Source organism: Bradyrhizobium stylosanthis (genome assembly GCF_001641335.1).
Classification (GTDB): domain Bacteria; phylum Pseudomonadota; class Alphaproteobacteria; order Rhizobiales; family Xanthobacteraceae; genus Bradyrhizobium; species Bradyrhizobium stylosanthis.
Genome location: NZ_LVEM01000002.1, coordinates 1,012,603 through 1,701,505, shown reverse-complemented (window position 1 = coordinate 1,701,505; position 688,903 = coordinate 1,012,603). Strand labels below are relative to the sequence as shown.

At 63.9% G+C, this 688,903-nt stretch carries 640 protein-coding genes, 5 tRNA genes, 9 pseudogenes and 1 riboswitch (1 of these 655 cut by a window edge); of the genes and pseudogenes, 320 read left to right on the top strand and 334 right to left on the bottom strand.

Features of this window, described 5'->3' with window-relative positions; genetic code table 11:
- Together A7X65_RS43175 and A7X65_RS19855 are read right to left on the bottom strand one after the other, a co-directional pair.
- Window positions 1-113: pseudogene (locus A7X65_RS43175) on the bottom strand (DUF736 domain-containing protein); the annotation flags it as partial.
- Between the two features lie 550 nt (window positions 114-663).
- Entirely contained in the window at window positions 664-1,137 is a 474-nt protein-coding gene (locus A7X65_RS19855; RefSeq protein WP_063687614.1) for a hypothetical protein, read from the bottom strand.
- A gap of 1,841 nt (window positions 1,138-2,978) precedes the next feature.
- Between A7X65_RS19855 and A7X65_RS19840 the strand changes: the two genes are divergently transcribed.
- Window positions 2,979-3,416, top strand: a complete 438-nt coding sequence (locus A7X65_RS19840; protein ID WP_061849739.1) for a VirK family protein — start codon at window positions 2,979-2,981, stop codon at window positions 3,414-3,416.
- A gap of 1,073 nt (window positions 3,417-4,489) precedes the next feature.
- Here the strand turns inward: A7X65_RS19840 and A7X65_RS19835 are convergent.
- The 6 genes and pseudogenes from A7X65_RS19835 to A7X65_RS41875 all read right to left on the bottom strand — a co-directional run bounded on the left by A7X65_RS19835 (window position 4,490) and on the right by A7X65_RS41875 (window position 12,184).
- The gene (locus A7X65_RS19835; protein WP_061849740.1) at window positions 4,490-5,266 is read right to left on the bottom strand and encodes a bestrophin-like domain; all 777 of its coding nucleotides are present in this window, start codon (window positions 5,264-5,266) and stop codon (window positions 4,490-4,492) included.
- 559 nt (window positions 5,267-5,825) lie between these two features.
- Window positions 5,826-6,763: pseudogene (locus A7X65_RS19820) on the bottom strand (DUF2493 domain-containing protein).
- Between the two features lie 2,013 nt (window positions 6,764-8,776).
- Window positions 8,777-9,598, bottom strand: coding sequence for a toprim domain-containing protein (locus tag A7X65_RS19815; protein WP_063687849.1), 822 nt, complete (start codon window positions 9,596-9,598; stop codon window positions 8,777-8,779).
- The gene (locus A7X65_RS19810) at window positions 9,598-10,575 is read right to left on the bottom strand and encodes a strawberry notch-like NTP hydrolase domain-containing protein (protein WP_167358265.1); all 978 of its coding nucleotides are present in this window, start codon (window positions 10,573-10,575) and stop codon (window positions 9,598-9,600) included. Before A7X65_RS19810 ends, A7X65_RS19815 begins: the two co-directional genes overlap by 1 nt.
- A gap of 653 nt (window positions 10,576-11,228) precedes the next feature.
- Entirely contained in the window at window positions 11,229-11,438 is a 210-nt protein-coding gene (locus A7X65_RS19805) for a hypothetical protein (RefSeq protein ID WP_063687606.1), read from the bottom strand.
- A 425-nt stretch (window positions 11,439-11,863) separates the two neighbouring features.
- Entirely contained in the window at window positions 11,864-12,184 is a 321-nt protein-coding gene (locus A7X65_RS41875; protein WP_145669974.1) for a hypothetical protein, read from the bottom strand.
- An 885-nt stretch (window positions 12,185-13,069) separates the two neighbouring features.
- Between A7X65_RS41875 and A7X65_RS19800 the strand changes: the two genes are divergently transcribed.
- Complete coding sequence (locus A7X65_RS19800; RefSeq protein WP_063687604.1) at window positions 13,070-15,721, top strand: PAS domain S-box protein; 2,652 nt, start codon at window positions 13,070-13,072, stop codon at window positions 15,719-15,721.
- Window positions 15,722-16,322: 601 nt separating this feature from the next.
- Here A7X65_RS19800 and A7X65_RS40715 read toward each other — a convergent pair.
- Window positions 16,323-16,980, bottom strand: a pseudogene (locus A7X65_RS40715) (helix-turn-helix domain-containing protein).
- Window positions 16,981-17,703: 723 nt separating this feature from the next.
- Here A7X65_RS40715 and A7X65_RS40710 point away from each other — a divergent pair.
- Both A7X65_RS40710 and A7X65_RS40705 read left to right on the top strand, forming a co-directional pair.
- Entirely contained in the window at window positions 17,704-17,910 is a 207-nt protein-coding gene (locus tag A7X65_RS40710) for a cold-shock protein (RefSeq protein ID WP_082884995.1), read from the top strand.
- A 537-nt stretch (window positions 17,911-18,447) separates the two neighbouring features.
- Window positions 18,448-18,642, top strand: coding sequence for a hypothetical protein (locus tag A7X65_RS40705; RefSeq protein ID WP_082884994.1), 195 nt, complete (start codon window positions 18,448-18,450; stop codon window positions 18,640-18,642).
- A gap of 37 nt (window positions 18,643-18,679) precedes the next feature.
- Here A7X65_RS40705 and A7X65_RS19790 read toward each other — a convergent pair.
- From A7X65_RS19790 to A7X65_RS43165, 3 genes and pseudogenes are all read right to left on the bottom strand, one after another.
- Window positions 18,680-19,022: pseudogene (locus A7X65_RS19790) on the bottom strand (HU family DNA-binding protein).
- A gap of 676 nt (window positions 19,023-19,698) precedes the next feature.
- Window positions 19,699-20,001 carry an H-type lectin domain-containing protein gene (locus A7X65_RS19785; RefSeq protein WP_167358264.1) on the bottom strand — a complete coding sequence of 101 codons (303 nt, stop codon included), beginning with the start codon at window positions 19,999-20,001 and terminating at the stop codon, window positions 19,699-19,701.
- A gap of 199 nt (window positions 20,002-20,200) precedes the next feature.
- A pseudogene (locus A7X65_RS43165) lies at window positions 20,201-20,493 on the bottom strand (DDE-type integrase/transposase/recombinase); the annotation flags it as partial.
- An 85-nt stretch (window positions 20,494-20,578) separates the two neighbouring features.
- On the opposite strand from A7X65_RS43165, the gene A7X65_RS19780 reads away from it, so the two are divergent.
- From A7X65_RS19780 to A7X65_RS19765, 4 genes are all read left to right on the top strand, one after another.
- Window positions 20,579-20,851 (top strand): hypothetical protein, encoded by a 273-nt coding sequence (locus tag A7X65_RS19780; RefSeq protein ID WP_063687598.1) that lies wholly within the window; start codon window positions 20,579-20,581, stop codon window positions 20,849-20,851.
- A 37-nt stretch (window positions 20,852-20,888) separates the two neighbouring features.
- Window positions 20,889-22,214, top strand: coding sequence for a hypothetical protein (locus A7X65_RS19775; protein ID WP_063687596.1), 1,326 nt, complete (start codon window positions 20,889-20,891; stop codon window positions 22,212-22,214).
- A gap of 46 nt (window positions 22,215-22,260) precedes the next feature.
- A complete protein-coding gene (locus A7X65_RS19770; protein ID WP_145669976.1) occupies window positions 22,261-23,175 on the top strand; it encodes a chymotrypsin family serine protease in 915 nt (304 codons plus the stop codon).
- A 215-nt stretch (window positions 23,176-23,390) separates the two neighbouring features.
- Complete coding sequence (locus tag A7X65_RS19765; protein WP_063687592.1) at window positions 23,391-23,891, top strand: hypothetical protein; 501 nt, start codon at window positions 23,391-23,393, stop codon at window positions 23,889-23,891.
- Window positions 23,892-24,435: 544 nt separating this feature from the next.
- On the opposite strand, the gene A7X65_RS19760 is transcribed toward A7X65_RS19765, so the two are convergent.
- Together A7X65_RS19760 and A7X65_RS19755 are read right to left on the bottom strand one after the other, a co-directional pair.
- Window positions 24,436-24,678 carry a hypothetical protein gene (locus A7X65_RS19760; protein ID WP_063687590.1) on the bottom strand — a complete coding sequence of 81 codons (243 nt, stop codon included), beginning with the start codon at window positions 24,676-24,678 and terminating at the stop codon, window positions 24,436-24,438.
- A 268-nt stretch (window positions 24,679-24,946) separates the two neighbouring features.
- Window positions 24,947-25,147: a hypothetical protein gene (locus tag A7X65_RS19755; protein WP_063687588.1), complete on the bottom strand. Its 201-nt coding sequence runs from the start codon at window positions 25,145-25,147 to the stop codon at window positions 24,947-24,949.
- A gap of 34 nt (window positions 25,148-25,181) precedes the next feature.
- Between A7X65_RS19755 and A7X65_RS19750 the strand changes: the two genes are divergently transcribed.
- The 4 genes from A7X65_RS19750 (at window position 25,182) to A7X65_RS41870 (ending at window position 27,236) form a co-directional block, all read left to right on the top strand.
- Window positions 25,182-25,619, top strand: a complete 438-nt coding sequence (locus A7X65_RS19750; RefSeq protein WP_063687586.1) for a hypothetical protein — start codon at window positions 25,182-25,184, stop codon at window positions 25,617-25,619.
- A gap of 10 nt (window positions 25,620-25,629) precedes the next feature.
- Window positions 25,630-26,154 carry a hypothetical protein gene (locus A7X65_RS19745; protein ID WP_063687584.1) on the top strand — a complete coding sequence of 175 codons (525 nt, stop codon included), beginning with the start codon at window positions 25,630-25,632 and terminating at the stop codon, window positions 26,152-26,154.
- Window positions 26,155-26,370: 216 nt separating this feature from the next.
- A complete protein-coding gene (locus A7X65_RS43850; protein WP_082884992.1) occupies window positions 26,371-26,652 on the top strand; it encodes a helix-turn-helix transcriptional regulator in 282 nt (93 codons plus the stop codon).
- Window positions 26,653-27,062: 410 nt separating this feature from the next.
- The gene (locus tag A7X65_RS41870) at window positions 27,063-27,236 is read left to right on the top strand and encodes a hypothetical protein (RefSeq protein ID WP_156527887.1); all 174 of its coding nucleotides are present in this window, start codon (window positions 27,063-27,065) and stop codon (window positions 27,234-27,236) included.
- A gap of 845 nt (window positions 27,237-28,081) precedes the next feature.
- Here the strand turns inward: A7X65_RS41870 and A7X65_RS19740 are convergent.
- Window positions 28,082-28,927, bottom strand: a complete 846-nt coding sequence (locus A7X65_RS19740) for a hypothetical protein (RefSeq protein WP_063687582.1) — start codon at window positions 28,925-28,927, stop codon at window positions 28,082-28,084.
- 359 nt (window positions 28,928-29,286) lie between these two features.
- On the opposite strand from A7X65_RS19740, the gene A7X65_RS43710 reads away from it, so the two are divergent.
- The gene (locus A7X65_RS43710) at window positions 29,287-29,730 is read left to right on the top strand and encodes a hypothetical protein (RefSeq protein ID WP_347336385.1); all 444 of its coding nucleotides are present in this window, start codon (window positions 29,287-29,289) and stop codon (window positions 29,728-29,730) included.
- A 108-nt stretch (window positions 29,731-29,838) separates the two neighbouring features.
- Complete coding sequence (locus tag A7X65_RS43160; RefSeq protein WP_245323639.1) at window positions 29,839-29,964, top strand: DUF3768 domain-containing protein; 126 nt, start codon at window positions 29,839-29,841, stop codon at window positions 29,962-29,964.
- 252 nt (window positions 29,965-30,216) lie between these two features.
- Here A7X65_RS43160 and A7X65_RS19725 read toward each other — a convergent pair whose 3' ends face one another.
- Window positions 30,217-32,946, bottom strand: coding sequence for a TrlF family AAA-like ATPase (locus A7X65_RS19725; RefSeq protein WP_145669981.1), 2,730 nt, complete (start codon window positions 32,944-32,946; stop codon window positions 30,217-30,219).
- Between the two features lie 336 nt (window positions 32,947-33,282).
- Here A7X65_RS19725 and A7X65_RS43845 point away from each other — a divergent pair, with 336 nt between their 5' ends.
- From A7X65_RS43845 to A7X65_RS19710, 4 genes are all read left to right on the top strand, one after another.
- Window positions 33,283-33,444, top strand: a complete 162-nt coding sequence (locus tag A7X65_RS43845) for a CopG family ribbon-helix-helix protein (protein WP_082884990.1) — start codon at window positions 33,283-33,285, stop codon at window positions 33,442-33,444.
- A 1,118-nt stretch (window positions 33,445-34,562) separates the two neighbouring features.
- Window positions 34,563-35,279, top strand: a complete 717-nt coding sequence (locus A7X65_RS19720; RefSeq protein WP_061849748.1) for a winged helix-turn-helix domain-containing protein — start codon at window positions 34,563-34,565, stop codon at window positions 35,277-35,279.
- Window positions 35,276-36,721 carry a type II and III secretion system protein family protein gene (locus A7X65_RS19715; RefSeq protein WP_061849749.1) on the top strand — a complete coding sequence of 482 codons (1,446 nt, stop codon included), beginning with the start codon at window positions 35,276-35,278 and terminating at the stop codon, window positions 36,719-36,721. The genes A7X65_RS19720 and A7X65_RS19715 overlap by 4 nt, the downstream gene beginning before the upstream one ends.
- Window positions 36,722-36,729: 8 nt before the next feature.
- Window positions 36,730-37,362 (top strand): CpaD family pilus assembly lipoprotein, encoded by a 633-nt coding sequence (locus tag A7X65_RS19710; protein WP_061851341.1) that lies wholly within the window; start codon window positions 36,730-36,732, stop codon window positions 37,360-37,362.
- Between the two features lie 175 nt (window positions 37,363-37,537).
- On the opposite strand, the gene A7X65_RS19705 is transcribed toward A7X65_RS19710, so the two are convergent.
- From A7X65_RS19705 to A7X65_RS40690, 11 genes are all read right to left on the bottom strand, one after another.
- Window positions 37,538-38,575 carry an EscU/YscU/HrcU family type III secretion system export apparatus switch protein gene (locus A7X65_RS19705; RefSeq protein WP_063687580.1) on the bottom strand — a complete coding sequence of 346 codons (1,038 nt, stop codon included), beginning with the start codon at window positions 38,573-38,575 and terminating at the stop codon, window positions 37,538-37,540.
- Window positions 38,572-39,387: a type III secretion system export apparatus subunit SctT gene (gene sctT / locus A7X65_RS19700; RefSeq protein ID WP_063687578.1), complete on the bottom strand. Its 816-nt coding sequence runs from the start codon at window positions 39,385-39,387 to the stop codon at window positions 38,572-38,574. Before sctT ends, A7X65_RS19705 begins: the two co-directional genes overlap by 4 nt.
- Before the next feature lie 244 nt (window positions 39,388-39,631).
- A complete protein-coding gene (locus A7X65_RS19695) occupies window positions 39,632-39,907 on the bottom strand; it encodes an EscS/YscS/HrcS family type III secretion system export apparatus protein (protein WP_063687576.1) in 276 nt (91 codons plus the stop codon).
- A gap of 1 nt (window position 39,908) precedes the next feature.
- On the bottom strand, window positions 39,909-40,574 hold the full coding sequence (sctR, locus tag A7X65_RS19690) for a type III secretion system export apparatus subunit SctR (protein ID WP_063687574.1): 666 nt from the start codon (window positions 40,572-40,574) through the stop codon (window positions 39,909-39,911).
- Complete coding sequence (sctQ, locus tag A7X65_RS19685) at window positions 40,567-41,685, bottom strand: type III secretion system cytoplasmic ring protein SctQ (RefSeq protein WP_347336384.1); 1,119 nt, start codon at window positions 41,683-41,685, stop codon at window positions 40,567-40,569. Before sctQ ends, sctR begins: the two co-directional genes overlap by 8 nt.
- On the bottom strand, window positions 41,685-42,236 hold the full coding sequence (locus A7X65_RS19680; protein WP_063687572.1) for a hypothetical protein: 552 nt from the start codon (window positions 42,234-42,236) through the stop codon (window positions 41,685-41,687). Before A7X65_RS19680 ends, sctQ begins: the two co-directional genes overlap by 1 nt.
- Entirely contained in the window at window positions 42,212-43,519 is a 1,308-nt protein-coding gene (sctN, locus tag A7X65_RS19675; protein WP_145669995.1) for a type III secretion system ATPase SctN, read from the bottom strand. The genes A7X65_RS19680 and sctN overlap by 25 nt, the downstream gene beginning before the upstream one ends.
- Before the next feature lie 44 nt (window positions 43,520-43,563).
- Complete coding sequence (gene sctL / locus A7X65_RS19670) at window positions 43,564-44,187, bottom strand: type III secretion system stator protein SctL (RefSeq protein WP_063687568.1); 624 nt, start codon at window positions 44,185-44,187, stop codon at window positions 43,564-43,566.
- Complete coding sequence (locus A7X65_RS19665) at window positions 44,184-44,738, bottom strand: nodulation protein NolU (RefSeq protein ID WP_245323631.1); 555 nt, start codon at window positions 44,736-44,738, stop codon at window positions 44,184-44,186. The genes sctL and A7X65_RS19665 overlap by 4 nt, the downstream gene beginning before the upstream one ends.
- Window positions 44,739-44,826: 88 nt before the next feature.
- Window positions 44,827-45,693: a type III secretion system inner membrane ring lipoprotein SctJ gene (gene sctJ, locus A7X65_RS19660; RefSeq protein WP_063687564.1), complete on the bottom strand. Its 867-nt coding sequence runs from the start codon at window positions 45,691-45,693 to the stop codon at window positions 44,827-44,829.
- Between the two features lie 9 nt (window positions 45,694-45,702).
- A complete protein-coding gene (locus A7X65_RS40690; protein ID WP_245323628.1) occupies window positions 45,703-46,218 on the bottom strand; it encodes a nodulation protein NolB in 516 nt (171 codons plus the stop codon).
- Between the two features lie 224 nt (window positions 46,219-46,442).
- Here A7X65_RS40690 and A7X65_RS19655 point away from each other — a divergent pair, with 224 nt between their 5' ends.
- The 7 genes from A7X65_RS19655 (at window position 46,443) to sctV (ending at window position 54,731) form a co-directional block, all read left to right on the top strand.
- A complete protein-coding gene (locus tag A7X65_RS19655) occupies window positions 46,443-47,114 on the top strand; it encodes a secretin N-terminal domain-containing protein (protein WP_063687843.1) in 672 nt (223 codons plus the stop codon).
- Window positions 47,115-47,734: 620 nt separating this feature from the next.
- Entirely contained in the window at window positions 47,735-49,417 is a 1,683-nt protein-coding gene (locus A7X65_RS19650; RefSeq protein WP_145669999.1) for an HrpF/NolX family T3SS translocon protein, read from the top strand.
- Window positions 49,418-50,016: 599 nt separating this feature from the next.
- Window positions 50,017-50,301 (top strand): hypothetical protein, encoded by a 285-nt coding sequence (locus tag A7X65_RS41865; protein WP_145669983.1) that lies wholly within the window; start codon window positions 50,017-50,019, stop codon window positions 50,299-50,301.
- Between the two features lie 418 nt (window positions 50,302-50,719).
- On the top strand, window positions 50,720-51,613 hold the full coding sequence (locus A7X65_RS19635) for a SctD/MshK family protein (RefSeq protein WP_063687556.1): 894 nt from the start codon (window positions 50,720-50,722) through the stop codon (window positions 51,611-51,613).
- Window positions 51,614-51,644: 31 nt separating this feature from the next.
- Window positions 51,645-52,181 (top strand): hypothetical protein, encoded by a 537-nt coding sequence (locus A7X65_RS19630; protein ID WP_063687841.1) that lies wholly within the window; start codon window positions 51,645-51,647, stop codon window positions 52,179-52,181.
- A gap of 2 nt (window positions 52,182-52,183) precedes the next feature.
- Window positions 52,184-52,603 carry a type III secretion apparatus assembly chaperone SctY gene (sctY, locus tag A7X65_RS43985; protein WP_063687554.1) on the top strand — a complete coding sequence of 140 codons (420 nt, stop codon included), beginning with the start codon at window positions 52,184-52,186 and terminating at the stop codon, window positions 52,601-52,603.
- 10 nt (window positions 52,604-52,613) lie between these two features.
- Window positions 52,614-54,731, top strand: coding sequence for a type III secretion system export apparatus subunit SctV (gene sctV, locus A7X65_RS19620; RefSeq protein ID WP_063687552.1), 2,118 nt, complete (start codon window positions 52,614-52,616; stop codon window positions 54,729-54,731).
- 1,054 nt (window positions 54,732-55,785) lie between these two features.
- On the opposite strand, the gene A7X65_RS43980 is transcribed toward sctV, so the two are convergent.
- From A7X65_RS43980 to A7X65_RS19595, 4 genes and pseudogenes are all read right to left on the bottom strand, one after another.
- Entirely contained in the window at window positions 55,786-56,472 is a 687-nt protein-coding gene (locus tag A7X65_RS43980) for an effector protein NopP (protein ID WP_488230410.1), read from the bottom strand.
- A 1,159-nt stretch (window positions 56,473-57,631) separates the two neighbouring features.
- Window positions 57,632-58,012, bottom strand: coding sequence for a hypothetical protein (locus A7X65_RS19610; RefSeq protein WP_063687550.1), 381 nt, complete (start codon window positions 58,010-58,012; stop codon window positions 57,632-57,634).
- Window positions 58,013-60,933: 2,921 nt separating this feature from the next.
- A pseudogene (locus tag A7X65_RS19600) lies at window positions 60,934-61,882 on the bottom strand (ArdC family protein).
- 610 nt (window positions 61,883-62,492) lie between these two features.
- A complete protein-coding gene (locus A7X65_RS19595; RefSeq protein ID WP_245323625.1) occupies window positions 62,493-63,911 on the bottom strand; it encodes an MATE family efflux transporter in 1,419 nt (472 codons plus the stop codon).
- A gap of 1,853 nt (window positions 63,912-65,764) precedes the next feature.
- Here A7X65_RS19595 and A7X65_RS19585 point away from each other — a divergent pair.
- Together A7X65_RS19585 and A7X65_RS19580 are read left to right on the top strand one after the other, a co-directional pair.
- Window positions 65,765-66,436, top strand: coding sequence for a response regulator transcription factor (locus tag A7X65_RS19585; protein WP_063687541.1), 672 nt, complete (start codon window positions 65,765-65,767; stop codon window positions 66,434-66,436).
- Between the two features lie 88 nt (window positions 66,437-66,524).
- A complete protein-coding gene (locus A7X65_RS19580; RefSeq protein WP_063687539.1) occupies window positions 66,525-66,911 on the top strand; it encodes a response regulator transcription factor in 387 nt (128 codons plus the stop codon).
- A gap of 644 nt (window positions 66,912-67,555) precedes the next feature.
- Here A7X65_RS19580 and A7X65_RS19575 read toward each other — a convergent pair.
- A complete protein-coding gene (locus A7X65_RS19575) occupies window positions 67,556-68,089 on the bottom strand; it encodes a hypothetical protein (protein ID WP_145669984.1) in 534 nt (177 codons plus the stop codon).
- A gap of 2,306 nt (window positions 68,090-70,395) precedes the next feature.
- Between A7X65_RS19575 and A7X65_RS19570 the strand changes: the two genes are divergently transcribed.
- Window positions 70,396-70,710: a co-chaperone GroES gene (locus A7X65_RS19570; RefSeq protein WP_063687535.1), complete on the top strand. Its 315-nt coding sequence runs from the start codon at window positions 70,396-70,398 to the stop codon at window positions 70,708-70,710.
- 81 nt (window positions 70,711-70,791) lie between these two features.
- On the top strand, window positions 70,792-72,432 hold the full coding sequence (gene groL / locus A7X65_RS19565; protein ID WP_063687533.1) for a chaperonin GroEL: 1,641 nt from the start codon (window positions 70,792-70,794) through the stop codon (window positions 72,430-72,432).
- Between the two features lie 484 nt (window positions 72,433-72,916).
- On the opposite strand, the gene rpoN is transcribed toward groL (A7X65_RS19565), so the two are convergent.
- A complete protein-coding gene (gene rpoN / locus A7X65_RS19560) occupies window positions 72,917-74,512 on the bottom strand; it encodes an RNA polymerase factor sigma-54 (protein ID WP_063687531.1) in 1,596 nt (531 codons plus the stop codon).
- A gap of 2,378 nt (window positions 74,513-76,890) precedes the next feature.
- On the opposite strand from rpoN, the gene A7X65_RS19550 reads away from it, so the two are divergent.
- From A7X65_RS19550 to A7X65_RS19540, 4 genes are all read left to right on the top strand, one after another.
- The gene (locus A7X65_RS19550) at window positions 76,891-77,340 is read left to right on the top strand and encodes a hypothetical protein (protein WP_063687527.1); all 450 of its coding nucleotides are present in this window, start codon (window positions 76,891-76,893) and stop codon (window positions 77,338-77,340) included.
- Between the two features lie 562 nt (window positions 77,341-77,902).
- A complete protein-coding gene (locus tag A7X65_RS19545; RefSeq protein WP_145669986.1) occupies window positions 77,903-78,214 on the top strand; it encodes a hypothetical protein in 312 nt (103 codons plus the stop codon).
- A gap of 50 nt (window positions 78,215-78,264) precedes the next feature.
- Entirely contained in the window at window positions 78,265-78,474 is a 210-nt protein-coding gene (locus A7X65_RS41860; protein ID WP_145669988.1) for a hypothetical protein, read from the top strand.
- A gap of 411 nt (window positions 78,475-78,885) precedes the next feature.
- Window positions 78,886-79,179 carry a hypothetical protein gene (locus tag A7X65_RS19540; protein ID WP_145669990.1) on the top strand — a complete coding sequence of 98 codons (294 nt, stop codon included), beginning with the start codon at window positions 78,886-78,888 and terminating at the stop codon, window positions 79,177-79,179.
- Between the two features lie 900 nt (window positions 79,180-80,079).
- Here A7X65_RS19540 and A7X65_RS19535 read toward each other — a convergent pair.
- From A7X65_RS19535 to A7X65_RS19525, 3 genes are all read right to left on the bottom strand, one after another.
- Window positions 80,080-80,154, bottom strand: a tRNA-Glu gene (locus tag A7X65_RS19535).
- A 148-nt stretch (window positions 80,155-80,302) separates the two neighbouring features.
- Window positions 80,303-80,902 (bottom strand): DUF2846 domain-containing protein, encoded by a 600-nt coding sequence (locus tag A7X65_RS19530; RefSeq protein WP_063687521.1) that lies wholly within the window; start codon window positions 80,900-80,902, stop codon window positions 80,303-80,305.
- A gap of 106 nt (window positions 80,903-81,008) precedes the next feature.
- The gene (locus A7X65_RS19525; RefSeq protein WP_063687519.1) at window positions 81,009-81,353 is read right to left on the bottom strand and encodes a hypothetical protein; all 345 of its coding nucleotides are present in this window, start codon (window positions 81,351-81,353) and stop codon (window positions 81,009-81,011) included.
- Here A7X65_RS19525 and A7X65_RS19520 point away from each other — a divergent pair.
- Both A7X65_RS19520 and rpoH read left to right on the top strand, forming a co-directional pair.
- Entirely contained in the window at window positions 81,352-82,359 is a 1,008-nt protein-coding gene (locus tag A7X65_RS19520) for an RluA family pseudouridine synthase (RefSeq protein WP_063687517.1), read from the top strand. The two genes, A7X65_RS19525 and A7X65_RS19520, sit on opposite strands and share 2 nt — an antisense overlap.
- Before the next feature lie 216 nt (window positions 82,360-82,575).
- Window positions 82,576-83,475 carry an RNA polymerase sigma factor RpoH gene (rpoH, locus tag A7X65_RS19515; RefSeq protein WP_063687515.1) on the top strand — a complete coding sequence of 300 codons (900 nt, stop codon included), beginning with the start codon at window positions 82,576-82,578 and terminating at the stop codon, window positions 83,473-83,475.
- Window positions 83,476-83,755: 280 nt separating this feature from the next.
- Here the strand turns inward: rpoH and A7X65_RS19510 are convergent, their stop codons facing one another.
- Window positions 83,756-84,259, bottom strand: coding sequence for a hypothetical protein (locus A7X65_RS19510; protein ID WP_063687513.1), 504 nt, complete (start codon window positions 84,257-84,259; stop codon window positions 83,756-83,758).
- Between the two features lie 110 nt (window positions 84,260-84,369).
- Here A7X65_RS19510 and A7X65_RS19505 point away from each other — a divergent pair, with 110 nt between their 5' ends.
- Window positions 84,370-84,711 (top strand): hypothetical protein, encoded by a 342-nt coding sequence (locus tag A7X65_RS19505; protein ID WP_063687511.1) that lies wholly within the window; start codon window positions 84,370-84,372, stop codon window positions 84,709-84,711.
- Between the two features lie 58 nt (window positions 84,712-84,769).
- Here the strand turns inward: A7X65_RS19505 and A7X65_RS19500 are convergent, their stop codons facing one another.
- From A7X65_RS19500 to A7X65_RS19485, 4 genes are all read right to left on the bottom strand, one after another.
- Entirely contained in the window at window positions 84,770-85,393 is a 624-nt protein-coding gene (locus tag A7X65_RS19500; RefSeq protein ID WP_063687509.1) for a peptidoglycan recognition protein family protein, read from the bottom strand.
- A 35-nt stretch (window positions 85,394-85,428) separates the two neighbouring features.
- Window positions 85,429-86,640 (bottom strand): GGDEF domain-containing protein, encoded by a 1,212-nt coding sequence (locus A7X65_RS19495; protein WP_063687507.1) that lies wholly within the window; start codon window positions 86,638-86,640, stop codon window positions 85,429-85,431.
- Window positions 86,641-87,399: 759 nt separating this feature from the next.
- A complete protein-coding gene (locus tag A7X65_RS19490) occupies window positions 87,400-88,011 on the bottom strand; it encodes a LysE family translocator (RefSeq protein ID WP_063687505.1) in 612 nt (203 codons plus the stop codon).
- A gap of 97 nt (window positions 88,012-88,108) precedes the next feature.
- Window positions 88,109-88,483: a response regulator gene (locus tag A7X65_RS19485; RefSeq protein ID WP_063687503.1), complete on the bottom strand. Its 375-nt coding sequence runs from the start codon at window positions 88,481-88,483 to the stop codon at window positions 88,109-88,111.
- 122 nt (window positions 88,484-88,605) lie between these two features.
- Between A7X65_RS19485 and A7X65_RS19480 the strand changes: the two genes are divergently transcribed.
- Window positions 88,606-89,436: an SDR family NAD(P)-dependent oxidoreductase gene (locus A7X65_RS19480; RefSeq protein ID WP_063687501.1), complete on the top strand. Its 831-nt coding sequence runs from the start codon at window positions 88,606-88,608 to the stop codon at window positions 89,434-89,436.
- A 298-nt stretch (window positions 89,437-89,734) separates the two neighbouring features.
- Here the strand turns inward: A7X65_RS19480 and A7X65_RS19475 are convergent, their stop codons facing one another.
- Window positions 89,735-90,541, bottom strand: a complete 807-nt coding sequence (locus A7X65_RS19475; RefSeq protein ID WP_063687499.1) for a lytic murein transglycosylase — start codon at window positions 90,539-90,541, stop codon at window positions 89,735-89,737.
- 166 nt (window positions 90,542-90,707) lie between these two features.
- Here A7X65_RS19475 and A7X65_RS19470 point away from each other — a divergent pair, with 166 nt between their 5' ends.
- The 3 genes from A7X65_RS19470 to A7X65_RS19460 all read left to right on the top strand — a co-directional run bounded on the left by A7X65_RS19470 (window position 90,708) and on the right by A7X65_RS19460 (window position 92,853).
- Complete coding sequence (locus A7X65_RS19470) at window positions 90,708-91,631, top strand: OmpA family protein (protein ID WP_245323652.1); 924 nt, start codon at window positions 90,708-90,710, stop codon at window positions 91,629-91,631.
- A 131-nt stretch (window positions 91,632-91,762) separates the two neighbouring features.
- Entirely contained in the window at window positions 91,763-92,107 is a 345-nt protein-coding gene (locus A7X65_RS19465) for a hypothetical protein (RefSeq protein ID WP_063687495.1), read from the top strand.
- Window positions 92,108-92,616: 509 nt separating this feature from the next.
- The gene (locus A7X65_RS19460) at window positions 92,617-92,853 is read left to right on the top strand and encodes a hypothetical protein (protein ID WP_063687493.1); all 237 of its coding nucleotides are present in this window, start codon (window positions 92,617-92,619) and stop codon (window positions 92,851-92,853) included.
- A 202-nt stretch (window positions 92,854-93,055) separates the two neighbouring features.
- Here A7X65_RS19460 and A7X65_RS19455 read toward each other — a convergent pair whose 3' ends face one another.
- Entirely contained in the window at window positions 93,056-94,225 is a 1,170-nt protein-coding gene (locus A7X65_RS19455) for a hypothetical protein (protein ID WP_156527885.1), read from the bottom strand.
- Window positions 94,164-94,733: an ImmA/IrrE family metallo-endopeptidase gene (locus A7X65_RS19450; RefSeq protein WP_167358263.1), complete on the bottom strand. Its 570-nt coding sequence runs from the start codon at window positions 94,731-94,733 to the stop codon at window positions 94,164-94,166. Before A7X65_RS19450 ends, A7X65_RS19455 begins: the two co-directional genes overlap by 62 nt.
- 279 nt (window positions 94,734-95,012) lie before the next feature.
- On the opposite strand from A7X65_RS19450, the gene A7X65_RS41855 reads away from it, so the two are divergent.
- Both A7X65_RS41855 and A7X65_RS40685 read left to right on the top strand, forming a co-directional pair.
- A complete protein-coding gene (locus A7X65_RS41855) occupies window positions 95,013-95,285 on the top strand; it encodes a hypothetical protein (protein ID WP_156527884.1) in 273 nt (90 codons plus the stop codon).
- A complete protein-coding gene (locus A7X65_RS40685) occupies window positions 95,272-95,862 on the top strand; it encodes an ImmA/IrrE family metallo-endopeptidase (RefSeq protein WP_082884986.1) in 591 nt (196 codons plus the stop codon). The genes A7X65_RS41855 and A7X65_RS40685 overlap by 14 nt, the downstream gene beginning before the upstream one ends.
- Window positions 95,863-95,938: 76 nt before the next feature.
- Here A7X65_RS40685 and rpoD read toward each other — a convergent pair whose 3' ends face one another.
- Together rpoD and dnaG are read right to left on the bottom strand one after the other, a co-directional pair.
- The gene (rpoD, locus tag A7X65_RS19445) at window positions 95,939-98,089 is read right to left on the bottom strand and encodes an RNA polymerase sigma factor RpoD (RefSeq protein WP_063687488.1); all 2,151 of its coding nucleotides are present in this window, start codon (window positions 98,087-98,089) and stop codon (window positions 95,939-95,941) included.
- Window positions 98,090-98,464: 375 nt separating this feature from the next.
- Window positions 98,465-100,486, bottom strand: a complete 2,022-nt coding sequence (gene dnaG, locus A7X65_RS19440; protein WP_063687486.1) for a DNA primase — start codon at window positions 100,484-100,486, stop codon at window positions 98,465-98,467.
- A 395-nt stretch (window positions 100,487-100,881) separates the two neighbouring features.
- On the opposite strand from dnaG, the gene A7X65_RS19435 reads away from it, so the two are divergent.
- The gene (locus A7X65_RS19435) at window positions 100,882-101,445 is read left to right on the top strand and encodes a chlorite dismutase family protein (protein ID WP_063687484.1); all 564 of its coding nucleotides are present in this window, start codon (window positions 100,882-100,884) and stop codon (window positions 101,443-101,445) included.
- Between the two features lie 208 nt (window positions 101,446-101,653).
- On the opposite strand, the gene A7X65_RS19430 is transcribed toward A7X65_RS19435, so the two are convergent.
- Both A7X65_RS19430 and A7X65_RS19425 read right to left on the bottom strand, forming a co-directional pair.
- Window positions 101,654-102,052 (bottom strand): gamma-glutamylcyclotransferase family protein, encoded by a 399-nt coding sequence (locus A7X65_RS19430; RefSeq protein ID WP_063687482.1) that lies wholly within the window; start codon window positions 102,050-102,052, stop codon window positions 101,654-101,656.
- A gap of 90 nt (window positions 102,053-102,142) precedes the next feature.
- Window positions 102,143-103,051: a transglutaminase family protein gene (locus tag A7X65_RS19425; protein WP_063687480.1), complete on the bottom strand. Its 909-nt coding sequence runs from the start codon at window positions 103,049-103,051 to the stop codon at window positions 102,143-102,145.
- Between the two features lie 92 nt (window positions 103,052-103,143).
- Between A7X65_RS19425 and A7X65_RS19420 the strand changes: the two genes are divergently transcribed.
- Entirely contained in the window at window positions 103,144-103,947 is an 804-nt protein-coding gene (locus tag A7X65_RS19420) for an N-formylglutamate amidohydrolase (protein ID WP_063687478.1), read from the top strand.
- Between the two features lie 91 nt (window positions 103,948-104,038).
- Here A7X65_RS19420 and A7X65_RS19415 read toward each other — a convergent pair whose 3' ends face one another.
- From A7X65_RS19415 to A7X65_RS19400, 4 genes are all read right to left on the bottom strand, one after another.
- A complete protein-coding gene (locus tag A7X65_RS19415; RefSeq protein WP_082884985.1) occupies window positions 104,039-105,022 on the bottom strand; it encodes a DUF3592 domain-containing protein in 984 nt (327 codons plus the stop codon).
- An 84-nt stretch (window positions 105,023-105,106) separates the two neighbouring features.
- Entirely contained in the window at window positions 105,107-105,724 is a 618-nt protein-coding gene (locus A7X65_RS19410) for a LysE family translocator (RefSeq protein ID WP_063687474.1), read from the bottom strand.
- Window positions 105,725-105,849: 125 nt separating this feature from the next.
- On the bottom strand, window positions 105,850-106,383 hold the full coding sequence (locus A7X65_RS19405; RefSeq protein WP_063687472.1) for a hypothetical protein: 534 nt from the start codon (window positions 106,381-106,383) through the stop codon (window positions 105,850-105,852).
- A gap of 2 nt (window positions 106,384-106,385) precedes the next feature.
- Entirely contained in the window at window positions 106,386-107,831 is a 1,446-nt protein-coding gene (locus A7X65_RS19400) for an LVIVD repeat-containing protein (protein WP_063687470.1), read from the bottom strand.
- 117 nt (window positions 107,832-107,948) lie between these two features.
- Here A7X65_RS19400 and A7X65_RS19395 point away from each other — a divergent pair, with 117 nt between their 5' ends.
- The 3 genes from A7X65_RS19395 to A7X65_RS19385 are packed head-to-tail and all read left to right on the top strand — an operon-like array spanning window position 107,949 to window position 109,235.
- Window positions 107,949-108,263 carry an ArsR/SmtB family transcription factor gene (locus A7X65_RS19395; RefSeq protein ID WP_063687468.1) on the top strand — a complete coding sequence of 105 codons (315 nt, stop codon included), beginning with the start codon at window positions 107,949-107,951 and terminating at the stop codon, window positions 108,261-108,263.
- A complete protein-coding gene (locus A7X65_RS19390) occupies window positions 108,256-108,726 on the top strand; it encodes an SRPBCC family protein (protein WP_063687466.1) in 471 nt (156 codons plus the stop codon). The genes A7X65_RS19395 and A7X65_RS19390 overlap by 8 nt, the downstream gene beginning before the upstream one ends.
- Window positions 108,723-109,235, top strand: coding sequence for an SRPBCC family protein (locus A7X65_RS19385; RefSeq protein ID WP_063687464.1), 513 nt, complete (start codon window positions 108,723-108,725; stop codon window positions 109,233-109,235). Before A7X65_RS19390 ends, A7X65_RS19385 begins: the two co-directional genes overlap by 4 nt.
- A 202-nt stretch (window positions 109,236-109,437) precedes the next feature.
- On the opposite strand, the gene A7X65_RS19380 is transcribed toward A7X65_RS19385, so the two are convergent.
- Entirely contained in the window at window positions 109,438-110,211 is a 774-nt protein-coding gene (locus A7X65_RS19380) for a DUF2189 domain-containing protein (protein ID WP_063687462.1), read from the bottom strand.
- A gap of 237 nt (window positions 110,212-110,448) precedes the next feature.
- Between A7X65_RS19380 and A7X65_RS19375 the strand changes: the two genes are divergently transcribed.
- Entirely contained in the window at window positions 110,449-112,680 is a 2,232-nt protein-coding gene (locus tag A7X65_RS19375) for an ATP-binding protein (RefSeq protein WP_063687460.1), read from the top strand.
- A gap of 1 nt (window position 112,681) precedes the next feature.
- Here the strand turns inward: A7X65_RS19375 and A7X65_RS19370 are convergent, their stop codons facing one another.
- The 6 genes from A7X65_RS19370 to A7X65_RS19345 form a co-directional block, all read right to left on the bottom strand.
- A complete protein-coding gene (locus A7X65_RS19370) occupies window positions 112,682-113,125 on the bottom strand; it encodes a hypothetical protein (RefSeq protein WP_063687458.1) in 444 nt (147 codons plus the stop codon).
- 2 nt (window positions 113,126-113,127) lie between these two features.
- Window positions 113,128-113,496: a nuclear transport factor 2 family protein gene (locus A7X65_RS19365; RefSeq protein ID WP_063687456.1), complete on the bottom strand. Its 369-nt coding sequence runs from the start codon at window positions 113,494-113,496 to the stop codon at window positions 113,128-113,130.
- Window positions 113,497-113,576: 80 nt separating this feature from the next.
- Window positions 113,577-114,044 carry a MarR family winged helix-turn-helix transcriptional regulator gene (locus A7X65_RS19360; protein ID WP_063687454.1) on the bottom strand — a complete coding sequence of 156 codons (468 nt, stop codon included), beginning with the start codon at window positions 114,042-114,044 and terminating at the stop codon, window positions 113,577-113,579.
- Window positions 114,045-114,052: 8 nt separating this feature from the next.
- On the bottom strand, window positions 114,053-115,663 hold the full coding sequence (locus tag A7X65_RS19355; RefSeq protein WP_063687452.1) for an acyl-CoA synthetase: 1,611 nt from the start codon (window positions 115,661-115,663) through the stop codon (window positions 114,053-114,055).
- A gap of 135 nt (window positions 115,664-115,798) precedes the next feature.
- Entirely contained in the window at window positions 115,799-116,938 is a 1,140-nt protein-coding gene (locus A7X65_RS19350; protein ID WP_063687450.1) for an epoxide hydrolase family protein, read from the bottom strand.
- A 268-nt stretch (window positions 116,939-117,206) separates the two neighbouring features.
- Window positions 117,207-117,662 carry a GatB/YqeY domain-containing protein gene (locus A7X65_RS19345; RefSeq protein ID WP_063687448.1) on the bottom strand — a complete coding sequence of 152 codons (456 nt, stop codon included), beginning with the start codon at window positions 117,660-117,662 and terminating at the stop codon, window positions 117,207-117,209.
- 75 nt (window positions 117,663-117,737) lie between these two features.
- Here A7X65_RS19345 and A7X65_RS19340 point away from each other — a divergent pair, with 75 nt between their 5' ends.
- Window positions 117,738-118,106, top strand: coding sequence for a hypothetical protein (locus tag A7X65_RS19340; protein WP_063687446.1), 369 nt, complete (start codon window positions 117,738-117,740; stop codon window positions 118,104-118,106).
- Window positions 118,107-118,110: 4 nt separating this feature from the next.
- On the opposite strand, the gene A7X65_RS19335 is transcribed toward A7X65_RS19340, so the two are convergent.
- Window positions 118,111-118,812: an alpha/beta fold hydrolase gene (locus A7X65_RS19335; protein ID WP_063687444.1), complete on the bottom strand. Its 702-nt coding sequence runs from the start codon at window positions 118,810-118,812 to the stop codon at window positions 118,111-118,113.
- A gap of 146 nt (window positions 118,813-118,958) precedes the next feature.
- Between A7X65_RS19335 and carA the strand changes: the two genes are divergently transcribed.
- Complete coding sequence (gene carA / locus A7X65_RS19330) at window positions 118,959-120,149, top strand: glutamine-hydrolyzing carbamoyl-phosphate synthase small subunit (protein ID WP_063687442.1); 1,191 nt, start codon at window positions 118,959-118,961, stop codon at window positions 120,147-120,149.
- Between the two features lie 47 nt (window positions 120,150-120,196).
- Here carA and A7X65_RS19325 read toward each other — a convergent pair whose 3' ends face one another.
- The gene (locus tag A7X65_RS19325; RefSeq protein ID WP_063687440.1) at window positions 120,197-120,412 is read right to left on the bottom strand and encodes a hypothetical protein; all 216 of its coding nucleotides are present in this window, start codon (window positions 120,410-120,412) and stop codon (window positions 120,197-120,199) included.
- A gap of 149 nt (window positions 120,413-120,561) precedes the next feature.
- Between A7X65_RS19325 and A7X65_RS19320 the strand changes: the two genes are divergently transcribed.
- Window positions 120,562-121,083 carry a cupin domain-containing protein gene (locus A7X65_RS19320; protein ID WP_063687438.1) on the top strand — a complete coding sequence of 174 codons (522 nt, stop codon included), beginning with the start codon at window positions 120,562-120,564 and terminating at the stop codon, window positions 121,081-121,083.
- A gap of 141 nt (window positions 121,084-121,224) precedes the next feature.
- Here the strand turns inward: A7X65_RS19320 and A7X65_RS19315 are convergent, their stop codons facing one another.
- A complete protein-coding gene (locus A7X65_RS19315) occupies window positions 121,225-121,749 on the bottom strand; it encodes a Dps family protein (RefSeq protein ID WP_063687436.1) in 525 nt (174 codons plus the stop codon).
- A gap of 104 nt (window positions 121,750-121,853) precedes the next feature.
- Between A7X65_RS19315 and A7X65_RS19310 the strand changes: the two genes are divergently transcribed.
- Both A7X65_RS19310 and A7X65_RS41850 read left to right on the top strand, forming a co-directional pair.
- A complete protein-coding gene (locus tag A7X65_RS19310; protein ID WP_063687434.1) occupies window positions 121,854-122,555 on the top strand; it encodes a class I SAM-dependent methyltransferase in 702 nt (233 codons plus the stop codon).
- A 54-nt stretch (window positions 122,556-122,609) separates the two neighbouring features.
- Window positions 122,610-122,685 (top strand) — tRNA-OTHER (locus tag A7X65_RS41850).
- Between the two features lie 223 nt (window positions 122,686-122,908).
- Here the strand turns inward: A7X65_RS41850 and A7X65_RS19305 are convergent.
- Window positions 122,909-123,286, bottom strand: coding sequence for an ArsR/SmtB family transcription factor (locus A7X65_RS19305; protein WP_063687834.1), 378 nt, complete (start codon window positions 123,284-123,286; stop codon window positions 122,909-122,911).
- Window positions 123,287-123,398: 112 nt separating this feature from the next.
- Between A7X65_RS19305 and A7X65_RS19300 the strand changes: the two genes are divergently transcribed.
- The 3 genes from A7X65_RS19300 to greA all read left to right on the top strand — a co-directional run bounded on the left by A7X65_RS19300 (window position 123,399) and on the right by greA (window position 128,857).
- The gene (locus A7X65_RS19300; RefSeq protein ID WP_063687432.1) at window positions 123,399-124,568 is read left to right on the top strand and encodes an MFS transporter; all 1,170 of its coding nucleotides are present in this window, start codon (window positions 123,399-123,401) and stop codon (window positions 124,566-124,568) included.
- Window positions 124,569-124,710: 142 nt separating this feature from the next.
- Complete coding sequence (gene carB, locus A7X65_RS19295; RefSeq protein ID WP_063687430.1) at window positions 124,711-128,175, top strand: carbamoyl-phosphate synthase large subunit; 3,465 nt, start codon at window positions 124,711-124,713, stop codon at window positions 128,173-128,175.
- Window positions 128,176-128,383: 208 nt separating this feature from the next.
- Window positions 128,384-128,857, top strand: coding sequence for a transcription elongation factor GreA (greA, locus tag A7X65_RS19290; protein WP_018643807.1), 474 nt, complete (start codon window positions 128,384-128,386; stop codon window positions 128,855-128,857).
- A gap of 357 nt (window positions 128,858-129,214) precedes the next feature.
- Here greA and A7X65_RS19285 read toward each other — a convergent pair whose 3' ends face one another.
- A complete protein-coding gene (locus A7X65_RS19285; protein ID WP_027547667.1) occupies window positions 129,215-129,694 on the bottom strand; it encodes an Lrp/AsnC family transcriptional regulator in 480 nt (159 codons plus the stop codon).
- Window positions 129,695-129,961: 267 nt separating this feature from the next.
- On the opposite strand from A7X65_RS19285, the gene trxB reads away from it, so the two are divergent.
- The 5 genes from trxB to A7X65_RS41845 all read left to right on the top strand — a co-directional run bounded on the left by trxB (window position 129,962) and on the right by A7X65_RS41845 (window position 133,994).
- Window positions 129,962-130,927 (top strand): thioredoxin-disulfide reductase, encoded by a 966-nt coding sequence (gene trxB / locus A7X65_RS19280; protein ID WP_063687428.1) that lies wholly within the window; start codon window positions 129,962-129,964, stop codon window positions 130,925-130,927.
- 5 nt (window positions 130,928-130,932) lie between these two features.
- Window positions 130,933-131,856, top strand: coding sequence for a LysR family transcriptional regulator (locus A7X65_RS19275; RefSeq protein WP_026312114.1), 924 nt, complete (start codon window positions 130,933-130,935; stop codon window positions 131,854-131,856).
- Window positions 131,857-132,298: 442 nt separating this feature from the next.
- Window positions 132,299-133,207: a 4-hydroxy-tetrahydrodipicolinate synthase family protein gene (locus tag A7X65_RS19270; RefSeq protein ID WP_063687426.1), complete on the top strand. Its 909-nt coding sequence runs from the start codon at window positions 132,299-132,301 to the stop codon at window positions 133,205-133,207.
- A 343-nt stretch (window positions 133,208-133,550) separates the two neighbouring features.
- Window positions 133,551-133,697: a hypothetical protein gene (locus tag A7X65_RS42695; protein ID WP_167358262.1), complete on the top strand. Its 147-nt coding sequence runs from the start codon at window positions 133,551-133,553 to the stop codon at window positions 133,695-133,697.
- Window positions 133,698-133,829: 132 nt separating this feature from the next.
- Window positions 133,830-133,994 (top strand): hypothetical protein, encoded by a 165-nt coding sequence (locus A7X65_RS41845; protein WP_167358239.1) that lies wholly within the window; start codon window positions 133,830-133,832, stop codon window positions 133,992-133,994.
- Window positions 133,995-134,194: 200 nt separating this feature from the next.
- Here A7X65_RS41845 and A7X65_RS19265 read toward each other — a convergent pair whose 3' ends face one another.
- The gene (locus tag A7X65_RS19265) at window positions 134,195-134,872 is read right to left on the bottom strand and encodes a ParA family protein (RefSeq protein WP_025032179.1); all 678 of its coding nucleotides are present in this window, start codon (window positions 134,870-134,872) and stop codon (window positions 134,195-134,197) included.
- 503 nt (window positions 134,873-135,375) lie between these two features.
- Window positions 135,376-135,732, bottom strand: a complete 357-nt coding sequence (locus A7X65_RS19260; protein WP_063687424.1) for a hypothetical protein — start codon at window positions 135,730-135,732, stop codon at window positions 135,376-135,378.
- Window positions 135,733-136,302: 570 nt separating this feature from the next.
- Here A7X65_RS19260 and A7X65_RS19255 point away from each other — a divergent pair.
- The 3 genes from A7X65_RS19255 to A7X65_RS19245 are packed head-to-tail and all read left to right on the top strand — an operon-like array spanning window position 136,303 to window position 139,345.
- The gene (locus A7X65_RS19255) at window positions 136,303-137,469 is read left to right on the top strand and encodes a CaiB/BaiF CoA transferase family protein (RefSeq protein ID WP_063687423.1); all 1,167 of its coding nucleotides are present in this window, start codon (window positions 136,303-136,305) and stop codon (window positions 137,467-137,469) included.
- Window positions 137,470-137,471: 2 nt separating this feature from the next.
- Window positions 137,472-138,395 carry an HpcH/HpaI aldolase/citrate lyase family protein gene (locus tag A7X65_RS19250; RefSeq protein ID WP_063687422.1) on the top strand — a complete coding sequence of 308 codons (924 nt, stop codon included), beginning with the start codon at window positions 137,472-137,474 and terminating at the stop codon, window positions 138,393-138,395.
- 5 nt (window positions 138,396-138,400) lie between these two features.
- On the top strand, window positions 138,401-139,345 hold the full coding sequence (locus A7X65_RS19245) for an AEC family transporter (RefSeq protein ID WP_063687421.1): 945 nt from the start codon (window positions 138,401-138,403) through the stop codon (window positions 139,343-139,345).
- 22 nt (window positions 139,346-139,367) lie between these two features.
- Here A7X65_RS19245 and tenA read toward each other — a convergent pair whose 3' ends face one another.
- Together tenA and A7X65_RS19235 are read right to left on the bottom strand one after the other, a co-directional pair.
- A complete protein-coding gene (gene tenA, locus A7X65_RS19240) occupies window positions 139,368-140,039 on the bottom strand; it encodes a thiaminase II (protein ID WP_063687419.1) in 672 nt (223 codons plus the stop codon).
- Window positions 140,040-140,241: 202 nt separating this feature from the next.
- A complete protein-coding gene (locus A7X65_RS19235; protein WP_063687417.1) occupies window positions 140,242-141,009 on the bottom strand; it encodes an outer membrane protein in 768 nt (255 codons plus the stop codon).
- Between the two features lie 372 nt (window positions 141,010-141,381).
- Between A7X65_RS19235 and A7X65_RS19230 the strand changes: the two genes are divergently transcribed.
- Window positions 141,382-141,786, top strand: coding sequence for a nuclear transport factor 2 family protein (locus tag A7X65_RS19230; protein WP_063687415.1), 405 nt, complete (start codon window positions 141,382-141,384; stop codon window positions 141,784-141,786).
- 142 nt (window positions 141,787-141,928) lie between these two features.
- A complete protein-coding gene (locus A7X65_RS41840; protein ID WP_156527877.1) occupies window positions 141,929-142,489 on the top strand; it encodes a hypothetical protein in 561 nt (186 codons plus the stop codon).
- Between the two features lie 238 nt (window positions 142,490-142,727).
- On the opposite strand, the gene A7X65_RS40680 is transcribed toward A7X65_RS41840, so the two are convergent.
- The 3 genes from A7X65_RS40680 to A7X65_RS19220 form a co-directional block, all read right to left on the bottom strand.
- Complete coding sequence (locus A7X65_RS40680; RefSeq protein WP_082884983.1) at window positions 142,728-145,751, bottom strand: SIR2 family protein; 3,024 nt, start codon at window positions 145,749-145,751, stop codon at window positions 142,728-142,730.
- 443 nt (window positions 145,752-146,194) lie between these two features.
- Window positions 146,195-146,623: a very short patch repair endonuclease gene (locus tag A7X65_RS40675; RefSeq protein WP_082884982.1), complete on the bottom strand. Its 429-nt coding sequence runs from the start codon at window positions 146,621-146,623 to the stop codon at window positions 146,195-146,197.
- A 33-nt stretch (window positions 146,624-146,656) separates the two neighbouring features.
- Window positions 146,657-148,279, bottom strand: coding sequence for a DNA cytosine methyltransferase (locus tag A7X65_RS19220; protein WP_245323620.1), 1,623 nt, complete (start codon window positions 148,277-148,279; stop codon window positions 146,657-146,659).
- Between the two features lie 215 nt (window positions 148,280-148,494).
- On the opposite strand from A7X65_RS19220, the gene A7X65_RS43155 reads away from it, so the two are divergent.
- The 4 genes and pseudogenes from A7X65_RS43155 (at window position 148,495) to A7X65_RS43150 (ending at window position 153,286) form a co-directional block, all read left to right on the top strand.
- On the top strand, window positions 148,495-148,638 hold the full coding sequence (locus A7X65_RS43155) for a hypothetical protein (protein WP_245323617.1): 144 nt from the start codon (window positions 148,495-148,497) through the stop codon (window positions 148,636-148,638).
- Between the two features lie 545 nt (window positions 148,639-149,183).
- The gene (locus A7X65_RS19215; RefSeq protein ID WP_245323613.1) at window positions 149,184-151,574 is read left to right on the top strand and encodes a helicase-related protein; all 2,391 of its coding nucleotides are present in this window, start codon (window positions 149,184-149,186) and stop codon (window positions 151,572-151,574) included.
- A pseudogene (locus A7X65_RS43975) lies at window positions 151,571-152,092 on the top strand (hypothetical protein); the annotation flags it as partial. The gene A7X65_RS19215 and the pseudogene A7X65_RS43975, both read left to right, overlap by 4 nt.
- Before the next feature lie 174 nt (window positions 152,093-152,266).
- Window positions 152,267-153,286, top strand: a complete 1,020-nt coding sequence (locus tag A7X65_RS43150) for a hypothetical protein (RefSeq protein WP_245323611.1) — start codon at window positions 152,267-152,269, stop codon at window positions 153,284-153,286.
- Here A7X65_RS43150 and A7X65_RS40665 read toward each other — a convergent pair.
- Entirely contained in the window at window positions 153,259-154,890 is a 1,632-nt protein-coding gene (locus tag A7X65_RS40665) for an NERD domain-containing protein (RefSeq protein ID WP_082884980.1), read from the bottom strand. The genes A7X65_RS43150 and A7X65_RS40665 overlap by 28 nt on opposite strands.
- A gap of 7 nt (window positions 154,891-154,897) precedes the next feature.
- Window positions 154,898-156,070, bottom strand: a complete 1,173-nt coding sequence (locus A7X65_RS40660) for a sigma-70 family RNA polymerase sigma factor (protein WP_082884979.1) — start codon at window positions 156,068-156,070, stop codon at window positions 154,898-154,900.
- Between the two features lie 222 nt (window positions 156,071-156,292).
- Between A7X65_RS40660 and A7X65_RS19190 the strand changes: the two genes are divergently transcribed.
- Entirely contained in the window at window positions 156,293-157,045 is a 753-nt protein-coding gene (locus A7X65_RS19190) for a recombinase family protein (protein WP_063687406.1), read from the top strand.
- Window positions 157,046-157,585: 540 nt separating this feature from the next.
- Here the strand turns inward: A7X65_RS19190 and A7X65_RS19185 are convergent.
- The 4 genes from A7X65_RS19185 to A7X65_RS19170 all read right to left on the bottom strand — a co-directional run bounded on the left by A7X65_RS19185 (window position 157,586) and on the right by A7X65_RS19170 (window position 161,837).
- Window positions 157,586-158,995, bottom strand: coding sequence for a hypothetical protein (locus tag A7X65_RS19185; RefSeq protein ID WP_063687405.1), 1,410 nt, complete (start codon window positions 158,993-158,995; stop codon window positions 157,586-157,588).
- 427 nt (window positions 158,996-159,422) lie between these two features.
- Complete coding sequence (locus A7X65_RS19180; RefSeq protein ID WP_063687401.1) at window positions 159,423-161,048, bottom strand: site-specific integrase; 1,626 nt, start codon at window positions 161,046-161,048, stop codon at window positions 159,423-159,425.
- A gap of 83 nt (window positions 161,049-161,131) precedes the next feature.
- Window positions 161,132-161,208 (bottom strand) — tRNA-His (locus tag A7X65_RS19175).
- Window positions 161,209-161,402: 194 nt separating this feature from the next.
- Window positions 161,403-161,837, bottom strand: a complete 435-nt coding sequence (locus A7X65_RS19170; protein ID WP_063687399.1) for a phasin — start codon at window positions 161,835-161,837, stop codon at window positions 161,403-161,405.
- A gap of 692 nt (window positions 161,838-162,529) precedes the next feature.
- Between A7X65_RS19170 and A7X65_RS19165 the strand changes: the two genes are divergently transcribed.
- Complete coding sequence (locus tag A7X65_RS19165) at window positions 162,530-166,003, top strand: PAS domain-containing sensor histidine kinase (protein ID WP_063687397.1); 3,474 nt, start codon at window positions 162,530-162,532, stop codon at window positions 166,001-166,003.
- 136 nt (window positions 166,004-166,139) lie between these two features.
- Here the strand turns inward: A7X65_RS19165 and A7X65_RS19160 are convergent, their stop codons facing one another.
- The 13 genes from A7X65_RS19160 to A7X65_RS42690 form a co-directional block, all read right to left on the bottom strand.
- A complete protein-coding gene (locus A7X65_RS19160) occupies window positions 166,140-168,113 on the bottom strand; it encodes a methyl-accepting chemotaxis protein (RefSeq protein ID WP_063687830.1) in 1,974 nt (657 codons plus the stop codon).
- Between the two features lie 142 nt (window positions 168,114-168,255).
- Window positions 168,256-169,800 (bottom strand): FAD-dependent monooxygenase, encoded by a 1,545-nt coding sequence (locus A7X65_RS19155; RefSeq protein WP_063687395.1) that lies wholly within the window; start codon window positions 169,798-169,800, stop codon window positions 168,256-168,258.
- Between the two features lie 273 nt (window positions 169,801-170,073).
- Window positions 170,074-171,246 carry a thiolase family protein gene (locus A7X65_RS19150; RefSeq protein WP_063687393.1) on the bottom strand — a complete coding sequence of 391 codons (1,173 nt, stop codon included), beginning with the start codon at window positions 171,244-171,246 and terminating at the stop codon, window positions 170,074-170,076.
- A gap of 334 nt (window positions 171,247-171,580) precedes the next feature.
- Complete coding sequence (gene serA, locus A7X65_RS19145; protein ID WP_063687391.1) at window positions 171,581-173,170, bottom strand: phosphoglycerate dehydrogenase; 1,590 nt, start codon at window positions 173,168-173,170, stop codon at window positions 171,581-171,583.
- 127 nt (window positions 173,171-173,297) lie between these two features.
- On the bottom strand, window positions 173,298-174,470 hold the full coding sequence (locus A7X65_RS19140) for a phosphoserine transaminase (RefSeq protein ID WP_063687389.1): 1,173 nt from the start codon (window positions 174,468-174,470) through the stop codon (window positions 173,298-173,300).
- A gap of 79 nt (window positions 174,471-174,549) precedes the next feature.
- Window positions 174,550-174,756 carry a hypothetical protein gene (locus A7X65_RS19135; RefSeq protein WP_063687388.1) on the bottom strand — a complete coding sequence of 69 codons (207 nt, stop codon included), beginning with the start codon at window positions 174,754-174,756 and terminating at the stop codon, window positions 174,550-174,552.
- A gap of 158 nt (window positions 174,757-174,914) precedes the next feature.
- Window positions 174,915-175,379, bottom strand: coding sequence for a GNAT family N-acetyltransferase (locus tag A7X65_RS19130; protein ID WP_063687386.1), 465 nt, complete (start codon window positions 175,377-175,379; stop codon window positions 174,915-174,917).
- Window positions 175,380-175,405: 26 nt separating this feature from the next.
- On the bottom strand, window positions 175,406-175,996 hold the full coding sequence (locus tag A7X65_RS19125; RefSeq protein WP_063687384.1) for a glutathione S-transferase family protein: 591 nt from the start codon (window positions 175,994-175,996) through the stop codon (window positions 175,406-175,408).
- 70 nt (window positions 175,997-176,066) lie between these two features.
- Window positions 176,067-176,954, bottom strand: coding sequence for an outer membrane protein (locus A7X65_RS19120; protein WP_063687829.1), 888 nt, complete (start codon window positions 176,952-176,954; stop codon window positions 176,067-176,069).
- Between the two features lie 170 nt (window positions 176,955-177,124).
- Window positions 177,125-177,955: an outer membrane protein gene (locus A7X65_RS19115; RefSeq protein ID WP_063687381.1), complete on the bottom strand. Its 831-nt coding sequence runs from the start codon at window positions 177,953-177,955 to the stop codon at window positions 177,125-177,127.
- Window positions 177,956-178,193: 238 nt separating this feature from the next.
- Entirely contained in the window at window positions 178,194-179,447 is a 1,254-nt protein-coding gene (locus A7X65_RS19110; protein WP_063687379.1) for an MFS transporter, read from the bottom strand.
- A 360-nt stretch (window positions 179,448-179,807) separates the two neighbouring features.
- Window positions 179,808-181,151, bottom strand: coding sequence for a phosphoglucosamine mutase (glmM, locus tag A7X65_RS19105; protein ID WP_063687378.1), 1,344 nt, complete (start codon window positions 181,149-181,151; stop codon window positions 179,808-179,810).
- A gap of 220 nt (window positions 181,152-181,371) precedes the next feature.
- Complete coding sequence (locus A7X65_RS42690) at window positions 181,372-181,539, bottom strand: hypothetical protein (protein WP_167358261.1); 168 nt, start codon at window positions 181,537-181,539, stop codon at window positions 181,372-181,374.
- Window positions 181,540-181,644: 105 nt separating this feature from the next.
- On the opposite strand from A7X65_RS42690, the gene A7X65_RS19100 reads away from it, so the two are divergent.
- On the top strand, window positions 181,645-182,781 hold the full coding sequence (locus A7X65_RS19100) for an alpha-hydroxy acid oxidase (protein ID WP_063687377.1): 1,137 nt from the start codon (window positions 181,645-181,647) through the stop codon (window positions 182,779-182,781).
- A 330-nt stretch (window positions 182,782-183,111) separates the two neighbouring features.
- Here A7X65_RS19100 and A7X65_RS19095 read toward each other — a convergent pair whose 3' ends face one another.
- The 9 genes from A7X65_RS19095 to A7X65_RS19055 form a co-directional block, all read right to left on the bottom strand.
- Complete coding sequence (locus A7X65_RS19095; protein ID WP_063687376.1) at window positions 183,112-183,738, bottom strand: single stranded DNA-binding domain-containing protein; 627 nt, start codon at window positions 183,736-183,738, stop codon at window positions 183,112-183,114.
- 76 nt (window positions 183,739-183,814) lie between these two features.
- Window positions 183,815-184,441 carry a hypothetical protein gene (locus A7X65_RS19090; protein WP_063687372.1) on the bottom strand — a complete coding sequence of 209 codons (627 nt, stop codon included), beginning with the start codon at window positions 184,439-184,441 and terminating at the stop codon, window positions 183,815-183,817.
- Between the two features lie 65 nt (window positions 184,442-184,506).
- The gene (locus A7X65_RS19085) at window positions 184,507-185,340 is read right to left on the bottom strand and encodes a shikimate dehydrogenase (protein WP_063687371.1); all 834 of its coding nucleotides are present in this window, start codon (window positions 185,338-185,340) and stop codon (window positions 184,507-184,509) included.
- A gap of 58 nt (window positions 185,341-185,398) precedes the next feature.
- Window positions 185,399-186,043 (bottom strand): YoaK family protein, encoded by a 645-nt coding sequence (locus A7X65_RS19080; protein ID WP_063687370.1) that lies wholly within the window; start codon window positions 186,041-186,043, stop codon window positions 185,399-185,401.
- A 65-nt stretch (window positions 186,044-186,108) separates the two neighbouring features.
- A complete protein-coding gene (locus A7X65_RS19075) occupies window positions 186,109-187,863 on the bottom strand; it encodes a SulP family inorganic anion transporter (RefSeq protein WP_063687368.1) in 1,755 nt (584 codons plus the stop codon).
- A gap of 97 nt (window positions 187,864-187,960) precedes the next feature.
- Window positions 187,961-188,233 carry a helix-turn-helix domain-containing protein gene (locus tag A7X65_RS19070; RefSeq protein WP_063687362.1) on the bottom strand — a complete coding sequence of 91 codons (273 nt, stop codon included), beginning with the start codon at window positions 188,231-188,233 and terminating at the stop codon, window positions 187,961-187,963.
- A 580-nt stretch (window positions 188,234-188,813) separates the two neighbouring features.
- Window positions 188,814-190,862 (bottom strand): elongation factor G, encoded by a 2,049-nt coding sequence (locus A7X65_RS19065; RefSeq protein ID WP_063687360.1) that lies wholly within the window; start codon window positions 190,860-190,862, stop codon window positions 188,814-188,816.
- Window positions 190,863-191,053: 191 nt separating this feature from the next.
- Window positions 191,054-191,536, bottom strand: coding sequence for a DUF992 domain-containing protein (locus A7X65_RS19060; protein WP_063687358.1), 483 nt, complete (start codon window positions 191,534-191,536; stop codon window positions 191,054-191,056).
- Between the two features lie 175 nt (window positions 191,537-191,711).
- Window positions 191,712-192,914 (bottom strand): pyridoxal phosphate-dependent aminotransferase, encoded by a 1,203-nt coding sequence (locus A7X65_RS19055; RefSeq protein ID WP_063687356.1) that lies wholly within the window; start codon window positions 192,912-192,914, stop codon window positions 191,712-191,714.
- Window positions 192,915-193,509: 595 nt separating this feature from the next.
- Here A7X65_RS19055 and A7X65_RS19045 point away from each other — a divergent pair.
- From A7X65_RS19045 to A7X65_RS19025, 6 genes are all read left to right on the top strand, one after another.
- Window positions 193,510-194,160, top strand: coding sequence for a glutathione S-transferase family protein (locus A7X65_RS19045; protein ID WP_063687352.1), 651 nt, complete (start codon window positions 193,510-193,512; stop codon window positions 194,158-194,160).
- Window positions 194,161-194,314: 154 nt separating this feature from the next.
- The gene (locus A7X65_RS42685; RefSeq protein WP_167358260.1) at window positions 194,315-194,491 is read left to right on the top strand and encodes a hypothetical protein; all 177 of its coding nucleotides are present in this window, start codon (window positions 194,315-194,317) and stop codon (window positions 194,489-194,491) included.
- A gap of 73 nt (window positions 194,492-194,564) precedes the next feature.
- Window positions 194,565-194,723, top strand: a complete 159-nt coding sequence (locus tag A7X65_RS41835) for a hypothetical protein (RefSeq protein WP_063687351.1) — start codon at window positions 194,565-194,567, stop codon at window positions 194,721-194,723.
- Window positions 194,724-194,848: 125 nt separating this feature from the next.
- Complete coding sequence (locus A7X65_RS19035; RefSeq protein WP_063687349.1) at window positions 194,849-195,655, top strand: PAS-domain containing protein; 807 nt, start codon at window positions 194,849-194,851, stop codon at window positions 195,653-195,655.
- Between the two features lie 72 nt (window positions 195,656-195,727).
- Window positions 195,728-196,183, top strand: a complete 456-nt coding sequence (locus A7X65_RS19030; protein WP_063687347.1) for a GNAT family N-acetyltransferase — start codon at window positions 195,728-195,730, stop codon at window positions 196,181-196,183.
- 461 nt (window positions 196,184-196,644) lie between these two features.
- Window positions 196,645-197,586, top strand: coding sequence for an aldo/keto reductase (locus A7X65_RS19025; protein WP_063687345.1), 942 nt, complete (start codon window positions 196,645-196,647; stop codon window positions 197,584-197,586).
- A 32-nt stretch (window positions 197,587-197,618) separates the two neighbouring features.
- On the opposite strand, the gene hmuQ is transcribed toward A7X65_RS19025, so the two are convergent.
- From hmuQ to A7X65_RS19010, 3 genes are all read right to left on the bottom strand, one after another.
- Window positions 197,619-197,942 (bottom strand): heme-degrading protein HmuQ, encoded by a 324-nt coding sequence (gene hmuQ, locus A7X65_RS19020; protein ID WP_063687343.1) that lies wholly within the window; start codon window positions 197,940-197,942, stop codon window positions 197,619-197,621.
- Between the two features lie 76 nt (window positions 197,943-198,018).
- Window positions 198,019-199,236, bottom strand: a complete 1,218-nt coding sequence (locus tag A7X65_RS19015; protein ID WP_063687827.1) for a DUF1501 domain-containing protein — start codon at window positions 199,234-199,236, stop codon at window positions 198,019-198,021.
- A gap of 2 nt (window positions 199,237-199,238) precedes the next feature.
- Window positions 199,239-200,819 (bottom strand): DUF1800 domain-containing protein, encoded by a 1,581-nt coding sequence (locus A7X65_RS19010; RefSeq protein WP_063687341.1) that lies wholly within the window; start codon window positions 200,817-200,819, stop codon window positions 199,239-199,241.
- Window positions 200,820-200,933: 114 nt separating this feature from the next.
- On the opposite strand from A7X65_RS19010, the gene A7X65_RS43145 reads away from it, so the two are divergent.
- The gene (locus tag A7X65_RS43145) at window positions 200,934-201,146 is read left to right on the top strand and encodes a cysteine-rich CWC family protein (RefSeq protein WP_063687339.1); all 213 of its coding nucleotides are present in this window, start codon (window positions 200,934-200,936) and stop codon (window positions 201,144-201,146) included.
- Window positions 201,147-201,337: 191 nt separating this feature from the next.
- On the opposite strand, the gene A7X65_RS19000 is transcribed toward A7X65_RS43145, so the two are convergent.
- On the bottom strand, window positions 201,338-202,036 hold the full coding sequence (locus A7X65_RS19000; RefSeq protein ID WP_063687337.1) for a glutathione S-transferase family protein: 699 nt from the start codon (window positions 202,034-202,036) through the stop codon (window positions 201,338-201,340).
- A gap of 199 nt (window positions 202,037-202,235) precedes the next feature.
- Between A7X65_RS19000 and A7X65_RS18995 the strand changes: the two genes are divergently transcribed.
- Entirely contained in the window at window positions 202,236-203,354 is a 1,119-nt protein-coding gene (locus tag A7X65_RS18995; protein ID WP_063687335.1) for an MBL fold metallo-hydrolase, read from the top strand.
- 29 nt (window positions 203,355-203,383) lie between these two features.
- Complete coding sequence (locus A7X65_RS18990) at window positions 203,384-203,959, top strand: SCO family protein (protein WP_245323609.1); 576 nt, start codon at window positions 203,384-203,386, stop codon at window positions 203,957-203,959.
- 24 nt (window positions 203,960-203,983) lie between these two features.
- Here A7X65_RS18990 and A7X65_RS18985 read toward each other — a convergent pair whose 3' ends face one another.
- Both A7X65_RS18985 and A7X65_RS18980 read right to left on the bottom strand, forming a co-directional pair.
- On the bottom strand, window positions 203,984-204,214 hold the full coding sequence (locus A7X65_RS18985) for a hypothetical protein (RefSeq protein ID WP_063687332.1): 231 nt from the start codon (window positions 204,212-204,214) through the stop codon (window positions 203,984-203,986).
- Entirely contained in the window at window positions 204,211-204,990 is a 780-nt protein-coding gene (locus A7X65_RS18980; protein WP_063687331.1) for a sulfite exporter TauE/SafE family protein, read from the bottom strand. The genes A7X65_RS18985 and A7X65_RS18980 overlap by 4 nt, the downstream gene beginning before the upstream one ends.
- Window positions 204,991-205,259: 269 nt before the next feature.
- Here A7X65_RS18980 and A7X65_RS18975 point away from each other — a divergent pair, with 269 nt between their 5' ends.
- The 4 genes from A7X65_RS18975 (at window position 205,260) to uvrB (ending at window position 209,841) form a co-directional block, all read left to right on the top strand.
- The gene (locus tag A7X65_RS18975) at window positions 205,260-206,177 is read left to right on the top strand and encodes a LysR substrate-binding domain-containing protein (RefSeq protein ID WP_063687330.1); all 918 of its coding nucleotides are present in this window, start codon (window positions 205,260-205,262) and stop codon (window positions 206,175-206,177) included.
- Window positions 206,178-206,292: 115 nt separating this feature from the next.
- Window positions 206,293-206,517: a hypothetical protein gene (locus A7X65_RS18970; RefSeq protein WP_063687329.1), complete on the top strand. Its 225-nt coding sequence runs from the start codon at window positions 206,293-206,295 to the stop codon at window positions 206,515-206,517.
- 39 nt (window positions 206,518-206,556) lie between these two features.
- Window positions 206,557-206,790 (top strand): hypothetical protein, encoded by a 234-nt coding sequence (locus A7X65_RS18965; RefSeq protein WP_063687328.1) that lies wholly within the window; start codon window positions 206,557-206,559, stop codon window positions 206,788-206,790.
- A 93-nt stretch (window positions 206,791-206,883) separates the two neighbouring features.
- Window positions 206,884-209,841 (top strand): excinuclease ABC subunit UvrB, encoded by a 2,958-nt coding sequence (gene uvrB, locus A7X65_RS18960; RefSeq protein ID WP_082884977.1) that lies wholly within the window; start codon window positions 206,884-206,886, stop codon window positions 209,839-209,841.
- 83 nt (window positions 209,842-209,924) lie between these two features.
- Here the strand turns inward: uvrB and A7X65_RS18955 are convergent, their stop codons facing one another.
- Together A7X65_RS18955 and A7X65_RS18950 are read right to left on the bottom strand one after the other, a co-directional pair.
- Window positions 209,925-210,311 carry a hypothetical protein gene (locus A7X65_RS18955; protein ID WP_063687327.1) on the bottom strand — a complete coding sequence of 129 codons (387 nt, stop codon included), beginning with the start codon at window positions 210,309-210,311 and terminating at the stop codon, window positions 209,925-209,927.
- Window positions 210,312-210,679: 368 nt separating this feature from the next.
- Window positions 210,680-210,916, bottom strand: coding sequence for a hypothetical protein (locus tag A7X65_RS18950; protein WP_063687326.1), 237 nt, complete (start codon window positions 210,914-210,916; stop codon window positions 210,680-210,682).
- A gap of 290 nt (window positions 210,917-211,206) precedes the next feature.
- On the opposite strand from A7X65_RS18950, the gene A7X65_RS18945 reads away from it, so the two are divergent.
- From A7X65_RS18945 to A7X65_RS42680, 6 genes are all read left to right on the top strand, one after another.
- Complete coding sequence (locus tag A7X65_RS18945) at window positions 211,207-211,659, top strand: nuclear transport factor 2 family protein (protein WP_063687324.1); 453 nt, start codon at window positions 211,207-211,209, stop codon at window positions 211,657-211,659.
- Window positions 211,660-211,909: 250 nt separating this feature from the next.
- Window positions 211,910-212,176, top strand: a complete 267-nt coding sequence (locus A7X65_RS18940) for a hypothetical protein (RefSeq protein ID WP_063687322.1) — start codon at window positions 211,910-211,912, stop codon at window positions 212,174-212,176.
- Window positions 212,177-212,362: 186 nt separating this feature from the next.
- Window positions 212,363-212,803 (top strand): nuclear transport factor 2 family protein, encoded by a 441-nt coding sequence (locus tag A7X65_RS18935; protein WP_063687320.1) that lies wholly within the window; start codon window positions 212,363-212,365, stop codon window positions 212,801-212,803.
- A 282-nt stretch (window positions 212,804-213,085) separates the two neighbouring features.
- The gene (locus A7X65_RS18930; RefSeq protein ID WP_063687318.1) at window positions 213,086-214,006 is read left to right on the top strand and encodes a hypothetical protein; all 921 of its coding nucleotides are present in this window, start codon (window positions 213,086-213,088) and stop codon (window positions 214,004-214,006) included.
- 349 nt (window positions 214,007-214,355) lie between these two features.
- A complete protein-coding gene (locus tag A7X65_RS18925; RefSeq protein ID WP_063687823.1) occupies window positions 214,356-214,778 on the top strand; it encodes a hypothetical protein in 423 nt (140 codons plus the stop codon).
- A 368-nt stretch (window positions 214,779-215,146) separates the two neighbouring features.
- Window positions 215,147-215,284: a hypothetical protein gene (locus A7X65_RS42680; protein ID WP_167358259.1), complete on the top strand. Its 138-nt coding sequence runs from the start codon at window positions 215,147-215,149 to the stop codon at window positions 215,282-215,284.
- A 40-nt stretch (window positions 215,285-215,324) separates the two neighbouring features.
- Here the strand turns inward: A7X65_RS42680 and A7X65_RS42675 are convergent, their stop codons facing one another.
- From A7X65_RS42675 to A7X65_RS18915, 3 genes are all read right to left on the bottom strand, one after another.
- Window positions 215,325-215,471: a hypothetical protein gene (locus A7X65_RS42675; RefSeq protein WP_167358258.1), complete on the bottom strand. Its 147-nt coding sequence runs from the start codon at window positions 215,469-215,471 to the stop codon at window positions 215,325-215,327.
- 197 nt (window positions 215,472-215,668) lie between these two features.
- Window positions 215,669-216,148, bottom strand: a complete 480-nt coding sequence (locus A7X65_RS18920) for a MaoC family dehydratase (RefSeq protein ID WP_063687316.1) — start codon at window positions 216,146-216,148, stop codon at window positions 215,669-215,671.
- On the bottom strand, window positions 216,148-216,600 hold the full coding sequence (locus tag A7X65_RS18915) for a MaoC family dehydratase (RefSeq protein WP_063687314.1): 453 nt from the start codon (window positions 216,598-216,600) through the stop codon (window positions 216,148-216,150). The genes A7X65_RS18920 and A7X65_RS18915 overlap by 1 nt, the downstream gene beginning before the upstream one ends.
- Window positions 216,601-216,769: 169 nt before the next feature.
- On the opposite strand from A7X65_RS18915, the gene A7X65_RS18910 reads away from it, so the two are divergent.
- Window positions 216,770-217,066, top strand: coding sequence for a DUF4282 domain-containing protein (locus tag A7X65_RS18910; protein ID WP_027545964.1), 297 nt, complete (start codon window positions 216,770-216,772; stop codon window positions 217,064-217,066).
- 125 nt (window positions 217,067-217,191) lie between these two features.
- Here A7X65_RS18910 and ychF read toward each other — a convergent pair whose 3' ends face one another.
- The 4 genes from ychF to A7X65_RS18890 form a co-directional block, all read right to left on the bottom strand.
- A complete protein-coding gene (ychF, locus tag A7X65_RS18905) occupies window positions 217,192-218,289 on the bottom strand; it encodes a redox-regulated ATPase YchF (RefSeq protein WP_063687312.1) in 1,098 nt (365 codons plus the stop codon).
- Window positions 218,290-218,433: 144 nt separating this feature from the next.
- Complete coding sequence (gene pth, locus A7X65_RS18900) at window positions 218,434-219,045, bottom strand: aminoacyl-tRNA hydrolase (RefSeq protein ID WP_063687310.1); 612 nt, start codon at window positions 219,043-219,045, stop codon at window positions 218,434-218,436.
- 58 nt (window positions 219,046-219,103) lie between these two features.
- Window positions 219,104-219,823: a 50S ribosomal protein L25/general stress protein Ctc gene (locus A7X65_RS18895; RefSeq protein WP_063687308.1), complete on the bottom strand. Its 720-nt coding sequence runs from the start codon at window positions 219,821-219,823 to the stop codon at window positions 219,104-219,106.
- 250 nt (window positions 219,824-220,073) lie between these two features.
- The gene (locus A7X65_RS18890) at window positions 220,074-220,325 is read right to left on the bottom strand and encodes an accessory factor UbiK family protein (RefSeq protein ID WP_007596812.1); all 252 of its coding nucleotides are present in this window, start codon (window positions 220,323-220,325) and stop codon (window positions 220,074-220,076) included.
- A 168-nt stretch (window positions 220,326-220,493) separates the two neighbouring features.
- Here A7X65_RS18890 and A7X65_RS18885 point away from each other — a divergent pair, with 168 nt between their 5' ends.
- The 6 genes from A7X65_RS18885 (at window position 220,494) to A7X65_RS18860 (ending at window position 225,854) form a co-directional block, all read left to right on the top strand.
- On the top strand, window positions 220,494-221,225 hold the full coding sequence (locus A7X65_RS18885; protein ID WP_063687306.1) for a dienelactone hydrolase family protein: 732 nt from the start codon (window positions 220,494-220,496) through the stop codon (window positions 221,223-221,225).
- A gap of 15 nt (window positions 221,226-221,240) precedes the next feature.
- Entirely contained in the window at window positions 221,241-222,083 is an 843-nt protein-coding gene (lgt, locus tag A7X65_RS18880; RefSeq protein WP_063687305.1) for a prolipoprotein diacylglyceryl transferase, read from the top strand.
- 21 nt (window positions 222,084-222,104) lie between these two features.
- Window positions 222,105-223,223 carry a class I SAM-dependent methyltransferase gene (locus A7X65_RS18875; RefSeq protein ID WP_063687304.1) on the top strand — a complete coding sequence of 373 codons (1,119 nt, stop codon included), beginning with the start codon at window positions 222,105-222,107 and terminating at the stop codon, window positions 223,221-223,223.
- The gene (gene pgeF, locus A7X65_RS18870) at window positions 223,220-223,987 is read left to right on the top strand and encodes a peptidoglycan editing factor PgeF (protein ID WP_063687303.1); all 768 of its coding nucleotides are present in this window, start codon (window positions 223,220-223,222) and stop codon (window positions 223,985-223,987) included. Before A7X65_RS18875 ends, pgeF begins: the two co-directional genes overlap by 4 nt.
- 102 nt (window positions 223,988-224,089) lie before the next feature.
- The gene (locus A7X65_RS18865) at window positions 224,090-224,707 is read left to right on the top strand and encodes a hypothetical protein (protein ID WP_063687302.1); all 618 of its coding nucleotides are present in this window, start codon (window positions 224,090-224,092) and stop codon (window positions 224,705-224,707) included.
- A gap of 193 nt (window positions 224,708-224,900) precedes the next feature.
- Window positions 224,901-225,854: a ribose-phosphate pyrophosphokinase gene (locus A7X65_RS18860; protein WP_063687301.1), complete on the top strand. Its 954-nt coding sequence runs from the start codon at window positions 224,901-224,903 to the stop codon at window positions 225,852-225,854.
- Between the two features lie 118 nt (window positions 225,855-225,972).
- Here A7X65_RS18860 and A7X65_RS18855 read toward each other — a convergent pair whose 3' ends face one another.
- Window positions 225,973-226,533, bottom strand: coding sequence for a 6,7-dimethyl-8-ribityllumazine synthase (locus A7X65_RS18855; protein WP_063687821.1), 561 nt, complete (start codon window positions 226,531-226,533; stop codon window positions 225,973-225,975).
- Between the two features lie 75 nt (window positions 226,534-226,608).
- Window positions 226,609-226,783: riboswitch (FMN riboswitch) on the bottom strand.
- A gap of 408 nt (window positions 226,784-227,191) precedes the next feature.
- Here A7X65_RS18855 and A7X65_RS18850 point away from each other — a divergent pair.
- The 3 genes from A7X65_RS18850 (at window position 227,192) to A7X65_RS18840 (ending at window position 230,164) form a co-directional block, all read left to right on the top strand.
- Entirely contained in the window at window positions 227,192-227,692 is a 501-nt protein-coding gene (locus A7X65_RS18850; protein ID WP_063687300.1) for a type III secretion system chaperone family protein, read from the top strand.
- A gap of 204 nt (window positions 227,693-227,896) precedes the next feature.
- Window positions 227,897-228,721 carry a pyrroline-5-carboxylate reductase gene (gene proC, locus A7X65_RS18845; protein WP_063687819.1) on the top strand — a complete coding sequence of 275 codons (825 nt, stop codon included), beginning with the start codon at window positions 227,897-227,899 and terminating at the stop codon, window positions 228,719-228,721.
- Window positions 228,722-228,802: 81 nt separating this feature from the next.
- A complete protein-coding gene (locus tag A7X65_RS18840; protein WP_063687298.1) occupies window positions 228,803-230,164 on the top strand; it encodes an NAD(P)H-dependent oxidoreductase in 1,362 nt (453 codons plus the stop codon).
- A gap of 89 nt (window positions 230,165-230,253) precedes the next feature.
- Here the strand turns inward: A7X65_RS18840 and A7X65_RS18835 are convergent, their stop codons facing one another.
- From A7X65_RS18835 to A7X65_RS18815, 5 genes are all read right to left on the bottom strand, one after another.
- Complete coding sequence (locus A7X65_RS18835; protein ID WP_063687296.1) at window positions 230,254-230,646, bottom strand: thioesterase family protein; 393 nt, start codon at window positions 230,644-230,646, stop codon at window positions 230,254-230,256.
- 182 nt (window positions 230,647-230,828) lie between these two features.
- Window positions 230,829-231,083, bottom strand: coding sequence for a tautomerase family protein (locus tag A7X65_RS18830; protein WP_283806164.1), 255 nt, complete (start codon window positions 231,081-231,083; stop codon window positions 230,829-230,831).
- Window positions 231,084-231,175: 92 nt separating this feature from the next.
- Window positions 231,176-232,696, bottom strand: coding sequence for a histidine--tRNA ligase (gene hisS / locus A7X65_RS18825; protein WP_063687294.1), 1,521 nt, complete (start codon window positions 232,694-232,696; stop codon window positions 231,176-231,178).
- 187 nt (window positions 232,697-232,883) lie between these two features.
- Window positions 232,884-233,408 (bottom strand): YegJ family protein, encoded by a 525-nt coding sequence (locus A7X65_RS18820; RefSeq protein WP_063687292.1) that lies wholly within the window; start codon window positions 233,406-233,408, stop codon window positions 232,884-232,886.
- Window positions 233,409-233,625: 217 nt separating this feature from the next.
- Window positions 233,626-234,708: a branched-chain amino acid aminotransferase gene (locus A7X65_RS18815; protein ID WP_063687290.1), complete on the bottom strand. Its 1,083-nt coding sequence runs from the start codon at window positions 234,706-234,708 to the stop codon at window positions 233,626-233,628.
- Window positions 234,709-235,048: 340 nt separating this feature from the next.
- Here A7X65_RS18815 and A7X65_RS18810 point away from each other — a divergent pair, with 340 nt between their 5' ends.
- From A7X65_RS18810 to A7X65_RS18800, 3 genes are read left to right on the top strand one after another with little or no spacing between them, the layout of a single operon-like run.
- Window positions 235,049-235,591: a MarR family winged helix-turn-helix transcriptional regulator gene (locus tag A7X65_RS18810; protein WP_063687288.1), complete on the top strand. Its 543-nt coding sequence runs from the start codon at window positions 235,049-235,051 to the stop codon at window positions 235,589-235,591.
- A complete protein-coding gene (locus A7X65_RS18805) occupies window positions 235,588-236,319 on the top strand; it encodes a response regulator (RefSeq protein WP_063687286.1) in 732 nt (243 codons plus the stop codon). Before A7X65_RS18810 ends, A7X65_RS18805 begins: the two co-directional genes overlap by 4 nt.
- 18 nt (window positions 236,320-236,337) lie before the next feature.
- Window positions 236,338-237,726, top strand: coding sequence for an ATP-binding protein (locus A7X65_RS18800; protein WP_063687285.1), 1,389 nt, complete (start codon window positions 236,338-236,340; stop codon window positions 237,724-237,726).
- 162 nt (window positions 237,727-237,888) lie between these two features.
- On the opposite strand, the gene A7X65_RS18795 is transcribed toward A7X65_RS18800, so the two are convergent.
- Window positions 237,889-238,419 carry a DUF3617 domain-containing protein gene (locus tag A7X65_RS18795; protein ID WP_063687284.1) on the bottom strand — a complete coding sequence of 177 codons (531 nt, stop codon included), beginning with the start codon at window positions 238,417-238,419 and terminating at the stop codon, window positions 237,889-237,891.
- Window positions 238,420-238,464: 45 nt separating this feature from the next.
- Window positions 238,465-238,758, bottom strand: coding sequence for a hypothetical protein (locus A7X65_RS18790; RefSeq protein ID WP_063687283.1), 294 nt, complete (start codon window positions 238,756-238,758; stop codon window positions 238,465-238,467).
- Between the two features lie 182 nt (window positions 238,759-238,940).
- On the opposite strand from A7X65_RS18790, the gene A7X65_RS18785 reads away from it, so the two are divergent.
- The 4 genes from A7X65_RS18785 (at window position 238,941) to A7X65_RS18770 (ending at window position 241,740) form a co-directional block, all read left to right on the top strand.
- Window positions 238,941-239,402 (top strand): hypothetical protein, encoded by a 462-nt coding sequence (locus tag A7X65_RS18785; RefSeq protein ID WP_063687282.1) that lies wholly within the window; start codon window positions 238,941-238,943, stop codon window positions 239,400-239,402.
- 119 nt (window positions 239,403-239,521) lie between these two features.
- Window positions 239,522-240,214 (top strand): ribonuclease T2 family protein, encoded by a 693-nt coding sequence (locus A7X65_RS18780; protein WP_063687281.1) that lies wholly within the window; start codon window positions 239,522-239,524, stop codon window positions 240,212-240,214.
- 193 nt (window positions 240,215-240,407) lie between these two features.
- Entirely contained in the window at window positions 240,408-241,271 is an 864-nt protein-coding gene (locus A7X65_RS18775; protein ID WP_063687280.1) for a 23S rRNA (adenine(2030)-N(6))-methyltransferase RlmJ, read from the top strand.
- 253 nt (window positions 241,272-241,524) lie between these two features.
- Entirely contained in the window at window positions 241,525-241,740 is a 216-nt protein-coding gene (locus tag A7X65_RS18770) for a cold-shock protein (RefSeq protein WP_008544396.1), read from the top strand.
- Between the two features lie 133 nt (window positions 241,741-241,873).
- Here A7X65_RS18770 and A7X65_RS18765 read toward each other — a convergent pair whose 3' ends face one another.
- Entirely contained in the window at window positions 241,874-242,497 is a 624-nt protein-coding gene (locus tag A7X65_RS18765) for an outer membrane protein (protein WP_063687278.1), read from the bottom strand.
- Window positions 242,498-242,746: 249 nt separating this feature from the next.
- Here A7X65_RS18765 and uvrC point away from each other — a divergent pair, with 249 nt between their 5' ends.
- The 7 genes from uvrC to A7X65_RS18730 all read left to right on the top strand — a co-directional run bounded on the left by uvrC (window position 242,747) and on the right by A7X65_RS18730 (window position 249,019).
- Window positions 242,747-244,810: an excinuclease ABC subunit UvrC gene (gene uvrC / locus A7X65_RS18760; RefSeq protein WP_063687276.1), complete on the top strand. Its 2,064-nt coding sequence runs from the start codon at window positions 242,747-242,749 to the stop codon at window positions 244,808-244,810.
- 97 nt (window positions 244,811-244,907) lie between these two features.
- Window positions 244,908-245,525, top strand: a complete 618-nt coding sequence (gene pgsA / locus A7X65_RS18755) for a CDP-diacylglycerol--glycerol-3-phosphate 3-phosphatidyltransferase (RefSeq protein WP_063687274.1) — start codon at window positions 244,908-244,910, stop codon at window positions 245,523-245,525.
- Entirely contained in the window at window positions 245,522-245,773 is a 252-nt protein-coding gene (gene moaD / locus A7X65_RS18750; RefSeq protein ID WP_063687272.1) for a molybdopterin converting factor subunit 1, read from the top strand. The genes pgsA and moaD overlap by 4 nt, the downstream gene beginning before the upstream one ends.
- 4 nt (window positions 245,774-245,777) lie before the next feature.
- Entirely contained in the window at window positions 245,778-246,245 is a 468-nt protein-coding gene (locus tag A7X65_RS18745) for a molybdenum cofactor biosynthesis protein MoaE (RefSeq protein ID WP_063687270.1), read from the top strand.
- Window positions 246,245-247,204 carry a 50S ribosomal protein L3 N(5)-glutamine methyltransferase gene (gene prmB / locus A7X65_RS18740; RefSeq protein ID WP_063687268.1) on the top strand — a complete coding sequence of 320 codons (960 nt, stop codon included), beginning with the start codon at window positions 246,245-246,247 and terminating at the stop codon, window positions 247,202-247,204. The genes A7X65_RS18745 and prmB overlap by 1 nt, the downstream gene beginning before the upstream one ends.
- A 92-nt stretch (window positions 247,205-247,296) precedes the next feature.
- Window positions 247,297-247,887 carry a phage holin family protein gene (locus A7X65_RS18735; protein WP_063687266.1) on the top strand — a complete coding sequence of 197 codons (591 nt, stop codon included), beginning with the start codon at window positions 247,297-247,299 and terminating at the stop codon, window positions 247,885-247,887.
- A gap of 1 nt (window position 247,888) precedes the next feature.
- Window positions 247,889-249,019: a YihY/virulence factor BrkB family protein gene (locus A7X65_RS18730; RefSeq protein WP_063687264.1), complete on the top strand. Its 1,131-nt coding sequence runs from the start codon at window positions 247,889-247,891 to the stop codon at window positions 249,017-249,019.
- A 47-nt stretch (window positions 249,020-249,066) separates the two neighbouring features.
- Here the strand turns inward: A7X65_RS18730 and A7X65_RS18725 are convergent, their stop codons facing one another.
- The gene (locus A7X65_RS18725) at window positions 249,067-249,906 is read right to left on the bottom strand and encodes a class I SAM-dependent methyltransferase (RefSeq protein WP_063687262.1); all 840 of its coding nucleotides are present in this window, start codon (window positions 249,904-249,906) and stop codon (window positions 249,067-249,069) included.
- A gap of 121 nt (window positions 249,907-250,027) precedes the next feature.
- Here A7X65_RS18725 and A7X65_RS18720 point away from each other — a divergent pair, with 121 nt between their 5' ends.
- The 3 genes from A7X65_RS18720 to A7X65_RS18710 all read left to right on the top strand — a co-directional run bounded on the left by A7X65_RS18720 (window position 250,028) and on the right by A7X65_RS18710 (window position 254,087).
- On the top strand, window positions 250,028-251,593 hold the full coding sequence (locus A7X65_RS18720) for a winged helix-turn-helix domain-containing tetratricopeptide repeat protein (protein WP_063687260.1): 1,566 nt from the start codon (window positions 250,028-250,030) through the stop codon (window positions 251,591-251,593).
- 142 nt (window positions 251,594-251,735) lie between these two features.
- A complete protein-coding gene (locus tag A7X65_RS18715; RefSeq protein WP_063687258.1) occupies window positions 251,736-253,220 on the top strand; it encodes an EAL domain-containing protein in 1,485 nt (494 codons plus the stop codon).
- A gap of 12 nt (window positions 253,221-253,232) precedes the next feature.
- Complete coding sequence (locus A7X65_RS18710) at window positions 253,233-254,087, top strand: TIGR01459 family HAD-type hydrolase (RefSeq protein WP_063687256.1); 855 nt, start codon at window positions 253,233-253,235, stop codon at window positions 254,085-254,087.
- A 219-nt stretch (window positions 254,088-254,306) separates the two neighbouring features.
- On the opposite strand, the gene A7X65_RS18705 is transcribed toward A7X65_RS18710, so the two are convergent.
- Window positions 254,307-254,702: a response regulator gene (locus A7X65_RS18705; protein ID WP_007596883.1), complete on the bottom strand. Its 396-nt coding sequence runs from the start codon at window positions 254,700-254,702 to the stop codon at window positions 254,307-254,309.
- A gap of 232 nt (window positions 254,703-254,934) precedes the next feature.
- Between A7X65_RS18705 and A7X65_RS18700 the strand changes: the two genes are divergently transcribed.
- The 7 genes from A7X65_RS18700 to arfB all read left to right on the top strand — a co-directional run bounded on the left by A7X65_RS18700 (window position 254,935) and on the right by arfB (window position 263,953).
- Window positions 254,935-255,906: a bifunctional riboflavin kinase/FAD synthetase gene (locus A7X65_RS18700; RefSeq protein WP_063687254.1), complete on the top strand. Its 972-nt coding sequence runs from the start codon at window positions 254,935-254,937 to the stop codon at window positions 255,904-255,906.
- 201 nt (window positions 255,907-256,107) lie between these two features.
- Entirely contained in the window at window positions 256,108-259,116 is a 3,009-nt protein-coding gene (gene ileS / locus A7X65_RS18695; RefSeq protein WP_063687253.1) for an isoleucine--tRNA ligase, read from the top strand.
- A 7-nt stretch (window positions 259,117-259,123) separates the two neighbouring features.
- Window positions 259,124-259,618, top strand: a complete 495-nt coding sequence (gene lspA / locus A7X65_RS18690; protein ID WP_063687251.1) for a signal peptidase II — start codon at window positions 259,124-259,126, stop codon at window positions 259,616-259,618.
- Window positions 259,619-259,716: 98 nt separating this feature from the next.
- On the top strand, window positions 259,717-260,445 hold the full coding sequence (locus tag A7X65_RS18685; RefSeq protein ID WP_063687249.1) for a hypothetical protein: 729 nt from the start codon (window positions 259,717-259,719) through the stop codon (window positions 260,443-260,445).
- Between the two features lie 189 nt (window positions 260,446-260,634).
- Entirely contained in the window at window positions 260,635-262,029 is a 1,395-nt protein-coding gene (locus A7X65_RS18680; RefSeq protein WP_186467125.1) for a M16 family metallopeptidase, read from the top strand.
- Entirely contained in the window at window positions 262,026-263,396 is a 1,371-nt protein-coding gene (locus A7X65_RS18675) for a M16 family metallopeptidase (RefSeq protein ID WP_063687247.1), read from the top strand. The genes A7X65_RS18680 and A7X65_RS18675 overlap by 4 nt, the downstream gene beginning before the upstream one ends.
- 140 nt (window positions 263,397-263,536) lie before the next feature.
- Window positions 263,537-263,953 (top strand): alternative ribosome rescue aminoacyl-tRNA hydrolase ArfB, encoded by a 417-nt coding sequence (gene arfB, locus A7X65_RS18670; RefSeq protein ID WP_063687245.1) that lies wholly within the window; start codon window positions 263,537-263,539, stop codon window positions 263,951-263,953.
- 49 nt (window positions 263,954-264,002) lie between these two features.
- Here arfB and A7X65_RS18665 read toward each other — a convergent pair whose 3' ends face one another.
- On the bottom strand, window positions 264,003-264,416 hold the full coding sequence (locus tag A7X65_RS18665; RefSeq protein WP_245323605.1) for a hypothetical protein: 414 nt from the start codon (window positions 264,414-264,416) through the stop codon (window positions 264,003-264,005).
- A gap of 195 nt (window positions 264,417-264,611) precedes the next feature.
- Between A7X65_RS18665 and A7X65_RS18660 the strand changes: the two genes are divergently transcribed.
- The 4 genes from A7X65_RS18660 to A7X65_RS18645 are packed head-to-tail and all read left to right on the top strand — an operon-like array spanning window position 264,612 to window position 267,583.
- A complete protein-coding gene (locus tag A7X65_RS18660) occupies window positions 264,612-264,998 on the top strand; it encodes a c-type cytochrome (protein WP_082885007.1) in 387 nt (128 codons plus the stop codon).
- Entirely contained in the window at window positions 264,999-265,394 is a 396-nt protein-coding gene (locus tag A7X65_RS18655; RefSeq protein ID WP_063687243.1) for a VOC family protein, read from the top strand. It abuts the gene before it with no gap.
- 44 nt (window positions 265,395-265,438) lie between these two features.
- The gene (locus A7X65_RS18650; RefSeq protein WP_063687241.1) at window positions 265,439-265,987 is read left to right on the top strand and encodes a hypothetical protein; all 549 of its coding nucleotides are present in this window, start codon (window positions 265,439-265,441) and stop codon (window positions 265,985-265,987) included.
- 27 nt (window positions 265,988-266,014) lie between these two features.
- On the top strand, window positions 266,015-267,583 hold the full coding sequence (locus tag A7X65_RS18645) for a GMC family oxidoreductase (protein WP_063687240.1): 1,569 nt from the start codon (window positions 266,015-266,017) through the stop codon (window positions 267,581-267,583).
- Window positions 267,584-267,833: 250 nt separating this feature from the next.
- On the opposite strand, the gene A7X65_RS18640 is transcribed toward A7X65_RS18645, so the two are convergent.
- Complete coding sequence (locus A7X65_RS18640; RefSeq protein WP_063687238.1) at window positions 267,834-268,151, bottom strand: ribbon-helix-helix domain-containing protein; 318 nt, start codon at window positions 268,149-268,151, stop codon at window positions 267,834-267,836.
- A 240-nt stretch (window positions 268,152-268,391) separates the two neighbouring features.
- Between A7X65_RS18640 and mutL the strand changes: the two genes are divergently transcribed.
- A complete protein-coding gene (mutL, locus tag A7X65_RS18635) occupies window positions 268,392-270,206 on the top strand; it encodes a DNA mismatch repair endonuclease MutL (RefSeq protein WP_063687236.1) in 1,815 nt (604 codons plus the stop codon).
- A 99-nt stretch (window positions 270,207-270,305) separates the two neighbouring features.
- On the opposite strand, the gene rsmD is transcribed toward mutL, so the two are convergent.
- Window positions 270,306-270,860, bottom strand: a complete 555-nt coding sequence (gene rsmD / locus A7X65_RS18630; RefSeq protein ID WP_063687234.1) for a 16S rRNA (guanine(966)-N(2))-methyltransferase RsmD — start codon at window positions 270,858-270,860, stop codon at window positions 270,306-270,308.
- Between the two features lie 140 nt (window positions 270,861-271,000).
- Complete coding sequence (locus A7X65_RS18625) at window positions 271,001-273,037, bottom strand: pseudouridine synthase (protein WP_063687232.1); 2,037 nt, start codon at window positions 273,035-273,037, stop codon at window positions 271,001-271,003.
- A 119-nt stretch (window positions 273,038-273,156) separates the two neighbouring features.
- Between A7X65_RS18625 and A7X65_RS18620 the strand changes: the two genes are divergently transcribed.
- Window positions 273,157-273,615 carry a nucleoside deaminase gene (locus tag A7X65_RS18620; protein ID WP_063687230.1) on the top strand — a complete coding sequence of 153 codons (459 nt, stop codon included), beginning with the start codon at window positions 273,157-273,159 and terminating at the stop codon, window positions 273,613-273,615.
- 146 nt (window positions 273,616-273,761) lie between these two features.
- Here the strand turns inward: A7X65_RS18620 and A7X65_RS18615 are convergent, their stop codons facing one another.
- Together A7X65_RS18615 and purD are read right to left on the bottom strand one after the other, a co-directional pair.
- A complete protein-coding gene (locus A7X65_RS18615; protein ID WP_063687228.1) occupies window positions 273,762-274,664 on the bottom strand; it encodes an alpha/beta fold hydrolase in 903 nt (300 codons plus the stop codon).
- A gap of 222 nt (window positions 274,665-274,886) precedes the next feature.
- Window positions 274,887-276,170 carry a phosphoribosylamine--glycine ligase gene (gene purD, locus A7X65_RS18610; protein WP_063687226.1) on the bottom strand — a complete coding sequence of 428 codons (1,284 nt, stop codon included), beginning with the start codon at window positions 276,168-276,170 and terminating at the stop codon, window positions 274,887-274,889.
- Between the two features lie 344 nt (window positions 276,171-276,514).
- On the opposite strand from purD, the gene A7X65_RS18605 reads away from it, so the two are divergent.
- The gene (locus tag A7X65_RS18605) at window positions 276,515-277,000 is read left to right on the top strand and encodes a hypothetical protein (RefSeq protein WP_156527869.1); all 486 of its coding nucleotides are present in this window, start codon (window positions 276,515-276,517) and stop codon (window positions 276,998-277,000) included.
- 1,176 nt (window positions 277,001-278,176) lie between these two features.
- Here the strand turns inward: A7X65_RS18605 and drt5 are convergent.
- From drt5 to A7X65_RS41825, 3 genes are all read right to left on the bottom strand, one after another.
- Window positions 278,177-279,721 carry an antiviral reverse transcriptase Drt5 gene (drt5, locus tag A7X65_RS18595; protein WP_082884976.1) on the bottom strand — a complete coding sequence of 515 codons (1,545 nt, stop codon included), beginning with the start codon at window positions 279,719-279,721 and terminating at the stop codon, window positions 278,177-278,179.
- A 368-nt stretch (window positions 279,722-280,089) separates the two neighbouring features.
- Complete coding sequence (locus A7X65_RS18590; RefSeq protein WP_063687219.1) at window positions 280,090-280,359, bottom strand: winged helix-turn-helix domain-containing protein; 270 nt, start codon at window positions 280,357-280,359, stop codon at window positions 280,090-280,092.
- Window positions 280,360-280,363: 4 nt separating this feature from the next.
- Window positions 280,364-280,504: a hypothetical protein gene (locus tag A7X65_RS41825; protein ID WP_156527868.1), complete on the bottom strand. Its 141-nt coding sequence runs from the start codon at window positions 280,502-280,504 to the stop codon at window positions 280,364-280,366.
- A gap of 134 nt (window positions 280,505-280,638) precedes the next feature.
- Between A7X65_RS41825 and A7X65_RS18585 the strand changes: the two genes are divergently transcribed.
- The gene (locus tag A7X65_RS18585) at window positions 280,639-282,240 is read left to right on the top strand and encodes a tetratricopeptide repeat protein (RefSeq protein WP_063687217.1); all 1,602 of its coding nucleotides are present in this window, start codon (window positions 280,639-280,641) and stop codon (window positions 282,238-282,240) included.
- 39 nt (window positions 282,241-282,279) lie between these two features.
- The gene (locus A7X65_RS18580) at window positions 282,280-282,846 is read left to right on the top strand and encodes a hypothetical protein (RefSeq protein ID WP_063687215.1); all 567 of its coding nucleotides are present in this window, start codon (window positions 282,280-282,282) and stop codon (window positions 282,844-282,846) included.
- A gap of 24 nt (window positions 282,847-282,870) precedes the next feature.
- Here A7X65_RS18580 and A7X65_RS18575 read toward each other — a convergent pair whose 3' ends face one another.
- The 3 genes from A7X65_RS18575 to A7X65_RS18565 all read right to left on the bottom strand — a co-directional run bounded on the left by A7X65_RS18575 (window position 282,871) and on the right by A7X65_RS18565 (window position 284,944).
- Window positions 282,871-283,170 carry a winged helix-turn-helix domain-containing protein gene (locus A7X65_RS18575; RefSeq protein ID WP_063687213.1) on the bottom strand — a complete coding sequence of 100 codons (300 nt, stop codon included), beginning with the start codon at window positions 283,168-283,170 and terminating at the stop codon, window positions 282,871-282,873.
- A gap of 4 nt (window positions 283,171-283,174) precedes the next feature.
- Window positions 283,175-283,729, bottom strand: a complete 555-nt coding sequence (locus A7X65_RS18570; RefSeq protein ID WP_063687211.1) for a hypothetical protein — start codon at window positions 283,727-283,729, stop codon at window positions 283,175-283,177.
- Window positions 283,730-283,933: 204 nt separating this feature from the next.
- On the bottom strand, window positions 283,934-284,944 hold the full coding sequence (locus A7X65_RS18565; protein ID WP_063687209.1) for an alpha/beta hydrolase: 1,011 nt from the start codon (window positions 284,942-284,944) through the stop codon (window positions 283,934-283,936).
- A gap of 139 nt (window positions 284,945-285,083) precedes the next feature.
- On the opposite strand from A7X65_RS18565, the gene xseA reads away from it, so the two are divergent.
- Window positions 285,084-286,709, top strand: a complete 1,626-nt coding sequence (xseA, locus tag A7X65_RS18560) for an exodeoxyribonuclease VII large subunit (RefSeq protein WP_063687809.1) — start codon at window positions 285,084-285,086, stop codon at window positions 286,707-286,709.
- Window positions 286,710-286,897: 188 nt separating this feature from the next.
- Here xseA and A7X65_RS42670 read toward each other — a convergent pair whose 3' ends face one another.
- Together A7X65_RS42670 and A7X65_RS18555 are read right to left on the bottom strand one after the other, a co-directional pair.
- Entirely contained in the window at window positions 286,898-287,047 is a 150-nt protein-coding gene (locus A7X65_RS42670) for a hypothetical protein (protein WP_167358256.1), read from the bottom strand.
- A 205-nt stretch (window positions 287,048-287,252) separates the two neighbouring features.
- Window positions 287,253-288,077, bottom strand: coding sequence for a dienelactone hydrolase family protein (locus A7X65_RS18555; RefSeq protein ID WP_063687207.1), 825 nt, complete (start codon window positions 288,075-288,077; stop codon window positions 287,253-287,255).
- Between the two features lie 161 nt (window positions 288,078-288,238).
- Between A7X65_RS18555 and A7X65_RS18550 the strand changes: the two genes are divergently transcribed.
- A complete protein-coding gene (locus A7X65_RS18550) occupies window positions 288,239-288,466 on the top strand; it encodes a DUF2093 domain-containing protein (RefSeq protein ID WP_063687205.1) in 228 nt (75 codons plus the stop codon).
- 16 nt (window positions 288,467-288,482) lie between these two features.
- On the opposite strand, the gene A7X65_RS18545 is transcribed toward A7X65_RS18550, so the two are convergent.
- The 7 genes from A7X65_RS18545 to A7X65_RS18515 form a co-directional block, all read right to left on the bottom strand.
- Entirely contained in the window at window positions 288,483-288,788 is a 306-nt protein-coding gene (locus A7X65_RS18545) for a hypothetical protein (protein WP_063687203.1), read from the bottom strand.
- A 173-nt stretch (window positions 288,789-288,961) separates the two neighbouring features.
- On the bottom strand, window positions 288,962-289,987 hold the full coding sequence (gene lpxK, locus A7X65_RS18540; protein WP_063687201.1) for a tetraacyldisaccharide 4'-kinase: 1,026 nt from the start codon (window positions 289,985-289,987) through the stop codon (window positions 288,962-288,964).
- On the bottom strand, window positions 289,980-291,326 hold the full coding sequence (locus A7X65_RS18535) for a 3-deoxy-D-manno-octulosonic acid transferase (protein ID WP_156527864.1): 1,347 nt from the start codon (window positions 291,324-291,326) through the stop codon (window positions 289,980-289,982). Before A7X65_RS18535 ends, lpxK begins: the two co-directional genes overlap by 8 nt.
- Window positions 291,289-292,002, bottom strand: a complete 714-nt coding sequence (locus tag A7X65_RS18530) for a lysophospholipid acyltransferase family protein (RefSeq protein ID WP_063687199.1) — start codon at window positions 292,000-292,002, stop codon at window positions 291,289-291,291. The genes A7X65_RS18535 and A7X65_RS18530 overlap by 38 nt, the downstream gene beginning before the upstream one ends.
- Window positions 291,999-292,241, bottom strand: a complete 243-nt coding sequence (locus A7X65_RS18525) for a DUF4170 domain-containing protein (protein WP_063687197.1) — start codon at window positions 292,239-292,241, stop codon at window positions 291,999-292,001. Before A7X65_RS18525 ends, A7X65_RS18530 begins: the two co-directional genes overlap by 4 nt.
- A gap of 61 nt (window positions 292,242-292,302) precedes the next feature.
- Window positions 292,303-293,112 (bottom strand): 3'(2'),5'-bisphosphate nucleotidase CysQ, encoded by an 810-nt coding sequence (locus A7X65_RS18520; RefSeq protein ID WP_063687195.1) that lies wholly within the window; start codon window positions 293,110-293,112, stop codon window positions 292,303-292,305.
- Entirely contained in the window at window positions 293,099-294,502 is a 1,404-nt protein-coding gene (locus A7X65_RS18515; protein ID WP_063687193.1) for a TldD/PmbA family protein, read from the bottom strand. Before A7X65_RS18515 ends, A7X65_RS18520 begins: the two co-directional genes overlap by 14 nt.
- Before the next feature lie 273 nt (window positions 294,503-294,775).
- Between A7X65_RS18515 and A7X65_RS18510 the strand changes: the two genes are divergently transcribed.
- Entirely contained in the window at window positions 294,776-295,294 is a 519-nt protein-coding gene (locus A7X65_RS18510; RefSeq protein ID WP_063687191.1) for a DUF6101 family protein, read from the top strand.
- Between the two features lie 68 nt (window positions 295,295-295,362).
- Here A7X65_RS18510 and ubiA read toward each other — a convergent pair whose 3' ends face one another.
- Both ubiA and A7X65_RS18500 read right to left on the bottom strand, forming a co-directional pair.
- Complete coding sequence (ubiA, locus tag A7X65_RS18505) at window positions 295,363-296,295, bottom strand: 4-hydroxybenzoate octaprenyltransferase (RefSeq protein WP_063687190.1); 933 nt, start codon at window positions 296,293-296,295, stop codon at window positions 295,363-295,365.
- Window positions 296,292-296,954 (bottom strand): hypothetical protein, encoded by a 663-nt coding sequence (locus A7X65_RS18500; RefSeq protein WP_063687188.1) that lies wholly within the window; start codon window positions 296,952-296,954, stop codon window positions 296,292-296,294. The genes ubiA and A7X65_RS18500 overlap by 4 nt, the downstream gene beginning before the upstream one ends.
- A gap of 211 nt (window positions 296,955-297,165) precedes the next feature.
- On the opposite strand from A7X65_RS18500, the gene A7X65_RS18495 reads away from it, so the two are divergent.
- The 6 genes from A7X65_RS18495 (at window position 297,166) to A7X65_RS18470 (ending at window position 303,351) form a co-directional block, all read left to right on the top strand.
- Window positions 297,166-297,936, top strand: a complete 771-nt coding sequence (locus A7X65_RS18495) for a 16S rRNA (uracil(1498)-N(3))-methyltransferase (RefSeq protein ID WP_063687185.1) — start codon at window positions 297,166-297,168, stop codon at window positions 297,934-297,936.
- A gap of 294 nt (window positions 297,937-298,230) precedes the next feature.
- Window positions 298,231-299,382, top strand: a complete 1,152-nt coding sequence (locus A7X65_RS18490; protein WP_063687183.1) for an ATP phosphoribosyltransferase regulatory subunit — start codon at window positions 298,231-298,233, stop codon at window positions 299,380-299,382.
- 4 nt (window positions 299,383-299,386) lie between these two features.
- Window positions 299,387-300,364 carry an ATP phosphoribosyltransferase gene (gene hisG / locus A7X65_RS18485; RefSeq protein ID WP_063687181.1) on the top strand — a complete coding sequence of 326 codons (978 nt, stop codon included), beginning with the start codon at window positions 299,387-299,389 and terminating at the stop codon, window positions 300,362-300,364.
- Window positions 300,365-300,472: 108 nt separating this feature from the next.
- Entirely contained in the window at window positions 300,473-301,552 is a 1,080-nt protein-coding gene (locus A7X65_RS18480; RefSeq protein ID WP_063687179.1) for a glycosyltransferase family 2 protein, read from the top strand.
- On the top strand, window positions 301,549-302,394 hold the full coding sequence (locus tag A7X65_RS18475) for a ChbG/HpnK family deacetylase (protein WP_063687177.1): 846 nt from the start codon (window positions 301,549-301,551) through the stop codon (window positions 302,392-302,394). Before A7X65_RS18480 ends, A7X65_RS18475 begins: the two co-directional genes overlap by 4 nt.
- A gap of 126 nt (window positions 302,395-302,520) precedes the next feature.
- Window positions 302,521-303,351 carry a DUF2076 domain-containing protein gene (locus A7X65_RS18470; protein WP_063687805.1) on the top strand — a complete coding sequence of 277 codons (831 nt, stop codon included), beginning with the start codon at window positions 302,521-302,523 and terminating at the stop codon, window positions 303,349-303,351.
- A gap of 275 nt (window positions 303,352-303,626) precedes the next feature.
- Here the strand turns inward: A7X65_RS18470 and A7X65_RS18465 are convergent, their stop codons facing one another.
- The gene (locus tag A7X65_RS18465; protein ID WP_063687175.1) at window positions 303,627-304,436 is read right to left on the bottom strand and encodes a L,D-transpeptidase family protein; all 810 of its coding nucleotides are present in this window, start codon (window positions 304,434-304,436) and stop codon (window positions 303,627-303,629) included.
- Window positions 304,437-304,751: 315 nt separating this feature from the next.
- Here A7X65_RS18465 and A7X65_RS18460 point away from each other — a divergent pair, with 315 nt between their 5' ends.
- Window positions 304,752-305,537, top strand: coding sequence for a protein phosphatase CheZ (locus tag A7X65_RS18460; RefSeq protein ID WP_063687173.1), 786 nt, complete (start codon window positions 304,752-304,754; stop codon window positions 305,535-305,537).
- Window positions 305,538-305,722: 185 nt separating this feature from the next.
- Here the strand turns inward: A7X65_RS18460 and A7X65_RS18455 are convergent, their stop codons facing one another.
- The gene (locus tag A7X65_RS18455) at window positions 305,723-306,244 is read right to left on the bottom strand and encodes a hypothetical protein (RefSeq protein WP_063687171.1); all 522 of its coding nucleotides are present in this window, start codon (window positions 306,242-306,244) and stop codon (window positions 305,723-305,725) included.
- Between the two features lie 311 nt (window positions 306,245-306,555).
- Between A7X65_RS18455 and A7X65_RS18450 the strand changes: the two genes are divergently transcribed.
- The 3 genes from A7X65_RS18450 (at window position 306,556) to A7X65_RS18440 (ending at window position 310,096) form a co-directional block, all read left to right on the top strand.
- Window positions 306,556-306,852 (top strand): co-chaperone GroES, encoded by a 297-nt coding sequence (locus A7X65_RS18450; RefSeq protein WP_063687169.1) that lies wholly within the window; start codon window positions 306,556-306,558, stop codon window positions 306,850-306,852.
- A gap of 198 nt (window positions 306,853-307,050) precedes the next feature.
- Window positions 307,051-308,682, top strand: a complete 1,632-nt coding sequence (gene groL / locus A7X65_RS18445) for a chaperonin GroEL (protein WP_063687167.1) — start codon at window positions 307,051-307,053, stop codon at window positions 308,680-308,682.
- Between the two features lie 202 nt (window positions 308,683-308,884).
- Entirely contained in the window at window positions 308,885-310,096 is a 1,212-nt protein-coding gene (locus A7X65_RS18440) for a hypothetical protein (RefSeq protein ID WP_063687166.1), read from the top strand.
- A 168-nt stretch (window positions 310,097-310,264) separates the two neighbouring features.
- On the opposite strand, the gene A7X65_RS18435 is transcribed toward A7X65_RS18440, so the two are convergent.
- Both A7X65_RS18435 and A7X65_RS18430 read right to left on the bottom strand, forming a co-directional pair.
- Window positions 310,265-310,663, bottom strand: coding sequence for an META domain-containing protein (locus A7X65_RS18435; RefSeq protein WP_063687165.1), 399 nt, complete (start codon window positions 310,661-310,663; stop codon window positions 310,265-310,267).
- Window positions 310,664-310,801: 138 nt separating this feature from the next.
- A complete protein-coding gene (locus A7X65_RS18430; RefSeq protein ID WP_063687163.1) occupies window positions 310,802-312,466 on the bottom strand; it encodes an L-lactate permease in 1,665 nt (554 codons plus the stop codon).
- 314 nt (window positions 312,467-312,780) lie between these two features.
- On the opposite strand from A7X65_RS18430, the gene A7X65_RS18425 reads away from it, so the two are divergent.
- Window positions 312,781-314,544 carry an ABC transporter ATP-binding protein/permease gene (locus A7X65_RS18425; RefSeq protein WP_063687161.1) on the top strand — a complete coding sequence of 588 codons (1,764 nt, stop codon included), beginning with the start codon at window positions 312,781-312,783 and terminating at the stop codon, window positions 314,542-314,544.
- Between the two features lie 257 nt (window positions 314,545-314,801).
- On the opposite strand, the gene A7X65_RS18420 is transcribed toward A7X65_RS18425, so the two are convergent.
- Complete coding sequence (locus A7X65_RS18420; protein WP_063687803.1) at window positions 314,802-315,812, bottom strand: TorF family putative porin; 1,011 nt, start codon at window positions 315,810-315,812, stop codon at window positions 314,802-314,804.
- Between A7X65_RS18420 and A7X65_RS42665 the strand changes: the two genes are divergently transcribed.
- Complete coding sequence (locus A7X65_RS42665) at window positions 315,745-316,041, top strand: hypothetical protein (RefSeq protein ID WP_167358238.1); 297 nt, start codon at window positions 315,745-315,747, stop codon at window positions 316,039-316,041. The two genes, A7X65_RS18420 and A7X65_RS42665, sit on opposite strands and share 68 nt — an antisense overlap.
- 182 nt (window positions 316,042-316,223) lie before the next feature.
- Here A7X65_RS42665 and A7X65_RS18415 read toward each other — a convergent pair whose 3' ends face one another.
- The 3 genes from A7X65_RS18415 to A7X65_RS18405 all read right to left on the bottom strand — a co-directional run bounded on the left by A7X65_RS18415 (window position 316,224) and on the right by A7X65_RS18405 (window position 319,250).
- The gene (locus tag A7X65_RS18415) at window positions 316,224-316,592 is read right to left on the bottom strand and encodes a hypothetical protein (RefSeq protein WP_063687159.1); all 369 of its coding nucleotides are present in this window, start codon (window positions 316,590-316,592) and stop codon (window positions 316,224-316,226) included.
- Window positions 316,593-316,692: 100 nt separating this feature from the next.
- Window positions 316,693-318,015, bottom strand: coding sequence for a glycolate oxidase subunit GlcF (glcF, locus tag A7X65_RS18410; RefSeq protein WP_063687157.1), 1,323 nt, complete (start codon window positions 318,013-318,015; stop codon window positions 316,693-316,695).
- Window positions 318,012-319,250 (bottom strand): FAD-binding protein, encoded by a 1,239-nt coding sequence (locus tag A7X65_RS18405; RefSeq protein ID WP_063687155.1) that lies wholly within the window; start codon window positions 319,248-319,250, stop codon window positions 318,012-318,014. The genes glcF and A7X65_RS18405 overlap by 4 nt, the downstream gene beginning before the upstream one ends.
- A 217-nt stretch (window positions 319,251-319,467) precedes the next feature.
- Here A7X65_RS18405 and A7X65_RS18400 point away from each other — a divergent pair, with 217 nt between their 5' ends.
- A complete protein-coding gene (locus tag A7X65_RS18400; RefSeq protein ID WP_145656293.1) occupies window positions 319,468-319,956 on the top strand; it encodes a putative quinol monooxygenase in 489 nt (162 codons plus the stop codon).
- Window positions 319,957-320,011: 55 nt separating this feature from the next.
- Here the strand turns inward: A7X65_RS18400 and A7X65_RS18395 are convergent, their stop codons facing one another.
- Entirely contained in the window at window positions 320,012-321,505 is a 1,494-nt protein-coding gene (locus tag A7X65_RS18395; protein WP_063687153.1) for an FAD-linked oxidase C-terminal domain-containing protein, read from the bottom strand.
- 267 nt (window positions 321,506-321,772) lie between these two features.
- Here A7X65_RS18395 and cycA point away from each other — a divergent pair, with 267 nt between their 5' ends.
- A complete protein-coding gene (gene cycA / locus A7X65_RS18390; protein ID WP_063687152.1) occupies window positions 321,773-322,168 on the top strand; it encodes a cytochrome c-550 CycA in 396 nt (131 codons plus the stop codon).
- Between the two features lie 117 nt (window positions 322,169-322,285).
- On the opposite strand, the gene A7X65_RS18385 is transcribed toward cycA, so the two are convergent.
- On the bottom strand, window positions 322,286-323,242 hold the full coding sequence (locus A7X65_RS18385) for an alpha/beta fold hydrolase (protein ID WP_063687150.1): 957 nt from the start codon (window positions 323,240-323,242) through the stop codon (window positions 322,286-322,288).
- A gap of 327 nt (window positions 323,243-323,569) precedes the next feature.
- Here A7X65_RS18385 and A7X65_RS18380 point away from each other — a divergent pair, with 327 nt between their 5' ends.
- Complete coding sequence (locus A7X65_RS18380; RefSeq protein ID WP_063687148.1) at window positions 323,570-323,752, top strand: hypothetical protein; 183 nt, start codon at window positions 323,570-323,572, stop codon at window positions 323,750-323,752.
- A 15-nt stretch (window positions 323,753-323,767) separates the two neighbouring features.
- Here A7X65_RS18380 and A7X65_RS18375 read toward each other — a convergent pair whose 3' ends face one another.
- The 3 genes from A7X65_RS18375 to ykgO all read right to left on the bottom strand — a co-directional run bounded on the left by A7X65_RS18375 (window position 323,768) and on the right by ykgO (window position 325,027).
- Entirely contained in the window at window positions 323,768-324,028 is a 261-nt protein-coding gene (locus A7X65_RS18375) for a hypothetical protein (RefSeq protein ID WP_063687147.1), read from the bottom strand.
- A 124-nt stretch (window positions 324,029-324,152) separates the two neighbouring features.
- Window positions 324,153-324,794 carry a tetratricopeptide repeat protein gene (locus A7X65_RS18370; protein ID WP_063687144.1) on the bottom strand — a complete coding sequence of 214 codons (642 nt, stop codon included), beginning with the start codon at window positions 324,792-324,794 and terminating at the stop codon, window positions 324,153-324,155.
- Between the two features lie 107 nt (window positions 324,795-324,901).
- Window positions 324,902-325,027: a type B 50S ribosomal protein L36 gene (gene ykgO / locus A7X65_RS18365; protein WP_006611362.1), complete on the bottom strand. Its 126-nt coding sequence runs from the start codon at window positions 325,025-325,027 to the stop codon at window positions 324,902-324,904.
- A gap of 340 nt (window positions 325,028-325,367) precedes the next feature.
- On the opposite strand from ykgO, the gene A7X65_RS18360 reads away from it, so the two are divergent.
- On the top strand, window positions 325,368-326,252 hold the full coding sequence (locus tag A7X65_RS18360) for an amidohydrolase family protein (RefSeq protein WP_063687142.1): 885 nt from the start codon (window positions 325,368-325,370) through the stop codon (window positions 326,250-326,252).
- A gap of 64 nt (window positions 326,253-326,316) precedes the next feature.
- Here A7X65_RS18360 and A7X65_RS18355 read toward each other — a convergent pair whose 3' ends face one another.
- A complete protein-coding gene (locus tag A7X65_RS18355) occupies window positions 326,317-327,051 on the bottom strand; it encodes an SDR family NAD(P)-dependent oxidoreductase (protein WP_063687799.1) in 735 nt (244 codons plus the stop codon).
- 148 nt (window positions 327,052-327,199) lie between these two features.
- On the opposite strand from A7X65_RS18355, the gene A7X65_RS18350 reads away from it, so the two are divergent.
- Complete coding sequence (locus tag A7X65_RS18350; RefSeq protein ID WP_063687141.1) at window positions 327,200-327,559, top strand: winged helix-turn-helix transcriptional regulator; 360 nt, start codon at window positions 327,200-327,202, stop codon at window positions 327,557-327,559.
- A gap of 12 nt (window positions 327,560-327,571) precedes the next feature.
- Here A7X65_RS18350 and A7X65_RS41815 read toward each other — a convergent pair whose 3' ends face one another.
- From A7X65_RS41815 to acdA, 3 genes are all read right to left on the bottom strand, one after another.
- A complete protein-coding gene (locus A7X65_RS41815) occupies window positions 327,572-327,739 on the bottom strand; it encodes a hypothetical protein (RefSeq protein ID WP_156527861.1) in 168 nt (55 codons plus the stop codon).
- On the bottom strand, window positions 327,736-329,064 hold the full coding sequence (locus A7X65_RS18345; RefSeq protein ID WP_063687139.1) for a tetratricopeptide repeat protein: 1,329 nt from the start codon (window positions 329,062-329,064) through the stop codon (window positions 327,736-327,738). The genes A7X65_RS41815 and A7X65_RS18345 overlap by 4 nt, the downstream gene beginning before the upstream one ends.
- 120 nt (window positions 329,065-329,184) lie before the next feature.
- Window positions 329,185-330,396, bottom strand: a complete 1,212-nt coding sequence (acdA, locus tag A7X65_RS18340) for a 3-sulfinopropanoyl-CoA desulfinase (protein ID WP_063687137.1) — start codon at window positions 330,394-330,396, stop codon at window positions 329,185-329,187.
- A gap of 110 nt (window positions 330,397-330,506) precedes the next feature.
- On the opposite strand from acdA, the gene A7X65_RS18335 reads away from it, so the two are divergent.
- The 3 genes from A7X65_RS18335 (at window position 330,507) to A7X65_RS18325 (ending at window position 332,762) form a co-directional block, all read left to right on the top strand.
- Window positions 330,507-331,418, top strand: a complete 912-nt coding sequence (locus A7X65_RS18335; RefSeq protein WP_063687135.1) for a LysR family transcriptional regulator — start codon at window positions 330,507-330,509, stop codon at window positions 331,416-331,418.
- Between the two features lie 117 nt (window positions 331,419-331,535).
- Window positions 331,536-332,267, top strand: a complete 732-nt coding sequence (locus A7X65_RS18330; protein WP_063687133.1) for a haloacid dehalogenase type II — start codon at window positions 331,536-331,538, stop codon at window positions 332,265-332,267.
- Window positions 332,268-332,294: 27 nt separating this feature from the next.
- Entirely contained in the window at window positions 332,295-332,762 is a 468-nt protein-coding gene (locus A7X65_RS18325) for a YbaK/EbsC family protein (protein WP_063687131.1), read from the top strand.
- Window positions 332,763-332,788: 26 nt separating this feature from the next.
- Here the strand turns inward: A7X65_RS18325 and A7X65_RS18320 are convergent, their stop codons facing one another.
- The 4 genes from A7X65_RS18320 to A7X65_RS18305 all read right to left on the bottom strand — a co-directional run bounded on the left by A7X65_RS18320 (window position 332,789) and on the right by A7X65_RS18305 (window position 336,614).
- Window positions 332,789-333,826, bottom strand: coding sequence for a phosphatase PAP2 family protein (locus A7X65_RS18320; protein ID WP_082884975.1), 1,038 nt, complete (start codon window positions 333,824-333,826; stop codon window positions 332,789-332,791).
- A gap of 306 nt (window positions 333,827-334,132) precedes the next feature.
- Window positions 334,133-334,492, bottom strand: a complete 360-nt coding sequence (locus tag A7X65_RS18315; protein WP_082884974.1) for a hypothetical protein — start codon at window positions 334,490-334,492, stop codon at window positions 334,133-334,135.
- Between the two features lie 391 nt (window positions 334,493-334,883).
- A complete protein-coding gene (locus A7X65_RS18310; protein WP_063687125.1) occupies window positions 334,884-335,873 on the bottom strand; it encodes a tripartite tricarboxylate transporter substrate binding protein in 990 nt (329 codons plus the stop codon).
- Between the two features lie 138 nt (window positions 335,874-336,011).
- Window positions 336,012-336,614 (bottom strand): hypothetical protein, encoded by a 603-nt coding sequence (locus tag A7X65_RS18305; protein WP_156527860.1) that lies wholly within the window; start codon window positions 336,612-336,614, stop codon window positions 336,012-336,014.
- 499 nt (window positions 336,615-337,113) lie between these two features.
- On the opposite strand from A7X65_RS18305, the gene A7X65_RS18300 reads away from it, so the two are divergent.
- Complete coding sequence (locus A7X65_RS18300; protein ID WP_063687121.1) at window positions 337,114-337,371, top strand: hypothetical protein; 258 nt, start codon at window positions 337,114-337,116, stop codon at window positions 337,369-337,371.
- A 54-nt stretch (window positions 337,372-337,425) separates the two neighbouring features.
- On the opposite strand, the pseudogene A7X65_RS18295 reads toward A7X65_RS18300, so the two are convergent.
- Together A7X65_RS18295 and A7X65_RS18290 are read right to left on the bottom strand one after the other, a co-directional pair.
- A pseudogene (locus tag A7X65_RS18295) lies at window positions 337,426-337,897 on the bottom strand (REP-associated tyrosine transposase).
- A 204-nt stretch (window positions 337,898-338,101) separates the two neighbouring features.
- A complete protein-coding gene (locus A7X65_RS18290; protein ID WP_063687119.1) occupies window positions 338,102-339,037 on the bottom strand; it encodes a LysR family transcriptional regulator in 936 nt (311 codons plus the stop codon).
- Window positions 339,038-339,153: 116 nt separating this feature from the next.
- Between A7X65_RS18290 and A7X65_RS18285 the strand changes: the two genes are divergently transcribed.
- The 4 genes from A7X65_RS18285 (at window position 339,154) to A7X65_RS43570 (ending at window position 341,593) form a co-directional block, all read left to right on the top strand.
- Window positions 339,154-339,906, top strand: coding sequence for an SDR family NAD(P)-dependent oxidoreductase (locus tag A7X65_RS18285; RefSeq protein ID WP_063687117.1), 753 nt, complete (start codon window positions 339,154-339,156; stop codon window positions 339,904-339,906).
- Between the two features lie 35 nt (window positions 339,907-339,941).
- Complete coding sequence (locus A7X65_RS18280; RefSeq protein ID WP_063687115.1) at window positions 339,942-340,640, top strand: pirin family protein; 699 nt, start codon at window positions 339,942-339,944, stop codon at window positions 340,638-340,640.
- 142 nt (window positions 340,641-340,782) lie between these two features.
- Complete coding sequence (gene wrbA, locus A7X65_RS18275) at window positions 340,783-341,382, top strand: NAD(P)H:quinone oxidoreductase (protein WP_063687797.1); 600 nt, start codon at window positions 340,783-340,785, stop codon at window positions 341,380-341,382.
- 76 nt (window positions 341,383-341,458) lie between these two features.
- Window positions 341,459-341,593: a hypothetical protein gene (locus A7X65_RS43570; protein ID WP_283806161.1), complete on the top strand. Its 135-nt coding sequence runs from the start codon at window positions 341,459-341,461 to the stop codon at window positions 341,591-341,593.
- Between the two features lie 16 nt (window positions 341,594-341,609).
- On the opposite strand, the gene A7X65_RS18270 is transcribed toward A7X65_RS43570, so the two are convergent.
- A complete protein-coding gene (locus tag A7X65_RS18270) occupies window positions 341,610-342,494 on the bottom strand; it encodes a protein-L-isoaspartate O-methyltransferase family protein (RefSeq protein ID WP_063687113.1) in 885 nt (294 codons plus the stop codon).
- Window positions 342,495-342,565: 71 nt separating this feature from the next.
- On the bottom strand, window positions 342,566-343,078 hold the full coding sequence (locus A7X65_RS18265; protein WP_063687111.1) for an Lrp/AsnC family transcriptional regulator: 513 nt from the start codon (window positions 343,076-343,078) through the stop codon (window positions 342,566-342,568).
- Between the two features lie 122 nt (window positions 343,079-343,200).
- Between A7X65_RS18265 and A7X65_RS18260 the strand changes: the two genes are divergently transcribed.
- Complete coding sequence (locus tag A7X65_RS18260; protein WP_063687110.1) at window positions 343,201-343,740, top strand: RBBP9/YdeN family alpha/beta hydrolase; 540 nt, start codon at window positions 343,201-343,203, stop codon at window positions 343,738-343,740.
- Window positions 343,741-343,761: 21 nt separating this feature from the next.
- On the opposite strand, the gene A7X65_RS42660 is transcribed toward A7X65_RS18260, so the two are convergent.
- Window positions 343,762-344,907 (bottom strand): GNAT family N-acetyltransferase, encoded by a 1,146-nt coding sequence (locus tag A7X65_RS42660; protein ID WP_063687108.1) that lies wholly within the window; start codon window positions 344,905-344,907, stop codon window positions 343,762-343,764.
- 122 nt (window positions 344,908-345,029) lie between these two features.
- Window positions 345,030-346,382: an O-antigen ligase family protein gene (locus A7X65_RS18250; protein ID WP_063687106.1), complete on the bottom strand. Its 1,353-nt coding sequence runs from the start codon at window positions 346,380-346,382 to the stop codon at window positions 345,030-345,032.
- Window positions 346,383-346,667: 285 nt separating this feature from the next.
- On the opposite strand from A7X65_RS18250, the gene A7X65_RS18245 reads away from it, so the two are divergent.
- Window positions 346,668-347,654: a glycosyltransferase gene (locus A7X65_RS18245; RefSeq protein ID WP_063687104.1), complete on the top strand. Its 987-nt coding sequence runs from the start codon at window positions 346,668-346,670 to the stop codon at window positions 347,652-347,654.
- A 15-nt stretch (window positions 347,655-347,669) separates the two neighbouring features.
- On the opposite strand, the gene A7X65_RS18240 is transcribed toward A7X65_RS18245, so the two are convergent.
- Complete coding sequence (locus A7X65_RS18240; protein ID WP_063687102.1) at window positions 347,670-348,698, bottom strand: glycosyltransferase family 2 protein; 1,029 nt, start codon at window positions 348,696-348,698, stop codon at window positions 347,670-347,672.
- Between the two features lie 398 nt (window positions 348,699-349,096).
- On the opposite strand from A7X65_RS18240, the gene A7X65_RS18235 reads away from it, so the two are divergent.
- From A7X65_RS18235 to A7X65_RS18215, 5 genes are all read left to right on the top strand, one after another.
- Complete coding sequence (locus A7X65_RS18235) at window positions 349,097-349,897, top strand: class I SAM-dependent methyltransferase (protein ID WP_063687100.1); 801 nt, start codon at window positions 349,097-349,099, stop codon at window positions 349,895-349,897.
- A 288-nt stretch (window positions 349,898-350,185) separates the two neighbouring features.
- Window positions 350,186-352,567 carry an exopolysaccharide transport family protein gene (locus A7X65_RS18230; RefSeq protein ID WP_063687098.1) on the top strand — a complete coding sequence of 794 codons (2,382 nt, stop codon included), beginning with the start codon at window positions 350,186-350,188 and terminating at the stop codon, window positions 352,565-352,567.
- Window positions 352,560-353,366 (top strand): WecB/TagA/CpsF family glycosyltransferase, encoded by an 807-nt coding sequence (locus tag A7X65_RS18225; protein ID WP_063687096.1) that lies wholly within the window; start codon window positions 352,560-352,562, stop codon window positions 353,364-353,366. The genes A7X65_RS18230 and A7X65_RS18225 overlap by 8 nt, the downstream gene beginning before the upstream one ends.
- 19 nt (window positions 353,367-353,385) lie before the next feature.
- A complete protein-coding gene (gene galE / locus A7X65_RS18220) occupies window positions 353,386-354,378 on the top strand; it encodes a UDP-glucose 4-epimerase GalE (RefSeq protein WP_063687094.1) in 993 nt (330 codons plus the stop codon).
- A gap of 243 nt (window positions 354,379-354,621) precedes the next feature.
- Window positions 354,622-354,963 carry a hypothetical protein gene (locus tag A7X65_RS18215; protein ID WP_063687795.1) on the top strand — a complete coding sequence of 114 codons (342 nt, stop codon included), beginning with the start codon at window positions 354,622-354,624 and terminating at the stop codon, window positions 354,961-354,963.
- Here A7X65_RS18215 and A7X65_RS18210 read toward each other — a convergent pair.
- Window positions 354,937-359,052, bottom strand: a complete 4,116-nt coding sequence (locus tag A7X65_RS18210; protein ID WP_063687092.1) for a bifunctional diguanylate cyclase/phosphodiesterase — start codon at window positions 359,050-359,052, stop codon at window positions 354,937-354,939. The two genes, A7X65_RS18215 and A7X65_RS18210, sit on opposite strands and share 27 nt — an antisense overlap.
- Before the next feature lie 296 nt (window positions 359,053-359,348).
- On the opposite strand from A7X65_RS18210, the gene A7X65_RS18205 reads away from it, so the two are divergent.
- Genes A7X65_RS18205 through A7X65_RS18195 form a run of 3 tightly spaced genes read left to right on the top strand, consistent with a single transcriptional unit; the run spans window position 359,349 to window position 362,591 of the window.
- A complete protein-coding gene (locus tag A7X65_RS18205; protein WP_063687090.1) occupies window positions 359,349-360,401 on the top strand; it encodes an Ldh family oxidoreductase in 1,053 nt (350 codons plus the stop codon).
- 21 nt (window positions 360,402-360,422) lie between these two features.
- Entirely contained in the window at window positions 360,423-361,790 is a 1,368-nt protein-coding gene (locus A7X65_RS18200) for an LLM class flavin-dependent oxidoreductase (RefSeq protein ID WP_063687088.1), read from the top strand.
- A gap of 15 nt (window positions 361,791-361,805) precedes the next feature.
- A complete protein-coding gene (locus tag A7X65_RS18195) occupies window positions 361,806-362,591 on the top strand; it encodes a fumarylacetoacetate hydrolase family protein (RefSeq protein WP_063687086.1) in 786 nt (261 codons plus the stop codon).
- 102 nt (window positions 362,592-362,693) lie between these two features.
- On the opposite strand, the gene A7X65_RS18190 is transcribed toward A7X65_RS18195, so the two are convergent.
- A complete protein-coding gene (locus tag A7X65_RS18190; protein ID WP_063687793.1) occupies window positions 362,694-363,149 on the bottom strand; it encodes an Lrp/AsnC family transcriptional regulator in 456 nt (151 codons plus the stop codon).
- A gap of 154 nt (window positions 363,150-363,303) precedes the next feature.
- Here A7X65_RS18190 and A7X65_RS18185 point away from each other — a divergent pair, with 154 nt between their 5' ends.
- A complete protein-coding gene (locus tag A7X65_RS18185; protein WP_063687085.1) occupies window positions 363,304-366,753 on the top strand; it encodes an indolepyruvate ferredoxin oxidoreductase family protein in 3,450 nt (1,149 codons plus the stop codon).
- A gap of 75 nt (window positions 366,754-366,828) precedes the next feature.
- Entirely contained in the window at window positions 366,829-368,247 is a 1,419-nt protein-coding gene (gene iaaH, locus A7X65_RS18180; protein ID WP_063687083.1) for an indoleacetamide hydrolase, read from the top strand.
- Window positions 368,248-368,477: 230 nt separating this feature from the next.
- On the opposite strand, the gene A7X65_RS18175 is transcribed toward iaaH, so the two are convergent.
- The gene (locus A7X65_RS18175) at window positions 368,478-369,386 is read right to left on the bottom strand and encodes a LysR family transcriptional regulator (RefSeq protein WP_063687081.1); all 909 of its coding nucleotides are present in this window, start codon (window positions 369,384-369,386) and stop codon (window positions 368,478-368,480) included.
- A gap of 210 nt (window positions 369,387-369,596) precedes the next feature.
- Here A7X65_RS18175 and A7X65_RS18170 point away from each other — a divergent pair, with 210 nt between their 5' ends.
- The 3 genes from A7X65_RS18170 (at window position 369,597) to A7X65_RS18160 (ending at window position 372,998) form a co-directional block, all read left to right on the top strand.
- Window positions 369,597-370,778 carry an HlyD family secretion protein gene (locus A7X65_RS18170; RefSeq protein ID WP_063687079.1) on the top strand — a complete coding sequence of 394 codons (1,182 nt, stop codon included), beginning with the start codon at window positions 369,597-369,599 and terminating at the stop codon, window positions 370,776-370,778.
- A gap of 117 nt (window positions 370,779-370,895) precedes the next feature.
- Complete coding sequence (locus A7X65_RS18165; protein ID WP_063687078.1) at window positions 370,896-372,506, top strand: MDR family MFS transporter; 1,611 nt, start codon at window positions 370,896-370,898, stop codon at window positions 372,504-372,506.
- Between the two features lie 30 nt (window positions 372,507-372,536).
- The gene (locus A7X65_RS18160; RefSeq protein ID WP_063687077.1) at window positions 372,537-372,998 is read left to right on the top strand and encodes a carboxymuconolactone decarboxylase family protein; all 462 of its coding nucleotides are present in this window, start codon (window positions 372,537-372,539) and stop codon (window positions 372,996-372,998) included.
- A gap of 327 nt (window positions 372,999-373,325) precedes the next feature.
- Here A7X65_RS18160 and A7X65_RS18155 read toward each other — a convergent pair whose 3' ends face one another.
- The 6 genes from A7X65_RS18155 to A7X65_RS18130 form a co-directional block, all read right to left on the bottom strand.
- Window positions 373,326-374,186, bottom strand: coding sequence for a D-amino-acid transaminase (locus A7X65_RS18155; RefSeq protein ID WP_063687075.1), 861 nt, complete (start codon window positions 374,184-374,186; stop codon window positions 373,326-373,328).
- 205 nt (window positions 374,187-374,391) lie between these two features.
- The gene (locus A7X65_RS18150; protein WP_063687073.1) at window positions 374,392-375,123 is read right to left on the bottom strand and encodes an amino acid ABC transporter ATP-binding protein; all 732 of its coding nucleotides are present in this window, start codon (window positions 375,121-375,123) and stop codon (window positions 374,392-374,394) included.
- Between the two features lie 12 nt (window positions 375,124-375,135).
- Window positions 375,136-375,828, bottom strand: a complete 693-nt coding sequence (locus tag A7X65_RS18145) for an amino acid ABC transporter permease (RefSeq protein WP_063687071.1) — start codon at window positions 375,826-375,828, stop codon at window positions 375,136-375,138.
- A 3-nt stretch (window positions 375,829-375,831) separates the two neighbouring features.
- Entirely contained in the window at window positions 375,832-376,563 is a 732-nt protein-coding gene (locus tag A7X65_RS18140; RefSeq protein ID WP_063687068.1) for an amino acid ABC transporter permease, read from the bottom strand.
- A gap of 119 nt (window positions 376,564-376,682) precedes the next feature.
- The gene (locus A7X65_RS18135) at window positions 376,683-377,594 is read right to left on the bottom strand and encodes an amino acid ABC transporter substrate-binding protein (RefSeq protein WP_063687065.1); all 912 of its coding nucleotides are present in this window, start codon (window positions 377,592-377,594) and stop codon (window positions 376,683-376,685) included.
- A gap of 99 nt (window positions 377,595-377,693) precedes the next feature.
- The gene (locus A7X65_RS18130; protein ID WP_063687063.1) at window positions 377,694-379,079 is read right to left on the bottom strand and encodes a M20 family metallopeptidase; all 1,386 of its coding nucleotides are present in this window, start codon (window positions 379,077-379,079) and stop codon (window positions 377,694-377,696) included.
- A gap of 254 nt (window positions 379,080-379,333) precedes the next feature.
- Between A7X65_RS18130 and A7X65_RS18125 the strand changes: the two genes are divergently transcribed.
- Complete coding sequence (locus tag A7X65_RS18125; RefSeq protein WP_063687061.1) at window positions 379,334-380,713, top strand: LLM class flavin-dependent oxidoreductase; 1,380 nt, start codon at window positions 379,334-379,336, stop codon at window positions 380,711-380,713.
- A 212-nt stretch (window positions 380,714-380,925) separates the two neighbouring features.
- Here A7X65_RS18125 and A7X65_RS18120 read toward each other — a convergent pair whose 3' ends face one another.
- The 4 genes from A7X65_RS18120 to A7X65_RS18105 all read right to left on the bottom strand — a co-directional run bounded on the left by A7X65_RS18120 (window position 380,926) and on the right by A7X65_RS18105 (window position 386,256).
- Window positions 380,926-382,587 carry a thiamine pyrophosphate-binding protein gene (locus tag A7X65_RS18120; RefSeq protein ID WP_063687059.1) on the bottom strand — a complete coding sequence of 554 codons (1,662 nt, stop codon included), beginning with the start codon at window positions 382,585-382,587 and terminating at the stop codon, window positions 380,926-380,928.
- 266 nt (window positions 382,588-382,853) lie between these two features.
- Entirely contained in the window at window positions 382,854-383,357 is a 504-nt protein-coding gene (locus A7X65_RS18115) for a GFA family protein (protein WP_063687057.1), read from the bottom strand.
- Between the two features lie 168 nt (window positions 383,358-383,525).
- On the bottom strand, window positions 383,526-384,641 hold the full coding sequence (locus A7X65_RS18110; RefSeq protein ID WP_063687055.1) for an alkene reductase: 1,116 nt from the start codon (window positions 384,639-384,641) through the stop codon (window positions 383,526-383,528).
- 118 nt (window positions 384,642-384,759) lie between these two features.
- On the bottom strand, window positions 384,760-386,256 hold the full coding sequence (locus A7X65_RS18105) for an aldehyde dehydrogenase family protein (protein ID WP_063687053.1): 1,497 nt from the start codon (window positions 386,254-386,256) through the stop codon (window positions 384,760-384,762).
- A 182-nt stretch (window positions 386,257-386,438) separates the two neighbouring features.
- Between A7X65_RS18105 and A7X65_RS18100 the strand changes: the two genes are divergently transcribed.
- Window positions 386,439-387,284 carry an SDR family NAD(P)-dependent oxidoreductase gene (locus A7X65_RS18100; protein WP_063687051.1) on the top strand — a complete coding sequence of 282 codons (846 nt, stop codon included), beginning with the start codon at window positions 386,439-386,441 and terminating at the stop codon, window positions 387,282-387,284.
- Window positions 387,285-387,452: 168 nt separating this feature from the next.
- Here the strand turns inward: A7X65_RS18100 and A7X65_RS18095 are convergent, their stop codons facing one another.
- From A7X65_RS18095 to A7X65_RS18070, 6 genes are all read right to left on the bottom strand, one after another.
- Window positions 387,453-387,659 (bottom strand): hypothetical protein, encoded by a 207-nt coding sequence (locus A7X65_RS18095; protein ID WP_063687049.1) that lies wholly within the window; start codon window positions 387,657-387,659, stop codon window positions 387,453-387,455.
- 188 nt (window positions 387,660-387,847) lie between these two features.
- Window positions 387,848-388,261, bottom strand: a complete 414-nt coding sequence (locus tag A7X65_RS18090; protein WP_063687047.1) for a Rieske (2Fe-2S) protein — start codon at window positions 388,259-388,261, stop codon at window positions 387,848-387,850.
- A gap of 21 nt (window positions 388,262-388,282) precedes the next feature.
- Window positions 388,283-389,395, bottom strand: coding sequence for an amidohydrolase family protein (locus A7X65_RS18085; RefSeq protein ID WP_063687791.1), 1,113 nt, complete (start codon window positions 389,393-389,395; stop codon window positions 388,283-388,285).
- Between the two features lie 14 nt (window positions 389,396-389,409).
- The gene (locus tag A7X65_RS18080) at window positions 389,410-390,471 is read right to left on the bottom strand and encodes an amidohydrolase family protein (protein WP_063687045.1); all 1,062 of its coding nucleotides are present in this window, start codon (window positions 390,469-390,471) and stop codon (window positions 389,410-389,412) included.
- Window positions 390,472-390,697: 226 nt separating this feature from the next.
- Entirely contained in the window at window positions 390,698-390,973 is a 276-nt protein-coding gene (locus A7X65_RS18075) for a YiaA/YiaB family inner membrane protein (protein ID WP_063687043.1), read from the bottom strand.
- Window positions 390,974-391,012: 39 nt separating this feature from the next.
- Complete coding sequence (locus tag A7X65_RS18070; protein ID WP_063687041.1) at window positions 391,013-391,708, bottom strand: PspA/IM30 family protein; 696 nt, start codon at window positions 391,706-391,708, stop codon at window positions 391,013-391,015.
- 103 nt (window positions 391,709-391,811) lie between these two features.
- Here A7X65_RS18070 and A7X65_RS18065 point away from each other — a divergent pair, with 103 nt between their 5' ends.
- Both A7X65_RS18065 and hydA read left to right on the top strand, forming a co-directional pair.
- A complete protein-coding gene (locus tag A7X65_RS18065; protein ID WP_082884973.1) occupies window positions 391,812-392,420 on the top strand; it encodes a TetR/AcrR family transcriptional regulator in 609 nt (202 codons plus the stop codon).
- A gap of 95 nt (window positions 392,421-392,515) precedes the next feature.
- Window positions 392,516-393,970: a dihydropyrimidinase gene (gene hydA, locus A7X65_RS18060; RefSeq protein WP_063687037.1), complete on the top strand. Its 1,455-nt coding sequence runs from the start codon at window positions 392,516-392,518 to the stop codon at window positions 393,968-393,970.
- A 3-nt stretch (window positions 393,971-393,973) separates the two neighbouring features.
- Here hydA and A7X65_RS18055 read toward each other — a convergent pair whose 3' ends face one another.
- The gene (locus A7X65_RS18055) at window positions 393,974-394,651 is read right to left on the bottom strand and encodes a peroxiredoxin-like family protein (RefSeq protein WP_063687789.1); all 678 of its coding nucleotides are present in this window, start codon (window positions 394,649-394,651) and stop codon (window positions 393,974-393,976) included.
- A gap of 98 nt (window positions 394,652-394,749) precedes the next feature.
- On the opposite strand from A7X65_RS18055, the gene A7X65_RS18050 reads away from it, so the two are divergent.
- Together A7X65_RS18050 and A7X65_RS18045 are read left to right on the top strand one after the other, a co-directional pair.
- Window positions 394,750-395,655: a LysR family transcriptional regulator gene (locus A7X65_RS18050; protein WP_063687035.1), complete on the top strand. Its 906-nt coding sequence runs from the start codon at window positions 394,750-394,752 to the stop codon at window positions 395,653-395,655.
- Between the two features lie 63 nt (window positions 395,656-395,718).
- Window positions 395,719-397,338 carry an ABC transporter substrate-binding protein gene (locus tag A7X65_RS18045; RefSeq protein WP_063687033.1) on the top strand — a complete coding sequence of 540 codons (1,620 nt, stop codon included), beginning with the start codon at window positions 395,719-395,721 and terminating at the stop codon, window positions 397,336-397,338.
- On the opposite strand, the gene A7X65_RS18040 is transcribed toward A7X65_RS18045, so the two are convergent.
- Complete coding sequence (locus A7X65_RS18040; protein ID WP_063687787.1) at window positions 397,335-398,678, bottom strand: glycoside hydrolase family 3 N-terminal domain-containing protein; 1,344 nt, start codon at window positions 398,676-398,678, stop codon at window positions 397,335-397,337. The two genes, A7X65_RS18045 and A7X65_RS18040, sit on opposite strands and share 4 nt — an antisense overlap.
- A 188-nt stretch (window positions 398,679-398,866) precedes the next feature.
- Between A7X65_RS18040 and A7X65_RS18035 the strand changes: the two genes are divergently transcribed.
- From A7X65_RS18035 to A7X65_RS18025, 3 genes are read left to right on the top strand one after another with little or no spacing between them, the layout of a single operon-like run.
- Window positions 398,867-400,369, top strand: coding sequence for a DUF4153 domain-containing protein (locus tag A7X65_RS18035; RefSeq protein WP_063687785.1), 1,503 nt, complete (start codon window positions 398,867-398,869; stop codon window positions 400,367-400,369).
- A gap of 12 nt (window positions 400,370-400,381) precedes the next feature.
- On the top strand, window positions 400,382-401,086 hold the full coding sequence (locus tag A7X65_RS18030; RefSeq protein ID WP_063687031.1) for a response regulator transcription factor: 705 nt from the start codon (window positions 400,382-400,384) through the stop codon (window positions 401,084-401,086).
- Entirely contained in the window at window positions 401,083-402,669 is a 1,587-nt protein-coding gene (locus A7X65_RS18025; RefSeq protein ID WP_063687029.1) for an ATP-binding protein, read from the top strand. Before A7X65_RS18030 ends, A7X65_RS18025 begins: the two co-directional genes overlap by 4 nt.
- Here A7X65_RS18025 and A7X65_RS42655 read toward each other — a convergent pair.
- On the bottom strand, window positions 402,666-402,806 hold the full coding sequence (locus tag A7X65_RS42655; protein ID WP_007597071.1) for a hypothetical protein: 141 nt from the start codon (window positions 402,804-402,806) through the stop codon (window positions 402,666-402,668). The genes A7X65_RS18025 and A7X65_RS42655 overlap by 4 nt on opposite strands.
- Before the next feature lie 79 nt (window positions 402,807-402,885).
- Between A7X65_RS42655 and A7X65_RS18020 the strand changes: the two genes are divergently transcribed.
- The 6 genes from A7X65_RS18020 to A7X65_RS17995 all read left to right on the top strand — a co-directional run bounded on the left by A7X65_RS18020 (window position 402,886) and on the right by A7X65_RS17995 (window position 409,229).
- On the top strand, window positions 402,886-403,455 hold the full coding sequence (locus A7X65_RS18020) for an alpha-ketoglutarate-dependent dioxygenase AlkB (protein ID WP_063687027.1): 570 nt from the start codon (window positions 402,886-402,888) through the stop codon (window positions 403,453-403,455).
- A 201-nt stretch (window positions 403,456-403,656) separates the two neighbouring features.
- On the top strand, window positions 403,657-404,079 hold the full coding sequence (locus A7X65_RS18015; RefSeq protein WP_063687025.1) for a DUF3606 domain-containing protein: 423 nt from the start codon (window positions 403,657-403,659) through the stop codon (window positions 404,077-404,079).
- 17 nt (window positions 404,080-404,096) lie between these two features.
- Window positions 404,097-404,588 carry a hypothetical protein gene (locus A7X65_RS18010; RefSeq protein ID WP_063687023.1) on the top strand — a complete coding sequence of 164 codons (492 nt, stop codon included), beginning with the start codon at window positions 404,097-404,099 and terminating at the stop codon, window positions 404,586-404,588.
- A gap of 123 nt (window positions 404,589-404,711) precedes the next feature.
- Window positions 404,712-405,641, top strand: coding sequence for an alpha/beta hydrolase (locus A7X65_RS18005; RefSeq protein WP_063687021.1), 930 nt, complete (start codon window positions 404,712-404,714; stop codon window positions 405,639-405,641).
- Between the two features lie 287 nt (window positions 405,642-405,928).
- Window positions 405,929-407,680: an SIR2 family protein gene (locus tag A7X65_RS18000; protein ID WP_063687019.1), complete on the top strand. Its 1,752-nt coding sequence runs from the start codon at window positions 405,929-405,931 to the stop codon at window positions 407,678-407,680.
- 322 nt (window positions 407,681-408,002) lie between these two features.
- Window positions 408,003-409,229, top strand: coding sequence for an ABC transporter substrate-binding protein (locus A7X65_RS17995; RefSeq protein WP_063687783.1), 1,227 nt, complete (start codon window positions 408,003-408,005; stop codon window positions 409,227-409,229).
- Between the two features lie 45 nt (window positions 409,230-409,274).
- Here the strand turns inward: A7X65_RS17995 and A7X65_RS17990 are convergent, their stop codons facing one another.
- Entirely contained in the window at window positions 409,275-410,837 is a 1,563-nt protein-coding gene (locus tag A7X65_RS17990) for an adenylate/guanylate cyclase domain-containing protein (protein WP_063687017.1), read from the bottom strand.
- A 184-nt stretch (window positions 410,838-411,021) separates the two neighbouring features.
- Here A7X65_RS17990 and A7X65_RS17985 point away from each other — a divergent pair, with 184 nt between their 5' ends.
- Window positions 411,022-412,113, top strand: coding sequence for an enolase C-terminal domain-like protein (locus tag A7X65_RS17985; RefSeq protein WP_063687015.1), 1,092 nt, complete (start codon window positions 411,022-411,024; stop codon window positions 412,111-412,113).
- A gap of 37 nt (window positions 412,114-412,150) precedes the next feature.
- On the opposite strand, the gene A7X65_RS17980 is transcribed toward A7X65_RS17985, so the two are convergent.
- On the bottom strand, window positions 412,151-412,573 hold the full coding sequence (locus A7X65_RS17980; RefSeq protein ID WP_063687013.1) for a RidA family protein: 423 nt from the start codon (window positions 412,571-412,573) through the stop codon (window positions 412,151-412,153).
- 127 nt (window positions 412,574-412,700) lie between these two features.
- On the opposite strand from A7X65_RS17980, the gene A7X65_RS17975 reads away from it, so the two are divergent.
- Entirely contained in the window at window positions 412,701-413,186 is a 486-nt protein-coding gene (locus tag A7X65_RS17975) for an NUDIX hydrolase (RefSeq protein ID WP_063687011.1), read from the top strand.
- Between the two features lie 170 nt (window positions 413,187-413,356).
- On the opposite strand, the gene A7X65_RS17970 is transcribed toward A7X65_RS17975, so the two are convergent.
- Window positions 413,357-413,602, bottom strand: a complete 246-nt coding sequence (locus tag A7X65_RS17970; protein ID WP_063687781.1) for a hypothetical protein — start codon at window positions 413,600-413,602, stop codon at window positions 413,357-413,359.
- Between the two features lie 11 nt (window positions 413,603-413,613).
- The gene (locus A7X65_RS17965) at window positions 413,614-414,087 is read right to left on the bottom strand and encodes an L-2-amino-thiazoline-4-carboxylic acid hydrolase (RefSeq protein ID WP_063687779.1); all 474 of its coding nucleotides are present in this window, start codon (window positions 414,085-414,087) and stop codon (window positions 413,614-413,616) included.
- A 248-nt stretch (window positions 414,088-414,335) separates the two neighbouring features.
- Between A7X65_RS17965 and A7X65_RS17960 the strand changes: the two genes are divergently transcribed.
- A complete protein-coding gene (locus A7X65_RS17960; RefSeq protein ID WP_245323589.1) occupies window positions 414,336-414,812 on the top strand; it encodes a DUF4440 domain-containing protein in 477 nt (158 codons plus the stop codon).
- Between the two features lie 26 nt (window positions 414,813-414,838).
- Here the strand turns inward: A7X65_RS17960 and A7X65_RS17955 are convergent, their stop codons facing one another.
- From A7X65_RS17955 to cpdR, 3 genes are all read right to left on the bottom strand, one after another.
- Complete coding sequence (locus A7X65_RS17955; protein ID WP_063687007.1) at window positions 414,839-415,078, bottom strand: hypervirulence associated TUDOR domain-containing protein; 240 nt, start codon at window positions 415,076-415,078, stop codon at window positions 414,839-414,841.
- Between the two features lie 144 nt (window positions 415,079-415,222).
- A tRNA-Val gene (locus A7X65_RS17950) sits at window positions 415,223-415,297 on the bottom strand.
- Window positions 415,298-415,372: 75 nt separating this feature from the next.
- Window positions 415,373-415,732 carry a cell cycle two-component system response regulator CpdR gene (gene cpdR, locus A7X65_RS17945; protein ID WP_007597092.1) on the bottom strand — a complete coding sequence of 120 codons (360 nt, stop codon included), beginning with the start codon at window positions 415,730-415,732 and terminating at the stop codon, window positions 415,373-415,375.
- Window positions 415,733-416,066: 334 nt separating this feature from the next.
- On the opposite strand from cpdR, the gene A7X65_RS17940 reads away from it, so the two are divergent.
- The 3 genes from A7X65_RS17940 (at window position 416,067) to A7X65_RS17930 (ending at window position 419,279) form a co-directional block, all read left to right on the top strand.
- Window positions 416,067-416,957 carry an N-formylglutamate amidohydrolase gene (locus A7X65_RS17940; RefSeq protein WP_063687005.1) on the top strand — a complete coding sequence of 297 codons (891 nt, stop codon included), beginning with the start codon at window positions 416,067-416,069 and terminating at the stop codon, window positions 416,955-416,957.
- A gap of 539 nt (window positions 416,958-417,496) precedes the next feature.
- Window positions 417,497-418,279: a histidinol-phosphatase gene (gene hisN / locus A7X65_RS17935; protein ID WP_063687003.1), complete on the top strand. Its 783-nt coding sequence runs from the start codon at window positions 417,497-417,499 to the stop codon at window positions 418,277-418,279.
- Window positions 418,280-418,301: 22 nt separating this feature from the next.
- A complete protein-coding gene (locus A7X65_RS17930) occupies window positions 418,302-419,279 on the top strand; it encodes a Bug family tripartite tricarboxylate transporter substrate binding protein (RefSeq protein WP_063687001.1) in 978 nt (325 codons plus the stop codon).
- A 63-nt stretch (window positions 419,280-419,342) separates the two neighbouring features.
- Here A7X65_RS17930 and A7X65_RS17925 read toward each other — a convergent pair whose 3' ends face one another.
- Entirely contained in the window at window positions 419,343-420,233 is an 891-nt protein-coding gene (locus A7X65_RS17925) for a LysR substrate-binding domain-containing protein (protein ID WP_063686999.1), read from the bottom strand.
- 149 nt (window positions 420,234-420,382) lie between these two features.
- Between A7X65_RS17925 and A7X65_RS17920 the strand changes: the two genes are divergently transcribed.
- Window positions 420,383-421,135: a sulfite exporter TauE/SafE family protein gene (locus A7X65_RS17920; protein WP_063686997.1), complete on the top strand. Its 753-nt coding sequence runs from the start codon at window positions 420,383-420,385 to the stop codon at window positions 421,133-421,135.
- 3 nt (window positions 421,136-421,138) lie between these two features.
- Here the strand turns inward: A7X65_RS17920 and A7X65_RS17915 are convergent, their stop codons facing one another.
- Window positions 421,139-421,549, bottom strand: coding sequence for a GFA family protein (locus A7X65_RS17915; protein ID WP_063686995.1), 411 nt, complete (start codon window positions 421,547-421,549; stop codon window positions 421,139-421,141).
- A gap of 62 nt (window positions 421,550-421,611) precedes the next feature.
- Entirely contained in the window at window positions 421,612-422,244 is a 633-nt protein-coding gene (locus A7X65_RS17910; RefSeq protein WP_063686993.1) for a LysE family translocator, read from the bottom strand.
- Window positions 422,245-422,482: 238 nt separating this feature from the next.
- Between A7X65_RS17910 and A7X65_RS17905 the strand changes: the two genes are divergently transcribed.
- Both A7X65_RS17905 and A7X65_RS17900 read left to right on the top strand, forming a co-directional pair.
- Window positions 422,483-424,279, top strand: coding sequence for an adenylate/guanylate cyclase domain-containing protein (locus A7X65_RS17905; protein WP_063686991.1), 1,797 nt, complete (start codon window positions 422,483-422,485; stop codon window positions 424,277-424,279).
- Window positions 424,280-424,477: 198 nt separating this feature from the next.
- Window positions 424,478-427,258: a di-heme-cytochrome C peroxidase gene (locus A7X65_RS17900; protein ID WP_063686989.1), complete on the top strand. Its 2,781-nt coding sequence runs from the start codon at window positions 424,478-424,480 to the stop codon at window positions 427,256-427,258.
- A 138-nt stretch (window positions 427,259-427,396) separates the two neighbouring features.
- Here the strand turns inward: A7X65_RS17900 and A7X65_RS17895 are convergent, their stop codons facing one another.
- Window positions 427,397-428,344: an alpha/beta fold hydrolase gene (locus A7X65_RS17895; RefSeq protein WP_063686987.1), complete on the bottom strand. Its 948-nt coding sequence runs from the start codon at window positions 428,342-428,344 to the stop codon at window positions 427,397-427,399.
- Between the two features lie 235 nt (window positions 428,345-428,579).
- Between A7X65_RS17895 and A7X65_RS17890 the strand changes: the two genes are divergently transcribed.
- Window positions 428,580-429,047 carry an Hsp20 family protein gene (locus A7X65_RS17890; RefSeq protein WP_063687776.1) on the top strand — a complete coding sequence of 156 codons (468 nt, stop codon included), beginning with the start codon at window positions 428,580-428,582 and terminating at the stop codon, window positions 429,045-429,047.
- Between the two features lie 234 nt (window positions 429,048-429,281).
- Window positions 429,282-430,052 (top strand): alpha/beta fold hydrolase, encoded by a 771-nt coding sequence (locus A7X65_RS17885; protein WP_063686985.1) that lies wholly within the window; start codon window positions 429,282-429,284, stop codon window positions 430,050-430,052.
- Window positions 430,053-430,282: 230 nt separating this feature from the next.
- On the opposite strand, the gene A7X65_RS17880 is transcribed toward A7X65_RS17885, so the two are convergent.
- Window positions 430,283-431,101: a hypothetical protein gene (locus tag A7X65_RS17880; protein ID WP_063686983.1), complete on the bottom strand. Its 819-nt coding sequence runs from the start codon at window positions 431,099-431,101 to the stop codon at window positions 430,283-430,285.
- 491 nt (window positions 431,102-431,592) lie between these two features.
- On the opposite strand from A7X65_RS17880, the gene gltB reads away from it, so the two are divergent.
- Window positions 431,593-436,326 carry a glutamate synthase large subunit gene (gene gltB / locus A7X65_RS17875; protein WP_063686981.1) on the top strand — a complete coding sequence of 1,578 codons (4,734 nt, stop codon included), beginning with the start codon at window positions 431,593-431,595 and terminating at the stop codon, window positions 436,324-436,326.
- A gap of 145 nt (window positions 436,327-436,471) precedes the next feature.
- Window positions 436,472-437,923 (top strand): glutamate synthase subunit beta, encoded by a 1,452-nt coding sequence (locus tag A7X65_RS17870; protein WP_063686979.1) that lies wholly within the window; start codon window positions 436,472-436,474, stop codon window positions 437,921-437,923.
- A gap of 172 nt (window positions 437,924-438,095) precedes the next feature.
- Here the strand turns inward: A7X65_RS17870 and A7X65_RS17865 are convergent, their stop codons facing one another.
- On the bottom strand, window positions 438,096-439,838 hold the full coding sequence (locus tag A7X65_RS17865; protein ID WP_063686977.1) for an outer membrane beta-barrel protein: 1,743 nt from the start codon (window positions 439,836-439,838) through the stop codon (window positions 438,096-438,098).
- Between the two features lie 191 nt (window positions 439,839-440,029).
- Between A7X65_RS17865 and A7X65_RS17860 the strand changes: the two genes are divergently transcribed.
- Window positions 440,030-441,037: a KpsF/GutQ family sugar-phosphate isomerase gene (locus tag A7X65_RS17860; protein ID WP_063686975.1), complete on the top strand. Its 1,008-nt coding sequence runs from the start codon at window positions 440,030-440,032 to the stop codon at window positions 441,035-441,037.
- A 169-nt stretch (window positions 441,038-441,206) separates the two neighbouring features.
- Here A7X65_RS17860 and A7X65_RS17855 read toward each other — a convergent pair whose 3' ends face one another.
- Window positions 441,207-441,758 (bottom strand): carboxymuconolactone decarboxylase family protein, encoded by a 552-nt coding sequence (locus A7X65_RS17855; RefSeq protein WP_082884971.1) that lies wholly within the window; start codon window positions 441,756-441,758, stop codon window positions 441,207-441,209.
- 71 nt (window positions 441,759-441,829) lie between these two features.
- Between A7X65_RS17855 and A7X65_RS17850 the strand changes: the two genes are divergently transcribed.
- Complete coding sequence (locus tag A7X65_RS17850; RefSeq protein WP_063686973.1) at window positions 441,830-442,159, top strand: winged helix-turn-helix transcriptional regulator; 330 nt, start codon at window positions 441,830-441,832, stop codon at window positions 442,157-442,159.
- Window positions 442,160-442,311: 152 nt separating this feature from the next.
- Here A7X65_RS17850 and A7X65_RS17845 read toward each other — a convergent pair whose 3' ends face one another.
- From A7X65_RS17845 to hemH, 5 genes are all read right to left on the bottom strand, one after another.
- Entirely contained in the window at window positions 442,312-442,755 is a 444-nt protein-coding gene (locus tag A7X65_RS17845; protein WP_063686971.1) for an NfeD family protein, read from the bottom strand.
- Window positions 442,756-442,804: 49 nt separating this feature from the next.
- A complete protein-coding gene (locus A7X65_RS17840) occupies window positions 442,805-443,809 on the bottom strand; it encodes an SPFH domain-containing protein (RefSeq protein WP_063686969.1) in 1,005 nt (334 codons plus the stop codon).
- Between the two features lie 201 nt (window positions 443,810-444,010).
- Entirely contained in the window at window positions 444,011-444,538 is a 528-nt protein-coding gene (locus A7X65_RS17835; RefSeq protein WP_245323586.1) for a hypothetical protein, read from the bottom strand.
- 117 nt (window positions 444,539-444,655) lie between these two features.
- A complete protein-coding gene (locus A7X65_RS17830) occupies window positions 444,656-445,624 on the bottom strand; it encodes an ABC transporter substrate-binding protein (protein WP_063686965.1) in 969 nt (322 codons plus the stop codon).
- 4 nt (window positions 445,625-445,628) lie between these two features.
- Entirely contained in the window at window positions 445,629-446,666 is a 1,038-nt protein-coding gene (hemH, locus tag A7X65_RS17825; protein WP_063686963.1) for a ferrochelatase, read from the bottom strand.
- Window positions 446,667-446,748: 82 nt separating this feature from the next.
- On the opposite strand from hemH, the gene A7X65_RS17820 reads away from it, so the two are divergent.
- On the top strand, window positions 446,749-447,147 hold the full coding sequence (locus A7X65_RS17820) for an MAPEG family protein (protein WP_063686960.1): 399 nt from the start codon (window positions 446,749-446,751) through the stop codon (window positions 447,145-447,147).
- Window positions 447,148-447,154: 7 nt separating this feature from the next.
- On the opposite strand, the gene A7X65_RS17815 is transcribed toward A7X65_RS17820, so the two are convergent.
- The 4 genes from A7X65_RS17815 to A7X65_RS17800 all read right to left on the bottom strand — a co-directional run bounded on the left by A7X65_RS17815 (window position 447,155) and on the right by A7X65_RS17800 (window position 451,690).
- Window positions 447,155-447,592, bottom strand: coding sequence for an acyl-CoA thioesterase (locus A7X65_RS17815; RefSeq protein WP_063687772.1), 438 nt, complete (start codon window positions 447,590-447,592; stop codon window positions 447,155-447,157).
- A gap of 242 nt (window positions 447,593-447,834) precedes the next feature.
- Complete coding sequence (locus tag A7X65_RS17810) at window positions 447,835-448,980, bottom strand: nickel/cobalt transporter (protein ID WP_063686958.1); 1,146 nt, start codon at window positions 448,978-448,980, stop codon at window positions 447,835-447,837.
- Window positions 448,971-449,609 (bottom strand): DUF1007 family protein, encoded by a 639-nt coding sequence (locus tag A7X65_RS17805; protein ID WP_063686956.1) that lies wholly within the window; start codon window positions 449,607-449,609, stop codon window positions 448,971-448,973. Before A7X65_RS17805 ends, A7X65_RS17810 begins: the two co-directional genes overlap by 10 nt.
- Window positions 449,609-451,690 carry a M3 family metallopeptidase gene (locus A7X65_RS17800; RefSeq protein ID WP_063686954.1) on the bottom strand — a complete coding sequence of 694 codons (2,082 nt, stop codon included), beginning with the start codon at window positions 451,688-451,690 and terminating at the stop codon, window positions 449,609-449,611. The genes A7X65_RS17805 and A7X65_RS17800 overlap by 1 nt, the downstream gene beginning before the upstream one ends.
- A gap of 135 nt (window positions 451,691-451,825) precedes the next feature.
- Here A7X65_RS17800 and A7X65_RS17795 point away from each other — a divergent pair, with 135 nt between their 5' ends.
- From A7X65_RS17795 to A7X65_RS17775, 5 genes are all read left to right on the top strand, one after another.
- Entirely contained in the window at window positions 451,826-452,080 is a 255-nt protein-coding gene (locus A7X65_RS17795; RefSeq protein ID WP_063686952.1) for a hypothetical protein, read from the top strand.
- A gap of 675 nt (window positions 452,081-452,755) precedes the next feature.
- Window positions 452,756-453,898, top strand: coding sequence for a type III PLP-dependent enzyme (locus A7X65_RS17790; protein ID WP_063686950.1), 1,143 nt, complete (start codon window positions 452,756-452,758; stop codon window positions 453,896-453,898).
- A 127-nt stretch (window positions 453,899-454,025) separates the two neighbouring features.
- Window positions 454,026-454,613 (top strand): GNAT family N-acetyltransferase, encoded by a 588-nt coding sequence (locus A7X65_RS17785; RefSeq protein WP_063686948.1) that lies wholly within the window; start codon window positions 454,026-454,028, stop codon window positions 454,611-454,613.
- Window positions 454,614-454,761: 148 nt separating this feature from the next.
- Window positions 454,762-455,151 carry a RidA family protein gene (locus A7X65_RS17780; protein ID WP_063687770.1) on the top strand — a complete coding sequence of 130 codons (390 nt, stop codon included), beginning with the start codon at window positions 454,762-454,764 and terminating at the stop codon, window positions 455,149-455,151.
- 40 nt (window positions 455,152-455,191) lie between these two features.
- The gene (locus A7X65_RS17775; protein WP_063686946.1) at window positions 455,192-456,634 is read left to right on the top strand and encodes a homospermidine synthase; all 1,443 of its coding nucleotides are present in this window, start codon (window positions 455,192-455,194) and stop codon (window positions 456,632-456,634) included.
- A gap of 150 nt (window positions 456,635-456,784) precedes the next feature.
- Here A7X65_RS17775 and A7X65_RS42650 read toward each other — a convergent pair whose 3' ends face one another.
- From A7X65_RS42650 to A7X65_RS17720, 11 genes are all read right to left on the bottom strand, one after another.
- Entirely contained in the window at window positions 456,785-457,117 is a 333-nt protein-coding gene (locus A7X65_RS42650) for a hypothetical protein (RefSeq protein WP_063687768.1), read from the bottom strand.
- Between the two features lie 100 nt (window positions 457,118-457,217).
- A complete protein-coding gene (locus tag A7X65_RS17765) occupies window positions 457,218-457,934 on the bottom strand; it encodes an MgtC/SapB family protein (protein ID WP_063686944.1) in 717 nt (238 codons plus the stop codon).
- A 30-nt stretch (window positions 457,935-457,964) separates the two neighbouring features.
- Entirely contained in the window at window positions 457,965-458,984 is a 1,020-nt protein-coding gene (locus tag A7X65_RS17760; RefSeq protein WP_063686942.1) for a WD40 repeat domain-containing protein, read from the bottom strand.
- Window positions 458,984-460,036, bottom strand: coding sequence for a CobW family GTP-binding protein (locus A7X65_RS17755; RefSeq protein ID WP_063686940.1), 1,053 nt, complete (start codon window positions 460,034-460,036; stop codon window positions 458,984-458,986). The genes A7X65_RS17760 and A7X65_RS17755 overlap by 1 nt, the downstream gene beginning before the upstream one ends.
- Window positions 460,037-460,092: 56 nt before the next feature.
- Window positions 460,093-460,956 (bottom strand): metal ABC transporter solute-binding protein, Zn/Mn family, encoded by an 864-nt coding sequence (locus tag A7X65_RS17750; RefSeq protein ID WP_063686938.1) that lies wholly within the window; start codon window positions 460,954-460,956, stop codon window positions 460,093-460,095.
- A 2-nt stretch (window positions 460,957-460,958) separates the two neighbouring features.
- Window positions 460,959-461,828 carry a metal ABC transporter permease gene (locus tag A7X65_RS17745; RefSeq protein ID WP_063686936.1) on the bottom strand — a complete coding sequence of 290 codons (870 nt, stop codon included), beginning with the start codon at window positions 461,826-461,828 and terminating at the stop codon, window positions 460,959-460,961.
- Window positions 461,829-461,834: 6 nt separating this feature from the next.
- Entirely contained in the window at window positions 461,835-462,587 is a 753-nt protein-coding gene (locus A7X65_RS17740; protein WP_063686933.1) for a metal ABC transporter ATP-binding protein, read from the bottom strand.
- Window positions 462,588-462,589: 2 nt separating this feature from the next.
- Entirely contained in the window at window positions 462,590-462,832 is a 243-nt protein-coding gene (locus A7X65_RS17735) for a hypothetical protein (protein WP_063686931.1), read from the bottom strand.
- Window positions 462,833-462,967: 135 nt separating this feature from the next.
- Window positions 462,968-463,468 carry a hypothetical protein gene (locus A7X65_RS17730; protein ID WP_063686929.1) on the bottom strand — a complete coding sequence of 167 codons (501 nt, stop codon included), beginning with the start codon at window positions 463,466-463,468 and terminating at the stop codon, window positions 462,968-462,970.
- Window positions 463,465-464,076 carry a permease gene (locus A7X65_RS17725; RefSeq protein WP_082884970.1) on the bottom strand — a complete coding sequence of 204 codons (612 nt, stop codon included), beginning with the start codon at window positions 464,074-464,076 and terminating at the stop codon, window positions 463,465-463,467. The genes A7X65_RS17730 and A7X65_RS17725 overlap by 4 nt, the downstream gene beginning before the upstream one ends.
- 204 nt (window positions 464,077-464,280) lie before the next feature.
- Window positions 464,281-464,877 (bottom strand): superoxide dismutase, encoded by a 597-nt coding sequence (locus tag A7X65_RS17720; protein WP_014491764.1) that lies wholly within the window; start codon window positions 464,875-464,877, stop codon window positions 464,281-464,283.
- Window positions 464,878-465,121: 244 nt separating this feature from the next.
- Between A7X65_RS17720 and A7X65_RS17715 the strand changes: the two genes are divergently transcribed.
- The 3 genes from A7X65_RS17715 (at window position 465,122) to A7X65_RS17705 (ending at window position 467,648) form a co-directional block, all read left to right on the top strand.
- The gene (locus A7X65_RS17715) at window positions 465,122-465,649 is read left to right on the top strand and encodes a GNAT family N-acetyltransferase (protein ID WP_063686925.1); all 528 of its coding nucleotides are present in this window, start codon (window positions 465,122-465,124) and stop codon (window positions 465,647-465,649) included.
- 83 nt (window positions 465,650-465,732) lie between these two features.
- On the top strand, window positions 465,733-467,118 hold the full coding sequence (locus tag A7X65_RS17710) for an MATE family efflux transporter (protein ID WP_063686923.1): 1,386 nt from the start codon (window positions 465,733-465,735) through the stop codon (window positions 467,116-467,118).
- 95 nt (window positions 467,119-467,213) lie between these two features.
- Window positions 467,214-467,648, top strand: a complete 435-nt coding sequence (locus A7X65_RS17705; RefSeq protein ID WP_063686921.1) for a DUF2147 domain-containing protein — start codon at window positions 467,214-467,216, stop codon at window positions 467,646-467,648.
- A gap of 73 nt (window positions 467,649-467,721) precedes the next feature.
- Here A7X65_RS17705 and A7X65_RS17700 read toward each other — a convergent pair whose 3' ends face one another.
- Window positions 467,722-468,867: a DUF3095 domain-containing protein gene (locus A7X65_RS17700; protein WP_063686919.1), complete on the bottom strand. Its 1,146-nt coding sequence runs from the start codon at window positions 468,865-468,867 to the stop codon at window positions 467,722-467,724.
- Window positions 468,868-469,074: 207 nt separating this feature from the next.
- Here A7X65_RS17700 and A7X65_RS17695 point away from each other — a divergent pair, with 207 nt between their 5' ends.
- Complete coding sequence (locus tag A7X65_RS17695; RefSeq protein WP_063686917.1) at window positions 469,075-469,461, top strand: hypothetical protein; 387 nt, start codon at window positions 469,075-469,077, stop codon at window positions 469,459-469,461.
- On the opposite strand, the gene A7X65_RS17690 is transcribed toward A7X65_RS17695, so the two are convergent.
- The 5 genes from A7X65_RS17690 to A7X65_RS17670 form a co-directional block, all read right to left on the bottom strand.
- Window positions 469,458-469,667 carry a hypothetical protein gene (locus A7X65_RS17690; RefSeq protein WP_145656486.1) on the bottom strand — a complete coding sequence of 70 codons (210 nt, stop codon included), beginning with the start codon at window positions 469,665-469,667 and terminating at the stop codon, window positions 469,458-469,460. The genes A7X65_RS17695 and A7X65_RS17690 overlap by 4 nt on opposite strands.
- A gap of 125 nt (window positions 469,668-469,792) precedes the next feature.
- The gene (locus tag A7X65_RS17685) at window positions 469,793-470,515 is read right to left on the bottom strand and encodes an SDR family NAD(P)-dependent oxidoreductase (RefSeq protein WP_063686915.1); all 723 of its coding nucleotides are present in this window, start codon (window positions 470,513-470,515) and stop codon (window positions 469,793-469,795) included.
- Complete coding sequence (locus tag A7X65_RS17680) at window positions 470,508-471,890, bottom strand: class I adenylate-forming enzyme family protein (RefSeq protein WP_063686913.1); 1,383 nt, start codon at window positions 471,888-471,890, stop codon at window positions 470,508-470,510. Before A7X65_RS17680 ends, A7X65_RS17685 begins: the two co-directional genes overlap by 8 nt.
- A complete protein-coding gene (locus A7X65_RS17675) occupies window positions 471,877-472,122 on the bottom strand; it encodes an acyl carrier protein (RefSeq protein WP_015688794.1) in 246 nt (81 codons plus the stop codon). Before A7X65_RS17675 ends, A7X65_RS17680 begins: the two co-directional genes overlap by 14 nt.
- Window positions 472,123-472,272: 150 nt before the next feature.
- Window positions 472,273-474,087 carry a long-chain-acyl-CoA synthetase gene (locus A7X65_RS17670; RefSeq protein WP_063686911.1) on the bottom strand — a complete coding sequence of 605 codons (1,815 nt, stop codon included), beginning with the start codon at window positions 474,085-474,087 and terminating at the stop codon, window positions 472,273-472,275.
- Window positions 474,088-474,338: 251 nt separating this feature from the next.
- Here A7X65_RS17670 and A7X65_RS17665 point away from each other — a divergent pair, with 251 nt between their 5' ends.
- Window positions 474,339-475,319, top strand: coding sequence for a Bug family tripartite tricarboxylate transporter substrate binding protein (locus A7X65_RS17665; RefSeq protein WP_063686909.1), 981 nt, complete (start codon window positions 474,339-474,341; stop codon window positions 475,317-475,319).
- An 18-nt stretch (window positions 475,320-475,337) separates the two neighbouring features.
- Here the strand turns inward: A7X65_RS17665 and A7X65_RS17660 are convergent, their stop codons facing one another.
- From A7X65_RS17660 to A7X65_RS17650, 3 genes are all read right to left on the bottom strand, one after another.
- Entirely contained in the window at window positions 475,338-475,829 is a 492-nt protein-coding gene (locus A7X65_RS17660; RefSeq protein ID WP_063686907.1) for a hypothetical protein, read from the bottom strand.
- Window positions 475,830-475,985: 156 nt separating this feature from the next.
- Complete coding sequence (locus A7X65_RS17655; protein WP_063686905.1) at window positions 475,986-476,258, bottom strand: DUF3551 domain-containing protein; 273 nt, start codon at window positions 476,256-476,258, stop codon at window positions 475,986-475,988.
- Between the two features lie 30 nt (window positions 476,259-476,288).
- On the bottom strand, window positions 476,289-476,570 hold the full coding sequence (locus tag A7X65_RS17650; RefSeq protein ID WP_063686903.1) for a DUF3551 domain-containing protein: 282 nt from the start codon (window positions 476,568-476,570) through the stop codon (window positions 476,289-476,291).
- Window positions 476,571-476,996: 426 nt separating this feature from the next.
- Between A7X65_RS17650 and A7X65_RS17645 the strand changes: the two genes are divergently transcribed.
- Window positions 476,997-480,131 (top strand): multidrug efflux RND transporter permease subunit, encoded by a 3,135-nt coding sequence (locus tag A7X65_RS17645; RefSeq protein WP_063686901.1) that lies wholly within the window; start codon window positions 476,997-476,999, stop codon window positions 480,129-480,131.
- Window positions 480,132-480,174: 43 nt separating this feature from the next.
- Here the strand turns inward: A7X65_RS17645 and htpG are convergent, their stop codons facing one another.
- The 3 genes from htpG to A7X65_RS17630 form a co-directional block, all read right to left on the bottom strand.
- Window positions 480,175-482,049 (bottom strand): molecular chaperone HtpG, encoded by a 1,875-nt coding sequence (gene htpG / locus A7X65_RS17640; RefSeq protein WP_063686899.1) that lies wholly within the window; start codon window positions 482,047-482,049, stop codon window positions 480,175-480,177.
- Window positions 482,050-482,173: 124 nt separating this feature from the next.
- Window positions 482,174-482,593, bottom strand: coding sequence for a hypothetical protein (locus A7X65_RS17635; protein ID WP_063686897.1), 420 nt, complete (start codon window positions 482,591-482,593; stop codon window positions 482,174-482,176).
- A gap of 251 nt (window positions 482,594-482,844) precedes the next feature.
- Window positions 482,845-483,435 carry a nuclear transport factor 2 family protein gene (locus A7X65_RS17630; protein WP_063686895.1) on the bottom strand — a complete coding sequence of 197 codons (591 nt, stop codon included), beginning with the start codon at window positions 483,433-483,435 and terminating at the stop codon, window positions 482,845-482,847.
- A 201-nt stretch (window positions 483,436-483,636) separates the two neighbouring features.
- On the opposite strand from A7X65_RS17630, the gene A7X65_RS17625 reads away from it, so the two are divergent.
- Window positions 483,637-484,473, top strand: a complete 837-nt coding sequence (locus A7X65_RS17625; RefSeq protein ID WP_245323584.1) for a TonB family protein — start codon at window positions 483,637-483,639, stop codon at window positions 484,471-484,473.
- Window positions 484,474-484,552: 79 nt separating this feature from the next.
- On the opposite strand, the gene A7X65_RS17620 is transcribed toward A7X65_RS17625, so the two are convergent.
- Complete coding sequence (locus A7X65_RS17620) at window positions 484,553-485,359, bottom strand: response regulator (RefSeq protein ID WP_063686891.1); 807 nt, start codon at window positions 485,357-485,359, stop codon at window positions 484,553-484,555.
- A gap of 217 nt (window positions 485,360-485,576) precedes the next feature.
- Here A7X65_RS17620 and A7X65_RS17615 point away from each other — a divergent pair, with 217 nt between their 5' ends.
- Window positions 485,577-485,810, top strand: a complete 234-nt coding sequence (locus A7X65_RS17615; RefSeq protein ID WP_063687764.1) for a NepR family anti-sigma factor — start codon at window positions 485,577-485,579, stop codon at window positions 485,808-485,810.
- Window positions 485,810-486,358, top strand: coding sequence for a sigma-70 family RNA polymerase sigma factor (locus A7X65_RS17610; RefSeq protein ID WP_018646832.1), 549 nt, complete (start codon window positions 485,810-485,812; stop codon window positions 486,356-486,358). Before A7X65_RS17615 ends, A7X65_RS17610 begins: the two co-directional genes overlap by 1 nt.
- A gap of 111 nt (window positions 486,359-486,469) precedes the next feature.
- On the opposite strand, the gene A7X65_RS17605 is transcribed toward A7X65_RS17610, so the two are convergent.
- From A7X65_RS17605 to A7X65_RS17570, 8 genes are all read right to left on the bottom strand, one after another.
- Complete coding sequence (locus A7X65_RS17605; protein ID WP_063686889.1) at window positions 486,470-487,168, bottom strand: nitroreductase; 699 nt, start codon at window positions 487,166-487,168, stop codon at window positions 486,470-486,472.
- A 146-nt stretch (window positions 487,169-487,314) separates the two neighbouring features.
- On the bottom strand, window positions 487,315-488,559 hold the full coding sequence (locus A7X65_RS17600; protein ID WP_063686886.1) for an acyl-CoA dehydrogenase: 1,245 nt from the start codon (window positions 488,557-488,559) through the stop codon (window positions 487,315-487,317).
- Between the two features lie 138 nt (window positions 488,560-488,697).
- Window positions 488,698-489,942: an acyl-CoA dehydrogenase gene (locus tag A7X65_RS17595; protein ID WP_063686884.1), complete on the bottom strand. Its 1,245-nt coding sequence runs from the start codon at window positions 489,940-489,942 to the stop codon at window positions 488,698-488,700.
- 123 nt (window positions 489,943-490,065) lie between these two features.
- Window positions 490,066-491,193, bottom strand: a complete 1,128-nt coding sequence (locus A7X65_RS17590; RefSeq protein WP_063686882.1) for an acyl-CoA dehydrogenase family protein — start codon at window positions 491,191-491,193, stop codon at window positions 490,066-490,068.
- Window positions 491,194-491,307: 114 nt separating this feature from the next.
- Window positions 491,308-493,179 (bottom strand): AMP-binding protein, encoded by a 1,872-nt coding sequence (locus A7X65_RS17585; protein ID WP_063686880.1) that lies wholly within the window; start codon window positions 493,177-493,179, stop codon window positions 491,308-491,310.
- A gap of 43 nt (window positions 493,180-493,222) precedes the next feature.
- Window positions 493,223-494,029: an enoyl-CoA hydratase/isomerase family protein gene (locus A7X65_RS17580; RefSeq protein ID WP_063687762.1), complete on the bottom strand. Its 807-nt coding sequence runs from the start codon at window positions 494,027-494,029 to the stop codon at window positions 493,223-493,225.
- A gap of 193 nt (window positions 494,030-494,222) precedes the next feature.
- A complete protein-coding gene (locus tag A7X65_RS17575; RefSeq protein ID WP_063686878.1) occupies window positions 494,223-494,981 on the bottom strand; it encodes an SDR family NAD(P)-dependent oxidoreductase in 759 nt (252 codons plus the stop codon).
- Window positions 494,982-495,036: 55 nt separating this feature from the next.
- Window positions 495,037-495,615 (bottom strand): TetR family transcriptional regulator, encoded by a 579-nt coding sequence (locus tag A7X65_RS17570; protein WP_232994712.1) that lies wholly within the window; start codon window positions 495,613-495,615, stop codon window positions 495,037-495,039.
- A gap of 227 nt (window positions 495,616-495,842) precedes the next feature.
- Here A7X65_RS17570 and A7X65_RS17565 point away from each other — a divergent pair, with 227 nt between their 5' ends.
- Window positions 495,843-497,015 carry an acetyl-CoA C-acetyltransferase gene (locus tag A7X65_RS17565; protein ID WP_063686874.1) on the top strand — a complete coding sequence of 391 codons (1,173 nt, stop codon included), beginning with the start codon at window positions 495,843-495,845 and terminating at the stop codon, window positions 497,013-497,015.
- A 209-nt stretch (window positions 497,016-497,224) separates the two neighbouring features.
- On the top strand, window positions 497,225-498,769 hold the full coding sequence (locus A7X65_RS17560) for an acyl-CoA synthetase (RefSeq protein WP_063686872.1): 1,545 nt from the start codon (window positions 497,225-497,227) through the stop codon (window positions 498,767-498,769).
- A 111-nt stretch (window positions 498,770-498,880) separates the two neighbouring features.
- Here the strand turns inward: A7X65_RS17560 and A7X65_RS17555 are convergent, their stop codons facing one another.
- Complete coding sequence (locus tag A7X65_RS17555) at window positions 498,881-499,423, bottom strand: methylated-DNA--[protein]-cysteine S-methyltransferase (protein ID WP_063686869.1); 543 nt, start codon at window positions 499,421-499,423, stop codon at window positions 498,881-498,883.
- A 136-nt stretch (window positions 499,424-499,559) separates the two neighbouring features.
- Here A7X65_RS17555 and A7X65_RS17550 point away from each other — a divergent pair, with 136 nt between their 5' ends.
- Both A7X65_RS17550 and A7X65_RS17545 read left to right on the top strand, forming a co-directional pair.
- Complete coding sequence (locus A7X65_RS17550) at window positions 499,560-500,378, top strand: alpha/beta fold hydrolase (protein ID WP_063686867.1); 819 nt, start codon at window positions 499,560-499,562, stop codon at window positions 500,376-500,378.
- Between the two features lie 2 nt (window positions 500,379-500,380).
- Window positions 500,381-501,193: an alpha/beta fold hydrolase gene (locus A7X65_RS17545; RefSeq protein ID WP_063686865.1), complete on the top strand. Its 813-nt coding sequence runs from the start codon at window positions 500,381-500,383 to the stop codon at window positions 501,191-501,193.
- Window positions 501,194-501,241: 48 nt separating this feature from the next.
- Here A7X65_RS17545 and A7X65_RS17540 read toward each other — a convergent pair whose 3' ends face one another.
- Window positions 501,242-501,700 carry a carboxymuconolactone decarboxylase family protein gene (locus tag A7X65_RS17540; protein WP_063686863.1) on the bottom strand — a complete coding sequence of 153 codons (459 nt, stop codon included), beginning with the start codon at window positions 501,698-501,700 and terminating at the stop codon, window positions 501,242-501,244.
- 98 nt (window positions 501,701-501,798) lie between these two features.
- On the opposite strand from A7X65_RS17540, the gene A7X65_RS17535 reads away from it, so the two are divergent.
- The 5 genes from A7X65_RS17535 (at window position 501,799) to A7X65_RS17515 (ending at window position 507,319) form a co-directional block, all read left to right on the top strand.
- On the top strand, window positions 501,799-502,668 hold the full coding sequence (locus tag A7X65_RS17535; protein WP_063686861.1) for a sigma-70 family RNA polymerase sigma factor: 870 nt from the start codon (window positions 501,799-501,801) through the stop codon (window positions 502,666-502,668).
- 86 nt (window positions 502,669-502,754) lie between these two features.
- Window positions 502,755-504,005 (top strand): M20/M25/M40 family metallo-hydrolase, encoded by a 1,251-nt coding sequence (locus A7X65_RS17530; protein ID WP_156527850.1) that lies wholly within the window; start codon window positions 502,755-502,757, stop codon window positions 504,003-504,005.
- Window positions 504,006-504,194: 189 nt separating this feature from the next.
- Window positions 504,195-504,872, top strand: a complete 678-nt coding sequence (locus A7X65_RS17525; RefSeq protein ID WP_063686859.1) for a GntR family transcriptional regulator — start codon at window positions 504,195-504,197, stop codon at window positions 504,870-504,872.
- 169 nt (window positions 504,873-505,041) lie between these two features.
- On the top strand, window positions 505,042-505,842 hold the full coding sequence (locus tag A7X65_RS17520) for a phytanoyl-CoA dioxygenase family protein (protein ID WP_063686857.1): 801 nt from the start codon (window positions 505,042-505,044) through the stop codon (window positions 505,840-505,842).
- A gap of 163 nt (window positions 505,843-506,005) precedes the next feature.
- Complete coding sequence (locus tag A7X65_RS17515; protein WP_063686855.1) at window positions 506,006-507,319, top strand: NAD(P)H-dependent oxidoreductase; 1,314 nt, start codon at window positions 506,006-506,008, stop codon at window positions 507,317-507,319.
- A gap of 83 nt (window positions 507,320-507,402) precedes the next feature.
- Here A7X65_RS17515 and A7X65_RS17510 read toward each other — a convergent pair whose 3' ends face one another.
- Window positions 507,403-508,365, bottom strand: a complete 963-nt coding sequence (locus tag A7X65_RS17510; RefSeq protein ID WP_082884969.1) for a LysR family transcriptional regulator — start codon at window positions 508,363-508,365, stop codon at window positions 507,403-507,405.
- Window positions 508,366-508,472: 107 nt separating this feature from the next.
- Between A7X65_RS17510 and A7X65_RS17505 the strand changes: the two genes are divergently transcribed.
- Window positions 508,473-509,453 carry a Bug family tripartite tricarboxylate transporter substrate binding protein gene (locus tag A7X65_RS17505; protein ID WP_063686853.1) on the top strand — a complete coding sequence of 327 codons (981 nt, stop codon included), beginning with the start codon at window positions 508,473-508,475 and terminating at the stop codon, window positions 509,451-509,453.
- 89 nt (window positions 509,454-509,542) lie between these two features.
- Window positions 509,543-510,247, top strand: a complete 705-nt coding sequence (locus A7X65_RS17500; protein ID WP_063686851.1) for a dienelactone hydrolase family protein — start codon at window positions 509,543-509,545, stop codon at window positions 510,245-510,247.
- Between the two features lie 103 nt (window positions 510,248-510,350).
- Here the strand turns inward: A7X65_RS17500 and A7X65_RS41780 are convergent, their stop codons facing one another.
- Window positions 510,351-510,623, bottom strand: coding sequence for a hypothetical protein (locus A7X65_RS41780; RefSeq protein WP_145656545.1), 273 nt, complete (start codon window positions 510,621-510,623; stop codon window positions 510,351-510,353).
- 304 nt (window positions 510,624-510,927) lie between these two features.
- On the opposite strand from A7X65_RS41780, the gene A7X65_RS17495 reads away from it, so the two are divergent.
- The gene (locus A7X65_RS17495; protein WP_245323582.1) at window positions 510,928-511,341 is read left to right on the top strand and encodes a hypothetical protein; all 414 of its coding nucleotides are present in this window, start codon (window positions 510,928-510,930) and stop codon (window positions 511,339-511,341) included.
- 318 nt (window positions 511,342-511,659) lie between these two features.
- Here A7X65_RS17495 and A7X65_RS17490 read toward each other — a convergent pair whose 3' ends face one another.
- Together A7X65_RS17490 and A7X65_RS17485 are read right to left on the bottom strand one after the other, a co-directional pair.
- Window positions 511,660-511,959, bottom strand: a complete 300-nt coding sequence (locus tag A7X65_RS17490) for a hypothetical protein (RefSeq protein ID WP_063686849.1) — start codon at window positions 511,957-511,959, stop codon at window positions 511,660-511,662.
- Window positions 511,960-512,188: 229 nt separating this feature from the next.
- The gene (locus A7X65_RS17485; RefSeq protein ID WP_063686847.1) at window positions 512,189-513,274 is read right to left on the bottom strand and encodes an SDR family oxidoreductase; all 1,086 of its coding nucleotides are present in this window, start codon (window positions 513,272-513,274) and stop codon (window positions 512,189-512,191) included.
- A 293-nt stretch (window positions 513,275-513,567) separates the two neighbouring features.
- Here A7X65_RS17485 and A7X65_RS17480 point away from each other — a divergent pair, with 293 nt between their 5' ends.
- Entirely contained in the window at window positions 513,568-514,656 is a 1,089-nt protein-coding gene (locus A7X65_RS17480) for a TRAP transporter substrate-binding protein (protein WP_063686845.1), read from the top strand.
- Window positions 514,657-515,179: 523 nt separating this feature from the next.
- Window positions 515,180-516,271 carry a TRAP transporter substrate-binding protein gene (locus tag A7X65_RS17475; protein ID WP_063686843.1) on the top strand — a complete coding sequence of 364 codons (1,092 nt, stop codon included), beginning with the start codon at window positions 515,180-515,182 and terminating at the stop codon, window positions 516,269-516,271.
- Between the two features lie 84 nt (window positions 516,272-516,355).
- On the opposite strand, the gene pimD is transcribed toward A7X65_RS17475, so the two are convergent.
- From pimD to A7X65_RS17450, 5 genes are all read right to left on the bottom strand, one after another.
- Complete coding sequence (gene pimD / locus A7X65_RS17470; RefSeq protein ID WP_063686841.1) at window positions 516,356-517,498, bottom strand: pimeloyl-CoA dehydrogenase small subunit; 1,143 nt, start codon at window positions 517,496-517,498, stop codon at window positions 516,356-516,358.
- 160 nt (window positions 517,499-517,658) lie between these two features.
- On the bottom strand, window positions 517,659-518,849 hold the full coding sequence (gene pimC / locus A7X65_RS17465; RefSeq protein ID WP_063686839.1) for a pimeloyl-CoA dehydrogenase large subunit: 1,191 nt from the start codon (window positions 518,847-518,849) through the stop codon (window positions 517,659-517,661).
- Between the two features lie 177 nt (window positions 518,850-519,026).
- On the bottom strand, window positions 519,027-520,214 hold the full coding sequence (locus A7X65_RS17460) for an acetyl-CoA C-acyltransferase (RefSeq protein ID WP_063686837.1): 1,188 nt from the start codon (window positions 520,212-520,214) through the stop codon (window positions 519,027-519,029).
- Window positions 520,211-521,893: a dicarboxylate--CoA ligase PimA gene (pimA, locus tag A7X65_RS17455; RefSeq protein WP_063686835.1), complete on the bottom strand. Its 1,683-nt coding sequence runs from the start codon at window positions 521,891-521,893 to the stop codon at window positions 520,211-520,213. The genes A7X65_RS17460 and pimA overlap by 4 nt, the downstream gene beginning before the upstream one ends.
- A gap of 126 nt (window positions 521,894-522,019) precedes the next feature.
- On the bottom strand, window positions 522,020-524,116 hold the full coding sequence (locus tag A7X65_RS17450) for a 3-hydroxyacyl-CoA dehydrogenase NAD-binding domain-containing protein (protein ID WP_063686833.1): 2,097 nt from the start codon (window positions 524,114-524,116) through the stop codon (window positions 522,020-522,022).
- Window positions 524,117-524,246: 130 nt separating this feature from the next.
- On the opposite strand from A7X65_RS17450, the gene A7X65_RS17445 reads away from it, so the two are divergent.
- From A7X65_RS17445 to A7X65_RS17405, 9 genes are all read left to right on the top strand, one after another.
- Entirely contained in the window at window positions 524,247-525,113 is an 867-nt protein-coding gene (locus tag A7X65_RS17445) for an IclR family transcriptional regulator (RefSeq protein WP_063686832.1), read from the top strand.
- A gap of 66 nt (window positions 525,114-525,179) precedes the next feature.
- Complete coding sequence (locus tag A7X65_RS17440) at window positions 525,180-525,977, top strand: ABC transporter ATP-binding protein (protein ID WP_063686831.1); 798 nt, start codon at window positions 525,180-525,182, stop codon at window positions 525,975-525,977.
- On the top strand, window positions 525,974-526,687 hold the full coding sequence (locus A7X65_RS17435) for an ABC transporter ATP-binding protein (RefSeq protein ID WP_063686830.1): 714 nt from the start codon (window positions 525,974-525,976) through the stop codon (window positions 526,685-526,687). The genes A7X65_RS17440 and A7X65_RS17435 overlap by 4 nt, the downstream gene beginning before the upstream one ends.
- A 12-nt stretch (window positions 526,688-526,699) precedes the next feature.
- Window positions 526,700-527,578, top strand: coding sequence for a branched-chain amino acid ABC transporter permease (locus A7X65_RS17430; protein ID WP_063686828.1), 879 nt, complete (start codon window positions 526,700-526,702; stop codon window positions 527,576-527,578).
- A 2-nt stretch (window positions 527,579-527,580) separates the two neighbouring features.
- A complete protein-coding gene (locus A7X65_RS17425; protein WP_063686826.1) occupies window positions 527,581-528,600 on the top strand; it encodes a branched-chain amino acid ABC transporter permease in 1,020 nt (339 codons plus the stop codon).
- Window positions 528,601-528,630: 30 nt separating this feature from the next.
- Window positions 528,631-529,866, top strand: coding sequence for an ABC transporter substrate-binding protein (locus A7X65_RS17420; RefSeq protein WP_063686824.1), 1,236 nt, complete (start codon window positions 528,631-528,633; stop codon window positions 529,864-529,866).
- A 120-nt stretch (window positions 529,867-529,986) separates the two neighbouring features.
- Window positions 529,987-531,213 carry an ABC transporter substrate-binding protein gene (locus A7X65_RS17415; RefSeq protein ID WP_063686822.1) on the top strand — a complete coding sequence of 409 codons (1,227 nt, stop codon included), beginning with the start codon at window positions 529,987-529,989 and terminating at the stop codon, window positions 531,211-531,213.
- 241 nt (window positions 531,214-531,454) lie between these two features.
- Window positions 531,455-532,684, top strand: a complete 1,230-nt coding sequence (locus A7X65_RS17410) for an ABC transporter substrate-binding protein (protein ID WP_063686820.1) — start codon at window positions 531,455-531,457, stop codon at window positions 532,682-532,684.
- Window positions 532,685-532,872: 188 nt separating this feature from the next.
- Window positions 532,873-534,156 (top strand): glycerate kinase type-2 family protein, encoded by a 1,284-nt coding sequence (locus A7X65_RS17405; protein WP_063686818.1) that lies wholly within the window; start codon window positions 532,873-532,875, stop codon window positions 534,154-534,156.
- Between the two features lie 276 nt (window positions 534,157-534,432).
- Here A7X65_RS17405 and A7X65_RS17400 read toward each other — a convergent pair whose 3' ends face one another.
- Window positions 534,433-534,966, bottom strand: a complete 534-nt coding sequence (locus A7X65_RS17400; protein WP_063686816.1) for a MarR family winged helix-turn-helix transcriptional regulator — start codon at window positions 534,964-534,966, stop codon at window positions 534,433-534,435.
- A gap of 178 nt (window positions 534,967-535,144) precedes the next feature.
- Here A7X65_RS17400 and A7X65_RS17395 point away from each other — a divergent pair, with 178 nt between their 5' ends.
- From A7X65_RS17395 to A7X65_RS17385, 3 genes are read left to right on the top strand one after another with little or no spacing between them, the layout of a single operon-like run.
- On the top strand, window positions 535,145-536,185 hold the full coding sequence (locus A7X65_RS17395) for a branched-chain amino acid ABC transporter permease (protein ID WP_063686814.1): 1,041 nt from the start codon (window positions 535,145-535,147) through the stop codon (window positions 536,183-536,185).
- 5 nt (window positions 536,186-536,190) lie between these two features.
- Window positions 536,191-537,960, top strand: a complete 1,770-nt coding sequence (locus A7X65_RS40650) for a branched-chain amino acid ABC transporter ATP-binding protein/permease (protein ID WP_082884968.1) — start codon at window positions 536,191-536,193, stop codon at window positions 537,958-537,960.
- Complete coding sequence (locus A7X65_RS17385; protein WP_063686812.1) at window positions 537,957-538,688, top strand: ABC transporter ATP-binding protein; 732 nt, start codon at window positions 537,957-537,959, stop codon at window positions 538,686-538,688. Before A7X65_RS40650 ends, A7X65_RS17385 begins: the two co-directional genes overlap by 4 nt.
- A gap of 48 nt (window positions 538,689-538,736) precedes the next feature.
- Here the strand turns inward: A7X65_RS17385 and A7X65_RS17380 are convergent, their stop codons facing one another.
- The 3 genes from A7X65_RS17380 to A7X65_RS17370 form a co-directional block, all read right to left on the bottom strand.
- Complete coding sequence (locus A7X65_RS17380) at window positions 538,737-539,204, bottom strand: hypothetical protein (protein ID WP_063686810.1); 468 nt, start codon at window positions 539,202-539,204, stop codon at window positions 538,737-538,739.
- A 24-nt stretch (window positions 539,205-539,228) separates the two neighbouring features.
- Window positions 539,229-539,735, bottom strand: a complete 507-nt coding sequence (locus A7X65_RS17375; protein WP_063687755.1) for a Spy/CpxP family protein refolding chaperone — start codon at window positions 539,733-539,735, stop codon at window positions 539,229-539,231.
- A gap of 297 nt (window positions 539,736-540,032) precedes the next feature.
- Window positions 540,033-540,659: a pyridoxamine 5'-phosphate oxidase family protein gene (locus tag A7X65_RS17370; RefSeq protein ID WP_063686808.1), complete on the bottom strand. Its 627-nt coding sequence runs from the start codon at window positions 540,657-540,659 to the stop codon at window positions 540,033-540,035.
- A 121-nt stretch (window positions 540,660-540,780) separates the two neighbouring features.
- On the opposite strand from A7X65_RS17370, the gene A7X65_RS17365 reads away from it, so the two are divergent.
- On the top strand, window positions 540,781-541,665 hold the full coding sequence (locus tag A7X65_RS17365; RefSeq protein WP_063687754.1) for a LysR family transcriptional regulator: 885 nt from the start codon (window positions 540,781-540,783) through the stop codon (window positions 541,663-541,665).
- A gap of 150 nt (window positions 541,666-541,815) precedes the next feature.
- Here A7X65_RS17365 and A7X65_RS17360 read toward each other — a convergent pair whose 3' ends face one another.
- On the bottom strand, window positions 541,816-542,235 hold the full coding sequence (locus A7X65_RS17360; RefSeq protein ID WP_063687753.1) for a PaaI family thioesterase: 420 nt from the start codon (window positions 542,233-542,235) through the stop codon (window positions 541,816-541,818).
- A 239-nt stretch (window positions 542,236-542,474) separates the two neighbouring features.
- A complete protein-coding gene (pobA, locus tag A7X65_RS17355) occupies window positions 542,475-543,644 on the bottom strand; it encodes a 4-hydroxybenzoate 3-monooxygenase (RefSeq protein WP_063686806.1) in 1,170 nt (389 codons plus the stop codon).
- 251 nt (window positions 543,645-543,895) lie between these two features.
- Between pobA and A7X65_RS17350 the strand changes: the two genes are divergently transcribed.
- The 9 genes from A7X65_RS17350 (at window position 543,896) to A7X65_RS17310 (ending at window position 553,050) form a co-directional block, all read left to right on the top strand.
- Window positions 543,896-544,912, top strand: a complete 1,017-nt coding sequence (locus A7X65_RS17350; RefSeq protein WP_063686804.1) for a TRAP transporter substrate-binding protein — start codon at window positions 543,896-543,898, stop codon at window positions 544,910-544,912.
- Window positions 544,913-545,133: 221 nt separating this feature from the next.
- Window positions 545,134-545,643, top strand: a complete 510-nt coding sequence (locus A7X65_RS17345; protein ID WP_063686802.1) for a TRAP transporter small permease — start codon at window positions 545,134-545,136, stop codon at window positions 545,641-545,643.
- A 2-nt stretch (window positions 545,644-545,645) separates the two neighbouring features.
- The gene (locus A7X65_RS17340) at window positions 545,646-546,965 is read left to right on the top strand and encodes a TRAP transporter large permease (protein ID WP_063686800.1); all 1,320 of its coding nucleotides are present in this window, start codon (window positions 545,646-545,648) and stop codon (window positions 546,963-546,965) included.
- A gap of 204 nt (window positions 546,966-547,169) precedes the next feature.
- Complete coding sequence (locus tag A7X65_RS17335; RefSeq protein ID WP_063686798.1) at window positions 547,170-547,631, top strand: DUF3237 domain-containing protein; 462 nt, start codon at window positions 547,170-547,172, stop codon at window positions 547,629-547,631.
- Between the two features lie 276 nt (window positions 547,632-547,907).
- The gene (locus tag A7X65_RS17330) at window positions 547,908-548,717 is read left to right on the top strand and encodes a crotonase/enoyl-CoA hydratase family protein (RefSeq protein ID WP_063686796.1); all 810 of its coding nucleotides are present in this window, start codon (window positions 547,908-547,910) and stop codon (window positions 548,715-548,717) included.
- Complete coding sequence (locus A7X65_RS17325; RefSeq protein WP_063686794.1) at window positions 548,714-550,597, top strand: feruloyl-CoA synthase; 1,884 nt, start codon at window positions 548,714-548,716, stop codon at window positions 550,595-550,597. The genes A7X65_RS17330 and A7X65_RS17325 overlap by 4 nt, the downstream gene beginning before the upstream one ends.
- Before the next feature lie 25 nt (window positions 550,598-550,622).
- Complete coding sequence (locus A7X65_RS17320; protein WP_060737208.1) at window positions 550,623-551,384, top strand: SDR family NAD(P)-dependent oxidoreductase; 762 nt, start codon at window positions 550,623-550,625, stop codon at window positions 551,382-551,384.
- Between the two features lie 13 nt (window positions 551,385-551,397).
- A complete protein-coding gene (locus A7X65_RS17315) occupies window positions 551,398-551,817 on the top strand; it encodes an acyl-CoA thioesterase (protein WP_063686792.1) in 420 nt (139 codons plus the stop codon).
- A gap of 81 nt (window positions 551,818-551,898) precedes the next feature.
- The gene (locus A7X65_RS17310; protein WP_063686790.1) at window positions 551,899-553,050 is read left to right on the top strand and encodes an ABC transporter substrate-binding protein; all 1,152 of its coding nucleotides are present in this window, start codon (window positions 551,899-551,901) and stop codon (window positions 553,048-553,050) included.
- A gap of 203 nt (window positions 553,051-553,253) precedes the next feature.
- Here A7X65_RS17310 and A7X65_RS17305 read toward each other — a convergent pair whose 3' ends face one another.
- Together A7X65_RS17305 and A7X65_RS17300 are read right to left on the bottom strand one after the other, a co-directional pair.
- The gene (locus A7X65_RS17305) at window positions 553,254-553,982 is read right to left on the bottom strand and encodes a glutathione S-transferase family protein (protein ID WP_063686788.1); all 729 of its coding nucleotides are present in this window, start codon (window positions 553,980-553,982) and stop codon (window positions 553,254-553,256) included.
- Between the two features lie 33 nt (window positions 553,983-554,015).
- Window positions 554,016-554,276 (bottom strand): hypothetical protein, encoded by a 261-nt coding sequence (locus tag A7X65_RS17300; RefSeq protein WP_063686786.1) that lies wholly within the window; start codon window positions 554,274-554,276, stop codon window positions 554,016-554,018.
- Window positions 554,277-554,388: 112 nt separating this feature from the next.
- Here A7X65_RS17300 and A7X65_RS17295 point away from each other — a divergent pair, with 112 nt between their 5' ends.
- Both A7X65_RS17295 and A7X65_RS17290 read left to right on the top strand, forming a co-directional pair.
- A complete protein-coding gene (locus tag A7X65_RS17295; RefSeq protein WP_063686784.1) occupies window positions 554,389-555,087 on the top strand; it encodes a helix-turn-helix transcriptional regulator in 699 nt (232 codons plus the stop codon).
- 17 nt (window positions 555,088-555,104) lie between these two features.
- Window positions 555,105-555,428: a YkgJ family cysteine cluster protein gene (locus tag A7X65_RS17290; RefSeq protein ID WP_063686782.1), complete on the top strand. Its 324-nt coding sequence runs from the start codon at window positions 555,105-555,107 to the stop codon at window positions 555,426-555,428.
- Here A7X65_RS17290 and A7X65_RS42645 read toward each other — a convergent pair.
- Together A7X65_RS42645 and A7X65_RS17280 are read right to left on the bottom strand one after the other, a co-directional pair.
- On the bottom strand, window positions 555,425-555,823 hold the full coding sequence (locus tag A7X65_RS42645) for a hypothetical protein (RefSeq protein ID WP_063686780.1): 399 nt from the start codon (window positions 555,821-555,823) through the stop codon (window positions 555,425-555,427). The two genes, A7X65_RS17290 and A7X65_RS42645, sit on opposite strands and share 4 nt — an antisense overlap.
- Window positions 555,824-556,079: 256 nt before the next feature.
- Entirely contained in the window at window positions 556,080-556,427 is a 348-nt protein-coding gene (locus A7X65_RS17280; RefSeq protein ID WP_063687752.1) for a DUF3307 domain-containing protein, read from the bottom strand.
- Window positions 556,428-556,830: 403 nt separating this feature from the next.
- Here A7X65_RS17280 and A7X65_RS17275 point away from each other — a divergent pair, with 403 nt between their 5' ends.
- The 4 genes from A7X65_RS17275 to A7X65_RS17260 all read left to right on the top strand — a co-directional run bounded on the left by A7X65_RS17275 (window position 556,831) and on the right by A7X65_RS17260 (window position 560,830).
- Window positions 556,831-558,276, top strand: a complete 1,446-nt coding sequence (locus tag A7X65_RS17275) for a TAXI family TRAP transporter solute-binding subunit (RefSeq protein WP_063686778.1) — start codon at window positions 556,831-556,833, stop codon at window positions 558,274-558,276.
- Between the two features lie 297 nt (window positions 558,277-558,573).
- Window positions 558,574-558,792: a hypothetical protein gene (locus tag A7X65_RS17270; RefSeq protein WP_063686776.1), complete on the top strand. Its 219-nt coding sequence runs from the start codon at window positions 558,574-558,576 to the stop codon at window positions 558,790-558,792.
- Window positions 558,793-558,922: 130 nt separating this feature from the next.
- Entirely contained in the window at window positions 558,923-560,032 is a 1,110-nt protein-coding gene (locus A7X65_RS17265) for a cyclic nucleotide-gated ion channel (RefSeq protein ID WP_063686774.1), read from the top strand.
- A 12-nt stretch (window positions 560,033-560,044) separates the two neighbouring features.
- Window positions 560,045-560,830, top strand: coding sequence for an enoyl-CoA hydratase/isomerase family protein (locus tag A7X65_RS17260; protein ID WP_063686772.1), 786 nt, complete (start codon window positions 560,045-560,047; stop codon window positions 560,828-560,830).
- On the opposite strand, the gene A7X65_RS17255 is transcribed toward A7X65_RS17260, so the two are convergent.
- Complete coding sequence (locus A7X65_RS17255; RefSeq protein WP_082884967.1) at window positions 560,831-561,265, bottom strand: DUF6157 family protein; 435 nt, start codon at window positions 561,263-561,265, stop codon at window positions 560,831-560,833.
- 17 nt (window positions 561,266-561,282) lie between these two features.
- Window positions 561,283-561,927: a glutathione S-transferase family protein gene (locus A7X65_RS17250; protein ID WP_063686770.1), complete on the bottom strand. Its 645-nt coding sequence runs from the start codon at window positions 561,925-561,927 to the stop codon at window positions 561,283-561,285.
- Window positions 561,928-562,011: 84 nt separating this feature from the next.
- Here A7X65_RS17250 and A7X65_RS17245 point away from each other — a divergent pair, with 84 nt between their 5' ends.
- Both A7X65_RS17245 and A7X65_RS17240 read left to right on the top strand, forming a co-directional pair.
- Window positions 562,012-562,992: a helix-turn-helix transcriptional regulator gene (locus tag A7X65_RS17245; protein ID WP_063686768.1), complete on the top strand. Its 981-nt coding sequence runs from the start codon at window positions 562,012-562,014 to the stop codon at window positions 562,990-562,992.
- A 136-nt stretch (window positions 562,993-563,128) separates the two neighbouring features.
- Window positions 563,129-563,371, top strand: a complete 243-nt coding sequence (locus A7X65_RS17240; protein ID WP_063686766.1) for a hypothetical protein — start codon at window positions 563,129-563,131, stop codon at window positions 563,369-563,371.
- A 56-nt stretch (window positions 563,372-563,427) separates the two neighbouring features.
- On the opposite strand, the gene A7X65_RS17235 is transcribed toward A7X65_RS17240, so the two are convergent.
- The 3 genes from A7X65_RS17235 to A7X65_RS17225 all read right to left on the bottom strand — a co-directional run bounded on the left by A7X65_RS17235 (window position 563,428) and on the right by A7X65_RS17225 (window position 566,367).
- Window positions 563,428-564,369: a fatty acid desaturase gene (locus tag A7X65_RS17235; protein ID WP_063686764.1), complete on the bottom strand. Its 942-nt coding sequence runs from the start codon at window positions 564,367-564,369 to the stop codon at window positions 563,428-563,430.
- A gap of 15 nt (window positions 564,370-564,384) precedes the next feature.
- Window positions 564,385-565,404 (bottom strand): alpha/beta fold hydrolase, encoded by a 1,020-nt coding sequence (locus A7X65_RS17230; protein ID WP_063686762.1) that lies wholly within the window; start codon window positions 565,402-565,404, stop codon window positions 564,385-564,387.
- A 159-nt stretch (window positions 565,405-565,563) separates the two neighbouring features.
- Window positions 565,564-566,367: a hypothetical protein gene (locus A7X65_RS17225; protein ID WP_063686760.1), complete on the bottom strand. Its 804-nt coding sequence runs from the start codon at window positions 566,365-566,367 to the stop codon at window positions 565,564-565,566.
- 196 nt (window positions 566,368-566,563) lie between these two features.
- On the opposite strand from A7X65_RS17225, the gene A7X65_RS17220 reads away from it, so the two are divergent.
- Window positions 566,564-567,760 carry an MFS transporter gene (locus A7X65_RS17220; RefSeq protein ID WP_063686758.1) on the top strand — a complete coding sequence of 399 codons (1,197 nt, stop codon included), beginning with the start codon at window positions 566,564-566,566 and terminating at the stop codon, window positions 567,758-567,760.
- A gap of 21 nt (window positions 567,761-567,781) precedes the next feature.
- Here the strand turns inward: A7X65_RS17220 and A7X65_RS17215 are convergent, their stop codons facing one another.
- The gene (locus A7X65_RS17215; RefSeq protein WP_063686756.1) at window positions 567,782-568,630 is read right to left on the bottom strand and encodes an outer membrane protein; all 849 of its coding nucleotides are present in this window, start codon (window positions 568,628-568,630) and stop codon (window positions 567,782-567,784) included.
- A gap of 283 nt (window positions 568,631-568,913) precedes the next feature.
- On the opposite strand from A7X65_RS17215, the gene A7X65_RS17210 reads away from it, so the two are divergent.
- Entirely contained in the window at window positions 568,914-569,864 is a 951-nt protein-coding gene (locus A7X65_RS17210; protein WP_063686754.1) for an AraC family transcriptional regulator, read from the top strand.
- Here the strand turns inward: A7X65_RS17210 and A7X65_RS17205 are convergent.
- The 3 genes from A7X65_RS17205 to A7X65_RS17195 all read right to left on the bottom strand — a co-directional run bounded on the left by A7X65_RS17205 (window position 569,861) and on the right by A7X65_RS17195 (window position 573,333).
- Window positions 569,861-570,868, bottom strand: a complete 1,008-nt coding sequence (locus A7X65_RS17205) for a zinc-dependent alcohol dehydrogenase family protein (protein WP_063686752.1) — start codon at window positions 570,866-570,868, stop codon at window positions 569,861-569,863. The two genes, A7X65_RS17210 and A7X65_RS17205, sit on opposite strands and share 4 nt — an antisense overlap.
- A gap of 15 nt (window positions 570,869-570,883) precedes the next feature.
- Window positions 570,884-572,497 carry an acyl-CoA synthetase gene (locus A7X65_RS17200; protein ID WP_063686750.1) on the bottom strand — a complete coding sequence of 538 codons (1,614 nt, stop codon included), beginning with the start codon at window positions 572,495-572,497 and terminating at the stop codon, window positions 570,884-570,886.
- Between the two features lie 68 nt (window positions 572,498-572,565).
- Complete coding sequence (locus A7X65_RS17195; protein ID WP_063686749.1) at window positions 572,566-573,333, bottom strand: FadR/GntR family transcriptional regulator; 768 nt, start codon at window positions 573,331-573,333, stop codon at window positions 572,566-572,568.
- A 167-nt stretch (window positions 573,334-573,500) separates the two neighbouring features.
- Here A7X65_RS17195 and A7X65_RS17190 point away from each other — a divergent pair, with 167 nt between their 5' ends.
- Window positions 573,501-574,706 (top strand): ABC transporter substrate-binding protein, encoded by a 1,206-nt coding sequence (locus A7X65_RS17190; RefSeq protein ID WP_063686747.1) that lies wholly within the window; start codon window positions 573,501-573,503, stop codon window positions 574,704-574,706.
- Between the two features lie 56 nt (window positions 574,707-574,762).
- Here A7X65_RS17190 and A7X65_RS17185 read toward each other — a convergent pair whose 3' ends face one another.
- The 3 genes from A7X65_RS17185 to A7X65_RS17175 form a co-directional block, all read right to left on the bottom strand.
- Complete coding sequence (locus A7X65_RS17185; RefSeq protein ID WP_063686745.1) at window positions 574,763-575,251, bottom strand: DUF2059 domain-containing protein; 489 nt, start codon at window positions 575,249-575,251, stop codon at window positions 574,763-574,765.
- A 48-nt stretch (window positions 575,252-575,299) separates the two neighbouring features.
- The gene (locus tag A7X65_RS17180; protein WP_063686743.1) at window positions 575,300-576,517 is read right to left on the bottom strand and encodes an OpgC domain-containing protein; all 1,218 of its coding nucleotides are present in this window, start codon (window positions 576,515-576,517) and stop codon (window positions 575,300-575,302) included.
- A gap of 332 nt (window positions 576,518-576,849) precedes the next feature.
- Window positions 576,850-579,906, bottom strand: a complete 3,057-nt coding sequence (locus A7X65_RS17175) for an ATP-binding protein (RefSeq protein ID WP_063686741.1) — start codon at window positions 579,904-579,906, stop codon at window positions 576,850-576,852.
- 261 nt (window positions 579,907-580,167) lie between these two features.
- On the opposite strand from A7X65_RS17175, the gene A7X65_RS17170 reads away from it, so the two are divergent.
- The 3 genes from A7X65_RS17170 (at window position 580,168) to A7X65_RS17160 (ending at window position 582,924) form a co-directional block, all read left to right on the top strand.
- Complete coding sequence (locus A7X65_RS17170) at window positions 580,168-580,659, top strand: hypothetical protein (RefSeq protein WP_063686739.1); 492 nt, start codon at window positions 580,168-580,170, stop codon at window positions 580,657-580,659.
- A gap of 209 nt (window positions 580,660-580,868) precedes the next feature.
- The gene (locus A7X65_RS17165; protein ID WP_063686737.1) at window positions 580,869-581,903 is read left to right on the top strand and encodes a thermonuclease family protein; all 1,035 of its coding nucleotides are present in this window, start codon (window positions 580,869-580,871) and stop codon (window positions 581,901-581,903) included.
- 178 nt (window positions 581,904-582,081) lie between these two features.
- Entirely contained in the window at window positions 582,082-582,924 is an 843-nt protein-coding gene (locus A7X65_RS17160; protein ID WP_245323578.1) for an enoyl-CoA hydratase-related protein, read from the top strand.
- Between the two features lie 117 nt (window positions 582,925-583,041).
- Here the strand turns inward: A7X65_RS17160 and A7X65_RS17155 are convergent, their stop codons facing one another.
- Together A7X65_RS17155 and A7X65_RS17150 are read right to left on the bottom strand one after the other, a co-directional pair.
- Complete coding sequence (locus tag A7X65_RS17155) at window positions 583,042-583,923, bottom strand: PhzF family phenazine biosynthesis protein (protein WP_063686735.1); 882 nt, start codon at window positions 583,921-583,923, stop codon at window positions 583,042-583,044.
- 269 nt (window positions 583,924-584,192) lie between these two features.
- Window positions 584,193-584,269, bottom strand: a tRNA-Met gene (locus A7X65_RS17150).
- Window positions 584,270-584,581: 312 nt separating this feature from the next.
- Between A7X65_RS17150 and A7X65_RS17145 the strand changes: the two genes are divergently transcribed.
- Together A7X65_RS17145 and A7X65_RS17140 are read left to right on the top strand one after the other, a co-directional pair.
- On the top strand, window positions 584,582-586,039 hold the full coding sequence (locus A7X65_RS17145; RefSeq protein ID WP_063686733.1) for a coniferyl aldehyde dehydrogenase: 1,458 nt from the start codon (window positions 584,582-584,584) through the stop codon (window positions 586,037-586,039).
- A gap of 184 nt (window positions 586,040-586,223) precedes the next feature.
- Window positions 586,224-587,816, top strand: coding sequence for a GMC family oxidoreductase (locus tag A7X65_RS17140; protein WP_063686731.1), 1,593 nt, complete (start codon window positions 586,224-586,226; stop codon window positions 587,814-587,816).
- Between the two features lie 283 nt (window positions 587,817-588,099).
- Here A7X65_RS17140 and A7X65_RS17135 read toward each other — a convergent pair whose 3' ends face one another.
- Complete coding sequence (locus tag A7X65_RS17135) at window positions 588,100-588,861, bottom strand: SDR family oxidoreductase (RefSeq protein ID WP_063686729.1); 762 nt, start codon at window positions 588,859-588,861, stop codon at window positions 588,100-588,102.
- Between the two features lie 144 nt (window positions 588,862-589,005).
- Here A7X65_RS17135 and A7X65_RS17130 point away from each other — a divergent pair, with 144 nt between their 5' ends.
- From A7X65_RS17130 to A7X65_RS17120, 3 genes are all read left to right on the top strand, one after another.
- Window positions 589,006-589,518 carry a CvpA family protein gene (locus A7X65_RS17130; protein ID WP_063686727.1) on the top strand — a complete coding sequence of 171 codons (513 nt, stop codon included), beginning with the start codon at window positions 589,006-589,008 and terminating at the stop codon, window positions 589,516-589,518.
- A gap of 210 nt (window positions 589,519-589,728) precedes the next feature.
- Window positions 589,729-590,511: an SDR family oxidoreductase gene (locus A7X65_RS17125; protein ID WP_063686725.1), complete on the top strand. Its 783-nt coding sequence runs from the start codon at window positions 589,729-589,731 to the stop codon at window positions 590,509-590,511.
- Window positions 590,508-591,497: an NADPH:quinone reductase gene (locus A7X65_RS17120; RefSeq protein WP_063686710.1), complete on the top strand. Its 990-nt coding sequence runs from the start codon at window positions 590,508-590,510 to the stop codon at window positions 591,495-591,497. The genes A7X65_RS17125 and A7X65_RS17120 overlap by 4 nt, the downstream gene beginning before the upstream one ends.
- Window positions 591,498-591,501: 4 nt before the next feature.
- Here the strand turns inward: A7X65_RS17120 and A7X65_RS17115 are convergent, their stop codons facing one another.
- Window positions 591,502-591,933, bottom strand: a complete 432-nt coding sequence (locus A7X65_RS17115; RefSeq protein ID WP_063686708.1) for a DUF3775 domain-containing protein — start codon at window positions 591,931-591,933, stop codon at window positions 591,502-591,504.
- Between the two features lie 121 nt (window positions 591,934-592,054).
- On the opposite strand from A7X65_RS17115, the gene A7X65_RS17110 reads away from it, so the two are divergent.
- The 8 genes from A7X65_RS17110 (at window position 592,055) to A7X65_RS17075 (ending at window position 600,339) form a co-directional block, all read left to right on the top strand.
- Window positions 592,055-592,903 (top strand): MBL fold metallo-hydrolase, encoded by an 849-nt coding sequence (locus A7X65_RS17110; protein ID WP_063686706.1) that lies wholly within the window; start codon window positions 592,055-592,057, stop codon window positions 592,901-592,903.
- 245 nt (window positions 592,904-593,148) lie between these two features.
- Entirely contained in the window at window positions 593,149-593,991 is an 843-nt protein-coding gene (locus A7X65_RS17105) for a fumarylacetoacetate hydrolase family protein (RefSeq protein WP_063686704.1), read from the top strand.
- 181 nt (window positions 593,992-594,172) lie between these two features.
- On the top strand, window positions 594,173-594,784 hold the full coding sequence (locus A7X65_RS17100; RefSeq protein ID WP_063686702.1) for a glutathione S-transferase family protein: 612 nt from the start codon (window positions 594,173-594,175) through the stop codon (window positions 594,782-594,784).
- A 100-nt stretch (window positions 594,785-594,884) separates the two neighbouring features.
- The gene (locus tag A7X65_RS17095) at window positions 594,885-595,754 is read left to right on the top strand and encodes an MBL fold metallo-hydrolase (RefSeq protein ID WP_063686701.1); all 870 of its coding nucleotides are present in this window, start codon (window positions 594,885-594,887) and stop codon (window positions 595,752-595,754) included.
- 129 nt (window positions 595,755-595,883) lie between these two features.
- Window positions 595,884-597,032, top strand: coding sequence for an alpha/beta hydrolase (locus A7X65_RS17090; protein WP_063686699.1), 1,149 nt, complete (start codon window positions 595,884-595,886; stop codon window positions 597,030-597,032).
- Window positions 597,033-597,099: 67 nt separating this feature from the next.
- Window positions 597,100-598,071, top strand: coding sequence for an iron exporter MbfA (gene mbfA, locus A7X65_RS17085; RefSeq protein ID WP_063686697.1), 972 nt, complete (start codon window positions 597,100-597,102; stop codon window positions 598,069-598,071).
- A gap of 301 nt (window positions 598,072-598,372) precedes the next feature.
- Window positions 598,373-599,845: an amidase gene (locus tag A7X65_RS17080; RefSeq protein WP_063686695.1), complete on the top strand. Its 1,473-nt coding sequence runs from the start codon at window positions 598,373-598,375 to the stop codon at window positions 599,843-599,845.
- 140 nt (window positions 599,846-599,985) lie between these two features.
- Window positions 599,986-600,339 (top strand): nuclear transport factor 2 family protein, encoded by a 354-nt coding sequence (locus A7X65_RS17075; RefSeq protein WP_063686693.1) that lies wholly within the window; start codon window positions 599,986-599,988, stop codon window positions 600,337-600,339.
- A gap of 165 nt (window positions 600,340-600,504) precedes the next feature.
- On the opposite strand, the gene A7X65_RS17070 is transcribed toward A7X65_RS17075, so the two are convergent.
- Window positions 600,505-601,593, bottom strand: coding sequence for a Zn-dependent alcohol dehydrogenase (locus A7X65_RS17070; protein WP_063686691.1), 1,089 nt, complete (start codon window positions 601,591-601,593; stop codon window positions 600,505-600,507).
- 42 nt (window positions 601,594-601,635) lie between these two features.
- Complete coding sequence (locus A7X65_RS17065) at window positions 601,636-603,420, bottom strand: acyl-CoA dehydrogenase family protein (protein ID WP_063686689.1); 1,785 nt, start codon at window positions 603,418-603,420, stop codon at window positions 601,636-601,638.
- A 221-nt stretch (window positions 603,421-603,641) separates the two neighbouring features.
- On the opposite strand from A7X65_RS17065, the gene A7X65_RS17060 reads away from it, so the two are divergent.
- The 3 genes from A7X65_RS17060 to A7X65_RS17050 all read left to right on the top strand — a co-directional run bounded on the left by A7X65_RS17060 (window position 603,642) and on the right by A7X65_RS17050 (window position 605,786).
- A complete protein-coding gene (locus tag A7X65_RS17060; protein ID WP_063686687.1) occupies window positions 603,642-604,343 on the top strand; it encodes an SDR family oxidoreductase in 702 nt (233 codons plus the stop codon).
- Window positions 604,344-604,497: 154 nt separating this feature from the next.
- Window positions 604,498-605,328 carry an enoyl-CoA hydratase gene (locus A7X65_RS17055; protein ID WP_063686685.1) on the top strand — a complete coding sequence of 277 codons (831 nt, stop codon included), beginning with the start codon at window positions 604,498-604,500 and terminating at the stop codon, window positions 605,326-605,328.
- 287 nt (window positions 605,329-605,615) lie between these two features.
- Window positions 605,616-605,786 carry an RNA polymerase sigma factor region1.1 domain-containing protein gene (locus tag A7X65_RS17050; RefSeq protein ID WP_063686683.1) on the top strand — a complete coding sequence of 57 codons (171 nt, stop codon included), beginning with the start codon at window positions 605,616-605,618 and terminating at the stop codon, window positions 605,784-605,786.
- Between the two features lie 17 nt (window positions 605,787-605,803).
- Here A7X65_RS17050 and A7X65_RS17045 read toward each other — a convergent pair whose 3' ends face one another.
- Window positions 605,804-606,694 (bottom strand): LysR family transcriptional regulator, encoded by an 891-nt coding sequence (locus A7X65_RS17045; RefSeq protein ID WP_063686681.1) that lies wholly within the window; start codon window positions 606,692-606,694, stop codon window positions 605,804-605,806.
- Between the two features lie 120 nt (window positions 606,695-606,814).
- On the opposite strand from A7X65_RS17045, the gene A7X65_RS17040 reads away from it, so the two are divergent.
- Complete coding sequence (locus A7X65_RS17040; protein ID WP_063687749.1) at window positions 606,815-607,654, top strand: oxidoreductase; 840 nt, start codon at window positions 606,815-606,817, stop codon at window positions 607,652-607,654.
- A 56-nt stretch (window positions 607,655-607,710) separates the two neighbouring features.
- Here A7X65_RS17040 and A7X65_RS17035 read toward each other — a convergent pair whose 3' ends face one another.
- Both A7X65_RS17035 and A7X65_RS17030 read right to left on the bottom strand, forming a co-directional pair.
- Window positions 607,711-608,334 carry a GNAT family N-acetyltransferase gene (locus A7X65_RS17035; protein ID WP_063686679.1) on the bottom strand — a complete coding sequence of 208 codons (624 nt, stop codon included), beginning with the start codon at window positions 608,332-608,334 and terminating at the stop codon, window positions 607,711-607,713.
- A gap of 94 nt (window positions 608,335-608,428) precedes the next feature.
- Window positions 608,429-608,632: a DUF1127 domain-containing protein gene (locus tag A7X65_RS17030; protein WP_063686677.1), complete on the bottom strand. Its 204-nt coding sequence runs from the start codon at window positions 608,630-608,632 to the stop codon at window positions 608,429-608,431.
- Between the two features lie 110 nt (window positions 608,633-608,742).
- Between A7X65_RS17030 and A7X65_RS17025 the strand changes: the two genes are divergently transcribed.
- Together A7X65_RS17025 and tcuC are read left to right on the top strand one after the other, a co-directional pair.
- A complete protein-coding gene (locus A7X65_RS17025; protein WP_063686675.1) occupies window positions 608,743-609,642 on the top strand; it encodes a transcriptional regulator GcvA in 900 nt (299 codons plus the stop codon).
- Between the two features lie 144 nt (window positions 609,643-609,786).
- Window positions 609,787-611,118 (top strand): MFS transporter, encoded by a 1,332-nt coding sequence (gene tcuC, locus A7X65_RS17020; RefSeq protein ID WP_063686673.1) that lies wholly within the window; start codon window positions 609,787-609,789, stop codon window positions 611,116-611,118.
- 193 nt (window positions 611,119-611,311) lie between these two features.
- Here tcuC and A7X65_RS17015 read toward each other — a convergent pair whose 3' ends face one another.
- From A7X65_RS17015 to A7X65_RS17005, 3 genes are read right to left on the bottom strand one after another with little or no spacing between them, the layout of a single operon-like run.
- The gene (locus A7X65_RS17015; RefSeq protein WP_063686670.1) at window positions 611,312-611,725 is read right to left on the bottom strand and encodes a Rieske (2Fe-2S) protein; all 414 of its coding nucleotides are present in this window, start codon (window positions 611,723-611,725) and stop codon (window positions 611,312-611,314) included.
- A 33-nt stretch (window positions 611,726-611,758) separates the two neighbouring features.
- Window positions 611,759-612,868, bottom strand: coding sequence for an amidohydrolase family protein (locus A7X65_RS17010; protein WP_063686669.1), 1,110 nt, complete (start codon window positions 612,866-612,868; stop codon window positions 611,759-611,761).
- 25 nt (window positions 612,869-612,893) lie between these two features.
- Window positions 612,894-613,952 carry an amidohydrolase family protein gene (locus A7X65_RS17005; RefSeq protein ID WP_063686667.1) on the bottom strand — a complete coding sequence of 353 codons (1,059 nt, stop codon included), beginning with the start codon at window positions 613,950-613,952 and terminating at the stop codon, window positions 612,894-612,896.
- 172 nt (window positions 613,953-614,124) lie between these two features.
- On the opposite strand from A7X65_RS17005, the gene A7X65_RS17000 reads away from it, so the two are divergent.
- The gene (locus tag A7X65_RS17000) at window positions 614,125-614,607 is read left to right on the top strand and encodes a CinA family protein (RefSeq protein WP_063686665.1); all 483 of its coding nucleotides are present in this window, start codon (window positions 614,125-614,127) and stop codon (window positions 614,605-614,607) included.
- 166 nt (window positions 614,608-614,773) lie between these two features.
- On the opposite strand, the gene A7X65_RS16995 is transcribed toward A7X65_RS17000, so the two are convergent.
- The 13 genes from A7X65_RS16995 to A7X65_RS16935 form a co-directional block, all read right to left on the bottom strand.
- Window positions 614,774-615,049 carry a DUF1488 family protein gene (locus A7X65_RS16995; RefSeq protein WP_063686663.1) on the bottom strand — a complete coding sequence of 92 codons (276 nt, stop codon included), beginning with the start codon at window positions 615,047-615,049 and terminating at the stop codon, window positions 614,774-614,776.
- Between the two features lie 135 nt (window positions 615,050-615,184).
- Window positions 615,185-615,799, bottom strand: coding sequence for a tetratricopeptide repeat protein (locus tag A7X65_RS16990; protein ID WP_063686661.1), 615 nt, complete (start codon window positions 615,797-615,799; stop codon window positions 615,185-615,187).
- Between the two features lie 121 nt (window positions 615,800-615,920).
- A complete protein-coding gene (locus A7X65_RS16985; RefSeq protein WP_063686659.1) occupies window positions 615,921-617,390 on the bottom strand; it encodes an AMP nucleosidase in 1,470 nt (489 codons plus the stop codon).
- A 217-nt stretch (window positions 617,391-617,607) separates the two neighbouring features.
- On the bottom strand, window positions 617,608-618,942 hold the full coding sequence (locus A7X65_RS16980) for an HlyD family type I secretion periplasmic adaptor subunit (protein WP_063686657.1): 1,335 nt from the start codon (window positions 618,940-618,942) through the stop codon (window positions 617,608-617,610).
- Complete coding sequence (locus tag A7X65_RS16975) at window positions 618,939-620,687, bottom strand: type I secretion system permease/ATPase (RefSeq protein WP_063686655.1); 1,749 nt, start codon at window positions 620,685-620,687, stop codon at window positions 618,939-618,941. Before A7X65_RS16975 ends, A7X65_RS16980 begins: the two co-directional genes overlap by 4 nt.
- Window positions 620,688-620,949: 262 nt before the next feature.
- Complete coding sequence (locus A7X65_RS16970) at window positions 620,950-621,219, bottom strand: GlsB/YeaQ/YmgE family stress response membrane protein (protein WP_063686653.1); 270 nt, start codon at window positions 621,217-621,219, stop codon at window positions 620,950-620,952.
- A 410-nt stretch (window positions 621,220-621,629) separates the two neighbouring features.
- Entirely contained in the window at window positions 621,630-622,604 is a 975-nt protein-coding gene (locus tag A7X65_RS16965; protein WP_063686651.1) for an ABC transporter ATP-binding protein, read from the bottom strand.
- Entirely contained in the window at window positions 622,601-624,016 is a 1,416-nt protein-coding gene (locus A7X65_RS16960) for an Asp-tRNA(Asn)/Glu-tRNA(Gln) amidotransferase GatCAB subunit A (RefSeq protein WP_063686649.1), read from the bottom strand. The genes A7X65_RS16965 and A7X65_RS16960 overlap by 4 nt, the downstream gene beginning before the upstream one ends.
- Complete coding sequence (locus A7X65_RS16955) at window positions 624,013-624,210, bottom strand: hypothetical protein (protein WP_063686647.1); 198 nt, start codon at window positions 624,208-624,210, stop codon at window positions 624,013-624,015. The genes A7X65_RS16960 and A7X65_RS16955 overlap by 4 nt, the downstream gene beginning before the upstream one ends.
- Window positions 624,207-625,268 (bottom strand): ABC transporter ATP-binding protein, encoded by a 1,062-nt coding sequence (locus A7X65_RS16950; protein ID WP_063686645.1) that lies wholly within the window; start codon window positions 625,266-625,268, stop codon window positions 624,207-624,209. The genes A7X65_RS16955 and A7X65_RS16950 overlap by 4 nt, the downstream gene beginning before the upstream one ends.
- Before the next feature lie 3 nt (window positions 625,269-625,271).
- Window positions 625,272-626,174: an ABC transporter permease gene (locus tag A7X65_RS16945; RefSeq protein WP_063686643.1), complete on the bottom strand. Its 903-nt coding sequence runs from the start codon at window positions 626,172-626,174 to the stop codon at window positions 625,272-625,274.
- 2 nt (window positions 626,175-626,176) lie between these two features.
- Window positions 626,177-627,130: an ABC transporter permease gene (locus tag A7X65_RS16940; RefSeq protein ID WP_063686641.1), complete on the bottom strand. Its 954-nt coding sequence runs from the start codon at window positions 627,128-627,130 to the stop codon at window positions 626,177-626,179.
- A 195-nt stretch (window positions 627,131-627,325) separates the two neighbouring features.
- Window positions 627,326-628,984 carry an ABC transporter substrate-binding protein gene (locus A7X65_RS16935; RefSeq protein ID WP_063686639.1) on the bottom strand — a complete coding sequence of 553 codons (1,659 nt, stop codon included), beginning with the start codon at window positions 628,982-628,984 and terminating at the stop codon, window positions 627,326-627,328.
- Between the two features lie 199 nt (window positions 628,985-629,183).
- On the opposite strand from A7X65_RS16935, the gene A7X65_RS16930 reads away from it, so the two are divergent.
- From A7X65_RS16930 to A7X65_RS41765, 3 genes are all read left to right on the top strand, one after another.
- A complete protein-coding gene (locus A7X65_RS16930) occupies window positions 629,184-630,779 on the top strand; it encodes an ABC transporter substrate-binding protein (protein WP_063686637.1) in 1,596 nt (531 codons plus the stop codon).
- A 333-nt stretch (window positions 630,780-631,112) separates the two neighbouring features.
- Complete coding sequence (locus A7X65_RS41770; protein WP_156527849.1) at window positions 631,113-631,367, top strand: hypothetical protein; 255 nt, start codon at window positions 631,113-631,115, stop codon at window positions 631,365-631,367.
- An 874-nt stretch (window positions 631,368-632,241) separates the two neighbouring features.
- Window positions 632,242-632,766, top strand: coding sequence for a hypothetical protein (locus A7X65_RS41765; RefSeq protein WP_156527848.1), 525 nt, complete (start codon window positions 632,242-632,244; stop codon window positions 632,764-632,766).
- A gap of 150 nt (window positions 632,767-632,916) precedes the next feature.
- Here A7X65_RS41765 and A7X65_RS16920 read toward each other — a convergent pair whose 3' ends face one another.
- On the bottom strand, window positions 632,917-635,148 hold the full coding sequence (locus A7X65_RS16920) for a CHASE2 domain-containing protein (protein ID WP_063686633.1): 2,232 nt from the start codon (window positions 635,146-635,148) through the stop codon (window positions 632,917-632,919).
- A gap of 123 nt (window positions 635,149-635,271) precedes the next feature.
- Entirely contained in the window at window positions 635,272-643,449 is an 8,178-nt protein-coding gene (locus tag A7X65_RS16915; RefSeq protein WP_245323576.1) for a FecR domain-containing protein, read from the bottom strand.
- A gap of 619 nt (window positions 643,450-644,068) precedes the next feature.
- Here A7X65_RS16915 and A7X65_RS16910 point away from each other — a divergent pair.
- Together A7X65_RS16910 and A7X65_RS16905 are read left to right on the top strand one after the other, a co-directional pair.
- Complete coding sequence (locus A7X65_RS16910; RefSeq protein ID WP_063686631.1) at window positions 644,069-644,794, top strand: transglutaminase-like cysteine peptidase; 726 nt, start codon at window positions 644,069-644,071, stop codon at window positions 644,792-644,794.
- Window positions 644,795-644,950: 156 nt separating this feature from the next.
- Window positions 644,951-646,063 carry a lysozyme inhibitor LprI family protein gene (locus A7X65_RS16905; RefSeq protein ID WP_063686629.1) on the top strand — a complete coding sequence of 371 codons (1,113 nt, stop codon included), beginning with the start codon at window positions 644,951-644,953 and terminating at the stop codon, window positions 646,061-646,063.
- 236 nt (window positions 646,064-646,299) lie between these two features.
- On the opposite strand, the gene A7X65_RS16900 is transcribed toward A7X65_RS16905, so the two are convergent.
- The 6 genes from A7X65_RS16900 to A7X65_RS16875 all read right to left on the bottom strand — a co-directional run bounded on the left by A7X65_RS16900 (window position 646,300) and on the right by A7X65_RS16875 (window position 653,110).
- The gene (locus A7X65_RS16900) at window positions 646,300-647,499 is read right to left on the bottom strand and encodes an ABC transporter substrate-binding protein (RefSeq protein WP_063686627.1); all 1,200 of its coding nucleotides are present in this window, start codon (window positions 647,497-647,499) and stop codon (window positions 646,300-646,302) included.
- A gap of 99 nt (window positions 647,500-647,598) precedes the next feature.
- Complete coding sequence (locus tag A7X65_RS16895; protein ID WP_063686625.1) at window positions 647,599-649,437, bottom strand: AMP-dependent synthetase/ligase; 1,839 nt, start codon at window positions 649,435-649,437, stop codon at window positions 647,599-647,601.
- A 93-nt stretch (window positions 649,438-649,530) separates the two neighbouring features.
- Window positions 649,531-650,319 (bottom strand): ABC transporter ATP-binding protein, encoded by a 789-nt coding sequence (locus tag A7X65_RS16890; protein WP_063686623.1) that lies wholly within the window; start codon window positions 650,317-650,319, stop codon window positions 649,531-649,533.
- Window positions 650,320-650,322: 3 nt separating this feature from the next.
- Window positions 650,323-651,081: an ABC transporter ATP-binding protein gene (locus tag A7X65_RS16885; RefSeq protein ID WP_063686621.1), complete on the bottom strand. Its 759-nt coding sequence runs from the start codon at window positions 651,079-651,081 to the stop codon at window positions 650,323-650,325.
- Window positions 651,078-652,229 carry a branched-chain amino acid ABC transporter permease gene (locus tag A7X65_RS16880; RefSeq protein WP_063686619.1) on the bottom strand — a complete coding sequence of 384 codons (1,152 nt, stop codon included), beginning with the start codon at window positions 652,227-652,229 and terminating at the stop codon, window positions 651,078-651,080. Before A7X65_RS16880 ends, A7X65_RS16885 begins: the two co-directional genes overlap by 4 nt.
- A gap of 5 nt (window positions 652,230-652,234) precedes the next feature.
- Window positions 652,235-653,110 carry a branched-chain amino acid ABC transporter permease gene (locus tag A7X65_RS16875; protein WP_063686617.1) on the bottom strand — a complete coding sequence of 292 codons (876 nt, stop codon included), beginning with the start codon at window positions 653,108-653,110 and terminating at the stop codon, window positions 652,235-652,237.
- Window positions 653,111-653,425: 315 nt separating this feature from the next.
- On the opposite strand from A7X65_RS16875, the pseudogene A7X65_RS16870 reads away from it, so the two are divergent.
- From A7X65_RS16870 to A7X65_RS16850, 5 genes and pseudogenes are all read left to right on the top strand, one after another.
- A pseudogene (locus A7X65_RS16870) lies at window positions 653,426-654,121 on the top strand (ABC transporter ATP-binding protein); the annotation flags it as partial.
- Entirely contained in the window at window positions 654,118-655,644 is a 1,527-nt protein-coding gene (locus A7X65_RS16865; protein ID WP_063686615.1) for a hypothetical protein, read from the top strand. The pseudogene A7X65_RS16870 and the gene A7X65_RS16865, both read left to right, overlap by 4 nt.
- Window positions 655,645-655,750: 106 nt before the next feature.
- Window positions 655,751-656,563: an MBL fold metallo-hydrolase gene (locus A7X65_RS16860; RefSeq protein WP_063686613.1), complete on the top strand. Its 813-nt coding sequence runs from the start codon at window positions 655,751-655,753 to the stop codon at window positions 656,561-656,563.
- Window positions 656,564-656,628: 65 nt separating this feature from the next.
- A complete protein-coding gene (locus tag A7X65_RS16855) occupies window positions 656,629-657,150 on the top strand; it encodes a hypothetical protein (protein WP_063687746.1) in 522 nt (173 codons plus the stop codon).
- Between the two features lie 327 nt (window positions 657,151-657,477).
- Entirely contained in the window at window positions 657,478-658,530 is a 1,053-nt protein-coding gene (locus A7X65_RS16850; protein WP_063686611.1) for an amidohydrolase family protein, read from the top strand.
- An 81-nt stretch (window positions 658,531-658,611) separates the two neighbouring features.
- Here the strand turns inward: A7X65_RS16850 and A7X65_RS16845 are convergent, their stop codons facing one another.
- Window positions 658,612-659,067, bottom strand: coding sequence for a cupin domain-containing protein (locus tag A7X65_RS16845; RefSeq protein WP_063686609.1), 456 nt, complete (start codon window positions 659,065-659,067; stop codon window positions 658,612-658,614).
- A 236-nt stretch (window positions 659,068-659,303) separates the two neighbouring features.
- Between A7X65_RS16845 and A7X65_RS16840 the strand changes: the two genes are divergently transcribed.
- Window positions 659,304-659,858 carry a hypothetical protein gene (locus tag A7X65_RS16840; RefSeq protein WP_063686607.1) on the top strand — a complete coding sequence of 185 codons (555 nt, stop codon included), beginning with the start codon at window positions 659,304-659,306 and terminating at the stop codon, window positions 659,856-659,858.
- A 173-nt stretch (window positions 659,859-660,031) separates the two neighbouring features.
- On the opposite strand, the gene A7X65_RS16835 is transcribed toward A7X65_RS16840, so the two are convergent.
- Both A7X65_RS16835 and A7X65_RS16830 read right to left on the bottom strand, forming a co-directional pair.
- Window positions 660,032-661,288, bottom strand: coding sequence for an aminopeptidase (locus A7X65_RS16835; protein WP_063686605.1), 1,257 nt, complete (start codon window positions 661,286-661,288; stop codon window positions 660,032-660,034).
- Window positions 661,289-661,401: 113 nt separating this feature from the next.
- The gene (locus A7X65_RS16830; RefSeq protein ID WP_063686604.1) at window positions 661,402-662,763 is read right to left on the bottom strand and encodes a class-II fumarase/aspartase family protein; all 1,362 of its coding nucleotides are present in this window, start codon (window positions 662,761-662,763) and stop codon (window positions 661,402-661,404) included.
- Between the two features lie 287 nt (window positions 662,764-663,050).
- Between A7X65_RS16830 and A7X65_RS16825 the strand changes: the two genes are divergently transcribed.
- Both A7X65_RS16825 and A7X65_RS16820 read left to right on the top strand, forming a co-directional pair.
- A complete protein-coding gene (locus A7X65_RS16825) occupies window positions 663,051-663,458 on the top strand; it encodes a BA14K family protein (RefSeq protein WP_063686602.1) in 408 nt (135 codons plus the stop codon).
- A gap of 310 nt (window positions 663,459-663,768) precedes the next feature.
- Window positions 663,769-665,400: a winged helix-turn-helix domain-containing protein gene (locus tag A7X65_RS16820; RefSeq protein WP_063686600.1), complete on the top strand. Its 1,632-nt coding sequence runs from the start codon at window positions 663,769-663,771 to the stop codon at window positions 665,398-665,400.
- Window positions 665,401-665,638: 238 nt separating this feature from the next.
- On the opposite strand, the gene A7X65_RS16815 is transcribed toward A7X65_RS16820, so the two are convergent.
- Both A7X65_RS16815 and mddA read right to left on the bottom strand, forming a co-directional pair.
- Window positions 665,639-666,061: a GFA family protein gene (locus tag A7X65_RS16815; RefSeq protein ID WP_063686595.1), complete on the bottom strand. Its 423-nt coding sequence runs from the start codon at window positions 666,059-666,061 to the stop codon at window positions 665,639-665,641.
- A 219-nt stretch (window positions 666,062-666,280) separates the two neighbouring features.
- Window positions 666,281-667,069 carry a methanethiol S-methyltransferase gene (gene mddA / locus A7X65_RS16810; protein WP_063686593.1) on the bottom strand — a complete coding sequence of 263 codons (789 nt, stop codon included), beginning with the start codon at window positions 667,067-667,069 and terminating at the stop codon, window positions 666,281-666,283.
- A 133-nt stretch (window positions 667,070-667,202) separates the two neighbouring features.
- On the opposite strand from mddA, the gene A7X65_RS16805 reads away from it, so the two are divergent.
- On the top strand, window positions 667,203-668,753 hold the full coding sequence (locus A7X65_RS16805) for a winged helix-turn-helix domain-containing tetratricopeptide repeat protein (RefSeq protein ID WP_063686591.1): 1,551 nt from the start codon (window positions 667,203-667,205) through the stop codon (window positions 668,751-668,753).
- Between the two features lie 21 nt (window positions 668,754-668,774).
- Here A7X65_RS16805 and irr read toward each other — a convergent pair whose 3' ends face one another.
- A complete protein-coding gene (irr, locus tag A7X65_RS16800; RefSeq protein ID WP_063686589.1) occupies window positions 668,775-669,254 on the bottom strand; it encodes a Fur family transcriptional regulator Irr in 480 nt (159 codons plus the stop codon).
- A gap of 180 nt (window positions 669,255-669,434) precedes the next feature.
- On the opposite strand from irr, the gene A7X65_RS16795 reads away from it, so the two are divergent.
- A complete protein-coding gene (locus A7X65_RS16795) occupies window positions 669,435-669,746 on the top strand; it encodes a hypothetical protein (RefSeq protein WP_063686587.1) in 312 nt (103 codons plus the stop codon).
- Window positions 669,747-669,749: 3 nt separating this feature from the next.
- Here A7X65_RS16795 and A7X65_RS16790 read toward each other — a convergent pair whose 3' ends face one another.
- The 3 genes from A7X65_RS16790 to A7X65_RS16780 form a co-directional block, all read right to left on the bottom strand.
- Window positions 669,750-670,319, bottom strand: a complete 570-nt coding sequence (locus A7X65_RS16790) for a DUF2147 domain-containing protein (protein ID WP_063687745.1) — start codon at window positions 670,317-670,319, stop codon at window positions 669,750-669,752.
- 28 nt (window positions 670,320-670,347) lie between these two features.
- Window positions 670,348-671,010: a DUF3313 domain-containing protein gene (locus A7X65_RS16785; RefSeq protein WP_063686585.1), complete on the bottom strand. Its 663-nt coding sequence runs from the start codon at window positions 671,008-671,010 to the stop codon at window positions 670,348-670,350.
- Window positions 671,011-671,278: 268 nt separating this feature from the next.
- A complete protein-coding gene (locus A7X65_RS16780) occupies window positions 671,279-671,917 on the bottom strand; it encodes a TetR/AcrR family transcriptional regulator (RefSeq protein WP_063686583.1) in 639 nt (212 codons plus the stop codon).
- 216 nt (window positions 671,918-672,133) lie between these two features.
- On the opposite strand from A7X65_RS16780, the gene A7X65_RS16775 reads away from it, so the two are divergent.
- The 4 genes from A7X65_RS16775 to A7X65_RS16760 all read left to right on the top strand — a co-directional run bounded on the left by A7X65_RS16775 (window position 672,134) and on the right by A7X65_RS16760 (window position 677,327).
- Complete coding sequence (locus A7X65_RS16775; RefSeq protein ID WP_063686581.1) at window positions 672,134-673,696, top strand: ABC transporter substrate-binding protein; 1,563 nt, start codon at window positions 672,134-672,136, stop codon at window positions 673,694-673,696.
- Between the two features lie 201 nt (window positions 673,697-673,897).
- Window positions 673,898-674,869, top strand: a complete 972-nt coding sequence (locus tag A7X65_RS16770; RefSeq protein WP_063686579.1) for an ABC transporter permease — start codon at window positions 673,898-673,900, stop codon at window positions 674,867-674,869.
- Complete coding sequence (locus A7X65_RS16765) at window positions 674,866-675,705, top strand: ABC transporter permease (protein ID WP_063686577.1); 840 nt, start codon at window positions 674,866-674,868, stop codon at window positions 675,703-675,705. Before A7X65_RS16770 ends, A7X65_RS16765 begins: the two co-directional genes overlap by 4 nt.
- Before the next feature lie 2 nt (window positions 675,706-675,707).
- Window positions 675,708-677,327 carry an ABC transporter ATP-binding protein gene (locus A7X65_RS16760; RefSeq protein ID WP_063687744.1) on the top strand — a complete coding sequence of 540 codons (1,620 nt, stop codon included), beginning with the start codon at window positions 675,708-675,710 and terminating at the stop codon, window positions 677,325-677,327.
- A gap of 18 nt (window positions 677,328-677,345) precedes the next feature.
- On the opposite strand, the gene A7X65_RS43140 is transcribed toward A7X65_RS16760, so the two are convergent.
- Window positions 677,346-677,624, bottom strand: a complete 279-nt coding sequence (locus A7X65_RS43140; RefSeq protein WP_082884963.1) for a hypothetical protein — start codon at window positions 677,622-677,624, stop codon at window positions 677,346-677,348.
- Between the two features lie 375 nt (window positions 677,625-677,999).
- On the opposite strand from A7X65_RS43140, the gene A7X65_RS42640 reads away from it, so the two are divergent.
- The 3 genes from A7X65_RS42640 (at window position 678,000) to A7X65_RS16750 (ending at window position 679,451) form a co-directional block, all read left to right on the top strand.
- Complete coding sequence (locus A7X65_RS42640; protein WP_167358254.1) at window positions 678,000-678,164, top strand: hypothetical protein; 165 nt, start codon at window positions 678,000-678,002, stop codon at window positions 678,162-678,164.
- Window positions 678,161-678,370, top strand: coding sequence for a hypothetical protein (locus tag A7X65_RS16755; protein WP_063686575.1), 210 nt, complete (start codon window positions 678,161-678,163; stop codon window positions 678,368-678,370). Before A7X65_RS42640 ends, A7X65_RS16755 begins: the two co-directional genes overlap by 4 nt.
- 142 nt (window positions 678,371-678,512) lie before the next feature.
- Entirely contained in the window at window positions 678,513-679,451 is a 939-nt protein-coding gene (locus A7X65_RS16750; RefSeq protein ID WP_063686573.1) for an AEC family transporter, read from the top strand.
- Between the two features lie 15 nt (window positions 679,452-679,466).
- On the opposite strand, the gene A7X65_RS16745 is transcribed toward A7X65_RS16750, so the two are convergent.
- On the bottom strand, window positions 679,467-679,754 hold the full coding sequence (locus A7X65_RS16745; protein WP_063687743.1) for a hypothetical protein: 288 nt from the start codon (window positions 679,752-679,754) through the stop codon (window positions 679,467-679,469).
- Window positions 679,755-679,937: 183 nt separating this feature from the next.
- Between A7X65_RS16745 and A7X65_RS16740 the strand changes: the two genes are divergently transcribed.
- The 4 genes from A7X65_RS16740 (at window position 679,938) to A7X65_RS16725 (ending at window position 684,804) form a co-directional block, all read left to right on the top strand.
- Window positions 679,938-680,258 carry a hypothetical protein gene (locus tag A7X65_RS16740; RefSeq protein ID WP_063686571.1) on the top strand — a complete coding sequence of 107 codons (321 nt, stop codon included), beginning with the start codon at window positions 679,938-679,940 and terminating at the stop codon, window positions 680,256-680,258.
- A 225-nt stretch (window positions 680,259-680,483) separates the two neighbouring features.
- Entirely contained in the window at window positions 680,484-681,206 is a 723-nt protein-coding gene (locus A7X65_RS16735; RefSeq protein WP_063687742.1) for an outer membrane protein, read from the top strand.
- A 164-nt stretch (window positions 681,207-681,370) separates the two neighbouring features.
- Complete coding sequence (locus A7X65_RS16730) at window positions 681,371-683,524, top strand: methyl-accepting chemotaxis protein (RefSeq protein ID WP_063686569.1); 2,154 nt, start codon at window positions 681,371-681,373, stop codon at window positions 683,522-683,524.
- 218 nt (window positions 683,525-683,742) lie between these two features.
- On the top strand, window positions 683,743-684,804 hold the full coding sequence (locus A7X65_RS16725) for an MBL fold metallo-hydrolase (RefSeq protein WP_063686567.1): 1,062 nt from the start codon (window positions 683,743-683,745) through the stop codon (window positions 684,802-684,804).
- Window positions 684,805-684,986: 182 nt separating this feature from the next.
- Here A7X65_RS16725 and aroQ read toward each other — a convergent pair whose 3' ends face one another.
- Genes aroQ through A7X65_RS16705 form a run of 4 tightly spaced genes read right to left on the bottom strand, consistent with a single transcriptional unit; the run spans window position 684,987 to window position 688,302 of the window.
- A complete protein-coding gene (aroQ, locus tag A7X65_RS16720) occupies window positions 684,987-685,418 on the bottom strand; it encodes a type II 3-dehydroquinate dehydratase (protein WP_063686565.1) in 432 nt (143 codons plus the stop codon).
- Between the two features lie 18 nt (window positions 685,419-685,436).
- Window positions 685,437-686,717, bottom strand: a complete 1,281-nt coding sequence (locus A7X65_RS16715) for a TRAP transporter large permease (RefSeq protein ID WP_063686564.1) — start codon at window positions 686,715-686,717, stop codon at window positions 685,437-685,439.
- 3 nt (window positions 686,718-686,720) lie between these two features.
- Entirely contained in the window at window positions 686,721-687,263 is a 543-nt protein-coding gene (locus tag A7X65_RS16710) for a TRAP transporter small permease (protein WP_063686562.1), read from the bottom strand.
- A 10-nt stretch (window positions 687,264-687,273) separates the two neighbouring features.
- Window positions 687,274-688,302: a TRAP transporter substrate-binding protein gene (locus A7X65_RS16705; protein ID WP_063686560.1), complete on the bottom strand. Its 1,029-nt coding sequence runs from the start codon at window positions 688,300-688,302 to the stop codon at window positions 687,274-687,276.
- A 164-nt stretch (window positions 688,303-688,466) separates the two neighbouring features.
- On the opposite strand from A7X65_RS16705, the gene A7X65_RS16700 reads away from it, so the two are divergent.
- Window positions 688,467-688,903, top strand: the 5' portion of a protein-coding gene (locus A7X65_RS16700) for a GntR family transcriptional regulator (RefSeq protein ID WP_430643197.1). It continues 289 nt past the right edge of the window; the window shows 437 of its 726 coding nt (coding positions 1-437); its start codon is at window positions 688,467-688,469; its stop codon lies off the right edge, out of view.

The following is a 688,903-nucleotide window of genomic DNA, read 5'->3' as shown; positions in this document are numbered from 1 at the left end:
TTTGAGCGGTTGGCCTCGGCGACGATGCGGACGCCCCTGGCCTGCAGACTGAGCGTGACGATCTCGCCCTGGAAGTCGTTGCCGACCTTTTTGAAAGTTCCGATGCTAGCCATGTCACTTCTCCTTGAGTTGTTTCGAGCTCCGCGACCACCGCGGCCTCGATGGCGATCTGACGGCCGAAGACGATCGGCGACGCACCCGCTCTTTCGCGGGCCGGAGCGGAGCGGAGGACGCCGGCGGGGAGACTTTCTTGCCTCGCGAGGAATGGGGCGTAGCCCAGGGGAAGAAAGTCTCAACCCGGCGTTGCGGCTCAGACGATCGAGGCGCAGCCGGTCTTCGGCCAGATCAAGCCAACGAGGCAAAGGTGCGTCCGAGCGCTGAACACAGACTTAAGCGGAACAAGACCTGGCAGAGGCGGCTTCGCAACACAAGAAGCAGGCCGGTTTCGAGGTAGAGAAAGAAAGAGCATGCGGGAAACGGCGGCATTGTGGCTGAGGCAAATGCGAGACCGCACCTCTCCCACAGACCACTGACAGCGCCGAATGAAATCGGCATAGCGTGATCTACCGCAACGAAGACCGCCGTCTTTTCTGGAGCTTTACCAATGACAAACTGGGCACATCCTTAGAATGGGAAGCAAGCCCAGATGCAGCGGGGCAAGGGCTATTCCTCACGTCTTTCGTCCGCCAGCCCTGCTTGAGGCAAAACTGGTCCTGGCTGGCTCCCACTTGGCCCGTTAGGGGCAGCGATCTGCATCCAAGCCTTCCCGGCGATGAAGGTTGCGCCGACGCAGGCGAAGGCCTCACACCAGAACGGCGACGTGACGCTCATCTGCGATAACGCGAGCGTCACATGGTAACCAGCGATTCCAGCCGGAATCGCAAAAACCGCGCCGATCGCGCCGCGCACGATGACCAGCCGTGTCACAGAATGGGCAAATTGAATAATAGCAAGCGTCAAGGCGGCACTGACGATCGCGATAGTCAGTGCACTAGTAATCCCACTGCCTCGATCCAAGGCCATCACAGCGGCGTTGACGGCAACAAACAATGGGAGGGCGTATATTGCGAGAGCAACAGTCAGCCAGAACAGCAGACCGAGCCCCGCGAGATTGAGGGCAAGTCCAAGAGCGATCACGGTGGTAGTCCCGTTTGAAAGAGTAGCGACTGCGCCTCCACCACCACCACGGCGCACTTTATGGAATAGATCCAAAAAACGATGAAATCGAGACGCAAATCCGTCTTGTACGGAAAATGCGATTTCCTGGGGCGATTGAGGCGCCCGGCCGCAGCTTGCTATTTTGATTTGAATTCGACCAAGACGGCCGAGGCCAAACCCAGGCCGGCATAGCTTCCCAGCCGGGTTTGCTGTTGTGAAAGCTCGTTTTCAGCTTCGCATCCTCTGCTACCCGCCGACTGGAACGCAGCAGAGCGCGGAATCACGTCCGAATAGATGTCCGAGCATCCTGGAAATGTGCTTGGACATCACGTCTGTAGGCACCCGCAGCAATCATTTGGTGAGCTCAAAAATGACAAGTGGCTGAATGCCGACACGGATAGCAACACCCTGCCCGCCAGCTAGGGATCGAGCCTACTCCGCTTTGATCTGGTCGGACGCGCATTTGCAATGTGTGGCGCTCCAGCAGGGGGATTCCAACCGCGCCAAGTGCACCGTTGCCACCCGAAATGCCGGCCTCAAGCCATATGAATTGGCATAAAAGTAGAGATCGGATACGGGCTTGGCGTGTCAATGAACTAAGCTTGGCTCCCTGATTACTTCCCTCACTAAAGTCTAACAACCACAAGGATGAGGAGCTTCATTCGCCAACTCAGTGTGGTTGCACCTCACCTCGGCCGATGAAATCCAGCACCGACCGAGCCTGAGCGATTTCACGTGAGATACGCTCCAACATCCGTATCGTAGATGCGTGCGTCCGAATGAGACCCGCTCTCTCGCACGCGATATCCAAGTGATGCATGACCTGTTCGTGGGTGGGAGCGACTCGATTCAGGAGCGCGCTGATTGTCAATGATGCGAGCGTGTGCTCAACGATACCGTCTTCGATCTGAATCAATTCTGATTGTCTCTCCTGATCGCTGGGCCGACTCTGACATGGGTTATCGACGAAAGTGTGTGCACCCGAGCAATTTGCTCAACCGGACGCTCACGTTGCGTGATCACTAGTGCGCATGAGGCGGCGAATCAACAACGTCCCGGCGTTCGCGAGCCGCAGAGGCGCTGGCACCAGAGCGAATCAACCGGCGATCGTACAATCATCTGCTGGCCCTTGGATGAGGGTAGATCAAATTGGTTAGAGTGCCGAGCACGATCAGAAATCGTCACACGAACATAAGCCTTCACCATTTCTGAACGCGCCACACTCTTGTGCGTGTCGGGCCAACTTGTCGTATTCTTCGGCTACCTTCAGGAGCCTATCTCTGGGTCTGCCGGGCGGGAGCGCATCGGCTTTGGTCCGCGTTGCGTGCGCGCGACCTCGCCACAGCTTTGGATCGTAGATTGGTCTGTATGTCTTCATGTGGCGATGATGCAATTCGTAGATCAAGATAATACGACGATCGACCTCCGTATCGTTACGTAGGCGACGCATTAGCAAGCCTCCCGCGGCGAATGCCGCGCCGTTGCAGCGGCCACTTCACAATGCAAGGCGAAGCAGATTTCTTCTGAACGCCCTGCAAACATCCGAGAGTCCGGATTTCATCGGTTTTAGTGTCGCTCATCCTTTGGCTGCAGCCGGAGCAGATAGGACGATACCGCAATGGTGATGCCACTTCGCAAAGCTTACATACGAGTTTGTGACGTTAGGTTTACGCTCGCAATCGCTTGCGTGCGATTGCAACACATGTTGTTTGTCGCGAACGCGACCTCGCCTGACGTCTGGAATCCGCCAAAGCGTTTCCGAACACGACATCCGGCCGGTTGCGACTTACGTCTGCGGGTCTTGTGTTGGAGAAGGGCATATGCAGTTCAGTGGCGAACGTCTGTCGATCTTGTTGTCCTTGCTCTTGGCTGCGAGCGTAAGCACGATAGCGAAGGCCGACGAGCCCTCGCCGAAATACGTGGAGGTGCTAAGTGCACTGCAGGCCGGCAGGGAAGTGAGGGTCATACTAGACCTCAGTCGCTGTACCACCGTTGATGGCCAGCTCGGGCCGGCTGTGCAGGGCGGGCTGATTATCAGCGCCTTCAGGGTGAGCGCGCAGAACGGCATCAGCTTCGCCAATGCGCATCAAACCTTGGACAGCTCGGGACACCCTATCACCGAATACATCCGCCATAGCCTCAGCCGCGAAGGCAGGCTCAAGGTGAGGGCCTCCAAGCTGGCCGCCGGCGCGGCCGAAGCGGTGAATCAAGGTGAATTCGTTTGCGAGGTGCCAGATGGCGCAAAGTTTGTCTGGTAATCGGAAGAAGCAATGCGAGCGGCCCGGCTGCGCTTAGGTATCGGCGCAAGATTAAGTGGGCAAGTGAGCGCAATGAACAATCGCGATCGGCACGATGTCAGAGAGAACAGTTGACGACAGCAGATGAGACTCTGTGCGGATCAGCTTGCCGGATCAGCATCATCTACCGCTAGTTGTCGAGATCGAGAGGCGACCAGCGCCGTCATCGGACGCGTGCTTTGGCTAGTAACTAAAGCTCCCGCTCTGTTCAATTGGCGCTTCGCGTTGGCACTAAAGAGGAAGTGACGTTCGGAATGAAAAAATTATTGCTTATATCTGCGATCGCTCTCGTGCTCGCGGCGGTGGTGCCCTCTTTGATCCAAGTCGCAAAGCAGGCTGTGCAAGATCTCGACACCGATACGCTCGCAGCCGAACCAACAAGTCCTTGCATCGGTGGCTCCGATGGATGTTTAAATCCTTCGCCGGATCCTTATGGTCAGTATATCTGCACCCGTTACCCAGAGGCGTGCCGACACTAGGGACCCAGTATACAAATTGATGCCGCCAGAGCGGCGCGCGCTCCTTTGCGAGTGCGTCCGTTAGTAGCAACGAGGCTGTCTCAGAGTGTGCTCCTGGACGACGGAGCTATAGCGGCTCACGACATGGGTGAGGTACTCTCTCATGCGAAAGCCACCCTCACCCGCCTCAACTCAGTAATCGAGAGCGTGTTCGCCACCGTGTGGCGGACGGTTGGGACAAAAGAAATCGCCCTCACCGCAGACCGCCAAACTGGTGGTGTTCGGGCTCATCGACGCAGCGTCAAAAGCGCAGGATTCAGGGCACAAATCGGTCGCCGTAGATCGATGGAGGTGTCAGATTCGGTGACGGCCTCGGGTCATTCCGGTCCAACAAAGCCGCACCTCATGATCAGCCGCATCCAGATTTACGCACAGTTCAGTGGCCGCGGCCGCTGATATAATACGTATTTGATCTCGTCTCTGCTCAAGAGCAGTGGCTGCGAGCGGCTGCTACCAACCTTCCAGCTGCGTCAACGCAAGAATGACTTGCATTAGACGCAACAAGCCGATGCACCCTTATTCCGCCACGATTTTGACGACCTCTGCCAGAGGTCGCGGTTCTACTCGGAAATCGCCCGAAAATGGACGCTCTTGCAGACCAATGAGTCCCAGCGCCATCACGACGGCAATTGAGAACACGCTTAGCGCAGTAATTTGCGCACCGGCCTTCTTCAGGTGCACCAACCCGATTGATATCTGTGTCACCACGCCAAGGATCAGGACGAGAATCCATTTGGCATCGATCGTCCGGTCGGAGGCTAACGCGAGCCGTTCGGAGCGTGCGATGCCCGCTCCGACTGCGGCATTTAGCAAGGTCGTCTGCACCGCCCCGCCCGCCGCTTGGGCGATCTGCGGATCGCTCACTTCTCGCATCAAAGCGGCATAGGCCGACTCAACCGATTGGGCCTCCTGGTCGCGCGCCATCGCAGGCCACTCGTCGTCCACGAGGGCGGCAACGTATTTCACAAGCACTGAGCGGAGGCTGCCCATGTCCGAAACGGAGGCAATACTAACAGCATAGATGTTGCGCAGTTCCGCCGCCTCTGACTGCACCGCGCGGGCCGCCTGACGGTTGCGATCGGTTATATCATTGGCCAGGAATCCGGTCAGGAACGCAAACAACACTCCAACCGTGCCGAAAAACGGAGCGACCACGCCTTCTACGCGGCGCACCGACACAACCGTTGCAGGGCTGAAACTCGCGATTACAATGCCAGTACCAGTCGTTGCGTAAAGAGCGATGAGGACCGCGAACAGCTCAAATGTTGGAAAGTCCAGCCAAGCTTTGATCATTGAGTTAGCCGATCCTCTATTGCAAGACGGCGAATCCGATTGGAGCGTATGAGCATTCGGGTCGGCCAATAATGTATTGGTAGTGAAAGCACAACGCTTCCGCCGCGACAGAATGACCAGGGGGCGGGCCCGTTCACTCAAGGATCTCAGCCATCAGCCGCTATGCGGAAATCAAACAATGGGCTCATCGTCACGGCAAGAAGAAGTAATAGGCTCGCCACTACTGCACGAGATTAGGTGAAGCGCACACGGCGTCGCCATTGCCAAGGTGTTTTCAAACGGGCATGGCCCAGCCCGAAGTCCCTGCCTGGACGAACAAGTCCTGGCGAAGCCAACAGTCCACGTCCGGCCCACCGAAGCAGGCGACGGTCGCCTGAGTTCCGGAACTCCATTGGTCGAAGTCGCTCGATAGCTTGCGCCTGCAAATTTGACGGAAGCGGATCGCTAGATGCGGGATACAATGCTCCATAACGAATCGCTGTCCCAACGCGCCAGGAACATTCTGCGACATTGGCCTTTTTACCGGGTTGCCCCGCTTCAGCGTCAATGAAGACGGCGCTCACGCGCCGTCGCTGCTAAACTTCCAGACCGGGATGCCGAACTTCTTGGCCTTATCGACGAGGTTATCCTGGATGCCTGTGCCCGGGAAGTGCATGACACCGATTGGCATGGCCTCCAGCATCGTGTCGTTGCGCTTGAATGGTGCAGCCTTCGCATGTTTCGTCCAGTCCGGCCTGAAAGCGATTTGCGGAACCTTGCGATTGCTGGCCCATTTTGCCGCGATCAATTCGGCGCCTTCGGCGAGCCGCCGTGCAGCAGAACCATATCAGGATGCTTTGCGCGAACCTTGTCGAGCCGATCCCAGACGAGCTTGACGTCGTTGAAATCGAGCCCACCGGTGAGCGCAATCTTGGGTCCAGGAGGGAGCATCACCTCGGTTTCGGCCCTGCGTCTGGCAGCAAGAAAGTCGCGGCTGTCGATCATCGCGGCGGTAAGGGTACGATGGTTGACGACTGAGCCAGAGCGCGATCGCCAGGGCGAGCCGGTGTGAACTTCGAAATTCTCGGCAGCCTGGTCGCGAAAGAGCTCCATGGCGTTGCGGCGCTCGATGAGCGTGATGCCTTCGGCGGTGAGTCGTTCGAGCTCCACGGATCGTACTTCCGAGCCGTTCTGGTCGCGCTGGCTCCTCTGCTGCGCTTGCTCATTAGCGTCGAGTTCGCGTTCGATGCGGTTCGCGGCGCGATGGAGAAGATTGACGGTCGACCAGAGCAAATCCTCAAGGTCGGGCTCCAGGCGCGTGTCATTCAAGGCCGAGACAAGCGCATCGAAGATGTCGGCTATGGCGCCGGTGATCGAATTGCTGTCTGGCAGCCGCCGCGGATCGGGTTCGTCCTGCAAAGGACGAAAGCCAAAGAGCTGAAGTTCGGCAAGAGCGTGATCGGTCGGGGATGAAGCGTGGGTTGGCTCGAATTGCGGATCGTCGCTGTCGGTCGTCATGGTTGAGGTCCTTCGCCGGGTCGGCCGCGCCCATCGCGGCCTTCGTGGCGATCATCTGACGGCGGGCGGCGCGGACCAGAACCCAAAGCGAGGCGCCGGGCCGAAGCGAAGCGGAGGATGGCAGAGGCGCGGCTATTTTGGTTCGCGGTGCAAAGGCGCGGAACGCGCCTGCGGAAAATAGCCGCGATCTCTGCCATTGCAGGGCCGTGCCGCTTGCCGTCCGATCGCCTCTAGAAGGCCAGGGAGCGGCTCTAGCCGCAAGCCCCAACAGGACCCTGACCGGCCGGCTGATGGAGCGCGACCGGGACGTATTGAGCGCGGACATGCATATGCCGCTTTGGACGCGAAGATAAGCCGAATTCATCCAGGTCGATGCATGCAGACTTTCGCTATAGTTTTGGGCCTGCCAGCTAACGAAGTGACGACAAACGCCAGCGTCCGTCAGCGTGTCGCCATCCTGCTGCTGCTGCATCCGTTTCCTCATCAGTGCAAAACCAGCGCCGGCCAAGTTCGACGCGTTAATCTGACGATCGAGTACGCGACAAATGCGGTGCCCCTTTTGGCTGACGTTTCCTTCGATCACACATTCGGGCGACGGCGCCTCGGGTGACGATCGAGTAGCAATGTTTGAACGGTAGTTGGACTATTGTGGGTGCCCCTCGCGGCGGTTGACAAGTTCGAGCACCGACTGCGCCTTCCGAATTTCGTGTAAGACACGTTTCAATATTCGCATCGTCGATTTTTCCGTCCCAGCGAATCCCGCCTTTTTGCACGCCAGCCGAAAATGATGCGCGACCTGCTGGCGGGTGGGGTTGTCGGATTCTGCAGCGAGCTGGTCGACAACGAGGCCAGCATGTGCTCGGCCATCTCTTTTCCGCCTCAATCAAGCTTTGTGCCCCTCATATGATCGCGTTCGCCTGTAAGAGCTGCGCCGTCGGATTGTCGGCGAAGTTGCGGCACCTCGTCGAGAGAGCCCTCGGGTGGCTAGAGCATCGCATCATGCGCTGGTGATGACACTTGGCACGAAATGCCTTGATGTCCCGTACGAAACGCATGGCTTGAGCTGATGGGTAACCTCGACGGTGCTCCGAGCTCCTGAACGAAAACCAGCTACGTCTAAGCCTTTGCTCGGTTCTTCAAGCTCAGAAGCGCTGGGCGTGGCAAGCAAGCTATTGTGCTCATCGTGATGCAGAGCGCGCATGTTAAGCTGGCGCGATGGCCGATCCGCTGATGCACCGATCTCAAAGTGGCGTAGCTTTGGTCGTGGGCTTTTCGAGCCTACAACCTGCCGCAGCGGCAGATACAAGTTGTTTCAGCGCTTTGGCGGTGCGTTCATTACTAGGCAGGGATATGTAATCCGCATTGTTGAGGCGACTACTTTAGACGTTGGCCCAGATCGCATCAATGCACCTTGCAAGCCTCTCTCAGGTCTGCGAATGAAGTCGTTGATGCGCGGTTTCACGTCTGGCTCTATCGCATTCGGCTTGAGGCTGTGCCGGCATCAACCAGACAATCACATCGCCCAGTTTGCTTTGCAGGTCTCGCCGCATTGGGTCTTCCTAGCCCTTGGTTCAAGATGGCCTCACCCTTGTGACCTGTACTCGTCTGACGGAATGACATCTCACAGCCCGATGTTAGCCTTCCTTGGGCAGCATCCTGATTTGCCAACGGGGACAATGGCCTTCGGTCGTCGGCACGGATATTTTGTCGGCAAGAAACAGCAGGCTGCGGACTTCTGTGCAGTGCGCACGTTCTAAAGAAGCGACGCTCCATAGCACGAGAAGTTTCCTCGACCGTCTGAACGCCGATGGATGTTGACTTCGCCCAAGAGCAGCGCCTCTTAGAAATATATATTGGCGGGAGCGGAGCGCATTGATGGGGAGCTGGCATGGCAAAGCCCCCCGGGAACGGGCAGCAGAACTCTTCCGGAGCAAACCTTTGGCAATCGGTGATCCTGCATCTTTCTTCAGGATGTATTGGCACCGCGTCAACCGTTGGAAGAGCTGACAGGCGTCAGCGCGACCACTTCGTTACAACCGGGCCAATGAAGCGGATGGCATCCTGCGGAGTAAATTGGAGCTGCAAGGCTGATCGTAGTTCACTGAGGCCGAAGGTTTGCAGGTCTTCGTTAAAGTCTGAAAGCCTAGGTGATAACGCAATCGTCTCGATGCCGGCCTGCATGGCGCGCTCGGTCAGGGCCGCGACGGCAAGATCACCGGCCGCATCGGCATCACGTGCGATGTAGATGCGGCGTAGCGTCAGCGGAAGGAGCAAGGCGGCAAGATGGTTTGCCGAAAGCGCCGCAGCCATCGGCATCGCCGGAGCTGTGCAACGAGGCGAGAGGATCGTTTCGATACCCTCTCCTGCCGTAAGCACATCATCGACCAAAGCTGCAATGCCCCGCTTGCGCAAATAAGATTCGGCGAGGGTTCCGGCGACCGGCTGCGCCATCGCGAAGAGGCGCGCGGCCGCCCAGGGCGAGCCAGCCAGCGGCTTGTTGTGCGTAACCTTGAGCGATGGGGCAGGATCCGAACGAGGCAAGTTGAGAAATCGTCGTGCCTCGTCCGCGACGTCGCGGAAATCGAGACGCCCGCAACTTTCGCGGATGATGTCGAGGAGGTCGCCATGTTGGCCCGTTGCGGCGTCCGTCCACTTGCCGGCCGACCCCTTGCGCGAGGCTATCAGGCGCACGAACATCGAGCGGCCTGGTGTGTTGCGGGCGTCACCGACCATCCAGTAGCTGCCTTGGCGCCGGCCGTTGGAGAGATAGTAGCGGCACACCGCCTCGGCTTCGCGCGAGAGATGGTGTGCCAGATCGTGCGGGTGGCGTCCCATCATTCGGCCTCCCGTTCGGTGCCCCACTCGAACGGATCGTGCTCGAGCACCTTAGTGATGATCTCAGCTCCGATTCTATCTGCGGGGATGAACACATGCAGCTTCCAAGAGGTGATCTCGTAAAAGAGGCTGTAAGCCTTGAGACGATCCGGCATCGTGTCGCTGAACCCTGAGAGTTCAATTCGGTGGACATCCATCGCTTGTACGCAACGGCACCCGAGGCGTTCTGCGAGTTTGAAAGCGGGCCGCCGGTCCGCGAGCGCCGCAAACGCTGCGTCCGCCCTCATTGCCGATACATCGGATTCGTCGAAAGCAGTCACTCCGTCGAAATCAGAGCCCAACGATTCCACAATGCGCGTGAGGCCCGAAACTCTCTTTCGTCGTCGATAGGCCCGCAGCGTGGCGTAGGCTGCAAGAAGGACGCCTTCAGTGAGCCTGATCAGGATCCGGCGGAACCGTGGGACATGCGCGATGAACAGCCGCTCCATCCTAGGCGCGGACCAGACAGGCTGCGCACCTTCTATTGATTTGCCCCGCTTGGTAGTCCAAACACCTCCTCGGTATCCGAACACCCAGTTGTCGATCAATATGCGGCCGACGCGGCGCTGCGTCGATAACTGCTCCAGGGCCTGCCTATCTTCGCAGCGGTGCGTATGGACCTTGATACGCCCCCAGTTTTTCCAAAGCATCGGCAACATGGAAATCGGCGATCCTGAGTTGCCAGGGTTAACCGATCCATATTTGCGAAGGGACGGGACGGCTTGCGCCTCGCAGGCTTCCTTGGCCGCTTTCCAAACCCGAGATCCGGTCGCGACAATGAGACCGAATCCGAGCCCCATGGCGCCCCCCAAGACCAGCTCGAAGCAGAAACCGTGAGGGCTTGAAAGTAGAACGCGGGCCGCGCGAAGAACAGAAGAAGCTGCCGCGCGCGAAAACGCTGCGGACGCTGCGGCCGTCGACTCTGATGGCTTGAACATATGGAAAACCTCAGGAGAGCGGTTGCAGATGGATCCGCCGGTGCTCTCTCGTAATCCGACGGGCTCAAACAGCCCGTCGTCCCTCTTCCTCTCCATCACAGGGAGCCGTGCAAACGCCCGCGCCGGACCAGGTGCGCACTGCCGAATGGGCAAGAGCCTCGGAAGAAATCAGAGGGGCGGAAGAACCCGCCCCTTGCTGCGATCATTCGATGAACAACGACCGGCAAGTCGTCTTCGCTGCCGCCCCTAACTTTTTTGTCATTAATGCGAAATTCGCCCTGAAGGCCGGCTTCTAGCCGTGCTCCGATTCCGGGTTGCGTGTCGACTATCGGAGCGGCCCAGATAGGCTGCCACTATCATCCAGAAGACGCTCGGCTATCTATCTTTTCTCGAGATCTTCAATGAGCAACTTCGAGGTTATCCGTCCCCTGGTGTTGTCTGCGATGTGGCGCCGGTGACGTAGCAATCTCTGCGTTGTCATGTCCATTAGCTCCCTCCTTAGGGACCGCTGATCAAGCCCACATCGCGAGGCCAAATGCCACCGGGCAGAATGTTCGGCAGCGCGCCTTGCTAACGGTCTGCGGCAGATCGTACTGACGACTCCGTCGCTCGGCATTATGGTGGTTTGCGCTCTTCAGAAGCAGACTTCGGATTCAGCAATCTGAAGGCAACATAAGTTTCGGATGTTGCCTTCGGCTCAGGATGGGTGCGCGATCAATGTGGTGGTCGATTACACCGATGAGTTGCTGATTGATCTCCGCAACCTGCGCCCGGCGCTTTCTATGGGCGATGGCCAAAGCAAATTCGTCCGCGTCCAATCCCACCTCCAGGCTGTTCTGGACAATCGTGTGCATGGAGATCATCGAAAAATCCGAGCGAGGCTTGCGAAACGCGCAATGCGAAGCCCCTGAAGGGCTTCAGCGGGCTCTTCGAGATCTGCATCCCCCTTCCGGCATGCAACCACTTGTCCCACGACACCACGATGCCAACGGCCTCTAGGGCTCCGCAATTCGCTTTGCCAATCGCGCATCCTCGGACGTGTAACCCAGAAACACTCGCGCCGTGACCGAAGGCTCTGTTCGACGCGTAACTAAGTCCGATGAAGTACCAGCAAGCATTTTTGAAGCCAGTACCTTTGGTACCTTTGTGGCGCCCGCAATCATACTATTATCGCCACCGCCGGCGCTCGCTGCTGATGGAGTGGAACCTGTCATGCAAGTAGTAGGCTGCGCGACTGTGAAAGACGATAAGAAACACTTTATCTTACTTCGACAAAGCCGCTGCAACGCTAAAACCGGCGGGCGTTTCCAGAGAGCCGGAGACGCCGAGCACCAAGGAAATCGCTAAGAACTTCAGCCCGATCAATTCCAAGATGATTGATGCGGATGACCTTCATGCCACCCCGCGAAAGTTCATCGGTAAACCTATCGAGATTCGGAACGAGAGATGCCTTTCTGCCGCGATTGGCTACCGCTGCATTGCAGATCGGCACGGGACGATCGCTGCTGTGTTCGCCAAGTCCATTGCCCCAGCGGCTGAACGGAAGGGCACTGGAAGACGACTGCGGCACGCTCGAGATGATTGCGTCGCCCGTCTGCCGAAGGAACATTCGAATAGTTCCTGCTGACTACGGCGAAAATCCCCTCAACGGCGCTGCCCAAGCGCACTACTGTTAGGGTGAGGAAAATCGAAATCCTACTGGCATCGCGACCAATGCGATAATTCGAAAGTAAAGGAAGCATTTCCGCTGCTCCAGAGACCGCATGGAAACAGAAGCGGCGCGGGATGTATCGACATCGATGACAGTGAGAAAAGCCGACGCGGCAAGATCGAGCATGGAATGCTGGTGACCGCAAGATAACGATCGACACGAACCTGTAGCCATCGTTTAGCTCCTCAGCGACATCGCGGCTGGCTCCATCGACGATGCGACTTTGTAGCGAGTCCAAGTGTCGCTTAGTCAGCTGGATGCCGCGGCCGGCTACGATCTGCCCCTGCCGGCACGGCGGCAGATACCAGGCGCATTTCCGGACCACTATGTGGCTCACGAGTGCCGTCGACGCCATGCCATTCTCAGTCGGGCGCTGGAGAATGTCCCCTGGACACGCTATCGGCTCAGTGAAAGCAGCCGTTCTCCCGTATCCGAGCCAGCAGACTTTCTCGTCATGGTAACACCAAGGATGCCGCTCGAGTACGTTGGATGGCCCACGATCCACCCATCGGCCGGTCTCCGCAACAACTCCGGGCTGCAACATGCTACTTTACCATCGAGGAGAACAGCTAAAAACTCAAAACGAAGGTAATTTCCTACGTGAGCGTTCAATAGCTAATGTTTAGAGGAATATACATAGGTTTATAATGCGCCTTTTTCCGCTGTGCTTATTTTAGCGAGGTCGTAGAAAGCGCCCAGGAGCGCCTGTCCGGGTCGAATAAATTGCTGTATTTTTAGCCTGATCATTAATCTCTCCGCCAGAAGGACCGGACGGCGACAAGCATGTTTAACCAGCTCACCACATTGGAACGTTCAGGGACGCAATTTATCGTCGGCAGCATTACGCTAGCAGCAGTGACGCTAGCTTCCTTGTATATCAACAGCCCTTTCGCAGCCACGGCGTTCGCCTATCTGGTGGTGATCTTGCTGTTTTCGCTGATGGGCAGCTTCATCGTATCATTGGTCCTTTCCATCGTCTCCGTCGCTAGCTTAGCCTACGTGTTTACGCCGCCGAGTTTGAGTTTTCGGATCGATGATCCCCGAGACCTTGTGGTGGTTGTCGCTTTCCTGAGCGCGTCGATTGTCGGAACGCACCTGATAGGAAAAGTTCGCCACCAAAGGGAAGTTGCGCGTGAGACCGCGGCCAAGCTACGGCACAGTGCGGCCGATCTGCATAACCGCGAGAAACTGTGGCGCGCAATCTTTGAGCATAACCCGGCCATGTACTTCATGGTCGATGAAGCCGGGACGGTCCTGAACGTCAATACTTTCGGAGCGACCCAGCTCGGCTATACGCCTGCCGAACTAATCGGCGTATCCGTGCTGAAGGTCTTTCCGGAAGACGATCGTGAGGTCGTTCGCAAATGCATTGGGAGTTGTCTTACAGATATCGGCCAATCGCGCACCTGGGACATCCAGAAAGTCAGAAAAGACGGCTCGGTGCTGTGGGTGCGCGAAAACGCCAAAGCCATGCTGTGGGCCGATGACAAGCCCATCGTCCTCATTGCCTGCGAAGATATCACTGAACAAAAGCGGACAGAACTTGCGCTGCAGCGAAGCGAAGCCCATTTGGCCCAGGCGCAGGAATTGAGTCACACCGGCAGCTTCGGTTGGAACGCTGCCGACGAAGTCTTTTGGTCGAAGGAGAACTTCCGGATTTTCGAATACGATCCTGACATCAAACCGACACCGCAACACGTCCTTGACCGCGCCCACCCGGACGACAAGGCTTCGGTCCAAGAGACGTTGGATCGAGCGGCGCGAGGCGAGGACTTCGAGCACGAATACCGGCTGCTGATGCCCGACGGATCAATAAAGCACATTCACGCACGAGCACGGACCACGAGAACGGCATCTGGCGAGATCGAGTTCGTCGGGGCGGCGACGGATATCACGGCAGCGAAGCAGACGGAACGGCGACTGCTCCGTAGTGAGGCTTATCTGGCGGACGCGCAGCAGCTTAGTCGCACGGGCACATGGTCCTGGGACTGCCACCGTCGCTGTTTTGCGTATCGCTCCGCCGAAGTCAGTCGTCTATTCGGCTTCGACCCGGAAGAGCCCGTGACACTTGAGGCCATCCGCTCGCGTATTCATCCAGACGATTTACCGCTGCAGCAGGAAGTACAGCGTCAGGCTATTGAACAGAAAGCCGGCAACTTCGAATACGATTTTCGAATCTGTCATCCCGATGGGGCGATAAGGCACATACACGCCGTTGCGCACGCTGTGTTGGGAAGCGACGGCGTGACAGTCGAACTCATCGGAACGCATATGGACGTCACCGAGCAACACGCAGCTAGGGAAAAGTTAGAAAACACTCTTGCTGCGCTGCGTGAGAGCGAGCAACGCTTTCGTGACTACGCGGAAACTGCTTCCGACTGGCTATGGGAGACCGGGCCGGATCACCGGCTCACACTATCGGAGCACACCAGCGCTACGGGGCTCTTGGCCACAGGGGCCATTGGCCGGCCTCGCTGGGAAATCGCGTGCGACTTTGAAGAAGAACCTGAGAAGTGGCGGCAGCATCAGGCGACGGTCAACGCACATCTCCCATTTCGCGATCTGATTTATCGCGCCATTAGCGCGACCGGCTCGGCCATTTACTTCCAGACCAGCGGCAAGCCCTTTTTTGATGAAAACGGCAGCTTTCGTGGCTACCGTGGCGTCGCCACGGACATCACGGCGAAGATTCGCGCAGATCAGGCAGAACAAGAGCTGCGGAAGTCACAGGCAGATCTCGCGCATGTCACGCGCGTGACGACGCTGGGGGAACTAACAGCCTCCATAGCCCACGAGGTAAACCAGCCGCTCGCGGCCATTATCAGCAACGGCGATGCGTGCCTCGGCTGGATACGCCGCGAAATTCCGGATATTCCCGCCGCGCTCAGATCAGTGGAGTGGATCATTGAGGATGCGGTCCGGGCAAGCGAGGTAATCCGCAGAGTCCGTACACTTGCGAAGAAAGGTGATATCGAGATGGTACCGCTCGATGTCAATGAGGTCGTGAACGAAGCTATAGCGCTAGTGACACGTGAGCTAGTTAATCACCAAGTGACCTTGCGAACTGAGTTAGCGCTCGCGCTTCCCACGGTCCTTGGTGACCGGGTTCAGCTGCAACAGGTCATCATCAATCTGGTGATGAACGGGATCGAGGCGATGCAAGAAGTTGACGACCGGGCCCGCGAGCTGGTGATAGAATCATCCATGGACAGTAAGGGACGTGTGCAGCTCTCGGTGACTGATTGCGGCGTCGGCATCGCTGAGGATGATAGGATTCGCATCTTAGATCCGTTTTTCACCACCAAGTCGACCGGCCTTGGAATGGGTTTGTCGATTTGTCGTTCAATCGTAGAAGCTCACGGAGGGCGCCTCTCAATCGTCCGCAAGCAAGGGCCGGGCGCGACCTTTCAATTTGCCCTGCCAGTCGTGTCGTGATTGGACTTTGACTAGCGGCACGGAGGAAGGTCAACGGTCCGCATGTACGATGGCGTCATTGTCTAAACCCACGGCGAGATGCCGATCTCTAACGGATCCTTTCACTGACGGGATCTGGACTTAAGCGCATTCGGATCGGCCCGCAAAATGCTGCAGAGCAGGCCTTCGGCTCTTGCCATCCGGTCCAGACGGCCAGGACGAGTGGGCTGCTGTCTTAGCTTGCCAAGTTGAACATTCACGTCTCCCAAAGCACGGGCCCAGGAAGGCGGAGCGTTCAGGAAAAATCGCGAGGGACTGTGGGCCCACAGACAGCCGCGAGCCGAAGCCTTTTATTTGCGACCTTAAGACTTCGCGAGCAAGCGGCGTCGAACTGTGGCTACCGGTCTACGAGGCAGCAAATAGCCGGGAGCTCGGGCTGGCCGAGCTGGGCATCAGGATTAATTCTGAGCAGTTCTGGCAATCCGCAAGTCCCCATCCGGACTCGACGTTCTGCAGCTGCAACAGCGGGTTTCACTGGAGGAGCCGATCCCCTCTGCACTTTGCAGCTCCAAACCACCCGGCCCGGGCCTCTCCAGTTGGACGAGAAGTGGCTCCGGACCGATCATCTTTGTGAACCAACACTTGCGAGCTGCCGACGGTCGCGGATTACGATTTTGCGCTGGCTTTTTCCGAGAAACTCGAGGACCAACTGCCTGTGCAGCTGGGGACAAGGCGCGCGACACAGTTTCGGGTGTCAGGCCAAGGTGGTCGGCAATATCGGACAATGCGCCGGCCGAGTGCTCGTCCATTTCAAGCAAAAAGGCGGCCACCTCTTCCAGCGAGGTTTTTCGTCCAAGCAGCATATGGTTCTCGGCGTGCTGCAGATTTTTGGCCGTCACCCTGAGCAAATTGCGGAGGACGACCGCATCGTTCTCTGCCGCGTCTTCAAGGCTGGTGCGCCTGATCAAGCGAACTGTCGTCGCGACGACTGCCTCTGCTGTGAACTGATGTCTCTCACCATTTTCAAGTCCGAGGATATCGCGGACCAGATGAAACGCACCCACCTGCCGCCGACCATCCGCAAGCTCGCCGTAAATCTCCTTCCCCATACTGTAACTCAACTCACCCAATTTGACGCTCGGATTTGCGCCGCTTGCAATCGCTAGGTCAGAACGCGAGTTGAAGCGAGGCGCTCTGTTGTTAGTGGGTGGCGCGAAAAAGCATGAGGCACTCCTGAGCTGGGCCGATTGCAGTTTGATGTCCAATCTTCTTTTTGCCATGAGGATCTTAGCTGATGATTAACCCGACATCCCTGCAAAGTTAGCGCCACTGCAGTCAAACTGCAGCTCTTGCCGCCTCGTCAGGAAGCAACGTGATTTTGCAAAGGCTATACTTGTACATCGCTTCAGCTCAGACTCAGCCCTATCAGTCAGCGCGGCTGCCATCCCGCGGAATCGCGGTGGTGAGTTGCGCTTGAGGATGACCGACGGATAAGGAGCGGTGGCGCAACAATACTCCGGTGAGGTGTCCTCACCCGACGTTGAGGCATGGTGAGATACAGGATCCCTCCGCCATTTTGATCTTTGGCGACGAGAAATAGGCGGCAGTGGTCGCGATCAAAAAAAGCAGATGAGGACGAGATCACAATGACTGCGAATTTTCCGGACCATTCGCCGTCTTTCACCGTATCGCGTCCTATCCACATCTCATGCACTAAACCTGCTGCTTCTGGCTGGAAATTGCATTTTTCCAGCGAATGTGCGCTTCGAATCTTGGCCCGACAACGTTCACACTAATGATGTTACGAGCACGACAATGCCGTGTTCGTTTCCGTACCAACCAATACAAAGTGTCGGTCATTGAGGTCCATCTAAACGGTCGCGCCACATGCAAGCGCGTAGTATCGGTTGCCTGCTATGAGAAGCCAGTCTTCTTGCTTCATCGCCCTTGATGCCGGCCTCAGCTGTCGGTTAGATTGAGTTGACTCAATTGGAGATGCTGCAGTGGCAATGGGTACTGTGAAATGGTTCAACACGTCCAAAGGATACGGCTTCATCAAACCAGACGATGGAGGCCCAGACATCTTCGTGCACATTAGTGCCGTTGAAAGGGCCGGCCATTCCGGCCTGGCGGAAGGCGCCCGAATTAGCTACGAGCCCAAGGCTAGTCGTTCTGGGAAACTTTCTGCCGAAGACCTCAGAATTGGATGAGCTCGTCGGCAGGGATGGCAAAAGGCGAACTGAACTGCGTCCGGGACTCGATCAAGAAGAAGCATTCCGGCCTCAACACGCTGCGCCGTTGAGGCCGCCTCCTCGTCCATCAACCTAATTGCGTTGTCGAGATACGAGCTAGGGCCGTCGAGCATCTGTATGATCATTCACGGCAGCGAACAGGCTCATCGACGCAAAACGGGCGTCAGCCCTGTGCCAAAGATTCGTAGAAGCATGAGTACGCGGAGCTGCCCAGCTTTTTCTGACCATCGCAGTCACCTCAAATGAACAAGCTCGCCGGCGAGCGAGAGCAACTGGAAAGATAGATAGGGATCAACATACAACGTATTCTCACCCGTACTCCTAGACGTGTGTAGGATCAGAGGCATGCATATTCGATCATCGCTGGAGCTTTGTTTCGTGGCACCGCCTAAACGACTAGAAGCCGGTTCTGCTATAGCACAAAGAAGAAGAGGCCGCTTGCCGAATTAGGCGAGAGATCTCGAGCCTTTAGAGGCAACATGGGATTGGTTTTTCATGAACGAGGATTTCTATCGGGCTCGGGCTTCGCAAGTCCGTGACATTGCTGAAAGAGCTGATCCATTCACCAAGCAACGTCTCTTGAAGCTTGCTGATAATTATGAATTCAGGGCGCGCAATCCTTCGCGTGCTTCCCGCCCCACAGCCCGACCGATTCCGCTTCCGTTCACGCAAAGTGATCGCAAGGCCTGACTGACAAAGCACTCGCTCGATGGTGAAGCGTTAGCGATTAGCTGCAGTCGCCAGATCTAAGCTTGGGTTGCGCATTCTCTGTCATACCGCCTGCGTCTTTAGCAGCCTTGATCGGTGACGCCTTGACGGATTTGCTAGCCGGCTTCGCCGCGAATTCCAGCGGCTCCTTTGTAAAGGGGTTGATTCCGCTGCGAGCTTCAGTAGCGGGCTTGCTTACGACGGACATTTTTACGAAACCCGGAACAACAAACTCACCGGCCTCGTTCAGCTCCTTGTAGCCCACAGTTGCCATCTATTCGATGACGGCCTTTGTGTCGGCCTTGGAGAGCTGCGTTCTCAGCAATTGCGTCAATCGGCTGGTTTTTGGTCATCTTGGCCATGATGCATACCTAGACGAGACGCAGAACCCTTGAAGTAGATGTTCTAGGCCGGCCCCATAACTTCGAGCAGGGCGAGACCGCGAGGATAATTTAACGTCGGTTTTCCTCAACTTACGCGCTTAAACCTATTGGAGCCCCAACAAGGGTGGCTTCAACTGAATTTCCGGCATTATGATCGCTTCTAACATCAGACCAAGCTCGGTCGTAAGACGGTACAACTAGGGCCGATAATGTCGATAAATTGCGTTGGCCCCCTGATAGTACGGATAGACCAAGGTCCTTGGTGTTATTTGATAGTACTGCGCATTACATTGGCCCGTGATTGCAAGGCCGCAGAAACTAATTGAACCTGCCCAAAGAACGAGACGATTAAGGAGCTTCATAGCAGGCCTCCTCAATACTTGAGTGGGCCATGTTACTCTGCCGTCAAACCGTTCTAAAGTGGTTCGCATAAAATAAGTGACTGGCTGCTCTCCGGCCCCTGGTAGCCAGGGAACGCTTCTCTTCAAGAGCTTGCCGCATGTGGCGAGCCGATTGCGCATGTATTGAATTGAAGTCTCGGAAAGACTTCCCATAAATTCGGTTGCGCGAATGGCAAATCCGGGACCGAGCGGTCCTTGATATTTAGCAAAAACGGCAGATCCGAACGGATCTACCGTCTCCACGCGCCCTGGTCTTATAGGGACGCGATGTACTGGAGGCGGAGGTTCTGGTCCCACCCGCCGTTGAGCGCATCGAGGCGGTTGACGTTCACGGTGAAGCCTTTCTCTGTGACGGCCGTGACGGCGATCCCAAACGTGTCGGCGATGTTCCCCGTGTAGTTGGTGCCTTGCAGCGGTGTCGCGACGACGACAGGGGCTTTCGGGAACGGCGTCCCGAAGGTCACTGTGTACTTGTAGGTGCCCTTCGTGCCGCCCTCCGGGACGAGGCTTCCGGCGGCCGAGCTCCCAAGCGTCGCGATGCCAGCGATGGTCTCCATGATGACTTCCTCCGTGGATCGGTGATGCGGACAGTCGCCCATCGCAAGGGCGGCTGTCCACTCGAGTCTTCTTTATCGTACCTGAGGAGAGCGCACACATAACCTACTAAGTCTGGTAGCGTCGATGGGTCCAGCAGAGCTGGTCCCGGTTGTCTGAACAGAATCTCCGCGTCGATAAGTGGAGCCTCTGCCGGGGGTAGGCTGCCGTGCAGAGTGGCAGCGAGGTGAAGTAAGTTTGATCCGGTGCGCCGCCGTCAAGGCTCGAGTGTGGACGTCGGCCATTGTAAAAGTCGAGGGGTGAACGTCGCGCCCGGTGAACTGCGAGCCATGGTCGATGTTGAAGATCTCGGGATTGCCGTGACCCTCCAAGGCTTCCAGTGCGCGCGACGCAGAACGCCACCTCCATGGTACCGATAGCCGCCACGACAGAACCCGGCGGGTGGCCCAGTCCAGCACCACGGCCGAATAGACGAAGCCCCGCGCCACCGCGACACTGCCTACTAGATCACGTAGTGTAAAATGCTAGTCGATTGTGGCAAACGATAAGCCAGTTTGCGAAGCTGGCCGGAGCATAGAAATGTCTGGCGCCGAAAATGGCAATCCGCTGATAGGATTTGCCACCGACATCAGACCACTGTTTACGCAGACGGACATCAATCACATGATGTGGCTCTGTGATCTTTCCAAGTACGGCGACGTCAAGACAAATGCTGATCGGATTCTTCGCAGACTGAAGGCGCAGGGCGGGCCGGTGATGCCGCCACCTCCTGCGAGGGGTGGGGACGGCCCCTGGTCGGCGGAGAAGATTGCACTGTTCCAGAGTTGGATCGACGGCGGCTATCAGCCCTGAGCTGGGCCCGGCGCGCCGATTTTCTCGAGGAGCTTTCATGCAGAAGCTGCGATCGATTGTTTGTTTCGTCACCTGTTCAATTTTATGCGGATCATTGGCGGCGGTCGCTCAACAGCCGCCGGTCGGTTACTTCGATATACCGCCAGGTTTCGATTATCCCGCAAACAAGCAGACACTCGAGCAATATCGGACATCGGCAAACGTTCCTGCGCAGCGCCTCCACGTCTGGAACGTATTTGCGGGCATGACCCAGACGACGCCGGATGGGAAGTACCCGATCTTCGAAACATGGTTCTCGGAAGATGAGGTCTTTAAGGTCGGTCCCGAGCCGCAGGCGGTGGGACCACGGCGCATCGTGCGGCGTTTCAAGCAGCCCGCCCAGTTGTCGGTCATCCCCGGTGAACTCTTGCCGCAAGCTGCGGGGACTGCTCTGCTGTCGGAGGTGCTCTACAACTACGCGGGCTACAAGCACGTACGCACAAATCGGCTCTATCTCACCGTCGAGCTTGACGCGCTACGAGCAAACGGTGCGCCGGATTCGGTCGTTCCCGGCAATCGCATAATTCCAGCTTTTCCGTCTGAGGCTATCTCGCTGAAGACGGTGTGGTGGCCGATTGCTCGGGACCAGGTCACTGCATTGCCCATCTGGGATCCTGAGAGCAATCCGCCCCGTCCCGCTGGTAACCCGTTCACGACTTGGGCGCGCGTCGTTGCGGTCGACCCGAACCAGACCAACGTTCCTCCCAACGCGACCCGGTCGGTATTCTTTCTAGGCAAGCAGTTTCCCAATTCGCATTTAGTCGGCATTGACGCGTTCCATGCGGTCAAGCTCGACGCACAGACGGCCCAGAACGCGATGGCGAACGATCGGTTGGCCCGAGCCGCGGAGCTTGCGCTCGGCCGACCGTTGCAGGAAGGCGACTACGTGGTTCTGGTGGCTTCCCATCTGACTACCAAAGAGATCGACGACTGGGTTTGGGCGACTCTCTGGTGGCACGACCGACCCGACGATGGCCCTTTCGCTGCCGACCGGCCTGCCAAGGTTGTCGGGGTCTGGCGCAATTTCCTCATGAGCGCGACCTACGACTTGGACCTGCCGCGCGAGCCGGACGGAAAGCCGCATATCGCCTTCAATCCGTGGCTTGAGGCGGGTTTTCCGGATGGGGGATCGGGCAACGGCACCGTGAGCAACTGTATGAACTGTCACAACCGATCCGCTTGGTGGCCTGACTGGCAGGGCCAAGGGGGACGAGTGTTCCTTCCAATCTTTCGCGGCAAGCCCGATCTTCAGAACGATCCCGCGTACGCCGCCGGACGATTGCGAACGGACTTTCTTTGGTCGGTGCCATTCAACTCGCAGTGATCGTCGGCCAATGGTGCGCTCGCCATCTTCCCGTGCTGCGACGGCATTGAGCAAGGCCAAGCGGATGGCTCGGTCGCTGGATGGCGTCTGCGGGGTCGACTACGGGTTCGCCTTCAAGGACGGGAAGCGTACCGACCGGATGTCGGTTCGATTTCATATGAACCGGAAACAGCGTCTGTCACGTCTGCCCATCGACCAGAGACTGCCGAATAAGATCGATGGCATCGACCTCGATGTCCTGGAGATCGGCTACAGCCCTCACGCCGGAACTCCGCGCGCGCCCCAGCGTCTCGTCCAGCCGGGTCTCAGTGTGGGCAATCTCAAGCAGCGGAGCACAGGTACACTAGGAGCCATAGTTCGCGACCTCACGACTCAAGAACGCTATCTCTTGAGCAATTGGCACGTGCTTTGCGGCGGGCCCGAAGCATCGGTCGGGGATCCGATTAGCCAGCCAGGGCCGATGGACCTAGGCAGCAGCCCCCCTAATGAGGTGGCGAACTTGGAACGGTGGCTCCGCCTGTCGGAGCAGTTCGATGCTGCCCTCGGACGGCTCGCCGACCACATGGATCTGAGCGAGCAATTGTTCGGAACCGCGGTCGTGCCAACGGCCACGATCGCGCCCGCTCTAGGAATGTCGGCGATCAAGAGCGGTGCAGTATCCGGCGTCTCGCAGGCGCTGATTGATGGCGTAGCCGGTACCTATAGGATCGACTACACCGGTTTCGGAGACGGGCCAGAATGGATGCAGGGATTCCGATTGGTACCCGATAAGGCGGCGCCGGCGGCTGCTCTGAGCTTGGAAGGCGACTCCGGCTCGTTGTGGGTGGAACGCTCTACAAGCAGAGCGGTAGGTTTGCACTTTGCGGGCGAAGACGATGTGAGCCCTTTGAACGACTATGCGCTTGCGCATGCGATTGATGACGTGTTCATGCGGTTGAACGTTGGGCTGATCGTGCCGTGACTTCGTACTCGAGGCTAAAGCGCGCGGAGGAAATCAACTTTCGAGCTGGTAATAAGTGGGTATTCCGAGCAGCCGAGAGAGCTTCTGTCGCTAGGCGCGCGCAGGCGTACTTGAGGCAGTTCGACACCTGCCACGCTCACTTTAGACAAAGGCTTTGAGCAGATGCTAGGAGCCGATGCAGACGAAGTCGACTTTAGGAAAAGGGCATTGGCGGCATGAGCAGCAGGCAGCTTGAAGAAGAGTACGAGCGCGAGGAAGCCGAGGCGATTGCCGCGGCACTTGACCTCACGCCCGATGAGCTAAATGAAATCGAGTACGTGATACACGAGATCGCCAACGACGACGGGCTGGTTTACGGATACGGCGTAGAGATCAAAGAAGGAGCCCCATCGTACATCCTCGACAAGCTCGCGGAGCTCCCTAAGCGGGGGAACTTGGTGTTGATCGATCTGCGCGAATATGCGCACGACGCGGACCAAGAGCAAATTGAAATGGAAATGGGGAGGGCCGCTGTTTACAAGGTGAAGCTGTACAGCATCGCTACGGATGAAGTGGTCATTTCTCGTCGCATGGCGACCCACGAGGGGGCAGCCAAGATGGGAGGGTGGACGGTTGAAGGCACGGGCGTTATAGTTGACCTAACCGATCTAGAGCCCGGAGAGGAATGGACGGCTCGCGACTTCGATCCTGCCGGATATGAGAGCGCTCACGACTGAACGTGGCGCTGCGACATTCGCCACCTACGGGTGCCCACCGCACCTCCCCGCTGCAGCGCTGAGCTCAAACAGGTCTTCGCCAATTCGAACACCTCATGATGTAAGCTGCGGAGCCTCGTTACGAGGAGACGGGCGAGGGGCTTCAGGTCAATCACGCGCCCATAGCTGTTGATGCGCACGACATTGCGACGGTGACGACATGGCGTTATTAGGATCCCCGATGGAGTTATCCGAAGACCAACGCGGAGCCTTGCTCGCCATTGAGACGGCCTTCTCGGCTCTTACGCTATAGCGACCGCTCGCCAAACACTCGTCCAGCAGGTGATATTTGATCGTTGCGGCCTCCCGCTCTCCCCGTGAAGCAAGCCAGAGAATTCGCCCCACGATCTCCAGTGCAGAGCGCGGCTTCTGCCCAATGAACGCGGAGCTAGCAAGCACTTCGTCAGGGGCAGATCATTTCCTCTACGACGCCACCCACGTCGCTTCACGCGTAGCAACTGCGGGAGTAAATCGATTGGACCCGGCTCGTCGGTTTCCCTCGTCCCTACCAGAGTGTTTGTTGCTTGAGATGCTGTCCTTCGGCATTCTTGTCTCTCGGTGCGCCCTCACCAGACGTGGTGCTCGCATCATCGATCGATTTCTTCAGGTCGAGAAGCATGTTCTTGACCCAGTCCATCGAGGTTTCGAGCGCCGTGAACCGCCCGTTTGAGTACCAGGCCATTGCGACCAGAGCGCCCAAGAGCCCAATAAAATATTCCCAGCCAATGTGAATTATTATGCCTTCCATGCGTTCAGCCTAGATGCCGCTCCTGTTGCAACCAAGGCTGGTGAACGTGCCTGGGCAGATGCGTCTCCGGCCCTCGCAGAACTCGATATGGTCGGCAACTATATGATGCATGAACAACGATAGCCCCATCCGCAGAGAGACGACACAGCATAGGGATGTCAAACCGACCGTCTCCGATCTGTTGGAGGACGGCACCGTCATCGAATTGGTATATCGAACCGAGAATCGCACCACGTTGTTTGCGACGTCCCTGGCGGGACGCTGGACGTTAGCTCCGCACGTTGACGTGCCAGGACGCCATCGATTGGTTCCATTCTCGGCCGACAACAATCTCATTAAGAACGAGGTTGTCCTGCTCCCGTCGGAGCCACTCTCTTACGGGACCGAGCAAGAGCTCGTCGCTGACGTCATCAACTTCATCCATCGCTATGCTGATCTCAGCCCGCCCTTCGAGCAGGTCGCTGGTCATTACGTGTTGCTTAGCTGGGTCTATGACGCTTTCAATGACTTGCCTTACCTTCGTCTTCGAGGCGATTTCGGGACGGGGAAGACGAGGTCGCTCCTCGATCGGATCGCTCTGCTACAAGCCGTTCTTCGCGAGCGGTGCCTCGACCATTTCGCCGATCTTCCATACCCTCGATGCTTTCCGCGGAACGCTTATCTTCGATGAGGCCGATTTCCGCTTCAGTGACGAGCGCTCCGAGATAGTCAAGATCCTCAACAACGGAAACGTGCGCGGCATGCCCGTCTTGCGCACGGTCATGAATCGCGAACGAGAGTTCAATCCCGATGCATTTCATGTCTTTGGACCGAAAATCGTAGCGACGCGGGGCCGCTACGAGGACAGAGCGCTGGAAAGTCGGTTCATCACCGAAGAAACAGGCGCCCGACCGCTGCGCGACGACATTCCCCATCAACCTCCCTCCGACCTTCAAGGATGAAGCACGCGAATTGCGCGACAAGCTGCTCTTGTATCGCTTTCGCAAACGACACGAAATCAAGCTCGACCCTTCTCTTGTCGACCCTGCGCTGGAGCCGCGGATCAATCAAATCATGCTGCCCCTGTTGAGCATCGCCAGTAATCAACGGATCCAGACTGAAGTACGGAAGGTTGGCAAGCGCGCTCAAATTTCTATCATTGCCGAGCGGGGCCTACTCATGGAAGCGCAGGTCCTGGAAGTGCTCATCGAACAGATGCTGTCGTCCAATAGACCCGTCGTTCCGGTTGCCGACATTACCACAGGCATGATCCGGCGCTACGGGAGCGAATACAGCGTACCGATTAGCAACCGCTGGATCGGGAGCATTCTGCGTAAGAAGCTAAACTTTCAGACGTATAAATCTCACGGCGTCTACGTCGTGCCCATGGCCGAGAGGAAGAAAGCCGAGATGTTGTGTCAGAGATATGGTGTAAGCGTCACGATGGACACGGCTTCGACCGAAGCGGGGGACTTGGGGACTTCGGGGACGTCCTAAGAGCACATCGTCCCAAGTCCCCAAAGTCCCCAAGTCCCCACCTCCACCGCATCTTCATGCACAATGGGGCATCCTTTCTGAAGCCACTATGGTATAGAATGGGGGACGCAGTTTTGTCTTTCTGTGCCGAGTCGGCACTTTTTCGTGTCTCGAACGAGACCGCTTTCAACGGGATCATTGGTGCGTGCCTGTCATCTTACTGGCCGGCTGCACTATATGCATCACCGACACCAATCATACGTTCGCCCGCATCGTCGTCGCTGGGGACTTACCCAGCAAGAACTCGCATTTCTCATCGGCGTGAAGAGTCGGACTGCCGTCTCGCGCATTGAAGGATCGAAGCGAAGGCCAAGTCTCGACGCGGTATTTATCTGCATGCTGTCTTCAACATGCCGGCGTTGGAGCTGTTTCCTGGGCTTATGTCGGATCTGCGCGCGTCGATACGCGCACGTGCAAACGAACTCTACGAACAGCTCCAGGGCGATTCGTCACATGTAACCCGCCTAAAACTCGACTTCCTCGAACGACTGTTGGACCGTGTAGGAGCGAGCGCGTCGCAATGAGCATATGGTCACGCTTCGTCGGCATGCGCTCGTCCTCTCTATTTATGCGAACACGCGCGGCTTTGCGTTCATCCTATTCGAAGGCCGCTTAGAACCGTTCGATTGGGGAATTCGCGAGAGCCGGGGACCCCGCAAATGCGACGTGTGCCTCCGGCGCATCACGCACCTCTTCCATCTGTATAAGCCCGACACGCTCGTCATTCAGGATACGTCCGCGCAAGGAACAAAACGCGCGCAATGGATTAGAACCCTCAATGCATCAATTGCCGCACTCGCGAAAGATCGCGCCGTTCCGGTTCTTGCCTATTCCCGCGAGGAGGTACGAGGCGCGTTCGAATGCTACGAATGCCCGAACAAGCAAAGACTGCCGAGCGAATTGCGAAGCACATTCCAGCGTTTGAGCAATATGTGCCTCCGCCCCGCAAGCCGTGGATGAGCGAAGATCGCCGGATGGGCCTGTTTGATGCGGCGGCTCTGGCACTCACGTTTTTCCAAACGGTCGAAAATCAAAACGGGTAATGGGGTGTGGTAGCAGCGCTCCTCACGTTAGGCGCGCAATTTCCTGTTGCGTGCAGATACAAAGAGCGTCAAATTGGAAGTCCGTCGATTAGCGGCGATGGCAACTATGTCGTTTATGCGAGTGGAGCGTCAAATCTAGTTGTTGGCGACACGAACAGTACCTCTGACGTCTTTCTATACAATCGAATTACGAACCACATTGATATAATTTCCGTCACAGATACCTTGATCGCACGCGTCCGAAGAAGCCCACGATGCGATGTGGTTAAGTCATTTTGATGCGAATGGCGACTGCCCTCACGTGGCGGGAGCGACGCACTGAGGCATCCTGATCAAGTCATTATAGTTGGAAGTTCTTCACGTGCGACGGCGATTCGATATACAAATCAAAAAAGCAATGTCGGAGGGGTGGAGTTAGTGATTCTAATGGGAGGAGACTGCAGACGACACGAAATGTATTCGCTACGAGTACAATCCGGAAACTCGTCAGTATGAAGATACTGAGCTTCGATTCTCTGTGCCCCTGACACGAAAGCCTCCCACAGATGTTGCGAGTAATTGTTCATACTCGCTTCCTATCAATCCAATGCGCCGCGTGCGCTCAAGCTCGCTCGACCAAAGTTGTTTGTTGCTTTAGCAGCTTGCGCTCCTCCGCCTTATCTCTTGATCTCTCGGCGTGAGTGTCGGCGTTTGCGTCGTCAATCGACCTTTTTCAAATCGAGAAGCATATTCTTGCATCCCTGCGCCAACCCAAACGCGGGTCTTGTGCAGCGGAACCGCATTAAGCAGCGAAGCTGCGACCTCAACATCGTCGGCCCTCGAGCCATCGACCGTGCAAGCGCGAATTATTTTGACAACACCTTCCGGCCCGCCTCGAAAGCTTCCTGATCTTTCGGGCCTGCAAGCTCAAACCAAGAGCCGGGTACGTAAGTGGCGATGACCTTGGCAAAGAACGATTGCGGCTCCCAATCGTGCCCTTCGTGCTTCTCGAAAATGATGACTCCGTCACGGCTGAAATAACTAGGCCCAGGAACATTGCAGTCGACCGAAAGCTGAACGCGCCACAGGTCGCCCTTCGACGTTTGTTGTTCGTCTGCCTTTGGCAAGTAGTGCACTCCAACCGGTTCGCCGATAGTGCAACGGCCACGCCGCAGAAGATCGCCCAGCTTACCCTGCGCTGTCGTTACAAAGTTGAAGTTTGCCGGATTGTGCAGAAAGCGACGGTTCACGCCGTTTTCGTCGTCTGTTACTTCGTCGTCTGTTACTTCGTCGGCGATCAGCGAGACTGCGAACGCCTGCCAGCCTAGTTCCATCGGTTTTGCATAGGGCGCCACAATTTTCATTGTGCCATCGGGCGACATCTCCCAGGTGACTGTATATTCTTCGTCTGCTTTATCGGTCCGGTGCTTGGCCCACGAAAAGATAACTGGCTCTCCCGAGTCGGTCTTTTGACCAACCTCCCATCCCCGCGGGATGAAGTGTGCCACCTTGGAGACCTTACTGAAGATTTGCTCCGCTGTCTCACCATCCTGCGCTCGCCAAGTTGATTTAACCTTGTCGATAAGGGCGTTGTTTTCGATACGAACGCCATCGCTACTACCGGCCAGCCCGGCGGGCAAAATCAACCATACACCAAAGGCGATACAGATACAGAGACCGAGACAGAACCAAAGCACGCGCCTATCGATCATTTCCCTCACCCCACGCGGCTGGCCGCTGTAATGCCATCAGATTGTATCTGAGGGAGGCCCGCAAGGTACCTACCAGGATTGATGGGCATCCAAACCAATGCCACTCGCACCGAACGGCTCGTAATCTGGCGCGTGCGCCAACATTTTTCTGCAGAGCCCCCTCAAGGAGGTCCGCGGCTATTTGGCTGGCCGGTCTTTGAACGTACCGGTCGAATGACGCCTCGTGTGCCCTGGGTATAAGGAAGCGATGCCATGGCTTGGCGACGAAATACAACTTGGCCAGAGCTGCGGTGTATTGACCCTGCCCGGCGCCCGCCCACAGCAGTTTCGTTCTCGGCTGGCCCGGCGAACGGCCCCTGATGCCCCTGGAATTCCATCGTGCAGTCGAAGACATGGAGATATGGAACGCAAGTAGCAACGACTATTCGTTCGTGATCAGCTTCCAGAGCCCGACTGGTCCCGGCTTTTTCGGAAGGTTGGGCTACGTGGCGTCGTGGCGTCCGCTCGACCTGAGCCGTGGCGCGATCAGGGTTCTAGGCTCGCCCCTCCAAAGCTTCGCTGAGGCCGAGGACGCCTGTAACACCATGCTGACTTACCTCGAGGACGAAACGGATACCGAATCGCCGGACGTGTGGTCGGCGCAATGTGACAACGATTGTCCGAATTGCGGCGCGCCTTATGTGACGCCGTACAAGAGCGAAGCCGCGGAGGAGAGCCATGATGAATATGATCGCATTCCTCAACGAGGAGTTCCGTCGCACGTTCCACGGTGGCAAGGTCATGATGACAATGGGTGTTGCTGAGTTGCCAGAGCGCGTGGTGGCTGAGGCGCTTGTCCGCGTGGCGAATTTCTCGAGGTTTACGTCCGAAACGATCGACATGGCGAGCACGACTTCGGGAGCTTCGAGCTCGTGGGTCGGAAGTTCTTCTGGAAGATCGACTACTACGATGAAGATATGCGGTACGGCTCAGAAGATCCGAGCGATCCGAAGCGAACCTTGCGTGTGCTCACGCTGATGCTTTCAAGCGAGTACTGAATAGAGCAAGAAGTCACCGCCCCCATCTAGACGAAGCGGATGGATGCTCCAACAGGAGAGCACCGTTGCGGGGAACATCGGAAGGCCTGCCGGACCCTTGCGGGTTGGGCGCCCGATCAGTGCGGATCTTTCCTCGGATCAATTGTCCAGCCCTCGCTTTTGCGAGGGGTTTTTTTATCGTTCCTGTTTCATTACAGGGAGGTCCTGCACCGCGGCAAAGCGAACTAGCATCGGGCACCCACGCGCGATTGGCTAGAAGCCGTACTTCCGCTTTCGGAACTCGAACGCTTCCTGGCCGCCCTCCAGTAGATCTTTGATCATTTCCTTGATGGCGGGCGTGTCGATCGATCCGCATAGATGGTCGGGGATCGTCGCGTGCTCGATGCCGCCCTCCACCACGGGTGTCAGGCCAGCAATCTGCTCGGCGTCTCCGAGAACCGGAATATTAGCGTTGTGCGTCGAGAAGATGAATTGCCGCTTTTTCTTCTCGTCTCGCATGGTCAGAACGATACAATCCGCAATGAACCGGTTGTCGAGATCGTCTTCCGGTTGATCGACTATCAACGGCGCATCAGATTCAAGGAGAAGGAGAAGGAGCACGGCTGTCGCCTTCTGACCAGTCGAGAGCTGGGCAAGTTCTTTCCAGGTTTGAACCTTCTCATTGCCGACGTTCAGTTCCAGCGCAGCCTCGGCCGGCACTTCACACTCCTCAATCTCCAGAGCGAGCGACGAGCCTCCTTGCGCCATCCGCTCGGCAGCGTTCTGTGAGAACCCGTATTTGCTCACAAGCGCAGCGGGTCCTTCGGCGACTGCCGACCCCAGATCAGTTAAGCTCAAGTCGCTGTTTGCGCGGAGCCGCTCAAGCGGTTGAGTGAAATTCCCTGAGCAATGTTTGCGAATTACCGTCTCCACCTGGTCGAGCGTCGCGCTTGGACGTACGCTGACGCGTACGCGATCTTTCAGGTGTTTTGAGACCTTGCGGGCCGCCTTTTGAAGCTCACGATAATCTTCTGCCTTTGCGGCGTCCCACTTGGCCAGCAACTCGCGTCTAACCTTTTGCAGTCCCGTCAGGGCCTTCTTGCGCGCCTTGAGTTCGACCTCCTTCGGCTTCAGGCGCTCGACTTGGTTCTTGTATTGAACGAACTTGTCGGCGTCGTGTCCCTCCGCCTTCAATTGCTTGAGTGTCTTCTGATAGAGCTCGTTTGCCACCGTTTGTTTCGGCGTCCATTCAGTCTTGATCGCCTCAACGGCCTTGGTTGCGTCCTTTACGGCGGCCTCGATGGTCTTGCCGGCGGCAGCGATCTTCTGAAGTAGTTCCTTCTGGACCTTATCTAGCTTCGCGACGATCGCGCCGTTGGGAAGCTCCTTGGCATCTTCCCCAACAATCGGTCCATCCGCCGTCCCGTCGGCGAGAACGTCGGCGGCGAGATTTCCAGCGTCCGCGACCATTTCCAGGGCGGTTTCGAACAGTCTACCTTCCTTGTCGATCTGGGTCTTGTCCTTAAGCTTCTCATCGAGACCGGCAGCCGCAAATCGCTTGAGATGCTCCTTGAGCGTCGGCAGCGCCGCAAGTGCCTCCTCGATGCGACCGACCTCTGTTTCCTCTGTCGTGATTGCCGCTCGTGAGCGCTCCAGCTCCTCGCGCAGACCGGCCTTGGCACCCGACTTGTCCGTGGACGGTTCCGTAAATCGGCGCAGCAACTGGGCGAGCTTCTCGGGGAATCTAGTCAGTTCAGAAATTTCGTGCTGACCGTAGACCTCAAGATTTCCGAGGACAGACTGAGGCTTAACGTTCTGCAAGAGCTCACCGCTTTGGTCGCGGACGCGGGCCTTGCTGCCATAGATGCGCTCGACTAAGTAATATTGAGGCGACGGGCGCGGTGAGCGTAGCAAAACCGAGATCGTCGTGCCCTGCCCTAGCGCGCTCTTGATGATGCTGTCATGCAAACGTTTTGCTTCGTCGCCCTTGGGCGCAAGCTCGAATGCATACCGCAAGCTTTCGATGAGGGTGGATTTTCCCGCCCCTCGGCCGCCGATCAGGGCATTGAGAGATTCGTTGAACCGGAGAGATTGACCGTCGAGCAATCCGCCCGCCCAGAACAAAGCGATCAGCTCGGTATGCGGCGTCGGAGCCGGGTCGCTGTTGAGGCGGATGCGAGAATCGCAATCAAGAAACGCTTGGCGCAGTCCCTCGATCGAGGGAACAACCATCTTGATCCAGGTGGTCGTGCTCGGATCAGAGAGCGCAGCCGGGTCGCTCACATCATTGGCGTTGATGGCGGCCACAATGCGAGGCCGCGCGTGCGCCGAGTCCTTGTTAGCGATGATGTCGCGACAATTCTCTGGCGCGTCGCCACGCGGGCCAGGCAATGCGATTGCGAGAAGATCGGGGTTGGCCCACACGCGTGCTCGGGGCTGACCTTTCAACGTCGTCAGCAGGCCAGAGGGACTGCACGCGTGGGCGGCGACCGTGATCCCGCCCCTCTTGGGGATTTCCTGCAGAAGGTACTCGCACGTCTTGTCCGACTGCGGCGACTCGGCTGTGAGATCCGTCACACCGCAAGCGCCGATCGTCCGTTCCAATTCGCTGTGGCTGGTAGAGCCAGGAAACAGACAAAGCAGATGCACGCCTTCGCTGGAGCTCGCCTCGAAGCCAAGAAAGACGTGGACCCCAGCGGCGGCGAGGGCCGCGGCGAGCGTTTGCGAGGTCGCGATCCGGAAGTGGTCGGTGATGCCGACGACCTCGATCCCTTCCTTGAGGCACGCTTTGACGATCGCGTCGTTGTATTCTTGCTCGGTCTTGAACGCGGATTTCTTTGCGTGGCGTGTGGTATAGGCGAACGGGTTGACCTGGAGTGCGCACTTGAAAAAGCGCGCGCCTGACGGCTTAGCTACGGCATTGCGAATACCCTCTGGTACCGCGCCGTGACCCATGAGGCCTGCGAGTTGGGGATCGGGCGAATCGCCCATAGAGCTGTGCATGCACTGCATATTACTCCCGCCGACAGGCCTAAACCAATCTTCAATTAGAAGTGGTCCAAATTCCGGGGCCCGCCTGCTACGTCAACGACCGGTTCACGGATTTCGAACCGGTCGCAAGATAGACGGCGCCTCCAGATTTACTGTGAGCAGTGTTGACAAGGCATCACTTTCCGGTTGACACTAACCTCTTCGAACGTCGTCGACAAATCCCAGCCGAGTGTTACTTGTTCGTACTTAGTACAACACGCAAGATAGCTCGCAGCTGTGTCGTGTTTTGCCGATTTGGCAAAATCGCCAATCGAGCATCAGAGAGGCGCGACCGCTAGATTCCGACTTATGTCCCGCACCACGTCAATATTCTCGGTTTCTTTGCCACCCGAGATGCTGGAAGAGCTCGAGCAAGTGCGGAAGGTGGAGCGCCGCACTCGATCCGAGCTTATACGCGAAGCGCTACGCTGGTACTTCAGAACGAACACGTTCACACGTTCGGCTGGCTAAGATGCCTGCGAAACAGCATAATTAAGCTATGGCGATCGCATCACTGTGTGTCCAACTTGCACTGCTCATCATTTGGATTTTCTGCTTACATCGACCGCACCTACAACAGCAGTTGCTCCGTAGATATCCCTCCTTCTCAAATCCGCCAAAGGCTCACGCTGCCTCACTCTCCGCTGTCGCGCTCACAATCGCATTGGGCGAATAGCCTGGATGTCGTCCGCTGTTTGCTGGGTTTGCGGCGCGCAGACTTGTCCCCTCGCGCAGCCTTCTAATCACGTGGCGAAGCAATTGGCGTGCCGCACGTCGGAACGATGCCGAGCGAGGCACAGCAACCGCGGCGGACAGCTGACCTAGCTTCTCAAGGCGTGCTGTCTGATACCAAAAGGGTCGAAGATCGCGGCGGTGAAAATGACCGCTCACATGGCGGACCTCATGACGGGCAGTGCGATGCCAATCGATCGGCTCTAGATAGGCTTGCGGCGGGGCCCCTACACGTTTCGGTGCATAGAAATACGATCGCCGCTGAATCAAAGCCGGTCGGCTTGATCAGGGCTTCGACAGCTGGTTCGACGAGTCGCTGTGGCAGCGCTGGCCGCGATTTTCGCAGAGCCGTCGCACTGGCATTGAAGACCGCAAAGCGCCTTGAGGAACGGAATTGCTAGCGCTTCTTAACCGGCGTCTGCAGCTCAGCAGCGATGCGAGATGCTCCAGGTTCTGTCGTCCGGCGCTTCACGCTCAAGTATCAGATCGTTGCTACCCCTCCATTGCTATTGCTTGTGATGGACTGTAATTGCCATTGCTTGACGTCGTCGGCTTGCGCTGAAGCCGGGATTCGTTCTGTGATCCTGACGCGGCTCGCTGACTACGTGCATTTCGCTACGACCCATTCGCCGGTTGGATGCCTACCATAAAAAAAAACGATTTTGCCGATCTTACCTGAAGCCCCATAAGTCATGGCCGCGCTTTAGAAGGAGCAATCAGGAACTCGTGCGATTGAATTCTCTCTTCAGTCTGTTGCTCTCCAACTCGACCTGCTCGAGCATGTGGTGGGTTCACCGACGTTCGTTGTCGATCGTAATGCGCCCAGGTCCTGGCGCAGTCGCAAGATAGGCGATGATATGCGAATTCTCCTGGTAGATCGCGATGCCGCCTTTGTGCGAGCCGCCAAGGAAACAATGTTGGTTCGCGGTTTTGCCGTTGATGTAATCCACACGCTTGACGAAGCGGAGACGGCGCTAGGTTGCGCCAGCTATCACATTCTTTTGCTCGAATTGGTTCTGCCGGATGGAAATGGCTTGGACTGGCTGAAACAATTGAGACGCGAAGGATGTTCAATGCCCGCCATGATCATGAGCAGCCTCAACGATCTCGGCACCCGGATTGCGATATTCAATGGTGGTGCCGACGATTTCCTGCCCAAACCGGTGTCTTTCGATGAGCTCATCGCTCGCATGCGCGCCATTTTGCGACGATCGACGCAAATGACGGCCCCCGTCGTCTCCTTCGGCAACTTACATTTCGATCCTATCGGACGGCAAGTCTCAATTGGCGATCGGCCATTGAGAATTGCACGCCGCGAAGTCTGCATTCTTGAACATCTGTTGAGCCGAGCAGGCCGCACCGTGCCGCGGGCGTCGCTGGAGGAAGGCCTCTATGCGTTCGACGACGAAGTCTCAACCAATGCCTTAGAAGTGGGGATCTATCGGTTGCGGACACATTTGAACAAGTCGGGCGCGACGCTACGGATCAAAACCGCGCGGGGCGTCGGCTACGCGCTTGAACTGAAGAACGATCCGCTGCCGCGCCGATCAAACTTGAAAACGACGCTCCCTTGAAGTTCGCCCTTGATCTTCGCAGTCGACGGCCGGTCGCGGTTACAGCCACGTTTCTTGCGTGCCTTCTGTATGCCGTATGCACGGTCCCTCTCGTTCTTGCTCCCACTTCCGCAGCTCAGATAAAGCGCGACTCTAATCAGGGTGCGCCGCGCGCGACGGCTGACAGCCTTAGCGGAACTTTGAATCTTTCCTCCTCGCAGGGCAAGACCGTTCATCTTCCGGCGGCAGCTGCCAGCATATTTGTTGCCGACCCGACGATAGCCGACTACCAGGCGCCATCGAATACGACCATCTTCGTCTTTGGGAAAAAGTCAGGACGGACCAGCCTGTTCGCTTTGAACGACAATGGAGAGGCGTTAGCCGAGTTTCGCGTTGTCGTCACCCAACCTGTCGAGGATCTGCGTGCCGCACTGAAGGCCGAGCTCGGAGACTATCCGATCCAAGTCACTTATACGCCGCGTGGCGCCATTCTTAGCGGGACAGCGCCTAGTGCAGACGTCGTCGAGCGTGCCAAGAAGATCACAGAGCAGTTTCTGGGGGCGGGCGCGCTGGTCGTCAACAAGATCCAGGTCGCGGGCTCATTACAGGTTAATCTGAGCGTGCGCGTGGCGGAGGTCTCACGCAGTGCCATGAAGGAGCTTGGCATCAGCCTTTCTGCATCGGGTCAAAACGGCGCGGTCGTTTTCGGGTTTAGCAGTGGCAAGCCTGGCGGTTCCGGTGCGAGTCAGGGCGGCGGCACGGCAAGTATCGGATTTGGCGCTGGCGGCACGAACATCAGTGCTGTTCTTGACGCACTCGCCAACGAGCACCTCGCGTCAGTGTTGGCGGAGCCAAATCTTACCGCAATGTCCGGCGAATCAGCAAGCTTCCTCGCAGGCGGCGAATTCCCAATACCGGTCATGCAGGACAATCGGCAAGTCTCAGTTCAATTCCGTCAATTCGGAATCAGCCTAGAGTTCGTTCCGACCGTTCTCAACAATAATCAGATCAATATCCGCGTGAAGCCTGAAGTCAGCGAGTTATCGAAAGAAGGTGAGGTCAGCATCAACGGAATGTCTCTGCCCGGCCTCTCCACGCGACGTGCCAGTACTGTCGTCGAGCTTGCCAGCGGTCAAAGCTTTGCAATCGGGGGGCTGATCAGGCGCAATTTCAACACGGACATCACCACGTTTCCTGGGTTAGGCGATGTGCCGATCCTTGGTGCGCTGTTTCGCTCCTCCTCATTTCAGAAGCAGGAGACGGAACTCGTCATCGTTGTTACCCCCTACATCGTGCGGCCAGCATCGTCTGCCGGCAAGATAAGCGCGCCGACTGACCGCATCCGACCACCATCAGACGCGGGGCGAACGTTGACGAATACGTTGGCAAGCTCGCCGCGAGGCCGGGATGCTCCCCGCACCGAACCAGGCGCAACCGGCGCGGCCGGCTTAACTATTGAATGAGAACCGCGATGAGCCTGCGAAACCTGGGCCACCTGATCGCTGTCGCGGCAACCGTGGGCGGATGCACACATACTGATGCGACCTATTCTGGGACGCCTGAGCAAGGAATCCAGGTGGAGCAGAAGACAGCGGTCTTGCGACTACAGGCTCTCGGTCGTGCCGAGAGGTACGGTCTGCGTGATTTCATTGCGAATGCCAGTCGCGGTCGACGGGATGCACTCCATCTGGAGGTCAGTGGCTCGCCCCGGCTGGTTACGCAGGTGGCACACGAGGCACGCACGATGGGCGTTCCATCTTATAATATTCGCCTGTCCGCTTTCCCGGTAGGTCTGCCCTCCCATTTCGGCGTCCGAGTCGAAGCGATCACCCACGAAGCACATCCTCCGGTCTGTCCAAGCCTTTCAATCGTCGGCCCTTCAGTGGACGACAATTCTTTCAATCCAACGCTTGGCTGCTCGATCCGGAATAACCTTGGCGTCATGCTCAATGATCCGGCCGACTTGTTGGAGAATAACGCTGTCATGTCAACCAGCGGTGATCGCGCGGTAGCTCCCCTTACCGCACGGGGGAGCGTCACGCCGGGCAACAAGAGCAACTCGGAAGACGAAAGTCACACCCGGGTTCCCGCAGAAGCCCAATGAGCGGCTCGTACCTGCGCAGAATGAGCATTGGTTGCCACCGTCGACCATTTCGGTAGTCCTCTAAGGCGTGGGCCGCCACAGCAGCTACCCTTCCTCGCGTCGGTTTCAGACCCCGCCAAGCCCGTCAGTTGGGGTCTTTGACTGCGCCGCCCGAATGCATCGAGTTTCCGTGAAGCTAGGCCAGGCCGGCTGCAAAAACTGCCTGAGCGACCCTCTCAAAACACTCCATCGGAACGGCCTTGCCCATCGTAGCCTTTCGAATCAGCTGCCGCGCCAGCGCGGGGTCCCGGATAATACTCAGATGCAGGGTCCGCGCCTGGTCAACCAACCGCGAAGCAGGTTCGCCCTCGGCGCGGCAAACCAATACAGGGACTCCAGTCTCCCCGCGAACATAGCGCAGCCCAATCAATATCGCCGGTCCCGTCAGTATTAATGTAGCGCGATGGATGCCGAGTGGCGCCTCGTTCGCCGATTCGCGACGGAGGCGACGGTGTTCACCCTTTATCTGAGGATTGCCTTCCTGTTCCTTAGTTTCGCGTTTTGCTTCGCTCTGTGTCATGCGCATGTCACGCAAGAACAACCACCGCTGAATTAGCAGATCGGTCAAGCCGCCGATCAGAAATGCCCCAGCAGCGATCTCAATCACAAACTTGAACTCTTTGAAGACAAAGCCAAAACAACCCAAACCGCAGATAGGCAAGTATACCAGCGCCTTCCAAGTCGCGATTACGGTGAAAAGCAGGATTGCGCCGAGAACGAACACTTTGATCAGCGACTTACAAAGCTCGACAAGCGATCTCTGAGAAAAAAGTCGTTTCAGTCCTTTGATAGGATCTAATTTCTCAAGACTTGGTTTTAGTGGCTCCACGGAGAGCGTCAGCCCACCATTAGCCAAGACACTGGCGAGGATGCCCGCAGCCACGGCCGCACCGATGATTGGGCCAACGCTGATCATCGAAAGTTCGATCAATCCGACCAATGCCTGCTGGACCGCACTATTGAATGGCTGCCCCTGCAACTTGTCGACGAGCTGCACCCCTTCACGCCATACGTCTTCGATCGAGCCCGCTCTGAGGCATAAGCAGCCGAACCCGGCGCAGATGCTGAGCGCGCTCACAAAGTCATTGCTGCGAGGGATCTGTCCTTTCTTGCGCGCCTGCCGTAACTTCTTAGGAGTTGGCGGAAGCTTTTTTTCTTCGCCCGAATCGTTCATTTGAAGAACTTCTCGAGCCACTCCAGCACGCCGTAGAACTGGATAATCTCCGCTCCCATATATTCAATGAGGAAGACGGTGTAGCTGAGCATGATGACCCCAAAGGCGACATTCTTGATGATGGCGGAGAGATCGTTCAGCTTAATCTGCGGCGCAAAGCGCCCAAGCAACATGAGAGATACCTCAATTAAGAGCAGCGGAGCCAGCACGGGTCCCGAGACCAGCAGGGTCGTGTACATGATATGGTCGAGAAGCGTTATAAACTCCATTGCGCCTTGCAGGGTCAGGGACGGTAGTAACCGATACACGGGCCAGATCAGATAGCTGCCATAAAGGCATTTGACTATCGTCTGCAGACCTCCAGACAGAACGAAAATCGTAACCGCAGCAGTACCAAGAAAAAGACCCGTGGCCGAGGCTTGGCTGCGCGTCGCAGGATCGTCCAGCTGGTTCGAAACACCTCGCTGGGTGTCGATGATTTCGCCAACTGCCTGTATGCTCCATAGCGGTACGCTTAGTAACATCCCGAAAACCAGGCCGATAAATATCTCCTTGAGACCAAGGAAAGCGACGGCGATCATACGGGTGGCCGGATCCAGCGTTTGCAATCCGGCTTCTATATGCGCAAGGCATGGCAGACCCATCACGATCGTCAAGCTTGTGCGGATCATCCCGCTAATGTGGGGGCGGGTAAATACGGGAAGCACCAACATAATGCCGAGGGCCCGGGCCGCACTAAGGCCGGCTGCAACGACGAATTCAAGCGCGGTCTGGATTAGACTTAGCGTCTCGGTGGGTGGCAAGCCATTCATTTGATGTGCTGGTACGCCTGAGCCAATCCAAGGCAGCTCCGCTCGCTGCGCCATGATGTTTGACGTGACAAAGCCTCAGAGATCGACGGCCGGGTGGCCCCTTACGTGAGTACGGCCGAACCGGGTCCTGCGCGGTGCGCTCACGTTTCCATAGTTCATGCTTGCGGCTAACGCTCGATAAGCCTACGCAGTCCCTACAGTCCACCAGTGAGGCTTCACCACAAACTTCGCCTTGGATTCTCTCCTAATATCTCGATGTGAGGGAGGGAAATTCAGCGAAGATATGTTGGGCTTGTTCGATAAGGGGGGCGCTTAGCACCGGAGAAAACAGAATGAGCACGGCGACAACGACGAGGAGCTTCACGGTAAGAGGCAAGGTTTGATCCTGGAGCTGTGTTGCCGCTTGGAGGATGCCAACACCCAATCCGGCCACGAGAGCCGCCAAGAGCGGTGGCAGAACCCAAATCATAAAGAGGACGAGAGATCGGCTCAAATAAGTAAGAATGCTGGCTTCGTCCATATTAACCTCCGGGCGTGGCGTAGCTTAAGACCAATCCATGCATGAGCCGCGACCATCCGTCGATCGTGACGAACAGAAAGAGCTTAAAGGGAACAGATATCATTGTGGGCGACACCATTGACATGCCCATGGCCATCAAGATCGTCGTTACAATTAGATCAATCGTTATGAATGGAAGATAGAGAAGGAAACCGATTTCAAACGCACGTTTAAGTTCTGAGATTAGAAACGACGGTACAAGGATCGCAAAGTCATCCGTTGTTGCCTTACTGCGCATCTCCTCAGACCAAACCTGTTCTGTAGAAGAAAGGAAAAACGTGCGCTGCTCCTCAGAGGTGAACTTTTTCAGGTGAGCGCGCAGCGGCTCACTCCCTTCCTTTGCGGCTGTCGCCCAGTCCTCGAGGGTTTGATAGTGAAGTTGCGGGTCCGTAACGCGGTTGCAAATCTGCTCCAACACTGGAGCGCTAATGAAGACGGTAAGGATCAACGCAGCACCGTACAGAACGATGTTCGGCGGTATGGACTGGGTCCCGAGTGCGTTACGCACGAGGAAGAGAACGACAGAAACCTTTAGGAACGCCGTCGTTGTGACGACTGCGAACGCCAGCAGACCGAGGCCGATCGTCAGTGCAACAAGTGCAAGGATGCTTGGCTGAATGTCAGTCATTGACTGCCAACCTGCCACGTAGCCTGATAGCCAATTCCTCCCCGACACGCACGATGTCGCCCTGACCGATCAATCGACCATTGGCAACAATGTCGACCGGACCGTCAAGGGGGCGGCCAAGTTCGAACACATGTCCTTCGTTGACGCCCCTCAGCGTACCCAGCGGGATTGGCCAACGGCCGCATTCGAACACCAGCGTAATCGCGATACTGTCGATGTCGGTTTCCGAAAGGGAGGTGGGTGGCTGTGCTTGGTTTCGTGTCGTCATACATGCACTCTTTAAAGGGTGGGGTTGCAGGCGGAACGGTCCCCGCAGGATCAGTCTGTCGTCAGCGACCTCGGCCGGGGTCCACAATTTGTCGGCAGTGAGAATGACCTGGCCGCGTGCAAGGGGAATGACCTCCGGCAACAGCGCGTCGCCAGCTTGTGCTTGTCGAACAAGCCCAACGGACACGCATAGCGAGCCAATTTCTCCGGCAACCATGATAGGCAATTCCGGAGAAAGCTTATGCATCTCTCGGGGCAATTGGCCAAGCAACTCGCCTAACGTACAGAATGCAGGCGGGACCCGACCGTCGAGGGACGAGAATAGGAAAAGGCGCGCCTTGCTCGTAAGCGACCCGTAGGCGATGTCCAGTTCCAGATGAGGGCCTTGCGTCGTTGCTTCGTCGATCCGGATAACTTGCAAATCTTGCGCTAACAAGTTCTCCAGTTGAACGAGCAACGGTTCAAGCGCAAGTTCGAGGACGAGAGAGCGGGCTGGGTCCGAAGGTAGGCTAAGGCCATGCTGCACCGTCGAAATCAGCGACAACACCAGCGGGCGTGGCAACGAGAAGATGGCCGTTTCGGTCCCGATGCGAAATACGCAGTCGAGCATCGACGCCGCCGATGGCTGTGCCTGCCAGACGAGCCGGTTCATCCGCATCGATATCGGCGTATCGCCAAGGTGGCTCTTCAGAATCGTGCGTCGAGCGGCGATCTCATTGAGCCATGAGACAACGGTATGCGACAATCTTACCGGAGGATCGAACAGAGCGGGTTCACCCAGCACATTATCGGCGCTCAATTCCACAGAAGGGGAAGTTTGCTCCGGCATAAGACAAGCAGCCATCAGATTGGATCGCCAAAGATTGAATCGCCAGCCGCCCTGCTGCGCGATCCGCCCTTGTACCGCAGCAAGATGTCATCGTCCGTTTCGATTTCAGCTGCGTACTCGGAACGAGCATTGGTCGTGCGCTGAGCATCGCACTCAATCTTCTGCCATTTCTGACTCGCCGCCGAACGCTTGGCCCACACGGCCCACGCCTCATCAACCGCGGCCTGGACCTCATCTTGAGTGATGCGCGCCTGTTCAAGCGCCTGACGTGCCACAGCGATCTCAGCCGTGAGTCGCCCAATGGCGAGATGGCACCGACGATCGAGTTCGCTGACGCACATCGTATCAGACAATGCCAAGGCCAGATAAAGTTCAGCTTCGAGCATTGCGCGGCGTTTCTCGGCGCTTACCAGATTCTCGGAGGCTCTCTCCACGGCTTCAACCGCGATCTGGCGTTTGGCTTGCATATTGGATAACTGACGAAGCGCGCTTCGCTCCCTCATGTCCTTCACCAGCCGCAATTTTGATGCTTCGAGCGGTTTCAAGCGATCAGACGCGACATCCACGTGACGGTCTCCTCAAAAGTGGACAGCTCATCCTGCCCCTGACGCAAGAAATTCAGCAGCTCCTCGATGGAGGCTATTGCGCGGTCAGTTAGCGGATCGCCCCCTTGCTTGTATTCACCGACCTTGATCAAGAACTCGGCCTCATTATAGCGCGAGAGCAGGTCACGGAAGACAGAGGCGGCCTTGCGATGTGGCACAGAGACGACCGCATCCATCACTCGACTTCGGCTCGACAGCACGTCGATGGCCGGAAAATGCTCTCGTGCGGCGAGCGCGCGTGAAAGGACGATATGACCATCGAGAATACCGCGAGACTCTTCGGCGATTGGATCGCCTGTGCCGTCACCTTCGACAAGCACGGTATAGAAGGCCGTGATCGAGCCGTGCTCGCCCATACCGGCACGCTCTAATAGACCCGGCAGCAACGCAAAGACGGACGGAGGAAAGCCGCGCCGCGTCGGAGGTTCTCCCGCGGCAAGCCCGATCTCACGCATCGCCCGGCTAAAGCGTGTCAATGAATCCATCATGAGAACGACGCGCAATCCCTGATCACGAAAGTACTCGGCGAGTGCCGTCGCCATATGAGCACATTGCGCGCGCTCGGTTGCTGATCGGTCGGAAGTCTCAACGACGGCAATCGTACGACCGAGTGCATCGCCAATATGGCGCTCGATGAATTCACGCACCTCACGTCCGCGCTCTCCTATGAGCGCAACTATGGTCACGTCGGCGGCCGCGCCTTTAACAATTTGTGACATTAGTGTCGACTTGCCGCAACCAGCGTCTCCATAGATCCCAATCCGCTGGCCTTCGCCACACGTCAGAAGTCCGTCGAGCACGCGGACACCGAGCGCAAAGGGCCGCTCAATGCCACGCCGCCTCATTGGGTTGGGCGCCCTACCCCGGAGGGGGCGAGTGTGAGCCGTCTTTATCGGACCCTTGCCGTCGAGGGGCCGGCCGAAGCTATCGATGACGCGGCCAAGCAAATCGGGGCCAACTGAGACTTCCTGCATCCGCCCGGTCGGCACCACTTCCGCGCGGTTAGACAGGCCTATCATGTCGCCGATTGGCGTGAGCAACACGCCCTCGGGGAGCAGACCGATAACCTCCGCCTCAAGTGACCATCCGGTATTGTGATCCTGCAACAGGCACAGTTCCCCAACACGGGCTCCCGGCAACACGGCATGAACCAAGGTGCCGACGGCCTTTGTGATCCGTCCGCGCACGGCGCGCGTATTGACGTGCTTTGCCGTAGATCTCAGAGATGATAACGCCGCGTGCATAGCTCCTTCACCAGCCGCATCGTCATGGTCCGTTGGTTGCGTGGTCAAGATTGGCCTTCCTGTGAAGACCGGCTAAGGCCCAGCCGCAATGTGCGGAGCTGCGCGGCAAGTCCTAGATCGACATTGCCAAACTCGCTCCACAATACACACTGATCCGGTGTCAGAGTCGGGTCCGAATCAATTCGAACTTTCGGTCGACCATCCGTTCCATCAAACGCCGCGAATTCGCGTATCAGCGCATCGGCGTTCACAGGACATACATGTAGACACACTTCCGCGCTGCCATATCTTTGCTCGATGGCATGACGAACGGACCTCACTAACAATTCGCCCGGATCGAAGGAGCCTACCAGGCCAGATAAGATCTCCATGACGAGCTGTGGCAATTCCTGTTCGAGCACGGCTTTTCGCCGCGCGACCTCACAAGCAACCCGGGCAACCAGCCGCGCCATTTCGTCCGAGCCTGTCCTCAGGCCTTCGGAGTGGCCGCGTGCCCGCTCGCGCTGATAAGCTTTGCTTGCCCAGTTGCGAACCTGCTGTAGATACCGCTCTGCTAGCGCGCGCGTCCGTACCGCATCGGACCAGATAGCAAGTTCCGAGGCTGGTATGAGGGGACCCAGCGGGCGTATCTGCGGGCGTTCTGGCAATGCTAGGTCATTCCTGGTCATGCGGGCCGTCTCTCCGCGGCCAATTGAGCCATCACCAAGGACAGCAATTGGCCTGCGGCCTCGTGGTGTTCGGCGGCTGGCTGCTCCGCGGCGGTCCCGACAGGCAAGCAGAGAAGCACGCGGGCACGGTCAAGTTCCGACGCTTGTTCGAGCCAGGCACCAAGGCAGGCATATCCGTCATGTTCAATCCGTTGCGAAAGTTGCTCCGGATCGACAACCGCTTCGGTTGCGACGGCACTGGACAAGTGTCGAATAGCGCAAAGATGTGCTTCCGCACCAATATTTTCGATCAGAAGAGCAAGATCATGCTTTGACACCAAGTTGAGCACCGAACGGGCGTGCCAGATACTGCCGGCAAGTAGTGACGCGCGACGCGGATCATGCCCGAGCAGAACGTCTCTTCCCCGGTTACTTCCGTTCGAGACCAGTTCACTGCCGAGCAGTAAAGCGGCTAGCCTTTCCTGCAGTCTGGGGGTTTTCTGCAACTGCAGCACGGTGGAAGGCGTCAGTAACGGATCGAGATGCGCGGCAAAACGGCTTGGATGGATCAAGGCAGCAAACTCGCGAGGGCGATCTGTATGTGGGCCTGGCGAACGATTTGGTTCTGTCGATGTCATCAATACTGCCACTAGATTCCGCCTATCTCGAATCCGAGTTCAGCTTTTTACCGGCAGTTTTGACCGCGCGCATACTCGCACCTGGGCCGAGATTTGCCACTTTCCGCAAGAATTGACCGAGCTGGCGCACACGCGTGCTCAGCAGCAAGTAGCATAAGACGCCCAAGGCGGCGCCGGCCCCTCCGATACCCACCGCAAGAAAGGGGGTCGACACAAGCTTGCCTGATTGCCCCGCAGCAGCTGCTGGCACAGACGACAGCTCATGTTGAGCCCGCTCAACCGGCACGAACACGACTGTTACCTTGTCGTATGATAGCCCTTCGATGCTGTTAGCGACGAGCATCTTGATCTGGGGTAGCAAGGCGGAGAGCTTTGCATTGGAGTCATGTCGAATAAAGACCGACGCCGAGGACGGAGTAGCATCTTGTCGCAAAAGGTCATTCTTCGGCAGAACAACATGCACACGAGCCGAGAGAACACCATCGATATCGTTGATCGTGCGCGACAACTCTTCGCTTAGAGCGTAAACATAGCGGGCGCGCTCCTCGACCGGGGAGGCAACCAGGCCCGCCCCCTTGAACACCTCCCCAAGGCTTTTGAAAGGTTGGCGCGGCAAGCCCTGGTCATTCAGCAGGTTGATCGAAAAGGCAAGTTGCTTTGCTTCGACTTGAATCGTGCTGGTACCATCCTTACCGACAACACGGACGGCATCGACGCCCTTGCTAAGGAGAAGAGCAAGCATTTCGTTGGCTTCGCGCTCCTGAACTTTAGTATAGAGGTCGGCCTTGCAACCGGCCAACGAGAGCAGAAGCGGGAATAGGAGAAATGCATGAAACCACCTTCCTGCCGGAGCCCCGAAATCGATCCTTCTCTGCGTCAAGAGAGCCATCGACGCCGCCTAGCCCGCTGATAGCAGCTTGTTCAGAGATGAACTTACGGCGCCAGCACTCTTGGAAACGAGCGAAACCTGAATGACACCGTTGTAAGCATCCTTCAGATTTGCCAATGTCGATTGGAAATGATCCACGTCTTCCGGCTTGCCGACCGGATGCATTTCAACTTCGTGCGAACGCAAGACCGGCCGCGCGGCCGGCCCAAATTCGAGACTCTTCGGACGAGCCGGGTCGCCGGCGGCCGCCGAAGGAAGTGCATTCGCAGAAAAAAGCCTGCCTCTGTGTATTGCAGAAAGATTCTGAAGAACGCGCTCGCCGAGCGGACTTGCCTGTGTGACGGCACGTTCAACTTCCGACGGAGCCGGCACGCCACCACTCACCGAAGAGGCCGGATCTTGCTTCGAAGCCGCCTGCGCAAGACTCTCATGAAACCTGTCTTGCGCCGATGAACAGACCTCAGAGGGACATTCAGCGGGGTTGGCAGAGATCGGTATAATGCCCAACATCGTAGAAGAAATCATTGCTCTCTCGTGATGAGATTAGCTGCGTTGCCGTCGTCGGCCCACGAGCCTAGAGAAGCCAGCTGACAAAAAGCTGACAGGAATCTCGAACACCGTCATTTAAAATTGCGCTTGGCTTCCAATTTGCGCCGAATTTTCGGCTTCAGATTGACGGACAAATTTTGGCGCGCGTTCTCTAGCGCCAAACACCGTTGATCCTCATCCGAGCCACGAGGCTGCAGATCTTGAAGAGCCTTCTATACATTGGAATTTTCATTTTTTTGGGTCTCGTTAGGGCTCTCGCCGCCCCGCTGTCGCTGCCATCGGCTCCCTATAGTTACACGGTTCTGGACCAGGACCTCGCGGCCGCATTGCAGGAGTTCGGCAACAATTTGAATATCCGAGTCAATGTCAGCCCCGAGGTGAAGGGACGAATTCGCGGGCGAATGCCGGACCTGGCACCGCGAGAGTTCCTGGACCGTTTGACTAATCTCTACAATCTTCAATGGTACTACGATGGGCTGGTGCTTTACCTATCCCACGCAAGCGAGGCGCAAAGCCGTCTGCTTGTCTTGAATCCGATCACTTTGAATTCGTTGAAGTCGGCATTGGATGCACTTAACATCTCCGACGAGCGCTACGTCGTGAGAGCCGCACCGGGAGATGGGCTCGTCTTCGCTTCCGGTCCCCCTCGGTTTATCGCGCTTGTGGACGAAACGCTCAAAGGCCTAGTGACGGAGGCACAGGCGCGGCCAAACTCCACGATGGTGGAAAAGCGGGCACACGAGTCGGTTTTGATGCTGTTTCGCGGGGCCTCAAGTACGGTCATTCGTGGTGGACGACCTGAAATCCCTCTCTCGTCTGCGGCGCCACAACATGACAGCGTCGTTCAGGCGCCTGGTCCAGGTCAGAGATGAGCTACGCCTGGATTGACTTGGGAAGGAGCGCAGTACGCTCGCCGTATGCTTGGTCAAGGTCAGCTTTCCGGTAGCTCCTGCCGCGAGACGCGGGTGTGCCGCGTTCTTCCAGCCGGTCGACCATGGGACGCCGCGAAATCAGGGTGGCATTTTTGCACGAACCAGCGAATGCGACTGATCCACCGAGTTCTTGTTGTTACCGATGCCCGCAGCAGGACGCGCGACCGCGCAACAAATCAGCGCAATAGGGGCACTCAACAAGACGCTGCAGCATTGGGCGCCTTTAAGTTGATTCAGAATTCTTCTAAGCGTCGTCAGCTTCTCGAAAGCTAATCAATCCTACGATATCGAGCAAAGTACACAGACGACGACGCTGCTTTAGGTTCTCGCAGACATCAGGCTGCGGACGCACCGATTAACCGGGAGCAACTGATCGGATCTGCCCATCGATACTACTTCCTCGCGATCTCGGGCTGCACCACACGACCGTGGCGCAATCTCACACCACAGGATGTATAATGTCACTCACCGACCTATCGCTAGCCCCTACTTCAACCGCAGCTTTCTCAGGGCTTGCTCCCGGGCTGCCGTCGGCGCAGGAGCTTTCTAGCTTCGAGACGATGCTGGCGAACTACTCCTTGAAAGATACCGTCGGCCCCGCGCCACAAGATCTGTCGCCGGCAGAGTCGACCAAACAATTAGCGGAGGGACTCGCGCACGAGGCGTGGAATATCCTACCACCAGATCTTAGGGCCGCACTGGTTGCATCTGGGCAGGCCCCGGAGCCCCCCTCTGCTGGCAGCCCCGCTGCGAGTGCAACCGAGCCGGTACCCAGCTCAAGGATCACATGGAACAGCGGCACGCTGACTGATGCCGAGTTGCGGATTGTGTCGGTGCTGAACCGCCATAAAGACAAATGTCCGCTCGATTGGAAGTCCCTCGGAGATTTGGCCAACGATCCCTCGACACCGCCGGATCTAAAGGGGGCGATCGAGGAACTGCAGCAGGACCCGGAGCTCTTCTACGCAATAGGCTCGCAAGGCGATGGCCGCTGCGGCGGAAAGATCAAGGCAGGCGATCTCTCCGGCTTTTCCGACCATCACTCACAGGTTGCCGCATTCCAGGGGCAGCAGGCCCAGAGCTACGAGCATAACTACATTCCATCGGATGGCACCGGAAATGGCCAGCCATCGGTCATGACCCAGACTGATGCATTACGCGAACTCTACCTGTATTCCGATAACCTGCCGAAGAACCTGAGCCTGGCCGATTTCCAGCAGATCGTCGATGGCGATGCCAAAACCGGCAAATCCCCCCCTCAGGTTCTCGCGGCGGCGCAATACTTCCTTAGTCATCCGGACGAATGGAAACAGTTGTACGGTGGCTCGGTAGATAAAGTTCACAAAGAGGACTTCTTGCAGGTTGCTTCATCATCGATGAACCTGACGCAAGCCGAGTTGGATACGCTAGGTACGATCAACAAGAACCAAGGGGCTTTTTTCGAGAAGGGTGACCTAACCCGCGACAAGCTGGCGAGCATGGTCGATGATAAGAGTCTCGCTCCGGAGGTGCGAAAGGCGGCCTCCCAGTTGCTCTCGGATCCTCTCATCTTCGGCTTAATGAACAATGCGATCACCGGCTATCATACCCACCACAAGTTCTTCGACTTCGGCGGAGGCCATACCGTTGATTCCGGCAACATCAGCAACAACGATTTCAAGCAGTTCTTCAACAACATGTCGGCAGCAAACCGAACCGCTCACCAGTTGAAGACGCATGTCGCTCAAACGGCTGTCGAGCAGTCCGCCGTCGCAGACATGATGATGGGCGTGACGGATCAGCCCGACATCAAATCACCCAAAAAAAACGGAGGCGCTTTCATGCACGCGCTTGACGGCGTGCTGAAGGTGGGTTCGAACGTGCTCGACTGGGCAGCGACGGCAGTCGGTGTACTTGGTTTCATCCCAGGCTTGGGCGAATTGACGGATCTCGCCTCAATGGTACTCGAGAGCGAGTCGCAAGCGGCCAATCTCTTGCACACCGCAATCACAGGCGGCAACCTAAAGCAAGCGCTGGAAGAAGCGGGGCTCAGTCTTGCGGCGCAGGCGGTCGGCTGTATCTCCGGCCCGGAGGTAAAAATAGCTATGCGCGAAGGCTTGGCGAAACAGGCAATCCAGGAGGCCGCGACGGCTGGCGTCAGCCTGCCGGTTTCGATGGCGCAGTCTTACGCGGAGGACTATTTGAACAACGTAAAGGGGCAGATTGAGTCAGAGGGCATGCAAGCTGAAGGCGTTTACACTTAGTCAGGTGGGCTGTTTTTAGTCACGTCGAGAAGCTAGGCGAGCTTGCGCGGCCTCCGCGTGGATGGGCCCCGCAAGCTTTGTCAGCATCTTGGAGCTCCTCACGCACACTGCCGGTGACTTGTTTAGTCGGTCGACGCCGCCGGCGCAGCGAGAAAGTAATCGATCTGCGGTGAAAGCGTCGCACAATCGCGAGTTCAATCGTCCCAGCAACCTTAGCAATCCCGGTTGCCTTCGAGGCGCGTCGTCTCCGACGACCTGACCGCGAGCAAATGCCGAAGGACGTGGAGATGTGGCGGCGATGGTGAGCCGGAACATCTCCGCTCAGCTTTTTATCCCGTGAGGTGTTGATCTTCGTGTCAAGACGGTTCGTTTGATGATCGCGAGGCCGCACAGCTCAAGCGGTCCGATGATCAGGATGGGCTTTCGTTGGCACGAATATCTGATCTCTGCCTGTTGAAGCGCTCTCAACTCGGATTTCGATCCGGCAAAGCCAGCCACATTTTTCTGCCCCTCGTCAGCTTGTCGAAAGCTAACGCCCCGACAATAGGATTGCGGAGATCGCCTCCCTTGGATGGATCGAATCGAGATAGGAGAACCCGATGCGCATTCCGAGTTCAAACGCCGGCGCGGGCCTTGATACTGACCTCCATGCGGCTCGTGGCGGCAAAAAAGGGGCGCACACACGTGACCCCCATGACGAACAAGACCGATCGCCTAGTGCAAGCGGTCCTGTCAACGCGGCGTCTAATCCAGACAGTGGCTCGCATGATGCCGCTTTGCGACAAGCGTTCAACGTCGCTCTCGGAGCGGTGGCCTTCCAGCTTGCAAACAATGCCATGACGAGTTTCCAAGATACCATGGCCGAGACAGAGGAGAATTCCTGACGTCGCATATTGCGCCGTCAGGAAACAGGAGCCGCTGGTAGCGGCAACATTCCGAAAGAGGAGAAATAACATGCCTAATGTTGGTGCATCTCATACCTCGACTGCAACCGGGGCTGCTGGCACTGTCTCTGCGGCGGCCGGCGCCGGGGCTGCGGACGTGGCCGCAGAGGCTGCGTTCCAAAGGCAGATCACCGCTCTGACGACCGCTAGCACGCAGGCGACTGAAAGAGACGTTGAACTTCGCGTCGTTTCAACGAACCTCACGACCATCAAGAAAGTAGCCGACGAGCGAGTGCAGTAACGGATGGGGTGGGACGACGCTGTCGCCCCACCTCTCGCTCCTGCGGAATCGATGAAGCTGCGATAAGCCTTACGGCTTTGCCGTACGGCTGCCTTCGCGCTTGGGAGGCTTTCGACCGTGAACGAACCAAATTCCACGCATTTCGAAGTGCTTTCGGGGCTTTACTCGGGGCTAACCGGCAAAGTGGGTATGGTATCTACTGTGATTGGCAGTGGCTTGGATGCTGATTTGGTCTTCATCGAACAAGGCCTCGAACGCCATCACTTTCGTATCACCCCCAATCGTAACTCGATCGAAATTGAGCCTCTTACCGGGGACGTCATGGTCGAGGGACACGAGAATACTTCTGCGAACAATCGCATTGTTGTCCCTCTCCCGGTCGTCATGCACGCGGGGCACATGTCCATACGCTGGTCGATACCGGATTGTAGCCAAGCTGGCTCTATCGGCCGATGGCTCGGATCGACCGCCGTATTCGTCTCGGTCCTGATCAGCTCTGTCGCGATCGGGGCAGTCTCAACCAGTTTGGTCCAGACGGACGGCGCTGTTGCCTTGAAAACCGACTCGCCCCCTGCGGTGGAAGTTGCACCCAAGCTGGCATCTAACGTTGCTGATGCACTGACAACCGATTCAGCTGCTCAATGGCTGCAAGAGGAAGTTGATAAAGCGGGCCTTTTCAATATCAAAGTCAGATCCGAACCAGGTGTTGTCGCTGCCGACGGTAGCGTGACGCCCGCCTCGATCCCTAAGTGGCGGGAAATCCAGGAACGGTTCGATCACGATCGTAAGGGCGCATATGTTCTCATCAATGCGGTAGCCGCCAAGGAGGAAAAGACGCCGTCCTCAATTGCTGTCGAGGCCGTTTGGCGCGGGAGTGATCCATATATGGTCATCGCCGGTCAAAAGTATTTCGTGGGCGCGCTGTTGAATAATGGATGGACCGTCAATGACATTGGGGAACGACGTGTGCTCCTGAGCCGGAATGGCCGGCTTGTTGCTCTCCCCTATTAGCGTTTCAGCCCCCGCGAACAAGGAAAGTGTCATGACTAGGCTGCCCCAGCAGTTGGCAGAGCCTTGGGCCTCCTTCCGGGGGGCGAACGTTGACAATCACACACCTGCCACCACGCCAACCACTCCCAAAGCCGAGGCCGGCGAAATCGAGCTATCGCATGCAAATGGCGGGAAGAGCCACACTATTTTGCGGGATACGGATCAGCAAAATGTGGCTGCTGGCGCTACGATTGAGACAGCGCTGCAGCTTAACTCAGTCGATCCAGTTTCACGCACCAATGTCAATCAGGCGCGCGCCGGGATCAGTGAGATCGAGCCGGGTCCAGAAATTGCTTGCGTTAACGGCCCCAATCTCGCGAACAACCTGCTCTCCTTCGTCGCGCCCCGCCTACGTCACTCGGATGTTCTGCGCCCAGAGAAGCAGGGCGTTCTTCTGGAACGTTTGGCGGATACGCTATCTGCCGCGCAAGATGGCTCGGTGCCACGGGAAGACATCGAGATTTTACAGCTGGAGTTGCGGCGGCTACTCCTGCTCCAGCAGCATCACAACGGCTTGATCAAAGGCTAGCGATGGCCGAGCTTGACGGAGAGCAACACCTCGCGCCGCCGCCGCCAGTTGCAAACGACGGTGGGGTCTTGTCAATCTCTAGGACCGAGCGTGATTTGCTTTGCGCGCTTTCCTATGTCCATCTTGCATGCGGTCAAAGCGCACAGAGCCTGGCTCTTTTGCGAATCGTAGCTCACGAACATTCTCAGGACGTCGAGTTACTCCGCATTCTGGTCTACGCTCTCATCTCTGAGGGCCAGGGTGATGAAGCACTTGCTGCTTTGGATCGGCTAGACAAACTTGACGATCAGCCGTCTTCGCGTCTGCCTCTGATGGTCTTGCGCAGCCACGCGCTGCGTAACGCCGGACGCATGGCCGAAGCTCGAGCAATCTTCAAGACCTATGTTTCCTTGCGGAGCAGCGCAGCTCCAAACAAGCGATAATCGGTTTCTCATGGCCAACATACTACGTACTCTCATTGTGCGCGCGCCGGCTAGCCCAGATTTGATGGTCGCCTTGATGCTTCTTCTGGCGATCGGAATGATGATCATGCCGATCCCGATCGTGGTGATCGACATGCTGATCGGGTTCAACCTCGGTTTTGCCGTACTGCTGCTGATGGTCGCACTTCATCTCAAGACGCCACTTGATTTTTCGTCCTTGCCGGGCGTCATCCTTATCTCCACCGTCTTTCGTCTGGCTCTTACAGTCGCAACGACGCGGTTGATCCTCGCTGAGGGCGATGCCGGCAGTATCATTCATACGTTCGGCGATTTCGTCATATCAGGCAACATCGCTGTCGGACTGGTCATATTCCTAATAGTGACCATGGTGCAGTTCATGGTTCTCGCCAAGGGCGCCGAACGGGTCGCAGAAGTGTCGGCGCGTTTCACGCTCGACGCGCTGCCCGGCAAGCAAATGGCAATCGACGCGGAACTGCGCAACGGGCACATCGATCAGCACGAAGCTCGCCGTCGGCGGGCCGCACTGGAGCAAGAAAGCCAACTTCACGGTGCCATGGACGGCGCTATGAAATTCGTGAAGGGCGATGCTATTGCCGGGCTCATAGTCATCGGCATTAACATGCTAGGCGGCATTACAATCGGCTTGCTCTCCAAGGGCATGCCCCTTGAGGAGGCGCTCCATCAATATACGATCTTGACCATCGGTGACGCGCTAATTTCGCAGATTCCGGCTCTGCTGCTGTCAATTACAGCAGCAACCATTGTCACCCGAGTCAATGGTCCTTCCAGATTGAAGCTCGGTGCCGATATCGTCAGCCAACTGACGGCCAGCACACAAGCGCTCCGGTTGGCCGCTGGCGTCTTGATTGTGATGGGGCTCGTGCCGGGCTTCCCTTTGCCTCCGTTCATCATGCTTGCCGCGCTCTTCGGCGCAGCAAGCTTTGTCAATGTTGGTGTAGACGGCGAGAAGGACGCTGCCAAGGCAGGCGTTAGTGCCACCGGTTCGCCTCCAGCTCCGCTACAAGCTTCGAAGCATGTCGTGCCTGCAGAGGCACTGCCGATCGCGCTATTCCTCGCCCCAGATCTCACACACGGGATCGATAAGGAGGAACTCGAGCAGTCTATCGGACAGATTTCGGCACTCGTCTCATCTGATCTTGGTATCACAATTCCCCGCATTCCCGTCCAAGCCGACAGACACTTAGCGGAATCGGAGTTCAGGGTAGATGTTGAGGGAGTGCCCGTCGGGCGGGATTTTGTTGACCCGACACAACTCCTGCTCAACGATGACGTCGCGAACATTGAATTGAGCGGTATCCCTTTTCGCAAAGACCTAGAGACAAATCGGGTCTGGATCGAACAAGGTCATGCGCCGGCTCTTAGAGCAGCCGGAATAGGGCATCACCGTGCGAGCGAAGTCATCGCCTTGCGCGTACAGTCGACACTGACCCGCTATGCACAGCGCCTGGTGGGCATTCAGGAGACCCGACAATTGCTCGGCCGCATGGAGCAGGAATATGCCGATCTTGTGAAGGAGGTGCTGCGCACGACCCCGGTGCCTCGGATCGCCGATGTCCTGCGCCGCTTACTCGACGAGGGACTCCCCATTCGCAACACTCGTCTAGTCCTTGAGGCGCTGGCGGAATGGAGCGAGCGCGAACAAAATGTCGTCCTGCTCACCGAATATGTTCGCTCCGGTCTGAAGCGGCAGATCTGTCATCGCTATGCCAACGCCCACCGTGTGGTGGCCGCCTTCATTGTTGAGCGTCAAACCGAGGATATCGTGCGCGGTGCAGTGCGAGACACAGCTGTGGGGCCTTATCTGGTTTTGGAGGATCGCGAGAGCGAGATGTTGCTTTCGCAGTTCCGCAAGATCAATTTGAGCGTTGCACGTGGCCAGAGCCAACCCGTCATTCTGGGTTCAATGGATATCCGGCGTTTCCTCCGGGGCTTTCTGATCCGCAACGGCATCGACCTGCCTGTCATGTCGTATCAAGATCTCGCTCCGGATTTTACGGTCCAGCCGATTGGATCGGTCAAGCTCGAAGCTTCAAAGCATAACACTCCCTCAGGAGAGCGTCGTGACCCGATCGCCGCAGCCAGCTAACAGAGCACAGCAGGTGGTCGCGAAATCGTAGTCTAATTTGCATCAGTTAAGTCGGACGGCGAATTGTTCTCCTTTGGTTCGACGATGTACTCAGCCATCCTTGCTACGCTTACCTTTCTGCTACTCAGAGGTTCGCCTAAGACCGCTTTTTTTGACCGCAGCAAATGCCCGCGCTAGATCCAATAGGCAGCAACGAGGTCGATCCTGCTATGCACGAACGCATTGCTTCCGCTCTCAAGCCGTACTGGCCGGGAGACTTTGAGCGAAACGCTGAAGCAGCAACGAGGCGACGTGCTTGCGCTCCCTCTCCTGAGCCCTGCTGGCTCACAAGCGCTCGGATGAGGCACTTGAGGTGCTTGACAAGTTCTACTTGTCAGTCCCTGCAGTCCTGCCCGTGTTGAATGCGCGAAAGGGGGTTGTACTCGATGACGAGGGGCGCGACCGTGAGGCACGAGCGTTATATCGGCGAGCTCTCGCAATGGCTGCCAACAATCCTATGCTGCGCAGCCACCTCGAGCTGTCGATCGTGCTTGCTGAGGCGGGCAACCGTTACACAGTAGGACACTACCAGCCGCCCAGCCAAACGGTCCTAATCGCAATGGCTGAATCGCGCGAGTAGCAGGCAGCATCTGGTGCCGTCCGCCTTAAAATGCCTGCGCTGGACGTGAAGATTTCGTAGCGTTACCCACTAGTACGATATCGGTGACATCCTTTTGGCGTGTTCAACCGAAGCGACCGAAGACGCTCGTAGCCATCAGATTACCTCATCAAACCGAGAAATCATAACCGCTCTGATTTTGAACATTGACGCACAGCACTCCTCGAGCAACCGCCATAATGCCGCCTGCCGCGCGAATGATTCGCGTTTTCCAGGGTGCTAATGAAAAGCCCCGACCTGAAGCCGGGGCTTTGTTGACGTATTCATCGCCCGCAGCTCATAATCGCCGCGATGCTGTCTTTACAGTGCACCTCATCCAGTCGAGGTGATCGGTTTCGCTCGGCTCAACCCTCGACTGTAAGCCGACCATCTCGAAAGAGTGGTTGCAGATCCGCGTTACATGAAGTCACCATCCGAATCGGACGCTTGTGCGACCTCATCATCACTGTCGGCTTTAGATAGATAACGCTGGGAACTAGTTGCACGCTGCCATTTACCGTCGTCGTTGATTCTCCACTTTTCGGACCTGGCTGCATCGAGTACCATGTCGTCCTCATCGACTTCAACGAACCCCATGCTCTCTGCCCGAGCTTTCGCTTCTGGATTGGCAGGACGCCAGTTCACCAAAGGCCGTTCGCCGTCTTGCCGAAGTTGATGCTCGAGCAGAATATCGCCAGCGTTCGTAACCAGCGGATGAGCAACCTGAAAATCGACAATTGAGGTGACGCTATCTGCTCCGGGGAACTGTTCTCGCCACCTATTGCTTTCGAAGTCAGTCATGCTGAATCCGGGCTCCGTTCTTTGGAGCCCTACGCTCCTATTTCCCAATTGGTAGCTGTAATATCGGGCATCATCGGAATCTCTTCTAATGCCATAGTCCTTGGCAACCTCCGATGTGCGCCTGGCTCTATCCGATACGAATTCGGAGTACTCGTGTGGATTGTTGGCGATTCGGTTGATTTCCTCGCCATGAAAGTTCCTCACTTCTCTCCTGAATGTCGCTCTGTCGATCTCGAACACAGGCGGACTTGAAGAGAGAGAATAGCGCGAAGATGAGCTACCAGCCGCATCCTCCAATCGCATCCGAGAGAATGCATCCGAAAAGTCTTGGTTTTCGGACTCTGAGTGTTCAGCATGGTAGTTTTCATACGAGGAACTACCGGACCAATCGTTAATTCGACCGTACATAGCGACCCTGCTCCTTTGGATCATATGTGTTGCGTTGCTTGCAGGTCATTCGACCTTATCCCCCCTTAGATAGCTTAGCTGTCCACAAGCTGACGCCAGCAGATAAATGGAAGTCAGACGGGCTGGCTGTGATCGCACGCAGTTTGTGCGATCCTCTTCGGACCGCCCTCATCAACTCTGCTGGCATCGAGCTCTCTTCATACGATGGCAGCCGATTGCAATTGTTGCTCGTTGTCGACTAGTTCGGCCATTTGGCTTGGCGCTCACAAGATCACAGCAGCGGCTTTGCCGCAACCGACGTTCCCCGACCGCCTCAGATCGGTGCCTGAGGAGCTCGGCAATAGGCGCTCCACATCAGGCATCCAACCAACTGGACGAGTGCTTGGTCCACTCAACACCCGCGGGCGAAGACGACGATTATGCGGGACGTCGCCCTGAAATGGCAGATTGAACGGCGCGCAGATCAAAGGTCCGGAGGAAGGGTCCATCCGGGCGTTCACGCCCCATTATCGAACCCAAATCGTTATCAGGTCTACAAAGGGAGATCATGGCCGCCATGGGCTGGCACGATTAAGCCGAATGCATACGGGGCATTGGAAGCCCAAGTACCGGCTGCGCATGGTTCAAGAGCGCTCCTCTTTGACCATGGTCGTCGCCAGCGTGATCCTGCCTAGCCTAATCCAGCAATCGCCACGCAAGAAGGCCGAGCATGCATCAGCCGAAACTGTTAAACCTTCTGATCGGCTGTCCGCGCATAATGCCCGACGAGTCGGATGTTACGGCGACACTATCCGGGAGGTGTTGGGGTTTGGCGATACAGCTGCATCAAGTCACTCGCTCGAAGATGACGCTGATGTCTCATTGCAGTAAGCCGGTAAGACCTACATTCCATCAGACTGATGATCCGTGCCCTGTTGCCCTCAGGAAAGTGCTCACGCGGCCCGCACTGAATGACAGTGGGTCTGATCCGCTCGTAGTCGATGGCTTTGATCAGATCGTGATCCGGTCCTTCGCAATCGATCGATAAAAAGGTCGATTTTGGCTGCATAAGGGATTAACAGCTCGTGATGCCGACAGCGCTCACTTCGATGCGGTCGCGTATACCTCCCAAGCCATCGAAGTCGCCGAAACTTTTGACATGTGCTTTATCCACAGAGGAACGCTCATGGGCGCTTCCGATGAAGAGCATGGCGAACGCCTGCGGAGCAGGCCAGACAACTGCCGGAATGAGAACGTCTCTCGGTCGCGCCGTTCGGATCAGCGCCCCCAATTCAGGATTGGGTTCGACCAGAACACCTCGCGCGCCTTTCTGGTACATAAGATAGGCACTCGAGGTAGAGACGGGGTGATTGGCGCCGATCTCGACGTAGAAAGCACTTTCCTCGGACCTTTGGCTCTTGCAGAGTTTCGCACCAAAAATTCCTTCCAGAATCACGTCATCTCCGGCTTGTGCATAGCTAGCCGGGCAAGGTGTTTGATCCGAGAGTGCGGAAGACTGAGCCTCTTGACTTCCCGGATAATGGACTGGTTTCAAACTCGGAAAACATAAGCTCGCTCTCCACTGCCGCCTGCCGCATGGAACCTGCCGCTACGACCAGCTTGCAGTTGGCACCCCTTTGACATTCCAGCAATCGGCGTGCCACGTGTGAAATATCCTCTTCCTTGCGCAACGTGAAAGAAACACGCACGCATGCCGGTCGACGCACTGCAATGGGCCGCGACACGTTGTCAGGCTCTCAACATTGAAATGTCAGCCGGGCATCCATGGCGCGACAAAGATTAAAAGATTCAGATTGGTCTACCGCCCCAAAGGGCCCTTACGTCTGGCAGGGTGAAGTGTGCTATGGCGATTTCACCTCAAGGCGCGCGAGGTTCGCTTATAAAGGGCTGTCATGCAGTTAGGGCGATCCAAGAAACTGAGGTAAAATGCGATAGATTGATAACGAGCGTTGCATGCTATTTGGTGCAAGCATCGTCTCACATTGAGTCGCCGGATGAGCCGCCTTCGCAGAAGCACATCCACAGACATCGCGCCTTTCATGAACGGAGCCGATGTCGCTTTGTCGGCCTGGACTGCGCCGCGATAATCCCAGCGTGGTTCAGATCCAGACCCGTTGTCTGAATCGCGAGGCGTGAGTGCTCCTTCCGGATACACCAGGACGTCGGCGATGTTCTGGACGGCTCTGTCCCATTCTTCCGAACGACCTCGCGCACCGAATTGTATGTCGCGGAGTTTCGTTTCGTTAGGTTCACCAGGGGAACGCCAGCGGCTTACTCAGTCGCACCGGCTTGATGGCAGCCAATTCATAATCGGCGGATTCATTGCGCATCAGTTTGAATCATAGAAGTTCGACCGATCGCAACGCTCATCATGGCCAACTCCGGTTTGGCGGTTGCGGGCAGAAGCGGACATCAACCCGACAACAACTCTCGCCGAATCCGCCGAAAACGCCCTTCGCGGAGTTGGCATAACTTTACTGTTCGTAATCAACGCAGGCGAGATTGATGGAGATGCTGACGAGGATGCCCGACTTGAGACGCATTCTGGTCTTCGTTTGGGTCGGCCCGGCGATGAGCTTCTTGGTCATCGCCGCATTGACGGCCTCGGGCGGGGCCCACCAATTTCAGCAGCGGCAGTTTTTCTTACCCATCTTTATAATGTCGCGCTTATCTCATCCCGTTCGGGCGTGCGGGGCTCAACCATCATCTGGCAAATTGCTGCCTCGCCAGCAATGATTGCAGGCATCATAGCTCTGGCAAGAAGGGGGATCCACGTTTGATCGGCTATTGCGGTAGGCGAGGACGTAGTGCCATTATTCACCGTATCCGTCTGCTTCTGCGCCCCCGGGCAAGAGCTGGCACCAAGATACACCGCGACACGTGACACACACGGCGGAAGCAAGCAACGGTGCGGAAGCTGTCATCATGGTTTTAGCAGATCTTGAGTTCGACGCCCGCGCTGAGCTGGTGCACTTCATCCATGTCACCAGAGAGACGCGTAAGGTCCTGCACCAAAGCTCCGCCTTGAAGAGGAGTTATCTGCTTTCGGCCGATCACGACTTTTACTGCGGTTGCACAATGACGGTCGTATCAGAACGAAGCGACATCTATGAGCACGCCCCGTTAGTACAAAAAGTTGAGCTTTAACTTTCGATCCACTGTCCTGGCCGCGGACTGATCAAGCTCGAGCGCGAGGCGGCCCTTTTCACAGCGCGGTTCCTGCCAGATCGCAAGCGGTTTTGAACACCGCCGCTATCCCTTCCTGACCGGGAGGCTTCGCTCCAGCCCCTGTCTGTGTCGGTAGGCGCAGAACAAATGATATTGCTGTCCGTCGGCAAAATGTCGTAGCTTTTTCGCACCGCAGATCTGTTTTGCATCGCTATCAGTTTTACCCGGGACTGGTTTTTTTCATGTGAACTTTTTGACTAGCGCGAAATCTGACTTTCATGGGCCGCCATTTGGCGGCCTCCTCGCGAAGATCGTAAGTAGGCTGCATTTGCATTGTAGCGGATACGCGCATTGCGCACCAACCAACTCTATCCTGCGAGCTCCAGCAAGCAGGTCCAACCGGGTCCGACTGTTTCCGTGAACTGAAGCAGCGTGGCTATCGAATAGTACCTGTTGTTCGACGGAATGGGCGGGCACCTGATTTTTAGAAGGGGGCACCGACCGGATCATGCGCATCGCGGGCCGCGAGGCTGCTTTAAAGTGAAAGCCACTTGATCGTCGACGGTGTGACCGCCTGCCCCAAAGAATTCGATGTATCAGAACTGGCCTACGAACAGTTCAGTCCCGTCGGCGGAGGGAAAGAGGGGTCGGATACGGGCGAAGCATCCCGAGACATAGACGTATCCAACGATGCGTCGCGCGCCTCTGGCTCATCGGCGGCCCAGGTCGTGGACAACGTCCAAAAGCTGAGCAACAATCTGAGTTCGTCGGAGGGGGCAGGTCAACGACTTCTTGATCAAAATGCGAGCGTAGCGCGTGGAGTGGAACGCATGTCGCGGCCTCTATCGGACTAGCTTTCCTGTCAGCTCAATGTTTTGATCTTATGATCGGCCGCAATCCAGGAAGGTGGCGCCGCGAGAACCTAAATGGCTTTCAGGCCCTTCGAACGTTTGAGAGATTTCGGCATTGGCACGTTAGGCAATGTGAGTTGCTCGATTTTACCCCGCATTCATTCAAGCCTGACCGGCTCAACACCAGTTTGAAGGAATGTCGCGCGAAGACGATTGAGTGGTTCATTGAGCTGATCGTTTCTCACGACGGGCGGCCGAGGACGTCTTTCGGCTTCCGACCCGTCGCAGATATCTGGCGATCCTTCTTGCTCTGCATGAGAAGCCTGAGACAAGCGGTTCAGGCGGCCTCAGCTCCCTCCATCGTCTCGGCGATCACCGCATCGGGCAAATAGCCGAGGATATAGTCCGCGGCCTTGCTGGCCTGGCTTGCGGCACGAACGATCGCGCGATTGTCCTCCGGCAGAACTTCCAACCAGGAGGCGATGTAGTCGGTATGCCGTACTGTCGGAACGATGCCGAGCGAGGCACAGGTGAGCGCGGCGGACAGCCCCGTTATCAACTCCTCAAACGCGTTCTTCCTGGTGCCAAAAGAGCCACTGAGATCGCGGTTGAGCCGTGAAGAATGACCGCTTGCGTGGCCAAGCTCGTGGAGCGCCGTGCGATGCCAATTGATCGGCTCGAAGTAGGCCTGCGGCGGCGGCACCTGCACATAGTCTTCTGTCGGCACATAGAAGGCACGATCACCGCCAATGCGGAACTCAATGCCAGTGCCTTGATCAGGGCTTCGACAGCTGGCTCGATCAGTCCCTGCTGCCGAGGAGGCGCAGCAGCCGCGATTTCCGAAGGCAGGCCGTCGCACTGATCCGCATTGAAGACTGTAAAACGCTTCAGGAAGGGAATCGACAGCGCCTCCTCACCGGTCTCCGCAGCTCGGCGCTTTTCATCATTCGGTACGAAGCGGTCAGCATAGAGCACTGTCGTACCACGCTCGCCCTTGCGCAGATGACCGCCGAGCGAGAGCGCTTGGCGGAAGGTGAGCCAGCTCTGACCAGCGAAGCCACGCTCGATGACCGCGCCCCAAAGGATCAGGACATTGATGCCGCTGTAGTGCCGCTTGGTCGAGGCATTGTTCGGCATGGCAATCGGGGCCTTTGCCGCCGCTGTCCCCAAGACTGCCCCCATGGAACTCGGCCGGCCTCGAGCTCGGCAATGATATTATCGGTAATTTCGTCATAAAGGCCTGCCCGGTGCTGGCCGGTCCCGCTGCGAGGATGCCGTTTGGAGATCGCTAATCTCCGAGAACGGGCGCCGGCGAGACTGTCTCGCGGCCTTGAACCCGTCACCTCGAAGGCACTGCCCTTTCACTCTCGGACCCTTGCTGAGCTATGCGCAGATCTGACCGGCTGCGACGACAGCCCCACAGCGGGCGCATGTGTTTGGTGAATATGCAAGGCAAGAATAACTTCGGCGCGTACAGACGAAAGCGCTCGATGCACGGCAGGCGTACCTTGGCGACGCCGGACCGACTGGGCCCCAAGAGAAAGCGAAAGTGCACCCGCTACGGGTGGCCGGGTCCCGAACAAAGCAGGTGGTGTGACCGCGAGGGATCAAAGTCCTCCAACCGAAAGGCGACGAGGCGCGCGCTCGCTTGCCGAGACATGCCGACCGATCGGTCAAACTAGTCTCGGCGACGGCATGCCTTGGTGCTTCGAGTGCCGCTTCCCGATTGATATCGAATGTCACTGAACAAGGACCGTTCCGCGTGCACGACACTAGGCTCGCATGACAAGATTGTCAGAAACCAGAATCATATTTTGAACCGGAGGGTCTTTTGGGTACCGGAGAAGCCAAAACCCGCTGCTGGTTCCGGGAATTCTGCTTGACCATATGCCTGACTTACGAGGTTGCGGGACACCGCGGAGCAAACCTGCTCGCCAGCAGCAGGAAACGCGTCACGACAAAAGACGCGTAGATGGTCGTCCCAACTGACAAACCAATCCAGATACCAATCGCACCAAGTCCAATCTTCAAACCGAGCACGTAACTAAGGGTGAAGCCGATTAACCAATTAGCTACGCAGGCGAAAAGAAGCGGGATGCGAGTGTCCTTCAGTCCACGCAAGCCGCCCGCCGCAATGTGCTGAGCGGCATCACTGATAAAGAAGCTCGCGCCGACCAAAAGGAGGTTGGCCGCCAAGTCTGTCGTCGCGCCGGCACCCTCAGTCGTATCGTCCACAAACAGGCCGACGATTTCAAACCGTACGGCGACAACCGCGATAGTCAGTACCGCAGCAGCCATAATGCCAAGGAGTATAGCAATGATTCCAGCTCTTTTGACGCCCGGACCGTCCTGGCGACCTACGGCGTGACCGACGCGCACGGCCGCCGCCGTGCTTATGCCTACTGGAACCACGAATAGGACCGTGTCGACCTGAAGGGCGATCTGATGGGCAGTAAGCGCTCTAATGCTGACGAGGCCGGCCAGGAGCCCCGCGGCCAAAAAAAGTCCGCCTTGCAGCAAAACAATGAATGAGACCGGAATTCCCATCGCGATTAAACGCTTCATGAACGGCCAATCGAATTGCCGCAGCCGCGCCAGCACGTGATAGTCGCGGAAAGGGGAGCGCATTGTGGCGAACCACAACACGACCAAGAACATCGTAAAGTTCACGAAGCTGCTCGCAAGGCCGGCCCCGAAAAGCCCAAGTGGCGGCAGGCCAAGCTTCCCATAGATGAGCAAATAAGCCATGAGCGCATTGAGAGGAATGGACCCAATCGTAATCCACAAAACCGGCTGCGGCCGATGAACCGCAGCCATGAAGTTGCGAAACCCGTGAAAACCCAGGGCCGGCACCACGCCAAAGGCTAGTCCGAGCAGGTATTGCTGCGCGAGGCGCGCCACCTCGGGCGCTTGGCCGAAAGTGAGCAATGCTCGTTCTCCGTTTAGCGCAAAGGCAATGATCGGAAGCGATAGCAGCAGGGCCGCCCAGAGTCCCATGCGCACCGTGCGTCTGAGCGCGGCAAGGTTTTTCGCTCCGAACGCCTGCGCTGCCAGCGGCGCGATCGGGGCCAGCAAACCGACGCCGAGTGTGAAACCGATGAGGAAGATCACGACACCCAGTGCTGCCGCAGCAAGCGCCTCGGGACCGAGGCCTCCTATCAGCGCGAGATCGGTCGTCATCATCACGACTTGCCCAAGCTGCGTCAGCACCATTGGCCATGCGAGCTTCGCAAGTTCAGCAAACTCGATAACGAGCTGATGATAATCCAACGGTGTCGTGCGCTTGTGCTGGAAGTCCAGCACTTCTTTTTTCACTCGATTATCCATACAACACCGCTGGCCGGTTTAATTCGCCGGCCCTATCATCTCTGCTTTAGGAAAGGAGTATCCGCTGCCTCGATCCGGGACCGCTGCCGAACGATGCATTGTCAGAGTCTTGCCCAGTCCCTTCAGAAACGGCAGGCGTCAGCGCCACCGATAGGTTCGGTGCTCGTCCGCAGCTCCCGACCGGCGAGAGCAGCTAGGTCTGCACCAGCGCTCCACCTCTCTTTATGTAAGTATGCGGTTGATGGTCCGCATAGAGAGATCGGGATCACTGGCTCGTCATGGAGTAAACTCGATTGCGACGTGCTCAACCTTGCTGGCAGCATCCCGCAGGAGCGCCGAGCCACGGGCTGCCGACGTTGAGGATCCCGAAGTTGCGGCCCACGCACACCGGTATCTGATACCCTCGTCACCCCTGGGAATCCTTCGAGCGGCTGTCCTCAATAAGTCCTACCATTCAAAGCTTATGCCAACCCGAGAACGTTGAATTACGAGGCTATCTGCTTGCCGGACGTGTTCTGGCCCTGACAGCAGGTCGCAAATCGGACAACCAGGATCAGCAATGCTTCTTCTCGATTCCGAAAGTCGGTGAGACAAACCGCCCATGCGGGCTCGAAGGCTGGCCTTTCTTCGATTTGGATCACTCGGATTTTTATGTATTCAAGGTGCGTTGCAAGATGATCGAATGGCTTGGAATCGCTAATCTTCATGCGTCGGATCTTGGAGGGGCTCGGTACACACAGGTGATGAGATTGGGATAGCCGTCGTCGCGCTTAAGTCATTGCTTAAGCTGATCGCCCCCTGCAGACGCGCCAGCGTTTTTCGCGAAGGAGACCCACGTCAGACTCTGTCCTTACGCCACCCTATGGTCCGGACGATAGTCTATCTAGCCGATGCAAATCGCCCGACCGAGAATAGGAGATACTTTTTTTGGTCACTTGATTCTCCGCGAAGAACGGCCGCGAGCCTCACTGACGCCGGCCCTCAGGCCGTTGCGGGAAGTCCACCATTCGCCCCATTCCACCCAAGCCAAAGCAGACGTGTTGCAAGATTATCCGTCCCTGCCTTACGCGGCTCTCTGCGGGCAGCAGCAAAAAATGCGGAATGTGACCTGCCCCTTGCCGGGCTTGACGCGGGGACTGCTACTCAGCCGGAAGAATGGTGGTCCAGAAGGTGGGCGCGGGCGCCAGGCAAAGCTCAACCTAAGGTAGCTCTGCATTCCTTTTGGGGGGCCCTAAGTGCCGACCGAGGTCGTTAAGGACGAATGTGCCTCCCGAAGGGAAGATCCGGATCTGCTCGCTGAACGCAATGAGACCTTGGCTCAGAGCGCCTTTTGGGAGGGACACCTCTTGGTGCGAGGGATCGAGACAGGATGGCCGAGCCCCTACGCGGCTCGTTCCATGAGAGCCTGGTGAGGCGACAGCCGCGTGCGCAAACGGCGAGAACGCAAGACGTTAGCCCGTGGAAGGTGGACGTCCTCTCTGGCCACCGGCATCTCTGGCAAGAAATGTCGAGCCCCCCTCCGCAGTCCGGTCGGGGATACGGAATTGGCGCCCTCCAACCGCCGGCGCAGTGAGGCCCTCAGGCGGCGTGCGGCAGAGCAGCAAGGCCTTCGATCGCGCACAACACGGGTCGGGTCGGGGCTTGTAGTCCTTTTGCCGCAACCGAATCGCCCCTATAGTCGGAAAATGGGCAGTTTTGCGATCAATCCTGACCCAGATAGCAAAATTGGATAATTTGGCCGCACCAGCATTCTTGGCCGCTTTTACGCGCTTGGTGCACTTTTAAAGGGGATGCAGCGTGACATTTCACATGAACCTTCGCGTGCACCAGGAGGGTGCATCATGAGCGAGTTTTCGCAAATACCACAGTCGCGCACAGATACCGATGAACCGATCGTCTTGATCGTCGACGACGACGCTTCGATGCGCAAGGCTCTTACAAATCTGTTTGAATCAGTAGGGCTTAAGGTCTGGGCTGTTGGCTCTGCCGCGGAGGTTTTGCAGGCGAACCCGCCCGAGGTACCGAGCTGCCTCGTTCTCGACATCCGCCTACCAGGATCGAGCGGCCTCGATCTGCAGTCCGAACTTGCTGAGGCCAACATCCACACGCCGATCATCTTTATCACAGGTTATGGCGATATTCCCATGACCGTCCAGGCTATGAAGAGCGGTGCGGTCGACTTCCTGACCAAGCCGGTACGCGAGCAGGATCTGCTCGACGCGGTGCGGGCCGCGATCGAACGAGATCGCAAGAGGCGCGATCTCGAAAAAAAAGTCTCTGACCTACGATCCCGGCTCGAAAGTCTGACCCCACGCGAGCGCGATGTTCTGGCCCTGGTAGCCTCCGGCCTGCTTAACAAGCAGGTGGCGGGCGAGCTCGGGCTGGCAGAGATTACCGTCAAAATCTATCGCGGCCAGGTCATGCGCAAAATGGGCGCGAAGTCGCTGGCTGACCTCATAAGAATAAGTGAAGCTCTCGGGATTTCTCGACCAAAGGGGAACGTACAAACCTAAGTATGCTTTTCAATTCTGCTTCGAGCCCTCACTTTCCAACGCCGGCCGCAACCGCGGCGAGCAGTTTCCCGGATCTCGAGCAAACAGTTTGCCCAAGCATTCCGTCATTTCAGTCATCGACGATGATCCATCCGTTCGCGGCGCCACGAGCAACCTTCTGGCATCGTACGGATACTTGGTCCACGCCTTTGCCTCCGCGGAGGAGTTCCTGAGCGCTGCGGAATTGACAGAGACGTCCTGTGTGATTACCGACGTCCAAATGTCGTTGATGAGCGGAATTGACCTGCTGAGGCATATGCGAAGCCTCGGTCATCGCATGCCGTTCATCTTCATCACGGCCTTCCCAGACGATGCGGTCCGCGCTCGAGCGATCGAGGCTAGCGGGATCTGCTTTCTTGCTAAACCGTTTGCCACGGCTAGTTTGATCAAGTGTTTGACCATTGCGCTATCAAGGTCAGGCGGCACACCCGCGTGAGGGGCTTGGCCGCTCCCAGAGCATTCAGTCCTAGAACAGGCACGACTGCGAGATTTCAGCAAGTTGAGCAGCCATTTCGCGGTCACTTTGACGTGACGAGCAGGTTGATCGCGTCGACGGCGGTGCACTCATGAAAATCCATGACGTGCACCAAACTCCACCCGCTGCTCAAAGCGGATGTTCACTGTCGAGGCCTAAGCTTGAGCCAAAGACCTGGATGCAATCTCAGCCCAATTAGCCCGCGAGGTTTACATGCGATTCCATGCACTGTGAAGCGAAGCCGCCAGATCATGTCAGCAAGAATCAATTGCAAAATTGGAATTGGCAGTCCAGATGCAGGGCAGATGTGGTGTCCTCCGCCGAAGGCGCACATAGCATCGGGTGTCGTAGGTCGAGCGTTCATTAAACCTTTCCGGCAGAAACTCCCCAAGACGATTCCCATATTTTGCATTGCGATGCAGCGAGTATGCGCAACCATGACTGCGCTACCCTGAGAAATGTTCATCTCGGCCACGATCTGATTCGTCCGTACGTGTCTGCCTTGCATCCACGCGGGAGGATAGAGTCGTAAGCTTTCCGTCCAAAGCTTGGGAGCTGATTTCACGTTCCGAAAGTCGAACTCGGGTCCGGCTGCCGCCGCTTCTTCAAACAGGGCCTCTTCGACACTGCTTCCCGCAATAAGCATCAAGGTCCAGGCTATGGAGGTCGCGGATGCGTGGAAGACGTTTAATCAGCGTACGGATCATCGTATACGCGACCAGGTCTGCCGGCATTTTGGGTTTCTCGTCGCAATGAGTTAACTTGATCTTAGATTGCAAGTGCCACGTTCTGAAAAATTCGAGCGCGCTGTCGATTCTCCTCCTCTCGGGCCAGCAATTGGCGTGTTCTACAATCGCTAGCCACTCCTCTATAAAATTTCCTTTCACGATGAACTCTTCGGCGTGGCGGGAGATATCGAAATTGTAAAGCAATTTGGCCATCAAGATCAGCATCCAGCGTTTGATCTCATGTGAGATCTCGATCGTGCTTTGATTTGCGACGAATAGCGCAACACGCTCTTGAAAGCCAGCTGCGCTCTGACTGAGCTCAGCTAGAATTGTATCGCACGGCTTCACATGACCAGCGGAAATTGCTTTCAGTTTTAGCAGTGGGAACGCCGATGGAGCATATGCATTCACAATTTTTCTGTAGGGGTGCTCGCTAACATCGTAAAAATCAGTGTCTTAATAAAAGCACCAAACCAATTCAGGAGAGTTGAAAACGAAGATCTGCCGGCCGCCTGTTTCGTACCTGAACAGATCGGTGTGGCTTACTCGTGACATAAAGGCAGCAAAGTCCACCTGATCGTGTATTTTGGGGGGCTCCATTTTATCGCAAAAGGCCCGTCAATTCCCATCCAACCCATTCATTCTAGGCGATGCAATGAGCAACTGCGGTTGCCAGCTCCTATAAATGGCCAAAGCAGCGACGCCTCCTCGCCCTGCCGTCAAGGGGCAGGGCGAGGTCAGCGGTACCGCACTTTCGGCCCTGCATAACCGGGCAGTCGTGCGCCCGATTTCGTCAGCGCCTCTTAGCGGTTTTTGCTGCAGCTTTTGCATCCTGCGGCATAGCTCCAAAGCCGCCGCGGCTCGAAGAGCCACGAACTTCTTTCGTTTTGGTCTGCTCTTGACTTGGCATGGGCGCTTTCTCTCCGTAAGCCCAAGATCCTGTCGTGCTGCTCATGGTCAGCTCCTTCCAACTCGCCTCGATTGGCCTACGGTGAGAGGGAGCAAGGGCCGTGCCAGCGTCCGTCGCGAGCTGTCAGCGCCTTATCGCGCTTCGCAAAGGAGCCGAGAAGGCGCGACAGCACGCAAGTGTGTTGGATCTCACAAACTTGTGCCGCGCCGTCAGACGTCGAACAATGATCGAGCGGCTGACGCAGTCGGATCTGTACAGAAGGACGAGAACTAGATTCGTTGCGGCTTGAATTTCGCTCCGAACCGAACTCAGGCTAGCGAGCTCAGTCAAGTTCAGGCCAGACGAGGGCTCCGGCATGAAACGCAACCGCGTTTTGGAAGTGGGGTCCCGATCGCCTGACCAATCTGCCGCGGCCGTTGCGATCGAGCAGCATGGATGAATCCTATCCAACGAGAAGGGAAGCCTAAGAGCAGAAAAGAGGGCGGCTGACGCATTATCGAGATTGAAGACCTTGGGTTGGTCGCCTGAGTGGTCCTACTAACGACGAAATCGAATTATTGTTTCTGATCGATTTTAGCCGCACATCTTTCGCCTTGTCTGCAATTTTCTTTGTCCGTCGCGTGGGCTCGTCGTCAACAGTCAGGGTTCTCTGCGCAAAGCCAGGACGGACACTCTAGGGCTCCGCAGCATACAACCTAACGCCGCGGCCGATTCAACCCGTATGCGTGCCATCCTGGTGTGAGATAGTTGCAGTAGCTGCATGATCGGATTGTTTGCTAACTTCAAAGTCGCGTCACCTCCGCTCCCAAGGGTGATGCGGGGGCGGACTCGGCGCATTTCCGATCCAGTCGTCGGTGCCGCCCCTCACTCCACTCTTCTCGCGACCGGTCTTAAGAAGGTGCTGCGAAACTGGGGTCGCTTGCATCTCTTTGCCTCCCGGAGGCGGATCTAGTTGCAATCGTAGTACGCGAAACGTATGCGTATACGATCATCATCGCCTCGCAGAGTAGATGAAGCGCGATTGAGCTTTGCGTGAGTGTTGGCGTTGAATCAGTTCCCTCGCGCGGCCGCTCGGCCGAGGTACGAAGCTAAGGGACGTGCCGATCCGCCTTTGCCGGGATTTTGCACCAGGCTTCCGCTCCGCAATAACGCGGTTTGTCTCCTGTCGGTGATGCCTATGTTCGAACCCGCGCATTTCGTTCAGCTCCGAAGAGGCCGCCGCCGCCGGCTCGCCGCTTTCATCCAGCTGTTGTCAACTGCCAAAGTTAGCGATTGAGCAAGATAGATAAGTCGCCTATTTCCGAGATCGTCAGAATGAGGGGGCATCAGCGAACCTGTTCACGCTCCCTCGCTGTTGCGGACATGGCGGTAACTCGATGAGAATCCGGTCCACTGAAGTAAGCCACGGCGAACTCCTGTTACCAGCGCGTTCATCAGCGCTAGCGTTCGCTTCGGTCGGAGCCGGTATCCCAGCAGTCAATCAGATGAATGGAATTAGCCAGATGAATGGCATTAGCGATGACTAAGAATCTCGAGGCACTAATCTCTGGGGATTCTTTCAGGAAGATCATCCGTCGCGACATCATGCAGGCCTCGGCCGAGCAGTCACACTGCGCTCATTGCGCGCGGGCCAGTTAGCGGCGCTAATGACTCAGATAGACACGCTTATGAGAGCTGATTTTTAGCTGGCCGCCCTTGCTCCCACAAAAACCCATCCTATTTCAGTTGCGCCTGCGTTAGCACTCGCGGGCACAGACTGCTAACAACGTTGAAATCCTCAACTCCTGCAAATTTTTTGGAGGACTGCATGCACTTTCGTCCACTTCATGATCGCGTCCTGGTCAAGCGTATCGACGCAGAAGAGAAGACCGCTGGCGGCATCATCATTCCCGATACGGCCAAGGAAAAGCCCTCCCAGGGCGAAGTGATCGCCGTTGGCCCCGGTGGCCGCGACGAGAGCGGCAAGCTGATCGCGATCGATCTGGGCGTCGGTGATCGTGTGCTGTTCGGCAAGTGGTCAGGCACTGAGGTTAAGATCGACGGCCAGGAGCTCTTGATCATGAAGGAAAGCGACATCATGGGCGTTCTCACCGACGTGTCGGCCAAAAAGAAGGTCGCTTAATTCAACCCGCTCGCATCGCTCACCTCTGAGGAACGCCTGCCAGGCGCCAAGGGTGAGATGACACAACTCAGGGAAACTGATATGTCATCCAAAGAAGTGAAATTTGGCGTCGACGCCCGCGACCGCATGCTGCGCGGCGTCGATGTCCTCGCCAATGCCGTGAACGTCACGCTCGGCCCGAAGGGTCGTAACGTCGTCCTCGACAAGTCGTTCGGCGCCCCCCGCATCACCAAGGACGGCGTCACCGTCGCCAAGGAGATCGAGCTCGACGACAAGTTCGAGAATATGGGCGCACAGATGGTGCGCGAAGTCGCCTCCAAATCCGCTGACACGGCCGGCGACGGCACCACCACCGCCACCGTGCTCGCGGCTGCGATCGTCCGGGAAGGCGCCAAAGCGGTTGCCGCCGGCATGAACCCGATGGATCTCAAGCGCGGTATCGACCTCGCCGTCGACGCCGTCGTCGCGGACCTCCAGAAGAACTCCAAGAAGGTCACCTCGAACGAAGAGATCGCCCAGGTCGCCACGATTTCCGCCAACGGCGACGCGGAGATCGGCGAATTCCTTGCCAACGCCATGAAGAAGGTCGGTAACGAGGGTGTCATCACCGTCGAAGAAGCCAAGTCGCTCCAGACCGAGCTCGACGTCGTGGAAGGCATGCAGTTCGACCGCGGCTACATTTCGCCCTACTTCGTCACCAACGCGGAGAAGATGCGCGTTGAGATGGACGACGCCCACATCCTCATCAGCGAGAAGAAGCTCTCTTCGCTGAACGAGCTGCTGCCGCTGCTGGAGGCCGTGGTGCAGAGTGGCAAGCCGCTGGTCATCGTCGCTGAGGACGTCGAGGGCGAAGCGCTCGCGACCCTGGTCGTGAACCGTCTGCGCGGCGGCCTGAAAGTCGCGGCCGTCAAGGCTCCGGGCTTCGGCGATCGCCGCAAGGCGATGCTGCAGGACATCGCGATCCTGACCGGCGGCCAGGCGATCTCGGAAGATCTCGGCATCAAGCTCGAGAATGTCACGCTCAACATGCTCGGCCGCGCCAAGAAGGTGATAATCGATAAGGAGAACACTACGATCGTCAACGGCGCCGGCAAGAAGGCCGACATCGAGGCGCGCGTGGCCCAGATCAAGGCGCAGATTGAGGAAACCACCTCGGACTACGACCGTGAGAAGCTCCAGGAGCGTCTGGCCAAGCTCGCCTGCGGCGTCGCGGTGATCCGCGTCGGCGGCGCGACCGAGGTCGAGGTGAAGGAGCGCAAGGATCGCGTTGATGACGCGATGCATGCGACCCGCGCGGCTGTCGAGGAAGGCATCCTGCCGGGCGGCGGCGTCGCCCTGCTCCGCGCGACCGAGCAGCTTAAGAACCTTCGCACCAAGAACGACGACCAGAAGACTGGCGTCGAGATCGTGCGCAAGGCGCTATCCTGGCCGGCCCGCCAGATCGTGATCAACGCCGGTGAAGATGGCTCGGTGATCGTCGGCAAGATCCTGGAGAAGGATCAGTACGCCTATGGCTTCGACTCACAGGCCGGCGAGTACGGCAACCTGGTCTCGAAGGGCATCATCGACCCGACCAAAGTCGTGCGCACCGCGATCCAGAACGCCTCCTCCGTGGCGGCGCTGCTGATCACCACCGAGGCCATGGTCGCCGAGCTGCCGAAGAAGGCCGCTGCCGGCCCCGCCATGCCCCCGGGCGGCGGCATGGGCGGCATGGATTTCTAGGTCGTACGCTTTCAACAAAAATACGAAACTCCGGCAGCAATGCCGGGGTTGTTGTTTTCAGCTTGCTTTTCCATTCCTCTCCGGGCGCGCGAAACGCGATCTTGGAATGACACTTTTTTAGAAATCCCCCACCTCAGCTTCTGTCAAAAATCGTTCCGTGCACGGGTCGTGCTCGTGCCCCATTGACCAGAAGATGCGGCCGATGCACCCGACGAGATTGTTCATAGGCACGTATCATGTGACTATCCTTGTTGCCTCCGGTCACGAAAACCTGGCTGACGGCCCGTAATAGTCTCGATACACCCATAGGTCTCGCAGCTGAGGCAACGGCTCGCTTGATCGATGCCTAAAGCGTGATGAGATCAGGATGAATCGTCATCGCGCTTTAGGTTGTTGTTTGCGCATGATCTTTCCGGAAAACCGCTTCACACTTTGCGCTAACGCGGGCCTTCAGTTCCGGATCATGCTTTAACTTTAAGCGCAATCAAGCCGGCTCGGCGGTGCGGGAACGATCGGACAGGGCGATGGAGAGGACGTTATCAAGGGTGCTCTGCTTGTCGCGACGACGTTGTGCCGAAGAGGGAATGCGCATGGCTTCGCGGTACTTAGCAACCGTGCGCCGGGCGATTTCAATACCGGAGGCACGTAACCGTTCGACGATCGTGTCGTCGGACAGGGTTGCGGACGGCTCCTCCGTATCGATCAGCTGCTTGATGTGGTGGCGGACGGATTCAGCGGAATGCGCCTCGCCGCCATCGGCCGATGCAATCGATGTGCTGAAGAAATATTTCAGCTCAAACGTGCCGCGATTCGTCGCGATGTATTTGTTGGCGCTGACGCGCGAGACCGTCGATTCATGCATCTCGATAGCCTCGGCTACCGCTTTCAGGTTGAGCGGCCTCAAGCGTGCGATACCATGGGTGAAGAAGCCGTCCTGCTGGCGCACGATCTCGGTCGCGACCTTCAGGATGGTGCGGGCACGCTGATCGAGTGCGCGCACCAGCCAGGTCGCGTTCTGCAAGGCATCGGCGAAATAGGATTTGTCGCCGCCCTTGCCGGTCCTCTTTGACAGCTCGGTGTAATAGGTCTGGTTCACGAGCACGCGCGGCAAGGTGTCGCTGTTGAGCTCGACATGCCAGCCGCCGTCGGGACCTGAATGAACATAGACGTCCGGCACCATGGTCTGCAGGCGCGCGGAGCCGAACTTCATGCCGGGCTTCGGGTTAAGGCGGCGGATCTCGCCGATCATGTCGGCGATATCCTCGTCGTCGACCCCGCAGAGTTCGCGCAAGCTCGCGATGTCGCGCTTAGCGAGGAGATCGAGATGCTCGACGAGGGCCTGCATCGCGGGATCGTAGCGGTCAAGCTCGCGAAGCTGGATCGCCAGGCATTCGCTTAAGCTACGTGCGCAGACGCCGGGCGGGTCGAATTTTTTTAGCACGGCAAGAACGTCCTCGACGTCCTTTTGCGTTGCGCCAAGCCGCTCGGCAGCCCCGCCAAGATCGGGCGGCAGATAGCCGGCCTCGTCGACGAGATCGATCAGATACTGCCCGATCATGCGCTGCGCCGGCGCGGTGAACGCGACCGCGAGCTGCTCGGCGAGATGGTCGGAAAGTGTTGTCTCTACCGCGACGATGGCTTCGAGATTGTAGTCCTCGTCACCGGAGGCGCCGCCGCCCCATTCAGGGGAGACCCTCGTGGATGCATCCTGGGTGTTGCGAACGCCCGCCTCGGCAGCTTCTTCAGAAGCAACATTGTGTTCGATCTCAATACGGCTGCCGATATCAGATTTCGGCCATTCTTCCTGCCCGATCTCAAACGTTTCGGCGGTCGCGCCCAAGGTCTCATGGTCCTCGCCTCCGCTTTCCTCGCGGTCCCTAAATAAGCTGGTTTCGTCAGAAACATCACTGGTTGCGCGCTCATTGTCGTCAGCGGGCTCGAGCAGCGGATTGCGTTCTAGCTCTTCCTCGACGAAGGTCGTGAGATCTAGATTAGACAATTGCAGCATCTTGATCGCCTGCATCAACTGCGGCGTTATCACCAGCGACTGCCGAAACTCAAATCTCTGCGTTAGACTCATACCGCAATCCTTTCAAAGCTGGTCCAATTCCTGCTTATCATAGAGCTGAAGTGCACGACAACAACTTCGGTACAGAGTCACGGCTGTCGAAGAATCGGCATCACTCTCGGCGCAGCCACGCTCGCTCGCGGGCGCACCGTCGCCACATCAATCGGGTCCACCGACGATCGTGAGCAAGGATTCGCCGTCCGCGAGCTGTGTGAATCCCGGCTTGGATCCCGGGGCCGCCTAACAAACGCTGGTCGCTGTACTTTCGTCCGCGCCATTTCGGCAATAGCTGGCACTTTCGCGCCTCAGATTGTCGAGAACCTCACCAAGGAATGTCTGTAAGCCGCCAGGAGTCACGAAACGTCGAGTGGCATCGCAAGCCAAAAATCCATCGAGCCCGACAGTCGCACTGAGGTCTTTAGTGCAAGGTGGGCTTCATGGACTAGGGCTTCTTCATTCCCGACTTGTTATGCTGCTCGTGATTGCCATTCCAATAAACAGGATTGCTTACGATCCATCGCGGCTTCCCTGTCGCTCGTTCGTCTAGAAACGCCCGAATCGGACAAGCGCCTCTATGTGTAGACCTTAGTCCAAATTGGAACAGAAAGGCTCACGGATGAATCCGCGATCCCGCAGAGTCTCTAGCCATCAACGAAACCTTGCCATTTAACCGCCGAATGCTATGGCGACGTCTGCTTCCTGCCGAACGCTATGCCCGCCGTTTGACGAAACGTCCTCATTGAGGACATCTGTGCGGTCTCTCCAATGTCGCTGGAGATCGTGCCCCCTTGAAGAGCGTCTGCTCGGCGCCAAAGCTACGCAGCCATTTGCGTCGATGGTCGACATGGCTTGGCCAACGACAAAGCTCGTCCCGGTACCGGTGATTGTCACTTTGGCCGAGTGATGATTCTCATTATTGCGCGTCCCTTGCCCGAGCATGCCGAGAAGCGGCATCTGACCCTTCTGGATCAGACCGCCTTCAATCTGCAATGCCGGCGAATAGTCGCTCTGCAGCGGCACCGACTTGAGGAGCGAAGTTGCGATCTTGCTACTCTGCTCGCCCGAATCCGCGGGTCCACCGCGGTTTGTCCCAAAAGGAGCCTGGGCCGGGGGCGGTGGCTGCAGCCCAGACAATGCCAGAGGATTGCGGCACGTTGCCGCCATTAGCTGCTTTCTCCGCCAGCAAATCCCACGTCGTGGTGGGCTCGTGCGCCACAGTCATTGCGGCTCCGATCGACGTATCCCAAAACGGAGAGATCGACCTTTTGACGGCGACTGCGAGGGCGCCGTTTGAGTTCGTGCTATACGACCAATTCAGACTTTCGCTAGCGAGCTCAGCTTGCGCAGCGTGTGGCTCGGCGACAAATGTAGACGCGAACGCGGCCGCCCAGAGCGTCGGCTTGCGTCGGTTACCTCCTGTCGTGAATCCTAAATTTTGCCCGCCGCGCATTCCGCAAGATGTGGAGCGAGAAACTGATTTTTCATTTGCAATGTATCGTGGCAGGCGTTCTCGCATCTTGCTTACACCCTGACGCCACGCTCGATTCAACCCCTTCGAAAAGGGGCTTAAAATAGCGAGGACCAGAGATCCCTCTATTAAAACCAGAGATCCCTCTATGGAGAGAAGGAAATCGCCACGTGGTTTAAGAGAATCCCCGCGGAGCCCTCTTGGCTAAGCAAAGGTTGGCAGCTTGCTTGACAGCCATCCTTTCTGGTTAAGTCAGAGTTTCGCCGCCTCCACCCCAGATAGGCCAGCAAAGCGCCCAAAGAGAGTGGAGCAGGAGCCTCGTCTAGGCGCGCGATGCAGGCCGCAATCAATGCGGCGAGGCACATCTTCCAGCTTCTAGTTAGAACGCTCGCGGCAGGGCCCTTGCGAACTGGGGTGAGATCTTAAGCTGTTTCGCGCTCATATGCCGCTCGGAGAGCAAATGCGCTCACCAGGCACACTATGGCAGGGCAGCCATTAAGAGCGCAGCAGAGACAGAAAATGACTAACCGGGGCGTCGCAATTTGCAGAGGCTCCCTTGCAGACAACGCGCGCAAGATCTTGAATTGACGTTGCATACGACTTACTATCTTCGGATCATTTCAAGTTCGATGCGCCAGCAAGTTCTGGGGTTCTCAGTTCGGCATAGAGCTTGCTTGATGTCCAATACCATTACGGAGCCGTCGCCGTGATGTAGGGGCGGACCGCCGTGTCCGTCTAGATGGCATAGAGTCCGCCCCATCCATTTCCGCCTGATAGGCCAAATTTTGAGACCACTGCGATCGCGCCAGGCTCGTCATCATGTCCTACCTATCAGTGACTCTTATTCCTGCACATGGGTTCATCACGACTGGCGACTGCCTCTGAGGCCTACTTACCTTGAACCCTCCAACGAGTGTATTCGATGAAGGTATCTCAACCGTTCACAATTACCGGCTATCTCATCAACCGGCAAACGATCCTGCGGGTCATGATGATCACCGCATCCGGATGGCTGTTCATGCAGGTGGTCCAGCTCTCGAGCTGGCCTCGACCAGCACATGCCAGCGCTCCGTCCACTGGGATTCTCGGCGATCCGCCTGCGCCTGATGACCTGGATGGGAATTACAGGTCAATTGACGCTCGGTCATTCCCTGCCGGGCATTGCCGCGTCACGGAGCTGGAGCTAGGTGCTGTACAGCTGGGCTCACACTACGCAGACGTAGTTTCCGTGTTCGGCTGTGCGGGCACTCTCACGGCACGCGAGATTGCGGACGGCATCAAGATACACCTATTCGCTTGGAACGATGGGCAGGTTTTGGCGCTGTTCGCTAATGGGCGGCTATTAATCGCATCGCAGTCCGACACGGCGTGAGTCAATGATCCTTTGTGGCAGGCATCACTCGATCTATGATCTCGTATTGTGAGCGGACGTGGTCGCAGCGCAGATCTCAGCCTATCCCGCCCATCAGCCTATCCCGCCCAGACGTTATGAAGACTTGGCGTGCAATCTGGTCGCGCTGAGCACCAGGGATAGTTTCGCCGCACTCAGGTAAGTTGCGCCCGGCCGATCGGCAAGGTGCGAGGCCGTCAAACCCTGAGCTCGTCAAAGTCCGGGGCACCGACGATCCAATCGGGACGATGCAGGACCGGAAAGCGCTGTGGCCCTCGCGTTATCTCTTGTCGGAATACCTGACGCAGTGTTCGTCGCAAATTCGGTGAAGTTCGCGGACAAACTGGCCAGCGCACAACAGGCGAAGAACCTTCCGGGCGAAAGCTGATGGTATTTTCGGGAACGATCGGCGCCACGCCGCGCCCTTTTGTGGCCGTCATCAAACCGAAAAGCAGAGTGCTTTCGAGAGCACGGAAGAGCGCTCGACTTCTTCAAAGACCTGTTCCTGACGCCGGCCTCGAAGCTCTACAAGATTGGATTCTTCGTGCAGAAGACGGCGGGACAAACGCTGCCGCAAGGGTGGACCGCGCACGTCTACGACAGTCAGATGACGTTGCAGAACCGGGAAGGGGCGGCGAAATACTTCTTCGACGCGTTCCTCGGTTGCCAGATCCCACAGAACCGCGCGCATCTGACGCGCACTTTCTTCGAGCACACCCGAACGTTCATTCGGTTGCTGCCGGTCGAACCTGAAATCAGGGATGATCTTCTGACCTCTTTGTACACTTACCTGAAGGTGGATCAGACGCCGACGATCCAGGTTAACAAATTTCTCAACGGCTTACCTGCCTACTGAGGCGCGGGACGACTATACGAACTTCATGCAGGGCAAGAACTTTCCCCTGAATGCCGTTCAGAAAGACATCTCCGAAAGTCGGCAGTCAGTTGCGTAAGAGGCGCGTTCGCTTCTCGGGAAGCATCGAGCTGAGCGCGCCGCCCGAGTCCTTCAAAGATTTGATCACCATGGAAACGGTCGAGGCCGAAGACGCCGCGCCGGGCCAGCCAAGCCAATGGACGATCATCACGATTGAAGATCGCATTCAGACGCAAGAATGACCGAGGAAGAGCTCCTAGAGCGCTGGTATCAAGAACGCCCTCTTGTTGAGGCGTGGGGAAAGTTTGTCGCTCAAAAGCTCATGCAAGAAATCTCGCCGCTCGTCGCGACATTTTCGTAAGCATGCCGGCGAGTCCGCGGGCGCCAAAGGTGAAGCCCTGATCGAGCAGGCGACCGGTCCCTTCGCCGGCACGCGATCGGTGAAGGCCGGACATCCGATAGCAAGCGCGCGTCGCCAATCGTCTTTGCCATCTTGCGATCTCTCACAGCCACGTTCGTTACGCTGTAGGTCTTTACGATCACGCGCCTTTAAGCTTGAGGACGAGGTCGTGCTTCTGCTCCAGATCCTTGACCTCGCTCCGGTCGCGGTGGTCGCGGCACTTTGCCCGTAGCATGTAGGAGTTGAACTGCAGATGAACAACGACAGGACGCATGGCCGTCCGCACGTGTCGCAAAACATTCGCAATGGCGACGGGCTCGAGCCGGCGATCGTACGACTTGTCTCCGGAGCGTGGACGAAGTTCAAGGCCGGATCGATCTCGGATCAGACCGGAGCGTCCGATCGCAGCCGCGGATCCAGCATGCAGTACAATAGGTCGCGGCTCTCGTGGAAAATGCGCTCACCCGGTTTTCTGCCGCCCGGCGACGACGGCAAATCGAATTTTGCCGGTGTGATATTCGGCATGATGCCGTTGGCGTACAACTGAAAGAGCGATTGATAAAGCGCGTGCAGGAAACCGAGCAATTCCCGTCCTAGTCCACGCTGGTGTTCGCCATCACGGTGCCGGCCGCCGCCCGATCGATGCTCTTGTGCGCGAAGATCTTGTGCCGGATCTCGCGGTACCTGACCTCGTGACCTTGCACCAATGGCCGACGGCTTTGCGCATGCCGCGCACGTCGTCCATCGTCAGGTCGTACGAACTGTGGGCATACGCCGCCGCGTCCTTACGTCATGCCCTGCCCGATCCTGCGTCTGTCCAAGGCGGCCGCACTCAACGAAGCGATGTCGCGTGTCACGACGTCGAGCAGCCTGTCGATATTGTGCAGCGACTTCGGGTCCCGTTGGAAGATGCGGCCCAGCGACGAATGCCGACATCAGCAGCGCCTAGCGCGTCGTGATAACGTGGCCATTTCATTCATCCTCGCCAGTACGTCCGGGTTCTTGGACAGGACGAGTTGCAGAGACAGAAAGCCGAAGAAGTACTGCTACGCAGTCTCTTCGTCCGTGCGAAACATCTCGAGTCTATATTCAAGCGGAGACGATCCTGGGTCATCGGGCCACCTCGATGAACCATCGAAACGAATGGAAATGTTCGCCGCCGCTGACGAAGCTAAGGCAGCCGAGCCTACCTCTTCATCTTGAGCGCGAAGCAGTTGCCAAGCATGGCCTTGATGAAGCTGAGCAGAACCGAGTGCCATTCTGAGCGCGCGACGGATTGCGCACGGACCTGGCGGTTATCGCGGCGGGACGAGCGCACTTTAGGCGGCTACGAAAACGGGCAGATGAGCTTACCAACTGGCGCGGCGAAGTTCGCCACCGTTCGTCGACGCTTATTCAACGGATATTCGACGACTTTCTGAAATCGGATCTAAGCCATTGAATTTTCTGGCGCTCCCTAGGGGAATCGAACCCCTGTTTCAGCCTTGAGAGGGCCGCGTCCTAACCGCTAGACGAAGGGAGCGTGAGGGACAGGACATAGCCGCGAATTTTGCCCACGGCAAGCCTCGATGGGGTGCGAAAATCCCGGATATTCACGATGAGTGCGGTTCAGGCTTAACGGCGCGACGGCCTTGTCGGGTGCGCGCGCCCCGCAAAACCGCCGGGAACACTCACGGCGTCTTCAGTTTCTCGATCGCGGCGGCGCCGGCGGCGGGCTCAAACCGGAACAGGCCGGCGCCGGCGAAAGAGGCCTTGAAGGGCGATGACGAGCGGATCTGCTCGCCGCTGCTGCCCGCGATAGCCTGGTTGAGCAGGTCCTGCACGGGGGCGCCGCCGCGCCTTGTGCCGACGCCGAAATAATAGGTCTTGCCGGCCTCGATCGGCACTTCGATCTCGTAATCCGCCATCGCCAGCTTCATGTGGGTGGCGATCTTGGTGAGGCCCGGCGGCCGGTCGACGACGAAGAACGTCCCCATCTCGACCTTTCCGGCGGACTTGCCGTCGATCAGAATCTCGGTGGAGGCGGCGAGCCCGCCCATCGCGCCCAAAATGCCCTTCTCGCGCAGGAAATAGAGCCGCGCGCTGCGCGAGCTCGTCGGCTTGGCCTTGGCCTGTGCTGCGGGTTGCTTGGCCGGCGCCGCGAGTCCGGCCTGTTTGACGGGAGCGGCCGCGGGCTGCCTGGCCGGCTCTGCAAGCGCCGCAAATCCAGCACAACCGAGCGATCCGACGATGACTGTCGTCGCGACGACGAGTGACTTGATACGCCCCATTCCCAGTCCCGGCTCAACTTCCCCTGCAAAAGCTAAATCAGAAGTTGCGCGGCAAGACAACGCAGGGACAATGCGGACCGGGCACGATCCCCAGATCGCGCCGCCCCTACGGCTCGTTGGCGAATTTCAGCTTTCCGGCGGGCTTCAGGGTGTGGGCATCGAAGGTACGGATCTCGGTGACCCCGCCGACATCCAGCGTGACCACGAGGCGATCGCCGGCGACCCCGGTCGAGACGATCCTGGCGCCCTTCGGCAGGGTTGCGGTGACGTCGCCGGCGGTCTCGACCGCCCTTCCCTCCGACTTGAAAAGGCGGTAGCCCACCGCGATCAGGACGGCGCAGACAGCCAGCGCCGTCGTCAACCCCGCGATCAGCATCATCCGCCGCACCCGCGCAAACAGCGCGGCCTGCTCGGGGGTCGGTTCGGGAACAGCGGTATCAGACGTCGTCATGGAAACTATTGGCTCTGCGCAAAGGTTGGAGGTCGTGGTCGAAGGCGACGAGGGCTCGCCCCGGCTCGACCGCGTGCTGGCGGCGCGCCTGCCGGAGCTGTCGCGATCGAGGCTCAAAGCCCTGATCCTTGCGGGCGCGGTGAGCCTGAAGGCCGCCGCAGTCCGCGACCCCGCTTATCATGTCGCCTCGGGCGATACGATCATAATCGACGTGCCGGAGGCCGCGCCCGCCGAGCCGAAGGGGGAGGAAATCGCCCTCGATATCGTGTTCGAGGACGACGACATCATCGTCATCAACAAGCCCAAGGGGCTGGTCGTCCACCCCGCGGCCGGGCACGAGACCGGCACGCTGGTGAACGCGCTGATCGCCCATTGCGGCGCCTCGCTGTCGGGCATCGGCGGGGTGCGCCGGCCCGGTATCGTGCACCGGCTGGACAAGGACACCACCGGACTGATGGTGGTCGCCAAGAACGACATGGCGCATGCCTCGCTGTCGGCGCAGTTCGCCGATCACGGCCGCACCGGCGAGATGCGGCGCGGCTACATGGCCTTTGCCTGGGGCGTGCCGAACCGTCATCGCGGCACCGTCGATGCGCCGATCGACCGCCATCCGCATGCCCGCGAGAAGATGGCGGTGCGCCAGGGCGGCCGCGAGGCGGTCACCCATTGGGAGATCCTGGAAAGCTTTTCCGGGCGTGACGGCAAGCCGGTCGCCGCCCTGCTCGCCTGCGAGCTCGAGACCGGCCGCACCCACCAGATCCGCGTCCACCTCGCCCATATCGGCCACCCCCTGATGGGCGATGCCGTCTATGGCCCGCATTTCAAGACCAAGGCGAACCAGCTCGGGCCCGAGTCGCAGGGCGCCCTGGCCGCCCTTGGGCGACAGGCCCTGCATGCCTATCTCCTGGTACTGGAGCACCCGAGGACTGGAGAATTACTCCACTGGGAGGCGCCTCTGCCGGAGGATTTGCTTCTCCTCCAAGGCGCCCTCAAAGCGGCGCTATGACGCAGGCCGTTTAAGAAAGACGTTACATTACAAAAAGTTATAGCTGCCACACGGGGACGTGACGTCAGCAATCCTTCCCTTTTCGCCCCCCCTTGGGGTATATTGCGCCTGCGTTGGAAATGACCAACGGAACATCGCAGCCCGGCCGGCTTTGACACAGCGGTCGTCTGCCTGGCCCGCCGCTATCGGGGGCCTGAACCTTTTGGAGGGCGCACTATGGCCCGTACCGCTGCTTTGCCGGTCCTCAATGGAGAATCCGGCCTTTCTCGCTACCTCGCCGAGATCCGCAAGTTCCCGATGCTGGAACCCCAGCAGGAATACATGCTCGCCAAGCGTTGGCGTGAGCATGACGATCGCGACGCGGCGCACCAACTCGTCACCAGCCATCTCCGCCTCGTGGCCAAGATCGCCATGGGCTATCGCGGCTACGGCCTGCCGATCTCCGAGGTCGTCTCGGAAGGCAATGTCGGCCTGATGCAGGCGGTGAAGCGTTTCGAACCCGAGAAGGGGTTCCGTCTCGCCACCTACGCGATGTGGTGGATCAAGGCGTCGATTCAAGAGTACATCCTGCGTTCCTGGTCGCTCGTGAAGATGGGCACCACCGCGAACCAGAAGAAGCTGTTCTTCAACCTGCGCAAGGCGAAGAGCAAGATCAACGCGCTGGACGAGGGCGATCTCCGCCCCGACCAGGTGAAGATCATTGCCAAGCGTCTCGGCGTGACCGATCAGGACGTGATCGACATGAACCGCCGCCTCGGTGGCGACGCGTCGCTCAACGCCCCGATCCGCGACGACGGCGAAGCCGGCGAATGGCAGGACTGGCTGGTCGACAACACGCCCAACCAGGAAGCCATGCTGGCCGAGCACGAGGAGTATGATCACCGCCGTGACGCGCTGAACGGCGCGATGGGCGTGCTCAACCCGCGCGAACGCCGCATCTTCGAGGCCCGCCGCCTTGCGGACGAGCCGATGACGCTGGAAGACCTTGCCGCCGAGTTCGGCGTGTCGCGCGAGCGCGTCCGCCAGATCGAGGTCCGCGCCTTCGAGAAGGTGCAGTCCGCGGTCAAGGGCACGATCGCAAGGCAGGAACAGGCCGCGCTGGAAGCCGCGCACTAAGTGCGAGGCTTGCCGCGGTAAGAATTGGCGGATCGACAAAGACGAAAAGCCGGCGGCAACGCCGGCTTTTTTGTTTTGAAGTGAGGCGAGAGCCGAGCGGTGATGCCCCTTCCCCCCTTGCGGGGGAAGGTGGCATAGGCGGCCTTTGGCCGCCTATGAGGGGTTGTCTCCACACGTTCGCTGCAAGAGATATGCGCGCGGGGAGAACCCCTCACCCGTCTGCGCTACGCGCAGCCCCCCCTCTCCCACAAGGGGAGAGGGGAAAGCAGCGTGGGTGCCTTCAATAAAACGCGCGAAAATAATCCGCGAGCGATTCCGGCTCGACCTGATCCTCCAGCTGCGCCGGGGTCTCGTCGAGCAGTGCGCTGGCTTGCGTCTTGTAGTCGGCAGAGACCACGTCGGGCTGGTCGGTGCCGCGGCTGAGCATGCCGCGATAGGCCTCATAGGCGGCCTGCGTGCCGATGAAGATGCAGACGCAATGCAACGGCTCGGCGTAGAGATAGCGGGCGTTGCCGCCGTTCCGGTGCACCACGAAGCGATGCGGCGGCAATGCGCGCAACGCTTTCTGACCCGCCGCGTCATTGGCGACCTGCACGCGGAAGCCGGCGGAGGCGAGATAAAAGCTGTTCTTGTCGAGGAAGGGCTTGCTCGGCGTCTCCAGCGCCACCAGCAGCGACGTACACAGCGACAGCACGATCGCCGGCATCACGCCGAACGCGCGCAAGCCGTGCTGCGATGTGCGGGCAAGCCCGACGCATAACGTGCTGCCGGATGAGACCGCCATCACATTCCCCTCCCCTTCGCTGCCGTAGAACGAGCTTGCCTTGAACCCGCGCGTCCGGTCAACCGACCCAGAAAGACCGGACCGACAACATCGAGCGATGTGGACGCGCCGTGTCGATCATCCTGCAATCCACCGTCGGCGGCTTTTCCGGCCAGTTCATGCGCAAGCTGCCGCTGGTCGAACAGACGATGCGCGAGCATGGGCTCGAGCCGTCCGAGTTCGTGATCTCCAAGGATTATGCGGGGACCGCGACGATCCCGCTGATGGGGCCGTTCTTCTTCAGCTACAGCGTCTATTTCGGCGAGGAGACATTCACCGTCACCGAGCCGAACGACATGGTGTTCCTGGATTACTTCCTCAAACGCGTGCTCGCTGCGGACGGCCCGCCTGAAGTACCGCGACGGCCGGGCCTGATCCGGCGGCTGTTCAGCTGGATGTCGCAGCCGGTGTAACATCGGCGTGCCTTTGTTCGTCTCTCCCCGCAAAAGGGGCGAGGGAGCGCATCTCCGTCTACTCGCCCCAGACCCTGGCCAGCGTCGCGAGCCAGCAGCCTTCGCAATAGCGGGCGTCCTTGTAGTCGATCCAGTTGTGCGCATAGACGTGGTCGAGCGGGATGTCGTAGCGGGCGCGCAGCACCTTCACCAGGATCTTCCAGGCCGCGACCTGCGCCTCGGTCGGTCCGGTCGCGACATCGGGATAGTTGCCGGCGAACTCGACGCCGATCGAATTGTCGCGCACCACCTGGCGATGGGTCGGCCGGTTGTCGATGTACTTGTTGTCGTTGCGGTTGGCGCCGTCGCCATGGGTCGGCACCAGGTTTTCGGCGACCGCCCAATAGACCGTGCCGTCGGTCTCGACCCACACCGTCACGCCGCGGCGCGTCGGGTTCTTGGCCTGCTCGGCGGCGCCGCCGCGCGCCGAGCCCGCAGGCCCCTCGGTCTGGTGCACGATGATGTTGCGCCACGGATGGGCGCTGCGGACATCGCCCCACGGCGCGAGCCAGACGATCTTGAGGCCTGGAATGTCGGGCGTGCCGGAGGCGCGCGCGAGCTTTGCGAACTCGGCGTCGGCTGCAGCGGCTGGGGTGATCAGAAGAGCGGCGAGAACGGCCGCGAGCAGGCGAGACATCATCATGCGGGTCCAGTCAACGGACCCGATCGTAGCAGGCTTTAGGCGAATGTGCGCTTGCCGACGGCCGGGCCAAACGGCTCCGGCAAGAGCGGCGGGGCCGGATCGTAGACCGCGAAATCGTTCTTGCCGTTCTTCTTGGCGGCATAGAGCGCGTGGTCGGCGTGGGCGATGAGCCGGTCCGGGAATTGGCCGACGCCGCGGTCCCACTCGGCAACGCCGATGGAGATCGCGATCGGGATGTCCTTGCCGCTGCAGGCCGCGGCATCCTGGCGGCAGACGTCGAGCACGCGGCGGGCGATCATGGCCCCCTCCCGCAGCGAGGACGACGGCAGCACGACGCAGAACTCGTCGCCGCCGGTGCGGGCGAGCATGTCGCCGGGCCGCAGACGCGTCTGCGCCATCAGGGTGAAGTGCCTGAGGCATTCGTCGCCCGCGGCATGGCCGTGGGTGTCGTTGATGGTCTTGAAGCCGTCGAGGTCGATCACCAACAGCGAGAACGGTTCGCCGCTGCGCTCCGAACGGGCGCATTCCTCGGACAGGCGCTGCAGCAAATGGCGGCGGTTGGCGACGCCGGTGAGATCGTCGAGCAGCGCGAGGTCGGCGACCTCGCCCCGCAGCCGGTCCATCGCCATCAGCAGGAAGCCGAAATTGAGCGTCATCGACAGGAACAGCAGCCCCAGCACCATGACGGCGTGGGTCTGACCGGCTGCGACGGCCGAGAAATCATAGCCGAGCAGGTTGCCCGCCGTGCGCACCAGCAGGATCCCGATGATGCAGAGAATGACGATGCCCGACAGCCGCGCGCCCGGGCTGACGCGACCCTGCTGCGGCGACAGCAGCAGATGCAGCGCCAGCATCAGCGGCAGTCCCTGACCGATCGTGTAGCTGAGCATACGCAGTTGCATGTGCTCGAAGCCGACCATGAAGAACACGACGCCGGCGAGGCTCAGACATTGCGTTGCGGTCATGAGGCGCCACGAGACCGGCCGGTCGTAGAAGCGCTGAATGCCCATGGCGGCAAAGCCGCTCGCCGCCATGACGCCGGCAGCGCCAATCAGGAGCGGCAGGGGCGAGGCGAAGAACACGCGGACCAGGGCCGTCATGGCGCCGGCCGCGCCGACGAAGGCCGATGCCATCCAGAACCGTGCGGCGGCGAATTTCGGATAGGAGCGCGTCACATAGGCCCAGATCAGGCCGAGCGCGAGGAAGTTGACGATGAAGACCGTCCAGAGTGTCGGTACGTTCAGCATGGCGCGTGCGGCGCGCGCAGCGCCCCGCCCCCCGTCCCTGGCAGCCGTCCGTCCATGACCCATCCCCGTTTTCTTGCGGAGAATGATGCGCACCTGCGCTTAATGGAATCTCACTGCGATCCTTCAAAGCGCGCCTTTGGTTTTGGATTCATGAACGGCGCGGCCGCGTTGTCGGATCGTTAGGCATGCCGCCGCGCCCCCCGCACGGCCTCGTCGCGACCCGCGCGAGGCGGATTCGCGCGCCAAAATCACCCAAAAACGCATCTGAGCTGTGGATAACGCGATGACACCGATATGACAGCACAGGGCAGAGGCGAGCGAATCTGCTGAGTTTGTCATCGAGGATGTTGCGAGGCTGGCCCTCCGCCGAGCATCCCTCGTGTCGCGTTTAACCATGAACCCTTGAGAGGATACTATGGCTAAGAAAGCGAAGAAGGCGGCGAAGAAGAAGGCCAAGAAGGCGAAGAAGGCGAAGAAGAAGTAACGAGGCTTCTTTTTCTTTGCCCGGGTGGAGCTCGCTCCGCCCGGGCGTCGGGAAGGGATCGGACGGGTTTGAAGGTGGCGGGCGCAAGGCCCGCTTTTTTATTGGGTGGAGTTCGCTCCGCTCTATCGCTCCCTCGCCCCGTTCTTACGGGGAGAGGGTCGGGGTGAGGGGCTTCTCTCCACATGCGAGATCTCCGTGAGACCTGCACCCCCTCACCCGCATCCCATCTGCGATGGGATGCGACCTCTCCCCGCAAGCGGGGAGAGGTTAAGAACTTACCTCTCCGCGAATGCCAGCTTGGCGCCGAGGGCGGCGAAGCCGGCGGCAAAGCTGCGGCGCAGCCAGGCCATGACGCGGGGGCGGGAGATGACGCGCTCGCGCACCGAGGCGCCGGAGAAGCCGTAGACGACGAACACGGCAAAAGTCATCGCCATGAAGGCGCCGCTCAATTCCAGCATTCGCGCCAGCACATAGGCCTCGTCCGCCGCGATGAACTGCGGCAGGAAGGCGAGGAAGAAGATCGACAGTTTGGGATTGAGGATGTTGATCAGGAAGCCGGTGACGACGACGCGGCCATTGGAGCGCTCCTTGATCTCGCCCTCCACCGCCAGCGCCCCGGTTTCGCGCAGCGCCTGCCAGGACATGTAGAGCAGATAGAGTACGCCGCCCCATTTCAGCGCGGCGAAGGCGAGCGCGCTGGTGTGGAGCACGGCGGCAAGCCCGAGCATGGCCGCGACCATGTGCGGCACGATCCCGAGCGTGCAGCCGAAGGCGGCGGCGACACTGGCGCGCGAGCCGCGCGTGAGTGCTGCCGCCAGCGTATAGAGCACGCCGGTGCCGGGCGAGGCGACGACGATCAGCGAGGTGAGCAGGAAGGACCAGGACATGGGCCGACCTTATCAGTCCGCCGCGCAGCGAGAAAGCCGGACCGTCACCCCGCGCAACGGCGAGGTCATTTGCGCGGGGATGACGGGGCGAGAACGGTCAATTCATCTGCGCGAGCTCGGCCTCGCGCAGCACGTCGAGGGGCGCCCAGGGCTTGGCCCAGAATTTGGCGCCGTCGGGCAAGGGCTGCCTCAGGGGGCGGCCGGAGGTGACGACGACATCGAGCCGGGGATTGCGGTCCTTGGCGACATGCGCCAGCTCGACCCCGTTCATGCGCCCCGCAAGCTGGACGTCCGTCAGCATCAGGCACAGCGCGCCGGCGTTCTTGTCCAGCACGCGCTCGGCCGCTTCGGCACTCTCGCACTGAATGACGTCGTACCCGCTCTCTTCCAGCAGGACACACAGCATTTCCCGCTGCATGATGTCGTCTTCAACGATGAGTGCTGTGGCGCGAAATGGCTTTGATTGTCCCATCGACGGCTCCAATGCTTGCCTCGATAACGATATGTTAAAAACGGAGAGCGGCTACGGTTCGGTTTCATTTCAAAAAAATGTAAATCGTGGTTCCATCATCGGGGACTTGACGGGGGGATTTCATGACTGCGATTCGCGGCGCCGCCGCCATTACAGGAGCCGCAAGCGGCATCGGCCGCGCGCTGGCCGTCGAGCTTGCCCAGCGCGGCTGCGACCTTGCGCTCGCCGACCGCGACGAGGCCGGGCTGAAGTCGCTCGCCGCCGAGATCGGCACGGGCCGGAAGGTCAGCGTGCATCGCGTCGACGTCAGCGAGCCCGATGACATCGCGCGCTTCGCCGGCGAGGCGATCGCGGCCCATCCCGCGCTCGGCATCGTCGTCAACAATGCCGGCGTGGCACTGCTCGGCACGTTCGAGGAGATCGACCAAGCGCAGATGGACTGGCTGTTCGACATCAATTTCTGGGGCGTGGTGCACGGCACGCGCGCCTTCCTGCCGCACCTGAAGACGCTCGGCGAGGCGCATATCGTCAACATCTCCTCGATCTTCGGCATCATCGCGCCGCCCGGGCAATCGGCTTATGCCGCGGCCAAGTTCGCGGTGCGCGGCTTCTCCGAGAGCGTGCGCCACGAGCTTGCGGTGGCGGGCAGCCCGGTCAAGCTCTCGGTGGTGCATCCCGGCGGCATCGCCACCGCGATCGCGCGCAACTCCCGCACCGGGGCCGGCGTCACCGACAATGCGCGCCGCTCGCAGATGATCGAGCGGTTCGAGACCGCGGCCAAGACCACGCCGAAGGACGCGGCGCTACGCATCATCAGAGGCATCGAGAAGAACGAGCCGCGCATCCTGATCGGTAACGACGCCCGCTTCATGGACCTCCTGCAGCGCTTCCGCCCGGGGACCTATTGGGCACCGCTGCAGCGCAAGCTGGAGAAGATGGCGAAGGGGAAGTAGCCGCATGATGGGGGATGGTGGTGCGGCATCCTCCGCCGTCGTCCTGGCGAAAGCCAGGACCCATAGCCACCGAACGCAGTTTGGCGACGGCTGACGGTTACCCAGCCAATGCAAGCGGCTGAGAGCCGTCGCAATCATTCCTCCCTGGGGTAATGGGTCCTGGCTTTCGCCAGGACGACGATGGGGAGAGCTCCGCTGTCGTAGGGTGGGCAAAGCGTAGCGTGCCCACGACTTTCGACAACGGATAGAGGTGGTGGGCACGGCGCAAGTGCGCCTTTGCCCACCCTACGAGTTCACCTCACTGCCCCGCCAGCCGATCGGCGAAATAGCCGATGGTCTTGCGGTAGACCACCGCCCTGTTCCACTCGCGCATCGCCTCGAAATTGGCGGTGCCTTCGCCGTAGGGCTGGCCCATCTTGAAGCCGTTGGTGTGGAGCAAATTCGCGGTCGAGGCGAGCACGTCGGGGACGCTGTGGCGGAGGTCGACATGGCCGTCGCCGTCGAAATCGACGCCGTACTTGATGTAGGACGACGGCAGGAACTGGGTCTGGCCGATCTCGCCGGCATAGGCGCCGATCAGGTCGCGCAGCGGCAGGTCGCCGCGCTGCACGATCTTGAGGGCGGCGAGCAGCTCGCCCTGGAACAGGTCGGTGCGGCGGCAGTCATGCGCCAGCGTCGCCAGCGTGCGGATCACCGGCAGCTTGCCGATGTCGCCCTTGCCGAAATCGCTCTCCAGCCCCCAGATCGCGACCAGGATGTAGCGCGGCACGCCGAACTGCTGCTCGATGCGCGAGAGCAGCGCGGCGTGGCGCTGCAGCAGCGCCTTGCCGCCGTTGATGCGGCCCGGGCCGACGCGGGTCGAGACATACTGCTCGAAGCTCTTGTTGAAGGTGTAGCGCTGGCGCCGGTCGAAGGCGAGCACGGCGCCGTCCTGGGTGATACCGCTGAACGCCGCGCTGGTCACGCCCGCCGAGACGCCGGCTCCTTGCGCCTCTGCGGTCATGCTGGCGACGAAACTGTTGAAGTCGCCGCCGCAACGCGCGGCCTCAGCCGTACCACCAGCCAGCGACAGGACGACGGTGGTGGCGAGAAGCGATCTCAACATGCGGGAAAATCCTTTGAAAGTATGCGCGGGGGATGCGGATCATGCCCGGGAACCGGATTCGCGTCAAAGCGGCAAAACCTCGCCAGAACCGATCTTGCGCGGAATGCGACTAAGGAGCAGCGCTCCCTTGAACCCCAACGTCGAGATCACGCCCATGCCGCACCGGATGCCCGGATTGCCTGCCCTCGTCGCCCTGTTCGTTCTGCCCGCAGCCACAGCCCTCGCGCAGACGCGCGACGTCGCGGGCGCCCGCGACTATCCCGGCATCGGCCGGTTCGCCGGCAGCGTCGTCACCGGCTATGCGGTGAAGGATTTTGACGCGGCGCGGATGCAGGCAGCGAGTTTCAAGGACGGCCAGCCGACCGACGCGCGGCGGCTCGAGGGCCGCATCGTCCGCATTGCCTATCGCACCGGTCCCGGCCCCTCGATCCTGGAGGTCTCCCGCAATTTCGAGACGCAACTGGCAAAAGCCGGCTTCGAGACCGTGCTGGCCTGCGACACCGACGCCTGCGGCGCCATCCCCTTCACCGAAAGCGTCGACACGTTGCCGGTGCCGCAGATGTGGGTCGACGGTTTCAACTACCGCTATTTCGCCGGCCGCAAGAGCGAAGGCGGTCGCGAGACCTGGGCCAGCGTCCTCGTCAGCCAGAACAACCAGGACATCTATGCGCAGGTCACCGTCGCCGAGCTTGGCGCGATCGCGAACAAGATGGTGGACGCCGCCGCGATGGCGAAGGGTCTGGGCGAGGCCGGCCACATTGCGCTCTACGGCATCTATTTCGACACCGACAAGGCCGTGCTGAAACCGGAGAGCCGGCCGACGCTGGAGCAGATCGCAAAGCTGCTGACGGGCCAGCCGCAGCTCAGCGTCTTCATCGTCGGCCACACCGACAGCCAGGGCGCGTATGAATACAATGTCGATCTCTCCAAGCGCCGCGCCGAGGCCGTCGCCGCCGAGCTCGTGAAGAGCTTCCGCATCGTGCCGACACGCTTGCGCACCGCCGGCGTCGGATTGCTGGCGCCGGTCGGCTCGAACGCAACGGATGCCGGCCGCGCGCTGAACCGGCGGGTGGAACTGGTGGCGCCGTGACATCGCGCGTGAACTTGACGTGCATCAATATCGCGGCCCGAGCGACATGAAATGAACAGTCGCGTCTCCCTCGCTACGCGCGGCGCAGTCGCGAGGTGGAGATGGCGACTGAGAGCGTGTCGGGAACCGCGATGCCGAACAACCAACCTCGACCAGGTCGCTTGGCCCTCCTCCGCATCCCGCTGTTCCGCCTGCTCGCGATCAACCTTGCGATCGGCGCCTGCGCCGCGGCACTGCTCGTCGGCGGGCTGCTCTGGCTCAATCCCGGGCATCTGCGCGATCTGATCTTCGCCGACCATTCGGGCGGCGTCGCGCTTGGCCTCTTGCTTGCGTCCTTCCTCATCACCTTCGGTTCCGCGGCGATGGGCAGCGCGATCATGGCGCAGGGGCGCAAGGAGGATCAGGACAGGCGCGACGGCGGGCACGGATCGCGGCTCGCCGTGCGGGAACTCGCGCGACGCGCGCGGACGAGGTGACGTCCACATCGCGCGGCGCTACTGCCAATAACATAAGTTATCATTTGATCTGCACGCAGCCGGGAAGACGTGCAACCGGACGCGTTTGCCTACAAGGCGCGCCATGTTCGCTGCATTGCAAGGACAGTGAAGATGAACAAAGTGATTTGACGATCCAAACAATTGTTTCGATGCACGCGGGAACTCGACGTCGGGATCAACGCATATCTGCTGCGCTTGCTGCGACACCAGCGTCGCCACGATTTATCTTGCCACCGCATGACGCAATCTATAGTCTTCTATTTTAGGTTGTCGCCCTGCCAGCCCCGGGCGACGCTGAAGACCAAAAATAGACGGCGGGCTTTGCGGCCCGCCGTTTATTGAGGGTCCGCACCGGACCTGAGGCGCCGGCCGCCTCCATCCCCCGAAACAGGCTTTTTCGATCGGTTGCGCGGTGAATTCCGCGGCCATCGGCGTTGCGCACCCGCAAAGTCATTTGACTGCGGCGCCCTGATCGACGACAAGCCGCCATGGCCAAGAAACCCGGAACCAACCCCAAAGGCGAATTCGCCTTCTTCAACGTCGTCTATGAAGACGACTCCCAACGCTCCAACCGCCGCGTGCCCTCCGAGCTTCTCGGCGGCCTCGACGGCGACGAACCCGCCCGCAACTTCATCATGGAGCAGGACCGCGAGATCGCGGAGAAGTCGGGCCGGCCCCCGCTGGAGATCAAGCGGATCGAGCGGGTCGGGGTGAAGAAGAAGTAGTCGATCGTCGGCAGGCGCTCACCAGCGCCCGCACCATTTATTCCAGGCAAACAGCAGATCGGCAAAACGGTCGTAGACAAACCTTAAGGCGAAGCGGCGAAATGTCCCGAGCGCATCGGGCCGTTCGTTGATGTCCTTGAAGTCACCGCACCAGCGCCGACAGCTTGTTGCTGCTACTGATCGATGCTGAGATAAATGAATATCATTTCTCTGAGGAGATTCTTGCTATCGCCTCGATAATGACTTCTTCCTTTTGAGCGGCTTCTTCAACTGTCAAATCTTCAACTTCCTCCGCCGAATTCACGTCCATTGCTTCGCCAGAATAGCGCTTTTTTTCTTTTTCCCAGGTTGCATACAAGTGCTCAAGAGCTTCAATGTAGTTCTCAGGGAAATTCCCATAGAGGCTCTCATCCTCTCGATAAATAAATGGCACGAACATCTCTGCTGAGTGCTCAGCGTAGAACTCCACGCAGAAATCCGAGACGTCCCTTAGCTGCGTATATCCCAGCAATTTGTCTTCTGGTTTTACAGCCTCCATCGGAGCCGGTGCTTTGGTATCTATCCAAAAAATGGGATACGGTTTCCCACCCAGCACGCCTTTGAGCACCTCCTTGCCTCCATAAAGGATTCTCGGAATTTTGGTTTCACTCGTCGGCGGAAGGAGGATATTCGCAAGAAAGTAGGCAATATCAACGGAGATCACGAATCGTCTTGCAGAGGAATGCGCAGCTAATCGAAAACCGATATCGATCGATGGTCCGATAAAATCCATCAACAACGAAATCTGTGAAGTGGAATCCTGATACCACCTTTCCAAAAGAGAGAACTGAAGCAGTCGAGGGTCATCCTCATATGGAGCGTTCTGAGATCCGGGGTTCAGCTGAAACACCAACTCAGAGTTGGAGACAGGAAATCCTGCAGTCCAAGCGGTTGCTTTCGCATCAAGCCCACTTTTCTCGAGGATCGGACGCACCGCCTTCAGCGCCTGCGACCACGCAAGGATGCAGCCGAGAATTTCTCTTCTATCGTCCAATTCTTTTACAAAGATCAGTTCGTCCCCATTTGCCTTCCAAAAGATCGGATCGTTGGTGACATTAATGCGCAACTCCGACGCGACTGATCCGCGGAAGATCTTCCATTCTCGAATAAATGCTTCTCGAAAGGATCCAAAGAAGTTTGCAATTGGAGACAACCACGGCGGTGCCATTCCACCATCGGCCCAAAGCCTTCCTGGTTCTTTAATTGGAAAGCTGGGCCGCTGCTTCGACGCCGTCGAACCGACTAAATCGATGCTCAGGAAAAGACGAAATCTAGGCCGCAGGAATATTGGCAGCGCTTCGAGACGCCTTCGATTTTCGGTCGCCGTCGCCATAAAGCCCCAGCATTTTTGCGCGCATCCGTGCAGCAACTTCCGATACTTTAAATGTGCTGGCGACGGCGCTTAGATTTTCCTCAAACCGAATAAATGCGTCTCTAAAAAGAGTTTCGGGCATCAAGAAAGCATAAGCAAACAGGTTAGCCTCTGCTTCGATAGCACTGTCTCCATACCGGTCGATCTGCAGCTCAGCCTCAGCACGCGGATCAACATTGGGCAGGTAGTGAAGAATGTAGTGACCAAGTTCATGAGCGATCGTGAATTGATCTCGCTCATGGGTAGTGTGGCTCGGCACGAATATGTCGAAATTTCTCAATCCATGAACTGTCAGCGACCCGGTTTTCGCTGCGTTGTCCCAAAAATCATTCAGATGAATGCGCCCCCCGAGATCCTGCACCACGCGTTCAATGTTGTAATCAGCACTATATGAAAATGCCGCCGCTGCCTTTTCCGCAATCGATAATATCTTTTCGCGAGGCAGCTTTGTGGGCTTTGGCTTTGCCATTTGACCTGCTCCTCTGCGGACCGCCATATGTGGCATTCCAACGCCCTATTTTCAATGCGACGGTAGAGAAAAACGTTCCAAAGTGCACGTTAAAGCTGTGGACAGCATGAACGCGACTTGCTCTCTAGGCTAGCCAATAGTGGCAAGAGCAACATTCATCATACAATATGTAGGGGTGGAAGGGGTGATTCAGGGTACCCACGAAGGATAGGCGCTCGGATGCCGCTCACGCGTTTTGGAAAGGCCTGTCAGCAGTACCGCAGGGAGAGAAATGTGGTCATGGCCGACCAGTCGGCAGCAATTGGCTTCTCTTCATCACTGATCTCTGGAGTTGAGCGTGGGGTTCGAAGCCTGCCGGGCGGTTATTTGGAGCGGCTCGCTGAATGGCTTGAGCTGACGAGGGAAGACGTTACCGAGCTTCGGCTCCTTTTGACACTTGGACCAATCACCAAGGCGAACCGCGTAAATTCATCTGAAGAAACTTTGGCGAGCATTCTGGACCGGCGTGAGGTTGATCGGTCGAACGTAGAGACTGCCGATGAAAACCGATAAGGCCCCCAAAGAACATTCGCCGTCCGAGATTGAGCATTACGCGGAGCAGCTACGCGTCTTGTTGAGGCTCTCAGGCATGGCGCACTTCAACATCATAAGTGCGGTTGAGAATGATCTTCCTCGACACCTCCAGAACTTCTCCATTGAAGTCTTCAGTCGGGAAGAACTGAGCGTTGCTGCTCATACTGAGTTTGGACCTGCACGAGTGCTCGTCAGGCAAGACGTCTACGATGGAGCACATCGGGATGACCCCAAGAGTCGTTTCACAATTGCGCATGAGCTAGGCCATCTATGTCTGCATTGGGGATACCCGATGCCTCGTCTAGCTCCGGAGTCCCCGCAATTTCAGCGCAGCCCGACCAAGAGGCGAGTAGAAGCCGAAGCGAATCTATTCGCTAGCGCATTTCTGATGCCGAGAGCTGTTGCTTTAAAGTATAATAACAAAAACCGTCTAGCGAATATCTGCCGCGTAAGTGAATTGGCCGCAACTATTCGACTAAGTCATTTGCTGTTTCCAACTGACGAGCTAACGACCACGGATGTCCGCAACCTTTTCGGGATAGACAAGGCGGAATAAATAAACGGCGAGCCTCGCGGCCCGCCGTTTTCGTTTGGATGGATGCCCGGGTCGAGCCCGGGCATGACAATCCGGATCAGTTATCCAGGAAGCTCCGCAGCTTCCTCGACCGCGACGGATGCTTCAGCTTCCGCAGCGCCTTCGCTTCGATCTGACGAATACGCTCGCGCGTCACGCTGAACTGCTGGCCGACTTCTTCCAGCGTGTGGTCGGTGTTCATGCCGATGCCGAAGCGCATGCGCAGCACGCGCTCTTCGCGCGGAGTGAGCGAGGCGAGCACGCGCGTGGTGGTCTCGCGCAGGTTGGACTGGATCGCGGCGTCGATCGGGAGGATCGCGTTCTTGTCCTCGATGAAATCGCCGAGATGTGAATCCTCTTCGTCACCGACGGGGGTTTCGAGCGACAAGGGCTCCTTGGCGATCTTGAGGACCTTGCGGACCTTCTCGAGCGGCATGCCGAGCTTTTCGGCGAGCTCTTCCGGGGTCGGCTCGCGGCCGATCTCGTTGAGCATCTGGCGGGACGTGCGCACGATCTTGTTGATCGTCTCGATCATGTGCACGGGGATGCGGATGGTGCGCGCCTGGTCGGCGATCGAGCGGGTGATCGCCTGCCGGATCCACCACGTGGCGTAGGTCGAGAACTTGTAGCCGCGGCGGTATTCGAATTTATCGACGGCCTTCATCAGGCCGATGTTGCCTTCCTGGATCAGGTCGAGGAACTGCAGGCCGCGGTTGGTGTACTTCTTGGCGATCGAGATCACGAGACGGAGGTTGGCTTCCACCATCTCCTTCTTGGCCTGGCGGGCTTCGCGCTCGCCCTTCTGCACGGAGTGCACGATCTTGCGGAATTCGATGATCTCGAGGCCGGTCAGCGCGGCGAGCTGATGCACCTCGTGACGGAGGTCCTTGATGCGGTCCTTCTCATGGTGGACGAAGTTCTTCCAGCCCTTGGCCGACAGCTTCGAGACACGGTTGAGCCAGCGCGGATCGAGCTCCGAGCCGGTGTAGTTGCGCAGGAAGTCCTCGCGCGCGACGCCATGGCTGTCGGCAAGGCGCATCAGGCGGCCCTCATGCGAGACGAGGCGCTTGTTGATGTCGTAGAGCTGCTCGACGAGCGAGTCGATACGCGCCTGGTTCAGGCGCAGCGACTTCACCTCGACGATGATCTCGTCCTTGAGCTTGCGGTACTTGCGCTCCTGGTGCGGCGACAGCGAGGGACCGTGCGAGGTGCTCTCGAGCTGGTTCTGGATGTCCTGCTCCTGAAGCTTGCGCAGCTTCTTGTAGCTCTCGGCGATCTTGTCGAAGATCTCGACGACCTTCGGCTTGAGCTCGGCCTCGATGGCCGCGAGCGACATCTGGTTCTCGAACTCGTCGTCCTCGTCCATGTCGGCTTCGGCGGCGGCCTCGCCCGGATCCTTCTCCTCGCCAGCCTGACCGCCGGGGGCGGGCTGCGCGGCGCGGAACGGGGTCGGCGACGGAGGCGCTGCCGGCGGCGCGACATGCGCGGGCGCACCGGTCGCTGCAGCCTGGCCCTCGGCCGGCGCTTCGCCGTTCTCGCCGTTGGGGCCGGCGATCATCGCATTGTTCATGCCGCCCTTGGCGTCGGGACCGGCATAGGTCGCTTCGAGATCGATGATGTCGCGGAGGAAGATCTTGCCTTCGTTGAGCTCGTCGCGCCAGATGATGATGGCCTGGAAGGTCAGCGGGCTTTCGCACAGCCCTGCGATCATCGCCTCGCGGCCGGCCTCGATGCGCTTGGCGATCGCGATTTCGCCTTCGCGGGACAGCAGCTCGACCGTGCCCATCTCGCGCAGATACATGCGCACGGGGTCGTCGGTGCGCTCGCCCGGCTCGCTCTTCTTGACCTCGGTGACGGCCTTCTGGGTGACCTCGACGAGCTCGTTATCGGTCTCGTCCTCGCCCTCGTCCTTCTCTTCCTCGCCTTCGCTATCGTCGGCTTCGGTGACGTTGATGCCCATGTCCGAGAGCATCGACATGATGTCCTCGATCTGTTCGGGCGAGGTCTGGTCGGACGGCAAGACTTCGTTGAGTTGATCGAAGGTCACGAAGCCGCGCTTCTTGGCCTGCTTGATCATCTTCTTCACTGCCGCATCGGACAGATCGAGCAAGGGAGACGGCGCGTCCTGGGAGTCCTTCTCCGGCGCGTCCGCTGCCTTGTCGTCTTTTTCCTTGTCCTTCGCCTGCAGCGTCTTTGCCTTGGTGGCCATCCATTGCTCCTAAACGCGCTTCATGCGAGACGATCGCCGCGCCCGCGTGAATTCACTTGAACCTGTTGCTCGACGCTCTCGCTTCGGCAGCTCTCGACACGGAAAGGGCGGCGCACATCTCTCTCGCCACCCCCAACTCTCTCTCGCCGGAATTGCCTAACGCTTCGTGAGCCTCTTTGTCGCAGCGGATGCAGGTGTAGTGCCAACAGCGATTGCGCGGATTCATTCCTGACGCGTCTGTTCTGCCTGCGGCCGCCTGGTGGCCAAAGTGCTACAAGACCGTTAAGCCTCGATTAACCCTGTTTTTGCCGCCAAACCTTGGATTTGGCGAGTCTTTTAGCGGTTCCGGCCCCGGCCGTCCGCATGATTCTTTCATCACACGCTCTTCTGGAACCGGCCCGACAGCTCGCCAAAACCCTCGATCAGGGCCTCGGTACCATCGACCTCGGCTATCCGAGCCTTGACGTCACGCAGCCACGCCAAATTGGCCTCGCTGGGGTCCTCCCCCAAGGCCAGCTCGGCGTCCTTCAACTCCCTAAGTAGTGAATGGTATTGCCGATGCAAGGCAACCAGCTGATGCCAGGTGGCAAGAACGTCGTCCCGCGCCGCGCCCTCGCGGGCGCCCCACACCGCCGCGGTCGTGATTCCTCCCTCAACCCTTTGAAGAACTTGTGAAAATCCGCCCTTCTCAAGGTCGCTGCGCATCTTCTCGGCAAGCTCTCCGGGGTCCGGAGAGTGGTGGTGGTCGTTGGCGAAGGCGGCGATGATCCCGGCCCGGAGCTTGTGCGCCTCGGGGTGGGCCAGCTCCAGGGCCGCCACTTCCTCGAGATGGTCGTGCAGCAGCCAGGGATGGTTGATCAGGCATTGCAGGATCAGGGCTTCCCGGCGGGAGATGGCGCTGCGCTGGCCCTTCATGATCGGGCTTGCCGCGAGCTGGGGGCTCGCCGCCTGGTAGGGGCCGGACGGAAGCAGGGTCGGACCGGGCTGGCCACGGCGGCCGCCGCCAAATCCTCCCCCGAATCCCTGGCCACCGAATCGATTCGCGCTCCCCCCTGCCCTCGGCTGGAACGGCCGGCCGCCGCCGGGACGGAAATTGCCCCGCCCGCCAAAGCCGCCGCGCCCGCCGTCGGGGGCGAAGGCGCGCTGCAGCCGTTCGATGAACTCGTCGCGGTAATAGCGCCGCACCACCTCGTCGCGGATGCCGTTGGTGAGATCCTTGATGCGCGCCTCCAGCGCGGCGCGACGCTCGGGCGTGGCGAAGTTGCCGCCTTCGAGCTCGCGCGACCAGATCATGTCGGCGAGCGGACGGGCCGCATTGATCACCTCCTCGATCGCGCCGCGCCCGCCCGAGCGGACGAGATCGTCGGGGTCCTGCCCTTCCGGCAGCAGTGCAAAGCGAAGACTCTTTCCGGGCGCGAGGAAGGGCAGCGCGAGATCGGCGGCACGAAACGCGGCCTTCTGTCCGGCGCGGTCGCCGTCGAAACAGAGGATCGGCTCGTCCGCCATCTTCCAGAGCAGCGCGAGCTGGCTTTCGGTGAGCGCGGTGCCGAGCGGCGCGACGGCGCCCGAAAAGCCCGCGGTGACCATGGCGATGACGTCGACATAGCCTTCGACCACGATCAGCGCGCCGCCGTCATGGGTGGCTTTGCGCGCGGTCTGGTGGTTGTAGAGATTGTCGCCCTTGTGGAAGAGCGGCGTCTCCGGCGAATTCAGGTATTTTGCAGGGACGTCCTTCTCCAGCGCGCGCCCGCCGAAGGCGATGACGCGACCGCGCAGATCGGTGATCGGAAACATCACGCGGTCGCGGAAGCGGTCGTAGGGCACGGGAATGTCGTTGCCCGCGACGAGGAGGCCGGTCTCGATCATGTCGTCGACAGAGACGCCCTGCTTGCCGAGATGCTCCTTCAGCGCGAAGCGATCGGGCGGGGCATAGCCGAGACGGAACTGCAGTTGCGTCGCCGGCGATATGGCGCGGTCGGCGAGATAGCCGCGCGCCTTGGCGCCGACGCGCGAGGCCAGCGTCTCGGCGAAGAATTTTGCCGCGAGATCCATGACGTCATGCAGCGAGCGCCGCCGCTGCTCCTGCCGCGCCGCATCGGGCGTCACAGCCGGCAGCGGCAGGCCCGCCATGCCCGCCAGCCGCTCGACGGCCTCGGCGAACGGCAGGCCGTCGGTCTCCATCACGAAGGTGATGATGTCGCCGTGCTTGCCGGAGGAGAAGTCGTGGTAAAAGCCCTTCTGGTCGTTGACGTAGAAGGACGGCGTCTTCTCCTGCTGGAACGGCGACAGCCCCTTCCACTCCCGCCCCGCCTTCTTCAGCTTGACGCGCTTGCCCACGACCTCGGAAACCGAAAGCCGGGCACGAAGCTCGTCGAGGAACTGGGGCGTGAAGCGCATGGGCTGTGTCTAGCGCGAAACCGGGTGAGTCGGGCGAAGGATGAGGGATATAGGTGCGGACTGGCCAAAGGCCAGGTTTGAGCGGGTTATCCGGGTTATTCGACCTATGCACAGGGTCTCTTCTGCCGCCACGGGCCATCATTTTTCACCGTCACCCTCAAAGCCGTTGTCGCTCGGGGTGGCCGTTCAGCGGCCCTCGAAGGGCGACGGCCCGGCTCTCACCGCGAGGAGCGCGCTGCGATAGCTCGGCCGTCCATCCTTCGAGGCTCCCGGGGCGACGCCATGCGTCGAGCCAGTCGCACCTCCAGCGACAAAGGCTACGCCTTTGCGCGGGGATGACGGGACGGGCTGCGGAAACTCTTGCCCCCCGCCCGGTTCCACGCTTCCATGTGCCCATGTTCAGGACCTTTCGAGGCGGCCAGAGCGGGGGCTGGCGCGTCACCTCGATTTCAGCGGTGACGGGCGAGCCACTGCCTTTCATGCCGGCGCTGTCGGTCACCGACAGCGAGGCCATCTCGTTGCCGCTGGTGCCCTCGCGCAATGCCTGGCGGCTGGTCGGCGTCGCCAGCAGCCTGCGCTACACCGAACGGCCCGAGAAGCAGCAGCTCGTTGCCGTGCAGGCCGGGCTCGGCCGGATGGAGGCCACCAGCGCGGCGCTGATCCCGATCCGCAAATCGCAGGCCTGGTGGGACCTGACGCAGGAAGAGCGGCGCAAGATCTTCGAGGACAAGTCGCACCACATCGCCGGCAGCCTGCGCTTCCTGCCCGCCATCGCGCGGCAGCTCTATCACTGCCGCGACCTCGGCGAGCCCTTCGACTTCCTGACCTGGTTCGAATTCGCCCCAGCGGATGCCTCGCTGTTCGAGGAGCTGGTGGGGATGCTCAGGCAGACCGAGGAGTGGGCTTACGTCGAGCACGAGGTCGACGTGCGCGTGGTGAAGGAAGTGCTGTCGGCGTAGCCGTAGCTGTGAGCCCGGACAAAAGTGCGCCCCCTCGACCCGTTCTTACGGGGCCGCGACGAGCTTCGCTCGCGCTGAGAGGGTTGGGGTGAGGGGCTCTCTCCACATGTGAAATCATCGAGGGACCTGTACCCCCTCACCCGGATTGCATCTTCGATGCAATCCGACCTCTCCCCGCAAGCGGGGAGAGGTAAAAAAGCATCAGCCGCTAATGATCGAGAAACCGTCCCGACTCGATGCTCGGCAGATCCGTCACCGGCCAGTTGTAGACGTAGGTCCACGCCTTCTGCGTGGAGCCGTCAGGCAACGTCACGTCGATCAGTTGGCGCAGATATTCCGTCGGCTCCGGAAAGCCTTCGCCGCAGGCCTCGTACATATCGAGCTCGGCCAGCAGTTCGTCGGGCACGCGCAGATGAAACAGCTCGCCGTGGACGAGGTCGGAGGAAGCATCCGAGAGCAGCAATCCCGGATAGTGCTTCACCAGCACGAGCCGGCCGCGGCAAGTCGCCTCGCCCAGGAAATCCGCATGGCCTGCAAGCAGCCGCGCCATCGGATGGTCGAAGCCGCGCATCAGGGTGCCGTAGACGAAGAGACGATCGGAGGTCATGGGGGGTCTATAGCTGGCAATCGTTCGGAGCGACAGAGGCGCATACTCGCCGTCGTCCTGGCTTTCGCCAGGACGACGCAAGGAGAGTTTCTACAAAGCCTCTTCCAGCTCCGCGCCGCTGCGCTCTTCGTCCGAGACCACGCTGATGCTGACTTCCATCACGTCGAACGCATCCTGGGTGCCGATATAGACGCCGTGCAGCGGGATCGCCTGGCGCGGGTCGCGGGCGACGGCGACGCGGATGAGGTCGCGGGTGCCGACGATGCCGTTGGTCGGATCGAACTCGATCCAGCCGGCGCTCGGCAGATAGACCTGCACCCATGCATGGGTCGAGCCGCCGCCGACATGATGTTGAGCGACGTCCTCGGGCACGAAGAGATAGCCCGAGACGAAGCGCGCGGCGATGCCGAGACGGCGCAGCGCCTCGATCATGAACAGCGCATAGTCGCGGCAGGTGCCGGTGCCCAGATGCAACGTGTCGCCCGGGGACTGCGTGCCGGGCGCATGGCGCCTGCGATAGTCGAACTTGTCCCGAATGGCGTGCGTGATCCGACTGAGGATCTCAAACGTCGGCGACGGCGCACCCTCGTCGAGGAAGCCGCGCACCCATTCCGCGATCTCGCCGTCGGGATCGGGATATTGCGGCGTGATGTACTGGACGAGATCGGGCAATTCCGCATCGTCATAGACGAAAGGATAGAAGAACGCGGGATCATCAGGCGTCAGCGCGAAATCCTCGACCGGATTGTGCGCGACCGTGACGTGCCAGTCGAAGACGAGCCTGTCCGCGCGCGCGTCGAAATCGGCGATGGCGACCGAATTGCCGAATACGTCGTGGATCCAGCGCAGCGACATCGGCTCGGGCGAGATCCTCAGCCTGGAGTCGAGCACGCGCAAATCATGGCCGTCGCTCGGGCGCAGCATGAATCTGTGCTCGCCGAACGCCACAGGCCGATTGTATCGATATTCGGTCTTGTGGTGAATCGTCAGCAGCGGCATCGTCGGGAGATCATGGTGATGTTGGGCAGGCCCATTGTTAGCGATTGTTTGCCCAATTTCCGGGGCGACTGCTTTTTCCATAGGCAATCTTGATGGCTTTCAACACAGCCGAGACGGCAGATCAACTGCTCGGCGAGGGTGACATTCCTCCAGTGCATGAGGTGAATGCAGCAGGCACATCGCCGTTCCTGCTCACATCGGACCATTACGGACGCATCCTGCCGCGCGCGCTCGGCGATCTCGGCATCCCCGAGAGCGAGCTCGTCAGGCACATCGGCTGGGACATCGGCATTGGCGGCGTCGCCGAGCGCCTCGCCGGGATGCTCGATGCGCATCTGATCGCACAGCGCTACTCACGGCTCGTGATCGACTGCAACCGGCCTCCGGCGGCGGCGAGCTCGATCCCCGTGATCTCAGAGGCAACCGCGATCCCCGGCAATGAGGCGATCGCCGACGCCGAGCGCGCGGCGCGCCGGCGCGAGATCTTCGAGCCCTACCATCACCGCATCGACGCGACCATCGGCCGGCGCCTGCACGACAAGCGGCCGACCGTGCTGGTGTCGCTGCACAGTTTCACGCCCGTCTATGCCGGCGTCGCACGGCCCTGGCACATCGCGGCGCTCTACAATCGCGACACCGTGCTGCCGCAGCTCTTGCTGAAACATCTGCGCGAGGAAGGCGATCTCGTCGTCGGCGACAACGAGCCTTATGCGGTGAGCGACCTCAACGACTACACCATCCCGGTCCATGGCGAAGCCCGCGGCCTCGTCAACACCGGCATCGAGATCCGCCAGGACCTGATCGCGGACCAGTCCGGCCAGCGGCAATGGGCCGAGCGGCTGGCGCGGATCTTTGCGGAGATCGAGCTGGAGATGAAGGCGGAGCTGTTGGTGTAGCGCGAGGCGCCGGCCACGTCGCACACTATGTTCCCTCCCCCCTTGCGGGGGAGAGAGCGCAGCGGAGTACGGCGAAGCTGTCTGCTTCCCACTAACCGCCGCGCGTCGCGACGAACAGCGCCAGCGCGGCGAAGATCGCGGCGATGCCCCACAGCACATAGGCCATGCGGCCGTCGCCGCGGGCATCCAGCGTCGCTTCGGCGGGATTGTCGGGGTTGACGCGAACGTCGACGGTCGCGCCGTCCTGGTAGCGCGACATCAGCTTCTTCAGCAACTCCTCGGAAGCCGACGGCGATTGCGTCGCGACGCGCGCGCATTCATTGGTGTAGGCGATGTTCTGATAGCGATAGGTGTAGGTCACGCGCTTGCCGAACATCTCGATGCCGCGCGCCTCACCCGGTTCGCTGGCCTCGTGATATTCCTCGATGCCCGACAGCTTGATGGTGCCGGCAACGACCGGCCAGCGCGTCGCCATCGACGCCTGCCGCTGCACGGCCCAGGCCATCAGGCCGATGACGAGGCCGAACGCGGCGAAGCCGACGACGAGGCCCGCAAGGTCGGGACGGGCGATGTGGTGCGCGAGATATTGGTAGCTCTGGTTGAGGCCGAAGGCCGAGCCGAAGATGATGGCGAGCACGATCGCCGAGCCGATGCCGAGACAACCCCACAGCCCTTTGGGCAGGTCGCGCTCCAGCACGGCCTGATCGGGATGCCTGGGATTGTAGTAGACGGTGACGATGCTTCCGGCCGGATATTTCGCGAGCTTCTCGGCCACCTGGAAATTGCCGAGGTCCTCGCCGATCGAGATGCGGTTGCAGCGCAACTTGCGGCCGGCCACGGTGTATTCATAGGTGACGTTGGCGAAGTTGCGGCTCTCGGTGCGATAGCCGTCCTCGCGCTCGTCGTCGGATACCTTGACCTCGCGCACCTCCGCGACCGAGGTGACGACCTTGCCCGCGGCCTGCGGCCAGCTTCGCGCCTCGCGCGCCTGCCAGGTCTTGACGATGGCGGCAATCAGGATCAGCGCCAGCGGCGCAAGCAGCATCGCGTAAACCAGCGGCGGTAAATTCGGCACGGCAAAAATCCTTCGTCAACGGCAATGCCCGATTGGACGCATTGCCGCCGCGAAAGGTTCAAGCCGAACCGGCCTCGAGGGAGGTTATTTCGCCCGGATCAGCGCCAGCCAGATGCCGCCGCCGATCATGAAGCCGCCGGACACGCGCGATACGATGCGGGTGCGGCGCGCCGAGAAGAAGCCGCGGATCTGACCGGCGAGCAGCGCGTAGATTCCGTCCGTCAGGCCGGCAAGCACCATGAAGGTCAATCCGAGCACCAGGACCTGCGACAGGTGATCCTTGCTCATGTCCATGAATTGCGGAATGAACGCGCCGAAGAACACCAGCAGCTTCGGGTTCGACAACGCCACGACAAAGCCCTGCAGGAGAAAGCCACCGCGCGGCGGAGGCGGCGGCGAGTCGGCATCGACGCCCTCGACCGGAGAGCGGATCAGCTTGATGCCGAGCCAGACCAGATAGGCCGCGCCTGCAAAGCGCACCCAGTTGAACCAATAGCCCATCGTCGCCATCAACGTGGTCAGGCCGACCGCGAGGATGCCGATCACGATCAGCAGCCCCATCTGCACGCCGAGAATGTTGGTCAGCGCCGAGCGCGTGCCGTAGCGCAGGCCGTTGGCGATGACGAGGGTCACGATCGGCCCCGGCAGCAGCGCCAGCGCAATGCAGGCGGCAACGAAGGCGAGATAGGCTTGCATGGACATCATGGGCGGGGACTCGGCTGAGGAGGGGTTAGGGTATTAATGCATGGGATGGACGGGGATGGAAGGCGTCAGTCGCGCACAAGGCGGGGTATGACGGCGGAGGTGGCGGAAGCGCCGCGCCTCCCTTACCTTCCATCCAGCGCCGCGGCCATCCATCCCTTCATCTCCTCCGTGTCCAGGAACACCAGCGCCGCGCGCTGCACGGCGGTCGCCTCGCCCGCGCCTTGCGCCACCGCAACCAGTAGATCGCAGTGGCGCGACAGCGCGAGGCCCGCAGCGGCGTGGCGCGCACCGTCGGGCATGTCGAGGTCGTAATGCCTGACGCGGCCGTGCATCGCGGCGACGCTCACGGCCGTGCCCGGCGCGATCGCCCGGAAGCGCGGGCTGATCAGATCGATGTCGGTGACGCGGTCGACCTCGTCGTCATCAGCAACGCCGGTCTCGCAATTGCAGAAGCCGCGCTTGGCGCGGACGTAAAGCTCTGCCCCGTCGCATCCGCCCGCGACACAGCGGAACGCCCGGCCCATCGGCCAGCCATCGCGGGGAAACGGCCAGGCGATCTCCCGCCAGTCCCCGGCGCGTTGCGTCTCGGCGGCGCGCAGGCTCGACACGGCACCGAGAGCGATCACCGCCATCAGCATCGTCGTCCCGCGCCGCATCGTCAGTTCTTCGGCAGGCCGGCCACGGCGCGCGCCGGCCCGGTCAGCTCGAGGATGTGCAGGCCGGTATTGGCGCGGTCGACGATGTAGATGTAGCCGCGATCGTCGGTCTCGACATTGTTGGTCTGGATCGCGACCTTGCAGCGCTCGCCGCCTTCGACCGGGATGCAGCGCTTGTCGGTCGCCGCGGTGATCGCCGGGATGAAATAGCCGACCTCCTTCGGATGATAGGGATCGCGGATGTCGAGCGCGCGCACCCCGGCATTGAAGAAGGCGATGAAGGCCATCTTCTTGTAGTAGACCGGCGCCATGCTCTCGTTCGAGGAATGCGAGCCGAACCGCCCGCCGCGCTGGCAGAACTGTCCACTCGCCTCCGGCACGGTGTAGCTCGAGATCATCATCGGCCGGTTCTCGGTGGTGACGTCGGCGAACCACACCATCTGCCTGGCCTCACCGCATTCGTTCAGGATCGCCTCGTCCACGATCATGACGATATCCCGCGTCTTGCCGTCCTTGTCCTCGGCGAACTCCGCAACGGGCATGTCGAGCATCGGGAACGTCGTGTGCGCGCCGTTGAAGGCGGACATCGGCATCCGCGCGATCTCGGGAAAACGGAGATTGTCCGGCGTCGGCTCCTTCGGACCGGTCAGCAGCTTCTCGCGATCGACGATCTGCAGGATGCCGCCCTTGTTGGTGCCGTAGCCGAAATAGACGCGGTTGCCGTTCGGGCCGGTCGAGATCGGCCCGTGCAGCTCGGTCGGCACCGCGCCGGTCGAGCCCGGCTCCTGGCCCGGCAGTCCGAAGTCGCGAATCTTCTGCGGGTGCGCGGGATCGGAGAGATCGTAGATCTGCGTCATGCGCCGTGTGCGCCAGTCCGGTGCGCCCGAGACGAGGAAGGCGATGCCGGTGTCGCATTCCCACCAGCTCTTGTGCGTGTCCTTGAGGCCGGCGATGCGCGTGATGAGCACGGGACTGGCGGGATCTGTGACGTTCCAGATTTCGTGCGCCTCGCTGCCGAAGGTGCGCAGCATGTAGACCGCAGCAGGGTCGCCCTTCGGCAACGTCTTGCCGTCGCAGACCCGCACCATCTGCGCGCCGCCGGATTCGTACTTGCCCTCCTGCCCCGGCAAATGCCGCAGATATTTCGGACGTGCGGGATCGGTGACGTCGACGATCGAGGTTCCGTTCGGCTCCGCCTGTCCCGTCATCGGATTGACGGGAGCGGGCACGTCGTCGGTGCCGCCGTGATGGCCGATATAGGCGATCCAGCGGTCGCCCTGGTGGTGGATGGTCGGCTGATAGGCGCTGCGCGCCTGGAGGTCGTTGCTGCCGACCAGCTTCATGTTGGAAGCTTCCGGCGGCGCGCCGATGGTTTGCTTCTGCGCGTGGACGAGAGAGCTGCAGGCGAAAAGGACGAGGCTTGCAGCAGTCAGGACGCAACGGAACATCAATGTCCTCCCCGGAACCAATCTGCGTTGGCTGAGATGAAACGCTAACACGGCCGGTCGTGACGGCCAAAGACACCATCTTGACATGCAACCATTTGGTTGCCTATTATCACCGCCATGGATGAGGTCTTCAAAGCGCTCGCCGATGCGTCACGACGTTCGCTTCTGGACAGGCTTCACGCCAGGAACGGCCAGACACTGAATGAACTATGCGAGGGCCTTGCGATGACGCGGCAGGCCGTCACGAAGCACCTTGTCATCCTCGAAGAGGCCAACCTCGTCACGACCATCAGGCATGGCCGCGAGAAGCTGCACTACCTCAACCCGGTGCCGATCCATCAGATCGGCGAACGTTGGATCAGGAAATTCGAGCGCGGCAAGCTCGCCGCGCTCGGCGAGTTGAAACGTCAGTTGGAGAAGCGCGATGAGTAAGCCGCAATTCGTCTATGTGAGCTATATCGAGACCACTCCGGAAAAACTGTGGGAGGCCCTGACCTCGAGCGAGTTCACCAGGCAATACTGGTTCGGTGCCGAGGTCAGGTCGGACTGGAAGGTCGGCTCGCCCTTCGCCCTGCTGCTCGACGGCGAGGTCACCGATTCCGGCGAGATCCTGCAGGCCGATCCGCCGCGGCTGCTGTCCTACAGCTTCAAGCACCACAAATTCGCGGAACTGCGCAGTGAGCCGATCTCGCGCGTCGTCTTCACCATCGAACCATTCGGATCGCTGGTGCGTTTGACCGTGCTGCATGACGGCTTCGTCGAAGGCGGCAAATATCTCGGCGCCGTCTCCAACGGCTGGCCGGCGATCCTGTCCCAGCTCAAGAGCCTGCTGGAGACCGGCAAGCTGCTCGGCATTCCGCGCGCAGCCCTCAACAAGGGATTCGACGCAAAATGACCCCCGACCAGTTCAAGCCGCTGACGGTCTACACCATCTACATCGCTTCCACGCCCCAGAAAGTGTGGGAGGCGCTGACCTCCGCGGAGTTCAGCACGCAGTATTTCTTCGGCAATGCCGTGGCGGTCGAACCGCGCCTCGGCGGCGCGTTTATCGTGCGGACGCCCGGCGGCGCGCTGCACATCAGCGGCGAGGTTCTCGCCTACGATCCGCCGCGGAAACTCTCCGTCACCTTCAACGTGAACTGGCCGGAGCTGATCGAGAAGCTCGGACCGACGCTCGTGACCTACGAGATCGAGCAGGTCGGCGATGCGGTCCGGCTCACCATGAGCGAAGGCCACGACCGGCCGCTCAGCGACGACATCCTCGAAGGCGGACGGCAGGGATGGCCCGCGATCCTCTCCAGCCTCAAGAGCGTGCTCGAGACCGGCAAGCCGCTGAGGGTGAAAATGGGCCCGCCGCAGCGGATGCTGGCCGCGCTGAAGGCGATGGGGATCAAGACGCCGTAGGCGAAACGGCCAACATTGTCGCGATGCCCTCTTTCCCTCTCCCCTTGTGGGAAAGGGTGGCTCGCCGCGCCAGCGGCGAGACGGGTGAGGGGTATGTCGCCGCACCTGAATCTCTTGCACTAGAGTTCGCTGAAGCGCCCCCTCATCCGGCGCTTCGCGCGACCTTCTCCCACAAGGGGAGAAGGAAGAAGGGCAGCGGAGACTACGGCACCGGCACCACCAGCCGCCGATAAAGATGCCACGTCGCATGCCCGAGCACCGGCAGCGTCACCACCAGCCCCAGGAAATACGGCAGCGCCGAGACGATCAACAGCATCACGATCACCGCGGCCCAGCCGATCATCGGCAGCGGGCTCGTCACCACCGCACGCACGCTCGTCACCATCGCGGTGACGAAATCGACCTCGCGGTCGAGCAGCAGCGGAAACGACACCACGGTGAGCGAGAACAGGATCAGCGACAGCGCCGCGCCGACCGCGTTGCCGATGGCGAGGAACAGCAAGCCCTCGTTGGTCGTCAGCACCACCGTCATGAACTCCTGCAGGCTCGAGAACGAGGCGTTCAGACCGAGCAGCAGCGCGATCAGGAGGCGCACCTGGTACATCCAGATCACGAACACGAACAGCGTGACGAACGCCATCCAGCCGATCTCGCTGCGCGAGCGGATCGCGGACCAGATCGCGCCGAACGAGACGGGCTCGCCGCGCTCGCGGCGGCGGCTGACTTCGTAGAGACCGATCGCCACGAACGGCCCGATCAATGCGAAGCCGGCCGCCAGGGGATAGACCAGATAGACCATGCCGAAGGCGGTGAGGCAGAGCATGATGGCGATGCCGCCGCCCGCATAGAGCGCGCCGAAGCAGAGTCCATAGAGCGGCAGCGCCTGGAAATCGCGCAGGCCCTCGACCAGCGCCTCGGCAATGTCGGTCGCCGCGACGGGACGAACCACCGGATCGACCTTGCCCGAGATGGACATCAGCTCCCTCCTCATTTTCAGGCGCGATCTTCGTCGCACGCGGGCTCGATCCTAGCGCCCCGCGCGGCCCCGCGCACGTGCAAGTTGACCGCCCGCTGACGGTATCCGGGAACATCAACGAATTCTTTCACCATCAGGACGTTTTCCGCAGGATGGCTATGGACGGGGCGGATGGTGGTGCCGCAAATTGTACCTTCGAAGCAGCACACGCGATGACCGGACTGGACCATTCGAACGATGAGCTTGCGTACCCGGCTACTGATCCTCGTCATCGCGGCCATGCTGGTGCCGGCGGGTCTCGTCGGCGTGCGCTTCGTGCAGAACCGGAGCAGCGACATCAACGCGGCGCTCGCCAATCTGACGGCAGCGGCCGACGAGATCGCAGGCGATCTCGACGAGAAGATTCAAGGCACGGCCCAGCTCCATTATGGCCTGTCCCGCGCACGCGACCTCGACACGCGCGACAAGGCGGCGTGCTCGGCCTTTCTATCCGACGTGCGCGAGGAGTACCCGCAGTTCACCGGCATATTGACCATCGATCCCGACGGCCGCCTGTTCTGTGACTCGCTGCGGACCAACCGCACCCTCGACCTCAGGGATCGCGCCTATTTCAAGCAGGCGCTGGTCTCGCCCGGCGTGGCGCTCGAGCCGGTGTTCGGCCGGCTGACGGGGATATCGGTGCTCCAGATCGCCTATCCGGTGCGATCGGAGGCGGGCGCGCTCAAGCTGATCCTGCTCGCCTCGTTCAACCTGCGCAAATTCGCGGAATTTCACCACAAGCGGCTGCTCGGCGAGAAGGACATCCTGCTCGTCGACGGCAAGGGCACGGTGCTGGTCGCGCCCTCCGGCGGCGGCTGGACCGAGCCGGTCGGCGGATCGATCGCGGGATCCGAGTTGCTGCGCTTCGCTGCGACGCCGGACCAGAAGGCGTTTCAGGAGGTGACCGATCGCGAAGGCCGCACGCAGGTCTGGGCCGTCGCGGCCCGCTCGTCATTGGCCCGCAATGCCGGTCTGTACATCCTGGTCGGGCGATCCAAGGACGGCCTCGTCGCGGCGGCGAACCGCCGGCTCTACGAGGACATGGCTATTCTCGCGGTCGCCTCGCTGCTGCTGCTTGCCGCCGTCTGGATCCTCGCGACCGTGAGCGTCGGACGCCAGGTCGGGCGGCTTGCCGCGATGGCGAAGAAGCTCGGGCGCGGCGATCTCAGCGCGCGCATTTCCCCGCCTCATCCGCGCGGCGAGCTCGGCGGACTGATGACGCTGCTCAACGACACCGCCGAGTCGCTGCAGCAGCAGCGCGCCGACATCGCCGACCTCAGCCAGAAGCTCAGCCAATCGCAAAAGATGGAGGCCATGGGCCAGCTCACCGGCGGCGTTGCGCATGACTTCAACAATCTCCTGACCGTCATTCTCGGCAATTCGGAGCATCTTGCCGACCGCCTGGCGGGCGACAGGGAATTGCACCGGATCGCCGGCGACATCGCGACCGCCGCCGAGCGCGGCTCCGACCTGACCCGCAGCCTGCTCGCCTTCGCGCGCAAGCAACCCCTGAGGCCGCGCGACATCGACATTGCCGGCAAGCTGCTCGACATGGAGCCGCTGTTGCGCAGGTCGCTGGGCGAGCACATCGAATGCACCTTCGCGCTCGATGCGGATCTCTGGATGACCAGCGTCGATCCCGGCCAGTTGGCGACGGCCCTGCTCAACCTCGTGCTCAACGCGCGCGACGCCCTGCCCGACGGCGGCAAGCTGACGGTCGAGGCACGCAACATTTCGCTCGGAGAAACCGACCTCGACGTCAACGGCGAGTCGCGGCCGGGGGACTATGTCATGGTGGCCGTGACCGACACCGGCACCGGCATGAGCGCCGAGGTGGCGGGCCGCGCCTTCGAGCCGTTCTTCACCACCAAGGAGGTCGGCAAGGGGACCGGGCTCGGCCTCAGCATGGTCTACGGATTCGTTCGCCAGTCCGGCGGCCTCGTGCAGATGCAGTCCGAACCGGGACACGGCACGGTCGTCAAGCTGTTCTTTCCCCGGCTTGCGGCGGCTCCGGCCGAGGAGCCCGCTCCCGGTGAGCAGGCCGTTGTCTCCGAGGGCAACGAGACCATTCTCGTCGTCGAGGACGACGACATGGTGCGGGCCTATGTCGAGAGCGAGCTGAAGGCGCTGGGCTATCGCGTGCTTGCGCGGTCGAACGGTCCCGCGGCGCTGGACCTGCTGCGCCAGCGCGGGGACATCCATTTGCTGTTCACCGACGTCGTGATGCCCGGCGGCATGTTCGGGCCGGAGCTCGCGCGGCAGGCCGTTCAATTGCGGCCCGGGCTCAAGGTGCTCTTCACCTCCGGCTACACGCAGAATCCGGTCAAGACGCCTGATGGGGTCGGCGACGCCCGCATCCTGACAAAACCGTTTCGGCGCAAGGATCTCGCCGCGATGCTGCGGGCCGCGTTGTCCGCGCCGCCGCGATAGATCAGGACGAGAAGGCGAGCTGGAGCGCGACGGCGAGATTGGCCGCGAACAGCCCCGCATCGATGACGAAGATGCGGAGCATCGGCCCCTTCAGCACCGGCCAATAGGCGACGCCGACGCGGCCGCCGCGCATCAGCACGGGAACGTTGTAGACGAACTGGCTGAAGTGGCAGGCAGAGAAGAACAGGAACAGCACGATCTGCGCCTGCAGCGGCTGGAAGAAAACCGGACGCGCGGCCAGAAGATAGAACGACAGCAGCCCGATCGGCAGGTTCATGCCGCCGAGGAACGCAACGCTCGCCGCCAGGGTCGGCGCGATCGGATTGCCGTGCTCTTCCCGCGGCAGCAATATCTTCAGCGTGTTGGTTTGCGCGATGCTGAACTGGATGAACGCGCCGACGAACCAGAGCGCGTTGAGAAGCAGGACGATGTCGAGGAGACGCATGGCTATTTCCCGTAAAAGGCTTCGCTGCGCACCACGCGGCCCGCATCGTCGAAGTCCATGAATTCGCTGGCGCGCGTGCCGCCCAATTCCCACCAGACCGTCAGGCGCGCGATGGTCTCGTCCCAGCTCCAGCTCAGGATCTTCAGGTCGGCGCTTTCGATGTGGCCATAGGCCCGCCGCCAATAGGCGCGGATGTTCTCCGCACCGGTGACGACCGGGGAGCCGGTCAATTCGAGCGCGAGAGGACTGCGCATCTGTGCATCGTCGGCAAAATGCGCGACGACCGCGTCGATGTCGACCTTGCACCAGCTCGCGCACCAGGCCGCGACGAAAGGTCCGGCGGCGGCGCTGTTCATCTTCCCTGCGCTCATGGCGGAGCCCTCCCCGGCTCGTTGGCCCGGAAAGTGGCAAAGCCGCGCTCTCATGTCAACTACGTTGACTTGAGCCGCCTTCAATTATTGTCGGCAATCGCCTCCATGACGGCCATCCAGGCCGCCGCGCCCGACGCGCCGGCGCGATCGAACGCCTGACGCATGACCTTGCGCTCGTGGTCCGAGGCCCTTTGCTCGATGCGCTGGCCTGCGGCCGTGAGCCGCAGCAGCTTCGAGCGATGCTGCTCGGGCGCGCGCTGCGTCGTCAGCAGCTTGCGCTCCAGCAGAAGATTGAGCGGCCGGTTCAGCGCCTGCTTGGAAATTCCGAGAACCTCGATCAGCGCGCCGATCGCGATGTCGGGCCGGCGCGCCACGACGTAGAGGATGCGATGATGCGAGCGCGACAGGCCCTGCTTGGCAAGATAGTCGTCGGCTTCCAGCGTCATCCCGCGCCAGCCGTAATACATGAGCTCCAGCGCCGCATCGAGCTCGTTCAGCTTCGCAAGCGAGGCGCGATGTAGCCCCGCGGCTTGAGACGTCTTTGGCATCAGGAAATCTAACCCCTCGCCCGCAGCTCGCGCCGCAGCACCTTGCCCGTGGCCGTCATCGGCAGCGTCTCGGCGAACTCCACATAGCGCGGATATTCGTGCGCGGCGAGCTGCACCTTCACGAACTCCTGGATCTCCCGCGCGAGCGCGTCACCAGCGGCGAAACCCGGACGCAGCACGATCCAGGCCTTGATGGACTCGGTGCGGATCGGGTCGGGAATGCCGACCACCGCGGCCATCGCGACCGACGGGTGCTTCATCAGCGTGTGCTCGATCTCGGACGGGCCGACGCGATAGCCGGCGGTGGTGATGACGTCGTCCTCGCGGCTGACGTACCAGAAATAGCCGTCCTCGTCCTGCACGCCGAGATCGCCGGTGAGCAGGAACTCGCCGGCATATTTCTTCGCGGTCGCCTCCGGATTGCGCCAGTATTCCAGCATCGTGCACGGACACGGCTGCCGCACGCCGATGATGCCGCGCTGGCCGCGCGGTTGCTCCTCGCCCTTGTCGTTGACGATGCGGACGTCGAAGCCCGGCGTCGCCTTGCCCATCGATCCCGGGCGGATCGGAAACAGGTTCGAGTTGCTGCCGATCACGAGATTGCACTCGGTCTGGCCGAACACTTCATGCGCGTCGATGCCGAAGGTCTCGCGGACCCAGCCGAGCAGCTCGCCGCCGAGGGATTCGCCGCCGGTGAAGATACTGCGCAGCTTCACGCCCGCATGCTTCACGTCGGCCTGCCGCATCAGCTTCAGCGCGGTCGGCGGCAGGAAGACGTTGCGCACGCCAAGATCGGCCATCATCTGCATCGCCGCCTGCGGCTCGAATTTGCGCGCGCGATGGCCGACCAGCGGGATGCCGTGATACCAGAACGCGAACAGGCCGTTGACGAGGCCGCCGATCCAGGCCCAGTCCGCCGGCGTCCACATGAGATCGCCGGGGCGCGGCAGGAAGTTGTGACACATCTCCACGTTCGGCAGATGGCCGAGCACGACGCGATGCGCATGCAGCGCGCCCTTCGGATTGCCCGTGGTGCCGGAGGTGTAGATGATCAGCGCGGGATCGTCGCATGAGGTGTCGACGCGCGTGAAGTCGGGCGATGCGGCCTTCACCGCATCCCAGAACGATTTCGTGCCCGCGGGCGCATGCTCGCCGACGACATAAACGTTCTTCAGGTCCGGCAGGCGATCGCGAATTTTGGATAGCTTCTCCCAGCCGCCCTCGTCGGTGACGATCGCCTTGGCCTGCGAGTTCGACAGGCGGAACTCCAGCGCGTCCTCGCCGAACAGCGCGAACAGCGGGATCGAGATCATCCCCGACCGGAACGCCGCCATATGCGCGACCGGCAATTCCAGCGATTGCGACAGGAACACCGCGACGCGGTCGCCGCGCACCAGGCCATCCGCCTTCAGCACATTGGCAAAGCGGCGCGACATCTCGGCGACCTCGTCGAAGGAGGTGCGCGCCGTCGCGCCGTTCTCATCGACATAGACCAGCGCGAGGCGCCCGGTGCCGTCAGCATGACGGTCGCAACAGGCTTCAGCCATGTTGAATCGATCCGGCACGTCCCAGCGGAAATTGCGGTAGAGCTCGTCGTAGGTCTTGGCTTCGGTCAGCATGGTCTTGGGTCGTTTCCTGGAGGCGCCGTCATGGCCGGGCTCGTCCCGGCCATCCACGTTCTTCTTGCTTGAGCATCCACTTTAAGCGCGTGGATGCCCGGGACAAGCCCGGGCATAACGATGGAGGGAGGCTGCTCACCGCACTGTCGCGAAGAACTTCCTGACATCGCGCACGAACAGATCCGGCTGCTCGAATGCGGCGAAATGACCGCCCTTCTCCATCTCGCTCCAATGGGTGATGCTGGAAAAGTTCGGCTCCATCCAGCGCCGCACCGGCGTGATGATCTCCTTCGGGAATACTGCGACGCCCGTCGGCACCGTCACCTTCGGCGTGGTGCGGCGCTTGCCAAAACTCTCCCAATAGAGCCGCGCCGATGACGTCGCGGTCTCCGTCGCCCAATACAGCATGACGTTGTCGAGCAACTCGTCCTTGCCAAAGATGTTCTCGGGGTGCCCGTTGCAATCGGTCCAGGCCCAGAATTTTTCCAGAATCCAGGCCGCCTGCCCGCTCGGCGAATCCGTCAGGCCATACCCGAGCGTCTGCGGCCGCGTCGACTGCTGCTTCGAATAGCCGGAGTCGAGATCGACGTAATGCTTGAGGCCGGCGAGTGCGCGCTTCTCCTCCGCCGTCGGCTCGCCCTCGACCTTCGGCGCGGCGTTGAAGGCGAGCGTGATATGGATGCCGGCGCAATGCGTGGGGTCCTGCGCGCCGAGCGACGTCGTCACCGCCGAGCCCCAGTCGCCGCCTTGCGCGCCGTAGCGCGCGTAGCCGAGCCGGTCCATCAGCTTCGCCCAGGTCGCGGCGATGCGGTCGACGCCCCAGCCGGTGGTCTTCGGCTTGGCGGAGAAGCCGAAGCCCGGCAGCGAGGGGCAGATCACATGAAATGCATCCGCAGGATTGCCGCCATGCGCGGCGGGATCGGTGAGCGGCGCGATGACCTTCTGGAATTCGACGATCGAGCCGGGCCAGCCATGGGTGATGATCAGCGGCAGCGCCGACGGCTCCTTCGAACGCACGTGGATGAAGTGGATGTCGAGCTCGTCGATCTCGGTGGTGAACTGTTCGAAGCGATTGAGCTTTGCCTCGCGGGTTCGCCAGTCGTAATCGTTGGCCCAGTAGGCGCAGACTTCCCGGATCCATTGCAGCGGCGCGCCCTGGCTCCAGTCGTCGACCAGCTCCGCCTCGGGCCAGCGCGTGCGCGCGAGGCGCGATCTGAGATCGGTGAGGATGTCGTCGCTGATGGCGATGCGGAACGGTTTGACGGCGGCGGACATCGGTTGCTCCCGATCGTTTATGTCGGGAGAGAGTAGACCGAACCGTTGCGGCATCAAAGGTGCACCTTCTCCTCTTGCGGGAGAAGGTGGCGCGAAGCGCCGGATGAGGGGTATCCATCCGCTAATTCGCTGTCGTTGAGTGCGCGGAGAGAACCCCTCACCCGTCTCGCCGCTTCGCCATAGCCGATGCGAAGCATCGGCGTTCTTAGAACGGCGGCCGGAGGCCGCCTATGCCACCCTCTCCCGCAAGGGGAGAGGGGAAGAGCGCCTAGCCCGACAGCGCGGCCTTCACCAGGCCGGATGCCTTGCCGAAATCCATCTGCCCCGCGTATTTCGCGCGCAGCACGGCAATCACCTTGCCCATGTCCTTCATGCCGGCAGCGCCGGTCTCGCCGATCGCATCCGAGATCGCCTTCTTCACCTCGTCCTCGGACATCTGCTTCGGCAAGTAAGCCGAGATCACCGCGATCTCCTCGCGCTCCTGGGCCGCGAGCTCGGCGCGGCCGCCCTTGTCGTAGAGCTCGACCGATTCCTGGCGCTGCTTGATCATCTTCTGAAAGACGCCAAGCAGGTCGGCGTCCGACAGCGGCGGCTTGCCCTGGCCGCGTGCGTCGATGTCGGCGTTCTTGATGGTCGAATTGACCATGCGCAGCGTGGACAGCTTGCGCTCGTCCTTGGCCTTCATGGCCTCCTTGACCGCATTGTTGATGTCGTCGCGCAGCATGATCGCCTCGTTTTGGAAACAGTCCGGAAAGACTCGTGGTCTACAACAAGATCCGGGGTCAATATAGGTGCTTGCATGAGGACCGGAAAGCATCTCGCCATGTTGGCGGTCTGCCTTGTGGTGCTCTGGGCAAGCCGTTTCGGCCCTTATTCCTGCGGCACGCTGCCGGGCTTCGCCAGCGAAACCAGCTCGTCCTGGCTCGCCATCGCCGTGAACGGCCTCTTTCTGATCCTTCTGCTGTACCTGCCGGTCTACGACTTCGTCTCCCTGCTGACGTACAAGCTCGGCTGGGAGACAAAGTTCAATCCGCTCGTGGTCTACGAAGGTGAGCACTCGACGACACCGGTCTCGACGACGGCCCGGCGCGTCCTTTACGTGGTCGACATCGCCGTGGTGGGCTTCTTTCTCCTGCCCCTCTGGACCAAGGCTGCCTATTGCGGGTGAGAGCCTAGCTCGCGAGCCAATCGGTCAGCGCCCGCGCCGTTGCTTCCGGCTGCTCCGGTTGCGGCAGATGCCCGCAGCGATCGAGGATCACGAGCCTTGCGCCGGCGATGCCGTCAGCCATTTCCTTCGAGAACGCATTCGGGATCGTGTTGTCGGCATCGCCCGTCAGCACCAGGGTCGGACACCTGATCGCGGAAAGCGTCGGCCGTGAATCCACCCGTGCGATGATCGCCGTCTGCTGCCGCAGATAGCCGTCCACGCCGACGTCCTCGTCCTGCGCATGTACGAGCTTGAGGATGTCGGCATCATCGCGCCGCGACGGATGCACGAGCTCCGGAAAGCTCTCCTCGCGGACGGCGCGAAGCTCGCCGCGCCTTGCGCGCTCCATCAGGCCGCGGCGGCGCGCGGTCGCCTCCGGCGTGTCGGGGCGGGCCTGGGTGTTGATCAGCGCGAGCTTCAAGACCCGCTCGGGCGCCTGGCGCATGATCTCGAGCGCGATGTAGCCGCCCATGGAATGGCCGGCGAGCGCGAAGCGCGGCGGGGCCTCGCGCAGCACCCGGGCAGCGATCGCCGGCATGCTGTCGTCGCGGATATGGTTGGCAATCATCACGGGGCCGAGCCGCCATAGGGCGGGCAGGACCGGCGCATAGATCCGGGCCGAGGAGGCCAGCCCCGGAACCAGCAAAAGCGGGGTCGTCTGGTCCATTATTGCCTCGCAAGCCCCCTAAATTGCCGGAAATTGTGCGGCCGAGCTTAAGTGCCCGCATCGGGCTGTCAAATATGCAAAAACGCATGTGAATCGGCGCATCTGCGCTTTGACGGGCGCGCGCCGGGGGCTTATGAAGCGGGCTCATGACACAACATGACAACGATCCCGCCTGGCCGGACCATAAACCGACCGCGCTCCTCGTGCTTGCCGATGGCACGGTGCTGGAGGGCTTTGGTCTCGGCGCCGAAGGCCACGCCGTCGGCGAGGTCTGCTTCAACACCGCGATGACCGGCTATGAGGAGATCCTCACCGATCCCTCCTATGCCGGCCAGCTCATCACCTTCACCTTCCCGCATATCGGCAATGTCGGTACCAACGAGGAAGACATCGAGACGGTGAACATGGCCGCGACGCCCGGCGCGCGCGGCGTGATCCTCCGTACCGCAATCACCGACCCCTCGAATTACCGCGCCACCAGGCATCTCGACCAGTGGCTGAAGGCGCGCGGCATCATCGGCCTCTCCGGCATCGACACCCGCGCCCTGACCGCGCTGATCCGCAGCAAGGGCATGCCCAATGCCGTGATCGCGCATTCCAAGACCGGCGAATTCGACCTGCACGGCCTCAAGGAAGAAGCGCGCGAATGGCCCGGCCTCGAGGGCATGGACCTCGTGCCGATGGTCACGAGCGGCCAGCGCTTCACCTGGGACGAGACGCCCTGGCTCTGGGACAAGGGTTTTGGCCGGCAGGAGAATCCCGAGTTCAACGTCGTCGCCATCGACTACGGCATCAAGCGCAACATCCTGCGCCTGCTCGCCGGCGTCGGCTGCAAGGTCACGGTGGTGCCGGCGACGACTTCGTCCGAAGACATCCTGGCAATGAAGCCGGACGGCGTGTTCCTGTCGAACGGTCCGGGCGATCCGGCCGCAACCGGCAAGTACGCGGTGCCCGTGATCCAGGACGTCATCAAGTCGGGCACGCCGACCTTCGGGATCTGCCTCGGCCACCAGATGCTTGGTCTGGCCGTCGGCGCCAAGACCAAGAAGATGCATCAGGGCCATCACGGCGCCAATCATCCCGTGAAGGACGAGACCACCGGCAAGGTCGAGATCACCTCGATGAACCACGGCTTCGCCGTGGACGAGACGACGCTGCCGAAGGGCGCGACGCAGACCCACATTTCCTTGTTTGATGGGTCCAACTGCGGCATCCAGCTCGACGGCAAGCCGGTGTTCTCGGTGCAGTATCATCCCGAGGCCTCGCCCGGTCCGCGCGACTCCCACTATCTGTTCCGGCGCTTCGCCGACCTGATGCGGCAGAAGAAGAGCGCGTAAGGCATAAAGACCACCCGGCGGATTCATCCGCCGGGTTGGTGACGCCGTCACGGACGCATGAACATGAAGTCCGTATCGGGGTCGCAATTCTCGGCGATGAAGCGCAGCTCCGCCTGGATGTCGGCGACGGACCTCGTCTCCAGATATTTCGAAATCACGAGACTGAGCAGGGCGCGGCAGACGGCTTCGTGCCCGAGGCCAGCCGTCTCCGCGTCGTCGACGGCCGCCGAGAAATGACGCTGCGCAATCTCGGATGCGTACATCGCGCTCCCCCTCTTTCGCTTCGACATGCGTGCCCGCCAATGGCCACCTGCGCCTTGATCTCCGTCAAGCCGGCGGATTGACTTGGCTCAGGAACCAAGCGACGTGCGCCCGTCTTGATCTCTGGTCTGTTGCTACTCGGAGCCCCGCCATGTCCGTTGTCCGCGACAATGCCGAGCTGCTCGCCATCGTCTTCGAGGACGATGGCCTCGTGCCGAACAACATCCTCCCGTTCCTGGCCTACCAGGGCGCGGTGCAGCTCGATCCGAAGCGTCCGGAAGAGACCGTCGAGAACCTGTTCGAGCAGAACGGCTGGGGCGGGACATGGCGCAACGGCGTCTACGACTTTCTGCACTACCATGCGACGGTGCACGAAGTGCTCGGCGTCGCGCGTGGGCATGCGCGCGTCCGCTTCGGCGGCGATCATGGCCAGGAGCTCGAGATCAAGGCCGGCGACGTCGCGATCCTGCCCGCCGGCACCGGACATCAGTGCATCAAGGCGAGCGATGATTTCTGTATCATCGGCGCCTATCCGCCCGGCGCGAGGATGGAGGTCACGCGCGCGACGCCCGAGAACCATGCGAAGGCGCTGAAGACGATTCCGAAGGTCGCAGTGCCGCCGGCCGATCCGGTCACGGGCAAGAACGGGGCGTTGATGCGGCTGTGGCGATAGCCACAAGCACGGTGCCGTAGGGTGGGCAAAGGCGCGCTCTGCGCCGTGCCCACCATCCGTCAAACGTCCAGTTGGTGGGCACGCTTCGCTTTGCCCACCCTACGAGAGCTTCGCCGGGCCGACGATGTCGAGGCGGCGGCCTTACGCCTCGTTGCCGCCTTCCTGCCGCGTCGCCTCGAACAGGAACCAGGTCCGCCGCTCGGTCTCGTCGATGAAGTTCTCGAGGATGCTCGCGCTGGCGACGTCGCCGGCCTCGTCGCAGACGTCGTGCGCCTTGCGCATCGCCGCTGCCACGTGCTTGTTGTCCTGCATCAGCTCGCGCAGCATCTCGCGCGGCGGGACGTAGTCCTCGTTGTTGTCCTTGATGGTCTGGAGCTTTGCGACCTGGCCGACCGATTTCAGCGTGGTGCCGCCGATCTTGCGGACGCGCTCGGCGAGCTGGTCGGTGGTCGCGAAGATCTGGTCCGACTGCTCGTCGAGCAGCAGGTGATAGTCGCGGAAATGCCGGCCGCTGACGTGCCAGTGGAAATTCTTGGTCTTCAGGTACAGCGCGAAGGCGTCGGCCAGAAGCACGTTGAGCGCCTCCGAGACCTTCTTGACCCCATCGGGCGACAGGTCGGTGGGGGTGTCGAGATCGGGCGAGACCTTGTTGTTGCTTTTGCTCACGGGAAACCTTCCTGTTAGGACGCGGACATTGACGGCGCGCCGTCGCACCCCTAACGCAAGGCGGGCAGCGCGGTTCCTAGATAGGAACCGCTGGGCGGGATACCATGGACGATTGGATCGATTATTACGACTCCACGCATACGATCTATGTCAGCAAGCTGCACCGCGACTTGCACTTCCAGATCATCGCGCGGGACATCATCGGCTACATCACCTCGCCCGAGGCGACCGTGCTCGACTATGCCTGCGGCGAGGCGCTGTCGGCGAACCAGGTGGCGGCCGCCTGCGGCAAGCTGATCCTGGCCGAGCCGGCGCCGGGCGTTCGCGGCCGGCTGATCGCGCGGTTCGCCCCCAACACCAAGATCCGCGTCCGCTCGCTCGACGACGTCCGCAACATGCAGGACCAGTCCATCGACCTCGTGGTGATGAACTCGGTCGCCCAATACATGACGAGCGAGGAGCTCGATGCCGCGCTGCTCAACGTGCGCCGCTTGCTCACCCCGTCAGGCAGACTGGTGCTCGGCGACATCCTGCAGCCGCAGGTCGGCATGTTCAGGGACGTGGTGGCGCTGCTCAGCTTCGGCCTGCGTCACGGCTTCCTGAAGGACGCGCTGATCGGGCTGATCAGCACCGCGCTGTCGGACTATCGTCAGCTGCGCTCGAAGATCGGACTGCAGCGCTACAGCGAGGACGAGATCACCGCCAAGCTGAAAGCGGCCGGCTTCGCAGTCCAGCGCGCCCACACCAATATCGGCCACAATCGCTGGCGCATGACATTCATCGCGCGGCCGCCATTGGTTCGTTAAGCATAACAATTAGCCGTTGTAGCTTGTCGCAGTGCAATCGGTAATGTCCGCGCCGGCCCGGTGGCGGAAGCGTCTACGCGAGGGCGGTGCAACGCTCTTCATCCTGGTTCAAATCCAGGCCGGGTCTCCAGCCTTCGCTGGCTTCGCCAGCTTCGGCTCGGCAGGCCCTATCGTGCGAAGGCTGCCTCGGCGAAGCCCGAAGGGCGAAGACGGGCACGCTTCGCCTGCCACCCCAAAACAAAACCTCGAAAACAACCCCATGCACAGTAGCCGGTGATTTCCGGCGCGATGCTCGCTGCTTCCTGCGAACGCATTGACGCTGCGAACAAATCAGCGCCTTGCGCGCAAGCGTCTCATTTTCGGTCAACCTCGACCAATTCGCACTCCGCAAGCAGCGGCAGCCGGTCGGCGTCCTTGGCTGCGGAGCTGAGCACGGCATCGAGCAGGCCGGGGAAACGGGCCTCCATATCCTCACGTCGCAGCCGCATGAAGCGGTTGGTGCCTGCGATGCGGGTCTGCATCAGGCCGCAATCGCGCAGCTTGGCGAAGTGATAGGCGAGGTTCGACTTGCCGCTGAGCCCGTTGAAGTCGCCGCAGCGAAGCTCGCTGCTGACACGTTCCTGCTGGGCGAGCTGGTAGACGATCGCCAGACGGATCGGATCGCTCAGGCAATCCAGGACCATCGGCAGCTCGATCTGCTCGCGGGTGGGATGGTGCGGCGTGCGGCTCATGATCCCGGAATCATAGCGATGCGGCCGCAATGTTCAATAGTTCTTGAACCAATTGACAGCGAAACAGCTTCGTTCGATAGTTCAATAAACATTGAACATAGGATTGTTGGCGATGAGCGTGTTCTGGCTGGCCCTTGGGGCCTTTGCGATCGGCACCGAAGGGTTTGTGATTGCTGGGCTTTTGCCTGCGATCGCGAACGACCTGTCGATTTCGGTCTCGGCCGCCGGCCAATTGGTGACCGCCTACGCCCTCACCTATGCCGTGGGCTCTCCGGTCCTGGCGGTGGCGCTGAACAACATCGACCGCCGGACCGTGCTGGCCCTGGCCCTGACGACCTTCATCGCCGGAAACCTCGCGGCGATGGTGGCCTCCAACTACGCCTTGCTGCTGGCCTCGCGGATGCTGATGGCGCTGGGCTCCGGCCTCTGCATGCCGACGGCGCTCGCGGTGTCGGTCGCGGTCGCCTCCCCCGAAAGGCGCGGCCGCGCGGTGGCGCTGGTCACCTCGGGTCTTACGGTAGCGACCGTCATCGGCGTTCCCTTCGGCAATCTCGTCGGCAGCCTGTTCGGCTGGCGCGCGACCTTTGCCATGGTTGCCCTGATCGGGGCCGTCGCGCTCGCGGGCCTGCTGCTCGGGCTGCCCCGCGGCCTGCCGCGCAACACGGCTTCGCTCAGCGACCGCCTGGCGGTGGCGCGGCACAGCAACGTGCTGATCGCGCTCGTGATCACCGTCCTATGGGCGCTCGGCGGTTTCACCGTGTTCACCTATTTCGCGGTTCCGCTGCACGGACTCGGCTTCGATGCCTCGCAGATCAGCCTGGCGCTGCTGGTGTTTGGCGGCGCGGCCGCGATCGGCAACATGCTGGGCGGCGTCCTTGCCGACCGGCTCGGCACGCTGACCACGGCCGCGCTCGGGCTCGCCGGCATGGCGAGCGCCCTGATCCTGCATTCGCTGGTGCTGAAGCTGATGCCCGGACAGGCGCATTACGCCGTGCTGGGCGCGATTTTCCTCTGGGGGATCTCGGGCTGGGCGTTCTATCCGGCCCAGATTGCCAGCATCATCCGGATCGAGCCGCAGGCCTCGATGATCGCGCTCTCGCTCAATGCCTCCTCGATGTATCTCGGCTTCGCCATCGGCGGGGCGCTGGGCGGCGCGGTGCTGGCCGCCCTCTCCCCGACCGACCTCGGCTGGATCGGCGGATCGAGCGTTGCGGCCTCGCTTCTGGTGCATCTCGCCCGCGGCTGGCAGGCCCGGCCAAAACCCGTCAAAATTGCCGGTTGATGGGCGTTTTTCGGGGTTTCGCCGCCCCGAAAACTGGTCTAAGACCCACCCGCGCGCGAGGGAAGACCCCGCGCTCTCGCACAAGGGGACGCGCGGCAAGCGCGCCCTTTTTTTGTGCCCAGTTTCCAGCCCGCGAGCGGTGATGCCTAAACGTACCGACATCTCGACCATCCTGATCATCGGCGCCGGTCCCATCGTGATCGGCCAGGCCTGCGAGTTCGATTATTCGGGCACCCAGGCGGTGAAGACGCTGAAGGAAGAGGGCTACCGCATCGTCCTCGTCAATTCCAATCCGGCCACGATCATGACCGACCCGGAATTGGCCGATGCGACCTATATCGAGCCGATCACGCCCGAGATCGTCGCCAAGATCATCGAGAAGGAACGCCACGTCATTCCCGGCGGCTTCGCGCTGCTGCCGACCATGGGCGGCCAGACCGCGCTGAACTGCGCGCTGTCGCTGCGCCGGCAGGGCACGCTGGAGAAGTTCGACGTCGAGATGATCGGCGCCACCGCCGATGCGATCGACAAGGCCGAGGACCGCCAGCTGTTCCGCGAGGCCATGACCAAGATCGGCCTGGAGACGCCGAGGTCGCGCCTCGCCAACGCGTCCGAGCTGAAGAAGTCCTTCCGCGACAAGCACCAGGCCGAACGCGCAAAACTGTCGGGCGCGGCGCTCGAAGAACTCGACCGCCAGTGGACCCTCGGCGAGAGCGATCGCCGCAAGCGCTACCAGGAATACGCCTTCGGCCAGGCAATGATGGCGCTGTCCGAGATCGGCCTGCCCGCGATCATCCGCCCGTCCTTCACCATGGGCGGCACCGGCGGCGGCATCGCCTACAACAAGGAAGAGTTCCTCGACATCATCGAGCGCGGCCTCGACGCGTCCCCCACCAACGAAGTCCTGATCGAGGAATCCGTCCTCGGCTGGAAAGAGTTCGAGATGGAGGTGGTGCGCGACAAGAAGGACAATTGCATCATCGTCTGCTCGATCGAGAATTTCGATCCGATGGGCGTGCACACCGGCGACTCCATCACGGTCGCGCCGGCGCTGACGCTGACGGACAAGGAATACCAGATCATGCGCGACGCCTCGCTGGCGGTGCTGCGCGAGATCGGTGTCGAGACCGGCGGCTCCAACGTGCAGTTCGGCGTCAATCCCGCCGACGGCCGCATGGTCGTGATCGAGATGAATCCGCGCGTGTCGCGTTCCTCCGCGCTGGCCTCGAAGGCGACGGGCTTCCCGATCGCCAAGGTCGCGGCAAAGCTCGCGATCGGCTACACGCTCGACGAAATCGCCAACGACATCACCGGCGGCGCGACGCCGGCCTCGTTCGAGCCGACCATCGACTACGTGGTGACGAAGATCCCGCGTTTCGCATTCGAGAAATTCCCCGGCGCCTCCTCCACGCTGACGACCTCGATGAAGTCGGTCGGCGAGGTCATGGCGATCGGCCGCACCTTCCAGGAGAGCCTTCAGAAGGCGCTGCGCGGGCTCGAGACCGGCCTCACCGGGCTCGACGAGATCGAGATCGAAGGTCTCGGCCGCGACGACGACAAGAACGCGATCCGCGCCGCCTTGGGCACGCCGACGCCGAACCGCATCCTTCAGGTCGCCCAGGCGATGCGGCTCGGCTGGTCGAACGAGGACATCTTCAATTCCTGCAAGATCGATCCGTGGTTCCTGAGCGAGATGCGCGGCATCGTCGACATGGAGGAGAAGGTCAAGAAGAGCGGCCTGCCCTCCAACGCGTTCGGCATGCGCACCCTGAAAGCCATGGGCTTCTCGGACGCGCGGCTCGCGGTGCTGGCGCAGACCACGGAGGCCGAGGTGACCGACAAGCGTCACGCGCTCGGCGTCCGCCCGGTCTACAAGCGCATCGACACCTGCGCGGCCGAGTTCGCCTCGCCCACCGCCTACATGTATTCGACCTACGAGGCGCCGTTCGCGGGCGTGCCGGCGGACGAGAGCGCACCGTCGGACAAGAAGAAGGTCATCATCCTCGGCGGCGGTCCGAACCGCATCGGCCAGGGCATCGAGTTCGACTATTGCTGCTGTCACGCCTGCTTCGCGCTGCATGACGCCGGCTACGAATCCATCATGGTCAACTGCAACCCGGAGACCGTGTCGACCGACTACGACACCGCCGACCGGCTCTATTTCGAGCCGCTCACGGGCGAGGACGTGCTGGAGATCATCGCGAAGGAGCGCAGCAACGGCACGCTGCATGGCGTGATCGTGCAGTTCGGCGGCCAGACCCCGCTGAAGCTCGCGCGGGCGCTGGAGGCCGCCGAAGTGCCGATCCTCGGCACCTCGCCCGACGCCATCGACCTCGCGGAAGACCGCGACCGCTTCAAGCGCGTGCTCGACAAGCTGCGGCTGAAGCAGCCGAAGAACGGCATCGCCTATTCGGTCGAGCAGGCCCGCCTCGTCTCCGCCGATCTCGGCTTACCGCTGGTGGTGCGCCCGTCCTACGTGCTGGGCGGCCGCGCGATGCAGATCATCCGCGAGGAAAACCAGCTCAACGACTACCTTCTCGGCACGCTGCCGGAGCTGGTGCCGGCCGACGTCAAGGCGCGCTACCCGAACGACAAGACCGGGCAGATCAACACCGTGCTCGGCAAGAACCCGCTGCTGTTCGACCGCTATCTCTCCGATGCGACCGAAGTCGACGTCGACTGCCTCTCCGACGGCAAGGACACCTTCATCGTCGGCATCATGGAGCACATCGAGGAAGCCGGCATCCATTCCGGCGACAGCGCCTGCTCGCTGCCGCCGCACTCGCTCGACGCGAAGATGATCGCGGAGCTGGAGCGGCAGACCCGCGAGCTCGCGCTCGGGCTCGACGTCGTCGGCCTGATGAACGTGCAATACGCGATCAAGGACGGCGACATCTACGTGCTCGAGGTCAACCCGCGCGCCTCGCGCACGGTGCCCTTCGTCGCCAAGGTGATCGGCACGCCGGTCGCCAAGATCGCCGCCCGCATCATGGCCGGTGAGAAGCTCGCCGACTTCAATCTGAAGAAGGCCGATCTCAGGCATGTCGGCGTCAAGGAATCGGTGTTTCCGTTCGCGCGCTTCCCGGGCGTCGACACGGTGCTCGGCCCCGAGATGCGTTCGACCGGCGAGGTCATGGGCATCGACCGCTCCTTCGCGGTCGCCTTCGCCAAGAGCCAGCTCGGCGGCGGCACGCGGGTGCCGCGCAAGGGCACGGTGTTCGTCTCGGTGCGCGAGAGCGACAAGGTCCGTATCGCCGACGCCGTGCGCCAGCTGCATTCGCTTGGCTTCAAGGTGCTGGCCACCTCGGGCACGGCGCGCTTCCTGACCGATCAGGGCATCCCGGCCGAGAAGGTGAACAAGGTGCTGGAGGGACGACCGCATATCGTCGACGCCATCACCAATGGCGACGTCCAGCTGGTTCTCAACACCACCGAAGGCCCGCAGGCGCTCGCCGACAGCCGTTCGCTGCGGCGCGCGGCCCTCTTGCATAAAGTGCCGTATTACACCACTCTTTCCGGGGCCGTGGCGGCCGCGCAGGGCATCCGCGCCTATCTTGGCGGGGACCTTGAGGTTCGTACCCTGCAGAGCTACTTTTCGGAAACCTGATCGCTAGCGGCGGTAAAGCCGCCGCTAAGTGATTGGCAATGAAGCCACAATGGCCGGAGGAACTGTCCGGCCATGTGGTTGTTCTGTTCCGGCGCCAGACCCACATAACACTCCGGTGGCGGCGTGCTCAGCCCCGGACATAGCGACGAATCAAGGTTGCCGCGCCCTTCCGTTTTGGGGGCGCGCCGGCCGAAGGACGAGAGAAGAGATGGAAAAGGTTCCGATGACCCAGGCCGGCTTTGTCGCGCTCGGGGAAGAGTTGAAGAAGCGCCAGTCCGAGGACCGTCCTCGGATCATCGAGCACATCGCCGAGGCGCGTTCGCACGGAGACCTGTCGGAGAACGCGGAGTATCACGCCGCCAAGGAAGAGCAGTCCCACAATGAGGGCCGCATCGCCGAGCTCGAGGACAAGCTCGCGCGCGCCGACATCATCGACATCTCGAAGCTGTCCGGCGACACCATCAAGTTCGGCGCCACCGTGACGCTGGTCGACGAGGACACCGAGAAGAAGACGGTGTGGCAGATCGTCGGCGAGGTCGAGGCCGACGCCAAGAAGGGCCGCATCTCCATCACCTCGCCGCTCGCGCGTGCGCTGATCGGCAAGAAGAAGGGTTCGACCGTCGAGGTCAACGCCCCCGGCGGCGCCAAGGCGTACGAAATTACCAAGGTGGAGTGGCGGTAAGCATTTGCCGCTGCGCTGAGGTTTGAAAAGGCCGCGCGATGCGCGGCCTTTTTGTTGCGGCGTGTTGCTGAGTGAGCGGAGCAACGCTCTCACTACCCGTCATTGCGAGCGCAGCGAAGGCAATCCAGAATCCCTCAACGGAGACAGTCTGGATTGCTTCGTCGCAAGAGCTCCTCGCAATGACGATGTGGAAGCGGCAGTGCCCTCACGCTCGTGTCCCGGACGCGCTGCAACGCGCAGCGTTGCTGCGCAGAGCCGGGACCCAGAAAGCAACACGGGAAGACGCAGTGACATGGGCCCCGGCTCTGCAGCGCACCGCTACGCGCTGCGCTGCGTCCGGGGCACGAGAGTGAGAGTTTACCGCCGTCCCTTCACGTCCAGCGGCACGGCCGCCTCGTATTTCGAATTGTGCAGCACCAGCGAGGTCCGCACGTTGCGCACATGGGGCGCTGCCGTCAGGTGCGTGACGAAATCCTGGAAGGTCGCCATGTCGGGCGCGACGCATTTCAGGATGAAGTCGACTTCGCCCGACAGCATCCAGCACTCCCGCACCAGCGGTTCGGCGCGGACGAACTCCTCGAAGGCGCGCAAATCCGCCTCGGCCTGGCTGGACAGGTGCACGGCGGCGAACACGGTGACGTCGAAACCGAGCTTGCGGGCGTCCAGCAGGCCGCGATAGCCGTGGATGTAGCCCTCCTCCTCCAGCGCCCGGACCCGGCGCAGGCAGGGCGGCGGCGAGATGCCGACGCGCTTGGCCAGCTCGACATTGGTGATTCGACCGTCGGCCTGAATCTCGGTGAGGATCTTCAGGTCGATCTCGTCTAGGTTCCGCGACACGTGATTGGAACTCCTGGCCTTTGCGGCGGTATTGGGTGGGTCTTTCGCAATCCTCATAGCCCAGTCCGCACGGTTAGCGCAATTTTATTGCGCGTGCAGCGCAATCGAGTTTTGTTCCCTGTTGGAAAAATCCGCCGACAGGGAATGCAATTCTTGCATAGCTCACCAGAAGGCTTAGATTAGCTCTGATATTTCAGCGCCTCCGCGAGGCCTCCCGGCACGTTCCGCGCCCGCGCTGCAAATCCCCCGTGAAAGGCGTCCATCGAAATGTCCGCTCCTGTTCATGCAAAGGTCGTCATTATTGGCTCCGGCCCCGCCGGATACACCGCCGCGATCTACGCCGCGCGCGCGATGCTCGAGCCGATTCTGATCCAGGGCATCCAGCCGGGCGGCCAGCTCACCATCACCACCGACGTCGAGAACTATCCGGGCTTCGCCGACGTGATCCAGGGCCCCTGGCTGATGGAGCAGATGGAGAAGCAGGCGGTCCATGTCGGCACCAAGATCGTCTCCGACCTGGTGATCAAGCTCGACACCACGCAGCGTCCGTTCCGCCTCACCTGCGACTCCGGCGACGTCTATCTCGCCGACGCCGTCATCCTCGCCACGGGCGCGCAGGCGCGCTGGCTCGGGCTGCCGTCCGAAGCAAAGTTCCAGGGCGGCGGCGTGTCGGCCTGCGCCACCTGCGACGGCTTCTTCTACCGCAACAAGGAAGTCATCGTGGTCGGCGGCGGCAACACCGCGGTCGAGGAAGCGCTGTACCTCACCAACCATGCCTCGCAGGTCACCATCGTGCATCGCCGCGATCACTTCCGCGCCGAGCGCATCCTGCAGGAACGCCTGTTCAAGCACCCTAAGATCAAGGTGATCTGGGATTCGGCCGTCGACGAGATCTGCGGCACCGAGAACCCCAACAAGGTCACCCATGTCCGCCTCAAGAACGTCAAGACCGGCGCACTCACGGACGTGAAGGCCGACGGCATCTTCATCGCCATCGGCCATGCACCCGCGACGGAGCTCGTGAAAGACCAGATCAAGCTCAAACCCTCGGGCTATGTCGAGGTCGCCCCGAACTCAACCGCCACTTCGGTGCCGGGCCTGTTCGCCGCCGGCGACGTCGCCGACGAGACCTATCGGCAGGCCGTCACGGCCGCCGGCCTCGGCTGCATGGCAGCGCTCGAGGCTGAACGTTTCCTGGCCCTGCGCGCCAGCGAGCGCGCCGCAGCGGAATAAAGATCATGCCTCGAACACGCGACGGATTTACGGATATGGACTGGGACAAGCTGAAGGTGTTTCACGCGGCGGCGGAAGCGGGAAGCTTCACGCATGCGGGAGAGCAGCTCGGCCTGTCGCAATCGGCGGTCTCTCGCCAGGTCTCGGCGCTGGAGCAGGAGCTTTCGGTCTCGCTGTTCCACCGCCACGCCCGCGGCCTGATCCTCACCGAGCAGGGCGACCTGTTGTTCCGCACCGCGCATGACGTGTTCATGCAGCTGCAGGCGGCGCGCGCCAAGCTGACCGACAGCCGCGAGCGGCCGAGCGGCGATCTCAAGATTACAACCACGCCGGGCGTCGGCATCAACTGGCTGATCCCGCGTCTCGGTGAGTTCACCGCGCTCTATCCGGAGATCCGGATCTCGCTGATCGTCACCGACGAAGAGCTCGATCTGTCGATGCGCGAGGCCGACGTCGCCATCCGCACCCGCAAGCCGACGCAGCCGGATCTCATCCAGCGCAAGCTGTTCGCGATGGGCTTCCACGCCTATTGCTCGCCGGAATACATCAAGCGCTTCGGCACGCCGCGCACGCTGGAAGAGCTCGACTCTCACCGCATCATCACGCTCTCGGACGGCAACTTCGCGCCGCATCTGCAGAACCGCAACTGGCTGGTGGAAGCTGCGCGCAACGGCTCGGGTCCGCGCGAGGCTTATTTCAAGGTCAACAACATCCTCGGACTCGTGCGCGCCTGTCAGCAGGGCCTCGGCATCGCCGCGCTGCCGGACTATCTGGTCGAAGAGCAGAGCAAGCTCGTGCAACTGTTCGGAGAATCGGATTCGATCCAGCTCGACACATACTTCGTCTATCCCGAGGAGCTGAAGACCGTCGCACGCGTGCAGGTGTTCCGCGACTTCGTGGTGAGCAAGGCGCAGCGCTGGCCGTCCTGATTTCCGCATGTCTGACATGCGGCCTCGGCTGTTGCTGCATGCCGCTCGTCAAGCCCATACTGTTTGCACGCTGAGCCTTCGCGTTGCGCATTTGTCCCCCTCCTCCAGTGGCGCGGGAGTTCAGTAATCCCTCTTGGAAGGTGATTGTGTCGGCCTCACGTGGCCAATACCTAAGCCGGGCCCTTCGGGTCCGGCTTTTTTTCTGTCGAATCCGCACCTCGCCTTCCGCGTGTATTGACAGTTCCAGGCCTCCCCCGCATCATCCGCCAATGATCACGAAGTCGTGCGCACTCGTTTCGAAAAAAGGCCCCCATCCGGGGACCTCGGAATGTTGCGCGCGCTAGGCTGACTTCGTCATCGCGACAATCCCGAAAACCCCGCCACCTGGACGGGGTTTTTTCATGTGCCCTCCGTCTCAGGTTTCCCGAGAAGGAGATGGAACATGACCGGACTACGAGAACATTTGCACGGACTGTGGCTGCCGCTGGTGACGCCGTTTCAGGGCGGCAGACTGGACGAAACCTCGCTGCGGCGGCTGACGCGGCATTACTGCGCGCAAGGCATCGACGGCTTCATCCTGGGGGCGACCTCCGGCGAGGGCATGACGTTGCGGGAGGCCGAGCTCGAGCGCCTCGTTGCCATCGTGCGCGACGAGATGGCGGCCGGCCGCCGCAGCTTGCCGCTCTGCCTCGGCCTGTCGGGTGCGGACACCTCGCGCCTGAAGGAGCGGCTGGACGAAACCGCGGACTGGCCGATCGAGGGCTATCTGATCGCGAGCCCTTACTACGTGCGGCCGTCGCAGCGCGGACTGCTGGCGCATTTCGAAGCGCTCGCCGACCACGCGGCCTGGCCGATCGCGCTCTACAACATTCCCTATCGCTGCGCGGTCAACATCACCAACCAGACCATGCTGCGCCTCGCCGAGCATCCCAACATCGTCGGCCTCAAGGATTGCGGCGCCAGCCGCGAGCAATCGATCGCGCTGTTGCGCGACCGGCCGAAGAATTTCCGTGTGCTGACCGGCGAGGATGCGAACTATCTCGAGGCGCTGACCGACGGCGCCGACGGCGGCATCGTGCTGTCGGCCCATGTGGAGACCGCGACCTTCGCGGCGATCCTTGGCGAGATGAAGCGCGGCAACCACGACGCCGCACAGGCGCGCTGGCACGAGGTCGCCGACCTGACGCGGCTGCTGTTCACCGAGCCGAGCCCGGCGCCGGCGAAGTACTGGCTGTGGCGCAGCGGCCTGATCGACAGCCCCGAGGTACGCCTGCCGATGGTGGAAGTCAGCAGCGAGCTCGCCGCCGCGATCGATCGCGAGATCGCGCGGCGGATGAAGGTCGCGGCGTAGGTCTTTTCTCTCTACGCGTACGGTGCCCCTTCTCCCCTTGCGGGAGAAGGTGGCATAGGCGGCGTTTGGCCGCCGTCCTTAAGAACGCCGAAGCGAAGCTTCGGCTATGGCGCCGGATGAGGGGTCTCTATCCGCGCGCCTAAGTGTTCGCGAGGAGAGAGACCCCTCACCCGTCTCGCCGCGTTGCGGCGAGCCACCCTCTCCCGCAAGGGGAGAGGGTAAACGCGCCCCTTGGTTAACCGTACCCCAACGGCCTTCGCAGTCGCCGCATGGTGCATCCACGTCTCGTTTACGCATCCGCCCCTATCGTTTTCGGCAAAGTCGACCGAAGGGGGAATATCCAATGAGGCATCGCACACGGCCTACGGCCGCGAGCCAGTTCGCGCCTGCCGATCTCCTGCAGGGAATTCTCGTCGTCTCGTCGTTCGGATTCTGGGCGGTGGTGCTCGGCCTGATGCCGGTGCTGCTGTACAAGGTCTGGCTGGCCTGAGGCGGCAGCTCCGCTGCGATGGTTAAACCGGCGTAGCAAATGCGTTCAAAATACGAACGGGCCTGCAAGCCGGAATCTTAAAACATCGCGTGTAGGGTAAAGCCCATAAGCGAAGAAATCGCGGGGGCGTTTGTGAATAGTCATAATGAAGTGGCGTCGCATTTCGGCGCCGGACAGCCGACGCTGTCCAATGAAGAGAGCTTCACCACCGAAGACATTCTCTGGGCGGTCGGCATCTGGTCGGTGATCCTGACGCTGTCGCCGGTCATCGTGTTCTACATGCTGATGGTGGCGTGAGCTTCACCGCCGCCGGCGTTGCTCCCTCTGCTCTTCGTTCTCGTCGTCATGGCCGGGCTTGTCCCGGCCATCCACGTACTTTGACGCGACGGCAAGAACGTGGATGCCCGGGACAAGCCCGGGCATGACGGAGCATCATCCAGAAACGCAAAACGCGCGGACTTCCGCGCGTTTTTCGTCCGGGGAATGATTTATGAAAATTATGCCGCCTGCTTGTGCATTGCGCCGGATGCCGACGCCGTGCCGCGAATGGCCTTGACCGAACGCTCGATCGCCGCCCACAGCCTTGCAATTTCCTGAGCCGCACGGCTCTCGGCCTGATACTCACGCGCGCCTTCGCCGTGGCTGAGTGCCATCAACAAATCCGAACGATTGGTGATCTGACCGCCCCACACCGGAGCACGGAATTTCGCCAGCGCCTCGCGGGCGATGGTAACGATCGGGCTTTCGGCCTCGTCGCGCTTGGCCGGTGCACCGTTGAGCACGACCGCGTAGGGCTTGCGCGCCGCACGGCACATCTGGATGGTTTCCTGCACCGCGTTGACGTCGAACACGCCGGGACGGGCGGGGATGACCACCATGGTGGCATTCTTGATCGCGTCGTCGACGACGGCCGAGAGGTTCGGCGGCGTGTCGATCAACACCCATTCATAACCGTCGCGCTTGGCAGCGGAGACGATGCCGCTGACCGAGTTGACGGCGGCCTTGATCGGCGGCTCGTTGGTGCCGCGCAGCTTGTGCCACAGCGTCAGCGAACCCTGCGGATCCGCGTCCACGAGCATCACCTGCTTGCTCGCCTTGATCTGCGCGGCGAGATGTGCAGCCAGGGTACTCTTGCCCGAGCCGCCTTTACGCGATGCGAAAACAATAACGTTCATACCCTTGGCCTCCAGATTGACCCCAGGCCGCGAAAATGAATCACCACGCTGATTCGTGAAAGAAAAATTTACCGGGAGTTGCTCCGCGGTCACGAAATAACTGGGGTGTTGGCTTTTGAGTCACACTGCCGCGCGCGACAGGACACAAACTGCAACGAAACGCCTTCCAGCGAAGCGTATGTGCTCTTTTTGAGCAGCGCGGCGGCAAAACGGCTTGCAACCTTGCCGCGTAAACCGTCGCCCGACTCTTTTCGATCGCGTGCCGCCGTAATCGCCGCAGGGCCGCGCGCTGGCCGCGCGAACAAAACGAGTCCGGTGGCTGTCGCCGGGCTGAGGCCGCAATCATCTGGTTCGGGGATCGAAGAAAGCGCTTTGATGCCTCGGGCCGCGGGAAGACGCCGCGACGGAGATGCGAATGCCCGGGACACCTCCCGCGAAGTCGCTTCGCGCTTGGGCCCGGGCATCGGGAAGTTTCGAAGAAGGAACGCGCTTGCCTGCCGCGCTCAGCTCTCGGTGGTTTTCTTCTTCTTGCTCGCCTTCGGCTTGGTGCTCTTCTTCGTGTTCGAGGCAGCCTTCGGCGCGATGTTGGTGGGACGGCCGGCGCGGGCCTCGCCGGGCTCGGGGCCCTGGCGGAAGAACGCCCTGCACTGCGGCGACAGCTGCGACTTCTTCTGGATCATGCAGGCGGTGATGGCGTCGACGTTCGGAACGAAGTCGCCGCACAGCCGCATCGCATCGGGCGTGCAGGCCTGCTGCTGCTCCGGCGTGTAGGCAAGGCTGCTGCCCGGCAGGACCAGCACGGCCAGGGCAACCCCGGCGACGGCAGACAGAACGGACTTCCCAGAGTGAAACGCCGGCATCGATCCCCCCAAAGTACGAGTCAGGGCGCGGAGTGTGGGTGAACGGCGGTTCGTTGGCAACGAGGGGGGACGCGAAAGGCTGGAGTTGTGCGGTCTCGGCAACAGGGGCCGTTGCGAAGGCCTAGTGGCTGACGGGGCCGCCATCTTCGCCGCTGTCGCCGCCCGGCTCGACCGGGCGACGACAGCGGATTCCGACACAGGTGTCATTCCCCGCGCAGGCGGGGAATCCAGTACGCCGCGGCCTCTCGGGGGACGCCGGGCGGCGGTGGAATACTGGATCCCCCGCCTTCGCGGGGGATGACAGCGGTGGGTGGAAGGACCGCGCCTAACTCCTTGGCGAAACGGGCGGGACCGCCTTCCGGCCGAGGCCCCGAACCTCCTCAAACAAAACTGCGAAAACAACCCCATGCACAGTAGAAAACCGACGGCATTGTCGCGCCTTAGGATTTAGCGAAGTCGGGTTTGACTTGCCGGGCAAAACAGGGGCATCATGTCACGGTCAAAAGATGCGCGTGGGGTGGCCGGCCTGTGTCCTGCGCTGTCAGAAGCGCAAGGCGAGGAGGCGATCGCATGGAAGGCAATGAGGTAGGGCTGCCGCTGTCGGGCGTCACGGTGGTCTCGCTGGAGCAGGCGATCGCAGCCCCCCTCGCCAGCCGGCACCTGGCGGACTGGGGCGCGCGCGTCATCAAGATCGAGCGGCCGGGCGCCGGCGATTTCTGCCGGGACTACGACCACGTGATGAACGGCATGTCGAGCCAGTTCGTCTGGACCAACCGGTCCAAGGAAAGCCTTGCCATCGATATCAAGAGCGAGAGCGGGCGGAAGGTGCTGGATGCCCTGCTGCCGCAGGCCGACGTGTTCATCCAGAACCTGGCGCCAGGCGCCGCGGAGCGGCTGGGCCTCGATGCCGCAGCGCTGGTCCGGAAACATCCGCGCATCATCGCCTGCGACGTGTCGGGCTATGGAACGGGCGGCCCCTACAGCGACAAGAAGGCCTACGATCTGCTGGTTCAGTGCGAGGCCGGCGTCCTCGCCGTCAACGGCACCGAGGCCGAGCCGGCCAAGGTCGGCCTGTCGGTGGTCGATATCGCCACCGGCATGTACATTCTCAACGGCGTGCTGATGGCGCTCTATCGCCGCGAGCTAACCGGCAAGGGCACCGCCTTCCAGGCGTCGCTGTTCGATTCGATCACGGATTGGATGAGCTACCCCGCGTTCTACACGCAGAGCACGGGCAAGCCGCTGCCGCGCACAGGCGCGCGGCATGCCACCATCGCGCCATACGGCCCGTTCCGGGCCGGCGACGGCAACACGATCTTCTTCGGCATCCAGAACGACCGCGAGTGGCGATCGCTGTGCAACATCGTGCTCGGCGATGCCGGCTTCGCCGACCATCCGAGCTACCGCACCAATCCGCTGCGCATGCAAAACCGGGACGATCTGCAGGCGCATATCGAAGGGCGTTTCGCATCCCTGACCGGCGAGGAGGTGTTGCGGCTGCTCGACGCGGCCTCGATCGCCAACGCGCATCTGAATTCAGTCGAGGCCTTCCTGGAGCATGAGCAACTGCACGAGCGGTCCCGGGTGCAGAGCGTCGGATCGCCGTGCGGGCCCGTGATGAGCTTCCTGCCCGCGCTCACCATTCCCGGCCTGACGCCGCGCATGGATCCCGTCCCCGGTGTCGGGCAGCACAATCAAGCCATCTTCAGTGAACTCGGTCTTTCGGAGGAGACGTGACGATGGTTCATCAGCGACCCTCGCGCGCTTACCTCGCCGTTCCCGCGCATCGCGCCAATCTCGTGGCCAAGGCCGCGGCTTCGGCCGCGGACGCCGTCTTCATGGATCTCGAGGACGCGGTGCCGCCTTCCGAAAAAAGTGCGGCGCTGGCTCAGGCCGTCCAATCCCTCGCCGCGCTCGACTGGGGCAACAAGCGCGTCGCGGTCAGGCTCAACGCCGTCGACAGCCCCTGCCTCGCGGCGGAAATCCGCGCGCTGGCGCCATTGTCCCGGCTGGATGCGGTGATCGTGCCGAAGGCCGAGCGCGCGAGCGACATCGCTGCGATTGCCGGCGAGCTGCGTGCCGCGGCCGGGGACCGCCCCGCGCCGGTCGCGCTGGAATTGCTGATCGAGACGGCGCTCGGTCTCGTCAATGTCGACACGCTCGCCGCGTCTCACGAAAGCGTCGCCGCGCTTCATCTCGGCGTCGGCGATTTCGCCGCCTCGATCGGGGCCCGCTCCTCCGACATCGGCGTGTCTCCGGATGGCTACCGGCACGTCGGATCGGCGCACAGCGGCTACGCGTCCGCCCCGCTCGACCTGTTCGCCTATCCGATGATGCGCCTTCTGGTGGCCGCGCGCGCATTCGGCCTGCGCGCCATCGACGGCCCGTGCGGCGCGTTCCGCGATCTCAGGCTGACCGAAAGCATGGCGCAGAAGGCCGCCGCGATGGGTTTCGACGGCAAGCAGGTCATCCATCCCGACCAGATCGCACCGACGCTGCGCGCATTCGTGCCGTCGGACGAGGAGCTCGCACAGGCGCGACGCATCGTCGAGGCGATGGCGCAAGCCGAGGCGCAGGGCCAGGGCGCGGTGACGCTGGACGGCAAGATGATCGACTATGCCAATGTGCGCATGGCACGACGGATCATCGAGCTGGGTTCGTAGCGCGCATGGCCACCATCTTGATCGTCGCGCCGGTGTTCGCCTTGATCGCCGCGGGCTACGCGTCGGTGCTGTTTCGCTTCGTCTCCGAGACCGCGCACAAGGGCATCAGCGAATTCGCCTTCAGCATCGCGATCCCCGCGCTGCTGTTCCGCACCATCGTCGTCTCGGAATTCCCCGACGTCAGCCCCTGGCAGATGTGGGGGGCCTATTACGGCGCGCTCGCGCTGACCTGGATCGCCGCGCTGGCGATCTCGGCCGTGTTGCGCGCGCGGCGCGGGGACCGCGAGGACGGCGTCGTGTTCGCGATCGGCTCGGTCTACGGCAACATCGTGATGCTCGGCATTCCCCTGGTGCTCTCCGCGCTCGGTAACGAGGGCGCAGGACCCATGGCGCTGATCCTGTCGGTGAACACGCCGCTGCTCTGGCTCTGCGGCATCCTGCAGATGGAGCTGGTCAGCCAGAAGCGGACCGGCTCGCCGCTGTCGGTGATCCGCCCGGTGCTCGCCGACCTCGCCCGCAACCCCCTGATGCTCGCGATAGGCTTTGGCGTGGTCTGGCGCTTCACCGGCCTCGGCCTCAACCCCGTCGTCGACCGCACCGTCGAGCTGCTCGCGCAGGCAGGATCGCCGGCCGCGCTGATCGCGCTCGGCATCAATTTGTTCCGCTTCGAGGTGAAGGGCGAGAAGCTGAGCATTCTGGTGATGTGCGCGCTCAAGCTCGCCGCAATGCCGGCGGCAGCGTTCGTGCTGGCGAAGCTGCTCGGGCTGCCGCCGACTGCGGCCGGCGTGATCGTGCTGTTCGCGGCGATGCCGACCGGCGCCAACGCCTACATCTTCGCGGCGCAGTATCAGCGGCTGGTGAACCCGGTGTCGGGCGCGGTCGCGCTGGGCACATTGCTGGCGGCGCTGACGCTGCCGGTGGTGGTGATGATCGTGACGGGGGCGAGGTAGGGGCGATAAGGCAGGAAGCGCGCTAATCCGGTGCTGCCGCGCGCCAAGCCTTCTCCCAGAAGTCCGCCTCGAGCCGGGTGGCTTCCTTGAAGATCGCGATCAGCTCGGCCTCGCGGGCCGGCGTGGCGTAGAGATCGGCGAGATGATCCAGATGCGCCCGCGCCTTGGCAGAGACCTCCTGGTACGGCACGCCGGCGTACTCGGCGATCCAGACGCGATAGGCGTTGGTCGCAGCGTCAGCATGGGGTCGCGCGGCGAGCCGCGTTGCAATCTCCGCGTACCCGATCACGCAGGGGGCAAGCGCCACCTTGAGTGCCAGCAGATCGCCGCGCATTCCCGCGTCGAGCACGTAGCGCGTATAGGCCAGCATCTCGGCCGCCGGAGGGGCCTGTTCAAGGTCGGCCGGGGATAGACCCCACTCGGCGCAGAGCTTCACATGCAGGTTCATCTCGACATCGAGGATGGCCGACAGGCCGGCCGCCGCTTCACGCATATCGGCAAGCCCGGGCGACTTGTAGACCGCGAGCGCATACGCGCGGGCAAACTCGATGAGGAACAGGTAATCCTGAACGAGGTAGTGACGAAACGCCGCTTCGGGGAGCGAGCCGTCCGCCAGTCCGTTCGTGAAGGGATGCTCGGTGTAGGCCCGCCACTCAACGGATGCTTGTGTCTTGAGACGCTCGAAGAAACTCACGATCTTTTCCGCCTGGCCTGATTTTCCATCAACGTCCTTGGCTCGCTACCGATAACGCATCGCGAACCCTGGAGCTACTGGGATCGCGCACAAAATCGCCGAGCATTCCGGTGATGTGCGCGCTCAAGCTGACGGCGATGCCGGCGGTAGCCGGGGGCGAGGTCGTCCTGCCCGCCCCCGTCCGAACGACCAGGCCGATCGGCTACTGAAACTTGTAGCTGATCCTGACGCGCGCAACGTCGGTCGTGAGCTGGTTGCGGATGACGCAGCCGCCATCGGGTCTGCCTGTGCAGGCCACGGTGCCGTCGATCGCGCGAATGGTCGCTTCGTTATCCCGATACATCGTATGCAGGAATTCGCCGCCGACGATCCAGTTCGAGTCGAGCGCATACTCGACGCCGATGCCGACCACCCCGCCCCAGACCGTGCCGCTGCTATTGGCCGTAACTCCGGTGGTGTTTCCGAAGTTCGGGAATGGCATGAAATTGAAGAACTCGACGCCGGTCTGCCTGACATCGGCCCAAGCCGCGCCAGCGGTCACATAGGCGAGGACGTTGTCGACGACGAGGCCTGCGCGCGCCCGGATCGTGCCGCTGGTATCCGCCTTGAGACCGACGTTCATCGCTCGGGAGTCGTCGCCGCCGAGCAGCGCACCCTTGAAGCGGCTGTTGCCGTTGAAATCGGCTTCAATACCGACGAGGCCCCGACCGAACTGATAGTTGTAACCGACCTGCGCGCCGCCGGTGAAGAAGCCGGTCGTGGGGGTCGCGGACGTGCAGTAGAAGCAGGGATCGTCGAAACGGGATGACGCCATGCCACCGCCGACATTGCCGCCGACATAGAAGCCGGTCCAGCTGTACACGGTGGCCGCCGGCGCAGCCTTGAACCTGACCGCGCCGATGTCGGCCGCGGAGCTTGCCGTGGTAGCCGCCAGCAACAGAGCGGCCGCAGCCGCGAAAGTGTTTCTCATCGAAAGTCTCCCAATGGACATGTGTTGGCTCCGGCAGCCAACGCCTGGACGCTGGCCGCGCGTCCGATGCGCCCGCGAGAAAGCCTGGGAAACGCGCCACGCGCGTCATGCGAACGCAGGAGATCGCAGCAATCTCCGGTGGCGTTGCCAAATTGACACGGCGGCTCGCGGCGGGCAGCGGACCGCGCTCGCGCGCCTGCTTTCCGTCGTGGCGGCGTGACGTCGTCCGCCCCGGGCTTTCGTTCGCCGCCGACACTGCTGGCGGTAGTGGCACACTGAGCACGTGCGCCATGGTCCCGATCATCCCGAGGATTTTGCCTTTACACGCAAAGGTCGCTAGGCTGCCCCGATACGTGTTGCAGGGAGGGTAACATGGCACAGCGCGAAGACATGCTCGCATTGATCAGAGCCGCCTACGCCGCGCGCGGCGACGGTGACGTCGAGGGCCTGGTGACCGCCTTTCATTCCGAGGGCGCGTTCATCTTGAAGGGCGACAAGAGCGCGCTCGAACTGACAGGAAGTATGCAGGGACATCCCACCCTGCGCAGCGCCTTCGGTCAATTCATTGCCAACTTCGGCTTCGAGAGCCGCGAAATCCTGGCCGAGCTGGTCGACGGCGATCGCGTCGCGGTCCATTCGCGCGTTGGGGTTCGATATCACCCAACCGGAAAGACGTTCAGCACCGAGATGGTGGACTTGTTCAGGATTCAGGATGGCAAGATCGTTGAGCTGATCGAGTTCGCGGACACGGCGCAGATCAAGGCGATGATTGCCTGACGTGCAAACGAAACGTATCGAACCAGCGACGCGCAGCCTAGTGCACGAAATTCCACGCCCCCGAACAGCACGCGCGTACCGCCCTGCGTCGGGAGGGTAATGCACTGTCACCGTATCCCTATTTGGATCGCTGGAGGCTGCCTTGAACGACAGTAGAAGCGTTCCTTCTTTTTCAATCGGCATAAACGATCTCCAAGAGCATTGGAGGCGACTTCACGCTCTCGAGGAAGGCGAATTGATAGGTGTGATTGATCTCACGCAAATGCCGCCCTGGAAGGTGATTTGCGGACAGCTTCACTGGCAAACCTACGAACTTGGTGGAGGCTACTTCAGTGCCAAGCATCACGGCTTTTGCGGAGTCTATCGCTTGATTGCACTTGAGACCCCACACGATCTTTCCAAGCCCGCAAAATTGGCGCGAGTTGGGGGCGAAGACGATAGCGGAACGCTCTACCTTGGTGAAGCAAGCGATCTAAGCCTTCGCCTAAATCAGATGAGACGAACGGCGCGAAGCTATCGAAGTGAAAGGTCGCATGGCGCAATCAACATGCTAAGACAACTAAGGGCTCTTGACTTTCCGGAAGAGAAACTGGGTGTGGCTCTCATGTTTACCGGTAGGCACACGCGATCGGTCGAACGCGACCTGCTGCATGCCTACATAAATTCCTTCGGCGAGATGCCGCCGTTAAACTACAGACTTTGAATTCGCCAAAGTCACGTCACAGTGCAGAAAATTGGCCTTTGCTAGCACTTCGGATAACCTGCGCCCTGCCGCATCAGGAGCTCAGCGGGCTATTGTCGAAATCTCTAGCCTCTTACGTAAGATCCACTGCCAGCGGGTGGGCGCGGAGCTTGGCGCACTGCGCTAGCACCTTTCGTCCTAATGGTTCCTATTGCAATTTTGGCTCAACCGTTGATCGCAAAAACATCGGCAGCACGACTCATACTTCTGGCTGGTTCGAAGAACCTACAAAATACCTAGTTCTATCATTTATCCAAGCCACCACGTATCTCTCCGCGTCCGCTTCACCCATCGAAGGGCAATCGCGTGTCAACGCTTCAATGTCCTGAAGCTGCTGCCCCACGGACTTTGCACGAGGCGGCGAGACCAAGTTCCAAATGCGCTCAGCCGCCTCGAAGAACAATTTCGCATCACAGAATTTACCCTTCGCAACAAGCAACTCGCCAATCCAAGTTCGAATGAAGCCATTATTCTCGACGTGCCGCCGAGGCGACATTTCTAAAATAAGCGCAGACTTGCGATAACATACAAGCGCCTCGTCAATCTTGCCCATCCGATGCAAGCACCGGCCTGTGTTGCCATAATAGGACTCTCCCCTATTCTCGTCGAATTCGTCCGGATCCAGAATGCTCTCTAACGACATGCCTTTAAGAAAATGGTCGATTGCCAATTCAGGATGACCCACATCGCGTTGCGCTAGCGCGAGCTCGTGCTCCGTATTGAACTGCGTGTCAACATTGGTGCGATCCTTGAGCTCTTTACCCATTTGAGCCCATTTCAATGCATCGGAAAATTCGGACCGCGTCCAATGCATATGCGACCGCAAGGCACAATAGTTGATGTACCGCGCATCCTTGTCAGGCATTGTCGCTTCGTACTGTTTGAGCAACGCCTCATACTCATCCTGGCGACCCAAATTCACCAGGATTCGAAAATGCCTACCGCAGACGCGATCGAAATGTCGGTATATCTGCCAGTTGCTCCAATCAATCTTGCGGAACAATATACGAGCAACTCGTGAGAATTCTCCCGGCTGATCGCTGGAGTAAAGTGGATACGCAACATACGATAGTCGCTCGAATGCCTCATCGTACTTTTCGGCTTCAATTAGAAGTTCGGCATTTTCAGTCCAGTAACGAAGGTCTCTTGCGGGCCTCGAAGAAATATCTTGCGCAAAAATCGCTATGAACTTGTGATACACGGCGATGATACAATCAATGAAGCGTACCCTGTCCTCTAACCGAAATGTCTTCCGGATAAACTCTCGCACCAGAGGATGCAGATCGAAGAGATCATCAAGCTGTGGACTCGGCTTGATAACGACCAGATTAGCGTCCCGCAGCGCCCTCAAAGCCCGGGTCACTTTGTTGAAACGCATCTGACTGGAGAGATAGTCGCCCAGCGCTTGAGCCGTCTCAGGCCGAACAGTCTCAGCCATCGTTTGGAGAACAAGTTTTTGGTTAAGTTCCAACGTATCCCAAATTAAGGTGAGAAAGGATATGACAGAAGCGGGCACCGCACCGCTTTTGCTTGCTAACTGCACCAAAATCTCGCGAAACGCCGCAGGCTTCTTAGCTACTTGCGCCGCGATAAGATCGAGCCAGAACGCATGACCGCCTGTTAGATTGTGCACCTCCTCTAATTCGCTCGGCGATCTCAAAGCGCCGCGCCTGGCAAACAACTGCCCTGTCTCCGCGAGATTTAGTCCCGAAACACTGAAGGTCAGGACATTGGAGTCAACGTATTGAATGTCTGGTCGGCAGGTGAATATCAGCCGGGAATTCGTTCCAAAACTCAAATACGCAGCAAGGAAAGTCGAAGCATTTCCGACCAAGCTATTCTTTTCCAAATCGACATAGTGATCGATATTATCAAACACGAACAAGACCTTTCGACTTCGCGTCAGAGTTGCCAAAAGTTCGGCTAGCACTTCCATCTTCTGCTGAGCGAGATAGTTGGCCGATGATAGACCACCCGAAAGGCGAACGATCACTTGTATGACTTGGTTTTCGAAGCGCTCCCCCTCCTCCTTGCAGTCACGCCAAACGAAGGTATCAAAGTTACCTTTCTCTTTCTCTGCCTCGAAATACCGGGCAGCGACCGTTGATTTTCCCTGTCCGCCGAAGCCCGTAATAAAACATGCGCGCTGCGACATAGTCGACAGCTGATCAAGCTCCTTTTCTCGACCGACGAAGACTTCCGCACGCGGCGGACGATCCTCGTCGCTGGTCTGTCGGGACGGCTCGATCGCGGGTGTCGACTGTTCACTCTGGCGTTCGCCAAGGACTCGCCATCTGCTCAGCAGGGCAGGAAAAAGCTTATGACAATCTACCCCGGCGTACAGATTAACACGCCCGCGATCGAGTCCTGGCGACAGACTCTCAATAAGAGAACTTTCAGGTTCTGGTTGTGGGGAATAGAACGTCCATATTATTTCTGGACGCGCGGTATCGTCTTCGATGACTTCCTTCAAAGCCGCGGAAAAAATGTCATCCCAACCGCCGTAGCCGACCACGACTAGGAGTTTCGAGCCGATCAATGATCGAAGAGAAGCTTTGAGCCGAGGCCGCGCTTGATTTAACTGGCGCATGGTATGGAGGGTGTCGGTCCCGTGCCAGTATCCATGCAGGTGCACGACGTGACACCCCAACGAATGTGTCTGACTTAGATTGCCCTCTCTGTGTAGTACGGTCCGGAAGGAGAGGCCCTTAGCGCTTTTGATAGCGACTTCAACTAATGGATCAAAGTTTGTGGTCAGTACGATTTCGCCAAACTTTTTGGGCTCAAGAGCAATCAATTCACCCAAGGACTTTGCAGCTGGACTGAGGCTCCAACCGTCACTCGTCTGATCAAGCCGTTCGCACTCCGCATCAGTCAGACTCGAGTCGGATGGTGGGAGCAAACGTGACATCGATACGGCGCGTCTGATTACGTTGTTTGCTGCGCCCTGCCCTCGCCTTCCAATCAGGTAGGAAAATGCTGTTTGATATGGCTGTGAACTCGTTTGCAGCGCTTGGTCGAGTTCCGGAAGCTGATCCGCGGCAAACTCTTTTTTGATTAGCTCGATTACCCCCTGAACATTTGGTACGCCGGCAGCGTTCCCGACCGGAGCTGTCAGCGCAGATCCGACCAAAAACACGACAGACTGACCTGAGCTCAATACTCCGTTCGTCAGACGATCCAGTAGCGCATCTTGGTCATAAAATTCGATGTTCGAAGGCATCTACAGTCCGTCGCGTAAGTTTGCGAAGCTAGTGATAGCTGAACAGACAACCGCGAATAAACGCGACTCGGTCTAACAACTTGGTTGTAGAATGATGCTTCGGCTTCGCCTGATGCAACCCAAGGGACGGCTCAATCCCCCCATATTGCGAGGCGGCGAAAAATAAGGCTCTAAGCTATTGAAATCATTGGTACAGTTGGGTGGGTACCGCCTACTACCGGGTTCAGCCTTGAAAAACCTAGATAATTTGCCGCCGAGATGTCGCCCTTTGTATCGGACTTTTGTATTTGCGCAAATACAACAAACGCCACCGGCTGCTCTGGGAGCCGGCTTTATCGCAGACAAGCGCCTTCCGGACTTGCAAGCTACCGGCCGACAACCGTCCCTCGACGACCTTTTAGGGTCCGCGGAGCCGCGTTCGCCCGCGTAGAGGCGATGACAGACTAATCCCCATCTATCCTGGTCGGCCCCAAGTGAGCCTTGAGTCTGCGCGAAAGCTCTTCCTCGTGCTTAAGTTCACATTCCCAGACGACCAAGCAGCTCCACCCCGCCTTCCGCGCCAACGCCTCCAAACGCAGGTCTCGCTCCCGGTTCGCTGCGAATTTTTTCTGCCAAAACTCCGTCCGTGACTTTGGGATCCGGCTGATGGGGCAATTTTCGTGGGCGTGCCAGAAGCAGCCATGGACGTAAATCACTTTCCGCCGGCCCGGAAAAGCGATGTCGGGCCTTCCGGGAACTCCCTGCAGCTGAATTCGAAATCGATATCCTAGTCGATGAAGCAGCTTTCGAACAATGAGTTCGGGCTTCGTATTGCTACGCCTGATGCGCGCCATATGAGCGCTGCGCTCAGCAGGTGTTAGCCTATCGACCATCAATCCGACCACTAACACTTAGGACCAAACAGGCTAGCCTGCTCTTGCCGTCCCGCCAAGCGTAGCGCCGAAGCGGCGACTCTTGAGTAAAGGATTGGCGACGGAACCTACAAGAATGCCGGCCAGGATTGTTGGTGCGTTCTTCAGCAGCTTGGGAACTCCGACCGGCTTTTCGCGATCCTCCGCGAACTCCTTCTCTATCAGCTCCACCAATATCTGCGGACAGATGGAAAGCTGGCTCAGTGATTTACCAACTTCTCGACCACACTCGTCCAGTGCATCGAGGAGCATGAATGGGGTCGTGCTCCCTGGACCGCGATGCGTCCATACCTGCTGCAACCTGCCTACATCCGCAGACCTGACAAATTCGCCTAGTCGACCTAACTGCACCTCTACCGACCCACGAGCGGAACTAGTCAGCTTCTTGAGGACTACCGTCGCGAGCGAGCGCTCCAGCGATATCGAGTGAATCGACTTCGAAGTACCAAAAAAGAAGTTCACCTCCCACATCGCATTTTCTTCGGCGGAATTCGCTAGCTCGAACCGCACACCACTCTTTAGACGTAGGCTAGGGATTGCAAATCTAAACCGCCGATTTGGTTGATATCGAGTCGTCTTTTTTTCGGGACGCGTTTCTTCTGCCAATGCAGCAGGCACACCAAGCAACGGAGCAAGCTGGGTCACCTTCGGTATCTTTGCTGGAGACGTACTCTTCATTGCGTGACCGATGTAGTAACTAAAGAGAGGTGGCATCGCATTACCAACCATCTCCAACTTCTTTCGATAACTGGATGCGTAGAACTGGAACGTAATCGGGAAGCCCTGAAGCGAAGCGCGCTCGCGAATTGTGAGGCGACGGTACCTCGTCGGGTATTCAAGATCGGAGATGACAACGCTCTCTCGGCAAACGCGGGTGCAAGTCGCCGTTATCGTTCGAACGCTCCTGCTGAGTTGGTCGGGAAACGGCATGGCGTTGTAGACCGGGTGGCACGCCTTGTTGGCTCGATTTATACGAACCTCTTCAAGATCAAGCGCTTCCTCGAAAACATGATCGCGAAGATGATCACGCCTCAGCCGAACTCCATAAATCGGATCATGCACCGCTCTGCTCGATAATGCTTTCACGACGGCACCTAGGGTGCGCCTCCGAGTGTCGCGCGAGTAAGCCGACAACAGATCGAATGGAATATTGCCAACGATGCATCGATTTCTTCGTTGAGGTAGTCCAAAGTCCTCCATGTTAACAATTTGGAACGTCAAGCCAAGGTGCTTGAAGCGCCGCAAGCGACCACCCGGCCGAAGTTCATGTTCGATAATTTTTGCAACACGCGGGACATTCTCCATGGCCCAGAACTTTGGACGAATGTGATCGACGACAGTCAAGAATTTTACGATGTCCTTTAGACCGTCCGCGATGTTGCCGTTACCGCCGCGATTGGCGAAAGAAAATTGGGTGCAAGGTGGACTGCCAACAACAATGTCCACCGACGAAGGAATCTCGTCTAAGCTCAGTCGCCTGATGTCGACCGTCTGAGCCTGATGGTGATTGTTCTTGAAGTTTGTTTCGTTGGCTGCACCTGATAAGTCGTACGAGGCGATCACATCAATCCCAGCAAGTCGCAAGCCGAGCGCCCAGCCGCCCACGCCAGAGTACAAATCAATCGCCTTAAGTATTCTTGATCTACCCATTGTCGTGGACCTGAATCAGTTCAACCACACGTCAAGTACAAGATTCCGAAGTCTGGATCCACAACAATCGAATCAGCACCCAACGAAGCTGGGGACACCCTCATTTGGCTTGCATGGCAGCGGGTTTGATAGAATATACGCAACTGATACGTGTCGGGGCCGTATGATGGACTTCATCTCCTATGTTGACGATGACAGCGCAAGGTACCGCGCTGCAGAACGATTTGTTCGCTGGCTGGAGCTTCGCGCCGTCCTGGATGCAAGAGGCGATGAAGTGCCTCGGTCTGAAGTCGATCCTACCGGACGCTTTTGGCTGGGCCGACTAGGCCCCAAAGACGTCGTTACAAGACAGGACGACCGCGGAGATAGACTAGAGCCATGCGCCATCGGAATCCGGCTAAAGCCTAAGACACTGTCGAACTTCACCGTTCGGGTCTCAATGTGCATTTGGCTCAGAGAGCGAGCTGAAAAGGAGTCCGCATTTAGATGGCGATGGCAAAAAGTCGGCCCAATCGAGACGTCTGTCGACGCAACGATTCCTGACGGGAGCTCTGAAGCAATTCTTGGCCGCGACCAGATCACTGCTGCCCTGAGCCAGGCTGGGGGCCAAGGCCTGCAGGGCGAAATTCGGGTACGAGCATCACGCCGGAATGATTCAATTCGCAACCTTGAGGTTACATTCGTAAACTCGACGGCGGCTGATGCGAACGTTGACGACCTCGCGGACGGCCGTCTGTTTCAATGCTCGCTGGAAGTAGTCGGTTTGGAATGCGAGCCTTTCGAGCTCGACGCGCTACCAGATAGCTTTCGCTATGACCGGAAGGTCCCCGCATTCGGCATCAATTGCGGCGTGGAGACAACTGTTAGCGGTATGCGCACCTCCGACGCACCGTACATATCCAAGATGCGCCCCGCTTATTGGACATCAACGTCGCCGCAACCCAACCTGAGCTTCGCTGCGCTCTCCAAGGATCCGATTCCATCTTGTGAAGCGCTGATTTCCGAGTTTGTTGAGTGGGCAGATCGATCATGGTCAGACGACGCACTTAATGCCCGGGCGGCCTCCGAAGGATGGTCCTCGGGTATGCGCGATGAGGCCGCGCGAGCAGCGTCCGACTTCCAAGGCGAGCTTTTACGAGTCCGCGAAGGATTAGATCTTCTTAAGGAGAACGCGCAACTTCAATCCGCATTCCGGCTGATGAATAGCGCGATGCGAATCTCAGCCCAGGGCCGCTACGATAGTTGGAGACCTTTCCAACTTGCGTTCTTGCTGGCCAATATGAGCTGCCTCATCACTCCAGAGCAGGAGGCGAATGTCGTCGACATCGTTTGGTTTGCAACTGGAGGCGGCAAGACTGAGACGTATCTCGGCTTGCTCATCACAGCAGCGCTGCTCGATAGATTGCGCGGCAAGACGTCAGGAATTACAGCTTGGTCCCGCTTTCCCCTTCGACTGCTTTCACTTCAGCAAACTCAGAGGTTCGTGAACGCGCTTGGTGCAGCTGAGATTGTACGCCGGAAAGAAGGAATTCCGGGCGATCCCTTTTCCCTCGGGTTCCTTGTCGGTGGAACAGCCACTCCGAATAGAATCAAAAAGGAGGCCGTCCGAGAGGGCGAATGGGATGCCGACAAAGTCGATGATACCCTAAACCCTTTTCGGATCATCGAGACATGTCCCATATGCCGGTCGAGATCAGTCTGCACTAGCTTTGACCGCAAGGTTTGGAGATTAGTGCACACCTGCACGAATCCAAGTTGCGAAACTGAAGGCAGTCCGCTTCCAATTTTCGTTGTAGACGATGAGATTTGGAGATTCCTGCCAACTGTGGTGGTAGGCACGCTGGACAAGGCCGCAAACATAGCGCGCCAATCGGGTATGAGGGGACTAGTCGGGCCACCTTGGGGAAAGTGCACAAGGCCAGGTCACGGTTATACATACGCTCGAAGGCAGGACCGTAAGAATGGATGCCTTGTTCCAGACTGTGTGGGCGGCGAACCGGCACCTCTCCAAATCGACACGACTCTTTTTGCACCGACCTTTCGACTGCAGGACGAGCTTCATCTTCTCCGAGATAGCTTAGGTGCGGTCGATGCGCATTACGAAGCCGCCCTCGACAGCGTGCAAGAGGAATTGACAGGATCAAAGCCGAAGATTCTTGCGTCGTCCGCTACTTTGACCGGATATGAGAAGCAGGTTTCCGTATTATATCGACGCAGCGCGCGGGTTTTTCCCCAACCTGCGCCGCAAGACGGAAAGGGATTTTGGACCGCTGATTCTAATCAACTGATGCGACGGTATATTGCGCTCGCCCCGAGGCGCCTTACTGTCGAATTTGTCGTCGACCGATTGGTTGTCACCCTTCAGAAAGCTACTCGGAGGCTGTTGAACGATCCAACGGGCGTCTGCTCGGAGCTGCAGATCGACCCGCGCTTTGGTGACTTCCTGATAAACATTTACGGGACAAACGTCGTCTACGGCAACACGCTCCAAGACCTCGATGCAGTGATTCGCTCGTCGGAGACCCAATACGCTGGACTGGAGCCGCCACCAAATATCGAGTCACTGACTGGCCGAACCGGCTTTGATAACGTCCGGCAGATACTTGATCGATTAGAAACACCTGAAGCTGATTTCGATAAACGTCTGCATCTAATAGCAGCGTCCTCGATGATGTCTCACGGCGTCGACATCGACCGGCTCAATGTCATGATTATGATGGCGCTGCCTTTGGGTGTCGCTGAATTCATTCAGGCCACGGCTCGCGTGGGGCGTAGGTGGCCCGCCCTCGTTATTGTTGTGCCGAAGATGACGCGCGAGAGAGACGCGAGTGTTTACCGCTCCTTCGCCGAGTTTGTCTCGCATGGTGATAGGTTCGTAGAGGCTATACCAATAACACGAAAAAGCCGCAGGGTGCTTGAGCGCACCTTGGCCGGCCTAGAGTTGGCACGACTTCAACTGATACACGAACCCGAGGGATCATCATCCCTTACGACTCCTCGGCATCTAAATGCTTTAGTTAGGCAACGCCCGAACCTCCTCACCGAGGATCGAGAGGCGATCAAGAGTAGCTTGGAACTAAGCGAACTGGATGAGTTTCTTAACGATCAAATAGACCTATGGTTCGAGGGCTTCACCAGAAACCTTCGCGAGCCATCAGCAGATACCCGGTTTATCTCTGATCTATCTCCAACTGGACAAGCGATGCTCTCCTTGCGAGACGTCGAAGAGCAATCGCCAATTTCTGGAGATAGCAGTCAATGAGGGAAACCAGGAGCAATTCTCAAATCCTGTTTGGTCATCTCCCGGAACAGACAGTCGACGCGGCTGGTCGAATCTGGAAGGTTCGTCGTTGGACTGACGCACGAATAGAGGGTGCTATTGACCCTCAAGCGCTGCGAGAAGAGCTCATTCGAGTTGCTTTTCCTTGGTCTGCTGAGAACGAAGATGGTGGCTTCGTTGCCGACCTACTCCGAAACCGTTCCGTCCGCGTAAAATCGGTCAATAAGGAACGAGGCGTCTGGTGCGAGCCATTTCCAAGGCTCTACTTGTGTCGGCGCTGCATGCGTCTTCACGATACACCGACCGGCCGATGTCAATGTGGTTCGACCACCGCGCGAGGACAGTTGCCTTTCGTCGGATACCATCAGGACTGCGGGGCGCTGAAGACACCTTACGTGAAGAAGTGCCCGAAGCACGGTGAACGCGCAGTTAGGCTACCCGGTACGGCTTCCGCGACCGAACTCGTGTTTTATTGTCCTGTATGCAAAGACACTATCCAACGTGGATTTGGCGCAAAATGCGATTGCGATCAGGGAGGGGCACTTTCGTTCACGGTTCATCGATCAGGGAATGTGTTCAAGCCGCGAGGCATCGTCCTCATAAATCCGCCCAGACGTGAAATCCTACAGCGCGTCGAAGTGGCTGGCGGTGGAGAGCGAGCACTGGAGTGGGTCTTGGATGGCATGCGCGGACGAAATCTGGTGGACGCCCCTGCAGCAACTGACACGGACTCCTTGCGTCGAATGTTGAAGGAACGCGGCTTCGATGATGCGACAATTGCCGCGATGGTAGCCGCGATGCCGCCACGTAGCGAGGAGCGTCCAACAGCTATCGACTTAGCGCCGGCTGTACGAGAGCGAGCCCAACGCGAGGCGCGGCAGATCGCGCTGGCCAACTTCGAGAGCAGGATAACTGTTTCCGACTTGAAAAACGCCGCGGCCGGAATCCAGACAAAGCAACTATACGACGACGTCTATCCAAAGGCGCTAAGAAGAGCGGGACTTGAGCGTGTTGAGTTGGTAGACCGATTTCCCGTCCTAACTGGACAATTTGGCTACACGCGGGGTGATGCAACTCCAGGCAAGAGCCGTTTGCGAACCTACCGGGAAATGAATGGCGACTACACCATCTATGGAGAGCTGGTTCAGACCGAAGCTCTTTTCTTACGCCTGGATCCGCTGTGGATACACAGATGGATGTCCGCAAGGGGAAGACAGTTAGCTGCTGCCAGCACATCGAGAGACGCAGCGATTGCTTTGCTGCAAGACATGAGCGGATCGTCTAGTGACTTTAGCGTAGCGAGTGATTCAGATCGGCTATTGATCACGCTGATCCATTCATTTTGCCACGCCTTCATCAAACGAGCGGCGGTCTTCGCTGGGATCGAGAGGAGCGCACTGTCCGAACTTGTGCTTCCATATTGCTTCGGATTTTTCGTCTACTCTGCGGCTCGAGGAGATTTCATCCTAGGAGGACTGCAGGCGCTTTTCGAAAGTGAATTGCATACGATGCTCGATGGGCTGGTTGAGGACGAGCAACGCTGCGCCCTTGATCCCGGTTGCGCTGACAACGGGGGCGCATGCGCTGTATGCCTGCATCTTGGTGAGCCGTCCTGCAGGATGTTCAATACAATGCTCGCAAGATCAACTCTTGCAGGTGGGGCCGGCTATTTCGACTTGACAGCCGCGGAGTAAGACCAATTCAAAAGGTTCCGCTGCTTACCACTTCCGATGACCGCCAAGACGGCACGCGCGCGGCTAATGCCAACATAAGCTAGCATTTTTTCAATACTTACTTCATCGCTTCGGTCCAGAAGTAGAACGACGGCTTCTGATTCAAGTCCCTTGAACCGCGCAATTGTCTCTGCCGCAATTCCGTTGCCCCCCCAAAGCCCAAAGGAGTATGGCCCGACAGTGAAGCTCCTCAATCGGCTAGCCGTCTTCGCCGTACCACAAAGGACAAGTAGATTCTTCGGTCCAAAGCCCTCGTCGATGAGCTTTTCGACAACGGCAATGACGTCTATCTCGGGATTTTTGGGATTCTCAAGATCCCTCCACATGGGAGCCGGACCGTTGATTCCACTTGGGTGATCATTGCTCTGGAAAACGGCACATATGCGCTCAGCAATGGGAGAAGTGTTACGAAGATTCTTAGTCAGCTGGTGGGTGAAAGGCCAATCGGCTCCATTGGCCCAATTCCGCCCCCACAACTCTTGGCGCGGATCTGCAAACACATAGAACGGTTGCTCTGCTTTTGAACCGAAGAGACAGCGAAGTGCGTCGAGCCAAGAGGGAGCGAAATCCTGCGCTTCATCGACCACGATGGCGTCGAATTCCGCGCCATTTGTTGCACAGGCTTCTACGAGCAATTCTGCCGCCTCAGTTTCCCACCACTCAACGGAAGGAGAAGAAGGTATGGTCAGGCCCGCCTTTCGAGCTTCTTGAAAACAGAGCTTGTGGAAGGTCGTCGCATATAGCGACTTCATATCATTGAATTGGGCATGAAGCCGATCACCAAGCAATTCGTTGTAGCAGACCAGCAGAGTTCGAAAGCCTTCATTAGACAGTTGTTGGGCCCTAGCAATGGCCAGAACAGTCTTGCCAGTACCCGCGCCTCCAAACAGAAGCCCTCCCCGTACAGACCGAAGCCCTGCCAGAGCTTCGACTTGTTGTGCCGTAAGCGCGAATAGTTCGTTCGATGACGAAGCCGAGATTGAAACGAGAGTCCTGCGAACGGTTACGGTTGGAGCAAGTAGCTTCAAAAGCCTCGAAGTATCTTGTGCGGAAAGGTTTGCCTGCAACCCCCAATGAGAAATCACCCCTTCGATGACTTTCCGCGGCTCCGCGAGATCAGCGCGAGACCAGGTGATAGCTTTTGATGCCACCAACCCAAGCGGGGGCACCGCATCGATGTGCGGAAAGGCGACAGCGTGCCCAATACCGACATTGGAAATAGCCAAGTCGCCCTTTAACCAACCTATTAGAGCATGCTTCGAAGCGATAGCTTGCTCATATGGATTCTTGATTTCGTGATTCTGACCATAGCGGTCTTTCGAGAACCATCTTCCATTTACTACATCGATCCCACCGCCCTTCACTTCAATCACGACGATGCCTTTGCGCGGGTGGATTACGAGGAAATCGGCTTCGCCGTCACCTTCCCGCCCATTCCTGCGCGACTGCCACGCAACGTGATGGAGAACAACGTAGTCATCAGGCAATTGCCTCAAGCTGTCAGCGACCAGCCTTTCTGAATCTTCGATAGGAACGTCTGAGCCGAGTCCAAAATACTGTGCCATTGGTGCATTATTCGATGAATGAACGCAGTCTTCGCGACCTAGAAGGGTGTTTCAATGTCCGAAGTGCCTTTGCTTCGATTTGCCTTATCCGCTCTCTCGTAACGTGAAAAACCTGACCAATGCTTTCGAGCGTCTGTTCCTCGTTCCCATCTAGACCAAATCGCATTCTTAGAATCCGCTCTGCACGAGGAGAGAGCGTGGCCAATGCTGCCGAAAGATTCGCTCTCAGCTCTTGCTGCGCAACGATTTCGAAGGCCGTCTCAGCTTCGTCGTCAGATTTAAAATTGATTAAGGGATCGCCGTCCTCAGTTACTGGCGCGTCCGCTTCCAGACAATCGGTGGCTCGGAGGCGCCAAAGCAGCTTCGCTAGTCTTTCCCGATTGGCGCCGATGTAGTCTGCGAGTTCACCTAGGCTCGGCTCACGATTGAGCTCCAAAGCCAATTTCACTTTCTTACGTCGGACCCTCCTGATCGTCTCTTGAACGTGCACAGGCAGCCGGATCGTTCGTTCGCTATCATCCCGCGCTCGATGCATCCGTTGTTGTACCCACCAAGTCGCATAAGTCTTGAAGCGGAACCCCAGCTCGGGATCATACAGCTCGGTCGCATGAAGCAACCCCATCATACCTTCTTGAAAGAGATCATCCGCAGCTAGATGATGAACGTGACGCTCCTGTCGGGCGAGCTTGTAGACATACCGAATGTTGGTTTCCACAAACCTTGACTTGGCGGTTTCAGCGTCTCGCAGCACTCGGCCAACAAATCCAGGATCTGAGGATTCGTCGCTTTCCCTTACCTGACGAGCAAGTTGGATTTTCCTTCCGAGCTCTCGCTCTTCAATCTCGGTCAGATATCTCACACGTTTGGAGCTAATGAACTCATTGGGCTCTGTATCGGAGGCGTCCTCATCGCCCTCGTCATCTTCAACAATTCGAATAGGGCTTTGCCGGAGATGCTGTTCGACCCATTCACATTCAGGAATGGTGAGCTTGCGTCGGAGATACGCGCGATTGATATCAGCCCGCTGCAAATCACCTTCAGCACGCTCGGCGTCGGCAAGCAGTGCTTTGAGCACGCGCTCAACAAGATCAGTCCGAAAGAAAGAAGAAGCGGCTTCTTCGGCCGTGACGATGTCAGCCGGCGATGCGGCTGATTGAGCAAGTTCCTCAATCTCAATCAATCAGAATCCCTCCCCCAGCGCATTCTGGGATCAATGGGGGTGAACTGCAACCATGACGTGCCTTCGGCGGGATGGCACAAAGTCTATCTTTTCAAGCTGCGGGCACCACACGGGTGCTCAGCTATGCCAATAGGGAATCGAGGGGATTCCAAAAGACCGGGTTGCATCTTGGGGCGTAGTATCTAATTCTCAGGAATACGATACGGAAATTCGAGGCAAACGATGGGAAAACCTTCGAAATTCATCAAAGCATTTGCCTATTTGAGGACGTCCTCAGCGGCAAACATCGGGGAAGACAAGGACAGCGGCCGTAGGCAGCTCCAAGCCATCCAAGGGTTTGCAAAGCGGGCAGGCATTGAGCTGGTGAGCACCTACCACGACGAAGCCGTGAAGGGCTCTGATCCCATCGACACCCGCCCCGGCTTCGCTGAGATGCTCGAAGCGCTGGAGGCAGACGGCACTAAGACCATCATCGTTGAGACCGCTAATCGCTTCGCTCGTGATCTAATGGTTCAGGAGGTTGGCTTCGCGATGCTCAAGGCGCGCGGCTTTGACCTAATCGCCGCTGATAGCCCAACATCGTTCCTGGACGACACGCCCACCGCTCGGCTCATCAGGCAAGTGCTCGGCGCTATCTCCGAATTTGAGAAGGCCATGCTGGTGGCGAAGCTGAAGGGCGCTCGGGACCGCAAGCGGCGCTCGGGGGTGAAGGTGGAAGGCCGCAAGTCCATCGGAGAGGAAAAGCCCGAGACGGTTGAGCTTGCCCGTAAGCTGGCCCGCGCGAGACCCAAGGGAGGCAAACGGACCCTGAGAGAAATCGCTGCGGCGCTCGCTGAAGCGGGGCACACGACCAAGACGGGAAAGCCCTACGCCCCGACCGCGATCAAGCTGATGCTAGAGCGGCCTTTGCGTCCCATCGCGAACGCATCCCAATCGCCCGCCCGGTCAATCGCAAACATCCTAGAACGGGCTTGAACGGGAAACAGCAGACGGCTGCCGCTCAGCTAATCGGCAGCTAAGGGACTCTGGCTCCCGGTGGGGCCCCTCAGCCACGTTTTGGGCCCCCTGTTTTCCCAAAAAGTCGGGCTAAAGCCCTCGGCCTCTGCTCGGCTCACGCGAGCGGCGTGCTTCGCCAGAAGTACCGTGTTGGGCCCAACATGCCGGGGATCAATGGAAACAAGACGCCCTGCAGGAGCACTCTGCGCCGATGTCTCTAAGGGCCTCAGCGGAGTCCTCTGGTGAGCGCTATGGGCTACGTGCCGCCCCGCGCCTGGGCATAGCGTCAAAGGCACCCACGGACTTCCTAGAGTCCCACGGGGGCATTGTGGTCCAGCCCTTTTCAGCCTCAAAGCTAGTACAGCGGCCTATGCACATATATGGCCGCTTCGGTTCCCCCCCCAAACATTCGTTCCACGATATGGTAGGGCTGTGCGCCGGAGGGGGACAGGGGGCGATAATCCATAGCTAATAACAGAGACTGATAGATAGCTGGCTGGTGCATTGATGTTGACTGCATCAGAAGCCCGGCCTGCTTACATTTAGCTTTGGAACCACCCCAATATGGGCGCGGAATTGATGAGACAGGGTATCGGCGGTCAAGGCTTCCTTGCTGGCTTGGACGATCAAGCTGTCGTGGACTGGCATGCTGGGAACGCCCTTAGCCATCAGCTCTTGCATGGTGGCGATGATGACCTTGCTCTCAACGAACATCAGATCGGCCCACCCTCTGACCCGACCTCGGATTTCTCCACCCCAGCGCTCAAGGAGAGGGTGGCGCTGTAGAGCGCGCTTCTTGACCAAGGACATCGGGTAGGCCTTGGTGTCGAATGACTCTGGCGGGATTCCCTTCTTGTTCAAGCGCTCGCGGAAATCGCTAGTGAACTCCTTGGACCACCGTGTCAGCAAACTGCCGTTGCCGAATGACGCATTGATCCAGAATTTCGCAACCTGCCGATCAAGGTCCGTGGGCCCAAGGATGCCAGCGTAGGCATCCGCGTCGGCGTCGAGTTGCTGATCACACCAAGCATAGAAGATGGTGAGGTACGAGGACGAGATGTCAATCTCGACCACGCCTTCGCCGTCGATCCGCATCCCAAGTCGCGCCTCCCCACTTAGGTTCTGATAGCAGTAAGCTTGCGGGTAGGAATACAGCCGACCACCCTTATCCCATTTGTAGGTGTGAAGATTGCTCGCTTGGTGAAACTTCCTTACCCAACCAAGATGCCTCACCTTAACCTGTGGGTGCGTGAGCTTGTGCTGAGCGAAGAAGGAATTGAACTGAACCACCTGTGCGCGGAGTTGCTGCACTTTCTCGGTGTTCGGCGTCTTGTACGATGGCGAGGTTAGCTGCACCAGCTCTGAAGGCATCACTTCGTCGAATTGGAAACACTGCCGCACGTTCGCTGGTGTAACGCCATGGGCTTCGCACGCAGCGAGAAGCAGAGATGTTGCCCTGTAGCGGGTGAGCTTTCCAACCATCGGCCCCGGATTGTCGAACTGATATGAGCCCGGATACCCCGGCTTGTGCTCCACTAGCCCTGCCTCGGTGAAAGCTTGGCGCACCGCGTCGAACATGCGCCACTTGACGTATTGGCCCGTGTACGCCTCTTTCTTGAGTGAGCACCTCAACCAGCCCTCACTTTGATCCGCTTCACTCGCGGCCAGCAGATCAGCGATGAACGCCCCCACGGCGTGGGCATAGTCAACCAAGGTCTTGTCTCGGGCGTATGCTTTACCCTTTGCTGCCTGCGGCCTCGGGTAGCGCTTCGCCAAGTCGCTCATAAGTCCGAGAGCCGAGGGACTATCAGGCGCTGCCCGAAGGGTCGCTAACGGCGCCCTATCGAGCGCCTCGCGTTCCTCCTTTGGAGTCTTCGGCTCCCATGCGGTGCGCTCGGTCAGCGGGCTGTATTCAGCATTGTCGGTCATTCTGCTTGCATCTGCTCTGTTACCCGCCCCGCGCGAGTTTCGACAATTTTGCGGGTCCGATGGAGCGGAACCACCGGATATCATCAAAGGCTGACCTATCGACAATCGCTACCTGATCGCTCGATTGGAATGCGTGAGACCACGCATCGGAAAGAATCCTTCTAATTTCGTTCAGTCGGCTTCGCCGCAATGACATTAACGGCGTCTCGAAACCTACCTTCAATGTCGTCATGTGCGCGGCGTCCACGTCTGCCTCTATCGATTATTTCAAAGATGTCGTTGAGAACTGACTGCGCCGCTTCGATTTGCTTCAGCGTCTTTGGCTCGCCGCCCATGTGTCACCCTAAGTATTCCTGCCGTGCCGCGTGTACGCTTTGTTGCCCCCAAGTGGCCGGACACGCGACCTTTCCGGCGAGGGGTTGCACGTTCAATCCAGCTTGTAGCGCGGGAATTTCTTGAGAGCTTCCGCCATGGCCACCGCAGTCGGCGGGCCATATTTCCGCCCCTCAGTTGCCTGCGTGTGCCCTGTGATAGCGTCGTTCATTTTCTCCGCCATCCCAATTTCATCACCCGTCCTCTTGAAGAGATGGCGCCAAGCATGGTTGGGGCTGAGTTCGGGATCATCAACACCCAATCCACGAACCCATGTTCCAAGGTGAGCGCGAGCAGTGTCGGCGCGAGAGCGTGACGGCTTCAAGGGGTCGTTACTTTTCTTCTGGGGCGTCTTGTCATTGTAGAACAGCGCCCCCTTCCCAACCTGCTGCACCATTTCAATGAAGCCCTGATCGATTAGGTGTTCATAGATTGGCACAACTCGCGGCTTGCCTGTCTTGAGCGTACCCGCCTCGGGGGTTAGCTTCATCACATAGAAGCCATTGCGGTCCTCAATGTCGCTGCCCCGCAACTGAGTGATTTCGCCTGAGCGCGCGCCCGAGTACGCACACAGCCATGGCACCCAACGGCGCGTCCTCTCGGCTGGGGTGTCAGGCTTTTGATATGCAAGGCTGGCTTTCAGAATGATCTTGGCCTCTGCCTTGGTGAAGCTGCGGCCGTCCTCGCGCGTCTGCACTTTTCGGGGAACGTCAACCTTGACTTCCTTGAAGGGATTCTGGCGAACGTGCTTGTGCTCGCGCGCCCAACTAAACACACGACGGGAAGCTGAAAGCCAAATCTCCCGGACCGTGATAGCCGTACGCTCCTCTGTGATTAGACCATGCACCCACTTGCGCGCAGCGTCTTCGGTGATCCCATCCGCCCCCACCTCAGCAAACTCACGTTGCATTTCGAGGAATACGGCTCGCCAGCGTGACACCGTATTTGGTGCGGGCTTTGTCGCAACAACGAAAGCTTCGAACAATTCCCAACAACTGACGCCTGAGCCGCGCACGGGTCCATCCGTGAACTGCGGAAAGCTGTCAGGGGCGTCATCGCGTGAGTAGTCGCCGTTCGCGCGCCTCTCCAGCAACATTATGGCGAGCAGGAGATTGTCGCTAACGGCATCGACAAAGAGCGCATAGGCGTTGGCGTTTAGCGTCTTGCCTTCGCTCGCAAGAAATGTCGCCACACGCGCCAACTCCGCAACCCGCGGCCTCACCGCTTCGCGAACCTCGGGCTCTTTCTGCCACTCCCAGTGGGGATCGGCCTTGGGGTTATCGTGGTAGCTTTCGGGTGCCTCGGGATAGATCACGTCCCACACGAGGTGATCGCCCGTTTCCTTCCAGCGCTTAGCCGGTCCGGGGTCCTGCTCGTGCTGCTTCACGAACCACAAGTACCAGCGGCCCGCGAGAGCGATTGCGTTTAGCCTCGTGAGTGGTTGACCCTCGCCGTTCCGTTGGGCCCGCAGGGTCGCGATGCGAGTTTCAACCTCTGCTTCCCACTCGCCAAGTCGGGCCTTAGCTTCGTGCTTAGGTGTGCCGGCCGCGAGCTTGAGATGAGCTTCACGCTTGGTCCCGTAGAGTCGTTGGTAGTCCTGGCGGACATCCTCGGGGATGCCTTTGCGAGCAAACCACCGACCATCAGCACTTCGATTCAACGCAACCATTCGCAACGCCATTTGTATCGCCTTTTGTATTTTGGCGACGCAAATCCGCGAGGTCTATCAATAAGATGCTGAGACTGCGGGGTTATCCGCAACACTGGTACAGTTGGGTGGGCTCGAACCACCGACCTCCTGTTCCACAGACAGGCGCTCTAACCAACTGAGCTACAACTGCATCCTTGCGAGCCGCGCCTTGGGGGCTGCCTGAAAAGGCCTGACGCCGAGGGGGCTGGACGGGGCGGAAACTAGGTGCAACGGCTCCGTTTGGCAAGGCCGCTGCCGGGCTAAAATCCGGCCGAAATCACGTTATTCCAGAACAAAACCCGGGCGCTGGGCCCGGGTTTCTTAACTTGAACGCTCCGTGCCCTATCAGGCGGCGGGCTTGTAGAACTTGGCGGCCGAGGCCTTGATCGGCTCGGCGGTCTCGGCGGCGATACGCTGGGTCAGCTCGACCAGCTCCTTGGCCTGGGCCTGGAAGGTCTCGAGCTGGCTGCGGGCGTGGCCGCTCCACAGCGAAAACGCGTCCGACGGGGACTTGGCGCCGAGCAGCTCCTGGGCGAAGTCCAGCGAGGCCGAGCTGTTGGCCTTCATGAACTCGACCAGCTTGGCGGTGTACTCGCTCGCGCCCTTGTTGGCGGAGGTGAACACGGCCTCGACGGTGCCGTTGTGGGTCTCGGCCGCGTCCTTGAACTTGGCGTAGCTCTCGCGGGCCTGCGACACGCCCTTCTCGGCGAACGCACGCATCTGCTCAGGAACCTCGAACGGAATGATCGAGGCAGAAAACGGATCAGTCGCACCTGTCATGGTTGGTCCCTCACGCTAATCTTGAAAAAATGGAGTGAGCCTTACGGCGCGCCCGCCGGCCAACCGGGGCCTTCGTTGGCGGGTACGAAGACTGGAAACGCGAAACAAACAACGGCTCGCCCAGCGCCCAGCATTGTGGCTGCCTAACATGTCAACATTGTGCAGCGCAACGCGTCAGGCGGGTGCAACGCGAAATTTAATCCCGGGGAGGGTGAGGTTCCCCCGAGGGGGAACCGGGGGTTGAGGTAGTGGGGTGAGGGATAGCCGCATTCTGCGCGACCTGAGCGCGCGCCTCGTCCTTCGAGACGACCGCTTTCAGCGGTCTCCTCAGGATGAGGCTCAGCGGCATCGGCGCGCGTCGAAACTGCGGCCACGCAACCCGGTCCTCATCCTCAGGGCCCGCCAAAGGCGGGCGTCTCGAAGGATGGCCACGGGGAAATTGCCGCCATATCCGATTGCCCTGCCCCCTCCAGGGAGGGTGGACACCGCGTCCCCCGGCGAATCCTGCGGATGCCGCGACCACGCGGCTTGCGGGGGTGGCTGGATTAAGGTTATCGCGGCTTTGGGGCCCTCTTCCCTCACCCGCCCCGTGGACCTGCCCGCGCCCGCGCGCGATACTAACCCTTTCTTAAGGCTGCCATTCCGGCAGCCGCACGAAGAGACGCCTGAAGCGCGAGATACAAGCCGGTTGGATGAGTAGTTCGGATTTCCAGTTGCGAGGTGTCGGCGATCCGCGGCTGGCCGTGCATGCGACCTCCCAGCTCGCGACGTGGCTCTGGTCGGTGGACGGCGCCCGCGTGCTGTGGGCGAATCCGGTCGGCGCGAGGCTGTTCGGCGCGGCCAATGCCGCGGCGCTGGCGCAGAAGACTTTTGGCCCCGCCGACAGCCATCGCCGACAGGTGGTGCGGCTGGCCCGCCGGCTGCCGGCGAATGGCGCCGCCCGGCTGGAGCGGCTGCAAGGCTTCGGCGCCCGGCTCGGCACCCTCATGACCTGCGCCTGCGCGCGGCTCGACTTTGCCGACGGCAGCCACGCCATCCTTGTCACCGCGATGGATCCGGCGGCGCGCCCGATGCCGCTGGTCGAGCGCCTGCTCCGTCTCGTCGACGGTGCGACGGTGCCGATGGCGGCATTCGCGCCGGACGGACTGTTCGTCGGCGCCAGCGAAGCTGCCCGCCGCCTGCTCGGCTTCCGCGATCTCGGCGAAGCCGGCCTCGAACAGGCCCGCAGCACCGCCATGGCCTCAGGCCGCGCCGAGACGCCGATCGGCATCGGCCAGATGGTGCTGCAGCGGGTCGGCCGCGGCGCCGATGTCGGCCTGGTCGCGCTGATCGAGCCGGCGCCTGCGCCGGTAGCCGCAAGTGAACCTGCGGAGGAGACTGCGCACGACGAGACTGTTCAAGCTGCGCCGGAGACCGCGCCTGTGGCCGCGCCGGCCGAGCCCGCGGCCGCCGTGCCGGAGCAGGTCGAGCCTGCGCCGCCGGCCGAGGCCGCATCCGGCATCGCGCTGTTCGACGCTTTTGCCGAGCCCGCCGAGACGGCCGCCGTGAGCGACATTGAAACGCTCCTGCCGGCCGAGCCGATCGCGCCTGCGCCGGCAGAAGAGATCGTGCCGGTCCAGCACGCCGCGCAGGACGCCGCCGAGGCGGCGGTTCAGGACACGCCCGCCGACACCATCGAAACCGCGCAAAACTCTACGGTTGAAAACCCGCACCCAGCCATTGTGCCGCCGCAGGCCGCGCCCATCACATCGGGCATGGTCGAGCCGCCGCCGGGCCCCGCAGCGCCACCGCGCCAGCATCCGTTGCGCTTCCTCTGGCAGATGGATGCGCAGGGCCGCTTCGTGCTCGGCTCGGACGAATTCATCCGCCTGATGGGCGCGCACACCGCCGCCGGCTTCGGCCGGCCCTGGCACGAGATCGCCGCGGAATTTTCGCTCGACCCCGAAGGACGCGTCGCGCAGGCGCTGCAAAGCCACGACACCTGGGCCGGCATCACCGTGAACTGGCCGGCCGACGGCGGCGAACATCTGCCGGTCGAGCTCGCGGGCCTGCCGGTCTACGACCACGATCGCAATTTTGCAGGCTTCCGCGGCTTTGGCGTCTGCCGCGATCTCGACGGCCTCAACCGGCTCGACGCGCTGCGCCGCTACGAGTTGTTCGTCGAGCCGCATAGCCCGCAAGAGCCGCCCGCCGACATCGTCGCGCCCGAACCTGAGCCCGACCCCGAGCCGGTGGCAGAGGCCCCGCCTCCGCCGGAAGAGCCGCCTGCGCCCGAGCCTGAACCGACACCAGAACCTGAACTGCCCGAACCCACACGAGACGCGAATTCACACCCAACCGATTTGGAAACATCAGTGGAAACGCCTCCCAATGTCGTGCCGTTCCGCACCCCCGGCGATACCCGTCCACCGACGCTGACGCCGGTCGAGAACAGCGCGTTCAACGAGCTCGCGCGGCAATTGTCCGAACGGCTCGAGCGCGAACGCGAAAGCATCGCTGCCAACGCGGCCGAGCCGCCGGCCGTGGAGAGTGCAGCCGAACCGCTGCCGCCCGAGCCGCAGCCCGAGCACGAGCCTGTGCACGCGCCGGCTGAATGGCTGACCGAGCCGGCGCCGCCGCCGCGCGGCACCAGCCTGCGTGACCGCACTTTGCTCGACCTGCTGCCGACGGGCATTTTGATCTATCGCCTCGACCGCCTGCTCTACGCCAACCCCGCGTTCCTCGCGCGCATGGGCCATGCCAGCCTGCATGCGCTGGAGAACGCCGGCGGGCTCGATGCGCTCTATGTCGAAATGGGCGTGTCCTCCGCCAGCAGCACGTCGCAGGCCGGCACGCCGGTGACGATCAGCGCGACGCTTCCCAATGGCGAAACGCCGCTGCCGACCACCGAGGCGCATCTGCACACCATCGACTGGGACGGCGACAGCGCGCTTGCGCTGATCTGCGCGCTGCCGGCCGCGCCAGCCGCGCCCGCGGTCGTCGCGCCGCCCGTCGCCGCCGAGCCGATCATCCCTGAGTCCTTCCCCTACGCGCCCGATCTCGAGCCTGCGGCCGGCGATGCCGACGCCGAAGATCTCGCCGCGATCCTCGACACCACGGCCGAGGGCATCGTGATGTTCGATGCCGAAGGCAACATCCACGCCTGCAACCGCAGCGCCGAGGCGCTGTTCGGCTATGACGGGCAGACGCTGCTCGAGCAGAACCTCGTGACGCTGTTCGCGCCGGAGAGCCAGCAGGTCGTCGCCGACTATCTCGACAGCGTGAAGAGCCAGGACATCGCGAGCCTGCTCGACCACGGCCGCGAGGTCTTGGGCCGCGAGAGGAAGGGCGGCGTCATTCCGCTCGCCATGATCATGGGCCGCACGCGGCCGGACGGCCCGAACTTCTTCGCCGTGTTCCGCGATCTCTCGCATGCCAAGAAGGGCGAGAGCGAGCTGTCGCAGGCCCGCCGTCTCGCCGACGGCGCCGCCAACGCCAAGGCCGACATGCTGGCGCGGATCAGCCACGAGATCCGCACGCCGCTCAACGCCATCATCGGCTTTGCGGAAGTGATGATCTCCGAACGCTTCGGCACGCTCGGCAACGAGCGCTACGGCGAGTACATGAAGGACATCCGCGCCTCCGGCGAGCGCGTCATCACCATCATCGACGATCTCCTGGAACTGTCGCGGATCGAGACCGGCAAGCTCGACCTGACCTTCGCCAACCTCAACCTCAACGATCTCGTCGAAGCCTGCGTCGTGGTGATGCAGCCGCAGGCCAACCGCGAGCGCATCATCATCCGCACCTCGCTCGCGCACGCGCTGCCGCAGGTGACGGCGGACGCGCGCGCGATGCGGCAGATCACCATGAACCTGATCTCGAACTCGATCCGGCTCGCCAGCGCCGGCGGCCAGGTCATCGTCTCCACCGCGCTGACCGACCGCGGCGAGATCGCACTGCGCATCCGCGACACCGGCCACGGCCTCAGCGAGCGCGAGCTCGCCGCCGCGATGGAGCCGTTCCGCACCCCGCCGCCCGGCGATGCCGCCGACAATTCGGCGCTGAGCCTGTCGCTGACCAAGGCGCTGGTCGAAGCCAACCGCGCCCAGTTCAACATCAAGAGCGCGGGGAATTCCGGCACACTGATCGAAGTGGTGTTCGCGCCCGTCGTAGCGGGGGCATAAGCGGCCGCAAACAACTGCCGTCATGCCCGGGCTTGTCCCGGGCATCCACGTTCTTCTTGCCGCGGACAAGACGTGGATGGCCGGGTCAAGCCCGGCCATGACGACGAGGAAAGATTGGCGCGCCGGAACTCGAACCCTACGCCGCGCGCACCGTATCCAGGAACTTGCTGACCTCGAACTTCAGCCGGTTGCTGTCGTTGGACAGCGACTGCGCCGCCGAGAGCACCTGCGAGGAGGCTGAGCCGGTCTCGGTCGCGCCCTGGCGCACGCTGCTGATATTGGCGCTGACCTCGCTGGTGCCGGCGGCCGCGCTCTGGACGTTGCGCGAGATCTCGCTGGTCGCCGCGCCCTGCTCTTCCACCGCGGCGGCGATGGTGGAGGAGATCTCGGACAGGCGCTCGATGGTGCCGCCGATGGTCTTGATCGCGCCGACAGAGTCCTGGGTCGCGACCTGGATGCTGGAGATCTGCTGGCCGATGTCGCCGGTGGCCTTCGCGGTCTGCTCGGCCAGCGCCTTCACTTCCGACGCCACCACGGCAAAGCCGCGTCCGGCCTCGCCGGCGCGCGCGGCCTCGATGGTGGCGTTCAGCGCCAGCAGATTGGTCTGGCCCGCGATCGCGTTGATCAGCTCGACCACGTCGCCGATGCGCGCGGCGGCACGCGACAATTCGCTGACGCGATCGTTGGTGTGGCCGGCCTGGTTGACGGCCTCGCCGGCGATACGCGCGGAATCCTGCACCTGGCGGCTGATCTCGTTGACCGACGCCGTCAGCTCCTCCGCCGCGGAGGCCACCGACTGCACGTTGGCCGCCGCCTCTTCCGATGCGGCTTCGACCAGCGTGGCGAGCTCGGTGGAGCGGCCGGCGGTCGTGGTCAGCGAGGTCGCGGAGGCCTCGAGCTCGGTCGCGGCCGAAGACACGGTCTCGACGATCTCGCCAATGGCGCCTTCGAAATCATCGGCCATCCTGATCATGTCGGCGCGGCGGCGCTCGGCGGCGATCTTGTCCTGGCGGATCTTCTCCTCGGCTTCCTCCTGCGCCTTGCGTTCCGCGTTGATCTTGAAGGTCTCGACCGCTTGCGCGATCTCGCCGATCTCGTCCGGACGGCCGAGCCCGGGCAGCACGACGGCGAAATTGCCGTTGGCGAGCTCGATCATCGCCGCACGCATCGCGGACAGCGGCTTCGACACCGAACGGCCGATGAAGATGCCGAGGCCGAGCACGCACGCCGCGATCAGGCCGATCGCAACCGCGATCCAGGACTGGATGTTGGCGCGCTCGGCATCGTTGAGCCGGTCCGCCTCAATGCGGATGGCCTCGACGGATGTCGAGACCTGCTCGATCACAGGCTCGACCGCGGAGAAGGCTTCGGACATGCCCTTCAGCTCAGTCGCCAGCTTCAGCGCGGTCTCCAGCCAGGCCGAGAAGTCGCGCTGGTAGTCGGCGAGCTTCTGGCGCAGCTCGGCCTTGGCGCCATCGGGGATCTCGGCCGCACCGACGCCGGCCGCAAATTCGGAGGCGCGCTTCTTCATGTCCTCGCCGTATTTGGCGTCGCGGCGCAGCATGAAGTCCTTCTCATGCCGGCGCATCATCAGCATGGTCACCTTGAGCGGCGCATTCTGGAGCTGGTCGACCTGGCTCTCGATGCCGTGGACGGAGGCGCGCAGGCGGCCTTCGAGGCCGGACTTCTCGTCGAGGCCGAGCCGCTGCCGTTCCTCGACCACCGCGGCGAAACGCGCCTGGTAGGTCTTCAGCGATGCGTTCATCGCGTCGATCTTCTGCGCCAGCTCTGGCTTGCCGATGGCCGCGATCTTGCCGCGGAGCGACTCGATGTCGAGCGCGACCTGCCTGCCGATCTCCATCTGGCGCTGCGCCTTCGCGGGATCACTGCGCAGCAGGAAATCCTTTTCGGCGCGGCGCGCCTCGAGCAGCTCGATCGCGATCCTGTTATTCAGCTCGAACACGGTGCGCGCGTCCTCGGCTGCATCGCGATAGACGCCCATCGCGCGCTCGCCGTAGAGATGGATGCCGCCGATCAGGACGACACCGATGACGCCAATGACGCCGATTGCAGTGATCTTGTGCGTGAGCCTGAGGGAGAAAAGCCGCATCGTGATCTCAAATCCGTTGGTGGCCAATGCGGTTGATGAGACGCTAACGTCTAAAAGCTTCCGTTAATTTGCGGGCACGTATTAATACGTGTATTTTGTCATAATACACGTTCTTGTGCACGCTGATGTGCATATGCGGCCACTATTCGCGCCGTGCGGGATCACCGAACCAACGCGACGCGGCCTGCGCGGCTTCGTTCTGGTCCGGCGCGCCTTCACTGGCCCAGGCGACAAAGCCATCGGGGCGGATCAGCACGGCACTCAGACCCAACCGATCTCTCGCCTCGCCCGCGACATAGGAGATCCGATCGCTCCAGCGGCTCGCAAGTGTCCGAAGCGATCCGCGCGCGTCGAAGTCCAGCAGCAGTCCCTTCGCCGTCCGGAGAAGCTCTCCGGTCGTCGCGCCGTCGTGCCATTCGAATTCGGGAACGCTGCGGCCAATGAGCGGATGGCCGCCGCCGAGATCGTAGCGCAGCGAGGCGCCGCGCGTGCGTTCGGCGAAATAGGTTGCGCCATCGCGAGTGGCAATGAGATCGCGCATGATGGCCTGGAGCGCGCGCGTGCTCGGCGTCGGCCGCATGATCGCGACCTGCGCACGCGACCAGTCGAGCACCTGCGCGCCGACCGGATGCCTCTCGCCAGAATACGTATCGAGCAGGTCGTCCGGTGCGTGACCGCAGATCGTCGCGGCCAGCTTCCAGCCGAGGTTCATCGCATCGCCGAGGCCGAGATTGAGGCCCTGCCCGCCCAGCGGCGAATGGGTGTGCGCGGCATCGCCCGCGAGCAGCACCCGCCCCTTGCGATAGGCCGTCACCTGACGCGCCCGATCCGTCCAGGTAGTGGCGAGCCGAAGCGCGGCGATCGTGACGTCGGTGCAGGAGACACGCCGCAGCACGCTTTGCACATGCTCCATCGTGATCGGCGCGGTGCGGTGGAACGCGCCGCCGTCGAAGTCGACCATCGCGATCGTGCCTGACGGCGCGTAGGTGTACATGCCCGTCGGCGTGTAGTTGCGGCCGGGGACGAGCTTCTCCGGATCGGCCAGCTCGACCTCGATGGAATAGCCGGTGAATTCGGGATCGGTGCCGACGAAGTCGAAACCGCACGCCTTGCGCACCGTGCTGCGGCCGCCGTCGCAGCCGACCAGCCAGCGCCCGCGAAACGTCTCGCCGGCCGCCTGCACGGTCACACCGTCGTCCGAAGCGTAGATGGCGGAAACGCCGAAGCCGCGCCTGATGCCGGCGCCGAGGCTTGATGCGCGCGCTGCCAAGACGGTTTCGAGCGTGGCCATGTCGACCGCGACGCCAGCATCGGCCGGCGTCGGCAGACGCCAGGGCCACTTCGCGGCATCGACGTCATCCTGATAGAACTGGATACCGGCGAAATGACCGGCGGACTTGCGCGTCTGCTGCATCCAGTGCGCGGCGTTCCGGATCGCGCCCGACTTGGCACGCTGCGCGGCCAGAATCTCGTGCAGCAAGCCGCGCCGGTGAAAGGCCTCGGTTGTCGGGATCGAAAGGCCACGCAGGCCGAACGGCAGCTGCTTCAGCAGAGAATGCGGGTCCGGTGCCTGCTCCAGCACCAGCACGGAGAGGCCGGCGAGCCGGAGCTCGCAGGCGAGAAACAGGCCGACAGGGCCGGCACCGGCGATGACGACGTCGTAGATATCGGTGGATCGGGTTTGCATGAGACGCTCCTCGGGTCGATGTTCGACCGGAGCGTTCCCAGAGCTTCGAGGATCACACGGACGAACGATTGAGCGCCCAGATGGCGCCCGCTGTTCGTCGTGGGGATCTCGTGCACAAGGCCAAAGACCAGAGCTTCCGTTACCAGAAGGACTTGGGCTTACCAGACCAAGTCTGCCTTTTCCGACACGGGCTATATAGTTTCGCCGCGATCGGTGCGCAACGAAAAAGGGCACGTCTCACGCCGTGCCCTTCCGCATTCAGATCGGTTCGGATCAGCTGTAGATCTCGAACAGGCCGGCGCCGCCCTGGCCGCCGCCGATGCACATGGTCACGACGCCCCACTTCGCCTTGCGCCGCGCGCCTTCCTGCAGCAGATGGCCGGTGAGACGGGCGCCGGTCATGCCGAAGGGATGGCCGATCGCGATCGAGCCGCCATTGACGTTGTACTTGGCGGGGTCGATGCCGAGCTTGTCGCGCGAATAGAGGCACTGGCTGGCGAAGGCCTCGTTGAGCTCCCACAGATCGATGTCGTCGATCTTGAGGCCGGTGCGCTTCAAGAGCTTCGGGATCGCGAAGACGGGGCCGATGCCCATCTCGTCGGGCTCGCAGCCCGCGGTCGCCCAGGCGACGAAGCGGCCGAGCGGCTTGAGGCCGCGCTTCTCGGCGTCCTTGGCTTCCATCAGCACCACGGCGGCCGCGCCGTCCGAGAGCTGGCTGGCATTGCCCGCGGTGACGAACTTGCCGGGGCCCTTCACCGGCTCGAGCTTTGCCAGTCCTTCCAGCGTCGTCTCGGGGCGGTTGCATTCGTCGCGATCGACGACGTAGTCGACGATGCTCTCGGCCTTGGTCTGCTTGTCGACGACCTTCATCTTGGTCTTCATCGGGACGATCTCGTCCTTGTACTTGCCCGCCTGCTGGGACGCGGCCATGCGGCGCTGCGATTCCAGCGAGAACTCGTCCTGGTATTCGCGGCTGAGCTTGTAGCGCTCGGCGACGATGTCGGCGGTGTCGATCATCGCCATGAAGATGTCGGGCGCGACCTTGAGCAGCTCGGGATCGATCGACTCCTTCGGCGTGCCGCCGCCGGGCATCGAAATGCTCTCGACGCCGCCGGCGACGATGCAGTCGGCGCCGTCGGAGCGGATCGAGTTGGCGGCCATCGCGATGGTCTGAAGGCCGGAGGAGCAGAAGCGGTTCACCGAGACACCGGCGGTGGTCTTCGGCAGGCCGGCGAGCAGCGCGGCCTGGCGGCCGATGTTCGGCGCGCCATGGGCGCAATTGCCGAGATAGCAGTCCTCGACATAGTCCTTCTCGACGCCGGCACGATCGACCGCGTGCTTGATGGCGTGGGCCGCGAGCGACATCGGCGGCGTGATGTTGAACCCGCCGCGGCCGGATTTTGCGAGGCCCGTGCGCGCATAGGAAACGATGACGGCTTCACGCATTGTTCTCTCCCTTTTTCGAACGTTTTGAACGGAGCGTCCTGGCCGCCATTGGTACACAAAGTTTGGAGGCCCGGGGAGAAATAAAGCGGGGCGCGGCATCAACAAAAACGCCGCCCTTGCGATCAAGGGCGGCGTTGTTCCGCATGTCGGAATATATGATGTCCGTCATTCCGTGGCGTGCGCCGCTATCCGCTCGTCATGCCCGGGCTTGTCCCGGGCATCCACGTTCTTCGCGCTGCCAGCAAGACGTGGATGGCCGGGACATAGGCGAGCGAAGCGACGCCGTCCTTTGGACGGCTATGCCCGGCCATGACGCAAGAGGAGGGAGCGCGGATTAGAACGTCAGCGCCTTCACCTGCTTGACCTGCGGCAGGGCCTGCACCTTGGCAAGCACGTCCGCCGGCACCTTGCCGTCGACCTCGACCAGCGCGATGGCATCACCGCCCTGCTCGACGCGGCCGAGATGGAAGGTCGCGATGTTGATCTTGGCGTCACCCAAGAGGCCGGCGAAACTGCCGATGAAGCCCGGCTTGTCCTCGTTGGTGATGTAGATCATCGACTTGCCGAACTCGGCGTCGACGCGGATGCCCTTGATGTCGACGAGGCGCGGCTTGCCGTCATGATAGACGGTGCCGGAGACCGAGCGCTCCTGGCGTTCGGTCGCGACCGTGACGGTGATCAGGCTCTCATAGTCGCTCTGGGCAGCACGCACGATCTCGTCCACCACCATGCCGCGCTCCTTGGCGACGACGGGCGCGGACACCACGTTGACTTCGCCCAGCATCGGCCGCAGCAGGCCGGACAGCACGGCCGAGGTGATCGCCTTGATCTTCATCTCGGCGACGTGGCCCTCATAGGTGATCTCGACCTTGAGGATGCCGGATTCAGTGAGCTGGCCGGCGAACGAGCCGAGCTTCTCGGCGAGCGCGATGAACGGCTTCAGCTTCGGCGCTTCTTCCGCGGTGATCGAGGGGAAGTTGACCGCGTTCGAGATCGCACCGGTGAGCAGGTAGTCCGACATCTGCTCGGCGACCTGCAGCGCGACGTTCTCCTGCGCTTCCGTGGTGGAGGCGCCGAGATGCGGGGTGCAGATCACGTTGGGATGACCGAACAGCACGTTGGTGTTCGCGGGCTCCTCGACGAAGACGTCGAAGGCGGCGCCGGCGATGTGCTTGGAGTTGAGCGCATCGACCACGGCCTTCTCGTCCACGAGACCGCCGCGGGCGCAGTTGATCAGGCGCACGCCCTTCTTCATCTTGGCGATCGCGGCTGCGTCGATGATGTTCTTGGTCTTCTCGGTGAGCGGGGTGTGCAGCGTGATGAAATCGGCGCGCTTGAGCAGGTCATCGAGATCGACCTTCTCGACGCCGATGTCCTTGGCGCGCTCCGGCGACAGGAACGGATCGAACGCGACGACCTTCATGCGCAGGCCGAGCGCGCGGTCGGCGACGATCGAACCGATATTGCCGCAACCGACGACGCCCAGCACCTTGCCGGTGATCTCGACGCCCATGAAGCGGTTCTTCTCCCACTTGCCGGCCTGGGTCGAGGCGTCGGCCTGCGGGATCTCGCGGGCGAGCGCCAGCATCAGCGTAATCGCATGCTCGGCGGTCGTGATCGAATTGCCGAACGGCGTGTTCATCACGATGATGCCCTTGGCCGTCGCGGCGGGGATCTCGACATTGTCCACGCCGATGCCGGCGCGGCCGATCACCTTGAGGTTGGTCGCCTTCTCCAGGATCTTGGCGGTCGCCTTGGTCGCGGAGCGGATCGCAAGGCCGTCGTAATTGCCGATGATCTCGGCGAGCTTGTCCTTGTCCTTGCCGAGGTTGGGCTGGAAGTCGACCTCGACGCCGCGATCCTTGAAGATCTGCACGGCAGCGGGAGAGAGCGCGTCGGAAATGAGAACTTTGGGTTTGGTCATGGGGATGATCCGTGGTGCGAGCTGCATTTACGGAACGTCATCCGCGGGCTTAACCCGCGGATCCATCTCTCTTGATCGATGGATGGCCGGGTCAAGCCCGGCCATGACGAGAACGAGTTGGAACGCGTTACGCCGCCTTGGCGAGCTGCGCCTTGGTCTCGGCGAAGGCCCAGTCGATCCACTGCGTCAGGATCTCGACGTCCTTGGCTTCGACGGTGGCGCCGCACCAGATGCGCAGGCCGGCCGGCGCGTCGCGGTAATAGGCGAAGTCGTAGCCGGCGCCTTCCTTCTCGATCAGCGCGACCAGCTTCTTGGAGAACTCCGCCTGCGCGTCGTCCGAGAGCGAGGTGATCGCGGGATCGGTGAACTTCAGGCACACCGAGGTGTTGGAACGGATCGCGGCGTCCTTGGCGAGGAAGTCGATCCAAGGCGTCTTCGCCTTCCAGTCGGCGAGCACCTTGGTGTTGGCGTCGGCGCGCGCGATCAGCGCCTTGAGGCCGCCGATCGACTTGGCCCAGTTCAGCGCATCGAGATAGTCCTCGACGCAGAGCATCGACGGCGTGTTGATGGTCTCGCCGACGAAGATGCCTTCGTTGATCTTGCCGCCCTTGGTCATGCGGAAGATCTTCGGCAGCGGCCAGGCCGGCTTGTAGGTCTCGAGCCGCTCCACCGCGCGGGGCGACAGGATCAGCATGCCATGCGCGGCTTCGCCGCCGAGCGCCTTCTGCCAGGAGAAGGTGACGACGTCGAGCTTGGCCCAGTCGAGCGGCTGCGCGAACGCGGCAGACGTCGCGTCGCAGATGGTCAGGCCTTCGCGGGTCGCGCTGATCCAGTCGGCGTTCGGCACGCGCACGCCCGAGGTGGTGCCGTTCCAGGTAAAGACGACGTCGCTCTTGGGATCGACCTTCGAGAGGTCGGGAATCTCACCGTAAGCCGCGTTGAGCTTGGTGACGTCCTTGAGCTTCAATTCCTTGACGATGTCGCTGACCCAGCCTTCGCCGAAGGATTCCCAGGCGAGCGTGGTGACGGGCCGCGCACCGAGGAGCGACCACAGCGCCATCTCGACCGCGCCGGTATCGGAGGCCGGCACGATGCCGATGCGATAATCGGCCGGCACTTCAAGTACTTCGCGCGTCAGATCGATCGCGAGCTTGAGCTTGGTCTTGCCGACCTTCGCGCGATGCGAACGGCCGAGGGCTGCGTCCTTGAGATTTTGGGCGTTCCAGCCGGGGCGCTTGGCGCAGGGGCCGGAGGAGAAATGCGGCACGTTCGGCCGCGAAGCGGGCTTCGCTACAGTCATGATCTACCCTTCCAGATAGTAAGCCTCCCGTTGGGGGGAGGTGTCCCGCCGCGGCTGATACGGGAAACGGGAAGAGTCGTCAAGAAAGTTCAGGAGCCTCACGGGGGAGTGATGGTTCATCCGGCGCGATACCGGGGGCCTCAACCGGGGCGAGCGCATTCAGCAAGTCCGTGGCATCGCTGATCAATTGCGCCGCACGGCGCCGACTGCCGACTTTCAAAATGCATTTGTCGTTGGCCTGCACAACGTAGTCGTTGCCGACCTTGATCATGGAATAGCTTGTCATCGAAATCCCCGAACCGACCGAGCCCGGTTACCCGACGCTGCGTAGCACTGTTCGTTCCGGCGGGAACGTGAACGACGGCTGGGTAGTTTATCAGCTCTTAAGATGAACGAATGCGCGATCCGATTTCGCTGATCAAGCAACGCGCGATGCGCGCTGCCTCAAAAGCGGACAGTCATGCCGACATGACTGGCAGTGAATCCGAGCCGCGTGTAGAAGCGCTGCGCGTCAACCCTGCTCGCATGCGTCAGTAGCTCGACCAGGATGCAACCGCGCGCCTTCGCTTCGCTTACCGCCCATTGCACCAATTGCTCGCCGATGCCGCGGCTGCGGCAATCGGAGGCAACGCGCACGTCTTCGAGCAGTCCGCGAATGCCGCCTTGCGAGCTGATGCCGGGCAGAACGGCGAGTTGCAGGCAGCCGACCACCCTGCCCTCGCTCTCGGCCACCACGAGCGTGAGATTCGGATCGCGCTCGACGCGCTCGAACGCCGCATAATAAACTTGGGGCAAGGGATCCTCGAGGCGCTCGCGCGCGCGACCGAGATGGTCGTCGGCGAGCATGGCGATCATCGCCGGGACGTCCTCGCGGCGCGCGGGACGGATGGTGACGGACTTGTCGTTCATTCGGGAAGCTCCAGACTCAACGCGACTCAACGCGCTTTGGGCAGGCCGAGAAATGCCTCGGCCTCGCCGATCCAGCGGCGGATGGCCGCATAGCGGCCGAGATCGAAACCGCCTTCATGCGCAACGCGCGTGTAGGCGAGCAACGAGACGTCGGCGAGCGATGCCGCATCGCCGGCGAAAAAACGGCTGGTGGCGAGATGCCGCTCCATGCGATCGAGCGCCGCATAGCCGCGCTTGACCTTCTCAGGATCGAGCTCGGATGCATCCTTGCCGAGATAGACGAGCTGGAAGCGGCACACCGCGATGTAGGGCTCGTGGCTGTACTGCTCCCAGAACAGCCATTCGTCCATCTTGGCCGCGGCAAAGGCATCGCGCGGAATGAGCGCGCTGTCGCGGGCAAGATAGCGGATGATGGCGTTGGACTGCGCCAGCGTGCGGCCGTCGTCGAAGGCGACGGTGGGCACCTGGCCGGCACCGTTCATGGCGAGGAATTGCGGCGTGCGGGTCTCGCCCTTGCTGGTGTCGACCTCGACCCACTGATAGGGCACCGCGAGCTTGTCGCAGACCCACTTCACCTTGAGGCAATTGCCCGAATTGCTGTCGCCGTAGACCTTCATCGCCGCCACCCCGCTACCGGAGCGACAGAGCATCAGGACGAAGGGAGGCTGTCAACAGGAAGGGGACGGCTCAGAACTTGTAGCCGAGGCCGAGACGCGCGTTGTTCAGCGTCACCTGCGTGTTCATGACGGGCGAGAACCTGACATACTCGTACTCGATCCGAGCGAACAGCCCGCTCCAGATGCAGTATTCGAGGCCGAGGCCCGCGGTCCAACCCACCGCATAGGTGTTGGTGCGGTGCTGTCCCTGCGTGCCCGACTGCGCAGGAACGGGGCCCCACGCTCCGAGCGTGGTCGTCGTGTTGCCGAAGAGGTCGGTCGTCGTCGTGTCCGTGCGCAGCGACACGACGCTCGTCACCGTGCGCGACACGTCCATGCGGCCGACCGCGGCGCCCATGAAGGCGTATGGCATGAAGTCGCCGCCGTCCCAGCCGACGCGGCCGCGCAGCGTGACCATGTCCTTGACCTGCGCCGTGGCAGCACCGGTCAGCGACACCGCATAATTGTTGGTGATGCCGGGAGCTCTCACCTCGCCCGGCGGATTGACGATCACGAGCGAGTTCGATCCCGACGTCGACGTCGACATGTTGTTGAAGGCGCTGTAGGTGCCTTCGAGGCTGAGAATGGCATCGTACCATTGCCAGTTGCGGCCGATGAAGCCGCCGAAATGGGTGCTCTGCGTGTTGGTCTTGTTCAGCAGCGACCACGTCGAGGTCGGCCCCTGCAGCACGCTGTCGCGGAAGATGTAGTTGGTCAGGCCGACCACGCTCTGGCTGAAGTCCGTCGCGTCGGCCGTGTAGCCGGCGTGGCCGCCGACATAGAAGCCGTCCCAATTGTGGGTCGACTTCGACAGGCCGTCGCTCACGCTGCCGCGCAGGATCGGCAGATCCGGCATGTCGGCCGCATGCGCGGCAGACACCGTCCCCAACATCACCGCCGCCAACAAAAGCCCACGCATCGCAACGCTCCAAATCGAACTCGAACTTTCGCCGATGATCATGGCTCGTTAACCTTAACCAATGGTTGCGCAGGAGCCTTTCATCCCTGCCAGCAATGAAAAATACGCAAAGCAAAACGGCGCGGGATGATCCCGCGCCGTTAAGAAACTTTAACCGATCAGACTTGCGATCAGCCCTTGGTGACAAGCGGCGGCGGCATGTAGGCCGGCGGGCTGTTGAGATCCCAGCGCACGCCGAGCTTCAGGTCGTGCGAGGTGAGCTCCTTGATCTTGATCGAGGTCGGGCCGGAGGCGCTGTTGTCGAACAGGCGGAAGTTGCCAGGCGCTGCGTCGCCGAGGTTCATGTAGCTGTAGGCCAGTTCGACCGTGAAGCCGGGGTTGACCTTGTAGGCGAGACCGGCGTGAGCGGCCCAGGCGAAGTTCCACTTACCGTTGTCGGCGAAGTAGGCGACGCTGTTGTTGAGCAGCGGGCTGTACGACACGCCGTCGTCGCGGAAGCCGCTGATCTTGTTGTAGGAGCCACCGACACCGGCGCCGATGAACGGGGTGATGCACCACCAGGTACCGAGATCGACATAGGCGTTGGCCATGACGACCCACTCGGACTTGCTGCCGCTGTAGTTGTTGACGCCGACGAAGCCGGGTCCGATCACGTTGTCGCTGCCGTGCAGATTGGCCTTGCCGCGATACTGGCCGATCACGTCGGCGCGGAACCAGTTGTTGAAGCGATAGCCGACGCCGAGATCGAACAGCGGCGAGGAGTCGAAGCCGAGCCCTTCGGTCGTCTTCGTGAAGCCGGGCGCCACGGCGCCCTCGATGCTCTTGGCGCGCTGGTTGGTCATGCCGACGTCGCCACGGAGATACCAGCCGCCGAAGTCAGCGGGCGGAGCCGGCGGTGCGTACATGGGAGGGGGCGCAGCGATCGGCATATCGGCGGCAAACGCCATCGAGGAGATCAGGGATGCCGCACCCGCGGCAAGGAGAGACTTAACGCTACGCATTGGCTTCGTCCTTATGGCCGGTGAGGCAAAATGCAGACGCCTCACGTTCTGGAAACTCACGACCCGGACGATGGCAGCAAATGTTTAAGCGCCACTTAACCCTAATTTTTAAGGTTGATTTTTTCTGACTGCACACGCGGATGCGGCGCGAGCGTTGCAAAAATGCAGCGCTCGGCGCTGCACGCCCGCCGCAATTGCTAACGATCGGTGAAGCCGCAACGCAGCAAGGAAAGGTTTGTTAACGTCCGGGCTGCTGCAGCTTGGGCAGGAACACCGCGAGCAAACCGATCGCCGGCAGGTACGCGCAGACCTGGTAGACAAACTCGATCGAGGTGTGGTCGGCGAGCTTGCCGAGCACGGCGGCGCCCAGGCCGCCGATGCCGAAAGCGACACCGAAAAACACGCCGGAGATCATGCCGAAGCGATGCGGCACCAGCTCCTGCGCGAACACGATGATCGACGACGTCGTCGAGGAGATGATCAGCCCGATGATGACCGAGAGCACCGCGCTGGCGAAGAGCCCGGCATGGGGCAAGGCCAGCGTGAACGGCAGCGCGCCGAGGATCGAGATCCAGATCACGATCTTGCGGCCGAAGCGATCGCCGAGCGGCCCGCCGAAGAACGCGCCGACCGCGTTCGCCGCGAGGAAGATGAAGAGATAGATCTGCGCCGTCTGCGTCGACACGCCGAAACGATCGATCAGGTAGAAGATGTAATAGCTCGACAGGCTCGAGACGTAGAGCTGCTTGGAGAACAGCAGCGCCACGAGCACGAGAAGCGCAACGGCGACGCGGCGCGAACTCGGCCCGCCCGGCTGGGTGTGCGCGGGCGCCGCCTTCTTCGTCGTAATCTGCGGCGCATACCAGCGGCCGATGCGCCAGAGCACGACGATCGCGAGGAACGCGATCGAGGAGAACCAGGCGATGCTGCCCTGCCCGAACGGCACCACGATCAGCGCGGCCAGCACCGGCCCCATCGAGGTGCCGAAGCTGCCGCCGAGCTGAAACACCGATTGCGCGAAACCGTAGCGGCCGCCGGAGGCGAGCCGCGCGATGCGCGCGGATTCGGGGTGAAACACCGCCGAGCCGAGACCGACCAGCGCGGCGGCGACGAGGATGACGAGATACTGGTGCGCGGCGCTGAGCAGCAGCAGGCCGAAGAAGGTGGAGGCCATGCCGATCGACAGCGAATAAGGCTGCGCCTTCTTGTCGGTGTAGTGGCCGACCACCGGCTGCAGCAGCGAGGCCGTGAACTGGAAGGCCAGCGTGATCATGCCGATCTGCGCGAAGTCGAGCGCGTAGGTGTCCTTCAGGATCGGATACACCGAGGCGATCAGCGACTGCATGGTGTCGTTGAGGAAGTGCGAGAAGCTGATGCCGGCGAGCACGATATAGGCCGGCCCCGCGGCAGAGCTTGCAGCAGCGGGCGTCACGTCGCCGACGACGACGGGCTCGGTCAGCGTTTCCTCGGAGACGACGACAGGCTTGTTCAAGGGATCATCCAGGCGCGGCAGATCGCCGCGACTGTTTGGTACGATGCAACGACCAGCGGAACCACCGCCAATCGGCCATGGCTGGGATGCGCTTCGCCCTGCTGCGAAGCAGCGCGGCCTGCATGGTTCGAGACGCCCGCGATGCGGGCGCCTCACCGTGAGGGTCCAGATCTCGCCAGGAAGAAGGAAGCGTAGGGTGGGCAAAGGCGCAACGCGCCGTGCCCACGATCTTTCCGATACGACAACGGACGCGTGGGCATGCTTCGCTTTGCCCACCCTACGATGCTGCCCGTGGGGTGAGATCACCCCTCATCCGGCGCTTCGCGCCACCTTCTTCCACAAGGGGAGAAGGAAGAGAGCTTACGCCGCGGCCTGGCCGAGCGCGGAGACGATGGTGTCGACGACGTCCTCGACCAGATGGCGGTCCTCGCCCTCTCCCATGACGCGGATCACGGGCTCGGTGCCGGAGGAGCGGATCAGCAGGCGGCCGTGGCCGTTGAGGCGCTTCTCGCCGTCGGAGATCGCCGACTTGACCTCGGTATCGTCGAGCGGCTTGCCGCCCTTGTGGCGGACGTTCTTGAGGATCTGCGGCAGCGGATCGAAGCGGTGGCAGACCTCGGACACGGGCCGGCGCAGCTTCTGCACCACGGCCAGCACCTGCAGGGCGGCGACGAAACCGTCGCCGGTGGTGGCATAGTCGGACAGGATGATGTGGCCGGACTGCTCGCCGCCGAGATTGTAGCCGCCGTTCAGCATCTGCTCGAGCACGTAGCGGTCGCCGACCGGGGTGCGCACGAGATCGAGCCCCTGCCCTTTCAGGAAGCGCTCGAGGCCGAGATTGGACATCACGGTGGCGACGATGCCGGGACGCGAGAGGCGGCCGTCTTCCTTCCAGCTCTGCGCGATCACCGCCAGCAGCTGGTCGCCATCGACGACGTGGCCGCGCTCATCCACCAGGATGACGCGATCGGCGTCGCCGTCGAGCGCGATGCCGATGTCGGCGCGCATCTCGCGCACCTTCTTCGACAGCGCTTCCGGCGAGGTCGAGCCGCAATCCTTGTTGATGTTGAAACCGTCAGGCTCGACGCCGATCGGCACGACGTCGGCGCCCAGCTCCCACAGCGCTTCCGGCACCACCTTGTAGGCGGCGCCGTTGGCGCAATCGATCACGACGCGCAGGCCCTCGAGCGAGAGGTCGCGCGGCAGCGTGCGCTTGGCGAATTCGATGTAGCGGTCGTGCACGCCGTCGATACGGCGGGCGCGGCCGAGGCTGGCGCTCTGCGCGAGCCGCTTGTCGATGGGCTCGTCGAGCAGCTGCTCGATCTGCTTCTCGACGTCGTCGGAGAGCTTGAAGCCCTGCGGGCCGAACAGCTTGATGCCGTTGTCCTCGAACAGATTGTGCGAGGCCGAGATCATCACGCCGAGATCGGCGCGCATCGACTTGGTCAGCATCGCGACCGCCGGCGTCGGCATCGGGCCGACCAGCAGCACGTCCATGCCGACCGAGGTGAAGCCCGCGACCATCGCGTATTCGATCATGTAGCCGGACAGGCGGGTGTCCTTGCCGATCACGACCCGGTGGCGGTGGTCACCGCGCTGAAACGCGAGGCCGGCGGCCTGGCCGACCTTGAGCGCGAGCTCCGGCGTGATCAGTCCGTTGGCGCGGCCCCGAATCCCGTCCGTCCCGAAATATTTGCGGCTCATATCGTCCCCCAAGCAACAACCAGGGATCCCCAACACAACCTGCGGGTGCCTGAACCGGCCCCGCATCCCTGATTTGCTGAGGTCTTATAAATCCATCGCGGCTAACTTGGCTTCAAAAAATATGATGAATCATTACGGAACCGGGCTCACCGCCGTCCCGGTAACATATTGTTAACATTATAGTTCCGGCGTGACCATCGGAAAGTGCGGGGAACCTGTCCTACTTCGAGCGCTTGACATGGCCGTCGTCGCGGCTCGGTGCCGGCTGGGTGACGTTGACCGGATCGGAGCCCGGAAAGGTCTCTTCGAGCCCCTCTTCCAGCGCGTCCTCGAGGGCCTGCTTCTCCTTGATCTCCTCCGGCGAAGGTCCCGTGTGCGGCCTCGTCATGGCGCCCTCCTCTCAAACGATTTGGCTGTGCATCCAACCATGCTAGATGACCCCTAAACCTTCCGATGCAAGACTCTTGATGCAAGACGGGCCGGGGAAACGTTCATGAAGCACATCACCTGTATCGACGATCTTCGCGCATTGCATAAGCGCCGCGTGCCGAAGGCGTTCTTCGACTATTGCGACCGCGGCTCCTATGCCGAGGAGACGCTGCGCGCCAACCGCGACGACATGCAGGCGATCAAGTTCCGCCAGCGCATCCTGGTCGACGTCTCCAAGCGCGACACCTCGACCACGATCCTCGGCGAGCCCTCGGCCATGCCGCTGGTGCTGGCACCCGTGGGCCTGCTCGGCATGCAGCATGGCGACGGCGAGATCCACGCCTGCCGCGCCGCGCAGGCCGCCGGTATCCCGTTCACGCAGTCGACGATGTCGATCTGCTCGATCGAGGACATCGCCGCCAATGTCGAGAAGCCGTTCTGGTTCCAGCTCTATGTCATGAAGGACCGCGGCTTCATCAAGGCGCTGATCGAGCGCGCGATGGCGGCGAAATGCTCGGCGCTGGTGCTGACCGTCGATCTCCAGGTGATCGGACAACGCCACCAGGACATCAAGAACGGCATGACCGTGCCGCCGGAATGGTCGCTGTCGAAGCTGATCGATTTCGCCACCAAGCCGGCCTGGGTGTCGGGCGTGCTGCAGGGCAAGCGCCGCACCTTCGGCAATCTCGCGGGTCACCTGAAGGTCAGCGACGACATCACCTCGCTGTCGACCTGGATCAACTCGCAGTTCGACACCTCGCTGAACTGGAACGACATCGAGTGGATCCGCTCGATCTGGCCGGGCAAGCTGATCCTGAAGGGCATCCTCGACGTCGAGGACGCGGAGCTCGCGGCGAAAACCGGGGCGCAGGCGATCGTCGTCTCCAACCATGGCGGCCGTCAGCTCGACGGTGCACCGTCCTCGATCGAGGTGCTGCCCGAAATCGTCGATGCCGTCGGCGACAAGATGGAGATCATGTTCGACGGCGGCATCCGCTCCGGCCAGGACGTGATGCGCGCGCTCGCGCTCGGCGCAAAGTCCTGCATGATCGGCCGCGCCTACGCCTATGGCCTCGGCGCCGGCGGCCAGGCCGGCGTCGCCAAGGCGATCGAGATCATCCAGAAGGAATTGCTCACGACCATGGGCCTGTGCGGCGTCAACCGGGTCGAGGAGATCGACGATCATATTATCGCGGTGTAGCCGCGAGCACGGTGCCGTAGGGTGGGCAAAGCGAAAGCGTGCCCACCAATGTTCACGGAAAGCAACAGGACGTGGGCACGGCGCTAGCGCGCCTTTGCCCACCCTACGAGATTTCGGCGTGACGGAATGCCGTCGCCACAATCTCCCCGTCGTCCCGGCGAAGGCCGGGACCCATAACCACAGGGAGTGGTTTGGCGAAGACTGATAGTTCAGTCTTTGCGCGGGACCGAGAGCCGAGACGACCGATAAATCACGCGGTATGGGTCCCGGCCTTCGCCGGGACGACAGCGGAGTTTATGGCGCCAACTGTGCGCTATATCAGCCGTCCCCTCACATCGGCGGCGTGACGCCGTCCCTGCCGACATTCACGCGGTTCGCTTCCAGCGAGCCGTCGTCCTTCTTCGCCGCGCCGAAGATGATCAGCTTGGCGCCAGGCTTCACTTCCGACTTGTCGGTGGCGACGAAGGTGACGATCGGGGTGTCCGGGGGCACCACGACTTTCTTCTCGCCGTCCTTGTACTTCACCGTGATGTTCTGGCCGTCGGTGCCCTTCACCGTCTGCGCCACGGTCGCGTTCGTCATCGTCGAGTTAGCGCGGGCGTCCCAGGGGCGGAAGCCTTCGGCGGCGCCGCGCTGGTTCTCCGGGAAGATATGCACGGCGATCGCCTTCTGGGTGCCGTCGGGCTCGGGCATGGCGGTGACGCCGATATAGGAACCTTCCTTGATCTCCGACAGCTGCGTCTTGACGACGGCGAAGACGGCGACGTTGTCGGTCATCTTCACCTTCACGTCGCTGCCCTCGCGGGTCTTGATGCCGATCGAGTTGCCGTCGACGCTCTCGATGGTGCCGCGGATGCGCACTGTCGGCGCCTGCTGCGCGGATGCGGATGATACGGCGATAAGGGTCGCGAATGCGGCCACGACGGCGCGTGGCATCCAGTTGGTCCGTGTCGACATGGCCTAGTCCCTCCAGGCAGGTGTGGCGATCACACGGCAAACCCCGTGCAACCGCCGCTATTCCCTGCCCGGCCGATCACATCGGCGGGGTCAGGCCATTGAGGCCGACGCTGACGCGGTTGGTCTCGAACGAGCCGTCCGGCAGCTGCTTCATGAAGGCGACGACCTGGGCGCCGGGCTTCAGCTCGCCCCTGTCGCCGGGCACGAAGGTCACCACCGGCGTGTTGTCGGGGACGAACACCTTCTTCTCGCCGTCCTTGTACTTGACCAGCAGCGTGTGGCCGTCATTGCCGACCACGCTCTCGGACACCGTGGCGTTGGTCATGCTCGAATTCGGCTTGAGGTCGTAGGGCCGCGAACCCTCGCCGGTGCCGCGCATGCTTTCCGGAAACACATGCACCTCGACGGCGTTGTTGGCGCCATCCGGTCCCGGCACGGTGGTGGCGCCGACGAAGGAGCCGACCTTGATGTCGGCGAGTGAAATCTTTGTAATTCCCGCCACGTTGACGTCAGGCGCGATGCGCAGCTTGACGTCCTCGCCGGTGCGCGACTTGACCTGCATGGTGTCGCCATTGACACTCTCGATCGTGCCGCGGACGCGCGTCGGCACCGGCGCCCTCTGCGCGTAGGCCGCGAAGGTGGAAGCGGCCACCATGGCGACGGCAATGAGCGGGCGTGTGAAAGTTACGCGTTGAATAGTCATGACGGTCTCCGATTGTCCCACGGGGATAGAACTCCGGAGGTGGTGCGCTATTCGCCGCGCTCCGCTCAAGTCTTTGTGAGATCGGCCTCGACCAGCGCGCGCAATTCGGCCGTCACCTGGGGCCTGCGGCCAAACCAGAGCTCGAAGCCGCGCACCGCCTGGTGCAGCAGCATGCCGAGCCCGTCCGCGGTGTTCAGGCCGCGTGCTTTTGCGGCCGCCAGCAGCGGCGTCACCAGCGGGACATAGACGAGATCGGCAACGACTGCCTCTTGCGGCAGGCGCGCGAGTTCGACGTCGAGCGGCGGCTGGCCGTGCATGCCGAGCGAGGTCGTATTCACGAGAAGTTTCGCGCGCGGCAGCACGTCGCCAATCGCGTCCCACGTAACAGGATGCACGTTCGGACCGAACTGACTTGCAAGGGTCTCTGCCCGCGCGATGGTGCGATTGGCGAGATGGATACGCTTGACCCCGCGATCGAGCAGACCGAACACGACAGCACGGGAGGACCCGCCGGCACCGAGCACCAGTGCTTCGTCCGCCTTGTCCCAGCCGGGCGCACTGGCGTCGAGGTTGCCGACGAAGCCTTCGACGTCGGTATTGGTCGAGCGCAGCTCGCCGTTCTCGAACCACAGCGTGTTGGCCGCGCCGACGGCTTTCGCACGCGCATCCGGTGCCGACAGCGACAGCACGGCTTCCTTGTGCGGGATGGTGACGTTGGCGCCGACGAAACCGCGCAGCGACAGCCGCAGCACGAAGTCGCGCAAATCATCGGGCGGCACCGCCTCGATCACGTAGCCGCCTTCGATGCCGAGCGTGCGCAGCCAGTAATGATGAATCAGCGGCGAGCGCGAATGCGCGGCCGGCCATCCGATCAGACAGGCTGCGGGAGCCTTGGTCACTGTCGTCGTCTCCTTGGGTCGTATTGGAGGCGATCCATTTCGCGTCCCGCCCGCCCTGTCAAGCGCGCTTGCGCCGCATCGCCGCGGCCACGATCGCGGCCAGGACCAGCGCCGCGCCCGCGGCGAACCAGATCGCGGCAAGATTGATCCAGGCATAGCCGAGCGCGCCGGCCGCCGAGCCCGCGACGAGCGCCGCCCACAGCAGCAGGTTCGGCGCCCAGCCCCAGCGCGGTCCGCCGGTCAGGCTCACCGCAAGAAGCTGGCCGACCTTGACCAGCGCGCCCGTGACATAGGTCAGGCCGAGACCGGCACCGCCATCGATCTGGAACACGGCATTCTCCAGTCCCATCGCGAACACGATGGCTGCGATCGCAAGGTTTGGCAGGCCAGAGGCATGGCAGAGCCCGGCCCCCGCGAGCAGCACCGCTTCGATCAGCAGCAGCCAGGGCTGCCGCTCGGCGCCGCCGCCGAGCACGACGAGGCTGCCGACGGCCGCACCGGCCACGAACAGCGCGATCAGGCCGAACGCGCCGGCAGCCTGCCACCACGCGGCGTCGGCGAGGCTGACGCCGAGGCGCGTGGAATTGCCGCTCATGAAGGAGACGAACAGGCCGCCGAGATGCAGGAACCCGATGCCGTCGACATAGCCCGCCAGCATGCTGAGCGCGCAGGCCAGCGCAACGTCGCGACGTGAATTGAGCATGCCGATCCACCACCCCTTGAGGCGGAAGTGTCGGTCAAATCGCACCGCTTGAGAAGTGCGTGGCGTCAGGCCGTGGCGGCGTCATCGGCCGCGGGCTTCGCCGCGCCGGCCTTGATGTCGGCGACGGCGCGCGCGATGGTCTCGCGATAGCGGGCGCGCGGCGGCGTCACGCCATGGGTGAGCAGCGCGCGACGGACCGCGGGCGATGCCCCCGTGATGAACAGGCGGATGCCCTGGCGATGCGCCTTGACGGCGACACGGCCGAGCACGTTGGCCGCGGTCGAATCCAGGAACGGCACCGCGGCGAAATCGACCACAAGACCCTTGCGCTTTTCGGCGATGCCGTCGAGCACGCCGCCGATCGCCGAGGCCGCGCCGAAGAAGAACGCGCCGGTGATGCGATAGACCAGCACGTCCCGATCGATCGCAAGGCCGGGATCGTAAGGCACGCGCTCGCCGTTGCCGTCGTCGGGGCGGTCGGCGGCGACCAGCGGCGTGCGCTCCTCGATGCCGGTCATCTCCGCCATGCGGTGGATGAACAGCACCGCGCCGAGCGCGAAGCCGACCAGGATGCCTTCGGTGAGATCGCGGAAGATCGTGAGCAGGAAGGTTGCGAGCAGCACTACCGCGTCGCCCCAGGAGGAGCGCAGGAGCGTCGCGAACTCCTGCTTCTCCGCCATGGTCCAGGCGACCACCACCAGCACGGCGGCAAGCGCGGCGAGCGGGATGTAGCTGGCGAGCGGCGCCGCAATCAGCATGAACAGCAGCAGGAACACCGCATGCAGCATGCCCGCGAGCGGCCCGCGCGCGCCGGCGCGGATATTGGTGGCGGTCCGCGCGATCAGGCCGGTGACGCAGATGCCGCCGAACAGCGCCGAGCCGACATTGGCGACGCCCTGCGCCACCAGCTCGCAATTGGAGCGGTGGCGGCGTCCGGTCATGCCGTCGGCCACCACCGCCGACAGCAGCGATTCAATGGCGGCCAGCAGTGCAAAGGAAATCGCGTCGGGCAGCACCGCTTTCGCCTTCGCAATCGAGAACGCCGGCAGCGCCGGCGAGGGCAATTCGCGCGGGATGCCGCCGAAGCGGCTGCCGATGGTCTCGACCGGCAGCGAGAACACCGCACAGACGACGGCCGCGAACACGACCGCGATCAGGATGCCGGGCCAGGACGGACGCCAGACCCGCAAGGCCGCGATGATGGCGATGCTGCCGATCGCGACGGCAACGGCCGACGGATTGATGGTGGGCAGGCCTGCCGCGAGCGCGGCGAGCTTCGGCACGAACTCGCTGGGCTCCTTGCCCGCGAGCGTGATGCCCGAGAGATCGCGGAGCTGGCTGGCGAAGATGATCACCGCGATGCCGGCGGTGAAGCCGACCGTGACCGGATAGGGAATGAACTTGATGTAGGTGCCGACGCGCAAGAGGCCCGCGGCGATCAGGAACAGGCCCGCCATCATCGTGGCGAGGATGACGCCGTCGACGCCGTGCCGCTCCGCGGTCACCGCGACCAGCACGATGAAGGCGCCGGCGGGGCCGCCGATCTGGAAGCGGCTGCCGCCGAGCAGCGACACGATGAAGCCGCCGACGACGGCGGTGTAGAGCCCGCGATCCGGCGTCACGCCCGAGGCGATCGCGATCGCCATCGACAGCGGCAGCGCGACGATCGCAACCGTGAGGCCCGCGAACACGTCGGCGCGAAAGTCCGCGACGCCGTAGCCTTCGCGCCAGACGGTGACGAGCTTTGGCAAATACAGTTCGGCAAAGGTTGGCCGGCGCAGCCGATGCAGCCCGCTCGCGTGATCGCTGGTGATGCTCATGCCTCGCTGCCTCACAATGCTCCACTGCATCGTGCGGCCGCGATCTCGGACGCGACGGTGCGTTAGCTCTTCCCTGCAGGCACGATCATCACGACGATCATGCCCCTACCCTGCGCGGCGGCCCGGACTCCTTCAGGCGCACGCCGCGCCCGCCGCTGTCGCTGCGCGCCTGCTCGCCGATCAACTCGACGCCGGCGCGGTCGAACGCCTCGACCACCTTCATTAAGGTCTCGACCACGCCACGCACATTGCCGGTCGATGCCTCCATCCGCTGGATGGTCGGCAGCGACACGCCGGCAAGCTCGGCCAGCGTTTTCTGGTCAATGCCGAGCAGCGCGCGGGCTGCCCGCATCTGGAATGACGTGATCAATCTGACCTCACGTATCAGGAGTTATAAGTGATATCTGGAGCATATACAATGATGTAAAATACATCATTTAGAGGCGAGCGCAAGGGCCTTGGCTGTCTCCGCCGTCATTGCGAGGAGCGAAGCGACGAAGCAATCCAGAACCCCTCCGAGGAGAGACCCTGGATTGCTTCGCTGCGCTCGCAATGACGGGGAAGCTGCAGTTGCGCCAAACTCCGCTCTCGTGCCCCGGACGAGGCGCAGCGCGAAGTGATGCGCCGCAGAGCCGGGGCCCATGCCGCAGCGAGTTTCGTAGCCTTCTTGGTCCCGGCTCCGCGCAGCAATGCTGCGCATTGCAGCGCGTCCGGGACACCGCGGTCGCGGCGCGGCGACACGACACCTCCGTCATTGCGAGGAGCGCAGCGACGAAGCAATCCAGAATCCTTCCGCGGAAAGATTCTGGATTGCTTCGCTGCGCTCGCAATGACGGGTGGAGAAAGCGAGGCCCAATTTAGACGCGCGCGCGTGGAGGAAGCCCCTCACCCCGCCCTCTCCCCGTGAAGAACGGGGAGAGGGCGTGAGAGAGCGATGCCGCCCTAACGGATCACGCCGCGTGCTGGTGCGCGGCGATGATCTGGTCGGCGGCGCGGCCGGTGACTTCGGCCATGTGGTCGAACTGCCGGGTGAAGCTGCCTGCGCCCGCCGTGGCCGAACGCAGCTCGACGATGAGCTCGCCGATCTCGGCTTCCGGCATCATGGCGCGGACGCAGTCCCAGCCGCTCCAGCCGTCGCGGGTGTCGAAGCCGAGGATCTGGCCGCGCCGCGCCGACAGGATCGCGTTGATCTTGGCGGTGGCGTCGGTCGGACAGACGATCTCGACCACGTGGATCGGCTCCAGCAGCACCGGCTGGCATTGCGGCAGGCCTTCGTTGAGCCCGACCCGCGCCGCCGTGCGGAAGGCGAGGTCGGAGCTGTCGACGCTGTGATAGGAGCCGTCGGTCAGCGTCACCTGCACGTCGGTGACGGGGAAGCCGAGCGGACCGCGCGTCAGCCCGTCGACGACACCTTCCTCCACCGCCGGGATGTAGTTGCGCGGCACCGCGCCGCCGACCACCTTCTCAGTGAACTTGAAGCCGTCGCCGCGCGGCAGCGGCTTGATGTCGAGCACGACATCGCCGAACTGGCCGTGGCCGCCGGACTGCTTCTTGTGACGGCCGCGCTGGGTGATCGACTTGCGGATGGTCTCCTGATAGCCGATCGCGGGCGGATGCGAGGTGACCTTGACGCCGAAGCGATCGCGCAAGCGCTCGCTGGCGACGCGCAGGTGCATCTCGCCCTGGCCCCACAGCACGGTGTCGTGGGTCTTGGGGTTCTGCACGATCATGAGCGAGGGATCCTCCTCATGCAGCCGCATCAACGACTGGCCGAGCTTGACGTCGTCCTTGCGGTCGGTGGCCGCAACGGAGATCGCGAGCACGGCCGAGGTGGTCTCCTCCGCGACCAGCGCCGCGGGCTGGGTCTTGCCACTCGAGACCGTGTCGCCGGTCTTGACCGGATCGAGCTTGGCGAGCGCCACCGTGTCGCCGGCTTCCGCCGACGCGCGCTTGGTGTCGTAGGCGCCGTTGACGGCGAGGATGCCGGAGATGCGTCCCGAGCCGCCGGAGGAGGATTGCAGCGTGGCACCGTCGTCGAGATGGCCGGCGAGCAGCCGCGTCAGCGACAGCTTGCCGCCGTGCTGCGAATGCAGCGTCTTGAAGACGTAGCCGAGCGCATCCTTGCTCTCGGGCGCGCCGAGACGTTTTGCGGTCTCCGCAACGCCTGGCGCTTCGTGGCGCAGCGCCTTCATCAGGCGCAGCACGCCGTTTTCGCGCGCGGCCGCGCCGAGCAGCACCGGGCAGATCTGCCCTTCGCGCAGTTCGCGGGCGAGATCGTCGAACACGGCATCGCGCGGCGGCTGGATGTCCTCGAGCAATTGCTCCATCAGCGCGTCGTCGTGGTCGGCGAGCTTCTCCAGCATCGAGAAGCGGGCCTCCTTCTCGCGGTCGAGGTCGCCGCCTTCGAGCGCGACCACCTCGGAGGCCTTGTGCTCGCGATAGACGAAGGCGCGCTCCAGCGCGAGATCGACGAACCCTTCGATCAGCTCGCCCTTCCAGATCGGGATCTGGCGCAGCACCAGCGGCACGCGCGAGGCGGGCTGGAGCATCGCGAGGGTCTCGCGGATGCGCTTGTTGGCGCGGTCGATCTTGTTGAGGAACAGGAAACGCGGGATCTTCAGCTCCTCCAGCTCGCGCAGGATGATCTGAAGCTGCGGAAGCTTCTTCTCGTCGGCCTCGCAGACCACGATGGCGGCGTCGACCGCAGGCAGCGCGGCGCGCATGTCGTGGGCAAACTCGACGGAACCTGGACAATCGAGGAAGGTGTAGCTGTCTCCCATGAAGCTCGTGGTGGCGGCAGTGAGGCCGACTGTCATCTTGTGATGACGGGCCTCCGGAGTGGCGTCGCCGACGGATGTTCCGGCGTCGACGCTGCCGGCGCGCGGGATTGCGCCCGTTCGCGCCAGTATTGCTTCGAGAAGAGTGGTTTTACCGCTTTGGAAAGGGCCCACCAGCGCGATGCACCGTGGACCTCGGGGACTTCTGACGTCTTGTCCCATTTCGCCGCCTCCTTGGTGTGGAGCTCGGCCCATGATTGGGTCGGCAAACGCAGATGCTCTGCCCGTCCCCGAGATTTGGCAAGCGTCAAACGTCGCTGCGGTGCGTCGTCGGTTGAATCCGTTGTAAAGTCTTGGAGATCAGCCGCGCTGTTCCACCTCTCCCCGATGGGGAGAGGTGAAGCGGCATTGTCTTAACGGCCCGGACGCAGTTCCAGGCTTTCGAGGCCGGCGGCGACGCTGAGGCCGACCTGGCCCTGCACGCTGAGCGGCTGGAGCGCGATCGAATTGTTGGAGCCGCCGACCAGCACGTTGCCGCCGACACCGACGCCGAGCGCGGCGCTGCCCTGCGCGCCCGCGTAATTGCCGGAGAGATCGCCGGGGCCGAGCCGGTCGACCGGCGCGAACACGCCCCAGGCCAGCGTGGTCTCCTGGGTGATGCCGATGTCGAGGCCCACTTTACGGATCGTCGCGACGTAGCGGTCATCGGGCAGGCCGTCGGCGCGCAGCACGCAGCCGAGATTGGTCACCGAGCCCACGATGAAGCCGACGCTGGCGCCGCCGCGGCATTCGAGCACGCCGACCCGCACCATGCGCTGCTGCTGTGCGCTGCCGCCTGCGACGGAAGCAACGAGGCTCGCGACAGTGAGTCCGGCGAGGAGGAGTGAGCGGCGCATGAAAGATCTCCGGCGATGGATGTGATGCGAGCAGAGAGAGCTCCCTGCCCGTGTTGCGCGATGGTCTATGCCACAAGACCCCTGGCGGTGCCAGATCGCGCGCCCCGATGAGCGTGCGATCAACAAAAAGGCCCGCCGGAGGCGGGCCTTTCCAATTTGCACTGTCGCGGCAGGCTCAGCGAAGATTGCCGCAGAAGCGCTGGATGCGCTTGCAGGCGTCTTCGAGGTCCGACGTCTTGGTCGCGTAGGAGATGCGGAACGCCGGGCCGAGGCCGAAGGCCGAGCCCTGCACCACGGCGACGCCTTCGGTCTCCAGCAGCTCGGTGACGAAGTCCTCGTCATTGCCGATCACCTTGCCGGACGGCGCGGTCTTGCCGATCGTGCCGGCGCAGGACGGATAGACGTAGAACGCACCCTCGGGACGCGGGCACTCGATGCCCTTGGCCTGGTTGAGCATGGAGACCACGAGGTCGCGGCGCTCCTTGAACACCTTGTTGTTGGCGGGGATGAAGTCCTGCGGACCGTTCAGCGCTTCCACCGCCGCCCACTGCGCGATCGACGACGGGTTCGAAGTCGACTGCGACTGGATGGTCGACATCGCCTTGATGAGCTGGGCCGGGCCGCCGGCATAGCCGATACGCCAGCCGGTCATGCAATAGGCCTTCGACACGCCGTTCACGGTGAGCGTGCGGTCGTAGAGTTTCGGCTCGACCTGCGCGACCGTGGTGAACTGGAAGTCGTCATAGACGAGGTGCTCGTACATGTCGTCGGTCATCACCCAGACATGCGGATGCTTGACCAGCACGTCGGTGAGCGCCTTCAGCTCGGCCCTGGTGTAGGCCGCACCGGTCGGGTTCGACGGCGAGCACAGGATGACCCATTTGGTCTTCGGCGTGATCGCGCGCTCGAGCGCCTCGGGCTGCAGCTTGAAACCGGTCGCGGCGGTGCAGACCACCGGCACCGGCTCGCCGCCGGCGAGCGCCACCATTTCAGGATAGCTGACCCAGTACGGCGCGGGGATGATCACCTCGTCGCCCGGATTCATGGTCGCCATCAGCGCGTTGTAGAGCACCTGCTTGCCGCCGGTGCCGACGATGATCTGGTTCGGCTTGTAGACCACGCCGTTCTCGCGCTGGAACTTGGCGATGATGGCTTCCTTCAGCTCGGGAATGCCGTCCACCGCGGTGTACTTGGTCTTGCCGGCCTCGATGGCGTGGATCGCCGCCAGCTTGATGTTGGCGGGCGTGTCGAAGTCGGGCTCGCCGGCACCGAGGCCGATGACGTTGCGGCCCGCCGCTTTCAGCGCGCGTGCTTTATCCGTGACCGCGATGGTCGCGGACGGCTTCACACGGTCGAGCGCAGCGGCAAGGAAGGACATCGTCATCTCCTGACAAGCGTCGTGAACCCATGGGTCGTCACGACTCTGATTGTGGGAATGGAGCTACCCTAAAACGTGCGCCGCTGCATCGCAAGAAACTTCGGCCCGATCCCGAAAAAGTTTACGATTTGGAGCGGTTCAAGGCCTGTTTTCCAGCAATTTCCCGCAACTTTGCCGCGCAAACCCCTCATATCCGGCAAGGCTTGTCCTCGGAGCAATTTTACGCGCTTAACGGTCTCAAAATGAGGGGTCGTCATGCCCGGGCTCGTCCCGGGCATCCACGCTCTTCGTGCCGCGGTCAAGACGTGGATGGCCGGGTCAAGCCCGGCCATGACGACGCGGAGACATTTGCGTTCTGACGGAGGGAAGGCGCTTCTTACACCAACGCGGCACACCACCGCCACGCATTGACGCAAGCGTGAACTGAGTTGTGACGTCGCGTGGAAATGATCTTCCGCGGCGCTGCAGCGCGGTAGGGTTTTCGAGTTTTTCTATGGGCTGGCCCTTGCGGCGGATTCGCATCGGCATCATTGTTTAGCCGCGCTGCGGGGCAACAAGCGCCGCATCTTTCCCGTCCTCGGTTCAGAACTCCGGAATGTACAAGCTCTATTCGATGCAACGCTCCGGCAACAGCTACAAGGTCCGCCTTGCGCTGGCGCTGTTGAACGTCCCTTACGAAGCAGTGGAGGTGGACATTCTGCGCGGCGAGAGCCGCACGCCGGACTTCCTGTCCAAGAACCCGTCGGGCCAGGTGCCGCTGCTCGAGGTCGGCGGGGACCGCTTCCTCGCCGAGTCCAACGCCATCCTGTGGTACGTCGCCGTCGGCACGCCGCTCGCGCCAGAGAACCGCATCGACCGCGCCGAGGCGCTGCAATGGATGTTCTTCGAGCAGCACGCGCTGGAGCCGAATATCGGCGCCGCCTATTTCTGGCTGTCGCTGGTCAAGGGCGGCCGCGACCTGCAGACCCACGCGCTGGAGGACTGGATGGAGCGCGGCTACGGCGCGCTCCAGGTGATGGAGAACCACCTCAAGACCAATTCCTATTTCGCGGCCCGCCAGCTCACGGTCGCCGACATCGCGCTGTACGGCTACACCCACCTCGCCGACCGCTGCGACTTCGACCTCGAGGCCTTCCCGGCGATCCGGGACTGGCTGAAGCGGGTCGAGGCCGCGCCCGGATTCGTGTCGATGGACTGGCGGCCGGCCGACATCGACGACCCCGCCAGCATCGCGGCAGGGGCCTGAAACCGGTGCAGCGTTAAGAAATAGCGGGCATAGCGTTAACCTTTGCCGCAATCCTGCCACGTTCGGCGCGGCAGCCGCCGCAATATTGCCGGTTGAGATGGTGAAATTGTTCGGTGTCGCGGGTGATTCGCTCGCGCGTTGAAGGATTTAGACCATGACTCGGGCGTCCGGCACGGCAGGCTTTCAGAGCCAAACCGATACCGTTTCGTCTTCCCGGCTGACCAACGCGGTCGCGGCTTCGCTCGCCGTCGCCGCGCTCTCGCTGTGCCTGATCGTCACCCTGACGGTGCTGTCGACCAAGGCGACCATGGCGATGGGCCTGCCGGTCTGATTCCCGTTTCATCCTCGACGAGCCTTCAGGGCGCCGCACGCCCCGCGCCGGCCGGCAGCGCGACAGGACGTCGATGAAATCACCTGTGGTCATCGTTGCAATCACCCTGACTGCGGCCATCCTGGTCGCGGCCTCGCTGCTGATCTTCACCGGCATGCGCAAGAGCCCGGGCAGCTCGACGCTGAATGCGCCCGCGCAGCAACAGCGCATCAGGCACGTGCATTTGACCTAAAATCATCCGAAAGCTTTGCACTGCGTCTCAAGCCGCCCTTAAGGGCTCCGCGCGATTTCGCACTGCGTCATCGCAACAATGAGTCAGTCTTGCGCCCTTACTCGTTCAGGGAGGAACGAGAGGCCATGCGGTTCGGATGGCGCGCGATGTCCGGTCCAATGCTGACGGTAGCGGTCACGCTGCTGGCGCTTCTGCTTGATCGCGCCGTCCACGTTCCCTCGCCTGCGCCCTTGTTCGTCTGCATCGTCGCGCTGGCCGGCGCGCTCGCGGGCTTTGCCGCCGCCATGACCAGCGCAGCCCTCGCGGTCGTCGGCGCGGCGCTGTTCTTCCTCAATCATCGCGCCACGTCCTTCTACGCCGGCGCGGACCTGGTCGGGCTGCTCGCCGTGACGGCGTTCGGCACCGCAGGCATCACCGGGTTGATGCGCGAGCGGCTGCTCGCGACCTTCGCCGCGGAGCGCCAGAGCCACGCGCTCGCCGCGCGGCTGTCGGCCGCGCTCGACCAGGTCGACATCGGAATCGTGCTGCTCGATACCGAGACGCGCGCCGAATTCATCAACCGCGCCTTCCGCGACTATTTCGCGCTGCCGGATGAAATGGCCGACAGCAAGCCGCCCTTCATCGCGCTGATGTATCACGGCCGCGACACCGGCGCGTTCGAGCTGCCGGAGGACGAGCTCGGCACCTTCATCGCGCAGCGCATGGAGATGGTGCGGGTCGGCGATGCCACGCCGATCACCATCAAGTTGCGCAATGGCGAGGTGCTGCGCTTCGTCTGTGCTGCGCTACCCGACGGCGGACGCATGCTGAGCTACACGCCGGTCACCGACCTCGTGCGCCACACCGACGCGCCGGCGCGCGCCGACTACTACCGCTCGCTGCGCGATCCCGCGAACCGCAAGCTGATCCGGTATCTTCGCGTCGCGGAGTGAGGCGATTGCGCGATTGATCGGTGCTCCCATCATCCCGTATGAAGGACACTTCATCGATCGCGGGATTTTCAGATGTCGCTCACCATTCGCTCCGTCACGAGGCAGGACTACGATCAATGGCTGCCGCTGTGGGACGGCTACAATGCCTTCTACGGCCGCTCCGGTCCGACTGCGCTCTCGCCTGAGATTACGAAGGTGACGTGGCAGCGCTTCTTCGATGCCTATGAACCGGTGCACGGGCTGGTCGCCGAGAGCGACGGCAAGCTGCTCGGCATGACGCACTATCTGTTCCATCGCAGCACCACCGCGATCGAGCCGTCATGCTACCTGCAGGACCTGTTCACGCTGGAGGCTGCGCGCGGCAAGGGCATCGCCTCGGCGCTGATCTACGGCGTCTACGAGCGCGCCAAGCTGGCGGGATCGCCGCGGGTCTACTGGCAGACCCACGAGACCAATACCACCGCGCAAAGCCTGTATGACAAAGTCGCCGAGCGCTCCGGTTTCATCGTCTATCGCAAGATCTTCTGATCAACCCGCGACGGGACATCCGACCTGGCGCTGACGTTCGGGGCATTGAGCTTCGACGTCGTCATGGCCGGGCATAGCCGTCTGAAGGACGGCGTCGCTTGCGCTCGCCTATGTCCCGGCCATCCACGCCTCAGCTCCGCACGACAAAAGAACGTGGATGCCCGGGACAAGCCCGGGCATGACGGGCCTCCGCATTTGATCGTTCCAGGGACCTCGCGGGCGCCTGTGGATAACTCGGTCTGTCACCGGCGCGTAACACACCGGGATTAAGTTGCAGCTGCGTCTGATCAGGCCCCCCGTCACCGATCAAGCGCCCCAAGCGGTCCCCGTCAGTCGCCGCGTCTGACAGGGGCCGCATTTTTTTGTCCGCGCCGCCAGCATGGCAGCAGCGCGGCGGGCAGCTTGCTGCTGCGGCGCACGGCGGTCAGAATGCCGGCCGTTCATCTCCCACAGGATCCCCCATGGAAATTCGTAATCTCGGCGCCTCCGGCCTTCGCGTGTCCGCGGTCGGGCTCGGCTGCAACAATTTCGGCCAGCGCATCGACCTCGAAGCCTCGCGCAAGGTGATCCATCGCGCGCTCGACCTCGGCATCACGCTGTTCGACACCGCCGACATCTATTCGAACATGGGCGGCTCGGAGACCGTGCTCGGCGCGGTGCTGGGCGATCGCCGCAAGGACATCGTGCTGGCGACGAAATATTGCAAGCCGATGGCGGAGGACGGCACCAAGCAGGGCGCCTCGCGCCGCTACATCATGGCGGCCGTGGAGGCGAGCCTGAAGCGGCTGAAGACCGATTACATCGATCTCTACCAGCAGCACGATTACGACCCGTTGACGCCGATCGAGGAGAGCCTGCGCGCACTGGACGATCTCGTCCGGCAGGGCAAGGTGCGCTACATCGGCAACTCGAACTTTCCGGCATGGCGGATCGCGGAAGCGGAGTATGTCGCGCGCGCGATGAATGTCAGCCGCTTCGTGTCGTGCCAGGACGAATACTCGCTCGTCGTGCGCGACATCGAGAAGGATTTGCTGCCGGCCGCCACCGAATACAAGCTCGGCCTGCTGCCGTTCTTCCCGCTCGCGAGCGGACTTCTGACCGGCAAGTACAAGAAGGGCGAAGCGGCGCCCGGTGACACCCGCTTCGGCCAGACGCCACGGCTGCGCGACCGCTATGTCACCCCGCGCAACGAGGCGATCGTCGAGAAGCTGCAGGCCTTAGCCAAGGCGCGCGGGCACTCGATGCTCGAGCTCGCCTTCTCCTGGCTGGCCGCGCGCCCGCAGGTCTCCAGCGTCATTGCAGGTGCCACCCGCCCCGAGCAGATCGAGCAGAACGTCAAGGCGATCGCGTGGAAGCTCAGCGCGGAGGACATGGCGGAGATCGACAAGATCACGCTGGGCTGATCATCGCGACTGCCGATCTCAGCGGCGCGACGCTACTTGGCGCCGCGTCCGACCGTCTGCATCACCTCAAACCCCTCGAACTGGGGATGGCCGAGATAAAGCGGCTTGTTGTCGCCGGCCCGGTGATGCGCGGCGCGGAACGCTTCCGACTTGGTCCACGCCTCGAATGCGGCATGGTTCGCCCAGATCGTGTGCGAGGCGTACAGCGTATGATCCTCGGCTTCCGGCCCGCGCAGCAGATGGAATTCGACAAAGCCCGGCACCTTGTCCAGATGCGTGTCGCGGGTGAGCCAGACCTGCTCGAAGGCGGTCTCGGAGCCCTTGGCGACACGGAAGCGGTTCATGGCGATGTACATGGATGGTCTCTCCTGATGCTCGCCACATCATGTCGTCATTCCCCGACGCGCCGCAAGGCGCGGGCCGGAATGACGGCTAGGCAATCAGCCCCTTCATCGGCCTTGCGCTTGCGCTGTCCGGGAACACGGTTTCCGCCAGCACGCGGTCGGACAGGCCGAACTGGTCCTGCAGCACGCCCTTGATCACGGAGCGCAGGTCGGTGGTGGGCTTGAGGTCGCGGCCCTCGTAGAGGTTCGCGAGCTTGAGGCCCGGCCAATCGGAGATGACGCGGCCGCCCTTGACCGCGCCGCCGGCGAGCAGCGCGATGGTGCCGGTGCCGTGATCGGTGCCGTCGGTGCCGTTGATGCGCGCGGTGCGGCCGAACTCGGTGGCGACGACGACGGCGGTGTCGCGCCAGCGATCCCCCAGGCCAGACTCGAATTCGGCGAGTGCGCCGTCGAGCCCGCCGAGCAGGAAGGCGAGACGGCCGACGGGCCCGCCCTCATTGGCATGCGTGTCCCAGCCGTCGAAGGCGAGCGCGGCGATGCGCGGACCGTCGTCGGCCGCCATCAGTTTTGCGGCGCCGCGCGCCACCTGGCGCATCTGCACGACCTGATTGCCGGGCTTCGGCTTCATGTCATCGCCGCTTGCAGCCTTCTCGAGCTGGAGGCCCTGCGACAGCGCGGAGGCCAGCGCGGGATCGCGATGACGGTAGAGATCGACGAGCCGCATCGCGGTGTCGTCGTCGGCCTGCGGCAGCGCGACCGGCGCCCAGCCGACGGTCGGCGCATTGCCGCGCAGCACCAGCGGCGTGGTCGGGCCCACCGCAAGACCGCTCCACACGCGCTCGCCGCGCGGCAGCGCTTCCAGTGCGCGGTTGAGCCAGCCGGATTGCACGCGGCCCGGGCCGGCATAGCCGCTTTCGAGCACGTCCTGGCCGTCGAAATGCGAGCGGTCGCGATAGGGCGTCGCCACCGCATGGATCACCGCGGCATGTCCGCCGCGATACATGCGTGCGAACTCCGGCATCGCCGGATGCAGCGCGAAGAAGCTGTCGAGCATGATCGCGGGATGCGCGCCGTCGGCCGCGAGCGCGATCGAGCCGTGCAGGCCGGCATAGTCAGGGTCACCGAGCGGCGCGACGGTCGAGAGCCCGTCGAGCGCGCCACGCAGGATCACGACGATCAGCCTGGGATCGCGCCCATTGGCCGCGCGCGCGAATTTCGGCAAATAAGCCCAGGCCGCGAAGGAGGCCCCGCCGAGCAGAAGGCCGCGGCGCGAGGTGAGGAGGCGGTTCTCGACGCAGTCGATCATCATCATCTCCTCTGCATTTCCGGCGACATCAACAGCAGCGCCAGCGCCTGCTGCCGCGATTCCGCGCGCTCGATGGTACGGCGCGTCTCGATGGATGCGGCGTCGGCTGCTGCGAATTCCAGGAGGTCGAGCGGATCGATATTGTCGCCGAGCCGCGAGGCCACTTGCGCCGCAATGTCGAGCCGCAGCTTGATGCCTTCAGGCGCAGCCCATGCCGCGCTGGTATCTGGAAAACCGTTGGGACCCGCCGGAGACCACAGCGGCTGACCGAGCAGGTTCAGACTGTTGAGATATCGGCCGGGGTCCTCCGGCACGCGCGCCAGCAGCCGGCCGCTCGCGACCAGGAAGTCGTAAGGGCTGCGCATCTTCGTCAGCGGCGCCTTCCAGGCCTCGTCGGAATCGACGAGTGCAGTTGCCATCGCCTTGAGGTCGCCGTCGGTCCTGACGAAGACATCGCGCAATCGCGCGACGAGCGCCGGCGGCGGATCGTCGGCAACGAATTGACGGACGAGCTTGGTCGCGATGAAATTCGCGGTCGAGGGATGGCGCGCGATGTCGGCCAGCGCGGCTTCGCCCTGCGCGACGCCGGCCGGCTCGTAGGTCTTGCCGAGCAGCATTTGCGATCCGGGCTGGTGTGCATTCGTATTGAACACGAAGGAGCCGGGCGTCCCGAGCTGTCCTTGCCGTCCGGCAAAGGTCCAGCCGGTGATGATGCGCGCAAGCGAGGTGACGTCCTCCTGCGTGTAGCCGCCGCCGACGCCGAGCGTATGCAGCTCCATGATCTCGCGCGCCAGGTTTTCGTTGAGCCCGCGCTTGCGGTTCTGGCCCGCGCGCGAGTCCGGCCCGAGCGATTGCTGGTTGTCGAGGAAGAACAGCATGGCCGGATGCTGCTCGACCGCTTTCAGCATGTCGGCGAAGCGCCCGAGCACGTGCGGCCTGATCGCCTCGCGCTCGAACGCGCCGGCCCAGATCCGCGCCAGCTCGCCCTTGCTCGCGGAGATGCAGAAATGATTGGACCAGAACACGACGAGACGCTCGGTGAAGCCGCACTCGACCAGCGTCGCGCGCTGCAGCCGCGCCAGTGCTTCGGCGCGAAAGGTCTTTTGAATCACGTTGAGCGGCTGCGGCGCGGGTTTCGCGGCCGGCGGCGGCGAAGCGTTCGGCTGCATCATCTCGGGCTTCGCCGCGCTATCGGCAGGCTTCGCGTCCGTCATCTGGCCGCCGATCTCGGTGGCGGCCGTGTTCAGCGAGAGATTGCGGCGCAGGGCGGGCTTCTGATCGGCAGGCGGCTGCGGCGGCATCTCCGCGGGCGCGGTGGCTTTGGCAGTTTCCTTGGCCGTTTCCTTGGCAGCCTCGCGCGCCTGCTTGACCTGGTCCTGATAGGCGAACACGGCCTGGCCGAGCTGCGGCGTCGATTGCAGGCCTGGCGCCTCCAGCAGCACGCCGTTCGGACGGGCCAGTTCCGCCTTCACAAAGCCTCTGGGGTCGGAGGCCGCGTTGATGAGATCGCCCGATGCGCCGCCACGGGCGCCGAAGCCGAAACGGTTGAGCGCAACGAGGGCGGCTTGCGAATCGCGGGCCATCGATTTGTCCTTCGCGCCTTGCCAACCGCTTTTCCGAGACGTGCGCAGCGCATAGTATAGTGCAGCGACAGATGAACCCGACATGAAAATGACGGCGAAGCCTTTGCGTAAATCATGACAAATCCGAAAGAAATGCCGTCAGCCCCGACCCTCCCGCGCCGCCTCGCCTGCGCCCGCTGCGGCACGGAGTTCGGCTGCGACCTCTCGGGCACTTGCTGGTGCGCGGAGGAGACCGCAAAGCTGCCGATGCCGGTCGAGGGCGAGGATTGCCTGTGCCGGGAATGTTTGCGGAAGGCGGCGGCGGAGGCGCGCGCTTCTGCGGGGTGAACGCGAGACGGCGCCGCCCCCACGGGGTCGTCCCGGCCTAGTGCGCAATTGCGCACGGGGGCCGGGACCCATATCCCCAGGGAGATGTTTGGCGAAGACTGGTCGTTCGGTATTCCTACCGCCGCGCTCGATAGATCACGCGGTATGGGTCCCGGCCTGCGCCGGGACGACGTTGGGGACGACAGCTTGCCCTACACCGCAAACCCCGGCGACGTCCGCGCCATGCCGTCGAATGCATCCAGCAGCTTTTCGCGCCAGGCGTAGACGGGATCGTCGTTCTCCAGCAGCTTGAACGGGCTGACGACGCGCGCCCATTGGAAGCCGCCGAACACGATATAGTCGGCATAGTTCGGTGCAGCTCCGCCGATGAAGGGCTGCTTCTTCAGCGTCTGGCGCATCACCTCCAGCGACTTGCGGAAGGCGACGACGCCGGTGTCGCGGCTCGCCATCACCTCCTCCAGCCTCTTGCCGCCGAAGCGCGCCTCGCGCGACTGCCGGAAGTAGGCGGCATCGACCTCGGCGAGATTGTTCGGGATGTCGGCGACGATCAGCGGAAAGATGCCACCGACGATGGCGATGTCGCCGAAGGCGTTGATCATGCGCGCCATGGCGCGGCCGCCTTCGCCGCCGAACAGCAAGGGGCGATCCGGAAAATGGTCCTCGAGATAGTTCGCGATGGCCCAGGAATCGACGACCGGCTTGTGGTGATGCAGCAGCACCGGCACCTTCTCGGAGCCGTGCGGCGCGATCGCGCTCTTCTCGGTGAAGCGCCAGGGCAGCGTCTCCGCCGACAGGCCCTTATGCGCCAGCGCCATCCGCGTGCGCCAGCAATACGGGCTGAAGGGACGCGAAGGATCGGTGCCGACGAGTTCGAAGAGTTTCAGTGACATGATTGGTTCCGTTGCTGCGATTACCGGACAGAGTAACCGTCATGGCGCCGAGCGCAAGAAAGCCGTCCCGTCGCCGGTGCCCCGGTGTGACCGGCAATCGGTTGCCAGCTCGCGCTCGCACCGGACCTGCCGTCACTTGTTGCGGCGGCCCCCGGATTGGACCTAAGCTCGGGCATTTCAAAAATCGGGAGGCATTGCAATGACCCAGACCATTCCACGGCGCGATTTCCTTCTCGGCTCGGCAGCGCTCGCCGGCGCCGCGGCCGCCAACGCCTTCACCTGCGTCGAGATCGCGAGCGCGGCGCCGATCACCGTTCCGACCGTCGACAAGCTCTCGATCCGCGTGCTCGTGGATTCGAGCTTCGACCTGTTCTTCCGTCCCAAGCAGATCAACGGCGTCTCGATCGCGCCGGCCACGCGCGTCGGCGGCGACTACCGCAAATCGCTGCACAATGAATGGGGCCTGTCGCTCTGGTTGGAATCCGAAGGCGGCGGCAACCAGCGCACGCTGATGCTGGACTACGGCTACACGCCCGAAGTGCTGCTCAACAACATGGCGCTGATCGGCGTCGATCCGGCCAAGCTCAACGCACTCATCGTCAGTCATGGCCATTACGATCATTTCGGCGGCCTCAACGGCTTCCTCGACAAGTTCCGGGACAAGCTGCCCGCCGACCTCAAGCTCTATGCGGGCGGCGAAGACAATTTCTGCCACCGCGTCAGCCCGACGCCGACGCAGGGGCAGTTCGCCGATTTCGGCACGCTCGACCGGCGGCAGCTCGCGGCGCAGAAGGTGACGACCGTGCTGTGCGAAACACCGACGGTGATCGCGGACCATGCCTTCACCACCGGCAAGATCACCCGCCGCAGCAGCGAGCGCGTGCTGCCGAACACACTGGTCGAGTTCGGCATCAAGGACGGGCTGGGCTGCAATGCCGGCCACTATCTGCCCGCGGAGATGGAGGGCAAGATCGTGCCGGACGAGCACATCCACGAGCACGCCACCTGCTTCAACGTGCGCGATCTCGGCCTCGTCGTGATCTCGTCCTGCGGCCATGTCGGCATCGTCAATTCGGTGAAGCAGGCGCAGGAGGTGTCGGGCATCCAGAAGGTGCACGCCGTCGTCGGCGGCTTCCATCTCGGCCCGGCGCCCAAGGACTACCTCACGCAGGTGGTGAGCGAGATCAAGGCGCTCAACCCCGATGTCGTGGTGCCCATGCATTGCAGCGGCCTCAACTTCGCGCAGGAAGCCAATGCCCAGATGGAGGGCAAGGTGGTGGTGACGACGACGGGAAGCCGCCTCACCTTCGGCCTGTGATGCGACGCGCCCGCGCCTGGCTGTACGCRATGCTGGCGCTCGCCTGCGCGGGCACTGCGCAGGCGCGCTCGGCCGCCGAGACCATGGACATCCTGATGTGGAATCGGGAGCCGGTCGGCGGACCGTTCGAGCTGGTCGACCAGACCGGCAAGGCGCGCAGCGACCGCGACTTCCGCGGACAGCTGATGCTGGTCTATTTCGGCTTCACCTATTGCCCCGACGTCTGCCCGACCGATTTGATGGCGATCGGACAGGCGCTCGAGCAGCTCGGGCCGGACGCCGACGCCGTGCAGCCGGTCTTCATCACGCTCGACCCCGAACGCGACACCGCCGGGCATCTTGCCGAATATGTGCCGATGTTTCATCCGCGGCTGCTCGGGCTGACCGGGAGCCGCGACGCGATCGGGGCGGCGGCGGAGGCCTACAAGGTCTATTTTGCCAAGATCCCGATCGGCAAGGAGGCCGGCGACTACACGGTCGACCACACGTCCTTCATCTATCTCATGGACCGCGACGGGAAATATCTCGGCTTCTTTCCGCCGGGCACGTCGGCCGAGCGCATGGCCGAGATCATCCGGCCACGGCTTGCGGCGCCCTCACGATAGCCCTCCGGCCGGAAGCGATGCGCTTCACCGCCCGTTGGTGCGCAATAGTTTCTCGCCGCCTTCCGTCACCGCGATGACCAGCCCCACGCCCGGCAGCGTCTCGCGCGCGACGTAGCCGCGGTCGGCGGCGTCTTCCCAGATGGTGAGGCGCGGGCACGAGGTCTTCCAGGTCGCGATGACCTCGGCGTAGGCGCGCGGCTCGCGCGCGACCCATTCGACGAAGTCCAGCACCAGCGGATCGGCAGTCTCGCTCATTGCAAACCTCCCTTGTCGAAGGCGGCCAGCACCGGCGTGCGAACCATAAGCCATCCGCCATAGGCGATGTAGTAGCAGGCGATCGTGGTGATCAGCTTGTTGGACCAGGCGATGAATTGCTGGTCGGTCATGGCTTCCAGGATGCGCCGTGCCAGCGTGGTGCCCAGCATCGAGGCTGCAATGGCGACGCCGGCGAGCACGGGATCGAGGCTTGCGGCCTGGTCGATGACGCCGCCGAAATAGATCAGCTTGGTGAAATGGCTGACGAGCTGGCACATCGCTTTCGTCGCCACCTTCTCGCGCCGGCCGAAATCGCCGCCGAGGAAGAAGGTGTCGAGCAGCGGGCCGGAGACGCCGGTCATCAACATCAGGCCCATGCAGATCGTGCCGTAGACCGTGCCCTGCCAGAGCCTGTCAGGGTCCGGCTTGACGTTCGACGGCAGCAGCCGTGCCATGAACGGTGTGACGCCGAGCAGCAGCAGCGCCGTCGGCTTGTCCGGCACGTAGCGGGTGATCGACCAGGCCGCGAGCGCGATGGCCGCGCCGACCATGTAGTTCGCGACCGGCCGCCAGCGGATGTGCGACCGCCACAGCAGCGCGCGCCAGCCGTTCGAGGCCATCTGCGTGATCGCATGCAGCACCATCGCGGTCGGCAGCGGCATCAGGGCCAGCAGCACGCCGATCAGGATCAGTCCGCCCGCCATGCCGAACAGCCCCGACAGGAACGCGGTGGCGACCATCAGCAATCCAAGGGCAGCGATCATGATGGGCGTCACGAGGGGATTCTCCTGTGGTGGCGAGGCGACGTAAGGGACGCAAACTGTTCGACCCCCTCGCCCCGCTTGCGGGGAGAGGGTGGGGTGAGGGGGAGCCTCCGCGGGGACGGTGAGAGTAAGACTCGCGGAGAGTCCCCCTCACCCGCCACGCTTCGCGTGTCGGCCTCTCCCCGCAAGCGGGGAGAGGCGTAGGGGAAGGTGCCCCGCTTGCTCCCCCTTCGCAAACTGAGTTATCTTGCCCTGGCATCAGCTTTCCTGAGGGTCGGGCATTGCGGCGGCTGCTGTTTCTCAACGGCATCAAGGCATTCGAGGCGGCGGCGCGGACCGGCAGCTTTGCTGCGGCCGGGCTCGAGCTGAACGTGTCGGCGGCCGCGGTGAGCCGCATGGTGCATCTGCTGGAAGAGCGGCTCGGTGTCGGGCTGTTCGAGCGCAAGGCCAACAAGCTGGTGCTGACGCAGGCGGGCCGCGCCTATCAGAGCGGGCTGACGCCGATCTTCGACGCGCTGGCGAGCCTCACCGCCCAGGTGACGGCGCCCTCCAGCGTGCGCGTGCTCACCATCGGCGTCGGCCACACCTTTGCGATGCGCTGGCTGATCCCTCGGCTGTCGGAGTTTCGCAACGAGGAGCCCGACATCGAGGTGCGCTTCACCACCGGCGGGGCGCTGGTGCCGTTCGGCGAAGACTGGAATTGCGGCATCAAGCTCGGCACCGGCGACTGGCCGGGCCTCGTCGCCGAGCCGCTGTTCGCCGGCGATCTCACACCGGTCTGCGTGCCCCGCCTCGCCAGCGGCCTGAAGCGGCCGGCCGACCTCAGGGGACCCAGCCTGATCCGTGTCGCGCACTCACCCGAGGACTGGCCGATCTGGCTGAAGGCCGCCGGCCTTGCCCGCATCAACGCGCGCGGGCCGGAATTCCAGTTCTACGGCCAGGCGCTGCAGGCCGCCGCCGACGGGCTCGGCATCGGCATGGGGATCCGCCCCTATATCGACGACGATCTCGCTGCCGGCCGGCTGGTTGCGCCGTTCGACCTCTCGGTGCCCAAGGGCATGCGCTGGTACCTGCTCTATCGCAGCTTCCAGACCGAGCAGCGCGACTTCGCCGCGTTCCGCCGCTGGATCATGCGCGCGGCCTCGGAACCCGCGACCCGCCCCGTGCGGCGGGCCGGCCGCAGTTCCGCGCGGAACTGACGCGCAAGGGCAAAAAAGCCCGACGCTTGTGAACGGCTTCACATCATCAAATCCGCAATCGTGGTCCCCTGACCCTCCAACAAGACACGCGACCTAGACACTTTGGGGACTACCAATGACGACCCTCTACGACGGCTTTGACATCGAATCCTTCGAGGCAGGCAAGGGACTGTGGCACGCCCGTATCCGGCGCTCCGATTTCAGCCCGGTTGCCATCGACGGCGTGCTGTTTCCAGCCATGGAAGTCGGCTTCGCCTGGCCCGATCGCGACGCCGCGATCGCCGACGCCAAGCACCACATCGACCGCTTCCGCCGGCGCACCGATCGCGACGACGACTAGATCTTCCAGCGCAGCGCGGCGCGAAACGAGGAACCGCTGATGTCGTATATCGAGATCGATGAGACCCAGCCGCTGGCCCGATCCTTCGCACGGTCGGTACTGTCGAAATGCCCGGACTGCGACGGCGATCTCACGGTGCTCCGTGTGATCGGCGGCCGCGCCGGGTGCGAGTACTGGACCATGCGCTGCACCGATTGCGGCGGCGTCCATCTCGACATCCTGAAGCCGCGCCAGGCGGCCGGGGATGACGACGGGCCGCTGCCGGCGGCGTGACGTTCCGTCCTGCTGCCAACCTGCTGTCAGCAGTCCGAGCACGGACGGGCTTTCGCCCTTTTCTGAGGGGCGGACTCGTCCCATATTCGCCCCATGGCGAAGAAACCTGCTCCCCCTAAATCCCCCAAAACCAAGGCCCCGAACTCCAAGGCGCACCGCCCTGACGTGCAGCCGATCGGGCCGGCGCTGGCCGAACTGCTCAATCCCGCGATCAACCGCGGCGATGCCGGGCTGGGCTCGGGGACGGGCCTGCAGCCGCCGCCGGACAATTCGCGCGACCGCCGCGCCGGGGGCGAGGCTGCCGCGCATCGCGCGCGGGCCTCGACGCCGAAGGAGTTTCCGCAAGACAACGCCAGGCCGATGCCGCTGCGGCCCAATCCGCAGCCGCCGGGAGCGCGCGCATCGACCGAGGGGTTCGAGGAAGCACCGCAGGCCAATTACGGCACCGCCGCCACGATCCCGACGCTTGATCCGGAACTGGCGCGTCAGCTCGGCCTGCCGACCGAGGAAGACGACGCTGAGGCGCTGGCGCGTCCGCCGCGCAACAAGATGGAGGCGCTCGGCGTCAAGGCGACCGCCGAGGCGCTGGAGTCGCTGATCCGCGAGGGCCGGCCCGAGTTCCGCAAGGACGACGGCTCCACGAAAGTGTGGACCCCGCACCGGCCGCCGCGTCCGGAAAAGTCCGAAGGCGGCGTCCGTTTCGAGATCAAGTCAGCCTACGAGCCCAGGGGCGACCAGCCGACCGCGATCAAGGAGCTGGTCGAAGGCATCGAGCGCAACGACCGCTCGCAGGTGCTGTTAGGGGTCACCGGCTCCGGCAAGACCTACACCATGGCCAAAGTGATCGAGGCGACGCAGCGGCCCGCCATCATCCTGGCGCCGAACAAGACGCTGGCCGCCCAGCTCTATGGCGAGTTCAAGAGCTTCTTCCCCGACAACGCGGTGGAGTATTTCGTCAGCTATTACGACTACTACCAGCCGGAAGCGTATGTCCCGCGCACGGACACCTACATAGAAAAGGACTCGTCCATCAACGAGCAGATCGACCGCATGCGCCACTCGGCGACACGCGCGCTGCTCGAACGCGACGACGTCATCATCGTGGCGTCAGTGTCCTGCATCTACGGTATCGGTTCGGTCGAGACCTACACCGCGATGACCTTCGCGCTGAAGAAGGGCGAGCGCATCGACCAGCGCCAGCTCATCGCCGACCTCGTCGCGCTCCAGTACAAGCGTACCCAGGCCGACTTTACCCGCGGCACTTTTCGCGTGCGCGGCGACGTCATCGACATCTTCCCGGCACACTATGAAGACCGCGCCTGGCGCGTGAACCTGTTCGGCGACACCATCGAGACCATCGAGGAATTCGACCCGCTCACCGGCCACAAGCAGGACGAGCTCGAATTCATCAAGATGTACGCCAACTCGCACTATGTGACGCCGCGCCCGACGCTGGTGCAGGCCATCAAGTCGATCAAGTCCGAATTGAAGATGCGGCTCGACCAGCTCAACAACCAGGGACGCCTGCTGGAAGCGCAGCGGCTGGAGCAGCGCACCACCTTCGATCTCGAGATGATGGAGGCGACGGGCAGCTGCGCCGGCATCGAGAACTATTCGCGCTATCTCACCGGCCGCCTGCCCGGCGAGCCGCCTCCGACGCTGTTCGAATACGTGCCCGACAATGCGCTGGTGTTCGCCGACGAGAGCCACGTCACCGTGCCGCAGATCGGCGGCATGTTCCGCGGCGACTTCCGACGCAAGGCAACGTTGGCCGAATACGGCTTCCGTTTGCCGTCGTGCATGGACAACCGCCCGCTCCGCTTCGAGGAGTGGGACATGATGCGGCCGCAGACGGTCGCGGTGTCGGCCACGCCCGGCGGCTGGGAGCTGAACGAGAGCGGTGGCGTGTTCGTCGAGCAGGTCATTCGCCCCACGGGACTGATCGATCCGCCCGTCGATATCCGCCCCGCCCGCACCCAGGTGGACGATCTCGTCGGCGAGGTGCGTGCCACCGCGCAGGCCGGCTATCGCTCGCTGATCACGGTGCTGACAAAGCGCATGGCGGAGGATCTCACCGAATATCTGCATGAGCAGGGCATCCGCGTCCGCTACATGCACAGCGACATCGACACCATCGAGCGCATCGAGATCATCCGCGACCTCCGCCTCGGCGCCTTCGACGCGCTGGTCGGCATCAACCTGCTGCGCGAAGGCCTCGACATTCCCGAATGCGCGCTGGTCGCGATTTTGGACGCCGACAAGGAAGGTTTTCTGCGCAGCGAGACCTCGCTGATCCAGACCATCGGCCGCGCCGCGCGCAACGTCGACGGCAAGGTGATCCTCTATGCCGACCAGATGACGGGCTCGATGGAGCGGGCCATCGCCGAGACCAACCGCCGCCGCGAAAAACAGGTCGAGTACAACACCGCCAACGGCATCACGCCGGAGAGCGTGAAGAAGCAGATCGGCGACATCCTCAACTCCGTCTACGAGCGCGACCACGTGCTGGTCGAGGTCGGCGGCCATGACATGACCGACGACGTCATCTCGATCGGCCACAATTTCGAAGCCGTGCTCGCCGATTTGGAGACGCGGATGCGCGAGGCCGCCGCCGATTTGAACTTCGAGGAAGCCGCGCGCCTGCGCGACGAGGTCAAGCGCCTGCGCGCCACCGAGCTCGCCGTCGTGGACGATCCCACCGTCAAGCAGCGCACCGTCGCGGGCAAGGCCGGCGCCTATGCCGGCGCGAAGAAATACGGTGACGCCGCGAACCTGCCGGTCAGCGCGATGAAGAAGAAAACCGTGGGCTCCGCGCTGAAAGCCAGCGGCGGCGGCAGCGGCTCGAAGGTGCACAAGCCGCATCTCGACGAGATGCACGGCCCGGAATCGCTGCCCTACCGCGAGAAGCAGACGCTGCCGTCAAAACCGTTCGGCAGCACGAGCCGGATCATCCAGCCGACGGATTCGCGGCAGTCGGGGCCGGAGTTCGGCCCGGCGCCGAAGTCGACGGGCGGGGCGCCGGGGCGACGGGGTGGGTGGAAGAAGAGGTAGGGCGGCGCAGGTCTATCGGCGACGTCTGTGGTTATGGATTCCGGGCTCGCCGCTTCGCGGCGCCCCGGAATAACGAGAGACTCTCACCCCACACTCGCCGTCACCACCGCCATCACCGACAGCAGCAGCACGATGGTCATGAGTTGCAGCGAGGCGACGGGCTGGGTGCGCCAGGCTGTGATCTTGTCGGACAGCGACAGGTGGGCCTCGAAGAATTTTGGTTCGTAGACGGTCTTGAAGAGAGCGGGGAAGCTCGGGCCGAGGGTCACGGCCAGCATCGCATGCATCAGCGAGGCGACGGCGACGAAGATGGCGACGCCGGGGTCGCCGGAGAGGTCGTGGTTGCCGCACAGCTTGAGCAGGAAGGCGGCGACGGCGAAGGTCGGGAAGCTCTGCAGCGTCGCGGTCAGCGCGATGCCTTCGAGCGCGTTGTGCAGGCGGGACTTTCTCGTGGCGGCGATGGTGGCCATGGCACGTCTCCCTGATGACATGGGGATGACGGTAGCCGCGGTGCGCGAGGCGCGATGTGAGTTGGGTCACGCCGGTTGGTCGGCCGGAACTTCGCCTCTTTCCCGCGTGCGGCAACGCTATCGCACATGACTCGTGGTTGCGGCCGGAGCGCGCGCCTCGTCCTTCGAGACGGCGCTTACGCGCCTCCTCAGGATGAGGCTAATCCGGCGTCGGTGCCCGTTGGAACTGCGGCCGCGAACTCCGTCCTCATCCTGAGGAGCCCGCCTAAGGCGGGCGTCTCGAAGGATGGCCGTCGGGAAAGGCGCTCAGATGCGATACTCCGCAGCAAACGGGGACGGATAGGACCGTCGACGCGGATGGAGGGGCCCTACAGCTTCCCTTGCCCGTTCATCTGGCTCTGCTGTTGCCGCTGCTTCTCCTGTTCCTTGGCGTGGTGACGGCCGTAGAGGCAGCCGGCAGCGGCGCCCAGCACGCCGTGATGGCCGGCATAGTGGCCGGCGACACCGCCGACGACGGCGCCCTTGATGCAGCCCTTGGCGTTGGCGGCGGAACCCGCGCCGAGCATGAGGAGCACGGCTGCGGCGGTGAGGAGCGTGGATTTCATGGATGTCTCCGGATGCGATGTCCTGGCATCAACGGGCGCTGACGGCTCCGGGTTCCCTCGCGCCCGGCCTTGCAGGACGCGTCGGCCGATAGGCACGCAGCGTCATCCCAGGACGCGAAGGCCGCTTGTTTTCTTGCAAGGAAACAGGCGCGCAACCCGCAATTGCACCCCATGAACCGGGTATTGCGCCGGCGCGTCATAGACTGGATCACCCCTGTGTTCTTGCGGATTGAAGCATGCGCGGGCTGCGCGATAGCGTCCGCGGGTCATGGCAATGAGGGCGGCGCGGCATGACGGTGGAATCGTTGAACAGGCAACGCGTCGTGCATCTGCTCGACGCGTTCGCGCGCGGCGACATCGAGGCCGCGCTGGCGTGCTGCACCGACGACGTCGACTTCCTCACGCACGCGCCGATCGACGTGCTGCCGCACATGGTTCCGCGCCACGGCAAGGGTGAGCTGCGCGAGCTGTGGCAGACGATCTGGTCGCGCTATTCGGAAGTTCGCTACAAGGCGCCGCACATCCTCGCCGACGGCGACGAGGTCGCGACCTACATGCACACCTATTTCAGGAAGCGCAGCAACGACCGCATCGTGCAGTTCGACATGGCGGTGTTCTACACTTTCCGCGGCGGCCTGGTGGCGCAGATCCGCGAGATCATCGATTCCTACGACCTGGTGCAGCAGGTGCTGGAGCGCGAGATCGGGCCGCTGATCACGGGCGCGGGGGTGGACGGGGTGTAGCTGCGGTCGCCGATGTGCTCCCTCGCCCCGTTCTTACGGGGAGGGGGTTGGGGTGAGGGGCATCTCTCCACAAGCGAGATCGCCGACGGGCCTGTACCCCTCACCCGCCGCGCTCAGGGCGCGAGTGCGCCCCCGAGCGCGTCGACCTCTCCCCGCGAGCGGGGAGAGGTGAAGAGGCCCCCGTTTGAACCTCCCTGCCCGCCGGCAAGACCCATCCCGGGGCGTTGTGTACGCCGGCTGGGGTTGGCCGATGAAAGTCGTTTTGCTTGCCGTCTTGGGACTGTTTTTGGGAACGCTGGGCGGGGCCGCGCTCGGCATCGGGGCCGGGCTCGCTTTCGTCGAAATCGCACAAACCACGAATTTCGAGGGCCAGAACGGCATGCTGGTGTTCTTCACCTTCATGCCCGCGGGCGCTGCCATCGGCGGGATCGGCGGCGCAGCGCTGTTCGGCCTGCTGGCGCTGCGCGACAGCGCCATTGCGCTGGAACGGGAACCCGCGGTGCACGGGGACCGGTAAATTACGGGGTCCTGTTGTAAATCTCACAAATCGCCATCAATTGTGCATTGCAAAAACGTGAATTGCGTTTTGGCCGAAATCCCGTACCTTGTTCGCATACAAATGAGTTGAGCGCCCCGGGGCACCTTTACGGTGCATGGGGTCGTTTTCCGTTTTTTCTGCAAGCCAGCTTCAGGACTGCCCCAAATGACAGAGCACAGCCTCTGGCGTTTCTCGCGCGCGTTGCACCGCGCGATCAACGACCGGCATTTCGAGGATATCGAGGCCCTGATCGACGAGGACGTCGAGTGGGCGCTCTACGGCCCGATCGACATGTTTCCGTTCCTCGGCGCGCGCCAGGGCAAGGAAGCGGTGCTCGACGTCATCCGCCAGCTTGCCGACAATTTCCAGGTCCGCCGCTTCGACCGCGAGAGCATCATGCTGGGCGTGGATTCCGCCGCCTCGATGCTGCGCTATTCGCTGACCGCACTGGACTCCAACAAGCCGATTTCGCTCAGGGTCGCGCAGTTCGCCCAGTTCAGGGCGGGCAAGCTCATCAGCATGCGCGTGCTGATCGACACGTTCGACCTGATCGAGCAGGCACTCGGCCGCGCCATTCATCTGCCGAAGATGACCAGCGTCGGCTGAGGGGGACGCCAACGGGTCCCGCTGTTCGGGACCGATGACAAAGGCGACCGCGACGTCCTGGCCTCCAGCCCCGCCGGATGCCGTCGCAGGCCAGCCGTCATCGGGCGCGCGCCTTTCGCGCGGCCCGTTGGTTCGCGTCCCAACGCGGGCGTCCCGAGGCGAGCCGCCACAATTTCGCAACGATAGATCCGCATGTATGGTGGGGACGGAATGGCGCATGGTCATCACCGAGGGCCGACATATAGTGTCGGACAGCATGCGCCGGGGTTTGCGGGCAGGACGATGGAATTCTCGACAGGTTTTGGCTGGACCAAGCTGCCGGTGCTGGCGGGCGCGTTCATTCTGGGCTCGGCTCTCGCGGTCTCGGCGCAGATCATCCCGCCCTTCTCCCCGCCCGCCGCCGTCGTGTCCGACGACGAGGAGGCCGAGACGGCCGAGGCCCCCAACGTCAACGATCCCGATGTGATGAAGGACATCGACGTCGACAAGCTCGACTGGAGCCAGCTCGCCATCGATGCCGGCACGCTCAACGACATCATCGCCGCCAAGAAGCGCGCCCAGGCCGCCGCCAATAGCGGCATGGCCTGGTCGTCGAACACCAACACCAACGGCTCGTCCGCGGTGACGGTGAAGCAGTCCGTGTTCGAGTTCTGGGACACGCGGATCGGCGCCGACATGACGGTGGCGAGCGAGCCCCGGACGATGTCCGAGCTCTTGGCACAGAAGGCCACTAATGGCGGCAACCTGCCGCAATCCTCCGGCAGCGCGTGGGCGACCGCGACCGCGCCGGGCGCCGGCGTGATCTGGGACAAGACCGCGGTCGAGGCCCGCGTCGATCCCGGCTCCGAACAGAGCAAGCTCGGGGCCTCGCTGACCAAGTCGGTGCCGCTGACCGGCGACACGTCGCTGACACTGCAGAACGGCTACAGCGTCAACCAGCAGGGCACCACTGCCGTCCCCGGCATCGGCGGGCACATCACGCGCAATTACGAGACCGACCAGACCGCCAAGGTCACCAACACCGACACCGGCACCAGCATCACCGCGGGCCAGACGCTGTCGACCACCGACGACAAATGGCTGCGCAAGGTCGGCGCCGAGCAGAAGCTGTTCGACAACGTCACCGTCTCCGGTTCGGTCGGCGAGACTTCGCAAGGCGCGATCAACAAGAGCGTGACGGCGGGCTTCAAGAAGAGCTGGTAGGCGGAGCCTCCACTCCTTCTCCTCGTCCTGAGGAGCGCTCCAAAGGAGCGCGTCTCGAAGGATCGAGGCCCCCGCTGCGAGAGCCAGGCCTTCATGGTCCTCGCGGCGATGCGCAGCATCGTCCGCTGCGCGCGAAGGGCGCGCTCTTCACGATGAGGGATAGAGGGTTCCGTCGCTCGACCGGCGTTTACACTCCCCTAACCATACGCCACGGCAAAGCCCCCGAATCGTCCGCCCTTGCCGTATCTCGGCCATGCCGCGGTCAAAATCCGACGCCCTAGTCAGGATGACCGAATTCGTCGTGCGGGGGACACTCGCGCTGCGCTCAAACGCGAACAGGGGAACACCGATGAACGCTATCCGTCCGGAAAAGATCGAAGGCACCGAAACCGAGACCGTCGACAGCAATCTCGCTGCGGTGACCGAAGTCGAAGCTGGCATCCGTGACTTCGTCCGCAACGACATCGCCTATCTGCGCCGTCCCGCGGCGCCGACCACCGATGCACCGCCGCTCGATCCGAGCGCGGAGGCGACCGTCACCAACGTCAACTCGCTGATCCAGCGCGTCGCCGGCACCTCGCTCGCCGAGATCGAGAACCTGATCTCCGAGCTCGAGAGCCTGCGTGACCTGCTCCATGCCGAAGGCCAGCGCGTCCAGCGCGAGATCTCCGGCTACGCCCAGCTCAGCCAGGCGGCGATGAAGTCGACCCGCATGATCTCCGACAACGTCGCGCAGTGGAAGCGCGCCGCCGACGGCCTGCGCAACAGCTGATCGCACCTACCAGGCATCACCGGACCGCCGCGTTCCCGGAAGGGAGCGCGGCGGTTTTGATTCCGGGGGGAGTGTTGTGATGGATGCAATCGCTCCTCGACAACGGTGTCATCGCCCGACTTGATCGGGCGATCCAGTATTCCAGAGACAGTGAGGCAAGGGCCGAGACGCCGCGGCGTACTGGATGCCCCGGTAAGCCGGGGCATGACAGCGGAGGGTGTGGCCGTGATGGGTGCTCTACCGCGGCCGTGGACAGGCATTCACATCGTCAGCGCCGCCAGCCAATCCGCCTTTGAACCGTCCGCCGCTGACAGGCGACCAATGCCAAGCGCCCGTGCCGCCACGGCCGGGCTCGGGGGACATTCCAGATGGAAAGCATTCGGCCCGACACCACGGAGCCCATACCGATGCGGCCCGCGCCGAACCAGTTCGGCACGATCATGCTGCGGTTTGTCGGATTGCTGGCGGTTGCGATCGCGGTGCTGGCGTTCGTCTATAGCCGCTGAGGCCGGGACCGCGAGGCGGTCCCGAAACATTAACGAACCCTTACCGGGCCGCGTCGAAGGTCGAGGCTTCCAGGGTGTAGGCGCCGTCGGCATAACCCTTCACCACCATGCCGGCGACCAGCATCACGGCCAGCGTCGCGGTAGCGAAGATAAATCCGACAAACTTGAGTGCGCCGCGGTCAGCCATGGTCCTCGTCCCCTGTACCTCTGCCTATTCGTTCAAATAGACAGCGACAGGTTCATAATTGGTTAGCAACTCGATGGTTCCCCCAACTGCTTCGCGGGTAACCATGTTGCGCAGGCTTATGGCAGCCGGCCCGAATAGCGTCCATAGCGCGCGGGCAACACTCGCGCACTCATTTGCCCGTTCATCCTGGAACAGATCTAACCTTTCGCGCGCATCGGCACGAAGGCCGAGGCGGTGATGGAATAGACCTCTTCGCCGCGCTGATTGGTGCCGGTGGTGCGGGCCGTCAAAATGCCCCAGCCGGGACGCGAGGCGGAGGTGCGCTTGTCTATGACGACGTTGACGTAGGAGACGGTGTCGCCGGCCAGCACCGGCTTGATCCAGCGCAGGTCGCGAAAGCCGGGCGACGGGCCCCAGATTGCGACCTCCTCGCCGCGCGCCGCGGCCTCCCGCGCCAGACGCTGGCCGTCGGCGACAAGCAGGCTCATGCAGGCCGAACCGACATGCCAGCCCGAGGCGGCGAGCCCGCCGAACAGCGAGTTCTTGCCCTCCTCCTCGTCGAGGTGAAAGCGCTGCGGATCGAACTTCGCGGCAAACGTCTTGATGGACTCCGCGGTGAACGTGTAGCTGCCGATCTCGCGGCGCTGCCCGATGGCGATGTCGTCGAAGAACCGCATCAGGCCGCTCCCTCGCGTCGCTTGATCAGGATCGGCGAGGTCATCTCGGCGAGCGCCTGCCCCGCGGCGTTGCGCGCGGTGCACTTGAACTTGACGATGCCGAGCGTGGGGCGGCTTTTCGACGTGCGCGCCTCCAGCACGTCGACCTCGAGCGTGAGATCGTCGCCGGGCCGCAAGGGCGACAGCCAGCGCACCTCGTCGACGCCGGGAGACCCCAGCGACGCCGCGCGGGTGATGAAACCGTCGGCCATCATCCGCATCATCAGCGAGCAGAGGTGCCAGCCCGAGCCGGACAGGCCGCGCAGCATGCTCTTGGCTGCTGCGTCCTCGTCCAGGTGCATCGGCTGCGGATCGAACTCGGCGGCAAAGGCCAAAATCTCGTCGCGGGTGACATGGTGCGGGCCGAATGTTCCAAACCGGCCGGGCGGGAAGTCTTCGAAGGTCAGGGTCATCTTGGGAAAGCTTTGAGGGAATGACAGATTGTGGCCGCACTTTGCGGCAATCTCAACCCGCCGGCCCGCATGGCTCGTGCTACACACGCGGTGGCGGCGGTGGTCTTGAGTCGGACCAGCCGAGGGCCAGGATCCACCCACGCGACCCAAATTTGCCCTGGGGAGAGCAATGTTTTCATTCAGCGACCTGTTTCAATGGGACCGCTTCATCACGCCGACGATCATCAAGACCTTCTATTGGCTGGTGATCGCGCTGATCTGCCTGTTCGGCCTCTCCGGCATCTTCTCCGGCCTCGCCGCGATGGCGATCAGCCCGTTCGGCGGCTTCCTGGTGCTGCTGTCGTCGATCGCGAGCGTCGTGGTCGGGATCGTGTTCTCGCGCATCGTCGCCGAGCTGATCCTGATCGTCTTCCGCATCAATGAGCACCTCGGCGCGATCAGGGACCAGGGCGGCGGGATGAAGTGAGGCAGGCGCAGGTGCCGTAGGGTGGGTTAGCCGAAGGCGTAACCCACCTCTTCTGCTTCCTCGCGGTTAGAGACAATGGTGGGTTACGCTGCGCTAACCCACCCTACGGCACCGTCGCCGGTGCCTTACGTATTGAACCGGAAATGCATCACGTCGCCGTCGGCGACGACGTATTCCTTGCCTTCAAGGCGCAGCTTGCCGGCATCGCGGGCGCCGGCTTCGCCGTTCAGCGCGACATAGTCCTCGTAAGCGATGGTCTCGGCGCGGATGAATCCCTTCTCGAAGTCGGTGTGGATCACGCCGGCCGCGCCCGGCCCCTTGGTGCCGCGATGGATGGTCCAGGCGCGCGCTTCCTTCGGCCCCACCGTGAAATAGGTGATGAGGTGCAGCAGAGAGTAGCCGGCGCGGATCAGGCGATCGAGGCCGGCTTCCTCCAGGCCCAGCGTCTCCAGGAAGTCGGCGCGCTCTTCGCGCGAGATCGTCGCGATCTCGGACTCGATCTTGGCGGAGATGACGACGGCAACCGCGCCCTCCTTCGCCGCCTGCTCCTCGACCGCCTTGGAGAAGGCATTGCCGGTGGCCGCGGAGCCTTCCTCGACGTTGCAGACGTAGAGCACGGGCTTCGACGACAGCAGGCCGAGCATGGAGAACGCCCGCTCCTCCTCCGCCTTGCGCTCGACGAGGCGCGCGGGCTTGCCGTCGCGCAGCAGCACCAGGGTGCGGTTGACGAGGTCGAGCTGCTCCTTGGCGTCCTTGTCGTTGCCCTTGGCCTTCTTGGTGAGGTTGTCGACGCGCTTCTCGAGGCTGTCGAGGTCGGCGAGCATCAGCTCGGTCTCGATGGTCTCGATGTCGGCGAGCGGGGCGATCTTGCCCTCGACATGGGTGATGTCGGAGTCCTCGAAGCAGCGCACGACATGCGCGATGGCGTCGACCTCGCGGATGTTGGCGAGGAACTGGTTGCCGAGACCTTCACCCTTGGAGGCGCCGCGCACGAGGCCGGCGATGTCGACGAAGGTCAGCCGGGTCGGAATGATCTGCGCCGACTTGGCGATCGCCGCGAGCTTGTCGAGCCTGGGATCAGGCACGGCGACCTCGCCGACATTCGGCTCGATGGTGCAGAACGGATAGTTCGCAGCCTGCGCCGCGGCCGTCTCGGTCAGCGCGTTGAACAAGGTCGACTTGCCGACATTGGGCAATCCGACGATCCCGCATTTGAATCCCATGGTCTCATCCAGTCTTCGCGCCGCGGGCGCGTGTGTTCGTTGAAGTCGTCATGCCCGGCCTTGTGCCGGGCATCCACGTCCTTCGCTCCGCGGAGAAAGAAAGCCGTGGATGGCCGGGTCAAGCCCGGCCATGACGGAGAGAGATCAGTTCGATTTCTCTCCGTTCTCGTCCTTGGTCAAAAATCCCTTCGCCTGCATGGCCAGATGCACCCTGTTGGCGAAGGTCGCGTCCGTGCCCTTGGCGACCAGTGCGGCGTGCTCGGCGACCGCGTCGCAGAGCGTCGTCACCCAGTCGTTGTCGGCCTTGGCGAAGTCCGACAGCACGTGGCCGTGCACCATTTCCTTGACGCCGGGATGACCGATGCCGAGCCGCACCCGGCGGTAGTCGTTGCCGATATGCGCCGAGATCGAGCGCAGGCCGTTATGGCCGGCAATGCCGCCGCCGATCTTCACGCGGACCTTGCCCGGCGGCAGTTCGAGCTCGTCGTGGAACACGGTGACGTCGCCCGGCGCAATCTTGAAGAAGCTCGCCGCTTCCTGCACGGCGCGGCCGGAATCGTTCATGTAGGTCGTGGGCTTGAGCAGGATCACGCGCTCGGTGCCGAGCGTGCCTTCCGAGGTCTCGCCCTGAAAACGACGGCGCCATGGTGCAAAACCATGACGCCGCGCGATTTCGTCGACGGCCATGAAGCCGATATTGTGCCGGTTACGTGCGTATTTCGCGCCGGGATTGCCGAGCCCAACAAAGAGTCGCATGACGCGGCGCGCCCCTCGCTCGGCGCGCGGCTAGAGACCGCGCGCCAGCTTTGAGAGATTACTTCTTCTTGTCGCCGCCGGCGGGAGCCTTGGCAGCAGCCGCGGGAGCAGCAGCAGCCGGAGCCGCAGCGCCAGCCGCCGGAGCAGCCGCAGCGCCCGGAGCCGCGCCACCAGCAGCAGCCGCAGCAGCGGCCTTCTGCTCTTCGGCGTAGCCGGACGGCGGCACGATGGTGACGAGGGTCGCGTCCTCGCGGGTCAGCGCCTTCACGCCGGCCGGCAGCTTGATGTCGGCCAGATGCAGGGAGTGACCGATTTCGAGCGAGCCGACGTCGGCTTCGATGTACTGCGGAATGCTCTCGACACCGCACTCGAGCTCGATCGCGTGGGCGACGATGTTGACGGTGCCGCCGCGCTTCACGCCGGGCGAGCCTTCCGCCTTCACCACGTGCAGGGGCACGCTGATGCGGATGGTGGCGCCTTCGCCGAGCCGCATGAAGTCGACATGGATCGGGAAGTCCTTGACCGGATCGAGGTGGTAGTCGCGCGGAATCACGCGGTGCTTCTTGCCCTCGAGATCGATGTCCACCAGCGTGGTCAAGAACCGGCCGGCGAGGATGCGCTGGCGCAGTTCACGATCTTCGATCGAGATCGTGACGGGGGGCTGGTTGTTACCATAGATCACTCCGGGAACTCGCCCGGCGCGACGCTCAGCCCGGGCGGCCCCCTTGCCGCTCTTCGGACGTGCGGTCGCCTTCAATTCCTTGACGGTCGTCGCCATGTCGTTAAGTCCTTGTTTTTGCAAAAGTTAATGGGCCGCAGCGCGGCCCATGGCATCGTCCACAGCAAGCCTCCAGGGGTGCGGGGGCCGCGGACGTGGCGGGCTTTTACCCGGAAGATGCGGAAATGACAAGGAGAATGGGCTGGTGGGCGGCACGGAGTAGCCCGGATGGAGCGGAGCGAAATCCGGGGTCACACGCGCGGAACTGACCCGGATTGCGCTGCGCTCCATCCGGGCTACGGGGCCGGCATTACCCGCCGAGCTTGGCCTCCAGCGCCGCGATGCGCGCCTTCAGGGCCTCGTTCTCCTCGCGGGCGAGGCGGGCCATGTCCTTGACCGCCTCGAACTCCTCGCGCTTGACGAGGTCCATGTCGCGCAGGAATTTTTCGGCCTGGGTGCGCATCACGGTGTCGAACTCGCGCTTGACGCCCTGGGCCGCACCGGCGGCGTCGTTCATCAGGCGGCCGATCTCGTCGAAAAACCGGTTGTTGGTCTGGGTCATGTCGGTCTCCTGGCAGCCTGCCGATAAACTTTGCGCGAACGCGCAAAAGGACAATGGCAATCCGCAGCCTGGGGTTCAAGGGCGAAGCGGCGGTATCCTTGTCATGCCCCGGTTTCCTTGCAATCGTAATCAACGTCCCTGCATAACAAGAATCAGAAAGCGCACGAGATGATCGACCAGCAGATCGCGATCCCCACCAAGGACGGCCACACCGCAACTTTCATCAGCCATCCCGAACGTGGCGGCCCGTTCCCGGTCGTCCTGTTCTACATGGATGCGCCGGCGATCCGCGAAGAGCTGCGCGACATGGCGCGCCGGCTCACGACATCGGGCTATTACGTGATGCTGCCGAACCTGTATTACCGCTCCGGCGTGATGGAGCTCGGGGCACTGCCCGCCGATCCGAACGCGCCGGAACGCAAGCGCATGTTCGCACTGATGGGCTCGCTCACCATCCCGATGATCATGGACGACACGCGCGCGCTGCTCACTTATGCGGAAGGCCAGGCGGCGGCGAACACCAAGATCGTCGGCACCGTCGGCTATTGCATGAGCGGCCGTTACGCCGTCAACGCCGCCACGCACTTCCCCGATCGCGTCAAGGCCGCCGCCTCGGTCTACGGCACCCAGCTTGCGACCGATCAGGACGACAGCCCGCATCTCGCGGCGAGCAAGACCAAAGCGGAACTCTATTTCGCCTGCGCCGAGACCGACATCTACGCGCCCACGGAGATCATCGAGAAGGTCAAGCAGGGCATGAGCGGCGCGAAGGCCGAGGTCGAGATCTATCCCGGCACGCATCACGGCTTTGCCTTTCCCAAGCGCCCGGTCTACGACCGCGACGCCGCCGAGCGGCACTGGGAGCGGCTGCTGGCGCTCTACCGCCGCAATCTCGTCTAGACCATAGAAGGCGCGATGCCCTTTCTGCTCATCGACTTTCCCTCGTTCAGCCCGATCGCACTCCAGATCGGGCCGTTCGCGATCCGCTGGTACGCGCTCGGCTATATCTGCGGGATCACGATCGGCTGGCTCTATGCGCGCGCGCTGATCAAGAACGACAGGCTGTGGTCCGGTTCGTCGCCGATCAGCCTGGTGCAGATCGACGACTTCATCCTGTGGGTGACGCTCGGCATCATCGTCGGCGGCCGCACCGGTTACGTGCTGTTCTACAACCTGCCCTTCTTCATCGAGCATCCGGCCGCCATCTTCCGATTGTGGGAAGGCGGCATGTCGTTCCACGGCGGCTTCCTCGGCTGCGTCGTCGCGGTGATGTGGTTCGCCCGCAAGCACGGCATCTCGATCCTGTCGCTCGGCGACATCACCTGCGGCGTGGCGCCGATCGGGATTTTCCTGGTGCGGCTCACCAACTTCATCAACGGCGAATTGTGGGGCCGCGCCGCCGACCCCAGCCTGCCCTGGGCCATGATCTTTCCGACCGGCGGCGACGTGCCGCGCCATCCGAGCCAGCTTTATGAAGCGGGCATGGAGGGCCTGCTGCTGTTCATCGTGCTCGCCGTGATGATCCGCCGCGGCGCCCTGAAGCGGCCGGGGCTGATCCTCGGCAGCTTCATCCTGATCTACGGCCTGGCCCGGATCGTCGGCGAGCATTTCCGCGAGCCGGATGTCCAGCTCGGCTACCTCTGGGGCGGATTAACCATGGGTATGCTGTTGTCGATCCCGATGCTTATTGTCGGCCTCGTACTTATTGTATTGGCAGTGAGGCGCGGTGCGCCGAAGCCTGCAGAGGCCATTCGTTAATTTCTTTCGAGAAGATGGACCGTGACCGAACAGCCGCTACTCAACGAGATCAAGGCGCTGATCAAATCGTCAGGCCCCATGCCGGTCTGGCGGTACATGGAACTGTGCCTGATGCATCCGCGCTACGGCTATTACGTCTCGCGCGATCCCCTGGGGCGTGAAGGCGACTTCACCACCGCGCCCGAGGTCAGCCAGATGTTCGGCGAGCTGCTCGGACTGTGGACCGCCTCGGTGTGGAAGCAGATGGGCTCGCCGCAATTCCTGCGGCTGATCGAGCTCGGCCCAGGCCGCGGCACCATGATGGCGGATGCGCTGCGCGCGCTCCGCGTGTTGCCGCCGCTGTACCAGGCGCTCCACATCCACATGGTCGAGGTCAATCCCGTGCTGCGCGAGCGGCAGGCTGCGACGCTGTCCAGCGTGCGCAACATCACCTGGCACGACAGCATCGACGACGTGCCGGAGGGACCGAGCGTCATCCTCGCCAACGAATATTTCGACGTGCTGCCGATCCACCAGATGGTCCGCCACGAGAATGGCTGGCACGAGCGCGTGATCGAGATCGATCCGAACGGCAGGCTGCAGTTCGGCGCGGCCGCCGAGCCGACGCCGCGCTTCGACGTGCTGCTGCCGCCCTTGGTGCGCGCCGCGCCCGTCGGCGCAGTGTTCGAATGGCGGCCGGACGGCGAGGTCATGAAGCTCGCCACGCGCGTGCGCGACCAGGACGGTGCGGCACTGATCATCGATTACGGCCATCTGCGCAGCGACGCCGGCGACACCTTCCAGGCGATCGCGCGCCACACCTTCACCGATCCCTTGAAGGCGCCGGGCCAGGCCGACGTCACCGCCCATGTCGACTTCCAGGCGCTCGCGCGTGCGGCGGAAGACGTCGGCGCCCGCGTGCACGGTCCGGTGACGCAGGGCGACTTCCTCAAGCGTGTCGGCATCGACACCCGCGCCGCCGCCCTGATCCAGAAGGCGACGCCCGAGGTCGCCACCGACATTTCGGTCGCGCTCAAGCGCCTCACGGACACGGGGCGCAGCGGCATGGGCTCGATGTTCAAGGTGCTCGGCATCTCCGAGCCGCGGCTGACAGGCATTGCCGGCCTCAGCGATTTGGAACGTGCCGGAGGGAATGGATGACGCTCACTTCGTCGCTGCTATCGGCGGTGCCAGGCCTGCGCCATGCCTTCTTCACGCGTGAAGGCGGCGTCTCCGGCGGCATCTATGCCGCGCTGAACGGTGGGCTCGGCTCCAACGACGATCAGACCCTGGTTGCGGAGAACCGCCGCCGCATGGCCGAGCATGTCGGCGTCGGACCGGAACGCTTCCTCAGCCTGCACCAGATCCATTCGCCCGACGTGCTCGTCGCCGAGTTGCCGTGGCCGAGCGGACCGCGGCCGAAGGGCGACGCGCTGGTGACGAAGACGCCCGGCATCGCGCTCGGCGTCTCCACCGCCGATTGCGGACCGGTGCTGTTCGTCGATCCCAATGCGCGCGTGATCGGCGGTGCGCATGCCGGCTGGAAGGGCGCGCTCACGGGCGTGCTCGAAGCGACGATCTCCGCGATGGAAAAACTCGGCGCCACGCGCAGCGGCATCATCGCCGCGATCGGCCCGTTGATCCGCCAGGACAGCTACGAGGTCGGCAACGAGTTCGTGGCGCGCTTCATCGAGGCGGACGCGGACAACGCCGTGTTCTTCATGCCGTCGGTGCGCGAAGGACACGCGATGTTCGACCTCGCCGGCTTCATCCGGACGCGGCTGGAAGCCGCCGGCATCCTGATGATCGACGATCTCGGCCTCGACACCTACGCCGACGAACGTTTCTTCAGCTACCGCCGCTCGGTGCATCGCAAGGAGCCGGATTACGGCCGCCACGTTCACGCAATCGCGCTCGAAGCGTGAACACACAGGCAACTCCGTGTCATTCCGGTGCGAGATGACAGTGGCCTGTGTCGCCGCCGCCCTAGACGTTAATGCGTTTTAACGATATCGCTGCCCTCCATAATGAGGGACGCGTCATTCATCCTGGGCCGTGCGGGTTCGCGCGTGCTGGCGGTCATGCTGCTGGCGGCTGCGGCCGCGCTGGGCGGCTGCGCCGGGGGCGGCGGCACTGCCGCCAACTCCTATGCGATGGCGCCGAGCACCGGCTCGGGAGCGACCGTGGCGTTCGAGTCCATCGACGGACCGCCGCCGCAGGTGTTCGACCGCATGGTCGGCGTGCTCGACAGCGAATCCAAGCTGCGCAGCCTGTCCGTGGTCTCCCGCGAGGGGACGGCCGCCTATCGCGTGCGCAGCTACCTTTCCGCCCAGGTGGTGCGCGGCAAGACCGTGATCGCCTGGGTCTGGGACGTCTACGACGCCAACCAGCAGCGGGCGCTGCGCCTGTCCGGCGAGGAACCCACCTCGGCCAAGGGCGGCCGCGATCCTTGGCAAGCTGCCGACGATCTCGTGCTGCGGAAGATCGCCCAGGCCGGATTCAGCGGACTTTCCAACATGATCAACGGCACGCCAGATGTCCCGAACACGGCTCCCGGCCTGCGGGGACCCGCCGTGGCGAGCGCCATTCCGGCCGCGCCCGCGCCCGAGATGCCGGCCTCGGCGCTGGGCTATGCCGCGCAATAACCCCCGCTAAACCACGGGCCCAGTTTGCAGCCAAGCCGTTGGCCCGACTCAGGATTTCAAAGGGAAAACGTAGCATCCCGGGTTGCCATTGCAGGCCTCGGCCTGATATTTCCTCGCCCGTCGTAACCGTGCTGCCAGTGGGTATTCTGTGATGTTGAACGTCGTATCCAGCAAAGCGCGGGAGGAAGCGTCCATGTCGGCCAAGAACGGCTCCATCAAGCTTGTCGCCGGCAACTCCAATCCGGCTCTCGCCCAGGCCATCGCCCAGGGCCTCGACATGCCGCTGACCAAAGCGGTGGTCCGGCGCTTCGCCGACATGGAGATCTTCGTCGAGGTCCAGGAAAACATCCGCGGCTCGGATGCCTTCATCATCCAGTCGACCTCGTTCCCGGCGAACGACAATCTGATGGAACTGCTGATCATCACCGACGCGCTGCGCCGCTCCTCGGCGCGCCGCATCACCGCGGTGATCCCCTATTTCGGCTATGCCAGGCAGGACCGCCGCTCCGGCTCGCGCACGCCGATCTCGGCCAAGCTCGTCGCCAACCTGATCAGCCATGCCGGCGTCGATCGCGTCATGACGCTCGACCTGCATGCCGGCCAGATCCAGGGCTTCTTCGACATCCCGACCGACAATCTGTTCGCTGCCCCGCTGATGGTGCGCGACATCCGCGAACGTTTCGACCTCAGCAAGGTGATGGTGGTCTCGCCCGACGTCGGCGGCGTGGCCCGTGCGCGCGGCCTCGCCAAGCGCATCAACACCCCGCTCGCGATCGTGGACAAGCGCCGCGAGCGTCCGGGTGAGTCCGAAGTCATGAACGTGATCGGCGACGTCTCCGGCTACAGCTGTATCCTGGTCGACGACATCGTCGACTCCGGCGGCACGCTGGTGAACGCGGCCGACGCGCTGATCGCCAAGGGTGCCAAGGACGTCTACGCCTACATCACCCACGGCGTGCTCTCCGGCGGCGCGGCCGCCCGCATCGCGGGCTCCCGGCTGAAGGAGCTCGTGATCACCGACTCGATCCTGCCGACGGAAGCGGTGACCAAGGCGCCGAACATCCGCACGCTGCCGATCGCCAGCCTGATCTCGGACGCGATCGCGCGCACCGCCGCAGAAGAGTCGGTGTCGAGCCTGTTCGACTAGCTTCTCCGATCCCTAGAGGTCTCGTTGGGTGGGCAGGCGCGAAGCGCCGTGCCCACCTTTTCTTCTTGTAGGGAGGTGGTGGGCACGCTTGCGCTTTGCCCACCCTACGGCAGGGTGCCTACCCGACGATCCCCGCCGCGACCTGGCCGCGCAGGCGCTCCAGGCCGTGCAACGTCTCCGCACAGGCAGCCGCAACCTCGACGCCCTTGATGGCAAAGTGCCTGCGGAAGAAATCGTAGTGCACCTCGGTCTCGTGGAATTGCTGCGGCGTCAGCACGGCCGAGAACACCGGCACCTCGGTGCGCAGCTGCACGTCCATCAGCGCCTTGATCACGGTGTCGGCGACGAACTCGTGGCGATAAATGCCGCCGTCGACGACGAGGCCGGCCGCGACGATCGCGGTGTAGCGCCGCGTCTTGGCGAGGAGCTGCGCGTGCAGCGGGATCTCGAACGAGCCCGGCACCTCGAACACGTCGACATGGGTGAGGTGGCGCGCCTCGGCCTCCTTCATGAAGGCGATGCGGGCTTCCTCGACCACGTCGCGGTGCCAGCAGGCCTGCACGAAGGCCACCCGCTGCGGCTTGGCAAAGCGTGGATGCTCCCGCACCGGGTCTTGTGGAACCGGCGGTTGAGCGACTTCAGAAGCTTCGGTTTGGGGATCTTGCAACATCTGATTCATGGCTTTCCTCTCGAGGACCAGAATCAGGGCACACGGAACGACAAACAGCCGCATCCTGACGATGCGTCTGCCACCGACCGTTCTCTTTCATCCGGACTTTAACCGTCGGCTTCGGAGTTGCACCGAATCTGCTGACCCTTCCCTTCGGGAAAATCCTTTTCAGGAAACCCCTTCGAGGAAGGCGCTCGCGGGCTTAGGCCTTTCGGCCCTTACCGCCGGTGGGGACTTTCACCCCGCCCTGAGAACATCGGCCGTCCGGAATGAACGGCCTGAGGCGAAATATGACGCCGCGCGGCGGCCGCAGCAAGCGTGTTCCGCATGGGGAATCCGCATGGTCCCATGCCGGCGCGGCGGGAGCGGCCTCGCGGGGCGGAATTAACGATTGGCCGGCCGGCTCGAATCCGATTCCGGTTTGTTCTCCTCCATCCGGATCGGGACCCTGCTGCGTTAATAATTGTGGCGGAGATGAGCTGTGGACGAACGAGTCCTGGCTTGTGGACGGACTCGCGACCCCGTTGCGCAGATTCCGCAAATCACATCACTTGATCCGCGACAGGCCCGCGCTGATCCGAGCGATCGCAACAGCGACATTGAGGGAGCGTGCCGGGCCGACCGCGTGCGTATCAAAGACAACAAGAAGGCAAGAGGTCGAGACGGCATGTCCCTGCTCGAAGGCACTATCGATTCCAGAAGCCATCCGCTCGCGGTGGTCGAGGACATCGCTGCCAGCAACAACTGGCCGTTCGAACGCTCCGGCGAAGACGAGCTGACCATTGTCTCCAAGGGACAATGGACCGACTACCAGATCTCCTTCACCTGGATGGGCGAGATCGAAGCGCTGCATCTGGCTTGCGCGTTCGACATGAAGATTCCGCTCGCGCGGCGTGGCGAGGTGCAGCGGCTCGTCGCCGCCGTCAACGAGCAGCTGTGGGTCGGCCATTTCGATCTGTGGACCAACACCGGCATGGTGATGCACCGCCAGGCGCTGGTGCTGCCGGGCGGCCTCACCGCCTCGACCGCGCAATGCGAAGCCATGCTCGCCGGCGCAATCCACGCGTGCGAACGTTACTTCCCGGCGTTCCAGTTCGTGGTGTGGGCCGGCAAGACCACCGCACAGGCCATGGACGCCGCGATGTTCGATACGGTGGGTGAGGCGTAAGGCTTTCTTGAACACACGGTGAGGGTAGCATAGCTCCATCCTCATCGTCGTCCCGGCCTAGTGCGCAATTGCGCACAGGGGCCGGGACCCATACCGCGTGATTTCACCGTATCGCGCGATCCTTGTTGCCAACACCTCCATCCATTAGAACCACTCGTGGTTATGGGTCCCGGCCTTCGCCGGGACGACACCGTGGTGACAGCGATGGCAAACAGCACCCTTCAAAACATCACCGGCACCATCCTGCTCGCCGGCGCCGGCAAGATGGGCGGCGCGATGCTGACCGGATGGCTTGCGGGCGGACTCGACCCGCGCCGCGTCGCGGTGGTGGACCCGTTCATCTCGCCGGAGATCACCGCGCTCGCCGCCAAGGGCGTCGCGCTCAATCCCGATGTGACGGCCGCAGGCCGGGTCGAGACGATGGTCGTCGCGGTGAAGCCGCAGATGTTCCGCGAGGCCGGCGCGAAGCTGAAATCGTTCGTCTCGGAGAAGACTTCGGTGGTCTCGATCATGGCGGGCACCACCATCGCATCGCTCGAAGAGGTCTGCGGCGGCGCCGTGGTGCGCGCGATGCCGAATACGCCGGCCGCCATCGGCCGCGGCATCACCGTGGCTGTCGCGGCGAACAACGTCAGCGCGGGTCAGCGCGCGGTGGCCGACGCGCTGCTGCGCGCCACCGGCTCGGTGGAATGGGTCGAGGATGAAAGCCTGATGGACGCGGTGACCGCCGTGTCCGGCTCGGGCCCGGCCTATGTGTTCCTGCTCGCCGAGGAGCTTGCACGGGCCGGCGTCGAGGCGGGCCTGCCCGAGGCGCTCGCAACGAAGCTCGCGCGCGAGACCGTCGCCGGCTCCGGCGAGCTGCTGCACCAGTCGGAGCTTCCCTCGGCTACGCTGCGCCAGAACGTCACCTCGCCCGGCGGCACCACGGCCGCGGCGCTCGGCGTGCTGATGGGCGAGCCTGGTTTGCGCGATCTGATGATCCGCGCGATCGCGGCGGCGACGAAGCGGTCGAAGGAATTGGCGAAGTAGGCAGATCAGGAGCGCGCTTCGGCCCCGATGGGCGGCCGGATGCGAGGCGATCCCGGCTGTTGCCGACAGGGAGAGCGACCCGTGAACCTCCACGCGAAACTTCTCGAACGACAAGCCAGCGGTCGCCCCATCAGGATCGGGCTGATCGGAGCAGGCAAATTCGGTGCGATGTACCTGCATCAGGTCTTGCGCACACCGGGCGTCCATCTCGTCGGAATTGCGGACCTGTCACCCGCGCGCGCCCGCGAAAACTTGAGCCGGGTCGGCTGGCGGGCGGAGCAATTCGCAGCAAGCTCGCTGGACGATGCGCTCAAGACCGGCACGACCTTCCTGACCGACGACTGGGAGGCGTTGGTGAAGTGCGACGGCATCGAGCTGATCGCCGAGTGCACCGGCAACCCCGTGGCGGCGGTCGAACACTGCCTCGGCGCCTTTGCTGCGGGCAAGGCGGTCGTCAACGTGACCGTCGAGGCCGATGCCTTCTGCGGACCGATCCTTGCGCAAAAAGCGCGGCAAGCCGGCGTGATCTACAGCCTCGCCTATGGCGATCAGCCGGCGCTCGCCTGCGATCTCGTCGATTGGGCGAAGGCCTGCGGTTTCCCGGTCGTGGCGGCGGGCCGCGGCCACAAGTGGATGCCGCACTATCGGGAATCGACGCCCGAAACGGTCTGGGATCACTGGGGACTCACCGCCGAGCAAGCCGCGCGCGGCGGCATGAATCCGAAAATGTTCAACGCGTTCCTCGACGGCTCCAAGCCGGCGATCGAATCCGCCGCGATCGCGAACGCAACCGGGCTGCAGGCGCCCTCGCAAGGCCTCGCCTTCCCGCCGGGATCGGTCGACGACATCCCGACGCTGATGCGTCCCCGTTCCGAGGGTGGCGTGCTGGAATCCAAGGGCCAGGTCGAAGTCGTGTCCTGCCTGACAGCTGAGGGCAAACCGATCCCCAACGACATCCGCAAGGGCGTCTGGGTCTGTTTCGAGGGCGACAGCGAGTACATCCGCAACTGCTTCCAGGAATACAGCGTCGTCACCGATCCCAGCGGCCGCTACATGAGCTCCTACAAGAAGTGGCATCTCATCGGTCTGGAGCTCGGCATTTCAGTCGCCTCGATCGCCCTGCGCAAGGAGGCGACAGGCGTCGCGACCACGTTCAACGCCGATGTCGCCGCGACGGCCAAGAAGGATTTGCGCGCAGGAGATACGCTGGACGGAGAAGGCGGCTACACCGTCTTCGGTAAGCTGACGCCGGCGAGCACGTCGCTGGCCAAGGGCTATCTGCCGCTCGGCCTTGCGCACAATGTGCGATTGACGAGGCCGGTCGCGAAGGACGCCTGCATCACCTGGGCCGATGTGGCGATCGACGAGACCCTGCCGGCCGTGCGTGTCCGGAGGGAGCAGGAAGCGTTCTATGCGTCAGCGGCGACACGTAGGGTGGGTTAGGCGAAGCCGTAACCCACCATGCTTCTTCGGTTGCGCATCGAAATTGGTGGATTACGCTTCGCTAATCCACCCTACGACACCGAGCCCTTCTACGCCCCGAGCCGCTTGTTGAACATTGCGACATTCACCAGCCCGCGCGCGTGGCGGCCCTCGCCGAGCTTGCGCGTTCCCTCGAACGCCTCGACCTCGAAGCGGATGACGCGGCGCTCGACCGCGACCACCTTCGCGGTGGTCCGTACCGTCGCGCCGACGAGGCTTGCTGCGAGATGGCGGATGTCGACCTCGGTGCCGACCGTGACCCAGCCCGGCTGGAGCGCCGAGCGGATCGCATCGCCCGACGTCATCTCCATCTCGAGGATCATCATCGGCGTCGCATAGACCATCGGCATGCCCGGCACGAAATGCCCGACCGTGCGCTCCACCGGGACCACCAGCGTGCGCTCGGCGCTCATGCCTGTCGTGATGAAGTCGCGTGCGTCCATGGTGCCGACCTCGTCGTCCTGGACAAGCGAGCAAAGCGAGCGCCGATCCAGGACCCATTACCCCGACTGCATATGGTTCGCGTGGTCGAAACCACGACCTACCGCAACAACTGCCGCTTGGGGTAATGGGTCCTGGCTTTCGCCAGGACGACAGTTGCGTGTGTTGCTACCGCCGGCAGGGCCTACTTCTTCGCCGCCGCCGCGCGCTCAACAAACGTCTTGCCGCCCTTCATCTTGTGGCGGAGCGGGGCTTCGTTGATCTGGATGACGACGGCATCGGCGTCGACGCCGAGATTCTTCACCAGTGCCTGCGTGATGTCGCGCATCATGCCGGCCTTCTGCTCGTCGGTGCGGCCTTCGGCCATGCTGACGGTGATCTCAGGCATTGTTCTCTCCCTTGCGGCCGAATACCGGCCGTTTCCTGCTGCTGTCGCGATGACCGGGCACACCCCGGTGCTTCATGAAGGAGCGCATCAAACAGGACGCGGATGCCCGGGACAAGCCCGGGCATGACGATCCCAGCGAATGGCTAGCCCCAGCTCACGTCATGGCGCGCCAGCACCTCGCGGACTTTCGCCACGAGATCGGCTTCGCTGCACGAGAACTGCGCCGGACGGGTCTCGCGCCATTCCTGGTTGGAGGCGATCGCGGCGGCCGCCTTCGCGCCTTCGATCAGATCCTTGATCTGCAGCTCGCCGCGCGCCTTTTCATCCGAGCCCTGGATGATGACGCAGGGTGAGTTGCGGCGGTCGGCATATTTGAGCTGGTTGCCCATGTTCTTGGGATTGCCGAGATAGAGCTCGGCGCGGATTCCCGCGCTGCGCATGGACGCCACCATCTTCTGGTAGTCCGCGACGCGGTCACGGTCGAACACGGTGACGACGACGGGCCCGAATTCGGGCCGGGTGTCGAGCTTGCCGAGCAAGGTCAGCGCGGCCTGGAGGCGCGAGACGCCGATCGAGAAGCCGGTCGCCGGCACCGGCTCGCCGCGGAAGCGCGAGACCAGGCCGTCGTAACGCCCGCCGCCGCCGACGGAGCCGAACCGCACCGGGCGGCCCTTCTCGTCCTTGGTCTCGAGCAGCAGTTCGACCTCGTAGACGGGGCCGGTGTAATATTCGAGGCCGCGGACGACGGACGGATCGATCTTGATACGGTCCGCGCCGTAACCCGACGCCGTGACCAGTTTTGCAATCTCTTCCAGCTCGCTCACGCCGGCCTGACCGACCTGGCTCTTGGCGAGGTAGGTTTCCGCCGCGGCAATCGCCTCTTTCCAATCCTCGCGCGGCTTGGTGATGGCGAGAACGACGTCGGCTTCGGCTTCGCTCAGATTGGCGCCCTTGGTGAAGTCGCCCTTGCCTTCCTCGCCGCCATCCCATCGTCCGGGGCCGAGCAGCTTGCGCACTTCGTCGGCGGAGAACTTGTCGAGCTTGTCGATCGCGCGCAACACCGTCAGCCTGCGCGCAGCGTTCTCGTCACCGCCGAGCCCGATGGCTTCGAGAACGCCGTCGAGCACCTTGCGATTGTTGACCTTCACGACATAGGAGCCGCGCGCGATGCCGAGCGCTTCCATCGTGTCCGCGGCCATCATGCAGATCTCGGCGTCCGCCGCCGGCGTCGCCGAGCCGACCGTGTCGGCGTCGAACTGCATGAACTGGCGGAAGCGGCCGGGGCCCGGCTTCTCGTTGCGGAAGACGTAGCCGACGCGGTAGCTGCGATAGGGCAGGACCAGGCCGTCGGTGCCGTAGCGCTCGCCGACATAGCGGGCGAGCGGCGCGGTCAGGTCGTAGCGCAGGCTGATCCACTGCTCGTCGTCGTCCTGGAACGAGAACACGCCCTCGTTCGGGCGGTCCTGGTCGGGCAGGAACTTGCCGAGCGCGTCGGTGTATTCCATCGCCGGCGTCTCCACCGGCTCGAAACCATAGAGCTCGTAGACGGCGCGGATCTTCTCGACCATCTCGCGCGTCGCCCGGATCGCGGCGGGATCGCGATCCTCGAGCCCGCGCGGCAGGCGCGCCTTCAGTTTCTGGGGTTTTTTGGGTTTTTCGGCCATGCGGGCGTTTACCAGCCGGGGCCGGTCGCGGCAACCGGTGCCTTTCCCCTCTCCCCTTGCGAGAGAGGGTGCCTCGCGGAGCGAGGCGGGTGAGGGGTTCTATCCGGGAGCACGATCGCGCGTGGAGACAGCCCCTCATCCGGCGCTTCGCGCCACCTTCTCCGCAAGGGGAGAAGGAAGAAAGCGCCTACGGCTGCTCCATCCTTGCCCTCAGGGCATCGGCATCCGCCTTGGGCAGCGATTTCAGCGTCGGCTTGATGGTTTCGCCGCCGACGATCTTGCCGTTGCGCATGAACATCCAGTCCGAGATGTCGGCCTCGGTGAATTTGACCTGGTCGCCGGCATGCTTGCCCGGCAGATCGCGCGGCTCGTTGGCGAACAGGCCCGAATAGGTCCCGCCGGGCTGCTTCTTCACCTCGCCGATCCAGATGTGCTCGCCGCCCTTGCGGGTCGTAAAGCGCACCTTCAGCGCATGGCCGGTCTCGGACGGTTTTGGTGCCTCGTAAGAAGCCCAGAAGGCCGGGAGCGTGCCGCGAGCGCGCGCGATCGCGGCGTTCATTTCGGGATCCGTGGTGCGGACGTCGACGATCGGCGAGCGGTCTTGCGCTGCGACCTCGTGCGTCGGGCCTATGGTCAGGATGCCGAAAACGGAGATGCCGGTGATGGCGGCGAGAACGACCCATTTCATGGGCTGGGAGAGTTTGGTTGCCATGATCGCGATTCCAGGGATGCTCGTTGTGTCCTGGCTTTGTCGCGTGGTCATAGTGAGGCGTTCATGACTATCGGCTGGCGTTCCCCGGATGCTGCGCAACGCGCCGCGACTTCGCGGCGTGGTGCGCTGCTGATCCGGGGTCCATCTGCGGAGACATGGGTCCCGGCTCTGCGGCGCACGCTGAAGGAGCGCTGCGCCGCGCCCGGGACACGAGGCCTCAAAACACCTTGCGGATCCAGTTGTGCGGATCGTTGGTGCGGCCGTACTGGATGTCGACGAGCTGCTTGCGCAGGCCCATGGCGACGGGGCCGGCGGCGCCGCCCGAGATCTCGAAATCGCCGCTGACCGAACGCACCTTGCCGATCGGCGAGATGACGGCGGCGGTGCCGCAGGCAAAGGCCTCCTTCAGCCTGCCCGAGGCCGCATCCTTGCGCCACTGGTCGAGCGAGTACGGCTCCTCGCGCACCGTCTTTCCGGCATCGCGGGCGAGCGCGATGATGGAATCGCGGGTGATGCCGGGCAGGATGGTGCCGAGCGGCGGCGTCGAGAGCGAGCCGTCGTCGAACACGAAGAACACGTTCATGCCGCCGAGCTCCTCGATGTACTTGCGTTCGACCGCATCGAGGAAGACGACCTGGTCGCAGCCGTGCTGGATCGCTTCGGCCTGGGCGCGCAGGCTCGCGGCATAATTGCCGCCGCACTTGACGGCGCCGGTGCCGCCGATCGCGGCGCGCGTGTAGTTCTCCGACACCCAGATCGAGACCGGGGCGGGGCCGCCCTTGAAGTAGGAGCCGACAGGCGATGCGATCACCGCGAAGATGTATTCGGACGACGGCTTGACGCCGAGGAAGGTCTCGCTCGCGATCATGAAGGGACGCAGATAGAGGCTGCCCTCGCCGCCCGGCATCCAGGCGCGGTCGATGCGCACGACCTGCTCGACCGCCTCGATGAAGACGTCCTCGGGGATCTGCGCCATCGCCATGCGGTCAGCGGAGTCCATGAAGCGCCGCGCATTGGCGTCGGGGCGGAACAGGTTCACGCCGCCGTCGTCGCGCTTGTAGGCCTTGAGGCCTTCGAAGATTTCCTGGGCGTAGTGCAACACCGCGCCGGCCGGATCCATCTGGAAGTTGGCGCGTGCCTCGATCTTCGCCTCGTACCAGCCGCCCTTGGCCTGGTTGTAGCGGACGATCGCCATGTGGTCGGTGAAGACCCGCCCGAAGCCGGGGTCCACCAGCTTGGCGACGCGGTCCTTCTCGGGGGTCGGATTTGTTGCGGGCTGGATGTCGAATTTCATAGTCATGTCCTTGCCTCCCGCTGCCGGTAGCGGCGCTGTTCTGGCGCCCGCCTGCCCGCTTCCGGGCCCGGCTGGCTTGATTGGGTTTCTGGCCGGACCGCCGCCAGCCATGTTACGGCCGGTTTCCGTGGCCAGCATGTCCGCCGAGGACATGCTTTTGCGGAAGGCGGAAGTCCAGTATGTTTTGCCGAAATGCCGCTCGACAATCGCACGGTAGATCTGCTTCGGCCGTCGCCGCCTGTCCGGCTCTCTCTGGCCGCCCTGCTACGATGCCACCCGACGCGGAACGATCTAAAATTTCGTGCGGGTCGATCGTTTTGTAACATTGAACCCAAGATACGTCAATATGCCTGACATAAATTTCGCGACTTCCTCTCAAGACGCTGCCGAGCCGCGGCCGGCCGCAGGCGATGGAGGCAATTTGCGCTGGGATATCATCGAGCTGCTGTTCTTCGCCTATCGCGATTTCGTCGGCGATCCCGACCAGGAGCTGGAGGCGTTCGGCTTCGGCCGGGCTCATCACCGGGTCATGCACTTCGTCTATCGCTATCCCGGCCTGAAGGTCGCCGACCTGCTCGACGTCCTGCGCATTACAAAACAGTCGCTCGGCCGGGTGCTCAAGCAGCTCCTGGACGAGGGCTACATCGTGCAGAAGACCGGCGACAATGATCGCCGCCAGCGCCTGCTCTACGCGACGCCGAAGGGCGAGACGCTGGTGCAGAAGCTCGCCGGCCTGCAGACCACGCGGATCACCAAGGCGCTCGCCGAGATGAGTCCCGAGGATGCGGAGACGGTGAAGCGCTTCCTGCGCGCCATGATCGATCGCGACGATCCGGACAAGGTGCTCGAGACGATCTTCGCTTCCGTCAACCACGACGCCAAGGAGTGACCGTGCCGCTCGCAGCCACGCTCGCCCGTCCGCCGGTGCAGCCCGCCGACGACGCCCCGCATCTGCTGCTGGTCGACGACGACCGCCGCATCCGCGATCTGCTCTCGCGCTTCCTCGCCGCCGAGGGCTATCGCGTGACAACAGCCGCAAGCGCCGGCGATGCGCGCTCGAAGCTGCTCGGCCTGCATTTCGATCTCCTGATCCTCGACGTCATGATGCCCGGCGAGACCGGCTTCGACCTCGCCCGTTTCATCCGCACCTCGTCCTCGGTGCCGATCGTGATGCTGACGGCGCGGCACGAGGCCGAAGCACGCATCGAAGGCCTGCAGATCGGCGCCGACGATTACGTCGCAAAGCCGTTCGAGCCGCGCGAGCTCGCGCTGCGCATCAACAACATCCTCAAGCGCGCCGCGCCGCCGCCGCAGGCCGCAGCGGTCGACAAGATCGCGTTCGGTCCCTACGTCTACCATCTCGATCGCGGCGAATTGCGCCAGGGCGAGGAGGTCATCCACCTCACCGACCGCGAGCGCGAGATGCTGCGCATTCTCTCGGAGACGCCGGGCGAGACCGTGCCGCGCAGCGCGCTGACCGGCAATGGCAGCGTCAACGAGCGCGCAGTCGACGTGCAGATCAACCGTCTCAGGCGCAAGATCGAGACCGATCCCGCCAATCCGCTGTTCCTGCAGGCAGTGCGCGGCATCGGCTATCGCCTGGTGGCCTCGCCATAGATCAGTGAACCGCGACCGATGAGCACGATCGACACCAGCCTGACGCTGCTCAAGAGCGCGGCGGGCCGCGTTTCCGCCGCGAACGGCTGGATGGGCAACGCATTCAAGGGCTGGATGCCGACCGGCCTCTATGCCCGCGCGCTCCTCATCATGATCGTGCCGATGGTGATCCTGCAGTCGGTCGTCGCCTTCGTGTTCATGGAGCGGCACTGGAACACGGTGACGCGCCGCCTGTCGGCCGCGGTGGTGCAGGACATCGCCGCGCTGATCGACGTCTACAAGGGCTATCCGCAGGACAAGGATCGCGACCAGATCAAGCGCATCGCCCAGCAGCGCCTCGGCCTCGTCGTCGACTTCCTGCCCGCCGGCGACATGCCGCCGCCGGGACCGAAGCCGTTCTTCTCGCTGCTCGACCAGACGCTGTCGGTGCAGCTCGGCCGCCAGATCGGGCGCTCGTTCTGGATCGACACCGTCGGCCGCTCCAACCTGGTCGAGATCCGCATCCAGCTCGACGATGCCGTGATGCGCGTGTTCGCGCAGCGCAGCGCCGCTTACGCTTCGAATTCGGAGATCTTCCTGTTCTGGATGGTCGGCACGTCCTCGATCCTGCTGATCGTCGCGGTGCTGTTCCTGCGCAACCAGATCAAGCCGATCCTTCGCCTTGCGGACGCCGCCGAGAGTTTCGGCAAGGGGCGCGAGGCGCCGAACTTCAGGCCGCGCGGCGCGCGCGAGGTACGGCGCGCGGCGGTCGCATTCCTGGAGATGAAATCGCGCATCGAACGCACGATGGAGCAGCGCACCGCGATGCTCGCCGGCGTCAGCCACGATCTGCGCACCATCCTGACCCGCTTCAAGCTGGAGCTGGCGCTGATCGGCGACAGCCCCGAGATGGAAGGCATGCGCAAGGACGTCGACGAGATGTCGATGATGCTGGAGGATTATCTCGCCTTCGCCCGCGGCGATTCCGGCGAGCAGTCGCAGCCGACCGACATGGCGCAAGCGCTCGAGGAGCTGCGCAGCGACGCCGAGCGCCACGGCCACACCGCGACCGTCGCCTTCAACGGCCTGCCCGTGGTGACGGTGAAGCCGGCCTCGTTCAAGCGCTGCCTCGCCAACCTCGTCACCAACGCCGCGCGCTACGGCAAGGCGATCGCCATCACCGGCCAGCGCGATCACCGTTATTTGACCGTCACGGTCGACGACGACGGCCCCGGCATTCCCGCCCATCTGCGCGAAGAGGTGTTCAAGCCGTTCCTGCGGCTGGACAACGCGCGCAACCAGGACGAAGGCGGCACCGGCCTTGGCCTCGCGATCGCACGCGACATCGCGCGCTCGCATGGCGGCGACATCACGCTGGGTGACAGCCCGATGGGCGGGTTGCGGGCGAGCGTGAGGATACCGGTGTAGCTTTTCTTACCTCGCCCCGCTTGCGGGGAGAGGTCGAATTCGATCGCAGATCGAATTCGGGTGAGGGGGTACAGGTCCCTCGACGATCTCATTCGCGGAGAGAGGCCCCCTCTCCCCGTAAGAACGGGGCGAGGGAGCGCAGCGGCTTCGGAGCGACAAGCCCTACTTCGGCAGCAGCGCCTTCAGCTTGTCCATGTCGCGCACGTTCATCTTGAAGCCGCCGGGCATCACGATGTCGCCGGGCTTCTGGTCCGCCTTGCAGGCGCCCAGCCATTTGGCTTGCACCGTCATGGTGCTATCGCGCCCCGCGGCGCCGGCGACGCCGCCTTGCGCGTGCGAGTTGGACTTCACCGTATAGGCCGAATTGAAATCGCCGGTGATCTCGGCATGCGAGGTCGTGCTGACGCCGGCGACGCTGCACTCGGAATCGCTGACATAGCCGGTCGCGGTCTTCTTGATCTCCTGCTTGGCGCAGATCTGCTTGGCCATCGGGGAGACGTTGTTGCTCATCTCCTTGTCGACGGTCTCGTCGGTGCAGTGCTGCATGGTCATCTCGGGCACGGGCGAGCCGGTCGTGACCAGCTTCAGTTCCCAGAGGCCGGCCTTGCGCACCGGCAGATCGTCGGCGCAGGCGATGCCTGCCGACAAGGCAAAGCAAATGGCCGAGCCGAGCAAAGCGAGTTTGCGCGTCATGTGAGTAGGCTCCCGGCTGAGAAAGTACGGCGCCGCGACGGCGCCTCAGTACAGCGTGCGGATCGGCCGTTCGGCGGCGCCATAAGGCACCCAGCGGCAGGAGAACGAGATGTATCCGCCCTCATAGGCCTGCACGCCCAGGAATTTGACGACCTTGCCGTAGCGCGCGCAGTGATCGACCGCGACCTGCCGCGCATCGACCTGGGTCGCCATCGAATAGGCGATGATGCCGCCGGTGTCGTTGCCCTTGAACGGAGGCACCGGGAGGAGATCGGCGCGCGCCGGCTGGCTCGCCATCATACCCAGGGCAAGAAGGCCCGCGGCCGCAATGATTCGCATTCCCGTCACTCCAATTGGTTGGCGCCAGTTTACGGTGCCGGGACGGAAGTGAAAAGAACCGAAGGGCGGCGGCTGCGGCGTTATGATCAACTCCTGGCCAAGTGTTGCCGCGCTGCACTTGACCTCCCCTGGCCTTCGCGGCACCGTCCGGGCTTCGCAAGACCCAGCTGTCCGGATTGCCCATGCGCGCCCTCACCCTGAAATCGCTCCGCTTCGCCGCCCTGCTCGGCCTCATGTTCGGGGCGCTCTCGCTCGGCGAGGCCAAGGCCGCCAATCCGCTGGAGCTGAACTTCTGGCTGAGCGGGCCGCGCTATGACGGCGCCGTCGCCGACTGCGACAAGGCGCTGCCGACGATCGCCACCCAGTTCTGGGAGAAGGAAAGCTCCTTCTGGAATTCCCCGTTGAAGATCACGGGCTTCTCGGCCGTTCACGAGGTCGCCTTCCGGCCCTGGCAGTCCGACAACATTCCGCGCCGCTATTGCACCGGCGAGGCCATGCTCACCGACGGCAAGGTGCGCAAGGTGCACTTCTCGATCATCGAGGACGGCGGCTTTGCCGGCTACGGCAACGGTGTCGAATGGTGCGTGGTCGGGCTCGACCGCAACTGGGCCTACAACCCGGCCTGCCGCGCCGCCAAGCCGTGAAGCCCTGCGCCTGATTCGGCCCGATCAAGCGGCCGGACGGCACTGGCGACAATTTTGTTCTTGAAATGTTCCTGTTGCCTGCTAGGCTCGTTTGCACAGTCTAGTTGAGGGGCGTTGCCATGTTTCATTCCAGATTGCATTCGTTCTCCCGCCTGATGATCTCGCTGACCCTCGCTGCCGCCTTGGCAACCCTCGCCGGCGGCGCGAAGGCGCAGGACAAGCGGCAGAACGCGCCCGGCGAATTCGATTTCTATGTGCTGTCGCTGTCATGGTCGCCCTCGTTCTGCGAGGAAGCCGCCGAGCGCGGCCGCAATTCGCAGATCCAGTGCAGCGGCCGGCCCTATGCCTTCGTGGTGCACGGGCTGTGGCCGCAATATGAGAACGGCTTTCCGGAATATTGCCAGCGGCCGGCGCCGCGGCTGAATCGCAGCATCGTCTCCTCGATGCTCGACCTGATGCCGGCACCGGGCCTGATCTTCAACGAGTGGGACAAGCACGGCACCTGCTCGGGGCTCGCCGATCGCAGCTATTTCGAGACGATCCGCAAGGCGCGCGCCGCGATCAAGATCCCGGCCGAATATCTCGATTTGTCGCAGGCCAAGACGGTCGCGCCCGGCGATGTCGAGGAGGCCTTCATCAAGGCCAATCCGGGCCTCAGCAGTGCTGCCGTCTCGGTCACCTGCAACCGGACGCGGCTGTCCGAGGTGCGCATCTGCCTCAGCAAGGACCTGCAATTCCGCGCCTGCGAGGAAATCGACCGCCGCGCCTGCCGCCGCGACCACGTGACGATGCCGCCGATCAGGGGTGGGTAGAGCAAATGCTCGTGCCCTGGCCCCAGCGCAGCGTCTCTTTGACGATGCGCTGCAGAGCCGGGGCCCATGCTGCACAGGAATCCGTGGTCCCTGGGTCCCGGCTCTGCGCCGCAGCGCTCACGCGTTGCACCGCGTCCAGGACACGTGATCGTGCCTCTTTGCTCAGGCCATCACGTGGCGTAGTGCTCTTCCCATGAACTATCGCCACGCCTTCCATGCCGGCAACTTCGCCGATGTCATCAAGCACATCGTGCTGGCGCGCATCATCACCTATCTGCAGGACAAGCCGGCCGCGTTTCGTGTCATCGACACCCATGCCGGTGCCGGGCTCTACGATCTCGAAAGCGACGAGGCGCGGCGTGGCGGCGAGTGGCTGACCGGCATCGCGCGGCTGATGCAGGCGCGTCTGTCGAACGACACCGTGGCGCTGATCAAGCCGTATCTCGACATCGTTCGCGCCTTCAATCCGAAGGGCGAGCTCAAGGCTTATCCGGGCTCGCCGCTGATTGCGCGCGGCCTGCTCAGACCACAGGACCGCCTCGTCGCCTGCGAACTCGAGCCGAAGGCGCGCAAGGCGCTGATCGACGTGCTGCGCCGCGACGAGCAGGCGCGCGTGGTCGATCTCGACGGCTGGATGGCGCTGCCGGCCTTCGTGCCGCCGAAGGAACGGCGCGGACTCGTGCTGATCGATCCGCCGTTCGAGGCAAAGGACGAGTTCGAGCGGCTGGGCGAAGCGTTCGCGACAGCCTTCACGAAATGGCCGACCGGTATCTATGTAATCTGGTATCCCGCCAAGAGCCGGCGTGCCACCGACACGCTGGCGCAATCCGTGGCGCGCCTCGCAGCCGCAGCAAAGCCGCCGGGCAAATGCCTGCGCCTTGAATTCAGCGCTGCACCGCAAGCCGATGGCGGGCCTCTCACCTCGACCGGGCTCTTGATCGTCAATCCGCCCTACACGCTGCAAGGCGAGCTCAAGACTATCCTGCCCGAGCTGGAAATGCCGCTCGGCCAGGGTGGTGCTGCCAGATTCCGATTAGAGGTACCCAAACAGTCGTAACACTCCGGCATTCTTGGGAAAAATATGCAGTAGCCATAGTCAATCTGCAAAGAACCGTATTATGCTGTTTCCGTGACTGGCTTTACGTTCCGCTTCCGCGAATGGTTGCGGCGGAGTGAAGGCCTAAGAAAGATCCCGCCGGACCGATGAGGCCCGACGAAGGATGGCCAGCTCTCCCGGGCTTCGTAAGGCCCGGTCATGTTGCGACGTGCGTCTGCGTCGCGACGGAGGAGCAATGAGGGGGAGTTTCCCGATGGCCATGACGGGAACAGTTAAGTTCTTCAACGGCGAGCGCGGCTACGGTTTCATCAAGCCTGATGACGGCGGTCGCGACGTCTTCGTTCATATTACGGCTGTAGAGCGTGCGGGACTGAAAGATCTTGCCGAAGGACAGCGCATTACTTTTGAAGTCGAACCGGACAAGAAGGGAAAGGGACCCAAGGCGGTCAACCTTGTGATCCTGTCCTAGCGGGCTAGCCCGGCGAAACGCCTGACGCGAAAGCACCTGTCGCGAAAGTACTTGGTGCGAAAGTATCTGGCGCAAAAAAATCCCGGCCGCGAGCGGCCGGGAGGCTGTGGTCCGGTATTTTCTTCTTCAGCTATCAGAAGTGATAGTTCACGCCTGCGCGCACAACGCTGGCGCTATAGCCGTTTGACACGCCCGTAATTGCAAACTGACTCGTCGACAGATCGATGTAGAGATATTCGAGCTTGGCGCTCCAGTTCGGCGCGAAGCCGACTTCCGCACCGGCACCGATGGTCCAGCCCGCGGTCGTGTGCGACTCGGTCCAGCCGAAGGTCTGCGCACGCAGCTCGCCGAAGGCGAGACCGGCGGTGGCGTAGAACAGCACGTTGCTGAAGGCGTAGCCGGCGCGGCCACGCAGGGTGCCGAACCACGGATTGGAGAACTTCCACGGCGCGAAGGTGTCATCGGCACCTGCGGCCTGGATGTCACCCTCGACGCCGAACACAAACGGGCCGTTCTGGAAATTGTAGCCGGCCTGCACGCCGCCGGTGAAGCCGGACGGCTTGACCGGGCTGTTGCTGACAGAACCCCATTCATAGCCGATGTTGCCGCCGAGATAGGGACCGGCCCAGCTATACGCATTCAGCGGCTGGTTCACGGTATAGGGGGCACGCCCGCCATAGTTCATATCGGCGGCCTCTGCCGAAGCTGTCCAGCCGGCAGCAACCAACGCGGCTGCGCCCACGACCAACCCCTTCATCACACTCTCCAACGCAACTGCTGTCCCCTTGCGCTGCCGGCGCCGCCGCGCGCGGCAAAAGCGCATGGTTACGGAACCACGACCTTTTCGCGTAGGATTTATCGAGAGTTTTAAGTTAAAGGCCTGTTAAGCCGGGTTACCGCGCTGTTAACAGGCTTAAGCAAGCGTTACCGGGAACTGCGCCGCCATCCTGTGCGTGCCGCACGGCCGGAACTTCAAATCGGCACACCCAGCGCCTAAATTCGCTCCATGGCTCACGATTCCACCGACAATCCGGACGACGCACGCACGCGCAAATCGCCCCGCGGCGCGACAGCGGACGCCCCGCCCGAGAGCCTGGCCCCGCCCGATCTCGACCCCGCCAGCACCGGCGGCGAGGACGAGGACGATGCGCTGCTGCCCGACATCCTCGAGGACAGCGGCGCCGTCGGCGAGGAGCCGCTGGCGACCGGCCACGAGGCGATCGAGCGCGCGGTGCGGCTCGCCCCCACCTCGCCCGGCGTCTATCGCATGCTCAGTGCCAATGCCGACGTGCTCTATGTCGGCAAGGCCAAGAACGTCAAAAAGCGCCTCTCCAACTACGCGCGGCAGAGCGCGCCGCAGCCGGCGCGCATCCTGCGCATGATCGCGGCCACGGTGACCGTGGAGATCGTCTCGACCAACACCGAGACCGAGGCGCTGCTGCTGGAAGCCAACCTCATCAAGCAGCTGCGGCCGCGCTTCAACGTGCAGCTGCGCGACGACAAGTCGTTTCCCTACATCCTGATCACCGGCGATCATTGGGCGCCGCAGATCCTGAAACATCGCGGCGCGCAGACGCGTCCCGGCCGCTATTTCGGTCCGTTCGCCTCCGCCGGCGCGGTCAACCGCACCATCACGGCGTTGCAGCGGGCGTTCCTGATCCGCTCCTGCACCGACTCCTTCTTCGAGAGCCGCACCCGCCCCTGCCTGCTCTACCAGATCCGCCGCTGCGCCGGTCCCTGCACCCGCGAGATCGACTTCGGCGGCTATACGACGCTGGTGCGCGAGGCGAGCGACTTTCTCTCCGGCAAGAGCCACGCGGTGAAGCAGGAGCTCGCCGGCGAGATGGAGAAGGCCTCCGGCGAGCTCGAATTCGAGCGCGCCGCGCTTTACCGCGACCGTCTCGCCGCGCTGTCGGCGATCCAGTCGCAGCAGGGCATCAATCCGCGCACGGTGGAGGAAGCCGACGTGTTCGCCGTCCACCAGGAGGGCGGCTTCTTCTGCGTCGAAGTGTTCTTCTTCCGCACCGGCCAGAACTGGGGCAACCGCGCCTATTTCCCGCGCGCGGAGAAGACCTTTACGCCGGAGGAAGTGCTCGGCTCCTTCCTCGCCCAGTTCTACGACGACAAGCCGCCGCCGAAGAACATCCTGCTCTCGCACGAGATCGAGGAGAGCGAGCTTTTGGCCAACGCGCTCTCGATCAAGGCCGGCCACAAGGTCGAGGTCTCCACGCCCAAGCGCGGCGAGAAGAAGGAGCTCGTCGCCCACGCGCTGACCAATGCGCGCGAGGCGCTCGGCCGCAAGCTCGCGGACACCGCAACGCAGAGCCGGCTGCTGGAGGCCATGGCCGCGACGCTGAGCCTGCCGCATGCGCCCAAGCGCATCGAGGTCTACGACAACAGCCACATCCAGGGCACCAATGCGGTCGGCGCCATGATCGTCGCCGGCCCCGACGGCTTCGTGAAGAACCAGTACCGCAAGTTCAATATCAAGTCGGAAGGGATCACGCCGGGCGACGACTTCGCCATGATGCGCGAGGTGCTGGAGCGCCGCTTCAAGCGCCTGATCAATCCGCCCGAGGACGCCGGGGCTAAGGCCAAGGACGACGACTTCCCGCAATGGCCCGACCTCGTGATCATCGACGGCGGCCGCGGCCAGCTCAATGCGGTCAGGGAGATCTTCGCCAATCTCGGCCTGACCCAGGTGTCGCTGATGTCGGTCGCCAAGGGGCCGGACCGGGATGCCGGCCGCGAGACCCTGTTCATGCCGGAGCGCGAGGCGATCAAGCTGGAGCCGCGCGATCCCGTGCTCTATTTCATCCAGCGCCTGCGCGACGAGGCCCACCGCTTCGTCATCGGTTCGCACCGCAAGCTGCGCAAGAAAGACATCCGCGAGGCCGGTTTGCAGGAGATTCCGGGCATCGGCCCGTCACGCAAACGTGCCTTGCTGCACCATTTCGGAACCCTGAAGGAGATCGAACGGGCCTCGATCGCCGATCTCGGCAAGGTTCCGGGGGTGAGCGCCGAAAGCGCACGCAGGATTTTCGAGTATTTCCATCCCCAGCCGGGGTGAACTAAAGGGGGACCGCGGTCATAAGGGCGTCGTATCCCGCATCCCATTTGTGAGCGGGACGGTTGACCTTCAGCCTTGAGCGGTATTGGTAGGACGGATGAACATCGCCACGACACGAGGGACGACCAGCCGCGCGATGTCCCTCCCGAACATCCTGACCTATGGCCGGATCGCCGCGATCCCGGTCGTGGTCGGATGCATCTATGCGCAGTCGATCCTGGATCAGCCGCTGTGGCTGCGGTGGCTCGCGGTCGCCATTTTCATCGCGGCTGCGGTCACCGACTACCTCGACGGCTATTACGCGCGGATCTGGAATCAGCAATCGGCGTTCGGCCGGATGCTCGACCCGATCGCCGACAAGCTGCTGGTTGCCTCCTGCCTGCTGATGCTGGCCGCCGACGGCATCATCCACGGCTGGTCGCTGTGGGCCGCCATCGTGATCCTGTGCCGCGAGATCCTGGTCTCGGGCCTGCGCGAATACCTCGCCGCGCTCCGCGTCAGCGTACCCGTGACCAAGCTTGCGAAGTGGAAGACCACGGTCCAGCTGGTTGCGATCGGCTTCCTGCTCGCGGGCCCTGCCGGCGACGAGGTGGTGCCCGTGGTCTCGATGATCGGGCTGGCGCTGCTGTGGGCCTCCGCGATCCTGACCATCTACACCGGCTACGACTATTTCCGCGCCGGCATCCATCACCTCATCAAGGAGGATGAGGGATGAGGGTGAAGTATTTCGCCTGGGTGCGCGAACGCGTCGGCAAGGCCGAGGAGACCATCGAGCCGCCGGCGACCGTGCGTACCGTCGAGGAGCTGATCGCTTGGCTGTCCGGCCGGAGCGAGGCCTATGCCTATGCCTTCGAGAAGCCCAAGGTGATCCGCGCTGCAATCGATCATGCCCACGTCAAATCGGATGCCGCGATCGCCGGCGCCCGCGAGATCGCGTTCTTCCCGCCGATGACCGGCGGCTAGGCTGATGAGCTGCCCCGTCACCATCCGCATCCAGGAAGACGATTTCGACATCGCGCGCGAGATCGCGGTCCTGACAAAAAGCCGCACCGACATCGGCGCGGTGGTGAGCTTCTCCGGCATCTGCCGCGCGGACGACGACAGCAGCAAGGTCGCAGCGCTGACGCTCGAGCATTATCCGGGCATGGCCGAGGAAGAGATCAGGCGCCATGCCGACGAGGCCGTCTCGCGCTGGCCGCTCAACGGTGTCACGGTTATCCATCGCGTCGGGCGCTTCATGCCGGGCCAGAACATCGTGCTGGTGCTGACCGCCTCGCAGCATCGCCAGGCCGCATTCCAGGCCGCCGAGTTCCTGATGGACTACCTCAAGACCAGCGCCCCGTTCTGGAAGAAGGAAGAGAGCGCCACCGGCACCGGCTGGGTCGAAGCCCACGCCCGTGACGACGAGGCCGCCGCACGCTGGACCAAATCCTGATGGCAAAAGTTGCGAAAAAGACCACGCGCGGCCGCGCCGCGCCGAAGCTTGCGAAAGTGGGACCCGGCGAGCTTCTCACGCTGCTCGACTACGTCCGCTATGGGGTGAGCCGCTTCGTCGAGGCGAAGCTCGCCTTTGCCCATGGCACGACCGACCCGGTCGCGGAAGCAGCCTTCCTGGTCAGCGAGGCCCTGCATCTCAACCCCGAACAGTTCGAGGCCTTCGCCAACGCCCGCGTCACCGCCGCGGAAGGCAAGACCATCCTCGACCTCATCCATCGGCGCGTCACGACGCGCAAACCGGCCGCCTACCTCGTCAACAAGATCTACATGCGCGGCCTGCCCTTCTATGTCGATGAGCGCGTCATCGTTCCGCGCTCCTTCATCGGCGAGTTGCTCGATTCGCATTTCGGCGGCGAGGAAGGCGCCGGCGCGCTGATCGACGACCCCACGGCGGTCGAGCGCGTGCTCGATCTCTGCACCGGCTCGGGGTGCCTCGCGATCCTCGCCGCGTATCATTTCCCGAATGCCGCGGTCGATGCCGTCGATATCTCCAAGGGTGCGCTCGAGGTTGCCGCGCGCAATGTCAGCGAGCATGGCCTCGAGGAGCGGGTCAGCCTGCATCGCGGCGACCTGTTCGCCCCGCTCGGCGACGCCAGATACGACCTGATCATCACCAACCCGCCTTACGTCGATGCGGACGGCATGGCCGCGCTGCCGCCGGAATGCCGGGCCGAGCCGAAGCTCGCCTTCGATGGCGGTGCCGACGGTCTCGACGTGGTGCGCCGGATCCTGGCTGACGCCCCCGATCATCTGACGCCGAATGGCGGCTTGATCTGCGAGATCGGCCGCGGCCGCGACCTGGTCGACGAGGCCTTTCCGGAACTGCCGCTGCTCTGGCTGGACACGGAAGATTCCGAGGGCGAGGTGTTCTGGATCGCGGCCGCCGACCTCGGCTGATCCGTCACCGCGATCCCCGTCCCGCACGGAACAAGTCAAATTCCGCCACGTTCATCCCCCGACGCATTTACGCGCTCTGGGAGGATGTCCGCATGCTCGCGCCATCGGGCGAATTGCTGCGCGCCGGCGTGGCGCTCAAGCTCAATCACGTCAAGCGCGCCGCGCAATCCTACCTGCGTGACCAGACCAGCCACGCCACCGGCAAGGTCACCTCCTATGCAATGGCCGGCGGACTGTTCGCGGTTGCGGGCCTGTTCGTCGTCGCGGCATTCTTCGTGGGGCTGATCGCCCTGTATCGTTGGATCGCGATCCACTACGGACAATTCTGGGGCTTTGGCACCGTCGGGGCCGTGCTCATGGTTCTCGCTGCGGTCTGTGCGGGGGTGGCCATAATGCAGATGAGGCGCAAGGCCAGGCCGATCGTGCCGCTTGCGAGCCGGCTGCGCGTTGCGATCGCCACGCCGCGAATCCCGCGCGGAACAGTCAAGGAGGCAGTGAAGGAGGTGGCAACGACGATTCCCCTCGTGCCACTCGGACCCGGCGAACGCGATCGTGGCAGAAGTCATGCCAGACCGGTTCGCACCAACCGGCCCGTGCAGCTTGGCCTGATGCTCGCAGCGGTCGGGCTGCTGGGCGTTACGGCGGCGCGCCGGCGGCGCCACGGGCACCGGCTGGAGATGTGACGTGCTGGTGCGGCGTTCCGGGCAGATCGACAGCTGGCTGCTGGTGGCGGCGACCGCCGTCTTCGTGCTGACGGCGGAGCGCTACTTCCAGGACTCCGGCCTGGTCCGTCCGGGACCGCCGCCGGACCACCGCAACAGCGAGGCGAACTCGCCCGAAACGAACCCGGCGCGGGCGGCCGTGCAGCCCGGCCGCGGCCGGCACTCGAAAAGCCCGTTCGCAATTCCCTGGGCCGGCTGGAAGGATATCTTCTGGCGCACCTATCAGCGCATCGACGACGATCGGCTGCTGGCGACCGCAGGCGGTGTCGTGTTCTTCGGACTGCTCGCGATCTTTCCCGCCGTGACCGCGCTGGTCTCGTCCTACGGCCTGTTCGCCAATCCCTCGACCATCACCGACAATCTGCAGACGCTCGCGATGATGCTGCCCGAAGGCGCGTTCCAGATCGTCGCCGAGCAGGTCGGACGCGTCGTCTCGAACGGCAATGCGACGCTCGGCGTCACCTTCCTGGTCGGCCTGGTGCTCGCGATCTGGAGCGCCAATGCCGGCGTGAAGTCCATCTTCGACGCCCTCAACGTCGCCTATGAGGAGCGCGAGAAGCGCAGTTTCATCCGGCTCAACATGGTGTCGCTGGCCTTCACGGTCGGTGGCATCGTGGCGCTGCTGATGATGGTCGGCGCCGTCGTCGCCTTCCCGCTCGCGCTCGACCATCTCGGCATCGCGCCCGAGAGCAAGCTGATCGTGGCGCTGGCACGCTGGCCGCTGCTGTTCCTCATCCTGCTTGTGGCGCTGGGCATGCTCTACCGCTTCGCGCCCAGCCGCGACGCAGCGCGCTGGCAATGGCTGAGCGTCGGCGCGCTCGCGGCCGCCATCCTCTGGATCGCCGGATCGTCGCTGCTGTCCTGGTATCTCTCGGCCTTCGCCAATTACAACGCGACCTACGGCTCGCTCGGCGCCGCGATCGGCCTGATGATGTGGATGTGGATGTCGGCGATCGTCGTCATGTTCGGAGCCGAGCTCAATTCGGAGATCGAGCGGCAGACCTTGCGCGACACCACCACCGGGCCGCCCAGGCCGCTCGGCACCCGCGAAGCCGTCTCGGCCGACACGGTCGGCGCCGCTGCGCCGTCCTGATCGGCTGCGGCCGGGCCGGAGACCGGCCCGACCGCATCGCGCGCGTGTCAGCGCTTGGTGATCACGGCTTCCAGATATTCGCTGTGCACGACGATGGTACCGTCATCGGCGTGGTTGAACTCGCCGAGCAGCGCCAGCAGATCGCGCTTCAGCGCGGCCTGGCCGGTCTCGTCGAGCGCGGCAAACGCCTTCAGCGTCGGCCCATAGAAGGTCTTGAAGATCTCGAGCCAGTGCTCCGGCGAGCGATAGCGGAACACGAACATGCGCGGCTCGGCGGCGATCTCGGCGGCCTGGCTGCCGAACATCTCCTGGAGCCGCGCCGGCGTGCCCCACAGCGCCGGCGACTTCACCCCGGCCGGTGGCGGCAGATGCTTGCCGATGGTCTTGAACAGCTGGCCGATGAACCCCTGCGGGGTCCAGTTGGCGAGGCCGATCTTGCCGCCGGGCCTGCAGACCCGCGCGAGCTCGGACGCCGCCTTGTCCTGATCCGGCGTGAACATGACGCCGAAGGTCGAGAGCACGACGTCGTAGCTGGCGTCGGCAAACGGCAGCGCTTCGGCATCGGCCTCGCGGAATTCGATGGTGAGATGTTCGGCGGCCGCGCGCTCTCGCCCGCGCTTGAGCAGCGCCGCCACATAGTCGGTCGACGTGACGTCGCACCAGCGCCGCGCCGCGGCCAGCGTCGCATTGCCGTTGCCGGCGGCGACGTCGAGCACCTTGCTGCCGGCGCGTAAGTCGATTGCCTCACAGAGCTGCTCGCCGACGATCTGCAAGGTGGTGCCGACGACGGCATAGTCGCCCGACGACCAGGCGCCGTGCTGGCGCTGCTTGACGGCGGCAAGATCGGACTGGGCTGCGGCGGGCTTGAGTGCGGCGGATGTCGACATGAGCAATCTCCTGCGGTTGAAAACGCCGGGACGATAGGGCGCATGCGGCTCGCTGGCCTTGAGAGCGGCGTTATTTTACGCTGAGAGCACCTTGATTTCCGGATGGGAGCGAGGGGGATTTGTGACGTTTCAGTTCGAGGATTTCCTGCTCGACCCCGAGCGCCGCGAATTGCGGCAGGCGGACGCGCTCGTCGCGCTCGAACCGCAAGTGTTCGATCTGCTGACCTACCTCGTCCGCAACCGCGAGCGCGTGGTGACGCGGGACAATCTGCTCGATGCGATCTGGAACGGCCGCGTGGTCTCGGAATCGACGCTGACCAGCCGGATCAACGCAGCGCGGCGCGCGGTCGGCGACAATGGCGACGACCAGCGGCTGATCCGCACCGTCGCGCGCAAGGGCGTGCGGTTCGTCGGCGCGGTGACCGAGCTGGCCGGCGCCGCCGCCAGACCGGCCGAGACCGACGCGTGGCACGCGCCGCCGCCGGCGGGCCTGCCGCTGCCCGATCGCCCGGCGATCGCGGTGCTGCCCTTCACCAACATGAGCGGCGAGGCCGGACAGGATTATTTCTCCGACGGCATCAGCGAGGACATCATCACCGCGCTGTCGAAGCTGCGCTGGTTCTTCGTCATCGCGCGCAACTCCTCCTTCATCTACAAGGGCCGCGCGGTCCACTTGCGGCAGATCGCCGACGAGCTCGGCGTGCGCTATGTGGTCGAGGGCAGCGTCCGCAAGGATGGCGAGCGCGTCCGCATCACCGCGCAGCTCAACGACGTCGCCACCGGCAGCCATCTCTGGGCCGAGCGCTACGACCGCGAGCTCGCCGACGTCTTCGCCGTCCAGGACGAGATCACCGAGGCGATCGTCGCCGCGATCGAGCCGCAGCTCTATGCCGCCGAGAGCTTTCGCGCCCAGCGCAAGCCGCCCGACAGCATGGACGCCTGGGACCTCGTGATGCGCGCGCTCTCGCATTACTGGCGGGTGACGCGGCAGGATCACGTCGTGGCGCAGGCGCTGCTCGAAAAGGCCATCGCGCTCGACCCGAGCTACGGCAAGGCGCTCGGGCTGCTCGGCACCAGCTACATGTTCACCGCGCATATGGGCTGGATGGAGATGGCGAGCGCCATCCCCGCCGCCGAGCGCGCCGCGCGGGCGGCGATCCGCGCCGACGACGAGGATGCCTGGGCCCACAACGCGCTCGGTCATGTCCATCTGTTCGCGCGGCGGTTCGAGGACTCGCTGGCCGAGTTCGAGACCGCCCTGCGGCTCAATCCGAACTTCGCGCTGGCCCAGGGCTATCACGGCCTGGCGCTCAGCTATTGCGGCCGCTGGCAGGAGGCCGACGAGGCGGCGCGCCGGGCGATCCGGCTCAGCCCGCGCGATCCCTATGCCCCCGTCTATTTCGGCATCGCCGCCTATGCCCGCTTCCTCGGCGGCGACTACGCCGAAGCGATCCGGCTTTCGCAGGAGTCGCTGCGCCAGCGCGGCGACTTCGTCGGCGGACACCGGGTGCTGACCGCGGCCGCGGGCATGGCCGGACAGACCGGGATTGCCCACGCCGCGCTGAAGGAACTCCGCCGCGCCCAGCCGAACATCTCGCTGGCCTGGATCGCCGAGTTCATGCCGATCAAGCTTGCCGCCGACCGCGAGCGCTACCTCGAAGGCTTTCGCCGGGCGGGACTGAGCTGAGCCGCAAACAAGCCGCTATCCCCTCGAATCAACAATGATGTTAGGGTTGCGCTGCTTGGGGGAGCATGAGGCGTGACGGGACCGCACAGAGGCCCGTGTTTTCCCGGGTGAGGCAGTCAGCTCTTGAGGCGTAACGCGCGGCATGATTCGCATTTCGACGATCTTCATCGCCATCTGCATGGTTCTGGTCGCGGCCTCGCTCGGGCTGGTGCTCTATGCGGTCGCCGGCATCAGCGGAACTGAATCCGCGATCGTGGCGCTGACCGCGCTGACCTTCCTGATCCTCTACAACGCGGTGTCGATGCGGCTGCGCGACCGCAGCGATGTCGGCGGCCAGATCGCCGACCTCTCCCGCGGCACCGCCGACCTCGCCCGCCAGGTCGCCGAGTTCGGCCGCCGGCTGGCCGCTATCGAGGGGCGCATCGCCTCGTCCAACTCGACCAACTCCGACCGCATCCAGTCGGTGGTCGGCGAGATCAACGAGCTTGGCGGTCTGGTCAGGCAGCTCGCCACCACCGTGTCGGCTCATGAGGACCTCCTGGCGGGCGCCGCTCCCTCCCCCGCTCCGGTTGCAGGGCCCGAGCCGGAGGCGCCGATGGACTTGGCAGCGTTCGAAGAGCTTCCCATGGCGCCGCCGCCGCTGCCCGCAGCTCCTCCGCCGCCCCCAATGCAGCCGCGGCCGGCAGCGGCCGTTCAGACCCAGTCCGCCCATCCGGTCCAGACCGCCAACGGGCGCAACCAGACCCAATTGCTGGCGACGCTGCGCAACGCGATCGACGAGAACCGCATCGACATCTTCCTGCAGCCCATGGTGACGCTGCCGCAGCGCAAGGTGCGGTTCTACGAGGCGGTGACACGGGTGCGCGACGAGCGCGACCAGCTCATCGCCGCGGAGGAGTTCATCAGCATTGCCGAGGCCTCCGGGCTGATCGGGCGCATCGACAACATGGTGATGCTGCGCTGTGTGCAGGTGCTGCGGCGCCTGATGGTGCGCAACAAGGACGTCGGCGTGTTCTGCAACGTCGCGGCCTCCACGCTCGGCAACTCCACCACCTTCGCGCAATGCCTCGACTTCCTCGAAGCCAACCGGGCGCTGGCGCCCTCGCTGGTGCTGGAGTTCAAGCAGTCGACCTTCCGCAATCTCGGCCCGGCCGAGACCGAGAACCTCGCCGCGCTCGCCCAGCGCGGCTTCCGCTTCTCGATCGACCACGTCACGGACCTCCGGATCGAGCCGCGCGAGCTCGCCGACCGCGGCGTGCGCTTCATCAAGGTGCCGGCCGCGCTGCTGCTCGACCCCAGGCAGGCCTCGACCTCGGACATCCATCCGTCCGACCTCTCGGACCTGCTCGGCCGCTTCGGGATCGACCTGATCGCCGAGCGGATCGAGGGCGAGCGCGCGGTGGTCGATCTGCTCGATTATGACGTGCGGTTCGGCCAGGGGTTCCTGTTCGCGCCGCCCCGGCCATTGCGGCCGGAGGGGGCATCTGCTACCGGCGGGGCCGCGCCGAACCAGGCGCAGGACACTCAGGGATCCAATGGCTCCGGCACACAAAGCTCAGGCGCGACGTCATCGGCGCCTCCGCCCCAGCGTCTCACCGGCAACGCAGCTCTCGCGCGTCGCATCTGACCGGCCGCGCGCATGACCACGCTGCATTTTGCCGAAAGCCTGCGCGAGCTCGTGGGCGGCGTCGATGTCGTGCTCAGCGACATCTGGGGCGTGGTCCATAACGGCCTGGAATCCTTCCCCGAAGCCTGCGAGGCGCTGCACACCTATCGCAGCCGCGGCGGTACGGTGATCCTGATCACCAACGCGCCGCGCCCGGCCGATTCCGTGCAGCGGCAGTTGCGCAAGCTCGGCGTCGCCGACGAGACCTACGACGCCATCGTGTCATCGGGCGACCTGACCCGGCTCTATGTCGCCGAGCATCCCGGCCGCAAGATGTTCTGGCTCGGACCCGAGCGCGACAATTCGATCTATCGCGGCCTCGATGCGACGACCGCGCCGCTGGAAGAGGCCGACTACATCGTCTGCACCGGCCTCTACGACGACGAGACCGAAACCGCCGAAGACTATCGCGGCATGATGCTGAAGGCGCGCGAGCGCAAGCTCACGCTGGTCTGTGCCAACCCCGATATCGTGGTGGAACGCGGCGACCGGCTGATCTATTGCGCCGGCGCCATCGCGGAGCTCTATCGCGAGCTCGGCGGCGAGGTGATCTTCTACGGCAAGCCGCACCGGCCGATCTACGAGCGCGCCATGGCGCTGGCCGGCGAGCGCCAGGGCCACCAGATCGACCGCAGGAAGGTGCTGGCGATCGGCGATTCCGTCCGCACTGACCTCACCGGCGCGCGCGAATTCGGCATCGACTGCCTGTTCGTCACCCGCGGCATCCATGCCGAGGAGTTCGAAGGCCTCGACCAGCTCGACGCGAATACGGTGGCGGAATTGTTCGGCCATCCGCCGAAGGCGCTGATGCGCGAATTGAAGTGGTGATGGTGCAGCTCGCGCAGATGCTGCGGGCTTAGACCAATTGCTAAGCCACAATCGTCGCCGTCATGGCCGGGCATAGCTGTCCGAAGGACGGCGCCGCTTTTGCTCGCCTACGCCCCGGCCATCCACGCCTTGCTTTCTAGGGTCCAAGAACGTGGATGCCCGGGACAAGCCCGGGCATGACGATCTCTACAGAAAGCTGGTTTCGGATGAAGAGCGCGCTTACGCGCTCGCCATGTCCGGGAAGACCGCCTCGATCTTGGTCTTCAGCGTCGCCGCGTTGAACGGCTTGACGATGTAGTTGTTCACGCCGGCCTTCTTGGCCGCGATCACGTTCTCGGTCTTGGATTCCGCCGTGATCATGATGAAGGGCGTGGTGGCGAGGTTCGGATCCGCGCGCACTTCGCGCAGCAGGTCGTACCCAGTCATCGGCTCCATGTTCCAGTCGGAGATCACGAGGCCGTACTTCTTGCCGCGCATCTTGTTCAGCGCCGCCGAACCGTCGCTGGCATCATCGATATTCTCGAAGCCAAGCTGCTTCAGGAGATTCCTGATGATACGGATCATGGTGCTGTAGTCATCAACCACCAGAACCGACATCGACAAATCAACCGCCATCTCGACTCCCCCAACGCAAACCCAGGAATAATTACAATCGGAGCTCTCGGGCCGGGGCCCGTGCAGTTCCACTTTTCAAGGACTAGCACCAAGGCTTTAAACAGCGCGTTAACTGGGGCCGCCCGTGAAGAATTGAAATCCTGTTCAATCCGGCCGCCCCCGCCCCGCTTGACTTCGCCGGTCGGCTCAAGCCACGGTCCCGGCCGGTCCCGCCGGCTCGAGAATTCCCCTGATGGCCCCGCATTTTACCGTTATCCGCGACACCACGCCGGATTCCGCTATTCCCCGGGGCGCCGTGGTCGCCATGGGCAATTTCGACGGGGTTCATCTCGGCCACCGGGCTGTGATCGCGGCGGCCCTGGAAATGGGCCGCGCGCATGGCCGCCCTGCGCTGGCGTTGACCTTCGAGCCGCATCCGCGGCGGTTTTTCAGCCCCAACACCCCGCAATTCCGCCTGACGGACGAGCGGGCCAAGCTGCGGCTCCTGGCCGGTACCGGGCTTGCCGGCGCCGTGGTCATGACCTTCGACAAGGCGCGGGCCGGCACCAGCGCGCAAGATTTCATTCACCATGACCTGATCCGCCGCCTCGGCGTCAGCGGCATCGCGGTCGGCTACGACTTCCATTTCGGCAAGGGCCGGGTCGGATCGCCCGGCCTGCTTGTGAACGAGGCACCCCGGCTCGGCATCGAGGTCGACGTGCAGCCGCATGTCGATATCGACGAACGGCCGGTGTCCTCCAGCGCCATCCGGATCGCGCTCGCCGAAGGCCTGCTCGACGACGCCACCACCATGCTGGGCGCACCCTGGTTCGTCAGCGGCGAGGTGATCCATGGCGAGAAGCGCGGCCGCGACCTCGGCTATCCCACCGCCAACATCCGCCTGGATGCCAATTGCGGCCTCAAGCACGGCATCTATGCCGTCCGGGTCGGCCGTGGAGCTGAGCGGCTCGATGGCGTTGCCAGCTTCGGCCGCCGGCCGACCTTCGACAATGGCGCGCCCCTGCTCGAAATCTTCCTGTTCGACTTCAAGGGCGACCTCTACGGGCAGACGCTGGACTGCGCTTTCGTCGGCTTCATCCGCGAGGAGCTGAAATTCGACAGTCTGGAGGCCCTGATCCGCCAGATGGACGATGATTCCGCCCGTGCCCGCACTATCCTGGCCGCCGCTCCCGACGCATTTCCGCGGCTGGGCGTGATCGATTGAGGCCGAAACCGGCCTGCCGGACCTTTGCGCTTCCTCCGCCCGGCTGCTATGGAGAGCCCATGTTTGCGCGGCGCATCATAGGGATTAGCGGCCCGGCTTCCGCCTGAGCTTTGGCTCGGCGCAAGACCGGGATTTTGTCGTTTCACCCCCGCGATTCCATGTCGCCATCCGTTCCCGCGCCCTTCCGAGCCAGTCAGCCTCATGTCCGAAAAGCCGCAGAAGTCCCAAAAGTCTGAAGCCAACGACTATTCCAAAACCCTGTACCTGCCGCAGACCGAATTCCCGATGCGCGCCGGCCTGCCGCAGCGCGAGCCGGAGGTCCTGAAATACTGGAACGACATCAGTCTGTACGACAAGCTGCGCAAGGAAGCCGAGGGCCGCGCCAAGTTCGTGCTGCATGACGGCCCGCCCTACGCCAACGGCAACATCCATATCGGGCACGCGCTGAACAAGATCCTCAAGGACGTCGTGACCAAGAGCCAGCAGATGCTCGGTTTCGACTCCAACTATGTGCCGGGCTGGGACTGCCACGGCCTGCCGATCGAGTGGAAGATCGAGGAGGAGAACTACCGCAAGAAGGGCAAGCAGAAGCCCGACTTCCGCGACTCCACCGCGATGGTGGCATTCCGCAGGGAGTGCCGCGCCTACGCGACGCACTGGATCAACGTGCAGCGCGAGGAATTCAAGCGGCTCGGCATCATCGGCGACTGGGATCATCCCTATCAAACGATGAGCTATCCGGCCGAAGCGCAGATCGCGCGCGAGCTGATGAAGTTCGCCTCCAACGGCACGCTCTATCGCGGCTCCAAGCCGGTGATGTGGAGCGTGGTCGAGAAGACCGCGCTCGCCGAGGCCGAGGTCGAATACGAGGACCACACGTCAGATACGGTCTGGGTGAAATTCCCGATCACCTCGCCCGCGCATGGCGCCCTCGCCTCCGCCAGCGTCGTGATCTGGACCACCACGCCCTGGACGCTGCCCGGCAACCGCGCCATCTCGTTCTCGCCGAAGATCGCCTATGGTCTCTACAAGGTGACCGACGCGCCCGCGGACAATTGGGCCAAAGCCGGCGATCTCCTGATCCTGGCCGACGCGCTGGCCGCCGACGTGTTCAAGCAGGCGCGCGTCACGTCCTTCGAGAAGGTGCGCGACATTCCCGGCGACACGCTGGATGCGGTCGAATGCGCCCATCCGCTGAAAGGCTATGGCGGCGGCTACGACTTCACCGTGCCGCTGCTGGCCGGCGATCACGTTACCGATGACACCGGCACCGGCTTCGTCCACACGGCGCCCGGCCACGGCCGCGAGGACTTCGACGTCTGGATGGTCAACGGCCGCGAGCTCGATGCGCGTGGCATCTCGACCGCGATCCCCTACACCGTCGACGAGAACGGCGCCTACACCGCGCAGGCCCCCGGCTTCACCGGCAAGCGCGTGCTCAACGACAAGGGCGAGAAGGGCGACGCCAACGAGGCCGTGATCCAGGCGCTGATCGAGCGCGGCCATCTGCTCGCGCGCGGCCGCCTCAAGCACCAATATCCGCATTCGTGGCGCTCGAAGAAGCCGGTGATCTTCCGCAACACGCCGCAATGGTTCATCGCGATGGACAAGGACATCAGCGAGGACGGCCATGCGAAGAAGGGCGACACCCTTCGTGCCCGCGCGCTGCGCGCGATCTCGGTCACGCAATGGGTGCCCCCGTCGGGCGAGAACCGCATCAACGGCATGATCGCCAATCGTCCGGACTGGGTGATCTCGCGTCAGCGCGCCTGGGGCGTGCCGATCGCCGTGTTCGTGCGCGAGAAGGCGGACGGCTCGGCCGAGATCCTGCAGGACGAGATCGTCAACCAGCGCATCACCGAGGCCTTCATGGAGGAGGGCGCGGACGCCTGGTACATGGACGGCGCCCGCGAGCGCTTCCTCGGGTCGCGCGCCAGCGAAGACTGGAAGAAGGTCGACGACATCTGCGACGTCTGGTTCGATTCCGGCTCCACGCACGCCTTCGTGCTCGAGGACCGCCAGAACTTCCCGCAGCTCGGCAACATCGTTCGCAAGATCGACGGCGGCAACGACACCGTGATGTATCTCGAAGGCAGCGACCAGCATCGCGGCTGGTTCCACTCCTCGCTGCTGGAAAGCGCGGGCACCCGCGGCCGCGCGCCCTACGACATCGTGCTGACCCACGGCTTCACTCTCGACGAGAACGGCCGCAAGATGTCGAAGTCGATCGGCAACACCGTCGAGCCGCAGAAGGTGATCAAGGATTCGGGTGCGGACATCCTGCGCCTCTGGGTCTGCGCCACCGACTATGCCGACGACCAGCGCATCGGCCCGGAGATCCTGAAGAACACCATCGAGACCTATCGCAAGCTGCGCAACACGGTCCGCTGGATGCTCGGAACGCTGCATCATTTCAAGGCGAGCGAGAAGGTCGCTCATGCCGAGATGCCCGAGCTGGAACGGCTGATGCTCCATGAGCTCGCAAAGCGGGCCACGGTCATTCGCGCGGCTTACGCCTCCTTCGACTACAAGACCGTCGTCGCCACGCTCTCCGCGTTCCTGAACAGCGAGCTGTCGGCCTTCTATTTCGACATCCGCAAGGACACGCTGTATTGCGATCCGCCGTCCTCGGTGGCGCGCAAGGCGGCGCTGACGACGATCGACCTGTTGTGCGAGTCCGTCCTGAAGTGGCTCGCTCCGATCCTGAGCTTCACCGCCGAGGAGGCCTGGCGGATGTACAGGCCGCAGGCCGAACCGTCGGTGCATCTCACGGTGTTCCCCGATGCGATGGACGCATTCCTCGACGACAAGCTCGCCGCGAAATGGGAGACCATTCGCGACGTCCGCCGCGTCGTTACCGGCGCGCTCGAGCTCGAACGCGCCGCCAAGAACATCGGCTCCTCGCTCGAGGCCTCGCCGGTGATCTATATCGCCGACCGCGCCATGATGATGACGCTGTTCGACGTCGATCTGGCGGAGGTCTGCATCACCTCGAACTACGAGGTGCGCGAGGGCGAGGCGCCGGCGAATGCCTTCCGTCTCGATGCCGTGCCCGGCGTTGCCGTCGTGGTTGAGAAGGCGGTCGGCACCAAATGCGCCCGCTCCTGGAAGATCTCGCCGACCGTCGGCGAGGACGCCGAATACCCCGACGTCACCCCGCGCGACGCTCAGGCGCTGCGCGAATGGAAGGCGTTGGGCGTGAGCGTCTGATCCCGGCATGACCCCACTCCGCGCCGGCATCCTCTCGGCCGTGGTCACGGTCATCCTCGACCAGGCCTCGAAGCAGTGGCTGTTGAACGGGTTCGACCTCGCCCGGCGCGGCGTGGTGAAGGTGACGCCGTTCTTCGACCTGGTGCTGGCCTGGAATATCGGCATCAGCTTCGGCTGGCTCCAGAACGACGGCCAGGCGGCGCAGATCGCGCTGATGGCGGTCAAGGCCATTGCGGTGGTGGCGCTGGCGATCTGGATGGCCCGCTCCCACACCCTGCTGGCGACCGTCGCGCTCGGGCTGATCATCGGGGGCGCCATCGGCAACGGCATCGACCGGCTGGCCTATGGCGCGGTGGTCGATTTCGCCCTGTTTCACATCGATATCGGCGGAAATACCTATAATTGGTACGTGTTTAACCTCGCGGACGTGGCCATCGTTGCTGGGGTGGCGGCGCTATTGTATGATTCCTTCCTGGGGGTACCCGCCGCAAAAGCGCCCTGATCCCGGCCGATACGGACCGGCACGTGGAACCTTGCTTTTGCGAGGGTTTTCAGCCGCATGCGAGCGGCAAACTGCCACAATTTGGAACAGGTACAGTGATGCGCAGCCCGAAGACCAGCGGTTCGATGGTTCGAGATCCCCGGTCGGGGTTCTGGCAGGCATTGAAATTGTCCGCCGTCGTGCTCGGCATCGGCCTCGTCATGTCCACAGGTGCGGCCCGCGCCGGTGACGACGGCGACGATGACGACGACATGACCTTCGAAGAGAAGCTCATCGACAACCTGATGTCCGGCATCGGCGCCAAGAGCATGGAGAAGAAGGGCATCGAGTACCGCGAGCGGTCGCCGCTGGTGGTGCCGCCGAAGCTCGACCTGCCGCCGCCCGCGGGCACCGAAGCCAAGAACGCGCCGAACTGGCCGAAGGACCCCGACGAGAAGCGCCGCAAGGAAGCGATCGCCCAGCGCAAGAAGGCGGTCAAGGCGACCGAGAACTGGCAGGCCGCCCAGCCGCTGACGCCCGCCGAGATGAAGGCCGGCCAGGTTGCCGCAGCCCCCCGCACCAGCAACGATCCGATCCAGCCGGGCACCAACGGCAATCCGTCGCTCAGCCCCGCCGAGCTCGGCTACGCCGGCGGCCTGTGGAACATGATGAAGGGCGGCAACAGCTCCGAGTCCAAGCAGTTCACCACGGAGCCGCCGCGCCAGTCGCTGGTCGAGCCGCCGCCGGGCTACCAGACGCCGTCGCCGAACTACGCCTATGGCGCCGGCCCGGACAAGTCGCGACGGACCTATTTCGACATCATGTCGGGCAAGGACAAGGAACAATAGCGTTCCTCGTCCACCGCGACATCATGAAGCGCGCCGGCGGCTCGTGCAGCCCGGCGCGGTCTTAAATTGCTTATCAGTAACTTGCCTACGCGTTGAGTTCTCTGCTTCGTGACGCGAAGCCTCAGCCGCACGGTGTAGCATGCCGTGCCCTCCGAGCCGGACATCCGGGCTCGGCCTTTCATAAGGATGATGATGTCCTCTTACCGATCGGCGGCCAACCTCCTAGCCGCGCTGCTTTCGACGAGTGTCCTCTCGGCCGGCGCCGCCCTCGCCCAGACCACGGTGACATCGGCGCCGCCCGCCAGCTTCACGCTTTCCAACGGCATGCAGGTCGTGGTGATCCCCGATCACCGCACGCCCGTGGTCACCGAGATGATCTGGTACAAGGTCGGCTCGGCCGACGAGACGCCGGGCAAGTCCGGGCTCGCGCACTTCCTCGAGCATCTGATGTTCAAGGGCACCTCGAAGCATCCGGTCGGCGAATTCTCCCAGACCGTGCTCCGCGTCGGCGGCAACGAGAACGCCTCGACCTCGGTGGACTACACCAACTATTACCAGCGCGTCCCGAAGGAGCAGCTGCCGACCATGATGGAGTTCGAGGCCGATCGCATGACCGGCCTGATCCTCAAGGACGAGAACGTGCTGCCCGAGCGCGACGTCGTGCTCGAAGAGTACAACATGCGCGTCGCCAACAATCCCGATGCGCGGCTCAACGAGCAGATCATGGCCGCGCTCTATCTCAACCATCCCTACGGCCGTCCGGTGATCGGCTGGCATCAGGAGATCGAGAAGCTCGATCGTGAGGACGCGCTCGCCTTCTACCGCCGCTTCTACGCGCCGAACAACGCGATCCTGGTCATCGCCGGCGACGTCGAGGCCGCCGACATCCGCCCGCTGGTCGAGCGCAATTTCGGCTCGATCCCGGCCCAGCCCGCGATCCCGGCGCGACGTATCCGCCCGCAGGAGCCGGAGCCGGCGGCGCCGCGCACCGTCACGCTGGCCGACCCGCGCGTCGAGCAGCCGAACCTGCGCCGCTATTATCTCGTTCCGTCCGCAACCACGGCGGCAGCCGGCGAGAGCGCGGCCCTCGACGTGCTGGCGCAGCTGATGGGCAGCGGCAGCAACTCCTATCTCTACCGTGCGCTCGTCGTGGACAAGCCGCTCGCGGTCTCCGCCAGCGCCAGCTATTCCAGCATCTCGCTCGACCCGACCCAGTTCGCGATCTCGGCCTCGCCGAAGCCCGGTGTCAGCTTCACCGAGGTCGAGCAGGTGATCGACGGTGTCATTGCCGACATCGCGCAGAACCCGATCCGTGCCGAGGATCTGGAGCGCGTGAAGACCCAGCTCATTGCCGAAGCGATCTACGCCCAGGACAATCAGGCCGTGCTGGCGCGCTGGTATGGCGGCGCGCTGACCACGGGCCTGTCGATCGAGGACATCAGGAGCTGGCCCGACCGCATCCGCGCGGTCACCGCCGACCAGGTCCGCGCCGCCGCGCAGAAATGGCTCGAGAAGAAGCGCTCGGTGACGGGCTATCTGATCAAGGACACCGCCGCCACCAAGCGCGAGGAGAAGCGTTCGTGACCTATCCCTTCCTCCGCGCGCGTCATTTCGCGCTGTCGTTCGTCACCGGTGCGGCGCTCGCGCTTGCGACCGTTTCGCCGTCGCAGGCGGCTGCGAAGATCCAGCGCCTGGTTTCGCCCGGCGGCATCGAGGCCTGGTTCGTGCAGGACGCCACCGTGCCGCTGATCGCCATGGAATATTCCTTTGCCGGCGGCTCGTCGCAGGATCCCAAGGACAAGTCTGGCGTCGCCAATTTGGTCGGCGACCTGCTCGACGAAGGCTCCGGCGACCTCGACTCCAAGACCTTCCACGAGCGGCTCGACCGCCGCGCCATCGAGCTCTCCTTCAGCGCCACCCGCGACACCTTCCGCGGCAGCCTGCGGATGCTGCGCGACAACAAGGACGAAGCCTTCGACCTGCTCAGGATGGCGTTGACCTCGCCGCATTTCGACACCGTCGATGTCGAGCGCATCCGCTCGCAGGTGATCTCGGGCCTGCGCCGCGAGACCACCAATCCGTCGTCGCTGGCGAGCCGCAAGTTCCTGGAGGTCGCCTTCGGCGATCATCCCTACGGCCGGCAGACCAACGGCACGCTGGACAGCGTGCCGACCATCTCCGTCGCTGACCTGAAAGACTATGTCGGCCGCGTCATCGCCAAGGACGGGCTGAAGGTCGCCGTCGTCGGCGACGTCGATCCGGCGACGCTCGGCAAGCTGCTCGACCACACCTTCGGCAGCCTGCCCGCCAAGGCCAATCTGACGCCGGTCGCCGACGTCGAGGCGGCCAAGCCGCCGCAGCGTGCGTTCGTGCCGCTCGACGTGCCGCAGACCGTCATCACCTTCGGCGGCCCCGGCGTGAAGCGCAGCGACCCGAACTTCATGGCGGCCTATGTCGTCAACCACATCCTTGGTGGCGGCGGCCTGTCCTCGCGGCTCTATCGTGAGGTTCGCGAGAAGCGCGGCCTCGCCTATTCGGTGTTCGAATCCCTGCTCTGGATGGAGCATTCGGCGGTCTTCATCGGCAACACCGGCACCCGCGCCGACCGCGCCGGCGACACTATCGAGGCCATCGACAAGGAGATCCGCCGCATCGCCGAGGAGGGCCCGACGCAGAAGGAGCTCGACGAGGCCAAGTCCTACCTCAAGGGCTCGCAGATGCTGGCGCTCGACACCTCCTCCAAGCTCGCCCAGGCGCTGCTGCAGTACCAGCAGGACAAGCTGCCGATCGATTACATCGAGAAGCGCAATGCCATCGTCGACGCCGTCACCCTCGACGACGCCAAGGCGGCCGCCAAGCGGCTCTGGGGCCAGGGCCTGCTGACCGTCGTCGTCGGCCGTGCCCCGCAGGCCGCCGCGCAGCCGGCAGCCACGGCGCCCAAATCGAACTAGCAAGTCGAACTGGCATTCGACCTCGTCTCGATACGCTTCCTGAATGGCCGGGCTCGCCCCGGCCATTTGCGTTTCGAGACCGGCGCCATTGCTGAAGGCCGGTGTCCGCGGTATGTCCGGACATCACGAATGGTGCCATCATGCTGCGGATATCCCGCGATCTCGTCATCGACGAGGACGACATCGAGATCGGCTTTGTCCGCGCCTCCGGGCCGGGCGGGCAGAACGTCAACAAGGTCGCGACCTCCGCGCAGCTCCGCTTCGACACGCGCAAGCTGACGATCCCGGAGGACGCATCGATCCGCCTCGCCCGCATCGCCGGCCAGCGCATGACCAAGGACGGCGTGATCGTGATCCACGCCCAGCGCTTCCGCACCCAGGAGCGCAACCGCCAGGATGCCGTCGACCGCCTCCTCGAGATCCTGAAGGAGGCCATGGTGCGGCCGACGCCGCGTCGCGCGACGCGGCCGACCTTTGCCTCCAAGCAGCGCCGGCTCGAGGGCAAGAAACGCCGCGGCGACGTCAAGGCCGGCCGCGGCCGGAGCTTCGACGACTGACAAGCAAGAACTCCGGCCGCAGCGCGACCGGAGTTCTGCCGTCGGAGGACTAGTAGCGCTTGGACGGGGCTGCGCCGCCCGTGGTGGAATCGCTGGCTGTCCCCTTGTGCGCGGCGCTGCCCGTGGTGCCGACCGTGCCTCTGGTGCCCTTGGTCGGCTTCATGCCGGTCTTCTCGCCCGCTGCGCCCGGCTGGGCGTCCATCTCCTCATCGCCGCTGCCCATCGTGCTGCCTTGCACGGGTTTGCCTTGCACGGTGCCGCCTGTCTTGGCGGGTGGCGCGCTTTGCGCGAGAACGGGGGTCGCAATGAGAGCCGACAGAGCGCATGCGATCATCGAGGTCTTCACCAACTTCATCCATTTCTCCTGGATTTTTTCGCGACAAATGGCGCGGCGGCTCGCGACGCCGCTCGTCTGCACCGGACCATTGCATCGCATCGAGAGTTCGAGCGGCGCGATCGTCATGCAATGCGCATGGTGTGGTGAACGTTTAGGGATTTGACGGCGGTTTCGCGGAATTGTGCTCCGCATATAAGGCAGCGCGGAACGGCACACATCACGAACATCTCCGCGTGCAGCGAAACAGCCCGCTACTACCACCGCATCTTTGCCGCCGCCTAGAGTTTGCGCAGCGTGAATGTGGATGGCGGATTCTTGGCGATGCGCGCGATCGTGCTGGGATTGTGCACCGCGATGGTGCTGTTGGTCAGGGTTGCCGATGCGCAAATGCCGTTGCCGGCCGCGAAGCCCCCGGATGGCGCCACGCTCTTCAAGCAGCAATGCGCGGTGTGCCACACGTTGAACCTGTCGGAACCGATGCGGCAGGGCCCGCCGCTCGTGAAGATCGTCGGCCGCTCCGCCGGCAAGGCCGAAGGCTTCAAATACTCGGAGGCGCTGTCGAAGGCGGAATTCGCCTGGGACGATGCGAAGCTCGATGCCTGGCTGACCAATCCACAGGCCGTCATTCCCGGCGCGACCATGGTCTACCGGCAGGCGAAGCCGGAGACGCGCGCAGCCATCATCGCTTACTTGAAGGAGCAGAACTGAATGGCAAAGCCCGTTCATTCCATGATCCGCGTGCTCGACGAGGCACGCGCGCTCGATTTCTACAGGCGCGCCTTTGGCCTCGAGGTCGCCGATCATCTCAAGTTTTCGGACTTTGCCCTGATCTATCTGCGTCACCCCTCCTCACCATTCGAGGTGGAGCTGACGGTCAATTTCGATCGCAAGGAGCCGTATGCGCTCGGCGACGGCTACGGCCATCTCGCCGTGGTGGTCGACGATGTCGATGCCGAGCACGCCCGCTTCGAGCGCGAGAAGCTCGCACCGGGGCCGCTGCGCGACTTCAAGCACGACGGCAAGACGCTGGCGCGCTTCTTCTTCGTCAGCGATCCCGACGGCTACAAGATCGAGGTGATCCAGAAAGGCGGGCGCTTCGGCTGACCAATCACAACAACCCCAATCATAAAAATCCACGGAGGAATGCCATGAGAGAAGTCGATCGTCGAAGCAAGCACAGCCGCCGCGTCTTTCTCAAGGGTGCGGCGACTGCCGTTCCGGTCGTCGCTGTCGCGACCAGCGTCACCGTGAGCATCGAGGATGCCTGGGCCGAGGATGCCAGCACGCTCTCGCCCGCGACGATGAAGACGCTGCTGAAGGTCGCGCGCGACATCTATCCGCACGATGTGCTCGGCGACAGCTATTACATCACCGCGATCAAGCCGTGGGACGGCAAGGCGGCAAAGGATCCCGCCGTCAAATCGCTGATCAGTGACGGCATCACACGGCTCGACCAGAACGCCAGGGATCGCCACAAGGTCGCTTATGCCGAAGTGCCGTGGGAAGCCGACCGCGTCGTGCTGCTGAAGGAGATCGAGCAAAGCGACTTCTTCCAGAAGGTGCGCGGCGACCTCGTCGTCTCGCTCTACAACCAGAAAGAGGTCTGGCCGCGCTTCGGCTACGAGGGCTCCTCCGCCGAGCACGGCGGCTACATCAACCGCGGCTTCGCCGACATCGACTGGCTGCCGAAGGCCTAGGTCACCCAACGGTTCAGGAGAACGCATATGGCAAAATTCGATCTGAACGATTCCAGCGTTGTGGTGATCGTCGGCTCCGGTGCCGGCGGCGGCACGCTGGGCAACGAGCTCGCGCAGAAGGGCGTCAAGGTGGTCATTCTCGAGGCTGGCCCCCGCATCGAGAACCAGGACTTCATCAACGACGAGTGGGAGAGTTTTTCGCAGCTCGCCTGGACCGATGCACGCACCACGTCGGGGACGTGGCGCGTCGCCAAGGATTTTTCGGGCCTGCCCGCCTGGATCGTCAAGGCGGTCGGCGGCTCGACCGTGCATTGGGCCGGCGCGTCGCTGCGCTTCGACGAGCACGAATTCCGGGTGAAGAGCGCCTACGGCAACATTCCCGGTGCCAACCTCCTGGACTGGCCGGTGACGCTGGCGGAGATGGAGCCATGGTACGCCAAGGCCGAGAACAAGATGGGCGTGACCCGCACCAACGGCATTCCCGGACTTCCCGGCAACAATAACTTCAAGGTGCTGGAGGCGGGCGCGAAGAAGCTCGGCTACAAGACCGTGCACACCGGCAACATGGCGATCAACAGCCAGCCGCGCGACGGACGCGGCTCGTGCCAGCAGATCGGCTTCTGCTTCCAGGGCTGCAAGTCGGGCGCGAAATGGTCGACGCTCTACACCGAGATCCCCAAGGGCGAAGCCACTGGCAATCTCGAAGTGCGGCCGAGCAGCATGGCGGTCAAGATCGAGCATGACGCGAGCGGCAAGGTGACCGGCATCGTCTACGCCGACGAGAGCGGCGCCATGCAGCGCCAGAAGGCGCGCATCGTCGCGGTCGCCGGCAACTCGATCGAGAGCCCGCGGCTGCTGCTCAACAGCGCATCCACGATGTTCCCCGACGGCCTCGGCAATTCGTCGGGACAGGTCGGCCGCAATTACATGCGCCACATGACCGGCAGCGTCTATGCCGTGTTCGAGAAGTCGGTGCACATGTATCGCGGCACCACGATGGCCGGCATCATCCGCGATGAAGCCGCCAACAATCCGAAGCGCGGCTTCGTCGGCGGCTACGAGATGGAGACGCTGTCGATCGGCCTGCCCTTCATGGCGGCGTTCCTCAATCCCGGCGCCTGGGGCCGTCCGTTCACGTCGGCGCTCGACGGTTATCCCAGGATGGCCGGCATGTGGCTGGTCGGCGAGGACATGCCGCAGGAGACCAACCGCATCACGCTCGACCCGACCGTGAAGGACAAATTCGGCCAGCCGGTCGCGAGCGTGCATTTCGACGATCATCCCAACGACCTCGCGATGCGCGCGCATGCCTACAAGCAGGGCGCGGCGGTCTACGACGCCGTCGGCGCCACCGTGACCTATCCGACGCCGCCCTATCCGAGCACGCATAATCTCGGCACCAACCGGATGAGCGAGAAGCCCAGGGACGGCGTGGTCAACAAGTTCGGCCAGAGCCACGACGTCAAGAACCTGTTCGTCTCCGACGGCAGCCAGTTCACCAGCGGCGCGGCCTGCAACCCGACACTGACCATCGTCGCGCTCGCGATCCGGCAGGCGGACTACATTGCGGGGGCGATGCAGAAGAAGGAGATTTAACGGCCGACGTCATCGGCTCGGAATGGAGCACACCGTTCTCTCCGCGTCATTGCGAGCGAAGCGAAGCAATCCAGAATCCCGGCCACGGCGACAGTCTGGATTGCTTCGTCGCAAGAGCTCCTCGCAATGACGGTGGAGGGAGCGTCGTAGCCCGGATGGAGCGCAGCGTAATCCGGGGCCGCTATCACTCGTGGCGCGAATCCCGGATTGCGCTGCGCTTCATCCGGGCTACGCACTCTTGTTGGAATGGCTACTCCGCCGCATCCAGAATCGGCGCCACCGTCGCCTTGAATTCCGGCACCGTCACCATGCTCTTCGACCGATAGATCAAGCACGAGCAGCGCAGGAGCGACGCGAAATTGTTGACCTCGCCGTGATGGTCGAGCACCTCGCTGTAGAGCGTGGTCAGGAACTTGCCGAGGCTCATGCCCTCCTTGGCCGCGATCTCCTCCAGCGTGTCCCAGAACGCCATTTCAAGCCGGATCGAGGTGCAGTGCCCGCCGATCCTTAAAGAGCGGGTCTGGGATTCGTAGTCGCGTTGGGGCTGGTGCGCGAAGAGATGGCACATGGCGTCCTCCCGTCCTGTTGCCGTTTTTTCACGATGCTACACCGCGGCCCGGCACCCCACAATCAGGACGGTATCCGAACGCCCGCCCCTCCCGGCTGCGCGATTTTCTCGAACGCCCAATGTCTTCAATGTGATAGGCATCCCTCTTCCCCAGGCGGCCACGACCCTGTTGCCCAACACATGCTTTTGACGCAACACGGCCTAGAATAGCGCCGTCAGCGAATCCAGATCGTAAGCCTCATGCCCGTCCGCCAATTGCCAGAACAGGTCGTCAACCGCATCGCCGCCGGCGAGGTGGTCGAACGGCCCGCGAGCGTGGTCAAGGAGCTGGTCGAGAACGCGATTGATGCCGGCGCCAGCCGGATCGACGTCTTCACCGACGGCGGCGGGCGGCGGCGGATCGGCATCACCGACGACGGCAGCGGCATGACCGCCAAGGACCTCGCGCTCGCGGTCGAGCGCCATGCAACGTCCAAGCTCGACGACGAGGACCTGCTCCAGATCCGCACGCTCGGGTTCCGCGGAGAGGCGTTGCCCTCGATCGGCTCCGTGGCGCGGCTGTCGATCACGACGCGGCACGCCAGCGAGCCGCATGCCTGGGCACTCAATGTCGAGGGCGGCGAGAAGTCCGAGATCATGCCGGCGGCGCTGGCGCATGGCACGCGGGTCGAGGTCAACGACCTCTTCTACGCGACGCCCGCGCGGCTGAAGTTCCTGAAGACCGACCGCACCGAGGCGGAAGCCATCCGCGAAGTCGTGCGTCGCCTCGCCATGGCGCGGCCGGACGTCGCCTTCACCCTCGCAGGCGAGGAGCGCGCGCCGGTGACCTGGGCCGCCGCCCTGCCCGGCGCCGCCGGCCGCCTGACCCGGCTCGGCGACATCTTGGGGGCGGAGTTCCGCAGCCATGCCTTCGAGGTCCATGCCGAACGCGAGGGCGTCGTCGTCTCGGGCTATGCAGCCGCCCCTGCGCTGACGAAAGCCAATGCGCTCGGGCAATATCTCTTCGTCAACGGCCGCCCGGTCCGCGACAAGCTCATCCTCGGCGCGGTGCGCGGGGCCTATGCCGACTACCTGCCGCGCGACCGCCATCCGGTGCTGGCGCTGTTCGTCACGCTCGACCCGCGCGAGGTCGATGCCAACGTGCATCCGGCCAAGACCGAGGTGCGCTTCCGCAATGCCGGCCTCGTCCGCGCGCTGATCGTGCACGGATTGAAGGAAGGCCTCGCGCGCGAAGGCCGCCGCACCGCCGCCAACAGCGGCGAGAGCGCACTGTCCTCGTTCCGTCCCGCCTTCACGCCGCAGCGCCCCGCGAGCTGGGACTGGCGCGCCTCGCCGTCCGCCCCTGTCGCGCCGATGCCGTCGTTCGACGGCGCGGCCGCGCCTGCTTTCGCGGAGCGCGCCCAGGCCGCATTCGACGTCGGCGCGCCCAGCGCGGATGTGCGGATCGAGACGCAGCCGGCGGCCGACCTCGTCGATCGCCCGCTCGGCGCCGCGCGCACCCAGATCCACGAGACCTACATCGTCTCGCAGACCCGCGACGGCCTGATCATCGTCGACCAGCACGCCGCGCATGAGCGCATCGTCTACGAGCGGCTGAAGGCGTCACTGGCCGCCAACGGCGTGCAGCGGCAGATCCTGCTGATCCCCGAGATCGTCGAGATGGACGAGGCAACGGTCGAGCGCCTGCTCGAGCGCAGCGAGGAGCTGGCCTCGTTTGGATTAGCGATCGAATCCTTCGGCCCCGGCGCGGTCGCCGTGCGCGAGACGCCGTCGCTGCTCGGCAAGACCAACGCGGGCGGTTTGTTACGCGATCTCTCCGAGCACATGGCCGAGTGGGATGAAGCGCTGCCGCTCGAACGCCGCCTGATGCATGTCGCGGCGACCATGGCCTGCCACGGCTCCGTGCGCGCCGGACGGAGGCTGCGGCCCGAGGAGATGAACGCCCTGCTCCGCGAGATGGAGGAGACGCCGAACTCCGGCCAGTGCAACCACGGCCGGCCGACCTATGTCGAGCTGAAGCTCAGCGACGTGGAGAAGCTGTTCGGGCGGAGGTGAGTTCCGGCCGTGTAGGATGGGTAGAGCGCAGCGAAACCCATCACCTTCGTCCTATTCGGGTGGTTTGATGGGTTTCGCTGCGCTCTACCCATCCTACGGCTACGGCTTCTTCAAAAACACGAACTCCGTGTCGTCATAGGCTCGCCGCTCCAGCTCCTCGAAACCTTCCGGCGTTGCGAACTGCGCGGCCTTGGCCTCTTCCACCACCAGCAGTGCGCCCGGCGTCAGCCAACCGCCATCGCGCAAGGACGCGAGCGCCTTCTCCGCAAAGCCCTTGCCATAGGGCGGATCGAGGAACACCAGCGAGAACGGCTCGACCGGGTGCGCGGGGCCGAGATCAGTCGCATCGCGACGATAGACCTTCGTCACGCCGCCAAGGCCGAGCGACTCGACGTTGTTGCGCAGCAGCGCCCGCGCCTCAGCGCCATTGTCGACGAACAGCGTGAACTTCGCGCCGCGCGAGGAGGCTTCGATGCCGAGCGCACCGGTGCCGGCGAAAAGATCGAGCACACGCGCATCCTCGATCGGATCGTCATAGGCGTGCACGAGAATGTTGAACACGGACTCGCGCAACCGGTCCGCCGTGGGGCGGATGTCGCGCGAGGACGGTGAGGCGAGATTGCGCCCCTTCAACCTGCCGCCAACGACGCGCATCACACGGCTCCGTCATGCCCGGGCTTGTCCCGGCCATCCACGTTCCTGACTGGTGGACGCGAGCAAGACGTGGATGGCCAGGTCAAGCCCGGCCATGACGACCTCTTGCTCGGTATCGACCTCGCCCCGACCATTGAAAGTTACTCGCCATCCCGCGGCGTCAGGTCGCGCTTGCCGTGGTAGCCGCGCTTGGGACGGCGCGGCGGGCCGTAGCCGTTCGCTTCCATCTCGTTGCGCTCGCGCGCCTCCTCGCTGCCGGTGCGCTGCACCAGCACGCGGCGGCCCTTGCGGTCGGCGATCACGGCGCGCTTGCTGGCGGGCTTCTTCGGCGGATCGTCAACGCGGTCAGCGGATTTCGACGGCACGTCGAACTCAGCGCCCGATTTCTCGATCACCTTGTCGCCGAGCTGCTCGCGCAGCACGCGCGACCTGATCTCGTCGACCTGGCCTTCGGGGATCTCGCCGAGCTGGAACGGGCCGTAGGAGACGCGGATCAGCCGGTTCACCTCGAGCCCGAGATGGGCGCAGACGTTACGCACCTCGCGGTTCTTGCCCTCGCGGATCGCGAACACCAGCCAGACATTGGCGCCCTGGTCGCGCTCGAGCGTCGCCTCGATCGGACCGTATTTGACGCCCTCGATCTCGACCCCGTTCTTGAGCTCGTCGAGCTGCGCCTGCGTGACATCGCCATGGGCGCGGACGCGGTAGCGGCGCAGCCAGCCGGTGTCCGGCAGCTCGAGCGTGCGCGCGAGGCCGCCGTCGTTGGTCAGCAGCAACAGGCCTTCGGTGTTGAAGTCGAGCCGGCCAACCGAGATCAGGCGCGGCAGGCCTTCGGGCAGATTGTCGAACACGGTCGGACGCCCCTCGGGGTCGTCATGCGTCGTCATCAGGCCGCGCGGCTTGTGATAGAGGAACAGCCGCGTGCGCTCACGCTCCGGCAACGGCTTGCCGTCAACGAGAACGACGTCGCTCTTGGTGATATCCAGCGCCGGCGAGTTGATGACGCGGCCGTTGACGGTGACGCGGCCCTGCGTGACCATTTCCTCGGCGTCGCGACGCGAGGCAAGGCCCGCACGCGCGAGCGCCTTGGCGATGCGCTCGCCCGTCTTCTTTGGCTTCGGCGCGTCGTCGCGGCGCGGCCGGCCCTCGAAATCCCGATCGCGCTCGCGGTAGGCGCCGCGGCCGCCGAAGGCGGGGCGCTTCTCGAAGATCCGGCTGTCGTCCTCGTTGTCGCGGCGCGGACGGTCGCGGAAGCGGCCCTCGCTGCGCGGATGCTCCTGCCAGTCCATACGGCCTTCCGGGCGCTGGCGCGGACGATCGAACTTCGGACGGTCACCGCGTTCGCTGTCGCGGTCGCGCGGCCGATCGAATTTCGGCCGATCGCGGAAGGGGCGATCGCCCGATGCACGATCATCGCGCGAGCGCGAGAAGCGCGGACGGTCCTCGCCGCGGCCGCCCTCACGGCGGTCGTCGCGCTGGCGCCAGGGTTTTTCCTCGCCGCGATCGCGGCCGCCGAAGTCCTTGTCGAAGCTCTTGCGCGGCCGGTCGCTGCGCGGACGATCGTCGCGCTTCTGCCACGGCTTTGAATCGCTCCGCTCGCCGCGATCGCGCGGACGGTCACCACGGTCGCCGCCGCGCGAAGACTTCCGCTCGCCGTCGAACTTGCGCTCGGGGCGATCGCCACGCGGCGCGTAGGGCTTCTTGTCGCCGAACTTCCTCTCACCGCCGGACCGGCCGGCCGGCCGCGAGTCATCGCGATCCCGGCTGCGCGGCGGACGGTCGTCGCGGCCATAGGACGGACGATCTCCACGCGGCTTGAACGGCCGCTTCTCGCCATCGCGCGAGGAGCGGTCCGAGAACGGACGGTCACCACGGGGCTTGAAGCTGCGCTCGCCGCGGCCTTCACCATCTTCGCGCTTGAAGCGCGGACGATCGGAAAAATCGCGGCGCGGGGCATCCCCCTCCTCGCGGCGGCGGAACGGTCGGTCCCCACGGTCGGCGCGAGGCGGGCGGCTGTCGCGATCACCACGGGGCGGACGGCTATCGCGATCGCCCTTGCCTTCGAAGCCGCGCTTGCCGAACTTCTTCTCGGGGCCGCGCGGCTTGCCGCTGCGGCCACCCTTGGGGGGGCCTCGCCGGCCGCGGGAATCGTTGTCTTTGTCGCTGTCGCGAGGCATGAATAATCTCACTCAGGGGGTGGCCGTTAAGCATTATGCGCGCTCGTTCCGAGCCGCATGCTCAGGCAAAACTCATAAGCACTTCTGCTGAAGGCGCAGCTACTAGCAGGTTTCTTCGGATGATACGAGGCTTGAAAGCCCCCTCTTTCATGGATTTGGCGCTTCAGGCGGCCGAAAATGCCGGAAAATCGGGCGAAGTTCCGATCGGATGCGTCGTGGTCCGCGACAACGAGATCGTCGCCACCGCCGGTAACCGGACGCTGACCGACCACGACCCCACCGCCCATGCCGAGATCGTCGCGCTGCGCGAGGCGGCGAAGAAGATCGGCAGCGAGCGCCTGGTCGACTGCGACCTCTACGTGACGCTGGAGCCGTGCACCATGTGTGCGGGCGCGATCTCCTTTGCAAGGGTCCGGCGGCTCTATTACGGCGCGGCCGACCCCAAGGGCGGTGCGGTCGAGTCCGGCGTGCGGTTCTTCGCCTCGCCGACCTGCCACCACGCGCCGGACGTCTATTCCGGCGTCGGCGAGAGCGAGGCGGCCCGGCTGCTCAGGGAGTTTTTTCGGGAGCGGAGGTAGACCCCTGCCCCCTCCCCGTCATTGCGAGCCAACGGGTCCGCGCGAAGCGCGGCCCGATGACAGGCTCCGCGAAGCAATCCAGAATCTTTCCATGGAGGCAGTCTGGATTGCTTCGTCGCAAGGGCTCCTCGCAATGACGGTGTGGCTCAAGCCGCAAAGAACTCGCGCAGCGCCCTTGCCGTCACGTCCGGGTTCTCCTCGGTGAGGAAGTGGCCGGAATCCACCGGCATGCCGTCGACATTGGTCGCCCACTGCTTCCACGTATCGAGCGGGGTCGCCGCGGCCTGGGCGATGCCGGCATTGCCCCACAGCGCCAGCATCGGCACGGTGATCTTCTTGCCGGCTTCGAAATCGGCCTTGTCGAGGTCGTAGTCGAAATAGGCCCCGGCACGGTAGTCCTCGCACATCGCGTGCACCCGGGCGGGATCGCGGAACGGGGCGATGTAGTGCTCGAGCGCGCGCTTGTCGATCGCATCCAGCGTCTTCGACTTGGTCTGGCTCGCCATCTTGAAGCGCAGAAAGAACTCGCCATTGCCGGAGATCAGCGTCTCCGGCAGCGGCGCGGGCTGGGCGAGGAAGGTCCAGTGGTAGATCTTCAGCGCATAGGCGCGGTTCATCCGCTCCCAGTAATTATAGGTCGGCAGGATATCGAGCACGGCAAGCTTCGACAGCCGGCCGGGATGGTCGAGCGCGAGGCGGTACGAGACGCGGCCGCCGCGGTCGTGGCCGGCGAGCGCGAAATGCACGTGGCCGAGTTGCTCCATCGCTTGCACCATGGCCTTCGCCATCGCGCGCTTGCTGTAGGGCATGTGCAGCGCATCGCTCTCGGGCATGTCCGACCAGCCATAGCCCGGCAGGTCGGCGATGATCAGCGTGAACCTGTCGGCAAGCTCGGGCGCCACGCGGTGCCACATCACATGCGTCTCGGAGAAGCCGTGCAGCAGCAGCAGCGGCGGCCCCTTGCCGCCGACGCGGGCGAAGATGCGGCCGAAGGAGGTGTTGATCCACTCCGAGGCGAAGCCGGGATAGAGGTCGGCGAGATCGGACATCTTTCTGCATCCTTGTCTGGTCAGTCCTGGGCCGCCCCGACAAAAGCAAAATGTCGAAAACAACCCCATGCACAGTACCGGTATTATAGACGGGGCCGCTAACCTCAACAGCCCATTGCACATTTCTGGAATGTCGATGCGGCGGCGCGAAGGCGCAAACTGCCGGGATTGTCGGACCGGCGCGTGCCCGCGCGCCGTCCGGAATGACCGCCTTTTCCTGACCTAGCCCTTGGCCTTCTCGGCTTCCACCGCCTGCCAGCCGATGTCACGGCGGCAGAAGCCGTCCGGCCAGTTGATGCGGTCGACGGCCTGGTAGGCGCGCGCCTGCGCCTCGGTCACGGTCTTGCCCAGCGCGCAGACGTTGAGCACGCGGCCGCCATTGGCGAGGATCGCGCCGTCCTTCGCAACCGTCCCGGCGTGGAAGATCTCGACGGTCTCGACCTTTGCGGCGTCGTCGAGCCCTTCGATGCGCGTGCCCTTCTGATAGTCGCCGGGATAGCCCTTCGCCGCCATCACCACGGTGAGCGCGGATTCCGGATGCCAGCGCAGATCGAAATTCTTCAGCTGCCCGTCGCAGGCGGCGAGGAAGGCGGGCACGATGTCCGACATCATGCGCAGCATCAGCACCTGGCACTCGGGATCGCCGAAGCGGACGTTGAACTCGAACAGCTTTGGCCCCTGCGTCGTCAGCATGATGCCGGCGTAGAGGATGCCGCGGAACGGCGTGCCGCGCTGCTTCATGCCGGCGACCGTCGGCAGGATGATCTTCGCCATGATCGCGTCGTGGATCCCTGGCGTGACCAGCGGCGTCGGCGAATAGGCGCCCATGCCGCCGGTGTTCGGACCGACGTCGTGGTCGAACACGCGCTTGTGGTCCTGGGCGGAGGCCAGCGGGATCGCGGTCTCGCCGTCGCACAGCGCGAAGAAGCTGATCTCGCGGCCGGGCAAGAATTCCTCGATCACGACCTCGGCGCCCGCCTCGCCGAAGGCGCCCTCGAACATCATGGCGATGGCGTCTTCGGCCTCGCGCACGGTCTTGGCGACGACGACGCCCTTGCCGGCGGCAAGGCCGTCGGCCTTCACGACGATCGGCGCGCCCTGGCTCTGGACGTAGGCGCGGGCGTCATTGGCGTTGGTGAAGCGCTTGTAGGCGCCGGTCGGAATGCCGAATTCGGTGCACAGCGCCTTGGTGAAGCCCTTGGAGCTTTCGAGCTGGGCCGGGATCCTGTTCGGGCCGAACGCCTTGATGCCGGCGGCGGTGAGGTCATCGACGATGCCGGCCGCCAGCGGCGTTTCCGGGCCGACCACCACGAGCTCGACCGCATTCGTCCTGCAGAAGTCGATCACGGCCGCATGGTCGGCGATATCGAGCGCCACGCACTCCGCCTCGCGCGCCATCCCGGCATTGCCGGGCGCGCACCAGAATTTGGTCACCAGGGGAGAGGCTGCGATTTTCCACGCCAGGGCATGTTCGCGGCCGCCGGAACCGAGCAGGAGAATGTGCATCGAAGGCTCAGAGATGAGGGGTTTTGCTGGGGGCGGAGGTCGCACGAATCGGGGCGGGTGTGAAGGGGGGCGACCCTACCCTCCACGTCATTTCGGGCGTGGCGACGCTCCTCTTCCTCGTGGGAGAATTTCGGAAAAACAGGGTCGCCGAGCTGCCTATATAGGCCGCCGGATGGCCATCCGGCGCGCTGCCGTCTCCTACCACGCGCAACGAGCGGCCCTGGCCCTCGCTACAGCTCGCCTGCTGCCGTCGTGCTCTGGCTATTGTCATCGCCGCCCGTCGCAATGCGGCGCTATAGTCGCAATTCGCAGGCTGACTGCAAGATGTTGGAGACCCATAGTCAATGCCGTTAGATTGGTCAGGCTCTATCATCATTGGAGCGATAGAAGCTCATGTAAGTTTCATTGCTATGGACACTCGTCCGGACGCTCACGGGCATGCAACAATTAGGGGCAGGGCGTCCTTTGGCCGCTATAATCAATTTCAGGCCGGCAGAGCGGAAGTCGTGCAAAAGGAGTTTGGTATATCGCTGGCGATAGACGGCCGCTTGGCATCTCAAGCAAAGCTCGACGCGACGGTGTGGCCGGCGGCGTTCGACGAAGTTACAGAAAATGACGGTGTCATTGGAATCATTTTCAAGGCCGATGAATTCGACGAGCGATCCGCTAACTTGTTTCTACATCCAAATCAATTCGACAAAATCATGCCTATGATGGGCCTCGGCATTCGCGCGGGTATTACCCTTTTTGTTCGGGAAAGCACCTTGTCCGATTGCTTTTTGATAGTCAGAGCCGACTTCGGCACAACGCTGTTTGCGGCTCAGGAGTGAACGGAGGGTGCGCCCCAGTGGCACGCGTTCAAGCATTGAGCGATTAGGAATTGCGGTGACAGTGCACTGAATTCCAAGGCCAAAGCGCTCGTTGACATGGTTTAGTGCACTGTCACCTTAATCCGCCGCCTCCGCAAGATAGGTCTAGAACAGCTTGGACACGCCCTTGGCCAGCAGGACTAGGCTTGTTGCCTGTACCCCTGCCGTAGCCAGGACTGCCGTAAACATCAGTGCGAAGCCCCACCTCGGGCCGAACGCTCTCTGTACGGTCTCCGACTCCCGAAGTACCGCGGCCAGGCCGATGCCCAACCCGCGTTTAACAGGTTCAACTGGCTCAACTTTCCTCTTTTTCGATACCGCCTTTGCCACGGTACTCTCCATCTAGAACCCTGTCCGCTCTTCTGGGTGCCCGTAGGCTTCACGCCAGAAATTAGGGTCTAATTAACCATTAGAGAATTGCGCCGCAGTTAACTCGACTGCGTAAACGAGAGATCCAGGGGAGCGCCGTGCAGAGTTCCTGCCACGGCTCTACCCAAGCCATCGCTCACCCCTCCTCCAACAACATCTCAAGCTTTGCACAACCGATCTCCTCTCCAGGAAGACATCTCCCGGAGTTGCACCTTCTCAGTTGTCCTGCGGTGTTAAGCGATCAGCACTCGCTTACCCGGCTACACTTCATGAAGCTTTAGTTCGGCACGACCCTTGACTCGAACTACAAACTCAGGCCTTGCGAATCAAAGCAACCACTGACTTCCGTTACCTTAAGTACGATTCATACATTTCAGCGCCCAAACGACAAGGTCAGAACCTCACGCGTAGCACAGGAACCGTCCCACCACATGAAATCACTATTTTAGTCGCAAGTGGACTTCGGTTATTTCTGATCGTATTATTTGAAGCTTCCGAGCTCGCGTGACGCCTTCGTAAAAAGAATTGCGCCCCAGAGGGCGCTTAGGTCAGCCAACACGGATAGTCGGCTCAAAGCACGGGCGCCTTCCTAGCAAACTCATCGACAATTGCTTTCATGGTTGGCACGGGAATTACGGTGACAGTGCACTAAATTCCAAAGCCATAGCGTCAGTTGACACCGTTTAGTGCACTGCCACCGTAATCAAGCTCGGGCGTGGCGAAGGATTGTGCTCGGATTGCGCAAGGTAGAGCGGCGGGCGTCCGCGGCTACTGCTGCGGCAAGTCGGCTATCACCTCACCAATGAGCTTGTTTATGGGGGAAGCATTCTTGAAATACTTAAGGCTGTAATTTCTTGCGGCCTTCTTTTCTACTCGGGAGCCGCAAGCGGAAGCCCAGGCGAGCCAATCTGAGGTGCCGTCCTTCAGGTGTGTCTCGCGAAGCTCTGTGAGGCCAAAGCGCTGGTCGGCTATCTCGAGAACTTTAGCCCTCGTGATTGGGGTCGCCCATGGGTGTGTATAGAGAGAGTGAGCGATGTCGCTTGCCTGCTTCGTCGCCAATAGACTCTCTTCAAGGATGACTCCTAACCAGAAGAGCTGGAATTCGGGAATGATTTTGTTCTGTGCTACGAATTTGGCGATGATCGCGGAGAGGGAGGGTTTGTCGCGGACGAACTTAGTGAATTGGTAGATGCTCTTTGCCAGGTGAGGAAAGTCACGCAACAAATCCTCAAACCTCGCAAGAACGTCCGCAGAGTGATTTCCCATCAACGAGAGTACGAGTTCCGCGTCTTCCTCCTCCAGATGTGGCCTCGCGAGCAGCTCCCTTAGAAGTTCCGTTTCCTTTTTCGTCAGATTTCTGAGCTCTTCGTCGACGTCGCTTTCGTCTTCATCGTACCCGCGTCTCACTACTCTCCGTCGTTTTCTGAGAAGTCCTTTTTTAACTCCATCTAGGGCCCGCTCAATCTCGTCATCCCCCTTCAAAAACAATCGAGTCTTGGATGGGTTAACTGACAGGCCCTTTGCGCTCAGCGCTTCTTGGACATAATAAAAATCGCTCAGCAAAGTGTCCTTGTCGTTTGCAAAGAGCACGAAGTCATCCATGAAGCGAATAAGCACGTCAGATTGCAATCGTCCTGACTGCTGCACAAACTCAAGAAACGCGTTACCCATCATCTTTGCAGGGTAAAGGCCCTGCGGTAGGCAATCGATGCTCCTTCCCGAGTTGATTTCTCTTAGAAAGCTGCCGAGCGCACTGACGTCCTCGGAGGATGCTCCGATTCGTTCAAACCAATGGACGAGATCATGATGATAGATTGAGTTGAAGTATGATGCGACGTCGAACGAGATGCTGTGGGCGTACGTCTTTCTGTATTGGCTCATTGCTCCCTTGAAGCCGCGATAGGAAAGGGTGGCCTCTGTCGGTTCGCCTACGTTGAAATTGTAGCCGAACGTCTCACGTTGCTTGTTGGTTGGGCGACGGAAAAAGCGACGATTGCGATACAAAAGATCGTAAAGGAACATCTCGGCGACCGGATCCAGCTTGAAGGTGCGCCGGAGATGTCCACCCTGCTTCATTGCAAACACGCGCTTTTGCGGCAGGAAGTGGTCCGAGTTTGACTTGGCGTACTCGACGAACTTGTCGAACGCAGCCTCGCCTAAGACCTTATTGGTGCGTAATGGGAATAGCGTCTTGCCCAAGTCGTTCAGAAAAAATGATTTCCCGTTGAAGGGCGGCTTTGGTGGTAGGGAAGGTGCTGTACGTGTCGGAGGTAGCTTGGGCTGGGTGGTGGCAGTCTTCGAAGGCTTTTTCATTGCGGCGACTCAGTTTTCAGCAGGACCAACTACCGGTCGAGTTAGAGCCTACGTTCTTCAATCGCTCAAGGGTTGTCGTAGCCTCAGCGCAGCGCTACATAGTGCTGCTAGCGGCGGATAAAAGCAGGGCTATCTCAAAGGCTTGGAATGAGATGAGGTCCCTCCCTAGGGACCGCCGCGTGATGGTTGCTGCATCGGGCCTAGGTTCGCAGACACATCTGGCAGAATGAAAATTGCAGCTACAAAAGCCCGGGCGTGAACGCAAACTTGCTAGTATTTTCAATGCCGATGCCGTTGGTTTGTCGGACCCGCCCAACTGTACCGGTCTTGCCGATGGCCTAGCCCTGCTTCCCCGCAATGATCTCCTGTCACGTCGCCACATGCCGCGCGAAGGCGCCGCGGCCGGCGGCGGTTGCGGTGACCGTGGTCTGCGGCTTCTTGCCCACGAACGCCTTCTCCACTGAGACGTAGCCCGCCTTGGCCAGCGGCTCGATATGCGCGCCGAGATTCCCGTCGGTCGCGCCCGTCAGCTTCTTCAGGCGCGAGAACTCCAGGCCGGCCGACACGGGCAGCGTGTTCAGCGCCGCCATGATCTTCAGGCGCAGCGGCTGGTGGATGATGTCGTCGAGCTCCGCCATCCCGCTAGATCCGCCGCATCCAGAGGCCGCCGAGGATCAGGCCGCCGCCGTTGACGAAGGCCATCCAGAGCAGAAACGCCTCTCGCAGCCTACGGATGGAGCCCGACAGACCTGCTGCCCTAACGGCAAATCCGCCCGTTCCCATTGACTCGCATCGCGAATGGGCAAATCCTTCGGCAATACAATTGCCATCGTCATTTTCAGCACGACGAACTTCGGCGCCCTGGTCGTCATCGGCGCCATCTGATCAGATTATTTCTAACAGACACGGAGGGGCCGATGCGCGCGCTCGCCTTGAGAACCGTCTCCCTTTTCACCCTCGCGATGCTGAGCTCGATCTGTACCATGCCTGCCGCTCGCGCGGAGGACGGGACCGACGAGCAGTTTGGCAAGGTTCACTTCCAGACCACCTGCAACGAGGTGGCGCAGCGCCGCTTTGACCGCGGGATGCGTTATCAGCACTCCTTCTGGTACCGGCCCGCGAAGGAGATCTTCGAGGAAACGTTGCAGGCCGATCCGGAATGCGCGATCGCCTATTGGGGCATTGCCCTCAGTCTGCTGTATAATCCGCATTTCCCCGCGCCGAAGGAAAACCTCACCGAGGGTCTCGCCGCGCTGCAGAAGGCCAAGGCACTCGGCGCCAAGAGCCAACGCGAACGCGACTATATCGACGCGCTGCTGGCCTTCTATTCGGGCGACGAAAAGACGACGTTTGGCCAGCGCGCGCAGGCCTATCTCAAGGCAACCGAAGCCGTCGCCGCGCGCTACCCCGATGATGACGAGGCGCAGATCGCCTACGCCATCACGCTGAATGTCACGGCGTCGCCAAACGACAAGACCTATGCCAACCAGCTCAAGGGCGCTGCCATCCTGGAGCCGATCTTCAAGCGCCAGCCGCGACACCCCGGCGTCGCGCATTACCTGATCCACCTCTACGACTATCCGGCGATCGCCGAGCAAGGTCTCGACGCTGCCAAGCGCTATTCCGAGATCGCGCCGGCGGCGCCGCACGCCTTGCATATGCCGTCGCATATCTTCACGCGCGTCGGCTACTGGAACGAATCCATCGACGCCAATAGCCGTTCGGCCAAGGCTGCCAAGGAGGGCAAGGACCCCAGCGAGCAGCTGCATGCCGACGACTATATGGTCTACGCCCTGCTCCAGCTCGCGCAGGACAGCCGAGCCCGCGACGTCATCGCGGATATGGTTGCGACCACGGGCTATGCGCCCGCCGTCCGCGCCGGTCCGTACGCGATAGCGGCGAGCCAGGCGCGCTATATGGTCGAGCGCGGCGATTGGCAGGGCGCAGCCGCGCTGAAGGTCGAGCCGAGCCGGTTTGCCTATGTCGATGCGATCACCTATTTCGCCCGCGCCCTTGGCGCCGCGCGCTCCGGCAATGCAGATGCAGCAACGGCGGACATCGCCAAGCTGACGGAGCTGCGGGACAAGCTGCAGCAGGACAAGGACGCCTATTGGGCCGAGATCGTCGACATTCAGCGGCAGGTCGCCACCGCTTGGCAGCTCAATGCCCAGGGAAAGCAGGCGGACGCGTTGGAAGCGTTGCGCCTTGCCGCCGATGCCGAAGACAAAACCGAAAAATCGATCGTGACGCCCGGACCGCTTGCCCCGGCACGCGAGCTTTACGGGGTCATGCTGCTCGAACGCGGCATGGCGACCGAGGCATTGGTCGCGTTCGAAAGCACGATGCGCAAGGAGCCGAACCGTTTTGGCGCGATCATCGGTGCCGCTCATGCCGCCGAGAAGGCGGGCGACGCCGCGACGGCGCGCAAATACTACGCGAAACTCGTCGACATGGCGCGCAATGGCGACTCCTCGCGGGAGGACCTCGCGGCCGCGCGAAAGTTCATGGCTCAGAATTAGCAATGACTCAGATTTAGCAAAGGTGCTGCGGCAGCTTCAATGCGCCTGACAAGCAAATTCGTCGCGATCAGCGCAGCCACAGCACTGCTCTGCGCTGTCGCTGCCTTCTGGATATTGCGATCCGGCGAACCGGCACGCGCGACAGCGGCACCCGACGAAGTCCGCCCGGTGTGGACGGAAACCGACTGGCCTTTCGACGCAGATCCTTGGGGCAGAGGAAAGGCGTTCCGCTGCAAGGCCGACGATTGCGGCGGCGAGGTCCAGCTCTATGTTCGCGCCAAACTCGGCTTTTGCAATTGTGCCACCGGCGTCGCCGATGATGGCGACCTCGATCAAATGGGCGACCTGGCGCTGATCGGCAAGGCGACGCCGACCGGTGCCGGTCGAGAGATCATCGTCGGCCCGATGCGCGGCCGCAGCCGCGGCTATCGCGTCGAGGGAAGTCGCAACACCGCGCTTTCGCTCGCCTTCAATCAGCGTTGCGACATGGTGGTCGCGACGGCTCTGATTGGACCGGGCGCGCCTGCGTCACTCGAGCCGGCAGTGCTGGCGTTTCTCAATAGCGACCGCATGTTGAAATGGGCCGAGGTCGCGCTTGGGTTATAATTCAGCGATTGCTGCGAGCGCCGGTCAAACCTGCTTCCCCGCGATGATCTCCTGCAAGGTCGCGACATGCCTCGCGAAGGCGCCGCGGCCCGCCGCCGTGGCGGTCACCGTGGTTTGCGGCTTCTTGCCGACGAAGGCCTTCTCGACCGACACGTAGCCGGCCTTGGCCAGCGTCTCGATATGCGCGCCGAGATTCCCGTCGGTCGCGCCCGTCAGCTTCTTCAGGCGCGAGAACTCCAGGCCCGAGGTCGCGGGCAGCGCGTTCAACGCGGCCATGATCTTCAGGCGCAGCGGCTGGTGGATGATGTCGTCGAGCTCGGCCATGCCGCTAGATCCGCCGCATCCAGAGGCCGCCGAGGATCAGGCCGCCGCCGTTGACGAAGGCCATCCAGAGCGGGAACGCCTCGCCGATCGTGAAGAAGCCGATCAAGGTCAGCGCGGCGATGCCGAGACCGATCGCCACGAAGGCATGACCGAACCACAGGCCCGCCATCGTGTAGAACAACATGAAATAGAGCGGCCAGAACGTGCCGAGCTGGCGCGGACCGAAATGGCCGATCACATTGGTGCAGAGATAGCCGAAGGCGAAGAACAGCACGAAGACCAGCAGCAGCCTGACGTCGAAGGCTGCGCCGTGCGGGTGTCGCGGTGGATTGAGGACGCGGAGCGCCACCATGCCGCCGACGCCGACGACATCCGTGGCGACCCAGGCGTAGACCGCGCAGAGCGGCCAGAGCCAGGTGACGAGATTGGCTGCGAACACCAGCACGCCCCACCAGACCGCCGCGAGGCTCGCAAGCTCGTAGAGCTGCGACTGCTTCACGCGCTGGACGATGTCGTCGATATCGGCCAGCGCTGCGGACGCCTCCTTGCTGTCGATCATGTCTTTCTGTCCCTGCTATCTCGTATGACACGCGGTGACACCTGAGCGCGCGCCTCGTCCTTCGAGACGCCCGCCTTTGGCGGGCTCCTCAGGATGAGGCTTCGAGGAGGTTTTGGTTGTGAAACAACTGCCACACTTCCGGTCCTCATCCTGAGGAGGCTGCGAAGCAGCCGTCTCGAAGGATGGCTGCGCGCGCGTTTTGCCTCATGACTGCCCGCCCCCGCGCGTTGCGACGTCCTCGGCGATCGCGGAGACCGCCTTCGGATTGGTGACGATGCCCATGTGGTTGATGCCGTCGATGATCTTGACGTCGACCGACGGCTTGATGGCCTGCACGGTCTCCGCATATTTGTCCGAGATCATCATCTCGTCCTCGCCGGCGCCGAAGATCGTGACCGGACGTGTCGTCGCCGGAAGATCGATGCGATAGCCGCGCGTCGCGTAATTGCGCGTCAGGCGATCGGAATAGGTGGAGACGAGGTACTTGGCCGAGGTCGGCGGCACCGCCAGCGCGAGCACCGGAAGCTGCGAGCAGCAATCGATGCCGAGCTTGCGCAGCGCGGTCAGTCCGAAGAAGCGCGGGAGGTCGATGCTGGCCCAGCCGCCGGCATTGGGCCGGTTGGTCGGCGCGTCATAGCCGAGATAGGGCGCGAGCAGCACGGTGCGCACGAACATGTCCTGCATGATCGGCGTCGCGGCGACGCGCAGCGAGAAGCCGGCGCCGGCGGAATGGCCGATCAAGGTGAGCGGCAGGTCCGGCGCCGTCTTGCGCAGATGGGCGACGAAATCGACGAGGTCGTCCTCGAGCTGGCCGACATAGCCGATGTCGCCGCGCGTGCCGGAACCGCCGTGGCCGCGGATGTCGAGCGCCCAGGTCTCCACGCCGCGCGCGGCAATGGCATGGGTCAGCGCATGGTTGACGGTGCCGCTGGAGCCTGAGGAGCCGTGGATGAAGATGGCGCCGCCGCCCGTCGCCGCACCGCCCGGCGGGTAATGGCGATAGCCGATCCAGGTCCCGTCACGGGCCTGAAACCGCTCCAGCGGCGGCAGCGTGGACCAGTCGATTCCCTTGGCGGAATCGGACACCGATCGCATCTCCGGCGGCCGCTGCAGCGGCGTTGCGATCATCGCGGCCAGGATCAGCGCCACGGCGCCGACCGCACACAGGGCCCATTTCAGTCCGTTCAAAACGCCGCGCAGCAGCCGGATCGCCATGGCTCGACCTCTCCAAAACGCATCAACAATAGAGAACTCTATACTGCAGAGTACTCTTCCGATCAACCCAGGGGATTGGCGCTATCAGGCGAAAATCCTTAACGTCGGGTCCGACCCCAAAATGCCGAATCGTTTGCCGATGCCGCCTGCGGAACAACTGAACAACGCGTTCGAATTCACCGTCTCCGAGCTTTCGCAGTCCCTGAAGCGGACCGTGGAGGACACCTATGGCCATGTCCGGGTCCGCGGCGAGATCTCCGGCTTCCGTGGCGCCCACTCCTCCGGCCATTGCTATTTCGCGCTCAAGGACGAGAGCGCCAAGATCGAGGCGGTGATCTGGAAGGGCGTGCACGGGCGCATGCGCTTCAAGCCCCAGGAGGGGCTCGAGGTCATCGCCACCGGCAAGCTCACGACCTATCCGGGCTCATCCAAGTACCAGATCGTGATCGAGGCGCTGGAGCCGGCCGGCATCGGCGCCCTGATGGCGCTGATGGAGGAGCGCAAGAAGAAGCTCGCCGCCGAAGGCCTGTTCGACGAGGCGCGCAAGCAGCTCCTGCCGTGGCTCCCCGAGGTGATCGGCGTCGTGACCTCGCCGACCGGTGCCGTCATCCGCGACATCCTGCATCGCCTCGAGGACCGCTTTCCCCGCCACGTGCTGGTGTGGCCGGTGAAGGTGCAGGGCGAAGGCTCGGCCGAGCAGGTCGCGGCCGCGATCCGCGGCTTCAACGCGCTGCCGGAAGGCGGCAAGATTCCGCGGCCGGACGTGCTGATCGTCGCGCGCGGCGGCGGCTCGCTGGAGGATCTCTGGTCGTTCAACGAGGAGATCGTGGTGCGCGCGGCGGCCGAGAGCATGATCCCGCTGATCTCGGCGGTCGGGCACGAGACCGACATCACGCTGATCGACTTCGTCGCCGACAAGCGCGCGCCGACGCCGACGGCCGCGGCCGAGATGGCGGTGCCGGTGCGCAGCGACTTGTTCGTCGAGGTCGCCGATCTCGGACGGCGCACCCATGCCTATTGGCAGCGCGCCCAGGAAAGCCGCCGCAACGAGCTGCGTGCCGCCGCGCGCGCGCTGCCGTCGGCCGGCGATCTGCTGGCGATCCCGCGGCAGCGGCTGGATTCGGCAGGCAGCGCCCTGCCCCGCGGCCTCAAGGCCAATACGCATGCGCATTTCCGCAGGTTTACCGCGGCGAGCTCCAAGCTGACGCTGCGGGTGCTGCACGGCCAGATCTCGCAGGCCGATCACCGCCTCACCGTGTGCGGCGAGCGGCTTGGCCTGTCCGCGCGCTCGCTGCTGCGGCAGCGGCGCGACCGCTTTGCCGGGCTGGAGGTGCGCCTGCGCGCCTCGAAGCTGTCGAATGCGCAGGCGCAGCGCAACGCGATTGCGCGCCAGCGCGAGCGCACGCAGCGCCTATCCGAGCGCGCCGGCCGCGCGCTGGTCACGCTGATGCAGCGGCTGGAGGCCCGTGTCGAGAACAGCGGCAAGCTGCTCTCCGCGCTGTCCTATCGCAGCGTGCTCGCGCGCGGCTTCGCGCTGGTGCGCGATGAAGCCGGCCATCCCCTGCACGCGGCGGACGCGATCGGCCCCGGCGCGCGGCTCGAGATCGAGTTCGCGGACGGCCGTGTCGGCGCGACCGCGGATGCGGATCGCCCGGCGCCGGCAGCAAAGCGTGCACCGGCGCAACAGAAGCCGGCCGCTGCGCAGGAGACAAAACCCGCGCCGAAGCGTGTGGCGAAACCGGTCGATCAGGGCAGCTTGTTCTAAGCTCGCAATATTCTCAGCGTCGTCCCGGCCTAGTGCGCAATTGCGCACGGGGGGCCGGGACCCATACCGCGGAATCTATCGAGCGCGCGGGGTGTCAGTCCCGACCAACGAGTCTTCGCAAAACCCCGCCTTGGGGTTATGGGTCCCGGCCTTCGCCGGGACGACGCAAGAAGGGAGCCCGCGCCCCCCTACCGGCAGGACAATCCCGCGTCGATCGTGGTCCAGAAGCCGCAATGTTCCGGCGCGCGCATGGGGGCGCCGGCGTGGGCTTCGTAGAGGAAGACCGCGACGGTGAAGACGATCAGGGCGGAAGCGAAGAGTGTGATGCGGTTGCGCATGTGAGATGCGTTTAGTCGAGATCGTGGTCGAATGATGGCACCGCCACGCGCTGAAACCGCATCAAGGCGCGATCCGTAGATTCACGGTCGGCCATTCTCCGTGCAGGGCGGTGGTCGATGCGGGGCTGTCCGACTGACGTTGTTCCCCGGGCGGCCCCGCTTGAGTTCGACTGTCCCGGATATCGCTTCGCTGATCCGGGCTACACTACCGCGCCAGCCATTCCGCAACGTCCTTCTGCGACTCCGCGCGCGCCTCGGCATCCGTGCCGAGATGGCCGTGCTCGGGCGCCGTGGCATCGCTGCTGGCGCTGGCCGCGTGCAGCGGCGTATTGGCACGGTCGAAATCGTGATAGGCGCCGGGATAGACCACGATGCGCGCGAGCGCGCTGCGGCCGCGCGCGCCGTCGACCATCTGGCGGCAGGCCGGCGGCGACGATACGTCGTCATCGGCACCGATCAGCACCAGCGTCGGCACCCGCGCACTCCAACCCAGGCCCGCCGAGATCCGGCAGTCCGGATAGAACGCGATCGCGGCGCGGAAATCCGGCCCGTAGTCGCGCGCCGCGCTCTGCGGGCGCACGGCCCAGAGCAGCGCGCTGGCGCCGTTGGCCCAGCCGATCAGGCTGATGCGGTCGCGCGCCACCCAGGCCTGCTTCATCAGCCAGGCGCGCGAGGCCGCAATGTCCGCAACGCGCTCGCGCCGCGCCTTGACGTGGCTCTCCTTGATGCGGCATTGCGGCCCGAGCTCGCGCGAGCCGTAGCTGTCCGGCAGCAGCACGGCATTGCCTGCCTTAAGCAGCCGCTCGGCCCAGTCGCGATAGCGCGGCAGCACGGGATCGGAATGAGCGCCGAGGCCGCCGCAGCCATGCAGCGCGATCACGGTCGGAAACGGCCCCTCGCCCTCGGGCTTGTAGAGCTGCGCGTGCAGGACGCCCGACGACAACGGGATATCGACCTGCTGCGGCGCAGGCGACGCATGCGCGGCCGACATCAGCAATGTCAGGAACAAGGCGGCTAACGGAAGGCGCATCGGACTCTGCCGTGGTATCCTTCGGCTCAGCACTATCACGCGGAAACGGCGCCAAAACATCACAAACCGGTGGGTTTAACGGGCGGACAAGCCACCCTATCTATGCTACATCCCGTCCAACACATCGTGCCCTTACGGGCCTTCCACGGAGACTCTCGACCGTGCTGAACAAGTTCGGCTCTTCCGGCCATGGCGAAGCGCAGGTGCAATATCTCGACGGCGATTTTCGCGTGATCTCGCCGGGCACCTTCGTGCGCTGCGCCATCACCGACACGCGGATCCCGCTCGACGAATTGAAGTACTGGAGCGTGGATCTGCAGGAAGCCTACGCCACCCCTGCCGCCGTGCTGCAGCGGCACTTCCCGGGCGCGCCGAAGCCGCAGCCGTGAGGCCGCGCGTGCGCTGCTAGTGCTGCTCCGTGGCATCTCCACCTACGCAGGTCTTGATAAAGCTTTTCCTGGTCTCCCCGACGACCTTCTGATCGATCGCCTGCTTCAGGCAATCGACGCGCGCCTGCGCCATGCAGAGCTGCATCTGGTCGCGCTTGTCCTGCCCCTTCAGACTGGCCGTGGTGGCAAGACAGGTGACGCGCTTGGCCGAGGGAACCGGCACCGTGCCGGGAGCAGCCGACGGCGCCGCCGTTTGCGCGAACACGGGCGCAACAATCAGACACACAAGGCTGGCGGCAACGGCGGCGGACGGCAATTTCATCGCATTCTCCTGATCGGAACAGATCGATAGGAGTCTTGCGATGAATGTCGGCTGAATGGCGAACTGCCGTAGGGTGGGCAAAGCGCAGCGTACCCACCACCTCGCGCCGACGTGAGCGGATCGTGGGCACGCTTCGCCTTGCCCACCCTACGAGAGCAGCGTGTGTTGCGGGATCATCGCCTGGAGAAACGGCGCTCGCGGGCCTTGTAGAGATGATCGCTGATCAGCCGCCGGAGCGCATCGGCGTCGTCGAACTCCAGCGTCACCTTGAACGGCGCAATTCCTTCCACGTAGGGCAACATCCCATCGCCACCGTGGATTCGGGCAAGGTCCTTCTCCGTCGTCACCAGCGTCAGCCCGTCGCGCCTGGCGTCGTCCCAGAGAACCTCGATGTCGCGCTCGGAATACGGGTAGTGGTCGGCAAAGGCGCGGCTCGTGACGACATCGACGCCGCTCGCCCGCAATGTCCTGAAGAAGCGCTCGGGATCGCCGATGCCGGCGAAGGCGAAAACCCGCTTGCCGAACAGCTGCGCCAGCGAGGCCGCATCCGGCTTCAACCGCGCGCGCAGCGCGGGCTTGTTGCGCCTGGCGAGCTCGGCCGCAACGCCGTCCGCGGCGTGGCCGTCGCCGATGACGACCAGCGCGTCGGTGCGCGCGAGCTGCGGCTTCAGCGGCGCGCGCAGTGGACCGGCCGGAAACACCTTGCCGTTGCCGAGGCCGCGCTCGCTGTCGATCACGATCAGCGAGGCATCCTTGAGCAGCTTCGGGTTCTGAAAGCCGTCGTCCATCAGGACCACGGTCGCGCCTTGCGATTTCGCCAGCGCGACGCCTTCGAGGCGGTCGCGCGCGACGCTGACAGGGACGTCGCGCGACATCATCAGCGGCTCGTCGCCGACGTCGGAAGCATCGTGCCGCTCGCGGTCGACCATGACAGGGCCCTTCAGGCTCCCGCCATAGCCGCGGCTCAGCACCACCGGCGTCTCGCCGAGCTCGCGGAGCAGCTTCGTCAAGGCGAGAACGGTCGGCGTCTTGCCGGCCCCGCCGACATGGTAATTGCCGACGCAGATCACGGGGATGCCGGCGTCGAAGCCCTTGCGCAGCATGCGCCGTTCGGCGATCGCGCCGTAGAGTGCACCCAGCGGTCGTAACGCGTGCGACTTGAAGGAACGTGGCCGGTACCAGAAGGCCGGCTCACGCATTGGCGGCTCCCATCTCGATCCGCAATTGCAGCAGATAAGGCTCGAGCGCGGTCATGGTGCGATTGAGCGCGCCACCGAGATCCTCGACCACGCCGTGACCTGCGCGCTGCATCTTGTCGCGCACGGTGGGATCGGCCAGCAGCTGGCCGAGCTGCTTGACCAGAAGCTCCTGCGTGTCGGCCTGGCGCGCGCCGCCGCTTGCATCGAGCGCCTCGTAGACGTCGGCGAAGTTGAAGACGTGCGGACCGTGGACGATGGCGGCCCCCAGCTTGATCGCCTCGATCGGGTTCTGCCCGCCGTGGCGGATCAGCGATCCGCCCATGAACACGATCGGCGACAGGCGGTAGAACAGGCCGAGCTCGCCCATGGTGTCGGCGACGTAGATATCGGTCGCGGCCGTCGGCAATTCCTCGCGCGAGCGCAAGGCGGGCTTCAGGCCGGACGCCGTGATCAGGCCCGCGATCGACGAGCCGCGATCGGGATGCCGCGGCACGATCACGGTGAGGAGTTGCGGGAAGAAGCCGACGAGGTTGCGATGCGCGGCGACCAGCATCTCGTCCTCGCCCGGATGGGTCGAGGCGGCGACGATGATCGGCCGTCCGCGCGTCATCGCCATCAACCGTTCGAGCTTGGCGGGATCGGCCGGCGGCGCCGGCACGTCGAGCTTGAGATTGCCTGTCGTGACGACGTCGCGGCCGCCGAGCGCGGAGAAGCGCTCCGCATCGGTCTTCGACTGCGCGAGGCAGATGTCGAAGCGCGACAGCAGCGCCGAGATGGTGCCGTACATCCGGCGCCAGCGCGGGAAGGAGCGCGGCGACATCCGCCCGTTGATCAGCACCATCGGCACGCGGCGCGCAGCGCCCGCCAGGATCAGGTTCGGCCACAAATCGGATTCGATGAACAGCGCCAGCGACGGCTGCCAATGGTCGAGGAAGCGCGCGACGTAGCGCGGGGAATCATACGGCACGTATTGATGGATGACGTCGGGCGGGAAGCGCTTGGCGACGACGGCGGCCGAGGTGACCGTGCCCGAGGTGAGCAGGATGCGCAGGTTCAGATCGCGCAGGCGCTCGATCAGGGCGGCCGCGGCCAGCACCTCGCCGACGCTGGCGCCGTGGATCCAGACCAGCGGGCCGTGCGGTCGCACGTCGCGGGACAGGCCGCGCCGCTCGCCGACGCGCGCGGGGTCTTCCTTGCCCTGCTTCAGCCGCCGCTTGATCAGCGCAGGCGCAATCGGCACCAGGCCGCTCGCCAGGCGCCGATACATCCGCAGCGTGATCGGCAGCGCGATGGGCAGCGATTTAGGCATCTTCCGGTCCCGGACGGCCGAGCTGCGCATAGGCGCGCCGGGTCGCCTCGTTCAGCGTGTCCTCGAGCTCCTGCCGCAGCGTCTCCATCATGGCGGCGTCGGCGTCCGCGGGAACGTGGATTTCCTTGATGCCGACCAGGGCGCCCCGCCCGAACGGCAGATTGATGGTGGTGCGGTCCCAGTTCTTGAGCCGGATGAAGCGGCTCGTCGCCATCGCGAAAGGCATGATCGGCCGCCCCGATTCCCGTGCCAGCATGATGATGCCGAGCCCGGCCACGCGCGAGCGCTTGGGGACATCGGCTGTCAGCGCGACATTACAACCGTCCTGGAGCGTGCGCACCATCTCCTTGAAGGCGCCCACACCACCTTTGCGGTGGAAGGCGCCGCCATGGTCGCCGGAACCCCTGATGGTGCCGATGCCGAGCCGCTCGGCGGCAATCGCATTGAACTCGCCGTCGCGGTGCCGCGAGATCAGGACCCTGGCCTTGTAGGAGTCCTTGTTCTTGATGAAGGGGGTGAGGAAGTGCTGGCCGTGCCAGAAGGCGAAGATCGCAGGGATCTGCGGCTCGACGATGTCGTAGACGTCGGGCGGATCGAACGTGAACCTGTTGGTCTTCCAGACAAAGCGCAGATATTCGGCCGCCAGGATCCCGACGGCACGCTGAACGAAGCTGCTTCGCAGCGTATTGCGAAGCAGTTTTTTCAACGCGCCGGTTCTTGATTCGGGTCGAGCAGCCGGTGGAGATGGACGATGAAATAGCGCATCTGCGCATTGTCGACCGTGCTCTGCGCCTTGGCGCGCCAGGCGGTGTGCGCCGTCGCATAGTTCGGATAGAGGCCGACGATCTCGACGTCGTCGAGGTTCTTGAAGGTGTTGTGCTCGAGGTCGACGAGCTCGCCACCGATCACGAGGTGAAGCAGTTGCTGCGGGGCGCTATCTGGCATGGGTTCTGTTCCTAATGGGCTGCCCGGCAAAGCAGTGTCCGACAAGCACGACGGCAGCGCTTTAGGCTAAGGGGCGATTTCGAAAATGCGCGACAATGCTCGCATGACGATCGCGTCCCGCTGCCACCAGCACCCCGTGCGTAACTTCCCTGCGGTTATAGAGGATGGGGTCTCCGGAGAGGTCGCTCATCCTACCACCCGCTTCCTGCACGATCAAATCGGCCGCCGCAAGGTCCCAATCATGGCTGTTGCCGCCCGCAAAAGCCGCATCCAGCGCGCCATGGGCGACCCGGCAGAGCCGGAGCGCGAGCGAACCGATTCGCGGGTGCAGCTTGATGTCGCCGCCCGAGGCATTGAGCCGCTCGACCATCGGCTTGGGGCCGGCCATGCGGGAGAAGTCGAGCGCGGTGCCGGAGGTCGCCCGCACGGCCTTGCCGTTCAGCGTCGTGCCCTGCCCCCGGACCGCAAGGAAGAACTCCTCGCAGGTCGGCGCGAACACCGCAGCGAGCACGGGCGTTGCGTCCTCGACCAGCGCGACGCTGACGCACCATTCGTCATGGCCGTTGAGATAGTTGCGCGTGCCGTCGATGGGATCGACCACCCAGGTCAGCCGCCGCGACAGCCGCGTGGAATCGTCGGCGCTCTCCTCCGACAGCCAGCCGTAATCCGGCGTCGCGGCGCGCAGCCGCGCTTCGAGCAGATCGTTGACCGCGATGTCGGCCTCCGACACCGGCGAGGAGGCGCCCTTGATCCACTTCTTCAGCTCGGTGCGGAACATCGAGCGCGCCAGCGCACCCGCCTCCCGCACCGTGTCTTTCAGCAGCGCCGCGTCATGCGCCAGGATCGTGTCGTGCGCGTCAACGTCCGCCAAGCGTCAAGCCCTCGATGCGCACCGTCGGCGCATTGATGCCGTAGCGGAATTCGAGATTGTTGGCCGGCTGCATCGACTTGAAGATCTCGAACAGATGGCCGGCGATCGTGACCTCGCTGACGGGATAGGTGATCTCGCCGTTCTCGATCCAGAAGCCGGAGGCGCCGCGGCTGTAATCGCCGGTGACGCCGTTCACGCCCGAGCCGATCAGGTCGGTGACGTAGAAGCCCTGCTTGATGTCGGCGATCAGCTCGGCCGGCGTCGGCGTGCCGGGTTCGAGATGCAGATTGTACGGGCCCGGCGAGGGCGACGACGAGACGCCGCGATGGGCGTGGCCGGTGGTGGCGAGCCCAAGCTCACGCGCCGTGGCGCAGTCGAGCAGCCAGGTCGTCAGCACGCCCTCGTCGACCAGCGCCATTTTCTTCACCGCAACGCCTTCGGCGTCGAAGGTCTGCGAGCGCAGGCCGCGCTTGCGCAGGGGATCGTCGACGATGCGGATGTTCTTCGCGAACAGCTGCTGGCCGAGCTTGTCCTTGAGGAAGCTGGTCTTGCGCGCGATCGAGGCGCCGTTGATGGCGCCGACGAGATGGCCGACCAGCGAGCCGGCGACGCGCGGATCGAACACCACGGGCACCTTGCAGGTCTCGACCTTGCGCGGATTGTAGCGCGCCACGGTGCGCTCGCCGGCGGAACGGCCGACGGCTTCCGGCGACAGCAAATCGGCGCCATGCGGCGCGGAGGTGAAATCGTAGTCGCGCTCCATGCCGGTGCCTTCGCCCGCGATGGCGGTGGCCGAGATGCCCTGGCTGGAACGAAGATAAGAGCCGTGGAAGCCGGTCGAGGTGACGAGCACCATGCCGCCCATGCCGGCGGAAGCCGATGCGCCGCCCGATTTGGTGACGCCCTTCACCGCGAGCGCGGCGGCCTCGGCCGCGAGCGCGCGGCGTTCGAGCTCAGAGGTCGCGGGCACATCGGGATCGAGCAGATCAAGATCGGGGAAGTCGCGCGCGAGCAGCGCGGGATCGGCGAGGCCGACATATTTGTCCGATGGCGCAACCTTCGCCATCGCCACCGCGCGTTCCGCAAGCTTGGTCACGGCATCGCCGCTGACATCGTTGGTCGAGACCACCGCCTGGCGCTGGCCGACCAGCACGCGCAGGCCGACATCGTCGCCCTCGGAGCGCTCGGATTCCTCGACGCGTCCGTCGCGCACCTCGACCCCTTGGGAGACGCCGCGCACCGCGACCGCATCGGCCGCATCCGCCCCGGCGCGTTTGGCCGCCTCCACCAGGCGCAGTGCGAGATCGGACAGCGCGGACTGATCGAACAGGTCGCGATTGGCCTTGGAAGAATCCTGGGGCGAAAGCGTCGAGCTTGGTGAAGGGTTCACAAACGAAATCCTGTTGGGGCGGGGATCGGGCTCGGAACGGCCGAACCCACCAGATGTGCCCAAATGGTGCGGACTTCAAGCATTATCAGCCTGCAAAAAGCTCAGATTCGCTCCTTGCGCGCAACGTCTCGTCAATCATGCGTGCCAAGGTCTTGTCAATCATGAGCGGCAGTGACGCTGGGTTAACCAGCCTTTTTAAGCGGTTTCGGAACGGGCCGCGCTAAGGTCTCCGCATCGACCGGGAACATAATCCTGGCGGGGAGAACGAAAGCCGTGAGGCGTCAAACAGCAACATGCGGGGTCAACCCCGCCGGGTCGAGCCGCTCCCTGCGGCTCGACCCTCTTTCCCTTCCGGTCCGCTTCGATGCGCACGATCCGCGCGCCGACGGCTACACCAGGCAGATCGAGCTTCATCGCGAACGTGTGGTGCTGCGCCGTGCCGTCCGCGGCATGCAGATGGCGATCAACGTCCGCGTCAGCGACTTCACCGGCGTCGCGCTGCGCGGCAATGACGAGGCGCAGGCGCTCGTCCTCGTCCATCGCGACCCCTCGCTGTCCGTTCCGCTGCTGGTCGGCGCCGAAGCCGACGAGCTCGCGCAGGCCTGGGCGGTCTGGAGCGAGATCTTCGCGCTTCCGCAACTCGACGAAGGCGCGCGCAAGCCCGCAGCCCGCCGCCGCCGCGCCAACGCAATCCGCGCCCGCCGTCCGAAATTCCTGATGCGCCGCCGCGTCGCCATGACGCGCGACCTGTCGGTTCATCGCGAGGAACGCGAGATCATCGCGCGGAATTGAGCGGCAATCATATTGCCGCAGGGTAGGCAAAGCGAAGCGAGCCCACCTCCTCCACCGAATTCAGAGAGCTACGCCGCCCGCATCACCGCGTCGGCGAGCAATCCCGCAAACAGCAGCAGCCCCGCATGCTTGTTCGAGAAGAACAGGCGCTTGCACAGATCCGGATCGTCGATCCTCAAGCGCACGATCTGCGAGGCCAGATGCGCGGCGAAAGCCGCGAGCCCGAGCCAGGCGGGCCAGCGCACATCGCCTGACGCCAGCGCGACGCCGATCAGCACCACTGCAAGCCCATAGAACAGGATCAGCGCCTGGTGCGTGTGCGCGCCGAACAGCCGCGCGGTGGACTTGATGCCGATCAGCGCGTCGTCCTCGGAATCCTGGTGCGCATAGATCGTGTCATAGCCGATCACCCAGGCGATCGAACCGGCATAGAGCACCAGCGCGGTCACATCGATGCGCCCGAAGGTGACGGCAAAGCCCATCAGCGCGCCCCAGGAGAAGGCCAGACCGAGGAAGACCTGCGGCCACCAGGTGACGCGCTTCATGAAGGGATAGATCGCGACGACCACGAGCGAGGCGATGCCGGTCAGGACGGCGAAGCGGTTGAACTGCAGCAGCACGACGAGGCCGACCAGCGCCAGCGCGACCAGGAAGGCCAGCGCCTGCTTCACGGTGATGCGCCCCGACGGCAGCGGTCGCGAGCGGGTGCGCTCGACCTTGGCATCGAGGTCGCGGTCGGTGATGTCGTTCCAGGCGCAGCCTGCTCCGCGCATCGCGAAGGCGCCGATCAGGAACAGGACGATGGTGAGCGGCAGGCGGCGGATGTCATGCGCCATGCCGGCGGCCAATGCCGCCGACCACCAGCACGGCATCAGCAGAAGCCAGGAGCCGATCGGACGATCGAAGCGGGACAGGCGCAGATAGGGACGCGCCCATTCCGGCGCGAGCGTATCGACCCAGTTGCCGGTGGAATCGGCAACGCGGGCGGATGTGTCGCTCATCGGGTCAGGACGTTGCCGTTGAGCGTGTCGAAGGTGCTGCCGCCCTTCTTGCCGGCATTGGCCTCAGGCGCCGAACCCGAACCCAGCACTTCGCTCAGCGACGGGCCGGCGGGACCGCGCGGCTGGTTCTGCATCTGCTGCGCAACGTTGCAGACCTTCGTCGCCATGGCCTCGGTGTTCTTGTGGCCGTCCTTCATCTGCGCGCTGACCTGCGGCGGGATTCCGCATTTGGCCGCATTGGTCTCGACGTATTTGATCATCTTCATTTCAGCTTGGCTGAAATTGCGGATCAGCTTGCAGGCCTCGTCCGGCGGCGCATGGCGATCGCCCGCGGCCTTGATCAGCTTGCCGCGCTTCTCGGCCTCCTCTCGCAGGGGCACGAAGGCCTTCATGCAGTCCTCGCCAGGGGCCTGCGTCGGAGGAGCCGCGCTGAACGCGCCGGCGCCGCCGAGCGGCGCAGCGCCGTTGACGGGAAAGGAGGAGGATTGCGGAGCCGTGCCGACGGAGGCGGTCGGCGCCGATCCGTTCACCGGCGGAAACGCCGAACTGGTCGCGGCCTGGCCGGGCAGCGGCGCCGGGAAGGCGCTTTGCGCATGGGCGCCGGCAGCACCCATGGCGACCACGGCGGCAGTGAGCGGAACCATCAGATGACGGATCATGAAAGCAGTTTCTCCGGCAGGAGCTTACGGGGTTCGGCGTCTTCCCAATTGAAGCGCAACCAGCGTGTTCGCGGTTTTACGATTCCCGCCGGCGCTTAACAACCCGTCGAATAGGGCAAGAGCGCGGCGCGCCGACGCACCGGTCGGGCAATATTTACCCCCGAAACGGCGTCTTTCGGTTAATAACGGCGCCAAATTGGACCTTTGGACGATGCCCTCCCACGATTTTCGCGCCCCCCGCCTGTTCGTCGATGCCCCCCTGGCCCAGGACGCCCGGGTGCTGCTCGACCGCGACCAGAGCAATTATCTCGGCAATGTGCTGCGACTCGCCGCCGGAGCCGAGGTCTTGGCCTTCAACGGCCGCGATGGCGAGTGGCAGGCCGCGATCGAGGGCCGCAAGCGGCCGGACGGCCTCGTCATCCTGCAGCAGACCCGGCCCCAGGACCAATTGGCCGACCTCACCTACGTCTTCGCCCCGCTCAAGCATGCCCGGCTCGACTACATGGTCCAGAAGGCCATCGAGATGGGGGCCGCCAGCCTGCAGCCGGTCCTGACCCGGTTCACCCAGGCCTCCCGGGTCAATACCGAGCGGATGCGTGCCAATGTGGTCGAGGCGGCCGAGCAGTGCGGCATCCTCAGCATCGCCGGCGTCGCCGAACCGCTGCCGCTGGACCGGTTCCTGAGCCAGCGCGCCACGGACAGGCTGCTCATCTTCTGCGACGAGGCGGCGGAGGTGCAAAACCCCATTCAGAGCCTGCAGGACGCCCGAAAAGCCGGCCATGACCAGGGCAGATTTGGTATCGACGTGCTGATCGGCCCCGAAGGCGGCTTTGCCGAAGAGGAACGGGCCCTGCTGCTGCGGCAGCCCAACATCCTGCGGCTGGCGCTCGGCCCCCGCATCATGCGCGCCGATACCGCCGCCGTCGCCGCGCTGGCACTGGTGCAGGCCGTGCTGGGCGATTGGGGCGGCAAAACCGGGTAGCTTTGCAGGGAGATCGCATTCGCGAACGCAGGAAGTCGTCATGCCCGGGCATAGCCGTCCGAAGGACGGCGTCGCTTCCGCTCGCCTATGTCCCGGGCATCCACGCCCTTTCCGCTGGTGGGCAAGACGTGGATGGCCGGGACAAGCCCGGCCATGACGTTGAGGTGAGGAATTGCCCGACCGTTAAGCGATTGATCCTTTGGAGGTCGAAACCGCTTCCGGGCCATGCTAAGGGCTGCGCCAATTCGCCTCCCCTGCCCCTGCCCGGTTCCGCCGGGACGATGGACCCCTGAGATGACCGCGACTGCCACCTCAAATGCTGCCGGCTCCGCCGCCTGGGCGGATACGCTGCTCTTGTCGTTCGCGCAGGCCGGCTACGTCAGGGCCGAGCCCGCCATCCTGCAGCCGGCCGAGCCGTTCCTCGACCTCTCCGGCGAGGACATCCGCAAGAGCCTCTATTTGACCACGGACCTCACGGGCGAGGAGCTGTGCCTGCGCCCGGACCTGACCATTCCGGTGGCGCGCGACTATCTCGCATCCCGCCAGGCCGGCCAGCCGGCCGGGTTCAGCTATCTGGGTCCGGTGTTCCGATACCGTAGCGGGCAGGCCAGCGAATTCCTGCAGGCCGGCATAGAATCATTCGGCCGCCAGGACCGCGCCGCAGCCGACGCCGAGATGCTGGCGCTGGCGCTGGAGGCGACGGCCGCGTTCGGGGTGCGCGACGTCGAGATCCGCACCGGCGACGTCGCGCTGTTCAACGCGCTGCTCGACGCGCTCAATCTCTACCCGGTCTGGCGCCGCCGCCTGGTCAAGGATTTCAACCGCAAGATCAGCCTCGAGCAGGACCTGGAGCGGCTGGCGGCCGCGACCACCGCGACGCGCAGCGAATATGAGGGCGTGCTGGCGGCGCTGGCCGGCTCCGACCGCAAGGCGGCGCTCGCCTTCGTCACCGACCTGATGTCGATCGCCGGCACCACCAATGTCGGCGGACGCACCACGGCCGAGATCGCCGACCGCTTCCTCGAGCAGTCGACGCTCAAGGGCGGCGCGCTGCCGCGCGAGGCGATCGCCGTGCTCAAGCGCTTCCTCGGCATCTCCGGCAATCCCGACGACGCCGTCGCCGAGCTGCGCGCCCTCACGCGCGATGCGAAGCTCGACCTCGCCGCCGCGATCGACCAGTTCGAGAGCCGGGTCGGCTTCATGGCCGCGCGCGGCATCGACGTGAAGCAGACGCGCTTCTCGACCGCGTTCGGGCGCGGCCTCGACTATTACACCGGCTTCGAATTCGAGGTTCATCACAGGGGCAACGGCGCCGAGCCGCTGGTCGCCGGCGGCCGCTATGACGGGCTGATGACCCAGCTTGGCTCAGCCGAGCCGATCCCCGCGGTTGGTTTCTCGGTCTGGGTGGACGCGCTGAACCGCATCGGCCGCAAGGTGGGAGCGTAAGATCATGAGCGCGCCATTCGTTCTGGCCGTTCCCTCCAAGGGCCGCCTGCAGGAAAACGCCGAAGCCTTCTTCGCTCGCGCGGGCCTCAAGCTGTCGAAAGCCGGCGGCGCCCGCGACTACCGCGGCACCATCGCAGGGCTCGACAATGTCGAGGTCGCCTATCTCTCGGCGAGCGAGATCGCCGCGCAGCTGTCGCGCGGCTTCGCGCATCTCGGCGTCACCGGCGAAGACCTGGTGCGCGAGAACATTCCGGACCCAGACAAGCGCGTGTCGCTGATCGACGGGCTCGGCTTCGGCTATGCCGACGTCGTCGTCGCGGTGCCGCAGGCCTGGATCGACGTCCGCACCATGGCTGATCTCGACGACGTCACCACCGGCTTCCGCGAGCAGCATCACATGCGGATGCGGGTCGCGACCAAGTTCGTCAACCTCACCCGCGCGTTCTTCCAGACCCACGGCATCACCGATTACCGCATCGTCGAAAGCGCCGGCGCGACCGAAGGCGCGCCTGCCGCCGGGAGCGCCGAGCTGATCGTCGACATCACCACCACCGGTGCGACGCTCGCGGCCAACGGCCTGCGGGTGCTCGACGACGGCGTGATCCTGCGCAGCCAGGCCAATCTGGTCGCCTCCCGGGACGCCGACTGGTCGCCGCACGCGCGCGAGACCGCGCGCGTCATCCTCGATCACATCGCGGCAAGGGCGCGGGCCAACAAATACCGCGAGGTCCGCACCCGCTTCGGACAGTGCGATGCCGCCCTGCTCGGCGAGGCCCATAGCCGGTTCGGCGTCGTGGCCCCGTTCGGCGGGCCGACCTCGTCGGGCATGCTCACGCTGCACTGCCCACCGGGGCAGCTCTATGCGCTGGCGAGCTTCCTGCGCGAGCATGGCGCCGAGACCGTCTCGGTGGTCTCGCTCGACTACGTGTTCGACCGGGAGAACCCGCTGTTCGCCAAGCTCGAGGCGTTCCTGCGGCGGTGAGGCCAAAGTATATTGAGCGGCTTCGTTCAGCGTAGCGACAGCAAACGGCAGCTACCATATGCTGTTGAATGACCTTGCAAGACTTGAACGCCTCTGGAACCTTGATCGATGACGACGCTGGGCTCTGACGTCTCCGGCCTGACGACCACCGCAGCCACCGCCGCGGCGAAGGGACTGTCGATTGTCGTCCCCGTCTACAACGAGGCGGCGGGCCTCGCCGCCCTGCATCAACGCATCTGCGATCTCGCGAAGACCGTGCGGGAGCGCTATCGGCTCGCTTGCGAGGTCGTCTATGTCGACGACGGCAGCAAGGACGCGACGCTGTCGATCGCCCGGTCGCTGCCGGCCGATGCGATCGACGTCCAGGTAGTCTCGCTGTCGCGCAATTTCGGCAAGGAGGCGGCGCTGATGGCCGGCCTCGACCATGCCCGGCTCGGCGCCGTCATGTTCATGGACGGCGACGGCCAGCATCCGCCCGCGCTGATCGAGCAGCTGGTGCGACACTGGATCGATGACGGCTATGACGTCGTCTATACCGCCAAGGCGCATCGCGACAACGAGAGCTTCCTGCGCCGGATCTCCGTGCACGGCTTCTACGCGCTGATCAACTGGGGCGCCCGCCAGAAGATTCCGGAAGACGCCGGCGACTTCCGCCTGCTGTCGCCGCGCGCGGTCTCGGCGCTTCGGCAGTTGCCGGAGCGCAACCGCTTCTTCAAGGGCCTCGCCAGCTGGATCGGCTTCCGCCAGATCCGCGTCGACTACGAACCCGCGGCGCGCGCCCATGGCGTCACCACCTTCAACGCTGCAAGTCTGCTCGGTCTCTCGATCGAAGGCCTGACCTCGTTCTCGGTGGCGCCCTTGCGCTTCGCCAGCTTGCTCGGCGTCATCCTCGCCGGGGGCGCCTTCCTGTTCGGCCTTTCCATCCTCTGGGAGGTGTTCACGACCGGCAAGCAGGTGCCCGGCTATCCCTCGCTCGTGATCGGCCTGATGACGATCGGCGGCGTGCAGCTCATCATGATCGGCATCGTCGGCGAGTATATCGGCAAGATCCTCTCCGAGCTGAAGGCGCGCCCGATCTACTTCGTCGCCGAGCACAGCGAGAAGCATTTCGAGGCCGGCAAGGCCCAGGATGCTTCAAGCAAGGACGCTTCAAGCCAGGACGCCTCGAGCAGGACGGCGGCTGAATGAGCAGCGCCGCGAGCCCGCGGCGGATCTGGCTCTGCGCCGACGATTACGGCATCAGCCCGGGCGTCAACCGCGCCATCCGCGATCTCATCGAACGCGGCCGTCTCAACGCCACCTCGGTGATGATGGTCGGCCCCGCGATCGAGCGCAGCGAGGCCGAGGCGCTTTCCGCCGTGGCGAAAGCGAGCCCGCGCTGCGCCATCGGATTGCATGTCACGCTGTCGGCGCCGTTCCGGCCCCTCACCATGCATTTCCGCCCCCTCGATGGCGACATGTTCCTGCCGTTTCCGAAGCTGCTGCGCGCTGGCCTTGCGCGACGGCTCGACCGCGAATTCTTCCGCAATGAAGTGAAGGCGCAGCTCGCGGCGTTCGTGGACGCTTTCGGCCGCACGCCTGACTTCGTCGACGGCCATCAGCATGTGCAGCTCTACCCGCAGGTGCGCGACGGCTTTGTCGACGCGGTCGTTGAGGGCGCGCCACAGGCCTGGGTGCGCCAGGGCGGCCGAAACCTGCCGCTGGCGCAGCGGCTGGCCTCGCCCAAGGCCATGGTGCTCGACATCCTCAGCGCGCAATTCCGCCGCCGCGCGGGCGGCGCCGGCCTCGGCTTCAATCCCGGCTTTGCCGGCGCCTATGATTTCACGCGCGACGCCGATTTCGGCACGCTGATGCGGCAATTCCTGGAGGGCCTGCCGGATAGCGGCCTCGTGATGTGCCATCCCGGCTTCGTCGACGACATCCTCACCGGCCTCGATCCGATGACCGATGTCCGGGAGCGCGAACATGCGTATTTGAAAAGCGATGCGTTCGCGCGCCTGCTGGCGGACAGCAACGTGACACTGGGATGAAACCCGGGACAAGCCGGCTTCGAGGCAGCTTGTCGCATACCGAAATTTAATCCGGCCGGCACTGTTGGGGCCACAATGGAACCCTACATCTCCAGCGCGCTTGGTTTTGCGCGAAGGAGACAGATCATGACGCCGCAGGAACGCCAGCTCGTCGACGACCTTTTCGACCGGCTTTCAAAGCTGGAAAACGCACCGCGCGATCCTGATGCGATCGCCGCGATTTCCGATGGTTTGCGCAAAGCTCCCGGCGCCGTCTACGCGCTGGTCCAGACCACCCTGTTGCAGGACGAAGCGCTGAAACGCGCCCATAACCGCATCCAGGAGCTGGAATCGGCCAATGCACCCGAGCCGGCGCAGTCCGGCGGCTTCCTCGACACGATGCGCGACACCCTGTTCGGCGGCAGCCCCTCGCGCGGCTCGGTTCCGAACGTACCGCAGCGTGAGCAGCGGCCGGTCTGGAACACCGGCCAGGCCATGCCTCCGCCTCCTCCGCAGCCGGGCTACGGCCAGCCGCCTTACGGGCAGGCTTATGGGCAGCAAGGTCCGGGTCAGGGTTATGGCGCCCCGCCGGTCGGCGGCGGTGGCGGCGGCTCGTTCCTCGGCACGGCGGCCGCGGCTGCGGCCGGCGTGGTCGGCGGCTCGCTGCTGCTCTCGAGCATCCGCGGCATGATGGGCGGTTCGCACCAGCAGGCCTTTGGCGACACAACGATCATCGAGGAACGCGGTGGCGGCAGCCCGTGGAGTGGCGGCGACCAGTCCGGCGGCTCGCTGGCGCGCGATGCCGGCCTCAACGACATCGGCTCGAACCGCGACTCCCGCCAGGGCTTCTTCGACCAGGCCTCGAACGATCGCGACAACAACGACCAGAACTACGGCGACGATCGCGACAACGACAACATGGACATGGCCGACGACAGCGATTTCGGCAATGACGACGGCGGCAGCGACTACGCGTAAGGCTGCAAGCTGACGCTCCAAACAAGAACGGCCGCCCGGGAGGCGGCCGTTTTCGTTTGAGCTGCTTGGTCCTCTTCCTTCTCCCCTTGCGGGAGAAGGTGGCAAAGGCGGCCTTCGGCCGCCGTTGCGTAGGAACGCCGAAGCAAAGCTTCGGCTATGGCGCCGGATGAGGGGTTGTCTCCGCTCGCCAACCCGTTCGTGAGGAGAGAGACCCCTCACCCGGCTTCGCTTGCAGCGAAGCCGCCCTCTCCCGCAAGGGGAGAGGGTAGGCATCATCACATCACCACGACCTTGGTGCCGACATTGACGCGGCCGTAGAGGTCGATGACGTCCTCGTTGCGCATGCGGATGCAGCCGGAGGAGACGTTGGTGCCGATGGTCCAGGGCTCGTTGGAGCCGTGGATGCGATACAGCGTCGAGCCGAGATACATTGCGCGGGCGCCGAGCGGATTCTCCGGGCCACCCTCCATGTGCCGGGGCAGATCGGGCCGGCGGGCCAGCATTTCGGCAGGCGGCGTCCAGTCCGGCCATTCGCGCTTGGAGGTGATCGACTTCACGCCGGACCAGGTGAAGCCGGGGCGGCCGACGCCGATGCCGTAGCGCATCGCACGGCCGTTGCCCTCGACGAGATAGAGGAACTTGTTCGGCGTATCGACCACGATCGTGCCGGCACTTTCCTTGCCGCTATAGTCAACAACCTGTTTCTCGAACTTGGGATCGAACGGGCGCTGCCGCGGGTCGGTCGGCTCCTGCTGGAGGGCCGCACCCTGATATCCACCCTGCATCTGCGGCTCGCCCATCGGCGGCAGGCGGCGCTGGTCGTAGTAGCCGGGCTGCTGCTGATACACCGGCTGCTCGGGCGCATAGGCCGGACCGCGGCCGGGCCCGTCGCCGAACAGGAACTCGATGAAGCCGCCGCCCATGTTCGCATTGGCGACGCGCACCGGCGCCGGCGGCACGCGCGGCTGGTAGAGCACCGCGGGCGGATCGTTCGGCGGCGTATTGTCGAAGGCCGCGGCGCGATCCGCGCCGGCAATGAAGGTGCAAGCGCTGCCAAGCAGCGCGACAGACATTTTCTTGAACATCGACGTACTCTGTACTGTTTCGTCTAGATCACATGCGTCGTGGCGAGCCGGTGGCTGATCCGCGCTCTTCGACGTGGTCAATAAAAAGCAAAAGCCGTTTTGTTTGGTAAACGAAAGCAGCGTTTCGATTCACCACGTCGCGAGCGGCGCGGCAATTTGGCGATCAGCGTTTATTTTCGATGAACGCCGATCGGGCATGGTTAACCGCTTCTTTGCGCGCCGTCGCGCGCGGCCGCACGACAGTTCCTGCTGTGAACTTCGTGTTAAATCGCTTCTGCCTACAAAGACGCGTGAGTGAGGTGGGGGGAGTTCCTGATGGCTATTCACCGCAAACGTTTTCGTGTCGAGGAGGCTATTGTCGGCGAGATGCCCAGCCCCGAAATGATCGAGGAGGCCGCGCCGATGCATAACGAGATCATGGCGGAGCTGCGCGCGATCCGCGCACAGATGGCGAAGGGCGTCACCGCTGCCCCGCTGTCCGGCAGCGCGGCCATGGCGGCGATCGATGCCTCCACGGCCCATGAGCTTTCCGAAGCGCGCACCATGCTCGAGACCTATCGGGCGCAGATCGAGCAGTGCGAGAAGCTGAAGGTCGAGCTCGACCTCATCCACGACGCCATCGATCGCACCAAGCGCGAAATCGCAACCCTGCACGGCAAGAGCTTCGACGGCGGCGAAATGGCCAAGGTCAATGGCGAGCTCGGCGCGGTCGTCGGCGGCACCGAGCAGGCGACCCAGCAGATCCTCGAAGCGGCCGAGTCGATCGACCAGTCGGCATCGGCGCTCTCCAAGGTCGACTCGGTCGACCAGCAGAAGCGGCTCGCCGACGACATCCAGGAACGCGTCATCTCGATCTTCGAAGCCTGCAACTTCCAGGACCTGACCGGCCAGCGCATCAGCAAGGTCATGACCACGATGAAGTTCATCGAGCAGCACATCAATGCGATGATGGACATCTGGGGCGGCGTCGACGCGATCAAGGCCCATGTGCCGGCGCCGGTCGACCAGCGCAGCGACGACGAAAAGCTCCTCAACGGCCCCAAGCTCGCCGGCGACGTCGGCCACGCCTCGCAGGACGACATCGACGCGCTGTTCGACTGAGCGCGAGATACGGACAAGCAAAACGCCGGCCCTTGGGGCCGGCGTTTTTGTTTTTGGCGTCATCCCCCGCTGTCATCGCCCGGCTTGACCGGGCGATCCAGTATTTCGGAGACAGCAGTGACTGAGCCGAGAAGCCGCGGCGTACCGGATGCCCCGCCTGCGCGGGGCACGACGGAGAACGGTGACTACGCCCTCGGCGCGCAGCGGACGTAGACCATGTTGCCGTAGCGGGTGGCGGCGTCCTTGTCGATGAAGCGGGTGATCAGGACGCGGCCGTCGAAGGAGACGATCTCGCGGTCCTGCTCGCCGGGGGTGGGACCCGCCGGGCCGATATAGTTCTTGCCGCTGGGCGAGCCCTTCAGCCGCAGCTCCTGCGGGGTCGCCTGGTCGGCCAGATGCATGATCACGCCGCCGGAGGAGCCGGCGGTGATCACGTAGGGGTTCTTGCACTGCGCCCTTGCCGCGGCCTCGGTGCGGGCGCGGTCGGCCGGGTTCTGGAACGAGGCGAGACCCCAGCGGCCGACGATCTCGTCGGCGCGGATGGTCGCCGGCATTTCCGGACCGGTGCCGGGCTCCGCCTCGGGCGGCGGGGACGAGGACGAGAACGACGGCAGGCTCATGCCGCCGCCGCAGGCGCCGAGCAGCAGCGCCAGGCAAGAGGCGGCCGCCAGATTGGCAACCGTGCGCGCGTGAGCTGAACTGATCATGGCATTCCCCCGAACAAGACCATGGCCGCATCCCTCCCGCAGCCAAGCGCAAAACCGCTGCCGGAGCAATGACGTCCTTTGATACGCCGGGCCCCGAACAAAGTTTCCAATGCCACCATCCTATATCCGCCTCACCAATCGCTTAACCACCTTTGCTTGACAGGATCGCGGCCAAGCCATATTTCCGGGCGCACTATTAGCACTCGGAAAGCCCGATTGCTAAGCGCGCCGTTCGATCCGAAGAGGGGGAACGGCAGCGCCGCCCCACCCACTTCCACTACTTCCGAAGCGAGCCTCCAAAGGGAAACGTCATGGCTAAATCCAAATTTCGTCCGCTGCATGACCGTGTCGTGGTCAAACGTATCGACGCCGAGGAAAAGACCAAGGGCGGCATCATCATCCCGGACAGCGCCAAGGAAAAGCCGTCCCAGGGCGAGGTCGTCGCCGTCGGCCCGGGCGGCCGTGACGAGACCGGCAAGCTGATCCCGATCGACCTCAAGGTCGGCGACCGCGTGCTGTTCGGCAAGTGGTCGGGCACCGAGGTCAAGATCGACAACGAAGAGCTCCTGATCATGAAGGAGTCGGACATCATGGGCGTGCTGGCCTAAGGCCATCCGCCTGAACGGCCGCTGAATGCCATGCCGTCATGCCCGGGCAGAAGCGCGAAGCGCGTCTTCGCGCGAGATGACCCGGGCATCCATCCTTCCTCGCAGGATGATGGATTACCGGGTCAAGCCCGGCAATGACGCAGAGAGCGCCGTACAGCCCACAACAAGACACATCACGACACACGAGGGATTGCAGAAATGGCTGCCAAAGACGTCAAGTTTTCCGGAGACGCGCGTGAACGCATGCTGCGCGGCGTCGACGTTCTCGCCAACGCCGTCAAGGTGACGCTCGGCCCCAAGGGCCGCAACGTCGTCATCGAGAAGAGCTTCGGCGCGCCCCGCATCACCAAGGACGGCGTCACCGTCGCCAAGGAGATCGAGCTCGAGGACAAGTTCGAGAACATGGGCGCCCAGATGGTGCGTGAGGTCGCCTCCAAGACCAACGACCTCGCCGGCGACGGCACCACCACCGCGACCGTGCTGGCCCAGGCCATCGTGCGCGAAGGCGCCAAGGCGGTTGCCGCCGGCATGAACCCGATGGACCTCAAGCGCGGCATCGACACCGCGGTCCAGGCCGTCATCAAGGACATCGAGAAGCGCGCCAAGCCGGTCGCCGCCTCCTCCGAGGTCGCCCAGGTCGGCACCATCTCGGCCAACGGCGATGCCGCCATCGGCAAGATGATCGCCCAGGCGATGCAGAAGGTCGGCAACGAGGGCGTCATCACCGTCGAGGAGAACAAGTCGCTCGACACCGAGGTGGACATCGTCGAGGGCATGAAGTTCGACCGCGGCTATCTGTCGCCCTACTTCGTCACCAATGCCGAGAAGATGACCGCCGAGCTCGAGGACGCCTACATCCTCCTGCACGAGAAGAAGCTGTCGGGCCTGCAGGCCATGCTGCCGGTGCTCGAAGCCGTGGTGCAGTCGGGCAAGCCGCTCGTCATCATCGCCGAGGACGTCGAGGGCGAGGCGCTGGCCACCCTGGTCGTCAACCGCCTCCGCGGCGGCCTCAAGGTCGCGGCCGTCAAGGCGCCGGGCTTCGGTGACCGCCGCAAGGCCATGCTCGAGGACATCGCGATCCTCACCGGCGGCCAGCTGATCTCCGAAGAGCTCGGCATCAAGCTGGAGAGCGTCACCGTGAAGATGCTCGGCCGCGCCAAGAAGGTGGTGATCGACAAGGAGAACACCACGATCGTCAACGGCGCCGGCAAGAAGCCCGACATCGAGGCCCGCGTCGGCCAGATCAAGGCGCAGATCGAGGAGACCACCTCGGACTACGACCGCGAGAAGCTCCAGGAGCGCCTCGCCAAGCTCGCGGGCGGCGTTGCGGTGATCCGCGTCGGCGGCGCCACCGAGATCGAGGTCAAGGAGAAGAAGGACCGCGTCGAGGACGCGCTCAACGCCACCCGCGCTGCGGTGCAGGAAGGCATCGTCCCCGGCGGCGGCGTCACGCTGCTCCGCGCCAAGAAGGCGGTCGGCCGTCTCACCAACGCCAATGCCGACGTCCAGGCCGGCATCAACATCGTGCTGAAGGCGCTGGAAGCCCCGATCCGCCAGATCTCCGAGAACGCGGGCGTGGAAGGCTCGATCGTGGTCGGCAAGATCCTGGAGAACAAGTCCGAGACGTTCGGCTTCGACGCCCAGAACGAGGACTATGTCGACATGATCGAGAAGGGCATCATCGATCCCGCCAAGGTGGTGCGCACCGCGCTGCAGGACGCCTCCTCCGTGGCCGGCCTGCTGGTGACCACCGAAGCCATGGTCGCCGAAACGCCGAAGAAGGACGCTGCGCCCGCGATGCCCGCCGGCGGCGGCATGGGCGGCTTCTGAGCCGTCCCGCTCCGTGACAGTGACGCGAAGGCCGCCTCCGGGCGGCCTTCTTTTTTGCCGACCCTGCCCCGCCGCTTTCCGATTCAACCGGCGGCCAAAACCCACTACGGTGGCGCGCCGATTCTCATTGTTTGGGCATGATCCCACCGGAAAACCGCTTCACGTTTTTCCCGATCATGCCCATTGCTCAAGGATTTCCGCGATGCGCGCGCTTCTGGTTTGCCCGACGGTGGTTTTGGCGGCTCTGCTGGCGGTCGCGCCCGACGTCGCCTCCGCCCAGATGAAGCTGTCGCCGAAGGCCGCCGCGCCCGGCGGAACCGAGACGCGCTATTTCACCTCGATCGACGGGCTGATGGACGGCAATGCCGACGTGATCCTGAAGGAGACGCGGCAGGGCAAGACGGTCACCGCGGCCGTGCTCGACGTCTGCTATCCCGTCGCGAAGAACTCCGACCGCAAGGACCGCTTCGTCGTCAATCTCCAGGTCGCCGGCCAGAACCTGACCGGCACGACGCAGAGCATCGGCGAGAAGGCGCCCGTCAGCGTCAAGCTGCTGCGCAAGCAGAGCGGCGACGCCTTCGAATTCCGCGGCCAGATCAGCATCGGCCAGGTGGTGACCGAGGTCACCTCGCCCGACAATTCCGATCTCAGCGAGAAGGAATTTCTGGACAACCAGACCTCCGACGACGGCATCACGCCGCAGCCGAAGGACTTCACCGACGTGTCGCCGGAGGCGATCGCGGTGAAGGTGAAGCTGGACGCGGCGACCGAGTTCCTGAAGAGCCTCAAGGGCCAGCCGGTCGAGGTGACGCTGGCGAGCCTGTCGGTCGGCTGCGACGCGCTGCGCGCCGGCGAGCAGACCATCAACATGTCGGTCGACCCGGAGCGCGCGGCCGCGCTGCTGGCAAAGTTCAAGGCGACGCCGGGCGTCACCGCCGCCGGCTGGACCGCGGGCATGACCGAGATGGACCGCACCATCCGCTTTGCCGCCGCCGACTGGCGCGACGGCGACAAGATCAACCGCGACAAGCTCGCGACCGCGGTCGCCGGCGTGCTCAGCAAGACGCTCGCGGCAAAGCCGGTCGCGCAAAGCTTCAACCCTTCGACCGGCAAGCTCAAGCTGGTGTTCAAGCGGCCGAACCAGGATCATCCGGCGCTCGAGCTCACCGACACGATCGAGGTCGCTGGCCTCGTCTCGCCGGACAAGCCGGGCAGCACCGACAAGCTGATGCTCTGGATCGGCAGCCCCGCCACCACCACCGCCGACGAGAGCAGCGGTGCGAAGCTCAATCTGTCCGACGACGCGAGCGCGGACGAAGAAGGCGATCTGCCCGACGACAACGGCTCGATCGAGGCGCTCGTCAAGGAGCTGAAGGGCCAGCGCTGGGACGCCGACAAGTCGGTGTGGAAGTAGGCTTTCGTGCCCCGGACGTCATAAGCGCGTTTACGCGCGTCTTCGACGCGCTACGGCGCGAAGTGCTGCGAGCCGGGGCCCCGAGGCCGCACGCGGGATCCTAGCGAATTCTGGGTCCCGGCTCTGCGGAGCAGCGTTGCACGCTGCACCGGGTCCGGGACGCGAGACCTAATTCCCGGTCGTGCGGAAACGCAGCGGCTTGGGGCCGATCAGGGTCAGCACGTCGCCCTGACGCTTCCAGGTCTCGACACTGCTCAGCGCAGCGACGAGTTCGTCGTCGGCCTGGGCTCTTGCCGGCGGGCAGGAACGGTCCTGGATCTGGCCGGGCACGAAGATCACGGTGTTCCCTGCGACCGAGAACTGGCCCTTGCCGCCCTTGCACCAGAGCTCCAGCACGACTTCGCCATTGTCGCCGATCTCGATGTTCGGAATCCGCTTCGAGCCTGCTTGCGGCAGCGCCTCCAGCGTCATCTCCGAGCCGAAGGGGAAACCGTCCTCGGCACGCGCGAGCGTGGACATCGCGAGCATTGCAACCGCCGCACACACCATCTGCTTGAGCGAAACCATGACACCTCTCGACCGACCTGAGTTGCGGCACCTTCTATAAGACGGCAGCGCCATTGAGAAGGTTCGCCTGCGCGCGACGCAAAAATCCCCGCGAGGGCGAACCTCGCGGGGATTGGCGTTGAAGCGAGATGCTAGCCGCTACTTCAGGACCATTGCCGTGAACGGCCAGACATAGGCCTGCAACGTCACCAGCACACCGACGAGGCACGCCAGCACGATCGAGTGCCAGAACACGAAGCGCAGGATGGTGCCCTCGTGGCCGTACCAGTTGGTGGCGGTGGAGGCGACCACGATCGATTGCGCGTCGATCATCTTGCCCATCACGCCGCCGGACGAGTTCGCAGCACTCATCAGGATCGGCGACAGGCCGAGCTGCTCGGAGGTGATCCTCTGCAGGTTTCCGAACAGCACGTTGGAGGCGGTGTCCGATCCCGTCAGCGCGACGCCCAGCCAGCCGAGCAGCGTACCGAAGAAGGGATAGAGCACACCTGTTGCGGCGAAGGCGAGACCGAGTGTCGCATCGACGCCGGACAGGCGCGTCAGGGTGCCGATCGCGAGCATCGCCGAGATCGTGATCAGCGAGATCGCGCACAGCCGGATGGTCCGGCCGTACTCGGTCACGAGCCGGCCGGGACCGACGCCCATCAGGAAGCCGGAGATGATCGCCGCGATCAGCATGCCCGTGCCGGTGAAGGACAGGTAAGTGAACGCGAACACCGCGCCCTCCGGCGTCGGCTTGGCCGCCACCGGCGGCACCTTGTTGATCATCTGGTGCAGCTCGGGAACGGGATAGTTCCAGACGAAGATCGAGTTCGCCCAGGTCTTGAAGGCGCCGTTGCCCCAGATCAGCATCACGATGCAGACGATGATCCACGGCAGCAGCGCGCTGAACAGCTCGCTCTGCGTCAACGGCGTCTTGTCGAGCGGCTTGGCCGCCGCCATGGTCGCGGCCGATTCATCGCGGCCGCGCAGCGCCGGCGACAGCCAGAGCTGCTTGGGCTGCCAGACCTTCAGGAACAGGATCAGCGCGCCCATCGAGATCAGCGATGCGCCGATGTCGACGATCCACGGATTGATGAAGTTCGAGATCACGAATTGCGGGACAGCGAACGACACGCCGGTGACGAGGATCGCCGGCCAGACGTCCTTCATGCCCTTCCAGCCTGCGAACGCCCACACCACCCAGAACGGCACGATCAGCGAGAACACGGGCAATTGCCGCCCGACCATCGCACCCAGGAGATAGGGATCGAGCCCGGTCACCGAGGCGAGGCCCTGGATCGGCGTGCCCAGCGCGCCATAGGCGACCGGCGCGGTGTTGGCGATCAACGACAGGCCGGACGCCGCGAGCGGCGAGAAGCCGAGGCCGATCAGCACGGCGCCTGTGATCGCCACCGGGGTGCCAAAACCTGAGGCGCCCTCGAAGAAGGCGCCGAACGAGAACGCGATCAGCAGCAATTGCAGCCGCCGGTCCTCGGTGACGCCGCCGACCGCGCGCTTGAGCAGCTCGAAGCGCCCGGTCGAGACCGTCACCTGATAGAGGAAGATGACGTTGAGAACGATCCAGCCGATCGGGAAGAAGCCGGTCACGATGCCGAGCACCGAGGCGCGGATCGACATGTTCGCCGGCATGGTGAAGACGAAGATCGTGATCAGGTTGGTCACGATGACGGCGATGATGGCCGCGATATGCGCCTGGACGCGACCGCTCGCGATCAGGACCAGCAGCGTGACGACGGGCACCGCCGCCGCGATCGTCGACAGCACGGGACTGTGCAGCGGATCATAGATTTGATTCCACATGGTCTTCCTCCCCCACGCATGTTTGCGGCAGACGGCCCGCGTGGAGAGCCGATCCTGCTTTTCGCTTGAAGCGATACCCCCCGAGCCGGACGCGAATTCCTTGCGAATGCGGCGGTTCCCCTCCGCTCACAAGCTCGCGAAATCCCAGAGCACCCCGCCCCGCGCCGTTATGCCCATGCTAGGGTTGCGGGCTGCGACAAGACAACGCAAATTGCAGAACTTGCGACTTTAGTCTAAGCGCGCCCGTTTTCGCCGTTGCCGCAAGCCTTTGGCTCAGGGCATTTGTGCACACCCCCTCGAGGAGACAGAGCTCTGTGAAGAACATTAGCGCCACGCTCGCGATCGTCTGGCGAATCGCCATCCCCTACTTCAGGTCCGAGGACAAATGGGCCGCCCGCGGCCTGCTCGGCGCCGTGATTGCGATGGAGCTGGCGCTGGTCGCGATCGACGTGCTGGTGAACCAGTGGCAGAACCGGTTCTACAGCGCCCTTCAGGCCAGCGACTGGGACGCGTTCGTCAAGCAGATCTGGATCTTCATCGGCCTCGCCTTCACCTTTATCGCGCTGGCGGTCTACAAGCTGTACCTGAACCAGTGGCTCCAGATCCGCTGGCGGAACTGGCTGACCAAGCATTATCTCGGCGAATGGCTCAGAGGCCCGACGCACTACCGCATGCAGCTCAAGGGCGATGCGGCCGACAACCCGGACCAGCGCATCACCGAGGACGTCAAGAACTTCGTCGAGCAGACCCTGACCATCGGACTCGGGCTGCTCTCGTCGATCGTGACGCTGTTCTCCTTCGCGCTGATCCTCTGGGGCCTCTCCAACGCCGCCCCGCTGCACCTGTTCGGCACCGACTTCATGATCCCCGGCTATCTGTGCTGGGGCGCGCTGATCTACGCGATCTTCGGCACCGCGCTGACGCACTGGATCGGCCGTCCGCTGGTCAACCTCAATTTCGAGCAGCAGCGCTATGAAGCGGATTTCCGTTTCAACCTCGTCCGCGTCCGCGAAAACAGCGAGCAGATTGCCCTGCTCAAGGGCGAAGGCGCCGAACGCAGCCGACTGCTGGATCGCTTCGGCTTCGTGATCGGCAACTGGTACGCCATCATGAGCCGGACCAAGCGCCTCACGATGTTCACGGCGAGCTATCAGCAGGCGGCCGTGATCTTTCCCTATGTGCTGGTCGCGCCGGCCTTCTTCGCCAAGAAGATCCAGCTCGGCGACATGATGCAGACGGCGTCGGCCTTCTCGAGCGTCCAGGGCGCCTTGTCGTTCTTCGTGACAGCCTACCGGGCACTGGCGGAATGGCGCGCGATCGTTGCCCGTCTCGACGGCTTCGAGATGTCGGTCGATTCCGCCGCAAACCTGCCGGCGCATGAGGCGACGATCGAGCTCAAGGCCGCGGGTGGCAGCCGCAATATCGGCCTCGATAAGCTCTGCGTGTATCTCCCCAACGGCATGCCGCTGGTCGCGGCCGACGGCTTCGCCGTCCAGGCATCGGAGCGCGTGCTCGTGACCGGGCCGTCAGGCTCCGGCAAGTCGACGCTGTTCCGCGCCATCGCCGGCATCTGGCCGTTCGGCACCGGCACCATCGTCGTCCCCGCACAGGCGAAGCTGATGATGCTGCCGCAGCGCCCCTATTTCCCGGTCGGCGCGCTCGGTGACGCCGTGATCTATCCCGCAGCCCCCGGCGCGTTCCAGACGCCCCGGATTCGGGACGCGGTGATCGCCGTCGGCCTGCCCGACCTCGCCGAACGGCTGACCGAGGAAGGCCATTGGAACCGGATGCTGTCGCTCGGGGAGCAGCAGCGCCTGGGGCTCGCCCGCGCGCTGCTGCATGTGCCGGACTATCTGTTCCTCGACGAGGCCACGGCGTCGCTGGACGAGCCGTCCGAAGCCCGGCTGTACCGGCTGCTGGCGGAGAAGCTGCCGCAGGCCACCATCGTCTCGATCGGCCACCGCTCGACGCTCGATGCCTTCCACACCCGCAAGGTGACGATGGTGAAGGACGGCCCGATCCACGTCGTCGGCAAGGATGGCGAGCCGGCCGCGAAGGAGCCTACCGTAGCGGGCTGAGCCGGCACGACCCAGCCTGAGACCTCGGTAACCTCGGCAGGACCTTACCTGCAGCCATCCTTCGAGACGCCCGCCTCCGGCGGGCCCTCAGGATGAGGTCTGTCCTCGCGGCAAGATCTCGGCCCCTCATGGTGAGGAAGCGCCGTCGTCCGGCGCGCCTCGAACCATGAAGGCCGAGCGCTTTCTCAGACGACACCCCTCAAAGCAAAAGGGCGGCAGGTTGCCCTGCCGCCCTCGAAGTCGTCTCGGAAAGAAACTTACTTCAGGTTGCTCATCGCCGTCAGGTCGAACGACAGCTTGGCAATGCCGGTGGCGCCGCACCAGTTGGAGCCGACACCCGACGGATTGATCGGGGTCACGAAGGTGCCGGTCGAAGCCGTGAGATTGCCGCGCGCCGAGAAGTCGCTGGTGAAGGCGTTGCAATCACCCTTGGAGAGGTTGGTGTCGGAGTAGCGCAGGTCCAGCGTGGCAACCTTGTAGGTGAAGCCGATGCCGATGTTCCAGGTGTTGTAGTCGGCATACTTGATGCCGTTCGGGAACGCCGGAACGCCGTAGAAGCTGTCCGAGGTGCCGAGCCACTGACGGCCGAACTCACCCGACACGTACATGCCGACGCCGCTGGCGCCGAAGGTCGTGGAGGGCGCGATGTACTTGCCGACGATCGACGCGTAGTTGCCCCAGGCGCCCGAGTTCAGGTAGCTCGGGGTGTAGTATTCGGTGAAGCCGAACGACCAGCTGTCGTTCACCGTGTAGGTGCCCTTGGCGTAGACTTCGAAGAAGCTCAGGTCCTTCTTGATCACGTTGGTGTTCAGCAGGCCCTTCTCGGCGCAGCCTGCGCCCTGGAAGACGCCGGCGTTGTCGATGCCGGTGCCGCCGAAATAGCAGGTTCCACCCGGATACAGATAACCCCAGACACCGACGTCGAGGGCGAACGCGCCGAAGGTCGGGCGGATACCGCCGTAGATGTCGATCTCGGCCGCGGCGCGGTTCGGGAAGGAGATGCTCTCACCGGACACGCCCACATAGAGCTGGAGGTCCTTGGTGACGTTGTAGCGCGGCTCGAAATAGGCGGTAACCGACGGCTTGTGGTTCGACTGGGTGATACCACGGAAGACGTAGTCGCTCATGATCGCGCCGCCGAAGGCGACATCCCACGGGTCAAAGGCGGGGGGCGGCGGGGCCTTCAGAGCCTTGACCGGCATGTCTGCCGCGAAAGCCGAACCCGTCACCATTGCCAGCGCCGTTGCCAACAAAGTCACTTTTTTCATTTCGATCCCCATCACCAGTTCTACCCGTCGTGTCCCGGAAGCCCCCCGGGCGAACGATCTGACGTCAAAAAATCACAACTGCGGCAATTTGGATCGGGGACTGAAAACCGTGAAGCAAAAAGGGCGAGCATCTGCCGACTTTTTAGGCGTTCTGACGTTTCCACGAAAGGTTGTCAGCCAGTGTGTCTTCTCGACCACATCATTTGCATTCCAAAGTGCATTGCGATGACCGGGTTAGTACGGTGCCCGGCGGCGGCGTGCCCCGGACGCCACGAATCAAGCTGACGCCGGGATTGACGAATCCCCGGCCCCCCTCGCGCGATGCAAAAAGGCCGCAGCGTCCTCGCTGCGGCCTTCCTGTTGTCGATCCCAGCCGCGGGATTGGACCCGGGCTTCGGCCTCACCTTGGGTCTAGCTCTGTCCCTCGGCCGGCGTGGCTTCCGCAGAAGACGAAGGCATCGCCCAGCTTGTCTCGGCGACAGGCTCGGGAGCCGGTGCTGGCGCCGGCGCTGACGGCTTCGGCGCGGGAGCTGCCTTCGCCTTCTTCGGTGCAGCCTTCTTTGCGGCCTTCTTCGGTGCAGCCTTCTTGGCCGCGGCCTTCTTCGCTGTCTTCTTGGCAGCCTTCTTCGGGGCGGCCTTCTTCACGGTTTTCTTGGCAGACTTCTTGGCAGATTTCTTCGCGGACTTCTTGGCTGCCTTCTTCTTCGTCGCCTTCTTCGCCGCTACTGACTTCTTGGCCTTTTTGGCCTTCTTGCTTTTCTTCTTCTTCGCTTTCGCCATCGTGGTCCTCCTGTTGCCGCCAAACAATGGTCGATCGGGCGCCGTTCAGCCGTCACCTCCGGACGAGAGCTCAGACTTCGAAACCTCAGAATTCGAAGTCTCAGCCTTGCGCGTTGAGTGCCGGCCGCGCCCCGCCCGTAGCCCAATCGAGAAGCTCAATCGTGTGTACGACCGGAACTGACGTGCCACTGGCAATCTGCACCATGCAGCCGATATTGCCCGCGGCAATCATGTCCGGCTTGACGCTCGCGATGTTGGCGACCTTGCGATCGCGCAACCGGCCCGCAAGCTCGGGCTGGAGAATGTTGTAGGTCCCCGCCGAACCGCAACACAAATGGCTCTCGGGCACATCTTTCACCACGAATCCATTCTTGGAAAGCAATTCTTTCGGAAGGCCCGTGATTTTCTGTCCGTGCTGCAACGAGCATGCGGAGTGATAGGCGACGACGATGTCGTCCTGTCGCGTGCTCGGTGCGAGCTCGAGACCGGCGACGTATTCGGTGATGTCCTTGGCGAGCGCGGACACGTTCGCCGCATCGGCGGCAAACGCAGTGTCCTCACGCAGGAGGTAGCCGTAATCCTTGATGACCGTGCCGCAACCGGAGGTCGTCACCAGGATGGCGTCGAGCCCCTCGCCGGCCGCTTCCTTCCGCCATGCCGCGACGTTGGCGCGAGCCCGCGCCAGCGCGTCCTGGTCATTGCCGAGGTGATGGGTCAGCGCACCGCAGCACTGCTCGTCCCTGACCAGCACGACCTCGATGCCGTGGCGGGTCAGCAGGCTGATGGCGGCCTGGTTGATGCGCGGCGCCAGCACCTGCTGGGCGCAGCCCTGCAGCAGCGCGACCCGGCCCCGCTTCTTGCCGAGCGCCGCAAACACGCTGCCCGGAAGCGCGCCCGGCGCCGGCAGCCGGTTCGGCGCCAGGGCCAGCATCGCCTTGAGGCGCTGAATCAGGCCTGGCGTCGCCGAGGGACGCGGCGTCGGCAGCAACACGGCGAGCGGGCGGGCCAGCCGCGCCAGCACCATGCTGGCGCGAAAACGCTTGGGGTCCGGCAGGACGAAAGCCAGCACCTGGCGCAGCAGCCGCTCGGATAGCGGGCGCTGATAGCGCTGCTCGATCCTGACACGGGCCTGGTCGACGAGATGCATGTAGTTCACGCCCGAGGGGCAGGTCGTCATGCAGGCCAGGCACGACAGGCAGCGGTCGACATGCTTGACCACCTCGGCCGTCGGCGTCTGGTCCTTCTCCAGCATCTCCTTGATCAGATAGATGCGGCCGCGCGGGCTATCGAGCTCGTCGCCGAGCAGCACATAGGTCGGACAGGTTGCAGTGCAGAAGCCGCAATGGACGCAGGCGCGCAGGATCTTGTCGGCTTCCGCGATATCGGGATCGGCGAGCTGCGCGAGTGAGAATTCGGTCTTCATGCAGCAGCGCCCCGGCTGAGGCGCCCCCGGTTGAGAATGATCTTCGGATCGAAGCTGGCGCGCACGCGCTCGCTCAGGGCGGCAATGCCGGGCGCCTGCGGATGGAACACATCGACCTCGCGCCTGACGTCCTCGGCCGCCCGGATCAGCGCGGCATGACCCCCGACCGCATTCGCGCGCGCACGAACGGCCGGGGCATGCGCGTCGCCCTTCGGCGGCAATGCGGCCCAGATCAGCCCGCCGCCCCAATCATAGATCACGTCGCCCCCGGTCTCGCGCGCCAATTGCGTGCCGAGCGCCGCGCCCGAGGCCGGCGGGCAGACGATCCGCCAGACCGGCCAGCTCCCCAGCGCGCCGCCGGCCGCGAACGGCAGGACGTCACGGATGGTGGCCCACAGCGTGGACGACGGGGCGTCCTCGATCAGCGTCGCGGTTCCGAACGGCGCCAGCAGTTCGCGCAGCGAGCCGGCGCGATGCGCAGCCGACGCCGTGATGCCCTCGAGCCGCAGCACGGTCAGCGCCTCGCCCTGGCCTGCGATGTCGCCGAGCCCGTCGGTTTTGGCCCGGAATGCCGATTTCGGCAGGTGCGCGGCGCCCGAGACATCGAAGGGCGAGCCCAGCGCCGCGGTCATCGCCTTGTTGGCGACGGCATCGTCCAGCCCGCGCAGCAGCAGCGTCCGCTCGGCCTCGGGCTTCGGCATCACCTTGAGCGTGACCTCGGTCATCACCGACAGCGTGCCCCAGGACCCCGCGAGCAGCTTGCAAAGGTCGTAGCCGGTGACGTTCTTCACCACCTTGCCGCCGGTCTTGAAGCTGTCGCCGAAACCCGAGACGGCGTACGCCCCCAGGAGGTGGTCGCGCGCCCCGCCCGCCCTGATGCGCCGCGGCCCGGCCAGCCCGGCCGCGATCATGCCGCCGATCGTCCCGAGCGCGGGCGTGCCGAGCAGCGGCGCCGTGTTCATCGGTTCGAAGGCGAATTGCTGGTTCTTGGCATCGATCAGCGACAGCACGTCGGCCAGCGGCGCGCCGGCCTGCAGCGTGATGATCAGCTCGTTGGGCTCGTAGGAGGTGACGGCGTTCAGCGCGGAGACGTCGAGCACGGCGTTGGTCGCCATCGCGTGGCCGATGCTGCGCTTGCTGCCATGACCGATGATCTCGAGCGGCTGCTCGTTGGCAATCGCCGCGCGCACCACCTCTTCGACGTCTTTGGCGTCTCTGACCCTGAGCGTATCCACGGGAAAAGCCGGTAGCGAAATTCGCCGCCAAAATCAAATGCGGCGTGACATCCGGCGGTCGCCTCCGCTCGCCCTTCACCTGTTTCGCTACCACGACGCTTCGACCACAATCGAAGCGTTCACGACATCGACACTTCGATCACCGGCGAACCAAAGCCGGCAGGCCACCGCTACAAGTCTGCGCCGATCGCAATGAGACCAACCGATGGAGACGGACATGAAGCGATCGATCCAGGCGCGGCCGGTGCCGCGCCCCCACGAAGCGTTCAGCCGCAGATCAGTCATCAGGGCCTTCGGCGCCGTGCTGGCGATCTATCTCTCGCCATGGACGGCGGCGTCATCTCAAGCCCAGCAGCAAGGAGGAAGCACGATGAATCACTATGCCACGCAGAAATCCCTCAGCGACGCCGTCGACGGCGGCGGTCTGCTCGTCGTCGCGCAATGGGAGGCAAAGCCGGGCGAGGCCGACAGGGTCGCAGGGATCCTCGACCGCTTCCTGCCGGAGGCGCAGCGCGAGGACGGCGTCAAGCTGTTCCTGATCTCGCGGGCCAAGGACAATCCGGCGCAGTTCCTGTTCTACGAGCTGTTCCGTGACGAGGCCGCGTTCAAAGCCCACCAGGAGAGCGCGCATTTCAAGACCCTGATCGCCGGCCAGGCCCTGCCGCTGCTGGCGAAGCGCGAGCGGGCGCAATACGGATTGCTGTAAGCGGTCACAAAGGGAGGGGCTTGCACCGCAAGTCCCTTCCCTTCACGTGGTTACCCTAGAACCGCGGCAGATCCGGGAATGCCAGCTTGCCGGCATGGACATGCATCCGGCCGAGCTCCGCGCAGCGGTGCAGGGTCGGGAACACTTTTCCGGGATTGAGCAGGCCCTGCGCGTCGAAGGCGCATTTCAGGCGCTGCTGCTGGTTGAGGTCGATCTCGGTGAACATGTCGGGCATGAGATCGCGCTTCTCGATGCCGACGCCATGCTCGCCGGTGAGCACGCCGCCGAACTCGACGCAGGCGCGCAGGACGTCGGCGCCGAAGGCTTCGGCGCGCTCGATCTCGCCGGGCTTGTTGGCATCGTAGAGGATCAGCGGATGCAGATTGCCGTCGCCGGCGTGGAACACATTGGCGCAGCCGAGCTGGTACTTTTCAGAGAGCTCGCGGATGCGGGCGAGCGCCTTCGGCAGCGCGCCGCGCGGAATGGTGCCGTCCATGCAGAGATAGTCGGGTGAGATGCGCCCCACCGCGGGGAATGCCGCTTTCCGGCCGGCCCAGAACAGGTTGCGCTCGGCCTCCGAGGTCGAGATCTGGCAGGTGGTCGAGCCGCAGGCATTGGCGATGGTCTCGACCCGCGTGATCAGCTCGTCGACCTCGATCTTGGGACCGTCGAGCTCGATGATGAGCAGCGCCTCGACGTCGAGCGGATAACCGGCATGGACGAAGGCCTCGGCGGCGTGGATCGCGGGCTTGTCCATCATCTCCATGCCGCCGGGAATGATGCCGGCGCCGATGATGCGCGCGACGCATTCGCCGGCCGCCTCGACTTGCGCGAAGCCGACCATCAGCGCGCGCGCCGTTTCCGGCTTCTGCAGGATGCGCACCGTGATCTCGGTGATGACGCCGAGCAGCCCTTCCGAGCCGGTGATGACGCCCATCAGATCGTAGCCGGGGTTCTCGGCGGATTTGCCGCCGATGCGCAGGATCTCGCCGCTCATCAGCACGATCTCGCAGCCGAGCACGTTGTTGGTGGTCATGCCGTATTTCAGGCAGTGCACGCCGCCGGAATTCTCCGCGACATTGCCGCCGATCGAGCAGGCGATCTGCGAGGACGGATCGGGGGCGTAATAGAAGCCGGCATGCGCGACCGCCTGGCTGATCGCAAGATTGGTGACGCCGGGCTCGGTGACGACGACGCGGTTGTCGAAATCGATCTCGCGGATGCGCTTGAACTTGCCGAGGCCGAGCAGGACGCCGTCCTCGAGCGGGAGCGCGCCGCCGGACAGCGAGGTGCCGGAGCCGCGCGGCACCACCTTGATGCCTTGTGCGGCACAATATTTCAGGACCAGCGAGACCTGTTCGGTCGTGTCGGGCAGAACCACGACCATCGGCGGCTGCCGGTAGGCGGTCAGCCCGTCCGATTCATAGGCCCGCATCTCGGCTGCGCTGTCGATCACGCCTTCGCCGGGCACGATTGCGCGCAATGCAGCCACGATCTCAGCGCGGCGCGCGAGCACGGCCTGGTCACTCGCAGGCATCATGATGGCCATGGCACTTTCCTTCCAATCGCGGCGAACGGTCGATTTATCACGACAAATCAATCATGTCCGCGCCTGTTTGGGTAGGCCATCCGAAAGTCGGAGCAGCGATCTTCGGCGAGTTCGCTCTGGGACAAGTAGGAAATGATGAAACCTGTCATGGTTTCGTGGCTTGTCCAAGCCGGGCGGGCCTGCCAAAACCGGTGGGTTCGACGACTGCCGACCAGGCAAGGACACTGAACAGGCCAGACCCACCAGGGAAGAGACGAAGAGCACCCGATGACAAAACTGACTTTTGGCGCACTGATGATCCTCACCGTGACTGCCACCGCACCCGCCGCGATGGCGCAGGATGTCGCGGCCGGCAAATCGTCATTCAACAAATGCCTGGCCTGCCACGCGATCGGCGAAGGCGCCAAGAACAAGGTCGGCCCGGAGCTCAACGGCCTCAACGGCCGCAAGTCGGGCACCGCGCCGGACTACAATTATTCGGACGCGAACAAGAATTCCGGCATCACCTGGGACGAAGCCACGTTCAAGGAATACATCAAGGACCCCAAGGCCAAGATCCCCGGCACCAAGATGGCGTTCGCCGGCATCAAGAACGAGAACGAGGTCAACAATCTCTGGGCCTTCATCTCTCAGTTCGACAAGGACGGGAAGATCAAGCAGTAAGCGCGCAAACGGCGATCGCCGGAGCTTCGGTTCTGACCGGGTCAGAGCCGAGGCTCCGGCTTTTTGTTTGACGCGTTTCCGTTCCGCGAGGCGGCATCCACCTCGCTCGAGAACGCTCTAGTCGGCGGCGGCCCGCGCCGGCGCGATCTTCCCGATCATCGCCTCGATCTCCGACGTCACGAGATCCGGCACCGCGTTCTGCACCATGTGACCGAGATCGGGTAGCACGATCAGCTTTGCATTCGGCACGGTCGCGGCGAACGGACGCGCGTGGATGCCGGTCTTCACCGTCTTGTCGGGCTCGCCGGCGATGATCGTGACCGGCGCAGTGATCTCGCCATAGCGCGCCACTTGCGCGACAACGGCCTCCTTCAGCGTCACCAGATCATAGGCATTGGCGATGAACTCGCGCGGGCGCAGCAACAGCGGCGTCGCGGAGTCCTGCACGAAACCATCCGGCATGGTCTGCGGCAGGAACACGTTGCGCGCGCCGGCTTCGGTGACGAAATAGCCGAGCGGCAGCGTGATGGTGTAGGCGAGCAGCGGGCCGATCACGGGCGTTGCGATCAGTTCGTTGTAGCGCCCGACGCCGCCGCGCCAGGGATGGGTGACCGGCGCCAGCATCACGAGGCCGGCGACGCGGGAGGGATGATCGAGTGCGAGGCGCGCGCCGAGCGCACCGCTCCAGGAATGCACCACGAAGACCGCGCGCGCGATGCCGAGCTTGCCAAGCGCCTCGTCGATCATCCGGGCCTGAACCTGCGGCGTCGAATCCTGCCGCCGCGCACGCGTGCTCCAGCCGTGGCCGGGACGGTCGATCAGGATGACGCGGTGATTCTTGGCGAGAAGATCGCCGAGCGGACGCCGCATCGCTTCGAGATTGGAGCTTGCGCCGTGCAGCATCACGATCGGCAGGCCGGCCTCGCGCGGGCCGATGTCAACGACATGAAGGCTCGCGCCGTCGACCTCGACCATGCGGCCCTGCGGCGGAAAGGCACGCTGCACGGCCACGACGCCGGCCTGCGTGGCCAGCGCCAGCAGGACCAGCGCCGTCACGACTGAGATCACGATCATGGAGAGAATCCGGGCAATCCAGGGCACTTCACAACTACGAATGCTGCGCAGGGCAGTTTCGCCCGAGGCTCTCCTCCACTTCCACCGGAAATGAGGGGCTGTGGATATGTGCATAATTGCGGGCTGAAAAAGATCAATGGAATCAACGTTTTTCTTGTTCGCACGCAAGCTTCGGAACAGCTTCATGGAGCCGTCATCGCGGTTTCCTTATAATCGCCACGGTCGGTTCCGCCTCTTACACGCGGGTGGGCGCCGATCCTCCCCGCGACCTCGGGGAATGCGGGAAAGGCCGGCAGGATTTGTCCTGATTTGAACCGGAGAATTTCGATGAGCATCAGATCCAACGACACTGCGATCGACGAGATCGTAGCGAGCTGCAACGGCGACCTGCGCGGTGCCGTGCGCGCGCTGCTCCTCATCAACGAGCACCTCGAGACCGAGCTTGCGAAGGCTTATGCCGCAGTGGCCGATCGCGGCCTCGCCGAGCGCGGCGGGAGCGCCCTGCATTAACGTGCAGCCGGCGACCTAGTCCGAGCTGTCCTCGTCCTTGTCCTCGTCGGGTGCGACCGGCGGACAGGCGCGGATCGTCGAACGGGCAAGCTTGGCATCGGCCATGGATTTGTAGGGTCCGTCGCCGAACCAGATATCGCCGTTGATGACCGGATTGCTGGTCACGATGTTGCATTTGCCGGTGGCGCGGTTGCCGACCACCCAGAACAACCCGTCGGCGAGGCTCATCGTCCCCGACGCGAGCAGCAAGCTACCCGCAAAGATCAAACGCTTCATGGCTTTGCTCCTGCGATGCAGGTAGGCCTGCGGCCGTGCGGGCAATAGCCCTCAAAACGCCGCGCTTGCCATCGTGGTTAACCCGCGGGCGCCGCATTCGCTCAAGAACGGATCGAGTTTTGGGCTAGATGTCGCGGCCTTCGACCTTCTCGGTCAGCGCCTTGACCTGGTCGGGGATCTTCTCGAGATGCGGATTGACGGCGAGCGCCTTGCGATAGGCCTCGAGCGCACGCTTCTCGTCGCCGACCTCCTGCATGATCATGCCGAGCCCTGCGAGCGCGCCGAAATGGCGGGGCTCGCGGATCAGCACCTCGCGGATGTCGGCGAGCGAGCGGCCGTAATCGTTCTGCATGTAATAGAGCGTCGCGCGCCGGTTCCACGCCTCGATGTAATCGGGCCGGAGCTTGATCACCGAATCCAGCAGCTTGATCGCAATCTCGATCTTCTGCGCGTCGACTGCGGTCTTGGCCCGCTGCATCAACAGCGCCGCGGTGTCGCTCGGGGTCTGCAGCCAGATCGCCCAGATCCTCGCCTCGACATGCTTGGCGCTGGCCTCGTCGGGCGCTGCCTTCAGCGCGCCGAACAGGAAATCGAGATTCTTGCTGCGGTCGACCTTGGGCAGCTTGGACGGCGCTTCCGGGAGCTTCTTCTGCTTGCCTTGCGGGGACGGCGGCTCAATCTGCTGGGCCAGGGCCGGAGCAAGGCCGGCGGTCCCCAGCACGAGGGCCAGACACAAAGTGCGCGCGAAACGGAATCTCACTGCCATGGTCAAAGTCTAAACGCGCAAAGCCGCCCTTGCAAAGCAAAGGCGGCGTCAAACTCGTGTGAGACCGTGGTCTTTCGGGGCGCGCAAAGGCGACCGCGAGGGCAAGCTCAGCCCTGGCGAGCCTTGAAGCGGCGCTGCACCTTGTTGATCACGTAGACCCGGCCCTTGCGGCGGACCAGGCGGTTGGCGCGATGGCGACCGCGCAGCGACTTCAACGAGTTACGGACCTTCATGGCAGAATCCTGAACGTTCGAAAGGCCGTGTTCGGCACTACCGTTTCGGCACGCGCGAATGTGGCAAAATGAGATCTTTCCCGCTGGCGGACCGGCCGCCCGGGATGCGGCGGTTCTTAAGGCATGGTGGGAGGTCATGTCAATGTTAACTGCCCGGTTCCACCCCAGCAAAATCTCGAAAACAACCCCATGCACAGTAGAAACGGCCGGATCGGCCGGATCTGCGTGTACGCGGCCGCTCACAGCAAAGACTTTGACGGGCAGCAGTTTTGCCACCGGCGGCGCTTGCCAAATTCGTTATATCATATAATCAATTTGGCAACACGTCGGGAGGACACCCATGCCGAAGCTGAAGCTGCCTGATATCGACAAAGTCGTCGCCATCGACATCCACACCCATGCCGAGGAGCCCTGCGGCACCCATCCCGACGACGGCTATGACGATTTCCAGGCGCAGATGGCGGAGTACTTCAAGTCGCCGCACAAGCATCCGCCGACCGTGCCGGAGACGGCGGCCTACTACCGCTCCAAGAACATCGCCGCGGTGATCTTCCCGGTCGACGCCGAGCGCGAGACCGGTTTCCGCCGCTACAAGAACGAAGAGATGCTGGAGATCGCCTCCGACCATCTCGACGTCCTCATCCCCTTCGTCTCGATCGACCCGCACAAGGGCAAGCTCGGCGCACGCGAGGCGCGCAAGCTGATCGAGGAATACGGCGTGCGCGGCTTCAAATTCCACCCGACCATGCAGGGCTTCTACGCCAACGACCGCATGGCCTACCCACTCTATGAAGAGATCAACAATGGCGGCGCGATCGCGCTGTTCCACACCGGCCAGACCGGCGTCGGCTCGGGCATGCCGGGCGGCATGGGCATGCGGCTGAAATATTCCAACCCGATGTACATGGACGACGTCGCGGCCGACTTCCCCGACCTCAAGATCATCCTCGCCCATCCCTCCTTCCCCTGGCAGGAAGAGGCGCTGTCGGTCGCGACCCACAAGCCCAACGTCTACATCGACCTCTCGGGCTGGTCGCCAAAGTACTTCCCGCCGATCCTGGTGCGCTACATCAACTCGATCCTGCAGGACAAGATGCTGTTCGGCTCGGACTGGCCGGTGATCACGCCCGACCGCTGGCTGTCGGACTTCGCCAAGATCGAGATCCGCGACGAGATCCGGCCGAAGGTGCTGAAGGCCAACGCGCGCAAGCTGCTGGGGATCTAGAAACGCATCAAGGGCTTCGGTCGCGCGACCGAAGCCCTCACGGTTCAAGACGTCAGGCCTGACATCAGACCTGCGCGAGGCCGCCGTCGACGAAGACTTCGCCGCCGGTCATGTAGCTGCTGTCCGACGACGCCAGGAACGCGGCCACCGCTCCGGTCTCGGAGGGATCGCCCAGGCGTCCGATCGGCGTGGCGCTTCCGAGCGCATCGAACGCTTCCTCGCCGACCACCTCGAGTGCCAGCTCCGTCCTGGTCGGCCCCGGCGACAGCACGTTGACGCGGATGCCGCTGCCGCGCAGATCAAGCGCCCAGCTCCGCGCCAGATTGCGGATCGCAGCCTTGGTCGCGCTGTAGATGCTGAATTGCGGCGTCCCCATCACGCCCGTGCTCGAGCCGGTGAGGATGATCGACGAGCCCTTCGTCATCAGCGGCAGGGCCTTCTGCACCGTGAACACCAGCCCCTTCACATTGACGTCGAAGATCTGGTCGTAGTGCTCGGGCGTGATCTCGCCGAGCGGCGCAAACGCTCCGGTCCCGGCATTGGCAAAGAGAACGTCGACCTTGCCTCGCTCGGCCTTGACCGCGGCGTAGAGCCGATCGAGGTCGGACAGATCCGTCACCGAACCTCTGACGGCCCGCGCCGAGGATCCGAGCTGCGCCACGGCAGCGTCGAGCGGCTCCTGCCGACGCCCGAAGAGATAAACGAACGCGCCTTCGTCGACGAACCGTTTCGCCGCGCCGAATCCAATGCCGGTTCCGCCGCCCGTCACCACCGCCGTCCTGCCTTGTAGTCTGCTCATGATGTGCTCCTTCACTGAGGTTGCACTGAGCTGGCGGCCCACCCACCTATCGACAAGTATGCACCTTTTGGTAAGTGCCCAAAAAATGTCAGACGCATTCTCCTCGCCCGCGCAGCCTTCACCTTCCGTCCAGAGCTGCACGCCGAATTTGCCCGGCTTCACCTGCGGCCTCGACGCGACCTTGCGGGTCGTGTCCGGCAAGTGGAAGCCGCTGATCCTGTACTTCCTCGCCCAGGGCGGCCCCACGCGCTACGGCGAGCTTCGACGATCCGTGCGCGATGTCAGCGACAAGGTGCTGATCCAGCAGCTCAAGGAGCTCGAGGCCGATGGCCTCGTGAAGCGGACCGACTACAAGGAGGTGCCGCCGCGGGTAGACTACAGTCTCACGGCTTTAGGTCACAGCCTCGCTCAGGCTCTGGTGCCGCTCTGCACGTGGGGCACGGAGCACATGGCGGAGGTCAGCCAAGTATACGCCGAGCGGGCGACCTGGACGCGGCGAGGACCTTAGCCGACCGTCTAGTCAGCGCTGCACTTCGTCCGATATCTGCTCCACCCCTGATAGCAGCGCGTTGGCGCAACCCATCTTGGTCCAGGTTTGGGCTACGAGTGGAAGTGACCCCGGCGGAACCGGCAGCGCGACGGTCATCGCGCGCTCGATCAGTCCGGCCATTTCACGAAGAGAGCTCACGGCGTCAAATCCGCGTGCGACTTCGCGGATTCGCGTCCGCTTTCCTGGCGGCCCCGCTTCAAAAACCTGCGTTCCTGAATGAGCTTCTCAGCCAGAGACGTCTTGTCGGCGCGTAAAGCAGCTTCGAGAAGATACTGGTCGAAGATGTCACGTTGGGCATGGCTTGCGCCGACCGGACCCGTGACGTGACGCAGGGGCAGGATACCGTCGATCGCGTCTTCATATCGCTTCTGCTCGAAGGCGACGATGCTTTCGCAAAGCGGGACGCCAAGATTCCGGATCACACTACTGACGTACTTCGTCTGGTCGCCCGAATAGGACTTCATGGAATCGATCAGTCGCCTGGCCGCATCGAACCGGCCCTCGCGCGCCAACGACATGACGAAATGAATGTCGGTGAAGATCAAAGCATGGTCGTCGATGTGATTTTCAGCGTAGTCCGCCAGCTTCGTCCAGCGGGCACCGACGTCGACGCCACGGAATTCCAGTCGTGTCAACAGCGATGCCGCATTCTGGATGTCCAGATAGAAATCCGACTTCTCGCCCATCACGGCCGCGTCGTACAGTTCCAGTGCCCCATCGAGCCGGCCCGCATCGATATTGAATAGCGCCTTGTGCCACCACAGGTGCCGACGAAACGGGTTCCGGTCGTTCCAGATGTCGAGCGGATGGTCGAGCCACCTCAAGCCGTCGTCGTACCGTCCTTGCATCTCAAGCACGTGCGCGACGGCATGAAGCGCCCACAGGTCGTCCGGACTGACATCGGAGGCCTCACGTCCATAGCGCTCGGCGTTGATGTAATCGCCATTCTCCTCGCATCCGAAGGCAAGCATGCCGAGAAGGTTGCCGTATCCCGGCATGTCCTTCCGCCAGTCGGCCAGCACCGAGGCCGGGACCGACCTCAGCGCACGCGTTTGTCCCGTCCAGAAGCTGTTGAAGTGGTGGAGGCGCAGGGCCAAAAGATCGTGCGGGTGATCGCAGAGGATGCGCTCCCAGCACGCGTTCGCGGCCAGCAGGTCGCCGTCGATCCAAAGACGCAAGCCGTCGACATGTCGCCTTTCGCGATCCGTGGCTGCCTCGGACGTGCGTTGGGCCTCGCCAAGGGCCCCTCTAGCCTTGTCGAGAACCGCAAGTGTCCCGAAGACCATGAAGAAGTAACCCCGCAAGCAGTGCGCCATGCAGAACTCCGGATCCAGGTCCGTCGCCCGCTTCGCCAAGGACATCGCAGTCGTACGATATTCGAGGAAACTCCCGACCGCCTGATTGTAGGTGGTCACCGCGTCCTCGTTTCTGGAGCTCAGCTTCAGATTTCGATCGTCAAACATGAAGTCTCCGTTTCCTCGAGCTTTGCGAGGAGCGATCGCGATTAGTCAGAGAAACCGGCGGGCGTGCTCCCCGGCATTTTCAGTCGCGGCTGATCGTCGCCAGAAGCGAAGCGGCCCTAACTATTCGGCCGCAGTACGGATCGCGGCAGTCGGTTTGCCGTAGCCGTCCCGCGTTTGCGGAGCCTTGATGCCGAGCACCCGGGAGGCGACCAACGTCCTCAAAACCTGCGCGGTGCCGCCGGCGATCGTGAACATGCGCGCGTCCCTGACGGCGCGTTCCATCGGATAGTCCCTGGAGTATCCGCGCGCGCCGAAGAGTTGAAGAGCCTGATTGGTGACCGCGTTGGCGGTCTCCGAGGCGATGATCTTCGCCTGCGCCGCCAGCAAGGGGTCGGGGAACGGGTCGGCGCTTAGAGCGGCCTGGTGAAGTGAGAGCCGTGCTGCGTTGAGCGCGATAGCCATATCTGCCACCATCCATTGAAGGCCTTGGAATTCGGCGATCGGACGCCCGAACTGCTCGCGCTCTTTCACGAAGGCCAAGGCTCTCTCGAACGCCCCTTGGGCGATCCCGAGTGCGACGGTGCCCGCGCCGACGCGTTGGCTGTTGTACGCGTTGATCAGATCCGCAAAGCCGCGGCGCAAACCGCGCGGCGGCAGCACGAGCATGTCTTCCGCGATCTCGAGGTCATTGAAGATGATCTCCGTCTCCGGTATCCCGCGCAGCCCCATCGCGGGCTCGCGCTTGCCGACGATGAGTCCAGGAGTCCCTGCCACAGCGAGGAACCCGCCAATGCCTTGCTCGACGCCGCTCTGGTCGAAGACGCGCGCGAAGATCAGATGAAGCTTGGAGACCCCGCCGCCGGTGATCCAGTGCTTCTTGCCGTTGATGACATAGATCCCGCCGCGCCTGTCCGCGCGTGTCGCCATTTCGGTCGCAGCCGACCCGGCTTCCGGCTCCGTGATGCAGATCGCGGGCTTGTCGCCAGCGAGCACCAGTTCGGCGGACACGCGCTTCTGCTTCTCGGTGCCGTACTGCATGACGGCCGAGATGGCGCCCATGTTCGCTTCGACGGCGATCCGCCCCGTCGCACCGCAGACGCGGGCCATCTCCTCGATGATGAGCGCGGCCTCGAAGAAGCTTCCGCCGCGGCCGCCATACTCCTTCGGGATCGTATATCCCATGAAGCCGGCCTCCTTCAGCGCGGCAACGTTATTGAAGGGATAGGATTCGGTCCGATCGACCTCGGCCGCCTTGGCCGCGAACTCGGATTCGGCCAGCTCTCGCGCGGCGGCCCGGAGCTTTGCCTGCTCGGACGACAGTTTCATTTCCATGGTGGACCCCTTTCCGGCAACCGGACCTCCGCTGGAATTCGCTCCGAAACCTATCGAAAATCAAACGAATATTTTATGAGAACGACTTCAAAAAATGTTAAGTTGAAGGGATGAGCATCAGACAACTCCGGACCCTCGTCGCCATCGCCGACGGAGGCAGCTTCAACGCCGCGGCCCAGCGCCTGTACATCACCCAATCCGCCGTCAGCATGCAAATGAAGGCGCTCGAAGTCGACATGCGGGCGAAGCTGTTCGACCGCGCGAGCCGACCTCCCGTGCTGAACGCCCGCGGTTGGCGACTGGTCGACGAGGCGCGTCAGATCATCGAACGGTACGATGCGCTTCGGCTGCTTGCTTCGACATCAACGGCCGGCCTGACCGGATCGTTGCGACTGGGCGTGATCCCCTCCGTCGCAACGCATTTGCTCCCGCAGACCCTGTCCAGATTGCGGGCCGACCACGCGAGCTTGCGTATCCAGGTGCAGAGCGGGCTGTCGCCCGAACTTGCGTTCAAGGTCGAGAGCAAGGCTTTGGACGTTGCCATCGTCACGGAACTCGAGAGGCTCGACCCGGCGATCGTCTTCGAACCGATTTCCAAGGAGGAATTGAAGGTTGTCATCCACAATGACCTGGCCCGCGGCTCTATCGCCGATCTCTTGCGGGCGCATCCGTTCATCCGCTTCGATCCGGCGATGGGCGTCGGCCGTCTGATCGATGCCACCTTGCGCGAGCGCCGTATGCCCGTAAACGACTTCATGGAATTCGACAGTATCGAGACGATGGTCAGGATGGTCAAATTGAAGCTCGGAGTCGCGATCATCCCCGTCGGATTGTTCTCCTTCGGATCGGCCGACGAACTCAGATCGATTCCGTTCAATCCTCCGGTCCATCGCAGGATCGGGGTGGTGGCACGCCGCGGCATGATCGACGCGCCAACGGTTCGGGCTGTGACCGACGCATTCAAGTTTTTCGCGACCGCATCCCGAACAGCGGCTCAAGTCCGCAGTCGGAAGAAGCAATAAATCTGCCGAAATTGCTCAGCACAGTGGGCTAACCACTGCAATGAAACTTGGTCATAGTTCCGTTCACCACGCCCGCAAGCGCGGGCGTTCGGTACAAAAGCCACGGAAGGACATTCGATGCCCATCAAAGCCGTCGTCTTCGACGCCTACGGAACGCTCTACGACATCCAGTCCGTCGCGGAAATCACCGAGGATGCGTTTCCGGGCTATGGCGAGATCATCACGCAGGTCTGGCGCATCAAGCAGCTCGAATACACCTGGCTGCGCTCGCTGATGCGGCGCTACCAGGATTTCACGGCCGTCACGCGCGACTCGCTGGCCTATACGCTGCGCATGCTCGGGCTCGCTTATGACAACGCCGCATTCGAGCGCGTGATCGAGAAGTACCTGCATCTCGATCTCTATCCGGACGCAACGAGCGCGCTCGCGGCCCTGAAGCCGCGCAAGCTCGCGATCCTCTCCAACGGCAGTCCGGACATGCTGGGCGCGCTGGTGCGCAACACCGCCCTCGACCGCCTGCTCGACGCCACCATCAGCGTCGATGCGAAGAAGGTCTTCAAGCCGGCGCCGCAAGCCTATGAGCTGATCGGCGAGACATTCGGTACCGCACCGAACGAGGTTCTGTTCGTCTCGTCCAATCCCTGGGACGCGGCAGGCGCCAAATCGTTCGGGCTGAACGTCGCCTGGATCGAGCGGGTGACGCCGGAAGCCATGGCGCTGGCTTGCGTCGAGAACGAACTCGTGGCACCGCTGACCATGTTCAGGGCGATCCGTACCCAGATGGACGAGCTTGGCTTTGCGCCGGACCACCACGTCCGTTCGCTGTCTGAACTCCCCGGGATCGTCTAGAGATCGCCGCCCGCCCGTGAGACTTGAATGAGCCTGGAATCCGTACGCGCCTTCTTCGCCGAGAAAGCCCCCGACATCTCCGTCATGGAATCCCCGATCAGCTCGGCCACGGTGCCGCTGGCCGCCGAAGCCTATGGCGTCGAGCCCGGCCGGATCGCCAAGACGCTATCCTTGCGGATCGGCGAGCGCGTGATCCTGATCGTCGCCGCCGGCACCTCGCGCATGGACAACAAGAAGGTGAAGGCGCAGTTCGGCGGCAAGCCGAAGATGCTGGGGCTGGAGGAAGTCGCCGAGATCACCGGCCATGAGGTCGGCGGCGTCTGTCCGTTCGGACTGAAATCGCCGCTGCCGGTCTATTGCGACATGTCGCTCAAGGCATTCGATGTCGTGGTGCCGGCCGCGGGCTCGACCCACAGCGCCGTGCGCATCACGCCCGACCGCATGGCCGAGCTGACCGCGGCCGAATGGGTCGACGTCTGCGAGCACAGGCCGTAAGGCGCGGCAACGCCGGAGCGGTTTGGCTATTGCGCGCCGACAATTGCCGGCCGCGCGGGCTGCAGCAATGTCGGCCGCGCCGGCTGCGCACTGCGCGCGAGGTATGGCCCGAGACGGCGGACCATATAGATCGCGACCAATGCGATGATGATTCCGGCGACGATGTCGGCGAAGAAGTGTCCTCCGCCGACCGGCGTTGCGGCCAGCATGACGCTATTCCACGCGAGCCCGAAGACTCTCAGCCAACGCACCGGCCACATGGCCCAGCTGTAGAGCACCGCGCAGATGGCATGGAAGCTCGGGAAGGTCAGGATCGGGCCGAGGTTGAATGCATCGAGAACCCTGGTGGCGCCGTCGCGCACGAGCGGAAGCTCGTGCAGGGTCGCGAAATAACAGATCGGCTCGATATTCGGATGGTCTGCCTGCACGAGCCCGACGGCTCCATAAGCGCCTATGGCCGGAACGAGCGTGGAAATGATCGTTGCGGCGATCAGCGTCATGGCAAAGGCCAGCACGAACTCCGCTGCCCGGCGATGAAAGCCGAGCAAGGGGAGAAGGATGATGAGACCGAGCAATTGCCTGTGAAGGGAATCGTAGGTGAACACGAACGCACGGAGCACCCAAGGCCGGTCGTTCGCGAAGTTGACATAGGCCCGGAAGTCGAACCCGAGCATGCGGTCCGCCGCAAGCAGCCCTGCTTCCTGCATCGGGAGATTGGCCGCAGCCGCCATGTAGCCGATCGACGTCAGCAGCAGCAGCAGCAGCACGATCTGCGCAAGCATGAAGAGGATGGCAAAGATCCGCGGATTTCTCGACCCGGATCGTACGTTGCGAAGTCCAAAATAGCCGTAGAGGCCGGCCATGCCGAGAAAGAAGAGATAGCCGCTGGGCCGGATCCGAAAATCCGTCAGCAGAAGCCCGAGCGCAAAGACGGTCAGGACGACCGCGACAATGATCCAGTTCAAACGGAACAACCGTAACGAAACGGCCGTGTCATCCACAGCGTTCGCAATTCCGTCAGCCAGTTCCGAACGATCCCACCCAAGACTGTTGTTGTTTGGCATTCCGGCATTCCAGCATTTCCGGGTGCCTTCTTGCCAATACAACCATTAATAAACATACAACAGCTGCGTGTGTCGATGCATACAAACAATTAGAACGAATCTTGCCGGAGTGGATGTGGGAACCACGTGCATCAATGCGAACCGCGCCAGTGTTCGCGAGGCTTCGTGTATTTGCACCACGCAAGATCAACAGACGCGATTTGAGAGCGCCGGTGCGGTTCCAAGCAACCAAGGCGTTGTCACGGAACTGTCACGAGCGCCACAAACATCGCACGCGACGTCATTTCGGCAGCGTTCAAGAGTGCGCTAGTCGTCTTCGTCATAGGTCCGCGGGGATGATGGCGCAGCGGCGGGCGGCGGCGGCGCAGAATTGTAGCGCGGGGATGGCGCGGCGCGATTGCGTGGCGCCTGCTGCTGCGGCGGCGCCTGATTGTTGGACTGGAACACCGCCCGGCATCCGCTCGAGAGCTGCGGCGTATTCTGCTGCAGACAGGCGACGATGCGGTTCACATCCGGGATCTGGTCGCTGCACAGGCGCCACACATCCGGTGTGCAGGCCATCTGCTGCTCCATGGTTCCGCGATAGTCGTCGGCGAACGCTGCGCCCTGGGCGACGACACCACCGATCGTGAGCGCCACACCCAGCGCTATCCGCTCTGCTCGCATGACAAATCCTTCCCGATTCCCTTGAATTCTCATCAATCAATGAGGCGGGGACGGGTTCTGGACCAACAACAAAAAGTGAGCGCGGCAGGAACCCCGGAGACCTCGTCGCTGGCGCTATCGTCCGTGGCACACCGCAACAGGGCCGGCGCAAACCGGCATCTTGCGGGCGGAGGCCCGGTGGGACCTCACGGCCGCGACGTCGTTCAGGGCCTCCTGGGAAGGCGCGTTCGCGCCGGGATATGACCGGCACAATTTGCGGGGCCTGGTCCGCACCGAATTCTAGAGCGCGATGAGATTGGGACGAATCGTCATCGCGCTTTAGGTTGTTGTAGACGCATGATCTTTCCGGAAAACCGCTTCGCACTTTTCCGGATCATGCTTTGGAGCGCCCCTACTCCACCCTGCCGATCTTCTTCACCGCCGCGATCAGCCGCGCGCTGTCCGTCGCGACGAATGCGGAGAAGGCCGGCGCATCCTGATAGGCGACGAGGCTGCCCGAGGTCTCGAAGGCCTTGAGGACCTCGGGGCTCGCCATCACCTGCGCCATCGCCTCGCGCAGGCGAGTCGCGATCGGCGCGGGCAGAGAGCTCTGCGCAAACAGCCCCGCCCAGATGTACATCTCGACATCCTTGTAGCCGAGCTCCTGGAAGGTCGGCACGTCGGGGAAGCTTGCGATGCGCTGCGCGCCGCAATTGCCGAGCACACGCAGCTTGCCGTCGTCGACCTGCGGCTTCAGCGTGCCCGGCGCGGCCGCGATCGCCTGCACGGTGCCGCTGAGCAGCGCGGTGAGCGCGGGACCGGCGCCGCGAAACGGCACGTGCATGAGCTTGATGCCGGCGCTGTTGGTGAACATCTCCATCGCCACATGCAGCGTGCCGTAGGGACCGGACGAGCCGTAGGTGATCTGCCCCGGCCGCTTCCTCGCGTCCTCGACGAATTCCTGCGCGGTCTTCCAGGGTGCGGACGCCGGCACCGCGAGCAGCGTGGGATCGGCCAGCACGCGCGCGATCGGCATGAATTGCGAGACCTCGTAGGCGACGGGCCGGTCGAACAGCCGGTCGGCCTCGGGCAGCACCGCGAGCGAGGACAGCGTCATCAGCAGCGTATAGCCGTCGGGCTCGGCGCGCGCGGCGGCGGCATTGCCGACCGATCCGCCGCCGCCGCCGGCGCGGTTGTCGACGATCACGGGCTTGCCGAGGACCCGCTCCAGCGCCATCGCCACCGGGCGCGCGGCAAGATCGGCCTGGCCGCCGGCCGGGAACGGTACGATCATGGTGATGTTGCGCGAGGGGTAAAGAGCTTGGGCAAAGCTTGATTGAGAGCAAGCTGCCTGTACCAGCGGTAGCACAGCGGCGGCCTTCAGGAGTTCGCGGCGGTTCATTGATTGGTACCTCCCCGATTGTTTTCGTTGTTGGGAGGCAGCCTAACCGAAATGGATTGTGTTGCGATAGCCGTGCGCTTGCACCCTCCCCGGAGGGGCCTGGAGGGGGGTGTCGACCGGTTGGCCGGATCTCCTCAACTACTGCGACTGCAACAAGGTAGGCAGGCTCTTGTCGAGGACGTTGCCGAGCAGTTGCCGCGTCGAGGCGCGCATCACTGGATTGTTGGCGGCTTCCGGCGGTTCTGGCCACTGCGCCCAATCGATACGCAGCGTCGGCGGCCCGGTCATAAAGTTGCTTCCGCTGATCGAGCCTTCGCTGCTCTTCAGAATATCGAAGCTTTGCCCGTCATGAACGTAGATCCGTATTACCGCGTAGATGTCGGCCATGTTGTACAACGGGCTGCCCTTCATGACACCGATGCCGAAGAATCCACCCTGGCGTATTCCCTTGATCACGACGACATAGCGTTTGCATCCGGCCTGACCGGCAACTTGTCGGACGATGGCGCCGGCCTTGTCGCTGCGAGCGAACATGCCAAGCCCGGGATCGTAGGAACTGAATGCGGATTTATCAGCGGCGATCCTGCGGACGACAAAACCGGAGCCGACCGCGGCCCTCACACGCTCGACGACGAGGTCATCGAGCCCGAAACCGTCGACCGGAACCTCCTTGTTCTCGTTGCCGAACACGGTCGCGCCGATCTTCTTCACGATGAAGCGATCGCCCAGCAGCGATATCACGCCGACGCACGGTCCTGCAGCTTGCGGCGTGGACCGCGAAGCAGGTGCCGGCTTGGAAGGCGCGTTCTTTGCCGGCTTGGCAACCGTCGCCGGCTGGGTGGTTTGCGCCTGCGCGGGACCGGCTAGGCATAGTGCGAACAGGACGAGGCAAACAAGACGAAGCATCATGTAGCGGTCGATCGGGTTGTTGAGAAACACGAAGCAGGAAACAAAACGCGGCGCGGATATAGACAACAAAGTTTATGACCGCAACGCGACGGCGCCTGGCGCTTCTTTCCTTGGCAAACTGCTTGGTTAAAAACTCCGTCCGCGGCAATGCCGCAACGGCGCGCAGGAGATCGCGGCGATCCATACTGGTGTCTCCCCTGATTTTCTTTGTTTGTCCGGCCAGCCTAGCGCGGCGGCCGGCAAGAACAAGACGTTTACCAGGCATTAACCATACCCGGCCCGCCCGGGAACGCATCGATGGACCCGCTGTTGCCCTTCCAGGGAGTGAGTGATGCACAACGTTCGGACCATCGACGTCGCCCTGGACGAGATGCTGGTCAATCTCGCCGCGATCGTCCTGCGGCTGTCGAAGCCGGACGTGACGCGAACACCCGAAGCGCGGCGGGCCCTGGCGCAATCGGTCCATCAATACGCCGTCTGCGCGGCACGCTCGACGGACCCGCGTGTCCACGAATTGAGTTCGCAGCTCGAGGGAACGCTGAAGCCGAACCTGCGCATCGTCGCCATCAACGGCGTGAAGGTGTCGTAGGTCAGGCCGAAAAGCGAGATGCCGTAGGGTGGGCAAAGCGAAGCGTGCCCACGATCACTCTCCGAAGTGCCCAGCAACATCCCGCATGTCCCCTCCCCAATCCGCGGGAAGCACGCCCTGGTCGACGTAGCGATGAAAACTACTGAGAGACCAATCGCGCGCCCGGCTGACGAGGCCGTGCTTCACGGGGTTGAAATGAATGTAGTCAACGTGCCGCTCCAGATCCGCATCGTCACGAATTGCGTGCTCCCAATAACGGCGCTGCCAGATCCCCTTCTCGCGCTTCTTCAATTTGCTTATTGACGGCGGCCCAGCCTCCAAGCCGCGCGAAAATCCGCTTTTGATCAGATTCCACCGCGATGAAAAATCGACGTCGTGGTCGGGAAGCGACCAAATGGCATGGAGATGGTCGGGCAGGATACAGATCGCGACCGTCTCGAACGGGCGGCGTCGCTGGATGGTCTGATAGATGCGGCGCAAGCGGTCAGCTTGATCGACGAGTAGAGTGCGAGCGATCTTCAAGCACAACGGTGAAGAAGAAGGTGCTGCCTTGCGCTCGGCGATATCGAGACGCTTACGATTCCATTAGGCGAAGTCTGCGATTCCCCCGGGCAAAGACGTGGGCACGCTTCGCTTTGCCCACCCTACGGCAGCTTGCTCGGACGATAGACTAGCGAGATATCGTAAGGCGGGCAAAGGTCCGAAGCACCGTGCCCACGTAGGTAGGCATCTAACCGGTTTTGCCACCCTTCTTCGGCCGTCGCTTGCACGTACCCGGCAGCTTCGCCGCGAGGAAATCGCCGAGTGCTTCGACGCGCGCGGGGCGCGGGCCGCCGGGCGGGGTGACCAGATGCACGGCGCCTTCGGCCTGCTTCCAGTCCTTCAGGATCACTTCGACTTCTCCAGAGGAGATGGCTTCGCCGACGATGAATTCGGGCAGCTCGGCGATGCCGAGGCCTGCGATCAGCGAGGGCATTACGGCCTCGCCATTGTTGACGCGAAGCAGTCCGCCCGGACGCACGCTGGCCTGCTCGCCGGCGGAATTGGTGTAGTGCCAGACGTTCGGCGTCGAGAGATAGGCGTAAGCGAAGCACTTGTGCTCGGCCAGATGCATCGGATGCGTCGGCCGCCCGTGCTTCTTCAGATAGGATGGTGCCGCCACCGTGAAGCGCGGCATGGTGAACAGCCGCCGCGCGATCAGCGAGGAGTCCGGCAGCCGCGCGATGCGCACCGCCATGTCGAAACCTTCGCCGATCAGGTCGACCGTCGCATCGCTCAAATGCAGATCGACCGAGACTTCCGGATAGGCCTCGAAGAACTCCGGCAGCAGCGGCGCCACGGCCTTGATGCCGAACGTCATGGGCACGGCGAGCCGCACCAGGCCGCGCGGCGCCACCGACTGCGCCAGCGCCTCGTTCTCCGCCGCCTCGCCGTCCGCGAGCAGACGCGTCGCGCGGTCGGCGAGCTTGTGGCCGGCGTCCGTCAGCGCGAGCCGGCGCGAGGTGCGGTTGAACAGGCGCGCCCCGAGCCGCTCTTCCAGCCGGGTCACGGCCTTCGACACCGTCGCCTTGGACATCGTCAGCTCGCTCGCGGCCCCTGCAAACGACCGTAATTCCACGACTTTTGCGAAAATCGCGAGCGCCTCGAAATCGGGGAGTCGTGCCATGGGAACCGTCCAATCGGGATGCTTACGGAAACAATGCGTTTCAACAGTTTCTATTTCTATACCACAGGCGGAGGCTTATCCAAGGGTCATCAGGAATTCAGCAACGGAGAAATCCAATGACCAAGCAGCTCTCAGGCAAGGTTGCCCTCGTCACCGGCGGCTCGCGCGGCATCGGCGCGGCCTCGGCCCGCGCTCTCGCCGATGAAGGCGCCGACGTCGCCATCAGCTATGTGGCTTCGCCCGACAAGGCGGAAGCCGTCGTCACTGAACTGAAGGCCAAGGGCGTCAGGGCCCGCGCCTTCAAGGCCGATCAGGCTTCGGCGAAGGACGTGACGCAGCTCGTCAACGATGTCGCCAAGGAATTCGGCCGTCTCGACATCCTCGTCAACAATGCCGGCGTTGCCGCGGGCGGCGCGATCGACGATGCCAAGGCGGACACCGATGCGCTGGCCCGCCAGGACCAGGTCAACGTGCATGGCGTGATCGCGGCGATCCGCGCCGCCTCGCAGCTGATGGGCGAAGGCGGCCGCATCGTCACCGTGGGCTCGATGCTCGCCGACCGCGCCTCGTTCCCGGGCCTTGCCGACTACGTCGCCACCAAGGCGGCGGTCGTCGGCTACACCAAGGGCGCGGCACGCGACCTCGGCCCGCGCGGCATCACCGTCAACGTGGTGCAGCCCGGCTCGATCAACACCGACATGAACCCGGACGACGACCGCGACTTCGCGGAAGCCCAGCGCAAGCAGCACGCGCTGCAGCGCTTCGGCCGTCCCGAGGAAGTCGCCGCTGGCGTGGTGTTCCTCGCAAGCCCGCAAGCCTCCTTCGTCACCGGCACGGTGCTCAACGTCGACGGCGGGTTCGGCGCCTGAACAAGGCGCCTCCCACTCACACAAGGATTACGCAGATGATCGAACTCAGACCTTTCGACAAGCTCGGCGGCGCCGATCACGGCTGGCTCAAGGCCAAGCATCATTTCTCCTTCGCAAGTCATTATGACCCCAACAACATGGGCCATGGGAGCTTGCGGGTGTGGAACGACGACGAGATCGCGCCAAACAGCGGCTTTCCCGCCCATCCCCACGCCAACATGGAAATCATCACCTATGTGCGCGAGGGCGCGATCACCCATCAGGACAGCCTCGGCAACGAGGGCCGGACTGAAGCGGGCGACGTGCAGGTGATGAGTGCCGGCAGCGGCATCCGCCACTCCGAATACAATCTGGAGCCGAGCAAGACACGGATCTTCCAGATCTGGATCGAGCCGACGCAGCGCGGCGGACAGCCGACCTGGGGCTCGAAGCCGTTCCCCAAGGCGGACCGCTCCGGCAAGCTCGTGACGATCGCGAGCGGCATCGAAGGCGACACCGACGCGCTTCCGATCCGCGCCGATGCGCGGGTGCTCGCCACCACGCTGAAGGCCGGCGAGAGCGCGGAGTACACGCCCGAGAGGTCACGGCATCTTTACCTCGTGCCGGCGGCGGGTTCGGTCACGATCAACGGCGTACGCGTCAATGCCCGCGACGGCGCCGCAATCCGCAACGAGGATCGGCTGACGATCACGGCGCTCGAGGACACCGAACTCGTGCTCGTCGACGCGGCGTAGCCCTCGCTCTCACCGTCATGGCCGGGCTTGTCCCGGCCATCCACGGACTTAGCCCGGAACACGAAGAACGTGGATGCCCGGGACAAGCCCGGGCATGACGACCTCAACCTTCATTCAACAACTGATCCCAACGGAGACCACCATGACCAAAGTTCTCGTCCTCTATTATTCCGCTTATGGCCACATAGAGGCGATGGCCAACGCCGTCGCCGAGGGCGCGCGCGAGGCCGGCGTCACTGTCGACATCAAGCGCGTGCCGGAGCTGGTGCCGGCCGAGGTCGCAAAGGCCTCGTACTACAAGGTCGACCAGGCCGCGCCGATCGCCAAGATCGAAGACCTCGCCAATTACGACGCGATCATCGTCGGCACCGGCACCCGCTTCGGCCGCATGGCCTCGCAGATGGCGAACTTCCTGGACCAGGCCGGCGGGCTCTGGGCCAAGGGCGCACTGCACGGCAAGGTCGGCGGTGCCTTCACGGCGACCGCGACCCAGCACGGCGGCCAGGAGACGACGCTGTTCTCGATCATCACCAACCTCCTGCATTTCGGCATGGTGGTGGTCGGCATGAACTACGGCTACGCCGGCCAGATGAAGCTCGACGAGGTCACGGGCGGTGCGCCCTACGGCGCCACCACGATCACCGGCGGTGACGGCAGCCGCCAGCCCAGCGCCAACGAGCTCGCCGGCGCCCGCTACCAGGGCCGGCAGATCGCGGAGACCGCCAAGAAGCTGCATGGCTGATGCGACGCGGGCGGCATTCTCATTCGAGAATGCCGCCCCATCTGCGTGGGCAGGACATCGACTAAAAGCGAGCCGGATGGCATTCGAACTCTTGTTGATCGCGCGGATGATCCGCAAGCCCGCACAGGCGCTGGCGCGGCGATGGTATTGCCGCAGCCTGTTCCGCGCCTCGCGCGGCCGGTTTCGCTGCGCCGGTTGCGCGGGATCGTGAGACGCGACGACGCGCTTCAGAGCTGCGTGATGTCGGCGTGAGGTAGAACTGACTCGGTCGGCACGGGCGGCGGCACCGTCGAAAGCCACCAGCCCTCACCGGCGAACCAGCACGTCTCGTCCGGCGCGCCCTCTCTGCGCAGCGATTGCACGCTGTCCCATTTTCCGGCAAACGCCTCGGCCAGCCGCCGGGCGGCATCGGCATCCTGCAATCCCGCGCAACCGATGAACTGGGCGCGGCCGAGGAATTTCGCCGGCCAGATCGCGCCCTGATCCGGACGCGTGATCATCAACATGCCACCGAGCATGCCCTCCGGCGCGAGCGGAAACACCAGCCGTCCGCCAGGCTGCAGCGCGTCGAGCCATTGCGGGGCCGGCTGGGCGGCACCCGCGCAAACATAGATCACGTCCGCAGCAGGCAGGTCGGACGCGATGCCCGAACGTTGGCGCACATCGACGTGAGCGAGATCCTTCAGATTGTCGCGCGCAAGTCCCGCCAGACGTTCGTCGATCTCGTAGGCGTGGACGTGGCCGCGAGGTCCGACGAGATGCGCGAGGATCGCGGTGTAGTAGCCGCTGCCGGCGCCGATCTGGATCGCCGTCTCGCCCTCCCGCACACCACAGCCGCCGAGCCAGTAGGCGTGCGCGCCGGGCATTCCGATATTGAGGCCGCGCGATGGATCCAGCGCCAGAAGCGCGTTCTGATAGAGGAAGGCCGGATCATCGTCGGGCGTCACGACATAGGGATGGCCGCCGAGGCCGATCGACCACGGCCCGGGTCCGGCGAAGGGCTCGCGCCTGACGGTCCGAAAGGCCTGCTCGATGCGCGGATCCGTCGTCCTGGCCGCAGCGCAGATCAACTGCGCATAGAACGGGCGATATTTTGCCGAACGATCTTCCATGTCGCCTCCCGGGGAGCGCAAGCGAGGCTAGCACAACGCTCGCGAGAACCGGAAGCAGGGTGCGGTCCGTGTCAATGCGACGACTTGCCGGCAGCACGGACCGCCGCCGAACGCCGCTCGGCCTTTCTCCCGACGAGATCGCGTCCGATCGGCCGCGCGGGTTCGCTCCGCAGCACCAGCGAGGTCGTCACGGTGCCGAAGCCCGCGATGCGATCCACGATCGTCTCGAGATCTTCCGGCGCGGGCACCAGCACCTTGAGCACGAAGCAGTCGTCGCCGGTGACGCGATGGACCTCGATGATGTGGGGAATCTCGCTGAACCGCTTCAGGCAGGTCTTGATGTGCTCATGCGAGGTGCGCAGGCGCACCAGCGCCATCAGGCCGAGCCCGAGCGCGCGCGGGTTGATCCTCGCGCCATAGCCTTCGATGATGCCCGCTTCCTCGAGCCGCTTGACGCGTTCGGAGATCGCCGGCTGGGACAGCCCGACGGCGCGGCCGAGTTCGGACAGCGGCACGCGCGCATTGACCTGCAGCGCCTCGATGATCTTCAGATCCTTGGCGTCGATGCTTCCGAAACGATCCAAGACAATTCTCCCTTCCGCCTTGAGATCATCGGCCGATGATCGATTCCGCCGATGACTTGCCATGTGATGCACGACCAGCATCGGCCACACTGTGACGTCACCTCGGATATCACGGGACGTTCATGCACGACATCATCACATTGCCCGGGCTCGGCGGCTCCGGAGACACTCATTGGCAGACGCTGTGGGAGCGCACCGAGCCGCGCCTCACGCGATTTCAGCCGGCGAGCTGGGACCGGCCCGACCTCGACGACTGGGAGCAAGCTCTCGAGCGCGCGGTCGCGCGCTGCGCCAGGCCACCGGTCCTGGTCGCCCACAGCCTCGCGTGCCTGCTGGTGGCGCATTGGGCCGCGCGCTCCGCATCCGCGATTGCCGGTGCCTTCCTCGTCGCCGTGCCCGATCCGGATGGCGACAATTTTCCCGCGGAAGCCATGGCGTTCAAGCCGGTGCCGGACCGCGCATTGCGCTTTGCATCGCTGATCATCGCCAGCACGAATGATCCCTATGGCACGCTCGACGTGACGCAGCGACAGGCGCGCGACTGGCGGTCCGGCCTGATCGTGGCGGGCGCACTCGGCCACATCAATGCCGCTAGCGGGCTCGGTGACTGGCCGCAAGGACGCGCATTGCTGGAGGCTTTTCGCGCGGGTCTTCCGAGGTGACGACGAAACAGAGGGCGTCGGTCAGCGCGCGCCCTTGCCGAGCGCGCGCGCCGCGACAGCGGCGAGCCGGGGATGGCGGCGCAGGCGCTGCGCGGCGTGGTCACGCCATGCGAAAGGCGCGCCGCGCCAGGACAGCGCGACGCTGACATCGGTCAGCGGCACCTGCTCGGCGCCGAGCCGGCGCTTGTAATCCTGATTGCCGATGCTGAGATCGAAGCGGCGCACGCCCTGTGCATGCAGCGCCGCCATGGTGCGCTCGGTGACGAGCAGCCCGGGCGAACAGCTCGACCATGCATCGCCGGCGTGGCTGATGCGCAGGAGGAAATAGGTCGCCCCGAACCTGACGCCCAGCGTGGTGGCGACGACAGCCTCGTCGCACACCAGCGCCGACACGATGGCATAACCGTCCGCGACGCCCTGGCGGGCAACCTCGCGATAGAAGCGCGCGTGGATCTCGTCGTTGAGGATGAAGCGCGAGCCGAGCTTTTGCATGCGCGCCTGCTGCTGGACATCCATCACGTCGAGCAGCTCGCCGGCGCGTGCGACATCCGTCGCGATCTCGAACCGCGCGCCTTCATGGCGGCTGAACACGCGCCAGCAGCGCGGCATCTGCATGCGCTTGATCGAGGTTTGATAGGCTTCATAGTCGTCGCCCATCAGCACGAGATTGCCGTTGACCGAGCAGGAGCCTGTACGGCCAAGCGAGACCAGCGGGTTCGGCTTGCCCCCGACCTGAGCCGGCATCTTCTTCAGGCGCAGCAGGTCGAAGCCGTCAGGCAAAGCGCGCAAGGCATCGACCAGCGCAGCGCTGATCGCGCGCGCATCGGCACCATCCAGCGCGGCATCGCATGCCAGGACCGGCGCGTTGTTGTCGGAGACGCCGAGATCGGCGAACTCGACGATGCGGACGCCGCGCCTGACATGGCTGATCATCGGCACGAGTGCGATGTCCTTGCCGGTCGCCGCATCCGAGATCACGGCGATCAGCGGCGCAAATTCACTGAATGCCTCGTACCAGGCGCCGAGCCAGTAACCATGCTGGAAAGCGGTGCGATGGCCCGTGTTCAGGCGCGCGGCAGCCTGCCGCCAGTCACGCAGGAAATCGACCGCGATTCCCCTCGTGCTGGACACAAGACCATCTGGCTGCTCGACGCTGAGAAACGTCATCCCCGGGACATACGATTACTGAGTGTTTCCAGATAGATTATGTTTTGTCGCAGACCACAAGCGACGTCGCGGCTTATCGTTAAGCCAGTGCCACCATCGCACGCCGTGGCTGCGACAAGCTGTCAATGCGGGGGTTCCGTCTGCGCGACGCATTGGAACCTCGCAAGGAAGTGCAGGCCCGCCACCGCGAGGGCGAACATGAACCAGATCGGATTCTGCCGATCGAGCAGGAAAGTCTCGGTCGCGCCATAGTACAGGCCGAACAGCCAGACAGTCAGGAACAGCTTTGCCAGCGCGCTGCTGCGATTGTGAGCCTGGGCGGATTGGAAATTGCCGAGCGGCGCCAGCACGAAGACCAGGACCACCAGCGCCAGCCCCGGCAGGCCGATGGTGACCGCGAGGTCGAGATAGCTGTTGTGGCTGTGCGCGGCCGACGTCGCCCATTCGGAACCCTGCGCGGTCTGCCGCGCCGAGACATCATCCCAGAACGCCGCGTAGCCGTGACCGATGACCGGCTTCTCGGCGACGGCCGCGAGCGCAAACTCCCAGATAGCGGAACGGCCGGTGAAGGTGGGATCGAGCGGAAGCAGCCGCGTCATGGCGCCCAGCGAGGGGCTGAGCACGCTGCCGACCGTCAGCAGGTTCATCGCGATCAACGGCACGAAGCAGATCAGCCGCTTCAGCCACAGGCTGCGCGTGACATAGACCAGCGATGCCAGCGCGTAGATCGCAAGGCACAGCACCGACGAGGTCTTGCCGCCGGTGAAGACCAGGAAGATGCCGGCGAGGACCGCGATCACCGGCCCCATCACGATGGACCCGACGGCCGACAGGTAGATGCCGACATAGACCAGGATGGTCATGACAGGCGAGGCGACGTTCTTGTGGCCGAAGCTGCCGCGCCAGTCGCCGGCGAGTTGCGGCTCGGTGACGTCGAGCGCGGTGTGGATCGAATATTGCGGGGCGAGGACGACGCCGAGATAGCACAGCGTGAGCAGCACGAGCGCGGCGGCGCCGAGACACAGATTGAAGCTGCGCTGCGTCGGCGGCAGCAGCGGCAGCAGGACGGCGAGAGACGTCACGCTGGCCGCGAGCACGAAACGCTGGATCGAAACGCCGCGGCTCTCGGAGAAGGCGATGTTGATCAGCAGCCAGCCGACGAGGCACAGATGCAGCGGCGTCACCAAGCTCTTCAGCGCGGGCGCATCCGTGGCCGCGACGAGCAGCATCGCGACCGCGGCCAAAAGACCCCAGGAGACGTAAGTCAGCGCCATTCGTCCGGCGACCACGGTCGTCGCAGCCTCGCTGCGCAGGTCGGGGAAGGGATCGAGCGTCACCAGGACGAGAATGAGAGCCGCGGTCGCGACGAGACAGCGCGCCGCCCGCACGGCATTCAGCCCGGCAAGGCCGCCGTGCAAGATGTGGCCGAGCGACGGGGCCTCGACGTCGGTGGTGTCAGCGGCGCTGCGATCCATGGCTCGATCGGGATACGGAAGCCTCACGTCCTACCCCATCGCCGTTAACCGTTCGTCAACCAGCGCGCAGGCTCTGCACGTGCACGCTCTGTCGCACCTTCCATATTTCCTGCAGGCTCGATGTCGGCCGCTTAAGGTTATTTGGCGAAAGCAGCAACCGCGCGGCCCTTGCCCGCATCGATCTGCGGGCAATGCGAGTATCATCGCCGCGAATTCTCGATCGTCTGGTTCAGCCAGCTCGCCAGATGCGCCGCAGTTAACAAATCATTAAAGACGGGCCGCAGCTTGATTACCGCCGAAGACATTCTCGAATTGCCGGCCTCCGCTCGCGTCGCGACGCCAGTGCGTCCGCCGCTGCAGGTCGGCTCGACCCACTCGGTGTCCGTCGTCATTCCCGCCAAGAACGTTGCCGCCTATATCGGCGAAACCCTCGCCAGCGCGCTGGCACAGAGCGAGGTGAGCGAAGTCATCGTCGTGGACGACGGCTCGACCGACGAGACGGTCGCGATCGTTGGCGCCATCCGGGACCCCAGACTTTACCTGATGTCCAACGATTCCGCCGGCGTGTCGGCGGCGCGCAATCTCGGCGCGCGGCATGCAGGCGGCGAGTGGCTGCTGTTCCTCGATGCCGATGACCGCCTGCGCCCCGGTGCGGTGGCCGCGCTGCTCGCAACGGCGCGCGAGGCGCCGCGCGCGGTGCTGGTCTACGGCGACTACAATACGATCGACAGCGAAGGACGGCAGATCGGACGGCGCGACCTGTTGAAGGGACGACGCAAGCCATCCGGCGACGTGCTGGCGCGGCTCGCCAGCGGCAACTTCATCGTCAATGGCGGCATCGCGCTGGCACGTGCCGAAGCCTTCCGCGCCATCGGCGGCTTCGACACCTCCCTCAGATATTGCGAGGATTGGCACTGCTGGTGCCGCCTTGCCGCGATCGGCGAATTCGAGTTCGCCCCGAAGCTTTTGCTCGACTATCGCCTGCACACCGCCAACACCATGAACGCGGCAGTGCGGACGCCGAAGGATTTCTTCCCGGCGATCGCCCGGGTGTTCGACGACGGCCTGATCATGGCGCGACTGCCTGCGGGCACGGCAGCCGGACTGCGCCAAGCCGCCGAGATCCATCTCGTCACCTATTCGGCGATGCAGGCCGTGCGCTTCGGCCGGTATCGCCAGGCCATCGGCTATCTCTGGATGGTCGCCCAGCGCTCGCTCAAGGCGTTGCCGCGCGCGACCGCGAGGACGGCGCTCGCCCGCTTCGGCATCTAAGCCGAATCCGCAGCGTCAGGACTTGATCTTCGAGGCTTCATAGGGCTTCGGCGCGAAACCGAACGCTGCGAGCATGGAGCCGAGCGCGACAAGCGCGGGATGCATCGCAACCACCGCTTTCGACGTCACGAGCAGCCGGGCGGACCGGATCAGCGAGAGCGGCAGCCGTCCGAGCATCTGGGCAAACACCCCTGCCCGCGCGCCGGCACTCCGCGCCGCCTTGTACTGCACGCGATAATTGATCGCGCCGATGCGGAGGCCGCGCTTGGCGATCCAGCCGAGGCTGGTGCGATTTTGCGGCACGGTCTCGGTGATGACCGCCTCCGCGGTCCAGTGGAACGTCATGCCGGCATCGCGGCACCGCACGAAGAAATCGCAATCGCCGCCGCCGAGGAAATTAAAGCGCAGGTCGAAGGCGGGACGCTCGAACCGTTCGAACACCGCGCGCGTGATCAGGCAGTTACCACAGCCGTAGATCAGCGGCACCGCGCCGCTGTAGTCGTAGGCGGGGCAGAAGGCGGGATGGCGCGCCAGCCAGGGCTTGCTGTCGTCATCGAAGACCGGCAGCACCGGGCCGCCGACCACGTCGGCGCCGGTCGCATCCGCGGTCCGCACCATCAGCTCCAGCCAGTCCGGCGAGGCGATCTCGTCGTCATCGATCATCAGGAAGCGCGTTGCGGCGGGAAACAGCGCCTGCGCGGTCTCGAACGCGGCGTTGATCGCCTGGCAATTGCCCTGCCGCCGCTCGACGAGGCAGATGCCCTGCAATCTGCCGTCGGCGAGATATTCCGCGGCGACCGGCGCGCTCTCGCGGCGGACGGCATCATTCTCGACCATGACGACGGCAAAGGAGCGCGGGGTGCGCTGGCTCGCGAGCGAGTCCAGCGTCAGCCGCAGATGCTCCGGGCGGCGGAAACAGGGAATGCAGACGACGATGCCGACCGACAGGTCGATGACGCGCGAACTCGCCGCGATCTCCCGGTTGGGATCGCGCACGGCATCCGAGATGCGCGTGGCGGACAGGTCTGTCGGGATCAATGTCATGACGTATTAGATGTCCGAGATAGATTGAAAAAGCCCTGCTTCGATCGCGCAGAAGACCCGTGCCGTCCCGCAGCGACACATCGCCCCGAGACAGATGCGTCCCAGAATGGACGGCTGCCTGAGAGGCATCCTCCGGCCGAAACCGCCGATCTCCCGATATCCGCGCGCTTAACCGAGTTTGCGTGCTTCTGCCGCGAAATCATGCGCGCATGTTACTGCAATTCGTGGTCCGCAGCGCCGAGAGCGGCCCAACATGAACGATGCCGTAGTTAACGCCGGTGCGTATTAACCCGGCCGTAAGCACCGCGACCGGTGAAGCGGCGCGGCATCAGATTTGCTCTTCGGGCATGCGAGATTTTTCCTGTAAATTTGAGTCGAACAAGCGCGGTCAGAGAAAAATGAACAAGCCAGCCACGATCGATTTCGCGACAGCCACGGCGATCGACATCCCCGCTGCCGCAGCACCCATTCAGGCACTGCACGATCTCGTCCCCGGCGAAGCCCGCGACAGTCTGCTTGCCGTTCATGAGTTGCTGCGCCGCGAACTGCCGCAGGGCCGGCTCGCCGTCTACGAAGCCGGCGGGGGCTCGTGCAGCGTCCTGCCGCCGGAATTGCTGAGCCGCAGCAGGGTCACCGTCGTCGACATCGACGAAGACCAGGTCCGCAACAACACCTACGCGGACGAGGCGATCCTCGGCGACGTGCAGACCTACAATTTCGGCAAGGAAAGCTTCGATCTCGTGATCTGCTACAACGTGATCGAGCATCTGCCCCATGTCGATGCCGCGCTGCTGAACTTCCGCAGCGCGCTCAGGCGCGGCGGCATGATCCTGATCGGCGCGCCCAATCCGCGCTCGCTGTCCGGCGTCGTCACCAAATACTCGCCGCACTGGTTTCACGTCTGGTTCTACCGGCACATCCGCGGCATCAAGGACGCCGGCCTGCCCGGCGAGCCGCCGTTCCCGACCTTCTTCCATCCGCTGGTCACGCTGCCCCGGCTCGAGGCATTCGCGGCCGCGAACGGCCTCGAGATGACCTACCGCCGTGAGGTCGAGAGTCCGCGCTATCCGGAGATGCGCCGGCGCAAGCCGCTGTTCGCCGCTCTGGTCGATGCCGGCGCCGCCGTGCTGAACGCCGTGCTTCCGCGCGACACCGATGTCCGCCGCGGCGACTATCACGTCATCCTCAGGAAAAGCTGATTGCCATGGCCTGCGCGCGGCACATCGCAGGATGCGCGAAGCCTCGCGGCCATGCTGCGCGCGGTAACGAACCGTTAATCAACAGGGGCACCCGGCATAGGCGTCGCGACGACGCGCCGGACAACGGCATGCGTTTAAACGCTTTGTTTGCCATTTCGGTGAATAGTCCCTCAATGAGTATGGTTAATTTTCCCTGTTGCGTTGATTGGGCACCTATATCCCAGGTGCGTGGCGTAAAGCGAAGAGTAACCCCTCAGCCCGCGGCCGTTGGAATGAAAGCTGGGGACCATGCTGGACTATAACCAGCCGATCGATCGGGCGAGACCAGAGGCCCCGCAACAGCGGCCTCAGGCCGGCTTCAGCGTGCTCGAACTCGTCAACCTGCTCTGGCGGCGGAAGATCGCGATCGCCGCGGCCGCGCTGCTCGGTGCCACACTCGCCGTCACCGTCGGCAAGAGCCTGACGCCCCGCTACACCGCCACCGCCCAGCTCCTGGTCGATCCGCGCGAGCTCCAGCTCGTCGACCGCGAGCTCACGCCGCGCGCGCAGGACGTCTCCGGCATGTCGATGGTGGTGGAGAGCCAGGCGCGCCTGATCACCTCCAACAGCGTGCTGCTGCAGGTGATCCAGCAGGCGGACCTCGACAAGGATCCCGAATTCGGCGGCGGCGGCGACGCCAGGACGCTGATGTCGTCGCTACTCGGCCTGATCGGCCTGCAGCCCCGCGCGCCCTCCGCTGCCGAAGCGAAGGAGGTGCAGCTCGCAGCTCTCGACGCCCTGAACAAGCACATCACCATCCGCAAGACCGAAAAGAGCTTCATCGTCGATATCGAGGTCTGGTCGACCGATCCGGCCAAGGCGGCGATGCTCGCCAATACGCTGACCAACGTCTACCTCACCGAATCCCGCAACTCGCAGGCTTCGGCCGCACGGCGCGCCACCACCGACCTCTCCGGCCGCCTGAAGGAGCTGCGCGAGCGGCTGCGCAATGCCGAGACCGCGCTCGCCACCTACAAGGCCCAGAACAATTTCGTCGGCACCCAGGACTCGCTGATCAGCGACCAGCAGCTCTCCGCCAGCAATCAGCGCCTGTCCGCGGCCCGCGCCGCGACGATGGACGCGCAGGCACGGCTCGACCAGATCGAGGCGAGCCGGCGCACGGCGGCCGATGCGGGCGCGAATCCTGAAGTGCTGCAATCGCCGACCATCGCCAACCTGCGCGCGCAATATGCCGATGCCCGCAAGAAATACGCCGAGCAGGCCGGCGAGCTCGGCCCGCGCCATCCGGCGCTGCGGCAGACCGAGAAGCAGGTCGAGGATCTCAAGCGCACCATCAACGAGGAGATCGATCGTTTCGCCCAGTCCGCCAAGAACGATCTGACACGCGCCCGCGATTTCGAGGCCTCGCTCAACCGGGCGCTCGAAGCGCAGAAGCGGCAAAGCGTGCAGCTCAGCCAGGCCGCCGTCCGGCTGCGCGAGCTCGAGCGCGAGGCCGATGCCAGTCGCGACGTCTATCAATCCTTCCTCAAGCGCTCGCGCGAGACCGAGGAGCAGGAGACGCTAAACACCTCGGCGGCCCGCGTCATCGGCGAAGCGACGGTCCCGCAGCGGCGCTCGTTCCCGCCCGCGATGAGCCTGTTCGCCATGATCGGCTTCATCTTCGGCGCACTCGCCGCATCGGGCTGGTTCGTCGTCGCCGAGCTGCTGTCTGCCGGCGCGGCCGCGCCGGCACCTGCACCCGCCCGCCGTGAGCGCACACCCGCACCGCAGGTTCCGCGCGCGCCCGAGCCCGCGCGGGCCGGCGAGATCCCGCAACCACAGCCGCAGCCGGTTTCGCGTGCCCCTGATGTCGCGCAGCCCCTGCCGGAAATTGCCGCACCGCCGCTGCAGCCCGCCGCGGCCGAACGCCCCCTGATCGAAAAGCCGCTGATCGCGCGCCTGCAGGAGGCCGACGTCATCCACACGCTCGGCGCCATTCTCGCCACCGGCGGCGGTGTCGACCTGACCCGGTTGGGCTGGCCGACGCTGCGACCGGGCTTTCCCCTGACCAGCCTGCTCAACGCCTGGCGCGACATGCGCGCGGCCGTGGCCCGGCGCGGCGGCGGCAAGGCGATGCCGGTCGTCGCGCTCGTCGGCGGCGGCGAGACCACGGGTCGCAGCGTGACCGCGCTGAATTTCGCGCTCGCGGCTGCGCGCGACGGCATCCGCGTGCTGATGATCGATGCCGATCACCTGGCGCATTCGCTCTCGAACAAGGTCAACCGCAACGGCAAGAGCGAGCCGAGCAGGCTCGGCTGGCTCTCGAACGGCAGCAAGACCGCGCGCGAGATCAGGACGGTCAACGGCATTTCGGTCCTTCCGGCCGCCGACGGCGATGCCGGCAAGGCGACTGAAGCCATCCGCAAGGCGATTGCGCAGGCGCGCTCCGCCGGCGGCTACGACCTCGTGATCCTCGACGGCCCGGTGACGCCGCTCACCGCCGGCAGCCGCAAGCTGCTCGACGACGTCGACGCGCTGGTGGCGGTGCTGCCGACCAGCCTCGACATCAACGACGGCCTGGAAGAGATTTTGAGCACGCTCGGCCGCGCCGAGCGCAAGCTCGTCGGCGTGGTGCTCGACGAGCTCACTCCCGCAACCCAAGCGCGCCAGCGAGGCAGACAATATGCTTGAGCGCCGCATCAATCTGGACGGCCGGGCCGCAACCGCGGAGGTGCCGCGCACCACCGTCGGAGGCCTTCGCATGGCCGCACTCGACCTGGAAGCAACCGCCGATTTCATGATCGAGGCGACCGATCCGCAGCATCGCATCGGCCGTCCGCTGTACCTGACCTCCGCCAATGGCGAGGTGCTGGCGCGCTGCTCGACCGAGCCGCAGACCGAGCGCCTGTTCCGCGCCGCCGACCTGATCAACGCCGACGGCCAACCGCTGGTGGCGGCCTCGAAGCTGCAATCCTGGTTTCCGCTGCCCGAGCGCGTCGCGACGACCGACCTGTTCCACGTCGTCGCCCGCAAGGCCGAAGCGGTCGGCCGAACCTTCTACATGTTCGGCGCCAGCGAGGCCGAGAACGCCACGGCGGTCGAGAACGTCCGCAAGCTGTATCCGAACCTGAAGATCGTCGGCCATAGCCACGGCTATCTGCGCGGTGATGCGCTGCGCGCGAAGATCGAGGAGATCAACGCGCTCGCGCCCGATTATCTCTGGGTCGCGCTCGGCGTGCCCAGCGAGCAGGCCTTCGTCGAGGAATATACGCCGCATCTGACCAATGTCGGCGTCATCAAGACATCCGGGGGCCTGTTCAACTTCCTGTCGGGCAGCCGCTCGCGTGCCCCGGAATGGATGCAGAAGGTCGGGCTCGAATGGGCCTGGCGCACCTGGCTGGAGCCGCGCCGCCTGTTCTGGCGCTATTTGACCACCAACCCCCGTGCGCTCTATCTTCTGTTCCGCCGCAAGCGGCCCTTCAATCGCTGAGAGAGGCCGGGTTAAGGACATGACCGACCGACCGATCGTCCTCGTCACGGGAGGCGCGGGTTACATCGGTTCGCACGCGTGCCGCGCGCTGACCGCTGCCGGTTACCAGCCGATCGTTTTCGACAATCTCTCGACGGGCCATCACAGCTTCGTTGCCGGGGAGCTGGTGACGGCCGATCTGCTCGACGGCGCGGCGCTCGCGCGCGTCTTCGCCGAGCGCAAGATCACGGCGGTGATGCATTTCGCCGCCGCCAGCCTTGTCGGCGAGTCCATGACCGACCCGCAGAAATACTACATCAACAACGTGCAGGGCACGCTGTCGCTGCTGCAGGCGATGCGCGCCGCCGGCTGCCAGCGCATCGTGTTCTCCTCGACCGGCGCCGTCTACGGCAACGCCGATTCGAAGGAGCTGCCGGAAGACTTCCCGTGCGCGCCGATCAATCCGTACGGCGCCTCGAAGTGGATGATCGAGCGCATCCTCGCCGATTATCGCGGAGCCTACGGCTTCGGCGCGTTCTGCCTGCGCTATTTCAATGCCAGCGGCGCCGATCCCGCCGGCGGCATCGGCGAATTGCGCGACAACGAGACCCACCTCATTCCGCGCGCCATGATGGCGCTGCAGGGCCATGTCGACTTCGCGGTGTTCGGCGACGATTACGACACGCCCGACGGCACCGCGATCCGCGACTACGTCCACGTCACCGACCTTGCCGCCGCGCATGTCGCGGCGCTCAAGCTGCTGGAAACCGGACATGCGGGCGGCAGCTTCAATCTCGGCACCGGCGCTGGCTTCTCTGTGCGCGAGATCCTCGACGCCATCAGGCAGGAGACCGGGCGCGAGGTGCCGCACACGGTCAAGCCGCGTCGTCCCGGCGATCCCACTTACCTGGTCGCCAATCCGTCTGCTGCGCGAAAAGTGCTGAACTTCGTGCCGCGTCATTCCGATCTCGCGACTGTGATCCGCACCGCCTGGGCATGGCATCAGAAGGCCCATCCGCGCAAAGCGCGTTAAGCACGGTCCATTAAGCAACCGTAACATCCGCACCTTGCCCGCCCTGCCTGCGAACGGCTAGAATGGGGACTCGCTGCCGCCGCTGGCGTATCGCCAACGGCCGCATCCTTGGGCATGGCCGACGATGAGGTCGGCATGCGCGGCTCGGCCGATGTGGCACGAGCCTGTTTTCCAGATGTGAAGACCACAATCGAATCCACACGCCACTGTGATCAGGCGCGGATTCTCGGGAGTATCGACCGCATGCATCAGGCTGCACGCCTGGAGTTCGAGCGCGTGATGGAAGAGTTCGTCCGCTGGCATGTCGTGCCCGAGGACGAGCGTTCGCCCGCGCCTGCCTGGTGGTGGGGACCGGCCATGGCGGTGGTCGACGATCAGGAGACGATGAGCCAGGCCTCCTGTGCCGAGCTCGGCTTGAACGAGGGTGCGAGTTTCGCCGACGGTGCGCGCACGATCCTGGCGCTGTTCGTCGAGCAGACATCGCTGACCGGCCCGCAGGATTTTCCGAGCATCGCGGAAGGCGCCGATCACGACGTCCGCGAGCTGCACCCGCAGCCGCTAGATGACAGCGCGTTTCAGCCTTAGTGCGGCAGCTTCAGTGGCGACCGGATCCGGTTCGGGCTGGAGCGGCGGCGCAACCGGCAGCACCATCGGCCGCAGCAGCTCGGCCATCTGCTTGGCCGGCAGCGGCTTTGCGATCAGGAAGCCCTGCATCTCGTCGCAGCCATGGGTACGCAGGAACGCCTCCTGCTCGGCATTCTCGACGCCTTCGGCGACTACGGTCATGCCGAGCGCCTTGCCCATGCTGATGATTGCCTGCGCAATCGCCTGATCCTCGGAATCCTGCGGCAGGTCGCGCACGAAGGAGCGATCGATCTTGATGGTGTCGATCGGGAAGTGCTTCATCAGCGACATCGACGAATAGCCGGTGCCGAAATCGTCGATGGCGAGGCGAATGCCGCGGCTCTGGATGGCGTCGAGCACCTTGAGCGCGCGTCCGACGTTGCGCATCATCATGCTCTCGGTGACCTCGAGCTGGAGCAGCACCGGCGACATGCCGGAGGCGGCAAGCGCCTCGTCGACGTCCTGCAGCAGATGCTCGTCAGCAAACTGCCGCGGCGACAGGTTGACTGCCATCGACAGCGGCAGCAAGCCGCGTCGCTGCCAGGTCATCGCTTGCGCGCAGGCTTCGTTCAGCACCCAGCGGCCGATCGGCACGATCAGACCCGTCTCCTCCGCGAGCGGAATGAACTGGGCCGGCGAGACGCTGCCGAGCTCGGGATGGGTCCAGCGCAGCAGCGCTTCCACGCCGGTGATCTGGCCGGTCTCCATGTCCACCTTGGGCTGGTAGTTGAGCGTGAACTGCTCGCGCTCCAGCGCCCGGCGCAGCGCGCTTTCCAGCGACAGCCGCTCGATCGACTGGGTCTTCACCTCCTTGGAGAAGAAGCGATAGCCGTTCTTGCCGTCCTCCTTGGCGAGATACATCGCCATGTCGGCGTTCTTGGTCAGCGTCTGCGCATCGGAGCCGTTGGCCGGATACATCGCGATGCCGATCGAGGCCGTGGTATGGCACTCGTGGCCGGCCAGCTCCATGGGCTCGGCGAGCGCCGCGAGCAGCCCGGTCGCGATGCGCTGGACGTCGTCGATCTCGCCGCACTGGTCGAGGATGACGACGAACTCGTCGCCGCCGAGCCGCGCCACCACGTCGCTGGCCCGCAGCGCGCCGCGCAGGCGACTCGCCACTTCAAGCAGGAGCAGATCGCCGGCTTCGTGGCCGAGCGAATCGTTGATGACCTTGAAGCGGTCGAGGTCGATGAACAGCAGCGCAAAACGATGATCATGGCGCTGCGCGGTGTCGATCGCCGCGCGCAGCAGCCCGTTGAAGGTCTCGCGGTTCGGCAAATCGGTCAGGCTGTCGTGCGAGGCGAGATACTCGATCCGCTCGTCCGCCTGGTTCTTGGCATCGGCGCGGTCGAAGTTCTCCATCGCAAAGGAGACATTGTCGGCGAGGCGCTGCAACAGCTCGACGAACTCCGCCGTGAAGGTGGCCGGCTCGGTCGACATGTAGATCATGACGCCGACGGCCTGGTCGTGCGCGATCAGCGGGAAGGCCGCGCCCGACCGCGCGCCGTCGCCGCGCACGACGGCGTGGAAGGCACGGACGCGATCGTCGTTGAGATAATCGTTGCTGATGCAGGGCTGGCGCGTGCGGAACGCCGTGCCGCTCATGCCGCGCCCTTCGGGGCGCTCCGGGTCGATGGAGAGACGGACGTTGCGCGTGGTTTCGGCGGACGGGCCGGCCGCAGCCACGATCTCGAGCTGGTCGCTGCCCGCCCTCGCCAGAGCGATGGTCGTCGAGGTGAACTTGGCGCCGTTCGAGGCGGCGAGGCAGACGAGGTCGAACAGCTCGGCGCGCGACTTCGCCCGCATGATCGCCTCGTTGGTGGCGCTCAGCGCCGCGAACATGCGCGTCAGGCGCTCCTTCTGCGCCTCGGTGCGGGCCTTTTCCTCGGCACGGTCGAAATTGTCGAGCGCGAACGAGACGTTCTCGGCAAGCCGCCCCAGCAATTGAATGAGGTCCTGCGTGAACACGCCTTCGTCCGGCGAGAGGAACAGCAATACGCCGACGGCCCCGCCGCCGTTGCTGAGCAGCGGGAAACAGGCGCCCGATCTCGTGCCTTGCGTGCGCGCGATCTGGTGCCAGTGCGCCGTACGGATGTCGGTGAGAAGGTCGTTGGCAACACACGGCGTGCGCGAGCGGAAGGAGGTGCCGGTCAGCCCGCGTCCCTCCGGATCGTCGGCGGAGGTGGAGAAGCGCCAATCCTTGATCTGGTAGCAGCTCTCGCCCTTGGTCATGGCGATGTCGAGATAGTGTCCCGTCGCATCCACCAGGGCGATGGTCGCGGAGGAGAAGGTGCCGCCGAGCACCGCGGCTTCGCACACCACCTCGAACAGCTCGTCGCGGGTCTTGACCCGCATGATCGCCTCGTTGGTCGCGCTCAGCGCCTCGAGCATGCCCCTGAGGCGATTGCGCTGCATCTCGGCCCTGGCCTTCGCCTCGGCGCGGTCGAAATTCGCGAGCGCAAAGGCGACGTTGGCCTGGAGCTTGCGCAGCAGCTCGACGAGCTCGTCGGTGAAGGTGCCGCACTCCGGAGAGTTGAACAGGAATACGCCCTCGACCCGGTCGCCGTTGAACAGCGGCAGCGCGGCGGAGGACGCGATGCCGTTGCGGCGGGCGCTGGCCTGCCAGGGCGCGATGCGGTCGTCGGCGAGGACGTCGTTGCTGACGGCGGGCTGCCGCGTGCGGAACGCGGTGCCGGTCAGCCCGCGCCCCTCGGGCACCTGGTCGGAGGTGGAAAACTTGAAGTTACGGACCTGGTCGGCATTCGGTCCGTAGCTGGCGACCACGCGCAGCAGCTCGGCGCTCTGGTCCACCAGCGCGATACTGGCCGAAGTGAACTTGGCGCCCTTCGCCACCGCCTCGCAGACGAGCTCGAACAGCTCCGCGCGCGACCGCGCGCGCAGGATCGCTTCGTTGGTGGCGCTGAGCGCCGCGTACATGCGCGCCAGCCGTTCTTCCTCGGCCGCGATCCTGGCCTTGTCGGCCTCGCGGTCGAAATTCTCGATGGCGAACGAGACGTTCTCCGCCATGCGCACCAGCAGCGCGACGATCTCCTCGTCCTTGGCCCAGGAGCGGCTGATGAAGAACAACAGCACGCCGACGCTCTCGCCGTGCTTGATCAGCGGCGCGACCACGCAGGCGGCGACGCCGGTGTTGACGTTGGCCTGCTCCCAGGGCGAGCCCTTGGTGCGGCTGGCGAGATCGTCCTCGACGATGGCTTTCTGCGTCCGGAAGACCTGCCCGGAGATGCCCTTGCCGAAAGGATTGTCCGGATCGACCGAATAGCGCGCCTGGGTGACGAGGTCGAGGTTCTGCCCGGTGGCAGCGACAGGCTTCATCCAGTGCGAATCCGGCTCGCGGAGCAGCACGATGGTCGCCAGCGACTTGCCGCTGTGGACGGAGGCGTCACAGACGAGCTGGTACAGCTCCTGCTCGGTCTTGGCCCGCAGGATCGCTTCGTTGGTGGCGCTGATGGCGCCGAACATGCGGTTCAACCGCCGTGTCGCTCGGTCGCTGGTCTGCCGCGCGGTCTCGCGCGAAAAATTGTCCAGCGCATAGGAAATGTTCGCCGACATGCGCTCGAACAGCGACACCATCTGCTCGTTCAGCGAGTTGGCCTCGCTTCGCGTCACGTACAGCACGCCGACGCTCTTGCCGTTGCAGAGCAGCGGCAGTGCCGCGGCGGCACCGATATGGGCCTTCGTGGCGCCCGCGCGCCACGCCAGCGAGCGCGGATCGTTCAGGTAGTCGTTGCTGATGCACAGCTTCTGCTCGCGAAATGCCTCGCCGCCGACGCCCAATCCTTCCGGCTTGCCGGCGTCCGTCGTGATCTCGATCGCGCGCAGCCGCGGAATGTCGTCGCCGCAACCCGCCGCGAAGCGCAGCCGCCCGCCGTCCGGTCCCACCAGGAACACGGCCACGGCCAAAAAGTCCCCGCTCGAGAAGCCGGCGTCGCAGACCTTCTGGTACAGCTCGTCCGGCGACCTCGCGTAAAGAATCGCTTCATTGATGGCGCTCAACGCCGCAAAGGTGCGCGCGAGTGTCGTCGGCACGATCTTAACTCCCGGGCATTTCTGCCTATTTCTCCCGGTGCCGTTATGAACGGCCATCGCCTAAGTGGTCGTTATTGCCTGCTGCAAACCGTCGATCAAAGTGAACGAGCTGCGAACAAGCGGCGCTAAACCCCCGAAAATACCGCCGCACGGCACGAACCTTCGACCAAAGGCGTGTTCCGTTTACGAATTTGCAGCCCTGTATTGGTTTACGAGAGATTGATATCGCTCCCGCGCTTTGAGACGATGGCGCCCAACAAGCTGCCTGTGAAAAGGCACCAAGCCGGGGAAACGCCATGCCGCTCGTTAGGGCCGACCGCCTCACGCGCATCAGCGCCGCGCTGCTCCAGGCGGCCGGAGCTTCGGAGGAGGAGGCCGACGCCGTCGCGAGCGGCTGCGTCAACGCCAATCTCGCCGGTCATGATTCCCACGGCGTGATCGCCGTTCCCACCTATATTGACCGCATCAAGGCCGGCCACATCGTGCCAGGCGCCAAATGGACCATCGTCCAGGAATCGCCGACAACGACCGTGATCGACGGCCATTGGGGTTTTGGCTTCCACGTCAACGCCAGGGCGATGGCGCTGACGATCGAGAAGGCGAAGACGGCCAACGTCGCCGCCTGCACCGTGTTCCGGCAGAGCCATGTCGGCCGCCTCGCCGCCTATCCCTTGATGGCGATGCGCGAAGGCATGATCGGGATCGCAACGGCGGATTCCGGCCGCTCGCCCAAACACGTGGCACCGTTCGGCGGTAAGGACGCGCGGCTCGGCACCAATCCGATCTCGATCGCCGTGCCGTCCGATCTCGATACGCCGTTCTATCTGGACATGGCGACCTCGGCGGTCGCGGCCGGCAAGATCCAGCTCGCGGTCGCCCGGGGCGAGCAGATCCCGACGGGATGGATCATCGATGCCGACGGACGGCACACCACCGATCCCACGCAATATCGCAAGGGCGGCGCGCTGCTGCCGCTCGGCGGCACCGAGGGCTACAAGGGCAGCGGCCTCGCCGCCATGGTCGAGGTGCTCTGCGGTCTGCTCACCGGGCTCGGCTTCGGTGTCGAGCCGACGGGGCGGCACAATGACGGCTGCTTCATGGCCGTGTTCAACGTCGCCGCGTTCCGCCCGCTCAAGGAGTTCAAGCGCGAGGTCGCCGAGTTCGCGCACTATCTGAAATCGACGCCGCCCTCCGAGGGCAGCAAGGGCGTCTACTATCCCGGCGAGATCGAGGGCGTGCGCGAGCAGCAGCGCCTGCGCGACGGCATCGAGGTCGAGGACGCCACCTGGGACAAGCTGCGCACGCTGGCGCGCGAGTACCGGCTCGACACCGTCCTTGGTCTTGCCTGACGCTATCAGGAGAACAACAGCATGAATCGGCAGATGGTACTGGTCGGCTTCCTCCAGGCGCAGAATTGCACCAATTTGCCGAGCTCCTGGCGGCATCCGGACTCGCGCGATGATTCGATGTCGGCGGACTATTATCAGGAGATCGCCAAAATCCTCGAAGCCAGCAAATTCCACATGGCCTTCTTCGACGACCGCCTGGCGATGCCGGACCGCTACGGGAACGACCACGCGCACACCGTCGAATACGGCATTCGCTGCGTGAAGATGGACCCGCTGATCGTGCTGACCACGATGGGCATGGTGACCGACAAGCTCGGCCTTGGCGCGACCTGCTCGACCACCTATTACGAGCCGTTCGACGTCGCCCGCCGCTACGCGACGCTCGATCTGATGTCCGGCGGACGCGCAGGCTGGAACGTCGTCACCTCGCTCAATGACGGCGAAGCCCTCAACATGGGACGCGACTCCCATCCCGAGCATGATTCCCGCTACGACAAGGCCGACGAGTTCATGGAGGTCGTGCTCGGCCATTGGGACACCTGGGAGGACGGCGCGCTCATCATGGACAAGAAGACCGGCCGCTTTGCCGATCCCCACAAGGTGAAGCGGCTCGATCACAAGGGAGCGAACTTCAAGTCGCGCGGACCGTTCACCGTGCCGCGGTCGAGCCAAGGTCATCCCGTCATCATCCAGGCCGGCGCATCCGGCCGCGGCCAGCGCTTTGCCGGCCGCTGGGGTGAGGTGATCTTCACCGCCGCGCGCAATCTCGCCGCCGCCAAGGAAGGCTATGCGTCCGTCCGCAACGAGGCTGCGAAAGCCGGCCGCGATCCCGACCAGATGTTCCTCTGCAACCTGACGACGCCGGTCTGCGCCGCGACCAAGGCGGAGGCCGAGGACAAGATGGCGCTGATCAACAAGCTGCCGCTCGAGATCGACGCGCTGTCGCTGCTCGCCGAAGCGCTCAACTACGATTTCGCGTCCAAGGACCTCGACGAGCCGCTGACCACGGACGAGCTGAAGAGCATGCAGGGCATCCTTGGCATCCGCGACGGGGTGCTGAAGAACTCGGGCAAGAGCAATCCCAGCGCGCGCGACTTCGTCACCTTCTCCGGCCGCGGCCAGGTGCATGACGCCATGGTCGGCGGTCCCAAGGAGATCGCCGACAAGCTCGAGGAGATGTTCGTCGAACGCGGCTGCGACGGCTTTGTGATTGCCGCGACCTACGTGCCCGGCTCCTACAAGGACTTCGTGCAACATGTCGTGCCGGAATTGCAGCGGCGCGGCCTGTTCCAGAAGGACTATCGCGGCAAGACGCTGCGGGAAAATCTCGGGCTCAAGCGGCCGGCCGCCGGTGCCTGGAAGGTGCAGCCGCGCGATGCCGCGGAATAACGACGAGGGCAGATCATGCGCTGGCTGAAATTCACCGCCTCGGGAAAGACCTCCTGGGGAATCATCGAAGGCGACCAGGTCGTCGCGGTCGACGGCGATCCGTTCGATAAATGGCAGCGCGGCTCGCGCACGTGTTCCCTATCCGAGGTCAAGATCGAGCTGCCGCTGATCCCGCGCACCTTCTATTGCGTCGGGCTGAACTACCTCAAGCACCTGAAGGAGGCCGCCGACAAGGCCGGCACGGTGCCGGCCGTGCCCGACCGTCCCGAGATCGGCTATCGCGCCCAGAATGCGCTGATCGCCCATGACGAGGACGTCGTGATCCCGTCCTTCGCGACGGAGAAGATCCACTATGAGGGCGAGCTCGTCGTCGTCATCGGCAAGAAGGTGAAGCATCTCACCGAGGCCAACGCGATGGATTGCGTGTTCGGCTACACCATCGGCAACGACGTCAGCGAGCGCAGCTGGCAGAAGGCCGACCGCAGCCTGTGGCGCTCGAAGAATGCCGACACGTTCAAGCCGATGGGCCCGTGGATCGAGACCGAGGCTGACCTTGCGAAGATGGAAACGATCGTCCGGGTCAACGGCAAGGAGACCAACCGCTTCCACACCAACGATATGATCTTTGGCGTGGTCCCGTTCCTGGTCGAGCTGACCCGGTACTTTACGCTATGGCCGGGCGACGTGATCTGGATGGGAACGGACGGCGCCTCGCCCGACATCAAGCACGGCGATGTCGTGGAGATCGACATCACGGGTGTCGGGACGTTGCGGAACAGGTTCGTGCGGGAGGAGAGGTGATCCTCGTAGGATGGGTAGAGCGGAGCGAAACCCATCACCTCAGTCACAGAGGAAAGACTTCGATGGGTTTCGCTATCGCTCTACCCATCCTGCGAGAGCCGCTCAAAACGGCAGCGCCACGCCGGTCTTGATCTCCTTCAGCACCACGTTGCTGCGGACGTAGCGGATGCCGGGAATGCGGAACATGAACTCGTCGAGGAAGCGGTTGTAGGCCGCCATGTCCTGCACGACGACGCGCAGATGGTAGTCGGCATCGCCGGTGGTCGCGAAGCACTCCAGCACCTCGCGGCGCTTGGTGACGCTGGCCACGAACTCGTCGACGAACTTCGCATCGTGGCGCTCCAACGAGACGTGGAGGATGGCCGACATCGCGAAGCCCGCCTGCTCGCGCGCGACCAGCGCGGCATAGCCCTGGATGACGCCGCTCTCCTCCAGCGCGCGCACCCGGCGCCAGCAGGCCGAAGTGGACATGCCGACCTCGTCGGCCAGTTGCTGGTTGGTGGCGCGGCCGTCCTTCTGGAGGTGGGCCAGAATCCTGACATCGTGGTCTTCGATCATGAGCGCGCCCCAATTCGAGAGATTATACCGCAGACCGTTCATTTTTGCAAAAATCTACCGATTTCATGCCCTCAGCGGGATGAATAGGTAAGACTTACCAGCCGACCGGGCCTACCCTTCGCCAATCCGGCACCGTTGCCGCGCGAGGTCCGCCATGGACGCCATTCCGTCACTCGACACCTATGAGCTTTCCGACCGCTACGATCGCGAGGAGGGCCGCGTCTTCCTCACGGGCACACAGGCCATCGTCCGCATCGCCCTCGACCAGGCGAAGCGCGACCGCGCGAGCGGTCTCAACACCGCGGGCTTCATCTCGGGCTATCGCGGCTCGCCGCTCGGCGGCGTCGATCTCGAGCTGTGGCGCATCCAGGAACGCCTGAAGCGAGACCGCATCGAATTCCTCCCTGCAGTGAACGAGGATCTCGCGGCCACCGCCGTGCTTGGCTCGCAGCAGGTCGAGACGCAAGGCGAGCGCGAGGTCGATGGCGTGTTCGGCCTCTGGTACGGCAAGGGCCCCGGCATCGATCGCTCCGGCGACGCGCTCAAGCACGGCAATGCCTATGGCTCCTCGCCGCATGGCGGCGTGCTGGTGGTCGCCGGCGACGACCATGGCTGCGTCTCTTCCTCGATGCCGCACCAGTCCGACGTCGCCTTCATGAGCTGGTTCATGCCGACGCTGCACCCGGCCGATGTCGGCGAATATCTGGCGTTCGGCGAATATGGCTACGCGCTGAGCCGCTTCTCCGGCATGTGGGTCGGCTTCAAGGCGATCTCGGAGATCGTGGAATCAGGCGCGTCCGTCGCGCTGCAGCCGCCGCGCGCCTTCCGCACGCCCGACTTCACGCCGCCGCCCGGCGGGCTGCACTATCGCTGGCCGGATTTGCCGGGCCCGCAGATCGAGGAGCGGCTGGAGGCGAAGAAGCACGCGGTCTACGCCTTTGCGAAAGCCAATCCGATCGACCGCCACATCTACGACATCCCCGGCGCCACCTACGGCATTGTCACGACCGGCAAGGCCCATCTCGATCTGATGGAGGCGCTGCGGCTGATGGGCCTCGATGAAGCCGCCTGCCGAAGCATCGGCATCGACGTCTACAAGGTCGGCATGGTCTGGCCGTTGGCGCTGCACGATGCCATGGACTTCGTGAAAGGCAAGCGCGAGATCCTCGTGGTCGAGGAGAAGCGCGGCATCATCGAGAGCCAGTTCAAGGAATATTTCTACGACTATCCCGGCAGCAAGCCGGAGCGCATGGTCGGCAAGCACGACGAGCGAGGTGCAAGGCTGATCTCCTGGATCGGCGAATTGTCGCCGCGCGCGCTCGCATCCGTGCTGGCGCGCAGGCTCGATCCGATGTTTCCGGGACTCAATCTCGCTGCCCGCGCAGCGGCCTTGATGCCGGAGGCCGCGCGCACGATCAACGTCCCGGGCGCAACGCGCACGCCCTATTTCTGCTCGGGATGCCCGCACAACACATCGACAAAAGTGCCCGAGGGATCCAAGGCGCTGGCCGGCATCGGCTGTCATTTCATGGCGAGCTGGATGGACCGGGAGACCTCGTCGCTGATCCAGATGGGCGGCGAGGGTGTGAACTGGGCGGCCTCGTCGCGCTTTACCGGCCACAGGCACGTGTTCCAGAATCTCGGCGAAGGCACCTATTATCACTCCGGCTCGATGGCGATCCGGCAGGCGGTCGCAGCGAAAGCCAACATCACCTACAAGATCCTGTTCAACGATGCCGTCGCCATGACCGGCGGCCAGCCGGTCGACGGCCCGGTCAGCGTGCATGCCATCGCGCACAGCGTCCGCGCCGAAGGCGTGACACGCATCGCACTCGTCTCGGACGATCCCGCGCATTTCAGCCCGGCGGACCTGCCCAGCGGCGTCACCATCCATCCCCGCGAGGAGATGGATGCCGTGCAGCGCGAGCTGCGCGACATCCCCGGCGTCTCCGTCCTGATCTACCAGCAGACCTGCGCCACCGAGAAGCGGCGGCGGCGCAAGCGCGGACAGATGGCCGATCCGAAACGCTTTGCCTACATCAACGATCTCGTCTGCGAGGGCTGCGGCGACTGTTCTGTGGAATCCAACTGCCTCAGCGTCGAGCCGAAGGAGACGCCGTTCGGCCGCAAGCGGCAGATCAATCTGTCGACCTGCAACAAGGATTTCTCCTGTCTCAACGGCTTCTGCCCGAGTTTTGTCACGGTCGAAGGCGCGAGCCGCCGGAAGAAGAGCGCGAGCCAGATCGACGCGGTCGGCCGCGCGGCGATGCTCCCCCTGCCCTCACCCACGACGCTCGAGCGGCCCTACGATCTGCTGGTGACCGGCGTCGGCGGCACCGGTGTGATCACCGTCGGCGCGCTGATCGGCATGGCCGCGCATCTCGAACGCTTCGGCGTCTCGGTGCTGGACTTCACCGGCTTTGCACAGAAGTTCGGTCCGGTGCTCAGCTTCATCCGCCTGGCCGCGAGCCCCGAAGCACTGCATCAGGTCCGTATCGACCAGGGTGCGGCCGATGCGCTGATCGGCTGCGACCTCGTCGTCAGCTCCTCGCCAAAGGCGTCCGGCACTTACCGTCGCGGCACGCGCGCCGCCGTCAATACCGCGGAGATGCCGACCGGCGACGTCGTCCGCTTCCGCGACGCCGATCTCGCGTCGCCTGCCCGCCTGCGGGCGATCCGCCAGGTGATCGGCAACGACAATCTCGACACGATCAACGCCAATGCGCTGGCCGAACGCCTGCTGGGCGATGCCGTGTACGCCAACATCATCATGCTGGGCTTTGCCTGGCAGCGCGGCCTGGTCCCGGTCTCGCTGCAGGCGCTGCTGCGCGCGATCGAGCTGAACGGCGTCGCGGTCGAACGCAACAAGCAGGCCTTTGCCTGGGGCCGGATCGCCGCGGCCGATCCGGACTTTTTGCCGAAGGCGGAAGATGCGCGCGAAACCGAGACGCTCGACCAGCTCATCGCCCGTCGCGCCGAATTCCTCACGGCCTATCAGAACGAGGCCTATGCGGCACGCTACCGGGCAATGGTCGCAGGGGTCCGCAGTGCCGAAGCCGGCCTGAACAGCGAAGCGCTGACCGAGGCCGTCGCCCGCGCGCTGTTCAAGCTGATGGCCTACAAGGACGAGTACGAGGTGGCGCGCCTGCACATGCAGAGCGGGTTCCTCGACACGTTGAAGCGCGAATTCGAGGACGGCTTCCGCGTCCAGTATCACCTCGCTCCGCCGTTCCTGCCCTCAAAACCTGACGCCCGCGGCCGTCCCCGCAAGCGCGCGTTCGGCCAGTGGATCCAGTTGCCGCTTGCCATGCTCTCGCGTTTGAAGGGCTTGCGCGGAACGCCGTTCGATCCGTTCGGCTACACCGCGGAACGGCGCACGGAGCGGGAGCTGATCGCCTGGTATGAAGGGCTGATCGAACGCATGACCGGCAAGCTCGACGCAGCGCATCTGCCCAATCTCGTGGCGATCGCCAAGGGCCCGATGGAGATCCGCGGCTACGGGCCGGTGAAGGACGCTGCGATCGTGAAGGTGAAGGCCGACATCGACCGGCTGCTCGCCGAGCTCGACACGCCATCGCCGGCGAGGATGCGCGCCCACGGTTGACGCGACGGCGGCGAGGCTTCAGCCTCCGAGACCGAGGGGCGCCCTGATGGCCCCCTGCAATTCGGGTGACGCATCATGGATTTCGACCAGTTGACGCTGAGCGAGGCCGCTTCCGGCCTCCGCACCGGGACGTTCACAAGCACCACGCTCACCCGCGAAGCGATCGCGCGCGCCAAGGCCAACCCCGAGCTCAATGCCTTCGTCACCCTGGACGAGGCCGGCGCCTCGAAGGCCGCCGCGGCGTTCGACGCGGCGGGTGACAAGTCAAAACCGCTCGGCGGCGTGCCCATCGTGATCAAGGACAATATCGAGGTGGCCGGGCTGCCCTGCAGCGCCGGCACTCCGGCGCTGAAGGACTACGTTCCGAAAGCCGATGCGCCCGTTGCGGCAAAACTGCGCGCCGCCGGAGCAATCATCATCGGCAAGACCAGCATGCACGAGCTCGCCTTCGGCATCTCCGGCTACAACACCGCGTTCAAGACCGGCACCGAATACGGCGTGCGCAACGCCTATGATCGCACTTTGATCGCAGGCGGCTCGTCCTCGGGCACGGGCGCGGCGATCGGCGCGCGGATCGTCGCGGGCGGACTTGGCACCGACACCGGCGGATCGGTGCGGGTCCCCGCCGCGCTGAACGGATGCGCCTCACTGCGCCCGACCGTCGGCCGCTATCCGCAAGGCGGCATCGCGCCGATCTCGCACACCCGCGATACCGCGGGGCCAATGGCCGCGACCATGACGGATGTCGCACTGCTCGACCGCGTCATCGCAGGCGGCGATGCGATTGCGCCGGCCGACCTGCGCCAGGTCCGCATCGGCATCGCAAGATCGATGCTGATCGATCTCGATGCCGACACCGAGTCCGCGTTCCGCGACGCCGTCGAGAAGGTGAAGACGCAAGGCGTCATGGTGGTCGAGATCGAGATGCCTCAACTGGCCGAGCTCGACGGCCAGGTCAGTTTTCCGATTGCGCTGTATGAGGCGTATGACGATCTGGTCGCCTATCTCAAGCACACGGGCACCGGCCTCACCATCGAGGCAGTGGCGGCGCAGATCGCCAGCACTGACGTGAAGAGCACCTATGACGGTCTGGTGATCCCGCGCAAACTCCCCGCCCCCGACGGCAGCCTTGTCGATGCCAAGCCGATCTATGACGCCGCCATCAAGACCGCACGGCCGGCGCTGCAGGCGCTTTACAGCAAGACTTTCGCCGACAACCGGCTCGATGCCATCGCCTTCCCGACTACGCCGCGCGTTGCCATTGCCTCCAACCCGGACTCCAGCAGCCTCGAGAATTTCGGCCTGTTCATCCAGAACACCGATCCCGGCAGCAATGCCGGCATTCCCGGGATCCAGGTCCCGATCGCGCTCGGCGCCAGCAGCAGATTGCCGATCGGGCTCGAGCTGGATGGGCCGGAAGGAAGCGATCGCCGGTTGCTTGCGATTGGGATGGCACTCGATGCCGTGTTCGGGCGGCTGCCGGCGCCACACTGACGTTCTCGTAGGGTGGGCAAAGCGAAGCGTGCCCACCATCTGTCGCGAACATTGCCAGATCGTGGGCACGGCGCTTCGCGCCTTTGCCCACCCTACGGTCCCCGAACGAATATCCATCCCCTCACCCTGAGGAGCTTGCGAAGCAAGCGTCTCGAAGGGCGAGGCCACAGTTGGGCCGTCATCCTTCGAGACGCGCGTTCCGCGCATCCTCAGGATGAGGAGCAACAGTCTCACGAATACGGATTGATCAGCTTCTGCTGCTCGGCACTGTGATGCACCAGCATGTCGATGAAGGTCCTGACCTTTGCCGACAGATGATGACGGTGTGGATAGACCGCGTTCATCGACATCTCGACCGGACGGTATTCCGGCAGCAGGCGCACCAGCCGGCCGGAATCGAGATCGTCCCCCACGAGAAATCCGGCGGCGAGGCTGATGCCCGCGCCCTGCAATGCCGCCTCGCGCAGCGCTTCGCCGCTGTTGGTGATCAAGTTACCGGAAACGCGCACCGAGGCGGGCGCGCCCTTGCGATCGAAGAAGCGCCACTCGTCGAAGGGATAGTTCACGTGGCGCACGCAATTGTGCTCGGCAAGCTCTTCGAGCTTCGAGACGCGCCCATGCGCCTCGATATAGGCGTGCGAACAGCACAGCACGTGCCGCCACGTCGCAAGACTCCGCACGATCAGGCTCGAATCCGGCGGCGCGATCATGCGCAGCGCAAGATCGAAGCCCTCCTCGATCAGGTCGACGTTGGTTTCGCCCATGCGCAGATCGACCTTGACCTCCGGGTAGGTCGCGAGGAATTCGGCCATCACCGGGGCCACGAACGGCACCATGTGGGTAGCGGTGTGGATGCGCAGCGTGCCGCGCGGCGTCGATTGCAGCGCGCCGGCGATGTCGTCGGCCTGCTCGATGTCGGCGAGGATCTGGATACAGCGGTCGTAATAGGCCTTGCCGATTTCGGTCAGGTTGACCTTGCGCGTGGTGCGATGAAGCAGCCGCACTCCGAGCCGGTCCTCCAGCGCTTGAACGTGATTGCTCACCATGGTGGTCGACATGTTGAGCTTGCGGCCTGCTGCCGAGAAGCCGCCGCTCTCGACCACCCGGCTGAACACTTCGAGGCTGGTCAATCGGTCCATGGGGGCTTGGTTATCCGCTCTTGATGCAGCAATCGCGCGATAGCGACGGCAATCGCTCTGGCGCAGCCGGTGCCCTGATCCGGTAGACATCATGAACCAAGGCGACGGCTCCGATTATCCACCTGCAATGGATAATCCTTCCAGAATTTTGCCAATTATCACTCGGGCCGGCAAGGCCGATAAGTCTCAGCGAGCCGACAGGAGACTGCAATGTCCGAAATGCCCCGCACCGAGACCTTCGAGCAAGCGACTGAAATCACTCGCGATTATTCCAAAGCACCGGCCGCTGTCCCGACCCGGGGCAAGATCCGGCGCGCGGCGCTGATACTCGCGCTCCTCGCAGGCACGGCGACCATGGTCTACTACGGACACGATTACTGGACCTACGGCCGCTATCTCGAGACCACCGACGACGCCTACGTCAAGGCCGACTCCACGATCATCGCGCCGAAGGTCTCCGGCTACATCGCGAAGGTGCTGGTCGGCGACAACGAGAAGGTCAGAGCGGGCCAGCCCCTTGCCAAGATCGACGATCGCGACTTCAAGGCGGCGCTCGACCAGGCCAAGGCCGACGTCGCCGCCGGCGAAGCCTCAGTGCGCAACATCGATGCGCAGCTCGAGCTGCAGCAGCCGATCATCGCGCAGAGCACGGCCGACGTCGCGGCTGCCGACGCCAACCTGAAATTTGCGCAGGAAGAGCGTGCCCGCTACGACGACCTTATGAAGTCGGGCTCCGGCACGATCCAGCGCGCACAGCAGACCGACGCTGCGCTGCGCGCCAGCAACGCGCAATTGCAGCACGCGAAATCGGGACTGATGGCCGCGCAGCGCAAGGTCGACGTGCTCACCACGCAGCGTGCCCAGGCCACCGCCCAGCTCGAGCGTGCCCGCGCGGTCGCGCAGCAGGCGGCGCTGAACCTGTCCTATACCGAGATCACCGCGCCGGTGGACGGCACGGTCGGCGCGCGCAGCCTGCGCGTCGGCCAGTATGTGCAGGCCGGCACGCAGTTGATGGCGGTGGTGCCGCTCGATGCGGTCTATGTCGTCGCCAATTTCAAGGAGACGCAGCTGACTCATGTCCGTCCCGGCCAGCCGGTCGAGCTGCATGTCGACAGTTTTCGCAATCACACGCTGCGCGGCCATGTCGACAGCCTGTCGCCGGCCAGCGGTCTCGAATTCGCACTGCTGCCGCCCGACAACGCCACCGGCAACTTCACCAAGATCGTGCAGCGCGTACCTGTGAAGATCGTGCTCGACGATCACAGCCTCACCGGATTGCTGCGCCCCGGCATGTCGGCGGTACCGACCGTCAATACCAAGCAGACGGTAGTGGCAGAGCGCGAGACGGCCAGGCGCATCGCCGACAATACGACGCGACCAAACGGCGGCTGAAGGCGGGGACCGCCGGCGGGACTATCAAGTCCTGCCGGATGATCCTTCCCGCACTTCGCCGATTATCGAAACCATCCGCCTGACGCATCCTGTCTCCGCAGCAGAGACGAGGCTTCCATGAGCACGCTCCAACCGACCGCCAACTCCGCCGCCGATATTCCAGCCCCTGCTGCGCCTGCGACACCGGCGATCTCGGCAAAAACCTGGATCGCGGTGATCGGCGCAACGCTCGGCGCCTTCATGGCGGTGCTGAACATCCAGATCGTCAACGCCTCGCTCGCCGACATCCAGGGCGCGATCGGCGCCGGCATCGACGACGGCGGCTGGATCTCGACCTCCTATCTGATCGCGGAAATCGTGGTGATCCCGCTCTCGGGCTGGCTCGCGCAGGTGTTCTCGATCCGCATCTATTTGCTCACCAACGCGATCCTGTTCCTGGCGCTCTCCGCGGCCTGCGCGCTGGCGCAGGACCTGCCGCAGATGATCGCGCTGCGCGCCGTGCAGGGCTTCACCGGCGGCGTGCTGATCCCGATGGCGTTCACCTTGATCATCACGCTGCTGCCGCGCGCAAAGCAGCCGGTGGGCCTTGCATTGTTCGCGTTGTCGGCGACGTTCGCGCCGGCGATCGGCCCCACCATCGGCGGCTATCTCACCGAGAATTTCGGCTGGCAGTACATCTTCTACGTCAACCTCGTGCCCGGCGCGGTCATGGTCGGCATGCTCTGGTATGCGCTCGAGGCGAAGCCGATGAAGCTGTCGCTGCTGCGCGAGGGCGACTGGGCCGGCATCATCACGATGGCGATCGGGCTCTCGGCGCTGCAGACCGTGCTGGAGGAAGGCAACAAGGACGACTGGTTCGGCTCGCCTTTCATCGTCAAGCTCAGCGTGATTGCAGCCGTCGCACTGACGGCGTTCCTCGTCATCGAGCTCACGGTGAAGAAGCCGCTACTGAACCTGCGCCTGCTGGTGCGCCGCAATTTCGGCTTCGGCATGCTCGCGAATTTCCTGCTCGGCATCGCGCTGTACGGCTCCGTGTTCATCCTGCCGCAATATCTCGCACGCATCCAGGGCTACAATGCCGAGCAGATCGGCATGGTGCTGGCCTGGACCGGGCTGCCGCAACTGGTGCTGATCCCGCTGGTGCCGCGGCTGATGCAGAAATTCGATGCGCGCTTCATCATCGGCGTCGGCTTCGTGCTGTTCGCGGCCTCGAACTTCATGAACATCTACATGACCAACGACTATGCCGCCGACCAGCTGTTGTGGCCCAACGTCGTTCGCGCCATCGGCCAGGCGCTGGTGATGGCACCGCTGTCGGCGGTGGCGACATCGGGCATCGAAGCGGAGAACGCCGGCTCGGCCTCGGGCCTGTTCAACATGATGCGCAATCTCGGCGGCGCCGTCGGCATTGCGCTGCTGCAGACCGTGCTGACCAAGCGCGAGCAGTATCACTCCAACGTGCTGATGCAGTCGGTCTCGGTGTTCGAGCAGGCGACCCGCACGCGACTGGAACAACTGACTCAATACTTCGTCAATCACGGCATCGTCGACCGTGCGGACGCTGCGCATCGCGCCTATGTCGCGATCGGCCATACCGTGCAGAAGCAGGCCTATATCTTCGCCTTCAGCGACACCTTCTATCTGCTCGGCATGGCGCTGATCGTCGCCCTGATCGCCGTTTTCTTTCTGAAGAAGCCCGGCCAGACCTCGGCCGGTGGTGCCCACTGATCCCAACCACAGCAAGCAAGGAGAACGACCATGAAGCCCCGCATGAATTTCTACCAGGCCGCCCCCGACACGATGAAGGCGCTGATGGCGCTGGAAGAGCAGATCCAGTCGACCGGCCTGGAAAAATCGCTGATCGAGCTGGTCAAGATCCGGGCGTCGCAGATCAACGGCTGCGCCTTCTGCATCAACATGCACACCGAGGACGCCCGCAAGCGCGGCGAGACCGAGCAGCGCATCTACCTGCTCAACGCCTGGCGCGAGTCCCCGCTCTATTCCGACCGCGAGCGCGCCGCGCTGGCCTGGACGGAAGCCGTGACGCTGATCGCCGAGACCCACGCGCCCGACGACGTCTACGAAGATGTCCGCGCGCAATTCTCCGACGCGGAGACGGTGAACCTGACCACGCTGATCGGCGCCATCAACGCCTGGAACAGGCTGGCGATCGCGTTCCGCGCGGTGCACCCGGTGAAGGTGAAGGCGTCGGTAGCGTAGCCGCTGCGCGCCTAGCAAAAGGTCCTGTAGGGTGGGCAAAGCGAAGCGTGCCCACCTTCCGTAGCTAAAGGAGAGAAGACGTGGGCACGGCGCAAGGGCGCCTTTGCCCACCCTACGATAGCTGCGGCGTAATGGACGCAGCGCCGCCTTCACACTCACAACTGTCATGCCCCGGTTTGACCGGGACATTCAGTACGCCGCAGCCTCTCGGTTCAGCAAAACAGACGTCGCTGGAATACTGGATCGCCCGGTCAAGCCGGGCGATGACAGTGAGGGAAGACGTGGGCACGCTGCGCTTTGCCCACCCTACGATATAGGAATATGCGGCTAGACCGCCGTCGCCTTCGCGAACTCCACATATATCTCACGCAGGCGCGTCGCCATCGGGCCGGGCTTGCCGTCGCCGACCTTCTTGCCGTCGACCGCGATCACCGGCTGCACAAAGGAGGATGCGCTGGTGATGAAGGCTTCCTTGGCGGCGAGCGCTTCGTCGACCGTGAAGGATCGTTCCTCGACGCGGAGCTGGCGCTCCTCGGCCAGCGCGATCACGGCCTTGCGGGTGCAGCCCGGCAGGATGGCATTGGAATTCTGGCGGGTGACGATGACGTCGTCCTTGGTCAGGATGAACGCCGTGGACGAGCCGCCCTCGGTGACGTAGCCGTCCTGCAGCATCCAGGCCTCGCCGGCACCGGCCTCGGCCGCAGCCTGCTTCGCCAGCACCTGCGCCAGCAATGCCACACTCTTGATGTCGCGGCGTTCCCAGCGGATGTCAGGCACCGTGATCACGTTGATGCCGGTCTTCGCGACGGGAGCGTTGATGATGTCCTTCTCCGAGGTGAACATCACCAGGCTCGACTTGACGTCGGCCTTGGGGAACGGGAAGTCGCGGCCCTTATCGGCGCCGCGCGTGACCTGGAGATAGACGAGGCCGTTCGCGACCTTGTTGCGCGCGATCAGCTCCTTCTGCAGCTCGGTGATGCGCTCGACCGTCTCCGGCAGCTTCAGCTTGATCTCACCGACCGAACGCTCCAGCCGCGCCAGATGCGAGGCATTGTCGACCAGCTTGCCGTCCAGCACCGCCGAGACCTCGTAGATACCGTCGGCGAACAGGAAGCCGCGATCGAGGACCGAGATCTTGGCTTCCGAGAGCGGGACGAATGAGCCGTTGACGTAGGCGAGCGGGTCCAAGGCAGGTCTCCTGGGAGGGAATGGGGATACCTACCGGTATAGGAGATTTGGCGAGCCCGATAAACCCTCGATCCGTCATTCTCTATTGCGCACTTGCGCAATTTGGGCATTCGCAAAGCGAATGAGCCCGGAATCCATAACCCCGGCTGGGGGCTATGGATTCCGGGCTCGCGCTACGCGCGCCCCGGAATGACGGTGGCGGTGGTTAATGCGACAAAATCTTCGACAAGAACTTCTGCGCGCGGTCGCTGCGCGGCTTGCCGAAGAAATCGTCCTTCGGGGCGTCCTCGACGATCTCGCCGCGGTCCATGAAGATGACACGGTTGGCGACCTTGCGGGCAAAGCCCATTTCGTGGGTCACGACCATCATGGTCATGCCTTCGCGGGCCAGATCGACCATGACGTCGAGCACTTCGCTCACCATTTCCGGGTCGAGCGCCGAGGTCGGCTCGTCGAACAGCATCACGATCGGATCCATCGCGAGCGCGCGGGCAATGGCGACGCGCTGCTGCTGGCCGCCGGAAAGCTGTGCCGGAAACTTTTGTGCGTGCTCCTTCAGGCCGACGCGCTCCAGGAGCTGCATGCCCTTCGTTTCCGCCTTGTCGTGCGAGCGTCCCAGCACCTTCTGCTGCGCAAGGCAGAGATTGTCGATGATCTTCAAATGCGGGAACAGCTCGAAGTGCTGGAACACCATGCCGACGCGCGAGCGCAGCTTCGGCAGGTTGGTCTTGGGGTCGTTGACCTTGGTGCCGTCGACCGAGATGTCACCGCTCTGGAACGGCTCCAGTGCGTTGACGCATTTGATCAGCGTCGACTTGCCCGAGCCCGAGGGGCCGCAGACCACGACGACCTCGCCCTTGGTGACGCTGGTGGTGCAGTCGGTCAGCACCTGGAAGGTGGGGCTGTACCATTTGTTGACATGGCTGATTTCGATCATGACCGACACACTCTAGCGAATGATGGCGATGCGCGCCTGGAGGCGGCGAACGCCGAAGGACGCGATGCAGGAAATGGTGAAGTAGACGACGGCGGCAAACAGATACATCTCGACCAGACGCCCGTCGCGCTGCGCGACCTTGCTCGCCGCGCCGAGGAAATCCGTGATCGACAGGACGTAGACGAGCGAGGTGTCCTGGAACAGCACGATGGTCTGCGTGATCAGGACCGGCAGCATGTTGCGGAACGCCTGCGGCAGCACGACGTAACGCATGCTCTGGGCGTAGGTCAGCCCCAGCGCGCTGGCCGCGGCCGGCTGGCCGCGCGAGATCGACTGGATACCGGCGCGCATGATTTCGGAGAAATACGCCGCCTCGAACATGATGAAGGTGATGAGCGAGGACGCAAACGCACCGACGCTGATCGGGCGCGAGGCGCCCGTCACCCACTGCCCGATATAGGGCACCAGGAAGTAGAACCAGAAGATCACCAGCACCAGCGGCAGCGAGCGCATGAAGTCGACATAGAGGCCGGCGATGCGGCCGAGCAGCTTGTAGCCGGACAAGCGCATCAGGGCGAGCGCCGTGCCGAAGATCAGGCCGCCGAGCGCGGCGAGCGCCGTCAGCGTCAACGTGAACGTCATGCCCTCGTAGAACAGATAGGGCAGTGCGCGGCGGATGACGTCGAAATCGAAATTACTGAGCATCGCTTATTTCCCCGTGATGTAGCCGGGGATCGCGACCCAGCGCTCGAGGAAGCGCATTGCGGTCACGACGACGGCGTTGACGAGGAGATAGAGGATGGTCGCGGCGGTGAAGGCCTCGAACACCTGGAACGAGAATTCCTGCATCGAGCGCGCCTGTCCGGTCAGCTCGAGCAGGCCGATGGTGATGGCGACCGCAGTGTTCTTGATGGTGTTGAGAAATTCGGAGGTCAGCGGCGGCAGGATGATGCGGAATGCCATCGGCAGCAGCACGTAGCGATAGCCCTGCACGGTGGTGAGGCCGAGCGCGGTCGCCGCCATCTTCTGCCCGCGCGGCAGCGAGGAGATGCCGGCCTGCAATTGCACGGCAACGCGGGCGGACATGAAGAAGCCGACGCCGATGGCGGCCGTCCAGAACGGCGCGTTCGGCAATTGCTTCAGCCACAGGCCCGCGGCCTTGGGCAGGATTTCCGGCAGCACGAAGAACCACAGGAAGAGCTGCACCAGCAGCGGCATGTTGCGGAAGAATTCGACGTAAGCGAAGCCGAACCAGTTGGCGGCCTTCGATGGCAGCGTGCGCATGACGCCGACGACCGAGCCGGTGATCAGCGCGATGATCCAGGCCAGCGCCGCGGTCTTGAGGGTCAGCGCCAGGCCCGACAGCAGCATGTCGAGATAGGTGCCGGTTCCCATCGGGTTCGGCTGGAAGAAGATTCCCCAGTTCCAGTTATAGTTCACGTGTCCCCCGCGCGAACGCGCCACTCTCAGAGTTTGTCCCGGCGCCTATGCAAATGTCCGGCCACCCTTGTGTCAAGAGTGGCCGGACATGATCCTGATCGAAAGATCGAGGTTTCAGCTTACTTGTAGTCGTCCGGATTCGGCGAATCCGACGGCTTGGCGAACTCGTTCTTCAGCTCCGAGGAGATCGGCGTGTTCAGGTTCAGACCCTTCGGCGGGATCTTGGCCGTGAACCACTTGTCGTAGATCTTCTGGCCTTCGCCGGAGGTGTAGACCGCGGCCGTCGCCGCATCGACCACCTTCTTGAAGGGGGCGTCGTCCTTGCGCAGCATGATGCCGTAGGGTTCGGGCTTGGAGAACGCGTCCTTGGAGATGGCGTAGTCATCCGGCGCCTTCGAGCCGGCAACGAGGCTGGCCAGCAGGATGTCGTCCATGACGAAGGCCACCGCGCGGTCGGTCTCGACCATCAGGAAGGCTTCGGCGTGATCCTTGGCCGGGATGATGTTGGCGCCGAGGCCCTTGGCGACGTTGGCCTCGGTGAGCTGCTTGATGTTGGTGGTGCCGGCAGTCGAGACCACCGTCTTGCCCTTGAGGTCGTCGATCGACTTCAGGCCGCTCGACTTCTTGAAGACGTAGCGGCTGGCAGTGAGGAAGTGGGTGTTGGTGAAGGCGACCTGCTTCTGGCGCTCGGCATTGTTGGTGGTCGAGCCGCATTCGAGGTCGATGGTGCCGTTGGCCATCAGCGGGATGCGGGTCGCCGAGGTCACCGGGTTGAGCTTGACCTCGAGCTTGTCGAGCTTGAGCTCCTTCTTCACGGCGTCGACGATCTTGTAGCAGATGTCCATCGCGAACCCGACCGGCTTCTGGTTGTCATCCAGATAGGAGAACGGGATCGAGGAGTCGCGGAAGCCCAGCGTGATGGCGCCGGTGTCCTTGATGTTCTTGAGCGTGCCGGTCAGCTCCTGGGCCCCGGCCTGGCTGACGGCGAAGGTCGCGACGAGCGCGAGCCCGATGTGACGGAAATGCTTCACTTTTTTGTTCCCCTTTCAGGATGATGCGGCCGGATGCAAGCACAAATCAGGCCGGATTAGAATGTGACTTTCGGCTGGATGACGGCTCAGGTTAACGGCTCAGGCCAGTGGCTTTGGCAATTCCCCGAGATCCCAGAACAGCCCGGCCATCACCGTCAAGGCCTCTTCGGCCAATGGCAGCAAGATGTGCTCATTGGGCGCATGCTGGGAGCAGCCGGGATAGGAGTGCGGGACCCAGATCGTCGGCAGGCCCAAAATCTCGGAAAAGACGTCGTTGGGCAGCGAGCCGCCGAAATTCGGCAGCACCGCCGGTGCCTTGCCGGTGGTCTCTTGCACCGAATGCGCCGCCCATTTGATCCAGGGGCTGTCGAAATCAGTCCGCGAGGCAGCAAAGCTCTGTGCCGCCCGCACCTCGACCATCGGAAAGCCCTTCTCCGCCAGATGCGCGCGGACGGCGTCGATCAGCCCGTCGATCTTGGTGCCGACCACGAAACGCAGTTGCAGCACGGCATTGGCGTGGCCGGGAATGGCGTTCGCCGGCTTCTCGATATTGCCCGAGGACATCGCCAGCACTTCGAGCGTATTCCAGGCATAGAGCCGCTCGGCCGCCGACAACCCCTCCTCGCCCCAGTTCTCCGCCAGCGCCGGCTCGTCCGCGGTCGGCACCACCTGCACGTCGGCGAGATAGCTGCGGATCTGGTTGGTGAGCCGCGGCGGCTTCAGCGCCTCGATCTGGAGACGGCCGTGGCCGTCCACCAGGGTCGAGATGGCGTTGACCAGGATGGTCGCGGGGTTGGCGAGCACGCCGCCCCAATTGCCGGAATGGTGCCCGCCGTCGCGCAAGTTCACGTCGAGATGGATGCGGATGCCGCCGCGGCAGCCGAGAAAGAGGGTCGGCCGGTCAGCAGACAGCCGCGGCCCGTCGGACGCCATGAACAAATCGGCCTTGAGCGCATCGCGGTTGAGATCGCAGACCTTGCCGAGATCGGGCGAGCCGATCTCCTCCCCCATCTCGACGATGAACTTGGCGTTGAAGCCGAGCCTGCCGCCGCGGGCATCGCGTACCGCGCGAAGCGCCGCCATGTTGATGCTATGCTGGCCCTTGTTGTCGGCGGTGCCGCGGCCGTAGAGGCGCGTGCCCGAAACCGTCGTGCGCCAGGGGTCGCGCCCCTCGCGCCATTCGCCCTCCATACCGTCGACGACGTCGCCATGCCCGTAGACCAGCACGGTCGGCGCGGATGCACTCTCGTGATGCTCGGCGAACAGGAACGGCGCCTTGCCGCTCGGGGATTCGACGATACGGCTGGTGAAGTCGAGCGCGGCGAAGGCCGGCTGCATCTCCTGTTCCAGATAGGCCCGCAGCTCGGGGCCGCGCGACGGATTCTGGCTCTCGGTCTTGTAGGCGACGCGGCGGTCGAGTTCAGCGAGGAACGCGCCGGATTTGAAATCGTCGCGGGCGCGGGCGATGGCGTCGGCTCTGGTCATTGCTTTTCGTTTTCAAGGTCTCGAGGCGGGCGAACCTAGCGGGCTACACTGGCCTTCGAAAGTGGCGGGGACTTGGATAGTTCTTCGTTAGCTCTTGCGATTTCGTTCTTGCTCTCTTGAGATTGGCTTGCCAAGAGCGGGAACGCCGCTGACTTTGGCCTTGCCAAGCGCAAGCGATATGCAAGAACTTCGCCAGATTGGGGCGCACATCTATCATTCGAAGAGCGCTCAGTACAGAGCGCCAGGGGACCAGCATGGCCAAGCAGATCAGGCTCAACGCCTTCGCGATGAATTGCGTCGCGCATCAATCACCGGGCCTGTGGACCCACCCGCGCGACCGCACCGCCGAATATAACCGCCTGCCCTACTGGATCGACCTCGCCAAAACACTGGAACGCGGCCGTTTCGACGGGCTGTTCCTGGCCGACGTGCTCGGGGTGTATGACGTCTATGGCAACAGCCCTGACGCAGCCTTGCGCAACGCAGCACAAACGCCGTCCAACGAACCGCTGCTGCTGCTCTCGGCGATGGCCGCCGTGACCAAGAATCTGGGCTTCGGCGTCACCAGCAATCTGTCCTTCGAGCCGCCCTACCCGTTCGCGCGGCGGATGTCGACGCTGGATCATCTCACCGAGGGCCGGATCGGCTGGAATGTCGTCACCGGCTATCTCGACAGCGCCGCGCGCGGCGCCGGCAAGGACAAGCAGACCGGGCACGACGACCGCTACGACATCGCCGACGAATATATGGACGTCGTCTACAAGCTCTGGGAAGGCAGCTGGGAAGACGACGCCGTGCTGCGCGACCGCAAGCGCGGCATCTTCACCGATCCCAGCAAGGTTCATCGCATCAATCACGAGAGCGCGAACTACCGCATCAACAACACCATCCATCTCAGCGAGCCGTCGCCGCAGCGCACGCCCGTGCTGTACCAGGCCGGCACATCGCCGCGCGGACGGCAGTTCGCGGCCAAACATGCCGAATGCGTGTTCATGTCGGGACCGTCGGCCAAGATCATTGCGCCGCGCGTCTCCGCCATTCGCGAAGAAGCCGCCAAGTTCGGCCGCAACCCGGCCGAGATCCTGATGTTCAACATGATGACGATCATCCTCGGCAACACCGAAGCCGAAGCGGCCGCGAAATATGCCGACTACCGGTCGCACATCAATCCGGAAGGCGCGCTGGCGCTGATGTCGGGATGGACCGGCATCGACTTCTCCGGCTACGAGCTCGACCAGCAGGTCCGCCACGTCCAGAACGATGCCGGCCGCAGCGCGCTCGACAACGTCACCCGCGGCGATCCCGATCGCGTCTGGACCGTGCGCGACGTCATCGAGCATGTCGGCATCGGCGGCGCCGGCCCGGTCGTGGTCGGCACGCCCGAAAGCGTCGCGGACAAGATCGAGGACTGGTTCGAGAAGACCGATGTCGACGGCCTCAACGTCGCCTTCGCGATCTCGCCCGGCGATTTCGAGGACATTTCCGACATGCTGGTTCCGGAGCTGACCAAGCGCGGGCGCTACAAGCCGGAGTACGCGAAGGGCACGCTGCGGGAGAAGTTGTTCGGTGACGGCCGCGCAAGGCTGGATGCGCCACATCCGGCGGCGGGGTATCGGGTGGGGAAGAAGGGGTAGCTATTCGCGCTTCCTTCGCGAGCAGCCGCGCTGCATCCGCAAGCACCGCTGCGTTCCCTTCCCCCCTTGCGGGGGAGGGAGCAGAGCGGAGCCCGTTGCGGCCTCCTCATCGTCATTGCGAGCGCAGCGAAGCAATCCAGAATCCCTCAGCGCTAACAGTCTGGATCGCTTCGTCGCGACGCTCCTCGCAATGACGACGGGGCCAGCCCGCCCTACACCTTCCCGTCCACCATCACCTCGATCAGCTTCGTGCCCGGCCGATTGAACGCCGACGCCAGCGTCGCCTTCAGTTCGCGGGGGTCGCTGATCTTGATCGCCTCGCAGCCGAGCGCTTTCGCAACACCGGCGAAATCCACGGGCGGATCGGCAAAGTCCATGCCGACGTAATTGTCGTCGCCATGGAAGGCGAGCAGGCGCTGCTTGATGATCCGGTAGCCGCCATTGTTGGCGATGACGACGTTGAGCGGCAGCTTGTGATGCGCCGCGGTCCACAGCGACTGGATCGAATACATCGCGCTGCCGTCGCCGGAGAAACACACCACGGGGCGATCCGGATTGGCGATGCTGGCGCCGACCGAGGCCGGCAGGCCCCAGCCGATGCCGCCGGAGGCGAGGCCGTGATAGCCGTAGCGGTCGCGATGCGGACGCAAGCTCGTGACCTGCCGGCTGGAGGTGAGGCCTTCGTCGACGAGGATGGCGTTATCAGGCATCGCCTCGACCATCTGCAGCACCAGGAAATCCGGATCGATGGGGCTGCGGCCGGCGCTCTTGCCGATCTGCTCGACCAGCGCAGCCCGCCGCGCGGTCCAGTTCTTCGGCGCAAGCTCGGCGAGACGCTGCTTTGCGCGGCTCGCAAGTGCCGCGCCGCCCGTCTCCTTCAGCACGGGGATCAGCGCGCGCAGCGTTTCCTTCAGATCCGCCTTCAGCGCAATCTCGGCGCCGTAGTTCTTGGCGATCTCCCAATCGACGAGGCCGATCTGCACGATGCCGAGGCCGTCGGGCAGTGCATCGACCTCGCTATAGACCGACATCCGCAGGGGATCGCCGCCGAGCGCGACCAGGAGGTCGTGGGGCGCAAGCGTATCGCGCGCGACCTTTTGCACGCGCGCGAGCGTGCCGACGAAGCTCGGACTCTCCGACAGGAAGTGCGAGCCGTAAGGCGTCGAAGATTGATAGGCGGCGGCGCCGAGCAGCTCGGCCAGTTCCGCGGCCTCCTTCAGCGCGTCGCTCTTGACCACCTCGTCCATGGTGACGATGACCGGACGCTCGGCCTTGAGCAGGCGCGCGGCAAACGCCTTCAGCGCCTCATCCGACGGCTTCGTGCGCGCGTCGATGCGGGTGGAGCGGCCGAGATCGATGCCGGCCTCGCTGTTGAGGATGTCGCCGGGCAGCGAGATGAAGACCGGCCCGGTCGGCGGCGTCATCGCGACCTTGGCGGCGCGGCGCACGATGCGCGGCAGATCCTCGAGCCGCGTTACCTCGACCGCCCATTTCACCAGCGGCTCGGCCATGCGCACCAGGGGGCCATAGAGCACCGGCTCCATCAGGCCGTGGCCCTGCTCCTGCTGGCCCGCGGTCAAGATCATCGGCGTGCCCGTGAACTGGGCATTGTAGAGCGAGCCCATGGCGTTGCCCAGGCCGGGCGCGACATGGACGTTGCAGGCGACCAGCTTGCCGGAGGCGCGGCTGTAGCCGTCGGCAATCGCGACCACCAGGCTCTCCTGCATCGCCATCACATAGGTCAGGTCGGGATGGTCCTTCAGCGCATGCATGATCGGCAGCTCGGTGGTGCCGGGATTGCCGAACAGGTGCGTGATGCCCTCGTCCTTGAGCAGCGCGAGAAAGGCGGAGCGGCCGGTGATCTTGTTCTTCATGTTTCCTCCAGGGAGCGGACGTTGCCGCAAGGACGGACACATGATGGACGAAGTATTGGGAGCCGCGCAAGGAAGCGCGGTCATGGCTGCGTTGCGTATGACGGTCTCGTGTCCCGGACGCGACGCAGCGCGTTAGCGGTGCGGCGCAGAGCCGGGACCCGGATTCGCAGCCAGCGATGCCGAAGCATGGGCCCCGGCTCAGCAGCGCACCACCGAAGAGGTGCTGCGCTGCGTCCGGGGCACGGGAGTGGAGTGCGCGGCTCGCGCTACATCTCCTCGCGCCCCAGTTCGAACGGATCTTCACCACCTGCGCGCTTCTTCTTTTTCGAGCGCTGCCAGACCACGCCCGGAAACCCCTTCAGCGGCACCAGCGGCTCGCCGGTATAGGCCCATTCCTGCAGCTCCTCGATGGCGATGTGGTAGAGCGGCTGGCGGCCGGTGCGCTCTCTAAACAAGGCACGCGGGATGTTGACCATGTGCGGCCCGCGCGGGCGCTCATAGGCGATCGGTGTGCCGCATTGCGAGCAGAAGCTGCGTGTGGTTTTCGTCGCCTTGTCTTCAAAGCGGGTGAGTGCGGCTTTGCCGGAAGTGATGCGAAAGCGTTTCTTCCAGCTTCCGATATAGGTGGCGTAAGCCGCGCCGTGAGCGCGCCGGCTGGCGGCGGAGTGGTCATGCCAGGCCCAGCGTGCGGGAACGTCGATCTCGAAGGTGACCTTGCCGCAGAGGCACTGGCCGGTGGCGATACCTGCGGCGACTGCGGCTTTGGCCATTGTCTCTCTCCGTCGTCATTGCGAGCAGGACAATACACAATCGTCATTCCGGGGCGCGACGAAGTCGCGAGCCCGGAATCCATCGGGCGGCAAGCCAGGACGTGAAATGGATTCCGGGCTCGACGCGTTGCGTCGCCCCGGAATGACGCGGATAAACCTACGCCGGCGTCAGCTCACATGCTCCGGGTAATCCGTGTACCCCTTCTCCTCGCCGCCGTAGAACGTCGCGCGGTTGTACGGGGTGATCGGGTAATCCTGCTCCAGGCGCCGCGGCAGATCGGGGTTGGAGATGAAGATGCGGCCGAACGCGATGATGTCGGCATGCCCGTCCGCGATCGCGGCGTTCGCGGTCTCGCCGGTGAAGCCGCCGGCAGTCATCAGCACGCCGCTGTAGTGCGGGCGGAACAGCACCATCGCCGAGGGCACGTTCTCCCAATGGACGTCGGCACGGCCGGCGCCGGAGGAGCGCGGCTCGATGAAGTGCAGATAGGCAAGCCCGAGCTTGTCGAGCGCCTTCACCACGTGGGTGTAGAGCGGCATCGGATCGGGCTCGCCGGAATCATTGGCGATGCCGTGGGGCGACAGCCGCACGGCGACGCGGTTGGCGCCCCAGACGTCGATCGCGGCCTGCGTGACCTCGAGCAGAAGGCGCGCGCGGTTTTCGATCGAGCCGCCATATTGATCGGTGCGCTGGTTGCTGCGCGACTGCAGGAACTGCTCGAGCAGATAGCCATTGGCGCCGTGGATCTCGACGCCGTCGAAGCCGGCGGCGAGCGCGTTCTTCGCGCCCTGCCGGAAGGCCTCGACGATGCCCTTGACCTCTTCGGTCTCGAGCGCACGCGGCGTCTCGTAGTCCGAGATCTTGCCGTCGGCGGTCATCGCCTTCATGCCTTCGGCCTTGATCGCAATCGCCGAGGCCGACACCGGCAGCGCACCGCCATGGAAGGAGGAATGCGAGACGCGGCCGACATGCCAGAGCTGGAGGAAGATGATGCCGCCCTTGGCGTGCACGGCATCGACCACCTTGCGCCAGCCGGCGATCTGCGCCTCCGAATAGATGCCGGGGGTCGCCGGGTTGCCGCGGCCGTGCGAGAGCACCGGCGAGGCCTCGGCGATCAGCAGGCCGCCCTTCGTGGCGCGCTGGCCGTAATATTCGGCGTTGAGCGGGCGCGGCGAAAAGCTCTCGCGCTCGGCGCGCATGCGCGTCAGCGGCGCCATCGCGACGCGATGCGCGAGCTTGTACGGACCGACCTGCAACGGTTTGAACAACGCCTCGAATTTCATGGAGTCCCCGGATGTCTACGAAAGGATGCGGATCATATAGCGAGGGGCGGCCGCCGGGAAAGGCGCCGCCCCCACAAAAGCAGATATTCCCTGCCGCGGAACGCGGAAGAGAGCAGGCCTAGGCCGTCTTGATCCAGACGGCCTTCACGTTGAGATATTCCTCGACATGCTGCTTGCCGGATTCGCGGCCGTAGCCGCTCATCTTGTAGCCGCCGAACGGCACGGCCGGGTCCATCGCCTGGTAGCAATTCACCCAGACCGAGCCGGCACGCAGGCTCTTGGCCACCGCATGCGCCTTGGTGACGTCGCGCGTCCACAGGCCGGAGCCGAGGCCGAAGGTGGTGTTGTTGGCGCGCTTGACCAGCTCGCCCATGTCCTTGAACGCGATCGCGGAGATGACGGGACCGAAGATCTCCTCCTGCGCGATGCGCATGTTGTCCTGGACACCCGCGAACACGGTGGGCGACACGAAGAAGCCCTTCGACAATGCGCCTTCGGTGACGCGACCGCCGCCGGCGAGCGCGCGCGCACCCTCCCTCTGGCCGATGTCGAGATAGCCGGTGACGCGCTCGAGCTGCTGCTCGGAGACCAGCGGGCCGATCTGCACGTTGGGATCGAGGCCGTTGCCGACCTGCAGCTTCTTGCCGAATTCGGCGACACGGCCGACGAACTCCTCGTAGATCGCCTGCTCGACGAACAGCCGCGTGCCGGCGCTGCAGATCTGGCCCGAGTTGGCGAACACCGCCATGGCGGCACCCGGCACGGCCGCATCGAGATCGGCATCCGCGAACACGATGTCCGGCGACTTGCCGCCAAGCTCGAGCGAGACGCGCTTGAGGTTACCGGCCGAGGCCCGGATGATCGACTGGCCCGTCACATGCGAGCCGGTGAAGGCGACCTTGTCGACATCGTGATGCGAGGCAAGCGCGGCACCCGCGGTCTCGCCATAGCCGGGCACGACGTTGACGACGCCGGGCGGAATGCCGGCTTCCATCGCCAGCTCGGCGATGCGGAGCGAGGTCAGCGGCGCCTCCTCCGCGGGCTTGAGCACCACGGTGCAGCCGGTCGCGATCGCAGGGCCGATCTTCCAGATCGTCGCGGTGAGCGGGCCGTTCCACGGGATGATGGCGCCGACGACGCCGATCGGCTCCTTCAAAGTGTAGGAGAAGATTTCGCCCGGCAGCGAGTTCTCGATGGTCTCGCCATGGATCGCGGTGGTCTGGCCGGCGTAATAGCGCAGCATGCCGACGGCGCGCAGGCGATAGGCGCGGGTGCGGCTGAGCGGCGCACCCATGTCGAGCGTGTCGAGCTGCGACAATTCGTCGAAGTTCTTCTCGACGAGGTCGGCGAGCCTGAGCAGCAGATTCTGCCGCTCGAACGGCTTGACCTTGCTCCACGGACCTTCGAAGGCGCGGCGGGCGGCGGCGACCGCACGGTCGATGTCTTCCTTGTCGCCCTCGGCGACGGTCGCCAGCAGCTCGCCGGTTGCGGGATTGCGGCTCTCGAAGCGCTTGCCGGAGGCCGCGTCCACCCACTTCCCGTCGATCAGCATCTGCTTGTAGGACCCGTTGGCGAACGGGTGGCGCGTGATTGGAATAGCCTGCGACACAGCCATGGCTGCACTCCCTGTCAGGTCGTTGTTTGGGTTCGATCTCGGTGGGACCGTTAGGCTTGGAAGAATACAGCGGTGCCGGAGGGGCGTAAAGGCGGCGCGGAACGAAGACCTCCCATGCCGACTTGTGCAGGGTCGCGCCAGTGCCATGTTATATGGGATTGAGCCTCTCCCGGAGATCACCCATGCCGCATCCCGCCATCGTGAAAGACAATGTTGCCGTGATCACCGGTGGCGCATCCGGCATCGGATTTGCCGCCGCCATGGCCTTCGCACGTGCGGGCCTGAAGGTGTGCATCGCCGATGTCGACGAAGCACGACTGGCGGAAGCTGCAACAAAACTGTCATCCGTCGCGCCTGCTACACATGTGATGACGTTCGCCGCCGATGTCAGCCGTGCCGAGAGCGTGAGGGAACTCGAACGCGCCGTGGGCGCGCATTTCGGCGGCACCGACGTTCTCATGAACAATGCCGGCATCCAGCCCGGCAGCACGCTGTTCGGCGAGCCCGATCATTGGCAGCGCATTATCGGCGTCAACATGTGGGGCATCATCAACGGCTCCCGCATCTTCGCGCCGAGCATGATCGCGCGTGGCAAGGCCGGCCTCATCATCAACACCGGCTCCAAGCAGGGCATCACCACCCCGCCCGGCGATCCCGCCTACAATGTCTCCAAGGCCGGCGTGAAGGCGTTCACCGAGGCGCTCCAGCACGAGCTGCGCAACACGACGGGTTGTCACGTCACCGCGCACCTCCTGATCCCCGGCTTCGTCTTCACCGGCCTCACCGCGAAGGGCCGCACCGAAAAGCCGGCCGGTGCCTGGACGCCGGAGCAGACGGTGGATTTCATGCTGGCGCGGCTGGAGGCCGGCGATTTCTACATCCTGTGCCCGGACAATGACGTGCCGCGCGCACTCGACGAGAAGCGCATGCTGTGGGCGGCCGGAGACATCGTCGAGAACCGGCCGCCGCTGTCGCGCTGGCATCCCGATTACGCGGACGCGTTCGCGAAGTTCGTGAAGGGAGAGTGACTGTCTTCCTTCTCCCCTTGTGGGAGAAGGTGGCGCGCGAAGCGCGCCGGATGAGGGGTATCCATCCCCGAATATAATTGTCAGCGAGACTCGCGGAGAGAGACCCCTCACCCGTCTCGCCGCTACGCGGCGAGCCACCCTCTCCCACAAGGGGAGAGGGTAAGAGCCCTACAGCGTCTCTTGCTTGTGCCCGCAATTCTTGCAGGCGAACTTGACGCGGGACTGGCCTTTTTCCGCCTGCACCCGGTTCGGCGCGCCGCACTTGCCGCAGATCGCCTCGATGCGGGTGGTGCCCTGCTTCACGACGACGGTCTTCTTTTCCATGGATTCGCGGATCAGGCGCTCGGCCTCTTCACGCAGGGATTGTTTCGACAAAGCTCGTCTCCGCCTCTGAAAGCGCGAGAGCCATATCGCACCTCGGGTGGAATCTCAATGTGAGATAAAAGGCTCCACACTATCAACACGTCATTCCGGGATGGTCCGAAGGACCAGACCTCTGGTGCGCAGTTGCGCACCATAGTTCATTCGCTCACGCGAATGCCCCGGAATGACGGTGTGTGACTTCACACCTCAACGATCACATAGCTGTCTTCGACATGCACCGGAAACGTCTCGGCCACATACGGACCCTTCTGCAATTCCTCGCCCCGTTCCACCGCGACCGGATAGGACCGGATCTTGACGCGATTCGGATCGAACCAGGACTGGCCGTTGCGCATGTCGAACTCCCAGCCGTGCCAGGGACAGCGCAGCATCTCGCCGACGCGCGAGCGCTGGTAGACACCCGGCTCGGGCGAGGTCAGCCGCGCCACGCAGGCGGCCTTCTCCAGCGGCGCGCCTTCATGGGGGCAGCGGTTCAACAGCGCGAAGAACTCGCCATTGACGTGGAATACGACGATGTCGCGCCCGGCGACAGCGACAACCTTGTTGCCGCCCGGCGGGATCTCGGTCGTGCGCGCGACGATGTGACGGGCCATGTCTCTTCAGAAAGCCTCTGCTCAGAACTTGTAGACCGCGCGGGCATTGGTGCTGAAGATCTTCTTCCGCTCGGCCTCGGTCAGCGGCGTCTTGAAGGCGAAGCGCGGATCGTCGAAGTCCCAGTGCGGATAGTCCGACGAGAACAAGAGACGGTCGATCCCGACCCATTCGATCAGCGCACGCAGATGCCGCGCCTCGTCGGGCTCGTCGATCGGCTGGGTCGTGAACCAGAAGCTTTCACGGACATATTCCGACGGCTTGCGTTTCAGATGCGGCACTTCGCTACGGAAACGTTCAAAGTGCTGGTCCATGCGCCATACCGCCGAGGGAATCCAGCCGAAGCCGCCCTCGATGAAGACGATCTTCAGCTTGGGAAACCGCTCCGGCACGCCTTCGATGACGAGGCTCGCAAGCTGCGCCGCGATCGTGTGCGCGTTGGACTGGTGCTCCTCGACATAATAAGACGGCCAGCCGCCGCCGGTCGGCGCATGGCCACCATAGCCGCCGACGTGAATGCCGAGCGGCAGATCGAGCGCCTGCGCGCGTTCGTAGATCGGCCAGTAGCGGCGCCGGCCGAGCGGCTCGTTGGCGCGCGGCGAGACGTTGATCTGGATGTATTCGCCCACCTTGGCGCAACGCTCGATCTCGGCAATCGCAAGGTCCACGCCGTCCTGCCCGACCAGGATCGAGGCCTTCAGGCGCGGATCCCTATGCGACCAGAACGCCAGCTGCCAGTCGTTGATGGCGCGCTGGATCGCCGCACCGAATTCCAGATTCTGCTGCGAGAAGATGAAGAGGTCGAGCACCTGCAAAATGCCGAACTCGACGTCGAGCGGGTCGAGATGCTGCTTCTGCATGAAGGCGAGATCGGAGCCCGGCACCCCGCCGGTAGGCGGCCATGCGTCACGCCGCGCGATCAGCGGCGAGGAGCGCGGATAAGGTGTGGTGAAGAGATAGGGCGTGCGCAGATGGCTGCCATATTCCTTCAAATGCTGCTGCCAGCGCTTCGGCAGGAACTCGTTGAGATCGTCGGTCGATCTCAGGCTCGGATGCACGTCGCAATCGACGATGCGCAGCCTTGATGCGGCAGGCTTCTCGTCGCCACTCAACGGACGGTCGATGACCTCACTCATGCGAACCTCCAAAGTCAGTTGATCGACAGCCGCGGAAACGTCTCCAGCGGATTGTCGACGCACATCTTGTCGATGATGCTCTTCGGCAGGTTCGGCGGGATCGGATCGTCGCCGTCGAACTGCCAGTGCGGATAGTCGGACGCGAACAGGAACATCTTTTCCGAGCCGATCTGGTCGATGATCTCCTCGACGCTTTTGGCGTCAGCGGGCGCATCGAACGGCTGCATGGTCACGCGAAAGTTGTCGCGGATGATCGCGGCCGGCTCGCGCTCGACCCAGGGCACCTCGACGCGCACGCCGCGCCAGGTCTTGTTGGCGCGCCACATGAAGGCCGGCAGCCAGCTCACGCCGGATTCCATCAGCACGACCTTGAGGTTCGGGAACTTGCCGAACACGCCCTCATAGATCAGGCTCAGGATCTGTGCCTGAAACGCCTGCGCCTCGACGAAGTAATATTCGTAGCGGTGCGACGGCCAGCCGGCCGAGCTCGGCGCCTGCCGGTATTGCGTGCCGGCATGGATCGCGAGCGGCAGCTTGTATTTTTCCGCGAGCTGGTAGACCGGCCAGAAATGCCGCCGTCCCAGCAGCGTCTCCCCCTGCGCCAGAACCAGGATGGAGACGAAGCGGTGATCGCCGGCGCGACGTTCGATCTCCTCGATCGCGAGATCCGGCGCCTGCATCGGTACCACGATGGAGGCGCGCAGACGCGGATCGCGCGACAGCCATTCGGCGGCGATCCAGTCGTTGATGGCCTTGCAGAAGTCGGCCGCCATATAGGCATCGAACACGGCTTGCGCGCCGTAGAGCACGTTGAGGATGGCGTGGCTCGCCCCCAGCTGGTCGAACGCGCCCTTCTGCACCATGGCGAGATCGGAGCCGGCCCTGGCGCCATTGGCCGGCCGCCAGTCGGCGCGGCCGGTGAGCGGCATGCTCGGCGGATAAGAGGTGAGATCGAGCCCGTCGATGGCGCGGCTCACCACCTGCTCTTTCCAATGATCGCTGAGATAGGGGAGCAGCGTCGTGCGCGTCCCACCAACCGCCGGATGGATGTCGCAATCGATCCGCGTCGCCGCCATGGAGCTTCCTCGCCGAGATCTTGTAGGCGCGTCTTTATTGGCGACGTTCTTCGCGCCGCTTGCGCAGAGTGCTCCGGCCGCCGCCGCTGCGCAAGGCCGCACGCCCGCGCGATCCGTCATGGCTCGGTTGCATTTCGCAGGCGCGATATGCGCGTCGAACGCGGTGGATGCTCCCGCACCCACCGCGTCGATGTTGCAAGCCGTCACTCAGGCGAGCGTTCTCGCCTCAAGCCGCCTTGGACACCTCCATCAGCAGCCGCTCGGCCTTGGCATCCTCGATGCGGTTCACCAGCCGGCTGCTCTCGTGATTGTCGCGCACCGTCTTGGTGAGGGTGATGCAAGTCTGGATCATCATCACGATGCCCATGGTGAGATAGCCCTTCATCCACATATCGATCGGCAGGAAGAAGATGCCGATGGCGACGAGGAACGCGGAGGCTGCGAAAGACACGTAGGTGAAGGTGACCCAGGCGCTGCTATGGGGCTGCCCGTTCTGATTCATGATCGTCTCCTGTTGGTTCGAATAAGGATGGAACTGAGATCAGGCCGTCTGCGTGCGCCTGGACTTCAGCCGCGCCAGCACATCGTCCGCAGTGGTCTTGAGCCGAGGGCCGAAGCCCTGCTCGGCCAGTCTCTCGGCGGTGGCGAGCGGTCCGGTCGCCGCATCGAGCTCGACCAGCGCGTCGTCGGTAGCCTGGGCTTCCATCTGGCGCTCGCGCAGACGCTTCAGGGTGTTCTCGGCTTCCGGCAGCGTGGATTCGTAAGGGCGTGCCGCCTCGATGCCGCTGCGGCGGAGCGAGCGCACGGCTTCCGACGCGCGGGCGAGGCGCCGGCCGCGATCGAGCTCGGTGATGCGGGCTTGCGCCGTCGCGACATGGCGCTTCAGCCTGGCGATCTCTGTCGCGAACAGCGCGCGTGCCGTCATCGCCGCATCACGATCGGCTTCGAGACCCGCGATGGCTTCGGCGGCTTCCTTGGCGAGATCCTCGCGGCCGCCATCGAGCGCGGCAACCGCGCGGGTCTCGAGATCGGCGATGCGGGCATTAGTCGTCTCGAGCTTGCGGCCTTCCTGCTGGTCCTGCGCGATTGCCAGCGCCAGCGTCCGTTTGCTGCGCTCCACCGCGGCGGCGGCATCGCGCATCTGCTGATCGAGGATCAGCAGGGCCGTACGGTCCTCCAGCTCCTCGCCTGCGGCGGCCACGCTGCCGCGGAAAAGCGTCACGACGGTCTTGAACATCTGCAGCTCCCTGTTTTATGAGCAATGCTCACAAATGCTTTGTAGCAGGAAACTTGAACATCGTTCAATATATTTTTGAACAACGCTCAAAATTTAATGCGCGATGACTAAGGCCTTGGAACGTCGAGCGAAACTTCGGGCGGACCTGATCCAGGCGGCCGAGCGGATGATCGCTGAGCGGGGCTTGCCGGGCCTGAAAACCCGCGATTTGGCCCGTGAGATCGGCTGCGCCAATGGCGCGGTCTACAATCTCGTCGCCGACGTGGACGAACTCGTGCTGCGGGTCGGTTCGCGCACGCTGCATCGCCTCGACCAAGCGCTCAGCGCGGCGGAAAGCGCGGGCGACCCATCGCCACCGGAGACGCTGGTCCGCATCGCCATTGCCTATTGCGATTTCGCCGCGGACAACCTCGAGCTCTGGCGCGCGCTGTTCGAGCACCGCATGGCGGCCGACAAGGTCCTTCCCGATTGGTCCGTCAACGACCAGCTGCAGTTGTTCCGTCACATCCATCATCCGCTGGCGCAGCTGTTGCCCGGGCGCAGCCAGGAGCAGCTCGGCATCACCGCACGCAGCCTGTTCTCCGCCGTGCACGGCATGGTGGCGCTCGGGCTGGAGCAGAGGCTGGTCGCAGTGCCGCTGCCGGCACTGCGCAAGGAGATCGCGAGCCTCGTCCGCGCGATGATCGACGGGCTGGCCGCGCGCGCGGCGTGAAAGGGATCGGCGGCGGCTGACTAAAATTTCGCCTGTCGCATCGCAAGGCGTGCGCTTAGCCTTCGGCCGTCCCTCACCTCTCCCCGGAGCCTCTCATGCCCCTCCTCATCCGCGGCGGCACCGTCGTCAATCACGATCATTCGCGCCGCGCGCACGTGCTGATCGACGGTGAGACCATCGTGGCGGTGGGCCCGTCGATCGAGGCGCCCACGGGTACCGAGATCGTCGATGCCGGCGGCGCCTATGTCATCCCCGGCGGGATCGATCCGCACACCCATCTCGAAATGCCGTTCATGGGCACGGTCACCGCCGACGATTTCGAGTCGGGAACCAAGGCGGCGCTCACCGGCGGCACCACCATGGTGGTGGATTTCTGCCTGCCCGATCCCGGCCAATCCATGCTCGCGGCCTATCAGGAATGGCGGCACAAATCCGAGAAGGCGGCGAGCGACTACGGCTTCCACATGGCGGTGACGTCGTGGTCGAAGCAGATCCATGACGAGATGGAGACCGTGGTCAGAACCTACGGCATCAACACCTTCAAGCATTTCATGGCCTACAAGGGCGCGCTGATGGTGAACGACGACGAGCTCTACAACTCGTTCGCGCGCTGCGCCCATCTCGGCGCGATGCCTGTTGTCCATGCCGAGAACGGCGACGTCGTCGCACTGATGCAGGAGGCGCTGATCGCGCGCGGCGTTACCGGCCCCGAGGGCCATGCCTATTCACGGCCGCCGGAGGTCGAGGGCGAAGCCACCAACCGCGCCATCATGATCGCGGACATGACCGGCACGCCGGTCTATATCGTGCACGCCAGCTGCCGCGAGGCGCATGAGGCGATCGCGCGGGCGCGCGCGGCGGGAAAGCGCGTCTATGGCGAGCCGCTGATCCAGCATCTGCTGCTCGACGAGAGCGAGTACCAGAACAAGGACTGGGATCATTCCGCGCAGCGCGTGATGTCGCCGCCGTTCCGTGACAAGTCGCACCAGGACAGTCTCTGGGCCGGCCTGCAATCCGGCTCGCTGCAGGTCGTCGCCACCGACCATTGTGCCTTCACGACCGAGCAAAAGCGGTTCGGGCTCGGCGATTTCAGGAAAATCCCGAACGGCACTGGCGGGCTCGAAGATCGGCTGGCGCTGCTCTGGACCGCGGGCGTCGCCACGGGGCGGCTGACCAAGGAAGAGTTCGTCGCGGTGACCTCGGCGAACATCGCCCGCATTCTCAACATCTATCCACGCAAGGGAGCCGTGGCCGTCGGCTCTGATGCCGACGTCGTGGTGTGGGATCCCAAGTCGACCAAGACCATCAGCGCCAAGCGGCAGATGAGCCGGATCGACTATAATGTGTTCGAGGGCTTTTCCTGCACGGGCGGACCGGCAGCGACGTTGTCGCGCGGCCGCCTCGTCTGGAAGCAGGGCGATTTGCGCGCCGAGGCCGGCGACGGCCGCTACGTCGAACGTCCCGCCTTCTCGCCGGTGCATGTGGCGAACTCGACCTGGAAGGAGCTGACCGCCCCGCGCGCGGTTGCACGCGGAGCGGTGACGCCGTAGCGCTCAGGCCGCCTTGCCCGCACGCAGCCGGTCCAGCACCGGCAGCAGCTCGGACGGATCGGGGCGATGCGTGTAGTCGGGGTTCACTTCAGCGTAGGCGATGACGCCGTCGCGGCCGATCACGTAGCGTGCCGGCATCGGCAGCACCCAGGACGGATCGTCGTTGAAAACAGGCAGATCGTTCTTGAAGGACTTGTAGAGCGCCACGAGGTCGGCAGGCAGTGCGAAGCGGATGCCGAAGGCGTCGGCGACCTCGCTCCTGACATCGCTGAGGATCGGGAACGACAGCTTGTTGTCGCGCTCGGACTTGCGGCTGTTCGGCGCGGTCTGCGGCGAGATCGCAATGAGGCTGGCGCCGCGTGCGGCGATCTCCGGCAGGGTGTCCTGAAGCGCCTGGAGCTCAAGGTTGCAGTACGGGCACCAGACGCCGCGATAGAACGATACGACCAGCGGTCCCTTCGCCAGCAGGTCGCGCGAGGCGACGGGCTTGCCATCGGGGTCGTTCAGGATGAAGTCGGGCGCAAGGTCGCCGGCCTTCTTCGCGCGCTGCGCCTGTCCGCTCGCGATCAGCTCGGCGGTGGCGCGGTGCATGGTGTCGAGCGCCTCCCTGGTCGGCTTGAGCGGGAAACGTCCGCCTTCGAAATCGGCTTTGAAGGCATCGAGCTTGTCTTGCAGGGCCATTGCGAAACTCCATTGGTTGCTGTTGGCCCGCCTGATCTGGATCATCCGGAAATGAAGGGGTATATGGTCCATACGGACAAGATTTATTTGAAATTCAAATGAGTGACCGTCTGCAGGAATTGGCCGTTTTCGTTCGAGCGGCGGAGAGCGGAAGCTTTTCGAAGGCCGCGCGCGAGCTCGGCCTGTCGCAGCCCTCGGTGTCGCGCATCATCGGCGAATTGGAGACCCGGCTTGGCGTCAAGCTGCTGCTGCGGACCACGCGCCGCATCACCGTGACCGATGCCGGCGCGCTGTTCCTGACCCGCGCACGTGAAGTGCTGGCCGATATCGAGGATGCCGAGGACGCCGCGCGCGGCATCGACTCCCTGCGCGGCACCATTCGCATCACGATGCCCGTCATGTACGGGGCCCGAAACATCATCCCGCGCCTGCCGAAATTCCTCGCGGCGCATCCCTTGCTGCGCGTCGAGCTGTCCGTGGCCGACGAACGGCAGGATCTCGTGGCCGAGGGTACGGATGTCGCCATTCGGCTCGGCGCGCTGACTGATTCCGGATTCGGTGCGAGAAGTCTCGGGTCGGTGCCGCGCCTGGTGGTGGCATCACCATCCTATCTCGCCGCGCGCGGCACGCCGAAGACACCGACGGACCTCGCGTCGCATGATTGCATCTTCGGCCCCGGTCAGTCCGGCCTCGCCAGTTGGTCCTTTACCCGCAACGGAGCCGAAACCTCCGTCGACATCCGCGGTCGCATCTCGACCGATTCCGGTCCCGGCGTATTCGCTTGCGTGCTGGCGGGATTGGGCATTGCGATCACATCGCCGATCATGGCCGGCCCTGAGATCAAGGCCGGGACGCTTGTTCCGCTGCTCAGAGGCTACAAGCTCCCACCGCTCGAGGTGCATGCCGTGTTTCCGAGCGGACGACGCCCTTCGCCCAAGGTGCGCGCCCTGGTCGACTATCTCGCCGCGGAGTTCGCCAGATCTCCACATGATGCGACGCCGTGAAGCGCGGCTGATGGCATGGGCCTTGCCTCTTTATGGTGCAACTCTCTCAGCAGCGAGGCACCCATGAGCGCATCGTCTTTCGATTTGAGCCGCCGCCAAATGGTCCTCGGCGGCCTCGGCCTCGCCGGGACGGCCGTGGCTCCGCGTGTTACCTGGGCCCAGGGTCGCGGCGAGACGCTGCTGGTGGTGCAGGAGCTCGGGCCGAACTCGCTGGACATGCAGGGCGTCGGCTCCAACCAGACCGTGAACGGCCTGTCCTGGAATTGCTACGACCGCCTGCTGACCTATGCCGCCAGGACGCTGCCGGATGGGACGGTCTCGTACGACCGCGAGAAGCTCGCGCCGGAGCTGGCCGAGGGCTGGGAGGTCGCGGCCGACGGCATGTCCTGCACCTTCAGGCTTCGCAAGGACGCGAAATTCCACGACGGCACGCCGGTCACGGCGAAAGACGTTAAATGGTCGTTCGACCGCGCGGTGAAGGTCGGCGGCTTCCCGACCTTCCAGATGTCGGCGGGATCCCTTGAAAAGCCCGAGCAGTTCGTGGTGGTCGACGACCACACCTTCCGCATCGACTATGTCCGCAAGGACAAGATGCTGCTGTTCAACGTCGCCGTGGTCGTGCCCTTCATCATCAACTCCGAACTCGCAAAGAAGAACGCGACGGCGGAAGATCCCTGGGCACTGGCCTGGCTCAGGACCAACGAGGCGGGCGGCGGCGCCTACCGGATCGAAAGCTGGAAGCCGGGCAGCGAGACCGTACTGGCGCGCTTCGACGACTGGAAGAGCGGACCGCTGCCGAAGATCAAGCGCGTGATCGCTCGCGACGTCCCCTCCGCCGGCACCCGGCGTGCCATGCTGGAGCGCGGCGACGCCGATATCTCGAGCGGCTTCGCGCCGCGTGATTTCGAGCAGATCATTAGAGAGGGCAAGGTCAAGGTCTCGGGCGTGCCGATCCCGAACGCGCTCTGGTACGTGGCGCTGAATACGGCGAAGCCGCCGTTCGATAACGTCAAGCTGCGCCAGGCCATCGCCTGGGCGATGCCCTATGAGCAGATCCAGAGCAGCGCCTTCTTCGGGCGTGCCGTTCCGATGTACGGCGGCGCGGCCGACGTCTCAAAACCGGTCTGGCCGCAGCCGTTTCCTTACGTCACCGATCTCGACAAGGCCAAGGCTCTGATGAAGGAGGCGGGATTCGAATCCGGTCTGGAAACGACGCTGTCGCTGGACACGGGCACGGCCACCGTCGGCGAGCCGACCGCCATCCTGATCCAGGAGAGCCTCGCCAAGATCGGCATCAAAGCGGGAATCGAAAAGATTCCCGGTGCAAACTGGCGCACGACGCTGAACAAGAAGGAGCTGCCGCTCGCGCTCAACCGCTTCAGCGGCTGGCTCGATTATCCCGAGTATTACTTCTACTGGAATTTCCACGGCAACAACTCGATCTTCAACATCTCCTCCTACCAGAACAAGGAGATGGACGCGCTGATCGACAAGGCGCGCTTCACCGCCGATAGCGCGGAGTACGACAAGACGGTGAGAGATTTCATCGCTCTTTGCATGCGCGACGTTCCCGTCGTTCCGCTCAACCAGCCGATCCACGACGTCGCCATGCAGAAGAGCGTGAGCGGCTACGAGTTCTGGTTTCACCGCGAGCCGGACTACCGCCAGTTCGCAAAGGGCTAGTTGCGACGCGCGACGCTGATTGCGGCAGACGAGACGCGTGCCTGCGCGGTCGGAAAACCGCGCTCAAGCCGCGCCGCGCTCGCATGCAGCATCGCCGCATCGAGCCTGCCCTGCCGCGATCCCTCCAGCGCACAGGCAAAGACCCGGTAGAATTGCGCGCCGTCATAGGCGACCAGCAGCAGATCGACGCCGGCATTGATCGCCTCGACCACGGCCTTGCAGACGTCGTTCTGGTAGATCGCGCCCATCACGAGGTCGTCGGTCATCACCATGCCCTGGTAACCCCATTTGTCCCTGATGATTCCCTGCACGACCTGCTTCGAATGCGATGCGGCGCGATCGGGATCGACGGCGGTGAGCGTGACATGGCCGACCATGAGGGCGCTGCGCGAATGCGACAGCACCTCGCGGAACGGAAGCCAGTCGGTTGTCTCCAGCTCCTTCACCGGCGTGTTGAGACTGGCGCTGAAATGATGCGTGTCGGTGCGCACGCGGCCGATGCCGGGAAAATGCTTGAGCGTGGCGCCGACGCCTGTTTCTTCCAGCCCGCGGACATAGGCACTGGCGATCGTGCTGACGACGACCGGATCGGTCGCAATCGCGCGCTGGCCGATCAGCGTGTGGAAGTCGAGACGATTGCGCCGCTGCGGCGGCTTGAGGTCGAGCACCGGCGCGAGGTTGAGATTGACACCGAGGTCCGCAAGCTCACGGCCGTGGATGCGGCCGAACTCTTCCGCCCTCGCCTGCTGCTCGTCGGGCGCAAGCCCGGTGAGCTTCGCGAGCGCCGGCACCTTGGTCAGCGGCGGCGCGAGATGCCCGACGATGCCGCCTTCCTGGTCCGCGGCGACGACCAGCGGCGGCAGACCGGCCGCGCGCCGCTTGTCCTGGAGCGCCGCGATCTCGGAGCGCAGCGCCTCGATGGTCCGGCCGCGGACGTTGTGGCGGGTGACATAGACGCCGCCGATCAGGCCCTGCTCGGCAAGCCGCGCGACCTCGGGAAAGGAGGAATAGCCGACCATGAAGTGCGGCCCGAGCCGCCGCGCTTCGGTGGCGCTGGCGGCAAGGACGTCGCGCTTGCGCAGCTCGAATTTCAGATGCGCGGCGGACATCAGCAGCGGCGGCAGGCACCACAGCATGACGAGCAGCTTGCCCGCGAAGCTGCGCCAGCGTCCTCTCCACAGCAGGACGATGACGATCAGGAGGCTTGCGACGACAAGGGCGATGTTTCCCCCGCCGCGCAGTGGGACCAGATAGGGATCGTTCTTGTTCGCGGCCACGAACGCGAAGAAGGGCACGGCGAGCCAGAGCAGGATGAGACCGACACGGCGAAGGAATTGCATGATGCACCACATGCGATGGCGATGAATGCTTCGCACCTATCAAGGCGATCTCCGCTAAGCGAGAGGCAAAAGCGCGCCTGCACGAAATCTGCAAAAGACTCCTGAAACCGTGCAGACGATGATCCCGCCTTCTGCACAAGCGCCGTTCAGAGTTCGTGATGTCGCCCATCACGAAAGGTGTTCTGGACATGACGAGCCTGGCTTCGACGATCGCAGCGGACATCCAGCGGGAGGGGCATTCCTCGATCCCCGCCAAGCTCGGTTGCGCGCTGGCACTGGCCGCGCTCGCGGACTGGCTGTTCTATGGCCAGCGGATCGGGCTGTCGCTGACGCTCTTTGCGCTCTCGGTTGCGTGCCTGTCGGTTCTGTTCAATCAAGCCTCGCTCGATCTGCGGCGCGCGGGAATCGGCGCAGCCGTTCTCGTTGCCGGCCTCGTGCCGGCCGTCGAGGATCTCAACACCCTGTCGTTCCTGATCCTCACGGCGTCGCTGACGATTGCTCTGCTGCTCGCGACCAATCCGGAGACGACCGAGCTCGCCGACCGCGCCCGCGCGCTGCGCAATCTTGTCCTGATCGGCCCCTTCAGGTTCTTCCCGGAGGCGCTCCAGGTCTTCAACATGTCGGCCTTCACCCGCGGCATCGCGCTCTGGCTACTTCCGGTGACGCTCGGCACCGTGTTCGTCGCGCTGTTTGCCGCCGCCAATCCCGTGATCGAGCAGTGGGTCTCGCTGCTCAATCCGAAGGTCATCCTCGACTATGTCAGCATCCCACGTGTGCTGTTCTGGATCACGATGCTGGCGCTGGTCTGGCCGTTCATCCATGTGCGCTGGCGGCGCCGCAAGGTCGTGATTCCGGCTGCGGTCGACGGCCCCGTGCCGCCGCCGCTCCCGCCCTTGGTCTCGGCCGAGTTTCTGGGAGCCCCCACCATCCTGCGCTCGCTGATCCTGTTCAACCTGCTGTTCGCGGCGCAGTCCTTGCTCGACGGCATCTATCTCTGGGGCCATGTGGCGTTGCCCGACAACGTGACCTATGCGTGGTACGCCCATCGCGGTGCCTATCCGCTGATCGTGACGGCCCTGCTCGCTGCCGCCTTCGTGCTGGTCGCGATGCGCCCCGGTGGCCCGGCCGAGAAATCCAGAGTGATCCGGCCGCTGGTCTATCTCTGGGTCGGGCAGAACGTGCTGCTTGTCGCCTCGTCAATCCTTCGGCTCGACCTCTATGTCGACGTCTACATGCTGACCTACTGGCGCATCGCGGCCTTCATCTGGATGGGACTGGTGGCGCTGGGACTGATCCTGATCGTCGCGCGCATCGCCCTCGACCGGTCCAACCGGTGGCTCGTCGGCGCCAACCTGATCGCGTTAACGATCGTGCTCTATGGTTCCGCGCTGGTGAACTTCGATGCATTCATTGCCGACTACAATCTGAGCCACAGCAGCGAGACGGGGGGCACGGGCGTGAAGATCGATGCCGACTACCTCCTCACCTTGGGCCCACAGGCACTGCCTGCGATCGACAAGGTCATCGCGCTTCGCGGCGGCGATTACTGTCTTGCGGGACGTCGCGACCGGCTTGTAGAAAGTCAGAGGCAGGACCTGGCGTGGCGTGCCTGGGGCTTTCGGAGCTGGCGGCTGCAGCGCCGGCTCGACGCGCAGGCCAAGGGCCAGCCCGGCAATCAGCCGGCGGGGTGAGCGGAGACTCTTTTGGCGCATCGCATTCTCATCGTCGACGACGAAGGCCACATCCGCGAGGTCATCCGCGTCGCCCTGAAGAAGGCCGGCATGGACGTGATCGAGGCCCGCGACGGCAAGGAGGCGCTGCTCCGCTTTGCCGCCGACAAGCCCGACCTGATCGTGCTCGACATCGGCATGCCCGAGTTCGACGGCCTCGACGTGTGCCGCGAGATCCGCAAGGGCTCGGACGTGCCGATCCTGTTCCTGTCGGCGCGCGACGAGGAGATCGACCGCATCCTCGGCCTCGAGATCGGCGGCGACGATTACGTGACAAAACCGTTCAGCCCTCGCGAGCTGGTGGCGCGGGTCAATGTCATCCTGCGCCGCCTCAGCCCGCGCAACGGCGAGGCCAAGGCCGGGCCGGCCGCGCTGGTGCAGGGCGGCCTGCTGATCGATCCCGAGCAGCATGTCGCGACCTTTGCCGGCACGCCCCTGAAGCTGACCGCGATCGAGTTCGGCATCCTGCGCGCCTTCCTGACCCGGCCGACCTCGGTGTTCAACCGCGAGCAGCTGATGCGGGCGGCCTATCAGCTCAACATCCAGGTCTCCGACCGCACCATCGACAGTCACATCCGCAACATCCGCGCCAAGCTGGCCGTGCTGAATTGCGAGAACGTGATCGAGACCATCCACGGCGTCGGCTTCAAGCTCGGCCGCTGCGAGAAAGAGGCATGAGCGCGGCGCCCGACAAGTGGCGGCCGTCGCTGACCCTCGTGATCTTCACGGTGCTGGCGACGGTCGGCGTGCTGCCGCTGGTCGGCCTGTTCTTCTTTCGCCTCTACGACAACCAGCTGATCCGCCAGACCCAGGCCGAGCTGATCGCGCAGAGCCGCGTGCTCGCGACGATCTATGCGCAGGAGGTCACGGCGAGGCTCGACAGCGGCCTCACGCTCGGCGCCGAGGTGCCGCCGAACGTGCTGCCCGATCCGGGCGAGCAGGTCACCCCGATCCGCCCCGCGCTCGACCTCACCGCCAACGACCTGCTACGACGGCGGCCCGATGCGCTGCCGGCGCCGCAAGCCGCGCAGGCCGCCTATGTCGAGATCGGCGCAAAACTGACGCCGATCATCCGCGAGACCCAGAAGGTGACGCTGGCCGGCTTTCGTATCCTCGATCCGCAGGGCGTGGTGATCGCCGGACGGCAGGAGGTCGGGCAGTCGCTCGCCCATATCGAGGAAGTCGCGGACGCGCTGCACGGGCAGTACCGCGCCACCTTGCGCAACCGCGTCCCGGACAAGCCGCCGCCGCCGATCTATTCCTTCAGCCGCGGCCTCGGCGTGCACGTGTTCTCGGCGATGCCCGTCATCGTCAATAACCGCGTCGCGGGGGTGATCTACACCACGCGGACGCCGAGCAATATCTTCGACCATCTCTATCAGGAGCGCGGCAAGTTCGTGTTGGCCGGGCTCGCCGTCATCCTCGGCACCATCGCGATCGGCCTCGTATTCTCGCGCACCATCACGCGGCCGATGCGCGAACTGATCGACCGCGCCGCGCGGATCGGCCGCGGCGACCGCGAAGCCTTCAGGCCGCTCCGGCACTACGGCACGCGGGAGTTCGCACAGCTCTCGCACAGCTTCCTCGGCATGGCCGAGCAACTGGCACGGCGCTCCGACTATATCGCGACGTTCTCGGCCCACCTCACGCACGAGCTGAAATCGCCGCTGACCTCGATCAAGGGCGCGGCCGAGCTGTTGCAGGACTCGGTGCAAGGCAAGGCTGGCAGCCTGACCCCGGCCGAGCAGACTACGTTCATCGCCAACATCCTGTCCGATACCCAGCGGCTGGAGGCGATGGCGCAGCGGCTGCGCGAGCTCGCCCGCGCCGAGAGCCTGCCGCAGAACGAGCGCACCGAGCTTGCGCCGGTAATCGCCGATCTCAGGAGCCGGTTTCCGGCAAGCGCGATCGAAGCCAGCGGCAGCCTCGACCGGACCATCGGCATGTCCTCGGAGAAGGCGCTGATCGTGCTGTCGCACCTCGCCGATAACGCTATGCGGCACAAGGCCGGGACGATCAGGCTGGAGGCGGTCGACGAGCGGACGACGCTGCTCGTGACGGTCAGCAATGACGGCGAGCCGATCTCGGCCCCGAACCGCGACAGGATCTTTGATGCCTTCTTCACCACCCGCCGCGACCAAGGCGGTACCGGGATGGGCCTTGCGATTGCGCGCGCGGTGATGGCGAGCCATGGCGGCTCGATCAGGCTCAAGCCGACCAACGCCGGCGCGGCCTTCGAGCTGCAGTTTCCCGTAGCCTAGATCGCAAACACCCAGGCGGCGACGATGGTGCCGATGGTGACGAGACCGGCGATGGTCCAGCCGGCGGCGTATTCCAGCTCAGGATGACCGGTCGCCCGCATGATCTCTGCCGGATCGGCGGTATGCTTCTCTGCCATGACAGCCTCGCACATTTCTCCCCGCGTCCTAGATAAGTCGCTTGAGACGCCATTAGGTTCCATCACGGAAATGCGAGGAATGACGCAGCTTGGTTTGTTCGCCGAGCCGGACGCAGGCCCGGCCGGACTTCGCCATACCGACAATTTCATCGACGCCGCCACCGAGCGGGATCTGATCGGCCGCATCGCAGCATTGCCGCTGCAGCGCTTTCAGTTCGGCGCCTTCGAGGGCAACCGCCGGGTGGCCTCCTTCGGCTACCGCTATGATTACACGGTGCAGCGGCTCACCGAGGCCGAGCCGATTCCCGTGTGGGTGCAGCCGGTCGCACGGCAGGTCGAGGCCTGGGCGGGCCTCGCAGAGGGCAGCGTGCGGCAGGTGCTGTGCACCGAATACGACGCCGGCGTCGGCATCGGCTGGCACCGCGACAAGCCGCATTTCGACAAGGTGCTCGGCCTGTCGCTCGGCTCTCCCTGCAAATTCCGCTTCCGCCGCCGCAGCGGCGAGAAATGGCAGCGCCACACGCTCGAGGCCCTGCCGCGCTCGCTCTACATGATGGACGGCGAGGCGCGATCGGAATGGGAGCACAGCATCCCGCCGGTCGAGGCGAGGCGTTACTCCATCACCTTCCGGACCATGAAGCGGATGTGACAGTCCCGCCCAAACTAAACTGCGAAAACAACCCCATGCACAGTAGAAGCCGCTTTCCGGCATGGGGCGAGGCGGCGTGACGCAACGGCTTGACTCATCGGTGCAAAACGGCCGCTCCGCGCAACCGGAGCGAAGCGCGCGTCTTGCCTTCCAAATCCGGTTGCATGCTAGACTGCAACCAATCCACGGCAGGAGGGAAGCATGGCCGACAACAAGGCAAAGCGTGGCGGAGCGGACCGCGCGCTGATCGCGCTCACCGAGAAATACGAAGTCGCCTACTGGTCGAAGAAGTTCAAGGTGACGCCGGCCAAGCTGAAATACGCCGTCAAGAAGGTCGGCCATTCCGCCAGGAAGGTCGAGGAATACATCAAGCTCCAGAAGCACCGCGCCGCCGACAAGAGCCGGATCGCGCTCAGCGAGGCCTATGAGGTCCGCTACTGGTCGAAGAAGTTCAAGATCACCCCGGCCAAGCTGAAGGCCGCGGTCGCCGCGGCCGGCCACTCCTCCAGGAAGGTCGAGGCCTATCTCGCAGCCCAGAAGGCGGCGAAGAAAGCCAAGAAGGCGGCAAAGAAAACCGTCAAGAAGACCGCAAAGAAGACCGCCAAGCGCAAGAAGGCGGCGTGAAAACTCGGGGGACAGGCATGACGCCAGGTCAAGCGATGCTCGCCTGCGCCACCGTACTTGCCGGTACGCTCCCCCTCGCCGCCTCCGCCGGCGCGCCCGGAAAGGTCTCGGGCGCCACCGCGCTGGCGCTCGCGGGCGTGATCGCGCCGCTGTCGCCGGATCTCACCGGGCCCGAGAAGAAGGCGGTGGCGATGCTGTTCGCCGCCAATGCCGACGTGCCCTACAAGAAGGCCATCGTGGTGACCGCGGACCGGATCGTCTGCCGGACCGGCAATGTCGACATCACCATTCGCAATTGCGAGGTGACCTTCGGCAAGAAGGTGAAGACGGTGAACGGGTCCACCGCCAACGAGATCTTCGCCACCGAAGCGCTGGCGGGCGTGCCGCCCGACGGCGCGGCGGGCTCGAATTTCGAGACCCTTTCCAAGCTGAGCTGCACGATCGATCCCAATGCGATCAGGCGCAAAGACGGCAGCGGGGCCGATTGCACGTTCCAGCCGGGGAATTGATGCGGGAACGGCGCACCGGTAGCCGGTGCCGTGAAATCGCCCCAACACCAGCAACTAATATGGCGAATTGAGAAGACAGGCCAAACGCGCGCGCCAATATCAGGCGCAGGGCCCGGCACCATCATGAAGAATTACCTTGCATTTTTCCTTGTTCTGACCGTCACGACGGCCTCCGCGCATGGTCCGGTGCCGGCGCGGCTGACCGCGCCGTCCGATCTGGTTCGTGTCGGCCTCACCGATTCCGACACCACGGCCGGCGGCACCGCGCGGCTGTGCGAGCAGGTCAGCTTCTCGCGCGGCCTGCGTTACGGCGAGAGCGAAGCCAATGTGCTCGATGTCGCCACCAGCGCGACCAAGGCAGACACGCCGCGGCCGGTGCTGCTGTTCGTGACCGGCGACACCTTCACCGGCGACCGCGCCGCGCCGGAGCTGTCGCGCCAGATTCAGGACCAGGCGATGTGCTTTGCCGCGCGCAACGACATGATCGGGGTCCGCGTCAACTATCGGCTGGCACCGTCGGCGACCTGGCCGATCGGGGCGACCGACGTGGCGGCGGCGCTGTCCTGGATCCACGGCAATATCGACCTGTTCAATGGCGATGCCCGCGAGATCGTCGCGGTCGGCTATGGCGCCGGCGCCTTCCACCTCGCCACCCTGCTGGCGCATCCCGAGCTGCAGACCGACCGTGCCGACGTCGCCGGCGTCGTCCTGGTGTCGGGCTTCTACCGCGTCGGCAAGGACGCCAGCGACAGCGAGAAGGCCTATCTCGGCACGGACGCGACCCAGTACGACAACCGGTCGGTCTTCCCCGGCATTCTCAATGTCGACGTGCCGATCGTGCTGGCCTGGGCGGCGGACGATACCGCCGGCGTCGTGGCCCAGGGCGAGACGCTGAAGAAGACGCTCTGCGGCGCAGGTCACTGCCCACGCAGTGCGATGCTGCGCAACCGCGACGGCATCGCCGCTGCGTTTGGCCTGGATGGCTCCGGCGACAGCCTCGCCGAGCCGACGCTGCTGCTGGTGCACCAGCTCGAGGCGCGCGGGCTACCGTAAGTCCAATGGCGTCTCGGTAAATCGATACGGTCGAATGTTCGCTCAACCTCTTCCGTTGCGGTGGAGGTCGGCGCAAAGCGCCGGGTGATGCTCTCCTCCGCGCCGCGATTGTCCGTTGCGGAAGCACTCTCTCCTCTGGATACGGCGCACGGTGCCTCCGAATTGCCGCCAGTGAGGGCCGTGTGCCCCCTTCATCGCGCAGAAGCCGTTCAAACCGCCTTTTCATTGCAACTAAAAGCTGTATCGTCGTAGATATTGTCCGGGCTGACGGGTACTTGGAAATGTCATTGGATGGGCTGTTCGCGCGCGCCGATAACCGCGTCGCGTCCTTATCGGATAAGCTTGTTGTTGCAGAGCTGGTAGACGTTCTCGAAACTGACGACGTTACGTTTGTTGTCGGTAGCGGCGTTTCCCTCTTTCCTCCCGCCTCCGTCGTCAATGGCCAGCGCGTTACCGAGGCAATTGCGGCGCACCTTTCCGATGGCTTGCCAAAGCAAGATGTTCTGCGCAGGTATCTGGCAAGAGCTGCCTTCGAGGTCATCTTCCAACATAACGATAACGATGCGGCGGTTCGGAAATGGCTTCTAAAGCTGTTCACCTCTGATGATCCAAAAAAACCGAACTCCATACACCGTTCAATAGCAGTTTCCCTGGCGCGCAAACCGGCGCACGTCATAACGACCAATTACGATCGCTTTATAGAGCGAGCTCTGCTGGACGTCGGCGTATCAGTCGACACGATCATTAAGGAGGATGATACGAAATCCGCCTCGACGTCGATTCGATACTTCAAGATTCACGGCTGCACGAGCGATCCCGCTACATTGATCTTCAAGCTGGAGCAGGAGCGTCCACTGCAAGGCTGGAAGGCGAGGACCTTTCGATCGCTCGTCGAAGGGCGGATTGTCATTGTCATCGGCTATTCGGGGAAAGACTTCGAGATCTGTCCGGCTCTTCTGGAGGCAGGTGCGAAGGCTATTCTTTGGAATGCGTTCAGCCTCAATCTCGATCAGGGAGACTTTCCCTCGGAAAATGCAGAGCATTTGTTCAAGCACCTTCCCCTCATGTTGTTTTTGAAGGGGGATATGCACGACATCTTCCTCGTCAAGTCGCAGCGGCCCAGCAATGTCGACGAGGAAATCCTGGGAGAACTCCTCGCTGACATGACGCCTGGCGGGGTGGCGAGATGGCGTGCCGCGGTGCTCGACGTGATTGGAGCACCACGCCAGACAAGACAGGTTCTTCGCGACGGGAAACACAGCTTTGACCCGGCAAGTCGTTTCGAACGCCTGACGGGCGTTGCGTATCGTCGCGGAAAATACAGGACCGCAATCTACTACGGTGCGCGCCTGGCCGCAGCACGTTCACGCGGAGAAGGCATTCACGCGTTCGGCTTGCGTGCAGGGCTGGACGCGGCATTCAAGCTGCGCAACCGAGGCAATCACCGGCTCGCGAAGCTCGCTTATGGAGTTGCCGGGTGGGGCTGGAGCCAAAGCACCTTCAGATTGCGACGCGAGTACGCGATGAATATGGCATGGTTTGAAATTCTCGATCTCCTGCGCTTTGTCAGGTTTGAACGGCGCCTGAAGAGGCGTGTTGGTCAAATGGAATCCATCAGCTTGAAGCAAGGGTTTTGGGGCTCTTACTATTTAGTAAGAGATGTGGCCGAGGAGATCGGGCTGTCGCCAGAGCCTGGCACCCGAACGGTGGTGCCAGCAATGCCGTCTCAGCTTGGCTTCAAACATATTGGGAATATTCCTGCCCAGCTCGATGCCTTCAAGAATGCGAGGCTCGGAGCAGGAATCTCGTGGCAACAGATAGAGGAAGAGATTCAACTCGCTCGCGATACCGAGTTGCATCCGGAACGATGGAAGTGTGCGCTAGCCGCCCTCGAGGCAGGCGGGTGGTCCGCCAAGCAGGACGTCTTGCTGTTGAGACACGTATTTGCCGGCTTATGGAAGTGCGAGTACACGTCTTCGTACGAAGCGCATGTCCTGTGGCGAGCTATCCGCGCCGTCGCTCAACGCTATACGAGTTGAGTTCCGTGCCACTGGCGGCAGCCACTCACACCATTTACTGGGCCCCCTCTCCCCCGCCCCCCGCAAGGGGGGAGCGAGCGCAGTTCTCGCGTCGTGCGTGTCGCAACTTACCCTCCCTGGAGGGGGGAGGATAAGAGCGAGTCCCACACAGGGACTCTCTCAATCGGACAGCCCGGTCAGCACGGCTGCCGTTTCGTTCGCGGCATGCGTCGCATTGAAGCGCACCACCTGGCCACAGGATCGCCAAACGCTTGACCTAGATCAATCCGCCTTGGTGGGGATTGAGCCGACCTCGTGGGAGGCCAACGACAAGGTGTCGAGCATGCGCGTCACCGGCAGACTATTGTTCGTCTCGATTGCCGCCGTCGCGTCGCTCGGCGCGATGTCGCAGCAGCAGCACTCCGAGCAACCGGCAAGCGACAAGGAGATCCGCATCGGCAATGTCATGCCGTATTCGGGCCCGCTGTCGGAATTCGGCGCGATCGGCCAGGCGGAAGCCGCCTATTTCGACATGGTCAACGCGCGCGGCGGCATCAACGGCCGCAAGATCCGCTTCATCACCCGCGACGACAATTCCGATCCGGCAAGCGCGCTGGAGCTGACACGCGGCCTCGTCGAGAAGGACGACGTGCACTTGATGTTCGGCTCGTTCGGCACGCCCGGCAATATCGCCACGCGCTGGTATCTGAACGAGAGGAAAATCCCGCAGCTGTTTATCGCCTCCGGCGACGAGGAGCTGAGCCAGGCCAAGGCGTTTCCCTGGACCATGGGCTGGCAGCCGTCGTTCCGGTCGGAGGGGCGCATCTACGCCAACTACATCCAGGCCTATTACCCGAAGAAGAAGATCGTCGTGCTGTGGCAGAACGACCAGTTCGGCCGCCTGCTCTATAAGGGCATCCAGGAAGGTCTCGGCGATCTGAACCGTCAAGTCCTCGTCGACATCGCCTTCGACATGACGGACGAGCATCTTGACGGGCACGTCTCGATCCTCAAGCGCACCGGCGCCGACGTCTTCATCTTCCTCGGCGTGCCCTCGACGGCCTCCAAGGTGATCAAGCTGGCGGCGTCGCTCAAATGGCGTCCGGTCTTCATCGTCAACGATGCCTCCGCCTCGATCGCCAATGCAATGGCGCCCGCGGGACTGGAGAATTCGGCCGGCGTGGTCTCGGCGGCCTTCCTGAAGGATCCGAGCGATCCTGCATGGAAGGACGACCCCGCCATGAAGGAATGGTTCGCCTTCATGGACAAGTACCACCACGTCGAAAGCACCAACAACAGCGCCGCGCTCTACGGCTATGCCGCGGCCGAGGCGCTGACGCAGGTGTTGAAGCAGTGCGGCGACGATTTCTCGCGCGACAACATCATGCACCAGGCCGCTTCGCTGAAGAGTTATCAGCCGTCCGTCGCGCTGCCCAATATCAGGATGAGCACCTCGCCGGAGCGCTATCTGCCGATCCGGCAGATGCGGCTGGTTCAGTTCGACGGCCGCTCCTGGCAGCCTTTCGGCGAGGTGATCGAGACGGCGTTTACGGAAGGCGCGGCAAGGTGATCGCTCTTACCCTCCTGGAGGGTAAGAAAGAGCCGCTATGCCCCCTCACGCTGGCTTCAGCGAGGCCAGGGCGTTCTCCAGCAGCGTACGGACGCGGGCGGCGTCGCCGGATTTCACCACGGCCGGGTCGAGATAGAGCTCGAGGCCCGGCGCGCGCTCGGTGATGATGCCGCTCTTCTCCGCCGCGGCATCGTTCAGCGCGTCCACCGAATAGGGAATGACCTCGCGGCTGATGCCCTTCATCGTGATTGCCGGCAACGCATGGGCGCGGACGATGTCGCTGACGAGGGCAAAGGTCTCGTAGCTCAGCACGATGCCGCCGGGCTCGGCGATCGATTGCAGGCGCGCGGCAAGGTTCGCCTCGGCACCGATGATGGTGTAGTCCATGCGGTCGCTGCTGCCGAAATTGCCGACATTGCAATAGCCGGAATTGATGCCCATGCGGGAACGGAACGGCTGCTCGATGCCGGACGCGCGCCATTTCGCGTTGAGCTCGGCAAGACGCTGCTGCATGCGCCAGGCCATCTGCAGGCAGGCCTGCGCGTCGGCGCGGTCGCCCCTGGTCTCGGGATCGCCGAAGAAGATCAGCATGGCATCGCCGATGAACTTGTCGACGGTGCCGCCATATTCGAGCGCGATCGCCGACATCTCGGTGAAGTACTCGTTGAGGAGCTGGGTCAGCTGCTCCGGCTGCAGCCGCTCCGCGGTCGCGGTGAAGTTCTGGATGTCCGAGAAGAAGATGGTGAGCTTCTTGCGTTCGGTGTGGATGGTGACGTCCTTCTGGCCGGAGAAGATGCTCTTGTAGACCTGCGGCGGGATGTAGCGCGAAATCTTCATCGACAGCGAGGCCAGGAAGTCGTTGGCGGATTCGAGCTCCTTGTTCATGCCCTTGATGCGGCGCGCCTGGCGGCGCTGCAGCGAGAGGAACGACAGGCCGCTGCCGGCCGCGATCAGGAAATAGGCCAGCAGGAACTTGAACGAGAAGATGTTGGCGGCGATCGGCTGGGCGATGATCACCTCCTGGATGCCGCGGACATCCCCCACCTTCCAGTCCTTCTTGGGGCTCTCGGGGTGGCTGTTGTGGCAGCTCACGCAGGCCGGGCCCATGGTCACCGGCGCGACGAGGCGGACCTTGTCGTTGAACAACGAGGTCTCGGTCTCCACGATCTTCTGCTCGGGATCCCTGCGCAGCGCGTCCAGCGCGTCCTTCTCGAACTTGTCGAGCTGGTGCGGCGCGCGGTTCTGGAACGGGAAGTCCGAGACGAAACGGTAGGTGATGTTCTCCTGTTGCGCGCCGATCACCCGGCCGAGCTCGAGCGACAGCGTGGCCGGGATCGGGATCGCGCCGGGAACCGACTCGTAATTGTGCACGACCCTGGTCGTGCCGTTGGGGTTGGCGAGGATGCGCCCGACCACGTTGGAGGCATAATAGCTGCGCACGCTCGTGATCACCGAGTTCAGATCGATCGCCTGGCGGCGCAGCGCGGTCTTGGAGAGCTCGGTCAGGTCCAGCCACACCGCCAGCGGCAGAGCGAGCAGGAGGAAGGCGATCGCAGCGCCGGTCAGGAGGCCGCTCTTGCGCTGTTCTTCGGAGATCTCTTGTTTCACTCTATGGCTCCGTTGTGTGCAATCTTGTCGCAAATCACCGGGATTTGCGGCACAGCCTGCGGCGGCACAGAGCCCATAAACCCGGGTCCGCGCAACCCCCATTTATGGTGGTCGCGGCAGGCGGCTTTTCGTTTCATGACGAATGCTTTACGAACCTGCATTCACTCCGCCGGGAGACCTGGACATGACCGAGACCATCCGCATCAAGCGCTTTGTTGCGCGCCCCGTGATCGTGCCGATGAACCTGCCGCTGAAAACCTCGACCGGGGCCGTGGCAAAGGCGCCGCTGGTGCTGATCGACTGCGAGACCGACCAGGGTGCGGTGGGGCACGCCTATCTGTTCTCGATCACGCCTTCGGCTTTGAAGCCGCTGACCGCGATGGTCACGGAGATGTCGGAGCTCATCGCCGGCGAAGAGCTGCTGCCGTTCGAGATCGAGCGCAAGCTGAGCCAGCGCTTCACCCTGCTCGGGCTCGCCGGCCTGCAGCGGCTGGCGCAATCCGGCATCGACATGGCGGCCTGGGATGCGCTGGCGCGCAGCAGAGGCCTGCCGCTGGCGCGGCTGCTCGGCGGCGCGCCGAAGCCGGTCAGGGCCTACAATTCGAAAGGGCTCGGCATCATGCCTGTTGGTGCTGCGGTGGAGGAGGCCCACAAGCTGCTGGCCGAAGGTTTTCACGCCGCGAAGATCCGTGTCGGCCGCAGCGATGCGCGGGAGGATCTCGCCGTCGTCCGCGCGGTGCGCAAGGCGGTCGGAGACGACGTGACGCTGATGTGCGACTACAACCAGGCGCTCACCGTCACCGAGGCGATCCGCCGCGGCGAGATGCTCGACGACGAGGGCCTGAGCTGGATCGAGGAGCCGATCCGCCACGACGACTACGCCGGCTGCGCCCGCATCGCCGATGCGCTGGGGACGCCAGTCCAGATCGGCGAGAATTTCGACAGCGCGTTCGCGATGCAATCCGCATTGTCCGCGGAGGCCTGCGACTTCGTGATGCCCGACGTGCAGCGCATCGGCGGCGTCACCGGCTGGCTCCGCGCCGCCGCGCTGGCGCATGCCGCAGGGATCGAGATGTCGACGCACCTGTTCTCGGAGGTCAGCGCGCATCTGCTCTGCGTGACGCCGACCGCGCACTGGCTGGAATATGTCGACTGGGCCGACGCGGTGCTGTCGACGCGGCTGCAGATCAAGGACGGCTTCGCGCTGCCGAGCGAAGAGCCCGGCAACGGGATCGCGTGGGATGAAGCCGCGGTGAAGAAATATCTCGTTGCATGAGGCCGCCGGACGCGGCGTCGATCACCGATCGGCGGGCCTACGACCGAACCGCGGCAATCATGCTCAGCTCGACGGGAGCCCCGCGCGGCAGCTCGGCGACGCCGACGGACGTCCGCGTGTGACGACCGCGATCGCCGAGGCGTTCGATCAGCCGGTCGGAGGCGCCGTTCATGACTTGCGACTGCTGGGTAAACCCAGGTGCCGAGGCGACGTATCCGACGAGTTGCAGGACCTGGATGATCCTGTCCTCTCCGCCCGTTGCGTGATTGATGGCGGCAAGACAGAGGTCGGCGCAAAGGGCGGCAGCTTCCTGTGCGGCCGCGATATCGACACCCGCGCCGACCTTGCCCGCATACAGCAGGTCTTCGCCGCGACGCGGCAGCTGACCGCTGACATAGGCAATCCCGCCATGGATGATCACCGGCAGATAATTGCCGCCGGGCTTGTTCACACTGCTCATCTCGCCAGCCTGCCTTCTCTTCGCCTTTGGGATGACCGGACAATGGCAGGCGGTGAGTCCCGGATCAAGACTGCGAAGCTTTCGCCTGCCGTTGCGCAGCGGCGGCGCGCGCGATAACGATCCCCCCATGACCACATGGCGTCCACATCCCCGCATCCGCGTCGTCGCGATCGGCCTGCACTGGCGGGACGGGCGGCTGCTGGCGGCCGAGGTGCGCGACGATGCGGGGCGGCTTAGGGGCGTACGCCCGCTCGGCGGCGAGATCGAGTTCGGCGAAAGCTGGCAGGTCGCCCTCATGCGTGAATTCGACGAAGAGCTCGGCATCGAGATCGCCATCACAAGCGCGCCGTTGATGCTGGAGAACATTTTCGTGCACGAGGGATCGACCGGCCACGAAGTGATCTTCCTCGCCGAAGTCGCGTTTCCAGAGGGCGCATTTGCCGGCCAGGACCGCATCGATTTCCGCGAGGACAATGGCGAAGAGATCGTCGCGCGCTGGTTCGACCTCGCGGAGCTCGACGTGGATGGCGGGCCGCAGCTCTATCCGACCGGGCTGAAGGAGTTGCTGCTCGGGCGCAATGTTTCGAGCCCGTCATCCCCGCGCAACCGCTAAGCGGTTGTCGCTGGAGGCGCGAGTGGCGCGATGCTCAGCATCGCGCCGGGAGCCTCGAAGGATGAACGGCCCGGACATAGCCGGGCCGTCGCCCTTCGAGGGCCGCTGGAGAAGCGGCCACCTCAGGGTGACGGATATGGACTTGAACACATCGCAGCCTACCCGCGAGGCTACCAGGTCTCCGCGCCCGGGATCTTCTTCCGCACCGCCATGCGCTGGATCCAGATGCAGCGGCGGACGGATCGGTTGGAACGGCCGACGGCGGATATCCCCTCGCCGGCCTGAAGCAGCGGCGCCACGTTCTGGCGCAGCTCGCGGCAGCGCTGGAGCTCGGCCTGCCAGTCGATGATCCCAGCGTCCGCGCGCGGCGCAAGCAGCGGCAGCATCACCATGGCGACGCAGATCGTCCTTAACATCGACATTCCCTTCATGGCGCGCCGCCGCTATCGCGCCGATAGCGGAAGTCGCAATGGTCGGCACCCTGCATGATCGTCTGCGTGCGCGCGAGCCTGACGTCGGGGCCAAACCCTTCCGCGGTCGCGAAGTCCGCGGTGCAGACCAGGAGAAAGCCGAGCTCGGGCTCGCCGAGCGCCTTGTAGAACTCGGCATAGGCGCAGCGCTTCACGTCGAACGCGAAAGCGTCCGGCGTCTGCTCGATCACGTCATAGGCGAGCGCGTCGTCACGGGCATAGGTCCTGAAAGCCGAGGACACGGCCTTGCCGAGATCGGCCTCGTTCTTCGCCTTCCAGAACTCCTCGCCGAAGCCGCGATAGAGATCGCCGAGCGCCTTGCGCACGATCGCGTTGGCGCGCGCCGCGCCAAGCTCGGCCTGCAGTGCCTTGACCAGCGGCACCAGCACCTGGGCCTGGATCTTGGCCTGTTCGATGACGGACACGGTCATGGGTGGGCGTCCCGCAATGAAGGGCGTAGCCGAGATGATAGCGCAGCTTGATGCCGGCGGCGAGCGTTTGCCTGTTGCACCGAAGGCCCACGCCTCCGTGATCTCACGACCGCCGCCGATCGTGCGATCCTGAAACGTCACCGCGCCCGTGAATGGTATGACGATCACCATTCAAATGCCGGCAATGGCGAGAGGTGAACATGATCCGACCCGAGATGTCTCAGGATAACGTCAGGCCACGCCCTTTGGTGCGACGTAGGCGTCTTGCGGCCATCACCGCAGCGCTCTTTCTCGCGGCGGCATTCTGGCCGGCCGCCCCCGCGCTGGCCGCTGCAAACGAAGCCGAGGCACGCGCCATCTTCGAGAGGTTCGTTACCGCGCAGAATGCGCACAACGCGGACGATGTGAAAGCCCTGCTCTGGAATTCGCCGGCCACGCTGCTGTTTGCCCGGAACGTCGAGACGCGGGGACGTGACGCTGTCGCCGACCGCTTCAAGACCTATTACGAGGGCACCTGGCATCTCGAACCCGACATGTCGAAATTCCACGTCGCCGTGATCTCGAACGAGGTCATGCAGGTCCTCGTGCCGATCGTGTTCACGCGCGCCCTGCCGGGCAAGCCACCGCAGCAGAACACGTTCCTGATCAGCCAGACCTACGTCCGGGATGCGGACGGCTGGTCGGTTGCCTCGATCATGCCGATCGCGAATACGGAACTGAAGTAGAGGGATGCAAGACCCGGGCTGCGGACTCAGGTCCGCAGCAGTCGCAGCGCCCGGCCCTTGTGCAGGGCGATGTGGTCGGTCTTGTCGCTCTTGATCTCGTATTGCGGATCATCAGGCGAGGCGTGGTGCGTGTAGCCCTTGTAGTCGACGTCCCTGGTGTGGACGCGCAGGATATGGCCGCGCACGCGGCCGGCCTCGGAATTCCAGCTGACGTGGTCGCCGCGTTTGAAGGATTTTGCGGAGGTCTGTGGGGGCCGCTTGGGCATGGCGGAACAATGCCGGAGCGAGCCGGGGTGTTCCAGGGCAACGGAGGATGACGCAGCCGTCCGTCTACGCTCTTCGAGCTACGCCGGACACGCTTCGCCATCATTTGAGTGTGGCTGGGCCACGCAAAGCCTTTTGGCGAAGCGTGGTGGGCACGACAGGGATCGAACCTGTGACCCCTACCATGTCAAGGTAGTGCTCTCCCGCTGAGCTACGTGCCCTAATAGTCCACTTACGTCGGGTGGGGTCCCTATAACGGCTCAGGGGACCCTGCGCAAGGACGGAAGGAGGCCGATTTAGGCCGCCAGCATCTTGTTCACTTCGCTGACCAATTCGCGCAGATGCACGGGCTTGGACAGCACCTTGGCGTTCTTGGGGGCGTCCGAATCCGAGTTCAGGGCGACCGCGGCGAAGCCGGTGATGAACATGATCTTGATGTCGGGGTCGAGTTCCGAGGCCCGGCGGGCGAGCTCGATGCCGTCCATTTCCGGCATCACGATGTCGGTCAGCAGCATCTCGAACGGCTCTTCCCGCAACCGCTGATAGGCGGCCATGCCGTTGTCATGGGACGAGACCTGAAAACCGGCGTTTTCCAGCGCCTTGACCAGGAAACGGCGCATATCGTTGTCGTCTTCGGCGAGCAGGATCTTTGGCATGGCAGGAAACGTCGAATCCCCAGAGGATATCAGCAGAGGTTACTAAGCCCGACAGAGGGTAAATTTGGGGTGAAAATCTTAACCCCAAGCCGGCCCGCGCTGCCGGTCCCTTGTGGACCCGAACGGGCTCCGAATCAATCGAGCCGCACCAAGCCGTCCCCGCTTGCCTGTCCGCACGGTTAAGACCTGTTCCAAGGGCCGATCACATCTTTTCGCTTGGCAGAATGGTTGCGATTCCGGACAATGACGACACATAAGAGCCGCTCGACCGGCCGAATCATTCGATCCGGGTTCATGCCGGATCGCGCGGCGCGAAGGGACGAAGCCTGAGAAGATGACCCGGTTTGACGGCGAGGTGTCGCCAGCGTTCGAAATCTTCGAGCCCGCCGAATGGCGCGCGCCTGTCATCTTCAACTCGCCCCATTCCGGCTCGACCTATCCGGACGAATTCCTGGCGGCCTCGCGGATCGACCTGCCACAGCTCAGGCGGTCCGAAGATTCCTTCATGGACGAGCTGACCGGCCATTTGAGCGCGCGCGGCTTTCCGACGGTGCGGGTCAACTTTCCCCGCTCCTATGTCGACGTCAATCGCGAGCCCTATGAGCTCGATCCCCGCATGTTCACCGGCCGCCTGCCGAGCTTCGCCAACACCCGCTCGATGCGGGTCGCGGGCGGCCTCGGCACCATTCCGCGCGTGGTCGGCGATGGCCAGGAGATCTATCGCGACCGCATCCTGGTCGACGATGCGCTTGGGCGGATCGAGACGCTGTACAAGCCCTATCATCGCGCGCTGCGCCGGCTGATCAACAAGGTGCACCACATGTTCGGCACCGTGGTGTTGGTCGACTGCCACTCGATGCCGTCGGTCGGCGTCTCCAGGGACGAGCCGCGCCGGCCCGACATCGTGATCGGCGACCGCTACGGCACGAGCTGCACGCCGCTGCTCCCCGACAGGGTCGAGGAGACCATGAGCGGGCTCGGCTATTCGATCGGCCGCAACAAGCCCTATGCCGGCGGCTTCATCACCGAGCATTACGGCAACCCAGCGAGCGGCCTGCATGCGGTGCAGCTCGAGCTCAACCGCGCCATTTACATGGACGAGCGACGGCGCGAGCGCGGCCCGCGCTTCGGACAAGTGGCTGCCGATTTCGGCGTGCTTGCCGACGTGCTGGCGACCACGATCCCGTTCGCCGATCTCGGCCCGTTCCAGGCCGCGGCGGAATAGACCAAACTTTTTCTGCTGTTCTGTCTTGGCGATCGAACCGCGCGCGATTGGCGCGAACGCGTTTTCGCTTCCCTTGCCTCTGCGCATCAAACTGAAATCGGAGGCGGACAGAAAAAAGGGCCGCTTCTAATGAAGAAGCGGCCCAAGTCTAGGGAGGAAACGCCCAAGGAGGGCAGCGGTAACGCAGAGCGCTACCGCACCGCAACAATATGCGGCCGCGCCGCACAAAGTGCAAGGGCTTTCGAGCCGTTTCCCATGCACTATGCACATGGCTCAATTGCTTCCATGGAAACCCAGATTCAGTTTCTTTGATAAGGAAATTCAATGGGTTGATAGTCATTTGCATACGAACAAGGCATGATCGGAACTAAGTTTTCAACTCTGTGATCGATATTTGGCCAGCGGATGACTCGAATGAGGCAGGGACCCTGGGGCATCCAAAATACCAGGGTGCAAAGCCAAGACAGCGCTGCACGCGGGAGGCGAATTGAGCTAGGCAGGAGCGAGCTTCACCTTACTTTCGCTTTTGGGGATTTGCCGTGACGGTGATCGACTTCTCCGCCTTCATCGGACGGCTCGCCACCGCCTCCGGCGAAACCATCCTGCCGTTCTTCCGCACCTCGCTGTCGATCGACGACAAGAGCAAGACCAAGGATTTCGACCCCGTCACCGAGGCCGACCGCGCCGCCGAGGCGGTGATGCGGCGGCTGATCAAGGCGAGCTTCCCCCAGCACGGCATCGTCGGCGAGGAATTCGGCAATGAGCGCGAGGACGCCGACTATGTCTGGGTGCTCGATCCCATCGACGGCACGAAATCCTTCATCGGCGGCTTTCCGATCTGGGGCACGCTGATCGCGCTGCTGCACAAGGGCACGCCGGTGTACGGCATGATGCACCAGCCCTTCATCGGCGAGCGCTTTTCCGGCGACAACGGCTCGGCCACCTACAAGGGCCCCTCCGGCGAGCGCCGCCTCCAGGTCCGCCGCTGCGCCTCGCTGTCGGAGGCGACGACCTACACCACCTCCCCGCTGCTGATGAACGAGCGCGACCGCGCCATTTTCGGCCGGATCGAGAAGGGCGCCCGGCTGTCGCGCTATGGCGGCGACTGCTACTCCTATTGCATGCTGGCGGCCGGCCATGTCGACCTCGTGGTCGAGACCGAGCTGAAGCCCTACGATATCGCGGCGCTGATTCCGATCGTGACCGGCGCCGGCGGCGTCGTCACCACCTGGGAAGGCAAGCCGGCCCAGGGCGGCGGCCGCATCGTCGCGGCCGGCGACGCCAGGGTCCACGAAGAAGCACTGAAGCTGCTCAACCAATAACAAACGCGAGCGGGAGGCTTGCATGACCATCTCACGCAGGCTGCCGGCTGGATTGTTGTTGGGATTGCTGTTGCTGCTGCCGTCATTGGCGTCGGCGCAGAATTTTCCGGCAAAGCCGATCAAGCTGATCGTGCCGTTCCCGGCCGGCGGGCCCAATGACATCATCGCGCGCGTGATCGGCCAGCGCATGTCGGAGCTGTCGGGCCAGCCGGTGCTGATCGACAATCGCGGCGGCCAGGGCGGCGTGCTCGGCACCGACGCGGTCTCCAAGGCTCCGCCCGACGGCTACACCATCGCGATCTCCTCGGCCGGCGCGCTCGCGATCAGCCCGAGCATGGAACGCGTCGCCTACGACACCCAGACCGACCTCGCGCCGGTGACGCTGGTTGCGACCGTGCCGGAAATGCTGGTGGTCGCCACCAACGTGCCCGTCAAGGACGTCGCCGAGCTGATCGCGCTCGCCAAATCGCAGCCGGGCAAGCTCAACTTCGCCTCCTCCGGCCCCGGCAGCCTGCCGCATCTCGCCGGCGAATTGTTCAAGCTGACGGCCAAGATCGACATCGTCCACGTGCCCTATCGCGGCGCCGCGCCCGCGGTGAACGATCTGCTGGGCCAGCAGGTGCAGATGACGTTCCTCGATCTCCCGGTGCTGCTGCCGCAGGTCAAGGCGGGCGCCTTGAAGCCGATCGCGATGGGTTCGGCCGAGCGCGCGCCGACCGCGCCCGAGGTGCCGACGCTTGCGGAGGCCGGCTTTCCCGATCTGCGCGTCGAGAACTGGTACGGCATGGTCGCGCCCAAGGGCACGCCGAAAGAGATCGTCACCGCGCTGCATACGCTGGCGACCAAGGCGATGGCGGATCCTGGCGTGAAGGAGAAGCTCGCCCAGCAGGGCGCGACGCTGGTCGGCGACGAGCCGGAGCATTTTCGCGCCTTCATCGCCGACGAGACCAAGAAGTGGGCCAAGGTGATCAAGGACGCCGGGGTCGAGACGGCAAAGTAGGCGCGGTCCGTTTCCGTGCCGTCATGGCCGGGCTTGTCCCTGCCATGACGAGTTTGTGGCTTCTCACACCGCCTCTGCCCTCAGATGCTCCACCAGCATCTTGGCCGGCCGCGGCAGCGTCTTGAAGCTGCGGGCGCAGATCACGAGCTTGCGGTTGGCCCAGGCATCGCGCAGGCGGACCATGGCGAGCGGCATCAGCCTGGCGCAGCGGCGGGCGGCGGATATCGGCACCAGGGCGATGCCGACATCGGCGGCGACCATCTGGCAGATCGCGTCGAAGTCGCGCAGGCGCGCCCGGTAGTGCGGGCGCATGCCGAGCCGGGCGGCGTGCTTCGAAATGTGCATCTGAAGCGCGGTGGCACTGGTGAGCCCGACGAAGTCGCAGGCGCCCGCCTCCTGAAAATCGATCTGGCGGCGGCCCGCGAACGGGCCGCGCTTCGACGTCACCAGCGTCAGGTGATCCTCGCTGAAGACGAAGCGCTCGATATGATCGGGCAGCGCATGCTCGGCGGCGAAGCCGAGATCGGCGGCGCCGGCGGTGATCGCGGCCGCGATGTCGGTGCTCTCGCGCTCCTCGATGTCGATGGCAACGTCGCGATGTTCGCGCAGGAAGCCGGCCAGCGCCTTCGGCAGATGCTCCGAAAGCCCCGAGGTGTTGACGAGAAAATGCACGCTCGCGCGCACGCCGCTGGCAAAGCCGGCGAGGTCACCGCGCATGGCGTCGACCTGGTGGATGACGAGCCGGGCGTGATCGAGCAGGCTCTCGCCGGCCGCGGTCAGCTCGACGCCGCGGCGCCCGCGCTTGAGCAGGGCGACGCCGAGCGCATCCTCGAGGCCCTTGATGCGTGCACTGGCAGAGGCCAGCGCCAGGTTCGACCGCTCCGCGCCGCGGGTGATGCTGCGCTGGTCGGCGACCGCGATGAAGAGTTGGAGATCGACGAGATCGAAGCGCATGGCAGGTTTCTCCAAACCTCATTGTTCGGGCAGGACCTCTGCGGAAGGTCGCGCATTTTCCGGATTGTGCCTGAGCCTTCGTCGCGAACGAAGGCTGGCTCCATAACCTCCAGATTGTGCCGGAGTGCGCCTTGGGTCAATGTGCCGGCATGTTCGACCCTCTCCTCATCGTCATCGCTGCGGTCTTCCTGCTCGCCGGATTCGTCAAGGGCGTGATCGGGCTCGGCCTGCCGACCGTCTCCATGGGACTGCTCGCCGTGAGCATGGCCCCGAGCCGCGCCATCGCCATCGTGATCGTGCCCGCCATCGTCACCAATATCTGGCAGACGTTTGCCGGCCCCTATCTGCGGGACATATTGCGGCGGCTGTGGCCGCTGATGATCGGCACCGTGATCGGCTGCTGGCTCAATGCCGGCGCGCTGACCGGCCCGCATGCGCGCTACGGCACGATCGTGCTCGGCGTGCTGCTGGTCATCTACGCCGTGATCGGGCTGAACAAGCTGCAGTTTCGCGTCGCGCCGAAAAACGAGAAATGGGTCGGCGGCGTCGTCGGCGTGATCACCGGCGCGATCTCGGCCTCGACCGGCGTGCAGGTGATCCCCTCGATGCCGTTCATGCAGGCGATCGGCATGGAGAAGGACGAGCTGGTGCAGGCGCTTGGCGTGTTCTTCACCACCGCAACGGTGGCGCTCGCCTTCAACCTCACCGCCGGCGGATTGCTGACGCCGGCCAATGCCGTGCCGGGCGCAGTCGGGATGGCGATGGCCTTTGCCGGCATGTTCATCGGCCAGTCCGTGCGGGCGCGGATGCCGGCCGAAGCGTTCCGCCGCTGGTTCCTGATCGCGATGATTTTGCTCGGGCTCTATCTCGCCGGCAGCGCGCTGGCGAAGGAGTTCGCCTGACGCTTACGATTTCGGCTCGAAGCCCGGCACCCACTTCTCGTGCTGGGGCAGTTCGTCCTGGATCGTCCACCACGGCGCGCGCGACGAGGTGAAGACGTGAAGGCGCGGCCTCACTTCCGGATCGTCGTCGAGCAGGCCGGCGGGAATGCTGACGGTCGGCAGGTAGCTCGCCTTGCCGGGCGTCAGGCAGCCGCAAATCTTGCAGCGATGGCGGAAGCTTCCCGGCGCGGATTCATAGGCCACCGTCATGTCCTCGCCCGCGACAAAGCGAAACTTGTCGGCATCGACATGGGCGTAGGTGGCGAACGCGGCACCGGTCAGCTTGCGACAATTGGCGCAATGGCAGTGCGTCAGTGCGCGCACCCGGTCGACCTCGAAGCGCACGGCGCCGCACAGACAGCTTCCACGAATCATCGAAACCTCCCCCGCGCGGCCTCTGTCGGGCCGATTGCGCGCCACTCATTCGTTCGAACGAGCTACCGCGTCTCCAGCATGGCGACGCGGATGCCGAGATAGATGAAGAGGCCGCCGAGCGCGCGGTTGATCCAGGCGAAGGCGCCCTCGGACTGCCGCAGCCGGTTGGCGGCCTTGGCCGCGAAGGCGGCGAGCACCAGGCACCACAGCGTGCCCGTGAAGATGAAGATCAGGCCGAGCGTCAGGAAGGCGAGCGGCTTGTGCGGCGCATCGGCTGCGACGAATTGCGGCAGGAAGGCCAGGAAGAACAGCGCGACCTTGGGATTGAGCGCGTTGGTGAACACACCCTGCAGGAACACCCGCCGCAGCGAGCTGCGCTCGGCCTCGTCCCGGACCGCCGCCAGCACGGGCCGCGACCACAGCATCTGGAGGCCGGTGACGACCAGATAGGCCGCCCCGACCAGCTTCACGATCGAAAAGGCGGTTGACGAGGCCATCAGCAGTGCCGAAAGACCGATCGCCGCGCCCGCGACATGGAAAAAACAGCCACAACTGATGCCGAAAGCGGCGGCGGCGCCGCCGCGCCAGCCCATCTGCATGCTGCGGCCGATCACATAGACGCTATCAGGGCCTGGCGTGATGTTGAGCAGCACGCCGGAGAGGATGAAAAGCCAGATTTCGTGAATGCCCAGCATGCAAGCGGCCCCCTCTCGCCCGTCCGGGCGGTCTCAAATTCCGCTTAGTCGGTTCGGCTGCCGCCGTCCACCGCCGGGATTGCGTAGGATTTACCTCGATTTTGCAATGCGGTTCATACTTTCACTCGGCCGCATCTGCTTTATAAAGGCAGGGTTACTTGAAATGCGGGATTCGAGGTGACTGCCACGCCGTGGCCGGTCCCAGATCCCTTACCAAGTCCCCTTGGAGCCCCGGAAGATGGAAAGACGTCTGGCCGCCATTGTCTGCGCCGATGTCGCCGGCTATTCGCGCATGATGGGCAGCGACGAAGCCGGCACCCATGCCGCCTTCAAGGCCCATCGCGCCGCGATCCACCCCATCATTCTCAATCACGGCGGCCGCGTCGTGAAGAACACCGGCGACGGCTTCCTGCTCGAGTTCGCCTCCATCGTCGGAGCCACCGAGGCGGCGGTCGCGATGCAGACGCTGATGGCCGAGCGCAACCACCATCTGCCGGCGGACCGCGCGATGCAGTTCCGGCTCGGCATCCACATGGGCGACGTCATAGCCGATGAGGACGAGGTGTTCGGTGACGATGTCAACATCGCCGTCCGCATGGAATCGGTGTCGAGCCCCGGCGGCTTCGCGATTTCGGCCAAGGCCTATCGCGAGGCCAGCAAGCATCTCACCGTGCCGCTGACCGACGCCGGCAACCATCGCTTCAAGAACATCAAGGATGCGATCGGGGTCTGGACCTGGACGCCCGAAGGGGCGCCGGCGCTGGCGCCCGAGCTGAGGGAGGCGTCGGCGCTGTCGCAGCAGTACCGCACGGCGATCGTCGGCGTGCTGCCCTTCGCCAATCTCAGCGACGCCCAGGACGAATATTTCTCCGACGGCCTCACCGAGGATCTGATCCACGCGCTGTCGCTGCAATCCTTCTATCGCGTGCTGAGCCGCAACTCGACCTTCGCCTTCAAGGGCAAGAATCTGAGCACGCGGCTGATCGCGCGCGAGATCGACGCGACCTATCTGATCCAGGGATCGGTGCGGCGCGCCGGCGCCAAGATCCGCGTCACGGCGGAGCTGATCGCGCCGGAGACCGGCGAGCAGCTCTGGACCGGGCGCTACGACCGCGACATCGGCGATCTCTTCGCGATGCAGGACGAGATCACCACCAACCTGTCCGCGGCGATCGCCACCGAGATCGTCCGCGCCGAGGCCTCGGCGCCGGCGCGGCTCTCGACCGACGTCACCGCCTGGGATCGCTTCCTCAAGGGGCTGTCGCATTACTACCGGCAGACCAAGGAGGATCTGGCCGCCGCCGTCGACCTGTTCCGGGAGGCCATCAAGGTCGATCCCAAACTGTCGATCGCGCATGCCTATCTCGCCACGATCCAGATCCAGAGCATCCAGTTCGGCTGGGTCAAAGGCACGCGCGAGATGTGGGCCGAGGCGATGAACCTCGCCGAGACCAGCGTCCGGCTCGACCCGCGCTCCTCCTTCGCGTTCTCGATCCTGTCCTGGGCCCACGCGATGGAGGGACATTACGAGGCCGCGATGGACGCCGCCAAGCGTGCGGTCGCGCTCAACCCTTACGACAATGGCGCACGCGGCGTGCTCGGCATCTGCCATTTCGTGATCGGCGAGCATCGCGAGGCGATCGAGCTGTTCTCGATGGCGGCGCAGCGCGACAACAGCGACCCGCGCTACCAGTGGGCCACGCTGAACGCCTTCAGCCATTACCTGTTGCGCCAATATGACGCGACCCTGTCATGGGCGCGCGAGCAGCTCTACATCAACCCCAATCACATGCAGGCGCTGGCGATCCGCGCCGCGGCCCTGGCGCAACTGGGCCGGACCGCGGAAGCCGACGAGGCCGCCGGGGTGCTGATGAGCAACTACCCGACCCTCAACGTCGACCGTCACTTGCGCAATTTCCACTGGAAGCGGGCCGAGGACGTCGCGCATTACCGCGCAGGACTGCTGAATGCGGGTGTGCCGCTCGGCAAGCTGACCCTGGTCCAGAGCGACGTCAAACGCGCCGCCGAATCCTGACCGGCGGCCCGCGGGCCTTTCACGCGCTCTTCACATCCCCGTGGCGGTCTGCCGCCTGCCCTTATTGACAGGACAGTGAAATCGGCCACACTTCTCTACACGCTGAAGTAGTATAGCCTGCTGTCGGTTTGTTAGGACTTTGCGCGCTTGATCGCGCCGCCGTATTTCGCGATTCGCTGTTTTTCAGGATTTTGGGCCATGCATGATCCCGCTTCGAAGCCGCCCCTCGCCCCCTCGATCCAGGTCTCGCCGGACAATCCCTGCCCATTCCTGCGCGGCCTCGTCGGCGAAGGCTTCGTCGACGGCGGCACCGTCCCGCTCAACACGCTGTCGCAGACCATTGCGAATGCGAGCGGCGAGACGGGGCTGAAGAAGACGTCGGCCCGCATCCAGACCCGCGGCGTCGCGATGATCGCCAATGGCTTCAGTCATATCCTGAAGAGCTGGTGGTCCGGCGCGCAGCTCGATGCATTGCGCGGCGGGCCCCTCGACAAGCTCGGCGCCGGCTCGCGCATCCTCGGCGTCGACGGCAAGGTCAACGAGGACGAGATTGCCCGGCTGGCGAGCTTCGGCCGCAGCTACAAAGACCCGAATACGGGCATCAGCGAGACCGGCCTCAACGCCGCGGAAATCAAGACGTTCATGCAGGACAATCTCAAGCGCGCCGGGAGTAGCGCGCGCTGGTACTACCCGCTGCTGATGAAATTCGAATGGCCGATCCTGCTGAAGATCATGGGCAAGGGGGACAAGGACAAGCCCGAGGAGCGCTATCTCAGCGTGGACGACGTCCGCACGCTGTTCAACGAGCGCAGCTTCCCCGATCGCATCAGCAAGCGGATCGTATCGCAGCCGCTGCTGTCGACCTGCGCGCTCAGGTTTCGCTGGGCGCTCGGCCTCACGGCGGGCGCTTTGGCGCTCGTTCTTGCCGCCCTCGTTGCGGTCGCCGAATTCCCCAACCAGGTCCGCGCCATGCTGCCGCAGAAGGGCATCCTCGCGCAGCTCCTGCCGCCGCCCTTGCCCACGCTTCCGCAGACCAATGCAGCCTATTGGCTCGAGCAGAACTGGTCGCTGAAAGACCGGCACTGGTTCCACCATGCCAGCCAGGGCACCGCGACCTTCCCGGTGCCCTATGAATGGTTCATGGCGCTGGAGCAGCCGCGCCTTCGCCTGGTCTCGCAGCCCGGCATGCTGAAGGACAGCGCCTATCTCGAGCGCTTCGGCTTCATCCCGAGCCCGAAATCGATCAACACCGACACGGCCACGCTGCGCCAGTTCGGCTACGCCAACGTCTATGAGACGACGCAGGCGGGCGACTGGTCATCAAGGTGGACGCCGGCCGAGAATGTCGACGGCCTGCCGGTCGGTTTCGCGCGGATGACCGGCGTGGTCGATCCCGCGACCGGCCGTCGCGAGGAGGACAAGATCGGGCTGACCTGCGCGGCCTGCCATACCGGCCATATCCAGTATCAGGGCATCGACGTGCGCTTCGACGGCGGCCCGGCGATGACCGATCTGAAGAAGCTCGAGCTCGTGACCGGGCTGTCGATCGCCTACACGGTGTACGTCCCGTTCCGCTTCGACCGCTTTGCCGATCGCGTGCTCGGCCGCGAAGCAAGCAAGGCGGACCGCAAGGCGCTCAAGCAGAAGCTCTCCGCGACCATGGATTTCCTGCTCGACTGGCAGACCAGGTACAACAACACGATCGAGCACAAGAAGACCTGGGACGGCAGGTGGCAACAGGACACGGAGGAAGGCTTCGGCCGCCTCGACGCCCTCAATCGCATCGGCAATCAGGTGTTCGCTCAGGATCTCGCCTTGAGCGGGGTCAAGGGATTCGAAAAGAACCTGCATGCCCAGGACGCGCCGGTCAGCTATCCCGCGATCTGGACGGTGCCGTGGTTCAAATTCGCCCAGTACGACGCCTCCATCGAGCAGCCGCTGATCCGGAACGCCGGCGAGGCCCTGGGCGTGACCGCCCTGCTCAATCTGTCCGACGCCTATCCTGAGAAGCGGCTGTGGACCTCCTCCGTCGATATCAGGACGCTCGGCTGGATCGAGGACATGCTCAGGGGACCCGATCCGTTCAGGGCGCCCGATCCCGCCAAAGGTCCGAAGTTCGGCGGCCTGCTGTCGCCGAAATGGCCGTCGCAAATCCTCGGTGACGCCTGGCGGATCGACCAGACGAAGGTCGAGAACGGCCGCAAGATCTACGCCGAGATGTGCTCGGGGTGCCATTTGCCCGCCGTCGACACCCCGGCCTTCTGGTCCTCAGGGCATTGGGAGACAAGCGGCGACAGCAAGGTCCTGAACGCGGTCACGATCCCGCTCAAGGAGATCAAGACCGATCCCGAACAGTCCCTCGTGCTCAGCAAGCGGATCGTCGACGTGCCCGCCTTCCTGAAGGTGAATACGTCGGACCTGCAGAAATGGTGGCAGTGCGATATCCCGACCGCGAGCACCTCGCCGACCGAGATGGTCTATGCGCTCGGGCTCATGACCGTGGTCGATCTCGTCGCCCAGAAATGGATGGTCGACCAGGACGTCCCGGACGCGGAACGGGCGAAATTGTGGAACATGGCGCGCAAGAACTGCCTCAATCCCGCGCCCGATCCGCGCTACCGCGCGCGGCCGCTGAACGGCATCTGGGCCACCGCGCCCTACCTGCACAACGGCTCGGTGCCTTCGCTGTACTGGCTGCTGAAGCCGCAGAACGAGCGCCCGCAGAAATTCTGCATGGGCCGCCGCGACTATGATCCCGTGACGGTCGGCTTCGCGGTCACCGCCGACGAGCGCTGCAAGACCGGCGAGACGCAGTTCTTGATGACCGGATCCGACGGCCGGCTGATCCAGGGCAACAGCGTGCTCGGCCATTCCTTCGAGCGCAAGGAAGGCGAGCCGAAACGCGACGGCGTGATCGGCCGCATCTTTAGGGATGACAACGAGCGCTACGATTTGATCGAGTATCTGAAGACGCTGTAGCGCCTCATCGTCATGCCCGGGCTTGTCCCGGGCATCCACGTTCTTGGTGCCGCAGCAAAGGACGTGGATGGCCGGGACAAGCCCGGCCATGACGGAGTTTGCCGAACGATCCGTGGCGCAGGATGCGTCCGAGTCTTCTCACTTGAACAGCGGCGTACCCGGCACGAAGGCGTCGAAGGCGGCCCAGAACTGGGAGCGGTAGCGGTCCTGCTCCTGGAGGATCTCGTGCTTGGCGCCCGCGATCACGAGATGCGAGCCGGCGCGCAAATGATAGGCGAACTCCTCGATCGCCGCGGTCGAGACCACGGCGTCGTTCGAGGCCGCCAGCATCAGGATCGGCTGGCGGATCTCGGAAGGATAGTTCATGCCCTTGAAGGTGTGCATGGCGCGGAAGGCGGTGTCGGCCCAGGCGACCGTGGGTGACGCCAGGCCGAGCGTCGGATCCTCCTCCAGGATCGCGGCGTTGCGCGCATAGCGGACGGGATCGCTGGTCAGGGGATTGTTGATGAAGGGATCGAGCCCCGTGATGCGGTCGCTGCCGCCGGGGACATAGCGGCCGCCCATCCCCATCAGGCGCATCGTCTTCAGCAGCGCGCGTGCCGGAAACGAGGTGGAGCGGCCGGGCAGGTCGATCATCGGCGCCGACAGCACCATGCGGTCGAACCAGCGCTTGCCGGAATGCGCCACGCGCAGCATCACCGTACCGCCCATGGAGTGGGCGAGCGCGAAGAAGGGCGGCGGGCAGTCCGGCAGCACCACCTGCTGCACGAAGGCTTCGACGTCGATCTCGAAATCGGAGAAGTCGCGCACATAGCCCTTGCGCGGATCGCGCAGGCGGCGCGAGGAATGCCCCTGCCCGCGCCAGTCGATCATCGCCACCGCGAAGCCGCGGTCGCGCAGATCGCGCACGGTCTCGAAATATTTCTCGATCTGCTCGCTGCGCCCGGTGAAGACGCAGACCGTGCCCTTGCGGTTCGCCGGCGGCGCCCAGCGCGCAAAGCGCAGCTCGACACCATCAGGGGTCTTGATCGTACCGCTGACGACGTCTTCGGGAACGGGGTTGGAGGGAATCGAGACCAGCGTCATGATCGGGAGTGCTTGGGCGCCAAGTGCTGTACTCAAGTGCTGCAAATCAAGGGGCGGGAGCGCCGAAAAGGCGCTGTTGCCGCCCTCTTGAACGCCGTCTCGTTCCACCCATATCACCTTCGTGCAGGCCGCTACCAGTGTTTCGGAACCGGAACATCAGGCTGCACACAGACTAAAGCCCGGCCCGATTGGCGGGCGGGTTACTCAAAACAGTCGCTCAATGGAGGACTTGACCATGCGTAGCTACGATCTCACCCCGTTTTATCGTTCCACCGTCGGCTTCGACCGTCTCTTCAACCTGCTCGACCAGGCAAGCTCCGACGGCAGCCCCGGCTATCCCCCCTACAACATCGAGCGCACCGGCGAGAACGCCTACCGCATCACCGTCGCGGTCTCGGGCTTCGCCAAGGATGAGCTCTCCATCGTCGCGAAGGAAAACACGCTGACGATCAAGGGCGAGAAAGTCGCCAACGAGAACAGCAAATCCGAAGTGCTCTATCGCGGCATCGCCGCGCGTGCTTTCGAGCGCGCCTTCCAGCTTGCCGACTTCGTGCAGGTGAAGGACGCCTCGCTCGAGAACGGCCTGCTTCACGTCGATCTCGTCCGCGAGATTCCCGAAGCCAAGAAGCCGCGCCAGATCGCGATCAACGCCGGCGCTGCGAAGGCGCAGGTGATCGAGAACTCGGCCGCGCAAGCCGCCTAAGCAGCACTCGACTTCCAGGTTGCGAGAACGCCCCGGTGCCCCGGGGCGTTTTTGTTGTGCCTCTTCTTCGTCGCCCCGGCTGCTCCTTAACGTCGCCCTGGCGAAAGCGGTTGCTCGGCGGCCTTCCTCCAAAACATGGCCTACCGCACCGCATCACAGACTGGTGAGCGGCGTAACGGCGGCACTGTGCGCTCCGTCCTTTGGGCATCGAACCCAAGACAACGGAGACCGATCTTGACCCTTTGGCGCAGCCTTTTCGTCGCCGCGAGCCTGCTGGCGGCCCCTCTCAGCCTCGCGCACGCGCAGACACCGCAGACGGTGAAGGCGAAGAACGTCGTGCTGGTGCACGGCGCCTGGGCCGACGGATCGAGCTGGTCGGAGGTGATCCCGATCCTCCAGGCTGCCGGCCTCAACGTCACCGCCGTGCAAAATCCGCTGTCGTCGCTCGCCGATTCCGTCGATGCCACCAAGCGCGCGCTGGCCGAGCAGGACGGACCGACCGTGCTGGTCGCGCATTCCTGGGGCGGCACCGTGATCAGCCAGGTCGGCACCGATCCGAAGGTCACCGGCCTCGTCTACATCGCCGCGCGCGCCCCTGACGCGAATGAAGATTTCGTCGCGCTGTCCAAGCAGTTTCCGGCAGGCCCCGCACGCGCCGGCATCGTCGAGCGCGACGGCTACACCAAGCTCTCCGAAGACGCATTCCTGAAGTACTTCGCCAACGGCGTGAAGCCGGAGCAGGCCAAGGAGCTCTACGCGGTGCAATGGCCGACGGCCGCCTCGATCTTCGCCGGCCGCACCACGGAAGCGGCGTGGCATTCGAAGCCGAGCTGGTACGCGGTGTCGAAGAACGACGGCACCATCAATCCCGACTTCGAACGCTTCCTTGCCAAGCGCATGAACGCCACCACGATCGAGCTCGACGCCGGCCATCTCTCGCTGGTGTCGCATCCGAAGGAGGTGGCGAATCTGATCCTGGAAGCGGCGGGATATCCGCGGAGCTGAGGCGGTTGCCGTGAATGCAAAAGGCGCCTGACTGCTCAGGCGCCTTTTGTTTTGTCTTGGTGTCGTCCTGGCGAAAGCCAGGACCCATTACCCCAGCAAGGCATTTGGCGAAGGCTTGTCGTTCGGTACTAACACCTCGCTCCCACCGATAGACCTCGCGGTAAGGGTCCTGGCTTTCGCCAGGACGACACCGGAAATGTGGCGCGAGCTTGCGTCAAACCGTCAGCGCACTAATCCAGCCCCTGAGCGGCCGGCATTTCCTGCGTCGGCTGGATCGTTGCCGCGGGCTTGGCCTGGCCGACGGTTGGCGCAGCGGCTTGCGGCGCAGCTTCGGCGGGCTTGGCCTGCGCGGCGGCGGCCTGCTGCTGCGGAGGTTGCGCCTGTGCGGGCTGAGCCTGCGGCGCCTTCGCCTCGGACGCCTTGACCTCTGGCGCCTGGGCCTGCTGTGCAGGTTCAGCCGGCTTCACCGCCGCAACCGGCGTCTCGCCGCGCTGGGGAGCAGCCTTGGGCAGCGGCACCGCGCGCTTGGCGACATGCGGGATCGCGGCCGGCGGGCGCGGCGGGCCGCTGCGGACCACGGTCGGCGGCGGCAGCGCGGTTTGCGGGCCGTAGGGCGCGACCGCGCGCTCTTCATAGGACGGCGCCATGCCGTAGGCATCGGCGGCCGGCATGAAGCGCAGGATTCGTCCGTCGCGGGCATCGATCACCAGCCGGCCGTCATCGCCGCGGCGGTCGATCACCGCGATGGTGTAGACGTTGCCGCGCAGGCGCGGGATGCCGAGCGGTGAGAAGCCGTTGTCGCGCAGGACGGCGTAGACCTCGGTCGCCGGCAGCAATGCCGGGGCCGGCCCGCGCTCCTCATAGCCATAACCGTAGCCATAACGCGGCGGCGGTGGTGGCGCAGCGTCCGGCGGCCCATAGGGTCCGTCGAAATCCGACACCGCGATCATCGCCCCTCCCGAGATACCGTTCGCGGGAACTTGCGCTTGAGCCGTGCTTGCGGCCATCACCAGCGCGGCGGCGGCCACACATCCTGTGAAAAACTTCATGGTCGAGACGCTCCTGTCAGACCCCGAACGGAGGCGCGCTCTTTCGCTTCTCGCGGCGTGGCGCGCCTTCCGAAGGGCCGATCCGAAGCTTCATCGGTGATTTCGGCGTCTGCAGGGCCGGATCAGGGCGCGTTTGCTTCAAAACCGGGGCCGCGCAACTTTCGGAAAGCGATTGATTGACATATCGGGAATCGGGACTTCCACGCGCTTGTGTGATAGACAAAAATTTGGCAAGGTGCTGGTTAGGACAGGAAGACTGTCTTAATTTTCTTTGCAGTTCCGGCATACGGATTGCAACGAAAGTCGGTGCTTTCGAGCACAAGAAGGCAACAGGCAAAGCCGTTCTCGGGGACGAAGAACGCCTTGGCCTGAATTTAAGAAAATGCGGCTCGCAACGGACGAGCGGTGACCCAGAGGCGGGTGCCGCGGAACGCCCAAGGTGCGCCGAAGAGAGCGGTGAGGCAGCTTGCCGCATGGAGAGGATTGGAACAATGAACGGGTCGCAATTCGAGCGCGCAAACATCGTGGCAGAAGAGCTGTCGGCGACGGTCGCCTCGAAAACGACCGATCCGATTCAGGAACACAATTCGCGCCCGCCGGCCGTTGGCCTCTACGATCCGAGCCTGGAAAAGGATTCCTGCGGCGTCGGCTTCATCGCCAACATCAAGGGCAAGAAGTCGCACGAGATCGTCGCGGACGCGCTCAGCATCCTCTGCAACCTCGAGCATCGCGGCGCCGTCGGCGCCGACCCGCGCGCCGGTGACGGCGCCGGCATTCTCGTGCAGATCCCGCACGCCTTCTTCAGCCGCAAGGCGAAGGAGCTCGGCTTTGCGCTGCCGGCTCCGGGCGAATACGCCATCGGCGCGCTCTTCATGCCGCGCGACACCGCCTGGCGCAACGTGATCAAGAGCATCATCGCCGACCAGATCAAGGAAGAGGGCCTGACCCTGCTCGGCTGGCGCGACGTGCCGACCGACAACTCCTCGCTCGGCGTCACCGTGAAGCCGACCGAGCCCGCCTGCATGCAGGTGTTCATCGGCCGCAACGGCACCGCCAAGACCGAGGACGATTTCGAGCGCCGGCTCTACATCCTGCGCAAGTCGATCTCGCAGGCGATCTACCAGCGCCGCGACCGCGGCCTTGCGGGCTATTACCCCTGCTCGATGTCCTGCCGCACCGTGATCTACAAGGGCATGTTCCTCGCCGACCAGCTCGGCAAGTACTATCCCGATCTGCACGAGAAGGATTTCGAGAGCGCGCTCGCCCTCGTCCACCAGCGCTTCTCGACCAACACCTTCCCGGCGTGGTCGCTGGCGCATCCCTACCGCATGATCGCGCATAACGGCGAGATCAACACGCTGCGCGGCAACACCAACTGGATGGCGGCGCGCCAGGCCTCGGTCAGCTCCGAGCTTTACGGCAAGGACATCAACCGGCTCTGGCCGATCTCCTACGAAGGACAGTCGGACACCGCCTGCTTCGACAACGCGCTCGAATTCCTGGTGCAGGGCGGCTACTCGCTGCCGCACGCCGTCATGATGATGATTCCGGAGGCGTGGGCCGGCAATCCCTTGATGGATGAGAAGCGCCGCGCCTTCTACGAATATCATGCCGCGCTGATGGAGCCGTGGGACGGCCCCGCCGCGATCGCCTTCACCGACGGCCGCCAGATCGGCGCCACGCTCGACCGCAACGGATTGCGGCCGGCGCGCTATCTCGTGACCAAGGACGACCGCATCGTCATGGCGTCCGAGATGGGCGTGCTGACGATCCCCGAGGACCAGATCATCACCAAGTGGCGCCTGCAGCCCGGCAAGATGCTGCTGGTCGACCTTGAGCAGGGCCGCCTGATCCCCGACGACGAGATCAAGGCCGAGCTCGCCAAGAGCCATCCCTACAAGGAATGGCTGGAGCGGACCCAGATCGTGCTGGAAGAGCTGCCGAAGGTCCCGACCACCGGCGTGCGCTCCAACCTGTCGCTGCTCGATCGCCAGCAGGCGTTCGGCTACAGCCAGGAAGACATCACCATCCTGATGACGCCGATGGCCTCCACCGGCGAGGAAGCCGCGGGCTCGATGGGCAACGACACGCCGATCTCGGCGCTGTCGGACAAGGCCAAGCCGCTGTTCACCTACTTCAAGCAGAACTTCGCGCAGGTCACCAACCCGCCGATCGACCCGATCCGCGAGGAGCTGGTGATGAGCCTCGTCTCCATCATCGGACCGCGACCGAACCTGTTCGACCTGCAGGGCCTTGCCACCACCAAGCGCCTCGAAGCGCGCCAGCCGATCCTGACCGACGCGGATCTCGAGAAGATCCGCTCGATCTCCGACGTCGCCGAGTCGCACTTCAAGTCGCGCACGCTCGACACGACGTTCCACGCCGGTCTCGGCGCGGCCGGCATGGACCAGGTGCTGGACGAGCTCTGCGCGCGCGCCGAAAGCGCGGTGCGCGAGGGCGTCAACATCATCATCCTGTCCGACCGCATGGTCGGCACCGACCGCGTGCCGATCCCGGCACTGCTGGCCTGCGCCGCCGTGCATCATCATCTGATCCGCGTCGGCCTGCGCACCTCGGTCGGTCTCGTCGTCGAATCCGGCGAGCCGCGCGAAGTGCATCACTTCGCCTGCCTTGCCGGCTATGGCGCCGAAGCGATCAATCCGTACCTCGCGTTCGAAACCATCGTCGCGATGAAGGACCGCCTGCCCGGCTCGCTCGACGACTACGAGATCGTCAAGCGCTACATCAAGTCGATCGGCAAGGGCCTTCTCAAGGTGATGTCCAAGATGGGCATCTCGACCTACCAGTCCTATTGCGGCGCGCAGATCTTCGACGCGGTCGGCCTCAAGGCTGATTTCGTCGGCAAGTTCTTCGCCGGCACGCACACCCGCGTCGAAGGCGTCGGCCTTGCCGAGATCGCGGAAGAAGCCGTGCGCCGTCATGCCGACGCGTTCGGCGAGGCGCAGGTCTACAAGACCGCGCTCGACGTCGGCGGCGAGTACGCCTATCGCAGCCGCGGCGAGGACCATGCCTGGACCGCCGAGTCGGTCGGGCTGCTGCAGCACGCCGCGCGCGGCAATTCGCTGGAGCGCTATCGCGCCTTCGCCAAGATCCTCAACGAGCAGTCGGAGCGCCTGCTGACGCTGCGCGGCCTGTTCCGGATCAAGAACGCCGACGAGGAGAAGCGCAAGCCGGTGCCGCTCGACCAGGTCGAGCCGGCCAAGGACATCGTCAAGCGTTTCGCCACCGGCGCGATGAGCTTCGGCTCGATCTCGCGCGAGGCGCACACCACGCTCGCGATCGCCATGAACCGGATCGGCGGCAAGTCGAACACCGGCGAAGGCGGCGAGGAAGCCGACCGCTTCAAGCCGATGCCGAACGGCGATTCCATGCGCTCCGCGATCAAGCAGGTCGCCTCGGGCCGCTTCGGCGTCACCACGGAGTATCTCGTCAACTCCGACATGATGCAGATCAAGATGGCGCAGGGTGCCAAGCCCGGCGAAGGCGGCCAGCTGCCCGGCCACAAGGTGGACGCGACCATCGCCAAGGTCCGTCACTCGACCCCGGGCGTCGGCCTGATCTCGCCGCCGCCGCATCACGACATCTACTCGATCGAGGATCTGGCGCAGCTCATCTACGACCTCAAGAACGTCAACCCGACGGGCGACGTCTCGGTCAAGCTCGTCTCCGAGATCGGCGTCGGCACGGTCGCCGCGGGTGTCGCCAAGGCGCGCGCCGACCATGTCACCATCGCGGGCTTCGAAGGCGGCACCGGCGCTTCGCCGCTGACCTCGATCAAGCACGCCGGTTCGCCCTGGGAGATCGGCCTCGCCGAAACCCACCAGACGCTGGTGCGCGAGCGGCTGCGCAGCCGCATCGTGGTCCAGGTCGACGGCGGCTTCCGCACCGGCCGTGACGTCGTGATCGGCGCGCTGCTCGGGGCCGACGAATTCGGCTTCGCCACCGCGCCCTTGATCGCGGCCGGCTGCATCATGATGCGCAAGTGCCATCTCAACACCTGCCCGGTCGGCGTCGCGACCCAGGACCCCGTCCTGCGCAAGCGCTTCACCGGCCAGCCCGAGCACGTGATCAACTACTTCTTCTTCGTCGCCGAGGAAGTCCGCGAGATCATGGCCTCGCTCGGCTTCCGCACCTTCAACGAGATGATCGGCCAGGTTCAGTTGCTCGACCAGACCAGGCTGGTCGCGCACTGGAAGGCCAAAGGCCTCGATTTCTCGAAGCTGTTCGTCAAGCAGAAGGAAGAGAAGGGCCAGAAGATCTATCACTCCGAGCGCCAGAACCATCATCTGGAAGCGGTGCTCGACCGCACGCTGATCGAGAAGGCGACGCCCGCGCTCGACCGCGGCGCGCCGGTGAAGATCGAGGCCACGATCAACAGCACCAACCGCTCCGCCGGCGCGATGCTGTCGGGCGCGGTCGCCAAGATCTACGGCCATGCCGGCCTGCCGCACGACACCATCCATGTCGGCCTCAAGGGCACCGCCGGCCAGGCCTTCGGCGCCTGGCTTGCGCACGGCGTCACCTTCGAGCTCGAAGGTGAAGGCAACGACTATGTCGGCAAGGGCCTGTCGGGCGGTAAGATCATCGTCAAGCCGCCTGCCAACAGCGGCATCGTGCCGGAAGAGAGCATCATCGTCGGCAACACCGTGATGTACGGCGCCATTCAGGGCGAGTGCTACTTCCGCGGCATCGCCGGCGAGCGTTTCGCCGTGCGCAATTCGGGCGCCGTGGCGGTGGTCGAGGGCGCGGGCGATCATTGCTGCGAATACATGACCGGCGGCATCGTGGTCGTGCTCGGCAAGACCGGGCGCAACTTCGCGGCCGGCATGTCGGGCGGCATCGCCTACGTGCTGGACGAGACCGGCGATTTCGACAAGCTGTGCAACATGTCGATGGTCGAGCTCGAGCCGGTGCTGTCGGAAGAGCTGATCAACGCCGGCACCTATCACCACTCCGGTGACCTCGAGGCGCACGGCCGGGTCGACGTGTTCAACAACCTGCTCGCCTCCGACGTCGAGCGGCTGCACGTCCTGATCTCGCGCCATGCGAAAGCCACCGGCTCCAAGCGCGCCGCCGACATCCTTGCCAATTGGAAGGACTGGCTGCCCAAATTCCGCAAGGTGATGCCGGTCGAGTACCGGCGCGCGCTGCGCGAAATGGCGGCCAACGCGGACGCCGAGCCGAAAATCGCGATCGGGGCGTAAGACTATCAGCGCCCGTCATTGCGAGCGCAGCGAAGCAATCCAGACTTTCTCCTCAGCAGCAGACTGGATTGCTTCGTCGCTTCGCTCCTCGCAATGACGGTTGAGAAAGCAACAAACGAACTAAGCGGCAGGGACTTCGGGTTTAATGGGCAAGATCACGGGTTTTCTGGAAATCGAACGGCACGACCGCAAGTACACCCCGGTCGCCGAGCGCGTGAAGCATTACAACGAGTTCGTCGTTCCCTTGAGCGAGAAGGAAGTGCGCGACCAGGCCGCGCGCTGCATGAACTGCGGCATTCCCTATTGCCACGGCACCGGCTCGGTCGCGCCCGGCACGCCGGGCTGCCCGGTCAACAACCAGATCCCCGACTGGAACGACCTCGTCTATCAGGGCAACTGGGAAGAAGCTTCGCGCAATCTGCACTCGACCAACAATTTCCCCGAGTTCACCGGCCGCATCTGCCCCGCGCCGTGCGAAGCGTCCTGCACGCTCAACATCGACGACAACCCCGTCACCATCAAGACCATCGAATGCGCGATCGTCGACCGCGCCTGGGACAATGGCTGGCTGAAGCCTGAGATCGCCGCCGAGAAGACCGGCAAGAAGGTCGCCGTGATCGGCTCGGGCCCGGCCGGCATGGCCTGCGCGCAGCAGCTCGCGCGCGCCGGCCACGACGTGCACCTGTTCGAGAAGTACGCCAAGGCCGGCGGCCTGCTGCGCTACGGCATCCCCGACTTCAAGATGGAGAAGGGCGTCATCGACCGCCGCGTCAAGCAGATGGAAGGCGAAGGCGTCACCTTCCACTACAACAGCCATGTCGGCGCCGACGGCAATGTCGATCCGCGCGAGATGCTCAACGAGTATGACGCCGTGGCGCTGACCGGCGGCGCGGAAGCCCCGCGCGACCTGCCGATCCCGGGCCGCGACCTCCAGGGCATCCACTACGCCATGGACTTCCTGCCGCAGCAGAACCGCCGCGTCTCCGAGGAGCCGCTGGGCGGCGTCCAGGAGATCCTGGCCAATGGCAAGCACGTCGTCGTCATCGGCGGCGGCGACACCGGTTCGGACTGCATCGGCACCTCGCTGCGCCAGGGCGCGCTGTCGGTGACCCAGCTCGAGATCATGCCCGCCCCGCCCGAGCGCGAGAACAAGGGCCTGACCTGGCCGAACTGGCCGCTCAAGATGCGCACGTCCTCCAGCCAGGCCGAAGGCGCGGTTCGCGAATTCGCCGTGCTGACCCAGAAGTTCTCGGGCGAGAACGGTCAGGTCAAGAAGCTGCACTGCGTCCACGTCGACGACAAGTTCAAGCCGATCGCCGGCACCGAGTTCGAGCTCGACGCCGAGCTCGTGTTGCTGGCGATGGGCTTCGTGCACCCCGTGCACGAGGGCCTCTTGAAGCTGCTCTCGGTCGACCTCGACCCGCGCGGCAACGTCAAGGCCAACACGCTGGACTACCAGACCTCGCGCCCCAACGTGTTCACCGCCGGCGACATGCGCCGCGGCCAGTCGCTGGTGGTGTGGGCGATCCGTGAAGGCCGGCTGTGCGCCCGGTCGATCGACACGTTCCTGATGGGGAAGACGGATTTGCCGCGGTAACGGCTGTCGTCCTGGCGAAAGCCAGGACCCATACCGCGGAATCTATCGATGGCAGTCGGTCGTCGTACCGAACTGCCAGTCTTCGCCAAACTACTCCCTAGGGTAATGGGTCCTGGCTTTCGCCAGGACGACAGCTGAGGCCATGGCTACGCCGTGCCCGCTGACCGCCCCCTCAGTTCTGCAGCCTCACCCCCAGCATCACCACCGTCCCCTGCGAGCTCGACGCCGACTGGTTCGAATCCAGGATGTCGTGGCGCAGCGTACCCTTGATCCAGATGTTGCGGTTGAGCTTGTAGATCAGATTGCCTTCGAGCGAGTAGGTTTTGTCGTTGCGGCCCTGGTTCTGGTAGTCGTAGGTGCCGTAGGTGAACTTGCCGACCGCGGTGAGCCAGCGGCGGAAGTCGTGATCGACTTCGACGCCGTAGGTGTGCACCAGCACGCCGGAGGAGTTGGGGACGGTGGTCTCGTTGATCTGCGTGTCGGTGGCCAATTTCACCGTGGTGAGGCCGCTCGCGTTCCAGATCAGCGAGCCCGAGGTGAGGAAGCCCGCGAGCTGGCTGAGGCGCGGGTCGACATAGTTGCGCGCGGAATAGCCGACCGAGACCTCGCCGGTGAGGATGCGCGAGAATTCGAAGGACGTGCCGACCTTGGCGTAGCCGCCGTCTGAATCGCGCAGGAAGCCGTTGCGGTCGGCGGCCTGGTCGTGGACGCGGGTGTCGCCCTGGATTTCGACGAACGGCTTCAGGCCCGGCTTGAGCTCGTAGGAGAAGCGGCCGACGCCGCCATACTGGTTGAAGTCGCGGTCGTCGTTGCTGAAGGTCGAGCCGTCGGTGAGCTTCGAATTGGTGTAGGCGGTGCGGTCGAAGGTGGCGCCGGCGGCGACCTGGAAGCGGTTGAAGGTCTGGTCGAAGCCGACCGTGGTGCCGTAGGTGGCATAGACAGGATATTTCTGCAGGCCGGCCTGCACGTTGGGGCTGCCGGGATTGTCGGTGGCGAGCCGCAGGCGGAGCTGCGAGGTCAGCTTGAGATCGCGATTGACGTCGAGGCGGCCATCGACATGGCCGGTGAAATCGGGGCGATCGATCTCGACCGGCGACGGCGAGGCAAAGCCGTCAATCGTCGCCGGCATGTTGTTGGTGTAGCCCGAGAACGAGCCGCGCAAATCCGCGACCAGCGCGTGGCGCTCCCAATCGGACTGGACGAGAAGGTCCGGCGCGACGACGTAGACCGGCGATCCCACGGGCTTGTTGAGGCGCGCCGGGTTGGTGTCGTAGCCGGCGGAGAGCTCGAGCCCGCCCTTGATCAGGAAGCTGCCGGCGTAGTCGCCGACCGCGCCGAACGCGTCGTCATCGGCCTTGAGGCGACGGCGCAGCGGCTGGCCGGGCACGTTGCCGGCCATCGCCGGCGGCACCGGCGGCTTGTGCGCGGTCTCCGACGGCGGCGGCGCGATGCGCGGCGGGCCCAGCGTCCTGACCGGCGTTGCCGGCGGCGGCGCCGAGCCGGGGCCGAGCGGACGCTTCGGCTTGGCCTGGCCGGGATAGAACTTGGGCTGCTGCCGCTTGCGGTTCAGCGAGTCGTAGCCGGAGCCGCTGGCGCCATTGGCGGCGGGCAGGCCGTAGGTCGGCACCTGGCCGACGCGCGAGGTCGCGGGCGCCTGCTGGCCCTTGCGCGGATCGGCACCGGGATCGGGCAGCGTCGGCAGCGCATCCGACGGCGCCTGCGGCACGCCCGCCGTGCGGCGCGTGGGCAGCGTGTCGGGCGCGGCGAAGCCGCCGCGGTTGGGATTGAACAGGTCTGGCGTGATGCTCTGGGCCGCCACTGGGGCGCTTCCAAGGGACGTCAGCGCAAGGCACGGCAAAGCGGCGCGCAGGAACTGCGCGCGTTTGCTCCGGCCGGTGCCTGGAGACGACCTCAAGGTGGAATAACTCCAACGAAATCAAACACTTTCGCGATTGTCCCCGCCGAGCGGCGGGAACCATCGTTAATGGAGTTAAAACAATTATGGTTAATGACCGGTTGAGGGCATTGGGGCGCGCGTCGCCTCGCTGGCCGGGGCGTGCTAGAGAGGCGCCAACGGGCGAACGCCCCTCCTCCCTGGACCTCAATATGCCGAGTTCGAAACCGCTGATGACCAAATCATCCGGCTCCATCCCCGACAGCGTCGAATCCGCGCTCCGCACGCTGGAGACGGAGAGCAGCGGCATCAACGCCCTCGCCGCCGCGCTGCGCGGCCCGCTCGGCGAGACCTTCGCCAAGGCCGTCGACCTGATCCACAACGCCAAAGGCCGCGTCATCGTCACCGGGCTCGGCAAGTCCGGGCACATGGCGCGCAAGATCGCGGCGACGCTGGCCTCGACCGGCACGCCCGCTTTCTTCGTCCACACCGCGGAAGCCGCCCATGGCGACCTCGGCATGATCACCAAGGACGACGTCATCATGGCGCTGTCCTGGTCCGGCGAGCAGCCGGAGATGAAGACGCTGGTGAACTATTCGGCGCGCTTTGCGATTCCGATGATCGCGGTGACGTCGAACGCGTCGTCCTCGCTGGGACAGGCCGCCGACATCGTGATCGAGCTGCCCAAGGCCCGCGAGGCCTGCCCGCACAATCTGGCGCCGACCACCTCGACCATGATGCAGGTCGCGATCGGCGATGCCATCGCGATCGCGCTGCTCGAGGGCCGCGGCTTCACCGCGCTGGAGTTCGCGCATTTCCATCCCGGCGGCAAGCTGGGCGCGATGCTGAAATTCGTGCGCGACTACATGCGCACCGGCGCCGAGATCCCGGTCAAGCCCCTGGGCACCAAGATGTCGGACGCCGTGGTCGAGATGTCGGCCAAGGGCCTCGGCTGCGTCTGCATCGTCAACGACGCGGGCGAAGCCGTCGGCATCATCACCGACGGCGATCTGCGCCGCCATATGCGGCCCGACCTTCTGACGGCGACGGTCGACGAGATCATGACGAAGCAGCCGAAGTCCGTGCCGCCCTCGATGCTGGCGACCGAGATGATCGAGGTGCTGAACACCAGCAAGATCACCACGCTGCTGGTGACCGACGCGGGCAAGGTGGCGGGCATCGTGCACCTGCACGATCTGCTGCGGGCGGGCGTGGCGTAGGGCCAGGCACGCTCTCTCCGCCGTCATCCCCGGGGGCGATGCGCAGCACTCTGGAAGACCCTCACCCTGAGGAGCGCGCTCTTCGCGCGTCTCGAAGGGCGAGGCCACCAGCCGGGCCTTCATCCTTCGAGACGCGCGTTCCGCGCTCCTCAGGATGAGGAATTGAAAGCTACACCGGAAACCGCGCCGCGTTCTCCTCTAGCGGCAGCCGCAGCCCGTTCGCCAGATACGACACCGTACGATAGAAGCCGCACAGCAGCATGATCTCCAGGATCTGCGCCGCGTCGTAATGCGCCGAGAGCACGGCGAACTCGGCATCGGAGAACGTCGCGCGCGCGTGCAGCGCGTCGACGCCTGCGATCAGCGCCTGCTCGGCCGGCGACCAGCAGGCCGAATTCGCATCGCCCTGCACAGTGGCCCGGGCTTCCTCATCGGTAAGCTTCGCCGGCCCGGCAAAGATCGCGACATGCACGCCCCATTCGTATTCGCACCGGTTCAGCGCACAGGTGCGGTCGATGACGATCTCGCGCTGGCGCAGCGACAACGGCCCCGGGTCAAGCAGCCCGCCGGCGCGGAACTTGTCCCAGGCGCGGTTATGGCCCGCCATCACCCGGAACAGCAGCAGCGGCGGCGCGCCGCGCATGATGCGATCGAACTGAGCCTGGATCTCCGGGGGATAAGGCGGGGCGAGTGGCGCAATGCGCGGCATGGCCTCGGACATCGGCCGTCTCCTTTGCTACACTTATCGTAGCAACAAGCTACATTATTTGTAGCACGGCGCAAGAGGCGACGATGGCGAAACAGGTCGGCCCGGCAAGACAAGGCGTCCGCGGCTCACGCACCGGGCGGCCGGTCATGGTGCTGCTCGACCTGCTCGGCCGGCGCTGGGCCTTGCGGATTCTCTGGGAATTGCGTGATGCGCCCCTCACCTCGCGCGCGCTGCGCACCGCATGCGACGAAGCCTCGCCCACGGTGCTGCAAGCGCGGCTGACGGAGCTGCGCGAGGCCGGCTTCGTGGAGCTTGGCGACGGCGGAGGCTACGGGCTGACGGCGCTGGGGCGAGAATTGTGCGAGACGTTCATGCCGCTGCACCGGTTTGCGGAGCGATGGAGGAAGAGTTGAGATCGGTGTTCTCCCTCTCCCCGTTCTTGCGGGGAGAGGGTTGGGGTGAGGGGCCTCTCTCCACACGTGTGATCGTCGTGAGACCTGTACCCCCTCACCCGGATCGCAAGAGCGATCCGACCTCTCCCCGCAAGCGGGGAGAGGTAAGAAGGCTACGCCGCCGCGACCGTCAGATTGGCGCCGTCGACCTGCACCACCTTCACCTTCGTCCCCGCCGGCGTGTCCGGCCCTGCGACGCGCCAGACCGTGTCGCCGATGCGCACCGTGCCGGAGCCGTCGATGATCGGCTTCTCCAGCGTGAACTCGCGCCCGAGCAGTGCTTCGGTGCGCTTGTTCAGGAACGGGCTCGCGCTTTCATCAAGCTTCGGCCGCGCGAGGCGGCGCCACACCGGCACGGCGGCTGCCGCGAACACCGCGAACATCACGAGCTGGATCTGCCAGGACAGATGGACACCGAACGAGATCAGGCCCACCAGCAATGCCGCGAGCCCGAGCCAGAACAGAAACACGCCCGGTGCGATCGTCTCCAGCGCCATCAGGATGAAGCCGAAGATCAGCCAGTTCCAGGTGCCGAGCGATACGAACATGTCGGTCATGACACGACCTCTCTGAAATGGCGCATGCCCTGAGGGCGTGCGCCGATCATTATCCCTGCCGCGGGGGCACTGCCGGCGGCGTGGGGCTGGACGGCGGCACCGAGCCGGGACGGCGAGCGGCGGCGGCCGCGGATGCCGCGCTCTCGCCGAACGTGGCCTTCGCGATCTCGCCGATGCCGGCGAGCGAGCCGAGCATCGAAGTGGCTTCCATCGGCAGCATGATGATCTTCTGGTTCGGCGCCTCGGCGAACTGGCCGAACGCCTTGATATACTTGTCCGCGATGAAATAGTTCAGCGCGGCGACGTCGCCCTTGCCGATGGCTTCGGACACCGCAAGCGTCGCCTTGGCCTCGGCTTCGGCCAGGCGCTCGCGCGCCTCGGCGTCGCGGAAGGCGGCCTCGCGGCGGCCTTCGGCCTGGAGGATCTGGCCCTGCTTGGCGCCCTCGGCGCGCAGGATCTCCGACTGGCGCTGGCCTTCGGCGGCGAGGATGTCGGCGCGCTTGACGCGCTCGGCCTTCATCTGCCGGCCCATGGCCTCGACGAGGTCGGCCGGCGGCACGATGTCCTTGATCTCGATGCGGTTGACCTTGACGCCCCAGGGCGAGACCGCGGCGTCGACGACGCGGAGCAGGCGCTCGTTGATCTCGTCGCGATGCGACAGCACCTGGTCGAGATCCATCGAGCCCATCACCGAGCGGATGTTGGTCATGGTCAAAACCGTGATCGCCTGATTGAGGTTGGCGACCTCGTAGCTCGCCTTGGCCGCGTCGAACACCTGGAAGAAGGCGACGCCGTCCACCGTCACGGTGGCGTTGTCCTTGGTGATCACCTCCTGCTCGGGGATGTCGATCACCTGCTCCATCATGTTGATCTTGCGCCCGACGCGATCGAAATAGGGCACGATCAGATTGAGCCCGGGGCTCAGCGTCTGGGTGTATTTGCCGAACCGCTCGATGGTCCAGTCATAGCCCTGCGGCACCGTCTTCACGCCGGCAATCAGCGTGACGATGACGAGCAAGACAAGAACAATCGCGAAAATGTCGAAACCGCTCATAGCTCCTCCAAGGCGGAAAGAAAGCCGGGAAAAGGCCCTTTCCGGCGCTGTCATTGGTCGGGATCACGACCCTACCGGTTCAGCGCTCGCAATTCACGTCGGTTTGCAGCGATAATTCCGCAAGCACGGCGGGGGATGAATTTATTTGAACCGGCGGCACTGCGGCCATTGAAAAGCGGCGCCGCCCACCCCACCGCCGGCCTAGTTGGACCAGCCGAAATTGACCGGCTTCAACCCGGCGAGCTCGGGCCGCTCCCTGCGCAGCTTCGCCAGCTGGGCGGCGGTCGGCCTGGTCTCGAAATTGCGCGGCTGCCCCGGAAAGACGGTCGCCACGTAATACAGGCCGGGCGAGACGATATCGATCTTCGGCGTGCGCACCGGCACGAATCCCGACGCCACGCCGTTCGGGAGATAGGTGCCCGGGCGGCCCGTCGTCGTGTAGTTCTGCAGCTCGAGGCCGGTCGTTCCGACCGCGACGGGAATGGCGACAAATCCGTCCGGAGCAAGGGTGATCCCACGCGCATTGATTGCCGGAAAGCCGCTGTGAACGAACTGAAGATAGTTGATCGTCTCGCTGCCGCCGTTTCCGACCAGCAGGATGGCCGCATCGCCCTTGACGGAGCTGCCGGCCCGCACCGCGTCCGGATACATGGTGGACGCAACATCGCCGGTCGTATTGCAGCCTGCGAGCGCGCAGGCCGCGACAACGACAAATACCCATCTCCGCATTGACCGAAACCCGCCGCCTTGTGCCGTCCGCCGCCGCCACCGAATGGCGACGGACTCCCCACGCCACTATGTCAGACCGCTGCGGCCTGCTCCAGAAGGAGAGGTGCGGCAGCGCGGTTATTCAACCACGGAGTTGGCGATCGCCAGCAGCGAGGGCGAGATCACCAGGTCCAGCGACTTGGCCGTCTTCAGGTTGACCGCGAGCTCGAACTTGGTGGGGTTCTGAACCGGGAGGTCGGCCGCCTGCGCGCCCTTCAGGATGCGGTCGATGTAGGAAGCCGCGCGACGGATCTGCTCGGCGCTGTCGGTGCTGTAGGACATCAGCCCGCCCTCCTCGACGAAGGTGCGGCTCCAGAACACCGCCGGCAGGCGCGCCTGCGCGATCGCCGCCAGCAGCTGCGCGCGGTTGGCCATGGTGAAGAAGTCCGGCAGGACCAGGAAGCCGCCGTCCTTGCGCGAGGCCAGCGCCGCGATCGCAGCGGCATCCTGCACCGGCGCGGGCTCGACGGCGACGTGAAGCGTCCGTGCGGCGTCCTCGATCGTGCGCAGCATCAGGGGCGCGAACGGCGCGGTGGCGGGATTGTAGACGACAAAGACGCGCGACACCTTTGGCGTGACCTGCGTCAGCATCTCCAGCCATTTGCCGGCCAGCGGGCCGTCGTAATCGGTGAAGCCGGTGACGTTGCCGCCGGGATGGGCGAGGTTTTTGACGAAGCCCTGGCTGACGGGGTCGGTAACGATCGCGAACACGATCGGGATCGTCGCGGTGCGACGGCGCAGCTCCTCGACCGAGGGCGTGCCGACCGCGAGCAGGATGTCGGGCTTGAGCGCGATCAGCTCGTCGGCGAGCGCCGCGATCCGCACGCGGTCGCCGGCGCCGCTGCGCCAATCGATCCTGAGATTATCGTGCTCCTTTAGGCCATGGGCCGCGAGCGCCTCGACCAGGATCGCACTGCGGGTCTGGCCGACGGTATCGTCGGCGGCCGTGACCGAGAGCACGCCGAGCCGGCGCGCCGGCTGCTGCGCCAGCACCGGCGACGGCAGCGCCGCGACCATCCCAAGTATCAGGAGCTCGCGGCGGTTCACGTGTCTATATCCAGCCCTGGAGTTCGCGCAGCACCAGGGAGCGGATGACATCCATGCCGGGTCCACTGTCGTTCAGGCACGGGATCGCGGAAAACTCTTCGCCGCCATTGTGCTTGAAGATCTCGGCGTTCTCCTGCGCGATCTCCTCCAGCGTCTCGAGGCAATCGGCCGAGAAGCCCGGCGTCACCACCGCGATGCGGCGCACGCCCTCCTTGGCGAGCCGCTCCATGGTCTTGTCCGTATAGGGCTGTAGCCACTCGTCGTTGCCGAAACGCGACTGGAAGGTCAGCAGCAGCTTCGTCTCGTCCATGCCGAGCCGGCGGCGCAGCGCTTCGGTCGTGGCGATGCAGTGCTGCTGATAGGGATCGCCCTTGTCGACATAGGATTTCGGCATGCCGTGGAAGGAGGCGACGATCAGCTCCGGCTTGAAGGGGAGCGTCGAAAGATGCGTCTCGATCGAGACCGCGAGCGCCTCGATATAGGCCTCGTCCTCGTAGTAAGGCGGCGTCACCCGCAGCGTCGGCTGGTTGCGCAGCTGCGCGAGCACGCGGAACACCTCGTCGCAGACGGTCGCCGAGGTCGAAGCGGAATATTGCGGATAGAGCGGCACCGCGAGGATGCGCTCGCAGCCCTTGGCGATCAGCGCGTCGATGCCCGACTTGATCGATGGATTGCCGTAACGCATCGCCCAGTCCACCACGACGTTGCCGCGATCCGACAGGGCGGCCGCCAGCTTGTCGGCTTGCGAGCGCGTGATGGTCTTCAGCGGCGACTCGTTCCGCTCGGTGTTCCAGATCTTGCGGTAGTCGAGCGCCTTGGTGCGGGGACGGCTGCGCAGGATGATGCCGTTCAGCACCAGCTTCCAGATCAGGCCCTGGTCCTCGATGACGCGGGCGTCCGAGAGGAACTCCTTCAGATAGACCCGGACGCCGGGAGCGTCGGCCGTATCGGGCGTGCCGAGGTTGACCAGGAGCACGCCGGCGCGCGGCAGGCCGGATCGGGCGGCCGGTTTCGCAGTCTCGAGGGGGACGACGCTGTTCATGGCTGGTTGGGTCGCGCGTTGGTCCGAACTTGTCAAGATGAGGGCGGTTTCGCTAGGGTCGCACCCAAGCGGGGGAGGAACGATGACGCTCGCGGAATGGTGCGTATTCGGGGCGCTGCTGCTCTACCTGTCTACGATCGCCTCAATCAAATGGATCGGGTTTCGCCGCTTCGACAATTCCCGGCCGCGCGATCCCGCCTTCTATGAGGACGCCCTCGCACAGCGCGCGCTGGGCGCCCACCAGAACGGCATCGAGACCTTCCCGTTCTTCGCCTTCGCCGTGCTGCTCGCCGAATTCAGGGATTCGCCGCAGCGGCTGATCGACGAGCTCGCGGCGCTGTTCCTGATCGTGCGGATCGCCTATGTGCTGACCTATCTCGGCAACCGCCCGACGCTGCGCTCGATCCTCTGGAGCATCGGCCTTGCGATCAATCTCGGGATCTTCTTCATGCCGATGCTGAAGCGGTTCTTGCCGGTGTGAGGCGGCCTCATGCCGACAGATGACGTTCCCGTGTCGCGATCAGCTTCCGGATCGACGCCGGTATTGCGACCGGACGATGGGTCTGCTGGTTGGTGTAGACCCACACGATCTCGCCGGTCACCAGCGCGTCCACTCCGCTCTTCAGGAAAATGGCGAGTTCGAAGGTGAGGCTCGAATTGCCGATCCGCGCCACGCGCGCGCCGACGTCGAGCTCCCAGTCGAACCTGACAGGCGCCTTGTATTCGATGACAGACTTGACGACGTGGAAATCGATGCCGCTCGCCTGGGCATCCGCATACTGGTCAAAGCCCAGCGCGCGGAAATACTCGGTGATCGTGGTGTCGAAGTAGGTCAGGTAATGCGCATTGAAGACGACGCCCTGGCCGTCGATCTCGGAATAGCGCACCCGAAACGGGTGAAAGAACCAGAACTGTTCGCGCGACATCGAGCCTCCGAGGCGTTCCTTGTTGATTTTGACCGCCTGAATAGCCGAGCGGAAGGAGGTTCGCAAAGCGCGCCGTTGCCCGGATTATGCACCTCTCGTGTCCCGGACGCGGTGCAGCGTACTCGCTGCTCCGCAGAGCCGGGACCCGGAAGGCTACAGGCCACCGTACGGAGAGATGGGCCCCGGCTCAGCAGTGCACCGTCGAAGAGACGCTGCGCTGCGTCCGGGGCACGAGAGCCCGGCTAGAAACACGTCGTCCGCTCTGCCGCGATGTAGCCGAACAGGAGGCCGACGCCGAACAGCAGCACGAGGGCGGCGGCGCCGAACTCGATGCCGCGCATGAACAGCGCGCCGCCGCCGTCGCGGCCGGCGCTCAGGCGAGCGGCGATGTCCTTGGCGGAGACGGCGACGACCGCGATCGCGGCGACCGTGATCGCGGTGCCGAGCCCCATCAGGAAGGTGGCGGCGACGCCGGCCCAGAACAGGCCCTGGGCGAGCGCGAACACCAGCACCAGGATCGCACCCGAGCAGGGCCGGATGCCGACGGTCAGGATCGCAGCAAAGCCTCGCCGCCAGCCGCCGGGTCCGGCGAGCTCGCTCGGGGTCGGCCCATGGGAGTGGCCGCAATGCTCGTCATGGACGTGGTCATGCCCGTGGTCGTCATGGGCGTGGGTATGGTGATCATGGGCATGGGCATGATCGTGGTGATGATGATCGTGCCCGTGATGATCATGCGCATCGTGCTGATGGTGATGACCGTGATCGTGGTCGTGCGGCACGCCCGCCATCGCCGGCACCGGCTGGGTCGCCTGCAGCGCGCGGATGAAGGTGCGGCCCTTGACCCAGACGAGGCGAAGGCCGAACAGCGCGATCAGGGCGTAGCTTGCGATCTCGATCATTCCTTCCGCCTTGCACATGGTCTTGGCGGTCGCATTCAGGATCCAGGCCGAGATGCCGACGATGAGGATCGCCACCAGCGACTGCATTAGCGCCGAGGCAAAGGACAGCGCGATGCCGCGCCGCGCGGTCTCGCGATTGGCGACGAGATAGGAGGCGATCACCGCCTTGCCGTGGCCGGGGCCGGCCGCGTGGAAGATGCCGTAGGCAAACGAGATGAACAGCAGCGTCCACACCGCCGAGCCGTCGGACTTGGCGGCGCGGATGGTCGACGACATCTGGCGATAGAATTCCGACTGCTTGGCCAGCAGCCAGCCGATGAGCCCGCTGGCCTCGGGCTGGGACGCCTGCGCCGCCTTCGGCGCGCCGAAGGGATTTTGCGCGAGGAGATCGTGAAGCGCGGCATCCGCCACGCCGACGACGAGGAGAACGGCGGCGCAGGCAAGCAGCCCGCGCGCAAGCGGAGATTGGAGACGACCGATCAAGGGCAATCCACCGTGATCTTGTTGGCGAACATCATGCCGAAATTGCTGTTCTCGCCGTTCAGGAAGGTCTGCTCATTGAGCTTCTGGGCGGTGGCCGAGCCGTCGCTGGGACGGTCGAGCTTCATCTGGCAGCCTGCGGGCGCGCCGACCAGCTTGACCGGATTGTCCTTGGCCATCTGGAAGTCGATGAAGTAGGAGCGGTCGAACACTTCGAGCATCAATTGCTTCGGCTTGACCGGATTCTTCAGCGGCAGCGTGAAGTGCAGGGTCAGCACCGTGTCCTTGTAGTCGAGGAAATAGTCGACCGGCTCCTGAAATCGCTCCTTCTTGCCGTCCGCTCGCGCGAAGGTGAAGTAGGCATATTCCTTCAGCGACTCGACATTGGTCTGCGCCAGCGGCCCGAGCTCCTCGCGCGTATAGGCGCCCTTGGTCTTGCTCTCGAGCCCCTGCACCGCATAGGCCGAGAACATGTCGTCAAAGGTCCAGGAATGGCGCACACCGGTGATGCTGCCGTCGGCGGCGTAGAGCAATTCGCTGGTCGCGGTGATCCAGACATGCGGATGCGCGCTCGCCGCACCCGCGACGAGCGTCATGGCTGCGGCGAGCAGCAGGCCGAACAGGACGCGCATGCCCATCAGGCGGCCTTGGCGTCGTCGAGCAGGCCGCGGCGGCGGAGCAGCGCGTCGGGCTCGGGCGGGCGGCCGCGGAAGGCCTCGTAGGCGGCTTCCGGATCGACCGATCCGCCGCTCGAATAGATGTCGTCGTGCAGGCGCTTGGCCACCGCAGGATCGAAGATGTTGCCGGCCTCCTCGAACGCGCCGAAGGCGTCGGCGTCCATCACCTCCGACCACATGTAGCTGTAATAGCCGGCGGCATAGTGATCGCCGGTGAAGATATGGCCGAACTGCGTGGGCCGGTGGCGCAGCGCGATCTCCTCTGGCATGCCGATCTTCTCCAGCTCCTTCTTCTCGAAGGCGCGAACGTCCTGCGCGGCGGCGGCCGGCTGGGTGTGGAATTCGAGATCGACCAGCGCCGAGGAGACGAACTCGACCGTGGCAAAGCCCTGGTTGAACTTTCGCGCGGCGAGGAAGCGCTGCAGCAGGTCGTCGGGCAGCGGCTCGCCGGTCTGGTAGTGGCGGGCGAACTGCTGCAGCACCTCGGGCCGCTCCTGCCAGTGCTCGTAAAGCTGGGACGGCAGCTCGACGAAATCGGTGAAGACGGAGGTGCCCGACAGCGACGGATAGGTCACGTTGGAGAGCATGCCGTGCAGGCCGTGGCCGAACTCGTGGAACAGGGTGCGGGCATCGTCGGGCGACAGCAGCGCAGGCTCGCCCTCGGCGCCCCTGGCGAAGTTGCAGATGTTGAGGACCAGCGGCGCGACGTCGCCGTCGAGCTTCTGCTGGTCGCGCAGCGAGGTCATCCAGGCGCCGGAGCGCTTCGACGGGCGGGCGAAGTAGTCGCCGTAGAACAGCGCCTTGTGCTTGCCGTCCGGCCCCTTCATCTCCCAGACCCGGACGTCCGGATGCCAGACCGGGACGTCCTTGCGCTCCTCGAAGGTGACGCCGAACAGGCGCGTGGCACAATCGAAGGCGGCGGCGATCATGTGGTCGAGGCCGAGATAGGGCTTGATCGCGGTATCGTCAAAATTGGCGCGCTGCAGGCGCAGCTTCTCGGCATAGAAGCGCCAGTCCCAGGGAGCCAGCTTGAAATTGCCGCGCTCTTCCGTGATCAGCGCCTGCATCTCGTCGCGGTCGGCCAGCGCCCGGGCGCGCGCCGGCTTCCAGACCCGCTCCAACAGGCTCCGGACCGCATCCGGTGTCTTGGCCATGGAATCCTCGAGCCGGTAGGCTGCGTAGGTCGGGTAGCCCAGCAGGTTGGCGCTCTCCTCCCGCAGCTTCAGGATCTCGCCGATGGTCGTGTTGTTGTCGTTGGCATTGCCGTTGTCGCCGCGCGCGATGAAGGCCTTGTAGACCTTCTCGCGCAGATCGCGCCGCGCCGAGCTCTTCAGGAAGGTCTCGACCGAGGAGCGCGACAGCGTGACGATGGCCGTGCCGGCCATGCCGCGCTCTTCGGCCGCAGCCCTGGCGGCGGCGACGAAGCTCTCGGGCAGGCCCTGCCGGTCGGCCTCACCGAGCTCCATGAACCATTCCTGCTCGTCGCCGAGCAGATGATGGCTGAAGCCGGTGCCGAGCTGGGCCAGCCGCTCGTTGATCTCGGCCATCCGGGTCTTGGCTTCCTCCGAGAGGCCGGCGCCGGCGCGGTGGAAGCGGGTGTAGGTGCGCTCCAGCAGGCGAAGCTGCTCGGGCGAAAGACCGAGATTGGTGCGGTTCTCGTGCAGCTGGGCGATGCGGCCAAACAGCACGGCGTTCATCATGATCGGATTCCAGTGCCGCGCCATCCGCAAGGAGACGTCCTTGTCGATCTCCAGGATGGCCGGGTTGGAATGCGCCGAGACGAGGTCGTAGAACACCGCCGCGACCTTGCTCAGCAGCTTGCCGGAGCGCTCCAGCGCCGTGATGGTGTTGGCGAAGTCGGCCGCGGCGGGATCGTTGGTGATCGCCGCGATCTCGGCGGAATGGTCGGCGAAGGCCTGCTCGAAGGCCGGGAGGAAGTGCTCCGGCGCGATCTCGTCGAAGGGCGGGGTGGCAAACGGCGTCACCCAGGCCTTCAGCAGCGGATTGATCCCGGAGTCCGTAGTTTGGCGGGGTTCTGACATCGCAAGTCCCGATTTTTGAGCTGGTTTGTTGCGACAAGCTATAGCACGCGATCGGGCTTTTTTGGGCCATTTGGCCTTGCTCCCGCCCGCCTTTTCGGGGAGATTGCGGCCCTCCAAGACAGGACCCCCGAGCTCATGAACGCGCCTTCCCAGTCCTCCCGCCAGATCGTCTGGCCCAGCGTCATCACCGTCATCAGCGCCGCCATCCTGATCGGCGCCGAGGTGTTCGGCGCGGCCTTCGCCGGCGGCTGGGCGCTCGCGATCCTGTTCGGACTCGGCGATCAAGGCGCGCACATCCTGCAGGCCGTGCTGTTCGCACTCGGCGTGCTGGTGATGACCGCGTTCGTCCGCGCAGCTCAGCGCATCGAGCCCTTCACCAAGCGCGGCTGACGCGTCTCGCGCGCGAGAGACGCGCGCGGCACAGCGAAAACTTAACGCGCGTTCATCTTCCGCGTCGCTCGCGCAACACTGCGCAAGCAGACGTTAGGCAATTCTGTTCTCAGCCTAAAAAAATTCTTGCGAAGCAGGGTCAAAACGCTTATGTGCGGTCTTGCCCAATTTCGCACGTGCCTGTGGTCGTGTGTCAGTCGGTAGGTATCCGGACAAGAGGCCGGACAGCCGCCAAGGGGTGAAGAAGCCGAGGGGCTCTTCGGAAGTGCGGAAGTCGGAAGGCTCATAGCCGGAAGACTGAAGGCAAACCCGAAGCGTCCAGCATCTCTCTCAAAGAGATGCCTAGTCGAAGGTGACTTCGCTCTTTGCAACCGTGACTGGCAGCCGGAGGCGAACCGGCGCACCCCGCTCTCAACGGGGGACGCGACTTAAAGCAACGACGGATCGGGCTTTTTTGGTCTCTACCGGCATTCCAACGCCGGCGCGGGCTACTGAAAAGGCTTGTCCTTCATTGCCAGGTGTGCGGGCGGGAAGCTCTCCCAACCAATCCACGGCAGCACAGTCTGGTTTGAGTATTTTGGCATCAACGCGCCTCCATCGCGCGGTGTGGCCAGAGCGCTCTTATCCGACGTCACGTTGATGCGGACCCCGTCGCTGGGGCCGCTGGAGAGTGCAATGACCGAACGTATCCAGGAATTCCTGCGCAATCGCCGCAAGGATGGTCTCGACACCGAGCCGTGCCTCGTCGTCGACCTCGAGGTCGTGCGCGACAATTACCAGACCTTCGCCAAGGCGCTGCCCGACAGCCGCGTGTTCTATGCCGTCAAGGCGAACCCGGCGCCGGAAGTGCTGGCGCTGCTGGCCTCCATGGGCTCCTGCTTCGACACCGCGACCGTCGCCGAGATCGAGATGGCGCTGGCTGCCGGAGCTACGCCCGACCGCATCTCCTTCGGCAACACGATCAAGAAGGAGCGCGACATCGCGCGCGCCTTCGCGCTCGGCATCCGCCTGTTCGCGGTGGACTGCGCCGCCGAGGTCGAGAAGGTCGCCCGTGCCGCCCCCGGCGCGAAGGTGTTCTGCCGCATCCTCTATGACTGCGCCGGCGCCGAGTGGCCGCTGTCACGCAAGTTCGGCTGCGACCCGGAGATGGCCGTCGAAGTGCTCGACGTCGCCAAGCGCCTGGGCCTGGAGCCGTGCGGCATCTCCTTCCATGTCGGCTCGCAGCAGCGCAAGGTGAAGGCGTGGGACCGTGCGCTGGCGATGGCCTCGCAGGTATTCCGCGACTGCGCCGAGCGCGGCATCAACCTCACCATGGTCAACATGGGCGGCGGCTTCCCGACCAAGTACCTGAAGGACGTGCCGCCGGTCGTGACCTACGGCCGCTCGATCTTCCGCGCGCTGCGCAAGCACTTTGGCAACCAGATTCCGGAGACCATCATCGAGCCGGGCCGCGGCATGGTGGGCAATGCCGGCATCATCGAATCCGAGGTCGTGCTCATCTCGAAGAAGAGCGACGAGGACGAGGTGCGCTGGGTCTATCTGGACATCGGCAAGTTCGGCGGTCTCGCCGAGACCATGGACGAGTCGATCCGTTACGCCATCCGCACCCGTCACGACGGCGCGGACATGACGCCGTGCGTGCTCGCAGGTCCGACCTGCGACAGCGCCGACGTGCTGTACGAGAAGAACCCGTATCCGCTCCCCGTCACGCTCGAGATCGGCGACAAGGTGCTGATCGAAGGCACCGGGGCCTATACGTCGACCTACTCGTCGGTGGCGTTCAACGGCATCCCGCCGCTGAAGACCTACCACATCTGATCCGCCTCCTGGTCTGAGGCCTGACGAACCCGGAGCCGGCTTGCCGGCTCCTCCCTGACATTTCGATCTGACGACGCCTTGAACCGGCGTGCCTTGCGCACGCCGCTCAAGCGGGGACTGACGTGCCATGACTGCTCCTCGGAAGCCACAAGTCGCCCTCACCTCGAAAGCCGCTCCGTTCGCGATCCGTGCGGAACGTGCTGGAGACGTCGCGATGCGTGAGGCGCTGCTCGATGCCTGCTTTGGCGAGACCCGCCACGGCCGCACCTGCCAGCGCCTGCGCGACGGACGTGCGCCCGCCACAGGCCTTGCCCTGTCGGCGATGCGCGAGGGCAAGCTCGTGGGAACCGTGCGGCTGTGGCATGTCAGCGCCGGAGGCAGGCCCGCTTTGGTCCTCGGACCACTGGCGGTGGACCCTGCCTGCCGCGAGCTCGGGATCGGCGCCGCGCTGATGAATCAAGCGCTGGCGGCCGCCCGGGCGCGCGGGCATGACGCCGTGATCCTGCTCGGCGATGCCCCCTATTACGCCCGCTTCGGCTTCTCGGCCGAGAAGACCGCCGGGCTCTCGCTGCCCGGCCCGTTCGAGCGCGACCGCCTGCTGGCGGTCGAATTCCAGGCCGGCAGCCTCGACGGCGCCGAGGGGATGATCGTCCCGACCGGCGCCGCCCTGCCCAAACGGAGGTCGGTTCGCGGCCTCCAAGCGCACGCGGCCTGAGGGATCGCTTTCGTAGCGAAGACCGACAACCGCATTGAGCGGCAACGCCCGGCCGCGCCTGCGCCGAACCCTTTCCTTGGGGGTTGCGCAGGCGGCGGAAACGCCCTTTAACCCCGCGAAACACCCCCTTCAGTCGAGGCCCATGACCATGTCCCGTCGCCTGATCTCCACCGGCTCCCCGCTCGAGAAGTCCGTCGGCTACAGCCGCGCCGTGATCGACGGCGATTTCGCCTTCGTTGCGGGAACCACCGGCTACGACTACACGACGATGACGATGCCGGCCGATGTCACGAGCCAGTCACGCAACTGCTTCAAGACCATCGCAGCCGCCCTGAAGGAGGGCGGATTCGAGATGGCCGATATCGTCCGTGCGACCTACTACGTCACCGACGCGAGCTACATCGACGCCCACTTCGCCGTCTGCGGCGAAGTCCTCGGTGACATCCGGCCGGCGGCGACGTTGCTGGTCGTCAGCGGGCTCGCCAAGCCCGAGATGAAGGTCGAGATCGAAGTCACCGCCAAGCGCCGCAGCGCCTGATCCACCCCTCACTGCCAGCACTTTCCGGAGAATCTATCCTATGAGCGCCCCCTCGCAGATCTACGCGAAGATCACCGGCCCGATCGTCATGGTCGGCTTCGGCTCCATCGGCAAGGGCACCTTGCCGATGATCGAGCGGCACCTCGATTACGACAAGTCGCGCGTCACCGTGATCGACCCCAAGGACGAGGGCCGCAAGGCGCATTGCGAAAAGCAGAACGTGCGCTTCATCCAGAAGGCCGTGACGAAAGACAATTATCGGGAGTTGCTGACCCCGCTGCTCACCGAAGGCGGCGGCCAGGGCTTCTGCGTCAATCTCTCGGTCGACACCGGCTCGACCGACATCATGGAGCTCTGCAACGAGCTCGGCGCGCTCTATATCGACACCGTCAACGAGCCCTGGCTCGGCTTCTATTTCGATGCCTCGAAGGGCCCGGAAGCCCGTTCCAACTACGCGCTGCGCGAAGTGACGCTGGCCGCCAAGCGGGCGCGCCCGACGGGCTCGACCACGGCCGTCTCCTGCTGCGGCGCCAATCCCGGCATGGTCTCCTTCTTCGTCAAGCAGGCGCTGCTCAACGTCGCCGCCGATCTGAAGCTCAATGCTCCCCGTCCCAAGACCAAGGCCGAATGGGCGGACCTGATGCGGCAGGCCGGCATCAAGGGCATCCACATCGCCGAACGCGACACCCAGCGCTCGAAGACGCCGAAAGAGCCCGACGTGTTCGTCAACACCTGGTCGGTGGAAGGCTTCCTGTCGGAAGGCGTGCAGCCCTCCGAGCTCGGCTGGGGCACCCACGAGAAGTGGATGCCGGAGAATGCGAAGACCCATGAAGCCGGATGCGGCGCGGCCATCTACCTGATGCAGCCCGGCGCCAACACGCGCGTGCGCACCTGGTGCCCGACCCGCGGCGCGCAGTACGGCTTCCTCGTCACCCACAACGAGTCGATCTCGATCTCCGATTACTTCACGGTGCGCGATGCATCCGGCAAGGCGGTCTACCGGCCGACCTGCCACTATGCCTACCACCCGGCCGACGACGCCGTGCTGTCGCTGCACGAGATGTTCGGCCGCGCCGCCAAGATGCAGGAGAAGCACCACATCCTCGACGAGAACGAGATCGTCGACGGCATCGACGAGCTTGGCGTGCTGCTGTTCGGCCACGACAACAACGCCTATTGGTACGGCTCGCAGCTCTCCATCGAGGAAACCCGAGCGCTCGCGCCCTATCAGAACGCCACCGGCCTGCAGGTGACCTCCGCCGTGCTCGGCGGCATGGTGTGGGCGCTGGAGAACCCGAAGGAGGGCATCGTCGAAGCCGACGAGATGGACTTCGATCGCCTGCTGGAAATCCAGCTGCCGTATCTCGGCCCGGTGAAGGGTTTCTACACCGACTGGACGCCGCTGACGGATCGTCCGGGACTGTTCCCGGAGGATATCGACACGTCTGATCCCTGGCAGTTCAAGAATATCCTGGTGCGGTAATCACTGCCGTCATGCCCGGGCTTGTCCCGGGCATCCACGGAGTTGCTAAGCGCTACGCCAAGAACGTGGATGGCCGGGACATAGGCGAGCGGAAGCGACGCCGTCCTTCGGACGGCTATGCCCGGCCATGACGCAGTAACGAAGATCCCGCTACTTCTTCTCGATCGGCGGCGCGATCTTCTCGGCCGGCGCCGGAGGCAAGGCCGGCTTGGTCGCCGCGCCCTGGGTCTGCGGATCCGGGCGTGCGGGCTCGGGCGCCGGCGTGGTCGGCCGGTCACCGCCGGGCTTGGCTTCGGCGGGCACCTTGCTCTGCTCGTCGGACGGCGTGCCCTGGAGCGGCTGCGTCCCCTGCGCCAGCTCCATCCGGCTTTCGGCCCGGATCTGAGCCAGCGACATCACCGACACGACAACGCCTGCCGCGAACAGCGAGCCGGCAATCGTCAAATCGAGCTTCAATCTGCGCTTGTCATCTGGGCCGGGCATGTCGATCACCGCCTTTGTCTGCGGGATCAACGAAACCAGGGCGCGCCGGTTCCGGGGCCCTACAAGCAGGAACCGCCCCTTTGCGCGCCAAAAGGCCGCGCTACTCCGTCGTGCTGACTTCCCACGTCGCATGCCGCACGCCCGGCAAATGCTGCAGGTCGGTCGCCACCGCGTTCAGTTCGTTCGGGTCGACGGCGGTCGCGACCAGCTTGGCGACGATTTCGAGATTCTCCTCGCCGATCTCGGCAACCTCGATATCGGCGACCGGGTATTTGGCGGCCTCGAGCTTGTCGACGAGACGGTCGCGCATGTCCGGAAGGGCATCGGTCGCCACCGCGAGCTTGAAGTAATAGGTCGCCTCGAGCGCCTTCTCGTTCAGCGGGATGCGGTTGATGGCGTTGACCAGCGGGCGCAGCATGGTGTTGCCGGCGATGACGAACACGGTCAGCATCGCGGCCTGGGCGACGAGGTCGGCGCCGGCACAGGAGCCGACCGCAGCAGAGGCCCACAGCGTCGCCGCGGTGTTGAGCCCGCGCACGTCCATGCCCTGCTTCATGATGACGCCGGCGCCGAGGAAGCCGATGCCTGAGACGACATAGGCGATCACCCGCACCGCGCCGTCGGCGCCGGTCAGATGCATGGCGAGGTCGACGAAGGCGGCCGCGCCCACCGCGACCAGCACGTTGGTGCGCAGGCCCGCGGTGCGCTGGCGATATTGCCGCTCGGCGCCGATCAGCGTGCCCAGCACGAAGGCCGTGGTCAGGCTGACCAGCGTGTCCGCGAAATCGGCAAGCTGGAAGGTCGTGAGAAACCGCATGATCCCCTATACGGCGGGAACCATGACGAATTAAAGCTCCAGCAGGCCGCCGTCCCCATTTTCGTCGGCGAAGGCCAGCAGCGTGCCCTTGGCATTCCAGGCGATCGCAGCCGCCGGCGGGGTGCCGTTGCGGCGGACCAGGATCTCCGCGCCGTCCTCCAGCCGCACCATCAGCACGGTGCCGTCGCTGTAGCCGCAGGCCAGGATGTCGTTCTTGGGATGGCAGGCGACCACCGAGACGCGCGCCTGCAGCGGCGCGAGCATGGCGGGCTCCTTGCCCATCGGGCCGTCCTTGCTGGCGAACGGCCAGATGATGACGGTGTCGGCGCCCGAGGTCGCGAGGCCCTTGCCGCCCGCGCTCCAGGACATCGAACGGACGCGGCCGGGATAGCCGGTCATGCGCATGTGCCGGTTGTCGGCGAGGCGCCAGCCGTGCAGCGCCGGCTCGTGCATCGCGGTGACCAGGAATTTGTTGTCGGGGCTGAAGGTGACCGCGTGATGCGAGCCGGCCCAGGGCAGGAATTCGGCCGAGCCTTCCATGTTCGGAAACCACAGCGTGGCGCCGTTGTAATGGGCGATCGCGAGCCGCAGGCCCTTCGGCGCGAAGGCAAGACCGCCGACGGTCGAGGGCACCTCGAGCGACTTCTCCTCGTTCTTGCCGCTCTTGACGGTCGCGACCTTGCCGGCCGACCAGGCGAAGGCGCCGTCGGCGTGCAGCGCCACCGCGTCGATCCAGCGCCGCTTCGGGTCGGTGGCGAGCAGTGTCACCTCGCCCTTGGCGTCGAGCGAGACGACCTTGCCGTCGTCGCCGCCCATCACGATGCGCTTGCCGTCGGAGGCGGTGGAGAGAATGCCGCCGCCATGCACGGCGACCGTGGTGATCTCGCCCTGTGCGTCGACGAACTTGACGTTCTCCTCACCGCCGACGAAGGCGGCGCGATCCCTGAGGAAATGCACCGAGGTCACGGCCATGCCGAGCGCGACCGGCTTGACGCGGTCGGTGACGGAGACGATCGAGGCGGAATCGGGGGCCGGCGTAAACTCTTTCATCACGAGACGATGCAGCTCTCGAAGCCTTCGCGAATGGCCTTTTCCGGCAATTCGCGGCCGATGAAGACGAGGCGGCTTTCGCGCGGCTCGCCCTCCTTCCACTTCCGCTGGTGGTTGCCCTCCAGCATCATGTGGACGCCCTGGAAGACGTAGCGGTCGTCGTCGTCGTGGAAGGCGAGAATGCCCTTGGAGCGCAGGATCTTGCCGCCCTCGACCTGCACGAGGTTCTGCAGCCAGGGCATGAACACGTTGGGATCCAGCGGCTTGTCGGTCTTGAGCGACAGCGACTGCATGTCCTCGTCGTGATAGTGCTTCAGGCCGTGACCATGATCATGGTGATGATGGTCGTGGCCGTGATGATGGTGGTGATCATGGTCGTGGTCATGATCGTCGCCGGCTTCGAGGAAGTCGGGCTCGATGTCGAGGATGCGGTCCAGATCGAACGCGCCGCGGTCGAGCACGTCGGCCAACGCGACCGAGCAGCGCTCGGTGCGGTGCAGCTTCGCATAGGGGTTGATGCCGCGGATGCGGGCCTCGACCTCGGCGAGCTCGCCCTTGTTGACGAGATCGGTCTTGTTCAGGACGATGACGTCGGCGAAGGCGATCTGGTTCTTGGCCTCGGGCGCGTCCTTGAGTCGGTCGGACAGCCATTTGGCGTCGGCGACGGTGACGACCGCGTCGAGTCGGGCGTTCTTCTGCACGTCCTCGTCGACGAAGAAGGTCTGGGCGACCGGCGCGGGATCGGCAAGGCCGGTGGTCTCGACGATGATGGCATCGAACTTGCCCTTGCGCTTCATCAGGCCGTCCATGATGCGGACGAGGTCGCCGCGCACGGTGCAGCAGATGCAGCCGTTGTTCATCTCGAACACTTCCTCATCGGCGCCGATGATGAGGTCGTTGTCGATGCCGATCTCGCCGAACTCGTTGACGATGACGGCGTATTTCTTGCCGTGGTTCTCGGACAGGATACGGTTGAGCAGCGTGGTCTTGCCGGCACCGAGATAGCCGGTCAGCACGGTCACGGGAATTTTCTGGGAGGTCGCTTCAGACATAACAACTCCGACTTCGGGCTTTTTCCGCGCGACGCGAGGCGGGGTGGCCCCCTGCCCTAATGGTCAAGCGCGCTGGTCAGGGCCTTTATATTGTGCCTGACCATGTCAATGTAAGTGGGTGCAGGCCCCTTTTCGCCGGTCAAACCGTCCGAAATCAGGGTCCCGCCGACCTTTGCCCCGGTCTCGGCCGCGATCCGCCGGATCAGGCGGTCATCGCTGATATTTTCCAGAAATACCGCCGGGATTTTTTGGGCCTTGATCTGGCCGATGATGGCGGCGATGTCCCGGGCGCTGGGCTCGGTTTCCGTGGAGACGCCCAGGGGGGCGACGAACTGGATGCCGTATTCGGCGGCGAAATAGCCGAAGGCGTCGTGGGTGGAGATCACCTTGCGCCGCTCGGGCGGGATCTTGCCGACGGTCTCGCGGACCTCGCGGTCCAGCGTTTCGAGCTTTTCCAGATAGGCCCTGGCCTGGGCGCGGAAGAACTCCGCGTCATCGGGATCGGCCGCGGCCAGCGCATCGGCGATATCGGTCACGTAGATCCTGGCATTGGGGACCGACTGCCAGGCATGGGGATCTGCGGTCGAGCCGAGCTTCAGCGGCGCAATGCCAGCGCTCGCGGTGACCACCTGCGCCTTGCTCCCTGCGGACTGCACGAGGCGCGGCAGCCAGCCCTCGAGCCCAAGCCCGTTGACGACGACGAGCTTCGCCTCCGCGATCCGCTTCGCATCGCCCGGCGCCGGCGTGTAGACATGGACGTCGCTGTCGGGGCCGACCAGCGTGGTCAGGTTGACGCGATCGCCGCCGACGTTGCGGACGAAATCGGCAAGGATCGAGAAGCTCGCGACGACGTTGAGCCGCTCGGCGGCGTGCAGCGGCGAGGCGACGATCAGCAAGGCGAGGAGCAGGAGGACGCGCATCGTCACGCTTCCAGATGCCGGCCGGGAAACAATTGCCGGACGATGCCGCCGACGCGGCCGAACAGCACGGAGACGATGTAGAGCACGGTCGCGACCAGGATGATCGCAGGCCCCGAGGGAATGCGGGTCTGGAACGACAGCACGAGTCCGGCATAGCCGGAGATTGCGGCCGCGACGACGGCGATGCAGATCATCGCGGTGAGATCGCGCGACCAGAACCGCGCGATGCCCGCGGGCAGGATCATGAGGCCGACCGCCAGCAGCGTGCCCAGTGCCTGGAAGCCGTTGACGAGGTTGATGACGACCAGCGCCAGGAAGGCGAGATGCGCAGGGCCTCCGGCCCGGCTCACGGTGCGCAGGAACAGGGGATCGACGCTCTCGATCACCAGCGGGCGGTAGATCACCGCAAGCACCAGCAGCGTCACGGTGGCGTTGAAGGCGACCACCAGCAGCGTCTGATCGTCCATCGCGAGGATGTTGCCGAACAGCACGTGCAGGAGGTCGATATTGGTGCCCTTGATCGAGACGATGGTGACCCCGAGCGCCAGTGACGCCAGATAGAAGGTCGCGAGCGAGGCATCCTCCTTCAGCCCGGTCGAGCGCGCGACCACGCCGGCGAGGATCGCGACCGCAAAGCCTGCGATCAGGCCGCCGGCGGTCATCGCGAACAAATTGAGGCCGGAGAGCAGGAAGCCGATCGCGGCGCCGGGCAGGATCGCATGTGCCATGGCGTCGCCGACGAGGCTCATCCGCCGCAGCATCAGAAACACGCCGATCGGCGCGCCGGCCAGCGACAGCGCGATCACGGCGGCGAGCGCGCGCCGCATGAACTCGAATTCGGTGAACGGGCCGATCAGCGCGTCATAGACCATCTGTGATCACGCCGCCTGCGAGCGCCCATCTTCGCCACAGGCCGCGGCGGTGTCGTCGAAAGCCTCGCACATCCGCATCGCGACCATCAAATTCTCCGGCGTCAGCACCTCCGCCGTCGGTCCCCAGGCGACGGGGCCGCGCGCCAGCACCAGCGTCTCGGTGAAATGGGTGCGCACCATCTCCATGTCGTGCAGCGCGGCAAGCACGGTGCGGCCCTCGCCGTGCCAGTGCTTCACCAGCGCGAGCAGATCGGTGGTGGTCTTGCTGTCGATGGCGTTGAAGGGCTCATCGAGCACGATCAGGCTGGCATCCTGGAGCAGCACGCGCGCGAACAGCACGCGCTGCATCTGGCCGCCGGAGAGCGTGCCAATCGGGCGGTTCTCGAAACCGTTGAGGCCGACGGATGCGATGGCGCGGAGGATCTTCGCGCGCGCGGCCTTGCCGATGCCGCCGAACAGGCCGGCCTCGCGCCACAGCCCGGTGCCGACGAAATCGAACACCGAGATCGGGAAGCTGCGGTCGATCTCCGCGCTCTGCGGCAGATAGGCGATATCGCGGGCGTCCAGCCCGCCGAGATGGATGCTGCCGTCGAGCGGCCGGAGGATGCCGACGATGCCGCGCAATAGCGTCGACTTGCCGGCGCCGTTGGGGCCGATCACGGCGACCAGCGCGCCGCGCGCGATCTCGCCGCTGAGATGATGCACGGCCGGATGCCGGTCATAGCCGAGCGTGACGTTGTGGAAATGCAGCGCCGCCATCCTCATCTCATCGCCAGGAAGACCACGCCCCAGAGCACGGCGCAGACGGCGAGCGCGGCCGCGAGGCGGCCGGCCATGGTCATGCGCAGGATCGACCAGGGCGCCGCCTGGGCCGGATGCGGCGAGGCCGCGTCATGGACATGGGCGTGGGTGTGGTCGTGCCCATGCGAATGCCCGTGGTCATGAGAATGGCCATGGGCATGGGCATGGTCGTGATGATGGGCGTGGGACGCGGCGGGAACCATCTGGGAACGTTATATTATAACATTACCCCTGTCCACGACCCAGCTGTCATTCCGGGGCGGCGAAGCCGAACCCCGGATTCCGGGTTCGATGCTTCGCATCGCCCCGGAATGACGTGCCAGGACGCCACGCCGGGGTCACGGCTTCCCGATCACCATGGCGATGGCGGCTGCCACGAACGGGAACGGCACCGAGACGGCGCAGCGGAACCAGACGAAACGGGCCGGCATGAACGGGATTTCCCACAAAATCACCCGCTGGAAGGCAAACAGGGCCCAGGCGACGACATAGGCGACCACCTGGGGCACGCCCCCGCCGGACTTGAGCGCCACGGTGCCGATGGAGAAGCCGATCACCGGGCCTCCGGGCGTGGCCGCGCCGGCAACCACGGCGGTGGCCACCCCGAGCCAGCCGCTGTCCGGGCCGAGCCAGCCGGTGATCACCTCCTGCGGGATGATGGCAGCGATGTAGCCGGAGCCGATCACGCCCAGCGCGATCCGCGGCACGATGTTGACGAAATCCATCGAGCCTTCGCGCAGCGAGGCCTTGAACACCGGAGGTCCGCGGCGAAAGGCGATCAGGCCGACGCCGAAGACGGAGCCCCACAGCAGGATGTCGATCAGAAGCGCTGCGCTCAACTCTCGTCGTCCTTCGCGAGCGGCTTCGGATAAAGCCGGACATAGACGAAGCGGCCGAGCGCGCCCGCGAGCACCGGCAGCGGCAGCGAGATCAGGATCCGCCACAGCGTGAAATCGGTGCCCATGATCGGGATTTCCCAGGCCACCGCCCGGCCGTAGCCGATCAGGGTCCAGCTCACGACCATGGCGATGGTGGCGCCGAAATCGGCGCCGACCGCGAGCAGCGCGCTCGCCACGGGATAGGCGGTGAAGGGCCCGCCCGGCAGGATCGCGCCGAAGGCAGCGCCGATCAGAAGCCCCTTCAGGCCGGATTTCGGCCCGAGCGAGCGCGAGACCTTTTCGTGCGGCAGGATCTCGGAGATGAAGGCGCCGAGCAGGCAGCCCGCCAGCACGCGCGGCAGGATGCCCGAGAACAGCGAGAGGTCGTGGGTCAGGATGTCGAGCACGCCATCGGTGCCGTCGCGCCGCCAGACCAGCGCCGCGCTCACCGCCACCAGGGCCGCGATGATGATCGTCGACCAGCCGATCGGCTTGCGCACGCGCCCCGGCCGCGGCTCGGACTCCGCGTCCTCTGCAGGCGCAGGACTTTTCAAGGGAGGTTCTGACAACGGGCTTGGTCGGCTCGAGGGTGATGCCCGTCCTGATTAAGGGCGGCGTTCCCCCGATGCAAACGGAACGATGGCAGACCAGTGCGCGCGTCGCGCAGGGCAATTCCGCACAGCAAAAAGGCGGCCGCTGCTGCGACCGCCTTTGTCTATTCTGTCATTCCGGGGCGATGCGCGGCATCGAACCCGGAATGAAGGGGTAAAGCCTCAGGCCTTGTCGAACAGGGACTCCACGTATTCCCAGTTCACGAGGTTCTCGACGAACGCCTTGAGATAGTCGGGGCGGCGGTTGCGGTAGTCGATGTAGTAGGAGTGCTCCCAGACGTCGCAGCCGAGGATCGGGGTGGCGCCGTGCACCAGCGGATTCTCGCCGTTCGGGGTCTTGGAGATCTCGAGCTTGCCGTTCTTGACCTGGAGCCAGCACCAGCCGGAGCCGAACTGGCCGACGCCGGCCGCCTGGAAGTCGGTCTTGAACTTCTCGAAGCCGCCGAGGTCCTCGTTGATCTTCTTCTCGAGCTTGCCCGGCAGCTTGGTGCCGCCGCCATTGGGCTTCATCCAGCTCCAGAAGTGGATGTGGTTGTAGTGCTGGCCGGCGTTGTTGAACACCGCGGGGTTCTTGCCGAACGAGCCCTTGACGATCTCTTCAAGGGACTTGCCTTCCCATTCGGTCCCCTTGAGCGCGTTGTTGCCGTTGGTGACGTAGGCCTGATGATGCTTGTCGTGGTGGAATTCCAGCGTCTCCTTCGACATGAACTGGCCGAGGGCGTCATAGGCGTAAGGGAGTGGGGGCAGCGTAAAGGTCATGGGATGTTGTCCGCGACTGATGGGGAACGAGTTCTAACGGTCACCCCTTATAGAAGGTTCCTCCGGCATTAAATACCTCAGAATTTGCGAAAAGGCGTGATGGGGGTTGCGTTGTCCGAATGCACAAATCCGTCGCACCGGGCCGCGGTCGATCAAACCCAGGGTTCGCCATAAAATATCATTGCCTTTGAAGCGCTTATGGCAGAACGAACGCGCTCCGGCGCGGCGATAAGAAGAGAGCACGATGAGCATCGAGATCGATATTTTGAACGGCGATGCCTCGTGGCGGATCGCGGAGCCGCTGCATCAGGCGGTCTGGGGCCCGCAATTGGTCGCGGACAAGCCCTGGGCTCACGTCAAATGGGCCAATGCCGATCTGCGCGTGCTGATCGAGACGCCCGAGGACGGCCTCGTCTGCCATGTCGGCATCTACTTCCGCACCGTCACCTGGAACGGACAGAAGGTGCATATCGGCGGCATCGGCGGCGTCTGCACGCGGGCGGACCAGCGCGGCCGCGGCTATGCAACCATGGCGATCGACGCGGCGGTGCACACCATCCGCGCCAACGAGGCGACCCGCTTCGCGCTGCTGTTCTGCGAGCCTCACAATTTCACATTCTATGAGACCCGCAGTTGGCTGCCCTTCAAGGGCGAGGTCTATTGCGAGCAGCCGGAGGGGCGCATCCGCTTCACCCACATGGCGCCCTACGTCTTCAACATCGTCCGCGCGCCGACGCTGGGCACCATCGACCTATGCGGTCTGCCGTGGTGAGCCCTGCATGAGACTGGGGCTGGCGCGGGCGGCGCCGGCCCTATAAAATGTCGATCATCATTCAATATTCCGCACCGTGGCACATGACGATCGACGCCCCGCTAGACGCCGTGCCGCCCCGCGCTCCGGTCGCCTCCCCCATCGCCAGCCTGCTGACCGCGCCGATCCTGCCGACGCTGCTGCGGCTCGCGATCCCCAACATGATCGCGATGGTCGGCAGCACGCTGGTTGCGATCGCCGAGACCTCCTATATCGGCCGGCTCGGCACCATTCCGCTCGCCGCGATCGCGCTGGTGTTTCCGTTCGCTATGCTGACGCAAATGATGAGCGCGGGTGCGATGGGCGGCGGTGTCTCGTCGGCGATCAGCCGCGCACTCGGCGGGGGCGATCGCGACCGCGCCGCGACGCTGGCATTGCATGCCGCCATCATCGGCCTCTGCGGCGGACTGTTCTTCACTGTAACGATGCTGGCGTTCGGCCGCTCGTTCTTCACGCTGCTCGGCGGCCGCGAGCGCGTGCTGGAAGAAGCCTGCGGCTATTCGCAGGTGCTGTTCTCCGGCGCGGTCGCGATCTGGCTCGTCAACACACTGGCGTCCGTGATCCGCGGCACCGGCGACATGCGCCTGCCGTCGATGACGTTGATCGGGGCGAGCGTGCTCCAGATCGCGCTCGGCGGCACGCTGGGGCTCGGCCTGTTCGGCGTACCGCAATTCGGCATGCCCGGCGTCGCGAGCGGCCAGTTGATCGCATTCAGCTGCGCCGCGATCTTCTTCCTCTGGTATCTGCTCTCCGGCCGCAGCCGGCTGCAACTCGACTTCCGCGCCTTCCATTTCGAGCGCGCGATGTTCCTGGATATCCTGAAAGTCGGCGCGGTCGCCTGCCTGTCGCCGCTCCAGACCGTGCTCACCATCCTGATCTTCACGAAGATCCTGGCGACCTTCGGCACCGAGATGCTGGCCGGCTACGGCATCGGCTCGCGGCTGGAATTCCTGCTGATCCCGATCACCTTCGCCTTCGGCATCGCCTCGGTGCCGATGGTCGGCATGGCAATGGGCGCCGGCCATGTCGCGCGCGCACGGCGCGTGGCGTGGACGGCCGCGGCGGCCTCCGGCCTCACCGTCGGCACGATCGGCCTCGTCGTCGCGCTCGATCCCGCGCTGTGGGTGTCGCTGTTCACGCGCGATCCCGGCGTCACGGCGGCGGCACACAGCTATTTCCACTGGGCAGGTCCGGCCTTCGTGTTCTTCGGCATGGGCGTATCGCTGTATTTCTCCTCGCAAGGCGCTGCGCGCGTCGGCGGTCCCGTGCTGGCCTCCACCGCGCGGCTGCTGATCGTCGCGATCGGCGGAGTTGCCCTCATGACGGCGCAGGCGCCGGCCTGGACGTTGTTCGCGCTGGTCGGCGGCGCCATGGTCGTGTTCGGGCTCCTGACCGCGGCTTCGGTCGCGTTCGTGCGCTGGGGCAAATGAGCGCAGGCAAATCACGCGCAGGAATGTGATTCAATCCGGCGTTGCACTATCCTGCCGGGCTGCTATGGAGGCGCCTGCATTTTCGGGGCCTCTCCATGTTCAGCAGATTCGCCATCCTCTCCGTCATCCTGACTGCGCTGCTTGGCGCGAGCGCCGCGCATGCGCAGAGCGCCGACGGGACCTGGCTCACCCAGGCCGGCGATGCGCGCGTGAAGATCAGCAAGTGCGGCGGCGGCATCTGCGGCCACATCGTCTGGCTGCGCGAGCCCATGGACACGGCGACCGGCCAGCCCGCCTCCGACAGCAAGAATCCCAATCCCGCGCTCGCAAAGCGCCCGATGATCGGCCTGCCGCTGTTCAGCGGCATGCAGCCCACAGGTCCGAACAAATGGTCGGGCCAGATCTACAATGCCGATGACGGCAGCACCTATGCCAGCAGCGTCACGGTCACCGGTGCGGATTCGCTGCGGGTCGAAGGCTGCGTCGGCGCGCTCTGCGGCGGCGAGAGCTGGACGCGCACGGGGCGCTGAAGTTCTGATCTCTCGTGTCCCGGACGCGATGCAGCGCAAAGCGCTGCTGCGCAGAGCCGGGACACGGGATCCGCTACGCCATCATCGCCTTCAGCGCCGTCGCCGCCGAGGCATAGCCGCCCCGGGCGCCGTCGATGAAATGCACGTGGTCGCTGCGCAGCGCCGACGGCGTGAAGCAGGTCATCATCGCGGCGTCCTGGCGGTGGAGGCCATAGCGCACGACGCCGTCGCGCGCCGCGGCGGCGAGACGATCGCTCAGCGCACGCTCGAGCTGCGGGGTGCAGTCGAGGATCATGCGCAGGCCGTCGTCATATTTCCTGAAATCGGAGTTCTCGACCACCTGACGCTTGTAGACGTTCGGCACGAAGCCGCCGACATTGAGGTCAAAGCGCATGATCAGGTAGACGAACAAGGTGTAGGCCAGCACGCTGGCCCTGCGCGCGAGCAGCGGACCGCCGCGCCTGGTGCGGGCCTCGAACTCCAGTCCCTGCGGCGGCCATTTCAAGGGTGGCCCTTGCGGCGGCACCGGCCGGCCACCATCCGGGCTGCGCTCGACGAGATGGATGATGTCCTCGATCACCTGGCGGAAGGCATGCGGATCGGCGCCGCGCGCCGGCATCACCAGCACCGACAGGATCAGGCCGCGTGCCGACGGCATCACCTCGAAGCGGCAGGACAGGCCTGACAGATCAGGCTGGGTGCCGGCGGGCGCTTCCGCGACCGCGAACTCGCCCCGCTTCATGGCAGCGTCGGCCCAGGCGAGGCCGCCGCCGGAGAACATCGCATAGGACAGGTTCGCCGACGGACCGAAACGCGCGACGCGGACGTCGAGGCCGTGCGCGCGGATGGCGCTGACCGGCACCAGCGCGATGCGCATCTTCAGCTCGAGATCCTCCCGCACCCAGGTGGCGGTCGCGGCGAGCGCTTCGCGCGCGGCACCGAGATCCGAAGGCGCGACCGCAAAACTCGCGCCGTCGCCGCCGAACACGAAGGGAAACTCGCGTCCCTCCAGGGCGTTCGTCACCGCCGCGATCACGGCCGCACCGGCCATGTTGACCGCCTTGTAGCGCTGCGCCGCGATGGCCTTGGTGGAATCGACGATATCAGCGACACCGATGCTCCAGTCGTCCGGCAGCGGCGCATAGAGCGCGGGGTCCATCAGGCTGGTGAAGCCGCGGAAGACCGGAATGCCGCCGTAGAAGGATTCGCCTGATGTCATCGGGTGATGCCGGGTGGTTGGGACGCGTATCCGAACGAGATACGTGGCAGGATCGATCCGGGTTCGATTCCCGATCATTGGCCGAAATGAAGCCGAACAACAAGATCGCTCCGCGCCGCAATGCCGCACTTCGTCATTGATCGGCATCAAGCCGCCGGCCGCGAATGAGGTCTACGCTCGATCCATCTGAAACGGTGGCACGGGACGATCGGGGTGTCTGATCTCGGCAGCAAGGGCTCCAGCTCACGGGCACGCCGGCGCGCGGGGCCCGACGCGATCAGTGCGGTGAAGATGCCGGAAATGCTCACCGCCACTGTCGATGCCTGGGCCGAGGCTCATCACCTGTCGCGCTCGGAGGCCATCTGCAAGCTGGTTGAGCTCGGCCTGAAGATCGCGCCCGCCGCTTCGGCGCCGGCGCAAACGATCGCATCGGACGCCACCCGGATCGAGGAGATCGCGGTGCACGAGATCGAGGGGCTGCTCGATCCGGCCTTGCCGGAGGACGAGCGCGAGCGCCGCATCCGCCGCCTCACCGAAGGGCCGCCGGAATTCTCACACGAGCGGATTGACCTGCCGAAGCAGCATCGGAGCTAGTGCAGCTTCTCGTCCTGGCGCTTGCGCAGCGTGGAGACGGGGACGTCGTGGCACCCAACCAGACGCACGAACTGCTGCGGATACATCTCGTGACCGTGAGCACCGGAATTCTGATGCGACATCGGCGGACAGCGGACGTCGTCCGGCTTGCCGCGCGACGGCTCGGTGCGGCCCTGACTTGAAGCGGTCATGTTTGAAGCGGCCATCGACTGCTCCCCTTCGATTAGGGCAGATCGATTGACGTAACCCAATCGATTGCGGGGCATCTTACGAACAAATCCGGCTGGCTGTCATTGCGCCGGATCAACGCAATTGTGGCAGGGCGGTTCCGCTACGCCGTATTGCCGGCATCGATCGTGAACACGGTGCCGGTGACGTTGCGGCCGCCCTCGCCCAGAAGGTATTCGACCATGCGTGCGACGTCATCCGTCTCCGGCAGGCGGCGCAGAGCGCTGCGGCTCGCGATGCGCTTGCGTCCTTCGTCGGAGAGATTGTGCGTGAGCTCGGTGTCGATGAAGCCGGGCGCGATCGCGTTCACGGTGATACCGAGCTTGCCGACCTCGCGCGCGAGCGAGCGGGTGAAACCGGTCGCGGCGGCCTTGGTCGCGCCGTAGACGGACAGGCCGTTATAGCCCGTCGTCGCGATGATCGAGGAGATGTTGATGATGCGCCCGGCGCCGTCAGCCATCATCTGCCGCGCGACATATTTGGTGAGGATGATCGGCGACAGCACGTTGAGCTGCACCAGCGCCTCGATCTCGGAATTGTGCATGGTGGCGAGCAGGCCCTCGGTGCCGAGGCCGGCATTGTTGACGAGGCCGTAGATCGGACCGAACTCGTCCCGCACCAGCTTTGCGAACGCGGGGATCGCGTCGATCACGGCGAGATCGCAGGCGCGGAAATGCAGGCGCCCCTCGGACGCCGCAATGGCGGCCTTGAGCTCGTCGCTCTCGCGCCGCGCCGCCGCGATCACATTGTAGCCGGCTCCGACGAGACGCTGGCCGATGGCAAGGCCGATACCGCGGCTGCCGCCTGTGACGAGGACATTATGCATCGGTGCGCGCCAGTTTGCCGGCCGGGGTGACGTCGAGCGCCTCGACGAAGCGGATCACCGCCGGCACCTTGTGGGAAGCGAGCTGGGCGCGGCACTGCTCCAGGATCCGATCGCGGATCTCCTTCGCGCGCGCCTGGTCGGTGCCGTCGGCAAGAATCACGTCGGCGACGACGATGCCGCCGGTGATCGGGCTCTTGCGCGATTTCGCCCGCGACATCCGCACGTCGGGATGACGGTTGATCACGGCCTCGATCTCCTCGGGATGAACCTTCAGCCCGCCGATATTGATGATACCGCCACGGCGGCCGACGAAATAATAGCGGTCGCCGCGCAACTCGACAATGTCGCCGCTGTCGACGAACCCGTCGTTATCGGTGAGCGCGGCGGCGTTGCGGCCGATATAGGCATGGGCCGTGCGCGTCGAACGGATCCGCAGCGACCCGTCCACGACCTTCATCTCGACGCCGTTGCGGTTGCCGAGATAGTTCGCCGGAAAGCCTTCCAGCCCGTCATTGACGGCGAAGCCGACGCCGGCCTCGGTGGAGGCATAGGCATGGCCGACGGAGGAATTGGGGAATGCGGCTTTGAGGCCGTCGAGTACCGCCTGGTCCGCAATCTCGCCGGAGAGACGGACATAGCCCGGAGCGAATTGCGCGGCCGAACCGCTCATCAAGAGCTTGCGCCAGTGCGAGGGCGTGCCGGAAATGTGCGTGACGCCGCGCGCATTCAGCCGCGCGACATGATCGGCGAGCGCCTCATGCGGATCAGACAGCACCATCGAGCCGCCGGAGAGGACGGCGCGGAGGAAGATCTGCAGGCCGCCATAGCGGCGGATATCGTAGAACGTCGCCCAGACCGGCGCGGGCCCCTTCGCGGGACCTTCGGCGACGATCGCGCCGGTCAGCGCTTCCAGCGTGTGGCCGGCGATTTTCGGTACGCCCGATGTGCCCGAGGTGAGCATCAGCCATTCGGTGGCGCGCTCGGTCCGGGCAGGTGCGGTGGCTTGAAGCGGCAATTGCGCGGTCACGACCAGCGGGACGCCGGTCGCGGACCAGCGGTCGGGCTCGTCGGTGACGACGGCATCAATCCCGGCATCCGCAATCAGCGCCTCGAGATGCGCCGGGTTGAGATCGGGCGGACAGAGCAGCATGCGACGGGCGATGCCGTCGAGCTCGATCATGGCAAGGCCCGACCGGAGCTGATCGGACAGCTTCAGCAGCACGGCGCGGCCGGACAATTCGTGCAGGCGTCCGCCAAGGACCGTGTGCGACAGGATATCGGTCAGCGACACGACGTCGTGCGCATCCGAGATCGTGCGGCCCTTCAGCTCCGCGCCGAGATGGTCGCGGAGCGCAAAGATCTCACGCGGGGACATTTTCGTAGGCCCGCACGAAATCGCCCACGGTGGCGGGGAACGCGGCGTCCTCGGAAATGGTGAAGGGGTCGACGCCGGTCTCGTCCTCGAGGCGCGCGACCAGGATCGCGAAGGCGAGCGAGTCAAAACCCGTCTCGTGCAGGGACAGATCGTCCGAGAGCGCCGGAAGCGTAACGTGCTGTTCCTTGGCGATCTGCTGGATCGCTTCAATGACCTTGGACCGTACCGACATGGCTGGCTCGCCTCGTTCTTGGTTAATCGATCGTGTTTCTTGCGGCGGCTCGTGATGACCGCTCCCCTGCCCGTGTGTTTACCGGACAGAAGTAAATGGCCTCTTGGACAATTCAGATAAAATTGGAGCTATCTCTGCATTTTCGCGCGGCTAGAGCCGGATCGAGCCGTCGAGGATGTTTGCATATGCCTTGGCATCGAGGGCGACGTAGGCACCCGACTTCGGATCGAGCATGAACAGCGGATCGGAGATCGCGCAGGGATCGAAGCCCTCGCGCGCCAGCTCACCCTTCTTTTGCTTGAAGGTCTCGGTGGCATCGAGCTCGCTGGAGATGCGGATGAAGACGGGACGGGCATAGGCCGGCAAGCGTTGCGCCAGATGCGACGGCAGCGCTTCGATGTCGAAACCTTCATTGACCACGATCGCGCTCATGCCGGCGCGGCCATCGGCGCCGGGGATGCTGACGCCATAGGTGGTGGCGTCGATGACGCCGGTGAAATCGCGCACGGCGTCGTTGACTTCGGACGTCGCCACGTTCTCGCCCTTCCAGCGGAAGGTGTCGCCGATGCGATCGACGAAATGAAAGAAGCCCTTGTCGTCAAGCCGCATCAGGTCGCCGGTGCGGAACCAGGCATCGCCCTTGGCGAAGACATCGCGCAGGACCTTCTTCTCGGTCTCGCCGGCATCGGTATAGCCCTCGAAGCGGCCGCCGCCCTGGTCTGCGGTGCCGATACGGCCGATGGCTTCACCGGCCTCGCCGCGGGCAGCGGCGATGCAGAAGCCTTGTTCGTCGCGCAGCGGAACGCCACTGTCGGGGTCGAGCTTGACGAGGCTCGCCGGAAAGCGATGCGCGAGCAGCGGCGGGATGCGGCCGATCGCGCCCGGCTGGCCCTCGACATTGAACAGCGAGAAATTGCCTTCGGTCGCGGCGTAGAATTCGAGGATGCGGGGAATGGCGAAGCGTCCCTGGAAATCCTCCCAGATGTCGCCGCGCAGGCCGTTGCCGCAGACGAGGCGCAGGCGATGCCGGTTCTCGTATTCCGACGGCGGTGCCTTGAGCAGATAGCGGCAGAGCTCGCCGATATACTGGAACAGCGTGCAGTCGTGCCGCACGATATCGGGCCAGAAATTCGAGGCCGAGAATTTTTCCGCGATCACCAGCGAGCCGCCGGCGGCGAGCATGCTGCAGGGTGCAACGATCCCGCCGACCGAGTGGAACAGCGGCAGGCAATCGTAGAGCCGGTCCTGCGGTCCGGCCCCGGTGAGACCAGCGAACCAGAAGCCCCAGTTGAGGATGCGGCGGTGACTGATGCTGGCCGCCTTCGGCAGGCCTGTGGTGCCGGAGGTGTAGATCAGCAGCGCACGGTCGTCGATGGTGACGTCGCCGTGCTCGTCGGCTGCGAGCGGCGTATCGTCGAGCGCGGCCAGCGCGACATCGATGGCGCGCTCGCTGCGGGCATCGCCGTGGGTCCAGATCTTGATCTCGGTCTTCAGATGCGGTTTCGCGCTCTCCAGCGTCTCGACCATATCATGCGCGACGATGACGTGCAGGGGCCTTGCGACATCGAGGCAATGTGCGAGCGACTGCCCGACCAGCTTCGTGTTGATCAGCGCGACCACGCCGCCGACACGGCTGATGCCGAGCCAGGCGGCGAGATAGTCGACGCCGTTCGGCATGATCAGCGCAACGGTATCGCCCTTGGCGACACCAAGCGAGCGCGCCCAGCGTGCATAGCGGTTGATCCGCTTCGACAGGCTCTCGTAATCCAGGCTTGCGTCTTCGGTGACCAGCGCGATGCGGTCGGGCTGGCGCCGCGCCCAATCGTCGACGACATCAGCGAACAGCCGGCCCGGCAGCGTCTCGATCCGCGCGGTGAGCTCGATGGCCTTCAGCCAGATCTTTGACGCCGAAAGCGCGCGCGCCGCTTTCGGTTGCTCGATGACGCCGATGGTCATGCCGCTCATTCTTTCGGAACGTGTCTGCTGCTCTCGGCAGCTTAGTCCACGGCGCCTGCCCAGGTGTTAAGAGACAAGGTAAAAGCCGGTTAGTGCACGATTAACTCTAGTCATCCTTTACCAAGCCAAAGGGATCGGCGTGCGCGGCGACGTAGTTCTTGCGATAGCAGAGCAGCGAAGCCAAGCGGGCTCCTACCCCTCTCCCACAAGGGGAGAAGGAAGGGGCGCGTGGGCTGCTTCAGTTTTGTCGAGGCGAGATCATGATCACCAGACGACATTTCCTTCAGACCGCCGCCTGTGCCGCGGCCGTGCTCGCCGCGCCGCGCGCATTTGCGATCGGCAATCCCTCCTATCCCTCGCGCAGCGTGAAATGGGTGGTGCCCTACGCTCCGGGTGGGGCGACCGACGTGCTGTCGCGGCTGCTGTGCCAGCGCCTGTCGGACCGGCTCGGCCAGACCTTCGTGGTCGAGAACAAGCCCGGCGCCGGCAGCAATATCGGGACGCAGGCGGTGATCACTTCGGCGCCCGACGGCTATACGCTGCTGCTGACCTCGACCGCGAACGCGATCAACGCCTCGTTCGATCCGGCGCTGCCGTATGATTTCGCCAAGACCATCGCGCCGGTCGCGGGTGTCGCGCGAATCCCGCTGGTTCTGGTCGTCAACAACGACCTGCCGGTCAGAAGCGTCGCCGACTTCATCGCCTACGCCAAGTCCAATCCCGGCAAGATGTCGATCGCCTCCTCCGGCATCGGCACCTCGCTGCATCTGTCCGGCGAACTGTTCAAGTCGCTGGCCGGCGTGCAGTTCACTCACGTGCCCTATCGCGGCTCGGCGCCGGGCCTGACCGACGTGATGAGCGGCCAGATCCAGGGCATGTTCGACAACGTCACCTCGTCCTTCGAGCTGGTGCGTGCGGGCAAGCTGCGCGCGCTCGGCGTCACCACGCGCGAGCGCTCGGAGATCCTGCCTGACGTGCCGCCGATCGCCGACACGCTTGCAGGCTACGAGACGTCATCCTTCTACGGCGTCGGCGCGCCCCACGACACGCCGCGCGAGATCGTCGACCTGCTCAATCGCGAGATCGACACCGCCCTCTCCGACGCCGAGATCAAGGCCCGCATCGCCGAGCTCGGCGCCATCCCGCTGCACGGCAACGCCGGCGCGTTCGGCGGCATGCTGACGGCGGAGACCGACCGCTGGCGCAAGGTGGTCGAGCTGTCGGGGATCAGGAAGGAGTAGCGAGCGGCCGACTGCCCGCTACTCGGTCGTGAACTCGAGGGTGAACCGGATCGGATTGATGGTCGTCGTCACGAACTTGACCGTCTTGCCGCTCAAGGCCGCGTACGGGCCTGACGCGAATTTGACGAGGCCCTTGCCCGATGATTCCACGCCGACAGGCTTTCCGTCTTTCATCACTGCCTGAGCGGAGCCCTCGATGAGCTGGGTCACGACGCGTCCCCCCGGAATCCGGTGCACGCCGCCGCCAAATACAATGGCCGCTTTGGGCCCGTCCCATTCCACCGCATTGGAGGCGGAGTAAACCGCGCCTTTGAGCAGGCCGTCGACACCGACGCAGACGTAGTCCTGAACCACGAGATTATGGTCGGGGCGGTCGCCGATCGGCTCCTGGCTGTAGAAGCCGGCAGTGCTGCATTCGTAACGCGCGATCACGTCCGCGCGAACCGGTTGGGACACGGCGATCACACCGAAGGCCGCGCCGACGAGCGCGACAACGCTACGCTTCTTCATGGATATCTCCTCGCCTCATGCGCCCGATCGAAGGGGCCGGCATGATGCCGGACTCCTGATGTCGGGCTTCAAGTGGAGAGTGTCAGAGATCGCAGCTGCGCTCTTTGATCTGGCACAACCACGAAGGCGCGAGATGACGGTGGAATTGGCGAGGCTTTAGCGGCTGTCCGGTTTGCGATAGCGACGCGGCTGCGGCACGTTCACCGGATAATACGGGTTGAGATCGCAGGTCGCGGCGCGGCCGGTCGCCGTGGCGCGGCATTGCGGCAGCGAGGTGAAGGAGCAGTCGTACCACTCTCCGCCGCCCCCGCTTGCACCGGAATAGACGTGCATGCAGACGGGATAGCGGGGATCGAAGGTCTGCGCATGCGACGGCGCGGCCATCAGCAGCGCGCCGGCAACCATCATCAGACCGAATGCGCTACGCATGACGCATGCTCCTGCCCGCCGTCGCGCGGATCAGTATTGCGGCTTCTTGTAACGCTTGCGCGGGGGCGGCGGCGGTTCGTCGAAGGCGTAATAGGGATTGAGGTCGCAACTCGCGGAGCGGCCCGACGCCGTGGCGCGGCACTGCGGCAGCGAGGTGAATGAGCAATCATAATAGTCGCCGCCACCGCCCCAGCCGCCGGGCGTGTAGACGTGCATGCACACCGGATAGCGCGGATCATAGGTCTGGGCGCGCGCATCTGCCGTAGCAAACAGCGTGACAATCGCGGCGAGGGTCAAAATCGGCAGGCGCATCGGACATATCCTCGAATCGGTGGCAACGGCACGCGTTATGCCATTTCGATATGACACAACAGCGCGAAAGAAGCGATTGTTCCTGTTCATACCTCTCCCGCTTGTGACGCGCGGCGAAAACGATGAGACACAGCGCCGCAACGATGCGAAGGTCCAGGAGCGCTTCGTTTCCGGCCTGCGCAAAATGCATAACTCGCAGCAGCGCACCTCCGACAAAGGTTGCAAGCACCCGGCGCAGGAATCCGTTCGCAGGCCGCAGCGAACGGACTAGTCTTTCGAGCACAACGCCGGCCCCGGACCGACGACGTTCCGGGGCAATCAACAAACAAATGGGCTGAAGGAAACGCACATTCGCGCCCGGGCTCTCCGGGCGCGGCTCCGCCTTGCGCGGAGGCAAGATGCGCTGGCCCTCCGTGGTCTCAGGGCATGCAAGAGAGCTTCTCGTCTCCGTTCATCCGCTATCCGATCGGCACCTCATTGCTGATGGCGGGCATTCTGTTCATAGGCCTCGTGGCCTACCCGCTGCTGCCGGTTGCTCCGCTGCCCCAGGTCGACTTTCCGACCATCCAGGTTTCCGCGTCGCTGCCGGGCGGCAGTCCCGAAACCATGGCCTCTTCCGTGGCGCAGCCGCTCGAGCGCCAGCTCGCGCAGATACCCGGCATCACGCAGATGACATCGACCAGCTCGCTCGGCTCGGCCTCGATCACCATCCAGTTCGATCTCAACCGCCTGATCGATGCCGCCGCCAATGATGTGCAGGCCGCCATCAATGCGGCGAGCGGGCAGCTGCCGAAGAACCTGCCCTCGCCGCCGACCTATCGCAAGGTGAACCCGGCGGACTCACCGATCATGATCCTGTCGGCGACCTCCGACACATTGCCGCTGACCACCGTCAGCGATCGCACTGACGCCCAGCTCGCCCAGCAGATCAGCCAGATTCCCGGCGTCGCGCAGGTGTTCGTCGGCGGACAGCAGAAACCCTCGGTCCGAATCCAGATCGATCCGGCCAAGCTCGTCGCCAAGGGACTGTCGCTGGAGGACGTGCGTGGCCAGATCGCGATCGCCACCGCGGACAGCCCGAAGGGCAATATCGACGGTCCGCGCCGCTCCTACACCATCTATGCCAACGACCAGCTGCTTGAAGCCAACAATTGGAATGACGTCATCGTCACCTATCGCAACGGCGCGCCCTTGCGGGTCCGCGACATCGGCGAGGCCGTGGCCGGGCCGGAAGACATGAAGACCGCGGCCTGGGCGGACGGGAAGCGCGGCGTATTCCTGGTCATCTTCAAGCAGCCCGGCGCCAACGTCATCGAGACGGTCGACCGCATCAAGGCAAAGCTGCCGCGGCTGATCGCGGCGATCCCGCCGGCGATCAAGATCAAGATCATCAGTGACCGCACCATCACCATCCGCGCCGCGGTCGACGACGTGCAGATCACGCTCATGATCACCATTGCGCTGGTGGTGATGGTGATCTTCATCTTCCTGCGCAGCTTCTGGGCGACCATCATCCCGAGCATCACCGTGCCCCTGGCCCTGTTGGGAGCCTGCTCGCTGATGTGGGTGTTCGGCTATTCGCTGGACAATCTGTCCCTGATGGCGCTGACGATCGCGGTCGGCTTCGTGGTCGACGACGCCATCGTGATGCTGGAGAACATCACGCGCTATGTCGAGCGGGGCGAGAGCCCCATCACCGCAGCGTACAAGGGCGCGGCCGAGATCGGCTTCACCATCGTTTCGATCAGCATTTCGCTGGTCGCGGTGCTGATCCCGTTGCTGCTGATGGGCGGCATCATCGGCCGGCTGTTCCGCGAGTTCGCCGTGACGCTGTCGATGGCGATCTTCGTCTCGCTCGTGGTGTCGCTGACGCTCACTCCGATGATGGCCTCACGCTTCCTGCGCGCCGATCACGAGGCGCGGCACGGCCGCTTCTATCAATGGAGCGAGCGGGTGTTCGAGCGTCTGCTCGGCGCCTACGAGCGCGGCCTCGACCTCGCGCTGAAGCACAGCTTCGTCACGCTTCTGGTCTTTTTCGGCACCGTCGCCCTCTCGGCAGTGCTGTTCATCCTGATTCCCAAGGGCTTCTTCCCGCAGCAGGACAACGGCTTCCTTACCGCAGTGTCCGAGATGCCCCAGGACATCTCCTTCACCGAGATGAAGCGCCGGCAGGAAGAGCTTAACGCCATCGTGCAGGCCGATCCCGCCGTCGATTCCATCGCCATGTTCATCGGCGGCGGCGGGACGGCACTGAATTCGGGACGCATGTATGTCACGCTGAAGCCGATCGGGGAGCGCGACGCCAGCGCGCAAGCCATCATCGCGCGGCTGCGGCCGAAGCTCGCCGAGGTCGAGGGCGCCCGGCTCTATATGCAGGCCTCGCAAGACGTGCGGCTCGGCGGGCGCGCCACCCGCACCCAGTTCGAGTTCACGTTGCAGGACGCCAATCTCGCCGAGCTGAACGAATGGGCGCCGAAGATCCTGGCCGGCATGAGGGAACTGCCGCAGCTACGCGACGTCGCCACGGACCAGCAGACCGAAGGCACGACGTTGCAACTCAGGATCAACCGCGATACCGCCGCGCGCTATGGCATCCAGCCGCAATTGATCGACGACACGCTCTACGACGCCTTCGGCCAGCGCCAGGTCGCGCAATATTTCACCCAGACCAACAGCTATCACGTGGTGCTCGAGATCACGCCGGCGCTGCAGGGCCGGCTCGAAACACTGGAGAAGCTCTACATCAAATCGCCGCTGACCGGAGACCAGGTGCCGCTGTCAGTGATCTGCAACTGGACCAATGAGCCGGTCCGACCGCTCGCAATCGCGCATCAGGGCCAATTTCCCGCGGTGACGATCAGCTTCAATCTCGCCGAGGGCGTGGCGCTGGGCCAAGCCACCGAGGCCGTATTGCGCGCCGTCGGCGCGATGGGCGCACCGCCGACACTGTCGACGAGCTTTCAGGGCACCGCGCAGGCATTCCAGCAATCACTCGGCACCGTGCCGATGCTGATCCTTGCCGCACTGGTCGTGGTTTATCTGGTGCTGGGCGTGCTCTACGAAAGCTACATCCACCCGCTGACCATCCTGTCCACGCTGCCATCGGCCGGCGTCGGCGCGATCGCGATCCTGATGATCTTCGGCTTCGATTTCAGCCTGATTGCGCTGATCGGCGTCATCCTGTTGATCGGCATCGTCAAGAAGAACGGCATCATGATGGTGGACTTCGCCATCGCTGCCGAGCGCGAGCAGCACCTGACGCCGGAGCAGTCGATCCGACAGGCCGCGCTGCTGCGCTTCCGCCCCATCATGATGACGACGATGGCGGCCTTGCTTGGCGGCGTTCCCCTGATGCTCGGCACTGGCACCGGCGCCGAAATCCGCCAGCCGCTCGGCTACGCCATGGTCGGCGGACTTCTGGTGAGCCAGGCGCTGACGCTGTTCACGACGCCCGTGGTCTATCTCTACCTGGATCGCTTCTCCAACCTGCTGTCACGCTGGATGGAGAAGAAGCCGGAGATGGAAGAAGCGGTCGACAAGCAGAAGGATGCTGCGGAGTAATCGTCGCGACCGGCCTCGCAATGACGCCAGGGCAAGACGTGGGTCAGCCGAGCCCCTGCAGCACCAGGCGGTTCAGCCTCGCCGCGAATGCCGCCGGATCTTCCGGCAGCTCGCCGTCGAGGATTTGCGCCTGCTCGAGCAGGAGCAGGCTGAGATCGTCGACGGCGTTGGAGCCGGCCTGGGCCCTGGTGATCGCCGCCACCATCGGATGGCGCAGATTGATCTCGAGCACCGGCTTGGTGCGCATGCCGCGGTTCTGCTGCGACAGGATGCGCTCGAGCTCGCGGCTCGGACCCTGGCTGTCGGCAACGAGACAGGAGGCCGAGCTGGTGAGGCGCGTCGAAGCCTTGACGTCGCTGACGCGCTCGCCGAGCGCCGCCTTGATCACGGCGATGGTGGCGGCCTCGTCGGCGACGGGCTCGTCCTTCTTCGCCTCGTCCTTGTCGTCGACGCGCGGGATCAGGTCGAGATTGAGATCGCCCTGGCTCAGCGACTTCAGCGGCTTGCCCTCGAAATCCGTCGGCATCGAGGTCCAGAAGGCGTCGACCGGATCGGACAGCAGCAGCACCTCGATGCCGCGCGCAGTCGCCGCTTCCAGCCGCGGGTTGGACTTCAGCCGCTCGATGCTGTCGCCGACGAGATAATAGATCTCGGTCTGGTTCGGCTTGAAATCGGCGACGACCTGCTTCAGCGAACGCTTCTCGCCCGTCGTGGTGGTGAAGCGCGACAGCGCCAGCAGCTTTTCGCGGCGCTCGAAATCCTCGTAGATGCCTTCCTTCAGCACCGCGCCGAAGGCGTCCCAGATCTTTGCAAAATTCTCGGCATCCTTGTCGGCGAGGCTTTCGAGCTCGGACACGACGCGGGTCGCCACGGCCTTGCGGATCTGGGCAAGCTGCGGATTGTTCTGCAGCATCTCGCGCGAGATGTTGAGCGGAAGATCCTCGCTGTCGACCACGCCGCGGATGAAGCGCAGATAGCCCGGCAGGAGGTCGGCGTCATCGGTGATGAAGACGCGGCGGACATAGAGCTTCACGCGGCCCTTGCGGTTCGGCTCGAACAGGTCGAACGGCTTGGCCGAGGGCGCGAACAGCAGCACGGCATAGGAATAGCGCCCCTCGGCGCGGTAGTGCAGCGTCATCGCGGGATCGTCGAAGGCCGACGCAATCTGCTGATAGGCCTTCTTGTAGTCCTCCGCCGTCAGCTCGGACTTCGAACGCTGCCACAGCGCGCTCGCCGAATTGATCTGGCGCGGCTCGCCCTCTTCCGGCACGAGCTCGATGGGAAACAGGATGTTGTCGGAGTAGGCGCCGACGATGCGCTCGATCTCGTAGGTCTCGAGATATTTCTTCGCGTCCTCCTTGAGGTGCAGGACGATCTCGGTGCCGCGTGCGATGCGCCCGGCTTCCTCGTCGCCGGCGCGGGCGATCTCGAAGCCGGAGCCGCCGGAGGACGTCCAGGTCCAGACGTCGCTCTCGCCGGCGCGGCGGCTGACGACGACGATCCTGTCGGCGACCATGAAGGCGGAATAGAAGCCGACGCCGAACTGGCCGATCAGACCGAGACCGTCCTTGGCCTCCTTCAGCTTCGACACGAAGGCCTTGGTGCCGGAGCGGGCGATGGTGCCGAGATGGTCGATCAGCTCCTGCCGCTCCATGCCGATGCCGTTGTCGGCGATGGTGAGCGTTCCGGCCGTCTTGTTCGGGATGATGCGGATCTTGAGGGCGTCGCCCTCGCCCAGCAGCGCCGGATTTGCGATCGCCTCGTAGCGCAGCTTGTCGCAGGCATCCGAGGCGTTGGAGACGAGCTCGCGCAGGAAGATGTCGGTCTCCGAATAGACGGAATGCACCATGAGGTGCAGAAGCTCGGAAACCTCGGCCTGGAAGGGCTGTGTATGCACAGCCGTATCTGACGTCGTCATGCGTTTACCCGGTCAATCAAAGAGGAAAGCCCGGATATAACGCGATGAGGGAGCGGATCAAGAGGACGTTACGGCTCGGCCCCTGCCGGGGGCAGAGGCGATCCCGTCGAAGAGCGATAGGCGGTCAGGTCACGCAGCGGCCCGGCTGGAGCAGCTTGGCGACCTCGGTCAGGGAGCTGACCATCGGCTCGCAGGCGATCGTCGGCTTGTTGCGGCCCTGCGGCTTCTTCTGGTTCTGCAGCACCAGCGGCGGCTTGGCGTTGCCGGTCTCAATCACGGCGGGGACGCGCAGCAGCACGGATGTGTTGGCAAGGTCGTTCAGCCGCATCGACACGGTGCGGGTGAGAACCACGCCCGGCTTGATGTCGGTGACCCGGTCGGCCTTGCCGGCCCGGTTGATATTGTGGACCGGCTTGTCGGCGACCGCCTGCCAGCGGTCGGCCAGATCATGGCCGGAGGCCAATTGCACGGCACCGACCTGGACGGCGCCAAGCGTCGCGGCAATCGCGGCGGCACACAAAAATACCTTTTGAATCTGTGACATGGCTGTCGACCCCTCGCCCCATGGCGATCGCGGGAACAACGCGGGCCTAGGACCGGGGGTTCTCGGCAGTCACGATCACTTAACCGTGTGCGAAAAGGCGGGGCGTCCATGCAAAAAAATTCGAAACCGCCTGGAACGACTCCCGCGCCTGGGAGTCGTCTCAACAGCCGGCTATTCCCCCCTGCCCCATAAGCCGGCGACGTAGGGCGCGACTGTGGTGATGCCAGTCGCGCCTTACTTTTGTCTGGGGTTCACTTCGCCAGCCACTCCCGCCCCTCGCCATAGAGCTTCTCGACCTCGGGCCCGGTCAGGCCGGGCATGTCGCGCTTGACCTTGTAGCCGATCAGCTCCTGCATGTAGGCGAGGTGGCGATAGCCTTCGGGCAGCGCGGCGAGCGCTTTCTGGTCGAGCTGCAGCGTTGCGGCAGGATCGACCGGGTCGATCCGGTCCTTCTCGTAGATCGGCTGGCGGCGGACGATGCCCCAGGTCCCCTGCCGCTTCTCCAGGAAGTCGTAGAAGCGCCCGGTGCAGACGACGTCGCAGAGCACGTCGTGCACCAGAGCACGCTGCGAGATCGTCATCTTGGTCTGGGCGATGGCGCGCTCGCCCGAAAGGTCGATGCTGGTGCCGCCGAGGAAATGCAGGATGCGCACGCCCTTGGCAAAACCCTCCTGGCTGACGCGCATGAAATCCCGCGCCGGCCCCTGAAACCAGGTGGCGGACATCCAGCCTTCTTCATGCCAGACCGTGGCAAAGCGCTCCCAGTCGCCGGCGTCGCGCCACACCGCCCAGTTCTCGACGAGATCGCGGATGGCGAGGCGGTCGAGCAGTTGCTGGTCCATGGTACGTCTCTCCCGGCGGCTTGAGGCTGCGATGGATGTCATCGGCCCGACGTATCAACGGGGCAATGAAGTTGGCGTCAAGCGCCCGATGCTTCGCGCCCGCTCCAATTGCCCACAGCGAGAGAAGCGCGATACGAGCAGCGCGCCTTGCAATCAACCAGACCGCGATTAATATCCGCGGCGATGCAGATGAAATGTCCCTTGCTGGCCGCGCTTCTCGGATTGCTGCTGGTTTTCCCGGCTTATGCGCAAACTGAACAGAGCGAGAGCGTCAAAGCCTGGAAGGCTAGACTGTCGGCGCACATTGCCAGCTACAGGCAATTTCCGCCTGAAGCGCTCGGGCAAACCGGCGAGGCCAGGGTCACATTCGTCATCGACCGGTCCGGCAGGTTGATCTCGCATGCTCTGGCTGTGAGCACTGGCGCGCGGCTGCTCGACGATGCCGCACTGCGGATCGTCGATCATGCGCAACCGTTTCCGGCGCCGCCTTCAGAGCTCAAGGACGATACGTTCACTTTGACAGTGCCGATTGTCTTCAGTGACCGCCGCTTCCGTATCCCGCTCTCCGGGTTGGTGCTGTACAAGCAGAATCCCGTGCTCACGGAGGACGATCCCATCGCTACCTGGCGCAAGGCGGTCGTCGAACATGTCAGGCGCAATATAAAATTCCCTCCGGCGGCCATCGGCCAGAGAGGCGATGCCGGCGTCATATTCGTGGTCGACCGCATGGGAAAGCTGATCTCGAACGCATTTTTGGAGACCAGCGGCATCCCGGCGCTCGATGCAGAGGCACTCGCCATGGTCGAGCGATCCGTGCCATTCCCAAAACCTCCCGCCGACGCGAAAGACGATCTGCAGAGAGTGATCATCCTCATGACTTTCGACGGGACGCAGCCTCCCCCGGCGGGGCCGTTGCCGGAAGGCGAAAAATTTCTCAAGTCCTGGATCGAGGACCAGGCCAAGCTGAACGCGAAATCTCCCGCGCCGAGCGACGCCAAGCTCAATTCCATGCTTCGCAGCATCTGCCGCGGTTGCTGAGGCAGAGCATCGCTCTCCGCCACATGCAAAGACGGCGCGCCTCGCGACGCGCCGTCTTGTCGTTGAGTCCAAGCTTTCCTTACGCCGCCGGCACCTTCGGGGCGCGGTTGCGCGAGTTGCGCTGGAAGAACAGCGCCTGGCTCGCCACCGCCGACACCATCGCGGGTTGGAACGGCTTTGAGATCAGGAACGCCGGTTCGGGACGCTCGCCGGTGAGGAAGCGCTCCGGATAGGCGGTGATGAACACCACGGGGACCTCGAAGGTACGCAGCAATTCGTTGACGGCATCGAGCCCCGATGAGCCGTCGGCGAGCTGGATGTCGGCAAGGATCAGGCCCGGCCGCTTGTTCTTGGCCAGCGCCACCGCATCGGCATGGGTGCGGGCGACGCCGACGACATTGTGGCCGAGATTCTTCACCAGGCTCTCGAGGTCCATGGCGATGAAGGTCTCGTCCTCGATGATCAGCACGTCGGTGGCGATCTCGGCCGCCATCTCGCGTCCCGCTGCATCCGCAAGCCGCCGTGTCTCGCCGACATCGGTGCCGAGGATATAGGCGACCTCCTCCTCCGAGAATCCCTCGAGCGAGAGCAGCAGGAAGGCTTGCCGCGGCAGCGGCGTGATGTTCGACAGACGGCGCTCCGGCGGCATCGGCAGGGTAGCCACCTCGGCGTCGTCGTTGACGGAAACCGAATTCCAGATCTGGGTGAACAGCCGGAACAGGCCCGCGCGCGGTCCGTGGCTCTCGTCGAGCACTGACGGATCGCCCAGCATGGCTTCCAACATGGCGGCAACATAGGCGTCGCCGGAGGCCTGGCTGCCTGTCAGGGCACGTGCATACCGGCGCAACAACGGCAAATGTTCAGCAACGAGCTGTGAACGGGACATCCCCACTCCATTCATCTTCGGGCCGACCTTAGAGAACAGGTACGAGGGGCGGCCCGGGTTCCCCTGCTGGGCTGATTACGCCGCAGGACAAGAAAAGTTCCGCTCCGGGGGGAACTTTTTGTCGAACCTGGAATTGTGCCTATCCAGGGAACGGCTCCCGGTTGAGAAAACTTCTCGATTTTACAGTAACTTAACTCGGGGAAACGTGGAACAGGTCATGAAAGATCTCAAGTCTCAAGCCAGCAAAAGCACGACCCCCGGCAAGGGAGGCCTCACTCCGGAGATTCAGTCCCGGATCGGCCATCAACTGCGCGCGATGTACGACGACGTCGTGCGGCAGGGGGTTCCGGACCGGTTCGCGGAACTGATCAAGAAGCTTGATGCGCCGGGAGGCGCACCCCAAGTGCAAACTGATGGGGGCTCCAATGACAACAACAATGGGAGGGATTAATGCCTCTCACGGAATCCCTGCGTAACGACATCCTTGCGGCCGTGCCAAGCCTGCGCGCGTTCGCGATCTCGCTCAGCGGCAATGCCGACCGGGCCGACGATCTGGTTCAGGAAACGCTGTTGCGCGCGCTCGCCAACATCGATTCCTTCCAGCCCGGTTCAAACCTGCCGGCGTGGCTGTTCACGATCCTGCGCAACTTGTTCCGCTCCGACTATCGCAAGCGGCGGCGCGAGGTCGAGGACGCCGAGGGTAACTATGCGAAGACGCTGAAGACGCAGCCCTCGCAGAACGCGCATCTCGAGTTCGAGGAGTTTCGCGGCGCGCTCGAGAAGCTTCCGCAGGACCAGCGCGAGGCCTTGATTCTGGTCGGCGCCTCCGGCTTCTCCTATGAGGATGCCGCCTCGATCTGCGGCTGTGCGGTCGGCACGATCAAGAGCCGCGTCAATCGCGCGCGCTCGAAGCTCGCCGCGCTGCTCTATGTCGACGGTGCCGAAGATTTCGGCCCCGACGAGACCGTGCGCGCCGTGATTGGCGGCAGCGGCGGATAGCGGCAGGGTCAACTGGACCACAACACGACAAAGGCGGCCGTTTCCGCGGCCGCCTTTGCGCGTCTCTCGTGCTCGTCTGCCGGCGCGTCCGAAAACCCCCGCGCCGCGCGATCAATCCTCGGCGAATGTCACGGTGTCGGCCACGCCCGCGCGCGAGGTGCGGTAGCTGTTGACCTTGTGCGCATGGTCCGCATAGCCGAACGAGATGCCGCAGACGACGCGGCGGTCATCGAGCAGATTGAAATGGCGGCGGATCAGGCCGGAGTGGCGCGCCAGCGCCGCCTGCGGAATCGTGCCGAGCCCGAGCGCCTGCGCCGCCAGCATGAAATTGGAGACATAGGCGCCGCAATCGATCGCGCCGTAAATGCCGAGCGGCTCGTTGGTATGGATGACGGCAATATGCGGCGCGCCGAAGAAATTGTAATTCTCCAGCGCCTGTTTCGCGTAAGCCGTCTTGTCGCCCCTCGCGATGCCGAGCGTGTTATAGAGCTGAAAGCCGCTCTCCCGGCGGCGTTCGAGATAGACCCCGACATATTCGCGCGGCGGGGTGAAATCGTAGTCGTCACCGAGCCCGCCCGACGCTTCCTTGTAGATCGCCTTGCGGAAGCGCTCCTTGGCCTCGCCGCTGGCGATGATGACCTGCCAGGGCTGGCTATTGCACCAGGACGCAGTGCGCTGCGCGGTGGTCAGCACATGCTCGATGGTGGCGCGGTCGACCTCTTTCGGGAGGAACGCGCGCACCGAGTAGCGCTCGTTGAGCAGCTCTTCGAGCACGCCGATGCGGTCGTTTTGTTTCACAGTCGCGTCCATGGATCAGCTCGCGCTCTTTCTCGTAGGGTGGGTTAGCCGAAGGCGTAACCCACCACTTCTGTTTCGACGTCGGCAGACGTGGTGGATTACGCCGAGCGGTTTGCGCTTCGCGCAATCCGCAGGCTAATCCACCCTACAATGCCATATCACCGCCCCTTGGTCGGGATCTTGTTGTACGGCACATCCTTGTCGACGCGGATATCGCCGGGCAGGCCTAGCACGCGCTCGGCGATGATGTTGCGCAGGATCTCGTCGGTGCCACCCGCAATGCGCATCGAGGGTGAGGACAGCAGCATCTGCTGGAACTGGCCCTGCACCGTCTCCTCGTCATTGCCGGTAAGGACACCGGCCGCGCCCTGCAGATCCATCGCGTAGGTCGCGATGTCCTGCAGCATCATGCCGGAGACCAGCTTGCCGATCGAATTCTCCGGACCCGGCCGCTCGCCCTTCGACAGCGCCGAGATGGTACGATAGCTGGTGTATTTCAGCCCGCTCGACTTCGCCGCCCAGCTCGCAAGCTTCGAGCGCACGGCGGGATCGTCGATGGCGAGGCCGTCTTCCAGCATCAGATCGGAGCAGAACTCGAACATCTCGGGGACGCCGGTCGCGAGCCGCGCCCCGATCGACATGCGCTCGTTCATCAGCGTCGTCAGCGACACGCTCCAGCCTTCCCCGACCGCGCCAAGCCGCTGGCTGTCGGGAATGACGACATCAGTGAAATAGACCTCGTTGAACTCCTGCATGCCGTTGGCCTGCTTGATCGGACGGACCTCGACGCCGGGGCTCTTCATGTCCAGGAAGAACATGGTGAGGCCCTTGTGCTTGGGCACGTTCGGATCGGTGCGCGCGATCAGGAGACCATAGTCGGAATAGTGCGCGCCCGAGGTCCAGATCTTCTGGCCGTTGACGATCCAGTTGTCGCCCTTCTTCTCCGCGCGTGTGCGCAGGCCTGCGACGTCGGAGCCGGCGGAAGGCTCGGAGAACAGCTGGCACCAGATCTCCTCGCCCGAGGCGAGCTTCGGCAAGTACCGGCGTTTTGCATCTTCGCTGCCGAAGGCCATCACGGTCGGGCCGCACATGCCCTCGCCGATCTGGAACGGCTGCGTCAGCTTGCCGTAGACACCTTCTTCCTGCTGCCAGATCACCTTCTCGATCGGCGTCGCGCCGCGGCCGCCATACTCCCTAGGCCAGTGCAGGCAGGCCCAGTTGCCTTCGAACTTCTTCTTCTGCCAGGCCTTGCCGACATCGACGATGTCGTGCTTGGCAAGCCGGATGCGGCCGAGCGAGGATTTCGACAGCTCGGCGTGCAACTCCTTCGGCGCGTTGGCCTCGACCCATTGGCGCGCGGTCTGGCGGAATGCGGCTTCCTGCGGGGTGTCGTCGAAATTCATCTTCGAACTCTCCTCTCTCGTGCCCCGGACGCTGCGCAGCGCGAAGCGGTGCGCTGCAGAGCCGGGGCCTATTTGCGGCCTCTGGGTCCCGGCTCTGCGGAGCGGTACTTCGTACCGCACCGCGTCCGGGACACGAGCTCATCTTCCCTTCGTCGGGATCTTGTTGAACGGCACGTCCTTGTCCACACGGATATCGCCCGGCAGGCCCAGCACCCGCTCGGCGATGATGTTGCGCATGATCTCGTCGGTTCCGCCTTCGACGCGCGTGCCCGGCGCGCGCAGCAGCATCGCCTGGAAGCGGCCCGCGAGCTCGGCATCCTCTGGACCGCTGACGACGCCGGCGGCCCCTTGCAGATCGAGCGCGTAGGTCGCGACGTCCTGGATCATGGAGCCCGCCACCAGCTTGCCGATGGAGTTCTCCGGCCCCGGCCGCTCGCCCCGCGACAGTGCGGAGATCGCGCGCATGCTGGTGTATTTCAGCCCACTCGCCTTCACCGCCCAGTTCGCGAGCTTCGAGCGCACCGCGCGATCCTCGATCGCCGGACCGTCGTCGAGCATCAGGCTGGAGCAATATTCGAACAACTCCGGGAAACCGGTCGAGACGGCCGCGCCGATCGCGCTGCGCTCGTTCATCAGCGTGGTCAGCGAGACGTTCCAGCCGTCGCCGACCTCGCCGAGGCGCTGATGGTCGGGAATGCGCACATTGGTGAAGTAGACCTCGTTGAAGTCCGAGGCGCCGCTCGCCTGCTTGATCGGCCGCACCTCGACCCCGGGGCTCTTCATGTCCAGGAAGAACATGGTGAGACCCTTGTGCTTGGGCACGGTCGGATCGGTGCGGGTGAGCAGGATGCCGTAGTCCGAATAATGCGCGCCCGAGGTCCAGATCTTCTGGCCGTTGATGATCCAGTCGTCGCCATCCTTTTCCGCACGCGTGCGCAGACCCGCAACGTCGGAGCCGCCGGCCGGCTCGGAGAACAGCTGGCACCAGACCTTCTCGCCGGAGGCGAGCGGCGGCAAATACGTGCGCTTATGCTCCTCGCGCGCGAACGCCATCATTGTCGGCCCGCACATGCCGTGGCCGATGATGAACATGCGGGAGAGCTGGCCGAACGGCCCCTCCTCCTGCTGCCAGATCACGCGCTCGATCGGCGACGAGCCGCGCCCGCCATACTCCTTCGGCCAGTGCAGGCAGGCCCAGCCGGCATCGGCCTTCTTCTTCTGCCAGGCCTTTGCGACCTCGAGAATGTTGGCGTTCTTGAGCACGGTGCGGCCAAGCGACGATTTGCGCAGCTCCTCCTCGTATTGCTTCGGAGCGTTGGCGCCGATCCAGGCGCGGGCTAGGCTGCGGAATTCGGCTTCCTGCGGGGTGTCGTCGAAGTTCATGGTCTCATCTCTCGGCCGCGCGGGTCATCTCGTAGGATGGGTAGAGCGCAGCGAAACCCATCTCTTTCATTCGTTGTCGGGCGATGGGTTTCGCTTCGCTCTACCCATCCTACGCACCTGTCATCACGCCGCGTTCTTCTTCCGCATGCGGTCGATCAGCTGGTCTTCCCAATAGGACAGGCTGCCGAGGCCGAGCGCCATCGCATTGGCGCGGCGGTAGTACATGTGGCAGTCGAACTCCCAGGTGAAGCCCATGCCGCCGTGAACCTGGATGTTGTTCTTGGCGCAGTGCTGGAACGCCTGCGTCGCGCTGATGCGCGCGGCGGCGGCCGCCTCCGGCAATTCGGCTGCGTTGGTCGAGAGCGCCCAGGCGCCGTAATAGCTGTTGGAGCGCGCCAGCGTCGCCGAGACATACATGTCGGCGAGCATGTGCTTCACCGCCTGGAACGAACCGATCTGACGGCCGAAGGCGATGCGATCGAGCGCGTAGTCGCGGCCCATCTCCAGCGCCCGGTCGGAGCCGCCGACCTGTTCGAAGGCGCACAGCACCGCGGCGCGGTCGAGCACCTGAGACAAAATGCTCCAGCCTTCGCCGGCCGCACCGAGCGGCTCGGCCTTCGCGTCCTTGAAGGTGATCTCGGCCTGTCCGCGGGTCGGATCGAGATTGGTGAGGCTCTTCACCTCGACGCCGCCAGCCTTGAGGTCGACCAGGAACAGCGAGATGTCGCTGTCGCGCCCGCTCGATCCGGTGCGTGCCGCAACCACCGCGAAGTCGGCGACGGCACCATCTGCGATCGGCTTCTTGACGCCGTTGAGCACGCCGTTCGCGGCGGTGAGCTTGACGTTCTTCGGCGACGGATTGCCCTTGCCCTCGAACAGCGCCAGCGTGCCGATGGCTTCGCCCGAGGCGATGGCCGGCAGCCATTTCTTCTTCTGCGCCTCGCTGCCGGCGATCAGCAGCGCTTCGGCGGCAAGATAGACGGTCGAGGAGAACGGCACCGGCGCGTTGGCGCGGCCCATTTCCTCCGCGATCACGCAGAGCTCGAGATGACCGGCGCCGGCGCCGCCGAATTCCTCGGGGATCGCGACGCCAAGGAAACCCATCTCGGCAAGCCCCTTCCACAGCTCCTTGTCGTAAGGCGCCTTGCCGTCGAGCACGACGCGGACCGCCTTGGGCGAGCATTTTTCAGCGAGGAATTTGCGCGCCTGGTCGCGGAGCTGCTTCTGGTCGTCGGAGAAATCGAAGTTCATGGCGGGCTACCTTTGTTTATTGCTGTTCTGTAGGATGGGTGGAGCGAAGCGATACCCATCAATTGTCTGACGAGGGACGATGGGTTTCGCTGCGCTCTACCCATCCTACGGTGTTCATCGCAGCACGATCACATCCTGATCCGGCCTGTCGGCATAGAGCCGCTCCACCAGCGCCGCACGGCGTTCAAGGCCGGCGCGCTGGTTGATGTAGCCCTTGTCGGTGAGCTCGTTACCGTCGATCGAGGGCGGCTCAACCATCAGCATGGCGCGCGCGATGATGCGGCTGCTGGCGCCCTCGCACTCCCGGTTGTGGGTTTCCAGCCCGCGCCTGAAGCAGGCGAGCACCTCGGGGTGCTTCACGGCGTCCTCGAAACTCAGATCGGGATCGCCGACGAGCTGGCGGCACGCGTGCAGATTGGGCCACGCCAACAGGCCGATGAAGGCGCGGTCCTGCCCCGCGACCAGCGCGTCATGCACGACGGGCGTCGCGGCTGCGATCGTATCGGTGCGAAGCGAGCCGACATGGACGAAGGTGCCGGTGGTGAGCTTGAAGTCCTCGACCACACGTCCGGCGAAGATGATGCCCTTCACCGGATCGGCATCGTCGACGAAGATGCCGGCATCGCCGATGCAATAGAAACCTTCCTCGTCGAACATCTTCTTCGTCAAATCAGGCTGACCGAAATAGCCCGGCGTGACGTTGACGCCGCGCAGGCGCAGCTCGTATTTCGAACCGCACGGCACCATCTTCAGCTCGACACCGGGGAACGGCAGGCCGATCAGGCCGACGCGCTCGGTGTCCCAATAGGTGCCGGTCGAGGTTGGTGCGGTCTCGGTCGAGCCCCAGCCGGTGTAGAAGACGATGCGCTCGCCCGTGGTCTTCACCGCCAGCGCCTGCATGCGATCGTAGAGATCGTCCGGCAGCCGCGCGCCGCCATAGGCCATGATCGACAGATTCTTGAAGAACGAGCGGCACAGCGCGTCGTCCTTCTCCATCGCAGCCGCGAGCGCGGCATAGCCGGCGGGCACGTTGGCGTAATAGGTCGGCGAGATCTCGTGCAGGTTCCGCAGCGTCTCCTCGAACTGGCCCGGCATCGGCCGGCCGTCGTCGATATAGAGCGTGCCGCCGTCGACCAGGACGGGATGGAACGCCGCATTGCCGCCCATGGTGTGGTTCCACGGCATCCAGTCCAGCATGGTCGAGATGGGACCATCAGGCGAGCGCGGCCGGACCTGCATCATCATCGCCGCATTGGCGCACATCATCGCCTGCGTGTTGATGACGGCCTTGGGCATGCCGGTCGAGCCCGACGTGAACAGCAGCTTGCCGACGGTGTCGGGCGTGATCTTTGCAATCGATGCTTCGACGTCCTTCGTCACCGGCGTCGCCGCGAGCTCGGCGAAGCTGACGCTCTCGATACCGTCGCAGGGTCGCGTGACGTGAACCACGGTGACACCGGTGAGATCGAGCGCCTTCAGCGCCTTCTCGAAGGTCGGGCCGTCCTGCACCATCACCACGGCCGGCTTGATCAGGTCGAACAGATATTTCAGCTTGACGTGATCGTGGCTCATCAACGAGTAGGCCGGCGACACCGGTGCGGCGGGCGAACGCGCCTGCATCGCGGCCTGCGTCATCAGCGCGTGCTCGATCGAGTTGCCGGAGAGGATCGTGACCGGGCGTCCGTCGAGTCCGAGATTGAGCAAGCCTTGCGTCAGCGCGTCCACGGTGCGCTTGGCTTCACCATAGGAGACCTTGCGCCATTCGCGGTTTGGACCGCCGCGCTGTGCGAGCCAAGTGCGCTCGGGCGCTTCCTTCGCCCATTTCGCCAGCGACGCCGGGATGTGCGTCTCGTAGGCTTGCAGCGGAATGCGTGACTTCAGCACCACCGTGCCGTCGGCACGGCGCTCGACGTCGATGTCGCGCGCGAGCCACTCGACCTTGCGAAAGGCGGGCTTCGTCATGACTGCCGCCGCGCTCCCACTCATTTTGCGTCTCCCGGAATTTTTTGTCCTTTGCGGATCTTCGTGTTCAGCGCCTGATATAGACAGGCTTTCGCTTCTCAAGGAAGGCCCTGATGCCCTCCGAAAATTCCTCGGAGCGGCTGCACAGGACCTGATTGCGGTCCTCCATCGCGATCGCAGCTTCCAGCGATCCCGCATCGACGCTCATGTTGAGACATTCCTTCGACAGCCGCAGCCCGACGGGAGAGGCCGTCATCATCGCGTCGACATAAGGTTCGGCCGCCGCATCGAGCTTGTCTTCGTCGACAACCTCGGAGACGAGGCCAACCGCCAGTGCGCGCTCGGCATTGATGAAGCGCCCGGTGAGGATCAGTTCGGAGGCCACGGAGACGCCGACGAGGCGTGGCAGGAAATAGCTGGTGCCGATGTCGCAGCCGCCGAGGCCAAGCTTGATGAAGGCGCAGTTCATGCGCGCCGATTTCGTCGCGATGCGGATGTCGGAGGCGAGCGCCAGCGCAAATCCGCCACCGGCCGCCGCGCCCTGCACCAGCGACAGGATCGGTTGCGGACACCGACGCATCAGCATCACGATGTCGGCGATGCGGCGCTGCGAGTCCAGCGACTCCGTGACGCCGGGCGGCTCCTGCTGACCCGCACGGCGCGCCATCGCCGCCTTGAGATCGAGGCCGGCACAGAAATTCTTGCCGGCACCCCTGAGCACGACCACGCGCGTGTCGCGGTTGCGCTGCAGGCCCTGGAAATAGACATTGAGCGCGTCGATCAGCGCGGGATCGAGCGCGTTGAGACTGTCGGGACGATTGAGCGTCACCCGGTCGACGCCGTCGTCGTGCTCGATCAGCAGCGGTTGGGACATGGGGCGCTCCTGCATCCGCTCTTCAAGTGGCGGCTATTGCGCCCTCTCCCCTCGTGGGAGAGGGCATGTACGTCGCTGACCAAGAACTCGCTTGGGTGAGGGGTCTGTCTCCACAAATGAGATCGCGGATGCAAACCCCTCATCCGGCGCTTCGCGCCACCTTCTCCCACAAGGGGAGAAGGGAAGAAGAGCTTTACCGCGGCGCCATGCGGATGGCGCCGTCGAGACGGATGGTCTCGCCGTTGAGCATCGCGTTCTCGACGATGTGCACGGCGAGCGCGCCGTATTCCTTGGCGTCGCCGAGGCGCGAGGGATGCGGCACCTGGGCCCCCAGGCTCTTGCGGGCTTCTTCGTTGAGCCCCATCAGCAGCGGCGTGAAGAACAAGCCGGGCGCGATGGTGTTGACGCGGATCTTCTGGCTGGAGAGGTCGCGCGCGGCCGGCAGGGTCAGGCCGACGACGCCGCCCTTCGACGCCGAATAGGCGATCTGGCCGATCTGGCCTTCATAGGCGGCAACCGACGCGGTGTTGATGATGACGCCGCGCTCTTCTCCGACCGGCTCGATGGTGACGAGGCGCTCGGCGAACAGACGCAGGCAGTTGAAGGTGCCGATCAGGTTGACATTGATGATGCGCGCGAACTTCTCGAGCGGATAGACGCCGTCGCGGCCGACGATGCGCTGCGAGCCGCCGATGCCGGCGCAGTTCATCAGCACGCGGGCCACGCCATGCGCGGCTTCCGCCTTGGCGATCGCCGCCTTGATCTGCTCCTCGCTGGTGACGTCGGCATGCAGCGCGACGCCCTTCACCTCGGCGGCGACCTTCTCCGCGTTCTCCTTGTTCTGGTCGATCACGCCGATCTTGGCGCCCTTGGCCGCCATGGCGCGGGCGGTGGCCTCACCGAGGCCCGAACCACCACCGGTGATGAGAACGGCTACGTCTTTCAATTCCATGACAGGCACCTTTCCTTGGGCGTTTCTTCTCTAGACTTTGAGAGTGATGGCCGGATTATCCGGCCGCGATGGCTTCCCCGGCTTGCGTGAGGATGCCGCCGCAGATCAGCGTTTCCATGTGCTTGATGTATTGCCGGCAGACTTCATCGGTGACCGGGCCGACGCCGGTCGCGCGGGACATCGCGTGCCGGCCGAAGAACAGATGATCGCAGGCACCGATCAGGCTTGTGTAGAACAGCACCGGATCGGTCTTGCGGAATTCGCCGCGGCTGACGCCTTCTGCGAGCAGGCGGCGGTGGAAATCCAAGAGCGGCGCGACGAAGAACTTCGAGACTTCGTCAGCGGAGCCGGCGCTGGTTTCGTGCAGGAGATAATGGATCAGCCGGTTCATATAGGGGAACCGGTGATAGGCGCGGATGATGCCGGCGATGTGCAGCTTCAGCTTCGCCGTCGAGGTGATCGGCTGCGCCAGCAGATATTCGAGATTGGACATCTCGGTCGCCGCATCGCGCGCGAGCAGCGCCAGCAGGAGGCCGTCCTTGTTCCCGAAATGATATTTGACCAGCGCGGCATTGGCGCCAGACTTCTGGGCGATGTCGGACAGCGAGATCTCGATCGAGGAGCGTTCGATCATCAACTCGCTCGCGGCCACGAGCAATTTCTCTGCCGTGGAATTTTTTCCGCTGGGGAGTCTGGTCGGTACGCTGGTAGCCACGGAAATCCCTGTTTGGCCGCATGAAGCGGGCGCAGATAAGCCCAAGCAGCGCCTCATCACAAGAGTTAATTGATCGATTGACTAAACGATATCCCGTCCCTTAAATCCGCCCCGACAACTTCAGAACAATCATGGGAGAGACCGAAATGGCCGAGGCTTACATCGTCGCCGCTGCGCGTACCGCCGGCGGGCGCAAGGGGGGCCGCCTCGCCGGCTGGCATCCGGCCGATCTCGCCGCGAAGGTGCTGGACGAACTGGTCGACCGCACCAAGGTCGATCCCGCCCTGGTCGAGGACGTGATCATGGGCTGCGTGATGCAGGTCGGTGAGCAGTCGAACAACGTCGCGCGCAACGCGATCATGGCCTCGAAGCTGCCGGAGAGCGTGCCGGGAACCTCGATCGACCGTCAGTGCGGCTCCTCGCAGCAGGCACTGCACTTCGCGGCGCAGGCCGTGATGTCCGGCGCGATGGACGTCGTGATCGCTGCGGGCGTCGAGTCGATGACGCGCGTGCCTATGGGCCTGTCCTCGCAGCTCGCCGCCAAGAACGGTTTTGGCCACTACAAGAGCCCCGGCATCGAGGCGAGATACCCCAACATCGTGTTCAGCCAGTTCACCGGCGCCGAGATGATGGCCGAGAAGTACGGCCTGTCGAAGGATGATCTCGACGAATACTCTTTCAACAGCCATCAGCGCGCGATCGCGGCGACGCAGGCCGGCCACTTCAAGAAGGAGATCGTGCCGCTCGAGATCACCCGCGCCGACGGCAGCAAGGACACCCACCATATCGACGAAGGCATCCGCTTTGATGCCACGCTCGACGGCATCAAGGGCGTCAAGCTGATCGCCGAGAACGGCAAGCTTACCGCGGCCAGCGCCAGCCAGATCTGCGACGGCGCCTCCGGCGTCATGGTGGTGAACGAGAAGGGCCTCAAGCAGCTCGGCGTCAAGCCGCTGGCGCGCATCCACCACATGACCATGACGGGCGGCGATCCCGTGATCATGCTCGATGCCCCGCTGCATGCCACCAAGCGCGCGCTGGAGAAGGCGGGCATGAAGATCGACGACATCGACCTGTTCGAGGTCAACGAAGCCTTCGCTTCGGTCCCGACCGGCTGGCTCAAGACCACCGGCGCCGATCCCGCGCGTCTCAACGTCAACGGCGGCGCCATCGCGCTCGGCCATCCGCTCGGCGGCTCCGGCACCAAGCTGATGACGACGCTGGTCCACGCCCTGCACCAGCGCGGCAAGCGCTACGGCCTGCAGACCATGTGCGAAGGCGGCGGCATGGCCAACGTGACGATCGTGGAGCGGCTGTAAGCCGAGACGTCGGAACATATACGGTGTCGTCCCGGCCTAGTGCGCAATTGCGCACGGGAGCCGGGACCCATAACCACAAAAGTTTGTGGTCAGGGCGAGCCGGGCGACATCGCGTTTCAACAATTTGGTTCGGTGGTTATGGATCCCGCCCCCGTGCGCAATTGCGCACTAGGCCGGGATGACACCTTTTTTGTTGCGGGAGCTCAGCCATGACTCACCCCTCCATCTACGCCAAGACCACGCCCGACAAGATCGCCTACCGCATGGCCGGGACCGGCAAGGCCATCACCTATCGCGAGCTCGACGAGCTCTCGAACCAGGGCGCGCAGCTGTTCCGCTCGCTGGGGCTGAAGGCCGGCGACCACATCGCGTTGCTGATGGAAAACCGCCTCGCTTTCATGGAACTCTGCTGGGCGGCGCAACGCAGCGGGCTCTATTACACAGCCATCAGCCGCTATCTGAAGCAGGACGAGATCGACTACATCATCGGCGATTGCGGCGCCAAGGTCGTGATCACGACGCCGAAATGCGCCGACCAGATCAAGGCCCTGATCAAGGGCGCGCCGGGCGAGCCGATCTTCTACATGATGGACGAGCCGCTGCCCGGCTTCCGCTCCTACGACAAGGAAGCCGCCGCGCAGCCGACGACGCCGATCGCGGACGAGGTCGCCGGCTACGACATGCTGTATTCGTCGGGCACCACCGGCCGTCCCAAGGGCATCAAGAAGGCGTTCGAAGGCAACGCCATCGACGTGCCGAACGCGTTCCTGCGCGTGCTCTGTGCCGACATGTGCGGCATGAATGCGGAGAGCACGTACCTGTCGCCGGCGCCGCTCTATCACGCAGCTCCCTTGCGCTTCAACATGATGGCGGTCGTGCTCGGCGGCACCTCTGTTATCATGGAGCATTTCGACGCCGAGGAATTTTTGAAGCTGGTCGAGACGTACAAGGTGACGCAGTCCCAGCTCGTGCCGACCATGTTCGTGCGCATGCTGAAGCTGCCGGACGAGGTCCGCAACCGTTACAATGTCTCGACGCTGAAGGGCGCAATCCACGCCGCCGCGCCCTGCCCGGTCGACGTCAAGGCGAAGATGATCGAATGGTGGGGGCCGATCCTGATCGAGTATTACGCGGGATCGGAAGGCAACGGCGTCACCGTCTGCAACTCGCAGCAATGGCTGGAGCACCGCGGCAGCGTCGGCCGCGCCGTGGTCGGCAAGATCAAGATCCTGGACGAGAACGACGAGGAGCAGCCGACAGGCGAGATCGGCACGGTCTATTTCGCCGACGCGCCCGCCTTCACCTATCACAACGACCCCGAGAAGACGAAGAAGGCCTACAACGCCAAGGGCTGGTCGACGCTCGGCGACGTCGGCTATCTCGACAAGGACGGCTTCCTCTTCCTCACCGACCGCAAGTCCTACATGATCATCTCGGGCGGCGTGAACATCTACCCGCAGGAGACCGAGGACGTGCTGATCACGCACCCCGAGGTCGCCGACGTCGCCGTGTTCGGCGTGCCGAACGAGGAGATGGGCGAAGAGGTGAAGGCCGTGGTGCAGCCGCACGACATGACACGCGCCGGCAAGGAGCTGGAGGCTGATCTCATCGCCTACTGCAAGACCCGTCTCTCGGCGATCAAGTGCCCGCGCTCGATCGATTTCGAAGCCGAGCTGCCGCGCACGCCCACGGGCAAGCTGGTGAAGCGGCATCTGCGCGACAAATATTGGCCGAAGACTACGGCGAAGATTTAGGGCGAACGCCGCTCCAAACACCGTCATGCCCGGGCTTGTCCCGGGCATCCACGTTCTTGTCCGCGAAGAAGACGTGGATGGCCGGGTCAAGCCCGGCCATGACGCCGAGCATCAATCAAACAAGCTCGGCGTGTGGTTCACCACCGCGCCTTCGATCTCCAGCATCTTCAGCTTCGTCACCACGCCGCCATTGGCCGAAAAGCCGCCGGGCTTGTTGCCGGCCGCCAGCACGCGGTGGCAGGGCACGACGATCGGGCACGGGTTGCGGCCGAGCGCCTGGCCGACGTCGCGCGAGAGCTGGACGCCGCCGAGCTGCTTGGCGATGTCGCCATAGGTGACGGTCCTGCCGGGCGGGATGGCGCGGGCGATCGCGTAGACGCCGCGGTTGAACTCCGGCACGCCGTCGAGGTCGAGCTCGATATCGGTGAGGTCGTCGGGCTCGCCCGCGAGCAGCTTTGTCATGCGGTCGATCGCCTGCTGTACCTCTGGAGTCGGCTCGGCTTCGGTGGCCTCGGCATGGCGCTGGGTGATGCGGGTGCGGATCTTCTGCTCGCCGCCCATCGGCAGTTGCGTGCCGTTGATGCCGCGCGGGCCCCAGGCGATGGCGCAGAGGCCGATCCTGGTGTCGAACAGGGCAAAATGCTGGTCGGTCATGGCTTGGTTCCTGGCTTGCTTCCCGTGCAGGCCCCCATTGTGTTCTCGGCCTAAATCTAGGCTTGGAAATAGTTGCGATCCACCCGGTTTCCGGGAATCTTGCACAGGAGTTCCGTCCCTCTTCCGCGAGACCAGAATGCAAAGCCTCCACGTCAACGGATACGACATGCCCTATCTCGACGTGGGCGAAGACAACGGGCGCCCGCCGCTGGTCTGCGTGCATGGATCGCTCAACGACTTCCGCGTCTGGGGCTGCGTGCTCGGCCCGCTGACGCAGCGGCACCGCCTGATTGCGGTCAGCCTGCGGCACTTCTTCCCGGAGCAATGGGACGGCGTCGGCGACACCTATTCGATCGCCCAGCACGTTAACGACGTCATCGCCTTCATCGAGAAGCTCGACCTTGGCCCGGTCGATTTGATGGGCCATTCTCGCGGCGGGCACATCTGCTTCCGCGTGGCGCAGCGGCGGCCCGACCTGCTGCGCCGGCTGATCCTGGCCGAGCCCGGCGGCGAACTCGATGCCAGTCTCGACCCTGACTATGTCGGCGGCCCCTCGCCGCTGCTGGCGCGGTTCACGGCCTCGGCCGAGAAGATCGCGGCCGGCGATGTCGATGGCGGCCTCGCCGTCTTCGTCGACACGCTGGAGGGCGCCGGCACCTGGCCGCGGCTGCCGGCGATGGTGAAGCAGAATCTGCGCGACAATGCCTACACGCTGATCGGCCAGGTCCGCGACAACCGCCCGCCGTTCTCCAAGGCGGATGCGGAGTCCATCAAGATGCCGACGCTGTTCATCCTGGGCGCGCGGACCAAGGGCCTGCTGCCCAAGGTGCTGCATGCGCTGGCCGCGCATGTGCCCTATTCGAAGACGGCGATCATCCCGAACGCGACCCATCCGATGTTCGAGCAGGCGCCGCACAAATACTCCGAACTGGTTCTCGACTTTCTGGCGAGCTGATCATGCAGAGCTTTCACGTCAACGGTTACGATATGGCCTATCTCGAAGTTGGCGAGGGCCATCCGCTGGTCTGCGTGCACGGCACGCTCGGGGATTTCCGCACCTGGTATTCGGTGCTCGGCCCGCTCTCGAAGAACCATCGCGTGATCTCGGTCAGCCTGCGGCATTTCTTTCCCGAGCATTGGGACGCCGTCGGCGACGACTACAAGATGGCGCAGCACGTCGCCGACACGATCGCCTTCATCGAGCAGGTCCAGCCCGGACCGATCGACCTGATGGGCCATTCGCGTGGCGGGCATATCGCGTTCCGCGTCGCGCAGGCGCGGCCCGATCTGCTGCGCAAGCTGGTGCTTGCGGAGCCCGGCGGCGATCTCGATGCCAGCCTGCCGGTGCCGGAAGGTACGCCCGCGCACCCGCCGCTGGCGGCGAAGACGATACGCTCGGTCGAGATGCTCCGCGCCGGCGATCTCGAAGGCGCGCTGCAGAACTTCTACGAGGGCATCGAAGGCGACGGCTCCTGGCGGCGCGTGCCGGCCGCGGCCAAGCAACAGCTGCGCGACAACGCACTCACATTCCTGGGCCAGATCAACGAGCAGCGCCGGCCTTTCACGCTCAGCGATGCGCAGGCGATCAGGACCCCGACGCTGCTGATCGGCGGCGGCGCCACCACCGGCAGCCTGTCGGTGATGTGGCGCGTGCTGGCGGCGCACATCGCGGGAGCCAAGACGGCGGTGATCCCCAATGCCGGCCACTGGATGTTCGAGCAGGCACCGCTGGAGTACGGCGAGGTGGTGAGGAGCTTTTTGGCGGACTAGGCGCGTCTCTTTGGCCTCTCCCCGCGCGCGGGGAGAGGCCAAGGAGCCTCACGCCACCTTCCACACACCGACCGGCATCTTGATCGTGGCGTTCAGCCGGTTCCAGACGTTGATCACGGCGATCGAGAGGATCAGCGTTGCCAACTCGCGCTCGTCGAAATGCTTGGCGGCCTCGTTCCAGATCGCGTCCGGCACCGGGTCCTCGCGATCGGCGAGGCGCGTGACGGCTTCGGTCAGCGCCAGCGCGGCGCGCTCGGCTTCGGTGAAATAGGGCGCATCGCGCCAGGCCGACACGGCGAACAGGCGCTCGTCGGTTTCCCCCAGCTTGCGGGCGATCTTCGGATGCATGTCGACACAGACGCTGCAGCCATTGATCTGGCTGGCGCGCAGGTGCACCAGTTCCAGAAGCTTTTCCGGCAGGCCCTGCTTGGTCAGGCTGCCGAGGGACTGCAGGACATTCATGGCCTCGGGCAGGACCATGACAGGGTGATTCATGCGGGCGTGCATTTTTTCGTCTCCATCGTTCGAATCTCGAAGGTTCCGGTCACATCGGCCGGATTGGCTTCGTCATGGGCATGACGGATCGCGATGAGGGAATGTGACCGATGACCGAAGAAAATCTTGACGAGAATTTTCTCAGCCGCCAGTTCGAGGCCAGCAGAGACCATCTGCGTGCGGTCGCTTACCGGATGCTGGGGTCGGGCGCCGAGGTGGACGATGCCGTGCAGGAGGCCTGGCTGCGGGTCAGCCGCTACGACATGTCCGATGTCGCGAATTTGCGCGGCTGGCTGACCACCGTGGTCGCGCGCATCTGCCTCGACATGCTGCGCGCCCGGAAGTCGCGCCGCGAGGACCCGATGGGCCCGCATGTGCCGGAACCGGTCGACGAGACGCGCGAGCGCGAGGCTGAGATGGCCGATTCCGTCGGCGCGGCGCTGCTGGTCGTGCTGGAGACCCTGCAGCCGGTCGAGCGGCTCGCCTTCGTGCTGCACGACATGTTCGCTGTGCCGTTCGAGGAGATCGCGCCGATCGTGGGACGCTCGGTCGATGCATCGCGCCAGCTGGCCAGCCGTGCGCGCCGGCGCGTGCAGGGCGCGCCGGTGCCCGACGCAAACCTGTCGCACCAGCGCAAGATCGTCGATGCCTTCCTCAAGGCTTCGCGCGAGGGCGATTTCGAGGGCCTGCTCGCGATGCTGGATCCCGATGTCGTATTCCGCGCCGACGACGCCGCGGTGCGGCTCGGCACGCTGCCGGAGATCCGCGGCGCCGATGCGGTCGCGCAGCTCTACAAGGGCCGCGCCCAGGCCGCGCGCACGGCAATGGTGGATGGCGAAATGGGCGTTGCCGTCATCCTCGGCGGACGGTTGCGCATCGCGCTGCGCGTCGCCTTCAACGCCGACCGGATCGCTGCAATCGAGGCGGTGGCCGACGCGGACACAATCGCCGCGATGGAGGTGGAGGTGCTGGAGCGCTAGGCCGGCGTGGCATCGCGCCTTTCCCGGTGCTAGGCTTTCCGCACAATCGCGCGGTGACGCTCCTCAAGACGCGAAAGGACATTTCGATGAAAACCCGCTTCATTCCCCTGCTCGCCGTGCTCGCTCTCGTTGCCGGCAGCAACCATGCGCTCGCGGCCGCCGACGAGAAGCTGAAGGCCGCGGCCGAGCAGGAGAAGGCGCCGCTGATCGAGACCTTGCGCGACATGGTGATGATCGAGAGCGGCAGCAGCGACGTCGAGGGCCTGAAGAAGATGGCCGACTTCACGGAAGGACGGCTGAAGGCGCTCGGCGCGGCCACAGAGCGGCGCAAGACCACGGCCGGCGTCGGCGCCGACATGGTGATCGCGACGTTCAAGGGCTCAGGCACGCGCAAGCTGATGCTGATCGCGCATATGGACACGGTCTATCAGCGCGGCATCCTCGCCAGCGAGCCGTACCATGTCGATGGCACCAAGATTTTCGGACCCGGCATCGCCGACGACAAGGGCGGCATCGCCGTGGTGCTGCACGCGCTCAAGATCCTCAAGGACGCCGGCTGGAAGGACTACGCCACGCTCACCGTCTCGTTCAATCCCGACGAGGAGGTCGGCTCGATCGGCTCGGGCGAGATCATCGCCGAGCTCGCCGACCAGCACGACGTCGTGCTCTCCTGCGAGCCGACGGCGGCCTCGCCTCCGGCCAAGAACGACTCGCTGCTCTTGGGGGCCAGCGGTACCGCGACGGGCATCATGAAGGTGAAGGGCCGCGCGTCGCATGCCGGCGCGGCCCCCGATCGCGGCCGCAACGCACTGATCGAGCTCTCGCATCAACTGCTCCAGACGCAGGACGTCGCCAAGTCGATCCCGGGCACCCAGCTCAATTGGACGACGGCGAAGGCCGGCACGGTACGCAATCAGATTCCGGAGGACGCCGAGGCCGGCGCCGACATTCGTCTCACCATCCCTGATGGCATCGCCAAGCTGCAGGCGGCCATCGACGCGAAGCTGAAGACCAGGCTCGTGCCCGACACCGAGACGACCGTGAATATCGTGGCGGGGCGACCGCCCTTCGTCGCCAGCGATCGCGGCCGCGCGCTGGCGCAGGAGGGACAGGCGATCTATGCCGAGATCGACCGCAAGCTCGACATCGTCGAGATGACCGGCGGCGCCACGGACGCCGGCTATGCCAATCGCAGCGGCAAGGCGATCGTGGTCGAGAGCTTCGGCCTCGCCGGCTTCGGCTACCACGCCCGCGACGAGTTCATCGACACCAACTCGATCGTGCCCCGGCTTTATCTGATGAGCCGGATGCTGATCGAGCAGGGCAAGAAGAAGTAGGCGCCGGGGCCAGCCGCGACCTTTGCTCGAAAACAACCCCATGCACAGTAGACCGGCTCTAGCGATATCAATGACTTAGTTTTGCGGAACCGGGACGGCTGACGCGGCCTCGGGCCGTGCTTGACGCCCTGCCCCTACCGCAGTAGCTTCGAATACGGAATTCCGTATTCCCTCTTCGGAGCTGCCGACGTGATACCCCTCGACCCGCTTCCGAACCTGATCGACCAGGTCTACGCGCGCATCCTGGAGGCGATCTCCGATCGCACGCTGCAGCCCGGCCAGCGCATCCGGCAGAACGAGCTGGCTGACAAGCTCGGCGTCTCACGCCAGCCGGTCTCGCATGCCCTGCATCTGCTGCACCGGCAGGGCCTCGTCGCCGAGAGCGGCAAGCGCGGCTTCGAGGTGACCCAGCTCGATCCCTCGCGCATCCGCCAGCTCTACGAGGTGCGCGGCGCGATCGACGCGCTCGCGGCACAGCTTGCAGCCATGCGCGCCGGCAAGGACGCGGCGGGACGTGCACGGCTGGAGGCGGCGCTCGCCGCCGGACGCGGCATCGACCGCAAGACGTCGCTTGCCGAGCTCATCGCGCTCGACGTCGAATTCCACCGCGCGATCTACCATCTCGCCGGCAATCCCGTGATCGAGGAAACGATCTCGCCGCAATGGCCGCATATGCGCCGCTCGATGGCGACCGTGCTGTCGGAGCTCGACTATCGCGACAGCGCCTGGGCCGAGCATGCCGACATTGCCGGACACATTTTCGCGGGCGATGCGAAGGCAGCCGAGCGCGCGGCGCTGGCGCATGCGCAGACCGCTGGACGGATGACCGAGGAGAGATTGAGGGCGAGCGACGAGGCGGCGGCTTAACCGCAAACGGCGTCATGGCGGGGCATAGACGTTCGAAGAACGGCGTCGCTTCCGCTGGCCTATGCCCGGCTATCCACGTCTTTGCCTCACGCTCGAAGAACGTGGATGCCCGGGACAAGCCCGGGCATGACGAGAGAGAGAACAAATAAACAAAACAGGAGGACGACCCATGAAACTGTCTCAGGAGCAATTGGAGTTCTTCCACCGCGAGGGTTGGCTGTTCCTGCCCGAGCTGTTCAGCCAGGAGGAGGTCGATTTGCTCGCGCGCGAGGCGGTCGGCATCTACGACGCCAACCGGCCCGAGGTGTGGCGCGAGAAGAGCGGCGCGCCGCGCACGGCCTTTGCCGCGCATCTCTACAACGAGGCGTTCGGCATTCTCGGCGCGCATCCGCGCATGATCGACCCGGTCGAGCAATTGTTCGGCGAGCCGGTCTACATGCACCAGTTCAAGATCAACGCGAAATCGGCCTTCACCGGCGACGTCTGGCAGTGGCACCAGGATTACGGCACCTGGAAGCGCGACGACGGCATGCCGGAGCCGCGGGCGATGAACATCGCGATCTTCCTCGACGAGGTGATGCCGATCAACGGTCCCCTGATGCTGGTGCCGCGCAGCCAGAATGCCGGCGATCTCGAAGCCTCGCACGACCTCGCCACCACCTCCTATCCGCTATGGACGCTGGACGAGGACACGGTGACGCGCCTCGTCAAGCAGGGCGGCATCGTCGCGCCCACCGGCAAGCCCGGCGGCATGCTGATGTTCCACGGCAATCTCGTGCATGGCTCGGCCGGCAACATCACGCCCTTCCCGCGCAAGATCGTGTACCTGACGCTGAACGCGGTCTCGAACTACATCCGCACCCCGACACGGCCGGACTACATCGCGCATCGCGATTTCGCGCCGATCAAGACGGTGGACGACGATGCGCTGGTGAGGCTGGCACGGGCACCGCGGCAGGCCGCGGAGTAAACTGGTCTCGTGCCCCGGACGCAGCGCAGCGTCTCTTCGACGATGCGCTGCAGAGCCGGGGCCCATACGATACGGATAATTTTCCTTCTGGGTCCCGGCTCTGCGAAGCAGCGTTGCACGCTGCATCGCGTCCGGGACACGATCATTGCTAGGACAGTCCCCCATGAATCTCTTCCGCCTCCTCCAGGCCCGCGCGTCCGCCGGCAAGCCTGTCCGCGTCGTGCTGATCGGCGCGGGCAAATTCGGCTCGATGTTTCTCGCACAGGTGCCGCACACGCAGGGACTGCAGGTGCCCATCATCGTCGATATCGACCGCGAGCGCGCGCGCGAGGCCTGCCGGACCGTCGGCTGGAGCGCCGAGCAGATCGCCAAAACCGTGTTCACCGACGACGGGGCGCGCGCCATCGCCGGCGGCGCCATGGACGTGGTGGTGGAGGCGACCGGCAATCCCGCCGTCGGCATCCGCCATGCGCGCGCCGCGATCGCGGCGGGCAAGCATGTCGTGATGGTCAATGTCGAGGCCGACGTGCTGGCGGGCCCGCTGCTCGCCGAGGAGGCACGCAAAGCCGGCGTGGTCTATTCGCTCGCCTATGGCGACCAGCCGGCATTGACCGCGGAAATGGTCGACTGGGCCCGCGCCACCGGTTTTCGCGTGGTCGCCGCGGGCAAGGGCACGAAATACCTGCCGGCCTATCACGACGTGACGCCCGACGGCGTCTGGCAGCATTACGGGCTGACCGCGGGCGAAGCGCAGTCGGCCGGCATGAACCCGCAGATGTTCAACTCCTTCCTCGACGGCACCAAATCGGCGATCGAGATGGCCGCGATCGCCAACGCCTGCGGCCTCGACGTGCCCGCGGAAGGTCTGCTGTTCCCGCCCTGCGGCGTCGACGATCTGCCGCACATCATGCGCCCGCGTTCGCGCGGCGGCGTGCTGGAGCGGTCCGGCGTGGTGGAGGTGGTCTCCTCGCTCGAGCGCGACGGACGGCCGGTGTTTCGCGATCTGCGCTGGGGCGTCTATGTCGTGCTGGAGGCACCGAACGATTACGCCGCCGACTGCTTCAGGCAATACGGCCTGAAGACCGATGCCAGCGGACGCTTCGCCGCGATGTACAAGCCCTATCATTTGATCGGGCTGGAGCTGAACATCTCGATCCTGTCGGCCGCGCTGCGCGGCGAGCCGACCGGCCAGCCCTACGGCTTCCGCGGCGACGTCGCCGCCGTGGCCAAGCGCAACCTTCGCGCCGGCGAGATGCTGGACGGCGAAGGCGGCTACACCGTGTGGGGCAAGCTGGTGCCGGCGGCCGCGAGCCTGAAGGCGAGCGCCCTGCCGATTGGCCTCGCCCACCATCTCAAGCTGAAGCACGACGTCGCCCATGGCGAGATCGTGCGCTGGAGCGACGTCGAGTTCGACGCCAACAACGAGACGATCAAAACAAGGAAGGCGATGGAGGCGGCGTTCGCGAAGGAAGGGTAGATGTATCCACAATCAAGGTGGATGACCCAACCCTGGAATCCCAACAATCTCGCCTGAGGCGTAGCCGCCGGCGTCCCAATTTGTCACTTTCGTTTCGCCATTGGCTTTGCGAGCTCACGGGCGCTGTCGATGACGAGTTGCACCACCGGGCTGATGGCGCGGTCCTTGACGGTGACCATCCCGTTTGGTCGGTGCGCCGCCGGCAGCTCGACCGGCAAGACCTTGAGCGCCGCCCCCTTGGCGAGGAATTTCAGTGCGGAAGCCGGAAAAACCGTGATGAACCTGCCCGTCTCCAGCAGGCTGACCCGCATATGGGGGGAATCAGTCACCACCGTCGCGCTTGGATAGTCAAATCCGCTGGTGCGAAAGGCCTGCGTGATGATTGATCCAATCACGCTCTCCCGTGGTGGAAGTATCCAACGCTCCTCCGCCAGATCGGAAAGGTGGATGTTGCGTCTTCGGGTCCATGGATTGTTCGCGCCCGCCGCGACCACATAGCTATCTTCAAAGAGAAATTCGAAATGCAGCCGCTCGTCAGCCGGCATGCCGCCACCATTGCGCACGATCAATAGATCGACTTTGCGCTCGCTGAGGTCGCGGTGCAGTGTCTCCAGGTAGCCCGTCACAAGCTGAAATCTGATCCGCGGATGACGCCGGGAGAGCCGATCGATGAGAGCGGAAACAAAGCTCGCCGCCAGAAAAGCCGTGCTTCCGATCCGGACTTCTCCAGCGGCGGGGTCGGCCAGAAATTCAATGCTCTTCACGCCCTGCCGCAGCTCGTCGAAAACCGCAGTGCCGCACTCGAGCAAGGCGCGGCCGCACTCGGTCGGCTCAATTCCGCGCCGGTGGCGATCCAACAGGCGGACACCGAAGGCACGCTCGAGCTCCGCGATCGATCTGGAAATGTTGGGCTGGGTGGTATTGAGCAGGAGCGCCGCCTTGCCCATGCTGCCGGCCTGCACCACCGCCATGAGCACATGCAGGTCCTGAAGCTTCATTCGTTTGCCGATGCGATCACTCATCTGCATGAAGGCACCCATTTCCATTCTGAGATGTTACCATCAGATAATAGCCTTATGCGCTGATGGCAGCATCAACTATCCTTGGCGTTGAAGAGAGCCGGCACGCGTGCAGGCTCGACGGAGCAGAGCCTATGACTCCCTCCCGACGCCAGTTTCTGCACCTTGCGATCGGAGCAGCCGCGCCACCCCTGCTCTCGCGCCTGGCTCGTGCGGCGACTTACCCTTCGCGGCCGGTCCGGATCATGGTCGGCTTCGCCGCCGGCGGCCCGAACGACATCCTTGCGCGCCTTGTCGGGCAATGGTGCTCGGAGCGGTTCGGCCAGCAATTCATGGTCGAGAACCGGCCCGGAGCAGGAAGCAATATCGCGACCGATGTGGTCGTGCGTGCGCCTCCGGACGGCTACACCCTTCTGCTGGTTGGTTCTCCCAACGCGATCAATGCGACGCTTTACGAGAAGCTCGACTTCAACTTCCTGCGGGATATTGCGCCGGTCGCGAGTCTGGCCCGCGGCACCCTGGTGATGCTGGTCCACCCCTCGGTCCCCGCCCGCACGATTCCAGAGTTCATCGCCCATGCCAGCGCCAATCCGGGGAAAATCTCCTATGGTTCGGGCGGCGTGGGCGGGATCACCCATATCGCCGGTGAATTGTTCAAGCAGGAAGCCGGCGGGCTCGATCTCCAGCATGTGCCCTATCGGGGCGTGGGGCCGGCCATTACTGATCTACTCGGCGGGCAGGTGCAGGTCGTCTTTGCCAACCTCGCGCCCTCGATCGGGTACATCGGGAGCGGCAAGCTGCGCGCGCTCGGGATAACGGCGCCGGCCCGATCCGAAGCGCTGCCAGACGTGCCGGCCATTTGCGAATTCGTTCCCGGATACGAGGCGAGTTCAGTGTTTGGCATCGGTGCACCGAAAGACACGCCGATCGAGATCATCGGCACACTCAATCAAGAGTTCAACGCCGTACTGGCCGATCCCGCGTTCAAGATGCGCCTCCATGGCCTCGACGCGACCGGATTTGGCGGCTCTCCGGCCGATTTCGGCAAGGTCATGGCCGATGAAACCGAGAAGTGGGCCAAGGTGATACGGCTCGCGAAAATTCGGCTGGAGTAGTGCTGCGAGGGCCTTGGGGCCTCAGCTTCCATGCCGCGCATGCCCAACCATCAGACGTTGGCCACACTCCCTCAAGCGCTGGATTCGAGATGTTGGGGACGTTTGACAGGATTTGCGCGACAGGCGGGGGCGCGTTCGATTGCTACCTTGTCACCCCCGAACCAGAAAAGCCGGTTGCGGCCATTGTGCTGGCTTCCGCCATTCATGGCGTCGATACCGACATGCTCGCCATCACCGACGCACTTGCGGCCTGCGGCTCTATTGTCGCGGTGCCGGATCTGTTCTGGCGTTCGATTGCCGGACCGCTTCCGCGGAATGACCCACGCGCGGCCCGACGCGCCCAACCGCGCCTCGAACGCATCAGAACCGGCGAAGACGACATGACCGACACGTTGAGACACCTCCGCACGCTCCCGCACTTCAACGGCAGGGCGGTGGTTATGGGGTTTTGCTACGGCGGGCCGTATGCAATCCTCGGCCCGAAGCGGCTCGGTTTTGCCGCTGGCATCTGCTGCCATGGATCCCAGATGCCGGATTATCTTCACGAGCTTGACGGTGTCCGTGAGCAGCTCTGTCTCATGTGGGGGGACCAGGACAATCACGCGCCGGCCGGCGTGCTGGACGCGTACCGCGATTTGGCGGCGCGCATGGAAAACCTCGACGTGCACGTCTTCCCCGGGGTGCAGCACGGTTACATGATGCGGGGAAGCCCATCCTTCGATCGGGCGGCACATGATTTTTCAATGAAGCGCGCCGGGGACATTCTTCAAAGTCTGGGGTCAGCCGTCCCTTGAAAGGGCACTTGGTCTCATCGCCTCACGCTGACGCACGGCGTCGCCCATGGCGAGATCGTGCGACAAGCGTCGCCCCAAGCCAGCTGAGGGCCAATAGGGAACACTACGCTTGAGGCCGAGTGACGCTGTCCTTTCCTCTCAGGTTGGCAACGGCGGCCGTAAAGTAGAGCGCCGGAAGAGCAAATGGCCCGATAAAAGCCGCAAGATAGACCCAGCGACGCTGACTGCGTCCTCGCTCGTACGCGAGATATCCGGCGGCCGGCATTGAAGCCAATGACACGATGATAAACAACGCATCCATTCCTGATTGCGTAAGATGCTCGAAAAAGCACACCGAAAGAGCCAGCGTCAAAATAGCCAAAACGAGATCTTCCATGCCGACCTCCCGCTTTCAGTTGAAGCTACCACGGCCGCGCAACTTCTACTGAAGGCAAGGATCACACCTCCGTGTCTGCAATGGGTTATAAGCGGCCCTCGGCGGGTAGCGCTCGCGAGGTCGGTAAAGGGCCAATTACGCCTTAAACAGGCGCGGCGAAGCATGCCAGCGCATGCTCCGGCGAATGCCGTCGGTCCACGCCTGGGCGGGGTCAACGCTGCGCCGGTGAACCAGAACGTCCCTGACACGACAGAACACCATGGATTCGGAAGACCTTTGATTGGTGGATGGACGGAGCCGACCTGTGAAACTTTTGCTGAGAATCATGCTTGCAATCGCCCTCGTGAACCTTGCTCCAGCCGTCGCCGCGGCGCCGAAGGACGCCGTCGCTTCTCCTGCCTTGCAGAAGGAATTCGATGGCTTCATCGAGAAGTTTCGCGCGGCGCTGAAAGCAAACGATTCCGCCGCCGTCGCCGGTATGACACGATTGCCGTTCATGAACGACAGCGCAATTCGCGACGCCGCGCAATTTCGCGCCAAGACCTATGCGAGCTCGTTCACGGCGAAAAATCGCGCGTGTCTCCAGCGCGGCAAGGCCATCTACGATCGCGATCCAGACAAGAATGACTCTTACTTCGTCTTCTGCGGCGAGCTCATCTTCGTCTTTACCAAGACGCCGGCTGGGTTCCTTTTCACGGATATCAGCGTGAACGACTGATCAGGCAACAATGCCATCCACTGCCGCCGGATGTATGATCGGTCGCCGCGCTCAGCGCGCATATTGGGTACAGCAACCTAGGCGATGGGCTGAATCATCAACCGAAAGAATCGCCGCGAGGGTAACGGTTCGGCTCAGCCCCGATTAACGGACATAGCGGCGACTTCGCCTTCGGGACAGAAGCGGACCTCGGCGAGTATCGCCGTCAAGGTCGGCTTTGGGCCAAAACCGGACATCGACAGGGCGATGCCCAAAGTATGGTAGCTTGTCAGCGGCGATAATCCGACGCACTTCCTCTCTTTGCGCTTATCGCGCGCTTCAATCCCAATCCATCCCGCCAATGACGCCAACAAACCAGCCACCGAAGAAAGCGGCGGTAAACGCCGCGAGGTTGAGTGTCACAGACGGGCTAAATTCCTGCTTGTCTTGAACATGATCAAATGCGATCAGCGCGAGCGCAAAGAATGCCGCGCACATCGCTGGCCAAAGCGCCTGCTGCCGCACTTTAAGCCGCTGGGCCGAGGTAGCCCCGTGAGAATGCCGTGACAAAGTCCTGGATCGACGAAACGATACCACGGCGCTCAAGACTGCTACGATCAGAAAGGCAGTGAAGTACATCAGACTATCTTCCCCGCCGGCGGTTACAATCTTTCAGGTCGGAGACAATTCGATAGCGCAAATCGATTTCCTCAACCTTAATGGGACAATGCAATTCCGCCACATCGAAGTGCTACTCCAAGCGGTCACAGATTGAGCTTAGCGAGCGACTGAGTCCGCTATGGGTCACAAGCTGCCATCGAGCAATCAGCCAGCATAAGTCTGCTTCGGGGCACCGCCGCGTCCCTCTCTACGGCAGCAGCCGCTCCTCCTTCGCCTGCCGGAACCATTTCCGGAACATGTCCTCGGTGTCCATCATCTCGGTGAAGCCCGCGCGGTTGATCTTCACGGTCGAGACGATCGAGGGCGGGCCGGACTCGGTCTGGCCGTAGCGCATGCTGTAGTCGGCGTACTGGAATGACAGGCCGACGAAATCGGCAAGGCCGGGCGACGCAAGGTTATGCTTGCGCCTGAGCGCGTCCCAGGGCGCGACCCAGTTCGGGAATTCCTTTGCCAGCGAGAGCGGAACCGGCTTGCCGGGCTTCATCGCCAGCGCGTCCGCGACCGCCGGCCAGATGTTCTCCCAGGTGAAGACGTCGCCATTGGTGACGTTGAACGCCTCGTTCTGCGCGGCCTTCGCCTCGCCCGACCAGGCGATCGCACGTGCCAGCAGATCGACGTCGACGGCCTGCGCGACACGCGCGGCGCCGCCGGGAAAATCCAGCGGCCTGCCCTGCTCGCGCAGCATCGCGGCATAGACGCCGAGCGGCGGGATCAGGTCCATGGCACCGCCCATGGCGAGTCCCACGATCAGGACGGGACGTAGAATGCTCCAGTGCCAGGCCTTGCCCTTCTGCAGCTCGCGCAGGAAGTTCTCCTGCGCCCAGTAGAAGTTGGGCTGCTCGTACATTTCGGACCGGCCCTCGCGCGCCGGCACGGTCAGGGGACGCACATGGACGCCGTAGGCCTTGGTGCCTTGCAGCAGGGCGACATGCTTCAGGTCGGGCGCCACCGGCTCGAGCGCCCCCATCAAATTGCGCAGCATGATGTCGTTGGTCGTGATCTGCTGCGGGTCGCGCCAGCCGTCGACGAGCTGCGGCGCCTCGTAGAGCGCGGCGTAAATCAGGTGGGTCGCGCCCTTGAGCTCAACCGCAGCGCGACGGCAATCGGCTTCGCTGGTGAGATCGATCGGGACGTGACGGGCGCCGTAGAGGTCGCGCGGCTTGCGCCGTGACAGCGCCACGACGTCCGAAGGCTCCGACGTGCCGAAGTGCCGCAACGCGGCGTTGCCGACGAGACCGGTTGCTCCCGCGACCACCACCTTCTTGCCCGTCATGCGCGAGCCTCCCTTTTGTTGTTGCCCAATCCAGTAGCAGATCGCAGGTCAATGCGACTTGCGTCTGGCTCCGCATTCGCACCTGCGAGGGAGCAGAAGGCTTGATTATCCGCAAGCGACAGGTCATCCTTGCTGACGGAACCGCATTGATCGGAATTCCAACAAAAAGAGCCCATCAGGGCCATTCGGAAACGCTTCTTAAGTCTCAAACAAAACAACGTCGATCTCGACGGCAAGACGACACCAAAGATCGTTCCCTGACGTCGAAGCATCGGCATATCGGAGGGAAGTGCATGGAACGTCGTAAATTTCTGAAGGCAGGCGGATTGGGCCTGGCCGCGAGTGCTGTTGCTGCGCCGGCTATCGCGCAAGGCTCGCCCGAGATCAGGTGGCGTTACGCCACGAGCTGGCCGAAGTCGCTCGACACGCTCTACGGCGGCTGCGAATATTTCACCAAGAAAGTCGCGGAGATTACCGACAACAAATTCCAGATCCAGCCGTTTGCGGCGGGCGAAATCGTCCCGGGCCTGCAGGTGCTGGATGCGGTCTCGAACGGCACCGTCGAGATGGGTAACACCGCACTCTATTACTACTGGGGCAAGAATCCCGCCTTCACCTTCGCCACCGCGCTGCCGTTCGGTCTCAACACGCGCCAGCAGATCTCCTGGCTGCTGTGGGGCGGCGGACAGGAGCTCGTCAACGACCTCCTGAAGGAGCACAACGTCTATGGCATCCCGACCGGCTCCACCGGCGCCCAGATGGGCGGCTGGTTCCGGAAGGAGATCAAGTCGATAGACGACGTCAAAGGCCTCAAGATGCGTATCGGCGGATTTGCCGGCACGATCATGGCCAAGCTCGGCGCGGTGCCGCAGCAGATCGCCGGCGGCGACATCTATCCGGCGCTCGAAAAGGGCACGATCGATGCGGCCGAATGGGTCGGCCCCTACGACGACGAAAAGCTCGGCTTCGTCAAGGTCGCGAAGTACTACTACTACCCCGGCTGGTGGGAAGGCACGAGCCAGGGCCACAACATCATGAACCTCGACAAGTGGAATGCGCTGCCCAAGCACTACCAGGCCGCGATCGATTCCGCTTCGCGCGACACGTTCACCTGGATCACCGGCAAGTACGACGCATTGAACGCGCCGGCGCTGAAGCGGCTCCTGGTGTCGGGCGCGATCCTGAAGGCGTTCCCGCAGGAGGTACTGGAGGCCTGCTACGGCGCGGCCAACGAGATCTACGCCGATCTCTCCAAGACCAACCCGCATTTCGGCAAGATGTATGCGAGCATGACCGCCTATCGCGGCGAGGCGCTGCCCTGGTTCCAGGTCGCAGAGCTGAGCTTCGACAGCTTCATGATGCGGATGCGGACCAAGACGTGAGGCGCGGAAACGGCGCACTCGACTAAAGAATGAGAAGCCCCGGGGATGGCGACGTCTCCGGGGCTTTTGCGTGCTGGGCTCTTCCCTTCTCCGCTTGTGGGAGAAGGTGGCGTAGGCGGCCTTCGGCCGCCGTTCTTAAGGAAACGCCGAAGCGAAGCTTCGGCTATGGCGCCGGATGAGGGGTTCTGTCCGCGTATTCCAATGAGAGTGGGGCTCGCGGAGGGAGACCCCTCACCCGGCTGCGCTACGCGCATCCACCCTCTCCCACAAGGGGAGAGGGGAAAGAAGGCAAGCGCATTGCGACTCGCCTTCGCAACTGCGAGCACACCGACGCCGCTTGATTATCGCAAGGCGACCGGTCATCCTCGCGCCCGAACCGCGATGCGCGGACTCCACAAAGAGCCCTGAAGGGCCTTCGGAAACCCCAAAAATCGTCACAACACCACGTCGGTTATCGGCGAAGCCAAGACGACATCAAGATCGTTCCCTGAGTCGAGGACATCGGCGCAATGGAGGGATACGCATGAAACGTCGTGAATTCCTGAAAGTGACTGGCGCTGGGCTGGCAGCGAGCACAGCGGTTGCGGCACCTGCGATCGCGCAAGGCTCACCTGAAGTGCGATGGCGGCTCGCCGCGAGCTGGCCCAAAGCGCTCGATACGCTCTATGGCGGCTGCGAATATTTCTGCAAGCGCGTCGCCGAGGTCACCGACAACAAATTCCAGATCCAGCCGTTCGCATCCGGCGAGATCGTCCCGGGCCTGCAGGTGCTGGATGCGGTCTCGAACGGCACCGTCGAGATGGGCAACACAGCGCTGTATTACTATTGGGGCAAGAATCCCGCCTTCACCTTCGGCACGTCGCTGCCGTTCGGGCTGAACACGCGCGCGCATATTTCCTGGCTGCTGTTCGGTGGCGGACAGGAGATGCTCAACGACCTCCTGAAGGAATACAACTCGGTCGGCATTCCGACCGGCTCGACCGGCGCCCAGATGGGCGGCTGGTTCCGGAAGGAGATCAAGTCGATGGAGGATTTCAAGGGTCTGAAATTCCGCGTCGGCGGCTTCGCCGGCACGATCATCGCCAAGGTCGGCGGCGTGCCTCAGCAGATCGCGGGCGGCGACATCTATCCGGCGCTGGAGAAGGGCACCATCGACGCGGCCGAATGGGTCGGCCCCTATGACGACGAGAAGCTCGGCTTCGTGAAGGTGGCGAAGTACTACTACTATCCGGGCTGGTGGGAAGGCACCGGCCAAGGCCACAACATCATGAATCTCGACAAGTGGAACGCGCTGCCCAAGCACTACCAGGCCGCGATCGAGAGCGCCTCGCGCGACACGTTCACCTGGGTCACCGGCAAATACGATTACGTCAACCCGCCGGCGCTGAAACGCCTGCTGGTGGCCGGCGCCATCCTCAGGCCGTTCCCGCAGGAGGTGCTCGAGGCCTGCTACACCGCCGCCAACGAGATCTACGCCGATCTCAACAAGACCAACCCGCACTTCAACAAGATGTACACCAGCCTGTCGGCATTCCGGAACGAGTCGCTGGCCTGGATGCAGGTCGCCGAGCTCAGCTACGACAGCTTCATGATGCGGATGCGCACGCGGACCTGAGGCCGCCGAACGAGGCCAGAAACGACGAAAGCCCCGGAGATGTCTCCGGGGCTTTCGATTTTGAACGTCCGGTCGTCGATGCGACTAGATCAGCCCGCCGGCGTCGGCGACGCGGCGCTGGTGGTAATCGGTGTCACCAAAGGTGTTCTCGATCATGGTGAGGCGCTTGAAGTAGTGGCCGATCTTCGCCTCCATGGTCATGCCGATGCCGCCGTGGAGCTGGATCGACTGCTGGCCGACGAATTTCAGCGACTTGCCGATCTGCACCTTGGCCGCGGCGATGGCGTTGGCGCGCTCCTTGGCGTTCTCGAAATCGCTCGCCATGGTGGCGAACATCGACATCGAGCGCGCCTGCTCGGCCGCGACGAACATGTCGGAGGCGCGGTGCTGGAGCGACTGGAACGAGCCGATCGCGACGCCGAACTGCTTTCGGGTCTTGATGTACTCGACCGTGGTCTTGAGCGACTCGTCCATCAGGCCGACCGCCTCGGCACAGAGCGCGACGCGGGCTTCGTCCACCACGCGCTCGATCAGCCCGAGCGAATCCTCGGGGTTGCCGATCGCCGCATCGGCGCCGACCTCGACACCGGTGAGGGTGATGTCGGCGGCGTGCAGGCCGTCCTGGGTCGGGTAGGATTTCTTCGTGACGCCCTTGGCATTCGCGGGGACCAGGAACACGCCGACGCCGGTCTTGTCGCGGCGGTCGCCCTTGGTGCGCGCGGTCACGATCAGCGTGTCGGCGTTCTCGCCGTTGAGCACGACGAACTTCTCGCCGTCGATGACCCAGCCGTCGCCCTTCTTCTTCGCCGTCGTCGCGACGTCGAAGAGATCGTAGCGCGAGTTCTTCTCGACCTGGGCGAAGGCGAGCGTCTTGCTGCCGTCGATGATGGCAGGCACGTGCGCGGCCTTCTGCGCATCGCTGCCGGCATGACGCAGGAAGCCGCCGCCGATCACGACCGTCGCCAGATACGGCTCCAGCACCAGCGCCTTGCCGAGCGCTTCCATCACGATCATGGTCTCGACGCCGCCGCCGCCGAAGCCGCCATCGGCCTCGCTGAAGGGCAGACCGAGCAGGCCCTGCTCGGCGAGCTTGCCCCAGACGGCTTTGCTCCAGCCGCCCTTCTCCTTCATGTATTTCTTGCGCTGCTCGAAATCGTAGGAATCGGTCAGCAGGCCGTCGATGCTTTCCTTGAGAAGCCGCTGCTCCTCGTTCAGGTCAAAATCCATGTTTCTCTACTCTCCCGGTATTGAGGTCGTCATGCCCGGCCTTGTGCCGGACATCCACGTTCTTCGTGCCGTTAGGCGTGGATGGCCGGGCCATTTGTCGAAGACGCGCTTCGCGCTTTTGCCCCGGCCATGACGGCGAGTGTGTGGTGACGAATAGCAATCAGAGCCCCAGCACCGCCTTGGCGATGATGTTGCGCTGGATTTCGTTGGAGCCGCCGTAGATCGAGACCTTGCGGTTGTTGAAGTAGCTCGGCGCGATCTGGGCGGTCCAGTCCATGGCTTCGTTCGAGCCGTCGTCGCCGTGCACGTCGTAGGGCGCGGCGAACGGGCCGATCACTTCCATCAGCAGCTCGGTGGTGGTCTGCTGGATCTCGGAGCCCTTGATCTTCAGCACCGAGGACGCCGGGTTGGGCTTGCCCTTGCCGTGCTTGCCCTCGTCGGCGACGACGCGAAGCTGGGTCAGCTCGAGCGCCTTCAGCTCGATCTCGCAGGCCGCGAGCTTCTCGCGGAACGCGGCGTCCTGGATGATCGGCTTGCCGCCGGATTCGACCTTGGAGGCGAGATCCTTGATGCGGCGGATGCGCTCCTTGGAGACGCCGACGCGGGCAATCCCGGTGCGCTCATTGCCGAGCAGGAATTTCGCGTAATCCCAGCCCTTGTTCTCCTCGCCGATCAGGTTCTCGATCGGGACTTCCACGTCGTCGAAGAAGACCTCGTTGACCTCGACCCCGCCGTCGATGGTCTGGATCGGGCGCACGGTGACGCCCTTCGACTTCATCGAGAACACGATGAAGGAGATGCCCATCTGCTTCTTGGCGTTGTTGTCGGTGCGGCAGAGGCAGAAGATCATGTCGGCGTGCTGGGCCAGCGTGGTCCAGGTCTTCTGGCCGTTGATGATCCACTTGTCGCCACGGCGCTCGGCCTTGGTCTTGAGCGAGGCGAGGTCGGAGCCCGAGCCCGGCTCGGAGAAGCCCTGGCACCACCAATCGTCGACATTGGCGATGCGCGGCAGGTACTTCTTCTTCTGCTCTTCATTGCCGAAGGTGTAGATGACCGGGCCGACCATGCTGACGCCGAAGGCGAGCGGCTGCGGCGCCGGATAGGACTGCAGCTCCTCGTTGAAGATGTAGTGCTGCACCGAGGTCCAGCCCGTGCCGCCGAACTGCTTGGGCCAGTGGCTGACGCCCCAGCCCTTCTTGTTGAGGATGCGCCACCACGTCACCATCTCGTCCTTCGAGAGGTGGCGGCCCTCGACCAGCTTGCGCCGGGTATCCGGCGGCACGTTGTCGCGGAAGAACGACCGCACTTCCTCGCGAAACGCCTGCTCTTCTTTCGTGAATGCGAGATCCATTGGATCCTCCTGTTTCCTCGTCGTCGTATTCTGTCGTCGTCCCGGCCTGGTGCGCAATTGCGCACGGGAGCCGGGATCCATAACCACCGACCTTCGTTGTTACGAGGGCCATTACCACCTTCGTTCCACACTCCTGCTGCGGAGTATGGGTCCTGGCTTTCGCCAGGACGACACCGATTACTGCAACACCTCGAACAAACCGGCCGCGCCCATGCCGCCGCCGACGCACATGGTGACGACCGCGTATTTCGCCTTGCGGCGGCGGCCCTCGATCAAGGCGTGGCCGGTGAGGCGCGCGCCCGACATGCCGTAGGGGTGGCCAACCGAGATCGCGCCGCCATTGACGTTGATCTTCTCGGGATCGATGCCTAGCTTGTCGCGGCAATACAGCACCTGCACCGCGAAGGCTTCGTTGAGCTCCCACAGGCCGATGTCGTCGACGGTGAGGCCGTGGCGCTTGAGCAGGCGCGGCACGGCGAAGACCGGGCCGATGCCCATCTCGTCCGGCTCGCAGCCGGCCGAGACGAAGCCGCGGAAGATGCCGAGCGGCGCAAGGCCGCGCTTGGCGGCTTCCTTGTCGCTCATGATCACCGAGGCGCTGGCGCCGTCGGAGAGCTGGCTGGCATTGCCGGCGGTGATCGAAAAGCCTTCGCCGCGGACGGGCTTGAGGCCGGCGAGGCCTTCGATCGTGGTCTCGGGGCGCGGGCCCTCGTCCTGCGACAGCGTGACGTCCTTCATCGACACCGCGCCGGTCGCCTTGTCGGTGACCGCCATCTGCGTCGTGATCGGCGCGAGCTCGTCCTTGAACTTGCCGCCCTGTTGGGCAGCCGCGGTGCGGCGCTGGCTCTCGAGAGAATACTCATCCTGCTTCTCGCGCGAGATGCCGTAGCGCTTGGCGACGATCTCGGCGGTGTCGATCATGGGCATGTAGACCTCGCCCTTGATCTTGAGCAGCGCCGGATCCTGGGCGTGAAAGCCGTTCATCTTGTCGTTCTGCACGAGCGAGATCGACTCGCCGCCGCCGCCGACCGCGATCTCGACGCCGTCGAAGATCACCGAGCGCGCAGCGAGCGCGATCGCCTGCAGGCCCGAGGCGCACTGCCGGTCGATGGTGGTGCCGGCGACGGTGACGGGCAGACCTGCACGCAGCAGCGCCTTGCGCGCGATGTTGCCGCCGGTCGCGCCCTGTTGGAGGGCTGCGCCCATCACGACATCCTCGATCTCCTTCGGATCGACCTTTGCGCGCGCGACGGCTTCGCCGATGGCGTGGCCGAGCAGCGTGGCGCCCTCGGTGGCATTGAGCGCGCCGCGATAGGCCTTGCCGATCGGGGTGCGGGCGGTGGAAACGATGACGGCGTCGGTCAAGAACGACCTCCTGATGCAAGGGGAGTGGATTGTGACGGTTTCTGCTGCTGGCGCAATTCGTGGCGCGACAATTTTCCGACCGGCGTGCGCGGCAGATCGTCGACGAACGCGACCTCCGCCGGCAGCTCGTGCTTGCCGAGCTTCCCGGTGAGCTGGGTGCGCAGCTCGTCGAGCGTGAACGGCTTTACGTCCGGCTTGAGCTTGATGAAGGCTTTTGCGGCCTCGCCCCGGTACTGGTCGGGGATGCCGAGCACGATCACCTCGTGCACGCCCGGGATGGTGTAGATCGCCTGCTCGATCATCTGCGGATAGACGTTGAAGCCGCCGGAGATGATCATGTCCTTCTTGCGGTCGACCAGGAAGAAATAGCCGTCGGTGTCGACATAGCCGATGTCGCCGGTGAGGAAGCGGCCGTCGACGAAGGCGTCCGCCGAGCCTTGCGGCCTGTTCCAATATCCCCTGGTGACGTTCGGGCCCTTGATGCGGATCTCGCCGACTTCGCCCGGCGGCAGCACGCGCCTGGGATCGTCGAGCGCGACGACGTCGAGCTCGATGCCGGGCAGCATCAGGCCGATCGAGCCGGGCTTCTCCGGGCCCGTCGGCGGATGGCCGGTGCCGGGCGAGCAGGTCTCGGTCATGCCCCAGCCGCTGCGCAGCTTCTTGCCGACCTTGCGCTCGAAGAAATTCGCGATCTCCACCGGCAGCGGCGCGCCGCCGGAGCCGATGGTCGCGAGCGAGGAGAAATCGCGCTTGTCGAGGTCAGGCAGCGCGGCGATCGCGATCCACATCGTCGGCACGCCCGGGAAATAGGTCGCACGCTTGACCTCGATGTCGCGCATCACCGCCTCGACGTCGAAGCGCTGATGGATCGAGATCAGATTGCCGCGGCTGAGCGAGGACAGCAGCACGACGGTGAGCGCGTAGATGTGGAACAGCGGCAGCACGCAGATCACGCGCTCGATCACATCGCCGCGCGCCGCACGGGAAGGCTTGCCCCAGACGTCGTAGATCGACACCGCTGAGGTGAGATTGCCGTGGGTCAGCATCGCGCCCTTGGGCAGGCCGGTGGTGCCGCCGGTATATTGCAGCAGCGCAACGTCGTCGGCCGTCACGGACGGCCACTGCGCCGGCGCGGCCGCGCCCTCGACGAACGCCTTGAAGGTGACGATGCGGGGATCATCCGGGATCGCCGCCTGCGGCGTGCCGACCTTGCCCCAATTGTCGTCCTCGCAGACGACGAGGCGGTCGATCAGGCCCTTCTCCAGGAATTTCAGCGCGGTCGGCAGCAGGGCTTGCAGGTTCGAGGTGACGAGCAGGCGCGAGCCGGAGTCGGAGACCTTGTGCGTCAGCGCGATCTCGCCGTCGAGCGGCGATAGATGCGCGACGCGGGCACCGGCCTTCAGCGCGCCGAAGAAATTGACGGGATGGTCCGGCGTGTTGCCGAGGAACAGCGCGACGGAGCTGGTCTTGCCGATGCCCGCGCGCAGGAACGCCGCCGCCGCGCGCTCGGCCATGGCGGCGAGCTCGGTGTAGGTGATCGGCCGCTCCCGGAATTCCAGCGCGGTGCGCGGACCGTAATCGGCGGCAGCTTTCGACAGCAGGTCAGGGAGCGAGCCCTGGACGATGGTGTCGTCCCAACGCACGCCCTCGGGATAAAACTGTTCGCCGGGATGGGTCATGGATTCCTTGAGGCTACACAGACCGTCATTCCGAGGCGGCTCGAAGAGCCGAACCCGGAATCTCGACATTCCGGGTTCGCCCTGCGGGCGCCCCGGAATGACTGAGAGTTGGAGCGCGAAGCTCCATCAAGCCGCCTTCGACGCTGCCGCGAGCGAGGCGAACGTCTTGCCTTCCGCCGCAAGCTTCTTCAGCAGCGGGGCGGGCTCGAGGCTCGGGTCGTTGGTCTCCTTGGCGTAGAAGGCGAGACGGTCGGCGATGTGCTTGAGGCCGACGGTGTCGGCCCAGAACATCGGGCCGCCGCGATAGATCGGCCAGCCATAGCCGTAGAGCCAGACCACGTCGATGTCGGAGGGACGCGCCGCGATCCCCTCTTCGAGGATCTTCGCACCCTCGTTGATCATCGGGTACATCATGCGCTCGAGGATCTCCTCGTCGCTGACGACGCGCTTCTTGCGGCCGAGGCGCAGCAAGGTCTCGTCGATCAGCTTCTCGACCTCGGGATCCGGCAGTGCCGAGCGGGAGCCGGGCTCATACTTGTAGTAACCCTTGCCGGTCTTCTGGCCGAAGCGGCCGGCTTCGCACAGCGCGTCCGCGATCTCCGACTTGATGCCGCGGTCCTTGCGCGAGCGCCAACCAATGTCGAGGCCGGCGAGGTCGCCCATCGCGAACGGCCCCATCGGCATGCCGAATTTTGTGACGACGGCATCGACCTGCTGCGGCAGCGCGCCTTCGAACAAGAGCTTCTCGGACTGCTTGCCGCGCTGGGCGAGCATCCGGTTGCCGACGAAGCCGTCGCAGACGCCGACCACGGCCGGCACCTTCGCGATTTTGCGGGCAATCGTCACCGCAGTCACCAGCGCATCCGGCGCGGTCTTGTCGGCGCGGACGATCTCGCACAGCTTCATGACGTTGGCCGGCGAGAAGAAGTGCATGCCAAGCACGTCCTGCGGACGCTTGGTCGCCTTCGCGATCTCGTCGATGTTCAGATACGAGGTGTTGGAGGCGAGCACGGCACCCGGCTTGACGTATTGGTCGAGCTTGCCGAACACTTCCTGCTTCACCGCCATGGTCTCGAACACCGCCTCGATGACGAGATCGGCATCGCCAACGTTCTCGATGCCGACGACGCCGTTGATCAGCGCCATGCGCTTGGCGGGGGCGTCGGCCGGGATGCCGCCGCGCGCGGCGGTGGCTTCCCAGTTCTTCTGCATGATGCCCATGCCGCGCTTGAGCTGCTCTTCGCCGGTTTCGATCAGGGTGACGGGAATGCCGGCATTGGCAAACGACATCGCGATGCCGCCGCCCATGGTGCCGGCGCCGAGAATGGCAACACGGTTGACCGGACGCGACTTGGTGCCCTCAGGCACGCCCGCGATCTTGTTGGCCTCGCGCTCGGCGAAGAAGGCATAGCGCTGCGCCTTGGACTGGTCGCTGGCGACGAGCTTGAGGAAGCCCTCGCGCTCCTTCTTCAGACCTTCGTCGAACGGCAGGTCGATGGCGGCACCGACGGCATCGGCCGCCGCGAACGGCGCTTCCAGGCCGCGCGACTTCTTGGTCATGGCGGCGACGGCATTGGTGAAGATCGAGCGGTCGGCCTTGGCCGCCGCGATCTTGGAATCGTCGTCGCGCAGGCGGCGCAGCGGGCGCTTCTCGGCGATCAGCTTGCGTACGAAGGCCTCGCCGCCCGACACGCGGTCCTCGACAATCTCCTCGATCAGGCCGTTCTTGAGCGCTTCCGCGGCGCCGATCGGGTCACCACCGACGATCATCTTGACGGCGAGCTCGGGCCCGACCGCGCGCGGCAGACGCTGGGTGCCGCCGGCGCCGGGCAACAGGCCGAGCTTCACTTCGGGCAGGCCGAGCTTGGCTTCCTTCACTGCGACGCGGTAGTGGCATGCCAGCGCGACCTCGAGGCCGCCGCCGAGCGCCGTGCCGTGGATCGCGGCCACGATCGGCTTCGGAGAATTTTCCATCTCGGCCAGAACCTCGTTCAGGCCCGGGGGCTTCGGCGGCTTGCCGAATTCGGTGATGTCGGCCCCGGCGATGAAGGTACGGCCGGCGCAGGTCAGCACGATGCCCTTGATGGCGGGATCGGCGATCGCGGCCTTGATGCATTCCAGGATGCCGCCGCGCACTGCGGCACTCAGCGCATTGACCGGAGGACTATTGACCGTGACGATCCCGACTTCGTCATGACGCTCAAGCTTGACCACTTCGCTCACGGTTTCCCTCCTTGGTGGGGATTTACTTTTGTTCGATTTCGCGGTGCGGAATTTAATTCCGCATCTTGACGGCAGGGTTATTTTGAAGCACGTGGCTTGTCAACGACTCCGCGCAAGAAGCAGATCAGGGATGAAGCGTACAGGAAAGAAGACTGCGACCGATCGGAATTTCGTCGTCGCGCTTTCCCGCGGACTGGACGTATTGCGCGCATTCCACCCCAATGACGGTCTGCTCGGCAATCAGGAGATTGCGGCCCGCACCAATCTGCCGAAGCCCACCGTGTCGCGGCTGACCTATACGCTGACCAAGCTCGGCTATCTGACGCCGGTTCCCCGTTTCGAGAAATACCAGCTCGCGCCCGCCGCGATGTCGCTCGGCTATGCCGCGCTGGCCAATCTCGGTGTTCGGCATTTGTCCGAGCCGTTTCGCGAGGAAGTCATGCGCGCGACCGGCGGCGCCGTCGCCGTCGGCGGCCGCGACCGTCACAGCATGATCTATTTCGGACAGAGCCGCGGCAGCGAAACGGTCGGCGTTCAACTTGACGTCGGCGCGCGCGTGCCGATTGCAACCAGCGCGATGGGCCGGGCCTATTTCTGGGCGCTCGACGAGGACAATCGCACCGAATTGTCGCGCATCCTGCGCGAACATTACGGCAGCCGCTGGCCGAAGATGCGCGATGGCCTCGAACGTTCCGGCGAGACTGTCGCGAAGTACGGCTTTGCGATTTCCGTCGGCGATTGGCACGACGACATCGGCGCCGCCGGCGTCGCGCTCAAGCTCAACGATGGAACCGGGCCTTACGCATTCAATTGCGGCGCGCCCGCATTCCGCTTCACGGAAGAGCGTTTGATCAACGACATTGGACCGCGTCTGCTTGCGATGGTAAGGAACATCGAAGCGGCGCTCGGGGGTCTGATGCCGCATTCCAAAAAAGAAGTCAGCAAAAAGCTGAAATCAGGAGGAAAAGTTGCGCGTGTGGCCGAGGGGATCAGATAGCCTTGCTCATCATCGGGAGCGGTTCGCATCGCCCCGCCGCACACTGAACAGTGTGGGCGAGACGAGATGACGCAGGCACAGCTCGCGCAGGGTACATCGCCCCTGCTCGCGGTTCGCGACGTCAGCGTCGTGTTCGGCGGCATCATCGCGCTCAACGGCGTGACCTTTGACATGCACAAGGGCCAGATCCTCGGATTGATCGGCCCCAACGGCGCCGGCAAGACCACGCTCTTCAACTGCCTTTCGCGGCTCTACCAGCCGTCGTCCGGCGACATCCTGATGGAAGGCGCGAGCATCCTGACGCGCCCGCCGCACCGGATCGCCGAGATCGGCATCGGCCGCACCTTCCAGAACGTGGCGCTGTTTCCGAACCTGTCGGTGATGGACAACGTCCGCGTCGGCGCGCATTCGAAGACCTCGAGCGACATCATCAGCGACTCGCTGCGACTGGCATGGGTCCGGCGCAGCGAGGCCGACATCAACAAGAAGGTGCACGAGATCCTCTCCTATCTCGATCTCGATGACGTCGCCCACACCGTCGTCTCCGGGCTGCCCTTCGGCACGCAGAAGCGCGTCGAGCTGGCGCGCGCGCTCGCCGCCGACCCGAAGATCCTGCTGCTCGACGAGCCCGCCGGCGGCCTCAATCACGAGGAAGTCTATGTGCTCGGCGACCTCATCCGCAAAATCCGCGACGAGCGTCACATGACGGTGCTGCTGGTCGAGCATCACATGGGTCTCGTGATGTCGATCGCCGATCACGTCGTCGCGCTGAATTTCGGCAAGAAGCTCGCGGAAGGCACGCCGGCCCAGGTGCAGGCGGACCCCGACGTCATCAAGGCCTATCTCGGGAGCAAGGACCAATGACTGTTCTGCTCAACGTCAAGGACCTGCGCGCCTATTACGGCCAGGTCCAGGCGCTCCACGGGCTGTCCTTCTCGCTCAACGAGGGCTCGCTGACGACGCTGCTGGGCGCCAACGGCGCCGGCAAGACCACGACGCTGCGCGCGATCTGCAACATGGTGCGTTCGACCGGCGGCATCGAGTTCGACGGCAAGCCGCTGAACAACCGTTCGACCGAAAGCATCGTGCGGTTCGGCATTGCCCATGTGCCGCAGGGCCGCGGCACCTTCACCACCATGACGGTGGAGGAGAACCTCCAGCTCGGCGCCATCACCCGCAAGGACAGCGCCGGCATCGTCTCCGACATCGAGCGCATGTATGCGCACTTCCCGGTGCTGAAGCAGCGCCACACGCAGCAGGCCGGCACGCTCTCCGGCGGCGAGCAGCAGATGCTCGCGGTCGCCCGCGCCCTGATGCTGCGGCCGCGCCTGATGCTGCTGGACGAACCCTCCTTCGGCCTCGCGCCGCTGGTGGTGCGCGACCTGTTCGGCATCCTCGGCAAGATCAACCGCGAGGACAAGGTGTCGATCCTGGTGGTCGAGCAGAACGCCCAGCTCGCGCTCGAGCTCGCCGACCAGGCCTATGTGATCGAGACCGGACGCATCGTGATGTCGGGCAATGCCAAGGACATCGCGAACAACGAAGAAATCCGCAAATCCTATCTCGGTTACTGAGGAGCCGGCACGATGGAGCTGTTCACCAACCAAGTGCTGGCCGGCATCGCCACGGGCGCGATCTACGCCTGCATGGCGCTCGCCGTGGTCATGATCTACCAGGCTATCGACCATCTCAACTTCGCGCAGGGCGAGATGGCCATGTTCTCGACCTTCATCTCCTGGCAGCTGATGCAGTGGGGCCTGTCCTATTGGGCGGCGTTCGTGGTCACGCTGGCATTCTCCTTCGTCGCCGGCATCGCGATCGAGCGCATCCTGTTCAAGCCGCTTGCGAAAGCGCCGGTGCTGACCAACGTCGCCGGCTTCATCGCGCTGTTCGCGATCATCAACTCCTCGGCCGGCCTGATCTGGGACTTCACTATCAAGCAGTATCCGACCCCGTTCGGCTCCGCGCCGTTCCTGGGCAGCCAGCTGATCTCGACCCACCAGGCCGGCATGATCGGCGTCACCGTGCTGCTGCTGCTCGGCCTGTACTTCTTCTTCCAGTACACGCGGATCGGCCTTGCCATGCGCGCGGCCGCCTCGGTGCCTGAATCGGCCCGCCTCGTCGGCATCAACACGAGCTGGATGATCGCGCTCGGCTGGGGCATGGCGACCGCGATCGGCTCGATCGCCGGCATGCTGATCGCCCCGGTCGTGTTCCTCGAGCCCAACATGATGGGCGGCGTGCTGATCTACGGCTTTGCCGCGGCGGTGCTCGGCGGCCTCACCAGCCCGTTCGGCGCCGTGGTCGGCGGCTTCCTGGTCGGCATCTTCGAGAACCTCGCCGGCACCTACATTCCCGGCGTCGGCAACGAACTCAAACTCCCGATCGCGCTCGCGCTGATCATCTCCGTCCTGGTCGTCAAACCCGCTGGCCTGTTCGGCCGGCACATCGTCAAGCGAGTTTGATCATGAGCGCAGCAGAAGAAGTCGTTGCCGAAGGCCATCAGGCGGTCGAGGCCGTTCCGAAGCGGGCCATGACGCTGGGCACCGGCACCTCGCTGGTGGTGCTGGCGGCACTCCTGATCGTTCCGCTGTTCGTCAAGAACTTCATCATCTTCCAGATGACGATGCTCCTGATCTACGGGCTTGCCGTGCTGGCGCTGAACATCCTGACCGGCGGTTCGGGACAGTTCTCGCTCGGCCAGAGCGCCTTCTACGCCGTCGGCGCCTATACGTCGGCGGTGCTGATGGAGCACGCCAACATCAACTACGCGCTGACCATTCCGGTTTCCGCCGTGGTCTGCTTCGGGTTCGGCTACCTGTTCGGCAAACCGGCCCTGCGGCTGTCGGGCGTCTATCTCGCGCTTGCGACCTTCGCACTCGCCACCGCCATGCCCCAGCTTCTGAAGCTGAACTTCCTGGAACACTGGACCGGCGGCGTGCAGGGCCTCGTCGTCACCAAGCCGGACGCGCCGTTCGGCCTGCCGATGTCGCAGGACATGTGGCTGTACTACTTCACGCTCATCGTGACGCTCGCAATCTACATCTTCTCCGTGAACCTGTTGCGCTCGAGGTCCGGCCGCGCCTTCATGGCGATCCGGGACAACGAGATCGCCGCCTCCTCGATGGGTGTCAACGTCGCGCTCTACAAGACGCTGGCCTTCGGCGTGTCGGCGGCGATCACCGGCGTCGCCGGCTCGCTCGGCGCCATCGCGGTGCAGTTCGTGGCGCCCGACAGCTACACCATCACGCTCGCGATCTCGCTGTTCCTCGGCATGGTGGTCGGCGGCGTCGGCTGGCTGCCCGGCTCGTTCGTCGGCGCGGCCTTCATCATCTTCGTGCCGAACATGGCGGAGAGCATCTCCAAGGGCCTCTCCGGCGCCGTGTTCGGCGTGCTGTTGTTCCTCGTCATCTACCTCGTGCCGCATGGCGCAAGGCAGATCGCGATCATGGGCCAGCAACTCGCAGGCAGGCTTAAGAAGAACTGAAATCCATTCATCGTACAAAGGAGACCCGAATTGACTTTTGGAAGAACACTGCGAGCCGCCGCGCTGGTCACGGCAACGGCGGCCCTCACTTTCAACTCCGGCGCGGCATTTGCTCAAAAGAAATACGATACCGGCGCTTCCGATACCGAGATCAAGATCGGCAACATCATGCCGTACAGCGGTCCCGCGTCGGCCTATGGCATCATCGGCAAGACCGAAGAAGCCTATTTCAAGATGATCAACGACAAGGGCGGCATCAACGGCCGCAAGATCACCTTCGTCACCTATGATGACGCCTATTCGCCGCCCAAGGCGGTCGAGCAGGTCCGCAAGCTCGTCGAGAGCGACGAGGTGCTGACCGTGTTCAACCCGCTCGGCACGCCCTCGAACACGGCGATCCAGAAATACCTCAACGCCAAGAAGATCCCGCAGCTGTTCGTCGCGACCGGCGCCACGAAGTGGAACGATCCGAAGAACTTCCCCTGGACGATGGGCTGGCAGCCCTCCTACCAGAGCGAAGCGCAGATCTACGCGAAATGGCTGATGAAGGAGAAGCCGAACGCCAAGATCGCGATCCTCTACCAGAACGACGATTTCGGCAAAGACTACCTCAAGGGCACCAAGGACGGCCTCGGCGCCAAGGCCTCGTCCATGATCATCATGGAAGAGAGCTATGAGGTCTCCGAGCCGTCGATCGACGGCCACATCGTCAAGATCAAGGCCGCCAATCCCGACGTGCTGCTGATCTACGCGACCCCGAAATTCGCGGCGCAGACCATCAAGAAGACCGCCGAGCTCACCTGGAAGCCGCTCCAGATCCTGACCAACGTCTCGATCTCGGTCGGCAGCGTGATGAAGCCGGCCGGCTTCGAGGCCTCTCAGGAGGTGCTGTCGGCGGCCTACGCCAAGGACTCCACGGATCCGCAGTGGAACAACGACCCCGGCATGAAGAAGTGGAACGAGTTCGTCGACAAGTACCTGCCCGGCGCCGACAAGACCGACACCGGCATGGTCTACGGCTATGGCGCGGCGTCGACGCTGGCCAAGGTGCTGGAGATGTGCGGCGACGACCTCACCCGCGCCAACCTGATGAAGCAGGCGGCTTCGCTGAAGGACTTTACGCCGGACACGCTGCTGCCGGGCGTCAAGATCAACACCAGCGCCACCGACTTCGCACCGATCGCGCAGCTGCAGATGCAGCGCTTCAAGGGCGAGAAGTGGGAACTCTTCGGCGAGATCATCAGCGGCGACGTTGCCTCCGAGTGACACGCTGACGTCATAGTCCAGGTCATCGACAGGCCCCCGCGAGCGATCGCGGGGGCTTTTTGTTGACGCCGCCCGTCAATCTTGTTCAATGCGGCCGATCCAGCCCGGGGTAGGAGAACAATGACTGCCGTTCGTTTTCAGGTTGTGGCCGTATCGGCCGCGCTCGCATTGTGCACCGCGATGACGGGTCCGGTGCTGGCGCAAAAGAAATACGACAGCGGCGCTTCCGATACCGAGGTCAAGATAGGCAACATCATGCCCTATAGCGGCCCGGCCTCGGCCTATGCCGCGATCGGCAAGACCGAGGAAGCCTATTTCAACAAGGTCAACGCCGAGGGCGGCATCAACGGCCGCAAGATCAAGTTCATCTCCTATGACGACGGCTATTCGCCGCCGAAGACGGTGGAGCAGGCGCGCAGGCTGGTCGAGAGCGACAACGTGCTGCTGATCTTCGGCTCGCTCGGCACCTCCACCAACGGCGCGATCCGCAAATACATGAACGAGAAGAAGGTGCCGCAATTGTTCGTGGCGAGCGGCGCCTCGAAGTGGAACGACCCCAAGCAATATCCCTGGACCATGGGCTGGCAGCCGAGCTACGCGAGTGAGGCGCGGATCTATGCCAAGTACATCATGAAGGAGAAGCCGGACGCGAAGATCGGCGTGCTCTACCAGAACGACGATTTCGGCAAGGATTATCTGAAGGGACTGAAGGAGGGCCTCGGGCCCAAGGCCGCGATGATCGTGATGGAGGATGCCTACGACACCTCGGAGCCGGCGATCGACGAGCACGTCGTGAAGCTGAAGGCTTCGGGCGCCGACGTCTTCATCAGCATCACCACCCCGAAATTCGCGGCGCAGGCGATCAAGAAGGCGGCCGAGATCAATTGGCACCCGGTCCACATCATCTCCAACGTCTCCGCCTCCGTCGGCGGCGTGCTGGAGCCCGCGGGCATCGAGATCTCGCAAGGCATCCTGTCGGCCACCTACACCAAGGACGGCTCCGACCCGCAATGGAATGCCGATGACGGCATGAAGAAGTTCTACAATTTCCTGGCGCAGTACGAGCCCAAGGCCAACAAGCTCGATGCCGGCGTGGTGTTCGGCTATGCCGCCGCCCAGACCATGGTGAAGGTGCTGCAGATGTGCGGCGACGATCTCACCCGCGAGAACGTCATGAAGCAGGCCGCCAGTATCAAGGATTTCGCGCCCGACACGCTGCTGCCCGGCATCAAGATCAACACCGCGCCGGACAACTTTGCCCCGATCGAGCAGCTCCAGATGATGCGCTTCAAGGGCAAGAAATGGGAGCTGTTCGGCGATGTCATCTCGAGCGAGATGAGCCACTGAGGCAGCTCAACTCCAAATCGCCCGAGTGAATGCAGACAACTCAAGACAGCGGCGCTTTCTTGCAGCGCACACGAGGTTGTGCGCCATCCCCTGACTACTAAAGGAGCAGCCCCTGCGACGCCGTCGCAGGGGCTTTCTGTTGAAGGCACCTGCCAAATCGTATTGAATTGCGGCCACGTCACCAAGAACAAGCAACACAAGAAAAGGGACGTACACACACCAAGAAAATAGGGAGATAGGAATGCCCGCTGTCACCGGCAAACTTGCGGCCGCGTCACTGGCGCTCGCGCTCATTGCGGCTTCGGCCTCAACCGCATCGGCCCAGAAGAAATACGATACCGGCGCGACCGATACCGAGATCAAGATCGGCAACATCATGCCCTACAGCGGACCGGCCTCCGCCTACGGCATCATCGGGCGGACCGAAGCCGCCTATTTCAAGAAGATCAACGAAGAGGGCGGCATCAACGGCCGCAAGATCAACTACATCAGCTATGACGACGCATACTCCCCGCCCAAGACGGTGGAGCAGGCGCGCAAGCTGGTCGAGAGCGACGAGGTGCTGTTTATCTTCAACTCGCTCGGCACGCCGCCGAACTCGGCGATCCACAAATACATGAACTCGAAGAAGGTGCCGCAGCTGTTCGTCGCCACCGGCGCCACCAAGTGGAACGATCCGAAGGACTTCCCGTGGACGATGGGCTGGCAGCCCAACTATCAGAGCGAGACACAGATCTACGCAAAGTGGCTGCTGAAGAACAAGCCGGACGCCAAGATCGCCGTGCTCTACCAGAACGACGATTACGGCAAGGACTATCTCAAGGGCCTGAAGGACGGCCTCGGATCGAAGGCCGCCTCGATGATCGTGATGGAGGAGAGCTATGAGACCTCCGAGCCGACCATCGACAACCACATCGTCAAGCTGAAGTCGACCGGCGCCGACGTCTTCATGAACATCACGACGCCAAAATTCGCGGCGCAGGCGATCAAGAAGAACGCCGAAATCGGCTGGAAGCCGCTGCACTTCCTCAATAACGTCTCGGCCTCGGTCGGCAGCGTGATGAAGCCCGCCGGCTTCGAGAACGGCCAGGACATCATCTCGGCCGATTATCTGAAGGACGTGTCGGATCCGGAATGGAATAACGATCCCGGCATGAAGGAATTCCTCGCCTTCATGACCAAGTACTTCCCCGAAGGCGACAAACTCGACAAGGGCACCATCGTCGGCTACGCGGTGGCGCAGACGCTGGTCCATGTGCTGAAGCAGTGCGGTGACAATCTCACCCGCGAGAACATCATGAAGCAGGCGGCCAGCATGAAGGACTTCCGCACCGAGGCGCTGCTGCCGGGCATCCAGATCAACACCGGGCCGAACGATTTCGCGCCGATCAGCCAGCTCCGCCTCGAGAGGTTCAAGGGCGAGCGCTGGGAACTGTTCGGCGACGTGATCAGCGCCGACGTCGGCGGCTAGCAAGACACAAATGCGACGATAACAAGCCCCCTGCGAGATGATCGCAGGGGGCTTGCTTTCGCCGATTATGATCACGCGATTGCACAATCGAATGATGGTAAAGCCTGCTTACGCTTTGCCGCATGATGCGCTAGGCATGTGGGTGGCGGCCTCGCCGCCCCTGCTTCCGTCCGCTCAAGGCTTTCGTCATGACCGACCGACGTCCCCTGCTCCGCGCGCTCTACGACGCCGCCGTTGCCGCCGCCCATCCGAATACGATCCTGGCGCCGCATTTGCGGCCCGCGCCGAAGGGGCGCGTGATCTGTCTCGCCGCTGGCAAGGGCGCGGGCGCGATGGCCGCGGCCGCGGAGCGGCATTATCTCGACACGCTCAAGCTCGCGCCGGAGCGCCTCGTCGGCATTGCCACCACGCGTCACGGCTACGGCGTGCCGACGCGCCGCATCCGCGTGGTCGAGGCCGGCCATCCCGTGCCTGACGAAGCCGGCCTCAAGGGCGCGGCCGACACGCTCGCGCTTGCAGGCGAGGCCGGCCCCGACGATCTCCTGCTGGTGCTGCTCACCGGCGGCGGTTCGGCGAACTGGATCGCGCCCGTGGACGGCATCAGCTTTGCGCAGAAGCAGGCGGTCAACAAGGCGCTGCTGCGCTCGGGCGCGCCGATCGGCGAGATGAACGTCGTGCGCAAGCATCTTTCGCGGATCAAGGGCGGCCGTCTTGCGCGCGCCGGCAAAAATGCCGCCGAGATCGTCACGCTCGCAATCTCCGACGTGCCGCATGACGATCCCTCCGCGATTGCCTCCGGCCCCACCGTGCCCGATCCGACCACGCTGGCCGACGCCCGCGCGATCGTCGCGAAGTACAAGCTCGCGATCGACGATGCCGTGCGCCGCGCGCTCGACGATCCCGCCAATGAGAGCGCCAAGCCCGGCGATGCCGCCTTCGCGCGCGCCTCGTTCGAGCTGATCGCACGGCCCAAGCAATCGCTGGACGCCGCGGTGAAGCTCGCGAAGGAGGCGGGCTACGAGACCATCGACCTCGGCGCCGATCTCGAGGGCGAGGCACGCGAGGTCGCGGCCGAACATGCCAAGCTTGCGCTTGCCGCCCGCGCGCAAGGCAAGCGCATCGCGATCCTCTCCGGCGGCGAGCTCACGGTCACCGTGCGCGGCAATGGCCGCGGCGGCCCCAACCAGGAATACGCGCTGGCGCTGGCCGCGCTGCTGAAAGACACGCCCGACATCTCGGCGCTCGCCGGCGACACCGACGGCGCCGACGGCGGCGCCGGCCACCCGACCGATCCCGCCGGCGCGCTGATCGACGCGGCGACGTTCGCGAAGATACAGGCGCAAGGGCTGCAGCCGCAGGCTTATCTCGACAACAACGACGCGACGACGTTCTTCGAGGCGACGGGGGATCTGCTGCAGCCCGGGCCAACGCTGACCAACGTGAACGACATCAGGGTGATTCTGGTGGATTGAGCCACCGACGTCTCTTCCGTCATGGCCGGGCTTGACCCGGCCATCCACGCGCCGCCGGACGCTGGGAAGAACGTGGATGCCCGGGACAAGCCCGGGCATGACGGCGGATAGAGAGCGAACCCAACGACGATGTCATTCCCCGCCACCGGGTCTCGCCTTCGGCGAGCCCGACGACAGGCTCCGGCGGGGAATCCAGTACGCCGCGGCGTCTCGGCTCCAGCCGCGCCGTCTCTGGAATACCGGATCGCCCGGTCGAGCCGGGCGATGACAGTGGGCTCAAAACTCGTTGGCGATCTTCGAGAGCATCTCGATCAGGGCCTCGCGGTTGGCCTGGCCGAGCAGGTCGTTGAGCCGCGCCTCGTGCTTGGTGGCGACGAGCTTTTTCGCCCTCGCCAGCACGGCCTTGCCCTTGTCGGTCAGGACCAGGATGTGCGAGCGGCGATCGTTGGTGGAGCGGATCCGCGCGCAAAGGTCGCGGCTTTCGAGATTGTCGAGCATGGCCACGAAATTCGGCCTGAGGATGCCGAGCGTCGAGGCGATTTCGGTCTGGTTACGGCCGGGGTTCTTCTCGACCAGCAGCAGCACCGAGAACTGCGCGGGCGTCAGCTGCAGCGAGGCCATGCAGCGCAGGAAGTTCTCGAACACCTTGAGCTGCGCACGTTTCAGGACATAGCCGAGCTGTTCGGACAACTCCCCGAGCTGGAGGGCTTCGGCCTGCGGTTCGCCCGCATCCTTGCGGCCCTTGGCCGCGTCGGCGGGTTTTTCGGAGGACTTCTCAGCGGTCTTTTCCGCGCTCTTGGAAACGGTCATCGCCTCGTGCTCGTAATCCCGCTAAATTCGGGACGGGTCGTTCCCCACCCTTGATGTTATATTTGATAATTGTTATGGACCATATCAAATATCGTCAGCGTATTTCAATGGCTGTGAGGGGGACCATCCACCGCAATTGCGGCGGCCGGTCCCTTATCTTGAGGGGGAGCGTCCGGTCTTGAACACCACCATCATGCTGTTCCTGGTGCAGGACGGCATCACCAATGGCGCGATTTACGCGCTGCTCGGCCTGGCGCTGGTGCTGGTGTTCGCCGTCACCCGCGTCATCCTCATCCCCCAGGGCGAATTCGTCACCTACGGCGCGCTGACCTATGCCTCGCTGGCGGCCGGCCAGATGCCGGGCACCGCCAAGCTCGCGCTGGCACTGGGCATCGGCGCCTTCGCGTTCGACCTGTTCGTGGCGCGCAAGGCGCTGCATGGGCGGCTGGTCGTCCGCAGCTTCGTCACCAACATCATGCTGCCGGCGATCGTGCTGGCGCTGACCATCTACTTCGCCGCGCAGAAGCCTCCGGTCGCGATCAGCATCGCGCTGTCGCTGGTGATCGTCGCGATGATCGGCGTGTATCTCTACCGCATCGCCTTTCAGCCGCTGGCGCACACCTCCGTGCTGGTGCTGCTGATCGCATCCGTCGGCGTCCACCTCGCGCTGCAGGGCCTCGGCCTGCTGTTCTTCGGCGCCGAAGGCCAGCGCGGACCTGCCGTGCTGTCCGGCGCGTTCACCGCCGGCGCGCTGCGCTTCACCGGCCAGAGCATCACCGTCTACGCCATCACCATCGCCTTCATCGTCGGCCTCTGGCTGTTCTTCGGCCTGACGCTCTACGGCAAGGCGCTGCGTGCGACCGCCGTGAACCGGCTGGGCGCGCGGCTCGCCGGCATCCGCACCACGCTGTCGGGACAGATCGCCTTCCTGCTTGCCTCGGTCATCGGTGCGCTCTCGGGCATCATGATCGTGCCGATCACGACGCTCTATTACGACTCGGGCTTCCTGATCGGCCTGAAGGGCTTCGTCGCCGCGATCATCGGCGGCCTTGTCAGCTACCCCCTCACCGCCGTCGCGGCGCTGGTCGTCGGCATCGTCGAGGCGTTCTCGTCCTTCTATGCCTCGAACTACAAGGAAGTGATCGTCTTCATGCTGCTGATCCCCGTGCTGCTGCTGCGCTCGCTCGCCGCGCCCGCGGTCGAGGAAGAGAAGGACTGACGCGCATGCAGAGCCGGCTTCCCATCCTCGTTTTCGCGCTGGTCATGGCGGCGATCCCGTTCGTTCCGGGCATGCCGCCGTTCTGGATCGTGCTGCTCGACAATATCGGCCTTGCGGCCCTCGTCGCCATGGGCCTCGTGCTGCTGACCGGCGTCGGCGGCCTGACCTCGTTCGGTCAGGCGGCCTTCGTCGGCTTCGGCGCCTACACCACGGCCGTGCTGACGACGGCCTATGGCCTGTCGCCGTGGCTGACGCTGCCGCTGTCGCTCGTGGTCAGCGGCCTGTTCGCGGTGCTGCTCGGACTGATCACGGTCCGCCTCTCCGGCCACTATCTGCCGCTCGGCACGCTCGCTTGGGGGCTCGGGCTGTTCTACCTGTTCAGCAAGCTGGAATTCCTCGGGCGCAACGACGGCATCTCGGCGATCCCGCCGCTGTCGGTCGGCACGTTCAAGATGCTCTCGCCCGGCTCGATCTATTACGCGATCTGGGTCGCCGTGATCCTCTCGGCGCTGCTGACGATGAACCTGCTGGACTCCCGCACCGGCCGCGCCATCCGCGCGCTGCGCCGCGGCCATGTCGCGGCCGAGGCCTTTGGCGTGCATACGCCACGGGCAAAACTGCTGGTGTTCATCCATGCCGCCGTGCTCGCCGGTCTTTCGGGATGGCTCTACGCCCATCTGCAGCGCGCAGTGAACCCGACGCCGTTCGGCGCGCAGGCCGGCATTGAATATCTCTTCATCGCCGTGGTCGGCGGCGCCGGCTATGTCTGGGGCGGCGTCCTGGGCGCGGCGATCGTCGTGGTGCTGAAAGAGGTGCTGCAAAGCTATTTGCCGCTGATCCTGCCGGGCTCCGGCCAGGTCGAGACCATCGTGTTCGGCATCATGCTGGTGGCTTTGCTGCAGCTCGCGCCCGGCGGCCTCTGGCCCTGGCTGATGTCGTTCCTGCCGGAGCGGACCGGCGGCAGGAAACCGGACACCTCGCTGAAGCTCGAACAGCGCAGCCGCGCGCCCGCCGAGGCCGGCGTGCTGCTCCAGGTCGAGAAGGCGCGAAAACAATTCGGCGGCGTGGTCGCGGTCAACAACGTTTCCTTCGACGTCCAGGCCCGCGAGATCGTCGCGCTGATCGGGCCGAACGGCGCCGGCAAGAGCACGACGTTCAACCTGATCACCGGCGTGCTGTCGGCGACATCAGGCTCGATCTCGGTGCTCGGCAAGAAGGTCGACAAGGCGCCGCCGCAGGAGATCGTCAAGCTCGGCATTTCCCGCACCTTCCAGCACGTCAAGCTGGTCCCCGACATGACCGTGCTGGAGAACGTCGCGATCGGCGCGCATCTGCGCGGCCATTCCGGCCCGATCTCCTCGATGCTGCGTCTCGATCGCGCCGACGAGGCCAAGCTGCTGGCGGAAGCCGCCCGCCAGATCGAGCGCGTCGGCCTTGCCGACCAGATGCACCAGCTCGCAGGCTCGCTCTCGCTCGGCCAGCAGCGCATCGTCGAGATCGCGCGTGCGCTGTGCGTCGATCCGATGCTGCTGCTGCTCGACGAGCCGGCCGCGGGCCTGCGCCACATGGAGAAGCAGCGGCTTGCCGCGCTGCTGCGCGAATTGCGCGACGGCGGCATGAGCGTGCTTCTGGTCGAACACGACATGGGTTTCGTGATGAACCTTGCCGACCGCATCGTGGTGCTCGATTTCGGCACCAAGATCGCCGAAGGCACGCCCGCCACGATCAAGACCAATCCCGAAGTGATCAAGGCCTATCTCGGAGTGGCGGCATGAGCGCGCTGTTGTCCGTCACCGACGCCCATGTCGCCTACGGCAAGGTCGAGGCTGTGCGCTCGGTCTCGCTCGAGGTTGGCCAGAACCAGATCGTCACCATCGTCGGCGCCAACGGCGCCGGCAAGACCACGCTGCTCTCGGCCATCATGGGCATCCTGCCGCTGAAGGGCCGCGTCGCCTTCGCCGGTCAGGATCTCGCCCGGCTCGACATCGAGGACCGCGTCGCGATGGGGCTCGGGCTCGTGCCGGAGCACCGCGAATTGTTCGTGACCATGAATGTCGAGGACAATCTCGAGTTAGGGGCCTTCCGCATCGAGCGGAGCAAGGCGAAAGCATCGATGGAGCGGGTCTACACGCTGTTTCCGCGGCTGAAGGAGCGGCGCAAGCAGCTCGCCGGAACCTTGTCCGGCGGCGAGCAGCAGATGCTGGCGATGGGCCGCGCGCTGATGGGCGAGCCGAAGCTCCTGATGCTGGACGAGCCGAGCCTCGGCCTCGCCCCGATCATCGTCGCTGACATTTTCCGCATCGTCACCGAGCTGCGCGCAGCCGGCGTCTCCGTTCTGCTGGTCGAGCAGAACGCGCAGGCCGCGCTGAAGATCGCGGACCAGGCCTATGTGATGGAGCTCGGCGAGTTCGTGCTCAGCGGCAAGGCGAGCGACATCGCCGCGAACGAGCGCGTGGCGGCGAGCTATCTCGGCTTCCAGCACGAAGGCGCGAGCGTGTTGTAGTCTTGCACGCTCGGACGGCGTGACAGGCACCGTCCGAGCGCGCGCATCTCAATAGTTCTGGTAGGGGTACTGACCCGGACAGACCCAATTGCCGTAGGTGTCGTAGGTGCAATTGCTGTTGTTGTAGGCACCGTAGGCGCCGTAGGCAGCAGCGGCTCCGACGGCGGCGGCGCCGTAGCCCCAGCCCGGGCGATAGCCGCCACCATAGCCCGGATAGCCTGCGATCGGCCGGCCCGGACGGCCGGCAATCGGACGACCCGGATACCCCGGTCGTCCCGCGATGGGATGCGAAGGCCGAGGCCCTCCGGCTACGCGATGGCCGCGTCCAGCGTAGCCGCCACCGCGATGGATGCCGCCGGCATGCATTCCGCCGTGGAAGCCGCCGGCGCGCATGCCGCCTCCGCCGCCGCGGACCCCGCCACCGCCGCCGCCACGTCGGGCGAATGCGTCATCCGGAATGAGACTGACCGTGAGCAAAACGAGTGCTGCCAATGCAACCAGGATATATCGAAGCATGATGTGCCTCCATGGAGCGCGCCACTAGTCGTCGTCGTCTTCCGCTTCGCTATGATGCTCGATCGCATCCCGCGCGCCGCGCATGGCGACATAGGAGACGAACGCCATCCTTCTCTTCTGATCTGGAGTGAGTGTTTTGTAGAGAGGATCCCAGGCGTCGGCGAGCTTCTTGAGGTCCGCGCCGCGTTGAACCAGCAGATCGGCCCTGCGTTGCATCAGCTCGACCGGATTTCGCTCGTTGAGAGCATCCATCGGGCCGTTGTCGTGCAACTGAGCAATTCGCTCCAGCCTTGCCTGCCGATTCTTCGCTCTCGCGCGAATCGCTTCCTCGACCGCTGGCCAGTATTTTTCCTGCTCGGCTGTCATCTGCAAGGCGGCCTTGACGATGCCGACACGCATATCCGTCAAGCTATTCATGTCAGCGGCGCTGGGTTGCCGCATTCCGACGGTGACAGACGTCTCCGCTGCATAGGCAAGAGGCGACGTCGTCAGAAGAATTGCAATCGCCGCAACGGCTGCTTTCTTCGTCATCGCAATCTCCATTATCTTGCTGTGCCCCACGGCAAAATATCGCGCGTGTCGATCGTGGATTGATCTAGGTCAAGCACGAACCGTTCAATATGAACGTGGTCCTGACCATTGCCGGCCCATCTCACGTGTGCGAGATGGTCGCGCACGTGAACGCGCCGGATGAGGGCCCTCTCCGCAAATGACGACGTGGGACCATCGCCTTCGGAAGGGAACCCTCACCCGTCTCGCGGCTGGCGCCGCAAGCCACCCTCTCCCACAAGGGAGAGCGCGCACCGAGCATGTCGCACTTGCTTGCGATTAATGTCCGGGCGCCTTTTCTGCCTTCAACGCCGCGACCTCGGCTTCCAGCTCCGCGATCCGCGCATCCCGCGCCGCCAGCGCTGCCGCGACATCAGGCCCGTCGAACTTCTGCGGAATGTGCTGCGGGCAGTTGGTATCCCAAGCCGCGATCTTGAAGAGGATCACCTGCTCGGGCCGGGCGCGGTAGCCCTTCGGCATCAGCGATGTCGTCAGCGCCTCGTCGTCCTCGACCACGCGCGCCTCGCCCCAGATCTTCACGCGGCGGCGGTGGGCGTAGTCCATGACGAAGATGTAGGCCTTGGGATTCTCCGACAGGTTTCCTTGCGTGATGTATTGCCGGTTGCCGGCGTAGTCGGTGAAGGCCAGCGTCTGCTTGTCCAGCACCTTGAGGAAGCCCTTCGGACCGCCGCGGTGCTGGATGTAGGGCTGGCCGTCGGCCGAGGCCGTCGCAAAGTAGAAGCTATTGGCGTCGGCCAGGAACGCGGCGAGGTTCTCGTCGACCTCGGTGCGCCATCCCCGCTGCTCGGCCTGGGCATAGCCGTCGCGCGACCCCTTGCGGGTCTGGATCGATTTGACCGCCGGCGAAAAGGCAACATCGCTGGCGTAGGTGTTGGTGGCCGTCATCGGAACATCTCCTGGATTCCGGCGCATTGCTGCGTCTTTCGACGCCTAATCTGGACCTTTCCGCTGTTAAAACAATCGAGCGGCTTGACACTTCATCGTTGCAATATATGCAATAATGGCCATGGACCGCCTGGACGCCATGCACGTCTTCGTCACCGTCGCCGATCTGCGCGGCTTTGCGCCGGCAGCGCGAAAGCTTCGCCTGTCACCCTCGGCGGTGACGCGGATGATCGCGGCGCTGGAGGAGCATCTCGGCGCCCGGCTGCTGCAGCGGACCACGCGGCAGGTGGCGCTCACCGACGTCGGCACGCGCTATCTGGAGCGCGCGCGGCGCATCCTCGCCGATGTCGAGGAGGCCGACGGCTCCGCCCGCGAGGAGCGCAACCGGCCGAGCGGGCGGCTGGTGGTGTCGGCGCCGCTCGGCTTCGGCCGCCTGCATGTCGCGCCGGTCATGACCGCGTATTTGAAGCGCTATCCCGAAGTTACCGCCGAGCTCAGGCTGTCGGACAACCTCGTCAATCTCGTGGAGGACGCCGTCGACGCCGCGGTGCGGATCGGCCACCTCGCTGATTCCTCTCTCGTGGCGCGCCAGGTCGGCGAGATGCGGCGGATCGTTGTCGCCACGCCCGGTTATCTGAAACGCCATGGCGAGCCGAAGACACCGGAGGACTTGCTCGCGCATCAGACCATCGCGTTCGGCCCCTCCACGATCTGGCGTTTCGTGCAGGACGGCCGCGACATCGAGGTGACGCCGAACCCGCGCTTCGCCAGCAACAGCGCCGACGCCGCCCTGCAATATGCCGAGGCCGGCGGCGGGGTGACGCGCGTGCTGGCCTATCAGGCGGCCGAGGGGCTGAAGCGCGGACGGCTGAAGATCGTGCTCGCAAAATACGAGCAGCCGGCGCTGCCGATCCACATCGTCTACCCGACCTCCCGCCTGCTCTCGGCCAAGGTGCGTGCGTTCATCGATCTGGTGGTGGAGACGGCGGAGTGGCGGTTTGGGTGACTGTGTCACGGACGCGTTGCAACGCGGAGCGTTGCTGCGCAGAGCCGGGACCCAGAGGCGACACGGCATCCTGTCGAGACATGGGTCCCGGCTCTGCGCAGCAGCGTTGCACGCTGCGGCGCGTCCGGGACACGGAGAGAGCGCGCGAGGCTACCCCTTCTTCGGCACCACGCGGAACGTTCCGCTGGCCCGTGCGATCACGGCGTCGTCGGCCTTCACCAGGCACTGCGCGAAGCAGATCGTCTTGCCGGTCTTGATCACGTCGCTCTCGATCGAGCACCACTGGCCGATCTCGGCGGAGCCGGCGAAATCGACCGTCAGCGAGACCGTCACGAACGAGGTGGTCCAGCCCGTCGCCTGCGCGCAGCTATAGCCCATGGCGTTGTCGGCGAGCGCCGCGATGAGGCCGCCGTGGATCAGGCCCCGGCCGTTGGTGTGCGGCTTGGCCAAACGCAGGCCTATGACGACGGCCTTGTCGGTCTTCTTCGCGTAGAGCGGCTCCCAGGGCTCGGTGAGAGGGCTCTTGCGGAACAGCGGCTCGAAGCCGTCGGGGATGTCGGTGCCGGTCATGATGATCTCGCGTTGCTGTGTTGGCAGCATTGAACGCGATGGACGTGACGGACGCATCAATTACAAAGTTTTAAACGGGATTTGCGCAGGTGTTTGAAATGGTTGCGCGGCGCGCCGTAGGGTGGGTTAGCCGAAGGCGTAACCCACCACTTCTGTTTCCGCGGAGATCAGAGAGGTGGATTACGCCGAGCAGATGCACTTCGTGCATCTGCAGGGCTAATCCACCCTACGGCACCTTCTTAGAACGGCAAGCCCACGTAATTCTCCGACAGCGACGTCATCGCGGCTTGCGACTGCGTGACATAGTCGAGCTCGGCGAGCTGGATGCGCGCGCCGATGGTGCCGGTGTCGGGGAATTTGTGCAGCATCGAGGTCATCCACCAGGAGAAGCGCACGGCTTTCCAGACCCGCGCCAGCGCCCTCGTCGAATAGGCGTCGATCCCGGCGCTGGACTTCTCATCGTAGAATTCGCGCAGCGCGCTCGACAGATAATGCGCGTCGCTGGCGGCGAGGTTCAGGCCCTTGGCGCCGGTCGGCGGCACGATGTGGGCGGCATCGCCGCACAGGAACAGCTTGCCGAAGCGCATCGGCTCGGCGACGAAGCTGCGCAGCGGCGCGATGCTCTTCTCGATCGAGGGGCCCGTGACGAGGCTGTCGGCGGCTTCCTGGTCGAGCCGGCTTTTCAGCTCGTCCCAGAAGCGGTCGTCCGGCCACTGGTCGACATGGTCGTCGAGCGAACACTGCACATAGTAGCGGCTGCGCTTCATCGAGCGCATGGTGCAGAGCGCAAAACCTCTCGCGTGGTTGGAGTAGATCAGCTCGTGGCTGACCGGCGGCGTCTCGGAGAGGATGCCGAGCCAGCCGAACGGATAGACCCGCTCGAACTCCTCGATGGCCGTGGCCGGAACGCTGGCGCGGCTGACGCCGTGAAAGCCGTCGCAGCCGGCGATGAAATCGCAATCGAGCGTATGGGTGACGCCGTCCTTCACATAGGTTACGCGCGGGTGACTGCCGTCGAAATCCAGCGGCTGCACGTCCTTGGCCTCGTAGACCGAAACGAGCCCTGCGGCCTTGCGCGCATTCATCAGGTCGAGCGTGACCTCGGTCTGGCCGTAGATCGTCACCGTCTTGCCGGTGGCGGCCTTCATGTCGATACGATGGCGGCGGCCGGAAAAGGCGAGCTCGATGCCCTCATGCACCAGGCCTTCGGCATGCGCCCGCGCGCCGGCGCCGATCTGGTCCAGCAGCGCGACGGTTCCTTCCTCGAGCAGGCCCGCGCGAATGCGGCCGAGCACGTAATCCGGGCTCTGCCGCTCCAGGATCACGTTGTCGATGCCATAGGCGTGCAGCAGTTGCCCAAGCAACAATCCGGCCGGACCGGCCCCGATGATTGCGACTTTTGTCCGCAATACTTGCTCCTCCCGATTTTGTAGAGTGCGGCGCGGTCGCGCTTGTCGCGTCGATCCGCAGACGATAATTATATCATATAATCGTTGGGCAAAAGGGGAGGCTGGCCGCCCGGGCCGCGACAAATCCATGCAACACGGCTGACGTAGATGTCGCGCCAGTTCCGGCTTGAACGCGCCGGCCAATTATATAACATGTTAAATAATGAAGCCTGGCCATCGAAGCCGGCTTTGAAAAGAGGGAGAGACGCGTGATGAGAAAGGCCTGTCTGGCTTTGCTGCTGGCAGCAAGCGTGAGCCCTGCGTTGGCGCAGGACAAGACCGTCGACCTGAAGGTCTCGCACTGGGTGCCGGCTTCGCACCCGCTGCAGAAGTCCCTGGAGGACTGGGTCGCCGCGGTGAACAAGGATTCCGGCGGCACCATCACGGGCAAGGTTTTTCCGGCCCAGCAGCTCGGCAAGGCGTTCGATCACTACGACATGGCGCGCGACGGCATCGCCGACGTCACCTACGTCAATCCGGGCTACCAGCCCGGCCGCTTCCCGATCATCGGCGCCGGCGAATTGCCGTTCCTGATCTCGGATGCCAAGGGCGGCTCGATGGGGCTGGACGCCTGGTACCGCAAATACGCCGAGAAGGAGATGAAGGACGTCAAGTACTGCCTCGCCTTCGTCCACTCGCCCTCCTCCTTCCACTCCAAGACCAAGAAGATCGTGACGCCGGAAGACGTGAAGGGCCTGAAGATCCGCCCGGCGCACGCCACCATGGCGAACTTCGTCACCTCGCTCGGCGGCACCAACGTGCAGTCGTCCGCACCTGAAGTGCGCGACATCATCGAGCGCGGCGTCGCCGACGGCGTCACCTTCCCCTGGGGCTCCCTGGTGCTGTTCGGCATCGACAAGGTGACCAAGTACGACATGGAGGCGCCGCTCTACACCACGACCTTCGTGTTCGTGATCAACAAGGACAAGTACAACGCGATGTCCGACAAGCAGAAGGCCGCGATCGACAAGAACTGCTCGGTCGAGATGGCGGGCGTGGTCGGCGAGCACTGGGGCAAGTTCGAGGACGCCGGCATCGACAAGGTGAAGGCGGAATCCAGCCACGAGGTCTACAAGCTGACGCCCGAGCAGACCGCCGCCTGGAAGAAGGCCGCCGAGCCGCTGGTCAAGACCTGGGGCGACGGCGCCAAGAAGGCCGGCGCCGATCCGGACGCCGCGCTGGCGGATCTCAAGGCCTCGCTGAAGAAGTACAACGCGCTGGCGGAGTAAGGCCGCGACGCGATCGGTCCTTCCTCCTCCCTCTCCCCATCCTTACGGGGAGAGGGTTGGGGTGAGGGGCTGCTTCCGCAAAGATGGTGACAGCCGGACTCGCGGAGAGTCCCCCTCACCCGCCCCGCTTCGCGTGTCGGCCTCTCCCCGCGAGCGGGGAGAGGCGAAGCCCGCCGCCTGAGCCGAGAACGGACATGACATCGGACGACAAGACACCTCCCATGAAGCGCGGCTGGATGGACCGCTTTATCGATGCCATCGAATGGATCGCGGCCGGCTTCGTCGGCATCGTCGCGCTCGACATCTTCCTGTCGGTGCTGCTGCGCAATACGCTGAACTACTCGATCCCCGACAGCTTCGACATCGGCCGCATGCTGCTCGGCATCCTGATCTTCTGGGGCATCGCGGCGACCTCCTATCGCGGCACCCACATCACGGTCGACCTCGTCTGGGGCAATGTCGGACCGCGCTACCAGCGCTGGATCGACGTGTTCGCGACGCTGGTGCTGCTGTTCGTCGTGACGGTGCAGACCTGGACCCTGTTCGACAAGGTGCGCGGTACCTACAACGACAACGTCCAGACCTTCGACATGCACATGCCGACCTGGCCGTTCTTCGCGGTCGCCTGGATCGGCGACGTCTCGGCCGTGCTGCTGATCGCGATCCGGACCTACCGATTGATCTTCCACCCTGAAGAAATGCACGACCCCAAGCTGAAGGCGACGGAGTAGTCATGAGCACCGATGCCGTCGCCGTTATCGGCTTCATCTCCCTCTTCGCCCTGATGCTGCTGCGCGTGCCCGTCGGCATGGCCATGGGCCTCGTCGGCGTGTCCGGCTTCGCCTATCTCGTCAACGGGACGGCGGCGCTGAAGCTGGTCGGCCAGACCTCGATGCGCACGGTCACCGACTACACCTTCGGCGTGATCCCGATGTTCCTGCTGATGGGATCCTTCGTCAGCAATTCCGGCATGAGCCGCGAGCTGTTCCGCGCCGCCAACGGCTTCGTCGGGCATTTGCGCGGCGGGCTCGGCATCGCCACCGTCGGCGCCTGCGGCGGCTTCGCCGCGATCTGCGGCTCGTCGGTCGCGACCGCCGCGACCTTCTCCGCCGTCGCCTATCCCGAGATGCGCCGCTTCGGCTATCCGCAGTCGTTCGCGACCGGCGTGATCGCGGCGGGCGGCACGCTCGGCGCGATGCTGCCGCCCTCCACCGTGCTTGCGGTCTACGGCATCATCACCGAGCAGGACATCGGAAAGCTCTTCATCGCCGGCATCATCCCGGGCCTGCTGGCGATGACCATGTACATGATCACGATCGGCCTGATCGGCTATTTCCGCCCTGATTTTCTGCCCAAGGGCAAGGTGCTGCCGTGGCGCGAGCGCTTTGCCGGCCTGAAAGAGATCTGGGCGCCGGTGCTGCTGTTCGTGTTCGTGATCGGCGGCCTCTACGGCCTGCCCTTCCTGCCGCGCTTCACGCCGACCGAAGCCGGCGGCGTCGGCGCCACCGGCGCCTTCATCATCGGCGTGGTCACGGGACGGCTCGACCGCGAGAAGATTCTGGCCTCGCTGCTGCAGGCGACCCGCACCGCGGCCGCCGTCTTCACCGTGCTGATCGGCGCGCTGATCTTCGGCTATTTCCTCACGGTGACGCAGACGCCGCAGAAGGTGACGGAATTTTTGACCGGCCTCGGCCTCGGGCCCTACGGCGTGCTGGCGCTGATCATGGTGATGTATCTCGTGCTCGGCTGCCTGATGGACGCCATGGCGATGATCATCCTGACCGTGCCGATCATCTTCCCCGTCATCATGCATCTCGGCTTCGACCCGATCTGGTTCGGCGTCATCATCGTCATGACCGTCGAACTCGGCCTGATCCATCCGCCTGTCGGCATGAACGTCTTTGTCATCAAGAGCGTGGTGAAGGATGTTTCCTTCTCCACGATCTTCAAGGGCGTGATCCCGTTCGTGGCGACGGACTTGGTGCGGCTGGTGATCCTGATCGCCTTCCCGCTGCTGGCGACCTGGCTGCCGACTCGGATGATGGCGCCTTAGGAGACGTGATAGAGCGGCGAGCTGTCTTCCCCTCTCCCCTTGTGGGAGAGGGTGGCTCGCCGCGATAGCGGCGAGACGGGTGAGGGGTCTCTCTCCACACGCATAGTTGCATTTGCGGAAGCAACCCCTCATCCGGCGCTTCGCGCCACCTTCTCCCACAAGGGGAGAAGGGAAGACGCTGGTGCGATAGATCGGAGATAATCGATGACCACACCGACGCTCGAAACCAAATACGCCTTCACCATCACCGCGCGCATCGGCGACGTCGTCACCGCCGGCGAGACCGGCATCGGCGTCCGCCGCATCATTCCGATCATCGGCGGCGAGGTGACGGGCACGATATCAGGCAAGGTGCTGCCGTTCGGCGCCGACTTCCAGACCATCCGTCCCAACGAGCTGATCGACCTCGAGGCCAAATACGCCTTCGAGACCGATGACGGCGCAATCGTCTATGTCGAGAACAAGGGCATGCGCTTCGGCCCGGTCGAGCTGCTGCAAAAGCTCAAGCGCGGCGAGCCGGTCGATCCCAAGCTGATCTACTTCCGCACCGTGCCGAAGTTCGAGACGGGGCATGAGAAATACCGCTGGCTGATGGAGCACATTTTCGTCGGCTCGGCCGCGCGGCACGCGGACCGGGTGGTGATCGACGTGCATCAGGTGGTGTGAGGGCGGCGGCTCTCGGGATTTGGGCCGCGCCACAGTCTCCGTCGTCGTCCCGGCCTAGCGCGCAAGCGCGCGCGGGGGGCCGGGACCTATGCCGCGTGATCTATCGATTGCGGGCGGGTCGGAGTACCGAACGACCAATCTTCGCCAAATTCCTCCCTGGGAGTATGGGTCCCGGCGTTCGCCGGGACGACACCGAATGTGAGGATGGCCGCCCTTCACCCATATTGACTCCCCCAAAATTCGTTATACAACATAACTATTCTGATAAGGACGCAAATGACACAGGGAAACGCCGAGACCGCTGACGCGGGCGCCTCCGGGCTACTCCGGATCGAGAGGGCGGACCGGGTTCTGACCGTGGGTCTGAACCGGCCGGCCAAGCGCAATGCGCTGAATGACGGCATCATCCTGGAAATCGGCGAGTGCTTCGCCAACCTGCCCGAGGACATCGGCGCGGTCGTCATCCACGGCATCGGCGACCATTTCTCCAGCGGCCTCGACCTTTCCGAGCTGACCGACCATGACGCCACCGGTGGCCTGCTGCACTCCCAGATGTGGCACCGGGTGTTCGACCGCATCCAGTACAGCCGCGTGCCCGTGATCGCCGCGCTGAGGGGCGCCGTGATCGGCGGCGGGCTGGAGCTCGCCTGTGCCGCGCATATCCGCGTCGCCGAGCCCTCCACCTATTTCGCGCTGCCGGAGGGGCAGCGCGGCATCTTCGTCGGCGGCGGCGGCTCGGTGCGGCTGCCGCGGCTGATCGGCGTTGCCCGGATGATGGACATGATGCTGACGGGGCGCGTCTACAGCGCGACCGAAGGCGCCTCCTACGGCTTCGCGCAATATGTCACGGAAGCCGGCAACGGGCTCGGCAAGGCGCTGGAGCTTGCGACCAAGGTCGCGTCCAACGCGCCGCTGACGAATTTCGCCGTGCTCCAGGCGCTGCCGATGATCGCGGAAGCCAACCCCCAGACGGGTCTCCTGATGGAATCGCTGATGGCGACCGTCGCGCAGAGCGACAAGGAGGCCAAGCGCCGGATCCGCGAATTCCTCGAACACAAGACCGCGAAGGTGAAGCCCAAGTCATGAGCGCGCAGCCGTCCTCTTCCAGCATGGAGCGCGGCGCGAGCACTTTCCCGCTGCGGCCCATTTCGTTCGGCGATCCCGTCGTCAATGTCGAGCGCCGCGACGACGGCACGATTTATTTGCGGCCGAAGCAGCCGCTCGGCGACTATCCCGTCCGCATCACCGATCGCCTGCATCACTGGGCGACGACGACGCCGGACCGCGTCTTCATGGCCGAGCGCGAAGGCGGCCGCGGCTGGCGCAAGATCACCTATGCCGAGCTGCTCACCGCGAGCCGGCACATCGCATCGAGCCTGATCGCGCGCGGCCTGTCGGCGGAGCGGCCGGTCGTGATCCTCTCCGGCAATTCGATCGACCACGCGCTGCTGGCGTTCGGCGCCTTCTATGCCGGCGTTCCGTTCTGCCCGGTGTCGCCGGCCTATTCGCTGGTGTCGAAGGACTACGGCAAGCTCTCCTACCTGATGAAGCTGCTGACGCCGGGCCTCGTCTTCGCCGAGGACGCCGACAAGTTCGCCGACGCGCTCGCGGCCAACGTCTCGCTCGGCACCGAGATCGCCGCGTCCTACGGCAGCGTGCCGGGCCGCGACGTCACCCTGCTCGCCGATCTCATGGCAACGCCGGTCCGCGGCGATCTCGACGCGGTGCATGGCAAGATCGGCCCCGACACCATCGCGAAATTCCTGCTGACGTCGGGCTCGACCGGCAATCCCAAGGCGGTCATCAACACCCAGCGCATGATCTGCGCCAATCAGGTCATGCTGCGCGAGACGCTCGCCTTCCTCAAGGACGAGCCGCCCGTCATCATCGACTGGCTGCCGTGGAATCACACCTTCGGCGGCAACCACAATATCGGCCTGACGCTCTACAACGGCGGCTCGATGTATCTGGACGCGGGCAAGCCGGTGCCCGGCGGCATCGAGGAGACCGTGCGCAATCTCCAGGAGATTTCGCCGACGGTCTATTTCAACGTGCCGAAGGGCTATGAATCGCTGCTGCCTTACCTGCGCGACGACCAAGGCCTGCGCGCAAAATTCTTCGACCGGCTGCATGCGATGTTCTTCTCGGGCGCGGCGCTGTCGCCGTTCGTCTGGGACAGCCTCGACGAGCTCGCGGTGAAGGAAAAAGGCTATCGCGTGCCGATGCTGACCGGCCTTGGCGCGACCGAGACCGCGCCGTTCTTCATGTCGGTCAATCCGCGCACCAGCCGCTCCGGCCATGTCGGCTTGCCCGTCTCCGGCAACGACGCCAAGCTCGTTCCGAACAACGGCAAGCTCGAGGTGCGCGCCAAGGGGCCGAACGTGATGCCCGGCTACTGGCGCCAGCCGGACATCACCGCAAAATCCTTCGACGAGGAAGGATTCTACAAGATGGGCGACGCGCTGAAGCCGTCCGACCCCGACGATTTCAACGCCGGCTTCGATTTCGACGGCCGCGTCAGCGAGGACTTCAAGCTCGCCAGCGGCACCTGGGTCAGCGTCGGCCCGCTGCGCGCGCGCCTCACCGCTGCCTGCGCGCCGCTGGTGCGCGACGTCGTCATCGCCGGCATCAACCGCGACGAGGTCTCCGCGCTGGTCGTGCTCGACCTCGACGGCTGCCGCCTCATCAACCCGACGCTGCCGGCGGACGATCTCGTCGTCGCCACGCGCGACCGGCTGGTGCGCGAGGCCTTCCGCGAGCGCCTGACCCGCTTCCTCGGCCAAGCCACGGGCTCCTCGACCCGGATCACGCGCGCGATCCTGATGGATACGCCGCTATCGATCGACAAGGGGGAGGTCACCGACAAGGGCTCGATCAACCAGCGCGCGGTGCTGGAACATCGCACCGCATTGATCGACGAGCTCTACGCTGCCAATCCGTCGGACCGTGTGATATCGGTCGGCTAAGAAATCATCGCCAAAGGAGAACGCCATGTTGTTGAAGGATCAGGCAGCCATCGTCACCGGCGGCGCATCGGGACTGGGCGCGGCCACTGCACGGAAACTGGCGGCGCAGGGCGCCAAGGTCGCGGTCTGCGATCTCAATGCCAAGCTTGCGGAAACCGTTGCCGCCGAGATCAAGGGCGTGGCCGTGACCTGCGACGTCTCCGACGCCGCCTCGGCTGAAGCCGCGATCGCGCAGGCGACCAAGGCCCATGGCCCGGCCCGCGTGCTGGTCAACTGCGCCGGCATCGGCGTTGCGAAGCGCGTCGTCGGCCGCGACGGCCCGATGGCGCTCGCCGATTTCGACAAGGTGATCAAGGTCAACCTGATCGGCACCTTCAACATGCTGCGCCTTGCCGCGACCGAGATGTCCAAGCTCGAGCCGCAGGCAACCGGCGAGCGCGGCGTCATCATCAACACGGCCTCCGTCGCCGCCTATGACGGCCAGATCGGCCAGTCCGCCTATTCGGCCTCCAAGGGCGGCATCGTCGGCATGACGCTGCCGATCGCGCGCGAGCTCGCCCAGTTCGGCGTCCGCGTGCTGACGATTGCGCCCGGCCTGTTCCTGACGCCGCTGCTGGCCAACCTGCCGCAGGAAGCGCAGGACTCGCTCGCCGCCGCGATCCCCTTCCCGCGCCGGCTCGGCCAAGCCGACGAATTCGCCGCGCTTGCGCTGCACATGGTCGAGAACGCCTATTTGAACGGCGAAGTCGTGCGCCTCGACGGATCGCTCCGCATGGCGCCGAAATAAGGACGCGCGGCACATGTTCGTGAACCGGCGCGAGGTCCAGATCCAGTGGGGCGACTGCGACCCCGCGAACATCGTCTACTACCCGCGCTATTTCGCGATGTTCGACGATTCGACCTCGACGCTGTTCGAGGTCGCCGGCTTCTCCAAGCAGGACCTGGTCCGCAAATACGGCCTGGTGGGCATCCCCATGGTCGACACGCGGTCCAAGTTCTACATCCCCTCGACCTATGGCGACTGGATCACCATCGAGACGAAGATCGAAAGCATCAAGCGTTCGAGCTTCGAGGTGAAGCACAACGTCTACAAGGGCGAGGCGCTGGCCATCGAGGGGTTCGAGACCCGCGTGCTGGTCGGCCGCGATCCCGCCAACCCCGACAAGCTGAAATCAGCGCCGTTTCCCGCGGAAATGGTCGCCAAATTCACGGGAAGCTAAATCGCCGCATCACCAAAAGAGGGGGCTGAATTACCCCCCGATTTCTGCTTTCAAGGAAACACGTCAAGGGAGGAATAATAGATGAAGCGCTTTTACCTGACCGCCGCCATTACCGCGGCGACACTCGCCCTGCCGGCGCTGCCGGCATTGGCCCAGACCAGCGAAATCACCATCGGCATCACCACCACTACGACCGGCCCGGGCGCGGCCCTCGGCATTCCCGAGCGCAACGCGCTGGAATTCGTGCCGAAGGAGATCGGCGGCGTGCCGCTGAAGGTGATCGTGCTCGACGACGGCGGCGATCCCACCACCGCGACCACCAATGCCCGCCGCTTCGTCACCGAATCCAAGGCCGACATCATCATGGGCTCGGCTCTGACGCCGCCGACCATCGCGGTCTCCAACGTCGCCAACGAAGCCGGCATCCCGCATTTCGGTCTCGCCCCCTTCCCGATCACGCCGGAGCGCATGAAGTGGTCGGTGGCGATGCCGCAGCCGATTCCGATCGTCGGCAAGGTGCTGTACGACCACATGAAGTCCAAGGGCGTGAAGACCCTCGGCTATATCGGCTATTCCGACTCCTACGGCGACCTCTGGTTCAACGACCTCAAGGCGCAGGCCGTGCCGATGGGCATGACCATCGTCGACGAGGAGCGTTTCGCCCGTCCCGACACCTCGGTGACCGGTCAGGTGCTCAAGCTCGTCGCCGCCAATCCGGACGCGATCCTGGTCGGCGCCTCCGGCACCGCGGCCGCGCTGCCGCAGACCGAGCTGCGCGAGCGCGGCTATCAGGGCCTGATCTACCAGACCCACGGCGCAGCCAGCATGGATTTCATCCGCATCGCCGGCAAAGCGGCGGAAGGCGTGCTGATGGCCTCCGGTCCCGTCATGGACCCCGAGGACCAGCCGGACGAAGCCGCCACCAAGAAGCCGGGCCTCGCGCTGAACTCGGCCTATGAAGCCAAGTACGGCCCGAACAGCCGCAGCCAGTTCGCCGGCCACTCCTACGACGCCTTCGAGATCCTCAAGCGCATCATCCCGACCGCGCTGAAGACGGCCAAGCCGGGCACGCCGGAATTCCGCGAAGCGATCCGCCAGGCTCTCCTGTCCGAGAAGGAGCTGGCCGCGAGCCAGGGCGTCTACAACTTCACCGAAAAGGACCGCTACGGCCTCGACGAGCGCTCGCGCATCCTGCTCACCGTGAAGAACGGCAAGTACACGCTGGTGAAGTAAGGCGCGACGAAAGCTTTGAGACGACGAGAGCCGGCCCGATGGGCCGGCTCTTTTGTTTTAAGTGCCAACTCTCAGTCGTCATGCCCGGGCTTGTCCCGGGCATCCAGGTTCTTCGTGCAACGTGGCGAGACGTGGATGGCCGGGACAAGCCCGGCCATGACGACGTGGAGGCACGCCCGCCACACACTCGCAACAGAAGGGCGCTAAGCAGCCTGCCGCAGCGGGGTCCAGGCGAACTCCGGATAGTAATTGTCCATCATGCGATCGACATAGGCCGTGAGGTTCGGAAATCCCTCCGCCCGCTGCCGCAATCCCGACTCGAAGAACGGCGTCAGGATCCCTGCAAGCGCGCCGAAGGCGGTGGCATCGACGCCGCTGGGCTTGTTGCCCATCAAGTAGGCCTTGTCGCCGAGCTGCACCGAGAGCGCGAACAGCGAGCGCACCGCAAGATCGACGTCGTCATCGGGCGCATGGCGGCCGAGGCCGGAGAGCAGGTAGTTCTCGGCGACGCGGAATTGCGCATCCTCGCGCAGCTTCTCGCGGTTGTGCTCCGGCGCGCCGTCGAAGAAATGCGCGGGCCCCTTGGCGAAATTGACCGGATCGACCCAGCGCGCGCCGACCAGCGCCCAATAGACGTGATGCTCGATCATGCGCTCGAACGCCCAGGCCTGGGCCCGCTCAGCCAAGGAGAGGCCGGCGTCGAAATCGAAACCATAGCGGCGCTCGATATGGGCGCGGATGAAGGTGGAATCGGCCACCGCCTCGCCGCCATCGTCGATGAAGGGCAGCTGGCCCTTCGGGGATGCGGGCGGCATCGCGCGCTCCTTCCGGTAGGGCAGCCCGGCCATCTTGAGCTGCACCTCCGTCTTGGTGACGAAGGGACTGATTTCCGGCAGGCCGAAGCCGGTGCCAAAGCCGTAAAGCGTGATCATGCGAGCTCTCCTGAACCTGCGGGTTGACGGAACCTAGTGACGGGCTGCTGCCACCATGGTGGCAGCAGCCGTGATATCTTCTGCGAAACGGGCCCCCCGCCAGGCGCGGCCCATGACGTGGCGGACCAGCGCGTCCGCAGCCTGGGTCAGCGAGCGTGCCACCACGCTTGCGAGGGCAAATCGGAGGTCGACGGCCATGAGATCGAGCGAAACGAGACGACCGAGCGCCTGGGCGGACCACACCTGTGCCCGCAACACCGGAATTGCCGGGCCGAAATGGGTGGGAATGATCATGGACAAATCCTCTTCAGTCGATGTGTTGTCCCGGTATAGAACCCCCCTGCTGCCAACATCCTGTCAGCAGCCGCGCGCCGTTTCCTGAAACGCCCCCGATAAGAGAATTGTCATGAGACGCGCCGACCGGCTGTTTCAGATCATCCAGGTGCTCCGGCGCACGCGTAAGCCGCTGACGGCGGACGCGATTGCGGCTGAGCTCGAGACCTCGAAGCGCACGATCTATCGCGACATCGCAACGCTGATCGGCCAGCGCGTGCCGATCCGCGGTGAGGCCGGCATGGGCTACATCCTGGAAAAGGGCTTCGACCTGCCGCCTCTGATGCTGACACCCGACGAGATCGAGGCGGCGGTGCTGGGCGCGCAATGGGTTGCGGGCCACGCCGATTCGGCACTGGCGCGCGCGGCCGAGGATCTGATGGCCAAGATCGCCGACACCGTGCCCGAGCGCCTGCGCCCCTTCGTGCTGGAGCCGGCGAGCCGGGCGCGGCCGAGCTGGAACAGGGAGCCCGACCGCCTCGACATGGTGCGCACGCGCACCCAGATCCACGAAGGCAAGAAGATCATGCTGCGCTATCGCGACGAGCAGGGTCGCGCCAGCGAGCGCATGATCTGGCCAATCTCGGTCGGCTATCTCGAAGCGGTGCGCCTGCTCGCGGCCTGGTGCGAGCTGCGCAGCGACTTCCGCAGCTTCCGCACCGACCGCGTGGTGGAGGCGAGCTATCTCGACGAACGATATCCGGAGCGCCGCGACGTGCTGCGCGCAAGATGGCGGCAGAGCCTGGTCTGGGGCCCGCCCAAGGACACGTGAAAGGACACGTGACGACGATGGACGAGACATCCACCACCGACCTGTCGAGCTGCTGCCAGAGTTGCGGCGCGTGCTGCGGCTATTCGGAGAACTGGCCGCGCTTCTCGATCGAGAGCGACGAGGAGCTTGCGGCGATCCCCGAAGCGCTCGTCAACGCGCGGCAATCCGGCATGCGCTGCGAGGGCGATCGCTGCTCGGCGTTGCAGGGAGAGATCGGAAAGATGACGGCCTGCGGCATCTATGAGGTGCGGCCGGAGGTGTGCCGCACATGCATGCCGGGCGATGCCGAATGCGCGATGGCACGGCGGAAGTTTGGACTGCCGGTGATCGAGGCCGCTTAGGCGGGAACGGCTTCGCCGATCTCGTCGTCGAGCTCGTCATCGAGCGGAGCCAGCACCGAGAGCGGCTTGGTCGACAGCGTGATCGGCTTGCGGCCTCCCGACGCCGACGGCGACGATTTGGTCGAGCTCTCGCGCGACAGCGCGTAGAGCGTCGAGCCGACACGGCCGCCGTTCTCGATCAGGTCGCGCTCGCTGCAGCTCGCTGCGATCGCGACCGCCAGCGAATGCAGATGGCTGCGGCGATAGCAGAACAACGCCAGGCGGGCGCGCGCCTCAGGGGAAACACTCTCAACCAACCTCGGCAGTCCGCTCTCGCTGGCGCGATACATCTCGCCAAGGAGCTCGTCACGAACCGGGCAGAAATCGCTTTCAAAAGCGTCACGGCTTGAAAACATTGCAGTTCTCCCTCGTGTGCGGAAGATGCAGCGCAATTCTCTAACGAAAGGTTAACCACGCTGCCCGGTAGTCACCCGGGGTCCTTGCCCGTGGGCGGCGAATCAGAGGGCGGCCCGCGCCATGGCCGGGCTTGTCCCGACCATTCACGTCCGGCGATGCGGGCACGAAGAACGTGGATGCCCGGGACAAGCCCGTGCATGACGACCTTTTGTGCTGATAGCGATTGCCTCCATCCGGAGGCCGATGAAGCCGGCCTCAGTTCGCCGCCATGAAGATGGAGAGGCCGAAGCCGGTCAGGTGATGCAGCGCCTGGTCGACGCCGATCAGGGTCCAGAACCAGGGATGCGCGAGGTCGATGCCGAAATTGGCGGAGACGAATCCCTTGGCCCGATCGATCGTGATGTGGATCATGAAATCGATGAACGCCACGAACCAGAATTTCGGCGCGACGATCACGATCAGCGGCAGCGCGACCGCAAGGTGAACCAGGCAATGCACCAGCAGCGGCAGAGCCCAGCCGTGCTTCTGGTCCTTGCCATGCGCCATCCAGGCGGTCTGCAGGACGAAATCGGCGATGATGTGCTTGAAGGTGAGCAGCAGCATCCAGCCAATGAGCGCTTCAACCGGAACCGCCGATGACATGGGTGGAAACGACAAAGCTGACGCCCTCATTGACGTGACAAGAAAGATTGGAGCGTTCAGCGCAACTTCTTCTTGGACCGGTCAAATCGCCGGGACGCGTAATTTATGACATCTCCCGCGACGGAATGCAGCCGGGGGGAACCGGAAAATCGCCAAGTGTGGCTAACTGGTGATAGGATGACCAATCGCCGCGCAGCACCGAGTAAGGTTACCTCCGGCTCGAAATTTGCATTCCAGTGCCGGCGCGCTATCATCGTCGGCAGAGAATATCGTTCTTTTTTCAGGCGTTTACGAATTACAGGGCGTTTGCCGCGATCGCACCAGCGAGCGGCCCCCACCCAAGAATAAGGCCAAGAGTGCTGCCATGAGTGCCGAGGGCCCCAGTTCATCGCAGGCCGAGCCGCCGCCGCGGCGGCCCAAGGTGATCAAGACAAACCAGCAACAGGTCCTGCTGTACGTCGTGCTGACCCTGCTGCTGTCGCTTGCCACCGTCTGGGGCGGCCGCGCCATGCTGCACAATTCGGAGACGCTGACCTTCGCCGTCGGCGCTCCCAACAGCGACGAGGCGCTGTTCGCGGCCAAGCTCGCCGCGCTGCTGAAGAGCAACGCCTCGCGCTTCCGGATCAAGATCGTCAACAACGGCGACAATGCCAAGGCGCTCGCACTGTTCGACCGCCGGCAGGCCGACCTCGCCGTGCTGCGCACCGACGCCAAGGTGCCGCTGCGCGCGCGCACGCTCGCGATCCTCGAGCACGATCTCGTGCTGCTGCTCGGTCCCGGCAACAAGAAGATCAAGTCGCTCGCCGAGCTGAAGAAGAAGAAGGTCGCCGTGCTCGCCGAGAGCGATTCCTCGCTGGCTTTCGTCCGCGGCATCCTCGACATTCCCGACGGCCCCGACGCAGCGAAGATCCAGATGGCGCCGCAGGGCGTAACGCTCGACAAGCTGTTTGCGCCGGCCAACGGCTTCGCTGCCGTGATCGCCGTCGTCCACGCCTCGAAAGCGATTCGGGACAAGGGCTATGAGCAGGCCGCCAGGCGCGGCGGCTTCACGCTCAACGCCATCGACGAGGTCAAGGCGCTGGCCCGCAAATTCCCCGGCATTTCCGACGAGACGCTGACGGCAGGAACGCTGGCGGCCTCGCCTCAAATTCCCGACGATGATCTCGAGACGATCGGGCTCGAATGGCTGCTGGTCGCCCAATCCAGGATGTCGTTGACCACGGCGGGCGAGCTGGCGCGCACTATCTACGAGAACAAGGCCGCCCTCGGGCTCGACAGCGGCTTCGCCAGCCGAATCGAGCCGGCTTCCGTCGAGAAGGACGCCTTCGTGATGGCGCATCAGGGCGCGGCCGATTACATCAACGACGACACCAAGTCGTTCATGGATAAGTACAGCGACATGATGTATCTGGGCGCCGCCGCGCTCAGCGTCATCGGCTCCATCTTCGCCGCCATCTACGCCAAGATCACCCGCATCGCGCCGGAGAAGGCCAGCGAGCTCTCCACCGCCATCCTCGACATCGGCGAGCGCATCGAGCACGCCCATTCGCTCGACCAGCTGGAGTGCCTGCAGGACGAGCTGGAGGGCATCCTGCGGGGCGCCGTCATCGGCCTCAGGGACGGCACGATCAGTACCGACGGGCTCGACACCTTCAAGCTCGGCTACGAATTCGTCCGTGACGAGATCGGCATGCGCCGCGACTACCTGAAGCGCCACGCCGGCGAAGCCGAGAAGGCCGCCCGCGACGCCACCGCACCGCAGCACGACGACAGCAATGTCGTGGTGGTGAAAACCGCGCAGAGCGCCTGATCGCAGCGCTGCCCCGAGCGTGGTCGGGAGTATTCTCCTAGCCACCATCCTTCGAGACGCCCGCCTTTGGCGGGCCCTCAGGATGAGGCGGAGTGTGTGGCTGCAATTTGCGGGCTCCGGTGTCGCTTAGCCTATCCTGGGGAGACCGCTGGAAGCGGTCGTCTCGAAGGATGGGGCGTGCGCGCAGACCGTCGCCAGGCCGGCAAATGCCGACCCGCGCCCCGCCGATGGCCGGTCCCGCTGGAACCGGTCCGGCCCGCAACCGTTGGCTTCCCGATACAACCGGAGAACGCGCCCATGCGTACACTCCTCATGATCTTCCTCCTGGGAATGCTGGCAGCAGTGGGCTATTTCGCTTATTCCGCGATGGCGGTCGAAGGCGAGCCGATCCCGACGGAAGGCTATGTGGCCCTCGCGCTTGGGGCTGCTTTCTCCGTCGTTGTCGGGATCGGGCTGATGATCCTGCTGTTCTTCAGCAGCCGCCGCGGCTACGACGAGCCGCCGCATTTCCGATAGCGGCTCAGCCCACCGATTTGACGATGCTGCAGTGCGCGCGGCCGTCGTTGACGGCCCCGGCGCGGGCAGGCACTTTGGCGCCGCGCTCCCAGCCGGGACCGCAACAGCCAAGACCGAGCCGCCTTCCCGCATGTCCACGCCGCTGATCTCCGCTCTGGCCCAGTTCGTGGCCGCCACGGCCGGCCGCAACATGACCAAGGCGGCCTATGTAGCGGTCGGCGTCGGCGTGCTCAGCATGGTGCTGCTGACGGTGAACCCGGCCTATGAGGATACGCACCGCTGGGTCGATGTCCTGCTGTGGGCCTGCCTCGTCTATTTCGTGTTCGAATGGCTGGTCCGGCTGCGCCACATGGCGCGAACGGGGCGCCTTGCGCTCTACGTGACGTCTTCCGCCGGCATCGTCGACGCGATCGGGGCACTGGCCGTGCCGGTCGCGCTGATCCTCGGCGTCGAGCCGAAGACCGCCTGGCTGCTCAGCGTGCTCTGGGTTCTGAAGGTGGTGCCGGGCATTCCGGGCCTGCGGCAGCTTCGCCGCGTGCTGGTGCTGGAATCGGGTCCGCTCGTCAGCGTGCTCGTGATCTTCCTGATGGTGGTCTTCCTCGCCTCCGTCGCCGAATATTTCCTGGAGCGGGACGTGCAGCCGCAGACCTTCGGCAGCGTCCCGGCCGCGCTGTGGTGGGCGGTGGTGACGCTGACGACGACAGGCTATGGCGACGTCGTGCCTGTTACCCCGCTGGGGCGGATGGTGGCGGCGCTGGTGATGATCTCCGGCCTCGGCGTATTCGGCCTCTGGACCGGTATCCTGGCGACGGGTTTTGCCGCGGAGACGCGGCGCGACAATTTCCTCAGGACCTGGGAAGCTGTCAGCAAGGTGCCGTTCTTCGCGGCGCTCGGACCCGCCGCCATTGCCGACGTCACCCACATGTTGCGCACCATGGAGCTGCCGGCGCGCACCATGATCATCCGCAAGGGTGCGCAGGGCGACTGCATGTATTTCATTGCCGCCGGCGAGGTCGAGGTCGACCTGCCCGGCAAGAAGGTGCAGCTCGGCGAAGGCGCCTTCTTCGGCGAGATGGCGCTGCTCGGCAACAACAAGCGCGGCGCCAACGTCTCGACCACCAAGGTGTCGCGCCTGCTGGTGCTCGATCTCGTCGATTTCCGCGTGCTGATGGCGCGGCATCCCGACCTTGCCGAAACCATCGATGCGGAAGCCAGGCGCCGCACGCTCGAAAACAAGTAAAAGGAGACAAGAATGTCGGAGACAGCCGACGCGGCCACCGGCCCCCAGCTCGAAATCACGGGCGCTCGCGCCACCATCCGCCTCAACCGGCCGAAGCATCTCAACAGGCTCCAGGCCGAGGATCTCGGCGAGCTCCTGAGACTGTTCGACGCCGTCGAGGCCGATCCCGCCATCCGCGTGCTGGTGCTGACCGGCACCGGCCGCGCTTTCTCCGCCGGCTACGACCTCAATTCGGTCGCCGAGCGCGCGGTGAGCGCGAGCGAGCAGCAGAGCGCGGGCTCGGCCTTCGAGGTCGTCGTCAATCGCCTCGAGGATCTGGGCGTGCCGACGATCTGCCGGCTCAACGGCGGCGTCTATGGCGGCTCGACCGATCTCGCGCTCGCCTGTGATTTCCGCATCGGCGTCGACACCGCCGAGATGTTCATGCCGGCGGCGCGGCTCGGGCTGCATTACTACCGGAGCGGCATCAAGCGCTACGTGACGCGGCTCGGCCTCGACAATGCGAAACGGCTGTTCCTGACGGCGCAGAAGATCAGCGCGCCGGAGATGCTGCGGATCGGCTATCTCACCGCCATGGTGCCGGAAGAGACGCTCGACGAGGAGGTCGACAGGCTCGCGAGTGTCCTCGCCGGCAACGCGCCGCAGGCCATGCGCGGCATGAAGCGCGCGATCAACGAATTCGCACGCGGCGAGCTCGACGAAGCGGCTGCCGACCAGCGCCACCGCGACAGCATGCGCGGCGACGAGATCAAGGAAGGCATCAAGGCGTTCGCGGAGAAACGGGCGCCAAAATTCTGATCACGCCCGCTTCGACCGCATCGCGCGCACCTGCGTGAGCTTGGGATCGCGGACCAACGCCTCGTAGCGTTTGCTGTCGACGGCGTAGATCGCGATCCGGCCCTCACTATCGGCATGAACGCCCCAGCCGAAGCGCTTGCCCAGACTCGACGCCCTCATGCACGCCTGCCCCCGCGAGAAGAACGCCTCGCGGGCCGCACGCTTCGCCGTTTTCGTCGCCTTCACATCGAGCTCGCGTCCCGGCGCAGAGGTCGCGAAGATCACGTCGTCGGACGTGTATTTGTAGGGTGCCCTGGCGATCATCCCGTATTGCAGGCACGCGACCGTGGGCTTTCCCCCGCGCAGCGGCGGCTCCTCGCCGGTCCGCGCGGGACAGTCTTCGGCAACCCGGATGAAGGTGTTGAAGCAGTTGGTCGTGTGCATCGGCTTCGTCATCTACACCCCCGGATCATTCAACCACCCGCAGCCTTGGCATGCTGCGCCGCCATCTCATCGTCGGCGGCATTGATGCGCTGGAACGCCGGGCGCGCGGTCATGCGCTCGGCATAGCGGACGAACACGTCCTTTTTCGGCACGATGCCGAACATCATGGTCCAGCTGAACGCGACGCCCCACAACACGTCCGCGGCCGTCATGCGCTCGCCGAGCAGGTAGGGGCCCCTCGACAATTGTGCTTCCAGCGCACCTAGCATCGTATCGTAATCCGCATATGGCGATTGCGTGATCGGCGCCGGCTCGCGCTGCATGAACTTGTCGATCATGGCCGGCTCGAACGAGGCGCCGTAATAGGCGATCCAGCGCAAATAAGGGCCGCGCAGCGGATCGTTCAGCGCAGGCGTCAGCCCGGCCTGCGGAAACAGGTCAGCCAGGTAAATGGTGATCGCGACCTGCTCGGTCACGAGCTCTCCGCGATGGTGGATCGCCGGCACCTTGCCGAGCGGATTGACGGCGAGATAGGCGGCCTGGCGCTGCTCGCCGGCCTTCATGTTGAGGACGTGGAGATCGTAAGGCGCCCCCAGTTCCTCCAGCAGCACCCGCGTGCCGGTGGCGCGGCTTTGCGGCGAATAATACAGGGTGATGCGGTTCGGATCGGTCATGGCGGGTCTCCATCTGGCCAACAGGCGATGGCGCTTGTAACGGACCATACCTGACATCCTGTGTCAGGTATGGTTTAAGGGATCATGCGCGCGAGCCGGATGCTGTCGATCCTCACCACCCTCCAGGCCAGGGGGCAGGTCACCGCGCCCGAGCTCGCGGAAGCCTGCGAGGTCTCGGTGCGCACGATCTATCGCGACATCGACGCGCTGGCGGCCTCGGGCGTCCCTGTTTATGCCGATCGCGGCGCGGAGGGCGGCTATCGCCTGCTCGACGGCTATCGCGTCCGGCTCAACGGCCTGTCGCAGAGCGAAGCCGGCGCGCTGTTCCTGGCGGGTCTCCCGGGCCCTGCGGCGGCGCTCGGGCTGGATGCGGCGATGATCGCCGCGCAGAACAAGCTGATGGCCGCCCTGCCTGCGAATCTGCGCGAGGATGCCGGCCGCATGCAGGAGCGCTTTCACCTGGACGCGCCGGGCTGGTTCGGCGAGGCGGAGGAGCCGGTGCATCTGCGCGCCATCGCCGGCGCGGCCCTGCGCGGGACATTGATTAAGATCCGCTACCAGAGCTGGCGCTCGGAGAAGCAGCGCCGCGTCGCCCCGCTCGGGCTCGTATTGAAAGGCGGCAGCTGGTACCTCGCCGGACAAGTCGATAGCAGCGTGCGCACCTATCGCGTCGCGCGCGTGCTCGACTGTACTGCGCTCGACGATCCCTTCGATCGTCCCGCCGATTTCGATCTCGCCGCCTATTGGCAGGCCGCGACACTTCGCCTCGAAGCCGAGATGCATCCCAATGTCGCGGTCGTGCGGCTGTCGCCGTTCGGCGTCAAGCTGCTCGGCGCATTGAGCCAGCCTTACGTCAAGGCGCGCACCGAGATCGAAGAGACCGCCGATGCCGACGGCTGGCGCATCGCGCGGGTGCCGACCGGCAAGACTTCATGGCACGCCGCGGCCGAATTGCTGCGGCTCGGCCCCGAGGCGGAAGTTCTGGAGCCCGCCGATCTCCGCGAGAAGATGGCCGAGATGACGCAGGCGATGGCCGCGCGCTATGGCGCGGCGCAGAAAGCCTGACCACGGCGCACCTCGCCGCAGCCGACGAAACAATCCTGAAACACGATTCTCGGTCAGCGCCATGAACGCATTCGCGTCTCGTGCCGACGGAGATGCAGGGACACAACAACGGCCTCGCGCCAACTGGAGAATGAAAATGTTTCGTAAGCTTGCTCTTGGTCTGATCGCTGCCGGCTCGCTCGGCGCTGCTGCTCTCGCGCCCACCGCCGCTTCGGCTCACGGCTTCCATCACTGGGGTCATGGCTGGGGCCCGGGCTATGGCTTTGGCGGCATCTACGTCAACACCGGCGTCAGCAACTGCTACCAGGAGCGCGTCGTCCAGACCCGCCACGGCCTGCGCGTCCGCGTCGTGAATGTCTGCGCCTACGGGATCTACTGATACCTCGCTATCACGACAAAGCTCCGGTCGCATCGCGGCCGGAGTTTTGCGTTTGGCTAGCTCCCCTGCCGCTGCCGGCGAAACCAGGCCCAGGTCTCGCCCGTCGTCCTGATATAGCCGCGGCCGCGATAGACGATCTCGCCGTCGACGATCGCGTTCAGCTTCGGCAGCGCGTGAAACGGAATCGACGGATAGGCGTGGTGCTCGACATGGAAGGGCATGTTCCACGCAAACCATTTCACGACGGTGCCGGTATAGGTCGTGCGGGTGTTCTCGAACGCGCTGCGGGTGCGGTCGCAGCCGGTGTGCTCGGCATAGAGATAAGGCCGCAGGAAGAACTGCCCGATGACCAGCGGCACGATCCAGACCCAGAGCAGCAGCGCGGAGGAGAACCACAGCGAGAGTGCGAGCAGCAGCGCGTAGAGCGCGACATAGGCGCGCGCCTCGGCCACGATGGTGCCGCGCTTGCCCTCGGGAATCCAGGGCACGACGACCTTGCCGGTGACGGCATGGCCGAGCATCAGCCGCAGACGCCCGGCGACCTGGAGCAGGCCGCTATAGGCCATCGCGAGCTGGGTATCGGAGGCCGGCTTCACGCCGACGATCAGCTCCGGGTCCTTCTCGGGATCCTGGGTGTAGCGGTGATGGTCCCAGTGGAACAGGCAGTAATATTCGTAGGGCAATCCGATGATGAAGGCCGAGAGATAGCCGACGGCGAGATTGAGGCCGCGGCTTCTGAACGCGGTCTTGTGCGCGGTCTCGTGCACCGCCATGAACAGGAAGGCGACGAGATAACCCTGCACCGCCATCAGCGGCAGCGCCCATAGCACGCCATGGCGCGACGTCCAGATCAATGCGCCGACCAGGACGATCATGCCGTAGTGACCGAGGCTCTGCACCGCGCCGCGCAAATTCGAGCGCACCGACAATTCGCGCAGCATCGCCGGGCTCAGCGGTTTCAAGCGATGGCCGGGCTCTGAAACGGTCGCGTCAGTCATGATCGGACACCTGCATTACTTGCCAAGGAGCGCCGCGACCTCGGCCCTGAGAAAGGCCTGGTCGCGCGGATTGTTGACGGGATTGCCGGCGCGGTGGCCGTGTTGCGACGGGATCGGGTGCAGCACGGCGGATCTGGCGTTGACCAGCTTGGGGAGTTCGTCCTCATTATCGCGGACGTCGAAATAACGATCGGTCGCGCCGGGCATCAGCAGCATATGCGCCGTGATCGCCGCGAGCGCGCGGTCGAGATCGCCGCCGAAGGCCGCGCAGGCGCTGATGTTGCCGCGCTGCCAGATGTCGGCCTGCGCCAGAAGATCGTTGGCGTCGCGGCGGGCGAAGGTCGTATCCCAGTTGCGGACGAGATAGTCCTCGAGCGAGGTGAAGCCGGCCTCGCGCCAGAGCTCGTCGCGGTAGAAGCCGTGCGACATCGCCCAACCGGCATAGACGCGCCCCATGGCGCGGTAGCCGGCCGTGGGCTTCTCGACGAAGCGCCCGTCACGGAAGGCGGGATCGCCCGACAGCGCCGCCTTCACGCTTTCGAGAAACACGTGATTGTAGGGCGCGCAGCGCGCACTGCCGCAGACCACCGCAGCGCGTTCAACCATGTCAGGATGCAGCGCCGCCCAGTGATAGGTCTGCATGCCGCCCATCGACCAGCCATAGACCAGCGCCAGCTTCTTGATACCGAAGCGCTCGGTCAGCAGCCGGTGCTGGACCGCGATCGCGTCGTGATAGCTGACGAGCGGGAACGGCCCGTCGCCGGAATTCGACGGCGAGGAGGACAGGCCGTTGCCGAACAGGTTCGGGATGACGATGAAATAGCGCGTGGGGTCGAGCACGCCGTCTGGGCCGATCAGCCATTCGGTGTCGAAATGCTGCGCGCTGAACGAGGTCGGATAGAGGATGACGTTGTCCTTGGCTGCGCTCAGCGTGCCATAGGTCTTGTAGGCGAGCTTCATCGCCGGGAAGACGGCGCTTGACTGAAGCGTCACGTCGCCCGCCTCGAAGATCTCGTAGTCGCGCTGCCCGGTCATGCGTCCAACTCCCGCTCACGCGGCCGCAATATGCGTCCGCCGCAACAACGATGCATCGTTCATGCCGGACCGGCAACGCATCGTTGCGCCGCCGCTAATAACTGTACTTATAGTACATTTATTAGATCAGGGCAACGGGATTCTGATAGCCGTCGCGGCTCAGGCGATGGCCGCGATATATCGTTGCACGGACGCTGCGAATGCGGCCTTGGCGCCGCCGGCGATGTTACGTCCCCACCAGGCACCGTAGATGCGATCGAAGGCGAGCGGCTCGACGGCGGCAGCGATCCGCCGCACCGCGGCTGCATTGAGCGGCATGTAATTCGGATAGGAGTACATGAAGCTGACGAAGCGGCGGTCCATCGTCACCTGCGCGATGTCGCCGGTGAGCAGCGCGCCCCTGCCCTCCGCACCGCTCGCCCAGTGCAGCATGGTGGCGCCGGCGAAATGACCGCCGGTGCGCAGCAGCAGCACATTATCGGAGATGCGGTGCTGATCGCCGCTCCAGTGCACGATCGACGCATGCGGCCGCGTTACCCACTGGCGGTCATCCGCGTGCAGATAGACAGGCACACCGCCGAACGCTTCGCTCCAGTCGGCCAGCGCGCCATAATAATGCGGATGCGAGATCGCGATCGCCTTGAGGCCACCGAGCGCGCGGACATGCGCGATCGCCTCCGGCGTCGCCAGTGGAATGCAGTCCCACATCACGTATCCCCCGTCCGCGGGGACCAGCAGTGCGCGCTGGGCGATGGCAAAGCTCGGCTCGAGCGCGATGCCGGTGAGGCCGAGATCGTCGCGCCAGACGAGGCGATGGCCGTCGGCCAGTTCGTCCCGCGTGAGGAAAGACTGCCCGTTCCAGTTCACATATTGCCGCTCGTCCTCGCAGATCGGACACGAGGCAGGCGGTTTTCCGCTGTCGGGGAATTGCGCGCCGCAGGTTTCGCAGGTCCAGAGAGGCATGGCTGTGATCCGGAAAGGAGAGTGGGACACAGATGAGGTGACATCGCAGCTCTCCAACCGCAAGGACGGAGGAACCAAGGCGATGAGCACAAGTTACTTTCCGGTCCGCTCCGGCACCAGTCGCCGGTCATGTCAGCCCGTCTTGTCAGCCCTGCTTGCGCAAGACCACTTCTGCCGGCCGTCGCTCAGCGTCTCGATGACATCGCGCTCCCCTTCCCGCATCTGGCCCCTCTACGCCGTCAACTTCTTCATGGCCGACATGCAGTCGGGAATCGGGCCGTTCGTCGGCGTGTTCCTGCAGGAACGCGGCTGGGCCACCGGATTGATCGGCACCGCGCTGACGATCGGCAATGTCGCGGGCATGCTGGTGACCACGCCGATCGGCGGCTTCATCGATTCCAGCCGCAACAAGCGGCTGTGGGTGGTCATCCCCGGCATCTGCGTGGTACTTGCGTCCGCGATCATCCTGATCTCGCAGAATTTCTGGGCGGTGACGTTCTCGCAAGTGGCGCAATCGCTGGCGAGTGCCGCCATCGTGCCGGCGGTCACAGGCATCACGCTCGGCATCGCCAAGCAGAAGGGCTTCAATGCGCTGAACGGGCGCAACCAGGCCTTCAACCATGCCGGCAACATGGTCGGTGCGGCGTTGTCGGGCTATCTCGGCTACAAGTTCGGCTACGTCGCCGTGTTCGTGTTGGCGGCCGTGTTCGGCGCCATCGCGATCGCCTGCGTCATGATGATCCCCGCCAATTCCATTGACGATCGTCAGGCCCGCGGCAGCAAGGAGGACGAGAGCAAGAATCCGCCGGATACGATGACCGTCCTGCTCAAGCACAAGCCGCTCCTGGTGCTGGCGCTTGCGCTTGCCATCTTCCATCTCGGCAATGCGGCGATCGTACCGCTCTATGGGCTCGCGGCCGTTGCGGAGGGGCAGGCCAATGGACCGAGCTTCGTCGCCACCACCGTCGTCATTGCTCAGGGCGTCATGGTGGTGACCTCGCTGATCGCGATGAAGGCCGCGAGCAAGCGCAATTACTGGCCTGTGATCCTGGTCTCCTTCATGTTCCTGCCCATTCGCGGCGTGCTCGCCTTCTTCGTCACGGGGTGGTGGGGCGTCGTGCCCATGCAGGTGCTCGACGGCATCGGCACGGGACTGCAGACGGTCGCCGTGCCCGGCATGGTTGCGCGTTCGCTCGACGGCAGCGGCCGCATCAATCTCGGCCAGGGCGCCGTGATCACGGTGCAGGGCGTCGGCGCGAGCCTCAGTCCTGCGCTCGGCGGCTGGATCGCGCAATGGATCGGCTACGGCCCGACCTTCCTGCTGCTCGGCAGCTTCGGCCTCGCGTCGATCGCGCTGTGGCTGGCCTTCGGAGCGGCGGTGAAGAAGTATTGAGCTTCACCGCCTCCGCCGCCGTCATGGCGCAAATTGCCGGTTCAGACCGATCCTGAAGGTATGAAGCTCGATGTCGCTGGCCGGCATGCTGGTCGCGGGGATCGACAGAGAGAGCTGGCGGCCGAGGTTGAGGTAGAGATACTCCGCCTTGAGCGACCAGCGCGGCGCGAATGACCATTCGCCGCCGCCGCCGACCGCATAGCCGATATTGTAGCCGCTTGCCGAGGCATGACCGTTCAGTACGCCGGGAAAACCGGGCATCGGAAAATTGTTGGTCAATCTGAGATGAGTGCTGTCGAGGCTTGCCTTGACATGCGCCCAGGCGAGACCGCCCGTCGCATAGAGCAGCCAATTGTTGCTGGCATAGCCCAGGCGGCCGCGCAGCGTGCCGAGATAGTCGATATCCTGCGTCACGGTTACAGTCCCGGTGTAATTGTCGAAATCGCCGACCAGGAAAACGGGACGGAATGCATAGGAGCCTGACGCCCGCCCGCCGATCCCGGCGGCGCTGACGTCGGCTTCGACACCCACGACCATATGGCCAGCCTGCCAGTTGTAGCCGGCCTGCAATCCGCCCAGCCAGCCGGACTGATCGACACCCAGCGTGAACGGCGCTGACGCGGTCGAGGTCAGGTTGTTCACGCCGGGAAACAGCGCCGGCAGCGCACCGGGATCGACCCGCGCCGAATTCCCGTCGCCAGTGCCGTAACCGGCATGAACGCCGGCATAGAATCCGGTCCAGCTGAACACGGGCAGCGGCGCAGGCGACGCTTTCAGCGCGATGTCGGCGGCGGTTGCCTCGGTGGCGCACAACGCAGCCAGGCCAAGCGCCAGAGCAGCCGGCAGCAGATCGCTCCCACGAGATGTCATCGAATCATTCCCTTCCAATCGTCCGTCATTGCGCTGGCGACGATAGGCGGGTTGCGATCCCTGTTCGTGGAGAGGCGCGAAGCAGCGCATGGACTGACATGAAAGACAGCAACAACGGCGCCGCGTGTTGCGGTCGGGGCACACCGGCTGCGGCACCTGGTCGCGGTCTCGGAGCGTCATCGCGAGTGGCTTATCACGCAATTTCGCGCTTTTGCCGTTGCAGTGTACTGGCCCGACGATACAACCTGCCGCAAATTGCCAACACACTTGCACTTCCCGATCGATGATCCAGCCTCAACTCTCATTCGACGGCGACCCGAACGGCCCGGCCTATGAACGATGGCGCGAGCAGTTCTGCCGTCAGGTGGCGAACGTCGACTTCGTGCCGGTCGGTGACGGGCGTGTTCACCGGACCATCGCGCCGGCCATTCTGCCCCGCCTCAGACTCTCGGCCTCGTTCGGCACGCCGATGTCTTTCGTGTCGCTGGGGACGAACGACGAATTGGTGATTACGATGTCGCCGAATTCCGCACTCAGCGGGACCATGGGAAAGCGTCCGCTCGAGGTCGCTGCGGGCGACGTGACGATCGGCGATCCCTCGATCAAGGGCGCCTACATCACCCAGACGGGATACGGCAATTTCCAGACCGCGCTGCTGCCGCGCAAGGCGCTATTGCGCGCCTGCCCGAATGCGGAGGATCTGATTGCGCGGTCGATCCCCGGCGTCAATCCGATCACGTCGATGTTCCTGCGGTATTACGACCTCGCTCATGCGCATGCCGACAAGCTTGCGCCCGCGGAGCTCGATGCGGTCTCGCAGCATTTGTTCGACCTCTCGGTGCTGATGATCGGCGCGCGCGGCGATGTCGCCGAGGAGGCGCGGATGCGCGGCCTTGCCGCAGCGCGTTTCGAAGCCATCAAGGCCGACATTCTGGCGCAGCTCGACAGCGCCGCATTATCGCTGCCGGAGCTTGCGGCCGCGCACCGCATCAGTCCGCGCACGATCCAGCTGCTGTTCGAGAAGGCCGGCATCACCTATAGCGGCTTCGTGCTCGAGCAGCGGCTGCTGCGCGCCGAGCGGCTGCTTCGCAACCCGGGCCTGCGCTCGCGCAAGATCATCGAGATCGCGCACCTCGCCGGATTCCACGACGTCTCCTACTTCCATCGCGCGTTCCGCCGCCGCTTCGGAGCGACGCCCGACGATATCAGGAGAACGGCCGGCGAGGCCGGCTAGGGAAACTCGACGACGATCTTGCCGAAATGGCCGCCCTGCTGCATCAGCCTCAGCGCATCGGGCACGGCGTCGAAGCCGAACACGCGGTCGATCACCGGCCTCATCGCATTGCGGCCGATTGCGGCCGTCATGCCCTCGAACATGCGGCGGCTGCCGACGGAGAGGCCGATGACGTGCAGATTCTTGGCGAAAAGGCTCGGAATCGCGATCTGCTGCGAGAAGCCGGTGAGCACGCCGATCACCAGGATGGTGCCGCCCACCCGGGCAGCCTCGAGCGATTGCGCGAACGTGTCCTTGCCGCCGACCTCGACGACGTGGTCGACGCCGCCGCCGGTCCATTCGGCTGCCGCCTTGCCCCATTCCGGCACGGAACGATAATTGATGGTGTGGTCGGCGCCGAGCGCCCTGGCGCGTTCGAGCTTGTCGTCGCTCGACGACGTCACGATCACGCTGGCGCCGGCGAGTTTGGCGAATTGCAGCGCGAAAATCGACACACCGCCGGTGCCTTGCACCAGCACCGTGTCGCCGGGCTGAACGTTCGCTTCCTCGAACAGCGCGCGCCAGGCGGTGAGCCCGGCGCAGGGCAGCGTCGCAGCTTCAGGGAATGACAAATGCGAGGGAATGCGGCTGACGCCCTCGGCGTCGAGCACCATCACCTGCTGCAGCACGCCCGGCCGCGTGCCGCCGAGCGCATAACGGCGACTACTCGCCGAAACCTTCCCGTCAATCCAGGACTGGAAGAACATCGGACAGACGCGATCGCCGACCGCAACACGGCTCACGCCCTCACCGGCCGCGATCACCTCGCCCGCCCCGTCCGAGAACGGGATCAGCGGCAATCTGGTGACGCCGCCCTTACCCTGGATCGTGAGCAGGTCGCGATAGTTGAGCGATGCCGCCTTCATCCGCACCGCGACCTGGCCCGGACCAGGCGCCGGCTCCGGCAGCTCGGCCAGCTCCATCCCCTCGATCGACCAGTCGCGCGCGACCTGCCAGGCTTTCATGGGACGCGCTCCGCCTCAGGTGCCAAAGCTCTTCTGGACCGCCTTGTCGAGCGTCTCGCCGCCGACGAAGCGCTGGCGCAGCTCGCGCTTGAGGAGCTTGCCGCTCGGATTCTTCGGCAAGGCATCCACGAAGATCACGCGCTTGGGCACCTTGAAATGCGCCATCTGACCGGCGCAGTGCTTGATGACGGCGTCCTCGTCGAGCGTCTCGCCGCTCTTGACCACGACGATCGCGGTGACCGCCTCGATCCAGCGCGGATCGGGCAGGCCGACGACGGCGACCTCGGAGACGGCGGGGATGCGGTAGACCATCTCTTCGACCTCGCGGCTCGCGACGTTCTCGCCGCCGGTCTTGATCATGTCCTTGACGCGGTCGACCACGGTGATGTGGCCTTCGTCATCGACGGTGGCGAGATCGCCAGAGTGAAACCAGCCGCCGCTGAACGCTGCCGCGGTCTTGACGGGGTCGTTGTAATAGCCGGAGAGCAGATGCGGCGAGCGGTGCACGATCTCGCCGACTTCGCCGACCTTGACGTCCTCCATCGCGGTGTTGACCACGCGCGTCTCGACGTTGAGCACGGGCTTGCCGGCCGAGCCGGCCTTGCGGAGCTGATCCTCGGGGCGCAGCACGGTCGCAAGCGGCGCGATCTCGGTCTGGCCGTAGAAATTCCAGAATTTGACGTTCGGCAGGCGGCGCTGCAGTTCGAGCAGGACTTCCACCGGCATGATCGAGGCGCCGTAATAGCCCTTCTGCAGGGTCGACAGATCGGTCTTGTCGAAATTCGGCGAGCGCAGCATCGCGATCCAGATCGTCGGCGGCGCGAAGAAGGACGTGATCTTGTGCGCCTGGATCAGCGCCAGGATGTTGTCGGCAGTCGGCTTGCCCGTGATGACGCCGGAAGCCCCGAGGTAAACTTGCGGTCCCAGGAACACATCGAGCTGGGCGCAGTGATAGAGCGGCAGCGCGTGCAGGAATTTGTCCTCGACGCTCATGCCGCCGTCGATGATGCAGCTGACATACTGCCACATCACGGCTTCATGGGTCAGCATCGCGCCCTTGGGCAGCGATTCAGTGCCGCTGGTATAGACGATCTGCGCGAGATCGCGGCTGTCGACCGACGCTTCGAGGAACGAGCCATCTGCATGAAGCAGATCGTCGAACGTGGTGAGGCCCGCGGGCGCGGATGCCGGATCCTCGCCCGGCAGCCAGATCATCTTCTCGACCGCGCAATCCCTGGCGCTTGCGGCCTTTGCCGGCTCGACGAAGTCGGGCCCGGTCGCGAGCAGCTTGGCGCCGGAGCTCTTGAGGATGAAGTTGATCTCGTCCGGATTGAGCATGAAGTTGATCGGCACCAGCACGGCGCCGATCCGCGCCAGTGCGAAGCGAAGCACGGCGAAGGCGTGCGAGTTGCGCGAGAGCACGGCGACGCGATCGCCCTTCTTGACGCCGAGGCCAAGCAGGCCGCGGCCGAGCCGATTGCAGATCGCGTCCATCTCGGCGAAGGTCCAGCTCACGCTGCCGCAGCTCACCGCAAGCTTGGCCGGCTCGCGCCCTGCGGAGCGGCGCAGGAGATCGCCGATCGAATGCTCGCGCGCTTTCGAGATGGTGGCTACGATGTCCCCGGTCATGTGTCCCTCCGTATGATGTCTTTATTGGTTGGATTTCTGGTCTGAAATCTTGCGTCTTCTTTTGCGCGCTATCTGCGCCGGGCCGCCTGTGCGTGCTCCATGTACATGTGCTCGACCGACCGATCGAGCGAGGCGATCTTCTCGAAGCCGCGCCGCCAGTCCTGCAAGTGCCGGCGGGTCCACAGCACGCCGGCCTCGCGGTCGCGGCGGCGGATCGCGTCGATCAGATGGCGATGCGCGGCGACGAGGCGCGGGCCGCCTTCGACGACGCCGGTCACGATCATCTCGGTGGTCGGATAGAACAGCTGCGCCGCCGGCTCGCGCGCGAGCTGGAGCACGCGGTTCTGCGAGGCCTTAGCGACCAGCACGTGGAATTCGGCATCACATTCGGCCAGCGCAGCGGGATCGCCGACCACGGCTTCGCTGCGCGAGAGATTGTCGGCGAGTTCGGCGACGTTCTCCTCGCTTGCCCGCTCCACCGCGCCCTCGATGCTGGCGACCTCCAATGTCATCGACGCCTCGTAGAGCTCGCGGAAAGTCACTTCATGCAGCACCAGAGCGCGGCTGAGGCGGCTCGCGAGCTTGCTGTAGCGCGGCAGGCAGGCATGCAGGCGGCGCGAGGAATCGCGGCGGATCAGCCCGCCCTCCTCCAGCACACGGATGCCTTCGCGAATGGTCGAGCGATTGACGCCGAACTGGCGCACCAGATCGTGCTCGGTGCCGATGGGGTCGCCCGGCTTGATCCGGCCGTTGACGATCTCGCGTTCGATGGCGTCGGCGACCTTCTGATAGGCCGGCGCGACATCGATCGGGCGGAAGAGCGGCGCAAGGGGCAAATTTTGGCTCCGATGGCGATTGTCCGACAAACTATAGGACCGAACCGGAAAGCGCGTCAAACTGCAGCATTCTTGCCGCGTCCGCCGCAAATTGACTCCTGCGGAACCGCACTCTAACTTTGTCGGACAAAGGGACAGAATAGTCCCGAACAAGAGGAAACGTATCCATGAGACCTATCGCAGCACTCGTGTCTGCGGCCGGCTTGCTGTCGGCTGCCCTGATCGTCCCCGCCTCCGCCCAGCAGACCCCGCTCAAGATCGGCGTGCTCTCCGACTTCTCGTCGGTCTATTCCGACATCGGCGGCCAGGGGAATGTCGAGGCCACCAGGATGGCCATCGACGATTTCGGCGGCCGGATGTTCGGCGAGCCGATCAGCATGGTCTCGGCCGACGTGCTCAACAAGCCCGACGTCGCCTCGACCATCGCCCGCAAATGGTGGGAGACCGAGGGCGTCGACATGATCATCGACCTGCCGACCTCGGCCACCGCGCTCGCGGTGATGGAGCTGTCGAAGCAGTACGAGAAGATCATGATCGTGACGGACGCGGCGAGCTCCGACATCACCGGCAAATCCTGCTCGCCCTACACCGCGCACTGGACTTACGACACTTATGCCAACGCCCACACCGTCGGCAGCGCCATCGTCAAGAACGGCGGCGACACCTGGTTCTTCCTTACCGCCGACTACGTGTTCGGCCATTCGGTCGAGCGCGACACCAGCGATGTCGTGAAGGCGGCGGGCGGCAAGGTGCTCGGCAGCGTCAAGCATCCGCTGAACACGGCGGACTTCTCGTCATTCCTGCTGCAGGCACAGGCTTCCAAGGCCAAGATCATCGGGCTCGCCAATGGCGGCGGCGACACCATCAACGCGATCAAGCAGGCCGGCGAGTTCGGCATCGTCGCCGGCGGCCAGAACCTCGCCGCGATCGTGATGTTCATCTCCGACGTGCACAGCCTGGGGCTGAAGCTCGCGCAGGGGCTGATCATCACCGAGGCTTATTACTGGGACCTCAACGACAAGACCCGCGCCTTCGGCAAGCGTTTCATGGAGCGCGTCAAGCGCATGCCGACGATGAACCAGGCCGCGACCTACAGCGCGACGCTGCATTACCTGAAGGCGGTGCAGGCGGCCGGCACCAAGGACACCAAGACCGTGATGGCCAAGATGCGCGAGCTGCCGGTGAAGGACGCCTTCACCGACAACGGCATCCTGCGCGAGGACGGCCGCATGGTGCACAGCATGTATCTGTTCCAGGTGAAGAAGCCCGAAGAATCGAAGGGGCCGTGGGATTACTATAAGCTGCTCGCCGAAGTCCCCGCCGACCAGGCGTTCCGTCCGCTGAAGGACGGCGGCTGCCCGCTGGTGAAATGAGGCGGCAGGCGCGCGAGGCTTTTGCCCGCGCGCCTGATGTCCTCGGGGGCCGCGCCTCAGAGCTTGTGCCCTTTCTGGCGCAGCGCCTCGAGCAGGCGCTGCTTCAAATCGTCGGCCGCCTTCTGGCTGACGTCCTGGCCGATCTGCGCGCTGGCCTGCGCCAGCGCATCGGACTTCTCCAGGAATTTGCGGCCCGCCGGCTGGGCATAGAAGGCTTCGATCTGGCGCAGCTCGTCCACCGTGAAGGTCTGCGCGTAGAGGGCGGCGACCTGGTCGATCATTCCGTTGAGAAACGGGGCGTAGATCTCGGCGCCGGGCGCCGTCATCGCATCGTAGTCGCGCTCGATCTCCGGCCTGTCCTGCGCGACGACCGGGCGTAGCTTGAGCAGGAGCTGCGGCAGCAATGCGCGGTACTGATCCGCGATCTTCAAGGTAACGACGAGCTTGCGCGCCGCGCTCATCGCCTCCGGCGACGGAGCCTGCGCCGAGGCGCCGCAGACCAGGAACAGGAGAGTGCCGGCGATCGTCAGCAAACGTCTGGACATGAATCTCTCCCTTGGACCTCTCCGGGACGATGCAGGGCCGGCGATCTTTCAATGCCCCGCCGGGGCGACGTTGGCGGTCGCGGCCGGCGCGCGTTCCAGGACGGGATCGGCCTCCTCGACCTCCGTCACCTTCACGAACAGGTTCGGCACGCGCTCGGCCCGCCCGAGCAGCCAGGCGGCGCCGATCATGATCGCGATGCCGACGACGGAGACGGCGAGCTGCTCCCAGAAGCCCTTGCTGTACTGCGTCAGGATCCAGTGCGCCGAGAACGACAGGAATACGCCGAGGCAGAAGATCGGCAGCGAATGCTGGCCGCAGACGATCACCGGGCGCAGCCAGGCCGCATGCAGCGCCCGCCATTTGCGCGAGATGAAATACGTCACCCAGATCGCCAGCGCCATGAAATGCGTGAAGCGCAGCATGTCGAGATCGGTCTTGTCGATCGGGTAGATCGCCTTGATCATCCATTTCGGGATCATCGCCTCGAGCGCCGGGACGTGCCAGGTCATCACGATCAGCAGCGCGAAAGCCAGCCACGCCGCCGCGAGCGTCATGACCGTCCGCGACCATATCCATTTCGCGATCGTCTCGATCTGGCCGATGCCGCACCAGGCCGCGAACACGAACATCAGCTGCCAGCAGAACGGGTTGAAGTACCAGTGGGTGCCAGGCGGATAGGACGCCACGTTCCAGTCGAACCAGCGCGACAGCGCGTAGAGCACGACGGAGCCGGCAAGCGTCAGGTTCGGCCGGCGCACCAGGCACCACACGATGAAGGGCGAGGCGAACACCAGCGTGATGTAGAGCGGCAGCACGTCGAGATTGACCGGCTTGTACTTCAGCACGATCGCCTGCCCGATCAGCTCGTCCGGATGCGACAGGAAGTTGAACACGTTGAACTCGTGCTCGTACATCGGATTGTCGAAGCGGCGCGCGGTGCGCGCGATCTGCGCGGTGAACAGCAGGAACAGCATGATGTGGGCGACGTACATCTCGGCCGCCCGCCGCCACAGCCGCTTGAGCGCGGCGAGAAACCAGCCGCCCGCGACGATCGGCCCGTAGATCCAGCCGACGAGGTAGCCGGAGATGAAGACGAAGAACTCGGCGGCGTCGCTGAAGCCGTAGTTGCGCAGCGTCAGCCAGGCCACGACGTCGTGCGGGATGTGGTCGAGGAAGATCATCCACAGCCCGATGCCGCGGAAGAGATCGAGCCGCAGGTCGCGCTCGACCGGTGCCAGGAGTGCCGACTGGTCTCGTGTGATCATGGCCCCGCCTCATCGGGTGGGCGTCGCGCCATGGCGGCGCCGGTAAAATGGAATGCTAAAAAATAAAGATCAAAAGTCACCTGGCCCCATGGCCAGCTGCCCGCCGAGCGTAGCCGACTGCTGTACCCGCGCAAGTGCCTTCATGTCTGCGACGGCACCGTCCGCCGCTGCGCCGTGCCGAAACGGGGCCGCTGCGACACAACTGCGAAAACAACCCCACGCACAGTAGAAGCGAAAAACTAAGCCATTGTTCTATCTAGCAAATCAGAAAGGCTCGTCGGGCGAAAAGCCGCAGCCTGACCTTCGGCACGAAGCGCGGATTGACGGAAGGATCAGGTGAGCTCGCCTCCGCTGGCCAGCACCTCGTTCAGCATCGCCGCGGCCTTGTGCTGGAGCGGCAGTGCGCCGCTGTCGGAGGCGATCGCGATACTGGCGCGCAGGGCGGCGAGGATCGCGGCCTTGTTGTCCTCGCCCGAAGCCGGCGTCGCCACGGCCTCGCCGAACAGCGCCTCGGCCTCGAGACCTGAAAACCCCTGCTGCCGCGCCGTGTTGCGGGCCTCGCGCAGCATGTTCTGCGCGGCCTGGACATCGCCGAGACGGTGGGTTGCGAGCGCAAGATAGATCGAGCTGCGCAGCACCGCCGAGGTATAGCCGACCGCCTTGGCCTCCTCGCGCGCCTCGGTCAGCATGCCGCGCGCCCGCTCGAACAGCCCTTGCTCGAGATAGGCAATGCCGAGATGGCAGGCCAGCACCGGCACGAACAGCCGGATGCCGTGCTTCTGCGTCAGGACGAAGCCGTCTTCGAGGATGGCGGCGGCCGCCGCCGGATCGTTGCGACCGAGCTTGAGCCAACCGCCGCTGTAGGCCGCGGCGACGCGATCATAGGGACGGCCGGTCTCTTCCGCGATCGCGACGGCCTGCTGCTGGAGCCGCTCGGCGAGATCGAGCTCGCCCGTGACGGTGAGGGCGATGCTGTCCATCATGCAGCAAAGCAGGAGCAGCGATCGCGGCGTCGTGCCGATCGGGGCACTTGGCGCCGAGCCCGCGAGATGGGCGCGGGCCGTGGCCAGCATCTTCTCGGCCTCCCGGTAGCGGCCGGCCAGAAAATACGCCTGTCCAAGTCCATATTGCGCGAGATTGCGCCAGCCGGGATTGCCCGAGCTTTCTGCCAGATGCACGACGTCTTCGCCGATCGCGACGGCTTCGAGCGGCGTTCCATAGAAGTTCTGCGCACCCGCCCGCACCGTCATGGCCGCGATCTTGCGTCCGATGTCGTTGATCGCATCGGCCCGCCGTTCGGCCTCGCTGCCGAGATCCATGGCTTCGGCGACGCGCCCCGAGCCCGAGAAGGCCAGGCGCGCTTCCATCCGGACGTCAATGGCGGCCGCCTCCCGCGCGGGCGTCATCGGGGTCTTGTCGAGCGCGCCCATCGCGATCTCGAAATAATCGACCGCGTCGGCATAGGCCGAGCTCAGCAGGCATTTTCGCGCAGCGCTCCGGCCATGGTCGAATGCCTTCTGCCAATCCTTGGCCCGCGTCGCGTGATAGCACAGCGTGTCGGGACCGTCGGCCCATGCTTCGTCGGCCTCGAGAGCAGCGAGAATGCTGGCATGGATGCCTTCGCGCACTTTCTCGACCATCGAATCGTAGGTCACCTGCCGGACCATCTCGTGCCGGAATTCAAGCGAGTCCTCCAACTCGCTGTCGATCCTGACCAGCAGCTCTGCCCGGTCGAGCGCGGTGAGGCACTCCTGCAGAACGTCTTCCGGCAAGGCCGCGACCTTCCGCAACATGGCCTGGTTTGCCCGGGGCCCGAGCGCCGCGGCGATCTGGAGCAGCGATCGTTCCTGTCGCGACACGCGATCCAGCCGCGCCGCGATCACACCCTGGATGCTGCTGGGGATGCCGAGCTCGTCGACGGGACGCGCGAGGGACAGGTCGCCCCACTGGCCGAGCAGCATGCCGCTGTCCTTCAGGCTGCGGCAGACTTCCTCGATGAACAGCGGCACGTTGGCGGTGTGAGAGATGATCCGGTTCTTCAGGTCCGTGTTGGCGGTGTCGGGGCCGAGCATCTCCGTCAGCATGGCCAGCCCCGAATCGTCGTCGAGAGGCCGCATCGCCACGATTTCCGCCTGACAGCGCGCGATCCACACCGGCATTCCGCTGGGCCGCGTCGTCAACAACACCAGCAAATCAGGACATTGCAGAGCCGACAGGGTGGCGACCACCGTATCGCTGGCGCGGTCGATCCAGTGCACGTCCTCGACCAGGAGGATGGTGCGCTGGCGACGAGCGACACTCTCGACGATGGCGCAGCTCGCATCCGAGATTGCGCGGCGGCGGGCGTGCGGCTCCAGCTCGTCCCATTGCGGATCGGAGATCGGCAGGTCCAGCACCGCGTCGACGGCCCGCTGCTGCACCACGGGCAATGAATTTCTGGGATCGTCCGTCCTGGCCGGATCGCGCGCAGTGCCACCGAGCACCGAGAGCAGCAGACGCTTCAGCGCGCTGTACGGTGCGCCCTGCAGATTCGGGCTGCACTCGGCGTCGATCAGCCGCCAGCCCCCGGCCCGGAGGTCCTGCGCGAATTCATGCGCAAGGCGCGACTTGCCGATGCCGGCGTCCCCCATCAGCAGGACCGTCCGCCGGCCGGCAGCGACCCGCTCCGTCGTACGCCATAGCAGCGCCCGCTCCGTCGTGCGGTCGACGAATCGGGACACGCTGCGCGCACGCCTGACCCGCCAGCTCGAGAGATCGCTTGCGCCCATGACGCGGTACACGGGCAGCGGCTCGCCGAAGCCACGCAGCGTCCTGCGGCCCAGGGATTCAAAACGGACATGCCCGTCCGCGAGCTCCTGGCAGGCTTGGGAGACGTAGATCTGGTTCGCCTCGGCCGCCGCCTCCAGCCGCGCGGCCAGATGCTGAGCGGCGCCGCCGATCTCGTAGACCTTGGAAAATTCGCTGGCGACCATGTAGGCCACCACATGGCCGGAGTGCAGGCCGACCCGGACCTGAAGTCCGGGATCGCCCAGGCTGCCGACGCGCCGGACCAGCTCGATGGCGGCGTGGCAGGCCAGCGGCGCGTGGTTGTCGTCGGCGATCGGCGCGCCGAATACGGCGGCCAGGCCGTCGCCCAATTCCTTGCTGACGATGCCGCCGAACTGGCGCACCGCGCCCCGCATCGCGGCAAGAGCGGGTTCAAGGCGCGAGACCGCCGCCTCGGGCTCCAATTCGGCGACCAGTCCCGTGGAATCGACGACGTCGGCCCGCAGTATCGTCACGAACCGCCGTTCGCTGTCGGGCTCAACGCGCTCGCGGACCGCCGCCCCGCATTTGGAGCACCAGCTGTCGCCTGGACCAATCGCCGACTGACACGCGAAGCAATGCATTCCAGTGCCTTCAACGAACTGCCCTCGGCAGTCCCGCTCCAACGCCCGCGAGGCGTTTGGCGTACATTACCCATAGGGGAATGCATGGCAATTGGGCTTGCGGGATACGCGATGTTACCGGATGGTAGCTCGCTGGACGAAGTGCAGTCCTGGGTGGTAGCGTGACTGCACACAACAAATTGTGTGATCGGTCGCGGCGTGCTGCACATTTCGGCAGCCAGCGTCAGGTTTTGACAAACAGACATATCGGGGAAAGAGGCGATGGCCGGACTTGTATATAGCGGCAAGGCATTTCGAGACTTGATGAACGCCAATTACTATCCCTTGGCGAACATGAAAAAGAGCGTCGCCAAGCTCAAGGCATCTGACGACATCGACCTGCCGACCCTGGAATACGGCCAGTACCATTTGATCCTGAACCCGCCTTCGACATGGCCGCAGGGCAGCGCCAAGTACTGGCACAAGGAAAAGGGCCGGGCCCGCGTCGATCTCAGCACCCAGCCGAACACGGTCCCGCTGTCCAAAGACGAGCCCGGCGTCATCCCGCTGACCCGGTGCGACCTGCTCGATGCTTGCGTCCGGAAATGCTTCAACTCCGAGCCGCCGATCCCGATGAAGACGAAGATCATCACCCACGCGGCGAGCGATGCCCTGGCCTACCGGCACGAGATCCGGCTGGAATGGGAGTACAAGAAGGGCTCGGACAAGCCGACGCTGCTCAATCTGACGATGGTCTGCCCGCACCGGTCCTGATTAGAAACATTCTGCTTCGTTGAACGAATCATCGACGCCCGCGCGCTCCCGCCGCGCGGGCGTTTTGTCTGCGCCGGCCGCTAGCGTGTCGCCCCCGGCCCACCCGCCGTCACGGGCCTGTCGCACGAAGATGATCCGCTGCCTTTCCGTGTGCGCGTGCCTCGCCTCATTCGACGGCGGCCGTCGCGCCCGTTGGACAGGAGCGGCCGATGCCCGTGGGACTGCTGGAGGTCGAAGGCACCATCGATGTCGGCCAGTTCTGGCCGGCGGGGCGTTCGGACGCCGACACCACGAAAGTGGTGGTGACCGTCGCGCCCGACGCGATCCGTTTCCGCAAGAACGACACCGCGCCGTTCCATCCGACCCGCGTCTTCGACAATGCCAGGGTCAAGGGCCGCACCTCGACGCCTCCGATCAAGAACGGCAAGCTCATCGTCCGGCTGCAGGGCATCGACGCGCCGGAGCTGCACTACATGCCGTCGCCGCTGTCGGCCGCCGAGAAGAAGGGGCTGACCGACGCGAAGAAGCAGGCCTACCACGAGGTCACCCATTCCTACCGGCAATTCCTCGGCGCCACCGCGACCAAGGCGCTGCATGATTTCCTCGGCAGCAGCGGAGCCACGCTGGCCTGCCGGGTGTTCACCCATGTCGATGCGCCGAACGAGGTGTTCGACACCTATGGGCGGCTGGTCGGCGACATCGAGGTGACGGCCGGCGGCGAAAAGGTCGACATCAACCACTGGCTGGTCGCGCAGGGCCTTGCCTATCCGACGTTCTACTCCTCGATGAACGAGGACGAGATCAGGGCGTTCCTCGCGCTGACCAAGACTGCGCGCGCCAAGAAGCTGCTGGTCTGGAAGCACCTCGCCAAGACCATCGGCGCCTTCGACTTCGACCTGCGCGAACCCAAGGTGGGCGAGACCGGCGTGCTCGCGACCGACAAGGGCCCGGTGCTCATGCCGAAGCTGTTCCGCCGCTACACCAACTGGTCGGCGCGCAAGAAGGCCAAGGTGACGAGCCAGAACTTCCAGAAATATTTGGGCGAAGGCTCCGGCGGCAAGCCCGACACCTGCTACGAGATCGACGACTTCCTGGCCAACGGCGTGCACTCGGCGACGCCGAGGAATTTTGCCGAGTTCGTCGAGGGCGGCAGGACGATCAAGTTTCAGCCGGAGGGGCTGGTGTTCGGCGAAGCGCCGTCGACGCTGGTGGGAGCGGACGGGAAGGTGATCAAGGAGTTTTGAGGGCGGCCCCCGATTGCCTGTCCACGCGACTTGGAACATGCGCATGGGGGCGAACCCCGGCAACCGTGCGTTTGCACAATGGACGCTCCATCCCGGAATACGCTCGACGACGCGCTGATACGTTGGCGTTTGTTTTCGGGCCGGCCGCGCTGCAGGCCCAAAATTCCGGAGACGGTCGATGACATCGCAAGCCGGCGAGACCGCGCAGTCCACGCGCATGGCCGACATTCCCTACGGTCCGCAGACGAAGATCACCATCGAGCGCAAGGGCCAGATCGTCCTGATCGGCATCAACAGGCCCTACATCGACAACCGGCTGGATCCGGACGCGACAGAGAGCCTGGCGAGAGCATACTACGACTACGATCGAGATCCTTCGCTCCGTGCGGCGGTCCTGTTCGGCCACGGCGACCGCTTCTCCAGAGGTGTCGATGTCGATGCCTACAAGGCGTTCGCTCAATCGGGAAAGACGCTGATGGAGGGGCCGGGCTTCATCGACCCACTCGGGCGAACGAAGCCAGCGCTCACCAAGCCTCTGGTCATCGCCGTGCATGGCGATACCTGGAATATGGCGCACGAGCTTTTCCTTGTCGCGGACATCCGCATAGCGTCGGAAGACACGGAGTTCGGTCAGGACGAGAACACGCACGGTCGCTTTCCCGGAGGCGGCTCAACGGTTCGTTTCCCCCGAGAGGCCGGATGGGGAAATGCCATGCGCTTCATTCTGACGGGCGACCATTGGGATGCGAGGGAAGCGCTCCGGATGGGAACGGTTCAGGACGTGGCGCCAAACCGGGATGCAGCCCTCGCAAAGGCCGTCGAGATCGCCAACAAGATCGCCGCATGCGCGCCGCTCGGAATCAAGACGTCGCTGGCCTCCTCCCATATAGCGCTTGACGATTCGCAGGCGGCGTTGGCCAAGCTCGACGAGCAATATCGTGCGCTGTATATGACAAGGGATTTCCAGGAAGGGCGTGATGCCCAGGCCCAAAAGCGTCGCCCCGTGTACGAGGGGCGGTGACTCTTCGCCAACGGCGCGCACTCGGCAACACCGAGGAATTTTGCCGAGTTCGTCGAAGGTGATTAGGGAGTTTTAAGCGGCAGACGGCGGGCGGTGGAGTCCGCCCTCCCTGTTCGCTCAGAGCTGCAAGACATGCGATTCTGCGCGCGCGACGGAGCCTCCGAGCAGGCAGCCGACAGGCCTGCTGTCGGCGAAGCCGAGACGCACCCGGATCTCGGACGAGGCCCCCATAGCCCGCCCCTGCGTGATGGTGATCCGCTCGCTGTTGCGTTCGACGAGAGCATTCTTCAGCAGTCCGAACGCGAGCGCCGCGGCGGCGATGCCGGTGGCAGCGTCCTCCGGGTAGCCTGACGATTTCGGAAACTGCCGCGCCTCGAAGCGCCGTTCGCCCTGATGAACCACAGCGTAGGGATAAAGTCCGGTGGACCCGATCCGCCCGCAGCACGCTTCGATCTGCGCGGGGTCCGGCACCAGCGCGTTGAGCTCGCGCTCCCCCTTCATCGGGATGAGCGTCTTCACCCGGGAGGTGACGGCGTTCTGCACGGGCAGGTCAAGCAAATCGCGGCGCGACAGCTTGAGCACTGACAGGACATCCTCCTCCTCGGCACGGGTCAGATCGACCACCTTGCCGACGGGCTGGCTGATCTCGACGGACGGCTCGCGCGAGTTTTCCCGATCGACGTAACCCGTCACCGCGCCGCTGCGTGTCTCGATGCGAACCTGTTCACCGGACAAGAGGCCCTTCGTCGCGAGCAGCCAGAGCGCGCCGATCGTTGCGTGACCGCACATCTCCATCTCGTGTCGCGGAACCCAGAAGCGGAAGACATAGTCGGAGTCGTGCCCGGGAGCCGGCAGGACGAAGCCCGACTCATGCCCAAACTGCCGGGCCACCGACTGCATTCCCTCAGCAGTAAGGTTCGAAGCGTCGACGACGATTGGACAAGGGTTGCCTCCACGCCCCATGTGCGTGAACACATTGACGAGTTCGATCTCGGTCATTGGATGGCTCGCTTCATGAAGATGCTGCAGCGTCGACGACAGGCTATCATGCGCATTGCGGGGACACGCACCCAACCGGGTATCCTTCCTGGCTGAGGCGGACATTTGGAATTGAACAGCGATATCGCTGAGTGTGCCACCATCCCAGGCGCCTTTTTTGGCGATACCGGAGTCCGGATCGCCATACCAGGCTCAGACAACGCCCCCCAAAACAAAAACGGCCCGCTACTAGCGGGCCGTTTTCGTATCGGAACCGGTCATTCCGAATTTGGTTGCGGGGATAGGATTTGAACCTATGACCTTCAGGTTATGAGCCTGACGAGCTACCGGGCTGCTCCACCCCGCGTTAAACCGTTGCTTTGCCTTCGTCGAAATGCCGGGGACGGTGGATGGTGGGCCGGCGCTGTTCGCGTGGCTTTCCGCTTCCGTCCCAAAGGCTTCCTTGGAAGGCAACCCCGGGCCAAAGCCCGTCGGGTGCGGGGCGTATGTATCAAGGCAGGCTGCCTTTGGAAAGGGCCGCGGGGACGTTTTTTTCGACTTTATGACAGGCAGATGGACCGGATTCCGGTCGATTTGCCGTAGACTTGCCAGAAGTTCCACAAAGCGCCAGCTTGCGGCAACAAACAGAGGCGAAACGCCGTTTTTGGGGAGTAACGCCATGGACCGAGCTCTGGACCAAACCTTGGACCGGTCCCTGACGAGCGCCCCGATTCGGGCGCTGCAGGATGGCTTCCACGCCATGGTCGCGCGGTCGCGGACCGATCCGGCGCCTGATTGCGCCGAACGGCTCGACCGGCTGGCGCGGCTGCGCAGCGTCGTCGCCGACAACGAAGAACGCTTCCGGCAGGCGATCTCGGCCGATTTCGGCCACCGCTCGGCGGTCGAGACCACCATCGCCGAAGCGATGATGGTCTACAGCGAGATCCGGCACGCGACAAAACACATGAAGGGCTGGATGGCGCCCCAGCGCATCGGCACCGCGCTGCAATTCCTTCCCGCGCGCAACCGGCTGATGCCGCAGCCGCTCGGCGTGGTCGGCATCATCGCGCCCTGGAATTATCCGCTGCAGCTGACGCTCGCACCCGCGATCGGCGCGATCGCCGCCGGCAACCGCGTCATCATCAAGCCGAGCGAGCTCGCGCCGCATTTCTCCGCGCTGCTGAAGGAGACGATTGCCGCACGGTTCGATGCGACCGAAATGCTGGTCACCGGCACCGAGGAGGACGTGGCAAAAGCCTTCGCGCACCTGCCCTTTGATCATCTCGTGTTCACCGGCTCGACCCGGGTCGGACGGCTGGTCGCGGAGGCCGCGGGACGCAACCTGACGCCCGTCACGCTCGAGCTCGGCGGCAAGTCGCCGGCGATCGTCGATGCATCCGCCGATCTCGAAGAAGCCGCCGAGCGCATCGCCTATGGCAAGCTGCTCAATGCCGGGCAGACCTGCATCGCGCCGGATTACGTGCTGGTGCCGGAAAACGCGTTGCAGTCCTTCGCCGAGAAGGTGCGCGCGCAGATGCGGCGCATGTTCGGCGCCGATCCCGCCAACAAGGACTACACCTCCATCATCTCCGACCGGCATTATGCGCGGCTGGAAAGCTTGGTCGCGGATGCCGCCCAGCGCGGCGCCAAAATCCTGCAGCCGGCGAAGGCGGACGATCCGAACTGGAAGGCGCACCGCAAATTTCCGCCGACGCTGATCGTCGGCGCCACCGAAGCGATGGCGGCGATGCAGGAGGAGATCTTCGGCCCCGTGCTGCCGGTGCTGGGCTATCGCGATGCGAACGAGGCGATCGCCTTCGTCAACCGCCGCGACCGGCCGCTCGCGCTGTACTGGTTCGGCAAGGACCGCACCGCGCGCGACGCAGTGCTGGCACGCACCATCTCCGGCGGCGTCACCGTCAACGACTGCCTGTTCCACTTCGCGCAAATCAACCAGCCGATGGGCGGCGTCGGCGCGTCCGGCACCGGCGTCTATCACGGCGAATGGGGTTTTCGCACGTTCAGCAAGCTGAAGCCGGTGTTCTATCGCTCGAAGTTCAACCGCCTCGCCGATCTCTATCCGCCCTATGGCGGCAAGATCGCGCGGCTGGAGAAGATGATGCGGTTCATGTCGTAGCCCGTCAACACCGTCACTGCCAGGGCAATGCAGATCCAGACCCTCATCCTGAGGAGCGCGCCAGCGGCGCGCGTCTCGAAGGGCGAGGCCATAGACCGGGCCTTCATCCTTCGAGACGCGCGTTCCGCGCTCCCCAGGATGAGGAGCTGAGACACAACAAGAAGCTTTCAAGGGGGAAACAATAGTGACTGACACGTTCGATTTCGTCGTCGTGGGCGCGGGCTCCGGCGGCTGCACCGTCGCGGGCCGGCTGTCGGAGGATGCGGCGACATCCGTGGCGCTGCTCGATGCGGGCGGACGGAACGACAATTGGCGGATCACCACGCCGTTCGGCCTCGCCTTGCCCTACAGCGCGGCCAACTGGGCCTTCGACACCGTGCCGCAGAAGGGATTGAACGGCCGCATCGGCTATCAGCCGCGCGGCAAGGGCCTCGGCGGCTCCTCGGCGATCAACGCCATGGTCTACATCCGCGGCAACAAATGGGACTACAACCACTGGGCCACGCTCGGCAATGCCGGCTGGTCGTATGCGGACGTGCTGCCCTATTTCAAGCGCTCGGAGAACAATTCCGATTTCGACGGCGCATATCACGGCAAGGGCGGGCCGCTGCATGTCAACAGGCTGCGCTCGGACAATCCGATCCATGACGTCTTCCATCAGGCCGCGCGCGAGGCCCAGTTCCGCATCCGCGAGGATTTCAACGAGGAGGACCACGAAGGGCTCGGCAGCTACCAGGTGACGCAACACAAGGGCGAGCGCTGGAGCGCGGCGCGGGCCTTTGTGCATCCCCACATCGACAAGCGCGCCAATTTGCGCGTCGAGACCGGCGCACATGCCACGAAGATCCTGTTCGAGGGAGGGCGCGCGGTCGGCGTCGAATATGTGCAGGGCAAGCAGACGAAGCAGCTTCGCGCGCGCCGCGAGGTGATCCTTGCCGGCGGCACCTTCCAGTCGCCACAGCTTTTGATGCTCTCGGGCATCGGCGATGGCGATGCCCTTGGCAAGCACGGCATCGGCGTCACGCATCATTTGCCGGGCGTCGGGCGCAATCTGCAGGACCATCCGGATTTCGTGTTCGTCTACGCCTCCGACTATCCGCACTTCGTTCACGCATCGCTTGGCCGGCTGCCGTCCCTGCTCCGCGCCATCCAGCGCTATCGGAAGGAGAGGCGCGGCCTGATGACCACCAATTTCGCCGAGTGCGGCGGCTTCCTGAAAACCAGGCCCGACCTCGACGTACCCGACATCCAGCTCCACTTCATCATCGCGATGCTCGACGACCACGGCCGCAAGAAGCACAAGGAGGCGGGTTTCTCATGCCATGTCTGCCTGCTCAGGCCGAAGAGCCGCGGCAGCGTCTGGCTGAAAAGTGCCGATCCGCTCGCCGCTCCCATGATCGATCCGAACTTCCTGGGCGAGGCGGAAGATCTCGAGACGATGGTCGCGGGCTTCAAGACCACGCGACGGCTGATGGAGACGCCTGCGATGCGCGCGCTGCAGAAGAAGGACATGTTCACGGCGAACGTGACAACGGACGACGACATCCGCGCCATCCTGCGCAATCGCGTCGACACGGTCTATCACCCCGTCGGCACTTGCAAGATGGGCACGGATGAAATGGCGGTGGTCGATCCGACGCTGAAGGTGCACGGCGTGGAGGGATTGCGGATCGTCGACGCCTCGATCATGCCGACGCTGATCGGCGGCAACACCAACGCGCCGACGATCATGATCGGGGAGAAGGCGGCGGATATGATCAAGGGGGGGATGCGGTAGTTTCTTCCCCCTCTCCCCGCTTGCGGGGTGAGGGGGAGTCTCCGCAGGGACGGTACAGGATATACGCCCGGTGCCGCCTCTCCTCCGTCATTGCGAGCGCAGCGAAGCAATCCAGAGTGTCTCCGGGGACAGATGCTGGATTGCTTCGCTGCGCTCGCAATGACGAGGCGGACGGAGTGGTGACAATGCCGACGACCTCGACTCGTGGAGGCTCCCCCTTACCCGGAATTTGCTCTCGCAAATTCCGGCCTCTCCCCGCACGCGGGGAGAGGCGAAGGCGCGCTCAATTCAACAAGAAACCGCCATCCACCGTCACCATACTCCCCGTCATGTACCGCGACGCCTGCGAGGCCAGCAGCAGGATGGCGCCGTCGAGATCGGACTCGGCGCCGACGCGGCGCTGGGGGATGCGCTTGGCGAGGCGCTCGCCTGCCGGCGTCGACCAGAAGGCGTGGTTCATCTCGGTGTCGATATAGCCGGGCGCGAGCGCGTTGATGCGGATGTTCTGCCCGGCAAGCTCCAGCGCCATCGCCCTGGTGGCCTGGATGATGCCGGCCTTGGAGATCGCGTAGGGCGACACCGCCTTCAGCACCCCCGTGCCGAGCACGGAGGCGATGTTGACGATGTTGCCCGATTGCTTGCGCGCGATCATGCGGCGGGCGATTTCGGTCGCGAGGAAATAGGCGCCCTTGAGATTGGCGCCGATCACGGCATCCCAATCGGCCTCGGTCTGCTCGGTCGCGAGCTTCTCGATGGCGATGCCTGCATTGTTGATCAGCACCGTGACGGGACCGAGCGCGGCTTCCGCGGCATCGACCGCCCTCGCGATCGAGGCGGTGTCGGTGACGTCGAGCGCGACCGCGGCGGCGCGGCCGCCCCTGCCGCGAATTTCTTCTTCGAGGCTCTTCAGTTTCTCCGTCTGCCGCGCGGCGAGCGCGACGGCCGCGCCATGCGCCGCCAGCACCCGGGCAAATTGCCGCCCCAGCCCCTGGCTTGCGCCCGTCACGAGGATGGTTTCTTTACTGACGTCGAATAGGTCTGACATGGCGATGTCCTTGGCGATTTCCCTGACGAATTCCTGGCGCGGAACCCTGCTCTTTTGCAGCCATCAATACAGACGATTTTAACGACCTGAAACCGGAATGATCGGTTCGGCGTTCATTCGTTCCATCGAGGCAGGCTTTCGCTCATGAACAGTTTCGATCTCGCCGTCTATGCCGCGCTCGCCATCGCGGTCTGGCTGGGTTTCAGGACCGGCCTGCTGCGCAGCGCGATGACCATCCTCGCCTATCTCCTCGCGGCGCCCATCGCCGTTGCGCTGATGCCGTTGATCGCCCCGCAGCTCGCCAGCAACCCGAACTCGCCGCTCTTACAGAACTGGATCTGGTTCTTCGGCATCTTCGTCGTCGTCGGCATGCTGTTCGGTCACATCGGCCGCATCGCGCTGAACGACACCATCGGTGAAGCCGGGATCGGCGACCGGCTCGGCGGCGCCGCGCTCGGCGCCGTCAGGGTCGGCCTCGTCGCGACCACGCTGGTGCTGGTGTTCGACCGGATCGTGCCCGCGAACCACCAGCCGCCCTTCCTGGCCGGTTCGCATCTGCGGCCGCTGTTCTCCACGGTCGGCCAGATGGGCTTCAAGTCGCTGCCGCCGGAGGCCGCGTCCGTGATCGACCGCCTCAAGCAGGAGCGGCGCATCTAGAGCGCGACGTAGTCGCGCTCTAGATTCTTGTTTGGGCATGATCCTTTTCGGAAAACCGCTACGCACTTTATCCGGATCATGCCTGCACATTTGCATCGCAACGCCGCCGCGCATGCATTTTGGTGCGAGCCCGTCCCTTATCAGCGGCGTCACTCTTGGCTAAGGTAGCCGCCGTCCAAAAACCTGCCTGCTATTTTCGGGAGTGAAACAGTGGATCTTGGGATCAAAGGTCGCCGCGCCATCGTCTGCGCATCCAGCAAGGGCCTCGGCCGCGCTTGCGCCATCTCGCTGGCCGAAGCCGGCGTCGACGTCACGCTGACGGCGCGCGGCGCCGAAGCGCTGAAGAAGACCGCCGACGAAATCCGCAAAGCCTATCCGGGCGTCAAGGTCACCGAGATCGTCGGCGACATCACGACGCCGGCAGGGCGCGAGGCCGTGCTGAAGGCCTGCCCCGAGCCGGACATCCTGATCAACAATGCCGGCGGTCCGCCGCCCGGCGATTTCCGCAACTGGACCCGCGACGACTGGATCAAGGCGATCGACGCCAACATGCTCACCCCGATCGAGCTGATCAAGGCGACCGTCGACGGCATGATGGCGCGCAAGTTCGGCCGCATCGTCAACATCACCTCGGCCGCGGTGAAGGCCCCGATCGACATCCTCGGCCTCTCCAACGGCGCCCGCGCCGGCCTCACCGGCTTCATCGCCGGCCTGTCGCGCAAGACGGTGATCAACAACGTCACCATCAACGGCCTGTTGCCGGGCCCGTTTGAGACCGACCGTTTGACCGGCACGGCGAAGGCCGAGGCCGACAAGCGCGGCACGACGCCGGAGCAGATCCTGGCCGAACGCGCCAAGCTCAACCCTGCGGGGCGCTTCGGCCAGCCCGACGAGTTCGGCTATGCCTGCGCCTTCCTGTGCGGCGCCAAGGCCGGCTTCATCACCGGCCAGAACATCCTGCTCGACGGCGGCGCGTTCCCCGGCACGTTGTGAGGGCGGTCTGGTACGAGCAAACGGGACCGGCCGTCGACGTCCTCACCTATGGTGAGGTGGCGACGCCGGTCGCGGGCCCGGGCGAAGTTCGCATTCGCCTGGAAGCCTCCGGCGTCAATCCGGCCGATGTCGGCCGGCGCGGCGGCTCCTACCGCGCGATGGAGTTTGCGCGCGTCATCCCGAACAGCGATGGCGCGGGCTTCGTCGACCAGATCGGCGACGGCGTGACGCGCTTTGAGATCGGCGACCGCGTCTGGCTGTTCAATGGCCAGCGCAACGGCCGCGCCTTCGGCACCGCGGCGGAATACATCGCGCTCGCCGAGCAGCTGGTGACGCCGCTGCCAGACAATCTCTCCTTCGCGCAGGGCGCAACGCTCGGCATCCCCGCGATGACCGCCTGGTGCGCGCTGTTTGCGGATGGGCCGATCGTCGGCAAGACCGTGCTCGTCACTGGCGGTGCCGGCGCCGTCGGCCACTACGCCGTGCAATTGGCGAAATGGGGCGGCGCGCAGGTGATCGCGACGGTCAGCTCGGCGATGAAGGGCGAGCAGGCGCGGCAGGCGGGCGCCGATCTCGTGATCAACTACAAGGACGAAGACGTCGTCGCCAGGGCGATGGCCTTCACCGGCGGCCGCGGCGTGGACCACGTCGTCGATGTCGATTTCGGCGGCAACATCGCGACGACGCTGAAGCTGATGGCGCTCAATTCCACCATCGCGGTCTACGCCACCAACGGCAACCGCACGCCCGAAGTCCCGATGCGCGAGCTGATGGAGAGATGCATCAACCTGCGGTCGCTGGTGCTGTTCGCGCTGCCGCCCGCGCTGCTTGCGGCAGCACAGGCCGACATCACGAAATGGCTGGCGGCCGGGCCGCGCATCCACAATGTCGCGGCGCAGTTCGCGCTGTCGGACACCGCGCAGGCCCATCTCGCTGTCGAGAAGGGCGACAAGCTCGGCACCGTGATCGTCGACTGCGCGCGGTAAGGAGCTAAGAAACCGGCGTGGTCCGCTCGTCGGACCAGTCGATGCCGAGCTCGTCCATGCCGTCGGCGAGCAGGTCGCCGAGCATCGGCTCGCCCAGCAGATATTGCACCGCCTCGCGCCGCGGCGCCTTGTACTCGGCGCGGGCCTCGGCCGCGCGGGCGCGCAGATCGTCCCACTCCTCCACCTCGCCGTCGCCGCGGCCAAGCCACATCAGCGTGACCAGGTCGAGCTGCTCGTCTTCATTCAGCGCATGGATGAAGCCGGCAAGCTCGGCCGCGACGGGATCGGACGAACTGTCTTGCAGCACGTCGATCTCGTCATCGTCGGCCGCATTGGAGCCGGAATCCGGATCCGAGGCGCCTTCCTTGACGTCGAATTCGCGCGCCTTCTCGATGATGAAGGCGACCTTGTCGGCGGAAATGGCAAGCTCTGGCATGACTCCCTCTCGGACTTTTCCGGGTTCCCCCGATAACGCGGCACTGCACCAGATGATCCATTGCGTTCCCAAGCGGAAGGCCGCATCTTTCGTGAAAGCAAGAAAATCTGGGGCGCGCCGCATGCAGTGGAAGATCGGGAAGGTCAGGATCACCAAGGTCGTGGAATTGGAGACGGTCGGCTCGACCCGCTTCATCCTGCCGCTGGCGGGCAACGAGGAAATCCGCAAGCTGCCCTGGCTGATCCCGCATTTCGCGACCGAAGAGGGCCGGCTGAAAATGTCGATCCATTCGCTGGTGGTGGAGACGCCGGACCGGCGCATCGTGGTCGATACCGGCCTCGGCAACGACAAGCAGGGCCGCAACGTCCCGACCTGGAATAACCGCACCACGCCGTTCCTGGAGACGATGACCGCAGCGGGCTTTGCGCCCGACAGCATCGACACCGTGCTGTGCACGCATCTCCATGTCGACCATGTCGGCTGGAATACGCGGCTGGCCGGCGGCAAATGGGTGCCGACCTTTCCGAACGCGCGTTACGTCTTCGGCCGCACCGAATACGACCACTGGCGCGATCATTCCACCGAACCGGACAAGGCCGCCGTGTTCGGCGATTCCGTGCAGCCGATCGTCGATGCCGGCAAGGCCGATCTGATCCCTAGCGATCACCGCCTGTCCGACGAGATCAGCATGATCCCGACCCCGGGCCACAGCCCCGGCCATATGAGCATCCTGATCAAATCCGACGGCGAGCAGGGCCTGCTCACTGGGGACGTCGCCCACCACCCCTGCCAGATGGCGCATCTGAACTGGTCCTCGACCGCGGATTCGGACCAGGCCCAGTCGGCGTCGACGCGGGCCGAGCTGTTCGGCCGCTTTGCCGACACGCCGACGCTAGTGATCGGCGGGCATTTCTCGGCCGGGCACATTAGGCGCGACGGGGATGCGTTCCGGTTTGTGGCGCTGGGCTAGATCTCGTGCCCCGGACGCTGCGCAGCACGAAGTGATGCGCTGCTGAGCCGGGGCCCATCTTGCCACAATCTGGGTCCCGGCTCTGCGCAGCAGCGTTTCACGCTGCAGCGCGTCCGGGACACGGCGACGACAGCCCGTCAAATTGAAGGGCTGCAATGCACCCCGTTTTGAGCGGTTGAATTTCCCGCCGCCCTGTTCCATGAAGCTATTTAACCGATCGGTCCATCTTTCAGGGAGAAACGAGAATGAAGCTTGTTCGTTATGGCGAAAAGGGTGCGGAAAAGCCCGGCCTGATCGACAAATCCGGCCAGTTGCGCGACCTGTCGGCGCATCTGAAGGACCTCACGGGCGAAGCCTATTCGCCGGAATCCCTGAAGAAGCTGGCCGCCATCGATCCGGCCTCGCTGCCCGCCGTCTCCGGCAAGCCGCGCTTCGGCGCACCCGTCACCGGCATCTCGAAATTCGTCGCCATCGGCCTCAACTACAGCGACCACGCCAAGGAAACCGGCGCTGCGATCCCGACCGAGCCGATCATCTTCATGAAGGCCAACACTTCGCTCTCCGGCCCGAACGATGCGGTCGAGAAGCCGCGCGGCTCGACCAAGCTCGACTGGGAAGTCGAGATCGCCGCGATCATCGGCACCCGCGCCAAATACGTCTCGGAAGCGGATGCGCTGAACTACGTCGCCGGCTATTGCGTCTGCAACGACGTCTCCGAGCGCAACTTCCAGACCGAGCGCCTGGGCCAGTGGACCAAGGGCAAGTCGCATGACACGTTCGGCCCGGTCGGACCGTGGCTCGCCACCAAGGACGAGATCAAGGACGTGCAGAACCTGTCGATGTGGCTCGACGTCAACGGCCAGCGCCGCCAGACCGGCTCGACCAAGACCATGATCTTCTCGATGGCCAAGTGCATCTCCTACGTCTCGCAGTTCATGACGCTGCTGCCGGGCGACATCATCACCACCGGCACCCCGCCCGGCGTCGGCCTCGGCATGAAGCCGCCGACCTTCCTCAATGTCGGCGACGTCGTGACGCTCGGCATCGAGGGTCTCGGCGAGCAGCGCCAGGAGATCATCGCGGCGTAAGGCTGCGACCCCCACACCACGTCATGCCCGGGCAAAAGCGCGGAGCGCGTCTTCGCTCAAGATGTCCCGGGCATCCACGTCTCACAGTCTGACCGCGTGGAAACGCGTGGATGGCCGGGTCAAGCCCGGCCATGACGAAGGAGACACCGTTCGCTCAAGATCGACCGCAGGGAATAGCCTCATGAAGCTCACCTTCTCCCCCGCCTCGCCCTTCGCCCGCAAGGTGCGCATCGCCGCGATCGAGCTCGGGCTGATCGACAAGATCGAGCTGACGCCGGCAACCGTCGCGCCGGGCACGACCAACGAGGACTATTCGAAGATCACGCCGCTGAAGAAGCTGCCGGTGCTGATCACCAATGACGGCGATGTGATCCTGGATTCCTACGTCATCGTCGAATATCTCAACGAGCTGGCCGGCGGCAGCTTGATCCCGGCTTACGGTCCGCGGCGCTGGAAGGCCAAGACCAACCACTCGCTGATCAACGGCATGCTCGATTCCATGCTGCTGTGCCGTTACGAGAAGATGGTGCGGCCGCAGGGCCTGCAATGGCAGGCCTGGTCGGACGACCACTGGAACAGGGCCTGGACCGGCATGGCGCGCTTCGAGAACATGCCGGAGGTGCTGAACGGCCCGTTCGACATCTCGCAGATCGGCCTCGTTTGCGTGCTCGGCTATGCCGACTTCCGCTTCGCCGATTGCGGCTGGCGCAAGGCGTATCCGAAACTCGACGCCTTCCATCAGAAGATGCTGGAGCGGCCCTCCGTGAAGATCTCGGTGCCGCCAGCGGCATAAGGCGCGATGATCGTCGCGCCTTATGGTTGTTTTTTGAGCATGATCTTCTCGGAAAACCGCTGAGCACTTTTCCGGATCATGCTGTACCGCAGGAGCTACCATGAGCCTGAAATACGCGGTCGGCGATCTCACCATCCATCGCGTCATCGAGCAGGAAACATCGTTCGTCCCGGCGCTGGAGATGCTGCCGGGACTGACGCCGGACGTGTTGGCGGAGAACCGGGCCTGGATGCGGCAGGCACGCGCGCTGGACGAGCAGGACGTCCTGATGCTGTGCTTCCAGTCCTATGTGGTGAAGACGCCGCACCACACCATTTTGATCGACAGCTGCATCGGCAACGACAAGCCGCGCCCCAATCGGCCGAAATGGAACATGAAGACCGATGACACCTATCTGCGCGCGCTGAACGCCGCGGGGTTTGGGGTCGGTGACATCGACTTCGTGATGTGCACGCATCTGCATGTCGATCACGTCGGCTGGAACACGCGGCTGGAGAACGGCCGCTGGGTGCCGACCTTCCCCAAGGCGCGCTACGTCTTCGCGAAGCAGGAATACGACCACTGGTTCGCCGAGAATGCGAAGACGGAGATTCCGCCCTTCGCCGACAGCGTATTGCCGGTGGTCGAGGCCAAGCGCCACGAGCTCGTCGGCAATGACCATCAGATCGGCGATCACGTCCGCATCCTGCCGACGCCGGGTCACACGCCGGGCCACGTCGCCTTCACGATGGGCCGCGGCAAGGACGACGCGGTGTTCTCCGGCGACCTCATGCATTCGCCGCTGCAGACGCTCTATCCGGAGCTGTCAATCAAGTTCGACGTCGATCCCGCAGCCGCCGCGAAAACGCGCCGCGGCTTTCTCGAGCGCTATTGCGACACCGACACGCTGTGCTGCACGGCGCATTTCCCCTCGCCCTCGGTCGGCAAGATCAAGCGCAAGGGCAACGCGTTCGTGTGTGAGTCGGTGTGACCAAGGCACCGCACCCGTAGGGTGGGCAAAGCGAAGCGTGCCCACGTTACCGGGCCGTTGCGAAGATTCGTGGGCACGGCGCTTCGCGCCTTTGCCCACCCTACGAGACCGCCCGTGTGGAGGGACATCATGACTGCACTCCCCGACATCCCCCTGCCCGCCGGAATCCGCTCGCGTCATGTCGACGGCATCAACGGCTTGCGCATGCATGTGCTGGAGGCCGGGTTCGAGACGCAGGGGCGCCCCTGCATCCTCCTGCTGCACGGCTTTCCCGAACTCGCCTTCTCCTGGCGCAAGGTGATGCCTACGCTCGCCGCGGCGGGCTACCACGTGATCGCACCGGATCAGCGCGGCTATGGCCGCACCACGGGATGGACCGCCGATTATGACGGCGACCTCGCGCCATTCTCGCTCCTCAACCTCGTGCGCGATGCGCTCGCTCTGGTGTCGGCGTTCGGCTACAGGCAGGTCGATCTCGCCGGGCATGATTTCGGCAGCCCGGTCGCGGCGTGGTGTGCGCTGATCCGGCCCGACGTGTTTCGTTCGGTAACGCTGATGAGCGCGCCTTTCGGAGGCGCGCCGCCGCTGCCCTTCAACACGGTCGACGCGCCTGCAAAGCCTCCGGCCGAGGACCCCGTTCATCGCGAGCTCGCCGCGCTGCCGCGTCCGCGCAAGCACTATCAATGGTACTACGCGACGCGTCCGGCCAACGCGGACATGCAGCATGCGCCGCAGGGCGTGCATGATTTCCTGCGTGCCTATTATCATCACAAGAGCGCGGACTGGACAGACAACAAGCCGTATCCGCTGAAGTCGTGGTCCGCGGGCGAGTTGGCGAAGCTGCCGACCTACTATGTGATGGACGCCGGCGAGACCATGGCCGAGACGGTGGCGAAGGAGATGCCTTCGCCCGCCGCGATCACCGCTAACCAATGGCTGCCGGACAGCGACCTTGCCTATTACAGCGCCGAATATGGCCGCACCGGATTCCAGGGCGGCCTGCAATGGTATCGCTACGGCACGTCGGGCACGCTCAACAGCGAGATGCAGCTGTTCTCGGGGCGCAGCATCGACGTTCCCTCATGCTTCATCTCGGGCAAGCAGGACTGGGGCACCTATCAGCGGCCCGGCGTGTTCGAGGCGATGCAGGGGCGCGGGTGCACGAAGATGCTCGGCTGCCATCTCGTCGACGGCGCCGGCCATTGGGTGCAGCAGGAGCAGCCGGCCGAGGTGAGCCGGTTGCTGCTCGACTTTCTCGAAAAGGCACGCAACGCCTGATTTGACCCGGGAACCCCGGCGCCCTATATAGTTTAGAATCATTCTAAACTAATGCAACAGGGCTGCCGTGAAGACTTTTGCCGAACTGACCGAGCGCGAGGTGCTGGCGGTCGCGATCTCCTCCGAGGAGGAGGACAGCCGCATCTACATGACTTTCGCCGAAGACCTCCGCGAGCGATATCCGGATACGGCCAAGATCTTCGAGGAGATGGCCGAGGAAGAGCGCGGCCACCGGCATCGGCTGCTGAAACTCTACGAGGAGCGTTTCGGCCAGCATCTGCCGCCGATCCGCCGCGAGGACGTCAAAGGCTTCCTGCGCCGCCGCCCGATCTGGCTGACCAAGAACCTGCCGCTCGACACCATCCGCAAAGAAGTCGAGACCATGGAGCTCGAAGCCGAGCGCTTCTACGCGCGCGCCGCCGAGCAGGCCAAGGACGTCGGCGTGCGCCGCCTGCTCGGCGATCTCGCCGAGGAGGAGAAGCATCACGAGAACCGCGCCGCCGCGCTCACCGACGAGATCCTGAAGCCCGACGTGCGCGCCGAGGAAGACCGTACGCGGCGGCGGATGTTCGTGCTGCAATATGTGCAGCCGGGCCTTGCCGGGTTGATGGACGGCTCGGTCTCCACGCTGGCCCCGCTGTTCGCGGCCGCTTTCGCCACGCACCAGAACTGGCAGACCTTTCTCGTCGGCCTCGCCGCCTCGATCGGCGCCGGCATCAGCATGGGCTTTGCGGAAGCCCTGTCCGACGACGGCTCGCTCACGGGGCGCGGCTCGCCCTGGCTGCGCGGCGTCACCTGCGGCGCGATGACGACGCTCGGCGGGCTCGGCCACACCGCGCCCTATCTGGTGCCGGACAGCTGGCCCAATGCGTTCTGGATCGCGACCGCGATCGCCTGCGTCGTCGTGTTCTTCGAATTGTGGGCGATCGCCTTCATCCGCTCGCGCTACATGGACACGCCGTTCCTCCAGGCCGTGTTCCAGATCGTGCTCGGCGGCGCCATCGTGCTGGCGGTGGGGATCATCATCGGGGCGGCGTAGGAGCGCTCTTCATTGTCGCCCAATTCTCTGGTGTCGTCCCGGCCTAGTGCGCACTGCGCACGGGGGCCGGGACCCATATCCACAGGATGTGGTTTGGCGATGACTCGGAGTTGCCAGTTCACGTCACAACCTCTCCCTGGGGTTATGGGTCCCGGCCTCCGCCGGGACGACGACGGAATGCGTGGCGCAGCTATTGCTGTCTCACTCGGCCCCGCGAACATATCAATCGCCATCAAACGCCGGTTGCGGCATTGCGCCAAACTGCGCATCATCTCTGGACAAGAAGAACAGGAGAAGCGCGGTGGCCAAATCGGAATGGAGCTTCAAGAGCGCGGTCGAGCTGTCGGCCGCGCTGGCGGCGAAGAAGGTCTCGTCGGTCGAGCTCACGCAGGACGCAATCGACCGCATCGAACGGCACGACGGCAAGGTCAACGCGATCTGCGTGCGGGATTTTGACCGCGCCCTGAGCGCTGCGCGCGCGGCAGATGCGGCCCTCGCCCGCGGCGAACGCAAGCCGCTGCTCGGCCTGCCCATGACGGTGAAGGAATCCTACAACGTCGCCGGCCTGCCGACCACCTGGGGCATTCCCGCGCAGAAGGACTTCGTCGCCAAGGAAGACGCGCTGCCGGTCACGCGCGTCAAGGACGCCGGCACCGTCATCGTCGGCAAGACCAACGTGCCGCTCGGGCTCGGCGACTGGCAGAGCTACAACGACATCTACGGCACCACCAACAACCCCTACGATCTCGGCCGCACGCCGGGCGGTTCCTCCGGCGGCTCGTCCGCGGCACTCGCCGCGGGCTACGGCCCGCTATCGATCGGCTCCGATATCGGCGGCTCGCTGCGCGTGCCGGCGTTCCATTGCGGCATCTATGCGCACAAGCCGACCTTCAACCTCGTCGCCATGCGCGGCCACACGCCGCCGCCGCTGCCGCCCTTGCCGTTCGAACGGGACCTCTCGGTGATCGGCCCGATGGCGCGCAGCGCCGCCGACCTTTCGCTGGTGCTGGACGTGATGGCCGGCCCCGATCCGATCGATGCGGGGCTGGCCTACCGACTCGAACTGCCGGCGGCGCGCCACACCGCGCTGAAGGATTTTCGCGTGCTGGTCATCGACACCGATCCGGTGCTCCCGACCGACAAGGTCGTGCGCGGCACCATCAACGCGCTCGCCGACAATCTCGCCAGATCGGGCGTGACGATCGCGCGCAGCTCTCCGCTGCTGCCGGATTTCGCGGCGTCCTCGCGGCTCTACATGCGCATGCTGATGTCGTTCCTGGGTGCGACCTTCGCGCCGGACGTCTACGCGGGCGCGAAGAAGGCGGCCGAAGCGCTGCCCGAGGGCGACAACAGCCTCGCCGCGGAACGGCTGCGCGGCATCGCACTCAGCCATCGCGACTGGCAGGCGGCGAACCACGGCCGCACCCGCCTGCGGGCGCAATGGCGCGAGCTGTTCAAGTCGTTCGACGCGGTGATCTGCCCTGTGATGCCGACGCCGGCCTATCCGCACGACCATGCGCCGGATCAGGAGAAGCGGCGGATCAGCATCGACGGCAAGGCGCACGTCTATACCGACCAGCTCGCCTGGCCCGGCATCGCGACGCTGCCCGGCCTGCCCTCGACCGCGATCCCGACCGGCTTCGCGCCGGACGGGCTCCCCGTGGGAGTCCAGATCGTCGGCCCGTGGCTGGAGGACCGCACGCCCTTGAGGCTGGCCGAGCTGATCGAGCGGGAGTACGGCGGGTTCGTGCCGCCCAGGATGTTTGACGATTAGGCAAGACCCTCATCCTGAGGAGGCCGCATCGCGGCCGTCTCGAAGGATGAAGGCCGAGATGCAGCAGCGGGGCCTCCATGGTTCGAGACGGCGCTAACGCGCCTCCTCACCATGAGGGACACAGAGGGAGAGGAAGCAAAATGAGCCAGGACCTCGAACAGCTCACCACGCTCAACGACGACTACGTCGCCTCGGTGCAGAACTGCGACGTCAAGCGCTTCGAGGAGATCCTGGCGCCGGAGTTCTACTGCTCCAACCCCGACAAGACGCTGGTCGACCGCACCGCCTTCCTGGAGCAGACGGCACGGCCGATCGCGATCCGCAATCTGCACGCCTACGACGTCATCATCCGCATCATCGGCGACTTCGCCATCATCCACGCGGCGACGAGCTACACCACGGCGGACGGCCAGCAGGCGACCGGGCGGTACACCGATTGCTGGGCGAAGCAGAACGGCAAATGGCTGGCGGTGTCGGCGCACGTGTCGCGGTGAGGGACGTGATGCGGTGAAGAAGGCACACCACCGCATCCCTCTCCGCTGTCATGCCCCGGCTTGACCGGGGCATCCAGTACTCCGCGGCGGCGGTTCGCTCACACAACTTCCGCCGCGGCGTACTGGATTGCCCGCCTTCGCGGGCGATGACACCTTTGTTGTGGCTCAGCTATCAAACACGATCACGCTGCGCAGCGTCTTGCCGGCTTTCATGTTGGCAAAACCCTCGTTGATCTCGGAGAGCTTCAGCTTGGCCGAGATCCAGTCTTCCAGATGCAGCCGGCCGCGCAGATAGAAGTCGACGAGCCGCGGCATATCCACGCGGAAGTGGTTCGAGCCCATCGACGAGCCCTGGATCCGGCGCTCCCTGAGAAAATCAAAACCGTGCAGCTCGATCTTCTGGCCGAACGGGATCATGCCGACGATGGTCGCGGTGCCGCCGGAGGTGAGCATGCCGAACGCCTGCTCGGCGGTCTCCTTGCGGCCGAGCACTTCGAAGGAATGATGCACGCCGCCATTGGTGAGATCGCGTACCTGCTTCACGACGTCGCCGTCGGCGGGATTGATGATGTCGGTGGCCCCCAGCTTGGTCGCGAGCTGGAGCTTGGCCGGATTGGTGTCGATGGCGATGATGCGGCCGGCACCCGCGATCTGCGCGCCGTTGATCGCGGCCATGCCGACGCCGCCGCAGCCGATCACCGCAACGGTCTCGCCCGCCGTCACCTTCGCCGTGTTCACCACCGCGCCATAGCCGGTGATGACGCCGCAGCCGATCAGCGCGGCGAGATCGAGCGGCATCTCCTTCCTGATTTTGACGATGGCGTTCTCGTGCACCAGCATCTGCTCGGCGAAGGAGGAAAGGTTGAGAAACTGGTGCAGCTTCTCCGACCTGTTCCACTGCATCCGGTTGGAGACGCCCGGCATCATTTTGACGGTCGTATCGGTGCAGAGCACGGTGCGGCCCGTGGTGCAATTGTCGCAGGTGCCGCAGAACACGGACAGGCAGGTGACGACGTGATCGCCCGGCTTCACATAGGTGACGTCGGAGCCGACCTGCTCGACCACGCCGGCGGATTCATGCCCGAGCACCGCGGGCAGCGGGTGCGGGTAGAGGCCTTCCATGAAATGCAGGTCGGAGTGGCAGAGGCCGGCAACCGCGGTGCGGATCAGCACCTCGCGCGGGCCGGGCTTCGGCAGGCTGACATCCTCGATGACCAGCGGCTTGTTGACTTCATGGAGGACGGCGGCCTTCATCGAGCACTCCCTATCGCTTTTCTTTGGTTGGTGGCGCGCAGCCTACGCTGCCAGAACCAGTTCGCCAACCTCGCTCATGGAGGCATCGCGATCGCCGAGCAGCAGCGCTGCGATCTTCGCCTGCGTGGCATTTTCCGTCAGCCGGAACGGATCGCTCGGCGACACCCGATGGTCGATCACCAGTCGCGACAGCAGCAGCCGCCGCGCATCGCCGCGCATCTCGTGGATGCGGTGCGCCTCCCAGGCGAGCGCGACCGCGCTTGCGACATGATAGAGCAGGCTGGTGGCGCGGCGCGCGTCGGCCTCGTTCTCGGACTTGCCCGCGACCTCGCGCGCAAAGCCCACTGCACGATCGACGAGGGCGCGCAGATTGTCGCGCCAGGCCTGCGGCACCGAGGCGCAGTCGTCGAGCCGGGCATGCAGGTCGGCAGCGAGCGCGGATTCGGCGCCGTGGCGGCCGACCGCACGCCGGAGCGCATCGATCGCGACGATGTTGCCGGTGCCTTCCCAGACCGAGCCGAGATGCGCATCGCGCAGCAGGCGCGGCGTGGCGAATTCCTCGATATAGCCGATGCCGCCGCGCATCTCGAGCGCGTCGCCGCAGACCTTGCGCGCATCGCGCGTCGCTCGGAATTTCAGGGTCGGCGTCAGGATGCGCAGCAGCGCCGCCGCATCCTGGCTGCCGGCCTCGGCGCGGTCGAGCGCGTCGGCGGTGAGGAAACTCATCGACAGCGCCTGCTCGACCGGCAGCATGATCTTGAGCATCTGGCGACGGCCGAGCGGCAGATCGATGATGCGCTGGCTGAACACCACGCGGTTCTTCGCCACCGTCATGGCATCGTGATAGGCCCGGCGCATCAGCGCGGTGGACTTGACGCCGTTCGACAGCCGCGACGAGTTCACCATCTCGGCCATCTGCACGAAACCGCGGTCGAGCTTGCCGACCGCATAGGCGATCGCGCCCTCGAGCTTGATCTCGCCCGAGGCCATCGAACGGGTGCCGAGCTTGTCCTTGAGGCGCACGATCCGGTAGTGGTTCTGCGAACCGTCGTCGAGAAAGCGCGGCATCAGGAACAGGCCGACGCCGCGGGTGCCGGGCCCCGCGCCTTCGGGCCGCGCCAGCAGCATCACCACCTTGGCATCGGCGTTCGAGCAGAACCATTTCTCGCCATAAAGGCGCCAATGGTCGCCCTCCTGCACGGCGCGCGTGGTCAGCGTGCCGACGTCGGAGCCGCCCTCCTTCTCGGTCATGAACTGGCCGCCTTGCGTCAGCTTGCTCATGTCGGTCGAGGTCAGGCCATCAAGATATTTCGCCTTCAGCGCCTCGTCGCCGAAATTCGCCAGCAGCTTGGCGCAGCCGTCGGTGACGTTGATCGGGCACCCCATGCCGAATTCGGTCTGGTTGAAAAGAAACGTGAAGGCGTGCTTGGCCGCGACGGGATATTTGTCCGGCCAGCCCATGATGCCCTTGCGGATCGAGAGCGCGTGGATGCCGAACTGGCCGAACGCGGCGTTCTCCAGCTCGCGATAGGCGGGGTGATATTCGATCCATTGCACGTCGCGGCCGAACTTGTCGCGCTGGTGCAGCACCGGCGTGTGCCGGTCGGCCAGCCGCGCGCATTCGTCGAGCGGGCCGCCGGCCATCTCGCCGAGCCGATCGAGATGCGGCTCGATGTGGCGGAACAGATTGTCCGGCAGGTGGATGCGGAGCAGATCTGTCAGCGCCGGATCGGCACGGTAGAAATTCATGCCGGACGTATCCGGCGCCAGCAGGCCCGATTGCCCGGCCGCCACATTCTTCGGCTGCGCTGTAACCGGCTTGTGCATGATCGTCCTCTTCGTTTCCGCCCGACGGCAATTCTTACCGCTTGCCGCGTTGAATGATGTCGATCATGCTCCAGCGGCGGGGACCGATAAAGCCGCAAATTGTCAGGGAGGCATGATCGCCGTGAAGGAGCAATTCGCCCTGCGGAATTGTGATCGACCCGGCTGGTCGTCCGCGTGATCCGTGCATAGATCACCCGCACCCTGTCCCAAGAGATCGCGCCATGGAACATCCGAAATACAAGATCGCCCTTATCGTCGGTGCCGGCGAAGGCCTGAGTGCCTCGCTGGCGCGGCTATTGTCCGCACAAGGCATCCGCGTCGCGCTGGCCGCGCGCAAGATCGAGAAGCTCGGCGCGCTCTGCACCGAGACCGGCGCCAAGGCCTATGCCTGCAACGCCACCGACCCGGAGGAGGTCGAGCGGCTGTTCGGCCTGGTCGAGCGCGAGATCGGCACGCCTGACCTCGTCGTCTACAACGCCAGCGGCCGCACCCGCGGGCCGTTCGTCGACCAGGTGCCGGCCGACGTCGCGAATGCCATCGCGATCAGCGCCTATGGCGGCTTCCTGGTGGCGCAGCAGGCGGCAAAACGCATGCTGCCTAACAAGCACGGCGCGATCCTGTTCACTGGCGCTTCGGCGAGCGTCAAGGGCTACGCGCAGTCGGCCTCGTTCGCGATGGGCAAGTTCGCGTTGCGCGGCCTCGCGCAGAGCCTGGCCCGCGAGCTTTCCCCGCAGGGCATCCACATCGCGCATTTCGTCATCGACGGCGGCATTCGCAGCACGGCACGGACCGAGCCGGACGACAAGCCGGACTCGATGCTCGATCCTGACGCCATCGCGGAGAGCTATTGGAACGTGCTGCAGCAGCCGCGCAGCGCCTGGAGCTGGGAGCTGGAGCTGCGGCCCTGGGTGGAGAAGTTTTGAGCCACGACTGCCGTAGGGTGGGTTAGCCGAGGGCGTAACCCACCTCTCTAATCTCCGCGGCGGCAGAATTGGTGGGTTACGCCCAACAGATGCGCTTCGCACATCTGCTGGGCTAACCCACCCTACAAGAGGCAAACAAGAGCAGGGAGGATCAATGACCACGGAAACCACCGTCGATACCGGCACCAACGAGCTCCTCTGCGTCATCCGCGACCGCGTCGCCGTCATCACGCTGAACCGGCCGGAGGCGCGCAATTCGCTGTCGGACGAATTGACGCCGGCGCTGCGCACCATGATCCGGACCTGCGCCGAGGATCCGAATGTCGGCGCGCTCCTGCTCACCGGCGCGGGCGAGGCGTTCTGCGCCGGCGGCAACGTCAAAGGCATGGGCGCGCATCGCGACCCAAACAAGATGGCGATGTCGCTGCAGGACCGGATCGCCGATCTGCAGGAGCGGCAGCGTCTGCTCACCGGCGCGCTGGTATCGGTGCGCAAGCCCACCATCGCCGCCCTCCCCGGTCCCGCGGTCGGCGCCGGGCTCGCCATCGCCATGGCCTGCGACATCCGCATCGCCGCGCAATCCGCCTTCGTCGCCACCGGCTATGCGCGCATCGCGCTCAGCGGCGACTACGGCATCGCCTGGCTACTGACGCGGCTGGTCGGCACCGCGCGGGCGCGCGAATTGATGTTCACCGGCGACCGCGTCGATGCCGCGCGCGCCGAAGCCATCGGCCTCGTCAACCGCGTCGTGCCCGGCGACAAGCTTCAGGCCGAAGCATTCGCGCTGGCCAAGTCGCTCGCAGAAGGCCCGCGCCTCGCGCTGCGCTACATGAAGGACAATCTCGACGAAGCCGTGCTGTTCGATTTCGAAACCGCCAGGGATCACGAGGCCGAACGGCTGGTCCGCCTGACCACCACCGCCGACCACAAGGAGGCGGTGCAGGCCTTCATCGAGAAGCGCAAGGCGGTGTTCACGGGCAAATAAGCGCACTCGCGACTCTCCGACCGTCACCCCCGCGCAACGGCGGAGCCGTTGTCGCTCGGGGCGGCCGCGCCTTAGCGGCCCTCGAAGGGCGACGCCCACCTGCCGCTGCGAGGGATCGAACGCGGAAACAGCGCGGCCCGCTCATCCTTCGAGGCTCCCCATGGGACGCGTGGCGTCCCATGCCTCGCACCTCAGGATGACGGGGAACCAGTCGCTGCATCCAGACTGCGCGGTCGCGACCACTCGATCATTCCATATAGTAGGAACCCTATTTTCAGGAGCGCTGAATGGATTGGTCTGAGGTGGTCCGGAAGGCCGTCATTCTGGCCGAGAAGACCGGCTACGTTACTTTCGATCAACTCAACGAGTTGATGCCATCCGACGAGGCGGAGCCGGAAGACATCGAAGCCGTACTCACCGCTCTAAGCGACCGGGATATTCGGATCGAGGAAGACTAGGCGTTATTGTAGCCCGGCTACTTGGCAGGCGCCCGTGCAAAATCCACGAACGCGCGCAGTGCGGCCGGTAATTGCCGGCGGCTGGGGTAGTACAGGAAGAAGCCGGGGTAGGCCGGGCACCAATCGGCGAGCACGCGCACCAGCTTGCGCTTGGCGAGCAGCGTTTCGACCTGCTGCTCGAAGACGTAGGCGAGACCGACGCCGTCGAGCGCCGCATCGACCATCAGATCCTGGTCGTTCATGGTCAGCGGGCCCGCGACGTCGATGGCGAGCTCGATGCCGCCGCGCTCGAACTCCCAGTGATAGAGCGCGCCTGAGGTGAAGCGGTAGCGGATGCAGGGCAGGCCCTTGAGGTCGTGCGGTGTGGCGGCCGGCTTATGTGCCTTGAAGAAGGCGGGCGCGCCGACCACGGCAAAGCGGTGCCGCGGGCCGATCGGCACCGCGATCATGTCGGCGGCAATGGTCTCGCCGAAGCGCACGCCGGCATCGAAGCCGGCCGCGACCATGTCGATCAGGGAATCGTTGATCACGATCTCGACGCTGACGTCGGGGAATTGCTTCAGGAAGCGCGTCACGATCGGCAGCAGCACGAGCTGCGCCGACTGGCGCGCGGCGGTGAAGCGCAGCGTCCCGGCGGGCTTGCCGCGGAAATTGTTGAGGTCCTCGAGCGCGTCGTCGATGTCGCGGAAGGCGGGCGTGATGCGGGCAAACAGGCGCTCGCCGGCTTCGGTCAGCGCGACGCTGCGGGTGGTGCGGTTGACGAGCCGCAGACCGAGCCGCTCCTCGACATTGCGCAGGGCATGGGACAGGGCCGAAGGCGTCACGCCAAGCTCGGTCGCCGCCGCGCGAAAGCTGCGGTGGCGGGCGATGGCGAGGAAGGTCGCGAGGTCGGACGGGTCGATCCGCATTGATGAATTTTACTCAGTAGCTTGCAAAATACATAGCGGATTATCTCAGCTATGGCGAGCCGCTACACCTTGCCCATCGGCTTCGGCGCATCGCCGGGCCCAAATGGAAAGGACAACATCATGCGTGTCTGGTTCATCACAGGAGCTTCGCGTGGATTTGGTGCGTTGATCGCCGAGGCAGCCCTCAAGGCTGGCGATGCTGTCGTTGCGACCGCCCGCGATCCGCCGACCGTCACCGCGCGCCTCGGCACGCACGAGCGGCTGCTGGCCACGCGGCTCGACGTCACCAGCGAGGCCGAGGCGCACGAGGCTGCCGGCCAGGCCGTGAAGGCGTTCGGCCGCATCGACATCCTCGTCAACAATGCCGGCTACGGCCTGTTGGGCGCGATCGAGGAGGCCAGCCAGGCCGAGACGCAAAAGCTGTTCGGCACGAACGTGTTCGGCCTGCTCGGTGTCACCCGCGCCGTGCTGCCCCATATGCGCCGCCAGCGCTCCGGCCACATCATCAACATCTCGTCGGTCGGCGGCTACACCGGCTATCCCGGCTGGGGCGTCTATGGCGCGACGAAGTTTGCGGTGGAAGGCCTGAGCGAAGCGCTGGCCGGCGAGGTCGCGCCGCTCGGCATCAAGGTCACCGTGGTCGAGCCGGGTTTCTTCCGCACCAATTTCCTGGACGAGAGTTCGCTGTCGCGCACGGCCATGCAGATCGAGGACTACAGCGAGAGCGTCGGCAAGACCCGCGCGCATGCGGCCGACTTCAACGGCGGCCAGCGCGGCGATCCGCGCAAGCTGGCGCAGGCCTTCCTGAAGCTCGCCGATGCCAGGACCCCGCCGCTGCGGCTGCCGCTCGGCAGCGACACGGTGGAACGGATCGAGGCGAAGAACGCCTTCGTGGCGAAGGAGCTGGCCGAGTGGCGCACGGTCGCGACCTCGACCGATTTCAGCAGCGACAGCGCTTGAGGGAAGGCAAAAAAATGCCCGGCTCTGGCTTGGCCAGGGCCGGGCTTGGAGTGGTGTCAGGCCGAGGCTGAGGGGCTGTCGGCCTGACGGGAAAGGGCGGCGAGACGCCAGCTCGCGCAGGGAATATCTTTCGGCGCGACGCTGATCTCCTTGTCGAAGCGCACCAGCTTCCAGTCGTCGGGATGGTTGACGAAGGCGAAGCCGGATTTGCGCGCAAGGGAAATCATGGTCTCGTTGGAGCGCAGCGTGTCGCCGAACATGTGCTCGGCGCCGAGCGCAGCGGCGCGGCATTCAAGATTCTTCATCAGCGCGGTCGCGATGCCATGGCCCTGCCAGCGGTCATCAACCGACAGGCCGAATTCGAGCGTCGACGTCTCGGCATGAAGGGCATAGCGCGCTTCGGCGACGATGGTCTCGAAACCGTCGACCATCTTGGTCGCGACGACGGTGAAACGATCGCGCTCGCCAACCTCGAGGAAATCGTGCAGCAGCCCCTTCGGCAATTCGCTGATCGCGCCGAAGAAGCGGCTGTAGCGGGAGCGGGTCGAGAGCGAGCGGAAATAGTGCTGAAGCTCCTCGGTGTCGCGCGGCTCGACGAAGCGGACGTTGAGCCGCTCACCCTGCCGGGTCTGCAGCGTGTCCGAATACTGCTTGAGATCTTCGAGGCGAAGGCTGCTCATGACACATGCCCCCAAGGGGACCAGAGGAAGACGGAACAAGAAAAAAGGGACCGCCGGCGCCCCTGTGATCAGGCGGCGCCGGCCTGGCGGCCAATCAGGCCCGCCAGAAGGGTTTGTCGGCCTCGTAGGCAATGTCGGACCAGGACAGCCCGACGTCGTGGAGATCACGCGCGGTCCAGTTGGTGAGCTCGCGCCGGGTGCGGTAACGCTCGTGCCACACATGCAGGGTCTCGCCGATCTGCTGGATCAGCCCGGGCGCATGATGATTTGTCATCGAATTGTGTGTCAAAGTAGACATTTTCAGCTCCTTGAGCTAACTTGGAAGCTAATATCTGCCTTCTAGTGCGCTGCGACAAACGACAATTTGTACCCTTTCGCATGAAATAACGTCATGCATCCTGCTGCCAGATGACTGCCAGATTGCCCTCCCTGAACGGATTGCGGGCGTTCGAGGCCGCCGCGCGCCATCTCAGCTTCACGCTGGCGGCCAGCGAGCTGAACGTGACCCAGACCGCGATCAGCCATCAGATCCGGCGACTCGAGGAGGAGCTCGGCATCCGCCTGTTCGTCCGGCAGAACCGCGCGCTGGCGCTGACGCCGGAGGCGCGCGACTACCTCCCGGGCGTCCGCGCCGCCTTCAACGATCTCCGCCTCGCCACCGACCGCCTCTTGCGCAAGGACGACGACAAGGTGCTGACGGTGTCGACGCTGGCCTCGCTCGCGGCGAAATGGCTGCTGCCGCGGCTGACCGATTTCCAGGAACAGCATCCCGGCATCGACGTCCGGATCACGACATCGACCAGCCTGGTCGACTTCCAGCGTGACAATGTCGATGCCGCGATCCGCTACGGCCGCGGCCAGTGGCAGGGCCTGCGCGCCGACTGGCTGATGGCGGACGAGCTGTTTCCAGTGTGCAGCCCTTCACTGCTGCGCGGGGACAAGCCGCTGCGCCAGCCGGAGGACCTGAAGGGCTATCCGCTGCTGCACACCTCCAACGCCAACAGCGACGACTGGCGGCTCTGGCTGACGGCGGCGGGCCTGCCGGCCGATATCGCGCGGCAGCCCGGCATCACCTTCGACATGATCTTCATGACCATCCAGGCCGCGATCGACGGCATCGGCGTTGCGATGGGGCGAACTTCCTACGTGCAGGACGACATCGCCAAGGGCCGGCTGGTGGTGCCCTTCAAGATCGCGCTGCCGGCCGACGCCGGCTTCTACCTAGTCGCCCCGGAGGGCCGCCGCGAGGCGCCGAAGCTGGCCGCGTTCCGCCAATGGATCGTCGCTGCAACGCAAAATAAGGCCTGAAAAATCATCAGCTTCCTCCCGAAAACCGATTGACTCCCCCCGCCCCGCGCGGGAAGGGGTAGGACAGATTGTCGCAGCTTAATCTGTCGCCTTGCCGTGAAATGAGTTCCGGTCCGGCCACGCCTTTCCAAGGGGAGCAACGTCATGGCTGGACCAGCCGCATCAACCAATCCGCCCGAGATCAAGTCGCGCATCGGCGCGATCCTGCGCGCCACCAGCGGCAATTTCCTCGAGCAGTTCGATTTCTTCCTGTTCGGCTTCTATGCCGCCGCGATCGGCAAGGCGTTCTTCCCCTCGACCAACGAGACGGCGTCGCTGCTCAATACGTTCGGCGTGTTCTGGCTCGGCGCCTTGATGCGCCCCGTCGGCGCCATCGTGCTCGGGGCCTATATCGACCGCATCGGCCGCCGCCAGGGCCTGATCGTCACGCTCGGCATCATGGCGATCGGCACCGTCGTGATCGCGTTCTGTCCGAGCTACGCGACCATCGGCATCGCGGCGCCCGTCATTGTGCTGATCGGCCGCCTGCTGCAGGGCTTTTCCGCCGGCGTCGAGCTCGGCGGCGTGTCGGTGTATCTCGCGGAGATCTCGACGCCCGGCAATCGCGGCTTCTACACCTCGTTCCAGTCGTCGAGCCAGCAGGTCGCGATCTTCGTGGCCTCGATCCTCGGCTATCTCCTCTCCGAGGTGATGCCGGCCGACACGGTCGCCGCCTGGGGTTGGCGCATTCCCTTCTTCGTCGGCTGCCTGATCATTCCCCTGATCTTCTTCCTGCGCCGCACGCTGGAGGAAACGCCGGCCTTCCTCGCCATGAAGAAGCATCCGACCGCGCGCGAGGTGTTCGCCTCCGCGCTCGCCAACTGGCGCATCGTCATCCTCGGCATGATGATCGCGATCCTGACCACGACGACGTTCTACTTCGTCACCGTCTACACGCCGACCTTCGGCAAGACGGTGCTGAAGCTGTCGACGCAGGATGCGCTGCTGGTCACGCTGCTGGTGGCGGTGACCAACTTCATCTGGAACCCGGTCGGCGGCGCGCTGTCCGACCGCATCGGCCGCAAGCCGGTGCTGATCGCGATCGCCTCGCTCTCGCTTCTCACCGCCTACCCGGCGCTATCCTGGCTGGTGGCCGCGCCGACCTTCGGCAAGCTGCTCGCGGTCGAGATGATGTTCTCGTTCTATTTCGGCATGTACAGCGGCACCATGCTCGGCGCGCTGGTCGAGATCGTGCCGGCGCATGTGCGCACCACCTGCTTCTCGCTCGCTTTCGCGCTGGCGGCCGCGCTATTCGGCACCTTCACGCCGTTCGCCTCGACCTGGCTGATCGAATACACCGGCAACAAGGCCGCGCCCGGCGCCTGGCTGATGTTCGCAGCGCTGCTCGGCATCATCGCGGCTTCGATCGTGTATCGCGGCGGCGGCAAGGCGGTGCCGACGTACGATACGGCGGCGGAGCCGGTTGCGGGGCATTAGGACAGGCGACTCGCTGCCTTCTTCACCTCTCCCCGCTTGCGGGGAGAGGTCGGATTGCATCGCAGATGCAATCCGGGTGAGGGGGTACAGGTCTCACGACGACCGCTCGTGTGGAGAGATGCCCCTCACCCCACCCCTCTCAGCGCGAGCGAAGCTCGTCGCGGCGGGGCGAGGGTGCGCACTGCCCGAGCCGCTACAGCTCCACCACCACGTAATCGCTCTCGATCCTGACCGGGATCGTCTCCGCCACATACGGTCCCTTGACCACGCTCGCGCCCGGCTCGACGTGCGCCGGATAGGCCTTCACGCGGAAGCGGCGGGGGTCGCAGTAGGACTGGCCGGTGCGGATGTCGAACTCCCAGCCGTGCCAGGGGCAGCGAATGATCTCGCCGAGCTTGGTGTACTCGATCTCACCGGGATTGCTCGACTGCGCGAGGCCGATCAGCGGCCCCTCGCACAAGGCCGCGCCCTGATGCGGGCAGCGGTTCATCAGGCCGAAATATTCGCCCTTGATGTTGAAGACCGCGATCGGCCGTCCCTCGATCTCCAGGAATTTTCGCGTGCCGGGCGGAAGCTCGTCGACCGCGGCAATGACGTGTCTTGCCATCAGGAAGTTCTTGCCATCAGAAAGTTCTTGCCATCAGGAAATGCCGTACAGCTTCTTGGCGTTGCCGAGATAGAACGCCTCGCGATTGGCTTCGCTGACGCCCGCCGGCAGCACGCGCGACGGCTCGTCATAATCCCAATGCGGATAGTCGGTCGCGAACAGCAGGCGATCCCAGCCGATCCATTTGATGACGTCGAACAGATCCTCGCGCCTTTCAGGATCCTCCATCGGCTGTGTCGTCCACCACACCTGCTCGCGGATATACTCCGACGGCGGCCGCTTGACATGCGGCACCTCGCTTCGGAGTCGCTGCCAGGCCTTGTCCAGCCGCCATGCCAGTGACGGCGCCCAGCCGAAGCCGGCCTCGATCATCACCATCTTCAGATTCGGGAAGCGCTCGAACACGCCTTCCAGAACGAGGCTCGCCAGCGCCGATTGCTGGCACTGCGAGTGGCCGACCATCTCCTCGATGTAGTAGGACGGCCAGCCCGACGGCGTGATGGGGTTGCCGCCGAAGCCGAAAGCATGGACACCGACGGGCAGGCCCGCCTCTTCCGCGGCCTGGTAGATCGGCCAGTAGCGGCGCTGACCGAGCGGCTCGACATTGCGGCTGAGCAGCAGCACCTGCACGAAATTCTTGTCGCCGGCGCGCTCGCGGATCTCGGCGGCAGCGGAGAGGCCGTCCTCATTGCCGACGACGATGGACGCTTTCAGCCGCTTGTCCTTGCTGGTCCATTTGTCGATCTGCCAGTCGTTGATGGCCGAGCACAGCGCGGCGGAGAGCTCGTGATTGCGGATGCCCTGCCCGGTGTTGAGCGGATTGAGCACGCCCAGTTGCACATTGTTGGGATCGAGCAATTGCTGCTGCATGAAGGAGAGCGAGGAGCCCTGCGGGCCGCCTTCCGGCGGATAGGCGTCGCGGCGCGAGGCGTTGGGCTGGGCCTTCGGATAGGGCGGGCCTTCCATCATGCCCTGATAGGCATGGACGCCGTAGACTTCGAGATGATGCTGCCAGCGTTTGGCAAGGTAGGGATAGAGCTCGGTGCGGGTGGCTCGTGCCGGGTGGATGTCGCAGTCCGCGATGGCGGTTTTGGCGGTCAGCGTGGAAGCGGCTTCTTGGTTCTCGCGGAACTGGATATTCATCGCCTTGCCTCCTTTGGCAGCGGGCTCATTTCAGGCGGGGATAGGTTGCATGCGGATTGTCGATCATGATCTTGCGCACGAGATCGGGGGACAGACCTTCGGGCAGCGCGTCCAGGCCGTCGAACTGCCAGTGCGGATAGTCCGTGGAGAATAAGACCAATTCGTCCGACTGCATATGCTCAAACAGGCGAATTAATGTCTCCGGCTGCGGCGGTGCATCAAATGGCTGTAACGAGAAGCGGATGTTGCTGCGCACAAGTTCCAGCGGCGCGCGATCGACCCACGGCGTCTCCATCCGCACCCCGCGCCAGAACTTGTGCAGCCGCCAGAGATACGGCGAGATCCAGGAGACGCCGGATTCCAGCATCACCATTTTGAGGCGCGGATATTTGGCGAACACGCCCTCGACGATCAGGCTGGTGAGCTGGGTCTGGAACGCCTGGGCCTGACCGACATAATCCTCGATGTGATAGGAGCCCCACCCCACCGCAGTCGGCGGATTGTGATAGGCGGAACCGGCGTGGACGCCGATCGGCAAATCGAGCCGTTCCGCAGCCTCGTAAATCGGCCACAGTGCGCGCTTGCCGAGCGGCGTGTCGCCCATCACCAGCATCAGGACCTGCACGAAGCGGCGATCCGGCGCGCAGCGCTCGAGCTCGGCGACCGCCTTCTCGATGTTCTGCGTCGGGATCACGATCGAGCCGCGCAATCGTGAATCGTGATCGAGCCATTCCTTCGCCAGCCAGTCGTTCAGCGCGCGGCAGAAGGCGGCCTGCATGTCCTCGGAAAACACCATCTGCACGCCATAGAGCGGATTGCAGATGGCGTAGCTGAGCTGGAAGGGATCGAGCACGTGGCGCTGCATGTCCGACAGGCTCTCGCCGGGCTTGCCCTTCTCCGGGCGCCAGTCGGGCCGCGCCGTGATCGGCGAATTCTGCGGATAGGATTGCGAGACGAGATCGACCATGCCGCGCGTCGTCACCTGATCGCGCCAATAATCGTTCAGGTATGGCAGCAGGCTGGTCAGATGCGGCACGGCCGGATGCACGTCGCAATCGACGCCGCCGGCGATCAGGGACGCCATGACGTCTCCTTCACGTTTCCTCGCACGTTTCCTCGTCTTGTTGTGAGCGGCGCCTGGCCGCTCTTTCTTTCCGCCATTGAAGCAGGCCTGCCCGTCGCCCGCAACTCGGCCAAGCCTGCTGTCATATGCTAGGAAGGCTGGGCTCAGTTGCGAAGGAATAAGGGGTTACGGAATGAAAGAGCTCGTTGCCATCGCGGAACAGGTCGCAGCCCGGCTGATCGCGCGCAAACAGACCATTGCGGTCGCCGAATCCTCGGCCGGCGGCCTGATCTCGGCGAGCCTCCTCGCGGTGCCCGGCGCATCCGCCTATTTCCTCGGCGGTGCCGTGGTCTACACACGCGAAGCACGGCGCGCGCTGATGGATATTTCGGATGAAGGAATGAAGGGCTTCCGTTCGTCGTCCGAGCCCTACGCGCAATTGCTGGCCGAGCGGATGCGCAGCCGCTTCGGCAGCGACTGGGGCCTGTCCGAGACCGGCGCCGCCGGCCCCACCGGCAACCGCTACGGCGACGCCGCCGGCCACAGCTGCATGGCGATCACCGGGCCTGCGTCGGAGGTGATGACGCTGGAGACGGGAAGCAATGACCGGTTCGCGAACATGGAAGTGTTTGCGGCGACGGCGATGAAGCTGTTGTTGAGGAGGCTGGAGGGGTGAGTCGAAGCCGCGATTTCGGTGTCGTCCTGGCGAAAGCCAGGACCCATTACCCCCGGGAGACGTTTGGCAGAGGCTGGTCGTTCGGGATTGGTATCGTCCGCGATTGAGAGACCTCGCGGTATGGGTCCTGGCTTTCGCCAGGACGACGTTGTGGAGGCACTGTGCCCTACCGCCCCAAATGCCGCATGAAGATCCGCACCACGTATCCCTGTACCCGCGGCGCCTCGTCGTAGAGATCCGACGCAATCCGCTCGATGGTTTCGCGCAAGGACAGGAACTGCGCCTGTCGCGCGCTGCTTTCCGTACCCTGCATGCCTGCGAGCTCATCCATCGCGGCGTCGCTGATCTGGCAGTCAACGACCTCGCCATCGTTCAGCATGGTGAAGCGAAATGCCAGACGTTCGAGGTCGTGGCCGATAATCCTGTCGCGCGTCAGCGGCATCCAATTGTCCCGTTCGCACCCCCGAGCGGGACAATGCTGAAAATCTGCCGCGTTGTCACCACCCGCGCCAGGGGACATCACGGTCATCCGACGCTCTTCAACGGAGCGCTCCCGTCAGTCGGCCACGCTCCGAGCTCAGTAGACGAGCGCCGTTCCGGTCGGCTTGTCCAGTGCCGCGGCCAGCGATCGATATTCCTCGCAGTCCGTCCCGCAGATGGATGCGATCCGGCCGAGGTGATAGAGCGCTTGCTCGCGGTTGCCCCGCTCGAGCTGCCACAGTCCATAATATTGCCATGTCAGCACGTGGTTCGGATCGGCCTGCAACGCGCGCTCGTACCAGACCTTCGACTGCTCGTAGTCGCCGAGCTTGCGATAGGAGTAGCCGATGAGGTTGGCGACGTTCGGATGATCGTCATGGCCGAGCGACTTCAGCTGCGCGATCGCGGCCGCATAGTCGTTGCGCTCGTAGATGGTGTCATAGGCGGCGCGGTAACCGGCGGCGAAAGCGGGATCGCCGATACTGGACTGGTTGCCCGGCTTCTTGCCCTTCTGGGTTGCCTTCGTGCCCGGCCGCTTCGGATAGGTTGGCTGCGGCTTCTGATCCGAATAGGCGCCGGCATAAGGATCGGTGGAGCTGATGCTGCCACCGCCTCCTCCTCCACCGCCTCCGCCCGCGGCAAACGCCGGCGAGCTCAACAAGGCTGCCGCAAAAGTGCCGAGTGCGACGAGCCTGATCATCCCACTGAACATCTTCGTCTCCTGTCCTGCTTCATGCAGCCCCGGACGAATCGATAACCCTGCCTCGGCAGCAATATTCCGGGACATCGCGCTCACGGAGACGTCAGCGTTCGTACGACAGTTCCGTTGTCCTTTACTGGAACGCCACCTCGGCAAAGCTTCTCAGCTTTCGCGAATGCAGCCGCTCGGATTCCTGCTCTTTCAGCCGCTCCAGCGCCTTGAGGCCGATCTCGAGATGCTGACCGACGCGGCGGCGGTAAAACTCGCTGGCCATGCCGGCGAGCTTGATCTCGCCGTGCAGCGGCTTGTCGGAGACGCAGAGCAGCGTGCCGTAGGGAACGCGGAAGCGGTAGCCGTTGGCGGCGATCGCGGCCGATTCCATGTCGAGCGCCACCGCGCGCGACTGCGACATGCGGCGGATCACCTCCGGCCCCGAGATCTCCCAATTGCGGTTGTCGACGCTCGCGACGGTGCCGGTCCGCATCAGGCGCTTCAGCTCGAACCCTTCGAGGCCGGTGACGTCCTCGACGGCCTCTTCGAGTGCGACCTGCATCTCGGCCAGCGCCGGGATCGGCACCCACAGCGGCAGCTCGCGGTCGAGCACGTGGTCCTCGCGCACATAGCCATGGGCCAGCACATAGTCGCCGAGCCGCTGCGTGTTGCGCAGGCCCGCGCAATGGCCGAGCATCAGCCAGGCATGGGGCCGCAGCACCGCGACGTGGTCGGTGACGTTGCGCGCGTTGGACGGGCCGGTGCCGATGTTGATCAGCGTGATGCCGCGATAGCCCGGCATCTTGAGGTGAAAGGCCGGCATCTGCGGCGCGCGCACGGGTGCATCACCACTCGTCGTACCGCCGCTGCGCGTGATCACATTGCCGGGTGCGACGAACGCCTCGAGACCGGCCTCGCTCGCCTGAAGCCGCTGCTGGCAGAGCTGTGCAAACGCATCGACGTAAAACTGGTAGTTGGTGAAAATGACAAAATTCTGGAAATGCTCGGGATCGGTGCCGGTGTAATGGTAGAGCCGGCGCAGCGAGTAATCGACGCGCGCCGCCCGAAACAGCGACAGCGGCTCGGGTGCGCCCGCCTGCAGCTGGAACGTGCCGTCGGCGATGGAATCGTCCATGGTGGCGAGGTCAGGCACGTCGAACGCATCGCGCAGCGAGCGCGTGACGGGCGAGTTCTCGCTGGTGGTGATGGCGGCTTCGATGTTGATGTCGCGGCGATAGGCGAAGTGGATCGGGATCGGCTCGGCCGACTCGCCGATCTCGACGGGCACGCCGTGGTTCTGGATCAGCAGCCCGATCTGCTCGGTGAGGTAGCTGCGGAACAGATCCGGCCGCGTGACGCTGGTCTCGTGCACGCCGGGTCCGGCGACGAAACCGTAAGCAAGCCGCGAATCCAGCCGCGCATGCGTCGCGGTGGTGAGACGGACGAAGGGGTAATAGGCCCGCACGCGCGTGGTGACGGCCTCGCCGCCGACATAGGCCTCGAACCGGTCGCGCAGGAACTTGGTGTTGCGCTCGTAGATCTCCTCGAGGCGGGCGACGGCCGCGGCTGCGTCGGAGAAGGATTTGGTGGCGATGGACGGAGGGGATTGCATTGTTCGACCGCAGGGGTGCTTGGGCTTCGAGTCGAACTATAGCAAAGAAGGAGGCGCCGTAGGGTGGGCAAAGCGCAAGCGTGCCCACCATATGCTCGCTGTGTGAAAGGTCGTGGGCACGGCGCGCTGCGCCTTTGCCCACCCTACGGGAGCGAGTGTGCGGCTCGAGATCCCGGATGCGCGCTCAGCGCGCTCCGGGATGACGCGCTTTCGCGCGTCACTTCTCCCTGAACGCCCGCATCAGCTGGTCGTGCAGCGGCTTCATCAGATAGGACAGCATGGTGCGGTCGCCGGTCTGGACGAAGGCTTCCACGGGCATGCCGGGGATGATCTTGACGTCGCCGAGACGGGCGATCTCTTCCGGCGGCATCGAGACGCGGATGGTGTAGTAGCTCTGGCCGGTGCGCTGATCGGTGGTGACGTCGGGCGAGACGCGGCTGACGGTGCCGTTGAGCTCCGGCGTGGTGCGCTGGTTGAAGGCGGACAGGCGCAGCAGCGTCTTCTGGCCGATCTGCAGCTTGTCGATGTCCACCGGATTGACCTTGGCCTCGACCTGGAGGTCATCGGCCTGCGGCACGATCAGCATCAGCGTGTCGCCGGCGGTGACGACGCCGCCGACCGTGTGCACGGTCGATTGCAGCACCATGCCGTCCTGCGGCGCGCGGATGTCGACGCGGCGGAGCTGGTCCTCGGCGGCAACCTTGCGCTCGATCAGCTCGCCGATCTTGTCGTTGGTCTCGCGCAGATCCTTGGAAACCTCGCTCACCATGTCCTTGTCGACCTGGATGATCTGAAGCTCGGTCTCGGTGATCTTGCCCTTGGCCTGCGCGCGGGAGGCGATGTATTGCGCGCGCTCGCCGTTGAGGCGGGCGCTGTCGCGCTCGAGCTGGGTCAGGCGCGAGATCTGCACCAGGCGCTTGTCGTAGAGATCGCGGACGCCGGTGAGCTCGTTCTGGACCAGCCCGATCTCCTTGTCCTTGGCCGTCTCCTGCGCCGACAGGCCCTCGATTTCCTCGTTGAGCTGCAGCACGCGCTCGCGCAGCTGCGCCTTCTGGCCGGCGCGGCCGTTGACGCGGACCTCGAACAGCTTGGTCTCGGCGGAGATGAGCGCCTTGACGTCGGGATCGCTGCTGCGATCGAGCAGGGATTGCGGAAACTCGATCTTGTCGAGACCGCGCTGCTCGGCCTGCAGCCGCGCCGTGCGCACCTGCGCGGCGTCGAGATTCTTGGTGACGATGGCGAGGTTCGCCCTGGTCACGGTGTCGTCGAGCCGCACCACGATGTCGCCGGCCTTGACCACGTCGCCGTCGCGGGCGCGCAGCTCGCCGACCACGCCGCCGGTGGGGTGCTGCACCTTCTTGACGTTGGACTCGACCACGATCTGGCCCGGCGCGATCAGCGCACCCGAGATCAGCACCGTGGAGGCCCAGCCGCCGAGGCCGACGACGAGCACCAGCACGATGCCGAGACCGAGCATCAGGTGCAATTTGATGGAATCGCGCACGGTCTTCTGGGCAGCGGGCTTTCCGCCACCGATCGCCATCGTGCTCATGACTTGGTCACTCCGCCTTCACTGACGACCTTGATCGGAGCCGGCGGCGTCGCGCGCGGCTGCAGAACCTGGGCGAGCACCTGCTCCTTCGGGCCGAACGCCTGCATGCGGCCGTCGCGCAGCACCAGGATCTGGTCGACCGCCTCGACGCCGATCGGGCGATGCGCCACCACGATGACGATGGCGCCGCGCTCGCGCGCGGAGCGGATGGCACGGGTCAGTGCCTCGTCGCCTTCGGTGTCGAGGTTGGAATTGGGCTCGTCGAGCACGATCAGGAACGGATTGCCGTAGAGCGCGCGGGCCAGCGCGACGCGCTGCGCTTGGCCTGCCGAGAGCGCACCGCCCTGCTCGCCGACCTGCGTGTTGTAGCCCTCGCGCATCTTGATGATCATCTCGTGCACGCCGGCCTCTTTCGCCGCGGCGATGATGCCGTCGGAGGTGGCCTCGGGATCGAAGCGGCCGATGTTCTGCGCGATGGTGCCGCCGAACAGCTCGACGTCCTGCGGCAGGTAGCCGATATGGCGGCCGAGCGCGTCGGACGACCATTGGTCGAGCGCCGCGCCGTCGAGCCTGACCTTGCCGCGCACCGGCTGCCAGACGCCGACGAGGGCACGGATCAGCGAGGATTTGCCGGAACCGCTCGGTCCGATCACGCCGAGGCCGTTGCCGGCGGCGAGCGCGAAGGTGACGTCCTGCACGATGATGCGCTGGTCGCCCGGCGCCACCATGGCGAGGCCTTCGACCCCGAGGCGGCTGGTCGGCGGCTGCAGCTGGGTCGGCATCGTCTGCGCCGGCATCTGCTCCAGCAGGCGCGTGAGGCGCTGCCAGCTCTGGCGCGCCGCGACGAAGGATTTCCAGTGCGCGATGGCGAGATCGACCGGCGCGAGCGCGCGGGCGGAGAGGATCGAGCCGGCGATGATGATGCCGGCAGTCGCCTCCTGATGGATGACGAGATAGGCGCCGACCGCGAGCACGGCCGACTGCAGCATCATGCGCAGCACTTTTGCGACCGCACCGAGGCCGCCGGCGACGTCGCTCGCACGCTGGTTACCGCCGAGGTATTTTTCGTTGGCCTCGCTCCAGCGCGCGTTCATGCGGCCGGTCATCCCCATCGACACCATCACCTCGGCATTGCGGCGGCTGGCCTGGGCGAGGTCGTTGCGCTGGGCGGCAAGGCCCATCGCCTCCTTCGCCGGCTGGCGCGACAGGAATTCGGTGACGATCGTCAGGCCGACCAGGATGATGGCGCCGACCAGGGCGGTGAGGCCGATCATGACGTGGAAGGCGAAGCAGATGGCGAGATACAGCGGCAGCCAGGGCAGGTCGAAGAACGCGCTCGGGCCCATGCCGCCGAGGAAGGAACGGACGTTGTCGAGGTCGCGCAGCGGCTGCAGGCCCTCGTTGCGGTTGCCGACCAGGAGCGGCAGGCGGACAATGGTGTCGAACACCCGCTTGTTGAGCGCCTCGTCGAGCGAGGTGCCGACGCGCCCCAGGATCCGGTTGCGGATCATGTCGAGCACGCCCTGCGCCATGTAGAGGAAGCCGGCGATGATGATCAGGCCGACCAGGGTCGGGATGCTGCGGCTCGGCAGCACCCGGTCGTAGACCTCCAGCATGAAGATCGACCCGGTCAGATAGAGCAGGTTGATCATGCAGCTCATCAAGCCGACGCCGACGAAGGCCGTGCGACAAGCGCGCAAGGCGTCCCCGAGCTCTGAACGGCGGACGCCAGGTAGGGCTGCCATCAGTCTGATCTCTTTCAGATGAGGGGCAAAGCCCCTGATTTCACAGGCGGTTCAGGGTACGCGACCCGAATTAATATCGTCTTCCCCTGCGACCCCAGCGCAGTCGAATTAACCCGGGAGCCCGATGGACCACATCTAGCCCTGACGGCCCCGCACGCAAATCCGGTATTTCACAGTCTTTGCGGCTTTTTATAGCAGAGATCGCGGCCTCTCCCCAGCGGGGGAGAGGCGAAATGTTCAGGCCCGTCGGGCCAAAGCGAGGCTAGAAACGGCCGCCGCCGCGGACCAGCCGAACCACCACCAGCAGGATCACCGCGCCGATGGCGGAGTAGACGATCTCGGAGACGAGGCCGGTGCCAAGCCGGATGCCGAGCTTGGGAAACAGGAAGCTCGCGACCAGCGCGCCGGCGACGCCGACGACGATGTCGCCGATGATGCCGAACCCGGTTCCGCGCACCACCTTGCCTGCGAGCCAGCCGGCGACGAGGCCGACGAACAGGATGACGAGCAGGCCTTCGTTGGAAATGTACATAAGTGAGGTCCCTCTCCTTGAATGCCCGGCATGGAACGGGAACCGGGATGAATGGGGTCTGAATGCGTTCCCGGCGACCCCGGTTGCGCCTGTCGAAGACAAAAAGTTCGAAAACAACCCCATGCACAGTAGAAGCGCCTCGGGCGGTCGACGCGGGGCGACGTGTGACAACTCGATGTTGTCGCGAGGAAATTTTTGAGAGGGGCGCGCTTCACCTCTCCCCGCCTGCGGGGAGAGGTCGGATCGGCTCCGGCGATGCGAAGCATCGTCCGGCGCGATCCGGGTGAGGGGGGTACAGGTCTCTCGACCATCTCGTGTGCGGAGAGAGGCCCCTCACCCCAACCCTCTCCCCGCAAGGGCGGGGCGAGGGAGCGCAGCGGCGCGAGGGGCCGAGATCCCGACTGAGAACGCTACGTCGCCACCGTCGGCGCCGCCAGCACGCACCTCGCCGCCCGGCCCGGGCCGACCTCCACATTGGCCGGCAGCTGCTCGAGGCAGCGCGGCTCGGCGAGCTTGCAGCGGGGGGCGAAGGAGCAGTTGTGGGGCTTTTCGGCCAGTGATGGCGGGGTGCCGGGGATGGTCTCCAGCCGCGCGCCGCGCTTGGCGCCGTGGATGGTCGAGGCGAGCAGGCCCTTGGCATAGGGGTGCACCGGGGTGCGGACGATGTCGCGAAGAGTCCCCTGCTCCACGATCTGCCCGGCATACATCACCGCGACGCGGTCGCAGATCTCGATGGCGACGCCGATGTCGTGGGTGACGAAGATGACGGACATGCCGAACTCGCGCTGCAGCTCGCGCAGCAGCAGCAGGATCTGGATCTGCACGGTGGCATCGAGCGCCGTGGTCGGCTCGTCCGCCAGCAGGATCTTTGGACGGCAGGCGAGCGCGAGCGCGATCATGGCGCGCTGGCGCATGCCGCCGGACATCTCGTGCGGATAGGCATCTAACCGCCGTTTGGCCGAGGGAATGCGCACGACCTCGAGCATCTCGAGCGCGCGCGCCCTCCCCTCCGCGTAAGACTTACCCTCATGGCGCACGACGCTTTCGGCGATCTGCGCGCCGATGGTGTAGACCGGATCGAGCGCGAGCGCCGGCTCCTGGAAGATCATCGAGACGGTCTGGCCGCGGAACGACGACAGCTCTTCGTCATTCATGGCGAGCACATCCTGCCCCATCACGTTGACCTTGCCCGTGATCTGCGTGCGTTTCTTCGGCAACAGCCGCATCAGCGCACGCAGCGTCACGCTCTTGCCCGAACCGGATTCGCCGAGCAGGCCCAGCACCTCGCCGTCACCCAGCGAAAGATTGAGATCGTTCACGGCATAGACCGTGCGTTCGCCGGTGAAGCGGATGTTGAGGCCTGAGATGTCGACGAGTTTTGTCATGACGGCAGTTTGGGTATCCGGTCGTGATAGTCGGTGACGCGCTGGAAGGCCGCGCCGATGGTGAGCAGGGTCGCTTCATCGAAGGAGCGGCCGATCAGCTGCATGCCCACGGGCAGGCCGGTTTTGGTGAAGCCCGAGGGAATCGTCAGCGACGGCAGACCCAGGAAATTCACCGGGCGGGTGAACAGCGTCAGCCGCTGCACCATCGCCGGTGCATTCGGTCCGCCGCCGACATCGCTCTCCTCGATCGTCGGTGCCGGCACTGGCGAGGCCGGTGCGATGATCGCGTCGACGCCCGCGGTCGCGGCGTTGTGCGCGGCGAGCGCGGGACCGCGCCAGCGCATCGCCTCCAGATAGGTGATGGCGGGCACGGTGAGGCCGTTCTGCAGCCGCATCAGCACCTGCGCGCCGTAATCCTGCGGCCGCTCGATCATCCAGCGCTTGTGGAAAGCAGCCGCCTCCGCGGCGAGCACGAGCTGGCTTGCCGCGGACAATTGCCGCTGGTCCGGCAGCTCGACCTTGACGATGTCGGCGCCCTCGCGCTTGAGCACCGCGATGGTCTCGTCCAGCACGCGCGCGACCTCGGCGTCGAGATCGTCAACGTAGAAGGACGCGGGCACACCGATCTTGAGTCCCTTCAGCGAGCCCTTGGTCGCCGCGACATAGTCAGACAGCGGCTCGTGGCTGCAGGTCGGATCCTCGGGATCGGGACCCGCCATCAGCGCCAGCAGCAGCGCGCAATCCTCGGCGGTGCGGGCGAGCGGGCCGACCGTGTCGAGCGATTGCGACAGCGGCATCGCGCCGGCGCGGCTGACGCGGGCGACGGTGGTCTTGAGACCGGTGACGCCGCAGAAATGCGCGGGCATGCGGATCGAGCCGCCGGTGTCGGAGCCGAGCGCCGCATAGGTCAGGCGCGCGGCGACCGCGGAGCCGGAGCCCGACGACGAACCGCCGGTGATATGGGCGACGTTCCAGGGATTGCGCACCGGGCCGTAATGAGCGTTGTGCCCGGTCGGGCCGTAGGCGAATTCGGCGAGGTGCAGCGTGCCCAGGCGGACCTGGCCGGCATCCTTCAGCCGCTGCAAGGCCGTGGACGTCACGGCCGGCACGAAATCGCGGCGGATCAGCGAGCCGCAGGTCGCGACGTGGCCGGCGTCGTAATACATGTCCTTGTGCGCGAGCGGCACGCCGTGCAGCGGCCCGCGGACATTGCCCTTGGCGAGCTCGGCATCGGCGGCGCCGGCCGCCTTCAGCGCAGCCTCCGCCTCGATCGTCATGAAGGCGTTGAGATGGGGTTGCCATTGCGCGATGCGGTGCAGCAGCGCGCGGGTCACCTCATGCGAGGACAGCTGCTTCATCGCGATCGCACGCGCGACCTCGGTGAGCGACATAAACGCAGGCTCGCGGCTCATTTCGACACCTTCTGCGTCTGCGCGAGGACGTAGGACGCGGGCTCGAGGTCGAAGGGCAGCGTGCCGGCGATGGCTTCGAAACCCTCGAAGGCAGGTCCGATGGCGTTGGAGATGCGCGCTGCGATCTCATCGTCCACCGGAATGCCCGAGACTTGCGCGATCGGCTTGATCTCTTTTGGTGTCGGTCTTGTCATGCTGTCTCCCCTGCGGGCGCGCGGCTATGGCCTGAACCCGGGATCGCCATGTAGCACGCGGCCTCGTGGCCCATTGTATCGACGGCGGTGAGCTTTGGTGCGGCATTTGCGCAGAGCGGCTCCGCAAACGCGCAGCGGGTGTGGAAGCGGCAGCCCGGGGGAGGATCGATCGGATTGGGCGGATCGCCCGTGATCGGCGGCTTTTCGGTGCGGCGATCAGGATCGGACGACGGCATCGCGGCGAGCAGCGCGCGTGTATAGGGGTGCGCCGGATTGTCCCAGACCTGGTCGACCGGGCCGAGCTCGACGACCTCGCCGAGATACATCACCAGCACGCGGTCCGAGATGTAGCGGACGACGTTGAGGTCGTGGCTGATGAAGAGATAGGTCAGGCCAAACTCGCGTTTGAGATCGGCGAGCAGGTTGAGCACCTGCGCCTCGACCGATTTGTCGAGCGCGGAGACGGCCTCGTCCAGGATCACCAGCCGCGGCGACAGCGCGAGCGCGCGGGCGATGTTGACGCGCTGGCGCTGGCCGCCGGAGATCTCGTGCGGATAGCGGTTGGCGAAGTTTTCGGGGCGCAAGCCCACCTTGCCCAGCAGCTCGCGCGCCAGCGCCCGCGCCGCGCCGTCGGCCATGCCGTGGACCTTCGGGCCGAAGGCGATGGATTCCTCGATTGTCAGGCGCGGATTGAGCGAGGCGTAGGAGTCCTGGAACACCATCTGCATGCCGCGCCGCAGCTCGCGCAGGCTCAACGATTGGCCGACGGTCATGCCGTCGTAGATGATGTCGCCGTCATCGCACGGCATCAGATGCATCAAGAGGCGCGCGGTGGTGGACTTGCCGCAGCCGGACTCGCCGACGATGCCGACGGTCTCGCCCTTGGCGACCGAGAAGGAGACGTTGTCGACGGCGCGCACGGTGCGCTTGGCGGCGAACAGCCCGCCGCGCACCGGGAAATGCTTGGTCAGGCCGTTGACCTGAAGCAGCGGCTGCGCGACGCCGCCGACGTCCTCGACCTGCTCCAGCATGGTGACGGATGTGTTGCTCTCGCTCATGGCCTAGTTCCTGATGTCCATGGCGCTGCGCAGGCCGTCCGAGAGCAGATTGAAGCAGATCGAGACCGCGAAGATCATCGCGCCGGGGAGTGCTGCGACCCAGGGGTTGACGTAGATCGCGGTGCGTAGCGTGTTCAGCATCAGGCCCCATTCCGGCTCCGGCGGCTTGGTGCCGAGGCCGAGGAAGGAGAGACCGGCGGCCAGGATCATCGAGACCGAGATCAGGCTGGTCGCATAGACGAAGATCGCGCCCAGCACGTTGCCGAGGATGTGCACGCGCATGATGGTGAAGGCCCCTGCGCCGGAGGCGCGCGCGGCCTCGACGAAATCCATGTTGCGCACGCCCGTGGTGACGCTCTCGGCGACGCGGGTGATCTGCGGCACGAACACGATGGTGAGCGCCACGATGGAGTTGAGGATGCCGGCCCCGAGCGCGCCGGAGATCGCGATCGCCAGCAGTACCGACGGGAAGGCGTAGAACACGTCGACAGTGCGCATGATCGCGGTATTGAGCTTGCCGCCGACATAGCCGGCGATGATGCCGAGCGAGGTGCCGATGCAGAAGGCGAGGATCACGGGAAGGATGCCGATCACCAGCGACAGCCGCCCGCCATAGACCAGCCGCGCCAGCATGTCGCGGCCGAGCTCGTCGGTGCCGAGCGGATAGCCTGGGGTGCCGATGTGGCGCAGGCGGCGGATCATCGAACCCTTGTAGGGGTCTTCGAGACCGAGCCATGGCGCGAGGATCGCGGAGAGGACGATCAGCAGCAGCACCAGTGCGCAGGCCATGCTGACCTTGTCGCGCATGATGCGGCGGCCGACAGTCGCCCAATAACCGCGCGCCTTGGTGGCGGGCGCGGCCTGCAGCGCGGCATCGGCGGTGGCGGACAACGGGAGCTCGCTCATCGCTAGCCCCGCTTGATGCGCGGGTCGATCGCGGCTTGCGCGATGTCGACCAGCAGATTGAGGAAGACGAAGAACAGCGCCAGGATCAGGATCGTGCCCTGCAGCAGCGGCAGGTCGCGCTGGAAGATCGCCGAGTTGAGCAGGAAGCCCGACCCCGGCCAGGAGAACACGGTCTCGATCAGGATCGAGCCGCCGAGCATATAACCGAGCTGCAGGCCCATCACCGCGAGCGCGGTGGGAGCGGCGTTCTTGACGACGTGACGGAACACGCCGCGCTCATGCAGACCCTTTGCGCGCAGGGCCTCGACGAAATCCTGCGAGAGGATGTCGCCGGTGAGCGCGCGCACCGTGCGGGTGACGATGCCCATCGGAATCACCGAGGTCGTGATCGCCGGCAGCACGAGATATTTCAGGTGCGCCCAGTCCCAGGCCCAGGAGTTGGAGCCGCTGGGGCCGGCGCCGACCGCGGGCAGCCAGTTCAGCTGCACCGAGAAGATGATGACGAGCAGCATGCCGAGCCAGTAATGCGGCACGGACACGCCGGCGATGGCGAAGGAGGTCGCGACCTTGTCGATCCAGGTCTCGCGGAAATATCCGGCGATGAGGCCGAGCAGGATGCCCATGGTGAAGCCGATGATCGCGGCGGCAATCGCGAGCGTGACGGTGTTGCCGACCGCGCGCATGACCTCGGCCAGCACGGGGCGCCCCGTCGCAATGGAATTGCCGAGATCGCCATGCAGCGCGCGCAGCAGCCAGAGCCCGAACTGCACCGGCAGCGGCCGGTCGAAACCGTAGGCGGCGCGAAGCTGCGCGGCGAGCTCCTGCGAGGCGTCGGCGGGGAGCACCGCGACGAGCGGATCGCCCGGCGTGATGTGCACGAGCAGGAAGCACACCAGCGCGACGCTGATGACGATCGGGACGACATAGACAATGCGTCTGGCGGTATAGGCGAGCACGTTGTTTCTTTTTCTTCCCTTCTCCCCTTGCGGGAGAAGGTGGCGCGAAGCGCCGGATGAGGGGTTGTTTCCGCGAATGCTGTTATTTCAAAAGCAAGAGCTCTCTCCGCGGAGAGAGACCCCTCACCCGGCTTCGCTGTCGCGAAGCCACCCTCTCCCACAAGGGGAGAGGGTGCACTGTGCTTGTGGCGCGAACTAATTCATCGACACCAGCGAGAAGTCGATGAACCAGCTCTTCGGCTGCACGACGCCCGTCACCTTCGGGCTCATCGCGCGCGGGCCGACGTCGTGAGCGACGTAGAGGAAGGCGGCATCGTCGACGGAGGCGGCGTGCAGCTCGGCGAGTGCAGCGTCACGCGCGGCGGGATCGAAGGTCTGGCGTGCCTTCTTCACCAGCTCGTCGAACTTGGGGTCGTTGATGAAGCCCCAATTGTTCGAGACCGGCGGCGCCATGCCCGATTGCAGGAAGCGCACCAGCGCGAAGAACGGGTCCATCGCCGCATAGGTGACGTTGGTCGCGTTGGAGCCGTTGGCGCTGGGATCCTTGGCACCGCGGCGCCAGTTGGTGAACAGCGTGTTCCACTCGATGACGTCGAGCTTGACGTCGAAATAGCACTCGGCCAGCGCCTGCTGCAGATATTCATTCATCGGCAGCGGCTGCATCTGGCCCGAGCCCGACGCAGACGTCTGGGTCTTCACCACCAGCTTCTTGTTCGGACCGAAGCCGGCTTCCTGCATCAGCTTCTGTGCGGCCGCCTTGTCGTACTTGATCTCGAAGGTCGGCTTGCCGCGCCAGGGGTGGCCGGGCTCGAAGGTGCCGGTCGCGGGCACCATCAGGCCGGCGAGCAGGCCATCCTTGAGGCCTTCGCGATCGATACAGAGGTTTGCAGCCTTGCGTACGCGGATGTCGTTCCAGGGCGAGCCTTCGACGCGCGAGAACTGCCAGGGCCAGACATGCGGCTGCTCGTTGGCGTAGAGCTTGAAGCCGCGCTGCTTCAGCTCGGGCAGCGCGTCGGGCGCGGGCGCCTCGACCCAGTCGACCTGCCCGGAGAGCAGCGCCGCGGTGCGCGCATTCGCTTCCGGCATCGGCAGGAGCACCATCTTGTCGACCTTGGGCACGCGCGCCTTGTCCCAATAATTCGCGTTCTTCACCAGCTCGAGCCGCTCGCGCGGGGTGAAGCTCGCCATCTTCCACGGGCCGGTGCCCGCCGCGTCCTTGGCGAAGGCGGTCCAGGCGGCCTGCGACTTCGCCTTGGCGTCGGCGCCCTCGGCCTTGTCGTAGAAGTGCTGCCACTTCGTCGGGCTCGCCATGAACAGATTGGTGAGGTTGATCGGCAGGAAGCTGTCGGGCTCCTTGGTGGTGAGCTCGACGGTCATGTCGTCGATCTTCCTGGCGGAAGCCAGCGTCGGCATGCGCGAGGCCGTGACGCCGACCTGGCTGGCATCGAACTGCGGCGCGTCCTGCTTCAGCACCTTCTCGACGTTCCACACCACCGCATCTGCATTGAACGGGGTGCCGTCATGGAAGGTGACGCCGGGGCGCAGCTTGAAGACCCATTTGGTCTTGTCGGCATCGTCCACCTTCCACTCGGTGGCAAGGCCGGGGATCACCGTGCTCGCCTTGTCGGCGGAGGAGAGGTCCCAGCCGGTCAGCGCGTCGTACATGGTGAGGCCGGTGAAGCGGTTGCCTTCAAAGCCCTGATCGGGCTGGCCCAGCGTGCGCGGAATATCGGCAGCCGTCATGCCGATCCGCAGCACGGTCTCGCTACTTGCGACGCGCGGCCATGCCGCCGCGCTGCCCAGCGCCAAAAGCGCGATCAGCGCCGCCCGTGTCTTGTTGTTCTTGATACGCATCGCCTCGATCCTTCTTCGGCTTTCGATGATTAATTTTGATGCAATCGTATGCAATGGCTATGCCAAGGAGAAACTTATTCTGCAAATTGCCCATGCGACGACAAGTCCTTGTGATCAGGCGGGGGATGAGCAGCAAGTCTGCCTATTCTGGCATCAAGCTTGCAGGTTTGGCCCCAGATCTTCCTGGGAGCCTTGGGCCATGCGTAACCGACTATCGACCTGTCTCGCCGTGCTTGCGCTGGCGCTCTCCCCTCTCGCGGCGCGCGCCGAAACGGTGGTGCGCTACGGCATCTCGATGGCGGATATTCCGCTGACCACCGGCCAGCCCGACCGCGGCGCCGGCGCCTATCAGTTCACGGCCTACACGATCTACGATCCGCTGGTGGCCTGGGAAATGGACGTCGCCGATCGGCCGGGCAAGCTGGTGCCGGGCCTCGCCACCGAATGGAAGGTGGATGACAACGACAAGACCAAGTGGCGCTTCACCTTGCGCAAGGGGGTGAAGTTTCACGACGGCAGCGATTTCAACGCCGACGCGGTGATCTGGAATCTGGACAAGGTGCTCAACGACAAGGCGCCGCAATTCGACAAGCGGCAGAGCGCGCAGGTGAAGACCCGCCTGCCCTCCGTCGCGAGCTACGCCAAGATCGACGATTCCACCGTGGAGATCACGACCAAGACGGTCGATTCCTTCTTCCCCTACCAGATGCTCTGGTTCCTGGTCTCGAGCCCGGCGCAATATGAGAAGCTCGGCAAGGATTGGGACAAGTTCGCGAGCCAGCCCTCCGGCACCGGCCCGTTCAAGCTGACCAAGCTGGTGCCGCGCGAGCTCGCCGAGCTGAGCAAGAATCCGGACTACTGGAACAAGAAGCGGATTCCGAAGGTCGACAAGATCGTGCTGGTGCCGATGCCGGAAGCGCTGACGCGCACCAACGCGCTGCTGGCCGGGCAAGTGGACCTGATCGAGACGCCGGCGCCCGACGCCGTGCCGCAGCTCAAGGCCGCCGGCATGAAGCTGGTCGACAACGTCACGCCGCATGTCTGGAATTATCACCTCAGCGTGCTGCCGGGCTCACCCTGGACCGACATCCGCCTGCGCAAGGCGCTGAACCTTGCGATCAACCGCGACGAAGTCGTCGGCCTGATGAACGGCCTCGCCAAGCCCGCCAAGGGCCAGGTCGACCCGTCCAGCCCATGGTTCGGCAAGCCCAGCTTCGAGCTGAAATACGATTTCGCCGCCGCCAAGAAGCTGGTGGAGGAAGCGGGCTATTCGAAAGCCAAGCCGCTGAAGACCACCTTCATCATCGCGCAGGGCGGCACCGGCCAGATGCTGTCGCTGCCGATGAACGAATACCTGCAGCAGAGTTTCAAGGAGATCGGCATCGACATCGACTTCAAGGTGGTCGAGCTCGAGACGCTCTACACGCATTGGCGCAAGGGCGCGGCGGACGAGATGAACGCCGGCATCACCGCCAACAACATCGCCTATGTCACCTCCGACCCGCTCTACGCCATCGTCCGCTTCTTCGCCTCGGACCAGATCGCGCCGGTGGGCGTCAACTGGGGCGGCTACAAGAACCCGAAGGTCGACGCGCTGATCAACGAGGCCAAGCAGACGTTTGACACCGCCAAGCAGGACGATTTGATCGCGCAGGCGCATGCGCTGATCGTGGACGATGCCGTGCTGGTCTGGGTCGTCCACGACACCAACCCGCACGCGCTGTCGCCGAAGATCAAGCAGTTCGTGCAGGCGCAGCACTGGTTCCAGGATCTGACGACGATCGGGGTGGAGTGAGGGTGCCGTAGGCAGAGGTGCCGTAGGGTGGGCAATGCGCAGGCGTGCCCACCCCTGATGCAACGAGAGGCGCGCGTCCGCCGCTCCACGAGAGTCTATGCCGGCGCCGTCAGTACCGGGAGCGCAACCTCATTCCTCTGAGGTGCACTAGCGTCGGCAAGTCGCCCAACATCATCCTTGAGCTCCTCCCTTCCGATAGCCTTCGCATGTCGCTTCTGGAGTCTGATGCGCCGGCAGCCATGACAGCATCCCGTCCGAGAAGCCTTGCGTTGCTGTGACATATCGACAAGAATGACGTGTATTTTCTTATTTTACACGCCAGGAATGACATCAATGGGCCTTCTCAGAGATCCATCAGACAATGCGGTAATCATGCCGCCGTTCTATGTCCGCGTTTTGATTCCGGGACGAAAGACTCCAAAGTATGAGGCATTTCGTGACCCATATTCAGCCATGGACTACGCGCTGGAAATGGCTGCAACATTTGGCTGCAAGATCCTTCTGAATGGTCACAAGGGAGGCAGTGAGTTTACCTGCTTTCAAATCGACGAGGATGGCCAGGCAACATACTTCGTAAGTGAGGAATGAATTCGCCTCATTGGCGAATATTCCGATACACAAGAAATCTGGCAGCGTTGACATGAAACGCTGCCAGACGATCAACATGCAATCTTCAATTCCGCTCGGCGAGCGCCGACTCTTCCGTAGTTGCTCCCGACGCACGGGATTTGACCGGCGGGCTCATTTTCTCCCGGTCAACATTGCTAGTCGGGTTTCCATCGGGGGATGGGATTCATCTGTGCCCTGGGGGGTCGATAATGCAATGCTGACGACAAACAAGAAGCGGATCTAGGTTGCTCAGCGACCAAGCCGTTTCGACGGCATTTCCAAGGTCGACCTGCTTTATGGGTTGAATCGTAAGCGTGCGAGCGGTGCGATCAACCGATTCGACCAAGACCTCGTCTTCATGAATTGGAAAATGCGAATGCAACAATGTGATTCCGAAGCGATCCAGCTTTCCGTATCGCGATAGTACGTCTCTTATCTCTGCAAGACACTCGCTGTCAGAATCGCAAATCTCATGGACATCGTCGATGTCCGCGATGCTTGCCCATTGCATCGACCGGACAAGTAGCTTTTCTGTCTCTCGCAAAATCATTGTGCCCTCCATTGCAGCCCAAATGGCTCAATCGCCTAGTTCCAGATCCAGCGAGAAATTGCCCTCCACCCTGCCTATCCCCGACAGCATGACAGGAATCCAGCAGGGCACTCCGCGACTTGGCAGAGCAAGCTCCGACGCCCCAGGGATCGAGGTGCGATCAATCACCACTTCAATTTAAAATAGCAACCTGATAGTAATAGCCTTAGCGTCGGGGTTGATCAAGGGCGTCCGGATCCATAATCAATCGACAATAAGAGCGACTGGAATGATTTCGTTGTCGCCCACGCGTGAATTGCACGCATGGGCCCCTATTTCCGCAACAGAAAATTGGTGATCATGCAGGCTCTTCAGAACATCGACGACTGGTTCTCATCACCAACCAGCAATATTGAATACCGGCACGACGAGGAGGCGAACCCAGCATATGTCTGCGAGGCGTTCTCTTTGCACTTTGCTCGACCGGCGCGCGCACTCACTCTTGAAGAAGAGGTGATTTTCAAATCTGTCTGGGCGCTTTGTGCGACAGAGCAAATTGCATGGCGCAAGCTCGATGAGTGTCGAGAAGTCATTTCGATTCATCCGTCAGCTCACGTGAAAGTCTCGGGGGTCTCCGAGCTAGAGGGCGATGATCCCGATCTGTATGTGCCGGCCGCCGCACGACGGCGGTCACTCATCACTTTCCTTGATGGCGAATTGCGAGAAGCGATTTACTTTGGATTGCTGGAAGCAGTTGCCGCTTGTCAGAAACACACGAGAGTGCCTCAACTGCAGCAATATCTCCTGAAGCAACTCGACCAGCTGCAATCTCGACCTAACGGAAGTTGACTAGAGGGAAACAGCTGGGCGATTTGAATTGCTCAACCGGCCGTTACGGCTGTTTTCCAGGAGACGTTCGGCTCGCCGGCCACCGACATGGTCGATTTTGATCTACCAGGCACGAGTATGAGGCTCGCGCGAAGCCGAACCACACGCCCCCTACTTCGTCAGCAGCGCGTATGCCCCCGTCCAGCCTTCCGGCGGCGGGTTGAGCTGGAAGTCCCTGATCCGCGCTTCGTACAGCTTGAAGAGCTTTTCCAGCGTGTCGGCGTCCTCGCTTCTGCGGCCGCGTTCGATGGCGTCGAGCGCGCCGGGCCAGTCGCGGCTGCGATAGCAGCTCAGCATTTCTATGGTGATGTTGCGCAGGCGCTGGAAGGGGGCCGAATGCATCACGTCCTCGCGGCCCGCGATAGCGTAGATCACCTCCGGCTCGGTCTTGCCCTTGACCATGATGAAGTCGAGCTCGAGGATCGCGAACTTGTCCTTGGCGGCGAGCGCGGTCCTGGATCCCACGATGATCGGGAAGCCGTATTCCTTGGTCTGCCCTTCCAGGCGCGAGGCGAGGTTCACGCTGTCGCCGAGCACCGAATAATTCTTCTTCAGGTCGGAGCCCATGTTGCCGACCACGCCGATGCCGGTGTTGAGGCCGATGCCGACGTTGAGCGGGATGTAGACGTGACCGCCGTCGGCGGCGTCCTGCTCGCGTTCCTTGTTGACCAGGTCGATCTTCTCGAGCATCTGGATCGCGGCCTCGCAGGCGTTGACCTGGTGCTCGGCATCGTCGAGCGGCGCGTTCCAGAACGCCATGATGGCATCGCCCATATATTTGTCGACATAGCCCTTCTGTTCGATGATCACGTCAGTCAGCGGCGTCAGGAAGCGGTTCATCAGCGCGATGAGCCCTTGCGGATCGTCCTTGTAGCTCTCCGAGATCGTGGTGAAGCCGCGCACGTCGGAGAACATGATCGTCAGCTCGCGCTCCTCGCCGCCGAGCACGAGTTTCTCCGGTGATTGCGCCAGCTGCTCGACCAGCACCGGCGACATGTATTGCGCGAAGATGCCGCGGATCTGCACGCGCTGGCGCTGCTCGCGCACGAAGCTGGCGAAGATCAGCGTCAGGTAGATGCCGGTGGTCGAGAGCAGCGGGTAGGTGAAATCGATGAGCTCGCGGCGCTGCGCGTAGAAGAACCAGGACGTGCCGACCAGGATGGCGGCGAACATCGCGCCCGCGAGCACCAGGCGCACCGGACCGAGATTCGGCGTGAAGATGATGACGAGGAGCCCGATGATCAGAGCGGCGAGCAGCTCGACGCCGAGCGCATAGTTCGGCTGCGAGATCATTGCGCGGCTCAGCACGCTCTCCAGCACCTGGGCGTGGACCTCGACACCCGGCATGGCCCGGGACACCGGCGTGGTCTTGATGTCGTTCAGGCCGACCGCGGAGGTGCCGACCAGCACGAGCTTGCCAGCGATCCTGCTGGGCGAGACGCTGTTGTCGAGCACGTCGGCGGCCGAGACATAGATCGAGGGGTCGTGGGGGGCATAATGCACCCAGAGCTGGGCGTTCCTGTCGGTCGGAATTTCTACGCCCTTGAGCCGCACGGCGCGCACGCCGCTCTTGTCGGTCCGGATCAGCAGCGTCGGCGTGCCGGTGACGACCCGCAGGATCTCGAGGCTGAGCGAGGGCATGATGGCGCCCTGGGCGCGGATTACCATCGGCACGCGGCGGATCAGGCCGTCGCGCTCGGTCCTGATGGTGAACAGGCCGCGGCCCGCCGCGACCTTCTCGATCACGGGCACGTTGCGCAGGAGGCCGGGGAATTCGAACAGGAAGCGCTCGGCATCCGCCTCGCCGACGGTGGCAACGCCGGTGAAGGGCAGCGTCTTGTCGATCTCCGACGTGATCTGCGACTGTCCGGTCTCGCCCAGCACCACGCGCGAGCGCCTGATCGCGTCGGAGAGGATCTGGTCGTTGGTCGGCAGCTCGCGCAGCTTGGCGCGCGTGGCATCGTCCAGATAGCGCATCTGGCCCGCAACCAGGTCGGGGTTGAGCCGGTCGGCTTCCGAGAACACCACGTCGAAGCCGATCGCGACCGCGCCGTTGCTGGTGAGGTTCTGGATCAGGTCGGCGATCCGCGTCCGCGGCCACGGCCACTGTCCGAGCTGGGCGAGGCTCTTGTCGTCGATGTCGACGATGACGACCGGCCGAGACGTCTTGTGCCGCGGGTCGATCAGCTGGAACATGTCGAAGGTGCGCAGCCGCAATTCCTGGATCGGCGGCGGATCCCAGATGCGGAGCCCGGCGAACACGACCAGCAGCGCAAGGCACGTCAGCCGCGCGAAGCCGAACTTCTGCGCAAACCACCGTCGCCAGATCTTGAGACGTTTCATACTGGTCGAACTTCCCGCAGCCCGGCTCCGCCCGTAACAGGGGCGACATTACGCAATCGGCCAGGCCTTTGATACCGGAATCCGCTGCGGACGAGTGCCGCGGCCGAACCGGCGAAATGTACGTCAGGCGTGGTTCGCGACGATGAAATCGCTGGCGTGCAGGCTGCTCGCGACGAGGTTCTTCAGCAGGATCGACTGATGATCGTCGAGCGTGACCAGCGCGCCGCTCGCCTGTTGCGTGATGACGATGTCGCCGAACGACTTGATGTTGCCGAAGTCGCGCAGGTCGATCTTGTCCTGGCCGATCTCGAAATCGACGATCGTGCTCTGAACCTGAGCCGTCGAATTCGTGAAGGCGAACTGATCCTGCCCGCTGGTGCCGACGAGCGTCACCCCCGTGGGCGGATCGTAGACCAGCGTGCCGCCCTTGCCGTCGCTGGCGAAGTGGAAGCTGTCGATGCTGTAGCTGCCGGCGAACTTGATGGTCGCGGTGTCGGTGCCGTCGGTCAGCGTCAGCACGCCGCCGAGATGGTCGGCGTTCTCGGTGTAGCTCACGTCGGCCAGTGTCGCGAAATCGATGTCCTTGAGGTCGAGCAGGTCCGAATTGGCGAGCGTGCCGTCGCCGTCAAAACCTTTGATGACGCCGGTGAAATCGGCGGCGTGATCGATCGCGAACGTGCCGGTGGTGCCGGAATTGTTGGCGAAGGTCACGTCCTGCGCGGAGGCTTCGCTGAGGTTCAGCACCGTGCCGCTCTCGATCGTCATGGGCGTGTCGAACACCGGATCGTAGACGGTGGTGCCGCCGTGTCCGTCGCTCTGCAGGTGCCAGTTCACGTCGCGGCCGAGGAACGACAAGGTGACGGTCGTCGTGCCGTTGTAGAAGCCGACGGTGGTGATGTTCGTATCCGCGTTGTAGCTGGCCTGCGCCGACATCGTGGCGGTCCAGGCGAGGTCCTTCAGGTCGATCAGATTGTTCGACGAGAGCGGGGCCCCGGCCGGAGACCCCGAGATCAGCCCGTGGAAGTCCTGCGAGTGGTCCAGGATCAGCGTGCCGAGCCCGTTATCGTAGAAGACGGTGATTCCCGAGAACGATCCGTTGACCAGCGTCCCCTCGACCGAGCCTTCGATCTCGACGACCGCCTTGTTGGAGATCTCGATCGTGCCGGTGCCGGTGATGTCGCCCTTGATGTCGATCGTCGAAATGTCGTTTCCGGAGAACGGACCGGCTTCGATCAGGCCGTTGAGCGTGACGTCGCCGTTCACGGTGAACACCGTGCCGGGCTCGGTCAGCAGCGTCACGGTGGAGTCGACGGTGAGATCGTGGATGGTGACGTTGGTGGTGCTGTCGACGGTGTAGGGTTCGCCTGCGGCGAACAACTTCACATCGTAGCTGGCCGCCGGCACGCCGATGCTCCAGTTCGACGCCGTGTTCCAGTCGCCCCCGTTCGGATTGGTCCATTCATCGACCGGCGCGATCTCGACGATGGTGCCGCCGGAGCCGTCGCTGCTGGTGATGAAATGCGTGTCGCCGTAATTGCCGATCAGCTTCAGCGAGATGCTGTGGCCGTGGGTGTCGCTCACGACAAGATTGCCGGTCGCCGCGCTGTAGACCGCCGTGGTGCCGCTGTCCCAGACGATGGTCGACAGGTCGATCTTCTCGTTGGCGGCGAAGCCGGCGATCGAACCGCCGAAGGTCGTGGTGTCGATCTCGAGCTCGGCACCGGTGCCGCCGAAGGTGACGGTCTGCGCCACCGTGTTCTTGATCTCGAGCGTCGCGCCGGCGTCGATCGTGACCGAGCCGGAGCCGGACAGCGAGCCGAACAGCGTCAGAATGCCGGTGTGGACCTCGATGGAGTGGTTGTTGGTGATGGTGCCCGTGATCGAGGCCGTGCCCCAGCTCTCGATCTCGTTCGAATTGGTGATGCCGAGGCCGAGGACGGAGATCGCAGCGCCATTGAGCAGGTCGATCTCGCCGGCGTTGACGATCGAGGACACGTTGCCGAACACGCTGGTGCCGCCGACGGTCCAGATGCCGGTCGCGTTGTTGTAGAAGGTCGCGCTGACGGCGGTGATGTTGCCGTTGATGTGACCGTCGTTGTTGATGGTGATGGCGCCGCCGCTCTCGACGATCGCATAGGTCGTCGCGGTGACGCCCGAGGCGGACGCCGGCCCGATCGTGCCGGAGCCGGCGTTGGTGATCGTCGCCCCGCCGCTGGCGTTCTCCTGGATGAAGATCGCGGCATGACCGGCCGCCCCAACGATCGAGCCGGTGTTGGTGATATGCGTCGCGCCGGTCGCGATCGGATCGCCCGCCGCGTCCGCATCGTTCTGGGTGACGCTGATGCCGGCGAGGCTGGTGCCGGTGATGCTGCCGTGATTGACGATGGTGACGTCGCCCGCGCCTGCCGCCACGGCGGACAGGCCGACGGCGCCCTTGGCGGAGCCGTCGTTGGTGACGTTCACGTCGCCGCCGCCGTGATTGAAGGCGCCGATCGCGGTGCCTGCAGCGGTGATCTGCGAGGCCGCGCCGGTCGTGACGGTGACGTCGCCGATGCCCCAGGTGAACGCCTCGATGCCGTAGCCGGCATCCGCGGTGATGATCGCATCGCTGGTGACGCTGACGTCGCCGTAGACGGCGCCCGAGAAGGTCGAGAGGCCCTGCGGCTTGTAGCCGGCGATGATCGCGCCCGGCGTGCTGCCGTCGCTGTTCAGCGAGGAGCCGGAATGGATGGTGCCGTGCGCCACGACGGAGATGGTGCTGCCGACCCCGCTCGCGATCGCTGCCGCGTAATTGATCGCCACGACGCCGGAGGTGCCCGACATGATGCTGTCGCCCGCAGCCAGGGTGACGCTGATGTCGCCCTTGTCGATGCTATAGGCGAGAATGCCGTAGCCGGTCGTGCCCTTGACCGTCGCGTCGGCACCGAGCGTGACCGTGATGTTGCCGGTGCCGCCGCTGAGCGCCTGGGCGAGGATGCCCGTCTCGGCACCGATGACGGTGGTGTCGGCGCCGTCGTTCACCGTGATGTCGCCATTGCCGAAATTGTAGGCGTGGATGCCGTAGCCGCCCGCAGCGGTGACATTGCCGTAGTTGTTGACGACGACGTCGCCGTAGACGCTGGTATTGGCGGCAGAGCCGGTGCTCGAACCGAGATAGCCGGCCTCGAGGCCCGCAGGCGCGTTGCCGGCCAGATTGAGGTTCGCGCCGGAATTGACCGTGCCGTAATTGGTGACGGTGATCGAGCTGTGATCCCCAGGCGCGAGCACTTCCGCGCGGTTGACCGCAACGACGCCGGAGCTTCCCGACGTGACGACGCTGCCGGCCTCGGTCGTGACGGTCTGGGTGCCCGTACCATAGCTGCGCGACCGGATGCCGTAGATCGAGCTGCCGGTGATGATACCACCGGCGTCGATGGTGATGTCGCCGCTGCCCCAAGTGAGGGCATCGATGCCGTAAGCGCCGCCGACGGCGCCGCCAAGCTGGGTGATCGAGATGTCGCCAGCATTGACGGCATTCGCATTCTCGACGAGCACGCCGACCGAATTAGCCCCGATGCCGGTCGCCTTGCCGGTGAGATCATTGACCGTGATGTTGCCGGCGCCAGTCGACCCGTCGCTCAGCCAGATGCCATGGCCGTCGGAGCCGGTGACGTCACCGGTCGCGGTCAGCGAGACGTCGCCAACGCCGCTCTGGGTGACGCCGATGCCGTTGGTCGCGCCCGTGAGCGTACCACTCAGCGTGAGCGCGACGGTGGCATGCGTCCCCTTCGACACCGAGAAGTCGAGCGCGTCGCCCACCGATGCCGCGATGTCGGCGTCACCTGTGACGGTGAATGCGCCGTCGGCCGCCGCCTGGCCCGCGATAGTCCCGGTGAAGTTCTGACCGGCAAGCTTGTCGAGTTGCAGCGTGCCGGTGCCGCCGGCGAAAGTGACGGTCTGCGCATCGGCGCCGCCGAGCTCGAGCTTGGCACCGTCGTCGATGAGCAGCGTGCCGGGGCCGGTGATGCCGCCGGCGAGGTTGAGCGTGCCGGCCTGAACTTCGATGATGCCGCCGGTGTTGGTGACGCCGGCCGTGATCGTGTTGGAGCCCGAGACGCTGTAGAGATTGCCGGCATTGCTCAGGCTGCCGCCGTTGATCGAGACGTCGGTCAGATAGAGCTTCGATGTGGCGCCAACCGAGATCGTACCGCCGGCATTGCCGATGGTGGCGGCCGTCAGCTTCAGCGTGCCACCGGTCACCGCCTCGATCAGGCCGTGATTGGTGATGGCGTGGATCGTTGCCGGATCAATCGTCAGCGTACCGCTGGTGACGGTGATCGCGCCCGTGTTGGTGATATCGGCATCGTTGATCGCGCTGGTGCCGGTCGATTCCAGCGTTCCCGCGATCGTCAGCGCGCCGCCGTCGATGGTGGTATCGATGAGATCGAGGGTCGCGCTGCCGTCGACCGTCACCGTGCCGGTATTGGTCACGACGTCGCCGAGCAGCGTCGCAGCGCCGGCGATCTCAAGCGTGCCGAGATTGGTGACCGCGCCGCCATGGATATTCGCGCCGTCCTTGAGCTTGACGAGCTTGTCGAGCTCGAGACCGGCGGTGTCGGTGATGTCGGTGCCCGATACGGTGACGCCGCTCAGCGTCAGCTTGGCGTTGGCGATGACCGTGCTGGTGCTCAGCGTCGCGCCGCCGTCGATGGTACTGGCACCGGTGACGTCGATCGTGCCGCTGCCGTTGATGGTGCCGCCCGAAATTTCCGTGCCCGACAACGTCAGCGTCTGGCCGCCGTCGACCGTCACCGTGCCGGTGTTGGTGACGACGTCGTCGAGCAGCGATGCCGCGCCGGCGATTTCCAGCGTGCCAAGGATCGAGACCGCGCCGCCATGGATTTTCGCGCCGTCCTTGAGCTTGACGGTGCCGCCGAGCACGACGCTGGCGTTGTCGGTGATATCGGTGCCGGAGACGGTGATGCCGTCCAGCGTCAGTTCGGCGTCGGCGGTGACCGTGATGACGCTGAGCGTCGCCCCGCCGTCGATGCGGCTGGCGCCGGCGACCTCGATCGTGCCCGCCCCCGCGATCGCGCCGCCACTGATCGTGGCGTCGTCCAGAGTCAGCGTGGCATTGCCAATGACGAAGAGGTTGCCGCTCGAATTGTCGACCGTCGAGCCCAGATCGATCGTCAGCGCGCCGCCGGACACGACCTCGAGGCGGCCACCATTGGTGACGGTCTCCGCGCTCAGCACATTGCCGGCACCGCTGACACTAAAGAGGACATCATGGTTAGAGAGGGAACCATTGTTCAGGATGCCGCCGCTCAGGACGGCGCCGCCGTGGAGATCCATCTCACCATTGTTGGTGATCGTGCCGGCGCCCTGAAGACCCGCGTTGAAGACGGGGCCTTCCTCGCCGTTGCCGTTGCCGATCACCCCACCGGATCCGTGGATCGTCGCGTTGTGGACGACCAGCCTGCCGGTGGAGTCGACGATGATATGGCCGGCGTTGGTGACGTCGGATCCCTCCTGGATCGCCAGCCAGCCATTCGCCAGCACCTCGATCACGCCGCTCGACGTGTTGTCCACGCTCTCATGGGCGAACTGGACGATGCCCTTGACGTTGACCGTGCCGGAATTGTTCAGCGTGCCGTTCTCGATCCGGCTGATGATGCCGTCGAGCTCCAGCGTGCCGAGAATGGTGACGGTGCCGCCGTCGATCGTCGTGCCGTCGACGATCAGCGTCGCGCCGGCATCGGCCTTCACGGTGCCGCCGGCATTGTGGATTTCGGCCAGCGTCTTCAGCGTGCCGCCGAGCAGCTCGAGCGTGCCGGAATTGGTGATCGTGGTTCCGGCAGCGAAATCGCCGCCGGCGGCCAGCTTCAGCAAGCCGGCATTGGTGAGCACGCTGGTGTCCAGGATCTCGGCCAGGCCGCCGACCGACATCGTGCCGGTCGCGGCGTTGGTGAGGATCGAGTCGGCACTCATGTCGAGCGAACCGGCGATCGTCAGCGAGCTCAGATTGAGAAGCATCGGCGGCGGACCGCCGAAATCGTTCATCGTCACCGACTTCGCGAAGGCAGCCGCGTCGATCGTCGCCGGAAAGGACGGCGTCAGGCCGTGCAGTTGGTCGGTGATGACGATGACATCGTCGTCGATGGTCGGCACCGTGCCGGTGGCCCAGTTGGTGGCGTCTCGCCACAAGCCGCCCGCGGGCTGGCCGGGCTTCTCGGTCGCGATCCACACCACGGCGGGCGCATCGGTGCCGGTGATCGTGACGGTGATGGTCTGCTGCGCGGTCGCGCCTTGCGCGTCCTTGACCGTCACGGTGTAGACCAGCGTCAGCACCTCGCCCCTCGGGATGAAGTCGGCGAGGTAGACGGGAAGATCGGCCAGCGACCAGTTGATGGTGCCGGTGCCGTCGCCGGTGCTGTCGGCACCGGCCGCGATCGCGACCGACATCGCGCTCTGGAACGCCGCGAGCGGACCGGGCGGAACGGTGCTGCCATCGGGCAGCGTCGCACTGGTCAGCGCCACCGACACCGTATGCGTGTCGGTCAGATCGACGTCGGCGAAGTCGAGCGTGCCCGAAGTCGCCTCGTCGCTGACGAGCGGACCGCCCGGCACGCTGGTGCCGCCTTCGAAAGTGATGGTCGGAACGCTGGTGGTGATCACCGGCTTGTCGTTGGTGCCGGTGATCGTGATGGTGATCGGGATAAAGGTGGATTCGGGGTTGACCGAGAAATTGTTGTTGATGCGGACCATGTAGGTCAGCGTCAGCGTTTCGCCCGCCGCGAGGAAATCGAAGACGTGGTCGGGGATCGTGTAGGTCCAGACCGCCGAGCCGTTGTTATTGTTGCCGCCGTCGGCGACGACCTGGATGTCGATCAGCGTCGCCGCGATGTCCTGCTTCTGGAGCGCGCTGAGCGAGCCGGTGACGTCCTGCTGGCCCGCGCTCTTGTAGACGTAGTTCGGCGCGCCGCCGAGAGTCACGCTCACCGTCGGCTGGTCGCCCAGGTTCTGGTCGACGAAGGTGATCCGGCCGGAGACCGTGTCGGAATGCGTGGTATCGCCGGTCGTGTCGGCGCGCTCGGTCAGCGCGAACGCCGTCTTCACATTGCCGTTGAGGTCGAGGCTGCGCGAATCCGGCGGACCGGGAATGCGGGTGCTGGACGACGGATTATGGCCGGGTCCACCCGATTCCGGCTGGTTGAGATTGGTGAAAACGGCCGTCGCGCTGTAGCCGTTCGCGGTCTTGAACAGAATGCCTTCGCTGGTCGGCGTGATCGTGTCGGTGAAGTTCGTCGTCAGCTTGGTGTTGCTGTTGTTGTCGGTGAACTTCAGCGTGAACACGTCCGTGATCAGCTTCTGCACGTCCGGCGACAACAGCGCGTTGCTGATCGAGACGTTGCCGCCGCTGATCTGGATCATCTGGCCGGCCTGGTTGACCGTCGCGATCGGCAGCAGCGTGACCTTGTCGAACAGGATGTAGGAGCCCGTGGTGCCGTTCGGCTCGACCAGCACCTGGAAGCTCGCCTGCGGCTGCGGATCGCCGCCGCCCGCGGGAACGACGAAGTTGATCTGGGTCAGCACCGCGGTGCCGCGGATACCCATGGTGGCGACCGGCGTGTCGATCTTCATGTCGCCGTGCTTGGCGGTCTCGCCGGCGACGAAGGTGATGGTGCCCGCAACCAGGCTCAGCAGCGAGGAATTGCTCGACCCGTTCGGGTCATAGACCATCTCGTTCAGCACCATCCGCGCATTGGAGGACAGGCCGAACACGGTGCCGTCGATGAAGGTGATGCCGAGCGTCGAATCGGCGCCGGTCGAGACCACGTCGCCCTTCTCGACGTTGTCGCCGTTGTTGAGGATGACCGAAACGCCGTTCCGGATCGCGGTCGCGCTGCCGGAGAGCTTGGTGACGTGGCCGATGACCTGGGCCGCAGCAATCCCGGGGGCCGCCTGCGCAACCTGGACGTGGCCGGTGAGCGCGTTGACGACGTCGCCGGTCAGGTGGGCGCCATCGGACGAGGCGAGCGCCGCGCGCTTGTCGCCCCTGAAATAATCGTGAACGACGAAGTCGTGCCCGTCATGGGACAGCACGAGGTCGAGACCGGCGCGCTTGAACTCGCCGTTGAAGATCAGGTTCGGGTCGGGAACAACGACGGCACCATCGGGCAGATGGCCGTGCGCCTTCGCCGTGAAGGACTGGGCGTTAAGGGACTTGGCGATGAACGAATCGACATGGACATAGGAGGGCGAGTGGGAACCCTCGCCGTCCAACGAAATCGCGGCGTCAAATTTGCCAGCGTAATTCAACCGGGCACCGTAAAAAGGGTTAATAATTATGTAAGTATGGACCGCCTAAGCTTGCTTAGCATTACCAAGTCCTTAGCGAAACCATCTATTGCTTGTGTGATTTCGTGTCACTTGGCCTTTGGGACAGCGGTAGACCGGCGCCTTCAGGAAGAAAGCAAAGTACTTCTTGCAGTACTTTGAAGTCGAACTCTGCATATTTCCGAACATTCCCAATCGTCCCAAGTAGACTGCTGTATAGATCGAACAGCAGATACTTACGTCATCTTTTCTTCGGGGTTCCCCGGCTCATCCTGCGGCAAATACGGAGCAGAATCTGTGACCTAACTAACAGAACCCGTGAAATCGCGGGTTGTTAGCCATAGGAGATGGAATCAGCCTCCCACAACCTGTGCCTGTAATTCGCTCCTTTTCGCGGCGGCCGGACATCCTCCTAGTCCCCGATTCGTAAAATTTTACGCAATTTGGGCAGTCCGATTTCAGCCTGTCCCACGGTTTTGGGACCCCTGCCGGGCGCGTTAAGCAGAACAGAACGGCCCGTCTCGCACTATCTCCCCGAAAGCAACAAAGCCCGGCACGTCGAGGTCGAGGGGGACCTGGCGAAGCCGCAAGGGGATGTCAGATGGAGACCGCTCGCTCGCGCGCCTGGCGCGCAATCCTTGTCGTGTGTGGACTGGTCCTGCTCGGATCGGCCGCAGAGCTTCGCGCCGGCACGCTGCTGTCGCCGGGCGCCGGCGTCATCGTGCGCAAATCGGCCGAGCCTTTCGGCGTGTTCGCCTTTGCCATCTCGTCCGGCGGACTCCAGCAGAAATGGTCCGCGCTGAAATCCCGACTCGACGACGACATGGTGCAGCTCGCACTGTGCGACGGCGACCGCGACAATTGCGCTTCGCCCGCAGCCCTCAAGTTGCTGGCCATCGTCGACCAGGCCCGGACCCGCGACGGCCGCGCGCGGCTGGGCGAGACCAACCGCGCCATCAATCTCGCCATCCACCCCGTCAATGACGGGAACGACGACGTCTGGAGCTCGCCGCTTGCGACCTTCGCGCGCGGCGCCGGCGATTGCGAAGACTATGCCATCGCCAAGCTGGCCGCGCTGCGGCTTGCCGGCGTCGCCGCTGAAGACCTCCGCATCGTCGTGGTGCGCGATGTCAGGGCCGGCGAAGACCACGCGGTCGTCGCCGCAAGGCTCGACGGCCACTGGCTGATGCTCGACAACCGCCGCATGGCGATGGTCGAGGACGACGCCGCGCGCTCCTACCAGCCGCTGTTCGTGCTTCACCAGGCTGCCGTGATGAAATATGCCGACGAGCCGGTGCGGCTGTCGATGGCGCCCGAGGCGCATTAAACTCGGACGGCGCAACCTAATTCGGTGTCATCCCGGCCTAGTGCGCAATTGCGCGCTAGGCCGGGACGACGCTGGAGAGCCTGGTGACCACAAGCCCATTCCGTTTCACGGGCTGAAGCTGCTAGCATGGCAGCGGGCTTGGCGGGGGCGACTGGAATGCGGTTCATCGTGCTGACTGTGCTTGCGCTGCTGGCGCTCACGGCACCCGCGTCTGCGCAAACCGACCGCGCCATCGCCGACAGGCTGCCGCTGTTCGCGAAGAACGGCTGCCAGCAGATCCGCGATCCCGGCAATCAACTGTTCTGCGGCGACGCCGGGCTTGCCGCTGCTGCCGAGAAGCTGGGCATCGCGATCGAGGCGCGGCTCGCCCGCCTGCCCGATCGCCTGCCCGCGATCGAGGAGAACGCGATCTGGGCCCGCCAGCGCAATCTCGGTTGCGGCATCGTCGGCCAGACCGCGATCCGCCCCGACGAGTTCGACCGGGTGAAGGCGTGCCTGCTCAAGGTGACCGAGGAGCGCGCCGCGATCCTGCGCGACCCCGATTTCGACTGCCTGGCCGCCAACACCGCCGCAGGCGCGGTGATCTGCGCGGACCCGTCGCTCGCGGTTGCCGAAACCGAGCTCAATGGCGAGGTGCTCGGCCTGATCGGCAAGCTGGACCCGACCGCGGCCCGCTTTGCCTTCGCCGAATACGGCAGGTGGACGCGGGAGCGCGATCGCAAATGCAATCTGGTCGGCAAGGAGAACGTGCCGTTGCAGGAGCTGGAGTCCGCGGAAGATTGTCTGGGTGCGCATCTCGCGCGCAAGACCGACGAGGTCCGCGCCGCCAAAGGCGATCCGAAGAAGGTGTTCGGCCGGCAGGTCGCGGCCCACTCGCCCGACACCGACGCGGTCGATTTCTGCGCCGCGCGGATTCACGCCGCCAATTCCTGCGGAAATTTCCTGCGCATCAACCGCGTCTACGCCGTCGACAGCCAGGTGACCGACCAGGAGGCGCAGGTCACCGGCGAGATCGAGATGGTCGTGCTGGCGCCCTTCACCACATGCAGCAAGGTTGCCACGTCCTGCACCGGCACCTGCTGGGACGCGCGGACGAGCCGTCCGCAGCCGGGCGCCGGCAACAAGGAGCGCTCCGCTGACGCCTTCAACGTCACGCGCCGCCTCAGGATCCAGCGCAACTTCGCCTTCGTGAAGGCCGCCGACGGCTGGCGCTGCAGGGAAGACGAGCTGGCCCCGGTGAGCTCGGGCAATGCGAGCGGGGGGTCTTAGGGCTTCTCTCGTATCGCGCTTTCTTCCTTCTCCCCTTGTGCGAAAAGGTGGCATAGGCGGCCCTCGGCCGCCGTTCTGAGGAACGCCGAAGCAGAGCTTCGGCTATGGCACCGGATGAGGGATTCTCACCACGCGCTGGACTGCCCGAGAGGATGGATCCCCCTCACCGGGCTTCGCTCACGCGAAGCCACCCTCTCCCGCAAGAGGAGAGGGTGCATCGTCGTCGGCGCGAGATATCAGAACATCAGATTGTCCTTCACCAGAACCCAGCGGCCGTTCTTGACCTGCTGGACCTGCGTGATGGTGGTGGCGAGATGGTTGGTCTTCGAGAACACCGTCGGCGGCGAATTGAAGATATCCTGGAACTTGTCGCCGGACTCCAGCGCATCCAGCATCTTCTGGCCTGTGAGATCCTTGCCAGCCTTGTTGGCATAATGCGCAAACGTCATCACTGCATTGTAGCCGATGATGGCCTGGGTGTTGGCGTCGGCGTTGAACATCTTCTTGTAATTGACGAGCCAGTCCTTCACCTTTCCCTTCGCGGTGTCTTCGTAGGGAATTTCGAAGTTCGATGCGGCGTACAAGCCTTCCACCACATCCTTGCCGAGCGCCGGCACTTCGAGCACGTTAACAGGCGTCGCACCGAGGAAGGTGACCTCCCAGCCGAGCTTCTTGGCCTCGGTCATCGTGCCGATCGGCTCACGGAGCACGGCGCCGAGCACGACGAGATCGCAGCCGTCGGACTTCATCTTGGCGACCTGCGCGCTGAAATCGGAGGCGCCGCGCTTGTAGCTCGTGACCGAGGCCGGCTGCATCTTCATGGCGGCGAGCTGCTGGTTGAAGCCGTCGAGCACGTTTTTGCCGTACTCATCGTCCTGATGCATGATGCACGGCTTCTTGAAATTCTTTGCCTCTATCATGTATTTGAGCGCGGCGCGCGTGCTCTCGACATAGGGCAAGAGGTTGTTGAACTTCAGCCGCTCCTGCGGCTTGGCCGGATCGAACTTGAAGGTGAACTCGGCGGCCGTCAGCGGGAAGAGCTGCAGCACGCCGGCATCGAGCAGGATGTCCTGCGCGGCGAGCACGGTCGGCGACCCCATCGGCCCCACCATCGCGAAGATCTTGTCGCGCTCGATCAGCTTCTGCGAGGCCAGCACGGCCTTCTTCGGATCGTAGCCGCTGTCCTCGACCACGAGGCGGATCTTGCGGCCGTTGATGCCGCCGGCGGCGTTGACCTCCTCGACGGCCATCTTCATGCCGTTGGAGACCGGCACGCCCCAACCCTTGATCGGACCCGACAGGTCCTGGTGAGTCCCGATGACGATCTCGGTTGCCGAGATGCCATCATTGGTGACCTTGGTTTGCGCGACGGCCGGCAGACAGGTGAGCGCAAGGGCGCTCACAGCAAGGCCGAACGTTCCGAGCGATTTCGACATTGACGTCTCCTCTCCTTTGGGCCCGTTTTATGCGAAGGGCGGGGGCCGTCGCTCCTTCGGTTTCTCTTGCGCACGCCCTTTGCGGGGCACGCGCACGCGTCACGCCACCGCGCGCTCGCGATACATCGCGTCGATCTCGGCGGCGTAGCGCTTGTTCACGAAGCTGCGCTTCAGCTTCATGGTCGGCGTCAGCTCCTCGTCCTCCGGCGTGAGCTGGCGTTCGATCAGGTAGAACCGCTTGATGGTCTCGACCCGGGCGAAATTGGCGTTGACCCCTTCGATCTCGCGCCAGATCAGGTCCTGGATCTCCGTCGCCCGGCACAGGCTGGCATAGTTGGTGAAGGGGATGTCGTGATCCTGCGCGAACTTCTCGACATTCTCCTGGTCGATCATCACGAGGCAGGTCAGATACGGCCGCTTGTCGCCGATCACGACGGCATCGGAGATATAGGGCGAGAACTTCAGCTGGTTCTCGATCTCGGACGGCGTGATGTTCTTGCCGCCGGAGGTGATGATGATGTCCTTCATCCGGTCGGTGATGCGGACGAAGCCTTCATTGTCGATGCTGCCGACGTCCCCGGTGTGCAGCCAGCCGCTGACATCGATGGTCTCCGCGGTCTTCTCCGGCTGGTTCAGATAGCCCATGAACAGGAAGTCGCCCTTGATCAGGATCTCGCCATCGGGCGACAGCGCGACCTCGCCCCAGGACACTGCCGTTCCGACCGAGCCGAGCTTGAGGCGCTCCGCCGGCATCATGGTGGCGACGCCGCAATTCTCGGTCTGGCCGTAGACCTCGTGCATGTCGATGCTGAGCGCAAGATACCAGCGGATCAGCTCCGGTGCGATCGGCGCCGCGCCGGTGAAGGCGATGCGGCAGCGGTCGAGCCCGATCATGCGGCGGATGTTGCGGAAGGCGACCCGGTAGGCGATCGCATTGGCGATGCGCAAGCCCAGCGGCGGCGCCTTGCCCTCGACGCGGCAATCGACCATGCGGTAGCCGATTTCGATGGCGCGACGGTAGACCCATTGCTGCAGCGGGGTCGCGTCCTTCAGGGCAATCGTGATGGCGGAATAGAATTTTTCCCAGATGCGCGGCACTGCGAGGAACACGGTCGGCTGCACTTCGCGTAAGTTGTCCGGCACCGTCTCCGGGCTCTCGGCGAAATTCATCACCGAGCCGAGCGCGACCGAGATGTAATAGCCGCCGATGCGCTCGGCGACGTGACAGAGCGGCAGGAAGATCAGCCGGTCCTCGTCCTCCCGCGCCGGGATGAAGTCGTTGGCGTGTCGCATCTGATGCGTGACGCTGCGGTTGGCGTGCATCGCGCCCTTGGGCGGGCCCGTCGTGCCGGAGGTGTAGACGAGCACCGCGAGATCGCCAGCGCTGCGGCTGTCGATCATCTCCTGCCACAGCGCCTCGCGGCCGACCATGTGGTTGCGCCCGAGCGCGCGGAACTCGTCGAACGACATCACCATGTCGTCGAAAAAACCGCTGAGGCCCTCCATGTCGAACACGATGATCTTGTGCAAGGACGGGCAGCGCGCGCGGCAGGAGAGGATCTTGTCGAGCTGCTCCTCGTCCTCGGCGAAGATCACGCGGGTCGCGGAATCGTTGACGAGATACTCGACCTGCAAGGATGAATCGGTCGGATAGATTCCTGAGGAGACACCGCCGGTGCACAGGATGCCCATGTCGGCATAGACCCATTCGGGCACGGCGTTGGCGACGATGGAGGCGACGTCGCCGGGCATGAAGCCGATGGCGCGCAGCGCGTAGGCGATCTCCTTTGAGATCTCCAGCCATTCGCGCCAGCTGGTCGGCTGCCAGATGCCGAACTTCTTCTCGCGGATGGCGGGCCGATCGCCCCGCGTCTCCGCGGCGCGCAAGAAGCTCCTTGCGATCGTATCAGCGACCGTCAGCACCGCCGGTCGGGCCATGCACGTCTCCTCCTTGTCGCTCTTCCCTCCGCTGCCTGCCTTGCCGGCGGTCTGTTGTCGCGGATGGTCGCCTATCTAACGCCAAACCTTCCTCTAACGCCAAGTTTTCTTCTTCTTCCAGCGCCGTTCGCCGCGCGCACCCGCTTCCTTGGCGCCGAGGTAGAACTCCTGGATGTCCTGGGAATGCATCAAGCGGTCGCAGCTGTCGTTCATCACGATGCGGCCGATCTCGAGCACGTAGCCGTAATGCGCGGTCTCCAGCGCCACCTTGGCATTCTGCTCGACCAGCAGGATCGACATGCCCTGCTCCTCGTTGACGCGCCGGATGATCGTGAAGATCTCCTTCACCAGCAGCGGCGACAGGCCGAGCGAGGGCTCGTCGAGCAGCAGCAGCGTCGGCCGGTTCATCAGCGCGCGGCCGATCGCGAGCATCTGCTGCTCGCCGCCGGAGAGCTGGCCGGCCGGCTGGTTGATGCGCTCCTTCAGGCGCGGGAAATAGCCGTAGACGCGCTCCATGTCCTCGGTGACGCCGTCGCGATCCCGGCGCGGATACGCGCCCATCATCAGGTTCTCCCGCACCGAGAGGAACGGGAACACCTCGCGCCCCTCCGGCACATGGCTGAGACCGAGGCGCACGATGCGGTCAGCCTCCATGCGCTGGATCGGCTTGCCCATGAACTCGATCGCGCCCTTCTGCGGATCGAGGATGCCGGAGATCGTCTTCAGCACCGTGGTCTTGCCGGCGCCGTTGGCCCCGAGCAGCGTGACGATGCGTCCGCGTGGCACCTCCAGCGAGATGCCGCGGATCGCCATGATCGGCCCGTAATAGCTCTCGACGTTGCTGAGCTTGAGGATGATCTCCGGGGTCACCGCGGCGTCCATGCGTCAGGCTCCCAGATAGGCGGCGACGACATCGGGGTGCTGCTGCACCTCGGCTGGCGAGCCCATCGCCAGCACCCGTCCGTAATTCAGCGCGATGACGCGGTCGGAGACGCGGTTGACCAGCGACATGTCGTGCTCGACCATCAGCACGGTGACGCCGAGCTCGCTCTTCATGTCGCGGATCCAGAACGACATGTCGTCGGTCTCCTCGACATTGAGGCCGGAGGACGGCTCGTCGAGCAGGATCAGCTTCGGCTCCGAGCACAGCGCGCGGGCAAGCTCGATCACCTTGCGGACGCCGTAAGGCAGGCCCGAGATCAGCTTGTCGCGATAGGGCTCGAGATCGAGGAATTCGATGACCTGCTCGACCCGGCGGCGATGCACCTTCTCGTTGGCGCGCACGCTGGGCAGGAACAGCAGCTCCTGCCAGAGCTGCGTGGTCGAATGGCGGTGACGGCCGACCAGCAGGTTCGACAGCACGGTCGCGTTCTCGAACAGCTCGATGTTCTGGAAAGTGCGGGCAATGCCGAGCCTGGCGATGTCGTAAGGCGCCTGCTCGGTGATGTCCTGGTCCTCGAAGAAGATGCGGCCCGAGGTCGGCCGGTAGATCCGCGAGATCAAATTGAAGATCGAGCTCTTGCCGGCGCCGTTGGGTCCGATGATCGAGAGGATCTCGCCCTTCTCCACCGCGAACGACACCGCATCGACCGCCTTGAGACCTCCGAAATGCAGCGACAGGTTCTCGGCGCGGAAATAGCTCATCGGTTGCGCTCCGACTTCACGTAGATCTTCTGCCGCTTGAAGGTGGCGCGCTTGTAGAGCGGGAACAGCTGGAAGAAGAGCTTGATCTTCAGCCAGCGGCCGTAGAGCCCGAGCGGCTCGAACAGCACGAACAGCACGATGATGATGCCGTAGATCGCGCCCTTCAGGCCGTTGAGCGAGGCAAAGGCTGCGACCTTGGACTGGATATTGCCCGCGGTCGCCGGGCCCGCGCCGAACGTCGCGGCGATGCCGGCGATGATGCCGGGCATATCGTCTTTCAGGTATGTCAGGAACGGATCGATCATCACGATGAAGATCGCGCCCAGCACCGCGCCGTGCAGGCTGAAGGTGCCGCCGATCAGGATCACGATGATGAACTCGATCGAGAGCTGCAGCGTGAACATCTCCGGCGAGATGAAGGAGAGCTTGTGCGCGAACAGCACGCCGGCAAAGCCCGTGATCGCCGCCGAGATCGCAAACGACTTCACCTTGTAGAGCGCGACATTGACGCCCATGCTGCGCGCCGCGGTCTCGCTGTCGCGGATCGCGACGAAGGCGCGGCCGGTCGGCGAACGCAAGAGATTGAGCGTGCCGACGATGGTCAGGACCAGCACGGCCAGGCAGAGGTAATAGAAGGTCGGACTGTCGCGCGGCACGGTGACGCCGAGCAGCGACAGCGTCTTGACCCGCATGCCCTCGTTGCCGTTGGTCACGCTCTCCCACCGCGCCAGGATTTCCTCGACGATCAGCGCGAAGGAGATGGTGGCGATGACGAGGTAGATGCCGGTCAGGCGCAGGGCGGGAAAGCCGACCATCGCGCCGATGATGCCGGTCAAGCCGCCGGCAGCGAGGAAGTAGACCGGGAACGGCACGTTGTACTTTTGCAAATACGCCGCGGTGTAGGCCCCGATCGCGAGGAAGGCCGCATGCCCGAGCGACGCCTGGCCGGTGAAGCCGGTCAGGATCAGCAGCGCCACGCCGACGGTCGCATAGATGCAGACGAAGACGAGCTGGCTCATCAGATAGCTGGAGAGCATGTAGGGCGCGATCAGCAGCAGCGCGATCAGGATGCCGTAGGAGACGAAATAGCCCGAATGCGGAAACAGCTTGATGTCGTCCTCGTAGTCGGTCTTGAACAGGAAGCGCATGGCGTTCAGACCTTCTTGCGGACGTGCAGGCCGAACAGGCCTTCAGGTTTCAGCAGCAGAACGGCGAGCAGAACGATGTAGGGCGCAACGTCCTTCCAGCCCTCCGCCAGATAGAAGCCGGCCATGCTCTCGATCACCCCGATCAGGACGCCGCCGACCACAGCGCCCGGGATCGAGCCGAAGCCGCCGAGCACCGCGGCGGGAAAGGCCTTGAGCCCGAGCACGAGACCGACATTGGAGTGGATGAAGGTGATCGGCGCCAGCAGCACGCCGGCGGCGGTCGCCACCGCCGCGCTGATCGCCCAGACGATCGACACCACGCGCTTGACCGGAATGCCCATGTAATAGGCCGCCAGCATGTTCTCGGAGCTGGCGCGCATCGCGGTGCCGAGCGTGGTCTTGTTGAAGAAGAGATAGAGCAGCGTGCACAGGATCATCGTCGCCGCGATCACCGACAGCTTGTCGTAGGCGAGCACCAGCGAGCCGATCCGCAACACGCCCTGGCTGAACGGCGTCTCGATCTTCAGGTCATCGGTGCCCCAGATCATGCCGGCGATCGAGCGCAGGAAATAGCCGAGGCCGATCGTCGCCATGATGATGGAGAATTGCGGGTAGCCGAGGATCGGCCGCACCACCACGCGTTCGGCCAGCATTCCGAACAGGGCCATGGCCGCCACCGCACCGGCAAAGCCGACCCAGTAGTTCAGGCCCATCATGCCGATGAAGGTGAAGGCGAAGAAGCCGCCCAGCATCATCAGATCGCCCTGGGCGAAATTGACGACCTCGGTGGCCTTGTAGACGAGCACGAAGCCGAGCGCGATCAGGCCGTAGACGCAGCCGAGCGCAACACCGCTGACCAGCTGCTGAACGAAATCCAGCATTGCCGCGCATCCTCCCGATGCAACGGTGGCTCTTTTGGCCGCCTTGTCGCATCTTGTGTCCAGTCGCTACGCAGTCGTTTCGCCGCGTTAGCTCCATTTGTCCCGGCGCCAATTCAGCCTGAAGGCCCGCGCGCTGTCAACAAACGGTGACTTGCCTTTAGTCCAAGCCGCATGCCGGAATTTGCGGTAAAGAGATTCACCCTGCCGAAATATCTTGGGGTCATGGTCACGGGCGATGCAAAACCGGATGGTGTGGCCGTCATGAAGCCGGACAACTCGGCGCTGGAAGTCCTGGGGTTAACGAAGCGTTTTGACCGTCTGGCGGTCGACAGCCTCGATCTCACCATCCGTGCCGGTGAATTCTATGCCCTGGTCGGGCCCAACGGCGCCGGCAAGACCACCACTTTACGCATGGTTGCCGGCCTGCTCCGGCCCGATGCCGGCGCGGTCTCGATCTTCGGCATCGATGCGCTCCAGAACCCCGTCGCCGCCAAGCAGGTCATGGCGTGGGTTTCCGACGAGCCCATGATCTACGACAAGCTCACCCCGCTCGAATATCTCGAATTCGTCGCCGGGCTCTGGGGCATCGCGCCGTCGATCTCGGAACCGGTGGCCGAAGAGCTGCTGAGCTCGCTCGGGCTCGAGCCGCACCGGCACGAGCGCTGCGAGGGCTTTTCCAAGGGCATGCGCCAGAAAGTGGCACTGGCCGGCGCGCTGGTGCACGATCCCCGCCTCATCATTCTCGACGAACCCCTGACGGGACTGGACGCCGTCTCAGCCCGCCACGTGAAGGGTCTGCTCAGCGAGCGCGTGCGCGCCGGCTGCACCGTCATCATGACCACGCACATCCTCGAGGTCGCCGAACGCATGGCCGACCGCATCGGCGTGATCGCCTCCGGCCGCCTGGTCGCGGAAGGCACGCTCACCGAGCTGCGCCAGCAGAACGGCCACGCCGACACGAGCCTGGAAGATCTCTTCATCGCGCTGGTGACGCTGCAGGAAGCCGCATGAGCTCGGCGACCGCGCTGTCCTGGTTTGCCCGCCACGAGTTGCGGCTCGCCTGGCGCGAATGGTTCGCCATGATGACCGGCGGACGGCGCAAGCGGGCGCGCGCCGCCGTCATCGGGCTGCTGTTCTTTGCGGCGCTGCTGCACGTGCCGGCCTGGGCGGTGATCGGCCGTTTCGCCGAGCTGCAGCTGCCGCTCGACAAGTCCTCGCTGATCGTGATCACGGCGACGATCTTCCTGGCCTGGACCCTGATGCTGTCGCAGGCGATCGAATCGGTGACGCGGGTGTTCTACGCCCGCGCCGACCTCGACCTGATCATGTCCTCGCCGGCAACGCTGGCCAATCTGTTCTCGGTCCGCATTGCCGCGATCGCGCTCACCGTCACCGCGATGGCGCTGCTGTTCTCGACGCCCTTCATCGACGTTCTCGTGATCGGCGGAGGCGCGCGCTGGCTCGCGGCGTTCGGCGTCGTCATCGCCATGGGCCTGTCGGCCGCGGCGATCGCGATTGCCGTCACCATCCTCTTGTTCCGCCTGATCGGCCCGGCGCGGACGCGGCTCATCGCCCAGATCCTCGCCGCCATCATCGGCGCCGGTTTCGTGATCGCGCTGCAGGTCGCCGCGATCATGTCCTACGGCACGCTGTCGCGCTTCACCATCCTGACCTCCGGCAGCTTGGCCGCGCACGCCCCCGAAATCGACAGCATCTGGTGGTGGCCGGCGCGGGCGACGATGGGCGACAGCGAGGCGTTGCTGCTGCTTCTCGCGCTCGCCCTCGTGCTGCTCGGAAGCGTGATGGCGATCTTCTCGCACCGCTTTGCCGACACCGCGATCGATGCCGCCGCGTACGGCAGGTCCGGCCGCAGCAAGGCGAAGCACCGCCCGTTCCGCGGCGGATCGCGGCAACAGGCGCTGCGGCGCAAGGAATTCACGCTGCTCTGGCGCGATCCCTGGCTGATCTCGCAGACCCTGATGCAGCTGCTCTATCTGGTGCCGCCGGCGCTACTGCTGTGGCGCAATTTCGCCGACAGCTCCGCGGCGCTGACGCTGATCACGCCTGTCATCGTGATGGCGGCGGGTCAGCTCGCCGGCGGGCTCGCCTGGCTGACGATCTCGGGCGAGGACGCGCCCGACCTGGTCGCGACCGCGCCGTTGACACCGTCCAGCGTCACCCGCGCCAAGATCGAGGTGGTGCTGATCGCGATCGCCGCAATCTTCTGCCCGCTGGTCGCCGCGCTCGCTTTCGCTTCGCCCTTCCAGGCAGCGGTCAGCGCCGGCGCCATCATCATCAGCGCGGCGTCCGCGACCGCGATCCAGCTCTGGTTCCGGGTGCAGGCACGCCGCAGCCAGTTCCGTCGCCGTCAGACCTCCTCGCGGCTTGCGACCTTTGCCGAGGCCTTCTCCTCGATCGGCTGGGCCGCGAGTGCGGCGCTGCTGCTCGCCCTGCCGCTGGCGGGCCTGATCAGCGGCCTGATCACGGCCGGCCTCGTCGCGATCACCTGGAAGTTCAGCCCAAAGCGCGAGTGAGGGACGGAAAGTCCAGGTGCGACACTGACGCGCTGTTGATCGCTAGCTGTTGGCGGCGCGCTGCATTGCACGCTAGAGTTCCCCTTGGCGTCATTGGGGACGGATCATGTGGCGACTGGTTTCGGCGACTGCGGCGCTGTTCGGTGCATTGCTGACACCTGCCCTCGCCCAGCAGCCACAGCGCAGCGAATGCCTGGCAATGGCCAACGCGGCGCCCCGCGTGATGCCGGTGGCGTTCCGGCAGGCGGCCGGCTCGGCTGAAGTCACGATCACCTATGCCGGCCATTCCACCTATTTCATCGACACGCCCGGCGGCTTGCGCATCGCCACCGACTATAGCGGCGCCTATCAGGTCGGGCGGCTGCCCGACGTCGTCACCATGAACCGCGCGCACAGCACGCACTACTCTCTATTTCCTGACAAGCGCATCCCCCATGTGCTGCACGGCTGGAGCGACGACGGCAAGCCCGCCATCGTCTCCGAGCGCATCGGCGACACCTTCGTCCGCAACGTCACCACCGACATCCGCCGCTATTTCGGCGACGATGCCGGCGCCGACATGATCCGCGACGGCAATTCGATCTTCATCTTCGAGGTCGCCGGCCTCTGCATCGGCCATCTCGGCCATCTCCATCACAAGCTCGACGACAGCCATTTTGCCCAGATCGGGCGGCTCGATATCGTGATGGTGCCGATCGACGGCACCTACACGATGTCGCTCGACGGCATCTCGGAGATCACCAAGCGGCTGCGTGCGTCCGTGGTGCTACCGATGCACCGCTTCGCCACGCCGCTCGACGACTTCATGCGCCGGATCGGCCAGCAGTTCGAGATCGACCGGCGCATCGACCGCTCGTTCCGGATGTCGCGCGACGCCCTGCCATCGGCGCCGACGGTGATCATCCTCGACGGCGTCTGACGCGCAATTTTCTCCAAGCCGGTTGTCGGCTGGCCGTGCTGATCTCCTCGCGACAGGAGATCGACATGACTGACTTTGCGAGATTGCTGCACGCAGACGGGCCGAACCCCGAGCACGCGGCGGCGCTTCAACTCTATGGCCGTTTCGTCGGCGACTGGGACGCCGAGATCACGGCCCACGGCCCCGATGGAACGAAGCACGTCGCGCCCGGCGAAATCCATTTCGGCTGGATTCTGGAAGGCCGCGCCGTGCAGGACGTCTGGATCATTCCCCACCCCGCAGGCTCTCAGGTCTTTCCGATCGCCGGCAATTGGTACGGCACGACGCTGCGGGTCTATGATCCCTCGATATCCGCATGGCGGATTTCCTGGTTCGATCCCGCGCGCTCCGTGTTCCGTCAGCAGATCGGCCGCCCGCACGGCGCCGATATCGTGCAGGAGGGCACGACGGACTCGGGCGATCTGACACGCTGGAGTTTTACCGAGATCACCGGCGATTCCTTCCGCTGGCTCGGCGAGGTCAAGCCAGTGGCCGCGACAGATTGGCGGCTCATGGTCGATGTGCGGGCGAAGCGGCGCGAGGCTTAAGCCAGACGTATTCCGGCAGCACCTGTGCACACGCCTCGCCCTTCGAGACGACCGCTGCGCGGTCTCCTCAGGGTGAGGCTGAGCGACATGATCGTCTCCAAAAATGCTGCCGCGCACTCCGCCCTCATCCTGAGGGCCCGCCGCAGACGGGCGTCTCGAAGGATGGCCGCAGAGAGACAGCCTGCAGTCGGCAGCCATCTCCCGCGAAGCGGAAAGAGAGCCCACCTCCTCCACCGCTGCCATGGTGCCCTGAGCAACGCGCGCTGCTGCGTAGCGAGACGAGATGCTAGGCTCCCTGCACAAGAAAATATCAGGGAGCGAACGCCGATGGCTGCAAGTGGTCTGCCCGCCAACACGAGCGGGCTATTCGTCGAGCCGCGCGAGGACTGGCTTGCGCAGCATCAGGAAGAGATCATCGATCCCTCGCGGCCGATCGTCGATCCGCATCACCATCTCTGGAATCGCGGGCACCGTTACCTGATCGAGGAGATGGCTGATGACATCGCCTCCGGCCACAACATCATCGCCACCGTCTATGTCGATTGCCGCTCGATGTATCGCGCGCATGGGCCCGAGGCGTTCCGGCCCGTCGGCGAGGTCGAGTTCGCCAACGGCGTCGCCGCAATGAGCGCGAGCGGCGGTTACGGCAAGGCCGCGATCTGCGCCGGCATCGTCAGCCATGCCAATCTGCTGCTGGGCGACGCCGCAAAGCCGGTGCTGGAAGCCGAGATCGCCGCCGGCAATGGCCGCTTCCGCGGCATAAGGCATTCCTCGGCGTGGGACGAGGACCCCGCCGTCGCCGGCATGTACGCCAACCGGCCACGGGGATTGTTGCAGGACCCGACCTTCCGCAAGGGCTTTGCCTGCCTCGCCCCGCTGAAACTCAGCTTCGACGCCTGGCTGTTTCACCCGCAGATCGGCGAGTTGACCGAGCTGGCACGCGCCTTCCCCGACACCAGGATCGTGCTCGACCATTGCGGCGGCCCGGCCGGGGTCGGCCGCTTCGCCGGACGGCGCGAAGAGGTGTTTCCGCAATGGCGGGCGTCCATTCGTGAGATCGCAAAATGCGAGAACGTGGTGGTGAAGCTCGGCGGCCTGGCGATGCGCCTGCTCGGCTATGATTTCCATCTGCGCGACAAGCCGCCGTCGTCCGAGGAGCTCGCGGCGGCCTGGCGGCCCTATGTCGAGACCTGCATCGAGGCGTTCGGACCCAAGCGCGCGATGTTCGAGAGCAACTTTCCGCCGGACAAGGGCCAGTGCAGCTACCAGGTGATCTTCAACGCCTTCAAGCGGATCGCGGCGCCCTTGAGCGAGGCCGAGAAGACTGCGCTGTTCTCGCAGACCGCGACCGAATTCTACCGGCTCGAACTGCCGGCCTGACGAGAAGAGGGGCCGGGATGTTGATCCCGACCCCTCTTCGTCGTGGCCGCTGGGAAGCGTCCTTGAAACGTTGTTGGAAGACTAGCCCGCTCCCATCAGCGAGGCCGGACGGCGCTCGCCGGTGGAGACGAACATCTTCTTGAGCTTGTTCACCACGCGGATCAGGAAGCCGATCATCACGGGGTTGGTCTTGCGGCAGAAGGCGATCTTCTTGACGTAGCCCTCGACATGCCATTTGGCATGTGCGCCGTCGCGGAAGAAGATGACGTCGCCGGGACCGTAGCGCTTCGGCGGCATGCCGTCGCTCTCGAGCACGATCGATCCTTCCATGATCATGATCGTCTCGTCGATGTCGTAGTACCAGTTGAAGCGGCCCTCGGTGCAATGCCAGATGATGGTCGAAGCGGTGCCGTCGGCGCTGGTGGAGAGAATGTGCGAGCGCGACACCGGGTTGCCCTCGATGATCCAGGACGGCTCGATCGGCCGCAGCTCGAGATCCACATTGCAACTACTGATTTCAATCAATGCGCGCGACATCTGCTTCCCCAGGGGATATAATATGGGTTGCCGGGTCTCGGCCCGGAATGTTTCAAAAGATGTTGGGAACGCTAGTAGGCGGTTTTTAATTCTTTCTTACGCAGGCCCCGACAATCAGCCGCAAGTTGCAGGTGCGAAGCGGTTAACGTCTCGATTTCCCTGCGAATTCGCGCACATGAACCCTTCTTTTCCGGGGTGCGACAAAGTGCGCGAAGTATCAGGAAGGAGCCCTAAAGATGCCGCTGACCCTGGAGCTCATGACAGCCAAAGGCGAGGTCGCCGCCCGGCTCGGCGAATTCGATCTGTCCTTCGCGCCGGACGATGAACCCTGGTTCACCATCGACGGCATCGAGAGCCCCCGGCAGATCGGCAGTGACGGCTCCGGCGGCGCCTTCGTGCTGCTGCCGTCACAGAATGTGCTTTACGTGTCATCGGAGGGCCGCGCGGGCATCATCGCGGAGAGCTTCGAGGCGTTCATCCAGCTCATCATCGCCCGCCCCTACTGGCTCGACATCCTCAAATTCTCGGCCGGCGGCGACCTCGCCGAGATGCGGCGCGCGGCGGATGCGCTGGAGGCGACACGCGACGACGAGGACGACATCAACGAAGCCAGAGACGAAATTCGCGGCGCACTCGAATTGCCGGAGGCCGGCGATCCCATCGGGGCGCTCTACGAGGCGGTCGCGGCGTCCGATGCGATCGTGCGCGCTACCGACGGCAGCCCGTTCACGACGCTGTTCAATCGCTTCAGCATCGACAACAACCGGATGCTGCGCAACGCGGCGGCGTGAAGGGACGTTATGCTGACGTTTGGCGTTTGAACGTTCCACGATCGCGTCATGGCCGGGCATAGCCGTCTAAAGGACGGCGTCGCTTCCGCTCGCCTATGTCCCGGCCATCCACGTCTTAACCGCGCATGAAGAACGTGGATGCCCGGGACAAGCCCGGGCATGACGAGCAGGCCTTACTTCGCCCACTCGCCCTTGCGGAACACCGGGACCTTGCTGCCGTCGGCCAGGATGCCGTCGATGTCGGTCTCGGCGGAGCCGATCATCCAGTCGATATGGATCAGGCTCTGGTTGCCGCCTTGCGCGGCGATCTGCTGCGGCGTGAGCTGCGCGCCGTTGACGAAGCACTTCGAATAGCACTGGCCGAGCGCGATGTGAGAGGCGGCGTTCTCGTCGAACAGCGTGTTGTAGAACAACAATCCACTCTGCGAGATCGGCGAGGAGTGCGGTACCAGCGCCACTTCGCCGAGCCGGCGGGCACCTTCGTCGGTGTCGAGCACCTTGTTCAGCACCTCCGCGCCGCGCGAGGCCTTGGCGTCGACGATCTTGCCGTCCTCGAAGCGCACCGCGATGTTGTCGATCAGCGTGCCCTGGTAGGACAGCGGCTTCGAGCTCACGACATGGCCGTAGACGCGCCGGCAATGCGGCGTGGTGAAGACCTCTTCGGTCGGGATGTTGGCGTTGCAGCTGATGCCGTTCTTGGCGGACGAGGCGCCGCCTTCCCATTCATGTCCGTCGGCGAGCCCGATGGTGAGGTCGACACCCGGTCCGTTGTATTGCAGCGCGCGGAAGCGCTGGCCGTTGAGCCAGTTGGTGCGCTCGCGCAGCACCGCATTGTGGCTCGCCCAGTTGCCGATGGCGTCCTCGCGGTCGACACGGGAGGCCGCGAAGATCGCATCCGCCAGCTTGCCGATCGCAACGTCTTCGGGATCGTTGGGGAACACCTGTTTCGCCCAGGACGGGCTCGGATAGGCGATGATGTTCCAGTTGGTGTCGAAATTGACGATCTTTTCCAGCGCCGGCTGATAGGCCATCGAATTGGCCTTGCTGGCGCGCGCGACCTTGGACGGATCCTCGCCCGACAGCAGCATCGGATTGTCGCCGACGATGGCGAGGCGCGCGGTGTTCTCGGAGAACGCCTTGGCCATGCCCTCATAGAGCCAGTTGGCGGCGCGATCAAAGCTGTTGTCGTGACCGTGGCGGTAGCGCGCCAGCGTCATCTCCTCGTCCGACAGGATCGGCGTCACGATGCCGGCGCCGGCCTTGTAGGCATGCACCGCAATCCGCCGCACCAGCGGCAGCGCAATCGCCGGTGCCGTCAGGAGCAGATCCTGTCCCGGCCGCAGGCCCAAGCCCACCTTCACCGCCACCTCGGCCAGCCGGTCGAGTTTCACGGGATCGATGGGCGTGGCGGTGATGCGTTGATCGGTCATGCCGGGTCCTCTGCCGAAAGTCTCTCGTTCAATCTAAGTCTAGCATCGCGAGACACAAGTATGCGAGCGCCTTGGGACACATGAAAGATACGCAGTTTCACGCATCTTGGTTTTCAACGCGTTGAGGATTTCAGCACCCGGTCGACCATGGCCGGCGCAAGGCCGAGGTAATTTTTCGGTGAGGTGAGCGCCTCGATTGTGGCACGGTCGATGCGACTCGATATCCGGGAATCTGCGGAGAGCGCGTCGGCAAGGCTCGACCCGGTCTCATTGGCCTTTCGGCAGGCGTCATAGACCACGTCATGCGCCTCCTGCCGCCCAAGCTGCGGTGCGAGGCCCATCATGACCGCTTCGGCCACGATCAGGCCGCGGCTGACGGCGAGATTGTCGTTCATCTTCGCCTCGTCCACGATGAGGCCCGCCAGCGCGAACTTCGCCTGATGCAGCGCGCCGGCGCTGAGCACGAAGCTTTCCGGGATCGCCATCCATTCGGCGTGCCAAGGGCCGGTGGCGCGCTCGAAATCCTGCACCATGGCGTCCAGCATCAGGCCGGCGTGCTGGCGCACCGCCTTCGATGCGGCCAGCATCAGTTCCGAAGAGATGGGGTTGCGCTTCTGCGGCATCGTCGAGGAGGCCCCGCGCCCCTTGACGAAGGGCTCGTACACCTCGGCGAACTCGGTCGAGGCCATGATCATGATGTCGAGCGCGATCTTGCCGAGCGAGCCGGTGACGAGTGCGAGGAAGTTCACGGCCTCGGCAAAGCCGTCGCGCGCGACGTGCCAGGTCGAGGCGGGAACGCCGAGCTTCAGCTCCGCGCACAGCGCCTCCTGCACCTCGAAGCCCCTGGTGCCGAGCGAGGCCAGCGTGCCGGCTGCGCCCGCGAACTGGCCGACCAGCACGCGCGGCTTCAATTGTGCCAGCCGTCCGGCATGCCGGTCGAACATCGCGAGCCAGATCGCGGTCTTGTAGCCGAAGGTGATCGGCAGCGCCTGCTGCAGATGGGTGCGGCCCGCCATCGGCGTGTCGCGATAGCGCTTCGAGAGGCCGGCGAGGATCGTGCGCAGCTCGGCGATGTCGCGTTCGACGATCTCGAGCGCGGCGCGCAATTGCAGCACCACGGCGGTGTCCATGATGTCCTGCGTGGTCGCGCCCCAATGCACGTAGCGGCCGGCCTCGCCGCACTGCTTCACCATCTGGTGCACCAGAGGAAGAATCGGATAGCCGACGATGTCGGTCTCCTGCCTGAGCAGGTCGAAGTCGAACGCGGCGACATCGGTGCGCGCCGCGATCTGATCGGCCGCGTCCTGCGGGATCACACCGCAGGCCGCCTCCGCCTTCGCCAGCGCCACCTCGACCTCGGCATAGCGGGCCACCAGCGCGACGTCGGAAAACACCTCGCGCATTTCAGGCGTGCCGAACGCATCGCGGAACAGCATGGAGTCGAGCACGGTGGTCGAGGCGTGGAATGCGGGCATGGCGTTTCTTCGTGGCTGTTGTTTTCTATGCGGCTAGCTTACGCAGGCCACGATGTTCGGCAATGGACATTCGCAGTTCGTCACATGTTCGGTGCGTGCGATCATTCGTAGCCCGCATGAGCGCAGCGATATGCGGGAGCGGCCCCGGATGTCGCTTCGCTCATCCGGGCTACACGGCGCCGCACCGGGCATCGTCATCCTGTCAAAACTTTAATTCAGCGCACTTGCCCGATTGCACTATCACTCGTCATGCGGCGGCTCTCTCGCCGCATGACGAGGAGACCACAATGTTGAAATCGTTTCGCTTCGTTGCTGGAGCTTGTCTGCTTGCGAGCCTGTCGGCGGCAACCCTGACCGCGGCATCGGCCGCTCCGATCGGGCATCCGCTGGCGATGACGCATGCGGGCCAGGGCCAGATCGAGCAGGTGCGCTGGTATGGCCGCCGCGGCTACGGGTGGGGTGGCGGTGCGTTCATCGGCGGCCTCGCGGCCGGTGCGATCATCGGCGGCGCGGTGGCGACGCCTTATTATTATGGCTCGCCCTATTATGCTGGACCGGGCTATCCGCCGCCGCCCGAAGCCTACGGACCGCCGCCGGACGGCGACGTGCAGTACTGCATGCAGCGCTACAAATCCTACAATCCGAACACCGGGACCTATCTCGGCAACGACGGCAGGCGCCATTCCTGCCCGTGACGGCTCCAATCACGCCGTCTTGTAGGCCGGATGAGCGAAGCGACATCCGGGGCCAGGCGGCGACGGTCCCGGATATCGCTTTGCTCATACGGGGTACAATCTCTTCAGTTGCGGGCCAATTGGCCCGCGACAATCTGACCAAAACAGCCACATTCTAATTCAGGTTGTATTCCTCCTCAAAAACCGCATGGCTGCCATCACGCTATCGTGGTGAACCGCCTCGACCGTTCGGAGGACTCACAGACTCCAAGTCGAAATTCATTCTGATTTTATTATTGCCTGATGTCGCTGTGAGGTTCGAGTTTCCGACGTGCAGTTTCTGTTCCGGGATCATCTTCTCGATACTGACCGGCGCGAGCTGAGCCGCGAGCAGGTTCCTATTTCCGTGGAACCGCAGGTTTTCGATCTCGTCGTCCATCTCATGGAAAATCGCGACCGGGTGGTCAGCAAGGACGAGCTGATCGACAAGATCTGGCACGGGCGCAGCGTCTCCGAATCCACCCTGACCAGCCGCATCAACGCGGCCCGCAAGGCGATCGGCGACAATGGCGCGAACCAGGCGCTGATTCGCACCATCGCGCGCAAGGGATTTCGCTTCGTCGGCGACGTCGAGACCAAGCTCGGCGCGGTCGCGCCGGAGATCGGCCGTTTCGTCCAGGCGCCGCAGGCCATGCAAGCGCCGCAAGCCAAGCTCGCGCCGCAGGCCATGCAGGCACCGCAAGTCATGCTCGCCCCGCAGGCCATGCTCGCGCTGCCCGACCGCCCCGCCATCGCCGTGCTGCCCTTCACCAACATGAGCGGCGATCGCGAGCAGGATTACTTCTCCGACGGCATCAGCGAGGACATCATTACCGCGCTGTCGAAGCTGCGCTGGTTCTTCGTCGTCGCGCGCAATTCCTCCTTCATCTACAAGGGCCGCGCCGTGCACATGCACGAGGTCGCGCGCGAGCTCGGCGTGCGCTACGTGGTCGAAGGCAGCGTGCGGCGGAGCGGCGATCGCCTGCGCATCTCGGCCCAGCTCAACGACGTCTCGACCGGCAGCCATCTCTGGGCGGAGCGCTACGACCGCGAGCTCGCCGACATCTTCGCCGTGCAGGACGAGATTACCGAGGCGATCGTCGCCGCGATCGAGCCGCAGCTCTATGCCGCCGAGAGCTTTCGCGCCCAGCAGAAGCCGCCGGGGAGCCTGGATGCCTGGGATCTCGTGATGCGCGCGCTGTCGCATTACTGGCGCATCACGCGCGAGGACAACGCCGCCGCGCAAGCGCTGCTCGAAAAGGCGACCACGATCGACCCCGCCTATGGCAAGGCGCTCGGGCTGCTCGCAACCAGCCATATTTTCGGGGCCCATATGGGCTGGGCCGACATGGCCGCGACCGTGCCGGTCGCGGAACGCGCGGCGCTTGCGGCAGTGGCGGCCGATCGCGAGGACGCCTTCGCCCATCACGGCCTCGCCTATACTTATCTGTTCCGCCGCCGCTTCGTCGATGCGCTGGCGGAGTTCGAGCTGGCCCTGCAGCTCAATCCGAACTTCGCGATGGCGCACGCCTTTTACGGCGTGACATTGTGCTACGCCGGGCGATGGCAGGACGGCGATGCCGCTGCGCGGCGCGCGCTGCAGCTTAGCCCGCGCGACCCGCTCGCGGCGATCTATTGCGGCGTCATCGCCTACGCCCAGTTCATCGGCGGCAACTATGCGGAATGCATCCACATGGCCCGGGAATCGATGCGCCAGCGCGCCGATTTCGTCGGCGCCCATCGCGTGCTGACGGCTGCCGCCGGCATGTCGGGGGATTCCGAGCTTGCGGCCTCCGCACTGGAAGGCCTGCGCCGCACCCAGCCCGGCATTTCGCTGGCCTGGATCACGCGCGAGTTGCCGATGCTGCGGGAAGAGGATCGCGCGCATTATCTGGAAGGATTTCGGCGCGCGGGGATGCGGTAGGGACCCTTCCTCCGCCCGCATGGCAATCGCACGTGATCTGAGAGACAGACGCGATAGCCTTTCAGGTCGTCATGGCCGGGCACAGCCGTCCAAAGGACGGCGTCGCTTCCGCTCGCCTATGTCCCGGCCATCCACGCCTTGATTTGCAGCACAAAGAACGTGGATGCCCGGGACAGGCCCGGGCATGACGACTTCTTGTGAATGCTCGCGCGCTCTTTCAGCGGCGAACGACGAAGAATCACTCCTGCATCATCTCGCCGCTGCCGCCGAACTCGGCCGGAAAATCCTTCAGCTTGGGCAGGCCGTCGCGCATCGGCAGCACGGTCTCGGCGTAGTTGACGTGGACGCCGGGCGTGAAGGCGAGCGTGGGGATGGTCGCGGTGAAGACGTCGATCAGGTCGAGCGGCGGGTGATTCGTCATGAGATGGCCGCCGCACTTCCTGCAGTATTTCCGCTGGCTGAGCGGCGTCTTGGCGAAGGTCTCGACATGCTGCGCGCCCTCGGTGATGCGCACCGCTTCCGGCTTCCACAGGCTGAAGGCGTTCACCGGCCCGCCGGACCAGGACCGGCAGGAACGGCAATGGCAATAACCCATCGCCTCCGGCGCGCCCGTGACCTCGACCGTGACAGCGCCACAGAAGCAGTTTCCGACATGTTTCATTGGTGGTCTCCGTTGATGAAGGGGGATCCTCTCCCCGCTCCTGTTCACACGAAATTCGGTGAAAACGGAGGCAGGGAGAGGCGTCGGGGTGAGGGGGAATCGCCCCGGGGACGTTGAGGGGACGCACGGCTGCGAGGCTTGGGTTACAAGGCCTGCGTTACCCGGCTCCGCGCCGTCCTGCGTCCTCCTTTCGGGGGACGCGGCGGAACGACGCTGCGGCTATACCGATCGGCGCCAGGGAATAAGCATCGACACCCGTTGTTTGTACTGCCGGTAATCGTCGCCGAAGAGATCGACGAGGTCGCGCTCCTCCAGTGCGATGCCGACGAAGATGTAGAGCGTGGTCACGGCCGCGAACAGCAGATGTCCCACCGTCATGACTGGCGCCGCCCAGAACGCGACGATGAAGCCGAGATAGATCGGATGACGCACGAACTTGTAGAGCAGCGGCGTCTTGAAGCGCGGCGGCGACGTTTCCTTGCCGACGAGGTGATTGGTCACCTGGTTCAAGCCGAACAACTCGAAATGATTGATGATGAAGGTCGAGGTGAACACCAGCACCCAGCCCGCGAAGGACAGCGTGACCAGCGTCACGGCAAAGTCCGGGTTCTCGACCTCCCATACGACCGCCGGCAGCGGACGCCACTGCCAGAACAGGAGCAGCAATGAGAGGCTCGCGAACAACACATAGGTCGAGCGCTCGACCGGCCTGGGGACGTACTGCGTCCACCACGCCTTGAATTGCTGCCGCGCCATCACACTGTGTTGAACCGCGAACAGCGACATCAGCAGCAGATTGATGACGAGTGCGCGAACGACGGGCGCTTCGGCCCCGGTGTCGATGGTCTTCGGCACCATCAGCCCCATCACGAAGCCGATAGCGTAGAGAATGGTGACGAAAAAGACGAGATATGCCGCAATTCCGTACAGAAAGGCGATGAACTTGAAAATGCGAGAGCCCGCAACCTCCGGGCCGATGGAATGAACCTGGTGATCAATTTGGGTCATAGAACGCTCCGTTGTGCCGAGGCATCGGCACTGTTTGGTCTTCTCACCATGCCGGATCGAACGGCCCCAGACTTTTGCGGACGGTTGATTTTCGCCTGAGACGACTTTGATTTTTGCTTGAGACGACAGAAACGTGCGATTTTCCTTTGAAAACAACGTCCTCGACGCCGACTTGCGCGAACTGACCTGCGCCGGAGTAGCCGTGCCGTTGCAGCCGCAGGTGTTCGATCTCCTGCTTTACCTCGTCGCGCAACGCGCCCGTGTGGTCAGCAAGGATGACCTGATCAGCCAGATCTGGAGCGACCGCATCGTCTCGGATTCCGCCCTGAACAGCCGGATCAACGCCGCGCGCAAGGCGCTCGGCGACGACGGCGCGACCCAGCGGCTGATCAAGACGATCCCGCGCAAGGGCTTCCGCTTCGTCGCCGACGTCCGGGAAGAGGCGGCAGCCGCGCCTGTTCCCGCCGAGCCCGCCACGGTGCGGCCGCGCGCGGCGGCGGACCGGCCGGCGATCGCGGTGCTCGCCTTCGAGAACATGAGCGGCGATCCCGCTCAGGACTATTTCGGCGACGGCATCAGCGAGGACATCCTCACCGCGCTGTCGCGACAGCGCTGGTTCATGGTGATCGCCCGCAACTCGTCCTTCACCTACAAGGGCCGGCCGGTCCACATCAGGCAGATCGCCGAGGAGCTCGGCGTCCGCTACATCGTCGAAGGCAGCGTGCGCAAGGCGGACAACCGCGTGCGGATCACGGCGCAGCTCAACGACGCCACCACGGGCAGCCATCTCTGGGCCGAGCGTTACGACCGCGACCTCGTCGACGTCTTCGCCGTGCAGGACGAGATCACCAACGCGATCGCCGCGGCGATCGAGCCGCAGATCCACGCCGCGGAAAATTTCCGCAGCCATCGCAAGCCGCCGGCGAGCCTCGATGCCTGGGACCTGCTGATGCGCGCGCTGTCGCATTACTGGCGCGTGACCCGGCAGGACCACGAGATTGCGAAAGCGCTGCTCGAGCGCGCGATCGCGATCGATCCGAATTACGGCCAGGCGCTCTCGGTGCTGGCCGTAAACCACATGTTCGGCGTGCATCTCGGCTGGACCGAGCTTGCCGCCGCCGCTCCGGCCGCGGAAGCCGCCGCGCTCGCCGCGGTGCGCTGCGACCATGAGGATGCCTGGGCACATGCCGCGCTCGGCAGCGTCTACTTCTCGACCCGCAGGCTTGCGGATGCGTTGTCCGAGTTCGAGCAGGCCCTGGCGCTCAATCCGAACTTCTCGCTGGCACAGGGCTATTGCGCGCTGGTGCTGTCTTATGCCGGGCGGCCGAAAGAATCGTTTGCGGCGGCGCAGAGGGCGATCCGGCTCTCGCCGCGCGATCCGTCGCTGGGAATTTATTACGGCATCGCCGGCTATGCGCGCTTCACCGAGCGGCAATATGACGAGGCCATTGCACTCGCCCGCGAGGCGATCCGCCATCGCGGCGACCTCACGGGCGCCTACCGTGTTCTCGCCGTCTCGGCCGGCATGACCGGCGACGGCGCGCTTGCGGAGATGGCGCTCGGCGAGCTCCGCCGCACCCAGCCGGGCATCTCGCTGCACTGGATCGCAACGCAGCTGCCCTGGGCCAGCGACGCCGATCGCGAGCACTATCTGGAGGGATTCCGGCGCGCCGGATTGCGGTGAGGCGCGCGCTCAGAAGCTACGCTACACGCGCTTCCGGCGAAGATGGACGATGACGTCGAGCCGCGCGATCTCGTGGCCGGGGAGTGCCTCGGGCATCCTGTTGAAGGTCAGTCCGTCGGCGACGTCCACCAGCACGTCCTCGCCTTCGAGATAGAAGTGCGGATGCACCGACGTGTCGGTGTCGAAGAACGACTTGATGCCGTCGGCCGCGATCCGGCGCAGCAGGCCGGCTTCCGTGAACTGGTTCAGCGTGTTGTAGACGGTCGCGAGGGACAGATAGTTGTTCGCCGCCATCGCCTCCTCATAGAGGATTTCCGCGGTGACATGACGGTGGCCGCGCAGGAACAGCAACCGGCCGAGCGCCAGGCGCTGGCGGGTTGGCCGCAGGCCGGCATCGACGAGCAATTGCAGGCATTGCTGCATCCCCTCGTCCACCTCCGGTCCGGCGATTTCAGGTCCGCCGTCGTTGCCGGCAGGAATAGCCGTGGCGTGCATGTCCATCGATCGTCTCACGTCTGCAAGAACCGGGACGCGCAACACGCGATCCCAGTTGCTATTGGATCGCAGAAGCGGCGGGCTGGCTTTGATCCGGATCAAATTTGGCGCCACCCCGCCTCTGACCTATCGCAAGGCGGACCGGTTTATTCCCGGCCAGACTGTGCCGGCATCGATGAGGCTCACATGTCCAGGCCCGTTCCCGACAAGGCAGAGGTTGCGCTCGAATACCCCGACAAGTTCTATGTCGGCACCTTCGAGCATTCATCCCGCTTCGAGGCGCGGCTCGACGGCAGCGGCGTTGCGCTCGTGCTACAGCATCCGGGCGCAGCCGACGAACGCAAGTCGGTGCATCTGCACATCAACTTCGGGCTGCTGGCCGGCATCCTCAGGGAGCTCGCCAGCAGTGTGGCCGCGCTGCCCAAGGACGATATCGCCCATCGCGAGCAGCTCGCCGACGCACTCGACGAATTGCGACGGGCGCTGCGGACCTCCTGACGGCTACTTCCCCTTCACTGGGATCGGCTTCGGAGCCGGCACTGCCGCCCACTCCTTGTCAGCGCGCGGACCGTTGAGATCGCCGGTCAGGCCGACAAGCTGGCCGGGCAGCACGTCGAGCGTCTGCTGCCAGGTCTGGGTCTGGCACAGGAATTTGATGAGGCATCCCTTCAGCTTCAGGCGATCGCCGGATTCGCGCCAAAGCGACACCGAGTAGAACTTGCCGTCTTCGGCATTGTAGATGTCGCCGGCAAACCGGCCCTCGGGCGTAGCCTGCAGGCCCATGATGAGCTGGTGGCCGAGCAGCGTGCGGGCGCGCTTGTCCGCATCAGGGTTTTCCTTGTCGCGATAGGGCTGGCCGCGCTTGTCGGCCGGCTCCTTCATCCAGACGATGAAGCCGCAGATGCGGTCGCGCGACGGGCCGCAGCGTTCGAGCCGGATGCGGGTGCGGCCGTCCTCGACAAGCCACGTGCCGCTTGGATCGGGCGGCGGGGCGGCACCCGCGCGGCCGCCGATGATCATCATCGCGACGGTGATCGCGACGCGCAGCACGAAGCGAAGGAGAAGGTTCATCTGCATGCCTTTCGTTGAGGGGGTCGCGTCAGTTCAGTTGCGCCATCAGCGCATCGGCGCCCTTGTCGAGGCCGGCGGTGGCAGCCGCGAGGGCACCGACGCTGGCCTTGATGTCGTAGGCGCCGGGGTATTGCTTGGTGACGTAGGCCGAGACCAGGCGAGAGGTCGAAGCGTCGAAGATCTCGACGCCGTAGATGACCGAGCCGGTCATCATCCCCTCGCCGCCGCGCGCCGCCTGCACGCCGTTGTAGACCGCGCCGGCCATGTCGAAGCGGGACAGCGTGCCGAGCACCGGCGTGTTGGTGACCGCGCCGGTCAGCGTCAGCCGGATGCGGAGCGTGTTTGGCCCGCGTTCGCGCACCAGGGCGAAGCGGCTGCGCAGCCGATCGGCGAAACAGTTCTGCATGTAGGCGGCGAGCGTCGCCTTGTCCTTGTCGGACATGTCGCCGAACTGGTGATCCCTGCCGCGATAGACCACGACGGGATCGAGGATCACTTTATTATACGTGCGCCAATCGACCGGCGTGGAGTAGCGGTAGGGCACGCGGCCGGAGGCGTCCGACTTGTCCGGGGCCATGTAGGCCGACGACGCCATCTCCGAGTAGGGCACCGGCGCCACGGTCGCGCAGCCGGCCGAGGCCAGGCAAAGCGCCATCGTTGCCAGACCGCGCAGGGCGATCGAGCGATCCATTCCAGACTCCTCTTGCGGCTTGCCGGCTGCGCCGATCCTTGGGATTGCGGTGACGACCGCAGCCGCGGTTGGGACCAGACGCGGCTGCGGCGCTCACCAGTGCCGGCCCGAGGCATCGTCCGGGGCCTTTTCGGATGCCAGTGGGCCGTCTCAGTGTTTCCGTTTATAAAACCGACTGGGCGGTTTGTAAAGTTCAAAATTCACGGGTTGGTGCATTTGGCCGCAGGCGCGGTTTTGGGCAGTTAACGGGAGGACTGTTGACGATGCATCAGGCGCGTTTGCGCGGGCCCGCGGCCTTCGTCGCCGATGGCACGGAGGATTTGGCGGCACGCTTTCCGGCCGGCTGTTCGAGGCCGCTCCACTGTCCGTCGTCGAGCAGGCGCGCGAACAGCCGCTGGTGCTCTTCCTTGCCGAGCGGCGACATGCCGAACAACGCGCTCAGCAGCAGCCCCATCGCTCCGGCCCAGCGCAGCATGGCAAGATCGGGATCGGCGGCCTCCTCCCTGATCGCCGCCATCCGCTCCATCTCACGCTCGCGCGGCAACGCCATCAGGCGGGGATTCTCCACCATGGCCGCAACCAGCGCCAGCGCGGCGGAATTCGGCGAGGTCGCCGCTTCCCTGATGGTCGCGAGCTGCGTCGCCAGATTGGGACTCGCGGAGGATTCGCTCACCTTCGCCATGTAGCGGGTCGAGAATTCCTCGAAATGCGCCATCTGCCGCTCGAGCAAGGCCTTCAGCACCGCTTCCTTGGTTCGGAACTGGTGCATCACCCCGCCCTTGCTGAGGCCGCTCTCGCGCGCGATCGCATCGAGCGTCAGCCGGCCAGGCCCATCGCGCGCAATGATGGCGATAGCCGCTTCGAGCGCAGCGTTGCGGGACCGTTCGGAGCGCGTGGCATTGTCCATGGCGGACTTGTCTCCCGTGTCACGGGAATGAATCAAGTGAAAACAAGACGCGCTGTACATTTTTTGTGCGAACACTGTCGAGACTTTCATCTTGCGGCGCCGAACGGGACTATGTGAGCCTCGATATCGGATGGGGACTGGGATGGGCCGACCGTCGCTTCGCGCGCCATGACGCGCGATGCGTGCACGGCTGGTCACGCTTGAGAAAGATACGACATGCCGAAAAGAGTGTTGCTTGGTCTCCTCCTGGCTTGCGGGCTCGCGGCCCCGGTTCTTGAACCGGCTCTTGCGCAAGAGCCGAAAACGGGGGGCGTGATCAACGCGGTGATCCAGCCCGAGCCGCCCGGCCTGATGCTCGCGATGATCCAGAACGGTCCGACCCAGATGGTGTCGGGCAACATCTTCGAGGGCCTGTTGCGCTACAGCCCCAAGCTCGAGCCGCTTCCGGAGCTCGCGGAGAGCTGGACCGTCAGCGAGGATGCCAAGACCTACACCTTCAAGCTCAGGAAGGGCGTCACCTGGCATGACGGCAAGCCCTTCACCGCCGCGGACGTGCTGTTCTCGATGGAGATGTTGAAGCAGACCCACGCCCGCGCCCGCACCAACCTGGCACAGGTCGACAAGGTCGAGGCGCCGGACGACACCACGGTGGTGTTCACGCTGAAGCAGCCGTTCGGCCCGTTCCTCGGCATCTTCGAGGTCGGCTCGATGCCGATCGTGCCGAAGCATCTCTACGAGGGCACCGACTGGAAGACCAATCCTTACAACAACGCGCCCGTGGGCACCGGCCCCTTCATGTTCAAGGAATGGCAGAAGGGCTCTTTCATCCGCCTGGTCAAGAACCCGAACTATTACGAGAAGGGCAAGCCCTATATCGACGAGATCTACTGGCAGATCATCCCCGACGCCGCCGCGCGCTCGGTGGCGTATGAGACCGGAAAGGTCGACGTGCTGCCCGGCGGCTCGGTCGAGAATTTCGACGTCCCGCGGCTGTCGAAGCTGAAGGACACCTGCGTCACCGGCGCCGGCTGGGAGTTCTTCTCGCCGCTGTCCTGGCTGTGGCTGAACAACCGCCAGGGTCCGCTCGCCGACAAGCGCGTGCGTCAGGCGGTCATGTACGCGATCGACCGCGATTTCGCCAAGGACGTGATCTGGAACGGGCTCGGCAAGGTTGCGACCGGCCCGTCCGCCTCGACCATCAAGTATTACACCGACGACGTGAAGAAGTATCCGTACGATCCGGCCAAGGCCAAGGCACTGCTGAAGGAAGCCGGCTACAAGGGCGAGAAGATCCGCCTGCTGCCGCTCGCCTATGGCGAGACCTGGCAGCGCTGGGGTGAAGCGGTGAAGCAGAACCTTCAGGACGTCGGCATGAACATCGAGACCATCGCCACCGACGTTGCCGGCGGCAACCAGAAGATCGGCGATTGGGATTACGACATCGCCTTCACCTATCTCTACCAGTACGGCGATCCCGCGCTCGGCGTCGGCCGCAACTACATCTCCAGCAACATCGCCAAGGGCCAGGTGTTCAACAATGTCGAGGGTTACTCCAACCCCGAGATCGACAAGCTCTTCGCCGACGGCGCGGTTGCCACGCCCGACTCCAAGCGCAAGGAGATCTACGAGAAGGCGCAGAAGATCCTGGTCGAGGACGTGCCGGTGGCCTGGATGCTCGAGCTGCAATTCCCGACCATCACGCGCTGCAAGGTCAAGAACCTGATCACCACGGGGATCGGGGTCAATGACGGCTTCAAGGACGCATGGCTCGACAAGTGAGCCTCTTCCTTCACCTCTCCCCGCTTGCGGGGAGAGGTCGAATGTGTGCATCGCGCGCATTCGGGTGAGGGGATACGGGTCCATCGGCATTCTCGCATGTGGAGAGAGGCCCCTCACCCCAACCCTCTCCCCGCAAAAGCGGGGCGAGGGAGCGCACTGTCCCAGTGGCTCCAAGTCACGCTACAAGATATGACCCTCTAGATGCTTTCCTTCGTCACACAGCGTGTCCTCAAGGGCGTGATCGTCCTGCTCGCGATCGTCGTCCTCAACTTCTTCCTGATCCGGCTTGCGCCCGGCGATCCCGCGGTGGTGATGGCCGGCGAAGCCGGCGCCAGCGACCCGGTTTTCGTCAAGCAGCTCCGCGAAAAGTTCGGCCTCGACAAGCCGCTGCCGGAGCAGCTCCTCATCTACGTCAAGGGCGTCGCCTCCCTCGACCTCGGCTTCTCGTTCCGCCAGCAGGCGCCGGTCGCAAAGCTGATCGGCGAACGGCTGCCGGCGACGCTGCTGCTGACGCTGACGGCGTTCGCAATCTCGCTGATGCTCGGCGTTCTCTTCGGCACATTTGCCGCGCGCTTTGCCGGGACGTTCCTCGACACGGCCATCACCGTGTTCGCGCTGATCTTCTACGCCATGCCGATATTCTGGGTGGCGCTGATGGGCATCCTGCTGTTCTCGGTCACCATGGATTGGCTGCCGAGCTTCGGTTACGAGACGGTCGGCGCAAATCTCACGGGCCTTGCCCATGCGGTCGACGTCGCAAAGCACCTGATCATGCCGGCGATGACGCTCGGCCTGTTCTTCATGGCGACCTACACCCGCATGACCCGCGCCTCGATGCTGGAGGTGAAGCGGCTCGACTTCGTCAAGACCGCGCGCGCCAAGGGCCTTAGTGACGCCGTGATCCAGCGTCGCCACGTGCTGCGCAACGCACTGCTGCCGGTCGTGACGCTCGCCGGCGTGCATTCCGGCACGCTGATCGGCGGCGCCGTCATCACCGAGACCGTGTTCGCCTGGCCTGGCATCGGGCGGCTGATGTACGACGCCCTGCTGCAGCGCGACTACAATCTGCTGCTCGGCGTCTTCGTGATCTGCTCCGCCATGGTGCTGATCTTCAACCTCATCACCGACCTCGTCTACCGCCTGGTCGACCCGCGCATCGAATTCGCCTCATGAAACAGTTCTGGAAATCGATGCTGCGCAGCCCGAGCGGCGTCATCGGGCTCATCATTCTGGTCCTCGCGATCTCCATCGCGGTGTTCGGACCGATGCTGTTCCCGAACTCGCCCTGGCGCATGGTGCAGCGGCCGTTCCTGCCGCCCTTCACGCTCTCGACGGTGCCGCTCGGCACCGACGCGCTCGGCCGCGACGTGTTCGCGGGCATGATCTTCGGCGCACGCGTGTCGCTGCTGGTCGGTCTCGTCTCCACGCTGGTCGCGCTGGTGGTCGGCGTGCCCATCGGCGCCATGGCCGGCTATTTCGGCGGCAAGACCGACGACGCCCTGATGCGCTTCACCGAATTCTTCCAGACCATTCCGAGCTTCGCGCTCGCGATCGTGCTGGTCGCGATCCTGCAGCCCTCGATCTATTCGATCGTGGCCTCCATCGCGGTGGTGAGCTGGCCGCCGGTCGCCCGCCTCGTGCGCGGCGAGGTGCTGTCGCTGCGCACCCGCGAATATGTCCAGGCGGCAATCGTCACCGGCCAGAGCAACACCTGGATCATCCTGCGCGAGATCCTGCCCAACGCGCTGTCGCCGGTAATCGTGCTGGCCTCGCTGATGGTGGCGACCGCGATCCTGCTGGAATCCTCGCTGGCCTTCCTCGGGCTCGGCGATCCCAACCTGATCTCCTGGGGCTACATGGTCGGCGCCGGCCGCACCGTGATCCGGCAGGCCTGGTGGATCACCGTGTTTCCCGGCGTCGCGATCCTGATCTCGGTGCTCGGCCTCAATCTGATCGGCGAAGGCCTCAACGACGCGCTCAATCCGCGCCTGTCGCGGGAGGGACGCTGATGATGACCGCGCCGCCCGCCGTCTCCATCAAGAATTTGCGGATCGCGCTGCCCAAGGGCGCCGAACGCCCCTTCGCGGTCGACGGCGTCTCGCTCGACCTGCGGCCCGGCAAGATCGTCTGCGTCGTCGGCGAATCCGGCTCCGGCAAGTCGATGTGCGCGCATGCGCTGATGGGCCTGTTGCCGGACACCGTCTCGGTCACGTCGGGCGAGATCCAGTTCGAAGGCCGCGACCTGCTCACGCTCGACGACGACGGCTGGCGCGATCTGCGCGGCCGCCGGCTCGCGATGATCTTCCAGGAGCCGATGACCGCGCTCAATCCGTTGATGCGGATCGGCGACCAGATGGCGGAGATGTTCGAGGCGCACGGCCTGCTGACGCCGAAGGAGCGGCGCGCCAAGGCGCTGTCGCTGGCGCGCGAGGTCGGCCTGCCCGATCCCGAGCGCATCGTGCGCGCCTATCCGCACCAGCTCTCCGGCGGCCAGCGCCAGCGTGCGATGATCGCGATGGCACTCGCGCTCGAGCCCGCCGTGCTGGTCGCGGACGAGCCGACCACCGCGCTCGACGTCACCACGCAGGCGCAGATCCTGAAGCTGATCCGCAACCTCCAGCGTAACCGCAACATGGCGGTGATGTTCATCACCCACGATTTCGGCGTGGTCGCCGATATCGCCGACCAGGTCGTGGTGCTGCGCCACGGCAAGGTCGTGGAGGAAGGCCCCGCCGCAACCGTTTTCAACGAACCGCAGCACGACTACACCAAGGCGCTGCTCGCCGCCGTGCCGTCGATGGACCCGCCCGCCCGCGCCCCGCTCGACGACCAGGCCCGGGCCGTCGAGGTGATCGGTCTGGACAAGACCTATGTCACCTCGGGCGGCTGGTTCCGCGAGGACCGCCGCGTCGATGCCGCGCGCGCGGTCAATTTCAACATCCTCAAGGGCGAGACGCTCGGCCTCGTCGGCGAATCCGGCTCCGGCAAGTCGTCGGTCGCGCGCCTCGTGATGCGGCTGATCGAAGCCGATCGCGGCACGGTGCGGATCGGCGAGACCGACCTGACCTCGCTCTCGGGCAAGGCGCTGCGCACCGAGCGGCATCGCATCCAGATGATCTTCCAGGATCCGTTCGCCTCGCTCAATCCGCGGCGCAAGATCGGCCACATCATCGCCGACGGCCCGATCGCGGCCGGCACCGATCCCAAGGTCGCGTTCGATCGCGCCCGCGATCTGCTCAAGATGGTGGGCCTCGATGCCGGCGCGCTCGAACGCTATCCGCACGAATTCTCCGGCGGCCAACGCCAGCGCATTGGTATCGCGCGCGCGCTCGCGCTCGAACCGGAGATCATCGTCGCGGACGAAGCCGTCTCCGCGCTCGACGTCTCCGTGCAGGCGCAAGTCTTGAGGCTGCTCGAAGACCTCAAGGCGCGCCTCGGCCTGTCGATGCTGTTCATCACCCACGACTTACGCGTCGCGGCACAAATCTGCGACCGCATCGCGGTGATGCAGCGCGGCGCCATCGTCGAGTTGAAGCCGACGGCGCAGCTCTTCGCCGCGCCCGAGCATGCCTATACGCGCGAATTGCTCGCTGCCGTGCCGGGGCGGAAGGAGCGCGCGCCGGCGGCCTGAGGCGGCCGGTCGCAGTTGCTACCTGGGCGGGTTGGTGTTGTTCCAAGTGGGGACTGAGTTGGTCACGCCGACGGAGGGCTGAGTGGACGTTCCGACCGACGGCGCTGTCACCGTCCCGACGGTCTGCCCCGAGCTTCCAATCGTGCCTTGCTGTACTGGTGCTCCCAAGGTGCTGTGCGTGCTGATTTGTGGGCCCGTCGCCGAGCTTTGCGCGCTTGCGGCGAATGGCGCGGCTGCAAATCCGATGGCGATGAGAGCGGCAATGGAACGTCTCGTTCTTGTCGTGACTTGATTCATGGCTTGATCCTTTCGGTGCGGTCCCTCAGTCGCACCAGCCGCTGACTCGTCGACCGCTTGTGCACTGGGTCGATCTACAACTCCACGCACTTCGAAATGTGCCGCAACGCGGTGCCGCTACCGGGCGTGAGGCACTCAAATTGCCGCGACGAATGAATCCGCCTCATGCGGTTGCGATGTCCCAGGACGCGAGGGTGCCCGCGAACGACATGAGATCGCCGCCCGGTATTCCGTTCCGCTAGGAACAGAACGGTCACGGGCTTTTTATCCCTTGTGACCGCCCGCACCGGTGAAAAGCAGCAACCGGCACCCCACCTCCGTTTGGAATGATTTCCATCATCTGATGATGGATCGAGCGATCTATTGGAGGCCGACATGGGCCAGGTTATTCAGTTTGTCTCAAAGTCCGAGCGCGAGCGCATACGCCTCATCCAGGAGGCGCGCGCGATTTATGACAGCATCTTTCCGCCGAACGGTGCCGCAGGCGAGCAGTCGAGCGGAGCCAATGGGCGCCAGAGCGAGAGGGGCAGCCCCGCATGATCAAGATCATCGCCGTGCTTTGCAGTCTCGCCTCCCCGAGCAATTGCCACGAGCAGCTCGTGACAAGCTCCGACTTTGCACAGATCTCGGTGCAATCCTGCCTGATGGGCGCGCCGCAGCTCGCCGAATGGATGAACCAGCATCCGGCCGAGCGCCTGGCCGCATGGCGCTGCGTGATCGGTCAGCAGGCCGGCCGCGGCATCTGACGCGGTGAAACGGCGGGGCTCGCCCGCCGGAGCTCCTCCACCGACAAAACGCGCGAGCCGGCAGCAGCTGGCGCAAGACAGTGACGGCGCTCCATTGCCGGAGTAACCTTCCCAGCAGCCATTGGCAGCAAGGGGGAGCCGGATGGAAGTCGCGAGCCTCGTTCTTCCCGTATTCGCGATCATCGTCACCGGCTGGCTGGCCGGCGAGCTCGGCTATCTCTCGCGATCGCTGGCCGACGCGCTGGTGCACTTCGCCTACAACGTGGCGATGCCGGCGCTGCTGATCGTCACGATCGCCCAGGAGCCGGCGCGCAATCTGCTGGAATGGCGCTTCCTGCTCGCCTTCGGCGGCGGCTCGCTCATCTGCTTCGCACTCGTGTTCCTGGCCGTCCGCGCGGGCGGAAAGCACGATCTCGCCAGCAGCACGATCCGTGGCATGGCGGCGGCGATGACCAACACCGGCTTCGTGGCGCTGCCGATCCTTCACGCGATCTACGGCCAGCCTGCAGTCCTGCCCGCGGCGGTGGCGACGGTGTTCGTGGCTGCCGTGATGTTTCCGATCACGGTGATCCTGCTCGAGAGGGACGCGCACAAGCCGTCCGCGCAGCCCGCGGGCCTCGCGAGGCAGATCCTGCTCAACCCGATGGTGCTGTCGACCCTCATAGGCCTCGTGTGGGCGATCACGGGCTTGCCGATTCCGGCGCCGGTCGCGGCCTATCTCAACATGATCGCTGCGGCGCTCACGCCCTGCGCGCTGTTCGCCATCGGGCTCGGCCTGTCCGTCGACGGCCTGCGATCCAACCTCAGCGCATCGTTCGCGCTCGCCGCGGTGAAACTGGTGGTCATGCCGCTGATCGTCTACGGGCTTTGCGTGATCACCGGCCTCAATCCGCTCTACACCGTCGCCGCGGTGATCTGCGCGGCCGTGCCGACGGCGAAGACGGTGTACGTGCTGGCGCACGAGCACAAGGTCGAGGAGAAACTGGTCGCGGCCACGGTTTCGGTCACGACAATGCTGTCGGTCGCAACATTACTGGTCGCGCTGTACCTGCTCTCCGGTCTGGCGCCCGGCACGCGCTGATCCGCAACTGCGCGCTTATCGCGTGGTGTTGCTCCAGGTGGGAACCGAATTGGTCACGCCGACCGACGGCCAATTATACGTTCCGATCGACGGCGCCGTCACCGTGCCGACCGTCTGGCCGGACGAGCCATACGCGGCCGTGCCCCGTGCTGCCGACGCCCCGACACCGCTATAGGTCGGGCTCGTCACACTCGTGCTGTAATAGTGTCTGGTCACGCGGGCCTTCTTTGCCTCGGCCGCGAACGGCGTGGCCAACAGACCGACGGTGACGAATGCGGCAATGGCGAGCTTCATGCTTGTCATGACTGATTTCTCCTCGCTGGGATGCCCCTTCAACCATGTGATCATTCGTGGGACGATTTCCATTGGCCTCTCGTTCATAACTCCGTGCGCGCGCGAAGGTGCCGCAGCCCGGCGCGCGGCCTTCGGATGGACCCGAATCAGCGCTAGTGCATTGCCTCTGACGCTTTTCTGGACACGAGTGACATGACCGGCCCCGAACTGAAGCAGCTTCGCAACGACCTTTCCGACGTCATCGCGCGCAAGCTGACGGCCGCCGACATGGCGAAACTCTGCGGCCTGCCGGAGAAGGGCGGGGCCGACATCGTCCGGCGCTGGGAAGTGAGCGGCCCGACGCCGTCGGCAACCAAGGTGCTGCGCGTGCTCGCGATGGCCAGCGAGCGCTATCCGATCCTCGAGAAGTTCGACATCTTCGATCGCCACGACGTGCGCGAGGAAGACCGGCCGGCCAAGCGCGCGGCGTTCCGCGCGCAGATGCGTGACGAGGTGTTGCGGCGCCTTGGTTAACGAAAGCCGCATGCGGGCTCGTCGCGGTGTGCGAAATTAAGCCTTCCTTCACCACTTCTTAAGCTGCCATTAAGCACGAAAATCATTTGCAGCCCAACAAGTTAGGTTGGCTGTCGCTGTGCCACGGATGTGACAGCATTTTCGTCAAAAGCAAGCTATCTGCAAAACCAACGACGGCGCGGAAAGCGCGCCAGCCGGGGACCTTACGTGTTGGAGTTCAAGACCATGAAGAAGATTCTGTTTGCGACCGTGGCGCTGCTGGTGGCGGGCGCTGCCGCGCCGGCCCTCGGTGCCGATCTCAACCGCGGCTACTACAAGTCGCCGGCGCCGGCCTATGCCGCGCCGATCTACAACTGGACCGGCTTCTACATCGGCGGCCATGTCGGCGGCGCCTTCTCGAGCGACAACAATTTCAGCGGCCTCTCCACCGGCAACAACGGCAACGGCCGTTTCCTCGGCGGCGTGCAGGTCGGCGCGGACTGGCAGTTCAACCCGAACTTCGTCGTCGGCGTCGAAGGCCAGTATTCCTGGCTCTCCGGCAGCGTCGGCGCGGTGTTTCCGGGCGGCGTCGCCTACACCAATGACCAGCGTGGCCTCGGCTCGATCACCGGCCGCGTCGGCTACACCTGGGGCCCCGGCCTCGTCTACGTGAAGGGCGGCTACGCCTATTCGGACAACAACGAGAAGGTGACCGTCGCCGGCGTGCCGACCGGCTTCATCATCGATGGCGATCACCGCAACGGCTACACCGTCGGCGCCGGCGTCGAATACATGTTCGCCCCGAACTGGTCGGCCAAGGCCGAGTACCAGTACTACAATTTCGGCGACGCGCACTTCGTCGCGGGCCCGCTGGCGGGCACCGGCAACTTCACGACCGACGACCACACCGTCAAGGCGGGCCTGAACTACCGCTTCAACTGGGCCGCGCCGGTCGCCGCGCGCTACTGATCGGTTAGCAAAACCTTATCGCGACGAAGGGCCGGCGATCTCGCCGGCCCTTTCTTTTTCGCTCTGCGGAACCAGCGCAAGCGATTGCAGCAATTGCGATTTTTTAACCGGCCCTGCCGATACTGCCCGCCACAAAATAGAAGCAAGAGCGTGGGGGAATTTCGATGGCGATCCGTCTGGGCGTGGGCCGTTTGCTTGGCCGATTCAAGCCTCGCTTCAAGATGCCGAAATGGGGCGTGCGCGGCAGCCTGTTTACGGCCTTCGGCGTGGTCGCCGGCATGGGCCTCGTGATCGCAGCCGGCGCCGGCCTCGCGCTGCAGAATCTCGGCGGACGCATGACCGAATTGAGCGGACAGGACATCCCGCGCCTCTCCGCCAGCCTGCAATTGTCGGCGCTGAGCGCGAGCCTTGCAGCGCAGGGACCGGCCCTGCTTGCGGCTCAAAGCGAGGAAGCGCTGAACGAGCGCACCAAGAAGCTCAAGGAGCTGCAGGAGCAGACGCAGCAGAAGCTCAACGAGATCATCGCGCTCGGCGGCGACAAGAGCGTCGTCGCCGGACTCGGCGAGACCATGAAGAGCATCAACGAGGCGGCCCAGAGTCTGACCAAGGCCGCACGCGAACGGCTGGACCTCGCCGCCCTTCACGAGAAGCAATATGACGCGCTGCGCAGCGCCCAGGGTGCCTTCGTCGGCGCGGCCAGTCCGGCGATGCTGGAGGCGCAGACGCGGATGAACGCCATTCTCGGCTCGGCGATCCTGTCGGCCGACGATGCCAACGATGTCGCGCAGACGGTCGGCCAGCTCGGCAACGTCGTCGCCAGCGGCAATCTCGCGGCCGCCGACATGAGCGCGGCGCTGTCGGCGAGCACGAGCGACAAGCTCGACGACATCCAGAAGGAATTCAAGACAGCACAGGGTCGCCTGCGGTCGAACCTCGACCTGTTGCCGGACAATGAAGGCAACAAGACACTGCGCGCGACCGCCGAAAAGCTGCTCGCGCTCGGCACCGGCAAGACCGGCGTGTTCAATCTGCGTGAGAAGGAGCTCGACTCCATCGATTACGGCCAGACCATCTTGGACGAGACGCGCAAGCTCAATGTCGGCCTCGGCATCAGCGTGCAGCAGCTCGTCGACGGCGTTCAGAAGGAGACCAACAGCTCGACCTCCCAGGCGCAGCAGGAGACCTCGCTCGCCACGACGGTCATGCTGGCGCTGGGCGCGCTGATGCTGGTCGGCTCGGGCCTGTTCGTCTGGCTCTATGTCGGCCGCAACATCCTGCGTCGCATCCGCGAGCTTCAGCGCGCCATGCAGCTGCTCTCGGCCGGCGACCTCGACACCGAGATCGTCCGCTCCCGGCAGAACGACGAGATCGGCGCGATGAAGGAAACGCTGACGGTGTTCCGCGACAGCATGATCGAGGCCCGCACGCTTGCGAGCGAGCAGGACAAGGATCGCGCCGTCAAGGCCGAGCGCGCCGCGCACATGGAGGCGAAGATCGCGGAATTCGAGGGTACGGTGCGCACCGCGCTCGACAATCTCGCTCAGTCCGCCAACTCGATGCAGTCGACCGCGCAGAGCATGTCGAGCACCGCCGACCAGTCCAACGCGCTGGTGAACGCGGTCGCCTCCGCCGCGGAGGAGACCTCGGTCAACGTGCAGACCGTGTCGTCGGGCACCGAGCAACTGTCGTCCTCGATCGAGGAGATCAGCAAGCAGGTGGTCACCTCCGCCGCGATCGCCAAGAAGGCGGTCGACGAGGCCGGCGCCACCGACGCCACGGTGCAGAGCCTCGCCGACAGCGCGAGCCGCATCAGCGTCGTCGTCGACCTGATCCAGACCATCGCCTCGCAGACCAATCTGCTCGCGCTCAACGCCACCATCGAGGCGGCGCGCGCGGGAGAGGCCGGCCGCGGCTTCGCGGTGGTCGCCTCCGAGGTGAAGAGCCTTGCGAGCCAGACCGCGAAAGCGACCGAGGAGATCCGCACCCAGATCGCCAGCATGCAGCAGGTCACGACCTCTGCGGTCGGCGCGATCCAGGGCATCGGCCGGATCATCGGCGAGATCAACGACGTCACCACCACGATCGCGGCCGCGGTCGAGGAACAGGGCGCGGCCACCCGCGAGATCGCCCGCAACATCCAGCATGCGGCCGGCGGCACCAGTGAGGTCTCCAGCAATATCGTCGGCGTCTCCACGGCGTCCGCCGAGGCCGGCGCGGCGGCGAACGAAGTGCTGGGCGCCTCCGACGCGCTCCGCCGCGAGGCCGACCTGCTGCGCGGCGAGATCGACTCGTTCCTCAACAACATGCGGGCGGCTTGATCGTCATTCCGGGGCGGCGCACAGCGCCGAACCCGGAATCCCGCACTGCCATCTCCAAATTCCGGGTTCGCGCTCACGCGCGCCCCGGAATGACTGCGTTTTTGGCGGACGCCCAACCGTGACGCGGAAAAACGCTGCCCGGTATGACCGCCATGCGGAGACCACGGCCCGTCCTTTTTCGGCTGGCGCCTCGCCCGCACTGGGTTTAAGCCGGTAGCATGAACGCAAAAACCGACACCGTGCAGTCCTCGGCCGAGGCCCTGCGCTATCCCTGGGACCAGCATCCCGGCCCCGAAGAGGTCGTGGAAATCCGGCCCGGCGTGTTGTGGGCGCGGCTGAAGCTGCCGTTCCGCCTCAACCACGTGAACATCTACCTGCTCGCCGACGGCGACGGCTATGCGATGATCGATGCCGGCTTCGGCAACGAGGAGACGATCGAGGCCTGGACCAAGCTGTTCGAGGGTCCGCTGAAGGGCGTCAACATCACGCGCCTGATCGTCACCCACTCGCATCCCGATCATGTCGGCCTCGCGGGGTGGATCGTCGAGCGGTTCAACTGCCCGCTGGTGATGTCGCAGGTCGAATATCTGCAATCGGTCTACCACCAGAACCGCGGCACCGAGGAGCGGAAGGAGGCACAGCGCCAGTTCTTCCGCCGCCATGGCATGGACGAGTCGCTGACCGAGAAGCTGCTGGGCCGCGGCCAGGACTATCTCAAGCGCGTCTCGGTGCTGCCGCCTTCCTACCGACGCATCTCGCATGGCGACGAGGTCGTGATCGGCGCGCGGCGCTTCAAGGTGATCACCGGCGGCGGTCATGCGCTCGACCAGGTGATGCTGTATTGCGCCGACGACAAGCTGTTCCTCTCCGCCGACCAGGTGCTGAGCAAGATCTCGCCGAATGTCAGCGTGTGGGCGGTCGAGCCCGACCAGAACTCGCTCGGCGAATATCTGGCCTCGCTTGCGAGCCTCACCACCACCCTGCCCTATGATCTCCTGGTGCTGCCGGGCCACGGCGTGCCGTTCTACGGCCTCAAGACCCGCATCAAGCAGCTCGCCGATCACCACGAAGAGCGCTGCCGCCTGATCGCGGACGCCTGCCGCGAGCAGCCCAAGACCTCGCGCGAGCTGGTGCCCGTCGTGTTCAACAAGCACGTGCTGGACGAACACCAGATGGGCTTTGCCGCCGGCGAGCTGGTCGCCCACGTCAACTACATGATCGTCGAGGGCCGGCTGACGTCCGAGGCGAAGGACGGCGTGCTGCAGTTCAAGACGACGTGAGTTCTTTCTTCACCTCGCCCCGCTTGCGGGGAGAGGTCGGAATTCGCGCGTAGCGCGGATTCCGGGTGAGGGGGACTCTCCGCGAATCCAACTCTCACCGTCCCTGCGGAAGCAGGCCCCTCACCCCAACCCTCTCCCCGTAAGAACGGGGCGAGGGAGCGCACCGTCAGCGCGACACCGCCTCACTTCATGTTCGCGATCGCGTGCAGCGCCGCGATGTAGCCGAACGGACCCAGCCCGCAGATCACGCCCGTCGCCACGAACGAGATCTTCGAGTGGCGGTGATACTCGTCGCGGGCGTGGATGTTGGAGATGTGCACTTCCAGCACCGGCCCCTCGAACGTCTTGATCGCGTCCATGATCGAGACCGAGGTGAAGGACAGGCCGGCCGGATTGATGACGATGGCATCGGCGTCCTGCCGCGCCGACTGGATCAGATCGACCAGCACGCCCTCATGGTTGGACTGATGGAAGGCGAGCTTGAGCCCGAGCTTTCCGGCAGCCTCCTCGCAGCTCGCATTGACCTCCGCGAGCGTCGTCGTGCCGTAGATGTGCGGCTCGCGGATGCCGAGCATGTTGAGGTTTGGACCGTTGAGGATCATCACGCGCTTCATGGAAGGTCCTTCTGGGAGTTAGCCGCCGAACCACTTGGCCGGGCCGGTGACGAGAACGGGAAACAGCGTCAGCAAGGCTAGCACAGCCAGCTGCGCGATCATGAAGGGCCAGACGCCGCGGATCAGGTCGTCCATCGAGACGCGGGAGACGCCGGCGACCACGTTGAGCACGACGCCGACCGGCGGGGTAATCAGCCCGATCGCGTTGTTGATGATGAAGAGCACGCCGAAATAGACGGGGTCGATGCCGGCCTGCTTGACGATCGGCATCAGGATCGGCGTCAGGATCAGGATCGTCGGCGTCATGTCGAGCGCGGTGCCGACAATCACGACGATGATCATCAGGACGATGGTGAGGAGCGTCTGGTTGCCGGCAAACGGCTTGACCAGGGCCACGATCTGGTCGGAGATCTCGGCGACGGTGATCAGCCAGGACGACACCAGCGCGGCCGCGACGAGGAACATGACCACCGCCGTGGTCTGGGCGGTCGAGACCAGCAGCGCCGGCAGTTGCGATGGCTTCAGCTCGCGATAGACGCCCATCGCCACGACCAGCGAATAGGCCGCGACGACGACGGCGGCTTCGGTCGGGGTGAAGATGCCGAAGCGGAGGCCGAAGATGATGATCATGGGCAGCATCAGGGCCCAGAAGCCGTCGATCAGCGCACGCCAGATCTCGCCGATGCTCTTGCGCGGCAGGCGCGCCGGATTCTCCTTGCGCACCACCCACCACCAGGCAAAGCACAGGCCGACACCGAGCAGCAGCCCCGGCACGATGCCGGCCAGGAAGAGCTTCGAGATCGAGACATTGGCGGCGACGCCGAAGATGACGAAGCCGATGGAGGGCGGGATGACAGGCGCGATGATGCCGCCGGCCGCGACGAGGCCGGCCGCGCTGGCGCGATTGTGGCCGGCCGCCGCCATCATCGGCACCAGCAGCGCACCGAGCGCCGCGGCGTCGGCGACCGCCGAGCCCGACAGCGAGGCCAGGATGCAGGAGGTGAGGATCGCGACATAGCCGAGCCCGCCGCGGAAATGCCCGACCAGCGCGATGGCGAAATTGAGGATGCGACGCGCAAGGCCGCCGGTGTTCATGACCTCGCCGGCGAGGATGAAGAACGGCACCGCCATCAACGGGAAGGAATCGACGCCGTTGATGACGTTCTGCGCGATGATCTGGGAGTCGAACATGGCCAGATAGGTCATCAGCGCGATGCCGCAGACGATCAGCGCGAACGCGATCGGCATGCCGATCGCCATGGCGCCCAGCAGCGAGAAGGTGAAGACGGCGACGGTCATCGCTTACAGCTTTCCGCCGGCGGCGTCCGGTGAATGGGCCAGCTCCTCGGATTCGCTGATCGCGATCAGGTCGGCGTCGGCGATCTGCCCGGTCGCGAGCCGGTACAGCTCGTGCACGATGATCACGCAGGAGGAGGCCCCGAACACGATGCCGGCGGCATAGAACAGGCCGACCGAGAGACCCGAAGCCGGCGCCACGGTATCCCAGTTCAGCATCGTCTGGTTCCACGAGCCCTCCGTCAGCAGGATGGAGGCGTAGAGCATCAGGAGGTGGCTGAGCCCGTAGCAGAGCTTGCGACCTCCGGGCGGCAGGATCTTAACCAGACTGTCGACGCCGAGATGAGCGTGCTCCTTCATGCCGATGATCGCACCGAGGAACACCATCCAGACGAACAGCCAGCGCGACAGCTCTTCCGAGACGGCGATGCCGGAGTTGAAGCCGTAGCGAAGCACGACGTTGCCGAACACCAGCACGACCATCGCGGCGAGCAGCGCCGCGATGACCGCGCGGAGCAGCCAGAAATAGGCGTTGACGACCGCTTTCATGAGCTACCGCTCAGGGCTTCAGCGCATGAACGCGATCGAGCTCGCTGTTGAACAGCTTGACCAGCGCGGGATCGTAGTCGGCGGAGAATTTCTCCGCGATCGGCTTGGTCTTGGCGCGCATGCGGTCGAGCTCGCCAGGCGCGATCTCGTTGATCTCCATGCCCTTGGCCTTGAGCTCGTCGATCGCGGCCTTGGCCTGCTCGCGGCTGACCTTGCGCTGGTAGTCACGCGCCTCGATCGCGGCGTCCTGCAGGATCTTCTGCTCGTCGGGCGAAAGGGTATCCCAGAATTTCTTGGAGATCAGGATGATGTTGGTCGAGTAGGTGTGGTTGGTAACGCTGAGATATTTCTGCACCTCGTAGAACTTGTTCGACAGGATCACCGAGAATGGATTTTCCTGGCCGTCGACGGTGCGGGTCTCCAGCGCGCTGTAGAGCTCCGAGAAGCTCATCGGCACCGGGTTGGCGTTGAACGCCTTGAAGGTCTCCAGATACACGGGGTTCGGGATCACGCGGATCTTGATGCCGTCGAGGTCCTCGCCCTTGGTGATCGGCCGCCGGGTGTTGGTGACGTTACGGAAGCCGAGATCCCAGTAGGCGAGGCCAACCAGCCCCTTCTCCGGCAGTTTCGCCAGCAGCGCCGCACCGAGCGGACCATCGAGCAGCGCATCGGCCTGCTGCGGGGTCGAGACGATGAAGGGGAAATCGATCAGCCCGTAATCCTTGACGATGCCGACCAGCGAGGTCGTCGCCGGTGATTGCATCTCCTGGGTGCCGGCGCGCAGCGCGGATTGCTGCTGCATCTCGCTGCCGAGCTGATTGGCCGGATATTCGCGCACTTTCAGCTTGCCGCCGCTCTTGGCCGCGACGATCTCGGCGAATTTCTGCACGCCTTTGCTGACGGGATGGTCGGTGTTGTTGAGGTGCCCCCAGCGGATGGTGCGCTCCTGGATGGCCTGGCCCGAGGCCGAGCCCATCACGCCCAGGGCAACCGCGCCGATTGCCGCCACCCAAGCCAGACCTTTGATCCGAACAACCATTGCGCCCTCCCCTGATGATCTCGTTCTTAGGAGCGGGAACGTCTTATATGACGAATTATAAATCAACCTATATTCTGCATTTCATATGATATTATGAGAAACGCTTGATAAAGCTCCGAAATTTGCCAAAACGCACGTCCAAGACGCTAGGATGAGGCATGGACATCCTTCCCGACACGACTGCCGAGACGGTGGGCGACAGCGCCTACCGCCGCATCCGCACCGACCTGATCTTCGGCAAGCTGACGCCGGGTCAAAAGCTCAAGCTCGAGCGGATGAGCAGCGCCTACGGCACCAGCATCTCGACGCTGCGCGAGACGCTGAACCGGCTGTGCTCGGAGGGCTTTGTCGTCGCCGAAGGCCAGCGCGGCTTCGAGGTGGCGCCGATCTCGGCGGCGGAATTCCAGGAGATCGCCGAGCTGCGCGAACTGCTCGAAGGCCACATGATCGAGAAGTCGTTCGCGGCCGGCGATCTCGACTGGGAGGCGCACATCGTCTCGGCGCATCACAAGCTCGCAGCGATGGAGCGGATGCTGCTGTCAGGCGAACGGTCCGACGCCGAAAGCTGGAAACAGTGTGATTTCCAGTTTCATCGCGCGCT

What these genes read in the sequence shown, in the direction of transcription:
- A7X65_RS43710 (WP_347336385.1), top strand. Translation starts at nt 29,287, where the DNA reads ATGCCCCTGGAATTCCATCGTGCAGTCGAAGACATGGAGATATGGAAC.
- A7X65_RS19100 (WP_063687377.1), top strand. Translation starts at nt 181,645, where the DNA reads ATGAAGCACATCACCTGTATCGACGATCTTCGCGCATTGCATAAGCGC.
- A7X65_RS42690 (WP_167358261.1), bottom strand. Translation starts at nt 181,539, where the DNA reads ATGACGAGGCCGCACACGGGACCTTCGCCGGAGGAGATCAAGGAGAAG.
- aroQ (WP_063686565.1), bottom strand. Translation starts at nt 685,418, where the DNA reads ATGAAGCGCGTGATGATCCTCAACGGTCCAAACCTCAACATGCTCGGC.
- A7X65_RS18385 (WP_063687150.1), bottom strand. Translation starts at nt 323,242, where the DNA reads ATGATCGTGATCTCAGTCGTGACGGCGCTGGTCCTGCTGGCGCTGGCC.
- A7X65_RS19780 (WP_063687598.1), top strand. Translation starts at nt 20,579, where the DNA reads ATGTCTGGCGCCGAAAATGGCAATCCGCTGATAGGATTTGCCACCGAC.
- A7X65_RS17645 (WP_063686901.1), top strand. Translation starts at nt 476,997, where the DNA reads ATGCAAGAGAGCTTCTCGTCTCCGTTCATCCGCTATCCGATCGGCACC.
- A7X65_RS17855 (WP_082884971.1), bottom strand. Translation starts at nt 441,758, where the DNA reads ATGTCCGAGGCCATGCCGCGCATTGCGCCACTCGCCCCGCCTTATCCC.
- A7X65_RS18585 (WP_063687217.1), top strand. Translation starts at nt 280,639, where the DNA reads ATGCGCGCGCTCGCCTTGAGAACCGTCTCCCTTTTCACCCTCGCGATG.
- A7X65_RS17500 (WP_063686851.1), top strand. Translation starts at nt 509,543, where the DNA reads ATGTTGGGGACGTTTGACAGGATTTGCGCGACAGGCGGGGGCGCGTTC.
- A7X65_RS17315 (WP_063686792.1), top strand. Translation starts at nt 551,398, where the DNA reads ATGTTCGTGAACCGGCGCGAGGTCCAGATCCAGTGGGGCGACTGCGAC.
- A7X65_RS40705 (WP_082884994.1), top strand. Translation starts at nt 18,448, where the DNA reads ATGAACGAGGATTTCTATCGGGCTCGGGCTTCGCAAGTCCGTGACATT.
- A7X65_RS18035 (WP_063687785.1), top strand. Translation starts at nt 398,867, where the DNA reads ATGACGAGCCTGGCTTCGACGATCGCAGCGGACATCCAGCGGGAGGGG.
- A7X65_RS17185 (WP_063686745.1), bottom strand. Translation starts at nt 575,251, where the DNA reads ATGTCCAGACGTTTGCTGACGATCGCCGGCACTCTCCTGTTCCTGGTC.
- A7X65_RS16875 (WP_063686617.1), bottom strand. Translation starts at nt 653,110, where the DNA reads ATGCTGGATTTCGTTCAGCAGCTGGTCAGCGGTGTTGCGCTCGGCTGC.
- A7X65_RS16900 (WP_063686627.1), bottom strand. Translation starts at nt 647,499, where the DNA reads ATGTCGAAATCGCTCGGAACGTTCGGCCTTGCTGTGAGCGCCCTTGCG.
- A7X65_RS17795 (WP_063686952.1), top strand. Translation starts at nt 451,826, where the DNA reads ATGAACGCGCCTTCCCAGTCCTCCCGCCAGATCGTCTGGCCCAGCGTC.
- A7X65_RS19305 (WP_063687834.1), bottom strand. Translation starts at nt 123,286, where the DNA reads ATGAGCCGCACGCCGCACCATCCCACCCGCGAGCAGATCGAGCTGCCG.
- A7X65_RS19425 (WP_063687480.1), bottom strand. Translation starts at nt 103,051, where the DNA reads ATGCCGCTGCTGACGATTCACCACAAGACCGAATATCGATACAATCGG.
- A7X65_RS18940 (WP_063687322.1), top strand. Translation starts at nt 211,910, where the DNA reads ATGAAAGTCGTTTTGCTTGCCGTCTTGGGACTGTTTTTGGGAACGCTG.
- A7X65_RS19065 (WP_063687360.1), bottom strand. Translation starts at nt 190,862, where the DNA reads ATGGGACAAGACGTCAGAAGTCCCCGAGGTCCACGGTGCATCGCGCTG.
- A7X65_RS16910 (WP_063686631.1), top strand. Translation starts at nt 644,069, where the DNA reads ATGGAGACCGCTCGCTCGCGCGCCTGGCGCGCAATCCTTGTCGTGTGT.
- uvrC (WP_063687276.1), top strand. Translation starts at nt 242,747, where the DNA reads ATGGCTCACGATTCCACCGACAATCCGGACGACGCACGCACGCGCAAA.
- A7X65_RS17925 (WP_063686999.1), bottom strand. Translation starts at nt 420,233, where the DNA reads ATGCGCTTCGATCTCGTCGATCTCCAACTCTTCATCGCGGTCGCCGAC.
- A7X65_RS17985 (WP_063687015.1), top strand. Translation starts at nt 411,022, where the DNA reads ATGACCGAGACCATCCGCATCAAGCGCTTTGTTGCGCGCCCCGTGATC.
- A7X65_RS17170 (WP_063686739.1), top strand. Translation starts at nt 580,168, where the DNA reads ATGGCCGGACTTGTATATAGCGGCAAGGCATTTCGAGACTTGATGAAC.
- A7X65_RS17510 (WP_082884969.1), bottom strand. Translation starts at nt 508,365, where the DNA reads ATGGAAATGGGTGCCTTCATGCAGATGAGTGATCGCATCGGCAAACGA.
- A7X65_RS18655 (WP_063687243.1), top strand. Translation starts at nt 264,999, where the DNA reads ATGGCAAAGCCCGTTCATTCCATGATCCGCGTGCTCGACGAGGCACGC.
- A7X65_RS17660 (WP_063686907.1), bottom strand. Translation starts at nt 475,829, where the DNA reads ATGAAGAAGCGTAGCGTTGTCGCGCTCGTCGGCGCGGCCTTCGGTGTG.
- A7X65_RS19750 (WP_063687586.1), top strand. Translation starts at nt 25,182, where the DNA reads ATGACTTGCCTTACCTTCGTCTTCGAGGCGATTTCGGGACGGGGAAGA.
- A7X65_RS17520 (WP_063686857.1), top strand. Translation starts at nt 505,042, where the DNA reads ATGAAACTGTCTCAGGAGCAATTGGAGTTCTTCCACCGCGAGGGTTGG.
- A7X65_RS17425 (WP_063686826.1), top strand. Translation starts at nt 527,581, where the DNA reads ATGAGCGCAGCAGAAGAAGTCGTTGCCGAAGGCCATCAGGCGGTCGAG.
- A7X65_RS17295 (WP_063686784.1), top strand. Translation starts at nt 554,389, where the DNA reads ATGAGACGCGCCGACCGGCTGTTTCAGATCATCCAGGTGCTCCGGCGC.
- ileS (WP_063687253.1), top strand. Translation starts at nt 256,108, where the DNA reads ATGTCCGAAAAGCCGCAGAAGTCCCAAAAGTCTGAAGCCAACGACTAT.
- A7X65_RS18190 (WP_063687793.1), bottom strand. Translation starts at nt 363,149, where the DNA reads ATGATCGAAGACCACGATGTCAGGATTCTGGCCCACCTCCAGAAGGAC.
- A7X65_RS17375 (WP_063687755.1), bottom strand. Translation starts at nt 539,735, where the DNA reads ATGACGAAGAAAGCAGCCGTTGCGGCGATTGCAATTCTTCTGACGACG.
- A7X65_RS17265 (WP_063686774.1), top strand. Translation starts at nt 558,923, where the DNA reads ATGTCCACGCCGCTGATCTCCGCTCTGGCCCAGTTCGTGGCCGCCACG.
- A7X65_RS16785 (WP_063686585.1), bottom strand. Translation starts at nt 671,010, where the DNA reads ATGGATCGCTCGATCGCCCTGCGCGGTCTGGCAACGATGGCGCTTTGC.
- A7X65_RS18050 (WP_063687035.1), top strand. Translation starts at nt 394,750, where the DNA reads ATGAGTGACCGTCTGCAGGAATTGGCCGTTTTCGTTCGAGCGGCGGAG.
- A7X65_RS16770 (WP_063686579.1), top strand. Translation starts at nt 673,898, where the DNA reads ATGCTTTCCTTCGTCACACAGCGTGTCCTCAAGGGCGTGATCGTCCTG.
- A7X65_RS16830 (WP_063686604.1), bottom strand. Translation starts at nt 662,763, where the DNA reads ATGCCCGCATTCCACGCCTCGACCACCGTGCTCGACTCCATGCTGTTC.
- sctJ (WP_063687564.1), bottom strand. Translation starts at nt 45,693, where the DNA reads ATGGCTCTCTTGACGCAGAGAAGGATCGATTTCGGGGCTCCGGCAGGA.
- A7X65_RS16730 (WP_063686569.1), top strand. Translation starts at nt 681,371, where the DNA reads ATGGCGATCCGTCTGGGCGTGGGCCGTTTGCTTGGCCGATTCAAGCCT.
- acdA (WP_063687137.1), bottom strand. Translation starts at nt 330,396, where the DNA reads ATGGAAATGAAACTGTCGTCCGAGCAGGCAAAGCTCCGGGCCGCCGCG.
- A7X65_RS17775 (WP_063686946.1), top strand. Translation starts at nt 455,192, where the DNA reads ATGAGCGCCCCCTCGCAGATCTACGCGAAGATCACCGGCCCGATCGTC.
- A7X65_RS18025 (WP_063687029.1), top strand. Translation starts at nt 401,083, where the DNA reads ATGAGCGCGGCGCCCGACAAGTGGCGGCCGTCGCTGACCCTCGTGATC.
- sctV (WP_063687552.1), top strand. Translation starts at nt 52,614, where the DNA reads ATGGCCAACATACTACGTACTCTCATTGTGCGCGCGCCGGCTAGCCCA.
- A7X65_RS16985 (WP_063686659.1), bottom strand. Translation starts at nt 617,390, where the DNA reads ATGCAATCCCCTCCGTCCATCGCCACCAAATCCTTCTCCGACGCAGCC.
- A7X65_RS18800 (WP_063687285.1), top strand. Translation starts at nt 236,338, where the DNA reads ATGAGCACGATCGACACCAGCCTGACGCTGCTCAAGAGCGCGGCGGGC.
- A7X65_RS17915 (WP_063686995.1), bottom strand. Translation starts at nt 421,549, where the DNA reads ATGATTCGTGGAAGCTGTCTGTGCGGCGCCGTGCGCTTCGAGGTCGAC.
- A7X65_RS17760 (WP_063686942.1), bottom strand. Translation starts at nt 458,984, where the DNA reads ATGAAAGAGTTTACGCCGGCCCCCGATTCCGCCTCGATCGTCTCCGTC.
- A7X65_RS19270 (WP_063687426.1), top strand. Translation starts at nt 132,299, where the DNA reads ATGACCGGACTACGAGAACATTTGCACGGACTGTGGCTGCCGCTGGTG.
- sctR (WP_063687574.1), bottom strand. Translation starts at nt 40,574, where the DNA reads ATGACTGACATTCAGCCAAGCATCCTTGCACTTGTTGCACTGACGATC.
- rpoH (WP_063687515.1), top strand. Translation starts at nt 82,576, where the DNA reads ATGGCCCGTACCGCTGCTTTGCCGGTCCTCAATGGAGAATCCGGCCTT.
- A7X65_RS16950 (WP_063686645.1), bottom strand. Translation starts at nt 625,268, where the DNA reads ATGAGCGAGAGCAACACATCCGTCACCATGCTGGAGCAGGTCGAGGAC.
- A7X65_RS18705 (WP_007596883.1), bottom strand. Translation starts at nt 254,702, where the DNA reads ATGGCGGTTGATTTGTCGATGTCGGTTCTGGTGGTTGATGACTACAGC.
- A7X65_RS17220 (WP_063686758.1), top strand. Translation starts at nt 566,564, where the DNA reads ATGACATCGCGCTCCCCTTCCCGCATCTGGCCCCTCTACGCCGTCAAC.
- A7X65_RS18850 (WP_063687300.1), top strand. Translation starts at nt 227,192, where the DNA reads ATGTCCCTGCTCGAAGGCACTATCGATTCCAGAAGCCATCCGCTCGCG.
- A7X65_RS19090 (WP_063687372.1), bottom strand. Translation starts at nt 184,441, where the DNA reads ATGACTATTCAACGCGTAACTTTCACACGCCCGCTCATTGCCGTCGCC.
- A7X65_RS17490 (WP_063686849.1), bottom strand. Translation starts at nt 511,959, where the DNA reads ATGTACTTCACTGCCTTTCTGATCGTAGCAGTCTTGAGCGCCGTGGTA.
- uvrB (WP_082884977.1), top strand. Translation starts at nt 206,884, where the DNA reads ATGGCGAAGAAACCTGCTCCCCCTAAATCCCCCAAAACCAAGGCCCCG.
- A7X65_RS18330 (WP_063687133.1), top strand. Translation starts at nt 331,536, where the DNA reads ATGCCCATCAAAGCCGTCGTCTTCGACGCCTACGGAACGCTCTACGAC.
- A7X65_RS19720 (WP_061849748.1), top strand. Translation starts at nt 34,563, where the DNA reads ATGCGAATTCTCCTGGTAGATCGCGATGCCGCCTTTGTGCGAGCCGCC.
- A7X65_RS19215 (WP_245323613.1), top strand. Translation starts at nt 149,184, where the DNA reads ATGCGCACCTCCGACGCACCGTACATATCCAAGATGCGCCCCGCTTAT.
- A7X65_RS18885 (WP_063687306.1), top strand. Translation starts at nt 220,494, where the DNA reads ATGATCGACCAGCAGATCGCGATCCCCACCAAGGACGGCCACACCGCA.
- A7X65_RS17675 (WP_015688794.1), bottom strand. Translation starts at nt 472,122, where the DNA reads ATGTCGGTACGGTCCAAGGTCATTGAAGCGATCCAGCAGATCGCCAAG.
- A7X65_RS16895 (WP_063686625.1), bottom strand. Translation starts at nt 649,437, where the DNA reads ATGGCCCGACCGGCGGTGCTGACGGTCGCTGATACGATCGCAAGGAGC.
- A7X65_RS16930 (WP_063686637.1), top strand. Translation starts at nt 629,184, where the DNA reads ATGCGTAACCGACTATCGACCTGTCTCGCCGTGCTTGCGCTGGCGCTC.
- A7X65_RS17615 (WP_063687764.1), top strand. Translation starts at nt 485,577, where the DNA reads ATGAAAGATCTCAAGTCTCAAGCCAGCAAAAGCACGACCCCCGGCAAG.
- rpoN (WP_063687531.1), bottom strand. Translation starts at nt 74,512, where the DNA reads ATGAGTCTAACGCAGAGATTTGAGTTTCGGCAGTCGCTGGTGATAACG.
- A7X65_RS17780 (WP_063687770.1), top strand. Translation starts at nt 454,762, where the DNA reads ATGTCCCGTCGCCTGATCTCCACCGGCTCCCCGCTCGAGAAGTCCGTC.
- A7X65_RS16980 (WP_063686657.1), bottom strand. Translation starts at nt 618,942, where the DNA reads ATGAGCACGATGGCGATCGGTGGCGGAAAGCCCGCTGCCCAGAAGACC.
- A7X65_RS17145 (WP_063686733.1), top strand. Translation starts at nt 584,582, where the DNA reads ATGGACCGAGCTCTGGACCAAACCTTGGACCGGTCCCTGACGAGCGCC.
- A7X65_RS18070 (WP_063687041.1), bottom strand. Translation starts at nt 391,708, where the DNA reads ATGTTCAAGACCGTCGTGACGCTTTTCCGCGGCAGCGTGGCCGCCGCA.
- A7X65_RS19400 (WP_063687470.1), bottom strand. Translation starts at nt 107,831, where the DNA reads ATGTTCCGTTGCGTCCTGACTGCTGCAAGCCTCGTCCTTTTCGCCTGC.
- A7X65_RS19490 (WP_063687505.1), bottom strand. Translation starts at nt 88,011, where the DNA reads ATGTCCTGGTCCTTCCTGCTCACCTCGCTGATCGTCGTCGCCTCGCCC.
- A7X65_RS18570 (WP_063687211.1), bottom strand. Translation starts at nt 283,729, where the DNA reads ATGATCGACAGCAAGGAGGCGTCCGCAGCGCTGGCCGATATCGACGAC.
- A7X65_RS17275 (WP_063686778.1), top strand. Translation starts at nt 556,831, where the DNA reads ATGAGTGCCGAGGGCCCCAGTTCATCGCAGGCCGAGCCGCCGCCGCGG.
- A7X65_RS17910 (WP_063686993.1), bottom strand. Translation starts at nt 422,244, where the DNA reads ATGCTGGGCATTCACGAAATCTGGCTTTTCATCCTCTCCGGCGTGCTG.
- A7X65_RS19345 (WP_063687448.1), bottom strand. Translation starts at nt 117,662, where the DNA reads ATGCTGCGCGACGACATCAACAATGCGGTCAAGGAGGCCATGAAGGCC.
- A7X65_RS19320 (WP_063687438.1), top strand. Translation starts at nt 120,562, where the DNA reads ATGTCCGTTGTCCGCGACAATGCCGAGCTGCTCGCCATCGTCTTCGAG.
- rpoD (WP_063687488.1), bottom strand. Translation starts at nt 98,089, where the DNA reads ATGGCCACCAAGGCAAAGACGCTGCAGGCGAAGGACAAGGAAAAAGAC.
- A7X65_RS16905 (WP_063686629.1), top strand. Translation starts at nt 644,951, where the DNA reads ATGCGGTTCATCGTGCTGACTGTGCTTGCGCTGCTGGCGCTCACGGCA.
- A7X65_RS17225 (WP_063686760.1), bottom strand. Translation starts at nt 566,367, where the DNA reads ATGCCTCTCTGGACCTGCGAAACCTGCGGCGCGCAATTCCCCGACAGC.
- A7X65_RS19230 (WP_063687415.1), top strand. Translation starts at nt 141,382, where the DNA reads ATGGCACAGCGCGAAGACATGCTCGCATTGATCAGAGCCGCCTACGCC.
- A7X65_RS17005 (WP_063686667.1), bottom strand. Translation starts at nt 613,952, where the DNA reads ATGGCGTCCCTGATCGCCGGCGGCGTCGATTGCGACGTGCATCCGGCC.
- A7X65_RS17890 (WP_063687776.1), top strand. Translation starts at nt 428,580, where the DNA reads ATGCGTAGCTACGATCTCACCCCGTTTTATCGTTCCACCGTCGGCTTC.
- A7X65_RS17850 (WP_063686973.1), top strand. Translation starts at nt 441,830, where the DNA reads ATGGCGAAACAGGTCGGCCCGGCAAGACAAGGCGTCCGCGGCTCACGC.
- A7X65_RS16815 (WP_063686595.1), bottom strand. Translation starts at nt 666,061, where the DNA reads ATGAAACATGTCGGAAACTGCTTCTGTGGCGCTGTCACGGTCGAGGTC.
- A7X65_RS19455 (WP_156527885.1), bottom strand. Translation starts at nt 94,225, where the DNA reads ATGGCGACGGCGACCGAAAATCGAAGGCGTCTCGAAGCGCTGCCAATA.
- A7X65_RS17430 (WP_063686828.1), top strand. Translation starts at nt 526,700, where the DNA reads ATGGAGCTGTTCACCAACCAAGTGCTGGCCGGCATCGCCACGGGCGCG.
- A7X65_RS18575 (WP_063687213.1), bottom strand. Translation starts at nt 283,170, where the DNA reads ATGGCCGAGCTCGACGACATCATCCACCAGCCGCTGCGCCTGAAGATC.
- A7X65_RS42660 (WP_063687108.1), bottom strand. Translation starts at nt 344,907, where the DNA reads ATGACGTTTCTCAGCGTCGAGCAGCCAGATGGTCTTGTGTCCAGCACG.
- A7X65_RS17000 (WP_063686665.1), top strand. Translation starts at nt 614,125, where the DNA reads ATGAAAGAGCTCGTTGCCATCGCGGAACAGGTCGCAGCCCGGCTGATC.
- A7X65_RS18090 (WP_063687047.1), bottom strand. Translation starts at nt 388,261, where the DNA reads ATGGCCCGTCACATCGTCGCGCGCACGACCGAGATCCCGCCGGGCGGC.
- A7X65_RS17995 (WP_063687783.1), top strand. Translation starts at nt 408,003, where the DNA reads ATGCGCGTCACCGGCAGACTATTGTTCGTCTCGATTGCCGCCGTCGCG.
- A7X65_RS18145 (WP_063687071.1), bottom strand. Translation starts at nt 375,828, where the DNA reads ATGCTCAGTAATTTCGATTTCGACGTCATCCGCCGCGCACTGCCCTAT.
- A7X65_RS17400 (WP_063686816.1), bottom strand. Translation starts at nt 534,966, where the DNA reads ATGACCGTTTCCAAGAGCGCGGAAAAGACCGCTGAGAAGTCCTCCGAA.
- A7X65_RS17165 (WP_063686737.1), top strand. Translation starts at nt 580,869, where the DNA reads ATGCCCGTGGGACTGCTGGAGGTCGAAGGCACCATCGATGTCGGCCAG.
- glcF (WP_063687157.1), bottom strand. Translation starts at nt 318,015, where the DNA reads ATGAAGACCGAATTCTCACTCGCGCAGCTCGCCGATCCCGATATCGCG.
- A7X65_RS18700 (WP_063687254.1), top strand. Translation starts at nt 254,935, where the DNA reads ATGGCCCCGCATTTTACCGTTATCCGCGACACCACGCCGGATTCCGCT.
- A7X65_RS41865 (WP_145669983.1), top strand. Translation starts at nt 50,017, where the DNA reads ATGCGCATTCCGAGTTCAAACGCCGGCGCGGGCCTTGATACTGACCTC.
- A7X65_RS16865 (WP_063686615.1), top strand. Translation starts at nt 654,118, where the DNA reads ATGAGCTCGGCGACCGCGCTGTCCTGGTTTGCCCGCCACGAGTTGCGG.
- A7X65_RS18320 (WP_082884975.1), bottom strand. Translation starts at nt 333,826, where the DNA reads ATGCCAAACAACAACAGTCTTGGGTGGGATCGTTCGGAACTGGCTGAC.
- A7X65_RS18160 (WP_063687077.1), top strand. Translation starts at nt 372,537, where the DNA reads ATGAAGCCCCGCATGAATTTCTACCAGGCCGCCCCCGACACGATGAAG.
- A7X65_RS17505 (WP_063686853.1), top strand. Translation starts at nt 508,473, where the DNA reads ATGACTCCCTCCCGACGCCAGTTTCTGCACCTTGCGATCGGAGCAGCC.
- A7X65_RS17330 (WP_063686796.1), top strand. Translation starts at nt 547,908, where the DNA reads ATGACACAGGGAAACGCCGAGACCGCTGACGCGGGCGCCTCCGGGCTA.
- A7X65_RS18125 (WP_063687061.1), top strand. Translation starts at nt 379,334, where the DNA reads ATGGCCAAGCAGATCAGGCTCAACGCCTTCGCGATGAATTGCGTCGCG.
- ychF (WP_063687312.1), bottom strand. Translation starts at nt 218,289, where the DNA reads ATGGGATTCAAATGCGGGATCGTCGGATTGCCCAATGTCGGCAAGTCG.
- A7X65_RS18450 (WP_063687169.1), top strand. Translation starts at nt 306,556, where the DNA reads ATGGCTAAATCCAAATTTCGTCCGCTGCATGACCGTGTCGTGGTCAAA.
- A7X65_RS41770 (WP_156527849.1), top strand. Translation starts at nt 631,113, where the DNA reads ATGGGCCTTCTCAGAGATCCATCAGACAATGCGGTAATCATGCCGCCG.
- A7X65_RS16740 (WP_063686571.1), top strand. Translation starts at nt 679,938, where the DNA reads ATGACCGGCCCCGAACTGAAGCAGCTTCGCAACGACCTTTCCGACGTC.
- A7X65_RS19475 (WP_063687499.1), bottom strand. Translation starts at nt 90,541, where the DNA reads ATGTTGAGATCGCTTCTCGCCACCACCGTCGTCCTGTCGCTGGCTGGT.
- A7X65_RS40650 (WP_082884968.1), top strand. Translation starts at nt 536,191, where the DNA reads ATGCAGAGCCGGCTTCCCATCCTCGTTTTCGCGCTGGTCATGGCGGCG.
- A7X65_RS19765 (WP_063687592.1), top strand. Translation starts at nt 23,391, where the DNA reads ATGAGCAGCAGGCAGCTTGAAGAAGAGTACGAGCGCGAGGAAGCCGAG.
- cpdR (WP_007597092.1), bottom strand. Translation starts at nt 415,732, where the DNA reads ATGCCAAAGATCCTGCTCGCCGAAGACGACAACGATATGCGCCGTTTC.
- A7X65_RS16945 (WP_063686643.1), bottom strand. Translation starts at nt 626,174, where the DNA reads ATGAGCGAGCTCCCGTTGTCCGCCACCGCCGATGCCGCGCTGCAGGCC.
- A7X65_RS18605 (WP_156527869.1), top strand. Translation starts at nt 276,515, where the DNA reads ATGCCGTTAGATTGGTCAGGCTCTATCATCATTGGAGCGATAGAAGCT.
- A7X65_RS16750 (WP_063686573.1), top strand. Translation starts at nt 678,513, where the DNA reads ATGGAAGTCGCGAGCCTCGTTCTTCCCGTATTCGCGATCATCGTCACC.
- htpG (WP_063686899.1), bottom strand. Translation starts at nt 482,049, where the DNA reads ATGACGACGTCAGATACGGCTGTGCATACACAGCCCTTCCAGGCCGAG.
- A7X65_RS19025 (WP_063687345.1), top strand. Translation starts at nt 196,645, where the DNA reads ATGGAAATTCGTAATCTCGGCGCCTCCGGCCTTCGCGTGTCCGCGGTC.
- A7X65_RS17320 (WP_060737208.1), top strand. Translation starts at nt 550,623, where the DNA reads ATGTTGTTGAAGGATCAGGCAGCCATCGTCACCGGCGGCGCATCGGGA.
- A7X65_RS17815 (WP_063687772.1), bottom strand. Translation starts at nt 447,592, where the DNA reads ATGTCGCGCGAACAGTTCTGGTTCTTTCACCCGTTTCGGGTGCGCTAT.
- A7X65_RS19135 (WP_063687388.1), bottom strand. Translation starts at nt 174,756, where the DNA reads ATGACAAGCTATTCCATGATCAAGGTCGGCAACGACTACGTTGTGCAG.
- A7X65_RS17305 (WP_063686788.1), bottom strand. Translation starts at nt 553,982, where the DNA reads ATGATCACGCTTTACGGCTTTGGCACCGGCTTCGGCCTGCCGGAAATC.
- A7X65_RS42695 (WP_167358262.1), top strand. Translation starts at nt 133,551, where the DNA reads ATGAGGCATCGCACACGGCCTACGGCCGCGAGCCAGTTCGCGCCTGCC.
- A7X65_RS17600 (WP_063686886.1), bottom strand. Translation starts at nt 488,559, where the DNA reads ATGAATTTCGACGACACCCCGCAGGAAGCCGCATTCCGCCAGACCGCG.
- A7X65_RS17335 (WP_063686798.1), top strand. Translation starts at nt 547,170, where the DNA reads ATGACCACACCGACGCTCGAAACCAAATACGCCTTCACCATCACCGCG.
- A7X65_RS42640 (WP_167358254.1), top strand. Translation starts at nt 678,000, where the DNA reads ATGGGCCAGGTTATTCAGTTTGTCTCAAAGTCCGAGCGCGAGCGCATA.
- A7X65_RS17035 (WP_063686679.1), bottom strand. Translation starts at nt 608,334, where the DNA reads ATGAGCAGCCTTCGCCTCGAAGATCTCAAGCAGTATTCGGACACGCTG.
- A7X65_RS19460 (WP_063687493.1), top strand. Translation starts at nt 92,617, where the DNA reads ATGGCCAAGAAACCCGGAACCAACCCCAAAGGCGAATTCGCCTTCTTC.
- A7X65_RS19485 (WP_063687503.1), bottom strand. Translation starts at nt 88,483, where the DNA reads ATGGGACAATCAAAGCCATTTCGCGCCACAGCACTCATCGTTGAAGAC.
- A7X65_RS17685 (WP_063686915.1), bottom strand. Translation starts at nt 470,515, where the DNA reads ATGCATAATGTCCTCGTCACAGGCGGCAGCCGCGGTATCGGCCTTGCC.
- A7X65_RS18100 (WP_063687051.1), top strand. Translation starts at nt 386,439, where the DNA reads ATGCCGCATCCCGCCATCGTGAAAGACAATGTTGCCGTGATCACCGGT.
- A7X65_RS16935 (WP_063686639.1), bottom strand. Translation starts at nt 628,984, where the DNA reads ATGCGTATCAAGAACAACAAGACACGGGCGGCGCTGATCGCGCTTTTG.
- A7X65_RS19390 (WP_063687466.1), top strand. Translation starts at nt 108,256, where the DNA reads ATGAGTAAGCCGCAATTCGTCTATGTGAGCTATATCGAGACCACTCCG.
- A7X65_RS18455 (WP_063687171.1), bottom strand. Translation starts at nt 306,244, where the DNA reads ATGATCAGTTCAGCTCACGCGCGCACGGTTGCCAATCTGGCGGCCGCC.
- A7X65_RS19775 (WP_063687596.1), top strand. Translation starts at nt 20,889, where the DNA reads ATGCAGAAGCTGCGATCGATTGTTTGTTTCGTCACCTGTTCAATTTTA.
- A7X65_RS17065 (WP_063686689.1), bottom strand. Translation starts at nt 603,420, where the DNA reads ATGCACAAGCCGGTTACAGCGCAGCCGAAGAATGTGGCGGCCGGGCAA.
- A7X65_RS17210 (WP_063686754.1), top strand. Translation starts at nt 568,914, where the DNA reads ATGATCCAGCCTCAACTCTCATTCGACGGCGACCCGAACGGCCCGGCC.
- A7X65_RS18970 (WP_063687329.1), top strand. Translation starts at nt 206,293, where the DNA reads ATGACGACCCTCTACGACGGCTTTGACATCGAATCCTTCGAGGCAGGC.
- A7X65_RS16960 (WP_063686649.1), bottom strand. Translation starts at nt 624,016, where the DNA reads ATGAGCCGCGAGCCTGCGTTTATGTCGCTCACCGAGGTCGCGCGTGCG.
- A7X65_RS18120 (WP_063687059.1), bottom strand. Translation starts at nt 382,587, where the DNA reads ATGAAGAACAAGATCACCGGCCGCTCCGCCTTTCTCGCGCTGCTCAAG.
- A7X65_RS17690 (WP_145656486.1), bottom strand. Translation starts at nt 469,667, where the DNA reads ATGGCCGCTTCAAACATGACCGCTTCAAGTCAGGGCCGCACCGAGCCG.
- A7X65_RS41825 (WP_156527868.1), bottom strand. Translation starts at nt 280,504, where the DNA reads ATGGGAACGGGCGGATTTGCCGTTAGGGCAGCAGGTCTGTCGGGCTCC.
- A7X65_RS17190 (WP_063686747.1), top strand. Translation starts at nt 573,501, where the DNA reads ATGAGACCTATCGCAGCACTCGTGTCTGCGGCCGGCTTGCTGTCGGCT.
- A7X65_RS17655 (WP_063686905.1), bottom strand. Translation starts at nt 476,258, where the DNA reads ATGCGTAGCGCATTCGGTCTGATGATGGTTGCCGGCGCGCTGCTGATG.
- A7X65_RS19325 (WP_063687440.1), bottom strand. Translation starts at nt 120,412, where the DNA reads ATGTACGCATCCGAGATTGCGCAGCGTCATTTCTCGGCGGCCGTCGAC.
- A7X65_RS16745 (WP_063687743.1), bottom strand. Translation starts at nt 679,754, where the DNA reads ATGACAAGCATGAAGCTCGCCATTGCCGCATTCGTCACCGTCGGTCTG.
- A7X65_RS18230 (WP_063687098.1), top strand. Translation starts at nt 350,186, where the DNA reads ATGCTGGACTATAACCAGCCGATCGATCGGGCGAGACCAGAGGCCCCG.
- A7X65_RS18640 (WP_063687238.1), bottom strand. Translation starts at nt 268,151, where the DNA reads ATGTGCCATCTCTTCGCGCACCAGCCCCAACGCGACTACGAATCCCAG.
- A7X65_RS16825 (WP_063686602.1), top strand. Translation starts at nt 663,051, where the DNA reads ATGTTGAAATCGTTTCGCTTCGTTGCTGGAGCTTGTCTGCTTGCGAGC.
- A7X65_RS17360 (WP_063687753.1), bottom strand. Translation starts at nt 542,235, where the DNA reads ATGACCGGCACCGACATCCCCGACGGCTTCGAGCCGCTGTTCCGCAAG.
- A7X65_RS41765 (WP_156527848.1), top strand. Translation starts at nt 632,242, where the DNA reads ATGGGCCCCTATTTCCGCAACAGAAAATTGGTGATCATGCAGGCTCTT.
- A7X65_RS19395 (WP_063687468.1), top strand. Translation starts at nt 107,949, where the DNA reads ATGGATGAGGTCTTCAAAGCGCTCGCCGATGCGTCACGACGTTCGCTT.
- A7X65_RS17055 (WP_063686685.1), top strand. Translation starts at nt 604,498, where the DNA reads ATGACCACGGAAACCACCGTCGATACCGGCACCAACGAGCTCCTCTGC.
- A7X65_RS19520 (WP_063687517.1), top strand. Translation starts at nt 81,352, where the DNA reads ATGGAAACTATTGGCTCTGCGCAAAGGTTGGAGGTCGTGGTCGAAGGC.
- A7X65_RS17200 (WP_063686750.1), bottom strand. Translation starts at nt 572,497, where the DNA reads ATGACCGGGGACATCGTAGCCACCATCTCGAAAGCGCGCGAGCATTCG.
- hemH (WP_063686963.1), bottom strand. Translation starts at nt 446,666, where the DNA reads ATGAACAGCGTCGTCCCCCTCGAGACTGCGAAACCGGCCGCCCGATCC.
- A7X65_RS17050 (WP_063686683.1), top strand. Translation starts at nt 605,616, where the DNA reads ATGGATTGGTCTGAGGTGGTCCGGAAGGCCGTCATTCTGGCCGAGAAG.
- glmM (WP_063687378.1), bottom strand. Translation starts at nt 181,151, where the DNA reads ATGAGCCGCAAATATTTCGGGACGGACGGGATTCGGGGCCGCGCCAAC.
- A7X65_RS18945 (WP_063687324.1), top strand. Translation starts at nt 211,207, where the DNA reads ATGACGGTGGAATCGTTGAACAGGCAACGCGTCGTGCATCTGCTCGAC.
- A7X65_RS19045 (WP_063687352.1), top strand. Translation starts at nt 193,510, where the DNA reads ATGTACAAGCTCTATTCGATGCAACGCTCCGGCAACAGCTACAAGGTC.
- A7X65_RS19125 (WP_063687384.1), bottom strand. Translation starts at nt 175,996, where the DNA reads ATGAAGGTCTACGGCGACAGCAATTCGGGCAATTGCCTCAAGGTGAAG.
- A7X65_RS18015 (WP_063687025.1), top strand. Translation starts at nt 403,657, where the DNA reads ATGGCCGACAACAAGGCAAAGCGTGGCGGAGCGGACCGCGCGCTGATC.
- A7X65_RS17790 (WP_063686950.1), top strand. Translation starts at nt 452,756, where the DNA reads ATGACCGAACGTATCCAGGAATTCCTGCGCAATCGCCGCAAGGATGGT.
- A7X65_RS42655 (WP_007597071.1), bottom strand. Translation starts at nt 402,806, where the DNA reads ATGGCAGAGAAGCATACCGCCGATCCGGCAGAGATCATGCGGGCGACC.
- A7X65_RS17700 (WP_063686919.1), bottom strand. Translation starts at nt 468,867, where the DNA reads ATGACATCAGGCGAATCCTTCTACGGCGGCATTCCGGTCTTCCGCGGC.
- A7X65_RS18615 (WP_063687228.1), bottom strand. Translation starts at nt 274,664, where the DNA reads ATGTCCGATCTCGCCGACCTCTATCCCGGCTTCGCCTCGGAGTGGATC.
- A7X65_RS18170 (WP_063687079.1), top strand. Translation starts at nt 369,597, where the DNA reads ATGTCCGAAATGCCCCGCACCGAGACCTTCGAGCAAGCGACTGAAATC.
- moaD (WP_063687272.1), top strand. Translation starts at nt 245,522, where the DNA reads ATGAGGGTGAAGTATTTCGCCTGGGTGCGCGAACGCGTCGGCAAGGCC.
- A7X65_RS18205 (WP_063687090.1), top strand. Translation starts at nt 359,349, where the DNA reads ATGCCGCTCGTTAGGGCCGACCGCCTCACGCGCATCAGCGCCGCGCTG.
- A7X65_RS18995 (WP_063687335.1), top strand. Translation starts at nt 202,236, where the DNA reads ATGACCCAGACCATTCCACGGCGCGATTTCCTTCTCGGCTCGGCAGCG.
- A7X65_RS17665 (WP_063686909.1), top strand. Translation starts at nt 474,339, where the DNA reads ATGATCACCAGACGACATTTCCTTCAGACCGCCGCCTGTGCCGCGGCC.
- A7X65_RS19500 (WP_063687509.1), bottom strand. Translation starts at nt 85,393, where the DNA reads ATGATGATGTCTCGCCTGCTCGCGGCCGTTCTCGCCGCTCTTCTGATC.
- A7X65_RS17240 (WP_063686766.1), top strand. Translation starts at nt 563,129, where the DNA reads ATGTTTCGTAAGCTTGCTCTTGGTCTGATCGCTGCCGGCTCGCTCGGC.
- A7X65_RS19710 (WP_061851341.1), top strand. Translation starts at nt 36,730, where the DNA reads ATGAGCCTGCGAAACCTGGGCCACCTGATCGCTGTCGCGGCAACCGTG.
- A7X65_RS43570 (WP_283806161.1), top strand. Translation starts at nt 341,459, where the DNA reads ATGGCATTCGAACTCTTGTTGATCGCGCGGATGATCCGCAAGCCCGCA.
- A7X65_RS17030 (WP_063686677.1), bottom strand. Translation starts at nt 608,632, where the DNA reads ATGTCTACTTTGACACACAATTCGATGACAAATCATCATGCGCCCGGG.
- A7X65_RS17740 (WP_063686933.1), bottom strand. Translation starts at nt 462,587, where the DNA reads ATGGCGGCGCTGCATTTCCACAACGTCACGCTCGGCTATGACCGGCAT.
- A7X65_RS17480 (WP_063686845.1), top strand. Translation starts at nt 513,568, where the DNA reads ATGGAACGTCGTAAATTTCTGAAGGCAGGCGGATTGGGCCTGGCCGCG.
- A7X65_RS19495 (WP_063687507.1), bottom strand. Translation starts at nt 86,640, where the DNA reads ATGCTGAACGTACCGACACTCTGGACGGTCTTCATCGTCAACTTCCTC.
- A7X65_RS19430 (WP_063687482.1), bottom strand. Translation starts at nt 102,052, where the DNA reads ATGACCTCCGATCGTCTCTTCGTCTACGGCACCCTGATGCGCGGCTTC.
- wrbA (WP_063687797.1), top strand. Translation starts at nt 340,783, where the DNA reads ATGACCAAAGTTCTCGTCCTCTATTATTCCGCTTATGGCCACATAGAG.
- A7X65_RS18955 (WP_063687327.1), bottom strand. Translation starts at nt 210,311, where the DNA reads ATGGCCACCATCGCCGCCACGAGAAAGTCCCGCCTGCACAACGCGCTC.
- hydA (WP_063687037.1), top strand. Translation starts at nt 392,516, where the DNA reads ATGCCCCTCCTCATCCGCGGCGGCACCGTCGTCAATCACGATCATTCG.
- greA (WP_018643807.1), top strand. Translation starts at nt 128,384, where the DNA reads ATGGAAAAGGTTCCGATGACCCAGGCCGGCTTTGTCGCGCTCGGGGAA.
- A7X65_RS17715 (WP_063686925.1), top strand. Translation starts at nt 465,122, where the DNA reads ATGAGCATCGAGATCGATATTTTGAACGGCGATGCCTCGTGGCGGATC.
- ykgO (WP_006611362.1), bottom strand. Translation starts at nt 325,027, where the DNA reads ATGAAGGTCCGTAACTCGTTGAAGTCGCTGCGCGGTCGCCATCGCGCC.
- A7X65_RS17040 (WP_063687749.1), top strand. Translation starts at nt 606,815, where the DNA reads ATGCGTGTCTGGTTCATCACAGGAGCTTCGCGTGGATTTGGTGCGTTG.
- A7X65_RS19140 (WP_063687389.1), bottom strand. Translation starts at nt 174,470, where the DNA reads ATGACTGTAGCGAAGCCCGCTTCGCGGCCGAACGTGCCGCATTTCTCC.
- A7X65_RS17905 (WP_063686991.1), top strand. Translation starts at nt 422,483, where the DNA reads ATGGAAAGACGTCTGGCCGCCATTGTCTGCGCCGATGTCGCCGGCTAT.
- A7X65_RS19130 (WP_063687386.1), bottom strand. Translation starts at nt 175,379, where the DNA reads ATGAACGACAAGTCCGTCACCATCCGTCCCGCGCGCCGCGAGGACGTC.
- A7X65_RS17370 (WP_063686808.1), bottom strand. Translation starts at nt 540,659, where the DNA reads ATGACGGCCACCAACACCTACGCCAGCGATGTTGCCTTTTCGCCGGCG.
- A7X65_RS19525 (WP_063687519.1), bottom strand. Translation starts at nt 81,353, where the DNA reads ATGACGACGTCTGATACCGCTGTTCCCGAACCGACCCCCGAGCAGGCC.
- sctY (WP_063687554.1), top strand. Translation starts at nt 52,184, where the DNA reads ATGGCCGAGCTTGACGGAGAGCAACACCTCGCGCCGCCGCCGCCAGTT.
- A7X65_RS18860 (WP_063687301.1), top strand. Translation starts at nt 224,901, where the DNA reads ATGTCGGCCAAGAACGGCTCCATCAAGCTTGTCGCCGGCAACTCCAAT.
- A7X65_RS17970 (WP_063687781.1), bottom strand. Translation starts at nt 413,602, where the DNA reads ATGTTAAGGACGATCTGCGTCGCCATGGTGATGCTGCCGCTGCTTGCG.
- A7X65_RS17045 (WP_063686681.1), bottom strand. Translation starts at nt 606,694, where the DNA reads ATGCGGATCGACCCGTCCGACCTCGCGACCTTCCTCGCCATCGCCCGC.
- A7X65_RS19760 (WP_063687590.1), bottom strand. Translation starts at nt 24,678, where the DNA reads ATGGAAGGCATAATAATTCACATTGGCTGGGAATATTTTATTGGGCTC.
- A7X65_RS42685 (WP_167358260.1), top strand. Translation starts at nt 194,315, where the DNA reads ATGACTCGGGCGTCCGGCACGGCAGGCTTTCAGAGCCAAACCGATACC.
- A7X65_RS18765 (WP_063687278.1), bottom strand. Translation starts at nt 242,497, where the DNA reads ATGAAGGGGTTGGTCGTGGGCGCAGCCGCGTTGGTTGCTGCCGGCTGG.
- A7X65_RS19350 (WP_063687450.1), bottom strand. Translation starts at nt 116,938, where the DNA reads ATGTCCGCCGCCGTCAAACCGTTCCGCATCGCCATCAGCGACGACATC.
- A7X65_RS19155 (WP_063687395.1), bottom strand. Translation starts at nt 169,800, where the DNA reads ATGCAAACCCGATCCACCGATATCTACGACGTCGTCATCGCCGGTGCC.
- A7X65_RS17180 (WP_063686743.1), bottom strand. Translation starts at nt 576,517, where the DNA reads ATGATCACACGAGACCAGTCGGCACTCCTGGCACCGGTCGAGCGCGAC.
- A7X65_RS18890 (WP_007596812.1), bottom strand. Translation starts at nt 220,325, where the DNA reads ATGACCCAGACCAACAACCGGTTTTTCGACGAGATCGGCCGCCTGATG.
- A7X65_RS19190 (WP_063687406.1), top strand. Translation starts at nt 156,293, where the DNA reads ATGGGAAAACCTTCGAAATTCATCAAAGCATTTGCCTATTTGAGGACG.
- A7X65_RS17835 (WP_245323586.1), bottom strand. Translation starts at nt 444,538, where the DNA reads ATGCGGAGATGGGTATTTGTCGTTGTCGCGGCCTGCGCGCTCGCAGGC.
- A7X65_RS16890 (WP_063686623.1), bottom strand. Translation starts at nt 650,319, where the DNA reads ATGGACGCCGCGGTGACCCCGGAGATCATCCTCAAGCTCAGCAACGTC.
- A7X65_RS17845 (WP_063686971.1), bottom strand. Translation starts at nt 442,755, where the DNA reads ATGACCGACATGTTCGTATCGCTCGGCACCTGGAACTGGCTGATCTTC.
- A7X65_RS19705 (WP_063687580.1), bottom strand. Translation starts at nt 38,575, where the DNA reads ATGAACGATTCGGGCGAAGAAAAAAAGCTTCCGCCAACTCCTAAGAAG.
- A7X65_RS16885 (WP_063686621.1), bottom strand. Translation starts at nt 651,081, where the DNA reads ATGAGCTATTTCCGCGCCGAGAACCTGTCGCTGCATTTCGGAGGTCTC.
- A7X65_RS18780 (WP_063687281.1), top strand. Translation starts at nt 239,522, where the DNA reads ATGTTTCATTCCAGATTGCATTCGTTCTCCCGCCTGATGATCTCGCTG.
- A7X65_RS17955 (WP_063687007.1), bottom strand. Translation starts at nt 415,078, where the DNA reads ATGCCCAAGCGGCCCCCACAGACCTCCGCAAAATCCTTCAAACGCGGC.
- proC (WP_063687819.1), top strand. Translation starts at nt 227,897, where the DNA reads ATGGCAAACAGCACCCTTCAAAACATCACCGGCACCATCCTGCTCGCC.
- A7X65_RS17175 (WP_063686741.1), bottom strand. Translation starts at nt 579,906, where the DNA reads ATGCATTGCTTCGCGTGTCAGTCGGCGATTGGTCCAGGCGACAGCTGG.
- A7X65_RS17870 (WP_063686979.1), top strand. Translation starts at nt 436,472, where the DNA reads ATGGGCAAGATCACGGGTTTTCTGGAAATCGAACGGCACGACCGCAAG.
- A7X65_RS16735 (WP_063687742.1), top strand. Translation starts at nt 680,484, where the DNA reads ATGAAGAAGATTCTGTTTGCGACCGTGGCGCTGCTGGTGGCGGGCGCT.
- groL (WP_063687167.1), top strand. Translation starts at nt 307,051, where the DNA reads ATGGCTGCCAAAGACGTCAAGTTTTCCGGAGACGCGCGTGAACGCATG.
- A7X65_RS43845 (WP_082884990.1), top strand. Translation starts at nt 33,283, where the DNA reads ATGTCCCGCACCACGTCAATATTCTCGGTTTCTTTGCCACCCGAGATG.
- A7X65_RS18835 (WP_063687296.1), bottom strand. Translation starts at nt 230,646, where the DNA reads ATGGACGCACGCGACTTCATCACGACAGGCATGAGCGCCGAGCGCACG.
- pth (WP_063687310.1), bottom strand. Translation starts at nt 219,045, where the DNA reads ATGCGACTCTTTGTTGGGCTCGGCAATCCCGGCGCGAAATACGCACGT.
- A7X65_RS41780 (WP_145656545.1), bottom strand. Translation starts at nt 510,623, where the DNA reads ATGGAAGATCTCGTTTTGGCTATTTTGACGCTGGCTCTTTCGGTGTGC.
- A7X65_RS19510 (WP_063687513.1), bottom strand. Translation starts at nt 84,259, where the DNA reads ATGGCGGTCTCATCCGGCAGCACGTTATGCGTCGGGCTTGCCCGCACA.
- A7X65_RS19725 (WP_145669981.1), bottom strand. Translation starts at nt 32,946, where the DNA reads ATGCACAGCTCTATGGGCGATTCGCCCGATCCCCAACTCGCAGGCCTC.
- A7X65_RS18285 (WP_063687117.1), top strand. Translation starts at nt 339,154, where the DNA reads ATGACCAAGCAGCTCTCAGGCAAGGTTGCCCTCGTCACCGGCGGCTCG.
- A7X65_RS17565 (WP_063686874.1), top strand. Translation starts at nt 495,843, where the DNA reads ATGGCCGAGGCTTACATCGTCGCCGCTGCGCGTACCGCCGGCGGGCGC.
- A7X65_RS18235 (WP_063687100.1), top strand. Translation starts at nt 349,097, where the DNA reads ATGAACAAGCCAGCCACGATCGATTTCGCGACAGCCACGGCGATCGAC.
- A7X65_RS17860 (WP_063686975.1), top strand. Translation starts at nt 440,030, where the DNA reads ATGCCGAGTTCGAAACCGCTGATGACCAAATCATCCGGCTCCATCCCC.
- A7X65_RS17345 (WP_063686802.1), top strand. Translation starts at nt 545,134, where the DNA reads ATGAAGCGCGGCTGGATGGACCGCTTTATCGATGCCATCGAATGGATC.
- A7X65_RS17485 (WP_063686847.1), bottom strand. Translation starts at nt 513,274, where the DNA reads ATGACGGGCAAGAAGGTGGTGGTCGCGGGAGCAACCGGTCTCGTCGGC.
- A7X65_RS18020 (WP_063687027.1), top strand. Translation starts at nt 402,886, where the DNA reads ATGACGCAGCTTGGTTTGTTCGCCGAGCCGGACGCAGGCCCGGCCGGA.
- A7X65_RS17545 (WP_063686865.1), top strand. Translation starts at nt 500,381, where the DNA reads ATGCAGAGCTTTCACGTCAACGGTTACGATATGGCCTATCTCGAAGTT.
- A7X65_RS18195 (WP_063687086.1), top strand. Translation starts at nt 361,806, where the DNA reads ATGCGCTGGCTGAAATTCACCGCCTCGGGAAAGACCTCCTGGGGAATC.
- A7X65_RS18400 (WP_145656293.1), top strand. Translation starts at nt 319,468, where the DNA reads ATGAAGCGATCGATCCAGGCGCGGCCGGTGCCGCGCCCCCACGAAGCG.
- A7X65_RS17595 (WP_063686884.1), bottom strand. Translation starts at nt 489,942, where the DNA reads ATGAACTTCGACGACACCCCGCAGGAAGCCGAATTCCGCAGCCTAGCC.
- iaaH (WP_063687083.1), top strand. Translation starts at nt 366,829, where the DNA reads ATGGATTTCGACCAGTTGACGCTGAGCGAGGCCGCTTCCGGCCTCCGC.
- A7X65_RS17765 (WP_063686944.1), bottom strand. Translation starts at nt 457,934, where the DNA reads ATGCGGTTTCTCACGACCTTCCAGCTTGCCGATTTCGCGGACACGCTG.
- A7X65_RS17590 (WP_063686882.1), bottom strand. Translation starts at nt 491,193, where the DNA reads ATGAACTTCGATTTCTCCGACGACCAGAAGCAGCTCCGCGACCAGGCG.
- A7X65_RS17975 (WP_063687011.1), top strand. Translation starts at nt 412,701, where the DNA reads ATGACCACATGGCGTCCACATCCCCGCATCCGCGTCGTCGCGATCGGC.
- A7X65_RS18475 (WP_063687177.1), top strand. Translation starts at nt 301,549, where the DNA reads ATGAGCAGCGCCGCGAGCCCGCGGCGGATCTGGCTCTGCGCCGACGAT.
- A7X65_RS19550 (WP_063687527.1), top strand. Translation starts at nt 76,891, where the DNA reads ATGAAGGTATCTCAACCGTTCACAATTACCGGCTATCTCATCAACCGG.
- A7X65_RS18645 (WP_063687240.1), top strand. Translation starts at nt 266,015, where the DNA reads ATGGCAAAATTCGATCTGAACGATTCCAGCGTTGTGGTGATCGTCGGC.
- A7X65_RS17255 (WP_082884967.1), bottom strand. Translation starts at nt 561,265, where the DNA reads ATGACGAAGCCGATGCACACGACCAACTGCTTCAACACCTTCATCCGG.
- A7X65_RS17070 (WP_063686691.1), bottom strand. Translation starts at nt 601,593, where the DNA reads ATGAAGGCCGCCGTCCTCCATGAAGTCAACAAGCCGCTGGTCATCGAG.
- A7X65_RS17015 (WP_063686670.1), bottom strand. Translation starts at nt 611,725, where the DNA reads ATGGCAAGACACGTCATTGCCGCGGTCGACGAGCTTCCGCCCGGCACG.
- A7X65_RS43140 (WP_082884963.1), bottom strand. Translation starts at nt 677,624, where the DNA reads ATGAATCAAGTCACGACAAGAACGAGACGTTCCATTGCCGCTCTCATC.
- A7X65_RS19835 (WP_061849740.1), bottom strand. Translation starts at nt 5,266, where the DNA reads ATGATCAAAGCTTGGCTGGACTTTCCAACATTTGAGCTGTTCGCGGTC.
- A7X65_RS17785 (WP_063686948.1), top strand. Translation starts at nt 454,026, where the DNA reads ATGACTGCTCCTCGGAAGCCACAAGTCGCCCTCACCTCGAAAGCCGCT.
- A7X65_RS40680 (WP_082884983.1), bottom strand. Translation starts at nt 145,751, where the DNA reads ATGCCTTCGAACATCGAATTTTATGACCAAGATGCGCTACTGGATCGT.
- A7X65_RS18685 (WP_063687249.1), top strand. Translation starts at nt 259,717, where the DNA reads ATGCGCAGCCCGAAGACCAGCGGTTCGATGGTTCGAGATCCCCGGTCG.
- A7X65_RS17300 (WP_063686786.1), bottom strand. Translation starts at nt 554,276, where the DNA reads ATGATCATTCCCACCCATTTCGGCCCGGCAATTCCGGTGTTGCGGGCA.
- A7X65_RS18535 (WP_156527864.1), bottom strand. Translation starts at nt 291,326, where the DNA reads ATGCGCAGCTCGGCCGTCCGGGACCGGAAGATGCCTAAATCGCTGCCC.
- A7X65_RS17235 (WP_063686764.1), bottom strand. Translation starts at nt 564,369, where the DNA reads ATGACTGACGCGACCGTTTCAGAGCCCGGCCATCGCTTGAAACCGCTG.
- pimC (WP_063686839.1), bottom strand. Translation starts at nt 518,849, where the DNA reads ATGGATCTCGCATTCACGAAAGAAGAGCAGGCGTTTCGCGAGGAAGTG.
- A7X65_RS18215 (WP_063687795.1), top strand. Translation starts at nt 354,622, where the DNA reads ATGCATCAGGCTGCACGCCTGGAGTTCGAGCGCGTGATGGAAGAGTTC.
- A7X65_RS18480 (WP_063687179.1), top strand. Translation starts at nt 300,473, where the DNA reads ATGACGACGCTGGGCTCTGACGTCTCCGGCCTGACGACCACCGCAGCC.
- A7X65_RS18965 (WP_063687328.1), top strand. Translation starts at nt 206,557, where the DNA reads ATGTCGTATATCGAGATCGATGAGACCCAGCCGCTGGCCCGATCCTTC.
- A7X65_RS18495 (WP_063687185.1), top strand. Translation starts at nt 297,166, where the DNA reads ATGCCCTCCCACGATTTTCGCGCCCCCCGCCTGTTCGTCGATGCCCCC.
- A7X65_RS17530 (WP_156527850.1), top strand. Translation starts at nt 502,755, where the DNA reads ATGAAAACCCGCTTCATTCCCCTGCTCGCCGTGCTCGCTCTCGTTGCC.
- A7X65_RS16710 (WP_063686562.1), bottom strand. Translation starts at nt 687,263, where the DNA reads ATGAAAGCGGTCGTCAACGCCTATTTCTGGCTGCTCCGCGCGGTCATC.
- A7X65_RS19805 (WP_063687606.1), bottom strand. Translation starts at nt 11,438, where the DNA reads ATGATCTCCATGCACACGATTGTCCAGAACAGCCTGGAGGTGGGATTG.
- A7X65_RS16965 (WP_063686651.1), bottom strand. Translation starts at nt 622,604, where the DNA reads ATGACAAAACTCGTCGACATCTCAGGCCTCAACATCCGCTTCACCGGC.
- A7X65_RS18555 (WP_063687207.1), bottom strand. Translation starts at nt 288,077, where the DNA reads ATGCGCCTTCCGTTAGCCGCCTTGTTCCTGACATTGCTGATGTCGGCC.
- A7X65_RS17650 (WP_063686903.1), bottom strand. Translation starts at nt 476,570, where the DNA reads ATGCGCCTGCCGATTTTGACCCTCGCCGCGATTGTCACGCTGTTTGCT.
- A7X65_RS19435 (WP_063687484.1), top strand. Translation starts at nt 100,882, where the DNA reads ATGTTCAGGACCTTTCGAGGCGGCCAGAGCGGGGGCTGGCGCGTCACC.
- A7X65_RS18315 (WP_082884974.1), bottom strand. Translation starts at nt 334,492, where the DNA reads ATGCGAGCAGAGCGGATAGCGCTGGGTGTGGCGCTCACGATCGGTGGT.
- gltB (WP_063686981.1), top strand. Translation starts at nt 431,593, where the DNA reads ATGAACGGGTCGCAATTCGAGCGCGCAAACATCGTGGCAGAAGAGCTG.
- A7X65_RS17515 (WP_063686855.1), top strand. Translation starts at nt 506,006, where the DNA reads ATGAATCTCTTCCGCCTCCTCCAGGCCCGCGCGTCCGCCGGCAAGCCT.
- A7X65_RS18790 (WP_063687283.1), bottom strand. Translation starts at nt 238,758, where the DNA reads ATGCGAATCATTGCGGCCGCGGGCCTTCTTGCCCTGGGTATGATGGCG.
- A7X65_RS19740 (WP_063687582.1), bottom strand. Translation starts at nt 28,927, where the DNA reads ATGATCGATAGGCGCGTGCTTTGGTTCTGTCTCGGTCTCTGTATCTGT.
- A7X65_RS19335 (WP_063687444.1), bottom strand. Translation starts at nt 118,812, where the DNA reads ATGGACCAGACGACCCCGCTTTTGCTGGTTCCGGGGCTGGCCTCCTCG.
- A7X65_RS41835 (WP_063687351.1), top strand. Translation starts at nt 194,565, where the DNA reads ATGAAATCACCTGTGGTCATCGTTGCAATCACCCTGACTGCGGCCATC.
- A7X65_RS16845 (WP_063686609.1), bottom strand. Translation starts at nt 659,067, where the DNA reads ATGTCGCGCGCATTGATTGAAATCAGTAGTTGCAATGTGGATCTCGAG.
- A7X65_RS19340 (WP_063687446.1), top strand. Translation starts at nt 117,738, where the DNA reads ATGAGGACCGGAAAGCATCTCGCCATGTTGGCGGTCTGCCTTGTGGTG.
- A7X65_RS18735 (WP_063687266.1), top strand. Translation starts at nt 247,297, where the DNA reads ATGCTCGCGCCATCGGGCGAATTGCTGCGCGCCGGCGTGGCGCTCAAG.
- A7X65_RS19585 (WP_063687541.1), top strand. Translation starts at nt 65,765, where the DNA reads ATGAGCGAGTTTTCGCAAATACCACAGTCGCGCACAGATACCGATGAA.
- A7X65_RS17880 (WP_063686983.1), bottom strand. Translation starts at nt 431,101, where the DNA reads ATGAAGTTTTTCACAGGATGTGTGGCCGCCGCCGCGCTGGTGATGGCC.
- A7X65_RS18915 (WP_063687314.1), bottom strand. Translation starts at nt 216,600, where the DNA reads ATGACCCTGACCTTCGAAGACTTCCCGCCCGGCCGGTTTGGAACATTC.
- A7X65_RS42670 (WP_167358256.1), bottom strand. Translation starts at nt 287,047, where the DNA reads ATGCGCAACCGCATCACACTCTTCGCTTCCGCCCTGATCGTCTTCACC.
- A7X65_RS18310 (WP_063687125.1), bottom strand. Translation starts at nt 335,873, where the DNA reads ATGAACCGCCGCGAACTCCTGAAGGCCGCCGCTGTGCTACCGCTGGTA.
- A7X65_RS19810 (WP_167358265.1), bottom strand. Translation starts at nt 10,575, where the DNA reads ATGTTCAAGCCATCAGAGTCGACGGCCGCAGCGTCCGCAGCGTTTTCG.
- rsmD (WP_063687234.1), bottom strand. Translation starts at nt 270,860, where the DNA reads ATGCGCGTCGTTGGCGGCAGGTTGAAGGGGCGCAATCTCGCCTCACCG.
- A7X65_RS18920 (WP_063687316.1), bottom strand. Translation starts at nt 216,148, where the DNA reads ATGCGGTTCTTCGACGACATCGCCATCGGGCAGCGCCGCGAGATCGGC.
- A7X65_RS19180 (WP_063687401.1), bottom strand. Translation starts at nt 161,048, where the DNA reads ATGGCGTTGCGAATGGTTGCGTTGAATCGAAGTGCTGATGGTCGGTGG.
- A7X65_RS42675 (WP_167358258.1), bottom strand. Translation starts at nt 215,471, where the DNA reads ATGGCTGACCGCGGCGCACTCAAGTTTGTCGGATTTATCTTCGCTACC.
- A7X65_RS16755 (WP_063686575.1), top strand. Translation starts at nt 678,161, where the DNA reads ATGATCAAGATCATCGCCGTGCTTTGCAGTCTCGCCTCCCCGAGCAAT.
- A7X65_RS17635 (WP_063686897.1), bottom strand. Translation starts at nt 482,593, where the DNA reads ATGTCACAGATTCAAAAGGTATTTTTGTGTGCCGCCGCGATTGCCGCG.
- A7X65_RS17620 (WP_063686891.1), bottom strand. Translation starts at nt 485,359, where the DNA reads ATGTCCCGTTCACAGCTCGTTGCTGAACATTTGCCGTTGTTGCGCCGG.
- A7X65_RS42665 (WP_167358238.1), top strand. Translation starts at nt 315,745, where the DNA reads ATGTCTGCCGCGAAAGCCGAACCCGTCACCATTGCCAGCGCCGTTGCC.
- A7X65_RS17365 (WP_063687754.1), top strand. Translation starts at nt 540,781, where the DNA reads ATGGACCGCCTGGACGCCATGCACGTCTTCGTCACCGTCGCCGATCTG.
- A7X65_RS18590 (WP_063687219.1), bottom strand. Translation starts at nt 280,359, where the DNA reads ATGGCGGAGCTCGACGACATCATCCACCAGCCGCTGCGCCTGAAGATC.
- A7X65_RS17445 (WP_063686832.1), top strand. Translation starts at nt 524,247, where the DNA reads ATGAAGCGTACAGGAAAGAAGACTGCGACCGATCGGAATTTCGTCGTC.
- A7X65_RS19465 (WP_063687495.1), top strand. Translation starts at nt 91,763, where the DNA reads ATGCCGAACAACCAACCTCGACCAGGTCGCTTGGCCCTCCTCCGCATC.
- A7X65_RS43850 (WP_082884992.1), top strand. Translation starts at nt 26,371, where the DNA reads ATGCATCACCGACACCAATCATACGTTCGCCCGCATCGTCGTCGCTGG.
- A7X65_RS18795 (WP_063687284.1), bottom strand. Translation starts at nt 238,419, where the DNA reads ATGACGCGCAAACTCGCTTTGCTCGGCTCGGCCATTTGCTTTGCCTTG.
- A7X65_RS18435 (WP_063687165.1), bottom strand. Translation starts at nt 310,663, where the DNA reads ATGGTTTCGCTCAAGCAGATGGTGTGTGCGGCGGTTGCAATGCTCGCG.
- A7X65_RS19355 (WP_063687452.1), bottom strand. Translation starts at nt 115,663, where the DNA reads ATGCTGACCGAAGCCAAGACCTACGACGAGCTCTACCGCAATTTCCGC.
- A7X65_RS17350 (WP_063686804.1), top strand. Translation starts at nt 543,896, where the DNA reads ATGAGAAAGGCCTGTCTGGCTTTGCTGCTGGCAGCAAGCGTGAGCCCT.
- A7X65_RS16705 (WP_063686560.1), bottom strand. Translation starts at nt 688,302, where the DNA reads ATGGTTGTTCGGATCAAAGGTCTGGCTTGGGTGGCGGCAATCGGCGCG.
- A7X65_RS18895 (WP_063687308.1), bottom strand. Translation starts at nt 219,823, where the DNA reads ATGGCGACGACCGTCAAGGAATTGAAGGCGACCGCACGTCCGAAGAGC.
- A7X65_RS19265 (WP_025032179.1), bottom strand. Translation starts at nt 134,872, where the DNA reads ATGAACGTTATTGTTTTCGCATCGCGTAAAGGCGGCTCGGGCAAGAGT.
- A7X65_RS16780 (WP_063686583.1), bottom strand. Translation starts at nt 671,917, where the DNA reads ATGGACAATGCCACGCGCTCCGAACGGTCCCGCAACGCTGCGCTCGAA.
- mddA (WP_063686593.1), bottom strand. Translation starts at nt 667,069, where the DNA reads ATGACCCAAATTGATCACCAGGTTCATTCCATCGGCCCGGAGGTTGCG.
- A7X65_RS17230 (WP_063686762.1), bottom strand. Translation starts at nt 565,404, where the DNA reads ATGACCGGGCAGCGCGACTACGAGATCTTCGAGGCGGGCGACGTGACG.
- A7X65_RS16970 (WP_063686653.1), bottom strand. Translation starts at nt 621,219, where the DNA reads ATGTACATTTCCAACGAAGGCCTGCTCGTCATCCTGTTCGTCGGCCTC.
- A7X65_RS19385 (WP_063687464.1), top strand. Translation starts at nt 108,723, where the DNA reads ATGACCCCCGACCAGTTCAAGCCGCTGACGGTCTACACCATCTACATC.
- A7X65_RS18005 (WP_063687021.1), top strand. Translation starts at nt 404,712, where the DNA reads ATGAAGAATTACCTTGCATTTTTCCTTGTTCTGACCGTCACGACGGCC.
- A7X65_RS18280 (WP_063687115.1), top strand. Translation starts at nt 339,942, where the DNA reads ATGATCGAACTCAGACCTTTCGACAAGCTCGGCGGCGCCGATCACGGC.
- A7X65_RS19035 (WP_063687349.1), top strand. Translation starts at nt 194,849, where the DNA reads ATGCGGTTCGGATGGCGCGCGATGTCCGGTCCAATGCTGACGGTAGCG.
- A7X65_RS17900 (WP_063686989.1), top strand. Translation starts at nt 424,478, where the DNA reads ATGCATGATCCCGCTTCGAAGCCGCCCCTCGCCCCCTCGATCCAGGTC.
- A7X65_RS18990 (WP_245323609.1), top strand. Translation starts at nt 203,384, where the DNA reads ATGCTGGCGCTCGCCTGCGCGGGCACTGCGCAGGCGCGCTCGGCCGCC.
- A7X65_RS18460 (WP_063687173.1), top strand. Translation starts at nt 304,752, where the DNA reads ATGGCTATTCACCGCAAACGTTTTCGTGTCGAGGAGGCTATTGTCGGC.
- A7X65_RS18040 (WP_063687787.1), bottom strand. Translation starts at nt 398,678, where the DNA reads ATGCAATTCCTTCGCCGTGTCGGTCTCATCCTGCTCTGGCTCGCCGTG.
- A7X65_RS18225 (WP_063687096.1), top strand. Translation starts at nt 352,560, where the DNA reads ATGCTTGAGCGCCGCATCAATCTGGACGGCCGGGCCGCAACCGCGGAG.
- A7X65_RS19235 (WP_063687417.1), bottom strand. Translation starts at nt 141,009, where the DNA reads ATGAGAAACACTTTCGCGGCTGCGGCCGCTCTGTTGCTGGCGGCTACC.
- A7X65_RS18110 (WP_063687055.1), bottom strand. Translation starts at nt 384,641, where the DNA reads ATGAAATTCGAGGCGTTGTTCAAACCGTTGCAGGTCGGTCCGTACAAG.
- serA (WP_063687391.1), bottom strand. Translation starts at nt 173,170, where the DNA reads ATGACCAAACCCAAAGTTCTCATTTCCGACGCGCTCTCTCCCGCTGCC.
- A7X65_RS18785 (WP_063687282.1), top strand. Translation starts at nt 238,941, where the DNA reads ATGCGCGCCCTCACCCTGAAATCGCTCCGCTTCGCCGCCCTGCTCGGC.
- A7X65_RS18935 (WP_063687320.1), top strand. Translation starts at nt 212,363, where the DNA reads ATGACAGAGCACAGCCTCTGGCGTTTCTCGCGCGCGTTGCACCGCGCG.
- A7X65_RS17405 (WP_063686818.1), top strand. Translation starts at nt 532,873, where the DNA reads ATGACCGACCGACGTCCCCTGCTCCGCGCGCTCTACGACGCCGCCGTT.
- A7X65_RS17745 (WP_063686936.1), bottom strand. Translation starts at nt 461,828, where the DNA reads ATGGTCTATGACGCGCTGATCGGCCCGTTCACCGAATTCGAGTTCATG.
- A7X65_RS19010 (WP_063687341.1), bottom strand. Translation starts at nt 200,819, where the DNA reads ATGGCCCGCGATTCGCAAGCCGCCCTCGTTGCGCTCAACCGTTTCGGC.
- A7X65_RS41860 (WP_145669988.1), top strand. Translation starts at nt 78,265, where the DNA reads ATGCCGTTCAGAAAGACATCTCCGAAAGTCGGCAGTCAGTTGCGTAAG.
- A7X65_RS16855 (WP_063687746.1), top strand. Translation starts at nt 656,629, where the DNA reads ATGACTGACTTTGCGAGATTGCTGCACGCAGACGGGCCGAACCCCGAG.
- A7X65_RS17610 (WP_018646832.1), top strand. Translation starts at nt 485,810, where the DNA reads ATGCCTCTCACGGAATCCCTGCGTAACGACATCCTTGCGGCCGTGCCA.
- A7X65_RS18250 (WP_063687106.1), bottom strand. Translation starts at nt 346,382, where the DNA reads ATGGATCGCAGCGCCGCTGACACCACCGACGTCGAGGCCCCGTCGCTC.
- A7X65_RS17805 (WP_063686956.1), bottom strand. Translation starts at nt 449,609, where the DNA reads ATGGGCATGCGCGTCCTGTTCGGCCTGCTGCTCGCCGCAGCCATGACG.
- lspA (WP_063687251.1), top strand. Translation starts at nt 259,124, where the DNA reads ATGACCCCACTCCGCGCCGGCATCCTCTCGGCCGTGGTCACGGTCATC.
- A7X65_RS17930 (WP_063687001.1), top strand. Translation starts at nt 418,302, where the DNA reads ATGACCATCTCACGCAGGCTGCCGGCTGGATTGTTGTTGGGATTGCTG.
- A7X65_RS19530 (WP_063687521.1), bottom strand. Translation starts at nt 80,902, where the DNA reads ATGGGGCGTATCAAGTCACTCGTCGTCGCGACGACAGTCATCGTCGGA.
- lgt (WP_063687305.1), top strand. Translation starts at nt 221,241, where the DNA reads ATGCCCTTTCTGCTCATCGACTTTCCCTCGTTCAGCCCGATCGCACTC.
- A7X65_RS17585 (WP_063686880.1), bottom strand. Translation starts at nt 493,179, where the DNA reads ATGAGTGGGAGCGCGGCGGCAGTCATGACGAAGCCCGCCTTTCGCAAG.
- A7X65_RS42645 (WP_063686780.1), bottom strand. Translation starts at nt 555,823, where the DNA reads ATGTTTTCAAGCCGTGACGCTTTTGAAAGCGATTTCTGCCCGGTTCGT.
- A7X65_RS16860 (WP_063686613.1), top strand. Translation starts at nt 655,751, where the DNA reads ATGTGGCGACTGGTTTCGGCGACTGCGGCGCTGTTCGGTGCATTGCTG.
- A7X65_RS18085 (WP_063687791.1), bottom strand. Translation starts at nt 389,395, where the DNA reads ATGAGTGAGGTCATCGACCGTCCGTTGAGTGGCGACGAGAAGCCTGCC.
- A7X65_RS17130 (WP_063686727.1), top strand. Translation starts at nt 589,006, where the DNA reads ATGAACAGTTTCGATCTCGCCGTCTATGCCGCGCTCGCCATCGCGGTC.
- A7X65_RS19115 (WP_063687381.1), bottom strand. Translation starts at nt 177,955, where the DNA reads ATGCGTAGCGTTAAGTCTCTCCTTGCCGCGGGTGCGGCATCCCTGATC.
- A7X65_RS18770 (WP_008544396.1), top strand. Translation starts at nt 241,525, where the DNA reads ATGGCCATGACGGGAACAGTTAAGTTCTTCAACGGCGAGCGCGGCTAC.
- A7X65_RS18420 (WP_063687803.1), bottom strand. Translation starts at nt 315,812, where the DNA reads ATGAAAAAAGTGACTTTGTTGGCAACGGCGCTGGCAATGGTGACGGGT.
- galE (WP_063687094.1), top strand. Translation starts at nt 353,386, where the DNA reads ATGACCGACCGACCGATCGTCCTCGTCACGGGAGGCGCGGGTTACATC.
- sctN (WP_145669995.1), bottom strand. Translation starts at nt 43,519, where the DNA reads ATGCACGCGGCGTTATCATCTCTGAGATCTACGGCAAAGCACGTCAAT.
- A7X65_RS17135 (WP_063686729.1), bottom strand. Translation starts at nt 588,861, where the DNA reads ATGTCAGACCTATTCGACGTCAGTAAAGAAACCATCCTCGTGACGGGC.
- A7X65_RS19360 (WP_063687454.1), bottom strand. Translation starts at nt 114,044, where the DNA reads ATGCCAAAGACGTCTCAAGCCGCGGGGCTACATCGCGCCTCGCTTGCG.
- A7X65_RS18290 (WP_063687119.1), bottom strand. Translation starts at nt 339,037, where the DNA reads ATGGCACGACTCCCCGATTTCGAGGCGCTCGCGATTTTCGCAAAAGTC.
- A7X65_RS17720 (WP_014491764.1), bottom strand. Translation starts at nt 464,877, where the DNA reads ATGACCTTTACGCTGCCCCCACTCCCTTACGCCTATGACGCCCTCGGC.
- A7X65_RS17290 (WP_063686782.1), top strand. Translation starts at nt 555,105, where the DNA reads ATGGACGAGACATCCACCACCGACCTGTCGAGCTGCTGCCAGAGTTGC.
- A7X65_RS19815 (WP_063687849.1), bottom strand. Translation starts at nt 9,598, where the DNA reads ATGGGACGCCACCCGCACGATCTGGCACACCATCTCTCGCGCGAAGCC.
- hisG (WP_063687181.1), top strand. Translation starts at nt 299,387, where the DNA reads ATGAGCGCGCCATTCGTTCTGGCCGTTCCCTCCAAGGGCCGCCTGCAG.
- A7X65_RS17100 (WP_063686702.1), top strand. Translation starts at nt 594,173, where the DNA reads ATGAAGCTCACCTTCTCCCCCGCCTCGCCCTTCGCCCGCAAGGTGCGC.
- A7X65_RS19570 (WP_063687535.1), top strand. Translation starts at nt 70,396, where the DNA reads ATGCACTTTCGTCCACTTCATGATCGCGTCCTGGTCAAGCGTATCGAC.
- cycA (WP_063687152.1), top strand. Translation starts at nt 321,773, where the DNA reads ATGACAAAACTGACTTTTGGCGCACTGATGATCCTCACCGTGACTGCC.
- A7X65_RS18115 (WP_063687057.1), bottom strand. Translation starts at nt 383,357, where the DNA reads ATGGCCAAAGCCGCAGTCGCCGCAGGTATCGCCACCGGCCAGTGCCTC.
- A7X65_RS19170 (WP_063687399.1), bottom strand. Translation starts at nt 161,837, where the DNA reads ATGACAGGTGCGACTGATCCGTTTTCTGCCTCGATCATTCCGTTCGAG.
- A7X65_RS19420 (WP_063687478.1), top strand. Translation starts at nt 103,144, where the DNA reads ATGGCTTTCAACACAGCCGAGACGGCAGATCAACTGCTCGGCGAGGGT.
- A7X65_RS19150 (WP_063687393.1), bottom strand. Translation starts at nt 171,246, where the DNA reads ATGCGTGAAGCCGTCATCGTTTCCTATGCGCGCACGGGCCTCGCAAAA.
- A7X65_RS18580 (WP_063687215.1), top strand. Translation starts at nt 282,280, where the DNA reads ATGCGCCTGACAAGCAAATTCGTCGCGATCAGCGCAGCCACAGCACTG.
- A7X65_RS17570 (WP_232994712.1), bottom strand. Translation starts at nt 495,615, where the DNA reads ATGATCGAACGCTCCTCGATCGAGATCTCGCTGTCCGACATCGCCCAG.
- A7X65_RS18065 (WP_082884973.1), top strand. Translation starts at nt 391,812, where the DNA reads ATGACTAAGGCCTTGGAACGTCGAGCGAAACTTCGGGCGGACCTGATC.
- A7X65_RS16760 (WP_063687744.1), top strand. Translation starts at nt 675,708, where the DNA reads ATGACCGCGCCGCCCGCCGTCTCCATCAAGAATTTGCGGATCGCGCTG.
- A7X65_RS17160 (WP_245323578.1), top strand. Translation starts at nt 582,082, where the DNA reads ATGACATCGCAAGCCGGCGAGACCGCGCAGTCCACGCGCATGGCCGAC.
- A7X65_RS17550 (WP_063686867.1), top strand. Translation starts at nt 499,560, where the DNA reads ATGCAAAGCCTCCACGTCAACGGATACGACATGCCCTATCTCGACGTG.
- A7X65_RS17260 (WP_063686772.1), top strand. Translation starts at nt 560,045, where the DNA reads ATGTCGGAGACAGCCGACGCGGCCACCGGCCCCCAGCTCGAAATCACG.
- irr (WP_063686589.1), bottom strand. Translation starts at nt 669,254, where the DNA reads ATGGACATGCACGCCACGGCTATTCCTGCCGGCAACGACGGCGGACCT.
- sctL (WP_063687568.1), bottom strand. Translation starts at nt 44,187, where the DNA reads ATGACCAGGAATGACCTAGCATTGCCAGAACGCCCGCAGATACGCCCG.
- A7X65_RS19450 (WP_167358263.1), bottom strand. Translation starts at nt 94,733, where the DNA reads ATGGCAAAGCCAAAGCCCACAAAGCTGCCTCGCGAAAAGATATTATCG.
- A7X65_RS18490 (WP_063687183.1), top strand. Translation starts at nt 298,231, where the DNA reads ATGACCGCGACTGCCACCTCAAATGCTGCCGGCTCCGCCGCCTGGGCG.
- A7X65_RS18865 (WP_063687302.1), top strand. Translation starts at nt 224,090, where the DNA reads ATGAGGGACGCGTCATTCATCCTGGGCCGTGCGGGTTCGCGCGTGCTG.
- A7X65_RS16990 (WP_063686661.1), bottom strand. Translation starts at nt 615,799, where the DNA reads ATGTTCAGTGGGATGATCAGGCTCGTCGCACTCGGCACTTTTGCGGCA.
- A7X65_RS18360 (WP_063687142.1), top strand. Translation starts at nt 325,368, where the DNA reads ATGCCGAAGCTGAAGCTGCCTGATATCGACAAAGTCGTCGCCATCGAC.
- A7X65_RS16775 (WP_063686581.1), top strand. Translation starts at nt 672,134, where the DNA reads ATGCCGAAAAGAGTGTTGCTTGGTCTCCTCCTGGCTTGCGGGCTCGCG.
- A7X65_RS17060 (WP_063686687.1), top strand. Translation starts at nt 603,642, where the DNA reads ATGGAACATCCGAAATACAAGATCGCCCTTATCGTCGGTGCCGGCGAA.
- A7X65_RS18470 (WP_063687805.1), top strand. Translation starts at nt 302,521, where the DNA reads ATGACGCCGCAGGAACGCCAGCTCGTCGACGACCTTTTCGACCGGCTT.
- A7X65_RS18855 (WP_063687821.1), bottom strand. Translation starts at nt 226,533, where the DNA reads ATGAATCAGATGTTGCAAGATCCCCAAACCGAAGCTTCTGAAGTCGCT.
- A7X65_RS17105 (WP_063686704.1), top strand. Translation starts at nt 593,149, where the DNA reads ATGAAGCTTGTTCGTTATGGCGAAAAGGGTGCGGAAAAGCCCGGCCTG.
- A7X65_RS19630 (WP_063687841.1), top strand. Translation starts at nt 51,645, where the DNA reads ATGACTAGGCTGCCCCAGCAGTTGGCAGAGCCTTGGGCCTCCTTCCGG.
- A7X65_RS19120 (WP_063687829.1), bottom strand. Translation starts at nt 176,954, where the DNA reads ATGCGTGGGCTTTTGTTGGCGGCGGTGATGTTGGGGACGGTGTCTGCC.
- A7X65_RS18260 (WP_063687110.1), top strand. Translation starts at nt 343,201, where the DNA reads ATGCACGACATCATCACATTGCCCGGGCTCGGCGGCTCCGGAGACACT.
- hisS (WP_063687294.1), bottom strand. Translation starts at nt 232,696, where the DNA reads ATGGCCGAAAAACCCAAAAAACCCCAGAAACTGAAGGCGCGCCTGCCG.
- A7X65_RS18565 (WP_063687209.1), bottom strand. Translation starts at nt 284,944, where the DNA reads ATGGCGATCCGGCTGCTGCGCGGCGTTTTGAACGGACTGAAATGGGCC.
- A7X65_RS17215 (WP_063686756.1), bottom strand. Translation starts at nt 568,630, where the DNA reads ATGACATCTCGTGGGAGCGATCTGCTGCCGGCTGCTCTGGCGCTTGGC.
- drt5 (WP_082884976.1), bottom strand. Translation starts at nt 279,721, where the DNA reads ATGAAAAAGCCTTCGAAGACTGCCACCACCCAGCCCAAGCTACCTCCG.
- A7X65_RS17155 (WP_063686735.1), bottom strand. Translation starts at nt 583,923, where the DNA reads ATGACCGAGATCGAACTCGTCAATGTGTTCACGCACATGGGGCGTGGA.
- A7X65_RS18380 (WP_063687148.1), top strand. Translation starts at nt 323,570, where the DNA reads ATGAGCATCAGATCCAACGACACTGCGATCGACGAGATCGTAGCGAGC.
- A7X65_RS18715 (WP_063687258.1), top strand. Translation starts at nt 251,736, where the DNA reads ATGATTCGCATTTCGACGATCTTCATCGCCATCTGCATGGTTCTGGTC.
- prmB (WP_063687268.1), top strand. Translation starts at nt 246,245, where the DNA reads ATGGCAAAAGTTGCGAAAAAGACCACGCGCGGCCGCGCCGCGCCGAAG.
- A7X65_RS19540 (WP_145669990.1), top strand. Translation starts at nt 78,886, where the DNA reads ATGAACAACGACAGGACGCATGGCCGTCCGCACGTGTCGCAAAACATT.
- A7X65_RS19075 (WP_063687368.1), bottom strand. Translation starts at nt 187,863, where the DNA reads ATGAGCATCACCAGCGATCACGCGAGCGGGCTGCATCGGCTGCGCCGG.
- A7X65_RS17705 (WP_063686921.1), top strand. Translation starts at nt 467,214, where the DNA reads ATGTTCAGCAGATTCGCCATCCTCTCCGTCATCCTGACTGCGCTGCTT.
- A7X65_RS18545 (WP_063687203.1), bottom strand. Translation starts at nt 288,788, where the DNA reads ATGAAATTGCCGTCCGCCGCCGTTGCCGCCAGCCTTGTGTGTCTGATT.
- A7X65_RS18680 (WP_186467125.1), top strand. Translation starts at nt 260,635, where the DNA reads ATGATGTCCTCTTACCGATCGGCGGCCAACCTCCTAGCCGCGCTGCTT.
- A7X65_RS16880 (WP_063686619.1), bottom strand. Translation starts at nt 652,229, where the DNA reads ATGCGCTTCCTGTTCAAGACCGACTACGAGGACGACATCAAGCTGTTT.
- A7X65_RS17090 (WP_063686699.1), top strand. Translation starts at nt 595,884, where the DNA reads ATGACTGCACTCCCCGACATCCCCCTGCCCGCCGGAATCCGCTCGCGT.
- A7X65_RS17440 (WP_063686831.1), top strand. Translation starts at nt 525,180, where the DNA reads ATGACGCAGGCACAGCTCGCGCAGGGTACATCGCCCCTGCTCGCGGTT.
- A7X65_RS19380 (WP_063687462.1), bottom strand. Translation starts at nt 110,211, where the DNA reads ATGTCCATCTCGGGCAAGGTCGATCCGGTGGTTCGTCCCGTCGCGGCG.
- A7X65_RS17630 (WP_063686895.1), bottom strand. Translation starts at nt 483,435, where the DNA reads ATGGACCAGCAACTGCTCGACCGCCTCGCCATCCGCGATCTCGTCGAG.
- A7X65_RS18395 (WP_063687153.1), bottom strand. Translation starts at nt 321,505, where the DNA reads ATGGCCATCATGATGCCTGCGAGTGACCAGGCCGTGCTCGCGCGCCGC.
- A7X65_RS16715 (WP_063686564.1), bottom strand. Translation starts at nt 686,717, where the DNA reads ATGACCGTCGCCGTCTTCACCTTCTCGCTGCTGGGCGCCATGGCGATC.
- A7X65_RS19470 (WP_245323652.1), top strand. Translation starts at nt 90,708, where the DNA reads ATGCCCGGATTGCCTGCCCTCGTCGCCCTGTTCGTTCTGCCCGCAGCC.
- A7X65_RS19015 (WP_063687827.1), bottom strand. Translation starts at nt 199,236, where the DNA reads ATGATCGACTGCGTCGAGAACCGCCTCCTCACCTCGCGCCGCGGCCTT.
- A7X65_RS19695 (WP_063687576.1), bottom strand. Translation starts at nt 39,907, where the DNA reads ATGGACGAAGCCAGCATTCTTACTTATTTGAGCCGATCTCTCGTCCTC.
- A7X65_RS17540 (WP_063686863.1), bottom strand. Translation starts at nt 501,700, where the DNA reads ATGCACGCCCGCATGAATCACCCTGTCATGGTCCTGCCCGAGGCCATG.
- A7X65_RS16850 (WP_063686611.1), top strand. Translation starts at nt 657,478, where the DNA reads ATGGCTGCAAGTGGTCTGCCCGCCAACACGAGCGGGCTATTCGTCGAG.
- A7X65_RS17380 (WP_063686810.1), bottom strand. Translation starts at nt 539,204, where the DNA reads ATGCTTCGATATATCCTGGTTGCATTGGCAGCACTCGTTTTGCTCACG.
- ubiA (WP_063687190.1), bottom strand. Translation starts at nt 296,295, where the DNA reads ATGAGCGACACATCCGCCCGCGTTGCCGATTCCACCGGCAACTGGGTC.
- A7X65_RS40685 (WP_082884986.1), top strand. Translation starts at nt 95,272, where the DNA reads ATGAAAACCGATAAGGCCCCCAAAGAACATTCGCCGTCCGAGATTGAG.
- A7X65_RS19080 (WP_063687370.1), bottom strand. Translation starts at nt 186,043, where the DNA reads ATGCTCAATTCACGTCGCGACGTTGCGCTGGCCTGCGCGCTCAGCATG.
- A7X65_RS19375 (WP_063687460.1), top strand. Translation starts at nt 110,449, where the DNA reads ATGAGCTTGCGTACCCGGCTACTGATCCTCGTCATCGCGGCCATGCTG.
- A7X65_RS19165 (WP_063687397.1), top strand. Translation starts at nt 162,530, where the DNA reads ATGAGTAGTTCGGATTTCCAGTTGCGAGGTGTCGGCGATCCGCGGCTG.
- A7X65_RS17250 (WP_063686770.1), bottom strand. Translation starts at nt 561,927, where the DNA reads ATGACCGATCCGAACCGCATCACCCTGTATTATTCGCCGCAAAGCCGC.
- A7X65_RS17580 (WP_063687762.1), bottom strand. Translation starts at nt 494,029, where the DNA reads ATGTCCCAACCGCTGCTGATCGAGCACGACGACGGCGTCGACCGGGTG.
- A7X65_RS42650 (WP_063687768.1), bottom strand. Translation starts at nt 457,117, where the DNA reads ATGCCCGGCCCAGATGACAAGCGCAGATTGAAGCTCGATTTGACGATT.
- A7X65_RS18075 (WP_063687043.1), bottom strand. Translation starts at nt 390,973, where the DNA reads ATGAATCAGAACGGGCAGCCCCATAGCAGCGCCTGGGTCACCTTCACC.
- A7X65_RS17555 (WP_063686869.1), bottom strand. Translation starts at nt 499,423, where the DNA reads ATGACCGACCAGCATTTTGCCCTGTTCGACACCAGGATCGGCCTCTGC.
- lpxK (WP_063687201.1), bottom strand. Translation starts at nt 289,987, where the DNA reads ATGCGTGAGCCGGCCTTCTGGTACCGGCCACGTTCCTTCAAGTCGCAC.
- A7X65_RS18500 (WP_063687188.1), bottom strand. Translation starts at nt 296,954, where the DNA reads ATGATCCGTCATCTGATGGTTCCGCTCACTGCCGCCGTGGTCGCCATG.
- A7X65_RS16725 (WP_063686567.1), top strand. Translation starts at nt 683,743, where the DNA reads ATGAACGCAAAAACCGACACCGTGCAGTCCTCGGCCGAGGCCCTGCGC.
- A7X65_RS17755 (WP_063686940.1), bottom strand. Translation starts at nt 460,036, where the DNA reads ATGTCTGAAGCGACCTCCCAGAAAATTCCCGTGACCGTGCTGACCGGC.
- A7X65_RS17895 (WP_063686987.1), bottom strand. Translation starts at nt 428,344, where the DNA reads ATGACGCTGGTCTCGATTCCCTCCAACCCCGTTCCCGAAGACGTCGTC.
- A7X65_RS16995 (WP_063686663.1), bottom strand. Translation starts at nt 615,049, where the DNA reads ATGCCGCTGACGCGCGACAGGATTATCGGCCACGACCTCGAACGTCTG.
- A7X65_RS18815 (WP_063687290.1), bottom strand. Translation starts at nt 234,708, where the DNA reads ATGACTATGAAATTCGACATCCAGCCCGCAACAAATCCGACCCCCGAG.
- A7X65_RS17800 (WP_063686954.1), bottom strand. Translation starts at nt 451,690, where the DNA reads ATGTCAGAACCCCGCCAAACTACGGACTCCGGGATCAATCCGCTGCTG.
- A7X65_RS19250 (WP_063687422.1), top strand. Translation starts at nt 137,472, where the DNA reads ATGGTTCATCAGCGACCCTCGCGCGCTTACCTCGCCGTTCCCGCGCAT.
- A7X65_RS17820 (WP_063686960.1), top strand. Translation starts at nt 446,749, where the DNA reads ATGACGCTCGCGGAATGGTGCGTATTCGGGGCGCTGCTGCTCTACCTG.
- A7X65_RS41875 (WP_145669974.1), bottom strand. Translation starts at nt 12,184, where the DNA reads ATGTTCCTTCGGCAGACGGGCGACGCAATCATCTCGAGCGTGCCGCAG.
- A7X65_RS17605 (WP_063686889.1), bottom strand. Translation starts at nt 487,168, where the DNA reads ATGGACGCGACTGTGAAACAAAACGACCGCATCGGCGTGCTCGAAGAG.
- A7X65_RS43980 (WP_488230410.1), bottom strand. Translation starts at nt 56,472, where the DNA reads ATGCGATTGGAGGATGCGGCTGGTAGCTCATCTTCGCGCTATTCTCTC.
- A7X65_RS19275 (WP_026312114.1), top strand. Translation starts at nt 130,933, where the DNA reads ATGCCTCGAACACGCGACGGATTTACGGATATGGACTGGGACAAGCTG.
- A7X65_RS40675 (WP_082884982.1), bottom strand. Translation starts at nt 146,623, where the DNA reads ATGGTCGATAGGCTAACACCTGCTGAGCGCAGCGCTCATATGGCGCGC.
- A7X65_RS18745 (WP_063687270.1), top strand. Translation starts at nt 245,778, where the DNA reads ATGAGCTGCCCCGTCACCATCCGCATCCAGGAAGACGATTTCGACATC.
- A7X65_RS43155 (WP_245323617.1), top strand. Translation starts at nt 148,495, where the DNA reads ATGTTGACGATGACAGCGCAAGGTACCGCGCTGCAGAACGATTTGTTC.
- A7X65_RS18375 (WP_063687147.1), bottom strand. Translation starts at nt 324,028, where the DNA reads ATGAAGCGTTTGATCTTTGCGGGTAGCTTGCTGCTCGCGTCGGGGACG.
- A7X65_RS41855 (WP_156527884.1), top strand. Translation starts at nt 95,013, where the DNA reads ATGGCCGACCAGTCGGCAGCAATTGGCTTCTCTTCATCACTGATCTCT.
- A7X65_RS18620 (WP_063687230.1), top strand. Translation starts at nt 273,157, where the DNA reads ATGATACGAGGCTTGAAAGCCCCCTCTTTCATGGATTTGGCGCTTCAG.
- A7X65_RS18165 (WP_063687078.1), top strand. Translation starts at nt 370,896, where the DNA reads ATGAGCACGCTCCAACCGACCGCCAACTCCGCCGCCGATATTCCAGCC.
- A7X65_RS17280 (WP_063687752.1), bottom strand. Translation starts at nt 556,427, where the DNA reads ATGCTGCTGCTCACCTTCAAGCACATCATCGCCGATTTCGTCCTGCAG.
- A7X65_RS17965 (WP_063687779.1), bottom strand. Translation starts at nt 414,087, where the DNA reads ATGACCGTGTCCGTCATCGAACAGGCCAAGATCCAGGCCCAGGTGCTG.
- A7X65_RS18270 (WP_063687113.1), bottom strand. Translation starts at nt 342,494, where the DNA reads ATGGAAGATCGTTCGGCAAAATATCGCCCGTTCTATGCGCAGTTGATC.
- sctT (WP_063687578.1), bottom strand. Translation starts at nt 39,387, where the DNA reads ATGAATGGCTTGCCACCCACCGAGACGCTAAGTCTAATCCAGACCGCG.
- A7X65_RS19030 (WP_063687347.1), top strand. Translation starts at nt 195,728, where the DNA reads ATGTCGCTCACCATTCGCTCCGTCACGAGGCAGGACTACGATCAATGG.
- A7X65_RS18055 (WP_063687789.1), bottom strand. Translation starts at nt 394,651, where the DNA reads ATGGCCCTGCAAGACAAGCTCGATGCCTTCAAAGCCGATTTCGAAGGC.
- A7X65_RS18240 (WP_063687102.1), bottom strand. Translation starts at nt 348,698, where the DNA reads ATGACATTGATCCCGACAGACCTGTCCGCCACGCGCATCTCGGATGCC.
- A7X65_RS18345 (WP_063687139.1), bottom strand. Translation starts at nt 329,064, where the DNA reads ATGTTTGACGATCGAAATCTGAAGCTGAGCTCCAGAAACGAGGACGCG.
- A7X65_RS17010 (WP_063686669.1), bottom strand. Translation starts at nt 612,868, where the DNA reads ATGAATATCCAGTTCCGCGAGAACCAAGAAGCCGCTTCCACGCTGACC.
- A7X65_RS16790 (WP_063687745.1), bottom strand. Translation starts at nt 670,319, where the DNA reads ATGAACCTTCTCCTTCGCTTCGTGCTGCGCGTCGCGATCACCGTCGCG.
- A7X65_RS18440 (WP_063687166.1), top strand. Translation starts at nt 308,885, where the DNA reads ATGCGCGCGCTTCTGGTTTGCCCGACGGTGGTTTTGGCGGCTCTGCTG.
- A7X65_RS17310 (WP_063686790.1), top strand. Translation starts at nt 551,899, where the DNA reads ATGAAGCGCTTTTACCTGACCGCCGCCATTACCGCGGCGACACTCGCC.
- A7X65_RS17115 (WP_063686708.1), bottom strand. Translation starts at nt 591,933, where the DNA reads ATGCCAGAGCTTGCCATTTCCGCCGACAAGGTCGCCTTCATCATCGAG.
- A7X65_RS18665 (WP_245323605.1), bottom strand. Translation starts at nt 264,416, where the DNA reads ATGACGATCGCGCCGCTCGAACTCTCGATGCGATGCAATGGTCCGGTG.
- groL (WP_063687533.1), top strand. Translation starts at nt 70,792, where the DNA reads ATGTCATCCAAAGAAGTGAAATTTGGCGTCGACGCCCGCGACCGCATG.
- A7X65_RS19055 (WP_063687356.1), bottom strand. Translation starts at nt 192,914, where the DNA reads ATGTCCTTCCTTGCCGCTGCGCTCGACCGTGTGAAGCCGTCCGCGACC.
- A7X65_RS18910 (WP_027545964.1), top strand. Translation starts at nt 216,770, where the DNA reads ATGTTTTCATTCAGCGACCTGTTTCAATGGGACCGCTTCATCACGCCG.
- A7X65_RS19650 (WP_145669999.1), top strand. Translation starts at nt 47,735, where the DNA reads ATGCTGGCGAACTACTCCTTGAAAGATACCGTCGGCCCCGCGCCACAA.
- A7X65_RS17940 (WP_063687005.1), top strand. Translation starts at nt 416,067, where the DNA reads ATGACCCGGTTTGACGGCGAGGTGTCGCCAGCGTTCGAAATCTTCGAG.
- A7X65_RS16955 (WP_063686647.1), bottom strand. Translation starts at nt 624,210, where the DNA reads ATGACAAGACCGACACCAAAAGAGATCAAGCCGATCGCGCAAGTCTCG.
- A7X65_RS18950 (WP_063687326.1), bottom strand. Translation starts at nt 210,916, where the DNA reads ATGAAATCCACGCTCCTCACCGCCGCAGCCGTGCTCCTCATGCTCGGC.
- A7X65_RS18465 (WP_063687175.1), bottom strand. Translation starts at nt 304,436, where the DNA reads ATGTTCAAGAAAATGTCTGTCGCGCTGCTTGGCAGCGCTTGCACCTTC.
- A7X65_RS18175 (WP_063687081.1), bottom strand. Translation starts at nt 369,386, where the DNA reads ATGGACCGATTGACCAGCCTCGAAGTGTTCAGCCGGGTGGTCGAGAGC.
- A7X65_RS17575 (WP_063686878.1), bottom strand. Translation starts at nt 494,981, where the DNA reads ATGGAATTGAAAGACGTAGCCGTTCTCATCACCGGTGGTGGTTCGGGC.
- A7X65_RS18810 (WP_063687288.1), top strand. Translation starts at nt 235,049, where the DNA reads ATGCCTGACATAAATTTCGCGACTTCCTCTCAAGACGCTGCCGAGCCG.
- pimA (WP_063686835.1), bottom strand. Translation starts at nt 521,893, where the DNA reads ATGACCCATCCCGGCGAACAGTTTTATCCCGAGGGCGTGCGTTGGGAC.
- A7X65_RS42680 (WP_167358259.1), top strand. Translation starts at nt 215,147, where the DNA reads ATGGAAAGCATTCGGCCCGACACCACGGAGCCCATACCGATGCGGCCC.
- A7X65_RS17535 (WP_063686861.1), top strand. Translation starts at nt 501,799, where the DNA reads ATGACCGAAGAAAATCTTGACGAGAATTTTCTCAGCCGCCAGTTCGAG.
- A7X65_RS17560 (WP_063686872.1), top strand. Translation starts at nt 497,225, where the DNA reads ATGACTCACCCCTCCATCTACGCCAAGACCACGCCCGACAAGATCGCC.
- A7X65_RS18930 (WP_063687318.1), top strand. Translation starts at nt 213,086, where the DNA reads ATGGAATTCTCGACAGGTTTTGGCTGGACCAAGCTGCCGGTGCTGGCG.
- A7X65_RS18820 (WP_063687292.1), bottom strand. Translation starts at nt 233,408, where the DNA reads ATGGCAACCAAACTCTCCCAGCCCATGAAATGGGTCGTTCTCGCCGCC.
- tcuC (WP_063686673.1), top strand. Translation starts at nt 609,787, where the DNA reads ATGGCTGGACCAGCCGCATCAACCAATCCGCCCGAGATCAAGTCGCGC.
- A7X65_RS40690 (WP_245323628.1), bottom strand. Translation starts at nt 46,218, where the DNA reads ATGATTTCTTCTACGATGTTGGGCATTATACCGATCTCTGCCAACCCC.
- A7X65_RS19300 (WP_063687432.1), top strand. Translation starts at nt 123,399, where the DNA reads ATGAGCGTGTTCTGGCTGGCCCTTGGGGCCTTTGCGATCGGCACCGAA.
- A7X65_RS18010 (WP_063687023.1), top strand. Translation starts at nt 404,097, where the DNA reads ATGACGCCAGGTCAAGCGATGCTCGCCTGCGCCACCGTACTTGCCGGT.
- A7X65_RS18370 (WP_063687144.1), bottom strand. Translation starts at nt 324,794, where the DNA reads ATGGCAGTGAGATTCCGTTTCGCGCGCACTTTGTGTCTGGCCCTCGTG.
- A7X65_RS18355 (WP_063687799.1), bottom strand. Translation starts at nt 327,051, where the DNA reads ATGAGCAGACTACAAGGCAGGACGGCGGTGGTGACGGGCGGCGGAACC.
- dnaG (WP_063687486.1), bottom strand. Translation starts at nt 100,486, where the DNA reads ATGCGCTTCACGCCCCAGTTCCTCGACGAGCTTCGTGCCCGGCTTTCG.
- A7X65_RS18200 (WP_063687088.1), top strand. Translation starts at nt 360,423, where the DNA reads ATGAATCGGCAGATGGTACTGGTCGGCTTCCTCCAGGCGCAGAATTGC.
- A7X65_RS18650 (WP_063687241.1), top strand. Translation starts at nt 265,439, where the DNA reads ATGAGAGAAGTCGATCGTCGAAGCAAGCACAGCCGCCGCGTCTTTCTC.
- A7X65_RS17025 (WP_063686675.1), top strand. Translation starts at nt 608,743, where the DNA reads ATGACTGCCAGATTGCCCTCCCTGAACGGATTGCGGGCGTTCGAGGCC.
- A7X65_RS19260 (WP_063687424.1), bottom strand. Translation starts at nt 135,732, where the DNA reads ATGCCGGCGTTTCACTCTGGGAAGTCCGTTCTGTCTGCCGTCGCCGGG.
- trxB (WP_063687428.1), top strand. Translation starts at nt 129,962, where the DNA reads ATGTCCGCTCCTGTTCATGCAAAGGTCGTCATTATTGGCTCCGGCCCC.
- A7X65_RS18525 (WP_063687197.1), bottom strand. Translation starts at nt 292,241, where the DNA reads ATGCCAGATAGCGCCCCGCAGCAACTGCTTCACCTCGTGATCGGTGGC.
- A7X65_RS18625 (WP_063687232.1), bottom strand. Translation starts at nt 273,037, where the DNA reads ATGCCTCGCGACAGCGACAAAGACAACGATTCCCGCGGCCGGCGAGGC.
- A7X65_RS18080 (WP_063687045.1), bottom strand. Translation starts at nt 390,471, where the DNA reads ATGGCGGCGACGCGGATCGATTGCGACATCCATCCGGCGGTTGGTGGG.
- A7X65_RS17680 (WP_063686913.1), bottom strand. Translation starts at nt 471,890, where the DNA reads ATGTCCCCGCGTGAGATCTTTGCGCTCCGCGACCATCTCGGCGCGGAG.
- A7X65_RS40665 (WP_082884980.1), bottom strand. Translation starts at nt 154,890, where the DNA reads ATGGCACAGTATTTTGGACTCGGCTCAGACGTTCCTATCGAAGATTCA.
- A7X65_RS43145 (WP_063687339.1), top strand. Translation starts at nt 200,934, where the DNA reads ATGACAAATCCGAAAGAAATGCCGTCAGCCCCGACCCTCCCGCGCCGC.
- hmuQ (WP_063687343.1), bottom strand. Translation starts at nt 197,942, where the DNA reads ATGTACATCGCCATGAACCGCTTCCGTGTCGCCAAGGGCTCCGAGACC.
- A7X65_RS19310 (WP_063687434.1), top strand. Translation starts at nt 121,854, where the DNA reads ATGGACGATTGGATCGATTATTACGACTCCACGCATACGATCTATGTC.
- A7X65_RS19410 (WP_063687474.1), bottom strand. Translation starts at nt 105,724, where the DNA reads ATGTCCATGCAAGCCTATCTCGCCTTCGTTGCCGCCTGCATTGCGCTG.
- sctQ (WP_347336384.1), bottom strand. Translation starts at nt 41,685, where the DNA reads ATGGCTGCTTGTCTTATGCCGGAGCAAACTTCCCCTTCTGTGGAATTG.
- A7X65_RS18105 (WP_063687053.1), bottom strand. Translation starts at nt 386,256, where the DNA reads ATGGCTGTGTCGCAGGCTATTCCAATCACGCGCCACCCGTTCGCCAAC.
- A7X65_RS41870 (WP_156527887.1), top strand. Translation starts at nt 27,063, where the DNA reads ATGCCCGAACAAGCAAAGACTGCCGAGCGAATTGCGAAGCACATTCCA.
- A7X65_RS17735 (WP_063686931.1), bottom strand. Translation starts at nt 462,832, where the DNA reads ATGGTTCCCGCCGCGTCCCACGCCCATCATCACGACCATGCCCATGCC.
- A7X65_RS17075 (WP_063686693.1), top strand. Translation starts at nt 599,986, where the DNA reads ATGAGCCAGGACCTCGAACAGCTCACCACGCTCAACGACGACTACGTC.
- A7X65_RS17385 (WP_063686812.1), top strand. Translation starts at nt 537,957, where the DNA reads ATGAGCGCGCTGTTGTCCGTCACCGACGCCCATGTCGCCTACGGCAAG.
- A7X65_RS17670 (WP_063686911.1), bottom strand. Translation starts at nt 474,087, where the DNA reads ATGAGCGGCATGACCATCGGCGTCATCGAGCAACCGAAAGCGGCGCGC.
- A7X65_RS19095 (WP_063687376.1), bottom strand. Translation starts at nt 183,738, where the DNA reads ATGTCGACACGGACCAACTGGATGCCACGCGCCGTCGTGGCCGCATTC.
- A7X65_RS16840 (WP_063686607.1), top strand. Translation starts at nt 659,304, where the DNA reads ATGCCGCTGACCCTGGAGCTCATGACAGCCAAAGGCGAGGTCGCCGCC.
- arfB (WP_063687245.1), top strand. Translation starts at nt 263,537, where the DNA reads ATGCTGCGGATATCCCGCGATCTCGTCATCGACGAGGACGACATCGAG.
- A7X65_RS16765 (WP_063686577.1), top strand. Translation starts at nt 674,866, where the DNA reads ATGAAACAGTTCTGGAAATCGATGCTGCGCAGCCCGAGCGGCGTCATC.
- A7X65_RS18300 (WP_063687121.1), top strand. Translation starts at nt 337,114, where the DNA reads ATGCACAACGTTCGGACCATCGACGTCGCCCTGGACGAGATGCTGGTC.
- A7X65_RS18985 (WP_063687332.1), bottom strand. Translation starts at nt 204,214, where the DNA reads ATGAGCGAGACTGCCGATCCGCTGGTGCTGGACTTCGTCGAATGGGTC.
- A7X65_RS17245 (WP_063686768.1), top strand. Translation starts at nt 562,012, where the DNA reads ATGCGCGCGAGCCGGATGCTGTCGATCCTCACCACCCTCCAGGCCAGG.
- A7X65_RS17920 (WP_063686997.1), top strand. Translation starts at nt 420,383, where the DNA reads ATGTTCGACCCTCTCCTCATCGTCATCGCTGCGGTCTTCCTGCTCGCC.
- A7X65_RS19365 (WP_063687456.1), bottom strand. Translation starts at nt 113,496, where the DNA reads ATGAGCGCAGGGAAGATGAACAGCGCCGCCGCCGGACCTTTCGTCGCG.
- A7X65_RS18415 (WP_063687159.1), bottom strand. Translation starts at nt 316,592, where the DNA reads ATGGCGAAAGCGAAGAAGAAGAAAAGCAAGAAGGCCAAAAAGGCCAAG.
- A7X65_RS17340 (WP_063686800.1), top strand. Translation starts at nt 545,646, where the DNA reads ATGAGCACCGATGCCGTCGCCGTTATCGGCTTCATCTCCCTCTTCGCC.
- A7X65_RS17205 (WP_063686752.1), bottom strand. Translation starts at nt 570,868, where the DNA reads ATGAAAGCCTGGCAGGTCGCGCGCGACTGGTCGATCGAGGGGATGGAG.
- A7X65_RS17435 (WP_063686830.1), top strand. Translation starts at nt 525,974, where the DNA reads ATGACTGTTCTGCTCAACGTCAAGGACCTGCGCGCCTATTACGGCCAG.
- A7X65_RS19370 (WP_063687458.1), bottom strand. Translation starts at nt 113,125, where the DNA reads ATGCGTCTCCTCGACATCGTCCTGCTTCTCAACGCGCTCTGGTTCGTC.
- A7X65_RS17410 (WP_063686820.1), top strand. Translation starts at nt 531,455, where the DNA reads ATGCCCGCTGTCACCGGCAAACTTGCGGCCGCGTCACTGGCGCTCGCG.
- A7X65_RS17750 (WP_063686938.1), bottom strand. Translation starts at nt 460,956, where the DNA reads ATGCGCGTCCTCCTGCTCCTCGCCTTGCTGATCGTCGCCTCGCCGCTG.
- carA (WP_063687442.1), top strand. Translation starts at nt 118,959, where the DNA reads ATGACACAACATGACAACGATCCCGCCTGGCCGGACCATAAACCGACC.
- mutL (WP_063687236.1), top strand. Translation starts at nt 268,392, where the DNA reads ATGCCCGTCCGCCAATTGCCAGAACAGGTCGTCAACCGCATCGCCGCC.
- A7X65_RS19840 (WP_061849739.1), top strand. Translation starts at nt 2,979, where the DNA reads ATGCAGTTCAGTGGCGAACGTCTGTCGATCTTGTTGTCCTTGCTCTTG.
- A7X65_RS18185 (WP_063687085.1), top strand. Translation starts at nt 363,304, where the DNA reads ATGGACGCCATTCCGTCACTCGACACCTATGAGCTTTCCGACCGCTAC.
- A7X65_RS17710 (WP_063686923.1), top strand. Translation starts at nt 465,733, where the DNA reads ATGACGATCGACGCCCCGCTAGACGCCGTGCCGCCCCGCGCTCCGGTC.
- A7X65_RS17840 (WP_063686969.1), bottom strand. Translation starts at nt 443,809, where the DNA reads ATGAGCGGTTTCGACATTTTCGCGATTGTTCTTGTCTTGCTCGTCATC.
- A7X65_RS18725 (WP_063687262.1), bottom strand. Translation starts at nt 249,906, where the DNA reads ATGTCGACATCCGCCGCACTCAAGCCCGCCGCAGCCCAGTCCGATCTT.
- A7X65_RS18660 (WP_082885007.1), top strand. Translation starts at nt 264,612, where the DNA reads ATGCGCGCGATCGTGCTGGGATTGTGCACCGCGATGGTGCTGTTGGTC.
- A7X65_RS19405 (WP_063687472.1), bottom strand. Translation starts at nt 106,383, where the DNA reads ATGCGGCGCGGGACGACGATGCTGATGGCGGTGATCGCTCTCGGTGCC.
- A7X65_RS16920 (WP_063686633.1), bottom strand. Translation starts at nt 635,148, where the DNA reads ATGAAACGTCTCAAGATCTGGCGACGGTGGTTTGCGCAGAAGTTCGGC.
- A7X65_RS19160 (WP_063687830.1), bottom strand. Translation starts at nt 168,113, where the DNA reads ATGCGGCTTTTCTCCCTCAGGCTCACGCACAAGATCACTGCAATCGGC.
- A7X65_RS17110 (WP_063686706.1), top strand. Translation starts at nt 592,055, where the DNA reads ATGCAGTGGAAGATCGGGAAGGTCAGGATCACCAAGGTCGTGGAATTG.
- carB (WP_063687430.1), top strand. Translation starts at nt 124,711, where the DNA reads ATGCCTAAACGTACCGACATCTCGACCATCCTGATCATCGGCGCCGGT.
- A7X65_RS17980 (WP_063687013.1), bottom strand. Translation starts at nt 412,573, where the DNA reads ATGAGCAGTGTGAACAAGCCCGGCGGCAATTATCTGCCGGTGATCATC.
- A7X65_RS18045 (WP_063687033.1), top strand. Translation starts at nt 395,719, where the DNA reads ATGAGCGCATCGTCTTTCGATTTGAGCCGCCGCCAAATGGTCCTCGGC.
- A7X65_RS19000 (WP_063687337.1), bottom strand. Translation starts at nt 202,036, where the DNA reads ATGTCACTGAAACTCTTCGAACTCGTCGGCACCGATCCTTCGCGTCCC.
- A7X65_RS16835 (WP_063686605.1), bottom strand. Translation starts at nt 661,288, where the DNA reads ATGACCGATCAACGCATCACCGCCACGCCCATCGATCCCGTGAAACTC.
- A7X65_RS18325 (WP_063687131.1), top strand. Translation starts at nt 332,295, where the DNA reads ATGAGCCTGGAATCCGTACGCGCCTTCTTCGCCGAGAAAGCCCCCGAC.
- A7X65_RS19785 (WP_167358264.1), bottom strand. Translation starts at nt 20,001, where the DNA reads ATGGAGACCATCGCTGGCATCGCGACGCTTGGGAGCTCGGCCGCCGGA.
- xseA (WP_063687809.1), top strand. Translation starts at nt 285,084, where the DNA reads ATGCCGCCTGCGGAACAACTGAACAACGCGTTCGAATTCACCGTCTCC.
- pgsA (WP_063687274.1), top strand. Translation starts at nt 244,908, where the DNA reads ATGAACATCGCCACGACACGAGGGACGACCAGCCGCGCGATGTCCCTC.
- A7X65_RS18150 (WP_063687073.1), bottom strand. Translation starts at nt 375,123, where the DNA reads ATGATCGAAATCAGCCATGTCAACAAATGGTACAGCCCCACCTTCCAG.
- A7X65_RS19060 (WP_063687358.1), bottom strand. Translation starts at nt 191,536, where the DNA reads ATGCGCCGCTCACTCCTCCTCGCCGGACTCACTGTCGCGAGCCTCGTT.
- A7X65_RS18130 (WP_063687063.1), bottom strand. Translation starts at nt 379,079, where the DNA reads ATGACCAGAGCCGACGCCATCGCCCGCGCCCGCGACGATTTCAAATCC.
- A7X65_RS17475 (WP_063686843.1), top strand. Translation starts at nt 515,180, where the DNA reads ATGAAACGTCGTGAATTCCTGAAAGTGACTGGCGCTGGGCTGGCAGCG.
- A7X65_RS19245 (WP_063687421.1), top strand. Translation starts at nt 138,401, where the DNA reads ATGGCCACCATCTTGATCGTCGCGCCGGTGTTCGCCTTGATCGCCGCG.
- A7X65_RS17415 (WP_063686822.1), top strand. Translation starts at nt 529,987, where the DNA reads ATGACTGCCGTTCGTTTTCAGGTTGTGGCCGTATCGGCCGCGCTCGCA.
- A7X65_RS18775 (WP_063687280.1), top strand. Translation starts at nt 240,408, where the DNA reads ATGAACTATCGCCACGCCTTCCATGCCGGCAACTTCGCCGATGTCATC.
- A7X65_RS19800 (WP_063687604.1), top strand. Translation starts at nt 13,070, where the DNA reads ATGTTTAACCAGCTCACCACATTGGAACGTTCAGGGACGCAATTTATC.
- A7X65_RS17095 (WP_063686701.1), top strand. Translation starts at nt 594,885, where the DNA reads ATGAGCCTGAAATACGCGGTCGGCGATCTCACCATCCATCGCGTCATC.
- pgeF (WP_063687303.1), top strand. Translation starts at nt 223,220, where the DNA reads ATGACGCTCACTTCGTCGCTGCTATCGGCGGTGCCAGGCCTGCGCCAT.
- purD (WP_063687226.1), bottom strand. Translation starts at nt 276,170, where the DNA reads ATGCACATTCTCCTGCTCGGTTCCGGCGGCCGCGAACATGCCCTGGCG.
- A7X65_RS18335 (WP_063687135.1), top strand. Translation starts at nt 330,507, where the DNA reads ATGAGCATCAGACAACTCCGGACCCTCGTCGCCATCGCCGACGGAGGC.
- A7X65_RS19755 (WP_063687588.1), bottom strand. Translation starts at nt 25,147, where the DNA reads ATGACCAGCGACCTGCTCGAAGGGCGGGCTGAGATCAGCATAGCGATG.
- A7X65_RS19480 (WP_063687501.1), top strand. Translation starts at nt 88,606, where the DNA reads ATGACTGCGATTCGCGGCGCCGCCGCCATTACAGGAGCCGCAAGCGGC.
- A7X65_RS19185 (WP_063687405.1), bottom strand. Translation starts at nt 158,995, where the DNA reads ATGACCGACAATGCTGAATACAGCCCGCTGACCGAGCGCACCGCATGG.
- A7X65_RS18710 (WP_063687256.1), top strand. Translation starts at nt 253,233, where the DNA reads ATGACCACGCTGCATTTTGCCGAAAGCCTGCGCGAGCTCGTGGGCGGC.
- A7X65_RS19255 (WP_063687423.1), top strand. Translation starts at nt 136,303, where the DNA reads ATGGAAGGCAATGAGGTAGGGCTGCCGCTGTCGGGCGTCACGGTGGTC.
- pimD (WP_063686841.1), bottom strand. Translation starts at nt 517,498, where the DNA reads ATGGATTTTGACCTGAACGAGGAGCAGCGGCTTCTCAAGGAAAGCATC.
- A7X65_RS16795 (WP_063686587.1), top strand. Translation starts at nt 669,435, where the DNA reads ATGTCCAGGCCCGTTCCCGACAAGGCAGAGGTTGCGCTCGAATACCCC.
- A7X65_RS17270 (WP_063686776.1), top strand. Translation starts at nt 558,574, where the DNA reads ATGCGTACACTCCTCATGATCTTCCTCCTGGGAATGCTGGCAGCAGTG.
- A7X65_RS18925 (WP_063687823.1), top strand. Translation starts at nt 214,356, where the DNA reads ATGAACGCTATCCGTCCGGAAAAGATCGAAGGCACCGAAACCGAGACC.
- A7X65_RS16975 (WP_063686655.1), bottom strand. Translation starts at nt 620,687, where the DNA reads ATGGCAGCCCTACCTGGCGTCCGCCGTTCAGAGCTCGGGGACGCCTTG.
- A7X65_RS17325 (WP_063686794.1), top strand. Translation starts at nt 548,714, where the DNA reads ATGAGCGCGCAGCCGTCCTCTTCCAGCATGGAGCGCGGCGCGAGCACT.
- A7X65_RS18430 (WP_063687163.1), bottom strand. Translation starts at nt 312,466, where the DNA reads ATGTGGAATCAAATCTATGATCCGCTGCACAGTCCCGTGCTGTCGACG.